We start from the raw sequence: 922,746 nt of genomic DNA, 5'->3' as shown, positions 1-922,746 counted from the left end.
ATATAAATGTATCTGTTGATTATAACGCTACAAGTGCTTTCTTTAAATTTGAAAACATCAATTTAGTGTGTCGTTTAATAGACGAGCGTTATCCTGATTACGAGGCAGTTATCCCTCAAAATAATCCTAATAAATTGGTTATTGATAGAAGTTTATTTTTAAATACACTTCGTCGTGTGGTTATCTTTGCCAATAAAACTACGCACCAGGTTCGATTGAAAATTAATGGTAGCGAATTAAATATTTCATCAGAAGATCTAGATTTTGCTAATGAGGCGCATGAGCGTTTAAGCTGTCAATACGATGGTGAAGACTTAGAAATAGGTTTTAATGCTCGTTTCTTAATCGAAATGCTTAATAATTTAAGTGGCGATGAAGTTACATTAGAGCTTTCTACACCAAATAGAGCAGGATTATTAATTCCTCAAACTAATGATGAAAACGAAGATGTGCTAATGCTTGTAATGCCTGTAATGTTAAATAACAGTTACTAAGTAGCGAAGTTTTTAGCTTCATATAATAAAAATGGCTTGGTTTTTGAACCAAGCCATTTTTATTTAAGCCAAATACATCTATTTATGAAAAGCTCTACTCACCAATCTTTTAAGCCGTTTATTTTTTTATTTCTAGCATTTTCTGTGTTTTTATTGTGTTGTAAAAAGCACGATCCAAATGTTGTTGTGCAAGGTCAGGCAAAAATAAAAGTTATAAATGCTGTGCAAAGCGAAATTAAGCAAGAGGTTTATATTGATAATTCAAAAATGACTACAACAGCATTATCATTTGGTGAAACGAGTGAATATGCAAAAATACAATCAGGCAGTAGGAGCATCAGTTTTGTAGGTTCTAATAATTTAAATACAGATACCAATTTAAATTTTACACCATCATTAACTTATAGCACTTTTTTAGTTGCAGATAGAGATGGCAAGAAAGAAATCGTAAATTATGAAGATAATTTAAGTATATCTGATATGACTGCTGCAAAAATTAGAGTGGTTAACTTAACACCATATTTTAACACAGGCGTTAACGTAAGCATTCAAACTGGCTCACCATTTATTAATGCTTTATTGTTTAAAGAAGCTTCTAATTATTTTACTGTTGAAAGTGGTGCGGCTTTAAGGTATAATGTTGTTGGTTCTGGTAGTATAAAAACAATTCCGGCTGCCGATTTATTACCTGGCAAAATTTATACAATCTGGCTTAGTGGCTTAACAGCTGCAACCTTGGAAGCACATCTGATAGTTGATAATTAGTTAATCAGTTTCATCTACAATTCAAGTTACAAAGGCTATCTTTGAAAAGAACATTTATAATTACGCATGAAAATTAAATTATCAGCGTTTCTCAAACTTTCATTTGCTCTTTTTGCACTTACTTTGTGTTTGGTAAGTTGCGTTAAAAACGAGAACACTAACACCTACGATACAAAGGTTAGGTTTATCAACATAATCGATGAAAAAGCTCAGGATTTTTATTTAAACGGTATTCGGGCTGCTACAGGAGTTGGCTATGGCAGTAATAGTAGTTATATTACTATGTTTGGTGATAAAGAGTATAGCATTCTTGCTAAAAATACAGCAACACAAATTGTTAGTGATTCAATAAAATTTTCATTGGGCGTTGGTAAAAACTATTCTGTTTATTATAGCAAAACCACTGCAACTGATTCTGTACTTACTGTATTAGAGGATAATTTATCACGCGATACTGCATCAGTAAGATTGTTTTTTATTAACCACGGTTACACTTTAAATTCAAAAGTTAGTATCCGAAGTCAGTCATCAACATTCTCTAAAATTTTAGGTCTTGGTGAAAATTCAGGTTATGTAAAACTTCCTGCAAATAAAACCTCCGATATATATTTAAACCTTTTAGATTCGGTAAATGTAATTGATACCATTCCATTCACAAATTTTGTAAAGGGAAGTAATAACACAATTCTTATCGATGGTATAAATAAAGGCAGTAGAAAAGGCAAGTTGAGAGAACGCATTATTGTCAGTAGTAATTAAATTTCTGCTAATAAATTCAGAATAATCTTTAAATCAATTTGATATTCCTACTTTTGCCCAAAATCATATACAATTGGAATTACTACAACAACTCTTAGATTTCATACTTCACATTGATGTTCATTTGGCTCAAATCGTGAACGATTACCAAACCTGGACTTATTTAATCTTATTCCTTATCATTTTTGCTGAAACTGGTTTAGTTGTAATGCCTTTTTTGCCAGGCGATTCTTTACTATTCGCAATGGGTGCGCTAATTGCAGGTGAGCACGAAACTGGTTTAAATATTTGGGTAATGCTAATTATTTTAATTGTTGCAGCAATTTTAGGTAATACAGTAAACTTTAAATTGGGTAGCGTTTTAGGTGCTGGTGTTTTTAAAGAAGAAAACAAGATTTTAAAACTTAAATATTACGAACAATCGCATGAGTTTTTTGAAAAGCATGGTGGTAAAGCAATAATCTTTAGTCGCTTTTTACCTATTTTCAGAACCATTGCACCTTTTGTTGCGGGTATTGCTAAAATGCCTTTTGGTAGGTTTACTTACTTCAACATTATTGGTGGAGTTTCATGGATTGTAGCTTTATTATTAGGAGGTTTTGTATTGGGCCAAATTCCAATTATTAAAAATAATTTTGAATTGGTTATCGTTTTCATTGCAGTTGTAACTTTTGTTCCGGCAATTTGGGCAGCAATAAAAAGTAAATTGCAACCTAAAAAAATTGAAGAAATTATTGAGGGAGACGATTCTAAAAATTAATCTTAAAAGATAAAAAAACAAAAGGCAAGAAGTAATTCTTGCCTTTTGTTTTTAGATACTAAATCTCTCTACCAATTGGAAATCCTTTTAGGAATTTTTTCTCCGTTTCAGCCTCAGCTTTTTTTTCATCTGCTTTCGGTTCAACTTTAGTTAGGTTTTTTAGTTCTGGCTGACCAGCATCTACCCATGCAGAAAACCAATAAGAACCAATTTTTAAAATTGCAGAACGCATTTGCTTCTCTACCATATGCTCCATTTTATCGTGATAAGCCTTTGAATAAGCAACAGAATATTGCTTTAAAACCGTGTTATTCCTTTCAGAAAAACTATATTTTTTATCAGATGGAAAGTTTGAAGCTAATTGTGATTCGAATCTCAAGACGGTATCAACCAGAGTATTGGTATGTTTAACAATTTTCCAGGCTTCTTTTAACGGGTTTTCTATATAAGTCGCTTTACCAACAACAAAATTATAGTTAGTATGAAAGAGTTCAGGCAATCTGCTTTCCCAAAAAGCATGAATGCCAACTTGATTAGTTAGTTGACCATTATGGTTTGATGTTGTATGCAAAGGTACATGTGCATCACCAATGTAATGACCTAAATCTGCAGAATATTTTAAAATTTTAATAGAATCTCGATTCTCGAATGCTTTAACCAAACTATAATAAGTACGCTGAATTTGCCATGGAACAATACCATCTGTGTTGAGCTTTTTTTCTCCATATTTTGCAACAGCATCATTCCATTTTTCAGGAATACTGTCGATATGCTTTTCATAATTTTCAACATCAAGATAGTGTCTCGGTGCTTCCAATGTATCAGCATATCGTCTTTTATCTGGGTCTACAGCATGTTCTGTTATATATTTGATATTCTTTTTATAGAAAGAAATCATTCCCGCAGGTAACGTAAACACAGCAAGATTATTAATTCTTTGATGCGCAAAGAAACCCCAGGAAGTACAAAGAATAAGTGGGATGGTTAACGCGGAAATTATCGTTAATCTTTTCATTTAATGTAATTAGGTTATTTAAGCATTTTCAATTTTGGCTATATCCAATTTTTTCATTTGCATAACAACATCCATAACTCTTGCAGCTTTTTCAGGGTTCGATAGCAATTCTGCAATATTAGCAGGTACAATTTGCCAGGAAACTCCAAACTTGTCTTTAACCCAACCACACATACTTTCAGCGCCACCGTCTTTGGTAAAAGTTTCCCAATAATAATCTATTTCATCTTGTGTATCACAACTTATCATAAATGAAATTGCCTCATCAAATTTTAACTCGGGTCCGCCGTTTAGCCCCATAAATTTACTGCCATTTAATTCAAAAGTAACAACCATGGGTGTTACCTGAGTAATTTTTGAATTTTTGAAAACTGTACAATAAAATTTTGCTGCTGTCTCTGCTTGTCCATCAAACAAAAGACAGGTAACTAGTGGTTTTGACATACTTGTTTTGGTTAGAATTTTATCTATACAAGTTAAGCATCAATTTCGTTTATTATGGTTAAAAAGAAGACTTATTAAAGGGCAATCGAGACATTTTTAAATACCAAACTGACCCAAATGATGGTCTAAATGTTTGTAAAACATATTATTCCACTCGGTTTTTGTAAGTTTTCCAAATGAATGGGATTCTTTTCCATCGAAATAACTTTCGCCTAATTGTTGAGTCTTATTCAAATAATCAATTAATCGAGTTTTTTCTTTCTCGAATTCCTTCTCATCAGCAATTAAAAATGATGGGGCAGTCTGGCTATTTCTTTTATATGGTTTTTCGTTTACAACAATGTTTTTCACAAGTGCTTTCATAATCAATTTCATTAAAGCGTTAGGTTTTGGATGTTTATTATCATACACCAATTCATAGCTAACATTACAATGTGCCAGCATTTTTGATGCATTCATTTTGCCCCAAAGTTGTGGTGTATTAGGCTGTAATTGGTTAATTCTTTCGATTACTTCGTTAGTTACCGAGGGTTGAAAAATGTTCTTCATGTTTTGTTTTTTTGATTAAAAATAAGAGATCGGTAATGTGCGTGTAAACAACAAGAGGGACAATTGTTGATGGTAACAGTATAAATGGAAAGTATAATATCGCAACGTTTGGTTGTTCAAATCCAAATTGCTGAAATGGTGTTTGCGATGATAATACACCATTAATCAGTATAAATAAGACTAAACCTAAACATATAAAGTTCCACAAAATTAAGGCTTTATTACCAATTTTCTTTTTAGTAATCAGAAAAGCAATTATTGGTGCCGTTAATCCTGCGAAAATATCAAAGTTTCTTCCAGTAAAAGTCATCAATTCTGGAATCAATTTATTTATGAATAACTGGTAAAGAATAATTTCGATAAAAAATCTAATGGTATGCAAAAAGGTGCTAACTTTTAAATTCCTATGCTTAAAAACATATTCTAATTGCTTGGGTAATAATCCAAAAATCAGCAAAACGATATTAGGTGCGAATATGAATATTAGTCTTGGTGGAAAGGTATCTGTAATTTTGTAAAAACCATTAAATGCAAGTACCAATTGCACAATTGACAATACAGATAAAAAAATAATTAGTTTGAATGGTTTCCCATTTGAAATGTAAAAGAATAACAATGTTAAACCAACAATAATTAAAAATACATAGTTTATCCAATTGGGTAAGTTTTCTGCCATTTCTTTTTATTCAAAAATAACATAACGAAACCGTACTTAACTTGCCATATGGCAAGAAAACGTTATTTAAAAATTTCCTTTCTAATTCTACTTAAGGATGTATCCGTTATGCCTAAATAGGTAGCAATGTGTTTTAAAGCAGCATGTTTTAAAATTTCTGGTTTTTGTTTTAACAAATCTAAATATCTGTCTGTAGCAGAATCTGTAATCATAGATATCGACCTTTGCTTGAAATGAAATAAACTCCCAGAAAGATAACTTCGTCCCCATTCTCTAAAACCTTCAATGGAATGGAAAAACTTTTGAAAAGCATCAAAATCAATTTTCCAACATACACAATCTGTTAAAGCCTGAATATTTTCTTTCGTTGGAATTCTTTGAAATAATGATGCTACTTCAATAACAATTTCGTTTGTACCAAAAAAGTTTGTCGTAATCTCATCGCCTTTGTAATTGTTTACAAACGACCTTATTAAACCACGCTCTAAACAATAGTATTGATTTGCTATTTGTCCTTCTTCTAATAAGAAATTGCCCTTTTTCAGTTCAATTCTTTCATAAGCATCAACTATGTTGCTAAGTTCTATCTTGCTTAATTTAGCATTAGCATAAAGTTTTTCTACTGTTGGATTAGGGAGCATTAATTTCTCGATTAAATAAATCTTCTAATTCTTAAGCATTTTAAAAGAAAACCAGCCCAAAAGCGCAATAATAATCGCCATTAAAGCCCATAACCATACTTTGTTTTCGAATAATGGCTTTTCTATTTTTATTGAATAAGCTGGGTTTTTCTGTTCTTCCTTAATGTTTATTGAGGTTAAATTCTCTGGGATTTTACTTTCAAATTTTGCAAGGTCGTAATTTGGAGTGACAGCATTTTTATTGCCGTAATACAAAAAGTAATTCATGTTTGGTTCATCAAAACGGGTTACTAATTCGTAGATGTTTCCTTGAAGTGTTATACCAACAACATTTAGAGGCTGGTTGTCGCCGTTTTCTATTGTGATTTTTAGTTGAGACAGCATTGTGTTATTAAAGCTATAGCTAGCTTTTTCTAAAGAGCTGAAAGTGCCTTCGAAAAGGGTTGCATATTGGTATTGCATGCCTTTATCAGTTTTAAAACTATCGGTAGCATATTCAATTTTTATTGGACGAAAAAAATCGTGCTGACTAGCTTCTTGTAGCACTAGATTTGATATCAAAGATGGCTGTTTTACCGAAACTGTAATCTCTGATTCTTTAGTTTTTTCATTATTTACCGTTGAGATTTGTGTTGGTAAATACATTTGGTAAACGCCTTTTGTTGTATCACTCTGTGTTATTTTTGCGCTTAATAATTCGGGTTGCACATTGCTTTTAATACTCACTCGATAATAAGCGTATTTTGCATCGGGAAAGGAAATTTTTGTGAAATTGTAGTCTGTACTGGTATTTTTTATACTTAAAATACGACTTTCCTTTACAATGCTAAACCATTGATTGTTATCGTTACTTCCTTCAAGCGCAGCTTTCCAATCAAAGTTTTGCTGTTTAAAACTCAGATCTATTTTATTAATAACTGATAATTTATTAGGCTGAAAAGTGAAAAAATAATCGCCGTTATTTGATGTTTGGTTAAGGCGTTTAAAATCCACATCGTGTGTTTTCACTTCGTCGCTGCGTAGCTTTAATAGATATGGCATTTCTAGCGTATCTTTTCCTTTGATACCATAAATTCTTAAATCGCTCAGGTCGTTATTAGTGTTTTGATATAAATTTTCAGGCAATTTTAGAATATGCCAGTTGTTATTAATACCATCAAGTTTACGTTGATATTTATACTGGTTGGTTTGAGCAATAGCAAAGTTTCCACAAAGCAGTATTAATGCAAATAGTTTAATTTTCAGCTTTAGCATCATCAATAATTAAATGTTTGTATTTGTTATAAAGGAAAGATATTATAAGTAAAAGCACTCCTAACGACACGAAAACAATGGTTTTTGCAATTGTACCCAAGCTATAGATATCGTAAAAGAAAAGTTTAACTAACGTGATTCCGAATAAAACCATTGCACCAATACGAAGATGTTTTTTGTTTTTCGCGAGGCCGATACTTATCAACGCTAATGAATAAACTCCCCAAAGAATACTTAAGCCTAATTTATAGCTTTCTTCGGTTCCAGATAGTTCTAAAATATTAATCAATTCGCTACTTAAAACCCACAAAACGGTGATGTAAAGAAAAAAATCGAACATGGTTGTAAAACCTTTCTTCAACAACGTAGATTTTTGTAATTGGTAACATTGAATAATCAAGAGTGCAAAAAATGCAAAAGAGAGATACCTAATGCCAATATTAAAACTATTTATGTTGAAGAAATTTTGAACTGGATGCAAGTAATTGTCTCTTAATTCACTTAAGGTATAAAGTCCGTGAGTTAAAAACACCACTACAACTAAAAGATTAAGAACCAAGTTAGCAACTGCAAGTTCCTTATTCTTAATTTTTTTAATGTTGAAATACGTTAATACAGATGCAAAAATTAAAGTATAAATGTAAATCCAAGCTACATTAAGTGTTTCGTAGTTGTAATTGTATTCTATGCTACCATACCCAGGTTTTGCATTTGGAGTGGTATTAATTTTACTCTGCTCAATTAGGTTATTAAAAAACTTAGTAATCTCGAATTTAAAAGTAAAATAAGCTACAAAAAGTAAAATAGATGGAAGAGCATAGGTGAGAATAGTTCTCATCCAAGGCCACTCTGCAGGTTTTTCATCTTCTTTTCTGCTCACAACAAGCATCCAGATAAAGCTTATTATAAAAATACCAGCAGTTAAGAAACCAACATTTAAAATAGGAGTGATAGAAGTATAATATGCATTCAAATCGTAGGTTGTTGTCCAATCTTCTATAAGACTTAAAAACGCTAGAAATATCAACGGAAAAGAAAGTTTTTCGTATATCGCGATATTCTTAACCCTGCCCAAATAAAGCAATACAGCAGCTTCAACCGACCAAAAAATAGTTACCCAACCACCATTTAATTGAACTGGTACAGCCATCGTGATAAAGGTAATTACCATTGCCAAAATCAAATAAAACAGGTTTTTGTCGGCTAGTTTTTTCTTGTAAATAATTAAGCTTACCACAAAGTGAATAACTGCATTGGCTAATGTAAACAAGCCTAATAACTCTACACTATTCTTGTTTTCTGATAGGATAAAATAGCCAATGCCATAATAAACAAAGCTGTTTAGTAGTAAAATAACAACATCACTAAAGCCAAATATTTCTTTTTTAGTTACTTTATAAGCCAGATTGGTAATATAAAAAGTAATAAAGAATACTGCTGAGAAAATTAATGAAAGAGCGAAAAAGCTGTTATTTGAAGCTAAATCTATCCGCCAGGCTAAAAATATAAGCCAGGTTAAGCCGAATGATGCATAAAAAAGTGGTTTCCAATATTTTTTAAAACTCAGAATAAGGATTCCAATGTTAATAATGGCCATGTAAGTAAACAACACACCAACTTTACCCGAACCATCGCTTAATAAAAATGGTACTGCGTAAGCGCCAACTAAGCCAATGTGTGCAATAACCTGCTTATTGTATTTTAGCGCTGCTACAACCGTAAAAGATGTGAAAACCACCATTAATGCAAAAGCTAAAGCCTGAGGAATTAGCGAGTAAAAATCGTAGGCTGCATAAGTGATGAAATACATGATGGCAATTGCACCGCTTACTAAAACGGCAGAAAAATTTTCATATTTTTCTTTCAGCTTGATAGCAAAAGCCATTAAACCTCCACCAACTGCGTAACCTAAAATTATCCGCGTTAACGGACTAATCATATCATGGTCTATTGCGTATTTTGCACCAATTGCAACACCAATGATGAGGATTAAAATTCCGATTTTGCTTATGAGGTTTTCGCCAATAAACTTCTCAAAATCAGATTTAACCATGTTCTCACGTTTAAATCTTTCAGAGAATTTACTTTGAGGTTGGTTTACTGGAGTTGAAGTTTCTTTTGAAAATACTGGCGGTACATTACTACCCTGAACAACCTGACTTGGAGGCGTATTTCTCGGTGGCGGAACTATTGCTGGAGCAGGAGCTGGTGTTGCTGGCGAAGAAAAGGCAGAGTCTGGAGATTGTAAAATCTTTACTTCTCGCTTTAAGGCTTCAATTTCAGCTTCGAAACCTTGCTGCCTAAGCAATAAATTTTCTAGCTTAATTAAAAGTATATTTAATTGTTCTGAATTATTCATTCTATTATTTTGTGATGCGTAATTTGCTTTACTAAATATAGGAATGAATTTTACAAGGTTAGTGAAAAATTATCGCTTACTAAAAGACTAGAAATTATTTTTCATCTTGTGGAGCATAAGTCACGATATCAATTCCAACACCGTTTGGGTCTTCAATAGCAAAATGTCTATCGCCCCAAGGCTCGTTTCTAATCTCAATTTTGATAGAAATATTTTGCTTTTTTATTCGCTCATATATTTCATCAACGTTATCAACCTCGATGGTTAAATACATTCCCTGGCCTAAAAACGGCTTATGGAAAAATGATTGCTGACTTGGGTGATTAGGCAAAAGAAAACTGATTTCCGAACTTTTATCGGGTGTATGTAAAAGCAGATAAAACTCGTTTTCGAAAGTGATTCCAAAATTTAAAATCTTGGTATAAAAAGCCTTGCTTTCGGCTATTTTGTCTGTTACAATTCCTGCATTTAGTTTCATGGTGTGTTGTTTTTTATGATTTAACTTATTTTGTGAAAATACATTGCCGCATAAGAACAATAGTATTAAAAGAATTAGAGTTCTATTTTTCATAATCCTGATTATTTAAATCAAAATTGAGAAAAAGGAAAACACTAAGATTGTAAAAAACGGACAAACTTATTTTCGAAATGCGTGATTTGGCGTTACACCGTAGAAATTTTTAAAATTCTTGATGAAATGAGCCTGGTCGTAATAGCCTTGCTCCAAAAATAACTTGTTCGATTTTAAACTTTGGATGGATGGTTTCGCCTTTAAGATATTTTGAAAACGGACCACTTGACTAAACGTTTTCTGGCTATCGCCGATGTAAAATTCGAATAATCTGCGGAGTTGTCTAGAGCTTAACCCAACATCTAAATCTTTTTCGATATTTAGTACGCCGAAATTCTTTAAAATAATATTTATGGCGTTCTGTACCCTGTTATCGTAAGTAAAAGTATGTTGATTAATATAATTTTTAAAAAAAGTATTCAGCAAATGAGCTCTTCGAGATTTGTCTAATTCATTGGAAAAATTACCCGAAATAAACTTAGAAATTGATGGTACAACAGCATCTAGATTTTGAGCATGATTACTTAAATCTTTAGCGTTGATGTTATAAAGCATCGGGAACATGGTCGGCAAAAACCTAATGCCAATGTAATGAAATACATTCTCCAACTCAAACTCCGTATATTTTTTACAAAAGCCCATTATAAAACTTTCATGTGGGTTATTTAAGTTGAAAAAGATATCAATACATCCATCGGCCACAACTCTGTAATTAAATTGCTCCGCTAAAGGTTGATTTGTTTCTAATTCCCAAAAGCAATAAATATAAGGTTGAAGTTGGATATCGGGAAGAATCTCGTTATAACTTACAGCATTGGCCATTTGCTTAACTGTTGGCTGTATAGGCGTGTAAAGGTTCCTAATGTTGAATTGAGTTTCCAATTGAGATAAAATCGATGTGTGCTAACTTAGAAAACCTAAATTTCGTAAATTCGAATCAAAAAAAACACTTTATGGATTTATCTTGTCCAATTTCTGCTGAAAGAATTAATGAAAATGTAGTGAGGATTATTGCTTTTATGGTTGCAATAATTGCAATTTGTTGCATTTCATTTTCAAATTATTGGGCAATATTTTTTCTTGCTTTCGATTTTGGAATTAGGGCATTTACGAATGGAAAACTTAGTTTTTTGAAGTGTTTTGCAATGAAAATCTCAAAGGCAATGAGTTTGAATCCAAAAATGACAGATTTGGCACCTAAAAAATTCGCGGCAACCATGGGCTTTATTTTTTGCCTTTTGATTACCACGACTTTTGTATTCAACTTTCTTACAGCAGCAATTATTCTTACAACAATTATGACAGTTTTTGCTTTGCTCGAAAGTTTATTTGCTGTGTGTATTGGCTGTTATGTTTACACTTTTTTACAAATATTGAAAAAACATAAAGTTTAGACTTTATGTTTTTAGCTTAATCGTCATTTCGAGCGCAGCCGAGAAATCTTTGAACTGAGAGTTTGCTATTTAAAAGATTTCTCCACTCTGGTCGAAATAACGATTTATTGAAGAGTAAATAAGTATCAGTCTAAATTTATCGAAGGTATTTTGTTAAAATTATTTGTTTTATTGAGCAAATTATATTTTGAACGGTCGTCATTCCCAATTTAATTTGGAATCTCAAATCGATTTGTATGGCGCTTTAAGATTCCCACCTTTGCGGGAATAACGAGATCACGAAGCCAACATGGCAAGTAATTTACTTCTTTAAAGCTTCTTTAACTTTTGGAGCAATTTTAGTCCCGAAGATTTCAATAGATTTCATCATAGCTGCGTGTGATGGCCCACCAACATCCATGTGAGCAGAGAAACGTGTTAAACCAAAAGTTTCTTCCATTGCTAGAATTTTTTCTATTGATTGATTTGCATCACCAATAATTAAAGCTCCGCTGTCGCTTGTTCCATCATCAAATTGATTGCGTTGATATGGTGCCCAACCGCGTGTTCTACCAATTCTATTCATTTGTGCAGAGTAAAGTGGATAGTAGTAATCTGCAATTCCCTGGCTATCATCACCAAATAAAGAATGCATATGAACGCCAACTTCAAATTTATTCATGTCATGCCCGTAAGCTTGATAAACTTTTTTGTAATAATCGAATAGTGGTTTAAATTGTATTGGTTGTCCGCCAATTATTGCAAACATTACAGGCAAGCCTAATCTACCCGCACGTTCTACGGATTCTGGCGTACCACCAACAGCTACCCATATTTTTAAATTATCGTTTACAGCACGTGGTAAAACTTCCTGGTTTACCAGTTCTGGACGAAATTTTCCTTTCCAGGTTATTTTTGGTTCTTTATTGATTTTTAGAAGAAGGTCTAATTTCTCTTCGTAAAGTTCATCATAATCCTGAAGATTATAGCCAAACAAAGGAAAGGATTCGATGAAACTTCCGCGACCAGCCATAAGTTCGGCACGGCCATTTGAAATTAAATCTACAGTAGCAAAATTTTGGTAAAGTTTAATCGGATCAGATGAACTCAAAACCGATACCGCACTGCTTAACTTAATGTTTTTAGTAACCGTTGCTGCTGCGGCTAAAATAATTTCAGGACTAGAAACTGCATAATCCGGGCGATGGTGTTCGCCAATGCCATAAAAATCTAAACCCACTTCATCCATGAGTTTAATTTCTTCGATAATTTCCTGTAATCTTTGCTGTGCTGGTTGAACTTCTCCTTTTGCGTTAACTTGCAAATCGCCAAACATACCGATACCTAATTCCATATTGCTAAAATTTGTTTAACAAAGTTAATGGGTTAGGGGCAGAGAATTTTTGATGTATGGTAAGAAAAGATTGTAATTACTATAGAAGGAATTGAAGTTCCATTTAAGAATATAAGTATCAGGGAGAATTCGATTATTCGGTCGTCATTGCGAGGCACGAAGCAATCTTAAAGCGTTAGTTAACAAAATCCATAGTTGTAAGATTGCTTCGTGCCTCGCAATGACGGTAAAAGTAAGTCCCAGGCTTTACTCTATTTTCTTTCCCTTCATTGCTGTAGAAATTGCCGCATCCATAACGCGTTCTGCAAACGGACGGGTAAACTCATTCAATTCATCAGCCTTTTTCAAAATTGTATCTTTTTCTTGTGATGCTAAAGCAGTTTTCAAAGCCTCGATGTGAACTTTAGTTTCAGCGATTTCTTCAGCGGTTAAATGTTCTGAGTGTTTTTCGATAAACCGTTCTGCAGTATAAAGCAATTGTTCGCCTTCGCTTCTTGCTTCGATAAGCATACGTTCTTGTACATCACTTTGTGCGTGTTCGATGCTATCTAAAAGCATTTTTTCTACTGTATCATCGCTTAAACCGTAGCTTGGAGTAATTTCAATTTCTTGTTTCACACCAGAACGTAATTCGATAGCCTGAACGGTTAAAATTCCATCTGCATTTAGTAAGAAATTAATATCAACTTTTGGCAAGCCTGCAGGCATAGCCGGAATTCCTTTTAAATCGAACTCGGCAAGCTTACGATTCTCTTTAACCAAATCGCGTTCGCCCTGGTAAACAGAAATTTTCATGTTCACTTGTCCGTCTACTGAGGTTGTATATTGGCGCCCGGCTTTAGTTGGAACTTTACTATTACGGGCAATAATTACATCCATTAAGCCGCCCATAGTTTCGATACCCAACGAAAGTGGTGTAACATCTAACAATAAAATATCAGAACGATTTCCTGCTAACACATCAGCTTGGATGGCTGCTCCAAGTGCTACAACCTCATCAGGATTAATGTTATCTTGAGGTTTTTTACCGAAGAATTTTTCAACCTCTTGTTTTACAAATGGTGTACGCGTTGAGCCGCCAACTAAAATTACTTCGTCAATATCTGCTGAAGTTAAATCAGCATCTTTTAAAGCATTTTTACAGGCTGTAATGGTTTCTTTAACTTTTGTAGAAATTAATTGTTCGAAAGTTTGCTTATCTAAAGTACACCAGATTTCGCCAACTTTTTCATTATATAAATTTTGGGTAGATAATGCTTTCTTAGCGGCTTCAGCCTGTAAACGCAGCGTTTGCATCAAGATATTATCTTCAGCTAAAACTTTAATGTCTAGGTTATTTTTTTCAATCCAGTGATTTAAAATCGCTCTGTCAAAATCATCGCCACCTAAATAAGTATTTCCATTTGTAGCTAAAACTTCGAAAATTCCATTTTGAATTTGAAGGATAGAAACATCGAAAGTTCCACCACCTAAATCGTAAACAGCGATTGTTTTTTGTTGCAATGGGTCTAAACCAATTCCGTAAGCTAAACTTGCAGCAGTTGGCTCGTTAACAATTCGCATTACATCTAAACCCGCAAGTTTTCCAGCATCACGTGTTGCCTGGCGTTGGCTATCGTTAAAATATGCAGGAACGGTAATTACAGCTCTATTTACAGGTGTTTTTAAAGCATGTTCAGCTCTGGCTTTAAGTTCTTTTAAAATCTCTGCAGATAATTCAATCGGTGTGTAAAAACGGTTTCCCGCTTGAATTTTAACCAACGAATCAGAATCATCATCAATAATCTTATAAGAAAAAATGTCTTTATGTTCTGCAACATCCTTGTAAGAGCGACCTAATAATCGCTTTACAGAAAATATAGTATTCGATGGGTCGGTAGTTAAAAACTCTTTAGCCTCGTTACCTACAACGGTTTCATTTTGATTGTTGAAATAAACAACTGATGGCACTAATAATCCTTTACCAGAATCGTTAATTACCTGCGGATTTTTATCGGGATTGATGAAAGCAACCAAACTATTGGTAGTGCCTAAATCTATTCCAACTATAATTTCTTCCTTTTGAAACGAACCTGTAGCAAGGTTAATTGATATTTTTGCCATGGGGCGAATTTAAGCAATAGTTGCTTCAAAATTGTTGGAATGTTGTAAAGTTGAGAGGATTTAAAATTGTTTGAATGTTGTAGTGTTTGAACGTTGGAAATTTCAATGTTGAAAAAGCGCTTTTTCTTCAAAATACCTTTAATTAAATGGATACTTGTTAAAAGCAACCTGACTCATTGCGCTTTTTTCGTACAGGGCAATGCAATTTTTATTAAATTCTGCATCGAAGTTTACATCGCCCGGCTGCAATGTTAATGGAACGTTTGTTCCTTCTTTAAAAAAGTAAACTTTTGTGTTTCCATATTTTGTGTGCGGCATAATATTGCCATAATCTTCCATTTCTTTCCAGATGGAATCTTTAACTGTAACAGCGTAAATTCTTTGAACAGGGCCGGTATTATTTGCGTTTCTGTATTTAGAAATTTCTTTAAAACCAGCCTGCATATCTTCTATGCCAGGCTGGTTAAAAGTACCTTTAATAATAAAACCTAAGAGTATTAAAATGCCAATGGTTAATATGTAGGATGAAGTTTTTTTATTCATGCCTACAATAAAGGCAATATTTTTTCCATAACCGTCAAGCCTTCGTCAATATGTTTTTGCTCTATACAAAGCGCCGGACGGAAACGTATTGTTTTATCTCCGCAACCTAAAAACATCACATTATTTTCAATACCTTTTGATATAAAAGCATTACGCATATCTTTATCAGGAAAATCGAAAGAACAAAGCAATCCTCTACCGCGAACATTACTCATTTTGTCGAATTTTTGAGCAAGTTTTGCCAACTCATTTTTTAAATATAGGCCTTGATTTGTAGCGTTTTCGCAAAGCTTATCTTCATCAACAATTTGCAAAATTTGTGTTGAACGCACCATATCAACCAAGTTGCCACCCCATGTAGAATTTATACGGCTTGGTACTTTAAAAACATTTGTTTCTATTTGATTTACTTTATCGCCAACCAAAATACCGCATACCTGCATCTTTTTTCCAAAAGCTACAATATCTGGTCGGGCTGCTTCGCTGTAATGCTGATGACACCAGAATTTACCTGTTAAACCAACACCAGTTTGTACTTCATCGTAAATTAAAAATGCCTCGTTTTCGTCAGCAAGACTTTTTAGTTGAATTAAAAACTCTTCCCTTAAGTGGTTATCACCACCTTCGCTTTGGATAGGTTCTATAATAATTGCGCAAATTTCATCTTTATGCTCAGCGAAAGCTTTTTTAATTTGCTCAATAGAGGTTTCTTCAGTTTGTATAGCGTTATTTAAATTATCGCCTTCTAAAGGAAATTTCACCTGCGGCGTACTTACTCTTGGCCAATCAAATTTGGCAAACCATTTTGTTTTATCGGGTAAAGTATTGGTTAAACTTAGCGTATAGCCGCTTCTACCGTGAAAAGCTTTTTCAAAGTGAAGCACTTTAAAACCTTTTTCAGCAGTATAGCCTTTTGCAAAATTTTTCTGCACCTTCCAGTCCATTGCAACTTTAATAGCATTTTCTACAGCCAGTGAACCACCGGCAATAAAAAACGCATGGGGCAAATAATCAGGAATACCAACTTTTGAAAAAGTATCTACAAACTGAGCATATTGTTGTGTGTAAACATCAGAGTTTGATGGATTTGCAATGGCTGCCTGTAATAAACTTTTCTTAAAATTTTCATCGTTAACCATTTTAGGGTGGTTATATCCTAATGGAACTGATGCAAAACAAGTGAAAAAATCAAGTAATGTTCTGTTGTATTTCGAATCATAAATATAAGCCCCGTGGCTTTTCTCCATATCATAAGTTAAATCAAAACCATCGGCTAAAATATGCTTGCTTAAGGTTTCGTTTACACGGTCGGCTGGTATTGTTAATTGGTACATATATTTGGATTTGGTATATTCCAAATTTACAATTATGTGCCTAAAATCAAAATTTAAGCACTTTTTGTACTCATTACTCAAAAAATAGGTTTAAACAGTTTAAAGTATGATTTTAGACAAAAACTGGATTTAGACTTCAGAAATGTGGAAAACTTTTTCAGGTATTTTGGCGCAAAATACAATTATTCAAGCCAAATCATTTGTGTAAAAGCACCATTTGCCGCAATATCCCAAGCCTCTAATCTTACCCATTTTCTACCTTTTAAGTTAATCTTCCAGCTAAAATCTTTCTCACCGAAAGCTCTTGTGTCGTTAAGGTTTAAGTGTTCTCGAAATACCTCCTTACCATCTCCAGAAACAATCTCTGCAAAATTCATTGGGAAAGTCCAATCCAATTTCATTTTAACCGTTGCGTTTCCTGTATTATCAAGTTTTAGGGTTTCTCCAGATTTTTTACCATTAATGCTAAATTGAGGAATCACAACTTCTCCAGTTGAAACGAAGAATCTTCCTTTTCGCAAAGCATCTAGTACGGGTTGCCAACCTTGTTCATAATTTGGCAGCTTATCCATTTCTAAATAATTCACGTTTAAATGGGCGTACATTTCATTTTGGTGCGTAATTGTAAATATGTCGGCTTCTGATAGTACATGTTTCTTTAAGCCCCAATTTGCCATATCATCATATAATTTCAATACACGCTGGCTTAACGTAGAAATTGATAAATCGGCGGGAATTGCTTTCCATGCTGCTCCAAAATATGTGTTTGACTTAAAAAATGGTTCTTCTTTATAATTATCCGGGTAACCGGTAGAAGCTTTTGTTCTTGCATGGGCGGTCCACGCTAAGCCGTTTTCCAATTCAAGCAGTTTTAGCATTTCTTCTTTATTCGCAATGCGATAAACTTTTCCTAAGGATGGAACTTCGGTTACAAAAGGCTCTTCAGGTTTGCGAGACATAATCCAATAGATAGGTTTTGGAAAAAATGCAAGCCAATGGCCACCGTAAAAATTATTGGCTTCTTCGCCAGGAAGTAGCAGAAAAGTTGAATCAGATAAACGTTTAGTTTGCTCAAAAAGAGATTTTAATTCTCTCAATCTTTCGTTTTCTGGCCCTTTCGGATGACCTGGTCCATGAAACTCTGCAAGTTTAACAATATCTAAACCATGCTTTTTTAATACATCTACAAATTCAGGTTTTTCAGGAATTTCCTTGCCAGATAGGGCAACATCACTAATAAACTCGTTGTGAAAATGCGTAGCTAAAGTTTTGTAGCCCTTTACTGGTTTATAACTATCGCCATGCGTAAATAATTTTACCTCCTTAAGTGTTTCAGTTGCATTATCGGTATCTATTAAACAGAAAAAATTTAAGCGTTGCTGCGTTTTTGGTGGTGCATTAAACCACGGCACATATCTCTTATCACCTAAAGGATCTTGCCTTATGCCCATTCCAAAGTCAGGAATCAGATTATGAAAATTTTTGCCGTACCACGTAAATTTTAAATTAAATGCCTCATCTAAAGGATAAAAATATTGGTGTGGTGCAGGAAATAAAGCTAAACTTCCGCCCGAACTTTCTCCAATTATGGTTCTGTATTTTACTTCCAGATTTCGGCTTGTATCTGTAAGTGCTGGTTTGCTCGATTGCATTTTGTCTGATACATCTGCCCAAGCCATTGATTTCCATAAAGCTTTCTTATTCACCAAACCGGCATCATAAAGAATAGCTGTAGAGTCTATTTCTGTTGATAAAACTGCCGCTACATTAAATAAAGGACTGCCATTATATAAGGTAATTTCAATATTGCCTTTAAATCTATCAGCACTTGCACCAGTAATGGTAACGATTGTGTGCTGTCCGTTTGTTGAGATTTTTGCACTTTTTTTGGTGATGTTAACTGCATAAGATTTATAAGGTTTGCGTGGCACTCTATCAAAAAATACATCCCAACCACCGCTTGATGGACTAAGTGTACGTTTGCCGATTGTCAGTACAAAAGCGGGGTCTAATCCCGAAATAATCTCTTTGAATTTATTGCTTTTTCCTAACTGAATACTTTTGAATAATGGATTTTTTTCATTTAAATCCAATTGTATTCTTCCTGTACCTTTCTCTCCGGCGGGCCAGCTTAAGGTAATTACTTTTTGATTTACGGTAGCAATTGCGCCATTTTTCTTTAAAGCTGATAAATCTACTAATGATTTTTGGGCCTGTGCAGTAAATGCAATGAAAACGATTAGGATTAGGATAATTTTTCTCATAGGATGATTTTAATGTCTATTGGTTAGATAGTTTTTGCAAAGTCGAAAGGAGGTAGATTCCAATCACTAAGCTGTTAAAGTTAATTAGATATGGCAACTTTTATTAATAATCAACAAAAATGAGACAAATGAGCAAAAGGTTGAACAATTTTAGCAGGTTTAGCTGCAGTCAATTACTTTTCTTTGTTAAATAGCTTTTAACCAAATTAAATAATTATGAGTAGGGTATTAACACTTTTGATTTGTGTTCTCTTCTTGCAATCCGTAAAATCTCAGCAATTACCACAGATGTATTTTACTGATTCATCTTCTGGAAATCCAGTAGCCAAAGACCCTACACTTGTTAGTTTTAAAGGGAAATATTGGATGTATTATTCTATTCCGGGTAAAAATGGCGAAGGTTGGAAAATAGGTATTGCAACAAGCTCAAACGTTAAAGATTGGAAAAAGGCGGGCGAAATTTTACCGGCAGCATCTTATGAAAAAAATGGATTATGTGCTCCAGGTGTATTACTAAGAAATGATACACTTCATCTTTTCTATCAAACTTATGGCAATGCAGCAAAAGACGCGATATGCCATGCATGGTCTACAGATGGCGTAAATTTTATTAGAAACAATACAAATCCAATATTTAAACCAACAGGCGACTGGACTTGCGGAAGAGCAATTGATGCCGAAGTTGTTGAGTTTAATGGAAGATACCTGATGTATTTCGCAACACGAGATAAAAGCTACAAAATTCAAAAGCAGGGCGTAGCAGAAACATCTTTATCATCTTCATTTGATAAAGAAAACTGGAAGCAGTTAGCCGATTCTTCGATTTTAGCACCGCTGTTAGATTGGGAAAAGGCTTGTGTTGAAGGTGCTTCATGTATAAGAAAAGGAAAATACTTGTATATGTTTTATGCCGGAGGATATAATAATGAACCTCAACAAATTGGCTTAGCACGAAGTGTTGATGGAATAAATTGGGTGCGGAAAGGCGACCAACCATTTTTAAAGAATGGAATAAAAGGAAGCTGGAATTCCGCGGAATCTGGTCACCCGGATATTTTTAAAGATAACAAAGGCAAATATTGGTTATTCTATCAAGGTAATAATACAGGCGATGGAAAATCATGGTATCTATCCAACATTCAACTGGATTGGAAGGATAATAACTGGCCAAAAATTAAAAATTAGCTCAATATTACTATTCTAAATTAAACCTGATGAATACTAAAAAAATAAGTTTAAACCTGATAATTCTTTTATCAATTGCATTTTTAACAACGTTAAAGGCTCAAAATACTGAAACATTAAAACTGGCCGACCCAACTATTTTTTATCATAAAAACACTTATTATTTATATGGAACGGTAGAAAACGCCTGGGATGGTGGTTTTAAAGTTTATACTTCTACCAATAAGAAAAAATGGATTGATAAGGGTGTGGTATTAAAAAAGGGCGATGCTTTCGGAACTAAAGGTTTCTGGGCGCCCCAGGTTTTTGAACGTAACGGTAAGTTTTATATGGCATATGTAGCAAACGAAAATATTGCAATTGCAGAAAGCAATAGCCCTTTAGGACCGTTTAATCAAAAAGTAAAAAAATCAATTGATGCACCAGTAAGGATGATTGATCCATTTGTTTTTTTCGATAATGGCAAAATTTACCTCTACCACGTAAGGCTTGATGATGGTAATCGTATTTATGTTGCAGAAATGAATGCTGATTTAGCATCTATAAAAGAAGAAACAGCCAAGCAATGTATTTTTGCAACAGAATTTTGGGAAAACACAGAAAAAGTTGCCTGGAGTGTTACCGAAGGCCCAACTGTATTAAAAAGAAAGGGATTATATTATTTATTTTATTCTGCAAATGATTTCCGAAACCCAGATTATGCAGTTGGGTACGCAACCAGTAAAAATCCGGAAGGACCGTGGTTAAAATATAAGGGCAATCCGGTTTTAAGTAAGAAAAATACCAAGGTTAATGGCTCTGGCCATGGCGATTTTTTTACAGATAAGTCTGGAAAACTGAATTATGTTTTTCATACACACGAATCAAATTCAAAAACCGGTAAGCGTAGAACGGCTATCATTTCAGCAGATTTTTCTAAAGGAACTAACGAATTTGAAGTCTTAAAAGTTAATAATAGCACCTTTAAATTCTTGTATAAATAAGATACTTATTAAACAAAAATCGCCTTTCAAATCAATGAAAGGCGATTTTGATTATTTAGAAACCGACCACTTCTTATTTATAACCTTCGTTTTGCTCCATATTTGGATTAACATTCATTTCTGTCAATGGAATAGGTAAAACAGTTTTTAAAGAATTACTAGCAATAGGGATTGTGATTCCGCCAGTACGATATTTTGTAAATGCCAATTTGTTTCTGGTTAAATCGAAAAGACGGTGTCCTTCAAAAGCAAACTCCTTACGATTTTCCAATAAAATTAAATTCTGTAAAGCTGTGCCTGTAGCTGTTGTAGTTGCTGCAGAAGCATCTGCACGTTTTGCAACTATATCTAAATCAGCTGCAGCTAATGCATCTTTTCCCGTTTGCTTAGCTCTTGCTTCTGCTCTTATTAAATAAACTTCAGATAAACGAATTACCTTAACACCTTCTTCAAAATTAGTGATATTGTTATATTTGGTAATCACATTGGCTGGATTTTCTCCGCCACTTCTACTACTTCTGGTCATAAAACCTTTACGTACATCTGTAGCGGTATAACTATTATACAAATCGTCAGTTGCCAATCCATCGCCATAACTAGAACCTTGAAATAAGAAAGCAGCTAAACGATCGGAGCCAAGATTGCTGGTTGTGCTATATAATACCTCAAAAATAGATCCTGTATTATTCTGAGTTCTAAAGTTTGTTGAGCCGCTTACCAAATTAGCATTAGTTAACAAAGTATATTTATTTCCAGTAATCACATCGGTAGCCATAAGTTCGGCATTGGCCCAATCTTCCATGTATAAATATACCCTTGCTAATAAAGCTTTCGCGGCATAATGGCTAATGTGTCCTCTATTGGAAGCAGTGAAACCAACTGGCGTAGTAGGCATTAATGCAATTGCTTTTTTAAGATCATCAACAATTTGAGTATACCCTTCTTTAACAGTATTTCTTTTTGGGTTAATGATATCTTCTTTACTGGTACCGCTGTTTGATAAAACTGGCACACCAATGTGGCTTGCACCAGCTGTAGAATTATAAGGCGCTACATACAATCTTAACAAATCGAAATGAGCTAATGCTCTTAAAGTATAAGCCTCGCCAATTAAATGGCTAACCTCTGCTTGTTCTGTTTGTGCAACTTGTAATTTTTGCCCTTTCTCTATAATAACGTTGGCATTAACAATGGTACGATACATAATGTTCCAACTGCTCGAAGCAGTACCATCATTGGTAGTAGTTATATATTGGTCGTAACTTGTATATCTGTTAGAGTTTTTGCGACTAATATACATGTTGTCTGCCAATAAATCTGGCAGAACCACTACGCTACGTCCGTAATATGCTGCACTTTGCAACATAGTATAAGTTCCCATTACCGCAGCTCTGGTTGTTGGTAGATCAACTATTACCTGGTTTACGGCAAGTTGCTGTTCTGGGTTAATTTCTAGAAAATCTTTTTTACACGCTGTTAAAGACACGGCCATTAACGAAGCGTAAAATATTTTATTTAACTTTTTCATTATAAACAGTTTAATGATTAAAATTTAACATCTAAGCCTAATAAGACTGTTCTGTAAACAGGAATATTTTTATCAGCAAAACCATCAATACCAACTTCTGGATCAAAAGTAACGCGACTATCCTTTATGTAAGTTAATAGGTTGTTTGCTCTGATGTATAAATTAGCACTCGATAAGCCAACAGGTTTAATCCATTTTGTTGGTAATTGGTAACCAAAAGTTATATCACGAAGTCTTACATAATCTCCATCATACAAAAACCTAGTAGATTGTTGGCTTGATGAGCCTGATTGTGTACCTAAGTAAACAATTTTAGGCTGTAAAGTAATATCTCCTGGTTGTTTCCATCTGTTGTCGTAAGTATAACGTGTCATTTTTCCAGTTGGAGCAAAACCCTGTCCACCATCAGATGTTCCGCTAGCACCATAATTATCGTAAATTTTACCGCCGATATTAAAGTAAAGTTGGAAGCTTAAAGAGAAATTTTTATAAGTGAAACTATTCGTTAAACCACCAAAGAAATCAGGCAAACTTGTACCTTGATTAAACGCTGTAGCAGAACCATAAGCATTAGTGGTTTGCGTTTTAGTTTCATCAGTATACCATAATGCCTCACCATTGGCCGGGTTAACACCTGCATAGCCTGGGTAATAAATTTGGTAATAATCTCCACCTACAAAACGGTTGTAACCGCCAGAAATAATTGGACTAGATAACGCCGTTATCTCATTTTTAATGGTAGATACATTCAAACTTGTTGTCCAACCGAAGTTGTTATTTTTTGGAGCAAAATTTATACTGTTTAACTCAAGCTCAAAACCGCTGTTCTTCATTGCGCCAACATTATCTGTAAAACTGGTTAAGCCGTTAGTTGCAGATATTGGTCTACTTAATAATAAATCAGAAGTTGTTCTTGTATAATATTCTACAGTACCTGTTAATCTGCCTTTCAGAATGCCAAAATCTAAACCAACATTAAATGGTTTATTTTTCTCCCATGTTAAAAGATTGTTGCCGTAATTTGAGAATATTAAACCTGGTAAAGCATCGTAAGGTGCAGCACCATATAGCGCTCTTGATGCAAAGTTACCAATGTCTTGATTTCCGTTTACACCGTAGCTTGAGCGCAAGCGAAGTTCAGAGAAGAACTTTTGATCACTCATAAAATCTTCCTTATTGATACTCCATGCAACTCCAACCGACCAAAAATTACCATAACGTTTTTCAGATCCGAATCTAGGAGATCCGTCTCTACGAAATGAGGTACTTAGGTAATATTTTGCCTTATAATCTACCGAGGCATCAAATAATATCGAATTTAAAGAACTTGCTGTCGCACTTTGTCCACCGTCTGCTAAAACAGAAGCGTTATCTAAAGTATATGTGTTTGGTAAAAAATTACTTTTTTGAACCGTATTACCTGTTTCCGTTAATTTTTGAGCTTCATAACCTGCATAAGTTTTTAAGCCAAAATCTCCAAATGAGTTATTGTAGGGTAAAAAGAAGTGTTTACCCAAGTTGAGGCACGATCAGTACTTGATCTGGCAATACCACCATTGGTTCTTGCAGTACCAACACCCGCCTTATTATATTCAAAATCTTCACCATATAGAAAATTTATATTAGATTGGTTTTCGATAGACAGGTTTTTGACGATGTTATATTTAGCCTGAAAACTACCAATTAAACCATATGATTTTCTGGTTTTATAGCTTTCCAAAACCTGTGCAACAGGGTTGTACCTATTAAAATAACTAAAATCGTAACTCCCGTCATCATTATATGCTCTTAAAAAAGGCTGTGTTAAAGAATACATCCTAATCGGGTTACCAAAACTACCTCCATCAGACTGCGTATGGTTGTTACGGTTGTTTACTTGCAAACCGCCAGAAACAAAAAGTTTATCAGTTAGCTGATTACTTAATCTAACATTAGCAGTACTTCGAATAAAGTCGCTACCCAGTATGGGAGCTTTTGCTATGTAATGACTTGCAGAAATATAAAATTTCGACTTTTCTGTACCACCACTAATGGAAATATCGGCCTGAGTTTGGTTACCAGTACGTGTTAACAAATCAAACCAATCAGTATTTACATTTTTATCTACATTTTGTAAAGTAATTTCAGCATCAAATAAGCTAGGGTTATTGCCCCTATTTGCCCAGCCTTCTCTTAATAGTTCAATTACTTCATTGGTGTTTAAAAGCTCACTACCTTTAATTGGCACAATGTTATTTACTCCTGCCTGAACCGAGGCTGCAATAACCGTTTTACCAGCTTTACCACTTTTAGTCGTAATCAGGATAACCCCGTTTGCCGCTCTAGAACCATAGATTGATGCAGCTGAAGTATCTTTTAATACCGTTAAATTCTCTATGTCATAACTGTTCAATCCAGAAATCTGTCCTGACTCTAAAGGAACTCCATCTACAACATATAGTGGCCCACTACCAGCATTAATAGAGCCAATACCGCGAATACGAATGTTTGGTACTGCACCTGGCTGGCCAGAACCATTACTAGAAATTAAACCAGCAACATTTCCCTGTAAACTCTCCTGAACACTTGCACGAGGACTTCCACTAATCACAGCGCCTTTTAATTCTTTAGCCGAACCTGTAAAAGAAGCCTTAGTTTGTTTGCCATAGGCAACAACCATTACTTCTGATAAAGCCTGACTTGAAGGAACGAGCGAGATGTTTTTTGTAGCTTCTGTGTTTCCAATGGTTACAGTTTGGCTTAATTTTTCGTAGCCAACAAAACTTGCTGTTAAAGTATATGTACCTGCTTTCGGAACATTAAAATGATATTCGCCCTTATCATTAGTAGATGCAGTTTGTTTAAAATCGTTACCTGTTAAGCTTAAACTTACACCAGGCAACGTTGCGCCAGTTTCATCCTTCACAACACCTTTTAATGTTGTAGCAAATTTTAATTTTGCACCCAGAACATTCAATGTTGGTTTTGAGAAAGCACCTTTCTCGTGTCCTGGGATTGCATTGCTCGCTTTCACACTTAGCTGAGTTAGAGATAAGCATGATAACAGTACCGTCAGTTTTAATGCGGGTAATAATTTAGGTGGGTGCCATGCTTTTGGCATAGCAAAGGCTTTTGGATTAAAGTCCATACTTCATAATTTGTTTAATAAATAAATAGTTAGTTAAGATTTAACCTCTAGAAATATTCCTAAAAGTTGTAAAGCAATGATAATTATATTTTAGATGTTTTAAAATTCTTTTTAAAGAAAAATGAACAGAATGACTGTGAAAATTTGACTAATTGCTTTTATCTTAGCAGATATATAAGTTGAATGTATTTTTGATTTACATTCAATAAAACCAAGCAAACTTTATTTTAATATTTATGAAGCGAACAAGAGCAATAGTTGTTGATGATGATAAACTAGTTTTATTTATTCATAAAATAATGATTGAAGACTGTCGCCCGGTTTGGGATACCGATTACTTTCCTGATGGTCAATCTGCTTTAGATTACATAAATGCTCAAGCCTCAAAAGAAATTAATTTTATTATTTTTCTTGATATTAGCATGCCTGGATTAAATGGCTGGGAAATGCTTGATGAATTAGAGAAAAATCCATTCTATAACCAAATGTTTGTAGTACTTGTTACTGCATTTAATAGTGCTGAGGATAAAATTAAATCAGCAAGATACAAGCAAGTTAAGGCACACATAGCAAAGCCATTTAAAACGAACGATTTTAATTTGTTGAAATCTAATGAATCATTAGCTCCGTTTTTCGAAAACAGCGTTTCAACAGAAAATATTAGCTAAGCATTAACGCATTAAAAGTGTTACTTAAATCTTTTGTAAATCATTGCTTAATCCAATATATTTGAAATAGAATTTTGCAAACAGCAGGCTTATGTCTGCTGCTCCATTAAATGCTAGCCGCAGTGTCTTGAATAAAACTTCATTTTTTATAAAAGTCGATTTTATTTAACTAAAGCCTATGGTTGTGTTTATTGAATATAATGGTGAAGATGATTGCTCCTTCTAATTTAGAAACCGACTACATCCTCACGAACTTTAAGCCCATTGTGTCAATGGGCTTTTTTCTTTTAAGCTGATTTTTTAAATTCCGTAAGGAAATATTGTAACTCATTATTGTTATTTATGATTTAAAATCTTACTTTAATCAACCTTTAAATTACTAATCATCTTAAAATAATTTATGTTGCTATTAGGGATAGATGTTGGAACTTCATCAATAAAAGTTGCTGCTGTAGATGTACAATCGCAGAAACGAATAGCATCAGTTCAATATCCTGATACAGAAACGGAGATAAAATCTTTAAAAACCGGTTGGGCAGAACAATCTCCTGAAGATTGGTGGCAAAACGTTCAGCAAGCCATTTTAAAGCTTAATGCAACAAATTTATTCAATCCCGCAGAAATAAAAGCCATTGGTATTTCTTATCAAATGCATGGTTTGGTTGTGGTAGATAAAAATCAAAAAGTTTTAAGGGATAGTATTATCTGGTGTGATAGCAGAGCTGTTGAAATTGGGAATAAAGCTTTTAATGCTATCGGACATGAAAAGTCTTTACAACACTTACTAAATTCTCCAGGTAATTTTACCGCCTCAAAACTCGCATGGGTAAAACAAAATGAGCCTGAAATTTACGAGCAAATAGATAAAGTTATGCTGCCTGGAGATTTTATCGCCATGAAACTTACAGGAGAAATTACTACAAGTATTTCAGCTTTATCTGAAGGCATTTTCTGGGATTTTAAAAATGATGAATTGTCTGCCGATGTGCTGAATTATTACGGAATCGACAATTGTTTGATTCCTGAAATAAAGCCTTTGTTTTCTATTCATGGACTTTTGAAAACCGAGGTAGCTAAACTTCTGGGTCTAAATGCTGAACTACCAATCTCGTATAAATCAGGCGACCAGCCCAATAATGCCTTATCATTAAATGTTTTAAAACCTGGGGAAGTTGCTGCAACAGCAGGTACTTCCGGCGTAATATATGGTGTTAGTGAATCTGCTGTTTACGATCCTCAATCCAGAATAAACAGCTTTGCACACGTAACTTATGCTCCAGAAAGCAAACATACAGGTGTTTTATTATGTATAAACGGAACTGGTAGTATGTACAGGTGGGTAAAACATAATTTTGCGCCTTCACTATCATATAATGATGTAAATAAACTTTCTCAATCATCACCAATTGGAAGCAATGGATTAAAGGTTTTGCCTTTTGGTAATGGTGCTGAGCGAATGCTTAATAACAAATATACAGGTGCACAGCTCACAGAAATCGACCTGAATTTGCATAATCATGCTGATATTTTTAGAGCTGTGCAAGAAGGAATTGCATGTTCTTTTCGTTACGGTTTAGATATTATGCGTGAGATTGGTATGAAGCCATCAATTATTAGAGCCGGTAAAGCAAATCTTTTTCTCAGTGAGGTTTTTGCCCAAATTTTTGTTGATGTTACAGGAGTACCTGTTGAGCTTTTTGAAAATGATGGAAGCGTAGGTGCAGCTTTGGGTGCTGGAATTGGTTCAGGAATTTATAAAACTTATCAGGAGGCATTTATCAATCAGGAAAAAATAGCGTTACTAGAGCCAAAAAACAGTAACGAATATGAAATAGTTTACAATGAATGGAATAACTTATTATTTAAGGAATTAACTAAATACGATGACAAATGTAGTAACAGGTAGTACCGAATTTTTCAAAGGTATTAATCAGATTAAGTTTGAAGGATTGCAAAGCGATAATCCATTAGCTTTTAGGTGGTACGATGCTAATCAAATTGTGGCAGGTAAAACTATGAACGAGCATTTCAAGTTTGCCTGTGCTTACTGGCATTCTTTTAATGGTAATGGTAGCGATCCTTTTGGCGGGCCAACTCATATTTTCCCTTGGGATGAAAAGAAAGATGCTGTAGAAAGAGCAAAGGATAAAATGGATGCTGCTTTCGAATTTATTACCAAAATGCAGATTCCTTATTATTGTTTTCACGATGTTGATGTTGTAGATTATGGAAATGATATTGTAGAGAACGAGCGCCGCTTGACTGCTTTGGTAGATTATGCTAAACAAAAGCAGGCAGAAAGCGGTGTTAAGTTATTGTGGGGCACGGCGAATCTATTCAGCCATAAACGCTACATGAATGGAGCAGCTACTAATCCGGATTTTCATGTTTTGGCTCATGGTGCTGCTCAGGTAAAAGCCGCTTTAGATGCAACAATTGCATTAGGTGGAGAAAATTATGTTTTCTGGGGCGGAAGGGAAGGCTACATGAGTTTGCTAAACACAAACATGAAAAGAGAGCAAGAGCATTTGGCTAAGTTTCTTCATACGGCAAAAGATTACGCTCGTAAACAGGGTTTTAAAGGAACATTTTTCATCGAGCCAAAACCTTGCGAACCTTCAAAGCATCAGTATGATTATGATGCTGCCACAGTAAAAGGGTTTTTACAGCAGTATGATTTATTGGAAGATTTTAAATTGAATCTTGAAGTTAACCATGCTACACTTGCAGGTCACACCTTTCAGCATGAACTTCAAGTTGCTGTTGATAGTGGTTTGTTAGGTTCTATTGACGCGAACAGAGGCGATTACCAAAATGGATGGGATACAGATCAGTTTCCAAATGATATAAATGAATTAACTGAAACCATGCTTATTATTTTAGAAGATGGTGGTTTTAAGGGTGGTGGTGTAAATTTTGATGCGAAAATCCGTAGAAATTCTACTGATCCTAAAGATTTGTTTTATGCGCATATTGGCGGTATGGACATTTTCGCAAGGGCTTTAATCACTGCAGATGCTATTTTGCAAAAATCAGATTACAAACAAATCAGAGCAAATAGATACAGTTCATTCGATAGCGGAGAAGGAGCAGCGTTTGAAAAAGGTGAATTAACACTTGAGGATTTACGAGGTTTCGCTATACAAAATGGCGAACCGAATGTAATTAGTGGAAAACAAGAGTATCTTGAAAATTTAATTAATAGGTATATATAATATAATAACATTCTGTAGAGAGATTTTAATTTCTCTCCAGAATTACTAAATCTCTTTCAGAAATAATTCTTTTAACTAGCATAGCTATATCTTCAGTTGGCGATCCTTTTATCTCAAGTGATGGTAATAAGCTTTACTTTGTATCAGACATGCCGGGTGGATTAGGTGGAACGGATATTTATGTTGTAGAAAAACTTCAATCTGGAGAATGGGGAGAAGCTGTTAATTTACGCGATTTAAACTCAGAAGGAAATGAGCGTACTCCTTATTTAGATAATGGAAATGTGTTTTATTTTTCTAGTGATGGAAGAGTTGGTTTAGGTGGATTAGATATTTTCCAGGTTTCGAAAAATGAATCTGGGCAATCGAAGATTACTAATTTGGGTTATCCGGTAAATTCTCCACAAGATGATTTCGCTTTTAATATTAATGAAGAATTGAAGATCGCTTATCTTTCTTCAAACCGTTTTGGTGGGTTAGGAAGCGATGATATTTACAGTTTGAATAGCAACCTGATTTATGCGCTAAAATTGAATGGAAAGGTCTTCGATAAAAAAACAAATAAGCCAATTGCAAACGCCATTGTAACACTTAAAAAAACGAATTCAGCTCCAATAAAAGTAGAATCGGATATTGAAGGGAACTTTAATTTCAACCTTGAAAATAATTCAGATTACGAACTAACAGGAACAAAAACTAACTTCAGGTCAGATTTTTCTGCGGTAACAACTAAAGGTTTATCAACTTCTACAATTATTAATAAAAATCTTTACCTCGAAACTGTAGAGTTAGATAAGGCCATTAAAATTGAAAATATTTATTACGATTTTGATAAATGGAACATTAGAGCAGATGCTGCTGAAGAGTTAGATAAATTGGTTTCAATTTTGAAAAACAATCCAACAATCTGGATTGAACTTGGCTCGCACACAGATAGCAGAGGAAATGATGCTTATAACTTAACCTTATCTCAAAAAAGGGCTGAATCTGCAGTTCAGTACATTATCTCCAAGGGGATAAATAAAAATAGAATTGCGGCAAAAGGTTATGGAGAAAAACAGTTGTTAAATAAGTGTGCTAACGGTGTGAGCTGTAGCGATGAAGAGCACCAGTTAAACAGACGTACAGAATTTAAAATTGTAAAGCAGTAAACCAAAAAATTAAAAAGGAGGCTAAATTAAGTAGCCTCCTTTTTTTTAGAATTTATCTTTCATTCCAAAAATGCCCATCAATCCACCAGTGTGTAAGGCTAAAATTTTATCTTCAGGCTTAAAATAATTGTTTTTTTGCAAGTTGGTTATAGCATAAAACATCTTAGCGGTGTAAACAGGGTCTAAAAGTAAACCCGTTTTTGCAGTAAAATCCTTTATAAAGTTTATAAGTTCTGGAGTTGTTTTGGCATATCCACCAAAATGGTAATTGTTATGCAATACTAAGTTTTCTGTGTTTAATGAGTATTTCGAAATCTGATCCTTAATAAAATCTCCACCTTTTAAAACAGGTATTACGTTAAGCTTGGTTTTAAGTTTATGGTTATTAATTCCGTTTAATAAACCTGCCGCTGTTGTTCCGGTTCCAGCAGCACAAAAAATGTGTGTGTAAATATCTGTTAGCTCATCAATAACTTCTGCACAACCTAAGGTTGCTTCTAAACAGGCTCCGCCTTCATCAATAAAATAGCTGTTTTTATCTTCTCCAAAGTGATTATCGAATAGGCTCTTTTTGTTTTTGTAAGATTCCCTATCGGTGAAAATTAAATTCATCCCGAATAAACCACAAAGCAAAAGCATTTCGTTTTGAACTTGTTCTCCTCTAACAAAAGCTGTGGCTTTTAGTCCGGCTTTTGCAGCAGCAGTAGCGGTAGCCAAAAGATGGTTAGAATAAGCTCCTCCAAATGTTACTAAATGATTTTTATTTTCCTCAGCAGCTTTTTGGAGTATATATTTAAGCTTACGCCATTTATTTCCTGAAATAAAAGGATCAATTAAATCATCTCGTTTAACAAATAGATTATTAATCGGAGCAATTTCTAATTTTTGTATCGGACTGTATATTTTTTCAAACACGTGTAAAAATAAAAAACACCTGCTAATTGCAAGTGTTTCTTTTGTTTTTCAGGTTGATGATTATTTAAAATATATCTTCCTTACTAAGTAAGGGAAGAAATTAAGAACAATCTTCACGTTTTGGGTAAAATTTTTCATAGGATTCTGTTTTTACTGATGTCTTAAGAGCAAATAATAAGCCAAACATTAAAGCTTAGCAAATTGTTTTTAAAAAGTTAATATAAATTTAATGTGTGAAATCGCTTTTGGTTTGTGTCTTTCCGAAATGGACACAGATAATGCGAAGATTACTAACTATAAGATTATCTATAACTTATAGTAAGTGTTGCCATTATAGCGAATTGGAGCGTTTTTTTCATAATTACGTTAATTAGTGAGAGTTAAATTATTACAAATATACTAGTGTTTATCGAAAACTAAAATTTTAGTATTTTATATATGCTGTAAAAAAACTAATACAAATAAGTAATCATTTGTATAGTGTAAAATGTAAGTGCCCCAAATTGTGGTTTACTATCCCATTTATTATCCAATAACCAACTTAATAATACCATGATTTATCTGCTTCGGTCATTTGCATGCCGATTTGCTTTAACTGAAATCATTCCGAAAATTTTTGCTGTTAAAAGCATATTTTTGCGCTATGGAAAATATTGCCGAATTACAGGAATCAGAAGAGCAGGAATTATACGAACATTTAAAAATTATTGTTGATAAGGGGCAATCTCTACTACGAATTGATAAATTTTTAATGGTACGTGTGGAGAATGCTTCCCGTAATCGCATTCAAAATGCTATTGATGCAGGGAATGTTTTGGTAAATAAAAAGCAAATTAAATCGAGTTACAAGGTTAAACCACTTGATGAAATTTCTGTTGTTTTACCACATCCGCCTCGCGATACTGAAGTTTATCCTGAAGATATTCCACTTGATATTATTTACGAAGATAGCGACCTGCTTGTTGTAAATAAAGTTGCAGGGATGGTTGTTCATCCAGGGTTTAATAATTACACAGGCACACTAGTTAATGCTTTGGCTTTCCACTTTGAGCAATTACCACAATTACCTGGTAATGATGGCCGGCCAGGTTTGGTACACCGGATTGATAAAGATACAAGTGGTTTATTACTAATAAGCAAAAACGAAAAATCAATCACACATTTAGCCCGCCAGTTTTTTGATCACAGCATCACCAGAAAATATATTGCTTTGGTTTGGGGTGATATTGAGAATAATGGCACGGTTACTGGTTACATTGGCCGAAGCGCAAAGGACAGGAGGGTTATGGATATTTATGATGATGAAGAGAAGGGCAAGTGGTCTGTAACGCATTACACAGTTTTAAAGCGGTTGGGTTATGTAACTTTAATCAGTTGCGAATTAGAAACAGGACGAACACACCAGATACGGGCACACATGCAACACATTGGGCACCCGTTATTTAACGATGCAATGTACGGAGGCGATAAGATTTTGAAAGGTACAACGTTTAATAAATACAAACAATTTGTAGATAATTGTTTTGAATTATTACCGCGACAAGCATTACATGCCCAAAGTTTAGGTTTCATTCATCCAACAACAAAAGAATATATGTTTTTTGAATCGCCATTGCCTGCCGATTTTAAAGCAGCATTAAATAAATGGGAAAATTATATCGTGGCATCTTAAAATATGGCTCAACAATACATACTCTTTAACGATGAATTTCACGCTGCAGATGCGCCTGTTTTAACAGCCTCTAACCGAAGTTTTAAATTCGGCGATGGCTTATTTGAAAGCATGCGCATGATAAACAACAAACTTCAGTTTGCAGAATTACATGCTGATAGGTTAGTTGCAGGCATGAAAGCACTCAAAATTGATGGGCATGCATTGATGGACGAATATTTTATCAAACAGAAAACCGCCGAACTTTGCAAGCGTAACAAGTGGAACGGAAATGTTCGGTTCAGGCTTTCAGTTTACAGAGATGGTGCAGGAGTTTATACGCCAGAAATAAATAAGGCAGGTTATATTTTAGAAGGAGTTCCTTTAAAAAGCAACCATTATGAGCTAAATACAAAGGGCTTAATTATCGATGTGTTTGATGAAATGACGAAGCCAATTAACCGCTTATCGAACTATAAAACAGCAAACGCTTTGTTATACGTTATGGCTGGGATTTTTAAAAGCCAAAACCGACTGGATGAGGCAATGATTTTGAACCAAAATGGTTTTCTGTGCGAGAGTATAAGCGCTAATGTTTTTGTTGTGTACGATAACCAGATTTACACACCAGCTTTAACCGAAGGTTGCGTAAGCGGCGTAATGCGAACAGCCATTATGCAAATTGCAATGATGCACGATATGACCTTTGTAGAAGCACAAATTAACCCGGAAATATTAAATGAAGCTGAAGAAGTTTTCATTACTAATGCAACTCAAGGCATTCAATGGGTAATGGGTTATGGCCGCAAACGTTACTTTAATGAGGTTTCTAAGTTTTTGATCGAGAAACTCAATAGTAATAATTAACCACCTTAGACACATAAGAAAATATAAGTTGGATTGCTTAAAATAACAACATTTATACAGTAAAGTAAAAACCACCTTAGACACCTAAGATAATCTAAGCGAATTTTACTTGATTGAACTAAGGTTTCTTAGGTGGTAAGAACAATTTACAACCTCATTCCCCTTAAAAAGTCTTCAATCAACATTCGTTTTTTGCCTTCGTATTGAATATCTAATAGCTTGATAAAGCCATCTTTTGTAGCAAATTTTAAGTAGGTTTTACCATCTGTTAAAAATCCACCTGCAACAATCGCCGATTCCTTTTCTTCAATTTCAGCTTTAAAAACTTTTAAGGTTTTATCATTTAATAAAGTAAACGCCGTAGGGTACGGGCTTAATCCGCGAATTAAGTTAAAAACTTCTTCTGAGGTTTTATTCCAGTCGATTTTACAATCTTCTTTAAAAATCTTTGGAGCATGTTTTAAAACATCACTTTGTGGTTGTGGTTGTTCTTTATAATTTCCTTCGGCAATTGCGGTAACGGTTTTTACCAATAAATTTGCACCAACATTCATTAATTTATCATGTAAATCACCTGCGGTTTCATCATTCGTAATTTCAACGCTTGCACTTTGAATAATATCACCAGTATCAATTTCATGGGTTAAGAAAAATGTAGTAACACCGCTTTCTTTTTCCCCGTTAATTATGGCATGGTTTATTGGTGCAGCTCCACGATATTGTGGCAACAAAGAACCATGTAGATTTATAGTTCCTTTCTCAGGCATTGCCCAAACAACTTCTGGCAACATTCTAAATGCAACCACAACTTGTAAATCGGCATTGTACGATTTTAGCTCAGCTAAAAATTCAGGGTTTTTTAGTTTTTCGGGCTGTAAAACCGGAATACCTTTTTCTACAGCATACTTTTTAACGGCACTTTCATTCAGTTTTTGTCCGCGTCCGGCAGGTTTATCGGCTGCGGTTACAACGGCAACAACATCAAAATTTGCTTCTACTAAAGCATTTAAAGAAGCAACGGCAAAATCGGGCGTACCCATAAAAACTATTTTCATCTGAGATATGTTGTGTTTGTAAATTAACGTGAAATGCTCCCGTTAGGTTTTACAAAATAACTAAAAAATAAATCATAGTTTATAGTTAAAATGATACAAGGTAAAGATGTAGTAAAGGCCAGCGGACTTGTTTATGTTACCGACTCGATGCCTGGTATTTACAGAAAAGGTAAGCCGGGGAAATTTCATTACGAAGATAAAAACGGCGATAAAATTAAGGATGAAAAGCATCTTGACAGAATCAAAGCTCTGGTAATTCCGCCTGCATGGCAAAGTGTATGGATATGCAATAAACCTAACGGATACTTACAAGTGACCGGAACTGACGCTGCCGGAAGAAAACAATATAAATATCATGCAAAATGGACTTCCCGCCGCTCTGATGATAAATATTTTAGATTGTACGAATTTGGAAAGGCTTTGCCTGAAGCCAGAAAAAGATTAGCGAAGGATTTAAAACGTAAAGATTTAGATGAGCGTAAAGTGCTAGCCATTTCTGTTGATGTGCTGCAAAAAACCTTAATCCGTATCGGTAACGAAAATTACAAACACTTGTATGGTTCGTTTGGTTTAACCACTTTAAGAGATAAACACGTTAAAATTAATGGCAGTAAAATTAGCATGGATTTTATCGGTAAAAAAGGAGTGAAGCAAAATGTAGAATTGAACGACCGTTCTTTGGCCAAGCTAGTAAAAAAGTGCAGAGACATTCCTGGGCAAGACCTCTTTCAGTTTTACTCAAACGGAAAAGAACATAAAAGCATTGATTCTGGTAAGATAAATAACTACATAAGAGAAATTACCGGAAGCGATTTTACCGCAAAAGATTTTAGAACCTGGGGTGGTACTTTAGAAGCATTAAGGCAGTTTTCTCAATGCAGAAGTGATAAAAGTGTTGTGCTAAATACAAAAAAAACTATTGTTAACGTTTTAGATTGCGTTGCGAAAAAATTAGGAAATACCCGTGCAGTTTGCAAAAGTTCTTACGTTTATCCTTTGCTGCTCACCGCTTTTGAAGAGGATAAACTTGAAAAGTTTTTGAAGAAGATGAACAATAATAATTCAATTGGTAAATTAGGTTTAGAGCATGATGAAAAGGTATTGCTGTCTTTTCTAAAAGCTACTAATAGCAATTAAATATTAAGCAAATAGAAAATAGTTTCACAAAATCAGCTGTCATCCTGAGCTTGTCGAAGGACTATCTTAAAATCAAAAAGCTTTCACCATACATAGTGAAAGCTTTTTTTTATTCTTTAGGTTCTTCTTTTATCGGATGAACTGGTTGTTCTTCATTTTCCCGTTTCTTTGCTGGATTATTCGTTTTGGGCGGCTTCGGTGAACTAGTGTCATTCGGTTTTCTAACCGTTTTATTATCTACCGGTTCTCTGCCTTTTGGTACTTCTTCCTCGTAATTACTTCCGGGTTTATCACTTTTTTCTTTCGGACCGTTCATAGTTGTAATGATTGAATGAATGAATTTTGATGGATTGAATAATACAATCGTAATAAAATAACAAAGTTTAATACGCTATTGTTTCATTAACCCATTAATTCAATATTTAATAAATCAATCACTCAAAATCCAATCATTCACTAATTGTAAAGTAAGTATTTCTTACGCATAGCTTTGTAAGCACCCAATCCTGGTTCCCACGAAGCTCTGATTTCTGCCTCACTTTTACCATCAATAATTTGCTGTCTGAAATCACCAACGCCTATTAATTTCTCTACGGGCATGGTTTGGTTGCTCAATTTAGAATTAAAGAAATCTTCTTTTTTGGGAGATGCTTTATACAATTGAATTACCCATCCAATATTTATCTGCTTTGATTTTCTTAAGATAGATGTGTCGTAGTTTCTCAAATCAATACCAAAACATTCTTCATCCTTAAAAATTGGCGTTTCTGCCATTCCTTTTATCCCGGTAGGTGTGTAAGAAAATTTGAAGATTCCTTTTAAGTAAGGTGCACCAATAATGGTAAAAGGAAATTGCGTACCACGACCATGATTCAGGTAAATTCCTTCAAATAAACAGGTTGATGGATAAAGTAAAATAGATTGTTGTGTATTTAAATTTGGTGATGGTTTAACGGGTAAAGTATATTCCATATCGTGATTGTAATTTGCATTTTTAATCACCGTGATTTTACATTTTAGCTTGTTTTTTAACCAGCCCTCGCCATTTAACATTTGTGCATATTCTCCAACAGTTAAGCCATGTGCAATTGGAATCGGCTGAATACCAATGCCAGATTTAAACTTCGGGTCTAAAATTGGGCCATCAATTAAATAACCATTAGGATTTGGCCTATCAAAAATTAAAAGTGGTTTATTATTTTCAGCACAAGCTTCCATTACATGTTGCAAAGTGTTAATGTAAGTGTAAAAACGAACGCCAACATCCTGAATATCGAAAACCATAACATCAATATCAGCTAAATCTTCTTTAGTCGGCGTACTGTGTTTTCCGTAAAGCGAAACTGCTTTAATCCCGGTTTTTGCATCAATAGCATCATCAATTTTTACACCAGCACTTGCATCGCCCCTAAAACCATGTTCTGGACCAAATATTTTCTGAATTTTAACTCCTCTTTTTAATAAACTATCTACAGAAGTTTGTTTGCCAATAATTGATGTTGGGTTAACAACCATGCCAACACGTTTACCTTTTAGTAGTGGCAAATATTTTTCGGTCTGTTCGGCGCCAGTTTTAATTGTACTTGCTGCTAAATTGCTTTCATTAACGTTTACTGGTTCTTTTTCCCGAATTTCTTGCTCGGTTGGTTTTGGTGCTTGTCCGCAGGCAGATAATGCAATTATGCTTAATAAGGCAAAGCTGAGATACTTTTTCATCTGTTTATAAATTTTGTTTTCATTTGTGATGAAGCTGCCAGGAGTTAATCATTCCACTGTGTGATTTTGAAACTAATGGCGGTTTCATTTTTTTTAGGTTTTTGCTGTTCTTATTTCAAAACAAAACAATTTAGCAATTTTTTAATTATAGTTAATTGAATATGGTTTTTTGCTTTAGTTATTTATCTTCAAAAATGCCATTTTTAAATAGGAATTGAGCATTTTTGCAGGATACAAATTTATTAAAATTGAATTTCGAATATTTCATAGCCAGTCGCATCGCCATAAAATCAGAACGTACTTTTTCAAAGCTCATTGTACGTATTGCTATTGCAGGTGTAATGCTCAGTTTGGCGGTTATGATACTTTCTATCGCAATTATCAAAGGCTTTAAAACAGAAATTCAAGATAAGGTTAGAGGTTTTTTAGGCGATGTACAAATAACCCGCTACGATTTAAATAATTCTTTTGAGCACTCGCCATTTATTCTCGATGCTGAAACGGAGAAGAACCTTAAAAACAATAAAAACATTGAATATTTTTATCCTTTCGCAACTAAGCCAGCAATTTTATCAGCCAACGAAGAAATAGAAGGTATAAATTTTAAAGGTGTTGATAAAAATTACAATTGGACATACATAAAGCAGCACATTATTAGTGGAAGAGTAATCGATTTTACAGATTCTACCGCTGCCATGCAAGAATTACTGGTTTCGAATTATACAGCCAAACGCTTGAAATTAAAAACGGGCGACGATTTCATTATGTATTTTGTTCAAAATCAACTTCGCCCGAGGAAATTTAAAATTGTTGGGGTTTACGATATCGGAGTAGAAGATATTGATAAAGGTTTTGTACTCGGAAATCTAAATATTGTTAAGCGTTTAAACAACTGGAAACCTAATGAAATTGGTGGTGTAGAAATCCGTACGAAAGATTTTAGTAAGTTAAAACCTGTTGCCGATGATATTTTCGAGCAACTCCCACAAAATTTGCGTTCTTTTTCCATCAAAGAAAACTTCCCTAATATTTTTACCTGGCTTGGTTTGCTCGATGTAAATACCAACGTTTTACTAATATTAATGTTAATTGTTGGTGTTATAAATATGATTACAGCCTTACTCATCATGATTTTGGAAAGAACCAACATGATTGGAATGCTAAAATCGTTCGGTGCAAGCAACTGGAGCATTATGAAAATTTTCTTGTACAATGCCGCTTACCTCATCGGAATTGGATTGCTACTTGGCAATATTTTAGGCCTAGGTTTAGGCTTTTTTCAGCAAACAACACATATATTTAAGCTCGACCAGGCGAACTATTTCCTAGCCTACGCACCAATAGAATTTCATTTTATCGATGTACTTGCCCTAAACGTTATAACCGTTGTGGTATGTTTAACAGTGCTTATTATCCCTTCTTTGTTAATCAGCAAAGTTTCACCTTTAAAAGCGATTAGGTTTAAATAATTTTTTTCGAAAGGCAATGTTCTGTTCATTTAGGTTCCGATAGCCCTGCTTTCCGCTATATCTTTTTGGTTTAATAAACTTACGAAGTCTAACGGCATTTGCTTATGAGACTTCGTAAGTTTATCCAAAAAGTATATCGCTACAATCAGGCTTAGAATGAAAAAACAGTGCATTGAAACGCGGTTTTAAAACCCAGTCTTATACAGAAATCCACTTTGTGCTTTCTAAAGCTGATAAAAATTCGGTTCGAGGTGGCAAGTTTAAATATGGGTAAGTAACTTTTGAAAGGTACAGACCCGTTGGATGTGCTGGTTCTAAAAGTTTTGGCATTTCGAGCGTTGCTAAATGATGTTCAAACTCAGCAACAGTTAATTCTCCTTTACCAATTTTTAAAATTTTGCCCATCAAAATTCGTATCATTTTACCTAAAAATCTATTACTGGCAATATGGAAACGAATTCTGTCACCGCTCTCATTCACGAATATATCTGCATCCATTACATTGCAAATGGTGTGTTCGTATTTATCAGGATGTGTGCAAAACGGGCGGTAATCTTTGTATTTGGGTAATATTTTGGCAGCCGCTTTCATTTGCACAACATCAAGCTTCGGTAATAAATAAAAAGAACTTTGCTGACTTAAAAACGGGTCTTTGTAAGTATGTAAAAAGTAATCGTATTTTCTTTGTACGGCATCAAATCGGGCATGAGGAAGCCCTTCCATTTTAATAATATCAAAGATTGCAATATTATACGGCAGTATTTTATTCATTCTGAACATCAAATCGAAATCAAAATCGATAGCAATATCAGCATGGAAAAAAAATTGACTGGCGTGAACATGTGCATCGGTTCTTCCACAGCCAATAATTGGTATGGTTATTTTAAAAATTTTAAAAAGTGTTTGCTCTATAACTTCCTGTACGCTTTTAACGCCAGGTTGTTTTTGCCAGCCACTAAAATATTGACCGTTGTATGCAATGTGAAAGAAGTGCCTCATTATTCAGTGCAATTTTACGGAAATTTTAGCTCCAAAATTATTAAATCATACTTTTGTACTTCAAAACTAATTTACATCGAATGAATTGTTATTGCGGAAGCGCGGTTGAATATTCAAATTGTTGTCAGCCTTATCATTTAAAAATAAGCAATGCCCCAACTGCTGAAGCTTTAATGCGTTCCAGATATTCGGCTTTTGTTTTGGCAGATGGGGAATATCTTTACGAAACCACACACTTTAGCAAACGTAAAGGAACTTCAAAAGAATCTTACACTAAAAGCGCTAAAAATATAAAATGGGTAAAGTTGGAAATTGTTGCCTCAGAATTCGATAAAGTTGAGTTTAAAGCTTTCTACTTAAACCATAAGTTTCAAACTGAGGTTTTGCACGAAAAATCGAACTTCAAATTAGAGCATGGCAAGTGGTATTACGTTGATGGCGAATTTTATTAGGCTTTCGTCATTGGGAGGCACGAAGCAATCTTAAAGCTTTGGTCTTGCAGTAATTTGTCAGAGATTGCTTCGTGCCTCGCAATGACGGGTTCTTATACTTTTGCTATTTTCCTACAAATCAATATCTAAAATAATTTCTATCATACCTAAATCTGTTTTGTAAACATCTAAAGCCACTAAATCTAAAGCATCAATTTCTATACTTTGCTTTTTAGAAAGTTCTAAAAATATTGCTCTAATTTCGATTAGAAGTTGCGCTCGCGTAAAACCCGAGTTTGATGTTATTGAAAATGATTGTGGTTCTGCAAACGGATAATCAACGATTAAAATCACTAATTCTTCATCAATTACAATTTCATCCGCATCAATTAAATTTAAAATTTCTTCGTTTGCACGGGCAATATTTATCCAGGGAATAATGCCATCATCTCCAACGGTTCTTGTTGCCCGTACATTAAAGGTGATGATATTAATTAGGTTTTTTGGTGATTGATTATCTTCAGCACTCATGTTTATAATTTCTTCGCTTCATTCCAGTAAATATCCATTTCGGCAAGCGTCATATCAGCCAATGCTTTGCCATTTTCTTTTGCTTTATTTTCTAAATACTGAAAACGTTTGATAAACTTTCTATTGGTTTTTTCTAAAGCATTTTCCGGGTTAATGTTGATGAAACGAGCGTAATTTATCAGAGAAAAAAGCACATCGCCAAATTCAGATTCAGCTTTTTCAACATCAATTGCGGTATTATCAGTAACATTAAACTCACTTTTAAATTCCTGTAATTCCTCTTCAACTTTTTCCCAAACCTGGCTTTTATCTTCCCAATCGAAACCAACGCCGCGGGCTTTTTCCTGAATACGTGATGCCTTTACCAAAGCCGGTAGCGAAGTTGGAACACCAGCTAAAACAGATTTGTTTCCTTCTTTCAGTTTAATCTGTTCCCAATTCCGCTTTACATCTTCTTCGTTCTGCACTTCAACATCGCCATAAATATGAGGGTGACGGTTTACCAACTTATCGCAAACGCCATTTAATACATCAACAATGTTAAAATCATTTGTTTCTGAAGCAATTCTCGAATAAAAAACTAAATGCATCATTACATCACCCAGTTCCTTTTTAATTTCATCTAAATCGCCTTCAAGTATTGCGTCGCTCAGTTCGTAAGTTTCCTCAATAGTTAAATGGCGTAAAGTTTCCATTGTCTGTTTTTTGTCCCACGGACATTGCGTACGCAGCGTATCTAAAACAGTAAGTAAACGGTTAAAGGCATCAGCAGGATTATGTGCAGTAACAGGAATTGGATTGTTGGGCATGGCTTAAAATTTATTGAGTGCTAAATTACCAATACCAAACCATTAAGAAAAATCTAATCCTTTTCTTCTAATTTAATCTTTTTGGTGAGTCGATAAACCCGTTTTTTCTTTTCGGGTTTGTGTTCTTCGCCCATCAGCAAACCCCAAGGTTTTAGGGTATCAACTCTATCGAAAATTATTTTCAACATAGCCAAATAAGGGATGCATAAAAACATACCCGAAATTCCCCAAATCATTTCGCCAACTATAATTCCAATAAATGCAATAAGCGCATTTATTTTAACTTTTGAGCCAACCACTAAAGGCATTAAAATATTTCCATCAATAGCATGAACACCAACAAAAGCAATTAGTACAAGTAGAACTTTACCGGCTCCGGCAGTGGCAAAAGTAATTAAACAGCTAATCAGCAGGGCGAAGAAAATACCCAAGTACGGTACAACGTTAAAAATACCCGCAACTAAACCTAAAAGAACAGCGTACTTAACGCCTAATAAACTTAAAACAGCAATCATCAAAACGGTAACAATCAGCATTTGCAAAAACAAGCCAATAATGTATTTTTTAATGATGTACTGAATTTGAGAAACAATTTCACTTACTTTTTCTTTATGTTCTTCTTTAAAAACTGAAGTTAAAAAGGTGAAAAGTACGCGTCGGTAATTAAGTATGAAAAAGGTAAATAACAAGGTAAAACCTAAAAACAGTAGGGTAGAAGATAAAGTTGCCAAAGTTGTCGCTACGATTGCAGCACTTGTAGCCAAAGCTTTTTCTGTACTATCTTTTAGATATGATGTAGTATTTTCAAGATCATAATTAAAGCTATGCTTGCTCCATTTATTTAATTCAGTAAAAGACTCTTCAGCATTTTTTTTGAGCAAAGGCCAATCTTGCCATAAATCACTCAATTGATTGCCAAAAAAATAGATAATTCCACCTATAAGGCTAATCATTATTATTACCGAAACAATGGATGATAGACCTCGCTTAAATTTAAATCTGGATTCTAAAAAGTTTGCTACAGGTAATAACAAAATCCCCATTAAAAAAGAAAATAGTAACGGAGCCAATAACGATTGCCCTAAAATTGCAACGTAAGTTAAACTGATTAAACAGAATAGTACGAGTGCTAATTTGGGTAGAAAAGATAGTTTGTCTTTCATTTTGTAGATAATCCTGTTTAATACAAAAATGCCCGAAAAATGTTTCATTATCGGGCATTTAAATATAATATTATTCTATTAATATATACTTGCCTTATCTAAAAGTGAAATATCCTCTGGTGATAATTTTAAGTTTGCAGCTTCTGTAAATGATTTTAGCTGACTCAAATCAGTCACACTTGCAATCGGAGCTGTAACCGATGGACGATAAATTAACCAGGCTAAAGCAACTGAAGCTTGTTCTACATTGTGTTTGCCGGCAACTTCATCAAGCGCATCTAATATTTTGTAACCACGTTCGGTTAAGAATTTTTTAATACCACCGCCACGTTGACTTTTATTTAAATCATTTTCACTACGGTACTTTCCGGTTAAAAAGCCACTGGCTAAAGAGTAATAAGTTACCACACCTAGACCAGCATCTAAACAAATTTTTTCGTGTTCTTGCTCAAATTCTTCTCTATCGAATAAATTATAGCCAGGTTGATAAACTTCATAACGTGGTAAATTATTCTCGGTTGAGTAAACTAAAGATTCTTTCAGTCGTTCTGCAGAAAAGTTTGATGCACCAATCCAACGGATTTTTCCAGCTTTTATTAATGTTTCATAAGCACTTAAAGTTTCTTCAACTGGTGTTACTTCATCATCAAAATGAGAAAAATATAAATCAATATAATCGGTTTTTAAACGAGAAAGTGAATGCTCTATCTGGTTAATGATATAATCTTTTTTTAACGATTTTCCACTTCCCATATCAGAGCCAACTTTGGTAGCGATAATTACATCATGGCGTTTATTTTGTTTTTTTAGCCAATTTCCAATAATCGTTTCAGATTCGCCACCCTTATTTCCGGGCACCCAACGCGAATAAACATCAGCAGTATCAATAAAATTAAAACCGTTTTCTATAAACTGGTCTAAAATTTCAAATGATTTTTTTTCGTCTATTGTCCATCCGAAAACGTTTCCTCCAAATACAATGGGCGCAATATTTAAATCTGTTTTTCCTAAAATTCTTTTCTCCATGATCTGAAATGTTATAGTGGATTAACAACAGAAAGTTACGTAGGTTTTAGGCAGTGGTCTAAATAATGTCAGAATAAAATCTAAGCTGGCTATGTTTTCATAACCATCTTTAATCAAACATCTTACATTTTAAAGGCTCTAAGCATTTCCCTTTTACCTGGTGCACCAGACAATTTTTCAATAGTAAAGTTATTCGCTTTCACTGCTCGTTTAAGTTTTCCGGTAATGGCATAGGTAACAAATGTTCCACCCGGTTTTAAGAAACTGCAGGCATGTGTTATAATTTCATCGCTCCACATTTCCGGCTGATGCTGAACCGAAAATGCATCGTAATAAATCACATCAAACTTTTGGTCAGTTTTAAAATCCGCTAATGTGATGTGTGGAATTTCCAAACTGCAAAGCGAAGATAAAGTCTGAATACCATTCAAGCTTGCTTCATAATTAGAAATAAAACTATCCCAGATTTCATCTGATACAAAGGCTTTGTAGCCTGTTTGATTTAAAACATCAACCGTTAATGGGAAAGCTTCCAAGCTAGTATAATTTAGTTTTATGTTGTTTTTTATGCAATATTCTAAACTTAAAATAAAGTTTAAGCCAGTGCCAAAACCAACTTCAAAAATCGAAATTTCTGATTTGCCTGCTGAAGCAAACTTTAATCCGGCATCTATAAAAACGTGTTTGCTTTCTTGTAACGCTCCATGTTTGCTATGGTAATGTTCACCAATTGTTTCATTATATAAAGTATTCGAACCATCAGCAGTTGGAGTAATAATATTCATAGCAAGTATTTTGGAGCAGGATTAATGGATTTTGACCAGGATTAAAATGATTATTGGATTTAAGGATTCTTGTGTAGAATTGTTATTTTCGTATCCAACGCAAACATAGTGAAATTTGTATTTGTTTACCTTAAACCTTAAACCTTAAACCCTAAACCCAAAAATGGACATCGAATCTTTCAGAGAATATTGTTTAAGTCTACCTGGTACAACCGAGGGCATGAAATGGGACCATTTATGTTTTATGATTGAACAGAAAATCTTTGTTATTGCAGATATCGATACTGGAAGCCGCTTTTCTATAAAATGTAATCCGGATGATTTTGATGCGTTAACAGCGAGAGACGGAATTGCACAGGCCTACCATTTAGCAAAACGACAGTGGATTCAAATTGAAAATCTGGATGTTTTAAACGATAAAGAATTAAAAGAAAGAGTTGCTGAATCTCGAGCTTTGGTACTTGCTAAATTACCAAAGAAAACTCAAGCAAAATACACTTAAATAGATTAGATTACTGCTTTGAATCGTCCTTTTTAATGCCTTTGTCAGCATTTAGTTCTTTCGATTTCATGATATTAAAACGATACATTTCTTCAATTCCAACCAATTTTCGGGTACATTTTTCTATATCAGTTCCGGCTTCCCATAAATATGGTCTGAAACTGTAGGTTTTTGTATCTTCCAGATTCCCAATAAATTGATTCCAGGTATTCCATCGTAATCCTTTGTAAAACTTAGAAAGGTCGCTATCAAAGCAGAAGATAAGAAACTCCCCATAACCTGCACCTAATGGTTGCCATGTTAAACTATTTGGTTCTAAGTAATACATGTTTTTAACATCTTTGCCTAACCCCCCGTAATTAATGGCAAAAAAACCTCCAATTGCATCATCGGCAACTAAAAGATAGGGAACATTATCGCCATATTCTTTAATTGTTTTCCCCTTATTCCATTCGGCAACATCTCTGGTTAAACGCTCACTGCCAGAACCTAAAATTCTAATCCAACCATTATCTACCATAATACCACCGGTGTTATAAATTACAGAACCAAGTGTAGCATAAGTTGTCATTTGTGCATTATACAAAACCCGGTTTGCTTTTGCTGTATCAACGGGTAAAACTTCAACCTTGTTTTTTGCCGAATCAATCCATTTTTGAACTAAAGGCCAGGCTGGGTCTGTTTTATTAATTAATTTATCAAGGCTTATCAGCGTATTCTGCGCCGAAACATTTAAACCAATTAATAAACTAAATGCAAAAAATATTTTAGATACAACTTTCATATGGTGATTTTATTCTTTTCAAAGATAAAATGATAATTAAGAAATAGATTGTGTTTGTATCGAATTGGCAAAAAAAAACGTCCCGATTTTCGGGACGTTTTAATTATAGGTTTGATATTCCTCTTAGGGATGAAAAAAATCTTACCGAATATTTGATTATTAAATATACGATTTTTAAAACTCAAACTACCACATTCTAATTCTATCTTCTGGTTTTTTATAAAGTTTATCGCCAGGTTTTACATCGAAAGCAGTATACCATGCATCCATATTTACAGGTGCACCAATTGTACGATACGGACCAGGAGAGTGTGGGTCGGTTTTAATTAACTGAGCAGCACTTTCTGGTAAAATATTACCTCTCCAAACTTGTGCCCAAGCTAAAAAGAAACGTTGGTCTGGTGTAAAACCATCAATTTTTTCGTTACTCTGACCTTGTTTAGTCATTTTGAAGGCAGTATAAGCTGCGTTTAAGCCACCTAAATCTCCAATGTTTTCGCCCATTGTTAATTTACCGATGACATGAATTGTATCTAAAACAGTGTATGCATCAAACTGCTCACCTAATGCTTTTGTTTTTGCATCAAATTTTGCTTTATCTTCTGCTGTCCACCAGTTTTTTAAGTTACCTTTTGCATCGTACTGGCTTCCACTATCATCAAAACCGTGGCTCATTTCATGACCAATTACAGCACCAATACCGCCATAGTTTAAAGCATCATCAGCATTTGGGTCGAAGAATGGAAACTGTAAAATTCCGGCAGGGAAAGTAATTGAGTTCATTGTTGGACTGTAAGAAGCATTAACAGTTGGCGGCGTCATACCGAAACGAGTACGATCTACCGGTTTACCTAATCTGTTTACGTTCTCATTGTATCCCCAAACGCTTGCATTACGTAAATTTTGGAAGTAAGTTGCTTTGTTAATGTTTAAGCCTGTGTAAGTTTCCCATTTAGTAGTGTAACCAACTTTTGGTTCGAAAGCTGCAAGTTTTTCAAGCGCCTTAGTTTTAGTTTCAGCACTCATCCACTCTAAACCTTTAATTCTGATTTCGAAAGCTTTACGCAAGTTTACAATCATTGCATCCATACGTGCTTTTGCTTCAGGTTTGAAATATTTAGCAACATAAAGCTGACCTAATAATTCGCCAATTGTGCCATCCGTTAAAGACGACATGCGTTGCCAACGTGGTGTTTGTACTTTTTGTCCGGTTTGTGCTTGTGTAAAAGCAAAACTTGCTTTAACAAATGGTGAACTCAGACTTCCTGCAGAACTTTTTAAAACATTCCACTCTAAATAAGTTTTCCAATCCGCTACAGAAACTGATTTTAGCATACCATCTACACTTGCCAAAAATTTAGGCGAAGAAACCAAAACAGTATCTTGCCCTTTAATACCAAATTTTGGTAAATAAGTTGACCAGTTAATATCAGGTGTTTTTTTGCTTAATTCAGCTACAGTCAATTTATTATAAGTAGCATAAGGATCACGCATTTCTAAACGGCTCATTTGCGCTTCAGCAAATTGTTTTTCAATTTTGAAAACCGTTTCTGCTTTTTGTTTCGCAACTTCAGCAGTGTTACCTGTTAAGCTAAAAAGGGTAGTCATGTAAGTATTATACGCTTCGCGGATTTTAACACTACGGCTATCGTCTTTCAAATAATAATCACGATCTGGCAAAGTAGTTCCACCCTGACCAATGTTAACCATGTATTTGTTAACGTTTTTACGGTCCTGCCCAACACCAACACTAAACATCGAGCCGCCTATGCCATTTACACGCATGTACGCCGCTTCATCCAAAATGCCCTGAATGTCTTTAACTTTCTTAATTCTATCTAAGTCGCCTTTAATTGGTGTGTAACCTAATTTTTCGATGGTTACAGTGTCCATTGCTGCGGCAAAGAAATCTCCAACTCTACGTTTTACTGAGCCGGCAGGTGCAGTTTTATCTGCCGCTGCTTCTTCAACAAGAGATTTTACGGCATTAATATTGAAATCACGAAGTTCGTTAAACGAACCCCAGCGTGTTTCTTTTGCCGGAACAGGGTTGTTTTTTATCCACGTACCACTTGCGTACTGATAGAAATCGTCGCCTGGCTTAACAGATAAATCCATGTTAGCAGGGTCGATATATTTTTTTGGTGCTTGCGCATTTGCAGAAAAGCCCGCCGCAACTATGCCTAGTGCTGCAAAATATCTTTTCAAATCTTGGTATTTCATTCGCTTAAATAAGTTAGTATTTGTGCGAAATTTATGAAATACTAATTAATACTGAAACAATATATTATAAATATTACTTGTTAAACCAGTAGTAGATTTTTGTCAAACCAAGTCGTCTTAAGAATTCGCTTGGAGAGAAATGGAACTTTATGGATTTCATCATTTTTAAATCTTAGTACACTATTAACATTTTTTAACATAATTTATTGTGTGCTATCAAAAAAAATCGTTATTAATAATGATTAAAGATAATTACTAATTTCGATAAAATAGTCTTTTTAGTAATACAAAATTTGAAAATGATTGTTTAGTATTTCATTTGATTTTTCAGTCCCGCCATTTGCTGCAATCTTTTGGCTCATCGAGTTTACAAAGTTTAATAAACATCAGTAAGTGTGAACTTCGTAAGTTTTGCCAAAAGTATTTTCGCTTCTGTCGGGTTTATTTTACTTTTGATAGTGCTGCTATTTGTGCCACCCAAATCCGACAAAGTGCTTCCGATTTAAAATCGGGAGAAATAATGGCGGGAACAATTAAGCCGAAAAGCTTTTGGCATTGCTTTTCAAATAAATATATATTCTAATGAGTCATTCCCACGATAAAGAAGATAGCTGTTGCTCAAGTAAAGCGCATAAACATAATCATGAGCATAGTCACGCTGATGGCGATGAACATGATCACGATCATGGTGGCGATCCATCAGCATTTAAAACCTACTTGCCAGCAATTGTAACGTTTACAATGTTGCTTATTGGAATCGCTTTTGATAGTGTTTTTAAAGTTGAAGCTTTTAAAATAATAAGACCTTACTGGTACATTTTGGCTTATTTGCCGGTTGGCATTCCGGTTTTGCAAGAAGTTTGGGAAACGTTTAAGGCTAAAGAATTTTTTACTGAATTTTCTTTAATGTCAATCGCTACAATTGGCGCTTTTGCCATTGGCGAATATCCTGAAGGTGTTACGGTAATGCTTTTTTATACCATTGGCGAACTTTTCCAAATGGCTGCTGTAAATAGAGCCAAGAGGAATATATCAGCATTGCTCGATGTTAGGGCAAATGTGGCTCATGTTTTCAGAAATGGAAAATATGAAAATGTAAATCCTGAAAAGGTAGAAATTGGAGAAACCATACAAATTAAAGCAGGCGAGAAAATTCCTTTAGATGGTGAATTATTATCAGAAAAAAACAGTTTTGATACGGCAGCTTTAACAGGCGAAAGCAAACCTAAAACCATTAACAAAGGCGAAAATGTTTTAGCAGGCATGTTAAATCTAGATTCGGTTATAGAACTAAAAGTTACCAAAGCCTTTGCCGATAGTACGCTTTCCCGGATTTTGGAAATGGTTCAAAATGCCACAACCCGCAAAGCTAAAACTGAATTATTCATCCGCAAGTTTGCGAAGATTTATACGCCAATAGTTTTCTTTTTAGCATTGGCATTAGTAACCATCCCAATTTTGGTTTTAGGCAGCGAATATCATTTTCAAACCTGGTTATACCGTTCGCTGGTATTTCTTGTTATTTCTTGTCCATGCGCTTTAGTCATTTCTATCCCGCTAGGCTATTTTGGCGGCATTGGCGCAGCTTCTGCAAATGGCATATTGTTTAAAGGTTCTAACTTTTTAGATTTAATTACCAAGTTGAACACCGTTGTAATGGATAAAACCGGAACGCTGACTAAAGGTGTTTTTAAAGTTCAGAAAATAGAAAGTAATATTAGTGAGGCCGATTTTTTGAGTTATTTGGTTTCCGTTGAAGCTAAGTCAACTCATCCAATTGCAAAAGCCATTGTAGAATATAATGGCGATAATGCAATTCATTCGGCAGAAAATATAAAGGAAATTGCTGGAATGGGATTGCAAGGAACCGTTAATGGCAAAGAAGTACTAGCTGGAAATGTTAAACTTCTGGAAAAATTTAATATTGATTACGATTTAAAAATTAAAGAATTAGTAGAGAGCATTGTTGTTGTTGCTGTTGATGAAAAGTATGCAGGTTATGTTTTAATCGCTGATGAAATCAAAGAGGATTCTGCCGATGCAGTGAAAAAACTCCATGCTATTGGCATTAAACAAGTTGTAATGCTTAGTGGCGACAAAACTTCTATCGTTAAAAAAGTGGCAGGCGTTTTAGGTATTGATACTTATTTTGGCGATTTACTACCTCAGGATAAGGTAAGTAAGCTTGAAGAGCTGAAAAAAGATAAATTAAATATTGTGGCTTTTGTTGGCGATGGCATAAATGATACACCAGTTTTGGCAATTAGCGATATTGGTATAGCAATGGGAGCGATGGGGAGTGATGCAGCGATTGAAACCGCCGATGTTGTGATTCAAACCGACCAACCTTCGAAAATTGTAACGGCAATTAAAATAGGTAAGGCAACCAAAAAGGTTGTAATTCAAAACATTGTTTTAGCATTTTCGGTAAAAGCTTTGGTTTTAATTTTAGGCGCAGGTGGTATAGCAACCATGTGGGAAGCTGTTTTTGCTGATGTTGGCGTAGCATTGTTAGCGATTTTAAATGCGGTAAGAATACAGAAAATGAAGTTTTAATTGTCCTTTGTTTAAGTATAAAGCTCTAACCTTAAACTTTGAACACTAAACTTTCAACACTGTACTAATTCAAACCCTCAACCATTATGCCTATCTTTGTGCGCTATGGCGAAATCGTTCGAAGAATTTAAGTTAAACAGGCAAATTTTAAATGCAGTTGCCGATGCAGGTTATACTGTTGCCACTCCGATTCAGGAAAAAGCAATCGCTCCGGTTTTATCCGGACAGGATATTTTCGGAATAGCAGAAACCGGAACTGGTAAAACAGCAGCATTCGTTTTGCCAATTTTGATGCAGTTAAAATATGCACAAGGTGAAAATCCCAGAGCTTTAATTTTATCGCCAACAAGAGAACTGGCTATGCAAATTGCCGAGCAAGTTAAATTATTCTCTACTTATACCGATTTACGTTCATTAGTAATATTTGGTGGTATTGGTCCGAAAACACAGAAAGAGCAAATTGCAAAAGGCATTGATATTTTAATTGCAACGCCGGGAAGATTTCTTGATTTATATTTAGCAGGTGACATTAACACTCAAAGTTTAAAATTTTTAGTGTTAGATGAAGCTGATAAAATGATGGATATGGGCTTTATTGGTTCTATCCATAGAATTTTGGAAATCGTTCCACGCAAACGCCAAAATTTGCTTTTCTCGGCTACAATGAGCGAACTGGTTCAGAAGATAGCAGGAGATTTCTTGAATAATCCATTGGTAATCGAGGCTTCTGCGCAGGCTACACCGGCGGCTAATGTAACGCAGGCTTTATACTACGTTCCAAATTTCAAAACAAAAATTAATTTACTGCAGCATCTTTTAAAGAATGATGAAGCATTTACCCGCTTAATTATTTTTTGCAAAACGAAAAGCGTTGCCGATAATATTTTCAGTTTTATTGAGCGTAGATATGGAGCAGAAAATGTTCGTGTAATCCATGCAAATAAAGGTCAAAATACCAGAATTAATTCCATCAATAGTTTTAAAGAAGGAAATATTCGTGTTTTGGTAGCCACCGATGTAGCTAGTCGTGGAATTGATGTGAGTGATGTGAGCCACGTTATTAATTTCGATGTGCCAATTATTATAGAGGATTATGTGCACAGAATTGGTAGAACAGGAAGAGCTTTTGCCAAAGGCGATGCCATCACTTTTGCTACTGAAGCTGAAAAATATTACATCCGTAAAATTGAGAAATTAATCCGTCAGTATATTCCGGTAACAGAAATCCCGGAAGGAGTTTACATTGATGAAACGCCTTATGAGGAACGCCAGCATATTGCCCGCGAAATCGATTTGCAGAAACGTAAGGAAGATCCTGATTTTAAAGGTGCCTTCCACGAAAAGAAGAATGCAAAAGTTATAGAACAAAGAGAAAGAGATAAAGCGAAAGCAAAGGCCGGAAAAGCAGTTAAAAGTTTTAAAAAAGGTAAACGTTTCGATAAGAAAAAGTAAGTAATGAAACTCAGAATTACGCCTTTAAATATCATCAGTGCAATTAGTTTGGGCTTGGTTGTTGTAAATATCTTTAGCTCAAAGAGTAATGCACCAAAGCAAATTGATATGAGTGGTTTTTACTTATTGATATTAGGCTGCCTGATTCTGGTTACTTTTATTACCGATTTAGTTTTCCGTTTTACGTTAAAAGATTTGAAAAGAATCTGGATTGTAGAATCAATTTTTATTGTTATCACTGTAATCTTGATGGTAATTTTACAAAAAGTAATCTAAGTCTGAGATTAAGTGTTTATTTAAATCTGCATCTTTGCAACCGTAAAAATAAAATAATACAGATTAATCTTTTAAATCGAATTAATCTGTGAAATGATTATATGAAAACAGCAGAAATAAAATTAACAGTTGAGTTAGATGAGGGGAACAACCCGGATAATATTCTTTGGGAAAGTACTGATTCTGAAAATGCTGATAAAGTACCGGCAAAGGCAATGTTTTTATCGGTTTGGGATCACAACTATAAAAATACTTTGAAAGTTGATCTTTGGACAAAAGATATGCCTGTTGATGAAATGAAACGTTTCTTCTACGAAACTTTACAAACTATGGGCGATAGCTTTTTAAAGGCAACAAATGAAACTTTAATTGTTGAAGATTTACGCGATTATTGTGCTCACTTCGCTGAGAAAATGGGTATTGTTGAAGGGCAGTAGGTTAGTCATTAGTCGTTAGTCATTAGTCATTAGTCATTAGTCATTAGTCATTAGTCATTAGTCATTAGTCATTAGAAAATGCCAAACAAGTTAGCTAGTTTTTGTTTATTCTAAACAACTAAACAACTAAACAACTAAACAACTAAACAACTAAAAATCCAAAAAACTAATATGTTAATTTTAAATAAATTCAGGGCTTATTTGGGGATTTTACTTGGTATTATCGCAAGTTTTTCGCCTATGTTAAAGGTGCCAATTAAGGGAAACTGGAATCTTTATCAATCTGATCCTCGTTTGTTCATCATAACCTATGCAATACTTGCAATTGCTGTTCTTTTTCTTTTTATCAGAAAAGCTGGAGCATTCAGGTTTATAAGTTTTGTAATGACGATATGGTATGTTTTGGCTGTTGTTGCAGTATATTTTACCGCAAATAATTACACTAAATATGGTTTTGCAAATAAATTAATTGGCAAAGTTGTTCACTTCCAATGGGGATGGATAGTGTTTTTAGTTGGTGTGTTATTTCTGCTTTTCAGTACAAAAAGAGGCGAAAAAATAGCTGCAAATTCTAATCTTTAAACTGAGAAGTCAATTTACTTACCTCATAACCTTTAGCTTTACAACGGGCAACAATTTCATCGTGAGTTTTCTTTGGCATTGTCTGGTTACGACTCATGATGAATAAAAATTTATGGTCTGGATGACCAACTACTACGTAAGAATAATCATCAGCGAGTTCTATAATCCAATAATCAACCTTAATAGGCCAGATAAACTGTGCTTGCAATTCTCCGTTATTTCCATCTTCAGAAGGAAACATTTTTGAGTTTCTTGAATAAACTTTCTCATCATTAGGTTTTTTATAAGTTGTTAAAACATTATAATAGCCATCTTTATTCAGTGTATATTTAGTTGTTGTTTCTCTACTTCCTTTATCAAATATGGTTGGGATAGAATACAAGGAATACCATGTGCCTGAGTATTTTTTAAGATCTAACTTATTTACAGGCGTATTTTTTTCGGCCGGAAAAAAGCTAGCAAAAACTAATAATATGGTGCAAATCGTTTTCATAACATCCAAAAGGTTTGGTGTTATTTACGAATAGTTTGAAAAGCTGGTTTTTTTAGAAATCAATCTGCGATAAAATAATCATCACAATCATCATTTATTGGGATATAAATTCTTTCCCATTCATTGCCATCAATAATTTCCCAGGTGTGACCATTGCCTAAAGTATCTGCAGCTATTAAAATGATTCCTGGTTCGATGATAAAACTGTGCCCATTGGTAACGGAGAATTTGAGTTTACCCTTTGTAGTAATTACATATTGCTTCCGAGGTGCGGGATGTGGGCTATGCTGTAACGCAATATCGTTTTTTGCAAAGAAATAGGTAGCATTGATGTTTTGTAGCACAGGAATTTTGCCAACTTCGAAACTGCACGCATCATTTTCTATATTAATTAAACGTATTGCTTTCAAAAAGTTTGTTGTATCGGCTTTTTCTGATGTCATCTTCAAGATATAATTTAAAATTTAAGTTCTGTTTGTCCTTTTTGAGCAACTTCTCTTTCGTGTTGTAGCAGCCATTGTTTCCGCCATAAACCGCCAGCGTAGCCAACTAATTTTCCGTTGCTTCCAATCACTCTGTGGCAAGGAATTACGATTGCAATATTGTTTTTACCATTGGCTGCGGCAATTGCTCTAATCGCTAAGGGATTGTGTGCCGAAAATTTCGCGTATGAAGTTGTTTCACCGTATGGAATAGTCAATAAATTCTGCCAAACATCTTGCTGAAATTCAGTGCCTTTCTGTTTGATTGGGAAATTAAATTCTTTTAAGTTGCCAACAAAATAATCTTCTAATTGCTTTGCAACGGTCTTTGTTAATTCGTTTTCAGCTAATCCATTAATGTCTTCTTCTGAAAAAGTTACGGCATACACAAAATCATCATCAGCTAAGATGGTTATTTTGCCAATTGGCGATTCTATAGTTGATGTGTAGCGATTTTCCATTAGCGAGCCACAGATTCTCAGATTTTGTTTTTATTATCTGATTCAATACTATCAAATAATCTGTTAATCTGCGGCTAAAAATTATTTTGTGAGAATTTAAATCTAAAATCGTAAATCTGATTACAATATTACAACAATCCAACAATTTACTCTCGCAATATTTACCAATAAAAGTATCTTTGCGGTTATGCAACTGGCCAAAGAGGTTAAATATTTAATCCACAAGGAAGTACTGTTAGAGTGGCGTTCCAAATATACCGTCAATGGCGTATTACTATATGTAGTTTCTACCATTTTTACATGCTATTTATCGTTTGTAAGTCTTGGCGATAAACTTGCCTGGAACGCGTTATTCTGGATAATTATACTCTTTGCATCAATTAATGGTGTATCGAAAAGCTTTCTGCAAGAAACTAAAGGTCAGCAACTATACAGTTATGTTTTGGCGAGTCCGGCTGCGGTTTTAATCTCAAAAACAGTTTATAATATCCTGTTGATGCTGGTTTTAACAACCATTGCATTGGGATTCTATACATTGGTTTTTGATTCTTTTACACCTCCAGATTTGCTTCTGTATTACGTTGCAGTAGTGATGGGAAGCGTCAGCTTTTCAACGGTTTTTACAATGGTTTCTGCCATTGCTAGTAAAGCTGGTAACGGTGGAATGTTGATGGCGATTTTAAGTTTTCCAATTATCATTCCGGTACTTATACTTTTAATAAAACTGGCTAAAAATGCGGTTGATGGCTTGCCTTGGGAGAATAGTTACGACGAAATCGGAATGTTGTTCTTGGTAAATGTATTAACCGTTGCAACCTCATTATTGTTATTTCCTTACCTTTGGAGAGATTAAGTAAATGGAAGATGTAAAATGGATAACGGAACTAAACAACCAAATAACCAATAACTAAACAACAAAAAATAATGAATAAAACTTGGTGGAAAATTTTAGGTTCAGTTTTGGTAATTTATACTGCAATTGCAGGTTTATTACTTGGCGTACCGAGATTGCCTATTTTAAACGAAACAATTAGAAATCTGTATTTCCACGTACCCATGTGGTTTGCAATGATTGTATTGTTCTCTATTTCTGTTTTTTACAGCATAAAATCTTTAAGTTCAAAAAGTGAAATTGATGATATGAAAGCGGTAGAAAGCGTAAACGCAGGTATCATTTTCGGATTACTTGGTTTGGTTACTGGTGCCATTTGGGCTAAATATACATGGGGCCAGTTCTGGAGTTTCGACCCAAAACAAAATTTTGCAGCAATTTCCGTCCTGCTTTATTTTGCTTATTTAATTCTTCGCAATGCGATAGATGAAGAACAAAAAAGAGCCAAAATTTCGGCTATTTACAATATTTTCGCTTTCCCGATGATGGTGGTTTTACTTTTCGTTTTACCACGTTTAAAAGATTCTTTACACCCAGGCAATGGTGGTAATCCTGGTTTCAATAGTTACGATTTAGACAGTAGAATGCGAATGGTATTTTATCCCGCATGTTTAGGCTGGATATTAATTGGCTACTGGGTTTACACTATCCGTTTCAGATTGCGTTCATTGGAAAACAAGCAACAGCATAATTAAAAACTAAAGCTGAAAGGCCAAAGCTTAAATTTACCCAATATTCAATTGCACTGAACATTACAACATTTCAACCTCTCAACATTAAAACATTTCAACACCAACACACAACAGAATCAAAATGAAAAAGATATTATTCTCACTCATATTAATGTCAACAACTATACAATTATTCGCTCAAAATAACGGTGTAGAAATGGCCGATACGCTACGTAGTGATGGCAAAATTTACGTTGTAGTAGCTTGCATTGTTATAATTTTGATTGGTTTACTGGCATATCTATTTTCTATCGATAAAAGATTAAAAAAAATAGAAAAAGAAAACTTACCTAAAAACTAAGTTTAAACTGTTTAAAGCTATTTTTTGAACTGTTTTAGATTGGTGTTGGCTATACACTAAGTGTTTTTTCATTTGGATATATGCGGTTTTTTTAGGCAATTTTGCGGCATACTTAATTCATAAAAAATAAAAAATGGCTAATCTAGCAGACGAGAACAAGTTCTTTGCAGATGTTTGTAAGAACTTTGACAGTGCGGCTCAATTCACCAATCACCCTGAAGGTTTATTGAACCAGATTAAAGCGTGTAATAGTGTGTATCGTTTCCAATTCCCAATTCGCAGAGGAAACGGTTTTGAAGTTATCGATGCATGGCGTGTAGAGCACTCGCACCACATGAGTCCAACAAAAGGTGGTATTCGTTACAGCGAAATGGTTAACGAAGACGAGGTGATGGCACTTGCAGCCTTAATGACATACAAATGTGCTATCGTAAACGTACCATTCGGAGGTGCAAAAGGCGGTATCAAAATCAATACTAAACAATATAGCGTAGCTGAGTTAGAAACCATTACTCGTCGTTACACTACAGAGTTAATCAAAAAGAATTTTATAGGTCCTGGTATCGATGTTCCTGCTCCAGATTACGGATCGGGCGAACGCGAAATGAGCTGGATTGCAGATACTTATATGACCATGAATCCTGGTCAGTTAGATGCATTAGGTTGTGTAACTGGTAAGCCAATCGCTTTACATGGTATCCGCGGACGTAAAGAAGCTACTGGTCGTGGTGTTGCTTACGCAGTACGCGAATGTGTAGAAGTTGCAGAAGATATGGCTAAAATTGGCTTAAAGGCTGGTTTAGGCGATAAACGCGTAATTGTTCAAGGTTTAGGTAACGTAGGTTATCACTCGGCTAAATTCTTAGCAGAATTTGGTGCAACAATTGTTGGTTTGTGCGAATTTGAGGGCGCAATCTACAATGCAAACGGCTTAAATGTTGATGAAGTTTTTGCTCACCGTAAAAACACTGGTTCAATTTTAGGTTTCCCGGGCGCTACCGATTTCAAAAACTCAATGGAAGGTTTAGAGCAAGATTGCGATATCATCGTTCCGGCGGCTTTAGAAAACCAGTTTACTGAACTTAACATCCGTAACATTAAAGCAAAAATTATTGCTGAAGGTGCAAACGGACCAACTACTCCAGAAGCTGAGGCTATTTTTACTGAAATGGGTGGTATCATTATTCCAGATATGTATTGCAATGCTGGTGGTGTTACAGTATCGTATTTCGAGTGGTTAAAAAACCTTTCTCACGTAGCATTCGGACGTATGGAAAACCGTTATGCAGCTAACTCAAACGCAAACTTAATTGCTACTTTAGAAAACTTAACAGGTAAAACCATTCTTCCAGAACACCGCTTAATGATTGTTAAAGGTGCATCTGAAATGGAATTGGTAAACTCTGGTTTAGAAGATACCATGATTCATTCGTACCACGAAATTCGTGAAACTTTGAAAGCAAAACCTGGTACACAGACTTTAAGAACAGCAGCTTTTGTTAATTCAATCGATAAAATTGCAGTTTCGTACATGAACTTAGGCGTTTGGCCTTAACTTAATAACCGTCATTGCGAATCTCGATTTTTCTTCGAGATGTGGCAATCTCATTAGAAAGCGTTGTGGAGATATCTACAACGCTTTTTTATTTAGAAAATGTAGGGTTCTGTGTTTTGTAGGATAGGGCTGGCCCCGCTTTCGTTCCAATCTTTTGTCAATGTCAGTCTGAGCTTGTCGAAGACCTGCATCAAAAGTATTTCCACATCAATCGGGTTTAAAAACAACAGCCAGTTTAGCAAATCCAGTATAGGCGGTCGTCATTGCGAGGCACGAAGCAATCTCTTTTGCCAAAACAATATCTCGAATGAGATTGCTTCGTCGGCTGAAAAAGCCTCCTCGCAATGACGACCGCCTCAAAATGCAGATTAACCTGTCAATTGTGAAATTATAAACTCCCACACTCGACACATGAGTGTCGCCAGCAGTTGATTCAAACTAACCACTTTAATCAGCTGAGGTTATACTTAATTCTTCTAAATCAAGCCTCCATTCTTCTTTTCTAATCACTTCATCATCATAGTTTTTGTCACTTTTAAGACGGTGAAGTTCATCTCTCTGAACTGCAATCAGGTCAATCATAATTTCATGATATGCCTTTAAATCTCGATTATCAATTTCACCTTTCTTAAACGCATTTAAAGTATCTCTTTTTTCAATAAAAGAATGCTGTAGCTCAGCCTTCAAGTTAACCATTAGCTCATTATGCGTACATTGATGCTGATACGCTGCATTTAGCTTGTCTAAAGAAAGGTCGATTAGTTTTAGCTTTATTTGACTGGTTTGTTCTTGTTCAGAAAGTTTGCTTTCGGCTTCGGGTATGTTCAAAAGTTTGATAACTAATGGCAATGTTAACCCTTGGATAACCAGCGTAACGAAGATAACCACAAAAGTGATGAACAAAATTAAATTTCTTAATGGAAAAGGAATCTGTTCTGAAATCATTACTGGAATAGAAAGTGCGGCGGCCAGCGAAACCACGCCCCGCATACCAGCATAAATAATAACTACGAACGAATGCCAGGTCATGTCCTTATAACGTTCTCTGGTTTTTTTATTAAATAACTGGGTAATTCGTGCAGTAGATACCAACCAAATCATACGAACAACTAAAGCAAGAATACTTATACCAACACCGTAACCAATGGCTCTTAAAATTGGATAATCGGGACCTAAACCATTTACAATATCTGGCAAAGCCAAACCAATTAATATAAAAACTACCCCGTTAAGCATAAATACTAATGCAGACCAAACCGAAACTGTTTTTATTCTTGAGTTAGATGTGAGTATAACATGAGATTGGCTTGAAAGTAATAAACCGCCTGATACAACCGCCATTACACCCGAAGCTTCAAAATGCTCTGCAACAATGTACATGAAATAGGGGGTAAGCAGGGTTAAAACCGTATCAATATTCTCATTGGTTGGTAACCATCTATGTATGGCATAAAATATACCTCCAATGGCTAAACCAATTATGATGCCCAAACCAGCAACAGTAACAAAGCTTACAGCAGCATCGTGTAATACAAAAGTTCCGGTTACAACTGTAGCAAGCGCAAATTTGAATACAATTAAACTGGAAGCATCATTCACCAGACTTTCGCCCTCTAAAAGCGCAGTTATGGTTTTAGGTATTTTCAAACCTTTCAAAACGGCAGCGGCTGCAACGGCATCGGGAGGAGAAATAATTCCACCTAATAAAAATCCTAAAGCCAGCGTAAAACCAGGTATAAAAGCAACTGAAGCATAAGCTACCGCAACAGAAGTAATAAAAACCAAGCCAACTGCCATTAAAAAAATGGCACCTTTATACTCCCAAAAAGCTTTCCAGGATGTAAACCAGGCTGCTTCATAAAGTAGAGGCGGTAAGAACAATAGGAAAACAATGTTCGGGTCTATTTTAAGGTGAGGCATTCCGGGAATAAAACCTATGAGCAAACCAGCAATTACCAGAAATATTGGATAAGAAATTTTTATTTTCTGTCCAACCATTACCAATATGGTTACGCCAAGAAGTAATATGAGAATTAAGATTAGATTATCATGAAGCATATAAAATGGTTGTTCGGGTTTATGGTTTTAAATATATCAAGATTATTAATTGGTATAAACATCATTTTAAAACAATTATTTGTACCAGATACCCAACTTATATTTTTTACCAAATTCTATTAAGTAATATTGATTTAAAACCTGCAGGCTTCTACTAAAATTTTTGTTTTTCGGGATGTAATTAATGGGAATGTTTTTTGAAACTTCAAACTTAATAATTTACGCCTGAATTTTTATGCGGTTTGATTATAATTCAACCATTTCTTTAGAACTATTATAAATAATTCTGATTATTGATTTTTAATCCTACAAATCATCAGTTAATTGTCAATATAAAGACAAGAAAAATGTAAAAGAATGTTCGCTAAGGCTATTTTTCTATCTTTGTTGCCAGCTTTTACAACAACATATAAAATGAAAAAAAGTGCAATAATTGGATTGATTACCATTGCCATTTCAGTGGGAATCTTATTTAGCTTAAATGCAAATACTGATACTTATTCGAACTTTAAAGAAGCATCTACTTCTGGTAAAGAAGAACACGTAATGGGTTATTGGGAAAAAGCTAAAGGCACTTATTATGATGCTGTAAAAGATCCTAACCATTTCGGTTTCCACATGAAGGATGAAAAAGGTGAAATTCGTGAAGTAATTTATAACGGAACGAAGCCACAAGATTTTGAAAAATCTGAAAAATTAGTACTTATCGGTAAAATGAAAAGTGATAAGTTCTACGCGTCGAAAATTTTAATGAAGTGCCCATCTAAATACAACGATAATTTAGTTGAAATTAATCAGGATGGTAAGGTTGATACAGTAGGGAAATACGGCGAGAAAAAATATAATTAATTTAATGGATATTCAATTTGTAGGCGAAAACCTGTTACCGGGTAAAATCGGACAGTTTTTTATTGTGTTGGCATTTAGTGCATCGTTACTTTCAACAATCGCATATTTTTATGCCAGTCGCGAGAAAAATTTGGAAGATAATTCCTGGAGAAACCTAGGTAGAATTGGTTTCTTTATTAATTGGGCCAGTATCATCGGTATTGGTGTAACACTTTTTTACTTAATTCTTGGTCATTATTACGAATATAATTACGTTTACGATCACTCATCAAAACAACTCCCAATTTATTATATCGTTTCTGCATTTTGGGAAGGGCAGGAAGGTAGCTTTTGGCTCTGGGCATTCTGGCAGTCGCTTTTAGGTGGTTTACTAATTTGGAAAGCCAAAACCTGGGAACGTCCGGTTATGACAGTTGTTGCGTTTTCACAGGTGTTTTTAACTTCAATGTTATTAGGTGTTGAAATATTCGGAGAAAGAATTGGAAGTTCGCCATTTATTTTATTAAGAGATGCTGTTGACTTAAAACCATTTGCTCCTGTTCTTTTTGCTAATCCCGAAAATTATAAGAATTACCTTAAATTTATAACTGATGGTAAAGGTTTAAATCCACTTTTGCAAAATTACTGGATGGTTATTCATCCGCCAACCTTATTTCTGGGTTTTGCAAGTATGGTTGTTCCTTTCGCTTATGGAATTGCTGCCTTATGGCAAAAAAGATATAAAGAATGGATTAAGCCTGCAATGCCGTGGACACTCTTCGCAGTTATGATTCTCGGAACGGGAATTATTATGGGCTCATTCTGGGCATATGAAGCGTTAAACTTTGGTGGCTTTTGGGCTTGGGACCCGGTAGAAAACGCGTCCCTAATTCCTTGGTTAACTTTAATTGGCGCCGTACACGTAATGATTGCTTTTAAAAATACTGGTCATGCTTATTTTACTGCAATTGTATTAGTATTCTTAAGTTTCCTATTAGTGCTTTACGCATCGTTCTTAACCAGAAGCGGAATTTTAGGCGATACATCAGTTCACTCATTTACTGATATGGGAATGTTTGGCCACTTGATTTTATACAACGTTGTTTTTGCTATTTTAGCAGTTGTTTTAATTGTAATTCGTTGGAAAGAACTGCCAATTACAACTAAAGATGAAGAAACTTATTCTCGTGAGTTTTGGATGTTTATTGGTGCTTTGGTTGTTACCATTGCTTGTATTCAGGTTATATTTTCAACATCAGTTCCTGTATTTAATAAGGCTTTTGGCACTAACTTTTCTCCTCCAGTTGATGCCGTTAAATATTACAACCAGTGGCAAGCTCCATTTGCTGTACTAATTACTTTGATTTCTGGCTTTTCTCAGTATTTAAAATATAAGAGAACAGATCCTCGTAAGTTTTACAGTAGTTTAATATCTGCAATTTTGTTTTCGGTGGTTATAACGGCTGCATTGGTTTATGTAACAAGTATTTATACTAATACCATGTATATTCTGATAACATTCAGTTGTACATTCGCTATTCTTTCTAATGCAAGTATTCTGTATCAAGCTTTTGGTGGTAAGGCTAAATTAGCTGGTTCTGCCGTAGCACATATCGGCTTTGCTTTATTAATTTTAGGTGCTTTAATTTCTGCTGCAACCAACAAACCATTATCTATTAATTCGAATAATTTTATTCCGGTTAAAGATTTTGAGAAAACAGAAAAACCAGGAGAAAACATAATGTTATACAAAAATGAGCCTAAACAAATGGGCAAATATACTGTAACTTATGTTAGCGATACGGTTCAGGCTCCAAACACCACTTACACTTTAAACTTTAAAGTTCTGGATGAAGAAGGTAAGGTTAAAGAAGATTTTAATTTGCATCCTCACGTTCAGGACAATGAAAAAATGGGTTTAATCGCATCACCAGATACGAAACATTATTTAACTTACGATGTGTACACGCACATTACAAGTGCTGCAATTAAAAAAGAATCTCACGATGATCACGAAGGTCATTCGGATGATGAAAATTATAAAGCGCCTCGTATTATTAAAGTTTCAGAAGGCGATACCATTCATACATCAAGTGGAATTGTTACTGTTAAAGGATTAAACAATAAACCAGCGGCTAAAGATTTAGCTTTAGCAAAAGGAGATTTTGCAGTTGGTTTACCTTTAGAAATTAACTCAAGCGGAAAGATTTATAACACGGAGCCAATTTTCTTAATAAAAGGAAATAATACTTTTGATTTTGCTCGTAAAGTTGATGAACTGGATTTAAAATTCCGTTTTACAAGAGTTTTACCTGATGAGAAAAAGGTTGAGCTACAGGTTTTTGAGAAGCCTCAGCAAGCAAAAGATTGGATTGTATTTAAAGCCATTGAATTTCCGTTTATAAATCTTTATTGGGCCGGAACAATTGTTATGGTTATTGGCTTCTTACTTTCAATTTTCAGAAGAAGAAAAGAAGCTAAAATTGCATAATATGGATGTTGTATTATTAGGTTCTGGTAATGTAGCCACTCATTTAGCTAAAGCATTAAAAGCAAAAGGCGAAAATGTTATACAAGTCTACAGTCAGAATTTAGATAATGCAAAACTCCTTGCTAATGAATTGAGCGCCGAGGCGATTTCTAATTACACAGATTTAAATAACAAAGCTGATTTATATATTATTTCGGTAAAAGATGATGCAATTGATGAAGTTGCCGCTCAGCTGAAAAACGTTAGGGGTTTGGTGGTGCATACATCTGGTACAACAGATATTAATGTGTTATCAAAGCATGGTTTAAGATCCGGCGTCTTCTATCCTTTGCAAACTTTTTCAAAGGGCAAGTCTGTTTCGTTTGATAATATTCCGCTCTGTATTGAAGCTGAAAACGAAACTGATTTAAATAAATTAGAAAAATTAGCGAATACGCTATCAAATAAGGTTTACAATTTGGATGGCGAAAAGCGCAAGGTATTACATTTAACAGCTGTATTTGCCTGTAATTTTCCAAATCATTTATACGCTTTGGCGGCGAAAATATTAGATTCAAATCAACTTGAATTCGATATTTTAAGACCACTAATTTTTGAAACGGCAGATAAAGTAATGACTAATTTGCCAATCAATGTTCAAACCGGACCAGCGGTTCGGGATGATCAAAATACTATAAATAAGCATTTAAACATGCTTAACAACCTGCCAGAGCTGCAGGACATTTATCAAACTTTAAGCAACAGCATTAAAATAACACATAAATAGCATAATTGCGGCTTTTGCTTATTACTTTTGCAACTTAATTATGAGCATTTTTAAACTAAAAATAAATTTTGAAGAAGCAGATCACGAATCAATAGAATTACCTATTGCTGCTGGTGAATCTGTTTTAGATGTTTGCCTTGATAACGGTATAGAACTTCAGCACAACTGTGGTGGCGTTTGCGGTTGTAGTACCTGCCATGTTTACGTAACAAAAGGCATGGATAATATTGAAGAAATTTCTGATAAGGAAGAAGATTTTATTGATAGAGCTGTTCGCCCTAAAATTACTTCTCGTTTGGGTTGCCAATGTATTATTATTAATGGCGATATCGAGGTTACAATTCCAGATCAATCTGGATTTATGGGGCACTAGTTAGTCTGGAGTCTTTAGTCCGGAGTCCGAAGTTTTTGGAGATGAAGATTATAAAGTAAGTTACTTATCTTCAAACATTCCGGCTAACATTACAACATTTAAACTTTAAAACTTTTCAATCTAACAAACATGAATAACGATAAATTTGCATTGCCTTTTTACTGGAACGATTATGAAGATATTGCAATGTCTTTGTACGAAAAGTTTGGCGATGAATTTGGCGAAACTAAAATTTACCGCATTCGCTTTACTGAATTATTAGAATGGGTATTATCACTGCCTAATTTCAAAGGAACCCGCGAAGAAAGCAACGAAGGGCATTTAGAGCAAATTCAATCTGCTTGGGTTTACGAATGGAGAGATAACCAAGACTGAGTTACCTGTTAAAAGTTGTCTGTTACAAGTCTAAGCGTATAAACAGGCAACTCATAACCTTTAACCCGTAACCAAATATGTTTCTTCAAAAGCTAAAAGAAATTACCACATTCATTTTTGATGTTGATGGCGTTTTAACCGATGGTTCAGTTCAGGTAACTGATAATGGGCAATCGCTGAGAACCTTCAATATTAAAGATGGTTATGCAATGCAATTAGCCGTAAAGAAAGGTTATAAGCTTTGTATTATTTCTGGAGGTGATGGAATTGCGATGGCTAAGCGTTTTTTCAATCTTGGGATAAAAGACGTTTTTCTGGCTGCTGGAAATAAAGTTGAAATATTTAATCAATACCTAATTGATAATAATATTTCTGCCAGTGAAGTGCTTTATATGGGTGATGATATTCCCGATTTAAATGTAATGCAATTAGTCGGTTTGCCAACCTGCCCGGCTGATGCCGTAGAAGAAATCAAAGCAATTTCTACATTTATTTCTCCATACAATGGAGGTAAAACTGCTGTACGGGATATTATCGAAAAAGTAATGAAGGTACAGGGTAAATGGCATGATGCAAATCCGCTTGCAGCAGATTCCGGAAAATAATTATTCTCGATCCTTCTAATATTTTATTTTAACGCCTATCGGTTTGTGTCTCCACAAATCGAAATATGTGATTTCTATCATTCGCAACAATTAAGTTACATCTTATGGTTAAACTTTTGGTTATCGGAATACTCCAATAAGTCTAAATTCAACTAAAAACAAATAAGATGAAAAAATTAATGATGATTTGCGCTTTGTTATTTTCTGTAATAACTTATGCAAATGCGCAGCAAGGTGGCGGTCGTATGGGTGGTACTCCAGAAGAGCGTGCTAAAAGAAGCACCGATATGCTTGCAGAAAAATTAAAACTTAGCGACGAGCAAAAAACTAAAGTTTTAGCAATTTACACCGCTCAAGGTGCAGAAATGACAAAAGCAAGAGAGGCAGCAGGTGGCGATATGTCTGGTATGAGAGAGAAAATGACGAAAATGAACGAAGAAACCAATACCAAAATTGATGCTGTTTTAACTGCTGAACAAAAACCTGCATTTAAAGCATGGTTAGATGAGCGCAAAAAAGCTATGGAAGCCCGTATGCAAGGTGGCGGTCAATAGTAATGTTGTAAAATATTAAATAAGAAAAGCGGCTTTAGGTCGCTTTTCTTATTTTAGCGGTTTATTAATAAAACTTACAAATGCTTCAAAACTTAGAGATTATACTCGCATCAAAATCGCCCCGCCGCCAAGAATTGTTAAAGCTTATGGGCTTAAACTTTAAGGTAGAACTTAAAGATGTTGATGAAAGTTATCCTGAAGAATTAAAGCCTGAAGAAATTGCAGTTTACATCTCCGAGCAAAAAGCAAAAGCATTTAAGTTTGAGCAAGAGGTTGTAATAACTGCTGATACAATTGTGGCGCTAAACGGAGAGATTTTAGGTAAACCAAGAGATAGAGCACACGCACAAGAAATGCTAGCAAAGTTATCAGGAAATAAGCACGAGGTTTACACAGGTGTTACCATTGCTAAAGGAGATAAGATTTTGTCATTTTACGATAGAACGGAAGTGCAGTGCAAAAAGGTTAATCAAGAAGAAATAGATTTTTACATTGATAACTACCAACCTTACGATAAAGCCGGTAGTTACGGTGTACAAGATTGGTGGGGCTTAGTTGTTGTAGAAAAAATTAATGGTTCTTATACCAATGTAATGGGATTACCTACAGAAAAATTGTACAACGAATTGCTGAAGTTTATATAAGAATTACGCCATCGAAGCTAATACGCCCATCTTTAAATCGTAAGTAGATAATTTTAATTCAGTAATTTTTAATCTGCCCATAACATAATTTGTTATCAAAGCGGCGATAACAATCATATTTACACGGACTGGAATAATTCCTTCCATTTCTGCTCTTTGCTGATGGGTACTGTTAATTATTTCGAGCGTGGTAGAAATATAATCATCGTAATTAAAATCGTAAGTTTTAAGCGTGTCCACTGATTTTCCTTGTTTGTTTTTTGTGATAATCAATTCGGCAAAGGTTTCAAATGCACCGGCAGAACCGATTAATGTTTGAGGTTGATGTTGCTCGCAAACTTCAAATAATTCTGCTAATTGACTTTGAACATGGTAAAGAATAGCATTTTTATCCTCATCAGAAATTGGATCTGATTTAAAAAATTGCTGTAGCAATCTAGCGGCGCCAATGTTGTAACTTTTTTTCCAAATCAAGTTTTCTGTATCACAAAGAATAAACTCAATGCTACCACCGCCAATATCCATTATTAACGATGAATTTTTAATTGCACCGCTAAGTTTTACGCCTTCGTAAATAAGTGCTGCTTCTTCATCACCTGTAATAATTTCTATATCAATTAAGGCTTCTTTTTTTACAGCGTTTACAAATTCTTGTCCGTTATTTGCACTTCTAACTGCAGAAGTTGCTGTAGCCCGTATTTTATCAACCTTAAACTCCTCTATCGTTTTACGGAAATCTTTTAAGGCATTTACACCTCTTTGAAATGCAGCTGGAATAATGATATTTTCGTTTATTCTACCTTCGCCTAGTTTTACAGGTACATTGGTTTTGTAAAGCAACTCGAACTTTTCGCTTACAGTTTCGGCAATTATTAAATGAAATGTATTTGTACCTAAATCGATTACAGCAAAACGCATATTATACTTTTTTGAATAAATATCGTGGTATTGCTTTAAATAACCATGCAAATAACCGCCATCTTTTGCTAACATAAATTACACTGGCTTTATTTTCTATGCCTTCGATAATTTGTTTGGCAGCTTTAGCAACAGGCGTAACCCAGAACAATTTATCTCCCTTTGCCATTGCGGTATCAACGTAGCCAGGCCTAACATCTAAAATATGGATTGGAAGTTTCATTTGGTAAACCTTTCTATAAAGAGCTTCCATGTAATTTATTTGATAGGATTTAGATGCATTATAAGCAGGGGCAACATCATTTCCCCTTAAACCCGCAACAGAAGTTATGGCAACAATTTGCCCGTGTTTTTGTGCAGATATGTAATCGAACGCCCAATTAATAACATTTGTAAACGACATTACATTTGTACGGATGGTATTTTGCTCAATAACGTTATTTAGTTGCTCGTTAACATCACCAATACCGGCACTGTAAATAAATATATCTACACCTCCTAAGCGGCCAACTAGTTCATTTAAATTATCTATTAGATTTTCTTCGTCATTGATATCAAAACATGACGTACAAATCTGCTCGGGATTACTTTTTTCAATATCATTTAATAGCAGCTGTCTTTTACCGGTAATAGCTACCTGATAATTCAGCGTTGCCATTTGCTTAGCCAATTGCTCGCCAATACCAGATGTAGCCCCTATAATGATAACCTTCTTCACACAATAAATAGTTTTTAGCGTTGTAAAGTTAAAATGAAATTGGAATTATTCCTTGTATGTTTAAATCGATGCATGCATGAAATACATTTACATTAGTTTTTATACCAGAACCATTTAAAAATCTCTTTAAAGCTTGCTTTTTTTCCGTACATCAAAATACCAACACGATAAATTCTGGCAGCGAACCAAACTGTGCCGATAAATCCAACTATTAATATTCCCATAGATAAAGCTAGCTCCCAGGCTGGAACGCCATAAGGCAAACGTACAGCCATTGCGATAGGAGAGGTAAACGGAATCATTGAGAGCCAAAATGCAATGCTACCATAAGGGTCGTTAGTTACCACGCTTAACGATAAAGCATAACCAACCAGTAAAGGCATCATTACCGGCATCATAAACTGCTGTGTTTCGGTTTCACTATCAACAGCAGAGCCTATTGCGGCATAAAGTGCGCTATAGAAAAGATATCCACCCAAAAAATAAAATATAAAAATGCTTATAATTTTACCAAGCTCTAAATTTTGAATACTCTCTTGAATATTGCCCATCGGGCCTTCGCTTAAGGCCGCTTTTTGTAATTGTTGTGCTGATGGATTTACTGGACCAACCTGACTGCTTGATACGATTTTTTTAGCGTCATCTTTATTTATAAAAATACCTACTGCCAATGCTGATATTGAAAATGTAAGTACAATCCAAAGTAAAAATTGAGTTAAACCAACTAATGCAATTCCGATAATTTTGCCTAACATTAATTGGAAAGGCTTAACGGAAGAAATCATTACTTCAATTATTCGACTGGTTTTTTCTTCTATAACGCCACGCATTACTTGTACGCCGTAAAGCATAATGAACATAAACATAAGCACACCTGCAACGAAAGCAATTACTGTACTTGCACCAGCGCTACTGCTTTCTTCTTCACCTTTATCTCCTATTTTTTTGGTTTTAATATTGATTTTGCTTTTTAGGTTATCTAAATCTTTTTGAGAAATACCTGAGCGCTTAAGTTTATAGTCGCGAATTAAATCTTCAATCGAATCTGATATTCGTCCATCAAGTGTTAAGCCTGCTTGTTTTTTGCCGATAAGTTCTATGCCTTTTGGCTCATCAATATTAAAATCGGGTAGCAGGAGAATGTAATCGTAACCACTTTTATTAAGGTTTTGCTTTAATTTTTCAAAAGGCTGATTAACATACTCGTAGGTTACATTTTTATTTGATGCGAGCTGTTCTGTTAAGGTTTTATTTTGATTTACTACCGCAATTTTATCTGTTTTATCATTAATTCCTTTGATAGAAAAATAAATAATCAATCCGTAAAAACCAGCAATAATGAGTGGGGTTAGGAAAGTCATTATAATAAATGATTTCTTTTTAACTCTTGATAGATATTCTCTTTTTATAATGAGTAATGTTTTATTCATCGTTTAGTTTTTACGCGTTCAATAAATATATCGTTCATACTTGGTACTACTTCTTCTAAATGAGTGATGCTAACTTTTGGAAGCATTAAGCCCAATACATCGTTTGCGGTAAAATTATCTTTCAATTTAAATTTCAGACGTGTTCCGTTTTTGGTTTCATGCTTTTCCTGAATCTCAAACAGGTTATTATTCTCGAAATTTTCGCTACCACTAAATTCAATTGTGTAAGTATTGTTTCTGTACGATGCTTTAATTTCATCTACACTACCATCTAATATCTTCTTAGATTTATCAATCAATGCAATGTTATCGCACAGTTCTTCTACACTTTCCATTCTATGTGTGGAGAATATGAAAGTTGTTCCTTTCGAGTTTAATTCTAATATTTCGTTTTTGATTAAATCTGCATTTACAGGGTCGAAGCCAGAGAATGGTTCATCTAAAATTATAAGTTCTGGATTATGCAAAATGGTTGCCACAAACTGAACTTTTTGCTGCATTCCTTTACTTAAATCCTCTACCTTTTTATTCCACCAGCTTCCCATATCCAATTTTTCGAACCAAAATTTAATACGTTTTGTAGCTTCGGCTGTTGATAAACCTTTTAGCTTGGATAAGTAAAGAACTTGCTCTCCAATTTCCATCTTCTTATACAAGCCACGTTCTTCTGGCAAATAGCCAATTTGATTAATGTGGTTTGAGCTTAGTTTTTTACCATTGAAAATTACCTCGCCACTATCTGGAGCAGTAATTTGAGTAATAATTCTTATTAGCGATGTTTTTCCGGCTCCGTTTGGTCCGAGTAAACCGAAAATCTTTCCCTGTTCAACATTAAGGCTTACATCATCTAGCGCTACGTGGTTGGAATATTTTTTAACGATATTTTTTACGCTCAGCATTATAGTTAAATGTTTTAGTTAACTATTAGTCGGTAAAATTGAGTAAAGGTTACAGTTTGAAAGAGATTTATTCCGATTGTAACAATGGTTTTGTACAATTCAATATGGGTTTAAAACCTGTGGGTTTAGAGTTTTCTGAATTTACCGAGTAAATACTTGTGTAATAAAATAAATTAGAATTTTATTTAATCAACTGATAGTTAGTGTTTTGTGGTTTTTTGTTGGGTTTTAACTTTCAGTTTTGTCACGTATTTTAATTTCCGACTTTTAAATCCCTTTAATATGATTTATTTTAAATATTCCCTGTTGTCAAATTAAGTGATTAATTACCAGGTTATTAAATCATCCCAGATAAAATATGTTACATCAGCTCAAAAATATTGACGAGGCTGCTGCACTACAAAATACTTATGGAAGTGCGATTGCACTTCGTACAAGTTATAGTGCTTTAATTAGTCATCTAATTCCTGATAGGATTAGTTTATTAAAGAAATTTTTCTCCCGAACAGAGGAGAAAAAACACCTGGCGAAAGTTTTAGCAATAAATTACGCTCAATATAGCAAACTAGAGCAAGAGTTAATCGAAAAATTTGGCGCTGTAGCATTTGATAAACAAATGGATATTGCTGATGCGATTGGAGAAAATAGCTGGAGCTTAGACATGCAGAATGGTAAAATAAGTTTTGGAGAGCAGGTCGAATTTTCTTTCAAAATATTGGGTTCTTTTTCTCGTACATCAAACGTGTGGAATTGGGCATGGGCGAATGAAGAAGCAGAGAAAGATGATGTTTCTTTAAATCATGCTTACGAAATGAAATCTTTTGGAGAAAAACAGAATGCTGATTTTTTAAAAATTGGAAGTTTCGAAGCAAAGAATATTGATTTACATTTAATTGGTTTAACGGCATCGGGATTGCTTAAAACCACAGGCTACTACATTGCAGATTACGGCGCTGGTGCAATGGTTTTCACCGTTCAAAATAATGAGGTTCCTAAAAACACGGAGAAAGAAAGCGAAAGAATTATTACGGTCTTTAATCAGTTAATATCAGACTTTGATGTGAACCAAAAACTTGCACTAAAGCACTATCTAGCGGAAAAAGATTATGAAATAGTTGAAGGTAGAAATAAAATAACAGGAACAAAAGGCTCAAATATTATTTTTGCCGAATTTGATAACGAACATACCCTAACTAAATTAAATGGCTAATCGCCAATATGAGAAATCAAAAAGAGACTGTATCATAAACTTCACTTGTCATCCTGAGCTTGTCGAAGGACTTAAAGAAAATGCCAACGGCGTTTCGACAAGCTCAACGTGACAAAACTCCAAATATTTTGAATTTATGTTACAGTCTCTTAGTTTTTTTATGAGTAAATCTTACTCAAAGTATTCTTTCATTCTATCGAAGAAGCTTTTCTCATTTTTACCTGGTTGAGGTTTAAAGTTTGCAGAATCTCTTAGTTTTTCTAACATACTTCTTTCTTCACTGCTTAATGCTTTAGGTGTCCAAACATTAATGTGAATAATTTCATCACCTCTGTGGTAAGAATTTACCTCTGGTAAACCTTTACCTTTTAAGCGTAATAGTTTTCCGCTTTGCGTTCCAGGTTCGATTTTAATTTTTGCTTTGCCATCAATAGTTGGAACTTCAATGCTCATCCCTAAAGCTGCATCAACAAAACTTAAATGCAAATCGTAAACAATATTATTCCCTTCACGTTTTAAAGTTTCGTGTTGGGTTTCTTCAATCAGGATAATTAAATCGCCTGGTATGCCACCATTTGGAGCAGCGTTACCTTTTCCGCTCATGCTTAACTGCATGCCTTCACTAACACCGGCAGGGATATTTATGGTAATGGTTTCTTCTCCACGTACAACTCCATCTCCATGGCAAACATTACATTTTGCAGTAATTTGCTGACCGCTACCGTTACAAGTAGGGCAGGTAGAAGCCGTTTGCATTTGCCCTAAAATGGTATTGGTTACTCTGCGAACTTGTCCGCTACCGCCGCAAGTACCACAAGTGCTAACGGAAGATTTATCCTTCGCACCTGTACCATCACAGGTTTTACAAGAAATTAACTTGTTAACTTTAATCTTTTTCTCAGCTCCGTGTGCAATTTCTTCTAATGTAAGTTTTACCTTAATACGAAGATTTGAACCTTTAGCAACTCTACGGCCACCACGTTGTTGGCCTCCGCCACCACCGCCACCGAAGAAACTTTCAAATGGATTGTGGCCGCCAAAGATATCGCCAAACTGGCTGAATATGTCATCCATATTCATATTTCCGCCACCGTAGCCACCTGATGCGCTGCTGCCTACACCAGCATGACCAAATTGATCATAACGCTGTTTTTTTTCAGCATTACTTAATACTTCATAAGCTTCTGCAGCTTCCTTAAACATATCTTCAGCACTTTTATCGCCAGGATTTTTATCCGGGTGATACTTAATTGCCATTTTACGATAAGCTTTCTTTATCTCGTCTGCCGAGGCGCTTTTGGATACGCCAAGTACATCATAATAGTCTCTTTTACTCATTTTTATTTTTAAAATGATTGAATTTTGAATGATTGAATTAGAGAATGTGATAACATTCAATCACTCACTCATTTTATCATTTACTAATTTTTACGCTCCAACTACAACTTTAGCAAAACGAATAACCGAATCGTTTAAGGTATATCCTTTTTCAACTTCATCAATTACTTTTCCTTTTAAATCTTCTGTTGGTGCAGGAATATTGGTAATCGCTTCGTGGAAATCTGTATTGAACTCTGTATTAATGCTTTCTACGTCTTTAAGGCCTTTTTGCGCTAAAGTGTTTTTTAATTTGCTGCTAACCAATAAAATACCTTCTTTAACAGGAGCAACTTCAGTTGCGGTATCCATAGCTTTTAAGGCACGGTCAAAATCATCTAAAACAGGTAAAAGCGAAACAATTACATCTTTACCTGCAGTTTGTAATAACTCTACGCGTTCTTTTTGAGTACGACGTTTATAATTGTCGAATTCTGCATATAAGCGTAAGTATTTATCGTTAAGTTGTTGAACTTCTCCTTGAAGTTTTTCTTCAGCAGTTTGCTCTTCTACCTGTTCTGTGCTCTCTTGCGCATCAGCATTTTCTACATTTTCTGATGTAGTGTTTTCTGATGTATTTTCAGTATTCATTATATTTTCTTCTGTATCGTTATTTTTCTTCTTATTAAACATAATTTGAGGCTGAATTTTTTTGACTAATACACAACTATTTTGCCATTAACGCAAATCAGCCAAGCTGACAGATTTATTGGTAATTATCTGATCAGATTGGCTGATTGACTGACAAGAAATTGAAGAATTTTGATATACGATTTTAGATTGGCACCGTACTAAATTTAAAACTTTCGTTGTAAATCGTAATTCGTAAATCTGAATTCTAAAATTAATTTATGCTATTTGAGCATCTTCTAAAACCACACCATTTTCGCATTTAATAATTCTAGATGGAAAAGTTCTGATGATGTGATAATCGTGAGTAGCCATTAAAACAGCAGTACCATTTTGACTAATTTGCTTTAATAGCGTTACAATTTCTTCAGATGTTTCTGGGTCTAAATTTCCTGTTGGTTCATCTGCTAAAATAATTTCCGGATCGTTAAGTAAAGCTCTTGCAATTACAATTCTTTGTTGTTCTCCACCCGATATTTCGTGAGGCATTTTCTTTATTTTAGAACGTAAACCTACTTTATCTAAAACATCTTTTATACGCTCGTTTATTAAATTCTGGTCTTTCCAGCCAGTTGCTTTAAGCACAAACTCTAGGTTTTTTTCAATTGTTCTATCTGTTAATAATTGAAAGTCTTGAAAAACAACACCTAATTTTCTGCGTAGAAAAGGAACCTGATTTTCAGTTAAATTTTTAAGATCGAAGCCTGCGATATTACCGTTTCCGTTTCCGATGTGTAAATCGCCATATAAAATTTTAAGTAAACTACTCTTACCAGAACCTGTTTGCCCAATTAAGAAAACAAATTCATCCTTTTCTATATGTAAATTTACGTTTGATAATACTAAGTGTTTCTGTTGAAAAACATCAACATTATTTAAATGAATTACTGCGTTGCCTGCCATTTTATATTTCTAATTTAGCCATCTGCCCAAAAGGTAAATCTTTTACCATTTCCATTATGTATTCTAATTTATCGCCTAAACCTAATTTATCGAGAGATTTATCAGGTCTATCAACTCTAAAGTAGGCCAGCAAAGTAAATTTTTCATCTCTTAGCTGTACATAATCGGGAATTTTGGCGATGCCTTTTACTTTAAGGATATACATTGTGTTCAAAAATAGCATTTCAAAATGATAAGCGAAAGGAAGCCGCTTGTTTTTATCTAACAATGAAAACCCAACCAGAAAATATTGAAAAATCTTGGTTAAGGTAAATGGTGTAATAATATGTTGCTGATGGTAAATCTTTTCCCTGCGTTTTGCCATTCCAAGGCGAATAAATGCCATTGTTTTCGTAAACGAGTTTTCCATATCTGTTCGTTACTTTAATTTTCGCATCAGGAAAGGCATCAATTGCAGGAATTGTCCAGGTATCATTAATACCATCACCGTTTGGTGTAAAAGAATTTGCTATAATTATTTTAGGATAAACCTTTACAAAAACATCATCAGAGCTACTTAAGCAACCAGAATTTGATTCTGCATGTAGCGTGTAAGTAATGTCTACGGGGGGAGTTGCGATTGGATTCAACTTTGTAGGGTCGTCAAGGTAATCTGAAGGTGTCCAAAAATATCTGACATTATCTCCAGTAACGTTTCCATTTAATACAACCGATTTTCCTTCTAAAGTTTTCATGTCATTTCCGGCATCAGCAACAGCATTCTTGATAATGTTAACTGTTAACGTTGCCGTTGCAGAACAATTTCCGTTTGAAACGGTTACAGTGTAAATTGTACTTTCTTTTGGAGTAGCAATGGGATTTGCAATATTAGCATTTGATAATCCTTCTACAGGAAACCATTTATAAGTTAGGCCACCAGAAGCTACTAACTGTACAGGTTTGTTTTCGCAAGTGATAACCGAATTGAAGTTTGTTGAAACTTCTATAGGTTCTATTACATTCACTTCTGTTGTAGAAACACTTGAACAGCCATTACTTGTAGCAGTAACTGTATAGATTCCAGAAGCCGCTAATTGCACATTTGTTAAAACAGGGTTCTTATCGGTAGAAGTGTAACCATTTGGGCCAGTCCATGAAAAAGTTGTACCATCTGTAGCTGAGAGTTGGATTGTGCTGCCAATACAAGTCGGGCCATTATTGCTGGCAACAGTATTTAACTTCGGATTTATGGTGATAACTAATGGCTCAGAAGCAACCCTACAATTTAAAGAACCGATATTTTGTCTTTCAGCTGCAGTTAACCGATATCTAAAAATTCCACTGGGTGCATTTGTTAAGTTTACATTCGTTTGTTGGGTGTTTTCTCCTGAAATATCTATCCAATTTGTTCCATCAAATTTTTGCCATTGAAAAGCTGGATCTAAATACCCAGCTGAAATACCTGCACTCAGTACATAGCTGCCTGAACTTCCTTCGCAAACAGAAATATTAGCCGATGCATTATTAATAGAGGGTGTTAATGTTGGCCCGCAAGCTCTAAAAGTAATATCGTCGAGTGCAATATCATTGCCTGCGCCTCTATTCCCGTTATTTGTGATTTTTAAAATAACCTCTGTTTCATTTTGCGTTCTAAATAAGGTAGCATATTGTTTCCATTCGGGAGCGCCTGTTTCTGGAATATCCCCTGTATTATAGCTTTTTAAGATATCTCCAGCACGATTTTCGATTGTGAAGGTTACGTTAGGTTTAGTTTGTGTAGAAGTGTAGTTTAAAATGTTAACTATCCAGGCTGCAAATTCATAAGTTGTTCCCGGACACAAATTAGTTATAGTTGTTTGATAGAAAACACCTAAGCGATTATCTGCGTTTATAACCATCATGTAACCATTTACATCTCCCGGAGTATGATCATCAATTGCAAACCATCCGCCATTTAAGCCGCGTGTTGTATTTGCAACAGTGTACTGTCCATCATTTGGGGTGCCTGCAACGTATGTGTAACCAGATGAAGGTACAACAGGACCAAAATTATTTCCAGAACCAAATGTTATATTGATAACTGGGTCGCCAAGCGCACCCGTACAAACTTGTTGTGCAAATGCATTTGCAGCACTAATTATTAAAAAAAATAATAGGAACGACTTGATATATTTCAGCATTAATCTGGAGCATTTTAATGCAATATGTTAATAAAAATTTGAAATGAATGTTGTTAGCTAAATAAAAGATTATAAAGCATTTAAAAACTCTATTGTGTTTACATTATCTGCATAATCCCAAAGTTTTGGATGCTGACTTTCTCCAAAATCATAATGTTTTAATTGTAAATCTGCACCAGTAATTACGCATTGAATATTTTCTTCTTGCTCCACTAATTTAGATTCAACATCTGTAAGGTTTTCATATTCTTCATAAAATAAAACAGCCAAAGGCGATGCTAAATGCTCATCTTCTTTAAGTAATAAAAAGCCATTATCGAAGTGTTTTGCAGCATTTACTAAATAAATTGATTTGTTGTAATCGTAATTATTCTGGTATTTAAAATGATTAATAACGGGTAGAAAATGCTCAATTTCCTGGTAGAAATTAGCAATATCATAACCTTTAGGGAAATAAATTTTAGAAACATTTCTGCAACCTAAACCAAAATAATCAAAAACATCGTTACCTAAATTTGCAATTTGCTCTTTCGTTTCCGAACCCGTTAACACGGCTACGCTATTTCGGTTTTTTCTGATGATGTTTGGAACTTTACTGAAGTAATAATCAAAATAACGTGATGAATTATTGCTTCCTGTTGCAATTACAGCATCAAAATCCTTTAATCGTTCTACGTATTCAATTTTATCCTGAAAGCCTGGTTCTATATCAATAAGAATATTAATAATGGCTTTAATCAATTTATCATCAGAAGAAGAAAGTTTAATTAAGGCGATGTTCCCAGTTGACAAAACAGCTAAAACATCGTGAAAACCAACCATTGGGATATTTCCGGCAAGTATTAAGCCTACTTTTTTTGGATTGGAACTGAATCGAATATTTTTAAACCATTCCTCAACATCAGCTGCGCTTAACATGTCAGAGAAAGATAAAATTGATTTTTTTATATTTTCTTCAGTAAACCATGCGTTGCTACTTTGAGCACCATAAATTGTATTTCCTAGTATGTCAGTAGGGTTTGTAAGCTTTTCGCCTAATTTTTTGAAGGCAATTATTACTTTTTCTTGAGTTAATGCTGACATATTTAGAATTATTATTAATTGATTATATCTTATATACACCTTTAATTGCTATATTTAACCGCTTTTAGTTAATAATTGGAAAAGAAATGGAAAAATTAGCTTCTCAAAAGAGACCCTCAAAGGTAGAAAATTTATATCTCAATATGACTGATGACAAACGTTGGTTTGTTAATTATAAAGTCGTGTTTAACGACGGCACAAAGTCTAAAGCCAGAAAAGAAACAGGTTTAGCTCATTATAACATTGCACTTCAAAAGGAATTGAATTTTGAGAAAAGAAAAGCATTAGGTGAAAAACTAATGAAACTAATTCTTGCTGATGTTGCTATGGGTGTTGACCCTCAAAATAGGGAAAGTGATCTAAAAGAGATTTTTCAAAAAGAACATCTTGAAGCTCAAAAGATAGAAGATGAAAAAATTAGCTTTGATATTGCTTTAGAATATTTGAAAAGGGATAAAGGTTGGATAAATCCTTCCCAACAAAAACAAGCAACTGCTGAATCAGTACCTACGATGCTGGAAAATAATTTCAAAACTTTTTTGATTACAATCGGCAAAGCTGATGATTTAAGGACTGTAACCAGATTAGATATTAAAAACTTCATTGAGAAGCATTTTAATATGCCTCTAGGGAGTGTTGGAAGGTGGAGTAGTACAACGTGTCAGACTGCAAAAGGACGTGTTGGAATGCTTTTCAATAGCCTTCTTGAACGTGACTTAATTGAGGTTAATCCAACCAAAGATGTAAAAATAAAACACGATTCTGAGAAAATAGAACAAGATGAAAACGATGAAAATGAAGATTTATATGAACCTTGGACTAATGACGAAGTATCAACTTGGTTTGAAGGTTTTAAAAACGGTGTAGAGTTTCCGGTAAGGATTACAAAGAATATTCAGAAAGTGGTTGAAGTAACTTCATATTTAATACATTACTGTTTTATCAGAAAGCGTGAAATTTTGAGACTAAAAATGTCGATGATTGACTTTGATAATGAGAGGTTTATTTTACCAACAAAAATCACTAAGTCAGCAAGGAAGCTAAAGGCAAATGAATCTATTTTTATAGATATTCCTACACCAGCATTAAATGCCTTAAAAGAATATGTTGAATTTATTTTTCCAAACGGATTTGAAAAAGATGATTTTTTAATCTGGAAATTTCAATCTAAAAATCCATATAAGTATGTTACATTGAATACTCAATTTGACAATGTTAGAGAGGTGTTTAAAGCCAAATATCCAAAGATGTACAATATCACCAATCATTATGCTTTGAAGCATACAGGAGCAATTAAACTATTTAATGTGCTAAGCAAAATGAGAAAAACTCCGATGGAAATTCAGAATAAAATTAAAGACCAGTGCAGACACGCCACCTTTAGCCAGACGGAAACATATTTGAGAAGGTTGAAATTAACTTTTGATGAACACAGGGAAAAAATTGAATTTTAAGGGGTATCAACCCTTTTAACCCATTCTTTATAAATTCCATCATTTAATTCTTTTAAATGTTGTTCAATTTCTAGTTGTTCCTTTTTCTTTTTGCTAATCCGTTTTTTAACGGGCTTTGATTCCTTTGTAATTGAGTTGTGAAATTTAATTACAGGTTGTAAATCAGATTTTAGTCCTTGAAGCAAGTTCTTTATATCTTCAATATTACAAGTTGGTGCTTGGTCACCATGCAAACCATCTTTTATAATTCTCTTGGTCAAATCCATAGCCAGACATCTCCTGATGGCGCTTGGATATCTGTCATCCCAAATAACAAGATATTGTTGAAGATGGTTTGTGTTACCGCTAATTTTGCAGTAATCGACAAACTTTGAAAAACTTGACCGCATAATTTACTAAGCATTAGAAATATAGCCACCTGCTGTACTGGTTGGTGTAACACGACCATATTGTTGTTTGACATCAAATATTAAATTTTCTCTAAGATATTCTAAATCAGCTAGTGAATCTTTAATTTCTTGCTGACTATGGTTTTCAGCAGTTTCGAGCTTACTAATTAAATTTTCAGTAAATACTTTAAATTCCTTAAGCTTCTTTATCAATAATGTTTTTTCTAAATCGTTCGTCATAATATGTTTAAATTTAAACGTTCTCTATTACAGGTAATTGTTTTCTTAATAAATGTAGTGTTTCAATAGAGTTGAATTGAAGTTTTTTAAAATGTTCAAATTCGATTTCATTATCAATTAAAAAGTGTGTGGCTTTTCTAATAAGTTGCCTTTTAGCTCTTTCATTAATTTTTCTTTTTTCTGTATCATAATCTGAAAACCAGTTTGCACGATAGGAATTGCCTCCATAATCCCAGCATTTATTCCAACTAGTTATATGTTCGTGGCGATGGTGGGTTATTATGTTAGCTATCCATTCCGTTTTTTTATCTTCGATATTTTCTTTCAGGTATTCAGAACGTGGAAACTTTTTATTGCAAATCGGGCAATAACAAGTAGAATGTGATGGGAATAATTTTAGTGACTCCATTTTTTTGATTATGTAATTGCAACATTTCCGCATCCTAATCAAATTGATTTGAAGCACCGTGGGTTGGATAACCTCGGTTGCTATTGCTTAACGCAATTCTATGGATACACCTTTAAATTTGTTGCATTTTAATTTAAAAGCAATACAAATGTAGTAAAAAATTTGGATATATCAAAATTATTGTTATCGATACTTGAGAAACGCTTAACATGAAAGTATTTTTGCAGTATAAATATTTAAAAATTAAATTTTGACATTTTTAATTTTTAAATATTTATATAAGTAATGAAAGTTACACCAACAGTTTAAGCATTGAAAGATGTTCATTTAAAGGTTGGGAGTTGCTCCCCAACCTCTCTTTAAATCTTAAGCTGTCAATAAAAGAGATAATGAACAAACTTAATGTACAATTTAAACACCTATCACTGCATAGGAACACCAACAGTGAAATCTAACGTAACCATTAACCAATGGTTTAGTCAAATTAAACAATCACCATTTTTTGAAAAAATAGATAAAGCTTGGGTATTCCACTGATATTGGCCACCAGATTCCAGTTCAAAGTGTGCACCCAACTTTAATCCCTAAGTTTGGAAAGATTGGTATAAATGGAAGCCATTTCGATAGAATCTCTATAAATTCTCGATTGTTGAAATCTATTCAGATTTAATTTCCAGAATCTACACTGCACCTTTAAATCCCTATTAATATCAGTAAATGATGTTAAAATAATTTTTTAGATGTAAGTTTTCGATCCAAGAGAAAAGTATTTTCTATGCGCAATGCAAGAGATTAGAACCTATTGTTTTCAATCAATTTTAGAGGCTTGTACGAGTTTTTGTAGAGTGAAACAATACAAGACTCCGGAAGCGGGGAATCACACCTTAAAAAGACTTAAAATCAGTCGACTGCACACTTTAAAGCGTAATTAGTGCACATTTTGGTTCGGAATAAGTGACCACTTTGCGCATAATGCAGTGGCCACTTTTGGGAGAATCCCCAACTCAGGTTGGAAATGCAATTACAGGATTTTTCAAACTTATTGGTGCAGATACTTTAGCAGCAGGATTTGAAAATGCCAACAAAAGAATTATTGCAGGTTTCAATTACTTGCAAATACCAGTAAAAAAAGCAACTGAATCAGTAAAAAACTTTAATAAAGAAGTTGCGAAGTCAGCAAATGCTACAATCAAGCCAAAAACTGAGACTAAAGCAACAGGTAAGGGTGATGATAAGATAGATGATGTCTACAAAGACTTAGCTGTAAAACTAAAGCAGATTGATGCTGAATTCGGAGCAACATTTGATGATAAGGCAACTAACAGAATAAAAGCCTATCAGAATGCAATTAATTCATTAATTGAGAATGGCGTAAATCCGTTATCTGATTCAATTAAAAACTTGCAGGACTTACAGCAAAACAACAATCTACTAAAATTACCAAAAGATTTTAGTAATCAAGTAAGTAAAGATAAGAGTCCTACTGCCAAAATACAATTACCAAAACTTGCAAAAATTGGTGTAGATAAAGAGTTGCAGAAGGAAACCAAAGCAATGTTACAAACTGCTGCAAATTTCAACAATCAATTTTCTAATGCAATTACCGATGGCTTAGCGAATGGTATTGGCGATGCATTTAGTGCGATCGGTGAAGCCTTTGCAAATGGTGGTAATGTTTTTGAAGCAATGGGAAAATCATTGCTTGGTGCATTTGGTAATTTCTTAGGACAGTTTGGAGATTTATTGATTCAATATGGTACTGCTGCATTAATTAAAAGCAAATTGGATTTAGCGATTGCGATTCCTGGAGCAGGACTTTTAGTCGCTGGTTTAGCTATTGCAGCAGGTGCAGCTTTAAAAATAGCAGCAGGAGCATTTTCGGGTCTTACCAAAGGAGATAAAAAGGGAAGTAGTTCACCAAGAGCATTTGCCAAAGGTGGTATTGTTTCATCTCCAACTAATGCAATTTTCGGTGAATATCCATCAGCAGGACGTGGTAATCCAGAGGTTGTTGCGCCATTGAATTCACTAAAAGGCATGCTTGGTGAAATGGGTGGCGGTGGTTATGGTGAAGTTACATTTAGGATACAAGGGGATACATTGGTTGGTGTGCTAAGTAACCACCAAAAGAGACAATTCAGGACATCATAATGGCATACGGATTAAAATATTATAGTGAGTTTACTTCCGAAATGGGAGTGAATTATAAGGTGCAAATTTTTCAAAAAGACTATGCATCGGCAACTACTGAATTGGTAATGGGAGGAGAGCCAGTAGTTATTAATTACAATGGTGATGAGGCTAAATTTTCAACCATCAGAGGTTCAGAGTGTGCTGTTACTTTCTTTGCTAAGTTTGACTATCAGTTTACAGAAATTGTTAAAGCAGACAAAAACGATTTTCAAATCAGAATATTGAAAAACAATAATCTGTATTGGCAGGGATATGTCATTCAAGATAATTATAACGAGCCATTTATGCCATTACCCTATCTAGTTACAATACGTGCAACGGATGGTTTAGGAGATTTGAAATTTTACGATTATAAAGATTTAAGCTCAAATTTATTCTTGAATAAGCAGTCGCAAATTGAGGTAATTTTAGCTTGTTTAAGCAACTTAAAAAACGGAATACAAGTTAGTGTTGCAAATGATTTATATGAGCTAAGAATCGATAAAAACGATGCTAGCAATGAAGCTTTAAATCGAATATTCATTAACCCATTTGTCTACTTGAAAGATGGTGAGAAAGTTGCCAACTGTGCGGAGGTCTTAACTTCAATTTTGGAGATTTATAATTGCTACATCTATTATAAGGAAGGTGTTTATTACATTGATAGAGTTAATTATAAGCTAAATAATGTAATCACAAGAAGGGTTTACAATATTGATTTTAATGCACCATCTTCATTAGTCAATTATGTTACTAGTTCTAATATTTTAGGCTCAATTAATTCTTCGGGTTCTTTACGATTGGTAAATGCAGATGCAAACTTTACCTATCAAACACCCTACAAATATTTAAATATTGAGAATGATAACTCAGTACCAGACAGCTTAATACTTAACAATCAATTTTTAAACTGGAATAGTAGCAATACTGTACCTGATTATTGGAGTAATAATGGGTTAAACTATTTAAAAACTGGAAACACAAAATCCAATTCAATATTAAAGGTTACTTCAATAGTTGATAATGATGCAAGTATTACAGCAACTTCATCGAACCTTAGTTTACCGAATAACAATTTCACAAACATAATGTATCAAGGCGATTCATTTAAGGTAAAACTTGCTTACTATGGAAACATTAGGCTAGCTATTAAATTAAGCAATGGAACTACCAACAACTGGTTATATAAAAACGCTGACACTTATACTTGGTCTTCAACTTTTAGATTTATAAACATCCAACTACCAGATGGAAATTATTCTGAAAATAGACCTAACAGATGGGATTGGGTTAACGATTTCTGGCATACTTTGGAATTTGATACTGTAGGGGTAACCAATCTTTCATTTAATAAAATGGATGTTTATATTCTTCCCAGCTACAATAATCCTAATGGTTGGATGGGTACTGGTAGTTATATTAGAGAGTTAATTGTAGACATGTCGACTAACAACACTAATAATTATCAGGGAGAAATTTACAAACTTTCAACAGCTAAGAATTACACTGAAACTTATGAAGATTTAAATCCGATTTTTGGTGAATTTGCTAATATTGGAAACACAAATCAATTGTTGATAAATTCATCATCAGGCTATACCTATACACAAAATTGGTATCGTGATGGAAAAACAGAATCTAAAGCTTTGTTACAACTTGCAGGTACATCGATTCTAAATCAATATCGTGAGCCATTTAAAAATTTTAGTGGTGCTATAAGAGGTGAATTTGATTTCGGCAAAGTTTACAGTATTAGCCATTTAGAAGGAAGATTTATGCCTTACAAAGCAACCTTGAATCTTAAAAATGATGTCGTAAATGTAGAAATGTTTGAATTATTACCGGAATCAGATTTAAATGAATCCACACACACTTTCGTTAAGAAGGCTAATCTTGGTTCATCAACATATAATAGTTTGAAAATAACAGATGTTGAGACCAACCGACCTAAACCGAATAGGTCTTATTATTAAAATACAATGCTTCAATACTCAATTAACCTCTTTCTAAAATTAATTCCTTACATCTATAAATTTGGACTTTTTGTATACCTATATTTTGCTGCCACCCATTCTGCTTTATTAGTTATAACATTATTCGTTATTGTAGATTTTATTACTGGAGTGTGGAAGGCTAAGAAAAATAAACTTCCAGTAACCAGCAAAAGTATGAGAGTCACTATAGGTAAAGCTGTCGCCTACATGTTAGCAATTATGGTAGCTCATTTATTCGAATTAACATTTGTCTCGGTATTGCCTTTCATGCAAATGGTGTCATTCTTTATTGCTTCGGCAGAAATTAAAAGTATTTATGAGAATTTAGGTGAGATTACTGGGTTAGACTTCTGGAATTACATCAAAGAGAAACTTGCAGGTGTTTATGATAATAAAAAGACGAGCTAGCTTATTACTATAACCCTAAATTCGTTAGTTTCTTTTTAAGACCTTGCATTTCTCCCTTAAATATGATGTTGCCTTCCTTATCAATCAAAATAAGTGTTGGATATTTTACCACTAGCATTTTCTTAGCAATGTTACCATCTTTTGCTTGAAGAACGGGGAAAGTATAGTTAAGACTTTTTATTAAGTGAAATGAATCGCCAATTTTATCATTGGGCATTGGAGTGTTTATAGCATAAAATGCTATAGATTTATTTGGTTTGTACTTTAAGTAAACTTCTTGAAATTCTGGGAAACCATCAAAACACGGCTTGCAAGATGAAAACCAGAAATCTAAAACTGTATATGGTTTTTCTCCTATTAATATTTTTTTGCCATCTGCGTCATAAGCCATTATTTTTTGGTCATTCTTAATAAAAACTTCTCCGGAAAAAGTACCATAATTTAGTTTGTTGAGCCAAAGTGGGTAACCATAAACAATAATAAAAACATTGAGAATGACAGAAAAAAATGCTAAACCAAGTTTGAAGTATATAGTTTTGAAATTCAAAAAGATGTAGCCAGATACCAACCCTAATACATGAAAAATGAATTCTGGTAGAGAGATTAATGACTCAGAAAAAGTAAATAATCTTATTGGTAACTGAATTATAAGTATTCCAGAAAGTAAAGAAAATAAAAGGAATTTTATTTTATACTTTTTATTAGTTAAATAATTAACAGATACAATCAAAAGAAAAAATATTCCAAAGGAAATGACTGCGGTTATTGGAAAGCCAAATAGTTTCCGAACTACCGCAGTCATTATCTCAATTAAAAATGATAATCCGCAAAGAATTAGATATACTTTGACATTTTTATTCATTATTTGCAACATAAACAACATTTAAGGCATTAAATGTTTCTTTGGTATTAGCTGAAAACATAATTGTCTTTGTAATTATTCCGCTATCTGTAGTTTTTGGTTTCAGAACAACAAATATTTTGGCAGTATCATTTGGGTTGATGTAATTTTTATCCCACTTTGAAATAATACAATCACAGGTGGATATAACTGAATCTATCTTTAAATCTATTGAGCCAACATTTACAATTTTATATTGCAATTCTACACTATCAGTTGTCCCAATTTTTCCAAGATTAATCTTAGGGTTTTCTACTTTGATTTTAGTGAAAGTAGTTTTCTTATTGCAGCCATAGCCTAGAAAAAGCAAGGTGAAATATAGAAGAATGGTTAAACTTTTCATATTTACCAGTAAGAGCATCTGTTATCGCACGGATATTGACCTAGAAATCCACAGCCTTCGGCATCACTTTTACAAGTTGCGGAGGTATTTGGACAAACACTCCTATCATCGCAAGTAAACCACGAATTCATATTGCAGTTACAGTCTTTAGCAGCAAGGGTCGTAACTGGAGCAGAACTGTTGCCAATATTAAAGGCAATTGCTCGTATTTGTTCATTTGTAAAAGCCTTCATTGCATTTGTTAGCCATTTGTCTCTCTTAGTAGTAAGTGATTTAATGTCCAATAAGTTAAATCCAGTTTCTTTAACAATACTATCTAATTCTGCGATAATATCAATTTGTGAAGAAGTGAGTTTGTTGGTTGTCTTAAAGTTATTAATTTGATTTAACCAAAAAGAAGATTTTTCATCGCTACTAAGTAATTTGTAAGCAAGTCTCCTTTCTTCAGAAGAACTTAAACTAATAACGTTGTCGATTTTAGACTTACTTTTAAATAGCGCATCACTATCATTAATTGTTTGGTCTGAGTTCTTTTTGCAAGAAGCGAAAAGAATAAACACTGAGAGTTGGAGGATAATCCAGATTTTTTTGTTCATAATTTAATTTTTAAATGAAAATTTTTTTGAGTATCTACAAAGCCTAGGCTCTGTGGATATAATGGCTAATGTAGATATATAACTCGTACAACTGATAAGAATAATTAGTTTATGAAAAAAAAGGGTGATTTTACGGTAGATACAACTCCAATGAAGAGTCAGCTTGTTTGAAAAATTACTGGTTACAGTATGTAACAATATCCAATGACGAGTGTCGAAATTTAATTTTGTGAAACATTGAAAAAACGGACTTAAACACTAAAGTTTATGTTTTTCTTTATTTCCTGATTATCAAAGGTTCATTTTTGCGCTTCATAAATTTTAACAGTATTACTTAGAGGTGATACACTAGTTTGTTAATTGAATAGTTAAAAGAAAAAGGGTGATGGATGTTAGTCGTGGTCGGAAGATGAGTTTTATGATGAATTTCACAAGAAAGATTTAAACTCTGTAGCTATGGTTAACTTTCTTGAAGAAATTTCAATCAGAGACCCCAGAAGTGGTATAACAGCAGCCTACAGACAACTTACTGAATTAGAAGAAAAACATAAAGTAGAAAACAAAAACTTAATTGATAGGATAGAGATTTTTAATAAAAAAGTGATAGAGTATTATCAGGAAAAAAGTAAACCTAGATTGAGAAAACAAGAATAGAATTTAGTAGTTTCAAAAAATCTATTAAACTAATTTATGTTAACCAGTTATAACTTCAAGGCAAAAAGTTTACCACTTCTTTTAGGGTTTGGTTTATTATTGTTAGGCTTTTATACTTTCAAAGAAGCATATGAGGATAATAAAAAACTTGATAGAAGATTTTCTTTTGGTTTAGTATTTATGCTAGCAGGTTTGATAATAATCGTTTCAGTATTCTTAGGAAAAATTTAAAATATTTTTGGAAAAGAATTGGAAAAACTCTTTTACCTAAAAATAAATTAATTTTAAAGAAGTGCCTTCAAACCATTTTAAACCTATATCTAAGGTTATTTTAAATCTCTCTAAATTGCGTTAAAATGGCTTTTTTGTAACTTTATTAATTGATTATATCTTATATTTGCAGCGCAAAGGTAAACTAAGCAAAAGAATTAGACGAAGACATGGCGATTAAAATAACAGATGAGTGTATAAATTGTGGGGCTTGCGAACCAGAATGCCCAAATAATGCAATTTACGATGCCGGTACTGCATGGCGTTTTTCTGACGGAACAAATTTAGATGGTATTATCGATTTCGGTAACCAACAGATAGAAGCAGATGCTACTCAAGAGGCGGTTTCAGACGAGGTTTATTACATCGTTTCTGATAAATGTACAGAATGCAAAGGTTTTCATGATGAGCCTCAATGTGCTGCGGTTTGCCCGGTAGATTGCTGTGTAGATGATGAAGATATCCGTGAAACAGAAGAAGAATTATTAGCGAAGAAAGCTTGGTTACACCAGGAAGGCTAGATTTTAAGTGTTACCAGTTACGAGTTGACGGTTATCTGATTCCAGACTGAATAATAAAAAATTATATATAAAAAGGTTCTAATGAAAATTAGAACCTTTTTTGCTTATTTATTTTACTGCTTTATAAACTATGGATTTAAATTTGTCATTTATTTCGCCATGTGAAAGCGGCCATTGTTGCACATATATTTGAGCAACAATTTTCTTTTTTGGATCAACCCAATAGCTTGAGCCAAAAAAACCTCCCCAACTATACGATCCAATACTCTGCCCGAACTTTTTACTTCCTTTTTCGGTAACAACTTCAAAACCTAAACCAAAAGTATTATCTGTAAATGGGATGTTTCCAATTTGATTGGAAGTCATCATTACTACGCTTTTATCAGATAAAATCTTCTTACCATTATAAGTTCCTCCGTTTAAAAGCATTTGTAAAAAAATACCATAATCCTTTGAGGTAGAAACTAATCCTGCGCCACCGGCAAAATATCCATTGTTATTGATGGGATAATTTATCGTTGCGCCAGGAAATGCACCATCCTTCCATGGTTTAATGCGTTGTGTTTTTGGGTCTTCGGTGTAAACTGTTGCCAATCTGCCTTGTTTAGCTTTAGGCAAGGCAAAATAAGTATCATACATACCCAAAGGCTGGAAAATTCTCTGTTTAAAAAAATCGTTTAAAGTTAAACCAGATGCTACTTCTACAAGTCTGCCCAAAACATCTATACTTAAGCTATATTGCCATTTTTCACCTGGTTGTGTAGCCAAAGGTAACTTGCCCAGCTTGTTAATTTCTGTTTCTAATAATTTTTTATGAGTGACAAAACCAGCCTCAATACCAGCCTTTTCATAAATCGCATTCATATCTGGCGAACCGATTTGAGCATAGCCCAAACCAGAAGTATGCGTTAATAGTTCACGAATGGTAATTTCATGATTTGCAGGTTTTGCAGTATAGCTGGAATCAGTGGGATTAAATTTATCTAGTACCTGAGGGTTTTTGAAGGCCGGAATGTATTTTGAAATTGGATCGTCAAGCTGAAATTTTCCTTCATCAAACAAAATCATTACTGCAACGCAGGTTACTGCTTTTGTTTGTGATGCTATTCTTAAAATATCATCTGTTTTGAAAGGCCTGTTTAAATTATTTCCAAAGGCTTTGCTATAAATTGTTCTTCCATCTACAGCCACATTTGCCGTAATTCCTTTTATCCAACCTTTGGCAATGTATTGCTTAAATAAATTATCAATTTTTACTAATTCAACTGTTGAAATCTGGTTCGCCTTTGGTTGAGCAAATGCTAAGTTATATTGAATTGATAGAAAAAATAGGAGCGAGGCATAGATTATTCTTTTCATCTAGAAACAAATTTATTAATCTATTTCACTTTTATTCGGAATAATTAAAACCGGACAAGCTGATTTTCTTGCCACATGTTCGGCAACGCTACCCATTAAAAAATGATACAAACCAGTTCTGCCATAGGTTCCAATTACGATTAAGTCAGAACCCCATTCATCAGATTGTTGAATAATTCCATGTGCGGCGGTATCGACTACGCTTAGGTAATCGGTTTTAATGCCATTGCTGTATTTAGTTTCTATTTCCTTTAATAAAATATGGCTGTTTTCTTCGCTATTGTCGTAAGTTTCTAAAAATACCGGTGCCAAGGTTAAATCGGGGTTTACATTTGCAGGTATTGGTTCAATAATATTTACCAACGCCACTTCTGCTCCAAATTTTTCAGCGATTTCGTATCCTGCTTTTGCAGCCTTTTCAGAGCAAGTGCTATTATCTACGGCTATTAATATTTTCTTAAAGTTCATGTTGAGCAGATTTAAATGTTATCATCATAAAAATAACAAATTTGCTTGCAAAATGTTAGTGGCTCAATGTAATTTATTAGTTTTATGCAATAATTCAACTGAGCAAAAAATGGAAAACCAATATGGCATTTGCAGGGTAGCTGTAGCACCGCTAAGAGCAGATGCATCTGATAAAGCTGAAATTGTTTCTCAATTATTATTTGGAGAACATGTAGAAGTGATTCAAAAAGAGGAGCGTTGGTGGCTTGTTCAAAATGGTTACGATGGCTATCAAGGTTGGATGGATTTCAGACAATTAGCGCCAATTTCTCAGAATCAATTTGTAGAAATGCACGATTGCAAATTTCTAGTGCCGAAAGGCTATAATCATGTATTAAAAGCGGTTGATGGAAGTCTGTATCACTTAAGCACAGGCAGTAATTTGCCTTTTTACAAAGATGGTTATTGCTACGCTGGAGAAGAAAAATTTGAAGTTACATTCGAGCCTCACAATAGTTCAAAGGCAGATTTCAAGGCTGAAGTAACTGAAACCAGCAAGTTTTTCCAAAATGTACCTTACTTATGGGGTGGTAGGAATATTTTTGGTTTAGATTGTTCGGGCTTTGTACAAACCGTTTTTAAATTATTAAACATTAAGCTCAATCGCGATGCCTCGCAACAAGCAGAGCAAGGAGAATTGGTTGGCTTTTTAGCAGAGGTTAAACCGGGTGATGTTGCTTTTTTTGATAATGCGGAAGGTAAAATTACCCATGTTGGTATTATGTTGAATCCGAATGAAATTATCCATTCATCAGCAAAAGTTAAAATAGACCCGATTGATGATCAAGGAATCTTTAATAGAGAGTTAGGCGTTTATAGCCACAAGCTTAGAATTATAAAACGTTTTGTGGAATAAGGTTTAAAGTTGCATCTTCATTGTAAACCAATTTATTATGAAGATACTTTTAACGCTCATCGTCTTTTTTGCTTCTTTAAATCAAACTTTCGCCCAAAATAAACTTTCAAAAAGTAAAGAATCTGGCTACTACACCTACATCTACAAAATAACAGATAAGGAAACTGCTCAAATCGCCGAAAAAGGAAAGCTTGGCTTTAATGAAAGTTTTCTTCATACACAGATAGATAGTTTTTATACAGCAAAAGGTTATAAAAAAATACTTCCATTTGGTAACTACATTTATTTAAGTGCTTATAAGAATGCACTTAACTATCATTACCATTCAGAAAAAAATATCGATTTACAGTTTATCAATAATTTAAAAGAATTTCAATTTTATTTAACGGATAAAAAAGGTAATCAAATCCAGGCAGATAAGGTTGAAATTGCTCATAGTAAAACTGTAAATTTTGATAGTAAAGTTCAGCTTTACAAAACTTCCTTCCCAAAAAGGGAAACATACATAAAGATAACTTATCAAGGCGTTTCTAATTTTTTTACTTTCAATTTAGATGAAAATAAGCCATACAACTATAAACAAAATTGGTCTTTCTTTAGAAAGTTGGCTTATTCATCGCCAATAAAATATACTTGGCAACCATTTAAAAAGCTTTTTTCAAAAAAATATAAACCTGGAAAGCAAAAATATAAAGGTTTTATGGTTTTCAGTAAACCGAAATACAAACCTCTAGATACGGTTAAGTTTAAGGCTTATCTACTAACATCAAAAGGAAAAGTAATCAGCAATAAATCGCTCTTGGTTAAGCTTAATGGAAGTAAAGATATTGTGCTTACCAACCTAAAACCATATAAAGATGGCGGCTACGAATACCAGTTTGTTTTAGCCGATAGTTTGAATTTGCGTTTGGATAGGAGCTATCAGATTTCGCTTGCCGAAAAAATTATAGGAGAGGATGAAACCTTAATTTCTAATAGCTTTTATTACGAGGATTATGAATTAAAATCGTTGAATTTTGTTGTTCGTAGCGATAAAAACAAGCACCAGATAGGTTCGCCGATTACTGTTTTTATGAAAGCAAGTGATGAAAATGAATTGGCTGTTCCAGATGGTAGAGTGAAAATTACAGCCCTAACTACAAATGTGAGCCTATTTGGCGATAAAAAAGTTTTCGTTCCTGATACATTATGGAAAAAGGAAATGAATCTTGATGCGGTTGGAGAGACAGAATTAATATTGCCTGATAGTATTTTTCCAAAAGCTGACTTTAATTTTTACTTAAATTTTGAATTTAGAAACAGTAATAACGAAAATCGTTCAGCTTCGAAATATTTATCCTTTGCTTATCAAAAGGAGGTAAAGCCTTTGGCAGAAATTATTTCATCCTTAAAAAAGGATAGTATTTATTTTGATTATCGTGTTAATGATAAATCTGAAAGAAGAAATGCAACGATAATTTCTTACTCAAAAGAAGATGTACAATTGGATTCGATACAGGTTGAATTGCCATTTGCCCTTAAACTCGATTATCGAGCCGACAATTATAAAGTTGTTACTGATAATGGTTTGAAAGATTACATCTCTCAAGAAGATTTTAGTCCGAAATTAACCGTCAATGCCATGCAAGGTAGAGATTCTTTGCGTGTACTGATCGATAATGAAAACAAGGTTCCGTTTTGGTATACTATTTTCTCAGGAAATAAAGTTTTTTATAAAGGTTTTACCAATGCTTTAGATACAATTTTTCGACATACAAATTCGAAGGCTGCTCACATCAGGATAAATTATTATTGGGCAGATAAAGAATTTAACCAAGAGGTTAGTGCTTTTTATAACCCTAATTTACTAAATGTAAAATTGCTTGCGCCAGATATGGTTTATCCAGGTCAGAACGTAAACATGCTTGTTAAAGTAACCGATTTAGAAAATAAACCAGTTGCCAATACTGATTTAACGGCATTTGCCATTACTTCAAAATTTAGAAATGATCACCTGCCATCTATTCCAACCTTTGGTAAAAGCTATTTTGCCAGAAAGAAGAAAAATATTGAGCTGGAATCAGAAAATATTTATTTAAGCGATTCAAAAAACTTGGATTGGCAAAAATGGGGTAAAAAATTAGGTCTTGATACCATCGAATATTACAAGTTTACACACCCAAAACCAGTATATATATCACAAGAAACTGTAAATGATACAATTGCCCAAATTGCTCCATTTTTAATTTCCAATGGAGCAATATTGCCTGTAGATATTGTTTATATAGATGAAGTTCCGGTATTTTTTAGTCAGGCAGAGCAGCTTTCTAGGTATTCGTTTAAGGTGAAGCCGGGCAAACATCATTTAAGATTACGCAGTGCGAATAAAATGGTTACAATTTCTGGTTTTGAAGTGCCAAAGGGTAAAAAAACTATTGTAAGTATCGTTGCTGATGGAAAAGTAGAGTCGAGCCTTTTTTATACTTATAATCCTGTCGTGGTAGATGTTCCAAATGTATTAACTACCCAAGAGAGTGAATTGCTGAATAATTATATGCTCAGGATTAAAAATAATTTTGATGGCGAAAAAACTCTGGTAAAAGCTGATACGAATATGTATTTGCTAAATCCTCCACCAAATGTTTTTAACAGTAAAGATTTAATTGTAGGTCCGTTAAAGGAGAATTATTTGGAGTTTAAAACAAAAGATTTCTCTCAGGATTTTATTAAAGAACCAGGTTACACTTACACTTTTACAAAAGGATTAATTAAACAAAAATCGTACGAGAGTAAGTATGCATTTAGACCAAGTTTAACATCCGGAACAGGGATTAATGTTGATTATAAGCAGTACGCTTTAAAAAAGAACGAGATTGACAGTATCTGGAATGAATATTTGAACTTGAGAAGCCATACTACACCATTATTTCAAAATCAAAATCCGAACTCAGCAAATACAGGTAAATTACGTTTTGAACTTGATACTGCATTTACAAATCGCCTTCCATACATTAAAAATATCATTATTTATAAACCTGATGAACCTGATTTTATAAAAATCTACCCCGGAAATACTTCTTATTGGCCACCATTTGCAGTTGGTAATTATAAGATTATGTTTTTGTTAAAGGATAATAGATATTTTACAGCCGAAGATATTATAGTTAAACCTCGTGGAGTAAATTATTATAAGTGGAATAATTTAAAAGTTTCTACAGCAGATGATTTTAGCATCAAGCTAGATAAATATATCAAAGAAGTAAAAAATAGCAATAATTATTATTCATCGACACGTATTTCATCTGAGGTTATGGATACATTTAATGATAAGAATTTCGATTTCAGTACATTAACTGGTGTGATGAAAGGTAGGGTAATTTCGGGAGAAGATAAATCAGCAATACCTGGTGTATTGATTAAAATTGTAGGTTTAAATGTTTCGACCACCACAGATATCAATGGTAATTTCTCAATCAAAATTCCATCAAAGGGCAAGATTTCTATCGCATATATAGGTTATGAAACCGTTACTATGTCTGCTCGAGAAGGAAATATTGGCGATGTGCGAATGGCTGAAAGGCACAATGCATTAGAAGAGGTTGTTGTGGTTGGCTACGGGACGACTAAAAAAGTAAGCATGACTGCAAGTTCAACAGTTTTAATGGAACAAACCTTATCTGGTAAAGCTGCAGGTTTGAGTTTTAACAACGATGCTATGGTTCGCATTAGAGGAACAGCTTCTTTGCCGAGTACTGAAAAACCAATTATTATCGTTGATGGAGTACCTTTCTCTGGAGATATGTCTACACTTGCTCCTGATGATATTGCAAATATTGATGTTTTGAAAGCAGCTGATGCAACAGCGATATATGGTTCGAGAGGTGCAAATGGAGTAATCATCATCAAAACCAAAAAAGGAAATTCGGCAGTTAACACGGCTGGAGAATTGGTGGCTCAACAGCAAACCATGCGTACAAATTTCTCTGATGAAGGATTTTGGCAGCCCAAATTAATAACCGACGAAACTGGAACAGCAAAATTCTCGGTTAAGTTTCCTGATGATATTACCAATTGGAAAACTAAAGTTATTGCCATAAACGGTAGAAAGCAATCGGGCGTAACTGAAACTTTTATCAAATCTTTTAAATCGTTAAGCGCCAACTTTGTTTCGCCGCTTTTTGCTACGCAAGGCGATAGCATTAATGTGATAGGAAAATTGATGAATTACACACCTTCCGAAGAAAATGTAAATCGAAAATTTAGTTTTAATGGAGTAGAGTTAAGGAACTCGAGGATCAAATTTAAGAATGCACACATCGATACCATTACCATAGCAGCAAATGGAAAAGATAGTTTAAACTTTGAATACACTTTAAAACAAGATAATGGCTATTTCGATGGAGAGATTCGAAAAATTCCAGTTTTTGAGCAGGGCGTAAAAGAAACTAAAGGTTATTTTTCTGCTTTGCTTCGCGATACTACAATTACTTACGGCTTTGATAAAAATTTAGGCAAAATCACTTTACGGGCTGAATCATCAATTTTTCCAACGCTGTTGGATGAGATGACTAAACTGCGTGATTATGAATATTTATGTAATGAGCAACTGGCTTCTAAATTAAAATCGCTCTTGCTGGAAAAACAAGTTCGCAAGTATTTAAATCAGCCTTTTACGCATGAAAAAGACATTTTATTTGTCATTAAGAAATTGCAACAAACCCGCAAACCAGAAGGAACCTGGGCCTGGTGGCAAAATGGCGAAGAACAAATTTGGATTAGTTTACATGTAGTTGATGCGTTGCTAAAAGCAGAAAAACAAGGCTACAAAATTGATTTGAATAAGCAGACATTATATAATTATTTGGTGAAAAAACTTGCTGATGGTTATCATAACGAGCAAATAGAAACGATTAAATTATTGCATTTGCTGGATGACAAATACCATATTAAAGATTGGGTTTTGGCTTACGAAAAGAAAAAATTGGAAGAAAAACGTTCTCAAAGTGGCGTTAATTCATCACTAAAACAAATTGCAAGCAGTTTAAGTCTTTTCGAAAGCTTGCAATTAATGGAGTTAAAGCAAATGGCTGGAATTAAAGTCAATACAGATTCGCTGCTAAAGATTAAAAAATTAACCATGTTCGGTAATTTATATTGGGGCGAAGAAAACACAAGATTCTGGAACAATAGCATCCAAAATACTTTAATGGCTTACAAAGTGTTGAGAAGTCAAGGGAAGCATCAAGATGAATTGGAGAAAATTGCATTGTATTTTCTGGAACAGCGTAAAGACGGGCAATGGAGAAACACCTACGAATCATCGTTAATTTTAGAAACCATTTTGCCTGAGTTACTAGTTGAAAATAAAAATGCTGAGCCTGCATCTTTAAAGTTAAACGAAGAAACGGTTACTACTTTCCCTTATGATAAAGTATTGGAAAATACCGCAAACATTAAATTGATTAAAAACGGTAAGATGCCTGTTTATTTTACGGCCTTTCAGCAATTTCAAAATCCAAAACCAGAAAAAGTGAGCAAAGATTTTACTATAAATACAGCATTTATTCAAAATGGTGTTTCTGTAGCAAAATTAAAAGCAGGTACAATAGCAACGCTTAAAGTAGAAGTAAATGTTCGTGCTGATGCCGAATACGTAATGATTGAAATTCCCATCCCGGCAGGCTGTAGTTATGAAAATAAAAAGCAAAGTTTCTGGGGTGTAGAAACACACCGTGAGTATTTCAAAAACAAAACTTCGATATTTTGCAGCAAACTAAAACAAGGCAAATATACTTTTGATATTGATTTAATGCCGCGTTACTCTGGTTCTTATATTTTAAATCCTGCGAAAGCAGAAATGATGTATTTTCCTGTGTTTTATGGTAGAGAGGGGATGAAAAAGGTGGGGATAAATTAAAAAAATATCACACTTTAAGGATTTCGTCATTGCGAGGCACGAAGCAATCTTTTTTGAGTTGTTTCATGCCTCGCAACGATTACGAGAGACTAACCTTCCATCTCCCAAACCATCACTTGCCTATCGTCGCCTGTAGAGATTAAATATTTCCCATCATTACTCCACATCATTTTATTAATCGAGTGTGTGTGACCAATGCCAGCTTTTTCCAAGCTTAAAATTTTGTAGAGTTTAAAGTTTTCAGCATCCCAAATTTTAATGCTTTTATCCTGACTGCTCGTTGCAAAATAGGGTAGGGTTGGATGAAAAGCAATATCATAAACGGTAAACATGTGCGCAGGTATGGTTTGCAGCAGTTCGTAATTCGGCAAATTCCAGATTTTTAATTGTGCATCTCTGCTGCCAGAGATTAAATATTTTCCTTCGGGATGATAAGCTAAAGAAGTAACTGGTAAAGTATGACTGTCTAGATTTTGCTTTACGCTATAATCAGAAAGGTTGTAGATTTTAACCAAATGGTCTTTACAACCAAAAGCAATTTCTGTTTCATCAGGAGAAATGGCAATCGCCCGAACGGTATCATAAGCTGCCTGAAAACGATAAATTTCGCTAAAATCATCGAGCGACCAAACCGCAACCGTTCCATCTTCACCCGTGGTTAAAAGTTCGTTTTTAGTTTTAACAGTTTGAATATTGAAAATTGGTTTGGTGTGTGCATTAATTCTTGCAATTACTTTTTCCGCTTTAAAATCGTAAACGCTAAATGCCCCACTTCGTTCTCCAACAATAAGTTGGTTATTGTAGTAATGTAAATAATAAACAGAGCTTTGCACGGGTAATTTAACCTTTACAAAAGCCATTGTTTCTAGCGACCATTCTACAACACCCTTATCATTTCCAGCGCTAAAAAATGTATTATTCTCATCTGAATTTGCCAAAGCATAAACAGGGTTTTGATGGCCAGAAAAGGTTTTAAGGTGTTTAAGCATGTCGTTGTGAGTTTTCTGTTATCGGTTTCCTGTTAAAGCGTTGAGGAAACAATTGTATTCCTATTTTAATTGGAGATGTCGGTTCGCTCTAAATGCCATGACAAATTGAAGAACAATAAGGACATCGAAAAATATCCTAAATCCAACAAAATAGATTGGAGGCCCAAAAGTTATCTCTTTTGATGATAATGAAGCAAGCAATACTTGACAAGTAATCAAGATAGAAACCGCCGAAAAAAATATACTTAAGAAGCCTAAATATAAATGCCATTTTTCAAACTTCAGGCTATTTTTTATAAAATGGAATAATGTAACCCAATTGAAAAATATAGATGGTAGGATAAGGGCTAAATCGAGGTAATTATTATTGCTTTTCAAGATTGCAATTAAAATTATCCCTAAAAAAAGATTTAGATAACTGATGAATTTAAGCATGTGGGTTTGAAGTTCTTTTGTGTTCTTTAAATTTTAGCTATACAGTGCCATCGTCAACCTGAATTTATTTCAGGTTATTATATGTGTTACTAAGATGTTGATTCCGTATGTACGGAACAGCATGACGTAGGAATCAATCTATAACTTACTTATGTCTTTTCTCTAAATTCTTTGCAATATCCTGAATAGATAAGCCTTTCTCTTTCAACAAAAACAACAAGTGAAAAACCAAGTCAGATGCTTCGCCGATTAACTCTTCTTCTGTTTCAGCCAATGCAGCAATTACGGTTTCAATGCCTTCTTCACCAACCTTTTGTGCGATTTTGTTTAAGCCCTTGCTACGCATTTTATTGATATAAGAACCCTCAACAGGATTTTCATATCTATCCGTAATAATGTTCTCCAGTTCAAAAATGAAATTTTGATTATACTCCGTTTTGAAACAGCTGCGGCTTCCTGTATGGCAAGTCGGACCAACAGCATCCGCTTTAATTAGTATAGTGTCGTTGTCACAATCAACAAAAAGCTCCTTTACATAAAGGAAGTTGTTGCTAGTTTCGCCTTTAGTCCAAAGGCGGTTTTTTGAGCGTGAAAAGAACGTAACTTTGCCTTCTGCTTGGGTTTTTTCCAAAGCTTCGGCATTCATGTAACCAAGCATTAAAACCTCTAAAGTTTTTTCGTCTTGAATGATTACGGGAAGTAACCCTTCAGTTTTTCCCCAATCCAGAGATTGTATATCAATATTCATTTTTATAATGTTGCCGTCATTGCGAGGCACGAAGCAATCCTAAAGCGATGGGTTTTTATTTGCCTGCTAAAGTGGTAAGATTGCTTCGTGCCTCGCAATGACGAGTGTATGTTATGAACTCACGACTTAAAACTCGCGACCCCGAACTTAATTTATATTCTCACTGGAATATTATTTCTTCTCAATTCTTGCTTTAAATCAGGAATCAGAATTTCGCCATAATGAAATACAGATGCCGCAAGTGCTGCATCAACATTTGCTTTTTGGAAAACCTCTGTAAAGTGTTCCATACTTCCTGCACCGCCCGAAGCAATAATCGGAATGTTAATCATCTGATTCACTTTGCTAAGCAATCCGCAGTCGAAACCGGCTTTAGTACCATCATGGTCCATTGAAGTGAGCAAAATTTCTCCTGCACCTAAATCTTCAGCCTGTTTAATCCAGGTTTCGGTTTCCAATTCCGTAATTAATCGACCACCATTTAAGTGAACCATGTTTTTGCCATCCACAAATTTTGTGTCGACAGCCAAAACCACAAACTGCACTCCGAATGCTTTTGCCAATTCTTCAATTAATTTTGGATTACGAACAGCTGCCGAATTGATGCTGATTTTATCTGCACCAGCATTTAATAAAGCTTCTGCATCAGCAAGTTCTGTAATGCCACCACCAATGGTAAACGGAATATTCAGCTGTCGAGCAACTGATTTAACCATTTCAATCATCGTTTTTCTACGTTCGTGAGTGGCCGTGATATCCAGAAAAACCAACTCATCGGCACCTTGTTGTGCATATTGGGCGGCTAATTCTACAGGGTCGCCTGCATCACGTAAATCAACAAAGTTTACACCTTTAACCGTGCGACCGTCTTTAACATCGAGACAGGGGATTATTCTTTTGCTCAGCATTTGTTTGGGTTTTCGTCATTGCGAGGCACGAAGCAATAAAGCATCAGACTATCGTTGTAAGATTGCTTCGTGCCTCGCAATGACGAGTGTATTAAAAATTCTCTCTTATATACTACTCAACATCTTCAAATTCCAGTCTTTCACTTGTTCAATCGTAATCCTGTCCTCATAAATCGCCTTTCCAACCACTACACTTCTAATTGGATATTTTGCTAATTCATAAATATCATCCATCGAACTTACACCGCCCGATGCAATTAATTTTATCATTGGCGAATGTTCTAACAGCTTTTTGTATAACTCAACCGCTGCACCACCCAATTTTCCATCCTTACTAATATCAGTGCACAAGAAACGGAAGAAACCTAAAGCCAAGCATTTATCCACGTAATCCATTAATTTAATCGGCGAACTTTCCATCCAACCCGAATATTTAATCACTTCGTCTAAAACATCAATGGCAATAACAATGCGATTAGCATAATTGTCTTTTTTAGCAAAAGCCTCACTAAGTTGCTGCAAAAATTCTGGATTGGTAATGGCTTGCGTACCCACAATAACACGATGAATTCCTGCATCAAGCAAATTGGTCACTTGCTCAATCGTACGGATTCCGCCACCATATTGCACTTTCATTTCGGTTTTCTTAATGATTTCGAAAAGAGATTTCTGGTTGCTGAAATCGCCTTTAGCGCCATTTAAATCAATAATATGAATGAAATCTGTTCCATTTGAACGGTATTTTTCTATCATTTCAGCAATAGAAACATCGTACTCAGTTTTTTGGTTGTAATCGCCTTCACGCAGACGAACAACTTTTCCATCCAGAATATCAATAGCAGGAATTATGTACATTTTATAAGCTTAAGTTTGAAAAATTTTTTAATATCTGTTCGCCAGCTTTGCCCGATTTTTCGGGATGAAACTGGACGCCATAAAAGTTGTCCTTTTGCACCGCTGCCGAAAATTTCAGTCCATAATTGGCAGAGGCGATGTCAAAAATAGGGTTATATTCAATAAAGTACGAATGAACGAAGTAAAATTGTGCATTATCTTCAACACCCTCAAATAACGAATTGTTTTTATGCTGAACGGCATTCCATCCCATGTGTGGGATTTTGATATTCAGCGACTTATCGAATTTTTTGGTTTTGACAGGAACAATATCCAACAATGCCGCATCGCCCTCTTCTGAGTGTTCGGTAATCAGTTGCATGCCCACACATATGCCCAAAACAGGTTTTTTTAAAGCTTTAATCGCTTCAATTAAACCCGTGTGTTTTAGTTTTTCCATCGCCGAACCTGCATGGCCAACCCCTGGGATGATGATATGGCTATATTTTTCCAAGTCAGCTTCGGTGTTTATCATGCCGTATTGCACGTCTAAGCGCTCCAAAGCTGCGGTTAAAGAAAAAATATTGCCAGCGCCGTAATTTACTATTCCAATCATATTTTTTTGATTAAAGAGGAAGGAACAAGGAATAAGGACTACAGGTCTTTGTTCTTTGCTCATTAATCCTTGTTCTTTATTTATAAAAGCCCCTTCGTACTCGGTAAGACCATTTTCTCTGCATCACGCTTAATCGCCATTTTTATCGCTTTTGCGAAAGCTTTAAATATAGCTTCAATTTTATGATGTTCGTTATCGCCTTCAGCTTTAATGTTCAAATTGCATTTAGCAGCATCGCTAAACGATTTAAAGAAGTGGTAAAACATCTCTGTAGGCATATCGCCAACTTTTTCACGTTTAAATTCAGCATCCCAAACAATCCAGTTTCTGCCTCCAAAATCGATGGCAACCTGCGCTAAACAATCATCCATTGGCAAACAAAAGCCATAACGCTCAATGCCAAGCTTATTACCCAATCCTTTTGCAAAAGCTTCACCAAGTGCAATTCCAGTATCTTCAATCGTGTGATGCTCATCAATATGTAAATCGCCTTTGGCAATTACTTCCAAATCTACACTTCCATGTCTGGCAATTTGGTCGAGCATGTGGTCGAAAAAGTTTAAACCCGTTTCAATTTTGGCTTTTCCGGTTCCATCCAAATCCAAATTAATGGTAATATCGGTTTCATTCGTTTTACGCACATGGTTAATTTTTCTACTTCCGGCTTTAAGCAAGTTGTAAATGTCTTCCCATTTTTGTGTTTCCAAAATAATGATGTCCAATAAAGTTTCATGTTTATCCAAAGCTTCGGTAGAACCCAGTGCATCATTCTGGCGAAGAAAAATTGCTTTTGCACCTAAATTTTTAGCCAACACTACATCATTCAATCTATCTCCAATAACGTACGAATTTTTCAAATCGTAATCTTCGCTAAAATATTTTGTCAATAATGCTGTTCCAGGTTTGCGGGTAGGAGCGTTGTCTTTTGCAAAAGTTCTGTCGATAACAATTTCGCTAAAATTTACACCTTCTCCTGCAAAAGTGTCCAACATGAAATTATGAATCGGCCAGAAATTTTCTTCAGAATTTGAAGGTGTTCCCAAGCCATCCTGGTTGGTAACCATCACCAATTCGTAATCCATTTCGCTAGCAATCTTCGAAAGGTAATACAGTGAGCGAGGATAAAATTTCAGCTTCGCGAAACTGTCTACCTGTTCATCATCAGGTTCGATATTTAAAGTTCCGTCTCTATCTATAAATAATACTTTCTTCATCTTTTAGAAATTTTTCAGAATGGTTAACAGTTTATCATTTTCTTCTTTCGTGCCAACAGTAATTCTTAAACAGCCTTCACACAAAATCACTTTCGAACGGTCGCGGACGATGATTCCCTCCTCAACCAAAGTGTCGTAAATTTTAGTCGCATCCGTAACCTCAGCTAAGATAAAATTTGCATCCGATGGATAAACTTTTGTAACGATTTTCAGGTTGTTTAATTCGATAGAAAGGCGCTGTCTTTCGGCAACAGATTCTCTAATCCAATCGTTTACTTGAGCGATATTTTTTATTGCTTCGAAAGCTAAATCTTGTGTAGCTTGATTGATGTTATAAGGTGGCTTAATTTTGTTCAAAACATCAATCACTTTTCGTGATGAAAACGCCATTCCTAGACGCAAAGCGGCGAGGCCCCAAGCCTTAGAAAATGTTTGCAAAACAACCAGGTTTCCGTACTCCGTTAACTCCTGAATAAAGGTCTTCTGACGAGCATAATTTATGTATGCTTCATCCACTACAACGATACCTTTGAAGTTCGTTAAAATCGTTTCAATATCTTCTCGATTTATCGAATTTCCTGTCGGATTATTTGGCGAGCAAATGAAAATTATTTTAGTGTTTTTATCAATCGTTTCTGCAATTTTTTCTAAGTCCAATTGGAAGTTTGGAAGTAGGTTTACTTTGCGGATTTCTACATCATTGATGTTCGCTGAAACTTCATACATTCCGTATGTCGGCGGCAGAATAATCACGTTATCTTTTCCAGGATTACAGAAAGCACGATACAATAAATCAATTGCTTCGTCGCTTCCGTTTCCTAAGAAAGTGTTTTCAATCGGCACTCCTTTAATTTTGCTAATGGCATCCTTTAAATCCAGTTGCAATGGGTCGGGGTAGCGGTTATAATTGGCAGGTAGGGGAGAACCATAGCTGTTTTCGTTCGCATCTAAAAATACCGATGCCTGACCTTTAAACTCATCTCTGGCGGTAGAGTATGGTTTTAGGTTTTTTATATTTTCTCTAACTAAATCGTTAATGTCCATTTTTAGTGGTTGTTTAGGTTTTGGTTTTTTAGTTGTTTGGTTTGTCATTCGCTTGTATCGAAACAACTACTAACTAAAAAACCAACAAACTATTTTAATCTTATGGTTATTGCGTTCTTATGAGCCTCTAGTCCTTCAGACGCTGCAAGCGTTTCAACAGTAGCACCAATATTTTTTAATCCATTGGATGATAAATGCTGAAAGGTTATTTTCTTAAGGAAAGCATCAGTTGAAACCCCTGAATAGGCTTTAGCAAAGCCACTTGTAGGTAAAGTATGGTTGGTTCCTGAAGCATAATCTCCTGCGCTTTCTGGAGTAAGGTTTCCTAAAAACACCGAACCAGCGTTGATTATCAAAGGAATAAGGCTTTCGAAATTTTCAGTGGCTAAAATCAAATGTTCCGGAGCGTATTCATTAGAATAATCCATTGCTTCAGTTAAATTATCAACTAAAATAGCGTAAGAATTTTCAATTGCTTTAGCTGCTATTTCTTTCCTTTGAAGTATAGAAAGCTGATTTTCAATTTCTAAAAGTGTTTTTTCTATAATTTCGTTTGATGTAGAAACCAAAATAGACTGACTATCAGTTCCATGTTCTGCCTGCGCAAGTAAATCAGCAGCTACAAATGATGGGTTTGCGGTTTCATCAGCAATAACTAAAACCTCTGATGGACCAGCTGGCATATCAATCGCCACTTTATTTTGAACCATCGTTTTAGCGGTGGTAACATAACGATTACCAGGTCCGAATATTTTATAAACTTGCGGTACAGTTTCCGTTCCGAAAGCCATTGCTGCAACTGCCTGCGCACCTCCAATTAGGTAGATTCTTTCTATACCTAAAAATACAGCACAATATGCTAAATAACAGTTCGTTTTTCCATCACTTTGTGGTGGCGAGCAAACTACTATTTCTTTACACCCAGCAATAATTGCAGGCGTAGCCAACATTAAAAATGTGCTTGGTAAAACAGCAGTTCCACCAGGGATATACAAACCAACCTTTTCAATAGCTCTAGCTTCCCGCCAGCAAACCACACCAGGCATAGTTTCTATTTTATCTTCCGTTTTTAATTGAGATTGGTGAAAGGTTTTAATGTTCTGGTAAGCGGTTTCAATTGCTTTTTTTGCATCTGCTGGAATAGTTGAGGCAATGCTTTTTAATTCTTCGGCATCTAAATAAAGTTTTTCTAACTCCACTTTATCAAATACTTTTGCAAAATTAAACAGTGCTTTGTCACCATCATTTTTTACAGTTTTAATGATATCTGCAACACGTTCTTCAACCAATTTATCATCTTCAATTTGTCGCGAACACAGTTCTTCAATTTTTGATTTAGATAAATCTGTATAATTATAGACTTTCAATGTGTTATAATTTAAAATTAACTATTAGTTAATATGAATTTATACGTTTTTACGCTTTTTCAAGTAATTATTTTCTCAATTGGCATCACTAAAATACCTTCTGCACCCGCAGCTTTTAGGCTGTTAATTTTATCCCAAAAATCTTCTTCGGCAATTACAGAATGTACGGCAACCCAGTTCGGTTCGAACAACGGAACTACCGTCGGACTTTTAACACCTGGCAACAAATCGACAACTTTTTGCAGGTTATCTTTTGAAACATTTAGTACAACGTACTTGTTCGATTTTGCACTTAAAACTGAGCGAATTCTTTGTAGCAATTCTGCAACTTCAGGATTGTCAAGTATCGATTTATTTCCGATTAAAACAGCTTCCGATTGCATCACATCTGCGAACGGTTTTAGTCCGTTACTTTTTAAAGTTCCGCCTGTAGAAACGATATCAAAAATGGCATCACTTAAGCCCAAACCTGGTCCAATTTCTACCGAACCAGAGATGGTTCTAATATCTGATTTTATTCCTTTTTCTGTTAAGAATTTTTCGAGAATTACAGGGTAAGAAGTGGCGATTGCTTTGCCATTTAAATCCTCCAATTTTCGAATTTCGCTACCCGTTTGAACGGCGATTTTTAGGGTGCATTTTCCGAAGCCTAGGCGTTGTAAATATTCAACATTTGCTTTCGTTTCTGTAATCACATTTTCGCCAACAATTCCTAAATCGGCAATACCATCCTGAACATATTCTGGAATATCATCATCGCGAAGAAAGAGAATTTCTAATGGAAAATTTTGAACGGTTGATATTAAAGAGCTCTTATAGTTTTCGAAAGAAAGACCACAATTTTTTAATATTTCTACAGATTTTTCGTTTAACCTACCCGATTTCTGGATAGCAATTTTTAGTGTTTTCAAAGTATTGAATATAGAGTGTGCAAGAAATTATTCTACGGAAAAAAAGTTTTGAAGTACAAAACAAACATATCATATCGCCTAACGGCGATGATGCAAATGTAAGTGATGGTTCAAAGTTAATTTCATATGTTTATTTCTGCCAATATCAATGCTTTAGCTGATTAGCGAGGGCAAATATAGTGTTTGAAATGGTAAATCAAAAAATAATGGCACTTAATTTGCCACTATGGTGTTTTTAGTTGTTAGTACCTTATTTTTGCATTAAATTTTATCGCGTTGAAAAATTTTCGCTTTCTAGTTATTCCTGTTGTTTTATGTATTTCTGCCTGTGGATGGTTTAAACAACCACCAGAGATTGGAAAAGTATTATCAGAACACTTCAAAAACAAAATATACAAGGATTTTGATACCATTGCTTACGATAGTGTATTCGTTAAAACAATGGATGATTTATCAGAATCATTTATAAATCCTAAAACCATTAAGGCTTTCTATGCATCAGATGCGAACGAACCAAAAATGGTAACTAAATTCTACATAAACGGGGAATTGGATACGCTGGTAAATTATCTTCAGAATAGTAAAATTCATGGTTTCAATCCCGAAGTTTTTAAAACAAATGAAATTAAAGCTTTATTGGGTGAACTAACCTCCAATAAATTTAAAACTGTTGATGAAAGCTATCCTGTTATTGCTAAGCTAGAGTTATTAACCGCAAATGCATATTTAAATTATAATAACTTTTTAAGATATGGGGTTGTAAATCCACGTAATATTTTTTCGAGATATTACATTAAAGTTAAACGCCCCGATAGTTTAAATATGAGCAAGCTGTTGAGCACAGAAAGTTTGATTGATAGCTTAAGAAATGCTCAACCAAAATCGGCTCAATATAAAGGTTTGCAAAATGCTTATTTGAATGCAAAAGGTGAAGATGAAAAGCGAATATTGCTTCTAAATATGGAACGTTTTCGTTGGCAAATGCCAGAAACCGGTACTAATTATGTTCAGGTAAATATTCCTGATTTTAAGCTTACCTGGTTTGATAATCAGGATACAGTAATTACAATGAAAGTTTGTGTTGGCGGAAAGCGTGAAAACGGCTACGAAGAAAAGTTAAAAGCTTTTGCAAAATCTGGTAATTTAGATGATAAACCTAAAAATCATGAAACACCTTTACTATTTAGTAAAATTAATTCCATTCAGGCAAATCCGGTTTGGAATATTCCGGTGAGTATTGCGCAAAGCGAAATTTATTGGATGGCCAGAAAAGACCGTTACTACTTATCAAATAGTAATATAAATGTGTATTACAAGGATAAATTGATAGGCGAGCCTGATACCATTAACTGGAACAGATACTCGAGAGAAAAATTACCATTTAAGTTTAAACAAGGCTCGGGCGGTGGAAATGCATTGGGTAAATTCAAATTTATTTTTGATAATAGTTCTAGCATTTATCTGCATGATACTAACAATAAAAATGGGTTTAATTTAAGCAACAGGGCTATTAGTCATGGTTGTGTGCGCATAGAAAAGCCTTTAGAGTTTGCTGAGAAATTAGTTGGTGATGATTACACTTACGATAAGCTGAGGGCAGAAGTAGATTTGCCTCCCGTTGATAGTACTCGTAATAAATGGTATAAAAGGCGTTTGGCAGCAAAAGCAGATACGACTAAAGCCTTTAAATTAAAACCAGCCTGGTTTGGGCCGAAGAAAGCAGTTCCTCTTTTAATTACATATTTCACAGCATGGCCCCAAAATGGTAAAATAGAGTATCGTCCGGATGTTTACCAAATGGATGAAAAGCTTTGGATAGCCATGAAAAAAACAAGATAAATACCTTTAACGGTTTTAGAAATTCTTCCCTGGTATTTCTAAATCACCAATAGTAAAATTATACATCCCAAATAAAATGATTAATTCTTTTTTAGCGGATTTATATTTTGAAAACTTTTATTGCCATTTTTTTTCCTGCAGCTTTAATTTACTTTTTTGTTGCTTACAAGTTTAAACCCTCAACAGGCGAGTTGCTTGCTGAAAGTTTGGGCAAAGAGATTTATATGGACTTCGATTCGGTTAAATACGATTCTGTTTTCGTTAATGAATTTAATAGTTTGTGTAAGCGAAATGAAAATGTTTCATCGTTAAAGAAATATTTTAATAATAATGTTAATCCAGATTTCATCATCCGGTTTTTCGGAGCTAAAGGTTTAGATTCTTTAACGAATCATCTTGATAATAGTTTTGTTCATGGCTTTAATCCCGAAACTTTTCACACTAAAGAGATTAAAGATTTAATAATCGCATTAAAAGCAAATAATTTTAATAACGTTGATGAGAGTTATTCTAAGCTTGCTCAATTGGAAATCCTTTCGTCTTATGCTTTTGTAAAGTATTCCAGCTATTTAAAGTTTGGCGTTGTTAATCCGAAAAAAATCTATTTGAGGTATAGTATTGATGTAAAGCAGGCTGATAGTTTATTTATTCCTCAGATGTTGTCATCTGTAAATATTGTTGATACTCTAAACACAATTCAAAATAAATCAAAGCAATATGTGGCATTGCAAAAAGCATATTTAAGTTCGAAAAATGATTCTTTAAGGAAAATTTTGGCAGTAAATATGGAGCGTTTAAGATGGGTTCTTCCTTTAAAATCTGATAAATATATCCAGGTTAATATACCAGATTTTCGATTGGTTTATTTTAATGGCGAGGATACCATAACCACAATGAAGGTTTGTGTTGGCGAAAAAAGAGATACGGATTACGATAAGAAAATAAAAATTTACGAAAAAACAGGCGATTTAGAGGATAAGCCCAATAATAGAGAAACGCCTCAACTATTTAGCAATATAAAAACCATCTATTCAAACCCCGAATGGAATATTCCGGAGAGTATAGCGCAAACGGAAATATACACCATGGCAAGGCGAAATTCCAGTTATTTACGTCGACACAATATTTTAGTTTACCATAAAAATAAGTTAATCGAAAATCCATCAAGCATACGATGGTATAAATACGATAGAAAAAAACTTCCATTTCTGTTTGTTCAACAATCTGGGCCAGGCAATTCATTAGGTAAACTGAAATTTATGTTTCCAAATACAAGCAGTGTTTATTTACATGATACTAACGTTAAAAGTGCTTTCAAATTAAATAACAGAGCAATTAGTCATGGTTGCATTCGCTTAGAAAAACCATTACAACTTGCTTGGCATATTATGGATAATGAAACAAATTTTGAAAAAATTAGAACAGAACTTGGTTTAAAACCACTGGTAGAAACTGCAGAAAAGAAAAATGTTGTTGTGAAACAAGATAAAACCGAAAAACCACCATTAAAGCCAATGCGATTTTTTCTTGATAATGAAACACCATTACTTATAACTTACCATACCGCATGGGCAAAAAATGGTAAAATAGAATATCGTAAGGATGTTTACCAAATGGATGATAAACTTTGGGTTGCTATGAAAATAATTAGATAGAAGCCGTAGATTTGCCAAATGCAAGAAACTCCAACTTTTAACCATCAAGCTGATATAGTAAATAGCGCAATTAGATTTATCAATTCTTGGTTTAAGCAATCAAAGTCTATTACAGAAGAACTAAACAATTTTTTTATGCTCCCGGGAAATAAAGTAATTAATAAAGCTGTAATTATTGGCAGATTGAAAGGGATTTTTGGTCAATTTGACGAGTTCGTTGGTGGACGATATGATATAATCGATGTTAATTTAGAGCTAATGGGCGAAGGTAAGGGAATGGGGTTTGTTGAAGGTGTTGCTGGTTATCGAGCTGTTTTAGGTAAGCAGTCTCAAATTATCAGCGGCCCATTTAAGTTATATTTTGCTTTACAAAGTGATGTATGGAAAATCGTAAATATCGAATTCCCGGGGTTTGCATATTAATTAAACTATTTTATTAGTTTAATTAAAAATCTTTGTAGATTGCAGTGAAATTATCGCCTGTAATCATGAAAAAAATCTTTAATATTGTTGTAGTACTATCAACATTGTTAATAATTGCTTGCTCAAGCAATTTGCAAAAACCCATTACACCTGCATCTGAAATTTTAGTAAATTCTGACACTTTTTGGAACTATTACTATAACCATGTAAACCTATCTGATGATTTTGTTGGTTATGATGAGAATAATAAGCTCTTAAATAGAAAGGAGTTTTTTTCTAAAATAGCACTTGGTTATTATCTACCCATTTCTTTAGAAACTCAAGACTCTATTAAGCATTACAAATTATATGAGATAACTACTGCTGTAGATTCAGAATTGCGAGATAATATAAAAAATGCACTCAAGCAAGATGTTAAGTTCTTTAACATGGAAGGTAAAACTATTCCAAAATTTGATTTCATTGACTTAAATGCTAAAATTTATAACTTAAAAACTACAAAAAATCAGTTAGTTGTTTTAAAGTTTTGGTTTATTGGTTGTGGTGCTTGTATAAAAGAAATGCCTGCGTTAAATAAATTGGTGGCAAAATATTCTAATAAGCCAAATGTTAAGTTTCTTAGTTTAGCTACTGATACAGAAAAACAACTCTATGATTTTTTTGAAAAAACAATTTTTTCTTACGCAACAGCATCTGTTAGTGATGATTATGTTGTAAATGAATTAGAAATTGAAGCATTTCCAACACACATGCTTGTAAAAAACGGAAAAATTCTGAGAGTTGTTAGTACTGAGAAACAACTTGAAGATGTTTTGTTAAGACAAGTTAAGCCCTAAAATTTATCTCAATTTTCAAAAGATAGGAATTCATAAAATATAGATTTTTTAAGTCATATATTTATTAGTAGAAAGTATATTTTATATTAATGGATATTACAAAATAATCTATTTATTACAATTGTAATTCGCCACTCTCCATAATTTTTCTATCTTTGATTTTTAATGAATTTCCTTTCTCCGGGCTTTCTTTTCGCACTATTATCGGTTGCAATTCCGGTTATCATCCATTTATTCAATTTCCGAAAATTTAAAAAGGTTTATTTCTCAAATGTTCAGCTTTTAAAAGAAGTAGAGCAACAAAATTCATCAAGAGAGAAACTCAAAAATCTACTTATCCTGCTATCGCGAATACTTGCTATTATATTTCTAGTATTGGCCTTTGCTCAACCATACATTCCTTTAAATAAAGAAAAAACTACGATTAGGGATAATGCGGTTAGCATCTACATCGATAATTCTTATAGCATGGATGCCATTAATAAAGATGGGAGCCTACTGGATGAAGCCAAAAGAAGTGCCAAGGAATTGATTAAAGGTTTTGGTTTAAATGATAGATTTCAGTTATTAACGAATGATTTTGAAGGTAAACATCAGCGCTTACTAAATAAGGAAGAGTTTGTAAAGGCGCTTGATGATGTCAAAATTTCATCAGCAAATAGAACTTTACAACAAATATTAAATAGACAAAACAATATATTAACTGGTTCGGCTAATAAGTACAGTTTTATAATATCCGATTTCCAAAAAAATATCTCTGACCAGAAGAAGTTAGATACCAAACAAGATATTCAATATTCATTTTTAAAGTTAAATGCTACTACTTTACCAAATATTGCTGTAGATAGTGTTTGGACATTGTCGCCAAATCATCAACCATTAGCAAATGAGCGTTTGGTTGTTCAACTGAAAAACTATTCTGACGATGATGCGAAAAACATCCCGTTGAAATTAAACATCAACAATCAGCAAAAAGCAATTGGTTCAGTAAATATTCTCGCAGGTAAAACAGTAAAAGACACTTTAAACTTTTCTGGTTTGGCAGCTGGCTGGCAAAAGGGAATTATTACCATTAAAGATTTTCCAATCACTTTTGATGATAGTCTTTTGTTCAGTTTTAAGGTTGATGAAAACTTTCCTGTATTAAACATTAGTGGAAATTCAACTCAAGATTACATTAAAGCACTTTTTAATGCTGATAAATATTACAAATTAACCAGCAGCCTCGAAAATAATATCAACTATAATAATTTCTCGAATTTCGGTTTAATCGTTTTAAATGGAATAAAAAATCCATCAACAGGATTGGCGCAACAGATAAAAACTTACGTTAATGGTGGCGGTACTGTTGTAATTTTTCCTGATTTAGATGCCGATTTGCAAGTTTACAATGCATTTTTAAACACATTGACACTTCCATCAATTCAGTCTATAAATACTACGTCAACAAAAGTTGATAAAATTGATTTACAAAATCCGGTGTTCAAAAGTGTTTTTGAGGAAGTGCCTAAAAACTTAGATTTACCTGTTGTTAATCGGTACTTCTCCTTTATTGAGAAAAACAGCGCCAACAAAGAAGATATTTTACAACTTCCCGGTGGAAAATTGTTTTTTGCTAAGTATGGAGTTGGCCAAGGAAATGTTTATTTATCAGCTTCCGGGCTAAATAAAACTGATGGTAACTTTGCAAGGCATCCAATTTTTGTGCCTTTGATGTATCGTTTAAGCTTAAATAGTGGAAACGAAGGCGATTTGTATTCTACCATTGGTAATGAGAATGTTCTTACGGGTAAAAACATTAGTATCGGTAAAAATCAAACTTTAAAATTATCGGCTAATAATTTTGAATCTATCCCCGATGTACGTTTTGCGCAAGGTAAAACTTTAATTTACACGGCCGACCAAATTAAAAATCCAGGCTTTTATAATTTAACATTGAACGACTCATTACTGGCTGTTTATAGTTTTAACAGCAATCGTTCAGAATCTGATATGCATTACTTAGGTAAAAATGCACTATCAAATTTTGCAGGAAAAAGTAATTTAAAAATTTATGATACGGATAAAGATGCAGTAAAATTAATTTCTGGTCGAAACCAAATTGGGCAAACTTTATGGAAACTTTGTCTAATTTTGTCGCTGATTTTTATTGCAGCAGAAATTCTGCTCATCCGATTTTTTAACAACCCTAAAAAAACAATATGAATCTCCTTGTAAAGCAGGTAACCATTGCCGACCCACAAAGTAAATTTAATAACCAGCAATGCGATGTTAGAATTACAGATGGTAAAATTGAAAGCATTGGTAAATTATCTGCTGAGAAAGATGAAACCGTTCTTGAAGCTAACGGAGCTTACCTAACACCTGGTTTTTTCGATTTAAATTGCGTAGCCGGCGACCCGGGTTTCGAAACCAAAGAAGATATTCAAACCTTATCGGCTGCTGCAAAGGCTGGTGGTTTTACAGGTTTGGCATTATTACCGCAAGCCAGTCCAGTTGTACAATCGAAATCTCAGGTAGAATACATTTTAAATAAATCAAAAGGTAATTTGATAGATATTTTACCAATCGGAGCAATCAGCCAAAACCGTGAGGCAAAAGAAATCGCAGAATTGTTTGATATGCAACAAGCCGGGGCAATTGCATTTTCTGACGGCGATAGAGCGATTCAGGATGATGGTTTTATGAGTCGTGCTTTACAATATGCCAAAGGTTTCGATGCACTTTTAATGGTTTATCCTGAAAATAAATCAATAGCGGGCAAATCGCAGATTAACGAAAGCAAAAACAGCGTTTTGCTTGGCATGAAAGGTTTACCGCCACTTGCCGAGGAAATGCATATTGCAAGAGATATATTTTTAGCCACTTATAACGATACTAAAATTCACATCAGCAATATTTCTACCGCCGGATCTGTGGCTTTAATCCGAAAAGCTAAAAAGGACGGCGTTAAAATTACCTGCGATGTTACAGCGCATCACCTTGTGTTTACCGAAGAATTGTTAGCAGATTTTGATAGTAATTACAAGGTTAAACCTCCGTTACGCAGCAAAGCTGATGTTAAAGCGCTTATCGCCGGACTAAAAGATGGCACAATCGACGCGATAATTTCGCAACATCGCCCTGAAGAAATCGAATTTAAAAATGTTGAATTTGAAATCGCCCATTACGGTATTATCGCTTTGCAAACAGTACTTCCATTATTAATTAAAGCAGGTTTGGATGTAACCTTAATTGCAGAAAAACTAGCCATAAACCCACGTAAATTGCTAAATTTAAATATTCCGGTAATTGAAGAAGGTGCTGATGCTAATTTGACGGTTTATGCTGCTGATGAAAAATGGATTTATAATTCAGCTACAAACTATTCAAAATCTGCCAATAATCCTTTGCTTGGAACAGAACTTACAGGCAAGGTTAAATTAGTTTATAATAATAATCAATACTTTAAAGATTAAAGAACAAAGACAAAAGATTAAAGATTAGGAATTATAAATAAGGCAATTGTCTTTCATCCTTGTTCTTTCATCTTTTTTCTATTAAATCGTGAAATATGGATAACAGAGTAAAACAGGCACTTATTGCCTCACTAAATAAATATGCTGAGGTTTCGGCAACACAAGTTGGTAATTTTGAAACCGAATTATTAGCTGCATTTGAGTTAGATGTTAACTTTTTAGATAAAGCGACTGCTTTTGATGCCGTTTTTGATTCAAACCCAAATTTTGAAGAACTGAGAGAAGTTTTCTTTGATTTATTGATGGTTAATTTCTTCAGTAATGATGTTCAAAAACTTGAAGAAGATTATTTAGAAAGCGAAGAATGGGCAAATATTGAAGAAGAAACGATTGATAGGGGAACAGAGCTTTTAAACTTATTGCTTTATATTAAAGAGTGTAAGGATGAAGATTTAGACCCTGAACTTGGAGATTTCTTAAAAGAATTTTTATTGGTTGAAGATGATGAGTTTCAAGATGAGTTTGAAATTTATGAAGAACTTATTAGCAACCAGCAATTGGCCGAAAGTAGTGTCGAGGCAATTTGTAAAGCATCAAGCAAGCTAAATGTTAGTGAAGAAATGAAAGATTTATTTGTTTCTTTTATGGTGTTTTTCCTTGATACTGAGGGTAGTGCGACGACTGTGCAAGAAATAAGTAAATTTAGTAGTAACAAATCGTTCGATTCTGCTACTTATATATTAATTACAACCATTAATAACTAAACTAAATTAAACATGGAAGACCAAACATTAACTACTGCCAACTTAAAAACCGAAGCATTAAAGAATGGCGCAATTTGGGGAGCAATCAACATTGTAATTTTCTTAATTACCTGGTATATTATGCCAGATTTAATGAGTTCATACGCATATGCAGGCTTAAATTTTGTTATTGGTATTGCTTTAGCAGTATTCTTTTGTATCGATTTACGTAAAAAAGCAGGAGGCTATTGGACATTTGGTGAAGCGCTGTTCAAAATATTTGTTATGTTTTTATTGTCGATGGCAATTATGTACGTTTTCAATATTATTTTTGGAAAATATATCGATACGAGTTATCCAGCTACAATGAAAGAAATGATTCTAACTAAAACAGAAGGAACATTTAAATCTTTAGGGATGGAAGGTGAAGCGATGGATAAAGCTATAGCAAGTACCAATGAGAGTTTGGATAAACAATTTACACCATCATTCAGTCAAGCTATTGTTGGTTTCGGCATTTCTGCAGTTTTCTATTTTATCGGAGCGATAATTTTTGCATTAATCTTTAAAAAAACAAAGCCAGTTTTTTTGTCATCAACTGAAAACTAATTTTATTTTTTATAATTTTCTAACGTGCAAGCTTTATCATTTAATTTGATGAAATTTGCACGTTTTAATTTAAAAGTATTCAGTCTAGAGACTTTAGTCTTTCTGCTTTATATTTACTACTTTTTACTTAAATGGATATATCAGTTGTAGTACCTTTATATAACGAAGATGAATCTTTACCCGAATTAACGGCATGGATTGCTAAAGTAATGAACGAGCATGGTTTTAGTTATGAAATCATATTGGTTGATGATGGCAGTACCGATAAATCGTGGGAGGTTATCGAATCTTTAAAGCTACAAAACGATGCAATTAAAGGCATCAAATTCAGAAGAAATTACGGAAAATCTGCTGCATTAAATGTAGGCTTTGAAGCTACGCAAGGCGATGTAATTATTACTATGGATGCTGATTTGCAGGATAGTCCGGATGAAATTCCAGAACTTTATCGCAGAATAAAAGAAGAAAAACTCGATTTAATTTCGGGCTGGAAAAAGAAACGTTACGACCCAATTACAAAAACCATCCCAACAAAATTGTTTAATGCGGCAACCCGCAAAATGAGTGGCATCGAATTAAACGATTTTAATTGTGGTTTAAAGGCTTACAGGAGTGATGTTGTAAAAACAATCGAAGTTTATGGCGAAATGCACCGTTACATTCCTGTAATTGCCAAATGGGCAGGTTTTGCTAAAATAGAAGAGCAAGTGGTAGAACATCGTGCCCGCAAATACGGTACAACAAAGTTTGGCTTTAGCAGGTTTATTAATGGCTTTTTAGATTTATTATCAATCTTCTTTGTTGGTAAATTTGGTAAGCGCCCAATGCACTTTTTTGGCTCTTTAGGGGTTTTAAGTTTCCTAATCGGAACTTTTATGGCATTATGGATGATTGGTGTAAAGCTTTACCACATTGCAGCGCATATTCCTTATAAAAGAGAAATTACCGACCAGCCTTTATTTTATATTGCTTTAGTGGCAATTGTTGTAGGTTCTCAAATGTTTTTAACAGGTTTTGTTGCAGAGTTGGTAACCCGTAACGCACCAGAAAGAAATCAGTATTTAATAGAAAAAGAACTTAATTAGCTAATTGAATAATATGATAATTAGCTAATGTTTTTCTCCATTATAATTCCACTTTATAATCGTCCGCAAGAAATTAACGAACTTTTATATACGCTAACCAAACAAACTTATTTACAGTTTGAGGTTCTTGTTATAGAAGATGGTTCGAAAGATGATGCAAAAGAAATTGTAGAAAGCTATTCAAATAAGCTTGATGTAAAATATTACTTTAAGGAAAATGCAGGACAAGGCTTTGCACGTAATTTTGGTTTTGAAAAGGCGAGGGGTGATTATTTCATCATCTTTGATTCAGATTGTTTAATCCCTTCTGATTACCTTGAAATTGTTAAAAATTACCTTTACGAGCATAATTTAGATACGTTCGGTGGTCCAGATGCTGCACATGAAAGCTTCACGCCAGTTCAAAAGGCAATAAGTTACGCTATGACTTCACCATTTACAACAGGAGGCATCAGAGGAAATAAAAAACATGTTGGTCAATTTCATCCGAGAAGCTTTAATATGGGTGTTTCAAGGCAGGTTTGGGAGCAAGTTGGTGGCTTTATATTAACCCGTTTAGGTGAAGATATTGAATACAGCATTCGCATTCATGAAAACGGATTCAAAATTGGGTTAATTCCTGATGCGAAGGTTTACCACAAGCGCAGAACGAGTTTTAGTCAGTTTTACAGGCAGTTACACTTTTTTGGAAGGGCCAGAATAAACATTTATAAACATTTCCCTAAAGAACTTAAATTAGTTCATTTCTTTCCTGCTGTATTCACTTTAGGCTTCATTTTCAGTGTTTTATGTAGTTTTATTTATCTGCCTTTGGCCTATGTTTGTAATTTCTTCATAATCATTTACTTTATGTTGATATTTTTTCATTCATGGTCGGTAAATAAATCGTTAAAAGTTGCATTTTTGAGCATTATTTCTTCTTTTATCCAGTTAACTGCTTATGGTTTAGGATTTATTCAGGATCTACTTAAAAGAGTAGTATTTAGTGGAAAGTAGAAAGTGAGAAGTATAAAGTGAAAAGTGTATGGTTTGATAATAAACACCTAAACAATAAACCAACGAAAAGACTAAAAAGCTAAAATGATAAACTATTTAAAAGAAAGCACATTTGCCGTTAACGATGTAATTCAGAAAGCCTGGAACATCACCAGAAAGCACTATTTTTCTATTGCTACATTATGCTTTTTAATGTTTATTACCGCGAGTGCATCTAGCTTAATGGCTTTTTTTATAAAGGATGTAAGTAAAGTGCTCAGCTTTCTGATGGTTTGTATTTTCATCATGCTTTATTTTACTATTAATCTTTCATTGTTTAAGTATATTTTTCATTTAATGGATGATGAGTTAAACGATGTAAAAATTGTCGATACCATTCCAACCAGGCAGCAAATAATTCGATTTTTAATTGCAACACTATATTTTGTAGGCTGTATTTTAGGCGTTTATTTAGTTGTTATCTTAGTAGCCTTTCCATTTATTTATACTCCAATCAGTGTAGAAATTGTTAAAAACGTAGCCATATCAGTTGGTATAGTTGCAATATTTATTACCTGGCTAAGAATTTCTTTCTTTCCATTTTTTATCATTGATAAAAATTCTAAGCCTTTTGAATCTATAAAGCTGAGCTTGGCAACCACTAAAGGAAACTTCACTAAAATATTGTTGCTATTGGTTGTGTTAGGCGGTGGTTACTTAATCTATCTTTTGTTAAACTATTTGCAGTGGCCAATTGTTGCTTTCATTGTTAACATATTGAGTTCATTTATTATTGTGCCCCTTTCTAGTGTTGCATTAACAGTTGCTTATCGTAAAATTTCTAGCGAATATAAAGGCGACGAGCATCCGGATATTTTGCATAATATAGTGTAAAGAGTTATGGAAATGCTGATCGATAAAATACTGAGTAATTTAAATAATTTCGCTGATTTGGGAAGGCAAAAAGCCTTTGAGTTAGGAAATCCTTATTATTATCAAGATGTTGATGATAAAGGTTATTGGAGAAAGGAAATGCCTAGTGGAGAAGTCTTTCTAGTTCTTTTCGAAGTGCAGTATAATGAAAATGGTCAGCCCACTAAAATTGTGGATACTTATCAAAAGCTAATTTCTTAGTATGTTTCAGCCTGAGCTTTTCGTAATTACTGGCCCTAATGCAGCTGGAAAGTCTAGTTTTATACGGTCTAGATTAAATGATTTCGATGGGTTTGAAGTGATTATGACCGATGTTTATAAAGACAGAACGACAGAGGTGTTCAATAAGGCACTTTCTGAAAGAAAAAATATTGTATTTGAAACTGTTTTTAATAACTCTTCATTTACATCTTTTATTGAAGATGCCAGAAAAGCTGGTTATAGGTCTAATTTAATTGTCTTGTTCCTAGACAATCCTAAACAGTCTTTAAATAGGGTTGTTACAAGATATCTTGAACAAAGTGGATTGGAAATAACTGCAGGAAATGTTGAAATTAATTTTAATGAGAATTTTAAAAATGTAGCTTTTTATCATTTTTACTTTGATAGGGCAGATTTTATCTACACGGGAATAAAAGGTAAAAATCAAGTTGTAATGACTTTGAAAGGACTAGATATTGAAAATTACAAATCCAATTCTCATAAATTTATCGAGGCATTTGGGAATTTTTCTTTTAAAAACGATAGATTAAGTGAAGAAGCGTTTAATATTATTGTTAAAAATCAAGATTTTATAAAAAATTAAAACATGGGATTAAAAGCAGCATTAAGTAAACCCTTTGCGGCATTTGCAGTATGGCAAATAAACAAGTGGAAGCATAATGCAGTTGAGGCTCAAAATAAGACACTTTTAAAACTGATTGCAAGTGCTGAGGCAACAGATTTTGGGAAAGACCATCAGTTTTCTTCAATAAAAAATTACTCAGATTTTAAACAGAGGGTTCCTGTAAGAGATTATGAAGCACTTAAACCTTATGTAGATAGGGTAGTTGCCGGAGCAGAAAACGTACTCTGGAAAGGTAAACCTTTGTATTTCGCTAAAACATCAGGAACAACTTCTGGCGTTAAATACATTCCACTTTCAAAGGAGTCAATGCCAGAGCATATTAAGGCAGCTCGAAATGCAATCCTCACTTACATTAATGAAACAGGCAAAACTGATTTTGTTAATGGTAAAATGATTTTTTTACAGGGAAGTCCGGTTTTAACTATGAAACATGGTGTAAATGTTGGACGCCTTTCTGGGATTGTAGCGCATCATGTACCTAATTATCTGCAGAAAAACAGACTTCCTTCTTATGAAACGAATTGCATTGAAGATTGGGAACAAAAAGTTGAAGCCATTGTTGAGGAAACGATTTCTGAAGATATGACTTTGATTTCTGGTATTCCGCCCTGGGTTCAAATGTATTTTGATAAACTCAGCGAAAAAGCAAGCGGAAAGAAAATTAAGGACATCTTCAAGAACTTTAGCTTGTTTATTTATGGTGGTGTGAACTTCGAGCCTTATCGTGCTAAAATCGAACAGAGTATTGGCAAGAAACTAGATTCAATTGAGACTTACCCAGCTTCGGAAGGATTTATCGCCTATCAGGATTCGCAAAAAGATAAAGGTTTGTTGTTATTGGCTAATGCTGGTATTTTTTATGAGTTTATTCCTGCTGATGAATACCACAATGAAAACCCAACCCGTTTGTCATTAGAATCGGTTGAATTGAATACCAATTATGCCTTAATTTTAAATACAAATGCAGGTTTGTGGGGTTACAGTATTGGCGATACTGTGAAATTTGTTTCTAAAAATCCTTACAAAATAATTGTAACCGGAAGAATTAAACACTTTATATCAGCCTTTGGCGAGCATGTTATTGGAGAGGAAGTGGAACATGCTTTAATGTCGGTTTCGGCAGAAGAGCAGGTTGAAATAACAGAATTTACAGTTGCGCCACAAGTAAATCCGAAAGTGGGCGAACTGCCTTACCATGAATGGTTTGTGGAGTTTTCTGCTCCACCTAAAGATATAAAGGCTTATAGTAAAAAGGTTGATGAAGCCTTGCAGAAAAAAAATATTTACTATTTTGACCTGATTGAAGGGAAGATTTTGCAACCCTTAATCATTCGTTCTTTGCAAAAGGATGCTTTTGTTAATTATATGAAAAGTGAAGGCAAATTGGGTGGACAAAATAAAGTGCCGAGGTTAAGTAATGATAGGAAGTTGGCGGATGAGTTGGGGAGATATATTGTTTAATTGTTTTATTGCTATATTGTTGCATGATTCCCTAATGCACATAAAACAATAAAATATGGAACTGAAATATTTGCAATTGAATCAAATCATCGCCTACAAAAAATCCTTTCATCTGAGTAATTTGATATGGGAAATTACATCGAATTGGGATAGCTTTGCCAAAAATACTATTGGTCGACAGTTTGTTAATGCAGTTGACTCTATATCTGCTAATATTGCAGAGGGTTTTGGGAGATATCACAAAAAGGATAAGATTAAGTTTTATTATTACAGTTTTGGTTCTGTGAAAGAATGTTTTGATTGGAATGAGAAAGCGAAAGTTAGGAAATTAATAAGTGAAGAAGATTATGCTAATATTTTTTCCATATTAGAAGTTCTGCCAAAAGAAATTCATCATCTAATAAAATTTACAAACGAAAAATTAAAAATTTGAGTTTCTTGCATTTTTTTTGAAATAGTGGGAACGATAGAAAGAAATAACAATTGAACAATATAACAATACAACAATCGCCAAAAAACATAATAATATTAGGTTCTACAGGAAGTATAGGTACACAGGCGCTCGAAGTTATTCGGGATAATCCTGCAATCTTTAAAGTTTCTGTTTTATCTGCACTAAAAAATTCTGAGCTGTTAATTCAGCAAGCAAAAGAATTTAAACCTGAAGTTGTTGTTATTTGCGATGAAAGCAAATATCCGGAGGTTAAAAATGCCTTATCTTCTTTTAATATTAAGGTTTTAGCTGGAGAAGAAGCCTTGACAGAAGCTGCGGTTTATCCAAAAGGTGAAATTGTATTAACTGCCTTGATGGGTTCGGTGGGTTTAAGACCAACAATTGCAGCCATTGAAGCGGGCAAAAATATCGCTTTAGCCAATAAAGAGACATTGGTTGTGGCTGGAGAACTGGTAACGCAATTAGCCGCTAAGCATAACGTTAAAATCCTTCCTGTTGATTCTGAGCATTCTGCAATATTTCAATGTTTAGTAGGCGAGGAGCAAAATGAAATTGAAAAGATATACCTTACTGCTTCTGGTGGTCCGTTTTTAGGAAAGGATAAAAATTTCCTTGCATCCGCAAAAAAGGAGCAGGCTTTGAAGCACCCTAACTGGGTTATGGGTGCAAAGATTACCGTCGATTCTGCTTCTTTAATGAACAAAGGCTTAGAGGTAATTGAAGCCAAATGGCTTTTTAATTTAAATGCAGACCAAGTTGATGTAATCGTTCATCCACAATCTATTATTCATTCTATTGTACAGTTTACAGATGGTTCTATGAAGGCGCAAATGGGCGTTCCGGATATGAAATTGCCCATTCAGTACGCTTTAAATTATCCCGATAGGCTAAAAAACAATTTTAAACGTTTTAACTTTCTGGATTATCCGAATTTTAGCTTTCAGCAAGCCGATATGGAAACTTTCAGGAATTTAGGGTTGGCCTTTACTTCATTGAGAAAAGGAGGGAATATGCCTTGCATTTTGAATGCAGCAAACGAAATTGTTGTAGAGGCATTTTTGAATGACAACATCGGTTTCTTAGCCATGAGTGATGTAATTGAGCGTTGTATGGAAGAAATCAATTTTATTGAAAACCCACAATTGAACGATTATTTAGAAACTGACAAACATAGCCGTATCTTAGCGGCCGAATTAGTAACAAAAAGTAAAATCTAACATCTAACATAAAATTTTATAATAGCATATGAATGGATTGATAATGGCGGGACAGCTGCTGCTTGGATTGTCTATATTGGTTATATTACACGAATTAGGGCATTTTCTGGCTGCAAGGGCGTTTGGAATTAAGGTTGAAAAATTTTATCTGTTTTTTGATGCATGGGGTTTTAAACTCTTCAGCTTTAAAAAAGGTGATGTAGAATATGGTGTGGGTTGGTTGCCATTGGGTGGTTATGTTAAAATTGCCGGAATGATTGATGAGAGTATGGATACGGAGCAAATGGCTCAGCCTGCTCAACCGTGGGAATTTCGTTCTAAACCTGCATGGCAACGCCTAATTGTAATGTTGGGTGGTATTACCGTAAATGTAATTGTTGGTATCATCATTTTCTGGATGCTTACTTTTAAGTACGGAGAAACTTTTACGCCAAACAGTGCCGTTGTTAACGGTATTCAGGTTGGTAAAGTTGCATCGGATATTGGATTAAGAAATGGTGATAAAATTTTAGCCATTAACGGGAATAAAGTTATTCGTTTTGAGGAGCTGAAAAGTTCGAAAGTTTTAATGGGCAATACGCTTTTAACCGTTATCCGTGGCGATAAAACAATCGAAATTAAAGTACCTGATGATTTTTTAAATAAAGTTGCAGATGGCAAAAGTTTATTTGCCGAACCACGCTTAAAAAGTATAGTAGATAGCCTAATGCCAGGTTACGGTGCTGTGAAGGCTGGAATGAAAGTAGGTGATAAAATTACTGCGGTAGACGGTATCCCGGTTACTTATCAGGATGAAATTAAACCTATCGCATTAAAAAAGAAAGGTAAAACTGTTGCTGTAAATATTGATAGGGCAGGTACACCGCTTCAACTAACAGTTCCTGTAGATACAGCAGGTGCAATTGGTTTTTATGGAAATTTCAATGAAATAAAACGTAAAACCATAAATTATAGCTTTATGGCGGCGCTTCCAATTGGTGCTAACATGGCATGGAGTACGTTTATGGATAACGCGAAAGGTATTGGTAAAATGATTACCGGCAAGGTAAGTGCCCGGAATATTAGTAGTCCGATTGGTATTGCGAAGGTTTATGGCAGCACTTTCGATTGGGTGAAATTCTGGACTTTAACCGGGTTAATTTCTATGGCATTGGCTTTTATGAATTTATTGCCGATTCCTGGGTTAGATGGTGGACACGTAGTATTTCTTCTAATTGAAATGGTTCAACGCAAACCTGTGAGCGAAAAAGTTTTAGAAAAGGCACAGATTGCTGGTTTTGTAATTCTAATCAGCTTAATGGTGTTTGCTTTTGGTAATGATATTTTAAAAATATTCGGTAAGTAAAATCAATTTTATAATATTGCCGCAGTCGTTAGAATTTAGTTTTAACTGCTGCGGCTTTTTATTTTATAACACATGAGTGAACAGAAACAACAACCCGATTATTTCGAGTTTTATGAGTTACCTATTTCCTTTGAACCGGATTTAAATCTGGTTAAAGCAAAGTTTTATGCACTTAGTAAAAAGTTTCATCCAGATTTTTATGCAAACGAAAGTGAATCAAAACAGCAAGAAGTTTTGGATTTATCTACACTAAATAATAAAGCTTATCAAATTTTAAATAACCGCAAAAGAACATTACAGTATGTTTTAGAACTGAAAGGTGTGGTTGAAGCTGAGGAAGCTTATCAGTTGCCTCAATCTTTTTTGATGGAGATGATGGATGTAAACGAAGCGTTGATGGATTTAGAGTTTGAACCTGACGCAGAAAAACTGCAACAAGTAAATTCTGAGGTTAATACAATCGAAAATGAACTTGATGCAACATTGGCGAATTACACTGCTCAATTTGATGAAAATCCTGCAGAATCTGAAAGCTTACTGAAGGACATAAAAGATATTTACTACCGGCAAAAATATATCAGCCGTTTAAGAGAAAAATTACCAAGAGCTTAATGCTATGCAAGCATAGTTTATGCCTTTAAATGCGATCATCCTGCAATAGGACAGCACGCAAGTATGGCTTTGCCTACCATGTATATCCTTTCAAGGTTGTAACACTTTAATGTAAAATCATTTTATTGTTTTTGAGGATGAACTTGTTTGACTTATTTTCGGCATTAAACAATCAGATACATGAGTTCTCTATCCATTTTTAGAAAGGTTGCTGTTTTAGAGGGTATTTCTTACCTGCTTTTATTATTTGTAGCCATGCCACTGAAATATTTTGCTAATCTGCCTTTATATGTAAAATATACAGGTTGGGCACATGGTTTACTATTTGTGCTGTATGCTGCAACATTAGTTTTAGCCTGGCAGGAGCAGAAGTGGAAATTCGGAAAAGCCTTGTTAATTTTCATGGCTTCATTACTTCCTTTTGCTCCATTTATCGTGGATAAGAAGCTGAAAGACGAGCGCCCGGAAAATGCAAGTGGCATCTAATAAAAGTTTTATAAACTATTTTAAAATAATTTTGTGATTTAGGCAAGGGTTACATACATTTGCAACCCCGTCCAACACATGCCCAGCTGGCGGAATTGGTAGACGCGCTGGTCTCAAACACCTGTGGGAAACCGTGCCGGTTCGACTCCGGCGCTGGGTACTAACCGGGCTCAAGCCCAAAACCTTGAAGGGTTGCTCATTAAAAAGCAACCCTTTTTGCTTGACTTTCAATAGGTTATCATTAAACGTTGGGTCAATAAAAGCGGTTCTAAACATATCGTCACCCCATTGGAGATTTCGCTAGTAGTGATCAACTCATTTCGGAATCCAGGGTCAGTGTGTTTCGGTCTAAAATGATCATCTCAACAGATTGATTAGTAACATGATGATGATAAGTCGCTTCCAATTTGATACTGGTCAATCCGCTACGGAATCGCATGGTCAGGGCAGCCGAAATCTACAGTTTAGGTTGTCAATCAATATTTTTGCGCCACCCTCAATGGTCAATTTCTTGGTTACAGGCAACGTGTAATCATCGAAATTTCTGCTTCGTTCTCTTTTCCGGGATTGGTGCTATTCAATCCTGTATTTGGAAAACCTTCGCCTTGATAAGTTGAAATCTGCGAAGCTTTTACCAGATTATTGCCAAAACTTGCATTATACAGAAAGTCCATTTCATGGCCCTCTTTTTTGAAAGTCTTTTTGTAAGCCAGGCTCACATCGGTGGAGTTGGCACTAAAATTACTGGTTGAATTTCTTAAACTCCTCAAATCAGAAATGTTGTTTCCCGACCTCGCGAGCAGGTATTGCTGAATCTGGTTAGTTGTTCCATTCGTATTGTTGTTGAAATGATTGTATCCTAAAGTGGCTGTAAGCTCATCTTTTGGCGTAATATTCCAGTTTAAATTTAAGCCCGTTTGGTAACTACCCCTTTTCTGCGAACTACTGCCATCCTGAAAGAAATTATTAATGGTGTCTCTGGTTGAATTGTAGGATGTTCTGTTGGAAGAACTTTTAGCAACAGTGTTAAACTGCTGGTTGCCACTAAAGAAAATACCAACTCCAAAATTTCCTTTTTTAACATTTAGGTTTGCCGAACCATTCTGAAGTCTGGAACCAATAGAATAATTCACAGTACCGTTTATTCCCTGAAATTTATTGTCTTTTAATACAATATTGATTATCCCACCTGTACCGGTAGCATCATATTTTGCGCCCGGACTGGTAATGACCTCAACGCTTTTAATCTGGCTTGCCGGAATAGATTGCAATGCATCGGCCAGGCTTGCACCAAATATACTTGATGGCTTGCCGTTTATCAGAAACCGAACACTTCCGCTACCTTGCAATTCTACATTTCCATCGATATCCACACTTACCATCGGAACTTTTTTCAAAACATCTAAGGCTACGCCATTTTGCGCTGTAAGGTCGTTCGCTGTGTTATATATTGTTTTATCTATTTTGTTTTCAATAATTGGTGTTTTAGCAGTTACGTTAACCGATTGCAGTTGATCTATGGTTGAGGCTAGTAAAATAGTTCCCAAAGAAATGGCGGAGGATGTTTGTTTCAAAATTACAGGAAAGGTTTGCGCTTTATAGCCAATGAAATCAACCGAAACATTGTAAACGCCACCTGGAAGGCCTGAGAGCGTAAAGTTTCCTTTAGCATCAGAACTTATTCCATTGACTACACTTTTTGTACCCGACTTAAAAACGGTAATGGTGGCAAAATCAATAGGTTCTTTTGTGGTTGCATCCAGGACCGTTCCGGTTATTTTAGCTTTACCCGTTTGAGCATTGGCATTAATGGAAATAAAGAAGAGGAAAAATATAAATAAGTAATGGCGCATGGTAATGGGTTAATGAACTGATGCTGCAAATATCAGTGGCGATTCTGTTGGAAAACTGAAGTTTAAGATTAAGCTTGATTTTTGTAGATTGTGTAAATGTCCTTACAAATAGGATTCACACAATTATTGTTATCATCTTTCCTGCTGATAAAGTTTTTTCTGATAGAGAAATGAAGCCAGCTGATAGTAAGAGATTGTTTCATTTGTTAACTTTTCATCATTGGGGATTTTTGTAGAACCACCAGTTTTAAAATCCGGACGGAAAGTATTTACTTTTTTATTGGGATCGAGTACCACAAGTTTGCCATCTCGTATGTAACCAAGGCTTTGATAAGTACTGATAAATGCCCTTTGTTCGGTATCTTCCATTTTAAAAACATCATGGCCAAAAAACTTACTTTCATAGCGGAAGTTCAGATAGCCCAGAATAGTGGGGCCAATATCCAGCTGCGCTGTAAGTTTCTCAAATCTAGACGGTGCAATATGGCCAGGTGCGTAAAAAATCATAGGAATATGATATTTGTCTACCGGCAGTTCTACCTTTCCTGCGCTGGAGGCACAGTGATCTGCTACAATAATAAACAGCGTATTGGAAAACCATGGCTTTTGGCTTGCCTCCCTTATAAATTTGCCGATTGCATAATCTGTGTACTTCACCGCACCCTCTCTACTTGTTTTGGAGGGAATATCTATTCTTCCTTCGGGATAAGTATAGGGACGATGATTGGAAACAGTCATAATCTGTGCGAAAAATGGTTTGGCATTTTGATAGTCTTTATCCAGTTCACGTATCGAAAGTGTAAACAAATCCTCATCTGCTACACCCCAGATATTCGAGTAATGTATCTCTGAATCACTTAAAGCACTTCTGTCAGTTACCTCATAACCGTTATTAGAAAAGAACTCTGTCATGTTATCGAAATATCCATATCCGCCATAGATAAATCTGGAATGGTATCCTTTGGAGCGAAAAACACTGCCCAGGGTAAAAAGGTTTCGGTTATCCGGACGTTTTACAATTGACTGCCCCGGTGTTGGAGGAATGCAAAGCGAAAGCGCTTCTAGCCCTCTGACCGTGCGGGTGCCTGAAGCATAAAGGTTGGTAAAAAGCATCCCTGTTTCTGCCAGCTTATCCAGTTCCGGGGTGATGTGCTGGTTATTGCCAAAGCAACCCAAGAATTCAGTACTCAGACTCTCCACGCTGATCAGCACAACATTCATCTTGTTTTCCGGCTGCTTATTATCTACTATTCTAGAGGTGTAACTGATTTTTCTGGTGTCTGTTGCTTCAGTTAGGATATGCTGGATGATAGACGTTACCTTTGATATCGGTAATGTTTTATAAAAAGTGTTGTAATCAAGTTGGTTATTCCAAAAAGCGAAACCAAAATCATACATACCATTTCCAGACAGCTCGTTGACATACTGATTGCTGCTCAGGTATTTCCATTTATGGCTTAGTCCGAAATAGACCAGAAGAGGTAAGCTCAGTAGTAAAAGAGCATACACACTTCTTTTTTTGAAGCGCTGCTCAACATAGTTCACCGGCCAGATCAATTTGCGAAGCAGAAATACCACTGCCACAGCAAACAAAATCATTATAGCCAGTATCGTATTAATCGGATAGGATTGACGGATGTTTCCAATGACCTCGGTTGTGTAAACAAGATAATCTACAGCTATAAAATTATACCTGACCGAAAATTCTTCCCAAAAAAACCATTCTGATACGGCGTTAAACATAAGGGTAAGTACCACAATAAAGAAATACACAAACAGCAATATTCTGCTTACTTTTTTCCGATACCATCTTGCAGGGAAAATCCACAGGTATATAACTATTGGTATGCAGGCGAATGAAGCAGCTGCCATATCGTATAGAATTCCAATCATAAATATCCTCACAACATTAGCAATTGACCAGTCTATGTTGTGAACAGAAAATAGCATAAGTGCAATTCTGGTCATTAGAGAAACAGTGCAGAGCAGTATAACCGCGAGAAGAACAGGTGAGAACCTGTGGCTGAAAAATTTGGTAATTTTATTCATTAATGATTTAGATGGTTCATAAAATTAGTTGAATCAAGTTGCGCGAATGTAAAGGCCAAATCTGTAGCAATTCTGTAGGCATATCTCACACAGGATTGGTCATCAATGTTGATTTGAGGAAAAAAATAACGGAACAATAAAGGATGGAAAGCGGTTAAAGTGGTTTTTATCCAGTAGAAAAAACAAATGCGCAAAACCCGGCTGCTTTTAAAACCCGTCTGAATATTCCCACTTTACCCAATTCAATCAGATGATCATTACAGCAAAATCACCAGGCTGCCGCCGACAATCATTAGTCCTCCGATTAAAGTTTTGGTTTCGATTGGTTCTTTTAAGATAAGAAAAGCAAGGCCCATTGCTATGGCAACGCTAAGCTTATCAATCGGTGCTACTTTAGAAACATTCCCTGTTTCTAATGCCTTAAAATAAAAAATCCAGGAAAGAACGGTTGCCACACCGGACAAACCAAGAAAAATAAGATTATTTTTGTTCAAGGTTTTTAGCTCAGAAATTTCCCCGCTTGCCAGCACAATTCCCCATGCAATAAATAGAATGACCACCGTGCGTATTGCTGTAGCCAAATTTCCATTCACCCCCTTGATTCCGATTTTAGCAAGTATAGCGGTAGCTGCTGCAAAAAAGGCAGAAAGAATTGCATAATATTTCCACATGATTTCTGTTTCGTAATAAGAATAAAAATAACGCTCAAATCTGTAGACAAACTGTAGAACATCGAAAAAAAGGCGACAAAATCATACTTGTGATGTTTTACTTTATGGCTGCTCGCGTGCTACAGAATTTCTCCAGATTTGAAGCTTATTCTTGTCAGGATTTAACATAAAATATGAAGAATGAAATTCTTTTGAAGAAAGTGGCGGTCTTTGTGAAGGACTGTCTTCATAATAGACTTTCCCTCCAGATGTATTTTCACAACCTCGGCCATACTTTAATGGTCGTGAATGGAGTAAAGAGAATCGGGAAGGCAGAAGGGCTTAGCGAGGATGAGCTTTTTATACTAGAGCTTGCAGCTTTTCTTCATGATGTCGGTTACACTGAGAAATACTGGGGGCACGAAGAAGAGAGCGCCAGAATTGCAGCAGAATTTTTAGGGGCTAATGGGTTAGCAATAGAAAAGATAGAACTTGTTAAAAAATGTATTGTCGCGACAAAATTTCCGCAACATCCTGCAGGGAAATTAGAAGAGGTAATTTGTGATGCGGATTTTTACCATTTTTCACTTCCTGACTATCAGGATTACGCAAGCCGGCTAAAAACGGAATGGGAGACAAATCTCAATCTTTTTTATACCGATGTTGAATGGGATGAATTAAATTTGAACATGTTATCAGCTCATATATATTTTACTGATTATGGGAAAAATATACTTCAGCAAAAGAAAGCGCTTAATATCGTAAAGCTTAAAAGTCGCTTTGAATAAATGACCTGTACAGTTTATCCGTTTTAAACACAAAATGTAAATTATCAAAAAATGAAAATACTGATTGTTGAAGATGAGCAGGCCTTGTACGAAAGCATTGTTGCTTATTTTACCGGGGAGGGGAATATTTGTGAACATGCTCCGGATTTCGATACGGCCAGTGAAAAGATTGAACTATATAGTTATGACTGCATCCTTTTAGATCTCGGTTTACCCGGTGGCGAAGGATTGGAACTCTTATCCAGGTTAAAAAAATCTAATAAAAAGGATGGCGTACTGATTATCTCTGCAAGGCATTCTCTTGACGACAGGCTTTCCGGACTGGATCTGGGAGCCGATGATTATTTAGTTAAGCCTTTTCATCTTTCAGAATTGAAGGCAAGGGTGAGTGCGATTGTACGCAGGAAAAATTTTGATGGAGACAATGTGATTACCTTCCATGAGATTAAAGTGGACGTATCCGCAATGAAGGTTACCTTGAATGATAATCAACTTACGCTAACCAGAAAAGAATTTGATCTGCTTGTTTATTTCTTATCCAATAAAAATAAAGTCGTGACAAAAAATGCGATGGCAGAACATCTTTGGGGCGATGAAATGGATCTGTCGGATGATTTCGATTTTATTTATACCCATGTAAAAAATCTGAAAAAGAAACTAGCCGAAACAGGTGCAAAGGATTATATTAAATCTGTTTATGGCATTGGTTATAAATTTACAGATGCATGAAGCTTTCTACCCGCTATAACAGGGTCAATATCCTGACCTCTTCCATTATCCTGGTGATTACCGGTATAATCTATTACTTCTTTATCCACCTGATACTGACCAATAAACTCGATAAGGATTTAGCAGTAGAGGAAAATGAGATCAGGCAATACACCAGGACTTATCAAAAGCTACCCCTACCTGCGAGTTATCTCGATCAGCAGGTTTCCTATCGCGAATTGCCCGCAGAAGCGAAAGATATCCGGGAATTTAGCAATACGACCTACTTAAACCAAAATGAAAACGAGCAGGAGCCGGGCAGAAGTCTGGTTACCACGCTTCGGCTAAAGGGCCTGAACATTCAGGTAACCATTACAAAATCAAGGGTAGAGTCAGAAGACTTAGTAAGGGTAATCCTGCTGATCACATTAGGGGTGACGCTGATTTTACTCGTCTCACTATTTATAATTAACCGTTTTGTAATGAGCAGACTCTGGATGCCCTTTTATAACACACTTAAAAGAATGAAATCTTTTGAAGTGACCAAAATGGAATCACTAAATAGCGATACTACAAAAATAGACGAATTCATTGAGCTTAACCAATCGGTAAATGCCATGGCAGACCGCGTGAAACAGGATTACAGGGAGCTCAAGAGTTTTACTGATAATGCTTCACACGAAATGATGACTCCTTTAGCGGTAATCAATTCAAAACTTGATTCGCTTTTGCAGACCGAACCCTTTACCGCCCAGCAAGGCACAATGCTCGAAGATATCTATCAGGCAACTGGAAGGCTTTCCCGGCTTCATCAGTCACTTTTGCTGTTAGCAAAAATTGAGAATAACCTGATTGGCGATATTCAAGCCATAGACCTGAAAGAGCTGATTGCGCAAAAGGCGAGACAGTTCGAAGAACTCCTGGAAAGGGATGGGTTGACACTGGAGGTTATCCTATGTGAAAAAACCATCAACATGAGCAGGTATTTGGCTGATATTTTATTAAATAATTTATTTAGCAATGCAGTTCGGCACAATATCAAAGGCGGAAAGATTATTGTTGAACTTTCCAATGTAAAACTTGTGATTGGAAATACAGGAAAAGACTTTGAAACTAAAACAAAGCTCTTTGACCGTTTTTCAAAATCTAATGAATCTGACGGGATGGGACTTGGCCTTGCTATCTCCAAGCAGGTGTGTAATCTTTATGGTTATCGGATTGATTATGAGCAGGTAAAGAAAATGCATTATTTTTCTATTTTTTTTGATCGCTAGGCTTAACTACAGAATTCCTACATAATTGCTTTCTAGTTTTGATAAAAAATAAAAACTATGAAAAAGATTTTTGGAATTTTTTTATTAATGGGCGGTTTGCTTACCGCTATATTCGCACAGAACGTTGCGGCGTCAAAAATACCATCTGCGGTTAAAACTGCTTTTACAAAAAATCATCCCCGTGTTAAAGTAAACTGGGAGATTGAAAAACAAAGCTACGAGGCTGGCTTTACTTTAAATGGTAAGGAAACTTCCGAAGTCTATTCAGCAGCAGGGTCTTTATTGGAAACGGAAGTTTCTATCAAAGCCAGTGAGTTTCCAGCCGCTGTAATGGCTAAGTTAAAAGGCATGAAAGTAGCCGAAGCGGCTAAAATTACCAAGGCTGATGGCAGTGTAAGTTATGAGGCTGAAGTAAAAGGAAAAGACTTATTATTTGATGTAAATGGTAATCCTGTAAAACCTTAGTATGGCTAAGTACTTTTATATAATGTTGCTGTTTACAGCAGCAACATGCTCTTCTTTTGCGCAAAGTATAGATTCTTTAAAAACCACTTCAAATGTAGATTCTTTGGGAAGATGGTATTCGGGTAATTCAGTTCCAAAAAACAAATTTAAGGCGATCTCATTCATCGCCCCAGCTGTTCTGGCGGGTTATGGTTTTGCAGCTGTTTATGATAAGGGTGCCTTAAAACAGCTTGACTTGAGTACAAAAGCAGAACTACAGGAAGACCATCCTTTGTTTGCAGCCCATGTTGATGATTATTTACAGTTTGCACCAGCGGCGGCTGTTTATGCACTAAATCTTTCAGGCGTAAAAGGCAAACATAATCTGTTTGATGCCTCTATGCTTTATGTAACTTCTGCTGCGATTATGGGGGTTTCTACTCATTTTGTTAAACAGGGCGTTGGCAGGATGAGGCCGAATAATAATGGAGAAAATTCATTTCCATCTGGCCATACCGCATCTGCTTTTATGGCTGCAGAATTTTTGCATCAGGAATATAAGGATGTTAACCCCTGGATTGGCTATGCAGGGTATTTTGTAGCTACTGCTACAGGAACCTTAAGAATGTACAATAATAAACACTGGTTCAGCGATGTTGTTGCTGGTGCGGGATTTGGAATTGCCTCTACTAAGATTGCATACCTGATTTATCCTTACATGAAACAAATTTTCAATAAAAAGAAAGATAGCAAATTTACTTTGATGCCCTTTTACCAACCTGGAGCATCGGGTTTGATGCTATCTGGAAGATTTTAAATTTATAAAGAAATCCACTTAACTAGGCCAAAGGTAATGCCCCGCTAAACTTTTAGCAGAATTGCACAAGTTTTAACTAAAGGAATAAATTTTAGTAAATGAGTGGAGATTTCGTTAAGACTGATCAACTTATTTCGGAATTTAGGGTCAGTGTGTTTCGGTCTCGACTGACCAATCCAACAGACTAATAAATAATATGTTAGAGATAAGTTGTGCCTTTTCTTAGAGTGGTCAACCTGACACGGAATTACTTGGTCAAGGTCGCCGAAATCTCCATTCGATTTCTAATTAAAAATTGAAACAAAATGCATAGGAGAAATTGTTTATCTACGAATACATTCGTATATTTAATTTTTTATTTGCGATGAAATTACTATTTCGGACTTTTTTTCTTGCTGCCTTTCTTGCGCAATCTATCTCCGCAAGATCATGCACAGTTTTTACTGCCGCCCGTGGGGGTGAAGTGTTTGCTGCCGCAAACGAGGATGATTATAACCCTTTTATAAGGACTTGGTTTAGTCCGCCCGGGAAGGATGATTTCGGTTTGGTTTCTTTCGGCTATGCTGATCTTTTAGCACAGGCCGGAATGAATGAACATGGTCTTTTCTACGATTTTACAGCTCAATATGGATTCGATCCGGCTAAATATAAATATACACACCCATACAACGGGGATGTTTTCTCTGAAATATTAAGGAAATACCGGACGGTAAAAGAAGCATTAACATTTCTTAAAACGCACAACTACACAGGCACCTCGCAGGCTTTGCTTGCTGACGCTACGGGAGCGTCTGTGATAATTAACCCAGATTCTGCTTTAAAAAAAACCAGCAATGCTCAGGTTAGCACCAATTTCAATATCCTGGAAGCCGCTAAAAAAAACTATAGCTGCCAGCGCTTTGATTTGGCAACCCAAATGCTTTCTGGAAAAGAACCGCTAAGTGTTGGATTATTTCGTGATATACTTCAAAAAACGCATCAAGAGGGGAATTTATCTACGCAGTACTCCGCTATTTATGACCTTAAACGTCAGAAAGTATATGTTTATCTTTTTCATAACTTTGAGCAACCGTGGATTTTTGATTTGAAAAAGGAGTTAGATAAAGGCTACCGGATGCTAAATCTTGCAGAATTATTCTCTACTGGCTTTGCATATGAAAGCTATGCCCAGCAACACCCGTTATATCTGAAAGAAAAGATTTTAGCTGAATTTAGAACCGGCAACCTTGAGCAGGCAACAGAAAAATATTTAAAGCTCCTCGATAGAACTGCACAAAGAGATAGCCTGACCAAATTTGCGTTGCTTGAAGTTGCCCTGCAATTGGTGAAGGATAGTTACAACAAAAGTACAAACGGTAAACCATGGCCATATTGGTTCAATTTTTACAACGCTTACGATGTTTTTCTAATGCATGATCGTCGGTTAACATCAGCATCCCTGCTGCTTCAGAAATTGATTAAACATCAGGATTTTGACTTGAAATACAAGTATTTTATCACCGAAATTGACGGTTATATAAATGCTGTGATGTCAAATAAGCACAAGTCTGTAGAACTCTATAAAGCAATCGCTGATGATGCTGAACATGCTTATCCTATTTCTGCTGCCAGAGCTAGGAGAATGCTTGAAGTTTTGCGGTAAGTTAGTCAGTTAGATGTTTCGCAATCACGCTTAAAGCAAATATAAAGTGACAATTTTCTTTATTAAATCTTTTGGCAAGGGCATATTGTAAGGAAAATGTAAGGTGTCCTTTGCATTTTTTGCACGGTAAGGTACTAATTCATCTTCCAGTTCCGTATTTCGACCAATCGGATAGAAGCCTATATGGTTTTGATAACCTCCGAAGTACAGCACATATTTATTATTTTTATAAGTTGGCATCTTATAACTAACGCTTTCCTTAATCTCAGGTACCATTTCTATAATGAGGCTTCGCAGTTGGTTGAGTCGTACTTGCTTTTGCTCTTCGAAGTTCGAGATGTATGATTCTACAGGTCTCATTTTTTTTGCTTTAGATAAAATTAATCATAACGGAATACTATTCCAAAACAAAACATTTTGAACAGTCTGCTAGACCCTTTAATTGCTTTTCGGTTACGTGTAACGCAATTAATCACCATCGAGGCTTCAATTTAAAGTCCAAATCAAGGTCGATTTTGAGGAGCATCTGAATTTGATGATTAAAAAAGAAAAGGACAATTATTTTTTACTTGCAGATAAGAAGATTTTACTCCTGATCCAGACGAAATCAGTCAACGCTACCCAATAGAAAATGATTCGGATAGCCTAGAACCGTAGGATAATAGCAATGAACACCGTCAGGTCAATTCAGATGATCCGGCTGAAATAAGTATTGGTCAGAACAGTTTCAAGTCAGTGAGCAGCAACTTTATGATACCATCGCATTGAATGGCTCCTCTGTCCGGGCAATCAAAAAATATTTAAGCATGTAATTTTGCATATCGTTCGACAGCATTTAAACCATTTACCAAGCTGGGGGGAATCAGCTGATCCAATTACTGTTAAAAATGTGCTAAACGATGATACCTATCTCAGTCGCTTCAAGGTCTGTTGATCTGGCTCACCATTAAAATATTTATCCAGAACAAGCTGGAACACCCTGTCTACATGCTCTATCTGTGCAAAAAGGGTCATGCATGAATGCAGTTTTAAATTGTCCGGATACCCAAAAATTTCGTTAGCGGACTTGTCCTCGATGCGTAATAAAACATTCGAAATTTCCAGCAGGTTTGCACCCAGCACAGGATGGACATAGTAAGCTTCTGCCTCTTTCAAATCCTGAATCGCATACAAGATTGCAGTATCACTTTTGCCCAGTCCTTCAAGTTGGGGAAATATGTACCACATCCAGTGGCTTTGCTTTTTAGAATGCCTAATTTCTTCCACAGCACGCTGATAAGTTAAGTTATGCGGTGCCAGAAAACGATAAATATCTTCACTGCTCATATTTGTACTTGTCTTCAATGGCAAAATTATAAAATATTTGTTTGCTGAAGGAGAGAATTTCCGTTAGGAGTTTCGGGATGCAGCTCTGGTAAAATTAAAAGTAGCCCGGATAATTTGCCTTAAATAATGGAATACAATTGATACGAATCAGTTATCACTCACATTATGAGCATCTACCAAAATCCAACATCAACCCACCTCGTGAAACCCTGTCAAATGAAGATTATTGTCTTTTAAACTACATTTCCTTAACCTATTTTCAGGTGCGAATCAGAATTTGAAATCATGCATTATTGAGAGCGCAAATTCAGTATTAAAGTTTATATCCAATCAGGTTTTTATTGCCATCCTTTAAAAATACCAGATTATCGGTATCATCAGCGATGTAATCCGGTTTTTTATCATTCAGCACTACTTTTCCCTCTATCTTCCCGGTATCCTTGTGTACCCTCACCAAGCCATAACCACTATCTTCGCCATTTTCCACGCTGGTCAGTATGGTTTTATAATTCTTAGCGTCCTGAGAGGCAGTAAATCGTCTTTTCATATCTGAAAAGGCAGCACTTCCAAGGTTAGACCAGCGATCAGAAGCCGCCATATTGCTATTGTATGAGGTGGTGTTTGGTCCTGAAAGGCCCGCCTGAAAGCCATGCGAGGCAGAATTCCCCGCAGACACTGCGATCGCAGCCACGTTGATGATTTTATTTGCCAGGCTCGTTCCCGGTGCTTTTTGGTATATTTTGTAAATTAAATTTCCTTCCCAGTCAAACAGAGCCATATTCTGTGATGAGCTGACCAGGATTCCTTTTTCCCGAAGTTCAATTGCGTTAGGTATTTCATCACCACCGAATTTCAGGCTCTTGCTAATCGCCTTGTACTCACCTGAATCGTTATCCATCAGATAAAGCTGGTTATCCGCAAAGAAGTAGCTTTTATTGCCTTTATCTACACCGATACCGCCTCGTTTATAACTTAGAGACTTTTGCCACGCATCTTTTCCTGTAGCGGGGTCCTGGATGTTAAGCTCGCGGTCTGTTCTATAAATAAGTCCGCTGTTATTTTGTTTGATATCCATGATGTATCCCGAAACTTTCATGTCCGATTTGGCTGCGGTGCTGCCTGAATTTATATCAACGATGTTAATGTAGTTGTTGCCTGACTCTTTAGCTGAGGCAATGGCTAGGCTATTGCCTTTTAATTTCAAGGCGGTTATGCGTCCTCTTAAAGTTACCGGCTTCCATTTTTGAATACCGGTTTTATAGTCCAGTAACATTAGTTCTGCACGTTTATCATCGGTCGCTATTAAGAATCCCCGCTCGTCATATAGTACCTGTGATACCGGGTCAGAAAATTTTACCGTCTGCCAAAGCGCTGCCCCAGTGCTGCGGTCAAATGCAGACATTTGCTGGTTGGAATAGTAATAAACCACATTTGGCTGATTATCTAATATCAGAAATTTACCGTAAGCTGCATCTGCTGAAACAGCGGCGCCGTCTTTCATGCTTCCGCCCATGGCGCCCATTTTACCCGCCGAGTTTGCTGCTCCCGCGGCACTGCCCACGCTGCCCAGTCCGGGAACTTTGGCCAGTCCGCCGAGTGATTTCATCAAGCCTCCCTTTTTCTCGTCCGCTTTCGTGCTTTCTTTTTCCTCAACCTCCTCAGCAGCTTCAGTAGCCAATATACCCTCATCGATATTGGTCTTGAAGTCGGCTTTCCAGATAACGTTACCAGAGGATACATCAATTTTATACAGCCTTTTATTGGTTGCCAGCAGCATGGTATTTGCTCCATCCGCCAGTGGTTTTGCGGTCATAACCTCGGAATTGCTGTCAAATATTTTGCTTAATACCCATTTCTTCTCTCCGCTAGCAGCATCTATGAAAACCAGTGAGGGCTGGTTGTTTAGATATCCTGAAAACAGAATGCCACCCAATGATGGAACAGTGTAGCGTTTATTGACCATCTTCATGCCTAAATCTGAGGTATTGGCAATGATTTTTCCAGATGAAACGTCCAAAATGACCTGCTGCATGTTGAAGATACTTCCGGTTACAATGGCAATAAACGGGCTGCCGGAAATTGGATTGTAATTGGTTCTGGATATATTTTTAAGGAACTCATGTTTCCAGGCTACCTTTCCGCTTCCCGGTTCGATGCCGACTAATCCCTGATTGGTTCCTGCAATAAGTTTTCCGGTCGGGCTGAGCCTAAACCAGTCGATACTGCCTTCAGCTTGCATGGTCCATGATTTTCCTGCAGCTGCTACATTGCTGGTGCTTGTCTCATTAACTTCCTCTGCTAATGCGGGTGATTCTTTAGGCGCAGCGGCTTGTGTATTTTCCTGCTGTGGCTTGTCTTTTTTCCCTACCAGGCTTTTTAATTTGCCGAATTGAGCAGAAGCCGGTATGGCTAAACTCATCAGGCATGCGCTAAGGATGTAAATTTTTTTCATCTTAAATTGTATTTTTATCTTTTAATAAAATGCGTGATTATCACCTGGAATAGCTATTAGCATTTATTATCCATGGCTTTTTCTGGCGGTTGATGGCCAAAGATTTTTATGTGAGGAGTCAGGGGTGCGTGGACAAAGTAGCCACGGAGCAAAACTGAGACTGGAATGGTCCTGGGGATGAGTAGGTTTGTTTCCATACTCAAAATTAATGTACTCGAATTTTTGGGCAATACCGTGCTAACGGTATATTTTACAGAAGTTTATGTTCGTAAGCCCATTTGACCAAAGTCAACACGTTATTGGTGCCGGTCTTTCTGAAAATATTCTTTCTATGGGTTTCCACAGTTCGTACTGAGATAAAAAGCCGGTCAGCAATTTCTTTATTACTGCAATCTTTTTCCATAAGGGAGATGATTTCTTTTTCCCTTTGGGTTAAACGGATAGCTGAAGTTTGCTTTTTAAGTCTGATGTGTTTAGCTAATTCATCCAGCACGGTAGCCTGGAAATACTCACCACCACCGTGAACCATTTCGATCGCCCGAATAAGCTCCTCAATTCCGCAGTGCTTTAGCAGGTATCCTTCAATTGCAGCCTTGCTCATCATCTCCTCAACAAGTGTTCCGCTTCCACTCATGCTTAGTGCAATGATTTTGACTGCAGGATATTTCTTTTTTACTTCAAGCGCCAGTTCCACACCACTAATGTGAGGCATCATCACGTCAGTCAACAAAAGGTCTATTGGTTCATTGCTGATTGTCTCTAATAATGCAGTTCCATCGGTGCTTGTTGCCGAAACGATGATATGCGGAAAATTCTTGAGCGCTGCGCAAAGGCCGTCAATTACGATTTGATGATCATCTGCGATCGCCAGGCGGATTACACTTTGATTGTGACTCATATAGGGATGTGAATAGCAACTAAAGTACCTCCATTATCAGCACTGCTACTCCACTCTACGGTTCCCTTTAGAAAATGAACCCGGCTACAAATGCTGTTGATACCCATTCCTTCAAAATGTTGCAGATTATCTACTTCAAAACCTTTTCCATTGTCTTCAACTAATAAACTAAGCGTACCTGAATCAATGTTTATTGAAATATCAATTTCCGTGGCTATAGCGTGTTTTAAGCTGTTTTGTAAACATTCTTGGACAACCCGGTACAGCATTAATTCCTGCATGCTGTTTAACCTGAGTTGCTTTTCATCGGCAGATAGTATTATGGATATGCTCTGCTGTGGCAGATTTGAGATCAAGGCTTTTACTGCCGGAATAAATCCTTTTGATAAAAGTACATCCGGCATCATATGATGACTGATGGTCCTGATTTCATTGCAGCTGTCCTGAACAAGCGTGGTTGTTGTATCGAGTAACTCAAGGTACTCTTTTTCCACATTGGGATTTGTGGCAATGGCCTGTAAATTCAGCCATGCAGCTGTCATCGTTTGTCCAACCCCATCGTGAAGCTCAGCTGCGATGCGCCTGCGTTCGTTTTCTTCCGCATTAATTAAAGCTGCGGCCGCCTGTTGTTCTTTCTGATAGATTCGCTCGTTATAATTTTTTTCCTTTTTTATCTGGTATCGCTTAACTGCGTAATAAACAGCCAGGGCTGTTAAAATCATAATTGCACTTAAGCCGTAGATTACTATGTTTTTTCGTTCTATTAAAATGTTGGCCAGCTTGATTTGCTGGTCTTTCTGCTCAGTTTCGAATACCGCTTTCCATTCGGCAACGGCGGCTTCTTTTTTCTCTCCGGAAATACTGTCTTTCAGCGTATAGAATGATTTCTGAATCTTCAGGGCCTGCTCAAATTGTCTACCTTGTTCGTAAATTCCGCCGAGCATTTTCAGGGCAGCAAGCTCTCCGGTTTTATAGCCAGCCTCCCTGGACAGCGCAATGGATTTTTCAAGAAATAGTTTTGCAGAATCTGGTTTCTTTTCCATATCAGCCAGGACGCCCAAATTAAGCCAGGTATCCGATTGTTGCTTGATGTTTCCAGAAGCTACATCAATTGCATAGGATTTTGCGAAGTATTTTTTTGCGCTGTCAGGCCTGTTGCTATACATAAAGCAATTTGCTTTATTGTCTAAAAACATTGTTTCATATTCAGGCAATTTTAGTTGGCGTGCAAGTGCAATACCTTCTCTGTCCAGCATAAGGGCACTGTCAATATAATTGCTTTGGCCATAAACATTTGCCAACGCATGTAGCATGAGCAAATAAGATGAAGATTTCTTTTGATTTTCTAATAGAGATAGCCCAATCTTAAAGTGAGTTCTTGACTGTTCGTTGTCACCTGTTAGCTGGAAGAGCTGAGAAAGGTTAGAGTGTATGCCGGCCTGAGACTTTTTATCTCCTATCTTCTCAAAATAAGCCAATCCCTTTTTATAAAGTTCCAGTGCTCTTGCATATTGTCCGACATTAAATGCAGCATTTCCAAGGCAGTTGTGAATTTTTCCTACCGTATATTCATCTTTTTTATCTGCTAACGCTAAAGCCTCTGTGAACATCACTCTCGAGAGCTCATATTTCGCTAATTTTGCATTATATAATCCCATAGCGATCAGATAGGATACATTGGTTTTGAGCTCATCCTCAGCATACTTGTTTTTGAGGGAATCAGCAAACACAGCAAGCGAGTCTTTTCGCATACCCATCAGCCGTGGGGTGTCATTAGGACGCTGATGAACGGTACGTTGTTTACACCCGCTTATCAGGCATGCTAAAAAGAGGGAGTATAAGGTTATTTTCGAAAGCATAGAAACAAATAAAAACAAATAAGGCGACTTTTAAAACATCAGACTAAAAATAAATCATTGAAAATCAGGTTCATTAAGTATAATCCTCGTTCCACCTCAATAGATTGCATAGTGACAAATCTAACAATCGAATCTGCGCATACAATACCTTCTACAGGGTATTTTTTTATAGAGTTTAGAAAACTTTAAACTCTCTTTTTAGTTGGGGTAGTTATTCCGGGATTTAATAATTAGCAATTGAAACGCTCCATTTCCTGGGACTCAAATTGAATCTTATCTAAATTACACACTACAGGAAAACTTTTCAGGTACACCTTTTTTTACCATCCTTCGGTAAAACATTTCTCCTTCAATATAAATAGAAAAATACCATCCTCTGGGTATTTCATCAACTGCATGATCGGGCTATTTTTGGTTACAAATCGGTACAACAAACGTAAGCCCCAGATCCAGTAAAAGTATTATTAAAAAAAGATATTCAATGATCAGATTTATTCTAATAACAGCAGTTTGGCTAATTGCAGGTATTTCGTCAGGTTTTGCCCAGCCTGGTTCAGCCAGGGAAAGGCAGGCCTCTGAATACAGGCGGCTGAGTGAGGGCACCCAGCGAGCCTATTCACCACCCAGAGCTAACAGTCCCAGCAGTTCCTATAAGTCTCCTTCTGCTTACAGCATGCCGAGTTCTTCGGGGGGCGGGGGTAGCTCAACATCTTATAGCAGTAGCGTGGGAAGCTATTCCTCGAATTACAGCCCGTATGCAGCTGAATTTCAGCGTAAACAGGCCGCATATAACGCCAAACTCGAGGCGCAGGAGAGTGCCTGGAATCAAAAGGTTTCAAAGGTGCGCAGCTTTGTCGCCTCCTCTGGAATCGTTCCTAATACCAAGGAGAATCATGAGAAGATTTTTTTTGCCGCCTATGGAGCTGGCCTTGATGTGGCTGCTATCACTACCGTTATAAAGGGCAGTGCGGAAGCTTACAATAAATCTGTAGCACGGGAAAATGGGATGAACAAAAATTTTACAGGTGGTACAAAAAAAGACTGTTCGGGTAGTTGCGTGGAAACAGTTACTTATGTTAACGGATCTGGGGTCTATACCGGAAATACCAAAGATGGGGCGCCTCATGGTTTGGGTACCCTCGTTTTTCCAAATGGCACTACCCTTACCGGAAAATTCGATAATGGAAGTGTAGTTGGCGGAAAAGTCAGGATAGTCTATGCTGCTTCTGCTACAAATAAGGCCTACACTTATGAAGGAGGCTACAGCAATAATGAGCAGAACGGATTTGGTGTTACTACCTGGGGCCCTGATGATGTAGAAGAGGCTGAGTATGTAAATGGTGCGAAACAGGGTACGGCTATCCTTTACCGTAATGGCGCTGTGATCAAAGGGCAGTGGAAAGATGACAAGATGATTGGCAAACACACCTGGACATTTAAAAGTGGTTACACCGTTGAGAAGGACATGGATGTTCCAAATGGCAAGGAAACTGTTATCGCCCAGGGACGCTCTCAACTTCCGCCGGCAGGGTCGAAAAAATTTACCAACGACTACGGTACAGTATACGAGGGTGATGCTGTTGTTTCCGGGCAGCCTTACAATGGAAAATTTACTTTTCTGGATGGTAGGATTACAGTGGGTTTGCATAACAAAGCAGGCTATCTTATTAAAGGGAAAACAACGCTGCCAGATGGCTCGACCACGGAAGGCGTACATGAAAATGGCTATATCACTAGCGGCAAAACAGTTTATCCTGGAGGAACCAGCTTCAACGGAACCTATGATAAAAACGGCTATTTCATCAAAGGAGAAGTAGTTTATCCAAATGGGGAAACCTTCTCTGGAGCGTTTAAGGATAATAAACGTTACCGCGGTAAGCAGACAGGGGATTTCGGGGTTTTTAAGGGTGAATTGGATTCTTTGGGCAGCTTTATTGTTGGAGAAGTAACGCTTAAGGATGGTGAGGTTTGGCGGGGTTTTTTTGGCCCGAAAAATACTAAACTAGGCTATCGCCAGACTGTTACTACGGATGGGGCGACCTATGAACATATTTATGTTGACGATGCTAACTGGACAATGCTCAAATATCGCGGCAAGACCGGCGGTTCCTTTACAGGGATTAATAAGACCAGGGAAGGTTATGAGTGGTTCGGTATGAATACGGATGCCAAGGGAACAATTACTTCAGCAGTGTTGACCGTGGAAGGACAATTTGGTTCACTACCTACTGATTATGATACTGCTGCCAAGCAGGCAAGTGCAGCTGCTCAAAAGGCAATTCAGGATGGTAGGTTGGCGTATCTGGCAGCAATGAAATGGGATCCAACAGCGGTTTTAAAATAACAGTTTGTTAATGGAAATGCTCCTCGCTATTTCAGTCAGGAAGCTCAAACAATCAAGGGTTCTTTTTACCGCATGCAAGCTAAGGGCTAGCTCAATCAATGGAAATGGCAGGGTGATCCGACTGGAGAAATGCTGCTGGCTCAGGGAATGGTCTCACTTATAGGCAAATGTAGGGGGCTGAGAATGGCTGCATTTTTGGTCTAATTTTCAAAAAAATGATCAATTCGCTGTACCGTCCGGAATTTACTTGCCATTTTTCTGTGATGTTAACAATTTACTTTACACTGAAGAGGAATGCCAAAGATAAAGGAAGCAACTGACGCCTAATTGATTAGGGATAAATTAATTCTATAAAAGCTACCAATAGGAATCCACTCTTCTCCAATGCGAATTTTAGACTTTCCAACAGCCTCGATTTGATCCTTATTGATCAGGTAAGACCTATGGATTCTGATAAATGTTTCACCTTCTAAAATCTCCATAAGATTTTTCATTGTCATATGAGTTAAAAACCTGCCGGCCTTGCTCTGAAGTAAAATATAATCCTTTACAGATTGGGCATAAAGAATATCGCGGTGAAAAATCTTTAAAAGTTTTCCCGAGACCTTAAAATACGAGTAGTCTTTTTTTTCCTGAGGTGTACTGAAGGTCGATTTGAAGAGTTTGTCAAGACTCTTCTGAAAGCGCTCAGCAGTTATGGGTTTTAACAGATAATCTACAGCATCAAGCTCATAACTCGTCACGGCAAATTCAGAATATGCAGTAGTGAAAATAACACTGGGAGGCTCTTTCAAAGATTTTAAAAAATCAATGCCATTTAGAGCAGGCATCTTAATGTCCAGGAACATCAGGTCGATTTTCTGCTTGTGCAACACTTCAAACGCCTCAAAAGCTGTGCTGCATACGCCCGCTAAGAATAAACCTTCATGAGCTTTTACATAGTCCTCTAGAATCTGTTGAGCTAAAGGCTCATCATCAACAATTAAACAATTAATCATTTCATTTTCAAGGTTAGAGAAACTTCATGTATCGTACCATTACTATATATATTAAGGGTGTGCCTACCAGGGTAAAGAATTTCCAGTCTCTTCCTGACGTTCATTAGCCCGATACCTCCAGCTTTGGATTCTGTTTTGGATATGCTGTTCTTAACCTCCATGGTCAGCTCCTGATCTAAGGTGTGAATGACAATATTTACAAAGCCTGACCCTTCTTCCTCCTGAATCCCATGCTTAAAAGCATTTTCAACAAATGGCAGCAAAAGTAGGGGGCTGATCTCACCAGAATGATCAACTCCCTGCATCTCAAATCCAATTGATATCTGTTTGCGGTACCTAATGGTTTCTACTTCTACATAGTTCCGGATAAAATCAATTTCATCTTTTAGCGGCACCATTTGCTTATCGGCGTGATACAAAATGTAACGCATCATTTCTGCCAGCTTTGAAACAAGTGGTGCTGTCTGGTCTGCCTTTCGCAAGGCAAAGCTATAGATATTGTTCAGGGTATTAAAAAAGAAATGCGGCTGAAGCTGGGCTTTGAGATAAGTTAATTCTGAGGCCAGTTGCTCTTCTCTCAGCGTTTTAATCTGCTCGTTCTGCCTGGCCGAATGTATAAAGTACGCTAAATATGCAACACCAAAAAACTGTGTCATCATATAAGATACCGTGAAGCCTAGTCTTTTGAGATGATACCATTTAAGTGCATTCGTCCTGATTTGCACGGACAGGAAATCAAGTTTTGAGATTAATAAATAGCTTGCTTTTTTGAAAAAGAAAAACATCAGCATGAAAGACAGAATAAGCACAACAAATGCCCAAATCTTATCAATAACAAGGCATTTCTGCAGGCACCTGTAAAATATAAAAAATGCAATCAAATTAAATGTACCATATACGAGTCCAAATTCAAGATCTTCTTTTGAGATACCGAATTGCCCTTTTTCCCATAAATTGTATTCAAAACTGGATAGCAGACCAACGACATAAAAATACAGCAGGAAAAAACTGATTTCTATTTTAGCATATCTGGAAATTTTAAAATTAAGCGAGTCTGGCACGAGGGGCAAGATAAAAATTTATAAAACAACTAAAACCTGCATTTATCGGGTTTTCGACAAAAACTGCTTTTTTTTCGACTAAATCGACTTTTTTAAAATCGGTCGATTTTTCAATCTTATCCGTCTAAATAACAAAAAATGACAGCCTTCAAATGATATTTTTGGACATAAACATTAAGTTATGACCAACACCAAAACAATAACGCTTCAGCTGATTTTTCTGATTTTTTGTAGCTCATCGATGGCTCACACCCTAGATATCTCGGGCAAAGTACAGGGGATTCAGGAAGGAAGCTGGATATACGTCAGCCGCTCTGCTCAGGAGAAAGCGCTGGACTCTGCAAAAAATAACTAATGGTAAGTTTAATTTGTCTGCGAAAACAGGGAAAAACATTTCGCAACTAATTATTTATACCCCAACGTTTAAAGACTACGTATTTTTCTGGGCTGAACAAAATACCCACCTGGAACTAAAAAACGGTGCGTTTAAAAAGGCGGTAATTACAGGTTCGAAAACACAGACCGAAAAGGAGGAGTATGTGAAACAACTGGGGCCAAACCGAATGTTGCAGGACAGCCTGTTACGTTTGCTGAATGCATCTAAAGATGATGCAAAAAAAAAGTGCTACGGCAGAACATTCGGGAAGCAAAAGAACAGGAAAAGCAGATTGAAATTGCTTCTGTTCGAAACAATCCAGGCTCGTTAATAAGTGCGTATACTTTAAGTGTCTATGCTGCTAGCTGGGATAGAGAGATGGTAGCCTCGCTATTCCACAACTTTACTCCGGAAATAAAAAATACGGATTATGGTAAAAACATAGAAACTTTTATCCGCCTGAATAAAGAAATAAAGATAGGGGGACAGTTCGCAGACTTTGAGCAAACCAATACCAATGGCAAAAAAATCAGGCTTTCAGACTTCAAAGGCAAATATGTATTGCTAGATTTCTGGGGATCCTGGTGTTTACCATGCAGGGAGGAAAGTCCGAATCTGGTCAAAGTTTATAAAGCTTACAAAGCTAGGGAATTTGAAATTCTAGGTGTAGCTGCAGATGAAAATAAGCAAAGCTGGCTTAAAGCTGTTAAAGAAGACAAAATGACCTGGGAAAATGTATGTGATCTCAAGGGCGATAAAAATGAAGCTGCCCTCATATATGGCATCAGCGCTTATCCAACAAATTACTTAATCAATGAGAAGGGGATTATTGTAGCTAAAAACCTGCGTGGAGAAATGCTTGAAAAAAAACTTGCTAAGCTCCTGCCTTAGTTTTAAGATATTATTCAGTTTTTTAAAAAAGAAAAGGCTAAAAAGGTTTTTAAGGACAATTGATTATAAATAGAAAAACCAATTTATTTAATCCCATATCGCCAATTCCATAGCAGGTAAATGATTAATGATATGAATAAATACTAAATTTCTAGCGAGATGCGGTTAAAGGATACTTTCTGCTTTAAACTGGAAATTTAGCTATGAGCGATCAAGTCGTTACGAAATTTAAAGTCAGTCTGTTTCGCTCTAGATTCTATTTAAAATTTCTGGCTGCTGGAAATACTATTCCATCAGCCTGTTCTCTTATCTGTGTTCTTTTATTTTCCACAGGATATGGACTCCGCTCATCCGATCTTGAAAGGGTTAATAATGGCAGTTCTTCCTGTCCAGTGTCAGTTAAACCTTTAAGCAGACTTGTCAAATCAAAACAGCGCTTAACAATCACATGTACCACCTTGCCCTCACGCTGCACTTTTCCCTCTACCATGAGCACCCTTGCGCCCAAAATCTCCTTTCTGTACTTTTCAAAAAGTTGTTGAAAAACCACCAGATTAGCTACGCCAGTTTCATCTTCAATGGTAATGAAACAGACTCCTCCCGCGGTTCCAGGCCTTTGTCTTACTAGAACCAATCCAGCAACTTTTATCAGTCTCCCATCCCAGGTGTTTGAGGTTTCCTTGGTAGATAAGATTTTTAGTAAGCTTAGTTTTTCCCGTACAAAACTCACAGGATGCGCCTTTAAAGACAATGCTGTTGTTGCATAATCCTGCACAACGTGTTCCGATTTGCTCATTAAGGGCAAAGCGAGCTGGGGTTCCTTTTCACTTTCCGAAGCCTGTTTTTCAAATATGCCAACCGGACGATCGGCCAGTGCAGAAACCTCCCAAAGTGCCGTCCGCCTGTCCATCCCCAGTGAACGAAAAGCATCTGCATCCGCTAATCTTTCCAGCGTAACCTGTGATACTCCGGCATCCATAATCTCATGTATTGTTCGATAGGGAGCCGTTCTCCCTGTAACTAGCAAATCCATTTCCTCTGCCGCAATACCTTTGATCTGACGAAAACCCAAACGCATGGCATGATACTTTCCGCTTTTTTCCTGCAATAGATTATCCCAAAGAGAATAGTTTACATCAATTTCCCGAACCTCCACGCCGTGATTCCTAGCATCAATCACAATCTGTGCAGGTTGATAAAATCCCATAGGCATACTGTTGAGCAATGCTGTTGCAAAGACATCGGGGTAATAACATTTTAACCAGCAGGAAACATATACCAATAAAGCAAAGCTAGCCGCGTGACTTTCAGGAAAACCATAACTACCAAAACCTTCAAGTTGCCTAAAGATTCTTTTAGCGAAATCCTCGCTATAACCGCGTTCCAGCATGCCATCAATCAGTTTCTTCTCAAATTGGTTTACCAGTCCCTTAAATTTAAATGTGGCCATGCTGCGGCGCAGGGCATCAGCTTCAGCAGGAGAAAATCCGGCAGCGACAATAGCGATTTTCATGGCCTGCTCCTGGAAAAGCGGTACACCTAGTGTACGCCCCAATATTTCTTCAAGTTCCGGAGAGGGGTATTCTACTGGTTCTTCACCATTCCGCCTGCGCAGATAAGGGTGTACCATATCGCCTTGAATAGGACCTGGCCGGACAATGGCAACCTCAATCACCAGGTCATAGAAACAGTTTGGACGCAAGCGGGGCAGCATGGATTGCTGCGCCCGGCTCTCAATCTGAAAAACTCCAATGGTATCGGCATGACTGATCATTTCATACACCTTTGGATCGTCTCTTTCGTTGATGTTGGCAAGAGTTAAATCTAAATTGTAGTGTGCTTTCGCAAGGTCAAATCCCTTTCTAATACAGGTAAGCATACCCAGCGCCAGCACATCAATTTTCAGAAAACCCAGGGCATCGATATCATCTTTATTCCACTCAATATTGGTGCGGTCTGCCATCCTTGCATTCAGAATGGGGCAGAGGTCTGTCAGTTTACCACGGGTAATTACAAACCCACCTGTGTGCTGCCCCAATTGCCGCGGGAAGCCCATCATCTGCCCGGTAAGTTGCAGTACCTTTTTGATGAGCGGATCTTTGGGGTTCAGCCCGGCCTCGAGTATACGGGCTTCCTCAAACCATTCGTCGGTAAATTCCCAGATTGCACCTGATAGCTTACTTACCGTATCTACAGAAAGGCCCATAGCTTTACCAACATCACGAATTGCACCCTTTTGATGTTGCTGTGTTACCGTAGCCACAATAGCCGCCCGATCACGGCCATATTTCTGGTAAATGTATTGGATAACTTCCTCTCTCCGCTCATGCTCAAAATCCACATCGATATCAGGCGGTTCATTCCTTGCAGAGGAAATAAAACGCTCAAAAAGCAGGTCGAACTTGGTAGGGTTAACCGAGGTAATCCCCAGGCAATAACAAACCGTAGAGTTTGCTGCTGAGCCACGGCCCTGGCATAAGATTCCTTTTGAACGGGCAAATTTCACGATATCATACACGGTAAGAAAATAGGAGGCATAATTCATTTGCTCCATAAATGCCAGCTCATAATTAATGTTGGCAGAAATCTTTTCAGGAATGTTCTCTCCATACATTTCCCGTGCACCCTTCCAAGAAAGGTATGTAAGTTCCTCTTGTGGCGTACGTCCATCGGTAGTAATCTCCTCCGGATAAACATATTCGAGGCTGTCCAGCGAAAACTGGCAGAATTCTGCCAGTCGCACACTGTTGGCAATTGCATCCGGATACTGACGGAAAAGCCTGGTCATCTCTTCTTTATCTTTCAGGTGTCGTTCTGCATTATGATAAAGCAGAAAACCTGCATTCTGTATGGTGCATTTTTCTCGGGTACAAGTTAAAATGTCTTGTAGTTCCCGACGATCAGGGTGGTGATAATGAACATCATTGGTGGCGATAAGCGGAATATCTAGCAGCTGTGCCAGCTGATTGAGCCTGAACAATCTTTTATGGTCGTCTCCGCTATAATTCCGGGTTGCCGCCAGAAATAAATCCTTACCCAGTTTTTCCCTAAAAATTCCCAGCTGCGACTTAAAGCCTGCTTCATAATCAAAGAGTGAATTCAAGGCATCAGGTGGGATTACGATAAACTTCATGCCCGCACTATGGGCAAATATATCCTCCTGATAGAGATGGCAACTCCCTTTTTCAGCACGCATATTGCCAAGGCTAAGCAGGGCAGATAAACGTCCATAAGCTTCCTGATTAGTCGGGTAAGCCAATAAGGATGGGGCATCTAAAAGATCAAGACGGCAAGCCGGAATTAATGTGATGTTGTGGTTTCTGGCCGCTACATGCGCACGCACAATCCCAGCCAGGGTATTGCGATCGGTAATGGCCAGTTTGTGGTAGCCCATAGCCGCTGCCTGATCAATCAGTTCTTCGGGATGTGAAGCACCACGGAGAAAGCTGAAGTTACTGGTTACCTGAAGTTCTATGTATTCCATTCTTTTAAGCAAAAAATCCGTGTATAAACCAGCCAGAGTTTTTTTCTGAACTATAATGTCCGGATCTAAAAAGCCAATAGCGCTTCCCTTCGTCGTCCTCCAATTGGTAGTAATCCCGGTGTTCACCTTCTTCTAACCACCATTCACGTTCAATGCGCTCGGGGCCATCTGCCTTTTTTACCTGATGGGTAATACCCTTATAGCGAAAAAGCATGGGTGGATAATCGGGAATGGGTGCTGAAACCTTTACCGGCTCCGGTACTTTAAGCAACTGCACCGGGCGCAGACGGTCGGTGCGCCAGGGTAAAGAAAGCGTTTCGAGCAGCGAATCTACTTTTTTAATCGACCGTTCCGGCCAGTGATGAGCCTGGGGCAGGTAGCGTTGAATGGCCTGAGCACCAACTTTGCCTGCCAACCTATCCAAAAGCTCCGTTACTTTTTGATCCGCTGCACCTTTTTCAGTTTTCCATAAAGCCGCCTGATGGGGATCTACGGGTTCAACTTTCGGGGCGTCCATCGTAAAAAGTTCAATACCCATTTTAGGCTCGATCTGTTCGATTTTCAGCGAAAACAGCTTCATAAGGTGGCTGATATGAGCAGTTGCACTATTGGTGCCAATCTCGGTTTTAATCACTTCTCCATCAATCCGGTAACTTCGCAACAGGGCAGAACGAAGCCCCATACCATCCTTTTCGAGTTTTTTACAAAGACCAGTTAAAAGTTTTTCGATGGCGATTTCAATGCCCGGCCTTGTTCTAATCGGCTCCATACTCGCCAGCCGCTCATTATATAATTCCGGAATTACAATTGGCGAAAACCGCTCATCCTTTTGCCCCAAAACCTGCTCAATTCTTTCCATGTTTTCCTCACCAATACGCCTGCGCAATACCGAACGGGGCATATTTATAAAGCTGCCCACAGTTTTTAACCCGAGTTTGATGAGCTTTTGGCTGGCTACAGGCGAAAGCCGTAAAGCCATTGGTGGCAATTGGAGCAGCGCATTTAATGCTTCACCACTTTTAATGATTGGACTGATCTTCCCATAACGTGACACCGCCCAGGCCGTACCCATCGTATCAGCAATAGCAGCCCGCACCTGATAACCCAGTCCACGTAAACGGTTTACAATTTCCCGCAGGTATTCCCTTTCTCCACCCCATAAATGGGCGCAACCACTGATGTCGAGAATCAGGCCCTGATCTGCCTCTACCGCCACCAATGGCGTGTAACGTATGCACCACTCCCCAAGGGCGCTAAGTAGTTTCTCCATCCTGTGGCCCTGGTTTTCAATGACTTCAAGTTCTGGAACAATTGCCCTGGCATCGGCCAGCGGCATGCCCAAATGAATACCGAGTAAGGCGGCCTCCTTACTGGTAGCCGTAATCAACATGCGGTTGCCCGACTTATCTGAAAAGACAAGGGGCAAAGCCTTTAACGCTGGACGCTTAATGCGAATCCAGTCGGTAAGCAGGGTAGAAAACCATATAGACATGTATCTCTTCTGCATTAAATTGCCTTTCTGATTTCGACGGTTTCAATAAAAGTTTCATGAAGGATTTTAAAAGTCCCTCCTGAATATTCAATATGCCATTTGCCCGGTAATCCGTTTTTGACTTTAAGCAGCTCGACGTTCCACCTTGGGAAACCCAACCCGGGCATGCCGTCAATGGCCTCGCTTGGGAAAGCCGATATTTTCCATCTTGCTGCTGCCAAAGTAGAACTGAGCTTATCTTCATTTTTCCGGATGATAAATGAGGTTACACGGCTTTTTTCGATAACTAATTGCAACCTTCTGCTTTGCGCAAAACTAATCTCATCCAGTTCAGTAACCACAGCCGCCAGACTTTCGCATTTCAGCGCTTCCTCCGTTGCCCATAATACCTCTCGCTCAGCAGAAAGGTCTATAAAAATGATGCGCTCGGGCGACAAGCCAAAAGTGACAAGAGAAGGTGGAAAGATTTTTCTTTGGGCACTAATCCAAAGGCAAAGGCCGCCCTTTTGCATTAAGGTAGCAAGTAATGCCGAAATAAAGCCACCACTTGCCGCAGCATCTTCCAGGCTTGTACTTATAAATTCGTGGATGGCCGCAAGCGGAAGCACTTTACCTGGAAAAGTAGCTGCTATTTCACTAAATCCAAAGTCTACAGCAGTACCATCATTTCCAGGCTTAAAGCCCTGCAAGCTTAGGATTTGTTCCTGAAGTTTATGAATGATATCTCTGTTAACTGCTGCCATGTCCTTTTACATTCCGAGCATAAACAAAATAGTCATGCCACCCTTACAAAATTAATACTAAAAATATTAGTATTAATAATTGTTAACAAAAATAATTGAAAAGGGTTTTAAAGTAAATCAAAGTAGTTTTTATACTTAAAAAATGTTAATAAATACTAATTTATTTAGTAATTATAATTATATTTGAACTTTGAAAACGATATAAAATCTTTTTTATGATTGAGCTCGAGTATTTTTTTGACGGCAAAAGTGGCTTAGTGGAAGTTTACCAGCTGATACGCTTTGCAGCAGAGGAACCCTGGAAGATTGTACTTGATGGAGAATTGCTGGGTAGCCTGGAAAATCTGCATGGCACCTGGAGGCAACTGAGTGGCGAGCAACTAAGCTCAGAGCTTTTCGATGGTATAACCAGCCATATAAACGATCAGTATTTCAACAGCCTGCCTCAGGCAATTTGCTCAAGATGGCCAAATCTGGTTGAGAAAGTAGTATTAAAATCAGATACAACTTATATGGTCATTTGCAAAACAGGGATTAGCTTTAAAGATTTCGAACGTATATTTACAAGGTTCGTACCATATCTGCTTAAAGAGGAGTGGAGTATAGAATTCCAGGTCTTTAACCATGATTTTTCAGATGACTTCTCTTTAAAAGCCAAACCGCTTATCTATAAGAACGAAACATTTGGTTGGGAAAAGGTTAACAGGTGAAGCTAACATCTCAAACAGCCGCGAATTTCATTCAACTGAAATCATACGAACTTATTTGCGTTTTGAACGTTTTAAAATAGTTTAACATTAAACAGTCTCTATTGATTAATGTGAAAGCAGTTGTTGCAATAATATGTATTGCTAATTATCCTAAAATGCTTTAAATGAAAAAACGTGGACTTGTTTGGTTTAAAAATGATTTGAGACTGCTGGATAATGAGGCTTTATCAAAGGCATATAAAGAATGTGATGATTTGATTTTTTGTTACTGTTATGAAAAAGAATGGTACAGGAGGGGAGAACTCGGATTCCAGAATATTGATGCCGTCCGTTTTAAATTTTTACAGCAGTCCATTCTTAATCTGAAGAACAATTTAGAAGAAATCGGAGGGCATCTGATTATTGGAGCAATTTCGGCCGTCGATACTTTGCCAGCATTAATTGCAGAATATGGTGTTACGGATGTATACGCAGAAGAAGAGTATGCAAGTTATGAAGTAAGTCTGGTAAATAAAGTGATTGATGCCTCAGCTGATGCAAAATTTCACTTCTTTTGGGGCAAAACACTTTACCACAAAGACGATATACCATTTAAGATTTCTAAAATTCCGCTCACCAGTAAGGCTTACAGAATTCCAGCCGGCCGTGAGGCCGAACCTCGGGAAATCCTTGATAAACCTATTAAATTAAAATCCGCTTTAGGTGCAAAGTCATCCAAAAACCCCTCTTATCGGAATTTTGGTTTTACCAAACAGGAGTATGAAAGTTGCCATCCCTTAGTTAAAGGAGGGGAGGCGGAGGCTTTGGAAAGACTGGAATACTATACTTTTAAATCTGAACTTTTAACAGGTTACAGATGGAGCAGAAATCAATCTGATGGATTAGATTATAGTTCTAAATTCTCACCATACCTGGCATTGGGCTGTATTTCAGCCCGGGCAATATATGATCAGGTTAAGGCTTATGAAGCCAAAATCAAGAAAAATCAAAGTACATTGTGGCTGGTATTCGAATTGGTTTGGAGAGACTATTTCACTTTTAAAGCCATGCGCTTCGGGAACCTGATTTTTCGCAGTGTAGGATATAAAAATAAAAAGATCGACTGGGAAAACAACCCTGAAAAATTTAAAAGATGGTGTCAGGGTACAACCGGAATCCCATTTGTTGATGCGCACATGCGTCAGCTGAACCAAACTGGATACATGAGCAATCGCGGCAGGGTTAATTGTGCTAGCTATCTGGTTCACGACTTAAAAATTGACTGGACCTGGGGTGCTTCTTATTTCGAATCGAAATTGATTGATTATGATGTAAGTTCTAACTGGATGAACTGGCATATGCAGGCATTTGAGATTTGGTATACAAACCCGGTTCATCAATCCAATAAATATAAAGCGCAAGACTTTATACGAAAATGGATTCCTGAACTCTCTGATCTTAGTAACAGAGAAGTTCTTATTCCCTGGGAATTTAAGGTGGCTAAATATCCAGACCCCATAGAGGTATACAAAAAATGGAGCAGGGCAATTAGTCTTATAAAGACAAATACTGTTTGACAGGAATTATTTTTTTTAAGCGACTATATTGTCCTTCAGCAGTAGTAGCTGATGTAAAGCTAACAATGTTAATTCAATAAAGCCATATACATTCATGGCCATTATTTTCAACATACTGGTAAAATTCTTATGATTAACGGAATAGTATTAGTCTAAGTTTCTGTTAACAATTTATATTTGCTTTAAAATCTAATTTTATGAATGCCAGAGAAATACTTAAATCTCACATGAGCAAGAATGTTGACATTTCAGACGATAAATTTGAGTACTTTTTTTCCTTGTTCAAGCTTCAGCATTTTAAAAAGAAAGATAGCGTCGTGGCATTCGGCGAAATGGTTGATAAGGAATATTTTGTGCTAGATGGTTGTCTTAAAACTTTTTATGTAAACGACAACCTGAAAATGCATATTTTACAATTTGCCACTGCAACCTGGTGGGCATCGGATTATAGTGCTCTGTATAATAATGTTAGGGCAAGCGTGAGTGTGGACTGTGTAGCTGATGCCACTACTCTTTACATCAGCAGCGAGGATAGAGAAAGAGCATGCCGAGAAATTCACGAAGTTGAAACTTTTCTCCGCCTGCGCGCTAATAAGGGATATATCGGTTTGCAAAAAAGAATACTATCGTTATTAAATAACGATGCCAGAAGCAGGTATGAGGAGTTAATCAAACAGCATCCTGATTTATATAATATGGTGCCTAAGCGTCTTATCGCTTCCTACTTAGGCGTATCTAGAGAAACCTTAAGCAGACTGTACCAAACTTAAATTGTGATATAGGTCAAAAAAACTGCTGGCCAAAAAATGTGATCTACCTCACCCATTTGCCGATAATTTTTATCACAATTTTGAATCATCAATTGAGATAAAAATAATTATTGTCACATGAAAACACAAAATCTTAAAGTACTATTTGTACTTACTTCACATGATCAGCTTGGTGATACAGGATTGAAAACTGGTTTCTGGTCTGAAGAACTCGCCGCACCATATTATGCGCTCATAGATAATGGTATCGAGGTCACACTTTCTTCACCACTTGGAGGTCGACCACCGCTCGATCCAAAAAGCCAGCTTCCGGATTTTCAGACCGCGCAAACAAAACGTTTTGATGCAGATGAAACGCTACAGGAAAAGTTATCCAACACTAAAAAATTAAGTGAAATCGATGAAAAGGATTATGATGCCATCTTTTATCCCGGAGGTCACGGACCTTTATGGGATTTGGCAAATGATAAAAACTCTATTTCACTGATAGAGAAATTTTACAGAAATGGCAAACCCGTAGCAGCAGTTTGTCACGCACCTGGAGTGTTCAAAGAGGTGAAAAATGAAGATGGATCACCTTTGGTTAATGGGAAAAGGGTTACTGGATTTGCCAACACGGAAGAGGATGCGGTAGGTTTGACAGATATCGTACCTTTTCTAGTGGAAGATGAGCTAAAAAAAATGGGAGGAATATATAGCAAAGCAGGAGATTGGCAAAGTTACGTTTTACAGGAAGGCAATTTAATAACCGGGCAAAACCCAGGCTCCTCATCCGAGACTGCCCACAAACTAATTGAACTGCTTAAAACAAAAAATTAAATTGTAACGTTACATTGTTGAAATTAGATTCAGCCTTACCAGCGATTAACGTAAGCAAGACATTGGCTCTGTGAAGTAATCGTGAGCAAACATATTGTTTATTCTGCTAAGCCTGTAGTGAGAATTTACTTCAAAAGAGGTTGTGCTGTCATGATGATGGAAAGTCATATCAGACCAACCTCTTAGAATTAGATATGTCTTTGCCTGCATATTCCGATCAAAGTTTACCATCCATTTCGGTCCAAACTGGTCAAAGATTTCCTGACAGGGTTTTCCCACTAGTGTCTCTGCCCCACTCAACAGCTAAGAGGTCGGCAGCTCATCTTTTATCCTTAAACGCTGCATCCATCCGTTCTGATATGGGGCTGGTTTCTGATTGAATTTCAACTTTGTTCTGTGACTAAATTAGAATAGTTCTGGTTTTTGCAAATAAGCTGCTTTATTTGTCCTGAAAAAAGGCTTATTGATCTGATGGTTTTCCAGGAATGCGATTTCATCTTGGATGTGCTTATTTGAGTTTTTCAGGTCGTGTTTTGTTGGAGCGGCGGAGTAAGAATTTTCAGCCGGTGGCTGAAAAAGACCAGTTTATTCAGGGAAAGCTTGTCACTTTTGCTGGAATGTCTAATCCAGAAGAAAAGTACTAAAATAAAATTGTTCATTTGTTAGAAATACCTGTATTCAATCTTCGATTACTCTTTTCTCGGATTGAGCTCTTGATATTGTTTCTCAAAATGTCAAGTTTTTCGGTTCAAAGTTTCCAGGTAAAGGTAGTTTTTTAATGAAATTATTTTGACTGAGTTTTGTGTTATTTTATAAATCCTTTAACTTTCAAATCATCAACTATCGGCTCAATAAGCATTAAAAAGGCCTTTAGGTATTGAAAATACTCCCGCTGGTCGGTACGGATTAAAGCCTTAGAGAAATCTAAGGCTTTTTTGTTTTAAACTATAAACAATTCTTCTGTAGTTATTTGAGGAATACTGTTTCTCAATTGTTTAAAACCACAGTTCGAAATGGTATTGTAATTTTAATTGCAAATCTTGTTTTTTAATTGTATTTATTCAATAAGGCGTATTAATATCCATACAACTGTGCCCAAAGTATTTTGTCGCATCATCGAAAGGAAAAGCTTGTTACCCATTTAGATTTATACAAAATTATCCGTTATAGTCTCTTGGAAAAAAAACTAGGCTATTTGCAGTTTTATTTCGGTCTGGAGACCTGGGTTTTTAAAGAGATTTAAGTGCGCCGTTGGAACACTTAAACCAAAGGACGTGAATTTTTCCAAATAAATGCGTTTTTAGAATAAACATTTGTCTTAAAAAAAGGTTTGATAATGGCATTTTTTTAGAAATTATGAATTGATGCTAACATTTGAACTTCAGATAATTCGAAAATAATGTCCATTGCTTCTCATGTTCATATCTCTGGCAAAGGAGATGATGCGGCACTAGTTGATGCTGTTTGTTGGGTTGGGTAAATATTGGTAGGTTCATAGAAAAAATAATTGAAGTCAAACGAACTTATTAGCGTTTAAAATGTTTTTAAATAGTTTGGTAAAACAGCCTCCAGTTTTTATATGTGTAATCAATTCCAGAAACATTTTATCATTACCTTAAAAAGCTTTAGATGAAAAAACGGGGATTGGTGTGGTTTAAGAATGATTTGAGACTGTTGGATAATGAGGCATTATCTAAGGCACATGAAGAATGTGATGATTTAATTTTTTGTTACTGTTATGAAAAGGAATGGTATAAACAACTTGAACTTGGATTCCCAAATATTGATGCCGTCCGTTTTAGATTTTTACAGCAGTCTCTTCTTGATTTGAAGAAAAGCCTTGAAAAAATTGGTGGGCATTTGATTATTGGAGTAATTTCTGCCATGGAAACCATACCAACCTTAATTAAGAAATACAGAATTACGGATGTTTACGTGGAAGAAGAATACGCCAGCTATGAAATAAGTCTGGTAAATAAAGTGATTGATGCATCTGCTGATGCAAAATTTCATTTCTTTTGGGGCAAAACACTTTACCACAAAGATGATATACCATTTAAGATTTCTAAAATTCCACTCACCAGTAAGGCTTACAGAATTCCAGCCGGACGTGAGGCCGAACCTCGGGAAATCTTTAATAAACCTATTAAATTAAAATCAGCTTTAGGTGCCAAATCATCCAAAAACCCCTCTTATGGTAATTTTGGTTTTACCAAAAAGGAGTATGAAAGCTGTGATCCTTTAGTTAAAGGCGGTGAAACTGATGCTTTGGACAGGCTGGAATATTATACCTTTAAATCAGAACTTTTAACAGGGTATAGATGGAGCAGAAATCAATCTGATGGATTAGATTATAGTTCTAAATTCTCTCCTTACCTTGCATTGGGCTGTATTTCTGCCCGTGTAATATATGAAAGGGTTAAAGATTATGAAGCCAAAATCAAGAAAAATCAAAGTACCTGGTGGCTGGTCTTCGAATTGGTTTGGAGAGACTATTTCACTTTTAAAGCCATGCGCTTTGGCAACTCGATTTTTCGTAGTGAAGGATATAAAAATAAAAAACCTGACTGGGAAAACAACCCTGAAAAATTTAAAAGATGGTGTCAGGGTACAACCGGAATCCCATTTGTTGATGCGCACATGCGTCAACTGAACCAAACTGGATACATGAGCAATCGCGGCAGGGTTAATTGTGCTAGCTATCTGGTTCACGACTTAAAAATTGATTGGACTTGGGGTGCTTCTTATTTCGAATCTAAGTTGATCGATTACGATGTGAGTTCTAACTGGATGAATTGGCATATGCAGGCATTTGAAATCTGGTATACTAATCCGATTCATCAATCTAACAAATATAAAGCGCAAAATTTTATCCGAAAATGGATTCCCGAACTTTCGGATCTTGGAAATACGGAAGTACTTATTCCGTGGGAATTTAACCTTAAAAAATATCCTAAAGCAATTGAGGTTTACCAGAAATGGAACAGGGCGATTGGTCTGATAAAAAGAAAGGATGTTTAACAATTAAATCCGAAATATAACTTTAGGATAAAATAAGCAGTTTTCGGAATTCAAAGGCAATTTGTAAAAGCTCTTTATAGTATATTATTAATAAGATCCTGTCAACAAATCTTTGACAAGTTTAATTCGAAATGCGTGGTGCACTATCAGCAGAACATGCAGGCCTGGTTATCATTTTTTCCTGATACTAGCCATAAACATCCAATCCATACTAAAATAGTTGTTGAGATGCCAAGCTCAGGCTCGGCTAATGAAAAAGAAGATAAAAGCGCTATGGTAGAAATTGCTGCGGCAAATAAGTATGGGATGATTTTTTTCATTTCAGGTAGATTATAAACTCAGCAGTTCAAAAATCCAACCAAAATACGACTGTATTTGATTAAATAATTTAATGTTAGAAATGTCTGACATTTCTACTAAAAAAGTCAGATTTAATTAAGATTTTAGGTTCTATTGTTACCAGTTTTGTCGCTTTGATTTAGGTTTTAAAATGTCGGCAGTTAAAAGCTGAAGTTTAAAAAGCGTCAGTTTTGCAGGTACCGTGTTTTAAATAAAATACAACCTTAAGACTATTCTCTTTTGCTAAACTACCTACAGGTCTTTTGATAGACAAGGTTATATTCAATTAATTTGAATAAATTAGCATAAATAGATAAATTGCCCGTTATCCATGGAAACATAATGCCAATGTCGAAATTCATTTCAGTTTTCACCCTATCTTGTATTTTGTTTCTTTTCTCTTGTTCTAAATCAGGTGTTACTGAACCTTCTGCTGAACAAAACCCAACTGTCAAGCCTGAATCAGGAAATGTTGGAAAGAAAGGTGTAGCATTCAATACTCAAAATACTAACGGAATCTGGTACAATAATGCATTCAATTTAAAAAGCCATTGGTTATATACATGGGGAGCAACTTTACCCTTCGAGCAAAAACCGCAGAACACAGAATTTGTACCTATGTTTTGGGGAAAGGGAACTGTAACTGATGCAAACATTAACTATCTGAAAGATTTAAAAGCGCAAGGTAAGGCTAAGTTTATATTGGGCTTTAACGAGCCGGATTTGAGCGACCAGGCCAATATGACCGTTCAGGAAGCTTTAGCACTTTGGCCTAAACTAGAAGCAATTGGCTTGCCGCTTGGAAGCCCGGCAACTTCGTGGCCAACAAGCCGGTGGCTGTACGAATTTATGGATCAGGCTATTGCCCAAAACCGACGTGTGGATTTTATAGCCGTTCATATGTATGTTGGTACCGATGATAATCACTTTGTGCAGGTACTGCAGGATTTATATAATAAGTACCACAAACCAATATGGATAACAGAATTTGCTACAGTTGCCAATGATGCAAAAACGATGGCAGAGAACCCATACACCCCGGTAATAGTACAGGGTTTTATGCAACGTTTGCTACCTAAACTAGAGAATTTAAGTTTTGTGCAGCGTTACAGCTGGTTCTCGGGGTCACCAACCAGTAGTAGATTATGGTCTTCTTCTTTAGTTAATGCAAATGGAAGTTTGACCGAACTAGGTAAATGGTACGCAGATTATCAGCCTAATCAGACTATTGGCAAACCTTAGGATTTGTGATACCACAATCCAACATAATTAATTAAAGCTTGCCCGGAATTCCATCGGAGAAATACTGGTTTTGCTTTTAAATAATTTGCTGAAGCTTTGCGAATGCTCAAAGCCCAATTCATAAGCAATTTCGGCTACTGTTAGCTTGGTCATGGTGAGGCGCTCTTTTGCTTTACTAATCAGTTTTTCATGAATGTACTGCTGTGCATTTTGACCAATTAGTGAACGAAGCATATCGCTTAGATATCCTGGTGAAAGATTTAACTGTTCGGAAAGGAACTGCACCGATGGAATTCCCTTATGCAGCGTATGTTGGTTGTTAAAATATTCATCTAAAATAGCCTCTGTCTTTTGCAGAATATCATTATTTACAACTTTTCGGGTAATGAACTGCCGCTTATAAAAACGGTTAACATAACTCAAAAGCAAATCTATCTGAGCGATCATCACCTGCTGAGTAAATTCATCAACCCGGCTACTTAGTTCCTGTTCCATGAATTTGTAGATTGAAAGTACACTATCTTTTTCAAGGTCTGACAGGTGCAATGCTTCATTAGCTGAGTAGGCAAAATGACCATATTGCTTAATCTTATTTGCCAGTGGATGACCCAATAAAAAATCCGGATGAATAAGCAGAATGTAGCAATAGGTTTTGCTATTATAATCTGTACTTCCTACCAGTTGATTGGGCGCCAGAAAAAGCATACTTCCTGCACTATAATCATAATAGTCTCTTCCATACTTCAGTCTTCCGTTATTGTGGGTAATGAAAGTAATCTTGTAAAAACTAAGCACATCATATATTGGTGCCATACTGGTATTGAAAGGGTTTTCCTCATTAAAATGAACCAGGCTTATTAAAGGATGTTGGGGTTTTGGAAGCCCAAAAGCTTTATGGCTTTCTGATATTGATATAAAACGTACCAGTTTATCGTCCTTTTTTTTCATCTTATAAAGATAATAAAACCTGCATCTGTTTTCAGACGCAGGTTTTTGTTTAGCAATGTTACCAAGGAACGATTTGATCTGCTCCGGAATAATCTGCCGGTCCGGTAAATATTCCATTAGGCAGGTTTTCTGATAGGGCTACTCTAATCGGTTCAGCGGAGCCTTCCTCAACAGTATCAGTTCCCTGAAAGTTGTTAAGTGCCGTTGCTGTAAATCCGGGGCTTACCATATTCACTTTAATGCTGCTACCCTCCAATTCGTTAGCCAGCGAAAGAAAAACACCATTAAGCGCTGTTTTAGATGCACCATAAACTGCATCAAATGCCGAACGGTAAGGGTTGTCCGGATTGGAATTCATTGTAAGCGAACCTAATGCACTTGATACCGTTACAATTCTGGCCGCAGGAGCTTTTCTTAAAAGACCCAAAAATGCTTGTGTTACAGCAAGGGTTCCAAATACATTAGTTTCCCAAACAGTTTTCATTTCATCAATTGGGGCAACACTCGCACGCTGCGCTCCTAGAACTTCTTCCATAGTACGACCGGGCTGTCCTGCATTTGAAATGGCAGCATTATTTACAAGCAAGCTTAAGTATCCTGCTTCCGATTCTATATGCTGAACTGCTGAACTTATTGAAGAACTATCGGTAATGTCTAGCTGAATGGTTTTGCTATTACCACCAATTTTATCAGCAGCAGCCTTTCCTTTTTCCAGATTCCTTGCACCGATGTAAACCGTGTATCCACCCTCGGCAAGTGCTTTCGCAATCTGGAAACCTACACCTGTATTTGCGCCTGTTACCAATGCAACTTTATTTGAATTTGTTTCCATAATTTTTTTATTGAAATTTTATGAAACAAAATTCTGCAAGAACAACCAGATGTTTGTAGTCAAATCCCGAAATTTTGTAGCCGAATCGAGGATATTAGTTTTTAAGCACTATAATTCTTTTATCCGGATGTTTTTAAAAGACACACCTTTATTCCAGTCTTGCAGGGCGATTTGACCACTGGTAAATTTTCCAAACTCTGGGAAGTTTTTAAAGCTTGTTGAGGCAATAGCTTCTTTCCATGCAGCAGTATTGAAATCCTGTTCCGCCGTTTGAACGCCATTTAAGAAAAACTGAATTTTGCCATTCTGCTGGCGGATAATAGAATGATTCCAGCTCCCTGCAGGAAAAGTTTCGGCATTATTTAGTTGTTTAGAAAATCCATAAAGACATCCTGAACGCTTCATTTCCTTTTCATAATCGTAGTGTGTTTTGTCCAAAAGTTGATATTCAGGTCCTGATGCCCATGCAGTTGGAATGTCTTTACGTTCTAATACGTTAATAAATACACCACTATTACCTTCTTTAGATATTTTCCATTCAAAACGCAACTCATAATTTTTAAATTTTGCATCTGTAACCAAATCACCATGTGCCGCATTGGTGCCTGGGATGCATCTAAGTTCGCCATTTTGAGCTTTCCATACAGATGGGATGTTTCCCTGATTATAGAGGTGCCATCCCTTAAGTGTTTTGCCATCAAAGAGTGGCTTGAAGCCCTCTTGAATTTCTTTTTCAGTTAATTTATTATTAATAGTAGTTTGAGAATAAGCAGTGCTAAAAGCTGCCAAATAGAAAAGTACAGTGGTAAGAAATGATTTAGGTTTCATAATTACTTATTTATTGTAGAAATATTCAGGGGTTTCTGATGGTATAATTGTAAATTATTTGGTTAAAATGACCGTAATGTATAGTCTTAATGTTGTTTGCTATCGCAAAAAATAACAAGCCTAAATATAAATATATGCAACAATCAATTGTGTATTATTAATGTCTAATTACTTTATCAGAAATGAAATCTCTTTGAGATAGAAAGTATTAAATCATCCTCCAAAATGCATTTTGGGATGGGTTAACGCCGCAGCGAAATCCCAAACTTTTTCTTAAATGCGTGAGAAAAGTGTGATAAGCGCTCAAAACCCAGCTCAAGGTAAATGGCTCAATTTATTTGTATTAATGGCTCAAATCTCTTTTGAGAATGGTATGGTGTATTTCTTAAACAAAGTTTGTATCTGGCGTTGAATATATTTTCTCAGTTTTTGGTGCAACAATTATGATAACTCTGCGTCTATAATTTAGGGCGTGAGAAACCCTATCCTGGTTATTGATTAATTATCCGGGGAAAATTGTATGTGCAGGCATGTTTATGCCTGCACTTTTTTAATTGATAACCATTTTTCCTTTGGAGGATAAAGTTAATCCTATCTTTCTAAAACTTAAGTTTGCAGTGTTTATCTATAAAATAGAACCAAATGTTCTACTAATTGCTTCGTCCTTGTTCTTCAACTGAACCTGCCGATCTTTTTCTAATCTTAACCTGGCCTTTACCAAAATTATAAGTAAAATTTACCCTGATGTTTCGGCTATCATATTTACTGTATACATTATAATCCACATTACCATATCGGGTTTCGCTTCGGGTAATACTTCCGTAGAAGATGTCATTAAGCGATAAACTCAAATTACCTTTTCCTTTCAATATGTTTTTTCCTGCTCCGAGATTCAGGAAAGAATATGGCAGATTTATCTGGTTGCCATAAGTTACTCTGGTTTGTCCGTATAGAAAGGCGCTAATCCACCAGTTTTTTTTGAGCGTAACCCTGTTATCTATTGAATAAGTAAAGGATTGCTGTTCAATAACAATTGCTTGGTTTTGGTATAGGAAATTGAACCTGCTATTTGATAAGCCAAATGAAACACCAAAATCCCAGCTTTTGAAAAATTTATCGTAGTACCCTGTATTTATTGAATAATTTTGATTTTCTGATAGGTTGGCCTTTGTATCAATTGTTACTTTGCTTTGGTCGTCAACACGGCTAAGGTCTGTTATTACGTCTTTTGCTTTCCGGTAGCTAAGCGACAGAGAATACTTTCCTTTGTAAGTATATCCAAGTCTTAAATTATCTATGTAAGAAGGCAATAGATATGGATTTCCTTGTAAAATGGAATAGGCACTTCTTACAATGCTAAATGGATTGAGGTAGCTATAGTTTGGTCTGCCAATTCTTTTGGAATAAGAAAACGATAATGAATGGCTTTTGGTTTTATAGCCCATCGCAAAATTTGGGAATAAACTTAAATAATTACGTTTAATTGTACTATCTGCTGTTGGCGAATAACTATCGGTAAAAGTTTGTTCAGCCCTTAGCCCTGGCTGAAACGTTAATTTACCAATTTCAAATTTCATATTGATATAAGCTGCGGCTATGGTTTCATTATAATTAAAATCATTACTTCCATTATCAAGAAGATTAGCGTCTTCATTTTTTCTTTGAGATATAAAAGTGTTGCTAATGTTTACATTGCTAACCTTAATTCCGGTTTCAAAAGTATTTTTGTTGATTTTTTGAGTAAAATCAGCTTTATAGCTTAATATTCTGGTGAGCGTATTACCATTTTGGAGCAAACTATATGGGGTCGAAATAGTTGTTCCTTGAAGGTTTAGCAAGTTAATCATCAATGTATTGTTATCTCTATAATGAAATAGTCCGCCATCGGCATCCATTGTGATTTCCTGTTGCTTTGCCGAATCGATAACGAATTTATAGTTTAGGTTGATGTTAAATCCGTTGCTTATTCGCTGACTGTTATTCACTGATTTTCTTGTGGAATCTCTAAGAGCCGATAAACCCGAAAATATATCGGTACTGGTTTGGCGAGATGGATCTGTTAAATTGTAATAGCCTGTAAGCAGAACTCCAAAAATATTGCTTTTGCTGAAGTAATGATCATAACCCAAGCGTATGTTCTGATTTGTATATGGACTGGTGTAAATAGCTGAATCGAGTAAGGATTGCCCAATTTCGGCTATGCGTGTACTCGTTTGAATTTCCTGGTATTGTTTTCCTTTACTTAAACCATAATTAAGGTATAGATAGTTATTTCGGCTTCGATAATTTAGCGATAATGCGCCGTTGTTTCCTGTAAGATACTTCCATCCATGACCAGCAGTAAGACTAAGATTACCATCTAAACCAGGGTTTGTACGTTTGAGGGTTTTGAAATTCAAAATTCCTCCTTCACCCTGGGCATCGTGCTTTGAAGACGGATTATAAAGTAGTTCTACCTTTGAAATATTTCGTGTAGTTGTTGCATTTAGCAAATTGATCAAATCTGTTCCAGTTAATCTAGTTGGCTTATCATCAATATTTACGGTGATGCCTTTTCCTTCAAATCTGATTTCGTTTCCGTTTAATATGGTTACACCCGGAATTTTACGCAATACATCTACAGCGTTAATCCCTGCCTTAATATCACCTTCAACATTAACAACAGTTCTATCAAACTGGAGTTCTACTAAAGGCTTCTCATGCTTAATCATTACTTCTGCCAGATTAAGTTCATCGGGTTTGAGTATAATCAAAGGCAACGGTTCTCCTTTCCAAATCAGTCGAAAGCTAATGTAGCCGAGGTGGCTAACCTGTAAGATTTCATTGGCTTTGATGGTAATGTTAAAAGTCCCGTTTTCTTTGGTTAAGCTTTTAATGTAAGGTTGGTCTTGCCCGGCCTTGAAAATGCTTACAGTTGCATTTGAAATAGGGTTTGATGCAAGGTTTACTACGGTTCCACTTATTTTATTATCCTGAGCACGGAGAGTTATGTTAATGAAAAGAAGGAGAAAAGAAAGTACGAGTGTTTTCATTGAAATCTTTTGAGAGGTTAGTTGATGGTATTTGAAATGTTGTAATTTTCAGAATGGTATAAGTGATTGTTTGCTGTTGTTCTAAGTACCTGAAGCTTTTTTAATTGACAAGAAAAGGATATAGATGTTGCACGATGCTATCAGAATCTTAAGGCTAAATAAAGATTTGTTTTAAGTATGTGTAGAAGTTTTTGTTTATTAGGATTTCCTTTATTGATGATTATTTCAGCTGAAAAGGATCTTTTAACCCTTTACTATCTTTGAAAAATAAATGAAACCTATATTGACACCGTCAGAGATTTTCGGAAACATCGACATCTATTTGTTTGACCAAATCCTAAAAGGAACTTACGCCAACTGTAATACAGTTCTAGATGCTGGCTGTGGAACTGGCCGAAACCTGCATTACTTTTTGGAAAATGGTTGCCAGGTTTTTGGGGTGGATAAAAGCCCTGAAGCAATTACTCATGTACAGGAGCTTGCCGCAAGGAGTTCAGAATCTAGTCAGCCGGAAAACTTTGTGGTTGCGACAGTTGAAAATATGCCATTTCCGGATGAAAAATTTGATTTGATTATCAGTAGTGCAGTATTACATTTTGCTCAAAATCTATCGCACTTTGAGTCGATGTTTTTTGAAATTTGGCGGGTATTAAAACCAGGTGGTTATGTTTTTTGTCGGCTGGCATCCGATATCGGAATTGAAACTTCCATAAGCTTTATCGGTAATGGGCGATACATTTTGCCAGATGGGTCAGAACGGTTTCTAGTCAATCAGGAAATGCTGCTAAGGCTGACCAAAAAGCTTGGTGGAGAACTTCACGAACCAATTAAGACAACTAACGTTCAGAATCTGCGCTGCATGACTACCTGGTGTTTGAAGAAAAATGATGATTAGTGCGTAGCAGATGTTAAAAGATTTTTATCATTAGCCTTTCTGTCTAATTTGGAATAAACCATTTTATTCATTTTGCTTAGTGACTGCCACAAAAGCAATGGGATTGTTTATTTTGCTCCTGCCTAAACCCCAGAACCATGGAAAAAATCAACCATTCTAGCTATAGCTACGTTATCTTGGATGATGATCTTGCAAGTGTTGAATTGCTGACACAACAATTAATGCAGTTGCCTCAAATGAGGCTGATCAGTCAATTTACCAATCCTATTGATGCAACACATGCTTTTAACAGTTACGAAACTGTCGATTTTTTATTTCTAGATATTGGCATGGAGGTCTCTGGAATTGATGTAGCCAGAATGCTTAAGAATAAGGCCAAATTTATTGTATTTGTAACCGGTTATAGTGAATTTGCACTCGAAGCATTTGAGTATGGCGATGCCTATTTGGTTAAGCCCGTGGATTTGAAAACCCTCAAAAGAGCTATTCTCTACCTATTAGATAAGAGTGCTAAGCAGGTGTTTGAAAATCAGCAGAATTTGGTAGATGAACGATAACATCGGTAGAGTAAGCAAATCTTATAAAAAGCCGATTAAAAAAACCAACTTCTAAACAATTCCTCATTCCAAACAAATGGCTCTTTATTTATGTTTTTGGCGATTGTGAAGGTTGTCTTACGTGTATTGATTATCTTTAAAAACTAAATAATAAATAAATATGAAAGCATTTTTGGGAACAGGTCTTTTGGGGGCAAATTTTGTGAAGGCTATGTGTGGCCGGGGTGAAAGTGTACAAGTTTGGAACAGGACCTCATCAAAAGCAAAAGCTTTGGAAGCTTATGGAGCAACAGCATTTGATGAAGCTGTGCAGGCAGTAACTGGTGCCGATATTGTTCACCTTACCTTAAAAGATGATTCAACTGTAGACGAAGTGCTGGAATCAGCTAGTGCAGGTTTTTCTTCAGGGCTAATCATTATTGATCATACCACTACATCGGCAGTTGGTGCTATCGAAAGAATAAAGCGCTGGAAAGATTGCGGTGTTGATTATTTGCATGCTCCTGTGTTTATGGGACCTCCAAATGCACTGGAGGCGACAGGGAATATGCTGGTTTCAGGCGACCAGGATTTGATTGCCAGGATTTCGCCGGAGTTAGAGAAGATGACAGGAAAGCTCATCAATCTTGGTACTGAAAATGGTAAAGCAGCGGGGATTAAACTTGTGGGAAATCTGTTTCTTATTTCGCTAACTGCCGGACTATCTGATGTGCTTGCACTTGCAAAAGGACTTAAAATTAATTCTGATGATGTGGCCGCTCTGTTTAGTTCCTGGAATCCAGGCGCTGGAGTGCCTGCCAGATTTGATAAAATCAGAACCGGAAATTTCGATAACCCATCCTGGGAACTTGACATGGCCCGAAAAGATGCCGGGTTAATGATGGATGCTGCCAAAGAAGAGAATGTTGCACTTACAGTTTTACCAGCTGTAATAGCGCAAATGGATAATTGGATAGCAAAGGGGCATGGGAACGATGACTGGACGGTAATCGCAAAAGATAATCTTTAAGCAATAGTTAAAACAATATTTTGTGGTAGAGGTTGCTTAAGCTTCGTATATTAATTACAGTTCAAACCAATCATTTGTTGATAGCCCAAAATTCAGACATCGATTTTTTCTGAATTTATCTTTATTATAGCTAGAGAAGATTCCTTTGGATTATTTCGTTAATCTCAGGTAATTTTTACCATATGGTAAACCGAATGACTGCGATAAACTCGAAATTTGACTTATGGATCCATTAATCAATTACATACTGCAATTCGGGAATTTAAACTTACAACAAACGGAATTTATTAAGAGTAAGGCAAGAATTCTCGAGCTTAAAAAGGAAGAGTATTTTTCTGAAGCGGGAAAAATTCCAAGGTATGTTGGTTTTAATATTGAGGGTGTAGTTCGTTTCTGTTATTATAACAATAAAGGAGAAGAAATTACTCATTCTTTTGTGGAGGAAAATAACTTTGTTTCAGACCAGCAAAAGTTTGATGCACAAATTGTTACTTCAGAATATATCCAGGCGGTTAGCCAATGTAAACTCATAGTTTTCTCCAAAAGAGACTGGGATGAAATTGGCAATACAATTGTCGGCTGGAAAGATATTGAGCATTTGATAATAAAAAATTGTCTGTTAAAAACTCTCGAAAGACGCAGCCCACTAGTATCAGAAGATGCTACTACCCGTTATCTTTCATTTAGTGAACATTTCCCTGGTCTTATCAATCGTGTTCCGCTTTCACAAGTAGCATCATATCTTGGGATAACTCAACAATCTCTAAGCAGAATAAGAAAAAATATCCGCTAAAATCACTTTTTACCAAATGGTAAATGCATTGGCCGCTTTAATTTCAACATTTGTTCCATTCATTTAAAACATAAAAAGATGAGCAAAAAAGTAATTTTAATTACAGGAACAAATAGTGGTTTTGGGTGGCTTACAGTTCAAAGTGTTGCTGCGCTGGGGCATAAAGTATATGCTACCATGAGAGATACCAAAGGTAGGAATGCTGAAAAAGCCAATGCCTTATCAGCGTTGGAAAATGTAACTGTTTTAGACGTTAACCTAACAGATGATGATAGCGTTAAGCAGGCTGTGGATAGCGTTATCGCTAAAGAGGGCACTGTGGATGTTTTAGTTAATAATGCTGGTTTTTCGCTAAACGGTGTAGCAGAAAGTTTCACAACTGCAGATGTGCAGAGCATATTTGACATAAATGTTTTTGCACCCTGGAGGTTTATTAAGCAAGTTTTACCTGCAATGCGTAAACAATCTGAAGGCCTTATCATTAATATAACCAGTGGCTTTGGTAGAGTATCTTTTCCTTTTGCAACTGTATACTCCGGCTCAAAGTTTGGATTGGAGGGCATAAGCGAGGGACTTCATTACGAACTTAAAAGACTGGGTATTGATGTTGCTATTCTTGAACCAGGTGCATTTCCTACAGAGATGAATCAAAAAACTAATTATGCATCAGACCAATCTGTATTTGAGGGCTATGATGCAATTGCTGATTTACCTAATAAAATGATTAATGCACTTGGTGCACTAATTCAAGCTCACAATCCAAATCCTCAGGATGTAGCAGATGCGATTGTTAGATTGATTGAAGCAGAAAATGGAACCAGACCATTAAGAACTGTTGTTGATCCGATAACAGGTGAATTTATCGAAGCTGCAAATAAGGCAGTTGCTGAGCATTTTGGAAAAGGGCTAACTACCTTTGGTATGGGAGAATTGTTAAATTAATATTAATAGTATATTCTGGTTATTAAAGAGAGAGCCTGTATCATAAATAACATGATCAGGCTCTTTTCTTTTGTTTTCTTTTTCCATTGATTATCAAATTTTTAGTTTTTTTTGGTCTTTTATTTGATTTAAATGTCTGATTTTCATATATTTAAGCAACAAAAGAAAGCTAAATATGTCAGGCAAAAAACCTGTTTTAAACCCTATGACCAAAACCAGCTCATGGCTTTTCCGCCAACCTTTGATGAGCTGATACCCGAAGGCCATACGGTTCGGATAGTAAACAAGGTCATCGATGCAATCAATGTTGAGCCGCTCCTGGAGTCTTATCATATCCGGGGCGCCTCCAACTATCATCCCATATTATTACTTAAAGTACTGGTTTACGGTTATGTTACCAATACCTATTCCAGCCGCAAACTCGCTGAAGCCTGCAGGGAACGTGTACCTTTCATGTGGCTGAGTTCGATGAGCAAACCTGATCACAATACCATAAACCGTTTTCGTGGTGTCAGGCTTAAACACGCCTTGAGAGCGGTATTCGAGGAAGTCGTAAAATACCTTGCCGATGAAGGCCTTCTTAGCATAGAAGAGGTTTATACCGATGGCACCAAGATTGAAGCGAGTGCCAATAAATACACTTTTGTCTGGAAGAAAGCCATTCAGACCAATAAATCAAAGATGCAAAAACAGCTTGCTGAAATCTGGGACTATGCGCAGAGTGTTGCAACCGTTGAAGACATCCTCCCTGAGCCGCCTACAGCAAAAACAGTTAGCAGCGAAAGCGTAAAAAAAGCTGTAGAGAAAATCAATGAAGTGCTTGGTGGTAAAGATAACATAGATAAAAAGATTAGGGGAAAAGTAAACTACGTTACCAAAAACTACCCTGTTGCTATTCATAAATACGAGGAACAGGAAGCCATCCTGGGTGAGCGCAACAGCTACAGCAAAACCGATACGGATGCCACCTTTATGCGCTTAAAGGAAGACCACATGCTTAACGGCCAGTTAAAGCCTGCCTATAATGTCCAGATATCCACCTCAAACCAGTTTATTGTAAACTATACCATTCACCCAAATCCAACTGACACCCTTACCTTAAAAACACATATTGAACAACATGAGAAAAGCTTTGGGAAAGCACCCGAAGTCCTTACCGCTGATGCAGGCTATGGTTCTCAGGAAAACTATGAACTACTTGAGAGAAAAGAAATAAAAGCTTATGTAAAATATAACATGTTCGATAAGGAACAGGATAAAAATTACGATAGCAAACGACCATTTTCGGTAAGCAACCTTTATTACAATGAACAGCAGGATGCTTATATCTGCCCGATGGGACAGCCGATGGAGTATAAAGGGGATGCCAAAAGGATTACAGCAAGTGGTTTTGAACAGACCCTGAGAAAATACGAGGCAAAAAACTGCATGCGCTGCCCAATTAATGGAGCCTGCCACAAGTCAGCAGGAAACAGAATTATCGAGGTAAACACAGGACTAAAAACGCTTAAACAAAAAGCATTTGAGATGCTTAACAGCGAGGAAGGGATAAGGCACCGTAAGAAACGGTGTTACGATGTCGAACCGGTCTTCGCGAATATCAAACAGAACCATCGGTTCCGCCGCTTCATGCTTCGTGGAAAGGAAAAAGTAGAAATAGAATGGGGTTTATTGGCAATTGCACAGAACTTAAGGAAAAAAGCAGCCTAAAAAGGCTGTTTTCATTTTTTAAACTCAGGTAGTTAACTTAAATCCCACTTCTAACGGTCAGCGTATGACCACCACCAAGAACATAAAAAAAAGAGGGTAATCATCTTTTTTAAAAATGATACACCCTCTTTTTATTTTGCTTTCCTCGAAACGTTTAAAAACATCTACACAGCTTTTACAGACATAATTGATTTGTCGAATTCTTCACTGGAAACTATCGATTTAGCCTTTATACGCATTTTATAAACGTATATTGTGTTTTCTGAATATTCCAATATTGTTGCAATAGCCTTAACATCATTAATTCCCAAACGAATCAATGCAAATATTCTCAAATCTATATTTAATACTTCTGGTGCTTTTGGCCAAATCTGGTCTTCCTGCTTAAGCAGTTCATTAAAAGCCTGTACAAAATTTGGGAAAATACTAATAAAAACCCTATCAAATGTGTTGAATAGGAGCGCTCTTTCTGTTTTAATGTCAATTGCGTTCAATGTTGGGAGCACCTCGCTATATCTTTTTGCGAGGACTTTCCGCTCAACGCTTCTTTTCAGACGGTCAAGCTTTAAAATGTAGCCTGACACCATCTCAAAGAAGTAACCGATATATTTTTCATTTACTGTAGCATATTCACGTAACTTATCATTAATGTGAACAAGTTGGGTATTAAAGGATTCAAGTTCAATGTTTTTTTGCTCAATAATACGCTCTTTGGCTCTTACTTTTTTTAGCTGAATAAAAATTATGAATGAAACCAGTAAAATCAAAATGGTAAGAGAAGAGATGGAGAGAAAATAAATCATCAGGCGATTTTTTTCCTTTTGAGCTACGATGTTAATCTGAGATGCAATTTCAGGATAAACGGACTCAATTTTCAACTTTCTGAGCTTATTTCCGTAAAATTCAGCATCTTCCCTCGAATGCTGAATAAAAGTGTACGCATCCTCTAAATGTCCGTGACTGAATAGGTCTTCTGCCAGGAGCAGTGTAGCCAGGGTTTCCCGAACCGAAGATCTGAGGTCAAAAATTGCAGACTCAACTAAAAGACTGACTCTAATATCATTTTGACTTTCGTCCTGATAGAATGCAGCAAGTCCTGTAAGTACTCTGGCACGCTGGTGTTCTGTTAAAGTATAATTTTTTAATAATTTCAAGAAATATACCGGCCTTTGATTGTGTTCTCCGGCTACTACCTGCCTGTTTCCTTTAGTAAATAACTCTTCAAAGGAATTTGGACTACATAAGGTAAGCGCCGAATCCAGGTATTTGATAGCCTGACGATTGTAAGTTTCTGTAAAATTTGAATTGCCATTGTAAATGGCCAGGTTGGAATAGGCACCAGATTTCAGGCAATAATAATCGTAACGGTAGTTTTTATTTAATAATGAAGGATTAATCTCTTTAAGTAAATCAAATGTTTCTTTAAACATGCCCGCGTGAAGCAGCAAGGATGAAATTTTAACCTTGCTTATACTAATCTTTTCTTTGTCCTGAATTGCAGAGCTTACTTCAAGTAATTTTACACCGTATCTGTATGCAGAATCAAACTGGTAGTATTCATATTCTTCAAAGAGTTTCAGGAGACTTTCGAAATTGCTCCCGTTTTTTGACGCAAGATTTGCCTTCATCTGTTGTATTTTCAGGAGTTTTGGTTTCTCATATTTTTCTTTATTTGAAATTTCGACTTTTAGAACATTCAGAAGGCTGTCACGCTGCGCTGATAAAGTGCCTGTGAATAATAAAATATACAAAAGAATAAGCAAAAAGAATTTCATGCCGGGCGATTTACGAATCAAAAATATATTTTTTATTACTATATCAGTGATTAATCTTCGCTCTCGAAGCTGCCATCTCAAATATTTAGGTTTATTTAAAAGCCAAGAGGTGTTTCCGAGCCCAAAGAATAGCAAATTTTAAGAAAATAAAAATCAATAAGGGCTCAAAACATCAAAATAGGTTTATATTTTTTAGACTACACCTTTTTGTAATTGGCTGAATGTAAGTTTTTTAAGTTTATAAAATCACATTTTTTATTATATTTTATATTGATTGCTTACCAATCATATATTTTACGGCTGCAGTGGTTATAATTTAGATAAAAATTGTGCAAGAATCATTTTGCATAGTTACAGCAAATTTTAACCAAGTATAAATCGTCCGACAAGCTGAACCTGTGAGGAAGATTAGTAAATCCTTTTACCTGTTTACTAAGTGCGGACTAAACCTTTATCTATGAGCCAGAACAAATCTCCCTGAACAGATTCTTCCAGTTTAATACGTGTTTAAATACGTGTAAAAGGATAGCTGACGTAGACCATAACATCAACCTCTACGGCAAGCCCCCAAACTAACCAATCAACTAACCAAACTATTTAGATTTTAACATATGTATAGGAATTTTATACAATTACTAGGCATTATCACGCTATTAATCTTTGTCCAAGCCATCCCGGCAAATGCCCAAACCAGGGTAATTAGTGGCACTATAACTGATTTGGCAGATGCAAGCCCACTCTCAGGGGTAACTGTTTTCAACAATACTAAATCTTCTACAACATCCTCTAATGCTGAGGGTAAATATACCTTGACCATACCAGCAGATTCAAAAAGCATCAGCTTTTCTTTTATTGGTTATACCACGAAAACAGTAACAATTGGAAGTTCCAATGTAATAAATGTTACTTTGAGTTCTTCTTCCAACAATCTTGATGATGTAGTGGTCGTAAGTGTTGGATATGGCACGCTGGATAAACGAGAAGTTTCCAGTGCGATTACTCACATTTCTTCAGAAGATTTACTTACCGTAGCTGCAAATAACCCTTTGATGTCTTTACAAGGGAAGGTTCCGGGATTAAACATCACGAATACCTCTGCTGCCGATCCCAATTCGAGCCCAAGTATACAGCTTCGTGGAGTTTCCTCCCGCAGTGCAGGCCTTGGTCCACTGTATGTTGTTAATGGTGTTCCAGGAGGTAATATAGATAACATCAACCAGAATGATATTGAAAGTATCGACGTATTAAAGGGTGGAGCAGCATCTGCAATTTACGGAACACGAGGTAGCAATGGGGTTATCATCATTACAACCAAAAAAGGAACATCACAAAGCCGTATGTTTTATGACGGTTATGCAAGCTTCGATTACCTGACCAATCGTTTGGAAAATTTAAGCGCAGATGAATTTATTGCCAACCGCGTAGCCAATAAACAAGGCCAGGATTATAAATCAAAAACCGACTGGTTAAAAGAAGTGACAAATTCTCCGGCCTTTGCCCAAAAACATACCGTTCAATTTTCAGGTGGCTCAGCCAAAACAAACTATTTCGCATCAGGCGACTACCGCGATGCGGATGGTATAGACTTACGTGCACATAAAAGGGAATATGGTGCAAGACTTAACATCAATCATGCTACCGACAATAATATGTTTGTTGCAACACTGACTGCCGCTCCAAGGTATATGACAACAAGCAATTCAGACCAAGGCAACTTTAATAACGCATTAACGTTAAATCCAACTTATGCAATCTTCAATCCAGCTGGAAAATACAATTATATCAATACCGGATTTTTTTCCAACAATCCGGTTGAGAATGCGAATGTGATTAAATCGGGTGCAGAGATAAAGCAACTGGATATTAATGGTTCCCTTAAAATGAATATCCTGTCGAATCTGAGCACAATGGTAACCATTTCAGAAATCAGCCGCTCGGCAAAGAATATGTACTTCAGCCCATCAACACTTTCATCTGTTGTACAGGCAAATAAAATAACCCAAACCAATTTCGCCTCTCAGGAACAACAGGAGAATGATCAGAAAAACATTGAATGGACAGGAAACTACTCGGAAGATTTTGGAAGAAATCACCTGAAAGTTTTAGGCGGATACTCTTACTCATTGTACAATTATAAGAGAGTTTATGCTCAGAATTATGATTTTCCATTTGATACTTATTTATGGAATAATCTTGGTTCTGGTTTGTACAACGGTGGCGCAGCGGGGCAGGGTCAGTCTGCAGTAGCTTCTACGCAGAATGGTTCTACGCTGATTTCGTTTTTTGGAAGAATGAACTATGATTTTGACAACAAGTATATCCTAACAGCGAGTTTGAGAAGAGAAGGTTCATCAAAATTCGGCGCAAATAATAAATGGGGAAATTTTCCGGCTGTATCTGCTGCCTGGAGATTATCTGAAGAGGCCTTTGTTAAAGGCGCACTTCCATGGGTAAATGAATTAAAAATCCGTGCAGATTATGGAATTACTGGTAATCAGGATTTCGGCAATTATCTTTCGCTGCTTTTGTATGGTGGCGCTGGTTATTTTCCATTCAATGGACAGTATTACCAGGTTTATGGTCCCTCATCAAATGTTAACCCTGATTTGAGCTGGGAGAAATCTTTGAATTTCAATGTTGGTTTAGATTTTTCAGTATTGAATAACCGCATCAGTGGCTCTCTTGACTATTACATTAGAACCAACAAGGATTTACTTGGTTCTTACACAGTTCCGGTACCACCAAATACACAATCTACAACCTTTACCAATGTGGGTACAATGAAAAATTACGGTATCGAATTATCATTGAGCGCCGAAGCAGTAAAGGGAGGTGATTTTAGTTACGATATAAATCTTGCTTTTGCCTACAACCGAAATAAATTTATTTCATTTTCAAATGAAATCTATAAAGGCGGAACTTTTCAGGACGTAGCAGGATTGCCGGCACCTGGTTCACCTGGAAATATTCAGCGTATCCAGGAAGGTCAAAGCATAGGACAGTTTTATACGCTTCGTTCAGCAGGCGTTAATGATGCCGGGGCACTATTAGTTTACAAGAAGGACGGTTCCATTGTTCAGGCCAATCAGGCTAATAATGACGACAAACAATTTGTTGGAAACGGTTTGCCTAAATTTATTGCTTCAATGGGTAATACCTTCAGGTATAAACGATTTGATTTAGGGATTTTCCTTCGTGGAACATTTGGATACAAAATATTTAATACCACGGCCTTTTACATCGGAACGCCTTCAAGCCAAAGCGATGCGAATGTTTTAAAATCTGCCTACGATACAGGTAGTAAGTATTCACTGCTAAAAAGTACGGCAACCACTTCAATCGCCTCAGATTACTTCCTTGAAAATGGTTCTTTCGTAAAAATCGACAATGTGTCTCTGGGCTACAAACAGCCACTTAACATCAAATATGTTAAGTCAGTTAGATTGTATGCTGCGGGAAGAAACCTGCACACCTTTACAAAGTACACAGGCGGTGATCCTGAATTGGTTCAGGTAAACGGGTTAACACCGGGTGTAAATACGTCGCTGAATTACTACCCATCTACACTTCAGCTAATTTTCGGATTACAGGCAACCTTTTAAAATTTGAAAAAATGAAAAAATATATTAGAAATATCGGTCTATCATTTTGTTTACTTATTGCCATTGCCGGATGCACAAAGCTCGACGAAGAGGTTTATGACCAGGTTGATGCGGCAAATTTTCTTACCCGAAGGGATGACGTTATACGTGATTTTTTACGACCTTTTGAACATGCATACTGGAGCATTCAAGGAAATGATGTTTATGCCGTTGGCGAAGATAGTAGCGATGAAATGGGTACTTATAACCGCCAGGGAGACTGGCAAGACGGTGGGTATTACCAACGGATGCATTACCATACCTGGACTCCTCAGGATGGTTTCACGAATGGCGCATGGAGAAATTTTTACCAGGGTATTGTACTGTCTACTAACTCACTTCAGGATATGGAGGGAATTACTGACCCGGCGAAACTTAGCGTTACAACAGATGAACTAAATGATTTTAAGGCCGAGCTCAGAACATTAAGGGCATGGTTTTATCTACGTGCTTTCGACTTTTACCGTAATATTGAAATTGTGACCGATGTTAAAAACACAACCCAGGGGAGCGCCCAGGCAACTCCGCAGGAAACATTTAACTATATCGAATCTGAATTGAAAGCCGCTATCCCTGCACTTCCTTTGCGTGAACAACTTGGGGCAAATGGTATAGGAAGATGGACAAAGGCTGCTGCGGCAACATTGCTTGCCCGTTTATACCTAAATGCCAAGGTATATATCGGAACGGATAAATTTACAGAATGTGAAGCGGTATGCCGTGATATCATTGATGGAAAGTACGGTGCTTACACACTTGACTCACGCTGGGATGCGCCATTCGATTACACTAACAAAACCCTAAATTCAGAAGTTATATATGGCTTTCCGGGTACGTTAGCCAGAACGCACTGGCAGTACGATAGCGGAATGTTTTTCTGGGGAATGACTTATGATGCGGCAACTCTTTATTGTGGTTTTACCGATTTCGGAAAATCAAACCCTCGATTCGCGCTTCAGCCAGGCCGGGATGTTGATAGTGTAGAATATACCCATACCCTTGGGAAGCCATTTGTGAAATTTCAAAAATATCCGGATGACCTTCGTCTGAAAAAATATAAGAACTTAGGCGATAGTAAACGTGAAGGTATGTTTCTATACGGTTATCTTCCATATACAACTAATGTAAACGGTGTAATAAAAACCGATACTGTAAGAGGTAATAAAGGACCATATGCACTATTTATCCGTGACCAGGTTGGTTATTTCTTAGGCACTAAACCTGGAATCAAGATTGCTGATAAAGAGTCTAATATGAATCATGCCGACCATAACTCTGGTGTTTTTATGGTGAAGTATCCGATGTATCCAACTCCAGATCCGAACCGGATTACTTCAGCCTATGCAGAAATCAGACTTACTGAGGTTTACTACACGCTTGCAGAATGCCGATATCGTGCAGGCGATAAAGCCACTGCAGCCACTCTGCTAAACAGAGTACGTCAACGTAATTATCCTTCAGGCTCTTCTAGCCTTTATGCCGCAGGTGGAGCGCAACTCACTGATCAGGAAATGTTGGATGAATGGGGTAGGGAGTTTATTGGAGAAAATCGCCGCAGAACAGATTTGATTCGCTGGGATGTGTTTACCAAAGGTACATGGTGGGATAAAAAACCTGATGCAGATAAACACACTGAAATTTTCCCGATAGGTAGAGATATTCTGAGTGCAAATCCGAAGTTAAAACAAAATCCAGGATATTAATTAATAATAACCTCTTTCTCAATAGCATAGAGAAAGAGGTTAAATTTGGATTAGTTAGGTGTCCCCTGTAAAAAGGGGGCATTTTTTTATTATGACATTTTCTTAAATATGCGTCTTTTGCGTTAAACTTTCCTTCTTACATTTTTCTGAGCAGTATTTAACGTCATCCCAGTTTTTCTCCCATTTCTTACGCCAGCTAAAACTGCGCCCACAAACTATACAGTTTTTCTCTGGGAGATGCTGCTTTTTAACCCCGTTCATTTTTCCATTGTTTTTTTAATCTGGAATACTTTTCATCAGCCTCTGCAAGCTTCCATTTATCATAAAAAATAGATGCAGATATGGCTTTTTGGGCATCTCCCGTTCCGCGTTCGAGTTGTTGGTGATTCTTATCCGCATCATATTTCTTACCACCTTTATAATTTGTGTATCTCCTTGCCCGGGTATAACCCATCTGGAGGTATTTTCTGCTCATATCAGCACCCACAAAATCTCCGGTTTTTAGATAGGCGAGAAATAGTTCATAGATTTTATCACTGCTAAGTTTAGCAATTTCGGGTGTTTTAAACCGCCAGTATTGTCCAATCTCGCTTTTGTAAGGCTCGCAAATTAAAACGCCCTACTCACCTTTGCCAACTTGGTAAGCTTCGGGTTGCATTCTGTAATCTATCTCCGGTTTCCACGCATATTTGGAATGGTCAAAATTTAAATAAGAGGGTTTGTCCATAAACCACCTTTTTTACCCTTGATTGATGTGGCTGTTCAGGTACGCTTCAGCACCTAACAAGTCATTGTCAACTTGCTCCTTTGCTGTTGCTGAATCATAAAGCAGGGAATCTTCAGGGAATTCGCTCAATAACGTTACCTTCAATGGAACTTCTTTTTCTGCAGCTATACCGGATTTTCCGATAACTGTAAAAATCCCTTCAATACCATCATGTACAAAGCTGTACTTCACCTCAAAATCTTCCTGTTCCTCTGTAGGTATTTCGGCAATCTCTGTGTAAGCTCGCTCTTGAACAGTTTCTAGTCCTTGTTTCAATAACTGAATTGCCTGTTGCTTTTTATCTGCTGTCATATTCGCTGTAGTTAGTTTTCTCTTTCTAACAGTTCGATGGCACTAAAGTTTTATTAACATTTCTAATTCCAGCAGTCAGAGTATAGTTTTTTAGCATAGATATCAGAAACTCGAAGGCCTAACCAGTCTATACCAAAAATAGAAAACGCTCTTTCTCTATCGATTAGCAAACCTGTACGGTCTGTATCTTTAAAATTAATCCTAACTTCTTTATTTTAGATGCTAACCTGCCATTTCCTACTGCACAGTGATGTGCTGGCCCATGACTATTCCAACTCTCTACGAAGTTTCTTGCTCCAATAGAGAAGCGATACCTTGAATTTGTATTTCCAATTTCAAGGATTTTTCCTTCTACTGATTCGCCTTCTGCTATCAACAAAAGCATTCCTCCGACACCGTCTTCTACCACTGAAAGTAAAGTGACAGGACCATGTGCAATTGACATTTCAACCGATAAACCTTGACCTACTTTACCATGGTAAACCTTTAGTGGTTTAACCTTTATTTTTCCCTCGGCAATCGTTGGATGACAAGGACCATCATGCCCCATTAATACCACATCATCTTTGAAATCCATGGCGTAATATTCTGTAAACGACCCACCGGCATGAAAGCTATCCATAATTTTCATTGCATGGGCATTTTTTACCTCAAACTCTCCAGCAACCGGTATGTTTTTTCCAGTAAGGAGAGAGTTGCCTAAAATAACAGAACTTGCAGTGCTTTCATTTTCCAAATTGCCCGTTCCTTTGTAGTAGTAGGCTAAAGAACCTAGTTTATATTTCGCCACAAGTTTATCAAGAGCAACTGCCGTAATTGCAGCTCTGGTTAATTCCTCAGGTACGCAGTCTTCTTCTACTTCAAATACATTACTAATCTCATCAAGTTTTTTTTGCTTTTCTTCAGTAGTAACGCTCTTCTTTAAAGCGGAGAGTTCATCCATTTCCAGAACTTCAATGTAACCTCCAAAGGTTGAAGTTAAGAGTGTAAGATCTGTATAAATGTCCATCATCCCGCCATAATAATTACCCATAACACCCATCCGGTTATAATACATAACCTTTGCAACTCTACTCGCCTCAACCCATTCTTTTATTTCACTTTCCACATGCTCATCATTTTCCAACATTCCGGTAACTTGGAAAAAAGGGATTTTACATCTTTTAAACACATTTGCAATTTCTGGTACCGCACATGGTGAGCAATAGGCAAGCCACTCTCCGGTCATTTTAGTCCTATCATCCATTTGATTAAAAACTGTATAATCAATATTGGCCTCAGGCGATAGATTGAGCACAATTATAGGCACGTTGGCCTTTTTTACAACAGGTAATACAGTTGCAGAAAGTGCGTATGTAGAAACGTAAAGAAATAGAATGTCGATATTTTCGGCTCTGAAACGATCTCCGGCAGTGAAAGCTTTATCAGCGTTATCAATTAGCCCAAGATTTATGATTTCAGCATCAAGCATTTGAAGTTTATTTTCTATTAAACCTAAGTAGCCGTTTAGCCTGTCTTTTAATCCTGAAAACTGGTTCCAATAGGTATCAAGTCCAACACCAAATAATCCAATTCTAACTTTTGAGTTTAACTCCATGCTTACTAAATTATGCAATAACTTATTAAAGTTTTTTTGAATTCAAAGGTATCTACTGCACTGATGTATTAAATGTTGAATTTGATAAAAAGACTGTAGGATTTGACTTGCTATGGTTTTTCAAATCTTTTTGCTTTCATTTGCGAGTAGGTTATTTTGAAAACGTTAGTTATAAAATTAGCCTGATTAGTCGCTTATTTTATACATCGCTTCTTTAAATCAATGTGTTTTAGATGATTAATTTTTTCAAATATCTTCCCGTAAGTCAAGAAGATGAAAGCTGGGGCTTAACCATTTTGAATGCGGGCCGCACTTGCATTCAGGCTTCGGCTGATTATCCCTTTAAAAATCATCCTGGTCATCATCAGTTTAAGTGGGATAAATGGCGCATACTGCAAGAATATCAGGTAATATACATAACTAATGGTCAAGGAGTTTTCGAATCCGAAAGTTGTGAACAAATGACTGTTGCCGCCGGGTCGATCATATTTCTGTTTCCAAATGAAAGGCATCGTTACAGACCAGATGAAAATACAGGATGGGATGAACATTGGGTGGGATTGAATGGCAAAATATTAGATCAGCTTGTAGTTTCTGGCTACCTTAACCCTAAAGTACCTTGTTTGTATATTGGATTTAACGATTCTGTATTAGACTTATATAATTCAATTATTGAAAACATTAGGGATGAAAGACCAGGCTATCAACCATTGGTATCAGGCGCCGCACTACATCTTATAGGTATCTGTTATTCTGTTTCAAAACAAAGTTTCGGGCTTACAAAAGAAGATGAACTGGTTATTAATAAAGCAAGATTGTTGTTTAGATCGAATATTTGTAATGCCTATTCGCCAGAGCAAGCAGCAGAAGATTTAAATGTTGGGTACTCTTGGTTTAGAAAGTTATTTAAAAAACATACTGGGCTATCTCCCGGTCAATACTACATTCAGCTGAAAATAGAAAAAGCCAAAGAACTTTTAAGAAATGAAAGCATACCCGTTAAAAGTGTTTCTTTTGAATTAAACTTTCAATCAAGCTTTTATTTTTCAAAGATTTTTAAGGAAAAGGTTGGGCTTAATCCAACAGAGTTTCGAAAGATAAATCTCATATCTAACTAGTAGTTGAAATTGCTGAGCTGCTGCATGGCTTCAAAAATTATTCTTCGAGAAAAAATGACATTAGCTTTTTTACAGTAGAGAAGGGAAATAGTTTAAATAAAACTATAATTTCTAAGATCAAACACGCCTATATCTCTATTTAGAACTCAATAAATCATAAACTACAAAACTATTATCAAATAATATAAAAAGACTTTTCATTAAGAACTTATTTTTGGTTAAACGTTTTACTAACTCGTAATTGTTAATTAATAGAACGACTAACCAATTATATGATGAAATTATACATTGTCTTGCTGTTATTCTTATGCCATAGTGCAATCTCAAATTCACAGGTAAAAAATTTTTCTTCGGATGGTAAACAAATCACCCGATTTGATGCTCTTGGGAATGCGGTTGATGCCCATGATGGGGAAATTGCTCTTTTCAACGGAACCTATTATCTGTATGGAACAAGCTACGACTGTGGCTTTGAATGGAATAATAAAACAGCTCCTTTCTGCGGTTTTAAAACATACTCTTCAAAAGATATGGTGATCTGGAAAGATGAAGGTTTTTTATTTGATGCTCAAACGCCACTTTGGCAATCAAGATGTGATGGAAAAACTTATGGTTGTTTCCGTCCGCACGTAATCTTTAACAAAAAGAACAAAAATTATGTGCTTTGGATAAACGTTTATGATAATGTTAGCGGTTACAGAGTTTTTACAAGTAAATCTCCTATCGGGCCGTTTATAGAAGTTGCTGAACCCAAAATTGCAGTTAATAGTACGATGCCTGCTGCGGGATTAAATAATGGAGACCATGATCTTTTTATTGACGATGATGGAACAGGATACCTTGCATTTACAGATTGGCGAACAAAGGGGAGCATTATTGTAGAACAATTAACTGAAGATTATCTTTCTGGCAACAGAAAAGTTTCAAGCCCAGTTACCGAAGGTAAAACGGAAGCTCCTGCTTTATTCAAACGAAATGGTATTTATTATATAACTTATTCAGACCCTAATTGTGGGTATTGTTCAGGAACAGGAACTTCTTATAAAACTGCCAAATCTCCTTTGGGTCCATGGTCGGCTGGAAAAAGAATTAGCGACAATTCATGCGGAGGACAACCGTCTTTTGTATCAACAATGAAGGTGAATTCGGAAACGATATACCTTTATGGTAGTGATTTATGGAACAACGCTGCAAAAAACGAGGCGCAGGCTAATTATTATTGGGCTCCACTAAGCTTTGCCGAAGATGGTTCGATTAATCCAATGAACTGTTTAACAACTTTTTCAGTAAAAAAGGGAGGAAGTTCATCGCCAGAAGTATTTACTGCCAGCTGCGATTTAGATAAAACCAAGCAACGTAGCCAGATATTTACTGCAAGTAAATCTGGAAAGCTAAATTCATTTGTAATAAATACTCTTAAGAGTGGCTATCCGGATGCCGATCTCGTACTGGATTTCTACGAATTTACAGATAGTGTTGCATCAAAAAATAAGTTGCTGGAAAAAATATCTATTCCACGAGATTCAATAGGGTGGTCGGCAAAAAATATAAAAACTACTCCAAAGATTGATTTAGCGAAAGGCAAAAAATATCTGGTGGTGATTTCTACGGAAACCAGCAAAGGATGCTATGGTTTTGCGCTTGGGAATTTATCAGAAAACACAACTGATTTCACATCATCAAGCAAGGATACGGGACAGAGTTTTCAACCAGAAAAAAACAGGAAAATTAAATATAGCTATACAATTAAATAGCAGAGGGTAATTTTTTAGCACAAATAATTACAGTTAATCGCTTTGAAAGGATGTGATGAACGAAGTTATGTTCATTCCCTATCAGGTGAGGATTGCCCAAAATATACTATCAATAGCGGTATTGGATAGTTGATTAGTAATGTTTTTCCGGCTGGAGTCTTCCAGTCGGAATAATTATCCCTATAACTAACAAATAATCATTTAACAAACCAAATAAACCATGGAAAAATTTACTTCAAAGAATGCTTACGCTCTTTCAAGAAGCAGGGCTGGGCGGGCTTCCAAGACTGCAGTCTTTGTGCTCAGCTGTTCGCTTGCAGCCCTCAGTACAATGAGTTTCGCTAATCCTGTATTCGGAAAGGATGAACATAAAGTTTTGCTAAAACTTAACCGCATCGATGTTTCAGGACGAATTGTGGATAAAGATGGTCAGCCAATACCAGGAGCTACAATCCGTGTAAAATCAGGCAAGATAGCTACGATTAGCGATAGTGATGGCCGTTTTACCATAAAAGGCGTTGCAGCAGATGATGTATTGGTTATATCTTATCAAGGATATACTCAGAAAGAAATTTCTGCATCTGCCAGCCTGTCTTCAATTCAGTTAATAGATGCTGAAAATAATTTGAATGAAGTGGTAGTTGTAGGCTATGGAACTACACAAAAGAAAGATTTAACAGGGTCAGTTTCTACCATTTCATCCGCTCAGGTTAAAGATTTGCCGGTTAGCTCTATCGACCAAAAACTTGTTGGGCAGATTGCTGGTGTGCAGATAAGTGCACCAACCGGAGCTCCCGGAGGTGGTGTAAACGTAAAGATAAGAGGAACAGGATCTATCACTGCAGGGAATAATCCATTATATGTTGTTGATGGATTTGCGATATCAAATTCAGGTGGTCAGGTTTATAATCCTTTGAATGTTATTAGTCCTGATGATATTGAAACGGTAACCGTTTTAAAAGATGCTTCTTCTACTGCAATTTATGGTTCTCGTGGTTCAAATGGTGTAATCGTAATCACTACTAAACGTGGTAAAACTGGACCTCCGGTGGTAAGTATCAATGCCTACATTGGTTCTCAGCAAGTGCCGCAAAAAGGTCGTCCTGATGTTTTGAATGGTACAGAATATGCGCAGTTTAGAAAAGAAATGATAACCGACATGCGTACTGCTAACGGACAAACCACTACAGATGCAGATATTCCATTAGAATTTAGAAATCCTGCCCAGTATGGCGAAGGAACCGACTGGTATGACGCAGTGCTAAGAACAGCAACCCAAAGTAATATTGATGCAAGTATTCGTGGCGGTTCTGAAAGTACAAGATATTCTGCTTCAATTGGTAGGCTTGAACAGCAAGGCACAATTCGGTACACAGATTACAGACGATATTCAGTAAACTTTAACATCGAATCAGACATCAGCAAAAAAATAAAAGTTGGTTTAAGTATTGCACCAAGTGGTGGTATTCAAAACAGAAATGGATTTGAATCTGGTCAAAGAGATATTTTGACACGTACTTTATGGCTTAGTCCACTTGTACCTATTACAGATGCAGCTGGTAACCGAACCACTTTCATCACTTCGCCAGGTGCAATCGGAGCTGGTAATCCTTTAAACACACTCGAATTTGCAGGTACAAAAGCAAAATATTTCAGAGGGCTGGCTACTGCATTTGCGGAGTACAAAATTATCGACGGACTTAAAGCAAAATATAGTTTCAATTATGACTATATCAATAACAGTTCGTTTGCATTTAGCCCATCGTTCGTAATCGGTGAAACAAGCAATATCAATCCAAATCCTTCTATTCCTTCATCAAGTACCGCTCAGAATACTACTTCTAACTGGTTATCTGAAATTACATTATCTTATGAAAAAGATTTTGGTCCAGACCATAAAATTAGTGCAGTTGCAGGTTATACTGCACAACAAGAACGTTATGAAGGTTTTAATTTCGGAGCAACAAACTATCCCGATAACTTAATTCAGACTATAAATGCTTCTACTTTGCTTAATGGAGCAGGAGCAGGCATTGAAAAGTGGGCATTAATTTCTTATCTGGCGAGGGTAAATTATACTTTTAAGGATAAATATTTACTAACTGCAACAGTAAGATCTGATGGTTCTTCACGCTTTGGCTCAAATTATCGTTATGGTACATTTCCATCTGCTGCATTTGCATGGAGAGCATCTGAAGAGCAATTTTTGAAAAATGCAACCTGGTTAAGTGACTTAAAATTAAGAGCGAGTTATGGACGTACAGGTAATTTCAACATTCCAAATTATCAGTATGCGGCGAGCATAGGTTCTTCAAATTATTCTTTTGGTGGCGGATTAGCCAATGGCAGAGTTTCAGGCTCAATAGCCAACCAAAATTTAACATGGGAAAAAGCAGATGAACTGGATTTAGGTTTAGACTTATCAGTATTTAAAAGCAGATTAGGTTTAACTTTCGATTTCTACAACCGTATAACCAGTGATTTACTTTTAAATGCAGAGCTTCCTTCTGCTTCGGGTTTCTCTTCTTCAACTATCAATTTGGGGAAAGTTAGAAACAGGGGTTTTGAAATTGGATTGACTTCGAAAAACTTAACGGGTGAGTTTACATGGAGTACAAATGCAAATATCAGCATTAACAGAAACGTTGTTTTAGAACTTAATCCAGGCAATAATAATGCGCCAATATACAGCGGAAGAAGCGGTGGTGGTTATTCGACACATAAAACAGAGGTTGGTAAGCCAATCGGACAGTTTTTTGGTTTCCAGTTTGATGGTATTTACCAAAATGCTACAGAACTTGCAAGTCAGCCTAAACACGGTTCATCAATAGTTGGATCTGTTCGTTACAAAGATATTGATGGTAACGGCATCATCGAAGAGGTAAAAGATTTTACAGTAATTGGAAATGCTCAGCCTGATTTTACATATGGTATTACCAATAATTTTGGATATAAAAATTTCGACCTGAATATTTTAATTGTTGGTACACAAGGTGGACAAATTATGAAAACAGGTAATGAATTCTTTTTGAATACTGATGGGGTTTTCAACGTTGATCGTCGTGTGCTTGATAGATTTAGATCACCTTCAAACCCAGGGAATGGTTTTGCACCTACTACGAATGGCGGCAGACCGCTCTACCGTGAAGTTAATTCTCAATGGATAGAAGATGCAAGTTTTTTGCGTATTCAAAATATTTCTCTGGGCTATAATTTCAAACAGAAATTTATCACCTCATCGAAATTTATAAAAACCCTTAGACTGTATACAAGCGTTCAGAATCTTGTAACATTCACTAAGTACAGTGGTGCGAATCCTGAAGCAGGTACCAACGATGGTTTTTCTGCATTAACACCAGGACGTGATTTCACAGCATATCCGCTTCCTAGAATTATTACAGCAGGCATTAACATGACCTTTTAATTAGAAAGAATATGAAAACTCATTCAAGATATTTATCAATTACTTTTTTCCTTTTTGTTACAACATTCTCTGCTTGTAAAAAGGATTTTTTAAATCAAACACCCGAATCCAGTTTAACAGATGTGAACTTCTGGAAAACAGAATCCGATCTTAAACAAGGTGTTAATGGTGCTTACAGTTCGTTACGCGGACTTGGAACATTCAGCTTCTGGCTATTTGGCGAAATGCGTTCTGATAATACTACTTTTCAATATAATGCGCCCCAAAGGGGACAAGAAAACAGGGAGCAGGTAGATCAATTTCTTGCTAATTCTGCCAATACACTGATACAGGATTTCTGGAGAGATACTTACACTTCAATCTTCAGATGTAATGATGTTTTAGACCATGTAGATGGCATCACAATGTCGGCTGCGGCCAAAACACAAGCCATCGGAGAAGTAAAATTCTTAAGGGCTTTCCATTACTTTAATCTGGTAAGACAGTTTGGTGGAGTGCCATTGAGACTTGAAGTTACTAAATCACCAACTGATGCACCATCTAGAGGAAGAGCAACCGCAGATGCTGTTTATGCACAAATTATTTCAGATTTGAATGATGCTGCAACTAACCTGCCGGAAGCAAGCAGTTATCTAGCTTCTGAGAAAGGCAGAGTTTCTAAAGGTTCTGCAAATGCCTTGCTAGGCGAGGTTTACATGACACAGAAAAAGTTTGCCGAAGCCTTAATTGCTTTAAGAAAAGTAACTGGTTATAGCTTATTACCAAGCTATGCAAGTATCTATTTAACCACAAACAAGAACAATGCAGAATCTATTTTTGAGATTCAATATTACTCAACTGCCGGTACAAATCTTTCGAGTAATTTTATGTATCAGTTTGCACCATTCAATTCTGGAACGGCGGTTACGCAAGACCCAGGAACGAATTTAAGCTTTGGTAGTGGATGGAATACACCAACATCAGATTTAATTTCTTCATATGAACCAGGTGATTTGCGTAAAGATGTTTCTTTAGCTGAAGGATTTACCGGTACGGCAGGTTTTGTCGCTGTACCTTACATTAAAAAATATAATCAGGGTTTCGTACAACCAGGGCAAACAAATGTAAACTTTCCGGTAATCCGCTATGCGGATGTTATGCTAATGATAGCCGAATGCCTTAATGAACAGGGTTTTACAGCAGGTGGTGAAGCATTTAATTTGCTAAATTCGATAAGAACCAGAGCTGGATTGCCGGCTAAAACATCGGGTAATCCGGTAGCAGCGCTGAATGTAAATACACAAGCGGCTTTTAGAGAAGCGATTTATCAAGAACGTAAAGTAGAACTTGCATTTGAAAACCATCGTTGGTTTGATTTGGTACGTACAGGTAAAGCAGTCGAAATTATGAATGCCCACGGACAAAGAGAAATTGCAAAAGCACCTGCACAGTTTCCAATTGGAGCATATGTATTAACACCAAATAAGACACTTTTGCCTATTCCTCAAAGAGAAATTATTCTAGATAATTTAACACAAAATCCACAATAGGTTAGTAGTTGGTTTATAATTAGAGAACGGGCCATGCCCGTTCTTTTTTGTTTATAAGATTTTATACATTAGGCTTAAAATTTTGTATGCAGGGGAATTACTTTAAATATTTAAACGTTAGTGAGGTAGATAAGGATTGGGGTTTCTATGTTACTTCAGTTGGTTTTTCTAAAGTAGAACCTGATGAAAATTATCCCAACGCAGAGCATCCTGAAAGCCATAGCCTAACCTGGAATAAGGGAAGGATTTTAAATGATTATTACCTCATATTCATTTCTAAAGGGAAGGGACTATTTGCTTCCGACAGGATGTCTGAAACTCAGGTTTCAGAAGGCACCTGTTTTTTTCTATATCCGGGAGTGAAGCATCGATACAAACCATATGCCCATTCCGGATGGGAAGAATATTGGGTAGGTTTTAATGGTTTTTTTGCTGATCGATTTATGGAAAAAGGGCTTTTAACCGCAGGAGATTCACTGATTGATGTTGGCCTTCATAAGGAATTACTCTATTTATTTAGACATATGACTGAAATGGCTAAAACATCACTTTCAGGATATCACCAACAGTTAGCGGGTACCGCTTTTCAAATATTAGGGCATGTAAATACGGTTTCCAGCGGATTAGATTATGAAAATGACCCTTTAGGTAAGCTGATTGCTAAAGCCAAGTTTATTATTCACGAATCTTTTGAGCAGCCATTAGATATGCAAGAACTAGCTGCTCAACTTCCAATGGGTTATTCGGCATTTAGAAAGGCATTCAAACAATCAACTGGAGAATCTCCAAATCAATACCACCTCAATTTACGTTTAAAAAGAGCTAAAGAATTATTGCGTTCCACAGTGTTGAATATCAATGAGATTGCCTATCAAACCGGATTTGAATCTGTATTTCATTTCTCGAAACTGTTTAAAAAGAAAAACGGTATTTCTCCCAAAGTTTACCGATTATCAGATGAAATGCTGTAATCACGGTAACGCGTTTTCAGTAAATCCTTCATGTAACAATTAATTTGAAATTGATTGTATAATGGTTTATTTGTGAAGGGAATATTTGCCATGTAGGGCGGTGGGCCGAATTCAGTAGTCACAGGTAAAATTTTAGTTTTCAATTCAACATTTATCTTAATAATTTTATCCCACCATTTAAGAAAAACCTGCACTTCTTTCTCCCAAATCGGATCTGCCGGATCACCAATTTGTGGACTTTGTTTAAATCCTACTCTGGCATGAATACCGCGACTTCTTTTTATCGCTTCATTTAATGGTTTGCTAAAATTTTCCAACATACTTTCGGTTACACAAACCCAGTGCGAAAAGTCGGCCGTTAGCTCAAAATCTTCATTCATGGAAAAATATTCGTCCATCACCATTGGTGCATATCCAAATCTACCTCGATGAGTTTCATGACAAACTTTTACACTGTATTTAGCAGAAAATTCAAGGCTATCCTCAATTAAGTTAAGATTCTGTTCTTTGGTAAAATAATCTCTTCCCGTATGAGAATTAATTAGGACTGGGTTAAAATCCAAACAAGCAATCAGATTTTTTAAAAATGAGCTTCTGAATTTCTGAAATGTTGAACCTTCAGCCTGATGTTGATGTGCGACAAAATACAGATTATGTTGCTGCAAATATTTAGAGAGAATTCGTTTATCTGATGCCGATTTTGGTATCCAGGTATCTATGCCATCATATCCAACCGCATGAATTTTCTCCAAAAATATCCCAATTGATATATGCTCATGGCCCCAGTATGGACAAAGAATTGGAATTTTCATCGCTTATTTCTTAACTGGCTTTACCTATTCTTAAAACATATTTTGATGTTGCATCACCAGAGATTTTGAATGATAAAGTTCCTGATTTATCCGATTTTAAAACCTGAGTTTTTGAGCTATCTTTTAATGTATAAACGGCGTTTGCTTTTAAACCTTTAACCAATATTGAATAGCTGTTTTTTGAATTATTCTCAGCAGATACAACTTTTTTTACAATCATTTTGGTAAATGAATTAGAAGTAGTATTAACTTCCAGTAATTTATTTTCTTGATTATCAAAAAAATACTGAAGAAGATTCTCCTTTTCATTTACACCAAAAGCAGCTCCGCTTATAACAGAAAAGTTTTTTCCGGTTAATGCATAATTATCTACTTTCAAATTTATCTGATAGGTTTTACCACGTAAGGTATATGGAAAACTTGTTCCGTTTAATAAAGGAGTTAAATTAGGTTCTAAACCCATTCTGTTCCATTTTGGCCGTATACCATAAATGTCTCTGTAAAGTGCCGTTATGCTGGTACTTATTCCGGCAAGAATATCATCTCCCAAGCCTAACTGAGTAGTTCTGCTATATCTTTGTGATGATAATCCGTCTTTTTTATATTGAGCTAATAAGTTTTGTATGTATTTCAATGCGATGCTTTTATTATACTTTGCATATGCCCGAATGCCCATATAGCCCCATGTCGGGAAAATATCGCCATTTTCGTACTTTGGAAATGGCCAGTTTCGCTCACTTAATTCAGCTTTTTCGAACGAATCGAAACATAGCGGCCAATGAAATAAATTTTCGGCTTTGCTTCGCTGTTCTATCTGATCTAATACTTGTGCTATTCTTGTTTTATCATCGCAAAGGCCGAATGCAATGGCTGCAAAATTAACAGGCGTAACTAAATTATTTCCGTGGATACTTCCATCATTGTCTCTCCAATAAATGTATTGTTTGCGTTCTTCAGACCAAAAACCACCATCTTTTGTGCTTTTGTTGAAAGCAACTTTCAAGCGATCAGCAATTTTCGAATAAGCAATCGCTTTTTGCTCATCGCCCAAAATACGTTCGCAGTTAGACCACAAATTCAAAGCTTCGTACATCTGCGCATTCACAAAAGCATTTTCATAACTCGCCCAAACAATATCCAACCAATCACTCGCCTTCTTCTCCGAAATATTGTTATTCATCATTTCGAACAAACCATTATTATTAGCATCTCTTTTGATTAGCCAATCCAATGCTTTTTCGACACTTAGCTTGTGAGATTTAAGCCAATTTACATCTCCTGTTAAATCGAATTGTTCACTTGTATTGATTACATAACCCGTTTGCGAATCAACAGTAATGCCCCACATGGCCTCATAATAACCCGTTTCTAAATTATATGTTCCCTTGATCTCATCGCCTGGAGCGTTATGCCAACGAGACAAAACCCTTCCATCTTCAAGCATTGCTAAATCTCTTTCCTGATCTAAGGTAGAAGACATGTTTTTTTCGTAGTTGACATCATTCAAGGCCATTCCGGTTTGAGCAAAAAATGGTTCGTGGAGACATTTCCAGTTGGTTAGCCAGCCATTGCCGCCAATAATATTATTATCTACTACGCCATATCTACCTGTTGTATTCAAAAGTTCTCTAACCGAAACCGCATCAATACCAGGCAAATTTCCTCTGGAATATGCTTTGAAATAATCCACGTAATCAAGTTTTAAACTGAGTTTTACACGCCCTTTCTTTACTTTAAAAGGTGCAAAAACATCAAACTTGCCATTAACAAAACGACTAAGATTATGGCGTTGCTTCAAGTCATCTTTAGAAACTATCTGACTGAATGTAAAATTGCCATTTTCGTTTTGCGAAAACTTTGAAGCAATTTTATTGCCTTCATAAATTGTTGGAGAGATTCTAAGTCCATTGCCTGTATCTGCATTCCAAAAGGTAACCCCACCAGTATGCACACCGTAGGTATCGTTTGTGTTTTTAAGGTACTTACACCAAACCATGCCACCGTTGTCTAAAATTCCGCCTTTCCATTCGCTTAAATTGGAGAAATTCCAGCGAGGAAAAGCATTGTCTTCTAAAATGGCATCCTGGTTGTATTCCCTCGTAATGTCCCAAATTACAGCATTACCTTTAAGCGTAAATGTCCACGACTCGGTAATTTCCAGTTCTTTATCGCCATAGCTTATGCCATGGATAGTTACCTGATTATTTTGGCTAACGATTGCTTTTCTTGCTCCCTTTGCTGAGGTAAAAGTTTTTAATCCTTTGCTCATGCCAGAGAAAACACCAGCAGAAGATAGTGTTTGCTTACCATTAACTATAAGTTTACTTACAACGCATCCTTTTGCATAATCAATAATTAGAGATAATTTTTTATCAGGAGTTGTTATTGTAATTTTTTTACTTTCAGCATCATTAATAACAAAATCATTAGCTTTTACCTGATAATAGGAGCAAAGCAAAATCGAACTGATGGCAGCAAAAATGATAAACTTGTTTTTCATAGGGAATGTGTTGTAGCTTATAGAGAAGTGCTTAGCTGTGTTTGCTGTAAATTAAAGGGTTAATGTTATTGTTATTCAGCAAATCTCCAATTTTTAATTTAGCCATTTCTTCATCACTTAAAATATTTTGGGTGCCATTAAAGGTATTGCCTTCAGGCATGTAAGCACAAGTCATAGCCCTTCTAAAACCGGGAGTCATATTTGCATGGGCGCCATGAATGGTTAGGCCATTATGGAAAGAACAACTTCCGGCCTTCATTGGTACACCTACTGATTGGCTATTTGCAAATGCGGGGTAGGTATCAAAAATAGCCCCCATGTTTTTGCCAATTCCAGGATTATCAAAACTGGTTTGATGGTGTGAACCAGGTATGAAGAACAGGCAGCCGTTTTGATAAGTAGCATCATCAAGCGCTACCCAAATAGATAAAGCCCGTCGGTCGCTAAAAGACCAGTAAGGTGTATCTAAATGCCAAGATGTAGGATTTGCCCAAGGCTTTTTCACCAAAGCCTGATCATGCCAGATTCTAACACCATCAGCTCCACACAACTCCGTTGCCATTTTACCGATACGTTCATCGAGCATAATAGATTTAATTTTTTCATTATCCTGCCAAAGGTTAATCAGTTGGTCAAAAACATTATCATAATAAGCTTTATCTGCATCATCACCTTTTCCATAAACCTCTTTTCTATCTGGTAATTTATTGCCATTTCTGTTTCGGATAGCTTCATCTAATGCTTCCCGCCAAAAAGCAAGTTCATCGGCATTCAAAAAATTTTCTATTACTAAAAAGCCATTTTCTCTATAATTAGCAATGTCTTTTTCAGAAAGTTCGTTTTTCATATTGGTAATTCTATTTGGTTAATGTTCAAATTTAGAAGATTTTATTTTTACAAAACCTGCACAACTTGACATCATTTTTGTATTTTCTGATATAAATTTTAGATAACACTTTAGATGTGTTCAAATAGAATTTAAGTAATTGTTATAAGATTTACCCCCCTAACCAGCTTTTCAAATGTCATCATTATAACCAAGTATAAATAACAATTTAAAAGGAATTGCGCTTAAGCCTTACGCTTGACTAATGAAAAATTATTTAAAATTTATAAAGCTTAACGAAGAGTCAATTACACCTAAATATCTGCAAATCTATAATGCTGTACTGGCAGGCATTGAAGGTAATTTGCTAACCGTTAAAGATGTATTGCCATCTATAAATGATTTGAGCATAGCGCTTGATGTTGCGAGAAATACCGTAGAGCGAGCATATACTCAACTGAAAAAATTTGGGGTGGTTGATTCAATCCCAGGTAAAGGCTACTACATCTGCAATGTCGATTTTGCACATCCAATTAAGGTACTGCTGTTATTTAATAAATTGAGCAGCCATAAAAAAATTATTTATGATGCTTTGGTTGCCCGATTGGGAAATAATGGAGCTATCGATTTTTATATCTATAATAATGATATTAAAACCTTTAGAAAGATTGTTGAATCAAAAATGAATCACTATCACAAAGTGGTTATTATTCCTCATTTTTTTGATGAAGATGAAAATACTTATAAAATAATAGAAGAAATTCCAAAAGATAAGTTGGTGCTTGTTGATAAGATGATAAAGGAAATTTCCGGAGATTTTTGTGCAGTTTATGAGGACTTTCAGAAAGATATTTACAGTGCGCTCGAAGAACTTGCTGATAAACTTCAGGCTTACAAAACAATTAAAATAATTTTTCCGGCTGATAGTTATTATTCGAAAAGCATTCTGGAAGGATTTATCAATTTTTGTGGGTATTACGCTTTGGATTACGAGATTTTATCAAATCTTAAAAATGAAAGTTTGCGGGCAGGTTCTGTTTACATTAACCTTCGGGAGGATGATTTGGTAGAACTTATAGATAAATTGCTGTTAACAAATCTTGTTCTGGGGCAAGACATCGGTATTATCTCTTACAACGAAACCCCAATAAAGAAATTGATATTAAATGGCATCACGACAATCTCAACTGATTTTGTAATGATGGGAGAAACTGCTGCAGATATGATTATGAAAGGTTGCAAATCTCATGTAGCTATTCCTTTCAAAGTTACCCAACGAAATTCTATTTGAGCCGTAAGATAGTAGGTAACAGTTATATTCTACTTAATTCAGAATTTTAGAAGAATAGAGAGTTAGTTTGTTTTAATAAAAAGGATAAGGCCGGTCTTTTCGGTAAAAAGCGGTTTTGGCTGAAAATAGCTGGCCTTTCCTTTTTCAAATATAGCTTAATTTTGGAAACCTCTATTGCTTATATGATGAAATACCCGGAGAATAATAAAAATTATCATAGGTATACTAATACTGCAAAACTGTTCGGACAGATCAGGTTGCAATATCGTTTTGCTATTATTACATTTGGTTGCGGTGAAAGCTTAAATAAGTTTGCGATTGCATAAAAACTTTACCGATGACCAAATATAACTCACTTACTGATCATGATCTTTGGGATTTACTCAGGTCCGGCGATCGATTGGCTTATGCAGAACTTTATGAACGATATTTTAGCGTGCTTTATGTTCATGCCCGCAATCGTTTAAAAAATACGCAAGAAGCAGAAGATGTTATTCAGGAAATTTTTATCGATCTCTGGGCAAATGCCGAAAAGATTAACATTAAAAGTAACCTAACGCATTACCTTATCGCATGTACGAGAAATAAAGTTTTGAATTTAATTTCTCGAAATAACTTTCAGGAAAAGTACAAAATTTCGCTTGCCGTTAACGAAAAATTTGAAGCTGAAACCGATCATCTGGTAAGGGAAAAGCTAATGGCAGATTTGATATCGAAAGAGATAAACGCACTACCACCTAAAATGAAACGCGTTTTCTTAATGAGCAGGACTGAACATTTAACCTATATAGAAATAGCCAAAAACCTCGAAATAACTGAGCAATCTGTAAGAAGCCATGTTAAGAACGCATTAAAAGTGTTAAGGGTTCGATTGGGCATACTGTTCTATATATTCTTATTCTTTTAAAATAATATTTTTTTTACCCCCATACCCCTTTACTTATTTGTCTTTACAATATAAGCGATGACTACTTATGCTCAAATATGATATAAATGATTTGCTGAAGAAATTCAGGGAAGGCACAATCCTACCTGAAGAACAGGATTATCTGGAGGCCTGGTATTTAAACTGGCAACCAGAAAATCAGCATATTTCTCAAACTGAAATTCAGGATGCTAAAGAGCGGGTTTGGTCTTCATTAGCAAAACCAATAACACATAAATTAAAACCATGGTACTGGTTATCTGCAATTGCAGGAGTTTTTCTGGTGCTTTGCCTGTTCTGGTTTTTTAAAACTGACTCCAATACTGTTAATTCTAATTTAGTGGCTAAACGACCTAAAATAGATTTTAATCCGGGAAGTAATAAGGCGGTTCTTACGTTAGCAGGTGGTGAAGAGATTTCACTAAGTGATGATAAAAAGGGAAACATTGCAAAACAAGGGGCAACTGAAATTTCCCGCACAGAAAGTGGTAAGCTTATTTATTCAGGTAAACTGACGGATAAACAAGCTGCCTTGATGATGAATAAAGTTAGCACGCCACGTGGTGGAGAATACCAGCTTATATTATCTGATGGAACAAAGGTGTGGTTAAATGCTGCATCTTCGATTACTTTTCCTGCCGCCTTTACAGGTAATCAGCGGCTAGTTACAGTAACCGGTGAGGCATATTTTGAAGTTGCCCACGATAAGAAAAAACCTTTTATCGTTTCAGCTGGAGATCAGCAAATTTCGGTACTGGGAACGCACTTTAACGTTAGTGCTTACGATGATGATGATTTCACCAAAACTTCTCTCATCAGCGGTTTGGTAAATGTTAAAAATCTAAAATCAGGTCAAATTAAACAAATTCGTCCCGGGCAGGCGGCAAGTTCTTCAGCAAAGATTTATGATTTGCAAATTCATCCGATAGATATAGATGAAATACTATCATGGAAAAATGGATATTTCCAGTTTGATAACCAAAGTATTCATAGCATCATGAAAATTATGAGCAGGTGGTATAATGTAGATGTTGAATACTCAAGCGATAAGAATATAGAACGTTTTGGAGGTACATTTTCGAGAGGAAAACAACTTTCGGAAACACTAGCCAACCTTGAAAAACTTGGCAATGTTCACTTTCGAATCACCCCTAAAAAAGTTATAGTATCAAACTAAACACAAACAAATTTTAAAATAGAAAGGAGGAATGCCTGAAAATAAACCGAACTAAAACAAGATAACCAGGAACGTTGCAACCGCCCCTGGTTAACGGACTAAAATAGCCATATAGGTAAATAAACCAACAACAGTTTAACTAAACCCATTAACCAAATGTATAAAAAATTTACTGAATTACTATTCAGGAGGAACTCCTATGTATATTCCAATTACTTGCTAAAAATGAAACTAACCGTTATACTAATAATCGTTACGTTTCTACAGGTTAAAGCTGAGATTTTTGCACAAAAAATCACCATCAATGCCGACAAAGCAAAACTTAAAGAGGTTATTGCTCAAATTAGAAAACAAACAGATTACGATTTTCTTTACAATAATGCAGATGTAAGAAACGCCAAGCCCATTTCCATCAAGGCAAAAGATATGGATTTGATGGCGGTGCTAGAGCAATGCTTTAAAGACCAACCCGTTCAATTTTCGGTGAAAAACAAAACCATCTTAATTACCAGCAGACCACCGGTAACAGCAGGCCTTCCTAATGAGCAAAGAAGGCAAAAAATAACCGGTTTGGTAACAGATGCTGCTGATGGAGTACCAATTATCGGTGCAAGTGTAGTTATTGAAGGCACAAAGATTGGAGCCACTACAGATGCTAATGGTAATTTTTCATTTGATGTACCACAATCTTCAGCTGTGCTTGTTTTTTCTTTTATCGGATACGAAACACAGAAATTCAACTACAACGGACAGGCAAGTGTTAACATAAAACTTACTAAAACAGATACTAAATTACAGGATGTTGTGGTGGTAGGTTATGGAACCAGAACTAAAGGTGCTGTAACCGGGGCCATATCAACAGTGAAATCAGATGTTTTTGAAAACAGATCTTTAAATAACAGTTTAGATGCATTGCAGGGAACGGTTCCCGGTTTTGTAATAACTAAAGGTTCTGGTCAACCAGGCGCTTCAGAATATGGTTTTAATATTCGTGGTTCTTCTTCAATCAATGGAAACTCGCCATTAGTTTTAGTTGATGGTATACCAACAAGCTTTGCAACCTTTAATGCACTTAACCCTAACGACATTGCTGAAGTAACTGTGCTAAAAGATGCCTCTGCTGCAATATATGGCGCCCGTGCAGGCGATGGTGTTGTAATTGTAACCACCAAAAAGGGAAAAAGCGGCCCGCCGGAAGTGAGTTACAGTGCTACCTTCGGATTAAAAGAACCTACATTCCTAAGAAAAATGCAGAATACCTTACAATTTGCCGAATTCATGGATGAAGGTTTACGTAATGTAGGTATTGCAGGTTTTCCGCAATCCGTTTTTGATAAAATCAGGGCAAATGCGCCCGTGGAAACTGTTGGATGGAATTACAACATCACCAATTTCCCTGGCTTTTTCGGTTACACCGATTGGAATAAAGAGATTTATAAAAACGCAATTCAGCAGCTTCATAACATTTCAATATCCGGAGGAGGAGAAAATAACAACTATCTGTTCTCTGCAGGATATAATAAAGATGAAGGTGTGGTACGTTACGGAATCAATAATTCGCAACGCTATAACTTACGTTTAAACTACGATTTTCGCCTAACGCCAAAATTGAATTTAGAAACGCGTACCAGTTATACTAACATTGGAAACACAAATCCAACAGAAATGGGTAATGCACTCACCAATGTTACCCGTCAGTTTCCTTACCAACCCGTATTTAATCCCGGAGGACAATTCTACGGTTATCAGGGTTATGAAAATCCTGCACAAACCTTATCTGAAGGAGGTATTTCAAGAGATAATACTTCGAACTTAGCCACAAACTTTAAAGCAGATTATAACGTAATTCCAGGCTTAAAATTAACCGCACAAGCTGCTTTAAGGTTAAATTACAACAATAATAACTTCACCAGGCCTACATTTACCCGTTATAATTATGCAGGCGGTGTTCAAGATATACGCCAGACACCAAATTCGGCACAATTTATTAATAGCCGCAGCATAAATGAACTTTATCAATTATATGCTGATTATAACACTCAGTTTAGCGAAAAGCATAAGATTAACATTACGGCCGGAACATCAATCGAAAGAACTAAAAATGAAGGACAAAATACCTGGGGCTATAATTTTGTAAGCAATGATCTTTTTACCCTGAACCTTGCAGATAGAACGAATGTAGCTTTCGCAAATTTTGGCGGTTTTCTGAACAGACAAGCACTTGGCTCTTATTTCGGAAGAGTAAGTTATTCATTTAAAGATAAGTTTATTTTTGATGTAACCGCAAGGGCAGATGGTAGCTCTAAATTTGCTGAAGATAAAAGATGGAGTGCCGTGTTTCCATCAGCATCATTGGCTTACAATCTTTCAGAAGAGAGTTTTATTAAGTCGATTAAATCAATTAACCAGTTAAAATTACGTGCTTCATGGGGTAAAATGGGTAACCAGGAAATAGGCTCTTTAGGTTTATATGATTATATTCCATTGGTAAACAGAGCCACGATAGATAACGGTCCAGGAGTTTATCCGATTGGTTCACCTAACTCGGGTCAGCCTGGATTTAGATCAAATCCGGCATCTTCAGATAGAACCTGGGAAACCATAGAAAACAGAAATATCGGTATTGATGCGGCAATGCTAAATTCAAGACTAAGCTTCTCTTTTGATTATTTCAATAAAATCAATAACGATATGCTTGTTGCCATTGCAGTGCCTGCAACTTTTGGCGGCTCTGCACCATCATCTAATCAGGGAAAACTGGTAACCAAAGGTTTTGAAGCCATTGCAACCTGGAGAGATAATGTAGGTGCTTTCAGGTATAGCGTTTCCCTTCAATTGAGTGATGCACAAAATAAACTGGTGGAGTTGAAAAATACGGATAACCCGCAAGTTGGATTAAATCAATTTAGACAAGGATATGCGATGAATTCTTATTTCGGATATGTATTTGATGGTATTATCCAAAACCAGGCTCAATTAGATGCATACAAAAGACTTCAGGGAATTCCTGCAAGAATTGGTATTGGTGATGCAATGTTTAAAGATTTAGATGGCGACGGCGTTTTAACACCATTTGGGGATAAAAGCAAGGGTTTAGCCGGAGATATGCAGTATCTGGGAGATTTAACCCCGAGATATACTTTCTCATCAAACATTAGCTTGGGTTGGAAACAATTCGATTTACAGGTGTTTATGCAAGGTGTGGGAAAACGTGATGTTCAGTATGGTGGAAATATTGCAACACCTAATACTTTTTTCTGGCCTTCGCTTGCTTATTTCAATGGTAGAACATGGAGCCCATCCAGAACGGATGCAGAGTACCCAAGGTTTATTCCTGGTAATGTTGGCTTTGATGATCTTCGTTCAAATAACTATCGTTCATCAACTTTAGTAATGAGAAATGTTTCTTACCTAAGGTTCAAAGTGATAACATTAGGCTATAATTTACCAGATAATTTTGCCAAGGCAGTTAAATTAAAATCAGCCAGACTTTTTGTAAGCGGCCAGGATTTATTCACCATTTCGAAAGGAACATTGGGTGGAAATTTTGATCCTGAAGATGCTTTCAGAGCTGAAGGAACTTATCCTTTTAGTAAAGTTTACTCACTTGGTTTGAATGTTAAATTTTAAAATGATTCTTATGAAAATCCAAAATATTCATCAGCATGATGTCCATATAGATTTGTCTCAAGATGCTTCAAATTGGCATTTCAAGAGCAAAGTATTCTTTGGCATCTGCGCATTACTCTTCCTTACTGTTTTAGGTGGATGTAAAAAAGACTTGAATTTAGTACCGGAAGACAACATTTCTGATGCTACGTTCTACAAAACAGCTGCAGATTACAAATTAGCAGCGAATTTACTTTATCAAGGATTAGACCAGTGGGGAACAGAAGATACTCAATCTGATATCGCTTTTAACAATCCGAATTCGGTAAGTAATGGTCAGCTGTTGCCAACTGAAACTACAGCATGGTCTGGCTTATATGCCAATATCCGCAATGCGAACAATATTATTGATAAAGGAGGGGCAAGTACTGATGCAGGAATTAAAAGATTTGTTGCAGAAGCACGTTTTTTCAGGGCTTATTTTTATTACAAATTATTTAGACTTTATGGAGGTGTGCCTTTAATCTCTAAAGTTTTGCAAACCGGCGATGAAGGACTTTTTGCACCACGCTCTACAATGGTACAAACTGCTGATTTTATTCTGGCAGATTTGAATGCTGCAAAAGCAGATTTACCTTTACAATCTGCGCTTGCGAGTGGTGATGTTGGCAGAATAACCAAAGGTATTGCAATGGGACTAGCTGCAAGAGTGGCTTTATTCGAAGGAACCTGGTTGAAATTTCGTGGCGAAGCTGCAGCAAATACCTATCTTGATGCTGCAATTGCCGCCTCACAAGAAGTGATGAGCAGTGGATTATATGCACTATACACTGGTAATGGCGCACAAAGCTATCGTTACTTGTTTTTAGAAGCTGGTGATGATTCAAAAGAAACAATGCTCGACAGAAGATATGCCCGCAATATTTTCGGCCATGATGTACCATATGCTTATGACCAGGATGGTTACAATCCAACCCGGAAAATGGCAGATTTGTATTTGGACAAAAACGGAGTTCCAATTACATCAGCCGGTACAGTATTTCAAGGTTATCAAACTTTTGTGTCTGAATATCAGGATCGTGATCCAAGAATGACAATGACGATGATTATTCCGGGAACGCTTACCAATCGTGTTTTCAATTCAGTAACAAAAATTGCCAACTGGCCAGATAATCCTCAGCGTAACTTCAATACAGGTTACATACTTTATAAATATATGTCTGAAGACCCTGCGGCTAATAATTCAGGTCGTCTAGGTACATCCAGTCTTTTCGATTTTGATAAACACATTTTACGTTATGCAGAAGTATTGCTAACCTATGCAGAAGCTGTGTACGAGAAAAACGGTTCGATAAGTGATGCTGATTTAGATTTGAGTATAAACCTAATTAGAGCTCGTGCCGGAATGCCCAAGCTTACTAACGGTTTTGTTGGTGCCAATGCCCTAAATATGCGTACGGAAATCAGAAGAGAAAGAACTGTTGAGCTTTCGCTTGAAGGCTTCCGTTATGATGATTTAAGAAGATGGAAAACTGCAGAGGTAGAATTACCGCAGGATATTAAAGGTATTAAAATTACCGGTACTCAATGGGCTACCCGTGCTCCATATAGTAATGCAACATATCTGAGCAGGGTAGATGCAAACGGATTTTTGATTTCTGAAACAGGACGTAAGTTTAATCCTGCCAGAGATTATCTTCAACCACTTCCTTTAAGAGAAATTGCTTTTTACGCAAATAGTGGCAAAAAACTGGAACAAAATCCAGGATGGTAAAGGTTAGTTAAGATTGAATCGGTCGGCTTTGCCGACCGGTTTTTTTAGCTTTCGTTCAAAAAATCTAAATGCCTTAAGAATGTATTTTACATATACCTTAAACAGAATTTTAGGAGTTCATAACATCAATAATATGATAAAAAAAACAGCTTGCTTAAACCTGTTATTCATCAGTCTGATGTCTTTTGCCGTAGCGCAGAAAAAATCGGTTGTAGAGCCAGAAACTTTAATGGGTAATCGCTTTCTTACTTTTAATACAGTGATAAGAGTGAATCAGATTGAAGTGGCAAGAGATAAAAATGTAGGGGAAGATGAAAGAGCGCTTCATACGCCTCAGCGAGTGATTGCTTTTAGAGATGCATTAGAAAAGGGTTTCCCTGGAGCAAAAATGACTTGGGCATTGAGTTGGTTAGCCTTAAATGACAGCACTGAAAACTATAGAGAAATTCGGAAATTAATTAAAGATTATCATTATAAATATGGCGATGAGGTAACTTTTATTCCTGGCGCTTATTTTGCAAATGCCTATAATTCTATTGATCAGGTGAATAAAGATTTGCATGATGGTCTTGCATTGGTAAGTAATTTGGTTGGCGATAACTATCGTCCGCTAAGCGTAGTCGCGGGTTTTCTCGCTTCCGAAAATCAGCAATATCTAGCTGAAAAGGAACATATTTACGTTTGTCAGGGCAATATCTGGAGCCAGTTTGCAATCGATAATCAAGATGGTGATGGTTCGGTGAGTTATCCGTTTTATCCATCTAAAGAACATTTCTGTAAACCAGCGCAAGGAAAAGCTGATTTTATTGATTGTGTAAATCTGGATGGTTGGACAGTTGATTTTTTGGCCGGAAGAAGACAAGGCAGAGCAGGTGGATTTAATAGTAGAATGGGTGTTGGGCCAATTGAAACATTAGGTAAACATGGAAATAAAATTGGCTTGGAAGAAATGATGCATAGCACTGCGATACATTTCGACAAAGGTTTTGAATTAAATGGTTTTGCATGGGTAACCAACTGCTGGGAGCTGAGTTTGGAATACGATCCGGCAAGGTTAACAGATTGGGTAAGTAGTGTAAAAAAACGCTGGCCAGATACTAAATTAATAACACAAGGTGAATTTGGGATGCTGTGGAGAAAACATTATAAAAGCAATACCTTCAATTACCGTTTTGTTGAAAGAGGTTCGGGTATTGGAGGTTCGGATGCGAATAATGAAATCAGGTGGTTTATGAATAAGGATTTCAGACTAGCGCTGTTAAAGGATTGGAAGCTTAATAGCCCACAAATGGTGATAGATTTTACAAGATATGATCTCAAAGCTAAACAGCCAACAATCCAAACCAGACAATGGAGTTTGCTTGGTGATATTAACCAGAAACAAACCCGACCACAAGATAAGCCTGTTCAATTGAACAACATGCCTGAAAAGTCATTATCTATAATTCAGAAAAAATATCCTCAATTAACTAAAGAATTACAATAACTGAATCTTGATTTCCATTCAAGCCCACCTTAATTTATCTATGAACAACACAATGAAAACAGCTAAAATAAAAATTATACTTCTTGTTGGATTGGTCGCGATATTCGGCTTTTCTGCCTTCAGCAGTATTATTACTCATGAAAATCCTGGCTCAGCAGAAAGCCCGAAGATTATAAATATTGTAAACTTTATTCGCCTGCTTGAGCCTAGAGATGCAAAAATAACGCAAGAAGTGCTTTATCAAACTGTTGTAAGCCAGGTAGAGATTATGAAGAAATACAACCTGCCAGGAACGTTTTTGCTTCAATATGATGCTTTGATGGACCCACGTTATCAAAAACTCTTATCCGCTTTGCCGAAAGATTCTTTCGAAATTGGTGCATGGTGGGAATTGCCACAACCACTTATAGAAAAGGCAGGACTGAAATGGCGTGGACGCTTTCCATGGGATTGGCACGCAGATGTTGGCTTTGCAACCGGATATACGCCTGCTGAACGTGAAAAAATTATTGATGTTTATATGGCAGATTTTAAAAAGATTTTCGGCTATTATCCAAAATCAGTTGCCTCATGGTTTATTGATGCACATAGTTTGAACTATATGTATGAAAAATATCAAATCGTAGCTTCTGCAAACTGTAAAGACCAATACGGTACGGATGGTTATACATTATGGGGTGGTTACTGGAATCAGGCATATTACCCAAGTAAAATTAACTCTTATATGCCTGCGCAAAACGCGGAGAAACAAATTCCTGTCCCTGTATTTAGGATGTTGGGTAGCGACCCAATCCGTCAGTATGATACCGGTTTAGGCTCTAGAAGGCAAGGTGTGATTACACTTGAACCGGTTTACAAATTCGGAGGCGGTGATAAAACGTGGGTAAACTGGTTTTTTGAAACGTTTACGCAAGACCGTTCTTTAGGTTTTAATTATGCTCAGGCAGGACAGGAAAATTCTTTTATATGGGATGATGTTAAAAAAGGTTTTGAAATCCAAATGCCGCTTATAGCTAAGTTAAGAGATGAAGGAAAGCTCAAAGTAGAAAAAATGGTAGAGTCGGGGGAATGGTTTAAGAAAAACTATAAAGTTACACCTGCTACTTCTTTTGCTGTAAGTAAAGATATAGAAGGTGGCGACCAAAAAACGTTGTGGTACAACAGCCGTTTTTACAGAATGAATTTACTTTGGGAAAATGACGGTTTAAGAATCCGAGATATTCATTTATTTAATGAGAATTTTCCTGACAAATACACTACTCAAAAAGCGACATCTAACGAATGTTCGTTTTATACGTTTCCTGTAGTAGAAGGATACCTTTGGAGTAAAAAAGATCAACTTGCGGGACTACGCCTGAAGGCGCTGGTAAACGGAAAAGAAATTTTATTGAAAGGCGGGAAACCTGTATTTACTGATAATGGTAAAAATACTGTTAACGTAACCTGGCCTTTAACTTCTATTGATGGGAACCTGCAAATGACATTCACGGAGCAGACTTTCAGCATTAAAATCATAACAAAAGAAAAACTGAATTGGTATTTAGACCTCAATACAGCCAATGGGGCAAAACTTCCCTTCGGTAGCATCAGTAAAGGTAGTATTGCTTGTAATTTTGAAGGCGCAGACTACAATTTTTTAATCAATAAAGGCAGTTTTTCTGTGCCAAGCAACGGAGCAGTATTTAGAGTTACTCCATTAAATAATTTGATTTCGCTGAATTTGGTAACTGCAATTAAATAATGACAACTTAAAAATACGGACTTGGTTAATTCTAAATCCGTATTTTTAATATTGATATTCCATACCGTGTAATGCAAACTTATTTGAAGTCCTCCATCAAATGAAAAAAACTACTTTGTTTTTAGTTCTTTTCTCACTGCTTGCTCACATCGCAATTTCACAGGAGAAAGTTCAGCTCGATGAGCGTTATAAGCCTTTCATAAACCTTGAAGAATACATGCAGCCATTCTGGAATGCATCCACAATAACGGATGAAACCGTAATGGTAATCCGCGATGGTGAAATAAATTCTGTAACACTGCTTTATCAGGCAGCAGAAATTCTATCTGTGAGATCAACTGACCACAGCATAACTTACACAAAGGGTAAAGACTGGATTTTACGCAATGGCAAATTGATTATTTTACCCAATTCCCGAGTTCCTTGTTTAAATAAAGCAGATCTTGTTTTTAAGCATAAAAAAGAAGGATTTTCAATGACGGGTAAACTTGATTCTACCTTCGTACTTTTTAAAGAAGGCCTTTATTTTCAATCACAGCAAATATCTGTAAGTTATAAACGTAAACCAGGCGATAGGTGGCAAGGTGCTGTTCCTGTAATTAATGATGATGCGCTGCCAATAACCCGTGTAAAACTTAAAAGTAAGCAGCCTGTAAAAATTTGTTTTCTTGGCAATAGCATTGAAGTGGGATATAATTCGAGTGGATTGATGAACGGTGCCCCATATATGCCATCATGGCCGGAATTAGTAACCTGGAAACTTAAGGATTTCTTTCAAAATGAGATTATTTATTCCAATCCATCAGTTGCCGGAAAGATGGCAAGCTGGGGTGCGGAAAAAGCTGCCGAAATTGCTGCGAAAGAAAAGCCTGATTTACTTGTGATAGGTTTTGGAATGAACGATGGTGCTTCCAAAGTAGCTCCTGATGAATACCTTAAAAACATTAGAAAAATTATTAATTCGACACTTGAAATTAACCCCGCAACTGAATTTATACTTATCTCACCAATGCTTGCCAATCCGAATGCGATTCAAGATGGTATACAAGGAAGTTATGCTCAGGAGTTGAAAAAATTATCTTCAAAAAATATTGCAATTGTTGATATGACAGGCGTACACAAAACATTATTAACAAAGAAGAATTATCAGGACATGACAGGTAATAATGTAAATCACCCAAACGATTACCTATCCAGATGGTATGCTCAAATGATATGTGGGCTTTTCATCAATTAAAACAAAACAAATCAGAACAACAAATTGCCTTTGGTAAACTTGAAAGTACTACACGGAAATGTTATCAATGTATTACTTTTTCTCTACGAAAACTTTAATCAGCCGTTTAGCAATTACTTCGTTGCCTTTATCAGAAGGATGAAGGCCATCATAAGTCATTTTTATAGCATCTACCGGATAAGGATATTCATCTCGCTTAGCATCATAAGGTATATTTATTGATGCCGGATAGGTATATTTCTTATAATTTTCTGTACTTGGGATTTTTAGCTTTTTAAATTTAACCAGGTTTTTCAGTTGTAGTGCTTTGTCGTGGTAAAGGTCTACTACAGAAATATGCTCAAGTCTAGCTATTGCCGAAATCGCTTTTGCAAACTCTTCTAAATGCTGCCCAGCTTTGCTTTTATAAGAACCGTATGCGTTGTTGGTCGGCTCTGCGATATAAACAAAATCAACTCGCTGTATAGGGGTAATCAAGATAATTTTGGCATGGGGATTTATATTTTTTATTCCATCTAAAATGATTCTGTAAGAGCCATAAAGCGTAGAGTTTCCATCGTTGTTAATGTAGTTTTCAATTTTTCCAACAGGTCTTCCAGCCCACCAATCATTTGTGCCCAGAAAAACGGTATATACATCTGCTTTTGGAATTTCGAGCGTATTAAATCGGCCTGCAATTGCGGCTGCCGTCCAGCCGTTGTAGCCTTTATTAATGTAAGTAAATGAACTCAATGCTTCGGTTACCCTGCTAAGATAACCCTTTGAAACACGGTTTCCGGTTTCTTCCAGATGGTCATTCAGGTAAGTTATTGAATCTCCTATCGCTACCCATTTTGTAGATTCTGGTTTGAAAGAAAATAGAAATAAGCAAATTATGAGTATTGATAGCTTTTGTTTCATAGATGTTTTGCGGAGCGTTTCCGCTCTAATAATAGGATTGCATTACAAAATTACAACATTCTTTTAGTTGTCCATCCTAAGCAGTCTACACTTAAAACTTAACTAACAAAGCTCAAGACTAGAGCTCTTTTAATTGTACGTACAAAAACGAACTTAATTTATGAAATGCTAAAGAAGAATGTTGAGCCTTTACCTTGCTCACTATCTACCCAAATTTTACCATTATGCCTTTTAATAATTTCCGCACATAAATAAAGCCCGATTCCGAAACCTGAAATTGTTGTAGGCTGGTTGGCCACTCTATAGTATCTCTCAAAAAGTTTTTCCTTGTCTTCTTCTCGAATGCCATAGCCTTGATCCTGCACCGATACCTGAACAGAATTTTCCATAGGTTTGCAACGAATATTTATTGTGCTACCGGCTGGAGAATATTTTATCGCATTGCTGATGAAATTATTGATAACCTGACCTATCTTGTCGCGATCGGCGTTTACAAATGATTCACCTTCGCTCGTAAAAATTAATTTGTGACTCGTTACTGTAAGCTGAAATTCACTTTCTATTTCACTAACAAGGTGAGCAAGATCGAAATATTGATTGTCGATATGTATTTTGCCAGATTCTAGCCTCGACATATTCAAAAAGCTATTGATCATGTTGGTCATTTTTTTCAGCTGATTGTTTGCCTTGTCTAAAGCCGGAACAGAAAAACTATCTTCATTTTTCTTTGCTCTGATTTGAAGAAGCTGAAGGTAACCGCTTATTGATGTTAGCGGTGTTTTGAGTTCATGGCTAACCATGCCAATAAAATCATTTTTTCGTTGCTCATCTGCTTTAGCTTCTGTTATATCAGAAACAATACCAACCATTTTAATGGCTTTCCCATCATTATCATATCGTGCCCTTCCATGCGCATTAATCCAATGTATTGTTTCATCTGGCCATTGTACTTCATATTCTGCCTGATAAACACTATGCGTTTCAATTGCAATTTTTACACGTTCTTTAATTCCTTCCCGATAAATCGGTAACATAGATTCAAACAGTTGGGGGTACGTAAAACGCTGATCTAATGGTCTTCCATAACAAGTTTTAAAACGATCGTTACACTCCATGTTTCCTGTTGCCAAATCTACTTCTGTAGAGCCTAAAGCCCCTGCATCCATGGCGATTTTTAATCGAGTATTTGCCTCAGAGATTTCTTTACTGTAATTTACCTGCTCAGTTACATCCTGTAATACACCACTCAACCGAATGGCTTGTCCTTCATTATTAAACAGGGTTTTGCCTTTTGCTCTAACAATTCTTGGCTTGCCAGATAAAATTATTGAATACTCTTTTTCATAATCACCACCAGAACTAATATTTAGTGCATGTTCGATGGCTGAAATAACCTCTGAACGATCGCTATCGGCAATCACATTGGTTGCATGTTCAAGCTCTATTTCTTCCTCCGGCGCTAAACCAAACCAGGATTTAAGTAAATCATTTCCTGTAAATCTTCCGGTTACGGGATTAAGATCGAATGTTCCGAGGCCGGCAGCGTTAATAGCGAGTTCAAGTTCACCCTGATTAATGCCTAATTGTTCATAAAGTAAACTTAATTGTTGATTGTACTCCGTCATTTCTTCATTCGAAGTCATCAATTCTTCATTTAATGCAGCCAGCTGTTCATTAAGCCTATTTGTTTCCTTAGCTGCAAACTCAATTTGCTGCTTGGCAATTTCCAGATCGCTAACATCAGCAGCAGTATTCATTACACCGTAAATCTTGCCAGATTCATCTCTTAATGCTGTAAAATTATAATTGAAAAAATAGGTTTTTAGTTCGCCATTTACTTCCAGGTTAATTGCCTGATTTCGGGCCATGAAAGGTATTCCTGTTAAGAAAACATCATCAAGTTGTTTAAATACAGATTGGTTTTCAAGTTCAGGAAGAATTTCTTTGTAACACTTACCAATCACATCATTACCCTTTCCCCAAACATCCAAAATTGATTGATTTGCAAAAGTAATCCTGAGTTCTCTGCCTAAATAAACTCCGATTGGAAATGGAGCACTTTCTATTATTGCCCGTGTACGGAACTCACTTTCAGCAAGGTTTTGGTTGCTTAATTCTAAATCTTCTTTGCTTATTGCAAGTTCTTCATTCGATGCTAATAGTTCTTCATTTGAAGCTCTGATTTCTTCATTTGATGCTTCTAACTGCTGATTTAGCATTGAAATTGTCTCAAGCCTTTGCTCAACACGTTTTTCGAGTGAGGCATTTAGAGACTTGAGACTATCTTTTGTAACCTGAAGTTCTTCATTAGTTGTTCTTATTTCTTCAAAAGCTGCGGCAAGCTCCTCGTTACTGGCCATCAATTCTTCGTTTGTAGCCGCCAGTTCTTCGTTTAATGCTTGTTCTCTACCTAATGTTAATTCTGTTTCAATTACCTTTTCGTAAATTTTATTTTTCAAATACCGCTCAGTAACATCAGTTGCCGTGTGTAAAATACAGATTGTTTTCCCATCACTCCCTAACATTGCCTTGTATTCAAAATCAAAAAAAATGGTTTCTTTTTTTCCATTGATTATTAACTCTGCAGGGGTGTCTGAACCACCTATGGTTAAACCCTCTCTCCACACTTTGGCAAACATTTCAATAAAAGGCTGTCCTTTAAGCTCGGGTAATGCGGCTTCTAAAGATTTTCCAATAACCGAATTATCCTTGCCCCAGATGTTAATCATAGCATCGTTGGCAAATTGTATGTAAGCTTCTTCTCCAACATGTACCGCTGTAGCTGTTTTGGTATGCTGGAATATTTCCAGAAGTGTATCGACTTGAAGGTAGGGTGGGCCTTGTGCCATATGTTATATTCAGGTATTTTACGAAGATATTAATTGTTATTTACCAATGTTACTGCTTAATAGATTGCAACTACTTAAAAGGGTTGCTACTACTTAATTATCAAAATCATAATAATAAAATGGTAACCAAATTATCATCAGTTTTTATTTAATTATATAGTAAAGCAAATTGGTGATACAAAAGTTTTTGTAAAAATAAGATTTAGTGCTTACTAATTGATTTGAACGCTAACCTATATCAGTTTTGCGTAAGGCTTCCCAATCGTTATATCCAACATATTGTGCAAGACTATTCAAAACAAACGGTAAAAATCTCAAATTTTCTTCACTCTGCTCGAAATACCGTTTAATGGTTGTTTGAGATAAATAATTTCCTGTTTTATTAAAAATGTCTTCTGATATAGTCCTGTAATTTGCTTTAGAACCTGTTGAAGAAACTTCAGCCATAATCCTGATTTTTAGTTTTGCATGCAGTAGAGTATCTGTATTCATAGCAAGCAGGAAAGAGTTAATAGTAGACTTCTAATAAAGTGATTTACATTTAGAATTGTTTTAGCTGATAGGTTCAAAAGACGATTTATTTGATATTTGTCAACTATTATTTCTGCAATAGACTAAGAATACTCCAATACCCATTCAGGTGTCTTTTCAATACTGAACAAAATGGATCTTAACATTACAAATTTTAGGTTTATTTTTATAACACTTATTAAAACAAGAAACTCTTAATTAGGTTAATCAGGTTCTTGAGAATATATTTGTCGTTATTAATATTCATAAAATGAAAAGCAGTAATACACATGAGTCTTCCGATATGGAAATGAGAAGAATCGCTGCGCTTGAATACTACCGAGTTGCCGGTACAACACCTGAATCAGCCTTTGATGAATTAACCAAACTCGCTAGTCGCATATTCAATGTTCCCATAGCTTTAATCTGTTTTATCGGGAAAGAGCAGGTATATTACAAATCAAATGTAGGTTACGGTTCGGAAATGACTCAATTACGTTCTGAAAGTTTATGTAACCAAGCCATGCAATCTAAGCATGTAACGTTTATAAAAGATGTTAACGTTGCTATTCCTGATATTTCAAATCCGCTGGGAATTTCTTTCTATGCTGCGGCTCCACTTATTACCAGGCAAGGAGAAAGAATTGGAACCATTTGCGTTATGGATTATCAAAGTAAAAATTTCGATGAAAATCAGCAAGAAATTTTAGCCGGACTTGCTAAAGTCGTTATGGACAGAACTGAATTGCGTCTTATTGCATTAAATGAAGTATTGCTAAGGGAGCAGAATGAGCATATCACTTCTTTTAATACAGAAATTGTTAATCGAAATACAGATTTAATGGAATATCAGGATCAGGTTTCGAAGGCGAATAGTCTTTTGGAGAGTGTACTAGATAGTTACGAACGCTTGTTTAAGTACACGCCAGTTGCTATTGGAATTTGCTCGGGTTCTACTAAAAATATCTGGCAATCAAACGATGCTCTTAATAATATTTTCGGTAATGATGATTCTTTAATCGGGCAGCAACTCGATTCAGTTGTCAGCGAAGTTGGTAACGAAAAGTTTATTTCATTGCTTGATGAAGTGTATACAACCCGTAAACCTTATCATGCTGCAGCTATGAAATTGAAGATTAATCATCATGGAAAATCTAAAATTTTATATGCAAACCTTTCATTACAACCAGTTGCAAGAATGGGGGATGAGCCGGATAATATTATGTTTATTCTTGCTGATGTTACGGACCTGGTCGTATCCAAACAGTTAACCCATGAAGCTAATCTTGTGTTAACGAATGCTATTGAAGTTGCGGGTATGGGCTATACTGTTGTAGAGTTCGCTACAGGCAATATGACTTCAAACAATCAGTTGAAAAAGAATTATGGTTATCTCCCTGAAGAGGCATTTGGTTATTCTGACCTCTTTAATACGATGTTGCCAGAATATAAACAGAATATCAGAGATGCTGTTCAGCACGCCATTGATACCAATGGAATTTACCGGGCAGAATATGAAGTGAAATGGAGAGATGGTTCACTTCATTGGATTAGAGGTTTTGGCAAGCCAGTATATAATGCCGATGGAAAGGCTACTCACATTATAGGTTTAAATCAGATTATAGAAAAACCATAATTTTCTACACATACTTAACTTTAAAACAATTTATAAGAGATAACAGAATTGGCATTAAAAGTAGGTACATATACCGTTTTGCTTTTATCATCATATCCAATATCGGCAGTATTCATTTTGCCTTGCACATCTAAAATTTTGGTTTTCGTGCCATCTGCTTTAATATGATAAATAATACCTGCCCAACATGATACAATAAAATCTCCATTGGGAAGTAATTCAAGACCATCACCCGGTTTTTCTAGTCCGGTGGCAATTACTATTCTCTCCTTCTTTGAATTAAACTTTATCAGTTCAGTTCCCGCCAAAACGTAGAGCTCGCTTCCTGAGTATTTTAATCCATTTGCGGCTGTTACATTTTCTAAATAAAGTTCACTTTTTCCATTCGATATAAGGTGTATTTTATTTGTTCTGGTATCTGAAACATATATATTACCCTTATTATCTACTGTTATATCATTTAAAAAAACGGCATCGGGAACTTGTGTTGAAAATATTATTTTAGCCTTTGGGATATCTATTGCCAAAACTTTATCTATATCTGCCACATATAACACATTTTTATATATGCCCATGCCTTTTGGTGCATTTAAGCCACTAATCCACTCTGCATTTTTTAAACTTCCATCAAGGTTAAGTACGGCAATGCCACCCTTGCCATCCTTTTTACCAGGTTCTCCATCAATTAGTGATACAAACAATGTTTTTGACTTTGCATCATATAAAACCGATTCTGGAACGGGTAACTTTTCTTCAGATTTCCATATTTGTTGAAGGCTTTGCGCTTTTGAGAGAGTAAATGATGTAAGTGTTATAAATAGTATGGAAGAGAAGAATTTCATTTTTGCTTTTGATATTGGTGAAAAGTATTATTTAATAACATTTAAGCTGAGCAATTGATTGGCTAAATGTTCTAATCTACACAAAATACTAAAATTAACTTATTTGTTTAGTTAAAGGTTTGTCTGAATATTAAAGGAGAAAGTTTTGTCTTCGCTTTAAATAATTTAGTAAATGATTGGGGATGCTCGAATCCTAACTCATAAGCAATTTCGCTAACCGATAAATCTGTTGTAGATAGTTTTTCTTTAGCTTTTTCTATTAATTTATCGTGGATGAATTGCTGAGTGCTTTGGCCTGTAAGGTTTTTTAATAACCGGCTTAAATAATTGGGTGAAATATTGAGTTCGCTGGCGATGAAATTTACTGTAGGCAAACCCTGTGTGGTATAGCTATTCTTCTGGAAATAATCTTTCAATACTTCTTCAAAACGATCAAGTATTTTATGATTGGTAATTTTTCGGGTTATAAACTGCCTTTCATAAAATCGCTCTGAATAATTAAGTAAGGTTTCTATGTTAGAAATAATAATGCTTTGGCTAAATTTATCAATATTAGCATGATATTCCTGCTGAATATTAGACATGATTGTATTTAGAGTTGCTTCTTCCTTTTCTGAAAGGAAAAGAGCTTCATTTACAGAATAATCAAAAAACTCGTACTGCGTAATGGTTTTTGCAAGCGTTGTATTCCATAAAAAATCTGGATGAATAAGCAACATATAGCCCGATTGCTTTGTAGTTGCTTTTGGGTCATGTTCAATTCGGAAAACCTGATTTGGAGCTAAAAAAAACATTACACCCTCATCAAAATCGTAATCTTGTTGGCCGTATTTCATCTTAAAATCCATACCTCTTTTTATAGAGATTTGGTAAAAATCCAGCATCCAATTGGTTTCTCCAATATTTGCCGGGCGTTTCATTTTGCTAAAATCAATTAAGCTGATAAGCGGATGTTCGGGTTTGGGTAAACCACGTACACGATGAAATTCAGTAATACTTTTTATGCGTTGAGTAACTTTCTTTTCCATAGCAGAAAATTCTTTTAATTGATAGGGATAAAATTAACTTAAAAACCGCTTTAAAATATTGTTCAGCGGTTTTTAAGTTAATCAAAAACTAAAAATAATTTTCTTCCATATCCTGTAACAGACCAATATGGATAGGTTTCCAGTTTAAAACCTCTTTTGTTTTTTCGCCAGATGCATTAGCATCCAACATTGCAAAACGTCCCATCCAGTTAAAATGTTTCTCAATCTCATCTCCTGATAATGATGTAACTGGCAGGTTTAGTTTTTCTCCAATAAGCGTGGCTATCTGTTTAAACTCGATGCCATTATCGGCAACCACATTATAAACTGCACCTTTTTTAGCTTTTTCTAAAGCTAAACGAAAAGCCTTTGCGGCATCCAATCTATGTACGGCCGACCAACGATTTAATCCTTCATTAGGATAGGCTGAAATACCACTTTTACGTGCTAAATCGATTAGAAACGGAACAAATCCTTTATCACCGATATCATGTACAGATGGCGGGAAACGTACAGAAGATGCATTTATACCTTTTGCTGCAAGTTCTAGCGCTGAAGCTTCTGAAGTACGTGGCGAATTCTCTGCGCTACTTTCCTCAGTTATCGTACCGTTGATTTTTGGTAAACCTAACATTCCTGACGTCACTACAATAGGTTTTTCAGTTCCAAGCAATGCTTCACCCATAGTAGCTATCGCTGCTTTATCAATTTCGCCAGCTTTTAAATACTTCGTAAAATCGTGTACAAAAGCGGTATGTATAACACCGTCGGCCTGTGAAGCACCTTGTTTTAAAATATCCAGATCTTCTAATCCGCCGAGCAAAACTTCAGCACCTGCATCGCTTATTTTTTTTGCCGACTCTGCGTTACGGGCAAGACCAATTACCTCGTGGCCTGCGCTTATTAATTCTTTTACTACTGCTGAGCCTACAAAACCAGAAGCTCCTGTTACAAATACTTTCATCTTATAATTTTTTTGTTGATGTAAAATTGCAATAATATGAAGTGACGTATTTAGCCAAATCTATCTTTAAATAAGCCAAAAAGGATTTTATTTAATTCGTTGGAGTTGTTATTTTTATGTGAACACACAACAAATCATTTTATATAATGTTATATTAGTAGCAAAATCGGTAAAATAACGGTTTACAATTTCTTCTGATTCCGACACCTGATTTTAATACATCTGTTTGTTTGCGTTATGTAGAGCAAACGGAACATATGTCAAAAAAGGTAAAATTTTCCAGCACTTCTAATTCTGCGTTTTATGCTACAACTCGATTTAGAGTTAGTCAGTTCTTTAGCGAGCAGGAAGTAAATCAACATGCTAACTCGCATATGTGGTTTAAAACTGCATTTTTTTTAACAGGCTTTGTAGGTTTGTATTTGTTAATGTTAATAAACATATTACCTCCGCTAGTTTTGTTGCCAATGGCTGCGGGTCTTGGAATGTTTAGTGCATTTGTTGGTTTTAATGTTTGCCATGATGCCATCCACGGTGCGCTATCTGGCAATTGCAAAGTTAACAAGGCATTTGGATTAATTTTTAATCTGATTGGTGCCAATCCATATGTTTGGAGCATTATTCATAATGTAGTTCACCATACTTATACCAACATTCCTGGTCACGATGAAGATATTGAAGTTGCGCCCGGACTCATTCGTATCTCTCACGATGATGAAATTAATGCAATTCAACGTTTTCAGCATTGGTATGCTTTTCCGTTGTACAGCCTGGCCTCACTTTCCTGGATATTCAGAAAAGACTACGTGAAATTTTTTCAGAAGGAAATCGGTTCACATCAAAACAAGCATCCAAAAGTAGAATATTTTAACCTGTTTTTTTATAAGGCATTGTATTACTTTTTGTTTATTGTATTACCCTTAATGGTTCTAAGTGTTAACTGGTGGCAGTTTATAATAGGTTTCTTAGTTTTACATATTGCCCAGGGCCTAACCATGGGCTTAGTTTTTCAACTTGCGCATGTAGTGGAAGGAACCACATTTCCGTTGCCAAATGAACACAGTCAGATGTGTGAAGCATGGGCAGAGCACCAAATGAGAACAACAGCTAATTTTGCAACTCAAAACAAGTTCGCAGCTTTTTTTCTTGGAGGATTAAATCGGCAGATAGAGCACCATTTGTTTCCTAAAGTTTGCCATATTCATTACGGACAAATTTCGCTTATTGTAAAACAAACAGCTAGTGAATTTAACCTTCCATATATCGAAAATCAAACTTTTTTTGATGCGTTAAAGTCACATTTTTTAACACTAAAGAAATTTAGTAGAGAGGTAACGCCTGCTTGAGAATAAAATTTGATTAGAGTTGCTTTAGAAAATAAGCGCTGATTTTAGAATGTTATTCATAAGAGTAGAAATTTTAAAAACAATCCATGCCAGGTAGTGTTTTCAATAACAATCTATCAAAAAAACATGGAAAATCAAGAAAAAACAACAGAAGTACTAAACGATTTAATTCAGATTAATAACGACCGTGCTGACGGTTTTGATAAAGCATCTGCGGATATCGAAGATGAAAACATCGACTTAAAAGCAACCTTTGAGAAATTATCCGGACAGAGCAGAAAAAATGTTACGGAACTAGCCGGACTTGTTGGTAAGCAAGGTGAAAATCCTGATACAGGTAATACCATTTTAGGGAGCATTCACCGTGCGTGGATAGACATTAAAGCAAGTTTTGGTGGCAACGACAGAACCAGTATTTTAGAAGAGTGCGAACGTGGTGAAGACGCCATTAAAAAAGCTTACAAAGAAGCGCTTCAGGAGAATGAACTTGGTGAAGAAGTTAGAACGGTATTGCTTGATCAGCAGCAAGGCATTAATCTAAGTCATGATGCGATTAAAGCTTTACGCGATGCGCACAAAGCAATATAGTTTAAAGGTTATTTATTGTTAATGAAAAATGGGATTATGAAATCCCATTTTTTTTGTGAAAAAATTAGCCTATAGTTTTTAGAATATATAAAAAGCATAAAACGAGAAAAGCCCGGAATTTTCCGGGCTTTTCTTTTTATCAAATAATAAGATTATTTCATTGATTTTTTAATCATTTCGATCTTATCCAAATGTGCTTTCACAACAGGAGCTGTTTTCGAAGCAAATGCTTTTAAATCAGCATCCTCACCATCTTTAGCTTCTTTTTCCATTAAATCATGAGTCGATTTATGTCCATCAACCATTGCATCAACATAAGCTTTGTCGAAATCTGCACCGGTTTTTTTACTTAAATCATCCATTTTCTTTTGGTGATCAGCATCAACGGTTGTTGGAAGCGTAATGTTTTTCATAGCTGCAATAGACATTAACTCAGTGTTTGCCTTTCCATGATCACTTACCATCATAGTTGCAAATTCTTTAACTGAAGCATTAGTGCTTTTCTCAAGTGCTAATTTACCCATTTCTACTTCAGCCATGCCGCCAGCAGCTGCAGTTGTTGCAAATTTAGAATCACCTTCTGCAACGGCAATACCGCCGGTTTCAGCAACATTAGTTGTGGTGTCTTTAGCCATGTTTAAACTATCGGCTGTGTCTTTAGCGTCTTTGTTTCCGCTACAAGCTTGCATTCCAAGCGCAATGACTGGTATAGCCATTACATAAAATAACTTTTTCATAGTATAAAATTTTGTTGTTGGTAATACAACCTTAAATCGGGTTAAAGGTTTTGAAAAAATTAGTTTAACGAGTTATTCCGAAGAGATAATTTTTAAATAAAGTTTGTGTAAAAATTTCAATCGATTGAAATTCGCTGGTTATGCATATTGGATATCGTTCAGAAAGAATTTGCAGGTTTAATACTTAAGTTTTTGTATAATGTATTAACTAACCATTATCTCCCTTGTTACTGCTTTTATTCTGTCATCGAAACCGATTTGTGTTTTTGCTTAATTCAAAAAACATTATCTGTCTATTCTATTTTTTTGTTTTTACCTTATCATTTAGTGCCAAAATAAAGGCTCAAACTCCGCTTTCCGTTGATGATAATACACCACATCAGATTTTTACCTATAATCATGTTGATGTACTCGAAGATAAATCTGGTAAGCTTACTATTGCACAAATACTTAGCAATGAATATCAAACGCAGTTCCGTCCAAATGCAAATAGAATTCCTAAAAACGACAACCTTGCATCTGCATATTGGTATAAGTTTAAAATCAATCATAACACCTCATCTTCAAATCGATGGATGCTCGAATTTTTCGATCAATCAATTGCAGATTTAACCCTTTTTACGCCAAATGAGGTGAAAAGTTATCAGGCGCATGTATCTGGTACAGGTTATACTTTTGGTAAACGGGTGTATCAACATAAAAATTTCACCTTCGATTTACCTAATAAAACAAATACTCAGCTAACATACTATGTAAGGATTAAATCGCCACATTCGGTAAGTGCTATCATTGTGCTTAGAGATTTGCACTGGTTTGTGGGTTATGCCCTTGGGGAATATTTCATTTTCGGTCTTTTTTATGGGATGATTATCGTATTCTGTTTGTATAATTTATTGATGTATTTTGCCATCAAAGGCAAACAGTATCTTTTTTATGTGCTTTATAATCTTAGCATTGGCCTTTATGAAATGTGTAATGATGGAGTTGCCTTTCAGTACCTTTGGCCAAATTATCCGCTGCTAAACATTTATGGCTTTGGTGTAGCGTTGTTTTTAAGCAGCATTTTTGGGATGCTTTTCACGGTAAATTTTCTATTTCTAAAAGCTAAATCTCCAGGTTACTACAAAGTAATTATTGCTTTAATTATTCTTCGAAGTTTGTTTTTTATCGCTTGCCTATATTATACTCCACTATTTAATTTCAAAATAATCGAATTTATACCCTTATTAGTTGTGTTTTTGGCAGGTTTGGATGTATATAGAAAAGGCTATAAACCAGCGCTTTTTTTAATTATAGGTTATGGCTTTCTCGTTGCAGGCTTCATCATAAAGATTTTACTGCTCTTAAAATGGCTGCCTTATGGTCCATTGGTTTACTACAGCCTTAGTATTTGCTTCATCATAGAAATGGTTATTGTTTCTTTTGCAATTGGAAGTAGTATCAGAACGCTACGTAAAAAGAAAAGCAGGGCACAAAAAAGGGTTATTGAGCAGTTAAGGCTGAATGAAAAACTTAATCAAACACTCAATGCAGAATTATCCATCTTGGTAGAGCAGCGTACAGAAGAAATTCAGACTAAAGCGCAAATTATTGAACAACAGAACCTGGAGATTTCTTTAATGAATTCTATGCTGAAAAAGGATAATAACGAACTCAGCCTAAATATTACTCGTGCTACAAAAGCCAGGCTCAGTTCAAAAATGGTCGAGTTTGAAGAGTTTAGTAGAATTTATCCTGATAAGGAACATTGTTATAAATACATTGCTGAATTGAAGTGGTCTAATGGTTATTCTTGTAATAGATGTAATAATGTACATTTTTTAACCGGCCAAACAATTTACAGCAGAAGATGCACTAAATGTGGCTATGATGAATCTGTTACTGCAAATACCTTATTCCAAAACAGTAGAATTCCAATTAATAAAGCATTGTACATGCTGTTTTTGGTTTGCAGCTCTAAAGGCACTATTTCCTCTTACAAACTTTCTCAATTGCTTTCGATAAGGCAAAGCACCTGTTGGACTTACAACTCCAAAATGCAAAAGTTATTCAACTTAAAAAAAGATGAAATTAAAAAAGCAGGTGAGGAAGGATGGAGCAAATTGGTACTTACCGAGCCTATTTGATAAAAATTCCAGATTTTCTTTAAAGAAATTAAATGTTTTTAAAGCGTATTAGTGATTATATCGCAATATGCTTTAATTGTATTTTAAGCACATATTCTTTTGTTTTTAATTGTTGTTGAAGCGTATTGATTTTTTTTATAACTATTTGTTTTACAGGTAGTTATGAAATATTTTTCTTGATATTTGTTTTTAAATAGAATAGGTTTGTGATTATAAATTTCTAAACCAAATAATATGAGAAAACAAATTACGCTACTTTTTAGCCTGGTTTGTTTTATGTTTTCGCTGGCGTATGCGCAGCAGGTAAACATAAAAGGAACAATCAGGGACAAATCAGGAGCCGCCATACCAGGTGTTTCCGTAAAAGTTAAAAATGCAACTTCAGGAGTATCTTCAGGAGGCGAAGGGGAATTTACCATTTCGGCTTCCCAGCAAGCCACGCTGATATTTTCTGCAGTTGGCTATGCAAGTCAGGAAATTCAGGTTAACAGACGTACGACTTTAAATGTAACCTTAGCCGAAGAATCTCAGGACTTAACGGATGTTGTTGTAATCGGTTACGGAACAACAACCAAAAGAGATGCAACGGGTGCCATATCAAGCGTAAAAGCAACTCAACTAGAAAATGAAAATCCACAGAGTTTATCTGATGTATTAAGAGGAAATGTACCTGGTTTATCTGTCGGGCTAAGTTCTAGCGCCAAAGGTGGCGGAGATTTTCTGGTTCGGGGGAAATCAACACTTTCTGCAGGTAGTTCGCCACTTATTGTATTGGATGGTGTTATCTATAACGGACAGTTGGCAGATATCAACCCAAATGATATCGAATCTGTAGATGTATTGAAGGATGCCAGTTCATTGGCTGTATATGGTGCTAAAGCTGCTACAGGAGTTATTGCTGTTACCACCAAAAAAGGTCGTGGCGATATGCCAACGATTACCATCAATACCAATGCGGGTTTCGCTGAACTTGCTAAAAATATGCGTCCTTATCAGGGTGAAGATTTTTTAGCCTGGAGAGGAGATGTAATGAGGAGTGGTGCAGTAACGCCAGAATATTTATATAACGACCCAAGAAATCTTCCGACAGGCGTTACCATAACGCAATGGTTAAACGGACAAACCGGAGACCCAGTAGATTTATGGTTAAACAGACTTGGATTGGTTGCCAATGAAAAAGCAAATTACCTGGCTGGAAAAACCGAAAACTGGTATGATGATATTTTTAGAAGAGGTTTTCGCCAGGATCATACTTTAAGCCTGAGCGGTCGTAAACAAGAGGTAAATTATTACATGTCTCTTAACTATCAGAAGAATCAAAACCTAATAGAAGGCGGAGAATATACTTCTATCCGTGGAAGGGTGAACTTGGAAGCTGAAGCGGCAAAATTCTTAACGCTAGGATTAAATCTTCAGTTTGCAGATCGCGATGAAGCACGCACCGGAGACGGAAGTTTAGAGGCAGATTGGAACCAGTTAACAAATCTATCTCCTTATGGCGACAGGTATCTTCCAAACGGAGAATTACGTAGAATTCCTACTGATGATAGTGGATTAAACGCCAGGAATCCTTTCTTAAGTATGACTTACAATGAGCGGATGAACAAGCAGAATACAATTTTTGCAAGTCTTTATGGTAAAGTGAAATTGCCTTTTGGAATTACTTATCAGCTCAATTTTAGTCCGGGGCTGGATTTCTATAGAACTTTCGATTACAGATCATCAAGAAATCCTGATGTGGTAACACCAGGTGGTTCGGCTAGTCGTCCTAACGAAACCCGTTATAATTGGCAAATAGATAACCTTATCAAATGGAATAAAACATTTGCTGGTATTCATAATGTTGATGTTACGTTACTTGCAAATGCAGAAAAATACCAAACCTGGTGGACGCAAGCCGCCAACGAAGGTTTTGTTCCTGGTGATGTGTTGAGTTATCATAATCTTGCAAGCGGTATTAAGCCAACTACTAATAGTGAAGATAAAGTTTATACAGGCGATGCGCTAATGGCCAGAGTAAATTATAGCCTTTTACAGCGCTATATCTTAACACTTTCTGTTAGGAGAGATGGTTATTCTGTATTCGGTTTTAATTTCAAAAGAGCAACATTTCCTGCGGCGGCTTTTGCCTGGGTATTTACCGATGAATCTTTTATGAAAAACCAGAAATGGCTAAACTATGGTAAACTTCGCCTTTCTTACGGTATAAATGGTAACCGCGATTTACGTAATCCTGATAACGGTACAGTTGATCCGTATGCAGCACTTGCGCAACTTGCAAGCGGCAAATACCAAACGGTAACGCCAGGCGGTGTGGCATCAGATGTTAATACGGTGCAAATCAGTAGTAAAATGGCAAATGCAAATTTAAAATGGGAAGAAACTACTGCAATAAACTTCGGTTTAGATTTTTCACTCTTTAACGATAGAATAACCGGATCGATTGATGGTTTTAGTAAAAAAACAAGCGATTTATTGGTAAGACAGACATTACCAAATGTTAGTGGTTATTCTACTGTTTATTCTAACCTTGCACGTATCAACAATAAAGGGGGCGAGTTTAATTTAACTACTAAAAACCTAACGGAAGGAAACATTAAATGGACCACGAATTTTAACATCTCTTTTAATAGAAATAAAATTATTGCATTGGCGCTTCCAACTGATGATCCGGGTAACGGATGGTTTATCGGGAAAGACATCGATATCATCTGGGATTATAACCTTCAGGGTGTATGGCAGGCAAATGAAATGGCAGAGGCTGCAAAATTTACCAGAGCAGCTATTAAACCCGGCGATTTTAAGTTAGAGGATGTAAACGGAGATTATAACTATTCAGATGCTGACAAGAAATTTCTGGGTTACCGCACACCGCGATATTTTCTGGCAATGAGGAATGAGTTTAACATTTTTAAAAACTTCGATTTTTCTTTTCAATTGCTTTCAAACTGGGGGCAGTTAAAACAATACAATCAGGCTAAAAACCAACCGGGCAGTGTAGGTTTTGCAAGGGCATCATCTTATGTTTTGCCTTATTGGACACCAAACAATCCAATTAATGATTATGCAAGGCTTAATTCTGGTTCGAGTGGTACTAGCTACAACGTGTATTGGGATAACTCTTTTATCCGTCTGAATACTGTTGCACTTTCTTATTCAGTTCCTCAAAATTTGTTGGGCAAACTCAGGGTTAAAACAGCCAAAATTTATGCAAATGTAACCAACGCTGGCTACTATGCTCCGCAATGGACTTTCTGGGACCCTCAGAACAATGGGCCAACACCAAGATTATACACTTTAGGCCTTAATGTTACATTATAAGCGTTACGAAAATGAAAAAATTAAACCAAAATATATTTGTATTTCTAGGATTTATTGGATTAATCACAGCGGCAAGCTGTAAAAAGACTTATTTAGATTCTCAACAACTTTCGGCTTATGCACCTGAAAATCTAAACAGTTTGGTTGCAATGAAAGCTGCTTTAAACGGATTAGGATTGGCTACCAGAAGAGAGTTCTTCGGAGATTCAGCACCAATGCTAACCGAATCAATCTTTTCTGATGTTGCCGTAGAAGGCACTACAGATAAAAACACACCTGCACAGGATTTAATTTCCAGAATTACACCTGATGCCAATCTGAACAGTGATGATTTTAATAAAATCGGCTGGTATTGGGATAATGAGTTTGTAGCCGTTAGGCAAGCCAATACCATCATTTCTAATATTGATAAGCCAACTTATTCATCCGAAGCAGAAAAAAATCTGATTCTCGGGTCAGCGCTTTTTTATCGTGCTTACAACTATTACAGGTTGGTTCACCAGTTTGGAGATGTGCCGCTTTTGTTGAAGGATTTGGATTCGCCAAGGGCTGATTTTTATTCAACCAAAAGAGAGGTAATATTAGCAAAACTTAAAACCGATTTAGAGTTTGCCCAAAATTGGGTAACCGATGGTGGTAATAAAGGAGATGTAACCAAAGGCGCTGTGAGCCACTTATTAACCAAAGTTAATCTGGCATTGGGCAATTTTGATGATGCAATAACCTCAGCAAATAATGTAATTAACGGAGGGCGATATGGAATAATGACCAGCCGTTTTGGAAGTACCGCATCAGATGCTACAAAAAACGTTGTGTGGGATTTGCATCGCATGGATAACAAATCTTTAGCAGCTAACAGAGAAGCATTATTTCTGGTTATCGATAGAGAAAATTTTGTTGGATTTACTGCGCTTGGTTCTCAGTTAATGAGAAATACCGTACCTGCATGGCACTTCGCTAACGTTAAAACACCATCCGGAGCAACTGCTATTGTTGATGCTGTTACTGCTGAAATTCCATTAACAAGAATGTATGGAAGAGGTATTGGCCGTTACAGAGGTACACCTTATTCAACAAGGTACATCTGGACAGATAATACCGATTACCGCCATGCAAAAGGTATGTGGATGGATATGACTGATTTGGTTTATAATAATCCGGCGCTTAAAACCTCTACAAATGCTGCAGACAGAGCACTTTATGGGCAACCATTACAACAGTATTCATCTTCAAATCTTTCTCAGAGATTTACTAACGGTGCGCTCGATACCATCAGACACTGGTTTGGCTGGCCGCATTACAAGGTGTTTATCAATTCTACCAATGCTTTGGCAAACGATCCTTATTGGACTCCGCCACGCGGTACAAATACAGATTGGTATGTATTTCGCCTGGCCGAAACGTATTTGCTACGTGCCGAAGCATATTATTGGAAAGGAGATTTAGGACTTGCTATGGCAGATTTGAACGTGGTAAGGGCAAGAGCAAATGCAACCTTACTAACAAATGCCAGTCAGGTTAATATTGGTACAATACTAGATGAAAGAGCAAGGGAACTTTACTGGGAAGAACCACGTAAAACGGAGTTAACCAGAATTGCCTACATTTTTGCTCAAACCGGAAAAGTGGCATACAATGGTAAAAACTATAATGTGGCAAGTTTCTCTGATAATAATTTTATGTACGATAGAATTATTGAGAAAAATGACTTTTACAAAAATCAGGTGCCAACATTGCAAGGTGTAAATTACAAAATTGCTCCATTCCACGTATTATGGCCTATTCCTGCAAGTGCGCAAAGATTCAATACCGAAGGAAGGATAAATCAAAATAAAGGTTACGCAGGTTTTGAACAAAATGTTCCGGCGCTTGATAAATTACCTTAAATAAAATTGAAGATAAATGGTAAGGCCCGTTCCTCAGGCAGCCATTGTTTAGTTGTAGAAGCAATCCCGTAAAAAAGGATTGCTCCTTTTAGCTTTTTGTAAATTGTAACTGAATTTATTTAAAGATAAAGTCGACTTAATACTTGGCCAGTTAAAGAGTAAAAGGTTTTCAGAAACTGATGTTAAAACCTGTTGGAAATTGGCTGATTACTTTTAAAATCGATAAGGAAAAGCTATCTTTCTATAAATCGAAACTAAAATGGATAGCCGAGCTTTTACAATTTAATTAATGATTGGAACAGCTTCAGATAATATTAAATAATTATATGATTCTGTTATTTGAAAATTAAAACCAGATATACCTCCGATGTATTGAATTCAAATATTAGGAACTATTTTATGAAGAAAAATATTTTTACCGGCATTCTTGTTTTGCTTAGCTTATTTTCGACTGGCTTCTCGCTAACTAATAATCAACGAGAAACCATTGAAGTAAAGCAAGTTGTTCAAGATGTTTTAAGAAATCAGATCCTGGCAGATGCAGCCTGGGCAATGAAACAAAAACCCATTACGGTTACTGCTCATCATTCTCCAAGAAGTGCAGGTGGCGTCCACGATTTCTTTTCAGAAGCGGATTATTTTTGGCCTGATCCACAAAATCCGGACGGTCCATACATCAACAGAGATGGCATGACTAACCCTAATAATTTTGTCGAACACCGCAAAGCGATGATTCGTTTTAGTAAAATCATTGGTGCACTTTCATCAGCCTATATTTTAACAGGCAAGGATAGCTATGTAAAGCATGCAATTTCACACTTAAAAGCATGGTTTGTAAACTCAAAAACCTTGATGAACCCAAATTTACTTTTTGCCCAGGCTGTTAAAGGTCGTTTTACAGGTCGCAATTATGGGATTATAGATACGATACATTTAATGGAAGTTGCGCAAGGAGCATTGGTTATGGAAACTTCGAGTGCTTTTGATAAGGAAACACTAACTGGTGTAAAAAAGTGGTTTGCAGATTATACTTTATGGTTAAATATTTCAAAACCAGGTATACAGGAGAAAAAGGTTAAGAATAATCATGCAACCTGTTGGGCTATGCAAGTGGCATCTTTTGCAAAATTATGTAGAGATGAAAATATGCTCGATTCTATAAGGACTAACTTTAAGAACAATTTGCTGCCAAATCAAATGGCTGTTGATGGTAGCTTTCCACTAGAAATGGCACGCACTAAACCTTACGGATACGCTATTTTTAATTTGGATGCTATGACTACGCTTTGCCACATTTTATCAACTGAAAAAGATAATCTTTGGAAGTTTGAAACAGCCGATGGAAAATCAATAAAGAAAGGCATAGAATTTTTATATCCTTTCATCGCCGATAAAAGCAAATGGACTTTAAAACCTGATGTAATGTACTGGAATGACTGGCCGGTTGCACAACCCTTTCTTGTTTTTGGAGCGAACGCATTTGGTGTAGAAAACTGGATAGAAACCTGGAAAAAATTAGAACACAAACCTCAGGTAGAGGAGGTTATTAGAAATCTGCCTATACGAAATCCCTTAATATGGTTATAATTATGAAACAAAAAATTCAACTTTTATTAATGATAATGCTGTGTGTTAGTATTGCTCAGGCACAGAAAACTAATGTAAAAAAGGCATTTGCTTCCGCTGAGATACAAACGGAAGTGCTTATTAAAAATGTAGATTCTGCAAGAAAAATTAAACCCAACCTGGTGTCGCCGAGAACTGTAGAAAACGGACAGTTTAAAATGGTGAACTCGAGAGATTGGACAAGTGGTTTTTTTGCTGCCGAACTGTGGTATTTATATCAATATACGAAAGATGAAAAATGGCTAAACCTCGCTAAAAAATATACTGAAGATATTAAAAAAGAACAGTTTAATAAGGGTACACATGATTTGGGTTTTATGATTTACTGTCCATTTGGAAATGGCTATAAGTTAACTAATGATACTGCATATCGTGGAGTAATTATTCAAGCCGCAAAATCACTTTCAACTCGGTTTAATCAAACATCTGGCGTAATAAAATCCTGGGATCACAATGGCGATAAGTGGAAATTTCCTGTAATAATTGATAACATGATGAACCTTGAATTACTTTTTGAGGCCACAAAATTTACTGGTGATTCTTCCTTTTATAAAATCGCCATCAGCCATGCAGATAATACAATAAAAAACCATTTCCGTAATGATTTTAGTTCTTATCACGTAATAGATTACGATACCACACAATATGGAAAGGTTCGTCAAAAGGTTACTGCACAGGGTTATGCAAATGAATCTGCATGGGCTCGCGGGCAAGCCTGGGCTTTATACGGCTACACAATGTGTTTCCGTGAAACTAAAAAGCAAAGTTATCTAAATCAGGCTGATGGTATTGCGACTTTTATTTTAGATTCGAAAATAACTCCAAAGGATGGTGTTCCTTATTGGGATTACAACGACCCATTAATTCCTAATACTTCTAGAGATGCTTCTGCAGCTGCTATTACAGCTTCGGCACTTTATGAATTGGCTGGATATAGTGCTAATGGTAAGAAATATCGTGCTGCGGCAGATAAAATTTTATCCTCTCTGAGTTCTGCTTATGTTAATAAAATTGGAGAAAACTATGGTTTTTTATTAAAACACAGTACAGGTCATCGCCCTGCAAAATCAGAAATTGATGTACCAATAAATTATGCCGATTATTATTATTTAGAAGCGCTTCTTAGGAGTAAAAATAATATGTAAGACTCGGAAAGCGGTAAGACAGGCGACAAGCAATACATCGATTGGATTTATGATTACAAATTATATCTATAAGCACTTCAAAAACTAGAAGTGCTTATTTTTTAATCAATGATTCAATAAACAATCTGCATTTTAATCCGTTAGTAAAAAAACATTAAAGTGCTATGAACACCTGTATCCTTACGGCTAGATTAGACGAAGTAAGCCAAAACTTCTTTAATGAGATGAGGGATCAACATTTTCCGAAAGAAATAAACTTGCTTAAGGCTCATTTAACGCTTTTTCATCAACTTCCAGATACCTTTGCTAATCAACAAATTCTTCAATCGGTAAAGGAAAATACCATATCAGGAACTGTAACTTCATTAAAAAATATTGGTAATGGTGTAGCCTATTTCTTCGATATCCCAGCACTTAATAAATTACACATTTACCTTCAAAAAGCATTTAATAGCCAGCTCATTTTGCAGGATAAACAAAGTATTCGTCCGCATGTTACGATACAAAATAAGGTTACACCAGAAGAAGCAAGAAAATTATTAGAGCATCTAACTAAATCTTTTAAATCCTTTCAAGTAAGCATTGAAGGTCTTGACTTATGGCATTATCTAAATGGACCATGGCAGCATTATCAATATTTTCCTTTTAGACAATAAGTCGTACCACACTTTTCAGCGAAGATAAGTGATTCAAAGAAATATTTTTTCTGATGATTTGTCGAAATGAAAATTATTAATTTTAGTTTTAATCAATTTAATATTTGATAATTATTGATTTTTTTAAAATATTATTCTGAATTATACAGATTGATCGCAGGCCTTAAATATTGGAAATTGGAATAACGGGATTAATTGTTTTTATTTGTACTACTAAATCTATAGATTTAATATATAATTAATCATGAATCCCTATTTTCTATCAAAAAGTAACAGCTTAAAAGCAATTGATTTTCTTAAATCATACAGTTCTATCACAGCAAAAACCTCTAGCTGCATGATGCGAATGTGTGATAGCATCGGCTAAACTATCCTTAAAAAACGATCTCAATCGTAACACTTTATGTTTTAAATTTTCTTTAAAAGCCTGTTAGGCTTAATGGAATCTCTTTGCCAAAAATCCTTAAACTTTAAACAATGAAAAATTTCTACAAAACAGGATTATACCTGCTTTTATGCCTCTATTGGACTGTATCGACCAATGCACAGGTAACGCCAAGTATACAGTCTAGATTGAATGGTACTGTACTGGATGCCACAACCAGCCAGCCATTGCCCGGAGCAGTGGTTAAAATTAAAGGGACTACGCATACTGTTTCTACAGATAGTGATGGCAAGTTCAGTTTTGTTACCGGACAAAAATTTCCTTACACATTAATTGTAAGCTTTATCGGGTATGAACAAAAAACCGTTACGGTAGATGGTAGTCCGACCACCATCAGGCTTCAGGAATCTCAAAATCAGCTTAACGATGTTGTGGTAACTGGTTACAGTACCCAGGAACGAAAATATATTGCAGGTTCTATTTCAAGCATCAGCGGTTCTGTAGTTCAAAACCAGCCTTCTGGTGGCTTTAATCAACTACTTCAAGGAAAAACTACTGGTGTGCAGGTTACTTCCAATTCAGGAGTTCCTGGCGGTGGTATTACTTTTAGGGTTAGAGGAAATAACTCTATCAATGCATCGGTAGATCCGTTATATATTATTGATGGAGTATTTGTGAGCAATGCTGATCCAATTTCAGCAGGACTTGGCAATCAACAGGCTTCCAATCCTATAGCTGATTTAAACCCATCTGATATTGAAGATATTCAGATTTTAAAAGATGCTAACGCTACGGCAATTTACGGTTCATTAGGTGCAAATGGTGTAATTATCGTAACCACTAAAAGAGGTAAGCGAAATACAAAAGCAAACATTAATCTAAGTACTTTCCAAGGATGGTCAACAGCGGTGAATAAGTTCGAAGTTGCTTCTGGTCCTGAAGTAGCGCTTTTAACGAATGAAACTAGAATAAATACCGCTATTGATAACGGACTTAATCCTGCTACAGTGGTTTTACCGTTTCCTAATCCACAAAGCCAACCAACATTCGATCGTATTGGCGGCCTTTTTCGTACGGCAAAAACCTCAAATTACGAAGTTTCAACCCAAGGTGGTACCGATAAAAGTACATATTACATCGGCCTTGGATATTTAGGGCAGGAATCAATTGTTAAGCCATCAGATTACAAACGTTATTCGGCAAGATTGAACTATGATAACTACCTGACTGATAAACTTAAAGTTGGTACAAGTATTAATTTTACCCGCTCTCAACGTAACTTAAGCGGAAGCGACAATAACCCAACGGGTGTAATTAACTCAGCGCTTTTTCCGAGATCGTATTTGCCGATTTATAATGCAGATGGAACCTATGCACGCTATGGCAGTTTTGACAATCACATCGCTTTGATTGAAAATTTAGATAGTAAAGCAGTAGGCTGGAGAACTATTGGTAATATTTTTGGAGAGTATACTTTCCTTCCGGGATTAAAATTGAGGAGTAGCTGGAGTATTGATAACAGCAGTGAATATGATAACAGTTATTCAAGTACGCTAATCAGCGCAGGTATTGCGGCCAATGGTTCAGCTTCATCAATAGAAAATAAAAACCTGGTTTTAACCAATGAGCAGGTGTTGAGTTTTGTGAAATCTTTCGGCGCTGAGAAAAAACATAACATTAATGCACTTGTAGGTAATACCATAAATACGGTGCTAAATGAGAGTACAACCGCTAGCGGAACAGGCTTTGCAGCAAACAGTCTTCGCTCTGTATCAGTTGCTGCCACACGTTCGGGTTCTGCATCTAGAAACGAATCAAAGCTTCTTTCTTTTTTCAGTAAGGCGAGTTATACTTATGATGGAAAATATACGATTGATGCTAGTATAAGGGCAGATGCTTCATCTAAATTTGGTACAAATAATCGTTGGGGATATTTTCCTTCGGGAGGTGTAGCCTGGAGATTAAGTCAGGAAGAATTTATTAAAAATCTAAATTTCTTTGATGAATTAAAAATTAGGGCAAGTTTAGGTCTTTCAGGAAATCAAAATGGAATTGGCGCTTATGCCGCTCAAGGTCTGTGGTCTTCGGGAGCAAATTATTTAGAACAACCCGGTACAGCACCAACGCAACTTGCAAATCCTGATTTAACTTGGGAAACAACCCGTCAGTTTAATATCGGAACAGAGTTTGGAATTTTTAAAAACCGTTTAAGCATTGTAGCAGACTATTACAATAAATATACTTATGATTTGCTGCTGAACGTTCCTGTTCCATACCGTTCTGGATTTGCCTCGTATTTGCAGAATTTTGGAGCCGTAAGAAACAAAGGATTTGAACTTGGAATAAATTCTGTAAACATCGAAAGTGATGCTTTCCAATGGACCACAAATTTTAACATCTCATTCAACAACAATAAAATTGAAAAACTGGCATCCGATATTAGTCTTGGTGCTTCTGGAAGAAATATTTCAATTCTTCGTCAGGGTTATTCTACTAACTCTTTCCAACTTTATAAGCAGCTTCAGGTAGATCCACAAACGGGTAATGCCGTTTACGAAGATGTAAATGGTGATGGCATAATCACTTCTGCCGACCGCCAGATTGTTGGTAATGCTTTACCAAAATATACCGGCGGATTAACCAATAATTTCACTTTTAAGGGTTTTGATTTTAGCTTTTTCTTTTATTTCCAGCAGGGGAATAAAATCATGAACATGAACGATTTCTTTATGGTTCATGGCGGAACCCAGGCTAATATCGGGTTTTTGCCTCGTCAACTCGATAGATGGCAAAAGCCGGGCGACATTACCGACATTCCGAGATTAACCACTTACAGCGCCAATCCAACTCAAAATGGCGGTGCAGCAAATAACTATGGTGGAAATGTTGCCAGTCTTTCTTCAAGATATCTAGAGGATGGCTCATTTATCAGATTAAAAACCCTTACGCTAGGTTACACGTTTCCAAAAGACATTTTGACAAAAATTGGAGTTAGCAAGTTCAGAATTTATGCGCAGGGAACCAATCTGCTAACCTTTACTAATTATGGAGGTTTAGATCCGGAGGTTAGTTCTCAATCTAATAATCAGAATACAGTTGGTTACGATTGGGCAACTGTACCACAACCAAGGACTTTCCAGATTGGCGCAAGTGTAACTTTTTAATCCTTAAGCTTAAGAAAAATGAAAACAACATATTTTAGAAATGCAATTTTACTGGTGGTCGTTTTACTATCATCCTCTTGTGAGAAATATTTGGAAGAAGTACCAAATAACGCCTTGCCAACTGAAAGTTCAATAACTGATGCAAGTACAGCAAGAGCTGCAATTATCGGAACATACGACCGCTTGCAAGGTTATTATGCATCGAGTTATCCAACATTAGGAACCATAACAACAGACAACGTTATTTTCAACGGAACTTTGAGTGAATATCTGCAACTCGACCAAAATGCAATACCTACAGATAATGTGATAACCGTATCTGCTTATCAGGGAATTTATCGTGCCGTAAACTCTGCAAATAGTGTTATTGCTTATGTACCAACCGTTAGCGACCCAACATTAACAGCTGTTGAAAAAAATAAAATACTTGGAGAAGCCTACTTCATTAGGGCATTAGCTTATTTCGATTTAGCTAGAGGATGGGGTGGTGTTCAGCTTCAGCTTAAACCTACAACTGATTTGAGTGTGCTAAAAGGAATTAAAAGAAGTACACTAGACCAAACTTACGACCAGGTACTTGCCGATTTAATACAAGCAGAGCAATTACTTCCGGAAGATGCAACAACAAGAAACAGGGCACAAAAAAGCGCTGCTCGTGCACTTCGAGCCAGGTTACATCTTTACAGAAAACAATGGGCAGATGCAGAAATTTATGCAAGTCAGGTTATTGCCAATACTAAATATAGTCTGGTTAAACCTTACAAATCTTTTTTTACCGCTCCATTTCAAACTGCAGAATCTGTGCTAGAGCTGGCTTATTCTGTAAATGATAGAAACAGTTACTGGAATTTATGGTACCCGAGTTCTTCAGGTGGGCAGTTTACACTGAAACCTTCTGATGGTCTTGTATCAAAATTGAATAATCCGGCAGTAGGAGGTACCAGAAATACTTTGATAGCCGGAAGTGGAACTACAGTTTATGGTGTACTTTATAACACAACTGCAACCAGTACAGATCCATCTTACCTTATCAGGATTGCCGAACTTTATTTGATAAGAGCAGAAGCCAGAGCACAGCTGAATAAGTTAACCGAGGCTGCAGCTGATTTAAATGCAGTGAGAACAAGGGCTGATGTTGGCGTAACCACAGCAACTACCCAAGCTGGTTTAATACAAGCTATTGAAGATGAAAATGGTATCGAATTCGCTTTCGAAGCACATCGATGGTTCGATTTAGTGAGAACGGAAAGAGCAGGAACTGTTTTAGGGATTACCAACAGAAATTTCTGGTTATTCCCGATTCCATTTTCAGATGTTCAATCAGATCCGGATGTTACTCAAAACCCAGGTTATTAATCTTTAAACTATATAAAAATGAAAAAAATTATCAATGGCATCGCCTTACTCGCTTTGCTAATAAGTTTTAAAGTATCTGCTCAGAACAGTTATTATTTCCCAAAAGCTGGTCAGCTTGATGCCAAAATTCCCTCACCTGAAAGCTTTTTGGGTTATCCGATTGGCACATTTTTCACCAGACATGATCAGGTTGTTTCCTATTTTCGTCATTTAGAAAAGCTTTCAGATCGTGTTCATGTTCAAAGTTTAGGCAAGACTTACGAGCAACGTGAGCAGATTATCGTAACCATCACATCTCCATCTAACTATGCCAAGTTAGAGCAAATCAGGCAAGAACACCTTAGCCAAACAAATCCATCTACACCTGTGCTTGGCAACAACGCACCAGTTATTATCCATTTAGGCTATGGCGTGCATGGAAACGAAAGTTCGAGTACAGAAACCAGTTTGTTAACGGCTTATTATCTTGTTGCAAGCAATGATGCACAAACAACAAAGTGGCTTTCTGAGTCTGTAATATTTATCGATCCATCATTAAATCCAGATGGAAGAGACAGGGCTGCAAACTGGCACAATGCTTACCATTCTTTTCCAGCAGTGGGAGATCCGGCAGATAAGGAACATCAGGAAGCCTGGCCAAATGGAAGAACTAATCATTATTTTACAGATTTAAACCGCGACTGGCTGAATTTGGTACAAGTGGAAAGCCGCAATCGCTTAGCTTTTTTCCACAAATGGTATCCTAACGTTCAGATAGATTTTCATGAACAGGGAACAAACGCAACTTATTATTTTGAACCAACTCCAAAAAATCATGAAAGTCCGGTTATTCCGCAGTTTTTGTATGAATTTCAGGTTACTTTGGCTAAATATCATGCAAAGGCGCTTGATGAAATTGGTTCATTTTATTTCACCAAAGAAAACTATGATAACCTCTCGCCAATTTATGGTTCAACTTATCCTAAATTTTATGGGTCTGTAGCGGCAACTTTTGAGCAAGCTAGTTCCAGAGGTATTCTTCAAGAATCGAGTAATGGTCCGCTTACTTTTGCTTTTACCATTCGTAACCATTTGGCAACCAGTTTTTCTACAATAGAAGGTGCGGTTGAAGAAAAGACAGGGCTTTTTAAGGTTCAGAAAGATTTTTTTAAATACAGCCTGGAACAAGGAAAGAAAAATCCGGCAAAAGGATTTGTATTTGGAGATAAAAAAGATGTAAATCTGACTAAGAAATTTTTAGGTCTGTTGCTTCAGCATCATTTGGAAGTTTACCAGCTATCAGACAACATTAGTCAGGATGGTAAAACTTTTGAAAAAGGAACGGCATATATTGTACCTTCTGCACAGCCGAACTTCCTTATCGTACATTCCATTTTTGAGGAAAATACATTAAAGGATAGTATTTTTTATGATAATACGGGTTGGAGTATTATTCATGCTTATGGCCTTAAATATGCAAAGCTGAATGCTAACTTTAATAAAGGTGTACAAGTTACTAATCTCAATTCTGATGAAGGAAATTTAGCAGTCGAAAAAGCTAATTATGCGTATCTGATTAATTCAAGCGATTATAATTTTACCAAAGCACTATATCAGCTTCAGCTTAAAAATGTACTGGTTAAAACTGCGTTTAAATCTTTTGTAGCGAATACAAAAGGCGGAAAAAAATCATATTTGCCGGGTAGTTTGGTAATCCCTGTAGTTGGTCAAAGTATTTCTACAGATTCTCTTTTGGCTGCGTTAAATACAGCTTCCAAACAAGCAAATATCGAAATTACAGCTGTTTCGAGTGGATTTAGCGCAGAAGGTATTGACTTGGGAAGCAGCAATATAAAAACAGTAAGAAAGCCAGAGGTGGCGCTAGCATTCGGACAAGGTGTAACTTCTTCTGAAGCTGGACAAGTTTGGTTTCTTTTAAACCAGCAGCTTGATTTGCCTGTAACGAAACTAGATTTGCAGAGCTTTGCAAGAACCTCGCTTAATCGCTACAACGTAATAGTATTACCTGGCGGAAGTTATAGTGCTTGGGATAAAGCCACGGTTGATAAACTTAAAGCCTGGGTAAATGATGGCGGAACGCTTATTACTTTTCAAACTGCTACGGCTTGGGCCATTCAGCAAGAAATTGTTAAAGAAAAGCTTTCGCAAACTGAAACTTTTGCCAGAAGGGGAGAAGTTCCAGTCTTACCAGCTGCTACAGCTGGTAAAACAGAAGATATTAAAAAAGAACCAGCTAAACCTTCAGCTGATGGTGCAACTGGAAAACAGGCTAGTTTACAGCTAGAGCGCTTAGATTATTCGAGACAGGAAGATGTTGAAGGTTCAAAAAGGATCAATGGTGCAATATTTTTATCTGATTTGGATATTTCTCATCCAATTGCTTTTGGTGTGAGTTCGCGTAAGCTCTTTATTAATAAAAATGGATCAACATTGTTGTTGCCAAGTGCAAATAAATATGCGACAGTTGCTCAGTACACTGCAAAACCGTTAATCAATGGTTACTCATCTAAAGCAAATACAGCGAAGGTGGCAAATTCTGCAGCAATAATTGCCTCTGGAAGCGGAAGTGGTGAAGTTATCCTCTTTGCAGACGACCCAACTTATAGAGGATATTGGTTAGGTACAGCAAGGTTATTTTTAAATTCAATATTTTTCGGGAATCTCGTCGGAGGAGGTAATCGATAAAATACCATAAGGCGGCATTTGCCGCCTTTATTTTTTGGCAGGGTGGCTGAAGGGTTAGGCAGGAGTCTGCAAAACTTTTTATGGCGGTTCGAATCCGCCCCCATGCCTCAAATAACTTTAATTTAACAAGTACTACTTTATCTGATTAATGTTTTTTACCCTTACACCGGGCATTTTTTCAAAAATTTCCTGCATGTATTTTCGGTGGTTGGCTCCGGCAATTACAACAACTCTTTTAACACCAGATGCCTTTGAAAGATTAACAACATTATTGCACATTCCCTCGTTTCTCATTATCCACCAATGAATTTTCGACAACATTTCTTCTTTTGGAAAGTTCTTCAGGTCGTACATTTCTGGTAAGAAAAAATCTCCGGATGCAGAGATTACTGATGCTTCATCGGTGTTCAGCCATTCGGTTACTTTAGCAGAAGATTTCTCGATGCTGTCGTATTTTTGAAAGCCATTATTTATTTGTGCAAGCTTCGCCTTAAGTTCTTTTTTAAAAGCTGCTGAAGTATCTTTTCTGAATTTATTAAATTTCTCGTCGGTTGCTGCCCATGAAGCATTCCAGTTCAAATCATAATCCTGGCAATCCATTGGAAGTAATTGCTTGATACCCATTTTCTGCATCATAGGGAATGCAATTAAAGCATATTCAGAGGTTTTTAATCTTTTCATACTGCGTCCGGTTGTATCCAAACCTGGGCTAAGCAGGTTATCTACATAGGTTTGCAATTTTGCATCTGGAGTTTGCTTTAAATGATTAAAAACCTGCCAGTATTGATAATGCCCATTCGAAACATCCTGATTTAAATAATATGCATGTGCTAAATCGGTTTTCAATTTAAAGTCGTTTGGATATTTTAAGCAGAGTTTCTTTAAGCTATCGATACTTTTCGGGAGTTGCGTTGCCGCAATATCTTTGTTTTTCCGAAGTATATTTAATCGATTGAGGTTATCTTTTTTACACCAATAATCCATAACATTTTGTTCATCTTCTTTACTCAGAAATTCCCCAAAAAACGCTGTAGGTTTAAACTGTTCAATTTTTCGATAAATTTCTGAGAAATCCTGCTTGGGGTAATTGCTATAGTTATGCGAAACTCCAATTAATAAAACATCTATTTCCTGGGCAGCTAATCGAGCTGAAATAAAAATAAAAACAATAAACAGTCGCTTCATTATAGGGTTTTTCTGCTAAATAACTTGATAGGTAGATGATTTTGAGCGTGTAATATTTAAAACTAAACTAATATTTTTAATTTGGATAAAAAACATAACTCAAGTAGCACTTCTTAACCACTAATCTCTAGCTTATAACCTTTTCCCCTTATTACAACAATTTTAATTTTAGGATCAATTTCTAACTTTTTCCTCAGTTTTGAGATAAACATATCTAAACTGCGTCCAACAATAACACCTTCATCTTCCCATATCTCTTTTTGCAGTCGGCTTCTTTCTATGGTTTCGTTCGGTGCGGATGCAAAAATAGACAATACACGGGTTTCCGTTCCGGTTAAGTCGGTTGCTAAACCGTCAATAATGAGTTTCTGATTTTTTGAATCAAACATCACGGAGCCTAAAGTGAAAGTATCAGCTTGCTGCTCAACGGGTAAATTTCTTTTTGGCTTAACAGATTTTAAGAAAATAAAACCAACCAACGCCAAAAATGGTATACTCCCTAAAAGATATCCATTCTTCGCAGAATTTACTCCTTCTGATTTAAATTTAACATTAACTATGTAGCGTGCTGATGGTTGTTTTCTGCCTAGGCAGGTTACAATATCATCTTTCTTATTTTTTGATATCGCATATCCATAAGTTACACTTGAGTTGTCACCATTCAGAACATTAACAACATAATCTGTCGCGAAAGGGTCTTTAGCTAATAATCTACGAATTGTGTTTACCAAAGAATCTGGTTGAAATGTAAACTCATTTTCGAACTTGATTTGATATTCGTTTTCAGTAATCTTTTTTACTGGAAGCACTCTCGATTTACTATCGCCAGATTGTAAAAGTAATTCGTGCCCAATTCTGCGTAGCAAAATCTCCCTTCTTGCAATTGCAAAATCATCAACATCAGTTACACTAAATGCTACACAAATTGCAGAAATAAATAAAAGGACAATAAATCCAATAAAGTATTTGCCTTTACCGGATAGGAGATTCTGGACGTTTAACATCTTGTCGAGATTTTATTTACAAAGTTTACAATTTTATTTTCAATCCTGGCTCTTTAGACTGTAAAATATCATAGTAAAACTAAGTTATAAGCAGAATCAATATTGAATTTGTGATTTTTTTAATCGCTTCACCGCTTTTAAAGATCTAAATAGTTTTAAATCATAAACCTGATAATAGCTTATCAATGCACAAAATACGCCCAGAATTATTCCAAAAAACACATCTATTGGGAAATGTTGCGCTAGATATATTCGGGAATAGCCAACCAGTATTGCTAATAATATGCAAGGCAGTGAAAATTTACGCTTTTTATAAATCAAAACCAATACCGTTGCTAAAGCAAAAGCCGATGTGGTATGACCCGAAGGAAAAGAATGGTAATTGTGTACATCTACGTCTGGTACAAAATTCAAATATTGAACGTTCATTTGCTCTAACAGCAATCTTGGTCGAGGTAAATCAAACACTCTTTTAGCTACCTGAGCCAAAATACTCGAGGAAGAATAGGCTAATAATAAGGTAGTAGCTTTTTTCTTTCTTTTAAACAGAAATAAAACTATTCCAAATGCAATGCATAAAATCCCATCGCCCAAATTGGTTATTATCCTAAAGAAAATATCCAGGAATTTTGTATGATAAATGTTGAGTAGCAAAAAGCCGTCAACTTTTTTTAGTGCGCAAATAAAAATGAGCGTGCATGTTATCACAATTAATAGCGTAATAAAATAAAAGGGCAGTCGCCTTATCCTCTTAAACATCTTAAATTTTTCTTAAAGGTATTTCATACAATTAATCACAATGTTAAGATTGTGTCATGTTATTGTCAGGCGCAAGTATTTGGGAAATCAGGCGTTTAGATAATAACAGTTATAAATTAACAGATGATGGGTTTTCAACTAAACTGTTTAAATTTGTGTATAACCTTGAAGCTTTACATAGAGATGTTATGGACAAGAATAGCTTTATCAGTTTTATATTACGAAATACTACTTGAACAATATAGATGACGTTTCTCTTCTTTTTTAGCGCTTTAGGAGCTTTTAATGGCTTTCTGCTCTCTTTGTACTTCGCCATAAATGCTAAAAAGAAAGTTTTTACCAACTTTTATTTATCCTTGCTCTTGTTGGTTTTAAGTATCAGGATTGCTAAATCAGTATTTTTCTATTTTAATCCAGACCTATCCAATTTCTTCATTCAGATTGGGCTTTCTGCTTGCATTTTAATTGGTCCTTTTCTTTTTCTATACCTTAAATCATATTCCTCAACAGTAAAACAAAATTGGGCAGCGCATATATTTCCTTATTTAGTTGTGATGAGTATTTTAGGATATTTTTATCCTTATGATGAACACATTGCCGTTTGGACGAGCTGGATTTTGAAAGGAATATATTTACAATGGTTTGTTTATACGGTTATATCTTTGAAGTACATCAAACCAATTTTTAAGAAAATTAAGGAAAAAGAAAATTTAAAAAGACTCGATGTTTGGTTATTAAGTATTTATTTCGGCGTTGCTTTTACATGGTTAGCATACACAACCGCTGCTTATACATCTTACATTGTTGGAGCGTTGTCTTTTACTTTTGTATCGTATCTAATTGTTCTACTTTTTATCTTTAGAAATAGCAAAGAGCAGACTTTTTTTCGGGAAAAGGAAAAGTATAAAAACAAAGAATTAGACGAAGATACACGCGATTTAATTGCAGAGAAACTTAAGGTAATTATCGAAAACGAATTATTCTTGAAGCCGAATTTCAGTCTTGATGAGGCAGCAAAAGAACTGAAAGTTACAAAGCATATATTATCTCAATATGTAAATGAAATTTTAGGAAAGTCTTTTTCTAATCTGATAAATGAATATAAAATAGATAAAGCCAAAAGGCTATTAGAAACCCAAAAAAATTACACAATAGAAAGTTTGGGTTATGATAGTGGCTTCAATTCAAAATCGACTTTCTTTACTGCGTTTAAGAAAATAACCGGACTTACACCTTCAGAATATCAAAAAATGCACTTTAAGTAAGTTCGGTTTTATAAAATCGAACTTCTATATTATGATTTGAGAACCTTACTCAGACATACTCAAGAGATATTTGCCCTCATTATTAAAACAATAAATTTTAAAAATGAGAAAAATATTTTTGTTGATTGCGTTTACCATATCAATGTTAAGTAATACACTTTATGCTCAATTCAAAATTTCGGGAAAGGTTGTAACGCCCGAAAATACTCCTTTAGAATTTTTAGAAGTTGGGCTTTTTTCAGATAAATCTGTGCCGCTGATTAATGCTTTAACAAATGATAAAGGAGCATTTCGTATAGAATATCAAAAAGGCAACTACAAATTAGAAATCAGGCAGTTTAAACAAGTTTTGTTTACGAAGAATATTGAATTGAACTCGGATTTTGATGCCGGAACGATTACTATTGATGCTTCTAACAACTTAGAAACAGTAATGATTTCTGGCAGAAAACCATTGGTAGAACGAAAGGTTGATAGATTGGTTTTTAATCTTGAAAATACAATCAGCGCTGCGGGTGGTGATGCTTTAGATGCATTAAGGATAACTCCAGGTGTATTGGTTAGAAATGAAAACGTAACTATTGTTGGTAAACAAGCAATAAGGGTTTTGGTAAATGATAAAATGCTAGAACTTGGAGAGGCCGATTTGGCGAGTTTCCTGAGGTCAATTCCTGCGGATAATATTAAAAATATCGAAGTGATTACAACTCCACCCGCAAATTATGATGCTGCCGGAGGAAGTGGATTGATTAACATAAAACTGAAAAAAGCACCAGCAGATTCATGGAGCCTTTCTTTAGGAAGCAGTTATTTGCGAAGGCAAGAAAAAGGTGAAGGCGCTGCAACAAGTAATTTCATGTACAGTAAAAATAAATTAAGCTTATCTGCTTCGTTAAATTTGAGAAATGGTGGCGAAACTTTAAACTACCAGGACTATATTTCGTTTCCTGAGGAATTGTGGGATACAAAACAGGTTTTTAGAAGAACCTTTAAACGACTTAATGGCATCGTAAACCTTCAGTATTTATACACTCCAAACTGGACTATCGGCTTTCAATATATTAATAATCAAAATAATGCGAAAGCCAATCGGGTTACAAAATCATCCGTTTATAATAGAAATACTGATTTATTATTTAATGATATAGAATCTCTTAATACTGCAGCACAACAGCCCGCTTTTAATTCCTTTAATTTTTATAATGAAGTAAGGCTTGATACAACAGGAAAGAAAATAATGCTCAATTTAGACTATTTTGGTTATTCAAATCAAGATAGCAGGCCTTATGAAGGTACTTCAATTTTGTACAATCAAAATCAGATTCGATATTTTAAGGGCATAAATGAAAATATCCAATCGACGAAGAATTATGCTGCTAAAGTTGATGTAGAACTGCCTTCAAAATTTGCAAATTGGAGTGCAGGTGCAAAAATTTCTGCTTCAAATGCAGAAAATGATATAGGTGCTTTTAATAGCGGGTTAGTTGATAATCCAATTTACAATATGCCCCAAATTGCTCATAAGTTTGATTACAGTGAGCATGTTCAAGCTGTATATTTTTCTGGGAATAAAAAGTTTAAGAACAATCTGGAAGCGCAGGTTGGCGTAAGGATGGAAGCTACCCAAACGAAATCTTTCGACGGAAATTCGAATCAATCTTTAAATTACAATTATAACAAGTTATTTCCCTCAGTAAACCTGTCTTATGCGGCTAATCCAAACTCAACTTACAGATTAAGTTACGGTAGGAGGATAGCGAGACCGAGTTTTGCAGAGTTAAACCCAAATGTCACTTATATCACGCCTTTTCTAACGGTTGAAGGTAATCAGCTTTTAAGACCTTATTTTGTCGATAATTTTGAATTGTCTTACTCGTTTAAAAAACTAGAAAGTAAATTATATTTTAGTTCTGAAAGTGATACTTTTAACCAAATTGGAATTCCAGATCTTAACACAAGCAATATCCGTTTAATTTATAAAAATATCTATAACCTTAAAAGGTATGGAATTTCAGAATCATTCACGTTTAATAAATTTAGCTGGTGGACGAGTTACAATATATTTAACGTAAACTATGTTACTGCAGAAACTATTGATATACCAGCCGATGGTGTAGATGGCGTAACCTCGTTTATCACCAGTAATAATGATTTCAATTTTAATAAATCTAAAACGCTATTGTTCAACTTTGGCTTTGAATATTATATTTTAGGCACTTACGGAATAGATAAAATAAAACCATCATTTTCTACTTCGTTTACGCTTCAATATCTCTTACTTAAGAAAGATTTAAGAATAAGCTTAAGAGCTAGTGATGTTTTTAAAACCGATAGATACAGGTTTAGCTCAACCTTGGGTGGTGTTCACAGAAATTCAAATTATTATTTTGATACCCGATTGTTTCAAGTGTCTTTAAGTTACAAATTTGGGAGTAAGAATGTTAACGTTAAAAACAGACAAACCGGAAATCAAGAGGAGCGGGCAAGAACAGGGAATTAATGATTTGATGCGGTGTATGTTAAAAAAAGAGGCTGTCTCAAAAAGATTTGTTTTGTCGTCATTCCCAATTTAATTGGGAATCATAAAGCGATTTGTATTTGCTTTAGGATTCCCGCCTTCGCGGGAATGACGAAAGCAGAATAAAATTATATTTCGAACGCTCGTCATTCCCAATTTAATTGGGAATCTTAAAGCGATTTGTATAATGCTTTAGGATTCCCGCCTTTGCGGGAATGACGAGAAAATAAATTATCAAATTCTATTTTGAGACAGCCTCAGTTATACTTTTTAAAATAATGTAAATAAATTAATGAGAGCGTTAACATTATTTTGTTTTTCTCAAATCGGTAAATGCGGCAGCGCTGTTTTTCGATTTCTTTTTAAGTTTAAATTGGTCAAAAACTTCGCCAGATGCTTTATAAGCAGTGTAGTTTAGTTCATCGCCATTAACAGAAATAATTTGAAATAATTGCGTGTCTTCTGCAAAAACATCCATCCATTTTGGATTTACATCAACTTTGTACATTTTGGGTCCGGCTACAGAAACCACATACATTGGGCCACCAACTTTGCCCGAAGTACCAAAAGGAAGATTTTGCCCGCGGCTGTAGGTATGGTCGTGCCCCTGCATTAAAACATCAACATGGTATTTTTCAAAAAGAGGCTTAAATACTTCTCTAAATTCCTTGTTATCTCTGCCTTTTGCAGTCGAATAAATCGGGTGATGATAAGTAATCATTGTCCACCTTTTTGGATTATTCTTAAGTACATCTTCTAACCATTTCGCTTGAATTTTCAGAGAATTAGAATCCAAAACAATCATTTGAGAGTTGAGAGAAATAATTCTTACGTTAGCATAATCTACATAATAAACAGATTCTTTTAAACCTTCAGGCCCGTTTTCCGGCAGCGTGTATTGTGCTTTCCAATGCGGATCTAAGGTTAAAGCCTTTTGCTCATCGCGAAAATATTCGTGGTTGCCTGATGATGGGATACTTGGAATCATTCCGTTAATAAAACCACCTCCGAAGTGCCATTCGCCCCACTCATTGTCGTTATTTGAGCGATTAATTAAATCGCCTGCATGAACAATAAAACGGGCATCGCCATGCGTTGCAAAAGCTCTTCTAATTACCCGCGACCATTTTGATCTGATGTCGTTTTGTGCATCACCAAGATAAATAAAAGAAAAAGGTGCATCATTTGCAGGAGCAGTTTTAAACTGAAACCACTCGCTCCAATTATTCCCATCTCCAACTCTATAAGTATAAACCTTATCTGGTTTTAAATCAGTAAAAGTAATACTGTGGTAATTTGCAGCCTCATACTCTTTGCCTTTTAAAGATGAAGTTGTTGCTTTAAACTCATTCGATTCTGGTTTTTCCAATTTTGGCGAACTGCTTTCTACTAATATCTGTCCGTAACTTTGCGTTATGGTAGAATCCGTTCTCCAAGTAACCGATTGTGTGGTAGTTGGATCTGCAGACCAGGTTAAAATAATACGATCTGGTATCGATGTAGCCTTAAAGGATTGTGCTGAACCACTTTTGTAAGTAAAGAAGAGCAGCATTACAATGCTTAAGTAAAAGATGTTTTTATTCATGATTTTTTAATGAAATGGTGTGTATTTGAAACCAATATTTGCCCATGATGAATAATATTTGTGGTCATTTGGTCTTCCATCGCCATAATCCAAAATAATTTGAGCATTGGTTATATTATTGATGCCCATAAAAATTGAGAAGCTTTTGCTGATTTTTTGTGAAGCTGAAAAATCTAACTGTGTACGTCCTTTCTCCATTAAATCGTTGGCTTCAACATCTGCCAGTTCAGAAATAAATGTGTCGTAAAAGTTTAAAGAAATTCTTCCTGAAAAACCATATTTCTCGTAAGAAAGTGATGCATTACCCACTTTAGGGCGCATTGAAGGTAATCGAACGGTACGTTCGCTAACCAAGCCGGGTACTTTAAATTTCGATTGGATTTGAGTAAAGTTACCGTAGATACCAAAACCGTTTAAGAAACCTGGTAAAAAGGTAAGTTGTTGTTGCCATGCAACTTCGTAGCCATACACATGAGCATTTGCACCATTTACAGTTTGCGTAACCTGATAGCCGTTGAAATTACCGCCAACCTGAGTGTAAATACTTTCGTAGATGTAGTTTTCGATGTTTTTATAGAATACACCACCAGAAATTAATCCTAATGATTTTAAGTAATGCTCAAATAAAACATCAACGTTTGTTGAGGTAGCTTGATCTAGATACGGGTTTCCAATCTTCATGCGTCTACGTCTTGGCTCTACTTCCTGCCAAGGCACTAAACTGTAATAACCTGGACGAGAAAGTGATCTGGTTACAGCAGCCCTAAAGTTTGTACGCGGATTTAGCGCATATTTTAAGTTTAAACTTGGGAAAAAGCCTTCGAACGATGATTTTGTATTCACCTTATTTGTACTTACATAATTGCCAGTATTATCGAAGTTTACAATGTTTCCGTTGTAATTAAAACCTGTGCGTTCATATCTTAAACCTGTAATAATGTCGAGTTTATTTAAAGTGAGTTTTCCCATTCCGTAAGCAGCAGATAAAGATTCGCTACCGTTATAAGAATCCGGATCGGTATTCTGACGGATATAAGTGGTGTTATCAACAAAAAGAGATTTGTTGTTTTGATAGTATTCTTCCATTAAATAACCATCAGAAATAGCACCCGATAAATTATAGTTGCCATCGAAGTATTCTTTACGTTCGTAGTTTCCTAAAAAGTTTGATAAAGATAATCGTCCGGTTTTTAAAGTATATTGATAATAGCTTCTTGTGTGATCATCTTCTTTGTATTTATAACGACCACCAAATTTGATTAACAACTTATTTTTATCACTTAAATCAAAAGTACGCTCAATATTTGCTGATGCCTGTCCATCTTTATCGTGAGCAATTTGATGACGATTGGTGTAATAATTTGTGGTGTAATTTGCGGCATTATCCGGGTCTACACTTCCAAAATTAAACTGAGGTGCACGTGGGTTTGAAACATCTAAACCTGCTGATAAACCAGTATTTGTAAAGTAGCCATCGAAATACAAAGGCTGGTCGTACAATCCGGTTGAATAGGTAAAATCAACATTGGCTTTCCAGTTATTAAATTCTGTTTTATAACCCAAAGAGAAAGTAGTTAAATCGCGGTTATAGTTTCTTGGCGTTCCGCTAGAACCAATACTTACACCCGTTACATTGTTGATGTCTGTATAACTACCAATGCTGTAACTTTTAGTTCCTCTGGTTTGAAGTTCATAAAATTTATTGAACGCACCTCTTAAATAAATCTGACTTTTTTCTGTCGGGAAGAAGCTTAATTCTGCTTGCAAGCCTAAATTTTCTCTTCTTAAATCCGTTCCTTCAAGCTCTAAATTAGAAAGCAATACTCTATCAACTCCGTTAATTTTATAAGTTCCGTAATCTTTCTGTACGCGGTCTTCACCTCTAAAGCTTTTGCTGTAATTTATACCGAAAAGATAAGCCCATTTATCCTGGCGTTTCCCATAGGTAATCGATCCATCAATATTTTGTTTATCAACCAAAAAGTTATGACCAAATGCACCTTTAAGCTGAAGTTGTTGCTGACCAGGTTTTGGTGTTTTAGAAATGATGTTAACAGAACCTGAAGTTCCATCGGCATCCATATCTGGTGTTAAGGTTTTGTTTACTTCTATGGCCTCAACAGTAGAAGATAAAATTCCGTTTAAATCAATTTCTCTAGAACTGGTAGAGGTAGATGGAAGCCTGTTTCCGTTTAAGGTAACTGAACCCATAGATTGATCTAAACCTCTAATAATGATGTTTCTTGGAAGTCCGTAACTGTAATCCATAGCAATACCGGGTACACGCTGCATTGCTTCTCCAACTGTTGCATCAGGAAAACGTTCAATCTGTTCTTCAGAAAGTACGTATTTGATGTTATCCGCATTGCGCATACTGCTTAATGCAACTGCCTCGCCACGTCTTATTCCGTTAACGGTAATGCCTTTCATATCAGTGCTTAAGCTCGAAATCTTAAAATCTACATTTGTGGTTTTGCCGTCTTCAACATTTACAGTGTATTCGCTGCTGTTGTAACCAATGTAGTTAACAATTATTGTGGCTTTACCAACCGGAATATTGTCAATTATAAAATATCCATTTACATCAGTAATAAATTTACGATTGGTTTCTTTTAAAATTACAGTTGCGTATGGCAATGTTTTGTTGTTTTCCTTGTCTTTAACGAAACCAATAATAGAACCCGGTTTAGCTTTTTTAATTATAACAGGCTTGTTTTTAATGATAACCATTCCGTTTTCTTCAATCATCATCAATTGGTTTTGCAATAAAATCGGAGCTAGTATGTTTCTAACTGGTTTGTTTGCATCGCTAATTGAAACTCGTTGACTGGTATTTTCTGCATTAGTGTAAACAAAACTAAGCTTGGCTTTTTGTTCAATTTGTTTCAATACATCCTTTAAAGGAAGGTTTTTAACTTTTAAGCTTATTTTAGTATCGAGACCAGTTTGCCCATTGGCTTCTGTGGCCTGTAAAAGATTAATAAACAGTATAGATGTGATGGCGTAAATCAGGCTTATTCGCATAATTATTTTCACAGAGCGGCTAGCCCCATTAAAATTTTTCATAAATTTGGGTTGTGTTTAAATGTTCGTATTTATTCATATTTCTGATCTATCGAAGGTTCGCGGCCATCGGTAGATCCTATTAAGAGCCGTTTCATTAGGAACGGCTTTTTTTGTGCGTAATTTATTTACATGGGTTGCCTCCTTCTAAATAAATCGTTTGTCCATTTTGGTTTATTTTAATGTTCATCACGGTTTGTATTGTTTTTAGTATGGATGGTAAATCCTTATGCTCAAATCTTGCAGTTAACTTACAAGAAGTATAGTTGTAGCCTTTTGTATTAAAATTTACATCGAACTTTCTTGATAATGTAGCGAGCACTTCTAAAACAGGCGTTTCATCAAAAATTAAACTTCTTTTTGTCCAGTTATCAGCTTCGTTTTTTAAAGGCAGTGTTTTTGAGAAAATTCCGGCAAGCGTATCAAAAGTTAAACTCTTATTAGGCGTTAAAAAAATTGGTTTTGATGATTCAGTTTTTTCGTTTTTTAGTACGCCAACTTTACCGGTTTTAACACCAATTTGTATGTGGGCTTCGCTTTTGTAAGCCCTAATGTTAAAGCTTGTACCATAAACAACGGTTTTAATTTTGCCACTTTCTACAATAAATGGTTGCTTGCTGCGGTGTTTAACATCAAAAAATGCTTCGCCATTTAGCTGGATAAGACGTGTATCACCTTTGGTGAATGCTTTAGGATACCGAATGCTACTTTGCGAGTTTAAAAGTACGGTAGAGCTATCTGGTAAAGTTATAGAGAGTATTTTACCTGCATTGGCGGTTTGCGTAGCCCATTCTACATTAGTAGATGGTAAATTATAGAAAAGATTTAGCCCGAAAATGCAAACTACGGCTGCGATTGCTGCCGCTATTCCATAAGCCCAATAATTAGTTGAGCGTATTTTTTTTGATTTTGATTGAGCTGTTAAAACAGGCATTTCCTCAGTCTGTTTGGGTTTCAGCTGACCAGTTAACAGCCACAGCAGTTTTATCTGCTCATATTTTTCAATATTTTCTGGGCTTTCGGCAAGCCAAGAATCCAATGCTTTTTCAGAAACTAGTGTTTCTTGATTGGTAAGACGTTTAATAATTAAGTTCCAAATTTCTTCTTTCATTGTAGATATGGTAGTCACAGTAAAAGACAGATCTGAAAGCAGAAAATACGGGCTGGAAAAGTTAAGCTTCTGTTAAGTGTTGGTTAAAAAAATGTTGGCTGTTTTCGAAAATAAATTTCATGCTTTTGGCAAGATGATCTTCTACCGTACGTGGAGAAATTTGAAGCAAGTCGGCAATTTCACTATAACTGAATCCTTCTATTCGGTGCATTCTGAAAACCAATTGTCGCTTTTCGGGTAGTTTAGCAATAAGCTTTTGCAAGTGTAAAAGTTGTGCTGATTCTTCAACCGAAAATTCGTTAGGTTGAGATTGATCTGAAAGGATGGTTAGTTCTTGTGTATCTAAATAATCGATAGTTTTTTTATGTTCGCTGCTTAAATAATTAAGCGCCGCATTTTTTACAGCACGAAAAAGGTAGGCCTTTGTATTCTCAATTTCCTGCTTACCGTTCCATAGTTTTATAAAAATATCATTAACCACACTTGATGAGGTTTCTGTATCATTTAGATAATAATTGGCGTAATTAATCAATATAGATGCCCATCGTTTATAAAGCATTTCCACTTGGTGGGACCGATTTTCTGAGCTTTGTGTGTGATTAATTTTAATGAGAGTCTCCACCTAAAAATATTCTTCCCAAAGTATGGAAGAACATATTAATCAGATGTTAATCTATTGTGATATTTAGGTTGGAAAAGTAGGAGTGAATATCAACCAATGAACCCAATTAATTAGAAAGTTTTTGCCGTTTTTGTAGATAGAAACTTAATGTTAAAAAAATAATAAGAAGGTAAGCATATTCTATGAAAGCCACATTAAAAATTGTAGGATTTTTGAAAAGCTTAGAAATGATTTCACTTAAAAAATAAGACATCGTAATTTGTTGGAATAATTGTGGTAAATATAACCTTAAGATTTTCAGCTAACATTTTCTAAGTATTAAGTTATTATACTTGTAGTAAATGATATTAAATATAAAGCGGTGCCATTTTACGCCAGTAATGCGGTTGGTGGGCGTTATTATCCCAGGTATAAAGTTGGTTTGTTATGCCTTTGGCCCAAAGTTGGTTGCTGAATGTTTTATTGCTATCTAAAAAAGGATCGGTTTCTCCAACAGCAAGTATAATTTCCATGCCCTTTATATTCGCTATAATTTCTCCATCCTCTAAATTGGGTAAATATTGCGCAGGCATATTGAAGTAAACAAGTTCATTTCTGTAACCGCTTAACAAATCTGTAAATGGATCAGGGGCATGGGTAAGGTCGTACCTGCCGCTTATGCCTACTGTTTTTTTAAAAAGATGTGGATATCTCATTGATAGATTAATTGCATGATAAGCACCCATACTAAAGCCAGCTGTTTCAATCCAACCAGAATCATTTTTCTGATAGATTAATGGAATAACTTCATCAATTAAATATCTTTCGTATTGCAAATGCCTGTCGATACGCACTGATGGAAAAACAGATTGGTTATAAAAGCTTTCTGCATCGAGACTATCTACACAAAAAAGCTGCAATGTTCCGTTTTCGATTTGATGTGCGAGTGCGTTTACAATGCCCCAGTTTTCATAATCGTAAAAGCGAGCCATTCTTGTTGGAAACATGATAACAGCTCTGCCACCATGCCCAAATATTAATAATTCCATTTCACGCCCCAACTCATTGCTGTACCATTTGTGGTATTCCCTGTGCATGTTAAAAATATTTACGGAAATTACTGAGCTTCTGTTATTTAAATATTAACAAATGGTAATGCTTATTCTAATTTTTCTGCAATAATGGCATGCCATAGTTTGTAGCCTTCGCTATTAAGGTGTAATCCATCGCTTTCGTAGTAAACCGGATTTGGCTTTCCAGATTTATCAAGCATTCTTTTGAATACATCAATAAACTGCCAGTTTCCGTTGCGTTTTATAATTTCACTCTCAATCAGGTTGTTGGTATATTTAAATTTATCAGCCATGTGCCATCTCGATAAACTTGGCTTAAGTGATATAAAATAACAAGGTATGTTACCAAAAGTCTGCTGCGCTTTTTCCATTAGTTGCAGGAAGAAAATAAATATTTCTTCGGGGTTTCGACCATCACCAAGGTCGTTATCGCCAGCATAAAATATAAAATATTCTGGCGTGTATCCAATCATAATTCTTTCAAAAAACCAAACACAGGCAGCAAGGGTAGAACCGCCAAAAGCGAGGTTAATTATTTTTCGTTTTGCGAAATCACTTTCTAATGTATGCCACAGTCTGATGGATGAACTCCCGTAAAAAATGGTGGTATTTTCTTTTCGCTTCCACGCCGGAATTTGTTCTAACTGCTTTACTTCATCTTCATACCAGTACATACTTATAAATATATCGATTGCAAATGTGGTTTAATAGGAAATACGCTTTTCAAAGTAAACAATTTCATTATCAAAGGTGCCTTGATAAGGATTTCCGCAAGCAACAAAGCCTTGTGATGTTAAGTATCGTTGGCTTGTGGCTACTGCAGTTGTAGAAAATATAAAGCCTTTTTGCTGTGTAATTTTGCTCTGAAGCATCGCTTTTAGCATTCTGCTGATGCCCATTTTTCTAAACTCAGGTTCGGTATAAGAGTATCCAAGTTCTACTGCGTAATCGTTTATGTTACGTGTTATGCCTGCTTTTTCATGTACTTGCGTAATGTAAGATTGAGCCGGCCTTTTAATTGCTGAGATGCCAACTAAACGATTGCCCAGATAACAAAAGGCTAATAACTGGCAGCTATAAATCTTCTGCGTAAGCTCGATGGTAGAAACTTTATTGCCCTTTTTTACCAAAAGGTAAAAGTAAAATAATTCAGAGAGCATACAATCAGCAGGTGTTTTTATGCTGAATTTACAACTCATTGTTGAATATGGCGTTGCCAGATGGTTTGGCGTAGCTAAATTTGGAAGAAATTGTTGAGGATTGATCACAGGCTTACATCTTTTGGTTGCGGCTCATTTCCATCAGTTTATTTTGCAAAGCAGATGATGTTGTAAGCTGTTCGCATATCTTATCATTCCAATCTATAAGTGCATCTTCTGGTGAGTTTCCAGACCCTTCAATCTTTTCTAAATCTGGAAGCAGTAATAATGCATAATAACAATTGTTACTTTGAAAAAGCAAGGGCTTAAGTTTAGTAACCAAGCTTGGGAGTTTAAAGCGACTGAAATCAAATTCAACAAGATTGCCCAATTTATCTGCTATTATCTGCTTCATATTATATCTTGAATACCTCATGGCATTATCTACTTAAGTCATTACATAATTTAATTAGTTCTCCATAACTTCTGATTTTTTATAGAGAAAAAAATAGGCTAAACAAGCCTTCATACAAATTAGTAAAAGCTTATTTTCCAGAAGTTAAGGTTTTGTTGTTTAATTGTTAATTGAGTTTTGGCTCAAAAGCGTATTCTTTAATAATGATTTAGGTGCTATTGCTAATCTGCATTTAACAGTTTTTTAACAAGTGGATTTTAGCTTTGCCTCTAACTATGAACATTAATCAGACCGAAGATTTTGAACTTCTAAAGCAGTTGGCTAACGATGATGAAAAGGCGTTTGATGAATTGTTTATCAGGTATTATCCGGGTTTAATTCGGTTTTGTAAATCGTTGTTAAACGCCGCCGATGGTGATGCCGAAGATGTGGTTCAGGATGTTTTTTTTAAGCTCTGGGAAAGTAGAAAGTTAATTTCAGTACATACCGCACTTAATTCATTTTTATATACATCAGTTAAAAACAAAGTTAACGATCACTTCCGTAAAAGAAAAATCAAAGCTTTTGTACCGATTGATTCTATCGAAGATAGATCAACAGATGCTTTCAGCGCTCCAGACCAACAGTTGATGTACAAAGAACTTCATTTTGATATTCATCAGATGATTACCTTATTACCCGAAAGAACCGAATTGGTATTTCGGATGAACAGGCACGACCACCTTCCTTACGAGGAAATTTCAAAAATATTAGGCATATCCATCCATTCGGTAAAAACACACATGTACCGTGCAATCAAGTTTTTAAAAGAAAACTTTCGCCAGTATAACTCTCCTTCCTAATGTTAAGTTGCTGTTAAAGATGTTATGTTTCTGTTAAATCGAATTAACGGTGTAAGGAGGTGATGTTGCTTTTGCGTCTTCCCTTTAAATACATCAGAATTGGAAGAGCAAGAAATTTATTTATTAATTACACGATACCTGCAAAAGGAAACCACGACCGAGGAAAACGAAATACTCGCCGATTGGATAACCGATTCTGTAGATAATGAGCAAACTTTTGAGGAAATTAAACTCACCTGGCAACATACTGAGCAAATAAAGTTAGAAGAAAGTACAATTGCACTTGCTCGCTTAAAAAACAGAATTAATCATCAGCAGGATAATAAGGCCAAAACTAAAAAACTTGTTCCTTTTAAATGGAACGCGGTTGCGGCAAGTGTTGCAATAATCGGTTTGTTTCTGGTCGGTCTTTTTTATTTATTGAAACCGAATGATTCAGTTCCGACAACTTATAGTGTGCTTAAAACTAGAGCTGGGGAAATAAAAACTATTACATTAATTGACGGTACTAAAGTTTCTGTTGGTCCAAAAAGCGTACTGCGTTATCCTTCTGTTTTTAATAATTCTGAACGAAATGTTTCGCTAGATGGGGAAGCTTATTTCGAGGTGAGTAAAAATCCACATAAACCTTTTAAGGTAAACACTGGCGATTTAACCGTGAACGTTTTAGGTACACATTTCAATGTCAATGCTTCCAGAAATCAAATTTTAACAACGGTTTCTCTTTTAGAAGGTAAGGTAGAAGTAAATCTGAATTCGGATAAAGATGATGCTTATGTATTAAAGCCAGGGCAGGAGTTAACCTTTAACAGAGCCAATCAACGTGTATTTCAGCGTAACCTGGATAGCTTAAACACTTTAGGCTGGATGACAAGAACGCTGAATTTAAGTAACGATAAATTGAGTGATGCCGCTGTAAAAATCGAAAATATGTATGGAGTGAAATTAATCTTTGCTGATCAGCCAACGGCAGATACCCGCATTTATGCCCAGTTTAATGGCGATAGCATTGAAGATGTGCTGACAATTATCTGCGCATCAGGTAATCTGGAATATAAAAAACAAGGAAATAAAATTTACTTAAACGCTAAATAATTAAGAAAAATATATTCAGGCATAGCCTGGAAAAAAAGAAACCGGCATGTTCGAGATGCCGGCTATTAATCGCCAAATAAACAATTAAAATTTAACTAACGAATTTGCTAATTTATGAAAAAAAAGATCTACTACACGTCTTTAATTTCGTTGAAAAAGACCTTGTCAATCGCATGTGTGATGATTGTCTTTTTCAACATTGCTTTTGCCATGCCCAAGCGTAATGGCGAGCAGAACCTCGCCGAGGTAAAATGTTCCATTAGGTTAACAAACCAATCTTTGGAACAGGTTTTTGATTTAATCCACAAGCAAACTAATTTTAGTTTTGTTTGTGTAGACCGTAATGGATTTCTGCAAAAGCAGATTAGCCTTAACGAAACGAATAGTAATCTGGAACAGGTGTTAAAGAAAATTGCATCAGCTGTGCCTTTTACTTACACCAAATTAAGCAACAAAATTATTCTTAAACCTTTAGAAAAATTATCGCTAATACAAGCTCCAAGAATTATTAAAGGACATGTAACCGATAAGGATAATCAAGGCATTCCGGGTGTTTCTGTATTAATAAAAGGAACAAATACTGGTACAGTTACCAACCAGGAGGGCGATTTCTCTATAAAGGCTGATGATGGGGCCGTATTGGTTTTAAGAAGTATTGGCTATCAAACAAAAGAAGTTTCTGTTGGTGATGCAAATGCTTACCAGATACAATTAATGGATGATAATCAAGTATTATCAGAAGTGGTGGTTACAGCACTTGGTATCAAAAAAGAGCGTGCTAAATTGGGTTATGTGGTGCAGGAAGTTCAAGGCGAAAATTTAGTAAAAGCCAGAGAACCAAACATTATTAACTCACTTACTGGTCGTGTTGCAGGTTTAAATATTACCAACTCAACAGATCTTTTTCAAGATCCAGGCATCTCTTTGAGAGGAAGAAAACCGCTAATTGTTATTGATGGTATTCCAGATCAATCAGCAGATTTGTATCGTGTAAATGGAGATGATGTAGAATCGATAACGGTTTTAAAAGGTGCAAATGCTTCAGCATTGTACGGCTCAATCGGCCAAAACGGAGCGATTATGATTACTACAAAACGTGGTAAAGGAAAAGATTTAAGTATCGATGTTAATAGTTCAACGCAAATTCAGCCAAGTTTTATCCGAATTCCAGAAGTGCAAACCGAGTATGGTGCAGGTTTTAAAGGTAAATATACTTATGTTGATGGTTCAGGTGGTGGACCAGAAGGTTCGGGATGGATTTGGGGTCCAAAATTAGATCAACCCGACCCAAGTACGCCAAGCGGCTTTTTTGAAACACCTCAGTTTAACAGTCCGAGAAATCCGGTTACAGGTCAGCTTGTACCGCTTCCTTTTATCTCAAGAGGAAAAAATAATGTTAAAGATTTCTTCCAAACAGGATTAATCGCTAGTAATAACATCAGTATTACTCAAAGTGGCGAAAAGGGTGCTTTTAGAGCTTCGGCTTCTCACATTTATCAGAGAGGAATTGTACCAAATACCGATTTGCAAAACAGCTCATTCAACATTTCAGGAAATTATAAGCTATCAGATAACTTTACTGTTGATGCCCGTTTAAACTATAACCGTCAGTTTACCAAAAACTTCCCAGAAACTGGTTACGGACCAACCAACTACTTGTACAACTTAGTTTTATGGACAGGTGCAGATGTAAGTGTAGAAGATTTGAGAGATTATTGGGTTCCGGGTAAGGAAGGTATTCAGCAAAGAAATTATAACACTTCATATTACAATAACCCATATTTTCAGGCTTACGAGTATTTAAGAGGTTACGATAAAGACAACACTTTCGGCTCATTAAACCTTAATTATAAGATAAGTCCTGCTTTAAGTGTTCAATTTAGAAATGGTATCAATTCTTATGGTTTAAACCGTACTTACAAGGAACCAATGAGTTACATCGGTTATGGAAATAAATCGAGAGGACAGTTTACCGTTGCAACTGGAAATTATATCGATTTAGTATCAGATTTAATTGGAGATTACAACCATACTTTTACCGAGAAATTTAAGTTACATGCCCAGGTTGGTGCTGCAAATTATTACAGAAACAACAAATATGGTTCTACCAGTACAGATGGTTTAACCATTCCAGGCTTTTACAACTTGAGTAATTCCGCCAATCCGATTCAAGGAAATAACTTTGTTGAAGAAAGACGTACCAGCAGTGTTTATGCAGTGTTAGATTTAGAATTTTTAAATGCAATTTACCTGACGGCTACTGGAAGAAATGACGTGATTTCTACTTTGCCAACTGCAAATAACAGCTTTTTCTACCCCTCGGTAAGTACATCAGTTGTAGTATCTCAACTTACAAAGTTGCCAAAATGGTTTTCGTATTTAAAGGCGAGAGGTTCATGGTCGAGAGTATCGAGTGCAACACTAAACGATAATGCTTATACGTATAGCTATTTGCCATCATTTAATAAAGGCACCATCTGGAATAGTGTTCCATCTTTAACCTTCGGTGATGCTTTGCTAAATGGTAACCTTACCCCACAAACATCTGATAGCTGGGAGGTTGGTGTAGATACCAAATTCTTCAACAACAGATTAAGTTTAGAGGCAACTTATTATCAAACAAAAGATTTCAACAATATTGTTTCTATTCCAACATCAATTACAAGCGCTTACAACAGTCAGTTGGCTAATGGTAATGTGTTTCAACGTAAAGGATTAGAGTTTGTTTTATCTGGAACATTGTTAAAAAGCAGCGAATTTAGTTGGAATATGGCGGTTAACTTAAGTAAATACCGCAGGTATCTGAAAGAAATTTATGGTGGTGCAGAAACCTTAAACTTTTTAAGAGTTGGCGATCGTACAGATAAAATCTTCACATCAGTTTACCAAACTAATAATCAAGGACAAGTTATCTATGGCAGTAACGGATTCCCGTTGAATGATACCTTCTCTAGGTTTATCGGTCACCAATCTCCAGACTGGACATATGGTATCGAAAACACTTCTAACTATAAAGCCTTCACTTTAAAGTTTTTGGTTGATGGACGTTTAGGCGGTATGATGTATTCTACTACCAACCAGAAAATGTGGTGGGGCGGTACAAATCCGGGAACGCTTAACCAGTTTCGTGTAGATGCTAATGCAGGCAGATCAACTTTTGTTGGTGATGGTGTTGTGGTAACAAGTGGCGCAGCAACTTACGATGCATTTGGTAACATTACCAGCGATACCCGTGTTTTTGCTCCAAATACAAGAGCGGTAAACTACATCGATTATATGACGAATACCAGTAACGGTGCTTATAATAACTATAACTACTTCTCGCAAACGTTTTTGAAATTAAGAGAAGTAACCATTGGCTGGCAAGTACCTACCAAAATACTAGGTAAATCTTTCATCAAAGGATTGGATTTATCATTGGTAGGACGTAACCTATTATTATTCTCAAAAATGCCAAATGTAGATCCTGATCCGGCAGTTGATAACCTTCAAACGCCATCAACGCGTTCATTTGGCTTTAACATAAACCTTAAGTTTTAATCTGCAAAGAATATGAAAAAGACATTATATCTGTTATTATTTACTGCACTTACACAGGTAGGTTGCAAGAAGTTTAGCGAATTTCAAACAGACCCCAACAAATCGACAATTGCTACACCCGATTTACTTTTAAACGCTGTTGAGCAAAGTGCTTTTCAAACCACTGATATTACCGTGGCATTTACTACACGTCAAATGGTTTATACTGATGCGGTTTCTTTAAACCAATATTACGGTTGGAATAGAGGTAGCTTTGGTAATTTTAACAATCTCCGTCAGGTGATGAAAATGGAGCAAGCTGCAACAGCTCAGAACAAGCCAGAATACCAGCCAATTGCAAAGTTTTTTAGGGCATGGTATTTTCTTCAGCTTACTCAAATGTTTGGCGATATTCCTTACAGTCAGGCGTTAAAAGGCGATGAAAATGTATCATCGCCAATTTATGATAAGCAAGAAGATATTTATTTAAATATCCTTAACGACTTAAAAGCGGCAAATGGATTAATAACTGCATCTACTCCAAACATCCAGGGCGATATTGTTTTTAGTGGCAACATGCAACAATGGAAACGTGTAATCAATACTTTATCGTTAAGGGTTTTGATGAGTTTATCTATCAAAGAAAACGATACAAAATTTGAGGTTAAAAAGCGTTTTGCTGAAATTGTTAATAACCCTACAGAATTTCCGATTTTAACTAGTAATGCTGATAATGCACAGCTTAAGTTTTATGATTTAGCAGGTAACCGTTATCCTTATTTCAATAATAACGATATACAAACTACCAATTACATGGAAGAAACTTTTGTTAATTTATTGAAATCGTTAAGAGACGTTCGTTTATTTAACTTCGCAGATAAGGCGACAAAATTTTCGGCATTGCCTATAAACGATTTTAACGCCTACGGCGGAGCAAGAGGAAGCGCACCTGTAAACGAAAACAATGCAAAAACGGTTGCAGGAGAAGTTTCTAAAATCAAACCACGCTATTACAACAACCCAACTAACGAGCCAAGTATTGCTTTAGGTTATGCAGAATTACAGTTTATCCTATCAGAAGGTGTACAAAGAGGATGGATTACTGGAAGTGCGAGCGATTTTTATCAGAAAGGTATTCGTGCATCGATGCAGTTTTATGGTATAGATGAGGCAACTATTACGACTTATTTAGCACAACCGACAGTTCAGTTGGCTGGAGCAGCTAGCCCAATTTCAAACATCATTACACAAAAATACATTGCCTCTTTTATGAATGGTGGTTATCAACCATTTTACGAGCAACGTAGAACAGGTTTCCCAGTATTTGATACTACAGGCGCAGGTATGTTGAACGAAAAACGCATACCAAAACGCTGGATGTATCCGGAATCGGAATTGAGGTTGAACCAACAAAATGTTTCAGCAGCTATTTCCAGACAATATCCGCAAGGCGATAATATAAATGAGGTGATGTGGTTGCTTAAACCATAAAACCGACAAAGCACCATCGAAAACCGGTGGTGCTTTTTTATTTTAGCTTTTCGGCTATCCATCTTTAAATTTTAAGAAAATAAAATGATTAAAAAATTATTAATTCTCTTGCTGCTTGGTGTATCACTTAATGGCTGGGCGCAAAAGGCAAAAAAGACTGTTTTCATCATCGCTGATGGTATTCCGGCTGATGTTATAGAACGTTTGGAACTTCCAAATGTGAAAAGGATTATCAATAATGGAAGTTATACCCGGATGCAAGTTGGAGGCGAAAAAGATGGTTACAGCCAAACGCCAACTATATCTGCTGTTGGTTATAATAGCCTTTTAACAGGCGTTTGGTTTAACAAGCACAATATTCCCGATAATGATATCAAAGACCCGAATTACAATTATCAAAACATTTTCAGGCTCTTTAAAGCTCAATATCCTCAGAAAAAGACAGCCATATTTTCGAGCTGGCTAGATAACAGAACGAAATTACTTGGTCATAATTTGCCTTTAGCAGGAAACCTGCAAGTAGATCAGTATTTTGATGGCTATGAACTAGATACCATAAACTTCAAGCATGATAAAAAGCGTGATTTTATGAGTAGGATAGATGAAAAGGTAGTGAGTGAAGCTGCTGCAACGATAAAAAAAGATGCGCCTGATCTTTCCTGGGTTTACCTGGAATATACTGACGATATGGGGCATATGTATGGTGATAGTCCTGAATTTACGGCTGCCATTAAAAAATTAGACGTTCAATTAGGAAAAATTTATGATGCGATTGAGTATCGTAAGAAAAATAACAATGAGGACTGGCTTTTGGTGGTTACCACCGACCATGGAAGAGATGAAAAAAGCGGGAAAAACCACGGTGGTCAGTCCGTAAGGCAGCGCAGTACCTGGATGGTAAGCAATTACCCGCAGTTGAACGCTTATAGCAAATATTACAACCCCTATATTGTTGATATTATGCCAACCATTGCGAGATTTATGAGTATTGATATCCCAAAGGATAATCTCTTTGAGGTTGATGGCGTTCCATTAATTGGCGATATTTCAGTAGCTAATCTTAATGCAAACTACATTCAAGGTAGTCTCGATGTAAGCTGGAAAGCGCTTGAAAATACTGGTAAGGTTAAAATATGGGTAACGCCAACAAATAATTTTAAAGCTGGGCAGCCAGATGAATATCAATTATTGGCAGAAGTGCCTATCTCTGATAAGCATGCTTTAATTAATGTAGAAAAGTATCCATCAAAGTTTTATAAAGTTGTTTTAGAAGCAAAAAGTAATGTGTTAAACCGATGGGTTGTGATTAAATAATAAAGTTTGATGTCAGAAAATAGGAATTAATTTAAGGTTTAATTATTGCATAATACTAATTCTTTAGTCCTATAAATAATTTGGTTAGTATTTATTTAATGGAAGGATAGTTTGCTATAAAGATTAACGGCATGGCATGTGTCGTTAATCTTTTATTTCTGGCAGCATTTTACTTAAGGTTAGTGTACTTTGTTTACATTGGCAAATGAATTTTCGGATAAAAGCCTACAGTTCCTCAAAAAAAATGTGTTGAGTTTAATGTTCAAAACACTTTTTTTTCAGGCTTTTAACTTATTTCAAATTGGTGTATACTTGGTCTACAAGCATTGCGATTGCTTTCTTTATCTGGTTTCTTCCGGTTTCACCTTTAATGTCTATCCCGCAAAAGGTATTTCCATTAATTTCTGCACAGAGATTGATGTAATAAGTACCAGCAACAATAATTGCCATTGTTGCCCGCGAATCTTGTGAGTTTTCTGCAAAATAGGGGTCCATAATGTTTTGTAGAATAAATTCGCCATTTGCTTCCTGGTCGTCGTTAAGTTTTTTTAAAGAATTTCTTGACTCGGATAATCGCCATAACAGAACTTTTTGAAATTCTTTATTTTCAAAAACATAATCAAATTGTTCCAATACAGCATTGGTGATGAATTCTTTTCCTCCATCGGTTATCTCACTAGGTTCGATTTCACTTTTTACATTGCTCCAGAAATCTTGTGTTTTAATGTATTCATCCAAAAGTCCTTCTAACCCACCAAAGTAATTGTAAATCAGTTTTTTATCTAATCCAGTAATTGATGCTATATTGTTTATTTTTAAGGCAGAATAGCCTTCCGTTCTTAATATTTTTCCTACTGCATCTAGGAATTGCTGTTTACTATTTTCTTTATTTCGGATTTTTGCAGGGATGGTTTTCATAAAAATTTCATTAAAAAAAATAACAATCCATATTGTCACCGAGTGGTGACTTTATATATATTTGTAGTCGTTTTTTAAAAACAAAAGTAATTGAATCTATATAATATTGTTATAATTAAATTATGAAACAGACATCATACGTTTTTTCGGTTTTGCTGGTTTTGATTTTTACAGCTAGCCAATTAAACGGAAAAACATTTCTTCCAAAAACTGAGAAAAATTATATTTTTTTCATCCACAACAAGTTTTTAGAGGAAAATCCTGATCAGACTTTTACTGAAAAATACAATGTTACAGTCGATTATAAAGGTATTGTCAATTCATTTAGAAAGGATGGATTTGTAGTTTTTAGCGAAAAAAGAAATCCGAAAACCAACGAGCACCAGTACGCAAGAAAAATCGTTGCTCAAATCGACAGTTTGATTTCTAAGGGTGTACAACCCAATCACATTACTGTTGTTGGCACTTCAAAAGGTGGTTATATTGCACAATTTGTTTCCACTTTTGCGAAAAATCCGGATTTGAATTTTGTGTTTATCGGTAGTTTTCAAGATGAAGATATTGCAAGAATTCCAGACATTAATTTCTGCGGGAACGTTCTTGCGATTTACGAAAAATCGGATATTTTCGGTGTTTCGGCTATTAAACGAAAGCAAACCTCAAAACTAAAAATTAATCGATTTAAAGAAATAGAGTTAAACACTGGACTAAAGCATGGGTTTTTATATATCGCATCTGATAAATGGATTAAACCATGCAAATTGTGGGCGAAGAGAAATTATAACTTAAACTAGAGATTATTTTGGTGTGATGTACAGAGATTATTTGCCAGAATATTTATATTATCAGTTTGATTTAAAATAGAAAAATTTACAAGCTAAAGCTAAAAAGGAACTCACAACAAAACATGAAAAATATGCAATACATGAGACAGTTTCTCTCAATTTTCGCATTTCTATTACTTTTTACAAATAATGTAAATGCCCAAACCAAGCAAATAAAACAAATTGATTCTTTGATAAAATTTTATAATAAGACTGGTGCTTTTAATGGAAATGTTTTGGTCTCAAAAAATAATAATATCATATACAATTCTTCCTTTGGTTTTACCGATGCCACAAAAACAAATAAATTAACGACTGATTATCGGTTTCATATTGGTTCAATTACAAAAGAATTCAGTGCGGTAGCTATAATGCAGTTGAAAGAGCAAGGTAAATTGAATTTGGATGATAAAGTTTCCAAATTCATTCCCGAATTACCAAAATGGGCAAATGAAGTTTCGATTAAAAATTTGTTGCAATACACTAGCGGCATTCCTAATGTAAACTGGAAAAATATTAAAAATGATAAAGACCTTTTTGATGGTTTAATGAATGTTGATACACTCGATTTTAAACCGGGAACATCTTATAATTATAACAGTAATAATAATCTTTTTTTAAGACAGTTTATTGTAGAACGATTAGCCAAAATGCCATTTAAAGCATATGTAGAAAAATTTATATTTAAACCATGTAAAATGAATTCTTCTGTGATGACACCTTTTGAAAATGGAGAAAAAATAGCAAAGGGATTTAGTATTAATTTGATTCCCGATAAAGCTGATTTACCCATTACAGGTGGAACTTACATTACTACAGCGGATTTATTGAAGTGGGCAAATTGTCTTCACAAAAATAAAGTCATCAGTAAAAAATCACTTTACGAGTTAAGTTTGCATTTTGATTTGCCAGAAACGCAATCTGCTTTGGGAGAGGCAGAATTTATAAACGGAAATTTAATTAAACACCTGCACGACGGAAGAGCCGGCAATTATGAAGCCATTTTAGTTTCGGATATAAATGAAAAGTTTACGATAATTCTGTTAAGCAACAATTATAGCGGAAAAGTTTTTGAGATATCGGATGTAATCGCAGCGATATTAAAAGGTGAACACGATAGTTTTCCGAAAAAGTAAATAAAAAACATTACCAAACCTTCGAAAAACTCACCGGGATTATTAAAGCTAACTATAACGAAGAAGTTTGTAAACTAATAAATAAAGAGTAATATGATTTAGTTAACCTAACGGACTTTTATTTTGAGTGAGCGAATTGTTAAAACAAAAAAGGATTGAACTGGAAGCAGTTCAATCCTTTTTTGTGATTATTGTTGCTGCATTTTTGCAGGATCATCATAATTTACCATCCAGTTAATGCCGAATTTATCGGTAAACATACCGAAGTACGCACCCCAGAATGTATCGCTCATTGGCATAGTTGCTTGTCCGCCTGCCGAAAGGCCATCGAATAATTTATCTGCCTCTTCTTTACTATCTGCATTTATCGAAACTGAAAAAATATTTCCTTTTACAAAATAAGATTCATATTGTTCGGCGTTATCGCTTCCCATTAAAACTGAAGAACCTGTAGGTAGCGAAACATGCATTACTTTGTTCTTATCCGCTTCTGATACCGGAAATTCATCACTTGGCGGCATTTCGCCGAAACGGCCGATGTAAGTAAAATCTCCTCCGAAAACAGATTTATAGAAATTGAATGCTTCTTCGCAATTTCCATTAAAATTTAAATAGGTGTTTGTTGTTGCCATGTTTTTATATCATTTATTTGTTTTGTTTTTAACAATTAACGGTGTTGATCTATCAACACAGGGTTCCCATCAGGGTCTGTAAGGGTTATGTAAGCAGGTCCGCTATCACCTTTTGGTGTTTCATTCAGTTGCAGTCCGTTAGCTGAAAGTGTTTTGGCAATGTCGCGAACATCAGTAAAAGTATCTACAGGCTGAGCTTGTTGATTCCAACCTGGATTGAATGTGAGCATATTTTTTTCGAACATACCTTGAAACAGACCGATAACTTTGTCTTCATTTCTTAGTACTAGCCAATTCTGCTCTATGTTTCCACTAGTTTCGGTAAAGCCCAGTTTTTCGTAAAATGCTTTAGATGCGTGGATATCTTTCACAGCAAGGCTGATGCAAAATGCACCCAAGTTTACAGTATTCATAAGTTAGTTTTGTTTGGTACTCTAAATTAGAATAAATTATTCCCAGCTGCAATTTTTATTTTTAACAAAAGGATAAGATTTTACCAAGATTATTTTGATTAATTGCAATATTATAATTTTCTAGAGTCGGCGAATTTTAAACCATTTCCAGCGAATTATAATTTAACCTTTGCGAATAGTAAGTGCATATTGTATCTAGAATTAGTGATGATTAGATTGGTTAAATAAAAATAAATTAAGCCATGATTTTTACAGAAGATACCTTACAAAAACTTGAAAACAATTCGGAAATTAAAAAGAAGTATGCTGGTGCCGGTAGTTGGGGACAAAATAAAATAGTTTATTTACCTACACTTTTGGGGGTATTTAGTGCTGCTGGAAGCTATTTTATGTACGAATTATCTAAAATGGATAGCAGTTATAGTATTTACATTTACGCATGCTTATTTGTAGCTGTAATTTGTATAATTGCTGTAGTTCAGATTCAAAAAAATGCGAAGAAAAAAGTATTGGCAACCATAGAAAATGTGCCTGTTTGTATTGCCAAAAAGGTTTATGGTAACGATAATGCCGAAATATATTATGGTATTTACACTACAGGAAACAGACGACATGATATAGATTTTATAGAAAGCATTGCTGATAAAATATTTAACATTGAGTTTGAAACAGATGAGAAAATAAAGCGCAAAATAAGAAATATGTTTGGAGAGAAATTTGCTGCACCAAATGCACTGTCCATTCTTTTGCCAACTGCTTTTACAGAGGGTGAAAATGTTTATCAGGGACAATTCAGGTTTCAGCATATTGGACAGGAAATGAAGAATATTATCAGCAATAATAATGATCAATTTATTGTTGTTGCTTTTAATTACACAAATGCTCAGCAGTTAAGGCATGCAGATTTAGTGATTTAAAAATGAAGTTTCTTAGCGATGTGTGCTTCTATAAATTTTAGCAAAAGATTGCACAAGAGAATACTTGAAACAAAAAACGAGACAAACAGCGAAAAAAACTGGCTTGTCTCGTGTGGTGCTCCCGACGAGATTCGAACTCATATCGATGGTACCGGAAACCATAATTCTATCCATTGAACTACGGGAGCATTTGGCTGCAAATATAGGGATTAGGACTTTATTTTTTCTTGTTTAGAGAAAAAGTTCCATTTAGAGGGAATTTTAAAAGATTTACTTCAACAATGAACCAAATTTCTTTTAAAAAGTAGGAAAAAATTAAAATAGTATGAATGTACTTGATTTACTGCATTTACTTTCCAAACCAATCAAAATCCATTTGGCTTACATTGTTTTTTCTTGATGAACTCACTGCAATGCCTTTTTCTGTATTTTCACCAAAAACAAAACCTTCCAATTCATCGGCCTTGTCGGTATCAATAATTTCAATTACCGATTCTTTGCCACTGGCGATGGATTTTTCCAAATCAAGAAAAGTTAAGCGCCATTTACGCCCTTCGATTTGGTTTTGAACAAGCACTAAAATACCTTTTTTATCTAACCAGTAAAGATTTTGAACCCAGGCAGAGCAAGTAAATTTCTTCACCAATACACCTTTCTCATTTGTGCTTTTAGCTTTTGCTAAAAGTGTTGGGTCGTATAATCTTACTTCGTTGTTTTTATCGCCGTAATCGGCAGTGGCAACAAACCATTTACCTTTATATTTAACGTATTCTGGTCGCGTACCTTGTATACAGGCATCATCATCAATGGTCGAAATCAAATTTTCATCAAGTGTTTTCTTCTTTAAAAAGCCTTCCCAGTTTATCTGGTTAATTACAGCCTTCCACTTTGTGCCTTCAGGATTTAACCTAACAGAATTTCCAACAAAAGTTGGTAAACCTTTATGGTAAGCAATTCCAGTTGGATGTTTAATTGCATTAGCTCCGTTAACTGTAAATTTATATTCCTGTCCATCGTAGGCAAGCGAATCACCTGTTAAATTATAGCTTCTCATTACACCAACTTCTCTATCGCCATATAAAAAGTATTTTCCGTTTTGATGAGAAACTCCTTGGCAGGCACCAAGTGAATCTAAAGTTGTTGTTCGGTTTATTTTACCAACTATTGAGCTCTTAAAACTAAACATCAATAAAAAACCTGTAACGTATAATGGTGCTGATAACTTCATTTAATAAAAATTCTATACAACTAAAAAAATGCTGAATGCAAAACCTTACCTGCATCGTTTTACAAACTAAGGGCTAAGTGGTTAAGTAAATATTAAATCCGTGTTATTTCTTTCGTGCTGTAAACAATCTGTTTTTGTGGCTTGGTTTGGTCTTAACATTATTTTAACGATAGCTGCTGGTTGTTGTTTTAGAGTTAATGTAATGGATACATAGTGTTAAAAGTACACAGTTAGTTTTGCCCCATCAAAAACGCTTCTGCCAAACAAATTTTTGAACATTAAATAAATGCCTATGTGAATTTGAAAATCACCAGTCCTTTCAAAAACATAAACAAATTTCTATTTCTAAATAATTACTAATTATAATAAAGATGATATCATTTTTTTCAGCATCGGGTATTAAAAGTATCTGCCGGAAATTGCTCTTGCCTATTGGTTTATTGGCCGTATGCAATTCTTCAGCTATTGCGATGAGCAATGGTAAGTTGGTTTCGACATTAAAATTAAGCAACCGCTTTTTAGCCATTAGCGGAACAGTAACAGATGAAAAAGGCGAGGCACTTCCGGGTGTGAGCGTTTACGATAAGCAAACCAGAAAAACAACTTCAACAGATGCCAATGGTAAATTTACTATTGATGTGCCTTCTGGAGCTACTTTGGTATTTTCGTTCATCGGTTACGAAACGCAAGAAGTTGTGGCTTCAAGCAGTAAATCGATTAACATTAAACTTAAAGAAAGTAGCAATACTTTAAATGAAGTTGTTGCCATTGGTTATCAGAAGATTAGAAAATCTGACGTTACCGGTGCAATCAGCAGCGTTAAAGCAAGCGAAATGAACTTAACTTCGCCCACAATTGGTCAGGCTTTAGTTGGTAAAGTAGCTGGTGTTCAGGTTTCTCAAACGAGTGGTGCGCCTTACGCCGGAACAAAAATTCGTGTTAGAGGTGTAGGTTCAATCAACGCAAGTTCTAATCCTTTATATGTTATTGATGGTTATCCTGCTGGAAACAATGTATTTGTTAACCCAGAGGATATTGAAACTATAGATATCTTAAAAGATGCGGCTTCGGCAGCAATTTACGGTTCAAGAGCATCGGGCGGTGTGGTAATGATTACTACAAAAAGAGGTAAGGATGGTAAAGGTCGTTTTCAATATGATGTTCAGGCAGGTATAACCCAATTGCATAAAAAAGTAAAGTTGCTTGATGCTACACAGTTTATTCAGTTGATGATTGACGGACGTAACAATGCCTATAAAGATTTAGTTGTAAATGGTGGAAGAATTACCTGGAACGATTCGATGTTTTCGGATAATAATACAACACGTACAACAAATGTTGGTAATAGTTCATCAGTTAGTATTCCTACTGATATTTACAATTTCGCTACGCAAACCGCAATTGCACCTGCATACGATACCGATTGGCAAGATGAATTATATCGCAATGCTTTCTTTCAACGTCATAATCTTGCATTCTCTGGCGGAAACAAAGACATTAAATATTTTGTAAGTGGTGGTTACCAGGATCAGGATGGTATTGTAACCAATACGGCAATGAGGGCATTAAACTTCCGTTCGAATATTGAAGGAAAAATTAGCGAAAAGTTAAAAGTTGGTGCAAATATCTCCTTAACACAAACTAATAATAAAGAAGTTGGCGAAGGACGCTTTAGTCCGATGATGTCGGCTTTGCTTTATTTACCATACTTACCTGCAAACGATGCTAACGGCAATCCAATTAAATACGGAATGTCTGCTTTAGCCAATCAGTTTGGTTACCAGGGATTAGAAAATCCGGTAGCAACTGTTAATGAGATGAAAGTTAATCGTTTAGGGAATCGTAACACCTACAACGCTTATGCAAACTACGAGATAATAAAGGGTTTAAACTTCAAAGCTAACTTAGGAACAACAAACTACAGTGAGAAATATGATTTTTATCGCCCGACAAGTTTAAGTAATGGCGGTGGTAATGCTCCAGGTTCGCCATCATCAATCGCGGCTGCAAATTCAGTTGCTCAAAATTTAACACAGGTTGATAAACTTGCCGAGTTTACTTTAGATTACAACAAAACTATCGGAAAGCACAACTTTGATATCTTGGGTGGTTATTCTGCTCAACATACTACAAGCGATTTAGTTAGAGTAACTGCAACAGGTTTTACAAGCGATAAAATTGGCGAAATATCTGACAAAGGTGCTGCGCCTACAGATTTCGTTTTGAACAATGCAAATAAATCAGTTACAACTTTACTTTCTTATTTTGGCCGTGTAAGTTACAACTTCGATAGCAAATATTATTTAAGTGGTACTTTCCGTATGGATGGTTCATCTAGATTCGGACCGAATAACAAATGGGGTGCATTCTCTTCTGTAGCAGCAGGTTGGAATTTATCTCAGGAAAGTTGGTATCAGGATTTCTTAGGCAAAGGTTCGTCTGTTAAATTAAGAGGAAGCTGGGGTTTAAGTGGTAACAACAACATCGGAGATTATAACCATACTCAAACTATGAGTTCGCCGGGTGGCGTAGTATTCGGATCAGGTAATGCAATTGCAACTGCTGTTTGGGCAGGAGGTATTAAGGACCAAAATTTAGGTTGGGAATCTACTTCGCAATATAACTTCGGTACAGATTTAAGTTTCTTTAACGGTCGTTTATCGTTTATTGCAAATTACTATTACAGTTTATCGTACAACTTATTATTTAATCAGCCAATTTCAGCTATTTCTGGTTCATCAACCATTTTAACCAACTTAAGAGATAGTAAAGTAAGAAATAAAGGTTTCGATTTCCAGTTAGATGGACGCGTGGTTAGCACGAACGATTTTAACTTAGGTTTAAGCGGAAACATCTCATTCAATAAAAATAAAGTACTAAATCTTGGTGGTAACAGCACAATTTTTAGTGTTGGTGCAGAAAGACAATACATTACTCACGTAACACAAGAAGGTCAGTCGATTGGTATGTTTTACGGTTACCAGGTTGCGGGTAGAGTTACGCCAGAATTGTTGGGTAAAGTAGCCCCATCTTCAGCTCAATCTAATCCGTACAAAGTTGGCGATTTATATTTCGAAGATACCAATGGTGATGGTATTGTGAACGATGCCGATAAAAAAGTAATCGGTAATCCTTATCCTGATTTTACTTATGGTTTTTCGTTAACTGCAAATTATAAAGCGCTTGATATTCGTGCTTCATTCAATGGTTCTCAAGGTAACGATGTTTTAGATGGTCAAGATTATTATTTGTACAACTTTGAAGGTTCTGGCAACCAGTATGCTGAAGTTGCAAATCGTTACAGAAACGAGGCAAATCCTGGAAGTGGTTTAAACTACAGAGCATCTCGTGCAGGTACGCAAAGTAACAGTACCCGTTTATCTTCATTTTATGTTCAGGATGGTTCTTATTTAAGATGTACGAACATCACTTTGGGCTATAATTTCCCAAAAAATATTGCTAAAACTTTGCATGTAGAAAACATCAGGATTTTTGGAAGTGTAGATAACGCCTTTACGATTACTGATTATAAAGGTTACAATCCTGAGGTTGATTATAACGCAGGTGCTAACTTAACTCCGGGTGTAGATTATGGAAATTATCCTTTAGCAAGGGCTTACAATTTGGGTGTTAAATTAACTTTCTAACTGCCTTAAATCATTAAAATATATCAAAATGAAAAGAAATATATTCATAGTTTTTATCGGACTAATTTCGTTATCAGCCTGTAAAAAAGATTTCCTTGAGCAAACCGACCCAAATGCGGTAACGGTTGAGCAATTTTTTACTTCTCCGAATGATGTTTTATTAGCGGTTAATGGTGTTTATCAATCGTTAAGAAGTGGTAACAACATCGGCGAAGGCAGTAATTTATACACGGAGCAACGCTCTGATAATACTGGCATAAATGATAACCAATCTAACGCTGGTGAGCCTTTCCAATTTGGCGACTTTAGCATTTTACCAAGTAACACATATTTAAAAAGTCACTGGGTAAGTTTATATTCTACCATTACCAGATGTAACGTAATTACCTCAAATATTGATAAAGTTACATTTCCTAATGCTGATTTAAAAGCGCAATATCTGGCAGAAACGAAATTTATTAGGGCATTAATGTATTTTCACTTAGTGAGAAAATGGGGTGATATTCCTTTGGTAACTAAACAATTAACTAGTAATGATGAAGTTGTTGCAAACACTTACAGACAACCGCAAGCTACGGTTTATACACAAATTGTAACCGATTTAAGAGAAGCTTTGAATAGCAATTTATCTAATCTGGCAACAGGGGCTAATGCAGGTCGCGTTTCTAAAGCTGCAATAAATGCATTGTTAGGTCAGGTTTATTTAACTATGGCTACGACTTTAGAAAGTGGTAAAACTGAAAATTTGGCAAATGCAAATACTTATTTATTAGCGGCTTACAACATGAAGAGTTTTGCATCACTTGCAACTGTTCCTTATGCTGATGTATTTGATGTAACTAAGAAAACAAACAATCCGGAAGTTATTTTTGAGATTGTAAACCTTCAGGGCAACATTACTTATGCTTCTAGTATTGCGGCAAATAATCAGGCTTTCGGCGAAACCATTAACTCGAGAAGAGCACCAACTGGTGTTGGAGGTAATGTTACTCCAGATTTAGTTTTAGATTACGAAACGGGCGACCCAAGAAAAGATTTCTCCATAAAATATGCTGCTGATACACGTGTGTTAGACTGGTTTATTACCAAATATCGCGATGCAAGTGAAGCGGCTACCGTTAACGGATACGGTGGAAATAACTTCCCTTTAATTCGTTTTGCTGATGTTATTTTAATGCTTGCAGAAGTGAATATGTTACAAGGTAATGATGCAGCTGCCATTCAGTATTTGGATATGGTTAGAGCAAGAGCAGGCGTTCCACTTTATGCTGTAGCGAGAAATAATGCAGCTTACACTTCAAAATATCCAACACTTAAACTAGCGATTTTACATGAGCGTAGGGTAGAGTTGGCCTTCGAAAACCACAGATGGTTTGATTTGTTGCGTAATTTTACCGCTGCAGAATTGGTAACTTATTTCAGAGCTAAATCTCAGGCAAACTTTGGTAATGCAAGGTTAAGTAATTTCACTACAAAAGATAGGTTTTATCCAATTCCTTTCGATGAATACAAATTAGATCCTTCTAAAATGTATCAAAACCCTGGTTATTAATTATTAAACTTTGGCAAACAAACTAGAGGTTGTATCATAAACCAATTTAACCTTGGGTTTTGTCACGTTGAACTTGTCGAAACGCCTTTTAAAGTAGTTTTTACAAGTCCTTCGACAAGCTCAGGATGACATATTGTATTTATGATACAGCCTCTTTTTATATTAATTTAGATGATGAAGAACAAATTCTCAATATTGGTTTTAGCAACGTTACTTATTAATTTTGCAACCGCTTTTGCTCAAAATCCTTCAACAAAGCTTAATAATTTATTTAAGGAGAAGAATAAAGAAATTTTGGTTGCTGCACATCGTGGCGATTGGCGTAATGCCCCTGAAAACTCAATGAATGCTTTGCTTTACTGTATCGAAAAACGTTTCGATATGATGGAGCTGGATGTTAAAATGACGAAAGACAGCCAAATGGTTGTGATGCATGATAACACAATCGACCGAACAACAAACGGTAAAGGAAAAGTGAGCGATTACACATTAGCTGATTTACAAAAGTTAAGATTAAAAAACGGTTTGGGAAGAGTTACTCAAAATCAAATCCCAACTTTTAAGGAGATGATGTTGGCGGCCAAAGGCAAAATTTTAATTAATGTTGATAAAGGAAACGACCACTTAAATGAGGTTTTTGCGGTACTTAAAGAAACTGAAACTCTAAATCAGGCAATTGTGAATATTGGAGATAACATTGATTTATCTAAGTTAAATTCAGAAGCGAAAATCCCGGAAAATGCCTCGATAATGGTTGTGGTAAATATGGTTAATCAAAATGCTTTGGAAATTATTAAAAGTTACGAAACTTTTCCAAGAAGTGTAATCCAACCAATTTTTAATACTGATACTTTAGCGAATTTAAACGAGATTCCAGCAATCGCTAAAACTCAGGTAATTTGGTTAAATAGTTTGTGGCCAAGTTTAAACGGCGGCCATGATGATGATAGGGCAGTAGAACTAAAACAAGAAGAAGAAAGCTGGGGATGGTTAATCAAAAAGAAACCATCTATTTTGCAAAGCGACAGACCAACCGAATTAATGAATTATTTAAAGAAGAAAAAACTTCACAATTAAATGAAAGTCAGGTTATGCCTGACTTTTTTATGTAGATATTTTTTGATAGGAAATTAGTTGTGTGCCTAGCGTCCTTTACTAGTTTAAGTGTTTAAACGAATCACTTAAATTTCTTTTAAAAACTAAGGTCTCCAGACCGAAACCTAGTACTGCCATGTTTTAGTTAGTGCTTCATTTCCAGACACAGTCTTCGCCTTGAATTTTAAATTTAAGTGATCGCTGAAAAGCGAACACTTAAACTAGACAAGGTTATTTTGATAAAATCTTTCATTCACATCTGCAGATAACTTAAAACTAAATTAACATTGGCTTTTTTAGCTTTGCTGCAAATGGACAGTCAACCCAATTTGCTGATTTCCCGTATTAAAAATGATGATGAGCTTGCTTTCAATCAGCTTTTCGAATTGTATTGGGAAAAACTCTACAGCTTGGCCTGGGCAAGGGTTAACGATGCAGATATTGCCCAGGATATTGTTCAGGAACTTTTTATTAAGCTGTGGCAACGCCGCAAATCGCTTGATATAAAAGGTTCATTATCTGCATACTTGCATACTGCCGTAAAACTCAGTGTAATCAGCCATTTCCGTTCTGTTTCAAAAGAAGAACTTCAGCTTCAAGATGCCGCAACGCGGATGAGCATTATTCAGGATGCTACCGGAGATTTGGAAGATTATCTATTACTCGAAAATGTGATTGCACAAACTGTTGCAAAAATGCCTGAGTTATTGCAGCAGGTTTACACTATGCGAAACGAAAGTAAAAGCATTAAAGAAATTGCTGCAGATTTAGGAATCGCTGAACAAACCGTAAAAAATTACACTGCCGAAGTGCTAAGACGATTAAGATTGGTTATTCAGGAGAAATATCCTGAAAAATATGCAGCCTATCTGTCAATTTTAATTGTGCTCGTTAACAAATAATTCATCAAACCTTAACATAAATTAAAAGTATTTCCGGTGCTTTCTGACGACATATAGGCAGAAACACATGGAAAGTATAAATCAATTCAAAAAATCTTTAAAGCGATTTTTTACAAAACCAAAAAATACCAAAAACCAGCAAATTGTAAATGGTTGGTACAAATCTTACGAAGCATTAGAAAAATATGCTTTTAATGATGTAAACAAAAATCAAGTTCGTGAAAACTTGCTGCAAGGCATTCGCGGACAAATGATTCAATCAAATCCTAATCGGTTGTGGTGGTTATCAACAGCCGCGGCAATCATTATCGTTGGTAGTTTCGGTTTATGGTTTATTCAACATCAATCGCAAAATAAACCTTTAACTTATTTAAGCTCTGAAACCAAAACCGGAATGATGAAATATCTGGTTTTATCAGATAGTACCGAGGTTTGGTTAAATGCGTCTTCGAAATTCAAATATCCTACTGCTTTCTCAAAAGCTTCAAGAACAGTTTATCTTCCACAAGGTGAAGCTTTTTTTCAAGTAAAACGAGATGTTAAACGTCCGTTCAAAGTCCATGTTGGTGAGCTTGAAGTTCGTGTACTCGGAACTTCTTTCAATATTAATAATTACGCCGATTTAAAATCTCAAACCATCGTTGTAAATACCGGTAAAGTTCAGGTTTCCTTAAAGAACAAAGTGCTTGCAGTAATGGAAAAAGGCAAGCAATTAAGTTATAATAAATCAACCGGAGCTTTTGACGTAAAAGAGGTAAATCAGGCTTTGAGTTTTAGCTGGCGAGATGGTAATACCGTTTTGCAAGAAGCTAGTTTTGAAACTGTTGCTGCCGTTTTTAAAAATTTATACGGTGTTGAGCTAAAATCTAAAATAGAAAACATACAACAATTCAGTTATACGCTAACCATCCAAAAACAGGTTTCACTAGCGGATAACCTATCTCTTATTTGCAAAATGCATCACATAAACTACAGAAAGGAGGGCGATGTGATCTTGCTTTACTAAACCACTTTTTAAAATCTTATAAACAAACAAAATTATAATAAAAACAAATCAATGAACAATAAACAAACCATATGGAGGCTATTTATGCGAACATCATTACTACTATCCATATTATTTCTGGCACTTTTTTCAGTTAAGGCTGAAGTGCTAAACGCTCAATCACTTAATTCGAAAATCGACATACAATTTCAGCGTGGAAGTTTAAAAAATGCCATCAAACATTTAGAAAAAACAGCTTCAATGAATTTTGCTTATGATGAAAATTATCTCTCTTTAGATAAAACATCGATCAATCCGAAAAAATATGAACAGCAAGCAATCGGTTTAATATTAGCCGATTTATTACAAGGTAGTGGTTTAGCATTTAAGCAGCAAGCCGCTAATATTGTGCTTTTTAAAAGAGTTAACGGCGTTGCTAGAGGTGTTGTTAAAGATGAAGAAGGCCAACCATTACCCGGTGCAACTGTTCGCTTAATTGGAAAAAGCACACTTGCTGTTGTAACAAATGCAGATGGCTATTACGAATTTAGGGCAGAAGAAGGTTCTTATAATTTGGAAGTAAGCTTTGTTGGTTACGAAACCGTTAAACAAGGCAATATTTCTGTAAGTGCGAACAAACCATTTGTTACAAATTTTACACTTCGCTCGGGCACATTATTAAGAGAAGTTAACATTAGTTATGGTAAACAAAAGGCAAAAGAAGTTAGTAGTTCTATTAGTGAAATAGATGCTAAGGAGTTTAAAGACATGCCGGTTATACAATTTGCACAAGGTTTACAGGGTAAAGCGGCAGGTGTACAAATTGCCTTAAGCAGCGGTCAACCTGGTCGTGGTATTGAGTTTAGAATTCGTGGTGCGGCTTCATTATATTCAAGCAATCAACCGCTTGTTGTTGTAGATGGATTACCAATTACCGGAAGCATCAACAATATCAATCCAGATGAAATTGAATCTTTTTCCATCCTTAAAGATGCATCGGCGAGTGCACTATATGGTTCAAGAGCAGCAAATGGTGTAATTTTAATCACAACCAAACATGCAAAAGCCGGTGATGCTCAGGTTGAGTTTCATAGCAACTTCGGTTTGCAGAAAATACCAATGCGCAATGTTCCTGATGTGATGACCGCCCGCGAATGGGTTGAATTTCAAAACGAATACTATCAGGATAGAGTGAAGTATGAAAACTTTACCGGAGCAATTGATCCACTTTATGCTAATCCTCAAAATTATGGAGAAGGTACAAACTGGTTTAATGTTTTAACCAGAACAGCACCCATTCAAAGTTATGATTTAACAGTGAAGTCTGCTAAAGACAAATCTTCAACAACTGCAATTGCAGGCTATCAGGAACAACAAGGTGTGCTGATTAATACTTCTACAAAGTTGTTTTCCTTCCGTATAAATCACGATTTACGCTTAGCCAATGATAAAATCAAGATAGGTTTTAACCTTGCACCAAGCTACCGCATGGACCACAATAACCGTTTAGGAACGGATGGAGTTGGTGGAATGTTCGAGCGTATTTTTGAAGCAAGTCCGTTATACGATCCGATAAATCCGGATGGTTCTTATACAAAATATGTTGCATCGCCACCAATGGTGCTGTATTTTAATCCTTATGCACAGTTTATGCTTGCACAAGATGATTATAAAACAACAAGGATTTTAGGTAACAGTTACTTTAACTATGAGTTTTTAAAGGGATTAACGTTAAAAACAAATTTTGGTATCGATAAAGGCGGTGAAACACGTAGCACCTTTAACCATTCACTCATGAATGCAAATGATATTGCATCGGGTGTAGCAGGTTCTGTAGATAACTTTTCGTGGACAGCCGAAGCAAATCTTCAATACAATAAAGATTTTAAAGGTGGCCACCACATTGATGCAATAGCAGGTTATTCAGTTCAAAAGTTTGAGCAATTCAGTAGTTCGGTAACGGGTACAGGGTTTCCGAGTAATGATGTGCCGTACATTAACGCAGCTACTGTAATTAGTAATGGTGGAAGTACAACAACTGATTATTCATTGTTATCAGTTCTTGCTCGTATCAACTATGCTTATCAAGGTAAATACCTTTTATCTGCGGCGATGAGAAGAGACGGTTCATCGAGATTTGGCTCTAACCAGAAGTACGGTAATTTCCCTTCAGTTTCGGCAGGATGGGTAATGAGCGATGAATCTTTTATGAAAGGTTTTAAATGGCTAGATTTATTTAAAATCCGTTCAAGTTATGGTGTTACGGGAAATAACTTCTTCCCAAATTATGCTGCGGTTTCTACCATTGGCGAATACAATTATGTGCTTGATGGTGCGCTTGTACCAGGAACAACCATAAACAGTTTGGGGAATGCCGATTTAGCCTGGGAGCGTGTAAAGCAATTTGATATCGGTTTTGATTTATCGATTTTAAAAAACAGAGTTTCATTTACTTATGATTATTACCGCAAAATTACCGACGGTTTAATTCAGGATAGAAGAATCCCTAGAGCTTCAGGTTTTTCAACTATAAAATACAACGTTGGTGCATTTACAATGTGGGGTCACGAGCTTACTTTAAATACTGTAAATACAACTGGTCAGTTAAAATGGAACACGAATATTAATGTTTCTTTCGATAGAAATATTATTAATTCATTGGTTAGTCCGGGCTTTATCAGAAGAAATAATACAGTAACTTCTGATTATTTCCGCCAGCAGGAAGGAAGAAGTTTAGGCGAGTTCTATGGATTCGTGTTCGATGGTTTATATAAGGATGCAGCAGATTTAGCTAATTCTCCGAAATATAAAAATCAATCGGATGTAGGTACAATTAAGGTTAAAGATTTGAATGGTGACGGTGTTATTGATGATGTAAACGACCGTACATTTATTGGCGACCCGACACCAGATTTTACTTTTGGTATGACCAATAGTATAGCCTACAAAAACTGGGATTTCTCTATAACAATGGCAGGTTCGGTTGGTGGCAAGATTTTAAATGCAGCAAGATGGGCTTACCGTACTAATATGGATGGAGCGAGAATGTTAACCTCTGATGTGAAAGACAGATGGCGTTCGCCAGAAAACCCAGGTTCTGGAATGTATCCGCGTACAAAAACCGGAACAACAGCAATGGGTAGACAAGTAAATTCGCAATGGGTTGAAAACGGTAGCTTTTTAACTGCAAAGAATATCACCCTTGGGTATACCGTAAACCTGAAAAATAATTTCATTATGAGAAATTTCAGGGTTTATGGTTCTGTTCAGCAGGCATTTGTAATCAGCCCATACTCAGGTATGAATCCGGAAATCAACTTCGCTGGTTTAGATCCAACATTAGGGATTGGTATTGATGAAAATGCGTATCCAATTCCACGTACTTTTTCTATCGGTTTAACTGCAACTTTCAAATAACTGAAACAATGAAAAAACTTTTTATATTAATATTAATCGGTCTTTCTGCAAGTTCATGTAAGAAAACCTTTCTTGAGTTAACTCCTCAAGACCAATACTCTCCGGGTAATTTTTATAACACTGAAGCGCAATTCAGGCAGGCTGTTAATGCTGCTTATACACCACTAAGGGCTTTGCTCGATAATGATTATTTTACAGCAGAAGGTCGCTCGGGTAATACACATTACGAATACAATCAGGGTAACCGCGGAACAGCATTTTTGCAACGCGAAAATATTGTAGATTTTACGGATGACCCAACAAATGCATACAGCAATGCGGTTTATTTTCATTGCTATAGCAGTATTGCCAAAGCTAATATTGTTATAGAACGTATCGGAGCAGCTACTTTTGCAACTACAGCAAAAAATACTTTAGAAGCCGAAGCAAAATTTCTACGTGCCTGGAATTATTTCCGCCTGGTGCGTTATTTTGGTGGCGTACCACTTTATTTAAACGAGGTAAAAACTGCTGATGAAGCATTTTTGCCACGAGCAACAGCAGAACAGGTTTATGCGCAAATTATAGCCGATGCTCAGGATGCAGTAAATAAACTTGCACCTCCGGCCAAATTTCCGCAAAGCGGAACAGCAACCAAAGGTGCTGCAACTATGTTACTTGCCGAAGTTTACATTACGCAAAAAAAATGGGCCGAAGCTGAAGCATTGTTAAATACTTTACCTGCAATGGGTTATCAGTTGTTAAATAATTATGCTGATGTATTTTCAACAGCAAACAAAAACAGCCGCGAATCTATTTTTGAAGTACAGTTTTTAGAAGGCTTACAAGGTGGGCAGCAAAGTAATTTTATTTACCTGTTTTTGCCAAGAACAACAAATACTACGTTAATAACTGGCATTGCAACAAATAATACCGGAACCGGTGGCTGGAACACACCAAGTTTGGATTTAATTAATAGTTACGAAGCGAACGATAAACGTAAAGATGCTTCAATAGGAATGGCTGAAGGTACTTACAACAGCAGCAAGGTGTTTACAATATCTGCAAACAAAAGCGTTGTTAATTATACACCTGCAGCCGGAAAAGTTGGTGTGCCTTACATTAAAAAGTATCTTAATCCACACAGTAATCCAAATAATACAAACGATAACTGGCCAATTTATCGTTATGCTGATGCATTGTTGTTATTAGCTGAAGCTCAAAACGAACAAAACAATACCGATTTAGCACTTTTAAATTTAAACAGAGTGAGAACAAGAGCCGGATTACCTTTATTATCAGGAATTTCGCAGACTGTTTTAAGAGGAAGAATAGCACAAGACAGACGTTCGGAATTGGCATTCGAAAATCACCAATGGTTTGATTTGGTTCGCACCGGTACAGCTATTACAACCATGAATGCATATGGTGCAAAGTTAAAAACTACAAATACTTACCTAACTACAGATAGTTATCAGGTTACCAATAATCGGCTTTTATTTCCGATACCACAATCAGAAAGAGAGATTAATCCGCAGTTAACGCAAAACCCGGGATACTTTTAAATAAGAAAAAATGAAGTTTAAAATCAATTTTACACATAAGGTAACCAGTTTATTATTGGTTTCTGTAATGATGGTAAATAGCAGTTTCGTACTTAATAAACCCGCTGAAGAATCTGACGAATTTAGTATTGCTATCCTTCCGGATACTCAATATTACACTTCAGAAAAAAATGGCGGCAAGAATGAAATGTTTATTGCCCAAACAAAGTGGATAGCTGAAAATGCAGCTAAAGAAAATATCAAGTTTGTTATCCATTTGGGAGATATTTCTGATGATGGCGAAAAGTTTCCGGTACAGTGGGAGCGGGCTTGGGCTGCAATGTCTATTCTGGAAAAACCACAAGATAGTTATCCGCAAGGCATACCTTATGGCATGGCTGTCGGTAATCATGATCAAACTAAAAGTCAGTTTCCTTTAAGCGGAAAAACGGATCAATACAATAAGTATTTTGGTATATCTCATTTTAAAGGCAAAAAATGGTACGGCGATCACTATCAGGATAACAACGATAGCCATTACGATCTTTTTGAAGCAAATGGAAATAAAATGCTGGTACTTTTTCTCGAATACGATTCTTATGATGAGGACATTGAAGGGTTAAATCAATGGGCAGAAACTGTATTGAAAAAATACAAAGATAGGCAAGCGATTTTGGTTAGCCACTCTTTTATACATTTCAACCAAACCACTGGTACAAATGAAAAAGGATTTCCAAAATTTTCAAAACAAGGTCAGCGTAGATTTGACGTCTTGAAGCGTTATCCAAATGTTATTATGACGCTTTCTGGTCATGTTGGAGATAATGGAGAAGGTTACCGTCAGGATGGAATTGCAGGGAATATTATAAAGTCGTTTTTATCAGATTATCAAAGCAGACCGCAAGGCGGACATGGTTTGATGCGGGTGATGACTTTCTCAAAATCTAAAGATTTAATTAGTGTTAAAACTTTTTCTCCGTACACCGGAGAAGATGAAAAGGACGCGGACAGCGAATTTAGTTTGCCTTGGTTGCATCATACCAATGTTGCCAGACAATTAGATTTTAACAATGATCAGCAAAGCGATGTTGCAACTTTTGAAAATGGTAAATGGACTGTTTCAGCCTCAACAAAACAATTCGGTAAAGCGGGAGATATTCCTGCACCAGCAGATTATAACGGCGATGGAAAAACAGACTTTGCAGTTTTCAGACCATCAGAAGGTAAGTTTTATCTCGATAATGGTAAAGTTATCGCTTTAGGCAAAGCTGGAGATATTCCGGTTTGTGGCGATTGGGATGGTGATGGTTTTGCTGATGTTGCGGTTTATCGCCCTGAAAATTTAACATGGTATTTTAACGGATTGGACAGCATTAAGTTTGGCAATAAACAAGGCATTCCAGTTCCGGCAGATTACGATGGAGATGGCATTTTAGATGTGTGTTTTTTCAGAAAGGATAATTCAATGTGGCAAAGTAGCCTTGGTAATATTCCGTTGGAGGTTAAACATACACCGGTTGATATTCCTGTTCCGGGAGATTATAATGGAGATGGGAGAGCTGAAATGGCAATCTATAGACCATCAACCGGAGAGTGGCTGATTGATTTTAAACCTGCAATTAAATTCGGGATAGCAGGAGATATTCCTGCACCAGGAAATTATCTAAAAGACGGTAAAACAAACATTGCGGTATATCGTAAAGGAAAAATTATTTTGCAATCTGGAGATACAATTGATGCAAAGGCTTCAGAAAAAGCTCAATTGCTAAACATACCACAACAGGTTAGAATGAACTTTATTGATAAGTAATAAATAGAATATCTTAAAAAGAGCCGCCTTAAAAACGGCTCTTTTGCATTAACCTTTTCTTAATACACTCCAAACATTAAAGGCATTTCAATTAGATAAATTGCTTCAAATTAAAATCATGAAAAAGATAAATACATTAATATTTTTCCTGCTGTTTGCAGGTTATTCTTTTGCTCAGGAATCTCATGTGGTACTGATTAGCGTTGATGGCTTAAGACCAGAGTTTTACATGAATCCGGAGTGGGGAATGGTAAATGTTCGCCAGGGGATGAAAACGGGAGCATACGCAGAAGGTGTTCGGGGAAGTTTTCCAACGGTAACTTATCCATCGCATACTACAATGGTAAGTGGTGTATTACCTGCAAAACATGGAATTTATTACAATACGCCAGTTGAACCATTGGGTATCACTGGTAAATGGTTTTGGTACTATAAGGATATTAAGGTGCCAACTTTATGGACGGCTGCAAAGGATGCGGGTTTAAAAACCGCAGGGGTGAGTTGGCCGGTAACAGTCTGTGCACCAATCGATTACAATTTGCCTGAATACGTTATTCTTCCGAAAGATAAGAGCGAAAAACGTGATGAGATAAAGGCAATGTATCAGGAATCTAACCCGAAAGCGCTTTATCAGGAAGTTCAGGATTTTGCAGTCGGTAAATTTGGCGAATTTGGTGCAACATTAGATTATTACACCAGCGACCAGAATAAATCGAGAATGGCTGCTTATATATTGAAAAGATATAAGCCATCGTTTATGGCTGTACACATTGCATTAACCGACCATTTTGAACACGAGCAAGGAAGGGATGGCGATAAAGTACGTTCGGCAGTGGCAGGTGCAGATGTTGCAATAAAAACTATAATGGATGCTGCGGAAGTTGCCGGAATAAGTGAAAATACTACTTTCATAATTACCGGCGACCATGGCTTTGTGGATATACATACTCAGTTCAAACCAAATGTTTTGCTTGCTCAGTTAGGTTTTTACGATGATAAGAATAAAGAAAACTGGAAAGCTTATTTTCAGCAAAGTGGTGGTTCTGCATTTTTGCACCTTAAAAATCCTTCCGATAAAGCAACGTTAGAGAAAATTAACAAGGCTTTAGCAAAACTTCCAGAGGGTTACCAAAGAATGTTCCATGTGTTGGATAAAATTGGTGTTGCGAAAGCACAAGGTGATCCCAATGCTGCGTTAGCCTTAGCCGCAAATCAAGGTTTTAGCTTTGGCGCATCAGCTACTGGAGAAATGCTTGCTCCGGCAAAGGGTGGCACTCATGGTTTTCTGCCAACCGATTTTAAAGAAATACAAACTGGTTTCGTGGCTTTTGGCAAAGGCATTAAAGCCGGAACTGTTTTACCATTAATGGGGCAAGAAGACATTGCACCACTAATTGCGGATTTATTAAAATTAAATTTGAAAAGCGATGGTGTTTTATATCCCGGTATTCTACAGCCAAACAAAAAATAACAAATTTTATTATTTGGGGAAACTGTTAAGTTTCCCTTTTTTATTTCATAACGCTCTTAAATTTTTACCATCTATTTTGATTGATATTTCTGAAATGTTATAAGCTACTTTTCAATTGACTGTCTTTATTTAGAATAATTAAAAATAATTTTCTAATCTCATTTTAATTTCATTCTTTTGCGCCAACTAAGAATTAATCTAAATAAGATGTATAGAAAATTTACGCAAATTTTTAATTTGGCAATGCTTTTCGTTATCCTTTCGGCAACAGCATTTGCACAATCAAAAAACGGATCAGTATCAGGATCTATAAAAACAAGCGATGGAAACCCAGCTGCTTTTGTAAGTGTTGGTCTTAAAAACACCAATAAAACCACACAAAGTGATGAAAAAGGAAATTTCCAGATTAAGAATGTTTCGGCCGGAAATTATACTTTAAAAGTTTCTGCAGTTGGCGTATCAACTCAAGAAAAAGAAGTATCGGTAAAAGATGGAGAAACGGCAAACGTTTCATTTTCTATTGCAGAATCTTCTTCTCAATTAGATGAAGTTGCCATTACAGGTTACAGAACGCCAAATACTAAACCTGTTAACTTAGGTAAAGTTGCAATTGCGCCAAGAGATTTACCTCAAGCGGTTCAAATTATCGGTACGCAAGTAATTACAGATCAGCAAGCAAATAGCCTTGGTGATGTAATGAAAAATGTAAACGGTGTTGCATTAGGTGCAAATCGTGGTGGTGTTGGCGAAAATTTTTATTCAAGAGGTTACAGCCTTGGTTCTAATAATATTTTCAAAAATGGTGCTCGTACTACAATCGGCGGAAGTCCGGAGGCAAGTACGTTAGAATCTGTAGAAGTATTAAAAGGAAGCGCGGCTTTACTTTATGGTGGTGTAACAGGTGGTGCTGTGGTGAACATGGTAACTAAAAAACCTAAATTTGAATACGGTGGCGAAGTTTTGATGAGAACAGGAAGTTACAGTCAGTATAAACCAACTGTAGATCTTTACGGTCCAATATCTAAGAAATTAGCTTTCAGAGCCATCGGAACTTATGAAAACGCAGGAAGTTTTAGAGATTATGTAAAATCAAACCGTTTTTATATCAATCCATCTTTACTTTATAAAATAAGTGATAAAACAGAAGTTTTGGTTCAGGGTGATTATTTAAAAAGCGATTACACACCTGATTTTGGCGTAGGTTCTGTTAACAGCGTTATTGTAGATTACGGTCGCGAAAAATTTATTAACACGCCATGGGCATACAATAAAACGAACACTGCAACCGCTCAGGCAAATATTACACATCAATTTAGTGAGAACTGGAAATTAAATGCACTAGGCTCTTTCCAATCTTACAATCGTAACTATTATGGTTCTGAACGCATTCAGGCAAATACCAATGGTGTAGCTTCTAGAAACCTTGCCAGACAAATTAGTCAGGAATATACATACAATCAGCAAATTAATTTAAGCGGTAATTTTAAAACTGGTGGCATAAAACATACTTTATTAGTAGGTGTTGATGCTGATCAATCTCGAGTAACTAGCAACGCTTTTGCCTATGGAAAAACAGCTGCCGGTGCAAATATTACAACTTTTAATTACGGTAACGTAAACCTGTTTGACCCAACTACATATTTTGGCTCTGGAGTAATGCCTGAAGCTTTTGCTATAACTCAAACACTTGCTCCAATTTACAGATATGGTGCATTTGTTCAGGATTTAATAGAAATTACCAGCCAGTTTAAAGTTTTAGCAGGCATTCGTTATACTGATCAAAAGAATTCAAGCTCAAGAGCTTTAAATTTAGAGACAGGAGCAATTACACAAGGTGCTACAAAATTTGATGATGCGTTTTCACCAAAATTAGGTTTGATTTATCAACCTTTGAAAACAACTTCAGTGTATGTTAGTTATGCGAACAACTTTATCCCAAATTCTGGTATTGATATAAATAGCCAGGCTTTACCGCCATCAATGGTAGATCAGTATGAAGCGGGTGTGAAAAATGACTTCTTTGGAGGCAAATTAACAGCTAACTTAACTTACTATAAAATCATCAACAGTAACATTTCGCAAGCTGCAATTATGCCTGATGGAAGTACAAGTACACTTTTCAGACAATTAAACGGTGAAACAACAAGTGATGGTTTTGAAGCTGACATCAGCGGAAATTTAGCTAAAGGTTTAAACTTTTTGATGGGCTATTCTTATAACTACATGCGTTATACAAATACAGCACCTGTTACCGGAATGATAGAAGATGTTCGTTTAGTTGGAACTACAAAAAATACAGCTAATGCAACCTTGTTTTATACTTTTCAAGATGGAGCAGTTAAAGGTTTGAAATTAGGCGCTTCTGCATTTTACACTGGCAAACGTAACGGTGGCTGGAACGATGCAAAAAACGCATCAACAATCAGATTGATTCCTTTGGCTGCTTTTACAACTTTAGATTTTTCAGCAGGTTACAACTGGAAAAAATTCTCTTTACTGGCAAAAATGTCTAACATCACAAATGAGTTAAACTATTTTGTACATGAAAACTATAGTGTTAATCCAATTGCACCTCGTCAATTCTTAACAACACTTTCTTATAAGTTTTAATTGTAGAAAGCATTTCCTATAATCTTTTTAAAGCCTTCAGAATAATTATTCTGGAGGCTTTATTTTTTGTTTATAGGTAAGTTATATTTTATAAACGGTCGTCATTCCCAATTTAATTGAGAATCCCAAAGCGTTATACGAACCGCTTTAAGATTCCCGCCTTCGCGGGAATGACGAGGGAGGGGAAAGAATTATATTGCCAATCGTTTCTTTTAATTATTATGCACTAATTAACACTAATTTCAAATTTGAATTTCTAATTTGCAGCAGATAAAAAAGGTAACAATTATGGCTTCGGGTTTTTTTGCAATTTTAGATGATATAGCAGTTTTGATGGATGATGTGGCAGTAGCCGCAAAGATTGCAACAAAGAAAACAGCCGGAATTTTGGGTGATGATTTGGCCGTAAATGCCGAAAAAGCAACCGGATTTTTATCTTCAAGAGAAATACCCGTTTTATGGGCAATTACAAAAGGTTCGCTAATCAATAAAATTATAATTGTACCAATAGCTTTATTGCTGAATGTATTTTTTCCGGTAGCAATTAAAGTTATTTTGATTTTGGGCGGATTATATCTTGCTTATGAGGGTGTAGAGAAAATTGTAGAGTATTTCTTCCATAAATCTAAGCCTGTTCAACAAGCGGCAGCAGAAGTTGTTCAAAGCGATGAAGAAGTAGAAAAAGCAAAAGTAAAATCAGCGATTACTACAGATTTTATTCTGTCAGTAGAAATTGTAATTATTGCTTTAGGAACTGTTTTAGATAAAAGTTTAACCCTACAAATTTTAACCGTTTCGGTAGTTGCTTTAGTTGCAACTGTTGGCGTTTATGGAATTGTTGCACTAATTGTAAGAATGGATGATGCAGGTTATAAATTAATCAAAAATTCGAACGATAAAGGTTTTCTATCGAAAGTCGGTCATGTTTTAGTGAAATCGCTTCCATTAATAATTAAAGGCTTAAGTGTTGTCGGAACCATCGCTTTAATTCTAGTTGCAGGCGGTATTTTTAATCACAATATAGATTTTATCCATCATATTTTTCCAGAGTTACTAACCATTATTAAAGAATTTACTTTAGGGTTAATAGCTGGTTTACTAATGGTTTTACTTATTGGCGTTGGCAAGAAAATATTTAAAGCCTTTAAAAAATAACATCTTATTTTCTATTGTTTTTTGATTGAATATATTCTGAAGGAGACATCCCAAACTGTTTTGAGAAATTACGTCCGAAATGCGTTTGTGAACTGTAACCAACCTGTTCCGAAATCTCATAAATTTTCAAATCTCCATCGTTCAACAGTTCAGCAGCTTTTTTCAATCGGGCAATGTTTATCAATTCATTCGGACTTAAATTCGAAATCGATTTGATTTTACGGTACAAAGTTGGTCGACTCATATTCATGTGGTCTGCCAAATGTTCTACATCCAATTCCGGATTGTCTAATTGCTCGTTTATCAGGTTTTGAAGCTTTTCTAAAAAATGTTCATCACTTTTAGAATACGCCATAGTTTTAATGTGAATTAACGGCGAACTGGCAAAATAAGCCTTAATTTTATTTCTGTTTTTTATTAAAGATGCCACCTGAACCTGCAAAAATTCTGTTGAAAATGGTTTTTCAACATAAGCATCTGCACCAAGTTCTAAGCCTTCAATTTTGGCTTGCAAACTGTTTTTTGCGGTAAGTAAAATAACCGGAATGTGGCTAAATTCAAGACTAGATTTCATTTTTTCGCAAAGCTGATAGCCGTCCATTTCGGGCATCATCACATCGCTAATAACCAATTGCACAATTTCCTGACTTAAAATTTCTAAAGCTTCAACACCATTTTTCGCGGTTAAAACCTGATATTTTTCACTCAAATCATCAGCAATAAACTCAAGAATTTCTTCCTCATCATCAACCAGTAAAATCACGAATTTCTCTGGTTTATCTTCATGTATTGTAAAGTCGTTCGCTATTGTTTTTTCCATTTTCCGTTCAAGTTAAATTCGATAAGCTGATGTATAGGTAGTTCGAGCACAAATATGTTTTGCCCTTTATCATTTGCGGTGGCAAATAAATTTCCGTCATGTAGTTCTGCAAGCGATTTTGATATAGATAAACCAATACCTGTACCTTGTTTGATTTGTTGCTCTGTTGCTCTAAAGAATGGTTCAAAAATTTTATCACGCAATTCTGGCGCAATTAAAGGCCCATCATTCATCACTTCAATTTTAAAGAAATCAGGTTTAGCTTCATCATTTAGCAATCTTATCTCGGTTAATTTTTCGCCGTATTTTATGGCATTATCGGTTAGGTTACTAATAATTTTATAAAAAGCTTCAGTATCTACATAAGCATAGAAAGGTTCAACGGGCATTCTTAATGAAAACCTTAGGCTTTTTTCTTCAGCCAAAGGCTGAAAAATAATATTTATATCATTTAATATTTCAGAAATATTAGCATTTACAAAGCTTAAAGAAAAACCATTAACTTCTGTTTTCCTAAAATCGAGTAACTGATTGGTTAATTTAAGCAATCTATCTGTATTCCTGTTCATTATACGCAAGTTTTTCTCAATAAACGGAACAGTTGCGGCTTGCTTAATTACCTTTTCCATTGGGCCTTTTATCAACGTAAGTGGCGTTCTTATCTCGTGAGCAATGTTGGTGAAAAACTCAATTTTGGCCTGGTAAATTTCCCTTTCTTTTTTGTTTTCGAAAAGTTCCATTCTACGTTTGGTTCTGCTCTCCATTTTTTGATGGTAACTCCGAATCAGGTAGTAAGCAGAGGCTGTTAACACAATAGCATAAATTAAATACGCCAGATTACTTTCGTAAAAGGGTGGAAGTATCGTTATAGAAACTCGGGGATTATTTTCGCTCCAGCTTGCAGCTCCGTTTATCAAAGCTTTTACTTCAAAAACATAGTTGCCAGCCGCCAATTTTGTGAAATAAACTTTTCGGTTGGTTTTAAGGTGAATCCATTTATTACTCAGGCCTTTCATCCGATAGGCGTACTGTGTCATATCTGGTGAAGTATAACTCAGTGCAGCAAAATCAATACTGAAAGATGATTGCGAATCATCTAAATTGATGTTATCGGTGTAAAGAATGGATTTTTTTAACACAGAATCCTGATCTGAGATTTTACTTTCTTCATTATCGATTTGAAATCCTGTTAATTTAACCGATGGATTTATTGCATAGTTTTTTAAATCTTCGGGTTTAAAACTGATTAATCCTCTTACGCTGCCAAAATAAATACGTCCATCATCGTCTCTAAAACCCGAATTATAATTAAACTGATCAGTAAGCAATCCATTGGAACGCGAATAGATTTTCACCGATTTCTGAATCGGATTGTAATGTATTAAGCCTCGTGTACTGCCAATCCAGAGCTTATTTTCTTTATCCTCAATAATCCTGAAAAGGAAATTACTCGGCAAACCATCTTTTGAAGTGATGTGTTCAAAATTATTTGCTTTAGGATTAAAGAGATTTAAGCCACCACCATCTGTACTTATCCAAATGTTGCGCTTACTATCTTGCAAAATGCCGTTAACAGTATTATGGCTTAAACTTTTGCTATCCTTTGGATTGTTTTTGTACTGCTTTATATCATTTCTATCTAGCCTAAAACGGATTACGCCATCATTAAAAGTACCTGCCCAAATGTTTCCATTAGCATCTTCTGTCATTAATTCATAAAATACTACTGGAATATTTGCTACAAGCTCAAAATCATCATTTTTTCTATCATAAAGATATAAACCCGAAATCGTGGCAACCAAAATTTCGCCTTTGCGGGTTTTATAAAAGCTTACAATAAAATTTGTTCGTAATTTATTTCCTTTCCCTGCCGAATAATGTTTTATAACCTTCTTTGTTTTAATATCAAGGATATCAAGTCCGTGTTCAAAAGTTCCAATCCAGAGTTTATTTCCATCAACCAGCAAACCATGAATATTATAATAAGAAATGCTCGATGATTTCCCGTTAGGAAGATAATTTGTAAACAGCCCTGTTTTTGTATTGAGCATATTTAAACCTGCATCTTCAGTACCAATCCATAAATTTCCGTCGCCATCTTTGCAAATTTCTCTTACATCGCTACCGCTTATGGCGTTATTATCTCTTTGAGGGAAATATTTTGTGAAAATTGAATACTGGCTTGAATAATAATTTACACCACCAAAATATGTTCCTGCCCAAATTCCATTTTCGCGGTCTTTAAAAACGGTATAAATGGCATTATCTGTTAATGAATAAGGGTTGCTATATTGCTTTTTGAGGCGTAAAACTTGTTTACTCGAATAAATGTAAACACCAGATTCTGTAGCAATCCAAAATTCATCATTCGAAGCTTGTATTATATCGCGAACATAGATTGAGGTTTTGTCATCGTTAAATGTTAAAACTTCTTTAGTTATTCCAGTTGCTCTGTCAAACACTTTTATACCTTGATTTGCCGTTCCAACGAGTATTTTATTGTTGCCAACATCGAGCGTTTTGGTTGCCCAACTACTTTCCTGCGGGTTAGTTTTACTCATCACAAAGTGAGATTTAAAAACCTTTTTCTGAGGGTTGTATTCTTCTATGGTACCCTGCATAGTGCTTATCCAAGCACTTCCATCATTCATAACCGAAACAGAATTGGCATCGAATGCAGCATTTTTGCCAAAAGCATATAATCTTTTCTGCTTACTGTTGTATAAATAAATTTTGAAGAGGGAAATAATCCAAAGGTTCCCTTCCTTATCAGAATTTAAATCATTTATGCGAAGATTTTCAGTGCCTTTAATTCGAGTAAATTGTTCTGTTTGAGGGATGTACTGGTAAACTCCGTTGTTTGTTCCAATCCACAGTCTATTCTCGGCATCTTTGTGTAAATCGTAAACTAAATCATTTCCTAAACTACCAGGTTGTTCAGCATCGTTGCGGTAAGTTTTAAACTGATAACCATCAAATCGGTTTAATCCATCTTTTGTACCGAACCACATAAAACCATTTTCATCTTGTGCCGCACAAAAAACGGTGTTATTTGATAATCCGTTTTCAACCTGATAATGTCGAAAATAATAAGGTTGGGCAGAACAAAATTCTGCCAGAAAGAGGATAGAGGCTAAAATGATTAATTTTTTCAAGGCATTTATATTCGGCTATCAAATATATCAAACTACTAGTCGGTTTCTTAATTAAATCAATTTTGAAATGATATGTAGAATTGATGATACAATTTTTATAAAAATTGATTTAAAACGTTATAAAACGATTTAGTTATTAGTTGAATGTAGGTATTTTTTTGATGAGAAATAGAAACAAATTGAAGAAATATTGATACAAATTGATTGAATAGTCCTTCCCAAAATCGTTCATATTTGATACATAATAATTCAGGTAGAAGAAAAATACCTAATTAGTAACTAACCAAATAACCTAATTTTATGAAAAAAACTTTATCCTCTTCCGGAGGGGAAGCTATGAATTCTTCGTGGCGTTCGCCTCAAAAAAACGGTTTTAATAAGTATAATTTTTCCCTTATTGGAAGTTGCCTCTTATTTTTGTTATTCTCCATTAATTTTCAAGCCTTAGCTCAAACCGTAATTACCGGAACTGTAGCTGATGAAAAAGGAGAAAAAATTGCAGGAGCAAGTGTTAAGGTAAAAAACGCCACAACAGTTACCAGTACTAATGAATCTGGTGATTTTAAAATTACCGTTCAAGATAAAAATGCAGTATTGGTAATTGCATTTGTGGGTTACAATTCTCTTGAGTATCCTTTAAATGGTTCGAGTAATGTGCGCATCAGATTAGTTCCATCTACAAGCGATTTAAATGATGTTATTGTTGTAGGTTACGGTACACAAAAAAGAGAATCGATAACCGGAGCTGTTGCAACAATTACCAGTAAAGATTTTGAGCGTGTTCATGGTGGCGCAACAGTGAGTACTGGTTTAGCTGGTAAACTTCCTGGTGTTTCTTTCAGAATGCCAGATGGCAGACCAGGAGCAAGTGCAAATATTCAAATTAGAAACATGGGCGATCCGCTTTATGTTATTGATGGAATACAGCAAGATGCAGGTCAGTTTAATAACATTTCGCCTAACGATATTGAAAGTATAACGGTTTTAAAAGATGCATCGGCTGCGATTTATGGTAGCCGTTCTGCTAATGGTGTAATCATTGTAACCACCAAGCGTGGTGTAAATAGTACCAGAAATACTTTTAGTGTTGATGCTTACACAGGTTGGCAAAATTGGGTACGCTTTCCGGAAACCACAGATGCTTATACCTACATGTTAGGTAAAGCTACTGCTGAATTAAATGGCACCGGAACAACAGCAATTACCCAAGCCGAGCTTGATAAATGGAAAGCCGGAACAGAGTATGGTTATCAAAGCCAAAATTGGAAGGACATTATTATAGCGCCAAATGCACCTCAGTATTCTGTAAACCTTAATGCATCTGGCGGAACAGATAAATTAACCTATTACATTTCTGCTACGCGTTTAGACCAAAAAGGTGTTTACGGTACCGCCAGAGAATTTGAATTTAACAGAACCAACATTCAAAGTAATGTTTCGGCAAAAATTACCGACCGTTTTAAAGTAAGTATGCTAATGAACGGTAGGATAGAAACCCGAGACCAGCCGGGTGTTCCAGGAGGTGATGACTACTTTGCAGCAAGATTTGCTTTACTACGCAATCGCCCAACAGAGCAGGCTTATGCGAATGGAAATCCACTTTATCCGAACGACATTGGCCATAATACCGAGCAATTTGCCGTACAAAGCAAAGCGCTAACAGGTTACTGGCGCTCTGATTGGCGTGTTTTGCAAACTAATTTAACTGCAGATTACGATACACCTATAAAAGGTTTAAGTGTAAAAGGTTTATACTCATATTATATTGCTGATAACGTAATTAATGGTCACGAATATACTTACGATGTTTACACCTATCGCCCCGAAACCGGTATTTATGAGAAAAAAGTAGGTAGCTCAAATCCATATCGCGAGAGAAGAAATGAGAAGGTAATAACGAATACTTATCAGCTTCATGCAAATTACAACCGAACTTTTGGTAAGCATACAGTTGGTGCATTATTGTTAGCAGAGCGATTAGACCGTTTCCGTACTTACACTTTCCAACACGCTGTTCCAAAAACCAATGTTTTACCAGTTTTGCAATTCGCAGATTTAGATGGACAGGATTATACAGACCAGCAACAGGAAGAAGCTCGTATTGGTTATGTAACCCGTATTAACTATAATTTCGACAATAAATATTATTTCGAATTTTCTGGCAGACGTGATGCATCATGGAAATTTTCACCAGATCGCCGTGTAGGTTATTTCCCTTCGGCATCTATTGGATGGAGAATCACTCAGGAAAATTTCATGAAAAAATTATTGGGCGAAAACAGCATATTAACTGATTTCAAATTTAGAGGTTCTTATGGCGTACTTGGCGATGATAACATCAATATTGATCCTTTTGCTTACTTACCAGGCTATACTTACAACGTTGGTACAGCTATTTTAGATGGACAAACTATTGTTACGTCAAGGGATAAAGGACCGATAATTAACAATTTAAGTTGGTTTAAAAGTAAAATCGCAGATATTGGTGCCGATTTCTCATTATTTGGTGGCAAGTTAAGCGGTTCGGCAGATTATTTCTATCGTAAACGTACTGGCTTGAGGGGTACTAAAAATGATATATTGGTTCCTGTTGAGTTAGGCTACAATTTAAGTGATGAAAACATTAACAGCGATGCACAATATGGCGGTGAGTTTATGCTTAGCTACCGAAATAAAATTGGCGAACTGAATTATAATGTTAGCGGTAATGCTGCGCTTTCCAGAAGTAAATTTTTAGATTCTTACAAACCTCGCTTTAATAACTCAATCGACCAGTATCGTAATTCAAGAGAAAACAGATATAATAATATTTTCTGGGGTTACGAAGTTACAGGTCAGTTTCAAAGTGTAGAAGAAATTAACAATTCGAAGGTTAATATGGATGGCCGCGGTAACCGTACTTTACTACCGGGCGATTTAATTTATAAAGATCAGAATGGTGATGGTGTTATTGATGGTTTGGATGAGCGTCCGATTGGTTATACAACAACTGGTCAGCCAAATTTGATGTTTGGTTTCTCTATCGGTCTATCTTACAAAGGATTTGATTTTGTAGCCGATTTCTCTGGCGGTTCAATGTACTCATGGAATCAAAACTGGGAGCAAAGATGGCCGTTTCAAAATGGTGGTGCATTATTGCAAAACTTTGCCGATGATAGCTGGCACAGAGCTAATCCATACGATTTGAACAGTCAGTGGCTTCCAGGAAAATATCCTGCAATGAGGTATAACGATAATTCATTAAGTAACTATAATAAGAACTCAACCTTTTGGTTGCATAATGTTACTTATTTAAGAGCTCGTACCATAGAATTAGGATATACCATTCCGAAAAAATGGTCGGAGAAAATTAAAATTCAAAATGCCAGAGTTTATGTAAATGGATACAACTTATTCTCTTTAGATAATCTAAAAAGCTACGGAGTAGATCCTGAAATTGCTGATGATAATGGTTTACAATACCCTCAGAACAAGTTTGTTAATGTAGGCTTTAAATTATCTCTATAAACTTCAAATCGAATACAATGAAAAAATTTATATATACATTATCTACCATTGCGTTATTATCCTTTTCGCAATCGTGTAAAAAAGATTCAGAGTTTTTAAATAAGCAGCCTACCAATACATTAAGTGTAGATGCAACATGGAAAGATGCTAGTCTTGTACTTTCGGTAATGGGCGATTTATATGATCGTTTTCCCGATTTTCAAAGGGTAGAATCGTGGTGGCTTTATGCTGATTTTGATGAAGGTTTTGGATCTGCCGGAGGCGATTATTTCCGCCATCAAAACATAGAATATAACTACGATTCGTGGAATTACTGGGATTATGGTTACATCCGGGATATTAATTTGTTTATCAAACGTGGGATGGAGCCAAATGCTTTATCAACAGCCGATAGAGATAGATTTATTGCCGAGGCAAGATTTATCCGTGCAGGAGTTTATTTTGAAATGGTTAAAAGAATGGGCGGCGTGCCAATTATAACCGAAGTTTTAGAATACGATTACAGCGGCGACCCAACTTATTTACAGCGTGCTCGTGCAAAAGAATCAGAAGTTTACGATTTTGTAATCTCTGAGTTGGAAGCTATAAAAGGCATTTTACCAAATGCTGCAAATGTACAAAGTCGTGCAAGTAAAGCAGCAGCATTGGCAATGGAATCAAGGGCAGCACTTTACGCAGCCTCAATTGCAAAATATGGTGCATCAACACCTTCTGTTTCACTGGCAGGTGGCGAAGTTGGCATTCCAGCTACAATGGCACAGGCTTATTACAAAAAATCTTTAGATGCAGCTAAAGAAATTATTGCTGATGGTAAATATTCTTTATACAACAAGAATCCAAATTTATCCGAAAACTTTGCTTCATTATTTACAGACAAAGGAAATAATACGGAAATGATTTTTGTAAAGGATTTTAAGCTTAAAACAAATAAAGTTCATGGTTATACAATTGATAATCAACCTCGTTCATCTGCTGAAGAACAACAAGGTGGTCGATTGAATCCATCTTTAAATCTCGTTCAATCATTCGAAAAATTAGATAACACTTTTGCCTCTTTACCTAATGTTGATGCAGCTGGAAATACGCTTTACTATACTAATATCGGCGATATATTCTTAGGTAGAGATGCCCGATTAGCAGGGACTGTTATTTTGCCGGGTTCTCAATTCAAGGGTAAAACTGTAGATATTTGGGCCGGCTACCAACTTGCTAGCGGAAGCACTGTAACTGGAGATAACTTCGGACAAATTAAAACCAATGTTTTACCAGGTAATGCAGGTGCAGTACAAGTTGTAGGTGGCGATGGACCAATTGATGGACTTGAGTTTAGCGCACAATCGGGTTTTTACGTTCGTAAATTCTTAGATCCTGCTGCGGGTTCTGGACAAATTGGAACCAGGAGCGAGGTTTGGTGGGTACGTTACCGCTATGGCGAAGTATTGCTAAATGCCGCAGAAGCAAGCTTTGAAATGGGCGATGCAGCGGGAGCAGCTTCATACTTAAAGCCGGTTAGAGATCGTGCTGGTTTAACTACCGCACTTTCAGGAACTCAGATCACTTTCGACCGCATTGTACACGAGCGTAAAGTTGAGTTAGCTTTTGAAGGTCACGAGCTTTGGGATTTGAAAAGATGGAGATTAGCCGATAAGGTTTGGAATGGTAATGCAATGAGCACAGCCGATTTTACAAACGCTAGTAACATCGGTTCGTCTACCAAACAAAGTACTCAGGTTTTCGGCTTGTGGCCATATAAGTATTACAATCCGGGCGATGCTAACCATAATAAATATGTTTTCAAAGTAGTAAAGCCAAGCCGCGTAACAGCAGCACACCGTTTCCGCTTTGGAAATTATTATTCATTAATCAATCAGGATATCATAAACAGAAATCCGAAGATTGTTAGAAATCCAAATCAATAGTATGTTACCAAGATATATAGATATGAAAACCAGATATTTTTTAGCCATAGCACTAATGGTTGCAGTGTTTGTTAGTTCTTGTAAAAAAGATAACTACGATGCCCCTGAAGTTGATTTTAACGGTAGGCTTGTGTACAAAGGCGAAGCCATAAATGTGCAATACGGAAACGTAAACTTCGAATTGTGGCAGCCCGGTTTCGGTAATAACGGAGCAATTAACGTAAACGTTAATCAAGAAGGTGGCTTTTCTTCAAAGTTGTTTAACGGTAATTACAAGCTAGTTTTTTCTGCTAATCAAGGTCCGTTTTTGTGGCCTAAAAATGCAGCAGGCAGACAAGATACTATTCAGCTAAACCTTAACGGCAATAAAACAATGGATATCGAAGTTGTGCCTTATTACATGATTAGAAATGGTGTTTTAACAGCAGCGGCTGGTAAAGTAAACGCAAGTTGCAGACTAGAAAAGATTATAACCGATGCCAATGCAAGAAATGTTGAAAGTGTTAGCCTTTATGTAAATAAAACACAATTTGTAGATGGTTCTAACAGCCTAGCAACGCAAACATTAACAGGAGCAGCAATAGCTGATTTAAATAATTTAAATATGACTGTTAACATTCCAACAATTGTACCTACCCAAAACTATGTTTTTGCCCGTATCGGTGTGAAAATAGCTGGAGTAGAAGATTTAATATTTACACCCGTTTCCAAATTAACATTTTAATTTTCTCTTTAGGCCATCCGGTATTACGGATTTATTTTGCAGATTTAGCGGTTGCAGAATTCCATAAATCCGGATGGCCTTTTTAATTTAATACTATCTTATAAAAAGATTCCCGTCATTCCTATGCCTTTTTTTCCCGTTCACTTACATCATTTATATTGATACGTTATGTTGAAATTTTGAAACAATGCAAGTCGCTATTCCGTACAAAAAACCTTTGTTTTGAAAATGATGATTTTTTAATTGTCATGCTAGATGTGATACACTCAGAGTATCCTTCAGAACCAAATAATTATGAGCAGATTTCTTTCACCGGGCATTCTTCGAAAGTCACAACATCTTGAATCTCGAAATTTCAGTCTTAATCTGGATATCTAAAAATATATCATTCAATCTATTCTTAACAATACACAAAAATGAAAATGAAAACTTATGTATTAGCCGCCCTGTTTTTTATGTCGGGTATTGGCGTTGTTTCAGCACAAAAAAATAAAAAAGAGCCAGGTAAAATTTGGTCAGTAGAAAAAGCTAATGAATGGTATAAAAACCACAAATGGTTGACTGGCGCAAATTATATTCCTGCAAATGCTATTAATCAGTTAGAAATGTGGCAGGCAGATACATTTAGTCCTGAAGTTATTGATAAAGAATTAGGATGGGCAGAAGGTTTAGGTTTCAATACTTTGAGAGTGTTTTTATACAGCAAAGCTTATAAACAAGATCCAGAAGGCTTTTTGAAACGTGTTGATCAGTTTTTAACCATCACCGAAAAACATAAAATTACACCGATGTTTGTGTTTTTTGATGATTGCTGGAATAAAACATCGGAAATGGGAAAACAGCCGGCGCCAAAAACCGGTATCCATAACTCTGGTTGGTTACAAGATCCGGGCGACCCCGCATCAAAAGAAGAAGCAAACTTTGCCGAACTTGAAGTTTATGTAAAAGCGGTATTAAATAAATTTGCTAACGATAAACGCATATTACTTTGGGATTTATACAATGAGCCTGGAAATAGCGGAAAGCTAGAAACCACAATTCCGTTGCTTAACAAAACGATAGAGTGGGCAAGGGCAGTAAATCCAAGTCAGCCGATTAGTATTGGTTTATGGAACTGGGGTTACGAAAAACTGAATAAAATTCAAATCGGAAATTCTGATATTGTAACCTACCATAATTACGAAGCACCTGAATGGCATCAGCGTACAATAGATTTGTTAAAGTCAATAGGTCGACCACTTATCTGTACCGAATATATGGCCAGAAATCGCAATAGCCGTTTCTCAAACATTCTTCCTTTGCTTAAAAAAGAAAATGTTGGCGCAATTAACTGGGGTTTTGTTGATGGAAAAACAAATACAAAATTTGCCTGGGATACTCCATTGGCTGATGGAAGTGAACCAATAGAATGGTTTCACGAAATTTACAATCCGGATGGTACTCCATATCGTAAAGATGAAGTAGATTTAATCAAAAAATTAAACGGAAAATAATCAGTTATGAAATCAAATATTTTAGTCGGACTATCATTAGTGATGCTTGCATGGGGTTGTAGTTCAGGAACAAGCGAAAAATCATCATTAGATTCTACCGATAAATCAACGCAGTTTACACTACTAGCAGATTCATTTAAAAGTACTTTAGATGGAAAGCAGACCGCACTTTACCTTCTTAAAAATAAGAATGGGATGGAAGCTACATTTACAAACTATGGTGGGCGTTTGGTTAGTTTAAACGTTCCTGATTCTGCAGGTAAGTTTGTAGATGTTGTTGTTGGCTTTAAAAGCCTTAATGATTACAAAAACTCAACTGAACCATATTTCGGAGCAACAATTGGCCGATTTGGTAATCGCATTGCGAAAGGAAAGTTTGTGTTAGATGGCAAAACCTACACACTTTTTACCAACAATGGAATTAACACCCTTCATGGTGGCAAAAAAGGATTTCAATATGTTGTTTGGGATGCAAGTCAGCCAAATCCTCAAACTTTGGTTTTAACTTATAAAGCTAAAGACATGGAAGAAGGTTTTCCGGGCAATATGGACATAAAAGTAACTTATGCTTTAACGGATGACAACGAATTAAAGATGGATTACGAAGCCACAACTGATAAGAAAACGATTGTGAATTTAACCAATCATGCTTTTTTCAACCTAAATGGAGAAGGTAGCGGAACAATTTTAAAACACAATGTAGAAATATTTGCAAATGAATATACTCCTGTGGATTCTACATTAATTCCTTTAGGAAAAATTGCAACAGTTAGCGGAACACCTTTCGATTTTAGAAAGCCAACAGCAATTGGCGAACGCATAGAAGCTAAAAATGAGCAACTTACTTTTGGAAAAGGATATGATCATAATTATGTTTTGAATAAAACCAAGGGTTTGGGGATGTATCATGCAGCAACGGTTAAAGGAGATTTATCAGGAATTGTAATGGATATTTATACGCAAGAGCCAGGCTTACAGTTTTATAGTGGAAATTTTATGCAGAGTAAAAATACTTTTAAAACTGGAAGCAAAGATGATTTTAGAACCGCTTTTGCAATGGAAACACAACATTTTCCTGATGCTCCGAATCAACCAACATTTCCATCAACAGTTTTAGAGCCAGGCAAAACTTATAAAACCAGCTCGATTTATAAATTTTCCAAATAATTTTAATGGAAGTGAAAATCACAACTTGTAAATTAATATCAGGTGCTTTTAAAAATTCAAGAAAGATTTAAAGAAAAATTTGGTGGCGAGGCAATAACTGTACGTTCGCCTGGCCGTATAAATTTAATTGGTGAGCATACCGATTATAATGGTGGTTTTGTTTTACCAGCTGCGATTGATAAATATGCTTATGTAGCCGTATCTCACAGAAGAGATAATTTAATTCATCTATATTCTGAAAGTTATCAGGAATTTCATAATTCTGATGTTAATCAACTTGAAACATCAGAAAAGGGATGGCCAAATTACGTTTTAGGCGTTGTAGATCAATTCGTTAAAAAAGGTTATCAAATTAATGGGTTTAATCTTTATTTGGATGGAGATATCCCTACAGGTGCAGGATTATCATCTTCGGCCGCTGTAGAATGCGCAACTGCTTATGCTTTAGCTAAGTTGTTTAACATCAATATCGATAGGATGGAACTTGCTTTGCTCGCTCAAAAAGCAGAGCACGTTTTTGCAGGCGTTCGATGCGGAATTATGGATCAGTTTGCATCCGTTTTTGGTAAAGAAGATCATGTGGTTAAGCTAGATTGTAACACACTTGATTATAAGTATGTTCCGTTAAATTTAGAAGGTTATCAATTGGTTCTGCTCAACTCGAATGTAAAACACAAATTAGCAGAATCGGCATATAATGATAGAAGAAGCCAGTGTGAGCAAGGTTTAAAATGGGTGCAAGAACATCATCCTGAAATTAATACTATAAGCGAGGCTACTGTAGCGCAACTGAAAAAATATGTTTTACCAAAGGATGAAAATGTTTATCGTAAATGTAACTACATATTGGCTGAAAATGCTCGTTTGGAGGGTGTAATTGAAGATTTAAAAAGTGGCGACTCGAAAGCTTTGGGAGAGAAATTGTATCAAACGCATCAAGGCTTAAGCGAAGAATATGAAGTAAGCTGTAAAGAGTTAGATTTTTTAGTTAACAAAACGAAGCAATTACCCCAAGTTTTAGGGGCAAGAATGATGGGTGGGGGCTTTGGTGGTTGTACCATAAATCTTGTTGCAAATGATTTTATTAGCGATTTCGAACAGATTATGAAAACTGCTTACGATAGCAAATTCGAACACCAGCTTTCTGTTTATGCTGTAAATATTTCTTCAGGAACATCAGAATTAAAAGCAGAAGAGAAATTGAAAATTCACGAAGTTTAAAAGTAATTTCAATTATATTTAAACAATAATCAAATATTAAATCATGCCAAATAAATGAACAATTCACTCTTATCAACAAACGATTACATTATTTTCCTCGTCTATTTTATAATCGTATCCGCTTACGGTATTTACATTTATAAAAAGAAAAAATCTGCCGAAGGTGGTTCAAAAGATTATTTCCTTGCTGAAGGTTCGTTAACCTGGTGGGCAATTGGTGCTTCTTTAATTGCCTCAAACATTTCCGCCGAGCAGATGATTGGCATGAGCGGTTCTGGCTTTAAATTAGGCTTAGCAATTTCAGCTTACGAATGGATGGCTGCTGCAACTTTAATTATTGTTGCGGTGTTTTTTATGCCTGTATATCTTAAAAACAAGATATTTACCATGCCTCAGTTTTTAAGTCAACGATATAATGATAAAGTAGCCATGATTATGGCTATTTTTTGGCTGATGCTATACATCGTTGTTAACTTAATGTCGATATTGTATTTGGGTGCACTTGCAATCAGCGGTATCTCAGGTTTCAGTATCACATTTTGTATTCTTGCTCTTGCGGTTTTTGCTGTTGTTATCACTTTAGGCGGCATGAAGGTAATAGGTTATACCGATGTTATTCAGGTTTTTTTCTTAGTGCTTGGTGGATTGGTAGCAACTTATATTGCGTTAAATTTAATCTCCGGCGGACAAGGAATTACAAAAGGATTCAGTATGCTTCAAGCAGGCGCATCAGAGCATTTTCACCTGATATTTAAAAAAGACAATCCAAATTATATTGATTTACCAGGCTTAAGTGTGCTTATTGGTGGTATGTGGATAGCTAATTTAAGCTACTGGGGCTGTAATCAATACATTACTCAAAGAGCCTTGGGTGCATCACTACCTACTGCAAGAGCAGGATTGTTATTTGCTGCATTGTTAAAAATGTTAATGCCGGTTATTGTTGTGGTTCCTGGAGTTGCAGTTTACTACATCATTAAAAATAACGTTGGTGGCATCAGTCCAGATCATTTGTTAACATCATCGGGTGTGCAAGATCCTAATAAAGCTTATCCTGCATTGCTTACGCTTCTACCATCAGGCTTAAAAGGCCTTTCTTTTGCTGCTTTAACGGCTGCGATTGTTGCATCACTAGCGGGTAAAGCAAACAGTATTGCTACAATTTTTACGTTAGATATTTACAAAAAAGCATTTAACCAAAACGCAAGCGAAACAAGATTGGTAAATGTTGGTAAAATCAGCGTTGTTGTTTCAGTGTTTTTAGCTGTTGCTTTATCTTTCGTTGTTGGAGAGGCTTTAATGGGAGAAGGTAAGCAAGGTTTTCAATACATTCAGGAATACACTGGTTTTGTTTCTCCTGGTATTTTTGCCATGTTCATTTTTGGTTTCTTTTGGAAAAAAACAACTTCAAATGCTGCTCTATTTGCCACAATTGGTGGTTTTATTACTTCAGTAATTCTAAAGTTTTTACCTCGTTGGGTAGATTTATCAGGCTTGTATAATTTTGGTTGGGCGGTAAAAAATGGCGATGGCATTTACGAAATTCCATTTATGGATAGAATGCTTATCGTATTTGCAGTTTGTGCCCTTGGTATGTATATCATCAGTATTTACGAAAACAAAAAAGGTATTGTACCTAAAGGACTAGAAATTGAAACTAAAATGTTTAAAACAAACTGGAGTTTTGCAATTGGGGCAATTTTAACCATTGCACTCATCACAGTGCTTTACACCATTTATTGGTAAAATCAATTTAAGATAAGAAAGCCTTGGTTTTGCCAAGGCTTTTTATTTTAGTCTATGATGCTTTTTAAGTAATAGATTTACCGTATTCAAAAGTTTTTCAAAAGAGATGGGTTTAAGTACAAATGCATCGCAATCTGCATGAAAAGCTTCTATGGCATATTTTTCATATGCAGTAATGAAGATTAAGAACTGAACTTTATCTCTTAGTAAACTGGCTGTTTCAATCCCATTTAAAACCTGCATACTAATGTCCAGAAAAAGGAAATCAATTCTGGTATTCGTGCTGTTTATAAAGTTTATACCATCAACAGGTTTTAAAAAAGATGCTACCAGCTTTAATTTTCTAACAGCTGAGACATAATCGCTAATTTGAAAAAGCACATGTGGCTCATCATCAATTACTACACAGTTGTAAGCTTTTTTATTTTTACTGTTCTTATCTAAGAGCTGTTTCATTTACCATTTGAGGATAATAATATATTAAAACCCTAAAAAATGACAAAAAGTTCTAAGAATTTTTATTGAAATCTGGTAGTCAGCTGCGGTACAGATATTCGTCCGATTCTTTAAAAGATGAAACGAAACACTATCCTAATTATTGATTTGCCGAATTTTCAGGCTGCCTTTTAAAATATAACCAAAATGCTATGCCCCAAATTACAACAATTGTTGCAATACCTAGTTCCGGGTCGGCTATATTTAACGAAAGAAACATAAAGCCCAAAGATATCAGGGCTGCTACAAAGAAAATGCTAATATTTTTCATAACTTTCTGATTAATTGGTGGTTGATGCTTAAAAATATGGATTTTTATTGATAAATCCTAATGTAGAGGATTGATAATTTGTAGAAAATGATTTTTTAGGGTCTTATTTCGGTTTTTATTTAATGTTTTTAATTAAAATGATAGCCTTGTTGCTGCTTAAATTGCTTTAAAGTAAATTTTATTCAATTAATTACTAAATCATCAAAAATAAAAATGAATACACTGAACACGAATTAGCAACGATAAATTCATATTGTTCAGAAAATTGAATGATGCCTTTATCTTTTGTAAAAAATTGATATTGAATTACTTGTGTTGATTGTTGTTGCTCTTACTTTTTTAAAATAAAAATACTTCAATCCATTATCATTCTAAATTCTGAAAAGCATCAATTTTAAGATTTGTATGGTATGGAAATATTAGATACATTTCGAGTATTATAACAATCTCTTATTGCGAAAAAGATAGATATTTGTTATATTAACTAATCATTCCTATAATCCTTTGATAACATAATGCCGGATACTTTTTATTCAGCTATTTTTAACTCAATTACTGAGCCCTCACTGATTTTGAAATTTTCAGAAGACAGTGTTGAAGTTATTGATGTATCTGTTAGTTTCACAAATTTCTTCAATTTAGAAAAGCACGATGTTGTTGGTAAGCCTCTAGATATATTATGCTCACTTTACAAGTTAAAGCCCAGTCAATTAAATATTTTCAAAGATAAACTTGTTGAAGCGGTTACTTCTGATTCGGCTGTAAGTTTCAATTTCTACTGCGAAGAAGAAAAAAAGCAACTAAATATTGAATTTTGTAAACCATTCTATCTAAATAATGAGTGCTTAATTCTCAATAAATTTTGGCTAAGCGCTGCCGAAAGCGCAACGTTACCTAAGAGTATTGATGAGCAAACATTTAAGCTTTTGGTTCAGGAAGGAATGGACATGATTGCCGTACTTGATAAATCAGGTAATTATCAATATGTAAGCCCAACTTCTTTTAATATTTTAGGTTTAGCACCCGATTTTTTCATAGGCAAAAATGCTTTCGATTTTATAAACCCAGAAGATGCTAAAAGTGTTGAATCTATTTTATTAAGCATTAATCCTGGAGATACTCGAACATTACCACCATTTCGGTTTGTTGATAGCGATGGAAATTACAGGTGGATTGAAACTGTACTTACTGATTTAACAAATGAGCCGAGTGTTTTAGGTATTGTGGCCAATTCCAGAGATATTACAGAGCGTATAAATGTTCAAAACGAAATATTACTTGCAAATGAACGATATAAATATGTAACTAAAGCTACTGCTGAAGCAATTTGGGACTGGGACATTGCAACCAATTCACTTTATTGGGGAGAAGGATTTTCAACACTTTTCGGGTATAGTGAGGCCGAGTTAAAAAGCGATATGGATATCTGGGCCGTAAAAATTCATCCAGAAGACCATAAAAGAGTTGTTAAAGGCTTGGATGATGTTATAGAAAAAGGAAGTCATCATTGGAAAGATGAGTATAGAATGGAGCGAAGTGATGGTTCTTATGCTACTGTTATCGATAATGGATTTGTGATTTTCAATTCGGAGGGTAAAGCAATTCGAGTTGTAGGTGCAATTCAAGATATTTCTAAACGCAAAGACGAAGAACAACAACTAGAACTATTAGAATCTGTTGTATTAAACACAACCGATTCTGTAGTAATTACCAGATACAATCCTGATGAAAATCCAATTAGCAAAATTGTTTATGTTAATGATGCTTTTACTGAAATGACGGGTTATAGCCTGGATGAGATAAGAACAAGCTCTCCCCGTATTTTAGAAGGTCCTCGTACTGATCAAGACGAAGTATCGAGGGTGATTTCTGAATTGGTAGAAGGTAAACCTGTAGAGGCGACATTAATAAATTACAAAAAAAATGGCGATGAATTTTGGACAAACTTTTCAGTAACACCAATTGCTGATGAAAAAGGTAAGTTTAATCGTTGGATTTCCATACAAAGAGATGTTACAAGTACTAAAATAGAAGCAATTAGAGATAAGTTGTTATCAGAGATTGGTTTGCTTTTTAATCAGCATTCTGATTTAAAAACGATAATGTACAAAGTATTATCAGCCGTAAGTAAGTGCGGTAATTTTTGTATTGCCGAAGCTTGGTTGCCTGATAATGAGCATAAAGAGCTTGTTTTGTTTTCTTACATTGTAGCTGATGAGCAAATTGCAGAATTTTACGATAGCACGAAAAGCCACAGAAAAGCTGCAAGAGGAGAAGGGCTTGCTGGTAAGGTTTGGGATAAAGATAAAATGGTTTCCTGGAGACTCGAAGAGGAATCAAATAACATTATTCGTTTAGCTGCGGCGAAAAAAGCCGGGTTAAAAACTGCTTTTGGTTTACCGATGATAGATAATGGCGTGCTAGTTGGCGTACTAATTTTAGCAGGAAGAGAGCAGCACCGTTTAGAAGGTATGGCTGTGCTATCAAGTGATTTTGCTGAACAATTAGGAATTGAGGTTAGCCGAAAACAACTAGAGCAGGAATTGACCGAAATTTTTACTTTCGCACCTGATATTTTAGCAATCATTAACAAAAATGGTTTCTTTACAAAGATAAATCCCGCTGCCGGAGAATTGCTTGGTTACACTGAGGCAGAGCTTTTAAAATACCCATCAAGGTCTTTCGTTCATCATGAAGATAGAAAGCAAACGGTAAAAATTATAAAAAACTTAAGTGCCGGTGGCGAGGCCAATAATTTTGAGAACAGATTTATAACAAAAAGTGGCCAGGTTAAATGGTTATCGTGGACTGCCAATGCAGTTTCTAACGAGGGTTCTATTTTTGCAGTAGCCAAAGATATAACCGAGAAGAAAATTTTAGAAGAACTGCTTATAAAAACTAATAGCCTTGCTCGTGTAGGTAGTTGGGAAATAGATTTAGCTAACAAGTGGATTTTTTGGTCGGATATAACGAGAGAAATTCATGAAGCACCATCTTATTTTCAGCCTGATTTAATAAATAGTACAGACCACTTTAAACAAGGAAAGAACAGGACATTAATCGAAAGAAAATTTCAGGAGTGTATTAATTTTGGGCAGCCATGGGACGAGGAAGTAGAAATAGAAACTTTTAAAGGCAACTATAAGTGGGTAAGAACAATTGGGCAAGCCGAAATAGTTAACGATAAATGTACCCGCATTTTTGGTAGTGTGCAAGATATTGATGACAGGAAAAAAGCCGAATTGCTGAATAAGAAAATTCAAATTGAAGTTGCCGAATCTGAAAAAAGATATAGTGAATTGTTTCATTTTTCTCCATTACCAATGTGGGTTTACGATTATGAAACGTTAATGTTTTTAGATGTTAATCTGGCTGCAGAAAATAATTATGGATACAGCAGGGATGAATTTTTATCGATGAACCTAAGAGATATTAGGCCCGATTCTGAATTACTTTATTTAGAGAATACCCTTCATTTAACTAAATACAATAAAAGTCTGTTTCACCAAGGTATTTTTAAACATAAAACCAAAAGTGGAGATATTCTTGATGTTGACGTAAAAAGCAACTTAATGGAATACAAGGGTAGAAAGGCAAAGTTAGTTGTTGCTACAAATATTACGAGTCAGTTAAAACATATAAGTTCAATCGAACAAAAAAATGCGCAGTTAAAAGAAATCGCATGGATTCAATCGCATACTGTTCGGGCCCCGTTGGCTAGAATTATGGCGTTAATTCAACTTATAGATATGGGTAAAGAACAGCCAAAACTCTCATTCGAAGAAATTATTCAACACATTAAACAATCAGCTAACGAATTAGATAACATTATCAGAGAAATTAGTGCAAAATCTGATAAAGCGGAAAGTGAAAGCTATGAATAGAAAAATATTAGTGATTGATGATGACCCGCTTATTTTGATGATTCATGAAGCGGTTTTAGAAACACAGGAATTAGCCTGTAGTTCAGAATTTTTTGATGATGCCGGCGAAGCCATAAATTTTATGGAAAGAGGGGATAATGTCAATACTCAATTTTTGCTTCTACTAGATATTAATATGCCAATTATTAGTGGTTGGGATTTGCTCGAAGAAATTCAGGATTCTTCTTTGCAGGGAAATGTTGCAGTGGTTATGGTAACATCATCAGTAAACGAAGGAGATAGATTAAAGGCGGGAAAATACAGCAATGTTGTAGGTTTTATTAGCAAGCCATTAAAAGATTCTGATTTTGACCAATTAAAATCGATAGAAAAGTTAATTCCATTCTTCAAAAACTAATGTTCGAACTCAAATATTCAAAGAGGTAATTAAATTTACTTAGTTTTTGTCACGACATTATTACTATTGTGGTTAAATTCCGCAAATGTGGATAAAAATATTATTTATCATACAACTTTTAAGAGTTTTTGTTTGCGATTTTCGTTCTTACTCAGTTATTTAGTATATGGAAAATAAAAATTGGATGGTTTTTAAACTTGCGCCTCAAAAATTCAATGAAGTTTCTAAACTTGTAGATTTAAATGTTGAAACATTGACTGTTTTAACAGAAATTGAAGAAACCCCAAATGATGTTGGCGCAATTTTCTTGAAAAAAACTAATTTAGAAGTACTATTGGAAGAGTACGAAAAATCATTAGATGAAAACATTTAATGTGCTTAGCCACTTTAACATAGCTTAAAAACTACTGTTAAAATTAAAATTTTTGTTATTTAATTAATGAACAACATAATAGATTTGTTTTTTTGATTATAAAACATATTTTTATCAAATAATTAATAAAAAAATAAAATCTAAAATGAAAAACGGTACAGTAAAATTTTTTAATGAGGAAAAAGGCTTTGGCTTTATCAAAGAAGAAAGTGGTTCAGAAATTTTCGTTCACGTAAGTGGACTTATAGATAAAATTGGTGAGAATGATAAAGTAGAATACGAAGTGCAGGAAGGTAAAAAAGGCCTAAATGCAGTAAAAGTAAAACTGGTTTAAAAAATTACCAAAGAAATTAAGCAGACTTTTTTAAGTCTGCTTTTTTTTTGCCCTGATTTTTTGTAAAACATCAATTTGGATAAGTTTTTGTTTAATGATTTCTATACTTAGAAAATGAAAAATTTAAAACTAATAATTCCTGCCTTAGCAGTTTTATTTACTGCATGTAGCCAAAGCCAAAAAGTCGTAGGTTCAAAAGAGGTAATTGATAGCACAAGCACGTCGTTTTCAAATACAAGCAAAAACGATTCTTTAACAGCTGTGATGCACATTGATAACATTGTAAAACAAGGCTCGCCAGTTAAATTGAAATTTACAGTTCTCAATAATTCCGATTCAGCAAAATCATTTTGCAAATGGCATACTCCATTTGAACCTTTTATTAGTAAATATTTAGACATAACTGATGCAAATGGAGTAGATGTTGCATATAAAGGCGCCATGGCTAAAAGGATAATGCCACCACCGGCAGATAGTTATATTTCTGTAAAATCTAAAGATAGTGTTTCAGCAGAAGTTGATTTACTTCAAGCGTATGATTTAAAACCTAGTAATAAATATACGTTAAGCTACAATGGTAGCGGAATGAGTGGTATATCAGCAGCAAACAAAATATCATTCAGTTTTGAGAAATAGGATGATTATTTTATAATTTGATATTCAATCTCAAAAAGCACAGGTTATTTTTCCAAAAAAATGAAATTTATAATGATGTGTGTTTTTCTAGGAATGATTTGTGTTAATTTTTCGTGTAATATATTTAAAGTTAATATTAAGATTCTGTTTTGTTAATAAAAAGATTAAAATGCTGTATAATTAATAAGGCGTTTTTATTATTTTTGGTTATTAAATGGAAAAGCGAAAATCTGAACTAACATCTTTCCTTCAAAAAGTAAAACAACTAAGAGGCTTTGGCGATATGAATTCGTACAAAGTTGTTAACGAGTTTAAAGAAATTGCTGGAGATGTACATGAAGAGAAGCTAAAAAACATTATCGAGGATTTTTCAAAACCTGATACCTACCAAAATGGTAAGGCCAGCTTGATAAAAAATGTAGAATCAGAATTGAAGAAATAACGAGCGCATTATAATCTTCTCCTTAAATAATTACTTTTCTTAATATAATAATGGTTGCCTAAAAACCGATAGGTTACTATTCACGTATCTACTGTTATATCTTAAACTTTAATAAATTACGAAATGAATAGTTTTACAATTGCTGCCATACTTGGCGGACCAGAAATGATAATTTTAGGGATAGCAATACTTCTTTTATTCGGTGGGAAAAAAATACCCGAACTTATGAAAGGTTTAGGTAAAGGCATAAAAGAATTTAAGGACGGACAAGATGGTAAAGATGTTCCGGCTACTGAACCAGTAAAAAAAGTATAAATTATTTTAATAATAACCCTGCAAAGGTTTTGATTCTTTCTAAGCCTTTGCAGGGTTTTTTATATATACCTATTGTATGCTGATTTTCTGTACTTTCCTTTTGTACGACCAATAAAACACAATTGGATATACAAAAAGATTGAAGATTGTGTTTGTAATCAATCCTCCGATAACAACAATGGCTAAAGGTTTTGATGCTTCAGAACCTATTCCTGTTGATAGCGCTGCGGGCATTAAGCCAATTGCAGCCATTAGTGCAGTCATTAACACAGGCCTAAATCTACTCGCAATTCCATCGCGTATAGCATCTGTAAAACTCCAATCTAGATTGTGTTTCAGTTCTACAATATTCGTTTTGAATTTGGTAATTAAAATTACGCCATTCTGTACGCAGATGCCAAAAAGTGCAATAAAACCAATTCCTGCAGAAATGTTAAAGTTTACACCTGTTGCTAAAAGTGCTAATATGCCACCAATCATTGCGAATGGAACATTATTTAAAACTAAAAGCGAATCTTTAATATTTCCGAACAATACAAAAAGTATAAAGAAAATTAATAGCAAACTTACAGGAACAGCCTGCGAAAGTCTGGCAATTGCCCTTTGCTGATTTTCAAAATCTCCCGCCCATTCCAGTTTGTAATCTTTAGGAAGTTTGATAGACTCGTTAACTTTTTTCTGTGCTTCGGCAATTACACTACCCATATCTCTACCTCTAATCGAAAATTTAATTGCACCGTAACGTTTGTGTTTATCTCTGTAAATCATGCTCGGTCCGGTTATTTTCTTTATGGTAGAAATTTCTCCCAATTGAACATTTGAGCCACTTAGAGTTGGTATTCTTAGTCTGCTGATAGAGGTTTCATCATTCCTGAAATCTTCTGGATAACGAATAATTAAATCAAATTTTCGCTCACCTTCAAAAATTTCTGTAGCTGCTTTACCTCCAATTGCCATTTCTATAACGGCATTTGCATCAGCCGTGCTTACTCCGTAAAGCGCCATTTTTTTCTGATCGAGGTTTATTTGCAATTCCGGTTGACCAAGATTTCTTAAAATGCCCAAATCTTCAATACCTTCAACGGTTTTCAAAATCTTTTCAATTTTTTCTTCCTGCTGTTCGATGTATTCAAAATTTTCTCCGAACATTTTCACCACAATAGAACCTTTAACGCCAGAAACGGCTTCTTCAACATTATCAGATATCGGCTGAGAAAAATTTAAGCTGGTGCCTGGAAAACTCTTCAGTTTTTCCTGCATTCTTTCTATAAGCTGCTCTTTAGTCTGCTTGCGCTTCCATTCTTTCCGTGGATAAATATCTACATGAAACTCCATGTTGTAAAAGCCCGTAGCATCGGTACCATCATTCGGACGGCCAGTTTGCGACATAACCTGCTTCACTTCATCGAAGGTTAAGAAAATCTTTCTCATATCGTTAGAAAGTTTCTTTGTTTCGTTTAAGGAAATACTTAGCGGACCAGTAGCACGAACATAAATTGAACCTTCATCTAAACTTGGCAAAAATTCTGTTCCTAAAAATTTGAAACTAAATGCACCAAGTAGCAATACAATCATCGAAATCGAAAAAACTAATCGCTTTTTTCTGAAACAGATATCGAAAAACCTCAGCGTTGCTTTTGTCATCCATTCAAGAAAAATATTGTGTTTTTCTTTTACGTTCTTTTTAAGCAAAACACTTGCTAATGCGGGCACTAAAGTAAAGGTCAAAATCAATGCACCTAAAAGGGCAAAACTTAAAGTCCACGCAAGTGGTGAGAACATTTTGCCTTCAACTTTTTCGAAAGTGAAGATTGGCATTAAGCCAGTTATGATGATTAGTTTAGCAAATAAAATTCCTTTTCCGTTCTCCAAACAAGCTTTTTTGATGGCACCAAGCTTGCTCATTTTGTTAAAGCGTTCCATGCCATATTTATGTGCCCGAGCATCTAAGGCGACAAAAATTCCTTCAACCATTACCACTGCGCCATCAATAATAATCCCAAAATCTATCGCTCCCATTGATAGTAGATTTGCAGGCAGTCCTTTTAGTTTAAGGCAGATAAATGCAAAAAGCAACGCAAGAGGGATGATTATTGAAACGATAAGTGTTGTACGCCAATCGGCCATGAAAAGAAATACGATGAGCGTTACGAAAAGAATACCTTCGAGCATATTGCCCATAACCGTATGTACCGAATAATTAACCAAATCCTCACGATCGTAAAAGGCTTTAATTTTTACATCATCTGGTAAAATATTAGTATTTATTTCGTTAATTTTTTCCTTCAGTCTGGCAATAACATCACTCGGATTTCCGCCTTTTCGCATTACAACAATACCTTCAATAACATCAGGGTCGTTATCACGACCAACCTGTCCAAGTCTTGGCAAGGCAGATTCGGTAACATCGGCAATGGTTTTAACATAAACAGGTGTTCCGTTTACGTTATCAACCACAACATTTCTTATTTCATCAATATTATTTAAAACACCGATGCCACGAACAACATAAGCCTGGCCGCTTTGAACAATTACATCGCCACCAACGTTAATATTGCTTTTAGAAACTGCTTCGAAAAGTTCGGTTGCACTAACGCCATATTGAATTGCTTTTTGAGGATCGACGGTTATTTGGTACGTTTTTACTTCGCCACCAAAACTTACTACATCAGCAATGCCAGAAACTGATAAAAGTTCGCGTTGAATAACCCAATCTTGTAAGGTTTTTAATTCTTTAACTGATTTGATATCGCTGGTTAAAGTATACCTGAAAATCTCTCCCGTTGGTCCGTATGGAGGTTGTACTTCTGGTTTTATCCCATCAGGTAAATCAGCTTCATCCAAATGGTTATTTACCTGAACACGAGCTTCCGCATAATCTACATCATCTTCAAAACTCACTTTTACAATTGATAAACCAAATAGGGAAGAGGAGCGAATGCTGGTTCGTTTTTCGGTTGGATTCATGGCAATTTCCAACGGGCGACTTACAAATTTCTCAACTTCCTCAGCACTTCTTCCGGGCCATTGAGTAATAATGGTTATGTTGGTGTTTGTAACATCAGGAAATGCATCAATTGTTGTGTTTTTGAACGAAAGATAACCTGCTAAAATTAGTACGAACGTTGCAAAAAATATAAAGTATTTGTTTTTCAGCGCAAAGCTGATTATGTTTTTAATGAATTTATTCATTATTCAGAAATCTAAAAGGATAAGATATTATTGAGCTTTAAGCGTTTCGAATAGAAATACTTGTTTAGATGCGATTACGCGTTCTCCGGCATTTAAACCTTTGCTAACGTAAATCTTATCAGCCGTTTTACGTCCAATTTCAATCTCCCGAATGGTTACTTTACCAGTTTTGTCTAAAACTAAAACGTAGTTTTTATTATCATCAAAAATTACCGATCTAGAATTAATAACAGGCAAATCTATTCCGGAACTTGCTGTTACACTTACGGTTCCCAACATTCCGGGTTTCAATAAAAAATCGGGATTTGCAATTACAACTCGAGCATTCAATACCTTGCTATCTTCGTTAACCAGATTATAAATTTTATCAATTTTGCCGATAAATGTTTTTTCAGGATAAGAAAGGGTAGATAATTGTACCTCATCTCCGGTTTTAAGCCTTGAAATGTCTGATTCGTAAACATTAATCATAGCCCAAACATTTGATAAATCGGCAACTGTAAACAAACTTTTATCATTATCTCCACGCAATTGCATGTTATTTGTAACCTGTTTTTCTATTACAAAACCACTAATTGGCGATTTGATTGCATAAAGTCCTGCGCTGTTGCCGCCATTCAACCTTAAAACCGAACCAGCTCTTTTTACTTCTGCCTTCTTAATCTGAAAATCGTTTTTAGCTTCTTCCAATTCTTTTGCTGATGATAATCCACTTTGAAAAAGTTGTTCTGCTTGCTGTAATGAACGTTCTGCATTTTTTAATTCGGCATTAGCCGAGATGTATTCTTTATCAAAGCCAGCCATTTCTGCACTTTTTACGGTTGCCAAAGTTTGTCCGCTTTTAACCTGATCGCCTAAACGTATATTAACCTGACTTACCGTTCCGCTTACCATCGGGAAAAGTTCTGATTTACGCTCTTCGTTAGCCGTAATTTTTGCCGAAAACATGATGTTAGTTTTGTTATTCGCTTGCTGAACGGTATCAATTAATAAACGATTTAGCAAAGAATCGGTAATTGTGAATTTTTCTTTTATAGGCTCGGTTTTGCTCTCGTTGCAAGAGAAACTTACGCCAATTGCCGAAATTAAAAAACAGTAAGAAATGGTTTTATTAATGATTTGCATGTTAATTATTTAAAAATGTTTGAACCGGTAACGTAATTTAATTCTGCTCTCGAACTCATTCTTTCGAACTGTAGCTTATGTAGTTGTAGGGTATTTTGCTTGTAAGAGTCGTATAAATCCAAAAATTCAATTAAACTGACATTTCGTTCTTTAAAGTTTTTTATCAAAGCAGTAATTAACTTGTTAAAATCATTGCTAAAATCCGCATCTATTTCATCTGATAGTTTTTCATTTCTGAGGGCAGTTTTATAACTATTTAAAACTTCATTTTCGAGTAAAATTTGTTGTCGGTTAATTTTTAGGTTCGATTCATCAATCGATAATTTGGCCTTTTTGATTTCGCCCTGATTTCTATTAAAAAGTGGAATTGGGATTTTTAAACCAATACCTGTGTATTTTTCAGGATAGTTTCCTTTATAATCGTAGCTTAAATTGAGCTCAACATCAGGAATTGCCATTGCTTTCTGCAAGCTTAAATTTGCTTCGCTGAGTTGTAAATCAGTTTTTGCAAGCTTTAAATCCGGACGATTGTTTCTAGCAGAATCTAATAATTCGGAAATTGAAATTTTTTCTACTTTGGAAAGTTGATTTTTATTTTCATCAACAACTGGTAGAATTGGCGTTGCGGCAGTTATGCCACAAATTAATTTCAAATCGCGGTAATTATCTTCTAACTCATTAAAAGCATCAACACGTTCGGCTTTTAAACCAATTAACAACGATTTAATTCTGATTAAATCCTTCTGTGCAACATTACCCGATTTATATTGAAGCTCGTAAGCTTTTAATAACTGCGCTGTTGATGTAATTTGCTCATCGAATACCTTAATGGATTGATTGGCGTAATAAGCTTTATAGAAATTATTAGCCAGCTCGAATTTTAAAGTTCGCATAAGCTCGAAATATTCTGCTCCGGCTAACTTTACCCCAAACTGAGCAACTTTTATGTTTTTATTTCGCTTTCCCGCCAATTTGAATAACTGCGAAATTGAACCTGCAAACTGACCAAATTCTGCAGAGGTTTGTAAAAATTTTTTCGTTTCGTGGTTATAAAATAGATTTTCATATTCTAACTGCGGATTGTCAAATAATTTGGCGGTAATAATTTCTGCCTTTGCTTGTTTTATTTGATAATTGCTGACCAACAAATCGTAGTTATTTTCTAAAAACAACGATTGTGCTTTCGAAAGGTCTAATTTTAACGTATCGTTTTGGCTTTTGGCGCTTAGGGAAAATAATCCTAAAAATACAATGAGTAATGCCGAAGTTTTTCTCATGCGGCAAAGCTATTGTTGCGAAATTAAACGCGAATTAAATCGAAATTAAAAGCGGATTAAAGTGTGGGGAGTTTAATTGTAAAGACACAACCATTAGGTAACGCTTGGGATAATTCTATCGTTCCTTTAAAAATTTCTATAATTTTTTGGGTGATGTAAAGTCCCATACCTTCGCCATTTAAACCAAGATTTTTTGCATTACTGTAAAACGGCTTAAAAATATCATTAACCTTATTTATTGATATTCCGGGTCCATTATCTTCAATGTGTATTAGTATTTCTCCGTTTTGATGCTGCAATTTGCAGCTAACTTTCTGGTTTTTAGAAAATTTAAATGCGTTTGAAATTACATTATCAAGCGCAATTCTAATGAGCGTTTCATTCGCAAAAATGGCTAATCCTTTAACATTATTATTTATATCAACTGATAAATTTAACCCTTTTTGAAGCTGCCAATCTGCTTTGATGGAATTTACTAAATCAGCTACCAAAATTTCAGAACGTTGAGCGTGAATCAGCTCCATATCCATTTTTGCCAGAGCCAGTAAACCTGTTATAATGTGTTCCATTTTTTCAGATTCTTCTAACATAGATTGAATGGAATTTTGGTATTCATTTAGGGTTCTATCTTTAGAAAGCGTAAGTTCGGCACTCATAATTACGCTCGTCAGTGGTGTTCTTAACTCATGCGAAGCATTGGCAACAAAGGTTTTTTGCAAAATAAAAGCCTGCTCAAGTTCTTCCATAAGCTGGTTAAAGGTTTTGGCAATTTGATTTATTTCATCATTGTTTGCTTTTTCTTCAACCCTAAATTCCATGTTTTTAGCATCAATTTGCTTCACATCAGCAAGGAATTTATTTAGTGGTTTCAGCATTTTTTCTGCAATCCATCTACTCAGTAATAAAACAAAGGCCGATATTAAGATGAAAACGAAAATCATGATTTTCCATAATTTTGTTAACCTGTTGTGTGAACCTTGATCTTCGGCCGAAGCAAGAATAACGAAATCGCCCTGATTATCTTTGTAATAAATGCCAACAACTTGCCTGGCTCCATCAGTATACTTTAAATGTTTGCGTTTGCGAACAAGTTCTATTGTAGATGTTGTCCAGTATTGAGCAGAATCACCGATAAAAGTAGCTCTGTTTTTGTTGTCGTAAATTCTGGTAACCTCGCCGTTTAATTTCTGCAAATACTTATGGCGAACAGTATTTAATGCATCGCGACTAATTTCATCGGCTTCGAGGTAAAGTTTAGCCGTAACCATTGTTCGGTCTGTAAGTCTTTCGAAAAAATCGGCTTGCAGAAATTTCATGAAAGTAAAATAAACCGTAAACAGTACCGACAACAGAATGGAGGTGCAAATAAGCGTAAAATATAAAGCTATACGGTCTTTAATTTTCATTACTTTAAAATATAGCCCATGTTTATTTTAGTATGAATAAGTTTTCTTTCAAAACCCTTCTCTATTTTTTTTCTCAGGAAGTTGATGTAAACATCTATTACATTTGTTCCGGTTTCAAAATTAATATCCCAGGCTTGTTCTGCTATAAATTGCCTCGAAAGCAAACGATTTGGATTGCGTAAAAAAAGCTCTAGCAGAATAAATTCCTTTGCGCTAAGCTCTATATTTTTTCCTGCTCGTGTTACTTCTTTGCTTGCGGTGTTTAAGCATAAATCATCAAAACAAAGTAGGTTGTCTTTATTAATTTCTGTGGTATTTGAACGCCTTAAAAGTGCAGCAATTCTAGCCAAAAGTTCCTTTAAATGAAAAGGTTTCACCAAATAGTCATCTGCTCCAGATTCCAATCCTGTTACCTTATCATCAACTGTTCCGAGCGCCGTAAGTAATAGGATAGGTGTTTTTATGCCATGCTCGCGAAGTAATTTACAAACCTGCAAACCGTTAATTCCGGGCATCATTACATCAATAATCAGCAAATCGAATTTCTCATCAGCAAAAAGAGCAAATGCGTCGCTACCATTGAAAACACAGCTTGTTGAGTAACCGTTCTCTTCAATTGCTGATTTCAGTAAATCAGCAATTTTAACATCATCTTCTGCTATTCCAATTTTTGGCATAAAACAAAAATAACCATATCATCTTAAAATGAGATTAAATTTGGTTTATTCAACAGAAACCTACTCGATTCTCATTTTTAAATGCAGTTCATACATAACATCGCTAAAAAATAGTTAAGCGGTAATGGCGGGTTTCTTAATCTATAATAAAATTACAAACAGTTCAGGACGGTTCTTTAAATCGATTTAGTTATCTTAACAGCGCCAATTTTTAGCCATAATAAAACAAGTTGATGATTGTTTTTAACTGAAGATTTGCATTTATTTAGATTTGCAATTTTAACCAAATAACTAAGCAGTTTAACCAAAATTAAAACCTATTCCTATACACAAGTATGAGCACAATCAAACTAAAATTATTTAAGCCACTTTTATTTTTGTTATCAGTTTTTTCGAGCATACTTACAACAAATGCAGGCGAAATTGTAAATCTTAAGTGCGAACATTTAATAAATCCTATTGGTATTGACAACCCAAACCCACGTTTATCATGGATGATGGAAGACAGTAGAAAAGGAGCTGTTCAACTTGCTTATCGAATTATAGTTGGTACAGATTCTTTGCAGCTTAAAAGTAAAATGAATGTTCAGTGGGATACTGAAAAAGTAAATTCAGGAAATAGTTTGATTATTTATAAAGGAAGGGCTTTAGCACCATTTACCAAATATTTCTGGAGGGTTGAAGTTTTAGATAAAGATAACAAGTTGGTGCTTTCAAAAATTTCGAGTTTTGAAACCGGAATGATGGGTGCAGAGAATTGGAAAGGAACCTGGATTAGCGATAGAAGCGATATAAATACTCGTCCGGCGCCGTATTTTAGAAGAGTTTTCGAGCCTGCAAAACAAATAAAATCTGCAAGGGCATACATTGTTGCTTCTGGTTTGTACGAACTTTATTTAAATGGAGAAAAGGTTGGTAATCATCGTTTAGACCCAATGTACACCCGTTTTGATAGAAGAAATTTATATGTTACTTATGATGTAACTAAAAACCTTCAACAAGGGAAAAATGCAGTTGGCGTTATCTTGGGGAATGGTTGGTATAATCATCAGGCTATGGCTGTATGGAATTTTGATAAAGCACCTTGGAGAGCCAGACCAGCTTTTTGTTTGGATTTAAGAATAACTTATACCGATGGTACGACGGAAACAGTAACTTCTGGTAGCGATTGGAAAACAAGTTTTGGCCCAATCATTTCTAATAATATTTACACAGCCGAACATTACGACGCCAGATTGGTACAAAAGGGATGGAATAAAGCTGATTTTGATGATTCAAAATGGCGAGGAATAAACCTGAGAGCAACGCCTTCAAAAAATATTGTTTCTCAAACCATGCATCCAATTCGTAATGTTGAGGAAATAAAAGTTAAAAGCATTCGTAAGTTTGATGATACGACTTACTTATATGATTTAGGCAGAAATATTGCCGGTGTAAGTAAAATAAAAGTTTCTGGCCCGAAAGGAACCATAATTAAGCTTAAACATGCCGAACGTTTGCATACCAACGGACGAGCAGATTTATCAAATATCGATGTTTATTATCGCCCAAAAGATAATACCGACCCTTTCCAAACGGATATTTTTATTTTAAACGGAGATGGTGAAGAAGAATTTATGCCTTTGTTTAATTACAAAGGATTTCAATATGTTGAGGTTACCGCCAGCAATCCGATAAAACTAGAAGAAAAAAATCTGATGGCTTATTTTATGCATAGCGATGTGCCTGCAACCGGGAAAATTTCATCTTCAAATCCATTAATTGATAAAATTTGGTGGGCAACCAATAATTCTTATTTATCTAATTTGTTTGGTTTCCCTACAGATTGTCCCCAACGAGAAAAAAACGGCTGGACAGGAGATGGTCATTTCGCCATAGAAACCGGATTGTACAATTTCGATGCAGTAACGGTTTACGAAAAGTGGTTGGGTGACCATAGGGATGAGCAACAACCAAACGGTGTTTTACCAGATATTATTCCAACTGGTGGTTGGGGTTATGGCACTGCAAATGGTACAGACTGGACAAGTACCATCGCAATAATTCCGTGGAATATTTATATGTTTTATGGCGATACAAAAGCACTTGCTGATAATTACAAAAACATAAAGCAGTATGTTAACTACGTAAATAATATTAGTAAAGATGGTTTAACAACTTTTGGTAGGGGCGATTGGGTTCCTGTTAAATCTACTTCAAATTTAGAATATACTTCATCAATTTATTTTTATGTTGATGCTGACATTTTAGCCAAAACAGCCAAATTATTTAACAATCAAAACGATTATCTCGTTTACAGTGCTTTGGCTAAAAAGATTAAAAAAGCTATAAACGCTAAATATTTCAATGCTGAAACAGTTAGTTATGGTTCTGGCGTTCAAACAGAGTTAAGTATGGCTTTGCAGTGGAATATTGTTGATGAGCAGTATCGTTCAAAATTAGCCGAAAATCTTGCAAAAAGAGTTGCTGCTGACGGTATGCACATTGATGTTGGGGTTTTAGGTGCAAAGGCAGTTTTAAATGCTTTAAGTGATAACGGACAAGCAGAAACCGCTTATAAACTGGCTGCACAAGATACTTACCCAGGTTGGGGATGGTGGATTGTTAACGGTGCAACCACACTTCACGAAAATTGGGATATGCAGGCAACACGAGATATTTCTGATAACCACATGATGTTTGGAGAAATTGGTGGCTGGTTTTTTAAAGGAATTGGTGGTATTAAGATAGATGAAAAGCAACCTGGCTTTAAAAATATTTTACTTCAACCAAATTTTGTAGAAAGTTTAGAGCATTTCACGGCAAGCCATGAAAGTCCATACGGTACAATTTTGTCTTCCTGGAATAGGAATAAAAATAGTGTAAGGTACGATGTTAAAATTCCTGCAAACTCAACTGCAAGTTTAGATATTCCTGCATTATCTGGTAAAAAGATTTATTTAAACGGAAAAGTAGTTAGCAATAAACAAGAATTACCTGCCGGAAGTTATTCCTTCGATATAAAATAGGCAGCATCACTAATACATGATGTCATCCTGAGCTTGTCGAAGGTCTTGTTAATATTCATTAAAGGGCGTTTCGACAAGCTCAACGTGACATACGAAAGGATGAATTGATTTTATAATACTGACTTTTTTTATTCGCTGTCTTCGTTTTTAATACCTTTTAATAATGCATAAACAGCCATCGAATGGCCATGGCCTAAATCGTATTCTTCTTTTAACCAGCTTACAATTTCTCCGGCTTTAACTGTAGGTTTTAATAGTCCATTTGCAGTAAAGCCTTTTTCATTTGCTTTAGTTCTCAGCTCTGCTGGTGTTAATCCGGTTTTTTCTTTTATCGTTCTTAAATATCCTTGGAATGACATATCTGATGATTTTTTATTTACTCTAAACTAAAGCATCAATGTTAAACAATGGTTATTTATTTGCGACAAATTAAAGGTGCAAATGCGACAATTATTGCAAAAAAAAAGGATTGGCGAATAGCCAATCCTTCAATTATTTTAAGTAAAGATTAAAGTTGTTTAATTTTAATGTTTCTCCATTGGCTCGAACCTGGATGCTCTTGCAATGCAATTTTGCCTTTTGCAACCTTTGCAAAATTTGCGAAAGCTTTGTCTTTAAATTTGCTGTTTTCTACCAACTTATTCCATTCGTCGCTTCCAATCTGACCATCAAAAGTTTTTGTTCCGTTTAAATAGAATGTTAAATGGCCTTTATTTTGAATTAAGCGAACTTTATTCCACTCTCCAACAGGTTTTGGTTTAGAAACTGAAGCATCGCCAGACATATCATACAAACAGCCTGCTAAATGATTTTCTTTTTTATTATCATCTGCATCAATGTTATCTAAAACCTGCATTTCAGGACCGGTTAAATATGTAGCTCTAAATTTTGGGTCTTCTTGTATGTCGAAAATAATTCCACTGTTACCACCTTTTGAAATTTTCCATTCAAGGTTTAACTCGTAATTTTCGTAAACTTCATTTGTTACAATATCACCACCACCGTTTCTAGGTTTTGACGGGTCGAACACAATTGCACCATTTTGTACGGTCCATTTTGAGCCAACTGTGTCTCTTAAATAAGTGTGCCATCCATTTAATGATTTTCCATCAAATAGTAATTTCCAACCCTTTTTTATTTCTTTTTTAGTAAGTGTGTTTGCTTCTTGTGCGAAAGCTGTTGCGCAAAACATTGCGAAAGCTGCAAGAAGAACTAGCGATTTTTTCATTGGTTTTCTTTTTTATTTCGAAAATAATAAATACTTGGCTAGTTTATATTATTCTTAAGAATATGCGTTGAAACTGTTACAAATCGATTTAGTAAAAATCATTCGATTATATATTGTTCGATTTATATGATTTCAGAATCTTAAAGGTATGGTTGAATTTTTCGTCGTTCAGGTTAACGAAATCGGGCATGGTGAGTTTATTTATTGCCAGATAATTTAATAAATCCTTGATTGCCTGAGATACACTCTCCGAATCATTAATATGCTTTAATGCATCAATTTTAATCAATTGAAAAGAAATTTCAAAAATTTGAAGGTTGTGCTGAGTAGCAAGTTGCATTCCATTATCAACCTCTGTAATTACATTTTTGTAATTGCCTGTATAGTTTGAAAAATTTGCTTTTGCCAAAATATACGAGGCCAAAATGTAAGGTGTGTGATAGCTATTAGGGCTAGCAATTAACTTTCCAAGTAAGTTAAGAACTCTTTGTGTGGTTTTTAATTTATTTAATTTTAAACTTGTTTGCGTTATTGCAACTAGTAAAAATGATGAAAATACTGATGAGCGTAAATAAAAAATCTTTGGATACTTTTTGATGATTGCTTCACATAAGCTGGAGCATTCCTTGAAACTTTTATCGCTAAATAAAACAATTATTGCCAATCTGTAAGCTATCATTTCGTAACTGCTCAGCATGCTATTTGGTAATGGCTTACTCTTGCTAATGTTGTGGCATAGCGCATCAATTTTTTCGAGTAAAGTTTTGCTGTTATTTGGCTTGCCAACCAATATATTATTGAAAAACGAAATTAAATCGTACGGATTTATAGGGAAAAGCTCAAGCAGTTCTTTATTATACCTTTTTAAGGTCTGCATATTTTCTGCAAGTCCGTGTTTATCCATGTCGACTATGGAAATGCTGCAGCTAATTACATTTAATATAATCTGTATATTTTCATCAAAAACCCTCTCAGATAGTTGTTTTACTGCAGCTTTATAATGTTTACTCATTATTCTGCCACTAACCATTATATCTATAAACTCGATATCGATGGTTTGCGCATTAAATTTCGAATCCGTTTTACCAAGTTCAAATAAAGCAACATCGCAAATAAAATTAAAAGCTTTATTCTTTTCTTCATTAGTAAACGGAAGTGTGAAAATATTTTTAAGAGCCTGTATTTCGTTTCTGTTTATACAAAATCTTATACTCCAATTCAGCAAGTGCGCTCTTAAAACCTGGTCTTCAGAATAATTTATAAGTATCTCTTCAAAGAAATACTTATCAGGTTTAAAATGAAATTTTTCTGTTAACTGAAGAAATAAGAAATAAGTGTAAATGTCATCATTCAAAAATTTAACTATTTCTGTTGGAATTGATGTTGTTAATCTCTTCTCTTCAATTAATATACCGCCATATAAAAGTTCCTGATAAGCCTCGGGGTATGAATTAACATAATTAAGAATGTTTTCTTTTGCAACCCGTTGGCAAACTGCACCTTTAGAAATTTCACGACTAATTTCTTTTAAAATAAATATTTTCTCAGTACTGTTCTTGGATAAGAAAATTTTGTTTTCCAGAAAATAATTAATCAATTCCAGACAAAGTAGTTGATTACTTAGCTCGAGTGTCTTTACTTCTTGCTTAAGTTTATAATAAATCTGTAACCAGAAAGGTGTTTTAAACTGCGATAATAAACCTGGATGCAAATCGCTTTCCAGAATTGGCTTTCCCTCAATTTTACTTAAAGTAAATAAAATTTCTTCTTTATTAAGTGAAGGTACATTAGTGTTCTTATCCTCATCAAAAAATAAGCCTTTATACCATGCACTTGTTAAAAATGCTGAACCCGTAACAGCTGGCTGTAAATTAACCCAATTGTTAACTCTTAAGCCCATTACAATTTTAATAAAACTATTATGTTGAATACCGTGTAAAAGTTCGATGAATGTTTTGAAGTATTCGTTAATAGACAAATACTGGTCTATGCCATCTACAATAATTACAATATGGCCTTTACAGTTTTTAGGATGTTTTACAAAATAGGAGATCAACTCGCTAAGTCCAGGAAATTTAAACTCCTTTAAAAACCATTCTTTAAATGTTAGTCCATTCTGGATTATATCGCTAATTGTACCTGAGTTTATAAGTAAAACGATATCCGATTTGTATGGTGCATTATCATTATAAAAAAAAATGCTCAACCAAATGTGCTAGTAAAATAGATTTTCCTTGACCCGGTTGTGCACTTATCGTTGTAAATTGATAATCGTTTTTTAAGAAATAATCAAAATCGCTATAAAGAAAATTACGTTTTGAGGTTGCATCAAAGGGAACACCAGAACTATTCTTTTTTGCAATTAGTGATGTGTCAGTTATAGCTTGAGCTCTTATTTTTAAGTTCTGCCAAACGTCATCAACATCAGTGGTTTCGTTTTCTTTTTCTTTACAAAAAGATTCCCAATCTGAAAATCCGATGTATTGAGATAAACTATTAAGTGTGAATAAAGAAAATTTATGCAAAGTTTGGGCAAAGCCAAAAAAACGCTTAACTGTAGTTTCGCTGACGTAATTTTTGGTTTCCTTAAAAATTAGCTCAGAAATAGTCTTACAATGAGCCGGATCGATATTTCTGAGTCCAGATTTTATAAGAACGAACCTCCTAAGCTGAGAGAGCAATTCGTTTGTATTCATTAAATAGAGGATGATAATGCTAATGTCATCAAAATTATGCAATAGCCGAAATGATTTCTGGTAACAAATATCCTATGAACAAAATGAACGGAGGAAAATACCTGATTAATGAATAATAATGGATAAAACTTAATGATAGCAACTACCGTAGATTTGAAAAGTAGAATAAGAAACACTCCATAGAGGGATGTAAATTCTCATTCTCCTACCAAAAATCAAACCCTAATAACGCTGATATGATGAAAAACTCTACCTCCTTTTCCCGCTTTGGGAAATTCATTGTCATTCAATTTTTTCTAATCGCCGTATCTATAACGATTATAAGTTTTAAATCTTATGGTCAAACCAAAATTTATGCTAATTCTGTCAGTGCTGTATCGGCCAATGGACAGTCTAGCTTACTGGGGTGTGGACCTGCAGGGCTTTCCGGATGTTTCTTAACGCCAACTGTCGATAATCCGAATAATGCAATAACGGCAGATGAAACAACATTTGCAACAGTTAAATCTTCTGGCGGTTTAGCGGTAGGCATTGGAGCATATACAGGAGAAATAGAACTAAAATTTCCAAGTACCCTTGCAGCCGGTACTACTTCTTACATTAGAATTGATGCAGATCCAACGCTTTTAAATCAGTTGCTGGCTGGGAATTTGGGTAATTTACTAAGTAGCGTTGTAGGAGGAGTTGCTTTGGGTAATCATTCAATTGATGTTGGAGCAAGAAATGCAAGCGGTGCAACTGTTTTATCAGGGGCGAGCGTCAATGGTTTTACAAGTTCTAACCTTCGTTTGGTAAGGGATGCTAACGGATATTTTTATGTTGCACTTAGGCCAACTCAAGATTATGATAGAGTTTACGTTAGGGATGTTACCAGTGCTCTTTTGTTAGGAACTTTAAATAACACTAAAGTTTACTATGCATTTTATACTTCCGGTGTTGATGCTTGCGCACAAACATTTGCTACTGGTTTTGAAGGAAATGGTTTAACGCTTGATGTTTTGGGTTTGGGTAAAGCTGGAGTAACTAATCCAAGTTTTGCAATTGATGCAAACCAAACAAATTATTCTGAACTGAGTTTAGGTGCTTTGGGTGTTGCAGGTTCTATCAGTCAGAATTTTTATTTCAATACGCTTTCTAATACAGGCGATGAAATTAATTTAAGAATTGGGGCTTCTGGGAATCTGGTAAATGCAGGAGTTTTGAACAGACTTACTGTAACAGCCTATAATGGTAATTCACAGGTTTTTAATCAGTCTGCATCAAATTTATTAAGTGTCGATTTGCTGAACGCTTTAGGTAGCGGTCAACCTGTAACCATTCCATTTTCGCCAGGAGTAGCTTTTGATAGGGTACAGGTTACATTATCTTCTTTGTTAAATGTTAACTTAACTCAAACCATTTTAATTTATGGATTAACCAGATCTGCCGCCCGACCAACATTTGTACCGCCAAGTTCTAATGTTGTTAATGCTTGTTTTAATTCAACCGCCACCTTATCCGCAACAACACTTAATACAAACGACTTACGTTGGTATGAGGTTGCTGAAGGTGGAACTGTTTTAGCTACAACTGCTTTTAATGGCACATACACAACTCCGGATTTAACTGCAAATAAAATATATTATGTTGCCGCCCGGCGACTTGGTTGTACTGAAGAATCTGTTCGTGTACCAATATCTATAACTGTAAATCCAGCTATTGTTTTTAATACAACAGCTTTGGCAAATTCTACAGCAGGTTTTCAGTATAGTAAACAAATTGATGTAGCCACTGGCGGAACACCAACTTTTTCTTACGCTTTAGCCAGTGGAAGTTCTTTACCTGCAGGTTTATCATTATCTGCAAATGGTACAATTTCCGGCGTTCCAACTACTGCAAATAATTATAGTTTTTCAATTGTAGCAACTGATAGTCAGGGCTGTTCGGCAGCTGTTTCATATAATTTGATTGTTACAGCTGCGTTGATTTTAACACCTGGAACGCTTCCTGATGGAATAACAGGAACATTATATCCACCACAAACTATTCCGGCAGCCACAGGTGGAACGCAACCATATGTTTATTCGGCAATAAATCTTCCTCCGGGATTAACTTTTGATCCGAACACTAGAGAAATTACAGGTACACCAACAGCAGTTGGTACTTATACAATTCCTGTTACTGTTACAGATGCAAACGGAAATTCGGTTACATCAGGATATGTAATCAAAGTTATTAATCCGTTGGTTTTGCCAGCTGCAACTTTAGCCAACGGTGTAACCGGAAGAACATATACTCCACAAGTAATTCCTTCAGCTACAGGAGGTGTTGGTCCTTACTCTTATTCTGCAACGGATCTTCCTCCGGGTTTAACATTTAATCCGGCTACCAGAGAAATTATTGGTACACCTACTACAAGCGGAACATTTACGATTCCGGTTACAGTAACCGATTCTGAAGGCAGAACGAGTACAACGAATTACAGCATAACGGTAACAAACCCGCTCGTTTTACCATCGGCAGCATTAGCAAATGGAACTGTAGGTGCAACTTACCCAACGCAGGTATTACCTTCGGCAACTGGAGGAGTTGGAGCTTACACTTATGTTGCTACAGGCTTGCCTCCAGGTTTAACATTTAATCCGGCTACGAGAGAAATAACTGGTACTCCAACTCAGGCTGGAAATTATTCAGTTTCGGTTACTGTAACAGATACGCAAGGAAATACAGCTAATAATTTATATCCATTGAGTGTGATTGGAGTGTTAACATTGCCTACAGCTTCATTACCTAATGGAACTGTTGGTGTTGGTTATCCAACTCAAACTTTGCCAGCCGTAACTGGAGGAACTGCACCATATACTTATGTTGCTTCTAATTTGCCTCCGGGATTAATTTTTAACACAGCAACAAGAGAAATTACTGGTACACCTACGCTTGGAGGAACATTTGCTATATCCTTAACTGCAACCGATGCTACAGGTAATGTTGTGAATACAGATTACAGTCTTGTTGTTAATGTAAGTCAACCGATTGTAGTCAGTGTTTCGGTTTGTGCCGGAAGTGCAGCAACTTTAAATGTTAGCAATCTTCAGGCTGGTGTAACTTATAATTGGTACGCTTCTACAGGAAACACACCTCTAGTAACTAATAATAATGGTGTATTTACAACACCGGCATTAACCTCAAATACTACTTTTTATGTTGAGGCGGTTTCAGGAACTGCAATAAGCTCCAGAACTGCTGTTAATGTAACAATTAATCCAGCTGCAAATCCTGCTATAGTAACAACTAATAATCAGGTTGTTAATTCAGGACAAACAACAACATTAAGTGCTACAGCTGATGCTGGAAATACAATACGTTGGTTTGCTACACCAACAGGTGGAACAGAATTGGCAACAGGTTCTAATTTTACAACACCTGCCTTAACAACAACCACAACTTTTTATGTTGAAACTGTTAATGCAAGTGGCTGCTCAAGTAATGGTCGTGTACCTGTAACAGTTACAGTAATTACAGGTGCAGGAAATGCGGTTTGTAATGCTGCCGGAACTCAAAATTCGGGTATAACTGGTATTTGTGTTTTGTGCGGAATTAGCGGCGCAGGAAATTCAACTGATGCAAATCCTAATAACTTCACAAGAATTACGTTGGCGGTTGGAGCATTATCTACTGGGTTTCAACAATTAATATTTAATTCAGCAGGTACAGCTACAGACAGTGTACGCTTAGATTTAGGCTTACCTACAGGTTTGCTGGATTTATCTTTACTTGGAAATATTACGGTTAACGTAATGAACGGGAGCACAGTTGTAAGTAGTTATCCGTTAAATTCTTCATTATTAAGATTGTCACTTCTAGGAGGAAGTCGCTTTCAAGCTGTTTTACCAGCAGCCGGTCCATTCGATCGTGTTGAAGTTCGTGTTGGTGGTTTAATTTCGGCTGTTACGAGTTTAGACATTTATGAAGCTACGATTGTTTATCCATCGCCAACCATAACAAGTGGAAGCCAAACTATATGTGCAGGAACTCCTGTTGCATTATCGGCAACGGCAATTGGTGGAACAACTTTGCGTTGGTACGATGCCCCAACAGGTGGAAATCTTGTAGCATCTGGTGAAACTTTTACAACTCCATCGCTTACAGCAACTACTACATACTATATCGAAGTTAGCCGTGGTACATGTCCGAATACAACGAGGATTCCGGTTGTTGTGACCGTAATTCCTGCAATATCAACTCCGGTTTTGGCCCCGATAGCCAATGCTTGTGCCGGCTCATCTGCAACGCTTTCTGTAAGCAATCCAGATCCTACATTAACATATAACTGGTACACAGCCCTAACAGGCGGAGCACCAGTATTTACAGGTAGTGTTTTTACAACACCAATTTTAAATGCAAATACAACTTATTATTTAGAAGCAGCGAATGGAAGCTGTGCGAGTAGCAGTAGAGTTGCCGCGGCAATTACGGTAAATCCAGCTGCCGCAATTCCTGTTGTTACTGCTTCTTCTTTATCAGTACCAGCAGGTCAAACCGCAACATTGTCTGCATCATCAACGGAAGCAAATGTTACTTTTAACTGGTACGATAGTGCGAATAGTACAAGTCCGGTATTTACAGGTGCAACTTTTGTAACGCCTCCAATTACTGCCAATACAAGTTTTTATGTAGAAAGTATATCTGCATCTGGTTGTCCATCGGCAAGCAGAGTTCAGGTAACCATAACTGTTAGCGGACCAGGTACTCCGATTATTGTGCCTTGCGAGGTTGCTACAACACAAAGCAATGGAATTTCTGGTATCACGATCGGTGCGGGTGTAATTAATCCAAATCTTGCAATAGATAACGATGCTCAAACCGCTTCAACATTAATTATGCCTGTAGGAGTTGCGGGCGCATCAGTATATCAAAATTTATCATTTCCGGGAGTTTCTCGAGTTGGAGACACATTAAAAGTCTTAATCTCTTCTCCTGGAAGGATATTATCATTAGGAGTATTAAGCAGCATACAAATTACGACATACTTAAATGGTGTTTCTAATAACGATGCCTTAAGTTTAAATAATCCTATACTAAATGTTCAGCTTTTAAGTGGCAATACACAAGCGTTGGTTACTTTAATTCCAATAGTAACTTTTGATGGGGCAGAGCTAAGATTAAATTCTGGAGTGGCAAATGCATTGTCATCAGTTAATTTAAACTACATGCAACGAGCACTGCTTGCTCCAGAGGTGGTATCGTCAAGCGTTGCAGTTTGTTCTGGTGCTACAGCTACCTTGCAGGTTGCAAATCCGGTTACGGGGTTAGTTTATAGATGGTTTGATTCAAATCAAAATGTTTTAGCCGATGGAAGTTCGTATACTACTCCGGCTTTAACAGCGGGCGCACAATATTTTGTTGCAATTGTTTCCACAACGGGTTGTGTGAGTGCAAAAACTGCTGTAAATGTAACATTATCTGCTCCACCTGCTGCACCAGAATTACTAGCACCAACTGTAAATGCTTGCGTTGGTAGTTCTGTTATTCTTCAAATTAAAAATCCAATACCGGGATTAACCTACAGATGGTATAATTCAGCTAATGTATCTGCAGGTCCTGATGGAACAACATTGACGGTTACAGCTGCCGTTAATACAACTTATACAGTTGAGGCGATAAATAGCTGCGGTGCTTCAGTAACGAGAGCTACAGCAACGTTAAATGTTGGTGTTACGCCCGATGCTCCAATTGTTTCCTCGACATCGGTTACCATAATTTCTGGTAATACCGCAACTTTAACCGCTACATCATCAATTGGCGGAAGTACGATTAGATGGTATAGTGATGTTGCTTTAACAACCTTAGTATCATCGAATGCAGTATTTACAACACCAGTTTTAACTTCAAGCACTAATTATTACGTTAGAAATGAAACCACATTATGTGGAAATTCAGCGGCGATAACAGTAGCAGTTAATGTAATTCCTGCAACTCCAGGTACTACAGAATGTGGAACTGCTACGGTAGCATTAGCAAATGGTTTTAATGGAATTGGTGCTGTAGCAGGCGTATTTAACTCTGGAGCTGCTGTTGATACCGATGTAAATTCAGCCTCAACTTTATTCATTGCCGCGGGTACTGCAAATGCGTATGTATATCAAAGAGTTGGATTTACTGGTGGTTTATCAAATATTGGAGATACGCTACGTGTGAAGATATCTTCTCCTGCAAACTTATTGAGTGCAGCAGTATTACCAAGTATTACATTAACAACTTATAATAATCTAACCAGCAATGCTGATGAAATTACACTAAGTAATCAATTTGTACAGTTAGATTTAGCTTCAAACGGTAGCGAAGCAATTTTAAGTTTTGTTCCAACAAAACAATTTAGTGGGGCAGAAATCAGGTTGTACTCTGGTCTTATTGGTGCATTAACTTCGGTAAATCTAAATTATGCTCAACGCTTAATTACATCTCCAGAAATTAGTTCTGCCACTGCTACGGCTTGTTTAGGTTCATCAGCTTTGCTTAGTGTAAATAATCCAAAACCAAATACTACGTATAGATGGTATCAGGATAATGTATTCAAAAATACGGGTACTACTTATTTAACTGATGCAACACTACCAATTGGTAACCACAATTTCTTTGTAACTGCTACAGGTAATAATGGTTGCGAAAGTCCGAGAGTTCGTGTTGTAGTTACCATTACAGCTCCGCCTGCAAATCCGGTTATTGCATCAGCTAATCCGGCAAATGTTTGCGTAAATAATTCAACAACTATTAATGTGCAAGCTGTTGCGGGAGTTATATATAATTGGTACGATGCAGCCATTGGAGGTAATCTTTTGGCAAGCAACAGCATTAGTTTTACAACTTCCGCCAGTTTAACACCAGGAAGCTATACTTATTATGTAGAAGCAGCTTCAATTTCAGGTTGTGCAAATGCAACAAGAACTTCTGTAGTAGTTACTGTAAATCAAAATGCATCAGCAAGCGATATTATAATTTCTGGTAATACTTCACTTTGTAATGCTGGAATAACTACATTAAGCGCAAGTAGTACAACTGTAACAAATCCTGTATTTACCTGGTATAGCGATGCCGCTCTTACAAATCAGGTTTCAGTTGGCAGTACATTCGCAACACCTCAAATTACGGGTGCAACAACATATTATGTTACTGTAAGTGGTACAAACCGTTGCGCAAATACAGTAGGAAATGCCGTGGTTGTAAACATTAACATCAATCCATCTTCAGCGGCGGCTGATATAAATGTGGCAGGTAATACCGCGATTTGTTCAGGTTCTGGAGCAGCACTTACTGCTTCGGCTCCATCTGTTACCAATGCTATATTTACCTGGTATAATGATGCTGCATTAACAAGCGTTGCATTTACAGGCTCAACATTCAATACACCTTCACTATCTACAGAAACCACTTATTATGTTACGGTAAAAGGTTCAAATAAGTGCGAGAATGAGCCTGGTGATGCAAGGGCGATTACCGTAAGAGTAAATAGAATTTCAACGGCTGCAGATATAAATATTACCGGCTCAAATAGCATATGCAAAAATGTTGCAGCATCGTTATCAGCTTCATCAACTACTATAACAAATCCAGTATTTACCTGGTATAGTGATGCAGCTTTAACAAGTGTAGCATTTGTTGGAGCATCTTTTAGCACAGCACCATTAACTACTACAACAACTTATTATGTTACTGTAAAAGGAGATAACAGTTGCGAGAATGTTTCTGGCAGTGCTGCCGTGGTCACTATAACTGTTAAAGATTATGCTACATCAGCAGATATTACACTGAATAATGCAAATATCTGCTCTGGAAATTCAACGACATTGATGGCATCAAGTTTAACGGTTTTACAACCAGTGTTTACTTGGTATAGTGATGCATCTTTAACCGTTCCGGTATTTACCGGGCCAACCTATAGTGCTACAAATGTTACTTCTACAACAACGTTATACGTAACAGTAAAAGGTAGTAACAAATGCGAAAATGCAGCTGCGGATGCTAAAGCGGTAACAATTACTGTAAATCCATTGGCTACAACAACTGATATTGTAGTCGCAGGAAGTACAGCCGCTTGTTCTGGTTCTGCTGTAACGCTTACGGCCAATAGTACAACGGTAACAAATCCGGTGTTCACCTGGTACAGCGATGCGGCTTTAACAAATATTTCATTTGTTGGAGCATCGTTTACAACACCTGTTTTAAATGCAAACACAACGTATTATGTAACTGTAAAAGGCGATAATAAATGCGAAAATGCGGTTGGTAATGCAAGAGTTGTTACAGTAACGGTAAGCCCGGTTCCATCAAGTCCTGTAATATCTAGCACAGGAACAACGATTTGTTCTGGTGATGCAACAACTTTAACTGTTCAAAGTCCTCAAGCTGGAATAACTTACGAATGGTACAATAGTACAACAGGTGGTAATCTATTATTTAGCGGCACATCATTTACAACTCCAATTCTTACAGCAAATGCTACTTATTATGTTCAGGCTGTTGGAGCTGCAGGTTGCGCAAATTCTACCGGACGCACAATGGTTACCGTAACCGTTAATGCTCGCCCTGGCACAACTTCGGTAGCATCATCAGCAGTAAGTGTATGTTCAGGTAGCTCTGCTGTTTTAAGCGTAACAAATATTCAGGCAGGTTATACTTATAATTGGTATAGCGTTCCGACAGGAGGAAATGTTGTTGGCTCAGGTAGCAGTTTCAATACTGGTGCAGTTAATGCTAATACAATTTTCTATGTAGAATCTGTTTCTGGAAATTGTGTATCTACAACAAGAACACAAGTAAATGTCACAGTACTTCCTGTTCCTTTAGCACCGGCACAGGTAAATGCAGCAAGTAATATAATATGCGCAGGAAGCAGTGCAACATTGAGTGTGGTAAATCCAGATCCAACCTTAACTTATAGTTGGTTTACAGTGAGTTCTGGAGGTAATTCAATTGGTCAAGGAACTACTTTTACAACACCAGCCATTACAAGCACAACCATATTTTATGTAGAAAGCATTAATGCTTCAGGCTGTACGAGTACTGTTCGCACACCGATAACCATAACGGTTCTTCCAGTATTGGCAGCACCAACAATTAGAGTTGAAACAACAACTTCCAATAGTATAACCTTTGCATGGAATGCCGTTACCGGAGCAAGTGGTTACGAAATCTCGCTAAATAATGGTTTAACATGGCAACAGCCATCAGAAGGGGCAAATACAACAAGGCACTTAGTCATCGGTTTAAAACCAGACCAAAGTGTTACTATAGTTGTAAGAGCAACAGGTCAAATTGCTTGTCAAACCAGTGCCAATTCAAATGCGTTAACGGCCAAGGCTGCAAATCCATTAGGAAACGAAATCTATATTCCAAATGCATTTACACCTAATAATGATGGTAAGAACGATATATTCTTAGTCTACGGAATAACAATAGCATCTGTAAAAATGAATATCTACACTCAATGGGGTCAGTTAATTTATCAGGTTGATTCTACAACAACTGGGTGGGACGGAACTTACAGAGGTGTAGCTCAACCAAGCGGAGTTTATGTTTACATGATTGAGGTGATTTCTTCGGATGGAACCAAGATGATGAAAAAAGGAACAGTAACATTAATTAGATAGCTAAATAATTATCACAGATAAAATAAGATACCATGAAAATATTATCGTCAGTTAAATTATATATTATTGTTATTGCTTTAAGTTTTTTATCATCAGCAATAAAAGCTCAAACAGATCCACATTTTTCGCAATATTACGCTTATCCATTGTGGCTAAACCCTGCACTTACGGGTGTAATCGATGGCGACTATCGTGCTTCAGTTAATTTTAAGCAACAATGGGGTGCGCTTTCAAACTCATTTTTAACTGGTGGGGCATCATTTGATGTTGCACCAACTAAAAACTTCGCCTTTGGCGCAACCATTTTAAATCAAAGAGCAGGAGAGTTGGATTTTAACTATCTAACTGCTCTGGTATCGGGTTCATACCGATTACGCTTTGGTATAGAGGGTTTGCAAATGATAAGTTTCGGTTTGCAAGCAGGTTTTGTAAACCGAAGTTTCGACTTATCACAGGCTCGTTTTGGTAATCAGTTTAATCCGGTAGGAGGTTACGATGGCGGTATGATGAGTGGCGAAACGTTTTCATCTACTTCTTCATTTGTTCCTGACGTAAATGCAGGCGTAATGTATTTCGATGGAAACCCTAATCAAAATGTAAATGTATTTGCGGGTTTTAGTGCGGCTCACCTTAACCGACCTGTAGAACGTTTTTCTGGCAATAGCTTACGTACGCCAATTCGTTTTACAGCACATGGTGGAGCCAGAATAAGAGCTTCCGAGATTTTTGATGTAGTACCAAATGCTTTGGTTATGTACCAAGGCAATACTCGAGAAATATCATTGGGTGGTTATGGTCAGTTAATGCTAAATAATCAATCGAACATACTTTTTGGTGGAAATTACCGCATAAAAGATGCTGCAATCGCTTTTGTTGGGTTGCAATTTAAAAATATGGTTTTTGGATTAAGCTACGATATCAATACATCGTCTTTCCAGCGGGCATCCAACAGCAATGGTGGTTTAGAGTTATCTATTTCTTTAATCGGAAGAAATGGAATTATTGGTCCAAACTTTTTTTGTCCTCGTTTATAAAAGAAACATATGAAAAAATTAATCATCCTGATAGCTGTTCTCTCTAGTCACATCACAACAAATGCACAGTATGTTGTTAATTATAAGAAAGTTGCAGATGCTTATTTTCAAAATAAGGATTATTACGCAGCATCAACATTTTATAAAAAAGCATTAAAAATAAATTCCGATAGTTCGCAAGTTGTACTTCCTTACACTAACGAGAATAAACAGAATGTAAAAGATAATGTAATTGAGGATTATGAAGGTTCTATATTTAATTTGGCAGAATCGAGCAGATTATATCGTAATTTTTTAGAGGCAGAAAAGTATTATGCTGTCGCAAGTACATTCGGAAAACCAAAATATAAAAATGCGCTGTTCTATTATGCTGAAAGTTTGAGAGCCAATAAAAAATTTCCACAGGCAATTACAGCATTCGAACAGTTTGTCGTAAAAAATAAAAGCGATGATTTAGTGAAAGCTGCAAATCTGGAAATACTGTCGTGCAAATTTGCGATAAAAGAAATGCGTTATCCTCGCTTGTTACAGATTAATAAAGTGCCTGAAAAAATAAATGGTTTGGGTTCAAATTATGCTGCGGTGAAAAACAATGATAATTTCTACTACACATCATCAAGGCCTGTTGCCGTTGCTGGCAAAGCAGAGGTTCTTAAAGCCGTAAAGGGCGAAACCGTTGTAACTACAAAAGCTAACCCTTTTATCAATAGCATTTATTTTGCAAAGGATGCTTTAAATTCGACTGAGGTTTCGGTTAAAATACTTGATTTAAATTTGCCTAAGGATATGGAAACAGCAGCGATAAGCTTTAATCCAGAAGGTAATGTAGCCTATTTTACGGCATGGAAAGACAAGGAAAAATATGCCATTTATCAATCTAAAAAAGATGGAGATAAATGGTCAAATCCAGTTCCATTAGGCTTGCAAATTAACGATAAGGAATTTAATTCGGCACAGCCTTTTGTTACAGGTGATGGAAAATTTTTGATTTTTTCATCAGACAGAAGTGGAGGTTTTGGTAAGTATGATTTATGGTATGCATCAATCAGAACAGATGGTTCGTTAGGGCAACCTGTTAATTTAGGTTCGGAAATTAATACTGAAGCTGATGAAAAAGCACCATATTATAATTCGCTAACACATAAATTACTTTTTAGTACCGATGGGAGAGTGGGCTTCGGTGGTTTAGATTTTTTTGAATCGGAAGGTGATTTTATTAACTGGACCACTCCGGTTAATATGGGTTATCCGTTTAATTCATCAAAAGATGATGTATACTTTACTGCAACAAATGCTGATGCGAGTAAAGGGTACATAAGTTCAGATAGAGAATCGGCCTGCTGTTTAGAAATTTTTGAAGTTAAACGAGAATACATTTCTATTAGCGGTATTATAAGTGATTGCAAAACTAAAAAACCATTAAATGGTGTTTCCGTTAAGATGATTGATCAGGACATTCAAAAAAGCATTGTAACTGATGTTAATGGTAAATACGAATTTAAAATTGATAGCAGAAGACCTGTTAAATTAAATATATCGAAGGATAATTACTTCGCTCTTAATAAAAATTATAGCTACGAAGAAGTAGCAAAAGCAGATACATTAATGCATGTAGATTATTGTATTAATTCATTCAAAATCAATGTTCCAATAGTTTTGGAAAACATTTACTACGAATTTAATAGTGCAGAACTTACTCCATCATCGCAAAAAACACTTGATGCTTTAGTGGCAATTATGGAAGATAATCCAGAAATGGAAATCGAATTAGGTGCACATACAGATGATATCGGAACTGATGTTTACAACCAGGATTTATCTGAAAGAAGGGCGAAATCTTGTTTAAATTATCTTGCAAGCAAAAATATTGCACAGAGTCGAATGTCATCAAAAGGATATGGAGAGAGCATGCCAATTGCTCCTAATAAGTTTAAAAATGGTAAAGACAATCCCGAAGGAAGAGCAAAAAATAGAAGAACCGAATTTAAGGTTATTAAAAAATAGTAATTAAAATATTGTTGGTTGGTTTAAGGCAGGGTTTTTAACCCTGCTTTTTTATTTTAAAATTATTCAATAAAGTTGTTAAATGTATTTTAAATTATACGAATTAATTATACAAAAATTCATATTATTGCGAGATAAATAATTTTTATTATACACACATTTATCCTTAATGCTTAGAAAAGGTAAAATAACATCAATTAACAATGATGGTTCAGGAATAATTACTGACGAAAACGAACAAGAAATCCCATTTACACTAGGCGATTCTTTCTTTTACAATATAAAAGATGCCGATGTGAAATTCGATATAAAATTAACTGATTTAGGTTTAGTAGCGGTTGATGTTCAGTTGGCTACAGAAGAAGAATAGAATAAAATTATACGTTTTCTTTTTGGAAAAGAGCAGGTATTGTTTTCAAAATAAGTTTAATATCGTTTGTAAAACTCTGCTGTTGAGCGTAAGTGTTATCAAGCATTAAACGCTCATCTTCACTCATTTCGCCCTTGCCACGTTTTTCTACCTGCCATAAACCGGTAATTCCTGCGGGAGCAGCAAAACGAAGTACGTATTTATCTGTAGTTAACTTTTCTGCTTCGTAAAGTGGCAATGGTCTGTTTCCAACAATACTCATATCGCCAATTATTACATTCCAAAGCTGCGGAAGTTCATCAATACTTGTGTTTCTAATAAAATTACCAACTTTGGTAATTCTAGGGTCGTTTTTAATTTTGAAAAATGCTGAGCCCGAATTTGCTAGTTTTGAATATTTAAAGTCTTTCTCGCACCATTGTATGTTATCTGCATAAAGCGGATACTGACATTTGCCTTCTGCAGCACATTGATTACATAAACTTTCGCGAATGGTTGTGTCTTCTTCAACTTTACTTGCCGAATCGATATTGTATTGATTTAGGTGTTTTAAATCTTTAATGCGTTGGTCTGCATTAACAAACATCGAGCGGAATTTGTAAAATTTAAACACTTTAAAACCCGTACCTGCCCTAAGAGAATAATAAAAAACTGGGCCTTTAGATTCTAATTTAATTAAGATGTAAATAATTAAAAATAATGGAGAAAGGAAGAAAAGAGCCATGCTCGCAAAAAACACATCAAATACGCGTTTTGCAAAACCTATATTTTTTATTGGTGGAACTTCCGATTTTATGCTGTCTTTTAGTTCGCTCCAATTATCAATTAAAAAATTAATCCGTTTCTCAATTCTATTAACTTTTAGCGGAATTCTGAATACATCAGAAATGCCAGCAGACAATGCTAGCTTTCTTAAGTTAGGATTGAAATAATTTACGATAAGAAAAAATGGTACAACGGGTAAATCCCTTTTCTTTAATGTTTCAACAAGTGCTAATCCGGCGGGAGCCATAATTTCACTATAAGAAATAATTGCAGTAATATTTAAGTTTTGGTCGTTCCAAGCCGATACCATTTTCATTCCATTATCGAAATGAATAAGTTCCTTATCTCCGAAATTGCAATTTGCAAACATTTCTGCAAAAGCATCTTCAAAGCCAACTAAGGCAATTATTGGTTTACCAGGCGGAGCGTAAATTCCTTCACTCATATTATTAAGCACTCAACTTACCCATTCTTCTTAAAACAACTCTAATTCTTGCTTCTAACTCAGCCGGATTAAATGGTTTTACAACAAAATCATCTGCTCCTGCATCAAGACATTTTATTCGCTTGTCAGAGCTTTCTTCGCCAGATAATATCAATATAGGAACAGAATTAAAGAAATCACTAACTTTAACTTGTTCAATTAATTCTAAGCCATTAAGTTTTGGAGTGTTTAAGTCGGCAATTATTAAATCAGGAATGTTTCCATTTTGCATAAATGCTAACGCATCCATTCCATTCGATCTTGTTTCAATTTCGTAAGCAGAACTTAAAATTTCCTCCAGTATTGCCTGCATAAAAACGTCATCTTCAACGATTAATATTTTTATTGTTCGGGAACCTGATAAACTCATTTTTTGGATTGCATAATTTAAAACCTCGGTGTTTAATACGTAAAAACCGAGAATAGGGTTTTAGTTATATTGATTTATTTGTTAAGCTAACAACTAGCAAAAACATAATAATTTAAGTTATGCTTTTTTAATAAAAAGAATTGTAGCCTTTAATCTAGATTGAGCGATTGATTTTCTTCTATATTTATTACTTCTGATTTTAAAATTAATTAATAACATCATTAATAAAATTTTACAAGTACTATAAAACACTGAAATAATGATAGATTGACTACGTTTTCAGGTAACTATAGTTTTAGGTATAATAGGGCGATGTTATTATGCAATAATAAAGAAAACATAAGGAATTACCAATTGAAATTTTAGCTAAATATTTTAAAGTAATATTTTTTGATGAAAAGTATAACAAACACACTTTTGAGCTGCTTTTGTTGGTTATTTAGTATGTTTTTTAGACGAAAAGCTTAAAAAAGTTTTCTTGCGGATTAATTACAATGTAAAAAGTGCAGGCGAAATAATTTTTTAATTTTTAAAGCCATATATTTAATCTTTTAAATTTTTGAAAAGCTAATTATTTGTAAAACGATTTTTTCTTCTCAAACAGTTTAAAACCGCTCTATTTCTAACGCTCAAATAAACTATTGTTGAAAAGCATGACTTCATCCCTTTTTTCATTTAATAAAGATCAACTCAACAGGTTATTTCCTTACCATATAGTTATTAATAAAGATTTAGTTATTAATGATTGTGGTGGTGGCTTATTAGAATTATATCAAAATCTTATAGGTCAATCTTTTATTCAAAATTTTATTATTGATGATAAAAATCTTCAGAATTTTAGTTTTGAAGATCTGATGTCTTTAAATAATCAACTATTAAGAGTTAAATCTATTTTCAATTTAAATAAAACCATCACAGGATATTTAGAAATCGGAAAAGATAATGGATGGTTATTATTTACTGGAAATTTAATTAGTGAATCAAAAACCAGTGATGCCGAAGTTAAATTTACCACCAGAGAGCAAAGAGAACAGTTATTAATTTTATCGCAAATTGCAGAAGTAAATACCAATACAGTAATTATTACAGATGCCGATGATTTGATTACCTGGGTAAATCAAAGTTTTACCAACATGACGGGTTATTCTTTTGATGAAGCTATTGGCAGAAAACCCGAATATCTTTTACACGGACCAGCAACAAGCCAAAATACACTCGATTATTTAAATAAGCAGGTTTCGAGAGGCGAATCTTTTAATGCAGATATTTATAATTATGCAAAATCTGGTAAACCATATTGGGCACGCATCAAAGGGCAACCAATTAACAACCAAAATGGAGAATTAACTGGATTCTTTGCGTTAATAGAAGATATTACTGTTGAGAAAGCAGCTCAGGAGCTTTTAAAAGAGTCAGAAAATCGCTTCAGGCTTGCGCTTGAAAAAATTGGAAATGTTTGGGAACATGATTTCATAACCGGGAAAACTTTTTTCTCAAAAACTAATAATGATTTTTGGGGATATACAGATAATGAATTAGCGGAAAGCGAATCTAATTGGTGGGATAGGGTACATAAAGATGATTTTCATCTTTTGGTACATAATTTCAAAAAATACCGTCGTGGTAGAATTGATTCGCATAGCGAAGAATATAGAATCTTACATAAAAACGGTGATATTAAGTGGGTTTTAGATCGTGGTGTAGTAATAGAGAAGGATGAAAGTGGCAGACCACTTAGAGTAGTAGGAACACATACCGATATTACTCCAATTAAAAGAACAGAACAGGAGCTCGAACAAAGGGTTAAACAGTTTAAATCGCTTTCTGAAAATATTCCTGGTGTAATTTACGAATACGAGTATCGCGAAGATGGTACTGATGGCTTAAGATACATTAGTCCGGCAATTGAGCGTGTATTTGGTATTACTGCCGATGATTTCTGGAATCAGAAGTATATAACTCCGAAAGATCAGCAAAGAATTAATGAAAAACAGCAACATAGTAGAAATACTTTGGAACCGTTTTATGATGAAACTGAAATAACAATACCAGGTTTAAGCACTCGATGGTATGCGGTTCACTCGTCTTATTCATATACCGATCAAGATAATAATGCAAAGGTTTTCACAGGCTTCATGTCTGATATTACAGAGCGAAAAAGTGTAGAGGAATCGTTAAGAATAAACGAGGAGAAATATCGAAGCATTTTAGCCAATATGAAACTTGGCTTGCTCGAAATTGATAATGGTGGACATATTACTTATGCAAACAATAGTTTTTGCTACATGAGCGGATATGCCATGCCCGAGTTAATTGGCAAAAGCGCTTCAGAATTGTTCTTGCCGGAAGGAAGACTAGAGAGCGAAAAAGAGAAATGGAAGAGCATTGAAAAAGGTTTAGCCGATGCTTATGAGGTAGAAACTCGTGATAAACAAGGTAACAAGAAATGGTGGTTAAGTAGTGGAGCGCCAAGATATAATGATAAGGCAGAACTTGCAGGTTCAATTGGTATTCACTTAGATATTACAGATAAAAAGAACCAGGAATTAGAGTTGGTTGATGCAAGGGTTGAGGCAGAACAATCTGCTCAATCCAAGGAAACATTTTTGGCCAATATGAGCCATGAAATTAGAACACCAATGAATGCCATTATGAGTATGGCAAATCAATTGGCAAAAACTAATCTTGAGCCACAGCAAGAATTTTACCTTGAAACCATACATACTGCATCAAAAAATTTATTGGTTATTATTAATGATGTTCTGGATCTTTCAAAAATTGATGCTGGTAAACTCAGTCTCGAGAATATTGGTTTTAACCTGATAGATGTATTGCAGAATGCAATGCAGGTAATTACGCACAAAGGCGAAGAAAAGGGACTAGACTTAAATAATTTCCATTTTGATGGTAACATCGCAAAGGTTTTAATAGGAGATCCTTATCGCTTAAATCAGGTTTTGCTTAACTTAATGACTAATGCTGTTAAGTTTACCGAAAAGGGCTCTGTTGATTTAATATGTAGAGTTATTGCCGATAAACCTAATTCTCAGGTTATTCATGTTTCTGTTGTTGATACCGGAATTGGTATGGAAGCATCATTTGTTAAACATTTGTTTGAGAAGTTTAGCCAAGAGTATGAATCTGTTAGCCGTAAATATGGTGGCACAGGTTTAGGTATGAGCATTTGTAAGGAGTTGATTGAGCAAATGGGCGGAGAGATATTTGTAGATAGCGTTAAAGGCTCAGGCACAACAATAGCATTTGTAATAGAATTCCAGAAAGGACAATCGGATGATGTACCAGAAAAAGCTGAAACTACATTTAGTGAAGACTTTTTACTTGGTAAAAAGATTTTGGTAACCGATGATAATGATTTAAATAGATTAGTAGCTTCAATTTTGCTTTTAGATTACGGGGCTACAGTAATGGTTGCAGAGAACGGAGAAATTGCACTCGATATGATTGAAAAGGAAACTTTCGATGTGATTTTGATGGACATTCAAATGCCCGTAATGAATGGTTACGATACAACCAGAAAAATCCGTAAAATGGGTAATAACATTCCAATTATAGCTCTAACTGCATCTGCAATTAAAGGCGAAAAGGAAAAGTGTTTATCTATGGGGATGAACGATTACATTACTAAACCAATTAATGAAGAAGATTTCTTGAAAACCATAGATAGATGGGTTAAACAAGAAGATATCAATACACCAAACAATGAAATAATGGAAGATGACGAGAATCAGGTTTTATATGATTTATCTACTTTAAGACAAATTAGTAAAGGGCGTGAAGCTTTTGTGAAAAAAATGGTAGATATGTTTTGCGAGCAAACACCATTATCTGTTAAAGAAATGATTGATGCATACCATGAAAATGACTTTGAGCAAATGGGTGCAATTGCACATAAACTAAAGCCCAGTATTGATAATTTAAATATCAGTTCATTGCAAAAAGTTATACGCGATATAGAAACGATTGGAAAGGAAGGATTAGATGGATCATCCTTGCCCGAAGCATTAAGGAATACTGAAGTAACCATTAATAAGGTAACCGCATTGCTTAAAGAAGAATTTCCAGATGAGATTGTTGACTAAATAAAAAAGGGTAAGCTTAAAAAACTTACCCTTTTTTATTTTAAATTATTTAATTAGCCAGCTTGCCAACTGTTCTCAAATATTCTTTTACGTTATCAAATACCGTACTTCTGCAGGCTCTAACAGCCGATTTCAGAGTTTCAATACGAACACCTAATCTATCTGCCCAGTAATTCTGGTCGTTTTCTTCCGCGATAGCAATGTACTCTTGATTAGTACTTACGGCAAATTGTTGATTTATCATATAGTTAACGTTTTCTCTTTTCGAGAAACAGTTAATGATGTAATTTGGTTTTAAAAATTTAAACTTTTTTGAGATTTAATTATCAGCTAAAATTAAGTTAATGCTTTCAAGTTCTTCGTTACTAAAGTTTGTGTTCTCTAACGCTTTTAAAGAATCTGTAATTTGTTCTGGCTTACTAGCGCCAATTAATACAGATGTTACACGTTTATCTTTAAGTAACCAAGCTATAGCCATTTGTGCAAGCTTTTGGTCTCGGCCTTTTGCAACATCATTTAATTTGGAAATTTTTGATAAAACTTCAGGTGTAAGGTTGTTTTCATTCAAAAATACACCGCTTGTTGCAACTCTTGAATCTGCCGGAATTCCGTGTAAATATTTATCTGTTAATAAACCTTGCGCTAATGGCGAAAAAGGAATACACCCAACACCATTTTCTTCCAAAACATCAAGCAAACCATCTTCAACCCAGCGCTCAAACATCGAATATTTAGGTTGATGAATTACACATTGCGTTCCGGCCTCTTTTAAAATTTTAAATGCTTTAGCAGCTTCTTCTGCCTGATAATTTGAAATGCCAACATACAAAGCCTTTCCTTGTTGTACAATTAAGCTTAAAGCGGCCATGGTTTCTTCTAATGGCGTTTCAGGATCTGGTCTGTGGTGATAAAAAATATCAACATAATCAAGTTTCATTCTTTTTAAACTTTGATCTAAACTGGAAACCAAGTATTTTTTCGAACCCCAATCGCCATAAGGACCATCCCACATTGTATAACCAGCTTTTGAAGATATTATCATTTCATCGCGATAGCTTTTAAAATTATCATTTAAAATTTTACCAAAATTTTCTTCAGCCGAACCTGGAGGCGGACCGTAATTATTGGCTAAATCGAAATGTGTAATACCTTGACTAAAAGCTGTAGCTATTAATTTATTGCTATTTTCAAGCATATTAACATGCCCGAAGTTATGCCATAAACCTAAAGATAGTTCAGGTAATTTTAATCCACTATTGCCGCTTCTACGGTAGGTCATTTTTTCGTAACGATTAGATAAATCTAGATTGCTCATTTTAAGATTATTTTTTGGGATTGATTTATTTAGTTTCTTAAGAAAGATAAGATTAATTAAAGCCTTCAAAGATTTACTTTACATTTTGCTTTATAAAAACCTGAGGATTATAAAAACGTTCGTTAAGCTGTTCATTATTCATTGTTAACCAACTGGCGCAGCCATAATCATCAAATTTTTTTCTAATTTCTAAATGGAGATGATGATAATCGCCACCATATTTTTTGCTTTCATCTTTTGTAAAAAGCCTGGCAAGTTTGGTATTAATATTTACTTGTTGCCCGGTATTTACGTAAACTTCTTTAAGATGTTTGTAGCTTGTGAAGGAAATTTGTCCGTTTTTTAATTTATGTTTAACAACAACTGTTTTTTGGTTTTCGCCTAAATGAATTGAACACACAACTCCGTTTGCCATTGAGTAAACGCTTATTAATTTAGTTTTTGGCTTGGTTGGATTAATATCTATTGCTGTATGGATATGCCCTTTTAAAAAGCTATCGCGATGATCGCCGAAAATACTAATGATTTTTATAGAGTTAATACTCTTTCTATTATCAGCTTCAAAGGGTAAAACCCAATTTTCGGCAATACTTGCTGGCGTTGCATCATTATAATAGGGCATCCATCTGTTTTTATCACTTTCTATTGTAGGTTTTTGTACGAAAAATAGGGTATAGAATAATAAATATAATATCCTCATAAAATCAATTTTTATTGAAGATAGAATTTCTACCCGATAAATCTAAGTGGTTTTCCTTTTAAGTTCTATAACAGTAATTTCAGGCCAAATGCCAATTCTGCCAGAGAAACCAATAAAACCAAAACCTCTATTTATATTCAAATATCTTCCATATTCAGTTTTTAAGCCAGCCCAATGTTTATATCTGTACTTAACCGGACTCCACTTAATGCCTAATGCTTCAATTCCAAATTGCATTCCATGCGTGTGACCTGCAAGTGTTAATTGAATTTTTGATGGATTTTGTTTTACCTGAGCTTCCCAGTGCGTCGGATCATGCGATAGCAAAATTTTAAAATCATCATTTTTAGTGTTGATAAGTGCTTTTTGCAAATCACCACGTTCGCCAAATCCAACGCCCCAGTTTTCTACACCAGCAAGAATAATTTTCTCACCATTTTTATGAATTTCGATGTGTTCATCAAGCAAAAGTTTAAAACCAATTTCGGCGTGATAATCTTTTAATTGTTGCAGGTTTTTAGTTTTATCATTTTCAGATGGCCACTTAATGTAATCGCCATAATCATGGTTGCCTAAAACTGAAAATTGCCCACAAGGAGCCTTTATTTGAGAAAAATGATTAATGTATGGTTTTATTTCTTCTGCAGAATTGTTAACCAAATCTCCTGTAAATACAAATAAATCACTTTTTTGTGCATTAATTAAATCTATACCTTTTTGTACCAAATTTGGTTTTGTGAAACTGCCTGCATGCACATCAGATATTTGTGTTAGCGTAAAACCATCAAATGCTTTAGGCAAATCATCGAAGTATAAAGTATGTTTAATTACTCTGTAAGCATATTTTCCACGTGTAATTCCATAAATAAACATCAGCACTGTTAAGGCAAACATTATCAATGAAAAGGTAATCCAGTTAGAATTTCGACCAACCCAATGAAAGCCTTCGGGTGCAAAGTTTGTAGCCATACCAAGAAAAAATCTATAGATATCGCCAAGTAGTAAAAAAACAGCAAAAATTAGTTCTGCAACAAATAAAATTAGAAAAGCATGCGAAGCAATAGTAAAAAAACGGTCGACACCATTTTTGCGCATTCGCCGAATGGCTATGATAATCGAAACAGTTAAGGCAAAAACTATAGACCAAAAAACAGGAACTAATATATTCGAACTTATTACCACAGCTAAACCTGTTAAAATGTAGCCATTTAAGAAGATAAATAGTATTGCTATTATTAAAAAGGGAAGAAGATTTATTTTTCTTTTCATCAATTAGATTTATGTTACAAGACAAAGTAAATCTAAAGATTAGAAAAAGAATAATATGTTATGGTGATTTGGTTTTTTTGGCTAAAGTTTGATTAATTATATTGCTCGTTTTCGGTTTTAGTCCATTTAAACATTATGTTTTTCAAATCGTCAAAGGTAAACGGTTTCGCTATAAAATCTCTCATTCCGGCATTTAAACATTCTTGTTTATCCTCTTCCATTGCATTAGCGCTGCAGCCAATTATTATCGGAGCAGTTTCATTCCTATCCTCGTAATTTTTTAAAATTTTGATCGTGGCAGAAACTCCATCCATCTCTGGCATTTGCATATCCATCAATATGATGTTGAAAAATTCATCTTCAATTTTTTTAACCGCCTCCAAACCATTATTTGCAACAGAAAATTTATAACCAGACTTCTGTAGCATTTTGGATGTAATAATTTGATTGAATACATTATCCTCAGCAATTAGTACATTCATGCCAGCTACCGGAAGATAGTTTTTAATAGAATTTACTGTGCTACTACCAATTTCTGTGCTTAATAAATACTTTTCGAAAGGCATTTTGAAAGTAAAAACAGAGCCTTTTCCTTTTGTACTTGATGCTGCAATATTTCCACTCATCATTTCTGCTAATTTACGGCAAATCACCAAGCCTAAACCTGCACCACCAAATTCACGGGCTATGTAGGGGTTAGCTTGCGAAAACGGCAAAAACAACTTCTTCATATCTTGCTCATCAATTCCTATTCCGGTATCCTTAATTATAGAAGTTATTGTATTAACATCGTTTTTAGTTTCAAGCTTTAGCTGTAAAGTAATATTTCCTTCTTTAGTAAACTTAATCGAGTTGCTTAAAAGGTTAATTATTACTTGTTTAAATTTTATTTCATCAGAAATTATCTTTTTAGGCAAATCATCATCAATAGTAAAACTGAAGTGTAAATTTTTGTTTTTTATTAACGGACGAACAATATTTTCAATATCAACAATTGATTTTCTTATGTCGAATGGACTCTTAAGAATGTCCATCTTATTTGCCTCAATCCGCGAAATATCAAGTAAATCGTTAACAATATCAACCATTATACTATTACTTGCCTGCAAGGTGTTTAATAATTGTAATTGTTCTTCATCAAGCTTGGTTAACTTCAATAATTCTGCGGCTCCAATTATTCCATTTAAAGGCGTTCTAATCTCGTGGCTCATGCTAGTTAAGAACCTTGATTTAGCTTTAGTCGCAGCTTCAGCTTCTTCCTTTGTTATAATAAGCTCTTATTGTGATGTTTCTAAACGCTGTTTACTTTTTAATAACAGAAAACGTTCATATTCTGTTACCTTTCTGTAAACCACTAGCATAAAAATCATCATGAACGACATATTAAGAAAAGCAAATAGAATATCTAATTTTCTTTCACGTTCGCTAGGGTAGGGAACTACAAAATTTGGATAATAATTTTCTATTAAAACACAGCTAACAGCTATGCTAAAGAAAATAAAGATAAACTTTATCCTATATTTTTTTGATAAGGACAGCATTGCAATGCTGTCCTTATCAAAAAAATATAGGTGTTGAACCCATTGAGCCGCCATTTAAAAACCATGCCGGGAGCATTGTAGCGCAATTGAAAATAAAATACCAGAAACGGCCGCACTCTTTTACTTTATCGGTAATTGCGAAATAATAAAAGGTTAAATGTACGGCTATATTAAAGAAGATAGTGAGATTGATAACCCAAGCTAATTGTAATATAATATTCATTACAATTGCCAATAAAGATACAATTGTTACGCACAGGCATAAAACAGCAAAGAGTTTAGATTCTATACTGATTTTTCGATTGCGTATATTTAATATCTTTATGCTTTTAAGCACTCTGTAAAATTTAATCTACAAAGATATTATAATTTAGGCATATTATATATATTGCCGTTATCAAAGTAATTGCCATTATTTTGTGCATTTTAAAATTATACTTAATTTATTAGCTTTGTACAAAATATGCTATCAAAAAAGACAAAATACGCCATAAAAGCACTTGTAGCTCTTGGTAAAAATGTAGAAAAACCACCTATGCAAATTTCAAAAATTGCTGAGGAGGAGCATATCCCTAAAAAATTCTTAGAGCAAATCCTCCTTGATTTGCGTAATGCAGGCTTTTTGTATAGTAAAAAAGGTGCAGGGGGCGGTTACAGCTTAAATAAAAAGCCTGAAGAAATTTTATTAGTGCAGGTTATGCGTGTTACAGATGGTCCGATTGCAATGGTGCCATGTGCAAGTATTAATTTTTATCACAAGTGTGATGAATGTGTTGACGAAAAAACTTGTGGAATTAGAAGTGCATTTATTGATGTTAGAGATGCCACACTTAAGGTTTTAAGCGAAACCAGCATTGCGGATGTTATCGGAAGAGAAGATAATTTAAAGCTCGGTATTAACAATATTTAAAGATTTATTTGCTTATTTATCAACGAATAAGCAAATTTTTTGAGAAAAATTACGACTATTCCTATATACTTTATATATTTGACAGATGAACATTAATTTTATATCTAATACATTATCATTCAAAATGATGCGCTGTTGTTTTAAAACATTGTAACAGAGGCTACACGAATAATTTATTAGGTATAAAATATTAAGATGCTTCTCAGTAATAGAGAGGCATTTTTTGAATAAAGCTAACAACACACTATGCAAAGTTTCAGAACAGAACTCGAAAACAATATTGTCGAGCAGGACATCATTGATTTAGAGAATAAGATTAAAGCTTTTCGAGATGGAACCATTCACGATGAGAAATTTAGAAGCTTACGTTTAGCCCGTGGGGTTTACGGGCAAAGGCAACCGGGCGTACAAATGATTCGTATTAAGTTGCCTTTCGGTAAGGTAACTTTTAAGCAATTATTGCGCATCGCCGATATTGCTGATGAATACGGAAGTGGCAATTTGCACTTAACAACCCGTCAAGATATTCAGTTGCATTATGTAAGTTTAGATAGAACACCTGAACTTTGGGCAAAGCTGGAGCAAGATGATATTACACTTCGTGAAGCTTGCGGAAATACGGTTCGTAACGTAACGGCATCGCCAAATTCTGGAATTGATAAAGATGAACCATTTGATGTTTCGCCTTATGCTCATGCAGTTTTCAAATACTTTTTGCGCAACCCGATTTGCCAGGAAATGGGTAGGAAGATTAAAATTTCTTTCTCATCTAGCGATAAGGACACCGCTTTCAGTTACATTCACGATTTAGGTTTTATTCCAAAAATTAACGAAGCAGGCGAACGTGGTTTTAAAGTTTTATTTGCAGGCGGGTTAGGTGCGCAACCATTTTTAGCAAGTGCCATTCACGATTTTCTACCTGAAGACCAATTGATTCCTTTCACTGAATCAGTTCTTCGTGTTTTCGACCGTTATGGCGAACGCAGCAATAGAAATAAGGCTCGCTTAAAATATCTGGTTCAGAAATTGGGCTTAGAAGAAGTTTTGCATTTGGTTGCCGAAGAGCGAATTGCCAACAAGGTAAAAACTTATACAATAGATAGAGATACAGTTCCTCAACCTGCTTTGCCTGCTGAGCAGGAGTATGCAGCAGTTGAAATCTTGAACGAAACGCATTATAAACATTGGTCAGCAACGAATGTTGTGGAGCAAAAGCAAGAAGGATTTTATTCTGTTTATGTAAAAGTTCAGGTTGGCGATATCAAAACAGATAAAGCAAGAGCTTTTGTTGATGCGATTAAACCTTACGTGGCCGATGAAATCAGGGTAACTCAAAATCAGGGATTGCTTTTAAAATTTGTGCGTAAAGAAGCCTTGCCATCATTATATGCAGCTTTAAATAAAATCGGTTACACAACGGCTGGTTTCGATAGTCTGGCAGATATTACCACTTGCCCAGGGACGGATACTTGTAATTTGGGTATTTCTAATTCGATGACTTTAGCCGAAGTTTTGGAAGATGTGATTTACACCGATTTTCCCGAATTTATCTACGAGAAAAATATTAAAATCAAAATCAGTGGCTGTATGAATTCTTGCGGTCAGCATGGTTTGGCGGAGATTGGTTTTCACGGCAGTTCGGTAAAAGCAGAGGGAAAAGTTGTTCCAGCTGTGCAAGTAATGCTTGGCGGCGGAACAGTTGGCAATGGCGTTGGTCGCGTTGCGGAGCGTGTAATTAAAGTGCCATCGAAAAGAGCAACCAGCGTTTTGCATTTCATTTTAAATGATTTTAAGGCAAATAACGACGAGAACGAAAACTTCCATCAATATTATGACCGAAAAGGGAAAGACCATTTTTATCAACTTTTAAAACCCTTGGCCGATTTAACCAATCTTCAGCAAGAAGAATTTGTAGACTGGGGCCATGTAGAGCAATTTGTTACGGCAATTGGTGTTGGCGAATGTGCGGGTGTCGTGATTGATTTAGTAGCGACTTTGTTGCTAGAAGCAGATGAAAAATTCGGTTGGGCAAAGCAAAATTTAGATAAAGGCGCTTATGCTGATGCCATTTATCACACTTACGCAACCTTTGTGAGTGCTGCAAAATCATTGCTTTTAGATAAAGGTGTGAACAGCAGTACGCAGGTTGGGGTAATCAGAGAGTTCGATAATCACTATGTGGAAAGTGGCGAATTTAATTTGCCGACAAATTTTTCCGATTTGGTTTTACAAATCAATAAAAACGAGCCAACAGCCGAATTTGCAGCAAAATATTTTAGCGAAGCGGAGGCTTTTTTAAGTCAGATTAAGGAAAAAAGAGCAGTAGGGGTGAAGTAAGGAATTAGTGAATGTGAGAATGAGTGAATATGTATGTCGTTAGAAAAACATTCTCTCAATCAATCATTCAAAATTCAATAATTAGAAAAAAAATGGTTAATCAAAATAAAGAATCAAAAATTACGCTTTTAGGTGCTGGTCCTGGCGACCCGGATTTGTTAACTTTAAAAGGTGTTAAAGCTTTGCAGGCTGCAGATGTGGTTTTATATGACGCTTTAACAAATGAGGCATTGTTAGAACACGCACCGGCCGAAGCAAGAAAGGTTTACGTTGGCAAACGTTCTGGCGAACACTCTTATCCGCAGGAAACCATCAATAAATTAATGATTGATTATGCCTTAAACTATGGTCATGTGGTGCGTTTAAAAGGCGGCGACCCATTTGTTTTTGGCAGGGGATATGAAGAGTTGGACTATGCGGCATCCTATAGCATTCCGGTTGATGTTATTCCTGGTATTTCGAGTTCAATTGGTGTTCCGGGGTTACAACAAATTCCCGTAACGCATCGCGGATTAAGCGAAAGTTTTTGGGTAATTACGGGTACTACAACATCAAGAGAAGTTTCAAATGATATTTACCAGGCAGCTCAATCAAATGCTACGGTTTTAGTTTTAATGGGATTGAAAAAGCTTTCCAAAATTGTCGAAATTTTTAAAGCTGAAAATAAACATCATTTGCCGGTAGCAGTGGTTCAAAATGGTTCATCAGCTGATGAAAAATTGGTGATTGGCGTTGTAGAAACCATCGAAAATCTGGTTCAGCAAGAAAATGTTAAAGCGCCCGCATTATTAATTTTTGGTGAAGTTGTCTCTTTACATCCATCGTTTAAAAACTTAGTAAAACAGTATGCAAGTATTGCCTAATCAATCTAATAGTGAAACAACTTTCTCCGAAGAAGAGAAAGGAAATCAGCTTTTTCCAGTTTTTATCAAGCTGAATAAGCTGCGTACATTATTAATTGGTGCAGGAAATATTGGGCTTGAAAAGTTAACAGCCATTGTTAACAACAGCCATCAGGCCAAAATTACCATCGTTGCCGAAACTATTTCAGAAGAAGTTTATACGCTTATTGCAAATTATCCTCAGATAAAAGTGAAGCAGAAAAGTTTCGATATTTCTGATTTAGAAAATATCGACATCGTTTTTGCAGCAACAAACAATAATATTTTAAACGAAGAGATTAGAAAAGTTACCCATGAAAAAGGTCTGCTCATCAATGTGGCGGATAAACCTGATTTATGTGACTTTTATTTGGGTTCAATTGTTCAAAAAGGCGATTTAAAAATTGCCATTTCCACTAACGGTAAATCCCCAACCATTGCAAAGCGATTAAAACAGATTTTAAGCGAGGGCATTCCTGCCGAACTGGATGAAACATTGCAAAATATGAGTGCGCTGCGTCAAACTTTAAACGGCGATTTCTCAGCAAAGGTTAAGAAGCTAAATAAGGTTACGCAGAGTTTAATCAATCCTCGGAAAAGTTTTGCTGAACGCAATATTAAGTGGCTGATTTGGGCTGCGGCGATTTTATTAATTGGTTCAATCGGTTTTACCCTTTGGAATACAGAACCAGAATTTCAAACCTTTTTAATCAACATCGACCCATTATTTTATTGGTTTTTAGGCGCCGGATTTATATTTGCGCTGGTCGATGGAGCAATCGGAATGTCGTATGGTGTAACAACCGCTTCATTTTCATTGGCAATGGGTTTGCCACCTGCATCAGCAAGTATGGCCATCCATATTTCTGAGGTTTTAAGTAATGGAATTGCCGGCTGGATGCACTACAGAATGGGTAATGTTAACTGGAAATTATTTAAAATCTTAATCATTCCAGCCATTGTTGGAGCGGTTTTGGGCGCATATATTTTATCATCATTAGAACATTATAGCGCTTATGTTAAGCCAGTAGTTGGCGTTTACACCTTAATTTTAGGTGGGATAATTTTGATGAAAGCCTTTAACATCAAAAGAAAAAAGGGCGATAAAAAAATTAAGAAAATCGGGTTTTTGGGTTTTGTTGGTGGTTTTATCGATGCGGCATTTGGTGGTGGCTGGGGTTCAATTGTACTTTCAAGCTTAATTGCAGGCGGTCGCCATCCATTATTTTCGTTGGGAACCGTAAAAATCAGCAGATTTTTCATTGCTACTTTGAGTTCCTTAACTTTTTTCACGATGTTAGGCGGCAAATACTGGGAAGCGGTTGTCGGTTTAATTATCGGTAGCGCAATAGCTTCGCCAATTGCAGCAAGGGTTTCAAACAAAATTTCGGCAAAAACCATTATGGTTGCTGTAGGGATTATTGTAATGATTGTAAGCTTGCGCAGTGTAATTCTATTTATTTTAAAATTGATTTAGTGATGAGATTAGAGGAGTTAAAAACTGAACTTCAGGGATTAAATACGATAGATAAATTAAAATATCTGGCAAATCAATATGCAGATAAAATCATTTTTTCAACCAGTTTTGGTTGGGAAGACCAGGCCATTACGCATTTAATTTTCGAAAATAATATTCCTATAAAAGTGTTTACACTGGAAACAGGACGACTTTTTCCGGAAACCTATTACGTTTGGAACCGTACGTTAGAAGTTTATAATAAACCGATTCATGCTTATTATCCTAAAAACGAACTGTTGCAGGATATGGTCAATACAAAAGGGCCAAATAGCTTTTACGAATCGGTAGAAAATAGAAAAGAATGTTGTTACATCCGTAAAATTGAACCTTTAAAAAGAGCTTTAACGGGTAACGAGATTTGGGTAACGGGAATCAGGGCTGAGCAGAGCCCAAACCGTGAGGACATGCATGATTTGGAGTGGGATGAAGGGAATCAGTTAGTGAAATTCCACCCGATATTCGATTGGACTTTAGATGATGTGAAAACCTATATCAAAGAAAATAACATCGTTTACAATACCTTACACGATAAAGGTTTTCCGAGTATAGGCTGTGCACCCTGTACAAGAGCAGTACAACCAGGCGAAGATTTTAGAGCAGGAAGATGGTGGTGGGAAGACCAAAGCAAAAAAGAATGTGGGTTGCACGCGATGGAGAAAGCTTAAAGGATAAGGCTGAAAGCGGAAAGTTCAAAGCTGAAAGCGAAAAGTTGAAGGCCTAAAGTTTGCAACTTAGACGGCAAACTATGAGGGGTTTCCCCCTTTGGAGGGGGCAGGGGGAGGAAACTAAAAACCTCTCCCTGTGAAAGGAAATCTTAGCACGCAGTTAACTGCATCCCTCTCCTTGAAGAGAGGGAAATGATAGGGTAGTGTTTTGAACCTAGGTAGCGGAAAAAACTTTAATTCCCCTCTTCAAGGAGGGGGAAAGTACAAAACAAGCCAAAGCCCAAACATTAATAGGGGGAGGTTTATAAGCCTAATTGAAAGGGCAATAATATTAACAATAACAACAAATAAGTTGAACGAGGAACATTCCAACATTCAACAATCAAACATTACAACATTTTTTTAAATGAGTACATATAATTTTGATTACCTAGATGAACTGGAGGCCGAGGCCATTCACATTTTACGTGAAGTGGCGGGGCAATTTGAGAAACCTGCCTTGCTATTTTCTGGCGGAAAAGACTCCATAACTTTGGTTCGTTTGGCAGAGAAAGCTTTTCGTCCGGGTAAATTCCCTTTTCCATTGGTTCATATTGATACTGGCCACAATTTTGAAGAAACTATCACTTACCGTGATAAAATGATTGAAAGAATCGGAGAACGGTTAATCGTTGGTTCTGTTCAAGAATCTATCGACCAAGGCAAAGTGATAGAACAAACGGGTAAAAACGCCAGTAGAAACGCTTTACAAACCGTTACTTTATTAGATACTATTGCTAAACACCAGTTTGATGCTTGTATCGGTGGTGCCCGTAGAGACGAAGAAAAAGCAAGAGCAAAAGAACGCATTTTTTCCGTTCGCGATGAGTTCGGACAATGGGACCCGAAACGCCAACGCCCGGAGCTTTGGAACATTTACAACGGTAAAATCCATAAAGGCGAAAACGTTCGTGTTTTCCCAATTAGCAACTGGACCGAACTCGACGTTTGGAATTACATCCGCAGAGAAAAAATAGAATTACCAAGTATTTATTTCTCACACGAGCGTGAAGTAATTACCAGAAACGGTCAGTTAATGGCTGCATCGCCATTTTTAAATATGGATGAAGAGGATTTTATTTTCCGCAAACAAGTACGTTTCCGTACAGTTGGCGATATGTCTTGCACTGCTGCGGTAGAATCGGAAGCTACTTTAATTGATGATATTATTGCAGAAATCAGCGAATCAAAAATCTCAGAGCGTGGCGCACGTTTAGACGATAAAGTTTCTGAAGCCGCAATGGAGGATAGGAAAAAGGGCGGATATTTTTAATGTAGTTGGTTAGTTGTTTCGTTTTTTAGTTGGTTAGATTGAGTAAGTCTTCCAAAAAACCAAACAACCACCATCTAAACAACCAAAAACATGAACATATTAAAATTTTTCACAGCAGGCAGTGTAGATGATGGTAAAAGTACCTTAATCGGCCGTTTGTTATACGATACAGATTCCATTTTAGCCGACCAGTTAGAGGCCCTACAAAGCTCTAACCGTAAAAACGACGATGGAACAATAGATTTGGCCATTTTAACCGATGGTTTAAGGGCAGAGCGTGAGCAGGGAATTACCATTGATGTAGCTTACAAGTATTTCCAAACCGATAAGCGTAAATTCATTATTGCAGATACACCAGGACACATTCAGTACACCAGAAACATGGTTACAGGTGCTTCAACAGCGAATTTAGCCATCATTTTAATCGATGCCAGAAATGGTGTTGTAGAGCAAACCATTCGACATTCGTATCTGGTTTCTTTGTTGGGTATTAAGCATGTTGTTGTTTGTATCAACAAAATGGATATGGTTGATTATAGCGAAGAAGTTTACAATTCAATCATTGAAAAATACAAAGTTCTGGCGCAACAACTAAAACTTGCAGATGTAAATTACATTCCGGTTAGCGCATTAAAAGGCGATAACATCGTTCAAAATTCAGAGCATATGGACTGGTACGGTGGCGAAAGTTTATTACATTTCTTAGAAAAAGTTGATACCGATAATCTGGATAAATCTCAATTGGCCCGTATGCCTGTTCAGTGGGTTATTCGTCCTCAAACTGAAGAATTGCATGATTATCGTGGTTATGCCGGTCGTGTTTTAAGCGGTACTTTCAACCTCAACGATAAAGTTGCCATTTTACCATCAGGAGCCAGCTCAACTATCGAGAAAATTGAATTTTTCGACCAAGCGCCTATTGCTGCACACGCAGGGCAGTCGGTTACCATACATTTGAAAGATGATGTAGACATTAGCCGCGGCGATACCATAGTAAATGCATCGGCTTTGCCACAAGAATCGAAGCTGATTGAGGCCGATTTATGTTGGATGGACGGACGTGCTTTAGATACCTCGATTATGTATTCTATTCAGCATAATAGCAAAGTAACCAAATGTAAAATCAGCGAAATTTTGCACAAAGTTGATATCAATACATTGGAAAAACATGCGGCAGATGAATTCAAATTGAATGATATCGGCAGGGTAATCGTTAAAACAGCAGATGCTTTGGCTTTCGATTTATATGATGACAATAGAGCAAATGGCTCAGCAATTTTGGTTGATACCCGTACAAATTTAACGGTTGGTGCTTTAATGTTCAGGGCGGCTGTAGAATAAAACGGGAGATGAGTGATGGAGAATTTTTAATCCAACAGAACCATAACCAAATATTATATGAGCAACTCTGATTTTTAATTAGAGGAAAGCAATTTCAGCGGGGCATCGGTTACGATAGTCCCGTTTTTCGTTACAATCTTTTTGTTTTGTCATCCTGAGCCTGTCGAAGGAACAACAAAAAGGATTTCCACTTCAACCGGGTTTAATTAACCAAGTTACTTCGTAAAATGTTAATGTTTCTGAAACTCCTTTTTCAATAATAATTCAATTAACGAAACATCTTTACGGGTAAGCATATCTAAAGAATCTCTCAAACTTTGGTTAACTAAGCTTAAATTGGTAAACATTCTTCTAAGCTTTTCATTCTCATCTTTTAAACTTAATAGCTCATTTGCTATTTCACCACATTCTCGGATATAGCCATTAAAAAGTTCGTGTTCTATTCCCGTTTCATTACAAATATCTTCTATTTCACGGCCGTTATAAAACTGTTGTAAACACTTTATAATTTTTGAGAAAGACAGGTTATTATTTTTCATAGTTAAAAAAATGCCCGAATAGGCGCCAGAAATGATCCCTCTGTTAATGGCGCCACCATCAGGCGAAGTTTAATTTATTTTATGGTTTAACAAAGAAATAGGTTTTATTTTAATTGAAATTAAATCAAGCCTACTCATCATTACTCGGTAATTTTAATGTGTTGATTTTCAGTTGGAAAAATAACTTAAGCATTAAATTAAACTTCTAAATATATTTTTAGTTAAGTCCAATCGTTTAATAAGAAGCCATGCCGCCGGGCGTATACAAATCATCCCCTATAGACCGTTTCCGACGACATGGCTAATAAAAAAGCAATACCAAAGAAATTTATAAGTGAAACTTTGTTTGGTTAGAATGTTAACTCATTCTGCTTCGGTTATACCTATGCAAACACGGTGCGGCATATATCTTTTGGATATACTCGATTCTACTCATGTGATGCAAGTTGCTGTAAGTTAGATTATTATATTTTAGCGTTGTGAAAACGTTTTAAACCCTAAGTTTAGATAGTGGTAGTTATGTGTTGTATAATTTTTAGGACGATTCGGCAAGTTGCAACATCCAAATCTGTAAATTTACTTCACCGCTTAGGTTAAGTTTCTTCCTAAGTCGATATTTTTTACTCTCAACGGCCCTAACTGTTTGCTTACAAACTCTTGCAATTTCTTTTGTATCCATATTTAACCGCATAAAAGCACAAAGTTCAAGTTCGGTTGCCAGTAGAGTAGGCGCAAGGGCTTGTAAACTTTCTATAAAACCATTTTCTTTTTCGATAAATACACTTAAAAAAGCAGAATCAGCATTTTTTGCCATAGTACCCAATTCTGTTAAATGTTGCTTGGGTGCATCGTCTTTCTTTTTTAATTCACTTTTATAGTTTTCCATTTGCATCCTCAATACCATATCTTGTTTTCTGAAGTGTGCATTATGCCTTGCCAATAACTTTAACCTCTGCCCAAAAAGCCCTAAGCTTATAAGAATTCCTTCTAGCATCCCCGCCAGGGTAAGAAAATTATAAGAATAACTTTTAAAAGGAATTACATCTTGAAGGCAAAGCATCAGATAAACTGATACAAGTGCAACGGGAATCCAACCTATTACATAGAAATTTATATAAGTTCTTGGCTTTCCAATTCTTTTAACAAAAACAACATTAATGCTGCTGTAAAGCATAAGTGTTGATGTTATAAACGAAAGCGATTGGGTAATTTCATTAGTTAACTGCAACCTCCCGAAAAGTGAAAGTATTAACTGTGCAGACCATAAAATAATAAGCAGTTGAAAAATTTTTAATACGATAGGCATATTTCGCCTAAGTTTTAAGAAACGATTATTAAAAATAATGCTACAGATATAACCGGCAGAGATAAAAAAATGGGCATAAGTTAAAATGAATTGTGCAATGCTTTGCCCCAAGAGTAAGCCATATCCCTGTAAGTAAAACACCATGCCGAAATAATAAAGAAGAACAATTCTGCCCATGTAGAGTGCAAAAAGCCTGCTTTTTGTCATGATGTACATAAATACATGAAAAATAAGAAGCATTAAACCTATGCCTGCGTAAATTAATTGCATGCTGTAAGCTTTTAATAAGGCAGTATTTAATGTGTGCTCCGAAATAACTTTAACAGGAACTAGTAGAGTATTTGTTGCATGCATACGCACATAAACTTCTTTAACTTTTCCTTTTACACCTGATAAAAGAAATGAAAAACCAGTACCAGTTTGTGGAAGTGTTTTTTTTAATCCGAACATGCCAGATTGTATATATTGAATATGATTTATACTATCGCGATAGTATAAATCTATATTATCGATATTAGAGTATTCTATAAAAAGATAAGGCTGGGTTTTCTCGTTGTTAACGAAGCGAACTTTCATCCACCAAATTGCACCATTCGAGCGGCCATTAAAAATTCCTGATTTACCTTGTTTAAATTCGTTAGTTTTTTTTTCAACTTGTTGAAAGTCAGTATTTCCTGTTTTGTCTTCCCAGAAAGATACTTGCTTGCCAAGATTACAAAACGGACTCTGCTCAACACGGATTATCGATTGTGCTTTGGTAAGTAAGCCTGGTAGAAGGCAGGCGATGATAATAAAAATGGCCCTCATAAAAAAGTAACCGTTGTAAACTAAGCGGGGGATGACTCAATTACGTAATGGGAATGTAGAATTTATCTTTTTGAAATCCAAATAATAAAAACAACAATCTGCATATTTTTAAAGCCACCGATTTAGGCTTTATAAAATATAACGGTAGAGGTAACTGTTTTGGAGTGTGAGAGTACTTTACTTTAAAACATCTTCAAACTTTATTTTATGAAGATTTTCTAGCCTAACGATTTTGCTGTTTGTATCATTAAATGCTGTTTTTAATTGAGCGAAATCTTTTTGAAGATAACGTGATGCGAAAAAAATGGAAATAAATTGACGGATTTTTTCGCCCAAAAAAACTTCTGTTAAAATTATGGAAATAATGAAAACGTAATGGCTTGATAACAAAGAGTGAGATACTTTAGCGCTCGAAGATAAGCCTGGTGTTAAAAAATCCAATAATATAGGTATAAGTAAAATGCTCAATATCGAAACGATTTTTGTAGTATATACAATTTTCTTTTCAGCTGTTTTAATTTTTACCTGTGCACTTAAATCTTCGCCATTTGCTAAAGGTTTGGAAATTGTACTACGCTGGTTAATTTTCTCTTGTTGCTTTCCGTACTCAATATCAATTTCCCTAACATGATTTATAAGCTCAGATTCGGCCTGGTTTAGCTTTTCCTGGTCGGAAACTATCGCTTCTTGCTCTGCAATCAGCTTTTCCATAATTAACAAATCATCAGGAATACCTCTGGCCATTTTCTGCTCAGCTGCAATAATTCTATTATCCAGTTGTCTGTATTGTTTTTTCAGTTCTAAAAGTTCTCCATCCCAGTGCGCTTTTTTTAATTCGTAATCTTTTTTAATACGAATTATTTCTGCTTGACTTTCAAATTGTTTCAAGGCAATGTTATTTAGCTCTTGCTTGTTGTAAAGTTCAATCAGTTCGGCAAATAAGAAGCTTATGGAGTTTTTTCTATCAGTAATTAATCGCTCGAAAAGCGTAATATCTTTTTCAGAAAGTGGAGTCAATTGCATATTAGGCATATCGTTGATAAAATTATAAAAATTATGCCAGTACCAGGTATTTAATGTATGTGGAACTTAAAATTACGATTGAATTATTTTAAAAATGTGATGAAAATGTAGAAGCAAAATTTCTATTAAAAAGTGATTAAATAACGTGTGTTTTATTAACTATTTGTTTTTCAGGTATAAAGACTTATTTGTTCTATTTCGAATTATAACTTATAATACTTAGATTTAAGTACCGAATCTTCTTTTATGTCAAGAATACTGATAGTTGATGATGACGTAACTAACGCCGATTTACTAACCTCAATTTTCGAAAACGAGAAATTTGAAGTAGAGAGTATTCACAATTGTGATATGCTTCAGGCAACCATCCAAAGTTTCCAGCCAAATTTGATTTTAATGGATATTCAACTTAATTGCGCTGACGGAAGAATTCTTTGTAATGCGATTAAAAACAACCCTAAAAATGCCAAAATCCCAGTAGTTCTTTTATCGGCATTAAAACCTTCAAAATTTTTAGAGATTCCCTGTGCTGCTGATGATTTTGTAATAAAGCCATTTGATGTTGAAAGCCTTATGCAGATTGTAAAATCACATTTAACTGATGACGTAGATTAAATCTGCTTTAAATATTCCTCTATTGAATTTCTTACCTCGTTAATTACTGCATCCTTACCACAATTTTTTAGCTTGTGCTGCGAAGAATTATATTTTTCTATGTAAGTAGCTTCAGTAGCGTTAAATTTTAAATAACCTTGTTCAAAAAAACGCTCTTCTATTTCGTTTGATGAATCCATAGAACGAAACCATAATTTGATTAATGATTTTGATTCTTTTTCGAAAAATAACCAATGAAAAACCTCATTAAGACTAGCGGTTTCGGGTAAATCAAGTCGTTTTATTTCTGTAATTACCAGTTCCTGGTTTTCAAATAAAAATAGTGTTTTGTATTTAGAAGACATTGCTGCAAAAATAAAAACAAGTCATTAACGACTGGAATTTATTTGTCAACATTTTGAATAGATGATTAACATTTTATTTGGCGTTCCACCAATTCAACGGAAATTGGATTTCATCTACCGAACTTGCTACCATATCTGGCTTAAACGCGTAATGGCCAAGTGTATCTTTGCTAGAAATACCAGAAAGAACTAGTATAGTTTTATAACCCATTTGTACACCACCTTGTATGTCGGTTTCCATTGTATCGCCAATTACAGTGGTTTCACTGGTTTCTAATCCAAGAAATTTTCTTGCAGAACGCATCATTACAGGGCTTGGTTTTCCAGTTACAAATGCTTTTCTACCTGTTGCTTCTTCTATCATAGCAGTTGTTGCTGCAATACCTAAATTATTCCAACCTGGTTTTTTGGGAGATGGATCGCGGTTAGTAGTAATAAACTTCGCACCGGCTAAAATCATATCAACAGCTCTTTGAACCATTTCTAAAGTGAAATTTCTGCCTTCTCCAAGCACAACAAATTCAGGGTCGGTATTTACTAATGTGATACCATGATCGTGTAAGCTGCTTAACAAACCACCCTCACCTAAAACATAAGCCGTTCCATTTGGACTTTGGTCTGCCAGAAATTTAGCAGTTGCCATTGCACTTGTGTATACATGGCTTTCTTCAACTTTAATTCCAAGTCCTTTAAGCTTGCGCACTACTTCTAAGCTGGTTCTTTGGCTGTTATTCGTCATAAAAGCGAAGGGAATATCCTCGTCAATAAGATGTTTAATAAATTTATCAGCACCAAAGATTAGTTCTTCGCCGCTATAAATTACGCCATCCATATCAATCAATAACCCTTGTTTCATGTTTTTAAATTTTAATGTGGTAAAAATAATTGTTAAATGTTAACTGTTGATGAATATTATGTTCTATATCTGTAACAGATTAAGCATTCGATTCAATTAACAATTTCATAGCCTTTAATCGCCAAAGTAAAGGTTGGTTAACTCTCGAATCAGGATCTTTTCGTAAAGGAGCAAAATGACTTTCTAAAAAATGCTCGTAGTTATTAATAATGGTTGCAGGATTAAGCAGGAGTGGAGTTTTTGGTTTTTCTGCAGTTTTAAAGTAGTCTTCGAGTTCTGATATCGTCATATACCCAAAGATAATAAATGAAATTGCTTGTTAAGCTTTTTGGACTGTTTTTGATAGAAAAATTATGGATTGTACTGTCTAAAAACTATTGCAGAAACAAGAACTGCGCTTAAAATCAGAATAAATAAAATCAGCCCCTTTTCTTGAGATTCTTCCTTGTCAGTATCTTTATTTTTTGAAGATTTAATAAAATATACAATTCGTTTTATTAGTCCCATTTGATAGAAAAGTTGAAAGAGATAATTTATATCTCAATTTGACTTGTATCATCAGAAAAAGATTAATTGGGTACGAAAATTTAACATTTAAAATGTTTTATAAACAAAAAAGGCTTCAACAAATGTTAAAGCCTTTGATAAATTTATTTTAGATTTTTTTAAATAACTCTGCCTGGGTATTGTCTTAAAGCCAACTCTAAACAATCCATCGATGCATTTAAATCTTCAGTGTTTAAAACATAAGCCATTCTAACTTCGTTCTTTCCAGAACCTGGTGTAGAATAAAAACCAGTTGCCGGAGCCATCATAACCGTTTGGTTATTGTGACTAAATTCCTCAAGCATCCATTGGCAGAATTTATCTGCATCATCAATAGGGAATTTTGCTACAACATAAAATGCACCACCCGGATTTGGGCAGAAAACACCTTCAATATTATTTAAGCGCTTAACAAGCGTATCTCTACGAAGCGTATATTCCGTATTAACTTTTTCAAAGTAACTATCCGGAGTATCAACAGCAGCAGCACCAGCAATTTGCTCAACCATTCCAGGGCTTAATCTTGCTTGTGCAAACTTCAATCCCGAAGAGATAACTTCTTTATTTTTTGTAATTAAACAACCTAAACGAGCGCCACAAGCACTATAACGTTTAGAAACCGTATCCATAATTACTACATTTTCATCTAATCCATCTAAATGCATTGGCGAAATAAATTCACGACCATCGTAGCAGAATTCGCGGTAGGCTTCATCAGAGAATAAAAACAAATCATATTTTACACAAAGTGATTTTAAAGCTTCTAATTCTTCTCTTGAATAAAGATATCCTGTTGGATTATTTGGGTTGCAGATAATTATTGCTTTTGTTTTCTCGGTAATCAGCTTTTCAAATTCGGCTATTGGAGGTAAAGCAAAACCGTTTTCGATAAATGATAAAATTGGTTTAACAACCACGTTACTCATACAAGCAAAACCATTGTAGTTTGCATAGAATGGTTCTGGAATAATAATTTCATCACCCTCGTTAACGCAGGTTTGCATTGCAATTGTAATGGCTTCAGAGCCACCAACGGTAACCAATATGTTTTCTGGTTTAATATTATAACCAAGTTTATTATAGTATTCGGTAAGTTTTTGGCGATAAGCTAATGAACCTTCAGATGGTGTATATGCCCAAACATCAAAATCGATGTTTTTAATTGCATTTAGCATTCCTTCGGGCGTTTCAATATCTGGCTGACCAATATTTAAGTGAAAAACCTTTTTACCATCTTGCTTTGCTTTATCTGCAAATGGCGTTAACTTTCTGATTGGCGATGCAGGCATCTGCAAGCCTTTTTGTGAAATTTTTGGCATGGCACAAAAATAAAAAAGTCCCGATTAAAATCGGGACTTTTTAAATATTATAGATTAAAAAATTATTTTGTTGCTGATGCAACAGTTTCTCCTTTAATATAAAGCACTTTAATAGGCGTTTTCGCGTTCGAAGTAACCGTTACTGTTTTAGTAAATGGTTGTGGAGCTCCGGCTGCGCTAAATGTAACTGAAATTGTTCCACTTTCACCTTTTTTCAAAGGAACAGTGGTATATTTTGGTACAGTACAACCGCAACTAGCCTCAGCTTTAGTAATAATTAATGGCTCTTCACCAATGTTTGTGTATTTGAAATCGTAAGTTACTGGCTTGTTCACCGTAATTTTACCAAAATCATGGGTTTCAGCTTCGAATTTAAATTCTGCTTTGGCTGCGGTTTGAGCATTTGCTACTAAACCAAATCCCATTACAAAAGCGAATAATACAAAAATCTTTTTCATGTTTATGTGTTGAAAATGTTTGTTAAAATTTATAAAACAAATTTAATATTTAAACAACTAAAACAAAAACTATTCCAAGTATATTTTACTAATCCATATATAATTTTACAATCGAGGATAAAGGCAAACTTTTAATTTTGTATATATTTGCGGCAACCAATATTTGATTACGATGCAGAATGACAAATTGATTACCAACTCTATTGATGCTTCTGAATTAAGTTTTAACGATTTTAAATCTATCGTTATAAACGACTACAAAATTGCCTACGAGAGCCGTCAGGCGAGTGTTTTGGGTAGGAGAGAAGTGTTAACAGGGAAGGCGAAATTTGGCATTTTTGGCGATGGAAAAGAAGTTCCGCAAATTGCAATGGCTAAAGCTTTTAAAAATGGCGATTGGCGTTCTGGTTACTATCGCGATCAAACTTTTGCATTTGCAACAGGCATATCAACAATCAAGGAATTTTTTGCCCAATTGTACGCAAACCCGGCAGAAGGGGCAGATCCTTTTTCTGGTGGCAGGCAAATGAACTGTCATTTTGCAACCAAATCTATAAATGAAGACGGAAGCTGGAATGATTTAACTCAAATTAAAAATTGTTCTTCAGATATTTCTCCAACGGGAGGGCAAATGGCTCGTTTAGTTGGTTTAGCGTACGCTTCTAAGTTATTTAGGAATAATAGAGAATTAGATTATTTAAAGCACTTTTCCGTGAACGGAAATGAGGTTGCTTTTGGTACTATTGGCAATGCTTCAACATCAGAAGGTGTGTTTTTTGAAGCAATAAATGCTGCCGGAGTATTACAAATTCCCATGGCAATTTCGGTTTGGGATGATGCTTATGGAATTTCTGTACCTGCAAAATATCAAACAACAAAAGAAGATATTTCTGAAGTTTTAAAGGGTTTTCAAAGAGACGCAAATGTTGCCGGATATGAAATTTATAAGGTAAAAGGCTGGGATTATCCTGCCCTTTGCGAAGTTTACGAAAAAGCAATTAATGTTTGTAGAGATGAGCATGTTCCGGTATTAATTCACGTTACGGAACTTACACAACCTCAAGGTCATAGTACATCTGGTTCGCATGAACGTTATAAATCGAAAGATAGATTAACCTGGGAAAACGAGCATGATTGCATCTTAAAAATGAGAGAATGGATGCTCGAATCAGCAATAATCTCTGATGAAGATCTTGCTGAACTAGAGAAAACAGCTAAAGCATTTGTTAGAAATGCTCAAAAAGAAGCATGGAATGAGTTCTTAGATAGTATCAAGCCCGAACAAAAGCAAGTAATTGATTTAATTGGCGGTTTGGTAAAACATCAACCAGAATTGGCAAAACTTGCTACTCAACTTGCTTCAATTGCTGATGCTCAGAGACGTGAAGTTTTTACAATTGTCCGTAAAGCAATTCGTGTTTCAGCTAAGGTTAAATCACCAGAACGTGATGAACTTTTAGCCTGGTATAAAATTCAAATGGAATTAAATCGCGAGCGATACAATTCTAAGCTTCATACAGATGGTAATGAATCGCCAGATAAAATTGAAGTTATTGATGCGGTTTACAACGAATTTTCTAAAATGGTTGATGGTAGGGAGGTTTTAAATGCATGTTTTGATGCAAATTTTGCCCGCGACCAAAGACTTGTAGCATTTGGAGAAGATTTAGGGAATATTGGCGATGTTAATCAAGGTTTTGCAGGTTTACAAGCAAAGTTTGGTGAGTTACGCATAACTGATACTGGCATTCGCGAAATGACGATAATGGGGCAAGGTATTGGTTTGGCTTTAAGAGGCCTTAAACCTATTGCCGAAATTCAATATTTAGATTATTTAATTTTTGCACTGAATGTGCTTAGCGATGATTTGGCTTCGCTAGCATATCGTACAAAAGGTATTCAAAAAGCACCTGTAATTGTACGCACAAGAGGGCATAGACTTGAAGGAATCTGGCATTCGGGTTCTCCAATTGCCATGCTTTTAGGATCGTTAAGAGGAATGCATCTTTGCGTTCCAAGAAATATGACTCAAGCCGCAGGAATGTATAATACGCTATTTAGAGCAGACGAACCCGCTGTAGTTATCGAGTGCTTAAATGGGTATCGCTTAAAAGAAAAATTACCTGAAAATGTTGGTGAATTTACGGTTCCATTAGGCAAAGCAGAGGTTTTAGAAGAAGGAACCGATATTACAATTGTTTCTTATGGTTCTACTTTAAGAATTGTACAAGAAGCGGCTGAAGAATTGGCAACTTTAGGAATTTCCGTTGAAATTGTCGATCCTCAAACACTATTGCCTTTTGATAAAACGATGGTTTGTGCAACATCTTTAAAGAAAACTAATAAACTTCTAGTTGTTGATGAGGATGTACCTGGAGGTGCTTCTGCTTATATTCTTCAGCAAATTTTAGAGCAACAAAAAGGTTATTTTCATCTTGATGGACAACCGAGAACGTTATCCGCAAAAGCACATCGTCCTCCATTTGGTTCAGATGGCGATTATTTTAGTAAACCTTCTGTTGATGATATTATAGAAGTGGTTTATGAAATGATGCACGATTCTAACCCCAATAAATTTATAAGCTTATTTTAAATCGAACAACCACAGGTTGTGAAACAGTATTTATACTCTAAAATATTGCGTTTTGAAGGTTTTAGCAAACTTTTGAGTTTATCTATTGATTAAAAAAAATTATCTTTCACCATAATTAAGAAACCAAATCATTCCCCCAATTCATTTTCCTATTTAGGAAACGATTTTCAGTTTTCAGCTACGTTTGTATAGTTTCTTATTAATCAAATATTTTGAGTTAATTAGGAATGGAACAATAATGGATAGGTGCTCTGAGATTAGTGATTTACTTGCTGTAAAATTGTTCGGAAAATTTTATCTGATTCTGATTTTTTTAGTTTTTTCTGGAACACTTCATGCTCAAACAACTAATCCACGTAAGTTGGATAGTTTATTTAAAGTAAATCAAAAATATTCCAAGCCAGATTCGAATAAAATGAAGACCCATTATTTGATAATGAGGGAATACATGCTGCTTAAAAATTCTCCAAAAATTGAAGAATACTATCAAAAAAGTCTACAACTATCTCAAAACTTAAATTTAAGGAGTTTTTCTGCAGTGATTTACAACCGTAGAGCACTGTTTAATCATGGTTTGGCAAATTACTTAGAGGCCGAAAAATATTATTATAAAGCTTTAAATGAGTATCAGCATTTGAAAGATGAATACATGGAAGCCGGTATTTATTTAAATTTAAGTGCTTTGTATAGCTCAATTCCGGATTATGCAAAATCTTTAGAGGTAAACCAAAAAGCAATTGTTTTATATCAAAAAACCAATAATCAGGATGATTTGGCAAGTTGTTATATTAACATTGCTTCTGTTTATCAAGCTTTAGGTCAGCTAAAATCTGCTGCTGATTATGGTAAAAGAGCACTAAAAATATTTACAGCTAATGATGATCGAACTGGAATTGCGTTTTCTTACGAGTGTTTAGGTGAAAGTTATCTTGCTGCCAAAACATCAGATTTGATTGCAATGAATATTGAGCCTGAAAGTAAACTTACAATTGCTTTAGATTATTTTAATAAAGGCTTAAAAATTTCAGAAAACTCAAATGATCAATTAGGTATTTCATCATTTAAAAGAAATATTGGAAGAGTTTACGAACAACAAGGAAAAACTGATTTAGCGCTAACACATTACTTGGAAGCTATAAAAATTGATGAACAAACTGGACAAAAGGGTTTTTATGCCGAAAATTTAAAAATATTAGGTGTTTTCTATAAAAACCAGAAAAAATATCAAAATGCGCTCGAAATTTTAAACTTGGCATTAAATATTTCGGTTGAGAAAAATTTCGTCAATACCCAAAGAGATGTGCTTTTAACCCTAAGCGAATTATATCAGGATTTGAATAAGCCGAAAGAATCTTTAGATTATTACAAGAGATATATTATTGCAAAGGATAAATTATTTAACGAAGAAAAAGAACGTGAAATAACCAGAAGACAATTAATTCTTGACTTTGGTGTAAAAGAAAACGATTATAAGCTTAAACAGCAGGTTTCTGACGCAGTGCTAAAAGAACAGTTTCTTTTGGCAAGGCAACAAGAACAGCAACTTTTATTAAGAAAAAGAGAACTGGAATTTGTTGGACAACAGAAAAACCTGCAAAGCAGTAATTTTGAACGTTCTAAGTTGCAATCTGCTTATGATTCCTATCAAAAAAACAAACAGATTTCTGAGCAAAAACAGCAAATAGAGTATGATGAAAAAATTAAAATATTCCTAACAGTCGCCATCACATTAGTAATATTTACCGCAGGCTTAATTTATTTCAATCAGCGGAAAACTACTCGGTTAAATAAAATAATAAATAAGCAAAAGCGAGAATTGGAGCAGCTGAGTAGGGTAAAAGATCGAATTTTTAGTGTAGTTAGCCATGATATGAGAACGCCTGTAAATTCTTTAATCTCATTTATTCAATTACTAGAAGCCGGGAAAATTGATCAGGATAAGCTAACGAAATATGCATCATCGCTAAAAAATAGCCTTACTTACACATCTTCGATGATGGAAAATCTGCTGAATTGGGCTGCAAGCCAAATGCAAGGATTTAATCCATATTTAGAACCTCTAAACATCTCCATTTTGACTAATAATGTTGTAATCGAATCAAAAAATACAGCTGATTTGAAAGGAATAACTATTGAAAATAATATTCCGTCTAATACAATTTGTAAAGCTGATGAAAATATGCTTTCGCTTGTGCTTAGAAACTTAATTAGTAATGCTGTAAAATTTACTCAGAACGATGGGAAAATAATAATCTCATCACATGTCGTAAATAACGAATTAGTGCTTTCGCTTGCTGATAATGGTATTGGAATGTTACCTGAACAGGTAGCGCATTTCAATAAATCAGCTTTTCAAGGTGCAGGATTTAGTACTCCTGGAACAAATAGAGAAAAGGGCACCGGACTCGGATTGCTGTTATGTAGAACCTTCATGACTTTGATGGAAGGAAAAATTGAGCTATTTTCTACCAAAAATGAAGGAACAAAATTTAACTTAATTTTTAAGAGAGATTGATCACTTTTTAAATCTTGATAGCGTTTTCTTATCGATAACATTCTCAAGTAATTCTTGCTTGGCAGTTGCACTAATAGGTACAATAAAATTATTTTCTAAATGTAATTCGTGTGCAGTAAGCGTAGAAATTCTATTAACATTAATAATATATTGCTTATGAACCCTCATAAACTGATTAGGTAATTGTTTTTCAAGATTTTTAAGTCCAACTAGGATGATGTGCTTTTCTCCAGACGTATAAATTTTCGAAAAATCGCCCATGCTTTCTATATAAATTACATCATTGTATTTAAGTTTTGTAATTCCCTTGGTTTCTCTAAAGAAAAAGTAATCATCTTCTTCTCTAATATCACTTTGAATTTTTTGAGCAGATTTTCTGAGTTCAATATACTCGATGGCTTTATTTGCTGATTTTAGTAAGCGTTCGAATGTTGCAGGTTTTACAACAAAATCTATAGCATCTAAATCAAAACTTTCTGCAGCGTATTGATTGTATGAAGTAATGAATATAAAAACAGGCTTGTTTTTGAGTGTTTTTAGCAACGCTGTGCCAGAAAGTTCCGGCATATCTATATCCGAAAAAATAATATCAATCTGTTTATTGTTAATTACATCAATAGCTTCAATCCCATCTTTACATATCGAAACGATATTTAATGATGGAATTTTATTGATGTGCATAGTAATTGCATCACGCTCGATTTCGTTATCATCTACAATTAAACAGTTGTACATTTATAGGGAATTTAAACATTAAAGGTAATTATTAAATCTATAATTACAGACTTAATGTTAAGGCTACTTTCTATGCTTCTTTTCACCAGTATAAAGCTTTTCTCCCGCTTTAATTTCTAATGATAAATCGTTTTCTTCTGGTGGAACCGGGCAACGATAGCCATCGCTGTAAGCACAGTAGGGGTTGTATGCTTTGTTAAAATCGACCTCGATTTTGCCATCGATGATTTCTTTTGAACTCAAATCAATATATCTTCCACCGCCATAAGTTTCCTTATTATTTGTTTCATCGGTAAAAGGCAGAAAGAGTAAATCTTTATATGCCGGATTACTCGCCAAAGCAACATTTTTATACAACGTCATTACGGTTTCCTGTCCGTTTAAATTAAATTTTATCTTCGCAAAGCGATAAAATTCCTTACTCGTTCCGTCGTAGGTAGGCATTTTAAATACCTTCTCATTTTTCAGTGGTTCAACAATGGCTAAAACTTTATAACTGCTATCTGCATCATAAAAGTGAAGATTTTTTAAATCAGCTTCCTTTAATGGGGAATTGGATTCTTTGACAAAATCTTGTTTGTAGTTATTGCGATGCTTGCTTATTTGCTCATTGTATGTTTGAGCAAAAGTATTAATGCTGATGAAAAGAAATAGAATAGGGAGAAATTTCATAATATTCGTACTTATATTAAACTGTCAGTCTGAGCTTGTCGAAGACCGTTCTGTAAAGTCCTTCGACAAGCTCAGGATGACAATTTGCTTTAAACAATACTCGCTTTATTCCTTAAAAACTGGTCGGCTAAAACCAAAGCAGCCATTGCTTCAACAATGACAACCGCTCTTGGTACCACACAAGGGTCATGACGGCCTTTGCCTTTAATTTCAGAAGCTTCGCCAGCAGCATTAATGGTTTGTTGGTTATGCATAATCGTTGCAACGGGTTTAAATGCCACTTTAAAAGTAATATCCATTCCGTTTGAAATACCACCCAAAATACCACCAGCAAAATTTGTTGTCGTTTTGAAAACTTTTGAATCAGCCGCTTTTGGTTGAGGAATATCGTTATGTTGAGAACCTCTTAACTCGCTTCCGGCAAAGCCAGAACCGTATTCAAAACCATGAACGGCATTAATACTTAACATTGCTTTGCCTAAATCAGCATGTAATTTATCAAAAACAGGTTCGCCCAAACCAGCTGGACAACCTTTAATTACACAACCAATTTTACCACCAACGGTATCGCCATCTTTTCTAACTGAATCAATAAATTCAATCATTTCATGTGCAGTTGCTGGGTCGGCACAACGTACAATATTTTCTTCCCTAATATCAAGCAAAGCTGATAAATCGTTACTTTCTAAATTCGGCGCTTCGATGGTTCCAACGGAAGTGACATGCGCAAAAATCTCGATACCCTGCTGTTTTAAAAACAATTTGGCAATTGCACCTGCTGCTACACGAGCAGCCGTTTCACGGGCAGATGAACGTCCGCCACCACGATGGTCGCGGATGCCATACTTTGCATCGTAAACATAATCAGCATGGCTTGGGCGATAAACATCAACATTATGACCGTAATCTTTCGAACGTTGGTCTTCGTTAGGAATTAACAAAGCAATTGGCGTTCCTGTACTTTTACCCTCGAAAACACCCGATAAAATTTGAACCGTATCGCTTTCTTTTCTTTGTGTAGTAATTTTAGATTGACCTGGTTTACGTTTATCCAATTCTGATTGAATAAAATCCATGTCGATATCCAATTGCGCCGGACAGCCATCAATAATTACCCCAATGGCTACGCCATGAGATTCACCAAAGGTGGTGATGCGAAATAATTGTCCGAATGAGTTGCCTGCCATTTAAGTTAAAAGTTTTAGGTTATAAGTTATATGTTTCGTAGTCTTTAATCTTTGTTCTTTTATCCTTGTTCTTCTACTGAAAACCCCGCTTTTTTCAAATCCTCCCAAAAATAAGGATAAGATTTTTCAACAACTTGCATTTCTTCAATTTCAACTTCGTTGATTAATAAGGCAAGTGGTGCAAAAGCCATGGCCATACGGTGGTCCTCATATGTGGCAATGGTAATTTTATCAGGGAAATGAAGTTCGTCGGTATTTAAAGTGTAAACCAGATTATCTTCGGTTAAAGTCACACCAATTTTTGCCAACTCATTTTGTAAGGCAGCAATTCTGTCGGTTTCTTTAATTTTTAAGGTTTCCAATCCGGTAAAAGACATGTTTTTACCCAAAGCAGCGGCAATAACTATAATCGTTTGCGCCAAATCAGGACAGGTTTTTAAATCCAGAACCTGGCTAGTTTCTAATGATAAACCTAAGTTGCTGACTGAAATTCCTTTTTCAGTTTTTTCAGTTGCAATGCCAAAAATCTTCATGATTTTTTGAATCTGGCTATCGCCTTGCAAGCTTTTTTCTTTTAATGCAGGTAAGCTGATTTCTGCTTCATCAGCCAAGGCTGCAATACTATACCAATAAGATGCAGCGCTCCAATCAGGCTCTACAACCAATGTACCAGGCTTGAAAGTTTGAGGTTTAATCGAAATTGAATTTCCATTCCATGAATGTTCAATGCCAACTTCAGCTAACATATCCAAAGTCATATCAACATATGGTTTAGATGTTAATTCGCCTTCAATTTCCAAAGTTAACCCTTGAGGTAAAATTGGTGCAATCATCAGCAAAGCCGAAATATATTGACTGCTGATATCGCCTTTTATTTTAACTTCAGCAGTTTTTTGATTTAATGGACCAGCAATATTTAGCGGAGGAAAACCTTCAGTTTCTGCATAAGAAATATCGGCACCAAGTGTTTTTAAAGCTTCTGCTAAAATTCCAATTGGGCGTTGTTTCATCCGCTCCGTTCCGGTTAGTAAGAAGTTACCGTTTTTAGCCGATAGATATGCAGAAAGAAAACGCATTGCCGTTCCTGCCGGACCAACATCTACAGTTTTTGATTCCTGAATTTCTACTTCCAGTTCATCTTCCAAAGTATTAAGAATGCCATTTAATGTTACCGTGTCGGCTGCATTAGATAGGTTCTCAACTTTAACCAATTTTTTGCTCAGTGCGCTGATAATTAACGCTCTGTTGCATTCGCTTTTTGAACCTGTTAATTGGATTTCCGTGTTAATATTCTTGGTTCCTTTAAAAGAAACTAAGGCGTTTTTTGACATTGTATTTGTAGTTTAGCCCCACCCAACCCTCCCCAGTAGGGAGGGCTTTGAAGTGAGCTTATGTTTTTAATTTTTCAGCCAAAGAACTTAGTGCCGTAGGTTTTCGACTTTGGTCTTTAAGCTTTAGTCTTTCTGCTTTAAACTTTCAGCCTTATTTCGAAACTTCAGTATGTTGTTCAGCAGCGATTCCTTGTGCAGCTTTACCAGCATTCATAATTTCAGTTTGTTTGCGGATAGATTCGCCGTGTACCAATTCTAAGAATTTCTCGGTAAAGTTTAAATCTAATTTTAAAGCTTTTGCAAAAGCATGACCTTTTTTAATAATCGAATCCCAACGGTTAACTTGTAAAATGGTAACCTGATTATCGCGTTTGAACTCACCGATTTTCTCAACAATTGCCATACGTTCAGCCAATTTCTGTAATAAAATATCATCAATTTTATCGATGTTTTTACGTAAATCAGCTAATTTATCAGCGAAAGCTTCGTTTGGTGCTTCGGGCTCACGTACTGTTAAACGGTCAACCAATTCAGCTAATGCAGCAGGGGTAACTTGTTGTTTAGCATCTGTCCATGCAACTGATGGGTCTACGTGAGATTCAATCATTAAACCTTGCATATCTAAATCCAAAGCTTTTTGAGAGATGTAAGGAATTAACTCACGGTTACCACAAATGTGACTTGGGTCGTTAATGATTGGCAATTCAGGGCATAAAGTTTTCAATTGAATCGCCATTTCCCACATTGGTTCGTTACGGAAAGAGCTTTTCTCGAATGATGAGAAACCACGGTGAATCGCACCGATTTTAGTAATACCAGCACCATTGATACGCTCAATTGCACCAATCCATAGTTGTAAATCAGGGTTAACTGGATTTTTAATTAATACCGGAACGTCGTGACCTTTTAAAGCGTCAGCAATTTCCTGAACCGTGAATGGGTTTACTGTAGAACGAGCACCAATCCAAAGGATATCAACACCTGCAGCTAAAGCTTCTTCAACATGTTTTGCATTTGCAACTTCAACAGCTGTTGGTAAACCAGTTTCAGCTTTAGCACGTTTTAACCATTCTAAACCGATACTTCCGATACCTTCGAATTCTCCCGGACGAGTACGTGGTTTCCAGATACCAGCTCTTAAAACTGATACTTTACCAGTTGCAGCTAATAAATGTGCAGTAGTTAATAATTGCTCTTCAGTTTCTGCACTGCAAGGGCCTGAAATAATTAGTGGTTCGTTGTTAACGTTTAACCAAGTGTTTAGGGGTTGAATGTTTAAATTAAGTTTCATGATTTATGGCTTGTTTTTTAGTCCGAAGTCCGTAGTCGGGTGTCCGGAGTTATATTTTGATTTTAATTATTATATTTCTTAATATTTATCTTCGGACTCCTAACTCAGGACTTCCGACTTATTTATACTTTATCGTTCTTTAAATATTCTCCGAGGATGTTAAAATTCGAAGTGTATTTTAATGCTTTTCTAACGGCATTATCATATTTTTCTGTACTTGGCCATTCTAAGTCGACATAAAAGTAATATTCGTTTCTTTTACCAAGCACAGGCATAGATTGTATTTTTGTTAAGCTTACCTCTTGTTCCGCGAAGATGTTGAGTACAGTAGCTAAAGAGCCAGCTTTATGACCAACCTGAAAACAGATTGACGCTTTGTTTATTTTCTTTCCCTCGTCTGTTTTGTCTTTTTTAAGGATAAGGAAACGGGTGTAATTTTTTTTGTTTGATTCAACCCGACGCTCTAAAATGTTTAAGCCGTAAAGTTCTGCGGCTAAGTTGTTTGCAATGGCCATTGTATCTGTCAGTTTTTCTTCCTGGATGCGTTTTGCACAAGCAGCAGTATCATTACTTTCTACAATTTTAATGTGCGGATAATCGTAAAAGAAATCGATGCACTGACGAATAGCGATGGGGTGGGAGGTTACAATTTTAATATCCTCAAACTTTACACCAGGCAATGCCATTAAGTGTAATTGAATAGGCAAATAAACCTCGCCAACTACCGAAAAGCCGTAATCGCGGATTAAGGTATAGTTCGGTAACAAGCTACCTGCAATAGAGTTTTCGATGGCCATTACTACGAAATCTGCATCATTTTTCTCCAGTTTGTCGCAGGTTTCTTTAAAGGAGTTGCATTCTACCGTTTCGATGTTTTTACCAAAGAACTTGTAGGCTGCTTCTTCATGAAAAGATGCTTTAATACCTTGAATTGCTACTCTTTTTGTCGTTTCCATTTTTGCGTAAAACAAAAAAGTCCCGGCTGTTTGCCGGGACTTTTTATACATTTTAATATTGTTATATATCTTTTTGCATATTAGCCCCGGCTCTTACTAAAAAAGTAAAAGTAACCAAAGTAATATGTGTTGAATAATTTCATTTTCGTTTTTGAATGAGCCAAATGTAATAACAAAATTTAATTTGTCAATAGGAAAATGAAATTATTTTTAATAAAATTTAATTTTGTTTGATTTAGGCCGTTTTTGAGATGGGTATGAAATGGGTGAATATGATGATTGAGAGGGTTAGGGTAATAGAAGAAAACAATTAATCAATTCGGATTCTGTAAAATTTGATTGTTAATATATGAATATTTTGGTAAAGGTCGGTTTCTGCGATTTGTATTCCCCTCTTTTAGAGGGGTGCCCGCAGGGCGGGGTGTTTATTTGTCTTAGCCAGACGGGCTTTTTTCTTTTGACAACAAAAGAAACAAAATTGCCGGCTGAAAATTTTTGTTTTGAAGTTTCTACTTTGGCACATATAGTGCATCCCCAAAAATTTGTTAGGCCGGTTAAAAGTAGAACGGGGAGATTGAGCTTAGGCTTAGTTGGGTGGAAATTTAAAATGCAGACTATGTTCTTGTTGTTTGATAATAAATCGAATTAAATTGAATTGTAGCGTTGTATTAGTTTTTCCGAAGAAGCAGTTTCCTTACTTCCTAAACCTGATAGCAATGGAAATACTTTTTGTTCCAGGTGCTCAACAAGTTATTACTGACATTCACAAAAAGATTGTAATGGATAGCAGGACTGCATAAGCCAAATGAACCGAACCTTACATTTCCAAAATCTTAAAGAAAATCTTCTTTGGAAATACCAATTGACGATGATTTGCAATTTGGAACATAACCCACGATTAAAATCGTGGGCAATATGACTATTCCGCTAACTAGGGGATGTGGGCAATACGCGAATCCCTTAAACGAAAACGGCCTGTAAAATACAGACCGTTTATAATATTATCCTGTCGAACTTAGTGTTCTTTGTTTCTCGTTGAAATCTTTCAATTTATTATCTTCTTTTTCTTGTTTAAGCGATTCTTCAGCCTCATGCAATTCTCTTTGCATTACCTTTGCAATTTTTGTGCTGCCATCGTGGCTCCAACCAGGCGGGTTAAACAGGTATTTTACTTTATCCATAAAAGTCGGTGCTTTTTTAACATCAGCAGTTAAAGCAATAAACTCATGGAAAATAATGTTTACCGGTCCGGTATCTTTTGGTTGCGTAGTCAAGCCGTATTTAATTTCGTCTTCAGGTAATTCTGCCTGGAAAGTTCCAAACATTCTATCCCAAAGGATTAAAACCATACCCATGTTTTTATCCAAATAGCGAACATTGCTGGCGTGATGAACACGGTGGTGCGATGGCGTTACGAATATATACTCATACCATTTCGGGAAATTGATTTTGTATTGTGTATGAACCAAATTGCCATAAATCTGTGTTACGAGGTAAGCAAAAAGGATATCCATCGCCGTGAAGCCCATAAATGCCAAAGGCAAATAGAAGAAAACGCGGTACAACGGTTCGAAAACGGTTGAACGGAAACCCGTGGTTAAATTAAAATGTTCTGACGAGTGGTGTGTAACATGCATCGCCCAGAAAAAGCGAACATAATGCCCAACGGTATGTAAAAACCAATACAAAAAGTCTTGTGCGAGGATTAAAACCGTCCAATAAATCCAGATGTTGGAAATTTGGAACAATCTGAATTGGTAGCAATATTCTAAAAGGAAGAATGTTGCTGTTTTCATGCCAAGGTTAATTACAATTGCCGAAACCATTAAGTAAATGTTGGTCCAGGTGTCGCGTTTGGTGTATAATTTTCTGTCGTGAGCATAGCTAAAATACATTTCAACCAGGGTTAAAACGATTACGAAGCCAAATAATGCGCCTACAGAAATATCACTTCCGGTGTACTTCATTTATAAACTGTTATAGTAATCCAAACTTCTTAAAATATCGGCAGTGCTAACACGGCAGTTAAACGTGCATTTGCCTGTAGTTTCTAATAAAGAGAATAAAATGTTGCCATCCTCATTCTTTTTGTCGCTTTTCATTAATTCTAAAAGCGTTTCGAAACTTTCTTTTTTAATCTCGTATTTTGGATATAGTGATAAAATATAATCGCTAATATCTTTCAATTCTTCTTTTGTTAAACCACTGTTTTTAATAGATAAAGCAGCTTCGCACACAAAACCAATGGCAATTGCTTCACCGTGTGTAAGTGGATTTTCATCGTTTGCTAACGAATAACTTTCTACCGCGTGACCAATCGTATGCCCGAAATTTAAAATCTTACGCAAGTTTTTCTCATGCGGGTCGATGGTTACGACTTCATTTTTTATTTCAACCGAACGGTAAATATCTTCAGCCGATGGCATTAAGTAATTAGTGGTTTTTAACTTTTCGTAATATGCTTTATCGTAAATTAAACCATGTTTAATCATTTCGGCAAAGCCCGATAAAAGCTCACGCTGAGGCAAGGTTTTTAAAAATTCTGTTTCAATAAAAACCATTTGCGGCAGGGTGAAAGTACCCACCATGTTCTTCACATTATCAATATCAATACCTGTTTTGCCACCAACAGAGGCATCAACCTGCGAAAGTAGGGTAGTAGGCACATTTACGAAATCGATTCCGCGTTTATAAGTTGAAGCGATAAAACCACCCATATCGGTAATTACGCCGCCACCTAAATTTATCATCAAACTTTTACGGTCGGCTTCAAAATCCAGAAGGGTTTTCCAGATACCGATGCAAAAATCAATGTTCTTATTTTCTTCACCTGCCGAAGTTTCAATTAAATCAAAATCAGCAAAATCATCCATCATCGCTTGAAAAACAGGCAAACAGATTTCACTTGTATGTTCATCGGCAAGGATAAAAACTTTGCTGTATTTGTTGCTTTCCAAAAGCGTTTTTAAGGCATCTAAATTGCTTTCGAAATAAAGCGAATGGCCTGCACTTGTTAAGGTTTCCATTATATTACTTCGATTTTATCTTGTTCAAAAGTGATGATGTCGCCAACTCTAACCTTGTATCGCTTGCGAAATTCGACTTCGCCGTTGCACTTTACCAAGCCGTCCATTACAGCAGCTTGAGCATCACCGCCTGTACCCACTAATCCGGTTGCCTTTAACAGCTGGATTAACGGAATAAATTCGCCCTCTAATTTGAATTGTATCATTATTGGTGCAAAAATACGATTATTTAGCTGTTTTTAATTTCTACAATCAATGCTTTTTATAATTTTGCATCCGTCTGACTTATTAAATAACAAATGATTGATTCATCTCCCAGTAAACAACCCAACTTTGATAATACTGAAGTGGCTTTTCGCCAGAAGAGCAATGCTGATTTAAAAAAGGCTTATTGGTTGTTTAAAATGATTGGTAGTAACTTTTTAACAAAGGTTGGTCCGCCGATTACCAATTTCTTTCTAAATATTGGTTTGCCTATTCAAGGGGCTATTAAAGCAACTATTTTCCAACAGTTTTGTGGTGGCGAAACCATTGCTGAATGTGATAAAGCGATTGCTCAATTGGCAAAAGGTGGCGTTGGAACTATTTTAGACTATTCGGTGGAGGGCGAAGAAGAAGAAGTCGTTTTCGATGAAACTTGCCAGGAAATTATCCGCACCATTTTACGTGCCGATGGCGATAAAAACATCCCAATTACGGTATTTAAAATCACGGGAATCGGTCGTTTTGCTTTGCTTGAAAAACTTGATGCAAAGCAAACTTTAACACCAGCAGAACAAGCAGAATTTGATAAAGTTAAGTTACGTTGTGAAATGATTTGTCGCACTGCTTTTGATAAAGGTGTGCCAATTATGATTGATGCTGAGGAAACCTGGATTCAGGATACCATAGATGAATTGGCTTTAGATATGATGCGTAAATTTAATCAGGAACGCATAATCGTTTACAATACTTACCAAATGTACCGCCACGATAAATTGGCCGATATGAAAGCCGACCACTTAATTGCCAAAGCTGCCGGTTTTATTTTGGGTGTGAAAATGGTTCGTGGTGCTTACATGGAAAAGGAACGTAAACGTGCCGCCGAATTGGGTTATCCATCACCAATTCAGCCTGACAAAGAATCATCGGATAAAGATTATAACGAATCGTTACGTTATTGTGTAGACCATATTGAAGAAATTGCCATTGTTTGCGGAACGCATAATGAAGATAGCAGCCGCCTGTTAACTTATCTTTTAGAGGAGAAAAAAGTGGTGCATAATCATCCTCATGTGTATTTCGCACAGTTGTTAGGCATGAGCGATAACTTGAGTTTCAACCTTGCTGATGCAAATTACAATGTGGCCAAATACGTTCCTTACGGACCGATTAAAGCTGTAATGCCTTATTTGTTTAGAAGAGCACAGGAAAATACTTCAGTTGCCGGCCAAACCGGTAGAGAATTGGGCTTAATTGAAAGGGAATTGAAAAGAAGAAAACTTTAGAAGTTTTAAATTGATGATTTGGAAATGAAAGCAAGTAGTTCTTCGGAAAATGCAGTCCCGCTTTCTGCTCCAATCTTTTTCAAACCTATAAGGTTTTTAAAACCTTATAGGTTTAATCAAAAGTATTTTCGCTACAATCGGGTTTAAGAACTTAATATAGTAACTTATTTCGCAGAGATTCATTTCCTCCGTGTATTCTGTGTTTCTGTGGCAAAAAAACATTTAGCGGATGCAAACGCTAACTTATTACTGTGTTAAGACCCTGAAATAAATTCAGGGTGACGATAGCTGTAAGTCGCGGCAAAATAAAATGATGAAATCATATATTATTTCTTTACCACAAATCCTTGTTTTCCAGTGAGCAAATCGTAAAATAGAATAAAATCGCTGGCTAAGCTATAACCCGGATATTCAAAAGTTGCAGGCTTATTTTTTTCAAAGAAAAAATGCCCAACCCAGGCAAAGCCATAACCCAAAACCGGCATAGACAAAAAGAAAAGCCAATTATGAAACATAAAGCCAGTAAAGAATGCCAAAACAACTAATCCAGTTCCTATAAAATGAAGGATGCGAGAAGTGGTGTTGGTATGTTCACTTAAATAGTAAGGATAAAACTCTTTCAGAGATTTGTATTTCTTTTCTGCCATAACTTTAATTTACAAAATTCCGTTGGCTTTCAAAAACGATTCTAATTGAGCAGGTTTTTCAGTCATTAAAAGTGTATTTAAACCCACTTTTTTTGCGCCTTCAATATGTTGCGGACTATCATCAATAAACAAAGTTTCGGACGGGTTTAAATTATTGTCCTTTAAAACTTGCTCAAAAATATTGGTGTTAGGTTTACGCAATTTCATGTGTTGAGAGAAATAAGCTTTCTCAAAGTAATCATCGTAATTGTTTAGCTCGAAAGTTGTTTTAAGGTAATTGATAATCCAATCATAGTGGATTTCGTTGTTATTGCTCAAAAGAAAAGTTCTGTATTTCTCTTTTACAGCTAACAATAAGTTATGATTTTGTTGGTGGGTTCCAATTAATAAACTGTTCCAGGCATCATCAATCTGTGCATCAGTTAATTCAGGTTTATTCGCAGCTTTTCTAATGCCTTCACGAAATTCTGCCGGAGATATAGCTCCGGTTTCAAAATCATCAAAAAGTTGATTATGGGCTTTATGCGCAAAGAAATTTTCAATATCTACAATACCCAGTTTTTGGAAAGATGCTTGCGCAATTCTGAAATCGATGTCGAAAATTACGTTTCCGTAATCAAAAATGATGTTTTTTATATTTTGCATGGGTATTTAAACTTTGTGCAAATATCTTTAAATATTTAAGATTTTAGCCCGTGAATTCAAAATTGGCTAGCAAACATTTTTTATCTTCTTTATTTCGATTTCTTTACCATCATCTAATACAAATTCAAATAGCCAATATGCATCAGTTACGCTAATATTAATGTTTTGAATTATACCAGAAATTCCCTTGTCGTTTTCAATTAATGCGCCTTCTTTTAAACCTAGCAAATCAGATGTTGGTGTATGCTCATCAATTTTTATCATGCATAAAGATAAAACCTTCGTTGAAAACATTATTCAAAATGGTTAAAATATTAAATTGGATTACAATTTAACCATCTGCTTTTTGCTTTTGCATAAGTATCATCGCCAAGGTGCATTCCATTTCCATCGCCTCTAATAAGTTGATTTGCCAATGTAAAGCCATTGTTTCCGGTAATAAAATTTACGCACAATTGTTTAATCAAATCTACATCTTCATTCGCAACTGCATCCATATCCAAATCCATTATTCTTGCAAAATTCTCTGTCCCGTCAGTTTGTGTTTTATAAACGTCTGGAGCTTCAAAAATCTGAGTAGTAGCATTTAATACTGGCTTTATACAAGGATTAATTCTCACCAAACAAGCTGTATTACTTAAAGACGCATCTAAAATGGAATAGGCTATAAAAGTTGCCGAATCAGGTGGGTCTCCCAATATACTTGTCGACATTTTCTTAATATCAGATACGAAAGTTAAGTTATAATCTGTAAAAGCTAATTTATTATGTTTATTCTTTTGATAGATGTTTTGAATCTCAGCATTATTTGAGGTCTGATAATCTGCAATCATTGCTTGTCCGCCAGTTCCTGTACCTAACGATAAAATTTTATAATCGCTTAAGGGAATTGTATTATTGGTTACCGCTTCAATTAAACCAGCCAAAACCGGATTGTTAAAACCAGAAACGGCTCCATCCCACATTTTTGTTTTACGAATATCGTTACCGTTTAGCTGATTAATTTCAATTTCTGCAGGTGCATCGAAATAATTAACGGGAGCGTTACTTGATGAATGTATCGCATGACCTAAACTAATTTGGTAATATTTTCCGCCACTAAATGCATCGGTTTTACTTTTTGTATTAGAGCGGAAAAAGGTTGCTCTTTGTCTAAAATAATCAAAGCCAACAATTAATATTTGCAATTCTGGCTTACCAATAATCTGTGGAAGTAAGTTAAGGTTAATATCTAAAGTAGGCTGAGTTGTTTTGCCAGCAAGCATTAGTTTATTATAAGCCTGCAAAACATTTTTTAAGCCAGATAATTTACGTTCCATGCTATATTTGGGGCCTAAAACGTTGGTTAAACTTGCAATGTTTCTCCATTTAAGTTTTTCCCAGAAGGATAATTTTGAGAAAACCTGCTTACGTTTACCTTCATCTTCAAAAACAGAGATAATTTCGCTTAATTTCATGTCATTACAAAGCGTTGCAAGCACCAGACTACCGCCCGAATTTGCAATTACCATATCAAACTTTTTAAGTAATTCATGCCCGTTTAGGTCGCCATAAATATCTTGTAGTACGCGTGCCTGTATCAAAGCCCATGAACCACCACCATCTAACGATAAAATTTTGTAAGACATAATTTTAGAATTTGAGTTACGAATAGTTTAGAATCTTATTCATCTTAAGCTGGTTAAGAGATTTTTTTATCAAAAATACTTTACAATATCATCAATATTAATTTTAAGATTATCCCTCAAAAGGGGGATTTTAAATCTATTACATTTCAGAAAAAGATTGTAATTTTATATATAATTAATTCTCTCATTATGAATGTGTTGAATAATCTATCAGTTGCCGAGCTTTATAAAATAGCTGGGTATTCAAATAAACTGCAGAAAGCCAATTTATCTGATGAATTTATTCCAGAAATCATCAATCACAAATCAGAAAGTTGCATCGGTTACCAGGGAATTTTTAATTGGTCGTGCATGCAATACTTAAGTGTAAGCAACTCCATTAAAACAATTTTAGGCTACGAACCGGAAGTTTTTCTGAAGAAAGGTTTAAACTTTGGATTAAGCATTATTCATCCATCCGATTTAGAAAGACTTAGAGCTGTACATCAGTCAATATTTGAATATTATTACAATACACCTCAAAATCAGCGTTTAAAATTGCGTTTCAGTTATAATTTAAGAGTTAAGGCTAAAGATCATAATTACATACATATTTTAAGGCAAAGTAATTTTATGAGTTTTACCGAGGATGGTAAGCCTACAATAGAATATGTTAATTGTACTGATATTACGGGGTTTAGCTTCAATAACATAATTAGTTTAACTGTTCATTTACTCTCTAGTTCGGGCACTTTTGTACTTTGCCATGAAACAGAATTTCCGGAAGTAAATAATAATTTATCTAAGAGAGAAAAGGAAGTTTTGGAACTTGCCAGACAAGGCTACACTAGCAAGCAAATTGCCGATAAGTTATATTTATGTACAGAAACCATTAAAAGCCATAGGAAACACATAATTGCTAAAACCGGCACTGGTAACATGGCTGCGGCAATAAATAAAATTATCAGGCATTAAATTTAAAACCTCCATCTCTATGGAATGGTTTTTGATTTTAATTGAAATGTAATCACTTATTGTCTGCAATTATAGATATTCTAAAAACCAGACAATTGCTAAACTATGTAATTACATTCTTTATTTATCGGATAATCTTTTATTACCACTAATAAATTGATTAACTGATAAATTGAAAAGAGGGATTAATTTCCCTCTTTTTTATTTTCTAATGCTAATTATCCTACCTGTAACTAGATGAAATTCGTAGGTTCGGTATAAAGCGTCTTCAATAATTTCAATCTTTTCAACTAATCCCGTTTTGCTGAATGTATCGGTAACTAAATCACCTTTTTTTATGTCTTGTAATTCTTCAATCGAAGTTTCACTATTTATCCTTTTCATAAAGTAAAAGTAATTATAGATTTTGAGCAATTGGCTTAACAAAATATTAACTTATTCTTAAACAGAGTGCTTAATATTTAGAAAGTCTGCGTAATGTCATTTATTAGCTCTACCTTTCAAATATGGGCGATACACTAAATTTTATACTAGGCGTTATTTTTATTATTGGTGGTTTCAGCGTTTTCTGCGTAATTTTTGGTGGCGGGAAAAAAAGTTAGCTTAATGTTAACTAGTCTAAAAACTTTTTGATATAATTTAATAATTATAGGAGGAAATTAACGATTTCCATATTTTGGATGTTTTTCAGTAGAATTATTCGAAAATTCTGCTTTTTCTCTTTTCATGATATCGAAATACATATCGCCATTTAATTGATTTATCTTAACAACAATATCTCTAACAACACCTTTTCCATTTAATGCAGCAGGAAATGTTAAAGAGTATTGAAAAATATAGTCAGTAAAATCAGTTATATCACTTGTGGTGTAACAGAAAAAATAGCCTCCCTTTTCTGCACTTCTCACATACCAGTTAAGAATAGCTGGCTCATTATAATTTGCATATTTTATTTTAGTTTGATAAACCTGAAGCTTAATTACATCCGGCTCTGGTATATCTTTTTTACAACCTACCAATAAAATAAACATTGTTAGAAATATTAGAGTAGTTTTCACTTTGATACAACAGTTTTATTGGTATAAGTGTTTTAAAATTGTTCATAAATTTAATTTTTTGTAGTTTTTGTAATACAATGTTTCATACCTTGATTGTAACTTTTATATGTTTCTTACAAGTGACCGATTTTTGTAAACAAATGACTAATTCAAGTGTTAATACTACTTAATTAGCTATTATGTGTAAGATTTAATAGGAAAAGGTTTGCAATTGCGTATATCTGCGCATTGCTTTATTTTGTAATTTAGTTGTATAAGGGTATTATTGTATTTGTACAAACAAAACATTTTGAAAGAAAATGATACAACTTGAAGATATCAAGGGGAGGTTTAAAAGAGATAAGGCAATAAGTTCTGGGTATCCAATTAGGGTTTTAATTATTAAGGAAGCTGCTGGTTTGCTATGTATGAATTCAGGAGATTATTCATTATCACCAGGTAGGGTTTTCTTTATTCCAGAAGAGGGTATTATTCGTTTGGAGGGTGAAATAACTTCTGCATATTGGTTAAGTTTTAGTAGTTTACTTTATTCTGAATTTTTACTTCAACATACCGATTCTCAATCTAGAAATCTTTTTATGATGTTATCATTCAGAGATTTGACTGTACAACAAGCTCAAAAAGCATTTACGTTATTAGAGCAATTAAAAAGAGAAATAGCGGCTAAACGCGATACATCATACTTAGCTCAATACTTATCACTATTATTAGGTTTTTCTGCTGTTTTAAATGCAGAATTGATGGATTTAACAGTTGATGAATTACAACAAGTATTAAGATTCAGAGCCATTTTAGAGCAGTATTTCAAAACAGAAAGAGCAACAGAATTTTATGCAGCAGGTATGGGTATGTCATCCAGAAAATTAAATGCATTTTTAAAAAAGGCTTTCTCTAAAAACTTACCAGAGTTGCTATATTCCAGATTAATACGCGAAGCTGAAGAATTACTCATTCATACCGATTATTCAGTTTCTATGATTGCAGAGATATTAGGCTTTGAACAAGCAAACTCATTCGTTAGTAATTTCAAAAAAACTAAAGGTGTTTCGGCACTTGAATTTAGAAGAATGAATTAGTTATAGTTTCGGCTTTGAAATAAAATTTAAAAACGATTGAAACTGGGCTTTATGTTTTTGTCTGTCTAACTTAAAGTAAAACGCACCTCTTCTCGAACTCGACTTATCTTTTTCAGTTTGCTTAATTAGCAAACCACTTGCCGTAATTTTTCTTATAAAATTCCGATTATCAATTGGCGAATCATAAACCTGTTCGTATAAATTCTGAAGTTGCGGAATGGTAAATTTCTTTGGTAAAAGTTCAAATAGAATAGGGTGTAAGGCAGCCTGATACCTTATTTTATCCATAGCAGCTTTAACCATTTCATTATGGTCAAATATCAACTCCGGAACATCTGTTACTTTGAACCACTCTGCGTGATATTGGTCGTTAATTTGAGCACTGTATTTATTAATATCAATCAATGCGAAATAAACAACTGAAATTGTGCGCTCAATCGGATCTCGATCAGGACTACCATAAGCATTTAATTGTTCAAGATATACATCGTGTAAACCAGTAAGCTCAAGTAAAATTCTTTTGGCTGCACCATCTAAATCTTCATCATTTCCAATAAAGCCGCCCATTAAACTCCATTTATCTTTAACAGGCTCAATGGCTCTTTTAATTACCAATAACTTAAGTTCGTTACCATCGTAACCGAAAATAATACAATCTACAGCAACTAAAACTGGTGTTTGGTTTATATATTTTGCCATACTAAAAAAGTGTATTTAAAATTGGGTTACTATAATCATCTATAAATGCAATGATATTATTATAATCTGAAAACTCATAAATTTCGTGTGTAGTTGTTAATACAATGCATTGCATTCCGGCGTTCGCAGCAGATTCGACACCTTTTGGCGCATCTTCAAAAACCACACAGTTTTTTGGCTCGATGTTTAAAGCTTTAGCTGCTTTCAAAAAAGTTTCGGCGTTTGGCTTGCTAATTTCTACATCGTGTGCCGAAACTATTGCTTTAAAATAGTGCCTGATGTTTAATCCATCTAAAACAAAATCAATATTAAAAGGTATAGCTGCTGAACCTATTGCCATTTGAATTTCTTGTTCTTTTGCCTTTTCAAAGAATAAATCCAATCCGTTGAGTAATGCCAAATGCGGCATGTAAAGTTGCTGGTATCTTTTTTCTTTATCGTTTGACAAAAATTCAACCTGTTCTGCAGAAAATTTTTCTGAACCAAAAACGCGTTCTAAAACTTCAGCATTTTTGCCATACATTTCTTTTTTTACATCTTTATACGATATTGATGCACCTAAATCATCATTCATTATTGAGTGCCACGCCAATGTATGGTATTCCATATCATTAATTATGGTGCCGTTTAAATCGAAAAGAAATGCCTTTGGCTTAAATTCTAATGCATTCATATTAATAGTAAAAGATGCTGTTTTTTTTGATGATTTAAAAATCGGCTCAATAATAAGTGAATTAAAATTATAATCGTTACTATAACGTTATTTATTTTCATATTTTAGTCGAAACCAAATTATTTGTTATGAAAAAGAACAATTATAAATTTTTCCTTACAGCTATTTTAGCGTTATCGCTTACAGCCTGCAACCAGCCTCAAAAAAATAATGTAGAATCTGCTGATAGTACAGCCAATCATTCTGCATTAACTGCTGAAATTGATGGAAAAAAAGTAGAATTATTTACACTTAAAAATAAATCAGGTGCATCTGTTACCATTACGAATTATGGAGGTAGGATTGTTTCACTTTTGGTGCCCGATAAAAATAATAAGCTTACAGATGTAGTTTTGGGTTACGATAGTCTTGCTTCTTACCGAAAAAAAGGTGAGCCATTTTTTGGTGCGCTAATTGGTCGCTACGGAAATAGAATCGGCAAGGGGAAATTTAAACTCGATGGTAAAGAATATAGTTTGCAATTAAACGATGGCGTGAATACACTTCATGGTGGTACTGATGGTTTCTTTGGCAAAGTTTGGGATGCAAAACCACTTGGAGATGATAAAATCGAGTTAACTTATGTATCTGCAGATGGTGAAGCAGGTTATCCTGGTAAGCTTGATGTTAAAGTTACTTACACCTTTACTGATGATAATGCTTTAAAGATAGATTACGAAGCGACTACTGATAAAACTACAGTTGTAAATTTAACCAACCATGCTTATTTCAATTTAAATGGTGAAGGAAATAAAACCATATTAGATCACGAATTATTCATCGATGCGAATGCTTACACTCCGGTAGATTCAACATTAATTCCAACCGGTAAAATAACGCCAGTAAATGGAACTGCTTTCGATTTTACAACAGCCAAAACGATTGGTAAAAACATTGATGATAAAGAAGAACAATTAAAATTTGGCAAAGGTTACGACCATAATTTTGCTTTAAATCCGCATGATGGAAATAAAGCTATTGCAAAAGTTAAAAGTACATTAACCGGAATTATTTTAGAGGTTTATACAACTGAACCAGGCTTGCAATTTTATAGCGGTAACTTTTTAACTGGTGAAACTAAAGATGGAAAAGGAGGGAAATCTTACCCATACCGTTCGGCAATTTGTTTAGAAACCCAACATTTTCCTGATGCACCAAACCACGCAAATTTTGCATCTACAACATTAAAACCTGGTTCTGTTTATAAAACCAGTACAACATATAAATTCTTAAAATAGATTTTTACAGCTTGTAAAAGCTACTAGCGTTTTTCAGGAAAAGGTTTTCCTTTTCCTGAAATGTTAGTTTTGAAGAATACTTTTCTACCAGATGAAACCAATCTGAATAAGGTCTGCTTACTAAAACAACAGGCCAATCGCTTCCATACATTACGCGGTTTGTTCCAAAGTGTTCGAAAATGGTATCAAAACATTCAAAAATTTCATGTTCTTTCCAGTTTTGCCAATCGGCTTCAATTAATAAACCCGAAATTTTGCAGTAAACATTTGGGTTTTGAGCCAAAATTTTGATGTTCTCTTTCCACTTTTTAATGTTTCCGCTTTTAATGTCTGGCTTACCACAATGGTCTAAAACTAACGGCTGATTTTCTAATTTATCAACCAGCTTAATAATATCTTGTAATTGATTATGGTAGCAAAGTAAATCGTATGTGTAATTGTATTTATTTAGTTTTTTAACTCCGTTGATGAAATCATCAGAAAGGAAAAAATCAGCAGTTTCTGCTTGCAAAACATGTCTCCAGCCTTTTATTTTTTTGAATGAACTCCAATATTTTAGTCTTTCATCCAGGTTTGGATTTTTTAAATCTATCCAGCCAACAATTCCTTTAATAATTTCGTTTTGTTCGGATAGGGTTAATAAAAAATTGTTTTCACTTTCTGATTGACTTGCCTGAAGGGCAATGCACCCATTGATTTTTAGGTCGCTATATGGCCGCATTAAATTCTTCGGAGAAAAATTATTGCGAATAATGCTCATTTCTTCTGTTATCCAACTATCTCTGGTTGCATCGAAATTCCAAAAATGTACGTGAGAGTCAATCATTTTATCTTAAAGTTTAAAAATTTCTTCCATTAAAATCCATTTTTCGCCAGGTTTTGCGGCTGGTAAAGCTTGCTGATATTGCCACATTAAATCTTCCCATTCCTGCACCTTTACATTTTCTTTATCAGCCTTGCTTTTAGCTTCGAAAGAGAAACTATCGTTAACTTCCATAATCATAACCAAGCGATTACCTAAAAGATAGATTTCCAGGTTTTCGATGCCAGAATCTGTAATGCTTGATTTAATTTCGGGCCAAACCGCTTTATGATGAGCCTTGTATTCCTCAATAAGCTGCTCATCAATTATTAAATCGAGCGTTAGGCAATATCTTTTCATGTTATTGATAAGCTTTTACGTGTTGCTTGCTGCTGCCAAGTCCATCTATTCCAAGCTCAACAACATCACCATCTTTTAAATACCAAGGTTCAGGTTTTTGTCCTAAGCCAACACCTGCAGGCGTTCCGGTTGTAATTACATCACCAGGTAAAAGTGTCATAAACTGGCTGATATACGAAACCATAAACGGCACATTAAAAATCAGGTTTGAGGTATTTCCATCTTGTAAAGTTTTGCCGTTTACAGTTAACCAAAGGCGTAAATTATGAACGTCGGCAATTTCATCTTGCGTAGCAATAAATGGTCCGATGGGAGCGAAGGTATCGCAGCTTTTTCCCTTAACCCATTGTCCGTTTCTTTCTAGTTGAAATTCTCTCTCGCTATAATCGTTATGCAAAACATAACCAGCTATATGCTCGAGCGCATTTTCTTCAGAAACGTAACTTGCTTTTTTACCAATTACTATTGCTAATTCAACTTCCCAATCTGTTTTTTTACTGTTTTTTGGAATTGTTAAATCATCATTCGGACCGACGATTGCCGAAGTAGCTTTAAAAAATAATATCGGTTCAGCCGGAATTGGGGCATTTGTTTCAGCAGCGTGGTCTTTGTAATTTAAACCAACACAAATAATTTTTGAAGGACGAGCTAAAGCGGCACCCAACCTAACTTTTTTATCAATTTCGGGTAAGTTTGCAGTTTTTAAAGCTTCGCTAAGTTTTTCTAAACCATCGCCACCAAAAAATGCTTCGTTGTAATCGCTAACAAGCGAAGAAACATCGTAATATTTATCTTCTATAATTAACCCCGGTTTTTCAGCACCCGGTTCTCCAAATCGAATTAATTTCATTTTATATTTATCTCGTTGTAATTATTAGTTATTTAATGTTGTAAAACCGCCATCAATTGGATAATCGCATCCGGTTATGAACGAAGCTTCATCGCTACATAAATACAATGCAAGTGCGCCAACTTCTTCTGGTTTTGCCATTCTGCCAATAGGCTGTGTTTTAGAAAGTTTCTCGAACATTTCATCAATGTTATCCGGATAGTTTTTCTGTAAAAATCCATCAACAAAAGGTGTATGCACACGAGCTGGCGAAATAGAGTTACAACGAATATTTTCTCCGATGTAATCTTTAGCTACGCTCATCGTCATCGCTTTAACAGCACCCTTTGCTGTACTGTAAGCAAAGCGATCTGGCAAGCCTATTAATGCTGCAATTGATGCCATGTTTATGATAACGCCACCTCCAGATAATCTTAACATTGGAATTGCTGCATACAAACAATTGTAAACACCTTTAACATTTACACGCATTATGCGGTCAAAATCCGATTCTTCGGTTGTATCAGCTTTGCCAATATGTGCAATACCTGCGTTATTAACCAAAATATTAATCTTACCAATTTTGTTAAACGTTTCCTTAACAGAATTATGGTCTGAAACATCACAAGCATAACTAAATGCTTTATTTCCTGCTGAGGTAATTTCCTCAACTGCTTGTTTAGCCTGTTCTAAGCCAAGTTCTACAATGTGAACTTCTGCACCCTGAGCAGCTAATATGCTTGCAATTGCTTTACCAATGCCACTTCCGCCTCCGGTAACAATTGCTTTTTTATTTTTTAATGAAAACATGCTTTTATTTTGATGTTATTTGAAATTAGCATTCCCGAAATATAGCGAATTTAACGGCCTTTAAATTGAGATACTCATAAATTTTACATGGTTAGAGATAAACTCAATTACAAATAAAAAAGAATTTGCTAATTGAAAATTGTATCTTCTTGTCTAAATATTATGTAATCTTCGCATTGCCTGTTTCCCTTATTGCCAGATACGCTTAGCTTGCGAAAATATTACAAATATGGTTTAGTAAATTCCTTATATTTGAATAATACTTTTATATTTAAATAATAATTTAACCAAATATACTTCAAAGTCTTTGATTAAGGCTTAAAAGTTAACGAGCCAATTTGAATGAGAAATTTTCTGATTTGTATTTTCTGTATATTTCTATCTCCTGAATTTTCTAGTGCTAAAATTGTAAAAGCTGATGGAAATAAAACAATTTTTGTTTCATCTAAAAAGAATATTAGGGTAAGTTTTGGGGTAGAAAAAGTTACGAGCGCACTGAGAAGTTTAAATTACACTACCATTCTTAAAACTCTAAATCCTAAGCTAAATTCTAGTATTGTCAAGAGTTCAATTGTAATCGGTACGCTAGGAGATAAAGTTGTTGAATCAGCACTTTCAGAGTCAATAAAAAATAAAGCTTTAAAATCTGGGAAAGAAGGATTTGTAATTACTTCTGATGCTAATGGTGTAATTTATGTTATCGGAAAAGATGCTTCTGGAACACTTTACGGTTGTATGGAATTTGTTGAACGCATAAAAGCTCAGGGCAAAATTCCGGAAAGCATTTCTATTGCAGAGCAACCTGAAATGGTATTGCGTGGTACTTGTATCGGTATGCAAAAACCAGATTATTTACCCGGGCACGATGTTTACGAATATCCTTACACGCCTGAAACCTTCCCGTGGTTTTACGATAAAGAACTTTGGGTAAAGTATTTAGATATGATGGTTGAAAACCGTTATAACTCGCTTTACTTGTGGAATGGGCATCCGTTTTCATCTTTGGTTAAGTTAAAAGATTACCCTTATGCAATTGAGGTTGATGATGAAACCTTTAAAAAGAACGAAGAAATTTTCAAATTCTTAACTCACGAAGCTGATAAACGTGGTATTTGGGTAATTCAAATGTTTTACAACATTATTATTCCGAAACCCTTTGCAGATAAACACGGTTTAAAAACGCAAGACAGAAACAGACCGATTATACCTTTGATTTCTGATTACACCAGAAAATCTATCGCAGCTTTTGTAGAGAAATATCCAAATGTTGGGTTAATGGTTGCACTTGGGGAAGCTATGGAAGGTGTTGGTCAGGATGATATTGACTGGTTTACAAAAACTATTATTCCGGGTTTAAAAGATGGCTTAAAAGCTTCTGGCAGAACTGATGAACCGCCAATTGTGCTTCGGGCGCATGATACGGACGCTCCTGCTGTTATGAAAGCAGCCCTGCCATTATATAAAAATTTATACACCGAAAATAAGTTTAACGGAGAAGCTTTAACAACTTACGAACCTCGTGGAGCTTGGGCAGAATTAAACAGAAAACTGGCTTCAATCGGAACAATTAATATTTCTAATGTTCACATTTTAGCCAATTTGGAACCTTTTCGTTATGGCTCTGCTGATTTTATTCAAAAATCGGTACAGGCGATGGATAAAATTTACGGTGCAAAAGGCTTGCATTTATATCCACAGGCAAGTTATTGGGATTGGCCATATACTGCCGATAATGTTAAAGGACGTTTGTTGCAAACCGATAGAGATTGGATTTGGTACAAAGAATGGGGCCGTTATGCCTGGAATAGTAAGAGAGATAGAAAAGATGAAATAGAATATTGGGGTAACGAATTGGCGAAAAAATACGGTACTGATGTTAACGGAGGTAAATCTATTCTAAACGCTTACGAAGAATCTGGGGAAATTTCGCCAAAACTTCTTCGTCGATACGGCATAACAGATGGGAACAGGCAAACGCTTACATTGGGAATGCTTATGACTCAGCTAATCAATCCTTTTAGGTATGGATTATTTACTTTGATGTACGAATCGGAAGCGCCTGAAGGCGAAATGATTATTGAATACGCAGAAAAGGAATGGAAAAAACAGGGACATATTGGCGAAACTCCGGTTCAAATTGCTAAAGAAGTTATAGAGCATGGGAAAAAAGCTGTGGTTGCAATTAATCAGGCGAAGCCTACAAGAGATACAGCCGAATTTAGAAGACTGAAAAATGATATTTACTGCTATGATGCAATGGCAAATTCCTATGCAGAGAAAGTAAAAGCTGCCCTTTGGATTTTACGTTATAAATATTCAAACGATGTTGCAGACCTAGAAAAGGCGCTTCCATTTTTACAGAAAAGCTTAAATTTTTATACTGAATTGGTTAAATTGACCGAAAAGGATTATTTGTATGCCAACAGTATGCAAACTAAGCAGCGAAAAATACCAATGCGTGGTGTAGATAAAACATTTATCACCTGGAAAGAAATGTTACCGGTTTTTACCAAAGAATTAAACCATTTTAAACACAGTATCGATTCTTTGAAATCTGTTAAGCCGGGTTCAGAAATTAAAACTATTGCTTATAAAAATGCTGATATTAAAATACTTTCGTCAAATGCAGAAACTATTGCTTTTGATAAAAACGTAAATGTGTTCTCTGATACCAACATTGTAGTTAAAGAAATTGCATCAGAATTAATTGGTTTAAAAGGCTTAAAATTTTCAAAATCGAATCAAGCTAAAGCAGGAACGGAAATAAAATTCAGCACTAAATCTGCGGTCAAACTTTTAGTAGGCTATTTTAATCCAAAGGATGCAGGTACATTACATCCACCGCAGTTAGAAACAGATGCGAGCGCCAATAATTACGGGCAATCTGAAATTAAAATCTCGAATGCAATGGTGGTGAATGGTTATTTGCCGCTTAATGTTCATGCATATTCATTTCAGCCTGGTACGCATACATTAACGTTGGGTAAAGGAGCAAGTTTAATTTTAGGTTTTATTGATGATAAACAAGAACTACGCATTTTTAACGCAGGACTTGATGGTCGTGGAAAAGATATTGACTGGTTATTCGAATAAAATGAAGAAGATTTTTTTAACAACAATATTTGCAACATCTTTTGCATTTGCAAGTCTGGCGCAACAAAAGGCAATTCCTTTAAAAGCCAAGCTTAAAGAATATGTAACCTATTTCAACTCGATTGATACTGAGGCTGTAAAAAACTTTGTTCCCAATGCAAATGCGTACAATTGGTTATCAGAAAATGTTCCGCTTTTCGAATGCCCTGATAAAGTGCTTGAACAAAATTATTATTATCGTTGGTGGTCTTTTCGTAAACACATAAAACAAACGCCAGAGGGTTTTATCATTACTGAATTTATCGAGCCGGTAAAACATGCAGGTAAGTATAATTCCATCAGCTGTGCTGCCGGACACCATATTTACGAGGGGCGATGGTTAAAAGACAATAGCTACTTAAAAGATTACATAAAATTTTGGTTTTATAATGCTGATGTTGGGCAAACCAAGCCTCGTTTCCATCAATTTAGCAGTTGGATTGATGATGCCATTTACCAAAACCAGCTCGTAAAACCCGATGTGGCATTCTTAAAAAGTATTTTTCCTGCAATGGATGCAGATTATCAAAAGTGGGAAAAAGAACGTGGCTTGAAAAGTGGAATGTTTTGGCAGCACGATGTAAAAGATGGCATGGAAGAATCGGTAAGTGGTTCCAGAAGGGATGAAAATAGACGGCCAACCATTAACAGTTACATGTTTGCTAATGCTAAGGCTATGGCGCAAATTGCTCTATTACTTGGAGATAAAGACCTTAAAAGTAAATACGACGAAAAAGCGATTACTTTAAAAAAACTGGTTCAAGATAGTTTGTGGAATGCTTCTTCTTCATTTTTTGAAACAAAGTTGGCTAAAGGCAAACTTGCAAATGCAAGGGAAGCAATCGGTTTTATTCCATGGGATTTTAACTTACCGGATGATAAACCTGAATATGCCTTCGCGTGGAATCAGCTTCTAGATACCGCAGGTTTCGATGCGCCTTGGGGTTTAACAACAGCCGAACGTAGGAATCCAACATTCAGAACGCGTGGTACCGGACACAGTTGCGAGTGGGATGGTGCGCTTTGGCCTTTCGCTACTTCGCAAACTTTAAAAGGACTTTCAAACTTATTAACCAATTATAAAAACACAGGTAAAATGAATGCCGAAGTTTTTTATGACGAGTTACATACTTATGCAAAATCGCACACAAAAAATGGTAAACCTTATTTAGGCGAATATCAGGATGAAAAAAACGGCGAATGGCTTAAAGGCGATAATCCTCGAAGCAGTTTCTATAACCATTCTACCTTTTGCGATTTAATCATCAATGATTTAATCGGTGTTAAACCTCGTGCTGATGAAATTCTGGAGCTTTATCCACTTATCCCCAAAGGAAAATGGGATTGGTTTAAATTGGATAATTTGTCTTATCATGGAAAAATTATTACCATAATATGGGATAAAACAGGCAAAAAATACAATCAGGGAAAAGGGCTTTATGTTTACGTAAATGGTAAAGAAAAGTATAAAGGAACAGAGTTGAAACCGATTAAAGTTTCAATGAAATAATTTCTAGTTGTCGTGGATTTGATTTTAAAATCAGTGGCAAAAGAGATTGCTTCAATCGGTGAAAAATCGATTTCACTATGACGGTTATTGAGGTTGGTCATCATTGCGAGGAGGCACGACAAAGCAATCTAACTATACATTTTAATTAGTGCAAAAGAATACAAAATGAAATACATGTTAAAATCACTACTTTTCCTTTTGATAACGGGATTTTGTTTATCTACAAAAGCCCAATCGTATTATAACGTTTTAAAATATGGAGCCAAAAACGATAGCAGCAAAATCGCTACTGTAGCGATTAAAAAAGCGATTGATGCGGCTTCAGCAGCGGGCGGCGGAACGGTTTATTTCCCGGCAGGCAAATATTTAACAGGCGCAATTCATTTAAAAAGTAACATTACCATTTTTATTGATGCTGGAGCTGAACTACATTTCAGCGATAATTTTGATGATTATTTGCCGATGGTTAAAAGCAGATACGAAGGCGTTGATGTAACTAGTTTTTCACCACTATTTTATGCTTACAAAGCCGAAAATATTTCGATAATTGGTAGAGGATTAATTGATGGACACGGGAAAAAATGGTGGGATTTTGTTGAAGGTTACAAAGAAGGTCAGGCTCGTTCTAAATGGCAGCTTAAATTTGATGAATTAAACAAAGATATTGTACTTCCAGACGACCCAAAACAAATGAAACGTGGATTTCTTCGTCCGCCGTTTATACAAACCATGTTTTGCAAAAATGTATTGATAGATGGAATTTCTATTCGAAACTCTCCTTTCTGGACGGTAAACCCTGAGTTTTGTGAAAATGTAAAAATTCATGCAATAACAATTAATAACCCACATTCGCCTAATACAGATGGTATAAATCCGGAATCCTGTAAAAACGTTCACATTTCCGATTGCCATATTAGCGTTGGCGATGATTGTATCACAATTAAATCTGGTAAAGATGCTCCCGGAAGAAAAATGGCTACACCTGCAGAAAATTATGTAATTACGAATTGTACAATGTTATCTGGTCATGGTGGTGTGGTTATTGGCAGCGAAATGTCTGGCGATGTTCGTAAAATCGCAATATCAAATTGTGTGTTTGATGGAACAGATAGAGGCATTAGAATTAAAACGGCAAGAGGAAGAGGTGGTATAGTTGAAGAAATTCGGGTAAGCAACATCATTATGAAAAACATCCGCGACCAAGCCATCGTCCTGGATATGCAATATGCTAAAACCAATCCTGAGGCGGTTTCTGAACGCACTCCTAAATTCCGAAATATTCATTTCAGTAACATCACGGGTCAAGTTAATCAGGCGGGTTACTTAAATGGACTGGAAGAAATGCCAATTGAAAACATCACTTTTAGTGATATAAACATGGATGCAAAAACTGGCTTTAAAATCGGCTTTGCTAATAAAATTGAATTTCACAATGTTCAGGTAAATACCGAATTGGGTTCTGTGGTTTCTACATCAAATGTTAATCAGTTAACGATTGATAACGTTAAAACCTATACGCCAAAAACAAATGCTGCGGTTATCGATTTAAAAAATACAAGCGATGCTTTTATATACAATTCCTTTCCAACCGTTGGAACATCAACTTATTTGAACCTTAGTGGCGATAAAACCAAAAACATATCGTTAGGGAATAATAATTTTAAAAACGCTGCAAAAGGTGTAGTTAAAACGGATGATGTAACAGAAAAAATTAACGTTATTTCTGGCGATAAAGGTCAGTAAGCTTTAATAAATAAATCCAAAATGATTGATTTAAAATTGAATATGAATTTTAGAAAATGCCTGCTGATTTTTAGTTTCTTGCTTTGTGCTGTTTCTGTTTCTGCTCAAGATTTAAATCAAACACTGTGGTACACAAAACCTGCTTCAAAGTGGACTGATGCATTGCCAATTGGAAACGGTAGAATTGGTGCAATGATTTATGGCGGCGTAAATTCAGATCAAATTCAGTTTAACGAAGAAACGCTTTGGAGTGGTAAACCTCGAAACTACAATAAAATAGGAGCATCAGCATATTTACCGCAAATAAGAAAATTACTTTTTGAAGGCAAGCAAAAGGAAGCCGAAGAGTTGGCGCAGGCACAGTTTATGGGTTTGCAAAGCGAGCCTGGCAATCGTAAAGCCTGGGTTGATGCTATGAAATCGGGTAATGGAATTGAAGGTAAACCTGAATTACCAGATTACGATGATAAACTTTGGAAAACTATTCATGTGCCGTCTTACGAAGGTTGGGAAGCAGTAGGTTTGGCAAATTTAGATGGTGCGGTTTGGTTTAGAACAACCTTTGATGTGCCTGCAAACTGGAAGAGACAAGATTTAATTCTCGATTTAAACCGGATTCGTGATCAGGATTTTACTTACATAAACGGTAAACTTATTGGAAATACAGATAGTTTCGAGCCTAGAAAATATACTATCCCTGCCTCTTTGGTAAAAATTGGTAAAAACGTAATTGCTATTCAGGTTTTAAATTATTACGATAAGGGCGGCATCGCCGGATATAAAGATACAAGCAAGAAAATTGGCATTTATCCTAATGGTTCATCAGTAGAAAAAGGAATTTCTTTAGTTAAAGACTGGAAGTACAAAATTCAAAATCAGGAACCGCCAGAGGTTGCGCAATATCAGGCAAGTTATCAGCCTTTTGGCGATTTGAAACTTAATTTTAAGCATGGTAATTCACCAGTTACCAATTATAAACGTTCCTTAGATTTAAAAACAGCCATCACAAAAACCAATTACACGGTTGGTGGGGTTAGTTATCAACGTGAATATTTTGCAAGTGAACCAGACAAGGCTGTTGTTATACATTTAACTTCAAGCAAAGCAGGTTCTATAAATTTATCAGCTGCACTTTCCAGCCCACATTTAAAAACTGAAATTATAAAGGTTACTTCGCAAGCTATTGCGATGAAATTACAGGTTAAAGATGGTGCTTTAAAAGGAGAGAGCCAGCTAAACGTTACGGCAAAAAAGGGTTCTGTAAAAATTATAAATAACAAAATTATTATTGATAAGGCTAATGAAGTAACTTTTTACCTCACTGCAGCTACAAATTTTGTCAGTGCAAATAGTGTTTCCGGAAACCCTCACTTAAAAAATTCTGTATATCAGCTTGGTTTAGCTGGTAAAGGTTACCGTTCGGTTAAAGAAGCGCACATTAAGGAATATCAAACTTATTACAACACATTTAGTGTGAATTTTGGTAAATCTGAGAATGAAAATTTGCCAACTGATGAACGCTTAGAGAAATTCGCTAAATCAAACGACCCTGCATTTGCAGCGCTTTATATGCAGTATGGGCGATATCTGTTAATCTCAAGTTCAAGGCCAGGCACTCAGCCTGCAAACTTACAAGGCATTTGGAATGATTTATTAAGTCCGCCGTGGGGAAGTAAGTACACAACCAACATCAATTTAGAAATGAATTATTGGCCTGCAGAAATGCTTAATTTATCTGCATTAAATGAGCCATTATTTAAAAAGATTGAAGGTTTATCTATTACCGGAGCAGAAACCGCGAAGGATTATTACAATGCGAAAGGTTGGGTTTTGCATCATAACACAGATATTTGGAATGGCACAGCGCCTATAAATGCTTCTAATCACGGCATTTGGGTAACCGGGGCAGTGTGGTTAAGTACGCACCTGTGGGAGCATTATCAATTTACAAAAAATAAAGAGTTTCTGAAAACGAAAGGCTATCCTTTGATGAAAAAATCGGCTGAATTTTTTGAAGATTTTTTAATTAAAGATCCAAAAACGGGTTGGTTAATTAGTACGCCATCAAATTCGCCTGAAAATGGTGGTTTGGTTGCTGGTCCAACTATGGATCATCAAATCATCAGAACATTATTTAAGGATTGCATCGAGGCCTCAAAAATTTTAGGTGTTGATGAATTGTTCAGCAAATCTTTAGAAGAGAAAGTGGTCTTGATTGCGCCAAATCAAATTGGGAAATATGGTCAGTTGCAAGAATGGTTAGAAGATAAAGACGATACAACGAACAAACATCGACATGTTTCGCATTTATGGGGCGTTTATCCGGGTAATGATATTGCGTGGGATAAAGATGCTAAAATGATGAATGCCGCAAAGCAATCGTTGTTGTATCGTGGTGATGAAGCAACAGGTTGGAGCTTGGCTTGGAAAATTAACTTTTGGGCTCGGTTTAAAGATGGAAACCATGCGATGAAGTTGATAAAGATGCTTATTAAGCCAGCAAATAACGGTGCTGGTTCTTATGTTAATCTATTCGATGCACATCCGCCGTTTCAAATTGACGGGAACTTTGGCGGAGCTGCGGGAATTGCAGAAATGATTGTGCAAAGTCACCAAGGATATCTGGATATTTTACCTGCTTTGCCAAGTGATATACAGGAAGGCGAAATACTTGGAATGTGCACAAGAGGTGGATTTGAGGTAGACTTGAGGTGGACTAAAGGTAGACTATCATCTTTGATTGTGAAATCAAAAACTGGCGAGAACTGTAGCATTAAATATAATGATAAATCGATTGAATTTAAAACGAAAGCCGGAGAGAGTTATAGATTAAATGGAGATTTAAAACTTCAATAACGAGATGATGAATAAAAAAGCCTTACTGATTGTTTTCTTTCTTCTTTTACTATCAAAAGCATATAGCCAAGGCGTTCGAAAAAATATAAATTTAAACGAGAACTGGCTAAGCATAGCTGATGAAAAGAATATAAATGCTTACAACGGATTTCAGCTTTCGGCGTATAAACCTAAAGATTGGCAAAAAGTAAACGTACCTCATAACTGGGATCAATATGAAGGTTATCAAAGAAAACTTCATGGAAACAAACATGGTTTTGCATGGTATCGTAAATCATTTAAAACAAATGAAAAACCAACTGGAAAACGCTTTTTTCTATATTTTGAAGGAATAGGTTCGTATGCTACAATTTGGCTAAATGGTAAAAAAGTGGGCTATCATGCAGGCGGCAGAACAACTTTTACTTTAGATGTAACTTCAACAATTAAATTAAATAATCAGGATAATGTTTTAGCGGTTCGGGCAGATCACCCGGCAAATATTCAAGATTTACCTTGGGTTGATGGTGGTTGTTCAACGGAACGTGGTTTTTCAGAAGGATCTCAGCCAATGGGTGTTTTTCGCCCTGTGCATTTGGTTATTACTAATGAGGTAAGAATTGAACCATTTGGTGTTCACATTTGGAATGACGATAAGGTTTCTGAAAAATCTGCCACACTAAATACCGAAAGCACGATTAAAAACTACAGTGCCACAGCAAAGGAAATTACAGTTTTAAATCAGCTTACAGATGCAGACAAAAACATTGTTGATGTGCAAAAAAGTAAGCTTGTTTTGGCTGCTGGTAAAGAAATCAATATAAAACAGAAAACAAAAGAGCTTATTAACCCAAAACTTTGGTCGCTAGAAAACCCTTATTTGTACACTTTAAAAACCACAATTTTATCCAACGGAAAAATTGTTGATGAGCAAAATACACCTTATGGAATTAGGTGGATAAGCTGGCCAATTGGCGAAAATGCAAATCAAAAGCAATTTTTTTTAAACGGAAAAGCAGTTTTTATCAACGGTATTGCAGAATATGAGCATTTAATCGGGCAAAGTCATGCATTTAGTTCCGAGCAAATTAAATCAAGAGTAATGCAGATTAAAGCTGCTGGTTTTAATGCTTTCAGAGATGCGCACCAACCTCATAATCTTGAATATCAAACCCACTGGGATAAAATGGGTATTCTATCCTGGACACAAATGGCGGCACATATTTGGTATGATACACCAGAATTTAGAAAGAACTTTAAAAACTTATTAACGGATTGGGTTAAAGAACGCAGAAACAGTCCCTCGGTTGTGCTTTGGGGTTTAGAAAATGAAAGTACATTGCCCGAAGATTTCGCAAAAGAATGTACTGAATTGATTAGAAAACTCGATCCGACTGCTTCATCGCAAAGGAAAGTTACAACTTGTAATGGTGGAAAAGGAACAGATTGGGATGTTCCGCAAAACTGGACTGGTACTTATGGAGGTAACCCTCAAACTTATGGCGATGATTTACAAAAACAGGTTTTAGTGGGCGAATACGGTGCCTGGAGAACGATTGATTTGCATCAGCTTGCTGCTGGAGAAAAAGGTTATACAGAAAATGCGATGACCGATTTGATGGAAACGAAAGTTAGGTTGGCAGAATCTGTTAAGGATAAAACGGCAGGGCATTTCTTTTGGCTGTACAGCTCGCATGATAATCCGGGTAGGGTACAAGGTGGCGAAGGCTTAAGAGATATTGACAGGATTGGTCCGGTAAATTATAAAGGAATGTTTACCCCTTGGGAAGAACCAACTGATGTTTTTTACATGTTTAGGGCGAATTATGCACCAAAAGAAACTGAACCGATGGTTTATATTGTTTCGCATACTTGGCCAAACAGATGGGTTGCACCGGGCGTAAAAGATAGCGTTGTGGTCTATTCCAATTGCGATGAAGTTGAACTTTTTAACGATTTCAACGGAGAATCACTTGGCAAACAAAAACGAAATGGAATTGGAACACATTTCCAATGGAATAAACCGAATGTAAAATATAACGTGTTTTATGCGGTTGGTTATGTAAACGGTAAGGCCGTTGCTAAAGATTATATTGTGTTAAATAATCTGCCTGAAGCTCCCAATTTCAAAGATATTTACGATGTTAAAACGGATGTAAATTTGAGCCAGTCTGGTTATAATTATGTTTATCGTTTAAACTGCGGAGGGCCTGATTTTACAGATTCGAAAGGTTTTAAGTGGTTTGCAGATAGAAATTTAACTGACAATAAAAATTTCGGTTCTACATCGTGGACTAAAGATTTCAAAGGCATTCCTTCTTTTTTTGCTAGTCAGCGTAGAACATTTGATCCAATTAAGGGGACAAAAGATTGGCCGCTTTTTCAAACATTTAGGTACGGAAGGCAAAAGCTTAATTATCATTTTCCACTGCCTAACGGAGAATATTCAGTAGAACTTTATTTTATCGAACCTTGGCTCGGAACTGGAGGCGGGACGAATGCTGAAGGAATGAGGTTGTTTGATGTGGCATTTAACAATCAAATGGTTTTGAAAGATTTAGATATCTGGAAAGAAGCGGGACATGATGCTGCGTTGAAAAAAACTATAAAATTTACCGTAAAAGGTGGTGCCTTGGATATTTCTTTTCCTCAGGTTAAATCCGGGCAAGCTGTAATTTCGGCTATCGCGATAGCGTCTTTAAATAAAAATGTAAAGCCTGCACCACAAACAAAATCTATAATTTATGCCGATGAAAGTACTTTAACAGCAGATTGGCTGGATATAGGCGATAAACAATATGCAGATGAAATAATTGAATTTGTGAAACTGCCATCGAATTTATATGGTGCAGAATGGATTAAATCTTCAAATAAAAAGCAAGAAAAGCTGAATTTTAAATTAACTGAAGTAGCTGATGTTTTTGTACTTATTGATGGGAAAATAACCGATAAATTAGATTGGTTAGCTGATTTTGAAGATACCAAAACGGTGGCTGAGAATAGTTCTGGAGCAACGTTCAAGGTATATCGTAAAAGGCTTAAAAAAGGAGAAGCCGTTAATTTAGGAACGAACCCAAAAGGTGCATCTATGTATTCAGTTGCTGTTATTCCGCCAAGTGAATTAGAGCCTGCTTATGATTTGAAAACGGTTACCACGTACAAAGCTACGGATGCCAAGTTGATTGGAGCTAATATTGTTAAGGAAGATTTGATGGGTAAACAAAGAGTTACCTTTAAATCGGCAAGCAATGATGTTTTGGAGTGGAGTTTATGGGTTGGCGTTGCCGATACTTACTCACTTACTATAAAATATCACAATCCTTTCGAAAAAAATCTGAAAGCAAAGCTTGAATTTCTATCAGCAGATGGAACAGTTATGAAAACTGAAATGGCAGAGTTTGCACCAACAAAAGCAGGTAAATGGAATTATTTAAATACCAATACCGGAACAATGATAAATGCCGGGAATTATAAACTTAGAATTTTAGCCATTGATAGTAAGGGATTAACCGTTGATGCGTTGGATGTACAATAAGTGTTCTGTTGCCTGTTATCTGGTTTCAGTTATCTGGCTGGAATTTAATCAACCACAATAAGTAACAGACAACCGATAACACATAACTCTAAAAAGATAACATAGTACAATATGTGGCGAAAATCTTATATTAATCTTGATTTTTAGTCGTGCATATTTGTTTTAACCAAATTAATAAACGAGCCAACCGATAATGAAGGGTTTACCTGTATTCGATCTTGCAATCATCTTCATATATCTTGTTGGAATGATATTAGTTGGGATTTATTTTTCGAGAAAAAACAAAAATTCCGAACAATTTACAAAAGCTTCGGGCCTCATTCCCGGATGGGCAATAGGTTTATCAATTTACGCAACATTTTTAAGCAGCAATACATTTTTAGGCGTACCGGGCAAAGCATTCGGTGGAAATTGGAATGCATTTGTTTTCAGTATTTCTATGCCATTGGCCGCTTGGATTGCCTCAAAATATTTTGTTCCGTTTTACCGTGGTACAGGCGAAATATCCGCTTATACACATTTAGAACATCGTTTTGGGGCTTGGGCAAGAGTTTATGCAGTGGTTTGCTTTCTGCTTACACAGTTGGCTAGAATGGGTTCTATTTTCTTCGGAATAGCATTAAGTCTGCAAGCGTTAACTGGCTATTCTATGCAGGTTATAATGATTGTAATGGGCATTTCAATTATTATTTACACTGTTTTAGGAGGAATTGAAGCGGTTATCTGGACAGAGGTTGTACAAGCTGTAGTTAAAACATTTGGTGCTTTGCTTATCCTTTATCTGATAATTACAAATATGTCGGGAGGCGTTTCTAAAGTTATTGAGATAGGTAAAACAGCTGATAAATTTAGCTTAGGAAGCTTCTCGCCAGATTTTGTTAGTTCATCTTTTTGGGTCGTTTTGCTATATGGCTTTTTTATAAACCTTAATAATTTTGGAATGGACCAAAATTATGTTCAACGTTACCACACGGCATCATCAAGTAAGGCGGCATCAAAATCAATTTGGCTTTGTGTTTGGTTGTACATTCCTGCTTCGTTGTTGTTTTTTATTATAGGATCTTGCTTGTATGCCTATTACGATGTTAACCCTGAATTGGTTCAATCCATCAAACATCAGGTTGCGGTAGAAAGACTACCGCTTAATGCTTCAGCATCTGAAATTTTGGCTGTAGAAAATGCTTTGAAACCGGCAGATTATGGTGATAAAATTATGCCTCATTTTATGGTTACAAAAATACCTGTCGGCTTGGTTGGTTTAATTGTTTCAGCAATTTTATCTGCTGCTATGAGTACCATAAGTTCAGGTATGAATGCGTCGGCAACTGTGTTTTCGGTTGATATTTATAAACGATATATTAAACCAGATATCACCGAAAAACAAAATTTATCCTTGTTGCATATTGCAACTGTGGGTTTTGGTTTAGCTGGGATGATTGCAGGCATTGCTATGATAGGTGTAAAAAGTATTCTGGATGTTTGGTGGCAACTTTCGGGCATTTTTGCCGCAGGTATGTTGGGTCTGTTTCTCTTAGGCATAGTAAGTAAAAAAACTAAAAACCATCAGGCTATTATTGCAACTATTATTGGCATACTCGTAATCATTTGGATGACTTTATCTTCTTTTCTACCTGCCAGTTTAGAAGCATTCAGGTATCCATTACATCAAAATATGATTATTGTGGTTGGTACGCTAACGATTTTTCTGGTAGGCGTAACACTTACCAAATTTACAGACAACAAAAAAGCTAGTATTAAAGATTCTTAAATCTTCTCGCAGCATTATTTAATTAAAAATTTACATATCAAATTATAATGGAAAACTCACAAAAAGGGTTCATCCCGGTTATGCTTACGCCTTTTTTAAGCAATGGAAATATAGATTATCCTGCTCTTACACAGCTAACTGAGATTTATTTACAAGCTGGTTCTTCGGGTTTATTTGCCAATTGCTTATCGAGTGAAATGTTCGAATTATCAGACAAAGAGCGAATTGATGCCATTAAACATGTTATCGAAGTTGTAAACGGAGCCGTGCCTGTTGTTGCAACCGGTACTTTTGGTGGTGAAATTTCAAAGCAGGCAGATTTTGTGAAAAAGGTAAATGACACTGGTGTTGAAGCAGTTATCGCCATTACGAGTTTACTTGCTGATGAAAATCAAGACGATGAAGTTTTCGGTGATAATGTACATGCTTTACTAAAGCAAACAGATAATATTCCCATCGGATTTTACGAATGCCCTGTTCCATACAAAAGAGTAATAAAACCTAAGCAATTGGCTGATTTTGTTTCGACAGGACGGGTGATTTATCACAAAGACACCAGTTTGGATTTGGCTCAGATAAAAGATAAAATAAACCTCACTAAAGATTATAATTTTGGTTTGTACGATGCTTATATCGTTCACGCTGTTGAATCATTAAAAGTAGGCTCAGCAGGTTTATCTTGTATTCAGGGCAACTATTTTCCTGAATTAATTGTTTGGCTTTGTGATCATTATAATGATGAAACGCAATTGGAAGAAGTAGTTGTAGTACAACAATTTTTAATTGATAATATGGATGTAATGCATAATGTTTATCCTATAGTTTCTAAGTATTTTTTGCAAAAAAGAGGATTAGATATTTCGACTTTTACAAGAAGAGATGTAGGCAGCTTTACTCCGAATGTTATTAAAGAAGTAGAGAAATTGTTTGATGATTATACTGCCTTAAGAAGCGATTTGAATATCCAGGTTTATATTTAATGGGATCAGTCATTGCGAGGTACGAAGCAATCTTACTAGATAGATTGTTTCGTGCCTCGCAATGACGAGCGCTAAAAAAAGATTTGCTGTATTAATCTGTAAATCTGTGGCTTTACATTGCCTCCTATTGCTGTACAGAGAAAACTGTCTTTGAGATTGCTTCGTACCTCGCAATGACGAAAGCGCTAAAAACTGATTTACCGTTATAATTATAATAATCTGTAAATCTGTGGCTAACTTCAAATAAACTAATTCAAATACTTTCTCTTGTAATCTAGAGGTGTCATTCCGGTAACTTTTTTAAAGTGCCTGTAAAAGTTAGATACGTTGTTAAATCCACAGTCGAAACAAATCATCTCAGTTGGTAACTTGTTTTCAATCAAGAATCTACAGGCATGACTTACACGTATCTCGATCAGGAAATCATAATAGGTTTTCTTTGTCATTAACTTGAAATAACGACAAAATGAAGTTACACTCAGGTTGCTTAAAGATGCAACTTCCTCAAGGGTAATGTCTTTCTTATAATTGCTGAGTGTGTAGTTACAAATTTTATTTATTCGAAGCGTTTCCGATTCGTTAGATTGATAAAATGTGTTTTTGCTTGTTACGATGTTTTCAAATTCATCTGTTTCAGCAAGAGTCTTCAAAATTGAAAGTAGAATAATAATCCTGTCGATATTGGTTGCATCAACAGCATTTTTCATTAGTTGTACTAATTTTTCCTTTGCTTCTCCATTTATAACCATTCCGCTTTTTGCCTTTTCAAATAGCTTCGGAATCAAATAAGCTTCGGGTAAATTGATAAGATATTTACCAAGACAATCAGGCAAAAAATGAACAACCATAGCTTCTGTATTTAAAGCGGTGTTGTTTTGAAAATACTCATCTTTACAACGCCAGGTATGCGGTAAATTTTCGCCAATTAAAACCATTTCTCCCGGCTCAAAATTGCTGATGTTGTCGCCTATAAATCGAACACCTTCTCCCTTTATAACATAGTGTAATTCTAGCTCCGGATGGTAGTGCCAAATGTTACCAAAATTTGGCTTATTATCATGGCGAATACTAAACGAACTTTGTAGGGTTACCGGAACTTTATGAAAATGAGGTTTCATGAATTCTATAAAAATATTTGGTTAAAATATCGTTTCGATTATTGCGAAACATAAACGTATCTTGGCTAAAGATAGGTTCTTTTAGGATAATATCCTATATTAATTTGATAAAAACTACCATAAATTAACTATTTTGATTGTTGAGTTTTGTATATAGCCACTCAGGCATAAACCAAAATATAAACCGGCAAATTATTTTCATATAAATATTTTGTTCATTAATGAATTATGAAGCACGCAAAATTAAGCGAGATTTTACTTGTTTGCAGTGGTGATTTACGGCTTTCAGCGAACCAAAATTGCTGGCCGGCACAACTCGAAATGGAGCAAAAATTAACGGCCGCAATTGAGAAATTCGGGTGGTCGGTTAAGCGTGCCCACGATTACAATTCAAGCAAAAAACATGGCTTCATAGATTCGCAAAGAATGGGCATTGATATCTTCAGAAATATCGACCCGAAACAACCCCTAATTGTAGCAGAAAGTGTTTGGCAATATTCGCATCATGTACTTGCAGGATTAACCACACATCAAGGACCTATTTTAACCGTTGCAAACTGGAGCGGACAATGGCCTGGTTTAGTCGGTATGCTTAATTTAAACGGTTGTTTAACCAAAGCAGAAATTCCTTATAGTACACTTTGGAGCGAAAATTTCGATGATGATTTTTTTACTGAAGGTTTACAGGAGTGGTTATCTACAGGTAAAATCAGTTATGATCAAAGTCATGTACAAAGTTTTAGTTTAAGCAAAATACCAACAGCCGATGATAAAAAGGGTCGTACATTTGCCCGCAATTTAAAAGAACGCAAAGTTATAATGGGCGTTTTTGATGAAGGTTGCATGGGTATGTACAATGCCATCATTCCTGATGAACTTTTGCACAAAACAGGTTTTTTTAAAGAACGTTTAAGTCAGTCGGCACTTTATGCAGCCATGTTAGAAGTTACAGATGCAGAAGCTGAAGCCGTTTTAGATTGGTTATTAAAAAAAGGAATGACCTTTAATTGGGGCACTCAAGAAGAAATTCATCTAACAAAAAACCAAACTTTAGCGCAATGCAAAATGTACATCGCAGCTTTACGCATTGCTGATGATTTTAGTTGTGATACAATCGGTATTCAATATCAACAAGGCTTAAAAGATTTAACTGTAGCCAGCGATTTGGTTGAAGGTTTATTAAATAATGAAGACAGACCACCGGTTTTTTCAAAAATGGGTAAAGAGCTTTACGCTAAACAAGCATTGCCTCATTTTAACGAGGTTGATGAATGTGCCGGTTTAGATGCTTTGTTAACCTACAACCTTTGGAAAGAACTTGGTATGACGGGCGAAAATACATTACATGATATTCGTTGGGGCGAACACTATAAAGGCGAAGCAATTGACGATTTTGTTTGGTTGTTCTTAATTTCTGGCGCAGCACCTCCTGCACATTTTATTGATGGTTATGCAGGTGCTAGTAGCGATAGACAGCCGCCAATGTATTTTAGGTTAGGTGGAGGTTCATTAAAAGGCATTAGTAAACCGGGGTTTATTGTTTGGAGCAGGGTTTATGTAATGAATAACGAATTGCATTGCGACTTAGGTGTGGGTGAAGTAGTTGCACTACCAAAAGCTGAGACAGAAAGAAGATGGAATAATACCACTCCGGAATGGCCAATTATGCATGCGGTTTTAAAGGGCGTAACCCGCGACCAAATGATGGCCAGACATAAGGCAAATCACATACAGGTTGTATATACACATTACGAAGCTAATGCACATGAAGCTTGCAGAATAAAAGCTGCTGCTTTAGATGAGTTGGGTTTAAAAGTTCACTTTTGTGGTGATGTAAAACTTATAAAAAAAAGAAACTAAAAATATGAGATTAGGGATTATAGCGGTGCTTTTGGTTGCATTTACTTCTTTCAATGCAATTGCACAAAATAATTTATCGGCAGAAGAAAAAGCCAAGTACGTAAAAGCAATTACAGAAAGAGCAGATAAAATTGTAGCTACGCTTGATGTTAAGGATAGTAAAAAATCTGAAGCGGTTAGAAATACCATCAGAGATCAATACAGCAACTTGAATGATATTTACATTATTCGCGATGCTAAACTGAAAGAAATAAAGGAGAAGAATGCTGATAATAAAGTAGAACGCGATTCTGCGATTGCAAAACAAAACCGAAATACCGAGGCATCATTATCAAAACTTCACAAAAAATATATTGGTAAACTGGCTTCTAATTTATCTGAAAGTCAAATTGAACAGGTTAAAAACGGAATGACTTATAATGTTTTGCCAATTACTTATAAAGCTTACCAGGAACAAATTTTAACCTTAACAGATGAACAAAAGAAACAAATATTAATCTGGTTAACCGAAGCCAGAGAACATGCTATAGATGCAGAATCATCAGATAAAAAACATGCCTGGTTCGGTAAATACAAAGGCAGAATTAATAATTATTTATCAGCCGCAGGTTACGATTTGAAAAAGGAAGGTGCAGAGTGGGAGAAAAGAAGAAAAGCAGCTGCTGAAAAAGCAAACTAAACGAATAGATTAAAAACTAACCAAATAATAAATATGAAATTGAAACTTTTACACAAATTTTCATGGTCCTTACTGGTTTTAATGCTTGTAAGCACAGTCCTTTTTGCACAACAGCGCCAAATTACTGGTAAAGTTGTCGATAAAAAGGACGGACAACCTGTACCAGGGGTGACCGTTGGTATACGTGGCAAAACCAATAATGTGAGCACCAATGATAAGGGTGAATTTGCATTAATTGCAGATCCGGCTACAGATGCCTTGGTGTTTTCTTACATTGGCTACAGTCGTCAGATTGTTCCTTTGGCAGGAAAAACTAACATCACTGTTAACTTCGTAGAAGACAATACAGCTTTAGATGATGTTATTGTTGTTGGTTACGGAACTAAAAAGAAATCAGAAATTCTTGGCGCAGTGGCGACTATAACCGGTGCAGAAATTCAGGATATTCCTGCACCAAATTTAGCTGGTGCCTTAAGAAATAGAATTGCCGGTGTTGGTGTATCGCAAGAATCAGGAAGACCTGGTTCTGCAATTACGCTGAATATAAGGAATTCTACTACTACCACAGCGGCAGCAGGTACGACGGCAGAGCCACTTTATGTTGTTGATAATATTACTGTAACTAGAGAAGCTTTTGATAACATTGATCCATCGATGATCGAGAATTTAACGTTCTTAAAAGATGCTTCTGCTGCAATTTATGGTGCTGCTGGAGCTAAAGGTGTTATTTTAGTTACTACAAAAAGAGGTAAAATTGGAAAGCCGAGCATTACTTATAATGGCTATTTAGGCATTTCTGACGCCATCAAAGTACCAAAAATGTTATCTGGTTATGATCATGCATTATTACTAAATGATACGTTCCGTTCTCAAGGTGCACCTGCATCAGATTACTTTTCTCCTGAGGATTTGGAATATATTAAAACATTAAATTACAAAAGCTGGTACGACGAAGTTTGGCAAGCTGCTACAACGCAAAGACACAATATTGGTATTTCTGGTGGAAGTGAAAAAATTACTTTTTTTGCAGGAGGAAGTTATCAAGGTGAAAATGGTAATTATGCCGGAATGAAATTTAATAAATATTCATTCAGAAGTGGTGTTGTGGCAAATGTAGCCAACGGTTTAAAAGCTGATGTTAACTTTAATGTTGATTATGGAACTAAAGAGCTTCATCATAATACTCAGGAAAATGATGCACCTTTTTTTGAGAGACTTATAACAGTACCAAGATGGGTTCCAATTAGTATAGATGGAAAATACGTAAATTATAACGTTAATTCTGTTAACTCAGCTAATATCAATCCTTTAGCTATTTCTGAATCTGGTTATTACAACAATGGTTCAAATAAATCATACCGTATTAATGCTTCATTATCTTATGAGCCTGCATTTTTAAAGGGGCTTGTAATTAAAGGCCAGGTCTCACAATCAAGCGGATCTTCAAAGAATACACAATATGTACCACCGTTTACGCTGTATAATTTTGTAAAAACAGGTAATAATCAAGAATTGTTTACTAATCAGTTACCAACTGCTACTCCGGCAACTTTTCAGCCTACTAGTGCAGCAAATTCAACTTTCACGCCAGGTTTAAGTGATAATAATAGCTATCAATTCTTTTTAACATTACAGTACAATAAAACAATAGCAAAACATACTTTCAGTGTTTTAGCAGGTGCCGAACAAAGTGAAGGTAATTCACAAAATTCAACCGTACGTTATACAAATCAACTTATCCCAGGGATAGACCAATTTTTTGCTTACGACATTAATACTCTTGTAGCATCTAATTTAGATAGAACAGCAGTTTCAAAACGTTCTGGTTTTGCTCGTTTTAGTTATGATTTTGATAAGAAATATCTGGTTGAAGGTATTGCCCGTATCGATGCGTCATCAAACTTTGCCACAGGAAACCGTTGGGGAGTATCACCAAACATTGGTGTTGGATGGGTTATCAGTCAGGAAAAATTCTTTAAAGACAGCAAAGCATTAGGCTTTATTAATTACTTAAAATTAAAAGCAAATGTTGGTATTACTGGTGATGACCGAGTAGGTGTTCGTTTATGGCAAGATAGATTTTTAATCGATGTAACCAATGGATATATCTATGGTAATGCCAATGGTAATAGTTTAAATCGTTCGCGTATTGGTAACCCTGATATTACCTGGGAAAAGAAAAGAACAATTAACGTTGGCTTAGAAACTTCAATGTTTAATAACAAGTTAGATATTAGTGTTGAAGCCTTCCAAAACTATACTTATGATGGTTTCGAACTCGGTGCTAATAATCAGTATCCACAATATTTCGGTACACAAGCTCCTGTATTAAACTACAGACAACTTTATAACTGGGGTTCGGAATTCAGCATAGGTTATAAAGCAAAACTTGCAACAGACTTAAATCTTAACGCAAGTATGAACTTCTCATATGGTAACTCTGTTACAGACAGAGTTCTTTATACTGCCGGAAACTTAATTAACAATACCTTTCCTAACTTACAATTATTCGGAACCGATCCACGTAAGTATAGTTCAAGCAATTATGGTTTAAGAAACATTGGTATGTTTAGAACTCAGGGAGAAGTTGATGCATGGATGGCAAAATATCCTAACTATAGAGTTTATGACAGAATTCCTCAAGCCGGATGGTTGTATTATGAAGATACCAACAGCGATGGCGTGATATCTGATAGTGATTTAGCACCACTTTACAACAATACCAATTCTTTCTTCTCATCGGGTATCTCACTTAATTTAACCTACAAGAATTTTAGTTTAAACACTAATATTAATGCAAGGTTTGGAGGTAAGATTTTCTACGATAGCAGAGCAAGAACAGCTCCATCAAAAACCAGAAATACATTGGATATCTGGACGGATCGTTGGACAATTGAAAACCCAACACAAGGTAAATATCCAAGATTTGATGATCCTTCGTTAGGAATAAATTCTGATTTCTGGGCTGTTGATGGAACAATGATTCGTATTAATACAATGACATTGAGTTATAAAGCACCAACTGCATTTACAAAGAAGTTAGGTATTGGAGGTGCTCGTATTCTACTTACAGGAAATAACCTATGGACTATTGTGAATCCTTTACCTTACAAAGATCCTTATACCTCAAGTGCATGGGATTATCCAATGTTGAGAACGATATCTTTAGGGTTAAGTGTTAACTTATAATTTTTTTGAGCAATGATTAATCAAATAAAAAACAATATAAAAAAGGCGGTGATTGTTTTATCATTAACTGCACTTTTACCTGCTTGTGTAAATAAAGATGAGTTTTTCTTATTACCAGATACAGGTGGTATCGATCAGGCAATCTGGGATAATGATGGTTCTGTACAATTACACCTTAACAGGGTCTATGATGTAGCCATGTACCAATTTCCATTACAGCTAACTCCAGATCGTTATGGCGTTCATTATGCGAGTGATGAAAATTATTTCCCTGATGGTGATGCAAATGCAAAAGCAGCATTGGGATTACAAGGTGTATTAGGAAATAACGACGTTAGATATACCGGTAATAACTATGGTGGTAATCCAGGGCAAAATAAATACTGGGATATTGCCCGTTGTAATGATGCAATAGCCAATCTTCCTGGAAGTAAAATGGCTACACCGAAGAAAAATGAATTACTAGGCCAATATTATGCATTGAGGGCAATTACATACTTCGAATTAGTTAAAGTTTATGGTGGTGTTCCACTACCATTAACTCCTCAAGGTGGCGATAGCATTTATGATGAAGGTAGAAGATCTGCAAAAGAATGTTTTGCAGCTATTTTAAGCGATTTAAATAATGCCATTACGCTATTAGATGGCTTTGCGCCAAACGATGCTGATGGACGAGGAAAAATTACAAAGTTAATTGCTACCTGTTTAAAGGCGAAAGTGCTATTTTATTGGGCAAGTCCTCAATTTAACCCTACTAACGATCCTAAACACCCTTTTGTAGCCAGCAGATGGACTGATGCTTTAGCTGCTAATAAAGAAGCTTATGACATGTGTACATCAGCCGGAAAAAGATTAATGCCTAGTTATTTAGATATTTTTCGCGTTGAAGGTGCTGCGAATACTGAAGCAATTTTGGTTAGGACTTATTCTAATACTGTAGCTAATAGAGGAAATAATACGGAAGTTCGTGTTAGACCAACTTCTGAGGGAGGGAGTACTGGTTTCCCAAATACTTATTTTATTCCTACGACCAAAATGCTTGATGCTTACCCGATGAGAGATGGAAAACCATTAAATACATCTACTGCATACCCTTATGATCCAGTAATGTTTTGGCAAAACAGAGACCCGAGATTTGAAGCTACTTTTGCTACCAACGGTTCGGTATATCCTTTAAGTGGCAATACAAACAGGAAACAATGGACTTACAATTTAGCTGTTGGCGAAAGTAGTGGTGTTGCGGTATATGTTAAGCGCTTTTCAACTCCGAGTTTAACCGCGAGTGCCTCTGCTTATAATAGTTCTGTTGGTGGTGGAAGTGGTATGGATTGGATTGAGCTTAGATTTGCAGAGGTAATGTTGAATTATGCCGATTGCATGAATGAAACAGGAAACACTGCAGGTGCGAAGGATTTGGTTAAGCAGATTAGAATGAGGGCTGGTGTTGTAGCCGGTGATTCAGACTACGGACTTTCATTAGCTGGAGGTACAACTGCTATGCGTAACTTAATCCTTAATGAAAGACAAGTTGAATTCGCTTTTGAAAACAAACGTAATTCAGATTTAAGAAGATCCCGCACCATGCATTTATTAACGGGAAATCTGTCTAAGCTTGAAGTTCAGTTGGTTAATCCTCCATCAGGGTCAGATCAAAAAGATAAAAAAGTATTAGAAGACCCAACAGTTCCTGGCGGTACAACATTATTCAGAGAAACTTTAAATGTTAATGATAAGGCAACTTATACCAAGTATTTCAAAAATGTTATCATAACAAATACAACATATCTGCCATACAATGTACCAGAATTTCATTACTTCTATACTTTTCATAACGACTTTGTGAGTTTTGGTAATAAAATCCTTCCAACAATTGGATGGGCCGGTGGTACATTTGATCCACTTGATTAGTATTTAAAGCATAAATGTTTCAGTTGATCTGATTAAAAAAAATAAAATAATGAAAACGAAATATATTAATAAGTTACTCATAATGTTATGTGTGATTGTTTTCACATCCTGTAAAAAAGAGGCGGCTAACATATTTAACATGTTCGAGGATGTAACCGTAACTTTCAATAATAGTGATCCGCGTTGTGTTACCGATTATAAAGTAATTAACGACAAAGAAGAAGTGTGGATCGATTTTACAATAAACTCTGCGAAAGAAGATATGTATTCTTACATATTCGAGGTTTCTTCGGGCACTCGGGAAGCTACACGTTATACTGTTACAATTACCGATCCAGCCCAACGCAGAAGTTTTTCTTCAATCATTAAACTTCCAAATTCTGCCTTTCCGGCTGCAGCACTTCGAGATGGTAAACAAAGCTTTCGTATTTGTGCATTAAATGAAAAAGGAGTATTCATTGGTGATGGTTATAAAAAAGTAACTGTTGATGTGAATCCAAGTTTTATGATTTATGCTAACAGAGATATCTATTTACCAGATACTGTTGCAAAATCATTACCGAGCTTTTTCTCGCTTAATGATGCGACAAGTTTCAGCTATACCAATGCTCCGGCGAATGCGGCGAAGATAGACTTTGGTATCTATAGAAAACCTGGTTCTAATTCAACAATCCAAACACCAACCTGGGTAGTTAATTTATATTCTCCAAGTGTGGCAACAAATCCATTAACGGTTTATGATATTAGCGGCTTTAATCCTAAAAGAACTACAAAATTTAGTCAGCCGGTTACCGGACAAGCGAATGCTTTTTTGACTACAGCAATTTCTGGATCTTCCATAGAAACTTTAGCCAAAGCGAGAGCGATTACCTTTAATGAAACTACGCAGACTACCCCAGCTAATGGATTAGCAGCAGGTAATGCCGTGTACTTCCTTACGCCTGAAGGCAAATATGGAATAATATATATTAACACAGTTTCATCTGATTTGCAAAAAAGACCATTCATTAACGTCAGCGTTAAAGTGCAACGATAAATTGCTTGCTTAATGGCGGGTTTAGCACTGCCACTTTTATATATATTTGGTTTGAAAAAGGGGAGCAGCGATTGCTCTCCTTTTTTATTTAAGAATGTTACATTTATATATGAATTTTTTATTTACCTTGTAACACGGCTTTGATAATGAGTTTAATTTGTTACAGGTAATTTGTTCGATTGGTAATATTGTACAATAGCTGGAGAAAATTATACATTAAAAGGCTCACTTTTGATTGCAAATTTGAAAGATAATATACTTTCTAACCAAAACTTATAACCAAGAAATACTAAAGAATGAGCCGTAATTTGTAAATTAACTTTTTGAAATTCTTCACAGTTAATTTTTCCTGGTAAATCTTAGTTTTCTTTACGAGCAAAACACAAATGAAAAAGAACTTATTAAATCTGCTATTTTCATCAGCATTAATTCTCTCAGCTGGTTCAGCTTTTGCACAATACCCGAAAATTCCTGATGATGTTAAAAAACAGTCTGATTCGATTATGAAGGCAGCTACTCTTCAATCAGATATTGCATGGGAAAAGGCAAAGCCAATTATGGAAGCTGAAGCTAAACAAGGCAAGCCATATATTCCATGGGCGGGTAGACCTACAGATTTACCTCAATCAGAATTGCTAGCATTTCCAGGTGCAGAAGGTGGTGGTGCTTATAGTTTTGGCGGCCGCGGTGGTAGAGTAATTGTTGTAAAAAATTTAAATGATAGTGGTCCGGGTTCGCTACGTGATGCTTGTGAGCAAGGCGGGGCTAGGATTGTTGTTTTCAATGTTGCGGGAATTATTCGTTTAAAATCTCCATTAATAATTAGAGCACCATACATAACAATTGCAGGTCAAACTGCACCAGGCGATGGAGTTTGCGTAGCAGGCGAATCAGTTTGGTTAAACACGCATGATGTTATCGTTCGTTATATGCGTTTCCGCAGAGGCGAAACTTTTGTAGGTCGTCGCGATGATGCTATTGGTGGTAATCCGGTAGGAAATATCATGATTGACCACGTTTCTGCAAGTTGGGGATTGGATGAAAACATGTCGATGTATCGTCACATGTACAATGATAGCACGGGTAAAATCGAAGATAAATTGGGAACAGTAAACATTACCATTCAAAATTCTATCTTTTCTGAAGCTTTGGATTATTGGAACCATGCTTTTGGTTCTACATTAGGTGGAGAAAACTGTGCTTTTGTTCGCAATCTTTGGGCAGATAATGGTGCTCGTAATCCATCAATTGGCTGGAATGGTATTTTCAATTTTGCAAATAATGTGGTTTTTAACTGGAATAACCGTTCTACTGATGGCGGTGATTATACCGCACAGTATAATATTATCAATAATTATTATAAACCAGGGCCTGTTACTGAGCTTAAAGACCCAATCTCTTACCGAATCTTAAAACCAGAATCTGGCCGTAGTAAATTACCTTATGTTGTTTTCGGAAGAGCTTATGTAGATGGAAATATTATCGAAGGCAATGATAAAGTAACTAAAGACAATTGGAACGGTGGTGTTCAAATTGAGGATAAAAAAGGTAGTTTAATGAGTTTTGAACAAGCATCGCCATATTTTGCGGCTATGAGAGCAAAAAAGCCTTTTCCAATGCCTAAAATATCCATTATTCCTACACTTCAAGCTAAAGAGTTTGTTCTAACAAATGTAGGAGCAACCTTGCCAAAAAGAGATCCTGTAGATACACGGGTAGTTAAACAGGTAAGAACGGGAGTTATTGAAGTTCATCCAGATGCTAAACCTTCGGCGTTTCAATTTGAACACCGCAGATTACCAGGTGATTCGTACAAACAAGGCATAATTACAGAAATTTCTCAAGTAGGTGGATATCCTGAATATAAAGGAACGCCATACAAAGATTCAGATAATGATGGAATGCCAGATGCTTATGAGTTAAAGAATGGTTTGAATCCGAAGGATGCAGCTGACGCAGCAAAAATTACTAAAAATGGTTATTCGAACATCGAAAACTACCTAAATAGTGTGGTTAATGTTTCAACGGTAAAGCCTAATTAATATGCGCAACTGGAATTCTTTTTTAGGCATAATTGCATTGTGTGGAATTGGAAATGTTGCGTTTGCGCAATATCCGGTAATTCCTGAAGCCATGGAAAAAAAGGCAGATTCATTAATGGCGAAACTTGGAAGCAGAGCCGACCAACAGTTTTTAAAAGTGAAGCCAATTATTGATGCGGAAGCCAAAGCAGGTAAGCCTTATATTCCCTGGGCTGCAAAACCGAGCGACTTACCACAATCGAAAATGGTTGCCTTTCCTGGAGCTGAAGGGGGTGGAGCTTATTCTTTTGGCGGTCGTGGTGGAAAAGTTTACGTAGTTACAAGTCTGGAAGATTCTGGAAAAGGAACTTTACGCGAAGCTTGTGAGCAAGGCGGTGCAAGAATTGTAGTTTTTAATGTTGCCGGAATTATCCGTTTAAAATCTCCACTAAGTATTCGTGCACCATATATTACCATTGCTGGTCAGAGCGCTCCGGGCGATGGCGTTTGTATTGCTGGTGAATCGATTTGGATTGATACCCACGATGTGGTGATTCGCTATATGCGTTTCCGTCGTGGTGAAACTGATGTTACGCGTAGAGATGATGCCATTGGTGGTAATCCAGTGGGAAATATTATTATCGACCACGTTTCTGCAAGCTGGGGTTTAGACGAAAATATGTCGATTTATCGTCATGTTTATGATAAAAAGGACGGTTCAAAACCAGAGAAATTACCAACGGTTAATGTCACGATTCAAAATTCAATTTTTTCTGAAGCACTAGATACTTACAACCATGCTTTTGGGAGTACAATCGGTGGATTAAATTCTACTTTCATGCGTAATCTTTGGGCTTCAAACATTAGTCGTAACCCATCTGTCGGGATGTACGGCGATTTTGGTTTTGCAAACAATGTTATATTTAATTGGTGGAACAGAAGTGCCGATGGTGGCGACAATGCTTCTTTTTACAGTTTCATCAATAACTACTACAAACCAGGACCAATAACACCTGCCGGAGAGCCGATTTCTTATCGTATTTTAAAGCCGGAATCTGGAAGAGACAAACGTTTTGTAAATGATTTCGGTAAAGCATATGTAACCGGAAACATTATCGAAGGCAATGAGAAGGTAACTAAAAATAACTGGGATGGCGGTATTCAACCAGAAAGCAAACGTGATAAACAAAAGTTACTGGATTCAATTCGTACAGATAAACCTTTGCCAATGGCGAAGATTTCCATCATCGATACAAAAAAAGCTTACGATTATGTCTTAGCTAACGCAGGTGCAAGTTTACCTGTTCGTGATGCAGTGGACCAACGCATCGTAAAGCAAGTTGCAACGGGTAAAATTGAACATATTGAGGATGGAAAGTTGCCAGCAAAGCAAAGTTATGTGAAACGTCGTTTACCAGCTGATTCATACAAACAAGGAATCATTTCTGATATCGCCCAGGTTGGTGGTTATCCAGAATATAAAGGTAAGCCTTATTTAGATTCTGATAACGATGGTATTCCTGATGCTTATGAACTGAAAAACGGCTTGAACCCAAAAGATGCGAAGGATGCTGCCAAAATTTCGAAATCTGGTTATGCCAATATCGAAGTTTATTTGAATAGTTTAGTAGATGTGAATAAAGTGAGACCGTAGGGGAGGGAAAAGCTGAAAGACTAAAGGTGAAAGCTGAAAGTTACGGATTTAAAGTTAAAGTGAAAAGTACAAAGAGAAAGACTAAAGCGAAATACTAAGCATACTGCTTAGCCAGTTCGTCATTGCGAGGCACGAAGCAATCCTAATGCGAAAGCATCCGTTGTAAGATTGCTTCGTGCCTCGCAATGACGGAAAGTATAATAAAAAAAAATGCCAAATACTAACCATATATTAAAAGTAAAACAACTAAAAACCTTATCAATTTTGATAATGGCACTTTTCGTTGTGAACTTTTCTTTTGCTCAAAAAACAAAACCAGTTGAACCACCAAAACCAATTTTTAAAGGTAAGGATGGGAAATTGGCTTACACAGCTGATGAGCAAGGAAATCGCATTCCTGATTTTTCTTATGCGGGTTACATGGCAGGCGAAAAAGCCATTCCAAATGCTACAATTAAAGTAGTTGTTCCAGTTTCAAAAGGCGATGCTACATTAAGAATTCAATCTGCAATCAACTATGTTTCAAAATTGCCTATCGGGAAAGATGGTTTACGTGGTGCCATTTTATTAGAAAAGGGAATATACGAAGTAGCAGGAACATTAAAAATCTCCGCATCTGGCGTTGTACTACGTGGTAGCGGAACGAATGAAAATGGCACAAAAATCTTTGCAACCGGATTGGATAGAATCGGAGTGGTCAGAATTTTAGGAAAAAGCAACAAAGTTGAGGAATCTCCAATCGTGATTACTGATACTTATGTTCCCGTTAATTCTACAAAAATCACCTTATCAAATGCTTCTGGTTTTAAAGTTGGCGATAAAATTATCATCCATCGCCCATCAACTAAAGAATGGATTGAAACCTTAAAAACTGCCGAGTTTGGTGGTGGCGAAAGTGCTTTAGGCTGGAAACCAGGAATAAGAGATATCCATTGGGATAGAAAAATTACTGCAATCAATGGTTCAACAATTACTTTCGATGCACCAATTACAACAGCTTTAGATGTCAAATTTGGTGGTGCAACCGTTTCAAAATACCATTGGGATGGAAGAATCTCACAATCAGGTGTCGAGAATTTAAAACTTGAATCAGATTATCACAAGGAAAATATTAAAGATGAATATCACCGTTGGAATGCAATCAGTTTAGAAAATGTAGAAGATGCATGGGTTCGTCAGGTTGTTTTTGGGCACTTTGCAGGTTCTGCTGTAAATGTTTTAGAAACAGCAAAAAGAATTACGGTTGAAGATTGTAAATCGCTTGCGCCAGTTTCTGAAATTGGTGGCGAACGTCGCAATACTTTTTATACTACAGGGCAACAAACGCTTTTTCAAAGATTGTATTCAGAATATGGCTACCACGATTTTGCAGTTGGTTTCTGTGCGCCTGGGCCAAATGTTTTCGTTCAGTGCCAATCCTATTTGCCATTTAATTTTAGCGGTACAATTGATAGTTGGGCATCTGGTGTTTTGTTCGATATCGTTAACATCGATGGACAGGCTTTAAGTTATTTAAATCGTGGTCAGGATGGACAAGGAGCAGGTTGGAGTGCTGCAAACAGTGTTTTTTGGCAATGTAGTGCCGCAAGAGTCGATAATCCACAACCACCAACAGCGCAAAATTGGGCTTTCGGTACCTGGGCACAATTCTCAGGAAACGGCTTTTGGGATATGTCTAACGAACAAATCCAACCGCGTAGTTTGTATTATGCGCAGCTGAAAGATAGAGTAGGAAATGATGTTGATGCAAGGGCTTTTGTTTTACCTGTTGAAACTGAAGCATCAAGCAGTCCGCCTGTTGATGTAGCTCAAAAACTAACCAAACTGGCAATTAAACCTGCTTTAACGGTATCAGAATATATTGATGCAGCTGCTGAAAGAAACAAAATATCAACAGAAATAAAAGACGCAAAAAGTATCGATAAAATAGGTTTGGATAAAATTATTCAGCCAAAACTTGCCGATGCAATGACCATAAAAAACGGCTGGCTGGTTCGTGGTAATGAAATTGTTGTGGGCAATCGCCAGGATGTACCTTGGTGGAACGGCAGTGCTCGTCCGTACGGTTTGAAAAAAACTAAATTCCACCTTACAAGATTTGTTCCTGGTCGTGAAGGAAATGGATTAACGGACGATTTAGATGAAATAACCGATTCCATGAAAAATGGTTCAGTAAAAATAATCGACCATAATTATGGGCTTTGGTATGATAGAAGAAGAGACGACCACGAGCGTATCCGCAGAATGGATGGAGAAGTTTGGGCACCTTTTTACGAGCTGCCTTTTGCCCGTAGTGGGCAGGATAAAGCCTGGGATGGTTTGAGCAAATACGACATCACGAAGTACAACCTTTGGTATTGGGATAGGTTAAAAACCTTCGCAAACCTGGCCGACCAAAAAGGCCTGGTTTTAATTCACGAAAACTATTTTCAACACAATATTATCGAAGCTGGTGCGCATTATGCCGATTTTCCTTGGCGCACGGCAAATAACATCAACCAAACTGGTTTCCCTGAACCTGTGCCTTATGCTGGCGATAAACGCATTTTCATGGCAGAGCAGTTTTACGATATCAGCAATGAAAATCGCAAAGCGATACATAAAGCTTACATCAGAAAATGCTTAGAGAATTTTGACGGAAATTCTGGAGTAATTCAATTAATTGGTGCCGAATTTACTGGTCCGTTACATTTTGTTCAATTCTGGATTGATACCATTAAAGAATGGGAAAAGGAAACAGGCAAACATCCGATTATTGGTTTAAGTGTTACAAAAGATGTTCAGGATGCCATTTTAGCCGACCCAAATCGTGCAAATGTGGTTGATTTAATCGACATCAAATACTGGCATTATCAAGCCGATGGAACAGCTTATGCACCACAAGGCGGACAAAATTTAGCACCACGCCAACATGCCCGTTTGCTTAAACCAAAGAAAACATCTTTCGAAGAAGTTTATCACGCAGTTTCTGAATACAAAACTAAATTTCCTGAGAAAGCGGTGATTTATTCAGGCGATAATTTTGATGCTTTCGGTTGGGCAGTTTTAATGGCTGGAGGTTCCCTATCAAATGTTCAAAATCTTGATAAAACTTTATCAAATGCAATTTCAACACTGAAATCAATCATCCCGATAGGTAAAAACAAACAACAATATGGTTTGGAAAATGCAGGTAAAACCTATCTTTTTTACAATGCATCGGCAGAAGCCATTAGTGTAGATTTAACCAAAACGGCTGGGAAATTTAGTGTGAAAATATTGAATAGTAAAACTGGAGCCATCATTAAAGAAGAAAAAATTACTGGCAATGCCATTTCAAAAATTAATAAAGTTGGTACTGAAGACGAGTTAATCTTCATTAATAAAATATAAAATATGACCTTAAAATCTACATTTTACCTTTTATCATTTATATGTTTAACCATTTTCGGTTGTAAGCAGAAGCCACATTTCGGCGATAAAAGCTTACTCGTTTCTGAAAATGGAAGGTATTTAACCACAGGCGATGGAAAACCTTTTTTCTGGTTGGGCGATACGGGTTGGTTATTGTTTGGGCGGTTAAACAGGGAAGAAGCAAATACTTACCTGGAGGATAGAAAGCAAAAAGGTTTTAATGTGATTCAGGTTATGGTTTTACACGATGTGCCTTCTCGAAATATTTATGGCGATTCATCGGTATTGCGAGCTAATGTTGCTAAACCTGCAGTAACTGAAGGGAACGATTTTAAAGATTCTTTAGCTTACGATTATTGGGACCATATTGATTATGTGGTTGATAAAGCCGCAGAAAAAGGACTTTACATGGCTTTAGTACCAGTTTGGGGAACCAATGTTAAAAATGGTAAGGTTAAAGAAGCACAAGCTAAAGTTTACGCTAAGTTTTTGGCTGATAGATATAAAGAAAAGTGGAATATCATTTGGCTAAATGGTGGCGATATAAAAGGTAGCGATGGCTTAAAAGTTTGGAATACAATTGGCGAAACGCTGAGGGCAAACGACCCGAATCATTTAATTACTTTCCATCCAAGAGGAAGAACAGCTGGTTCACAATGGTTTCATAATTCAAAATGGAGTGATTTTGATATGGTTCAGTCAGGACATAGGCGTTATTCGCAAGATACTTCTGCAAAGGAAAAATTGCATTATGGGGAGGATAACTGGAAATACATCGAATCTGATTATAAGCTTAAACCAACCAAACCAACTATTGATGGAGAACCATCTTACGAAGATATTCCGCAGGGATTACATGATGTTCGTGAGCCTCGTTGGACTGATGCAGATGTGCGAAGATATGGTTACTGGTCGGTTTTTGCAGGTGCTTTTGGCTATACATATGGACACAATTCAGTGATGCAGATGTTTAAAAAAACAGATTTAAAACCTGCCTATGGTCCAAAGGATGAGTGGAATGTTGCAATTAATGCCCCTGGAGCGGTTCAAATGAAACACTTAAAAGATTTGATGTTATCCCGTTCATATTTCGACCGTGTTCCAGACCAAACTTTGGTGGCTGGTACTAACGGAGAAAAATACGATAGAGTTTTAGCAACAAGAGGTGAGGAATATGCAATGTTTTATACCTATACAGGCCGAACTTTTAATGTGCAATTAGGGAAAACCGATGGCGATGAAGTGTCTGCCTCATGGTTCGACCCAAGAACAGGAAAAACTACTGTGATAGGAAAGTTTGAAAATAAAGGAATTAAAGAATTTAATCCACCAGGAGAACCAGCAAATGGTAACGACTGGGTATTGATTTTGGATAAGGTATAAAGGAAATGAACACCCCGCCTTTTAGGCACCCCTCTAGTAGAGCGGAATACTAGGCGCATAAAAACCTTGAGTGATAAAAAACTTTGAGGGGAATTCCCCTCTTTCAGAGGGGTGGCCGCAGGCCGGGGTTTTAAAATAAAAAAAATAAAAGTGTTTAAATCAAAAATCATATCATCATTTCGTTTAGCCCTAATTGGCTTAGCTTTCTGCGGATTAACATCTTGCTCAAAGCAGGCCTACTTATTTACCTCTTTTCATGAGCCAGCAAACGAAGGATTAAGGTATTTGTATAGCTATGATGCCTACCACTGGACGGATTTAAACAAAACCTTCTTAAAGCCCGAAATTGGAACACAAAAAGTAATGCGTGATCCATCAATCGTTCAAGGACCTGACGGAACATTTCATTTGGTTTGGACTTGCAGCTGGAAAGGCGATAAAGGATTTGGCTATGCCAATTCGAAAGATTTAATTACCTGGAGTGAACAAAAATTTCTTCCGGTAATGGAAAAAGAGCCAAAAACGGTAAACGTTTGGGCTCCGGAAATTTTTTATGATGATGTGAAAAAGGAATTTGTAATTATTTGGGCATCAACCATCCCGTTTCGTTTTGCAAAAGGAATAGAAGAGGAAGAAAATAATCATCGGATGTATTCGATAACCACGAAAGATTTTACAACTTTCTCTGAACCAAAATTATTTTTCGACCCTGGTTTTAGTGTAATAGATGCCGTGATTGTGAAACGTACGACCAAAGATTATGTGCTGGTTTTGAAAGATAACACTCGCCCGAATAGAAATTTAAAAGTGGCTTTTGGCGTAGATGCTTTGGGGCCATATAAAAACGTTTCAGAAACTTTTAGTCCGAAGTTAACAGAAGGACCAACTGTTGTGAAAGTGAAAAATGATTGGCTGATTTATTTTGATGCGTATGGACAGAAAACGTATTCAGCTTACAAAACTTCAGATTTTAAAACTTTCAAGGATGTAACTAAAGAGGTTTCAATTCCTGAAGGGCATAAACACGGAACGATAATAAAAGTGAAAAGGAAAGTGATTGAGGGGTTGAAGGAGTAATAGATAACTCGTCATTGCGAGGCACGAAGCAATCTTAAAGCGCTGGGTTTTATGCCCAACTTAAGTAGTAGGATTGCTTCGTGCCTCGCAATGACGGGAAGTGTAAAGAAAACTAGAGAATGAAAATATTTAAAATACTTTGTTTAACACTACCATTTGCACTTGCGGTATCAACCTCGCAGGCGCAAGATACTGTACGTTATACAGGGAAAACTTTAGTGAATGCCGATTACCATCACGGGCAATTAACGCCTGTGGTAGGTGTTCATAATATCCAAACTTTCCGGGCAAACAGAGAACATCCGGAATTGGCCGAAAACTTCGGATGGACGTATAACCACGCTCCAATGTTAGCCTACTGGAATAACAAATTCTACGTAGAATATCTTAGCGATAAAGTTGGCGAAAGCATCCCGCCGGGACAAACATTATTGCAATCTTCAGCAGATGGTTATACCTGGACAAAACCAGATGTGATTTTTCCGATTTACAGAATTGCTGATGGAACAACAAAAGAGGGTAGAACTGATGTTGCAAAAGACCTTGATGCCGTGATGCACCAGCGTATGGGTTTTTACGTTTCCACGAAAAATCTATTTCTGGTTTTAGGTTTTTACGCCATTAGTTTCGATGCCAAAGACGACCCGAATGATGGGCATGGAATTGGCAGAGCCGTTCGCGAAATTCAGGCTGATGGAAAATACGGTCCGATTTACTTCATTCATTACAATCCTGGTTACTCAGAGAAAAATACGAAATATCCATACTTCACAAAAAGTAAAAACAAAGCTTTCGTTGCCGCTTGTAATGAATTGTTAGCGAATAAGTTGATGACACAGCAGTGGAATGAAGAAGCGGATAGAAAAGACCCTTTAATCACACTGCAAAAACAATATAAAGCTTTCAGTTATTACCATTTACCTGATGGAAGAGTTGTTGGCTTATGGAAAAATGCATTAACCGCAATCAGCAACGATAACGGTAAAAGCTGGCCTGAAAGTGCTTTTCGTGCCCCAGGTTTTGTAAATAGCAATGCCAAAATCTGGGGACAAAAAACTGCTGATGGTAATTTTGCAACAGTTTACAATCCTTCTGAATACCGCTGGCCTTTGGCCATTTCTACCAGTAAAAATGGTTTGGATTATACCAATTTGTTGTTGATAAATGGCGAAATCACACCCATGCGTTATGGCGGCAATTACAAATCTTACGGTCCGCAATATGTTCGCGGTATTGAAGAAGGAAATGGAAAGCCTGCTGATGGTAAATTATGGGTAACCTACAGTATGAATAAAGAAGATATTTGGGTTTCATCTGTTGTGCTCCCTGTTAATGATAAAGTCTCAGCGCATGTGAATGATGATTTCGGGAAGTTACCAAAAGGTAAAGAACTGGAGCAGTGGAATATTTACAGTCCGCTTTGGGCACCTGTAAAAGTGGAGAATGGCACTTTGGTACTGAAAGACAAAGACCCGTTTGACTATGCAAAAGTAGAAAGGTTGTTTCCTGCATCGAAGAAAATCATCACTTCTTTTTCGGTTACACCAAAGCAGAACGATTTCGGCTTATTGGAAATTGAATTGCAAGACGCAAAAGGAATGGCTTCGGTTCGCTTGACTTTTGATACTGCTGGAAATTTAAGCGGAAAAGCGGGTGCCCGTTATAAAAACTTTATGAAGTATGAAGCTGGAAAAAGCTATGATATTAAGTTGAAATTAGATGCGCACACCAGGTTTTATTCGCTGACAATTAACGGAAAAGAAATGTCTTTAAGTTTAGCTTTTCAGCCTGTGGCTGATGTTTCCCGAATTGTCTTCAGAACTGGCGATACCCGTCGTTTTCCTAATGTAGACACACCTGCCGACCAAACATATGATTTAAAAAACGCAGGAGAATCAGAGAAAAAGGAAGCGGTTTATTCAATTAAGTATTTAAAAACGGAGGGGTTTTAAGATGGGGAAGTTTAGCGTTTGGAGTTTAGGGTTTGGAGTTTTTCCATTGCGGCTTTTCAGTCCGTTCGCAAATGCGAATAATAAAATCGTCATTGCGAGGCACGAAGCAACCTTTTTCGAGAAATTAGATTGCTTCAGCTCACACAAGCCCAGCTTCGCAATGACGACCGCCTTACCTGTATTGCGTTTCAGTAAACCGCTATTGCGAGGTACTGCTTGTTCCGCTTTTTCTGGAGATAAGCCATTCCCAACCGTCATTGCGAGGCACGAAGCAACCTTTTTCGAGAAATTAGATTGCTTCAGCTCACACAAGCCCAGCTTCGCAATGACGACCGCCACACCTGAATTGCGTTTCAGTAAAACGTCATTGCGAGTTACGAAGCAATCTCTTTTATTATTAGTGCTTATTCTACTTTCCTTCTCCGCAAACGCTAAAATCCTTTTGCCTCAAATCTTATCAAGCAACATGGTTTTGCAACGCGATAAACCAGCCAATATTTGGGGTTTTGCATCGCCAGATGAAAAAGTAGAAATCACTTTTGCAGGACAAAAAAAGCAAACCATAGCAGATAAAAATGGAAACTGGTCAGTGGTTTTAACCCCACTAAAAACATCAGCAACGCCTCAAACGATGACTATTTCAGGTACCAACAAAATCGAATTAACCAATATTTTAGTGGGCGAGGTTTGGGTATGTTCTGGTCAATCGAACATGGAATATCAAATGCGTAAGCTGGCGAAAATTCCAAAACCAAAAAATGAAAAATTAGGTTTCCCTGCAGATGAATTAGAAAAAGCAAAAAATACTCATATCAGGATTTTTCTGGTAAATCGTAAACAATTGGCTAAACCCGATTCTGTCCATAAAAGTTGGGCTGTTGCTCAAGATTCAGCTTTGAAAGCTTTTTCGGCAGTTGGTTACTTTTTCGCTAAAGAAGTTCAGGAGAAATTAGGCATTCCTGTCGGGATAATTTCTTCTTCCGTTTCTGGTAGTGCTATCGAACCCTGGATTGCTCCGGAAGCATTTGCGCAAGAGTCTTATTTCAAAAATACTAAAGTTGGCAACGACCCAGGCAAGTTCTATACGCCAATGATTGAGCCACTTTCGAAATTCAAAATCCGTGGTTTTTTATGGTATCAAGGCGAAACCAATTGCTTTTTAAACGAAGACATCAACTATGCTTATAAAATGAAAACCTTAATAAACCTTTGGCGAAAAGCCTGGGGCGAACAAGATTTACCGTTTTATTATGTACAAATTGCACCTTTCGATTACAGTAAACAAAAGAGTGATAAAGTTACACTTACCGCCGAAACGCAACCAAAATTTTGGGAGGCTCAACAGCAAATTTTACGCCTGCCAAATACAGGAATGATTTCGACCAATGATTTGAATGATAACGGTGGCGATTTGCACCCAACCTATAAATGGGAAGTCGGTAGAAGATTAGCGCTGATGGCTTTAGGTAAAACGTATCAACAAAAAACAGCATTTTCTGGACCGATTTATCAAAAAAAGAGAATCTATTTGCAAAACGTCATTTTATCTTTTAATCATCTGAATTACAATGTATCTCGCAATTTTGATGAATTTACAGGTTTTGAAATCGCAGGTAAGGACGGCAAATTTATTAAAGCACAAGCTTTTCAAAAAGGAACGGATATAGTTGTTTCTTCAAAAGAAATTAAACACCCGAAATCAGTTCGCTACAACTGGACAGAAAATCCTACAGGAAATCTTTACAGCAATGGTTTGCCCGCTTTGCCTTTCCGAACCGATAATCCATTAACCAATCAATTTAAAACCAATTAATGAAACGCAGATTTATACTTTTCTTTTGTTTAATCATGATGTTTGGCTTGGTAAAAGCTCAACAAACAGAGAAATTATATCTTTCAGGAACTGGAAATGACAATACCGTAAACTGGGATTTCTTTTGTACGGAAGGGATAAATTCTGGTAAATGGACAACCATTCCTGTGCCTTCAAATTGGGAATTGCAAGGTTTTGGGAAATACAATTATGGTTTCAACAAAGAAGCAAATAAAGGCAAGGAACAAGGACTTTACAAATACAAATTCTCCGTTCCAACCGATTGGAAAAACCAAAAAATTAATATTGTTTTCGAAGGTTCGATGACGGATACGGAAGTTAAAATTAATGGAAAACTGGCCGGAGAAGTTCATCAAGGTTCATTTTATGTTTTCAAATACGATATTTCCAAACTGCTAAAACCATCCGATAATTTACTTGAGGTAAAAGTTTCTAAACACTCAGCCAATCAATCGGTTAACGAAGCTGAACGCAAAGCCGATTTTTGGATTTTTGGTGGCATTTTCAGACCAGTTTATTTGGAATCCTTACCGCAAACGCATATTGATAGAATACAAATTGATGCCAAAGCTGATGGAAATTTGAATGCTCAGTTGACTTACATCGGCGATGCCGATAAATTAGAAATTGAACTTTTTGGTAAAGATGGTAAACGATTTGGCAATAAATTTACCACTCAGATTGAAAAAGGAACTCAGAAATTACTTGTAAATCATCAATTTGATAAACCCGAATTATGGTCTTCAGAGTTTCCAAATCTCTACACAGCTACGTTTACCTTAATCAAAAAAGGAAAGGAAATTCATCAGGTTACAAAAAAAATAGGTTTCAGAACCATCGAAGTTAAAGTACGTGATGGAGTTTACGTAAATGGCGTTAAAATAAAATTCAAAGGCGTAAATCGCCATTCTTTTTATCCTTCATCAGGCAGAACAACCAGTAAAAAAATCAGCATAGCTGATGTTGAACTGATGAAAGAAATGAATATGAATGCCGTTCGTATGTCGCACTATCCGCCTGATGGACACTTTTTGGACGTTTGTGATTCGCTGGGGTTATTTGTGATGGATGAATTGGCCGGATGGCATGGCAATTACGATAAGCAAACTGGAACGAAATTATTAAAAGAAATGATGTTGAATGATGAAAATCATCCATCTATAATATTTTGGGCAAATGGAAATGAAGGTGGACATAACCGAGAACTCGACCATATTTTTCCTGAAGAAGACATTCAGAAACGTGCTGTAATTCATCCTTGGGAAGTTTTTGGAGGTTTTGAAACTACACATTATCGCGAATTTAATTACGGTATTGGCAACTACGACCACGGTCATAATATTTTAATGCCGACAGAATTTTTGCATGGCATGTGGGATGGCGGTCACGGAGCCGGCATCGAAGATTATTGGAATGCGATGTGGAACAACCCACTTTCGGCAGGAGGCTTCCTTTGGGATTTTGCCGACCAGGCCATTGTGCGTACTGATAAAAACGGGGAATTAGATACCGATGGAAATCACGGTCCAGACGGAATTGTTGGTCCTTACCACGAAAAAGAGGGAAGTTTCTTTACGATTAAAGAAGTATGGAGTCCTGTTTTTGTAGAGAAAAGAGAAATGACGGCTGGTTTTGATGGTTCGTTTTTACTGGAAAATCGTTATGCTTTTACAAATCTTAATCAATGCACTTTCGAGTGGAAATTAAAAAAACTTAAAGCAGGCAATGATGCCGATTTCAAAGCGGGAAAAGCTGATGCACCAAACATCAAACCTTTTGAAAAAGGAAAATTGCAAATAAATCTTCCAACAGATTGGAGAAGTTTCGATGCTTTGTATTTAACAATTAAGGATTTCTACGGCAAGGAATTATTTACCTGGAGTTTTCCGATTGCTTTACCAAAAGACGACGCAGCGAAAATTGAGGTAAAAACAGCTTCATCAAAAGTGATTTTAAAAGAAGATGCCAAGGTTTACCAGGTTTCGGCAACTGGTATCGATTTAACTTTCGATAAATCTACTGGATTATTGCAGCAAGCTAAAAATGCTAAAGGTGTAATTCCGTTTTCTAACGGTCCGATTTTGCAGGAAGGCGTAAATAATTTCAAAAACTTTGCAGCTAAAATGGATGGCGAGAACTTGATTATCTCATCCAAATTTGATAAAAAAGAAAGTTGGAATACTTTACAGTGGACAATTTATCCTTCTGGATGGTTAAAAATGGAAGTCAGATATTTCCCTTCTGAATACTTTACCACATTTGTGGGATTGAATTTTTCTTATCCCGAAACTGAAATAAAAGCTGTAGAATATAAAGGTTATGGCCCATATCGCGTTTGGAAAAACAGGATGAAAGGGCAGCAGTTTGGTATCTGGAAAAAGGATTATAATAATTCGGCAACGGGAGAACCTGCTTGGCAATATCCAGAGTTTAAGGGTTATTATTCAAATATGTATTGGTGTGAGTTTGTAGGTAAATCTCAAAATTTTAAAGTGGTTACGGACAGGGAAGATGTCTTCTTGAGATTGTTTACCCCTAAGAAATCAAAGGATACAGAATATGATAACATGAGTCCGACTTTCCCGACAGGAGATATTTCCTTTATGAATGGAATTTCGGCCATTGGAACGAAGACGCAAAAGCCAGAAACCACTGGACCGATGGGGATGAAACATGTGTTTTATGATTTTGATAAGGAACCGAGCAGGGCTTTGGAAATGGTTTTGTATTTTGATTTTTCGGTGCAGTAATCCGTCATTGCGAGGAGGCACGACGAAGCAATCTAATTAGTGAAATGATAGGGAAAAAAAGATTTATCCCGCAGATTAAAATGATTTACGCAGATTAAAAAATACGAGTCTGCGAAAATTCGTGAAATTAGTGGCAGAAAATAAATAACAATAAAATCAGTGTAATCACTTAATCGGTGTAATCAACCGCGAAGCGTAAATGAACATTAAAATATACATAGCGATACTCAGCATCTGGCTACTACCATTTTCAAAAGTGGTGGCGCAGGTTTCGTTGCAAAATATCACCTGCGAAATGCTTACAAATCCTTTGGGGATTGATGCTCAAAAACCGCGTTTTGCGTGGCATATTATTTCTAAAGAAAGAAACGTGATGCAAAGTGCTTATCAAGTTTTGGTAGCTTCATCGTTAGAAAAACTAAATGCCAATGAAGGCGATTTGTGGGATTCTGAAAAGGTAAATTCTTCAGAATCTATTCATGTGAATTATAATGGAAAAGAACTCAAAAGCAGATTAAAAGCCTATTGGAAGGTAAAAGTTTGGACAACTGCTGGTCAAAGCGAATGGTCGGCTAACAACTATTTCTCGATGGGATTGCTGTATTATAAAGACTGGCCAAAAGGTTGGATTGGTTTCGACAGAGCTTTCCCTTTGGATAATATTAAAACCGATTCACGCTTATCTGCAAGGTATTTCAGAAAGGAATTTCAAGCTACAAAAACCATCAAATCGGCTACGGCATCCATTATCGGTTTAGGCTTATACGAGCTTTACATCAATGGAAAAAAAGTTGGAGAAGATGTTCTTGCTCCATCGTCAACAGATTACACCCAAAATGTGAAATACAATACTTTTGATGTTACTTCATACATCAAAAACGGTAAAAATGCAGTTGGAACGGTTTTAGGGAATGGTCGTTTTTTCGCCATGCGCCAAAATGAAAAACCTTATAAAATTAAAACGTTTGGTTTCCCAAAGATGCTGATGAACATCAACATTGTTTATACTGATGAACGACTGCAAACATTGACACGGACGACAGTTGGAAAGGCACTGCCGATGGACCAATCAGAACCAATAACGAATACGATGGCGAAGAATATGATGCGACCAAAGAAGTTTCGGGTTGGAATAATGTCGGTTTCGACGATAGCAAATGGCTAAAAGCCGAATTTGTGCAGGAACCATCAGGTGTAATTGAAGCGCAAATGAATGAAAATATGCGTGTGATGAATACCTTAAAGCCTGTTTCAATTAAAAAACTTTCTGGCGATAGATACATCCTCGATATGGGACAAAACATGGTTGGTTGGCTTAAAATCAAGATAAAAGGTTTAAAAGGAAAACAATTGAAGTTGCGTTTTGCAGAATCTTTGCAGGAGAATGGCGAACTTTTTACAGCTAATCTTCGCAACGCAAAATGTACCGATTTATACACTTTAAAAGGTGGAGAACAAGAAACCTGGGAACCCACTTTTTCTTATCGCGGTTTCAGGTATGTTGAGCTTTCGGGTTATACTTACCAACCTTCGGTAAACGATTTTGTAGGCAAGATGATTTACGATAACATTAAAACCGTTGGAACTTTTGAAACTTCGGATGCTTTAACCAATCAGATTTTCAAAAATGCCTGGTGGGGAATCGCCGGAAATTATAAAGGAATCCCGGTTGATTGTCCGCAGAGAAATGAACGCATGCCTTGGTTAGGCGATAGGGGTGCAGTGGCGTACGGCGAAAATTTCGTTTTTGATAATGGCAGATTTTACACCAAATGGTTACAGGATATTAGAAATTCACAAAAAGAAGATGGAGCGATTCCAGATGTTGCGCCAGCTTTTTGGCGTTATTACAGCGATAACATGACCTGGCCAGGGGCGATGCTTTTGGTTACTGAAATGCTCTACAAGCAAACGGGCAATGTTTCTGTAGTTCGTGATAATTATCCAGCGATGAAAAAATGGCTTGCTTACATGCAAAGCCGCTACATGCAAGATTACATTTTAACCAAAGATAGTTATGGCGATTGGTGTATGCCGCCAATCACGATTGAGTTTGGTCGGGGTAAAAGTGCCGATAAAAAATATCCATCAGCTTTAATTTCAACCGCTTATTATTATCATTTCACACAGTTGATGATTCAATTTGCCAAGGCAATTGGGAACGAAGAAGACGTAAAAACTTACGAGCTTTTAGGTAATAAAATTCAGGGTGCCTTTAACCAGAAATATTATAATGAAAAGGGATTTTATGCCTCAAATGCTTTAACAGATAACATTATTCCGCTTTATTTTGGAATGGTTCCACAAAATAAAGTGGATGAAGTTTTTAAAAATATTACCTACACCATTGAGGTAACTAATAAAGGGCATTTGAGCAATGGTTTAGTCGGCATTCAATGGTTAATGCGTTGTTTAAACGATTATGGCAGGCCAGATTTGGCTTACGCCATCGCCACTAAAAAAACTTACCCAAGTTGGGGATACATGGTGTATAATGGCGCTACAACGATTTGGGAATTATGGAATGGCAACACTTCCGACCCAAAAATGAACTCTCAAAACCATGTGATGATGCTTGGCGATTTATTAATCTGGTATTATGAAAATCTTGCTGGAATTAAATCTGAAAGTCAGGCGTTTAAAAAAATCATCATGAAACCTGAAATGATTAATGGGTTAAATACGGTTAATGCAAGTTATAACTCAACTTACGGATTAATAAAAAGCAATTATACTAAAACGGCAAAACAGTTTAATTGGAATGTAACGATTCCATCAAACACAACAGCTTTGCTTTGCATTCCTGCAAATAATAAGAATGAAATTACAGAGAAACTAAAATCAATTAAGGAATTAAAATTTATAAAAATGGAGGATAACAGAGTGATTTATGAGGTTGGTTCTGGTGAGTATTCTTTTGTGGTGGAGAATAGGTAGTCTTGCGGGTTCCTACCCCTACGAAGGGGGATAGCGAGGAGCAGAATTGCATGATGCAAATAATCTTCGCCTCATCGTCATTTCGAGTGGAGTGCAATGAAATCGAGAAATCTTTTAAGCTAGTTTGAAAGATTCCTCCGCTTCGATTGGAACGAAGGAGCAGAACAAATAAGCATTTTGCTTTACCTCATCGTCATTGAGAGGCACGAAGCAATCTTAAAACGATAGCATTAGGATTGCTTTCCCGAACAATCGGGATAAACTGTACCTCGCAATGACGACCGTTTATGTTAACGGTAAAAACATTTAATAACCAACATAAAATACAATTATGAGAAAGTTTTTAAAACCATTTATGTTACTGATTTTACTGTTAACCACGGTAAATGTTTTCAGTCAAACAAAAGATGTTGCAGTTCCAGAAGAGATTCTAACCAAAGCCAAAGAATGGGTTTCAGCATTAAATTTAACTGAATCTGCAAAGAAATCGACCGTTGAAAATGTAATCGCAGTTCATTTAACAACCGTTAAAGATTGGCATAATGAACATCCATCTTCAACTGTGCCTGATGGAATAAATCCAGTTACAGGAAGCAAGTTAAGCGATTTGGATAAGCAAATCATTGCCGATTCTGCAATGCCTTCAAGCGTTCATCAGTCCTTAATGGATGGTTTGAAAAAGAATCTATCTCCAGAACAAGTCGAAATTATCCTTGATAAATACACTATTGGGAAAGTAGAATTTACGATGAAAGGTTACAAAGCCATCGTTCCAGATTTAACTGCTGATGAAGAAGCAAAGATTTTAGCCTTTTTGAAGCAAGCCAGAGAACAGGCGGTTGATTATAAAAATATGAAACAGATTTCGGCGATTTTTGAAATTTATAAAACAAAATCAGAGCAAATGCTTAACAATAACGGACGTAGCTGGAGAGCGCTGTATAGTGCATATACCAAAAAGATAAAAGAAGAGAAAGCGGCGAAGCAGAAATAGTGAGCCATTTTCGTCATTTCGAGAGGAGTGCAACGAAACCGAGAAATCTTTGAAGCTTGTTTTAAAGATTCCTTCGCTTCAGTCGAAATGATGGAGCAGAATAAATAAGCATTTTGCTTCACCTCATCGTCATTGCGAGGCACGAAGCAATCTTAAAACGATAGCATTAGGATTGCTTCGTACCTCGCAATGACGACTGTTTGTAAATAGTTCAATAAAATAAACTATGTTAAAGAAAAAAATATACATCACGATAGGCCTTGCATTAGCACTAACATTAAGTGCCAATGCACAAGTAGAAAAATGGCAGAAAGGAATAGTAAAGCAAGAATTTCTTTATGATAAAGCTCAATTTCCATCTTGCCATTCTGCAACCATTGTAGAAACACCAACTGGTTTAGTTGCATCGTATTTTGGTGGTACAAAGGAACGAAACCCCGATGTAGAAATTTACATCAGTCGCTTTGTTGATGGAAAATGGTTAGCACCAGTTTCTGTGGCCAATGGTATTCAGCCAGATGGCAAAAGATTACCAACCTGGAATCCGGTATTGTATCAGGTTCCTGGCGGAGATTTATTACTTTTCTATAAAATCGGACCAAAACCATCAGAATGGTGGGGTTTGATGAAGACATCAAAAGATGGCGGAATTACATGGTCAGAGGCAACAAAATTACCAGATGGAAATATCGGCCCTGTTAAAAACAAACCAGTTTTATTAAGCAATGGAAATCTTTTTGCACCATCAAGCAAGGAAGGTAATGGTTGGAAAATCCATTTTGAAGTAACAAAAGATAATGGCAAAACCTGGAGAATAGTTGGCCCGATAGCAGAAAATGGAATTAAAGCCATTCAGCCGAGTATTTTGCAACATGGAAATGGTAAACTTCAAATTCTAGCCAGAACAGCGAATAGAGCAATTGCTGAATCATGGTCGGAAGATAACGGCGAAACCTGGACGCCAATGACCAAAACATCGTTACCAAATAACAATTCGGGTACCGATGCGGTAACGATGAAAGATGGTCGACAGGTGTTGGTTTATAACCATGTTTTGCCTCCAGGCGATTTAGCAAAAGGCGCAAGAACACCACTTAATGTTTCAATTTCTAAAGATGGGAAGGAATGGTCGGCCGCTTTAATTTTAGAAGATTCGCCGATTAGTCAGTACTCTTATCCAGCAGTTATTCAAACTTCTGATGGTATGTTACACTTTATTTATACCTGGAGAAGAGAAAAAATTAAGCATGTAGTTGTCGACCCATCAAAGTTGAAACTGAAGAAAATTAAAAACGGCGTTTGGCCAAAGCTGAATGGTTATACTGCTCCAGTACTTACAGAAACTAAAAACGAAGAACCGTGAGAATTATGAAATCTTTTTTCTGCTCCTCGTCATTGCGAGGTACGAAGCAATCTACTCTTTCAAAAGAGATTGCTTCGGTTGATGAAAAATCAAACCTCGAAATGATGACCGCTTTATCTGCTTCACGTATTACCACCTCGTCACTGCGAGATACGAAGCAATCTCTTTTCATTATAAACTAAGAATAAATGGAAAGAGGTGGATTTGTTTATATCATTACTAATAAAAATCACATGGTTTTGTATACAGGTGTAACATCTGATTTACGGAATCGGGTTTATGAGCATGTCAATAATCATTATCCTAATGGTTTTACCTCAAAATATAAATGTTATAAACTAGTTTACTATAATTTTTTCTGGAGTATTGAAGAAGCAATAGCTGAAGAAAAAAGAATAAAGGCGGGAAGTAGAATAGCAAAACTTAAATTAATAACTGATTTTAATGCGAATTGGAATGACTTATATAAAACATTGGACTAATACATTTTCGTCATTGCTTGTAGGTAGGTTAAAGCAATCTACTCTTCATGCAGAGTTTGCTTCGGTTGATGAAAAATCAAACCTCGCAATGACGACCGTTTTATCTTCTTCTTGCTTAAACTCATCGTCATTGCGAGGTACGAAGCAATCTCATTTGAAAACTAGCAATTCGATTAAGTCTTTTTTACTTTTTACGATTTCATTATTCCTTTTCACAAACCTCTCTGCCCAAACTCAAAACACCGATAACTTCTACAAAAAACCTTTAGTTGATGTTTTAAAAGAAATTCAGACCCGTTTTAAAGTACAAATAAAATACTCCGAGCCTCAAGTAAAAGACAAATGGGTAAACTATGCCGATTGGCGTTTCCGTGCTGATGTAGATGAAACCCTTGCGAACGTACTTACACCTTTGGATATGAAAGTAAACAAAGAAAAGCCAGGCGTTTACAAGTTGAAAGAGTACGAATATTACCGTTGGGAAGTTCAGGATGGATGGGCATATCTGGATTCGTTAGCAACAAAATACCACGATAAAACCAGTTGGGAAAAGCGCAAAGCGGAAATCAAACCAGAATTGTACAAAGCTTTGATGTTATCTCCATTGCCAGCAAAAATTAATTCAAAACCAATTATCACAGCTAAAAGAATTTTCGATGGATATTCTGTTGAAAATATTGCTTTGGAAATTCTGCCTGGTGTATGGATTAACGGTTCATTGTACAAACCGCTAAATGCAAAAGGGAAAATTCCTGTGGTTTTAAGTCCTGATGGACATTGGGAAAAGCAACGTTACCGAGCTGATTGTCAGCTTCGCTGTGCAACAATTGCCAAAATGGGCGCCATGGCTTTCAGTTACGATTTATTTGCCTGGGGCGAATCGATGTTGCAATTTAAATACGAAGACCACCGCCGTAGCTTGGCACAAACGGTTCAAACTTTGGGTGGAATCAGAATATTGGATTACTTCACATCCTTAAAAGAAACCGATACGGCGAGAATTGGAATTAGCGGCGGTTCAGGTGCGGGAAGTCATTCTATTTTAATGACTGCGATGGACGATAGAATAAAGTTAAGTGCGCCCGTTGTAGCGATGTCATCATACTTTTATGGCGGTTGCCCATGCGAAAGCGGAATGCCTATTCATCAATGTGGCGGCGGAACAGATAATGTAGAGTTAGCCGCAATGGCTGCACCACGACCGCAATTATTGGTGTCGGATGGTAGCGATTGGACGGCTCATACGCCAGAACATGATTTTCCATATCTGCAAAAAATGTACGGTTATTACGGTGTGCAAGATAAAGTGGAAAATGTTCATCTTCCAGCAGAAAAACATGATTTTGGGATTAACAAACGCACCGCACTTTACAATTTTTTAATCAAAAACTTTAAGCTTAATGGTAATGCAGTCAGGGATAAAGCTGGAAAATATGATGAAAGTAAAGTAACCATTGAGAAAGAAAATGCTTTATATGTATTTGGAGATAATGGTGAAAAACTGCCTAAAAATGCAATTATAGGATTTGAAAATCTGGAAAAATTGTTTCCATTAAACGGTATGAAATAACATGGAGCAAAATAGACGGACTTTTCTTGCCAATGCAGCATTACTTACAGGCGGTTTGCTTTTGCCAAATATTTTGTTGGCATCCACTCCAAAAAATAAATACAAAGTTGCTGTTATTGATTTGATGATTTTAAAACGTCAGAAAATTAGCGCATTGCCGTTGGCAAAAGAAATTGGTGCCGATGGTTTGGAAATTGATATGGGCGGTTTGGGCAACAGGGAAACTTTCGATAATAAGTTAGCCGACCCGAAAATCAGGCAGGAATATTTAGATAAAGCAAGAGAATTAAACCTAGAAATCTGCTCATTGGCGATGACAGGTTTTTATGCGCAGTCTTTCGCTACGCGACCAACCTATCAAAAAATGATTAAGGATTGTTTAGATACTGCGAAAGCAATGAATGTTAAGGTTGTATTTCTCCCTTTGGGTATTCAAGGCGATTTGGTTAAAAATCCAGAATTACGAGAACCGATTGTTGAGCGATTAAAAGTAGCTGGTAAAATGGCTTCAAAGGCAGGCGTTATTATCGGAATAGAAACTTCTTTGGATGCTTCAGGCGAACTTCAGCTATTAAAAGAAATCGATTCTAAATGTGTGAAAAGTTATTTTAATTTCTCTAATGCAATAAAAAACGGTAGAGATTTACACGAAGAATTGAGGATTTTAGGTAGAAAAAATATCGTTCAAATTCATGCAACTAATGAAGATGGTGTTTGGCTGCAAAACGACTCTAAAATCGATTTGAAAAAAGTTAAAGAAACGCTTGATGATATGGGATGGAAAGGTTGGTTAGTGGTAGAAAGAAGTAGAGATGCGACACAACCGACCAACGTGAAATATAATTTTAGTGCCAATACGAGTTACCTGAAATCAGTTTTTCAAGCAAAATAATATGAATGGACTAAAAAACTGTGTGAGCACAATACATCGGTTTCTAGTGGTTCGTGGAGACACGAACCAAGGCAGTGGCAAAGGCACCAAGCTTTGGATTCGAGACACGAACCATGGCAGTGGTATCAAGCCTTGGTGCGTTGGAAACACGAATCGCGGCATCATGAAATCGCATTCATCTCCATGGTTCGTGTCTCCACGAATCAATCCAGTCAAACCATTTTTGATTCTGGCAATTCTTTTCTTATTATTATCCTTCAAAGCAAACTCAGTAGATATTTACGTATCAAAAAATGGAGCCGATTCTAATTTTGGAACTAAAGAAAAACCTTTTGCCACGCTGCATTCTGCTCTTAGGAAAGCTCGTGAGTTACGTCGCTTAAACGATTCGTCTATAAAAAATGGAATCAGAATTATCATTGAGAAAGGAATTTATCAACTCCATGAACCTATTGTGCTTCGCCCTGAAGATTCGGGTACAAAAGATAGTCCGACGGAGATTATTGCCACTGAAAAAGTGGTTTTGAGTGGTGGTGTAAAGATCAATAATTGGAAAAAACTTACTGCAACCGTTCCAGGATTGCCAAAAGCTGCTGCTGGAAAAGTTTGGGTTACCGATATACCCAGTTTCGATGGAAATGATTTGCTTTTTCGCCAGCTTTGGGTAAATGAGAATAAAGCCACTCGAGCAAAAAACTACAATGGCGATACAATGGGACGGATTTTATCTTGGGATATCGAAAATAAAACCTGTAAAATTCCACTCACAAAAAACATCAATTTAGCAAATATAAAAGGCATGGAAATGCTTATCCATCAATGGTGGGCAATTGCAAATCTTCGTGTCAAATCGATTAAGGTTGTTGGAAATACTGCCGAATTATCTTTTATGCAACCCGAAAGTCGGATTCAATTCGAGCATCCCTGGCCTGCACCTTGGATATCTGAAAAGACAGGAAATTCTGCTTTTTACCTCTCAAATGCCATTCAGTTTTTAGATGAACCTGGAGAATGGTTCGAAGATTTGAAAAATCATAAGCTCTATTACTGGCCGAAAGCAACGGAGAATATGCCGCAAGCAAATGTTATGATTCCTGCTTTAGAAAATCTCGTTAAAATTGAAGGAACAATTGATAATCAGGTTTCTTATGTGAATTTTAAGGGGATTTCTTTTGAGCATTCCACTTGGTTGAGGCCGTCAAAACATGGTCATGTTCCACATCAGGCAGGTATGTACATGCTGGATGCCTACAAGCTTAAAATACCTGGAACGCCTGATAAAGCTGCTTTGGAAAATCAGGCTTGGGTTGGCCGACCGGCATCAGCTGTAGAAGTTACCTACGCTAATAATACTTCCTTTGAAAATTGTCGTTTTGAACATTTGGCTTCAACAGGTTTGGATTACAAAAAAGGAACTTCAAACAATGAAATTAAAGGCAATTTATTTAAAGATATTGGTGGTTCAGCAATCTTAATTGGCACTTTTTCTGATGAAGCTACTGAAGTGCATCTGCCTTATAATCCTTCAGATAAACGAGAAATTTCAACGAATGATAGAATCGAAAACAATCTAATTACTGATGTAACCAACGAAGATTGGGGTGCGGTAGGCATCGGTGCAGGCTATGTTAGTGGCATTAAAATATTGCATAACGAAATCAGCGATGTTTCTTATTCGGGCATCAGCATGGGTTGGGGTTGGACAAAATCACAAAATGCGATGAAGAATAACAACATCAGTGCTAACAAAATTCATCACTATGGAAAACACATGTACGATGTGGCTGGGATTTACACTTTGTCGGCTCAACCAGAATCTTTCATCACAGAAAACGTAATTGATAGCATTTACAATGCGCCTTTCGCACATTTACCAGAGCATTGGTTTTACCTGTATACGGATGAGGGTTCATCGTATTTTACCATAAAAAACAATTGGACGCCAACCGAAAAGTATCTTCAAAATGCCAACGGACCAGATAATTTATGGGAAAGTAATGGTCCGAAAGTTTCTAAAGAAATTAAGCAAAATGCAGGTTTAGAAAAGGCTTATCAGCATTTGTTGAAAGAAAAAACTGTTTATTCTGACAGAGGAATAAACCAAGCCGAAGATAAATCTGTGGTTTTTGAGTTGCTTTTTAAATCAGATGTTTTGCCATCAAATAAAGTTTTGGAAGCTTTTGCAAAGGAAAATAATCTGTTATTAAGTTCTATTTCCAAATGGAATAATCGATTGGTAATTTATACTTCAAGCTTAAAAGTAGAGAGTTTACAGCAAACATTGAAACGCTTAAATCCTTCTGAAATTAAATTTTACGACAACCTGTTTTACGATTTTAATCGGGAAAAGAACTGTGGAGATAAACCAGTAGCCGAATGGGATAACATCATCTTATCAGCCAATTTGGTTAAGGATGAAAAGATGCAAAACGAGTATTTAGCTTATCATAAAACACAGTTTGAAAAGTGGCCGGAAATATCAAAAGGATTTTGCAACGCAGAATTTCAGCGATTGGCAATTTTCAAAAAGGATAGGCAATTGATGTTGATTATTAGCATCCCGAAAGGGAAGAAATTAGATGATTTGAATCCAAAAACAACTTTAAACAATCCAAAAGTAGATGAATGGAATGCAATAATGAAAAAATATCAGGAAGGAATTGAAGGCACAAAACCTGATGAAACTTGGGTGTTTTTTAAACCGATAGAATAACACACTAGTCATTGAAAAGACGGAAGCAGAAGCTATAAGGAATAAAATTTAGTTTTTAAACAAATAGAATAACACACTCGTCATTGCGAGGCACGAAGCAATCTCTTGTAAAAATCGTCTATAATTGGCGCATTAAGATTGCTTCGTACCTCGCAATGACGACTTTAGAAATAAAAAATAATAGCATGTTAAGATTAGGGATTTTAGGTTTAGGAGAGGGCAGAAGTACGATTTCTGCATCATTGGCGAGCAAAAAGTTTAAGCTCATTCAAATTTGCGATGCCAATAAAAAACTTTGCGAAGAACGTGCTTTGGAATTCGATTTCCAAAACTGGACAACTAACTACGAGGATATGTTAACCAGTGATAAAATCGATATGATTGCGATTTACACGCCAGACCATTTGCATTTTGAGCATATTAAACAAGCACTTTTGCATGGCAAACATGTGGTATGTACGAAACCATTTATTGACGATTTAGCTCAAGCAAACGAATTACTAGAGCTGGCAAAGAAATCAAGGAAGAAGATTTTCGTTGGGCAAAGCTCACGCTTTTTTGAGCCGGCTATGCGCCAAAAGAAAGATTTTGATAAGGGTTTAATTGGTGAATTAATTACCATCGAAAGTTATTACCACGCTGACCACCGCTGGTTTTTAGAGAAAGGTTGGTCGCTAAAACAATCGTTTAAATGGCTCTATGGCGGATTAAGTCACCCGGTTGATTTTATCCGTTGGTACATGCCCGATATTGAAGAAGTAATGGGTTATGGAATGCTTAGCTCAAATGGATTAAAAGCTGGGATTAAAAACCAGGATACCATGCACTTCATTTTCAAGGCTAAAGATGGTAGAATTGCTCGTGTGAGTGGCGCTTATACAGGTCCGACGCAGCCTGCGAGTCGCGATAGTGGGATGAGTTGCATTTTACGCGGAACGGAAGGTGCAAGTCAGGCAGATTACCACGAATTACGTTATTCGGTAACCACAAAAACTGGTGAGGAAAAAATTATTACCTGGGGTGATGCTACCCTGAAACATTATTTCCGTTTCGAAGGGCAAAGCCATCATGCGGGAGAGTATCAAAACTATCTTGATTATTTCGCTGATAGCATTAATAACAAGTTTACAGCTTATCCTGATTTAAAAGAAGGAATTGGAACGGTTGCGCTATTGCAGGCGATGGATAAATCGATGGAAATCGGCTTGCCTGTAAAAATTGATGATATTTTGAAGGCTAATAACATAACGAGGGAATCGATAGGCTTGTAATTTATTGCCACGGAAACACGGAGGAACACGGAATTAGTGTGAAATAAGCTAGTAATAAAACGGTCGTCATTGCGAGGCACGAAGCAATCTAATTTAGGAAAGAGATTGCTTCTTGCCTCGCAATGACGGGCGCTTAGAAAGGCCAAAGCACAGTTTCTACGTTAAGCGCTCAACCGGCCTAACAAATTTTTGGGGATGCATTATCAAGGCCTATCCAGAAACTTAAATACAAAAATTTTCAGCCGGCAATTTTGTTTCTTTTGTTGTCAAAAGAAAAAAGCCCGTCCGGCTAGGACAGTACTAACCAAATTAACAAATGAATAACATTGTAGAACGATTAACCAGCTTAGACTACCTCATTGTAGTTGCCTACCTGATTATTTTAATCGTCATCGGGTATCGGGCAAGTTTTTCGAAGAAGAAAAACGATGATGAAACGCTGTTTCTCGCCAATAAATCTTTGGGCTGGTCGAGTATTGGCTTTAATATGTGGGGCACAAATGTTGGTCCATCAATGTTGTTGGCATTTGCCAGTATTGGTTACAGTACAGGTATTGTTGCTGTAAATTTCGATTGGTATGCCTTTATATTTTTGTTCTTACTGGCGATAGTTTTCGCTCCAAAATATCTGACTGCAAAAGTAAGCACCATGCCCGAATTTATGGGCAATCGCTATGGCGATTCTACACAAAATATATTGGCTTGGTACGCTTTGGTTAAGATTTTAATTTCCTGGTTATCATTGGGTTTGTTTGCAGGAGGATTTTTAGTACGCCAGATTTTGGGTATCCCGATGTGGCAATCGGTTACTGTATTAGTGGCTTTTGCAGGGTTATTTACCTTTTTTGGAGGATTAAAGGCCATTGCGAAAGTAAACGTTTTTCAAATGATTTTGCTGATTGCGGTTTCTTTATCATTAACACTTTTAGGCTTACATAAAGTTGGAGGGATTTCAGCACTGTACGCCAAAACACCTAGCCATTTCTGGAATTTAATTCAACCAGCCAGCGACCCAAAATATCCATGGTACGCCATTTTATTAGGTTATCCGGTTGCAGCAGTTGCTTTTTTCTGTACCGACCAATCTATGGTTCAATCGGTTTTAGGTGCTAAAAACTTAAAGCAAGGGCAGTTAGGTGTTAGTTTTATCGGCTGGTTAAAAATACTTTCGTTACCATTATTTATTGGAACAGGAATACTTTGTTATGTTCTTTTTCCAAATCTAAAAGACCCAAATGAAGCATATATGACCATGGTTACCAATCTTTTTCCGCCGGGAATGAATGGTTTGGTTATCGTGGTGTTAATTGCAGTTTTGGTTGGCACGATTGGCTCATCACTTAATTCGTTGAGTACGGTTTTTACAATGGACATTTACGTCAAGAAAATCAATCCGCAGGCCAGCAATAAGCAGATTATTCGTATTGGAAGATGGGCTGTAGTTGCTGGTTGTGTTTTTGCAGTGATTGTTGTTTTAGCAATTGATAGCATTAAAGGTTTAAATCTTTTCGATGTTTTTCAATCGGTTCTAGGCTTTATTGCTCCGCCACTTTCAGTTGTGTTTTTATTAACTGTATTCTGGAAAAGGACTACGCGTAAAGCTGTAAATTTTACGCTTTCAGTTGGTTCAATTTTGAGTTTAGGGGTTGGCGTTACTTATTTATGGATTTTACCACCAAGCGAATACCCTTTTTGGCCACACTATTTAATGCTTTCCTTTTACATTTTTGCAGGATTATTAATTATCGCTTTGCTAATTTCTCTGTTCGATAGGTCGCCAAGTATTTACACGATAAATGAAGAACATCAATCCAATACCGAAAAACCAGATAAAACAGTTTGGATTTCGTGGGCAGCTTTAGCAATTGTAATGGTTGCACTTTATATTTTCTTTAACGGACATTAAAAAATAATTGACCACAGATGAAAAGGATGAACACAGATAAAATCCGTGTCTATCTGTGTAAATCTGTGGTTAAAAAACTTAATAAATTGATATGAAAAACTTTAACAAAATACTTTTATTATCGCTTTTTAGCTGCTTAGCATTTCCAACTTTTGCACAGAAAGCATCATGGATTTGGTATCCTGGCGATTTTGATATCTACATGAGCAATGTTATGCAAAACCGCAGAACAGAACGTGGTTCGTTTTTTCCGGTGTTCTGGAAAATGGATAGCCACTATGTTTTGGTCGATTTTCATAAAGAGTTTACACTCAGCCAACCCGAAGAAGTGAAGCTTTTTGTTGAGGGAACTTACAATGTTAAAGTTGATGGTCAGGCGATTTCAGGTTTTCCAAAAACGGTAAAAATTCCTGCCGGAAAACATAAGCTGAGTTTAAAAGTATATAGTCAGGGAGCTGTACCAGCGATTTTTGTACAGGGAAAAACCGTAGTTTCTGATGAAACCTGGCTTACCACTTTTGAAGATAAAGAATGGATTGACCAAAGCGGAAAGGTTTCAGATAAATCGGGAACAACATTTGTAACAGCTGGTTCCTGGAATTTAACCGACCCTAACACGCTTCCATCGGCTTTCAAATTGCCTGTAAAACCAATGGCTGCCATAAGTAGAAAAAAGCATGATGGTGGTGAATTATTAGATTTTGGTAAAGAAACTTTTGGTTTTATAAAATTGCATGGCTTAAGAGGTAAAGGACGTTTGAGCATTTATTATGGCGAATCACCTGAAGAAGCACTTTCTACAGATAAATGCGAGACTTTAGATTATGTTGATGTCGATTTATCGCAAAGGAAAGATTCTATAATGCCACTTTCAAAAGCTTTTCGTTATATAAACCGTGAATTTTCGGGTAATGTGACAGTTGATTCAATATCAATGCTTTATGAGTACGCACCTGTAACTGAACGTGGAAGTTTCAAATCATCAGATGCTGAACTCAATAAAATTTATGATGTGGCGAAATACACTTTTCATTTGAACACACGTGAGTTTTTTATTGATGGAATAAAACGCGACCGGTGGGTTTGGAGCGGTGACGCCTATCAAAGTTATCTGATGAATTATTATTCGTTTTTTGATGCGCCAACTGTAAAAAGGACTTTGCTTGCTCAACGTGGAAAAGACCCGGTTACAGCACACATAAATACCATTATGGATTATTCTTTCTATTGGTTTTTAGGGATTTATGATTACTACAAATTTACCGGAGACCAGAAATTTGTTCAGGATATTTACCCAAGGATGCAGTCACTCATGACTTACATTGACGGTAGAAAAAACAAAAATGGTTTGTTAGAATGGATGCCTGGCGATTGGATTTTTATCGATTGGGCTGATAAGTTAAGCAAAGACGGTGAAGTGAGTTTTGAGCAATTATTATACGCCAGAAGTTTAGAAACCATGGCCTTATGTGCTAAACTAGCAAATGATTTGGATGGTGCTACTAAATATGATCAACAAGCAAAAGAATTGAAAAGCAAAATTTTTGAATTGTACTGGAATCAGAATAAAAATGCTTTGGTGCACAGTCGAATTGATGATAAGCAAACCGACAACGTAACCCGTTATGCAAATATGTTCGGAATTTTTTTCGATTATTTTACTCCTGAACAAAAATTAGGCGTTAAAACTAATGTTTTGTTGAATGATAAGGTGGCCAAAATCACCACCCCATACATGCGCTTTTACGAGTTGGAAGCATTATGCGCAATGGGCGAACAATCTTACGTGTTAAAAGAAATGAAAAACTATTGGGGTGGTATGTTAAAACTCGGTGCAACTTCTTTCTGGGAGGAATACAATCCTGATAAAAAAGGAGCGGAGCATTTGGAAATGTACGGTCGCCCGTATGGGAAAAGCCTTTGCCACGCTTGGGGTGCGAGTCCGATTTATTTGTTGGGCAGATATTATTTAGGGGTGAGTCCGGTTACAGCTGGTTATGAAACTTACACTATTGAACCAAGTTTAGGTGGTTTAGAATGGATGGAAGGTAAAGTGCCGACAGCCAATGGCGATATTTCCGTTTACATGAACAAGAAAGAAATTAAAGTTAGTTCTGCTACTGGAACTGGTACGCTCAAAGTTAAAAGTAAATCGAAACCAGTTGTTAAAGGTGCTGAAGTTAAAGAGGTTTCAAAAGGTAATTATGAAATTACGATTGAAAAAGGGAAGGATTATTTAGTGAAGTACAGCAGATAGAAGCTTATTACCGTCATTGCGAGTTACGAAGCAATCTTAAAGCGAAAGCTAAGTTGTAAAACCAAATTAGTAAGATTGCTTCGTGCCTCGTAATGACTATAGTTTTATAAAGGAATGGAATTTGAAAAACCAAACCTAACTAAAACAAACCCGATTGTAGTGGAAATACTTTTTAATTAGTAGCAACCTTGAATATACTTTTATGCTGAGGAACGAAGCATCTGCAACCATGGAACAGATGCTTCGTTCCTCAGCATGACAGAAGTTTTTTAAAAAGATTGAAACGAAAAGCGGGACTGCTGTAACCGATTAGCACAGCTATTGCTTTTCAAATAAATATAATCTTGAGAAATGAGGGCTAAACTCCAATCCTTTGCTCAATTTTTTTAACGCATTTGTAAGCTTCTGCCAATATCACTTCGTTATCAACATTCTTGTTCATGTTTAATGCATTTAGCATTGAAATGGTTAAACAGGCAATAATATTACCGCCATTTGCTACTCCGATTGGTACAGAAATATCAGTTACACCGGCTGCCAAATCACTTGTTTTTAAGTAGGCACCTTTTTCTTGAATTTCAGTTAAGGAAACCAAAAAATCATCTTGTTGAGGTTTAAGATATTTCTTAAAAATTTGGTTGTTTTTTAAAACGGTAGTTCTTTCACTTTCGGGCATGTATGCTAACAGAACCTTACCGGATGCAGTTAAGGGCAGTGGAAATAAGTTCCCTTCTTCGATAGAAAGGGCAATTGGTCCCGGGCTTTTGGCATGGATAATTACCATAACCTGATTCATGTATAAAATACTCAAATGGCACGATTGGCGAACCGTATTTGCAAGTTCTTCGAGTGGAAACTGAGCAGCCTTTCTAAGCTCATCCATTGGAGAATGCCTGTGCGAAAGGTAAAACAGTTTTAGCGAAAGTCTGTATTTTCCCGATACTTCATCACGAAGAATATAACCACGGCTTTCAAGACTCATTAGCATCCTATAAATCTCATTAGGCGTTTTTTCGATGCCTGTAGCGATTTCAGTTTGTGATAAAGGCACGGATTGAGCAGATAAGTATTCGAGTATATCCAAGCCTTTGTCTAAAGCCGGCGCCTGGTATTTTGTATCATTATTCATTGATTAGAATTTAAACAAACTTAATGATTTGAATTAAAAAAAATAATTTATCTGCAACGAGAAATCACAATGTAAAAGTTACATTCATATATGAAATATATATTTATATTTGAGTTAGTCGGTTGCTCGATAAAATTATGAGACTTTCATCTACTATTAGCCAAATGGATGATTAGGGTAACCAACGAGAAATACAAACCAAATATTCACCTTAAAAAAAATATTTTCTATTCTGAATACATCTCTGATAGTTATTAAATAATTATCGAAAAAATAACCTAACCAAATAAAACTCAATTATGAACCCAATTAAAAGCAAAAGCTATTGCCGATTCAGGCTACGCAATGTTTTAATCGCTAAACTCACAACTGTGATGCTATTCTTGGCGATTACAGGATTTGCCCAAACATTACCGAGTACATTTATTATTAAAGGTGTGGTAACATCGCAAACGGGAGAAGCAATACCCGGTGCGAGTGTTAAAGTGAAAGGCACAAATACAAGTGCAACAACAGATAACAACGGAAATTATTCAGTTTCTGCTGCCTCCGGAAGTGTAACACTTATCTTTTCTTTTGTTGGATACAGCAATCAGGAAATTCAGGTTGCCAACAGAAATACAATTAATGTAAAGCTGGCAGAGGAGCAAAATGATTTGAATGAAGTAATTGTGGTGGGTTATGGCACACAAAAGAAAATTAACTTAACGGGAGCTGTTGCAACTGTAAGTGGTGCAACGCTAACCGAAAGACCAGCCCCGAATGCGGCAAACTTAATTCAAGGGCGTATTACTGGTGTGCAGGTTACGCAACCATCAGGCGAACCAGGTAGGGATAATCCGAATTTTTTAATTAGAGGAAGATCTACTTATGGCGGTAGTACCGACCCACTCATCTTAATTGATGGAGTAGCCGGTTCGTTTAATAATTTATCGCCAGATGATATTGAAAATGTAACGGTTTTGAAAGATGCTTCTTCGGCTTCTATTTATGGAGCAAGAGCTGCAAACGGTGTAATTTTGGTTACCACTAAAAAAGGTAAAAGAGGTGAAACTGTTTTCAGTTACAGAACGAATTTTGCCCGTCATACGCCAACTGCATTGCCAGATTTAATTACCAATTCTGCGCAGTATATGGAAATGTACAATACGGCGGCTGCCCGTTCGGGTATTGCTTTCAGATATCCACAAGCTGATATCGATTTGTACAGAAATTCGCCTAACAAAGCACAATATCCAGATTTTGATAATATTGATTATTACATAAATCCTGCGAATGTTATGCAGCATAACCTTTCAATTTCTGGAGGAACAGATAAAAGCACATTCAATATTTCTGCTGGTTATTTAGATCAGAACGCGGTTTTTGAGGGATATAAATTTAAACGTTACAACGCCTTATTAAATTACAATAACAATTTAACGAAAAGCATAAGTGTTGGTACAATCATCAACATGACTTATAAAGACCGTAAAGAACCACCTTTTACTGGCGAGAATATGGCTTTGTTGGTTTATGCTGCTGGTCCGCTTTATGGTCCGTTTTTACCTGATGGAAGTGGGAGAGTTGTTTCCAGAGCTTATGCAAACGAAGGTAGAAACCGTAATCCGCAGGAAGCTTATGCAATGGGTGAGCAAACTACAAAGGAGTACAACTTAAATGCGCAAGCCTACATCGATATTAAACCTTTTAAAGGATTTACCTGGAGCTCGAAAGTTGCAATAAACTATGTTGATGAGTATTACAAAATGTATCAGCATCCTTATTCGGCTTATTTACTTCAAGACAGAGCTGCAGGAACAAATGAATATATTGCAAACTCTTTCGGTCCGGATATTTTAGGGGTTACCGACCAATATTCGAAAGTTTTAAACCCAACTGTATATTCTACTATTACCTACGAAAAAACTTTGGGCGAAAACCATAACCTTAAAGCTTTAGCTGGTTTTGAGCAGTTATCGTACAAAAACCAAAATTTACGTGGTAGAAGGATTAACACAGTTGCGCCGATTTTAGAAGATTTAACTGGCTATTCTGCCGCAGGAGAATCATTGTATTTTACGCATCCGCGATTACCATCATTGGCAGGTCCATCTGAGTGGGGGATGCGTTCTTTGTTTGGAAGAATCAACTACGATTTTAAAGGCAAGTATTTATTAGAAGCTAATATTCGTTACGATGGAACTTCAAAAGTGTCTCCTGATTACAGATGGGGCGTTTTCCCTTCGTTCTCTGCGGGTTGGTTGGTTTCTGAAGAAAGTTTCTTGAAAGATAAATTGAGTTGGTTAAGCAGCTTCAAAATCAGAGGTTCATACGGTACACTTGGAAACCAAGATATCGGAACTTATCTGTACCAGGATAACATCATCATCAACAACGTAAATTATCCATTTGGTAATGGCGCATTGCAGCAAGGTGGTGTAATTAACGATTTTAAAGATGTGAGTTTAAGATGGGAATCGACCAGAAGTATTGATGTTGGTTTTGACTTAAACGTTAAAAATGGACTTTTTGGTGCTACTTTCGATTGGTTCAGACGCTCTACATTTGATATTTTGGCCAGACCAACCGTTCCGTTAAGTTTAGGTTTAGGCGCATCAACAGTGAATGATGGAAAAATGAGAAGTCAGGGTGTTGAGTTGGCTTTAACGCATCAAAATAAAATTGGTGAGTTTACTTATGGTTTAAACGCATTAATCTCAACAGCAAAAAATAAAGTAATTGAGCTTAGAACGCCTGCAAAAGGCAGTACTATTAACGAAGTTGGCTTGCCATATTCATCTTTTTACTTGTATGAGTGGGATGGTATTTTCCAGGTTGAAGATATTGGTAACCCAAGTGTGCCTGTGCATGAGTTAAATCGTAACCCTAAAGCGGGAGATTTAAAAATGAAAGATGTTAATGGCGATGGTATTGTAAACGCAAACGATAGGGTAGTGGTTGATGGTGCTTATCCGGATTTTAACTACTCGTTCGGTTTAAATATGGGCTACAAAAGATTTAGTTTTAGTGCATTTTTTCAAGGTGTTGAAGGTATAAAAAACAGAGTCAACAATTGGGGTATCGACCCTTTTATGCAAGGAACCGCACCAACAACAAAATTCTTAAACGCATGGACACCAGAGAATAGAAGTAATACTGTACCAGCGCTTTACGTGGCGGGTTATAGTGGTGTTGCGCCTTACACAGCATCAACTTATTATTTACAAGATGCTTCTTACTTAAGGTTGAAAAACGTAATGTTGGGTTATGATGTTCCGGTTGGTCCGATTTCTAAAATTGGTATCAAAAGCTTAAATGTTTATGTATCTGCTGATAATCTTTTTACCATAACAAAGTACGAAGGTGGCGACCCTGAAAGAGCAAGTTCTACAGGTAATCTTGCGCAATATCCGCAAACCAAAATTTTCAATATTGGTCTAAATGTTAAATTCTAAGCTGTATCTCATGAAAAATAAAAATATATTATTGTGTGCTGTATTCGGATTACTAGCATTCGGGTCATGCAAGAAAGATTTTTTAGATAAAAATCCATTAAACAGCGTTTCATCGCAAATTTTTTGGGCATCTGAAACTGATGTTCAAACGGCTTTGGCCGGAGTTTACTCTCGCTTACAACAAAATTATTTGGGTTACGAAAGAGTGTATATGGATGCTTTAAGTGATAATGCTTTCCCGTACCAAAATACCAATCAGGCAAATTTACTGGAAATGACAACCGGTAGCATTTCTCCTGCTTTAAGCGGCGTTTTGCCAAACCTTTATTCATCGCCTTACAGGGCAATAACATCTTGTAACTACTTTTTAGATAATGTAGATAGAGCGCCAATTACAGATGCAAAGAAAAACCTTTACAAAGGCGAAGTTCGTTTTATAAGGGCTTTAGCTTATTTCGATTTAGTTCAAAATTTCGGTGGAGTGCCAATCAACATTAATTACCCAAAAACGGTTGATGAAGTTAAAATTGCGAAAAGTACTAAAGAGCAGGTTTATGCATTTATTCAACAGGATTTAGACTTTGCAATTGCCAATCTTCCTAACGAAAAATATAATGGACACGCCGTTAAAGGCAGTGCACAAGGTATTAAAGCAAGAGTTTTAATTACGCAACAAAAATGGGCAGAAGCTGTTCCGGTTTTAAGAGAAATTATGACTGATAACAGATTTGCGCTCTCGAATAATTATGCTGCTTTGTTTAGAACTGGCGGTCAGGCAACGGCTGCTGTAAACTCAGAAATCATGTTTTCTACTCAATATCTTGCGCCAACAAATCCGCAAAGAACTTCGCCGGGTGCTGCAGGTATGGATATAGAGTTGGGCTGGTTTTCTTTAATTCAACCATATAAAGATTTGGCTGATGATTATGAAATGACCGATGGAAAACCGAGTGCCGAATCGCCATTATTTAGTGCTGCAAATCCTTATGCTAACCGCGACCCACGTTTAGATTTAACCATGAAATTGCCGAATGAAACTTGGAGAAATTCTGCTGGAGTTATCTGGAGTGGCTTTACGCAATCGTTTACCGGTTTTTTAATGGAAAAATATGTTGATTTATCTCGTGCACCAATTTCTGCTGCAACTGCAACATTAACCGACCAAGATTACATTCACTTACGCTATGCTGATATTTTGTTAATGTACGCAGAAGCTCAAAATGAAGTGAGTGGACCTGACGCAACGGTTTACAAAGCGATTGATGATGTTAGACAGCGTACAGGAATTGCTATGCCAATAACTGATAGAGCTAAATACGCAACACAAGCTACCTTGAGAAATTACATTCGCCACGAAAGACGAATTGAGTTTGCGCTTGAAGGTCAGCGTTATAATGATTTGAAACGTTGGAATATTGCACATACCAAATTGCCAACTTTAAGAACACCTGCAGGAGTAGCTTTAATTTTTGAAACTAAAAACTATGTTTTGCCATTTCCAGCTTCTGAGTTAGATAATAATCCGCAGTTGGTGCAAAACCCTAACTATTAAAAAAATAACTGTAGCGCTCATTACGTTACAGTTATTTTACAGTTTAATGTAAGTTAGTTTGTGTTCATATTTAAAAAAATAATTTATATTTGAATTGATTGAAGGTGTTTTACTAATTTAAAAATACTTTCACTTGATATTTTAGAATCTAGATGTTAACCAAATTATAAACCTAAACAAGCATCAATAACGGTGTGGAACTTTAATGAGCAAAATCGTATTTTTTTCTTGTTTATTTTTGATTAGCATTTCGCTGTTTGGGCAAGATATAAATGTTGCTGAAGTTCATTGTAATTATCGTAAAAATCCTATCGGGATTGATTTGCTTTCGCCAAACCTAAGTTGGAAATTAGAATCATCAAAACACAATGTGATGCAAACCGCTTATCAGGTTCTGGTTTCGAGCAGTAAAGCTAATTTAGATAACAACATTGGTGATGTTTGGGACAGTAAAAAAGTGAATTCATCTCAATCAATTCAAATAAAATATAACGGTGCAAAACTTCTATCTACTAAAACTTACTATTGGAAAGTTCGGGTTTGGGATAATTACAAAAATGAATCTGCCTGGAGCAAAAACGCTTTTTGGCAAATGGGTTTATTAAATGTTGAGGATTGGAAAGGTGCCAAATGGATTGCTTACGAAAAATTGGCCGATTCAAATGTAAATGCTCTTCCAACGGATGGTAAGAAAGATAAGTATAACGCAAATAATGTTTTACCAATGTTTCGCAAAGGATTTTCAATAACTAAAACGGTAAAAAAAGCCACGGCTTTTATTTCGGGTTTAGGGCATTTTGAAATGAGCTTGAACGGCGCAAAAGTTGGTGATGATTTTCTGGCTCCAGGCTGGACAAAATACGATACAGAAGCTTTGTATGTTACTTACGATTTAACGAAACAAGTAAAAAAGGGTGCAAATGCAATTGGCGTAATGCTTGGAAACGGGTTTTACTATGTTCCGCCAGTAAAAGATAGATATAGAAAATTGAAGGTGGCTTATGGTTACCCGAAAATGATTTGCAGAGTTTTGGTAGAGTATACCGATGGCACATCTGAAAATATCATCAGCAACCAGACTTGGAAGACAGATAAATCTCCCGTTACCTTTTCTAGCATTTATGGCGGTGAAGATTATAATGCAAATCTGGAACAAAAAGGATGGAATGAGGCAGGTTTTAATGATGGTAAATGGAAAGCTTCGTTAATTGTTGATGGACCAAAACTGAATGCGCAAAAGGAAGAGCCTGTAAAAGTTTTCGAAAATTTCTCGGCAAAAAATATTACAAGCACCGTTAATGGCGAATGGGTTTATGATTTGGGGCAAAATTCATCAGCCATAATTGAATTAAAAGTTCGTGGCAAAAAAGGCGATACGATTCGCATCACACCAGCCGAATTAATTAAAGAAGATGGCTCGGTTACGCAAAAAAATATTGGTGGTCCTTCTTATTTTACATACATTTTAAAAGGCGATGGTTTGGAAATCTGGCAACCAAAATTCTTTTATACAGGCTTTCGGTATTTACAGGTTAAAGGCGGTGTTCCTGTTGGAAAAGAAAATACTTCAGGCAAAGCCATAATTGAAAATTTAAAAGCCTTGCATATCAGAAATGCGGCAGAACAAGTTGGTCAATTTTCATCATCTAACGATTTATTTAACAAAACTTTTAAACTGATAGATTGGTCGATTAAAAGTAACATGGTGAGCGTTTTTACCGATTGTCCTCACCGTGAAAAATTGGGTTGGTTGGAGCAATTGCATTTAATGGGCAATTCTGTTGGTTATAATTACGATGCTGCACCACTGTTCAAAAAGGCTTTGCAGGATATGAAAAATTCGCAATTGTCGAATGGATTAATCCCTGAAATTGCACCAGAATATGTGAAATTTGAGTGGGGCGGAGATATGTTCCGCGATTCGCCTGAATGGGGAAGTAGTGGTATTTTGTTGCCTTGGTATTTGTATCAGTGGTATGGAGATAAACAGGCAATGGTGGATTATTACCCGATGATGCAGCGTTACATAAAGTATTTAGCCACTAAAGCAGATAACCACATTTTATCTCAAGGTTTAGGCGATTGGTATGATTTAGGTCCGAAACCTCCTGGCGTTTCTCAATTAACACCTATGGGGGTTACCGGTACGGCTATCTATTATTACGATTTAAAGATTTTAGAGAAAATGGCTACGCTTTTAGGTAAAAAAGCAGATGCAATTGCTTACTCAAATTTAGCAGTAGAAGTTAGAAAGTCGTTCAATAATAAGTTTTTCGATACTAAAACGAAGCAATATGCAACAGGTTCGCAGGCTGCAAATGCAATGGCAGTTTACATGGGCTTAGTTGAGGATAAAGATAAAAATGCGGTAATCGATAATTTAGTAAAAGATATTAGAGATAGAAAAAACAGCTTAACGGCTGGAGATATCGGCTACCGTTATGTGCTTCGTATTTTGGAAGATGCAGGCAAATCGGATGTGATTTTCGATATGAATAGTCGCTCGGATGTACCGGGTTACGGCATGCAAATTGCCAAAGGTGCAACGGCTTTAACCGAAAGTTGGGCAGCCCTTCCAACCGTTTCAAACAATCATTTTATGCTCGGGCACTTAATGGAATGGTTATACAGTGGTGTTGGCGGCATTCGTCAGACTGAAAATTCTATCGCTTTTAGCAACATAAAAATTGAACCTGAGGTAGTTGGCGATTTAACTTCTGCTGATGTAGGTTATAATTCATCTTATGGTGAGATTTCTTCTTCATGGAAAAAAACGACTAACAGTTTTGAGATTGAGGTAAAAATTCCTGTTAATACAAAGGCGGTGGTTTATCTTCCCGTTTCGGCTAATCAAAAAGTTAGTGAGGCAAACAACGCGGCTTTTCAAAACGTTGGTTCTGAAAATGGAAAAACAAAAATTTCAATCGGTTCGGGTACTTATAAATTTAATGTGAGGTAGATGAGAGCAATTTGGATATACCTATTTGTTGCGCTTTTAAGCTTTTCTGCATCTGCTCAAGAGATTAAAAATCCTGTTTCCCAAACTGAAATGGAAAAGATTTATGAGGAAGTAAAAACGCCTTATAAATATGGTTTGGTTATGGTTCCAGCCGATAAAGACCATAAAATGGATTGTCCGACTATTTTTAGAAAGGGCAAGGATTGGTACATGACTTATCTGATTTTCAGCGGTCGAGGTTATGAAACCTGGCTATCAAAAAGCAGCGATTTATTACACTGGGAAAATCTGGGCAAATTAATGTCGTTCGAAGATGCTGGTAAATGGGATGATAATCAAAAAGCGGGCTACAATGCACTTTTGGATACAAAATGGGGCGGAAGTTATGCAGCAAAATCTTTCAATGGAAAATATTGGATGTCGTATTTTGGTGGAAAAGAGAAGGGTTATGAAGTTGAACCATTGTCAATCGGGATGGCTTATACAACTCAACACCCATCAACTGTTCAGGAGTGGAGCAGGTTAGATAAACCAGTTTTAAGTTCTTTGGATAAAGATGTTCGTTGGTGGGAAAACCGAAATAAGCTTTTTAAAAGTACGGTAATTGAAGATAAAAAGAAGTTAACAGGGCATCGCTTTGTGATGTATTACAACGCCGTAGGCGATTCTTTAGCGAACAATAAAAAAACGCGTTGGTATGAAAGAATTGGTATGGCGGTTTCTGATGATATGATAAATTGGAAACGTTTTCAAACCGATCCAGTTGTTCATCATCCAGTCGGCATTACTGGCGATGCCGTGATTCAACAAATGGGTAAAAACTATGTGATGTTTTATTTCGGTGCTTTTTGGCAAGATAGAAAGAGTTCTTTTAATCGCTTTGCGGTTTCAAAAGATTTAGTAAACTGGACGGATTGGACAGGAGAAAACTTAATTGAATCATCAGAAAAATATGATGAGTTGTATGCGCATAAATCTTTTGTACTGAAATATAAGGGTGTGGTTTATCACTTTTATTGTGCGGTTAACAAGCAAGACCAACGCGGAATTGCTGTTGCAACATCAAAAGATTTAGGTAAAAGTAAAGTGAATTTTGTTGAATAATTAGAAATGAAGATGCGAAGTTGTTTTAAGATTTTAGTTTTTGTGATTGCTGGATTATCGGCTTCACGTCATTGCGAGGCAAAAGCTAAGTCGGCCGTCATTTTGACCGAAGCAAAGCGTAGAGGAGAAATCTTTGAACATGGTTTGAATACGAACGGAAAAGATTTCTCCTCTGCGGTCGAAATGACGGCAAATGTAATGCCCCGCACCCGAACAAGTTTCAACAAAGACTGGAAATTCTTCCTTGGCGACGAACCTGGTGCAAAATCTCCTGCATTTATCGATACAAAATGGAGAAAACTGACTTTGCCACACGATTGGAGCATTGAAGGAAAATTCGATGAGAAAAATCCTGCAAAACCAGAAGGTGGCGGTTTGCCAACAGGAATTGGTTGGTATAGAAAAGAATTTATCGCACCTGCAAATTTTGCCAATAGGTTAATTACTGTTGAATTTGATGGCGTTTATAAAAACTCAGAGGTTTGGATAAACGGAAAATATTTAGGTAAGCGTCCGTATGGATATTCTTCTTTTTCTTACGAGATAAGCAAGTATCTAAAAACTGGAAAAAATATTATCGCCGTTAAAGTTGATAATTCTTTACAACCAGACTCACGTTGGTATTCAGGTTCGGGGATTTATAGAAATGTGTGGTTAACTTCTACAGCTAAAATTGCAGTTGCACATTGGGGAACTTTCGTAAAATCCGATTTTTTTGAGGCAAATGCAAAAGACCCTCATTATTCGCAAGCTCATGCTGTTGTTGAAATAAATACAAAGATTATTAATAAAACTGGCAAGATGCAGTCGGCTGATGTGATTGAGAGCATTTATGACCCAAATGGTAAATTAGTAAACAATACAACTTATAAGGTTAAAAAATTAGCCAATGAACAGGATGTATTCAGCAAACTGCTTAGCTTAAATCATCCAATTCTTTGGTCTTTAGAAAATCCTAATCAATATAAATTAGTTACTCAGATTCTTCAAAATGGTAAGGTGATAGATTCTTACGAGACCAAGTTTGGTATTCGTTCTTTCAACTTTGATGCGCAAAAAGGCTTTTCGTTAAACGGAAAACCGATGAAAATTTATGGCGTTTGTTTGCACCACGATTTAGGCGCATTAGGTGCTGCGGTTAACATTCGGGCTATGGAACGCCAATTGGAAATTATGAAGGAAATGGGTGTGAATGCAATCCGTACCGCTCATAATTTACCTGCTCCAGAGTTTTTAGATTTATGCGATAAAATGGGCTTTTTAGTAATGGATGAAGCTTTTGACATGTGGGCGAAAAAGAAAAACAAAAACGATTACCATCTAAATTTCCCGGAATGGCATAAACGTGATTTGGAAGATATGGTTCTTCGCGATAGAAACCATCCATCAATTATTTTATGGAGCATTGGAAACGAAATTCGTGAGCAATTCGACAGTACAGGTATTGCACTTACAAAAGAATTGGTTGGCATCGTTAAAAAATTAGACGAGACTCGTCCAGTAATTTCTGCTTTAACGGAAACCGATTCTGCTAAAAACTTTATGTATCAGGCGAAAGCCTTAGATATTTATGGCTTAAATTATAACCACAAAAAATACGCTGATTTTCCTAAAAATTATCCTGGTGTGAAGTTCCTGGCTACAGAAACAACATCTGGTTTGCAAACAAGAGGTTTTTACGATACCGCCGATACCATTCGCCGTTGGCCGCGAGATGGCAAAACTAAATTTGTTGAAGGCAACAAAGAATGGTCTGCATCATCTTATGATAATGTTTCCGCCTATTGGGGTTCTACCCACGAAGAAACCTGGAAAGCGGCAAAAAAATACGACCATGTTTCGGGCTTATTCGTATGGACAGGTTTTGATTACCTAGGCGAACCTTTGCCTTATCCATGGCCAGCCAGAAGTTCATATTTCGGAATTGTCGATTTAGCGGGTTTTCCGAAGGATTCTTATTACATGTACCAAAGCGAGTGGACAAACAAACCTGTTTTACACATTTTACCGCACTGGAATTGGGAGCAGGGAAAATCAGTCGAGGTTTGGGCTTACTATAATAATGCCGATGAGGTTGAATTGTATCTAAACGGAAAGTCTTTAGGGAAAAAATCAAAGCAGAATGATGATTTACACGTGCTTTGGAATGTGAATTTTGAGCCTGGAACATTGAAAGCAGTATCCAGAAAAAATGGCAAAGAGGTTCTAGTTCGTGAAATAAAAACAGCTGCAGCTCCTGCAAAAATTGAACTGATTGCAGACAGAAAAAGTATTAAAGCAGATGGAAAAGATTTATCTTTTATCACCGCACGTATTTTAGATGCAGCAGGAAATGTTGTACCGAATGCCGATAATTTAGTCGATTTTAAAATTGAAGGTGATGGTTTTATTGCTGGTGTTGATAATGGTTTTCAAGCAAGTTTAGAGCCTTTCAAAGCCAATTACCGCAAAGCATTTCACGGTTTGTGTTTGGCTATTCTTCAATCAACAGAAAAAAGTGGAAATATTAAATTGACGGCAACATCTAACGGTTTGTCTTCTTCATCAATTACAATTAATACGGGTAAATGATGAAGAGACCTAATTATATAGAGATTGCTTCGTGCCTCGCAATGACATTCCCGTTGCCGTCATTGCGAGGAGGTACGACAAAGCAATCTTTTTGGAAAAATTTTCCAGCTTCGAAAAACTTAGATGTTCTTAAACATCTTAGATGGTTAGAATTAATATGTTTAACCTTGCTAGTAACTTCTGCCTCTGCCCAACTCGTTGATAAAACACCAACAGCCGTTCAAAAAGCATCTCAAATCTACAGCAAAGAACCTTGGGAAGACCAATTGGTTAGTGGAATAAATCGCGATGCATCTCGTGCAACGGCTTATTCTTTTACCAGCATAGCTGATGCAAAGAATGGCAATCGCGATAAATCAACTAGAATGATTTCCTTAAATGGCGATTGGGATTTTTCTTTTGCGATAAAACCTGCTGATGCACCAGCTGATTTTTATAAATCACGCGTTAGCGGATGGAAAAAGATAGAAGTACCATCAAATTGGGAAATGAAAGGTTACGACAAGCCGATTTACAAAAGTGCTGTTTATCCGTTTCGTCCGGTAAATCCGCCAAATCCACCGATGGATTATAACGGGGTGGGTAGTTATCAACGTACTTTTTCTATTCCTGAAAATTGGAAGGATATGAACATCACGCTGCATTTTGGTGGAGTAAGTTCGGGTTACAAAGTTTGGATAAATGGTAAATTTTTAGGTTATGCCGAAGATAGTTTTCTTTCATCTGAGTTTAACGTAACACCCTATTTGCAGGCAGGTGAAAATATTTTATCAGTTCAGGTTATGCGCTGGACGGACGGTAGCTTTCTCGAAGACCAAGACCATTGGCGTTTAAGTGGTATCCACAGAGAAGTGATACTTTTAGCAGAACCAAAACTTAGAATCGCCGATTTCTTTGTTCAAACGAAGTTGGATAAGGATTATAAAGATGCAACGCTAAGCATTCGTCCGCGAATAGAAAACCTGACTGGTAAAGAAGTTAAGGGCTACAAAATTAAGGCTTCGCTTTTTGATGAAAAAGGAAAAGAAGTTTTCGAAAATCCCTTAGAAAGAAGCGCTGAAAGCATTATTAACGAAATCTGGCCTCGATTAGATAATGTGAAGTTCGGTTTGCTTGAAACAAAAATTAAAAATCCATTAAAGTGGAGCGATGAAATTCCAAATCTTTACACACTTACTATTTCATTGGAAGATAGTTTAGGCAAAGTTTTAGAGGTGAAAAGCACAAAAGTTGGTTTCCGTAGTATCGAATTTTCTAAAACGAATGGAAAGCTTTTAATCAACGGAAAAGAAACTTATTTGTACGGCATAAATCGTCCAGACCATCATCCAACTAAAGGTAAAGCGTTAAATCGCGAAGATATTTTAGAAGATGTTTTAACCATAAAACGTTTCAATTTCAATTGCATTCGTACCAGCCATTATCCAATGGACCCATATTTATACGATTTATGTGATGAGTTTGGGATTTTAGTTATTGATGAAGCAAACCTCGAAACGCATGGTTTAGGCGGTAAATTAAGCAACGACCCAACCTGGACTTCTGCTTATTTAGAACGCGGCAGTAGAATGGTTATGCGTGATAAAAACCATCCAAGTATTATCATTTGGAGTTTAGGAAATGAATCGGGTAGTGGACCAAATCATGCTGCAATGGCCGCTTGGATTCACGATTTTGATATCACCAGACCAGTTCACTACGAGCCTGCAATGGGCAATCCACGTTTAGATGGTTACATGGACCCAAGCAATCCTGCATATTTAAAACCTAACGACCATTCGCACAGGTTGCAAAATCCTCAAGACCAACCTTACATTGATATTGTGAGCCGAATGTACCCAAGTATCTACACTCCAAAAATGCTTGCTGAGCAAAAAAATGGAGATAATAGACCGATTTTCTTTGTAGAATACGCACATGCAATGGGCAATTCGGTTGGAAATATGAAAGATTTTTGGGATGTTTTCCGTGCTACGCCACGAGTAATAGGTGGTGCAATCTGGGAATTTAAAGACCAGGGAATTTTACAAACAGATAGTGCAGGTAATAAATTTTACGCCTACGGCGGAGATTTTGGCGAGAAGTATTTCGATAACTTTACCATTAAAGGTGTTGTAAATTCTGATGGGAAACCAAAAGGCGCCATGTTCGAATGTAAACGTGTTTATCAAGGTGCAGAAAGCGAATTAAGTGACAAATCGAAAGCGATAATTAAAATTACAAATCGCCATGCGGTAAAAAACTTAAACGATTATACGGTTACGCTAATTGTTCGCAAAGATGGCGCAATTGTAAGTCAGAAAGTTTTGCCTCCAATTAATTTAGTTGCTGGCAACGATACTTTGTTAAACATTTCCAAGTATTTGCCAAAAATGGAATCGGGTTCTGAATACTTGGCTGATATTCATTTCACTTTGAGTAAGGATGAACTTTGGGCGAAGAAAGGTTTCGAAGTTGCTGCAAACCAATTTGCTTTAACAGGTTTGGCAGATGCTAAATCAGTTGATAAAATTGCTCAGCCAAAATATACAAGCAATGCAGATTCAGATATTTATTCAGGTCAGAATTTCGAAATCGGCATTAGCAAAAAGAATGGCGCACTGGTTTCTTACAAATGGAAAGGCGAGGAGCAAGTTTTAGCTCCATTACTGCCGAATTTTACTCGTCCGTTAACCGATAACGATAAACGCGGCTGGAAATCCAACAAAAAATTAAAACAGTGGTACGCTAAAGATTTGAAATTCATATCAAGCGCTACTGGAAAATTCGATGGTAAAAATGGTTCAGGACTATTAGTAACAAGCGAGTATAGATTGATTAACGATAGCGCAAAAGTTAACGTGAGTTATCAAATTTCTTCAGGCGGAACAATAAAAGTTGATTATGCTTTGGAAGTAAAGGCAGGTTTGCCAAATATTCCAAAAGTTGGGATGCAAATGGGCATTCTTCGCAAAAACGATAACATTTTCTGGTATGGTAAAGGGCCGATGGAGAATTACATCGATAAAAATTACGGTGCTGATGTTGCAATTTACAACGAGCCTATTAACGATTTTATGGAGCATTATGCGGTTCCGCAAGAAAATGGAAACCGTACCGATGTACGTTGGATGTATTTTTCTAATCCAACAAAAAAAAAGGGCTTAGTTTTCGTTGCAGATAGTTTGCTGAGTATGAGCGCTAGTAACTATACTGACGAAAATGTACAAACAGCAAAGCATACCAACAAATTAAAAGATGCAGATTTTTTAACCGTTAATGTTGATTTGATTCAAATGGGCGTCGGCGGAAATGATAGTTGGAGTGATGTTGCAGCGCCATTGCCGCAATATCAAATTCCATCGAAAAATTATAAATACAGCTTTTATCTTTTGCCTTTCGAGGGTAAAAAGGAAGAAGTTGGCAATAAAGTGAAACGAATAAAATTTTAGGTATTGTCATTCTGAGGAACGAAGAATCTGTGATTGATAAGAGATAAACTATGAAGAGGCTGTAACTTAAACAGAGCTCGTGTTGAATCGGTCAGGGATTATTCACTGCGTTCAGAATGACAGCAAAAATAAAAAAGGAAATTAAGTGGAGAAGACGATTAATTTAAAAGGAATAACATGGAACCACAGTCGTGGGCTTTTGCCAATGGTGGCAACAGCGCAGCGATTTTCTGAATTGTACCCAAATGTTAACATTACCTGGGAGAAAAGAAGTTTGCAGCAATTTGCCGATTTCTCTATTCAAGAATTAGCAGAGCGATTTGATTTGTTGGTAATCGACCATCCTTGGGCGGGTTTTGCGGCCAAAACAAAATCTATTGTTCCTTTGGATTTTTATCTTTCTGATGATTATTTAAAAGACCAGGAACGTAATTCTGTTGGTCAATCTTACGAAAGTTATTTTTACGATGAGCATTTATGGGCCTTGCCAATTGATGCAGCAACACCTGTGGCTTCATCACGACCAGATTTATTAGCAGAAAAAGCTTTACAATTACCTAAATCGTTCGAAGATTTATTAGCACTTGCCGATAAAGGTTTAGTCGCATTTGCTGGCATCCCGATAGATGTATTAATGAATTTTTATACACTTTGCTGCTCGTTAGGCGAAGACCCTTGCCAAAATGATGATGGGGTTGTTTCGCAAGAATTGGGGATTAAAGTATTGAAAATGTATCGTGAGTTAGCTTCCAAAATGGATAAAGCAAATTTCGATAGAAATCCAATTCAGGTTTATGAAGCAATGACTTTAACCGACGGAATTGCTTATTGTCCTTTTGCTTATGGCTACTCAAATTATTCAAGAAATGGTTACGCCCGTAAAGTTTTGCATTTCCACGATATGATTTCATTAGATGGGAAAACCAATTTAAGAAGCACTTTAGGTGGAACAGGTTTGGCGATTTCTTCAAAATGTGAAGAGCTTGATGTTGCGGCAAAATATGTAGAATTTGTAGGTTCACCTGCTTGTCAAGCCACGTTATTTTTCGAAAACGGCGGACAACCAGGGCATTTAACAGCTTGGAAAAATGACGAAGTAAATAGACAGAGCCAAAATTATTTTTCAAATACTTTACCTGCTTTACAGCGTGCTTTTCTTCGTCCGCGTTACCATGGTTCGATGTTTTTTCAAGACCATGCAGGCGATGTAGTTCGCGATTATTTAATGAATGGTGGAGATGAAATTCAGGTTTTAAATCGAATGAACGAATTATACCGCAAATCTAAAACTTTGGTATTATCATGAACAGACCGTTAGAAGGACTTTTAGTTTTAGAGTTTTGTCAGTTTCTGGCAGGTCCATCGGCTGGCTTAAAATTGGCCGATTTAGGCGCTCGTGTAATCAAAATCGAACGACCAAATACTGGCGATGCTTGTCGCCAATTATCCATAAAAAATCTTTTTGTTGATGAAGATAGTTTGCTTTTTCATACCATCAACCGCAACAAGGAAAGTTACGCTGCCGATTTAAAAAATCCTGAAGATTTAGAAAAGTTGAAGAAATTAATCAGCAAAGCTGATGTAATGACGCATAATTTCCGTCCAGGTGTAATGGAGAAAATTGGTTTGGATTACGAAAATGTTCAGCTAATCAACCCGAAAATTATTTATGGAATGGTTACAGGTTATGGAAACGAAGGGCCATGGCGCACTAAACCTGGTCAGGATTTATTGGTGCAGGCTGTTTCTGGTTTAACATTTTTATCAGGCCTCGATACCGATGGGCCCGTTCCTTTTGGGCTTTCAGTTTCTGATATTATGTGCGGAAACCATTTGGCGCAAGGCATTATGGCGGCTTTAATCAAAAGAGCAAAAACCAATAAAAGCGTTTTGGTTGAGGTGAGTTTGCTGGAATCTATTTTAGATGTTCAGTTCGAGGTGATTACCACTTACTTAAACGATGGCGGAAAACTTCCCGATAGAAGCGGAGCGAAAGGTAGCGCACATGCTTATCTAAGCGCACCTTACGGCATGTACGAAACAAATGATGGCTATATTGCAATGGCAATGGGAAATCTGCCAAACATTTGTGCAATCATCAATTGCGATATCAATGATTTATATGTTGAGGCAGGTTCTGCATTCGAAAATCGGGATAAATTGATTGTTCGTTTGGCGGAAACATTTAAGGAAAAAGACACAAAAGTTTGGGTTAATCTTTTAGAAAGTAATGGCATTTGGTGCGCTGAAGTATTAAATTATCAAGCGGCCACTGAGTTGAATACTTATAAAAATTTGCAAATTGAACAGAATTTAGCGCTTAGCGATGGAAGGTTGATAAAGACTACGGTTAGCCCAATTCGATTGGATAATGAGAAGTTGTTTGCGGCAAAAGCTGCACCGAAACTAGGTTTTAATACGGAAGAGATTAATGAGGAGTTTGAATTAACGTAAGTCCGTCATTGCGAAGAGGCAAGACAAAGCAATCTCATTTAAAAAATGCTTTATATAATTTAAAGTGAAAGAAGAGATTGCTTCGTTCCTCGCAATGACGAGGTGTAAATATAAAAAGTAAATGATTAGGAGCTTGAGTTAAGCTCCATGTCATGTTGAGCCTGTCGAAACGCATTAAAATGTTCTTCGACAAGCTCAGAATGACAAATAAAATCGGTCGTCATTTCGACTGGAGTGCAACGGAATGGAGAAATCTTTTAAAATAGCTTAAAAGTTCTCTCCGCTATGGTCGAGATGACGACCGCTCCAGCTTAAAAACGACATTTTTAATAAAATATAAAATTATGAGACCGCTTGAAGATTATTTAGTTATCGATTTCAGCCAGTTTCTTTCTGGGCCATCGGCGAGCTTGCGCTTAGCCGATATGGGTGCCCGTGTAATCAAAATTGAGCGTTTAGGTGTGGGCGATATTTGCCGTACGCTGTACACTTCAAACTTGATTATGAATGGCGAATCGTCGGTTTTTCATGCCATCAACAGAAATAAAGAGAGTTTTGAAGTTGATTTAAAAAATGAAGAAGATTGCGAAATGGTTCGCGAACTGCTAAAAAAAGCAGATGTCATGATTCATAATTTCCGTCCGGGTGTAATGGAGCGTTTAGGTTTCGATTATCAATCCGTAACGGCAATAAATCCATCAATTATTTATGGAGAGATTTCTGGTTATGGAACTGAGGGCGAATGGAGAAACAAACCTGGTCAGGATTTACTTCTACAATCTGTTACAGGCTTAACTTCGCTAACAGGAAATGCCGAAAGCGGTCCCGTTGCAATGGGTTTATCCATCGTAGATATGTTGGCTGGCGCACATTTAGCGCAAGGACTTTTAGCTTGTTTGTATCGCAAAGCGATAAATAATGAAGGAGGTTTTGTGCAAGTGAGTATGATGGAATCAGCATACGATTTTCAGTTTGAAACCATTACAACCTTTATGAACGATGGCGGTGCTTTGCCTGAACGTTCAAAAAACAACAACGCAAACGCTTATTTGGGTGCGCCTTATGGGATTTATCAAACAGAAAACGGATATTTAGCATTGGCGATGGGTTCGATTCCGCAACTTGGTAATTTATTAGGTTGCGAGAAATTGGAAGATTACCAGGAGCCAAGCGAAGCTTTTGATAAACGTGATGAAATCAAAGCAATTTTAGCTGACCATCTTTTAACTGAAACTACCGAAAAATGGCTTTCTATCTTAGAACCTGCAGATATTTGGTGTGCCGATGTATTAAATTGGAATGCTTTAATGGCTCACGATGGTTTTAAGGTTTTGAATATGATACAAGAAGTTGAAATGGTTGATGGTTACAAGTATGAAACCACCAGATGCCCGATTCGCATTGATGGAGAACGCTTAATATCATTCAAAGGTTCGCCAAAATTGGGTCAGGATAACGAAAAAATCATTAAAGAATTCATCACGCAGAATACCGTTGCAAATGCATAACCAAATAGAAACTTTCAGAATTGCGGTTCGCAAATTTGCGCCTTTTGAATCTGCCATGCAGAAATTCTGGGATAAATTTTGCGAGTTTTCTGGCTGTAAGTTAAAGTTGGAAATGGTCGTAATGGATTTGCATGAACTTTATGATAGTACCATCGCTCAGAAAGGTTTAGCAAACGGCAATTTCGATATTGCGCACATCAGCACCGATTGGATTCTGGAAGCTTATTCTAATCAGGATGTTGAAGTTTTAAATCCTTACATCAATAGAAATAAGCCACAAGATTTTCCGCAAGGATGGAGCAAATCTCTTTTAGGTTTGCAGCGATTCGGATGGGAAGTGGTGGGTTTTCCATTTCACGATGGCCCTGAATGCTTCATTTACAGAAAAGATTTATTTGAAAGTGAAACTGAAAAAGCAAATTATCTCGAGAAATTTGGAAAAACTTTAGAAATTCCAAAAACCTGGGAAGATTTTCATCAGGTGGCGCAGTTTTTTAATCGTCCTGCGGATAATTTATACGGAAGCATCTTTGCCTGTTACCCTGATGGACATAATGCCGTTTTCGATTTCTGCTTGCAACTGTGGACGAGAGGTGGAAGTTTGGTAGATAAAAATGGGTTGATTCAAATCAACACGCAAGAAGCTATTGATGGATTGGATTTCTACCGAACAATTGTAAATGATAAAACTGCTGTTCATCCGAAATCTTCTGAATTTGAATCTGTAGCCGCAGGAATGGCCTTCTCACAAGGCGAAGCTGCGATGATGATTAACTGGTTTGGCTTTGCGGCAATGTGCGAAGTGGATGGGAATTCAAAAGTTAAAGGTAAAATCGATGTGGATTTACTGCCATCTGTTTCAGGAAAAAGCTCAGCATCTTTAAATGTCTACTGGTTATATACCATCGCCAAAGGCAGCAAAAATAAAACCATTGCATACGATTTTCTTCGCTTTGCGTTGGCCGAAGAGCAAGACAAGCAACTTACTTTAGAGGGTGGAATTGGTTGCCGAATTTCGACATGGAAAGATGAAGAGATTAACAAAACTATACCGTACTACTATAAACTAGAACAGCTGCATGAAGTGGCTAGAACACTTCCTCAAAAACAAAATTGGGCTGACATTGCGGCAATAATTGATGAAATGGTTTTGCAGGCAATGAATACCGATACATCGAGCTCGGAATTAATTCAGCTAGCGCAAAACCAAATTAACGAAATTGATAAATGAGCATAGAAATAAAATATAAGCCCGAATTACCAGAAACGAAGCAGCTAATTATCATTATTGGAGCAGGCGGAATTGTTGCTGATGCACATCTTCCAGCCTATAAAATTGCAGGTTTTGAGGTTTTCGGAATTGTAAACAGAACCAAAGAAAGAGCGCAAAAACTGGCTAATACCTTTGGAATTCCGAACGTATTTAACACCGTTGCAGAAGCTGTAGCCAATGCGCCAAAAAATGCAGTGTATGATTTAACCACCATGCCTGCGCAATATATTGATGCATTAAATGAGTTGCCAAATGGTAGTGCGGTGTTGATTCAAAAACCAATGGGCGATGATTTTGCACAGGCAAATGAAATTTTGGAGTTATGCAGGGCGAAGAATTTAAAGGCAGCGATAAACTTTCAATTGCGTTTTGCGCCATTTGTTAGTGCAGCCAGATTTCTGATTGAAAAAGGGTTAATTGGCGAATTGTACGATATGGAAGTTCGGGTGACGATTAAAACACCTTGGGAGATTTTCCCGCATGTAATCATTCATCCACGTTTGGAAATTCAGTATCACAGTATTCATTATGTTGATTTGATTCGTTCATTTTTAGGAAATCCTCAAAGTGTTTTGGCGAAAACCTTGAAGCATCCTGCTAAAACTTTGTCATCATCCCGTTCTACGGTTTTATTCGATTATGGCGATACGATGCATGCGGTCATCAACACCAACCACGACCATGATTTCGGTCCAAACCACCAGGAAAGTTATATTAAATGGGAGGGAACGAAAGGTGCAATTGTAGCTAAAATTGGTTTGCTGATGGATTATCCGCATGGTGTGCCTGATGTTTTTGAATATTGTATTGTTGAAGAAGGGAAATCGCCTGAATGGCAAACGGTAAAATTAGAGGGTTCTTGGTTTCCAGAGGCTTTTATCGGTACAATGGCAAATTTAATGCGATACAATGAAGGAAGCGACAAAGTTCTCCATACAAGTGTTGAGGATGTGATACAAACGATGGCGGTTGTAGAAAGTGCTTATCAATCGAGTGATATTGGAGGGGTTAAGGTTGAAGGTTTTGGGTTAAAAAGTAAAAAGTAAAAAGTTTGAGCGCACATGCCATTTGCAAATTGAAAGGCCAGAGCACTAAAAATCGTTCTGCTTAAATCCAGCCTAACACCCCGTACGTACGGGATTCGGGATTCATTGTCAAAGCCACAGCATTGACTTCAATAGAAAAATTTTAAGCTGGGAGTTTTGTTTCTTTTGCGGTCAAAAGAAAAGAGCCCGTCTGGCTAAGACATAAAAAATAAATGGTTGCAAAATACCACGCTATAAAGAATTAAAATTATGTATTTCAAATCAACATTTTTTGAAGATTACCAATTACAAGATAAACGTGTAACCTTAGGTCGTACAATAACAGAAACAGATTTTGTTGTTCACGCTGGCCACACTGGTGATTTCTTTCCACATCACATGGATGCTGAATGGTGCGCAACGCAACCTTTCAAACAACGTATTGCTCACGGAACCATGATTTTTAGCATCGGAATTGGCTTAACCGCATCTGAAATTAATCCAGAAGCGATGTCGAAGGGCTATGATAAACTACGTTTCGTAAAACCAGTTTTCATTGGCGACACCATTCATTCTGAAATCACAATTTCTGAAAAAGGAGAGAGCAAAAGACCAGAATATGGAACTGTTACCGAACACGTAGAAATTATTAACCAGCACGGAGATGTTGTTTTAGTCTGCGACCATTTACTTGTAGTCAAGAAAAGTCATTAGTTCATCTGTTCAATCGTTCATTTGTCAAAATGCCTAATCGTACCAGTTAACAAAATGATTAACTAAGAAAGTCGCTAACAAATGAACTAATGACTAATGAACAATGATACCAATGAACCAATAACTAGTGAACTAATGAACCATCAAACCAAATAAAACCAAATAAAACCAAATATAATGAACCACAACACACAACCAGAAATCATTACCGAAGGCGACCCATCATCAGGGAAAAAGCTTTTATTGCCGTTTATACTTGTAATAAGTCTGTTTTTCCTTTGGGGGATGGCGCATAATTTAGATTCAATTCTAATTCCGCATTTGAAAAAAGCCTGTAACCTGAGCAATAGCCAATCTACACTGATTGATACTTCGGTTTTCCTGGCTTACTTTTTAATGGCTATCCCTGCGGGCGTACTTTTAAAGCGATTTGGGTATAAATCAACAATGATTACAGGTTTGTTGGCATTCGCTTTCGGAGCATTTTTATTCGTTCCTGCGGCAAATAATTTATCTTATATTACTTTTTTAATTGCGCTTTTCATTATTGGTTGTGGTTTAACTTTGTTAGAAACCTCTGCAAATCCTTATGCTGCAATATTAGGCAGTCCTGATAAAGCCGCATGGCGATTAAACCTTGCAGCAACATTTAATGGTTTAGCAGCACCTTTAGCAACGATTGTTGGTCGGTTTATACTTTCTGGTAAATCTCACACCAAGGAAGAATTAGCTGCAATGACGGAAACCGTTAGAAACAATTACTTCCTAACCGAAGCATCAACAGTAAAAACGCCCTACATCATTTTAGGAACTATCTTGGTTTTAGTGGCATTGTTATTCTATTTCATGAAACTTCCAGAGGTAAAAACAATGAGCAGAGATGGAATATCTCAAGGCAGTTTTTTAGGAGCATTGAAGCATAAACATTTACGTTGGGCAGTAATTGCGCAATTTTTCTATGTGGGCGCACAAGTTTGTGTAACCAGTTTTTTTATCAGAGCAGCACAACAGGCAGGAGGTTTCGACGAGTATACGGCATTGTATTATTTAGGTTTATATGGTACACTATTCTTAGTCGGCCGTTTTGTCGGTACAGCTTTATTACGATACATCGCATCAAACAAACTTTTGGCAATTTACGCTGTGATATGTGTTTTGTTAAGCATCATCGCGATAACTGGAACAGGAGTAGTGGTTGTTTACGCTTTGGGTGGATTAGGTTTCTTCATGTCAATCATGTTTCCAACCATTTTTGCTTTGGGTATTGATGGCATTGGCGATGATACTAAACCAGGTTCGTCGTGGCTAATTATGTCTATTGTCGGCGGCGCAATTTTACCTTATGCAATGGGTTCGCTAATCGATGCTTACGGAGATAACATACAAATCGGTTACAGCATCCCTTTGGTTTGTTATTTAATCATTCTTTTCTTCGGATTAAGGGGATACAAAATCGTTCACAAATAATTTAAATAACCACAAAGCCACGGAACGCATTAAGAAAAATTATATGGGTTATTTCGCAATCAACTTGGTGTTCTTTGTGACTTAGGGGTAAATAGCTAATAATGAAACCAATATTTAATAAAACCTTCTTGTTCTTTCTGCTTTGTACTTTCAGCTTTCAGCTTAGCGCACAGCAGAACGTAAATGCAAAACCATGGGTATTTTGGTATTGGGTTAAAGGCGCAGTTTCGAAAGAAGGTATTACGGCTGATTTAGAAGCCATGAAAACCAATGGAATTGCTGGTGCTTATTTGATGAGCATACAAGGACCTGATAAAATACCAGTTTATAGTCCACCTGCAGTTCAACTCACGCCAGAGTGGTGGAAGTTGGTCGAGTTTGCCTTGGATGAAGCTAAACGCCTAAACCTTAAAATTGGGATGCATGTAAGTGATGGTTTTGCCCTTGCAGGTGGTCCGTGGATTACGCCCGAACTTTCGATGCAAAAAGTGGTATGGTCTAAAATAAATATCAGTAAATCAGTTTCTGAAATAGTTTTACCTAAACCAGAGCATAAAGAAAATTATTATAAAGATATTGCTGTTTATGCTTATCCATCACCTGTTGGTGAAAGCATTTCTACAAGAACCATTATTCCAAAAATTACCACAAGTAATGGCGCTGATGCAACAGGTTTAGTTCAACCGGGAAATAAGAAAAGCTTTGGTTCTAACGAGCCTTGCTACATTCAATACGAATTTGAAAAACCTTTCACCTGCCGTACCGTAACCATCAAAATCAGTGGTAATAATTACCAGGCACAACGGTTGGCAATAGAAGTAAGCGATGATGGAAAAAACTTTCGCTCTGCTGGAAGATTGGAAGCGCCACGCCACGGATGGCAAGATACGGATGAGGATGTAACGCATTCCATCGTGCCAACAACGGCTAAATATTTTAGATTTATTTACGATAAAAAAGATTCAGAGCCAGGTGCTGAAGATTTAGACGCTGCAAAATGGAAGCCATCTCTAAAATTGGTTAACCTCGAATTGTCTGCTGAAGCGCAAATTAATCAGTTTGAGGGCAAAAACGGTTCCGTTTGGAGAATAAGTAAAAGAAGCACAGATGAGCAAATCGCCAAAAATCTGTGCATTCCTTTAAATAAAATCATTAACCTAACCGATAAATTAAATCCAGATGGAACTTTAAATTGGAAAGCCCCAAAAGGAAACTGGACAATTTTAAGGGTTGGACATACCACAACAGGACATACTAATGCAACAGCAGGTGGCGGAAAGGGTTTAGAAAGCGACAAGTTTAATCCTGAAGCGGTGAAATTGCAGTTTAACAGTTGGTACGGCGAAGCCATAAAACATGGCGGACCAGAAATTGCCAAAAAGGTTTTGAGTGCTTTCCATGTGGATAGTTGGGAATGCGGCAGTCAGAATTGGTCGCCTTTGTTTAAAGCTGAGTTTTTGAAGCGCAGAGGGTACAATTTAACTCCTTATTTGCCAATCATGACTGGCTTGCCCGTAGAAAGCGCAGAAGTTTCTGAGGGTTTCTTATATGATATTAGAAAAACAATTTCTGAGTTGGTAGTTGACCAGTTTTATGAAACGCTAGCCGCTTTGGCGAAGGAAAAAGGTGTAACTTTTACCGCTGAGAGCATTGCACCAACGATGATGAGCGATGGCTTATTGCACTACAAAACGGTTGATGTACCGATGGGAGAGTTTTGGTTAAACAGCCCAACGCATGATAAACCTAACGATATGCTTGATGCCATTTCTGGCGCACATATTTACGGCAAAAACATCATTCAGGCAGAGGCTTTTACTACCGTTCGTATGGATTGGAATGAAAGTCCAGCGAATATAAAAACTTTACAGGATAGAAATTATGCGCTTGGAATTAACAAGCTGGTTTATCACGTTTTCGTTCAAAATCCTTTTACCGATAGAAAACCTGGTGTAACCTTAGATGGTGTTGGATTGTATTTTCAACGCGACCAAACCTGGTGGAAACTCGGAAAAGCATGGGTTGATTACGCAGAGCGAACACAAAACCTATTGCAACAAGGAAAACCCGTTATAGATATTGCCGTTTTTACAGGCGAAGAATTGCCTCGTCGTTCGGTTTTGCCTGATAGATTAGTAGAAACTTTACCTGGGATTTTTGGCGATGATGTAGTACAAGCTGAAAAGAAACGCCTCGCAAATATTGGAGAACCTTTAAGGCAAATTCCTGCTGGTGTTACGCACTCTGCAAACATGGCCGACCCTGAAAATTGGGTAAATCCGTTACGTGGTTACGCTTATGATAGTTTCAATCCAGATGTTTTACAAACTGCAACTGTTAAAGACGGCGAAGTGGTTTTTAAAAGTGGTGCAAAATACAAGGTTTTGGTGTTTACAGGGAAACTAAAAATGAATCCTAACTACGAATATTTCAGCTATGAAACGGTTAAAAAACTATCAGAATTAATAAAAAAAGGTGCTAAAGTAATTGTAGCAAATAAACCATTATATCAATCTGGTTTAAAGCAAACTAAATCATCAGAGTTTGATAGTTTGATTGAAGAGATTTGGGGTGGATATTTCGATTCATTTAAAAGTGGTGGTAAACCTATCTATATTAAGAAACTTGGTTTAGGACAAATTTTTAGAGCGCCATTCGAAGGTAATGATTTCAACAGTTTGGGACTGGAAAAGGATTTGGATATAACTGAAATTCAAACGGGGAAAATGCTATTAAGCTCTTTAATTCCGCCAACAAAGAATGTAACATTTGCTCACAGAAAAACTAACGATTCTGATATTTACTTCATCTCAAATCAAGAGGCTAAAGAAAGAGTATTTAATTTTTCATTCAGAGTAAGTGGAATGGTGCCGAAAATCTACAATTCGGTAACGAATGATACGGTAGCATTAAAAAGCTGGTCGATTAAAGATAGCAGAACTTTTCTCAACTTAAAATTGCCTGCAAACGGTTCTGTATTCGTAATCTTTAAGGAGAAAGCAAATTTAACTCAACTGCAAACTGGCCTGAATTCAAGTAATTTCAAAGCCATTCAGGATATTTCTAAAGACTGGCAAGTTCAATTTGATGTTGCTTATGGCGGCCCTGTTAAAGCTGTTGTTTTTAATGAGCTAACGGATTGGACCAAGCATCCTGATAGCTTAATCAAATACTATTCTGGAACGGCAATCTATTCTAAAAGCTTCACTTACAAAGGAGATATAAAAAATGCCTGGATTGATTTAGGAGGGTTTTCGAGCATGGCAGAAGTGAAAATTAACGGTATCAATTGCGGCACTTTGTGGACAGCACCACACCGATTGGATATTAGCAAAGCCATTAAAAAAGGTAAAAATGAAGTCACGATTGAAGTGGTAAATACCTGGGCTAACCGTTTAATTGGCGATAGTAAATTACCAGAAAATAAAAGACTTACAAAAACAACGGCGCCTTTCAGGTTAGAAGGGAAGCCATTAAATCCTGCTGGTTTATTTGGGCCAGTTGTAATACAGTTGGAGGAGAAGTGAAACTAATCGTCATTGCGAGGCACGAAGCAATCTAATTAGAAGAGATTGCTTCGTGCCTCGCAATGACGGCAATAAAAAATATATAATATGATTAGAAAATTTGCATTCATAATCTTTTTAACCGTATCATTTATACAGGTTAAGGCACAAGATAAGGCGCTTGTTAATACTTCGAAAAGCAAATACGCTAAGTTGCATAGCGTAAACATGAGCGATGTAACCTGGACCAAAGGCTTTTGGGCGGATAGATTTAAGGTGGCTACCGAAACCATGGTGCCAAATATGTGGGCGATTTACAACGACCCAAAAATCAGCCATGCCTTTAAGAACTTTGAAATTGCGGCTGGATTGGATACAGGTTCACATTCTGGTCCATCTTTCCATGATGGTGATTATTACAAAACCTTGGAAGCTGTTGCGAGTTTATATGCTTCAACTAAAAATCCAAAATTGAATGAAATGATGGATAAGGCTATCGTTGTGATTGGAAAATCGCAGCGTGAGGATGGTTATATCTACACCAAAGCAATGATTGAGCAACGTAAAACAGGTTCTAAAAATCAATTCCAGGATAGATTAAGCTTCGAGTCTTATAATATTGGCCATTTAATGACGGCTGGTTGCGTTCATTATCGTGCAACAGGCAAAACTACTTTGCTCAATATCGCTAAGAAAGCAACGGATTACCTATACAATTTCTACAAATCAGCTTCGCCAACATTGGCTAGAAACGCCATTTGCCCATCGCACTACATGGGTGTTATAGAAATGTACCGCACCACAAACGACCCTCGTTATTTGGAACTGGCTCAACATTTAATCGCCATTAAAGGTAAAATTGATGATGGAACGGATGATAATCAAGATAGAATTCCATTTTTAAAACAAACGAAAGCAATGGGCCATGCGGTAAGAGCAAATTATCTTTATGCAGGTGTTGCCGATTTGTATGCCGAAACGGGTAAAGATTCGCTTCTAAATACTCTGAATTTAATGTGGGATGATGTAAATCAGCATAAAATATACATTACAGGAGGCTGTGGTTCATTATATGATGGAACCTCGCCTGATGGAACTTCTTATAATCCTGCCGATGTTCAAAAAATTCATCAGGCTTTTGGTCGCGATTTTCAATTGCCAAACTTTACTGCACATAACGAAACTTGCGCCAATATCGGTAACGTACTTTGGAACTGGCGAATGCTACAAATTACTGGCGATGCGAAGTATGCGGATGTAATGGAATTGGCGCTGCATAACAGCGTTTTATCAGGAATTAGCCTTGATGGAAAGAACTTTTTGTACACTAATCCGCTGGCTCAATCAAATGATTTACCCTTCAAACAGCGTTGGTCGAAAGATAGAGTGCCTTACATCGGCTTGTCAAATTGTTGTCCACCAAATGTTGTGAGGACCATAGCCGAAGTGAGTGACTACGCTTATAGTATTTCTGATAAAGGTTTGTATTTCAATTTATATGGTGGCAATAACTTAACTACTAAATTAGCTGATGGAAGTAAAATTTCTTTAACAGAAGAAACCAATTATCCTTGGGATGGAAAGATTAAAATCTCGGTAAAGGAAATTGGTAATAAAGCGTATTCAGTATTTCTTAGAATTCCAGCCTGGACGCAGAATGCTCAAATCAGTATCAATGGGAAACCAGAAAATATAAAAGCCATTTCAGGCACTTATGCAGAAATTAATCGTATTTGGAAGAAAGGTGATGTAATCGAATTGAATCTTCCGATGGAAGCTACGTTGATTGAAGCAAATCCGTTGGTTGAAGAAAATAGAAACCAAATTGCCGTTAAACGCGGACCAATTGTGTACTGCTTAGAATCTACTGATTTGCCCGGTAAAAGTATTTTTAATGCATTCATCCCAACCTCAACAAAGTTTGAAGCAAAACCAATAAATATTGATGGCGCAGAAATGATGAGTTTGGTTGGAAACGCGAAAATTGTTGAACCGAATAGCTGGAAAAACGTCTTGTATCGCCCGGTTAATAATAACAACAGCGAAGCTGAAATTAAACTGGTGCCGTATTTTGCCTGGGGCAATCGTGGTCATTCGGAAATGTCGGTTTGGTTGCCAGTGAGCAAGTAAATAAGTTATATCGTCTTTGCGAGGCACGAAGCAATCTCTTCTAATTAGATTGCTTCGTACCTCGCAATAACGGCAAGAATAATAAAAATGGAAAGAATTACAGCAACATATTACATTGAAACACCGCTTGATTTAGAGAAGTCGGCTCAGATTTTAGCAGGCGAACAATCTTCAGGAACTTTTATTGCCATTCCAGGAGAAACTGAAGAGCTGAAAGCAAGATTTGCGGCAAGGGTAGAATCAATCGATAAATTAGATAGTTCAACAGTGCCATCCATTCCAAGTGTAAAGTTAAATGCTGGAATTTATCAAAGAGCAATTATAAAAGTTTCCTGGTCGATAGAAAATTTCGGCTACAATTTGCCAGTGCTAATCTCAACTTTACAAGGCAATTTATATGAATTAACCCAATTCACAGGCTTAAAGTTAATGGATATTGATTTTCCAGATTCTTTTGCAAATGCTTTCAAAGGCCCACAATTTGGTATTAGCGGATGCAGAAAATTGACTAACGTAGAAGGACGACCCTTAATCGGTACAATCATTAAACCAAGTATCGGGATGAGTCCTGAACAAACTGCCGAATTGGTAAAAACTTTAGCCACGGCGGGAATCGATTTTATCAAAGATGATGAATTGTTAGGCTCGTCAGCCAATTCTCCTTTCGATAAGCGAGTAGATGCAATTATGAATATGATAAATGCTCATGCTGATAAAACAGGTAAAAAAGTGATGTATGCTTTTAACCTGAGTGATGAGATTGACCAAATGCAACGCAACTACGAAAAAATTGTAAAAAGCGGCGGAACATCAGCCATGGTTAGCTTAAATAGCGTTGGATTGGCTGGTGTGAAAAAGATATGCGATAACCGAGAATTGGCTATCCACGGACATAGAAATGGTTGGGGAATGTTAAACAGGCATCCACTTTTGGGTATTGAATTTCCTGCGTATCAAAAACTTTGGCGCTTGGCAGGGGTAGACCAAATTCATGTTAACGGTATTCAAAATAAATTCTGGGAGTCTGATGATTCTGTAGTGACTTCAATAGAATCTTGCTTAAAACCATTTTTAGGCGGCTTCTCTGTATTGCCGGTTGTTTCTTCAGGTCAATGGGGCGGACAAGCTGTAGAAACTTACAGAAGAACTAAAACAGTCGATTTGTTGTACATGGCAGGTGGCGGCATAATGGCGCATCCAAGTGGTCCCGCTGGTGGTGTTATCGCTTTGCAACAAGCGTGGCAAGGGGCTGTACATGGTTTATCGGTAGAAGATACAGCGAAAAAATATTCAGAATTTAATCAATCAGTTTCCATTTTCGGGAAAAAATAAAATGGAGAACAAAGAAAACAATCGTTTATTAATGGCCTTTTATGGCGATGATTTCACAGGCTCTACTGATGCCTTAGAATTCCTGTGTAAAGCAGGCGTTAAAACGGTTTTATTTATTGATGTTCCGACAAAAGAACAGTTATTAAACTATCCTGATTTACAAGCCATTGGTGTAGCTGGTGTAAGCAGAGCTTTATCTCCAATAAAAATGGAAGCGGAACTTTTGCCAACATTTGAAGCATTACAAAAGCTAAATCCAAAACATGTTCACTACAAGGTTTGCTCAACTTTCGATTCATCGCCAACTATTGGGAGCATTGGAAAGGCTATAGATGTTGCTCAATCTGTATTTAAAACAGCTTATGTACCATTGTTGGTTGCTGCGCCGGCTTTAGGAAGATATTGTTTGTTTGGTAATTTATTTGCCAGGATGGGCATTGGAAGCGATGGCGATATTTATCGTTTAGACAGGCATCCATCTATGAGCAAGCATCCCGTAACTCCCGCAAATGAAAGCGATTTAAGCTTACATTTGAGCAAACAAACCAATAAAAAGATAGGGCTTTTCAATATTACTTCTCTACATAAATATGCTGAAAAACATTTTGATGTAGATTTTGGTGATAATGAAATCGTACTTTTTGATGCTCTAAAAGCGGAAGATTTAACTCCGATTGGAGAAATTATTGAGCAATCTGCTAATCAGAATAATATTGCGTTTTCGGTGGGCTCATCAGGAATAGAGATGGCTTTAGGTTCGCATTGGGAAGAAAAGGGAATTGTTTCGGATAAAATGGGATGGGAAAACGTCAAATCTTCGCAACCAATTCTGATAATTTCTGGTAGTTGTTCTCCTGTAACATCATCACAAATTAAATATGCTTTAGACAATGGTTTTGCAGAAATCGCAATTGATACCGTTGCTTTTGCTAATCAATATTCATCAGATTCTGATATAGACAAAAGCCTTATTTTGGTTTATGTTGAGCAAGCTGTAAAACTAATTTCAGATGGTAAAAACGTTTTGATACACACTAGTCTTGGTAATGACGATGTAAGAGTTATCGAATCAGATAAGATATTTAATAACAATGGTTTGAATAAATCAACTGCATCAATTGTTTATGGTAGAGTGCTTGGTGAAATTGCCAAAAAAGTTGCGGAACGAACCAATTTAGAAAGACTTGTTATTGCTGGCGGAGATACATCAAGTTATGCCGCAAGAGCGATGGGCATTGAAGCTATGGAAATGATTTCGCCATTAACCGCAGGTGCTCCGCTATGCAAGGTGCATTCTGCAAATACAGCTATAAATAATTTACACGTTGTTTTTAAAGGTGGCCAGGTAGGGAAACAAGATTTTTTTGTTCAGGCTTCAAAAGATATAATTAACTAAAATAAACTTATTAAAAAACCAAATATGAAAACTAAAACCCTCGGACTTGTTCACACTTCTGCAACATTGGTTCCTGTTTTTCAACAGTTATGTGCAATGCATTTGCCAAATGTTAATGTTTTTAATATTGTTGATGATAGCTTGATAAAAGACGTAATTGCTAAAAATGAGCTAACGAAATTAACTGCAAGAAGAGTAGTTGACCATGTTGGTTCAGCTGCTTTGGCTGGAGCCGATTACATTTTGGTAACCTGTTCGTCTATTGGTTCGGCTGTGGAAGCTGCCGCAGAATTAACTGGAGTTCCTGTTTTAAGGGTTGACCAACCAATGGCTGATTTGGCTGTACAAACAGGTAAAAAAATTGGTGTTATCGCAACTTTACCAACCACTTTAGGCCCAACAAGCGATTTGGTTAAACGCAGAGCTGCTGCCGCAGGAAAAGAAATTGAGTTGACATCCAAATTATGTGAAGGTGCTTTTGAAGCTTTAATGGGCGGAAATCCTGAAAAACATGATGAAATGGTTGCTGCAGCTTTAAGACAGCTTTCTACAGAGGTTGATGTGATTGTATTGGCACAAGCATCTATGTCTCGTGTGGTAGATGGTTTACAGGAATCTGAAAAGCGTATTCCAATTTTGGCTAGTCCTGCTTTGGCAATACAGCACATAGCCGAACTTATAAAATAAACGGCTATGAAAAACATTCGTAAGCTTTTTTTATACGTTGGGGGTATTGCCTTTTTGGCTTTACTTGCAGGTTTATTCTTGGCCAACCAAACACTTTGGCAACCTGCTGCTTTAATTTTGGCGGTAAGTTTAGCCATTGGTATTGGTGCATTGGAAAGTTTAAAAAACTACCAGTACACCGCATGGATTATTACTGCGGTGGTTGCAGGCATGATTTATCCATCGGCATTTTTAAAATGGGGCAGCGTAGATTTAAGAAATAAGTGGCTTATTTTGGTGGTAGTTCAGTTTGTAATGTTCGGTATGGGCATACAAATGGGCTTAAAAGATTTTGCAGGCTTGGCAAATAGCGGTAAGGGTGTGCTCATCGGCTTACTTTGCCATTTCACAATTATGCCTTTAATGGGATTATTGTTGGTAAAAGTATTTCATTTCGAAACCGAAATTGCAGCAGGTATAATTTTGATTGGTTCTTGTTCCAGCGGCTTAGCATCAAACGTAATGGTTTACATTGCGAGGGCAAATTTGGTTCTATCAGTTGCGGTAACCGCGATAGCAACATTAATAGCTCCCATCATGACACCATTATTGATGAAATTACTGGCTGGAACTTTAATAGAAATCAAATTCATCAACATGATGATGGAAATTATTAAAATCGTTATTGTTCCGATTGGTGCCGCGTTAATTCACGATTATTTAAAAAGAGCAACTTCAAAAGGGATAAGGATTGTTAAAGTGATAGCTATTTTTTGCCTACTTTGGTTATTAGCACTTCCATTCGGACTATGGAATAGTTTAGAGCAAAAATTGCCCGAAGATGCAATGCATTCAGTAGAGATTTTCAGCTTCTTCACCGGTGCATTTTTGGTTGGCATACTTTATCATTTAATTACACTGAAAATTAAAACCCTTGATGATTTAATGCCTTATGTTTCCATGTTTGGGATTGTATATTTTACAACCGTAACAACTGCAGCAGGGAGAGATAATTTATTAAAAGTTGGCTTTCTGTTGTTTTTAGCGTCGGTTATTCATAATGGCGCTGGTTATTTATTTGGATACATGCTAAGTCGTGTATTTGGATTGGATAAAAAATCTGCCAGAACAGTAGCTTTTGAAGTTGGTTTACAAAACGGAGGAATGGCATCAGGATTAGCAGGCGGAATGGGCAAGTTGGGTACGGTTGGTTTAGCCGCTGCGGTCTTTAGTCCGTGGATGAATATCTCGGGCTCAATCCTAGCCAATTACTGGAGAAGAAAAGCATTAAAAGAAGAAGAAAATGAACGTAAAATTTCTTAAAAAAATATTAACTTTTGGGCTAATTACATTTGTTATTGCTGCAAATGCAACAGTTAAACCTGCTTCAATTTTTACCAATCACATGGTGCTTCAACAGCAAAGCAATGTGGCTATTTGGGGTTGGGCAAAAGCATCATCCAAAGTAAAAATAATCACTTCGTGGAATAAAGAAAGCTATCCGGTTACAACCGACCAAAACGGTAAATGGAAGGTTAAAGTGGCTACGCCATCAGCTGGCGGACCATACAACATCGAATTTAACGATGGAGAGAAATTGATTTTATCTGATATTCTGATTGGCGAGGTTTGGTTTTGTGGCGGGCAATCGAACATGGAATTACCTATGAAAGGCTATAAAGGTCAGCCGAATATTGGAAGTAACGAAGCGATTTTAAAATCTAAAAATCTAAATATCAGATTATACACCGTTCCGCGTTCATCTGTTACAGAAAGACAAGAAAACAGTAAACCATCAGAATGGAAACTAAGCGAGCCAGAAGCTGTGGCAAATTTCAGCGCAACCGCTTATTATTTTGGTTCACTTTTAAATGAAATTTTAGGTGTTCCTGTTGGCATAATTAACGATAGTTTTAGCGGTTCTTCAATCGAAGCATGGATGTCGCAAGAAGATTTAAAACCCTTTCCCGAAATAAAAATTCCATCAAAAGGCGATTCGATAAAAGAAGTGAGCAGAACAGCTACAACTTTATATAATGGTATGCTTTATCCGGTAATTGGTTACAGCGTAAAAGGTGCCATTTGGTATCAAGGCGAATCTAATTACGAGCGTGCAGACCAATACGAAGGTTTATTTCCTGCAATGGTTTCGAGCTGGAGGCAGCACTGGGATAACGGTGAATTTCCTTTCTATTATGCACAAATTGCACCTTACAACTATGCACAATTGCCTCCGTATCGTGTTGGCGGTAAGTTCAGTTCCGCTTTTTTAAGGGATGCGCAGCGTAAATCATTATCGAAAATATCAAATTCGGCAATGGCTGTTTTAATGGATATTGGCGAGGAAAATATGATTCATCCTTCAAAGAAAAAGCAAGGAGGCGAAAGATTGGCTTATTTGGCTTTGGCGAAAACTTATGGCGTTAAAGGTTTCAGCGCAACTAGTCCGCTTTACGAATCGCTTACTATTGAAAAAAATACGGCTGTAGTTAAATTTAAAGATGTTCCAAATGGCTTAACTTCCTTTAGTAAAGAATTATCTTTATTCGAAATTGCTGGCGCAGATAAGAAATTTTATCCTGCGAAAGCAGTTATAAAAGGAAGCAGTGTTAACGTTACTTCAGAACAAGTAAAAAATCCGGTTGCCGTTCGCTATGCATTTAAAGATTTTGTAATTGGCGATTTATTCGGGAATGAAGGCTTGCCAGTTTCATCATTCAGAACCGATGACTGGGATAATTAACGATACGTCATTGCGAGGCACGAAGCAATCTCACTAAATAGATTGCTTCGTGCCTCGCAATGACGAGAACCTTAAATAGAAACAAAAAATATAATGCCGAAAAACACGGTTTTCAAATATCTAAAGTGCACAAAGAAAACAAACCTCTTCTTTGTGTTCTTTGTGTCTTTGTGGTTCACTCAAACAACTCATGCACAAGAAAACGTAATTTGGGCCACTCAAAGCAATAATTCATCAGAATCAATGCCTGTTGGCGGAGGTGATATTGGCTTAAATCTTTGGGTAGAAAAAGGCGAAGTTTATTTCTATCTATCTAAGAGTGGCACTTTCGATGAAAACAACACATTACTCAAACTTGGTCGTGTAAAACTAAAGCTCTGCCCGAATACATTTGAAGGTAAAACATTTAAGCAAGAACTGATTTTAAAAGATGGTTATGCGCAAATCAGCGGTTCAAATGGTAAACTAAATATTCAAATTAAAGTTTGGGTTGATGTTTTCAATCCTATCATTCATTTAGAAGTTAAATCAAACGAAAAAGTAACAAGCGAAGTAAGTTACGAAAGCTGGCGTTTTGAAGACCGAATTACGAAAGGTAAAGAAAACAACCAGAATTCTTATAAATGGGCGCCTCAAGGTGTTGTAAAAACGGCGAAAGATGAAATCGCTTTTAAAGATAATGGTGTTCAGTTCTATCATCAAAATAAAGCAGAAACGGTTTTTGATGTAGCCGTAAAACAGCAAGGTTTAGAAGATAGAAAAACCGACTTATTCAATCCGTTAAAAAATTTAATTTTTGGCGGTTTTATGCAAGGCGATAATATGGTAGCGGCAGGAAATTACACCGGAATTTACCTCAATACGCCATTTAAAGGATGGACTTTGAAAAGTAAATCGCCATCTCGTACGCAAAACATCACGATAAGTTTAAATACAAACAAAGCAACAACGGTTGCAGATTGGGGAAAAGGAATTTTATCAAAAACAAATTCAAATCAAAAAACCAGTATAAAATGGTGGAATGATTACTGGAAGAAAAGTTTCATTTACATCAATGCTAATGACGAGGCTGCAAATCAATCGTCTAAAAATTACCAGTTGTTCCGCTATATGTTGGGGTGTAATGCTTTTGGCAGATACCCAACCAAGTTTAACGGTGGTTTATTTACCTACGACCCACAACTTACAGATTCGACCTTAAAATACACGCCCGATTTTAGAAACTGGGGTGGTGGAACGCACACGGCTCAAAATCAGCGTTTGGTTTATTGGCCGATGCTTAAAAGTGGCGATTTCGACATGATGAAACCTCAGTTCGATTTCTACCTCGATTTATTAAAAAATGCTGAAATCAGAACAGAAGTTTCTTGGGGGCATAAAGGCGCAAGTTTTACTGAACAGTTAGAAAATTTTGGCTTGCCAAATCCTGCTGAATATGGCTGGAAACGTCCTGCTGATTTTAACAAAGGCATGGAATACAATGCCTGGTTAGAATATGAATGGGATACGGTTCTGGAGTTCTGTATGATGATTTTGGAAACCGAAAGATACAATGGTCAGAAAATTGAAAAATATCTCCCATTGATTGAAAGTTCACTCCAATTTTTTAAAGAACATTACACCTATTTAGCCAAGCAAAGAGGCGCAAAAGCTTTAGATGCTGATGGCCATTTAGTTTTATATCCAGGTTCTGGTGCTGAAACTTACAAAATGGCTTACAATTCTACTTCCACAATTGCTGCCTTAAAAACGGTTTTAGAAAGATTGATTGAACAGCCAAATCTATCTCAAAACAAAAAAGCAGAATGGGCAGAAATGCTGAAAACTATTCCAGCTATTAGTTTTAGGGAATTTAATGGTAAACCAACCATTGCACCTGCAAAACTTTGGGAACGGATTAACAATACGGAAAGTCCGCAATTATATCCTGTTTATCCGTGGGGGATTTATGGCATTGGAAAACCAGGTCTAGATACTGCAATAAATACTTTTAAATATGATGCAGATGTGCTTAAATTTAGAAGTCATGTAGGTTGGAAACAGGATAATATTTTTGCAGCAAGATTAGGCTTAACAGACGATGCTGCAAAACTAACAACAGGGAAATTGAAAGATTCGGGCAGAAGGTTTCCTGCATTTTGGGGGCCAGGTTTCGATTGGACACCCGACCATAATTGGGGCGGCTCGGGAATGATTGGTTTACAAGAAATGTTAATGCAGGTAGACGGGAAGAAAATTTATCTTTTCCCGGCATGGCCAAAAGATTGGAATGTACATTTCAAACTGCATGCGCCTTACCAAACTACTGTGGAAGTAGAATTGAAAAACGGAAAAATAGAAAGTTTAAAAGTCTTGCCAGAATCGAGAAAGGCGGATGTAGTTAATATGATTAGATAAATTGAATAGACAAGTCGTGGTGCTGTCCCGAATTTTCGGGATCAGCATCTTAAAAAAAAAGACCCTGAAATAAATTCAGGGTGACGTGTCCGATAATTAAAAAAAGATATGGATTTAAATTTAAAAGAAAAGGTTATCATCATTACTGGTGCTGCAAAAGGCATTGGGAGAAGCATTGCAGAAGTTTTCGCAAAAGAAAATGCAGTTGCGGTTATTGTAGGAAGAAAAGCTATAGATAATCAAAAAGTGGTTGATGCAATTGAAGAACAAGGTGGTAAAGCAGCTCAGTTTGTGGCAGAATTATCAAATCCTGATGATTGCAAAAAAGTAGTTGCGGAAATTGTAGCCAAATTTGGTAGGATAGACGGTTTGGTTAACAACGCTGGCGTAAATGATGGCGTAGGTTTAGAAAGTGGAAACTATGAAGATTTCATGGCTTCATTGCATAAAAACGTGATACATTATTATTTGATGGCACATCATGCTTTACCAGAGTTAATTAAAAGCAAAGGTGCTATTGTAAACATCACTTCTAAAACAGCAGAAACCGGTCAAGGAAATACTTCAGCCTATGCTGCTGCAAATGGAGGAAGAAACGCCTTAACCCGCGAATGGGCTGTAGAATTGCTAAAATACGGAATCCGTGTAAACGCCGTTGTGGTAGCCGAATGCTGGACACCTGCCTACGAAACCTGGATTGAAACTTTACCAGATGCCGAAGCCAAATTAGATGAAATTACAGCAAAAATCCCTTTGGAAAACAGAATGACTACTGCTGAAGAAATTGCAAACATGACGGCCTTTTTAATGTCTGATAAATCGAGCCACACCACAGGACAAATTATCCATGTTGATGGTGGTTATGTTCATTTGGATAGAGCTTTGGCTAACGCGTAAACAAAACCAATTTAATCGGCGGCTGTCATTGCGAGGCACGAAGCAATCTCATTAGTCAAATTAAAGGGAGATTGCTTCGTGCCTCGCAATGACGAAAATCTTCAAATTTCAATCATTAAAATAAATGAAAACCCTTACATGTACAACACCTGGAACTTTTGAATATTCAGAAACTGATAAACCTGAATTGAAAAAAGACCACGCCATTATAAAAATTAAAAGAATTGGAATCTGTGGAACGGATTTACACGCTTTTGAAGGCACACAACCTTTCTTCAATTATCCAAGAGTTTTAGGTCACGAGCTTTCTGGTGAATTGGTCGAAGCTGATGGTTCTGAAGGTTTTTCAATGGGAGAGGCCGTAACATTCATTCCGTATTTTAACTGTGGCGAATGTATTGCCTGCCGAATGAACAAACCCAATTGTTGTGTTAAAATGCAGGTTTGCGGCGTACATGTAGATGGCGGGATGCGTGAGTATTTGCAAGTTCCATCACGAACACTTCTACATGGCGAAGGTTTAAGTTACGATGAACTGGCTTTGGTAGAACCTTTGGCAATCGGTGCTCATGGTGTCAGCAGGGCTGATGTTAAACCTGGTGAATTTGTATTGGTAATTGGCGCCGGACCGATTGGTCTAGGTACTATGGAGTTTGCCCGAATTGCTGGCGGAGATGTAATTGCTTTAGATATTAACGACGACCGTTTATCTTTCTGTAGAGAAAAATTGGGTGTAGCGCATACCATAAATGCATTATCTGCAGATGTTATTGAACAACTAAGCAAAATTACAAACGGCGATATGCCTACAGTTGTAATTGATGCAACAGGAAATCAAAAAGCAATAAACAATGCTATTAATTACATGGCACACGGAGCAAGATTTGTATTAATCGGTTTGCAAAAGGGCGATTTGATTTTTAACCACCCAGAGTTTCATAAAAGAGAATCTACGCTAATGAGCAGCAGAAATGCCAACATCGAAGATTTTGAACACGTAATTAAATCAATGAAAGCAGGTTTGGTAAAACCAACAACTTACATCACACATCAGGTAAATTTTGACGAAGTAAAAGATAATTTCGAAAGCTGGTTAGACCCGAAAAACGGTGTAATTAAGGCAATGGTTAGGATAGAGGGTTAGAAAAATATACATTTTGCGTCATTGCGAGGCACGAAGCAATCTTTAAACTATTGCTATTCATTAGCGCATTAAGATTGCTTCGTGCCTCGCAATGACGATTGAGCAAGCAAAACTAAAACAAGCAAAAAAAAGGGCAATTTCTGATGAAGAAATTGCCCTTTTTTTAGTTTAATCACAAGCTACCAAAACTTAACGTAGATGAGAGTGATTAATAGTAAAGTAATTACAATCAAAACTAATGTAGATGGTTCAACCTTAAACATCGATTTATCAAGTTCGAAAGCTTTAGGGTTTATTTTCGGACCTAATAAACTTAATCCAACCATTACAATCATGGTAAATAAGAAAGATAAACCCATACAAATTAAGAACGGAATTTCATAAACACCATCTTTATTAATGTAAGCCGTGTACAAGAAATTCTCATGTCCAAACCAGCTTGGTGCATAATTGTTAAATACTACAGAAAGTACAAATCCGGTAACTAGACCTGCAATTGCGGCTGTACCAGTTGTGCGTTTCCAAAACATCCCCAAAATAAACATGGCAAATACACCCGGACTAATAAAGCCTGTGTACTTCTGTATAAAGGTAAAACCACCTTCGCCACCAATACCAAGTAAATCATCCCACGTTAATGCTACCGATAACAATATCGCAAAGAAGATACTTAACCTACCGACAACAACCAGTTTTTTGTCGTCAGCATTTTTGTTAATGTATTTTTTATAGATATCTAACGTCCAGATGGTAGAAATACTATTTGCTTTACCCGCTAAAGAAGCTACAATTGCTGCGGTTAAAGCCGCTAACGATAATCCTTTTAATCCGTTAGGTAAGAAAGTTAATACCGCCGAATAAGCATTGTCGGCAATTACTTTACCATCCGGAGCCATTTCATGTTGTAACGCACCATTTCTGTGTAAAACATAAGCTGCAATACCAGGTAACATTACAATAATTGGCATACCTAATTTCAAGAAACCAGCAAATAAAATACCGGTTCTGGCAGTTTTTAAATCTGCGCCTAATGCTCTCTGAGTGATATATTGATTACAACCCCAATAATTTAAATTCACAATCCATTGGCCAGCAAAATACATTGCAATACCAGGCAAAGCCAAATATTTGTTAACATATTCTTGCGATGAATTAGCCGTTGGTTTATCTAAAATCATTTTAAAATGGTCTGGCGAATCTTTCATCAACATTTTAAAACCTGCAATCGCATCTTTACCTAAGCCAAAGTGGTCACTTACCATGGTTAAAGCAATGTAAGTTGTAACCAAACCTCCGGCGATTAATACAATTACCTGTATTACATCCGTAAAGCCGATTACTTTCATTCCACCAAGCGTAATAATTAATGAAAATGCAGCTAAGCCGACTACAATATATTTGAAATACATTGGATCTACCATGCTACTTATCGCAATAGAACCTAAGTATAAAATTGAAGTTAAGTTTACGAAAATGTACAAAAACAACCAGAAAATGGCCATTATTAAACTCACGGTTTCATTATACCTCGTTTGCAGAAACTGAGGCATGGTGTAAATTTTATTCTTCAGATACACCGGAATAAACCAAACGGCAACAATAATTAAAGCAATTGCCGCCACCCATTCGTATGCCGCTACCGCCATACCTACCTGAAAGCCCTGGCCACTCATGCCAATGAATTGCTCTGCAGAAATGTTCGATGCAATAAGCGATGCCCCAATTGCCCACCATGTTAAAGAACCCTCAGCAAGAAAGAAGTCGTGACTTCCTGATGTAGCTTTGTTTTTCTTACTACTGTATATCCAATAGCCGTATGCCGAAATCAGGATAAAGTAGAAGATAAAAACGGTGTAATCAACCGTCGAAAATCTGTTCATAATTTAGTTTATTTGGTTATTTTATTTATTTATAAAAAACTTCATTCCATTGAAGCTCATTTCTAAATTGGTTTATTTTAGTTTCTGCACCAATATTTACGTACTCTAAACCAGCAATGTTGGCAAAATCGGCCAAATGTTCTGTTGTTAAATTCTGACTGTAAGCCGTGTGGTGCGCTCCACCTGCGTAAATCCAAGCAGCACAACCCGTTTTCATATCAGGAAGTGGTTTCCATAAAACACGTGCAACAGGTAAATTAGGTAAATCATTTTCAGCTTCAACGGCCTTAACTTCGTTTACCAATAAACGGAAACGGTTACCCATATCAATTAACGAAGCATTTAAAGCATCGCCACCGCCAACATTAAAAACTAAACGAGCAGGGTCTGCCTTGCCACCAATACCTAATGGATGAACTTCTAAACTTGCTTTTCCTTTTGCTAAAGAAGCATCAACTTCCAACATGTGCGAACCTAAAACCATAGAGTTTGCAGGGTCGAAATGATAAGTATAATCCTCCATAAATGCATTTCCACCCGGCAAGCCTGCACCCATAACCTTACAAGCACGCACCAAAGCTGCGGTTTTCCAATCGCCCTCACCAGCAAAACCATAACCATCTGCCATTAGTCTTTGAGCCGCGATTCCTGGTAACTGAATCATGCCATGCAAGTCTTCAAATGTATCAGAAAAACCTTTAAAATTTCCATCCTCTAAAAATTTTCTTAAACCTAATTCAATTTTGGCTGCCTCATAAACTGAAGCGTGTCTTGCACCTCCAGCTTTAAGGTCATCGGCTATTTCGTAGGTTTCATTGTATTCTTTTAATAAAGTTTGAATAGAATCTTCGCTTACCGAATTAATAATGGCTACTAAATCGCCAATACCGTAAGTATTTACCGAGAAACCGAATTTCATTTCAGCTTCAACTTTATCGCCATCCGTTACGGCAACATAACGCATATTATCGCCAAAACGAGCAAATTTAGCACCTTGCCAATCGTGCCATCCGGCAGCAGCTCTTGCCCAAACATCAATTTGTTTAGCCACTTCCTCATCTTTCCAATGGCCAACAACAACTTTACGGTCTTTGCGCATTCTGGAAACAATAAACCCAAATTCTCTGTCGCCATGCGCACTTTGGTTAAGGTTCATAAAGTCCATATCAATCGTGTTCCAAGGGATATCACGGTTAAATTGAGTATGCAAATGCAATAATGGTTTTTGCAAAACATTTAAACCTCTAATCCACATTTTTGCAGGCGAAAAAGTATGCATCCAGGTAATTACGCCAATACAGTTTTCATCGATATTTGCTTGCTGCAAAGTTTCGAAAATTTCTTCTGTAGTTTTTACAATCGGCTTGTAAACCACTGTAACCGATATTTCTTTGTTAACACTTAAAGAGTCGGCAACTTCTTGCGCATGTTCTGCAACTTGTTTCAAAGTTTCCTCGCCGTATAAATGTTGCGTTCCTGTAATAAACCAAACTTGTAATTTTTTTAAATCAATCATTGCTGTTATATTATATTTTATGTTTTTTAAGTGGCTTTAATCCACAGATAATTTATTTTTTGAAAATCAGGCTCCGGTTTTCATCGGTTTCTGTAGTCCTGCTTTCCGTTTTACTCAGCCGACGAAAAATCGGCTTTCGTGCTCACTCCAATAGGTTTATTTTACTTGGGTAAACTTTGCTATTTAACCCCAACTACATAACTGTCAGTCTGAGCTTGTCGAAGACTTTTATTTAACGTGCTTCGACAAGCTCAGCATGACAAGAGTTCAATTTCACGATGTTAGCTCTCTAAAATGTTTTTGTTATCGCTTTTATTTTATCGTCATTTCGAGCGAAGCCGAGAAATCTTTTAAATTAGGTACAAAGATTTCTCCACTGCGGTCGAAATGACGATACTCTTATGACCTTTACTCTGCTCTATTTTCATCTTTTTCAACTGGGTTTTATTTTACTTAGGTAAGCCTCATTTTATAAACCCGACAGTAGCGAAAATCCTTTTTGTTAATCCTTCTTCAAGCTCAGGATGACATTGATAAAAAGATTGTAGCAAATGGCGGGGCTGCTTTTTCCTAAGTATTACTGTAATTGCTTTTCAAATTTTTAATCCTTTTTTCGGTTGGTGAGGACACCAACCGATAGCGTAATATTTTACTTTTAAATAACTGTTAGTCTGAGCTTGTCGAAGACCTTATATAACGTGCTTCGACAAGCTCAGCATGACAAAGACTTATATTATTCTTGTCCGTAATATGCATCCGTACCATGTTTTCGGTCGAAATGCTTTTTAATTAGCGAATCTTTAAGTTTAGGCGCCTGTGGATTAATTTGCTGAGTAAGCAAAGCCATTTGTGCAACCGCCTCTAAAACCGCACTATTGTAAACGGCTTTTTCAGCAGTTTTTCCCCAGGTAAATGGAGCGTGATTCCCAACCAAAATCATTTCTACCTCTTTGTGGCTTAAGCCAAGTGTTGCAAAATGATTCAAAATTTGGAAACCGGTTTCGTACTCGTAGTTACCCCTAATCATTTCATCATCCATTGGCGGCGCACATGGAATATCTACTGTTAAATGGTCGGCGTGTGTGGTGCCAAAAATTGGAATTGCCTTTTGCGCCTGTGCCCAAGCCGTTCCGTAGGTAGAATGTGTGTGCACAATGCCGCCGATATCTTCCCAATGCTTGTATAAAACAGCATGGGTTTTTGTATCAGATGATGGGCGTAAACTTCCTTCAACAGTATTACCGTCAAAATCTACAATAACCATCTTCTCGTGCGATAAATCCTCGTAAGGCACGCCACTTGGTTTTATGGCAAAAACACCTTTATTTCTATCAGCTGCGCTAACATTACCAAACGTAAATAGCACCAAACCTAATTTTGGGAGCTGCATGTTTGCAGCGTAAGCCTGCTCTTTTATATCTTGATAGTTGCTCATGATATATATGGTTTTACATCTTTTTTGTTGTATTTTTCAAGGTAGCGGCCCAGACTTAAATATTGCTGGTAATGCTGACGGTACATTTTTTGAGTTTTGATATTGGGTTTGTATTCCTTTTCAAATCCGGTTCCCATTGCTGCCATAGCACTTTCTACATTTGGATATATGCCCGAAACTACAGCAGCAAACATTGCAGCGCCTAAAGCACAAGTATGTTCGAAACGGTGTATGCGAATTGGCATTTCCAGAACATCGGCCATCATTTGCATAATGTAAGGCGATTTTTTAGCAACTCCGCCAATACCGATAATTCCCTTTACCGGAACACCTTCTTCTTTAAACCTATCTACAATGCTTTTAGCACCGAAGCAAGTTGCAGCAGCCAATGCCCTGAAAAATCTAGGTGCATCAGTTCCTAAACCTAAACCTGTTATTGCACCTTTCAATTCTTGGTTTGCATCAGGAGTTCTTCTGCCGTTTAACCAGTCAATGGCTAATTCAGCGTAATCTTCATCTGGTAATTCTGAAGCTTGCTTACTTAATGTTGCAATAATTTTGCCATCTAATTCTTCCTTTAATGCAAGTGCTGTGTTAGCATCAATTAAAGTAGATTCTGAAAGCAAGCCATCAAGTGGCCAGCTAATTAATTTTTTGAACCAGGCGTAAACATCTCCAAAAGCAGATTGTCCGGCTTCTAAACCAGCCATACCCGGAATTACTGAGCCATTAACTTGTCCGCAGATGCCGTTAATTAACTTGCCTTCCATATCTTTATTTGGCGCAACAAGAATATCGCAAGTGCTGGTTCCCATCACTTTACTTAAATAATAAGGCTCGATTTGTCCACCAACAGCACCCATGTGTGCATCGAAAGCGCCAACACCGACTACAACATCACTATTTAAGCCTAGTTTTTCTGCCCATTCTGCACTTAAATTTCCAGCAGAAACATCAGATGTGTAAGTGTCTTCAAAAAGTTTATCTCTGTAACCTTTTAATAAAGGATCTAGGCTTTGAAAGAAATTTTCTGGCGGAAGTCCGTTAAATTCTTCAGCCCATAAAGCTTTATGACCAGCTGCACAACGGCTGCGTTTCATTTCTTTTACATCGGTATTACCGCAAAGTAGAAACGGAATCCAATCGCAATGCTCAACCCAGGAAGCTGTATTGTTTTTAACTTGTTTATCAGTTCTTAAAACGTGTAATAATTTTGCCCAGAACCATTCAGATGAATAAGTTCCGCCAACGTATTTAAGGTAATTTACATCGAATTTCTTTGCGTGATTGTTAATTTCTGCAGCTTCTTTAACCGATGTATGGTCTTTCCATAACACAAACATGGCGTTCGGGTTTTCTGCAAATTCTGCTTTTAAAGCCAGGGGAGTGCCCGTTTCATCAACCGCAACCGGACTAGAACCAGTCGTATCAACCGATATTCCTTTAACAAGTGCAGCAATTGAATCGCCTCCTGCTTTTGAAATACAATCTTTAATGGTGTGGGTTAATCCTTCGATATAATCTAAAGGATGTTGTCTGAATTGGTTAAGTGAAGGTTTACAATATAAACCTTTTTGCCATCGTGGATATAAGAAAACGGAAGATGATATTTCTTTTCCGTTGGTGGTATCTACCAAAACCGAACGGACAGAATCTGTCCCGTAATCCACACCGATTACATAGTTTGCTGTGCTCATAACAATAAATAAATGTCTAATTAACGTTTATTTATTTACAATTAAAAATTTTTAATGTGTTTTTGACGTTTATAAATTTCAACATTGATTTTTGTGGGGTGCTCGAGCTGCTTTTTCGCAGATTAGCTAAAGGGATTGTTTTGAACAAAAAGTTTTTTCTCCCGCAGATTTATACAGATTTTCACGGATTAGCTATAGGGATTGTTTTAATCCAAAAATATTTTTGCCGTAGATTAAAGGGGATAGGGGACTCAGATTTTCGCAGATCAGGAAAAAAATCATTTTAAATCATTTTAAATCTGCGGGAAACATTATGCGATTTGCTACAAAATCTACAACGATTTCCTCAAATTCAAATAAAACGGAACCTGAATTTTTTCATTAATATTATTTAGAATGCAATTAGCCGTTTCTGTGCCTAACATTGCAAAATCTGTAGAAATGGTGGTAATACCATTTAATATGATTCTTTTCAGTGGCGTTTCATTGTAAGAAATCACACCAACATCATTACCAACTTCTAATTTTAGCGATATGATTTTTTCAATAAGGAAAACCAAATCATCTTCCATTAAACTGATGTAAACCTCGCCTTTATTAATTTCTTCATCAATAATCTTATCTACAACTTTATGGTTAAAGGCATATTGCTGGCAAAAACGGTAAAAGCCATCTAAAATCTCTTTCGGGAAATAACTTCCCTTTGGGAAAATAATTTTTAAAGTATTGTATTTAGAAAGGGGAGTGAGTGCCTGTTCTAATGCATTATAAATATCGAGTGCAAAGTTTTCATAAACGGCAGCATAATCTCCAGATATTCCTGGCAGTAGTTTATCTAAAATGACCAACTTTTCTCTTGGGATGGCATTTATTAAATCATGTGCTTTTTCATCGCCCTCATTAAAATGCGGAATAATTACGTAGTGCGTGTATTCATCCTTTTTGTTATTTAGCAAACTTTTAAAAAGTGTAAAATCATTGTTATAAACGTATAAATCAATAGCAGCACTTTCTCCTATCGCTTTGCTAAACGAATCGTAAATGATTTTTTTGTGAGTACTAAGCTTATTAAAAAGTAGGCAAATTTTAAGTTTTCTCGAAAAATCGGTATTAATAACAAAATAGCCTTTACCTGGAATTGACTCGATAACACCCAATTTACGCAGCCTTCTATAACCTTTTTCGGCAGTATCTCTTGATATTTCAAGCGCAAAACTCAGTTCATTAATAGATGGTAAAAGATTGCCTTTTTCTATTTTTCCGATTTCAATAGCATACAAAATTGCATTTACTAATTGCTTATATTTTGGAGTTGCAGAGTATTCATCAACAACAATGTGACTTAACAAATCTTCGGATTTCACAGTTTCGGGCTTATATTTCCCAAATATAGTAAACGCATTTCTTATTTATCTGCAACTGGCATGACAGTACATAACAGTTAAGTTTGAATCAATCGATACTTTCGGAAACCAAATATAAAACCAATACTATGCAAGCAATTTTAGGTGTAATATTCCATTTTATCGGCGGCTTTGCCTCAGGTAGTTTCTATATCCCTTATAAAAAAGTTAAAGGATGGGCCTGGGAAAGTTACTGGATAGTTGGAGGAATTTTTTCATGGTTAATTGTTCCACCTTTGGCAGCATTTTTAACCATTTCTAATTTTACAGATATTATTGCAAGCACCAGCGGAAGCATTTTATTGTTAACTTATTTCTTTGGTATTCTTTGGGGTATTGGAGGTTTAACTTACGGTTTGGGCGTTCGCTACTTAGGCGTATCATTAGGAAGCAGCATTATTCTTGGATTATGCATGGTTCTTGGTTCAATTCTACCTTCAATTTATTTCGATTTCTTCCCGCAGGCTGGTAAAGATACTTTCACCATGTTCATTGAAACAGACTGGGGCAGAATGGTTTTGCTTGGTCTGCTTGTTTGTGTGCTCGGTATTATCATCTGCGGTAAAGCCGGAACAATGAAAGAGAAGGAGATAAAAGCTGATGTAACCGACCCACATGGATTGGAAGTTAAAACAGAATTCAAATTTGGATTAGGCTTATTTGTTGGGATTGTATCTGGCGTTTTAAGCGCTTGTTTCAACTTTGGTATCGAAGCCGGAAAACCTATGGCAGATGCCGCGAATGCAATCTGGAAGGCCGCTAATCCATCAGAAACCGGAAATTTCCTTTTTCAAAACAACGTTACTTATGTGGTTGTACTTTGGGGTGGTTTAACAACCAATTTTATATGGTGCATGGTTTTAAATGCCAGAAATAAAACCTTTGGCGATTATACTAAAGCCAGCACACCATTATTAAAAAATTATATTTTTTCGGCACTTGCCGGAACAACCTGGTTTTTACAGTTTTTCTTTTACGGGATGGGCGAAAGTAAAATGGGTAATGGCGCAAGCTCGTGGATATTGCATATGGCATTTATCATCCTAATCGCTAATGTTTGGGGCTTGATATTAAAAGAATGGAAAGGCGTTTCAAGAAAAACGATGATTACCATTTTAGCAGGAATTTTAACCATTATCATATCCGTTCTAATTGTTGGTTACGGAAATTCAATTAAAGCATAAAATTTAAAAATAAATATATACTACAATGTCAGTAGATACGAAAAATTATAAATACGTTAGTTACTTATGGAACGAGGAAGAAGCCGCAAAACTGGCTGGTGATGAAGTTGCATTACTGATTTATCGTTCAAACTTATTAGGTGCCGATTTACGCTTAACCAATTACGGTGGAGGAAATACTTCTTGCAAGTTATTAGAAAAAGACCCTTTAACGGGTTCTGAAACTGAAGTGATGTGGGTTAAAGGCTCAGGTGGCGATTTAGGAACATTGAAAAAAAGTGGTTTGGCTGCACTTTATGTTGATAGATTAAGAAGTTTAAAAAATATTTACCGTGGTGTAGAGCATGAAGATGAAATGGTCGAATTATTTAACCACTGTATTTTCGATTTAAGTTCGAAAGCACCATCTATTGATACGCCTTTACATGGATTTTTACCATTCGCACACATCGACCACTTACATCCGGATGCTGCGATTGCAATAGCTGCTGCAAAAGATGGCAAGAAAATAACCGAAGAATTATTCGGTGGAACAATTGGTTGGGTGGAGTGGAAAAAACCAGGTTTCGAATTAGGCTTAACATTGAAAAAATGTTTAGATGAAAATCCGGGCATTCGTGGTATTATGTTGGGTTCTCATGGTTTATTTACCTGGGGAAATACAGCTTACGAAAGTTATGTAAATACTTTAGATGTAATTGAAATCTGTTCAGCTTATCTGGAAGAAAACTACGGTAAAAAAGCCCCTGTTTTCGGCGGACAAAAAATAGAAAGTGCTGAAGCAGATAAACGCAAAAAACAAGCAGCTACTTTAGCGCCTGTTTTACGTGGGTTATGTTCTTCAAAACAACACATGATTGGTCATTTTACTGATGATGCTCGTGTTTTAGAATTTATCAATTCTAATGATTTGGCTCGTTTAGCGCCAATGGGAACAAGTTGTCCAGACCACTTTTTAAGAACAAAAATCAGTCCTTTGGTTTTAACTTTAACTGCTGATGCAGATTTATCGGATACCAAAGCTTTAAAAGAAACATTAGAACCTGCATTTGAGGCTTACCGTAAAATGTACACAGAATATTACGAAAATTGTAAGCACTCAAACAGCCCTGCAATTCGTGATACCAATCCGGTTGTAATTTTATATCCAGGAATCGGAATGTTTACTTTTTCGAAAGATAAACAAACAGCCAGAGTTGCGGCAGAGTTTTATATCAATGCAATTAATGTAATGAAAGGTGCAGAAGCCGTTTCTGAATATACTTCATTACCACATCAGGAAGCTTTTAACATCGAATACTGGTTACTTGAAGAAGCAAAACTTCAGCGTATGCCAAAGCCAAAACCTTTAACAGGGAAAATTGCCTTAATTACAGGTAGCGCAGGTGGTATTGGTAAAGCCATCGCAAAGAAATTTGTTGCTGAAGGCGGTGTTGTTATTCTAAATGACATGAATGCTGAGCGTTTAGAAGCTGCCGGCGAAGAGTTTAAAGCTCAGTTCGGTAAAGATTCTTACGCTACGGCAATATTAAATGTAACCAGCGAAGCTGATATAAAAGCTGCTTTCGATGCAGCAGCATTGGCTTTTGGCGGTGTAGATATTATTGTAAATAACGCAGGTTTATCAATTTCAAAAACCATTGGCGACCATACCGAACAAGATTGGGATTTGTTATATGATGTTTTGGTGAAAGGTCAGTTTTTTATTACCCAAGTTGCTACAAGCACTATGCAGAAACAATCTATCGGCGGTGATATTATTAACATCGTTAGTAAAAATGCTTTGGTTAGCGGACCAAATAATGCTGGTTACGGAAGTGCTAAAGCGGCACAACTTCATTTAAGCAGATTAAATGCGGCAGAGTTAGGCGCAGATAACATTCGTGTAAATGTGGTAAATCCTGACGCAGTAATTAGCGATAGTAACATCTGGGCAGGCGGTTGGGCTGAAGGTCGTGCAAAAGCTTACGGCGTTACAGTTGCAGAATTACCGGCTTATTATGCAAAACGTACCTTGTTAAACCAGATTATCTTGCCAGATGATATTGCAAACGCATGTTTCGCTTTTGTTGGCGGTTTGCTTCAAAAATCTACAGGAAACGTTTTAAATGTAGATGGCGGTGTGGCAATGGCATTTGTGAGATAGATTTTCATCGTGTTCTGAAAATACTCAGTTCACTGCATGTTTTGGTCTGTGTCTTCACAGACCAAAACATGGAAAATATAATCGGTTTGTGTACTCACCGACTGATAAAGTTCTTTAAATTTAGTTTTAGTAAGTTGTTTCAAGCGCCCGTAGCTCATTGCGGGCCGAAATAACTTTTAAAATGATTAATTTTCACCTTGGGTGAAATAAATAATTGATTACCTAAACTTCAGTTTCTTAAAAACTGATAACAGCATATACTCATGAATATCGAGCAGAACCAAATAGAAAAACACAACGACAGTCTTTTAACTTCGCATCAGCGTAAGCTTAATTTTTTAAAAGAAGAGTGGTCGCATGTTGATTTAGAAAGCGTAATTCAAAAATTAGTTGATTTCCAGATTGCAATTCCAAGTTGGGCATTAGGTACCGGCGGAACACGTTTCGGACGTTTTGCAATTACCGGTGGCGAACCTAGGACTATAGAAGAAAAGATTGAAGATGTAGGTATGTTACATGCCTTAAACGGTGCAAGTGGCGCAATATCTTTACACATTCCATGGGATATTCCTCAAAATGCAGAAGAATTGAAAAGCCTTGCAAGTAGCTATGGCTTAACTTTCGATGCCATGAATTCAAATACTTTCCAAGACCAAGCAGGGTCGGCACACAGTTATAAATTCGGTTCGCTTCAAAATGTAAATAAAGCTGTTCGCAAACAAGCTATTGAACATAATATTGAGGTTATTAAACAAGGCGTGGCTTTAGGCTCTAACGCTTTAACGGTTTGGCTTGCAGATGGTTCTTGTTTTCCTGGTCAGCTGAATTTCCGTAAAGCTTTTGAAAATACTTTAGAAAGTTTACAGGAAATTTATTCGGCTTTGCCAGAAGATTGGAAAATGTTTGTAGAGTATAAAGCTTTCGAACCTAATTTTTATTCAACTACGGTTGGCGATTGGGGTCAATCGTTACTTTACGCGAGCAAATTGGGCAAAAAAGCCTATACGCTGGTAGATTTAGGTCACCATTTGCCAAATGCAAACATCGAACAAATTGTTTCTTTACTTTTAATGGAAGGAAAATTAGGTGGTTTCCACTTCAACGATTCTAAATACGGTGATGATGATTTGACGGCTGGAAGTATTAAGCCTTATCAGTTATTTTTAATTTTCAATGAATTGGTAGAAGGTATGGATGCAAAAGGAATGAATCATGCAAAAGATTTAGGTTGGATGATTGATGCTTCTCACAATGTGAAAGACCCTTTAGAAGATTTACTTCAATCTGTTGAAGCCATTACTATTGCCTATGCACAAGCTTTACTTGTAGATAGAAAAGGATTAAACGTAGCTCAAGATAATAATGATGTAGCTGCTGCGCAGGAAATTCTTCAACATACTTTCCGTAGCGATTTAAGAGCTTTAGTTGCTGAAGCAAGATTAAGGGCAAATGCAGCTTTATCGCCAATTGGTTTATACCGCGACCTTAAAGTGAGAGAAAATTTAGTGAAATATCGTGGTTTAGGAACTGTTGCTACAGGATTATAAGGGGAGAATATAAAATGCCAAAAACCGTTGCAGCCATATTTGATGTAGGTAAAACGAATAAAAAATTGTTTCTTATTGATGAAAATTACAACATCGTTTACGAGCGTTCGGCTCGTTTTGTAGAAACTAAGGATGAAGATGGCGAGGTTTGCGAAAATCTGGAAAGCCTGCGTTCGTCTGTTTTCGATTCGCTTAATCAGGTAATGCAATTAAAAGAGTACGATATAAAAGCCATAAACTTTTCATCATACGGTGCAAGCTTTGTTTACCTTGATGAAAATGGAGTGCCTTTAACACCACTTTACAATTATTTAAAAGAATACCCTGAAGCTTTAAAACAGGAATTTTATACAAAATATGGTGGCGAAGCAAAGATTTCCTTAGAAACAGCTTCGCCGATTTTAGGTAGCCTTAATTCGGGGATGCAATTGTATCGCCTAAAAAAAGAAAAGCCGGAAGTATTTGCTAAAATAAAGTACGCCCTACATTTACCACAATATTTAAGTTACCTGATTACAGATAGAGCTGTTGCTGATATTACCAGTATTGGCTGCCATACACAGTTGTGGGATTTTGGCAAAAACGAATACCATAAATGGGTTGCTGAAGAAGGTTTGGAAGAAAAATTTGGAACATTTACACCTGCAGATTCTGTAATCGATACTCAATTTGAAAATCGTGATTTTCAAGTCGGCGTAGGTTTGCACGATAGTTCAGCCGCGTTAATTCCATATCTTGCAAATTTCTCCGTTCCCTTCGTTTTACTTTCTACCGGAACCTGGTGTATTAGTTTAAATCCTTTTAACCAGGAAGTATTAACAGAGGATGAATTAAAGCAAGATTGCCTTTGCTACATGCACTTTAAAGGTAAGGCGGTAAAAGCATCACGTATTTTTGCAGGTTACGAACACGAAGTACAACTAAAAAGGATTGCCGAGCATTTTGATAGAGCAGCTTATTTATTCAAGCATTTACAATTTAACCCAGGCATGATTTTAAAACTGGCAAACAAAGTTCCCGAAAATCAATTTCCACAAGATGGTTTCTCTGAAAAATCCGCTTTTTCTGAAAGAGATTTGAATGTCTTTCAAACTGCAGAGGAAGCTTATCACCAATTAATTTTTGATTTGGTTAAACAGCAGCTTTATTCTTTAAAACTGGTACTTAATTCAGGCGTAAAAAGAATTTTTGTTGATGGTGGATTCGGAAAAAATGCAATTTATATGCACTTGCTGGCTACCTCAATTCCAGATATTGAAGTATATGCATCTTCTGTTTCTCAGGCAACTGCAATAGGAACGGCATTAGCTATTCACGATTCATGGAACCCAAATCCGCCACCAAGCGATATCATTAATTTAAAATATTATTCTGCAATACAACGCAGTATGCAATTCTAAAATACAATTACAAATGAGCTGGAAATATAATGCTGATTATCCATCTATTGATGATTTAAGGAACAAAGCAAAGTCAAAAATACCAAGATTTGCTTTCGAATATCTTGATGGCGGCTGTAATGAAGATGTTAATCTATTCCGCAATACTGATGATATCAGGGCTTTAGAACTTTTACCTTTTTACATTAGAGATTTTAAAGAAGCATCACTAAAAACAAACCTTTTCGGGCACACTTACGATGCTCCATTCGGTATCGCACCTGTGGGTTTGCAAGGTCTAATCTGGCCAAATGCACCCGAAATATTAGCTAAAGCGGCATTTGAACATAATGTTCCTTTCATTTTGAGTACGGTTAGTACTTCATCAATCGAAAGGATAATGGAAATTACCGAGGGGAATGCCTGGTATCAATTGTATCATCCGGCAGAAGAATTAATAAAGGATGATATTATAAACAGAGCAGAAGCTTCTGGTTGTAAAGTTTTGGTTATTCTTTGCGATGTACCAAGTTTTGGTTTCAGACCAAGAGATATTCGCAATGGTTTGGCTATGCCGCCGAAAATGTCACTAAGAAATATGTTGCAAATTGTTGGTAGACCAGAATGGGCATTGAGAACACTATTTCACGGGCAACCGGCTTTTGAAACGATGAAGCCTTATATGCCGAAAGGTTTAAATATGAAGCAGCTTGGTTTGTATATGAACCGTACCTTTTCAGGTAGATTGAATACAGATAGAATTGCATCTATCAGAGATAAATGGAAGGGTAAACTCGTATTAAAAGGCGTAGCAACAGAAGAAGATGCACAATTGGCAGTACAGTTAGGTTTGGATGGAATTATTGTTTCTAATCATGGTGGAAGGCAATTAGATGCCGGGCAATCAGCCATTAAACCTTTAATTCAAATTGCACCAAAATTTAAGGATAATTTAACGGTAATGATGGATAGTGGCGTTCGTTCAGGTCCGGATATTGCCCGTAGTATTGCTGCAGGAGCAGATTTTACATTTTTGGGTAGAAGTTTTATGTATGGAGTTGGCGCTTTAGGTAACGAAGGTGGTAACCACACAATTGGTATGCTTAAAACGCAGCTAAAACAAGTAATGGATCAGGTTGGTTGTGAGCATGTTGAAGATTTATCTCAACATTTATCATAGCGTTTTAAGGTTTATAGATATCTGATTAGATGCCTGTTCGTAAAAGAGCAGGCATCTTTTTTTGTTAAGCATAAACAAATCTAATTCTCTAACAATTTCGTTAATTTACTGTTGAAAAGGAAAAGCTTCAATATGCTTAAGAAACTGTTATTAATAATGCTCTTATTTCAAACTATACTCTCTTCAGCTCAGGTAAAAACGGCTAAAAACATTAATTACGCAGGTAATGCCGAAGAAAAAAATACACTTAACATCTTCTATAAAAATGATAGCATAAAGAATAAGCCGGTTATCGTTTTTATTCATGGTGGTTCCTGGAGCAGTGGAAAAAAAGAAACATATTGGTGGTTGGGCAGAAACTTTGCCAGAAAGGGAGTTGTAACTGTAATTATAAATTACCCGTTAGCGCCAACTGCTCAGTACGAAAAAATGGCAGGCGATTGTGCTTTGGCTGTTAAGTGGGTTCAAGAAAACATTAAAAACTATCAGGCCAGTGGCGATAAAATTTTCGTGATGGGGCATTCTGCTGGTGCACATTTGGGAGAATTAATTAATGCAGACCCAAAATATTTTAAACAAGCTGGAATCAAAAACCCAATAAAAGGGATGATTCTAAACGACCCTTTTGGTTTAGATATTTTTGAATATTTAACATCGGCAGAAAAAGACCATTACTACTATGATTTTTTAAGAACTTTTACAGATAAGCCTGCGGTTTGGAAACTGGCATCGCCATTGGATTATGTAAATAATATCAAAAATCCGCATTTACTTTTTTATGGTTCTAAAACTTATGGCGCAATTAAGATACAAACACCGAGGTTATACGAGAAATTAATGGCCAATAAGGTAGCTGTAGAAATTAAAGAAGTTAAAGGAAAAAGTCATGTGCCGATGATAAGTCAGATGATATTTGGAGGTAATGACTTGTATAAGGATATTGTGGATTTTGTGTTAAAAGTTTCTTTCTAGCTTAATTTTGTGCTTTTCGTCATTGCGAAATCGATTTTTCATCGATTGAAGCAATCTCATTAGAAATATTATTTTTCAATGGAGATTGCTTCGTACCTCGCAATGACGACCGCTCTAATATGTCTCTCACTGATATTTCTGTAAAAATTAATCCACAGGTTTTGATTATTAAATTAAAATTGAATAGTGAAAGCTTAATTAAAAACCAAAGCATTCTCTTTCCAGACACTAATTCTTACCTACATTATCTGTCTTGTCAAATAAGCTATAATCCATCACCATCTTGCCTTGTTCATTATGGTAATGCATAATTTTGAACTTTGCATTCCACTCAATATCTTCATCCTGATAGCTTGTGCGGGTATGAATAGTTTGTGCAAAAGTATCATCAAAAGCCGTTAAGATTACAAAAATTTCTACTTCCGCCAGAGTCAACTCTGCAAGGCTTTTTTCAAAAATCGGACTATCTTCATTAATCGGATGAACCAATGTCCAGTTTAAAGAAAGCATACTAATTTTACTTCGCTCCAATTCCAGGGGATAAAAACTTCGCTTTAATTTGCCATCAACGGTTTCGTTAAAGGTCATATACATTTGTGCTTCTACATCGATTAGCGAATTTTTACGCAAATTAACCAACCGACACATTAAACCTGTATGGTTTTGATATGGAGCAACAACCATCTTCTTGCTAAACGAAACTTTAGATGTTGGTCTACTGAAACGGCCATAAAGCAAACCTGTAGCCAAAGCGAAAGCCAATAAACCCAACATACTTTCAAAGGCAGCTAATACGCTCGTTATAAAACCTTGCGGTGAAATATGGCCATAACCAACAGTTGATATGGTTTGTGCAGAAAAAAAGAAGGCATCAAAAAATTGGTCGCGAAGGGTTGTGCCGTTAGCGCCATTCAGGTTTTCGATACCAATAATATTATAGGCAACAGCAAAAATGGTGTTTACGATGAGGTATGCAGTTAAAATTACCATGAAAAATCTGGTCCAACTCATGGTAACCAGGCGAGTATAGGTATCATCAAACTTAAACCAGGGTAGGCCTGTACGTTCAATATTTGGTGTGCCATCGGTATTTAATACGCGTTGATTTTTGATAACGGGAACTGAGCCGAAACCTAAATCATCATTAAACTGAACTTTTCTCTTGAAAAAAGCCATATATTTTAGAAAGATTTTGGAATTATAAAAAAGTATATCAATATTTGTTCTATACAAACATGATAATTAAAAATTTAAATAACAATTGGTGGTGGCATAACGAAATTCGTTAGGCAAATTCTGTTGTTATATATTTTAAAATATTTTATAAACGATGAAAAGGATTGCCCTAAAAGCAATCCTTTTTTTTATGGGCATTCGTCATGCTGAATTCATTTCAGCATGTGCTAAAAGAGATTCTGAAACAAGTTCAGAATGACGAAAGAGGAAAACATCAACATGAAAAAGATATTAAACCATTTATTTGAAAACAAGAGCTTTAGTAGGGAAGAGGCAAAGAATATCTTGATTTCTATATCACAAGGTGAATTCAATTCTTCTCAAATTGCGGCTTTTATTACCGCTTACGCCATGCGGAATATTACTGTGCAAGAGTTGCAGGGTTTTAGAGATGCAATGTTAGATTTAGGTGTTAAAACTGATTTTTCTGACTTTGAATTAATAGACCTATGTGGTACTGGGGGAGATGGAAAAGACACCTTTAACATTTCTACACTGTCTTCTTTCATAGTTGCAGGTGCTGGTTATAAAGTGGCTAAACATGGCAATTATGGTGTTTCTTCAGGATGCGGTTCTTCAAATGTGATGGAGTATTTAGGTTATTCCTTTACGAACAACGAAGATACTTTAAAAAGCAATTTAGATACTGCAGGAATTTGTTTTTTACATGCACCATTGTTCAATCCGGCCATGAAAATTGTTGCACCAATTCGTAAAGATTTAGGTATTAAAACTTTTTTTAATATGCTGGGCCCGATGGTTAATCCATCGCAGCCTAAATATCAAATGGTTGGTGTTTTTAGTTTGGAATTGGCTCGTTTGTACAATTATTTATATCAGGATACGACTAAAAATTATACCATTGTTCATGCTTTGGAAGGTTATGATGAAATATCGCTTACCTGCGATGTGAAAACTTTTAATAACAAGGGCGAGAGTATTTTGACATTGAATGATATGGGTTTTGAAAAGGTTTCGGTAAATGATATTAAAGGTGGTGATACTGTTGAATCATCAGCCAAAATATTTATGGATGTACTAAATGGCGAAGCCACTGATGTGCAAAATAATGTTGTGCTTTGTAATTCTGCTTTGGCAATTAAAACCATCAAGCCAACTGCAAGTTTCGCAGATTGTTTTTACGAAGCTGAGGAATCTTTAGTAAGTAAAAAAGCTTTGGAGAGCTTTAAAAAATTAGTAGCCTGATGAGCAAGTTGAAACTGAAAGTATGCGGAATGAAATTCGCAGCGAATATTGCAGCGGTTGCAGCGCTACAACCAGATTATCTGGGCTTCATTTTTTACGAACAATCGCCAAGGTTTATTAGTGATGTTTCTGCTGAATTGATAAAATACATTCCATCAGAAATTAAAACTGTTGGGGTTTTTGTAGATGAGGATTTGGATGTTGTGAAGAAAAAAGTAAATCTTTATCAGTTAAAAGCTGTTCAGTTACATGGTAGGGAATCTCCTGAATATTGCAGTGAATTGAAGTCTACTTTTCAGAGTTTGGAGGTAATTAAAGCTTTTGGTGTTGATGAAGATTTTAATTTTGCTGTTCTAGAGGAGTATAAAGCTGTGGCTGATTACTTTTTATTCGATACCAAAACGAAAGCGCATGGTGGTTCGGGTAAAACTTTTGATTGGAAGATTTTAGATAGTTATAAGTTAGATAAACCTTACTTTTTAAGTGGCGGAATTGATTTGGAACATGCAGAAGCCATTTCAATAATAAAAGATGAGCGATTATACGCTTTGGATATAAACAGCAGATTTGAAACTGAACCTGGAGTTAAGGATGTAGAACGGATTAAGGCGTTTGTAGTGAAAATGAAAACTACACTGTCATACTGAGGCACGAAGTATCTGCAAGCGATTAAAAACTGCTGCTAATATTTAACAGATTCTTCGTTCCTTAGAATGACAAAACTATACTTTGCTATTTTGAAAGGAATACAAAATAAACAGTTTGTCATTCTGAGCTTGTCGAAGAACATTAAGGCATTTCGACAAGCTCAATGTGACAAAAAAGAATAAAAGATTTTATAATTCATTACCATCGGTTTCAACTGACGGATTTGATAAAAAAGATATGAAATACAAAGTAAACGAAAAAGGATATTACGGAGATTTTGGTGGAGCTTACATCCCGGAGATGCTTTATCCAAACGTAGAAGAATTGCGTCAAAACTACTTGAAGATTATTGATGATGCCGATTTTCAGAAAGAATTTCATCAGTTATTAAAAGATTATGTTGGTCGCCCGTCGCCATTATATTTGGCTAACAGGCTGTCTGAGAGATATGGCGCTAACATTTTCTTAAAAAGAGAAGATTTAAACCATACTGGTGCGCATAAAATCAACAACACCATCGGGCAGATTTTACTGGCAGAAAAGCTCGGTAAAAAAAGAATCATTGCCGAAACAGGCGCTGGTCAGCATGGTGTTGCAACGGCTACGGTTTGTGCATTGCGTAATCTGGAATGCGTAATTTATATGGGCGAAGTCGACATCGAAAGACAAGCGCCAAATGTTGCCCGTATGAAAATGTTAGGCGCAAAGGTTGTTCCTGCAAGTTCTGGCAGTAAAACTTTAAAAGATGCCACCAATGAAGCCATGCGTGACTGGATTAACAATCCTGTTGATACGCATTACATTATCGGTTCTGTGGTTGGTCCGCATCCTTATCCGGACATGGTTGCCATTTTTCAGTCAATTATTTCTGAAGAAACTAAGAAACAATTAATAGAACAAACGGGCAACGACCAACCCGATTATGTTTTGGCTTGCGTAGGCGGTGGAAGTAACGCAATGGGTATGTTTTATCATTTTATGGATGATGAAAATGTGAAACTCATTGCAGTAGAAGCGGCTGGTAAAGGCGTATCGAGTGGGTTTTCCGCTGCGACAACTTATCTTGGTAAAGAAGGTGTTTTACATGGAAGCAGAAGCATTTTAATGCAAACGGAAGATGGTCAGGTTGTTGAACCGCATTCGGTTTCTGCAGGGCTGGATTATCCTGGCATCGGCCCGCAACATGCACATTTGTTTAAAACTGGTCGTGGCGAATATGTTTCTATTACTGATGAAGAAAGCTTAGATGCAGGTTTATTGCTTACCCAATTAGAAGGGATTATTCCGGCAATTGAAAGCGCACACGCATTGGCTTATTTAGAGAAAATGGAGTTCAAGGCTGGCGAAAACGTTGTGGTTTGTCTTTCGGGTAGGGGCGATAAGGATTTAGATACCTATATAAAATATTTTAATTTATAACCCCTAAATCCCCTAAAGGGGACTTTTTAGCGTGGTTTTTTATAAACAATTAAGGCCCCTTTAGGGGTTGGGGTTATATGAACAGAATCAAACAACTCTTCCAAGAGAAGAAAAATATATTATCAATTTATTATACTGCGGGTTATCCAAATTTAGGCGATACCATACAAATTGCTGAGGCTTTAGAAAAATCAGGCGCTGATATGCTGGAAATTGGTTTTCCATATTCCGACCCGGTTGCTGATGGTCCGGTGATACAGGCAAGCAGTAAGAAATCTTTAGACCAGGGCATGACCTTGAAATTGCTTTTTGAACAGTTGAAAGATTTACGCAAAAATGTAACGATACCTGTTTTATTGATGGGTTATGTAAACCCGGTTTTACAATTTGGGGTAGAAAACTTTTGTAAAGCTTGTGCCGAAGTTGGTGTGGATGGTTGCATCGTTCCGGATTTGCCGATGGTAGAATATGAGGAGTTTTATAAAGGCTGTTTTGAAGAGCACAATTTAAGCAATGTGTTTTTAATTACACCTCAAACCGCTGAAGAACGTATTCATAAAATTGATGGTTTAACCAACGGATTTATTTATTTGCTTTCGTCATCGGCAACAACTGGTAAAAACCTTGAAGTAGGTGATACTACAGAAAGTTATTTCGGTCGGATTAAAGCCATGAACCTGAAAAACCCGACAATGATTGGTTTTGGGATTAGTGATAAGCAAACTTTCGATAAAGCTTGTTCTTATGCCAATGGTGCCATCATTGGAACTGCTTTCGTTAAGGCGATTGAAAGTGGAGATATTGAAGAAAGTGTAAGTGGTTTTATGGAGAAGTTTAAATCTTAGTTATTTAACCGCAAAGTACGCAGAGTTTTTCGCAGAGTGCGCTAAGTTTGAAAGTTAAGATTTCGTCATTGCGAGGCACGAAGCAATCTTCTTAGATATATATAAAGAACTTTAATTAGTCGTAGCATTTGCTACGACTTTTTTATTTGTCCTAGCAGGACGGGCTTTTTTCTTTTGACCGCAAAAGAAACAAAACTCCCGGCTGAAAATTATTCATTGATATTTATTGTTCTATTGGTATTCATGAGGGCTACGCCGTTTTTCTTTTGAAGTTAGTGGTTCGGCTTGGACTAGCTAACCTGAATCCCGTACGTACGGGATGTTAGGCCGGATTGAAATAGAATGGAGATTATGTGGTTAGGCTTAGTTGGATGGCAAGGTATCATTGAATAATCAGTACTAAATTCTGCAATATTCATTTCCATCATGCTATCCCCCTTTGGAGGGGGCAGGGGGAGGATTTGAATCTACAAGCTACTTCACCCAATCTGCGTAACTCATTTCAAATTTCACTTCACCTTTATTAACCATTCCGGCGTTTTTCCAGCCTTGTAATTCGTAAAACTTTTCGGCTTTTGTATTGGGTGCTGTACCGAGCCAAACTGTTTCTTTTGTTTTGCTGAAATACCAATCCATCATTAAGCGATGAAGTTCTTTTCCAATGCCTTTACCTTCAAATTCTGGTCTTAAGAAAAGTGCCCAAATGTTGTTTTCTTTCAAATCAACAATAGAGAAACCAACAATTTCTCCATCGATTTCACAAACCCAGCCTTTGCCACGTTGAGTAATAAAATCTTCGCAATCTGCATCTGTAACTAATGCTGGGTTGGATAACGTATTCTCTTTTACGGTATGTCTAACAATTTGAATTTGAGGGATGTCGGTTGTTTTGGCTTCACGATAAATCATAAGCGAATATAAAGTTTTGGTTATAAGTTATTAATTCTTCTTAGGCTCTAAATTCTGCAATTTTTATTTCCATCATGCTATCCCCCTTTGGAGGAGTCTATCCCGATTATTCGGGAGGCAGGGGGAGGATTTAAATGTGACTGCTTGTTAGCAAGAAATTAACTTATTAATAAAATATTAAACACCCCGCCCTGCGGGCACCCCTCTGAGAGAGGGGAATTGCAAAGCGCTTTAAAAACTTTGAGAGGACAGCTGCCCTCCTAATTTTCAAGGAGGTTGGGGCCATGTAATTAACTTAAGAAAAAGCCGCTGTCCTTTAGATTTGCAATGGTCTAAAATGATTGAATTGATTTATATTTAACAAGTTACCTAAATCGGTAGCGGCTCATTAAGCGTTGTCAAGGTTAGATACCTATAGACTGATATAATCCGCTACCGATTTTCCCTTAGTGACCAGATAACAATTAGGGCATTACCCATTATTAAGGACTTGGATCGATGGGGTAAAACTTAGGTAATTGCTACAAATTTAAAGAATAAATAATATGATTAATACAAATTTCTTTATTGGGATTGATGTATCAAAGCCCTACTTTGATGCTTCTTTAATGACTGTTATCAGTCATGTAAAACAAGCTATCCAAAGCGCCCGGTTTGAGAATACAGCTTCTGGGATAAAGACATTTGAGAAATGGCTTAAATTTCATAAGGTCACCTTTAATCCAGACACTCTGGTGGTGATTGAAAATACAGGGATCTATCACCGGCTAATCTGGTCATTCTGCAGTAACAAACACGTACCAATTCATATTGGTAATGCAGCCCATATTAAATGGAGTTTTGGGATAGCTAGAGGAAAGAATGATAAGATAGATAGTGTCCGTTTATGCAAGTATGCCTTTAAGGAATCTGATACATTAAAGGCCACAGAAGCCTTAGATCCACAGTTATTGCATTTAAAAGATTTCATATCTGCCAGAACAAAATTACTCAAGCAGGCTACAGGACTTAGCGTTTCAATTAAAGAGCTAGGTAATGTAAATGAAAAATCACATCAGAAACTAATTGAGAAAGCACTTAAATCTGCTATTGATGGAATAGCAAAATCGATTAAAAATATTGAAGAACAAATCCGCAAAATTATTAAAGAAAACAGCGCCTTTCAACGAAACTATAACCTGTTGACCGGTATACCAGGGATCGGACATGTCACCGCGGTTTACCTGATTGGTTGTACAGCGAATTTTGCCAGCAACCCAAGTGGAAAGCAATTGGCATGCTATGCAGGAGTCGCTCCGTTCGAGCACTCGAGCGGGATTAGTGTAAAAGGTAAAACCAGGGTACATAGGATGGCAAACAAAGACCTTAAAAAACTACTACATCTATGCGCATTATCAGTTATCCAACATAATATGGAATTCAAGAACTACTACCAAAGGAAAAAGGATGAAGGTAAGCATAGCATGAGTATACTTAATGCAGTGAGAAATAAAATAACGCTAAGAATAGCAGCTGTAATTAAAACACAACAACCTTATAAAAGCAATTATAATATAGCAGCCTAATTTGCAAAAGTCATAACAATCAGTCTGAGCCTGTCGAAGACCTTTTAACAGTAGAAAACAAAAAAAAATATTTGTCCTTCGACAAGCTCAGGATGACAATATTTTTTTGTTTTCACTTAAGTTTATGTGGTTTGTTGTTAATAGTAATTACCCAAGTTTTCTAAACCCGACCGAAATGGAAATACTTTTTGTTGCAGAAGCCTTTAATATACTGTCATTCTGAGGAACGAAGAATCTGTTTCATACCATGCATAAACTTTCAATTGGCAATACAGAAGTTTAAAAAGATTGTAATAAAGGGCGGGGCTGCTGTTTCAAAAGAACTACAGACATTGCTTTCCAAATAAAAAAATGTCTGCTTGTCAGGAGATTTGAGAAGTGGTAAAAATATTATTCAAAAATACTCCAGACTAAATGTTAATTAAAATGTGTTTAAAGGCACTTTCTTCAACACCTAAATCTATTTGACAATTGAATGATTGTTGATTTCTAAATTGGTTATACATTTGCTTAACAGTGTTAGATTATTTATCACTAGTTATTCCACATCATGGGAAGTAAAGAAAGAATTCTACGTTTAAAAGAAGAAACCAGGACCAGTATTCTGGATGCAGCCTTGAACATCGTTCAAACTGAAGGTTGGCAGGCTTTGAGTATGCGTAAAATTGCCGACCAGATTGAATACACTGCGCCAATTATTTACGAGTATTTCCCGAATAAAGAAGGGATTTTATTGGAGTTAACCAGAAGAGGTTACCTGATTTTGGCGAAGGATATTCGGGAGGCCCGCGATAGCCAGGAAAATGCAGAAGACAAAATGGAAGCCATGTGGGTTGCCTATTGGAACTTCGCATTTTCGCATAAAGAATTTTACCAACTGATGTATGGCGTAGACATGGTTTGCTGCAACGTGAAAAACACCATGCCTGAAGCGGAGAATGTTGGCACCATGCTGGGTGATGTAATTGAAACATTGTATAAGAAAAAACCAGTTTCAGAAGATGATATCTGCATGAAGTACTATACGTATTGGTCGATTATTCATGGTTTAATTTCGATTAACCTGGTTAGACCAAACGGAAGAACTACTGACGAACTTAACCAACAAATTTTAAAAGACGCTATTAAAGGCATCACTTTATCCATTAACGGCTAAATCTTTTTTTTAATCTACTATTTAACACTGTTAGATTATTTATACAATTTAAATCCACAATAAATTATAATCATATGAATGCTATACATCGCTTGTTTATTTTACTTAACACTGTTAAACAGTTTAATAATGTTAAATCACTGTTAATTATTCTGTCACTTTCTATTATCCTGGTAAGCTGTAAATCATCTCCAGACCAGGCTGCGGCTGCACCACCGCCACCAGTTTTGCCTGTAAGTTTGATTAGCGAAAGCTCACAAACTACCTATATCGAGTATCCGGCGGCTATTCAAGGTGCTGTAGATATTGATATTCGTCCGCAGGTAAGTGGTTACTTACAAAGCGTTTTGGTTAACGAAGGTGCTTATGTAACTGCCGGACAAACACTTTTCAAAATTAATGAAAACCCGTACCGTGAGGCTTTAAATAATGCTAAAGCGAGTTTGCATGCTGCTGAAGCTGCTATTTTAAACGCACAATTAGAAGTTGATAAGTTAACACCTTTGGTACAAAATAAAGTGGTTTCTGAGTTTCAATTAAAAACTGCAAAAACAGCTTATAAAATCGCTCAAGCTAATGCAGAGCAAGCAAAAGCAAGTGTTGCATCGGCACAGATTAATTTAGGTTATACCAATGTTAAGGCTACAGTAAGTGGTTACATCGGCAGAATTCCTAAAAAACAAGGAAGTTTGGTTGCGCCAACAGACCAGGCTGCTTTAACGCAATTGTCAGACATTCATGAAGTGCATGTTTACTTCTCTTTAGCGGAGAATGATTTCAATAGTTTCAATGCAAATTATCCTGGTAAATCACCTGCGGATAGAATTAAACATTTACCTGCTGTTGAATTGCTTTTATCGGATAATACTACTTACCCAATCAAAGGCAAAATTGATATGATTGATGGTCAGTTTGATAAAAATACTGGAGCCATTACTTTGAGAGCAAGTTTCCCAAATGCAAATGGCGTTTTACGCTCTGGAAATACCGGTAAAGTTCGTCTGGGTTTGCAACATGACGATGCGATTTTGATTCCGCAGGGTGCAACTGTAGAAATGCAGGATAAGGTTTTCGTTTTTGCTTTGAACAAAGGCAATAAAGTAAGCAAAATGCCCATTACCGTAATCGGTAAAAGTGGCAGCAACTACCTGGTTAAAGATGGCGTAAAATCTGGCGACCAAATCGTACTAAGTGGCTTAGACCGCTTACAAGAAGGACAAGTGATTACACCAGAAAAAGCTACTGATAAGGCGGCGAGTTTGAGGAAATAGTCGGAAGTCCGAAGTCGGGAGTCAGAAGTCCGAAGTGAAAAGTCAAAAGTTGAAAGACGAAAGCTTAAAACAAATAGCGAAGATGTTCTCAGGTGTCTAAGGTGGTGAAAAACTAAAAGTTCAAAGACTAGAGCAATTTACTAAGATGTTCTTACATGCCTCAGATGGTGAAAACTGAGATTCTAACGCACAAAAAATAAAATAATAGAAATAATGTTTAAGATATTTATACAAAGACCTGTACTGGCTACCGTAATCTCCATCTTATTGGTGATATTGGGTGTACTGGGTTTAACGAAACTGCCTTTACAACAGTTTCCTGATATTGCACCACCGTCGGTTTTGGTTACTGCGGTTTATCCTGGTGCGAATGCCGAAACGGTATTACGTTCGGTGGCTCCATCGCTAGAAGAATCAATAAACGGGGTAGAAAACATGACTTACATGAGTTCTACAGCCAGTAATGATGGTTCATTAGCAATTACTATTTTCTTTAAGTTGGGTACAAATGCCGACCAGGCTGCGGTTAACGTTCAGAACCGTGTGGCGCAGGCTACGAGTCAGTTACCTGCCGAAGTTGTTCAGCAAGGGGTTACAACTGCGAAACAACAGAACAGTTTCATTATGGCAATTGGTATGTACACTGATGATGAATCGAAATACGACCAGACTTTTGTGGCCAATTATGCGCAAATCAACATCATTCCAGAAATTAAACGTATTCCGGGCGTTGGTTCGGCGGCTATTTTTGGTGGTGTAAAAGATTATTCGATGCGTGTTTGGTTAAATCCAACCCAAATGACTACTTATAAAGTTACACCTGCCGAAGTAATGAAAGCCATTCAGGATAAAAGTTTGGAAGCTGCGCCGGGTAAGTTTGGGGAGAAAAGTAAGGAAGTTTTTGAATACGTAATTAAATACAAAGGTAAATTAACCAAACCAGAAGAATATGAAAATATCGCTATACGTGCCAATGCAGATGGTTCAATTTTACACCTTAAAGATGTTGCCCGGGTAGAATTGGGTGCCTATTCTTACAACAGTATTACCCGTATCAACGGCAAAAAAGCAATCGTTATCGGTATCATTCAGTTGGCGGGGTCTAACTCGAACGATATTCAGGTGGCGATTAATAAACTGATGGAGAAATCTGAAAAGAGTTTTCCGGCAGGGATAAAAAAGAACATCTTCTACAGTACAAAAGTAGCGTTAGACCAATCAATTGAGCAGGTAGAACATACCTTAGTTGAAGCCTTTATTCTGGTTTTCATCGTGGTGTTCCTATTCTTGCAAGATTTCAGGTCGACATTAATTCCGGCGATTGCTGTTCCCGTAGCGATTTTAGGTACGTTTTTCTTCATGCAGTTATTCGGTTTCTCGATTAACTTATTGACTTTATTCGCTTTGATTCTGGCTATTGGTATTGTAGTGGATGATGCGATTGTGGTCGTCGAGGCGGTGCATGCTAAGATGGAACATAAAGGTTTAGGTCCGAAAGCGGCTACGCATGAAGCCATGCATGAAATTACCGGAGCCATTATTTCCATCACTTTGGTTATGGCGGCTGTATTCTTACCTGTAGGTTTTATGGAAGGTTCAACAGGTGTTTTCTATCGCCAGTTTGCCTTTACCATGGCTATTGCGATTGTAATTTCAGCTGTTAATGCTTTAACATTGAGCCCGGCATTGGCTGCTTTATTTTTGAAAGATAATCATTCCTCACATAGTGATCAACCGGAAGTTAAACCAAACTTTAAGCAAAGGTTCTTCAATGGATTTAACCACAGTTTTAATTCCCTTACCAATCGTTATGTTGGTGGTTTAAAGTTCTTGGTGCGCCATAAATGGTTAAGCATGGGCGGTTTGGCTTTAATTACTTTGGCAACTGTTTTCATGGTGAAAACTACTCCGGCAGGATTTATCCCGACTGAAGACCAGGGTTTTATCGCCATTGCGGTAAATACACCATCGGGAACATCCTTAGAAGGTACTCAAAAAGTAATGACTGAGGCCGAAAATGTATTGAGTAAACTAGATGCATCAAGAGACGTGACGGCGATATCGGGTTTCAACCTATTAACCAATTCAACAAGTCCATCATCGGCAGTGGTTTTTGTGTTGTTGAAACCAAATGAAGAACGTGGTAAGGTTAAAAACATTGAAGAAATTATGAACCAGGTTCGTGGTACATTGGGTGCCATTTCTGGGGGTAGTTTCTTTGTGTTCAGTTTCCCTACCGTACCAGGTTTCAGTAATGTTGAAGCTTTGGATATGGTTCTTCAAGATAAAACCGGTGGTAAGTTGGATAAATTCAGTGGCATCTCTCAACAATTTATTGGCGAGTTGATGAAACGCCCGGAAATTGCTGTGGCCTTTACCAGTTTCAAAGCCGATTACCCACAATTACAACTGGATATTAACGATGAAAAAGCCGACCAGCTAGGTGTGAATGTGAAAGATATTTTGCAAACCATGCAGACCTATTTCGGTAGCGCACAGGCATCAGATTTTAACCGTTTTGGTAAATACTACCGTGTAGTTGTTCAGGCTGATGTGCAAGACAGGGCAGACCCTTCATCAATCGACCGTGTTTTTGTGAAAAGCAACCGTGGTGAAATGGTTCCGATTAATACGCTGGTAAAATTGAGTCGTATTTATGGTTCAGAAACAGCTTCGAGATACAATCTGTTTAATTCGATTTCGATTAATGCGATTCCAAAACCAGGTTTTAGTTCTGGTCAGGCGATTAAAGCCATTGAAGAAGTAGCGGAAAAACATTTGCCATCAGGTTATAGCTATGAATTCTCCGGACAAACCCGTGAGGAGATTTCTTCAGGCGGACAATCGAGTGTGATATTCTTATTGTGTCTGGTATTTATTTACTTCCTGCTTTCGGCACAATATGAGAGTTATATTCTGCCATTATCAGTTATTTTATCAATCCCTGCTGGAATATTCGGTGTATTTGTAGCGATTGGCTTAACAGGTATTCAGAATAACATTTATGTACAGGTTGCACTGATTATGCTTATCGGTTTACTCGCTAAAAATGCGATTCTGATTGTCGAGTTTGCGGTTCAGAGAAGAAGAAGCGGACAGCCATTAGTTGCATCAGCATTAGAAGCTGCAAAATCGAGGTTACGTCCGATTATCATGACATCACTAGCTTTCATTGTGGGTTTAATCCCGATGATGGGGGCAACAGGTCCATCGGCACAAGGTAATCACTCTATTAGTATTGGTGCAGCAGGAGGGATGGTTTCGGGAGTAATTTTAGGTTTGTTTATCATTCCGGTACTCTTTGTCATCTTCCAGGCTTTACAAGAAAAAATTTCAAGAAAATCAAATGAGGTTGTTCATCATCATCATAATGAAGAACCTGTAAATCATGTAGTTTATGAAACGGTTTAATATTTTAAGCATCCTGCTTTTTGCTTTAATCTGGAGCGGATGTTCAGTTTCTAAAGATTTAGCTTTACCACAAAGTTTAGCACCAAAAATGTTTAGAAATTCAGTGCCAAAAGATTCTTCAAGTGTAGGCGATTTGCCTTTGAAGAGTTTTATCAACGACCTTACCGTACAGAATTTAATCGATACGGCTTTGGTTAAGAATTACGATATGCAAATTGCATTGAAAAATATCGATGCTGCTGAAGTGTTATTTAAACAATCAAAATTGGGTTACTTACCCGAATTGAAGTTACAGGTAGCGGCCAGTTCAAGTCGCCCTTCTGATAACAGTTTAAATGGATTGAGCCTGAATCAATTTACAGGTTCAACGCATATTGAAGATTACAGCGCTAACCTTGGTGTGTTCTGGGAAGCCGATATCTGGGGGAAAATCCGCAATCAAAAAGCTGGTGCTTTAGCCAGTTTTTTACAAACCGAGGAAGCCCGTAAAGCAGTTCAAACCCGTTTGGTTGCCAATGTTGCGCAAGGGTATTACAGTTTGTTGATGCTGGATGCTCAACTGGAAATCGCTAAGAAAAACTTAAAACTTAACGATAGCACATTGAGGATTATTAATTTACAATTCGATGCTGGTCAGGTGACTTCTTTAGCCATTCAGCAAGCAGAAGCGCAACAGTTAAATGCAGCACAATTAATCCCTCGTTTGGAGCAAAATGTGGTGCTTCAGGAAAATGCGTTAAGCGTTTTAATTGGTACTTTGCCAAAGGCGATAAACCGTTCGAGTCGTTTAGATAAAATGGCTATTCCTCAGGATTTAAGTGCAGGTTTTCCATCCGCTTTGCTTAGCCGCAGGCCTGATATTAAATCTGCTGAGTTAGCTTTAAACGTTGCAAATGCCAAAGTTGGCGTAGCGAAAGCAAGTTTGTATCCATCATTAGTGATTACAGCAAGTGGTGGTATTAACTCATTCAAAGCCAGTAACTGGTTTAGCGTTCCTGCATCTTTATTCGGTTTAGTTTCGGGTGGAATTACGCAACCCATCTTTCAAAGAGGTCAGCTGAAATCTAATCTAGAACTGGCCAAAATCGACAGAGAAAAAACAGTTATTCAATTCCGCCAGTCGGTAATTAATGCGGTAGGAGAGGTTTCTGATGAATTAACGAAAGTTGAGAAGTTGAAAACCCAATACAGCATCGCTGAGAAAAGAGCACAGACTTTACAGCAAGCTTCGAGAAATGCCAGCTTGTTGTTTAAAAGTGGCATGGCGAATTACTTAGAGGTGATTACTGCGCAAGGTAATTTATTGCAAAGCGAACTGGAACTTACAACCATTAAAACCGAGCAGTTAAATGCGGTTGTTGGTTTGTACAGGAGTTTAGGTGGGGGTTGGAATTAAGAACCCCTATCCGCCCGGTGGGCACCTTTGCCCTCAAAGGGAAAGGAAGCGAAGCGCAGAAAAATCCAGGGGATAGTTTAATTTTACAATATTAGTTATATAAGGACATTTAAGGTTTTTCTTAAATGTCCTTGTTTATTAGTAGCAGGGTGCATAAACCCCTATCCGCCCGATGGGCACCTTTGCCGAAGGTAAATCGGCACTAAAGCCCCCTTGAAGGGAAAGGGTAGCAGGGTTCAGAAAAAACCAGGCGTTAGTTTAATGAACCATGAGGGGAAATTCCCCTCCTTGTTTTAAGGAGGGTGTGCTTGCAAGGCGGGGTGGTTTATTGATCGTTCATAGAATGCTTAAACCCCTATCCGCTCGGTGGGCACCTTTACCGAAGGTAAATCGGCACTAAGTCCCCTTAAAGGGAAAGGAAAGCGAAGCGCAGAAGACTCAGGTGATAGTTTAATGAACCATGAGGGCAAACTCCCCTCCTTGTTTTAAGGAGGGGTGCCTGCAAGGCGGGGTGGTTTATTGATCGTTCATAGAATGCTTAAACCCCTATCTGCCCGGCGGGCACCTTTACCGAAGGTAAATCGGCACTAAGTCCTCCTGAAAGGGAAAGGATAGCGAAGCGCAGAAAAACCCAGGCGTTAGTTTAATGAACCATGAGGACAAACTCTCTTCCTTGTTTTAAGGAGTATATATCACGACCCTTCGGAAGGTTTGGGGGGGGTATAATGCAATTTGTATTCTTAAAAGTCTTTCCATCATTCTGAACTTGTTTCAGAATCTCCTTACAGCTTTCTGTTTTCATTCATTTCAGGGTTCATGTTCTTAACATCTTGCATATTTCTTCGAGAAAGGCTCTTTTTCTCGAACAAGGACCGATGAAGAGTCATATAAGCTAGAATGGAACAGGCAAGCGGGGGTAGACTTGAGGTAGACTAAAGGTGGACTTGAGGTAGAGCGGAGGTGGACTTTAAAATCGAATTTTTTGGGAATATCGTGCGGAATTTTTATATTTAATTAATCATTCCCTTGATTACACTAAAATACAAAATTTATGGCAATAACTAAGGGGATGATGGAATTTTCAGGGAAACTAGGTGATTTTATTTTTTACAAACGCAACAAAAAACAAGTTGCCAGAGCAGATTCAGTTGATTATAAACTTTCCGAAAACAGCATAAAAAGCGGTCGGGATTTTGGCGAAGCCAGCCGGAATGCAACCTATATCCGCAAGGCTTTCGAATCGCTCGTGAAATTTTACGGTACGGATGATTTTCACAACCGGCTGAATAAGCGGCTAACCGATATTTTCAAAACTATACCTTCAGCACATTTTGGCAACAAGAAACTGAGTCAAGGTAATATCGGCTTACTTGCAGGTTTTGAATTCAATAAATCGACTGCCTTCAATAATTTATTTTTTAAAAATATCATTTGTACCATCGAACAGGGTGGATTGGTGAATCTTAGCTTGCCTAAATCTGAGTTAAAGGATATTATTAACCTAATACCAGATGCGGAGCAAGCCATGCTGGAAATTATGCTCTTTAGTTTCGACCTGGATGGAAATGAATATGAAACTTTTAAGCTTAATGATTTAATAATCGACCTCAAAGACCCGCTGTTTCCAAGTCGTAAAATTCGCCGAGCGATAAACCATGTAGGAGAAAAAGCTTTAATTATTGCAATAGGGATTTCATATTTGTGGGATGAATCCCGTTCCCAGCATAAAAATTATTTTGCCGCTAAAATCAGTCACGCTTTTCATTTAAGCAATGGAACAATAGTGAAATTTATCGAACCGGAGCAGGAAAAGGTAGTGGCACTTGTTGAGGACTACAGCTCTGACTCTGATTGGGAACTTGTAGACGATGAAGAATAGTTTATCTTTTTATATTGAGAGGCTTATACGCTCTCAAACACTCAGCGTTTTTAAAACTCATTTATTACATTGAAAAAATTATCCCGGTATCCAGGCCCAATTGGAATAATCGCTCCATCCGACAGGAAAATATTATTCTTTTCTATATGAGAAATTTGTTTAACCGAAATGATGAATGAGCGGTGTACCCTGATAAAATCCTTGGATGGCAGCTGTTCTTCCATTCTTTTCATCGTTTGCAAACTTAATACCTTTTCTCTTGGGGTGATTATCGAAACATAATTTTCGAGACTTTCAATGAAAATGATATCTGCCAAATCAATTTTATGAATTCGGTGTTCTGATTTAACAAATAGAAATGCCTTTGATGGCATGGGCTCAGAAACGTGATTTCTTGTATCTGTTGCGCCCAAACTCCTGAGTGCTTTTTCTGCAGCCTGGTAAAACCGCTCAAATCCGATTGGCTTAAGCAGATAGTCTACCGCGTCATGCTCAAAACCGTCAAGCGCATAGTCTGCATAGGCCGTTGTGAAAATAACTTTAACCTTTTTATTTGCTAGCTTAACAAGTTGCAAACCATTTAATTGAGGCATTTGAATATCCAGGAATGCCAAATCAATATTTCCGCTTCGTATGAGTTCCAGTCCGAGAATTGCATCTGTTGTGGCGGCCTCAAGTTCTAGAAAAGGTATTTTTTTGACGTAATCTTTCAGAAGATCTACAGCAAGTGGTTTATCATCAATTATTATACACCTTATTTTCATCCGTTAAATCTAATCAATAATTCAACTTCAAAAATATCCTGCCTATCAATTATGTTTATTTCGTGGCTATCAGGATAAATTAAATTCAGCCTTCTGCTTACATTTTTTAAACCTATTCCTGATGTACTGTCTTTAAGGTCTTGATTCTTTGCATTCTTTACCCTGAACATCACTGAATGGTTATCTGCCAGAATAGAAACCTCCACAGGGTTTGCTTCATCATGAAGCTCACCATGCTTAAATGCGTTTTCTAAAAAAGCGATAAAAAGGAGGGAAGCTACCGGCTGCTGACCTATATAGCCTTCTTTTACAAAATTGATATTAACAGCTCCCTTACCTGCAATTTGCTGAAGTTCAATTACATTATCAAGATATTCGACCTCTTTAGCCAGCGGAACAAACTCCTGGTTTCCTTCCTTAAGCATATACCTGAGTATCACAGAGAGTTTAAGTAATGCTTCAGGAGCAAGAGGCGAAGACTGGTAACTAAGCGAATAGATATCATTTATGGTATTGAACAGAAAATGTGGATTTACCTGAGCCCTCAGAAAAGCCAGTTCTGCCCCAAGTCTTTCCTGGTGGAGCGCCTGCTGCCGTTTATTGTTTTCGAACCAGCGAACTGCGAAAAAATACATCAGGCCATACAGGAAATAACTCGGAAAATAAAAGTAAAAAACGTTGTTTAAATAATAGCTTAACCCTGGGTTTTTTCCCCTGTAATTATCAAAACCAATTATTGGCTTTAAAAACCAGAATTCTAACGCATACCTGCTGCAAACTACGATAATATAAATTATTGCTGCCAGTAACAAAGCAGTGATGAATTTACGCCTGATAATTAATATCGGCGCAACCAAAAAATAACTCAGGTAAAAGCATATGGCCGCTACTAAATCATATCCTAACTCTATAATTAGGGTTTGTATGAAAATTTCAGTTTCACCACCTGAAAAAAACTTCCGAAGTACATTACCTGATACGAGCAATGTCCACATCAAAATATGCAGCAGAATAATCCGGTTTCGACTCATTCTTCAAATATATATTTCTACAGGCGAAGAAAATAATTCCTTCGTCAATGAAAACCACCTGTTTATCAGTCCAGAACCCTTTTCCATCAATTAAGCATTAAAGGGATGCAACAAATAATAAGCTTAAGCGCCATTTTAGTAAAAATTAAACCGTAATGAGAAGAATAATTTTATCAGCCATTTTACTCCTGACCTCTGTTTTTGGATGGTCGCAGGACTATGTTGCCTTAGGAGATTCCTGTTTTGCAGCGAAAAAATTTACAGACGCCGCAAAAAACTACGACCTGTTTCTTGAAAAAGTTGAAAGCCGTTCCAACATGATTGCCTACCGTGCTGCCAAATCCTGGAGCCTTGCGGGTAACCAAGAAAAAGCATTGGCAGCAGTAAAGAAATATGTAGCCAATAATTACATTAATAATATGGTTTTTTTTAGTGATGGTTTGATTAAGGAAGAAGCATTTAACCCCATCAAAAGTTCTCCGGAATGGAAAAACATTTTAGATGCAGTTATTCAGAAAGAAACATTGGTGAAGAAAGCTGGCAAAGTGAAACTGGATTCTATTTTATCTTATCAGGCTTTGTTGGAGGAAAAAGACATTCTAAAAAATATTGATTTTAAAAATGGCACAGCCGAAGCTATTTATCAACGCATCAGAAAATTCAACGCCTTTCCGGAAGTTAAAAATGACCTCATATCTTTTCGTTTTAAGATCACAGCAGATTTGAATACTGCATTTTTGGTGGTTTTGCCAAAAAACTACAATCCACAAGACAAATACCCATTACTTTTCTTTTTGCATGGTGCCGTGCGGATGAATACCGGATTTCCGGATTATGCCGATAAGCGGGATACTACTGGCTGGAATCGCTTTTACACAAAATATGCGGCAAAGAATAAAGTCATAATGGTATATCCCATGGGTAATAGGGAATACAACTGGATGACTCCTGATAAAGGATTTTTCATGGTTCCATCAATTCTTACAAAAATTAAAAGGCTGTTTAATATTGATGATGATAAGGTATTTATTACCGGGCACTCAAATGGTGCAACAGGCTCATTTTCATACGCAATAAAACAGCCCGCTCCATTCGCCGGGTTTTATGGGTTTAACACCCGTCCGCAAGTTGCCACTGGGGGCACCTTTTTGAAAAATCTGCTTAACCGTTCTTTTTTTAATGTATCTACCGACCTGGATTATTACTATCCACCTGACGCGAACGATTCGCTTACAAAAATAATGAAAGCACTTGGTGCAGATTACCAGGACCACAGGTACACTGATTTTCCGCACTGGTTTCCGGCTTTTGCCGAATCGGAACCTGCACACCAGTTATTATTCAATGATCTCATCACCAGAAAAAGAAATCCTTATAAGCAGATTTTAAACTGGGAATGTGATGATGTTAAATATGGACATTGCGACTGGATTTCTATAACAGCGTTGGATACCACCCTAAAACCGAAAGCATGGCATAAACCTATCAACTTCGAGATTAAAAAATGGGTTGTTGCAGGTAAAAAAGATGAATATATTTCAAGAGATACATGCTTGAAAGCGTTTAAATATGATAAAATTTCTGGCGCCATCCAGGCAAATTACAAATCAAATACCTTTACCATCAACACTTCAGCTCTAAAATCTTTTAGCATTTATATTTCACCAGAAATGGTGGATATTAGCAAAAATGTTAAGGTGTTTCTTAACGGAAAATTAATTTATAATCGTAAGGTCGGATTTGAAAAGACCTTTATAGTAAAGCAGTTTCTAGACAATATCGATAGGTCGGCACTCTGGGTAAATCATCTGGATTTTACAATATAGATTTGTGCTATTCGAGATGTTCTGAAAGGCATCTCGAATTACTCATTGCCTGGATTTGTAATCCCTATATAATGTATAACCCCCCATCCGCCCTGTGGGCACCTTCCCCCTGAAAGGGGAAGGATAGCAAGATGGCCATAGCGTTTCGTCATCTCGACCGCAGTGGAAAGATCTTTTAAATTGCAAAATTTTTATTGGTTAAATTCTCATAATTGTTTAAGGAGCCTGTCCCGAATTTTCGGGAGGTTGGGGAGGATTCCAGAACTTTGAAGTACAATTTCTCTTTAATGGGGCACCTGCATGGAGGGCTTTTAAATATTTTTTTTGCCTCATTGGCGGCGGCCTAGTCCTTTTCTCTTGAAAGAAAAGTACCAAAAGTTCAAGGCTAGCACATTTTGTCGCATAAAGCTAAGCGAATACCATTGGCGGATATTTGAGGCCATCCTTTCGCTCTCTTTCCCCTTGGGCTGCAAATCTCCTTGGTCATTCGATAGGTTAAGGCTATTGCAAGTATTCTCTTGCTTTCTGCTTCCAAAATCTGCTATGCCGGATAGCAAATTGCATATAGCGTATCCGTCATCTCGACCGTAGTGGAGAGATCTTTTAAGCTGGATTTTATAGCACACGCTACCCCCCTTTGGAGGGGGGAGGTGGAGGATTCCAGAACTTTGAGGGAAAACTCCCCACCTTGTTTTAAGGAGGGGTGCCTGCAAGGCGGGGTGGTTATTGCTCGTCATATGATGCTTAAAACCCCCATCCGTCCGATGGGCACCTTCCCCCTGAAAGGGGAAGGATAGCAAGATGGCCATAGCGTATCCGTCATCTCGACCGTAGTGGAGAGATCTTTTGAGCTGGATTTTATAGCACACGCTATTCCTCTTTGGAGGAGCCTGTCCCGAATTTTCGGGAGGTTGGGGAGGATTCTAGAACTTTGAGGGGTAATTCCCCTCTAGAGGGGTGCCTGCAAGGTGGGGTGGTTGCTATATAATTTATCAACTATTCAGTTATTCGAGATGTTCTGAAAGACATCTCGAATTACTCTTTGCTTTGCGGGGATTTGTAATCCCACAGCGTTAATATTTATAGCTTTTATAAATTCTGGTTTAAGAATATTAAGCTCATGGATTGCAAATCCTCGTTTATTATTAAAGTTTGAGATGGACAGATGCAAACATCTCGAACAATTGTTTTTCTACTTCTTAGTCAATAATTTATCTATAGCATCCGTTATAATCGGAATACGGTACTCATCGGGCATCACAATTTTATTTTCAGCATCGAGTAAGAAAGCCGATGGTATCGCGTAGATGTTATAGGTTGAATTAATTGATTTGCTATCACCTGGCAGGTTTGAAAGGTTTACCCAAGGCATCATTTCCTGTTTCATTGCCAACCGCCAGGCGCTAATATCATGGTCGGTAGAAATGCTTACCAGATTTATGCCTTCTGGTGTGTATTTTTTGTAAATCTTTTTTAAATCAGGTATTTCGCTTCTGCAAGGCCCACACCAGCTTGCCCAGAATATAATTAAAGTCCCGTTTTTACCTTTCACATTATTTAATGTTAGCCTTTCCCCATCTTTATTAGCGTAGTTAAAAGTTGGGAAATCTGCTCCAATGATTAAGCTTTTGCTTTGTTTGGTAAAGTTTACCAGTTCTTTACCTTTAGGTGTAGATAGAACCTTTTTATCAAACTTGTTCGTTATTTCTGCAAGTTCTGAAGGACTTAGCAGACTTGCATTCTGAAAAACGTTTAACAAAACCATCCAACTCGATGGATGCTGTTCGGTTAGCTTATTCAGCAATGTTTTAAATGCCCTCAAACTATCATTTTTTGCACTTAGTGATGCTGATAAAGCCTTATGATCACCGTTTTTTCTCGCCTCATCAATCTTTTTATTCACGCTTGAGGTGTTTGGTGCCAAAAGTCCATAACGCATGCTCATATCAGTTTCTGCTGAGCCTGTTAATGTTAAGCCAGATGCTTCTTTGGCATCTCCTGTAATCTTCATGGCAACATTTTCAAGAATAAAATTCGTATGCTTTCCTCCGTATTTAAATTTATTGTTAAAAATGAAGTCTTTTCTCTTGCTGGTTAAAGAGTCGATATAATAAATTCCAGACGACCATGAAGGTTGCTCGAGCAGTGTGTCGCGTTTAAATGTAGCCTTTCGTCCATTGATTATAGCCGAATCAATATTTGGCCAATTAAGCTGCTTCGATGGCGTCCGCTTCATTGTATAAAGGAAAAGCTTTTTTGCTGTTACATTCGCTACATCTACATCTATCACATAAGTGCCTTTATTTTGTGCTAATGATAGTTGCGCAAGAAATATTGCTGTAAAAAGATAAGAATAGTTTTCATGGGAGCAGTTGATTTAATTACAATTTATAAATTATATCGTATAGTACCATAACTTATACTTCGGTTTTTGTTAAGTTTTCTCTTTAGTAAACATTAGGTAGAGCATTGCAATTTCAAAGAGTAAGTTACGAGAGGCCGTAAGGATTTCTGGTTTTAGTTCATGAAGTTTCCATAATTTTTAACCATTAAAATAAAACATTATGGGCAATTACAGATTAAATTTAAATCAACAGGCTAAAATTTGATGATACAACAAAGCTTAATTTTAAAGCAATTGACTTACGGAAGAATTCACGATTAGTAAAGTAAAAATTGCGAGATTATCGCTAAATCTCGCAGTTTTAACTATGTATATCTATGCCCTACAAATCTTTTTTCTTTTTCTTGATAAAAAGAAACAAAAATCAAGGCTGGGATCTGATGTCTGGTAAACTCGTCAAAGCTTTATTACGGCATCACAAGTCCCGACGAAAAGTCGGGTAGAACGCGATGCCTTGGGCAGTAGGTTATGAAAGTTTCTACAAAAGCTTTAACGTTTTCCCTTTCCATCAGCTCCTATGCCGGATAGCAGGGTGGCGATAGCGATGAGCATGAATTATGTTCCGATGAATCGGGCAGGACGCGCTTCCTTGTATAGTGGTATTTTAGCGTCAGTGCAAATGTTTCGACAGGCTATCCTTCCATCAGTTCCTATGCCAGATAGCAGGGTGGTGATAGCGATGAGCAAGTGATTTTGGGAGCTGGTAAAAAACAACCAAGCGTTTGTTTTAAACAGCTGCTTGTGGTTCGGTACGCTTTAAAGCATGGCTAATTTAAAGTTTTATTTTACAGCCTATAGCTATGAACAACAAATCAATTGACCCATACAAAAAACAAGAGTCATTAAATCCCTTAATCGAGGCACTAGTGCAGGCATTTGCGCCTCTGTTCATTTATCAGTTTGCTAAGAAAGTTCATCAGGAGAAAATAAACAGTATTTTCTGCGATGGCAAGGGGCAGCGGCAATGCACTTTTTATCTCCTCATAATTACGGAAGATGGTGCAGTAATGGAAAACCGTGTGCAGGAGTTTGCAGACCAAACCTGTTCAGCCTTTAAGGTAATTATTCAGGTACACCCAAAGGAGATGCTGCTACGAAACAGCCATCATCGCAATGCTTATTTCGCCTCTGTGCTTAATGAGGGGGAATTATGCTATGCTGCTCCAGGTTTAGCCAGACTTTTGCCCCTTGAATTGCCGAATACAAAAAAGCGATTGGGTAGGGCTGTTGTGCATTGGCGAAAGCGTAAGGGCATGGCAGAGGGCTTTTTTGCTGCGGCAGAACAGGCGATTGAATGTGGGCAGGAGTATGTCGGGCTATTTTTATTGCATCATGTTACAGAGCAGGCTTGTATGGGGCTGATTAATACTTTTATGGATTACCACCCTGATACCCGCAACCTCGAACGACTACTGTATTTGTGTGCCTGCTTTTCGAACTTGCCGTTTCAGCATTTTCTGGGTACCACTGAAAATGAGTCGTTGTTGAAGATTATGATGAAGAGCTTTAGTCAGGCCCGTTATAATGATGGTTTTTCTTTAGCCCATCATTCTATCTATCGCTTTTCTGAACTGGTAGAAGGTTTTGTAAAACTTGCAAATGATTTATGTGAGGCGCAGTTTAAAGTGTTACAGGTGGAGGTTGATCAGATTAAAGTATCGAAGGGAGCAACAGTACATGGATAAGTCACAAACAATTGCCGGAAAACCACTTGATCGGTTTTATAAATTGCCTTTCGAAAAAGGCGGGCGGGTTTTAAGTCAGCAGGTATTGGAAGCGCATACAGTTTTTAGGGCAGGTAAAAATCCTTACTACATGGTAGATATCAAGCGGCTTAGCTTTAAACATGGGCTGATGAAGATGCGTGTACAAGTGGAAAATGAAAAGCCAGTTCTAGTTTACTTTAATGTAGCCTATGATCATCTATTGGTCAGCTGTAGTGTAGATACCGACGCATCTTACCTCAGCAGATATGTTTACCGAACTTTAAGGGCAATGATGTGGAATGGCGTATGTAACTTTCAGGAATATTACTGGCCGTCTTGTTTTGATGAAAGTACGGGTAAGTCGAAATACCTGGATATAATAAACGACCGATACGGCTTTGATATTCAGTTGAAAGAAAAATTTAAGGGCTTTTTCAGGCCTGATGATTTATTTCCTGGTCTTAAGGCCAGAATCGTGATGGAGCATGAACCAATAAATCGTGTTTGTATTGTATCGGAACTTACTACGCAGGGTATTGGCTATTGCTTAGCTAATACGGACTTGGAACGTTATTATTTCAACCATTTTCCTTTTCTGATTCCCTATTTTTTTCTGCTACGGCCAATCTTCAAGGTGTGAAATCATTCGAGCGTTTTGTGTTTGAGGCGGATGATACAGGAGATTTAATTCTTTCTCCTCAACAATTGGAGCTGAATAAACTTTGTTTTGAAATGAAGCGACTGGCGTCTTTGCAGTTTCGTAAATCCGGAGATTCGCCAGAAAGGGATGCAGAAATTAAACAGGCAAATGCAGTGAACAAGACTGAGATTTTCAGGCTTTGGCACAAGGCTTTACCTATGTTGGTTGCTCAGTATTTTACACATTATCTTTTTACCTATGGGCTACGCAACGTAGAGCGTAAGCCGATGAAGAAGTTGATGCAACTGGCTGCTTTTTCTATGGAAGTGCCAAGGTTAAGTTTTTTGTTAGCGGATAAGGGTGATTATTACGAGCTCTTTTTAAGATTCAAAATTAAAAACAGGATACTCCAGTTTGGCGTGCATACACAGGCTTTATTTCTGATTAATGCCAGGCAAAAACCCAATTTATGGTATCTGCTCGAAGCGGAACAGGATACGGAGTTAGTTGATTTTTTTGGTCGGGTGGGTTTTAAGATTCAGGTACCTAAGGATTATTATGAAACACATTTTGAAAGGTATGTGATGGAGTTGGAACAGCATTATGAGATGGAGTATAAATAGTATTGATATTGTGTTAGTTTCGGTAGGTGAGGATAATAGGTTATAGGGGAAATGAATTTCAAAGATCTCTCCGCTGCGGTCGAGATGACGACCTGTACAGAGTAGTTTCGCTGGGTGTAGACATCAGCCGGAAAGGGGAAATGAGGGGTCTGCGCTTTGCAGTCCTTTCCCTTTCAGGGGAAAGGAGCCGTAGGCGGATAGGGGTTTAAGCGCTTTGCATGAAAAAACAATTAAATCCTCCCCCTGCCCCCTCCAAAGGGGGATAGAGAGTGCTAAGAAATCTAATTTCCGCAGGGCAGATAGGGGTTTAAGCTTTTGCACCTCTTCTACAAATACTCTTCAATATCACCTTTACCTTCACGGATGATTTCAAATTCTCCAGTGGTGCAATCAATAACGGTAGAGGCTTCATTATCGCCATAGCCGCCATCAATAACTAAATCGACCAGTTCCTGGTATTTTTCGTAAATTAGTTCCGGATCGGTAGAGTATTCTATGAGTTCATCGTCATCTTTAATGGAAGTTGATAAAATCGGATTGCCAAGTTCTTTTACAATGCAACGGGCAATATTATTATCGGGTACACGAATACCAACTGTTTTTTTATTTGAGCTTAAAAGCTTTGGTACGTTGTTATTTGCGTTAAATATGAATGTAAAAGGGCCGGGTAAGGCTTTCTTTAAAACCCGAAATGTAGTATTGTCAATTGGCTTAATGTAATCTGCAATGTGGCTTAAATCGTGACAAACGAAGGAAAAGTTTGCCTTTTCGGGTTTTATACCGCGTATGCGGCAAATTTTTTCGATAGCCTTTGGATTGGTAATATCGCAGCCTAAACCATAAATTGTATCAGTAGGATAGATGATTATACCACCTTTTTTAAGCACTTCTACCACCTGTTCAATGGCTCTTTCGTTAGGGTTTTCTGGATAAATCTTAATAAGCATAGCGTAAAAATAACAATTTAATAGTGTCAGTTGTTTAATAATCCTAATCTTTGCATTAACAAAACATACGCTAACCCATTTATTATGAGAAAAGCTTTCGTCGCAATTGCTGCATTTTTAGTTGCCCTTACCATTATGCTAGGTCTGTATCATCCATTTTTATGGTGGACATTCCTCTTCACCGGTCCATTTGTAATTTTAGGTATTTACGATTTATATCAACCTAAACACAGTATTGTTAGAAATTACCCTGTTTTTGGTCGTTTGCGGTATTTTATGGAAGAATTACGACCAAAAGTTTATCAGTATTTTGTAGAAAGCGATACTAACGGAACGCCATATAACCGATTAAACCGTTCGTTGATTTACCAGCGTGCTAAAACGGATAATGATACCATTCCATTCGGTACACAATTAAATGTTTATGAAAATGGTTATGAATGGTTGAGTCATAGTATTTCTGCTATTTCTCACCATGAGTTAAATCTAGATCCCCGTGTTTTAGTTGGCGGTCCGGATTGTAAAAAGCCTTATTCTTCGAGTATTTATAATATTTCTGCAATGAGTTTCGGTTCGTTAAGTCAGAATGCAATTTTGGCTTTAAACGGTGGTGCCAAGCTTGGTAATTTTGCTCATAACACTGGTGAGGGTGGTATCAGTGATTATCACCGTGAGCCGGGAGGCGATTTAATCTGGCAAATTGGTACCGGATATTTTGGTTGTCGTAATGAGGACGGTACTTTCAATTTTGATGCTTATGCTGAGCGTGCAGTTGGAGATCAGGTTAAAATGATTGAGGTTAAGTTATCGCAAGGTGCTAAACCAGGTCATGGAGGGATGTTGCCAGCCAAGAAAGTTACGCCTGAAGTTGCCCGCATTCGTTTAGTTCCACAAGGAAAAGATATTTTATCGCCACCGGCACATTCTGCATTCAGTACACCGATTGGTTTATTGGAATTTATAAAGAGATTAAGAGATTTATCGGGAGGTAAGCCTGTTGGTTTTAAACTTTGTATTGGTAGAAGAAGTGAGTTTTATGCCATTTGCAAAGCGATGATTGAAACGAAAATCTATCCAGATTTTATTACTGTTGATGGGGGTGAAGGTGGAACGGGGGCTGCTCCGCAAGAGTTTTCGAACTCAGTAGGTATGCCACTACGTGAAGGCGTTGCCTTTGTTTATGATATTTTAAATGGTTTCGACCTGAAAAAACACATTAAAATTATTGCTTCTGGTAAAGTAGCAACGGGTTTTGATTTGGTTAAAAATATTGCCCTTGGTGCAGATATGTGTAATACAGCTCGTGGTATGATGTTCGCCTTAGGTTGTATTCAGGCTTTGGAGTGTAACAGCAATACTTGTCCGACGGGTGTGGCCACACAAGACCAGAGTTTAATGAAAGGACTTGTGGTTGATGATAAAAAAGTGAGGGTTAAGAATTTTCATAATTTAACGGTTGCCAGTGCGGTAGAGCTTTTAGGTGCTGCAGGTTTGAGAGAGCCTCATCAATTAAGCAGAGCGTACATTAACAGACGGGTAAGTGCAAATTTAATTCAAAGTTATTTAGAGAGTTTTCCTTATATCCCTGCCGGAAGTTTATTGCAAACACCTTATCCTACACGTTTTGAATTGGGTATGGCTTTGAGTAGTTCTGCAAGTTTTGCCCCAACAGATTATAAGGTTTCTGCTGTTGATTATGCTCACGCAAATCCTTTTAATGATACGTTGCAAGATGATGGGAGGATGTAGGTAGGTTGGTTAATTGTTTGAATTGGTTAAATGGTTAATTGCTGAATTGATTAATTGTTTAATCATAAATGGATTGATAGGATTATAGTTAAAAGTCGTAGCCTTTGGATGCGACTTTTTTTGTTTCAAATAATTTATCCCGATTTTGATTGTGAGGTGCTTTGATTTGTCCTGGCCGGATGATTTATCCCGATTTTAATCGGGAGGCTTCTTCTTTTGACAACAAAAAGACCTGCGAAGCAAGCTTGAACACAAATGAAAAAATATATAACAGTGAAAAACCAAAAACTGCCGGCTCGCTAGATTTCTATTGAAGTGAGTGATTGGGCTATTTGGTGCATTCCGAAATCTAGACCATGCCGGTTGAAAAGCGGAACGGAGATGAGGTGGTTAGGCTTAGCTGGGCGGATTGAAAGGTTTAAGGGTTAATTGCAGAATTGTTAAATTGGTTAAATTGTTAAACAGGTAGCTCGCAACCGGGAACAGGCAACTATTTGATTGTTAAATTGGTTAATTTTCTAATTGGTTAAATTGTTTGAACTGATAAACTGGTAATTGCTGAGTTGTTAAAACTAATAACTGCTTAATTATTTTTAATCTGCGAATCTGTGGCTAACTAGCAATTAGAAGATTTGTCACATTGAGCTTCCCGAAGCATCGGGACAAGTTTTGTCGAAATGCTAGTTAATATTCTTCGACAAGCTCAGAATGACAATAATAGAAAAGGTCAGATTTTTTTAAAAAACCTGACCTTTTTAATATAGTGAGTTGTTTTCCCTAAACCCTAAACCCTAAACCCTAAACCCTAAACCCTAAACCCTAAACCCTAAACCCTAAACCCTAAACCCTAATTAAAACTCTGCGTTTTTAGGGAAACGAGGGAAGGCAATTACATCGCGAATGTTTGTCATTCCGGTTACGAATAATACTAAACGTTCAAAACCTAATCCAAAACCTGCATGTGGTGCAGAGCCGAAGCGGCGGGTATCTAAATACCACCAAAGTTCATCTTGTGGGATATCTAATTCTTCCATACGTTTTGTTAAACGGTCTAAACGCTCTTCACGTTGAGAACCGCCAATCATTTCACCAATGCCTGGGAATAAAATATCCATAGCTGCTACAGTTTTTCTGCCTTCTGCATCTGGTTCATTCTGGCGCATGTAGAATGATTTAATATCGGACGGGTAATCTGTTAAAATAACCGGTTTCTTAAAATGTTTTTCTACTAAGTAACGCTCGTGCTCACTCTGTAAATCTGCTCCCCATTCATCAATTAAATACTTGAATTGTTTCTTCTGGTTTGGTTTAGAAGATTTCAAAATTTTGATGGCTTCTGTATAAGTTAAACGCTCAAAATCGTTAGCTAAGCAGAAATCTAACTTCTCTAATAAGGTAAATTCGCTACGCTCATTTTGTGGTTTCTGTTTATCTTCTTCTGCCAAACGGTTATTTAAAAACTCCAGCTCTTCCTTGCAGTTATCTAAAGCATATTTAATTACATACTTCATCATATCTTCGGCAAGCTGCATATTGTCTTCTAAATCAGCGAAAGCAACTTCAGGTTCAATCATCCAAAACTCAGCCAGGTGGCGTGTTGTGTTTGAGTTTTCTGCTCTGAATGTTGGTCCGAAAGTATAGATTTGTCCGAAAGCCATTGCTGCCAATTCGCCTTCAAGCTGACCAGATACAGTTAAGTTTGTTGCTCTTCCGAAGAAATCCTGAGAAAAATCAACCTTTCCATCTTCTGTACGAGGAGTATTGTCGAAATCAAGTGCCGTTACCTTAAACATTTCACCTGCACCTTCAGCATCGCTCGCTGTTATTACAGGTGTATGCATGTAAACGAAACCACGCTCGTTGTAAAACTGGTGAATTGCAAATGCTAAAGCATGACGAACCTTGAAAACTGCATTGAAAGTATTGGTACGGAAACGCAAATGCGCAATTTCACGTAAAAATTCTAAACTGTGTTTTTTAGGTTGCAATGGGAATTTCTCCGGGTCGCTATCACCTAAAATTTGCACATCTGTTGCTTTAATTTCTACAGATTGGCCTTTACCTAAAGATTCTACCAATTTACCTGTTGCAGAAATTGCTGCGCCAGTGGTGATTCTTTTTAACAGCTCCTCTGGTAGATTATTAAAATCTACAACTACCTGGATATTGCTCATGCAACTTCCATCATTTAAAGCGATAAACTGATTATTACGGAAAGTTCTAACCCATCCCATAACCGTTACTTCTGTGTTAAATGCAGTCGATTTTAATAAATCTTTAATTTGCTGTCTCTTAATCATATTGTTATTTGTAAAAGGCGCAAATTTATGAAAAAAATTGAGGTTAAATTATCAGAATCGGTTAATTGTTTAAATTGTTTAATTGCAGAGCTGGTTAATTGGGTTAATTGCTTAATCGATTAATTGCTGAACTGTTTGACAGGCAACTCGCAACCGAGAACAGGCAACTATTTGATTGCTGAACTGTTTAAATGTTTATTCGTTGTTCTCATAAGTTCGATTTGTCCTGGCCGGACAGGCTCTTTTCTTTTGATAACAAAAAGACCTGCGAAGCAAGCTTGAACACAAATGAAAAAATATATAATAGTGAAAAACCAAAATTGCCGGCTCGCTAGATTTCTATTGAAGGTAGTAATTTGGCAAGTTAGTGCATGCCGAAATCTAGACCATGCCGGCTAAAAAGCGGAACGGAGATGAGGTGGTTGGGCTTAGCTGGGTGGAAATAGAGGAGTGTTAGGTAAATTGTTGAATTGAGCCTGTCGAAATGCGAACGACTAAAAGTTCTTCGACGACTCGTCCCGATACTTCGGGAAGATCAGAATGACATCTTGTATTTATTTAAACTGTTAACTGCTTAATTATTTTTAATCTGTTAATCTGTGGCTAACTAATATTTAGAAGATTTGTCACATTGAGCCTGTCGAAATGCGAACACCTAAAAGTTCTTCGACAGGCTCAGAATGACATCTTATATTTATTTGAACTGTTTGACAGGCAACTCGCAACCGAGAACAGGCAACTATTTGATTGTTGAAATGGTTAATTGTGTAATTGCTAAATCGGTAATTGTTTATTGGTAACCCAGGGTGATTTATTCAGTACAACCAGATTGCTACTTATTTTCCCATAGATTTATCTCGTGCTGCCTTAAATTCTGAACCTTTTTTCCAGCCTGGGAATGTGCTTTCATTACTCAGCTTTTGCCCAACAGTAAACATTATGTTTGCAATTTGAGTAATTCCATCGGCATTCATCGTTTTACTGTATTCATCAGAGGGTTGATGATAATGCTTTTCATTATATTCTTTTTTCTGTTTTTGTCCCCATTCAGCACCATGTTCTACACTGGTTAACCCATTCACAATATCAATTGCGGGTACACCAACTTTTGCAAAGTTAAAGTGGTCTGAACGATAATAACTTCCGGCACTTGGTCGGGTATCGCCAACAGCATCTAAATTGTTATCTGCTAAAACCTTCAAAATATAATCTTCCACTTCGTTTTGTCCTTTTCCTTTAATCGAAATGTCTTTTGTTGCCCCATAAAAACCAAGTGCATCCATATTGAGGTTTGCGACCGTTTTATTTAGCGGATATACCGGGTTTAAAGCATAATACTCGGAGCCAAGCAAGCCTTGTTCTTCACCAGTTACGGCTAAAAATACAATGGAACGCTCTGGTTTCTCTTTTGTATTTTGAAAAGCGTTAGCTATTGAAAGCATTGCGGCAACGCCACTTGCATTATCTACAGCGCCATTATAAATAGAATCGCCATTTATTTTTGGTCCGATGCCGAAGTGATCCCAATGTGCGGTATAGACAATGGTTTCATCGGGTCGTTTACTGCCTTTGATAATACCGATAACATTTTTTGAAGTTGAATATTTGATTTTATTGCTTAGGTTAACCGTTAAGGATTGATTTAATGGCACAGCTTTAAAGTCCTTTTTACGGGCATATTCTCTGATATCACCTGTAATGCCAGCATTTGTCAAAAGTTTTGTAGCGGCTTCTTCAGTCATCCAGCCTTCTAACTTACACCTCGATACATACTTATCTTTAGCTTGTAAATACAATCTTGCACCTGTATTGCTATTGGTAATCACCGACCAGCCGTAACTTGCAGGCTCAGTTTGATGCACAATAATTACTGCTGCTGCACCTTGTCGGGCAGCTTCTTCGTATTTGTAAGTCCAGCGACCATAATAAGTCATTGTATCGCCTCTGAAAACTGTTTTGTCTTTTGATTTGAAGCCAGGGTCGCTGATTAAAACCACGACCGTTTTACCTTTTACGTCTAAGTCCTTATAGTCGTTCCATTTAAATTCAGGCGCAACAATTCCGTAGCCTGCAAATACAATTGGCGAATTTTTTATCTGAATGGTGTCTTGTGCTCTTCTGCTAAAGGCTACAAAATCTTTTACGGCTTTAAAATTCAGTTTTTCTTTACCGCCGGAAATTTCCATGTTTTCTGATGGAGTAGTGGTTACTTCCATCATTGGTACTTCTTGTATATAAGAATTGCCATTGCCTGGCTCTACACCAGCGTTTTTTAATTCTTTAGAAATATAATTTACAGTTTTGGTTTCTCCAATAGTAAACGGACGTCTACCTTGAAGTGAATCGTCGGCTAATACAGCAATATGAGATTTAATTTCCTCTGGCAATATCGAGCCAAGTTTGGCTGATTCTTCTTTTTGTTTACAGGATGATATCGCTGAAATAGTGAGAAATCCTACCAGACAGATGTTTGTTATTTTCATAATGGTTTGTATTAGGAAATGAAAATTAGGAAAATAATATTGAAATTTTATTTCTGTTTGATTATTGATGTTGTTTTGTCCTGACAGAATTGTCCTGGCCGGACAGGCTTTTTCTTTTTGATGTCAAAAAGAAACAAAAAACACCGGCTGAAAATTTTTGTTTGAAAGTTTGTACTTTGGCTTGGTCAATGCGTTCCCAAAAATTTGTTAGGCCGGATTGGAGTAAAACGGAGATGAAGTGGGTGGGCTTAGTTGGGTGGAAATAGAGGGTGGTTAGGTTAATTGGTTAATTGCTGAATTGTTGAATTGGTAATTGTTTGTTCGATTAATTGGTTGAACTGTTAAACAAGAAACTCACAACTGGAAACAGGTAACTATATTATTATTGAATTGGTTAATTGTTTAAACTGTTAAACTGGCAACTCGAAACCGAAAACAGGTAACTATATGATTGTTGAATTGGTAAAATTGTTTGAATTATTAAACTGATAACTGCTTAATTATTTTTAATCTGTTAATCTGTGGCTAACTTAAAATTAGGAGATTTGTCACATTGAGCCTGTCGAAATGCGAACGCCTAAAAGTTCTTCGACGACTTGTCCCGATACTTCGGGAAGCTCAGAATGACATCTTGTGGTGGTTTAATTGATAATCGGACACCATTAAGGCAACTCGCAACTGGCAATGATAAAATTATTTTTAATCTGCGAATCTGTGGCTAACTATTAAACATTAGTTAACTATTGTTGCTGTTGCTGCTGTTGTTGAATCGCTTCCATATGTTGCTGGTAACTGTTTTGCTTTCTTGCAGTTGTAATTGTTCCAGATGGTTTACTGTAGTTTACCTCCGTTGGTTTAAAATAGGTTTCATTATCGTTTAAATCTTCATCATTATAACCTACTGAAACATTTACTTCCATAATGTGTTCAAATCCTCCTTTGTAAACACCTTTCACCGGAGAACAATCTGTAAAATTTCTTCCTACGGCTAAACGAACGTGATTTTCGTTTACAATGCAATTATTTGTAGGGTCTAAACCGAGCCAACCATATTCTGGCAAAAAGACTTCCGCCCAGGCGTGTGTTGCACCTTCACCACGCATGCCATCGCGGTTTGGACAAATGTATCCACTTACATACCTCGCCGGAATCCCTGTTAAGCGCAACATTGCTGTTAAAACATGTGCAAAATCCTGACAAACACCTGCTTTCAGTTTCAAAATTTCATCAATTGTTGTGTCAACTGCCGTAACCCCTTTAATGTATTCGAAATTGTTAAATACATTTGCACTGTATTTTATTGCGGTTTGATATGGGGTGTCTTCCTCTTGTCTTATAGCTAATGCGGTTTCCTTTAATTGTGTAATGCCTTCAAAAACTTCCTGGCGTAAGTAATCAATATAAGGTACTTCATATTTTATTGCTTCAAGACTATTCCATTGCTCACTGCTGAACATATCATCTTGTGGGAGCGGTTTTGCAAAGGTTTCTACACTTACTTTCGAAAATATTTTGAGTTGGGTATGCGGTTCGTTTTGGGTAAATGTGCCAACTTCATTTCCGTAGTAATCAATAAATATTTCAATCTCCGGGCTTCCTGATATATTCAGATCGTGTTTAACTACTTTTTGGAAATCATCTTTAATCGGGAAAAGGATTACCTGATTTGCACTATCCCGAACAGGCGTTTCATATTTATAATTGGTGATGTGTTTTATTTTGAAAACTGGCATATTGATTTTTTAATAACGATTTAAAACTTAATCTTTCGGGATGATTAACGTATTATAAATTTGCGAAATAATATTCATTCAGCAGGTTTCCGATACCGAAAAGTTCCGAACGGATTTCTGTTAAATAATTATGTAAACTTTCTTCTTCCATGCTGCTTACAGAACTATAGGTAATCATACTTTTTAGTCTGCCGATTTTAAACGACAAGCTATTGTAATGCTCTATGTTGCTTTCACTCTTTAGTCTGTTGAAATACCGTTCGATATTATTCATGGAATAAAGCGCAGAACGAGGGAAATCATTATTCAGCATTACCAGCTCAATGATATTTTTAGCATCAAAACCTTGTCGGTAGGTTTTTAGGTATAATTCGTAACCACCTAAAGAGAGTAATAAGTGTTTCCAATAAGCAATATCGGTTAACAAATCGGGGTTAGTGCTTATCGAACTGAATTTTATATCCAGAATATCAACCGATTGTATGCTGCGCTCTAGATGCTTACCGATTTTCATAAAACTTCGGCTTTCGCCACGTTCCATTGTACTGTCTGCCGTTCCATGATATAGCATAACCTGCTTAATCAGCATATCAAGTGCGGTAATCGGGTCATCTTTTTGCACATACCAAAGCAGTTTTTCATCTTTAACGGTATGGTAATATTCATTTAAGCATTGCCATAAATCTTTAGGTATATGTTCCTGAACACTTCTGGCATTTTCACGGGCAAGCGTAATAATGTTTAATATCGAATTTGGATTCTCCCGGTTCAGTAATAAATATTCTATAACTGCCCGACTATCGTGCTGTATGCTTAACAATTCATTTTCATCATCAGCAGAAAATATTCTGATAATTGGTTTCCAGGTAAATTCCTGGATAGTATCCTGAGATGAAGCATAATTTATTTTTAACATGCGTAACATACCATCGCTACGCTCCACATATCTGCTTAGCCAATATAGGCTTGATGCAACTCTACTTAACATATTCGTATTCTAAGAAGTTAAAACCCATGTATCTTTACTACCACCGCCTTGAGAACTGTTTACCACAAGCGAACCTTCTTTTAGCGCTACTCTGGTTAATCCACCAGGAACAATGGATATGCCATCTGGTCCGTTGAGGGCAAATGGCCTTAAATCTATTCTGCGGGGTGCGAGTTTTCCGTTGATAAAACAAGGGGCCGAAGAAAGACTTATTGTTGGTTGGGCAATGAAATTTCGGGGGTCTTTTAATACTTCCAGTTTGTATTCTTCCGTTTCCTGTTCGCCAGCTGCATGGCCCATTAGCATACCATAACCACCGCTTCCATTGGTTTTCTTAATCACCATTGTATTGATGTTTTCGAAAACATATTTTAGCTCATCGGGATTGCTAAGCTGATAGGTTGGTACATTCTTTAATATAGGTTCTTCGTTCAAGTAATACTTAATCATATCCGGAACGTAGGTGTAAACCGCTTTATCGTCGGCAACACCATTACCCACTGCGTTTACAATAGCGACATTTCCTTTTCTATAGGCACCCATTAAACCTGCAACGCCCAAAACACTATTCGGGTTAAAAACCAATGGGTCGATATAATCATCATCAACCCTGCGGTAAATTACATCAACCTGTTGCAGTCCTGTGGTGGTTTTCATAAAAACCTTTTGGTTTTTTACCACTAAGTCTCTTCCTTCTACTAATTCTACGCCCATTAAGCGGGCTAAAGTTGTGTGTTCGTAATATGCAGAATTGTACATTCCCGGACTAAGCAATACAATAGTTGGATTTGAAACAGCCCTTGGCGAAAGCGCCATTAAGTTTTTATATAAAATTGCAGGGTATTCGGTTACGCTTCTTACGCCGCATTGCGGAATTAAATCAGGGAAAAGCCTTTTGGTTATTTCGCGATTTTCGAGCATGTAGCTTACGCCTGAAGGCGTTCGCAAATTATCTTCGAGTACGTAAAATGTTCCATCATGATCACGAATTAAGTCGATGCCGGCAATGTGTATATAAATATCGTGCAATACATTAACGTTATACATTTCCCTTAAAAAGTGAGGGCAGGAGTAGATCACGTTTATCGGAACAATTTTATCCTTTAAAATGAATTGATTGCTGTAAACATCTTTAAGGAAAAGGTTTAGCGCCTTTAAACGTTGTTTAATGCCTTTCTCGATAAAAAGCCATTCGCTTGATGTGATGATACGTGGAATAATATCAAAAGGGAAAATCTTTTCTATTCCTTCGCCGCTATCGTACACTGTAAAGGTAATACCCTGGCTCATGAAGAGCTTTTTAGCTAGCTCTTCCTTTTTATTTAAATTCTCCAGAGATTCTTTTGAGAAGTTTTTAATGAAATTTGTGTAATGATTTCTGAAATTATCGCTATCAAGAAACATTTCATCGTATGTTTTGGGGTGATTTAAGTAATTTTGTATAAAATTTTCTATCATTTAACTTAAATTTTCTATTAAAGTATGATTTTGAAAGTAAAAAACGAATATATTTTATATAAAATTTAATATTTATATGTTTTTAACTTATTAATTTACTTTTTTATGCTGAATAATAGTGTTTTATGTATTTTTTATTGAAAAAATGTAAAATAAATTAAGTTTGTATTTGTGAATGTGTAAAAATTTAGTACATTTGTAATGCTCGTTAATTATTATTATATATTTGGTTTAAAAAAAGCGCTGGTAACGGCGCTTTTTTTATAAATTAAGCTTATTCATAATCAACATAAACCAAACAACCTAAACAAAAAAGAAGCTTCCTGTAGAAATATAGGAAGCTTTCTTTTTTAACATGATTTTTATTGCAAAAAAAAAGCTGCCCGAAGGCAGCTTTCTATATTTGTTTTGTTAATTGTATTCTGTTTCTTAAGCTTCAGAATAAGTAATTTTATTAACGTGCTTATCAATTTCCCATCTTCCTGTACCTTCTTCGCCAATTACTTCGAATAATTCCAGCGCACGACGAGCTTTGTATTCTTCTTCACGTTGTTCTTTTAAGAACCAGTTTAAAAATTCCATAGTAACAAAATCCTGTTCTTTATGGCATTTAGCAGCTAAATTCTTGAAACTTTGCGTAATTGCAATTTCAGCTTCAAGTGCATCTTCAAAAACTTCTCTAAAACCTGCAAAATCTGTTTTAATCCCCGTAACCTCAGGAGAGATTGCGTTTCCGCCCATATCTAAAACATATTTGAATAGTTTTAATTGGTGCATTCTTTCTTCTTCAGATTGCTTCGCGAAATAATCTGCTGAAAAATCAAATCCATTTTGGTCACACCAAGATGACATTGATAAATATAGTGATGAAGAGTGAGCTTCTTTTTTTATCTGCTGATTTAAAAGTGTTTCAATATCCTGTGATATTAAACATTTAATACGCATTAAATCTTTCATAATTTCTGTGCTTTAATAACAATACAAATGTACTAGGTATTTGTTTAGTTGTACAAATTATTTGCTATATGAAATTAGTCTAAATTGCTGATAGGTAGGTATTTATAATGAGTTTAAATAATGACAAGAGGAGGACGTAAGATGGTGAATGGAAGGTGGATGATGTGTGTTATAACGCGAAACGGATACTCGTTGTAAGTTAGGTAGATAGAATAGTTTTTCGGTAAAAAATGAAGGACAAATGATTCTATTTAGCCTTTCAGACTAAAAAACCAAACACCCAATAAACTAAAAAACTAATTAATAAACCAAACGGTAAAGACAGTCGCTAATCAGGTGATTTAGCTTAAACATTGTAAATGTTCCTTGTAATAAATCTTTTAATGCGATAATTTCAAGTGCGCTTAACAGGTAAATGTGTTCGCAACCATTGAAAGTAACCAATTCGAAATCGGCTTTTTTGGTATTAAGCAGAAGGGCATCTATATCGATATCTTCAACTACTTTTTTTAACTTTTGAAGAGACAGGCAATTGTAACGGGCAAACTTACCACCGAAATCAACATAAAAACAATTCAATTTATCTGACTGATAAACAGAACCATGATTGTTTGAGAATACGTTAACCAGTTCGTTAATATCGATACACGCTTTTTCCATTGATACAAAAATTGGTATTATTTAGATTAAATACAAATAAAATCTGAAATAAATTTCTGAAATGGTATTGAAATGATTTATCTCTGTATGTTATAAATCATGTGGTGGTATTCTGCGCCGATAAATGTTTTCTGTTTCACAATTTTAAAACCTTTGCTCTGGTAAAGTTTCAGGGCTTTTTCATTATTAACTTCTACCAATAGGCCTACTTTATTATGGTTGAGCTTCTTCGCCCATGTAATACCTGTATCGATGAGTTTTTTGCCAATGCCTTTTCCCTGCGCTTCGGGATTTACACTAATCGTATCTAAATAAAACTCGCCATCCTCAGTCTCTGGTTCTGGATTAAAGTTGGTTAACTGGTTGTTTGCTTTTAAATAATCCAGGAAGTTTTTGCGAAGCTCAAGAAGTTTGCCGCCATCATAAGCATTTAGCGAACCTAAAATCAAACCATCTTCCTCGTATACTAAGGTGTTCTGATAACTGTATTGATTGTCTGGTTGCTTGAAGAAATACTCGAACAAAGCGGTAGTTTTAGCTATGCCTTTTGTATTGCTAAACTTATTTGCCAGTTCGCCCATTGCCTGGATAATTAACGGAACAACAGCGGTAGCATCTTCTGGTTTAGCATTACGAATCATAAGTTAAATTTCGCTTAGCTTAAAAGTTTCTGCTACACGAATGCCTTTTTCGGTTCTTTGTAAGGTACAGCATTCATTTAATGGATCGTGTTCCAGAAACAAAATGTAGTTATTGTTTACCGCTTCTTCTAAAAAAGCTTGCTTTTCTGTCAAAGTTTTTAATGGAAACATATCGTATGCCATAACATAGGGTAGGGGTAAATGCCCAACAGAAGGAAGTAAATCTGCCATGTAAACAATGGTTTTACCTTTGTAGTTAATTTTCGGTAACATCATCGCATCGGTATGTCCGTATGCAAAAGTGATGTTAACATTATCTTGGAACTGGACGTTTTCCTGTTCTTCTACAAATTTCAGCTGACTGCTTTCTTGTATGGGTAAAATGTTTTCCTTTAGGAAAGATGCTTTTTCTCTCTGGTTTGGCTCAGTTGCCCATTGCCAGTGCTTTTCGTTACTCCAATAATTAGCATTTTTAAATGCCGGACTTAATTTCTCACCCTCACGAACTATTGCACCGCCAACATGGTCGAAATGCAGGTGTGTCAAAAATACATCTGTAACATCTGAACTTTGGAAACCTAGTGCAGCAAGTGATTTTTCCATCGAATCGTTACCATGTAGATAGTAGTGGCTGAAGAACTTTTCATCCTGCTTGTTGCCAATTCCGGTATCAATTAATGTCAATTTATTATTGTCTTCAATTAAGAGGCAGCGCATTGCCCAGGTGCAAAGATTGTTTGCATCGGCAGGATTGGTTTTTTGCCAAATTGCTTTGGGTACTACACCAAACATGGCGCCACCATCTAATTTGAATAATCCGGTATCTATTGTATGTAATGTCATCGCTTTGCTCGTTATTCGTTATTCGTTGAGTTTTCAGTTTTGCAATATAGCACTAAGCCACTCAATCAATCAAATTTAGAATGTTTTAAGCGATGGACAAAATTGTATTGTTAAGCCGATTTATCTGGTGTAACCATTTTTAAACCAACAATAGATAAAATAAGTAATCCGATAAAGAAAATTCGCCAGAAATTAGCGTCTTCTTTAAAATATAGTATACCGACTAATACCGTTCCAACTGCGCCAATACCCGACCAGATTGCATAAGCTGTTCCCAGTGGAATTTGTTCTATCGCTTTTGTTAAAAAAACAAAACTAATGATAACGCAAACCACAAAGCCTGTTGCCCATTTCCAATTTGTAAATCCTTCTGATAATTTTAATGATGTGGTAAATCCAACCTCGAAAAGTCCGGCAATAATGAGTAAAATCCAATGCATAACGTGCTCCTTATTTTTTAATGAAAATTTTGTTAGTTAATAATCGAACAGATAAAAGAGCTAAATGTTTTAATGGATGACCTTCTTTCGTCATTGCGAGGTACGAAGCAATCTATGCTTTATATTGTCAATAATTGATTTGCTTAATTTCTCGGCTAGCCGCCGAAGGACTTTTTCTTTTGTCTTGATACAAAAGAAACAAAAAATCAAGGCTTGGAACTGCTGTCGGATAAATTCGTCAAAGCTTTGATTAAGGCAACACATGTACCCGATGAAGAATCGGGCATAACGCGTTGCCTTGGCTCTGTGGTATTTGAAAGTTTCTGCAAAAGCTTTAACGTTTTATCCTTCCATCATTTCCTATGCCGGATTGCAGGGTAGAAAGAGCGATTGGCAATTCAAATTGCTACCAATTAAGTTTTGGAACAGGCAATTTGCGTCACGCTATCCCCCTTTGGAGGAGCCTGTCCCGACTATTCTGGAGGCAAGGGGAGGATTTTTAACTTTGAGGGGCAAAATCCCCTCCTTATTTTCAAGGAGGGGTTGGGGGCGGTTTGTAACTAATATCTTTTCTACTGGTGTTTCTCGGCTATCCGCCGAAGGTCATTTTCTTTTGGCTTAGCCCAAAAGAAACAAAAACCCAAGGCTTGCATCTTTTCTTGAATTTAGCTATCGAAATTTTAATGGCGATGATATGAGGCCTCCCTTGCGCAAATCCTTCGCATGCTGCATATCCTCTTGTTCTTCGGAAATTGAATGTTAGTGCACAAATTTCAATGCTTAATTCAGCGAAAATCTGCTATGCCGGATAGCAGGGTGGAAATAGCGATTGGCAATTTAAACTGTACCAATTAAGTTTTGCAACAGGCAATATGCGCCATGCTATCCCACTTTTGAGGAGCCTGTCCCGACTATTCGGGAGGCAGGGGGAGGATTTTTTTTACAATATCACTATTAATGTGATTACAGTTAGAACAAAAAAAGGGAGCTCAAAAAGAACTCCCTTTTAATATTATTAATAATATAATTCTATAAATGTATTACTTCTCCGTAAGCATCAGCAGCGGCTTCCATAATTGCTTCGCTCATAGTTGGGTGAGGGTGAACAGATTTAATCATCTCATGTCCTGTAGTTTCTAATTTACGAGCTACAACGATTTCTGCAATCATTTCGGTAACATTAGCGCCAATCATGTGTGCGCCTAATAATTCACCGTATTTAGCATCGAAAATTAACTTAATGAAACCATCTTTTGCACCAGCTGCACTTGCTTTACCTGATGCTGAGAAAGGGAATTTACCAATTTTCATTTCGTAACCTGCTGCTTTTGCTGCTTTTTCAGTATAACCTACTGAAGCAATTTCTGGTGTACAATAAGTACATCCCGGAATGTTGTTATAATCTAATGCTTCAACATGCTGACCAGCAATTTTTTCTACGCAGATAATACCTTCTGCAGATGCAACGTGAGCTAGCGCTTGTCCGCCTACTACATCACCGATTGCATAATATCCTTTTACAGACGTGTTGTAAAATTCATCCGTAACGATTTTACCTTTTTCAGTTTTGATGCCTGTTTCTTCTAAACCAATGTTTTCGATGTTGGCAACAATACCAGCTGCAGATAATACGATATCAGCTTCGATGGTTTGCATACCTGAAGCTGTTTTAACAGAAACTTTGCAACCTGAACCGCTTGTATCAACTGACTCTACAGAAGCAGAAGTCATTACATCGATACCTACTTTTTTCAAGCTACGTAACAATTGTTTCGATACATCTTCATCTTCAACCGGAACTACATTTTCCATAAATTCAACAATCGTAACTTTAGTTCCCATTGTTGCATAGAAATATGCAAATTCAACACCAATGGCTCCAGAACCTACAACTACCATGCTTTTTGGTAATTCAGGTAAAACCATCGCCTGGCGATAACCGATAATTTTCTTGCCGTCTTGTTTTAAGTTAGGTAATTCTCTTGAACGAGCACCTGTAGCGATGATGATATTTTTAGCTGTTAATTCTTTTTGAGAACCATCAGCACCTTTAACTTCTAATTTGTTACCAGGTTTTACTTTACCAGTACCCATAATAACATCAATTTTGTTCTTTTTCATTAAGAACTGAACGCCTTTGCTCATGCCATCAGCAACACCACGGCTACGTTTTACTACTGCAGCAAAATCGGCTGTAGCTCCTGCTGTTGTAATTCCGTAATCAGCTGCATGGTTAATATATTCGAAAACCTGCGCACTTTTTAAAAGCGCTTTTGTTGGGATACAGCCCCAGTTTAAACAAATACCACCTAAAGATTCACGCTCAACAATTGCAACTTTCATTCCTAATTGAGAAGCTCTGATTGCAGCTACATAACCACCTGGGCCGCTGCCTAAAACAATAACGTCGTAATTCATCTGTTTCTTTTTATTTTTCTTTTATCTGTCAGATGGAGCTTACCATAATTAAAAGTAGTTTCTAATTATGGATGGTTCATATCTATTTTAAAGAGATTTCTTTTAAATGTTTTGTAATTAAAGGTAATCTTAAGAAAAGAGCTTATTATACAATCCTTTCAAAAATATGGATTATCCGAATACCTATCACCTTTATTATTTGCCAAAACTAAAAAAATGTTTGTTAATAAACGATAATTGAAAAATTCGTTACAATAAGTTTATAATGGCCTAATTACCATTATTTAAAACTGCTTTTTTTATCAAATACATTTGTATGGCATCAAGTTATTGATAAAGTGAAAGTTAAATGTGAAAAGCATATGTTAATTGTTGAAAAGTTTTGAGATAATTAATAATAATTTAACATTGGATGTTAAAATGTGTTAAAAATTAATAATTACATTTGCGGCATAAAATCTTTCCCCGATTTATTATTCAACAAAAAACAAATTAAAAAAACAAAGTATGAAGAAATCTTTACTTCTAAGATTAGTACTCGTTGTTGTGGCTTTTGTGGGTATTACTTTAGGTGCACAAGCACAGGTAACCACATCGTCAATGACAGGAACAATTAAGGATAATCAGGGCGCTCTGCCTGGTGCTAGTGTAAAAGCTACGCATACTCCTACAGGAACGGTTTACAGTGTATCAACAAATAACGACGGTCGTTTTACGATTGGCGGTATGCGTGTTGGTGGACCTTATACCATTGAAATTAGTTTTGTTGGTTACAACCCTGCAAAACAAACAGAAGTTTACTTAAAATTAGGTGAGCCTTATGTAGTGAATACTACAATGGTAGATAACAGCTCTACTTTAGCTGAAGTAAAAATTGTTGGTACTGGTACAAGTACAATTTTAAATTCGAATAAAAACGGAACTTCAACTGTTATTAACAAAGCACAAATTCAAAGTTTGCCAACTATTACACGTAGTGTAAACGATTTAACTCGTTTAACACCTCAGGCTAATGGTACTTCAATTGGTGGTGGTAACTACCGTTCGAACAACTTTACTGTAGATGGTGCTAACTTTAACAATCAATTCGGTATTGGTGGTAACATCCCTGCTGGTGGTTCTCCAATTTCAATTGATGCGTTAGAGCAAATCTCTATCAATGTAACGCCTTATGATGCTCGTCAGACTGGTTTTACTGGTGGTTCTGTAAGTGCGGTTACTCGTTCAGGAACAAATACTTTTTCTGGTAATGCTTTCTACACGATGCGTGGTGAAGAGCAACAAGGAAAAAGAATCGGTGATTTCAGACTTGGAGCTCTTCAAAAATTGGATGAGAAAAACTATGGTTTCAGCTTAGGTGGTCCGATTATTAAAGACAAATTATTCTTCTTTGTTAACTATGAGAAGAAATTAACGATTGCTCCAGGTACACAAAGAATTGCTGCTACTCCAGGAAATCCATACTCAATAGCTAATCCAAACGTTGTTCAGGCATCTGAAACCTTTTTAAATCAAGTAAGTTCATATTTATTGAACACTTATAACTATTCTACAGGTCCTTATCAAGGCTACCAAAACAGAAGTGATAATGAGAAAATGTTTGCCCGTTTGGACTGGAACATTAACAAAAATCACCGTTTCAGTGTTCGTTATAACCAAGTAGAAAGTAAGTCACCTTCTTCTGCAAGTACATCTACTGGTGGTTCACCAATCGGATCTATAACTGGTTTTGCATACGCAAACGTAAGATCTGGTTCAGCAAGAACTGCTGGTTTACCTTTCTTCAATTCAAATTATTATCAAGCAGCTAACCTTTACTCTGGTGTTGCTGAGTTAAACTCAAACTTTGGTAGTAAAGTAACAAATGTTTTAAGAGCTACTTATTCTCACCAGAATGACCCTCGTACCACTGACGGAAATCCTTTCCCATTAGTTGATATTTTGGATGGCGTTCCAACAGGTAATAACTTTGGTAGTGTATTAACAACTTTTGGTTATGAGCCATTTTCTTATGGTAACTTAAGAGATGTTTCTACCTATACTTACAGTGATGACTTAAGTTTAGCTTTAGGTAAACACAACTTAACTTTAGGTGTTCAGGCTGAATTCAGTACTACTAAAAACGGTTTCCAACGTTTTGGTACAGGTTTCTACACTTTCAGAACATGGAATGATTTCATTACAAATCAAAGACCACTTCAGTACACTGTTACTTATCCGTTAACAGCCGATGGTTCTCAGGCTTATCCTAGCTTTAAATTCAATCAGTATTCAGCATATTTACAAGATGAGTTTACTGTAACTGATCGTTTAAAATTAACTGCTGGTTTACGTGTAGAACAAGCTACTTATCCAGATATCACAGAAGTTAGAACACATCCATTGGTGGCTGGTTTAAATTTCGGCGGACAAAGAGTTGATACTGGTGTTTTACCAGAAAACAAAGTTTCTTTCTCTCCTCGTTTCGGTTTTAACTGGGATGTAATGGGTGACCGTTCATTCCAAGTACGTGGTGGTTCTGGTATCTTTACCGGTCGTATCCCATTCGTATGGATTGTTTCTCAATCAGGTGATGCAGGTTTAATTCAATATACTCAAAGTTATACTGGTAACGCAGCTCCATTTTTCAATCCTTCAATTGCACCGCAATTATCAACTGCTGCTCCTGCAGCCGGAACTTCAATTCCTTCAGCTGGTATTAGTGTAATGGCTCCAAACCTTAAGTTCCCTCAAACCTGGAAATCAAGTTTAGCATTTGATGTTAAATTACCAGGTGGTATCGTTGGTACTTTAGAAGGTATTTATGGTCGTGATTTAAATGTTGCAGTTGCTAAAAACCTAAACTTAGTAAATCCAACTATTCAAATTACAGGTTACCCAGATGGTAGATTATTTTATCCAGTAAGTAACTCAGATAAATATATTAATCCAATTAACGCAGCTGGTTTACCAGTAGCAAACGGAACACCAAGCGGTGGTGCAAACGGTACTGTAACAGGTTTTAATACTATCCAAATGGAAAATGTTAAAGGTGGTTACAACTGGATGGCTACTGCTCAATTAACAAAACAATTCAGCAATGGTATTTCGGCAATGATTGCTTACACACGCTCTGACCAACGTAACTACGGTGATCAAAGTGGTGACCAATTAGCTGGTTTATGGAATGCTCCACAAACTCAGAATAATGCAAACATTCCAACTTTAAGTTATTCAAGTAACTTAAATCCAGATAGAATTGTTGCTAACGTTTCTTACAAGAAAGCATACTTTGGTAACTTAGCTACTTCATTCTCTTTATTCTATGAAGGTGCTCAGCAAGGTAGGTTCTCATATGCTTACAATGGTGACTTTAACCGTGATGGTGTATCAGGAAACGACTTAATTTATATTCCTAATGCTGGTGAGTTAACTGCTGCTTCATTTGTTGCAATTCCTGCAAATACTGCAAATTATTCAAGAGCATATAGTGCGCAAGAACAAGCAGACATTTTCGAAGCATATATTGCTCAGGATAAATATTTAAGTAAAAACAGAGGTAAAGTTGCTGAACGTAATGGTGGTGTATCTCCTTGGAGAAACCAATTCGATTTCAGATTAACGCAGGAAGTTTTCAAAGATTTTGGTAAGTCTAAAAACTCTTTCCAATTTACTGTAGATATTTTTAACGTTGGTAATTTATTGAACCGTAACTGGGGTAATGTAAACTTCGTTAACAATGCTCAGATTTTGGTTCCTCAGAATGTTAGTGCAATTAATGCAACTACAAGACCAACATATAGAGTTGCAACTGCATCTGGTGACATCGTAAGAGAAACGTTTGGTACTTCACAAACAATTTCATCTACTTACTACATGCAATTTGGTGTACGTTACAACTTTAACTAAGAAATTTAGTTACAAATAATATCAAAGCTTCCCGTTAATTCGGGAAGCTTTTTTTGTTTAAAAGATATTTGAAGTAAATGTGGTTTAATAATTGTAATATGATTTATTAGATTACAGTACTTTCTTTTGCTCAGTTTGATTAAAATAAACCTATTATATATAATTAGTTTATTTACCCTACCTATATTAATCTACTGAGGTAAATTCTGGTATGAAAAAGCAAAGGCATAAAATCATTCAAAATTGGATGATTATTGTGTTATTTGCTAATTCTATAGTGTAGAATTATTTTCTCATTACGTGTATTTTATTGCCTATTGGGGAAAACATTCTATATGTAAATTTCTTGTAATCAATCAATTTGGCGTTTGATAGCAGATATTTTATTTGGATTACTTTTTGATTATTCCTAAAAGTTGTATAGTCTGTTTGGCTATATGAATCAATCACCCTATTAAATATTTATTAAATCGAATTTACTTTTTCTAATTAACTGCTATCAAAATAAGCAAGGTTTAGTTATAAGCATTTCCTATTTGACATATTTTTTGGTAACGATTCAATCAGACTGCAACGGCATATGAATGGGTTTTCAGAACAAAATATATGTATAAGCTTTAACTAATTTTTAGAAGTAACTCCTTAAAAAAATCAATTAGAATCGTCTGATAAAACAACTATCGAAATCAATAAACTGTTGGTACTAGCTATTGTGTAATCATGCAATTTTAGATTAATTCTGATAAAATCTGGTAAACCAAGAATCTGGGGAATTAGAATCTGTATTCAGGTTGTAGCTATTCGTATTTCTCATGTAAAATTTGACTTTAAAAATTCAAGTACCATGATGAACAGCTTATTTCAGAAAATAAAGGTTAATTGTTTATTAGGCTGTTCTAGCATTTTAATGATGGTAATGCTTTTTAGTGCAACTGAATCGTTAGCCCAAAATACTTTAGAGTTTGCGAAAATTACCGGTGATGGCAATCCGACGGGGAATGGTCCTGTTATAAGTACTACCGTCAATTTTTTACAGAATACTAATAATCCCTCGGGTAATACATTTGCTTCATATAGTCCTGCTTTATCGGCAACCATTACATTTACCAATCAACAGTATGTTTCTAATGCTAATGCCGTTGCTTCACTGGCTGCAAGTGTTGTAATGGGACATACTGGGACTGCAGCAGATGCTATTTATACACCAAATGCATGGAATGGTAGTCCTACTAATAATGTTTTTACAAGTGTTAATTCTACTGCAGGTACAGGGATCAGTACCACAGATAATTATGCTCTTGGGGTCAGAAATTTTACCCGGGCAATTGGTGTACAGAATACCACAGCTAAAGTTTACGTTGGCCGTATGGAAGTTACTTTTAACCGTCCTGTTACTAATCCAATTATTCATGTATCGGGATTAGGGGGACGAGTTTTAGCATTATATTATTCAACCACTTTAGATTTGAATGTCTCACAATCTATTGCCACTTCAGCAATAAGTTTAATAATGGAGTCAGGAACGAGTAATTTTTCACTTGCAGGTAATTCTATGTCTAATAATTTTAGTGTAATGGATTTTAATGGAAGTGGATCGGTTAGGATTGTTGGTACAAATATTTCAAAGGTTAGTTTTGATGTTTTTCTTGACGGATGGGATGGTAATACCAATACTACTAATTATTGGTCAGAAGAGGATGCCTCTGGAGATGCTTTTGGTGTTTCATTTTCAGTATCAGAAACTAAACCAAGTGTAACAGGTACCGTTTATAGAGATAATAATGGTAATGCAACCATTGATGGTGGCGGTACAGGCGGAGGAGTTTGGAATACGGCCAATACACTTTATGTAAATGCAGTTGGAACAAATGGCAATGTGGTGGCAACTGCATTGGTTTCCAATTTTGGTGTTTTTACTTTTCCTGCCGAAGGAAACTTAATTGAAGGGCAGACTATAACATTTCAATTAAATCAAAATCAAGGGGTTGTAGGGCAACCTGCACCACCTAAACAATTGCCGAGTGGTTGGTTAAGGGTGGGTGAGAGCACTACTTCAGGGCCCAATGACGGCACACCAAATGGTGAGTTTACACTTATCATAGGAACAGCCAATAGTCCCAATACTAAACACAGATATCTTATTAAAACCTTCATTTTTATTAAAAGATGATCGAGGTGGTCCAACAAGTTTGGATTTAAATGCCTTTTTAATATTATCAGATAGGCTTTGGATTGGTGGCTCTTATAGAACGGGCGTAAAACTTTACAATAAAAACTACCTGCAGAAAGATTTAAGTAATATTAATTCAGCTGTTGCTGCATTGCAAATAATGCCAACTCAAAATTTACGATTGGGTTATGCATACGATTTTTCGATTGGCCCTCTGCAAGGGTATAGTAGTGGGACACACGAAATTTCAATAAGCTATTTTTTCAACAGAAAAAATGTAAGGATGCTTAGTCCTAGGTATTTTTAAAATCGATTATTCTAAAAAAAATAAAGGTGCTTTAAATTTAATCAAAGCACCTTTATTTTTTAAATGTTATTTTAATTGTAGATAAACGTTCCTTTATCGCTTTCAATTGTTACCTGTTTTTTATCGCTCTTCTCAACACGACCGATAATTTGTGCATCAATATTAAAGCTTTTTGATATTGCGATAATGTCTTCAGCGATTTCTTGTGGTACATAAAGTTCCATTCTGTGCCCCATATTAAAAACCTTGTACATTTCTTTCCAATCCGTGCCCGATTCTTCTTGTATCAATTTAAATAAAGGTGGCACTGGGAAAAGGTTATCTTTTATAACATGTACATCATCATTAACAAAATGTAAAACTTTAGTTTGTGCACCACCGCTGCAATGTACAATACCATTAATTTTACTTCTATGTTGTTCTAAAATTTTCTTTATAACAGGTGCGTAAGTGCGGGTAGGAGATAGTACCAGTTTTCCTGCTGTAATTTTACCATAACCTTCCACTTCAATCTCATCTGTTAATTTTTTGTTGCCAGAGAAAACTAAATCGAAAGGAACGGCAGGGTCAAAACTTTCAGGGTAGTTATTAGCTATTGATTTATCGAAAACATCATGACGGGCAGAAGTTAAGCCGTTCGAACCCATTCCGCCGTTGTATTCTGTTTCGTAAGTTGCTTGTCCGTAAGATGCTAAACCGACTACAACATCACCTGATTTAATGTTATCGTTGCTAATAATGTCTTCACGCTTTAAACGACAAGTTACAGTAGAATCAACAATAATAGTTCTAACCAAATCACCAACATCGGCAGTTTCGCCTCCGGTAGAATAAATTGAAATTCCTTGTTCGCGTAAATCTGCTAAAATCTCTTCCGTTCCGTTAATAATTTCGGCAAGTACTTCGCCTGGAATTAAATTTTTATTGCGGCCAATTGTTGAGGATAAAAGAATGTTATCTGTTGCGCCAACACAAATCAAATCATCAATGTTCATTATGATGGCGTCTTGTGCAATGCCTTTCCATACCGAAATATCGTTGGTTTCTTTCCAGTAAACATAAGCTAATGATGATTTTGTTCCGGCTCCATCAGCATGCATAATGTTACAGTATTCATCGTCAGCTCCTAAAATATCAGGAATGATTTTGCAAAATGCTTTTGGGAAAATTCCTTTGTCAATATTTTTGATGGCATTGTGCACATCTTCTTTTGAGGCAGAAACACCCCGTTGATTGTACCTATTATCACTCATGTTGGCACAAAGATAGCTTTTTAAGCTGAAAGACTAAAGCTGAAAGGCCAAAGGTTTTTAGAGATGGAAGATGTTTGATGGAAAGTGGGTAGTAGGGAATAGATAGTTGGAAATAGAGAATAGAGAAAATGACGGTAAAAAGGAAAATAGAGAATGGGGGAAAAGTGTGAAAAGTAAAAATCTAATTTCTTTGAATCTTAAAATCCTAAAAATCATGATCCTAAAAAAGGGCGTAAAGTTTTACCTTACGCCCTATACCTTATGCCTTACAGCTTAAATTTATTTCAAGAATAATAATTCTCTGAATTTTGGTAAAGGCCAAACGCTATCGTCAACAATTTGTTCTAATTTATCAGCGTGGTAACGAATGGTATCGAAGTAAGATTTTACTTTTTCATCGTAAGCAATCGCTTTCTCGCGAGTATCTTCGATTTTGTTAGTCACCTTACGTTCTTCTAACATCGCATCGATATTAGTTTTCACAATATCTAAATGCTCAGATAATTTTTTAACAATTTCTAATGATGATTTACTTTCGACACCAATTTCTTTTAATCCTTTAACGTTAGCGATTAATGAATTTTGGTAAGCAATTGCAGCAGGAATAATTGCAGTGTTTGCAACTTCACCCATTACACGAGCTTCGATTTGTAATTTTTTGTAGAAATTCTCTAACATGATTTCATGGCGGGCATGAATTTCGCGTTTGCTGTAAATGTTAGTCGAAGCAAATAAATCTGCAGATTTTTCAGTTAAATAAGCATCTAAAGCTTTAGGAGTAGTTTTGATGTTTGATAAACCACGAGCTGCAGCTTCATCCTCCCACTCCTGGCTATAACCATTACCTTCAAAACGAATCGATTTAGATTCTTTGATGTATTTTTTGATTACAGTTAATAAAGCGATGTCTTTTTTATCACCTTTCTTAATTAATTTATCAACCTCAACTTTAAATTTAACTAACTGCTCTGCCATGATAGCGTTTAAGATAGTCATTGGTGCTGAAGAGTTTGCTGATGAACCAACTGCTCTTAACTCAAATTTATTACCAGTAAAAGCGAAAGGAGATGTACGGTTACGGTCAGTATTATCTAATAAAATTTGTGGAATTTTAGGAATGCCTAACCAAAGTGCGTTATCTTCTTTAATTTTTTTGCTGATACGTGAGTGTTCAATTTCGTCTAATACATCGTTCAATTGAGAACCTAAGAAGATTGAAATAATTGCCGGTGGAGCTTCGTTAGCACCTAAACGGTGATCGTTACTTACCGATGCAATACTTGCACGTAATAAATCTGCATGTTCGCTAACCGCTTTAATTGTGTTTACAAAGAAAGCTAAGAACATCAAGTTATTTTTAGGCGTTTTACCTGGTGCCAATAAGTTTTTACCAGTATCGGTAATTAAGCTCCAGTTATTGTGTTTACCAGAACCGTTAATGCCTGCATATGGTTTTTCGTGTAATAATACACGGAAGTGGTGACGACGAGCAACTTTTTCCATCAAATCCATCAATAATTGATTGTGATCGATAGCTAAGTTGATTTCTTCATAAATAGGAGCACACTCAAATTGAGATGGTGCAACCTCATTGTGACGAGTTTTTAAAGGAATACCTAATTTTAAAGCTTCGTTTTCAAAATCTACCATGTAAGTGAAAACACGCTCAGGAATAGAACCGAAATAATGATCTTCTAATTGCTGACCTTTAGCAGACATGTGTCCGAATAAAGCACGACCAGTTAATAATAAATCCGGACGAGCATTAAATAAAGATTCATCAACAAGGAAATATTCTTGCTCAATACCTAAAGATGCATTTACTTTAGTAATGCTTTTATCGAAATATTGACAAACATCAACAGCAGCTTTATCTAATGCAGCTAATGCTTTTAATAAAGGTGCTTTATAATCTAAGGCTTCGCCTGTATAAGATACAAAAACTGTAGGGATACAAAGTGTTTTACCCGCTTTGCTTTCCATAATGAATGCAGGAGATGATGGATCCCACGCAGTATAACCACGAGCTTCGAAAGTATTACGAATACCTCCGTTAGGGAAACTTGAAGCATCAGGCTCTTGTTGAACTAATGCACTACCTGCAAATTTCTCGATAGCACCATCGCCGCTTGGCTCAAAAAATGAATCGTGTTTCTCTGCAGTTGTACCTGTTAATGGCTGGAACCAGTGTGTATAATGCGTTGCACCAGCACTCATTGCCCAAGCTTTCATAGCAGTAGCAATCTGGTTTGCGTCGTCAGAATTGATTAATTCACCTTGATTGATAGATGAAATTAATTTTTCATACACGTCTTTAGATAAGAAATCTCTCATTTTTTTCTTATCAAATACATTAGCGCCAAAAAAGTCAGAAATTTTTGATGATGGTAATTTAACTTCTGGTGAAATTCTGTTTTGAGCCTCTTTTAATGCGATGGTTCTTAAGCTTTTCATTAATTTGTTATGTTTTTTGTCAAAAATAGTATATTTTATTAATTTTTATGAAACAATTGCAAGAAATATCTGAATTTTATCGAAAATGAAATATAAAAATGTTTTTAGGATTAAAAATTTCATTTTTTGTAAATAATATCGATTTTTTAAAGTTTTATGGAATTGATGATTTTCATACATCATGTTATTAAAACTCAAAAACTATGTTCAACTCATCATTTAACATTTACAGAACCGAGTGGCTCGATCTTGTATTTTCTGGAAGAAACAAAAATTATGGTGCTTATGCATTAAGGGCACAATATTCATCAATTTTAACTAAATCTTTATTTGCAGCAGGTGGCATATTTATACTTTTAAGTGTATCGCCGTTAATTTATAGTAAGTTAAATCCTGCTGAAGTTTTGGAAACGGGTACCGTAGTAAGCATCCCCGACGATAAGATTTTTAAAATAGATGAACCTAAGCCTGAGAAAAAGGAAGAAATTAAAAAGGAAGAAATTAAAAAGGAAGAACCAGTAAAAGTGAAAAGCATTGCTATGCCTTCAAAAATTGTTGTAGTTAATGATGCTATTGCAAAACCTGCACCTACAATTGACGATGCCAAAGATGCTGTTATCAGTAACATTACTCAGGATGGGTATATTAATCCGAATATCGTTTTACCAACCAATACAACTGAAGGTAATGGAAATGGTAGTAAAGTTGGCGAGGGTGAAACTCCTACTGGAAATGAAATTAATGATGTTTCTGGTGTTGATGAATTTCCGGAATTTGAAGGTGGGATGAAAGCCTGGGCTAAATACATTCAACGTAATTTGAGGTATCCATATCAGGCACAAGAAGCAAATGCGCAAGGGAAGGTATTTATCAGTTTTGTAGTTGAAAAAGATGGCTCTATCACAAATGTTAACCTGGTTAGAGGTATTGGTTTCGGTTGCGATGAAGAGGCATTGAAAGTGATTAAAAAATCTCCGGCATGGAAACCAGGTAAAAATAAAGGGCGTGAGGTTCGTGTTCGTTTTAACCTGCCGATAACTTTCACCATAAATAACTAAATTGCTACCTATGAAAAACATAATCTTCGTAATTCTTAGTCTGTTTTTTGCCAATGAGCTCAGTGCTTCAGATGTTACAACTTCTGATACAAGTAAATCTTACAGCATTAAACTTGCTCAAGCTGATATCGGTAAAGGAAAAATAAAGTTTCTGATTATGGGAGGCTTTGCGCCAAAACATTATGAAGGGGAAGCGGTTTTCGAAAAGAAGTACAAGATTAAATATTATCAGTTTGGATGCGTTTTGCCAGAATCTATTTCGATAGCAGATTATAATAAGGTGGTAGCGAATTACCTTGACGGTAAATATGGCAAAGGATGGCGAAAAGAAGTAAGGAAAGATGTTGTTTTGGAAGATGTGAGATGGAATAGGGTTGTGGGTAAATAATTATATTTTAACGCTCTTAGATTGAGGTTGGGTAAATTGAAAACGGCTTGAGCATTACTCAAGTCGTTTTTTAGTAGAAGTACTTAGTGTTTCGACAAGCTCAACATGACATACTTTAGGACTAATTGCTTAACTCTTTGCAAAAAAAAAGCCGCTTTTTTAAAGCGGCTTAGTAATTTTATTTATTCTCTATCCATTTTCTAGCATTGACAAATGCTTCCATCCATGGAGAAACTTCGTCTTTTCTGTCTGCTGGATAATTTGCCCAATGCCACTGGAACAATGAACGTTCAATGTGCGGCATCATTACTAAATGGCGACCAGTTTCATCGCACATCATGGCTGTATTGTAATCAGAACCATTCGGGCTTGCCGGATAGCTTTCATAAGCATACTTTGACACAATTTGATATTTGTCCTCAGTATATGGTAAGCTGAATTTTCCTTCGCCATGCGAAACCCAAACACCTAATGTTGAGCCTTCTAAAGTAGAAAGCATTACCGATTTGTTTTCTGCGATGGTTAAAGAGGTAAAGATACTCTCGTGTTTGTGACTATCATTATGCAGCATTTTTGGTTTTTCGGCATGGTCTTTATTAATCAAACCAAGCTCAACAAATAATTGACAACCATTGCAGATACCTACGGATAAAGTATCTTCTCTGCCGAAGAATTTTTCTAATGCAATTCTAGCTTTATCATTATACATAAAAGCACCTGCCCAACCTTTTGCCGAACCTAAAACATCAGAATTTGAGAAACCACCAACTGCACCAATAAACTGAATATCTTCTAAAGTTTCACGTCCGGTAATTAAATCGGTCATGTGTACGTCTTTAACATCAAATCCGGCTAAATACATAGCGTTAGCTAACTCACGCTCAGAATTACTTCCCTTTTCACGAATAATTGCCGCTTTTGGTCTTGGTTTGCTATTGTCAATCTGAGGTTTTTTACCATCAAACTGCGTTGGGAAATTGTATTTTAAAGCCTGGTTTTTATAATTTTCGAAACGCTCTTTAGCTTTAACATCGCCACTTTGTTTTTTATCTAATAGGTAAGACGTTTTAAACCAAGTGTCACGCAACTCACTAATGTTAAAGTTGTATGCTGTATTCGAATGATTAATCTGTAAAATGTTTCCATCTGCTACCTCACCGATATTGTGAAACTCAATACCATTTGCGTTTAATGTTTCTTCTACCGATGCATCTGCTTGAAAAACTATACCGATATTCTCAGCAAATAAAACTTTAATTAAGTCGCTTTCCTTTAAACTAGATAAGTTAATGCTTGCAGCTAAATCATTATCAGCAAAACACATTTCTAACAAAGTCGTAATTAATCCACCGCTACCAATATCGTGTCCGGCTTTAATTTTACCTTCTTTTATTAACTGTTGGATGGTATTAAATGCATTCTTCAAAGCAGCAGCATCTTTAACATCTGGCGTTTCAGTACCAACTTTATTTAAAATCTGTGCGAAAGATGAACCACCAAGTTTGTAGCTATCGTTAGAAAGATTAATGTAATATATTGAACCGCCATCTTTTTGTAAAACAGGCTCAACTACTTTTGTAATATCATCGCAATTTCCACCTGCCGAAATAATTACAGTACCAGGAGCAATCACATCGCCATCTTTATACTTCTGCTTCATTGATAAAGAATCTTTTCCAGTCGGGATGTTGATTCCTAAATCAATTGCAAAATCAGAACAAGCCTTAACTGCTTCATAAAGTCTCGCATCTTCACCTTCATTTTTACAAGCCCACATCCAGTTTGCAGAAAGCGAAACGCTTTTTAAACCATCTTTAAGTGGAGCCCATACAATATTTGAAAGCGATTCTGCAATTGCATTTCTACTTCCGGCAGCCGGGTCGATTAATGCAGAAATTGGAGCATGGCCAACAGATGTTGCGATACCTTCTTTTCCAAGAAAATCTAAAGCCATTACACCGCAGTTATTAAGAGGCAACTGTAATGGTCCTGCGGTTTGCTGTTTTGCAACACGACCACCTACACAACGATCTACTTTATTGGTTAACCAATCTTTACAAGCAACAGCTTCTAATTGCAGAACGTTATTTAGGTACTCGTTTAATTTATCAGTTTGATAATTAATTTCTTCGTATTTTCTGTCGATGGTTTTGTCTTCCATCACCACCTTTGGCGAGCTTCCAAACATATCTTTCAGTTCGAAATCCATCGGTTTAGCACCTGTAGTTTCAGATTTGAAAGTAAAACGATGATCTCCTGTAACTTTACCGACAGTGTACATTGGAGCACGTTCTCTATCGGCAATTTTTTGTAAGGTTTCGATATGTTCATTAGCAATTACCAATCCCATTCTTTCCTGAGATTCGTTACCGATAATTTCCTTTGCAGATAGGGTAGGGTCGCCTACCGGAAGTTTATCTAAATTAATTAAGCCACCAGTTTCTTCAACTAGTTCAGATAAGCAGTTTAAATGTCCGCCTGCACCATGATCATGAATAGATACGATGGTGTTGTGCTCACTTTCTACCATTCCACGCACCGCATTGGCTGCCCTTTTCTGCATTTCAGGATTAGAACGCTGGATAGCATTTAATTCAATACCTGTACCAAATGCACCGGTATCTGCAGATGAAACAGCTGCACCGCCCATTCCAATTCTATAATTTTCGCCACCTAAAACTACAATGTTATCACCTTCTTGTGGTTTTTGTTTTTTAGCCTGGCTTGCTTTTCCATAGCCAACACCGCCCGCAAGCATAATTACCTTGTCAAAACCTAACTTACGGCTTGTCATGCTGAGCTTGTCGAAGTGCTCATGTTCGAAAGTTAAAACAGAACCTGTAATAAGCGGCTGACCGAATTTGTTTCCAAAATCTGTAGCACCGTTTGAAGCTTTAATCAAAATATCCATTGGTGTTTGGTAGAGCCAAGCTCTTTCTTCAACACCTTTTTCCCATTCGCGGTTTTCTTCCAAACGTGAAAGTGCAGTCATGTAAACCGCAGTTCCGGCTAATGGCAAAGAACCTTGTCCACCAGCTAGTCTATCTCTGATTTCTCCACCAGAACCAGTAGCAGCACCGTTAAAAGGTTCTACCGTAGTTGGGAAGTTATGTGTTTCAGCTTTAATTGAAATTACAGATTCAAAATCGCTTGTTGTGTAATAATCAGGTTCATCAGCTCGTTTTGGTGCAAATTGTTGTACAACCGGACCTTTTATAAACGCTACGTTATCTTTATATGCAGAAACAATATCGTTCGGATTTTCTTCTGATGTTTTACGGATTAATTTAAAAAGAGATGTTGGTTTTTCTTCTCCATCAATAACAAATTTGCCATTGAATATTTTATGTCGGCAATGCTCTGAATTTACCTGAGAGAAACCGAAAACCTCAGAATCAGTTAAAGGTCTTTCTAATTTAGTAGCAAGATTTGTTAGATAATCTACTTCATCATCACTTAAAGATAAACCTTCTTGCTTGTTAAATGCAGCAATATCGGTAATTTCTAAAATTGGTTCAGGTTTAATGTCGATGGTGTAAACATCCTGGTTAAGTGCATCGTACTTTTGAGAAAGCATCGGGTCGTAACCAGAAAAATCTTCTTCAACCTTCTTAAATTCTTCAATTCTTATAATCCCATGAATATCCATGTTTTGTGTAATTTCTACAGCATTTGTACTCCATGGTGTTATCATTGCAGCTCTTGGGCCAACAAAAAAACCGCTTAGCGCAGTTTCATTTTGTAGTTTGGCGTCGCCAAATAACCATTCAAGTTTTGTAATATCAGTTGTAGATATGGGATGGTCTGTCTGTAAAACAAAAACCGTATCGGATTGATTTAAGAAGAAATGAATCATGCTTTTTTTTTGAAGTTGCAAATTTAGCTTTTTTAATTTTAATGCTAGAATTTTGATTGATTGAATTTTGAGTTATTGAACTATTAATGATAGAAGGATTGAGTTTTGAATTAGTGAGTAATTGAGTGATTGGATTTTGAAGGATTGAATATTCGACTTCGCTACATTTTCTAATTCACTAATTGGTTCATTCACTAATTCTCTACTTTTTCTGCATTTTTGCATTGTAAAATCAAGTCAAAATTATATGTTCAATCGCATTCATCATGTTGCTATTATTTGTTCTGATTACGAAAAATCGAAGGATTTTTATGTTAACAAATTAGGTTTTAAAGTTTTAAATGAGTTTTACAGAGCGGAGCGAAAATCGTATAAATTAGATTTAGCGATAAATGAACATTACCAGATAGAACTTTTTTCTTTTAAAAATCCCCCTGAAAGGCCATCTAGGCCAGAAGCATTGGGTTTAAGGCACCTGGCTTTTGAAGTAGATAATGTGGAGCAAGAAATAGAAAGATTGAATAAGCAGAATATTATAACAGAACCTCTTCGGATTGATGAGTTTACTGATAAAAAGTTTACTTTTTTTACCGATCCTGATGGTTTACCGCTTGAGATATATGAAAAGTAGTTGAAGCAAAATAGCCAACAATTTCGTTGTTGGCTACTTAGATACCGATCGAGTATTCTGTTTTTTTAACAATTCAAAGCCCGGTCGAAACTCAGAACATTCAAATTGCTGATGCAAACTTATGATTTGGAATTTAAGAAGTAAAACAAACGTTTGATATAGTTATTAACACGTCGAAAAAATACTTATTAAATGATTTTCAAATACTATTAAATATTTGATTTTTAATGTTTTATGTTGTTTGCTAGGTGTTGATAACAAGCCGATTAGGTTTTAGCTTAAATAATTATTTTGAAGGAAAAAAAGGAAAATATTTTCAGGTTTAAGGAGTTTGAGGTTAATCAAACCAATTGCGCTATGAAAATTAATACCGATGGCGTGTTAATTGCTGCAATGGTTCAATATGAAAATCCAAAATACATACTAGATATTGGTACAGGTACCGGTGTAATTGCATTGATGCTGGCTCAGCGGTTTTTAAATGCAAATGTTAATGCCGTTGAAATTGATAAGATGGCTGCGCAAACTGCAAAGTTGAACTTTGAAAACTCAAAGTATAAGGAAAGGCTAAAAATTTACGATACAAGTCTGGAGTTTTTTAGTGTAGATAAAAAATACGACATGATAGTTTCAAATCCGCCATTCTTTGTTAACGATTTAAAAAATGAGGAGCAGCGGAAAGGATTAGCCAGACATGCAAGTATCGAGTTTTTTGAAATGCTTGTTGCAAAATCTGCTGCTTATTTAAGTCAGACTGGTAAAACTTACTTTATTCTTCCAGTGAAGCAGGCAGAACTTGTTGTTGAGCTTGCTAAGAATTACAATTTAAATTTTTGTGAAAAGATAAACCTCCATTCGGATAAAAATAAAGAAACGTTTCGGGTAATTATTTGTCTTTCATTTGAAGAAATTAATCTTGTAGAATCAGATTTTTATATCTACAAAGGATTAAAAGAACATACAGATGAATACAAGGAGTTATTGAAGTCATTTTTTCTGGCTTTCTAGTTATTTTGTTTTTTTGGATGCGCTTTAATTTGCAACGATTTATAATGAAAAATACATAATCACTCAAAAAATGAGTAATTAAAAATGAAAAAAATAGGTTTAATTTCTGATACGCATGGATATTTAGATGATGCGGTTTTTAAGTACTTTGATGAAGTGGATGAGATTTGGCATGCAGGCGATTTTGGGGCAGATGTAGCCGGACCTCTAGCAGCTTTTAAACCACTAAGGGGCGTGTTTGGTAATATTGATGATTCAGAGATAAGAGGAATGTTTCCGGAGCAAAATCGATTTAGCTGCGAGGGAATAAACGTCTTAATGACGCATATAGGTGGGTATCCCGGTAGGTATTCTTCTTATATAAAAAATGAAATTTACACTAACCCTCCAAAATTATTTATTGCCGGGCATTCTCATATTTTGAAAGTAATGTACGATGAAAAACTAAAATGTTTGCATATAAACCCCGGTTCGGCGGGAAAACAAGGCTGGCATAAAGTGAGAACTTTAATTCGTTTTTGCATTACTGATGAAAATATTCATACCTTAGAGGTTATAGAGTTATCAGGTAGATAATGTAAAAAATACACTAAGTATGGTTTGTGGCGTTAAAACATTGGGGCAATTTATCATTGAAAAACAATCAGATTTCCCGTATGCCAAGGGAGAATTATCGCGGCTTTTAAGAGATATAGGTATTGCCGCCAAAATCGTAAATAGGGAAGTAAACAAAGCCGGTTTGGTAGACATTCTGGGCGATATCGGAACCACTAATATACAAGGCGAGGAGCAAAAAAAATTAGACGTTTATGCTAACGAGCAATTTATTGCAGCTTTAACCAGTGGTGGAGAGTGTTGCATTGTTGCAACGGAAGAGGAAGATGAAATTATTCATATAGAATCTCCTGTTTCTCAGAATGCTAAGTACATTGTTTGCATCGACCCATTAGATGGTTCTTCAAATACAGATGTAAACGTAGCTGTAGGTACAATTTTTTCAATTTACCGTCGTAAAACAACTGAAGGACGAGCTAATTTAGAGGATGTTTTGCAAAAAGGAACTCAACAAGTTGCAGCAGGTTATATTATTTATGGCTCATCAACTATGTTGGTTTATACTACAGGTAAAGGTGTTAACGGTTTTACTCTAGATCCATCAATAGGTGAGTTTTGTTTATCACACCCAAATATGCGCATCCCAGAATGCGGTTACATGTATTCTGTTAACGAAGGAAATTATGTGCATTTTCCTGACGGTGTGAAAAAATACATAAAATACTGTCAGGTAGAAGATGAACTTACAAAAAGGCCATATACTTCGAGGTATATTGGTTCTATGGTAGGAGATATTCATAGAAACTTAATTAAGGGTGGAATTTACATTTACCCAACAACATCACGTTCTCCAAATGGTAAGCTTAGGTTGCTTTACGAATGCAATCCAATGGCTTTTATAATTGAACAGGCAGGAGGGAAAGCAACCACAGGTTTTGATAGGATACTTGATATTCAGCCCGCAGAATTACATCAACGTGTGCCAATATTTATCGGTTCTAAAAATATGGTTGAAAAAGCAGAAGAGATGATGTTGATTTATACAAATCCGTCTCAACCAGAAAAAGATACTGTTGATGTGAAACTCGAAAACTTAGGTGTAGTTGGAGGTATCGACTAATTAAAGCAACGTAGCTTTATTTCGTTCAACTTCAAAAAAAGTATCAATAGCCAAATTTTGCTTATCGTGTGATGCTGCTACAGCAAGACGGTCACAACGCTCATTTTCTGGATGGTCGTTGTGACCTTTTATCCAAATGAATTTCACTTTGTGTAATTTATAGAGTTCGAGAAAGCGAAGCCAAAGGTCTTTATTTTTTTTATCCTTGAAGTTTTTAGTTACCCAGCCAAATACCCATTTTTTTTCAACGGCATCTACTACATATTTAGAATCAGAATATACGGTTACTTGTTGATTAAGACTTTTTAGTGCTTCTAATCCTTTTATAACTGCCAGTAATTCCATACGGTTATTGGTTGTCATCCTGAAACCACCGCTTAATTCCTTATAATGTTGCCCTGCTCTTAAAATGGTTCCATAACCACCTGGTCCGGGGTTTCCGCTTGCTGCTCCGTCTGTATAAATCTCAATCATAAACAGTATAAAGGTAGGTTTTTAGCATTAATTTCTATGTTTAAAGTGTTTTAGAAATATCTTTTAAAATTAAATTAATTGAGTAATAGGTGTTTAATTAAAGCAATTAAATCTTTCGAAAAAAATATTTGCAAGAAATATTAAAATTTGTACTTTTGTGACACTAAAAAATACGGTGGCTGTAGCTCAGTTGGTTAGAGTATTGGTTTGTGGTGCCGAGGGTCGTGGGTTCGAGCCCCATCAGCCACCCCGAATTTTAAAAGGTCTTAGATTAATTTCTAAGACCTTTTTTTATTTCTAAGTTTTTTCACGTTTATTCATCATTACGACTATTTTAATTCCAGAACTGACTGCTAGAAATGTAAATTAATGTAAGAGAATTAAAAAGCGTGTTCTATGGGAAAGTTCGAAATGCATTTTGATAAGATGCTGATAGTTAAGCTATTGGGAAGTGTATGGGGTTTCTGTTCACAAGACAAATCTCATTGTCTATCTGATAGCGCTTGATTTTAATGAATAAAACCTATCAACAGCTGCAAATGAGAATACAACACCAATTAAAAGTATAAATGATCTCACCCAATTCATGCTACTCCATTCGGATGATAATCTTTTGAGAGTTTCGGTATCTGGAGTTGGCGTAGACATCATTATATCGGTTCTAGGATGGAAGTAAGTAAAGGCGAAAATATCTCCCGAGATATAGCAAATCAAAGCAATGCCTAGAAATAACCTAATATGTTTTGCTTTTTTCCAACACAAGATTAACGATAGCAAAGTTAGAAATTGACTTGCCGGAGAAAATATTTTAAAAAAATTACCAGGGTTTGCTGTTTTGAAAAATTCTCTAGCGGCTAGTACAGAATTAGGAATATCACTATCTGTTGCAACAGCTATAACCATAGAATTAAAGATGTTTGCAAATAGTACTCCACTAGCGACAGTAACTGAACTTAAAAGAATTATTTTTTTCATTGCCATGTCAATTGATCTGAAATAAATGTAGTAAAAAAACTATAACAATCAGATATATAGTTTATTGCAATTCAATTTTTTATTTTTAAGCTTATAGTCTTGTCATGAATTGGCTACTTAGTAGTAATTATTGGGATTTGTAAACTTCTAAGCGAAGGGTTTATTATGTTAACTAAGCTAGAATCATTAATAATCTGTCAGAATGATATATATTTAAGGTTTTTATACGGCTGTTGCCTAGAGATTGAAAGCCGTTTCATGTTTAGACTGCGACAGTACAAGAAAACTTTGTACAACACCAACATAAGGAAGGCTGCCAAGTGTATTGCGAATAAATTCATTATAAGTTACCATGTCTGGTACTGCTATTTTGATCATAAAGTCAAACTGCCCAGTGAGGTAATAACATTCCATTACTTCTGGATGCTTTATCATTTCATTTTGAAATTCATTTATGATATCCATAGAATGAGATAATAATTGAATGTGAGGGAAAGCAACAAAGACTGATCTTACTTTTTCAATATTTACAATAGCAACTGTTTTGTGGATAAAGCCATTTTCTCTTAGAAACTTTATTCTTTCAACAACATTGGTCATGCTTTTTCTGACTTTTCCTGCAATCTCCTTATAAGTCATTGCCCCATCCTGCTGAAGCAGGTTTAGTATCGATTTGTCGGTAGTATCTAAGAGTTTATTTTCAAGCGGCATGCTTAGTGTATAATTTTGTTTTTTTAATTAATTATTTGTTGTCAAAAATATGGTTTTTTTGTATTTTAAATAGTTTAAATTTATTTTTTTAGAAATACACTTAGTGTATAATTTACAATAATTGGCTATATTTTGGATTTTCAAAACAAATTAAATTCTGTTACTGCATGTACTAAAATGGCCAAACAAAATCTTATATAAGCTAATGGTATCATAAAAAGTAATTTTTATCTTTTTTTTAAGCGTTCTAAATGTAATCATCTTGTTTACTGATTTTTACAGTAAAATTTAATGCAATAAAAATGACTAAAATCCACAATTTTGGCGCAGGTCCTTGTATTCTTCCTGCATCGGTTATGAAAGAGGCGGCTAAAGCTATAGTTAACTGGAATGGTTCTGGCCTTTCTATTCTTGAAATTTCACATCGTAGCAGTGCTTTTGAAGCAGTTGTCGATAATACCCAACTCCTTATAAGAGAATTGCTTGGTGTTCCGGATAGTCATTCTGTGCTTTTTTTGCAGGGAGGAGCAAGCACCCAGTTTTCTATGATACCAATGAATTTTCTGAAAAACAGAGAGCGTGCAGCCTATCTTGATACTGGTCACTTTGCTCAGAAAGCAATACAAGAGGCCAGATTATTTGGGTCGGTTGAAATCGTTGGCTCTTCACGAGAAAAGAAACATATGTATATTCCACAGATATATGAGCCTTCTGAGGGATCTGCTTATTTACATCTGACGTCAAATAATACTATAGAAGGAACAGAGATGTTTTCATTTCCAAAATTTGGGATTCCACTATTTTGTGACATGTCCTCTGATATTTTCTCCAGAGAAATAAACGTTGATGATTTTGACTTTATCTATGCAGGCGCACAAAAAAACCTAGGCCCAGCCGGGATGACACTAGTTATTGCTAGAAACTCATTACTTGACTCTGTAAAATACAGTGTACCAGCTATGTCGGATTATAGGGTTTTCAGGGATAATAATAGTATGTTTAATACTCCACCTGTGTTTTCAATATACGTTGCAATGTTAAACCTACTTTGGTTAAAAAAAGTAGGAGGTGTAAGTGAAATTGAACGCCTTAACATTGAGAAAGCAAAAATGCTCTACAATGAAATAGATCGTAACTGCCTTTTTCAAGGATGTGCTGATGTGCGTGATAGATCCAGAATGAATGTAACTTTTGTGGCAAAAAACAAAGATGTTGAAACAGCTTTCCTTAAGCTTGCGTCATCAAAGGGTATGGTCGGAATTTCTGGATATAGAGCTGTTGGGGGATTTAGGGTTTCTCTTTATAATGCTCTGCCAATCGAAAGCGTGTTGGCACTAACAACATTGATGAAGGAGTTTGAAAAAACCACACTTCGGGCAACTCCTTTATCGTTACATAATCTTTAAAATAAATCTATGGCAACTATAGCAGCATTGAATGCATTGAAACCTCAAGTAGAATGGTTTGATTCTCTTATGACAAAATCTTCGCCTAAGCTTTCTGCGTTAAAGTACATCCTGGAAGGAAGAGGAGAAAACGGGATTGGTACAGGGGATATCAAATTAGTAGAATCTGAACTTGTTAAGTTGGTCATGGATAATAAATATCTCAAAGAACCTTCCGAAACCATGTATGTTTATGAACAGCAGTCGGCATTGGGGAAACAATATGGACTTTGGACTATGACGAGCGCCGAGGATTTTCTGAAAGGCAAAATCTTGGGGCATGAACAAACCCGGTTGGACAGGGAAATTAGGATTTCGGATTACAGAGCATCCGTTGGTTTGGAGGGTTCACCAGTATTGCTAACGTATCAGCAAAATACGCTTATCGATGCCTTTCTATTAAAAATTATTAATTCCAGACAACCAATCTGTTATCGGGAAGATCTTAAAAGTCATAAATTCTGGCAAATTTCTAATCAACAAGAGCTAGATGAAATTATTGATCTGTTTTCTAAAATTAATAACGTTTATATTGGAGACGGGCATCATAGACTTACTTCTGCTTCTAAGATGCAGGCTGAAAGCCCTCAATGGGTTATGTCTTTATATGTAAGTACTAGCCAGCTTAATATTTCTACATTTACACGTTTGGTATTGCCTGACAGAGAGTTTAACGTAGACATTTTGATCGGATGCTTGGGCAGAATTTTTTATATCTCACCTGTTCCATCAAATATCCCATATGTGCCAGACAGGCAGCATCGTTTTGGATTGCTTATTGATGGAACGTGGTTTCAGCTGGACTTAAAGCCAGAGTGTTATGAGCTGTCTAAGATGCCTGATGTGAGCTTTCTTCAAAAAGCTGTTTTAGACCCACTTTTAGGTATAAAAGATCCAAAAACCGATCATCGATTGCATAGCCTTCCTTTGAACAAACTTGAACAAACAATAATTGATGCAAACCAGCACAAAAATGCCGTTCTCTTTACAGTATATCCAATCAGCGTACATAAACTTATCGAGCAAGCAGAAATGGAAATTTGCCTGCCTCCTAAATCTAGCTTTATAGAACCAAAAGTACCTTACGGACTTTTACTAAGCTTAGGGCCGATACTAAAACACCTCAAGTCAGATTCATAACGATAATTTTGATGTTTTAAGAATTAAGACTATAGATGTTCTCTTTATTGTTTACAATATATGAATTAAAGCAATTCTGAAAAGAATTGCTTTTTATGTAACCAATTTTAGTTTTATTGGAGTAATAACTGAATATATTTAAATAATAAAATTTTACTCTTTCGCATTAACGATTTGGTCAAAGGCTAACTTACTACTTCCTTCGCCTCTTCCAGTTTGTCTGTGCCTACCAATCCAATTGTAAGTTTTGCCATTGTACCATCGTGTTCTTTGCCAAGCCCGACTAATAATTGTACCAGAATAGGGGATTTCTTCTTCATTAATAAAGTATGGTGCAACTTGCTCCGTTAAAATAACGCCCTTGGCTTTAACTGTATCGACAGGCGGTGAGCCAAGTTTAGGCATGGAGGCTCGTTGAAAATGAATATCCTGATTGCTTCCGGGTAACTGAACCGGGAGAAAAGGAATCCAGTTTTCGGGTACGGTGTTTCCTAATTTATAATGAATTAAAGCTTTGGATTGCGGCAAAGGTTCTGGCAAAACATTATCCTTGTTTGCAGTATCGTGTCCGCTGGTGCCAACGCCCGTTCCATCAGGAATAATTTCTTCAATTCCCCACACCATGTTTGCCATCTCATCACGTATAAAGTTAACTTGTTCTAATGGTGCGCTTTGTAATGAATTGGCTAATGTAGAAGGAAGAAAGAATTGCCTGTTGTAACTTCCTATATGGTCTTTGTTACTCAGATTAAACATACTCCAGCGTTGCCATTCTTGGTCTAAACCCGCATCAGCCGCCTGAATTAAAGTGCGGTCGCCAAATACATCTTTTACAACAAAGCCATCAATTTCGCACAGCGTATTCGTTTTCATCCTGTAAGGAATAACAAACCAATCATTGCCATATACTAAACCAAACTCAGCAAATAACAACAAGAGTTGGTCGGAAGTTTTGGCGTTTAGTGTTCCAAAATTTATGGTTCTATCTTCCATTTCCCAAAAACGCTGATTTGGCATTCCTTTAAAAGTAGTTGCTGTTGGGATAAACGAAATGGCGCTTTCTGTTGTTAAATTTGGTTCATAATCTGGTTGCTCTACCTTTAATTCTCTTTGGTCCAGATTTACATCAAAATTGTACCAATCTAAATTTCCGCTGTTGTATTCCGGACTTTCTAAAACAAGATCCGTATTATCTGCTCTAGGTGCAGCCGTGGTGAAACCGTAACTTAATTTCTGTCCATCCCATGCTTTCTCGCTGTTGTTTTCGGGTTGTGTGTAAATGCGTTGATACCAATTTTTTAGATTATTGATTAAGGTATCAATTGCTGGTTGGTCTATAACATCAATACCAACTTTGCTGCTGAAACTTCCATCAAAAATATCGGCTAATAGCAGTTCTCCGTTAATAGAACGTTTTATTGTACTTCTTAATAGTTGTTTGCTGTTCTCCTGAGTAGTAAAGTCAGGATTATTATCTTCCGTTAGGGGATAAGTGGTTAAATAAACTGCGAAATATTTTGAACGTAATGTTGAGGAATGTAAGCTTAAAAAATATTGTGAAACCTGAATTTTTAAGGCTAAGCTAAATGGAACTTGCTCTCTTTCAATTTGTGCTTCCATCGGAATCTCATCGCTGTATATTTTAGCAGGATTTTGTTGCAAAGCCATCCGGTCTATATGTAGTTGCTTGGTAATTAGCCTTGCATCAATTGCAGATCCGGCATCTTCACTTTCAAACTCACCCATTTGCCATTGCCTTGTTAGAAACCATAGCCCATCATGAACTGCAGCTTTTAAGCTTTCATTAAAATTTTCTGTTCTTGGTCTAGGCTCAAGTCGGTTATAAGCTGTAATGGATGAAATTCTGTAATCCTTAACCAATACATCGGGCGAGAATTGTTTAATTTGATCGCTTAGTTGAATCATGGTAATTTTATTTTAGTTTCCAGATGTTTAACGCTTAAAAATTTTTCAGCTAAATTCAACGAATAGTCTAAAGAGATATTTGTAAAACGGCTTGCACTAAACTCTGCCATTGTAGCCGGAAGTAAGGTTGTTAAGTTCGGCATAGTATCTACATCATCAGGCTCAATTGCACGCTCTTTAGCACGTTGAAAGGTATTTAATATGGTATTGGTTAAATCATTCCAATTCCATTTACCGGTTTCATTAGGGCTTACTGCTAATAAAATGGCTTGTGGCGGACTGCTATTTGGTTGGTTATAATTAAACGTGATTCCACTCACTTCTTCCCGATTTGGAATGGTTTCTGTCCACTCATCAAGCAATAATCCACTTTGGATATTGTTAGTGTTAAATTCTTGTGGTGCATAATGAACGTAGGAGATTGTATCATTTAGCAACTCTGTATTTTTAGGGAACTCGACTGAAAGCCAATTGTTATTATTTTTATACGGAAGTTGCAAAGGTTTTCCACTTAAATCAGCCTGATTAAAATTATCGTGAAGTAATCTAACCATTTCCAGTGTATGCATTTTTTCTCGAACTAAAGATGCACTGTGTAGAAATTCGGAAACCGGTAAGTCGATGCCTAAACTTGTGGCATAAGTTAATAATTCATCAGACGAAGCACTTGCAGCTGCTATTTCAGTTCCGTTGCTAAAACTGAATTTTGGAATAATCATAAAGTTTTCGCCCAAAATGGTTTGAATCATCTTAATTAATTTCTTGCTTTCTTGTTCAATATCTCCTGTTGGGTTTAATTTTGAGTTTTGAGATAAATAAGATTGCTGCACTTCTATTAATCTTAAAAGAACGGTTTTAGCTTGTTCGATTAGCAAATTGGCAGCATCTGCACTTTTATCGAAAGCATTATTTGGAAAGGCGAAACTAAAATGAACATCGGCCGTTGCTTTAAGTGTTGTCCTTAAATTTTCAAGAGTTGTATCGGTTAGGCTGATTTGTATCGCACTGAGTGTGTTTTGAAGCGCTTGAATGGCTGCCTCTAAATGATTTTGATATAAACTTGTTGTTCTGTTTTTAAGTTCTGATAAATCAATCTCAGTAGGATTAATGTTAGCTGGAGTTTCTGCAACTGATGTAGAAACGAAATCTAATGCATTAAGCGGCCGACCATTGCCAATTAACTGACGGATGTAGTTTGCAAATGGTAAAATCTCGGCAAAGGATTTCTTTGATAAATCGTTCGGACTGCCACTATCTGAAAATAATATGCTAACCAAGGTACCATCAGGCAAAGATTGCGACCTTAAAAAATGATAGCTTATTCTGCTTTCCAATTCTGATGCGCCAGACGTTTCCAGTTTATTACGGATAAGCAAAACAAAATCTAAAGGCTGCAAATTCAAATCTTCAAGGCTTACAACATCATTGATTACATTTCCATCCGAATCTTTCGCTGTAACTAAGCACAGTATGTCTGCAGGATTACCTAGTAATTTCCCAATCCAATGATTTAAGGCAGGCTCTGTAATCGATTTTGCACTTGGTTGTACATTTTTCCAAGGGTCGGTAGAAAGTGTAGCATCAAAAGTTAAAACAATTCTGTTGGTAAATGTCATTTGTGTGCTTCGGGCGGTATTAATTACTTCCACTTCAGGTGGGATATTTCCGTTAGAAACCGATTGCATTACCGCTGCGGCACGTTCAAAATTACCTGTTGCCATTTGGTAAGCACTTTCTGCAGTAAGCAAATCTTTAAGCGCATCGAGCGTGTTTTTTAAGTTGTTTTTTTCGAACTCCAAAGCTTTAATTTGTTCGGTGTTTAGCGCTGGCAGATTTGTTAAGCCAAATGGGAAAGGCAATATTACATTGGCTAAACTCAAACCGTTTACTACCTCGTAATTTTCTGTTATTTCCTCTGGTCCGGTTGTATTTCCCTCTTGCGGAATTTTGGTTTTCTTAATGGGAAAAGCTTTTCTAAAATCGGGTTTTAACTGGTTTAATATTACCGGATTTACTTTTCTGGTACTCCAGTCGTGTAAACCTCTTTCAAACTGATAACCAAGTAAAGCCTCAAGTGTTTGTCCGTTTCTAATGCCTTCTAATATTGCTTTCGCTCTGCGAACCCGTTCAGATGATAGATTTACAGATAACAAATCTGCATCGCCTTGATGCGCATGAGTTAAATAACCATTTCTAAGTATTGCTGCTGCGGTTGCATGATTTAAACTTGGTGCATGTACAAATCCACCGTTTTCATTTTCTACATACAGGTTATCTTCTCCTTCTTTTAGTCCTTCTGGCAAAGAATTTTCTGATATTTTTTTTCGGGTGTTTCGCATTTTAACGTTTTCCAAATACCCGTAACTTCCTAAATATAAGCCTGTTTTACGCTCTTTTATTCCAGAAGCTATATTCCTCTGATTTACTATCCTTTGGTCGAAAAGAGAGGTTTGCCAACTATCCAAACGGTAACTTAAAATATCTACATGTTCAATAAATGTCCTTTGCAGGCATGCAGTAGGCAAATCTTTTAAAATATTCAGTGCCCACTTATTTTCTGTTAAATTGTTAGTGATGCTTATATCTACAACTCCTTTATGAACATGATTAAATAATGTAGCAGCAGATTGTTCTGTATTTACAAGTTTGTTTACCGGTGCCTTATAAATTTCCCAGGGACTTACAGAAGCTGATGTACTCATATTCATAAACTTCCTGCTCTGCAGCAATTCTGAAGCATTGATGTTTTTAGTCGCTAAAAATTTAAAAATACTATGGTTGGTTTCCAGCAATAATCCATTTTTTAACATCATAAACAGGAGAGAAGTCGGTTTGTCTTTATCGCCAAAATTCTGCTTTTCTAAATTAGTTTCGTTATCCAAATTGGCAAGTAACCAATCAATGTAGTTTAAATCAACATCATCCGCGTAGGGTTTTATTTTTTGTTCTTCAGATAAAGGTTGGGTATCTACAAGATTGTGTTTATCTAATTGGGTATTGTAGTGTTTAAATATAATTTCGAGTAGCATTGGTGGTGTCTTTTTAGCACCGTTTTCTTTCTGCGTTTTATAACCCCAAGATTCCAGCAATGTTTTCAAATGGGAGGCATTCATTGCCATCATCATGGTGTCAGCAAAGTATTTTCCATTTATGCTGAATGTTTCCAGGTTTTTTAGATAATCATAACTATATCCTTTGCGTTGAAAAAGCTCTACTGATAATGGATGTAAACCAAGAATTTTTAATAAGGCTGCACCTGCATCACCATTTTTTGTAATCTGCGGTAGCTTATCGGCTTTATCTCTCCATTGAGCCACCATATAAGCTAATATTTGATGCATTTTTGGATAAAACGCATTACTATTTTTAGGTAAATTTAAATTGATGTGCTCAAATCTTGTTGGTGGATAGACCCAAGAATCGAAATCGCTGGTTAAAATTATTCCATAGGGTTGGTTTCCTACACGAATTGCAGGCAAGGGGCCTCTTCCACTAATGTAGTTTATAAAATGGTTTCTTAATAATTCTTTATCTGGTTCATCTAATACACCGTTAAGCATTGTGGTTACAAAATAACCAAGCGTACCTGGATGCAAAGCAGTGTTCATTGCAATAGCTTCGCTGTGGTCGGTGATATTGCTATTATGTACCGATTGAAAAACTTCATAATCTAAACCAAAATACTCTGCAAGCCTTTGTCCATCCGTCGCTTCTTTAGAGTTATCAGTTGGAGTAAATAATTTGTAGTCTTTTTCCACCTGAAGCATAAAATCCTCTATCGATTGCTGACTTTGATAACCTGAATCTTCACCTTCTGTATTATTGGTTGGCGTACCTTGCTTAAGCAGCGCTAAACCTTCTTCGCTATATTTATGATTATCAATTAAAGCTTCGAATAGTTCCTTTCCATCATTTTCATCTGTCGAGCTTTTTAAGCCTATAACCAATAATTGGTCGTAGCCAAGTTTTAAATCTTCATCACTTTGTGTAATTACAAAACCTAAACCCTGCTCTACAGCTATGTCAAAATCTGCCATCCAGGCAAAATCTTCTCCATATTGAATGCGGTTATCTTGTTCGTCTCTGGTAAATGATGGATCGTTTTTATCAATAATAGGAGCAGGGCCAACAATTACGATATCTTTTATCGGGTTACCAATAGAGCGATGTACTTCTTTGCCTGCTCTATAACCCATTAAAACAAAACGATCTGGCAAAACATTTGTATGCGGCGCTTTTGTCCAACTGTCTAGTTTAGTTTCAGCATCAGCAAAAATCAAATCTTCTGGCGATAGTAAATTTGCCCGCTCTTCCCAATTGCTTGGTTTGGTACTTTTGGCTACCCAAGCAGCTCTGTTGCCTCCAAATTTATCAAATATGTTTTTCCATGCGTTATTTATAAGTTCTTTGTTGTTAGTGTTTTGAAAAAGAATTTTCCAATGCGTACGTCCAAATTTAAGTTCGCTTTCAGTCAGCATTTGCTCATGAGTAATTATAGCAATATCATCAGGGTAAACCCTAACTAAAAGTTGTGTGCCCCTAAGTGTTTGTCTGTATTTGGTTTCTAACCTTACGGGAAGTAAGTTTATCGGAATATCATCCTGCCATTCTTCAATAAGTTGTTCTGGCTGTTGCTTTAAATACAATCGTTCTATAACCTGATTGGTTAGGTTAAAGTTATCTTTCTTTGCTGCGCTAAATTTCTCGATTTGAGCTTCTAATTCTCTAAGCTGCGCTTGATATTTTTCATTTGGGTTAGCTTTGTTTTGGCGCTCCAAATTAATATATGCTAATTGCAGTTTATACAATTTATCTGCAACTCTATCTCTTTGCGCTTTAACCTCTTTAATTTCTTTTAGTGATTCAAGATATCCCATAATCGTATTCAAATTTTCGGGTTATATACTTTTTAACATTTCTTTGGCATGTACGGCAATCATTACGGGTTTTTGATATAAAATATGCCCCATTCTGGCCGAATTTTGCCCCCAATCATCAATGTTTTCTGGCGCAGCAGGTTTAAAATCGATGTTAGGTTTAACATCAATATTTATAAATCCATTCTGTGGACTATACTTATTCCAGCTTAAATCATCCCAACTAACTTTATCGCCACTTTTTTCAAAGTTTATATCCATACCAAAGCGAGGTTCTCCAGGTATTTGCTGAATAATGAAATACCAACCCCAATCATCAGATTCGATTTTCGGCTCATCTTTACCTTTTGCTTGCGGTACAGTTAAATCAAAACCGAAGAATTTTATATCAGGATTTATCTCAGCTTTAAACATTGGGAATTTAATTTCCGAAGCCATTTCTGTCGTTGTAGCCACAGGTTGGATAATAGGTTGTTTAGTCGCATCAATAACACCGTTTTCATCTTTAAAAATATGCGCCTTTTGAGCATAAATAATTGTATTTGGATACTTTTTAAGTAGCTCACCTCTAACAACTAAAACCACCTGTTCTCCATCTGGAGCTTTTCTTTTAGGATGCGTGCCTAATGCGCTGCTGCTGTACCATTTATCAATTGGTTGTATATCTTTAAATTCTTCTTTTAATTGATTTTCATCGAGGTTGTTATGATTGGTAATAATCCCTTTTACATCCCAAAACTGCCTAAAATAACTTCCTCTTTTATCCGTTGGATATTCTCTCCAAAGTAGTTCTTTGCCAAATTCGTGATTTAGTCCAACCATATACGATTCGATAAATTCTGGATTTGTAACCAATAAAGAAATTGTATTTTGAGGAATAAGCTCCAGGTTCGGAATCAATAATTCCGAAGAAATATCCCTCAGTTTTTCGTACATAGGCTCTGGCATATCTGGGTAAGCCATCGCGGGTACAAGGTTCTCGAAATTGAAAAGCCAGTTTTTATTAAATGTGTAAATTACAAATGATGCCAGCATTTTAGGGAACACTTTTCTAGGGTCTGTTGCTTCCTGCAATTCTAAATGGGCATTATCCATATCAAAACGTGTAAATGTTTTTTCAGGAGTTTTTATGGCTTCTCTGTTGTTTAAATTTATAGCAGCAGCCCGGAAATTTGCAGCTTCTACACTATCTTTTCCACTAATGCCAGGCGTGTAAATGTTCACAAACTGATAAGACAAACCATCAGCATCTGTTGTAGTTTCTTTGGTTTCGGTCGTAACTTTAGTATTTCCATTATTGGTTTCTACAATTAGCGGATTACTTTCTGTAAAAATAAAATCTGGTTGTTCTGGCAATTGCTCCAAAGTTTCTGCTAATACTTCCGGATTATTCAAATCCTTTGGATTAAAAGAAGTTGATTTCATTTTTAGGAGTTTGAAATACGCACCAATATTAGCAATTGCAGCAATAATGCATATATACCAGGCTCCGGTTATAATCCCAAAGATTAATATCGCTATCAAAATCAGAATTAAGCAAATCAGCAAATTGTTTAAAATCCAGACAAGTAGCGGACTATGATTTTTTCCAGGAATTGCATTTAGCTTTTCATCTAAAGTTGGCAAACCAACGGGAATTATTTTGGGAGGTGCTGCGGTAATTTTACCCTCGTCTATATCTGTAAGTAATCCAGTATGTGTGAAAGTTGGATTTGTGAGGGCTATTTTTTTAAAGAACGGACCTCTTGGTCTAAGTATTCTACGTAAAGTTGTGCTTACAGCTGAAGTTGGTAATATGCTGTTTTCTAATTGGTAATGTAATGTTGTAGGTGAGCCTTTTACTTTTTTCAGAAGTGGAGAAAGAAATAATATTGATTGACCAGGTGTTAGCTTACTTGTGAATTTTGTTTTTATGGCATGGCTCACATTCATTGCAAAAGCAACAAGCTTAATTTTTAAGTTTGCTTTTTTTACCGCTTCAACTTGTTTCCAGGCATCGGCAACATATTTCTCCTGATCTTTTTGAACAACATTAGTTCCAAAGCCGGCAGCAACCCTGTTTCTTGGATCTTTATTTAACTCATGCAACCAACCACTTTTTTCGGTATCGATTTCATTTGTTAACGCATGGTTTTGTCCATAAATCGGCGGACTAACAACCGGATCGATAACCGTATTTGATGCCTTTTTAAGCGTTTCAGGAAAATTTAAGATTGATTCAAGTTGATTGAAAAAAGGTTTTCCTGTATCCAACAGTTTTGGTTCTGAGACCGTTGTTGGAGCTTTTAATGCGCCTTCTAATCCAATTATATTTAATGTTGATGTTTGGCCAATGTCGGTACCTTCTGTCATTCCAAAACCTGGTACGTTACCATCCATATCCCGAATTCCCAAGCGTGAATCCATAATTCTAGGTTCTAAAATTTTTACCAGCGATTCAAAATCCTGATTTTCTCCGGTTCTGAAAAACCAATGATAATAAACCGGAAACTCGATGTTGGTTGATGCGCTGTTCCAGGAAGCTTGTTGGGCATCAATACTTGCATTTTCTAAGCCCAAACCCGAAAGTCTACCGGTTTCGAATGCCGGAATCAAAAATGCCCGATACGCAGTATTGCTGTCCAACTTGCGTGGACACATTAATCTGCCAATAATTTGGTCGCTATTTGGGTTATCTAAATCGTTAAGTGTTTTTAAAAAAGCTTCAAACTCGGTTGTCGAATCGTGACCTTCGTTTACATGTACGTGGCTCCAAGCCCATATCTGGTTGGCAGGAGGCAAGCTATTCGCGTTTTTTACAGTAACTGAAGGCAATGGTAATCTTTTTTCGTTAAAAGTAAATTCACCTGTGCCCGGCTGTGTTTCATCTTTTAAAACGATAAGCGAGAGCCATGGTCTGAGTTTATCTCCATTTGCCTTTGCTGGTGTATATCGCCATAAAAAATCTTCATCGTAAAATTCGATGAAAGGCAAATAGTTGGGTTCAAAATTGGTAATCCAGTTTAATGGTTCTGTGCGCACCACCATCGCCGGGTTTACGCCAATAATATCACCCGGACCAAGTAATTGAAAGTTCTTCGGTTCAACTTGGTCGTTTACTTTAACCTCAATATTAACTTCAGAACGAAGCGTTCCGGAGGCTGCTCCGTTTCCAAGATTATCAACTGTAGTAATACGACCACCAATGCCTTTACGCAACCAAGAGCCAAAGGTATATTTTGCAACTTTTATACTCATCTTTTAGTTTAGTTCAAATTGTGAAACTACTTGTAAATGATTTTTTAATGAAGGATTTTTTCTTAACAGCTCATCATGCAATGCGTATGCTTCGGCTTCAGAATTTACGCTGTTTGTACCATTGAAGGCAGTTAAATCTTTTGTGTTAACTACGCTGTATAATCCGGTATTCAATTCTACTTTTGCAGGCTTAATTGCGGCAACCTTATTACTAACGGAGTAGGCATTTTTACTGATTGCATTTCCCTTAGAAAAGATATTGAAAACCTTATCGAATAGCTTAAAGCCTGCAACTTTTATAATGAAGGCAATTCCTTTTTTACGATGAACATAGCTCAATTCATAAACAACTTCTTTTTGTAATTCAGTGCCATGTAGCACCTCGTTAGTAGTTTGGAATTTGATACCGCTTTTCATCCGTTCAAAAGATTTTCGAGAGAGTTTTTCGCTATCTTTTAGTTTGATGAAATTTCCAATTGCAAATTCTTCCTGCATAGGTTGAGTTGCAGAATTATCTGTTACAGAAAGTGTAAAACGGGTATCATCCGAAGGTTTATTATTGCCGAACTTATTGATTTCCATATCCAAAGGCGTAACCTTTTGGCTTAGAGAAAGAATTGTAAACGGATGGATGATTATCTTTCCATCTAAAAGCTCAAGTTTGCGTAAGGTAACATTGGTATTTGTGTTGGCAGGTAAATCTGCTTTCCAATTACTGTCGTCTTTCATCGCTTCAATAATAAGTCCTTTTACATCAATCGATTCTTCTAATTGAGGCGGAGCCTGATCGCCCCAGGTTACATCAAATTTGACACTTACTTTTACAAATAATATTTTTAAGCTGGCTTTACCAAGTGCTCGCCAAGGCGTTGGTCCGCTAAGTTGTCCGGCAAGGTGTATTCCTGCAATTTCACTGCTGCCACGTCGAAGTGCTATACCAGCTTCAATTTGGGCAATAAAATAGAAAGGATTGAATTGTACTAATAAATCATATCCCAAATAACCAAAAACATTAAAGCCGCAAGCTTCAGCGTAAAGTTCTACACGAGCACCAGATTGTACGGTATTTGAGGTTACTGCAAAATAGGTAGCTACACTAATTCGAGGATTTTTACCTGAAAGCAAGGAGATGGTTATCCGCTTCATGTTCCTTAAATCGGTTGGTACTTCGTTAAATGAGGGGTGAAATCCACCAACTGATAAAACAAAAATTGGTTGGTTACCCCATCCAATTCGCAAGGCCATTTCTCCTGTTAAAGTGAAAGCCAACAGGCGAGAATCATATAATACAGCATTAAAAGAAATACCCTGACTAAAATCTATAACGCCTAAAAAGTTAACCTGTAGTTTTAATAACGGAGCTTCTTCGGTTGGAAGGATGCAACGCAAAACACCTAAAATAATTAATTTGGTGGCCGGGATATCGATAATGATACCCATTTCCAATGAGATTAGGGTAGGTGTGCCCCAGCCAATTTTGGCCATTGGCGCAATAATGAATGTTCCTTTAGATATTGGGAAAACCTGCTGCAAATCGCTAATGATTCGTGTAATGTTGTTTACAATATCTTGCGGAAATAAAATGCTGCTTACAGCACCAGTGCGGATTCCTTCTTTCAAAGCCTCTACTTCTGTCCGTCGGTTAACAGCCAATAATCCGCCAACGCCAACAAGCGTAAACCCAAAACCAAGTTGAATTGGTACAAACTCTGCCGTAATTAAGATTAGTAAAGCAAAACCTTCGCTACCATCGGGCATTTTTGTAGAGATAATCGCTATTGCTTTGAGATCGATAAAACCCTGAAAAGAAAGCTCAAGTGCACCAATGTATTCTCCTTTTTCTACATTTACACCTAAGAAACCGCCACCTTTAATTACGCCTGTATCGATTGATAAGCCAACCCGTGTTGGTGGAACGAAACGTGTGCCCAAATTGGCAAACGAAATGTTTCCATCTAAATTATCTGGAAAACTTATAGGGAAATCAGTACCAATGCCATCTACAACTGCAACTAACGGACCTAAATTGGTTTTTATGATAACACCTAATCCTACATTGAGTTCGGTGTTTTTAAAGCCTAATTTAAAATATAAACCTTCTATAAGGAATAAAGCTAAATCAATGTGGAGTGGAATTAATATGTCGAGTCCACCGCTTCCTTCTAGACGAAGTCCATTCGCGGCATCCCAATTTGCTTTTAAATCAAAATTAGCTTCTGTTTTTACATTTGATAGAAGCGTTTTAATAAAACCATCGCTGTCTGAAAAATCGATAATTAATTTTCCTCCCTCAATAGCTACCTGTACAAAAGGATTAATTTTGGTTGTTCCGTTTTCAAGAGCTGTATTCAGCGCTACACTTGCATTAATGCTTTTAGCTTCAAGTCGCGTTCCTTTTGTTAATCCTAACAACATAAAAGCTTCGTTGTTGCTTTTCTTTGCTATAAGCGATAAGGCTGTATCCATAGTAGCAGAGCCACTTACGGGTTGCAGAGTTAATTGTAAAGGGTATTGTAGTTTACCTTTCAACCCGGCATTAAAAGAGCGGGTATTTTGTATTCTTGCTTTCCATAAATTAGAAATTGGATAACTTTTATCGAAAGTATTATTGCCGCTAACCTTTGCTTCAAACTTAATTCCAGGAGGATTAATAGATGCATCTAATTCGGCTTCGAAATAATCAGATTTTAAAACTAATGGCCCTGCACCAACTTGTGCAATTTCAGCAGGAATACCTAAGCTGATAAGTAAAGCTCTTGTTCTTTCTAAAATTTCTTTGCCTGTAAAAGACGCTAAGCCAAGCTTGTAAGTTTCTTGTAAATAAGCCTGCGGATTGGAAAGTATTTGTAAAAGTCTGTTTAAATATATTCTTCGAGGGATAATCCCTGGAAGTGGCGTATTTAAAACCATCCCCGGAGGTAAAATGGTTTCTTTATCAATTGCACCAATCAAATTTAAAGACCGGGTGAGTAATGGTAAATATTCACCAAGATATCCAATAAGACAATATTCAAGTATTCTGATTGGAAGGTTATCGGCGAGATTTTTTAGATCTGCCTGTATATTTGCCGGTAAACCAAGTATTGCTGTATTTAATGCAACGCCTAGTTCTTTAATTTTAACCAGAATGCCGGTTATTTTTTTAATTAACTCGGCTCCATCTATAAGGATATTTTGAACATTTTGACTGGTAATAGATGTTTCTAAATTTGTTATCAGACCAGGTAATTCATTAACCAGAGTTTTTACTTCAGCAAGCTTGCTGATAATTCCAGCATTATTTTCAATGCTTTGAGGTAGGGGAACGCCAAGCTTTGCAAACAAATCGGGTGTAAGCAAACCGGAAAGTGGTTTAAGTGCCTTTCCTAATGCTAGAGTAATGGATTCAATTGTACCTGCTGCTGCCATAAACATTGAATTTTATAGGTTAAAACCTGTGCTAAGAAGACGCATTTATTTTGCGTTAATTAATACAAGTGTTAAAAATGCTTACTAACCTCTATAAATTCACTGTGTGTTTTTATTCTGGCATCGGGAATAAATGAATAATAAATATTCATTTTTTTTAAGAATGGGAGCTGACTAAGAAGATGTACACGAATGTAGTTTACAATACTTTAAAATCCAAACAAAATTTATTATTTTTTTTATGTAATATGTTGATGGTCATTTAGTTTGTGTCTCAACAAAAAAAAGAGCAATAAATTTATTGCTCCTTTTTCGTTATCTGAAAAGTCAAGATTATATTCTTTCCTTACCGCTGTATTTCAATGTTAGTTCAGGGTTTTTTGCGTATTCATCCCAAAGCTCATCAATAGTTTTTCCTGATAGTTTAACCCAGGTATCTTTATTGTAAGTTTTGTTTCTCAGTTCTTTATCCATTTCAATAATTAATCCTGGTTTAACCTTTTGGTCTATCCATTCAAAAAAACGAGCAGTTATACGATAGCTATTCTCGTATTTCTTTTCGTTGTGTTTAGCCGTTAAATCTGGCAAAGCCCATTTAGAACCAATATTATCAACGCCATATCTGTAACGGATAAAATCAGCAATGCCTTCGGTTAGCCAAACTGGCCCTGAGCCATAACCATAACCTTGTACCAGGTGCATGCCTTCGTGAGTTACAATATCAATATCGGTAGGATGAGCATTCATGTAGTTCGTGCTGAACAGAATTCTATTACCACTAGCTTCCGCAACGCCTTTGTAAGCTGTATCGGTAACAAATAAAACGTTATGGGTGGTTTTATCATTAAATGTATTTACCAATGTTGGGAAAACTTTAAAGTAAGTTTCAATAAGTTCTTTTTGAATGTTAGGATTAAATGCAGAGTTTTTATTTATAAAAACTAACTGATAATCGTCCTTTTTGATGGTGTCAACTGATGTCCAGTTTTTATGCAGTGCTTGTTGAAGGTTAATCTGAAAGTTGTCGAAATTAGCTTTCTTTTTAATCCATTTGCTGTTTACAACGATTTCGCCCGGAACAGCTTTAATTGTAAAATTATTGGTGGTGTCAATAACTCGCATCGTTACTTCTCTTTTGGTTCGGTAACCATCTGCTGAGGCAAAAGCCGGATAAGTTTCTTTAAATGCAGCATTGATTTTGGCTGTATCTAAATTTACTTTTGTCTTGTTATCAATGGTTATCGAGTAAGGGCGTGGTGCATTTCTGTTACGCTGGGGTGTTTGCGTACCAGAAGTATTTGTTGTGTTTTGTGCTAATGCCGTAGCAGAAAGCATAGTAAGAAAGGCAAGCTTTGATATTTTCTTTAACATAGGTTGAATATTTTTTGATAAAAATAGGTGATGTTTGAAAAACATCCTGTAAAAATGAAGCTACATATTGTTTATGAAATGATTAGTCTGTTGCCATAAATCATTCTCTTTATTTTATCTTTGCCGCGAATTTAATATGCCCAATCGTGATTAATGTAAATAATATCTCCGTTTCATTCGGCGGAACTACCCTTTTTAGTGATGTAACTTTTTCTATAAACGAAAATGATAAAATTGCCCTTATGGGTAAAAATGGAGCAGGAAAATCGACCATTTTAAAAATCATTGCTGATGTAGCTAAACCAACTTCTGGTAATGTAACTGGTCCGAAAGATGCAGTTATAGCCTATTTGCCACAACATTTGCTAACGCAAGATAATGTAACGGTTTTCGAAGAAACAATGAAAGCTTTTGCAGAGGTAAACCAAATGCAAAAAGAACTTGATGAGTTGAATGAACAGCTTACGATTCGTACCGATTACGATAGTGATGATTACATGAAGCTTATTGAACGTGTATCTGAACTTAGCGAGAAATTTTATTCGATAGAAGAAACTAATTATGATGCAGAAGTAGAAAAAGTATTAAAAGGTTTGGGTTTTGAGCGTAAAGATTTCGATCGTCAAACATCTGAGTTTTCTGGCGGATGGCGTATGCGCATTGAATTGGCAAAAATTCTACTACAGAAACCTGATCTTATTTTGCTAGATGAGCCAACAAACCACATGGATATAGAAAGTATTCAGTGGCTTGAAGATTTTCTAATCAACTCGGCAAAGGCCGTAATGGTAATCTCACACGATAGAGCATTTGTAGATAATATTGCAAATCGTACAATTGAGGTTACAATGGGTAGAATTTACGATTACAAAGCAAAATATACTCACTATTTACAATTGCGAGCCGAACGTCGCGTACATCAATTAAAAGCATACGAGGAGCAACAACGTTTTATTGCCGATAATCAGGAGTTTATTGATAGGTTCAGAGGTACTTATTCAAAAACTTTGCAGGTTCAATCGCGTGTTAAAATGCTCGAAAAACTTGAGGTTATCGAGATTGATGAAGTTGATACTTCAGCGCTGCGGTTAAAATTTCCTCCTTCTCCACGATCAGGACAATATCCGGTAATGGTAGAAGAACTTACCAAAACTTATGGTGACCATGTTGTTTTCGAAAAGGCGTCGATGGTTATCGAAAGAGGCGAAAAAGTCGCTTTTGTGGGCAAAAATGGCGAAGGTAAATCAACCATGATTAAAGCCATTATGGGAGAAATAGACTTCGATGGAGGTTTAAAAGTTGGGCATAACGCTAAAATTGGCTATTTCGCACAAAATCAAGCTGCATTGCTTGATGAGAATTTAACCGTTTTTGAAACTATCGACCAAATTCCATTAACCGATGGTACAATAAAAATTAAAGACCTTTTAGGTGCTTTTATGTTTAGCGGTGATGATACTACGAAAAAAGTAAAAGTATTATCAGGCGGTGAGAAAACCCGTTTAGCAATGATTAAGCTGTTGTTAGAACCCGTTAATGTTTTAATTCTCGATGAGCCAACGAACCATTTAGATATGAAAACCAAAGATATTATTAAAGATGCTTTAAAAGATTTTGATGGTACTTTGATTTTAGTATCTCACGATAGGGATTTTTTAGATGGTTTGGCTAAAAAAGTTTTTGAGTTCGGAAATAAACGCGTTCGTGAACATTTTGAAGATATAAAGGGTTTCCTCGCTTACAAGAAAATGAATAGCTTAAAGGATATTGAATTGTAAAACAATATCTTGATAAGTAATAAAATATATCGATAGGGAAGAAGTTACACCTGTTTTAGAAGTAAAGCCTACTGGCCTTGCACCAATTTAAAGAAGAACGTTGTACCTTTTTCCCACTCGCTATTTAACCAAATAGTGCCGCCGTGTCTTTCTATTATTTCCTTACATAGATATAACCCAATACCAAAGCCAGCAATTGATCCCATATGTTGACTTTTTACTCTGTAGTAGCGTTCGAATATATGCTCATGGTCTTCTGCAGAAATTCCCATTCCTCTATCTTTGATTGAAAAGATAACATCATTGTTTTTTAATTCATATCTGAGTTTAATGGTAGAGCCCATTGGTGAGTATTTTACCGCATTTCCAACCAGATTTTGAATAACCTGAGCTATCTTATCTCTATCGGCCTTAAGGTAAATATCATCAGCTACTTCAAACTCTAAAAGATGTGTGTGGATCGTAGCATGAAGTTCTGATTCTAATTCACGAAATAATTCTTTAACACTAAATGAAGAAATCTCGATTGACATTTTTCCCGATTCAAGTCTCGACACATTTAAGAAACCATTAATCATAGAAGTCATACTTCTGATTTGTTTCAGTGCTTTACCCAAAACATTGTCTAATGCTTTGTCTTCTTGTTTAATTGCAGTGCGTTGCAAAACCTGAATATATGCATTTAAAGAAGTTAAGGGAGTTTTTAATTCATGGCTAACCATGCTGATAAAATCATCTTTACGCTGCTCATCTTTCTTTTGCTCCGTAATGTCACGTAGTGTTCCATTTAAACTTAAAGCATTCCCATTGTTATCAAAAGTTGTTCTGCCTATTGCTTGCACTGTTCTAATTTCTGCTGATGAATTGGTTTTTAGTCGATAATCAATTGCATACCGACCGCCATGTTCTTGCAACAGCGCTTCAGAAATTGCTTTTGCAACTCGTTCTTTATCATCATCGTGAATGGCTGCGAAAGCACTGCTTAAGTCCATTTTTTCATCACTAGAAAGTCCGAACCAATTTTTTAATAAATCATTTCCCGAAAAAAGATTACTTAGAGGCTCGTAATAAAAAGTTGCTAATTCTCCTGCATCAATAGCTAAGGAAAGCATTTGTTGAGCTTTTTCGTGTTCGCGGGAATCTAATATCTGCTTTGTAATCTCTTCAAGAATAACCAATACACCAGTTACTTGTCCTGATGAAGATATAATTGGCTGATAAATTGAATTTACAAAAGCTTCACGTAATCCACTTTCCTGGTAAAGCATCACCCTGAAAACATTATTAATTTTAGGGATTCCTGTTTCATAAACACCTCTCAACCATTCGTTTACTGGTTGCCCTTTAAGTTCTGGTCTTGCTAATTCGTGCGATTTCCCTAAAACTTCAGATTCTTTACGTCCCCAAATATTTAAAATTGCCTTATTTGCAATTTCTATTATTAAATCATCACCTTCAAGCACACAAATACCTACAGGCGCTTGCTCAATTATGGTGCGAATATGTTCTCTGCTATCAGCAAGTAGAACCATCGATTTGTTTAATTCCTCATTCGTAGAAAGTAGTTCTTCAACTGTTGCGGCCATTTCTTCGGTAATTGCCTGTTCTTCTTCTTCCTTTTCGCTTATCAGCATTAATGATGCTCTTCTTTGAGATACATCTCTTGCTGTATGAATAATGCTATAGGTTTTTTGATTTTCATCGAGCATTGCTCTGTATTCAAAATCGAAATAAAAAGTTTGCAATTCTCCATCTACGATAATGTCAGCAGGTGTATCAGAAGCGTAATAGCTCACTCCGGTTCTCCATACATTTTGCAGAAGCGATTTAAAAGGCTGACCAATCATTTCTGGCATTGCCTCATCGAAAAGTTTACCAACAATGGAACGATCTTTTCCCCAAATTTGGAGCATGGCATTATTAGCAAAGCGGATGAATAAATCTTCACTAATGTAAATTGCTGTGGCTTCTTGTGTGTTTTGAAGGACTTCAAGAAGTCTATCATCGCTAAAAGTTATAGCTGGATTATTTTTAGAATGAGTCATAAACTTATACAAAGATAATAATTGCCTAAAGATTTGGTAGCAGGCTTAAAGAAATTAGCTATCTAAAATTTACGTTTTACACTATTAAATCGTATATTAACATAAACATTTATGTGTTAAAAAGATTGTATTCAGATTTAATGTTAAGTTAATCTCAAATTTTAATGATAGATGTAAATTAGTGCATCCATAAATACAGCATGAAAACAACTGGAATAGAAATAGAAGCGAAAATTGCAGAGCGTATTACTGCTAATGTTAAAGCCAGTGTGTTTTTTTTAGAAACAAATGTTGATAGTTCTTATCAATTTAATAATGAGTCTTTTAATTTGGATTACCTCTTGAAGTGCAAGAGCAATTTTAAAAATGCGATATTATTAGCTTCAGCAATGACTCTTTAAAAATTTATCAATTTAAAGAAGTTAATACTTAAGAATTTATAGATTCAGATATCGACTGACTATTCGAATTAGTTTCAGTTTTTTTATTGAGATATAACTTAATAGCAGCTATTGTTTCCTCAGGTGCACTTATATGAGGATAATGACCTGTAGCATTTAATAAATGTACTGTGTTGTACGGCGTATGTCTTTTAATAAAATCACCAACTTCCAATGGTACAATTATATCATTATCATTCATTAAAGTGATACTTGGCGTTTTTAGTTTTTGTAATTTATCTCTATAATCGCAATTAAAGGTTGCCATAGCGAATTCAAGGGCAATTTTAGGATTCATAGCTTCGAAACACTCTTGCAGAAATTCTGCATGTTCTGGATGCTCTAAGTTGCCCATTACATTTGGAGCTAAATATTTAGCCCATCCGATATAGTCATCTGCCATAAATTTAAATAGACCGTCAACCTGTTCTCGCTCGAATCCACCATAGTATTCGTTTTCATTAATGTACTTTGGAGAAGGCCCAATAAAAATAAGTTTGCTAATGGTTTCAGGGATTTGAAGGGCAGCAAGCATACCTATCATTCCACTAACCGAATGGCCAATAAATACAATATCTTTTAGTTTAAGTTCTTCAATAATATCTATTACATCACATGCATATCCTTCTAAAGATGAATATTTATGATAATCGTATTGATTTATATCTGATTTTCCAGAGCCAACATAATCAAATAATACAATTTTGTAATCTTCTAAAAAAGCGCTGGTGATAAACTTCCATGTACGTTGGTCGCAACCAAAACCATGAGCCATCATCAATACTTTTTCTCCTTTTCCGATAATGTTTACATGATTTCTTTCAAGAATATTCTTCATAGCTCACTTTATATTTATTTTTTGGGCAAATAAATATAGAAACAATATTGCTTTTGGTATCTTTTTGAAGCAATTGTTACAAATAATTTATAAAGGAAAAATTAAATTCTAGAAATATAAATGACTTGATAAGGAAATATAGTTTTTAAAAGATTTAGATTTTGGGAAGACAAGAGTATTCTTAATGCTAATCATTACAATAAGACTGCCCAACCTGCAATCCACCTCGTGATTTCATTGGAACAATTTCACCTGATTCTAAATAAACTTTGTACAAAGGCTGACCATCAGCCGGAGATACCTCGGTACTTATAGCAGAAATTACACCGCAAAATTTCTTTTTACACCCAGTGCTAATAATTACAAAAAACAGAAGAATTATAAGTAGTTTATTCATTATCTAAATAATAACTATATTTAAGCACAATAGTTTTTATAAGTTATACACTTCGCCAATTTGTGTTTCAATGTGATCAATAAATTTAGTTTTCCCTAAATACCATGTTTTAGGTGATGAAAACGCATCTATAATTTTTTCAAGATTAGTGTCAGAAACATCAGCTATCTTTTTATATTCATAAGCTAAAACGTAAGAATTCATGTCTCCGTATCCCTGTAGCTGCTGAATTTTCTTCAAAAATGATTTTAAAAGCGTTATGTTACCCGAGGTTTCCATGTACACAAAATTAAAACATTGTATAATTACTAATACCGTAATATTACCCTTTTGTTAAAATAATTGTATTTTAATGATGTAGCGAAATAATTCGTGATAAATGTTTAATAATTAATCTATTAGAAAAAAATAAATGATATATATCAATTACTATTTTTTCAATTTTTCATTTTCTTAGAAAAACTACTTGTGCCTGGTGGTTATATTTGTTGATAATCTTATTAACGCTATGACTAGATTGATAGAACGACACAATACCCATGCTTTTATTGAAAAAATAAAATTAGAGTGGCCAGGTTTTATTGAAACGGCCAGGTATATGAATGAAAGATTAGTTTTTATTCAACTATTAGAAAATGTTGATGAATATGCATTTACATCTACACTTATGCCAAAACTTGGCGCTCTGGTAGATTTTAACCACCCATTAGAAATTTTTATCTTAAATTATGATGGGGTTTCTCTGGAGCATCTTCGTTTTAATTGCGAAGCAATTGGTGTAAGTGCTTAGTTATATTTGGCTAGAGCTATAATTGCTATTTTAAGGCATAGCAATTATATTGATGTGTAAAAATCCTTCGTTTCTTATTAAACTTTTTTTCTAGCTTTTTTATTTTCTGCCGTTTCGCCCATAAGCAAGGTGGCAATAAGCTCAAACTTATCTGGCTGTTCGTTATATTCATTAGCCATTGTTTCCCATTTTTTTAATTCTAATTGAGCGTTTTCAACTTCAATTTTTAGTAACTCTATTTTATTCTGCAATAATTTGCTGATATTTTGGTTTGCCATAATTGCAAAATTAAATGCTTTTCCGTTTGTTTTTTAATCTGTTCTTGTTAAGAAATTGTAACTCCTTAATCTACAGAGCAAAAAAATCATCAGATTAAAACTTTGTATTTTAATAATGATAATTAAGCTGAATGACTATTTCTTTAAAGCGCATAAGAAAATAAAAGATTGTGCTTGATTATCATAATCTTAGATAAAAAGCTCAATTAATCTTATTTTTTATTGTGCAGATATCGATTAGATGATTACTTTTGCAGCGGAAAGCTGGCAGAGTGGTCGAATGCGGCAGTCTTGAAAACTGTTGACTGTCATAGGTCCGGGGGTTCGAATCCCTCGCTTTCCGCTAAAACAAAAAAGGAAATCTTTCGATTTCCTTTTTTGTTTTATAAACCAATCTTGAGTTCCTCTAAGCGAAACGTATTTCTTCGTAAAATTGTCCAGAGAGTGTAATTACAGCCTTTTCAATTTGTTTAAGATTTTATCGCTGTGTACCTTCATAAATAAATATAAAGTTATGGAAATTGAAAAAGCGATATTGGCAGGTGGATGTTTTTGGGGCGTAGAGGAGCTTATAAGGCACTTGCCTGGAGTACAATCTACCGTAGTAGGTTACACCGGAGGAGATGTTCCTAATGCAACTTATAGAAATCATGGAACTCATGCCGAAGGAATAGAAATTAAATTTGATCCATCTGTGTTATCTTACAGGAAATTACTTGAGTACTTTTTTCAAATTCACGATCCGACAACTAAAAACAGGCAAGGAAATGATGTTGGTACGTCTTATCGCTCTGCAATTTTTTATCTAAATCCTGAACAAGAAATTGTTGCAAACCAATTAATTGAAGAAATGGAAGCCTCTGGTGTTTGGCCAGGTAAAATCGTTACCGAAATTGTACCTGCTTCTGATTTTTGGAATGCAGAAGAAGATCATCAAGATTATCTTCAAAAAGTACCTTATGGCTATACTTGCCATTTCGAAAGGCCCGATTGGAAGTTATCTTAATATTTTATCATTAAGCTTAATGGCTTTGAACAGTTTTGCTTTGTTCTGTGGTACTATAAACAATTTTAACAAAGTGAACTATTGTTACTATAATTAAAATACCGGTAATGGTTTTTAGCAATAAAAGCGTTTTGTTTTTCATAATGCTATTTTCTTTGAAAACGTATTAAGATGAATTAACGCTACACAATGCACATTAATTTATTACATTTTATCTGAAATATTAATTAGAATGAGAATTGCTACCTATAATGTAAACGGTGTAAATGGAAGATTGCCTGTTCTGTTACGCTGGCTAGATGAAACTAAACCTGATGTTGTTTGCTTGCAGGAGCTAAAAGCACCTGATGAGAAATTTCCGATAGAAGCAATAAATAATGCAGGTTATAATGCAATTTGGAATGGGCAAAAAAGTTGGAATGGCGTTGCTATTTTGGCAAGAGATAAAGAAATAAAAGAATTAAAAAGAGGTTTGCCTGGTGATAATGAAGATTTACAAAGTCGGTATATTGAAGCAATGGTTGATGATGTAGTTATAGCCTGCCTGTATTTACCAAACGGAAATCCCGCACCCGGACCAAAGCTAGAATATAAAATGGCCTGGTTAGACCGTTTATTTAAGCATGCTCAAAAACTATTGGAATATAATTTGCCTACAGTTATTTGCGGAGATTTTAATGTTATACCAACAGATTTTGATGTTTATAAGCCAGAAAGATGGGTTGAAGATGCACTTTTCCGACCAGAGGTTAAAGCTGCATTTCATAATCTAATTAATCAAGGTTGGACAGATGCTTTGCGGAAACTCTATCCTGATGAAAAAATTTATACATTTTGGGATTATTTTAGAAATGCATATGGTAGAGATGCCGGATTAAGAATAGATCATTTTTTATTGAATGAGCAACTTTTAGAAAGGTTAAAAGCAGGCGGTGTTGACAGGCAGGTGAGGGGATGGGAGAAAACCAGCGACCATGGTCCGGTTTGGATAGAACTTGCTTAGGTTAATATTTATGTGACGAATTTTTTACTCTGTAATTTTTTTGACGAGTGCGATTTAAATCATTTTATTAAATGAAATAATCACTATTTTAAGCTTAATAAAAACCTAAAGCTTATGGATATCCTCAAAAATCAAAAGAAAATTACGGCTTTTTTAAATAGAATAAAATCTGAATGGCCTGGTGTTGTAGAACGTTTTGAGTTTAAAACAGCAACAGTAATATACGTCCATCTAAAAGAAGGTATTTCAAGTATCGATTTTTTAGGTAAACTTTCAAGAAAGATTGAGCGTTTTGTAGATTTTTCTGAACCCATAATTTTATACCATATTGAAAGTGATGGTATGAATCTTCGTTCTCACCCAATTAATTGGTACTCATCAATTAATCGTTAATCACAAAATAGAATTGTAATAGGCATGAGTGATGGTGTATTATTCATCAAATCTTTTACTTAAAAAAAATGGAGGATATAAATATCCTCCATTAACAAACAATTAATCAGTGTTTATCAAAACAATAATTAATGAACTGTAAGATTAAGTATTTTTTCGAATACAACAAAAGTATTTCTAATTCTAATTTAGAGTATTGCAAAAGACAGACTTATAAAACAGCTTTCCAAAGTCTATCTTGTAGGTTTTCTAGCTATGAACTTTTTAACAACCTTTGGTGATTTTGCTGGCTCATCTTCAGAAATTTTAATATTTAGTACATTTCCTTTATAAGATTCGCCGTTTAACGCAGATATAACCTTTTGTGCATCGTCTATTTTCAGCATTTCTACAAAGGCATAGCCCTTGCATTTGTTTGTAGCTCTATCGCGAACAACCTTAATGGTTTCAATATTTCCATAAAGACCAATAAGCATTGCCAGATCCATTTCACTAATATCAGGTCGTAACCCACCAACAAAGAGCTTCGTCATAGATAATCGTTATATTTTGTTTTAGACATGCAAGATAATTTTTTTAACGTGAACAATCAAGCAATAATGCTCAAAGATTAATAATTTACTAAAACGATTTACTTAAGTTCAAACTTAATTAAAATTATGTTTATGAGGTAGTAGAATTACTCATCTTTAATTATCTATTAAATAATACCTTAAAATAGATCTCAATTTTCTGATTTTTTTGTAAATGAAACAATTGATTATATATTGTTTTATAAAACCTTGATTAAAAGTTAATAAAGCTTAAAATTCGAGTTAAAACATTAAAAGGGAACGGTTGTTGTAATCAATTATGAAATTTATAATTTAAAAATAGAAAGTTATGAAACTTTACAAATCAATTCCTTTACTAATACTCTCCATCATTTTGATTTCAGGATGCGTGAGTAACAAAAAATATGCTGAGTTACAAACAACTTTTGATAAGCTAAGAGAACGAAATCAAGAGTTAAGTAATAAATATCAAGATAGCCAAAGAGATCTAACTGGCGCAACAAGCCGCGTTAAGAGTTTAGAAGAGCAAATTGCTTCAGAAAAAGCTAACACAGCAGCATTACAAGATGCTTTAACTAAATGTTTAAATTCAAGTAATCAAGGTAATGTTAACATTTCGAAACTGGTAGATGAGATTAACAGTTCGAATAAATATATCAAACAGTTAATAAACGCTAAAAACAAAAGCGATTCGCTTAACATGGTGCTTACAAATAACTTAACTCGCTCTTTAAGTAGAGAAGAATTGGGCGATGTCGATGTTCAGGTTTTAAAAGGCGTAGTTTATATCTCATTAGCTGATAATATGTTGTATAAATCTGGTAGCTATGAAATATCAGATAAAGCTGGAGAAACACTTAGCAAAATTGCCAAGATTATCAAAGATTACGATAGCTATGATGTATTAATTGAAGGTAATACTGATAATGTTCCAATTGCTCAAACTAATATTAGAAATAACTGGGATTTGAGTGCTTTAAGAGCATCATCGGTGGTTCAAACTTTGCAAACCAAATTTGCAGTTGATCCTAAACGTTTAACAGCAGGTGGTCGAGGTGAGTTTAATCCAATTGCCGATAATAGTACGCCTGCCGGAAAATCGAAAAACAGAAGAACTCAGATTATTATTACACCTAAGTTAGACCAATTCATGGAGCTAATTGGTAAAGCACCAGAACAGCCTGCTGCTACGGCACCGAAACAGTAATAATTTAACATCATTAATTACGAAAACTCCCGACAAAAAATCGGGAGTTTTTCTTTTTGAAATTAATATAGTCTACTATAATTGACCACAGACTAAGGTATTAGTTTAATACTTACCAAAACATCATTGCTTCAAAATCAATCAATAAAATATAAGAATAAATAATTTGAGGTTTAAAATAGTATTATTAGTTAGTAATTAAATGTTGTTATATATTACATTTTTAATATGCTTAGTGTAAAAAGCACACTTTTTAGTGCGAATTGTTTTAATTTTTTGTAAAATTAATTAATTGAAAAACAGTTAATTATGTTTTGATTTAAAAAATAGTTGTGTTTTTCTGTCGATTTAGCACATATCAATTATCTTTTTTTAAAAATATATATATATTTGTTCTTACCCTTTCGAGGGTATGTTTTTCATAGGTAGATGTAGGGTCAGAACTTTGTTCTGGCCCTTTTTTGTTACGTATGTTTAATAAAGCTTACTTTTGCATTACTGATATGAATAAAAAGAAAATTATTGTAGCCATTACGGGCGCAAGTGGTTCTATATATGCAAAGGTTCTTTTGGATAAATTAGTTGAGCTAAAAGACCAAATTGAAGCCGTTGGTGTTGTAATGAGTGATAATGCTAAAGAAGTTTGGCAGTTTGAGTTGGGAAATACTAAATACGAAGATTACGGATTTACTTTCTATCACAAAAATGATTTTAATGCACCATTTGCTTCGGGCTCTGCCAAATACGATACTATGATTATCATCCCATGTTCTATGGGTACGCTTGGCAGAATTGCGCATGGCATCTCTAACGATTTAATCTCAAGGGCTGCAGATGTTGTATTGAAAGAGCGAAGAAAGCTAATTGCCGTTGTAAGAGATACACCATTTAGTTTAATTCACATCAACAACATGAAAACAATTACCGAAGCTGGCGGAATTATTTGTCCGGCTAATCCATCTTTTTACAGTTTGCCTAAAACGCTGGAAGAAGTTGCTGGTACAGTTGTAAGTAGGGTTTTAGATTTAGCCGGTTTTGAGCAAAAAAGCTATCGTTGGAACGAAGAATAAGCTAAGTAACTTTGTTATTTTACGGTAAGGTTACGTAATCCATAAAACGTCAATCAACAATCTTGATACAAAATTGTATCTTTGCAGGCTAAATGAAAAAGGTCGCATTTTATACATTAGGTTGTAAACTAAATTTCTCCGAGACATCTACCATTGGTAGATTATTTACTGATGCAGGTTATGCTGTGGTCGAATTTCAGGATGCAGCCGATGTTTATGTAATTAACACCTGCTCTGTTACTGAGCATGCCGATAAAAAATGTCGTAAAGTTGTAAAAGAAGCTTTAAAGCATTCTCCAAACGCTTACGTTACTATTGTTGGTTGTTATGCACAACTAAAACCACAGGAAATTGCCGAAATTGAAGGCGTTGATATGGTTTTAGGAGCAGCCGAAAAGTTTAGAATCGTTGAATTTATTTCTGATTTAACAAAGCAACCTAAAGCGATTGTTCATCAGCAAAATATAGAAAAAGTTAATCATAATTTCATAGCTTCTTATTCAATTGGCGATAGAACACGAACATTTTTAAAAGTACAAGATGGTTGCGATTATCCTTGTACTTACTGTACTATTCCATTGGCTCGTGGCGCAAGTAGGAGCGACACTATAGAAAATGTTGTTAACCGAGCTCGGATTATTGCCGAAAGTGGCGTTAAAGAAATTGTACTTACCGGCGTAAACTTAGGCGATTTTGGTATTCGAAACGGCGAACGTGAAGATAAATTTTTTGATTTAGTTAAAGCTTTGGATAAAGTTGAAGGTATCGAGCGTATCCGAATTTCTTCAATTGAGCCAAATCTTTTAAGCAACGAAATTATTGAGTTTGTTGCAAACTCTAAAAGATTTGTGCCACACTTTCATATTCCGTTACAATCTGGTTCCGATAAAATTTTGGGTTTAATGCGCCGTCGTTATCGCCGAGATTTATACGTAGAGCGTGTTGCCAAAATTAAAGAGGTAATGCCGCATTGCTGCATCGGTGTTGATGTTATTGTTGGTTTTCCTGGTGAAACTAAGGAGGACTTTTTAGATACTTACCAATTTTTAAACCAGCTCGATATATCTTATTTACACGTTTTTACTTATTCAGAACGCGAATTAACCGCTGCAGCCGAAATGAAAGGTGTTGTTAATGGTAGCGAACGTAATGAACGTAGTAGAATGCTTCATATTTTATCTGATAAAAAACGTCGTGCTTTTTACGAATCTCAAATTGGTACAGAAGGAGAGGTGCTCTTCGAAGCCGATCAGAAAATGGGCTATATGCATGGCTTTACCAAAAACTACGTTAAGGTAAGGGCTAAATACGATCCGGTTATGGTTAACGAACTTAAAGCCGTTAAGCTCTTAGAAATTACCGCCGATGGCGACGTTGAAGTTGCAGAACTAGATTCTGTTTACGCACATCATTAATAATATTAGAAAAGTAGTTTAGAAGCTTTATTAAGGTTAGCCGGGCTATCCGCTAAATCTTTTTGGCTCTTGAGAAACTTACGAAGTCTAACGGTATCAGTGCTTTTGAAACTTCGTAAGTTTCAACTTAAAACCAAAAAGGATATCGCTGCTATCCCGTTTATTTAACTCGGGTTTCTGCAATTAATTTCGGCCTGCTCCCAGCAAATCCTATAGAAAACTGCAGAAGTAAAATAAACCTGAGCGAAGCAGAAATCCTTTTTTATTTTTCTTAAAAAAGATTGGAGCGTAGAGCAGGACTATCATAACCGATTATAAGAGGAAATTGCTTTTCAAATTAAAATAATTGCATTTTTAGTTAACTATTTACAGCTTTCAGCTTTGCTGTTTCTTTCCTATCTTCGCATCAAATTATTTGTATGTTTCCTACCGTTTCACATTTTTTAGAATACCTGTTAGGCATAAATTTGCCACTACCGTTTAATACATTTGGTGTTTTTGTTGCGCTTGCATTTGTAGCAGGTTATTGGGCTTTTACGCAAGAACTAAAACGTAAAGAAGCATTAGGTGTATTACATCCAATTGTAAAAACTATTGTTATTGGTAAACCGGCAACCACAACCGATTTAATATTAAACGGACTTTTTGGATTTATTATTGGCTATAAATTGTTGTACGCATTACTTAATTATAGCCTTTTTGTAAGCGATGCTCAATCAATATTGATGTCGGCTAAAGGAAATATTTTTGGTGGTTTGTTTTTGGGTATTTTATTTGCTTATTGGGATTATAAAGAAAAGGAGAAACATAAACTAGCTAATCCGAAGGAAACGAAAGTTACCATGCATCCTTATCAGTTAATGAGTCATTTGATTGTGTGGGCGGCGATTTGGGGCTTTCTTGGCGCTAAATTTTTCGATAATTTGGAGTATTGGGATGATTTTGTGAAAAACCCTATTGAAAGATTATTATCGTTTAGTGGTTTAACTTTTTACGGTGGTTTAATTTGCGGTGGTGCTGCAGTTTTATATATCGCGAGGAAAAACGGCATTAAGCCTTTACATATGCTAGATGTTGGTGGACCAGGTATGATGCTGGCTTATGCTGTAGGTAGGATTGGTTGTCACTTATCTGGCGATGGGGATTGGGGAATTGTAAACCCGAATCCAAAACCATTTTCTTGGTTGCCAGATTGGTTATGGTCTTACAAATATCCAAATAACGTAGTTGGCGAAGGGATTCCGATTCCAGGTTGTGGGGCCGGAAAGTTTTGTAATGAACTTGCTCAAGGTGTTTATCCAACTCCAATTTATGAGGTAATTATTTGTTTAATTCTTTTTGCTTTTCTGTGGAGCATTCGCCATAAAATAAAAGCACCAGGCTTAATGTTTGGAATTTACATGATTTTAAATGGTGTAGAGCGTTTCTCTATAGAATTATATCGTGTAAATTCAAAGTACCATGTGTTTGGTTTATCTTTTACACAAGCAGAAATGATTTCTGCATTTCTGGTAGTAGGCGGAATTATCTTAAGTTTTTATTCGTTAAGGAATAAAAATAAATTGGCTTAAAACTTATAAATTCATTTAAAAACGCAACAACATAAATACTTTGTTGTTTAAATAACTATGAATTACGAATTAATATGCAATAAAGTGATATCGATTGTTAGGCTTACCGGAAATTTTATCCGTAAAGAAGCTATGCAATTTGATGCGCAGAGGATTGAGTATAAAGGTTTAAATGATATGGTTTCTTATGTTGATAAAACAGCTGAGCAAAAACTGGTTCAAAACCTTGAAAAACTAATTCCTGATGCTGGATTTTTGACTGAAGAGAAAACCATAAATCGCGAAGGAAAAACTTATAAATGGATTATCGATCCACTAGATGGAACAACAAATTTTATTCATGGATTACCTACGTATGCCATTAGCGTTGCATTGTATGAAGATTATAAAGCCGTTTTAGGCGTAGTTTATGAGTTGAATCGAGGAGAAATGTTTTATTCTTATAAGGATGCCTCGGCATTTATGAACAAAAAAGAGATTAAAGTTTCATCAAATCCTGATTTAAAATCTAGCTTGCTTGCAACCGGATTTCCTTATTACGAATTTAATAAGCAGCCTCAATATTTAAAGTTACTTGAAGAAATGATGCAAAAAACTCATGGTTTAAGACGCATGGGTTCTGCTGCAACAGATTTGATTTATGTTGCTTGCGGTCGATTTGATGCTTTTTTTGAATACAATTTACAACCCTGGGATTTTGCTGCTGGTTGCTATATAGTACAACAAGCGGGCGGAGAAGTTTTTGATTTCGGTGGTGGAAGTGATTTTTTTGGTAAAAGAGAAATTCTGGCTACTAATGGAAAAATAACAAATGAGATGTTAGTGGCGATTAAAAAATATTTTGGGTAGATATTTTAATACTTAATAATAATTTATTTTTTAAAAGATTGCTTCGTGCCTCGCAATGACGAATCGTCTATATTTATTAAGCTCCAAAAAATGAGCACAAACAAAAAAAAGCTTATCGTTTGATAAGCTTTTTTTATGGGTAAGATAAAAAATCTTTATAATGCCTCTGAAACAACATCAGTAACTTCCGGAACCATTCTTTGTAATAAATTTTGGATACCAGATTTTAATGTAATTGTTGAAGAAGGACAACCACTGCAAGAACCGCGAAGTTCTACAGTAACAACACCTTCATCAAAAGATTTGTACGTTATTGCACCACCATCTTGTTCTACCGCAGGACGAACATAATCGTGCAAAATTTGCTGTATTTTAATTTCAGTTTCCGAACCTTCAAAAGCAGGTGCTTCATCAGCAGTTTCTTCTTTTATTTTTAATTCAGATTCAACGGCACCTTTTACAAATTCTTTTAAAATAGCTTCGATATCTGCCCATTCAGCATCATCAGTTTTTGTTATGGTAACAAAATTGCTTGCGAAGAACACACCCGCAACAAAATTAAATTTGAATAACTCTTTAGCAAATGGAGAATGTTCAGCACTTTCTTTAGTAGCGAAATCTTCACTTCCGTTTATTAACAGCTTATTTACCATGAATTTCATGGTTGCTGGGTTTGGAGTTTGTTCTGTATATACGTTAATGGTCATGTCTAATCAATTTGATAAAACAAAATTACTAATAAAGATTAATAAAGCTTTTTTTGGCTGTCTGTTTAGCGTCAATTTAATATTAGAAAACGCCTGTATAATTAAATGGTGTTATCGTTCTTAAAATAGCTTTTACATTTTCAGAAACTGCTAAACCATTAATAAATTGAGCAATACTATCTGCATTTATTTTTGAATTTGTTCTGGTTAGTTCTTTTAAGGCTTCGTAAGGATTTGGATAGTTTTCACGTCTTAGGACAGTTTGAATCGCTTCGGCAACAACTGCCCAATTATCTTCTAAATCTGCATTTAAAGCAGCTTCGTTTAATAAAATTTTATTTAAGCCTCTTAAAGTTGAGTTAATTGCAATTAAAGTGTGTCCGAATGGTACACCAACATTTCTTAAAACTGTAGAATCTGTTAAATCTCTTTGTAAACGAGAAATTGGAAGTTTAGCTGCGAAAAACTCGAATAAGGCATTTGCAATTCCAGCATTACCTTCAGCGTTTTCAAAATCAATTGGGTTAACTTTATGCGGCATAGCCGATGAACCAATTTCGCCTGCTTTAATTTTCTGTTTAAAATAGTTTTTCGAAATGTAAGTCCAGATGTCTCTGTCTAAATCAATAATAATGTTGTTAATTCTTTTTAAAGCATCACATTGTGCCGCGAACTGATCGTAATGTTCAATTTGTGTAGTATGCTGTGCTCTGGTTAAACCTAAAGTTTCGTTTACAAAATTGTTAGAAAAATCTACCCAATTTACTAGAGGATAGGCGATATGATGTGCGTTAAAGTTTCCGGTTGCACCGCCAAATTTGGCACTGTTTGGGATATTTTTTAACCCTTCTAATTGGATGATTAATCGCTCAGCGAAAACTAAAAACTCTTTACCCAATTTGGTTGGTGAAGCTGGTTGCCCGTGTGTATGCGCCAACATTGGAATTTCTTTCCATTCGGTTGCAAGTTCTTCAATCTTTTTAATCAACGATTGAATTGCAGGGTAGTAACTTTCGTTTAGCGCAAGTTTTATAGAATATGGAATTGCAGTATTGTTAATATCCTGAGAGGTTAAGCCAAAATGGATAAATTCTTTATAGTCTTGAAGAGATAACGCATCAAATTTTGCCTTTATAAAATATTCAACGGCTTTAACATCGTGATTGGTTACTTTTTCTGTTTCTTTTATCTCTAAAGCATCAATTTCGGAAAAGTTTTCATGAATTTTTCTAAGCTGAGGATAAAGTGATTTATCGAATTTTTCTAATCCTGGAAGGTTTATCTCGCATAATGCAATAAAATATTCAATTTCTACGAAAACACGATATTTAATTAAGGCTTGTTCTGAAAAATAAGCGGCTAAACTTTCGGTTGTTTTTCTGTAACGACCATCAACTGGTGAAATTGCTTGTAGTGAGGTTAAATTCATTATGCGGATTATATTTTGACCGCAAATTTACTACAATTGATGGATTTTATGGCTTTTGTATCTAAAGAATTGTACAAAAACAAAAAAAGGCCTTGAAATTAATCAAAGCCTTTAAATATTGTAAATATTGACTAGTGAGCTTTAGCAGCAGAGTCAACTTTAGCAGCAGCAGAATCAACAGTTGCAGCAGCAGAATCTACAGTTGCAGCAGCTGAATCAAGAGTTGCAGCAGCAGTATCAACAGCAGCAGAATCAGTACCTTCAGCTTTTTTCTCTGAATTACAAGCAACAACTGATAAAGATAAAGCTAAAGCTAAAAAGCCTAATTTGAATGCATTTTTCATTTTTGGATTTGTTTTAAGGTTTTATTAATCGTTTTAATTACCCTTAATACCACTATATTAAAAAGGTAACCCAACTATTTAATTTTTTTTTAAAATATTTTATTTCAGCTTTACAATGGCTTTTTTGTAGAATCAATTGCCACTGTATCAACCGTATTCGTATCAACAGATGTTGCGGCTGGTGGTGCAATTGTAGATGAATCAACCAATGTAGTATCGATTTCATCAGATTTCTTTTCCGAACTGCAAGCTACAACTGATAAAGATATAGCCACAGCTAAGTAACTTAATTTGAAGATTTTTTTCATGATAAATACTTTTTGATAAAATAGAAATGAATAAAACTAAAAAAGGCTTTCGAGAAAACTCAAAAGCCTTTAATTTTTGTCTTTTAAATATTGACTAGTGAGCTTTAGCAGCAGAATCAACTTTAGCAGAAACTGAATCAACTTTAGCAGCAGCTGAATCTACAGTAGCAGCAGCTGAATCAAGAGTTGCAGCAGCAGTATCAACAGCAGCAGAATCAGTACCTTCAGCAGTTTTTTCTGAGTTACAAGCAACAACTGATAAAGATAAAGCTAAAGCTAAAAAGCCTAATTTGAATGCATTTTTCATTTTTGAATTTTTTTAAGTATTAATTAATTTACCATTAATGCCGCAAAGGTAAAAAGGTAACCCGATAATTTTAATAAAAGTGAAAATATTTTTTTTTGGCTGTGGGTTACCGTTATAATGTGGATAGTATTAAGTGTACATAAGTAGCTAGAGATATTTTTTTTATCTAATATTGGGTTACTATTTAAAGAAAAAAGTATTAACTGGTGAATAACGGTTTAAAGAGTTCAGTTCCAACAGATAGAGAGGTTATTTTAGGTATTCTAAATAACTCAGAAGATGCCCTTAATAAATTGTATAAAGCGTATTACTCGATGATATTGCAGTTTATACTTAATAATAATGGCAATGAAGATGATGCTAAAGATGTTTATCAGGAAGCTATAATTGTTTTATATAATAAGATAAAACAAGGAGATTTTGAGCTAAGCAGTAAACTCAAAACATATATTTATTCGGTTTGCCGTCGTATTTGGCTTAAAAAATTAGCCCAAAATAGTAAGAAGGCAGGTAATATAACCGATTATGAAGATGTGTTTGTTGTAGATGAGGATGTGGAGCAGCATGAAGAGAAAGATGCAGCTTTTGTTAAGATGCAATCGGCTTTGGAACATTTGGGCGAACCTTGTAAAACCATTATTCAGGATTTTTATATCCACAATTTATCCATGCAGGATATTTGCGAAAAGTTTGGTTATACCAATACAGATAATGCAAAAACACAAAAGTATAAGTGCTTGCAAAGGTTAAAGAAAATATTTTTTCAACATTAGTAAAGGAAATGAGAAACGATTTAGAGTTAGATGCAATTATTGAAGATTATCTTTTAGGTAAACTTAACGCACAAGAAGCCGAGGCTTTTGAGCAGTTGCGCCGTAATGATGCAAATGTTGACCATAAAGTAGTATCGCATAAAGTTTTCTTGCACACAATGGAAGAATATGCACAGCAATTACTATTAAAAGAGCAATTAGATAAAATACATTCAGAAATTGATGTTGAAACCATCGCTGCTGCAGTTAGGCCACATCCATCTCGTGTTGTTCAGTTATGGCGCAAGCATAGATCTGCAATTGCAGTTGCTGCTTCATTTATTGTTTTATCTTTTGTTTCAATATATTCTATACAGCATAACAGTCAGCAAGCTGATAAATTTGTACAGTTAAGTAAGAATGTTACAAATGCAGTAAAAACGCAGAATAACTTAATTCGTAAAATAAGTACAAATAATTTGCCTGCAAATAAGCAATCAAATCCTGGTAACTTCGGCGGAACAGGCTTTGCAGTTTCTACAAATGGCTATATCGCTACCAACTTACACGTTATTAATGGTGCTGATTCAGTATATATTCAAAATAACCTTGGCGAATCTTTTAAAGTAAAAGTTATTCTTAAAGATCCGGAATACGATATCGCTATTTTGAAAATTGATGATAAAAACTTCAAAAACTTAACTGCTTTACCTTATACAATTAAGAGAAATAGCACGGGTGTAGGTGAGAATGTTTACACATGGGGTTATCCGAAAGATGATGCTGTTTTAGGCGAAGGTTATGTAAGTTCGAAAAGTGGTTTTATTGGTGATACAACACAGTATCAGGTTGCTATTCCATTAAATCCTGGTAATAGCGGTGGCCCGTTACTTGATAATAATGGAAACCTTGTTGGTATTATTAGTGGAAAAGAAACTTCTGCAGAGGGTGCTTCATTCGCTATAAAATCTAAATATATTTTAGAAGCAATGCGTGCTATTCCTCAAGATTCTTTAGGAAAGAAAATTTCTGCTAATAAAAAAAATGCGCTATCTGGATTAAAACGTGCGAAACAAATAGAAAAGTTGCAAGACTATGTTTTCATGATTAAAGTTTATAATTAATTTACCCAAACAAATTAATATGCTTAAAACCTTGTTGGCTAAAACCTTCAAGGTTTTTTTGTTTTAGGATATTGCTTTTAAATTATATAAAGTCTATATATTTACTATTCTATTGTTTAGATTTGTTTATCAACTTAAATAAAATTATAATTATGAGTATAAGATTAGGCGATATCGCACCAAATTTCCAGGCAGAAACATCAATAGGTAAAATTGATTTTTACGAATATTTAGGTGATGGTTGGGGTGTTTTATTTTCGCACCCGGCAGATTATACACCAGTTTGTACTACAGAACTTGGACGAACGGCAGCACTAAAAGGTGAATTTGAAAAAAGAAATGTTAAGGTATTGGCAATCAGTGTTGATACAGCAGAATCTCACAAAGGATGGATAAATGATATTAATGAAACTCAGAATACTTCAGTTGAGTTTCCAATTATTGCCGATCCAGATAAAACTGTAGCAAATTTGTATGACATGATTCATCCTAATGCTTCAGAAACTTTAACCGTTCGTTCATTATTTGTTATCGGTCCTGATAAAAAAGTTAAATTAACTATTACTTATCCAGCTTCAACCGGTAGAAATTTTAATGAAGTTTTAAGAGTTATAGACTCTTTGCAGCTAACTGCGAATTATAGCGTAGCTACACCAGCAGATTGGCAAGATGGAGAAGATGTTATTGTTGTAAATAGTATAAAAACAGAAGATATTCCTGCAAAATTTCCTAAAGGACATAAAATTATTAAGCCATATCTGAGAACAACGCCTCAGCCAAATAAATAACATCTAATTTTCTTCTAAAACACTTGTAATTAATTGATTTTTAGTGTTTGATTAATTATATTTGGTTACTTTGTTTCGAGATTAACGCTTTTTCTGATTGTTTATTGATTTTATTTTTTCAATTGGTAGTATAAAAATTAGAAACAAAGTTTTAAAGGTTTAATTTTTATATATTTTTTATTTTTTTTATGGCTACCGGTAAAGTTAAATGGTTTAACACTCAAAAGGGCTTTGGTTTTATTGTTCAAGAAGACAATAAAGATTTATTTGTACATTTTAAAGACGTTTTAGGTGGGATTGATAGTTTAAAAGAAAACGATCAGGTAGAGTTTGAAGTTGCAGAAGGTCGAAAAGGTTTGCAAGCAGTAAATGTTAAGAAAGTTTAAAAGCAAAATATTTTTAAACATCCCTAAAAAGTCTTTCGTTTTTAATGAAAGACTTTTCTTTTTTAATAGTATTGAATTATCTGCGCTGAGATTACAATTAATTCGTTATTTATATTTTTAGTGAAAATCAGAAAAAAATCTTTATCGCTTTTAATTTTGAATTTTTTTACTATTTCTTCTGCTTTTGCAGGATAATTTCTAACAATAACATTTCCAAACAAATCCTTTTGTTTCTTTAATTCATTGCCTTTAATAATTGAATTAATCTTAAATATTCTACCTGGAAATGTAGACTCAATTTTTTGAGAAGTATATAGCTGAGTTTGTTGATGCAGTTTCTTTAAGCCATACTTTTGACCAATCAAATTAAAAGCTCCCGATTTTAATAATGCAGCATCAGGTTCGTACAAATAATCGTGTGTATTTAGAACTTCTGCATAAATCACATTCGTATTCATTTCAGAAAGAAAAAAACTAAATTCCTTTTCTGAGTTGTTTAGTGTAACTGCAATAATTTTAGGCTTACCAGTAAAATCTTTATCTATAACCCAGATTAACTCTTTACATTCATTTTTTACACTCAAAATATGAATTTCACTTACGCATTTCAGTTCTGCTAAACCAGCTGAAATATCTAATAGTGGAGCAGTTTTAATAATTAATCTATCCGTTTTGGCTAAAATTTTATCGAAATTACTTACCACATCAGGAGTACAATCTTTCAGCAAAAAAACCTTTCCTTTTTCTGCTCTTCTGGCAGGGTCGATGTAAACGGTGCTAAATATTAACTTTGTTTTTTCGAGATATTCAAGTCCATTTACTGCTCCAAAATTGATGTTTTTAGTATTTAATTGTTGAGCATTGTGTTTGGCAATTGAAGATAAATCGTCGTTTATTTCACAATGGGTAACTTCTCTAACTGCTTGAGCGAAATAATAAGCATCAATCCCAAAGCCAGCAGTTAAATCAATTAAATTATTGCCAATCGCTAATTTGGATTTATATTTCGCGGTTATTTCAGATGAAGTTTGCTCAATTGAAAGGGTAGAAGGATAATAGATTTTTGATGTGCTAAACCAAGTTGGTAATTTTTTCTCGGATTTTTTTTTAGCCGCGATCTGATTTGCAAGTTCAGCAGCTGAAATATTTTCAAACGGAGATTTAGATAAAGCAATCTTATTTACATCATTATTTAAGTTTAAATTGATATAATCCTGAACGGCTTCATCTAAAATCTCATCATTCATTTTTATCTGTTTGTATTTTTGTCTTTCATTACCATTTGGCAAGTATGTCTGCTTTTTACCTCTAATAAAATATCCTTATCAACAGCCACTCTATCAATGGTTTGTTGGTTGTAATATCTAATGGTAACCAGTTCCAGATTCTTGTTATATTTTATGGTGAATTGAGCAGATAAAGCATCAATCAGTTTTGATATTTTCTCCTCGTTATCATCTACACTTACCGAAAAACTGATGGCAGAATTAAGCATGGTGTTAATCTTAACCCGATGTTTGTGGAATAAATCGAAGATATTGCTCAGGTTTTCTTCTATGATAAAGGAATAATCTTTCGGAAATATCGAAATAAGTGCCTGATTAACTTTAAAGATAAACGAAGGTACAGGTAAAGGATTATTTTCTTTCGTTATTGCAGTTCCATTGCCTTCTGGAGTTATAAAAGAACGCACAAATAGCGGAATACCTTTGTTTTGTAGTGGTTTTATTGTTTTGGGATGAATTACAGTAGCGCCATAATATGTCAACTCAATTGCATCATGGTAAGAGAGCTGGTCGATTTTTTCCGTTTCATCAAACCATTTTGGGTCTGCATTTAAAACGCCTGGAACATCTTTCCAAATGGTTAACGCATTTGCATCTAAACAAGATGCAAAGATTGCAGCAGAATAATCAGAGCCCTCTCTACCTAAAGTTGTCGTATAATTTTCACTCGTACCGCCAATAAAACCCTGCGTAACTATTATATTTTGAGCTAATAAAGGCTTAAGTTCCTTTTGTATAATTGCATTTGTTTTATCCCAATCTACCTTTCCTTCACGGTAAGTGTTGTCTGTTTTAATGTAATTACGAGCATCTGCCCAAAGTGTTTTATTGCCTGTTTCGTTTAGCCATGCAGCAACTATTTTTGTAGAAACAACTTCGCCAATGGAAACAATTTGATCGTAAATATAATCAGGGTCGTTATCAGGCTCATCCTCTAATAACCAATCAATTTCCACAAAAGTGTTTGCTACATCATCGTAAACCGGATTGTGTTTTCCCTCAAATAGAGCTTCAATTATATCAAAATGAAAATGCTTTACTTCTTCAAAAATTGAATGTGCGTTTTCGCTTTGGTTTAAATAAGCGTAATTAAGTTCTTCTAATTTATTGGTGATTTTACCCATTGCAGAAATCACAATCAGTAATTCACCATTTTTATAATCGCGAACGATATTTGCCAGATTTTTTACTCCTTCAGCATCTTTAACAGATGCACCGCCAAACTTAAAAATTTCCATAAATTATAAATTTTGAAGCTGCTGTTTCGATAATGATGCGTTTAACCAGCCTGCTTCAAAGTTTGATGCATATTTGTTATAAAAATTAATTGCAGGTTCATTCCAGTCGAGCACTTGCCAAACCATGCCAATATAATTACCGTTTTTGGCCTCATCAATTACTTTTTCGAAAAGGAGTTTGCCAACACCCTTGCCTCTAAAATCTTCTGTAACGATAAAATCTTCTAAATACAATCTGCAACCTTTCCAGGTAGAATAGCGGGTATAATACAATGCAAACCCAATAACATTATCATCAACTTCTGCTACAAAAGCTTTCCAAACGGGGTTTGCGCCAAAACCTGCATCAATAAAATGCTCTAAAGTAACGGTAACTTCTTCAGGAGCTTTTTCGTAAACAGCCAATTCATTTATTAACTCCAGCAATCTTGGGCAATCGGCCGCAGTAGCCACTCTAATATTTACACTCATATTTAATTAACCGATGGATTGGCCTTAAAATGTTTAATAATTCTTTTTCCAAAAATACTACTTCCAATTCTAACCATTGTACTTCCTTCTTCAATAGCTAGCTTATAATCGGCACTCATTCCGGTAGATATTTCTTTGAAAGATTCTTCGTCTTTAAAAAAGCTAAGTTTAATACCATCGAAAAGCACTTTCAACTCATTAAATTCTATGGTAATTTGTTTTTCGTTTTTGGTGTTTGTGGCAATTGCCATTAATCCTGTTATTCGAATATTCTTTAGTTCTGTAAACTCATCAGACCGTAAAATTTCAATAATTTCATCATAGCCTAAACCAAATTTTGTGTCTTCATCGGCAATGTAAACCTGTAATAAACAATCAATTATTCTATTATTCTTTTTAGCTTGTTTGTTTATCTCCTGAAGTAATTTTAAACTATCTACACCATGAATCAGCGAAACAAATGGCGCAATGTATTTAACTTTATTACTTTGTAAGTGCCCAATCATATGCCACTCAATATCTTTTGGTAACTCAGCTTCTTTATCTACCATTTCCTGAACGTGGTTTTCGCCAAAAACCCTTTGTCCAGCTTCATAAGCTTCTAAAATTGCTTCGTTAGTTTGTGTTTTAGAAACAGCAATTAGTTTGACATTATCAGATTCTACCTCGGTTTTATATTTTTTAAGATTATCAGCTATGCTCATTTATACCTATTTTTGTGTAAAATTAATAACCTTGCCGCAATTTGGGCAAAAAATAATAATTAATTAAGCATGAGAAATTTGATATGCTTTTTATCGGCTTCGATTATTTTGTTCGCCTGTAAAGAAAAGATGCCGACAGACATAACCCCGCCAGAAAAAATGCAAAATATATTGTACGATATTCATGTTGTTGATGGTTATATTTCGACGATAAGTAATCTTGATTCATCAAGAAAAGTAGCATCGGCTTATTATAAAGGGATTTTTAAGAAATATGGAATAGATTCTGCTAAACATGCACAAAGCATGAAATATTATTATGCTCATCCGGCAGAACTGGGCGAGGTTTATAAAGTAATCTTCAATAAATTGGAGAAGCAAAAGGTAGTAATGGAGAAGGCCGACTCGACTAAAAAAACTAAATTAGTTAAGGCCACGGAAGTGAAATAAGTATGTTATATCCCGAAAATTGTTTAGAGCGTTTAGGCTTTTTAGAAATAAAGCAATTAATTAGTAAGCATTGTTTAAGTATCATGGGGCAAACTATGGTATCTAAAATGCAAGTAATGAGTCGTTTTGACCAGATTGATAAGTTTTTGCGTCAAACGAATGAGTTTAAAAGTATTATCCAAAATCAAGAACCCCTTCAAATAAATACCTTTTTTGATATTAAATCTCTGGTAGAAAAAATTAGGGTAGAAGGCACATATCTATTGGAAGATGAATGGTTTCAGATTTATACTTCGCTTCAAACCGTTTTTTCGGTTTTGAGGTTTTTTGAAGAAAGAGCAGAAGTTTACCCAACGCTAGAAGCTTTATTTGAACACCTTCCAATCGAAAAAAATATACTTCGTAAAATTGAGCAAGTGATTGATGCAAAAGGAAAGATTAAACCTAATGCATCAAAAGAATTGCAGGAAATTACTTCATCAATTGCTAAGGCAGAGCAAGATGTTAGGAAACGAATGGATTCGATATATAAACAAGCTATCGCAAATAATTGGGTTGCTGATGGAAGTTTAACCATTCGTGATGGAAGAATGTGTATTCCGGTGTTAGCTGAAAACAAGAGGAAGCTAAAAGGTTTTGTACATGATGAATCGGCAACGGGCCAAACTGTTTACATTGAGCCTGAAGAAGTTTTTGCTTTAAATAATAAACTTCGCGATTTAGAATTTGATAAGCGCAGAGAAATTATTAGAATTTTAATTGCCTTAACAGATGAATTACGTCCTTATTCGCCGTTACTTTTATCATATCATGGCTTTTTAACCAAACTGGATTTTGTTAGAGCAAAAGCTTTATTTGCAATAGAAATTGAAGCTGAAATGCCTGGTTTGTTAAAGGAATCAAAAACGAAACTGATTAATGCGAGGCATCCTTTATTGCTTTTATCTTTTGCTATTGATAAGAAAACGATAACTCCACTAAATATTCATATTGATGCAGAAACACGGGTTGTATTGGTTTCGGGACCAAATGCCGGTGGGAAATCTGTTTGTATGAAAACGGTTGGTTTGTTGCAGATAATGTTACAAACTGGCTTGTTAATTCCGGTTGATGCAAATAGTGAAGTGGGAATTTTCGAAAATATTTTTGCAGATATTGGCGATGATCAATCAATTGAAAGTGATTTAAGTACGTATAGCGCACACTTGAAAAAGATGCGTTATTTCGTAGAACATGCATCACCAAAAACAATGGTTTTAATTGATGAATTTGGAACAGGAACAGATCCACAATTTGGTGGACCAATGGCTGAGGCGGTTTTAGAGGTTTTGAATAATAAAAAAGTACGTGGAGTGATTACAACACACTATTCTAATTTAAAACTTTTTGCAGGAAATACCAGTGGTTTAGAAAACGCATCTATGCTTTTTGATAACACCAAAATGAAACCGCTTTATATTTTGGAAATGGGTAAACCTGGTAGTTCTTATGCTTTTGAAATTGCTCAGAATATAGGTTTGCCAAAAGAAGTAATTCAACTAGCAAGAGAAAAAACGGGTTCAAATCAAAATCGTGTAGATACGATGTTGGTTGATTTGGAAAGAGAGAAGAAAACGATTTACGATGCAAAAGTAAGTTTAGCCAATCAGCAAAATAAGGCTAAAAATCTGGTTGCAGAGAACGAAAAGTTAAAAGCTTTCTTAGATGAAAATCGTAGAGTTTTGATAAAAGAAGCTAAGCAAGAAGCTCAAAATATTATAAAGAACGCCAATAAATTAGTAGAAAATACCATTGCAGAGATAAAAGAAAAGCAGGCTGATAAGTTAGTTACCAAAGAATTAAGACAAAATTTACAAAAGGAACTTATTAAGAATGAGGTAAAAGTAGATAAGCCAAAACCTCAACCTTTAGTTCTTGGTGGTGAAATTGAAGTTGGTGATTACGTAAAATTTAATGATAGTGAAACTACCGGACTCGTTTTGGAAATTAACCGCAACGATTTGGTTCTGGCCATTGGCGATTTACGTTCGAATGTTAAAAAGAGCAGGGTTCAGAAAATAAGCAACCGTGAAGCCAAAAAAGCTGTTCAAAGTTTAGGTAATTCTTTTGCGGGTAGAATGAATGATGCTGTTTCGGGTTTTAGAGCAGAGTTGGATTTAAGAGGGAAGAGAACTGAAGATGCGTTATTCGAGGTTGAAAAGTATTTAGATAAAGCAATAATGCTAGGTTTTCCATCAATTAAACTGATACATGGAAAAGGAGATGGCATTTTAAGGAAAATGATACGCGAATACCTAAGAAAATACAGTCAGGTAAATAGGATGGAAGATGAACATGCAGATAGAGGTGGTGATGGAATAACCTATGTTTACCTCAACTAAAAATCTACAGAAACTACTTTTTCTTATTTCCTGGACACTTTTTACAGCGTTTGCCTTTTTTAAATTTCTCGCAACATTTTTTATGTTCTGCCATACAGCTGAAAATAAAACCAATCCCTTTTTGGAATTCCGGGTCTGTTGGAAGAATAAAAGTTTTGTCGTCTCTCTCGTAAATCATTGCAGTACAAAGGTAAGTCTTGTTTAGATTAATTCCAATTATAAATTATTCCATATAGATTTAAAATATTCTTGCAAGGTTATTAAACGCAATTAGTATTTTAGCAGACTAACCAAAAGTTCATAAAATGATAAATAAAGTTGTATCAGGTGCCGAAGAAGCAATCCGAGATATATCTGATGGCGCTACAATAATGCTAGGAGGATTTGGTCTATGTGGCATCCCCGAGAATTGTATAACAGCATTAGTTAATAAAAAAGTTAAAGATTTAACCTGTATTTCAAACAACGCAGGGGTAGATGATTTTGGTATTGGATTGATGTTAAAACAGCGTCAGGTTAAAAAAATGATATCTTCTTACGTTGGTGAGAATGCTGAATTTGAAAGACAACTTTTGAGCGGAGAACTGGAGGTAGAATTAATTCCGCAAGGAACTTTGGCTACAAGATGTTTAGCAGCAGGTTACGGAATGCCCGCAATTTTTACCCCCGCAGGTGTTGGAACTGAAGTTGCCGAAGGTAAAGAAATCAGAAATTTTAATGGAAAAGATTTTCTGATGGAATACGCTTTTGATGCAGATTTTGCTATTGTAAAAGCCTGGAAAGGCGATACAGCAGGGAATTTAATCTTTCGTTCTACAAGTAGAAATTTTAATCCGGTTATGGCAATGGCAGGTAAAGTTACAATTGCTGAAGTTGAAGAATTGGTAGAAGCAGGAGAATTAGAACCAGATCATATTCATACACCCGGAATTTACGTTCACAGAATTTTTCAAGGAAAAGATTACGAAAAGAGAATTGAACAAAGAACAGTGAGGAAAAGTAATTAGTTGATTTAGTCACTCACTCATTCATTCAAAATTCAATCACTCATTCACTCTTTAATTCAATCATTAAAAAGACTATGGCATTTTCAAAAGAAGAAATCGCTCAGCGTATTGCTAAAGAAATAAAAGACGGGTATTACGTTAACCTTGGTATAGGGATTCCTACATTGGTTGCAAATTATATTCCAAATGATATAAACATTGTGCTTCAATCAGAAAACGGATTATTAGGCATGGGACCATTTCCATTTGAAGGCGAAGAAGATGCAGATTTAATAAATGCAGGAAAACAAACCATCACCACATTACCGGGTTCATCAATTTTTGATTCGGCAATGAGTTTTGGAATGATAAGGGCCCAAAAGGTAGATTTAACAATTTTAGGCGCAATGGAAGTTTCAGAAAATGGTGATATCGCCAACTGGAAAATTCCGGGTAAAATGGTAAAAGGAATGGGCGGCGCAATGGATTTGGTTGCATCAGCAAAAAACATAATTGTAGCCATGCAACATATAAACAAGGCCGGAGAAAGTAAGCTTTTACCAAAATGCACTTTGCCATTAACTGGTGTTAAATGTATTAAAAAGGTAGTAACAGAACTTGCTGTGTTAGATATTTTGCCAGAAGGCGGTTTTAAGCTTTTAGAAAGAGCACCAGGTGTTAGTGTCGATTTTATTAAACAATCTACCTTGGGCAGATTGATTGTTGAAGGAGAGATACCTGAAATGAGATTGGATTAGGCATAAACAAGAAGGCTTTGATTTACTTCAAAGCCCTCTTGTTTTAATTATCAATTAAAATGCTGTTTCTTAAATCAACAGAAATTTCTTCCGTAATCGCAATAATTTCATCGGGTTCGTCTGTATTATTTACTACGATTTTATTGCATATGCCTTTGTAAGGCAATAAGTATTCTTTATATGCTGGCAAAACATGATTATGCCATTTATATAATACATCATCTTCCGGATAACCACGTTCCAAGCCATCACGTTTTATACGTCTATCTAATGCCACTTGTTCATCAGCATCGATAAAAATCATATGGTCTAATAGCGCTGCGATTTCTTTAAAGTGAAGAATAAATAATCCCTCAACAATTATTATCGGAGCCGATTTTATTTCGAGTATTTTAACAACCGCTAATGGATTATTGAAATTGTATTCTTTTTTGTAAACAACCTCACCATTCATTAATTGCTTAATGTCTCTTAAAAATTGTTCACTATCAATGGTAGAAGGTAAATCAAAATTGTAAAGTTTGTTTTCTTCTTGGGTCATTTCTCCTGCCGGGATGTAATAATCATCCTGAGAAACTAATGTTACTTCATCCTGTTTGAAATGATGAAGAAAACAGTTTAAAAAAAAAGTTTTTCCGGAACCGCTTCCTCCGGCAATACCAATTATAAATGGTTTTTTATTCAAGCTCATGCACACCGTACGTTAAATTGCAGTAAAATCTTTTATCTAAAGCGCCTAAAGAGTCTGCTACAGCTTTAGTCATTACAATTATAACATCTTTTGTCGATTCGTTCTCCGTAAATTTACCAACAACCTTAGCCAATGCTGTACGATTAGTCATCGGGTTAGTTAATTTAATAATAGTTCCAATTGGAGCTGTACGGTGTAAAACAAGCATTTTACTTGCATCTAAATCCGGATCAGAAATTGAAACTGCCGCACCTTTTTCCTCAATTTGGCTTAAACCATATTTACTTGGCGCACCACGAAGTTTAGGGTCTTTAAATGATGTACTATCTGGATTACTGTCTTGATCTTGTTTAGCTAATTCAGCAACTGACTTAGGTTCAGGAGCTTTAGGAATTAATAATTTCTGCCCAACAGTTAAGGTATTATCATTAAGTTTATTTGCCGTTCTGATTTGAAAGGCAGTAAGGCTGAATTTTTTTGCAATAGAAAAAATCGTTTCGCCACTACCAACATTATAAATAAAGCTTTCTTCTTTTGGTGTTTCTTTAACTATAGCTGGGGCAGTATTTTCTTTAACCGGAGGAATTTCAGTTACGATATCCGAAGGAATTTTTAAAACCTGCCCGGTTGATAAATTATTATCCTCTAAATTATTTGTCTTTCTGACTTGATAAGCGGTAATTCCATATTGCTTTGCAATGTTAAAGATGCTTTCGCCTTTTTTAACAGTATGAGTTCCTACAGCATCTTTTGTAACTGGTTTGCTATCTGGTGTAGTTATTTCAGCAGTTGTTACAACTTTATTTTCATCAATATTTTTAGTAGCTGGTATTTTTAATTTCTGACCAATACGTAAATTATTCCCGCTTAAATTATTTGCCTTTCTAATTTCTTCAACAGTTGTTCCATATTTTTCTGCAATTTTTCCTAAAAACTCTTTAGGCTTAACTTCATGTTCAATTAATGTTTCGCTTGATGTATTTGCCTGTTCAGTAGGTGCAACCGGAGCTTCTTTTGTAACCGGAGAATTATTAATGGGCTGACTAGAAACTTCTCCATTCTTAGCCGGAATTTTTAAAACCTGCCCAATGCTTAAATTTATAGTTTTAAGATTGTTTACCGATTTCAATTCATTTACGGTAGTGCCATATTTTTCGGCCAACATATTCAAGTTATCCTTTGCTACAACAATATGCTCACTGGTATTAGTAGTAGTTGTTTGAGGCAAACTAGCAGTAGCAGTATTTCCGAATGGGAGATTTGTAGGTACTTTAACAATTACACCAATTTGAAGATACTTATTGTCATTATAAGCCATAATTTCTTTCGGTGGAACATTATAGCGACGACCAATAGAGTAGTAAGTATCTTTTGCGGCAGTTTGGTGAACTATTAACTTTTTACCATTATTATTTTCTACGCCAATAGAATCGATTAATATATTATTCGCTTTAACATTTGATGCATTTAACGCAAGCAGAAGTAAAGCGGTTAAGCCTATTTTATACATTTATTTTTATCTAAATTTTTTATAAGGGTAGCAATTATACGAATAATATTATAAAACCCACGTAACAAGAAATGTGATTTTTTTGTGGTTTCTAATATGATTTTTGTATGATTTAACCTTGATTAATATCAATTATTTTTATATGGAAAACGTGCTCTTTTGCATAACCATCACTATTAAACGAACATATAATTAAGGTATTGTTTAAATCGCATTTTATGCGAAACTTTTAGGTTGATTGATTGTTAAAAACACATTAAATATAAATTAGAAAAAATGGACGCAAAAGAAATAAGCTTAAATGAAAAGGAAGTAAAACCTGTTGTTGATCTTCTAAATGATTACTTGGCTAATTATCATATTCACTACCAAAAATTAAGAGGTTGCCATTGGAACATTAAGGGTCAAAACTTTTTTACGCTGCATATTAAATTCGAAGAACTTTACACAAATGCCCAGTTAACTATTGATGAAATTGCAGAACGTGTTTTAACATTGGGTAAACCACCGCACAGTCGTTTTGCCGATTATATCAAAGAATCGCAAATTAAAGAAGTTGACACCATTGGAATGAAAGACATGGATATGGTTGACGAGATTTTGGCTGATATGGCAACTTTAATTGATATCGAACGCCAGTTACTAGATGAAACAGATAACGCTGGTGATGACGGTTCAAATGATATGGTTAATCGCTTTATGCAATTTAAAGAGAAAAATACCTGGATGTTACGCTCATTTGCAGGTAAGAAATAAAATTTTATTCTATTTTAAAAAGCCATAGATAAACAGGTTATATATTAAATCTGTTAATCTGTGGCTTTTTTGTTTTTCAGCATATATCTTTGGGCATGGCATACAAAAGTTTAGCAGAATGTATTAATGATTTAGAAAAGCATGGTCATTTATTAAGGATAAAAGAAGAAGTAGATCCTTATTTAGAAATGGCTGCCATTCACTTACGTGTATATGAAAATGGTGGTCCAGCTATGCTTTTCGAAAAAGTTAAGGGAAGTCCTTTTCCGGCTGTATCAAACTTATTTGGAACATTAGAACGCTCCAAATTTATTTTCAGAGATACTTTGCCTAAAGTACAGCAATTGGTCGGCTTACGTTCTGACCCGATGCAAGCGCTTAAAAAGCCATTTAAGTATGCCGGAACTGCACTAACTGCGCTTTCAGCTTTGCCGTTAAAAACGCCATCTGCAAAGCGCAATTTTTTAAAAACTGATATTAGTAAATTACCTCAAATTGTTAATTGGCCAATGGATGGTGGTCCTTTCGTTACTATGCCACAGGTTTATACCGAAGATGTTGAAAAACCTGGCGTCCTTAATGCAAATTTAGGAATGTACAGAATTCAGCTGGGCGGTAACGAATATATACAGGATAAAGAAATCGGACTTCACTATCAAATTCATCGTGGTATTGGCGTTCATCAATCAAAAGCTAATGCTTTAGGTTTACCACTTAAGGTTAGTATTTTTGTTGGCGGACCACCTTCTCATCCACTTTCTGCAGTTATGCCATTACCAGAAGGTTTATCTGAAATGACTTTTGCCGGAGCATTAGGCGGAAGAAGATTTAGATATTTTTATGATGATGAAGGTTTTTGCATTTCTGCTGATGCTGATTTTATTATCACCGGAACGGTTTATCCGAATGAAAATAAACCTGAAGGGCCTTTCGGCGACCATTTAGGCTATTACAGTTTAACGCATCCATTTCCTTTGATGAAAGTACATAACGTATATCATAAAAAGGATGCAATTTGGTCTTTCACAGTAGTTGGTCGACCACCACAAGAAGATACAAGTTTTGGTGCTTTAATTCATGAAATTACAGGTTCTGCAATTCCGCAAGAAATTCATGGTTTAAAAGAAGTTCATGCTGTAGATGCAGCCGGTGTCCACCCTCTATTATTTGCAATTGGTAGCGAGAGATATACGCCATATTTAAAAGAGCGTAAGCCGCAGGAAATTCTTACAATTGCTAATCATATTTTAGGTAAAAATCAATTAAGTCTGGCAAAATATCTTTTTATCGCAGCTAGAGAAGATAATGAAAATTTAAGTACACATCACATAGAAGAATTTATTCAGCATATTTTAGAAAGGATAGATTTAAAAACAGACCTTCATTTCTATACTAACACTACAATTGATACATTAGATTATAGTGGCGATGGATTAAACAGTGGCTCTAAAGTTGTTATTGCAGCTGCAGGAGATAAAAAACGAACACTTTGGAATACCTTTCCAGAAACCACATTAGCAGATGGTTTTTCGAGCCCAAAAATTGCAATAGCTGGCGTATTGGTTTTGCAAGCAGAACCATACCAAAACCCTGAAAAAACTGCTGCCGAAATTGCCAAGCTTAACATGGCTTTAATTGATAAAGATTTATCTGGCTTGCCATTAATTGTTCTTTGCGATGATTCTGAATTTGTTGCAGCCAATATCAACAACTTGGTTTGGGTAGCCTTTACAAGAAGCAATCCGGCTGCAGATATTTATGGTATTAATGATTTTACAATCGATAAGCATTGGGGTTGCAAAGGCCCGATGATTATTGATGCACGTAAAAAACCGCACCACGCTCCAGAATTGATTAAAGATATAGAAGTTGAAGCTAAAATTAACGAAATGGCACAGGAAGGCGGTGTTTTACACGGCATAATTTAGTTTGAAATTCTAAAATAATATGTTCATTTTTAAGCAGAACCTATTTTTATGCTTAAAAAATTACTTGCTGCTTTTCTTATTGTCTCATCCTCAATAACATTAAATGCTCAGGTAAATAAAGCAGATAGTATAGCAAACGTTCTGGAGCAATATTCATTGCAACAGAAATCATCAACGCTATTTATCCATTTTGATAAGAATGTTTACACCAATAACGATCAGGTTTGGTTTACAGGTTATTTGCTCAAAACCATTACCAATCTAGACAATTATAACACACTATATCTGTCTTTAGTAAGCAATGCTGATAGTTCAGTTGTATTGCAGCAAAAATTTTTAATTGATAAAGGCTTTGTTTTCGGTGGCTTTACATTACCAGATTCCACTCAAAGTGGTAATTATAGATTTGTTGCAAATACAAATATCAAGTTAAACGGAAAGCCCGATGTTCAATTTATTCAACCGATAGTTATTAAATCATCAAAAGTAAATCCACTAACAGCCAATTTATCAATTTTTAAAACCAAGGATGAAAAAACCGGTAATGGAACGGTTTTGCTTAAAGCACTCACAAGCGATAACCGTTTTATAGCAGATGCTGAAGTTTCCTATGTAATTGGAAAAGGAAATCATATCCTTCAAAAAGGAAAATCTAAAACCAGTATTATTGGTGAAATAATGATTGATTATCCATCTGATAAAATTACTAAAGAGAATAATTTAATTTCTGTCACGGTAAAAAAGGATAAGTATTTGAGATATGAAAAAATCGAACTTCCAATAAATAATAGATACCAGTTTCTGATTAATTTTTATCCCGAGGGAGGATATTTAATTTCTGGAATTCAAAGCAAAGTAGGATGGGAGGTTAAAGATTTTGAAGGCACTGCAATTAGTGCAAAGGCAATTCTTTATGCCGATAAGAAAACTTTAGATACAATTAGCACAAATTCTTTTGGGATGGGCAGCTTTTATTTACTTCCGGAAGCTGGCGTAAAATACACTATTAAACTTATAAAAGACGATGCACTTTTTGGAGAATATGAATTACCTAAGAGTTTGAATAGTGGTGCGAACCTGAAATTTACTTCTGCTATTGGTAATAAAGAATTTAGACTTTCAGTAGAGAGTAATTCAACTCAAAAAGTCCATTTAATTGTACATGACTACGAGCGTTTATATTCATCAACAGCACTAAATCTAGATTCAAAAAAAGCTTCGAGAATTTTGCTTAAGCTTGATTCCGTTCCGATTGGAATTAATACCATTACGTTGCTCGATAGCTTTTATAGACCAATATCAGAAAGAATTTTCTTCGCTCATTATGATGAGATAGAGCAGCTAGAAATCAATGGAATTAAAGACCATTATACAACCAGAGATAGTGTGAAATTAAACTTGAAATTATTATTTAAATATAAGCCTTTAAGCAAAGGCTTGGTTTCTATTGCAGTCGTTCAGGCAAATAGAGTCAATATTTCTAATAAAAAGAACATAGTTGACTATAGTTTTTTTGAGAATAATTTAGGCCAAATGCCTCCCAATTTCTCGGGAATTAAGTTTAATGATTTAAATTATTTAGAAGATGTTCTACTAATTAAAGGCTGGAGAAAATATAAATGGCCGGAGCAGAAAACTCTAGCTGTAAACCACAAAAATAATATTTCTGAAATAGAATATTCAGGCTTCTTTTCTAAAGGAAAAAAAGCATTAAAATCTCCAATTGAAATTAATACGATTACGGGTGGAAATGTTAATGTGATTAATACAGACAGCACAGGGAAATTTGTTTTGCCTTTTCAAGCTCTAATTTCTGAACCAAAAAGGAAAACCTGGTTGAGCGTTGGAGGTAAAAATTTTCTGAGTTATGATGTTAAAATTAACGAACCGTTTGATGAAATTAAAACTTATCTGAAGGATCTTACTTATGTTAACGAACTTAGCAAAGTGGGGGTTTTATTAGCAACGGAAAGTATAACTTCTTTAGCAGGTATAAAGTTGAATGAGGTAACAATCAAAAGTTCAAGAGATAATTCAATAGGTTTTTCATCAGCTTTAGGGATAAATGCTTGTGGCGATTATGTTTGTCAATATGGAATTTTAAATTGTAATAATCACTCATCAGGAACAATGCCAGTGAAAGGCAAAACGTATCCGTCAAATGGCCCCACCATTGTTTATCCTGGTTGTTTGGATGTAGAAAAGAAACCTAATTTTTTGATATTGAATAGTATTGAATTGCCTAAAGAGTTTTACATTTCAGATATCAACAACAAAAACGAACCAATAAACTTTGCTACAATTTATTGGAATTATCAAACCATTTTAAATAGTAATACTGAAACTCCTCTAACTTTTACCACAGGAGATTTAACAGGAGAATTTAGAGTTATTGTTCAGGGGGTAACCGAAAGAGGTGTAGTTTACGGCGAAAAAATAATTATTGTTAAAAATTAAAAAGTCCTGATTTTCATCAGGACTTTTTAATTCGAATTTTATTCTTTAAAATCTAACCCCGAAAGTTAAGAATACATTATCTGCAGTATTTTTCAAATTTGCAGTCGGACCAGCACCTGTAAAACTATAATCAGGATAATCTGATGAAATAGTGTAAGGTGAATTTGTCGAATCCCATTTAGTATGTCTGTAAGTTACATCTAAATAATAGTTATCGAAACGATATCCTAAACCACCACTATAAGCCTGAGTTGTAAAATCTAAATTTTTGTAAGGAGTTCCAGAATAAGAATACCCACCTCTAATCATAAACTGATCTACAAGTTTAAATTCAATACCTGCTCTGTAATTAAAATTTGCTTTGTATAAAGCGGCAATATCACGGTTGGTATTTGTTTCCTCATTAGCAAAGTTAGATGAGAAATGAATACTGCTGTAATCTACGTATTCTACATCTGCTGTAATTAAACCACTGTTTCCAAAAATATAAGCTGCACCACCATTTACACGGTAAGGAGTTCTCAAGCTATATTCAGAATTATAGTTTGATAGCGGATTTGTGTATTCAGGAACATTCGTACCATCTGCTCTTTTGTATCTGGTATTTAAATTTTCAGAAAAATTATCAGTTAAACTATACCAGGTTGGTGTAACAAAACTTAAACCTAATCTTAATTCATTAACTGGTTTGTAAATCAAGCCCAATTTTGCATTGATACCATTACCTCTAGTTTGCTGAATAGAGTTATAATTAAAACTATAAGTTCCATTTAAGAAAACAGGATCTTGTCCTGCAAAAGTTAAGTTATTTCCAGTTTCTGAATAAGCAACATCAGAAGTGTAATTAATATTAGTCAAGCCTACTGATAAACCTAAATAAAGTTTATTGCCATAATTACCAGCCATACCAATATTCACTTCAGATTGAGAACCAGAACGAGTAATAATATTTTGCTGATTGTTATTTAGAGCCGTTGTCGGGAAATAACCGCTTGGATCGTACTCGATTAAATAATTATCATAGGCCATTTTTTCTAATGAACCAGAAGCTAAGCTTGTTGTTGGTGTATTCCCTGCAATATTTGCAAAGTAATCGGCCATAGAGCTTTTTATATTTCTGCCACCGTAAGTAACGTTCTGATTAAAATTATTGGTTTTGTTATATCCAACTCCAAAATTTACACTCACCCATCCATCATTTAAACTTGAACCTTTTGATCTGTTAGTAGGAGAGTAGAATACAAGTCCAACTTGGTTGATTCCTGCTTTACTCTTCTTATCAGATAAGTTATTATTTAAATATTCTGAGCCAACTTTAAAATTGTTGAACTCCGGCGTAAAAGTAAATTCAGATTTGGTAAAAAAACCTAATCCTGCCGGATTGCCTGAAAGCGAACTAACATCTCCACCTAAAGCTGTTTGAGCACCACCCAAACCTTTAAATCTAGAAGTAGTTCCTAATTCTGGTTGCGAAAAACGTAACACATCACTGGTGTATTGTGCATATAAAGAATTGCTGGCAAGAACTATCCCTGCCACAATAAAAATTGATCTTAGTTTCATCTTATAAATTGTGTGAATGTGTTATAACTATCTGCCGCCGCCTCTTGTTGGTCTGCCGCCGCCACCACCGCCGCTTGAACTTCCACCGCCACTACTTCCAGATGAAGAAGGTGGAGGAGAATAACTACCACGATCAGGTCTGCTTTGAGGTTGAGGTTGCGATTGTTGAATCTGAGGTCTGGTGTAGCTATCATCACGTGATGGTCTTGTACTTGTACGCCCGTTTTGACCATTATTTATAGTAGAACCGTTGTTACCATTTGACCATCTTTCCGGACGACCAGAGTTGTTTGTTGAAACTGCTGGTCTGCCATAGTTGCCTCCGCTAATAGGAGTTCTGGAACCACCATTACCATAAGAACCACGGTTATCGCCATCTCTGTTTGGTCTTGGTCTGCTGTTATTGTTGGTGTAAGATCCCCATCCGCCACCATAATAACCACCACCAACGCCAAACCAGCCGCCGCCTCCGTAAAAGCCGCCGCCACCCCAACCAAAGCGATCATAGTAAGAATTCATACCCCAGCCCCAGCCAGAATTCCATCCCCAATAAGGATTATAACCAAAATTGCCAAAGTTGTAAGGATTGTTCCAGATGCTGCCGTAGCCGTAACCACCGCCCCAGCCACCATATCCACCCCAACCACCAAGGCCGTAACCGTTATTCCAACCCATGCCGCCATAACCTAAGAAATTGGTTACACCGTAGCTTGAGCCATAACCGAAATTATTGCCGTAATAAAAGTTATCGTAGTATGGATCATAATAACCTCTAAAGCTAGAGCCATTATGGAAACGATTTATTCTTGATGAGTAATCCATATCATAGTAAGGATTACTTGTTCCGTAATATTCATCATAATCCTGATCGCCTTGAGCATACTGTTGTTGTTGCTGTTGTGGCGGTGCAGGCGCACGATATTCAACCTCCCTGGCTTTAGCCACAGTGTTGTAAACATCATCATCAGCTGCAGAATTTTGAGCCAATTTTGATGTAGAGCATGAAGCAACCAACCCAGCGGCTGCTATCATAACAATGGGTAAAAATTTAATTGGTTTCATTGTGTTTATATTTAGTTGTGTGTGTTAAACATAATATACGAAATTAATTATGAAACAGATAGCTAATTTATTAGCAATAAAAATTAATGCTAGGCTTCAATAATCGTTTTGTAGGCATAAATTTATAAATTTGTAACTTAATTTCACATTATTTAACATACAATTTACGTTCCAAATACATAACATGAGCAAAGAAATTACAAGCAGAGAAGCAGATTACTCACAGTGGTACAATGATATTGTTATAAAAGCCGACTTGGCAGAACACTCAGCTGTACGTGGCTGTATGGTTATAAAGCCAAATGGTTACGCAATTTGGGAAAAAATGCAGGCAGTTTTGGATAAAATGTTTAAAGATACTGGTCACCAGAATGCCTATTTTCCTTTGTTCATACCAAAGTCATTTTTTTCTAAGGAAGCTTCTCACGTTGAAGGCTTTGCAACTGAATGTGCAGTGGTTACACACTATCGATTAAAAAATGATGGAAACGGAAACATTGTTGTTGATGAAACTGCGAAACTGGAGGAGGAATTAATTGTTCGTCCAACTTCCGAAACCATTATTTGGAACACTTACAAAGGGTGGATTCAATCATACAGAGATTTACCAATTTTAATAAATCAATGGGCTAATGTGGTTCGTTGGGAAATGCGTACAAGGTTATTTCTACGCACAGCTGAATTTTTATGGCAAGAAGGACATACGGCTCATGCTACATCACAAGAAGCTATTGAAGAAACTGAACGTATGCTTCACATTTATGCTGATTTTGTTGAAAATTGGTTAGCCGTTCCAGTTGTTAGAGGTAGAAAATCACCAAATGAAAGATTTGCAGGCGCATTAGATACGTATTGTATTGAGGCTTTAATGCAAGATGGTAAAGCACTTCAGGCTGGTACTTCACACTTTCTCGGACAAAATTTTGCAAAAGCATTCGATGTTAAATTTACAGGTAGAGATGGTAAGTTGGATTATGTTTGGGCTTCATCATGGGGGGTATCAACACGTTTAATGGGTGCATTAATTATGGCACATAGTGATGATTCTGGTTTAATTATTCCACCGAAATTGGCTCCAATTCAGGTTGTTATCGTTCCAATTTACAAAAGTGATGAGGATTTAGCTAAAATAACCGCCTACGTAAACGAATTAAGTATGCGTTTAAAAGGTTTTGGTATTTCAGTTAAATATGATGATAGAGATACACAACGCCCTGGTTTCAAATTTGCAGATTATGAATTAAAAGGTGTTCCGGTTCGTGTTGCTATTGGTGGTAGAGATATTGAGAACAAAACAGTAGAAATTGCCCGTAGAGATACGAAAGTAAAACAAACCGTTCCGCAAGAAGGGTTGGATATTTACATCGCTAAACTACTAGAAGAAATTCAGCAAGCAATGTTTGATAAGGCTTTAGCTTATCGCGATGAGCATATAACGGAAGCAAATAGCTATGAAGAATTTAAAACGCTTCTTGATGATAAAGCAGGTTTTATTTCAGCACATTGGGATGGAACTCCAGAAACAGAGCAAAAAATAAAAGAAGAAACAAAGGCTACAATCCGTTGTATTCCGTTAGATAATAAGTTGGAAGATGGAATCTGTATTTACTCAGGAAAACCATCAACACAACGCGTACTATTTGCAAGGGCATATTAATAGATTTTAGAATCTAGATTTACGACTTCAGATTAGAATAACGCTAGTCTTAATACTTTATACTTATATCTTGATACAATAATGAAATTCGGAACAAAAGCTATACACGCAGGCCAAGAACCTGATCCAACAACTGGTGCAGTGATGACACCAATATATCAAACCTCTACTTACTGGCAAAAATCGCCTGGAGATAATAAAGGTTATGAATATTCAAGAGGAACAAACCCTACTCGTAAAGCACTAGAAGATTGTCTTGCTGCTTTAGAAAATGCAAAATATGGTTTGGCTTTTTCAAGCGGAATGGGTGCTACAGATGCAGTTTTAAAATTATTGCAACCTGGCGATGAAGTGATCACAGGTAATGATTTGTACGGAGGTTCTTACAGGATTTTCACCAAAATCTTTACTAAATATGGCATAAAATTTCATTTCTTAGATTTATCTAAGCCTGAAAATATGCTTCCTTACATCAATGATAAAACAAAATTGGTTTGGATTGAAACACCTACAAATCCTACTATGCAAATTATCGATATTGAAGGCGTAGCAAAGATTACAAAAGAGAAAAATCTTATCCTTACGATAGATAATACTTTCGCATCTCCGTATTTACAAAATCCAATCGATTTAGGAGCAGATATCGTAATGCATTCGGTTACCAAATATATCGGAGGCCACTCTGATGTGGTTATGGGCGCTTTGGTAACCAGCGATGAGCAATTGTATAAAGACCTTTGGTTTATTTATAATGCTTGCGGTGCAACTCCAGGACCTCAGGATTCTTTTTTGGTTTTGAGAGGAATAAAAACCCTACATCTACGTATGAAAGCACATTGCGAAAATGGGGAAAAGGTTGCTCAATATTTAAAAAATCATCCAAAAGTTGATAAAATTTACTGGCCTGGTTTTGAAGAACATCCTAATCATGATATTGCTAAAAAGCAAATGCGTGGTTTCGGAGGTATGATTTCTATCACGCTTAAAGGTGCCGATTTACAAGAAACATTCAGAATATCATCAAATTTTAAAGTATTTACTTTGGCTGAATCTTTAGGTGGAGTTGAGTCTTTAATCAATCATCCTGCAACCATGACACATGGTTCTATACCTAAAGAAGAGCGTGAAAAAGTTGGTGTTACCGATAATTTATTGCGTTTAAGTGTTGGTGTGGAAGATATAGACGATTTATTAGAGGATTTAGAAAATGCTTTAAAATAAGTGTATTTCACTTCTTAAAATCCGGTGGTCGTTTTTGTAATTCGATCTCCGGATTTTTTTTAATTAAAAGAATGGATTTTTTAGATCTTAAAAATTTTCTTGATTCGAAAGTAGAGCAGTATAATCGACTAGATTTTATTGAGAATGACCCGATTTGCATACCGCACTTATTCACTAAAAAACAAGATATTGAAATTGCAGGGTTTTTTGCTTCAATTTTAGCTTGGGGGCAACGAAAAACAATAATCAATAAGTGTAAAGAGCTTTTAAGCAGGATGGATTATGCTCCGCATGATTTTGTTTTGAATCATACTGATAACGATTTAAAGCGATTGTTAAATTTTAAGCACAGAACTTTTAATGATACCGACCTGCTGTATTTTATTTCATTTTTTAAATTTCATTACAATAATTACGATAGTTTGGAAATGGCATTCGTTCCAAAACAAAATGTATTTCGTAACGAGTTTTTATCATCAGATTCTTCGTTAGAAAATTTCGAGTTATCATCAGCAAATTGCTTAATACCAGATTTGAATTTTACCATTGAGCAATCTTTAAACTACTTCAGGAGCTATTTTTTCTCTCTCGAAGATTTTCCGCATAGAACCAAAAAACATATTTCGTCTCCTCTGCAAAAATCGACTTGTAAAAGGTTAAATATGTTTTTAAGGTGGATGGTTAGACAGGATAACAATGGTGTTGATTTTGGTATATGGGGAATTTTAAAGCCTAAAGATTTGATTTGTCCTTGCGATGTTCACGTAGATAGAGTTGGGCGCTATTTAAATTTAATTTATCGTAAGCAAACCGATTGGCTAACTGCTTTAGAACTTACCAATAATTTAAAATCTTTTGATGCAGCAGATCCTGTTAAGTACGATTTTGCTTTATTTGGCTTAGGAGTAGAAAAAATCTTATAAAACGATGATTAAGATTAGTAAAATCTATAAATAAACTTCGTTTTTAACTCCAAACTTATTATTATTACATAAGAATTTATTCTTAGAAGAACTGAACTTATTTAATCCCCTAAATAATCTATGTTTACTGTTGATTTATCTGAAAAAGATAGGTGGAGAAAATACAACAATGTTTCGCCTGTGGTTGGGATTTTTAAAAAAATCCATCCACTAAATCCGGATATTGAGGAGCGTATTAATCAATCTACATTTCCTGTATTTTTCAAAAAAAATAAATTTATAATTTCTCCTGTCGATAAAAATGAACATCTTTTCTTAATTGTAAAGGGAGTTGTAAGAGGTTTTATTAAGGATGAAAAAACTGAAATAACAACATGGATTTCTAAAGAAAATGAAGTGGTTGGTACTATCAGAAATCTTTGGCTTTCAGGAGAATCAGAAGAATATTTGCAAGCTTTAGAAGATGTGGAGTTAATTGCAATACCACATATGCTTTCTGAATATTTATATGAAAACTATACTGAAGCTAATATTGTAGGAAGAAAAATGATGGAATTGTGTTATCGCTCTGCAGAAGAAAGAGCATATTTATGTAGAATATCATCAGCTGAAAAAAGATATAAAAGATTTCTTGTGTCTTTTCCTGATTTAATAAATAGGGTTTCTTTAAAATACATAGCATCTTTTCTAGCGATTAGATTAGAAACTTTAAGTCGAATTAGGGCTAAAATTTAGCTTTTTGCAAAATTTAATAACATTTTAAAATGCAACGGAGTTTATTTTTAAATAAAATCTGACTTTTTTGGTGCCATTTCATGTAATGTTTGTTGTTTTTTTGATAAATGTCAATATATTTTTTTATTTCTTTAGAATATATAATCTATTAATAAAATAATTTTTTAACGTAAATAATTAAATATGTACATTTACATATACAAGCCAAATTAACTAAAAAGTCTATTTTTAAAACCAATTTCTATCTCTATTGAACAAAAAAGTAACTAAATCATCCCAATATACCAAACAATGAAAACGAAAAATACTGTAAGTACACTCTCAGTACTTATTGCTGATGACCATGAAATTATTCGCCGTGGTTTGAAGAACCTCATATCAGATTTTTGGACGGGAGTTCAAATACTGACAGCTTCTACTATGGAGCAAGCACTTGTTGAGATTGAGAGATCTCCGAGCCTTATAATTATTGATGTAAATTTGCCAGGTGGGAATAACCTGAAAGTAATTGAACAGATTAAAACAATTCAACCAAACGCTAAAATTCTGGTATTTTCATCTCTTAACGAAAATATTTATGCTGTTCCTTATTTAAAAGCTGGTGCATCTGGCTATTTAACTAAGAATGCAGAAGAGTCTGAAATTGTTACTGCAATTACTACAATTTTAGCTGGTAGCCGTTATTCTAGTAGAAATGTTAAAGAGAATATGTTTAATAGCATATTAGGTAATGATGCAGATAATCCGTTCACAAAACTATCTGGAAGAGAATTAGAAGTAGCTGAGTTGCTTACAAAAGGTGTTGGTGTTTTAGAAATTTCCAATCAGCTTAACCTGCAAATGGGCACTGTAAGCACTTATAAATTAAGATTATTTCAAAAACTTAAAATTAAAAGCATTATAGAACTTGCTGAAAAGATGAGTATCTATGAAAAATAGATTTTAAAAGTTTTAAATAAAAAAAAGTTGCTTAATCAGGCAACTTTTTCTGTTTTATTTAGTTTTTGTATCCTTATTAGTGGTTCCTTTGCCATCCTCTTTTCCTGATTCATTAGGTTTATCTCCGGCCTGACCATATTTATCTGAAGCGCCTTTTCCATTTTGGTCAAAAGTAGCTTTCTCTTTCGATGTTCCAGACGATTTATGTTTGTCGTCTGCTTTTTTATCGTTCGCCATAACAAATCTTTTAAAGTTAAAATATTTACTATAGTTAAGAACACCTCTTAGCTTTAAAAGTTTTAGTTTTTAAAACTAAAAAGGTTAGTTAAATGTTGATAAATAGAATCTAAATATTTTATAATACTAATAAATTTAGTATATTTTTGTTTCGATAAAGAAGTAGTTTATGGAAGGGAAAAATATTATCCACATGGATCAGGATGCATTTTTTGTTTCAGTAGAATTGCGTAAAAATCCAGATTTAATTGGCAAACCAGTCATCGTTGGTGGTGGTTCTGATAGAGGAGTAGTTACATCCTGTAGTTATGAAGCTCGCAAATTTGGCGTTCACGCTGCAATGCCCGGTAGGTCGGCAAGGCTGTTATGCCCGCAGGCAATTTTTGTTAGAGGTAATATGGACGATTATTCAGAAGCATCACATGAAATTACTGAAATTATAGCACAACGTGTTCCCTTGTTTGAGAAAGCCAGTATCGATGAACACTATATCGATATGACGGGAATGGATAAGTTTTTTGGTTGTATGAAGTTTGCTTCAGAATTACGTCAAACAATAATTAGAGAAACAAAATTGCCTATCTCTTTTGGTTTATCAGTAAATAAAACCGTAGCTAAAGTAGTAACTAATGAATGTAAACCAAACGGGGAAAAAGAGATTCCTTTTCCAGAAGTCCGCCCGTTTTTAAATCCTTTATCGGTGCATAAAATTCCCGGTATTGGTAATGCAACTTATAAAAAACTTAGCGAAATGGGCGTTCGGAAGATAGAAACGCTGGCTCAAATTCCGCAAGAGTTGATGTATAAAATACTTGGCGACCATGGAATTAATTTATGGCAAAAGGCCAACGGGATTGATTTATCACCTGTAGTTCCTTATCGCGAAAGGAAATCGATAGGTACACAAACAACTTTTGAAAACGATAGTATGGACATCAATAAAATGAAAGCCATCCTTACCGGAATGATAACAAATTTAACCTTCGAGTTACGTAGTCAACAGAAATTAACAGCTTGTATAACAGTTACAATACGGTATTCTAATTTTGAAACCGTAACGCAACAGGCTCGGATTCCTTATACCGCTTTAGATTCTTTTTTAATTACCAAAGCCCACGATTTATTTAAAAAACTTTACAGTAAACGCATGATGCTTCGGTTAATTGGAGTAAAATTATCTCATTTAGTAAGTGGCTTTGAGCAAATCGGTCTTTACCATACTTCAGAAGAAGAGTATGATTTATATCAAGCGATGGATAAAGTTAGAAAGAGTTATGGAGTAGAATCTGTTGTGAAAGCCTGCATTGTTAATCAACCTGAAAAAGATAAAAATGGCAAGGTTGTAAAATATAATCCACGGTTAAAAAAGATTGAAAAGGAAAAAGGGGAGGAAGAAAAGAAAAAATCGAGGATTAGAACCTTTATTAATTCTGATGTTTCGCAAGCAAACAAATTAAGCGATAGTTAAAATGTTTTTGAATGTTCACTCATCATATAGTTTAAAATATGGCGTAATGAATATTGAAGCCATTATAGCTCAGGCTCGTAGTTTAAATATTCATCAGCTTGTATTAACCGATATCAATAACTCTACTGGTGCTATCGAGTTTATTCGGGAATGCATGAACCAAAGCATTTTTAAAGCGGCAGATGAAGTACAAAAAGGAAATATTCCTTATCAGTTAAAACCACTTGCTGGTATAGAATTTAGAAAAGATAACCGCTTGCTTTATTTTGGGATAGCTAAAAATAAAGAGGGCATGCGAGAGCTTAACGAATTTTTGAGCCACCATAACATTTATAATATACCGCTACCAGATAAAGTTCCAAAATTCGAAAATGTATTTATTATTTATCCATTTGAAAAAGAATGTACTTATGTTTTAGCTGAAAACGAGTTTGTTGGTATTCGCTATTCTCAGTTAAATTTCCTCTATAAACATCAGATGCTAAATCAAAAAAATAAATTGGTGGTTTGGCATCCGGTAACCGTGGCAGATAAAGTAACTTATCGACTGCATGAATATATGCGGGCAATTGATTTGAATACACTTTTAACCAAGGTTCCGGAAGAGTTTAAGTGTTTAAAAGGTGAAACGCTAATTTCAGAAGATGAGCTGAAAAGACATTTTGAGAACTATCCGTTCATCATCGAAAATACCCAAAAGTTAATAGATAGCTGTAACTTGTCAGTGTATTTTGAGCCGAAAATACAGTCAAAGAATAAATTCTATTATACCAGAGGTGAAGAATCGGATGTGCTGTTGTTGAGAAAGCTGGCGTTAAAAGGCCTTGAGTATCGATATGGAAAAGATAATGCAACTGCTTTAGAAAGATTAGAGAAAGAATTAAGGATTATAGCCTTCAAAAAATATTCAGCATACTTTTTAATCACTTTTGATATTGTTCGGTATGCAATGGGCAAACGCAAGTTTTATCATGTTGGCCGAGGTTCTGGCGCCAACAGTATTGTTGCCTATTGTTTAAGAATTACAGATGTAGACCCGATTGATTTGGATTTATATTTTGAGCGTTTTTTGCACGAAAAAAGAACCAGCCCACCAGATTTTGATATAGATTTTGCCTGGGATGAACGGGAAGTTATTCAGCAATATATTTTTAAAAAATATCCAAAATGGCATGTTGCTTTTCTAGGTACTATGAGCACCTTTAAAGATAGAGCAATCATTCGCGAAATAGGTAAGGTTTTAGGTTTAGCGAAAGATGAGATCGATAGTTTCAGCGACCCCACCAGAGAGTGGATAAATTTAAAAAATCCTGTCTATCAAAAGATAAGACTCGTTCACAATGTGATGTCTAAAATGCCTAACCAACGCTCTATCCATGCGGGAGGCATTTTAATTTCTGAAGAGCCAATTACGTATTATACAGCTTTGGATATGCCGCCCAAAGGCTACCCAACTGTGCAATGGGATATGTATGAAGCAGAACTTATTGGCTACGAAAAATTCGATATTTTAAGTCAGCGAGGCATTGGGCATATTCGTGAAGCAGTTCGCCTTATCGAAGAAAATAAAGGACAAAAAATTGATATCCATGATTTTAAAACTTTTAAAGAAGACAGTAAACTCAATCAAATTTTAAAAGAGGGACAGCCAATTGGATGTTTTTATATAGAATCTCCGGCCATGCGCCAATTGCTTAAAAAGCTGAAATGCGAAAATTATTTAACGCTGGTAGCAGCCAGTTCCATTATCCGTCCGGGAGTTGCAAGTTCTGGAATGATGAAAGCATTTATCGAACGTTACCATGCTCCTGATAAGGTTGAATACTTATGCGAGGAGATGAAAGAGCAATTAAAAGAAACATTTGGTGTAATGGTTTACCAGGAAGATGTAATTAAGGTCTGCCATTATTTTGCCGGACTGGATTTAGCAGATTCTGATGTTCTACGCAAAGCGATGAGTGGTAAATACCGATCTAAACTCGCTTTTGATGAATTGGTGAATAAATTTTTTGTTTCAGCAAGAGCACAAGGTCATTCTGAAGAACTGATAAAAGAAGTTTGGCGACAAATTTCATCTTTTGCAGGATATAGTTTTTCTAAAGCGCACTCAGCATCTTTTGCGGTAGAAAGTTATCAGAGTTTGTTTCTTAAAACCTATTATCCGAAAGAGTTTATGGTTGCAGTTTTAAATAATTATGGTGGCTTTTACACACGTTGGGTTTACGTTCACGAGCTTCAAAAAACCGGAGCAAAAGTTCATTTACCTTGTGTAAACCATAGCGATGCTGTTGTGAATATTAATGGCGATCATGCTTATATGGGTTTTATTGGAGTGCAAGGATTGGAAAATAAGTTTATTGAATTAATTCCCGCAGAGCGAAGAAGAAATGGTTTATACTTAAGCTTAGAACAATTTGTAAAAAGAACACAGATTACATTAGAACAAGCAATTTTATTAATTCGTTTAGGAGCGCTAAGATTTACCGGGAAAGATAAGAAAACGTTACTTTGGGATATTTATACTTACCTCGGGCATAAACAAAAAAAGTTAAACCATGCAGAGTTATTTAATATTCAACAGAAAACATACAGTTTACCATCATTAGAAAATTCGAAAATTGAGGATGCTTATGCAGAACTCGAGTTGCTCGGTTATCCTTTAAACTTTAATATGTTCGATTTTCTTAAAACAAATTACCGAGGTGATATTATGGCCGCCGATTTGCCTAAATACGTTGGCAAAACCATAAAAATGGTTGGTAATTACATGTGCGAAAAAACTGTACATACCATTAAAAATACCAAAATGTGGTTTGGAACTTTTTTAGATACTAATGGCGATTTTTTTGATACCATTCATTTTCCAAATTCGACACCTATGTATCCATTTAAAGGAAAAGGATGCTATTTAATTTTAGGTAAAGTTGTAGAGGATTTTGGTTTTCAAAGCATTGAAGTATTAAAATTTGCTAAGCTGGATATACATATGAACCCGGTGGCGCTTGATTAAAAATGAATTTAAAATTATGGAGATGAATTTAGAAAGAGCTAAGTATTCAATAGTCATTCACCCTTCGTTAGAAGTTAGAACTATTCTGAAAAAATTGAAAGATACCTTAGCTGATAAAGTAGGTTGGTATTCTAGTAGAAATTCTGAAGCTCATATGACAGTTATTGAATTTGAGGCTTTTGAATCAGAGTTGAAAGCAGCTATAGATTATGTGAAATCGTTCTGCTACTCTGAAAAACATTTCAATGTGTCGTTTAATAAAATAGTGAGTTCTTACTCTTCAAAATGCGTAGTGGCATTGCCTGATAAAGCATCAGGGAAAGGTTTAAATGGATTGTTGCAAAGATTTAGAAAGGGTTTCAAAGGTATAAACGTAATATTTGGTTCTAGCGCTCATATGTCGATTGGTAGAAAGCTGAAGTATGAACAAATAGACTTGGCAGAAAACATTTTTCCTGAAATTGATTTAAATTTTAAATGTGATAAAATTGCAGTCAGGAAATTTTCTGGAAAACAATATAAAGTAATTTACGAATTTGAATTTCTAAATAAACCTTCTGCTGGTTATCAGTTTTTGCTTTTCCAGTAAAATTTTATTATTACTAAAGTATTTTTTTGTTAATTGAAAATTGCGACTTGTATATTTAATCTATGATTCACTTTAAATCTGAAATAGAACGTTTTGAAAAAATGGGTGATAAAACGGGATGGAGTTATATTTTTATTCCGAATGCAATAGCCAACGAAATAAAACCAGGTTGGAAAGTGTCTTTTAGAGTTAAGGGCAAAATAGATAATGTTGAAATCAGTGGAATGGCCACAACGCCGATGGGAGCAGGCGATTTTATTATTGCGCTCAAAAGTGAACTAAGAAAAAAGCTTAAAAAGGAGGCCGGAGCAAATGTTGAAATTTCTCTCGAAGAGGATAAAGATTTTAAAATTGAAATGCCCGAAGATTTAGAATTGTGTTTATCTGAAGAGGCACATCTTTTAAGTAACTTTTTGAAACTTGCAAAATCTCATCAAAATTATTTCATAAAATGGATTAACGAAGCTAAAACAGAAACTACCAGAACAAAAAGATTAGCACTAACCGTTAATGCTATGGATAAGCAACAAGATTATGGAACGATGATTAGAGAGAGTAGAAATGATAAATAATTATCTTTTATAGTTTCTAAACCAGCTCCAAACCTTCATTTGTATTACACCAATAAAGGCTTCTCTAAAAATTCTTGTACTCATTTTAGAAGTTCCTTCAGTTCTATCTGTAAATATGATTGGTACCTCAACAACATTAAAACCATATTTAATTGCTGTAAATTTCATTTCAATCTGGAAGGCGTAACCAACGAATTTTATTTTATCTAAAGGCATTGTTTCGAGCACAATTCTTTTGTAACATTTAAATCCAGCAGTAGCATCCTGAATATTGATTCTGGTTATTAACCTAACATACATTGAAGCAAAGTATGACATTAAAACCCTTCCCATAGGCCAGTTTACCACATTAACGCCTTTAACATATCTAGAACCTACAGCTACATCTGCTCCATTAACACAAGCTTCACGTAATCTTGTTAAATCATCAGGATTGTGAGAAAAATCTGCATCCATTTCAAAAATGTAGCTATAATCTCTTTGTAAGGCCCAGTTAAAGCCGTAAATGTAAGCAGTACCTAAACCTAACTTGCCAGAACGTTCTTCGATAAATAAATGACCTTGGTACTCATTTTGCAAAGATTTTACAATATCTGCAGTGCCATCAGGAGAGCCATCATCTATAATAAGCACATGAAAAGGTTGTGTTAATGAAAATACTTTACGGATAATTTTTTCAATATTTTCCTTTTCGTTATAGGTTGGTATGATAACTAGACTGTCTGACACGTGTATTCTTTTTAATTTGAGCTGTTAAGTTTTTACTCGTTCAGCTTTCAAGTGGCGAAAATAAATATTTTAATATTAAAAACCCGTATCAAGGTTGTTGATACGGGTTAAAATGAGTTAAAAATGTTTTTATTTAACTTCCTGCATTAATTTTTTAATTAGCTGAGAGAATACGATTAGAAATATTCCGGCTATTAATGAATATAAAGCAAGTGATTTGTAACCTTCTGTATATGATGTAAGTTTCTCCATTAAAGAAGCATTTTCAATGCTAGACATTTCTGCGCCTAATTTGCCTGCTGCAAGTTGTCCGAATGCACTGAATAAAAACCACATACCCATCATCATTCCAAACATCCTTTTAGGAGATAATTTTGTAATAATCGACATGCCTATCGGCCCAATACAAAGCTCTCCAAGTGTAAGTAACAAGTAAGCTAAAGTGAAAATGTTTAAAGAACTTATTCCTTGCTCGTTAGCGAAAAATCTGGTTGCGTAAAAAACATAAAAGCTTAACGCTAGTAATATAAAGCCTAATCCAAATTTGATAACCGTATTTGGCTCGATTTTTCGCTTGTGCATGCCTATCCATAATAAACCAACCAGCGGACTGAAAACAATCACGAAAAATGAATTTACGCTGTTGTTTATTACGTTAGGATCTACCGAGAAAAATAGCAGATTGTGATTTAAATTATCTTTAGCAAATAAAGAAAGCGAACCACCGCTTTGTTCAGAAATTGCCATAAATACGAAATAGCAGAATATGAATATAAATGCAGCTAACAGTTTATATCTCGCTTTAATTTCTTTAATGGTAAACATTTCGTAGAAAAAGTAAACCAGCGCTACAATACCGATTGTGTACATAAAATAATCAGTATAGGCAGTGTTTCTCACCATTATAAAAATTAATGGAATACAAAGTAAAGAACCAATGTAAGTGGCTATTTCGTAAGTTTTTTGTTTAGTTTTTGCTAAATGCAAGAGTGGCGAATTTCCGATAGGACCTAAATATTTTTTGGTAAAAATAAAAGTACCTAAACCAATCATCATAACAACTGCGGCAGAGAGAAAACATAAATGCCATGAAACGTATTTACCAAGATAAATACACATTGCACCGCCTAACAATCCACCAACATTTATACCCGCATAAAATAAGCCATAACCGGCATCTCTTCTGTTATCCTTTTCGTGGTAAAGTTCTCCAACCATCGATGAAATATTAGGTTTGAAAAAGCCCGTGCCAATTATGGAAAGCGTTATCCCAACATAAAATAAATCCTGAGGAGAGAAGGCAAGAATTAAATTTCCGATAATCATTAAAGAACCACCCCAGAAAAGCGATTTTCTAAAACCTAGAATCTTATCAGCAAAAATACCACCTATAAAAGTGAAAGCATACACAAAAGCCTGGATGGCACCATATTGTAAGTTTGATTTTTGGTCGGTTAAGCCTAATTGGTCGACCATAAAAAATGCTAACACACCACGCATTCCGTAAAAACAGAAGCGTTCCCACATTTCAACTAGCGATAAGTGCCAAAGCTGTTTTGGGTATTTACCCTCAAAGCTTTGTATTGCTTCTAATGTTTCTATAGAAGGTGTTTTTTCTGTAGCTATTTGCATTTTATTTAACCCCGTGCATTAGTTTTTTGATTATTGGAGTAAGTAGCATAATGAAAATACCTAAACCAACAGGAATTAAAGTGAAAATTAAAAAGAATGTCGACATTGAATACTGAGCAGTGATTTTATCGATCATACCACCCATGGTTCCTGCTATTTTATTTCCAATTGCAATGGCTAAATACCAAATTCCAAACATGATACCGATCATTCTTCCTGGAACCAATTTTGAAACATAAGATAAGCCAACCGGCGAGATGAATAATTCTCCCATTGTATGGAAAAAATAAGCTAAAATAAGCCAAATCATGCTAACTGAAGCAACTTTAGCACCCGGAGGAATTGAACTTGAACCGTAAGCTAATGCAGCAAAACCAATCCCTAATAAAATCATTCCTAAGCCATTTTTAACAGTAGCTGTAGGGTTAAATTTGCTTTCCCAAAGTTTAGATACAATAGGGGCGCATGAAATTATGAATAATGAGTTTAAAACACCAAACCAGGTAGCTGGAACCTCGGCCTTTACATCGCTATATTGATTTTTTAACATGTAAATAACAAGCCCCCAGATAATTGCGAATCCGACAGCTAATATAATGTTACCTAAAGCAAATCGGCCAAAGGTTTTTCTAAATAAACTGAATAAAACGTAAGTGATAATCACTAAAGGAACAATGGTAATCAAAGTATTAGCAACATTGAATACGATTTTAGCATTGCCTTCCAATAATCTTGCGGTGTAATCTTTTGCAAAGATTGTCATAGAGCCTCCAGCTTGCTCAAAAGATGCCCAGAAAAAGATTGTAATGAAAGCAAGTACAATTACAACAATCATTTTATCGCGAAGCTTTGGCGTATATTGAGATATTCTTTTTACCAGAATGAACAGAAAAAGAGCCAATGCAACAATAATGGCAAAGTTATCACCGGTTAAGCTACCAATATTAAATTTGAAAACTGTTGAGCCCGTAATTTTTGATACCGGATCATTGATAATCCAAACTAATCCAATTATTGAAATTAAAGCGATTAAAACGATATCGAATATAGAAAATGGATTTTTTTTAGCTTCTGCCGGATCTTCATCCTCATCAACTACAATGTTATTTTTTTCAGGTTTTAAGCCGATTGATCCAAAGATGTTCTTGGTGAAGTAAAACTGGAGCATTCCCACAAACATAAAAATACCTGCTAATCCAAAACCGTAACTCCATCCCCAATTCGGACTCTCGCCAATGTAACCGCATAAAAGCATTCCTAAAAATGCACCAGAGTTAACACCCATGTAAAATATGGTATAAGCACCGTCTTTCTTTTCTGGATGTTTTTTGTACATATGAGATAAGATTGAGGTCATGTTAGGTTTGAAAAATCCATTTCCAGTAACCAGTAAGCATAATCCTAAATACATGAAAATTGGATTAAACTCAAATGCCATAGATAAATGCCCTAAAGTCATGAGCAAGGCACCTAAAATTACTGCCCAACGATAACCGATAAATCTATCCGCTATAAAACCACCTAAAATTGGAGTTAAGTAGGCGAGTGATGTGTATGAGCCATATATTGCAAGTGCATGTTCTCTTGGCCATCCCCAACCTGGATTATCGCCAAACAAGGAAGATGTAAGAAATAAAACAAGTAAGGCACGCATACCGTAATACGAAAATCTTTCCCACATTTCCGTAAAAAAAAGTACAAATAAGCCAGATGGATGACCCAATACTTTGCTACTAAAGAAATCGTCTTTGGTTTCAATGGATGTTTGCATAAAACATTTGTTTGTTTTAGTTTATGAATTCAGAATTTGTGTGTTGTTAAGTTAGTTTAACAGGGTGCAATATAGCGAGCGGAGGGCATTCTAACAAATTTTTCACTTATGTGTAAAGTAATGAATACGTTAAGACGAAATATTGAACTAAAATTTTCTTATTGGTTTTACATTTTTAGCGGGATCTGCATAAAGCGCATCGTTAGTGTTGGCTTCATTTTTAAGAATAATATTCTCTTGCAATCTCAATCTTCCTCCAACTATTTTAAATGCATCAGTATTTCCGTCAGAACCATAAAACTGGAATCTACCAACCATTTCAGGGTCGAAAGGAGCGAGGTGATCAAATACAATTAAACCTGCATTTTTATCGGTTTTTAAAACCATTGCGTTTTGCTTATTGTATTCAAAAATCATACGATTTTTACCTTTTAACTCTTTTCCATCAAATACGGGCATCCCAAAATTCACATTGTCCTTGTCAAAAGATAAAATTTCAATTACTTTCTTGGTCGATTCAGATGTATTACCTTTCCATCCTAATAAGACATAATATGGTAACTTGCCAGAAATAGTTACAGGAATTATCTCGTAATAACGTGCCCCAAACCATTTTTGATTATTAGTAACCGCGTTAGCATCCATTATATTTTCTGTTTGATCTATCAACGGATAAAGTTTCAGCGCACCTTTATTATTCATTTGTATTGTGCCGAAATAACGATAGGTTCCGTTTTCAAAAGGTAAATACCATGAAATAATTCTAAAAACCTGATCGGCTGATTTTACTACTGAAACATTTTTTAACGAATCGAAGCCGTAATTGAAAGAATTAGGCTCTTTCAAAGCATCAACCAAAGTTTTAATGAACTTTCCGTTCAACGTTGTTTTCGCTTCATCACTTTGAGTGTTATAAATTACTTTTGAAATGCTGATGAGGCTATCTTGAAAAACATCAAGTTTATTAGAATTTTGCTGCGCTGATAATAAAAAAGCTTGCAGACAAATTAAAGTAGCTAAATAAAATTTGATGTTTTTCATGTATAGATTTATAGTTTCTCAATAACCAATGCACTCGCACCTCCACCACCATTACAAATACCAGCTACGCCGATTTTGCCGTTATTTTGCTCCAATACAGAAAGTAGTGTTACTACAATTCGTGCACCAGATGCACCAAGTGGATGGCCTAATGAAACTGCACCGCCATTAATATTAACTTTATTTCCACCAAGGTTTAAAATCTGATTGTTGGCAATCGAAACAACAGAAAAAGCTTCGTTTATTTCAAAGAAGTCAACATCCTTAACTTCAAGATTTGCCTTTTGCAATGCCAACGGAATTGCTTTAGATGGGGCAGTGGTAAACCATTCTGGCGCTTGTTGTGCATCAGCATAACTGATTATTTTAGCTAATGGTTTAATATTTAGTTCTTTTGCCTTTTCTGCACTCATTAATATTAATGCTGCAGCGCCATCATTTAATGTTGATGCATTTGCAGCTGTAACTGTTCCATCTTTTTTAAAAACTGGTTTTAATGATGGGATTTTTTCAAACTTTACAGCTGTCGGCTCATCATCAGTATTCACAATTGTGATTTCGCCTTTTTTATCTTTTATTTCAATACTAATAATCTCAGTATCAAATTTTCCATTTGATTGAGCTGATTGAGCTCTTTTGTATGATTCTATAGCAAAATTATCCTGGTCTTCTCTACTGATGTTGCAATCCGTTGCACATAGTTCTGCAGCCGAGCCCATATGGTAATCGTTATAAACATCCCATAAACCGTCTTTTACCAAGCCATCCGTAATTTGTCCATGCCCCAATCTATAACCATTTCTAGCTTTATCTAAGTAATAAGGAACGTTACTCATACTTTCCATTCCACCGGAAACAATAATATCATTATCGCCATTTGCTATACTTTGTGCGGCTAACATAATTGCTTTTGTACCCGAAGCACAAACTTTATTAATTGTTGTTGCAGGTAAATCTGGTAAGCCGGCCAATTTTGCTGCTTGCGTTGCAGGTGCCTGACCAATATTTGCAGAAAGTACGTTTCCCATGTAAACTTCCTGAATTTGTGAGGGATTTAATCCTGCTCTTTCTATTGCAGCCTTAATTGCAAAACCGCCAAGTTGCGGAGCAGAAAACTGAGCTAATGTGCCACCGAAACTTCCAATTGGTGTTCTTACTGCCGAAACAATTACAACTTCTCTCATTTAATTATTTTTTTATGAATTTTTGGTTAGGCCACTAAGTTATATATTTTTTAATATTAGATAAACGATAAATTAAAGGATTGATTATTGAAGTGTAGAATGAATGAATTTTGAATGATTGAATTAATGAATTTCGAATGAGTGAATTGCATCATATCAATTAACCAATTTAGCTATTCAACTACTCTTCTTTACTTTTTCCTTTTCGTCTCGATTTTAGCGCTTGCGTAAGCAGGAATTCAATTTGCCCATTTGTGCTCCTAAACTCTTCAGCAGCCCAAGTTTCAATTTCCTTTAATAAAGCAGGATTTATCCTTAATACAAAAGCCTTTTTATCTTTCTCTGTCATTTCTTTATCTTATTGCCTGTATATTATACCTTGTTTTTAGGTTGATAAGGAATAATTCTAACTCATCAACTTTGTTAGAACTAAATAATAATTTCTTACCATCTTTAAATACAATTTGAAACCCTCTTGACTTATCGTTCATTAAATAAGCTTTATCTTTGAAGTTAAACCAAAGCCTCATTTTAACACCATAACCTCCATATTCTGAAAACGCATCATATTTTCTAATATATGCTTCTTCAATATTCTCCCATAAATGAATCCGAAGTTTTCTTTGAAAAGGAGGATATCGGTATGAGAAACCTTTACTATTAATAGTTAATGTGAGATGGTTTTTCTGAATGATAAAAATAATAAGGAAAGGAAGAAAAAGCAGGAAAATAGGTAAGAAGTACATTTGCTTCAAATCTTGCATACTTAGTCCGTCCTTATAAAAAATAAGTATGGCAACCGTCGGAAATATAGTTAAGCCTGTAATTAAATACAACCACCAAATTTTCAGTCCTTGCTTTTCTTCAAACTCCATCTCACCTTAATTATATAGTGTTCCGGTATTTACAACTGGCTGTACATTTCTATCGCCACAAAGTACTACCAGCAAATTGCTAACCATGGCTGCTTTACGTTCTTCATCCAAATTCACAATGTCTTTTTCTGATAATTTCTCTAAAGCCATCTCTACCATACCTACAGCACCTTCTACAATTAATTTTCTTGCTGAAATAACAGCTGTTGCCTGTTGGCGTTGAAGCATTGCACTTGCAATTTCTGGGGCATAAGCTAGGTGAGAAATACGAGCTTCTAAAACTTCAATTCCAGCTCTTGATAAACGTTCGTTAAGTTCATTTTCTAAAAGTTCGCTTACTTTTTCTGCCCCATCCTTTAAAGTGATACTATCTTCTTCGCCTTCAGCATGGTCGTAAGGGAATATATTTGCTAAATGCCTAACCGCTGCTTCACTTTGAATGGTAACATATTGCATATAGTTTTCGACAGAAAAAATAGCTTTGGCAGTTTCATTAACTTTCCAAACTACAACTGCAGCAATTTCTATTGGGTTTCCAAGTTTATCATTTACTTTTAATTGCTGTCCGTTTAAGTTATTTGCTCTTAAAGAAACTTTGCGTTTGCTTGTAAGCGGATTAACCCAAAAGAAACCATCCGTTTTTACGGTGCCTACATATTTACCAAACAAGGTTAATACTTTCGATTCGTTAGGGTTGTTTATAATCAACCCCGGAAGAACGAGGAAGAAGTTAAAAGCTAAAAGGCTTCCTCCCCAAATAAAATGCTGTGTTACAAAACAGAAAACAGCGGCACCTAAAAGTGCTAAAAATAATGCGAATGTTAAATAACCCGATGGCGGATTAATGATTTTTTCTTGATACATAATTGATATTAATTTGATATCATAAATTAAAATATAAAAATTGGTAATTGCAAACAAAATCAGTAAAATGTATATTAGATAAAAATGTTATTTTTGACAACATCATAAATGCAGCGTTTTGGCTAAAATCAAGAAAAATTCACACAAAATTCTTTACCGTAAGTATTCATCAAGCTTTAAATATTTGATGATGATGGTTACGGTTTTCATCATTACCTTATTCTTACCAAAGCAGCCGCGTTTTAGGTATGAGTTTGAAAAAGGAAAGGTTTGGATGAATAAGGATTTAATTTCCCCGTTTCCTTTTGCAATTCTTAAAACCAATCCGCAAATTAACTCTGATAAAAAAGATGCACTACGTGATATTTTGCCTGTTTATCAGTTTGATACTGATATAAAAAAGGATGCTTTAGAAGCATACTTGAACGAATTTGATATTAAATGGCGTTCAACTGAATTAGAGGAGAAGGAAAAGGTAGCTTATAGAAACGCATCCTATAAATTGCTCGATTATCTTTATACCAGAGGGATAATCGGACTAAATGTAAAACATCAAACATCGGGCAAGAATTATGATTTTTCTCTTTTGGATAACAATATATCTAAGCTTCGTAATACACAAGATGTTTATACTGCTGAAAGTGCGTTGCTATATTTTAAACAGAATTTCAAGGCCTCAAATCAGGTTATTCAAGATTTAATTGATAATCTGGCAGAAGATCACATCACTCCAGATTTAATATTTAACGAAAGGCTTACTGAAATTATCAGAGATAATACTGTGAATAATGTATCAACCACTAAAGGTATGGTACAAAAGGGTGAGCTTATAGTTGCTAAAAGCGACATTATTGATGATGAAATTTATCAGAAGTTAGAATCTTACAAAGCAACTTACGATGCTCAAACTAAAACCATAGGGAGCAGAACACTTGTTTACTTGGGGCAGGTGGTTTTAGTTGGCTTTATTCTTACAATTTTAATGTCTTTCCTTTTTCTTTTTAGGAGAGATATTTTTTCTGATAACAGGCAGCTTTCTTTAATATTGATTGTAACTACAGGCATGTTGCTCTCTTTAACATGGGCGCTCAAAATGAATATTGCAAGTTTGTATTATATTCCATTTTGCGTTGTACCTATAATAATTAGGATCTTATTTGATACCAGATTGGCGTTGTACTTACACATGTTGGTAATATTAATTGCCGGTTTCTTCGTTGCAAATAGTTTTGAGTTTGTATTCTATCAGGTTACAGCCGGGATGGTTGCCATATTCAGTATTAAGAATTTTGTAAAACGAGAACGTTTTTTAGTTTCAGCACTTTTTATTCTTTCTGCTTACTTCGTTTCATTTGTAGGTATTGCTTTATTACGCGAAGGTTCGTTTAGTGAAATTCAATGGATAAACTTTGTACCATTTATATTTAGCGTTTTACTTTCTTTACTCGCTTATCCTTTAATTTATATTTTCGAACGTGTATTTGGAATTACTTCAGATGTTGCCTTAATAGAATTAACCAATACCAATAATAAATTGCTTCGAGAGCTTGCGTTTAAAGCCCCAGGTACGTTTCAGCATTCGCTTCAGGTGGCTAACCTTGCAGAAGCTGCAATATTTAAAATTGGGGGTAATTCTGTATTGGTTAGGGCAGGAGCTTTATATCACGATATTGGTAAGGTAGATAATCCTCAATATTTTATTGAAAATCAAAACACAGCAATAAGTCCACACGATAAACTTCCATATGAACAAAGTGCGCAAATCATTATTCAACATGTTCACAAAGGGATTGAAATTCTGAGAAAAAATCAAATGCCCGAGGCTATTATTGATTTTATCCGAACACATCATGGTAATACTAGGGTCGATTACTTTTATCAGTCATTTTTGAAAAATTCGCCCGAAAAATTTGTTGATGAAAATATTTTCCGCTACCCCGGACCGATACCTTTTAGTAAGGAAACTGGGGTGTTAATGTTGGCAGATTCAGTCGAAGCGGCGTCAAGATCGCTCAAAAATCCGGACGCTCAGAACATAAATGATCTTGTTGAAAGGATAATTAACTATAAATTGGAACAAAATCAGTTAGATAATTGCGATTTAACACTAAAAGATATTGAAACTATCAAATTGATTTTCAAGACGATGCTAATGAGCATCTATCATGTGCGCATAGATTACCAACAAGTTTTGTAATTTTTTTTTGTAGAATAACTTGTTTTACTATATTTGCAGACCTCAAAACAAGGTCGGTATGACAAGTTGAAAGGAAAACGGAGAGGTGCCTGAGAGGCCGAAAGGAACAGTTTGCTAAACTGTCGTACTGGTAACGGTACCGCGGGTTCGAATCCCGCCCTCTCCGCAAAATTAAATTGGCAAAATAATCGGAATTATCATTTTAAAACCGTTACTTTGCCACCCCTTGGAAAAAGGGAAATAGATACCAAGTTCGGGGTGTAGCGTAGCCCGGTATCGCGCCTGCTTTGGGAGCAGGAGGTCGTAGGTTCGAATCCTGCCACCCCGACAAAATTTGCAAATGCACTTGCAAATGTTTTTTAAAAAAAGATCGATGCCATTTTCGGGGTGTAGCGTAGCCCGGTATCGCGCCTGCTTTGGGAGCAGGAGGTCGTAGGTTCGAATCCTGCCACCCCGACTTAAAGCCTATTTCCAAAAGAGATAGGCTTTTTTGTTTTCTATATTATTTTGCGCTTTTTAGATTTTGATTAGTAAGTTAGAATTAGTAATAAACTTAAAATTAGGATATGTTGCTATATTTTGAATAGTGTGTTATTTTAATAATATAATAAGCTCCTTAAGCAGCATAATCTATACTGGTAAGCTTTAACAGTTTGTGGTTGTCTTTTTTAATAGACTTTATTTAGTTTCTTTGTAAGAACGAATTGTTTTTAAGATATTTATAGCTATTAAGCATTGTTTTATATTGATGAAGTAAATAAGAAATCATTTTTAAAAGCTTAAGTAGCTAACTGAAAATATTTTTTATCAATTACAAAATCAAAAAAAAGGACATGAGAATTACTGAAATAATTGTAGTATCTTTCTAAATATGAAAAAAAATATTAAAACTTTCCTTCCACAATTTAAAAGGAAGAAGTTTAATTGTATATTTAGACGTTTTTATTCATCCTAAATCAATTTTATATAAAAACATTATAAACAACCCTATAATTAATGAAAACTCTAAAAAAAATTACGCTTGGTTTCTTGTTGTTTTTCAGTATTAATGCTACTGCACAAGAAACAATTATTCCTGAGATTAAATATGCTGATTTAGAAAAATATATTGAATTAGCTAAACAGAATTTTCCTCGAGCAAAAAGTTATCAACTTCGTACAGAAAGTATAAAAGTTGGAGTTACAGTAGCAAGCCTTTCATACCTAGACATTTTTAATGTATCTTATTTTTATAGACCAGGAGATAGGGCTGTAATCGACCCAGTCAATCCATATAATGTTAATGGTGTTCAGTTTGGAGTTGGTGTTAGCCTTGGAGGTTTGCTAACTAAACCATTCAATGTTAAGAAAGCGAAGTTGGATTATGAGATAGCAAAATTAGAACAAAAAGATTTTGAATTATTGCTTGTTAATGATGTAAGGATTAGATATTACGATTATATTCAACAACTTAGTTTATTGAAACTAAGTTCTCAAATCGCTACGGATAATAAAGGGGTAGCAGAAAGTTTGAGAATCAGGTTTGAAAAGGGTGAAATTACTTTAGATGCCTACAATCAATCTCGTACTATGCAGTTTCAATCTTTTCAACAAAAAATTCTTGCAGAAAGCACCTATTTAAAATCTAAAGATCTGTTAGAACAGATTATTGGTGTTAAATTAAGCGAAGTTAAGTAAGAGAAATTAAACATTCTTTAAATGGATATAAAATCACTTTTAAAACTTATTAATAAATATAAATGGGTACTAATTTTAGTGCCCATTATTGCTGTAGTAATTACCTACTTTTTGGTTCAAAACTTACCTAAGCAATATAGTTCTGAAGTTCAAATATCTACAGGATTATTAGATGTATCTAAAAAGATTATCACAAATGAGAATACTGATTTCTTTAAGATAAATCAACAATTCAGTCAAATTATGGAAAAATTTAAGATGAAGAAAATCATCAATTTTCTTTCATATAATTTGATGATACATGATTTAGAAAATCCTAAAAATTCTTTTAGAAAGTATAGCGAAAAACTTGACTCTCTTGATGCCAAAAGTAGAATAGAAGTACTCCAATTATTTAAAGATAAATTAAATTCAAAATCTATTTTAACTTTAGCAGATAACAATGGTAAATATCAGCTATATGATTTGGTTGGGTCTATGGGGTATGGAGAGGATGGGCTAAAAAAGCAAATAGAAGTAACTCATGCTGAAAATAGTGATTTTATAACAATTGAATATATATCTGAGAATCCTGACTTGTCAGTATTTGTTGTTAATACCATTGCTACGACCTTTATAACCAATTATAGTAGCGAAATTAGCTTTAATCAAAATAATTCACTAGTTCTTTTAGATTCTCTTCTTAAGCAGAAAGAGATAACCATGAATGAAAAGAACAATTCTTTAGCTGCCTTTAAAAAGAGCAAGGGTTTTCTTAATCTTAATGAACAATCGGGTTCTGTTTCTGCACAAATTACACAATATGAAACCCAAAGAGCTGAAGCCTTAAGATTGATACAATCTAATCAGGGTGCTCTGTCAGTAATTCGCACAAAGTTGAATGGAGGCGACTCATACACTTCTGGAAGTACTCAAGCTGATAATCGTGAGTTGGTTAATTTAAAAAGAGAACTTAAGATAGCAAATGACAACTATCTAGATAATGGCTTTAAAGCTTCAGACCAAAAGAAAATTGACTCTTTAAATCGAATTATTATTGCAAAAAGCAATCAGAATGCAGATGAAAATGTTGTTGATCCAAGAGCATCTAAACAAACTTTGATAGCATCTAAAACAAATTTAGAAATCTCATTAGAAGAGCAAAAACGTAGCTTAGTAATTATTAATCAGCAATTAGGAATATTGAGAGCTAAGTATAGTTCTATGGTTCCTTATGATGCTGATATTCAAAATTATCAGAGGGAAGCAGATCTTGCAACTAAAGAGTATATGACTGCACTTGACCAAGTAAGTCAAACCAGAGCTGACCAGAGTTTGGGTTTAAGATTGCAAATTGAACAGCTTGGTCTTCCAGGTAATCCGGAACCATCTAAAAAGATATTTTATTTAATTGGGTCTGGTGCAGGCAGTTTCGTGCTTGTGCTCAGTTTTGTGATGTTAATGTTTTTTCTTGATAACAAAATTATCACTTCTGCACAATTGGCTAACGCCACAAAATCTAAAACTATTGGAGTGCTCAATAAAATTGAGAATAATGAAAGGAACATCAGAGAAATATGGAATGATAATAATGGTAATGTAAATTATGAATTGTATCGAGACATGTTAAGATCTTTAAGGTTCGAAGTTAACACTCAAATGGATGCTGATGGGTCTAAAATATTGGGAATTACTAGTCTTGTTTTAGGAGAGGGAAAGACTTTTTTATGTTATAGTTTAGCTTATGCATTTGCTATGACTGGAAAAAAGGTTTTACTGATAGCAGATGAATTACCTGTAGTAAAAGCCGATAGTAAAGCATTAGCCACGAGTCAAAATTTTCAAACGTTTTTAATTAAGAAAGAAATCCATACGGAAGATCTTATTACAATTATGAATAAGAGCAAGGCACGTGAATCTCTTTTAGAAATACAAAGCATTAAGAGTTTGCAAGCGGGTTTTGATGTTTTAAAGGATGAATTTGACATAATTATTGTGGATGTAAATGCACTTCAAGATATCAATATTGCCAAAGAATGGTTATTATTTACTGAAAAGAATATAGCAGTATTTGAATCAGGTAATTCATTAAAAGATTCTAGTAAGGAATTTGTGGACTACATAAAAAAACTACCTGGTTTCTTAGGCTGGGTACTTAATAAGACAGTGTTAGAAAATTAATTTGATCACTTATAAAGGAGGAACGATAGATTTCCTCCTTCCAATTTATTTACTTTAATAATGGTAGCAAAGGTTATATTATATATATTACTAGTTTACTGCTTTATTTACTGGTTAATTTCACGAGAATTAGGGATTATTTTCCCTATTGGTATTCTTATTGAAGTTATAATGTTATTAGCGTTTATTAGCGCTATATTTTCTGTTCCAAAGGAGAATTGGAAAAATTTAAATAACGATTTATTTTACCTCTTTCTATTTTGGTTTTTTATTAGTGTATTAGAAGTCGCAAATCCAGCTGGTGCTAGTACTTTAGGTTGGCTTAAGGAGATTAGGTCAGCTGCAGAATACCCATTACTTATTGTAATGCTGTATTTTTTAACTTTTACAAAAGTTAAGGATTTAGATAACTTCCTGATAATCGTAATAGCGCTATCAACTCTGGCGGCAATCGATGGAATTAAGCAGCTTCATATTGGTTTATCTAGAGGAGATATAATGTTTTTACAATATGGTGGTGCAACTACTCATTTAATTTGGGGAAGACTTAGGGTATTTTCCTTTTATTCAGAAGCTGCACAATTTGGAGCTTCACAGGCACATATCGGATTACTTACTTTGATTTTAGCATTAGGTCCTGTTAAAAAAAACGTTCGTATTCTTTTATTAACTTGTTCAGCACTAATGTTGTATGGTATGTTGATTTCAGGTACCAGAGGAGCGATGTTTGCATTAGTACCTGGTGCCTTTGTAGCAATTATATTAAGTAAAAAGTTTAAAGTTTTGATATTAGGAGGAGCGTTAGCTATTTTGTTTTTATGCTTTCTAAAATTTACTAGTATTGGTGACGGAAACTATAATATTTACAGGTTCAGAAGTTCGCTAAACCCCGATGATCCATCCTTAAACGTTAGGCTAGCATCTCAAAGAGTACTTAAAGAATATATGAGTAATATTCCTTTTGGAGGTGGGTTAGGAGTAATAGGTTCGAATGGGATGGCTTATAATAGCGATAAATTTTTATCAAAGGTACAGCCCGATAGTTATTGGGTTAAAATTTGGGCAATGTATGGTATTGTAGGTTTTACTATATGGATTTCTATAATGCTTTACTTATTAGGAAAGTGTTGCGGCATCGTGTGGCGAATCGAGGATGAAGGGTTAAAGATTAAAGGAATTGCCTTAACATCAGGTTTTGCAGGTATACTTTTTTGTAGTTATGGTAATGAAGTTATAAATACAATGCCATCAACAATTATTGTATATGCATCGTTAGTATTTGTATATATAATGCCTAAGTTAGATAATGAATTGAAAGAACGTAAACTAATTAAATTAACATAACATGCCTTGGGAAATTTTTATGCTGCCCGCTATAATTTTCTTCACAATAGGCTTTTTTAGAGGTATAAAATATTTAAAAAAGGAAGAAGAATCTAATTAGAAAATGACATCAATTATCTCTAAAATAAAAGCCAATCCAAAGCTTAAGCGTTTAGCATTATCTATGTTAATACCAAAAAATGATAATAGACCACGTTTATGGGTAAGGTGGTTTTTAAATCCATTTAAACATAAAAAAGGCGCAGGATCGATTATTAGATATAATACAAGACTTGATGTTTTTCCTTTTAATAACTTTCAATTAGGCAAAAACTCAGTTATAGAAGATTTTGCAACAATAAATAATGGGGTTGGTGATGTGATTATTGGAGATAAAACTATTATTGGAATAGGCAATGTTATAATTGGTCCGGTTACTATTGGCAGTAACATTATGTTTGCCCAAAATATTGTTGTATCTGGTTTAAATCATGGTTATGAAGATGTAACTATTTCTCCAGCATTTCAAAAAGTATCATCAAAGCAAATTATAATTGAAGATGATGTTTGGGTAGGCGCTAATAGTGTTATCACTGCAGGTGTTACACTTGGCAAACATTGCATAATTGGTGCCGGAAGCGTTGTTACAAAAGATATTCCTGAGTTCTCAATAGCAGTAGGTAATCCGGCAAAAGTTATAAAAAAATACAATAAAGAATCATCTACATGGGAGAAGATATCTCCATAACTAAAACTAAATATGACAACAAAGGTTGAATACTTTGAAGATGTTACTTTGATGATTACTCATTATAATAGAAGTAAATCTTTAGAGCGGTTATTATCCGAGCTCAAAAAGGCAAATTGCACTTTTAAAGATATTGTTGTTTCTGATGATAGTAGCACAAAAGAACATCTTGATTATATAAAAACTCTACAAGCAAATTATAATTTTACCTTAGTTTCAGGTCCCACTAATAAAGGTTTAGGAAATAACTTAAACAAAGGTCAGAATGCGATTAGTACACCGTTTACTTTATATATTCAAGAAGATTTTATCCCTCTGAATAATTTTTCTACAAACCTGCGAAACGGTTATTCTTTATTAAAAGAGAATGAAGAATTTGATATGGTTAGGTTTTATGCCTACGAAAAGTATCCATATTTAAAACCTGTTAAAAATGGCTTCTCCGAAATGCTCTTTAAATGGTATTATCCTGGGTTAAATAAGTTTGCTTTCTACAGCGATCATCCTCATTTAAAAAGGAATACTTTTGAGCAAAAATTTGGTCGATATTTAGAGGGAACTTCAGGCGATAAAACTGAATTTACGATGATGATGTCATTTATCAAGAATGGTGGAAAAGCCTTTTTCTTTGATGAACATAAATCAGTGCTGGAACAGGTAAACTCGTCTACAGAGCCAAGCACAATGCACCGAAATATGTGGCGTAATAGTGATAATTTTTTTATAACACATTTAAGAACTGCTTACCGATACATTAACTGTTATTCAAGTCTTTACCTCAAAAGAATTTAATTTCATGAATCAAACTTTTAACGGTAGAGATATTATTGTTGTAGGGCAACAACCGTGGGATACAGAGATTGGAAGCAATTGTAAAAACATTGCTCTAGAATTTAGTAAGCATAACAGAGTTCTGTATGTTAACTCTCCGCTAGATAGAATTACACTCTATCGAAGTAAAAATGATGCGAAGACAAAAAAGCGAATAGATATCATTAAAGGTAAATCAGATGGCTTAGTTCCTATTCAAGAAAATTTGTGGAATTTATATCCTGACTGTATGGTTGAATCTATCAATTGGATTGGTAACACAAAAGTATTTAATGTTATCAATAGATTAAATAATAAAAAACTATCAAAATCAATAAGTAAAGCGATTGATGCTCTGGGGTTTAAAAACTTTATACTTTTTAATGATAACGAAATTTTTAAAGGATTTTATTTAACTGATTTTTTAAAGCCAAGCTTGAGTATTTATTATTCAAGAGACTATATGATTGCAGTTGATTATTGGAAAAAGCATGGTGAAAAGTTAGAGCCATTATTGATTGCTAAAAATGACTTATGTGTAGCCAATTCTACTTTTTTAGCAGATTATTGCAGACAATATAATCCCAATGCTTACTATGTGGGGCAAGGGTGCGATTTAGATATTTTTTATCAGCAAGATGTTAAAAAAGAAATACCTGAATTGGTTAATACTAAAAGACCTCTAATTGGTTATGTAGGTGCATTACAAAGTATCAGACTAGATGTTGAAATTATATTACACATAGCAAAATCAAAACCAGAGTGGACTATTGTTTTAGTAGGACCTGAAGATGATTTATTTAAAAAGAGCGAACTACATACTTATAAAAATGTTATTTTTTCGGGAATGAAGCCTATAGATACTTTGCCTGATTATATTAATGCTTTTGATGTATGTATTAATCCTCAATTGGTAAATTTGGTTACAATTGGTAATTATCCTCGTAAAATTGATGAGTATCTTGCTGTAGGAAAGCCAGTTGTAGCAACAGAAACAAAAGCAATGGAATCATTTTCTGAATTTGTTTATCTCGCAAAAACCAAAGAAGATTATGTGAAGTATATTGAAAAAGCACTCTCAGAAGATTCTCAAGAATTACAAGAACAGCGAAGAACATTTGCGTTAGGGCACACTTGGGAAAATAGTGTGAAAGAGATATATGATGCAATAAGTAAAGTTGAAACTGATAAAAAATTCTAATGCAGGTTTTAATCACTATTCTAATAATCATACAAATAATTATTGGCTTCAATTTGTTTTTGCCTGTTATTTTATATTTATTTCACTTTTTTAACAGTAAATCACACAATACAAATAAGGTAACTACCAATTATGATTACGCAATAATTGTAACCGCATTTGAGCAAACTACTTTATTACCCGGTGTTGTAAAATCTATTCTGAATTTAAATTATAGCAACTTTATAGTATATATAGTTGCTGATAAATGTGATATTTCTGGATTAAATTTTAATAGCGATAAAGTAATTTTATTAAGACCTGAAGAAACCCTTGCAGGAAATACAAAATCGCATTTTTATGCAATAAATAGATTTGTAAGAAATCATGATTTGTTAACAATTATTGATAGTGATAACCTTGTTGATGCTGAATACTTAAATGAGCTGAACATTTTTTTTGATGCCGATTATCTCGCTGTGCAAGGCGTTAGGAAGGCTAAAAATCTAAATACATCATATGCTTGTTTAGATGAGGCAGGCGATATATATTATCGTTTTATAGATAGAAAGTTATTATTTGATTGTGGCTCTTCGGCTTCTTTAGCAGGCTCAGGAATGGCTTTCAAAACTTCATTTTATATCGATTGCTTAGATAAATTAGTTATAGAAGGAGCAGGATTTGATAAAGTTTTGCAAATGGAAATTCTAAACAAGGGCAAGAGAATTGCATTTGCAGAAAAGGCAATTGTTTATGATGAGAAAACTTCAAAATCTCAACAATTAGTTAAGCAGCGTGCCCGTTGGATTAATACATGGTTCAAACATGCAGGAAAAGGAGTTGAACTTATTTTTAAAGGAATAGCTCGATTAAACAAAAATCAATTTTTGTGTGGTTTGGTATTTTCTCGACCGCCTCTCTTTATTATTGCAGGATTATCTTTGTTAAGTATAATCTTCGATATTATTTATCTACCAAACATGCTGTTTTTTTGGCTGTTTTCTATAGTAAGTTTCTTTTTAATATTCTTCATAGCATTAAATTATTTCAAAGCACCAAAAATAATTTACACGGCTCTATTTAAAGTTCCGTTATTCATGTTTTTGCAGGTTTTATCTTTATTCAAGGCAAAAAGAGCAAATGAAATTTCTACGGCAACTGTTCATTATTACGATAGCAGTTTAGACGAGATTAATCAGAATCAGAAATAAAATTAAAATGGCTTATCAAAAAAAGAGAATTTTACATGCAATTAGGCAAGGGAAAGTTGGTGGTGGCGAAACTCATGTTCTTGATTTGGTAAATACGCTCGATAAGGAGAAATATGATTCGATAATTCTATCGTTTACTAATGGACCAATGGTTGATAAATTAAGAGCTGATGGATTTACTACATTTGTTATTGAAACCGAAAAGCCATTTAATTTTATGGTTTGGAACCAAGTTAAAGAACTAATCTTCCAGCAAAAAATAGATTTAATTCATGCCCATGGTACAAGGGCAAATTCAAACACTTTTTTTGCATCAAAACAATTAAAACTTCCACTAATATATACAGTTCATGGTTGGTCCTTCCATCCTGACCAAAGCAGTCTTGTAAAATTTATCAGAACACAGAGTGAAAAATTTCTGGTAAATGTGGCAACTAAAACTATTTGTGTTTCACAAAGTAACCTAGCCGAAGGCCAAGGGAAGTTCAAAATGAAAAATGCTACTGTAATTTCAAATGGAATTAATAGAGTAAGGTTTGATCCTAATCTAAGTTACAAAGATGTAAGAGGAGAATTTGGTATCGATAATAATATTTTATTGGTTGGTTATATCGCTCGAATAACTCACCAAAAATCGCCACTAATTTTTATAAAAGCAATTGCAGCAATTAATGATAAAGAAAATATAAAATTCTTAATTGTTGGCGATGGTGATTTAAAAAATGAAATGATTTCTTTAGCCCAGCAGCTTAATGTAGAAAAATATATTGTTTTTGTTGATTTTAGAAATGATATTCCTGATATTTTGAATGCAATTGATATTTTCTGTTTACCGTCCTTGTGGGAAGGTCTTCCAATTGCTTTATTAGAAGCCATGTCTATGCGTAAAGCAATTATTGCATCAAAAATTGATGGTATAACTGATTTAATTATAGATAATGAAAATGGCCTACTAATCACTCCGAATGATGCAGAAAGTCTTACTTCTGCAATTTTTAGGCTTCAAAATGACCTCCCTTTACTAAAGCAGCTTGGGAGTGAAGCTGAGAAAACGGTTAAAGAAAAATTTAATGTTTCATCAATGACAAAGAAAATTGAGACGATTTATAGCGAAATTCTATAGTTTATTTTTTTTAACGTGATTAAAATTAAAGTATTTCAAAAAGCGATCATAAGTTGATTTGTAAATACCTCCATCTACAATAATTCGTCTATCGCCAGTCCAAACAATACTATTTTTTTGTGTAACCCAATGCAACTTGCCAAATCCAGCTTTTCTCAATTTCATTGCCAGCCAGCCGTCCTCATTAGTCCCCTTAGGATGGTTAAAGCCATCAACACTTAAGCATTGATCTCTTCTGCAGGCAGAATTAAAACCATAAACGTTTAATGCTTCTTCTTTATATTTTTTATTTATTAACCGATTAAAGTCAGATAGGTATTCGTATATGTAATATAAAGTTCGAGATGTTTTTTCAGGGATAAACGAAAATCGGCCATAAGTTAAAGCAATTTCATTGCTTTCAGCTAATGGATTAATCATGTTATCAATCCAAGCTTCAGGATAAATTGTATCCGCATCAGCGTTCATTATAAATTTTCCTCTTGCAACTGCTAAGCCAGAATTTCTAGCAATAGTAATGCCTTGTCTTGTTTCATTAACGCAAATAACACCACAGGCCCTAATTAATTCTTCAGTTCTATCTTTCGAATTGTTATTAACAACAATTACTTCAACACTATATTTAGTTGTAGATACAGATAAAGAATAAAGTGTTTTTAAAATATTTTCTTCCTCATTGTATGCAGGAATTATTATAGAAATATCTGGACTTTCAGTGTATAGATTCTTAAAATTCTCTACAATAAGTGATATAATGGGTTTTAAGGCCTCAGAATTTTTATTAAATTTATTAATACTATCAGGTATAAAAAGCGGTCTCATTGATGAGTAATTGGGGATATTTTATAAATATATATCAAAAAAATTAAACCTTGAATAAAAATAAATAATACAGTTAAAAGATTGAGGTTTATATATTAATAATTATCTTTACTTTTTAAACTCTCCCTCATTTTGAATAGACGAACATCTGTAAAAGGTATTTTAGCTTTGGGTTTTGTAGGTGCTTCCTCGGTTTCGCTATATAAATGGATAAATCTTCATCGAGATTTTAATATTTCAGAACTTTTATCTCAAAAATCGTTAATTGCGGAGTTAGCTGAAACTATAATTCCTACCACTCATACTCCCGGTGCAAAGCAGGCGGGAGTTCAAAATTATATTATTAATGTTATAATTAATTGTACTGGCAAGGTTGAACAAAATAGATTTTTAAATGGGCTTCACAATGTAAATAATTATTCGGTAGAAGAATTTAATAAATCATTTGTTGATTGTTCATCAACTGAACGTATATCTATATTAAAATCATTTGAATCTAAGGATAGTTTCAAATATCCAATAATTAATAAAATTAATAATAAGCTATTAGGGCAAACATTTTTCTCTAAGTTAAAGCAGCTTACTGTAGATGGATATTGTTCTTCAGAAATTGGCGCAACACTAGGTTTGGCCTACGATTATATCCCTGGAACTTATCAGGCTTGTACTAATTTACAACGAAATCAAAAATCTTGGGCAACAAAATAGTTATGCAAAGTTCAGTAAAAGCTCAAAATACTTACGATGCAATTGTTATAGGTTCAGGCATCAGCGGTGGCTGGGCCGCAATGGAATTATGCAAAAAAGGTCTTAAGACTTTGCTTTTAGAGCGAGGTAGAGATGTAAAGCATATCGTTGATTATCCAACAGCAAATTTAAAACCTTGGGAATTTAAAAATGGTTTAAATAATACCATGAAGGATATTGAGAACGATCCTATTCATAGTAATGTTTATAACCCTGCAAATAAGCAATTTTTTGTTAGTGATAAACAACATCCTTATATCCAAGAAAAACCTTTTAATTGGTTCAGAGGTTACCAGGTTGGAGGCAAATCACTCACTTGGGGTAGACAATGTTACAGACTTAGTGATTTAGATTTCGAAGCAAATAAAAAGGACGGAATTGGTGTAGATTGGCCAATTAGGTATGAAGATTTATCTAAATGGTATGATTATGTGGAGTCTTTTATAGGTGTAAGTGGGAATACTGAAAATCTACCGCATTTACCAGATGGTAAATTTTTACCGCCTATGGATTTAAATTGCGTAGAAAACCACCTTGGTCAATCTATTAAAAAAAATAATAATAGGGTTTTAACAATAGCAAGAGTTGCGAATTTATCTAGAGGATGGGATAACAGAGGGCCATGCCAAAATAGAAATCTATGTGACAGAGGTTGCCCATTTGGGGGATATTTTAGTAGTAACAGCTCTACCATACCAGCTGCACAAGCAACGGGAAATTTAACCTTAAGACCCTTTTCTATAGTAGCCGAAATACTATATAATGAAGAAACTCAAAAAGCATCCGCAGTTAAAGTTATTGACACAAATACCAATGAAACAATTACTTTCTCATCTAAAATCATATTCGTAAACGCCTCAACAATTGCTACGACATCAATATTATTAAATTCCAAATCCAATAGATTTCCTAATGGTTTAGGTAATGATAGTGGGCAATTAGGGCACAATCTGATGGATCATCATTCTTCAGCAGGTGCATATGGAGTGTTTAATGGATTTAAAGATAAATATTACAAAGGCAGAAGACCATGCGGATTCTTAATCCCAAGATATAGAAATCTAAAAAATGCTGAAGGTTTAGATTTTAAACGTGGTTACAATATTCAGGGTGATGGTGAGCGACAAGAGTGGGAGGATAGAAAAGGAGAGTCTGGGTTTGGGGTTAACTTCAAGCAAACTTTGACTACCCCAGGTCCGTGGACCATTTGGATGGCAGGATGGGGCGAGTGTTTGCCTTACTACGAAAACGAAATTTCTTTGGATGAAAATAAAAAAGACCAATGGGGACTTCCATTAGTTAAAATAAATTTTTCATTCAAAGAGAATGAAGAAAAGATGATGAAAGATATACAAGAAACCTGTGCTGAAATGTTAAGAAGTGCTGGTTTTAGTGATGTCGGCCCCTTTAATTACAATAAGCCAGGAGGTTCTACAATACATGAAATGGGAACTGCCAGAATGGGAAATGACCCAAATACTTCGGTTCTTAATGCGCATAATCAAATTCATGCTGTTAAAAATGTATTTGTTACCGATGGAAGTTGTATGACTTCTTCAGCATGTCAAAACCCATCTTTAACTTATATGGCATTAACCGCCAGAGCTTGCGATTTTGCAGCTAGGGAGATAGCGAACGGAAATTTATAAATAAGAATATATTTACTTGTTATATACATGATAAAAATTTTAAAAAAAGTATTAACCATTTTTAAAAATATGCATTTCCAGTCGCTTATGGCAAATGGGATGATGGCATTATTTGGAATGATTACGCTTTCAATTTTATATCGAAATTTAACGGTAACAGATATTGGTATTTACATCTTTTTTTTAGCTATCGTTGGTTTGGTAGATAATTTACGTGCTGGATTTTTAACCATAACTATAGTTAAATTTTTCTCTGGAACTACCAAAGAAAGAGGTTTAGAGGTTGCGGGCTCTGCCTGGCTTTTAGCGTTAATTGTATCATGCGCTTTTTTCATAATCAACATACCAACCTATTTTATTGCTAACTATGTTTCAGATCAAGGTTTGGCACTTTTTCTAAAATATTTTTCAATAATATCAATTATAACCTTGCCATGTTTTATGGCCGATTGCATAGTTCAGGCAAGTAAGCGGTTCGACAGGTTATTGTGGCTGAGGGTTTTTAATCAAGGTTCTTACACACTTTTAGTATTTACATTTGCATTTTTGGGCAAATTAAATCTGATAACTGTAATGTATACCTTTATTGGCTCAAATTTATTTGCCGGAATTATAGTTTTATTATTGAGATGGACTATGATTTCTTCAGTTTTTAAAGCAAAAGCTAAAACTGTTTGGGAACTCTTTCATTTTGGAAAGTACAGTATGGGTACAAATATTAGTTCCAACCTATTTGGCGTAACAAATACCTTTATTATAAATTTCCTTATAGGTCCTGCAGCCTTGGCTATGTATAATCTAGGGGGTAAACTTCTTCAAATAGTAGAAATTCCGCTCTTAAGTTTTGTAACTAGTGGAATGCCATTATTATCTGCTAATTATAATAATGGAGAAAAAAAAGAGATGATTTATACATTGAAAAAACTTGTAGGTATGCTTACAATAGTTTTAGTACCTGTAGTTATCATTTCGGTAATATTTGCCGAGCCAATAATAAATTTATTAGGTGGAAAAGGTTATGTTGCCAACGAGGCTCCGAACCTCTTCAGGATTTTTATGATTGTAGCTTTATTATATCCAGCCGACCGATTTTTTGCTATTGGAGTGGATGTAATACATCAACCAAAAATTAATTTTTATAAAATAATAATAATGTCATTAACAAATATAGCGGCAGTTTTTGCATTTGTAGGAATTTATCATTCAGTTTACTCAGTAGCCTTTGCTTCTGTAACTCCTATATTAGTTGCAATTTATATGACTTATAAGCCAATTAATAATTATTATAGATTTAATTTTGTAGATATTTATAGAGTTGGATTTAGGGAGGTTATTATAATTATCAGACAATTTTATAGTACTCTTTTTTCAAATAGTAGTAAAACAATCCATGAAAAATAATAATATTTCTGTTGTATTAGCTTGTGATAATAACTATGTTATATTACTAGCGGCATTATTGAAATCAATAGAACTAAATCATATTGAGAATTCAATTATTGATATATATATAGTTGATGACAAAATATCAAAGAGGAATAAGACCAAATTAGAGCAATCATTGAATTTGAACAAGATGAATTTAATCTGGCTCAAAATGACTGAAATTATTCCCAAAAATATCAGTTTGCCAATTGTAAATAATGCTTATCCAATAAACACCTACGTAAGATTATTAATTCCATATATTGTTCCTGAAACGGTAGAAAAGGCAATATTTATGGATGTAGATATGATTGTTCTCGATGATATTTCAAATTTATGGAATGTAGATACCGGCGAATTTGTTATTGGAGCAGCTAGTGATACCATAGGCCCAGTAACAAAAACCATCGGAAATGGAATTGAAAACTACAAAGAATTAGGTCTTGATCCTGAACAAAGATATTTCAATGCTGGCCTGCAATTAATAAATAAAAAGAAATGGTTGGAGCAAGATATTACGATAAAAACTATTAATGCAATAAATAATAATAAAAAGTACGCGTCCTTAGGAGATCAATATGGATTAAACATTGCTTTAATAGGAAACTGGTATGAAATCGACAGATTATGGAATTGTTTTTCAGTAAATGACGATCCTTATCCTAAACTTATTCATTATTTTCACAGAAAACCTATATACAAAAGCTATTCATACAATTATAGGGATGAGTTTTATTATTATTTAAATAAAACTAAATGGGAAAATTTTAAGCCTATAGGAGCATCAAGTAGATATTTTAAGAAAATCAATAATATAATACAAAAATTAAAATTTAAGTTTTTTAAATAGAATACATAACCTCGTATATCGTGAAAGTTAATAACAATATTTCGATAATAGTTGCAAGTGATAATCATTATGCCATTCTGATAGTCGCACTTCTTAAATCAATTGATTTAAATCACAAAACAAGTGAGCATATAGATTTTCATATTATTGACGATGGAATTTCTAAAAGCTTTAGAAAAAAACTTGAGTCCATAGTCGATCCTTCAAGAATTACAGTGAAATGGTTTAAGAGCAAAGAAATTGTTCCTACTCACATTACAATTCCGGTTGATAATTCTGCTTTTCCGTTAACAGCTTATATGCGGGTTTTTTCTCCTTATGTTGTAGATAAGGATGTAGAAAGACTTATTTATTTGGATGTTGATACTATAGTACAGGATGACATTTCTAAACTTTGGAATGTTGACCTAGGAGAATATACTGTTGCAGCGGCGCAAGATGTTGGCAAAACTGTAGATTGCAAATGGGGTGGAATTGCTAATTACGCTGAACTTGGCCTAACTGCAGATACAAAATATTTTAATTCAGGTGTATTAGTAATAAATCCTATAAAATGGAGAAATGAAGGGATTTCAGAACAAGTAATAGATGCTCTGCGTATACATAAGAAATATGTTCAATTAGCAGATCAATATGGCTTAAATGTTGTTTTGGCAAATAAATGGCTTCAATTAGACCCTAAGTGGAATTGGTTTGCTTTTAATGAAAATGAGAATCCATCATTAGTACACTTCCTTGATATAAAACCAATTTTTAAAACTTATAATTCAAAGCAGGTTTACAAAGATGAGTTTTATAGATACTTATCTTTAACACCATGGAAAAATTTTAAGCCTATTAGCGGAAATCAGCGATATGTTAGAAAAATATTTAACAAGATTAAAAAAGCATTTATAAAATTATAAGAGAGATTTTCTCTCTTATAATTTTATAACTTTTGGTTAATCATTCTTTTCTGAAAGTTTATTAAAAATTTCGCGTTTACTTTGGTTTTTCTGAGAAATCATATTTAGTAATAAAATTCCGATAACAAAGAAACCAATACATATTAATGCGGTAGTAAATAAGCTTACCGTCATGGTACTTGCCCAACCCAGAATCGCTTCCTCAGTAAAAAATTTCTTGTATAATACAATGCCGATAAAGCCAAAGAATGAAACTATAATGAGCATAAAAACTCTTAAAAAAACCATTAATAGTTCTTCTGCATATTCCACAAACGATTTAAACGCATGGTGAACCAGGCTTGTCATGTTCATCTTTGATTTTCCATCAATTCTCTTTAATCGGTTGTAAACAATACTAGTTGATGATACTTTTTGTTTAGAGAGGTGAGCAGCAAAATGTATAAATCCTGTATAACAAGATGTTTTTAGAACTTTCTTCTTAATCATACAAAAATTACCAAAGTTTAATATTTTACCAGTAATAATTTTGAAGATAAATCTATAAATGTAATAGGATGTTTGGAATGACAAGCTTTCTTTTCGTCGTCCTCTCGCTACGTTCACAATATCAAAGTCTTGAAATTTAACTAAATCTTCAATAGCTTTAGGGTCGTCTTCACCATCAGAATCCATAATAATGAATTTATCTGAATCTAATTCGCTAGAATAAAGTAAGCCTTGATAAATAGCAGCTTGATGGCCAACGTTAAATTTCAATTCCAATATAGTTAGCTTAGCATTGCTGGCTGTAAATTTAAATTCTTTTAATAGTGATAATGTATGGTCTGAAGAACAATCATCAACAACTACAACCTCAAAATTTTGGCTCAAATTTTTTATAACGTTTTCTACGCTTTTTAAAAATGAAATTACAGTAGTATTTTCATTGAAACATGGTGTTATAATAACTACATTTTCTATCATTTTAATTTAATTAGGTATTAACGCGTAAATTAAATATCCATCAAACTGCTTTACTAGTTTAAATTTTTCTTTTTTGATATTTTCCAAGTTTTTCAATAAGATAAACTTCGATTTTGGATTGGATTCAATAATATATTTCACCTTACCGGTTCTTATCATTTCTTCAAAATTTTCATAACCCAAAACCTTCGATGGCCCCGTTGAATATTCAAGTATATCCATTTGTGGTACTAGACAGTTTCTAAAAAAAATATTATTTAAAAATTGTCTGGATGGTAATGATGAATCTGTTGTAAGGTTCGTAAAAATATAATCACTACCACCCAAGTTCCCATCCTTTTTTATGAAAGCTGAAACTTGGGTGGTTGCTGCTCTTTGCGATATTGCATTTAGTTTGAAATTAGACTTATAAATTACCTTAATATCATTTACTATAAATGTACAAATCACTAATAAAAAGTAGAAGTAAAATATTGGTAAACTAATGCTATAAACTTTATTCATTAATGCTGATTTAAAAGAGATACCCTTTTGAATGGCATAAAAAATAAGTAGCAATGAGAAATTAATGAATAGTACATAATATTGAACTGCAGACCCCATTTTTAATGCGGTAACAGTTGCGAAAATAAAAAAGCCAGCTGTTGAAATTGCCAAAATTTGTTCTTTAATCGCACCCTTAAACCACATATTTAGCTTTATTATCAAAAAAATTGATAGAATTAGAAGTGGCCAAAAGTTAATTTTTAATACAACGTGATTTAAAACATAATAAAAATTCGTCATATCTATTCCATTTGCAATTCCACCAACTACATTTTGTAAAAATGATGGGTAAATAATTTCAAATAAATATATTGATGAGCCGTAAATAATTACGCTATATATTATTAGCTTTCCAAAAGTTTTCCAGTCCTTAATTAAAAAACTATATCCAATAAATATTATAATTAGTTGAATTCCACTTTGTTTTGATAAAACAGATAAGGCTGTGAGAGAAATAGCAACTATTAAGTTTTTGTTTAATTTATGTTTAGTGCCATTTAAGGGAGTATAGTATAATAAGAAAAAATAAACTGAAACAATCGCTAATAAATCACATAGAGAATCGGAGCGTACAGCAAATGTATGAGGGAAAGCTAAAATAAATGATAATAAGAAAAGATAATAACTCTTTATTTTAGTTAAGCCAAATATAGAATAACCTATTTTGAAAATAAAATAAGCAGATAGTAAATTAAATATAAGATTCCATGATCTACCAATAATATAAATTGAAGTGTAATCATCCGGGCTTAGAAAAATTATTTTAGATGTAAAGTAGCAGATATAATAATAGATGGGAGTGTACTGGGTAATAGAGAAGGGAATATTTGTGGGAGATGAATAGAGGCTTTTACCATTAAGCATTGTTTGAACACTATATATTACATTCTGTTCTATACCTCCAATATCTGAACTGTTGCATAATATAATAACAATTCTTATTATGAAATAAATGATAAATAGAAAACCAAAACCAAAATTTAATAAATGTGTGTTTGTAAAATTCTTTTTCATTTGTTGTTTTGAAATTTTTTCAAATCTTTAAAATCGTTATTTTAAATTATGATCAATTGCGTAATACTTTGATTGACCAATAAGAGGGGAGTAAAAAATAGTATTATTGCCAAAGCCCGTCTCAAAGAACCTGAAATGTTTTCCATTAACATTGAAAAAATAAATAAGCTTATAATATGAAAAAGCTAATTTATTTAGCGAAAATTTGTAATAACGTACTTCTAATATGTTATTGGAACTGGAGTTTTGAGCTTCTACAAATAAACTATTTTGAAAAAAATAATAAATTGAATGAAAAATATCAAACGCAGATAAAAAATATTGTAAATATGGTATAATTTGGTAGGATTTTAAATTCAAATTATCCAGAAATTTAAAATTCATCGTAAGAGAGTGTTATCAGGGATTAATAACGCTAATATAGAAAACATTTTTTAATTCAATGAAAATATAATATTAATGAATTACTTACTAAATCATTAACAAAGCTGTAAAATAACATAAAAAAAGGTCCGTAAATTGTATTTACGGACCTTTTTAAAGTTGCTGCTAAAGGATTATAATGCTGGAGCACCAATACCAGTAAATAATGAGTTAAATTTAGAAAGATCTGCTACAGCACTAGATTGTTGTGCGTAATATTTGTTGTTTGAAATATTACTTTTAGCAGCATTTCCATTATAGTTAATCATATCAGTAATTGCACCTTGAACCTTGTATAGTTCAAATCCTAAATTATTATAATAATCTAAGGTTCCACCAAAATTATATAAGTCAAGTATTTGACCTTCCCAATCTTTAGATGTATTCATTTTGCCAACGGTATTGTTGTAAACTTTCGCATTTACGAATGTAGTTTTTCCAGAAATTATGTTTCTATCAAACTGCTGTAATTCAAAACCTCCGTATTTTCTAGTGTTATAACAAATGTTGTTGTAAATTTCAACAGTTGCAGGAGATGAGCCTCTGCTGTAAACCCACATTCTGATAGCATTGCCTTGATAATTCGTTAGTTTATTATCATGGAAAGTGCCGTTTCCTTGCATATAAAAAACTCCATTGTGGTTATTTGTATTTTGATTAATGTTATTTACAATATTGTGGTGGATATTATAATCTTGCACATTTGTGAAAACACAAACACTTCCAACTCCAGGAGAATTTTGGAATATATTATTACCAATTTCAACATCCTTAAATAAGCCAGAATCTTCTCCGGTATTATAAAGATTACCTCCAAAAGTTATGGCTCCACTATTATCAAATAAACAGTACAACACTTTAAGAGCATCAGTTCTGGTCGCTGCAGTACCTTGGTAAGCAAATTCATTACCGTTATTTCGCTCACCGGATATTGTATTATTACCAATGTTTTTAAAACTCATATTTCTAATTGTAAGACCAGACATCTTACCATTAACTGCAATAGCTCTGTAAGAAATATTTTCAAAAGTAAAACCATAAGTTAAATCAGAAATGTTATTACCACTAATTGTTAAATAAGCGATATTTTCAATAACCATAGTTTCAGTTGAAGCTACTAATCCAGAATTAGTTATTGTAATTGGTTTATCAGAGGTTCCTTGAATGTTTTTAATGGATATACCTTTGTAAGTTCCGGCTTTTATTTTAATTACCTTAATTGCAGATAAATCCAAAGATTTTCCATCTATAACTAAATTACCTGAACCTGTACCAACCTCATATGAAGGAACAACTGCTACTGGAGGAGTTGGATTTGTTGGCACAACTGGAGCAACGATCGAAGTTTCGGTATTAGTTTGTTGGGGGGTATTGTTTTTTTTACAGGCTGCAACTAGAATTATTAAAAAAGAGAGGAATAGATGCATTTTCGAAATTTTTCTCATTAAATTTTTTTAAAGATAAATTAATAAATTGTTTGTTGGTTGTAAAACGGATATTCTTTTAAATATTGTGATGAATATTATTTTAAGTTATTTCTATTTAAATATTTTTTGATAAAAAGCAGTGATTTTGTTGTTTTAAATTGCTTTTCATCCTTTTTAGGAATGTAAAATTGTTTTGTTAAATGTTGATTCGTGACAATTTTGTGACTTTTTATTTCTGTTATATAAATCACTGATTGTGTTCAGTTTACGGTTAATGTAAGCGTTGTTTGGTGTGTTTTGTATTTAAAATAATACAATTAATTTATTATTTGTTAAAATACCCATATAATATTCATTATATTGCAATATAACACAAATTAAGCTGATTGATAGACCCTAAGAATATTCTAAATACATCAGTTATTGTCAGCACTATTTTTATTGCCAATCTTGTTGATAATTTCAATATCCACCTCCATATCAAATTTACGAGCGAATATCATATTTGATGAAATGATTTTTTCGTAGTCGTCGATGCGTAAAATCTTTGGATGTGCATTTCCTTCAGACCAATCTATGTACCTAAAGTTATTATTAATTGTATAATCTTTAAATCTCGAACTCATTATTAAACTAGCAATTGCAAATTCATCAGTACCCCAAGAATATTTTAAGAAATTATTTAATTTTAAGTTATTTTTAAGGGTTTCATGAACATATAAAGCGCATTCTGCAGAAATTGTCCACCAGCTAGAATTTGGGCCGCCGTAGAATTCAACCTCTAAAGGGAATTTTCTATTTGGAGTGAATTTATTTAATAGTTCTTGAAAAAAATATTTGCCTCTTATACCAAAATCTGTTAAATGATATTTTTCATATCTCAGCCTAGCTTGCTCCCACCAGCTAGAGTTATTATTTTCTTCGTATGAAATAAAATTTTTACCAATTAAATTTTCAAAGAAATTATAAAGTCGACCTGAATTAATCAATGGATAATCTTGGCCACTTAATAGATTAATAAAATCGTAATGCTTACCGGAAAGAATTACCTCCGCTAAAGAATTATTAATAGCCTTTAAGAAACTATAACCACCCCAGTTACATCTTATCCTCTTTTTAACAAATTTTAAATTTTTCGAATCATTTAATGAAGCAATAAATTCTTGAATATCTGTCTTTTTATCTACATGAATATAATAATCAAAATTCTGGTGTTCAAGAGCTTTTATTAATTTGGCTACTTGTTTAGGATTTTTATGAGCCATTATTATGTGAGCTATCTGCATTACTTCTTTGTTTTGTTGGTAATCTATAGTTCTATTTCCTTTTTATAAATAATTGTGCACTAATATCCTTTGTTTCAATTTTTTTATCAGCATAATATTTTTCTAAAAACTGATTTTTTAGGTTTAGCGACGGATTTGATTTGTAATACCATGTTGGTTGGTCAATAAGATCGCCAATATCTGTTAAAAATTGTGTGTTATAAATAAGCCACACTCTTTTTTTTGACGAGAATTTTTTAAAATCTTGCTGAAGGTTTTTATTATACTGTTCTAGATTTACTGAGTGATTTCTTGTATCTGAACCAACAACTGCGGTGTATTTGAGTTCGTACATTTTTTTATAGATTTGATACCCTGGTTTATTATTCCAATAAATATATACGGCATCTCCAGATCTAAAATTCTTATTAACAAACATCAAAACTTCTCTTTGAAAAGATTTTTTATGCGAATAAAATTGATTTGGATTTTTTAAATAAAAAAAACTTTGCCACAATAGAGGGGCAACTAGCAGAAGAAATAAAACACTTGATAAAACTAATGATTGAAATTTAAGGCTAAAGAACTGAAATCCTTTTGCTATTAAAATTATAAATACCGGAGAAATAAAAATCCAAAACCTTTCTGTTAGCGGGTATAATTCGAGCCCCGAAGCAAAGAATATTAATGTTAGAGATGAGATTATTATGTAAAATATTTCTTGTCTTTCTTTTAGAAAAAAATAAATACCAGCAAGTAGCAGCAAGATGGGTATAAATGGTACTTTTATAATAATACCAAATAAATTATCCAGTTTAAATTCTGAAGAATTCCACGTTAAACCTAAAGGGTAATCCATTAATCTATAAATGTTTACAGCGAACCATTTTAAGTCGGTAATAGATTTTGGAGGTAATGGCATAAAATTATTATATGCCCTAAACCAATATGCAATCCATTCAGATTCGGCATGTTTATGCGTAAATAGCAAATAATTAATAACAAAACTTATAAACCATATAGCAAATGGAATAAAGCCCAGTAAAACTAGGCTCCATTGCTTATTAAGTAATCTATATAAAGAAACACCTAAAGCAATACCAGCTAAAATAAAAATAGAAGAATAAGAGAACCAAATTATTATGGCTCCGATTATTCCCCAAGTTAGTAATTGCAGTAATTTTTGCCTTTTCTTGAAATGAATGTACAGGTATAAACATAATAATGTTGCACACATTTCAGTAGAATACTGCTTTATTTCTACGCTATGATATATTATAGCTGGAGCTAAGCAAATAATTCCTATTGCCAAAATACTAGCCAAGCCTTTAAGAAAATATCTTGAAACAGGAATAGACAAAAAAATTGATAAGATACCCATAATCAGTGGTATCAATCTTAATGACATTTCCTTATTGCCAAACAGATATACCACAATCTTTACAATAAATAAAAAACCTACTGGTGCCTTTTGCTGATAATATAATGGTTGAGTTAATAGTTTATTTATATTAAAATCGATGATGCTTGATGATAAGTAAATTTCGTCCATCCAAAGCGATCTATTAAAGAAAAAATGATATAATCTGAGCAGTAATCCAGTAATTACAAACAGAATTAATAGAAAACGAAGTGATTTGTATTTGAAATATTTACTCTTATATCGGGAAGATTGCATTAACTCAATTTTGCTAATCGCAATATCGTATTTTTTTATATTTTTACTGTAGATATGTGCATAAATCATGTTCCTGAAAATATAAAGTTGGTTATTTTTGATGTTGATGGAACATTATACGATCAATCTAAATTGAGAAATAAAATGATAGTTGCTTTGGTAGGTTACTATCTCTTAAGACCCTGGAAATACTACGAACTTTTAATTATTTATCATTTTAGAAAAGAGCGTGAAAAAAAAGCGGGTTTTACTGGCGAGAATTTATATAATGAGCAATTCATGTGGTGTGCCAGTAAGGTTAATCTACCAGTAGAGAAAGTAAAGGCAGTTATTGATAAATGGATTTTTCAATTTCCGAATAAATATTTAAAGAACTGTATGTACCCTGGTGTAAAAGAAATATTTAATGTTCTTAAAGCAAATCAAATTGCACTAGCAATATATTCTGATTACGATTCAAAAGAAAAAATGGCTAGTATGGGGATAGAGGCACAGCTTTTAGTGAGTTCTACAGATTCTACTATTAATAGTATGAAGCCATTGCCCAAGGCGTTAAATTATATAGCTGAAAGATTTAATATAAACGATAAGAATAATTGTATTTTTATCGGTGATAGAGAAGAATTAGATGGAGAATGCGCAAAAAATGCAGACATACCGTTTTTACTAATTAATAAAAAAAAAGCAAGAAATAATTTTTATAGCAAACTCTCAAAAGAAATACTTAATGGAAATTAAGTGATTTAAATTATGATAGATAGAATTATATTACCTGATGATCCCTTCTCGTCAGATAATACATCCCCGACAGAATTGCGTCCAGCATCATTAAAACACTACATTGCCATCGCCAGGTTTGATAACTGGGCCAAAAACTTATTTATGGTTCCTGGGATGCTTTTTGCATTATCTATTTTTAATACCACGTTTGATAAAACACTAATATTCAAGATTTCGATCGGTATATTAAGTATATGTCTTGTAGCATCAGCTAATTATGTTATCAATGAGTATCTAGATGCTGGATTTGATAAATTTCATCCTCTGAAGAGCAAGCGCTCATCAGTAGTTTCTATAATGAATCCAGTTATTGTTTACTTTGAATATGCATTATTTGGAATATCCGGTCTCTTACTCGCATATCTAGTTTCTTTAAAATTTCTTTCTGTAGCAGCGCTTTTGTTATTTATGGGAATTATATATAATGTAAAACCCTTTCGTAGTAAAGATCGCGTATTTCTGGATGTTTTAAGTGAATCAGTAAATAATCCAATAAGGTTTGCTGCCGGTTGGTTCATTTTTAGTCCGGCTTTGGGCGTACCAGATAGTAAATGGGATTTAAATTGGATTAATACATTTCCGCCAGTAAGCATAATTATCGCTTATTGGATGGGAGGAGCTTTTTTAATGGCAACAAAACGTTTTGCTGAGTTTAGATTAATTGATAATCCTCAACTTGCCGGATTATACCGTAAGTCTTTCAAATTTTATAATGAAAAGAGTTTACTAGTATCTATGTTCTTTTATGCTATTACTTGTGCTTTTTTTATGGGAATATTTCTTGTGAAAGATAGGATAGAACTCTTGGTAAGTTTCCCATTTTTTGCATTGCTTTTCTCCTGGTATCTTAAAATAGGTTTACTAAATGATTCACCTGTGCAAGGTTCTGAGAAATTATACACTAGAAAGTGGTTCATGTTATATCTAGTGCTATTTACAATTTTACTTTGTATTTTGATGTTTGTAGATATACCATGGTTGCATTGGTTTTTAAAAAATGCAAATAATTATTAATAATCTACTGATATAATGAAAAGAGATTATTACGATTTAATTATTGTGGGTACTGGTTTTGCTTCAAGCTTTTTCTTGAAAAAATATCTTGCTAAAGCTCCAAAAGATAAAAGAATTTTGGTTTTAGAGAGAGGACATTTTTATCCACATGATGAAAGACTTAAAGTTAAAAGAGGTGAGAAAAGTGATTTTCAAAAATTTGAAGAACCTTGGGAGAAAGCAATAAACAACATTAGTGAATATAAAAAATGGCCTTTTACTACAGGTTTAGGAGGTTGTTCTAATTGTTGGTGGGGATGTACACCAAGATTTATGCCTTCAGATTTCAAAATGAAGACATTATATGGAATTGAGCAAGATTGGCCAATTGATTATGATGATTTAGATCAATATTATTATGAAGCAGAGGAATTAATGCATGTTTCAGGTCCAGACGGAACGCCATTCCCAAGAAATGGTAATTATCCTTTACCAGCTCATGAGTTTAGCCAAGTAGATAAAATACTTCACAATACATACGGTAATAATTATATAAGCCAACCAACTGCTAGAGCAAGCAGAGCTACAGTTGGAAGAAATAGATGTATGACTTCAAGTACTTGTGATACTTGTCCTGTTAATGCAAAATTCACAATAGAAAATTCTAATCTTTTTGTTTATGAAGATGATAGAGTAGAATTAGTTTACGGGGCGCAAGTTTATAATTTAGATATTGTTAATAATGTAGTAAAGAAAGTTTTCTTTTTAAAAGATGGGATTAAAAAAAGTGTTGGAGGAGAAGTTGTTGTTTTAGGTGCTAATCCTTTTTTTAATACAAATATTTTAAAAAATGCAGGCGATAAAAGTTCCTTACTCGGTAAAGGAGTAGGAGAACAATTAGGTATGCAAGTTTTAATATATTTAGATGGATTAAGTAATGTTGGTGGAAGTACGTGGGTAAATGCTAATGGATATATGTTATATGATGGTGCACATAGAAAGGACTATGCAGCTTGCTTAATGGAAGTAAGTAATGCGCCATACTATATACGTTTGGAAAGAGGTAAGTATCTAAATATTGCAAGTATTCGATTGTTATTTGAAGATATTCCCTTAGATAAAAATTATGTGAATAATACTTCTAATGAGCTTGTACCAGATGTTTACCATGTCGAAAGATCTCCATATACTTTGAAAGCAGTAGAAAATATGAAAGTTAAATTACCAGATATATTATCCTGTTTGCCAGTAGAAAAATTAGAATATTTACCTCCTTTTCCAAATGAGGGACATATTATTGGTGGTACAAGAATGAGTAACGACCCAAATTTAGGCGTGGTTGATAAACATATGATTCATCATAAATATCGTAACTTACTTGTACTTGGCGCTGGAGCATTTACAACTTACAGTGCTTCTAATCCAACTCTAACTTTATCTGCTATGTCGTTATTTGCAGCCGATAAAATTTTTTAATATGAATCGGAAAAAGTTTTTGATTATAGCTGGTGTTAGTACTGGAAGTTTAATAGTTCCAAGTGGTATATATTTTGTATCAGGGTCAGTTAAAAAATATGCAGCATTACTCATCAAAAAACAGCTTAGTTATCTTAAATTAGAAACAAATAGCGTAGAAACATATGTGGAAGATTATTTTCAAGGTAATAATGATTTAATGGCAAAATTAAGATGGAAAACAATGTACTATTTAGGTATAACTTGGGAAAATTCAAACACCCTTAAAGATTTGATTAAATATTATCTTCTATCTACTGATTTTTTTATAAATAAAATGGATGAATCTAAAAACGTTAAATACTTAGGTTTGTATAGTCCATATAAAAGCCCCGTACCAAACCCGTTTGCATATACTCTTTATCCTCCAAATTAGTATTTTACCAGTTTGTGTAACATAATTTTTATATTGGTGCGGCAATAACAAGGCATAAAATAATTTCCATTTCTAATCCTCTAGTCCCGGGTATTTATGAAAGTTGCAAACATTATAATGGCATACAAAAATCCAATGCAGTTGGAAAGGTTATTGAAGTCGATGGAACATCCAGACTTTTATCTTTTTATTCATCTGGATTTAAAAATTGAGAAAGCTGACTTTCAATATTTAGTCAATTTACCTCGAACATACTTTATTAATAACAGGGTTTTGTGTAATTGGGGAGGCTTTTCTTTTGTTAAAGCGATTCTAAGTTCTTTAAGTGAGGTTCTAGATTCTGATTTAAAATTTGACTTTATTAATTTAATGAGCGCACAAGATTACCCGATAAAACCAATTAATCAGATTCATAATTTCCTAAATCAGAACAAGAATAAGTGCTTTGTTTCTTATGATGATGACCCTGAAAAAAAATGGTGGAATCATGCCTCCAAAAGATCAGAACTATATCATCTAACCGATTTGAACTTTAAGGGCAGATATTTTCTCCAAAATTTTATCAATAAATTCTTACCAAAAAGAAATTTCCCTCTTTCAATTGAGTTATATGGAAGTAGCGATTCTTCATGGTGGACAATTACCTCAGATTGCGCTACATATATTGTTAATTTTATGGAGCAAAATAAAGAGTTATATAAATTTATGAAATATACTTGGGGCGCCGATGAATTTCTAATTGCCACCATAATTATGAATTCACCATTTCGTTCTATCGTGGTTAACAATAATTTAAGGCTGATAAAGTGGCAAGATGGTTTGGCTAACCCTATGATTTTAACAATAGAAGATTTACCAATGATTAAGAATTCAGATAAACTTTTTTCACGAAAATTTGATGATAAGGTAGATGAAAAAATATTAAACGAATTAGATAAATATTTACACGTTGACTAACTCATTTTCATGAATGATAATTTTAGCTTAGGGATATTTACTTATTTACGGCGAATTCCATTATTAGAAGGAATATTTATCATTAGATTATATAAAAAAAGCTATTTTCGTTAAAAATTATTAAGTTTGTTATAGGCTTTATACAATAGGCTTAGCGCTACATCCCCTTTAAAACAATGATATCCTTTAAAGAGCTTAAAAAGAATTTAAAAAAAGATGCCTCTAAATTTTCTGTTCGAAAAGTTGCCTTATTAGGCGATATTGCAACTCAGTTTTTATCTGTTGCAATTAAAGGCATGGCAATTGAAAAAAACTATAATTTTGATGTTTTCGAATCCGAATTTAATCAAGTAGAACGCCAGATTCTTGATCCAACGTCAGATTTTCATCAATTTAATTCTGATTATACTTTAATATTCCAATCTACACATAAGCTTTTGGAAAAATATAGCATATCTTCTCCAGAAGAGCAGCTAAATTTGGCTCAAGAGAGATTAGATTTTATTAGAGCTGCTAGTAATTCAATTAGTGGCCGAATTATTTATTATAATTATCCAGAAATCGATGAATCTGTTTTTGGAAGTTATTCAAATAAAGTTCAGTCATCATTTACTTATCAGTTACGTAAGCTAAATTATGAATTAATGAACATTGCCCAAGAAAACTCTAACTTCTTCATCTGCGATATCGCTGCTTTGCAGAACAAGTTTGGAAGAGATGTAATGTTTGATTCTAGTATTTATGTAAGTACAGAAATGGTTTTAAGTCTTGATGCTTTGCCATACGTAGCTTCAAGAACGGTAGATATAATTTCTGCACTTGAAGGTAAATTTAAGAAGTGTTTAATTTTAGATTTAGATAATACTTTATGGGGTGGAATAGTAGGTGATGATGGCTGGGAAAATATACAGATTGGTCATGGTTTAGGGATAGGGAAGGCGTTTACAGAATTTCAACATTGGATTAAGCTATTGAAAAATAGAGGTATTATTATAGCAATCTGCAGTAAAAATGATGAAGATAAAGCAAAGGCTCCATTTGAGTTAAATCCAGAAATGGTTATAAAAATGGATGATGTAGCTGTTTTTGTTGCAAACTGGGAAAATAAAGCAGATAATATCCGATTAATCCAAAGCATTCTTAATATTGGGTTTGATTCTATGGTGTTTTTGGATGATAATCCGTTCGAAAGAAATATTGTAAGAGAAAATGTACCTGATATTACTGTTCCAGAACTTCCTGAAGATCCTGGCGATTATTTGGAATATTTATATTCTCTGAATCTTTTTGAAACAGCATCATACTCTAATGCTGATGCAGAACGTACAAAACAATATCAAATCGAAAATCAAAGAGTATCACTTTTCAAAAGTTTTACTAACGAAGCCGATTTTTTACAATCATTAGATATGTTATCTGAAGTTAAAGGATTTGACTCCTTCAATAAACTTCGTGTAGCACAATTATCACAACGTAGTAATCAATTTAATTTACGAACCGTAAGATATACAGAAGCTGAGATCGAATCTCTGTCTTCAAATAATAACTATATTAATTTTGCTTATACATTATCAGATAAATTTGGCGATAACGGTTTAATTTGTGTAATTATACTACATGCCATTAATCAGGAAGAACTTTTTATAGATTCTTGGTTTATGAGTTGTAGGGTACTGAAACGTGGAATGGAGGATTTTACGCTTAGTACTTTGGTTAAGTATGCAAAAGAGAATGGATACAATAAAATTCTAGGCGAATATATACCAACACCCAAAAATGGAATGGTAGAAGAGCATTATCCTAAATTAGGATTTACTAAGATTCAAAATTCAGAGAAAAAGATTTATGAACTTAATGTTCATGAATATCAAGAAAAAACAAATTATATAACAGCAAAATAAAGAATAATGGAACAATCAGAAGTTTTAAGCAAAGTACAAGATATATTTCGTGATGTATTAGATAATGAAGATATTATTTTAACTCCGCAAACAACCGCAGACGATGTGGAAGATTGGGACTCATTATCTCACATCCAATTAATTGTCGCTATAGAAAAACAGTTCAATATCAAATTTACTTCAAAAGAGATTCTTTCGTGGAATAACGTCGAAGAAATGATTCAATCTATCACAAGTAAGTAAGGTGTTAAAAAATAGTAAATTTCATCATATTGGTTATGTAACCGATGATATAACTACAACAAAAGAAGTATATCTAATAGGAGGCTATGATGCTTCTGAAACTATTATCGACCATACACAAAGGGTAAAAATTTGTTTTTTAACAAAAGATTATTTTCCAACAATAGAACTGGTAGAACCAGTTGATGAAAGTTCTTCGGTGAATAAGATTCTAAAAAAAAGTGGAGTAAGTCCTTACCATGTATGCTACGAAGTTGATAATATCGACAAAGCATTTGATGAATTGACAGAAATAGGATTTATACCACTCTTTCGCCCAGTTGAAGCTTTAGCGCTTAACAATAGACTAATTTGTTATTTTTATAAAAAGGAAGTTGGATTTATAGAATTAGTTGAAAAAAAATTATAATGGTTGTAAATTCAATAAATTTCTTAATATTTTTTGTTGTTGTTTTTACCGTTTATTACTTTTTATTAAGTAGTAAAAACAAATTACAAAATGGATGGCTACTCGTTACAAGTTATTTCTTCTACGGATTTGCTGAGTGGAAAATGATACCATTGCTATTTATTTCAACAATAGTATTTTATTTTTTCGGCTTAGCTATAGGCAAGAATAACGAGAAGAATAAAAAGTTAGCATCTATTTTAACAACATCAGGCGTTCTATTGGGAATTTGCTTACTGTTGTATTTCAAATACTTAAATTTCTTTATAACCTCATTTAGCGATTTTTTTAATTTAATAGGATTAAAAACTAATCTACATACATTTAATATTTTATTACCAATAGGAATTAGCTTTTTTACTTTTAAACTAATTAGTTATTTAATTGAAATTAATAGAGGACATATTGAACCTACTAAGGATTTTGTAGAATTTGCTACATACATTTCCTTTTTTCCAACAATTTTATCGGGCCCGATAGATAGGCCAAAACCTTTTCTTGCCCAATTACAGAAGAAAAGAATTTTAGATTATGAATTAGCATCTGAAGGCTTGAAGCGCATATTTTGGGGTATGTTTATGAAAATGTGTGTTGCTGATAGATTGGCAATTTACGTTGATGCTATCTTTGATAATGCTGCTCATCATAATGGTACATCTCTTACTTTTGCATCATTATTATATCCTATTCAAATGTATGCCGATTTTGCTGGCTACTCTCATATGGCAATTGGTGTAGCCTGTATATTGGGAATAAAGGTTACTGAAAATTTTAAACGTCCATTTTTTTCACAAAATATTGCAGAATATTGGCGAAAATGGCATATATCTTTAACAGGTTGGTTAACGGATTACGTCTTCATGCCACTAAATATCCGTTTTAGAAATATAGAAAGATGGGGATCTATTTTTGCTATAATATTAACATTTGTGTTAATTGGTTTATGGCATGGTGCAGCTTGGACATTTGCGTTATTTGGCTTATATCATGGATTGCTCTACATCCCATTAATGCTTTCTGGAGCATTCTTTAAAAAAAGTAAAATCAAAAAAAATAATTTTGGCTTACCAGTATTTGCCAGCGTGTATAAAATGTTAGGAACATATTTACTTGTTGCTTTCGGCCTTATACTTTTTAGAACAACAAGCTTAGATAGTACTGGATTGATTATAGGTAAAATTGCTACAGATTGGGGAAATCTATTCTTTGATTTTAACACTTTATCCAACGGATTTATTTGCCTTCTTATATTATTTTTTAAAGATTTTAAGGATGAATTCTTCCCTGAAAAAACTCTTTTTCAAAAAGGTATACTGCATAAATATTATTACGAAATATCAGTATCATTTTATATTATATTAATTTTATTTTTTGGTATTCTAGATGGAAATCAATTCATTTATTTTAAATTTTAAGCACGATGAAAAAATTTGCTTTACGTGTTTTAATTATTCTTGGAATAACCTTTTTACTTGATAGGGGAATATCTTACGGAGTTAAATATTTTTACAAGACTACCACTACAACTAATGAGTATAAGATTAATCAGGTAATTGATGTAATGACAGAACCCGTTATTTTTATGGGAAGTTCGAGAGCACATCATCACTATATTCCAGCCATAATCCAAGATACTTTAAAAACAGGAGTGTATAATGCTGGTTTATGGGGTATGCGTAATATTTATTTTCAGTATGGTTTTTTAAGTGCTATTTTAGAACGATATACTCCAAAAACAATTGTCTTAGAACTGCATCCAACCGATTATTTAAAAACACCTTTCTCAACTCCAGAGGCAGCCGGACCACTAATTACTTACCTTAATTATAGTAAAGGAAGCGATGAGGTTTTAAAACTTGCTGGTTTATACTACAAAGGACAGGTTTCACATCTTTATCGTTATAATGGAGAATTTGCAAATTTATTAGCAGGTAATTTCAGCCAAAGATCATTAGCTTCAGATAAGGGATTTAAAGCAATTAATGGGAAACTTAATACTACTTTAGAAATTAAGCCAGAGAGATTTCCTTTTTCAATTGATAAGGAAAAAGTACAGTATTTGCAATCATTTATAAATTTATGTAGGGAACATAATATTAAACTCATTTTTATTTTTTCTCCAATGTATGCTACTGAAAAAACTACCTTATTTAATTTGCCAAATGCTATTGCGAAAAAGAATAATCTAATATTCATAAATCATTACAATATGCCGGGAATAACAGGGCATTCCGAATATTTTTATGATTTTGGCCATCTTAATGAAGTCGGTGCACAAAAATATTCATCAATAATAGCATCTGAACTAAAAAAATATATGAAATAATGAAAAACTTACATACACTAACATTAATAATACTAATTACTTTAGTTACCGCATGTAGTAGAAAAAGTAAAGAAGTTAAAAAGGTATTAGTAATACCTGTGTATGGACAAAGTTTAGCCCTAGGCGAGGAAGCCATTAGGATAACTGATTTTGATAGCCTTGTGCTGAGAACAAACCACAGAGTACTGACCGAAAATTTAGATGAAAATTTTGGTTATTTATCTGATACACACTTGAAGCAATGGATGAAGAAAATGCTTAATGATAGGAAAAGAGCTTTTGAATTATCTATTTATGGCATGTCTGAAGTTGTTTCTGATTATCTAATTAAGAAAGGTTTAGGTGACAGTATATTAATTTCTACGTTTCCTGGTGGGCAGGGAGCAACCGGCATTAAAGACTTAAGTAAAGGAACTAAAGCGTACAATAAGTTTTTAGACGAAATTAGAGGTGCTTACGAAAGCGCTCAAGATAAAGGTTACACGTTAGAGGTTCCGGCATTTTGCTGGATGCAAGGTGAGGATGATATTGTATGGAAAAAATCAAATAACTACAAGAAAGATTTAAAAACGTTTCAAACGGATTTGAGTACTGATGTTAAGGCCATCACTCATCAAAAAAAAGACATAGTTTGCATTTCTTATCAAACAAATTGTTTAACATTAGCAAAAGATTTTAATGAAAATAATTTTATCTCTCGCGAGACTGCTGTTCCACAGGCTCAACTAGAATTAGTGAGAGATGATTCTCTTTTTAGTGCAAGTGGACCAACCTATCTATATTCTTTTGCTGGTGAAAGGGTTCATATTGATGGAGTTTCGCAAAAACGTTTGGGATATTTGGCTGGTCTTTCTGTGATTAGATTATTAGAATCAAAATCTAGTAAAGGATTAACTCCATCAAATATAGCTGTGCAGCAAAATTCTGTTCAAATACGTTTTAATATACCATCTTCACCTATTGTTTTAGATACCGTATCGATTTTGAAATCTAGTAATTATGGCTTTAGTGTTATAGATTCAAGTAATAAGAATATTTTAGAAAAAGTAATTCTTAAGAACGATGAAGTAACTTTGATATGTTCAAAGTCTCCTAAAGGAAGTAAAATACGTTATGCAGTTAATGGTACTAAAGATAAAAGTGGATATAAATATGGTCCGAGGGGAAATCTTCGTGATTCTCAAGGAAATAAATTAACTGCAAAAATCAAAAATAAAAACTATCCATTACATAATTGGTGCTATCAATTTGATATTCTCGCCAAATAGTTTAAATAATTTTTTCTAATTTATTTATTGAGTTTGATTTTTAGCAATCCAAAGTGAACCCTCATATCTGAAAGGTTTGAAGTTTATGTAATATTTGTTGTGTTCTGATATGAAATTAAATTCCTTTTGATAATTTAAACTCAATTGATTTTCAAACTTCGTTTTGTTAAAGAAAGTACAAGGATATGACGCCTCAATTCCATAAAAAACAGGAGGTACATGCTGAATTGTTATTCTATCTTTTTCTCCATCACTAAAACCAATTAAATCGATCATTAAATAGGGGATATTGAATGATTGAATATGCTGAAGTAAATCATAAGGGTTTTTAATGTATTGCAAGGCACTTGATATTAATAGAAAATCGGGATTAGGATTTACTCGCAAGCATTCTTCTATGGTATAATAAAATTTTACATGCTCATTCTCAAAAGATTTTTTTCCCTCGGTAACATAATTATCTTGCTCAATAATACACCAATTTAACTCAGTTAAATGAGATAAATATTTTATATTTTGATAATATGATGTACCCAAAGAACCACCAAAATCTATTAATGTAAGCTTATTATTATTTCTTGAGGCAACTAAAAGCAGAGCAGATAATAAATTTTGATTTAAATTTATTTCATCGTAAATAATTCCATCTCTCTCATATTTCGCCTCATTGTTGATAACGCTTTTTGTAGTTTGAGCGATTCTGTTTAAAATATGATTTTCATCATATCCTGTACATTGTTTTTGAGCATCTTCAAATGATTTAAAATCTCCTTTCCATCCATATTTAAAACTAAACCAACGCAAGGTGTTAAATATTGGAGGAGCTAATTCTTTAATCAAATAATGCATAGGCATTTAACAATTAAATTTATTTAAAGTTTCTACAACATAGTAAATATCTTCTTCTGTATGGGCAAATGAACACGGCAAGCTTAATGTTGTTGTATGAATTTCTTCTGAAATTGGATATGATAAATTATTCAAGCTTAACAAAGCTTTTTGCTTATGAGGTGCAACAGGGTAATGAATCTCAGTATCTATATTGTTTTCAGCAAGAAAACTCTTTATTTCGTCTCTTTTCTTATGTCTTATATTATATATGTGATAAACATTATCAAATTCAGTATTAACTTTAGGTTTAATAAATTCACTAGATAAATTATCATCATAAATTTTTGCAAGTTTTCTCTTGTGGTTATTTATATCATTTAAATATGGGAGCTTTACTCTTAAGAAAGAGGCCTGGACTTCATCTAACCTAGAATTATAGCCAATTATTCCATTGTGATACTTTTTTTCGGAGCCATAGTTTCTTAATTGTCTAAGCTTAATATAATCTGTTTCAGATTTACAAATTATTGCACCAGCATCGCCCAGCGCACCCAGATTTTTTGTTGGGTAAAAGCTGAAGCAGCCAAACTCGCCAAAGGTACCAGCCAATTGATTTTTATATTTTGCACCATGAGCCTGAGCACAATCTTCAATAATTTTTAGATTATGTTTATCAGCAATTGACTTTATCGGCAACATATCGCAACATTGGCCATACAAATGAACTACCATAACAGCAACTGTTTTGCTGGTAATTGCTTCATTTATCTTATCAGGATCAATATTGTACGTATCAAGCTTAGGTTCAACAAAAACTGGAACCAAATCACATTGTAAAATAGATAAAATACTGGCAATGTATGTGTTAGAAGGGACTATTACTTCATCACCTTTTTTAAAATTACAGCATTTTAGCGCTAAAATTAGGGCATCGAGTCCATTGGCAACACCAACTACAAATTTTTCGTTGTGATATTCGGCAAATTCCTTTTCAAATTCTGCTACTTCATTGCCTAAAATGTACCAACCACTATTTAAGAAGTTTTCAAACTTATTTTTAAAGTCGTTTTCGAATGACTTATTAAGAAGTTTCAGGTTTTCATATGGTATCCTAGTACGGCTCATAAATATAATCTTTAGGATCGAAAGCTGTAGAAGCCAAAACTAATAGAATTGCATCCGAAGAAAAATCATGCATTACATGCCAGTCCTTCGGTTCTAAAATTAAACATTTCTCAGGAGAATCTAAGTCGAAAATTTCTTCTTTTTCTCCATCATTATTAGAAATTTTGCAAGAACCTTGTATGCAAATGGCTGCCTGGTAAGTATTGTGGTGTCTGTGACCGCCACGATCTGAATCATCTACTGCATATATATAAAATAGTCTTTTGATTTCAAAATCAACTACTTTGTCTAAAACAGTTAGAATTCCACGGCTGTCTTTAAATGTTTTAAGGTTAATTATGTGACCCATGTAAAAATTGTGAGAAGTGTTAATAGTTTTGTGTCAATTAAATCTAATAATTTGCTGCTAACATCTTTGTTAACCTTTCTTGTAAAAAGCATATTAGATTGCTTTATTTTTTCAAAATCGGACTCATCCAAAACTTTAGGATTTGCTCCACCCAAAGACCAATCAATATACCGATAGTTATTATTTACAACTTTTTGTTTATGAATTGAATTAAGTAGTATTGTTTGAAATACAAATTCATCGCTTGCCCAACATAGAGAGAAAAAGTTAATTAGTTTCTTATCTTGTTCAACTTTGTTAACTACATACATTGCAATTTCAGGACTCAACATCCAAAACATCGATTTACCGTAAGGATGCAAATTATATGGCATTTTTCTTTTCGGCATTATATAGTTTACAATATTTTCTATTGTGTTTTTTCCCTTAAAAGAGTAATTAGAAAGGAAATATTTCTCCATTCTTATAAGTCCTTCTTTCCAGTCGTTTTTAATATCACGATAGCTTAAAAACTGTTTGCCAATATTTTCTGAGAAGAATAATGCCATTTCACTGGCAGGTTTTAAGGGATAATCTTGTCCACTAAGAAAATTGATAAAATCATATTTGATTCCAGTATTTACAATTTCTTTTATGCACTCGAATGTTGCTTTAACAGTGTTATACCCAGCCCATTTTACATCAACTCTGTTATTTATAAAATATACATTTGGTATGCTCTTTAAAAACAAATGAGGATTTATATCAAATTTTTGATCTACATGAATATAAAAATCAAAGTCTTTATGCTCCATGTTCTTAATCATTCTTTCAGTTTGCTTCGGATCAGTATATGTTAATATTAGATGAGCTATGCGCATAGTGTAGTTTCAGGTATGATATACAATTAAATTCAACATACTTCAAAGTAATTTGATAGTAAGAATTCTATATGAAATATAACACACCAAATGTATAAATTTATATTATGTAATGGGATTAAAAAATGGTCACATTGGAATTAATATTGTATAATTTCAGATACTTTTAGCAATATTTTGTTGTAATATTAGAAACAGATTAGAAAACATAATGTTTTTAATTTATGATATCCTTTTTCTAATCTTTACATTTACAATTAATGAAATCGGTCTCTATTATCACAGTAAATTTTAATCAACATCAGGTTAACATAGGTTTTTTAAATTCTATAAAAGCTAATCCTTCTACTAATTATAAAATTGAAGTGATTTTTGTTGATAATGGCAGCTTGCAGCAACATGAACAAGAGTATAGAATTATATTTCCCGAATTAATTTACATTCGTTCTGATAAAAACCTTGGCTTTGCAGGAGGAAATAATCTAGGCATTAATTATGCTACAGGAGATTATCTTTTGTTATTAAATAATGATACTGAGATAACTCCAGATTTTATAGATAAAATGGTTGATGAATTAGAACAAAATCCTGAAATTGGATTATTGTCTCCCTTAATTTTATATTTCAGTCAACCTAACACAATTCAATATGCCGGTTTTACAGAAATGAATTACTTGACTTGCAGAAATAAAGGTATTGGAAGTATGGAAATTAATACTGGACAATTTGACAAGGATAGTAGAGAAACTGGATTTTGCCACGGAGCAGCAATGATGTGCCGTAGAAGTGATTTACAAAATGCAGGTTTAATGGCCGATGAATTTTTTCTTTATTATGAAGAGTTAGATTGGTGTGAAAAGTTCAAAAAATCGGGAAAGAAAATTTGGTTTACCGGAAAAGCTAAAATTTATCATAAAGAATCGATAAGTGTTGGTAAAGAAAGTGCTGTAAAAACTTATTTCATGACTCGAAATAGGTTACTATTCATCAGACGAAATACAAGTGCATTAAATACTTTTTTGTTCAGCATTTATTATATTTTTATAGCTTCTAGCAAGCAAATAATAACTTATTCTTTAAAGGGAAGAAATGACCTAATTAAATGGGTTATAAAAGGCTTGTTGTGGAATTTTACTAATAAAATTAATAGTAAAAATCTCGGCATTAAAATTTAAAACTCCCTATGATTATAGCTTTCTGGATTTCTCTCTTTATTGTGGTTTACACGTTTGTTGGCTATGGTTTACTTCTTTTCATATTAGTCAGAATAAAAAGGCTTTTCATTAAAGAAAAAACATTTGCTGACCAAATTGAATTTCCAACAGTTACAATATTGGTTGCCGCTTACAATGAAGAAGGTATAATTGAAGATAAGATAAAAAATACGCTTGAACTCGACTACCCAAAAGAAAAACTACAAATCATATTCATTACCGATGGTTCTTCAGATTCTACACCTGAAAAAATAATGCCATTTTCTGAGATATTTTTAATGCATGAAGATATAAGAACCGGAAAAATGGCTGCTATTAAAAGAGCAATTCCTAAAGTAGAAAATGAAATTATTGTTTTTACGGATGCAAATACATTTCTAAATCAGCAAGCTATAAAAGAATTAGTAAAGCACTATCAAAATGAAAAAGTAGGAGCCGTCGCTGGCGAAAAGAGAATTATGGTTGAGGAATTGGCTGATGCTAGTTCGGCAGGGGAGGGCTTTTATTGGAAATACGAATCTTATCTAAAAAAATGGGATTACGAATTATACTCAAATGTTGGCGCAGCAGGAGAACTGTTCAGTATCCGAACAGATTTGTATCAACCGGTAGAATCTGATTCGATTATTGATGACCACATGATCGCGATGAGAATTGCAGAAAAGGGTTACATAATTGCTTATGAGGCCAATGCCTATGCAATGGAAACTGCATCTGCAAATACGAAAGAAGAGTTGAAACGTAAAATTAGAATCGCAGCTGGCGGACTTCAATCAACTTTAAGATTAACGAAAGCAGCAAATCCATTCTATTATCCTGTATTAACATTTCAATATATTTCTCACCGTGTATTACGTTGGACAATAACTCCATTTCTATTGATAACTGCATTTATATTAAATGTATTAATTGTTGCTGAAACAGATTTAGCATTTTATAAAATTATGTTGTCTGCTCAAATTTTGTTTTATATACTCAGCTTAGCCGGTTGGTTTTTCGAAAGCAAAAACATTAAAATAAAAGTATTCTTTATACCGTATTATTTTTGTGTCATGAATTATGCTGTTATTGCAGGTATTTTTCGATATATAGGGAAAAATCAAAGCGCAGCATGGGAGAAATCTAAAAGGAAATAGTGTATATTAAATAAAAAATATAATGGATAATTATTTTATATCTAAACCACCTTACGGTAGAAATTATAAAAAAAATGGGCTGATTAATTTTGTTAATAAATGTAGCCGTTATTTTAAATTCGGTTATTCAGTAGTTGTTTCCGATTCTCAAAAAGATATGAATACTATTGAGCAGCGAATAAATTACTATCATTTACTAGATGCTATCTTAGTTCACAACGTTGAAGGAGAGATAATTGAGTTAGGTTGTTTTACAGGGCAATGTGCAATGTTATTTCAAAATGTTCTTCAACAACGGTATTCAAAAAAACAACTTTACTTATTTGATAGTTTTGAAATCAAGTTTTCTGAAACAGGGAGTATTGAAGAAAAGTTAATTGAAAATTTTAAGAAGAATAAGTTAAAGTTACCAATATTGGTTAAGGGATTTTTTCAAGATACCCTTTCAGAAAAACTTCCTTCTAAAATTGCATTCGCTCATATAGATTGTGGTTTTGGCGGAAATCCTGAAGAACATAAAACAATATTATTATTTTGCCTTAACGAAGTTTATAAAAAGATGAGCAATAATGCTATTTGTGTTTTAATGGATTATTTCGATGAAAATATAAATGGCGAAAGAAATAATCACAATCCAGGTGTTAAATTAGCCTGCGATGAATTCTTTATTGATAAATCAGAAGAAATTGTTTCATTATATGGGAATCAATATTCTCATGCTTATTTCAGGAAAATAGCGAATTAAACCCACCAAAAATCAATTGTTTTGTTGTCAATAACTGATACACTCAAGTGATAATTTTCTAAGCTGAAATTATATAGCTTGTAATTATTACCATGTCTTTCAACATAATTTGGTAAAGTATTAATAAGATTTAAATTATCTGTTAAACCTTCGCCAGTCGCTTTTAATAAGGATTCTTTTCTACACCACAGTGAATAAAATCTTCTTCTGGAAAGCTCTTTCTTACTATTTATATATTCAATTTCACTTTCAGAAAATGTATTGTAAAGTACATTTTCAAAATCAAAATCATCATTTATCTTTTCAATATCTATCCCTACCTCAGAAGTGCTTATTGCTAATACACATAGAGAACCACTATGTGAAATGTTATGATGTAATCCTTGAACTTCCGGCTTTTTGTTATTGTTGAAATTGAAAATAACAGACTTAGGTTCTATCTCAAGGTAATGGGCAAGCATTTCTCTGGTTCTATATTTACCAACTATATAAAGATTCTTATCACTTAATTTAAGAAATCTATTGGCTTTTAAAATCTCATCTGTAGATAAATAATTATTATACAAACTATTTATTACATGAAAATTTTCCTCAACTTTAAATATGAAAATATTTGTATTATTTCTATTTACTTCACTAAAACTTTTAAATTTTTTTAACTCTAATTTATTGTCTAAATTATCGTATTCCATATTCCTTAATTGTAAGAATCAATTACTTTTTGAAGCTTTTGCGCTAACTCAACATCATTAGGAGGGAATAAGAATGTTTTATGGTCGCCAGGAATATCATGTATATTTACACTTTTGAAACTATATCGTTTCCACCCTAAATATATCGGGTCATCTAGAAAATATATTCTCTTTTTAACTCTGAATAACTCAATTGGAATATTTATCGGTTCCATTTTGTAATTATTGTAGGCAATATCGTAGGCTCTAATCATTTCAGGATTATAAGTAAAAATTTCATCTGCAGAAATCTCTGATTCATTCTTATTCGAAATTTTAGCTTTAGCTATTGTTGCCTGATATTTTAAAGTTTCTGCAGGAGCAGTTAGGATTCTACCTGCCATAAAGGGTATTTTCTTGAACTGTCTAACTAATTTAGATACAACTTTCTGCACCCCTTCTTCAGGCATTGGGATATATGTATCAAAAATACCCAGCATTTTAACTTCTCTGCCCATCGAAAGCAGTTGCTTCACCATTTCAAAGGCAATTTTACCGCCTAAAGAATAACCCGCTAGCTGATACGGACCATCTGGGTTTTGTGTTAATAATTCCTCTAAATATTTTTTGGCAATTTCTTCAATTGTATAGAACAGCTGAGTATCTCCACTTAAGCCTAATGCCTGGAAAGCATAAACTGGTTGTTCTGCATCTAAAAATTGCGACATAGATTTGAATACGAGAACATTCATTCCACCTCCATGCACTAAATAAACTGGTGTTTTATTTCCTCTAGATTTTATGGTTACTAGTGCCTTCCATTCATTTTCTTTAAGTTCTCCTGAAATTAATAGTGCAATTTTTTCAATTGTTGGCCTTTCGAATAGTGTTGATAGCGGAAGCCTTTTACCTGTCCGCTTCTCTATCTCAATCATTACTTTTATGGCAATCATGGAGTGTCCTCCAATTTCAAAAAAATCATCCCTAACCGAAACTTTATTTATACCCAAACTTTCTTCCCAGATTTTGGTAATAATGGTTTCGTTTTCGTTTCTTGGAGCTATATAAACATTCTCTTCTACAATATTTAGGATATCTCTTTTAGGTAATGCTCTTTTATCAATTTTTCCGTTAGATGTGAGTGGAATTTCCTCTATTTTGATAAACACCCTCGGAATCATATATTCTGGAAGCCTATCTCTTAAGAAACCTATTATGGCATCTTTATTTAACTCTTTTTCTAAAACCAGGTAAGAAATTAATTGAGTTTCTCCACCAACCGTTTCTTCAGTTAAAACTGCCGATTGTTTAACATCAGGATATTTCTGTAACACGTTTTGAATTTCTCCTAGTTCAATTCTGTTACCTCTAATTTTTACCTGGTCATCAATTCTTCCAAGATATTCTATATTACCATCTGGTAACCATTTTACTAAATCGCCTGTTTTATAAACAACTTCATCAATATCATTTCGAAGGTTTTTTATGAATGATTTATCTGTAATTTCTTCATTATTTAAATATCCTAATGCTACACCTTTTCCTCCGATATAAAGCTCTCCGGGAATACCAATAGGGCATAACTTAGCATGTTTATTTAGCACATAAACTGAAGTATTGGAAAATGGTTTGCCTATTGGAATGGTTGTGCTGTAATCGTGATTTTTATCTACAATGTGCAATAACTTGCCAATTGTGGTTTCAGTTGGGCCGTAATGATTTACAACCACACAACTGGTTCCGCTATCGTTAATCTTTTTTATGTAAGTACCTGGCAAAGATTCACCCCCAAACATTAGCAGCTTTTTAGGATAAAGTTCTGCTAGGTTGTAGGTAAGGTGTTTCCAGTGAGAAGGAACAATTTTTAAAAAATCTATCTGTTCAGTTTTAAAATAATCGTGTATGTACGAAACACTGTTAAATCTGTCTTTACTAAAAAGATGCAATTCGGCTCCGTTAATTAAAGAACTAAATAAAGTAGTGTTTCCTAAATCGGTTGATATTGAAGAACCTAGGGCAAAACTTCTGCACTCATTAATTGTTGGAAGTTTATCAATTAATCCATACAGGTAATCAACAATATTTCCATGAGGAATCATTACACCTTTAGGTGTGCCGGTAGAACCAGAAGTATAAATAATGTAAATAAGATCGTTTTGATTTACCTTAACATTTGGATTGGTTTTCGAAGAATTCCAAATCGCATTTGAAGATTCATCAATTGCTAAAACATCGACAGAGAAGCCATCATTAAGCTTTTTTGAGGTTACTAAATCTGTTAAAATCAAGTTACTTTCAGAACTATCTGTTAATTGCTTAATTCTGAAAGAAGGTGCATCAGGATCGATAGGCACGTAAGCTGCACCAGCCTTTAAAACTCCTAAAATTGCAACAATCATTTCTAACGAAGGATTTATACAAATAGGAACAAGGTTATTGTTTTTTACGTTTCTGCTTCCAAGGTAATTAGCAATTTGATTTGATTTTTCGTCTAATTGCTTGTATGTTAAATGTTTTCCTTCAAATATTATTGCCCTTTTACTGCCATTTGTAACAACTTGTTCGGCAAATAAATCAATTATTGTTTTATCTTTTGGATACTCACTATAATTAGGCGTAATTTTAGGGAAAGCATTTTTTTCTGGAAATGAATTGCTAATTAACAATTCCGGATTTGAGGTAATGTTGATAAGCAAAGCTTCAAAATCCTCCATCATCCTATCTATAGTTTCAGTTTTAAAGAGCTGAGTATTGTATGCCCATTCTAAAATTACCGCATCTTTTGAACCATTAACATTTAATGATATTTCGAAAGTTTGACACACTCTTGGATTAGATGTGATTTTATGAGTTAAGCCTTCAAACTTAACATTATCGTCCATTCCTTTATCAACGTTAAAAACAACGGGGACTAGTGGAATTGTAGATTGATTTCTCTTTACATTAATCTTTTTTAAAAGTTCACTAAAAGTAAGTCTTTGATTATCATAAACCTCATATATTTCATTTCTCCTAACTTTTAGATATTCGATAAATGCCTGTTCAGGTATAATTTTACTTCTTAGTGGTAACAGGTTTACGCAGTGTCCTACAACTCTGAATTGTTCGCTAGCTAGCTGACCGGCAGCTGGTAAGCCTAAGACAATATCTTCTTGACCTGTTTGATGGTATAAGAAAACCTCGAAAGCAGCTATAAGGGTAGAAACTACGCTACAATTAGCTTTTGCAGCCAATCCTTTAATGCTGTTATACAAAGATTCATTTAAAAGATAATCGTTGCGCTTTCCTTCGTAAGTTCTTATTGATGGTCTGCTAAAATCAATAGGTAAATTGAGAACAGGAACATCGTTTTTATATTGGTTTAACCAAAATTCTTGAGTTTTCTTATATTCTTCTGTTTTTTCAAAGGATACTAGCTCAGTTGCGTATGTACTAATTTGTTCAGTTGCATCTATTTTAGCAGCATTTCCTAAAATCAGGTTGTTATATAATGAGCTTAAATCTTCCAAAAAGATTCCAATAGACCAGCCATCTCCTATAATGTGATGAATGATTAAGGTAATATATGTTGTATGTTCATCGATTTTATGTACATATATTTTGAACAAATTATCATTATACAAATCGAAAGGAATGCTAATTTCATGATGAATAAAACTTTTCAGTTTTTCTTCAACTTCTTCAGGTTTGAAGATTGAAAAATCATGATAAAAAATATTAGCATTAACATTTTTATAGACTATTAAACGCTCTCCATTTTTAGAAACATTTGATCTTAATGCCTCATGTGTTTCTGTTAAATGTATTATAGCTTTCTTGAAAATACTTAAATCAAATTTTCCAGATAGTTTCAGAGAAACAGATTCATTGTACGCAAGGTTTGCTGAGTCTCCTCCAATTACGCATGATAGCCATAATTCTTTTTGCGATTCGTTAAGGACGATTATCTTTTCGATATCCTTATCTTTCTCAAAAGGATTATAGTTTACTTCAGTAAAGTTCTTGTCTAATTCCAAAGTATTAATCATAAATATAAAATTCTATCCAACTTGTAAGTACTTACCCACTTCTTCACTGCTTTCTATAAACCAAGCCGGATTTCCAGCATCATCTAATCCGAGTTTCGCACCCTTAACAGGAGGATTTGTGTTGTCAAAAACAACAGCATCTTTATTGAAGTTAGGATTTACCTGATTCAAAGGAGGGAAAAATCCTCCTTCAATCATTTCATCCATGCTAACTTTGAAAGATGCAATTATTTTATCTAAATCCTCATAGGTCATTGCTTCTGTTATAAAACAAGGAAATCCATCTAAAATATGAATGCCTTTTTCTCTCATTAATGTGAACATTAGTTCGCTGTAAGGAAGTTCTTCATGATATTTTACCTTCCACAGAGAGCCATAATTAGCAACATAAATTGGAAGCTGACGTTTCTCAAATTCCTTATTTAATTCTGCAGCAATATAGTTGCCTCTTTCGTTTAGCTCTTCTTGTAATTTTGGCCCTTTACTTTTTAGGTAAAGGAGAGAGGCTTTAGCAGATGCCAAAGCTAAAGGATGTCTTACAAAAGTTCCGGCAAAATAAGTTACACCTACTTCAGGATAAGAGCTGTCTCCATATTGCCAAGTACCACCATCTAAAGCATCCATAAATTGTTTTTTACCTGCAATAACACCAATTGGAATTCCAGCTCCAACAACTTTTCCATATGATGCTAAATCTGCACGAACATTAAATAATGCCTGTGCACCACCCGGATGCATTCTGAATCCTGTAATTACTTCATCAAAAACTAGTGCAGCACCAGAGTCCTCAGTAATCTTACGTACTTCTTTAACAAAATCTAAAGGAACATACTCTGGTCTTCTGCTTTGTATTGGCTCTATAATAACTGCTGCTATTTCGTCAGCTCTTTCTTTAATAATTGCTAAAGCTTCGTCGGTTCCATAATCTAAGACTAAAATATTCTGAACTGCTTCAGGCATAATTCCGGCAGCTGCAGGAAATGATTTTAGCTTTTTTGTGCCTCTCACTAAAACTTCATCTACAATACCATGATATGAACCAGAGAAAGCAACAATTAATGATCTACCAGTTACAGTTCTAGCTATTCTAATACAACCAAGAACAGCTTCTGAACCCGTACTACATAATGCAGACCTATCAAAACCTGTAAATTCACATATAAGTTTGCTCACCTCGCTTGCAAGCTCGTGTTGTGGACCAACTTCATAGCCTCTTTCAATCTGCTCATGCATAGCCGTTTTCAAAAACTCAGGTTGATAACCTAGCATGTTTGAGCCAAAACCATTTAAAGCATCAATATATTCGTTTCCATCCAAATCCCACATTTTGCTACCGCTGGATTTGTTAATAACGATAGGGTATATTAAATCTTTAGTAGCAGGCTTAAATCCAGAAACAACTCTAGGATCAGCCATAAAAGGACGGCTATCATCAGCATAGTTTTTACTTTTAATAGTTTTAGCATTATAACGCTCTGCTAAATTTTTAATAAAAGTTTCTTGCTTAGGGTTCAAGTCAGTTGATTGTCTTTCGATTTTTGGTGTTGCCCCAAAAGGTTTTTGAATTTCTGCCTTTTCTTCGTTACTTAAATCGCTATCTGCAGTTTTGGGTTTAACCGATTCTTGAACTGGTTTTTGTACTGATGCCTGTTGTGTATTGACGGTATTAGTTTGATGAGTTGGGAAAGCCGGCGCTATTCCCTGCATTAATAATACCTGTTTTGATAAAATTTCGAGTTGTTGGGCTATTAAACTAAGTGCACTATCTCCGATAGGCGAAGCGCTTGTTATACTGGAATTATGATTAACGTAAATTGGCTGTGACGAATACGATGCTTGTACTTCTACAGCCGGAGTTGAATTTATTGGCGTTGTATTTTCAGCAAACACATCTTGCGGGATGTTATTATCAATATAATCGACTAAAGCATTTATAGAAGAGTATTCCTCGTTGAGTTTTCTAAATGTGATTGGAAGACCAAACTCTTTCTTCAAAGAAATTGCAACTTGAGTTAATAGTAAGGAATCAAGACCAATTTCAACAAAATTTTGATCTTGTTCTACATTTTCCATCTCAATACCTGAGGCATCTTCAAGTACTTGTTTAACCTTTGCAGCTAGGTTATTTTTTCTCATAATTTGAACGTTTGCTGTTGAGTGCTGATTAATTTCTAGATTACTATCCAATTTTAAATTTAATGATTCTTTATTTATATCAAGCCAATATTTTTTTCTATCAAATTGATAAGTAGGGAGCTTTGTAAAAGCTCTTGATTTTTCTTTGTATAATAATGCAAGTTTAGGCTCTAAACCAAACTTCCAAAGAGAACCTAATGTATTTAAGAAACTCTTGTATTCCTCATTATTAGTGAAACTATTAAGCGCTTTAGTTTTTATTGCACTTTGAATAGATATTTGCTTTATTAATGTCGAATTAACGTTACCTGGTCCAATCTCTAAAAAAGTTGAGGGCTCAGAGTTTAGTATGGTTTCAATTGCTTTAGAGAATTGTATCGTGTTTCTTAAATGATTGGTCCAATAATTTGGATCTAGCGCATCCTCATCACATAATTTTTGACCCGTAACACTTGAAATAATAGTGATTTTTGGTCGTGATAATTTAGTTTCTAATACAACCTTTTTAAAATCTTCAAGAACCGGATCCATCATTGCAGAATGAAAGGCATGACTAGTGAATAAAACTTTATTTGCAATTTCCTGCTCATCAAGTTTTTTACTTAGTTTTTCAATTTGTTCGGTTGGACCTGCAACTACAATTAACTTTTTACTGTTTACTGCAGCAATAGATAAATCTTCTGTTAAAAATTTTTCTACACTTTCAACAGTTTCTCTAACAGAAAGCATACTGCCTTTTGGCAGATTACTAATTAATGTGCCACGGGTAGAAATCAGTTTAAGGCCATCTTCTAGAGAGAATATACCAGAAAGGTGTGCAGCTACGTATTCGCCTATACTGTGTCCGCATAAAGCGTTAGGCTCAATGCCTAAACTTAACCATACTTTAGCCATAGCATATTCCGTAACAAATAAAGCGGGCTGAGTCCATCTTGTATCTCTTAGTTGCTCATTTGTTATATCAGAAACCGCATCAGGAAATATTATTTCTCTTATGTCTCTATCAATATAATTACGAAGTATTTCAGCACATTCATCAATTGCTGACTTATAAACCGGTAATTGTTTATAAAGTTCTAAACCCATGTTAAGGTATTGTGCGCCTTGTCCTGGGAATGTGAAAACAATATTTCCTGTTATTTCAGATAGTTGATAAACATCACTTTCAGGATATTCATTTAACAGTTTTATTGCCTCTTCGGTAGTTTTAGCAACAATATGCCTTCTATATTTAAAGTCTTCTCTTGAATTAATTAGAGTGTGTGAAATATCATCTAAATTTGATGTTTTATTAATTGAAAGATGTTCGGCCAAAGCAGAACTATATTCTTTTAAGCTTTTACTAGTTTCTGCTGATAAAGGAATAAGTGTGAATGGTTCAGCATCACTAAATTCAGCAACTGGATTTTCAAATTCTTCTAAAATAATGTGAACGTTAGTTCCACCTACACCGAATGAACTCACACCGGCAATTCTTTTTGATAGAATATCCCAGTCCTTCAATGTATCATTCACATAGAATGGACTATTAGCAAAATCTATTAATTTGTTAGGGCTATTAAAACCTATAGAAGCAGGAATTTTTTTATTATGGAGAGATAAGGTTGTTTTTATTATTCCGGCAACACCAGCTGCTTGAGTTAAGTGACCAAAGTTACTTTTTATACTGCCAATGGCACAAAACTGTTTATTCTCTTGAATGCCAAAAGCATCAACAAGGCCTTCAAATTCAATTGGGTCGCCAATTGGTGTACCTGTACCATGTGCTTCTACGTAAGAAATTTCGTCGGCACTTATTCCTGCGTCTAAAATGGCGGTTTCAATTGCATTTGCTTGTCCGTCTGCACTTGGTGCAGTAAAACTTCCTTTTCCAGCACCATCATTATTTACACCTACACCTTTTATAACAGCAAAAATTTTATCGCCATCGTTAATTGCATCGTCTAATCTTTTGAGCAGAACAGCAGCAACCCCATCGCTAAAAACGGTACCTGTCGCATCATTATCGAAAGGTTTACAATGGCCGTCAGCGCTTAAAATACTTCCTTCTTGATAAATATGGCCACTATTTACAGGAGCTGTTATACTAGCACCACCTGCAATTGCTACGCTACATTGACCTGTTCTTAAACTTGTTACAGCTTCTGCAATTGCTAGTAGGGAAGTAGAACACGCTGAATTTACACTTACAGCTGGGCCGTTTAAATTTAAATGATAGGCTGTTCTTGTGGCAATATAATCTTTCTCATTAACCGTTAAAACCTGCATTTTGCCTTGGTTTTCTATTAATTGAGGATTAGGAAGAACATTATTCTCATAATATGTATTACTTCCACAACCAGCGTATACGCCAATTTTTTCGGTGTATTTGCTAGGCAGATGACCTGTAGATTCTAGTAAAGCATAAGAAACTTCTAAAAAGATTCTTTGCTGAGGATCTGATAGTTCTGCAAGTTTAGGATTTATACCAAAAAAGGCTGCGTCAAACTTATCATAATCTTCGATTACACCTCTTGCTTTTACATAAGATGAATCATTTTTTATATTGTCTGGAATAGAAGAATCTAATTCTATATCAGTAAAAAAACTAGTTGTTTCTTTACCCTGAAGCAAAATGTCCCAAAGTTTGTCTATATTTTTTGCTCCAGGAAATTTCCCCTCCATACCTATAATTGCTATAGCTTTAGATGTATTATTAGTTTGTGAGGATTTTTTAACTAGTTTTGACTTTAAATTATTGTCTAAAAATTTCGCTATGCCAGATATTGTTGGTGTTTGATATAATTTAGTAACAGGTAAATTGTATCCAAGTTGATATCTTAACTCAGCAACGGTTTTTTGAGCTAATAGCGATGTACCGCCAATTTCAAAAAAGTTATCATCAATGCCAATTTTATTGTAGCCAAATATTTCTAATAAAACATTAGTTATTTCTTTCTCTATGGTTGTAGAGGGTTTTCTGTAAGTAGTTTTAACTTCAGGCCGATTATAGTCTGGCTGTGGTAAAGACTTTCTATCTACTTTACCACTTGTTGTTTTAGGAAATTCATCTAACCAGATAAATGATGTAGGGATCATATAATCAGGTAATTTTGAGGAGATTATATTTCTGAGCTTATGCCCATCATAAAGTAATTTATTACCTACAATATAAGCACAAAGTGTTTTTATCCCTGGTATATCTTCTCTTAAAATTACCACAGACTGGCTAATTTCATTCTGTTGAGTAATAACAACTTCAATTTCACCTAGTTCTACTCGGTTTCCCCTAATCTTAACCTGATTATCTTTTCTACTGCCAAATTCAATTTCTCCACTTTGCAGATAACGGGCAATATCTCCCGTTTTATACAAACGAATAATATTTCCATCAAGATTTTTCCATTCTATAAATTTATCTTTCGTTAAATCTGGCTGATTTAAATAACCATTTGCAAGAGATATTCCGCCAATGTGGATTTCTCCAAATTCGCCCTCATTTACAATTTGATATTCTGAATTTAAGATGAAAATTGAGGCATTAGCAACAGATTTTCCAATTGTGGGAATAGATGGCCATTCATCTGCATTGCCAGATAAAGTTAAAGTAGAAACCCAAATTGTAGTTTCAGTTGGACCATAAACATTAATTAAACATGAATTAGGAACAGAGTTAAAAAACTTTCTAATTGCTGGAGTAATCTTTAATAATTCACCACCAGTAATAACTTCCTGTAAGTTTAATGGAAAAGTATTTTCTTTAACAGCGGCCTCAACAAAATATTGTAATGTAACGTATGGAAAAAATGCTTTGTTAATCTGATTTTCTGAGATAAACTTTAAAAGTTTACTTCCATCTAGCCGATAATCATCTGTAACAAGATATAAAGTACCACCACTTGTTAAGGGTACAAAAATTTCTTGAAATGAAGCGTCAAAACTCAAGTGACAAAATTGAAGAGCTCTTGTTTTAGGCCCGCTTATAGTATGCGTATATTGCCAGTTTAAAAAGTTAACTAATCCAACATGGCCCAAACAAACACCTTTAGGTTTACCTGTTGAACCTGAGGTATAAAGTACGCAGGCATTAATACTTTGATTATTGACAAAATACTCAACACTAGGATATCGTTTATCTGATTCAATAACACTTAGTCCCAAGCTTTCAAATATTTCAACTTCTTTTGATAGGCTCAAACAAAATTTTACACCAGAATCTTCAATAATTTGTTTCAACCGATCCTCAGGATAAGTTGGATCTAAAGGCAAATAAGATTTTCCGGATTTTAATATCGCTAAAATTGATACAACCATTTCCAATGATCGAACTGTACTTACCGCGATTAGAGAATCTGTTTTTGCAATTTCAACCAGATATGCCGCAAGTTGGTCAGCCTGATTGTTTAATTCTCGATAAGTAATTGATTTAGAATCAAAGATAACAGCAGTCGAATTTTCATCTTTTTTTACTACAGATTCAAAAAGCCTATGAACTAAAAGTTCACTAGAATATTCATCATCATTGATTGTAGGTTCAGCCATGATTTGAGAGTTGTTGACTTAAATTCTTAGTATTTAAATTAAGCAATTATTCTCAATTTAAATAAAATATTTTAGGGTGATTTTATATAATTAATTTGCTTATTACAATTTAATCAATATTATTCATTCGATTTGCTTATAAATAATACATTCCAAATATAGCAAATTGATGTAAAACTATAGTAAATATATTACTAATTATTGCTGGATACGAGAAAGGGGCTTAAATCCATAAGCCCCAATAAACCAAACAAACTATTTATGAAGTGTATATATAACCAACAACAAAATAATTTGTTTTAAAAAAAGAGATTAAAATTAATTAATCTCTTTCTGCGTTAATTTAAATCGTCCCGTTGATTTATGTAACAACACAAACCTCATAAAATATAGACGATTAAACAATACTTAAAAACCAGTATTTTTAGAATAAATTCAGCTGTTCGGGCTGGTGTAGCATTGGGTTAAAACTATACTCAGCTTCTGAATTATGTTGATTTGCTGTAAAGTAAATTTCACTTTCCTGATGGCGTGAGGCAACAGTTACAAAAGTTTTGTCAGCCACTGCTTTAAAAAGTTTTTCTACCAATTCCGGGCAGTTATTATCTTTTGATAAATGACTAAGCAAAAGGTGACTCATGTAATCAGGCTTATGTTTAACAAATAACTCTAATGCTTCGGTATTTGAAAGATGACCTTTGCCACTTCTTATTCTTCTCTTTAAATAATATGGGTATTGGCCATTTTCGAGCATCTCAATATCGTAGTTAGCTTCTAAAAATGCAGCATGGCAACTTTTAAATTGTGTAATTAATCTATCGCAAACTGCACCAATATCTGTAAATACACCAACCCGGGTATCGTTATACTCTATTGTAAAACTAAATGGATCGGCGGCATCATGATGCTTTGAAAAAGCAACAATTTTTAAACTACCAATTCTAATGCTATCTAAGTGGCTGAAAGAAAAAATACTATTTGGGTCTAATGCAAGTTTGCTACTGATTAATGTATTAGTAGTAATGTAAACCGGCAAATTATGTTTCCTTGAAAATACGGAAAGACCTTTTATGTGATCGCTATGCTCATGCGAAATGAAAATTGCCTTAACTTTTTTAATGTCTAAGCCAGAACGATACATTCGCTTTTCAAGCTCTTTGCAAGAAATGCCAACATCGATTAAAACGGCCTCATTTTCATTACCAATGTAATAACAATTGCCATTGCTGCCAGAATTTAATGAAGAAAAGTATAATGCCATTATTGTGCAAGGTACGGCTATTTAAAATTCCCGACAAAGAATTTTATCAACGCGTTAAAATCAAAATGCTAGTGTACTACAAGCTTGCAAGCAACCATTATTTTTTGATAATTTTCTGCGTCGATTTCGTTGTTGATAAGCTTTAACAACAGATTAATAGCGTTTTCTCCAACAGATTCCGGGTTTTCCTCAACAGAAGCAATAGGTGGTAAATCCAGATAATTAATGAAAGAACTGTTACCAAAACCTATGCATTCAATTTCATTTACATTTGGGTGATTTATACTTCTTAAGTATTTAATTGCATCGAAAAGAATTGGTTCTTTAAAAGCAACTAAGGCAGTTGGTGTATTTTCATAATCTCCAAATAGCTTTTGAATAGCCGAAATGGTATTTTCTTTATCAAAATCTGTGTACGCTACGAAATCTGCATTAAAAGCTACATTATTATCTTTCAAAGCATTAATGTATCCATTAAAACGATCGTGGGTAAAGTTGTTCATCTTCGGTCCGCCGAGGTAGGCAATTTTTTTATGACCACGATCAATAAGGTATTTTGTTGCCTGATAACAACCTTGAAATGTATCGCCTAAAACTTTATGGCAATTTAAATTAAAGCTAGGGTTTCTGGTGTAGTAAACAACCGGGGTACCGATGCCTTCAAATTGGTCGAAATGCGAAAAATCTTGTGTGTTCTTTGAGATAGCCACAATTAATCCATCAACTCTGCTTTTTAAGAGCATGTTTGCTAGCTGTATTTCCTTTTCTAAATCATCGTGTGATTGACCAATAATAACATTGTAGCCATTCGCCATGGCAAATTGCTCAACACCGTAAATGCTCCTGGTAAAAAAATGATCGAGTAAATTCGGAAGGATAATGCCAATGATTCTGGATTTGCGCTCTTTTAAATTTATTGCAGATTTGTTTGGTGTAAAATGAAGTTCCTTTGCCATTTCCTGAACACGTTTTTTTGTATATTCATTAATGGTTGGATAGTTATTTAAAGCTTTCGATACCGTAGAAACTGACATTTTTAGCTTTTCGGCTAAAAACTTTAATGTAATAGGGGTGTTGTTCATCTTCATCTCAGGTCTGCAATGCATAGTTAAGAAAAAAAATGTAAATAATTTCAAACGTTTGAAATACAATTACATTAAGCATTGAAGGTTTTTAAATCATGAATTCAAAATTTATAAGTCGTGGTTATCTACATTCGCCTACATAAATGTTAGCTAACCAAACCCTGTAAATCCTACCCAATGAGAATAAATCAATATATTTGAAATAATGTTATCCTTATTATGTTAAATATTAAGCATTAATTTTATTGCTGACCGAATTTATTGTTTTATCCCTTGGATTATCATTATTTGGAGATGATGGTTCGTAAAATTTAAATGATTATGCCAAATTTTAAAGTTAGAGTTTTTATAATCTGCTTTTCGCTCCTTTATTCTATTGCTCATGCTCAGGTAAGCTCTATTCAAAACATTCAGGCTCGCAAAATTCAAAGCTTAAATGGTAAGTGGAATTATATTGTAGATCCTTATGAAAATGGATTTTACGATTACCGACATCAACCATTTGATCAATCTAAAACCGGTACCGGAGGTTTCTTTGATGATAAAGAACAAAAAGATAAATCAGAGCTTATAGAATATAATTTTGATGGTTCTCCACAAATGAATGTTCCGAGCGATTGGAATTCGCAATCAGAGAAACTCGAGCTTTATGAAGGTACAGTTTGGCTTCGTAAGAAATTTAATGCTCAACCGGAAAAAGGTAAGCGTTATTTAGTTTATTTCGCTGCTGTTAATTATGAAGCACATGTGTACCTCAATGGTAAAAAACTAGGTGTACATAAAGGTGGTTTTACACCCTTTCAGTTTGATGTTACGGGTAAATTAAAAGCTGGTAGTAATTCTTTAGTAGTTAAGGCCGATAATACACGAAAACCAGATGAGATCCCGACTGTAAATACAGATTGGTGGAACTATGGAGGCATTACTCGCGATGTTTATGTAGCAGAATTACCTGAACATTTTATCAGCGATTATAAAATTCAGCTCGAAAAAGGCAGTAAAAATCTTATCAATATTAATTTAAAGCTTAATGATTCATTTTCTGGTCAGGATGTTTCAGTATCTATACCAGAACTTAACCTCGAACGGAAATATAAAACCGATAATGAAGGCAAAATAAGCGAACAGTTTATCTGGAATAACTTGAGTCTTTGGTCGCCTGAAAACCCTAAATTATATACGGTTAATATAAAATCTGCCAATGAATCTATCGAAGATAAAATCGGTTTCAGAAACATTGAGGTTATGGGCGATAGCATTATGCTCAATGGAAAATCTGTTTTTCTAAGGGGAATCTCTATTCACGATGAGAATCCGCTCGTGGCAGGTCGCTTACGTAGTGAGGGAGATATGCGAATGATGCTTCAGTGGGCGAAAGATATGAATTGTAACTACGTTCGTTTAGCGCATTACCCTCACAACGAAGAAATGGTTCGTTTAGCAGATGAAATGGGACTTTTAGTATGGGCAGAAGTTCCGGTTTATTGGACTATTAGCTGGGAAAACCCGGTTACTTATGCAAATGCGAAGCAACATCTAACCGATTTAATTCTGCGTGATAAAAATAGAGCAAGTGTTATTGTTTGGTCGATTGGCAATGAAACGCCACTAAGTGATGCCCGTTTAAGTTTTATGAGCAACCTTGCTGAAACTGCCAGAAGTTTAGATGATACAAGACTTATTGCTGCGGCCTTAGAAGTACATAGAGAAGGCAATACGATGATTTTAAATGATCCGTTAGGAGAAAAAATTGACTTGGTAAGTTTTAATGAATATGCTGGTTGGTATTTTGGTGGTACGCCGAGCGAAATCACGAAATATGATTTCAATATAAAATATAAAAAACCGGTGGTGGTTACGGAATTTGGTGGTGATGCTTTAGCTGGTTTCCATGCTGATGAGAATACTAGATGGAGCGAAGAATATCAGGAAGCCTTGTACAAAAACCAAATTACGATGTTAAGCAAAATTGCTGCTTTACGTGGAATGACACCATGGATTTTAGCAGACTTCCGTTCGCCTCGTAGACAACATCCGGTTTACCAAAACTTCTGGAACAGAAAAGGATTAATTAGCGAAACGGGCAAACGCAAAAAAGCTTTTTATGTGCTGAAAAATTTCTATAATCAAATTCAAGCCAAATATAAATAATTTGTATTTAATGAAAGTTAAACTTAAGTTATTCGTTTCTATTGTTTGAATTTCAGTGAATTATATTTTTAATTTATCAACCATATAAAACTAAAACCAAATATAATAACTGCAAATAATGAAAAATCATCTGAGTTTAATTTTACTTTTGGCAACATCGTTTTCTGCTTCATCTCAAATAAAAAAAGCAACAAAACCAGTTGTCAAAACACCGCAAACTTATAATTTAGGAAACCAGAAAGTTTCTGTTTACACAACGGCACAGAATTCTGATTACCGAATCCGTAAAACAGAAACCTTAAGTTTTGTAGTGAATAAGCAACCTTTTGAAACTGAACCTTGCATATTTATCGACCCGACAATTAAATACCAGACATTGGTTGGCATTGGCGGTGCTTTAACAGATGCATCAGCAGAAACCTTTGCTAAGCTTTCAAAGCAGAATCAGGATGAATTACTCGAAAAATACTATAACCCTGTAATTGGAATAGGTTATACATTAGCCCGTACAAATATTGCCAGTTGCGATTTCTCAAGCGGAAGTTATACTTACGTTCAGGATAATGATAAGGACTTAAAAACTTTTAGCGTAGCACACGATCAGCAATTTAAAATTCCATTAATTAGAAAAGCAATAAATGCTGCAGGAGGTAAATTACCATTATATGTTAGCCCTTGGTCGCCTCCGGCTTGGATGAAAGATAATAATAGCTTAATTCAAGGTGGACATTTGCTTCCCGCTTACCGTCAAAGTTGGGCAAATCACTATGTGAAATTTATTAAAACTTATGAATCTATAGGCATTCCGGTTTGGGGTTTAAGCGTTCAGAATGAACCCATGGCAAAACAAAGGTGGGAATCTTGCGTGTATACGGCCGAAGAAGAAAGGGATTTTATCAAAAACTTTTTAGGTCCAACGCTTCAAAAATCAGGATTAGCTTCGAAAAAGTTAATTGCCTGGGATCATAACCGCGACCAGATTTTTCAACGGGCAAGTACAATTTTAAACGATAAAGATGCGGCTAAATATGTTTGGGGCATTGGTTTTCATTGGTACGAAACCTGGACAGGCAGCGCTATGCAGTTTGGAAATGTAAAACAAACTCACGAAGCTTATCCGGATAAAGCACTGATTTTTACCGAAGGTTGTAAAGAAAAATACGATGTAAATAAATTAGACGACTGGACATTAGGCGAGCGGTATGGTTACTCGATGATTAACGATTTTAATAGCGGAACTGCGGCATGGACAGATTGGAACATTCTTTTAGATGAAAACGGTGGTCCAAATCACGTAGGTAATTTTTGCTTTGCACCCGTACATGCTGATACAAAATCTGATAAACTTATTTACACAAATGCATTTTATTATATGGGGCACTTTTCAAAGTTCATCCGTCCGGGAGCCAAGAGAATTGGTTCGGCTTCAAGTCGTGATAAGTTGCAAACCACTGCATTTATAAATACCGACGGAAAAATTGCGGTGGTTGTAATGAACCAGTCAGATGAAAAATTAAAATATAGCCTTTGGATAAAAGGTCAGGCTGCAACAACAACAAGTTTACCACACTCCATTTCAACGCTAATAATTGATTAATAAAATATAATGACCGAGAAATTGAATATTTTTTCACTGAAAGATAAAGTTGTAGTCGTAACCGGAGCAACTGGCGTTTTAGGTGAGGCTTTTGTAAACGGACTTGCAGCTGCGGATGCAACAATTGTTGTAATTGGAAGAAATGAAGAAATTGCCAGTTCAAGAGTTGATGAGGTAATCAAAAATGGTGGAAAAGCCATTTATATTATTGCTGATGTTTTGAGTGAACAAGATTTGTTAAACGCCAAATCAAAAATCATTGCAGAATTTGGTAGAATAGATGCACTTGTTAATGCTGCAGGCGGCAATGTTGCCGAAGCTGTTGTTCAGTCTAATAAAGACATTTTCGATATCAATATAAATGCTTTAAAACAAGCCTTTGATTTAAATTTATTTGGAACGATTTTACCAACTCAAGTATTTGGAAAAGAACTTGCTAAACAGGGTGGAAGCATTGTTAACATTTCGTCTGTTTCGGCATCGCAAGCCATTACCAGAGTTTTGGGTTATTCTTTGGCAAAATCTGCTATAGATAGTTACACAAAGTGGATGGCTGTTGAATTAGCCAACCGTTATGGAGAAAAACTGCGCATCAATGCAATAGTTCCCGGTTTTTTTATTACCAATCAAAACCGAGATTTGTTAACCAATGAGGATGGAAGTTTAACCGCCAGAGGTAATGCTATAATTGCGAAAACACCTTTTAAAAGATTCGGTAATCCGGATGAGCTGATAGGTGCTTTGGTTTATTTATTAAGTGATGCGTCAAAATTTGTAAATGGAGAAAATTTAACAGTTGATGGTGGATTTTGTGCATATTCTGGAGTATAATTTATGGAAAAAAAATATAAAAAATTAGAACAAACCTGGCGTTGGTACGGACCAAACGACCCGGTTTCATTACAAGATGTTAAACAAGCAGGTGCCACTGGTATAGTTACTGCATTGCATCACGTTCCGCATGGCGAAGTTTGGCCATTGGAAGATATTTTAGAACGCAAAGCGATAATTGAAGCATCTGGCTTAACTTGGTCGGTTGTGGAGAGTGTACCGGTACACGAGGCGATTAAAACCCGCAGAGCTGATGCTGATAAATACGTTGAGAATTACAAAACTTCGCTAAAAAATTTGTCAAAATGCGGAATAAAAATCGTTTGCTACAATTTTATGCCCGTTTTAGATTGGACGAGAACGCAGCTGGATTTAGAGATGAAAGATGGCTCTAAAGCATTATATTTCAACTGGATTGATTTAGCTGTTTTTGATATATATGTTTTGAAAAGATCGAAAGCCGAAGCAGATTACCCTAAATCTGTTCTAGAAAGAGCAGAAGCAAAATTTTCTAATCTGAATCAACAACAGCTCGATGATTTGCGAATTAACGTTTTAATGGGTATTCCGAATGAAAAGGAAATCGAATTGGAAACTTTGAGAAACAGCATAAGCGAATACGAAAAAATTGGCTTCAAAGGATTGAGAGAAAATTTAGTTTACTTTCTGTCTTCAATAGCAGATGTTTGCGAAAGCGAAGGAATTAAAATGACCATTCATCCTGATGATCCGCCTTACCCGATTTTAGGTTTACCTAGAATTGCAAGCACAATTGATGATTTTAATTACATCCTTCAAAATGTAAATAAACCGTTTAATGGCGTATGCTTTTGTACAGGTTCTTTAGGCGCTGGGGTAGACAATAATGCTTTGGAAATTTTTAATGTTGTAAAAGAACGTGTTTACTTTGCGCATTTGCGTAACGTTACAAAGGATGAGGACGGAAGTTTTTACGAAGCTGACCATTTAGGTGGCGATGTAAATATGTACGAAATTATGAAAGCTTTAAGCGATGAAAACGCACTTCGCGATAAATCAATACCATTCAGACCAGACCATGGCCATCAGATGTTAGATGATTTAGCTAAAGAAACAAATCCAGGCTATTCTGCAATCGGGCGCTTACGCGGACTTGCAGAGTTGCGGGGACTTGAAGTAGGTGTTACCGGAAACTATTAAGTACTTAATGAAGCTGTTTTAAAAAGATTTGTTTTGCTTTATTAGGTAAATTATATTTTTAACGGTCGTCATTCCCAATTCAATTGGGAATCTTAAAGCGATTTGTATAATGCTTTAGGATTACCGCCTTCGCGGGAATGACAAGAGAACGAAATAAGGTTTTCTCGTAAATTATTCAATTCTATTTTTTTAACAGCTTCTTTTTTATGTAAATAAATCCCTTTTTAAAACACCAAAGCTTTAACTTTGTTAATCTAAAGGATAAAGCAGATCATTCCAACCTAATAAAACCTTGCTTGTTCAGTTAATTAAATGATTATGAAAGAGCATAACAATCCTACCAAGAAAATATTAAAGCCTTCTGTAATTCATGATGATTTACCAGAGGTGAAAAAACCAGAGTATTTAAGGCAACGCCCATTGACTGATAACGATGCAGCCTTACCTGAAAACCCCGAACGAAATTACCACCACGACGAACTTCCTTCTTCAACAAGCAACCACGGTGAAATTAAACATGCAGATGATGATGTTTGGAATGGGGAAGATGCATAGATGATATAAACATTTTAATAATAAACTGATTCAAATAATCTTGATAATTCTATTAATCGTTACGCTATGAGGATATATTTATAAAATGAAGCCATTATTATTTATTGTATTATTTTTTGTTTCTAGTATTGTAACGGGTCAAATAAAATATCCAACAAAATCAGCTGCCTCAAAGGAAAACTTTAGTGATGAAAAGCCAGTTTTCAGCCCACCTAATGCATCATACGAAGAGATTTCACTAACTGATAGTTCGGATATCAAGTTATCTAATCTTACAAATTCAAAATTTATTAAAGTTAAGCCTGCTACTTATAGAAATGTTTGTCTGTATAGCTTTGAAGAGCTTAATAATGTAGTTTTAGATTTAACTGGAGCAGTTTTTGAAAATTGTACTTTTATTTTTGGAAAAGGAAAGGGATTAAAAATATTTGGCGGTGAGATTAAAGACACACATTCCAGAGTATTAAAGTTCTCTTTCGAATTAAATGATTTTCAGATATACAATACAAATTTTATTGATTGTGGTGATTATATTATCTCGGCATCAAATGTACTTAAATATGATGGAAGTGATGAAACATTAAATAAAGGGTTTAAAATAATGAATTGTAGTTTTATCAATTGTGGCCCCATTACAACGGAAGGAGAGTTAAATGATAAGAACGATAGCGGATTATTTAAGGATATCGAAATAGCTTACAATACCTTTAAAAATTCTCCACATACAGGAAAAGTATTCGAGGGTCGCAATCTTTGGAATTATTCAGTACATAATAATGTGGTTGATAGTATTAATCAGCAAAATAATAACCATAATGGAGTATTCGAATTACAAGGTAACGGAAAGTTTCATAGCAATCGATTCACTAATTATCAAGGGAATAGCATAAGAGCTTGGTTATTTTCTAGGGGCACAGAACCGTTAAATGTTGAAATTTACAATAATATCTGTTATAATACCAGGAAATACTCTGGTTTTGAGGTTCAAGAAATGAAGTGGTTAATTCAAGACGGAAAAACAACCTTTGCTAATGCATTTGTTTACAATAATACTGTTGGCGTTATGAATACTTCCAAAAGTTGGGAAGGCCAATTGCTTGATTTGTATCAAATCTCGGGTAGTTTAGAATTTTACAATAATCTTGGCTTTAATTTGAACCGTGCTATTAATCCGGTTACAGACATGATAAATTACAACGGCAACGCAGCAGGTGGCATGAAGAGATATAATAATATCTATAAACCTAATTATGAACAAGCAATATTAGATTTACATACATTTAAATCTAAACATAAAGGAATTGGAGCATTACTGTAAGAAAAATCAAATTTAGATAATCAAAAAAGCCCTCTTCAAAATTAATTGAAGAGGGCTTTTTAGTACCCCGGAAGGGATTCGAACCCCTGACCCACGGTTTAGAAAACCGTTGCTCTATCCAACTGAGCTACCGAGGCCCATTTTTTTAACGTGTGCAAATATAGAAGTTCTTCGCTATAAGCAGAAATAAATTTGAATAATTTCTTTACTTAAATTTAACTGATTAATAATTAGCGCATTAATTTTTTGATTCAAAACATACAATTAATCAAAAATTAAAGAAAATTAGTAATAGGAGTTATTAATCCACTAAAAGCAATTATGTTATATTAACAAAAAATAATAATTTGATTTATTTAAAATTAAATTTAGATTTGTCTAAAAATATATTTAGATAAATTACCATGCCTGTAAAATCCCTGTTTATTAGTCTTTCACTTTCTTTGATAACTTATGTCAGTTTTGCTCAAAAAGTAAAACTGAAAGGCTTGATAAAAAGCAAAAATATCCCTGTCAGTAACATCACGATACAATTATCTCCAACAGGAAAAATCACCAAAACAAATGAAGCAGGTATTTTTGAGTTTAATGATGTGAATACTGGTTTGTATCAAATCACATCTTCCGGATTGGGATATAAATCGTCACGATCTAGAATCGATTTAAAATCAGATTCAACCGTAGTGATTGAAATTGCTGAAAGTGCTTCAACGTTAAATGATGTTGTTGTTACAGGTGTAAATAGAGCAACAGAATTAAGGAAAAGTCCAGTGCCGATTGCTGTGCTTACTAAAAGAAGCATGGACCAAAATGTAAATACAAATCTTATTGAAGCAATTGTGAAAGGAATTCCGGGAGTTTCAGCCGTTACGACCGGTCCGAATGTTTCAAAACCCTTTATCAGAGGTTTAGGTTATAATCGTGTATTAACCTTATATGATGGTTTAAGGCAAGAAGGACAGCAATGGGGCGATGAACATGGTATTGAGGTTGATGAATACGGAATCGGCAGAGCAGAGGTTGTAAAAGGCCCTGCAAGTTTAACTTATGGTTCTGATGCTTTAGCTGGCGTTATTAATATGATTCCGGCAAATGCAGACTTGAGAGATAATGTTTTAAGTGGCGATTTAACCACGAATTATCAAAGCAATAACGGAATGGTTGGCTCATCGTTAGGTTTAAATTATGCTCAAAATGATTGGAAGTATACCTTTCGTGCAACCGGAAAAGCAGCTCATAATTATTACAACAAGGTTGATGGCTACGTTTATGGTACCGCTTTTCGTGAGTTTAATTTATCAGCATCTGCGAGGGTTGATAAAAAATGGGGTTACTCAAAAACTGCAATTACTTATTATGATAATTTAATGGAAATCCCGGATGGAAGTCGTGATTCGTTAACCAGGAAATTTACAAGGCAAATACTTGATGATGGCGATGATATAAAAAACAGACCAATCATTCCTGATAATCAATTAAAAAGTTATTCTATAAATCCACTTCATCAACATATTCAGCATTTTAGATTTTATAATTCAAGTCAGTTAAAATTTGCAAACAGCGATTTAAATTTTTTAATCGGCGGACAGCAAAGTGTTCGTAGAGAATATAATCATCCAACAGTTCCAAGTCAGGCAGGCTTAAACGTAGTTTTAAATACCTTAAATTATGATGTGAAATACAATCTGCCAGATTTTGGAGCAATTGAAAGTACAATTGGTATTAATGGAATGCTTCAAGGTAATAGGAGTAAGGATGCTACCGATTTTCCAATTCCAGATTACGATTTATTCGATATTGGTGCTTTTTATTTCGCGAAGAAAAGTTTCGGAAAGGTTGATGTATCCGGAGGAGTAAGACTCGACAGAAGAAGCATCAGCTGGAATAATTTTTATGTTGGCACAAATTCACAGACTGGTTTCGGTGAAAAAGTTGAAGCAAATCGTCCAGTTTCAGAACTTCAGTTTCCATCTTTTAAAAGAAATTATTATGGTTTATCTGGTAGTTTAGGTTTAACGTATAACATATCTGAAAAGCTGTTAGTTAAAGCAAATATTGCAAGGGGTTATCGTGCTCCGAATATTACAGAAATTGGTTCTAATGGTTTAGATCCCGGTGCGCACATTGTTTATTTAGGCAATCGTACTTTTAAGCCCGAATTTAATCTGCAACAAGATTTAGGCATTATTGCTTATTTAAAAGATGCAGATTTGAGTTTGGAAGTATTTAACAATGATATACAGAATTATATCTATCAATCGAGGTTGACTGATGAAAATGGAAATCCAGTTGTAATTGTTCCGGGTAATTTAACTTATCAATATCAGCAATCGAGAGCAAGACTTTATGGGGCGGAATTTAGTGTAAATGTCCATCCAGCAAACTTAAAATGGTTAAGTTTTAATAATAGTTTTGCTTATGTGGTTGGCTTAAATAAAAATAAGGAATTGTTAAATCAATATGGAAATGAAGCTAAGTATTTACCTTTTATTCCGCCAATGCAAATTCGTTCAGAAATTAAATTGACGGCAACCAATGAGCAGGGGTTTTTAAACAAGCCTTACTTTAAAATTGATGCAGCTATTTTTGCGAATCAAAATAAATTTTATGCTTTAGATGATACAGAAAGTTTTACTAAAGGGTATACCTTAATTAATGCCGGAATTGGTTCAGGAATAAAATCAAAATCGAATAAAACCATCTTGGATATCTTTGTACAGTGTGATAATATTTTTAATACTGCTTATCAATCTCATTTAAACAGGTTAAAATATTTCGAGTATTACAATAATTCTCCAAACGGGAGGAGCGGGATTTATAACATGGGTAGAAACTTTAGTTTTAAAGCGATAATACCTTTTTGATAGGATGGTTGCAGATGTAAAATGGAAGATGGGTGAGGGATAATGGAGTTGAGATGGACGATATTTTATTAGTTAATGTTTAGGGGTAAATAATTAATTCCGTCTCATCCATTTGCCATCTTACTATTTATCTCATCCTTTCACCATCTACCATATTACATCTTCCATCATCATGTCCCCTCATCCATTTTCATTATCTTTATCCTTATGGAAGAATCTTTAAGCGAGCAAAGGCTGGAATTTTTAAGAAAATCGATAGGAAACGTAATTTCAAATTCACCATCAAATTACATGAATTGGCTTGCTCCGGTTCTGGTAAAAGCCGAATATGGAATTTTGGTTTGTAAGTACACGGTTAGAAAGGAAATGACAAATCCTTACCAGATTTTGCATGGAGGTGTAACTGCCGGAATAATTGATGATTTAATTGGCGCCACAGTATTTACAATGGGTTTGAATGAGAGATACACAACGGTTAATAATTATATAGATTATTTTTCTCCAGCTGGAGAAGGAGACGAAATTATTGCTGAAACATCTATAGTTAAGAAAGGAAGAACAATTTTAAATCTTCAATGTGAGATATTTTTACCCTCTAAAAAGCGTTTAATAGCTAAAGGTTATTCCAATATGTTAAACATAGGTTAAGCTATTCTTAATGGGTTTAGAAAAAGTTGTTAATTCCTTTAAATTAACAAAACATTCTCATTATCTCGATGTTTTAACTTAACCTAAAATATAATGAGCCATGTTAGAAAATTATTCAACTCTGCAATTTATTGTTCGAGGCAAAATTTTTAAAGGTTTTTGCATGCGAATACAAGACGACTTTCATGAAACTTATGCCGTTGTTTTAGATGGTTACCATTCTTTCTGTATCTGGTTAGATAATAAAACCGAGAAATGGTGTGCATCTAAAAACGTTGTAATCGAAGCAGATGCACTTGATGAAATCATAAGCAGGATTTCAGTAACTCCACAAGTTTCTTAGTAACAAAACAAATAAAAAAAGCTTGAATGATTATCTCATTCAAGCTTTTTTCATATACAAGTAAATTATTATCCGAAGAAAAGATAAGCTAAACCAATAGCTGTACAAACTCCAACTAAATCAGCCAGAAGCATTGCACCGATGGCATATCTCGTATTTTTAATACTTACAGAGCCAAAATAAACCGCAATGATATAAAAGGTTGTATCAGATGCACCTTGAAATATTCCAGATAAACGGCTCGCAAAAGAATCTGCTCCATAAGTTTCCATTGTACTCACCATCATTCCTCTTGCAGCACCACCACTTAGCGGTCTGATTAAAGCAGTAGGTAAACCTTCAACAAATCTTGTATCTGCACCTAAAAAGGCAAAGAATGTTTTTATGCCACTAATTACCACATCAAATGTGCCACTGGTACGCAACATACTTATAGCAACCAACATTCCAACTAAATAAGGAATGATTTTAATCGCAGTATCAAAACCATTTTTTGCACCATCAATAAAAGCATCAAATACATCAATTTTTTTATATAAAGCACCTAAGATAATTAACAGAAACACGAGTAAGATTAATCCGTTACTTAGTATCCCTGAAAATGATTTTATACCATTTGCATCTAATGATGTAATGTAAACTACTAAGGCTGCAATTATTGTAGATAAACCTAAAATCCATCCAATAACAACTGGCTGAAGCAAGTTTATTTTTTGCTTAAAGGATACAATTAACATAGCTGCAATGGTACCAACAAATGTTACAATTAAGCAGGGAATGAAAATATCTGTAGGGTTTGAAGCGTTTTGCGAAGCACGAATGGCAATAACACTTACAGGTATTAAACTTAAACCTGCAGCATGTAAACACAGAAACATTATCTGCGAATTTGAAGCCGTATCCTTGCTCGGATTTAACTCCTGTAAACTTTCCATCGCTTTTAAACCAAAAGGTGTTGCAGCGTTATCTAACCCTAATAAGTTAGCCGAAAAGTTCATTATCATATGCCCCATTGATGGGTGACCTTTTGGTATTTCCGGAAATAATTTTGAAAAGAACGGCCCTACAATTCTTGAGAGTAAACGAATACCTCCGGCTCTTTCAGCAATGCTCATAAAGCCCATAAACAAGGCTAAAATTCCAACCAGTTTAAAGCAAAGTTCTACAGAAACCCAGCAGGTTTCAATTATTCCATCTAGCTTTAGTGGATTTGCAGGGTCGCTGGATTTTCCAACTACCATCCAATTAAAAATATCGCTTTGCCCGAAAAAGAAGCATTTAACGCCTGCCACAACAATTGCAACAATTATAAATGCCGACCAAATTCTACTTAATGCCATTTGTGTTGTTTAGTTTTTTTTTGATAGGTGTAAAATAGATTTTTTTTCTTTAGAAACATAATCAGGGAAAAAGCAGTCTTGCAAGAAACTTAAATCGAGATATTTAAATAATGAACAAAAAAAATCCGTAGTAATAGCAAGGCTACCAACTACGGATTTTTATTTTTATGTGTTGAGTTTAAGTTTTTCGTTAAGTGTTATTCGTTTGTTTACCCTAAACCCTAAACCCTAAACCCTAAACTTTTAACTTTTAACTTTTTACTTTTTACTTTACATTTTTGACTTATTAAGGTTTATCATCTGTCAACTCAAAACCCCATGTTTTTCCTTTTTCTGTTGCAGGTACTCCGCTTGTCATCCATGCTGGAGCTTTTGCACCTTTTAAGTAGTAATCAAAAAACTGCTGTTCGCGAATTTGAATATCCTTACGGTTTTGGCGTTGAACTAAGTTATGCGCTTCACCGTTATAATTTAACATCCAAACTGGTTTTCCTAAACGGCGTAAGCCGGTAAACATTTCAATACCTTGATACCAAGGCACAGCTCCATCCGCATCATTTGCCATTACAACTACTGGCGTATTTACTTTCGGGAACATAAATAATGGTGAGTTTTCTGTATACAGTTCTGGTTTCTCCCATAGTGTTGCACCAATACGGCTTTGAGTTTTTTCGTATTGAAACTGACGGTTCATACCGCTTTCCCAACGAATACCACCATAAGCAGAAGTCATATTTACAACCGGAGCTCCCGCCCATGCAGCTGCGTACATATTATTTTGCGTAATTAAATACGCAACCTGATAACCACCCCAACTTTGTCCTTGAATACCAATTTTGCTACCATCAACCCAAGCATTTTTCTTTAAACTTTCTACACCAGAATTAATAAATTCTACTGCAGATTGACCAGGGTGACCAGTTGTATAAGAAATATCTGGTGCAAAAACTAAATATCCGTTACTTACAAAGAATGAAATATTCAATCTTGAAGGAGTAGGAGCAGGAGCTTGATATCCATATAAACCATCAGATAATTTCTCATAGAAATAAACAATCATTGGATATTTTTTTGCCGGATCGAAATTTTCAGGCTTGTATAAAATACCTTCAGATTGATAACCTTTTGGAGTAGTCCATTTTACTAATTCAGCAGTTCCCCAGTTGTAATTCTGTTGCTGAGGATTTGTATTTGTTAATTTATTCTCCGTTTTAAAATCAGTTGTAACGTACACATTTGGCGATTCAACATAATTTCCTTTGTCGAAAATGTAAACATCAGCATCTTTAGCTTTTAAAAGATTTGAATATTTGCTTTTGCCCATTACAACTAAATCTGGATTTTTTATCGCACCAACGTTCTTGCGGTAAAAGCCATTTTCTTTAGTCAAATTATTGAAACCATCTAACCAAACCAATTCATTTGATTTAACAAATTTTGTATCAGCACCACGCTCAAAACGATTATCTTGTTGTGTTTTGTGATAACGAAGTGTGATTTTATTTAAACGTCCGAAGTTATTGGTAATGTTTTTTGGCTGAGATTTTCCATCTGGTGATAGCGACCATATATCGTATTTATCATAAATTAAAACAGCTTTATCGTCTTCAGTCCATGTTCCAATACCATAAGCTCTTGGATTATCTGGAACATCATTATCTTCATCAGCAAATTTAACCGTTAAGCCTGTATTAAGTTGTACAACTTTACCAGTTGCAACATTATAAGTAAACCAGTTCGATGTATTTTCATCAAAATAAATCACATAATTTCCACCCGGAGAAGCAGTAGCATTGCCATTTAACTTGTCGATTATCTTTTTGCGTTCTCCTGTTTTTGTGTTTACCAAATAATAATCTCTGGTTGTTGAGCCACTCCATTGCGATTCGATTCTTCTACCAAAATCTGTTGATGCTAAAACATAATCTACATCACCTTCTTTAACCAAATTTGCATCAGGTAATTTCAAATCTGTAAGTGGTATCACTTTCGGGTCGCTGCTAAAAACATCAATTACTGAAAGGAAACTTCTTTTACCATCTCTATCTGCATTTTTCAACTGCATGGGTTGTAAATAATCATCTTTATAATTCCAAACGTCAACCTTAGCAACCTCAAAATCTACAATTGTAGTGTCTTTTGCTTTTTTAACAGGTGCAATTCCGAAAAATAATTTTTTGCCATCTTTACTAAAAGAAACGCGTCCATCGCCACTAACCGACCATTTTGCAGGTAATCCCGGCATATCAAAATCTACAATGGTTTGTGCTGTATCTAATGATAATGAATTGTAATAAACGTTATAATCTTTTATTTCCTGTTTCTCCGGACTTTGTTCGCCGACAAAAGCTAAGTGCTCACTATCCTCATCAAAAGCAAAGCCTTTGAAACTTCCTTTTCCTTTAATAAGTGTTTTTAACGTGCCTTTTTCTGTATTCAATAGAAATACACCTTGTGCAGCTGCTTTATCTTTTTTAGAACCACTGCTGGCAAAAACTAATTGCTTTCCATCTTTACTAAAGGTGTATTCGGTTACATACTTATACGTCTGCTCTGTTCCGGTTAATAAATTTCGAACAATTAAATCTGTTCCTTCTTCCTTTTTCGGACCACCAGTTGGCTCATCATCAGCAAAATCGAATTCCGAATCTTTTTTTGGAGCTGTTGGAGTAGTTTTTTTGGCTGTATCAGGTTTATCTAACTGGTAAGCTAAAAATCCGCTGCCATTTTCAGGAAGTTTGAATGATTTAACTCTTGCGACTTTAGTTATTGCGTTAGTGGTTAAATTGGCAATTCCTAAAGTATCTTTTGGCATTGCATCAGGCTTTGTTTTTTTAATTTTAGCCTGACGTAAATCTTTATAAGCAGGTTTTATTAAGAAAGCAGCAAATTTAGAATCGTTGCTAAACTGACCTAATGATGCTCTCGGAATGGTTAATTTCGAATTGCTTTTTAAATTACTGATGTACAATGTTGCATCACCTTCTTGTTGTAAAATACTGTATAATGCCAATTGGCCATTATTTGATAATTGCTTTGTACCAATCGCTTCCCAGGTATCATAAACTTTATGATCCAGTGGTTTTTTCTGAGCATAGGCAAAGCTGGCAACGAAAAACAGAATTATTGTTAGTCTTTTTTGCATTTTATGAATAAATTAATTTGTTGGTTGAGATTTCAATCTCTAAAAATTGCAAATTTTTAGCTTATTAAGAAAGATGTACGCCAAATATTACAAAATTTAACCATTTATAAAACAAAACAGCCCGACTGCAATAAAGCAATCGGGCTGTTTTTATCTTTCTAGGATTATTATTTTTTTCCTTTTGATTGTACTTGTTGTTGCTGACGCATATAATCATCTAAACGTTGTTGAAACTTAGATTTTTTCTTTTTCTCATCAGCTGGTCTTGCTTTATTTTGTTGAATTAAAGCATGGATTTTATCATCATCAACCATTTTACGGATTAAGAACTGCTGACCAAACGTCATTAAGTTGGCTAAGAAATAGTAATAATTTAAACCTGCCGGATAACTATTTAAAACGCCTAAGAAGATAATTGGCATAATGTAACCAATGTATTTCATCTGACCAGTAGCACCAGAAACCTGATTGTTAAAATAAGTCATGATTAATGTAGAGATGGTCATCAATACACACATTAAACTTAAGTGGTCGCCAATAAATGGAAGTTTAAATCCAAAACGAATAAACTCATCATAAGTTGATAAATCTGTCATCCAAAGGAAACTTTCTTGTCTTAACTCAAATAAGTTAGGGAAGAAGAAGAAGAAAGCCATTACCAGAGGCAATTGTAAAACCATTGGTAAACATCCCCCAAGCGGATTTACTCCGGCCTTTTTATACAATTTTAGATATTCCTGTTGAACTAAAGTTGGATTATCTTCACCTACTTTTTCTTTAATTTCGTCCATTTCAGGTTTTAAAACCCTCATTTTAGCCATTGATAAATATGACTTATAAGTTAATGGAGCTAAAGCAAGTTTTAATAAAATGGTTAATACAAGAATAATTAAACCATAAGTCCAGCCAAAGCTGTTTAAGAAATTAAATACCGGCAATACGATGAAACGGTTAATGTATTTCAATGGCCAGTAACCCATATCAACTTGTTGCTCTAAGTCGTAACCTTGAGCTTTAAGTTCAGAGAATTTGTTGGTTCCGAAGTAGAATTCCATTTCGTAAACCTGATTTGCCTGATGCGTGTAAGGCAATTGCATACTTGCGCTGTAGTTTTTAACCAAGCCGGGCGTTGTAGGAACTTTAACTTCTAAAGTAGCTTTATCAAAAGCTTGTTTCGAAATTAAAGATGCCGAGAAAAAGTGTTGTTTAAATGAAACCCATTGAATTTTACCTTTAGTAAGTTCTTCTTTTTCATCTTTTGAAACACTTAAGTGATCTACATCACCATCTAAATATTTATAGTAAGGTGCAGAATAACGGTGCTCACTTTCAAGAGATTTTTCTTGTTGTAATAATGTTGCGTCCCAGTTAAGATTAATTGTATTACCAGCAATTACTTGTTGCATGCCAACCAAATTAACATGGAAACCAACTTTATTGCTTCCAGCTTTTAAATCGTAAACAAACTCAATATAAGCATTTGCACCGTAATCAGCCTTCATGGTAACCGTGTTGCCTGCTTTTGTTGATGTAAAATATAAATCGTTTGTATTAACAACTTTACCAGCAGCATTAAGCACTAAACCAAATTTGTTGGCTTCACCTTGAAATAAAATTGAAGGTTTGCCATCAAAAGTTTTCTGACCTTTAATTTCTACTGAAGATATTTTACCGCCTTTATTGCTTAAAGTAACTAATAGCTTTTCGTTATCAAGTAAAGTATTTGCTTGTGTACCACTTAATGCAGTTCCAAACGGGCCTTTTAAAGCTAACGAATCAACCGCAGGAGCAGTGGTTATAGCAGCATTTTTAACAGTATCTTTTGGTGCAACAACAGCACCGGCTTTTTTTATAGAATCTAATTGTTCTGTTTCTTTGGCTTTTTTAAGTTCTGCTTCACTAGGTTTGAAGAAGTAGAATGATCCTGCCAAAATGATCATAATCAGGAATAATCCTGTAAAGGTATTTCTATCCATTATTTGTATTTATGCTGCTGTTAATTTGTTTTCTTCTTAGCGTACTCCATTGCAGCGGCCACAAATTTAACAAAAAGTGGGTGAGGATTTGCTACTGTTGATTTTAATTCTGGGTGAAACTGTCCACCAACAAAGAAAGGATGGTTTTTAAGCTCAACAATCTCTACTAAGTTTGTTTGAGGATTTATTCCCGAAGCAATCATTCCAGCTTCTTCGTATTGTTTTAAATAATCATTATTAAACTCATAACGATGGCGGTGGCGCTCGTTAATGTGTTGTTTGCCATAAATAGCGAAAGCTTTAGTGCCTTTTTTAATATCGCAAGGATAAGAACCTAAACGCATTGTACCGCCCATATTTACAATGCTTTTCTGCTCTTCCATCATGTTAATTACCGGATTTGCAGCTTCTGCATCAATCTCTGTTGTATGTGCACCTTTTAAGCCTAAAACATTTCTTCCATACTCAATAACCGCACACTGCATTCCTAAACAAATTCCGAAGAAAGGAATATTATTTTCGCGAACATATTTGATGGTATCGATTTTTCCTTCAATTCCACGACTTCCGAAACCTGGAGCAACCAAAACACCTTGTAAATGCCCTAATTTTTCTTTTACATTATCAGGGAAAATACTTTCTGAATGGATGTACTCAACTTTAACCTTACACTCATTTTTCGAACCAGCATGTACAAAAGATTCAATAATAGATTTATAAGCATCTGGTAATTCTACATACTTACCAACCAAACCAATCTTAACCTCTGCGGTTGGGTTTTTCAAACGACCAAGAAAATCTTTCCAGCTTTCCATATCCGGGTCGTTTTTAGTTGGCAATTTAAGTTTTGATAAAACCGTTTTGTCTAATTGTTCTTTTAACATTAACAACGGAACATCATATATAGTAGATGCATCCATCGATTCGACTACCGCATTAATGTTAACGTTACAAAACAGCGCAATTTTTTTTCTTAAATCAGCACCTAAGTGATGTTCTGTTCTGCAAACCAAAATATCTGGTTGGATACCGTATTCTAATAAAGCTTTAACCGAGTGTTGTGTAGGTTTTGTTTTTAGCTCACCTGCTGCAGCCAAATAAGGTACTAAAGTTAAGTGAATTACTATAGCATTTGAACTACCTTCTTCCCATTTGAACTGACGAACAGCTTCAATAAATGGTAAAGATTCTATATCACCAACCGTTCCACCTAATTCTGTAATCACGATATCGTAGTCACCGCTTTCGCCAAGAATACGCATGTTGCGTTTAATCTCATCGGTAATGTGTGGTACTACCTGTACAGTTTTACCTAAATATTCGCCTTTACGTTCTTTGCTAATTACGTTTTGGTAAATACGTCCCGTGGTAATGTTATTTGCCTGCGAAGTTGGAACGTTTAAGAAACGCTCATAGTGACCAAGATCTAAATCGGTTTCTGCGCCATCTTCAGTAACAAAACATTCGCCGTGTTCGTAAGGGTTCAAAGTTCCCGGATCGATATTAATGTACGGATCGAATTTTTGAATAGTTACACGATAACCTCGTGCTTGTAAAAGTTTAGCTAAAGAAGCGGAGATGATGCCCTTACCTAAAGAGGAAGTAACACCGCCCGTAACAAAAATATACTTAGTCATGATTGTGATTTTTAACAACAAATGCAATAAATGTTGCTTTTTGTACGGGATACAAAGGTAAGAAAATTAGTTGTTTCCGTTGGCTAAAAAATGAGAATATTTAAAAATGATAAAGTGATGTGATTTAGTGAATTAGCGATATTATTTATTTTATGTTGAGTTTTTGTAAAGCAATGCCAGTCTCGTTTTTTAAAGTCAGCCCCGTTTTCCGCTAAATCTTTTTTGTGAAAGTGATGGGGAAATGAAATATTAAGCAACCAAAAAAGGATATCGCTTCAACCGGGTTTAATAATGGAAAACCTGTTCACATTATAGTAATATTATCGACTTGAGTAATGCAAGAATATTAACTTCAGTTTATCTAATCGTCTTTTATTTTCTTGTTGAAGTAATGATGGATACAAATTCATTACTGTATTAACACTCATCATAATGAGTGTCAGTAAGTATTGCTCTTTAAAAATTCTAGTAACTGCAAAAATGGATACGACTAAGAAGGCTATTAAATGACTTATTTCTGCAGTCGTCATTTCATGTCTTAAAATATCTGCCTCACTAATGTTTTTAATTTTAAGTTTTGGATTAAAGTATTTGAAAAAGGTATTCTTAACAATCCACTTAATAACACCAATTCCAATCGCTTTATTTAAAAATTTACTTTTAATGAAGTTTAAATTAGATAACGATGTTTTGTAAAACTCAGTTTTCACTAAAAAAGCATTTACAATCATCCCAACAATCCATGAAAGAAAAGTTATCGATATGCTGAAAGTAAAATATTTAATCATTTAGAATTATCAACAACACTTATAATAAACCTTTACTTTTTTATCCTTTTCGCTCCAGGCAATGTATAGATTGCTGTCTTTTCCTAAGCGATATTTAAAGCCATTTAATGCTGATTTTTTCAAATCTTCATAAAGTGCTTTGTCAGGTGTATTGTTATCGGCTTTATCATCAGGCATTACCGCAGGCTCCAGAAAATTATCTTCAGCAAAAAAGTCGTTGGCTATCGTTTTCAAATAAATTACCTGATCTTTCTCTTTCGATAAATCTATATTAGGATCTGTATTTTGAACTAAATCAGTGCCCTTCAAATCCTCGCTAAAAATTTCTAATCCTTCACCATTTTTTATGGTGAAGTGTAATACAATATCATTCGCCTTTCTTCCTGTAAGCTCAATTTTAAAAGTATCAAGCGTATTCAAATTGGAAAATGATTTAGTTAAAACCTGATTAACGTTCTTAAATTCTATAGAAGAACCCTTATCCGTTTTATCATTTTGGCAAGAAGCCATTATACAAATGCCTAATAATATGATGTAGAATGATTTTTTCATAAGCGGTAAAGAATAGGGGTAAAGTAATAAAATTTGGAATAATCTTAAAATGTTTTAATTTTGCGTAACTGATTACGTAATTAGTTATGGATTTTTTTGATAAAATAGGTAAAGTTGCAATTGGCAGCAGATTAAGGATGTTAACTGATAAGGTAACTGAAGATGCAGCCAATATTTATAAACTATACGAAATAGATTTACAGCCTAAATGGTTTCCGGTTTTGTATGCTTTAATTAATGGCGAAGCTAAAACTGTTACTACAGTAGCTAAAGAAATTGGTCATTCACATCCTTCGGTTAGTAAAATCATTAGTGAAATGATTAGTAAAGGCTATCTCGCTGATAAAAAAGATAAAACCGATGGGCGAAAAAATGCTGTAGCACTTACAAAAAAAGGTTTAAAAATTGCCGAGAAAATTCAGGATCAGTTAATTGATGTTGAGGCAGCAATTGAAGAGTTATCTGCCCAAACGCAAAATAATTTATGGGAAGCAATTGGAGAGTGGGAGTTTTTATTAGAACAAAAGAATTTACTAAGAAGAGTAATGGAAAAAAAGAAAGAAAGAGATGGTTCGAAAATTGAAATTATAGAATTTGATACCAAGTATAATGAAGTGTTTAAGAGTTTAAATGTAGAATGGATTTCGAAATACTTTGAAATGGAAGAATCTGATTACAAAGCTTTAGATAATCCGCAAGGATATATTTTAGATAAAGGTGGACACATTTTAATTGCTTTGTACGAGAACGAACCTTTGGGTGTTTGCGCTCTAATAAAAATGAATGATGGAGAATACGATTTTGAACTGGCTAAAATGGCAGTTTCTCCGAAAGCTCAGGGAAAAAACATCGGTTTTACTTTGGCAACAGCAGTAATCGAAAAAGCTAAATCTTTAGGCGCTTCAAAAATTTATCTTGAAAGTAATACGATTTTAAAGCCTGCAATAAACTTATATTATAAATTAGGTTTTCAAAAGGTTTTGGGTAAACCTACGCCATATACTCGTTGCAATATTCAAATGGAATTGGTTGTAAGCTAAAATCGTCATTGCGAGGCACGAAGCAATCTATTAGTTGAGATTGCTTCGTGCCTCGCAATGACGAAATCATTTATTTAATTCTATTACTCCAACTTCAACGCCTTTAAAAGCTTATTAAGCTTCTTCAAATCTTCCGGTGTGTCAATCGCTACTGTTTCCAAGTCAGTTACTTTAGTCTGGATGTAATAACCATTTTCTATCCAGCGAAGCTGCTCTAAACTTTCGGCAATTTCTAAAGAGGATGGAGGAAGTTTCGTAATTTCCACTAGAGATGCAGTGCGGTAACCGTAAATGCCAATGTGTTTGTAAAACTGATGTTTTTCTGCCCAAACACCTGGTTCACCATTTCTAATAAAAGGAATAGGACTTCTGCTAAAATACATCGCTCTTCCGTTTACATCAATTACAACCTTCGGACTGTTTGGATTGTAAATACTTTCCTGGCTTTCAATTGATTTAATTAACGTAGCCAGTTGTACCTTTTCCTCCGTAAAGCAACTTGCCAACAAATCAATTTGAGCAGGCTCTATAAATGGCTCATCACCCTGAATATTAATTACAATATCAAATCCCGGCAGTTGCTCAATAACTTCGGCACATCTATCTGTTCCGCTTTGATGCGTTGATGCTGTAATTACAAACTCACCACCAAATTTTTTAACTTCTTCAACAATTCTTTCATCATCAGTTGCAATAACAACTTTCGATAAACTTGTCGCTTTCGAAGCCTGTTCATAAACGCGTTGAATCATTGATTTCCCGGCAATGTCTACTAAAGGTTTCCCCGGAAAGCGAGTCGATGCAAATCTGGCTGGAATAATACCGATTGTTTTTGATGAATTTTCTGCTGAATCACTCATTTATTATATTATGGTTCGATAAATTACAAAAGCTATAATTAAAAAGATTACTAAATAAGAAATAGGATGAGCGAAATTAAGAGTCCAGCCTAAAATTTCAGCTCTTTTCCGAATAATTAATCTCGAATCATTTCTGTTAAAATAAAAAATCCCCCAAATCCAATTTTCTGGTTTATCGTGTTCAAAATCTTTATTCATAAACTATTAAAATTTAAACGATTTATATACACATTGATATTCCAATTTGAATTCAACTTAGTTTTTAGAGAATTGGAGTTGGTGGTTAAAACAGTCCGTTAATTTCAGCTTCTATTGATTGAATTACAGTTCCTAAGTCCTCTGGATTATTAGTGAAATCTAATTTGTCTTTATCTAGAATTAACAATTTTCCAAGATTATAACCTTTAATCCAGGCTTCGTATTTTTCGTTTAGTTTCGATAAATAATCAATGCGAATTCCAGCCTCATATTCTCTTCCTCTGCGTTGAATATTATTTACCAATGTTGGTACAGAAGCTCTTAAATACACCAATAAATCTGGCGGTTTAATAAAAGAAGTAATGTTATCAAATATTGCTCTGTAATTATCATGATCACGAGTGGTCATTAATGCCATATCATGCAAATTCTCTGCAAAAATGTGCGCATCTTCGTAAATCGTTCTATCCTGAATGACATTGCGTTTATTTACCTCAATATCAGTAATTTGTTGAAATCGGCTGTTTAAAAAATAAATCTGAAGGTTAAAGCTCCATCTTTTCATGTCACTGTAAAAATCTTCCAGATAAGGGTTGTTATCAACAGCTTCATAAAGCGCTTCCCAACCATAATTTTTCGCCAATAATCCGGTTAAAGTTGTCTTTCCGGCGCCAATATTTCCTACAATTGCTATGTGCATATATATTAAGATGTGAGATATGAGATTTGAGTATCAGATTGAACAAACTGCTTCAAATCTCATACCTAGATTCGCAAATCTATTTAAAATAATTAAAAACTTTTAAACCCGATTAAATTACGAACTTCTTTAATTGTTTTTTGGGCACTTTCTCTTGCTTTTAATGCACCATGTTTTGCAACTTGTCTTAAGTATAAATCATCTTTCGATAATTCTTCAATACGCTCTCTAATTGGCGAATTGAAAATAATCATGTCCTCGGCAAGTTGTTTTTTCATATCGCCATAACGAATTTGCATCTTGTTGTACAAACCATCAAAATGTTCAACCGTATCTGCTGTAGAAACAATTTTCATTAAATCGAAAAGATTTTGAATCGCTTCTGGTTTCTCCTGGTTTTCTTCAGTCGGACCGCTATCGCTAACTGCTCTGGCTACCTTTTTACGAATAATTTCAGGACTATCAGATAAGTAAATGCAGTTTCCATCGCCGTCAGATTTACTCATTTTACCTTTACCTTCTAAGCCTGGTACTTTCACCAAATTATCAGCATAGTTAAAAGCAAAAGATTCCGGAAAGAAATCTGAATTATACATTCTGTTAAAACGATTGCCGAAGTTTCTAGTCATTTCTAAATGCTGCTCCTGGTCTTTTCCAACAGGCACTTTTGTTGCTCGGTGAATCAAAATATCTGCAGCCATTAATGTTGGATAGGTTAATAAACCAGCATTAACATTATCAGGATTTGCCCTGATTTTTTCTTTAAATGATGCACTGCGTTCAAGTTCGCCTAAATAAGCATTCATATTTAAATACAAATACAGCTCTGAAACTTCAGGTACATCAGATTGTACATATATTGTAGTTTCCTCCGGATTAATTCCGCAGGCTAAATATTCAACCAAAACATGTCTTACATAGCCATGCAAATCACCTGGCGTAGGGTGTGTTGTTAAAGAATGGAGGTCGGCAATAAAAAAATAGCAGTTATAATCGTACTGCATCTTCACAAAATTGGTTACTGCGCCAAAATAATTTCCTAAATGTAGCTTTCCTGTTGGCCTAATGCCACTCACCACTGTTTCTTTCATAATGGCACGAAATTAAAAATAAAATGGCATCAATCTATATTATAGGTTCAATTAATATCATAAGTTTTTTTTTAGAAAAGCAATTGTAGTATTACAATTTATGTTAGTCCCGCTCATCGCTTTACTCATCCCGAAGAAACCTGTGAAACAAGTAAGCACACAATTAAAAATAAAGACAGTGCTTAAATCGGGATTCGTGCTCGCTTTTATCGGGTTTATAAACTCCGGTTTGTGCTGAATATTCAAGTATAAATCCCCTAAATCATCAATTAAAAACAAAAAATATTTATGGCATGAAAATATATGATAGTAATTTATATTTTTGACGGTTATGACCAAGTTTTTAAGGCAGTTACACAGAGTTTGGTATCTCTTTTGGATACTTTTTTTCTTCGCTTTATTTTATCCTATATATTATTTATCGGCAAGCAACCCGAAATACTACGGTATTTTAAATTTTTTTAGAAAGGCAAATAGCTTTTTATGCAGTTTATTTTCTGGTGTTTTTTTCTCCTATAAATTCGAAGAACCATTAAATAACAAACAAACATACATCTACTGCGCCAATCATACCTCTAATTTAGATATTATGATATTTTGCATTTTAGCAAAAGGTAGGTATCATTTTATGGGAAAAGATGAACTATTAAATAATCCAGTGTTAGGTATATTCTTTAAAACCATTGATATTTCTGTAAACCGTGATAGCAAAATTTCAGCTTTCAGAGCTTTTAAAAAAGCGGGAGAGAATTTAGAAAAGGGGATGAGTTTAATTATTTTTCCAGAAGGTAAAATTGATGACCATTATCCTCCAAAACTCGGTGAATTTAAAAACGGTCCGTTTCGTCTGGCTATAGAAAAAAACATTCCTTTAGTTGCGGTAAGCATAACTAATGTATGGAAAATAAATTGGGATGATGGTGCCAAGTATGGAAGTAAGCCCGGAATTTGCGATATTTACGTCCACAAACCGATAGAAACAAAAACGTTAACCGATTTAGATAGCGATATTTTGAAAGAAAAGGTTTTTAAACTGATAGAAAGTAAACTAGTATAAAATGAATTTAGACGAAAAAACCATACATAAAATTGCAGACCTCGCCCGGATTCATGTAAATGATAAAGAAGTTGAGACTTTGATTCCGGAAATGAATAAAATTTTATCATTTATGGAAAAATTGAATGAGCTGGATACTTCGAACGTAAAACCTTTGGTTTACATGAATGAAGCTACAAATGTTTGGCGTGAGGATGTTGTTAAACAGGAAATAGCTACTGCCGATGGCTTAAAAAATGCAGCGAAGCATAATGAATCGTTTTTCATGGTTCCTAAAATTATTGAGAAATAAATTTCTGTTAATTTGGGTTGTTGCAAACGAAAATTTTAAATCACTTGTAACATCTTAACCTGTACCCTTGTCTAAAAAATAAAAACTATGTCGCAACCACTCATCACCATTAAAGAAATTGGTCGTAAATACGTTATCGGTTCAGAGGTTATTCATGCATTAAAATCGGTTAGTTTAGATATAAACAAAGGCGAATTTGTAGCATTGATGGGTCCATCTGGCTCAGGTAAATCTACATTGATGAATATTTTAGGTTGTTTAGATACGCCATCAAGCGGAAGTTATATTTTAAATGGAACTGATGTAAGCCACATGACAGATGATGCATTGGCAGAAGTTCGTAATCAGGAAATAGGTTTCGTGTTCCAAACATTTAATCTTTTACCACGCTCAACATCGTTAGATAATGTTGCTTTACCATTAATTTACGCGGGTAATAGTAAAAAAGATCGCGAAGCAAGAGCTGCTAAAGCTTTAGAAAACGTAGGTTTAGGTAATCGTATGGATCACAAACCAAACGAATTATCTGGTGGTCAGCGCCAACGTGTAGCCGTTGCCAGAGCGTTAATTAACGATCCATCAATTATCCTTGCCGATGAGCCAACAGGTAACCTTGATACCAAAACCTCAATAGAAATTATGGGCTTGTTAGAAGAAATTCATAGTAAAGGTAATACCATTATTTTAGTAACGCATGAGGAAGATATTGCTCAACATGCGCACAGAATTGTACGTATGCGTGATGGATTGATTGAGAATGATTATGTCAATACCGACGTTAAAAATGTTTCTCCACGTTTGCAAGCTTTAAAGGATAGCGGCAGCGATTGGGAGAAAATAAACTAAAGAAGTTTAAAGTTGTAAGTTATAAGTTATACGTTTTGGATATACTTAAAACGTATAACTTACAACTTAATACTTTTCAAAATGAAAATCTACACTAAAACAGGAGATAAAGGTCAAACTTCCTTAATTGGAGGAACCCGAGTACCTAAATATCATCTTCGCATTGAAACTTATGGAACTGTTGATGAATTAAACTCGTATGTTGGTTTAATTATGTGTCAGGAAATCGATGAGCGCCACAAACTATTGCTCAAAGAAATTCAGGATAGATTATTTACCATTGGTGCTTCTTTAGCGTCCGATCCCGAAAAATCAAAAATGAAAATTCCAGATTTGCATGCCAGCGATATAGAATTACTGGAAAAAGAAATGGATGATATGAACGAGGTTTTGCCTGCATTAAAACACTTTGTTCTGCCAGGAGGCAATACCATTGTTTCTTACTGCCACATTGCCCGATGCGTTTGCAGAAGGGCAGAACGCCTGACAGTAGAATTATCAGAGAATAGCTTTGTAAATGAGCATGTAACCATTTATCTAAATCGCTTGAGTGATTATTTGTTTGTTTTGGCACGAAAACTGAATATGGATTTCAAGGCAGAAGAAAACATTTGGATACCACGTGTTTAATAGTTGAAAAATAAGTTTGTTTTGCTCGAAAATTTTAATATACTTTGCGCATAATTACGAAACAAGAATTAACTGAATAAAAGATATGTATTGGACACTAGAATTAGCTTCCCACTTGGAAGATGCACCATGGCCAGCAACTAAAGATGAATTAATCGATTATGGTATTCGCTCAGGTGCTCCTGTTGAGGTTATTGAAAACTTACAGGCATTAGAAGATGATGGCGAGCCTTATGAGACAATTGAAGAAATTTGGCCGGATTATCCAACTAAAGAAGATTTCTTCTTTAACGAAGATGAATATTAAACGCAACTCCCAACTAATAATTGGGAGTTTTTTTAATGCTCGATAAATCTATTTACTTTAATTATAGCCTTTGCGAATAAATTATTACAATTTTTAAACAAAAGCATTTCCATTGTTGTTACTATACCAACATTTACACATTTAAAAATTAACACGATGGGAAATTTATTGTATTTAGTCGCAGTAGTATTAGTTATACTCTGGGTTATAGGGTTTTTATTTCATGGCTTTGGCGATGTGGGTAACATTATCCACGTTTTATTGGTAATTGCAGTTATTGCAATTTTGCTTAAAGTTATTGGTAGAGCAGCCTAATAATAAAAATGCCCTTTTAAATTAAAGGGCATTTTTATTTAAAAACCATTCTGCAATTTCTAAATCGGCAGGGTAGGTTATCTTTATGTTGTTTCTTTCTCCCTCAATCAAATTTATCTTAATTCCACTTTGTTCTACAACGCTGGCATCATCAGTAAAATTATTATCGAATGGTAAATTGTAGGCATTTTTAATAATGTCTGATTTGAAAACCTGAGGAGTTTGTACCATAAAGAAGTCTTCTCGATTTACAGCTTCGGTATTATCATCTTTCTTTTTTCTGATGCTATCAGTTGGCTTTACAGCAGCGATTGCATTTCCATTTTCAAGAGCATATTGAAAACTTTTATCAATTAAATCTTTTGAAATAATTGGCCGGACCGCGTCATGTATTGATATTACTGATTCTTCGGTAATCGTATCAACTGCATTTTTTACAGAATGAAATCGTTCTTTACCTCCGGAAATAATAGTGTGGGGAATATTGAAATTAAACTCAACGCAAAGCTTATTCCAATAAGAATGTTGCTCTTGATTTAAAACTAGTAATATTTTTGGTTGAAATTCACTTAATGCGAAAGCTTTTATGGTGTGCATTAAAACCGGAAGGTTATTAAGCAGGAGAAATTGTTTTGGTGTTTCGGTTTGCATCCGGTTTCCGGCGCCACCTGCTACAATTACAGCGTAGTATTTCATATTTGAGTATCAAGATATAAGTATCAAGTATCGAGAAAATTCTTGATACTTGATAGTCAATACTTGAATCTATATGATTAGCATGGCATCACCATAGCTATAGAATTTATATTTTTCTTTTACTGCAACTTCGTATGCATTCATTACATTTTCGTAGCCACCAAAAGCACTTATCATCATTAATAAGGTTGACTCTGGAGTGTGGAAGTTAGTAATCATTGAATTTGCAATGCTGAAATCATAAGGAGGAAAGATAAACTTACTTGTCCAATCGTTTGCAGCTTTTAGAGTTCTGTTTGCAGAAACAGCAGATTCGATAGCACGCATTGAAGTTGTTCCAACCGCACAGATTTTTCTTTTCTCTTCAAGTGCTCTATTAACTAAGTTAGCATCTTTCGGTTCAATAATAAACTGTTCAGAATCCATTTTATGCTTAGTTAAGTCTTCAACCTCAACTGTTCTAAAAGTACCTAAACCAACATGTAACGTCACTTCTGCAAATTCAACTCCTTTAAGTTCAAGGCGTTTCATTAATTCGCGACTAAAGTGTAAACCAGCAGTTGGAGCTGCTACGGCACCTTCGTGTTTTGCAAAAATGGTTTGGTAACGTTCTTTATCTTCAGCAGTTGCTTTACGTTTAATGTATTTAGGAAGAGGAGTTTCGCCTAAAATTTCAACGTTTCTTCTAAACTCCTCATCTGTACCTTCAAACAAAAAGCGAATAGTACGGCCACGAGATGTAGTATTATCAACAACTTCAGCAACTAACAAATCGTCATCACCAAAGTATAATTTATTACCAACACGGATTTTACGAGCAGGATCTACCAAAACATCCCATAAACGCAATTCCTTGTTTAATTCTCTTAACAAGAAAACCTCGATAGTTGCACCAGTTTTTTCCTTATTTCCGTATAAACGAGCAGGGAATACCTTAGTGTTATTTAAAATCATAACGTCCTTGTCATCGAAATAACCTAAAACGTCTTTAAATATTTTATGTTCAATTTTACCACTGTCTTTATGCAAAACCATCAAACGAGCTTCATCTCGTTCTTCTGAAGGATTATGGGCAATTAATGACTCTGGTAAGTTAAATTTGAATTGTGATAATTTCATTCTTGATGAATTTTTTGAGGTGCAAAAATACGAATTTAATTTTTCTTTTCAGTATTTTAAGCAACGCAATTAACTTATTTATGTTTTAGTTAATATTTTTTTACTATGAGCAATGATTTTTGAATGTTTAGAGTCAATTTTAAATAATGTAATTTTAAGTTTAAAATAGCTGTAACCTTTTATACATCTTTGTGTCTAAACTCTAATTATGATAATCTTCAGGCTAATTGGTGAAAGTTTTCGTTTTGCACTTGATGCGTTGCGACAAAATAAATTACGTACAATGTTATCGCTTTTAGCGATTACCATTGGAATTTTTGTAATCATTTTTGTTTTCTCAGGAGTTGATACTTTTAGAGGGAAATTACAAGCGAGCGTAGATAAATTAGGTTCAAATACTATTTATGTGCAAAAATGGCCATGGAGTTTTGGAGATAATTATCCCTGGTGGAAATATGTAAATCGTCCGGAACCATCAATCAGAGATTTTCAATCCTTAAAAGAAAGAATGGGAAATGCTGATGGCATTACATTCGAAATTTCTACAGGTAACAGAACCATTAAATATAGAAGTGGCTCGGTAGAAGGTATAAATATTTCTGCGGCATCACAAGATTTTAATAAAACCTGGAACTTTGAATTACAAGCTGGAAGGTATTTTACCGAAAACGAAAATAACAACGGTACACCAGTTTGTTTGATTGGTGCTGAAATTGCTGAAGGTTTGTTCGGTAGTGATGATCCGGTTGGAAAGCAAGTACAAATTTTAGGTAGAAGGGTAACTGTTATTGGCGTTTTTATTAAAGAAGGTGAGGATATGCTCGGAACTTCACTTGATAAAAGCGTAAATGTTCCGATAAACTTTGCAAAAGGAATATTGGATATCCAGAATGAGCGTTACAACCCTCAAATTACGGTTAGAGGTTCAGAAAATGTTTCTTTAGAAGAAGTTGAAAGTGAATTGCGAGGTGTAATGCGTTCTATCCACAGACTTAGACCAAATCAGGAAGATGATTTTGCATTGAATAAAACAACTATTTTATCTAACCAATTAGATAAAATGTTCGATGTTGTAAAGTTAGCCGGTTGGGTAATTGGTGGTTTCTCTATTTTAGTTGGTGGCTTTAGTATAGCCAATATCATGTTTGTATCTGTTAAAGAAAGAACTAATATTATCGGGATTCAAAAATCTTTAGGCGCAAAGCGATATTTTATTCTACTCCAATTCATCTTTGAGGCTATTCTACTTTGTATTTTAGGTGGATTATTAGGCTTACTATTGGTTTATTTACTTGCCTTGGCAATTGGTGCGATAACAGATTTTCACATTATTCTAGGACTCAACAACATTACCTTAGGTATAGGTATTTCGGTAATAATCGGAACAATATCAGGTTTTTGGCCAGCTTATTCCGCATCAAGATTAGATCCTGTAGAAGCAATTAGAAGTTAGAGATACATAAAATTGAAGAGATTATCCCGTCATTCTCTCAAAGGCGGTAATTCTAAAGCGTTATGCAAATCGCTTTAAGATTCCCAATCAAATTGGGAATGACGTACGTTCAAAATATATTATTTCGTTTTATCGTCATTCTCGCGAAGGCGGGAATCCTAAAGCGTTATGCAAATCGCTTTAAGATTCCCAATTAAATTGGGAATGACGTACGTTCAAAATATATTATTCTGTTTTCTCGTCATTCTCTCAAAGGCGTGAATCCTAAAGCGTTACACAAATCGCCTTAAGATTCCCAATTATATTTGGAATGACGAAAGTTCAAAATATATTATTTCGTTTTATCGTCATTCTCGCGAAGGCGGGAATTCTAAAGCATTATACAAATCGCTTTAAGATTCCCAATTAAATTGGGAATGACGATAGATCATAAAAAGATAAGGCCCACCATCGCGGCGGGCCAATTATCCAACTAACAAAACATAATTTTATAAGGTTACTTAAGCACCTTTTTTAACTAGCTTATACTCAATAACTGGTTTCCCGCGTGTTCCACCATCGTTTGATATAAAGCTGTTGAATTTTAATTTGTAAACATTTCCTGAGCCATCTTTAACTACATAGAAAACATCAGTTTTAACACCAATTGCAGCACCTGTAGTGTTTCTCCAGTTAGAACCGATTACATCTCTTGATGAAGAAAAAGTAATGCCTGTAACATCAGCTTCCGCAAATGCAGCATAAGTTTTAGTAGCTGTAGAAACCTGAGCAACTGTAACACCTCCGATATTATTAATAAAAACTAAGTCAGAAAAAGCGTATGGAAGTTGAGTAGCTCCGGCTGCTGTCCAATACATGCTGTACCCCCAAACAATATCCCAACTTGCTTTTGCTGGCTCAACAGTTACAGCAGTTCCTTTAACCAAAGAAGCATATTGGAAATTGCTTTCAGCGTTTTTAGCAACGTCTAAACTAGAAAAAGTTGTAGCACTCAATTTTGCATATTGCAAAGTATAGCCAGTTCCTTTTCTTAAAACGCGAATTTTGTACAGTTCATCATTAGTTAAAACAGTGTTAGAACCACCTTTTCTGTTAACTATATAAACTTTATTATCAGCATCAGTTGCAGAAACGACTGCAATAGCCGTTTTATTTAAAATATTGGTTTCTCTACCATCATCAATAATCGTAAAGTTTCCACCTCCTTGTCCAACTTTAAGCGCATTTAGGTCGAAATCTGCAGCTGTTACAGCGTTCAAATCTGTTTTGTTTACGATAAGTGCTGATGCACCATTCGTAGAATTTAGAATAACTTTGAAATCAGAACCGGCGGCAAAACCCAAATCCCAACTATCTCTATCAACTGAAGTTTGTTTATCTGTACTAAAATCTACGTAAACACTATTGCCTGCCGCACTTCCGGTTTCTGCCGCAATTAATCCATTTAATGTTAAGGTGCTACCATCTGATGGCGGCGCAACAATAACAGGTTCTTCACCATCTTTTTTACAAGCTGTAAAAGTTACTGCCAATAAGGCAATTGCAATAATCGAGTTAAGTTTATTCATCTTTCTTTTTAATTTTAATTAGTTTTTATTCCAGTTAAATGTTAAGCCCAAAACGTAAGAACGACCATAGCTTAATGGAATCGATTCTCCACCTGTGCTGTGTGCACCACCAGAAGCAGTTGACGTATTATTTAATTGTGTAACATTGAAAATGTTTTTTACACCTGCATTAAGCGTAAAGCGTTTATAGAAATTCTTGCTAAGCATTAAATCAGCAAAGCTGAAAGCAGATATTTTTGTTGGTACGTAAGCCGCTGGATTGGTAGGATCGGTTTGAAAACCTAATTTTTCGCCAGTATACTTATAGAAGAAACTTACATTTCCGTTAATCTTGGTAATGGTATAAGTTAAATTCGCTGTAACCTCTGGCGACCATACTATTTTCTTATCAGTAAATGTTGAAGATTCTGAATAAGTATGGAAAGAGCCGATGTATGAAACACCAACATTTGCCTGTAAATCTTTATAAATGAAAGTATTATCTAAGGTTGCGCCAGTTGTTTTAAAATTGCTGATATTTAATAATGTTGTAATTGAATTATTTGAAGGATCGGTACCAAAATCTATTTTGTTCTTGAATTTGTTGAAGAATCCTGCTAGGGTAGAGCGAAACTGAACGTCGCTTGTTGCAATGCCTGACCAAGCCACCGAACCATTAAAACTATTTGATTCTTCAGCCTTTAAATTCGGATTGCCGTAAATGTTATGGCTTGCATCAACAAAATTGTAGTAAAGTTCTCTAAGTGCTGGAGATCTAAAACCTCTGGCGTAGCCTAAACGTAAATCTAAAGTTTTTGTTAAGCTAAATTTTGTGTTTAAAGATGGAATTAAAGGCGCATCATAAATTGAATTCTTTATAAAACGTAAACCCGGGCGCAATGCAATTCCTTCTACAGGCTTAATTTCTGATGAAATGAATAGGGCGTAATCGTTTATAACTGGGCTACCGCTGATTCTTTGTCCAGATGCTGCATCTCTGTTATATTCAAAACCTGGTTGAAAAGAAACTTTATCATTCAGTTTATAAATTGCTGTTGTTCTGTAGATTGTTGCATTAAACTTCGCAGTATCTTGCTCTCCAGCATCGGTTGTTAAAGTTTCTGTATTATTAGTGAAATTATGATTAACTGTTCTTGTAGATCTTTGCAAGTCAGTATAACCCGCAACAGCCGTTAGCTGTAAATTTGTGCTAATTTTCCATTCAGATTGTAATTGCTGTGTGTACCTCTTGGTAGTATAAGTTGCAAGTTTACCAATGTAAGTATTTGGATTAATCCCAAAGCGGGCATCAATATCTTCTTTTAACCCATCTAAACGATACCAGATATTAAAATTTTCATTTCTGTAACCAATTTTGGTATTTCCAAGCCATTGCTCTTTTGGTTTCCATTGATTTCTCCAGGCATTAAATTCTTGTAAAAAAGCAGTTTTAGGTGCCATGTTCCAGCCGCCGAAGTCGTTGTGAGATGCACCTACGATTGCACTCCAACCTTTTTTCTGCCAGCTAACATTTAAATTTTGGTTGTGTAAACCTTTTCCACTAAAGGCTTCGTATTCTTGGCCTGCAGTTTCTTCCTGAACACGGGCATTTATGCTCAATAAAGATTTGCCGGCATTTTTGGTGATGATATTAATAACGCCTGCCAAAGCGTCTGTACCATAAATAACCGACATCGGACCTTCAACAATTTCGATCCGCTCTACCGTATTAATGTCTATTTGACCTAAACTTTCCCTGGCATCAGATCTATCTACCATCGGAATACCATCCAATAATATTTTAATATTTCTGCCTGTCATTCCCATTAAAGAAACATCCGTAGTTCCCAAAGTTAAATCGTTAGTAAACCTAAAACCCAATTCTTTATTCAGCACCTGCTGGATGTTTGTTGCGGCTCTTAGTCTAATGCGTTCGGCACTAATCGTTCTGATGTTGTAAACTGAGTTTTTTAATGTTTGCGGGCCATATTGCCCGGTAATTACAACTTCTTTTAAGTTTTTGGAACCAGTTGTATCCACCTTAACGTCTTGACTGTAAGTAGAAAATGCAAGTAAACTTAAAACGGCTGATAAATATATTTTCATTAATTTAGACTAATTATAAATAATTGTGCAAATTTGTGCATAATCAAACAAAGCGGATAACGCCATACGGATAATTTATAACGTGAAACGGATTATTAAGAATTATTCTAAATAATCTTTTTAGTAGTAAGGGTTTAGATAAAATTAAATGAACACCAGAATATTAGATTTTGAAACAAACGGGCTTATTTATCAAAGTAATATGTTGAGTAATACTGTTGATGAAGCTAATATTTGGGAGCAAAAGCATGATTTAACTTCTGATTTATACAATTATAGTAGAGAAGAAATTTATTTAGAAGGTGTTCAAATTTCTTATAACAAAATACATGCTTTCAAAAAATCTGAATTTATTTTAGAAACCAATAATGATAATATTCTTTTTGTTTTCTGCATGGCCGGAAATTTGAAATATAGAAGTTTAGGCACTAATACTTCTTCTTCTTTGAGCAAAAATGAACATTCAGTTTTTCAATGTAATTTCAATCATTTCGTAATCAGTTTCGATGGTACAGCAGAATACATTATCATACAGTTTCTAAAAGAACATTATAGCAAATTAACCGGGAATGATTTTTCCAAAAATCTGATTGATTTTTCATCATTGAATTTATACCCGGAAGTGAATTTAATTTTAGGTGATTTATTCAGCAAGAACATTAATCAGAAAATAAAAAAGATATATCTTGAAGCTAAAATTTACGACTTGCTAATTCTTTTTATCACGAAAGCTGAGCAGAATCAAACATTTTCTATGAAACAGGATGATGTTGATAAAATACTAAAGGCAAAACAGATTGTAGAATCCAATATTCAATCTCCGAACTCGTTGATTGAGCTTTCCCGAAAGGTTGGAATTAACGATTACAAATTAAAAAAGGGATTTAAAGAAATTACTGGAAATACTGTTTTTGGTTATTTATATGAGATAAGAATGGAACATGCATTTCATTTATTATCTAATGAGCAAAAAAGTGTAGGCGAAGTAGCTTTTTTGGTCGGCTATAAAAATGCCCAGCATTTTACAGCAGCCTTTAAAAAGAAATACAATGTTCTCCCAGGAATTCTTAATAAAGGAAAATTAGCAAAATCTTAAAGGAACTACTTTTCATTAACTACTAAATCAGATTCTACAAGTGTGTTGTAAAATGCCTGATTTTCAGCATTTGGGTTGCTAATCAAATCGAGTAGTATATTAGCTGCTTTTTGCCCTTGTAAGTAAGGATATTGCTCAACAGATGCAATAGGCGAATAATCCAGATAATCCATTAGGGGCAAATTGGCATAGCTCACAATGTCGATTTTATCCGCTAAATTTTGTTTTTTTAAGTATTTAATCAGAAATAATGCAACATAATCATTAAATGCTACAATTGCAGATGGCTTTCTTTTGTGGTTAATAAGCTGTTCAGTAGCTTCAATTGTTCCTTGTTCAGTAAGATCACAATTGGTAATAAGTGATGGATCAAATTTAAGTCGATTAAAATTAATTGCTTCCATGTAGCCATCTTTACGCTCGCCACTTGCAAACAATGTCGATGGACCGTTAATCATTCCAATGGTTCTGTGTCCTTTTTTAAGTAAATAATTTACCGCTTTTGTGGTTGCATTTTCTAAAGTACATGCTACATAATGTACATTTTTCACTGGCGGAATTCTATCAAAAAATACTACCGGAATATTGAAGGCTTTAAGTTTTTCAAAGTGATCAAACGTTGAAGTATCTTTGGTTATGGAAACAAGTAAACCATCTACCCGCTGATTTTTCATTTTATCAACCAACCTCATTTCTTTATCAAAATCATCATGAGATTGTGCAAAGATTACCGTATAGTTTCTTTTTAAGGCTTCATCTTCAATAGCTGAAATTGCTGTAGAAAAGAAATGTTCTGCGAGTTCTGGTAAAATAACACCAATTGTATAAGTTTTACCTTTTTGGAAAAGAATGGCTGCGTTGTTGGGCTCGTAATTTAAAGATTTGGCAAGTTCTTTAATTTTTTCTCGGGTAACTGCGCCAATACTCGGATGATCATGCAATCCTCTAGACACACTCGATGGTGAAAGATTTAAAATTTTGGCAATTTCCTTAATGGTTGTTGGTTTCGATTGCATTTAGGTTAAAAGCTATATGAAATATCTTTACGATGTAATATTACAAAATTTATTAATCGAATTTGCAGTTTTAAAAGGCATTTCTTTCGATAAATTTCATTTTATTTTAATGTCTAAATAACAGTTATTTAATCTCCAAAGCCTTTTTCGATTATTTAAGGTCGCGTAAATCAATTTACTATTAAATTTCTTCTGGCGAAATTGATTTTTTTAACTAGCATTTATTAATCTGAAATTAATCTACTTTTGCGCATTATTATTTTTTATGCTAACGGTTTATATTTTAATATTCCTTGTAATATTCTTTTTTGTTGTAACTAATCTTCCTGTTTTTGGTCGTTTGCCTAAAGGGATCAGACTTAATGCTATTCATCATTTATCAAACTATAAGGATGGTGCTTTGCAAAACTTATCTGTTACTTTAATGCAACCAGAAGGTGTTAGTTTTTTTAAAGTGCTTCGCGAATTCCTTTTCCAAAAACAACCCGATAAAATACCATCAAAAGCCTTAACTTTTATTAAACCTGCGGTTGATGATATGCAGCAAGGTTCAGCTCCGGAAATTATCTGGTTCGGACATTCATCATACCTTATAAAAATTGATGGTTTTCGTGTGCTGGTCGATCCGGTTTTTAGTAAAACGCCATCACCATTTTCTTTTATCGGAAGTAAGGCCTTTAAAGGAACTGATTTTATTAAAGCTGAAGATTTTAAAAATATCGATGTTTTGTTAATCACCCACGACCATTACGACCATCTGGATTATCAAAGCATTTTAAAAATTGCTCCAAACGCAAAAACTATTGTTACCTCTATCGGTGTTGGTGCCCATTTAGAAAGATGGGGAATATCAACCGAAAAAATTAATGAGCTATGTTGGAATCAATCTATTAATTTGTTTGATAAATTAACTTTTACCGCTGTACCTGCAAGACATTTTACAGGTAGAAAGTTCAAACGTAATCAAACACTTTGGTCGGCATTTGTGTTGCAATCAACCTCCTCAAAACTTTTTCTTGGTGGAGATTCCGGATATGATACTCACTTCAAAGCCATTGGAAATGAATTTGGGCCATTTGATATTGCACTTTTAGAATGTGGGCAATACAATGAACTTTGGCCTTATATTCACATGTTTCCTGAGCAGACAGTTGAAGCAGCTATTGATTTAAAGGCTAAAGTGTTAATGCCTGTACATTGGGGTAAATTTAGTTTAGCCATGCACCCGTGGAACGAACCAATAGAAAGAGTGTCAAAAGCCGCTGACGAAAAGCAATTCCCGATTATAACGCCAAAACTGGGTGAAACAATTGTTATTGGAAACACTTCTGCAAACGAAAAGTGGTGGTTATAGTTAAAATTTAAACAATAGTTGATTCGTGTTGTTTATTTCAAAAATAACAGAATTATGAAAACTGACCTTGTAGAAATTTTTCAAACCATACGTGCCGGCTTACAACCTTATGCAACCTTAGGATACACTGTACACGAAAATTCGGAAACAGGTTACGATTTGTATAGCGAGAAAAATATAGAAACGAACGGCGAAAAAGTTACTGAGCGTTTTTTTGCAGGAGTTTACATTAATGGGGCAGAGGTTGAAGCAAAAGTTAACGTTCAGGAATTTCAATCATCGAACCAAAACTTATCTCAATTTGATGATGAAAAATCTGGTTTGATTGTAAGTAAACTGGATAATGAAAAGCTTAAAGAAATTGAAACCATGATTGAAATCATTAATATCCATTTTAAAGAAAAGGAATGGGTTTAACCTCTATATTTCGATAGGAAAAACCTAAATTTGTAGCCGAAACAATAACCTCGGCTACAAATAATTTAAGTTAATTGAATATCTATCCAAAAACTTTTGAAAGAAATAATGCTGAATGGATTGAAGATTTAACTCTAAAATTAAGTTCTAATGGTTTTGAATATGATTTTAATTATGAGGATGATTTCAGAATAATCTTTATAAAAAATTGCAATCTTGTTCTTAATCTCATAAGTATCAATACAAGTTTTACTTCTCAAAAACTTGTTAATCTTCAGCAAAAATTCTACAATAATAATTTAAGTCTGGTTCATCTTTGGGAAGATGTTTTTTGTAACAAGCCAAACCAGGTGATAGAACGAATAAAATCGCTTGCAGGTAAAAATGCCAGAATACATGGTAGAAAAACTAAGGTTTCTAAAATTACCAAACCAGAAGCCGAATCCTTTTTAAACGAAAATCATCTACAAGGTGCTGTTAGCAGTCGCTACAAATTCGGACTTTTTTTTAACGATGAACTTGTTGCCGTTGCTACATTTTCAGCTCTAAGAAAAATGAATCATTCAGAAAACTATAAATCAATTGAATTAATACGATTTGCCGTAAAAGCTGGCTTTTCTGTTAGCGGAGGATTATCTAAACTAATTGTTCACGTTCGTGAAAATATTAAGCCAAATGATGTGATGAGCTATGCAGACAGAGATTGGTCGGCTGGTGCATCGTATTTAAAATTAGGTTTTGAGCAGGTTTCTTTTACTGAACCACAAATTTTTGAAATTGATGAGAACTTTAAACGGACTTTAGTTAAAACTTCAGATTCAACTTTGAGTAAAAAAGTTTTTAATACAGGGAGCATTAAGTTTATTTTGAAATTTTAAGCATGGAAGAAAAACCATTATTGATTATTCTGGGTGCTACCGCTTCAGGCAAAACCAAATTGGCCGTTCAGGTTGCTGATGCACTTGGTGGAGAAATTATTAGTGCCGATAGTCGCCAGATATTTAAGCGAATGGATATCGGTACCGGAAAAGATTTAGCAGAGTATTCTATCAACAATAAAAACATTCCTTATCATTTAATAGATATTTTAGAACCTGGTGAAAGGTATCATGTTGATGCTTTCAAAAAGGATTTTTATAAAGCTTTTGAAAAAATAACTTCAGCAGGGAATTTGCCAATTCTTTGTGGTGGAACAGGAATGTACATCCACTCGATTTTGCAAAACCAACCTTATACAGCCATTCCTGTAAATCTAGCATTCAGAAATGAACTCGAAAGTTTACCTAAAGAAGAATTGGTGACTAGATTAGAAACCTACGAAGCAGAACTGACTAACCACGTTGATAAATCATCTAAAAAACGTTTGATAAGGGCCATTGAAATTGCAGAATATTTAAATCATAATGCGTTAGAAGAGGAAGATTATCCAAAATTTAAACCTTTAGTTGTTGGCCTTAAAAACGAAGTTGAAATAACACGCTCAAATATTCTTAAAAGATTGGATTATCGCTTAAAAAATGGAATGATTGAAGAGGTTGAACAATTAATTAAGGATGGAGTAAGTAAGGATACTTTAATTTTTTACGGTTTGGAGTATAAGTTTATCGTGATGTACCTGAATGGTGAAATGACTTTTGACGAGTTACAATTAAAACTCGGAACTGCGATTTGCCAGTTTGCAAAAAGACAAAATACTTTTTTTAGGAAAATGGAAAAAGATGGGATTTCTATCAATTGGCTTAATGCAAACCAAGAAACTAACCATTTAAAACAACAGATTTTAGAAATGGTTTCAATTAATTAGAACTAAAGATTTGTGAATTAAATATGACGTTTTTGTCTATTATTTGTAGGTTAAATATGTCTTTGGCACAGGGTTTGTAAATGTGAAGATATAATTGATTAACTCAAAAAAATATCTTAAAATGAAAACAATTACTAAAATCCTCGCTACATCAGCAGCTGCTGTAGCGTTATTCTTTACTACAAATGTAAATGCTCAAACAGCTCCTAGAAATTTAGGAATAGGTTTAAATGTTGGAGCTGGAACAACAACTGGCTATGGTTTGGTTATTGGTGGTGACCTTAGGTATCAATTTAATGTAGATAAACAATTATCTATTCCTGTAACTGCTGGTTATAATAATTTTTCTATAAAAGATAGTTATGGAGGTGGTAGTTTCGGTATTATTCCAGTAAAAGTTGGTGCAAAATATTTCTTTGATGAATCAGGTTCTGGTGCGTATGGTTTAGCTGAACTAGGGGCAGGTTTTGGAACGAATAAGGGAGCAGGAACAGCTTTCGTTTATTCTCCAGCAATTGGATATTCTTGGAGCAATGGATTAGACCTTGCAGCAAAATACGAAGGGTATTCTAATAATGGAAGTATAGGTTTTGCTGGTATTCGCTTAGCTTACGGTTTTTCACTGTAATAAAATCTAAAAGATTAGAAAGCCCCTGAGTAATCAGGGGCTTTTTTGTTTCTGAAATTTCAAGAAAAATAATCTTGTAAAATCTATTTCCTGTCAGTTGTCGTATATACCTCAAAACCTTAATTAAATAACTTAAAAAATCTAACATGAAAACAATTACTAAGATTTTTGCAATGGCAGCAGCAATTGCAATTTTTACGACAGGCAGTTTAAAGGCACAAACATCTACTACAACAATGACAACCAATAATGGTATGGCATTTAAAGTTGGAGTAGGTGTACAAGGAGGATTATTTCCAGATAAATCAGAAATGGATTATGGTTACGGTGCTGATTTAAAATTACAATATGATTTAACTAAAGACGTAGCAATAACTGCTTCAGCAGGTTATACTAAACTTAAATGGAAAGGTAGTCCTTTAAATTTCGAATTTATTCCATTAATGGGAGGTGTAAAAGCTTTTGTAGTTGATAGAATGTTTTTAACAGGAGGACTTGGAACAGGTTTGGCATTGAAAGATGGCGCAAACATGAACTTTATCTATACTGGCGGACTTGGTTACGAGTGGAATAACGGTTTAGAAGTTGGTGTTAAATACGAAGGTTACGTAAATAATAGTTCATCAGATCTTTATTTTATGAAAACCGGACAGTATGCTTTAAGAATTGGTTACAATTTCAAATTATAATCAAATCATCATATAATATCAAAGCCTCGCATTTTTGCGGGGCTTTTTTATTTTTTTAATATTTTAATTGCTATTTTGAGCCGAAAACCAAATACAATGAAAAAAATATTCGGAATAGCGATATTAACAGTTCTTATGGCCTGCAATCAAGCAGAGAAAAAATCTGATGAAAAAACAGATTCGACCACAATCAAAACATCAGATAAAATGAGTACGGTAGTTATTGAAGATGAAAAGAAAGCAAAAATATTTGCAGATTATGTTCAATTAAAAAACGCACTTGTAGAATCAGATTCTGCTGAAGCACAGAAACTAGCTTCTGCTTTGCAAAAAAGTTTGGCCGATTACGAAGGTTGTGAAACTACTGCAATTATCGCACAGAAAATCTCAAGTACCAATAACCTTGCTTTTCAGCGCAAAGATTTTACAGCACTAAGCATGGATTTAATTGCATTTATAAAATCATCACCAATTAAAAGCGGTGTAATTTATGTGCAACATTGCCCTATGGCAAACAAAGGCGATGGAGGAGATTGGTTATCAACAGAAAAAGAAATCAAAAATCCTTATTATGGAAGTGAAATGCTAGAATGTGGCAGAGTAACTGAAGAAATCAAGAAAATATAATGTAGTAAAACTGTTTTTCTAATCATGATTGTTACGTCATACTGACTAATATTTCATATTAATTTAACAGATTTGCTATGCATGTATATTAATTTTATATAAATTAGAAAGCTATAAACACAACACAATAATATGTCAGATATTGCAGAGATTAAAGTTGACGGTAAGACAATTGAATTGCCGGTAATAACAGGAACAGAAGACGAAAAGGCTATTGATATTTCTAAGCTAAGGGATTTAACCGGTTTTGTAACTTTAGATACAGGTTTTAAAAATACTGGTTCAACAAAAAGTAAAATAACATTCTTAGATGGTGAAAAAGGTATTTTAAAATACAGAGGATACTCAATAGAAGAACTTGCTGAAAAATCTAGTTTCTTAGAAGTTTCTTATTTAATTGTGTATGGTGAATTGCCAACTCAAGCACAGCTTGATGATTTTCAAGGTGAAATTAGTAAGCATACACTGATTCACGAAGATATGAAGAAGTTTTTTGATGGTTATCCGTCAAAATCTCACCCAATGGGTCAGTTAGGTTCTTTAATCTTTTCTTTATCAACATTTTATCCAGAGTGTTTAAAGCCAAATCAAACTGCTGAAGAGCAAAACTTAACAATTATTAAGTTATTGGCTAAGTTACCTACAGTAGTTTCATTCATTTATAAAAAATCATTAGGTCATCCGCTTATTTATCCAAAAAATAAATACGATTATGTTACCAATTTCCTTTGGATGACATTTGGACAACGTACTGAAGATTATGATGTAAATCCGATTGTAGTTAATGCAATGAACAAATTGCTGATTCTACATGCCGATCACGAGCAAAATTGTTCAGCTTCAACAGTTCGTATTGTAGGCTCATCTGATTGTAATTTATATGCTTCAATTGCTGCAGGAATTGCAGCACTTTGGGGTCCGTTACATGGCGGTGCAAACCAAGCCGTAATTGATATGCTTGAACTTATTAAAGCAGATGGTGGCGATACAGAAAAATGGATTGCTAAAGCAAAAGATAAAAACGATCCTTTCCGTATGATGGGATTTGGACACAGAGTTTACAAAAACTTCGATCCACGTGCTAAAATCATTAAAAAAGCTTGCGATGACATTTTAGAGAATTTAGGTATTGATGATCCGATTTTAGAAATTGCTAAAAAATTAGAAGAAGCGGCTTTAACAGATCAATACTTCATCGATAGAAAATTATATCCAAACGTAGATTTTTATTCAGGTATTATTTACAGAGCATTAGGTTTCCCATCAGAAATGTTTACTGTATTGTTTGCATTAGGTCGCTTACCAGGATGGATTGCTCAATGGAAAGAAATGCACGAAAATAAAGAGCCAATCGGCCGTCCTCGTCAAATTTACGTTGGCGAAACAGACCGAGCTTTCGTTAGCATTAAAGATAGAAAGTAAATTAATTCACATAAAAAAACCAGGTTTGAAAAAACCTGGTTTTTTTATGTTTTATTTTTTTAAAATTATGTTGCTACGTAGTAAATTAAGTTTAACATAACCATTTCAGTAAGTGCAAGTGCTATGGCGTAAAGTATAAAAATCATAAACATTTTGCCAATAACCTTTTTTCTCTGGTAAAATACCTTCAAAGCATTAAACATATACCAGCAAATCCAAACATATAATCCAATCTCAATAATTGTAGACATTACTGAATTTGCACCAAAGACATATTTAATTAATGGTTTTGTTAAAATAGATACAACGAAGTAAGCAGTCATTCCGTGTATTGTAAAAATCAAGTGGTCAAGGTAATAGATATGATTTTTCCTAAAATTCCACATGATAAATAATGCTAATAAAGGCATTAATAAAAAGTATTGTTTTGGTCTGTTGTGTTCTAAAGTTTCTTCTATAATTTCTGATTTTTCACCAATAGTTATCGATCTTTTTTTCATCATCCTTTTGAAAAAATTATCTCGTTGCGTAATTGGTAAAGTTTGCTGGCGTGATAGGTATGCTTGAAAAGTGCTATCATTACGTTTAACATGAATAGCATTATATTCCTTAATTATATCAGTTAAAGAATCTGATTCATTGGCTTTATTTTGTTTTCTAAGCTCAACCAGTGTAGAATTCTGTTCCTTTAAGCTAAGTTTCTTAAAAGCCTCCTTATCCAGTTCTTCTAAAATTTGCTTTTTAGCGTGGTTAAAAAGTTTTGGACTTGCTTTAGCTAGTCCCATTTCAGTCAACTCCTTATCAGCGCTATCCAGCACTTTTTTTGTTTCAACTTTAGATGGTGCATTACCTTCGTGTTCCTTGCTTTTACGTTTATGATCTGGAGAATAGGCGACCAAAAAGTAAACAATGGAAACAAAAATGTACATGCTAACCGGATTGATATATCTTGCTCTTTTTCCTGCAAGATAATCTAGCGTTACTTGTCCGGGTTTGGTTAAAAGTGGAACAAGCGTTTGAAAGAATTTATTATCAAAGTGAAAATAATGTGCAATACTATGGCTTATAAAGCCCCAAAAACTTTCCTTCAATTCTAAATTAGGTTGACCACAACTACTACAATAATGCGATTCTACATGAGAACCACAGTTTAAGCAATTGTGTTCTTTTCTGTACTTACCAGCTGACATAAGGGGATTTCGAAAATTAAATTAGTGACTTATTGCTTCTATAGCTTTTTCTTCTGCTTTAGTGTGTTTGTGTTTAAAAACTAGAACAAAAACAACAGCTATAACTAACACATAAATAGTAAAAGTCAGCCATATGTTATGCCAATCCTTAACATCTAAAGGTCTGCTCAAATTTCCATTCTCTAATACGCTAATTCCTTTGTTTTGTAAGAATTTAAGTAAATGTGTGTTATCAGCTTCACTTTTAACATATTTAGATAAAGAATCGATTGAAGTATAATAGGTTGTGAAATATTTATTTATCATTAAACCAGATACTAAACTACCAAATACAGCTCCGAATCCATTTGTCATCATCATAAATAAGCCTTGCGCAGAAGAACGGGTTTTCGGTGTTGTAGAGGTTTCTACAAATAATGAACCTGAAATATTGAAAAAATCGAAAGCCATTCCATAAACAATACACGATACGATAATCATCCATAAATTTGATGAAGGGTCGCCATAAGCAAATAGTCCAAATCTTAATACCCACGCAAACATTGCAATTACGATAACCCATTTTATTCCAAATTTTTTCAAAAAGAAAGGAATAGCTAGAATAAATAAGGTTTCAGAAATTTGTGATATGGATAAAATGATAGTCGAATACTTAATTACAAATGAATCTGCAAAAACTGGGAATAGCTTAAATTCATCCAAGAAAACATCTCCATAAGCATTAGTTAATTGCAAAGCTGCTCCCAAAAACATAGAGAAAACGAAAAACAAAGCCATTTTGTAATCGGCAAAAAGTTTAAAAGATTCTAAGCCAAGTTTTTGTATGAATGAAGTTTTCTCGCTTATTAAATTTGAGGGTTTACATGCTGGTAAAGTAAAAGAATAAAAACCTAATGCTAAGGCACTAATACCAGCTATGTAGAATTGATTTGCACTTGCTTTATTGCCTGTTAAATTGGTAATCCACATGGCAACAATAAAACCAACAGTTCCCCACACACGAATTGGAGGGAAGCTTTTTACTACATCATAATTTCCATTTTTAAGAGTAGTGTAACTGATCGAATTACTTAGTGCTATTGTTGGCATATAAAAACACATTGCTACAAGCATTACCCAAAAGAAACTATGAGGGTTTTCAACCTGCGGCAAATAAAACATAGTTGCAGCATATAGTATGTGTAAAATTGCATATAACCTTTCTGCATTTATCCATTTATCAGCTAATATACCAGTAAGGGTTGGCATAAATAAGGATGCAATGCCCATTGTAGAAAAGATGATTCCAAAATCTGCACCATCCCATTGCTTTGTTCCAAACCAATAATTTGCTATGGTAATTAACCAGGCAGCCCACACAAAAAACTGCATGAAACTCATTATAGTTAAGCGAAACTTAACATTCATCATAATTGTTTTGTTTGATTTTTGAAAGTAAAAGCTGAATATAGAACTATTTTAAAACATAATTTAAAAATGAACCCAAATTATTTTAAACAATTTGGGTTCATTTAATCCTATTCGATTATTTAAAGAAAATTTATATTAATTATATTCTTAAAATTAAGAAGTACCTCGTTTATTTAATTCATCGCGTAAACGTGCGGCTTTTTCATATGCTTCATCGGCAATGGCTTCCTGCAGTTTTTGCTGCAATTCCTCAACTGTTAAATCTGTATAACCTTGCTGGCTTGTTGATGTTGGTATTGTATCTGCATCAGGTTCTTTAGCAAGGCTATCCATGTTTTCGAGAAACAGAAAATCATTTCCCTCGATAACAATTCCGGCAGATGCAAGAATGAATTCGTAGGTGTAAATCATCGCGTTGAATCTAACAGCTAATGCAATTGCATCAGATGTTCTCGCATCAATTTCATGAGTATTTTTACCATCGCTACAAATTAACTTTGCATAAAAAACGCCATCAACTAAATTATAAATTATAATTTCCTGAACATTGATATGAAAGGTTTCGGCCATCGATTTAAATAAATCATGAGTTAATGGCCTGCTTGGAGTCATTTTTTCGATTTCAATAGCAATTGCCTGAGCCTCAAAAGCGCCTATAATAATAGGTAAACGCCTACGACCATTTACTTCGCCCAAAACTAAAGCATAAGCACCAGATTGAGTCTGGCTGTAAGATAACCCTACAATATCTAATTTTACTTTCTTCATATTTGCTGATGTCATGTTGAGCCTGTTAAAAATTATTCAACCAATTTCTACAGGCTCAGGATGACAAATTATGCTTTATGCGCCTTTAAAGCTTCAATTAATTTAGGAACAACTTCGAAAGCATCGCCAACAATACCGTAGTCTGCAACTTTAAAGAATGGTGCTTCAGGGTCTTTATTAATTACAACAATTACTTTTGATGAACTTACACCAGCTAAATGCTGAATAGCACCTGAAATACCAATTGCGATATACAAATTTGGGCTAATCGCAATACCTGTTTGCCCAACGTGCTCTGAGTGTGGTCTCCAATCTGCATCAGAAACTGGTTTTGAACAAGCTGTAGCAGCACCTAAAAGGTTTGCTAACTCTTCAATCATTCCCCAGTTTTCAGGACCTTTTAAACCTCTACCAGCAGAAACTACTAATTCAGCATCTGGTAAAGAAACTTTATCTGTTGCTCTAACAATATCTTTAATAACAGTACCTAAGTCTGATTGTTTAACATCAGCGCTAAAGTTTTCAATAGCTGCATCAGTTGCATTTTCTTTAACACCAAAAGCATTCGGATTTAAAGCAATAACTTTATTTGCTGAAGTTAATTCGGTAATTGCAAAAGCTTTACCAGAAAAAGCAGTTTTCTTAATTGAGAATTTTCCATCTGTGCTAGGTAATTCTACAGCACCATCTGCTAAGCCTGCTTTTAATTTAACAGAAATACGAGGAGCTAAACCTTTACCCGAGAAAGAGTTAGATAGTACAACAACATCGGCACCTTCTTTTTCAGCTGCGCTTGCAATAACGCTTGCATAAGCTTGATTTACAAATGTTTTTAATTGTTCTGCACTAACATTTAAAACTTTTTCTGCGCCATATTTACCAAGTTCTTTTAACTCGCTTTCGGCTACGTCGCCGATTGAAATTGCGGTTAAATTGGTTGATTGTTGGTTAGCAATCGCTTTGGCATAAGAAACAGCTTCGAATACTGATTTTTTAAATTTCCCTTCAGCTTGTTCTACATATACTAATACTGACATATATTTATTTCTGAAATCCTTTTTAAAGGATTGTTTAACTTATTATTTAATTTGATTAAAGTTGATGGTGGCTAATTAGATTACTTTAGCTTCGCTATGTAAAAGATTAATTAGTTCTGCCGTTTGCTCTGCCGGAATTAATTTAACTGCGCCACGAGGAGCAGGTGTTTCGTATTTAGCAACTTTAGTTACTTCCTCAATAGAAACAGCTTCTACAACATTTAATGGTTTAGTTCTTGCGCTCATAATGCCACGCATATTCGGGATTTTTGGTTCTGCAACACCTTCGGCACAGCTAGCAACAAATTTACCAGATACGGTTAAAACTTCTTTACCACCTTCAATTTCACGTTCAATAGTTGCGCTCGTTCCATCAGCATCTAATTTTTTAATGATAGAGATTGATGGGATATCTAAAAATTCACCAACCATTGCTGCTACCTGGTTACCATTGTAATCAATAGACTCACGTCCGGTTAAAATAATATCGAAATCTTTGTCTTTTGCGTATTCTGCAATTTGTTTAGCAACAAAATAAGCATCACGAGGTGCTGCGTTAACACGTACAGCATCATCAGCACCAATAGCCAAAGCTTTTCTAATGGTTGGGTCGGTTGCTGCTTCGCCAACATTAATTACAGTAGTTGTTCCTTTACCACCTTCAGTTAATTCAATCGCTCTTGCTAAAGCAATTTCATCATACGGATTAACAATATATTGCACACCTGCAGTATTGAATTCGGTATTATCGTTGGTAAAGGTTATTTTTGTCGTTGTGTCGGGCACGTTACTGATACAAACTAGTATTTTCATATGTATAAAATTGGTTTTAGTATTATGAAATTTTCAAGATAGGTTATAAATTTTTACCAATCTGAAAATTCATAATTATTTAGATTTATATATAAGGTCTTTCTGCAAATTTAATTAAAAAAGCAAGGAAATAAAATGTCATCTACCCGTTTAGTAAAGTTATTAGAGTTTTTAGAAAATGAACCTAATGATCCGTTTATTCTATATGCCTTAGCCACAGAGTATAACAATCAAAATGATAAAGAAAAGGCTTACGCTTTTTACCTTCAACTAACTGAAAAACATCCTGATTATGTGGGTACTTACTATCATTTAGGTAAATTATTAGAGAAAGATGCACAAACGGAAAAAGCTATAGAAATTTATCAAAAAGGTATGGTTGTGGCAAGAAACAAACGAGATATGCATGCATTTTCTGAGTTGCAGGGTGCTTATAACTCTGCTGCTGGTTTAGATTATGAAGATGATTAATTTTAAAATAAAGTTTTTTAATTTTTAAATGGAAACAAAGCCAATTTCGGCAAAGAAACAACTGCTTTTTTTACGCAACGTTATCTTTTTTACATTTACCTCTTTTGGTGGTGCATCTGCTCATTTAGCATTGCTGTTAAAATACTTTGTTCACAACACAAAGTTTATTACCGAAGAAGAATTGTTGGAATTAAATGCTCTAGCTCAGGTTTTACCTGGTCCGGCTTCTACACAAACACTTGTAGGTATAGCCTGGAAAGTTGGAAAAATTAAACTTGCAATCATAACTTTCTTAATCTGGATTTTACCAACAGCGGCAATAATGACATTTGCCGCAATAAGTTATGCAATGTTGGATCAGCAGCGAAAGTTTGCTGATGTTTTAGAATACATACAGCCAATTGCATTAGGAATTGTTGCCTACGGAGCGTTTAAATTGGGTAAAAAAGTACTTACTAGCCAAGTTTCTATTTTCTTATCTTTTGCGGCAGTTGTGGCAACCTTGGTTTTAAAAAATGCTTATGTTTTTCCGCTTGCGATTTTAATTGGTGGCATAATTTCTTCAGCAATCGAAACACCTAAAGAAGAAACAGACCTTCGTGTTAAACTTTTTTCGAATCTTAATCCGCGTAAGTTAATTTACTTTCTGGGTGCACTGCTTTTGTTCGCGTTGGTTGGTGCAATTATAAACCGAACATCGCCGTTTAGTTTGCCAATACGTTTATTAGAAAACTTTTACCGTAATGGTATTTTGGTTTTTGGTGGCGGACAGGTTTTAGTACCGTTGATGTTTACCGAGTTTGTAGAAATGAAGCATTACCTGCAAGCGCCGGGTTTTTTATCGGGTTTTGCATTGCAACAGGCATTACCCGGACCAACGTTTTCTTTCACCAGCTATTTAGGTGCTTTAAGTATGCGGAATTTCGGTTATGGCATTGGTGGGCAAATTTTGGGTGGAGTCATTGGGGTAATCGGAATAAATTTACCAGGTTTAATTTTAGTGTTATTTATCGTTCCGTTCTGGGATGATTTAAAGAAAATATCGAGAATACGGCATAGTTTATCTGGCATTAATGCCGTAAGTGTAGGCTTTATATTCGCTGCCTTTATTCTTCTATTGCTGCCAATGGGCTTTAACTGGTTATTTATCGCGATTATGATAATCACTTTTTTAGTGCTCAATTTCACTAAAATAAGTACACCATTAATTGTTTTAGCCGGAATATTGGTAGGTTATCTTTTCTAATTATTTTTTTGAAAAGCAGTGGCAGTGCAACTATTAAATGTTCGTCCTGCCATTTGCTCATACGCCTGCAGGCCTTAGGCTCAAGGCCGGTATCCGCAATGTCAGGTTTATAAAATTAGGTCGGTTGCTATAAATATCAGTAGCTTTTTAAAGCATTCACAGCCAACACGTCATTGCGAGGCACGAAGCAACCTTAAAGCGTTAGTTAACAAAACCCATAGTTGTAGGATTGCTTCGTGCCTCGCAATGACGAAGCGCAAAAAAAACTAACACAATTGAAACGCAAGAAACTCAAATAATTTCACAGCCCTAATTTGTATAAACCTGATGGAAATGACAGCCCCTGTTGCAGGAGTTTTCAAAAACCACAAACCAATAACAGGGCTATAATGTACAGCAGGGCGGGTTTTACAAAAGAACAACTGCACTTTCATTTTCAAATAATTAAACATAAAAAAAGAGATATTAAAATATCTCTCTTAATTATTTTTAGCCTTTTAAAACGGTGGATCATCATCATCGTGCATATCGTTTCCTCTTGATGGCATAATTATCGTATTTCCCTGAGGTCTTGGATTATTGAAATTATCAAATGAAGCAGATGGTAACATCCCTGCGCTTGAATCACCAGAACCTAGAGAAGGCGCTGTAAAATCTTCTTCCAAATCAGTAAACTTAACAAATTTACCAACGAATCTAAGCGGTACAATTCCGGTTTCACCGTTACGGTGTTTTGCAATAATTACCTCACCAATGCCTGCTTGCGAACGTCCTTGCTCATCTTCGGTAATACCATAATATTCAGGGCGATAAAGGAATAAAACCATATCGGCATCCTGCTCAATCGAACCAGATTCACGTAAATCGGATAACATTGGCCTTTTACCTTGCAAACCTGGTCTGCTTTCTACCGCACGACTTAGCTGTGAAAGTGCCAAAACCGGAACATCTAACTCTTTAGCCACCGATTTTAAAGCCCTTGAAATACTACCAATTTCTTGCTCACGGTTACCGCCACCTTTGCCACCTTCGCCTTTACCATGCATTAACTGCAAGTAATCGACAATTACTAGTTGAATATCGTATTGGGATTTTAGTCTTCGGCATTTTGCTCTAAATTCAAAAATGTTTAAAGCCGGGGTATCATCAATAAGTAGGGGAGCCTCAGTTAATCTGCCAATCTTACTGTGAAGTTGTTGCCATTCCCATTCTTGTAAATTACCTTTTCTGATTTTTTCCTGTTCAATCTCTGCTTCACCAGAAATTAAACGATTCACCAACTGAACAGACGACATCTCTAATGAGAATACAACCGTTGGCTTTTGGAAATCTACCGTTGCATTTCTGGCACAGGTTAATACGAAGGCTGTTTTTCCCATCGCCGGACGAGCAGCAATAATTACTAAATCTTGTTTTTGCCAACCTCCTGTAATTCTATCTAAACCTGTAAAACCAGTTGGTACACCAGTTAAACCATCGGTTTTGGTTCTTAATTCTTCGAGCGTAGCTAAAGATTGTTTAATAATATCGTCCATTTTTTGCGTATCTCTACGTAAATTGTTTTGGGCAATATCAAATAAACCTTTCTCTGCATGGTCTAACAAATCGAAAATATCGGTTGTGTCTTCGTAAGCGTTTGTAATAATATCTGTAGAAATTCTAATCAACTCACGCTGAATGTACTTCTGCGAAATAATCCTAGCATGGAACTCTATGTTGGCTGCAGAAGCTACACGATTGGTAAGGTTTGTAATATAATAAGCGCCACCAACCATTTCCAAAGTTCCCATTTGGCGTAGTTCGGATGTAACGGTTAAAATATCCACTGGTTTCGATTTTTCGAACAGCATGTGTATTGCCGCAAAAATCTTTTGGTGTGCTTCGTGATAAAAAACTTCTGGTTTTAAAATATCGATTACAGCCGAAAGCGCATCCTTTTCTAGCATTAATGCTCCTAAAACCGCTTCCTCTAAATCTAATGCTTGTGGTGGCAGTTTACCTGCAGTACTTACAGTTGTGCTTAACCGTGCTTTTCGTGCTGATATACTATTTTTTCCGCCTTGTTCGTTATCGATACTCATAATACAAAAGTAGTTAAAAGTTTAAGCTCTTGTTTTAAGAAGTTATTAGGAGTTGCTAACAAACTGACATCTAAATAATTTATTTTTTTGGACGATTTTAAACTCTAAATATTTTTTAAACAACAAAATGTGGATAAGGAAAATTATTTGGGTTACTTTTGTGCAACAATTTTAAATAATGGATAATTTTAGAAGACCGCAACGCGTAAAGGAAAATAATGAATTTGTATTTGGTATCAGAGCCGTAATTGAAGCAATTAAAGCCGGTAGAGATATTGAAACAATTTATGTGCAAAGAGGTTTAGGTGGCGATTTATTTCTTGAATTAAAAGCATTATTATCTGGAACACTAATTCCTTTAAATTCTGTTCCGATTGAGAAATTGAACAGGATGTCTCAGAAAAATCATCAAGGTGTTATTGCTGTGATCTCACCGATAACTTATCAAAACATTGAAGATATTATTCCGGCAATTTTTGAAAAAGGAGAGGTGCCGCTGATTTTAATTTTGGATAGTGTTACAGATGTAAGAAATATGGGTGCAATTGCCCGTACAGCATCTTGTGTTGGTGTACATGCAATTGTTGTTCCTTTGAAAAATGCGGCGCAAATAAACGCTGATGCGATTAAAACATCTGCCGGTGCATTGTTTAACATTCCAATTTGCAGACACGCCAATCTGCATAAAACTTGTTTGTTTTTACAAGATAGTGGATTGCAAATTGTAGCCTGTACTGAAAAAACGAATGATTTAATTTATAATCCAGATTATACAATGCCAACTGTAATTGTAATGGGCTCAGAAGATGAAGGTATTTCAAACGATTTATTACGTGTTGCAGATCATCTTGCAAAAATCCCTATGGCTGGTAAAATTGAATCTTTAAACGTTTCTGTTGCTGCCGGAGTAATTTTATACGAAGCTGTAAGACAAAGAGTTTAATTAAAGACCTACTTAAATAATAAAGCCACAGATTTACAGATTATCTTAAATAGAATCTGTAAATCTGTGGCTTATTTAAGATTAAATGTATTTATTGCCGAATCTTGATTTTACTTCGGCAACAAATTCTTTTACTTTCTGCTCTTCATCTCGTGGACAAATCATTAAAGTGTTGTTACTTTCCACAACAATATAATCGTGTAAGCCGTTCAAAATAACGAGTTTATCCTTCGGTACATTAACCATACAATTAGATGAATCGAACATTACAACTTGCTCTGATGGAATTACGGCATTACCTACATAATCCTTTTCAGCCATTTCGTATATAGATGCCCAAGTTCCTAAGTCAGACCATCCAAAATCGGCAGGTAGTACATAAACGTTATCAGCCTTTTCCATTACACCAAAATCTATTGAGATATTTGTGCATTGCAGATAAGCATTATTAATAAAAGCTTTTTCGCTCGGAGTATTTAATTCAGATTTGCCTGCATTAAATATCTCATACATATCTGGTAAATGCTTGTTGAAAGCTTTTAAGATGGTTTTTGCAGACCAAATAAAAATACCTGCATTCCATAGAAAATCTCCACTTTGGATAAAAGATTTTGCAAGTTCTAAATTAGGTTTTTCGGTAAAGGTTTTGACCTTGTGCAAATCTCTATCGGTACTTAAAACATGGTCAGTATGCTGTATATAGCCATAACCAGTATCAGGTCTATTTGGTTTTATACCCAATGTTATTAAACAATCATTTTCTGATGCTGCATTTAAAGATTGCTGAATAGTTTCCGTAAATGCTGGTAAATCTGCAATAGTATGATCTGAAGGTGTTACAACAATGGTTGCATTAGGATTTAATTCCGAAATTTTTAAACATCCGTAAGCAACACATGGAGCCGTATTTCTTAATAAAGGCTCTGCCATTATCTGGTTTTCAGATAAATCCGGAAGTTGCTCTTTAATTAAATCTGTATAAATCTCATTAGAAACGATAAAAATATTTTCAGGTGGACATATTTTTAAAAACCTTTCATATGTACTTTGTATAAGCGTTTTTCCTATTCCAAAAAAATCGATAAATTGTTTAGGGTGTTGAGTTCTGCTAACTGGCCAGAAACGACTTCCGACACCGCCAGCCATTATGAGTACGTAATAATTTTTATTCATTTGATGATTTAAAAATTACACAATTCCTTCGTTCAACAAATCGTGTAAGTGAATAATGCCAAAGTAGGCATTTTGTTCTAAAACAATTAACTGCGTAATGTTATTTTTTTTGATAATATCTAAAGCATCAACGGCAAGTGCATCACAATCAATAACTTTTGGGTTTTTGCCCATTATGTCTTTTGCATTTAATGTTGCAATATCTACATTGTTTTCCAACATACGCCTGATATCACCATCGGTAATAACGCCCAGTAAATTATTATCTACATCAACAACAGCAACTGCACCCAAACGGTTTTTGCTAATTTCGATTAAAACTTGCTTAACTGATGCTTCTGGTGAAATAGATGGTTTTTCATTAGTTAAAGCTAAATCTTTAGCTTTTAAATAAAGTTTTTTACCCAAAGAACCTCCTGGATGATATTTTGCAAAATCTTGCTCATTAAATTCCCGATGCTCTAAAAGGCAAATAGCCAAAGCATCACCCATAACTAATTGTGCTGTGGTGCTTGTTGTTGGAGCTAAATTATGCGGACAAGCTTCTTTCTCTACAGAAGTATTTAAAATCAAATCGGCCTGTTGAGCTAAAAATGAATTAAGCTCTCCAACCATTCCAATTAAAATATTTCCTGCGCTTTTTAATAATGGAGCTAGAACTTTTATTTCGGGTGTATTACCACTTTTCGATATACAAATTATAATATCATCAACCTGAATCATTCCTAAATCTCCATGAATGGCATCTGCAGCATGCATAAATATTGCTGGCGTTCCGGTTGAGTTAAAGGTTGCAACAATTTTTTGTGCAATGATTGCGCTTTTGCCTATTCCTGTGATGATTACACGTCCTTTGCAATCTAAAATATTAGTTACAACGTTTTCAAAACTGCTGTCTAAGTTTTTTGCAACATTTAAAATTGCCTCAGCTTCTAACTTAAGGGTGCTTCTTGCCGATTCTATCGTAGACTTTTTACTTTTCAAAGAGAAAAAAATTGTTTGTTAATAATTGAAATTCTTGTAAAATTATGTTATTTTGGATAGAAAAATAGCATCGCATATTTTATTACACAAAATGGACGTGAAAAAGTCGTTATTTGATAACCTACAGAATTTTTTTGGGTTTGATAATTTCAAAGGTGATCAGGAATCGATCATTACAAATATTTTAGAAGGCAATAACACTTTTGTTATTATGCCAACGGGTGGAGGGAAGTCTATTTGCTATCAATTACCTGCTTTAATGAGTGAAGGAACCGCTATTGTGATTTCTCCACTAATTGCATTAATGAAAAACCAGGTTGACCAATTAAGAGCATTTGGTGGAAATGATAGTATTGCTCATTTTCTAAATTCATCCCTAAACAAATCCGAAATTACTCAAGTAAAATCTGACCTTTTAAGCGGGCAGACTAAATTACTTTATGTTGCACCCGAATCTTTGGCGAAGCAAGATAATATTGAGTTTTTAAATCTGATTAAAATTTCTTTCGTTGCTGTTGATGAGGCACACTGTATCTCAGAATGGGGGCACGATTTTAGGCCGGAATACCGAAAAATTAAGCAGGTTATTGCTGGTTTAGGAAATAACATCCCAATTATTGCTTTAACGGCAACCGCTACGCCAAAAGTTCAGCAAGATATTATGAAAAATCTTGGAATGACAGAGGCTACGCTTTTCAAATCATCATTTAACAGACCGAATTTATTTTATGAAATCCGCCCTAAAAGGGATATTACGAAGGAAATTATAAAATACATTAAATCTAATCCGGGTAAATCAGGTATAATTTATTGTTTAAGTCGTAAAAAGGTAGAGGAAGTTGCCGAAGCCTTAAACTTGAATGGCATCAGTGCTTTACCATATCACGCTGGTTTAGAACCTAAAGTTAGAGCCGAAACTCAGGATAAATTTTTGATGGAAGATGCCGAAGTTATTGTGGCAACAATTGCTTTTGGAATGGGTATCGACAAACCTGATGTTCGGTTTGTAATTCACCACGATGTACCTAAAAGTATGGAAGGCTATTATCAGGAAACTGGTAGAGCTGGTCGTGATGGTGGCGAGGGTGTTTGTATTGCTTTTTATGCTCAAAAAGATGTAGATAAGCTTGCTAAGTTTATGAAGGATAAACCAGTTTCAGAACGCGAAATTGGTACGCAGATATTAAAAGAAGTAATCGATTATGCTGAATCAGGCGTTTGCCGCAGGAAGCAGATTCTTCATTATTTCGGTGAAAACTTTAACGAAACAGGTTGCAATTGCATGTGCGATAATTGCAAGAAACCTAAGAAGCAATTTGATTCCGAAGAGCAATTATCAACTTTGTTAAAATTTATTGATAAAGAAGGAGAGAAGTTTGATGATGCGCATTTGCTAAATGTATTCCTTGGTTTGGAAACTGCTCAAACCATCGCGTACGAACACAGTAAATTACCTCAATTTGGCATTGGCAAGCAAGATGGAGAATTGCTTTGGAAATCGGTTATCCGCCAGGCGGTTTTAAATAATTTCCTTTTTAAGGATATCGATAATTATGGCTTATTAAAATTAACCAAGCAAGGAAAAGACTTCATTGTTAACCCTTACAGCTTGAAATTTATTTTAAATGAGCCTATAATTGAAACAGGTAGCGATGATGACGATGATGATGTAAAGCAAGGCTCTGGTGCTTTAGATACGCATTTACTTCAATTGCTTAAAGATTTACGCAAGAAAATTGCTAAGCAAAAAAGTGTTCCGCCGTTTGTAGTTTTTCAAGACCCATCTTTGGAAGAAATGTGTACGCATTACCCAATTACTACTGATGAATTGAAGCAAATTTCTGGAGTTGGTTCTGGTAAAGCCATGAAATTTGGTACGCCTTTCATCGAGCTGATTAAAAAATACGTTGAGGATAACGATATCGAACGACCAATTGATTTGATTATAAAAACTCAAGCCAATAAATCACAAATGAAAGTGTCCATCATTCAAAATATTGATAGACAAATTGGTTTAGAAGATATTGCGGATTCAAAAGGCATCAGCTACGAAGAAATTTTAAAAGAGGTCGAATCTATTGTTAATTCAGGTACAAAACTTAATCTAAATTATTTTATTGATGAAGTGATTGATGATGATAGACAGGACGAGGTTTTTGACTATTTCAGAGCTGCAGAAAGTGATTCGATTGATGAAGCACTTAACGAGCTTGGTGAAACGGATTATACCCGTGAAGAAATCCAATTAATGCGAATTAAATTTATGTCGGAACTAGGAAACTAGCTGTGATGGATGATGGTAGATGTGAAATGGATGATGTTGTTCATTCGCGTTTCCCATTTTCCATCTCACATCATACATTTTCCATCCTCCATTTTTCATAACCTATAACATGCTTAACTATTTAAATAATATAAAAAATACCAAATCGGGAAATTTCTTTTTGATGGCTGGTCCATGTGCCATTGAAGGCGAAGATATTGCCATGCGTATTGCAGAGAAAATTATCACTATTACAGATAAACTTCAAATTCCATATATTTTCAAAGGCTCTTACCGCAAAGCAAATAGGAGTAAAGGAAGTTCTTTTACCGGAATTGGCGATGAAAAAGCATTAAAGATTTTAGAAAAGGTGGCTCGCGAATTTGGCGTTCCTACTGTAACTGATATCCATGAAAGTGACGAAGCTGCAATGGCTGCCGCTTATGTAGATGTTTTACAAATTCCAGCTTTTCTTTGTCGCCAAACAGATTTATTAATTGCGGCTGCAGAAACAGGTAAAGTGGTTAATGTGAAAAAGGGTCAATTTTTGTCAGCTGGTTCAATGAAATTCGCTGTCGAAAAAATCAAAGAAGCCGGAAACGATAAAGTAATTTTAACGGATAGAGGCAATACTTTCGGTTATCAGGATTTAATAGTAGATTACCGCGGCTTACCTGAAATGCAAAGTTTTGGTGTTCCGGTTGTGATGGATTGTACACACTCCTTACAACAACCAAATCAAAGTAGTGGTATAACTGGTGGAAAGCCGGAATTAATTTCTACAATTGCGAAAGCTGCAATTGCAGTTGGTGCCGATGGATTGTTCATTGAAACGCATCCTGACCCAGCAAATGCAAAATCTGACGGTGCTAATATGTTGCATTTAGATTTGTTAGAAGAAACCCTTACTAAACTAATCCGCATCAGACAAGCGATTCTGTAATATGTCAACTTCAAAAGTATTCCTTACTGCAGAATGGCGAAAGCTTGCATTGGCTCAATATGCTGTGGATAAGGAAATTCTTTCGAAATATTTGCCTCCACACACTGAATTAGATGATTGGCAAGGTAAATACTATGTGAGTTTGGTAGGGTTTATGTTTGTTGATGTGAAACTGCGTGGATTCAATATTCCTTATCACACAACTTTTGAAGAAGTAAACCTCAGATTCTATGTAAAGTATAAAGATGGTAATGAGTGGAAACGAGGAGTTGTTTTTGTTAAAGAAATTGTACCATTACCAGCAATAACATTTGTAGCAAATACCATTTACAAAGAGAATTACCAAACACTGCCAATGAAGCATGTTTGGATAGAGCAGGAGCATCAGCTTGAGGTAGATTATCTTTGGAAAAACAGAACCTGGCATAAGTTTTCTGTTACTGCATCATCAAAAGCTGAAGAGATTGCAATTGGCAGCGAAGAAGAATTTATTACTGAACATTATTGGGGTTATACCAAAATCGGGCCTAATAGAACTTCAGAGTATGGTGTAGAACATCCCCGTTGGGAAGCTTATCCGGTTAAAGATTATAAAATTGAAGTAGATTTCGGGGTAAATTATGGAAGTGATTTTGCTTTCTTAAATAATGCTAAACCAGATTCGGTTATGCTTGCAGAAGGTTCTGAAATTAGGGTTATGAAAGGGAAAAAATTTTAGGTGTTATCTCTCCCTATTTAATATCATGTGATTTTTTATGCGGTCTGTATAGCTGCTTCGTCATTGCGAGGTACGAAGCAATCTCCTTTTATTAAATACTATTTCTAATGAGTTTCTTTCAATCAATGGAAATTCGATTTAGAAAAGAAGTAACGAAAATACTTTAGATTGTAATTTTCAAAAATCTTCAAGCACAACAATGTTTAAATAAAAGAGGATAGAATCTTATTTAAAGATAGTTTTTCATCGCTTAGAGATTCTTCACTGTGTTCAGAATGACAAATTTGTTAATGGGAGTTTAAATCTTCGTAATCACAAACGAAGTTCTGCGGTTGTTTTTTCTTCCGATTTCAGTTTTATTATCAGCGATAGGTTTACTTGCACCAAAACCTTTAAAGGTTAATCTTTGTGCACCAATATCATTCTTCAATAAATACTCATATACTGCATTCGCTCGGTTAAAAGATAATTTTTCATTCAATTTAGCATCACCAACATTATCAGTATGCCCTTGAATTTCGATATTAACACTTGCGTTCTGATTCAGGAAATCTATTAACAAATCAAGCTCACGAATGGATGCGGGTAGTAAATTGTACTTATTCGTGTCGAAAAATATATTTCTTAAAGTGACATTTCCGCCTTGCTTAATCTTCTCTATGTAAACTTCAATTTGATATGGCTTAGTAATATTACCCGCTTTCAGCTCAAAGTTTTCCGAATAAAATAGATAACCCTCAGCATTTACATTGAATAAATAATCACTTCCAATTGGCATAACCGCTAAAAACTGACCAGTTTCGGGGTCGGTGTAATCATCAAAAACCGTTTTATTAGTTTTTAAATCGATAACCTGAACATTACTTTCGATAGTTTTCTTACTGTCTTTATCTCTAACAATTCCTTTTACATAAGAAACCTTTAACGGTTTAGCATTTTCAGGAATTCCAAAACTGTAAATATCCTGTGCGCCAAAGCCATCCTTAAGATTAGAAGAAAACATGCCGAAGTTTCCATCAGCGCTAACAATTAAACCGCTTTCATCTTCAAAAGAATTTATAGGATAACCTAGATTAATTGGCTTTTGAAACTTGCCATTATCATCCATTCTAATATAATAAATATCCTTATTTCCAAAACCAGGCCATCCATCTGAGGAAAAATATAAAGTTTTTCCATCTGCATGAAGAAATGGAGTGTTTTCATCATAAGCAGTATTGATTTCGGGTCCTAGATTTATGGCAGGTCCCCATTTTGCATCTTCAGTGATGGTGCTTTTCCAAATGTCGTAGCCGCCAGAACCGCCCGGACGATTGCTAATAAAATACAATGTTCTACCATCAGGACTAATTGCCGGCTGAGATTCCCAATATTCTGAGTTTACCGGTTTACCAACATTATATGGTTCGCCCCAATCTTTACCTTCACGGTGTGAAACATAAATATCACATCTTCCCAATCCATCAGGACGATTACATCCAGTGAAAAAGAGGTATTTTCCATCCGGCGAAATGGTTTGTGCACCTTCATTATATTTAGTTGTATTTATCCTTGTTGATAATGGTGTTGCTAAATTCCATGAGTTATTTTTAAACTGAGATGTCCAGAAATCTTCATTTCCATTTACCTGACGAGTAAAAATCAAGGTTTCTCCATCTGCTGTTAATGCAGGGAAATATTCCGCATCTGTTGTATTTACGCCATTTCCAAGATTTATGGGGCTGTATTTTACAGGTTTTGCAATGGCAACCTTAGCAAAATCACAATCCAATAAATATTTTTTTGCTTTCCTTGCTCTATCAGATGAACCATCTAAAGCTAAAAAATCGTTGAAATGGTGTTTAGCTTTATCATATTCCTGGGTTGCAAATTCTACTTCTGCTAAGCCATAAATTACTTCTGGAGAAACATTTTTATTAATTAATAAAGCTTTCTGGTATGCTGATTTAGAATCTTTGTATTTTTTTTGAACTTTAGATACGCCTGCAAGGAGAATGTATGCATTTTGAAACTGAGGATCGGCTTCTACAGCATTTTTCAAAACTGCTTCTGCTGATGAGTAATCCTGTTTTTGTATAAATGGGTCAGCCTTTTCGAAAAATGTTTGCGCTTTTCTATTTGATGAACCTTGAGCATAGCAAAAAGTGCTCGATATGCTAAAGAATAAGAGAAACCAGTATTTCATTACATTAACATTTGGTTATCAAAGCTAATGTAAACTATTTACGGAATATTTAAAAATTTGTGGGTTTGTAACGAAATTTCCCATTTCGGATTCGCCATTACATAATCAATAATTAAAGGGGTAATCTCTTTTGATTTTGACCACTCTGGTTGTAAATATAATTTGCAGGTTGGCGAAACCATTGCTGCATATTCTTCTGCCCATTTAAAATCGCTTTTATTAAAAACGATAACTTTTAATTCATGTGCAAAAGGCGTTATATCAGGTCGTGGAGCCTTAAATTTTTTAGGTGATAAACAAATCCAATCCCAATTTCCAGATAATGGATATGCACCAGAGGTTTCGATAAAGGTAAGAATCCCTCTTTCTTTAAGCTTATTGGTTAAATAATCGAGGTTATAAATTAAAGGTTCGCCACCAGTAATTACAACGGCTTTACCAGGGAATTTATCAGCATTTTCTACAATTATATCGGCATGAGTTAATGGGTGCATTTCCGCATCCCAGCTTTCTTTAACATCGCACCAATGGCAGCCTACATCACAACCGCCTAAACGGATAAAATATGCCGCCTTGCCAGTGTTAAATCCTTCGCCTTGTATCGTATAAAATTCTTCCATTAAAGGAAGTAATGTGCCGTCTTCTGGTATGTCTTGTTTCATTTTTGAGGATGCAAATATCCTAAAAAAATATGGTGTAGCAGTTCCTCTTTTAAAAATTAATGTAAAGATGAAATAACGCTGATATTTAAATACTTATTTTAGCTGTATGAAGTGGTTCAAGGCACTAAACGTAGCACAAATTCCCAATCTAGGCTCAATTAAAACTATCGAAGTTGATGGGAAACAGCTTTGTATTATTAATAATGATGATAAAATTATTGCAACGCAATCTTATTGCCCTCACGCAGGTGGTCATTTTTCTGGTGGATGGTGCAAAAATGGTCATTTAATTTGTCCAATTCATCGCTATGCGTACAATTTAGAAACTGGTAGAGGTGAAGAAGGGCAAGGAGATTATATTAATATTTATCCAACAGAACTAAGAGAAGATGGATTGTATATTGGTTTTGAAGAGAGTTGGTGGAGCAAGCTTTGGGGTTGATAGATAAAAGAGTAAGGAGTAAAGATTAAAGACAAGACGAGAATGGTGATTATCCTTCATCTTTGTTCTTTTATCATTATTCCTACTGTAAATGTCTTTTGAAAAACTCCTGGCAATTTAATACCTCAATATCTGCGAAATAAAAATCTTCAATGTCTTCTGTAATGATACATTTGCAATCTGCAGATTCTGCTGCGTAATATTCTAAACCATCTTCAAAATCGTGAATGGATTTGTTAGATAGCGTATCAAAAACACCCTTTGCCGAATTTGGCGCAATTTTAACATGCTGACAAAGCAAATCTATTTTTTGCTTTGCTAACTGAGATTTGTGTTTCTTTTCTGCAAAGTAAAAAGCAATAGCCAAACAAAGGGGAGATGTGTAAACCTCAAATTTTGGATGAGATGCTAAACTTAAAATCCTCGAGGAATAAGTAAATAATGGATATTCCTTATTTAAAACAGAAACCAAAACATTAGCATCTAAAAATATTTTCATTTCTTATTTTTTAGAAGAAAAATATTCATCCTTTGAAGCCTTGCGACTTGGCTTAACGGTTTTTTTATATTCTATTTCTCCCTCCGCTACCATGCTCACCCAATCAGAAACTGGGTAATCTTCTAGCGATTTGTAGTCACTAGCAGTAACTTGCATTAATAAGTGCTCAATCAACCTTGATAAGCTAATGTTGTTATCAGAAGCATATTTTTTTGCTTTTGTAACTACATCCTGATTAAAACTTAATGTTAGTTTGGTATCCATAACGTATTAATTTATAATCAAATGTAAATAAAATACGTATAATTTAAAAATTTAATACGTAAAAAAAAAGCAACTCAATTATTTGAATTGCTTTTTAGGTATCTAGAAGATTAATTTTCGCTTTAGTCTTTTAAGCTTTTACCTTTCAACTTAAGAATAAATTTCTTTTCTTGCCGATGCTAATGTATTTTTCAATAAACCTACAATCGTCATCAAACCAACGCCACCTGGAACAGGAGTGATGTATGATGAAATAGGAGCTACATTATCAAAATCTACATCACCATAAAGTTTAAAGCCAGATTTAGTTTCTGTAGATGTTTCGCGATTAATACCCACATCAATAATAATTGCACCAGGTTTAACCATATCAGCAGTTACAAAATTCTTTTTACCGATTGCTGCAATAACAATATCAGCCTGAAGAACCTGTTCTTTCAAATCTTTTGTGCGAGAGTGCGTAAGTGTAACCGTACAGTTGCCTGGGTTAGCGTTACGAGCCATTAAAATACTCATCGGACTGCCCACAATATTACTTCTACCAACTACAACACAATGTTTTCCAGTGGTATCAATATTGTATTCTTGTAACATCAATAAAATGCCGTATGGTGTTGCAGGGATAAAACATGGCAAGTTGCGCATCATTCTACCCAAATTTACTGGATGAAAACCATCAACATCTTTGCGGTAGTCAATCGTTTCAGTAACTTTTTCAGGGTCGATGTGCTTTGGTAAAGGCAACTGAACAATTAATCCATCAACATCAGCATCTTGATTAATTTCTTCAATTTTTGCTAATAATTCTGCTTCCGTAACTGTATTATCATACCTATGAAGAGAAGATTTAAAACCTACCTTTTCACAGTTCTTCATTTTGCTGGCTACATAAGTTTCGCTACCACCATCGTTACCAACCAAAATAGCTACTAAATGTGGCTTGCGACCGCTTTTAGTTAAAAATTCAGCAGCCTCTTCTGCAATTTGAACTTTAACTTTTTCTGATACGTATTTACCGTCTAATAATTTCATTTCTAAAGTATCGAGTAGTAAGTATCAAGTATCGAGTTGAACAATTTGTCTTGCTACCTGATACTTGTATCTTGATTCTATATCTAATCTAATTTCAAAACCGCCATAAACGCCGACTGCGGAATTTCTACGTTTCCAACCTGGCGCATACGTTTTTTACCTTTTTTCTGCTTCTCCAACAACTTACGTTTACGAGAAATATCACCACCGTAACATTTAGCAGTTACATCTTTACGTAAAGCACTAAGCGTTTCACGAGCAATAACTTTAGCACCAATTGATGCTTGTATTTTAATCTCGAATTGCTGACGAGGGATTAACTCTCTCAATTTCTCGCAAATTTTCTTTCCGAAATCGTAAGCATTACTGCGGTGGATTAATGAAGATAAAGCATCAACAGGTTCATCGTTAATTAACATATCTAAACGAACCAAATCCGATTTGCGGTAACCAACCTGATGGTAATCGAATGATGCATAACCCTTAGAAATCGTTTTCAATTTATCATAGAAATCAAATACAATTTCGCCCATTGGCATTTCAAAAACCAATTCAACTCTATCAGATGTTAGGTAAGATTGATTTACAATTGTTCCTCTTTTCTGAATACAAAGCGACATTACAGGGCCAACAAAATCAGCTTTGGTAATAATGTTAGCTTTAATATAAGGTTCTTCAACCGAATCCAATTTACTTGGGTCTGGCAAATCAGATGGATTATTTACAAAAATTTCATCTCCTTTAGTAGTATGCGCAATGTACGATACGTTGGGAACGGTTGTAATTACCGTCATATCGAATTCACGCTCCAAACGCTCTTGGATAATCTCCATGTGCAACATACCCAAGAAACCGCAACGGAAGCCAAAGCCTAAAGCAGCAGAACTTTCAGGTTCGAAAACGATTGATGCATCGTTAAGTTGCAACTTGTGCATTGCCTCACGAAGTTCCTCGAACTCATCTGTATCAACAGGATAAATACCAGCGAAAACCATCGGTTTCACCTCTTCAAATCCTTGAATTGCATCTAAAGATGGTCTAGCAGTGGTTGTAATCGTATCGCCAACTTTTACTTCACGGGCTTCTTTAATACCCGAGATAATGTAACCCACATCTCCGGTTTTAACCACATTACGCGGTGCCATGTCCAGTTTCAGAATCCCTACTTCATCAGCCAGATATTCTTTACCAGTATTGATAAATTTAACTTTATCGCCTTTTTTAATTTCGCCGTTAACTACTTTATAATAGGCAATAATTCCTCTAAAAGAGTTAAAAACTGAGTCGAAAATTAGCGCTTGTAGAGGCGCCTCAGGGTCGCCAACAGGAGCAGGAACGCGGTCTACAATTGCCTGAATAATATCAGGAATACCCATTCCGGTTTTACCCGATGCAGGAATAATATCTTCACGTTTACAGCCAATTAAATCAATAATCTGGTCTTTCACTTCCTCAGGCATCGCCCCAGGTAAATCCATTTTATTTAAAATGGGTATAATTTCCAAATCGTGCTCTAAAGCCAAATATAAGTTAGAAATGGTCTGTGCCTGAATTCCTTGCGATGCATCTACAATAAGCAAAGCACCTTCGCAAGCCGCGATAGAACGCGAAACTTCATAAGAAAAATCAACGTGTCCGGGTGTGTCAATTAAGTTAAAATTGTATTCAATATCCCCAACTTTGTAGTTCATTTGTATGGCATGACTTTTAATCGTAATGCCTCTCTCACGCTCCAAATCCATATTATCGAGCAATTGCGCCTGCGCCTCACGCTGCGAAATTGTCGCGGTATATTCTAATAACCTATCAGCCAAAGTACTCTTACCATGGTCAATATGTGCAATAATGCAAAAATTACGTATATGCTTCATCTTTGCGCAAAGATATGCTTTTTAATGGAAAATTTTATTTGGAAAATAGAATGCAAAACGACCATGTTTTTTTGTGTTTTGAAAAGCAAAAGCAGTAATTTTTTGGTTGCTGCAGTCCTGCTTTTCGTTTCAATCTTTTTGTCATTGTGTTATCCTCAAATTTCCGTCATTGCTAGGAGGAAAGACGCGGCAATCTATTTCTTTTGATTAGCAAAAAGTATTTCCACTGCAATCAGGTTTATTTAAAACAAGACAGAAGTTCTTATGAATGTTTTCTTTCTAATTGCCTAATGTTTTGCCACGGAAACACAGAAGCCACGGAAAGCTTTATTCCTTTACTATTTAGAATGCCTCTGTGTTTATCCTGTTTATCTGTGGTTAATCACTAGAACCCCAATTCCGTGTAAATCCGTGTTTCCGTGGCAAATCAAACTAAACCATCGTTTTCTTCCACTTACCTTTTTTAAATAAGATAAATGCAGCAATCGCAATTCCAGCTTCTGCGCTTGGTATTGCAATAAAAACACCAGTTGGCCCCATTTCTAAATATTTTGCCAGAAAATAAGCCAGTGGAATTTGAAATAACCAAAAAGCAAAAATATTGATTTTTGTTGGTGTCCAGGTATCTCCAGCACCATTGAAAGCACTGCTAAAAACCATTGCCGAGCCATAAATAACAAACCCTATGCTTAAAATTTTTAAAGCACGACTTGCAATTTCAATCACTTTTATATCTGAGGTGAAGAAAGATGCAAACAAATGACCGCAGGTTAAAAATACAACGCTAACCACAGCCATAAAAATGATGATGTATTTTAGCGTTTGAAAAACAGATTGTTCTGCTCTGTCAATGTGGCCTGCACCTAAATTTTGTCCAACTAAAGTTGCCGCTGCATTGCTTAACCCCCAAGCTGGCAGTAGGAAGAACATCATTAACCTCAAAGCGGTTTGGTAACCTGCAGAACCCTCATCACCGCCAGTTGTGGCTACTAATTCAGCTAAAAATACCCAACTGCAACTTGCAATTACAAATTGAAAAATAGCTGGCGCTGCAATTTTTACAATGGCTTTTATTTGTTCAAAATCGGGTAAAAAATGACTGATGCGAATTTTTAAAGCGTTTTTGCCATTAAATAAATTGTAAACCTGGTAAGTAACGCCCAAACCACGACCAATTGTTGTTGCTATTGCTGCACCTGTTAAACCAAATGCAGGAATTGGTCCGAAACCATTTATGAAAATAGGGCAGAGGATAATATTAGCGATGTTTGCAATCCATAAACTTCGCATTGCAATTGCGGCATTACCTGCACCTCTGAAAATTCCATTAATCAAAAACAGTAAAACGATAATGATACTTCCACCCATCATAATTTGAATGAAAGTTGTACCGTGGTCTGCTGTTTCTGTTGAGGCACCCATTAATAAAAGGATATCTCTGGCGTAAATTAAACCTGCAATGCTGATAATTAGATTTACTGCCACAGCAATTATAATGGTTTGCATACCAGCTTTTGATGCCGCTTCTGGGTTTTTCTCACCAATTCTTCGGGCTACAACTGCTGTTGCAGCCATGCTTAATCCAATGGCTAATGAATAAATAATGGTTAATACCGACTCTGTTAAACCTACGGTTTGTATGGCGTGACTGCTGTTTTCTAAGTGGCCTACGAAATATAAATCGACCAAAGCGAAGACTGATTCCATTGCCATTTCCAACATCATCGGGATGGCTAATAAAATAATCGCTCGTTTTATGCTGATTGAAGTTAAATCAACTTCGTGTCCTTTTATAGATTGTACTAATAAATCGAAAAAAGAAGATAGTTTGCCCTGTGTCTTTGTTGACTGTGACATATAATAAGATATAAATAGTATGAATAAACCAAAATACGCTAAAAAAGCGTACAAAATCTGTAACGGGAGGGAATCCTTGGTTTCTTAAAACCTCAAGCGGATTGCAGATACTATCATGGTTCTGTTCTTTTTGATGTGATAAAGGTAAATAAAATTTTAATGGCTGTTAATTTTTTTGCCAAGGAAACGCGGAATTAAATGTTCTATTTTATAAGTTTTGTGTTTCGGTTCGTGGAGACACGAACCGAGGCAGGGCAATATTTCTAAAGCCATATCTTACAACCTCAGCCTTCTAACCCCTAACTAAATACTATATGCTATAATCATTTCTTCAGTTACTTTTGTTCCTCGGCTGGTGTTTAAATCGATTAATACGTAATCAAAAATACCATCTGATGCTACTTTACCAGTTTTTTTATTAATGATTTCGAATTGAACAGAACAACCTTTGTCATGCATGGTTAAAATGCCAGTTCTAATTAACATTAAATCATTCATTAAAAGTGGGCGTTTGAAATTGATATCTACATGGCTCACTACCCAACCTAAACCTTGTTTTGTAAAATGTTCCCAAGGCATATTGTAGAATTTTTCCATTTGCTCGTAACGGGCTGCAAGTACATAATCTAAGTATTTGCTATTGTGAACATGGTTAAACATGTCTATATCATCAGGACGCACACGTAATTCGCTTTCGAAAATGCTAAATTGATTCTTTTCCAAGGGTATAAGTTTTGTGCAAAAGTAAGGTATTTAATATTATATGTATTTTAAGTTTTTGTGTAATTTTAAATTATGAGTCGGTTGAAAATATATCATTCGGATATTGATAGGGAAGAAATCGAAAGAAATCGGGAAGTCAAATTCTTATCTCTTTCTGGGCAGGAAAGATTTTTTGAATTAGTTAAACTTAATAGGTTAGCTGTTTTAATGAATGGAGGAAGACCTTTTAAAACTCCTCAAGGAAAAGGGATTGTGATTAGAAGAAACGCTGGTTAAAAACTAAGTTTCTTACACATTCTTAAGTGTTCTAAACCCGACTTAGCGGAAATACTTTTTGCAACACTTTCCGAATGAGATTGCTTCGTCGTTCCTCCTAGCAAAGACGACAAATGAAGTACGATAGGCAAAAAGATTGTAGTGAGGGCGGGGCAGGTGTAGCCGATGAAAAACAGAACCTTCATTTCCAAATAATCAAGCGATTAGCTTAAAAATTCTATCTGCAAATTACACTTGCTTATGATTGAAAATAGCTTTATCTTTGCGGCTTAATTAATTAATTTTTACACTTTAATATTATTCAAGAATGTATTTAAGTCCAGAAAAGAAAGCCGAAATCTTTAAACAACACGGCGAAGTAGAAACCAACACTGGTTCTGCAGAAGGTCAAGTAGCGTTATTTACATACCGTATTGCGCACTTAACAGAACACTTAAAGAAAAATCGTAAAGATTTCTCTACACAGTTATCACTTCAAAAATTGGTAGGTAAACGCCGCGGTATTTTGGCTTACTTATACAAAAAAGATATTGAGCGCTACCGTGCTATCATCAAAGCTTTATCGCTTCGTGATATCATTAAACAAAAATAAGCGTAATTTTATCAACAAGAGCCATTCTTTAATAGAATGGCTTTTTACTTTTCCTGTTAATTTTTAACGGGATTTGTTATGGATAGGCTTTTTTAATCTTATCTTCGTTTGCAAAAACAAAAACATATATAAACAACGGTGTGTAGAAAGAGGAAAACACACCATAATTCTAATTAAATGAATGTAATAAAAAAATCGTTCGATTTGGGCGATGGCAGAATTGTAGAAATTGAAACTGGTAAATTAGCGAAACAAGCTGATGGTTCGGTTGTAGTTAAAATGGGCGATACGATGTTGTTAGCAACGGTTGTATCTACTGTTGGTGCTAAACCAGGAACTGATTTCTTACCATTATCGGTTGATTATCAAGAGAAATATGCGGCTACTGGCCGTATTCCAGGTGGATTTTTACGTCGCGAGGCAAGATTATCTGATTACGAGGTTTTAATTTCTCGCTTGGTTGACAGAGCTTTGCGCCCGATGTTCCCATCTGATTATCACTCAGATACTCAAGTGATGATTTCACTAATTTCTGCTGATAAAAATATCATGCCTGATTGTTTAGCTGGTTTAGCTGCATCGGCTGCATTATCAGTTTCTGATATTCCTTTCAACGGTCCAATTTCTGAAGTACGTGTTGCTAAAATTGATGGCAAATTGGTAATCAATCCATACGCTAGCGATTTAGAGCGTGCAACTTTAGAATTTATGGTTGCTGGTTCGGCTAACGATATCGGTATGGTTGAGGGTGAGTGTGATGAAATTCAGGAAGATGAAATGGTTGAGGCTTTAAAATTTGCACACGATGCAATTAAAGTTCAATGTGCGATTCAGGTAGAATTAACGGAAGCTACTGGCAAAACTGTAAAACGCGAATATAGCCACGAAGACCATGATGCTGATTTAAAAGCGAAAGTTTATGCTGATACTTACGATAAAGTTTACGCTGTTGCGAAATCTGGTTCGAATAAAGATGAGCGTAAAGTTGGTTTTACTGCAATTATTAATGAGTTTTTCGAGGCAATGCCAGAAGATACTGCAGATTTAACTAAAGCAATGGCTAAACATTATTACCATGATGTTCAGTACGATGCGATTAGAAATTTGTTGTTAGATGAAGGTATTCGTTTAGATGGTCGTAAAACTACAGAAATTCGCCCAATCTGGAGTGAAGTTGGTTATTTACCTGCTGCTCACGGTTCGGCTGTATTTACACGTGGCGAAACGCAATCTTTAACATCGGTTACTTTAGGTAGCAAAGATGATGAGCAAATGATTGATGGTGCGTTCTTTAATGGTTACCAAAAATTCTTATTGCACTATAATTTCCCTGGTTTCTCAACTGGAGAGGTTAGACCAAACAGAGGTGCTGGTCGCCGCGAAATTGGTCACGGTGCTTTAGCGCAACGTTCGTTGAAAAAAGTTTTACCTCAAGGTGAAGCTAATCCATATACAATCCGTATCGTATCTGATATTTTAGAATCAAACGGTTCATCATCAATGGCTACAGTTTGTGCTGGTACATTGGCTTTGATGGATGCTGGTATCAAAATTAAATCTCCAGTTTCTGGTATTGCAATGGGTTTAATTACTGATGAGAAAACTGGTAAATACGCAATTCTTTCTGATATTTTAGGAGATGAAGACCACTTAGGTGATATGGACTTTAAAGTAACAGGTACTGAAAATGGTATCGTTGCTTGTCAGATGGACTTAAAAATCAATGGTTTATCATACGAAGTATTAACTAAAGCTTTATTACAAGCTAAGGATGGTCGTTTACACATCTTAAATGAGATGAAGAAAACGATTGCTCAGCCTAATGAAGACATGAAGCCACATGCTCCCCGTATTGTTTCTATCACTATTGAGAAAGAATTCATTGGTGCAATTATCGGCCCTGGAGGTAAAATTATTCAAGAAATGCAACGCGAAACTGGCGCTTCAATCTCTATCGAAGAAGTTGATGGTAAAGGTATAGTAGAAATTTTCGCTGATAATAAAGCTGCTATTGATGCAGCAGTTACGCGTATTCGTAACATCGTTGCTAAGCCAGAAATTGGCGAAGTTTACCAGGGTAAAGTAAAATCGATTATGCCATTTGGTGCATTCGTTGAAGTTATGCCGGGTAAAGATGGTTTACTACACATCTCTGAAATTTCATGGGAACGTTTAGAAACTATGGACGGTGTATTGAAAGAAGGCGATAAAATCGAGGTTAAATTATTAGACATCGATAAGCAAGGTAAAATGAAACTTTCTCGTAAGGTTTTATTACCAAGACCTGAAAAACCAGCTGCGCCACAAGCATAGGTAGTTCGATTGTCATCCTGAACTTGTCGAAGGAAATAAAAACCCTTTCAGTTTTACGAGGGCACTGAAAAAGTAGACTTAAAAATGGTCTATAAAAAGATTAGCGGATGGGTAGGTTATAAGATCTCCATCCGCTTTTTGTTTTTTGAGTATTTTTATATTTTTACGCGCCCCAATCTATTGAGATTTCTCGCCGAATTCTGGTATTTTATGGTTGTTTTTAGGATATTTTGTGGCAATGATGATCCCGCTTTAGAATATGAGGATTCTTTTAAGATTAACTACGAATATCGCAAGTGCACCTTGCATTTTCATGCTTTCAAGGCCATAGGAATTTGCTCTGTCATATCCATGAATATTTTTCAATTCACTATTTTTCGCCTCAATTTTATATCTGTGTTTTGACTTTTCCCTGAAGTACTCGCTTTGTTGGAATATTTCCTGCTCTTTGTGCTCATCTGGTTTTATGGCGACCGAGTAAGTCCTGCTTTTGGCTTCCGATTTATAGCAGCCATCTCTTAGCGGGCATACTTTGCATTTTTCGATATCGAAATAATAGGTCATCATCTGGTTTTTCCTGTCTACCTTTTTGCCCTGCACCCGTTTATACATAGCCAGGTGCCCTGCGGGGCATACGAACATATCTGCATCTTTATTGTAATCAAACTTTTCTTCCTCTTTTCTGGTACCATGAGTAATAGCAGGGTTCATCCTGGCAACTATCTTAACCTTATTTCCGTTCAAACCCTTAAGCTTAAGGTTGTTCTTGCCAGCATAGGCTGCATCACCTATAATAGTATATCCACCTCCATTCCGTTTGACTGTGTCTGACCCAATAATTTTGGTAGCTCAGGACCATCTCCTTTCTCTCCGGAGGTAACAACAGCTGCTGTTATGATACGCTCCTCTGTCATTGCCAAATGAGTTTTGTAACCAAAAAAGCTACTATCAGCGGTTTTGTGTCCGACTCTGGCATCCATATCTTTGGATAAGGTGTAGTTATCCTGGGTATCTTCTACTGTTTCTTTTAAGAGGTTTAGCTTCTCTTTCACTGCAGGAATTTCACTTAATGCTTCATCAGACTCGATAACTTTTTGTAATTCCTTGCAGTATTCTATTTCTTTAAGAATATCATTTGAATCATTTTTCTCAGGCATCTGACCCTTGAAGTCATCATCCATTAGGTACACTGCTTTTCGAAGCAGTTTTGAGCGTTGCCTGAGTACTTCAATAGGTGAATATGGATTGGATCTGGAAAGTGAATGTGTCGCATCGACAATGATGGACCTGGATTTAATAATGCCTTTTTCCAATGCAAGGGAAACAGTTTTACCAATTAGAAGGTTTAAAAGATCCATGTCCTTGAGGCGGAGCTTTCGGAACTTGGTCAATGAGCTTGAATTGATCACATCCTCCTCCGGGGACATCTCCAGGAAATATTTGAAGGACATATCATAGCGGGAACGTTCTACCACATCAACATCTGAAACCGTATAAATTGTTTTCAGCAATAAGTATTTAAACATGCGTACCGGACTCTCAGCATTACGCCCGTTGTCCGGGCAGTATTTATCCAGAAGCTCATCATATATAAAACCAAAATCTATAAGCTCATTAATCTTGCGCAGTAAGTTCTCTTTGGGAACAATCAGGTCATAAAGCCTGGAAAACTCGCTAAACTGGATTTTTTGTTGTTGAAGAAGCATCTTAAAAGCAGTAATAATATACCTTTAAAATACAAAAAAAGGAGCAGAAAAACTAGTTTTCTACTCCTTTTGTCCTTTTCAATTAGGGGACTTTTTCAGTGCCCTCTTTAATAGGGAGAGGTTTTTTGTTTGAATTTATAATGAACTTCATTCTTTCTGATTAAAAACTTTCAGACTTGTTTTGTAACTTGCCTTATCTGTAAATTATTTAACCAATTCGTCATTGCGAGGCACGAAGCAATCTCATTATAGCATAATGCATTAAGATTGATTCGTGCCTCAGAATGACGACAAAAATAAATTAAATGAAAACCATTATTGCCCCATCTATACTTGCTGCAGATTTTGCTAATTTACAACGCGATATCGAAATGATTAATAATAGCGAAGCCGATTGGTTTCATGTTGATGTAATGGATGGCGCTTTTGTTCCAAATATCTCTTTTGGTTTCCCAGTAATTGAAGCCGTAAAGAAACATGCTCAGAAACCCTTGGATGTACATTTAATGATTGTTAAGCCTCAACGATTTGTAGAGTGGTTTGCGAAAGTAGGAGCAGACAGAATTACGGTTCACTATGAAGCTTGTACACACTTACATCTTACGATTCAGGCAATTAAAGCCGCGGGTTGTAAAGCTGGTGTTGCTTTAAATCCGCATACACCAGTGAGCGTATTAGAAGATATTATTGGCGATTTGGATTTGGTGTTAATCATGTCGGTAAATCCTGGTTTTGGCGGACAAGAATTTATTCACAATACATATAAGAAAATTGCCGATTTAAAACGCTTGATTCAAGGCGTTAATGAAGATTTGATTATTGAAGTTGATGGTGGCGTTGGTTTGCAGAATATTGCTAAATTAGTTTCAGCAGGTGCCAATGCTTTTGTAGCTGGAAGTGCAGTATTTGCAACTGAAAACCCAACTGAAACAATTGCAAAGATGAAACAACTGACAAATAATAGTGTAAGCATTTAATTGTTTTTATTGTTAAATTGTTTTATTGGTGGTGAGTTGATTTAATCATTTTCGCCTCAATCTTAATACCTGATACTTTTATCTTGACACTAGCCAATGCTCAAATTTCGGTTAATCGTTTTCTTTTTGATTGCTGTTTGCAGTTTTGCTGTAGCGCAACCATTAGTTAGGGTTTCTGGAATTGTTTATAGTGAAGAGAAGCTACCGTTAGCTCAGGTAACTGTAATTGTATTAGGGCAGGCGCAATCTACCGTTACTGATGAATTTGGGGTGTACACGATTTATTCCAAATCAAAAACTTTCAGCATTAAATATTCTCTGCTGGGCTATCAACCTCAAATTCTAAAATTTAATGAGCGTTCTGGAGCCAGAATTATGCAGCAGGTAAATTTAATTGCCAACATTAACGAGCTTGAACAGGTTAATATTACAGATAAGCAAAATCAACTCAGTAATACCACCACCATAAATATTGCCGATGTGGCATCAATGCCTTTGGTTTCTGGCAATTTTGAAACCATGCTCAAAACCTTGCCTGGCGTTTCTACAAATAATGAATTAAGTGCGCAATACAGCGTCCGTGGGGGTAATTTTGATGAAAATTTAATTTACATTAATGATATTGAAATAAACCGACCAGTTTTAATTAGAAATGGCCAACAGGAGGGATTAAGTTTTATAAATTCCGAATTAGTTAGTAAAGCAAAATTTTCTGCAGGTGGTTTTGAGGCAAAATATGGCGACAAACTCTCTTCAGTTTTAGATATACACTACGATAAACCCGACAGTAATCAAACCATTTTTAGCACGAGTTTATTAAATACATCTTTAACAGCAAAGCGGATTTACAAACGCAGTTTTTTTCTGGCAGGTTTGAGGTATAAAAACAATTCGAGTGTACTGATTAAACAAGATGAAAAGGGGAGTTATAATCCAAATTTTGCCGATGCTCAAATCATGTATCAATATGATTTTTCTCCGAAATTCAACATCAGTGTTTTAGGAAATTTGAATTTAGGTCAGTTTAAGTTAGAGCCAACCAATAGAGAAACTCAATTTGGAACTTTAAATACAACATTGCGCTTAAATGTTGATTATACTGGTCGGGAGATTGATGATTACCAAACTTTAGGAACGGCTATAACCGCAACTTATGCTCCAAAGCCTAATCAAGTTATAAAATTTATAAATAGCTATTTCAATACCATAGAACGAGAGCGATTTGATATTGATGGAAGTTACATTTTTGATGAGGTTGACAGTAGCTTTCCAATTGGAGTTTTCGGACCTGTTAGTAAAAATAAAGGCATTGGTAGTTACTACAATTATGGGCGTAATAGTTTAAATACACAGATTTTCGCTTCAGAAATTAAAGTCGACCAAAATTTTAATAATCATATTTTTTCATGGGGATTGAAGTTCGATAAATCTAAATATAACGACCGATTAAACGAATACAACTACACAGATTCAGCGGGCTATATCTTGCCGAATAATGCAAAAAGTATTGTGCTGCAAAATGTAATTAATGTAGAAAACAACATCGATATTAAAAATTATAGCGCTTATATTCAGGATAGTTATTCACTTTCAAGTTATGCAGAACTTCAGTTGGGCGCTCGTGCAACTTATAGTTCGTTAAGCAAGCAATTATTAATTAGTCCAAGGATGTTAATTGCATATAGACCTAATTCTAATAACAAGATTTTAAGGTTTACTGCTGGAGTTTATAAACAACCTCCTTCATATAGAACCATTCGTGATTTTACAGGAAAACTGAACATCAACCAGAAAGCACAAAGTTCTTACAATACTTCAATTGGTTATGATTACGCTTTTGATGCTTTTGGTACTCGTTTAAAATTTACCTCCGAAGCTTATTTTAAATATTCAGATAGGCTAATTCCGTATAAAATTGATAACCTGAGAATTAGATATTTAGCAAATGAGGTTTCAAAAGGTTATGCTTATGGAGCTGATTTTAGTATTGGAGGAGAATTTGTAAAGGATTTGGTTTCCTATTTTCGCATGTCGGTAATGCATGCAAATGAAGATATAGTTGGAGATAGTTATGTGCAAAATGGCGAAACAATATTTCCTGGTTATTTGAAAAGACCAACAGACCAAAGACTTAATTTTTCAATTTTTTTTCAAGATAGGTTGTTAAACAGCCCAACCTATAAAGTACACTTAAACGCACTATACGGTTCCCGTTTACCAATTGGTCCATCGCAAACGCCGAGATATTTGGATAAGTTCTACATTCCATCATACAAACGTGTTGATATTGGTTTTTCGAAAGATTTTCTTGATGATGCAGCTTTGCACAAACCTAAATTTTTAGATAAAAATTTCAATTCAGTTATTCTTTTCTTCGAGGTATTTAATATGTTGAACATTAACAATACCGTTTCTTATTTATGGCTTAAGGATGTAGATAATGTGCAGTATGCAATTCCTAATTACTTAACTGGAAGGCAATTTAATTTGAAGTTGATAGTGAAGTTGAAAAATTGAACAGGATTTTAAGATTATATGATTTTAGGATTTTTATTTCTTTACTGATAAAGATTTGACTTTGGTTAAATTATGCAGTTTGCATGGAAACTATCCGAAGAATTACCAGACCTGATTTATCTAAACCCGACAGAAGCGAAAATACTTTTTGTTTACAGCTAACCTAAATAGCCTGCCATGCTGAGGAACGAAGCATCTGCAACCGATGAAAAAGATTCTTCGTGCCTCAGAATGACAGTTTTTACAAAAAGATTGTAGCGTATGGCGGGACTGCAGTCTGCCAAAAGATTGTACTAATGTTTTCTAAATTATCTAGATACTAACCATATCAATATTGAATTTTCTGAAAAGCCACATCAACATAGAAGTAATTCTTTTCTTTGGTAAAGACTAATGCCCAATAACTGCGTTGTCTGCCGAAGCTTCGATTTCAGTTTTAATAAATCTTTTGCCAATAAAAAGGCAAAACAAGGCTACAAAAGCAGCAGCGGTCATAACTAACGGCATTGGAACTACAGAGTGTTCGCTGAATAAACTTACCATTACAGATGCTAAAGCGCCTAAACCCATTTGCAAAGCGCCCATTAATGCTGAAGCACTTCCGGCGTTTTTTGTGAATGGTGCTAAAGATAAAGCTGCTGCATTTGGGTTGATAAACCCTAAGCAGGATAGGAATAAAGCAATAAAACCAATAGTCGAGTACAGATTTAACCAATCGTTTATTGCAAAAGCCAGAAAAATTAAACTAAATGCGCATTGAGCTATTAATGCATAATTCACAATTTTTTTACTGCTGAACCATTTTAAAATTAGACTGTTTAATTGGCTTGAACCGATAAAAGCAACAGATAACAATGCAAAAATCCATCCGTAACCAGTTTTACTTACTTCGTAAATTTTCATAAAAACAGTTGGAGATGCCGATACGTAAGCGAATAAGCCTGAAAATGTAATTGAACTAATTAATGCGTAGGTGGTAAATTGTGGCTCTTTTAAAACGGTTAAAAAGCTGTTGATTATTGGTTTTGGTTTTAACGAATAGTTTGGATCGGGCTTATAACTTTCTGGTAGTTTAAAAATTGTAGCTAAAAGAATTATTATAGCCATTAAGCCTAAAAACACAAAAACATATTTCCAACCTAAAGCGGCGATTAAATAACCTCCGGCTGTTGGAGCAAGCATTGGCGAAACTGCAATAACCAACATTAGTGAAGCAAAAACCTTCGGACTTTCTTCTACCGTAAACAAATCGCGAACCATTGCAACTGATGCTACAGCCGTTGCGCAACTTCCAATGGCTTGTACAAAGCGTAGAATTATAAGTTGGTTAACATCTGTAACGGCTAAACATAAAAATGAGGCTACAATGTATAATACTAAACCAAAATAAAGTGGTTTTTTACGTCCGAATTTATCGAGTAATGGTCCATACAAAAGCTGACCAGCAGAAATACCAATGAAGAAACTTGATAATGATAAAGCTACTGTTGATTCTGTGCTTTTTAAGTCTTGGGCTATATCGACAAAACCAGGCAAATACATATCGATAGAAAATGGGCCAAGTGCTGCTAAAGAACCTAAAATCAGTATCAGATAGAAATGCTTTTTCTTCGCCATGTTTGTTAGTATTTAAGGGCGCAAAGATTGTGAGATTATATTTCTTAACCTATTTTAATAGTCGAATGATTGTAAAAAGTATTTGTTTTTAAATTTTAACATATAAGAATACAATTCTGATTCGATTTATAATTAGATTTATACGCTATGACTTTTAAAACTAAAGAAAGCCGTTTACTTCTCATCCTTGGAAGTTTTTTTGTGGCAAATGCAATCTTATCAGAATTTATTGGTGTAAAATTATTTAGTGTTGAAGAAACATTGGGTTTTAAAAAGTTTGACATCAACTTGCTTGGTGTTAAAAATCTTTCTTTTGTGATGTCTGCTGGTGTACTAACCTGGCCGATAATTTTCATCATGACTGATATTATAAATGAATATTTTGGTGTAAAACAAGTTCGTTTTTTATCGATTCTAACTTCAATTTTAATTGCCTTTGCATTTCTAGTGGTTTGGGGTTCTATGCATTTAAGTGCTGCCGATTTTTGGGTTCACCAAAACATTAACGGAGAAGATTTGAATATGAATAATGCTTTTGCAGGCATATTCGGGCAGGGGATGTGGATTATTGTGGGTTCGATAGTTGCGTTTATTGTTGGACAGCTTGCTGATGTTTTAATTTTTCATCGGATAAAAAAGATTACCGGAGATAAAGCACTTTGGTTACGCGCTACAGGTTCAACTCTTGTTTCGCAATTGATTGATAGCTTTGTAGTTATATTCATCGCATTCTATTTAAATCCACAATATCATTATAGTTGGGAAATGGTTGCGGCGATAGGTTTGGTTAATTATACATATAAGTTTATTGTAGCAATTTTAATGACCCCAATATTGTACGTAGTGCATGCAATAATTGACGGCTATTTAGGAAAAGATTTAGCAAAAAAGCTAATTGATATGGCTGGGAGAGGATAATTGATAATCAATTTATGAGAAAGAACTTTTTATTTATAACTGCAATTACTTTTTTATTTGCTTGTAAAGGCAAATCTGATTCAGATAATCAGAAATTAAATATTCAGGGAACGTGGAAATTGGTTTCTGGAACTATTACTGATAAAAAATCAGGCAAAACAACTCCTTATGAGATGAATTTTGAAATGATTAAAATTATCAACGATACCCATTTTGCATTTCTAAAACATAGCTTGAATAAGCAAGATACACTTGGTTTTGATGCTGGCGGCGGAAGTTATGAGCTAACTATTGACAAGTATGAAGAACACCTTGAATATTACAGCAACAAAAATTGGGAAGGCAAAAAGTTTGATTTTAAAGTGAGCTTGATAAATGATACGCTTGTTCAATCTGGTGTAGAGAAAGTAGAAAAAGAAGGAATTGATAGGGTAATTATCGAAAAGTACATTAAAAAAAAGTAATAATGCAAAAGGTCGGACTCGCTCCGACCTTTGCGCTTAACAACAAAACAAATAAAAAAATTAACCTTAAAAAATATCTTATAAAGCAGCTAGTTCTTCTGAAAATACATTTTCTGCTACCTGCTCTTGCTTATAAATTTGCCTACCGGTGTAAGCGATAAATACATTTTTATCAAGCAATAAATCACGGTTTTTAATTAAACTATCCAATTTTACAGTTCCAATAACATATTTATATTCATTGGCTGCATAACGTTCGCTAATATTATCAAACTCCAATAGACTAATTAAATCTTCATCAGCATAACGTAAATAAATTTCGAGCAAAATATCTTCTGTGTGTTTTACACCATTTTCTGAATGATATTTTTTATACTCATAACGATAGTCATAGCGTAGAGCTGCAATATCAGAAAGCACAGCCGCACCTGTTGGATGGCCGCCGGCACCCTTACCAAAGAAAAATTGTTTATCAGCGAAAGCAGCTTGAACAGTTACTGCGTTGTACTCGTTTTCTACATTGTAGAGAAAATCATCTTTAGCAACGAGTTTAGGCAGAACATATGTAACAATGTCTTTTTTGTTTACTTTCCTTGCTGTAGGTACTAATTTGATTTTGAAATTCTTCTCACGAGCATATTTGATATCGTGCTGAGAAAGATTTTGAATACCAATGTTTAAAATAGCATCCGGATTAACAAATAAACCATAAGCATGAGCTGTTGCGATTGCTAATTTATATTTTGGATCGTAACCACCAACATCTAAAATCGGATCAGTTTCTGCAAAACCTAAATCCTGTGCTTCTTTCAAAGCTGAATCGTAACTCTGGTTTTCGTTAAATATTTTCGATAAAATGTAATTAGAAGAACCATTGAAAATTCCACTTAAAGCATGGAAAAGTTCGTTGTCGTAGTATTCTTCAAGGTTTCTGATGATTGGAATACTTCCACAAACTGCACCTTCATAAAGTAACGATGTGCCATGCTTTTGCTGTAAATCTACCAGCTCTTTCAAATGCGTAGCAATCATTTTTTTATTGGCTGAAACTACGTTTTTGCCATTTTTAAGTGCAGTTGTTACAATTTCGTAAGCAGCATCAGCATCGTTAATTAACTCTACAATCGTATTAATTTCCGAATTATTCAGGATTTCATTTTTATCCGTTGTAAATAAATCTTTGTTAAGCGTACGTTTCTTTCTTGGGTCTTTTATTGCAATCTTTATAATCTCGAGATTAAGGTTTTGGCTCTGGATAATATCCAATAAACCTTGTCCAACAACTCCGAAACCAAATAAACCTATTTTTAAATTTTTACTCATGGTGTTTTAAAAGTATCAAGTAGCGAGTTTTGAGTATCTAGTATTGAGTATCAAGACAAGATTTTTACAGCGTTTTCGCTACTATTTTGTTTGTATTTATTTGCCACGGAAACAATGCTTTACACGGAATCATATTTCTTATTTTTCTGTGATTCAGTGTTTCCGTGGCTGATTAATTATTTTAGCTTTCAGCTTAAGCGGCATGCTTAACTTTAAATTTTTTACTTTTTACTTTTAACCTTGCTAGGCAGTATGCTGCAGCTTGAAAATTTTCTTGTCCCTGCTTTCCTTAATAAAATTTCCGATGATGTTAGTCAAAGCATTAGTTTCTATTAAAAAACCGTCGTGTCCGTATTCAGAATGAATGGTTTCAAACTCAGCACCAGTAATATTGTCTGCCAAATATTTTTGCTCAGAAATAGGGAAGAGGAAGTCGTTTTCAATTCCAATAACTAAAGTATTTGCCTTAATTAATTTCAAAGCTTCAGCAATTGATTTACGATTTCTGCCAACATTATGGCTATCCATAGCTTTAGTTAGGTAATAATAACTGTAAGCATTAAAGCGGTTTATCAATTTTTCACCTTGATAGTTTTGGTACGATGATGCCCGGAAATTATCGGTCTTATCGTTAACGCTTTCAACTTGCGTACTACCATAAGCGTTGTAAGTTCTGTAACTTAATAGCGCAATACTACGAGCAGTTTTTAAACCTTTACTGCCACCATCTGGTTGATTTGCATAGAATGTTCTGTCAGTCGCAATAGCTAAACGCTGACTTTCGTTAAATGCAATTCCCCAAGGAGAATGAACAGCATTTGTGGCAACTAGAATAAGGTTTTCAATTCTATTAGGTTCTGTAATTCCCCATTCTACAGCTTGCTGACCACCTAAAGAACCACCAATTAAAAGTTTAATTTGGTTGATGCCTAAATGATTTGCCAATAACTGATGCGCTGAAACAAAATCTCTGATGGTAAACTGCGGAAAAGCCAGATAATAAGGTTGGCCAGTTACTGGGTTTACGCTTAACGGATTCGTTGTTCCGTAGTTAGAGCCTAATACATTAGCACAAACAATATAATGGTCGTTAGGGTTGAATAAAGCGTTTTGCCCGAACAAACCTTCCCACCACTCAAAAACATCAGCATTCGCCGTAAGTGCATGGCAAACCCAAATTACATTATCTTTATTTGCATTTAACTTTCCATAAGTTTGATAAGCAATTTGCAGATTACGGATTTTTTTACCGTTTTCTAATTTAAACTGTTTAGGGTAATTATATGTTGATTCAGTACTCATTATAAATTCTAGTATCGTATTGAAAAATGTTTTTTAGGCTTGCAAAGTTTCTTCAGTAATTTTTGCGTTGATGTTCGCGAAAGCGCTTGCTCAAAATCAGCTTTTATATCATCAATATGCTCAATACCAACAGAAACTCTTAATGCGTTTGGTTTTACACCTGCGGCTAATTGCTCGGCTTCGCTTAACTGCTGATGCGTTGTTGCTGATGGTTGAATAATTAATGTTTTTGCATCACCAACATTAGCCAAGTGAGAAACTAATTTCAAGCTATCAATAACCTGTGTTGCATTTCCTTTTGTACCGTTAAGTTCAAAGGTTAAAACACCACCAAAACCATTGCTCAGATATTTTTTAGCTAAACCATTGTATTTACTGCTTGCCAAACCTGGGTATTGTACTTCTTTAACCAAAGGATGGTTTTCTAGCCAGGTTGCTAATTCTAAAGCATTATCAACATGACGTTGAACTCGGAGAGATAAAGTTTCCAAACCTTGTAATAGAAGGAAAGAATTAAATGGAGACAAAGACGGGCCTAAATCTCTTAAGCCTTCTACACGAGCACGAATAATGAACTGGATGTTTCCAAAAGGACCACCAATACCAAAAACGTCATTAAAAACTAATCCGTGATAACCTTCTGATGGTTCTGTAAACTGAGCAAATTTTCCATTTCCCCAATTGTAGTTTCCGCCATCTACAATTACACCACCAATGCTGGTTCCATGTCCACCAATCCACTTTGTTGCAGATTCTACAACAATGTTTGCGCCATGCTCTAAAGGTTTAAACAAATATCCGCCAGCGCCAAAAGTATTATCAACAACTAAAGGAATATCATATTTCTTTGCAATAGCGGCAATCTTTTCAAAATCAGGAACACTAAAAGCAGGGTTTCCGATGGTTTCTAAATAGATGGCTTTTGTTTTTTCTGTGATTTTTGCTTCAAATTCTTCAGGTACATCAGGGTTTGCAAAATCAACATGAATGCCTAAACGTTTAAAAGAAACTTTAAATTGGTTGTAAGTTCCGCCATAAATATGTGATGATGAAACTATGCTATCTCCAGCTTCTAAAATATTATGCAAAGCGATAAACTGTGCAGCCTGACCAGATGCAACAGCCAAAGCAGCAACTCCACCTTCTAAAGCAGCAATTCTTTTTTCAAAAACATCAGTTGTTGGATTCATCAAACGAGTATAAATGTTCCCGAACTCTTTCAGTGCAAACAAATTCGCACCGTGTTCAGCACTGTTGAAACCATAAGATGTTGTTTGATATATTGGAACAGCTCTTGCACCTGTAGTTGGGTCTATTTCCTGGCCAGCATGTAGCTGTAAAGTTTCAAATTTATATGAAGTTGACATTTTTCTAATAATTGATTATGTGAATGTTTGAATACATTAATTACCAGACTTTGATTATAAAATATTATAATGCTAAATCAAGATAATCTTATAGGGGCGTATCCCGATTTTTCGGGACCTTCCAATTTGAAAAGAAAACAAAAGAGGAAGATTTTTAGATTACTGTATGCAACAGCACATACAAGTAATCGCCTGCATATCCAAACAAATCATCGAAATAGAAGAAATTTCTACTTTGTTGTTATTTTGACTGGGTTCGCTTTGCGATTGAAGATTTAATGTTTTCATCAGTTATAATTTATATCTCCAAATAACACCTTGTTATCCGGTCAGGAATTGGCACCTTCTCTTTCTGAGGGTTGCCAGTGGGTCATGGAGCCAGTCTCTCGCCACTTCTTTATAAATCAATCTGATTAAAGATTGACTTTTATTTAGCTGCTTTGCCAAATAATATTTCAAATGTCTGAATTTAATTTTAATTCACAAAATAAAATTCTGATTTTTATTTAAATTGATGTAAATGATGTGTATAAATTGAACCAGGTTTGATAATTCTGTTAAAATTTACATAGAATTAATTGTAAAGTTCTAAGTTTGTGATACCTATAAAATTCTAATCATTAATGAAAAACTCTAAAATCATCCTTTTTACGCTTGCAATATCCTTAGCTTGCGTATCTGCAAAAGCACAATTTGGTGGCTTAAAAGATAAATTACTAAAAGTTGGAACAGCTCAGGGTGCAAAAGCACTCGGTGTAGATAAATTTTTGAAACAACCTGCGGCTATCTCAACAAGTTTTGAAGATGTAAACCGCGAAGGCGAGAAGATGCCTGATTTCAACGCTTCAGCAAAATTTCAACCATTATATTTATTGCCGAAAAATACGGATGGTGGTTACATTTTATGTGAGGGTTTTTACGAAATGACTAATAAAAGTTATTGCCTAAAAGCAGGAACTTTTGCGCCATCAAAGGGAGATGGTTACATGTTTGCTCCAGTTTTAGGTCCGAAAGATGAAATCGTAAACGCAGTTTTAAGAAGCGCCGAAAAACATCAGGATGTAGAACAACATGATATTCAGGTTTTATTGTGGACGATAATTGCCAGAACAAAATTTGCTGATTACGCCGGACAAGTAAAATTTACAGCAATTAAATTACTTACACCAAAACAACTTACTCAATTAGAAGGTGGTGCCTTAGGTATTTTACCATTTGATGTCATGGAAAAAGCTAAAGACCAATTGCCATCTGGAGTTAAAGCTGTTTTTGAAGCCGAAAATAATATCCGTCAGCTGGTTTCATCAGGCAATTACACTTATGCTGATATGGAAAAGTATGCAATTATAGCTGGAATGGCACCTCCAAGAGCCGATGTTCCAAGTGGAATTTGGACTAAACATCCTGATGGTTATTATGTGCGTTATTTTCCTTCTGGTTATTCTATAACTAAAGTTCAGGTTTACGTTCCGAAAGAATTATTGGCTAATGGAAATAAACTGGTTTATGATGCTGTTGGCGATATTGCTTGCCCGGCAAATACAGGTTCGCAACGATTAGCACAAACAAATGAGCCATTAAATGCCAACTATAATGCCAAACTGGTTACCATTTGTAATCCTAAGTAGATTTAAAAACAAATATCTATTACAGAAACCTATTTGTACCTATATTCGTATATAAAATAAAACATAAAATGATAAGCACAATTTTAATCCTCCTGAACTTTTTGCTGCCTACGCCACCAAAAAATGTTTACGATTTCAGTTTCAAAACCATCGATGGTAAAGAAGTTAAACTTTCTAAGTATAAGGGAAAGAAAATCCTGATCGTAAATACGGCATCAAAATGTGGTTACACACCACAATATGAAGATTTAGAAAAACTTCAAAAGCAGTATGGCAAAAAAGTAGTATTAATTGGATTTCCGGCAGGTAACTTCGGTGGCCAGGAATTTTCTACTAATGCAGAAATCAAAGAATTTTGTACAGGAAAATATAATGTTTCTTTTTTACTTGCTGAAAAAAGTAGTGTAAAAGGCGATGATATTAGCCCGCTGTTTAAATATCTAATTACTCAAACTAATACAGAAGAGCAAGGCGATATTAAATGGAATTTTGAGAAATTCTTAATTAACGAAAAAGGGGAGTTGGTTCATCGTTTCCGTTCAAAAACAAAACCTATGGACGAAGCGATTGTAAAGAACCTATAATTAATGGAAGATGTAAAATGGGAGATGGAATGAATTTCTCTCGCATCTTAAATAAAAAAGGGTAAAATGGAAATTCCATTTTACCCTTTTTTATAGATTAATGTTTAAGAAAATTGTTAGGTGATATATCATTCCATCTAACATCTTCCATTTTCCCTATTTCCATCATCAAGCTAGTTTTTCTCCAACAAGTTTTTCCAAACTATTGCACTTAAAACAGCACCAACAACTGGAGCTGCAATAAACATCCAAACTTGCTTTAGTGCTTCGCCACCAGCTAGTATTGCAGGGCCAATACTACGAGCAGGATTTACAGAAACGCCTGTTACTTTAATTCCAACAATGTGAATTAAAACCAACGAAAGTCCGATTGCCAAACCAGCGAAACCACCATTAATATTTTTGGTAGATGTAGAGCCAAAAATTACCAATAAGAAAATAAATGTGAATACTGCTTCTGCAATAAATGCTGCTGTAGAATTGTATTCGCCTAAATAACCTTTTCCCCAACCGTTAGAACCTAATGCCCATTCTTTCATTTCGAAAGTTGCCTGGTTACTAACTATAAGGTAAAGCAAACCAGCACCAGCAATGGCGCCTAAAATTTGAGCTACAATGTAATAAGCTGCTTCACTTGCTTTCATTCTGCCGGCTACAACCATTCCAATTGAAATTGCAGGGTTAATGTGGCAACCAGAAATGTGCCCAATTGCATAAGCCATTGCAACAACCGATAAGCCAAAGGCGAAAGATATGCCTAAGAAGCCAACACCTGTTGTTCCATCAGCACCAGCAATAACCGCACTGCCGCAACCCATTAAAACTAATACTAAAGTGCCAAGAAATTCGGCGCTAAATTTTGAGAATTTACTCGTTTCCATTTAATTGTGTTTTAGTTAAAAAATTAAATAGGAATGAGATGCCACAAAAGTAACTTAAAAATTACAATTTCAAAATTTTAATAATTTAAACACGAACAAAGGTGGCTTAAAAACAAAAATAGCCGACAATTTTGTCGGCTATTTATATATTGAAAGTGATGTATTTAAACTAAAAATCCACCACCAAGTAAATCATTTCCTTCGTAAAACACAGCCGATTGGCCAGGCGCGATTGCAGAAACATTATGGTCAAAAACAACACGCATTCTATCTTTCTCCTGCACAATTGTACTTAACATACCTGCATCCTTATAACGGATTTTCGTAATTACATCATTCAAAGGTTCTTCAATACTTGCATATTTTACCAGATTAATGTTCCTAACCATCGCTTCTTTGCGTTCTAATTCATCAGCTCTGCCCAACATAACCGTATTGCTTTCTGGTAAAATTTGGGTTACAAACATTGGTTCTCCAAAAGCTACACCCAAACCTTTACGTTGGCCAATGGTATAAAAAGGATAACCTTTATGCTGTCCAACAACCATTCCATTGCTTAAAATGAAATTCCCACCAGCTACACGCTCTTCCAAATCTTCAACCTTGTGGCGTAAAAATGCTCTATAATCGTTATCAGGTACAAAGCAAATTTCATAGCTTTCAGATTTTTTAGCCAATTCTTCCTGACCCATATCCAAAGCCATTTGTCTTATATCCGCTTTAGCGAAACTTCCTAATGGGAATTTTGTGCGTGAAAGATTTTCTTGAGAAACACCCCAAAGTACATAAGATTGGTCTTTGTTTTCATCTTTACCTTTCGAAATTACATAACGTCCGCTATCTTGCTGACGAATATTTGCATAATGCCCGGTTGCAATAAATTCACAATCTAATTTGTTGGCACGTTTAAGTAAAGCTTCCCATTTAATGTGGGTATTACATAATACACAAGGATTTGGCGTTCTTCCGGCAAGGTATTCGTCAACAAAATTGTCAATTACATAATCGCCAAATTCATCACGTATATCTAAAATATAATGCGGAAAACCATAGTTTACGGCAAGTGTACGAGCATCGTTTATACTATCTAAAGAGCAACAGCCAGTTTCCTTGCTGCTACCGCCAGATGAAGCGTAATCCCAGGTCTTCATGGTTAGGCCAATTACTTCATAACCCTGCTCATGTAGCATAACCGCTGCTACCGAACTATCAACCCCGCCACTCATGGCTACCAGAATTCTACCGTGTTTACTCATCTTAAAATAATTGGATGCAAAAATAAGGTTTATTTGGCTCAATTTAAGTAAAGCAAGTCAGTTACTTGTAAAAAGCTAAGGCTTAGTTTTTGGTAGTAAATTTTTATTAAAGCAAAACCTGCTCAATAATTAATATTCATCCAGCTTTTTGCTCATACGCCTGCAGTCCTTAATCACGAGGCCGGTATCCGCTTCAATCTGGTTTAGAAACTTAAAATTGTGCAATAAACCTGCAAAATTCAAAACAAATCTTTCTTACCATTACATTTTTAACGACTAATAATTACAACCCAACTAAGCCTCCGCACTACTTCTTCGCTCTACTTTAAACCGGCCTAACATCCCGTACGTACGGGATTGGGCATGTAATGTCAAAGCCAAACCTCTAACTTTAAAACAAAAATTTTGAGCCGGCAATTTTGTTTCTTTTGTTGTCAAAAGAAAAAGGCCCGTCTGGCCAAGACAAATAAACACCCCGCCCTGCGGGCACCCCTCTGGAAGAGGGGAATGCAAAACGCAAATCAGCTATGAAATTTTCTGATATTGATTTTTAAAAATAAATTAACCTTCAGAAATGATAAAACTTGAAAGATTGAAGCATTTAGTGGGACAATATTAACCGAGAACCACTAAAATTGCTTTTCAAAACATTTATATAAAACTTTGTATTTTTTTAGTTAGTTAATCGATTTAGATTTACTTTAGCTAATCATTTCCAGATAAATTAATACCTTAGAATTTTTAAATTTTAAAACCGATATGATTAAAAAGATTATCCTGACTTGTTTGCTGTTTTCTGCTTTTGCAGTGTCTGCTCAGCAAAATTTAGTGCAGTATGTTAAGCCGATAATTGGTACTTCAAAAATGGGGCATACTTATCCGGGCGCTACGGTTCCATTTGGTGCTGTACAACTTAGCCCAGAAACCGATACTTTATCTTACGAAGTAAATGGAAAGTACAACGGCGATGTATATAAATATTGTGCAGGCTATAAATATGAAGATAAAACGATCACTGGTTTCAGTCATACACATTTTAGTGGTACAGGCCACTCTGATTTAGGCGATTTTTTAATCATGCCAACTCAAGGCAAACTGCAGCTAAATCCTGGTACAGCAAGCGACCCAAAATCTGGCTATCGCTCTGCGTATTCACATGCCAATGAAGTTGCCGAGGCTGGTTATTACAAAGTTAAGCTCGATGATGATAATATAACTGCTGAGCTTACGGCAACAACTCGTGTTGGAATGCACCAATATACTTTTCCGAAATCAGACCAATCGCATATTATTTTAGATTTGATGGCTGGAATTTACAACTATGACGAAAAAACGGTCTGGACTTATGTTCGTGTTGTAAACGATACCTTGGTTACTGGATATCGCCAAACTAACGGCTGGGCAAGAACAAGAACGGTTTATTTCGCAATGAGTTTTTCTAAGCCTTTTAAAAGCTACGGAAGAAAAAGTTACGATGCAAAACAAGCTTACAGAGGTTTTTGGGGTAAATTTAACCAAGACAAAAACTTCCCGGAAATTGCAGGTAAAAAGTTAAAAATGTTCTTCGATTTTGATACTGAAGAAGGAGAGAAAGTTAAAATTAAGTTTGCATTATCTCCGGTAAGTCAGGAAAATGCACTTCAAAATATGCGTGGAGAAATCTCGGGATGGGATTTTAACAAAGTAAAAGCGCAGGCACAAACTACCTGGAATAAAGAATTGAATAAAATTCAGGTTAATGCCTCAAATGATAATAAAATCAACTTCTATACTGCGTTATATCATTCTTTTATAAATCCTACGGTATATACAGATTTGAATGGAGAATATAAAGGCTTAGACCAAGGTGTTCATAAAGCAGATGGTTTTACCAATTACACTACCTTTTCACTTTGGGATACTTACCGAGCATTGCATCCATTTTTTAACATCATGCAACCGAGTAGAAGCAATGATATGGTAAAATCAATGATGGCTCATTTCGACCAAAGTAGTTTACATATGCTGCCAATTTGGTCGCATTATGCTAACGATAATTGGTGTATGAGTGGTTATCATAGCGTTTCTGTTATTGCTGATGCTATCATAAAAGGCACGTATAATGGTGATGCAAATAAAGCATTGGACGCTTGTATCGCAACGGCAAACCACCGCGATTATGAAGGTATTGGTTATTATATCGACAAAGGGTTTATCCCGGCAGATAAAAGCGGAACTTCGGTTTCGAATAATCTTGAGTATTCTTATGATGATTGGGCGATTGCTCAATTAGCAAAAAAGTTAAACCGAACAGATGTTTATAACGAATTCATTAAACGTTCGAACAACTGGAGAAATAACTGGGATGCAGCATCTGGCTTTATGCGCCCTAAATTAGCTGATGGCACTTTTAAAAAAGCATTCGACCCTAAAGATACTGAAGGACAGGGGTTTATTGAGGGTAATAGCTGGAATTACAGTTTCTTTGTTCCACATGATCCGGCTGCGTTAATAGAGGTAATGGGTGGTAAAGCAAAATTTGCATCTCGTCTAGATACTTTATTTACCATGCATTTACCAGATGAATTTTTTGCACATACTGAAGATATTACCCGCGAAGGTATTATTGGTGGTTATGTACATGGAAATGAGCCTGCTCACCACATTGCTTATTTTTATAATTGGGCAGGACAGCCTTGGAAAACACAGGCTCAGGTTCGTCATATTTTAAATATGCAATATAAACCTACTGCCGACGGATTGGGAGGAAATGATGATTGCGGACAAATGAGCGCTTGGTACATGTTTTCATCATTAGGATTTTATCCAGTTTCTCCCGGTTCTGATGTTTATTCGTTGGGTAGCCCTGCTGTAAACAATGCAATTATTAACTTGGAAAATGGTAAAACCTTTACTGTAGAGGCGATTAAGCAAAGCCCGAAAAATGTTTATGTACAAAAGGTTTTATTAAACGGTAAAGAAATTACCGATTACCAAATTAAACATAGTGATATTACAAACGGCGGCAAGCTGACTTTTTACATGTCTGCAAAGCCAAAGAAATAAAACATCCCATAGATTAGCTAACCGCTGGTATTTGCCAGCGGTTTTTTTATTTTACAAGTATCTCAACCACCATTTTTGGTGCGTTTCCTTATATTTTTTAAACCATTTACATGGATAATAAAGAGATGCAACTACTGTTATCCATATTGCATAAACAATCCATAAATTGTAACCGAATGCAACCGGACGAAACCAAAATGGCATTTGAACAATTTGTGCAGATGTATTGCCTTCGAGAAAGAATAGCGCTATCAGAATTATATGTAATAAGTAGAAATGTATTATGTAATAAAAGAATGGTACCGAGCCATATACAGAAAGCACTTTGCTGGCCTTATTTCTTACATCTTCAAATAATGATAATAGAAGCAGCGCTACACCAATTGTAATGCTTGTATATTGTAACGAAGGCGGATACTTACTTACATTAAAAAACGATAACAGGTTTTTAGCTAAATCGTGATATTCTTTTCTTGGTGATGGATCGCCGTAAAAACTTAATAGCCTTAAGGCAACAAAAAGTACCAATGCTAGTGCGCCGAAATTTAGTAGGTTTCTGTTTCTTTTTATTGGGTTATAATCTTTGCTAAACCATTTGCCGGCCGCATAACCCAAAAACATAATGCCTGTCCAAGGTAAAATTGCATAGAAAACGCCAACAAAATGGTTATTTCCTAATGGCAAAACAGTTCCGAAAGCAGTAAAAAATACTTTTAAAACAATTGAAAGATTTTCGTCTTTTGGAACTGGAAATAGATTGAATAGGTTATGTCCGAATACTAAGATTATACCTAAAACAAGTACTAATTTATAAGAAATTCGGCTGAAGATTGCCAGAAATATCATGCTACAACCAATTGCCCAAATTACCTGAAGTATTATAAAATTGTACATTGGGTTAAAGGTTAATCCGAGTGTAACGATTGCTATTTCCACAAAAATTAGCCATAAACCTCTTTTAAGAAGAAATGAACTTGCTTGCGCAGCAGTTTTATTTTGTGCTGAGAGATAAGCTGAAAGTCCGGATAGAAACACAAAAGTTGGTGCACAAAAATGAGTAATCCACCTTGTAAAAAATAAAATTCCAGATGTTGTATCAGGATTTAGTGGATCACTAGTCATTGCATCAATATGAAAGAAATCTCGGGTATGGTCTAAAGCCATAATTATCATAACGAGGCCTCTTAGAATATCAATCGAAACGATCCGTTTTGATAAAAGCGTTTGGTCAGCATTCATTTGTTTGGTACTACAATAAGTTTAGGGATGGTTAGATTTGCCTATTGTAGTTTTAAAGATACATTGTTTTAGATAATTGTAAGAAAATATATCAGGAAAAAAATCGCTTTTGTGTTGAAATTCAAATAATTACGATTTTATTCCTAAAAGGAGTGTTGCGAGAATTGTTAATAACTCTATCTTTCGAAAGTTGAAGCGATTTAAAAAAATAGCATTAAAGTAGATTTAAGGTCATTTTGTTGATTATTAGAGTGTTAATAAAATTTATAAATTATGTTAGTAACGCTATAATTTAATTTTTTAGGTTTATATAAGACTTTAATCATTCCTAATCTTATGGTTTTCAGATTGTTGTAGTAATATCTGCGGTCAAAGCCATACAATAATTTTCAAAATGCCTAAACTGTACAATACACCGGGAGTTTATGTTGAAGAAATAAGCGCCTCATTGCCTGTAATTCATCCTGCAGAAACGGCAATTCCTGCGTTTATTGGGCGTACAGAATTTAATAACCACCAGGATAATGCCAATAATATAGCTACAAAGCCTATAAAAATTTCGTCATTTACTGATTACGAACGTTATTTTGGTAATGCAAGCTCAGAACATTTAATTTTCTCTGTATCTATTATTGATACTCAAACTGAAACATTTAACCGACAGTTAGAGCTTGATGTGGATGAGAAATCTGTGAGCGGAGCATACATGTATTATGCCCTTCAAATGTTTTTCGGAAACGGAGGTAATTCATGCTATATTGCTTCATCTGGAGATTATTCCAGTTCTTTTGATGACAGTTGTGGACAAGCATGTCTTGATGCTGTTGCACAAATTGATGAAGTAACCATGATTGTTTTTACCGATAAGCATATCAATAAAAGCGAAACTTCATCAGGCTATAAATACCTGAACGATTTAGCTTTATCTCAATGCTACAGATTAAAAGATAGAATTGCAATATTTAATTCCTGGGTTGATTCCACAAAGCCAATAAATGATTTAAAGATAATGCGCAACGATGTTTCCTCAGAAAATCTTAAATATGGATGCATGTATTACCCTTGGCTTCAATCTACATTAAAATATGAGTATGATGAACATAAAATTTATATAAAGCATTTGTTAAACGATAATTCTGGAGCTTTTGAAGGTAAATCGCTAGCAGAACTAAAGGAATCTGAATTATACAGTCTAATAAAAGATGAGCTTAGCAAATGCACAATTGATTTACCACCTGCGGCTGCTATAGCTGGAGTTATGGCAAAAATGGATAGAGATAGAGGTGTTTGGAAAGCACCAGCCAATGTTGCAGTTAATCAGATTAAACTACCATGTGTAACTTTAACAAACAATGAACAAGATCTTTTTAATATTGATGTAGATGCTGGTAAATCAGTTAATATAATAAAATTTTTTGCAGGTAAAGGCACTCTAGTTTGGGGTGCAAGAACGCTTGCGGGAAATGATAATGAATGGCGATACATTCCGGTTCGTCGCTTTTTCAACTTTGTTGAAGATAGTATTAAAAAGGGTATAGAGTCTTTTGTTTTTGAACCTAACGATGCAAACTCATGGGTAAGAATTAAAACTATTTGTGAAAATTTTTTAATTCAATTGTGGAGAAATGGAGCTTTGCAAGGAATTAAACCAGAGCATGCTTTTTATATAAAAATCGGACTCGGTGAAACGATGACTGCGAGAGATATTTTGGAAGGGAAAATGATTGTAGAAATTGGATTGGCTCCTGTTCGAACGGCTGAATTCATAATAATGAGAATGGAATTGAAAGTGAATTAAAATTTTTGGGTTTTTATTGAACCCGATTAACAAACATATTAATCTAATTAAAATCTTATGATCTCAACATCACCTATCAGAACTAAGGCAAGTAGATTAAAAAAAATGTTGCCTGTAAATCAATTTGAGGAAATAATTTTTCAATATAATATGATGGAGAAAAAACCAACGAATTATATGTGTTCTGAAGATTGTTTTGAAAACATTATTAATGATTATGAGGCCTTGGTTTTCTACATCACCCATGGGTTTAAGCCAAATTGGTTGTCGAAGGAAACGTTATTCGAACCAAAAAGTATTTTACTGTCTCTTTATTCTAACTATGCAAATCTGTTTGTTGAGTTTATCCGATCTCTAAAAGATGATAGCAATCTTTTAACAAGAGTTATTAAGCTTATCGACAGGAATACATTTTACTCTAACTGTAGTTTTCATTTGGAAGTAAATAGTCACTCTGATTTTGCGAAAATGAATATGGATTGGTTATTCAAATCATCTATCGTAAATGGTGAACAATAAATTTCTTTAATCTTTAGCAAATTTTTATTGCTAAAATATCCTTCCATAAGCATTGCTTGTAATTTCTTTGGTACGTATTGAAAAAACGATTTAGGAATGCCTTAATTGCCTTTTTTGATTTTGATCTTCAGAAAATTTTAATATATATTTGTTTTAGTTCTAACCGGAATATTTTTTACTCGAGCGTATATATCAAAGATAATAATATCAATCGCTTGCCCTTTTCTGTAAGAACAACCTAAAACAAATACACAAAGAATAATTATGAAAAGAAGAACTTTTATTCAAAACACAGGCTTATTAGGTGCTGGTGTTGTGGCCTCAAAATTTTCTTTTGCCGCAGAATTAGCACCAGAATTTCCGGTAGTAAGAGTTGCTGAAGGTAAAAGACATTTTAAAAGTAAAGCAGTAGATAATGCAATAAAAACATTTCAAAGCAAGGTTAAAAATCCTGAATTGAATTGGTTGTTCGAAAACTGCTTTCCGAATACTTTAGATACTACAGTTTATTATTCAGAGAAAAACGGCAAACCAGATACTTATGTAATTACTGGTGATATTGATGCAATGTGGCTGCGTGATAGTTCTGCACAGGTTTGGCCTTATTTACAATTTGTAAATGAAGATGAGCCATTAAAAAAATTAATTGCTGGCGTTATTAGTCACCAAACACAATGTGTTTTAAAAGATCCCTATGCCAATGCATTTTATGGCGATCCGAATAAGGTAGGTGAGTGGAAAACCGACCGTACTGATATGCAGTCTGGCGTACACGAAAGAAAGTGGGAAATCGACTCACTATGCTACCCAATTCGCTTAGCCTATTTTTACTGGAAAAAAACCGGAGATAAAGCTCCGTTTGATGCCAATTGGAAAAAAGGTATTGAAGCAACTTTAAAAACTTTTAAAGAGCAGCAACGTAAATCAAATAATGGTCCGTACCATTTTCAACGTAATACCACTCATCCAACAGATTCATTACCAATGGCAGGTTATGGCTTTCCGGTAAATCCGGTTGGATTAATATGCTCAGCTTTTCGCCCTAGTGATGATGCGACTATTTTTCCATTCCTTATTCCTTCAAACTTCTTTGCCGTAACAAGCTTAAGACAAGCTGCAGAAATGATTAAGTCTTTACAAAGTGATGCTGCTTTAGAAAGTAACTTGTTAAATCTTGCTGATGAAGTAAGTGCTGCTATTCAAAAACACGCAATTGTGAACCATCCTAAATACGGTAAAATTTATGCTTTTGAGGTTGATGGTTTTGGAAGTACTTATTTAATGGATGATTCTAATGTGCCGAGTTTATTGAGTTTACCTTATTTAGGTGCAGTAAAACTTGATGATCCGATTTATCAAAACACAAGAAAGTTTGCACTTTCTTTAGATAATCCATATTTCTTTAAAGGAACCGCAGCCGAAGGTATTGGCGGTCCGCATGTTGGACAAGATATGATTTGGCCAATGAGCATCACTATGAGGGCTTTAACATCTACCGATGATAAAGAAATTAAGTGGTGCATAGAAACTTTACAAAAAACACATGCTGGTACAGGCTTCATGCATGAAGGCTTCCACAAAAATGACCCAGCCAAGTTTACACGCTCTTGGTTCGCATGGTCTAATACTTTATTTGGTGAGTTACTCTGGAGAACTTACAATGAAAAGCCTGCTCTATTAAAAGTTTAATTGTTAGCCCGTCTTCAATAAAATGAAGCGGGCTTTTTTATTTAATTTTTAATAAATCGATTTAGAATAATCTCATCGCTAATTTTATCACCAATACCAATTTTTTACCATTTGATTTCCAACCAAAATATAATCATCTAATGAAAAATCAAACCAAGCAATTTCTTTATGTAATGCTGTTGTTGCTATTATCAGGATCTGCAAAAAGTCAAACCTTTACCAAATATGTAAACACATTTATTGGAACAGCACCTTTAACTGATCCAAAAATTTTGGGTTATGAATTACCTAAAGGATGGCGTTCTTGGGCGGGTTTAACTTTCCCTGGAACATCTTTGCCAAATGCGATGGTGCAGTTAAGTCCGATGACGGAATATGGATCGGGTGCAGGATATGAATATGAAGATGATATAATTTTAGGTTTTACACACACAAACAAAGGGCATTGGAATTTGTGTAATATTCCAATTTTACCAATGTCAAACCCGGGTGAAAAATTTGGTTCAAAATTTTCTCATAAAAACGAAAGTTCTGCGCCTGGTTTTTATCAGGTTTATTTAGATGATTATAATGTAAACGTAAGTCTTACATCAACTTTAAGAGCTGGTTTTCACAAATATGAATTTAAGAATAACGCTAACAGACAAATCCTTTTCGATATGGGAAAGGCAAATAGTCGTGTATCAACCTGGAATATCGAACAAGAGGGTACAAATGTAATTAAGGGTTTTCAAGGCGGAGAGAATGTTTATTTCTATGCAATTATCAATACAAAAATAGATAAACTGCAAAAAACTGAAGAAGGTAAAAGAACCGGTTATGCAATTGCTTATTTGGCCGATGGTAATGCTACTCCTGTAGAACTCAAAATAGGTTTATCTTTTGTAAGTACAGAAAATGCAAAAGAAAATTTGCTTGCAGAAATTGGGAAAAAATCTTTTGCAGAAGTTCGTAAAGAGGCAACTTCAAAATGGGAGAAAATATTGTCATCTATTCAAGTTAAAGGTGGAACTGAAAAGCAAAAAGTTATGCTTTATTCATGTTTATATCGTTCATTTTTATGGCCTGCTTTGAGAAGTGATGTAAACGGTGAATTTACTGATGCAAATAGAAAGGTTGTTAAAGCAGATTTTAACTATTACACAGAGCCATCTTTGTGGGATACCTATAGGAATAAAGATGTTTTGTTAGGCTTAATTTCTCCTGATGTTACGCTTGACGTAATAAAATCGATGAAAGATGTAGGAGATAAGAAAGGGTTTATTCCAACCTTCTTTCATGGTGATCATGGTTCTTCATCTATCGCAGGTGCTTATCTTCGCGGTATCGATAATTTTGACATCAAAGGCACTTATCAAATTCTATTAAAAAATGCCAATACACCGGGTGGTGCTCGTCCGCATGTTGAAGAATATATTAAAAAGGGTTTTATTTCCGATCCGGATATTCCGAATCCGCAAGTAGAAACTAAGGCTGCTGCAGGTGTCTCTAAAACATTAGAATATTCTTACGATGATTACTCGGTTGCACAAATTGCCAAGAAATTAGGCGATACTGCAAATTATAGAATTTTAATGGCTCGTTCTAAAAACTATAAAAATATGTTCGATCCATCAACAAGATTTATGCGTGGTAAACTGGCTGATGGATCATGGATAAAGCCATTTAATCCACAGTTTCCGTATTATGAATATATGTACAGAGAGGCGAACGCTTGGCAGGTTTCTTTCTTTGCGCCGCATGATATGCCAGGATTAATAGAACTTTATGGCGGACCAAAAGGCTTTGAATCAAAGCTCGATTCTTTGTTTACCGTACCATGGAATCCAAATTATATTGCCCGTAACGTTGAAACAATGATTGGACAATATTGTCATGGTAATCAACCCGATCACGAGGCTCCTTTTTCTTATCATTTTATTAATAAGCCAGAAAAATCTCAGAAGATTTTAGATACGATTATGAATACTTTGTATGGTATTGGTGATGAAGGTTTAGCTTTATGTGGTATGGACGATGCAGGCGAAATGTCATCATGGTATGTTTTCAGCTCACTTGGTTTATATCCGTTTTCGGCAACTGATGCAGAATATATTGTTACAGCGCCACTTTTTGATGAAATTAAATGGAGAACAAGCAATGGCAAAACCATTACCATTAGCAAACCAAATAAGGGACGAGGATTAACCTCGATAAAAGTGAATGGAAAGGTAAATAATGGTTATTTTGTTTCTCATGATTTATTTAAAAATGGTGGTAAAGTAGAAATATTGACCAATTAACAGCACTTTTTAACTGAATAATTAAGCCTTTGAAATATTTGCAAAGGCTTTTTTTATTTTATGTATTTAAACATCAAAGAAATTTTACATATTGAGGGTTGTTAATTTATTTAACAGCTTAATTTTATTAAGTTAGTAGAACTAATTGCCCCTATGCCTCTAAAAAATATTCTGCATAATGAAACCAGTTATATGGAATGGAACTCCTTCAAATCGGGGGATTGGAATGCATATATGCAGCTTTACAACACGCACTTTAAGGCACTTAACAACTATGGTTATAAATTTACCAAGGATGTTAGTTTAATTGAAGATGCCGTACACGATTTATTCGTAAATCTCTGGGCCAAAAGAACGCAGTTAGGAGATCCTGTTTCGGTTAGAAACTACCTTTATAAATCTTTAAGAAATCTTTTATTCAGAAAGATGGAAAAACAGCAACGTTTTGTAAATATCGATGCTGATGAAGATTATCCATTCAATTTTGAAGTTTCTTTCGATACGGTATTAATTGAGGATGAATCTGAAAAGGCATTGCAAAAGAAAATACGTGATGCTGTACAAAGCTTACCTGCCAGACAACAAGAAATTGTTTATTTGCGATTCTATGAAGGTTTGAGTTATGAGGAAATTGCCGACATCATGAATTTAAATATCAGTTCAACATACAAACTTCTATACAAGGCTATCGCAAAACTTCAGGAAAAAATAAAACTCGCTGATTTGCTTATTGTATTATGCCTTTTGGCATCGAAAAAGGCACTTTTAGAAATAAATTAATTTTTCTTTAAAAACGAAGGGATAATTTTGGGTAGTCCATGTATATAGGGAGTATAATATCTTTCATAATATGGATTTTTCTAAATATACAAGCTACAGTTTCGAAGATTTTCTTAATGATGATGAATTTTTAGCATTCGCTATTGAGCAAAATTCTGCTGATGTTGAAGCATGGAACAAATTTAGAAATGATAATTCACAAAGAAGGAAAGTTGCCGAAGCTGCGTTTAATACAATCATTTCTTATCGCAGCCAAAAAACATTTTATAACGAAGCTGCTCAGACAAAGGTTTTTGATAGAATTACAGAATCAATTTCCCTAAAAAATCATAAACCGAAAGTTTTCAAGCTTGCTCCATATCTAAAAATAGCAGCAGTGTTTGTACTGGTATTTTTATCATTTATTCTTTACAGAACACTTACAGCAAATCAAATTCAAAAAACCGATTTCGGTAAAATCAGAACGATTGTTTTGCCTGATGGCTCAGAAGTAACGCTTAACGGAAATTCTGAAATTAAATACGCTAAAAATTTTAAAGACGGTGTAAGAGAAGTTTGGATAACTGGAGAAGCTTTATTTAAGGTTAAACATTTAAATATCGATACCAATAACATTACTCCTGAAGAAAAATTCATTGTTCATTGTAGTGACATTAATATTGAAGTTTTAGGAACCATTTTTAATGTAAGAAACAGACATGAAAAAACGACTGTCGGTTTGTTGAGTGGCAAAATCAGAATTGATTATACTGATGTAGCTAAAGTTAAGAAACAGTTCGTTATGGCACCGGGCGACTTTGTTAAACACGTTGAAGGTACAAGTTTAAAGCATGAAAAATTATCAGATACCGAACATTTAACGGCTTGGGTAAATCATCAACTGGTGTTTAAAAATGCTACAATAGAAGATATGTGCTTGGTTTTGGAAGATGATTTTGGCTACCAGGTTAAGGTAGAAGAAGGCCTGAAAAAATTAAAAATTGAAGGAGAGATAAATGTGAATAGTGTAACTGACTTACTTCACATTCTTGACACAACTTTGCACTTAAATATAGAAACCACAAATAAAAATATTACAATAAAACAATAACCATTCGGAGTTTAAGCGCTTGAACGCTGAATGCAACAAATCAACTAAACAACCAACTAAACTAAACAGATTATGAGAATACTCTACCTTAGCAAGGCAGTGAAATACTGCTGTCTTACTATGATGTTCTGCGCATGTGCCTTGTTTTGCTCTGCTCAACTAATGGCCCGAAACGTTGTGCATAACAAAAAGGTTAATAAAGCGCAAATTCCAGGAGAAAATAAAATTTCGCTCAAAACTGCCATCGAACTTATCAAAACTAAGTTTGATATTAAGATTGCCTACAAAGAAGGTATTCTAGAAAACAAAATCAGCAACGCTTTCCAAAGTCAGTTAAATATTGCTGTCGATGCAAAAACAGCCTTAGCATTAAGCCTAAGCGGTTCATCACTTGATTTTAGCAAAATTAACGAAGCTCAGTATATTATTATGGATGCAAGCGATAAGTTTGCTGATGTAATTAAAGGAACGATTACTGCTGCAAGTGACAATACACCACTGGTTGGCGCTACAGTATACATTAAGGGAACTAAAACTGGCGCATCAACAGATGCTAACGGGCAATTTAGTATTACCATTCCGGCTAATTTAAAAGGACAGCCAATTGTTTTAACCATCGCATCAGTTGGTTACGAATCTATTGATTTACCAGTTGCTAATCCAGATGTTCCGGTATCAATCAAACTTCAGGAAAGCAGCAGCAGCTTAAATGATGTTGTAGTAACTGCCTTAGGTATTAAACGAGATAGCAAGGCTTTGGGTTATGCTGTTACAGAAGTAAAAGGTTCTGAATTTACTCAAGCCAGAGAAAATAACATTGCAAATGCATTAACAGGTAAGGTTGCTGGTGTAAATGCCACCGGACTATCTACTGGTCCTGGTGGTTCTAGCCGTGTAATTATTCGTGGTAATGGTTCATTTAACGGAAATAACCAACCTTTATACGTTGTAAATGGTATGCCTATTGACAATACGGTTCCAGGTGGAGCTGCTACTACCAATACTTTAGCAACAAACGTTGATAGAGGTGATGGTATCGGAAGTATCAACCCTGATGATATTGAAACCATTACAGTATTAAAAGGTGGAACAGCTGCTGCACTTTACGGTTCTCGTGCAAGTAATGGTGTTATTTTAATTACTACCAAAAAAGGTGTTAAGCAAAGAGGTATCGGTGTTGAATACAACACAACTTATACTATCGAAAACGCAATTAACGATAACGATTACCAATACGAATATGGACAAGGTTTAAATGGTGTAAAACCAGCGAATCAAAATGATGCAATTGCAACGGGCCGTTTATCGTTCGGAGCTAAAATTGATAACTCGATGTATATCGCTGCCGATGGTTTAAGTCACCCATATAGTGCAGTTAAGGATAACATTAAGAATTTCTATTCTACAGGTACAAACTTTACCAATACCGTAGCTTTTTCGGGTGGAACGGATGGTATTGTTTACCGTTTATCAGTTGCTGATTTAGACAGTAAAGGTATAATCTCTACAACAAGATTCAAACGCCAAACGGCTAATCTAAATATCAACGCAAGAATTAACGATAAAATTAAGGTAGAAGGTTTAGCTCAATATAATCTGGAGCGTGGTTTTAACAGAACACTTGCTGGTGATGCCTTAGGTAATCCAAACTGGACACCTTACGAGGTTGCCAATACGGTTGATGTAAGATGGTTAGCGCCAGGTTATGACACAGCTGGAAACCAAACGCCATGGAACGATGCTGGTATTGCTACAAATGGTTACTTCGTGATGAATAAATATCAGGAGAACGATACTAAAAACCGTTTCATCGGTCAAGGTTCGATTACATACGATATTGTAAAAAACTTCAGCTTAAAGGGCGTAATCAGTCGAGATTTTTATAATTACAATTATGTAAATATTTTGCCAACAGGCGATGTTTACATTCCAAACGGACAATATTCGGGTATTAAATCTGATGTTTCTGAAACTAACGCATTAATAACCGGAAACTACAAAACACGTATCGCGGATAAAATCGGAATTTCAATTTTAGGTGGTGCAAACAGCCGCAGATTTGAAAACAAGCAGTTAAATATGGATGGTGCAACATTTACCATTCCGTTTTTCTATAGCTACAAAAATCTTGCAACGGCTAGTACAATTCCAACGCATCAAAGAATTAGAACAAATTCGATTTTTGGTTCAGCAGATTTTGATTATAAAAGTATTTTATACTTAACCTACACGGCGAGAAACGATTGGTTTTCTACTTTGAGTCCTGAAAATAACAGCATTTTATACCAAAGTGTTGGCGGTAGTCTAGTTTTATCTGATGCTTTAAAAATGCCTTCATCTATCGATATTTTTAGATTAAGAGCATCTTGGGCTGAAGTAGGTGGCGGTGCCGCTGACCCATATAAAATCAACTTAACATATAGCAATGTTCCAAGCTCGGGTTTACCATTGCAAAATGTTACTACAAACGATATCACCAACCAAAATTTAAAACCTTATACATCTACAACTTACGAAGGTGGTTTCGAATTGAAAATGTTTAAAGGCAGATTAGGCTTAGATTTTACCGCTTACAGTCGTAAAACAACAAACGATATCTTAAACGCGGCAATATCATCAACCTCTGGTTATAATAATGCCGTATTAAACGTTGGTGAATTAAGCAATAAAGGTATCGAGTTCTTAATAACTGGTAGCCCAATTTCTAAAGAAAAATTTAGCTGGAATATCAGTTATAACGTTTCTTACAACAAAAGTGAGGTTATTAAACTTGTAGAAGGAACGAATAGTTTCCAGGTTGCCAATTCAGTGGGTAACTGGGGTTACATTAACCAAACCGTTGGAAGTTCTTATGGTACAATTGTAGGTACGAGAATTTTAAGAAATAACGCCGGACAAATCGTTTACAACGCAACAACGAATCGCCCGGTGGCAACAGGTTTACAAGAACTTGGAGATGGTGTTCCGCCATTAACAATGGGTTTAAATCAAGATTTCAGATTGGGTAACTTCACATTAAGTTTCCTTGTTGATGGAAAGTTCGGTAATAAGGTTTTCTCTGTAAAAGAAGTTTACGCAACTCGTTTAGGCTTAATGAAAAGCACTTTGCCTGGTCGCGAGAATGGTTTAGCTATAAGCGGTGTAGACCAGGCTGGAAATCCATATAATTCTGTAATTCCAGTAAGTGGTTTAAGAGCTTATTATAACGATATGAGGAACTATTCAGAGCTTTTTGTTCACGATGGAAGTTTCATCAAATTACGTCAGGCAATCTTATCATACAACATTCCTGTAAAAGATTTCAAAATGCTTAAAATACAATCGGCTAGCTTATCTTTTGTAGCGAGAAATATTTTAACACTGTACAAAAAAACCGATACGTTCGACCCTGAATCGAGTTACACCAATGGTAACGCACAAGGTTTCGAATCTATTGGTTTGCCAAGAACACGCACCTTCGGTATGAACTTAATGGTTAAATTCTAAAGCTGTAATAATGAAAAAGTATACAAACAAATATAAAGCAGCCATTTGTATGTTATGGCTAAGTGCAACCTTATCATCTTGCACAAAAGATTTTCAGGAAATAAATACAGATCCTGAAGCATCATCAAACATACAACCAGCTTTTGTTTTTACTAAATCGTTATACGATGGAGCAAAAAACAATTTGAATTTATTGCTTGGAACCATGCAATACACAACAAGCTTCAACGATGTTGCAGGCTTTGGTTCTAAATATGTATCCAGTCAAAGTCAGCAATCTGCTGCAGTTTTCAGTGCTGCTTACAATCAGGAAATAAACGAATTGGCTTTGGTTATCAGTGCAGTAAGAACTAATCCAGAACAAGTAAATCTTTTAGCGTCGGCACGTATTTGGAAAGCGTATTGCTACAGCAGAATAAGCGATTTATATGGCGATATTCCATATTCAGAGGCTGTACAGGGCTTTACAAATTCAAATTATAAACCTTCTTACGATGCCCAGAGAGCAATTTATCTCGATTTGCTTAAAGAACTTGATGAAGCTGCTTTGAGTTTGAATCCTGCGAAAGCTACTTTTGGCACTGCGGATTTAATTTATGCAGGAAATACCGTTAAGTGGAAGAAATTTGCGTATTCGTTAATGCTACGTTTAGGTATGAGATTAACTAAAGTTGATGCTACACTTGCTGAAACCTGGGTTAAGAGAGCTATTGCAGGCGGCGTAATTACTGATGATGCTGATATTGCAAAAATGAGTTATTTAGCATCGGGACAAGACATCAACAAAAACCCAATTGCTTTAAACTTATACAATAGCGATTATATCAGGGCTGATGGAACGAGTAACCAGGAAGGTGGAAAATATCAGGATACTTTTATCACTTACATGAAAAACAATAAAGACCCACGTTTGGGGATTTTATCAGTTGTTTATGTAAACGGTGTGGCAGATACTTCTGCAGCAATTCAAAAAGGTATGCCTGCAACCTTTAATTCTAAGCCAGGTAATTTTGTAACCTATTCAGAACCTAATCAAAAAACGGTTTTGGCTTTAGGTGGTGCAAAACTAATTTTTACTACTGCTGAAACCAACTTCCTTTTATCAGAAGCAGTTTTACGTGGTTGGTACATTGGAAATGCATCTACACTTTACGAAGCAGGCATTAAAGCAGCGATGAAACAATGGGCAATCATTTCACCAACCGATGGTAACATCAGCGATTTGCAAATCAATACCTACATTAAATATCATCCTCTAAATGCTGCTGGAACTTTGGATAATAAGTTACAACAGATTTATACTGAGTTTTGGTTAGCGGCATTTCCTGATGCACAGGAAGCATTCGCAAGTTATCGCCGAACTGGCTATCCTGCATTGGTGCCTGTGGTATATGTTGGTAACGCAACTGGTGGTAAAATTTTCAGAAGAATGCTTTATCCACTTTCAGAGCAAAACTTAAATCGTGCTTCGCTTGATGCTGCAATTGCCCGTCAAGGTGCCGATGATTTCCTTACCCGTATCTGGTGGGATAAATTATAATTGTTTACAATCAAAATCCTGCGGTGCATAGCGGTTGCACTGCGGGATTATTTTTTTAAAGCTGAATGATATATCGATTAATAATTATTTGCCTGTTTCTTGGCATCACAGCTTCAGCACAAAAAAATGATGTTGTTGAAGATGAAACCTCAAGCAGTTACAATTTAAACAAACCAGAAAGAGAAGAGTGGTTACGCAATACCGGAGCAGGTTTATTCATTCATTTTAATGTAGATGTTCAGCTTGGTGTAGTAATAAGCCATTCTTTGGTAGGTGCATCTGAAGATTACACCGAACGTTATTTTCGCGATTTACCGAAAACCTTTAACCCATCTTCTTTTAATCCAAAGGAAATTGCCGAACTGGCAAAACTGGCAGGCATGAAATACATCGTTTTTACAACGAAACATCATGCAGGTTTTTGCTTTTGGGATACTAAAACAACCGATTTTAAAATCACCAACACGCCCTACAAAAAAGATTTACTTAAAGAATTTGTAAATGCAACCCGCGAAGCTGGCCTTGATGTCGGGTTTTATTTTTCTCCTGAAGATTTCAACTTTCTTTACAAACGTAAAATTCCAATTAGCAGAAACATAACCAATTTAGATGCTAAAACAACAAAGGAATATGCAGAATATAACCGTAAACAAACGGAAGAATTAATGCAGAATTATGGCAAAATCGATGTATTATTTATCGATGGCGACCCAAAAGAAACGGTTAAAGAAACTGCCTGGAAAATGCAGCCAGATATTTTAATTACCCGAGGTGCAATCTTAACTCCTGAGCAAACTTTGCCAGGCGCAAAAATTACGCAACCCTGGTTATCGCCCGTTACAATTGGTACTGCCTGGCAATATCAGCCCACAAACGAACGCTATAAATCGGGTTCACAGTTGATTGAATTATTGATTGAAGCCCGCTCTAAAGGTGGTTCGCTTTTATTAAATGTTGGTCCGAAGGCTAACGGTGCTTTAGCCGATGAACAAGAAAATCGCCTCCGCGAAATGGCAGGTTGGTATTACATAAACCATGAGGCGATGGACGATGTGCGTAGTTGGGTAGTTAGTAAAGAAGAAAATATCTACTTAACAAAAAAGGGTTCTAATACTTTATTTGCCATTGTTATGGACGCAAAGGATTGGAAAGAAGGAGAAAGAAGGAACTTTTTATTACATTCTGTAAAGGCATCTTATAACACCAAAATAAGTGTTTTAGGACAAAATAGCCAGATTATTGAATACAAACCAAATCTTGATGTTTCTTGCAAATTCAAGCAGACGGATAAAGGTTTAGAAGTTTCTGTCGTTAAGGCACAACGCATTTACGATGACCATCGTTGGCCAAATCCTGTAGTTATCAAACTCGAAAATATTAGCCCTGTATTTGAAGAAGCTGCAATCGTTCAGACTGAAAACTTTAAAATTGCCAAAGAAAATGCTGTTTTAAGTGGCAAGGTTCTAAACTACAAAGACATTAAACCAAAAAGAGCAAGGTTTTATTACCGTCCATATCGTGGTCAAGTAGAAACACTTTACGCCGATGCATGGAAAACAAGTGTTTGGCTAAATATCAATCCTGATGGAACTTTTACTGGCACAGTTAAATTACCTAAAGGTTCATACGAGTACAAAGCTGTTGTTGAGCAAGAAAATGTAGTTATTGAGGGAGAAAATAAAGTTTTAAGCTTACCTTAGGCTTATTATAATTGGCGTTATGATAAAAATCCCTTTGTTCAAAAAACACTTTTGTATTAGCTGTTTCACCTTAAAGTTGATAATCGTTGTTGGCTTTCAGCTTTTTGTTACAAGTGTTTTTAGTCAGGATTTTAATAATTCTGGTATCATCCCAAAGCCATTACAAGAAACTAAAAAGCAGGGTTCTTTCATCATTAAACCAACTACAAAATTATACATTCCCGAAACGCAAAATGTTAGCACCGTTTTTTTTAATCAATATTTAAAAGATTTAGGTGGCTTTGCGCTTTTAAAAAGCAAAAATGCTGGCAACAATGGCATTAATTTTTTGATAGATTCTACCTTAAAAATTAAGAATGAAGGCTATTTGCTCTCAATTTCACCCGAGAAAATTGATATCAAGGCAAAAGATAAACAAGGTTTGTTTTATGGTTTACAGTCCTTAATTCAGTTGATTAAGAAAAATGGAAAAACCCTATCTGTACCCGCTTACGAAATTGAAGATGAACCGCGTTTTACTTACAGAGGCATGCATCTTGATGTTGCAAGGCATATGTTTAGTGTTGCTGCAATAAAAAAATGGCTTAACGTATTGGCTTTTTATAAGATTAATAACTTCCATTGGCATTTAACGGATGACCAGGGTTGGAGAATAGAAATTAAGAAATATCCGTTATTACAAACAAAATCTGCTTACCGAAAGGAGACTTTAATTGGCCATAAACGGTCTAATCCACATATTTTTGATGGCAAACGTTATGGTGGTTATTACACACAGGCAGAAATAAAAGAGGTCGTTCAATACGCATCAGAACTTAACATCAATACCATCCCTGAAATAGAAATGCCTGGTCACGCAAGAGCTGTATTGGCAGCTTATCCTAATTTGGGTTGCACAGGCGGACCATACGAAACTGCAACGTTTTGGGGCGTGTTTGATGATGTTTTCTGCACAGGTAATGAAGAAACCTTCAGTTTTCTTGAAGGTGTTTTGGATGAAGTTGTTGCTCTTTTTCCTTCAAAATACATCCATATTGGAGGTGATGAATGCCCAAAAACAAGATGGCATGATTGCCCGAAATGTCAGAAAAGAATCAAGGATGAAAAACTTAAAGATGAGCATGAATTGCAGTCTTATTTCATCGCCCGTATGGAAAAATACTTGCATACAAAAGGCAAAAAGATTATTGGTTGGGATGAGATTTTAGAAGGTGGTTTGGCGCCTGATGCAACCGTAATGAGCTGGAGAGGTTTAGAAGGTGGAATTGCTGCGGCAAAACTTAAGCATGATGTGATTATGACGCCCGAAAAATTTGTTTACCTGGATTATTATCAATCTCTAAATAAAAACGAACAAACCGCGGCGGGTGGTTATTTGCCACTTAAAAAGGTTTATGAATATGAACCAATGCCAAAAGAGCTTAGCCCAGAAGAGCAAACTTACATAAAAGGCGTGCAGGCAAATGTATGGACAGAATATATGTCTGATGTTAAAAAAGCAGAATACATGATTTTTCCAAGAATTTTAGCTTTATCGGAAATGGCTTGGTCGGCACCTGAGCGAAAAAATTATAATGATTTTTTACAAAGGGTAAATTCAAACCTCAGGTTTTTAAAAGGAATAAACTACAGTACATCATTTTATGAAATTACAGGGAAACCTATTGAAGGCGGGATAATTTTAGAAACGGATATGCCCAATGCGGAAATCAGATATACGACTGATGGTTCAGTACCTTCAAAATCATCTAATAAATATACATCGACAATAAAAATTACAAAGCCTATTGTTTTAAAAGCCAGCTTATTTAAAGGTGCAAATAAAGTTGGCAAATTGTATGAGCAAGCAATTGTACACAATTTAGCGACTGGTAAAAATATATCACTTAAAAACTCGGGAACTGGCAATTATAATATTGATAAACAGGTTTTAGTGAACGGCATTAAAGGTGTTCCGCTTTATAATAATGGAGAATGGTTAGGACTAAGCGGGACTGATTTTGAAGCTGTAGTAGATTTGGGAAATATAACTTCCATCAAAGAAATTGGAATTAATATCCTAAATTATCAATGGCAGAAAATGCACCCACCAAAAGAATTAATTGTTGAGGTTTCTACTGATGGCGTGAATTACAAGCAAGTTTCTCAACAAACGAAATTTAGCCAGGAAGGAATAAATTCGGTATTGTTAAAAATCAATCCAATCGATGCCAGATTTGTCCGCCTTAAGGCTACAAATATTAGAACAATACCTAACGGATTTTATGGTGCAGGCACAAAAGCACTACTAATGGTAGATGAAATTATAATAAATTAAATGACTATACTAATCGTTTTCCTCTGCATTGCCTTGTTAATTGTGCTGATTTCAGTATTCAAAATCAATGCTTTTTTATCATTCTTAGCCGTTTCTTTTGTTGCAGGTTTGGCTTTAGGTTTACCGCCTGCAAGAATTCCATCGAGCATAGAAAAAGGGATGGGCGATGTATTGGGGTCGTTAGCTATTATAATTACCGCTGGTGCAATGTTAGGTAAATTGGTAGCCGAAAGCGGTGCCGCTCAAAAAATTGCTCAGGTAAGCATGAATATTTTCGGCGAGAAATACATTCAATGGGCGATGGTTTTAACTGGTTTTCTAATCGGAATTCCACTTTATTATGGGATTGGCTTTGTGCTCATGGTTCCGCTGATATTTTCTGTGGTTTACCGCTACAAATTACCTGCGCTTTATATTGGTTTGCCCATGTTGGCTGCACTTTCGGTTACTCATGGTTTTTTACCACCGCATCCATCTCCGGCTGCTCTGGTTATTCAATTTAAGGCCGATATGGGCTTAACTTTGTTGTATGGTTTGGCTGTTTCAATTCCTGCTATCGTAATCGGCGGACCAATTTTCTCTCGTTATTTAAAAGCAATTCCTGCAAGTCCGTTGGCTTCATTTACGCCTAAGGAAATGTCTGAAAATGAATTGCCGAGCGGATTTAAGAGTTTCTTTACCGCATTATTACCCGTAATTTTATTGGCAGCTGCATCATTTTTGCCAATGATTTTATCAGCCGATTCATCTATATTACCATACATTCAATTCGCTGGAAATCCTTCTGTAGTGATGTTAATTGTGCTGATTGCAGCAACCTGGTTACTTGGCTTATCGCAAGGAAAAAAGATGACTGAAATTATGGGCGTTTATGCTGAAGCATTGAAAGATATTGCCCTGATTTTGTTAATTATAGCTGGTTCTGGTGCATTAAAGCAAGTTTTAACAGAAAGTGGCGTGAGTAATCAAATTGCAGATTACTTACAGAATATTAAAGCAGAACCCTTATTTTTAGCGTGGATGATTGCCGCAATTATTCGCTTTTGCGTAGGTTCGGCAACCGTTGCGGGCTTAACTACGGCAGGAATTATTGTCCCGCTCATGGAACATACGCATACCAATCCAAATCTGATGGTTTTAGCTGTTGGTGCGGGTAGTTTAATGTTTTCTCATGTTAATGATGCGGGTTTCTGGATGTTTAAAGAATATTTCGGTTTAACTTTGAAAGACACATTTAAATCATGGGCGATGATGGAATCCATCGTCGGTTTAGTGGGTTTAGGTGGTGTCTTATTTCTCAATATTTTTATCTAATTATAATATCAAATACACAAAATGGAAAATTTAACTCCCGATGAACGCTTTGAACAATTAAAACTTAATTTACCACCTGCTCCAGCACCACTTGGCGTTTACAAGCCTTGTCTTGTTGATGGCAAATACCTTTATTTAAGTGGTCATGGCCCAGTTCAGGACGATAAATCACTAATTATTGGTAGAATCGGTTCTGATTTAACTCAGGAAGAAGGTAAACTTGCTGCCTTACAAGTTGGTTTAACCATGTTATCAACCATTAAAACCAATATTGGAAGCTTAAACAAAGTAAAACGTGTTATTAAGGTTTTAGGAATGGTTAATTGTACGCCTGAATTTGAAAAACATCCATTTATAATAAATGGTTGCAGCGAACTTTTCGCAAAGGTTTGGGGCGAAGAAAACGGAATTGGTGTTAGAAGTGCGGTTGGTTTTGGCTCTTTGCCAGATAACATTCCAGTAGAAATTGAAGCACTTTTTGAACTTGCTTAAAAAATTATGCAACAGCAAAACTGGTTTTTAATCCCTAATGAAGAAAGTATAGAAACGCCTTCGCTGGTTTTTTATATAGAACGTATTGAAGAAAACATCAAAACTTTAAAAGCAATGGTTGATGATGTTGAGCGATTACGTCCTCATGTAAAAACGCATAAGTGTTTAGAAATTACTAATATTTTAATAGCTGAAGGAATTAATAAATTTAAGTGCGCAACCATTGCCGAAGCAGAAATGCTTGGGATTGCAAAGGCAAAGGATGTTTTACTTGCTTATCAGCCTGTTGGCGAAAATATAAACAGGTTTTTAAAACTTCAGAAAGCGTATAGCGAAACGATTTTTAGTTGTTTAATTGATGATTTAGGGATTGTAAAACAACTTTCAGAAAAGGCAAATGCAGCAAATATAATTGTTGACGTTTACATCGATTTAAATGTTGGTATGAATAGGACAGGCATGTTGCCTGATTTGGCTACGGAATTATTTAAGGGTTTAATCGCTTTGCCTAACCTGAATGTAAAAGGTTTACATGCTTACGATGGTCATATCCATGATTCATCAATGGATGTGCGGGTTCAAAAATCTGAGCCGATTATTGAACAGCTTTTAGCGCTAAAACAAAGTTTCGAAAACATCAGCAATACCAAACTTAGGATTATTGCTGGTGGAACACCAACTTTCCCTATTTACGCCCAGCAAACAGATTTCGATTGTAGTCCAGGTACTTTTGTGCTTTGGGATAAAGGTTATCAGGATGCCTATCCAGAGCAAAAATTTCATACTGCTGCGTTGGTATTGAGCCGTATTGTTTCAAAACCTGCAAACGGTTTAATCTGTACCGATTTAGGACATAAAGCTGTTGCGGCCGAAAAGGAATTAAAAAACCGTGTGTTTTTTATCAATGCGCCAAACCTTGAAGTGAATAGTCAGAGTGAAGAACATTTGGTTTTAAAAACAGAAAATGCTGATGATTTTAACATTGGCGATGTGCTTTATGGTTTACCATACCATGTTTGCCCAACAGTTGCTTTGCATGAAAAAGCCGTTTGTATTGATGCAAATAAACCCATCCAATACTGGGATATTATCTCCAGAAAAAGAAAAATTACCATTTAATATTTTATCATGTTTACTATAGATGCCCATCTTGATTTAAGTATGAATGCCCTCGAGTGGAATCGAGACTTAACAAAAAATGTTGCCGATATCAATAAAAGGGAAGAAGGATTAACTGATAAACCTGACCGTTCTTTGGCAACGGTTTCTTTGCCAGAATTAAGAAAGGGCAACATCGGATTAGTGGTGGCTACTCAAATCGCCCGTTATGTTGCGCCAGATAATCACTTACCTGGTTGGCATTCGCCAGAACAAGCCTGGGCACAAACTCAAGGTCAGTTGGCTTGGTACAAAGCTATGGAAGATGCAGGCGAAATGTTTCAGGTAAATAATTTAGAAACGCTTGAAAAGCATGTAGCTAATTGGAATAATGGAGAAAAAGTATCAGAAAAACCAATTGGTTATATTTTAAGTTTAGAGGGCGCCGATTCTTTTGTTACGGTTAACCATCTGGAAAAAGCTTATATAAATGGGTTAAGAGCTGTTGGTCCTGCGCATTATGGTCCTGGGCGTTATGCACAAGGCACCGATGCAACTGGAAAAATGACAGCCATAGGTCATGAGCTATTGAAAGAAATGGAACGCTTGAATGTTATTTTAGATGCTACCCATTTATGCGATGATAGCTTTTGGGATGCGCTTAGTTGTTTCAATGGTCATGTGTGGGCATCGCATAACAATTGTAGAGCGTTAGTAAATCACAATCGCCAGTATAGCGATGAGCAAATTAAAGAATTGATAGACAGAGGTGCAGTTATTGGTGGCGCATTGGATGCCTGGATGATGGTTCCAAATTGGAAAAGGGGCGTTTCCGAACCGAAGGAAATGAACTGCAATTTAGAAGTGATGATAAACCACATCGACCACATTTGCCAGTTGGCAGGAAATGCAAATCATGTTGGAATCGGTTCTGATTTAGACGGCGCTTTTGGAAAAGAGCAATGTCCTTATGATTTAGAAACCATTGCCGATTTACAAAAGATTCCGAATTTATTTAAGCAAAAAGGTTACACCGAAACAGATGTAGAAAACCTGATGCATGGCAATTGGTTAAGGTTTTTAAGAAAAGCGTGGGCTTAATATTATCATAGAATGAAGACAATACAAAAAGCAATATTTTCAATTGCAGTAATAATTTCTGCATTTAATGCAAATATTTTAGCTCAAACTAAAAGCGGTGCACCGATATATAAAAATCCTAAAGCTTCGGTTGAAAATCGAATTAAAGATTTGCTATCGCGAATGACTGTTGAAGAAAAAGTTGGACAAATTTCTATGCCTTTAGGCTGGCCAATGTACACCAAAACAGGTAACGAGGTTGAAGTTAGCGATGCTTTCAAAAAATCTTTAAAAGAAGAATTTACCGGGATGCTTTGGGCAACTTTAAGGGCAGACCCCTGGACAAAGAAAACATTGGCTAATGGTTTAAACCCAGAGTTGGCGGCTAAAGCAACAAATGCCATTCAAAAATATGCTGTGGAAAATACAAGATTAGCTATTCCTATTTTGCTTTCGGAGGAATGTCCACATGGGCATATGGCCATCGGAACAACTGTTTTTCCAACTTCTATTGGTCAGGGCAGTACCTTTAATCCAGATTTAATTAATAAAGTTGCAACGGTAATCGCTAAAGAAACCCGTTTACAAGGTGGCCACGTTGGTTACGGACCAGTATTGGACTTGGCTAGAGAACCGCGTTGGTCGAGAGTAGAAGAAACTTATGGTGAAGACCATGTTTTAAACAGCAGAATGGGCGAGGCAATGGTTAAAGGTTTCCAGGGAAATAACATTAAGAGCGGGGTAAATATTGTGGCTACACTAAAACATTTTGCAGCTTATGGAGCGCCAGAAGGTGGACATAATGGTGGAAGTATTAATGTTGGTTTACGCAGTTTACATCAGTTTTATTTGCCGCCTTTTAAGGCTGCTGTAAAGGCAGGTGCATTATCGGTAATGACTGCTTACAATTCTATTGATGGTATTCCATGTTCTTCTAATGAGTTTTTGTTAGATGATTTATTGAGAAAACAATGGAGCTTTAATGGCTTTGTGGTTTCCGATTTAAACAGCATTTCTGGCTTAATGGCAAACCACCATATTGCAGCGAACGCCGCTGATGCGGCAGCATTATCAATCAATGCAGGCTTAGATGCTGATTTAAGTGGTGTAGGTTACGGAAAGGCACTGCGTGATGCCATTAAAGCTGGTTTGGTATCAACCAAAACTTTAGATACGGCAGTGAGCAGGGTTCTGCGAATCAAGTTTAACATAGGGCTTTTCGAAAATCCTTACGTTAATGTAGAGCAAGCAAAAAATAATGTTCGAAGCAAAGAAAATATAGAACTTGCACGACAGGTTGCCAGAGAATCAATTGTTCTCTTGAAGAATAACGATAACCTTTTACCATTGAGCAAAAATTTAAAGAATATTGCTGTTCTTGGGCCAAATGCCGATAACATTTACAACCAACTTGGCGATTACACTGCGCCACAAACCGAAGAGAATGTTGTAACTGTTTTAGAGGGGATTAAAAATAAATTATCATCAGCAACAAAAATAAATTATGTAAAAGGTTGCAACATCAGAGATACTACGAATAGTAATATTGATGAAGCGGTTTCTGCTGCTAAAAAGGCAGATGCTGTTGTGATTGTTTTAGGCGGCTCGAGTGCTAGAGATTTTAAAACCGAATACATCGAAACTGGAGCAGCGAAAGTTAGCGCAGCATCAGCTGGTATTAGTGATATGGAAAGTGGCGAAGGTTATGATAGGGCAACTTTAGATTTGCTGGGCGACCAACTAAAACTTTTAAAAGCGGTAGTTAAAACCGGGAAACCAGTTGTTTTAGTTTTGATAAAAGGCAGACCATTAAATTTAAACTGGGCAGCAGCAAATGTTCCGGCTATACTCGATGCCTGGTATCCAGGTCAGGAGGGAGGAAATGCAATTGCCGATGTATTATTTGGAGATTACAATCCGGCTGGAAGATTACCAATTTCGGTTCCTAAATCTGTTGGTCAATTGCCGGTTTACTACAATGCTCGTTTCCCTGAAAAACACGATTACATTGAAGTTGATGCAAAACCTTTATACAGCTTCGGTTACGGTTTGAGTTACACAACCTTCGATTATCAAAATTTGAAAATTGAAAATAACAATTCCAATCAAGCGTTTAAGGTTAGTTTTGATTTAAAAAATTCAGGTTCTAAAGATGGGGAAGAAGTAGTACAACTTTATCTAAAAAGCAAAACTTCATCAGTAGTCCTGCCAATGAAACAACTAAAACAATTTAAAAGAGTTTTCTTGAAAGCTGGCGAACAAAAAACTCTAAATTTTATATTATCGAAGGATGATTTAGAAATCTATAATCAAAAAAATAAATGGGCGGTTGAACATGGAACTTATCATTTAATGGTTTCATCCTCATCAGATAACATTAAATTAGAACAGAATTTTTTTATAATGGGTTCTAAAAAATAAGTTTTAAGCGATTGAAAATAAGTGAATAAACTGTTTTTGAAAATAATTTATTCACTATAAATAAATAACTATATCTTTAGGTAATCAATTTTAGGTAATTGATTAATTGTTCCTAGAGAAAACAATTGTAGAAAGGGTAGCTGTAAAAAGCTACCTTTTCGTTTTGTAATCAGTATTTTTTACTGGAAATTAGAATGTAGTTTTTGCAATTTCGTATTGAAAATTCTGATAATCGGCTGCATTGTTAATTGTTTTTTCTGCAAAATGAGTCCAGTTTTTTCCTGTATTTGTATACACAATAATTTTTGAAGGAAATTTTTGAACCAAGTTTTTGGTTCTTTTTAAAGCTGTTGAGTTTTCTTCAATTTCTTGAACCAATGCAAATATTTTAAAAACATTAGTACCAAGTGTGTGGCTATGGATTCCTTGAACAAGCGTTTTGGCTATTAAAATTTTCTGTTGATTTGTTTTACCTATAAATTTTGCATCCCATTCTAAAGGTCTTATCGGAATACAGATTATCTTTGCATAAGTTCTATTTGCCTTATTTATTATAAACATTGGAACGTTGCGTATGGCACTTTTACTTTTATCTGATTGAATATAACCAAGCCAGGTTGCCTTTATCTCACTGGTTTCAGTAAATAAATCTTTACCATTTAATAAATCTGTATTAGTGTTATTAATGCTGATGAAAGCAAGCAAAGTTAGAGGGATAAAGAACTTCATTTGGTTAGTTTTATCCCGCAAGATAAACCATATTACAGCTAATTTTTAGCTTGTATATAATTATGACACTCTGTAAAGTATTGAGTATCAATTATTAGAGAAATTGCATTTTTTAGTTTACGAATTGAATTGTATATCAACTGCTATCCAAGTAAATTCAAACGGTTTTAAATGTAGGTCTGATTATTACACTGATGTATTTTTCAGACAAGCTTTAAAAATGAAAATATACTTAATCTATTTACTGTTAAATAGTTATATATTTTCCGTTGTTCAATCTATTTGGTTTTAGGTAAATGTATTTCCTATCCTTGTCCAAAATCAAGTTAAATCTTTTTATTAAATCGCCACCAATTACACTCATCTTTTGCCTGCCTACCGAACCCTCAAAAAAAGAGGCAGGGATTTCTGATAATTTCATATCTCCAACTGAAAAAATAGGAAGAATTGCCTTTTTAGTCTTTATAATATTACCATAAGAATCTTTGAGATCTTTCTCGCTAATCACTTTAAGTTTATCTTTTAAACTATACTTTTTACTAAAACCATCATCAAGCAAAATTGTACCTCCATAACCCGAGTGAATTAAGTATTGATTTTGAAGCGTATCGTTTCCAATAACACAAGTTGCATTTATAAACATTGAATCATCTTTTACCACAAGCGGAAATTTTTTATAGGTTTTTAAATCTGATGGCAAGGTTTCAGAAATTTTTATGATTTTTTTTTCAAAATCTATCGCTACAAACTTATTTTCGAAAAGGTTTAAGCCAAACTTTCCATCTGCTTCTGGTCCAGTATTTTTATTCTCCCATAGCTGGATATTTTCTAATTTCAAACCAGCAATACCAAGTTTGTTATTTGCGCTAAAGCGAGATGTATTGCTTTGGCTTCCCCAACTTGTAACGGTATCAGTTCGGTTAAATTTCAAAGTTTTTGCTTTCGATGATGCGTTCTCAGTTATACTAACATCGCTCGAAGCGGTATGCAGCATGAGTTTTAAGGTATCAGCGCTATTCAATATAACTTTAACACTAATATTGTTAGATGATGTAAGTTCAAACGGAATACTAAAATTATTATTAGGTTTCTTTTGCTGACTAAAACCTTCTTTAATTGATAATAAGGCAAATATTAATACGGCTATTTTTGTCATTTTATTCTTTTCCAATTAAAACACCTGAAACATTCCATGCGCTTGAACTACCACCTTCAGGTTTGCCCATAGGGATGGTAACTTTTAAAGTATGCGTTCCAGCTTTTAAATCACCTAAACTTATAAAATTTGGATTTGTAACCGTTCCCGGGCACCAGTTTGAGCGACTTAAATCAGAGGATGATAATCCAGTTTCAAAATTACCCGATGCAGGATTTGACAGTCGGTAAGAGCCGCAATCCTGACGCCAAGGTGTAAATGAAAATGCTTCTTTGCCATCAAGCCAAATCGTATTTTTCTTTGGTACAAATTCATCTCCATTGCCCCAACCACCATGTCCGGTTGTTATGTAACGCAGTTTAGCGTCTTTAACGTCTTTGTCTAATTTAAAAGAAAGCTCTAAACCTTTATCGGTACTAAACATTGTAGCATATTCCTGTCCGGCCATTTCCATCACATTTGTGGTGTTAAAAAGAGGTTTTATAATTTCTTGTTCAGGTTTTTGCCTGCCGCCGTTATGTAGTGTAATATTTAGCGAAACTTTGTGTCCACCTTTATCGTAATTTCCAATAAATACTACAACCCAAACTTCCTTGCCATTAACCATCGGGAATAATTCGGAAATATCCTGGCGATAGTAAACCTGTTCTGCCCAGTTTTTGTCTTTCAATTTCAAATTATTGTATTTTCCAACGCCGAAAGGAGTGAAGAAACGCATAAGTTCTATAACAGGATCGTAATTTTCAGTAGGAACTACACCTTGATATTGCTTACCATTTCCATTATCGTAAATTGGCAATACTTTAACCGAATTTTGCAAAGCATCCATTAAGCTAATTTTTTTATCCGTTGGGATGATAAATACAGAACCCGTTCTATCGTAAGCATCACCATTAGATTGTTCAATCAAATCAACAAATACATTTTGAGAATTTTGAACTGATGGAAATTTAACTTTTCTGGCAATCACTGTTCCGCCTGCAAACCTGAAAATACTATCGTTTGATTGTGGTTTATCAATAAAATTAATGGTTTCGTTTTCAAATACTTTGAGCGTTGTAAAACGACTTTTCCATAATAAATCTTTATAATCTAGTTGATTGATTACTTTAGATTTAATTTCTTTAAATTCCTTTATATCAGTTGATTTAACTTCTTTTATTGAAGTAGCAGTTAAATAACTGTTACCATTTCTAACTTGCTCTAAAACCAAACCTAAATTCTGACCTAAAACTGTTGGTGCAGCTTTTATTCCGGCATCAGTTGTAAACCACAAATCTATCCGATTTGAGTTGACTACAGTCGTTGCTTTCTTGCAAGTATATCCAAGTATTACTTTGGTTTCATTAGTTACTTCAATTACTTGTTTCGAAATGGTGGTACTATCTGCAGTTGCAATTTGTGTGGTTTTATTCAAATCAGCAATTTGAAATAGAATATTTGATGGTTTTTCGATGATGCTTTGCTCAAATGGGTAACGACCATTTCCATCAAATATTGAAGCGGTAGTTATTAAATTTTGATTTGAGCTGGTAATTAAAATAACCGGATTTCTGTCTTCTTTTGGTTTGCCATCTGCAGAGCGCCAGTAAGTAATTTTGTAACTATTTGTCGGCTTTAATTTTTGCTGTGCATTAATCAAAATTGGATAAGCAAAAAGCAACAGAAGGATATATTTCATTATTGTTATGGTTTAAACGCTTAAATATATTACAGAAATTTTGCTTTCCTTGCTTAGAAACGAGAATTTGACAGATAAAGAAAGTAACAAATGATTTACGGTTCGTTTTAGGTTGAATTTTAGTGAATTACCTTAATTTAGACGAACATCTAACCATTCATCAACCCTGTTAAAATGAAAAACCGAAAGAAATTAAACGCTAAAATTTATTGCAATTTTTTAAGTATTATTTTGTTGTGCACAGGTTTAAATAGCTTTGCTCAACAAATACCATCACTCGGCATCGTTTCTCCATTATCCAGAGATAGCATTATCTATGCGTCTGGTTTCAAATACATCGGTGAGTCTGTTTCAAATATGTTATCGCCATCTTTAAGTGAAGAAGCTTTTGAAGCAAATTTGAAAAGGATAAAATCAGCAAAAACGAAAGTTTTGAGTTGTAATGTATTTTTTCCAGGTAATATTAAAATTGCTGGTCCAGATGTAAATGCAGAACAAGTGCTAACTTATGCAGATAAGGTATTATCCAGAGCAAATAAAGCGGGCGTTAAGTATGTCATTCTCGGAAGTTCATCAGCAAGATCTATTCCTGAGGGTTACGATAAAGAAAAGGCTAAATCAGATTTTGTTAAAATTTGCTCAGAGCTAGCAAAATTGGCCGAAAAACACAAGGTTACTATTGCTTTAGAAAATCTTCAAGCTTCTGAAACAAACTTTATCAATACGGTCAAAGATGCCGCCGATGTGGTTAGAAAGGTAAATAACCCTGTTTTTGGCCTAAATGCCGATATTTTTCACATGATGAGAGAAAACGAATCTCCTGATGAAATTGTAAAAGCTGCAAAACAATTAGTTTTCTGTGAGGTTGCCGAAAAGGAAAAACGTTCACTTCCGGGGGTAATGAAAGAAGATTTTAAACCTTATTTTAAGGCACTAAAACAGATTAATTATAAAGGATATCTTTTTATCGAGGGAAAAATTGAAAATGCGGAAACGGAAATACCTTTTGCGTTTACTTATTTAACTCAGCAATTGAAGGAAATATATAAATAGGGTGGAAGATGGAATTAATTTAGGAATCTGTTGTTTCTGCGTTAATTTTTTCTTCAGCTATTTCCAAATCAGCCTCACTGGCAACCGGAGCATCATTTAATTTTTCAGCTTTAGGATTAAATTGAAGGTCAACGCACATCGGGAAATGGTCTGAATTGCAACTTGGCAATCGTTTTATAGAACTGAGTGAAAAATCCGTTGAACAAAATATATGGTCTAAAGGAAAACGTAAAAAGAAATATTTTGCGTTAAAACTGTTGAAAAAACCACGACCTCTTCTCGGATCTAATAAACCACTTATTTTTCCAAAAAGTTCAGTAGTATAACTCCACGCCACATCATTCAAATCGCCCATTACAATTACCGGATATTTGGATGCTTTGGCTTTCTCAGCAACTAACAATATCTCCTTGTCTCTTTCTGTTGATTTTGGGTTTTCTTGCGGAACCGGAGGTTCGGGGTGCAGGCAAAAAAGCTTAACCAACTGACCTGATGGAAGCTTGACAAGCGTTTCAATTGAAGGTATATCTTCCTTAACTAAATATTTAACTTCACCATCAAAAAGCTCTAATCTTGAATATAATAACATTCCATAGGTGTTCGATATTGGAATCTTTAGTTGATGTGGATATTCCTTTCCGATAACATCCATTTGTTCCTGCCACCATTCATGCGTTTCTACCATCAAAACAACATCAGGATTACAAGAAGAAATTAGTTTTAGGTATGCACTTGAGTTTCTATTCTCTTGATAAACATTAGCAATAAAAACCTTTAAATTATTCTCGTTTGGCGCATTCATCGCTTTTACAATTTGCTTTGAACCAAATCGTGTAAAGGGAAATATTAAATAGATTAAGTAGGCTGCATTTAAACTGAGTAATCCAATAACAATATAATCCATTAAAATTTCAGGGAAACTGAAAAACAAAATCAGCGCAATTAGCACAGCATTAAAAACCAATTTCTGTAATCGTGGAAATTCAAATACTCTGAATATCCAAAAATCGTGACGGATAAATGGAATTATGGTTGTAATTATCAGGAATATACTTAGGTAAAAAAGGATGTCGTGAATCAAGGGATTGTTGTTTATTATCAGCAAATGTGAAAATCAATGTAAAGTAACAAAGTTTTACAGCAGTTACAAAAGTAATATGCTAGTTGGTATTTAAATAAAATGAATATTAAGTATTGCAATTTTTATGCTAACAATCTTTCAATTTTTCAACAAAACAGCCGTAGAATGTTTAATCGTGCTATCTTTATAGCTTTTGCAAATTAATTTCAGTTTTGGCTAAAGATACGAATAAAGAAACCCCGTTAATGCAGCAATACAACGCAATTAAAGCGAAGTATCCGGGTGCACTTTTACTTTTTAGGGTTGGAGATTTTTACGAAACCTTTGGCGAAGATGCCATTAAAACGGCTCAGATTTTAGGTATTGTTTTAACCAGAAGAGGCACTGGTCCGAATGGAGGTGCTTTAGAGTTGGCTGGTTTCCCTCATCATTCCTTAGATAATTACCTTTCAAAGTTGGTTAGAGCCGGACAACGTGTTGCCATTTGCGATCAGCTTGAAGACCCGAAAACCACCAAAACCATTGTTAAACGTGGCGTTACCGAACTGGTTACGCCTGGCGTGGCTTATGGAGATAACATTGTAAATCAGAAATCAAATAATTACCTGGCTTCGATTTTCTTTGATAAAACGCAGATTGGAGTTTCTTTTTTAGATATTTCTACTGGTGAATTTTTGATTGCGCAAGGTAATAGCGATTACATTGATAAGCTTTTGCAAGGTTTTAAACCAACGGAGGTGATTTTTCAAAAATCTAAGCGCCAAACCTTTACAGAGCAATTTGGTGATAGGTTTTACACCTTCGGATTAGATGAATGGCCTTATACATCAGATTACGCCGAAGAAACTTTAACCAAACATTTCGATGTGACCTCATTGAAAGGTTTTGGAATTGAGCGATTGCAAAGCGGAATAATTGCAGCCGGTGTAGTTTTACATTATTTGGGTGAAACTGAGCATCGCAATTTGCAGCACATTACATCGATTAGTAGAATTGAGGAAGACCGTTTTATGTGGTTGGATCGATTTACCATTCGCAATTTAGAATTGGTAAATTCTGCTAATGATAACGCAGTAACGTTGTTCGATATTCTCGATCATACTTGTACGCCAATGGGTGCTCGCTTGCTCCAGAAGTGGATTATAATGCCATTGAAAGAGTTAAAGCCAATTGAAGAACGTTTAGGAATGGTTGATTTTTTTGTGAAAAACGAAGAAATTCAACAAGAATTTTTAACGCACATTAAGCAAATTGGCGATATAGAAAGATTAATTTCAAAAGTTGGTTTGCAGCGTGTTGGTCCGAGAGAATTAGTTGCTTTAAAAAGAGCTTTAGTACATATTGAAGCTGTAAAAACGCTTGCTGCAAATTCAAAAAATCAATTCTTAATCAAAATTGCCGATCAACTAAATCCTTGTTTAGCCATTCGCGAAAGAATTGAAAGAGAACTTCAGCCAGAACCACCGGCATTGCTAATTAAAGGAAATGTGATTAATGATGGCATTGATGAAGATTTAGATCGTTTGCGCAAAATTGCCTTCGGTGGTAAAGATTATTTGGTGCAAATTCAGAAACGTGAGGCAGAGGCAACTGGCATTCCTTCTTTAAAAATCTCTTTCAACAACGTTTTTGGGTATTATTTGGAGGTTACACATACACATAAAGATAAAGTTCCAGAAGGTTGGATTCGCAAGCAAACTTTAGTTAACGCAGAGCGATACATAACACCAGAACTAAAAGAATATGAAGAACAGATTTTAGGTGCTGAAGAGAAAATTCAGGCTATAGAAATTCGTTTGTATAATGAGTTGATGTATGAAACGGCGAGTTACATCAAGCCAATTCAACTTAACTCGTTTCTGATTGCACAGTTAGATTGTTTGCTGTGTTTTGCGCAACTAGCTGAGAAAAATCATTATGTTAAGCCAGGCGTTAACAAAGAAAAAGTTCTGGATATTAAAGGCGGTCGCCATCCGGTTATCGAAAAGCAGTTACCTGTCGGACAAGAATATATCACTAACGATGTTTATTTAGATACCGATTCGCAGCAAATTATAATGATTACCGGTCCGAACATGGCGGGTAAATCTGCTATTTTACGTCAAACCGCACTTATTGTTTTAATGGCTCAAATGGGAAGTTTTGTTCCTGCTAAAGCTGCTGATGTTGGTTTGGTTGATAAAATTTTCACTCGGGTTGGTGCTTCTGATAATATTTCATCAGGAGAAAGTACATTCATGGTAGAGATGAATGAAACGGCAAGCATTTTAAATAATATTTCTGATAATAGTTTGATTTTATTGGATGAAATTGGTCGTGGTACGAGTACTTATGATGGTATTTCAATTGCCTGGGCAATTGCAGAGTTTCTACATCAACATCCAACATCTCGTCCGAAAACCTTATTTGCAACGCACTACCATGAATTAAATGAGTTGGCGAATACAATGCCCCGAATTAAAAACTTCAATGTCTCTGTAAAAGAAATGACGAATAAAGTTATTTTCTTAAGGAAATTGGTTCCTGGCGGAAGTGAGCATAGTTTTGGTATTCATGTTGCAAAAATGGCCGGAATGCCGCCAAAATTAATTGGCAGAGCTAATGAAATTTTAAAGAAACTTGAAATAGATAGAACTGAAGGACAAAGCATAAAAGACAGCATCAAGAAAGTTCAAAATCAGGCTTACCAGTTACAAATGTTTGCTATTGATGATCCTGTTTTGGTAAAAATTCGCGATACGCTGAATAATTTGGATGTAAATGCGTTAACTCCTGTAGAGGCTTTGCTTAAACTGGACGAAATACAACGACTGATAAAAAATTAGGAAAAATTAACCACAGATAAAAAGGATGAACACAGATTTAGATTGAAAATATCTGTGTCTATCTGTGTAAATCTGTGGTTAAAGAATTATAAAACAACGATGAAATTGAAAAACTCCTTTTGGTTAATCTTAATACTCTCACTTGTTTTAACTGCTTGTGGTTCTAGAAAATATTCCGTTAAAAACGATACCAAAGCTTCGAAAGCTGCTAATGCGATGTCGAATTTGAAAAGCAAACAGCTTTATAAGTTTATTACCGATTGGACGGGCGTAAAGTATCGTTTTGGTGGATTGGATAAAAGTGGAATTGACTGTTCCGGATTTGCATATCTGCTGGAAAAGGAAATTTACGGTGTTACATTGCCCAGAATTTCTCGTGACCAAGCCAATTTTGTGAAGCGAAAAAATATCGATGATTTAAAAGAAGGTGATTTGGTTTTCTTTTCCTTTGGCGGTAATAACGTCGATCACGTAGGTATTTACCTCAACAATGGTTTTTTTGTTCATGCAAGTACAAATAGGGGTGTTATTGTAGATGATTTAAGTTTACCAGCTTATCAAAGAGTTTTGGTAAAATCTGGCTCAGTTAATTGAGTAATTTTTAAGCGCCGTTATGCTGAATTCAGTTCAGCATCTACTTTTAAAAAAAAAACTGAAATAATTTACTTTGTAGCTTTCCGCTACGCTACAGTTCTGGTGATGACCATCAAAACTAAAACTTACTAACTTTCGTTATAAAACTATGCGTATATTTTTTATAATCTGCTTATCTTTAATTGTTTATTCTGCTGAGGCTCAGGTTAAACTGCTTACTTTAGATGATTTGGATAAACGCATTGCGAATGGAAAAGATACAACATATGTAGTTAATTTTTGGGCTACTTGGTGTGCGCCTTGTGTTGCTGAATTGCCAAACTTTGAGAAATTAAGAATTTCAAATTTGAAAAAACCTGTTAAGGTAATTCTGGTGAGTTTAGATTTTAAATCAAAATTGCAAAAAGAGGTTATTCCATTTGTAAAGAAAAACAACCTTAAAGCTGAAGTTTTCTTGTTAAATGAACCCGATCAGCAACAATATATAGAACGAATTGATAAAAAATGGTCAGGAGCAATTCCGGCAACTTTGTTTGTAAATAAAAAGTTTAAACGCTTTTACGAAAAAGAATTCACAGAATCAGAACTGAAAAGTACTTTGTTAAACTTAAAATAAAATTGTTATGAAAAATTTATTTCTAATTGGTTTTATGTTGATCTCGAGTTATGTTTTTGCACAAAGCGAAGGTTATAAAGTTGGTGATGTTGTTAAAGATTTTTCTCTCAAAAATGTAGATGCTAAATCTGTATCACTTGCAGATTACAATAATGCCAAAGGCTTCATCGTCGTATTTACATGTAATACCTGCCCGGTGGCTAAAGCTTATCAGGATAGAGTTTCTGCACTAAATTCATTTTATGCATCAAAAGGTTATCCAGTAATTGCAATTAATCCAAATGATGCAGGCGCTGTTCCTGAAGAAAGTTTTGAGAAAATGCAGGCTTTATCAAAAGCAAAGAACTTCAGCTTTCCATACTTATTTGATCCTAATCATATAGTAACGAAACAATTTGGCGCATTAAAAACTCCTCATGTGTTTCTACTAAGTAAAACAGATAAAGGCAATGTTGTTGAATATATTGGCGCAATTGACAATGATTCTGAAGGTGTGAATCCTGAGAAAATTAATTATGTTCAAAATGCTATCAATGATTTATCAACTGGTAAAAAGCCAACAGTTTCATCTACTAAAGCAGTTGGTTGTAGCATAAAATGGAAAAAGGGATAATTTCTTATCCCTTTCACTAAAATCTCAATGCGAGGTACAGTTTATCCCGATATTTCGGGAAAGCAATCCTGGTAAGTAAACAAATCAATTAACTTAAGATTGCTTCGTGCCTCGCAATGACGAAAGCCTTAGAAATGCCCTAGAAACTACTTCAATTCCATGTATTCTGCATTTTCATGGCTAATCTTATTCATTTTGCAATTACTGAGTATCTAAGCCTCATCAAAATTAGTCGCTGTTGCTAAAGCTTTCCAATCTTCCATATCTTTCTGTACATCAGCAATTTTTACATTGGCAACATGATAAGCATCCGGACCCAAAAACAAATGTAACGGAGCACTATCGCTATCAGCTGCTGCTATAATTACATCAGCAGCTTTGGCCGGGTCACCAGGTTGTTGATTGTTGATATCATTTTGGTGGGCTGCCTGAGAATCGCGAACTTCCTTATATGCATCAATCGGATTTGCTGGAACTGCTAATGAGCCAGATGTTAAAAATTCTGTTCTGAAATACCCAGGTTCAATTACTGTGGCTTTAATTCCTAATGATTTTACTTCCGCTGCAAGCGATTCTGTAAAACCAGCAACAGCAAACTTGGTTGCGCAGTAAATTCCAAACCCAGGGAAGTTTCCAGAGAAACCACCGATAGAGGAGATGTTGAAAATATGTCCTGATTCTTGTTTTCTCATTTGTGGCAATGATTTTCTAATCACGTTTAACGAACCGAAAACATTTACATCAAAATTCTCACGAGCTTCTTTATCGCTCAATTCTTCCAATGCACCAAGCATTCCATAACCTGCATTATTCACAACAACATCTAATTTTCCAAATTTGCTAATGGTTTGGCTTACGGCAGATTCAACGCTTTCTTCATTCATTAAATCAACTGAAAGTGGTAAGAAGTTTTCAAATTCTCCAACTGCTTTTGATAAATCATTCAAATTTCTTGAAGTTGCAGCAACGTTATAACCCTTGCTTAATAATTTTTTTACTAATGTTAGTCCAAGGCCTTTTGAAGCTCCTGTAACAAACCATACTTTTTTATTTTCCATGATTTTTGATTTTAAATTGTTTAAATTTTCGTCATTGCGAGGTACGAAGCAATCCTACAACAATCGCTTTAAGATTGCTTGGTATTTCGTAATAACAACGTTTTAATAGTCTGTGGAAATCGTTATCGCTTTCCAATCCTGATATTCTTTTGTCAACGCATCGGTTTTTGATGTAGCCCTTTGCAAAGCATCCTTTCCTAAGAGCAAATGGATAGGAGGGTTCGGCATACTCGCTAAAGAAATCATGGCTGCTGCAGCTTTTTCTGGGTCGCCTGCCTGTGCGCCATCCATTTTTAGATATTTAGCGTGTACAGCCCGAACATCTTCATAAGCATCAATCGGATTTTTTGCCAACACTAAAGATTCTGGAGTAAGAAAACTTGTTCTGAATGCTCCAGGTGCAACAACAGTAACTTTAACCCCGAAAGCTTTTACATCTTCAGCTAAAACTTCTGATAATGCAATTACAGCTGCTTTTGCTGCTGAATATACTGCCCAACCTGTAGCGCCTACAATGCCTGCGATGGATGCAATATTAATGATATGACCAGAACATTGTGCCCTTAAATGCGGACTAGCTTTTCTAATTACATTTAAAGTCCCGAAAATATTTACATCGAAAGCATTTCTGGTTTCTTCATCAGTTAATTCTTCAATGCTGCCGCCAATGCCATAACCTGCATTATTTATCACTACATCAATTTTTCCAAACTGTGCAATTGTTGCATTTATAGCTTGCTCAACACTTATTTCATCGCCTAAATTAACAGCCAATGGAAGAAATTTTTCGGAATTTGAATTTACAGCAGCAATTAAATCATTTACATTCCTTGATGTTGCTGCTACAGATTGTCCTGCTTTTAATAACTGGTTTACTAAACTTAGTCCTAATCCTTTGGATGCACCAGTTACAAACCAAACTTTTTTAAGTCCCATATTTTTATCCTTTTTGTTAAGACAAAATTACGTTGGGAATTAAAATCCAGTATTACGCTAATCAAACTGATGATTACGAAATTCAAACAATTCGATAAGAAGTTGGTGTGTGGTTGGTTAATTTCTTGAAAAAGTTATTGAAATGTGTAGGTTCTTCAAATCCTAAACAGTAGCCGATTTCAGAGATATTCCAGTCCGTATGTTTAAGTAAGGCTTTTGCTTCACTAAGTAAACGTTCGGTAATATAATGTGTAGTTGTTCTACCAGTAGTTTCTTTTATTGCCCTGTTAAGATGATTTACGTGAACAGAAAGCTGGCTTGCGTAATCCTTAGCCGAACGCATAGTAAAGCGTTGAGAAGGGTTTTCAATCGGGAACTGTCGCTCTAATAATTCTGTGAATACGGAAGTAATCCTTGAATTAGCATCCGGATGTTTATATAAAACTTCGGATGGATTGGTTTTAAGTGCAAAATGGGTTATTTCTGTTGTGAAATTTCTAAGCAAATCGTATTTGTAAATATACTCGCTACTAATCTCATCCAGCATTTTTTTAAAAATTGAAGAAATCAATTCATCTTGTTTTTTATCTAAAACATAAGCTGGTTTTCCACCAATGGCAAACATGGGCAAGTCGCCAATATTTCCACGGATTTTCTCGTTAAAGAACGCTTCTGTAAAAATGCAGAAATAACCTCTTATGTCACTCATTTTCCCACTTGCAAGCTCCCATGTGTAGGGCACTTGCGGATTAAAAAACATAAGCGCAGTTCCATTGATTTCAACACTTTTATCCGCATAATGGTATATATTATGACCGCGGTTTAGCGCAATTTTATAAAAGTCTCTTCTGCTGTAATTCATCGGCGGTTTATCATCGCCAACACAATCTTCCATTCTAAAAACATTAAAATGGCCAATGTCTTTTTGAAGGCTATCCGGTAAAAAATCGAATTTCTTTTGGTAAAACTCTTCGAGACTTTCTGTATTACTCATAAAACAAAGTTACGAAATTCAAACTAATATGAAAATCGTCATTTCGACCGCAGTGGAGAAATCTTTATTAAAAGTGTATTGTTAAAAGATTTCTCTGTTCCGCTACGCTTCAATCGAAATGACGAATTATTAAAAATACAATCCAATGATAAATAAATTTGTTTTTAATATACCAATCGGTATATATTTGTGCCGTCAATATCATTCAACATGACTAGAGCAGAAAAAACCAGAAATTTCATTGTAGAGAAAACTGCACCTATTTTTAATATGAAAGGTTATGCGGGTACTTCCTTAAATGATATTACTGCTGCAACTGGCTTAACAAAGGGCAGCATTTATGGGAACTTCGCTAATAAAGATGAGGTTGCTTTGGCTGCATTCGATTATAATTTCAATAACAATGTTTCTCAAATTGAGGCTGAAATGAGTAATCATTCTTCAATCAAGGGAAAACTTTTGGCGTATGTAAGTGTGTATCAAAGTTTTTTTGTAGGAACCATTTCAAAAGGTGGTTGCCCGATTTTAAATACTGCAACTGATGCAGATGATACACATCCAGCTTTGCGTGAAAAAGCTTTAAAAGCAGTTTTATCATGGAAAAAGAGAATAATCACATTGGTAGAAGAAGGAATTCTGAATAAAGAAATTAAAAAGGATTATAACCCGGAGCAAATTGCATTGACAGTTATTGCCATGATTGAAGGCGGTATTATGATTTCCCGCTTAACCAATAAATTAGAGAACTGGAATTTAATCATGGACTCCTTAAAAAAATATATCAATAGCTTAAGTTAAAAAATTTTAAACTAAAATATACCGATTGGTATAAAAATAAATACAAATATGAAAACTTCACAAAACACAGTATTAGTTATCGGCGGTACAGCTGGTATCGGTTTAGAAATTGTTAAACAATTAACCGCTTTAAATAATCATGTCATCGTTACCGGTAGAAATGTAGCCCGTTTGGAGAGTGCTTTAATCGGGTTGAAAAATGTTACTGCAATTCCTTTTGATGTAAGTAAAGCAGATGAGGTTGATGAACTGGTTGAAAGAATAAGTAAGAATTTCCCGAACCTGAATATGGTTATTAATAATGCAGGTAGAGCTATCGTTTATAATTTGGCTGATGAAAACCATGATGCTTTCGCAAACGCTGAAGATGAAATGTTGACCAATTATTTATCGATTGTTAAATTAAATCAAAAATTATTGCCAATTCTGAAAGAGCAGGCTGAAGCTGCAATTGTAAATGTTTCTTCTGTGGTTGCTTACGTTCCTGGTATAACTTTACCAACTTATGCAGCAAGTAAAGCGGCTTTGCATTCATATACAACATCTTTAAGATTAAGTCTTGAGCATACTTCTGTTAAGGTTTTTGAATTGATGCCACCATTGGTTGATACTGAATTCTCGAAAGAAATTGGCGGGCATAACGGAATTAAACCATCAGTTGTTGCCGATGAATTTATTGAAGCTTTGGCAAAAGATGATTATGAAATTAGAGTTGGCGACACTGCCAAAATTTATGAATTGTTTCGTCAATCGCCTACAGATGCATTAAACATCATGAATGCAAATAGAAAAGCCTGGTTAGAAACAAGTAACTAATCTAATCATCAAAATGAAAAAGAAAGTAACTTTTGCCTTTATTATGGCAATTTTCACAACAGGAATTGTCACCTTTGCGGCGATAAGCGTAAACTTAGGTTTTAGTGCAACTTTTTTACAGATTTGGCTAAAGTCATGGAGCATTTCTTACATCGTAGCAGTTCCTGCTATTTTGATTATTGCACCAAAAGTGGAAGCTTTCGTTGATTACCTGTACGCAGGACAAAATAAAAACTAATAAAATGAAACGAGTAGTTGTAACAGGTTTAGGCGCAATAACGCCACTTGGAAATACAGTAGAAACCTTTTGGGAGAATATTTTGAATGGTAAAAGTGGTGTTGGTGCTATTACTAAATTCGATACTTCTAAATTTAAAACACATTTTGCTGCCGAAGTAAAGGATTTTAATCCCGAATTTTTTTTGGATAGGAAAGAAGCCAGGAAATTTGACACGTTTACGCAATACGCCATCGCATCAAGCGACCAGGCGATTACAGATGCAGGATTGGATTTTAAAATCATGACTGACGACCAATTGGCTGAAGTTGGTGTAATTTGGGCAACAGGAAATGGTGGTATTACTACTTTTGAAGAGCAACTGGCAGAATTTCATCAAGGTGATGGAACGCCAAGGTTTAGTCCGTTTTTTATTCCAAAGATGATTGTAGATATCGCAGCCGGTGCAATTTCAATTCGCCATAAACTGCGTGGACCAAACTATTGTACGGTTTCTGCATGTGCATCATCTAACACAGCAATTATAAATGCTTTTGATACCATTCGTTTGGGTAAGGCAAATGTGATGATAGCAGGTGGTTCGGAAGCGGCAATTACAGAGGCATCGGTTGGCGGTTTTAGTGCTGCGCAAGCTTTATCTAAAAGAAATGATAGTCCGGAAACTGCATCCAGGCCATTTGATGAAAGCCGTGATGGTTTTGTAATGGGAGAGGGAGCAGGCGCTTTAATTTTGGAAGAATTAAAACATGCATTAAATCGTGGTGCGCACATTTACGCAGAAATTGTTGGTGGCGGAATGGCTGCCGATGCTTACCATTTAACCGGAACTCCTCCTGATGGTATTGGTGCCACTTTAGGTATGAAAAAAGCTTTAAATGATGCGAATATTTCTGCTGATAAAATCGATTACATTAATGCTCACGCAACTTCAACTGGTTTAGGAGATATCAGCGAACTTGTTGCCGTTAAAAATGTTTTTGGCGATTTACCAGTGGTAATCGGCGCATCAAAATCCATGACTGGCCATTTACTTGGAGCAGCTGGTGCGGTAGAAAGTTTAATCAGTATTCTGGCTATAAGAGATGGAATTATTCCGCCAACTATTAATACCCAAAAGCTGGATGAAAAAATTCCTCAAGGATTAAATTTTGTTTTGGCCGAGCCAATTAAAAAAGAAATCAACTATGTTTTAAATAATACATTTGGTTTCGGTGGACATGTAGCAAGTACTATTTTCAAGAAATACGAAGCTTAATTACTTATCCATTAATAGATTAACAAGTTCTTTTAATTCTTCAAGTTCTTGTTCTAATTTTGAAATACGATTTTCCAGCTCCTCATTGGGTTGGAAAATTGTTGTTTGTTGAGTTTCATGCTCTGCTTCCTGAATTTCGGCTTGCTCACCAAGCAAATGAATAAATCTTGCCTCTTTTTGTCCAGGCTTTTTTGGCTGTAGCTTAACAAAAGCGGGTTGTTCTTCTGATAATTTTTGCAGTTGCTCTAAAATTTCTTCAATAGTATCAAATTCGTAAAGCCTGCCCGAATTACTGTTGATTTCGCCAGGCGTTAACGGTCCACGTAAAAGCAGCAAGCATAATATAGAAAGTTCAGAAGGAACTAAAGGGTAAACAATACCCAGATTATGTTTGTATTTAATAACCCTGCTCGAACCGCCTGTAGCAGTTGAGATTAAGCCTTTTATTTTTAAGGAATTTAAAGTTAAGGTAACCGTTTCCTCATCATAATTCATGACCGGATTTCTCGAACTTTTTTGATTGCAAGCCGCCGTTAAACTGTTTAAAGTCATTGGGTAATAATCGGGCGTTGTCCGGCTTTTTTCTATTAACGAACCTAAAACGCGTTGTTCTTCTGCTGATAAATCGGGTAGTGGCTTATTTTCTTCCATTTGATAAAAATAGAAATTGAGATCACATTTTAGAAATTATTTTGTTTAAATCGGATGTCGTCACCCTGAATTCATTTCAGGGTCTTAATGCAAGAAAGATGCTGATCCCGAAATTTCGGGACAGCATGACGATGTTCAGAAACTTAATCTTAAGAATTCCTCTCTTATTAGAATTATTCTAAATTCCTAAATGTGTGCTTTTTGCGATTTAGATTGTCGAACTTTAGAAAACAACAACATCTCAAAACATATTTTATGCAATCTTCTGATAAAAATGTTGGTCAGGGCGATACTAGAAGGGATTTCCTCAAGAAAAGTTCGCTTATAACCGCAATTGCGCTCACTCCGGCTGCTGCTGTTAAAGCCGCCGAAAACCAAGCTGATGAACGTTTCGCTGAGCTTTTTGAAAAAATCCCATTAAATCTTACCGTTAATAATAAAGCTTATAAAAGTTCTGTTGAGCCAAGAGTTACGCTTTTAGATTATTTAAGAGAAGAACTTCACTTAACTGGAACAAAAAAAGGTTGCGACCACGGTCAGTGTGGTGCTTGCACCGTTCATGTAAATGGAGAAAGAGTAAACTCATGTTTGAGTTTGGCGGTAATGAATGAGGGGAAAAAAATAACAACCATCGAAGGTTTAGCAAATGGAGAAGAATTACATCCAATGCAAGCTGCTTTTATTAAACATGATGGTTTTCAGTGCGGTTATTGTACACCTGGACAGATTATGTCTGCAGTGGCTTGTGTTAACGAAGGTCATACAAATTCAAGAGCTGAAATTAGTGAATATATGAGTGGAAATATTTGCAGATGTGGGGCTTACCCTAACATAGTTGATGCAATAGTTGAGGTTTCGAAAGGAGGAAGTAAAGCATGATAAATTTTCAATACCTGAGAACAACTACTGCCAAATCGGCTTTGGCTTTACTTATTAAAGATAAAAATTCTAAGTTCATTGCCGGTGGTACAAACCTTATTGATTTAATGAAAAGAGGTGTTACAGCACCTGAGAAATTAATCGATATCAATCATGTTCCGTTAAAAAACATTGAGCTAATTGGTGATAAAATTATTATTGGCGCACTAACATCAAATACAGCAGTTGCAGAAAATGCCTTAATAAAAGAAAAACTTCCTTTGCTTGCAATGGCTTTAAATGCTGGTGCATCTGCTCAGTTACGAAATGTAGCTACTGTTGGCGGTAATATGATGCAAAGAACCCGTTGCGGTTATTTTTACGATACCGAAATGCCTTGCAACAAACGTCAACCCGGTTCTGGTTGTGGCGCCATTGGTGGTTTTAATCGTATGCATGCTATTTTTGGTACTTCCGATAAATGCATCGCTGTACATCCGAGCGATATGTGTGTAGCTTTAACAGCTTTAGATGCGGTTGTTGTACTTGCAAATTCTAAGGGAGAACGTAAAATATTATTTAAAGATTTTCATCGCCTTGCAGGCGATACACCTCAGTTAGACAATAACTTAAAAGCAGATGAAATGATTATTCGTTTGGAAATTCCGGTAAATACTCTTGCCAAAAATTCATATTATTTAAAAGTTAGAGATAGAGCTTCTTATGCTTTTGCCTTAGTTTCTGTGGCCGCCGGAATGGAAATTTCAAATAATAAAATTACAGATATTCGATTGGCAATGGGAGGTGTAGCACACAAACCTTGGCGTTTAAATGCATCAGAAAATTTCTTGAAAGGAAAAGAACCATCAATAGAAAATTTTGAACAGGCTGCAAAATTAGCCATGACGGATGCTAAAGGGTTTGGAGAGAACGATTTCAAGCTTCAAATGGCTCCTAACTCTATTATCGAAGCGTTAACTGTTGCAAAATCTAAAGCGTAATGATGGAAAAGATTTTTTATAGCGATGAAAACGATAGAGTTGATGGCGTTTTCAAAGTAACCGGTAAAGCAAAGTATTTTGCAGAATATGAATTGCCAGGATTAACTTATGGTGTTTTAGTAACCAGCACTATTACCAAAGGCAAAATTATTTCCCTAGATACTAAAGCGGCAGAAAAAGCTCCAGGCGTAATTTCAGTCATTTCACACTTAAATAAACCATATGCTCCTGCATACGAGCAAGAAGGTGGACCTGCAATGAAGATTTTTTACACGGATAAAATTTTCTTCAACGGACAGCCGATAGCAATTGTTGTAGCAAATACATTCGAAAGAGCCACTTTCGCTGCTTCACTGGTTAAGGCGAGTTATGCTAAAGAAGATTTTAATACTGATTTTGAAAAAGCCGTTGGCGATGCAAAAGCAAAGAAACTTCAGGGGCAACCAGATTACAAACGAGGTGTAGAAAATGCTTACAAAACTGCAGAGGTTCAAGTCGAAGCTAAATATCATATTCCAATTGAAACCCATAATCCAATGGAATTACACGGGATAATTGCGGATTGGCGACCAAATAATCAGGTTACAGTTTATGCAAAAACTCAAGGTGTAAAAGCAACACAAGGTACTATTGCTAATGTATTTAAAATCCCAATAGAAAATATTCAGGTAAATTCTGAGTTTGTGGGTGGTGGTTTTGGTATGGCTTTAAGAACATGGCCATTGGAAATTGCTACGATTATGGCTTCAAAACACATTTCGAAACCTGTTAAATTAATGGTTACCAGAATGCAGATGTTTACAATGGTTGGTAATCGACCGGCTGCTGTACAAACCATCGGCTTAGGTGCAAATAAGGATGGAAAGTTGACGGGAATTACACATCGGGCTTTTGGCGAAACTTCTGTATATGAAAACTTCACGGAAGGTGTGGTTAACATGGCTAAGTTTATGTATCAATGTGATAATGTAAATACCCAATATACAGTTGTTCCGGTAGATTTAAGCGTACCCATCTGGATGCGTGGACCTGGAGAAGCAACCGGAGCTTTTGCTTTAGAAAGTGCAATTGATGAAATGGCGCATGCTTTAGACATGGATCCGCTGGAATTTAGAATTAAAAATGACCCTGAAAAGGACCAGCAACGGAATAAACCTTTTTCAGATAAAAATATAAAGGAAGCTTACCGCGTAGGTTCTCAGAAAATTGGTTGGATCGAACGAAAAAATAAACCGGGAAGCTTAGTTGATGGTCAATGGAAATATGGTTTTGGCGTAAGTATTGGTGTTTTTAATGCAAATAGAGGAAGAGCAAGTGTAAAAGGTATTTTAAAAGCTGATGGAACATTGGTATTGCAAAGTGCAACGAGTGATATTGGCCCAGGAACGGGAACCGGAATGACTTTAATTGCCAGCAAATTATTAGGTATTTCTGTTGATAAAATTAAATTCGAATTAGGCGATTCATCATTGCCACCAGCACCGAGCCAAGGTGGTTCAGCAACGCTTTCTACAGTCGGTTCTGCTGTAAATGATGTTTGCGTTTCTTTAAAATCAACAATTGCAGAGCTTGCGGCTAATTCAAATATGGATGCAACATCAAATTTTGTTGATGTGCTGAAAAAAAACAATCTTCCTTCAATAGAAGTTACCAAACAATCTCAAGCAGGTAAGGAAAGAGAAGATTATTCAATGTATTCTTTTTCCATCCATTTTGTGAAAGTAAAAGTGCATAGCTTAACTGGCGTGGTTAAGGTTGATAAAATAGTTTCTGTAGGCGATTCGGGCACAATTATCAGTCCGAAAACAGCACGTAGTCAAATGGTTGGTGGTGCAGTTGGGGGGGTAGGAATGGCATTGCATGAGGAAGCCATTGTTGATCATCGTTATGGCAGATACATTAACAACAATTTTGCTGATTATCATGTTCCGGTAAATGCAGATATTCCGGAAATCGAAGTTCATTTCATTAACAAGCCCGATCCGTATATTAATCCGATGGGAGCAAAGGGAATGGGTGAAATTGCCTTGATTGGTTTTTCTGCTGCTGTTGCAAATGCTGTATTTAATGCCACAGGAAAGCGAATTAGAACATTGCCTATTACGCCTGATAAGATTTTAGCGAGTTAATTTTACAAATTACAAACGCATTAAGATTGCTTCGTGCCTCGCAATGACGAGCAGTTTATATAGCTTTGTTTGACATAAAATATAATATATGATAGCTGCAAAAGGATATGCTGTTCACAGCCAAACTGATAAATTGGCTCCATGGAATTTCGAAAGAAGAAACGTTGGACCAAAGGATGTATTAATTGAGATTTTATTTAGTGGAATTTGCCACTCAGATATTCACCAGGTGCGTAGCGAATGGGGACCTGCTCGTTATCCAATGGTTCCAGGTCATGAAATTGTTGGTCGTATTACAGAAGTTGGTTCTGATGTTACCAAGTTTAAAGTTGGTCAGCTTGCGGGTATTGGCTGCATGGTTGACAGTTGTAAAGAATGCCCAACTTGTAAAGGTGGACAAGAACAATTTTGTGAAAAAGGGGAAACGGTTTGGACTTATAATAGTTTAGAACGCGATAAAACGACGCCAACCTATGGTGGTTACTCGAATAAAATTGTTTGTACTGAAGAATTTGTTGTAAGTGTTTCTGAAAAACTTCCACTAGCCGGAGTAGCGCCATTGCTTTGTGCAGGCATTACAACTTATTCGCCAATTAAAAGATGGGGAATTACAAAAGGACATAAAGTTGCAGTATTAGGTTTAGGCGGTTTAGGGCATATGGCTGTTAAATTTGCTGTTGCTTTTGGTGCTGATGTAACTGTCTTAAGTACCTCGCCTTCAAAAGAAGCTGATGCTAAAAAATTAGGTGCTCATCACTTTGTGATTACCAAAGACCCAGAAGAATTAAAAAAATATGCAAAGCACTTCGATTTTATCATCGATTCAGTTTCTGCTCCGCATGATTATGAAATGTATTTCAAATTATTAAATGTAAATGGTGTTCATATTTGTGTTGGATTACCTCCAGAACCTTTAAAATTTCCTGGTTCAGCTTTAATGCATGGTAACAGAGTTTTAACCGCATCAAGTATCGGTGGCATCGAAGAAACTCAGGAAATGCTGGATTTTTGTGCAGAACACGATATTGTTTCTGAAGTTGAAGTAATTAACATCAACTATGTTAACGAAGCTTACGAACGAGTTTTAGGCAGTGATGTAAAATACCGTTTCGTAATTGATATGGATACTGTTTAGAAAACTTAAATTGCATAAACAAGAAAAGCGAACCAAGTCGGTTCGCTTTTCTTGTTTTACAACTGCTGAAATTTACTTTGCAGTAGATTTACTACCATAAGTAGCAGCTAATTTTAAAGCATTGTAAGTGTTTACAATTCCGCCACTAACACATAATTCCGAAAATGGAACTGAAACAGTTTCTCCATCTTCATTTTCTCCTTTTTTGTAAGATACGTTGTGGTTTACCTTACTAACAGATTTAACAATAATCTCTTTTACTTGTGCAGCTGTTAGTTTAGGATAATATGAACGGATTAAGCCAGCTAAGCCCGCAACAACCGGAGATGCCATACTTGTACCATTTTGGTTTTTGTATTTAGAACCTGGAACTGAAGAATATATTTTAACTCCCGGAGCAAATACATCAACTTGAGTTTTGCCAAAATTAGAGAAACTAGCTTTTAAAGTTTCATCATCTTTCGGGCCAGATGCGCCAACTGTAATCCACGATGCGATTGTTTTTTCATCTAAATCTTTATGGTTAGGGAAGTTGTTTTCTGTATCGATATCTTTATTTTCATTACCAGCCGCTTGAACAATCAAAACATCCTTTGAAGCTGCATATTTCATGGCATCGTTCACCACAGCCTTGTTCCAACTGTAAGCTTTACCAAAACTCATGTTAATTACTTTTGCGCCATTATCTACCGCGTAACGAATACCATTTGCAACGTCTTTATCACGTTCATCGCCATTTGGTGTAACGCGAACACCCATAATTGCTACATTATCGGCAACGCCTAAAATCCCTAACTTATTGGTTCTATCGGCTGCAATAATTCCGGCTACGTGAGTTCCGTGACCAGCATCAGGACCTGTTACATCATTATTTCCGTAGTTTTTTTCAGTTTCGTTATTTTGATTATCACCAACAATACTTCTCGGGTCGTAACCTACATTAAAGTTGTATTCAATCTGTTCGGTGTAGTATTTAACACCTTCAGTAATTTGAGAATCGTAAAATTCGGCAAATGTACTTTTCTTCAATTCATCAGATAATACTTCCTGAATACGTGATTCTGGATTTGTGGAAGGTTTAAAATTCGCGAAATCTTCAGCTGTTGGATTAGTTTTACCAATCTTTTTAACAACATTATCTAAAGCAATTTTAAAACCATTTAGCCCGGCAAGATTTTGATTGGCTTCACCAAGTTTTTGTTCTAAATCAGATCGCAATAATTTAAATGCTTCATAATCTTTCTTGTCTTTTTCAGTAACTTTTGCATCTGTAACATTTGCAAAGCGAGCCTGATCACGACGAACAAGTCTTGTTAATTCTAAAGTTTCATGGTCTACTGAACCCTTTGCACCACCAATAAAATTCCAACCGTGGATATCATCGATGTAACCATTGTTATCATCATCTTTACCATTTCCGGCAGTTTCTTTTGGGTTAACCCACATAATTCTTTTTAAATCCTCATGTACGGCTTCAACACCACCATCATTTACTGCAACAATAACTTTTGTTGATTTTTTTCCTTTAAGAAGCTCTTTGTAAGCTTTCTCAGTACTTATGCCAAAAGTTGTATCTGTTTTTAAATCAAGGTTTTGCCAGTTTGGCTTTTGTGCCAAAGCAGCAAATGGTAACGCACTAATCAAGGCGATATTAAATATCGATTTGCAAATTTTATTCGTGTTCATTAATGTAATTTTTGTATTAAACGGCAAAATATAGGTTTAATTTTCTTAATTCGGTAAAGTAGATTAAAATTCTAGTTTATTGTGACGGATTGATAAAATAGAAAATCCTGCACTTTGAACAAGTTGCAGGATTTCTATGCATTATTTTTAATTTATTTAATATTTAAAGCAATTGCTTTGGCTTTAGTTGTATGCGCTTCAATTGTACTTAACGTACTTGTTGCCCAGGATTTTAATTCTGAATCTCTATTTTGCTTTCCGTCTTCAAAAAGTTTTACGGTTTTTTCATGGTCGGTAACCATCATGGCAATGTAGTGTTTATCAAAATCAACACCTTTCATTTTCTTCATTGCATCTAAATGAATTTGTTCATCAGCAGGTAAACCATCAGGAGTAATTACCTTTTTCTTTAATGCCAATTCCTTTAATTCTTTATTTGCTTTGGTGTGGTCGGTAATCATTTGCTGAGCGAAACCTTTAATTTCTGCATTAGTCGAATTGGTGAGCGCAATTTTTGCTGCTTCAATTTCCATAATTCCTCCTACAGAAGCTTTCCTTAAAAATGTTCCACCTTCTTCATCTAAACCAGTTGCTGTACTTTCAGCACCCGTTGTGTGTACACCGTTAACCATCGTAGTATCGCCTGCAACACTATCTTTTGTTGTTGATGATTTTTTATCTGCAGTTTGACAAGCCTGGAAAGTTGCAGCCGCAGAAATTGCTGCTGCAATAAAGAATATCTTTTTCATCTGTTATGTTTTTGTTTAATTTGAAAACAAGAAACATATAAAAAGGTTTTTTTAAGCTATTTTTCGGCTTCAGATTGATACGCATTTGAGATCACAATTCCCATTTGCCTTTCAGGATTTTGCAATGCCTTGAAACCGAATTGTTCGTATAAACCGTGGGCATCTAAAGTTGCCAGTTGGTAACGGCGTAACCCTTGCAAATCGGGATGGAAAATCATAAAAGACATTAATTTTTTTGATAGCCCAAGACCTCTGTATTCGGTTGAGATATAAACATCACAAAGCCATGCAAAAGTGGCTTTATCCGTAATCCATCTTGCAAAACCAACTTGTAAATCATCTTTGTAAATTCCAAAACAAAGAGAGTTTTCAATAGAGATTTTAACGGTTTCTAACGGAATCCCTTTTGCCCAGTATGATTCTTCACTTAGATATTGATGAATGGAATCGATATTTAGCAGTTCCTTATTATCAGAAAAAACAAAACCATTTTCCTTAATCTCCATAAGTGTAAATACTTAATTTTTCGTTAAAATTAGTTACGCATGTTGATGTATTGTAGCGGCTGACCGAAATCTTCATTTCTGCAAAGGTTAATAACTGCTTGCAAATCATCAATCTTTTTAGCTGTAACCCTAACCTGATCATCCATAATTGAAGGTTGAACTTTTAAGCCGCTTGCTTTTATTTTCGCAACAACTTTTTTTGCAGCTTCCTTATCTAAACCTTCTTTAATGCTGATTTCTTTTCTAATCATATTTCCGGAAGCTTGTTGTTCATCACCAAAATCTAAACTTTTTGGGTCTAAATTTTGCTTCATCATTCTCGAGATAATCGAACCTTCAATTGCTTTTAAGCGCATGTCATCTTCAGTAACAATAGTTATCGTGTTGGTTTTTTTATCAAGCTCGACTGTACTTTTAGAATTATTGAAATCAAAACGATTCAAAATTTCTTTTTTTGCATTGTTTATTGCGTTATCAAGTGTTTGCGCATCAACTTTACTTACAATATCAAAAGAAGGCATGGTTTTAGCTTTAAAGTAAAAAAATAAGTAGATTTAATAGAAATTACTATATCCCACAAAAAAACGAAAAATAATATGAAAACCACTAAATCTAAGTCTCAAAAAAAAGTAACAAAAAAAGAGGTTAAAAAGCAGTTGGAGCAATCTATTACCGATAAATTTCTGGAAGTAATTAAAGGGCTTGGTCACGATGCTTCGGAAATAAGCACTGAAATTGGCAAAGCAAGTAAGCGTGTTGCTAAAAAACTAACTAAAAAGTTTACCGTTATAAAAGCTGATGTTGGGCATAAAATTGATGAACTTGTTCATTCAGCAAAAACTAAAGAAAAAGAAGTTAAAAAACCAGTTGCAAAGGGTGTAGCTAAAGTTGAAAAAACAGCTGCTAAAGTTGTTAAAAAAGCCGTTTCTAAAGCTAAGCCTGTTGTTCAGAGCGTTAAGGTTGGTGCTATTGCGACAGAAGAAAAGGCTGAAAAAGCACTGTCAAATGCAAAAACTAAAACTGCTGCAACAGTTAAAAAAGCTGTTACTACAGCAAAAAAAACAGTGCCAGCAGTTAAAGAAATTGCAAGTGCGGTTAAGAAAACAGTAACACCTAAACCTGCAGTAGCAAAAGCTCCAGTTAAAGCAACTACAACAGCTACAAAAACCACAGCGGCTAAACCAGTTTCCACTGTAAAAAAAACAGCAGCTCCAGCAGCAACGGCTGTTAAAAAAGTAACAAAACCCACTACTAAGAAGTAGATTTGTTAACATTAATGAGGTTATGAATTAACATCGATTTAACAAATTAATTTGCAGTTTTGAGCATCCCTGTTTAACAGGGATTTTTATTTTTATAGATGAGCAAGAAGAAATTACCTTTTTTTAATAGAGAAATTAGCTGGTTATATTTTAACGAACGGGTTTTACAAGAAGCCGCTGATGAAAGCGTTCCGTTAATAGAAAGAATAAAGTTTCTCTCTATTTTTTCTTCTAATCTGGAGGAGTTTTACAGGGTTAGGGTAGCTACCATGACCCGATTAACAAACCTTAATGATAAAGCAAAAGCACTATTAGGTTTCAACCCAAAAAAGATTCTTAACGAGATTAAAAATATTGTTGTAAAGCAAGAGCGTAAGTTCGATCAGCTTTTTCAGGCAACTTTGATTAACGAATTGGCTCAAAACCGTATTTTTATCTTAAACGATACGCAACTAAATGTTAGCAGAGGCGAATTCGTAAAAAATCATTTCAGAGATAAAATTTTATCCAATTTGGTGCCTATAATGCTCGATTTGGATAAACCTTTTCCTGAGTTGAAGGATAGGTTTTTGTACTTTTTTGTTAAGCTTTCTAAAAAGGATACCAAGCTTAGAGAGAAATATGCTTTAATTGAAATTCCACCAAATTTACCAAGGTTTTTGGTGCTTCCAGAAACTAATGATTTAAAATTTATCATATTAGCTGAAGACATTATTCGCTATTGCCTTGATGATATTTTTTATGTTTTTACTTACGATAGTCTTGAGGCTTTTTCAATCCAGTTAACACGAGATGCTGAACTGGATATTGATAAAAACATTAATGATAAGTTTATTGATGATTTAAAAAGTAGCTTAGAGAAGCGTAAAAAGGGAAAACCAATGCGCTTGCTTTACGATTCTGCTATGCCATTAAATATGCTTACTGTTTTAGTGAATAAACTAAAATTAGAAGCAGAAAGCTTAATACCAGGAAATCGCTACCATAAATTTGGAGATTTTATCTCCTTTCCTAACGTCGGTCCCAAGGAATTAGAATACACGCCGAATGTGCCTTTAAAGGTTCATGGTTTGCATCGTACTGAAAGTATATTTAATAAAATAGCACATAAAGATTACCTGATAAATCTGCCTTATCAATCTTACGATTATATTATTTTATTCCTGCGTGAGGCAGCGATAGACCCGAAAGTAACCGAAATACAAATAACACTGTATCGCCTTGCAGAAAATTCTAAGGTAATAAATGCATTAATTAATGCGGCAAAAAATGGTAAAGCAGTTTCTGTTTTATTGGAATTGAAAGCAAGATTTGATGAGCAGGCCAATATCTTTTGGACTGGTCGTTTAATGGAAGAAGGTGTAAAAGTAAATTACGGTTTAACAGATTATAAAGTTCATTCTAAAATCTGTTTGGTTAAGCGTATCGAGAAAGAAAAACCTGTTTATTACGCAAACCTTGCAACTGGAAACTTCAACGAAAAAACGGCTAACATATATTGCGATCACAGTATTTTCACTGCAAAAAAGGAAATTACTAACGATTTGGTGAAGCTTTTTGATGCATTGAACAAAAGAACCGTAACTAAAGGATTTAAGCATTTAATTGTTTCTCCATTGGAGAGCCGTTCTCGGTTAACCAACTTTATCAATCGGGAAATTAGAAATGCCAAAGCCGGAAAAATAGCTTACATCTTACTAAAAGTTAATAGTTTGGCTGATGAAGGCATTATTAACAAACTTTACGAAGCCAGCAATGCAGGTGTTAAAATTCAGTTAATTGTACGAGGAATTTGCTGCCTTGTTCCTGGTGTTAAGGGATTTAGCGAAAATATTTCGGCAATTAGCATCATCGACAAGTTTTTAGAACATGCCCGAGTTTACATTTTCAGCAATAACGGCAAAAATGATATGTATTTATCATCAGCCGATTTAATGAGCAGAAATATTGATCATAGAGTGGAAGTTGGGTTTCCGGTTTTAGATCCTGATGTTAAACAGGAAATTCAGGATATTATTGATTTGCAATTGCAGGATAATACTAAAGCCAGACAAATGAATGCATTAAACAATAACAAATACCACAAAAACAGATTAAGTAAGAAAACAAGGGCTCAGGTAGATATCTATAACTACTTGAAAACCAAACATCAATAATATGCTAAGATACGCTGCTATAGATATAGGCTCAAATGCTGTCAGACTTTTAATCGCTGACATCAGTAAACACGACGGCCAATTTAAATACAAAAAAAACACATTAATAAGAGTTCCATTGCGCCTTGGTGACGATGCCTTTTTAGACCAAAAAATATCAGCTAAGAAGACCGAAGATTTGGTTAAAACTATGCTTGCATTTAAAAACCTGATGGATGTTTATCATGTTACAGAATATTTGGCTTGTGCAACATCAGCAATGCGTGAAGCAGATAACGGACTAGATATTGTAAAGCTAATTAAAGAAAGAACTGATTTAGATTTAGAAATTATTGAGGGGCAAAGAGAGGCGAATATTATCTACGCGAACCATATTGAGCAAGATTTAGAGCAAAGCAAAACGTATTTATATATTGATGTTGGTGGAGGAAGTACAGAACTTTCTGTTTTTGTAAATGGCGCACCAGAGGCTTCAAAATCTTTTAACATCGGTACAATTCGAATGCTTGATAATCAAGATAAAGAAGAAACCTGGGATGAAATGAAAACATGGGTTAAGCATCACACCAAAAATTATAAAAATCTTGCAGCAATTGGTACAGGAGGTAACATTAATAAACTTTTCCGCATGGCGGATGAAAAAGATGGCGCACCAATGTCTCTGCAAAAACTAAATTCGCTGTATAATAAATTAATAAGCTATTCTTTAAAAGAACGGATAAATACTTTAGGTTTAAATCCGGATAGGGCAGATGTAATTATTCCAGCTAGTGAAATTTATTTGACCTTAATGAAATGGACCGGAATTAAGCAGATTTATGTTCCAAAGGTTGGTATGGCAGATGGTATTATTAAGTTATTGATAGAAGAAAAATTAGACTAAAACTGATTTTGATATACACAAAAAAGGGATAGCTACATCAGTTATCCCTTTTTTTATGCATAATCATTTTAATGTTTTATCCTTCCAAAAGCTTTACTGCTGCTTCATCAACAAACCAAGTCAGCTTTCCGTCAATAGGATTTATTAATTGAGCCGGATATTTTTCAAAATTCTTTTCTTCATCACCAATTACGTGAAATAAGGCTTCTGCTTTGTTCTCTCCAAAAGCAAGGAAAGCAATATTTTCAGCTTTATTAATTAATGGTGCAGTTAAGCTAATTCTATAAGTATTTAGTTTTTCTACAAATACAGCATCAACAGTCACTTCTTCATTTTTAACCAAATCGGTGTAAGGGAAAATAGAAGCAGTATGTGCATCATCACCCATTCCTAACAAAACTAAATCGAAGACAATATCGCTTCCATTAAAATGCTTATCGATACTTTTTTTGTATTCAATAGCTGCTTTTTCTGGAGCAAGTGTAGTATCAACATAAAAAATATGATCTTCTGCAACATTTAAATTGTCAAAGAAATTTTTCTTCGCCATTAAACCGTTATAGTTTTCATCATTGCTTGGAACATTACGTTCATCTCCAAAAAAGAAATAAACCTTTTCCCAATCAATTCTGTCCTTACAATCAACAGATAAAATTCTATAAAGCTCTTTTGGTGAGTTTCCGCCAGTTAAAACAAAATTAAAGCGATCATTTTCTTCGATTGCTACTTCAGCAATTTTAATTATATAATCGGCTAGATCCTGGTTTAATTCTTCCAGCGTTTTGTAAATAAGTAGGTTCATATTTTATGAATTGGATGTCATGTTGAGCTTGTCGAAACATAATAAATGTTCTTCGACAGGCTCAGAATGACAATCTGATTAGTATTAATCTTTATTCTTTAACGGCAAATTAAACCAGTGGAAACCATCTCTTGCAATAAGTGCTTCGGCTTCTTCCGGTCCCCAACTATCGGCAGGGTAATTAGGGAAATTGATAGATTTTTTGCTTTCCCAAGTATTTAAAATTGGCATAACCAATTCCCATGCAGCTTCAACCTGGTCGCCACGCATAAATAAGGTTTGGTCGCCCATCATTGCATCAAGCAATAATGTTTCGTATGCTTCAGGCGTATCACCTTCGTAAGTTCCTTTATAATCAAAAACCATATCAACCGGATTTAAAATCATATCTAAACCTGGTCTTTTAGCCTGTACCTGCATACGAATACTCATTTCAGGTTGTAAACTGATAATCAATCTGTTTTGTTGCCAGTTTTCGGTTACACCAGATGAAAAGATTTGATGTGGCACATCTCTGAACTGGATAGTGATAAGTGATGATGTTTGATTTAAACGTTTTCCGGTTCTTAAGTAGAACGGGATACCTTGCCATCTCCAGTTATCAATATGGAATTTGACAGCAGCGAACGTTTCTGTATTCGAATGATCATCAACACCTTTTTCCTGGCGATAGCCTGGTACTTCTTTGCCTTCAACCCATCCTTTACTGTATTGCCCGCGAACGGTATTATATCTAATTTCCTCAGCATTAAAAGGTCGCATGGCTCTTAAAACCTCAACCTTACGATTTCTAATCTCGTCAGCATCAAAATTAATTGGAGCTTCCATACCAATTAAACAAACCAATTGCAATAAGTGGTTTTGAATCATATCTCTCAATGCACCAGAACCTTCATAATAACCGCCTCTATCTCCAACGCCCAATTGTTCTGTTACTGATATTTGTACATGATCTATATAGGTTCTGTTCCACAATGGTTCAAAAAGAGCATTAGCAAAACGGAAAGCCATCATATTCTGCACCGTTTCCTTACCTAAATAATGGTCGATACGATAAATCTGCTTTTCAGTAAAAATTGTACTTAAAAGCTTATTTAATTCTTTTGCTGTTTCTAAATCATGACCAAAAGGCTTTTCGATAACGATGCGACTATTGTCTTCGTTTTGCGTTAACTTATATTTATGTAAACATTCAGCAATAATAGGGAAGAAGTTAGGTGCAACCGCCAGATAGAAAATAACCTGTGTTTCCGGTCCATATTCTTTTTGATATTTCTCTACCGCTGCCTTTAAGTTTTCGAAGGTTTTAGGTTGAGCAAAATCTGTTGGGCAATAGTGAATTGTATTTCCGAAAGCTTCCCATTTCTCCTTCTTAACCTTTCCAGTACGAGAAAACTGATTTACTGCATCCTCTAATGCTTCATTATAACTTTTATCCGTAAACTCTGTTCTTCCAGTTCCAATAATTGCAAATTTATCGGGCATGTAGCCTTCAACAAATAAATTATAAAGAGCAGGTGCAAGTTTACGTTTATTTAAATCGCCAGTGCCACCAAATATTACAAATATTGTTGGACTAAGTGCGGTGTTTGATTTCATTTTTTTGTTTATTAAAACTGAGGGATGTGATTAAGAAAGTTTATTCCAATCTGCGTGGAATACACCATCCTTATCAATTCTTTCAAAAGTATGTGCACCAAAGAAATCTCTTTGAGCTTGAATTAAATTAGAAGGCATTCTACCTGTTGTTATTGTATCGAAATAAGTTAGGGTAGAAGCAAATGCCGGAATACCTACTCCAACATTTAAGCATTCGGTAATGGTTTTACGCGTTCCTTTTAAAGTGCTCTTTATAATTTCTTGAATACCAGCATCGCCAAATAAATGTTCTAAAGCATTGTTTTTATCGTATGCCTGATAAATATCTTCTAAGAATTTAGCTCTGATGATACAACCTCCACGCCAGATTTTTGCAATTTCCTGTAATTGTAGGTCGTATTGATATTCTTTAGAAGCTTGAACTAATAAATGCATTCCTTGCGCATAAGCACTAATCATTGAGAAGTAAAATGCATCTTCCAATTCATCAACTGATACTTCTATTTTGCCATCATTTTTACCAAATGCTTCTTCTAACGAAACTCTAAGTTTTTTGAATTTTGATAAATCGCGGTTTGAAACAGCTTCGTTAATTGTTGGTACCGGAAGTTGTAATTCCATTGAAACTTCAGAAGTCCATTTTCCAGTTCCTTTAGAACGAGCTTCATCTTTAATCTGATCTAATAAATCGTTTTGAGTTTCAGTATCCTTAAAAAGAAAAATTTCGGCTGTAATCTCTAATAAGAAAGATTGCAAGCGACCTTCGTTCCATTTTTTAAAAACCTTATAAATTTCTTCATTCGAATAGCCTAAGCCGTTTTTTAAGATTCCGTAAACCTCGGTAATAAGTTCCATAATGGCGTACTCAATACCGTTGTGTACCATTTTTACAAAGTGGCCAGATGCACCAGGACCAATATAGGTTACACATGGATCGTTGTTAACCTTTGCAGCAATTGCATCGAAAACATCTTTAACAACATTGTAAGCTTGCTTATCACCACCCGGCATCATACTAGGTCCAAAACGAGCACCTTCTTCTCCTCCAGAAATACCCATTCCGAAAAAATGTAAGCCTTCTTTTTCTAATTCATCTACGCGACGATTCGTATCAGTAAAGTGAGAATTTCCACTATCGATAATAATATCGCCTTTGCTTAAAAGCGGCTTTAACTCGGCAATTACGCTATCAACAATTGGCCCTGCTGGAACAAGTAAAACTAAGGTTCTTGGTGTAGCCAGGTGACTGATAAAATTTTCGATATTATCAAAGCCTTCAAGGTTGTGTTTTTTACCTTCCTCTTCAAGCTTTGCAATCATTTTATGGTCTTTGTCGTATCCTGTTACAGAAAAACCTTTATCGGCCATATTTAGTAAAAGGTTACGGCCCATTGTGCCTAAACCAATCATCCCTAATTTATATTGCTTTGAATCGCTGTTTGCCATTTTTTATTTCTTTTATTATGCCCAAAATTAGGGTTTACAAATTAATATTTGCGTTTATGTTGTTAAATGATTGTAATAAAAATCGTGTGTTTTGTTGGCTATTTTGCCGGATTTACAGTGGTAATATTATTTCCATCGTTCAACTTCCATAATTTTGCTCCGCCTTTAATACCATCGCGATTAGAAACTACTTTAATATTTGAATCTAATCTAAAATCGATTTGCTTTGAATTTCCGCCACCTATATATAAGGTATCGTAATTAAAAACTGTTTTATAAATTTCGATAACCTTTTTTAAGCGTTTATTCCATCTTTCAGTACCAATTTTTTCAAAAGCTTTATTGCCGATGTAGTCATCATAATCTTCTTCTTTGTTGATAGGGAAGTGGGCTAATTCTAAATGTGGCAATAAACCTCCATCGAAAAGTAATGCTGTTCCAAAGCCTGTGCCTACCGTAAAAACAATTTCAAAACCTTTGCCTTCCACAACGCCAAGTCCCTGTTGGTCGGCATCGTTAACAAGTCTAACTGGTTTTTTTAATGCATCAGCAACTCTTTGAGCTAAATCGATATCTTCCCATTTGTTTTTAGCCAAGTTTGGTGCAGTTTTAACAATTCCATTTTTTACATAGCCAGGAAAGCCGATAGAAACCCTGTCGAAAGTATCAGGAATTGGTTTTATTAACTCGATGATTCCTGTAACAATGTCTTTGGGCGTAGCGCCATCAGGCGTTTTGCTTTTTAAATATTCTGATAGCATGTTTCCATTCTCATCTAAAAGCACTGTTTTAATGCTCGTTCCGCCGATATCAATAGATAAAATATTATTATTTCCTGCTTGTTTTTTTGTAGCCATAACTTTGCTTTTTGTTGGAATCGAAGTTCTATAAATAATTTAAAACTGCAAAAATAATAGTGTAATAAAAGAATAGTTTTTTAACTATATAATCTATGTAATTAGTAGAATATTTTTATGTTTGTAGCGTTATCTAGAAAATAATATTTATTTATGGCGCAAGTAAACTATCTGGCATTTGCAATCCCTGCTTTTTTTCTGTTCGTTTTTATTGAATATAAAATTGCTCAACACAGAAAACTTCAAACCGTTTTTAAATACGAAAGTTCGGTAGCAAACTTTAGTGTAGGTATAGCGGAGCGTCTTTTAAATTTATTTATTGCAGCTAGTTTTTATCAGGTTTATTATTGGATTTATAACAATTACGCACTATTTGATATTCCTAACAAATGGTACATTTGGTTGATTTTGCTTTTAGCTACAGATTTAGTTTGGTATTGGTACCATAGGCTAGGTCATGAGATTAATTTCTTATGGGCAGCTCATATTGTTCATCACCAGAGCGAAGAGTTTAATTTAACTGCGGCTGCCAGGATAACAACAATTCAGGCGGTTTTTAGAAACGTTTTTTGGTGTACGTTACCGCTTGTAGGTTTTCATCCAAATATGATTATAACCATTTTGCTGGCTCATGGTGCTTACTCATTTTTTACGCATACACAGCTTATTGGTAAATTAGGATGGCTGGAACATATTTTTATAACACCTTCGCTTCATGGTGTACATCATGCATCAGACGAAAAGTATCTGGATAAAAACTATGGCGATGTTTTTGTTTTTTGGGATAAGCTTTTCGGAACATTCCAAACCGAGGAAGAACCGCCAAAATATGGTTTAACACACCCTATTAAAAACTACAGTTTCTTGTGGCAGCATTTTCACTACTATTTAGAAATTATTGAAGCTTATAAAAGAGCACATGGATTTAAAGCAAAATGGGTAGCTGTTTTTGGTAGCCCGGCGTTAATGGATCAAGATATAAGACCATATTTAGAGGAGAAATATTTGCAAAGTAAGAAGGAATCATCAAGTCCTATTAAGTTTAAAGCTTACTTGAACATTCAGCTAATTTTGGTTATTGGTTTATTAACTCTAACAACATTGTTTTATAAACAGATTTCTGGTTTAGATAGTGTAGCCATTTTAATTTTTATTCTATTAACATTGATTAATATTGGTGCACTTTTAGAGCAGAGAAGATGGATTTATTATCTTGAATGTTTTAGGTTAATATTGATTTCTGCCTATGTTTTCTACAACTTCAATATTTTCGAACTTGTGATTTTTCCTGTTATACTCTTAATTGTTTTAGAGCGTACTTTCTCCCTAAGAGATATCTACAATAAATACGTTCTAGATTACAAAAAATCGGGAAAATAGTATTTCATTACCTTTCGATTTATTGAATCATATCATTGTTACAGTAGCTTTGCTTTCGTAATATTATTTCATTTGATTTCTGTTTAAGCTTAACTTTTAATTAGTAACGAAATTATTACTGATTATCTGCTTGATGCCTTTGTTATAAATAAAAGCCCTCATTTGAATAAAAATCTAATATTATCAATATTAAGATAATGTTAATGCTGTATTGATTCTCCAAAAAGTACAAACACAATCTTCATATCAAATTAAATTGTTTTTGCTTTCGATTTGTTTTTGTTAATTTTATTATCGAAACATTAAGAAATAAAAAACTAATAAATCGCAACATATCAAGTGATTATTATGGATTGTTAATCGTTAGTTAATATTAACTTAATGTGAAGGGGCTTAATTTGCCGGAAATCCGGCTCGAAATAAATCGAAATTAACTATTCCTATAATCAATTACTAACCGGATGTAAACAGTATATGAACAAAATTTCTACTCAACAGAAATCAGGATTGCTATGCAAATTCTTTGCAAGAAAAAGTAGCCCAGACGATTTCAAGAAAAATCAAATTTTTAATTCTTCTCGTCTCTGGATAAGAATATTGATTTTAATGCTTTTAGCTTTACCATTTTATAATCAAAATGCGAGTGCTCAGCAAACAAATCAAAATATTACCATTAAAGGTAAGGTATTAGATGAAGATGATAATCAACCACTTATCGGCATCACGATTAGTGATAATAACAGAAGGGTTTTAGGCACAACCAACAATGACGGTAATTTCTCTATAGTTGTTCAAAAAGGAACAGTTGTATTATTTAACATGTTAGGTTATACTTCAGTTAGCCGAACTTTTAGTAACAACGAAAATAATGCCGAAATAAGATTGAAATCCTCATCAAGCCAATTAAATGAAGTTGTGGTAACCGCTTTAGGTATAAAGCGTGAGGAAAAAGCATTAGGTTATTCTGTAACAAAGGTTGATAGTAGTGCTTTTACAAACGCGGTAGCCAGTAACTGGACGGATGCTTTATCTGGTAAAGTGGCAGGTTTAAACCTGGTAAGAAACAGTGGTCCTGCTGCTTCTAACAAGATTATTTTACGTGGAGAGAATAACTTAACAGGAGATAATGAAGCATTAATCGTGATTGATGGAGTGGTTGCAAGTAGTTCTGCTCGTAGAACAGCTGCTTCTTCTGGCGGTGTTTATGGTACATCTGGAGATATAATGCCTCCGGATTTCGGTTCGGCTTTAAACGATTTAAATCCTGATGATATTGAAAGTGTTACCGTTTTAAAAGGACCAGGTGCATCGGCATTGTATGGTCAGCGAGGTGCAAATGGCGCAATTATTATTACAACAAAATCAGGCAATAAAAACAGTAAGAAGCTTAATATTACTTTCACGTCAAATAGTACTTGGGAGCAAGTTAGCAGAGGTCCGGATGTTCAAAATCAGTTCGGACAAGGGCAATTTGGCGTTTCATATTTCTCTTATGGAGCTACAGAAGATGGCGCAAGTACAAACGCAACAAGTGCAAGTTGGGGCGCTCCATTTGCAAATGGTGGAATGTTTTATCAATACGACCCGGCAACTAAAACCAGAGGTTTAACTAGAACGCCTTGGGTTGCTTACGAAAATCCGGTTGATGCATTTTTTAAAACTGGTTTTGAATCTTCAAACTCTATCAGTTTAGATGGAGCTTATAAAAAAGTTGCCATGCGTTTCTCGGCAAGTCATGGAGATAACTCTTGGATAGTTCCGAATACTGGTTTGGAACGTACATCAGCTGCATTTTCAGCAAATGCTGATGTGACTAAAAAACTAAGCATCAATTTTAAAGTAGCTTATAATAACAGACATAGCGATAATTTACCGGCAACAGGATATGGAAACCAGTCTTTAATGTATTGGTTTATGTTTGCGCAACCTAACGTAAATACAGATTGGTATCGCGATTATTGGGCAGTTGATAAGGTTGGTACCCAATTTGTAAATATTACAACTACTAACCCTGAAAGTCCTTACGCAATTTCTGAGCAATATTTAAACAAGCAACGTAGAAACGGTGCTTTGAGCAGTCTTCAGGCTAATTATAAATTTACAGATGAGTTGAGTTTATTGGTTCGCGGTTCAATAGATTATAACCACGATATACGCGAAACGCAACGTCCTTATGATGCTGCCGGTAATAAATTTGCTCAAGGTTCGTATCGTGTTCAGGATATTAACTCTTATGAAATTAACGCCGATTTCTTATTAAAGTATGATAAGAAAATAACAGAATCGTTAAGAATGAACGCAAATGTTGGTGGTAGCCAAATGCGTAATAAATATAGCAAATCTGAATTAAGAGCTGATGGTTTAGTTGTTCCTGGCGATTACAGCTTAACTAATAATGCTAGTCCGTTGGTTTCTGTACCAGATACAGCTCGTTATAGAATTAACAGTTTTTATGCAGCGATATCTTTTAGCTATAAAAATTATTTGTATTTAGATTTAACTGGTCGTCAGGATTGGAGTAGTACACTTGCTACGCCTTTCAGAACGGATAATGTTGGTTTTTTCTATCCATCTGCAAGTGCATCATTTGTATTGTCTGATTTCTGGAAATTACCTCAGCAAATTAGTTTCTTTAAAATAAGAGCTTCAGTTTCTCAAGTTGGTAGTGGTGGTACAACGCCATATCGTACAGCATATAATTATAACCTTGCATCAAATGGAATTTATCCGGATAGCGCAATGGCTAACCCAACAACATTACCTAACCCAAATTTAAAACCACTTAAAACTACAACTATTGAGGTTGGTACAGAACTGCGTTTATTTAAAAACCGTTTAAACTTTGATTTTGCAGCTTACCTTGGTAATACTAAAAATCAAATACTTAGCCGTATTGTTGATAGAGCAACAGGTTACAATGTTGCCGTATTTAACGTAGGTAAAGTAGAAAATAAGGGTATTGAGCTTGCTGTAAACGGAACGCCTATACAAGCAGGGAAATTTAAATGGGAGCTTACTGGAACATTTACTGCTAACAGAAATAAAATTGTAGAACTGGCTGATAGTTCGGTTGTGTTACGTACAGGTGCTTTAGGCGGCGGACAAATCGTTGCTAATGTTGGCGGAAGTATGGGAGATTTATTTGGTAATGGCTACTTACGTTCTCCAGATGGGCAGATTGTTTATGATTCTACAACTGGAAATGCTAAAACAGGAACTGGATTAATTTATCTTGGTAATACTATGCCGAAATTTAGATTCAGTTTTGGCTCTACACTTACTTATGGAAGTTTCAGTGTTAATGGTTTATTCGATGCTCAACTTGGAGCCGTAGCACATTCATTAACTTTTTCAAGAATGGCAGCTTTGGGAAAATTAAATCTAACATTACCTGGTAGATATAACGGTGTAGTTGGAGAAGGTGTTATCCAAAACAGCAATGGTACTTACCGTCCGAATGATGTTGTTGCCACTAACTTAGAGAGTTTCTACACTTCGCTTTATGGTTCAGACCAAGCAGAAGGTAGCGTATTTAGAACCGATTATCTGAAATTCAGAGAAGCAAATATTACTTACGCATTTAATCCGAATTTCTTAAAAAGAATAGGTTTTACAAAAATGACTATCGGAGCTTACGGACGTAATCTTTTCATTTGGTCACCATGGCCGGCTTTTGACCCGGAATTTGGAACGCTATCAGGAACAGATATTGTTCAAGGTTTTGAAACTGGTCAGTTGCCATCTACAAGAACTTATGGTGTACGTTTAGTTGTTGGCTTATAATTGAAATAACATGAAAACTATAAATAAAATAACCAATTATATATTACTGGGTGTAATTAGTTTATCTACTTTCTCCTGTAAAAAAGATTTTAACGAGGTAAATACCGATCCAATTGGTAAATCATCAGTTAATGCAAGTCAGCTATTAGCACCTTCATTGGTCAACATATTATCTGCAAACATGGTGCGTAATCGTAACTTTAACAATGAACTGATGCAGGTAACTGTTGATATTAATGATGCTGAAGGAAGAGTCTTTAGGTACGATGTTAGACGTACCTGGGCAGATTATACCTGGAATAACTGGTATCCGGAATTAACCAACTTAAGAGACATTTATACTATTGCCAATAAGCCTGAATCGTTAAATAATTCTTATAAAGGTATTTCTCTAATTGCGCAGGCATGGGTTTTTCAATTGTTAACCGATGTTTATGGTGATGTGCCATATTCTCAGGCAAACCAAGGAAAAGATGGTAATTATGAACCTATTTTTGATAAACAAAAGGATATCTACCTCGATTTATTTAATAAACTTGAAGAAGCAAATAAATTGTTAACTGAAGGAAAATCTATTGTTGCAAGCAGCGATCCGGTTTATCAGGGTGATGTAAGCAAGTGGAGAAGATTTGGTAATTCTTTGTATTTACGTTTATTGCTTCGCATTTCTAGCAAAGCCGATGTTAGTGCTCAGGTAATTGCCAAAATCAAAGAAATTGCTGATACAAATAAGGCTGCTTATCCGATAATGGAAAACAATACGCACACAGCTAAAATCCTTTGGAATGGAACAAATAGCAGTACAGCAGTTTATTCTTCTCCGTTTATGATTAACGTAAGAGCAGTTGATTTTAGAGGACCTGCAATTACAGATTTCTTTATAAGCAATTTAGCAATTTGGAATGATCCGCGTGTAAATGGCACTTACGGTGTAAATGGAGTAAGCCGTTTTGGAATTGCACCCGGACCTGCCGGATTAATTGGTGTACCAAGTGGGTATGATGCAGGTACTTCGGTACTTAAACAATCTTATTTTTATTCAGATGCTCAAAGTGCAGGTGTTACTTTACAAACTGCTGCTAATACAGGTATTATAATGAACTGTGCAGAAGTTGATTTTATCTTAGCCGAAGCTGCCGCAAGAGGATGGATTACAGGAACTGGAGAAAGTTATTACATGAAGGGCATTGCAGATGCTATCAACTATTGGGTTCCAACTTTGTTTACTTCCGCTACTGATCCGGCATTAGCAACTTATGTAGTTGCTGCAGATATTCAATGGAATAACAGTTTACCGCTTAATAATACTGTAAATAATTCGCCAAGCAAGTTGCAATCCATTCATCTTCAAAAATATTATGCTTTATTCTTGGTCGATTTTCAACAATGGATTGAGTATCGCCGAAGCGGACATCCTTTTATCCCGAAAGGAACTGGCTTAGCGAACGGTGGCAGAATGCCTGCAAGATTAAATTATCCATTAGTTACACAATCAACCAACCCAACAAGTTATAAAAATGCTGTTGCATCGCAAGGTGCTGATGATATTAATACACTTGTTTGGTGGCAAAAACCTTAATCATATCTAAAAACAATATGAAGAAGATAATATTATTATTTAGTGCTTTAGTAGTAATCTGCGGCACTTGGATAGGATGCAAACGCGATACCGATTACATTAAAGTATCAGTTAGTCCATATATTTCAAATTTCGATTTGCGTAAACTTTTTAAAGGTTCGGATTTACAGCTTAATGATGACAACCTTGGAGGAGCAAATTTTATAAAAGGTATAGTTGTTTCTAATCAGGCGAGCGGAAATCTTCCTGCCGGATTATTGCTTGTACAAAACAGTAGAATAGCCGGTAACGGAATAGATTCTTTAAGAGGAATTGCATTTAATGTTGGTACTGAAGCGGCTAAATATGTTCCAGGAGATTCTGTACACGTAAGAGTTACAGGCTCTACATTAAAAAGAGTAAATGGTAATTTACAGATTGATGGCGTTGTAGCTGCTGGTATCGAGAAAAAAGCCAGCGGACGAGGAATAATTGTTAGGGCTGTTAATACTGGAATGTTAACCTCAAGACCAGGTTTTTACGAAAGTACTTTAATCACAATAAGTAAAGGAAAGATGAATCCTGAGCCTGCACAAGGTGATATTTACACTGGGAATAAGACAATTGGTGATGGTTTTGGAACGGCAATAGTTCATACTGAAACAACGGCAACATATTCAAAACAAGAATCTATTCCTTTTGCAGATTATACAGGAATTGCATTTTCAACTGCAACAGGAATACAGTTGTGGCCTAGAACTACAGATGATATTTTTGCTTTACCAGAGATTAAACCATCTGCTTTAATTATTACGGGTTATTTAACCGATCCGACAAGTACAGATGCGAATTATGAGTACATACAATTTAAGGCAACAAGAGATATCGATTTTGCAGCAACACCATTTTCTATCGTTGTTTGCAACAATGCAGGTATTTTAGCTGCCCCTGCAACAGGATGGGCTTTAGGTGGTATCAGAACTTATAAATTCAATATCAATTCAGGTTCTGTTAAAAAAGGTCAGTTCTGCTATGTTGGAGGAAATAAAGTGATTTGGGGTGCTGGCTCAACAGATATTAGATCAGCTGTTTGGATTGCCAGTAAACAATATGCAACATTAGATGGAGATGGTTTTGGTACGGCAACTACAAACTTACTTGCAAATAGCGGTAACGTGGCTGGTGTAGCTGTTTTTGATGGACTTAACGTTACGGGTACTTCTGTTCCTTTAGATGTAATTATGTATGGAGGTAACGGTGCGGTTTATTCAGCTGGACCACCAGAAGTTGGATATAGAATTACAAACACTGATAAATATAGCACCATACAAAATAAAAAGGTAGTGGCTTTTTACGGTGGAGGTACAAATACCAATAAATTCGGATTCCCGAACACAAGTAATTTCACTATGCTTGGCGGAGTTTACAACGCAACTACAGGTATTTGGAGCACAGGTAGAACAGCAATAAATATCGTTTTAACATCAACATCGCCTTTATCTACCATAGAACAGGCTGTTGGATTTACCACAATAACAAACTAATAAAACATAGGCAAGCCATCCCAAAAAGATGGCTTGCTTTTTAAAAGAAATCTAATGAATAGAAGATCATTTATTCAAAAGTCGGCCTTATTGGGTACAACTTTATTTGTAAGTCTTAAAGCATTTCCATTCTCCTCAACTTTTTTAGATAATAAAATATCGGGTAAAATTATCAGCAAGGGTAAAGGTATTGCTGGCGTAGTAGTTTCTGATGGTTTTAATGTTGTACAAAGTGATAAATCAGGTAAATACAATATTGATATAAATCCTTTAGCAAAGTTCGTATGGATTAGTACACCTTCCGGTTACGAGTTTAAAACAGAAAGCCACATCGCTAAATATTACGAAAGTGCAACTGGCAAAACAGATTTAAACTTCGAGCTAAATCCGTTAAAATTAAATGATAACAAACATAATTTTATCATTTGGGCAGATCCTCAGGTTAAAAATAAAAAAGATGTAGCGCAGATGATGGAAACATCTGTTCCTGATACAATAAAGACTATTAAGTCTATGAATCCTAAAATTCCGGTACATGGGATAACAGTTGGAGACATTGTTTGGGATAACCACGAACTTTTTGCTGATTATAATACTGCGGTTGCGAAAATGGGTATTCCATTCTTTCAAGCTTTAGGAAACCATGATATGGATTATAGAATGGGTGGTGATGAAACATCTGATAAAACATTTCAAAAGCATTATGGGCCAACTTATTACTCGTTTAATAGGGGTAAAGCACATTATGTAGTTCTAGATGATGTTCGCTATTTAGGAACTGAACGAAACTATGATGGTTATATCAATCAACAACAATTAGATTGGCTTGCAAAAGATTTAAAATATGTTGCAAAAGATGCTTTGTTGATTATTAATCTTCACATTCCTGTGCATAATGCAGTAAAAAATAACACAGATTTTTATGCTGTTTTAAATGGTTTTACGAATATTCACATTATGTCCGGTCATACGCATTACAATAAAAACGTAATTACTAACGGTATTTTCGAACATAATCATGGTGCAGTTTGTGGCGCCTGGTGGACGGGGCCAATCTGCGAAGATGGTACTCCACGTGGTTATGGTGTTTACGAAGTAGATGGAACGAATTTGAAATGGTATTATCAACCAACTGGATTAAGCAAAAAAGAGCAGGTTCATGTTTATGTTGATGATTTAACCAATCAGAAACGTTTAATTGCTAATGTTTGGAATTGGGACGAGAATTGGAAAGTTGAATATTTTCTTGATGGAAAAGCAATGGGTGTTTTAGAACAGCAAAAAGGTTACGATCCCTTATCGGTAAGTTTATATAAGGGTGATAAATTGCCTGCCGGAAGAACATTCCCGGAACCAAGTAAAACCGAACATTTGTTTGTAGCGCATTTCGAACCATCAGTAAAAAATGTTAAGGTGGTTGCAACAGATCGTTTCGGAGAAAAATTTGAAGCCGAGTTTAAAGCTTAACTTAATTCAAAAGATGAAAATTTCAAAAAATGTATGCCTTGCTTTGTTAGCAATGGTTTCAATTAATGCATCAGCACAAGTTGCTGAATTTCCAAAATTTAGTGCCGAAGCGCACCGCGGCGGACGCGGTTTATGGCCGGAGAACACAATTTTAGCGATGCAAAATGCCATGAAGATTGATGGTATTACAACTTTGGAAATGGATACACATATTACCAAAGATGGAAAAGTTGTGGTAACGCATGATGATTACCTAAGTCCAGGCTTTATGCGTACGCCAGATGGCAAAGACATTCCTGCATCCGATTCAAAAAAATATCCTGTTTTTCAAATGGATTATAAAGAAGTTAAGTCTTTCGATTTAGGTTCTAAAGAATTGGCAGGTTTTCCAAACCAGCAAAAAATAAAAACAAATATTCCTTTACTTTCTGATTTGATTGATGCTGTTCAAAAAGATATCAAAACCAATAAAAGGCAACAGTTTTTTTATAATATCGAAACAAAATGCAGCCCTGCAGGCGATGGAATTACAAATCCAAAACCAGAAATATTTGTTAAACTTCTGATGGCAATTATAGAGAAAAAAGGCATCACACCATATGTTGTTATTCAATCTTTCGATAAAAGAACAATTCAATTAATTCATGAAAAATACCCAAATGTGAGAACATCTTTCTTAGTTGCTAATAAAAAAACTTATGAAGAAAATATCGCAGATTTGGGTTACAAGCCTTTTATTTTAAGCCCGGTTTGGCAAATGGTTAACGAAGATTTAGTTAAAAAGGCGCACGCAGATAATGTAAAAGTTATACCTTGGACAGCAAATACGGTTGCAGATATGAAAGGCTTAAGAACTTTAGGTGTTGATGGCATCATCTCTGATTATCCTAATTTATTAATTCAATCAAAATAAAATATGAAAACGGTTTCCTATAAAATCTTAATCTCTTTTGTACTTTTTAATATTATCCTTTTAGGTAATTTATGTGCGCAAACCGTAACTTGGGATAGCACGTACAGGCCAGGAAAATATGTAGAATTGGTTAATAAGTTTAAAGCAGAACCAAAATCAAAGAAAGATTATATTTTTTTAGGAAACAGCATAACCGCAGGAACAGATTGGGCTAAGCTTTTAAATTTACCTCAGGCAAAAAATAGAGGCATTTCTGGTGATATATCTTTTGGCGTTTTAGATAGACTTCAAGATATAATAGATGGTAAACCTGCCAAAATTTTTATTCTTATTGGTATCAATGATATTTCGAGAAACATACCAGATAGTGTGATTTTAAGAAACTACAAAACCATTGTTAATAGAATCAGAAATGGATCTAAAAAAACTAAGATATACTTTAATACACTTTTGCCTGTAAATAGTTCTTTTGACCGCTTTAAAAATCATTATGGTAAAGACGAACACATTCTTTGGTTAAACAGCGAGATAAAGAAACTTGCCGCAAAAAATGTAACGGTGATAGATTTGTATTCGCAATTTACTGATAAGGATAATCACCTGCGAGCTGAACTTACTAAAGATGGACTTCATCTTATACCCGAAGGTTATAAAGTCTGGGCAGATTTTCTAAACTCAACAGGTTATTTAAAATAGCTTTGGCTACAAATAAATAAAGCGTTCCGAATACTCGAAACGCTTTATTATAATTCAAAATTTTATTTTTATCCTTGAGCAGGAGGGTTTGAAACTACTGGTGCTTTATCTCTTCTAGGTTTGCCTAATCCTTTTCTCATCTTTTCACCCTTTTCTTTTGCCTCAGCTCTAAAAGCATCAAGCTTTGTTTTCTGGTCAGCAGTTAAAACGTTATCAAGTTTAGCTTTTGAAGCATCCATATCCGCTTTTCTCGATTTCATTTTATCTTTCATTGCAGATCTATCTTCATTTCTAAAATCATCCATCTTTTTAGCTCTATCTAATTCAATAGCGTAAACTTTAGTTTTTTGTTCTGCTGTTAAATTAAGTTTTTTCTCCATTGCAGTTGTTGCACGCTCAGCTCTTTGCTCAACGGTTAAATTCTGCATTGGTCTTCTTGCTTTTTTTGTCGAATCTTGTGCGAAAACTGCAGTAAAACCCATTACTGCAATTGCCATAGTTAAAATTAATTTTTTCATGTTTATGTGTTTTCTCTAATAGATACTAAAACATGAAAACGGTTTAATCGTAAATTGTTAAAATTTGTTAATTCTTATTTAGTTGAGAAATAGATTTTTGCATTTGAGCCATCATTTGTGTCAAAGTTTCCATTGTTGGGTCTGGAGCTGGTTCTGGTAAGGATGTAGATATATAAGCTTTAGCACTCCAAATTTCTAATATATCATCTGCAGCAATGGTATATGCATCATAAACTTTATTATCAGAAACTAATTTTAAATCCTTATTCTCTCTGAAACGATTACCGGCACGCTTATATACTACACCTTCATTTTTACTAATGATAATGTAGGTTTCTCCGGTTTTAACCTCATTCCAATTATCTAAATATTCTCCAATTATTACACTACCTGGTTGAACGGGTAACATACTATCGCCCATAATTTCAAAAGCACGGAAGGTACCTTGTCTAAGTGCAGGAATCGGCAACTGAAATTTTGGTAAATCACTAATATATTGTGGATCTGAAAAACCATTTAAGTAACCGGCGCTAGCCTTTACCGGAACAAGTTCGATATTCTCTCTATCATTCGCATCAACAGAAATACTTAATACACGAAGATTTGAACCTTGGCTTTTTGGTTTTGGTTTCCAGCTATCAGATATTTTTTCATTGATAAATTCATCAATAGTCAAATCAAAATACTCTGCTATTTTTTTTAGCAAATCATATTTTGGTTCAGCACGGTCTTCTTCATAAGCACCAATAAGCGAACGCTTAATTTCCATTATATCAGCAAATTGCTGTTGCGTGTGGCCCTTTTTCTTCCTTAGGTACTTTAAATTATTTGAAATATTCGACATAAAAATAAATTTTAAAATAAATTTGGAATTACTAAAATAGTTAGTAATTTTATGCTCATAAAGTTAGTAATATTATTTTGATTTGCAAGAGGGTATACTAAATAGTTTAGTTTTAATTTTTAAATACGTTATTATGAAAAAGTTTGTTTACATCGTTACCGACAGAAACCGTACAAGTATGCATGTTGGCATGAGTTCTGATTTGATTAAAACATTAGATTTTTACAAGCAGATGCCGAACTTATTTTTTGATAACGGAAAGCAACTAACACGTTTGGTTTATTTTGAAGAATTTAAAACTGAAGAACAGGCATTAAGTCGTTTCAAATCGGTAAGCAGATTTACACGTGTACAAAAAGAAAGATTGGTTCGTTCTTGTAATCCAGATTGGATTGATTTAACAATCGGTTTAGATTTTGAAAACATTTTATTACATAGAAATATAACCAATCAGGTTAAGTTATCTTTTACGAGTTTATCATAAATATTGGAGCATAAAAAAATCGCATCTGTTTCGGATGCGATTTTTTTAATGTATTTTTTATAAATTCTACCAACCAGGTGCAAAGGTTAAGCCGAATACACCTGCTTTAACATCTTTACGTTGGAAAGGTATTGCATAATAAGGTTCTAATACAAAATAGCCGAATACATTTACCCTTAACGATAAACCTACACTCATTACAGGAACACGCTCAGTAGTTGCTTGGTATGTACCAGTTTGAGTGCCATCAGCTCCAATAATAGGTGTGGTAACATAGGTTGGCTCATTTTTAAAAGCTACTTTAGTATCATTTGTCCAGGCAACGCCTGCATCAAAGAATAAGTTTAAGTCAGAGAATAAAAACTTAGATGGTATTGCTGATAATTTTTTAGGTCCTGTAAAAGGCAACCTCACTTCGAAATTAAATACAGCCATTTTACTTCCACTTAACTGATTAATATCGAAAGATTGGTCAGCCCTTTGAGTTGTAGCTTTATAAATTGAGTTTGATTCGTAACCTCTTATTAAATATGGATAACCTAAAAATAGTGGATACAATCTATCTGCATCTTTACCAATTCTTAGCATGTTGTAACTTCTAACTGCAAATGTAACTGGTTTAAGTCTCCAATACTTTCTTAAATCTACAGTTGCGCCAGCAAAGCTGTATGTACCTAAATATTTTTCAGCACTAACTCTATATCTAAAACCATCTAATGGTGCAGCTAAACCAAAAATTGAATTATCACCAACGAAACCAGCGTTTAATTGATATAGTGTAAACGAATTAAACGGCACACCATAATCTTGTGTTGCTTGTTCGTTAGATACTCTGCTTCTGTCAGAACCTACGTAAAAACCAGTATTGTTATAGTAATTACTGTATCTATCAATTCTATAACTATAATGAGAAAATGCTCCACCAAGTTCGAATCTGTGAATTTTACTAAATGGATAAGCACCGAAAATCTGAACCTGATCTTCAAAAGTTCTAATAATATCTGTACGTTGATTAATTACATCAATAGTTCCACTTCCAGATGGAAGTCTTTCATTGGCGTAAGAATTAAAACCTGAAACGTAAGGAATGTGAGATAAAGCAACACCCCAGTTTATTCTGCTTTTCTGGTTGATGTAACCAACTAAACCTCCGAAATCATAAATTTCACCATTTACAGAAAGGTTTCCTATAATTTGATTTGTACCTAATATATCGCTGAACATACCAACAATACCACCTTGTACACCTGTTCCAAATCTACTGGTTGAAACTCCAACACCACTATTTGCCAAATAATCTAATCTAAATTTAGGGCGGTACGGAACAACACGCATCGAATCGGCAACAACTTTTTCAAACCTATCGAAGTTTATCAAATTTGAGTTGATGATGTTTACACCAACATTTTCCATTGGTGGTAATATAGCCGCATCAAAATTCTCATCTTGATTATTTATTCTTTTTGGTTTAAAGCTATTTAGGTTTGCGTTATATAATGTGTACCGTTGGTAGCGGTAATAACTATAAACAATGTCGTTAGTTTGAGAAACTGAAATCGCAGGAGAGAACTCCGTTATACCACTTATTCCGGTAAAATAATCCGTTAATTGATCTACCGAATTATCGGCAAAGGTATATTTATAAAGGTTCCTAAAACCATCTCTATTTGATAGAAAGTAAACACTTTTGCTATCTGGCGAAAATTGTGCATTTAAGTTATTTGCACCATTGAAAACATCTAAATTGCTAACCGATTTTTTAGCAATATCATAAACAGCCAAATTTATTGGATGAACAGCAGTAATGTTATTGCCTTGAATTGCTGCTCTATCTGATGAAAAAACTAATTTATTTCCATCTGGTGAATAATTTGGAGCATAATCTGAATAGGCATCATTTGTAATCTGAGTTACTTTCTTGGTATCTAAGTTATAAGAGAAAATATCACTCTGACCTTCAACCATTCCAGAAAAGGCAATATCTTTTCCATTTGGTGCCCATGTTAAATTTCCAAACTGGCTTACATCGCCCATTTCCGTTTCTAAAACCGTATTGCCATTACTTACATTAATCACCAGCATTCTGTTTTTACCGCGACTAAAAATACTGAAGGCAAATTGTTTGCTATCTGGCGACCAGGCTCCGGCAGATTCTATAAAGTTAAAATCATCAATATGGCCGTTGGAAATCTGACTGGTTAATTTTCTAATAATCCTCCCGGTTTTCGCATCGGCCAGAAATAAATCTATCCCGAATAAATCCTTTTCAGACATAAACGCAACATACTTACCATCCGGACTAAGGGCGGGAGCAACGTTCATATTTCCTGCATTCTTGTTATCTAAAATCTTAGTTCCGGTAATTTTAATTTGCGAACTATCTGCCTTTAGCATTGGCTTATAATGTTCATCAATTGAGTTTTTCCATAAACCGGAAAGTGTTTTATCATCGTAACCGAAAGTATATCTGATTGCATTTTCATAACCATACTTAGCCGTATTTTTAAATAACGGAACTATTGTGGTATCACCATATTGCGAACCAATGTATGTCCAAAATGCCTGGCCGTAACGATATGGAAAATACTTATTTGAATTGGTAAGGTCTTTTAAAGAAGGGATGTCTCGATTAAGCATTGCATCCCGCATCCACATGGAAGTAAAGGCATCTTTTTTCCCGATTGATAAATATTCAGCCATACCTTCAACCATCCATAAAGGCGTTTGCCCTACATTTTCTAAGCTGATAGAATCCTTTTCCAATAAAACGTGGTACTGAAATGCATGAACTAGCTCATGTCCTAAAACATGCCTTGTTTGATTATTAAGCTCCATGACTGGCATAATAACCCTGTTTTTAAATGCTTCAGTCACACCACCGGTACCTATACCAATTTCTCCGTTAAGTGCTGTAGTTTGTTGGAAATCAGGATGGTTATTGTAAAGGATTATTGGGTTCTTTTTTAAAAATGTATCTCTAAAAACTTCCTGGTGCATTTTATACCAGGTCTCTGCATCTTGAGTGAATTTCTTTAAGAGATTTTCATTCTTTATGTAGTAATAAATCTCGAAGTGAGGTGTTTGTAAAACCTTAAAATCTAACTTTTTATACCTCACTTTGTTTTGCCCAAAATATTGCGCCTGAGCCGAAAAACTAATAAAGAATAGGAGTAAAGCCGGTATAAATTGCCTTAATAAAGTAGAGGTTATTTTCATACGTTTGGTTTTATAGTTGCAGTTTAAAATAAACTGATGATATATTAAGATTTAAATAAAAATAGTGATTGTTTAAATCACTATTAAAATTTTAACATTTTTTAAGAATACATTAATTGTCGCCGTTTTTCCGTTTTTCACGTTCCTCTTGTCGTTGTTTTCTTTTTAACTCACGTTCTTCTTTTTTAGTTAAAGGAACAACTACTGCAGGCTGATTTTGAACAGGCTCTGGTTTTTTATCTTCTTTCTTAACTTCTGTTTCTGTTGGTACAGGTGTTGGAGCCGTTTCGGTAGTAGCAGGTTCTGCAACATCAGTAGAGTCTACCAAAACGCTATCATTTGAGCTTGTATCTCTAACAATTCGAGGACTCGGACAATTGTAAGTTCTCGTAATTTCTACCGTAGCTTTTGGAAAAGGACCGTAAGTGTAACCAGATTTTGGATCTAAGTACACTTTCTCCATAAACTTAGCAAAAATTGGTAATGCAGTTCTCGAACCTTCTCCTTGCTCTCCGTTTTTAAAGTGCGCAGTTCTTTCATCGCATCCAACCCAAACACCAGTTACTAAATCTTTGGTTAAACCCATATACCAGGCATCAACATAATCTGATGAAGTTCCTGTTTTACCACCAATTTGATTGTTTTTTCTGAATAAATCAGGCCAATCCCACAATGCTTGAGAAGTTCCTCTAGGTTCTTCCATACCACCACGGAACATATAAGTCATTAACCAGGCAATTTCTTCGGTTAAAACTCTTTTCGTTTTTGGCTTAAATTCATCAATTAGATTATCATCCTGATCAGTAATTTTTTCTACAAGAATAGGGTCTGTTTTAACGCCATTGTTCATAAACGTAGCATAAGCCTTAACCATTTCGTAAACCGTAACATCGTTTGAGCCTAAGGCAACCGAAGGAACAGATTCTAAATGACTATCGATACCACATTCGTGCGCCCATTTAACAACATTATCCCAACCAACTTTTTCAGTTACCTGTGCTGTAATAGTATTTACTGAACGAGCCATTGCCCAACGCAAACTCATTTCCTGATAACTAACACTGTAATCTGCATTTTTAGGTTCCCAATATTTTGTTTCGCCCTTATCCTGGAAAGCAATTTTTACAGGTTTATCCGTAAACTTATCGCAAGGACTCATGCCTTGTTCTAAAGCAGTTAAATATGCAAATGGTTTAAATGTAGAGCCAGCCTGACGTTTTGCTTGATTAACGTGATCGTATTTAAAGAATTTGTGGTCGATACCACCAACCCACACTTTAATCTTTCCTGTAGATGGTTCCATTGTCATCATTCCGGTATTTAATATTTTGCCGTAGTAACGAATAGAATCTAAAGTTGAAAATAATGTATCTCTATCGCCCTTATAAGTAAAGATTTGCATCTTTTTCTTTTTGTTGAAATAGGCGGTAACCGAGTCAGGATTATTAGGGAATTTCTTTTGTAGCAAACTGTAAATCGGAAGGTTTTTCATCGCTCTATCCGGATAATCAACTTTGTTTTTTTCAGAATCGTACCATGGATCTTCATTTCCCCAAACACTGTAAAACCTACGTTGTAAAGTTTTCATTTGGTCTTGTACTGCTTCCTCTGCGTACTTTTGAAGTTTTGAATCAATGGTTGTATAAATTTTCAATCCATCCTCATACAAATCGTAGCCATTATCTTTACACCACTTTTCTAGATTTTTAGCTACAGCTGCTCTTAAATAAGAATCGCCATCACTGCCATCTTCCATTTTACCTTCTTTAAGTTTTATTGGCTCTTTTGAAAGTTGAGTTAAACTATCTCTACTTAAGAATTTATACTTGTTCATTTGGCTTAAAACCGTGTTTCTTCTTTCTAAAGCTCTTGCAGGATTTTTGATTGGATTATAATAAGTTGTTCCCTTCAGCATTCCTACAAGCATTGCAGCATCAGTTGTAGATAATTCTTTGGTTTCTTTATCAAAGTAAATTCTGCTTGCCGTTTTAATTCCATAAGCATTATTACCAAATGAAACCGTGTTAAGATACATTGTGATAATATCTTGCTTTGAATAGTTAGATTCCAGCTTTACAGCAGTCATCCATTCTTTTAGTTTAAAAATTAAGGTTCTTACTAATGGAATTTTATTTAATATACCTTGAGATTTATTATAACGTGTGCGATAGAGGTTTTTTGCCAATTGTTGGGTAATTGTACTTGCACCGCCTTCTTTACCAAAACCAACAACAGCTCTACCAACTGCTTGAGCATCAATTCCCCAATGTTTATAAAATCTTACATCTTCTGTAGCTACAAGTGCATTAATTACGCTTGGCGAAATTTCGTTGAAATTTACCGGCGTTCTATTTTCTTTAAAATATCTGCCAATAAGTTTTCCATCAGCAGTATATAACTCAGAACCCACACGTAAGGTTGGAATTTTAATATCATGGTAGCTTGGAGAATAACCAAATAGCCACAAAAAGTTAAGCTGAAGCGCTGAAAAGAAAATAATTACAAAAAAAACGAAAATTGAGGAATAGCGTAAGTACTTGTTTTTTATCTCTTTAAACATAGAATGTATAATGTAGTATAGGTAAAAGCATTAGGGATTAATATAAAAAAACTCCAAATACAAATTAACGTATTTAATTTACTTATTTTTTAGTCTATATTTAAATAAATCACATTAGAAATTAAAGCTTCACATAGAAATGAAAAACGAATTTAAAAGCCTAATTGTACAAGGAGATAAAAAATTTACGCTAAAAAATGTAAAAACAGATTATATAGGTGGATATACCAAGGAAAAGGCTAAAGATGCTCTTGTTAAATCGAAAATTGAGGTTAGTCAGCTACAAGAAAAACTATATGCTTCCGGAACGCATTCCTTATTAATCATTTTTCAGGCGATGGATGCTGCTGGAAAAGATAGCGCAATTGAACATGTTATGAGTGGTTTAAATCCACAAGGCTGTCAGGTGTTTAGTTTTAAGGTGCCAACATCAGAAGAATATGAACACGATTTTTTATGGAGGCATTACAAAGCATTGCCAGAAAGAGGTAGGATAGGCATTCATAATCGTTCTCATTATGAAAATGTATTGGTTTGCAAAGTGCATCCTAATTATATTTTAAGTGAAAATATACCTGGTTATGCTGATGTTAAAAAAATCAATAAAGACTTTTGGGCACAGCGATATAAAAGCATCAGAAATTTCGAGGAGCATTTAACAGCAAACGGAACTGTTATTTTAAAGTTCTTTTTAAATGTTGGTAAAGATGAACAAAAGCAGCGCTTTTTGGATAGGATAGAAGACCCTACTAAAAACTGGAAGTTTTCTTCGGGAGATATTAAAGAACGGGCTTTATGGAATGATTACATGAAAGCTTACGAAGATGCAATTAATGAAACAGCCAACAAAGATGTTCCATGGCATGTTATACCTGCGGATAAAAAATGGTTTGCCCGTTTAGCAATAAGCGAAATCATCGAAGATAAACTCAAAAGCTTAAATATTAAGTTTCCAGTTTTGGATGAAATTGAGCAGGGAAAACTGTTAGAAACCAAAAATGCTTTACTTGCTGAAGAAGTGAAATAAGCAAAAAAACTTTGTCAGCCTGAGCTTGTCGAAGGATTTACTGAAATATTATTTTCAGCGTTTCGACAAGCTCAACGTGACAAATGATTAGTATTGTTTTAATGATTTTTGTACCCAACTACTAATTTACGACTGGAAAAGCCGAAATCCTTAATCTTGCGCCACCCATTGGTACAAGTGTTAATTCTTTTTCAACTTCGTTACTTTTTAAAGGACTTTTTGGTAAAATATCAACTAAACCATATTGATCTATTTTCCATTCTGGAATTTGTTTGCCTTTGGCTTTAATTTCAATAGGTGTATTACTATTTGTGAATGGGTTATTGTCTTTTGGCCATTGTTTTTTAACTACTGAAAATGATTTTTCGAGGTTTGATTTATCGATTACCAACCCATAATTCCAATCTGTTTTTGGATGAATTTCAAATGATGGCCATTTTTGAGGATCAGCACCTTTCTGCCATCTAGAATCTCCGATAGCAGTTTCTTTACTGTCTTTTTGGATATATTCTTCATCAATTTTCAAAGAATAAGTAAGCGGACCATAATTTACACTCACACTGTTTTTATTTTTCTCCCACTCACGTAATTTCAAATCCATAGGCAATTGCAAGGTTATTTTATCTCCGTTTTTCCATAAATTTTCTAGTTTAATGTATGAGCCACTTTTAGCATCTATATTAACAGTTTTTCCATTTACTTTAACTAGCGGGTTTTTACACCAAGCCGGAATACGTAAATACAATGGAAATGAAACTGATTTTGTTGTCACAATATCCAGATTAATCATATCTTCAAAAGGATATTTCGTTGTTTGATTAAGGGTAACATTACTACCGTTTCCAACTTTAACATTTACTGAAGATTCTGCATATAACTGGGCAGCAATTCCATTATCTGGGGTAGCCATCCAAATGTTTTCTGCATAATAAACCCAACCTGCCGCATGGTTATGCTGGCAACAACGACTACTGAATGGATTCATCATTAAAAACGGCCCTGTGTTATCAATGCCCGGGTGATGGTTTTTTGCATCGCTAATAGCCATATTTGGAGCAGTTAAATACCTTAAGGCTTTATAATCTGGCGTAAAAGCTGCTGAGAAAGTATTAAAAGCAACATCTTCACAATTTTCAGCCCAGTATGTATCACCTGTCATCGAAAGCATCATTTGGTCTGATGTCATTTGTTCAACCAAGCCGCAAGTTTCAACAGCCTGTCGTGGGTCGTCATAACCTTTTCTTGAGTTTTCATCGCCACCAAACATTCCACCCGGAACGTGACCATAAATTTCTCTTATCAGTTTTTGATTGCTATAACTTGCATCTAAATCTGATTTGTTGTGGCTTAGTAGATAGTAAGTTGCAGGTTCGCGGAAGCATTGTGCAATATTAACATTATGCCAATTCGGTAAATTGTTAGTTTGTTTCCAATCTGATGTGTTTTTATCAATTTTAGTAGCTAAATCGAGTAAGAATTTATCTCCAGTATGATTGTAAAGCCAATAAATGCTTATAATATTATCACCTCCACGGCTTTTTTCCCAATAATCTTCTAATAGTTTATCATCTGGAATTGATAATTGCCATTTGAAATATTTTGTCATCATGGCAATTACTCGTTTATCTCCGCTATACTCGTAATAAGATTGTAAACACCAAAGCATTGGCATATTTGTCCATAAATCTCTTTTGCCTTCTCCTTTCTCCACCAGCGGACCAAAATCTCCATTTTCTCTTTGGTTTTCGATAGCAGCATTAAGCCAGAATTTTGCCTCCGAAATCATTTTAGAATCGTTAAGCATATAACCAATATTTGCATAGCCCTTTAACCAATATGGAAGTTCTTCCCATCCATATTTTCCTTTACCATCTTTATGCAACCAGGCATTGTCTTCTTTTGATAACCAGATGCTAATTTCTCCTAAGTTTCCGGTTAATCCATTTTTTTGGAGATTTAAGGCGTTTTTAAGCCAGCCGCCTGGTTTAATACTACCAATTGGTAGTTTAATAAAATGATTTTTTAATAATGGAGCTCTATTATTCTGATAAAAACTGTTATCAAGGTTATTGTTTGTATTGGAAACAACAGTTGCCTTTAAGCTCTGTGCTTGTACATTAAAGCTATTTAAAATACCAAAAATTAGTGCAGTGGCTAGGAAAGATTTGTGGCTCATAAAATCGATTTAGTTAACGGTTAATTGAAATAAAATTAATTTTTTATTTAAGTAAATGGATAAATTATTTATAAATGTTACATGATGAACTTTCAAGAAATAATTTAAATTAAATCTGTAATTTTCATCACTTTGTTCACTAACCAAAAATCCCTATGAACATTTCTAAAAGAATAATATTAATATTGACTTTCTTCCTTATAATTCAAAAATCAATGGCACAAATCGAAAAGAAGCAAACTCCGGCTGTACTAAATCATATCGCAATTTATGTAGCTGAACTAAAACCAGCTAGCGATTTTTATGAAAGTCTATTTAATTTGCCTGTAATTCCTGAGCCTTTTAAAGATGGTAAACATACCTGGTTTAGTTTAGGAGCAGCTGGTCACTTACACATTATTCAAGGCGATGATAGTAAAGCAACCTTCAATAAGAATAACCACTTATGCTTTAGTGTGCCATCAATTGATGATTTTATTAAAAAACTCAATGCAAAAGGTATAAAATTTGAAGATTGGGCAGGTAAAGTTGGTGCAATAAACTTACGTGTAGACGGTGTTAAGCAAATTTATTTTAAAGATTTGGATAACCATTGGTTAGAGGTAAATGATGCAAAAGATTAGTAATGGTAGAAATACCTATTATTTAAAACAAATACCTGTTTTAAGGAAAGCATTAATTGTAATGATTAATTTGAGCACAACTAAATTATTTATAAAATTTAAAAATGCAAAACGATATATTTTGCCAGATTGGTAATACTTCAAGAGATATTTACTTTATTTTAAACTTCGAAACAAAACAATTTGAATATATAGGCCCAGCCTTTGAACCTATTTTTGGAACTAATGCCATCGCCGTAAAAGATGCACCAATTAGATTGATGGATTTTATCCATCCGGAAGACAAAGAACTTGTTTTAGAGTTTTACAGAGAATGTTCTGAAGATTCTGTAAATCGAAAATATGAGTTCAGGATTATTGATGCTGAACAAACGACTAAATACTTACGAGTTAGTGCTTATCCTTTTAAAAATGGCGAAAAGCTTACTTTAATAACTGGTATCGTGGAAGATGTAAGTGTAGCTAAACACAATAACTTTCACATCGAAAAAATTAATGCCCGAAAAAACACAACACTTGAGATTGTTTCGCACGATTTAAAAGAACCAATGGCTATGATAAGTCTTGCTGTATCTGATTTATTAAAAGACAGACTTTTTGAAGGTCAAGACAGAATTCTGAATTCGTTAACTTTTATAAAAGATATGTGCGAGCGAAACATTCTACTTATCAGAAATTTAATAAACCACGAATTTTTAAGTTCTTCTGAAATAGAAATTAGAAAGGAACGGGCAGATATTGTTCACGAAATTAAAGATGTGCTTGGCTTTTATAAAATAGCTGAATCAAATTTGTTCAGAAGGTTTCAATTTACTTGTGATTCAGAGAAAATATACGCTTCTATAGATAGTATGAAGTTGATGCAGGTTATCAATAATTTAATATCAAATTCGATAAAGTTTACAGAAGTTAACGGGGCAATAGCAATTGATATCGAAGAAAAAGAAGAGAGTGTACTTATAAGTGTAAGTGATGATGGTATTGGGATTCCAAAACATTTACAACCTTATATTTTTGATAGATTTAGTATCGCTATGCGAGATGGTTTAAAAGGAGAAGATTCTTGGGGCTTGGGCATGGCTATTGCAAAAGTTATCGTAAACCTTCATGGCGGTAAAATATGGATGGAAAGTATAGAAAATGTTGGAACGAAATTCTTTATTGAAATCCCTAAATAGTCAATCATTTATTCATTTTTAAATGTGTTTTATTCATTTAAAAATGGAAATGTTTATTCACTTTATTCATACAGGATAAAGTAATAACATTTTATCTAATTTGTGGTTAATCATATAAAGCTTATCAGGATTGGAAGCAATGATTAATTTAGAGGATTGCAGGTTATGTTAATGTAGCCTGCAATTTTTTTCCTTAAAAACACTTCTGATTAATCATATGCTGCGATTTTGATATTTAAAATCTAAAATATCATGATAGAAGTCAATCAAAACACACCTTCACAACAACTGGATAATATTCAGGAAGGAGATCAGATTTGCTATAAGCATGGCAAATTTGGATTAGTAGAAAAAATACAAATTATACTTTCGAAAGGCAGAAAGAAATATTTTTATAAGTTGAAAAACGATAGGACAATTTTTGTGATGAGATAGCATAGTTTTAGCAAAGAAAAAGCCTCGAAAATTTCGAGGCTTTTTCTTTTTGTGGTTCAATTTGTTTTGTTGTTATGAGGTGCCTGCCCTACACGGATATCCCGCTCACAGGACTTATTTTCTGCTTATTTGTTGATAACAAGTTAGCGAATGAATGGTTTCATTTTATAAAATAATTATGAACAAACGCTAAAAAATGTTAATAACTCATAAGCCATAAAAAATCTGTTACTTTCTTAAATTAAATTCTCGAAATAAGGGTCATTGTAGTCTTTAACCACTTTTAAAACATTTGGGTATTTATCAAAATCTTCAGCTTGGTGTGCAGTGCTTAAAACGATACATTTCATGCCTGCATTTAGCGCAGCTTCTACACCTTTTGGAGCATCTTCAAAAACAAGACAATCTTCGGGTTTAACATTTAATAATTCAGCACATTTTAAAAATGTTTCCGGATGAGGTTTACTCTCTGCAACATCGTTTGCACTAACAATCGCTCCAATATAATCACGGATGTTTAAACCATCTAATACAAAATCAATGTTAAAAGGTATTGCTGCAGAACCGATAGCCATTGGTAAACTTATAGATTTTGCTCTATTTAAAAGTTCAGTTAATCCATCAATAAGTCTCAAATCCTGTAAGTAATCTTGTTGATAAATTTTCTCTTTTTTTATGGAGATATCATCCATTTGCTGTTGGGTAAAATAACCTTTGCCAAATACGCGTTGCAGAAGTTCATCGTTTTTGCCATACATCTGTAGCTTCACATCAGCGTATGAAATATTCGCATTCAAATCATCATTTAAAATTGTATGCCATGCTTTGTTATGGTATTCCATATCATCTATCATGGTGCCATTTAAATCGAAAAGAAAAGCTTTTGGAGTAAAAATCATTTTTAAAGAATTAAGTGCTAAAGATAAAAAAATACATAAATCCTCTTAATTTAAATTTTAACTATTAAATTAGTTGTAATATTCAATACATCATATAATTATATTAATATGAGATACTTAAGTTTAATTTTTCCTTTGTTAATCGTTATTGGAATTGTTATGTGGTATTATAACAAAAAAAAAAGCAAAACAAATAGAATTGATAATCAGGGCAACTATATAAATTATGGTATTCAGTGGGAGGATAGTTTAATTTATCATTTGCCACCTAATTTAGATACAACAATAATTGTAAAAGATGCAAACAACACACCTTTACAATTTCACCAATATATTAAACCTGTTTTTAATGGTGAAGCTACTATTTATTTAGAAGAAGGCATTTGGAGACTTCAAAGGTTTACGAAAGCAGCTTTAGATTCATTACAAAGAGACGATTTTGCAATTGCTCGTGCTGATAGATATTTTACATACAGAAATCCGGATTCTTCATCAACCTATAAACAAAAATTTTTAAATATTGCCAATCGCTTAAATATGGCAGACTACATATTAGTAATAAAGCATCAACGCAAAATGTATGTAAAAAGAAAAGGTGTTAATTTATTAGAATTCGACATCAATTTAGGCGGCAAACCTGTTGGAAATAAAGAATATGAAGGCGACCGTAAAACACCTGAAGGGATTTACCACCTTGATGTTAAATATAATAGACCCGATAAATTTTATAAGAGTTTCATGATTTCGTATCCAGATTTAGCCGATAAAGAAAGAGCTGAAAAGAAGGGAATGAAGCCTGGTTCGGGAATTTTGATACATGGAACCAGTTTAAACCGTAAAAATGCTAAAGATTGGACAAATGGTTGTATTGCATTAACAAATCCAGAAATGGATTCGCTTTTTAACCACGTGTTAGATGGAACTAAAATAGAGATAAGAAAATAGCGGGTTATTCTCCCGCTATTTCTTTTGAATATGTTTTAAGGTATTTCTTCAACATTTCTCTTGCAACAAATATTCTGGTTTTTACAGTTCCCAATGGAATTTGAAGCATATCTGCAATTTCGTGATATTTATAACCTTCAAAATATTTTATAAATGGAGTATGGTAAGCTTCTGGAAGAGAAGCTAATGCTTTGTGTATATCGCCAACAACAAATTTTCCAACTGCGTCATTTTTTGTCGAGCTATGCATTAAACTCGATGATGAAATCTCATCAGTTTGTGTTATAAGTGTTCTTGTTTTCGAAATTCTTCTGTAATTATTGATGAATGTATTGCGCATAATCACAAATAACCAGCCTTTAATATTAGTTCCTTCCTGAAAATTTTTATAAAACCTTATTGCTTTTAGTAAAGTTTCTTGCACTAAATCGTTAGCATCTTCAACATCATTGGTAAATTTTAATGCATGTAACCTTAAAGAAACTGCGTGAGCATTAATAACGTGGTTAAACTCAAGTGTTGTCATAATATTCAGTTTTAGGATTTGATAACATGGTTGCAAAATATATACCATATAAAATTATTTATTTTGGTCTGAATTCACATTAAGCCTAAAAAGCTAGTAATATTAGTCTAACAGCCATTTCAAAAAGCCGACCAGTTATTTATTGCGTATTTATACTCAGGTTTTTTAGTAGTTAAACCATACGCTTAAGAATTAAAACAATAACAAAAATCATTTATTAAACCACAATATTGTATTATTTGGATAATTTTGCAGTCAGTTTCTTTTTCGATTAGGGAGTTTTGTGATTTTCTTAGTTACAATGTTTATGAATACCACAGCTTTGATGGAAATAAGAGATAGAGTATTGCATTATGAATCCCGAAAAAATTAACATAGACAATAAATGGTTGCAATTCAATGGTTTTTCTCCGTTGATAACAATTTTTAAAGAATTTCATCCTTTAAATAAAGAAATTGAGGAAATCATTAATAATGAAACTTTTCCTGTCGTGTTTAAAAAGAACAAATTTATATCCTCTCCATTACATAGAAATAAGTATATTTTTTTAATTCTACAAGGTACAGTTCGTGGCTATATGAAGCATGGAAATAAAGAAATAACGACTTGGATTTCTAAAGAAAACGAACTTGCTGGAACAATAAGAAACTTATGGGAGGATGAATCTACTGAAGAATATATTCAGGCAATAGAACCTATAATAGCAATTGCAATACCGCACTTAATGTCTAAAAAACTCTATGAGCAATTTCCTATTGCAAACTATGTAGGAAGAAAAATGACCGAGTTATATTATGCTGCTGCATTTGAACGTGGTTATTTATGCAGGTTGCAATCTTCAGAACGAAGGTATAAACGCTTCCTAAAATCATACCCTGATTTGGTAGATCGTGTTCCGTTAAAGTTTATTGCATCATTTTTAGGTATGAGATTAGAAACCTTATCAAGAATTAGGGCTAAAATTAATACCTAATTTACCTGCGTCGGACTTTTCTTAAAATAGAAATAACATAGCGGAAATAAGCAGATTAAGCCAAGCATAAAACCACCAAGGGTATCTGTAAACCAATGTGCACCAAGGTAAATTCTTGATGGTGCAATCATAACAATTAGGAAAACAGATAAATAAGTAACAAATCTTCTTAAACTTTTAGGAATAGTTTTAAGGTTTTGCATTAAAACAATCAAAAATCCAAAGAAAAGTACATAAGATAAAACATGACCACTTGGGTAGCTTTGAAAACGGTTAACTTCTACCAATCGAACATAAAAGCTTGTTGGTCGCGGTCTGTTAATTACATTTTTAACACCTAAAATAATTAAACCCGAAAATAGTGTTAGTGCAATAAAATAACTTTCTCGTTTGTACTTTTTAATATAAAATATAGCTGCAACAACTAAAACAGATAGAAGCGACCAAGGTAATTCTCCAAAAAAACTTATTGCAAGCATTGTTTTATCTAACCACACCGCCTGGTATTGCTGTACTACCAATGAAACATTCAAATCAAATGGTAAAATTGGATGTTTGGCTATAAAGAAACTTAAAATTATGAAGCTAATTGTTAGTATAGAAAGTAATATTAAAACAAGTTTTTGGTTTTTAGGCATAGTAGATAAATAAGAAGTTTCAAAACTATAAATTTATTTACAAAGCAATTCCATGTATCAAGAATCTTATTTATCAATGTTTATAATGTAAAAAATCCTTTCTATCAAGGATTTTAAACTGTTGGTATAAGCTACTTTGTTTTGTGGCATTGTTTATTAATCTTCGAATAGATTATAGGAAATCTAAGCTTAAACAGTCGGCACAGCTACCTCTTTGTCGACTGTAAAAGCAACTTTCAAAACCCGCATCTACCTAAAATTCTCAACAATTTCTCGAAAACATGAGCATAAATAATTTATTTATGCCTCTATAAATTAAATTTTATAATTCAAAAAACCATATTTAAAACAATTAATATAAGCTGTTGTATATAAATAAGATAAACTATTCCGTTCTAGTTTAGAAGGCGCTCATTTACGCATACCTAAAACATTGATAATTATGATTGATCAACGCAAAGTAAAGCTCGAAATGAATGACTCTCTTACAAAAAAGGTTATTGAATTACATGATAAAGGATACGATTGCGATTTCCTTTTAATAGGAGAAACCGTTTTATTGTGTATGCAAACCAATAGAAGATATCCGGTTAAAGACGTGACAGTAAATGCCGTTAAAAGAGCTTACGATGATTTTTCGAACTCGTACAAACACATCCATACAATAGAAACAAGCAGCGGCGAGAAAGGTGTTTTATTGGCAGATTCTGTTTTCAATTAAAGAATTACTGTTTCACTACAATCTGTTTTGGTTCTGTTACTACAATTTGAAATTTGCCTTTAAACTCGCTGATAATTCCGGTAACACAGATATTATTACCAAGGTACATACTTGCAGGTTCTGAAGAGAATTTAGAAATATCATCTTTGTTTATAGCAAGGGTAAGCAGCTCATTTGGGTAAGCTCCACCTAAATTTATTAAACTAATTTTATCTAAGGCTTTGGTACTGTAAACAGAATCGCAGATTGTAACCGTTTTCCCTACATATTGTGCAGCATCTTTAGCTAAAATTAATGTTTGGCTTTTCGCCAAATAACTTAAAGATGTTAATAGTAATAAAGTTAGTAGCTTTTTCATAAGAGTTTACTTAAGGATGATCTGTTTAACAAAGATACAACGCTGTTTTCATTGTTTCATTTTTGTTGAACAATAATTTTACCTTATTATCTAAATCATTTTCATACTTTATAAAACATTAATTTATATTTAAGAAATATAATTAACAAGCATATTTAATGAAATCCTTAACTACTATTGCTATCTCCGGTATCGCAATAACATTTCTCGCTTTACCAACACTTTTTACAAATTCATTTATCAAAAAATCGAATGGAACAAAACTAAAAAATGAAAGTATCTTAAGGATTGATACTCCAGACCAAGATAGATTTGTAAAAGTTAATTTGGTTCAAGGTCAATTTACCGAGCCTACAGAAATGGCCGTTTTGCCAAATTTGGATATTCTTGTGGCGCAAAGAAGGGGTGAGTTAATGCTGTATAAAAGCCAAACAAAAAAAGTTACTCAAATTGCAAAGCTCGATGTTTATTTTAAAACAGGATTATCTGATGTGAACGCTGAAGAAGGTTTATTGGGTTTAACCATCGACCCGAAATATGCCATAAATAAATATGTATATCTATTTTATAGTCCGATGGGGAGTTCTGTAAACCGTTTATCAAGATTTAAAATGGTAAATGATGTTTTAAGCATGTCATCAGAAAAAGTGATTTTAGAATTTTATTCTCAACGTGAAATTTGCTGTCATACAGGTGGATCATTGGCATTCGGACCAGATGGATTATTGTACATCTCTACGGGAGATAATTCGACACCATTTGATGTACCAAATCAAAAATTTGTTAACAAAGGATATGCGCCTTTAGATAATAGAGAAGGATTGCATCAATACGATGCAAGAAGATCTGCCGGGAATACCAATGATTTGCGAGGCAAAATTTTAAGAATTAAAGTAAATGAAAATGGAAGTTATAGCATCCCAGAAGGAAATTTATTTTCAAAAACTGATAAAGGCAGACCTGAGATTTTTGTAATGGGAAATAGAAATCCTTACAGAATATCAGTTGACCAAAAAAATGGTTATTTGTATTGGGGAGAAGTTGGTCCGGATGCTAATAATGATGATGAGTTAAGAGGACCTAGAGGTTATGATGAAGTAAACCAAGCGAGAAAGGCAGGTAATTTTGGTTGGCCACTATTCATAGGGAATAATTATCCTTACAAAGCATTCGATTTTACTAATGGTAAAAACGGAGAAGCTTTTGATGCCGCAAAGCCGGTAAACAACTCGCCAAATAATACTGGTTTAACAAATTTACCACCAGCTCAGCCTGCATTTATTTGGTATCCTTATGGAGAATCAAAAGAGTTTCCACAAGTTGGTTCTGGTGGAAGGACTGCAATGACAGGTCCTGTGTTATATACCCAAGCCAATTCAGCTTACCCAACTTATTATAATGGAAAATTAATAATTTACGAATGGGTTAGAGGTTGGGTTAAGGCAGTAACTATGAATTCTGCCGGAGATTATTTAAGCATGGAGCCGATTATGTCTAATTTATCTTTCGCGGCACCGATAGATATGGAACAAGGCCCTGATGGGAAAATTTATGTGTTAGAATATGGTAAAGGTTGGTTTTCAAAAAATCCGGATGCTGGAATTGCCAGAGTTGATTATTTAAAAGGCAACAGACCACCTGTTATTAATGCATTAGAAATTGAAAAACCTAGCGGCTTATTACCGTACAAAATGATTGCAAAAGTTGATGCACGTGATGCAGACGGAGGTAAATTAACTTACATATGGAATCTTGGAAATGGCTTAAAAAAAACTACAACAGTTCCTCAAATTGCACATACATATACTAAAGCAGGCGAATACGCAATTAGTGTTTCTGTTGTAGATAATGCTAATGCAAGTACAAAAAGTAAAACAATTCCCGTTTTTGCAGGCAATGAGCATCCAAAGGTTGATATTGTAATCGCAGGAAATAAATCTTTCTATTTTCCTGAAAAGGCAGTTAATTATCAAGTTTTGGTATCTGATAAAAACACAACGGTAAATAAAGACAGAATCTTTATTTCGAGTAGTTATACCGAAGGAACCGATTTAGCTGGTGCACAGCTTGGCCACCAACAAGTTGCTCAAACTATGATTGGAAAATCGCTGATGATGAAATCTGATTGCAGCACTTGCCATAAAGTTTCAGAAACATCAATCGGACCAGCATTTAATAAGATTTCCACCAAATATCAAAAAGACCCAAAAGCTATAGAATATCTTGCATCCAAAGTTATAAAAGGAAGTTCTGGAGTTTGGGGCGAGGTTCCAATGCCTGCTCATGCATCGATGAAAGAAAGTGAGGTTAAGCAAATTGTAGAATGGGTTATGAGTCTTTCGGCAAAGAATAATACGCCTGCATCTTTACCAAACAAGGGAACAATAACACCACCGAAAACTATTAATAAAAATAAGTCAGTTTTAACTTTAAAAGCAAGTTATGCCGATTTAGGTGCAAAAGGTATAAGACCCTTAAGTACTATCAATACTTTTAACTTGAAAAGCAATATTATCAGCAGTAATGATTTAAATGAACTTAGTGGTTTTAACCGCAATGATGATGGCAGTTTGACTTTGGCTAAGCCAGAGGGATGGATTAAGTTAAGAACTATTGATTTAACTGATGTTCTTTCGTTTCAAATATCGAAAAATGCTGTTGATACCAATGAAGATTATGAAATAGAGATAAGACTTGATAATGAAAACGGAAAACTTCTTTCAAAATCTACATTTGGAAAAGGTATTTTTCCAATAACTGCAGTAATTGATGGAAATTTCCACAACGTTTTTATACTATTTAAATCACAGAGTGAAAAGAAAGGCAAACTTGATGTTAAGTCGATAATGTTAAATGCGAAGTAATAAAAAAAGGCTTTGAATAATTTTCAAAGCCTTTTTTATTTATTTATTGAAACACTAATTAATTTTGCTGCATAAGGTTTTGCTTCACAAATAGAACAAATGATTCTTTATATTTTGAGGCTAACGAAGTTGATAAACCACCGGTTAAAACAATCTGATCGCCCAAAAAGCTTTTAACATGTAATTTAGATATTATAGCCGATGAATTAACTTGTATAAAGGCCGGATGTTTACGTAGTAACTCTACAATTTTATTAAAATTTAATTTAAAGCTCATGTAATTTCCGCTAGTTGTTCTAAAATAAACCATTTCATTTATTTGCTCGAAAAGAACAAGTTCGTTAAAAACAATTTCAACAGCTTCAGAAGTATTTTCTCTTAACTGTACAGAAAAAGATTCTTCAAGTAATTCATCATTAAGTGGGTTTTCGTTAGGATAAAGGTTATTAATTGCCTCTGAGAAATGAATTAATGAATATGGTTTAAGCAAATACCCATCAGCTGCTACGTTAAAAGCATCTAATGCATATTTTGAATGTGCTGTAGTAAAAATTAAATGTTTAGTTTTTTTTCTAAGTAATTTGGCAAGCTCAATTCCTGATAGTGCAGGCATTTCAATATCCATAAAAATAATGTCAACCGTATCTGCCGAAGAAATATCTGTTAATGCTTGTAAAGGGTCTGTAAAGCTTTTTACAAGTTGTAAATCTGGAATTTTAGCCAAATAAGAATTAAGGTTTTCTAATGAATTCGGATCGTCATCTATCGCAATACAATTAATCGGCATATATAAGAGGTTTAAGAGATTTTAATTTAAATTAAGTTTTTTATTACAATTATTTAATCTTTTGTAAAAAATAAGATTGTATAAAATTTATGCCCCTTCATGTAAAAATTAAATAACGTTGGGGCTAATTTATGAATTATCTTTTTAAGTTTTCTATTTTTTTATGGCAACATCAACATTAAAGTGTTCATTATCATCAATGTAGCTTTTAATGTTTGCGTTTAAACCATAAGTGTAACTCAAACGTTTGGTAATATTATCCATTCCCGTTCCGGAGCGTTTACCTTGTTGAAATTCTGGTTTTATTAAATTTTTGGTTTTGAGTTCTAAGCTGTTTTCAGTTTTAATTATTGATATTTCGGCGGGTTGTTCTAATTTAGATAAATCACCATGTTTGAATATATTTTCGACTAAAGTGGTTAAAACCATTGGTATAATTTGTTCCGTTTTAACTTCATCATCATACCAAAATCTTATTTGCAAAGTATGCCCATTTCTTAGTTGGTGCAGATTAATTAAATTTTCTGCCTGCTCAATTTCATCTCCAAGAAGTACAAATTCATCTTTATAATTACTATCTGCGGCATACCTCATCATTTCGGATAATGCCACAATTGTTTCTGCTGCAACCGGCGAATTATCTTTTGCGTTTTGATAAATGAAATCTAAAGTATTAAATAATAAGTGAGGATGTATTTGTGCCCTCAAAAACGCATTTTCTGATTTAGCTAACTGAATGATGTTGTGCAGCTTTTGTTGTTCCAGATTTTCTGTTTTTTTTCGCTCTTTAAAAAATGTAACCAGGAAATAGTAGGCTGTACCAAATACAATAAAATAAAGTGCTCTAATTAAACCTCCCAAGAAAAAGGTTCTGTTTATTTCTACTTCCTTAATTGTAATAATATGGGTGTATCTGTTTACGTAATTGTAGGCAATATACATAACTAATAAAAATGCAATTGTTTCTAAAATTAAATAAAGTGGTACTTTCCATATGGCCGATTTCAAATTTTCTAAGCCATACTTTAAAACCAAATTGGCATGGCAATAAAATATTCCAATATTAATCATGTAATGAAATATATACCTTCCAGGTTCTCCAAATTGCCCTGCGTACAACCCAACAATAACGATTTCGTAAAATATAAATACAGTCCAAAAAATAAAATGATATTTATTTGAAACAAACCACTTCCACAAGAATGGATTTTTAGAGAGCGAATTATCTGGCATTAATTTTAAGATCTACCTGTTTTAATTGTCTTTTCTTTAATATAAGCCAATATTTCGTCGCGGTAATTATTACCTAAATTCACCTGCAGATTATTCGTCATTTTTAAAGTGTAGCCTTCTAATTTTTCGATATGATTTCTTGAGATTATAAAAGACCTATGCGCCTGCAAAAAGTTAGGCTTCTCTTTTAAAATCAATTTTATTTCAGAAAGGCCAATGTAAGCTACAATGTTTTCATCCGGGGTATATATTCGAACATAGTTTTGTAAACTCTCAACTGCGATAATAGAATTATATCTAACCTTTATCAGGTTATTGTTGTCATTCTTATTTCTGATAAAAAAGTAATCCTGATCAGCTTGCTGGTTAATTGTAGTTGGAACAGCAGTTGTAGTTGGATAAATTCGGGAAATCGTTTCGGCAAAACGAGCAAATGTATAAGGCTTTAATAGATATGCACTAGCTAGCATTTCAAAAGCTTCGTAAGCATATTTGCTATGAGAAGTTGTAAAAATAAGCTTATCTGTTTTGTGTCTAATAGATTTAGATAATTCTATGCCAGAAATAAGGGGCATATCAACATCCATAAATATAATATCTACATCTGGACCAGCAGTAATTTCGTTAAGTGCTTTCAACGGGTCTGTGTAAACTTCTACTAATTGTAGATTATTCAACGATTTTATGTATGTTTTTATTCCTTCAACTGAGAGAATATCATCTTCAACAACAATACATTTTAATTTAATATTTGGCATCGGCATAAACAGTTGCAAATTAGCTTATCCTAAACTAAAAATAAAAAATAATCCATTCGTAGCGTAAAAATATATTTCAGTAAAGGATAAACTTCTGTTGGTGTAGAATTAAATGACCTACATTTATTGAAATGATGCAAACTTTTACTTCAATTTTTGATAAAAATCAATTTCTACAAAGATTTTTTAAAAGTTTAATTCAAATTGGAAAACCAATTTTAAAGTTATTGGTTAAGATTAATTGGAATGTTGGTTGATGTAAATCGAAACAATATTTTAGAATTATTTAAAACCTACAATAGAAAATAAAGTGATATTTTTATCGGAAATTGACTTAAAGAATTTTTGTGAAAAAATAATGTATTTCAAATAGCTTATCTACACATAAATTCTCCTCTATATGAAATTAATATTCGACCAGGTTTCGGCAAAGTGTAGCAAGCTTACTACCCGTAGTTATAGCACAAGTTTTTCTTTTGGCATTTATTTTTTAAACAGCAAACTGCGGATGCCAATTTATGGTATTTATGGCTTTGTTCGTTTAGCTGATGAAATTGTAGACAGCTTTCATAATTACGATAAAAGTTTTTTGCTTGATAAATTTTCTGCAGATACTTTCGAAGCCATTGAACTTGGTATAAGCTTAAATCCGGTTTTAAATTCTTTTCAAAAGGTTGTAAATCAATATGGCATTGATAAGGAATTAATTGTACTGTTTCTGAACAGCATGAAAATGGATTTGCAAGAAAAGGTCTACACACCAGAACTTTATAAAGAATACATTTTAGGCTCAGCTGAGGTAGTTGGTTTAATGTGTTTAAAGGTTTTTACGAATGGAGATAATGATGAGTATGAACAATTGAAGCCTTATGCAATGAAACTTGGTTCTGTTTTTCAAAAGGTGAATTTTTTACGTGATTTAAAAGACGACCATAAAGGCTTAAACAGAACTTACTTCCCGAATGTTAATTTAGCTGCTTTTGGCGATAACCAAAAACAGGAAATTGAAAGAGAAATTGAAGTTGAATTTGATGAAGCCTTAGCTGGAATTAAAATGTTGCCAAAATCTTCACGAATAGGCGTTTATTTATCTTATATATATTACAGAAAACTTTTCTCAAAAATTAAAGGTTTAACAGCCGAAAGAATTTTAACGGAAAGGATAAGAATATCAAATCCCCGTAAAATTGGATTGATGTTCGATTGTGTAATCCGTCATCAACTAAATGCAATTTAATATTAACCTTATCTTTGCAGTAATTAAAAAACACCTAATTTAATGGAAGAACAAGTTATACTTGTTGATACATATGATTTACCGAAAGGTAAAATGGAAAAAATAGAAGCTCATGAAAAAGGGCTTCTTCATAGGGCTTTTTCTGTTTTTATATTTAATTCGAAAAACGAATTATTGCTTCAGCAACGTGCTAAAGATAAATACCACTCTTCAGGACTTTGGACAAATACCTGCTGTAGCCATCCGCGTTGGGGCGAAAGTAATTTGGATGCTGCCAAAAGAAGACTAAAAGAGGAGATGGGAATGGAATGCGATTTACGCTACGGTTTCAATTTTATTTATAAAAGCGAATTTGAAGATGGCTTAATTGAACATGAACTTGACCACGTTTTTTTCGGAGCATCTGATGAACTTCCAAACATTAACAAAACTGAAGTTGAGAATTTTCGCTATGTGAATTTGAAAGACCTTCAAAACGAAATAAAAAATAATCCAACAGCATATACAACCTGGTTAAAAATCTGCCTTGATAAGGTTATAGAGGCTATCTAAAGTCTTAAAAATAAAAAACGGGCATACAACTTTCGTCGTATACCCGCATCTAAATTAACGCTCTCGAGGACAAAGATAGAGTTAGTTATGATATTTTCTAATTTTTTAACAATTATCTTTACATTTTTTTTATTTTTATTACTCAAGCCTGATGTTGTTGCTGAAATGCTAAAATTACTTTTTGCTTAAAAAAGAAGCAATGAGCTATTTTTCATTCAATTCCGACTCTTCTTTTGCGGCTCTAATTTTCTCCTTTTTCAAGTCGATTCTAATCAGATTATACAAACTCATATAAACGTTAGCTATCCAGATTATAGAAAAACCAGAAATTAAGTAGCCACGCCAGTCATCATACAATAAAGTATATTTTGTTATAGCTAGAAGAATTATTGTAACATAGTGACTAAAACAATACTCGCAGGTAAAAACGTAAAAAAACTTTCTCTTGTAAAGTTTGTCACAGCTTTGAGATTGGTTAACACAAAACTCTCTTGCTTCTCTGAAAATTTCTTCTTTTGTAACTGTCCAGGCTATGCAAGCAACTGGTATAGCTAAAACAAATAAATGATAAATATGAGTTTCCATAAATAGAAAATACTATAAGCAATAGTAACCTAAAGGTTATGGTAAATGTTTGCTTAAACATTATTGATTATCAAATGTTTATTATCAAAATGTTTTAATAATGGAAAGAGCAGAAATAAAATCTCTACTTGAGGTTATCGAACAACAAGTTAGTTCATCAATTCTTGGAGGCATGGATGAGCAATATGAAGAATTGGAATCTTTAGGTTACATTCATATAAATAGGGAAGCTGTGCAATGGTCGGCTAATATTACAAATGCTGGCTCAGATTTTCTTCATAATTACAGAAATTCTTAAACTCCTGTCATCATCCTTAACATTAACCCGTTTTTAGTTTAATTCTTTTAAATTTGAAGGTTGCTAAATCTATCAATATAGATTAGTATTTCAATTATGAATGATATTAACTTAAGAACCGTTAATGTAACCCGATACGTTACGCCTTTGCGAGAAGGTGGCTCCATGCCGGCTATTGCAGAAGCGGATGATGAATTTTTGTACGTCCTTAAATTTAAAGGCGCCGGACAAGGCCCAAGAGCTTTAATTGCTGAATTAATCGGCGGTGAAATTGCCAGGATTTTGGGCTTTAAAATACCTGAATTAGTTTTCGCTAATTTAGATGAAGCCTTTGGACGTACTGAACCTGATGAAGAAATACAGGATTTATTAAAAGCTAGTGTAGGCTTAAATTTGGCTTTACATTATCTTTCTGGAGCAATAACCTTCGACCCAACAGTTACTAAGGTTAATGCCAAATTATCATCGCAAATTGTTTGGTTAGATTCTCTTTTAACTAATATGGATAGAACTTGCCGTAATACCAATATGTTGTTATGGCATAAAGAGTTATGGTTAATAGATCACGGTGCATCTTTATATTTTCATCATTCATGGCAAAATTGGGAAGAACAAGCCAAAAAGCCTTTCGTGCTTATTAAAGATCATGTTTTACTTCCCTGGGCAGAAAAACTAGAGGAAGTAGATACAGAATTTAAATCGATATTAAAACCAGAGCATTTTCAAAAAATTGTTTCGCTTATTCCTGATGAATGGTTAGAAGGAGATAATGTTTTTGAAACCAAAGACGAACACAGGCAAGCTTATGCTAAGTTTTTAGAGATTAGGTTAGCACATTCGGATGTATTTTTAAAAGAAGCACAGCATGCAAGAGAAATTCTTATTTGAGTATGCCGTTATTCGGGTTATGCCAAGGGTAGAACGCGAAGAGTTTCTGAATGTCGGTATCATTTTATATTGTGCTAAGCAAAAATTCTTAAAAAGCATCTTCACGATTGATGAAGAAAAATTGAAAACATTTACACCAGAAACTGATATTCAAGAAATTCAAGAAAATCTTTTAGCCTTGCAGCGTATAAGTTCAGGAAGTGAAGGCTCTGGAACAATTGGTGCTTATGATATAGCTTCGAGATTTCGTTGGTTAACGGCTACAAGAAGTACAATTGTGCAATGCTCAAAAGTACATCCAGGTTTTTGTGCAGATGCTGAGGAAACACTAATTAAACTTCATGAGCAATTGGTACTTTAAGTAATCCATTTCTCTTAATCTTCAATAAAAATAAAATTGCTTAAAAAATATTTTACAGAACAGCTTGAATTGCTTCAAATAGAGCAAAAAGCAGATCATGAAGTTTATCTAAAACTTACAGAAAATACTTCTGCTGCTGATAGAAGAAATTTGGGTTTAACCTGGTATCCAATTGCAATTCGCAATACTGAAATTGGGAGAGGAGAATACCTAAATATTGAAATTGAACGAACTACGCACAAGGATTTATCTCAGCAGTTTCGTTTTGGTTCATCAGTGGTAATGTTTTCAAATCATAATACTAAAGAAGATAGAATCGAAGGCATTATTAGCCATTTAAGCAGAGATAAGATGAAAATCAGCTTAAAGCTGGATGAATTACCTGATTGGACAAAAGATGGGAAACTCGGTGTAGATTTATTGTTTGATAATAATAGTTACGATGAGATGCGTAATGCTTTGAAAACAGCTGGTTCAATAGTAGAAGACGATAGTAAAAACAATCTCATTAAAATTTTAATTGGAGATAAAAATCCAACATTCAAGACTTTAGATTCTGATTTTAATTCTGAAAAACTAAATCAATCTCAAATAGATGCAGTTAATAAAATTTTATCTGCTAATGAGCTTGCCATAGTTCATGGTCCGCCGGGAACAGGAAAAACAACTACTCTCGTTGAAGCAATTAAAGCCGTAAGTAAATTAGAAAAGCAAAAGATTTTGGTTGTTGCACCAAGTAATACTGCAGTAGATTTATTAACCGAAAAATTAGCTGAAAACGGTTTAAATGTTGTTCGAGTTGGAAATCCGGCAAGGGTTTCAGAGCACTTATTGCATGCCACACTCGATTATAAAATGGCAGCTCATGCTGAAACAAAAAGCATTAAAGCTTTAAAAAAACAGGCTGCAGAATATAAAAACATGGCGCACAAGTATAAGCGCAGTTTTGGTAGGGCAGAGCGAGAGCAACGAAAAGCTTTATTTGATGAAGCACATAAAATTGGCAGAGAAATAGAAAACTCTGAAAAGTATATCATCGAAAATATTTTTGCTAATGCTGATATTATTACAGCAACATTAGTTGGCTCAAACCATTACACCGTTAAAAATTTAAAGTATGGTACTGTTTTTATTGATGAAGCCGGACAAGCTTTAGAACCTGCTTGCTGGATTCCAATATTAAAAGCCGATAAACTTATTCTAGCGGGAGATCATTTTCAACTATCGCCAACAATAAAATCAAACGAGGCGGCTGAAAAGGGATTAAGCAAAACATTGCTCGAAAAATCAGTTGGCTTAAATGAAGAATCTGTTGTACTCTTGCAGGAACAATATAGAATGAATACACAGATTATGGGGTATTCTTCAAAGATTTTTTATGAGGATAAACTTAAAGCTCACTTTTCTGTTGCAAATCAGCAAATTACAGAAGATGAACCGCCATTAATGTTTATTGATACATCGGGCTGTAGTTTTGATGAAAAAGCCGATGGAACGAGTACAACGAATCCAGATGAAGCTGTTTTTGTTTTAAATCATTTAACATCATTAATAGAAAGGCTAAAATCAACAAATGTAAATTTGCCAACATTCGGTATTATTTCTCCTTACAAGCAGCAAGTTTATCTGCTAAAGGAGTTGATGCAAGAAAATGAGGTTTTGGTTGAAAATGCTAAGAAAATATCGGTTAATACAATTGATAGTTTTCAAGGTCAGGAAAGAGATGTTATTTACATAAGCCTTACCAGAAGTAATACAGAAGGTGTTGTTGGCTTTTTATCCGATATTAGGAGGATGAATGTTGCTATGACCAGAGCAAGAAAAAAGCTTGTTGTTATTGGCGATGGAAGTACATTATCGAGATTTTCTTTCTATAATAATTTTATAAAATACGCTGAAAATTTAAATGCTTACCACAGTGCCTGGGAATTTATCTCGGTTTAATAAAAATTTATTTTGTAAGTAAATAAAATTGTTATTTTTGAATATCATCCCATGCTGGTACTAAGTTTTATTATTCGGCAAAAGCATTTTTGCTAACCCTTATGTGATGTTTTTTTTATGAGTGAACCATCATACCTAGTTTAAAATGAGGGAAAATGTTAAAATCTTAATAGCTGACGATACTGAGTTAATGCGATTGGTTATGCGTGGTTTTTTTAAAAAACTACTTGTCAATTGCTATATTTCTGAAACTGAAAATCTTCAGGACACTTACGAAAAATTGAAGGAAGAAAAATTCGATCTTTTATTATTAGACATCAACATGCCAAACGGCGATAGCAGTCCAAATACGGTAATCGAATTAAAAAAAGTATACCCTGATTTGCATGTTGTAATGTTTACAGGTAACGATAAAAAAACTTTAGAGGCTGAATACAAGGCTGCAGGAGCTTTTGGATTTATCCAAAAGGATGAACATATGAATGTTTCAACCAAAGAAATAATAAGTGAGCTATTTGGCTAAACTTTCAACTTCTTGTTCTTCTATTTTTCCAGAAATTGAAGCTCCGGCTATTAAAAGTTCTGTTGTAATGGTTTTGGTATATTCTTGTATTTCCTCTTTAAAGTCTTTTACAGATGCGCCTGAACGAATTTCTTCCAATCTTTTTTCCCACTGACCTGTAAGCTCTGCTTGTGCAATGCGTTTATCTTTAACTACTTCGTAAACTGCTAAACCTTTATTAGTTGGTACTAAATTTCGCTTTTCTCTGCTGATATATTCTCTGGTTATTAAGGTTTCAATTATTGATGCTCTTGTGGCCGGAGTTCCCAATCCGCTATCTTTCATTGCATACCTAAGTTCTTCATCTTCAATTTCTTTACCCGATGTTTCTAAAGCTTTTAATAAAGAAGCTTCGTTGTACATCGCCTTAGGCTTTGTCTGCTTTTCTAACAATGCTTTTTCAATAATTGGCAATGCTTCGCCAATAGAAACCTTTGGTAGTGCTGCATTATCTTCGTCCTTTTTATCGTCTTCGGTTTCGTTAAAAACAGAGCGCCACCCAGCAGAACGTATTACTGTTCCATTGGCTAAAAAAGTGGTTCCGGATTGTATGGTGATTTTCGTGATTTCCTTTAAACATTCCTGATGGAAAGCCTCAATCATTCTTCCAACAACCATATCATAAATGGCTTGCTTGTCGGCACTTAAACCATATGCTTCTTCGCCAGTTGGCAATATTGCATGGTGGTCGGTTACTTTTTTTGCATTAACACTCCGTTTATTTAAACTTACAGTTTGTAAAAAGGTAGCTTGCTTACCAAAATCATTATGATTTGTAAATTTTGAAATTAAATCCGGTACGCCAGCAAAAACATCATCACCGATATATCTACTTCCAGTACGTGGATAGGAGACCAGCTTACTTTCGTATAAATTTTGAAGGAGATTAAGTGTTTGGTCGGCGGTGAAACCTTTTTTCTTATTTGCTTCTTGTTGCAACGAACTTAAATCGTGTAAAAGTGGCGGTGGTTCTTTTCTGGGCTTAGCTTCTACAGCCGTAATGTTTCCACCATTTGCAAAACCAGAAGGTGCATCCTCAACTAAATTAAATATAGCTTCTGCTTCTGCCTTATCTTTGTAATTGCTAGTAGAAATGGCTTTAAAAGTCTGCTCGTCTTTAGTTAACTGAATGCTGATTTGAAAATACGTTTGCGGAACAAAGTTTTTAATTTCTAAAAAACGGGCACAAATCATAGCCAGGGTAGGCGTTTGTACCCGACCAAGTGAAAGCACTGTTCTGTTTCCGGCAGAAATACTTAAAGCCTGCGTTGCATTCATACCTACTAACCAATCAGATTCTGACCGGCAATGAGCAGAATTAAATAAGGTATCGTAATCCGTTCCGGGCTTTAAATTTCTAAAGCCATCTTTTATGGCTTCATCAGTTTGCGATGAAATCCATAAGCGCTTAAATGGCTTTTTGCATTTTAGGTAATAATAAATGTACCTAAAAATCAATTCCCCTTCGCGTCCGGCATCCGTAGCAACAATTATTTCGGATGCTTCATCAAAAAGTTTTTTTATGGTATCTAATTGCTTTCTTACAGCAGGATCTTCTACAAAACCATCTTTTGTTTTAATTTTTCTTACTGCAAGTTTAAATTTAGCTGGCAACATTGGTAAATGTTGCTTTCTCCAACCAATAAAGCCATAATCTTGCGGTGGCGCTAATTGTAATAAATGCCCAAAAGCCCAGGTAAATGAGTAACCTTTCCCTTCAATATATCCATCTTTTCTGGTTGTTGCGCCGAAAACTTTAGCCAATTCTCTACCAACCGATGGTTTTTCTGCAATTACAATTTTCATTAAAAGCTTTAGTATTTTGAACCTCAAAGATGATTAAAAATATCCTCCCCGTAATCAAAAAATTATGCACAATTGCGTTTCGCTATGGAAAATACGTGCTTCCTAAAAATAAATTAATTGATAATCAGTGTAAAACTGTATTTATCTTAACAATTTTAATTTTCATCTGTCTAAGTAATAGCAATTATATAAAATGGATAAGTTTTACGAGATAGACAATAATAAAATTAAAGTTTCACTTGATGATGGTTTAATCCGTTTAAAGAGTGATAAAGCCCTTTGGATTTATTTAGATGGAGCAGCGATACCGCAAACGCTAAAACTTGTAAAAATTATAAAATCCGACTATGATAGCACTTTTGGAAAATCTTTAAAAATATCAGATAATTCTTTAACTGTTGAAATATGGGCGCACGTTTACAGTCATTATTTTGGATTGCTGATTAATCGAAATAATAAAATTAAATGGCTTAGAAAGTTATTATTAAAAGGAATTGAAAGAGCCGAAATAATAGATTGTGGTGAAAAAAGTATAGATACTAATCGTTGGTTTTGGGATTTAATTTCAGGCTTTAAAAAGCCAATATCCTGGTTTATACCCAAAGATATTGGCAAGAAAAAGTTAATTCCTTAATCAAAATTCGAAGCTAAAACATCTGTTTGCTGATTAAGCGCCACATTTGCTGCAAGCGTTTCATCTAAATACCTCGAATTATAGGTTTGGTTTGTACTATTGATAAACAAAACGGTTTTATCAGATATTACATTAATAACTTTATCAGAAAGCTTTGATGAAACCGCAGGACAACCTTGACTTCTTCCTAATCTACCCAATTGGTTAATACTTTCCTGGCAAACATAATCTGCGCCATGAACAACGATTGACCGTTCTCTGGCATTGTTGTTAAAGCCATAATCAACACCATCTAACTTTAACGAACGACCATGTTTACCATGATAAATTTCTCCGGTAACATAAAACCCTAAACTACTAGCGTTTGAGTTTTTAGCATTCGAAAAATGATTAGGTTTATCATCGCCACTGTTTAAACCATGTGCAACCCAAGTGTTTAACACCAATTCTTTCTTATCTAAATCGATAATATAAAGTCGCTTTTTACGGCTTTCCTGGTCAAAATCTGCAATAGTTAAAATAGATTTAGAATGTACCAACCCAGAATGCTTAATGTTATAAAAACCGGTTAATGCTTTCTCGAATACATTTATATCTAAACCAGCCGAATCTAGATGAACCTGATGATAGAGGTTTTCGATATGCTCATTGTAAAGGCTATCAGTTGAAATAACTTTAGCAATTGTTTGATTTTTTTGTGGATCCTCCACCGCTTTCCAACTTGTTCCAATAATGCCCATACCTACTAAGAGGAATAAGGCCATGCCCACCAATCTTTTTCTCATTAAGGGATATTTGTATGATTCTGAACTACTTATACGAACGTTTTCAATAAATATTGTAACAGCGCTGATACAAATTCAATATAAACCTCTTAATGACAATTAATTGATATTATTAACTTAATAATAGAATAACGGTTAGTTGCTCGACTAACATTTGCTTACCTTTGCAGACAACTTAAAAAAGATGCCAAACCAAGATAAAGACTACTCATTTTGGACAAAATATAAACGTTTTGCCACAACCGAGATTTTAATGTACTTAATTATGATTATTGGAATTACGCTTGGAATTATTTTTTTAAGTTAAGTATAAGCTTATATCTGTCAGCTGTATTTACTTCAGTTATAAATTTATAAAATTCCGCGTAAGCTTCTGGAGGAAATGTCCCTTCGTTTATAACAAGTTTTCGGTAGTAATTTAACTTCTTTCCTTCTAAAGTTACCTTAGTTACATATTCGCCGAATTGGTTTTTGATATTTTTATCATCATTTGATAAGTGAGTAGTCAAAATGCTTTCAGGTAGATTGTAAGTAATGTTATCCTCATCGGTAAAACCTCTGTTTAAATATACTGGTTTAGTTCGCGTTCTGGTTTCAGATATACTTTCTTTTACATTAAAAGCGTTCAATACTAAAAATAATTTATCGTTATTAATTAAAGCATATTTTTTAATATCGATGTCTAATTCTTCGGTTATTTGAGGTGCAATGCTTTTATTTTGGATATAATTTATTCTATTAAAATTAATGTTATCAATATCGTAAGTATCGGCTAAAAGTTTCTGTTGTTCTGTAAAAACTTTACCAATAATATTCTCGTTATTATCGTATTGCGCTCCGGAAAATATGGTTTTTAAACTTCCCTTAACATCACCATTTGGAAGAATAGATAAGTTTGCGGTTCTATATTGTTTATTTTCTTGTGTGCTTAATTTGGGGGTTCTTAATAACTTTCCACCATCAGCGGTACATGCCAATACAAGTCTGTCATCCGTAAAATCGCTTAAAAAGCCAAATGGGATTTTTTGGCTTGTGCATTCCAGCCATGTTGTATCGCCCTTTAATGGTATACATAAAATAACATGATTTCCTTGCACCATACTTGCATAATTTGAATCGAAACTCTTTTTTCGGCTTCCTGCTTCAACCACGCAATAATAAGATTCTATACCTGCAACGCTGAGCAAACTTTGAGTGTAATTAACCAATGCCTTACAATCGCCGTAACCAAGCCTATCAACTTCTGATGCAGGTACAGGCTGATTACCGCCAATGCCAATTTGAACACTTATGTATCGTGTTTTATTTTGCATGTATTGGTAAATTTTTCTTGCCTTTTCTTTATCATCAGTATCATTTTTTACCAATTCTTTAATAGCTGCAACAGTGCTTGGCTGAAGTGCAGAACGTTCTTTTAACAAATTCCCATAAATCCACTTGCCAAGCTCATTCCAATTATTGTAAGATCCTTTGTAATTATAGAAAGCAAAGTCTCTCGGAGCAATTTTTATGCTCGTTTCATAAGTATCTCTATCAGGACTATATGGCTCTGGTTTTTCAGCCAAGATATTACTAACTGTCCAAACATAAGTTTTTTGCTTATCTGTTGTATTTTCTAAAGGATTACCAGCGTAATTTTGAGCTTTTATCCTCAATTCATCTGTTGGTTTGCAGATAAATGTGTAACTGCTTTTTTCAACGGAAACATCGGCTGCTAGTTTTGGCTCCCAATCTGGGATAATAAGATTTTGTTTATGTTTAATTTCATAATTATAAACAACCGTGTAAGGGTAAACGCTTTCGTTAGGTAAAAAATGCTTAACTCTGTTATCTACAAATAATGAAAATCCATCGGCAGCACTTTCATCGGCAAAATTACTCTGATTAAATTTGCCTGTTAACTTACCTGCTGCGTTGTAAACTTCGCCTTTAAGAGTTTTTATAGTTATACTTTTATCATAAAATAAAACCAATCTTGCAGCGCTTTCTCCGTTTTTGTTTAAAACGGTTATCGCTTGCTTTACTGTCTGTAATACGTTATCTGTAGCAAGCATATTAATGGTGGTTTCGTCATTTCTTACGATTGCATTAGCCCGATTTTTTAAGCTAGTTGGGATTAGGTCTGCATCGTAATTGTCTTGTGCAAATACGTTTACAATTGTTAAGCAAAGCGATAAAAAGATAAAAGCCGATTTCATTAGTTGGTTTTCTCTAATAAAAGTTCAGCTTTTTGGTTTTGAATGATTTTGCTGTAAAACTCTTTCAAGTATGGATATTCTTCTGGCGAATATGTAGCCTTATTAAATTGCATAATTTGACTAAAGGAAATTATATTATCTTCAATTCCGGTTTTAAGCAAATATTTTCCTCCAGTATTAGGTAAGCCTATCGCTAAGTCTTTTGGCTTATCTTTTAATTCGTATTTACCCGGAAGTTCGATGTTAATTAAAATCCTTTGGTCGGAGGTAGAACCTAAATCAACAGGATATGTTCTTGATGTTAAATTGAATGGATTTTTGCTAATCGGGTTTATAAAAAATGGATTAAAGTAAAGTTCATCTTTATCAGCATTTGGTAAGGGTGCAAACTCGATATCGTAAATTTCTGTTAGCGTTTTTTCTACGCTATCGATGTTTTTAATTTCGTGTTTAAGAATTTTAATTTTCGACATGGATTCGTCTAATTTTTCTATATATTCATCTACACCGTTACTTTTTATAATTGCATTTCGCTTATTAAAAGCATCGTAACCCGTACTATGCGTTGTAATCGTACCTGTAATTCTACCATCGGTATTTAATTTTCCTTGTAAAATGTAATTGGTTGATGATTTTTGTGATGCAGTTAAATCAATCCAATAAGATGGTTTTTTAAGGTTAATAACACGTCCTTGGTCGTTAATGCAACGTAAAGGCAGTAAACCAAATGGTAATAAAGGTTCGGTGGCATCAAGTAAATAACTTTTATCGCCAATATTAACTTTAGCAACCAGATAATTAAAATCGCTAATAATAGGGAATAGTTTATTTACTGTTCCATTATCTCTGGTTGAGATAATAACGGCTTCTGCATCAAGATTTGCAGCAGAAAGTGCAGCAATTAGGTTCAAGTTTATATCGGCAACATTACCAGAACGCATATCTAGTGCTTTTTTAATATTATCTTCACTGTATTTACCGTAATATCTATTCCATTTAATTTGATTTTTTACATAATTGTAAATCGACTTGGCTTTTGATAAATCATCAGTTGCGGATTTTAAAATTGTTGGAAGCAAATCTTTGTAAATATCTTTTCGCTTCATTTGCGAACCAAAACTTTTATCACTTGTTAATTCGTAATCTACATCTCGCCAGCTTTTAGTGTAATTAATTTTAGCTCCTGTTGTAGTAATCTGGTCAGAAAGCTCAAAATATATGGCCGATTTAAAATTGCTTGCAGCCGTCATAAAATCTTCCTCAACAAAAGCGGGTACATCTTTCATTACGTACCAGATTTTTGAGCAATCTATTGGCGTTCCATTAATCCTCATACATTCTTTAGAAATCTCACTTTTGGTATCACTTAGCTTATAAAAGCCTCTCAGAGATACATTATAGTTATAAATGGCTGGAATATAGATTAGATATTCACTGTAAACCTTTGGGATGTCTGACTGAAATTCCCAAGTTTTAAAGTTGAACAGATTTGGCGATTCTAACTTGTAGCTGTATTCAATTATAGAACCATCTTTGATATTTGGCAAAGTAAATTTAGTAAGCATTGTATATTTCGATCTGCTTTCATTGAAAATCGCTTTTTTATCCATTATGGTTTCTACAAACCTTCCATTTTCATAATTAAAAGTTGATGCTTTTATTGAGCTGATGATTTCTTCCCTTGAACCATCTTTATAGGTTGGAATTACAATATTAGCCTGGTCAAAACCTTCTTTATTATAGATTTTAATTTTAACGTGATATTCAAAAAAAAGTTCGGTGCTATTTGTTCTATCGCTTATTTGGATAGAAGTTGTTCCAAACTCCTTTAATACCACTGCATTGGCAGAACTATCAATTTTATTTTTGTCAAAATTATTATCATCATGGGTAATTCTTCCGAATTCGAAATTTTGGGCAGAACAGTAAATAGAGAAAATAGAGGACACGAATAGGAGTAGAAGTTTTCGCATTGAGTTTGGTTAATTTTCTTGCAATTTAATTTTAAGGGGCAACAATTAGAAATAAATGTTAATTAATTTTTAAAAATTATAAATGCTTTTTAAAAAACAAACCAAACCTTTTTAGCACTTTTGATTTAGAAACATTACTGGTGCTTTTCCTGCATCAAAATTATATTAGAATGAAATTAAATTTAAAACGTCCGTTAGCATTTTTCGATTTAGAAGCAACCGGAATAAATGTTGGTGCAGATAGAATAGTTGAGATGGCAATTTTAAAGGCTATGCCAGATGGCGAGGAAATTGTGAAAACTTGGCGAGTTAATCCAGAGATGCCAATTCCGCTTCAAACATCTTTAATACATGGTATTTACGATGAGGATATTGCAGACAAACCAACTTTTAACGAGCTAGCAAAAGAAATTGCTGAATTTATTGATGAAAGCGACTTAGCAGGATACAATTCTAATAAATTCGACATTCCGATGCTTTTGGAGGAGTTTTTACGTGCTGATGTTGACTTTGACATGAGTGATAGAAAGTTTGTTGATGTTCAAAACATCTTCCATCAGATGGAGCAAAGAACTTTAAAAGCTGCCTATAAATTTTATTGTAATGATGATTTGGTAAATGCACACGCTGCTGAAGCCGATGTTATTGCAACTTACAAGGTTTTGCTTGGTCAGCTGGACATGTATAAGGATAAAGAGTTTGAGGATAAGCAAGGTGTAAAATCGAAACCTGTTGTAAATGATGTTGATGCATTGCATACGTTTACCAATATTAATAAACCTGTAGATTTTGCAGGAAGATTGGTTTACAACGATAAAAACGAAGTATGTTTTAATTTTGGTAAACATAAAGGTAAAACTACCGAGCAAGTTTTTAGCATCGAACCAAGTTATTATGCCTGGATGAAGAACGGTGATTTTCCACTTTACACTAAGAAAAAACTAGATGAAGAATGGGCGAAGTTTAACGCAAAGAAAAACGAGAATAGAGCGCCAAGACCTCAGAATCCACCTCAATCAGGAAAACCAAATTACAATAAACCAAAACCTCAGGAAAAGCCTGCTCAACCATTAAATACTGATATGTTAGAGCAATTGAAAATGAAGTTTGGTAAATAATTTTAAAACCACAGATAAATAAGATAGACACAGATATTGATTAATTTGATAGAACTTAATCTCATAACAGAAAAAATTATTGGGGCTGCTTATACAGTTTCAAACACTTTAGGTGCAGGATTTTTAGAGAAAGTTTATGAGAACGCAATGTTTCTTGAAATTTCTAAAATGAATTTGAACGTTGTTAAACAACAACCTCTAAATGTTTTATATGATGAACAGATTGTTGGCGAATATTTTGCTGATCTTATCGTAGAAAATCAAGTAATTGTAGAAATCAAAGCCATTAAAGAACTTACCGAAATCCATCAAGCTCAATTAATGAACTATTTAGTTGCTTGCAATAAGCGATGTGGCCTACTTATTAACTTCGGAAAGCCAAGAATAGAAATTAAAAGAATGCTTAACGGATATTAATTAAAAATCAGTGTTTATCTGTGTAAATCTGTGGTTAACCTAATTTTTAAATATGAAATTTTTAAAACTAACTGCCATATTTTTACTTGCCGGGAGTTTAGCAAATGCGCAGCTAAAACTTCAAATAGAACCTGTTTTTGAGAAAACCTATCAAAATAAAACCAGAAGTTTAGATGGAAAACCGGGCGAAAAATACTGGCAAAACTCTTCTAACTACAACTTAAAAGTTAATTTCAATCCGGCAAGCAGGTTGTTAAACGGAAAGGTAGAAATCAGTTACACCAACAATAGTCCGGATACTTTAAAAACGATATGGTTTAAGTTATACCCGAATTTGTATAAAAAAGGAGTACCACGTAAAGCAAAAATTGCTGAATCAGATTTAGGTGAAGGTGTAAAAATTGAAAGTTTGGCTGCCAACGGAAAAACTATTAGTGATTTTAACATTGATGGTACTAACATGACTGTTAATGTTCCTGCGGTTATGCCTGGCAAAACCATAAATTTTACCATTTCTTACGATTACATTTTAAACAAAGGTTCGCATATGCGTACTGGACAGGTTGATGAAGGCTCTCATTTTATTGCATATTTCTTTCCAAGAATTTCAGTTTATGATGATGTAGATGGCTGGAACAAATATCCTTACACAGGTGCAGAAGAGTTTTATAACGATTTTGATAATTTCAATGCAGAAATTACTGTTCCGGGTGGTTATGGAGTTTGGGCAACAGGTGATTTAAAAAATGCTTCTGATGTTTTTCAAAAGGAAATCGTTTCCAGAATTTCATCCGCAGAAAAAAATGATGCCGTTGTGGATGTTATTACTGAAAAAGACCTTGCAGATAAAAAAGTAACGCAAAACAAGGCTTTTAACACTTTCAAGTTTAATGCAAAAAATGTAACTGATTTTGCATTTGCCTTGAGCGATCATTATTTATGGAAATCATCGAGCTTAATTGTTGATTCTGCTACAAAAAGAAGAACCAGAATAGATGCTGTTTTCAATCCAAAACACAAGGATTATTACGAAGTGATTGATTTTGCCCGCAAAACAGTTGAGGCAATGAGTTTTAAATTCCCAAAATGGCCGTTCCCTTATAGCCATGAAACTGTTTTTGATGGCTTAGACCAAATGGAATATCCAATGATGGTTAATGATAATCCGGTTGATAAACGTGAGGATGCCATAACCTTAACCGACCATGAGATTTTTCACACCATGTTTCCTTTTTACATGGGCATTAACGAAACAAAATATGGATGGATGGATGAAGGCTGGGCAACAATCGGCGAATGGTTAATTTCTCCGATGATTGATTCTACAATTGTTGATGAATACGGTATTCAACCTACAGCTTCAAGTTCTGGAGGTAAAGATGATTCTCCAATTATGACCTTAACAACTGATTTAAAAGGTTCTGGCTCATTTACAAATTCGTATCCAAAACCTGCATTAGGCTATTTATTTGTTAAGGATTATTTAGGTGATGAATTGTTTATTAAAGCTTTACACCATTACATTAAAAACTGGAATGGAAAACACCCAATGCCTTACGATTTCTTTAATAGCATGAACGAAGGAAGCGGAAAAAATTTAAATTGGTTTTGGAAGCGCTGGTTTTTTGAAGGTGGTGTTACCGATATGGCAATAAAATTTGCATCAAAAACTACTGAAGGCTACGCAATAACTATCGAAAACAAGGGAAAGCCTTTACCAATCGATTTAACTTTAACATTTGATGATGGTTCAGTAGAAAAAAATCATAGTACGATTGGTGTTTGGGAGCAAGGAAATAGCCAGACTACTATCAATTTGAAAACCACGAAGAACTTAACTAAAGTTGTTATGGGCAATCCACATACACCAGATAAAGTTAAATCAGATAATAGTTTTTCAGTGAATTAATTAAATTCTTTTTTGGGAGACATGAAGTAATCTTTCCAAATTAATTGCTTCATGTTTTAAATTAACTAATCAAGATGATTTCAAAAAATCGATATTTCTTTTTAGTCCTGTATATTTTGTCCGTTTTACGGCAGAGCCTTTAAAAACCTTTTTAAAAACTTCGTCGGTAATTTCAGTAAGTTCTTTTGCGCTTAAATCAAGCAAACCGCTTTCTGGCATAAAAGCTTGCTCATTATGAGCCTTTGAAAAGCGGTTCCACGGACAAACATCCTGGCAAATATCACAACCAAACATCCAGTTATCCATTCTATCTTTAAACTCGTTCGGAATTTCATCTTTAAGTTCGATAGTTAAATAGGATATACATTTTGTGCCATCTACAATCTGCGGAGCAATTATGGCATCAGTTGGGCAAGCATCTAAACAGCGTGTACAAGTACCACAATGGTCGGTTTGAAACGGATGGTCGTAATCCAATTCTAAATCAATAATCAGCTCTGCTAAAAAGAAAAACGAACCATTTTGCTTGCTAATTAAATTTGAATTTTTTCCTATCCAGCCAATCCCTGATTTTTTTGCCCAGGCTCTATCTAAAACCGGAGCAGAATCTACAAAAGCTCTACCTGAAACCTCACCAATGTTCTCTTCAATAAAATGAGTGAGTTCTTTTAATTTATCTTTTATTACAGTGTGATAGTCTTGTCCATAAGCATATTTTGAAATTTTAGGTGCATTCGGATCTTGCTGTTTATCATCAGTATAATAATTTAAGGATAAAGAAATTACCGATTTCGCACCATCAACCAATAACCGTGGATCTAGTCTTTTATCGAAGTAATTTTCCATATACTTCATCTCCCCGTGATGATTATTGTTTAACCAATTCTCTAAACGTGGCGCTTCCTGTTCTAAAAATTCTGCTTTAGAAATACCACAATCTAAAAAGCCCAAGCGTATTGCTTCGTCTTTTATCAGCTTGCTATATTTTGCAGAATTATTGTACATCGATTTGCAAAGATAGGGCTTAGAATTAAAACCTTTTGCTTAATCGCTTGTTGTTATTTCAAAAGCTGCATAAAATGATAAAATGTTTTATCTGGCCGAATAATCCAACTAACGCAAATTTTTTAACAATGGAAAATATAGATCCGAAACATACGGAAAGCGGAGAAGCTCCAAAACCGATAGAACAAGATTACGAAAGTCATAAAGAAGATCCGGGACCAGCAAAACCAGCAGTTACAGAAAAAGATGAAAATGGAGCAGGCTCTGTTTTAAAATGGATTTTGCCAATAGCTGTAATTATTGGTTTAATCGTATGGTTCGCGATGCGAAAATAATTAGCTTTAGTACAATTGAAAAAGCCGGTTATCGTAATGATAATCGGCTTTTTTTATGTTTTAAACTATTTTAGAAGTTTAACTTGATATAAATCTTTTCTTCTATCTTTTAAAACTTTAACCGTACCATAATGATGTAATTCATCCAGAAGATGTAAGTCCACATCAACAACCAATACCATTTCTGTATTTGGTGTAGCTTCTGCTTTTACAGCATTGGTTGGAAAGGCAAAATCAGATGGTGTAAAAACCGCTGATTGAGCGAATTGAATATCCATATTATTTACCTTTGGCAAATTACCAACGCAACCTGCAATTGCAACGTAACATTCATTTTCAATCGCCCTGGCCTGTGCACAATGCCTAACACGCGTGTAGCCATTTTGCGTATCGGTTAAAAACGGAACAAATAATATCTGCATTCCCTGGTCGGCATAAATTCTGCTCAACTCCGGAAACTCTACATCATAGCAAATTAAAATACCAATTTTACCACAATCTGTATCAAAAACCTGCACCTTATCTCCTCCAATCATACCATAATATTTTTGCTCATTAGGTGTAATGTGGATTTTCCTATATTCGTCTATCTTACCAGTTCTATGGCACAAATAAGTTGCATTATAGAGTTTTCCATCATCTAGCAATGGCATACTTCCCGTAATTATGTTTACGTTATAACTCAATGCATACTCATGCATTCTATCAACAATTTCTTGCGTTTTTTCAGCAAGCTTTCGCATCGCTTCAATTTCAGGTAAATGATTATAAGGTTGAAGTAGTGGTGTATTAAAGAGCTCAGGAAACATTACAAAATCAGATTTGTATCCGCTTAAAGCATCAACAAAAAACTCAACTTGCTCATAAAATGTATTTAAATCTGGAAATAATCGCATCTCCCATTGAACAAGACCCAATCTTATTGTCATAGCGGAACGGGCAGATGCATCAATTCCTTGATAATAAATATTATTCCACTCGATTAATGTTGCATATTCTTTAGATTCCTTATCTCCTGGAAGGTAATTTTTAAGAACTTTTCTAACGTGAAAATCATTAGAAATTTGAAAGGTAAGGGTAGGGTCGTAAATTTCCTTTGCTTTTACCTTATCAATATATTGTCTTGGTGTAAGCGTTTCTGCATAAGTATGGTAACCTGGTATTCTTCCTCCGGCGATGATACTTTTTAAATTAAGGCTTTCGCAAAGTTCCTTTCTCGCTTCGTAAAGCCTGCGACCTAATCTTAAACCTCTAAAATCAGGATGAACAAAGATTTCAATTCCATACAAAGTATCGCCATTCGGATCGTGAGTGGTGAATGAATAATCTCCTGTGATTAGCTTGTATGTATGTCTATCGCCATATTCATCGTACTCAACAATTATGGCTAAAGAACAGGCCACAACCTTATCATCTACCGCAATACATAATTGTCCTTCGGGAAAAATATTTAAGAGTTTTGCAATACTTGATTTTGGCCAGATAGAACCGCCCATACTATCATAGGCTTGCAACATGGATTCTTTTAAATCGGCGTAGTCTTCGAGCGTTAATTTTCGTAATTCAATATTCATAATTTGTTGGTTTTACAATTAATGAACAGAGAACTGATGGTAATGTTTTTTGTTTTTTGAGATGATTTTAGGTCTCACAGTAGATGTGAGTATATTCTGCCCGCAGATTTTCGCAGAAAAGGAACGCAGATTTAAAATTTTTTCTTTCAAATCTTATAATTAGATTTTAAAAATCCGCGTACATCTGCGGCTTTTATAATTTTAAATCTGCGGGAAAATCATTGTAAAAAGCTTTATAAAAAAAATCCGTAGGAAGAAACTAAAACAACTTCCCAGTTTGCCCTGGAAAAATCTTTTTCAAATGCTTATAAGCCGCTTCAGTAACTTCACGACCGCGTGATGTACGCATAATGTAACCTTCCTGAATTAAAAAAGGTTCGTAAACTTCTTCTATTGTACCTTCATCTTCTCCAACTGCAGTTGCAATGGTTTTTAAACCGACCGGGCCACCTTTAAATTTATCGATAATGGTAACCAAAATTCTATTATCCATTTCATCCAAACCATGTTCATCAACGTTTAATGCGTTTAAAGCATAGCTTGCAATTTCGGTATCTATGTTACCATTGCCTTTTATTTGAGCAAAATCTCTCGTTCTACGTAAAAGTGCATTTGCAATACGAGGCGTACCACGACTACGACGGGCAATTTCATAAGCACCTTCATCGCTGATTGGTGTTTTTAAAATCTCTGCAGAACGTAAAACAATTGTTGTTAATAGTTTTGCATCATAATATGCCAATCTTGCATTTATACCGAAACGAGCCCTTAATGGTGCGGTTAATAAGCCAGAACGGGTTGTTGCACCAACAAGTGTAAATGGATTTAATGAAATTTGAACCGACCTTGCATTTGGACCAGTTTCAAGCATGATATCAATCTTGAAATCTTCCATTGCGGAGTATAAATATTCTTCAACCAATGGTGATAAACGATGAATTTCATCAATAAATAAAATATCGCCTTCATCCAAACCTGTTAATAAACCGGCTAAATCGCCAGGTTTATCTAAAACTGGTCCGGAGGTTACTTTTATACCAGTAGCCATTTCATTGGCGATAATATGAGATAAAGTAGTTTTTCCCAATCCGGGAGGACCGTGAAGCAAAACATGGTCTAAAGATTCGCCACGTAACTTTGCCGCCTGAACAAAAATTTTCAGGTTTTCCATCACTTTTTCCTGCCCGGTAAAATCCTCAAAAGCCTGTGGACGCAAAACCCGCTCAATATCTCTATCGACTGGGGTTAGGTTTTCAGCTTCTGGATCAAGATTTTCATTCATATCAGCAAATATAAAATTAAATGCTAAAAAAATTAGGATTTTTTAAATTTGTTCGCTACAACTAATTCTTTCGAACCAGCGGTGTATTGATAAAAACCTTCGCCTGTTTTTACACCTTTTTTACCTGCAGCAATCATGTTAACCAAAAGCGGACAAGGTGCATATTTAGGATTTCCAAATCCATCATGCAAAACCTTCAATATCGCTAGGCAAACATCAAGTCCAATAAAATCAGCCAACTGAAGTGGCCCCATTGGATGCGCCATGCCTAGTTTCATTACGGTATCAATTTCATAAACACCAGCAACACCTTCATACAAAGTATAAATGGCTTCATTAATCATCGGCATCAAAATTCTATTGGCTACAAAACCTGGGTAATCATTTACTTCTACCGGAGTTTTTTGTAAACTTTCTGATAACGACATAATTGTTTTTGTAGTTTCATCACTTGTTTGGTAGCCACGAATAACCTCAACCAATTTCATTACCGGAACAGGATTCATAAAATGCATTCCAATAACCTTATCGCCACGATTTGTAACCGCTGCAATTTGAGTAATTGAAATAGAAGATGTATTTGATGCTAAAATTGCATCTGCAGGAGCATGAGTATCTAAATCTTTAAATATTTTCAGTTTTAGTTCGACATTTTCTGTAGCTGCTTCAACAATTAAATCTGCTGCAATTACGCCCTTACTAATTGAAGTGTAAGTTTCTATGTTGTTTAATGCATCGCTTTTTTGTGCTTCTGTTAAAGTTCCCTTGCCAATTTGTCTGTCTAAATTTTTGCTGATTGTTGTAATGGCTTTATCTAATGCATCCTGATTGATATCAACTAAATTCACTTTATACCCGAATTGCGCAAATGTGTGTGCAATTCCGTTTCCCATTGTACCCGAACCAATTACTGAAATATTCTTCATAATTATCTAAATTTCTCTTTTCTATTATCAGCTTTTAAAGCTTCTTAAACACTGTTCTTAATAATATTATTCAATCTTTTTGTTAAAAAATGTCATTTAACATTTTTATAATATTTTGTCGATACAAGTATTGTATTCATCGTTACTTAACATTTTTTATTTTCCAGAACCTTTTTATTAGTCCTCGAATTATTAATCATCGCATTTGTTCGTAAAGAACCGGAATTCCTCTCAAGTTTTCCAAATAGATGATAAATACAACTAATCATTTTGCAGGCTCGTTTAAGCAGGACTTATGGTTCTACATCGGCTGTGCTATGATTAATTCTTCAAATATATTATTAACAATTTAAACTAAAATTAATGTAAATGAAAAGAAAACTACTAAAGTGTTTGTTGTTCTTTATGGTGTTGCTGGTTACAAAAGTTTCGGCACAAGAAAGAACTGTTATGGGAGTGGTAACGGCAAAAGATGATGGACTGCCTTTACCTGGGGTTAGTATTAAGGTTTTAAATAGTAGAAATGGTGTTTCTACCGGAGCAGATGGTAGCTACTCTATCAAAGTTAGTTCAACTGCAATATTGCAATTTTCTTCAGTTGGTTACCTAACGCAGAATATTTCTGCCAGTAAATCGACAAAAATTAATGTTGCATTAGTTTCTGATGCGCAGGCACTATCTGATGTTGTTGTTATTGGTTACGGTACTGCAAAAAGAAAAGATGTTACTGGTTCAGTTGCGAGTATTAAAGGCGATGATTTAGCCGGAAAACCAGTTGCCAGTTTTGACCAGGCTTTAGCAGGTAAAGTTACTGGTGTACAGGTTACCAATTCGAGTGGTATTTTAGGTGCAGGTCCGCGTATTCGTATTCGTGGTACAAATAGTATTTCATCAGGCGCAGACCCATTGTATGTAGTTGATGGAATGGTGATTATATCAAGTGGATCAAGTAGTGTTGCATCTGTAAATCCGTTAGGAGATATTAATCCGAATGATATTCAAAGTGTTGATGTTTTGAAAGATGGTGCTGCAACAGCTATTTATGGTTCAAGAGGAGCAAATGGCGTAATCATCATCACTACTAAAAAAGGAACTAAGGGAAAAACTCAGGTAAATTATAATTCATGGTTTGCATGGGCTAATGTTTCTAAGCGTTTCGATTTATTAAATGCACAGGAGTTTGTAACCGTTGCCAACGAAAAACTTTCAAATGCAGGTACAACAACTGCTCAGGCGGTTTTATCAAACGATGCTTCTGGAAATGTAATTGATACCGATTGGCAGGATTTGGTTTTTAAAAAGGATGCTTTTCAGCAAAACCATAACATATCTTTCAGTGGTGCAACAGATTTATCGAACTATTATTTCTCTTTAGGATATGCAGATTTGCAAGGAACAACGGTTGCAAATAACCAAAGTAAATATCAGTTTTCGGGCAAATTTGAGCAAAAAGCACTTGCAAATTATTTAACCTTTGGTGCAAGTATTACAGGTTCTTATGTTAAAAACACAGGTTTAAACTCTGGAACGAGTTCATTATCAGGAAATATTGGTAACGCCATTAGAGCTTTACCTAATGTTGGTGCTTTTAATGCAGATGGAAGTTATAACCTAAGTTCTGATAACGCCCGTTTAGGTCGTGGAGCAAACTTAAGGGAGATTGATGATAACTACACCAACATTAAATATGTTTTGGATCACAACATCTTCAAAAATCAAACTTTAAGTTTATTAGGAAATGCTTTTGTTGATGTAAAAATTATTGATGGCTTAAATCTTCGTTCTCAGGTTTCTACAATGAATATTTTAGGGGAAGATTATCAATATTTAGATCCTTTACATGGTGATGGTGGTAGCGCAACCAAAGGTTATGAGTTTCAACAGTACATTCCGAGATTTAGATACAGCTGGACAAATACTGCTACTTACAACAAAACTATAGGCGACCATTCATTTGGTGCAACAGTAGGATTAGAGTATCAAAAATCTAAAAGCAGATCGTTTTACGCCAGTGGTTCTCAATTATCTAGTACATTTTTCAGCGGAGAAAATATCATAAGCAGTTCATTAACACAATCTACCTTTGGTATTGGTGGCGGTGTATCAGAAAATGCTTACAAATCATATTTCGCAAGAGCAAACTACAGCTACAAAGACCGTTATTTATTATCTGGAACGTACCGTATTGATGCCATTTCTTCATTGCCTTTAGGAAACCAAAGCGCAAAATTACCAGGTGTTTCTGCTGGTTGGAGATTATCTCAGGAAGATTTCATCAAAGGAAATGATGCATTCAAATTCATCAACGATTTCAAAATCAGAGGAAGTTATGCAAAAACTGGTAACACAGATATTGGAAATTATCCATTTGCAGGTACATTCAGCGCAGCGATTTATGGTGTGCAAAGCGGCTTGGCTTATACTCAGGTTGGTAACAGTTCGCTAAAATTTGAAACCAGTGGTAAATATGATGTGGGTGTTGATGCAACGTTATTTAATAACCGAATTACTTTAACCGCTGATTATTTTAAAAATAACATAGATAATTTAATTCTGGCTGCACCAACTGCACCTTCTTTGGGTGTTCCGGGTAATTCAATTAACCAAAACGTTGGTAAAATGTACAATAAAGGTTATGAATTTTCAGTAAGTGCCGATATTTTGAGAGATAGTCCTTTTAAATGGAATTCTACATTCAATATCACATTTGTTAAAAATAAGATTACCCAACTATCGAATAATAATTCAGATATCACTTACACTTATAACATCAATAGAGTTGGTGAATCAATTGGTTCAATTTATGGATTTGAATATGCTGGTGTAAATGCGGCAAATGGTAATCCGTTATATGTTAAAGCCGATGGTTCAATTATTCAAGGAAACATTGCAAATCAAACTTATTATGTTTACGATGCTGCAAACCCAACTGCTTTAACTACAGCAACTACATTAGCCGCAACAGATAAAAAGATTTTAGGTCAATCGAACCCAACTTATTATGGTGGTTTTGTAAATAATTTCAGCTACAAAGGCTTTGATTTAAACATCAACATGGTGTTTTCTGGTGGTAACAAAGTGATGAATATTACGCGTCAGGAAAGTCTTTTAAATCAAAAATTCTTAAATAACGGAACTGAAATTTTAGAAAGATGGACAACTGCTGGTCAAGTTACCAATGTGCCGAAACTTTATTATGGTAGAGATGCTTTTACAAATTTAACGTCAAGCGCAGTATCTCGCTTTGTTGAAGATGGCAAATTTATTCGTGCTCAGGATATTGTTTTGGGCTATTCTTTCCCGAAACTATTTACAGATAAAATTAAATTAAACCGATTACGCATTTATGCACAGGTTCAAAATGCATTTGTTATAACTCCATATTCTGGTTTAGATCCTGAATTAAATTATAGTACATCTACTAACAGTCAGGCTGGTTTGGATTACAATACCAATCCAAGAGCAAGAACATTTTTAGTGGGTTTAAATGTTGGATTTTAAGAATATACTGATATGAACAATTTTAAAATTAAAAATAAATTAGCTTACGCAGGATTGCTTTTAACCATGTTAACGGTAAGTTCTTGCGAAAAATATACAGAGTTGAATCCTATCAACTCACTATCAGAAGCAACGGCTTTTGATACCCCTGCAAATATCGAATTAGTGGCAGCGGGCGTTTACAATACTGCGGCAGTTGGTACATACAACGGTGGTTCAGGACGTGGTTATCCATTTGGTGCTGCTTCAATAGAACAAGTGGAGATGAGAGGGGAAGACATGGTTAACCTAGCAACCTTCTTCCAAATTACTTATGAGTCTACTTATACTTCAACAACGGCAAATAACATTAACCTTTGGAGCAATTTGTATGCACTGATTAATCAATGTAATATTCTGATTGCTGGTGTTGAAGCTGCTGCTGCGAAAGGAACAATTACAACTGCAGTTTCAACACAATATGCTGCGGAGGCCAGGTTTTTGAGAGCTTTAGCACACCACGAATTGGTTATTAATTTTGCCCGACCTTATGTTGATGGAAGTGGAAATAATATTGGAGTTCCTTATCGTACCGTTGCGGTTAACTCTACTGATGCCGTTACCACACAACTTTTAGTTCCGAGAGGAACCGTTGCCGAAGATTACACTAAAATTTTAGCTGATTTAGATTATGCTGAAACGAATTTACCTGCAACACGTTCTACCTATGCAATAACCAGAGCTACAAAAGCTGCTGCAATTGCTTTAAAAACTCGTGTTAAATTACACATGAACGATTTCGCTGGCGTAATTACAGAAGGCGCAAAATTAGGTACATCTGCAACAGCTGCTCCGTACACAAGTTCAATTGGTAATTATGCTTTAACGGCTTCGCCGGATGGTCCTTTCACAAACTTTAGCAGTAATACTGAATCTATTTTTTCTATTGAAAACAGTGCAGCTGCAAATGGTAGTGTAAACGGTGCTTTACCAAATATGTTTGGTCCGGCAAGTTTAGGCGGACGTGGTTTGGTTGCAACAAGCCCGAATTTATACAATGCAAGTTTTTGGGTAACTGGAGATACAAGAAGAACATTATTGCAGATACAGCAAACTACAACAGGAGCAAGGTATTTCTTTAATTATAAGTTTAGAGATTACACTAACAAAACCGATTATGCGCCAATTATCAGGTATGCTGAGGTATTGTTAAATGTTGCTGAAGCCTATTCAAGAACAACAGCGTTAGATTCCAGAGCACTAAGTTTACTAAATGCGGTTAGAAATAGAGCTGTACCAACTGCCAATCAATATACTATTGCCAGTTTTACAACTCAAAATGCATTAACCCAAGCGATTTTAAACGAACGAAGAGTCGAATTTGCTGGCGAGGGCAGAAGGTGGCCGGATATTACAAGGCTTTCTCAAGATGCTAATTTCCAGGTTGCAGGTGGTGGA

At 35.3% G+C, this 922,746-nt stretch carries 725 protein-coding genes, 9 tRNA genes, 3 pseudogenes and 1 riboswitch (2 of these 738 cut by a window edge); of the genes and pseudogenes, 425 read left to right on the top strand and 312 right to left on the bottom strand.

The window, feature by feature from the left end; all coding sequences use genetic code 11:
• The 4 genes from dnaN to ACO05K_RS10655 all read left to right on the top strand — a co-directional run.
• Nucleotides 1-494, top strand: partial view of a DNA polymerase III subunit beta gene (dnaN, locus tag ACO05K_RS10670; RefSeq protein WP_316736433.1) — the 3' portion only. 631 nt of this gene lie to the left of the window's left edge; the window shows 494 of its 1,125 coding nt (coding positions 632-1,125); the start codon falls outside the window, past its left edge; its stop codon occupies nt 492-494.
• Between the two features lie 84 nt (nt 495-578).
• The gene (locus tag ACO05K_RS10665; protein ID WP_421944429.1) at nt 579-1,259 is read left to right on the top strand and encodes a DUF4397 domain-containing protein; all 681 of its coding nucleotides are present in this window, start codon (nt 579-581) and stop codon (nt 1,257-1,259) included.
• A 66-nt stretch (nt 1,260-1,325) separates the two neighbouring features.
• Nucleotides 1,326-2,018 (top strand): DUF4397 domain-containing protein, encoded by a 693-nt coding sequence (locus ACO05K_RS10660; RefSeq protein ID WP_421944428.1) that lies wholly within the window; start codon nt 1,326-1,328, stop codon nt 2,016-2,018.
• 73 nt (nt 2,019-2,091) lie between these two features.
• Nucleotides 2,092-2,778 carry a DedA family protein gene (locus tag ACO05K_RS10655; protein WP_421944427.1) on the top strand — a complete coding sequence of 229 codons (687 nt, stop codon included), beginning with the start codon at nt 2,092-2,094 and terminating at the stop codon, nt 2,776-2,778.
• Between the two features lie 58 nt (nt 2,779-2,836).
• Here the strand turns inward: ACO05K_RS10655 and ACO05K_RS10650 are convergent, their stop codons facing one another.
• From ACO05K_RS10650 to ACO05K_RS10610, 9 genes are all read right to left on the bottom strand, one after another.
• The gene (locus tag ACO05K_RS10650; protein WP_421944426.1) at nt 2,837-3,793 is read right to left on the bottom strand and encodes a zinc dependent phospholipase C family protein; all 957 of its coding nucleotides are present in this window, start codon (nt 3,791-3,793) and stop codon (nt 2,837-2,839) included.
• 18 nt (nt 3,794-3,811) lie between these two features.
• Nucleotides 3,812-4,237 carry a VOC family protein gene (locus ACO05K_RS10645; RefSeq protein ID WP_421944425.1) on the bottom strand — a complete coding sequence of 142 codons (426 nt, stop codon included), beginning with the start codon at nt 4,235-4,237 and terminating at the stop codon, nt 3,812-3,814.
• A gap of 96 nt (nt 4,238-4,333) precedes the next feature.
• A complete protein-coding gene (locus ACO05K_RS10640; protein ID WP_421944424.1) occupies nt 4,334-4,786 on the bottom strand; it encodes a DUF1569 domain-containing protein in 453 nt (150 codons plus the stop codon).
• Nucleotides 4,755-5,462 (bottom strand): hypothetical protein, encoded by a 708-nt coding sequence (locus ACO05K_RS10635; RefSeq protein WP_421944423.1) that lies wholly within the window; start codon nt 5,460-5,462, stop codon nt 4,755-4,757. Before ACO05K_RS10635 ends, ACO05K_RS10640 begins: the two co-directional genes overlap by 32 nt.
• 62 nt (nt 5,463-5,524) lie before the next feature.
• Nucleotides 5,525-6,103 (bottom strand): Crp/Fnr family transcriptional regulator, encoded by a 579-nt coding sequence (locus tag ACO05K_RS10630; protein ID WP_421944422.1) that lies wholly within the window; start codon nt 6,101-6,103, stop codon nt 5,525-5,527.
• Between the two features lie 24 nt (nt 6,104-6,127).
• Complete coding sequence (locus ACO05K_RS10625) at nt 6,128-7,360, bottom strand: DUF3999 family protein (RefSeq protein ID WP_421944421.1); 1,233 nt, start codon at nt 7,358-7,360, stop codon at nt 6,128-6,130.
• Entirely contained in the window at nt 7,338-9,716 is a 2,379-nt protein-coding gene (locus ACO05K_RS10620) for a DUF2339 domain-containing protein (protein WP_421944420.1), read from the bottom strand. The genes ACO05K_RS10625 and ACO05K_RS10620 overlap by 23 nt, the downstream gene beginning before the upstream one ends.
• A 94-nt stretch (nt 9,717-9,810) precedes the next feature.
• Entirely contained in the window at nt 9,811-10,287 is a 477-nt protein-coding gene (locus ACO05K_RS10615; RefSeq protein ID WP_421944419.1) for a VOC family protein, read from the bottom strand.
• Nucleotides 10,288-10,353: 66 nt separating this feature from the next.
• Nucleotides 10,354-11,169 carry an AraC family transcriptional regulator gene (locus ACO05K_RS10610; RefSeq protein ID WP_421944418.1) on the bottom strand — a complete coding sequence of 272 codons (816 nt, stop codon included), beginning with the start codon at nt 11,167-11,169 and terminating at the stop codon, nt 10,354-10,356.
• Nucleotides 11,170-11,240: 71 nt separating this feature from the next.
• Between ACO05K_RS10610 and ACO05K_RS10605 the strand changes: the two genes are divergently transcribed.
• Nucleotides 11,241-11,681: a DUF4395 domain-containing protein gene (locus tag ACO05K_RS10605; RefSeq protein ID WP_421944417.1), complete on the top strand. Its 441-nt coding sequence runs from the start codon at nt 11,241-11,243 to the stop codon at nt 11,679-11,681.
• Between the two features lie 301 nt (nt 11,682-11,982).
• Here ACO05K_RS10605 and ACO05K_RS10600 read toward each other — a convergent pair whose 3' ends face one another.
• The 5 genes from ACO05K_RS10600 to ACO05K_RS10580 form a co-directional block, all read right to left on the bottom strand.
• Nucleotides 11,983-13,014, bottom strand: a complete 1,032-nt coding sequence (locus ACO05K_RS10600) for an LLM class flavin-dependent oxidoreductase (protein ID WP_421944416.1) — start codon at nt 13,012-13,014, stop codon at nt 11,983-11,985.
• A gap of 246 nt (nt 13,015-13,260) precedes the next feature.
• Nucleotides 13,261-15,117, bottom strand: coding sequence for a Fe-S protein assembly chaperone HscA (gene hscA / locus ACO05K_RS10595; RefSeq protein WP_421944415.1), 1,857 nt, complete (start codon nt 15,115-15,117; stop codon nt 13,261-13,263).
• 138 nt (nt 15,118-15,255) lie between these two features.
• Nucleotides 15,256-15,660 (bottom strand): hypothetical protein, encoded by a 405-nt coding sequence (locus ACO05K_RS10590; protein ID WP_421944414.1) that lies wholly within the window; start codon nt 15,658-15,660, stop codon nt 15,256-15,258.
• Nucleotides 15,661-15,662: 2 nt separating this feature from the next.
• Complete coding sequence (lat, locus tag ACO05K_RS10585; RefSeq protein WP_421944413.1) at nt 15,663-16,994, bottom strand: L-lysine 6-transaminase; 1,332 nt, start codon at nt 16,992-16,994, stop codon at nt 15,663-15,665.
• 182 nt (nt 16,995-17,176) lie between these two features.
• A complete protein-coding gene (locus tag ACO05K_RS10580; protein ID WP_421944412.1) occupies nt 17,177-19,258 on the bottom strand; it encodes a hypothetical protein in 2,082 nt (693 codons plus the stop codon).
• Nucleotides 19,259-19,474: 216 nt separating this feature from the next.
• Between ACO05K_RS10580 and ACO05K_RS10575 the strand changes: the two genes are divergently transcribed.
• Both ACO05K_RS10575 and ACO05K_RS10570 read left to right on the top strand, forming a co-directional pair.
• On the top strand, nt 19,475-20,443 hold the full coding sequence (locus ACO05K_RS10575; RefSeq protein ID WP_421944411.1) for a family 43 glycosylhydrolase: 969 nt from the start codon (nt 19,475-19,477) through the stop codon (nt 20,441-20,443).
• Between the two features lie 29 nt (nt 20,444-20,472).
• Nucleotides 20,473-21,426, top strand: coding sequence for a glycoside hydrolase family 43 protein (locus ACO05K_RS10570; protein ID WP_421944410.1), 954 nt, complete (start codon nt 20,473-20,475; stop codon nt 21,424-21,426).
• A gap of 73 nt (nt 21,427-21,499) precedes the next feature.
• On the opposite strand, the gene ACO05K_RS10565 is transcribed toward ACO05K_RS10570, so the two are convergent.
• From ACO05K_RS10565 to ACO05K_RS10555, 3 genes are read right to left on the bottom strand one after another with little or no spacing between them, the layout of a single operon-like run.
• Nucleotides 21,500-22,954: a RagB/SusD family nutrient uptake outer membrane protein gene (locus tag ACO05K_RS10565; RefSeq protein WP_421944409.1), complete on the bottom strand. Its 1,455-nt coding sequence runs from the start codon at nt 22,952-22,954 to the stop codon at nt 21,500-21,502.
• 17 nt (nt 22,955-22,971) lie between these two features.
• Nucleotides 22,972-24,471, bottom strand: a complete 1,500-nt coding sequence (locus ACO05K_RS10560; protein ID WP_421944408.1) for a hypothetical protein — start codon at nt 24,469-24,471, stop codon at nt 22,972-22,974.
• Complete coding sequence (locus ACO05K_RS10555; RefSeq protein WP_421944407.1) at nt 24,417-26,081, bottom strand: carboxypeptidase-like regulatory domain-containing protein; 1,665 nt, start codon at nt 26,079-26,081, stop codon at nt 24,417-24,419. Before ACO05K_RS10555 ends, ACO05K_RS10560 begins: the two co-directional genes overlap by 55 nt.
• Before the next feature lie 236 nt (nt 26,082-26,317).
• Here ACO05K_RS10555 and ACO05K_RS10550 point away from each other — a divergent pair, with 236 nt between their 5' ends.
• The 4 genes from ACO05K_RS10550 to ACO05K_RS10535 all read left to right on the top strand — a co-directional run bounded on the left by ACO05K_RS10550 (nt 26,318) and on the right by ACO05K_RS10535 (nt 31,115).
• Nucleotides 26,318-26,749, top strand: a complete 432-nt coding sequence (locus tag ACO05K_RS10550; RefSeq protein WP_421944406.1) for a response regulator — start codon at nt 26,318-26,320, stop codon at nt 26,747-26,749.
• A gap of 400 nt (nt 26,750-27,149) precedes the next feature.
• On the top strand, nt 27,150-28,655 hold the full coding sequence (locus tag ACO05K_RS10545; RefSeq protein ID WP_421944405.1) for a xylulokinase: 1,506 nt from the start codon (nt 27,150-27,152) through the stop codon (nt 28,653-28,655).
• Nucleotides 28,633-29,964, top strand: coding sequence for a xylose isomerase (gene xylA, locus ACO05K_RS10540; RefSeq protein WP_421944404.1), 1,332 nt, complete (start codon nt 28,633-28,635; stop codon nt 29,962-29,964). The genes ACO05K_RS10545 and xylA overlap by 23 nt, the downstream gene beginning before the upstream one ends.
• Before the next feature lie 149 nt (nt 29,965-30,113).
• On the top strand, nt 30,114-31,115 hold the full coding sequence (locus tag ACO05K_RS10535; protein ID WP_421944403.1) for an OmpA family protein: 1,002 nt from the start codon (nt 30,114-30,116) through the stop codon (nt 31,113-31,115).
• A gap of 45 nt (nt 31,116-31,160) precedes the next feature.
• On the opposite strand, the gene ACO05K_RS10530 is transcribed toward ACO05K_RS10535, so the two are convergent.
• A complete protein-coding gene (locus ACO05K_RS10530) occupies nt 31,161-32,030 on the bottom strand; it encodes a 1-aminocyclopropane-1-carboxylate deaminase/D-cysteine desulfhydrase (RefSeq protein ID WP_421944402.1) in 870 nt (289 codons plus the stop codon).
• Between the two features lie 643 nt (nt 32,031-32,673).
• On the opposite strand from ACO05K_RS10530, the gene ACO05K_RS10525 reads away from it, so the two are divergent.
• The gene (locus tag ACO05K_RS10525; RefSeq protein ID WP_421944401.1) at nt 32,674-33,702 is read left to right on the top strand and encodes an RluA family pseudouridine synthase; all 1,029 of its coding nucleotides are present in this window, start codon (nt 32,674-32,676) and stop codon (nt 33,700-33,702) included.
• A 3-nt stretch (nt 33,703-33,705) separates the two neighbouring features.
• Nucleotides 33,706-34,548, top strand: coding sequence for an aminotransferase class IV (locus tag ACO05K_RS10520; RefSeq protein WP_421944400.1), 843 nt, complete (start codon nt 33,706-33,708; stop codon nt 34,546-34,548).
• Nucleotides 34,549-34,694: 146 nt separating this feature from the next.
• Here the strand turns inward: ACO05K_RS10520 and fmt are convergent, their stop codons facing one another.
• Nucleotides 34,695-35,603 (bottom strand): methionyl-tRNA formyltransferase, encoded by a 909-nt coding sequence (fmt, locus tag ACO05K_RS10515; protein WP_421944399.1) that lies wholly within the window; start codon nt 35,601-35,603, stop codon nt 34,695-34,697.
• Between the two features lie 90 nt (nt 35,604-35,693).
• On the opposite strand from fmt, the gene ACO05K_RS10510 reads away from it, so the two are divergent.
• On the top strand, nt 35,694-36,740 hold the full coding sequence (locus tag ACO05K_RS10510; protein WP_421944398.1) for a DNA topoisomerase IB: 1,047 nt from the start codon (nt 35,694-35,696) through the stop codon (nt 36,738-36,740).
• Nucleotides 36,741-36,849: 109 nt separating this feature from the next.
• Here ACO05K_RS10510 and ACO05K_RS10505 read toward each other — a convergent pair whose 3' ends face one another.
• Both ACO05K_RS10505 and ACO05K_RS10500 read right to left on the bottom strand, forming a co-directional pair.
• Nucleotides 36,850-37,056 carry a hypothetical protein gene (locus ACO05K_RS10505; protein WP_421944397.1) on the bottom strand — a complete coding sequence of 69 codons (207 nt, stop codon included), beginning with the start codon at nt 37,054-37,056 and terminating at the stop codon, nt 36,850-36,852.
• Between the two features lie 140 nt (nt 37,057-37,196).
• Nucleotides 37,197-38,456 (bottom strand): exo-beta-N-acetylmuramidase NamZ domain-containing protein, encoded by a 1,260-nt coding sequence (locus ACO05K_RS10500; RefSeq protein ID WP_421944396.1) that lies wholly within the window; start codon nt 38,454-38,456, stop codon nt 37,197-37,199.
• A gap of 248 nt (nt 38,457-38,704) precedes the next feature.
• Between ACO05K_RS10500 and ACO05K_RS10495 the strand changes: the two genes are divergently transcribed.
• A complete protein-coding gene (locus tag ACO05K_RS10495) occupies nt 38,705-39,925 on the top strand; it encodes an ABC transporter permease (protein WP_421944395.1) in 1,221 nt (406 codons plus the stop codon).
• Nucleotides 39,926-40,123: 198 nt separating this feature from the next.
• Here the strand turns inward: ACO05K_RS10495 and ACO05K_RS10490 are convergent, their stop codons facing one another.
• Nucleotides 40,124-40,924: a tRNA pseudouridine synthase A gene (locus ACO05K_RS10490; RefSeq protein ID WP_421944394.1), complete on the bottom strand. Its 801-nt coding sequence runs from the start codon at nt 40,922-40,924 to the stop codon at nt 40,124-40,126.
• Between the two features lie 80 nt (nt 40,925-41,004).
• Between ACO05K_RS10490 and ACO05K_RS10485 the strand changes: the two genes are divergently transcribed.
• Nucleotides 41,005-41,376, top strand: a complete 372-nt coding sequence (locus ACO05K_RS10485) for a YchJ family protein (RefSeq protein WP_421944393.1) — start codon at nt 41,005-41,007, stop codon at nt 41,374-41,376.
• Nucleotides 41,377-41,487: 111 nt separating this feature from the next.
• Here the strand turns inward: ACO05K_RS10485 and ACO05K_RS10480 are convergent, their stop codons facing one another.
• The 5 genes from ACO05K_RS10480 to mnmD form a co-directional block, all read right to left on the bottom strand.
• Nucleotides 41,488-41,886: a hypothetical protein gene (locus ACO05K_RS10480; protein WP_421944392.1), complete on the bottom strand. Its 399-nt coding sequence runs from the start codon at nt 41,884-41,886 to the stop codon at nt 41,488-41,490.
• Between the two features lie 2 nt (nt 41,887-41,888).
• Nucleotides 41,889-42,695, bottom strand: a complete 807-nt coding sequence (gene mazG, locus ACO05K_RS10475) for a nucleoside triphosphate pyrophosphohydrolase (protein WP_421944391.1) — start codon at nt 42,693-42,695, stop codon at nt 41,889-41,891.
• Between the two features lie 53 nt (nt 42,696-42,748).
• Nucleotides 42,749-43,906 (bottom strand): AI-2E family transporter, encoded by a 1,158-nt coding sequence (locus ACO05K_RS10470; protein ID WP_421944390.1) that lies wholly within the window; start codon nt 43,904-43,906, stop codon nt 42,749-42,751.
• A gap of 30 nt (nt 43,907-43,936) precedes the next feature.
• Nucleotides 43,937-44,884 (bottom strand): aldo/keto reductase, encoded by a 948-nt coding sequence (locus ACO05K_RS10465; RefSeq protein WP_421944389.1) that lies wholly within the window; start codon nt 44,882-44,884, stop codon nt 43,937-43,939.
• A 122-nt stretch (nt 44,885-45,006) separates the two neighbouring features.
• Nucleotides 45,007-45,669 carry a tRNA (5-methylaminomethyl-2-thiouridine)(34)-methyltransferase MnmD gene (mnmD, locus tag ACO05K_RS10460; protein WP_421944388.1) on the bottom strand — a complete coding sequence of 221 codons (663 nt, stop codon included), beginning with the start codon at nt 45,667-45,669 and terminating at the stop codon, nt 45,007-45,009.
• Between the two features lie 163 nt (nt 45,670-45,832).
• On the opposite strand from mnmD, the gene ACO05K_RS10455 reads away from it, so the two are divergent.
• Nucleotides 45,833-46,171 carry an MmcQ/YjbR family DNA-binding protein gene (locus ACO05K_RS10455; protein WP_421944387.1) on the top strand — a complete coding sequence of 113 codons (339 nt, stop codon included), beginning with the start codon at nt 45,833-45,835 and terminating at the stop codon, nt 46,169-46,171.
• Between the two features lie 10 nt (nt 46,172-46,181).
• Here the strand turns inward: ACO05K_RS10455 and ACO05K_RS10450 are convergent, their stop codons facing one another.
• Nucleotides 46,182-46,955: a DUF2625 family protein gene (locus ACO05K_RS10450; protein WP_421944386.1), complete on the bottom strand. Its 774-nt coding sequence runs from the start codon at nt 46,953-46,955 to the stop codon at nt 46,182-46,184.
• Nucleotides 46,956-47,141: 186 nt separating this feature from the next.
• Nucleotides 47,142-49,178, bottom strand: coding sequence for a M13 family metallopeptidase (locus ACO05K_RS10445; protein ID WP_421944385.1), 2,037 nt, complete (start codon nt 49,176-49,178; stop codon nt 47,142-47,144).
• A gap of 582 nt (nt 49,179-49,760) precedes the next feature.
• Between ACO05K_RS10445 and ACO05K_RS10440 the strand changes: the two genes are divergently transcribed.
• From ACO05K_RS10440 to ACO05K_RS10420, 5 genes are all read left to right on the top strand, one after another.
• On the top strand, nt 49,761-51,734 hold the full coding sequence (locus tag ACO05K_RS10440; RefSeq protein ID WP_421944384.1) for a heavy metal translocating P-type ATPase: 1,974 nt from the start codon (nt 49,761-49,763) through the stop codon (nt 51,732-51,734).
• Nucleotides 51,735-51,839: 105 nt separating this feature from the next.
• Entirely contained in the window at nt 51,840-53,186 is a 1,347-nt protein-coding gene (locus ACO05K_RS10435; RefSeq protein WP_421944383.1) for a DEAD/DEAH box helicase, read from the top strand.
• Nucleotides 53,187-53,189: 3 nt separating this feature from the next.
• Nucleotides 53,190-53,462: a hypothetical protein gene (locus tag ACO05K_RS10430; RefSeq protein ID WP_421944382.1), complete on the top strand. Its 273-nt coding sequence runs from the start codon at nt 53,190-53,192 to the stop codon at nt 53,460-53,462.
• A 101-nt stretch (nt 53,463-53,563) separates the two neighbouring features.
• A complete protein-coding gene (gene gldC / locus ACO05K_RS10425; RefSeq protein ID WP_421944381.1) occupies nt 53,564-53,899 on the top strand; it encodes a gliding motility protein GldC in 336 nt (111 codons plus the stop codon).
• Between the two features lie 171 nt (nt 53,900-54,070).
• Nucleotides 54,071-54,481, top strand: a complete 411-nt coding sequence (locus tag ACO05K_RS10420; RefSeq protein ID WP_421944380.1) for a hypothetical protein — start codon at nt 54,071-54,073, stop codon at nt 54,479-54,481.
• Here the strand turns inward: ACO05K_RS10420 and ACO05K_RS10415 are convergent.
• From ACO05K_RS10415 to ACO05K_RS10405, 3 genes are read right to left on the bottom strand one after another with little or no spacing between them, the layout of a single operon-like run.
• Nucleotides 54,471-54,974 carry a lipocalin family protein gene (locus ACO05K_RS10415; RefSeq protein WP_421944379.1) on the bottom strand — a complete coding sequence of 168 codons (504 nt, stop codon included), beginning with the start codon at nt 54,972-54,974 and terminating at the stop codon, nt 54,471-54,473. The genes ACO05K_RS10420 and ACO05K_RS10415 overlap by 11 nt on opposite strands.
• Nucleotides 54,975-55,033: 59 nt before the next feature.
• The gene (locus tag ACO05K_RS10410; protein WP_421944378.1) at nt 55,034-55,417 is read right to left on the bottom strand and encodes a hypothetical protein; all 384 of its coding nucleotides are present in this window, start codon (nt 55,415-55,417) and stop codon (nt 55,034-55,036) included.
• Nucleotides 55,418-55,431: 14 nt separating this feature from the next.
• Nucleotides 55,432-55,917, bottom strand: coding sequence for a methylated-DNA--[protein]-cysteine S-methyltransferase (locus ACO05K_RS10405; RefSeq protein WP_421944377.1), 486 nt, complete (start codon nt 55,915-55,917; stop codon nt 55,432-55,434).
• Between the two features lie 187 nt (nt 55,918-56,104).
• On the opposite strand from ACO05K_RS10405, the gene ACO05K_RS10400 reads away from it, so the two are divergent.
• The 4 genes from ACO05K_RS10400 (at nt 56,105) to ACO05K_RS10385 (ending at nt 59,396) form a co-directional block, all read left to right on the top strand.
• Nucleotides 56,105-56,770 (top strand): heme exporter protein CcmB, encoded by a 666-nt coding sequence (locus ACO05K_RS10400; RefSeq protein WP_421944376.1) that lies wholly within the window; start codon nt 56,105-56,107, stop codon nt 56,768-56,770.
• Between the two features lie 71 nt (nt 56,771-56,841).
• Nucleotides 56,842-57,504 (top strand): cytochrome c biogenesis protein CcsA, encoded by a 663-nt coding sequence (gene ccsA, locus ACO05K_RS10395; protein ID WP_421944375.1) that lies wholly within the window; start codon nt 56,842-56,844, stop codon nt 57,502-57,504.
• Nucleotides 57,505-57,652: 148 nt separating this feature from the next.
• On the top strand, nt 57,653-57,841 hold the full coding sequence (locus tag ACO05K_RS10390) for a CcmD family protein (protein WP_421944374.1): 189 nt from the start codon (nt 57,653-57,655) through the stop codon (nt 57,839-57,841).
• Between the two features lie 133 nt (nt 57,842-57,974).
• A complete protein-coding gene (locus ACO05K_RS10385) occupies nt 57,975-59,396 on the top strand; it encodes a Glu/Leu/Phe/Val family dehydrogenase (protein WP_421944373.1) in 1,422 nt (473 codons plus the stop codon).
• A gap of 447 nt (nt 59,397-59,843) precedes the next feature.
• On the opposite strand, the gene ACO05K_RS10380 is transcribed toward ACO05K_RS10385, so the two are convergent.
• Nucleotides 59,844-61,454 carry a Na+/H+ antiporter gene (locus ACO05K_RS10380; protein ID WP_421944372.1) on the bottom strand — a complete coding sequence of 537 codons (1,611 nt, stop codon included), beginning with the start codon at nt 61,452-61,454 and terminating at the stop codon, nt 59,844-59,846.
• Between the two features lie 414 nt (nt 61,455-61,868).
• On the opposite strand from ACO05K_RS10380, the gene ACO05K_RS10375 reads away from it, so the two are divergent.
• The 8 genes from ACO05K_RS10375 (at nt 61,869) to ACO05K_RS10340 (ending at nt 68,090) form a co-directional block, all read left to right on the top strand.
• Nucleotides 61,869-62,303, top strand: coding sequence for a cytochrome c maturation protein CcmE (locus ACO05K_RS10375; RefSeq protein ID WP_421944371.1), 435 nt, complete (start codon nt 61,869-61,871; stop codon nt 62,301-62,303).
• Between the two features lie 4 nt (nt 62,304-62,307).
• Entirely contained in the window at nt 62,308-64,773 is a 2,466-nt protein-coding gene (locus tag ACO05K_RS10370; RefSeq protein ID WP_421944370.1) for a heme lyase CcmF/NrfE family subunit, read from the top strand.
• A gap of 1 nt (nt 64,774) precedes the next feature.
• Nucleotides 64,775-65,539 carry a Rossmann-like and DUF2520 domain-containing protein gene (locus ACO05K_RS10365; protein WP_421944369.1) on the top strand — a complete coding sequence of 255 codons (765 nt, stop codon included), beginning with the start codon at nt 64,775-64,777 and terminating at the stop codon, nt 65,537-65,539.
• 40 nt (nt 65,540-65,579) lie between these two features.
• Nucleotides 65,580-65,912 carry a 2Fe-2S iron-sulfur cluster-binding protein gene (locus tag ACO05K_RS10360; RefSeq protein WP_421944368.1) on the top strand — a complete coding sequence of 111 codons (333 nt, stop codon included), beginning with the start codon at nt 65,580-65,582 and terminating at the stop codon, nt 65,910-65,912.
• A 129-nt stretch (nt 65,913-66,041) separates the two neighbouring features.
• Complete coding sequence (gene iscX, locus ACO05K_RS10355) at nt 66,042-66,287, top strand: Fe-S cluster assembly protein IscX (RefSeq protein WP_231465537.1); 246 nt, start codon at nt 66,042-66,044, stop codon at nt 66,285-66,287.
• Nucleotides 66,288-66,364: 77 nt separating this feature from the next.
• Nucleotides 66,365-66,892, top strand: coding sequence for a KdsC family phosphatase (locus ACO05K_RS10350; RefSeq protein ID WP_421944367.1), 528 nt, complete (start codon nt 66,365-66,367; stop codon nt 66,890-66,892).
• A gap of 167 nt (nt 66,893-67,059) precedes the next feature.
• Complete coding sequence (locus ACO05K_RS10345) at nt 67,060-67,446, top strand: hypothetical protein (protein ID WP_421944366.1); 387 nt, start codon at nt 67,060-67,062, stop codon at nt 67,444-67,446.
• 80 nt (nt 67,447-67,526) lie between these two features.
• A complete protein-coding gene (locus ACO05K_RS10340) occupies nt 67,527-68,090 on the top strand; it encodes a Maf family protein (RefSeq protein WP_421944365.1) in 564 nt (187 codons plus the stop codon).
• Between the two features lie 3 nt (nt 68,091-68,093).
• On the opposite strand, the gene ACO05K_RS10335 is transcribed toward ACO05K_RS10340, so the two are convergent.
• From ACO05K_RS10335 to ACO05K_RS10320, 4 genes are all read right to left on the bottom strand, one after another.
• Nucleotides 68,094-69,083 carry an exopolyphosphatase gene (locus tag ACO05K_RS10335; RefSeq protein ID WP_421944364.1) on the bottom strand — a complete coding sequence of 330 codons (990 nt, stop codon included), beginning with the start codon at nt 69,081-69,083 and terminating at the stop codon, nt 68,094-68,096.
• Nucleotides 69,010-69,726: an SDR family NAD(P)-dependent oxidoreductase gene (locus ACO05K_RS10330; protein WP_421944363.1), complete on the bottom strand. Its 717-nt coding sequence runs from the start codon at nt 69,724-69,726 to the stop codon at nt 69,010-69,012. Before ACO05K_RS10330 ends, ACO05K_RS10335 begins: the two co-directional genes overlap by 74 nt.
• 92 nt (nt 69,727-69,818) lie before the next feature.
• Complete coding sequence (locus ACO05K_RS10325) at nt 69,819-71,156, bottom strand: ABC transporter permease (protein WP_421944362.1); 1,338 nt, start codon at nt 71,154-71,156, stop codon at nt 69,819-69,821.
• Complete coding sequence (locus tag ACO05K_RS10320; RefSeq protein ID WP_421944361.1) at nt 71,153-72,055, bottom strand: ABC transporter ATP-binding protein; 903 nt, start codon at nt 72,053-72,055, stop codon at nt 71,153-71,155. Before ACO05K_RS10320 ends, ACO05K_RS10325 begins: the two co-directional genes overlap by 4 nt.
• A 358-nt stretch (nt 72,056-72,413) precedes the next feature.
• Here ACO05K_RS10320 and ACO05K_RS10315 point away from each other — a divergent pair, with 358 nt between their 5' ends.
• Complete coding sequence (locus tag ACO05K_RS10315) at nt 72,414-73,265, top strand: DUF6882 domain-containing protein (protein WP_421944360.1); 852 nt, start codon at nt 72,414-72,416, stop codon at nt 73,263-73,265.
• Between the two features lie 171 nt (nt 73,266-73,436).
• On the opposite strand, the gene dnaJ is transcribed toward ACO05K_RS10315, so the two are convergent.
• The 6 genes from dnaJ to ACO05K_RS10285 all read right to left on the bottom strand — a co-directional run bounded on the left by dnaJ (nt 73,437) and on the right by ACO05K_RS10285 (nt 79,417).
• A complete protein-coding gene (gene dnaJ, locus ACO05K_RS10310) occupies nt 73,437-74,603 on the bottom strand; it encodes a molecular chaperone DnaJ (protein WP_421944359.1) in 1,167 nt (388 codons plus the stop codon).
• 90 nt (nt 74,604-74,693) lie between these two features.
• Nucleotides 74,694-75,275, bottom strand: a complete 582-nt coding sequence (locus ACO05K_RS10305) for a nucleotide exchange factor GrpE (protein WP_421944358.1) — start codon at nt 75,273-75,275, stop codon at nt 74,694-74,696.
• Nucleotides 75,276-75,491: 216 nt separating this feature from the next.
• Nucleotides 75,492-76,175, bottom strand: coding sequence for a cell division ATP-binding protein FtsE (locus ACO05K_RS10300; RefSeq protein WP_290243847.1), 684 nt, complete (start codon nt 76,173-76,175; stop codon nt 75,492-75,494).
• 1 nt (nt 76,176) lies between these two features.
• Entirely contained in the window at nt 76,177-76,380 is a 204-nt protein-coding gene (locus ACO05K_RS10295) for a fructose-6-phosphate aldolase (protein WP_421944357.1), read from the bottom strand.
• 52 nt (nt 76,381-76,432) lie between these two features.
• Nucleotides 76,433-78,334: a T9SS type B sorting domain-containing protein gene (locus ACO05K_RS10290; RefSeq protein ID WP_421944356.1), complete on the bottom strand. Its 1,902-nt coding sequence runs from the start codon at nt 78,332-78,334 to the stop codon at nt 76,433-76,435.
• Nucleotides 78,335-78,403: 69 nt separating this feature from the next.
• Nucleotides 78,404-79,417 carry an acyl-CoA reductase gene (locus ACO05K_RS10285; RefSeq protein WP_421944355.1) on the bottom strand — a complete coding sequence of 338 codons (1,014 nt, stop codon included), beginning with the start codon at nt 79,415-79,417 and terminating at the stop codon, nt 78,404-78,406.
• Nucleotides 79,418-79,503: 86 nt separating this feature from the next.
• Between ACO05K_RS10285 and ACO05K_RS10280 the strand changes: the two genes are divergently transcribed.
• Entirely contained in the window at nt 79,504-80,871 is a 1,368-nt protein-coding gene (locus ACO05K_RS10280) for a hypothetical protein (protein ID WP_421944354.1), read from the top strand.
• Here ACO05K_RS10280 and ACO05K_RS10275 read toward each other — a convergent pair.
• From ACO05K_RS10275 to ACO05K_RS10265, 3 genes are all read right to left on the bottom strand, one after another.
• Complete coding sequence (locus ACO05K_RS10275) at nt 80,868-81,137, bottom strand: hypothetical protein (protein ID WP_421944353.1); 270 nt, start codon at nt 81,135-81,137, stop codon at nt 80,868-80,870. The genes ACO05K_RS10280 and ACO05K_RS10275 overlap by 4 nt on opposite strands.
• A gap of 129 nt (nt 81,138-81,266) precedes the next feature.
• Complete coding sequence (locus ACO05K_RS10270; protein ID WP_421944352.1) at nt 81,267-81,500, bottom strand: hypothetical protein; 234 nt, start codon at nt 81,498-81,500, stop codon at nt 81,267-81,269.
• A 13-nt stretch (nt 81,501-81,513) separates the two neighbouring features.
• Nucleotides 81,514-81,909, bottom strand: a complete 396-nt coding sequence (locus ACO05K_RS10265; RefSeq protein WP_421944351.1) for a hypothetical protein — start codon at nt 81,907-81,909, stop codon at nt 81,514-81,516.
• 972 nt (nt 81,910-82,881) lie between these two features.
• On the opposite strand from ACO05K_RS10265, the gene ACO05K_RS10260 reads away from it, so the two are divergent.
• The 3 genes from ACO05K_RS10260 to ACO05K_RS10250 are packed head-to-tail and all read left to right on the top strand — an operon-like array spanning nt 82,882 to nt 86,483.
• Nucleotides 82,882-84,060: a hypothetical protein gene (locus ACO05K_RS10260; protein ID WP_421944350.1), complete on the top strand. Its 1,179-nt coding sequence runs from the start codon at nt 82,882-82,884 to the stop codon at nt 84,058-84,060.
• Nucleotides 84,060-86,054, top strand: coding sequence for a hypothetical protein (locus tag ACO05K_RS10255; protein WP_421944349.1), 1,995 nt, complete (start codon nt 84,060-84,062; stop codon nt 86,052-86,054). The genes ACO05K_RS10260 and ACO05K_RS10255 overlap by 1 nt, the downstream gene beginning before the upstream one ends.
• 6 nt (nt 86,055-86,060) lie before the next feature.
• Nucleotides 86,061-86,483 (top strand): phage holin family protein, encoded by a 423-nt coding sequence (locus ACO05K_RS10250; RefSeq protein ID WP_421944348.1) that lies wholly within the window; start codon nt 86,061-86,063, stop codon nt 86,481-86,483.
• Nucleotides 86,484-86,490: 7 nt separating this feature from the next.
• Here ACO05K_RS10250 and ACO05K_RS10245 read toward each other — a convergent pair whose 3' ends face one another.
• From ACO05K_RS10245 to ACO05K_RS10235, 3 genes are read right to left on the bottom strand one after another with little or no spacing between them, the layout of a single operon-like run.
• Nucleotides 86,491-87,345 carry a TlpA disulfide reductase family protein gene (locus ACO05K_RS10245; protein WP_421944347.1) on the bottom strand — a complete coding sequence of 285 codons (855 nt, stop codon included), beginning with the start codon at nt 87,343-87,345 and terminating at the stop codon, nt 86,491-86,493.
• The gene (locus ACO05K_RS10240) at nt 87,338-87,727 is read right to left on the bottom strand and encodes a DUF1573 domain-containing protein (protein WP_421944346.1); all 390 of its coding nucleotides are present in this window, start codon (nt 87,725-87,727) and stop codon (nt 87,338-87,340) included. The genes ACO05K_RS10245 and ACO05K_RS10240 overlap by 8 nt, the downstream gene beginning before the upstream one ends.
• A 2-nt stretch (nt 87,728-87,729) precedes the next feature.
• Entirely contained in the window at nt 87,730-88,323 is a 594-nt protein-coding gene (locus ACO05K_RS10235; RefSeq protein ID WP_421944345.1) for a bacteriocin fulvocin C-related protein, read from the bottom strand.
• A 456-nt stretch (nt 88,324-88,779) separates the two neighbouring features.
• On the opposite strand from ACO05K_RS10235, the gene ACO05K_RS10230 reads away from it, so the two are divergent.
• The 3 genes from ACO05K_RS10230 (at nt 88,780) to ACO05K_RS10220 (ending at nt 89,768) form a co-directional block, all read left to right on the top strand.
• Nucleotides 88,780-88,977 carry a hypothetical protein gene (locus tag ACO05K_RS10230; protein WP_421944344.1) on the top strand — a complete coding sequence of 66 codons (198 nt, stop codon included), beginning with the start codon at nt 88,780-88,782 and terminating at the stop codon, nt 88,975-88,977.
• A gap of 36 nt (nt 88,978-89,013) precedes the next feature.
• Nucleotides 89,014-89,208 carry a hypothetical protein gene (locus tag ACO05K_RS10225; RefSeq protein ID WP_421944343.1) on the top strand — a complete coding sequence of 65 codons (195 nt, stop codon included), beginning with the start codon at nt 89,014-89,016 and terminating at the stop codon, nt 89,206-89,208.
• A gap of 209 nt (nt 89,209-89,417) precedes the next feature.
• Nucleotides 89,418-89,768, top strand: a complete 351-nt coding sequence (locus ACO05K_RS10220) for a 4Fe-4S dicluster domain-containing protein (RefSeq protein ID WP_421944342.1) — start codon at nt 89,418-89,420, stop codon at nt 89,766-89,768.
• A gap of 108 nt (nt 89,769-89,876) precedes the next feature.
• Here ACO05K_RS10220 and ACO05K_RS10215 read toward each other — a convergent pair whose 3' ends face one another.
• The gene (locus tag ACO05K_RS10215) at nt 89,877-91,127 is read right to left on the bottom strand and encodes a serine hydrolase domain-containing protein (protein ID WP_421944341.1); all 1,251 of its coding nucleotides are present in this window, start codon (nt 91,125-91,127) and stop codon (nt 89,877-89,879) included.
• A gap of 15 nt (nt 91,128-91,142) precedes the next feature.
• The gene (locus ACO05K_RS10210) at nt 91,143-91,595 is read right to left on the bottom strand and encodes a universal stress protein (protein WP_421944340.1); all 453 of its coding nucleotides are present in this window, start codon (nt 91,593-91,595) and stop codon (nt 91,143-91,145) included.
• A gap of 109 nt (nt 91,596-91,704) precedes the next feature.
• Between ACO05K_RS10210 and ACO05K_RS10205 the strand changes: the two genes are divergently transcribed.
• Nucleotides 91,705-92,490, top strand: a complete 786-nt coding sequence (locus ACO05K_RS10205) for an NlpC/P60 family protein (RefSeq protein WP_421944339.1) — start codon at nt 91,705-91,707, stop codon at nt 92,488-92,490.
• Between the two features lie 37 nt (nt 92,491-92,527).
• Complete coding sequence (locus ACO05K_RS10200; RefSeq protein ID WP_421944338.1) at nt 92,528-98,386, top strand: alpha-2-macroglobulin family protein; 5,859 nt, start codon at nt 92,528-92,530, stop codon at nt 98,384-98,386.
• Between the two features lie 89 nt (nt 98,387-98,475).
• Here the strand turns inward: ACO05K_RS10200 and ACO05K_RS10195 are convergent, their stop codons facing one another.
• The 9 genes from ACO05K_RS10195 to hisG form a co-directional block, all read right to left on the bottom strand.
• Nucleotides 98,476-99,375 carry a WD40 repeat domain-containing protein gene (locus ACO05K_RS10195; protein WP_421944337.1) on the bottom strand — a complete coding sequence of 300 codons (900 nt, stop codon included), beginning with the start codon at nt 99,373-99,375 and terminating at the stop codon, nt 98,476-98,478.
• 580 nt (nt 99,376-99,955) lie between these two features.
• Nucleotides 99,956-100,558 carry a bifunctional phosphoribosyl-AMP cyclohydrolase/phosphoribosyl-ATP diphosphatase HisIE gene (gene hisIE, locus ACO05K_RS10190; protein ID WP_421944336.1) on the bottom strand — a complete coding sequence of 201 codons (603 nt, stop codon included), beginning with the start codon at nt 100,556-100,558 and terminating at the stop codon, nt 99,956-99,958.
• A 152-nt stretch (nt 100,559-100,710) separates the two neighbouring features.
• Nucleotides 100,711-101,466, bottom strand: coding sequence for an imidazole glycerol phosphate synthase subunit HisF (hisF, locus tag ACO05K_RS10185; RefSeq protein WP_421944335.1), 756 nt, complete (start codon nt 101,464-101,466; stop codon nt 100,711-100,713).
• A 105-nt stretch (nt 101,467-101,571) separates the two neighbouring features.
• Nucleotides 101,572-102,321, bottom strand: coding sequence for a 1-(5-phosphoribosyl)-5-[(5-phosphoribosylamino)methylideneamino]imidazole-4-carboxamide isomerase (gene hisA, locus ACO05K_RS10180; RefSeq protein WP_421944334.1), 750 nt, complete (start codon nt 102,319-102,321; stop codon nt 101,572-101,574).
• 1 nt (nt 102,322) lies between these two features.
• On the bottom strand, nt 102,323-102,916 hold the full coding sequence (gene hisH / locus ACO05K_RS10175) for an imidazole glycerol phosphate synthase subunit HisH (protein ID WP_421946292.1): 594 nt from the start codon (nt 102,914-102,916) through the stop codon (nt 102,323-102,325).
• An 80-nt stretch (nt 102,917-102,996) separates the two neighbouring features.
• Nucleotides 102,997-104,130 (bottom strand): bifunctional histidinol-phosphatase/imidazoleglycerol-phosphate dehydratase HisB, encoded by a 1,134-nt coding sequence (gene hisB, locus ACO05K_RS10170; RefSeq protein WP_421944333.1) that lies wholly within the window; start codon nt 104,128-104,130, stop codon nt 102,997-102,999.
• A 3-nt stretch (nt 104,131-104,133) separates the two neighbouring features.
• On the bottom strand, nt 104,134-105,222 hold the full coding sequence (gene hisC, locus ACO05K_RS10165; protein ID WP_421944332.1) for a histidinol-phosphate transaminase: 1,089 nt from the start codon (nt 105,220-105,222) through the stop codon (nt 104,134-104,136).
• A 41-nt stretch (nt 105,223-105,263) separates the two neighbouring features.
• The gene (hisD, locus tag ACO05K_RS10160) at nt 105,264-106,541 is read right to left on the bottom strand and encodes a histidinol dehydrogenase (protein WP_421944331.1); all 1,278 of its coding nucleotides are present in this window, start codon (nt 106,539-106,541) and stop codon (nt 105,264-105,266) included.
• Between the two features lie 59 nt (nt 106,542-106,600).
• Nucleotides 106,601-107,452 carry an ATP phosphoribosyltransferase gene (hisG, locus tag ACO05K_RS10155; RefSeq protein ID WP_421944330.1) on the bottom strand — a complete coding sequence of 284 codons (852 nt, stop codon included), beginning with the start codon at nt 107,450-107,452 and terminating at the stop codon, nt 106,601-106,603.
• Nucleotides 107,453-107,728: 276 nt separating this feature from the next.
• Here hisG and ACO05K_RS10150 point away from each other — a divergent pair, with 276 nt between their 5' ends.
• The 20 genes from ACO05K_RS10150 to ACO05K_RS10055 all read left to right on the top strand — a co-directional run bounded on the left by ACO05K_RS10150 (nt 107,729) and on the right by ACO05K_RS10055 (nt 126,590).
• Nucleotides 107,729-109,291 carry a L,D-transpeptidase family protein gene (locus tag ACO05K_RS10150; protein ID WP_421944329.1) on the top strand — a complete coding sequence of 521 codons (1,563 nt, stop codon included), beginning with the start codon at nt 107,729-107,731 and terminating at the stop codon, nt 109,289-109,291.
• Nucleotides 109,292-109,398: 107 nt separating this feature from the next.
• Nucleotides 109,399-110,946, top strand: coding sequence for a L,D-transpeptidase family protein (locus tag ACO05K_RS10145; RefSeq protein ID WP_421944328.1), 1,548 nt, complete (start codon nt 109,399-109,401; stop codon nt 110,944-110,946).
• Between the two features lie 18 nt (nt 110,947-110,964).
• Nucleotides 110,965-111,369 (top strand): hypothetical protein, encoded by a 405-nt coding sequence (locus ACO05K_RS10140; RefSeq protein ID WP_421944327.1) that lies wholly within the window; start codon nt 110,965-110,967, stop codon nt 111,367-111,369.
• Between the two features lie 65 nt (nt 111,370-111,434).
• Entirely contained in the window at nt 111,435-112,205 is a 771-nt protein-coding gene (locus tag ACO05K_RS10135; protein ID WP_421944326.1) for a TlpA family protein disulfide reductase, read from the top strand.
• Between the two features lie 165 nt (nt 112,206-112,370).
• Nucleotides 112,371-114,410, top strand: coding sequence for a BatA domain-containing protein (locus ACO05K_RS10130; RefSeq protein WP_421944325.1), 2,040 nt, complete (start codon nt 112,371-112,373; stop codon nt 114,408-114,410).
• Complete coding sequence (locus ACO05K_RS10125) at nt 114,407-115,663, top strand: dihydroorotase (protein WP_421944324.1); 1,257 nt, start codon at nt 114,407-114,409, stop codon at nt 115,661-115,663. The genes ACO05K_RS10130 and ACO05K_RS10125 overlap by 4 nt, the downstream gene beginning before the upstream one ends.
• Nucleotides 115,664-115,758: 95 nt before the next feature.
• A complete protein-coding gene (locus tag ACO05K_RS10120; RefSeq protein WP_421944323.1) occupies nt 115,759-116,427 on the top strand; it encodes a hypothetical protein in 669 nt (222 codons plus the stop codon).
• A 12-nt stretch (nt 116,428-116,439) separates the two neighbouring features.
• A complete protein-coding gene (locus tag ACO05K_RS10115) occupies nt 116,440-117,015 on the top strand; it encodes a DUF4199 domain-containing protein (protein ID WP_421944322.1) in 576 nt (191 codons plus the stop codon).
• Nucleotides 117,016-117,146: 131 nt separating this feature from the next.
• Complete coding sequence (locus ACO05K_RS10110) at nt 117,147-118,100, top strand: glycosyltransferase family 2 protein (RefSeq protein WP_421944321.1); 954 nt, start codon at nt 117,147-117,149, stop codon at nt 118,098-118,100.
• Nucleotides 118,101-118,127: 27 nt separating this feature from the next.
• Nucleotides 118,128-119,096, top strand: coding sequence for a glycosyltransferase (locus ACO05K_RS10105; RefSeq protein ID WP_421944320.1), 969 nt, complete (start codon nt 118,128-118,130; stop codon nt 119,094-119,096).
• Nucleotides 119,097-119,180: 84 nt separating this feature from the next.
• Complete coding sequence (locus ACO05K_RS10100; protein ID WP_421944319.1) at nt 119,181-119,969, top strand: hypothetical protein; 789 nt, start codon at nt 119,181-119,183, stop codon at nt 119,967-119,969.
• A 12-nt stretch (nt 119,970-119,981) separates the two neighbouring features.
• Complete coding sequence (locus ACO05K_RS10095) at nt 119,982-120,209, top strand: hypothetical protein (protein WP_421944318.1); 228 nt, start codon at nt 119,982-119,984, stop codon at nt 120,207-120,209.
• 1 nt (nt 120,210) lies between these two features.
• The gene (locus ACO05K_RS10090) at nt 120,211-120,813 is read left to right on the top strand and encodes a zeta toxin family protein (protein WP_421944317.1); all 603 of its coding nucleotides are present in this window, start codon (nt 120,211-120,213) and stop codon (nt 120,811-120,813) included.
• A gap of 3 nt (nt 120,814-120,816) precedes the next feature.
• Complete coding sequence (locus tag ACO05K_RS10085; RefSeq protein WP_421944316.1) at nt 120,817-122,316, top strand: GH3 auxin-responsive promoter family protein; 1,500 nt, start codon at nt 120,817-120,819, stop codon at nt 122,314-122,316.
• Between the two features lie 55 nt (nt 122,317-122,371).
• Nucleotides 122,372-122,749: a four helix bundle protein gene (locus ACO05K_RS10080; protein ID WP_421944315.1), complete on the top strand. Its 378-nt coding sequence runs from the start codon at nt 122,372-122,374 to the stop codon at nt 122,747-122,749.
• Nucleotides 122,750-122,799: 50 nt separating this feature from the next.
• Nucleotides 122,800-123,987 (top strand): 1-deoxy-D-xylulose-5-phosphate reductoisomerase, encoded by a 1,188-nt coding sequence (locus ACO05K_RS10075; protein ID WP_421944314.1) that lies wholly within the window; start codon nt 122,800-122,802, stop codon nt 123,985-123,987.
• Between the two features lie 28 nt (nt 123,988-124,015).
• Nucleotides 124,016-125,332 carry an RIP metalloprotease RseP gene (gene rseP, locus ACO05K_RS10070; RefSeq protein WP_421944313.1) on the top strand — a complete coding sequence of 439 codons (1,317 nt, stop codon included), beginning with the start codon at nt 124,016-124,018 and terminating at the stop codon, nt 125,330-125,332.
• Between the two features lie 72 nt (nt 125,333-125,404).
• A complete protein-coding gene (locus ACO05K_RS10065) occupies nt 125,405-125,944 on the top strand; it encodes an iron-sulfur cluster co-chaperone HscB C-terminal domain-containing protein (RefSeq protein WP_421944312.1) in 540 nt (179 codons plus the stop codon).
• 180 nt (nt 125,945-126,124) lie between these two features.
• The gene (locus ACO05K_RS10060) at nt 126,125-126,430 is read left to right on the top strand and encodes a DUF3817 domain-containing protein (RefSeq protein ID WP_421944311.1); all 306 of its coding nucleotides are present in this window, start codon (nt 126,125-126,127) and stop codon (nt 126,428-126,430) included.
• Nucleotides 126,431-126,510: 80 nt separating this feature from the next.
• Nucleotides 126,511-126,590 (top strand) — tRNA-Leu (locus ACO05K_RS10055).
• A 355-nt stretch (nt 126,591-126,945) separates the two neighbouring features.
• On the opposite strand, the gene ACO05K_RS10050 is transcribed toward ACO05K_RS10055, so the two are convergent.
• The 3 genes from ACO05K_RS10050 to ACO05K_RS10040 all read right to left on the bottom strand — a co-directional run bounded on the left by ACO05K_RS10050 (nt 126,946) and on the right by ACO05K_RS10040 (nt 131,003).
• Nucleotides 126,946-128,283, bottom strand: a complete 1,338-nt coding sequence (locus ACO05K_RS10050; RefSeq protein WP_421944310.1) for a TonB-dependent receptor — start codon at nt 128,281-128,283, stop codon at nt 126,946-126,948.
• Nucleotides 128,284-128,415: 132 nt separating this feature from the next.
• Nucleotides 128,416-130,332, bottom strand: a complete 1,917-nt coding sequence (locus ACO05K_RS10045) for an LTA synthase family protein (RefSeq protein WP_421944309.1) — start codon at nt 130,330-130,332, stop codon at nt 128,416-128,418.
• A 257-nt stretch (nt 130,333-130,589) separates the two neighbouring features.
• On the bottom strand, nt 130,590-131,003 hold the full coding sequence (locus ACO05K_RS10040; protein WP_421944308.1) for an EamA family transporter: 414 nt from the start codon (nt 131,001-131,003) through the stop codon (nt 130,590-130,592).
• 173 nt (nt 131,004-131,176) lie between these two features.
• Here ACO05K_RS10040 and ACO05K_RS10035 point away from each other — a divergent pair, with 173 nt between their 5' ends.
• From ACO05K_RS10035 to ACO05K_RS10010, 6 genes are all read left to right on the top strand, one after another.
• Nucleotides 131,177-131,770, top strand: coding sequence for an HD domain-containing protein (locus tag ACO05K_RS10035; protein WP_421944307.1), 594 nt, complete (start codon nt 131,177-131,179; stop codon nt 131,768-131,770).
• 51 nt (nt 131,771-131,821) lie between these two features.
• Nucleotides 131,822-132,499, top strand: a complete 678-nt coding sequence (locus tag ACO05K_RS10030; protein WP_421944306.1) for a response regulator transcription factor — start codon at nt 131,822-131,824, stop codon at nt 132,497-132,499.
• Complete coding sequence (locus ACO05K_RS10025; RefSeq protein ID WP_421944305.1) at nt 132,496-133,752, top strand: sensor histidine kinase; 1,257 nt, start codon at nt 132,496-132,498, stop codon at nt 133,750-133,752. Before ACO05K_RS10030 ends, ACO05K_RS10025 begins: the two co-directional genes overlap by 4 nt.
• Nucleotides 133,753-133,809: 57 nt before the next feature.
• Complete coding sequence (locus tag ACO05K_RS10020; protein ID WP_421944304.1) at nt 133,810-134,217, top strand: hypothetical protein; 408 nt, start codon at nt 133,810-133,812, stop codon at nt 134,215-134,217.
• 1 nt (nt 134,218) lies between these two features.
• On the top strand, nt 134,219-135,013 hold the full coding sequence (locus tag ACO05K_RS10015) for a phosphatase PAP2 family protein (RefSeq protein ID WP_421944303.1): 795 nt from the start codon (nt 134,219-134,221) through the stop codon (nt 135,011-135,013).
• 364 nt (nt 135,014-135,377) lie between these two features.
• A complete protein-coding gene (locus ACO05K_RS10010) occupies nt 135,378-136,655 on the top strand; it encodes a hypothetical protein (RefSeq protein ID WP_421944302.1) in 1,278 nt (425 codons plus the stop codon).
• Between the two features lie 30 nt (nt 136,656-136,685).
• On the opposite strand, the gene ACO05K_RS10005 is transcribed toward ACO05K_RS10010, so the two are convergent.
• Nucleotides 136,686-137,015, bottom strand: a complete 330-nt coding sequence (locus tag ACO05K_RS10005; protein WP_421944301.1) for an iron chaperone — start codon at nt 137,013-137,015, stop codon at nt 136,686-136,688.
• 359 nt (nt 137,016-137,374) lie between these two features.
• Here ACO05K_RS10005 and ACO05K_RS10000 point away from each other — a divergent pair.
• A pseudogene (locus ACO05K_RS10000) lies at nt 137,375-137,467 on the top strand (hypothetical protein); the annotation flags it as partial.
• Nucleotides 137,468-137,561: 94 nt separating this feature from the next.
• Here ACO05K_RS10000 and ACO05K_RS09995 read toward each other — a convergent pair.
• The 4 genes from ACO05K_RS09995 to ACO05K_RS09980 all read right to left on the bottom strand — a co-directional run bounded on the left by ACO05K_RS09995 (nt 137,562) and on the right by ACO05K_RS09980 (nt 143,190).
• Nucleotides 137,562-137,981, bottom strand: a complete 420-nt coding sequence (locus ACO05K_RS09995; RefSeq protein ID WP_421944300.1) for a DUF1810 domain-containing protein — start codon at nt 137,979-137,981, stop codon at nt 137,562-137,564.
• A gap of 313 nt (nt 137,982-138,294) precedes the next feature.
• Nucleotides 138,295-140,433: a hypothetical protein gene (locus tag ACO05K_RS09990; protein ID WP_421944299.1), complete on the bottom strand. Its 2,139-nt coding sequence runs from the start codon at nt 140,431-140,433 to the stop codon at nt 138,295-138,297.
• Nucleotides 140,434-140,683: 250 nt separating this feature from the next.
• Nucleotides 140,684-141,331, bottom strand: a complete 648-nt coding sequence (locus tag ACO05K_RS09985) for a response regulator (protein WP_421944298.1) — start codon at nt 141,329-141,331, stop codon at nt 140,684-140,686.
• Nucleotides 141,328-143,190, bottom strand: a complete 1,863-nt coding sequence (locus tag ACO05K_RS09980; protein ID WP_421944297.1) for a tetratricopeptide repeat-containing sensor histidine kinase — start codon at nt 143,188-143,190, stop codon at nt 141,328-141,330. The genes ACO05K_RS09985 and ACO05K_RS09980 overlap by 4 nt, the downstream gene beginning before the upstream one ends.
• Nucleotides 143,191-143,671: 481 nt before the next feature.
• Here ACO05K_RS09980 and ACO05K_RS09975 point away from each other — a divergent pair, with 481 nt between their 5' ends.
• A complete protein-coding gene (locus ACO05K_RS09975; RefSeq protein ID WP_421944296.1) occupies nt 143,672-145,534 on the top strand; it encodes a hypothetical protein in 1,863 nt (620 codons plus the stop codon).
• Between the two features lie 323 nt (nt 145,535-145,857).
• On the opposite strand, the gene ACO05K_RS09970 is transcribed toward ACO05K_RS09975, so the two are convergent.
• Nucleotides 145,858-146,532, bottom strand: coding sequence for a LytR/AlgR family response regulator transcription factor (locus tag ACO05K_RS09970; protein WP_421944295.1), 675 nt, complete (start codon nt 146,530-146,532; stop codon nt 145,858-145,860).
• Complete coding sequence (locus ACO05K_RS09965) at nt 146,529-147,593, bottom strand: sensor histidine kinase (RefSeq protein ID WP_421944294.1); 1,065 nt, start codon at nt 147,591-147,593, stop codon at nt 146,529-146,531. The genes ACO05K_RS09970 and ACO05K_RS09965 overlap by 4 nt, the downstream gene beginning before the upstream one ends.
• Before the next feature lie 181 nt (nt 147,594-147,774).
• Between ACO05K_RS09965 and ACO05K_RS09960 the strand changes: the two genes are divergently transcribed.
• The 3 genes from ACO05K_RS09960 to ACO05K_RS09950 are packed head-to-tail and all read left to right on the top strand — an operon-like array spanning nt 147,775 to nt 148,860.
• A complete protein-coding gene (locus ACO05K_RS09960; RefSeq protein ID WP_421944293.1) occupies nt 147,775-147,948 on the top strand; it encodes a hypothetical protein in 174 nt (57 codons plus the stop codon).
• A 13-nt stretch (nt 147,949-147,961) separates the two neighbouring features.
• Complete coding sequence (locus tag ACO05K_RS09955) at nt 147,962-148,300, top strand: hypothetical protein (protein ID WP_421944292.1); 339 nt, start codon at nt 147,962-147,964, stop codon at nt 148,298-148,300.
• Nucleotides 148,301-148,347: 47 nt separating this feature from the next.
• Nucleotides 148,348-148,860 (top strand): TlpA family protein disulfide reductase, encoded by a 513-nt coding sequence (locus tag ACO05K_RS09950; RefSeq protein WP_421944291.1) that lies wholly within the window; start codon nt 148,348-148,350, stop codon nt 148,858-148,860.
• Between the two features lie 256 nt (nt 148,861-149,116).
• On the opposite strand, the gene ACO05K_RS09945 is transcribed toward ACO05K_RS09950, so the two are convergent.
• From ACO05K_RS09945 to ACO05K_RS09935, 3 genes are read right to left on the bottom strand one after another with little or no spacing between them, the layout of a single operon-like run.
• Nucleotides 149,117-152,344 carry an error-prone DNA polymerase gene (locus tag ACO05K_RS09945; protein ID WP_421944290.1) on the bottom strand — a complete coding sequence of 1,076 codons (3,228 nt, stop codon included), beginning with the start codon at nt 152,342-152,344 and terminating at the stop codon, nt 149,117-149,119.
• Between the two features lie 4 nt (nt 152,345-152,348).
• Nucleotides 152,349-153,851 carry a Y-family DNA polymerase gene (locus ACO05K_RS09940; protein ID WP_421944289.1) on the bottom strand — a complete coding sequence of 501 codons (1,503 nt, stop codon included), beginning with the start codon at nt 153,849-153,851 and terminating at the stop codon, nt 152,349-152,351.
• Nucleotides 153,851-154,579, bottom strand: a complete 729-nt coding sequence (locus ACO05K_RS09935) for an ImuA family protein (protein WP_421944288.1) — start codon at nt 154,577-154,579, stop codon at nt 153,851-153,853. Before ACO05K_RS09935 ends, ACO05K_RS09940 begins: the two co-directional genes overlap by 1 nt.
• Before the next feature lie 215 nt (nt 154,580-154,794).
• Between ACO05K_RS09935 and ACO05K_RS09930 the strand changes: the two genes are divergently transcribed.
• The 7 genes from ACO05K_RS09930 (at nt 154,795) to ACO05K_RS09900 (ending at nt 163,036) form a co-directional block, all read left to right on the top strand.
• A complete protein-coding gene (locus tag ACO05K_RS09930; RefSeq protein WP_421944287.1) occupies nt 154,795-155,289 on the top strand; it encodes a hypothetical protein in 495 nt (164 codons plus the stop codon).
• 164 nt (nt 155,290-155,453) lie between these two features.
• Entirely contained in the window at nt 155,454-156,845 is a 1,392-nt protein-coding gene (locus ACO05K_RS09925) for a DASH family cryptochrome (RefSeq protein WP_421944286.1), read from the top strand.
• Between the two features lie 197 nt (nt 156,846-157,042).
• Nucleotides 157,043-157,615: a Crp/Fnr family transcriptional regulator gene (locus tag ACO05K_RS09920; protein WP_421944285.1), complete on the top strand. Its 573-nt coding sequence runs from the start codon at nt 157,043-157,045 to the stop codon at nt 157,613-157,615.
• A gap of 117 nt (nt 157,616-157,732) precedes the next feature.
• Nucleotides 157,733-158,434, top strand: a complete 702-nt coding sequence (locus tag ACO05K_RS09915; protein ID WP_421944284.1) for a type 1 glutamine amidotransferase domain-containing protein — start codon at nt 157,733-157,735, stop codon at nt 158,432-158,434.
• 1,629 nt (nt 158,435-160,063) lie between these two features.
• The gene (locus ACO05K_RS09910; RefSeq protein WP_421944283.1) at nt 160,064-161,455 is read left to right on the top strand and encodes a DASH family cryptochrome; all 1,392 of its coding nucleotides are present in this window, start codon (nt 160,064-160,066) and stop codon (nt 161,453-161,455) included.
• A 156-nt stretch (nt 161,456-161,611) separates the two neighbouring features.
• Nucleotides 161,612-161,791 carry a hypothetical protein gene (locus ACO05K_RS09905; RefSeq protein ID WP_421944282.1) on the top strand — a complete coding sequence of 60 codons (180 nt, stop codon included), beginning with the start codon at nt 161,612-161,614 and terminating at the stop codon, nt 161,789-161,791.
• Nucleotides 161,792-162,142: 351 nt separating this feature from the next.
• Nucleotides 162,143-163,036, top strand: a complete 894-nt coding sequence (locus ACO05K_RS09900; RefSeq protein WP_421944281.1) for a glycoside hydrolase family protein — start codon at nt 162,143-162,145, stop codon at nt 163,034-163,036.
• 27 nt (nt 163,037-163,063) lie between these two features.
• On the opposite strand, the gene ACO05K_RS09895 is transcribed toward ACO05K_RS09900, so the two are convergent.
• The 4 genes from ACO05K_RS09895 to ACO05K_RS09880 all read right to left on the bottom strand — a co-directional run bounded on the left by ACO05K_RS09895 (nt 163,064) and on the right by ACO05K_RS09880 (nt 168,676).
• Nucleotides 163,064-163,984, bottom strand: a complete 921-nt coding sequence (locus tag ACO05K_RS09895) for a helix-turn-helix domain-containing protein (protein WP_421944280.1) — start codon at nt 163,982-163,984, stop codon at nt 163,064-163,066.
• A 58-nt stretch (nt 163,985-164,042) separates the two neighbouring features.
• Nucleotides 164,043-164,816, bottom strand: coding sequence for an SDR family NAD(P)-dependent oxidoreductase (locus ACO05K_RS09890; RefSeq protein ID WP_421944279.1), 774 nt, complete (start codon nt 164,814-164,816; stop codon nt 164,043-164,045).
• Nucleotides 164,817-164,924: 108 nt separating this feature from the next.
• Nucleotides 164,925-165,644: a 3-keto-disaccharide hydrolase gene (locus tag ACO05K_RS09885; RefSeq protein ID WP_421944278.1), complete on the bottom strand. Its 720-nt coding sequence runs from the start codon at nt 165,642-165,644 to the stop codon at nt 164,925-164,927.
• A 650-nt stretch (nt 165,645-166,294) separates the two neighbouring features.
• Nucleotides 166,295-168,676, bottom strand: a complete 2,382-nt coding sequence (locus tag ACO05K_RS09880) for an outer membrane beta-barrel protein (RefSeq protein WP_421944277.1) — start codon at nt 168,674-168,676, stop codon at nt 166,295-166,297.
• A 271-nt stretch (nt 168,677-168,947) separates the two neighbouring features.
• Between ACO05K_RS09880 and ACO05K_RS09875 the strand changes: the two genes are divergently transcribed.
• The 6 genes from ACO05K_RS09875 (at nt 168,948) to ACO05K_RS09850 (ending at nt 174,582) form a co-directional block, all read left to right on the top strand.
• Nucleotides 168,948-169,571: a class I SAM-dependent methyltransferase gene (locus tag ACO05K_RS09875; RefSeq protein ID WP_421944276.1), complete on the top strand. Its 624-nt coding sequence runs from the start codon at nt 168,948-168,950 to the stop codon at nt 169,569-169,571.
• Nucleotides 169,572-169,708: 137 nt separating this feature from the next.
• Entirely contained in the window at nt 169,709-170,128 is a 420-nt protein-coding gene (locus tag ACO05K_RS09870) for a LytR/AlgR family response regulator transcription factor (RefSeq protein ID WP_421944275.1), read from the top strand.
• A 160-nt stretch (nt 170,129-170,288) separates the two neighbouring features.
• Complete coding sequence (locus ACO05K_RS09865) at nt 170,289-171,137, top strand: NAD(P)-dependent oxidoreductase (protein ID WP_421944274.1); 849 nt, start codon at nt 170,289-170,291, stop codon at nt 171,135-171,137.
• A 223-nt stretch (nt 171,138-171,360) separates the two neighbouring features.
• A complete protein-coding gene (locus ACO05K_RS09860) occupies nt 171,361-171,930 on the top strand; it encodes a Crp/Fnr family transcriptional regulator (RefSeq protein ID WP_421944273.1) in 570 nt (189 codons plus the stop codon).
• 78 nt (nt 171,931-172,008) lie between these two features.
• Complete coding sequence (locus ACO05K_RS09855) at nt 172,009-172,872, top strand: SDR family oxidoreductase (RefSeq protein ID WP_421944272.1); 864 nt, start codon at nt 172,009-172,011, stop codon at nt 172,870-172,872.
• Nucleotides 172,873-173,004: 132 nt separating this feature from the next.
• Entirely contained in the window at nt 173,005-174,582 is a 1,578-nt protein-coding gene (locus ACO05K_RS09850) for an IS1182 family transposase (protein ID WP_421944271.1), read from the top strand.
• A 164-nt stretch (nt 174,583-174,746) separates the two neighbouring features.
• On the opposite strand, the gene ACO05K_RS09845 is transcribed toward ACO05K_RS09850, so the two are convergent.
• A complete protein-coding gene (locus ACO05K_RS09845) occupies nt 174,747-176,357 on the bottom strand; it encodes a DUF6377 domain-containing protein (protein WP_421944270.1) in 1,611 nt (536 codons plus the stop codon).
• A 611-nt stretch (nt 176,358-176,968) separates the two neighbouring features.
• Here ACO05K_RS09845 and ACO05K_RS09840 point away from each other — a divergent pair.
• Complete coding sequence (locus ACO05K_RS09840) at nt 176,969-179,959, top strand: SusC/RagA family TonB-linked outer membrane protein (protein WP_421944269.1); 2,991 nt, start codon at nt 176,969-176,971, stop codon at nt 179,957-179,959.
• Between the two features lie 11 nt (nt 179,960-179,970).
• A complete protein-coding gene (locus tag ACO05K_RS09835; RefSeq protein ID WP_421944268.1) occupies nt 179,971-181,701 on the top strand; it encodes a RagB/SusD family nutrient uptake outer membrane protein in 1,731 nt (576 codons plus the stop codon).
• A 102-nt stretch (nt 181,702-181,803) separates the two neighbouring features.
• Here the strand turns inward: ACO05K_RS09835 and ACO05K_RS09830 are convergent, their stop codons facing one another.
• The 4 genes from ACO05K_RS09830 to ACO05K_RS09815 all read right to left on the bottom strand — a co-directional run bounded on the left by ACO05K_RS09830 (nt 181,804) and on the right by ACO05K_RS09815 (nt 184,376).
• Nucleotides 181,804-181,962: a DUF2256 domain-containing protein gene (locus ACO05K_RS09830; protein ID WP_421944267.1), complete on the bottom strand. Its 159-nt coding sequence runs from the start codon at nt 181,960-181,962 to the stop codon at nt 181,804-181,806.
• Nucleotides 181,949-182,287: a DUF4385 family protein gene (locus tag ACO05K_RS09825; RefSeq protein ID WP_421946291.1), complete on the bottom strand. Its 339-nt coding sequence runs from the start codon at nt 182,285-182,287 to the stop codon at nt 181,949-181,951. Before ACO05K_RS09825 ends, ACO05K_RS09830 begins: the two co-directional genes overlap by 14 nt.
• A gap of 153 nt (nt 182,288-182,440) precedes the next feature.
• Nucleotides 182,441-182,779, bottom strand: coding sequence for a hypothetical protein (locus ACO05K_RS09820; RefSeq protein ID WP_421944266.1), 339 nt, complete (start codon nt 182,777-182,779; stop codon nt 182,441-182,443).
• A gap of 163 nt (nt 182,780-182,942) precedes the next feature.
• Nucleotides 182,943-184,376 (bottom strand): arabinose isomerase, encoded by a 1,434-nt coding sequence (locus ACO05K_RS09815; protein WP_421944265.1) that lies wholly within the window; start codon nt 184,374-184,376, stop codon nt 182,943-182,945.
• A 233-nt stretch (nt 184,377-184,609) separates the two neighbouring features.
• Here ACO05K_RS09815 and ACO05K_RS09810 point away from each other — a divergent pair, with 233 nt between their 5' ends.
• The 5 genes from ACO05K_RS09810 (at nt 184,610) to ACO05K_RS09790 (ending at nt 193,172) form a co-directional block, all read left to right on the top strand.
• Nucleotides 184,610-185,494 carry a helix-turn-helix domain-containing protein gene (locus ACO05K_RS09810; RefSeq protein ID WP_421944264.1) on the top strand — a complete coding sequence of 295 codons (885 nt, stop codon included), beginning with the start codon at nt 184,610-184,612 and terminating at the stop codon, nt 185,492-185,494.
• A gap of 272 nt (nt 185,495-185,766) precedes the next feature.
• Nucleotides 185,767-187,248 carry a family 43 glycosylhydrolase gene (locus ACO05K_RS09805; protein WP_421944263.1) on the top strand — a complete coding sequence of 494 codons (1,482 nt, stop codon included), beginning with the start codon at nt 185,767-185,769 and terminating at the stop codon, nt 187,246-187,248.
• 220 nt (nt 187,249-187,468) lie between these two features.
• Entirely contained in the window at nt 187,469-190,672 is a 3,204-nt protein-coding gene (locus tag ACO05K_RS09800; protein ID WP_421944262.1) for a SusC/RagA family TonB-linked outer membrane protein, read from the top strand.
• 11 nt (nt 190,673-190,683) lie between these two features.
• Nucleotides 190,684-192,201, top strand: a complete 1,518-nt coding sequence (locus ACO05K_RS09795) for a RagB/SusD family nutrient uptake outer membrane protein (RefSeq protein WP_421944261.1) — start codon at nt 190,684-190,686, stop codon at nt 192,199-192,201.
• An 86-nt stretch (nt 192,202-192,287) separates the two neighbouring features.
• Nucleotides 192,288-193,172, top strand: a complete 885-nt coding sequence (locus ACO05K_RS09790; RefSeq protein WP_421944260.1) for an AraC family transcriptional regulator — start codon at nt 192,288-192,290, stop codon at nt 193,170-193,172.
• Here ACO05K_RS09790 and ACO05K_RS09785 read toward each other — a convergent pair.
• Genes ACO05K_RS09785 through ACO05K_RS09775 form a run of 3 tightly spaced genes read right to left on the bottom strand, consistent with a single transcriptional unit; the run spans nt 193,145 to nt 197,331 of the window.
• Entirely contained in the window at nt 193,145-193,984 is an 840-nt protein-coding gene (locus ACO05K_RS09785; RefSeq protein WP_421944259.1) for a hypothetical protein, read from the bottom strand. The genes ACO05K_RS09790 and ACO05K_RS09785 overlap by 28 nt on opposite strands.
• A gap of 10 nt (nt 193,985-193,994) precedes the next feature.
• Nucleotides 193,995-196,484 carry a hypothetical protein gene (locus ACO05K_RS09780; protein ID WP_421944258.1) on the bottom strand — a complete coding sequence of 830 codons (2,490 nt, stop codon included), beginning with the start codon at nt 196,482-196,484 and terminating at the stop codon, nt 193,995-193,997.
• 31 nt (nt 196,485-196,515) lie between these two features.
• On the bottom strand, nt 196,516-197,331 hold the full coding sequence (locus ACO05K_RS09775) for a phytanoyl-CoA dioxygenase family protein (protein ID WP_421944257.1): 816 nt from the start codon (nt 197,329-197,331) through the stop codon (nt 196,516-196,518).
• A gap of 244 nt (nt 197,332-197,575) precedes the next feature.
• Here ACO05K_RS09775 and ACO05K_RS09770 point away from each other — a divergent pair, with 244 nt between their 5' ends.
• From ACO05K_RS09770 to ACO05K_RS09735, 8 genes are all read left to right on the top strand, one after another.
• The gene (locus tag ACO05K_RS09770; protein WP_421944256.1) at nt 197,576-198,601 is read left to right on the top strand and encodes a GntR family transcriptional regulator; all 1,026 of its coding nucleotides are present in this window, start codon (nt 197,576-197,578) and stop codon (nt 198,599-198,601) included.
• 337 nt (nt 198,602-198,938) lie between these two features.
• The gene (locus ACO05K_RS09765) at nt 198,939-199,508 is read left to right on the top strand and encodes an RNA polymerase sigma factor (RefSeq protein ID WP_421944255.1); all 570 of its coding nucleotides are present in this window, start codon (nt 198,939-198,941) and stop codon (nt 199,506-199,508) included.
• A gap of 67 nt (nt 199,509-199,575) precedes the next feature.
• Complete coding sequence (locus ACO05K_RS09760) at nt 199,576-200,703, top strand: FecR family protein (protein WP_421944254.1); 1,128 nt, start codon at nt 199,576-199,578, stop codon at nt 200,701-200,703.
• Nucleotides 200,704-200,928: 225 nt separating this feature from the next.
• Complete coding sequence (locus ACO05K_RS09755) at nt 200,929-204,333, top strand: TonB-dependent receptor (protein WP_421944253.1); 3,405 nt, start codon at nt 200,929-200,931, stop codon at nt 204,331-204,333.
• A gap of 10 nt (nt 204,334-204,343) precedes the next feature.
• On the top strand, nt 204,344-206,086 hold the full coding sequence (locus ACO05K_RS09750) for a RagB/SusD family nutrient uptake outer membrane protein (protein ID WP_421944252.1): 1,743 nt from the start codon (nt 204,344-204,346) through the stop codon (nt 206,084-206,086).
• Between the two features lie 133 nt (nt 206,087-206,219).
• The gene (locus ACO05K_RS09745) at nt 206,220-207,572 is read left to right on the top strand and encodes a DUF3863 domain-containing protein (RefSeq protein WP_421944251.1); all 1,353 of its coding nucleotides are present in this window, start codon (nt 206,220-206,222) and stop codon (nt 207,570-207,572) included.
• Nucleotides 207,573-207,624: 52 nt separating this feature from the next.
• Nucleotides 207,625-209,313 (top strand): hypothetical protein, encoded by a 1,689-nt coding sequence (locus ACO05K_RS09740; RefSeq protein ID WP_421944250.1) that lies wholly within the window; start codon nt 207,625-207,627, stop codon nt 209,311-209,313.
• Between the two features lie 100 nt (nt 209,314-209,413).
• Nucleotides 209,414-210,550: an SGNH/GDSL hydrolase family protein gene (locus ACO05K_RS09735; protein WP_421944249.1), complete on the top strand. Its 1,137-nt coding sequence runs from the start codon at nt 209,414-209,416 to the stop codon at nt 210,548-210,550.
• A gap of 72 nt (nt 210,551-210,622) precedes the next feature.
• Here the strand turns inward: ACO05K_RS09735 and ACO05K_RS09730 are convergent, their stop codons facing one another.
• From ACO05K_RS09730 to ACO05K_RS09720, 3 genes are all read right to left on the bottom strand, one after another.
• Nucleotides 210,623-211,450, bottom strand: a complete 828-nt coding sequence (locus ACO05K_RS09730; protein ID WP_421944248.1) for an SGNH/GDSL hydrolase family protein — start codon at nt 211,448-211,450, stop codon at nt 210,623-210,625.
• Nucleotides 211,451-211,608: 158 nt separating this feature from the next.
• On the bottom strand, nt 211,609-214,299 hold the full coding sequence (locus ACO05K_RS09725) for an ATP-binding protein (RefSeq protein WP_421944247.1): 2,691 nt from the start codon (nt 214,297-214,299) through the stop codon (nt 211,609-211,611).
• Between the two features lie 228 nt (nt 214,300-214,527).
• A complete protein-coding gene (locus ACO05K_RS09720) occupies nt 214,528-214,791 on the bottom strand; it encodes a hypothetical protein (RefSeq protein ID WP_421944246.1) in 264 nt (87 codons plus the stop codon).
• A gap of 289 nt (nt 214,792-215,080) precedes the next feature.
• On the opposite strand from ACO05K_RS09720, the gene ACO05K_RS09715 reads away from it, so the two are divergent.
• Nucleotides 215,081-216,445 (top strand): PAS domain-containing protein, encoded by a 1,365-nt coding sequence (locus tag ACO05K_RS09715; protein ID WP_421944245.1) that lies wholly within the window; start codon nt 215,081-215,083, stop codon nt 216,443-216,445.
• Between the two features lie 20 nt (nt 216,446-216,465).
• Here the strand turns inward: ACO05K_RS09715 and ACO05K_RS09710 are convergent, their stop codons facing one another.
• The 3 genes from ACO05K_RS09710 to ACO05K_RS09700 form a co-directional block, all read right to left on the bottom strand.
• Nucleotides 216,466-217,287: an SMP-30/gluconolactonase/LRE family protein gene (locus ACO05K_RS09710; protein ID WP_421944244.1), complete on the bottom strand. Its 822-nt coding sequence runs from the start codon at nt 217,285-217,287 to the stop codon at nt 216,466-216,468.
• Nucleotides 217,288-217,394: 107 nt separating this feature from the next.
• Nucleotides 217,395-218,315, bottom strand: coding sequence for a helix-turn-helix domain-containing protein (locus ACO05K_RS09705; RefSeq protein ID WP_421944243.1), 921 nt, complete (start codon nt 218,313-218,315; stop codon nt 217,395-217,397).
• A gap of 88 nt (nt 218,316-218,403) precedes the next feature.
• On the bottom strand, nt 218,404-219,279 hold the full coding sequence (locus ACO05K_RS09700) for an SDR family oxidoreductase (protein ID WP_421944242.1): 876 nt from the start codon (nt 219,277-219,279) through the stop codon (nt 218,404-218,406).
• 257 nt (nt 219,280-219,536) lie between these two features.
• Here ACO05K_RS09700 and ACO05K_RS09695 point away from each other — a divergent pair, with 257 nt between their 5' ends.
• Nucleotides 219,537-220,625 (top strand): fatty acid desaturase family protein, encoded by a 1,089-nt coding sequence (locus ACO05K_RS09695; RefSeq protein ID WP_421944241.1) that lies wholly within the window; start codon nt 219,537-219,539, stop codon nt 220,623-220,625.
• A 126-nt stretch (nt 220,626-220,751) separates the two neighbouring features.
• Nucleotides 220,752-221,213: a PA2169 family four-helix-bundle protein gene (locus ACO05K_RS09690; RefSeq protein WP_421944240.1), complete on the top strand. Its 462-nt coding sequence runs from the start codon at nt 220,752-220,754 to the stop codon at nt 221,211-221,213.
• A 152-nt stretch (nt 221,214-221,365) separates the two neighbouring features.
• Here ACO05K_RS09690 and ACO05K_RS09685 read toward each other — a convergent pair whose 3' ends face one another.
• Nucleotides 221,366-221,950: a DUF4142 domain-containing protein gene (locus ACO05K_RS09685; protein WP_421944239.1), complete on the bottom strand. Its 585-nt coding sequence runs from the start codon at nt 221,948-221,950 to the stop codon at nt 221,366-221,368.
• 260 nt (nt 221,951-222,210) lie between these two features.
• Here ACO05K_RS09685 and ACO05K_RS09680 point away from each other — a divergent pair, with 260 nt between their 5' ends.
• The 10 genes from ACO05K_RS09680 to ACO05K_RS09635 all read left to right on the top strand — a co-directional run bounded on the left by ACO05K_RS09680 (nt 222,211) and on the right by ACO05K_RS09635 (nt 240,408).
• Complete coding sequence (locus ACO05K_RS09680) at nt 222,211-224,076, top strand: 7TM diverse intracellular signaling domain-containing protein (RefSeq protein WP_421944238.1); 1,866 nt, start codon at nt 222,211-222,213, stop codon at nt 224,074-224,076.
• Nucleotides 224,077-224,310: 234 nt separating this feature from the next.
• Nucleotides 224,311-227,397: a SusC/RagA family TonB-linked outer membrane protein gene (locus tag ACO05K_RS09675; protein WP_421944237.1), complete on the top strand. Its 3,087-nt coding sequence runs from the start codon at nt 224,311-224,313 to the stop codon at nt 227,395-227,397.
• Between the two features lie 11 nt (nt 227,398-227,408).
• On the top strand, nt 227,409-229,283 hold the full coding sequence (locus tag ACO05K_RS09670; protein ID WP_421944236.1) for a RagB/SusD family nutrient uptake outer membrane protein: 1,875 nt from the start codon (nt 227,409-227,411) through the stop codon (nt 229,281-229,283).
• Nucleotides 229,284-229,682: 399 nt separating this feature from the next.
• Nucleotides 229,683-230,870 carry an alginate lyase family protein gene (locus ACO05K_RS09665; RefSeq protein WP_421944235.1) on the top strand — a complete coding sequence of 396 codons (1,188 nt, stop codon included), beginning with the start codon at nt 229,683-229,685 and terminating at the stop codon, nt 230,868-230,870.
• 2 nt (nt 230,871-230,872) lie between these two features.
• On the top strand, nt 230,873-232,054 hold the full coding sequence (locus ACO05K_RS09660; RefSeq protein ID WP_421944234.1) for a glycoside hydrolase family 88 protein: 1,182 nt from the start codon (nt 230,873-230,875) through the stop codon (nt 232,052-232,054).
• A gap of 164 nt (nt 232,055-232,218) precedes the next feature.
• Nucleotides 232,219-232,710, top strand: a complete 492-nt coding sequence (locus ACO05K_RS09655) for a 2'-5' RNA ligase family protein (RefSeq protein WP_421944233.1) — start codon at nt 232,219-232,221, stop codon at nt 232,708-232,710.
• Between the two features lie 477 nt (nt 232,711-233,187).
• Nucleotides 233,188-236,259 carry a SusC/RagA family TonB-linked outer membrane protein gene (locus ACO05K_RS09650; protein WP_421944232.1) on the top strand — a complete coding sequence of 1,024 codons (3,072 nt, stop codon included), beginning with the start codon at nt 233,188-233,190 and terminating at the stop codon, nt 236,257-236,259.
• An 18-nt stretch (nt 236,260-236,277) separates the two neighbouring features.
• Entirely contained in the window at nt 236,278-237,615 is a 1,338-nt protein-coding gene (locus ACO05K_RS09645; protein WP_421944231.1) for a RagB/SusD family nutrient uptake outer membrane protein, read from the top strand.
• Nucleotides 237,616-237,633: 18 nt separating this feature from the next.
• Nucleotides 237,634-240,300: a M14 family zinc carboxypeptidase gene (locus ACO05K_RS09640; RefSeq protein WP_421944230.1), complete on the top strand. Its 2,667-nt coding sequence runs from the start codon at nt 237,634-237,636 to the stop codon at nt 240,298-240,300.
• A 36-nt stretch (nt 240,301-240,336) separates the two neighbouring features.
• Nucleotides 240,337-240,408: transfer RNA gene (locus ACO05K_RS09635), tRNA-Cys, on the top strand.
• A 24-nt stretch (nt 240,409-240,432) separates the two neighbouring features.
• Here the strand turns inward: ACO05K_RS09635 and ACO05K_RS09630 are convergent.
• From ACO05K_RS09630 to ACO05K_RS09620, 3 genes are all read right to left on the bottom strand, one after another.
• Nucleotides 240,433-241,485, bottom strand: coding sequence for a DUF6584 family protein (locus tag ACO05K_RS09630; protein WP_421944229.1), 1,053 nt, complete (start codon nt 241,483-241,485; stop codon nt 240,433-240,435).
• 113 nt (nt 241,486-241,598) lie between these two features.
• A complete protein-coding gene (locus tag ACO05K_RS09625) occupies nt 241,599-242,489 on the bottom strand; it encodes a winged helix-turn-helix domain-containing protein (RefSeq protein WP_421944228.1) in 891 nt (296 codons plus the stop codon).
• Nucleotides 242,490-242,585: 96 nt separating this feature from the next.
• On the bottom strand, nt 242,586-243,143 hold the full coding sequence (locus ACO05K_RS09620; protein WP_421944227.1) for a phosphatase PAP2 family protein: 558 nt from the start codon (nt 243,141-243,143) through the stop codon (nt 242,586-242,588).
• 350 nt (nt 243,144-243,493) lie between these two features.
• Between ACO05K_RS09620 and ACO05K_RS09615 the strand changes: the two genes are divergently transcribed.
• Together ACO05K_RS09615 and ACO05K_RS09610 are read left to right on the top strand one after the other, a co-directional pair.
• Nucleotides 243,494-244,513, top strand: a complete 1,020-nt coding sequence (locus ACO05K_RS09615; protein WP_421944226.1) for a helix-turn-helix domain-containing protein — start codon at nt 243,494-243,496, stop codon at nt 244,511-244,513.
• A gap of 103 nt (nt 244,514-244,616) precedes the next feature.
• Entirely contained in the window at nt 244,617-247,013 is a 2,397-nt protein-coding gene (locus ACO05K_RS09610; protein ID WP_421944225.1) for a TonB-dependent receptor domain-containing protein, read from the top strand.
• Nucleotides 247,014-247,338: 325 nt separating this feature from the next.
• Here the strand turns inward: ACO05K_RS09610 and ACO05K_RS09605 are convergent, their stop codons facing one another.
• The 8 genes from ACO05K_RS09605 to ACO05K_RS09570 all read right to left on the bottom strand — a co-directional run bounded on the left by ACO05K_RS09605 (nt 247,339) and on the right by ACO05K_RS09570 (nt 256,018).
• Nucleotides 247,339-248,616 carry a fibronectin type III domain-containing protein gene (locus ACO05K_RS09605; RefSeq protein WP_421944224.1) on the bottom strand — a complete coding sequence of 426 codons (1,278 nt, stop codon included), beginning with the start codon at nt 248,614-248,616 and terminating at the stop codon, nt 247,339-247,341.
• A gap of 6 nt (nt 248,617-248,622) precedes the next feature.
• On the bottom strand, nt 248,623-251,682 hold the full coding sequence (locus tag ACO05K_RS09600) for a TonB-dependent receptor (protein ID WP_421944223.1): 3,060 nt from the start codon (nt 251,680-251,682) through the stop codon (nt 248,623-248,625).
• Nucleotides 251,683-251,803: 121 nt separating this feature from the next.
• Complete coding sequence (locus tag ACO05K_RS09595; RefSeq protein ID WP_421944222.1) at nt 251,804-252,790, bottom strand: FecR family protein; 987 nt, start codon at nt 252,788-252,790, stop codon at nt 251,804-251,806.
• Nucleotides 252,791-252,851: 61 nt separating this feature from the next.
• Nucleotides 252,852-253,349, bottom strand: a complete 498-nt coding sequence (locus ACO05K_RS09590) for a sigma-70 family RNA polymerase sigma factor (protein WP_421944221.1) — start codon at nt 253,347-253,349, stop codon at nt 252,852-252,854.
• A gap of 410 nt (nt 253,350-253,759) precedes the next feature.
• The gene (locus ACO05K_RS09585) at nt 253,760-254,488 is read right to left on the bottom strand and encodes an esterase family protein (protein WP_421944220.1); all 729 of its coding nucleotides are present in this window, start codon (nt 254,486-254,488) and stop codon (nt 253,760-253,762) included.
• 62 nt (nt 254,489-254,550) lie between these two features.
• Nucleotides 254,551-255,138 (bottom strand): GDSL-type esterase/lipase family protein, encoded by a 588-nt coding sequence (locus ACO05K_RS09580; protein ID WP_421944219.1) that lies wholly within the window; start codon nt 255,136-255,138, stop codon nt 254,551-254,553.
• A 30-nt stretch (nt 255,139-255,168) separates the two neighbouring features.
• Nucleotides 255,169-255,732: a hypothetical protein gene (locus tag ACO05K_RS09575; RefSeq protein WP_421944218.1), complete on the bottom strand. Its 564-nt coding sequence runs from the start codon at nt 255,730-255,732 to the stop codon at nt 255,169-255,171.
• Nucleotides 255,733-255,736: 4 nt separating this feature from the next.
• Entirely contained in the window at nt 255,737-256,018 is a 282-nt protein-coding gene (locus ACO05K_RS09570; RefSeq protein WP_421944217.1) for a hypothetical protein, read from the bottom strand.
• 275 nt (nt 256,019-256,293) lie between these two features.
• Here ACO05K_RS09570 and ACO05K_RS09565 point away from each other — a divergent pair, with 275 nt between their 5' ends.
• The 5 genes from ACO05K_RS09565 (at nt 256,294) to ACO05K_RS09545 (ending at nt 264,279) form a co-directional block, all read left to right on the top strand.
• Nucleotides 256,294-256,860, top strand: coding sequence for an RNA polymerase sigma factor (locus ACO05K_RS09565; RefSeq protein WP_421944216.1), 567 nt, complete (start codon nt 256,294-256,296; stop codon nt 256,858-256,860).
• Nucleotides 256,861-256,959: 99 nt separating this feature from the next.
• Entirely contained in the window at nt 256,960-257,955 is a 996-nt protein-coding gene (locus ACO05K_RS09560; protein WP_421944215.1) for a FecR family protein, read from the top strand.
• A 114-nt stretch (nt 257,956-258,069) separates the two neighbouring features.
• Entirely contained in the window at nt 258,070-261,495 is a 3,426-nt protein-coding gene (locus ACO05K_RS09555; RefSeq protein WP_421944214.1) for a SusC/RagA family TonB-linked outer membrane protein, read from the top strand.
• 12 nt (nt 261,496-261,507) lie between these two features.
• On the top strand, nt 261,508-262,965 hold the full coding sequence (locus ACO05K_RS09550; protein WP_421944213.1) for a SusD/RagB family nutrient-binding outer membrane lipoprotein: 1,458 nt from the start codon (nt 261,508-261,510) through the stop codon (nt 262,963-262,965).
• 84 nt (nt 262,966-263,049) lie between these two features.
• Entirely contained in the window at nt 263,050-264,279 is a 1,230-nt protein-coding gene (locus ACO05K_RS09545; protein ID WP_421944212.1) for an alkaline phosphatase family protein, read from the top strand.
• Nucleotides 264,280-264,570: 291 nt separating this feature from the next.
• Here the strand turns inward: ACO05K_RS09545 and ACO05K_RS09540 are convergent, their stop codons facing one another.
• Nucleotides 264,571-265,197 carry a TetR/AcrR family transcriptional regulator gene (locus ACO05K_RS09540; RefSeq protein WP_421944211.1) on the bottom strand — a complete coding sequence of 209 codons (627 nt, stop codon included), beginning with the start codon at nt 265,195-265,197 and terminating at the stop codon, nt 264,571-264,573.
• Between the two features lie 122 nt (nt 265,198-265,319).
• Here ACO05K_RS09540 and ACO05K_RS09535 point away from each other — a divergent pair, with 122 nt between their 5' ends.
• Together ACO05K_RS09535 and ACO05K_RS09530 are read left to right on the top strand one after the other, a co-directional pair.
• Nucleotides 265,320-265,991: a hypothetical protein gene (locus ACO05K_RS09535; RefSeq protein WP_421944210.1), complete on the top strand. Its 672-nt coding sequence runs from the start codon at nt 265,320-265,322 to the stop codon at nt 265,989-265,991.
• A 131-nt stretch (nt 265,992-266,122) separates the two neighbouring features.
• Nucleotides 266,123-267,157, top strand: coding sequence for a serine hydrolase domain-containing protein (locus tag ACO05K_RS09530; protein ID WP_421944209.1), 1,035 nt, complete (start codon nt 266,123-266,125; stop codon nt 267,155-267,157).
• A gap of 188 nt (nt 267,158-267,345) precedes the next feature.
• Here ACO05K_RS09530 and ACO05K_RS09525 read toward each other — a convergent pair whose 3' ends face one another.
• Both ACO05K_RS09525 and ACO05K_RS09520 read right to left on the bottom strand, forming a co-directional pair.
• A complete protein-coding gene (locus tag ACO05K_RS09525; RefSeq protein WP_421944208.1) occupies nt 267,346-267,789 on the bottom strand; it encodes a VOC family protein in 444 nt (147 codons plus the stop codon).
• Nucleotides 267,790-267,824: 35 nt separating this feature from the next.
• Nucleotides 267,825-268,202: a VOC family protein gene (locus ACO05K_RS09520; protein ID WP_421944207.1), complete on the bottom strand. Its 378-nt coding sequence runs from the start codon at nt 268,200-268,202 to the stop codon at nt 267,825-267,827.
• 242 nt (nt 268,203-268,444) lie between these two features.
• Here ACO05K_RS09520 and ACO05K_RS09515 point away from each other — a divergent pair, with 242 nt between their 5' ends.
• Nucleotides 268,445-269,119 carry a hypothetical protein gene (locus tag ACO05K_RS09515; RefSeq protein WP_421944206.1) on the top strand — a complete coding sequence of 225 codons (675 nt, stop codon included), beginning with the start codon at nt 268,445-268,447 and terminating at the stop codon, nt 269,117-269,119.
• Between the two features lie 113 nt (nt 269,120-269,232).
• Here the strand turns inward: ACO05K_RS09515 and ACO05K_RS09510 are convergent.
• Together ACO05K_RS09510 and ACO05K_RS09505 are read right to left on the bottom strand one after the other, a co-directional pair.
• Nucleotides 269,233-269,307: transfer RNA gene (locus ACO05K_RS09510), tRNA-Arg, on the bottom strand.
• Nucleotides 269,308-269,468: 161 nt separating this feature from the next.
• Nucleotides 269,469-270,347, bottom strand: a complete 879-nt coding sequence (locus ACO05K_RS09505) for a hypothetical protein (protein WP_421944205.1) — start codon at nt 270,345-270,347, stop codon at nt 269,469-269,471.
• Between the two features lie 371 nt (nt 270,348-270,718).
• Here ACO05K_RS09505 and ACO05K_RS09500 point away from each other — a divergent pair, with 371 nt between their 5' ends.
• From ACO05K_RS09500 to ACO05K_RS09450, 11 genes are all read left to right on the top strand, one after another.
• A complete protein-coding gene (locus tag ACO05K_RS09500; RefSeq protein ID WP_421944204.1) occupies nt 270,719-273,994 on the top strand; it encodes a SusC/RagA family TonB-linked outer membrane protein in 3,276 nt (1,091 codons plus the stop codon).
• Between the two features lie 28 nt (nt 273,995-274,022).
• The gene (locus ACO05K_RS09495) at nt 274,023-275,546 is read left to right on the top strand and encodes a RagB/SusD family nutrient uptake outer membrane protein (protein ID WP_421944203.1); all 1,524 of its coding nucleotides are present in this window, start codon (nt 274,023-274,025) and stop codon (nt 275,544-275,546) included.
• Between the two features lie 171 nt (nt 275,547-275,717).
• Nucleotides 275,718-276,623, top strand: coding sequence for a glycerophosphodiester phosphodiesterase family protein (locus ACO05K_RS09490; RefSeq protein ID WP_421944202.1), 906 nt, complete (start codon nt 275,718-275,720; stop codon nt 276,621-276,623).
• Between the two features lie 329 nt (nt 276,624-276,952).
• Entirely contained in the window at nt 276,953-277,543 is a 591-nt protein-coding gene (locus tag ACO05K_RS09485) for an RNA polymerase sigma factor (protein WP_421944201.1), read from the top strand.
• Nucleotides 277,544-277,610: 67 nt separating this feature from the next.
• Nucleotides 277,611-278,549 (top strand): FecR family protein, encoded by a 939-nt coding sequence (locus tag ACO05K_RS09480; protein WP_421944200.1) that lies wholly within the window; start codon nt 277,611-277,613, stop codon nt 278,547-278,549.
• 51 nt (nt 278,550-278,600) lie between these two features.
• Nucleotides 278,601-281,945 carry a SusC/RagA family TonB-linked outer membrane protein gene (locus ACO05K_RS09475; protein WP_421944199.1) on the top strand — a complete coding sequence of 1,115 codons (3,345 nt, stop codon included), beginning with the start codon at nt 278,601-278,603 and terminating at the stop codon, nt 281,943-281,945.
• Nucleotides 281,946-281,953: 8 nt separating this feature from the next.
• Nucleotides 281,954-283,489, top strand: coding sequence for a RagB/SusD family nutrient uptake outer membrane protein (locus ACO05K_RS09470; RefSeq protein ID WP_421944198.1), 1,536 nt, complete (start codon nt 281,954-281,956; stop codon nt 283,487-283,489).
• Nucleotides 283,490-283,499: 10 nt separating this feature from the next.
• On the top strand, nt 283,500-285,278 hold the full coding sequence (locus tag ACO05K_RS09465; RefSeq protein WP_421944197.1) for a metallophosphoesterase: 1,779 nt from the start codon (nt 283,500-283,502) through the stop codon (nt 285,276-285,278).
• Nucleotides 285,279-285,396: 118 nt separating this feature from the next.
• Nucleotides 285,397-286,749 carry an alkaline phosphatase family protein gene (locus ACO05K_RS09460; protein ID WP_421944196.1) on the top strand — a complete coding sequence of 451 codons (1,353 nt, stop codon included), beginning with the start codon at nt 285,397-285,399 and terminating at the stop codon, nt 286,747-286,749.
• A gap of 207 nt (nt 286,750-286,956) precedes the next feature.
• On the top strand, nt 286,957-289,359 hold the full coding sequence (locus tag ACO05K_RS09455) for a TonB-dependent siderophore receptor (protein ID WP_421944195.1): 2,403 nt from the start codon (nt 286,957-286,959) through the stop codon (nt 289,357-289,359).
• A gap of 288 nt (nt 289,360-289,647) precedes the next feature.
• The gene (locus ACO05K_RS09450; RefSeq protein WP_421946290.1) at nt 289,648-290,514 is read left to right on the top strand and encodes a DUF808 domain-containing protein; all 867 of its coding nucleotides are present in this window, start codon (nt 289,648-289,650) and stop codon (nt 290,512-290,514) included.
• A 4-nt stretch (nt 290,515-290,518) separates the two neighbouring features.
• Here the strand turns inward: ACO05K_RS09450 and ACO05K_RS09445 are convergent, their stop codons facing one another.
• Nucleotides 290,519-291,334, bottom strand: coding sequence for a response regulator transcription factor (locus ACO05K_RS09445; RefSeq protein ID WP_421944194.1), 816 nt, complete (start codon nt 291,332-291,334; stop codon nt 290,519-290,521).
• A complete protein-coding gene (locus ACO05K_RS09440; protein WP_421944193.1) occupies nt 291,319-294,489 on the bottom strand; it encodes a ligand-binding sensor domain-containing protein in 3,171 nt (1,056 codons plus the stop codon). Before ACO05K_RS09440 ends, ACO05K_RS09445 begins: the two co-directional genes overlap by 16 nt.
• Before the next feature lie 300 nt (nt 294,490-294,789).
• Between ACO05K_RS09440 and ACO05K_RS09435 the strand changes: the two genes are divergently transcribed.
• The 7 genes from ACO05K_RS09435 to ACO05K_RS09405 all read left to right on the top strand — a co-directional run bounded on the left by ACO05K_RS09435 (nt 294,790) and on the right by ACO05K_RS09405 (nt 306,266).
• Nucleotides 294,790-297,996, top strand: a complete 3,207-nt coding sequence (locus tag ACO05K_RS09435) for a SusC/RagA family TonB-linked outer membrane protein (RefSeq protein ID WP_421944192.1) — start codon at nt 294,790-294,792, stop codon at nt 297,994-297,996.
• 17 nt (nt 297,997-298,013) lie between these two features.
• Nucleotides 298,014-299,915 carry a RagB/SusD family nutrient uptake outer membrane protein gene (locus ACO05K_RS09430; RefSeq protein WP_421944191.1) on the top strand — a complete coding sequence of 634 codons (1,902 nt, stop codon included), beginning with the start codon at nt 298,014-298,016 and terminating at the stop codon, nt 299,913-299,915.
• A gap of 1 nt (nt 299,916) precedes the next feature.
• Nucleotides 299,917-300,639, top strand: a complete 723-nt coding sequence (locus tag ACO05K_RS09425) for a DUF3823 domain-containing protein (protein ID WP_421944190.1) — start codon at nt 299,917-299,919, stop codon at nt 300,637-300,639.
• 422 nt (nt 300,640-301,061) lie between these two features.
• On the top strand, nt 301,062-302,132 hold the full coding sequence (locus ACO05K_RS09420) for a glycoside hydrolase family 2 TIM barrel-domain containing protein (protein WP_421944189.1): 1,071 nt from the start codon (nt 301,062-301,064) through the stop codon (nt 302,130-302,132).
• Between the two features lie 6 nt (nt 302,133-302,138).
• Complete coding sequence (locus ACO05K_RS09415) at nt 302,139-303,299, top strand: aldose epimerase family protein (protein ID WP_421944188.1); 1,161 nt, start codon at nt 302,139-302,141, stop codon at nt 303,297-303,299.
• Between the two features lie 42 nt (nt 303,300-303,341).
• Nucleotides 303,342-304,520, top strand: a complete 1,179-nt coding sequence (locus ACO05K_RS09410) for a galactokinase (protein ID WP_421944187.1) — start codon at nt 303,342-303,344, stop codon at nt 304,518-304,520.
• 54 nt (nt 304,521-304,574) lie between these two features.
• Nucleotides 304,575-306,266 (top strand): sodium:solute symporter family transporter, encoded by a 1,692-nt coding sequence (locus ACO05K_RS09405; RefSeq protein WP_421944186.1) that lies wholly within the window; start codon nt 304,575-304,577, stop codon nt 306,264-306,266.
• 42 nt (nt 306,267-306,308) lie between these two features.
• On the opposite strand, the gene ACO05K_RS09400 is transcribed toward ACO05K_RS09405, so the two are convergent.
• A complete protein-coding gene (locus tag ACO05K_RS09400; RefSeq protein WP_421944185.1) occupies nt 306,309-306,722 on the bottom strand; it encodes a LytR/AlgR family response regulator transcription factor in 414 nt (137 codons plus the stop codon).
• Nucleotides 306,723-306,861: 139 nt separating this feature from the next.
• Nucleotides 306,862-307,032 (bottom strand): hypothetical protein, encoded by a 171-nt coding sequence (locus ACO05K_RS09395; protein WP_421944184.1) that lies wholly within the window; start codon nt 307,030-307,032, stop codon nt 306,862-306,864.
• A 572-nt stretch (nt 307,033-307,604) separates the two neighbouring features.
• Between ACO05K_RS09395 and ACO05K_RS09390 the strand changes: the two genes are divergently transcribed.
• From ACO05K_RS09390 to tatA, 7 genes are all read left to right on the top strand, one after another.
• Nucleotides 307,605-310,916 carry a PAS domain S-box protein gene (locus ACO05K_RS09390; RefSeq protein ID WP_421944183.1) on the top strand — a complete coding sequence of 1,104 codons (3,312 nt, stop codon included), beginning with the start codon at nt 307,605-307,607 and terminating at the stop codon, nt 310,914-310,916.
• On the top strand, nt 310,909-311,313 hold the full coding sequence (locus tag ACO05K_RS09385; protein WP_421944182.1) for a response regulator: 405 nt from the start codon (nt 310,909-310,911) through the stop codon (nt 311,311-311,313). Before ACO05K_RS09390 ends, ACO05K_RS09385 begins: the two co-directional genes overlap by 8 nt.
• Before the next feature lie 166 nt (nt 311,314-311,479).
• Nucleotides 311,480-311,686, top strand: a complete 207-nt coding sequence (locus tag ACO05K_RS09380) for a hypothetical protein (RefSeq protein ID WP_421944181.1) — start codon at nt 311,480-311,482, stop codon at nt 311,684-311,686.
• A gap of 145 nt (nt 311,687-311,831) precedes the next feature.
• Nucleotides 311,832-312,020 (top strand): cold-shock protein, encoded by a 189-nt coding sequence (locus ACO05K_RS09375; RefSeq protein ID WP_290244052.1) that lies wholly within the window; start codon nt 311,832-311,834, stop codon nt 312,018-312,020.
• Nucleotides 312,021-312,134: 114 nt separating this feature from the next.
• Nucleotides 312,135-312,656, top strand: coding sequence for a protease (locus ACO05K_RS09370; RefSeq protein WP_421944180.1), 522 nt, complete (start codon nt 312,135-312,137; stop codon nt 312,654-312,656).
• A 214-nt stretch (nt 312,657-312,870) separates the two neighbouring features.
• Entirely contained in the window at nt 312,871-313,098 is a 228-nt protein-coding gene (locus ACO05K_RS09365; protein WP_421944179.1) for a hypothetical protein, read from the top strand.
• Between the two features lie 123 nt (nt 313,099-313,221).
• Nucleotides 313,222-313,413 (top strand): twin-arginine translocase TatA/TatE family subunit, encoded by a 192-nt coding sequence (tatA, locus tag ACO05K_RS09360; protein ID WP_421944178.1) that lies wholly within the window; start codon nt 313,222-313,224, stop codon nt 313,411-313,413.
• Between the two features lie 69 nt (nt 313,414-313,482).
• Here tatA and ACO05K_RS09355 read toward each other — a convergent pair whose 3' ends face one another.
• The 5 genes from ACO05K_RS09355 to ACO05K_RS09335 all read right to left on the bottom strand — a co-directional run bounded on the left by ACO05K_RS09355 (nt 313,483) and on the right by ACO05K_RS09335 (nt 321,090).
• Nucleotides 313,483-316,605, bottom strand: coding sequence for an efflux RND transporter permease subunit (locus ACO05K_RS09355; RefSeq protein WP_421944177.1), 3,123 nt, complete (start codon nt 316,603-316,605; stop codon nt 313,483-313,485).
• Nucleotides 316,606-316,632: 27 nt separating this feature from the next.
• The gene (locus ACO05K_RS09350; RefSeq protein ID WP_421944176.1) at nt 316,633-317,730 is read right to left on the bottom strand and encodes an efflux RND transporter periplasmic adaptor subunit; all 1,098 of its coding nucleotides are present in this window, start codon (nt 317,728-317,730) and stop codon (nt 316,633-316,635) included.
• 5 nt (nt 317,731-317,735) lie between these two features.
• Nucleotides 317,736-319,007 (bottom strand): TolC family protein, encoded by a 1,272-nt coding sequence (locus ACO05K_RS09345; RefSeq protein WP_421944175.1) that lies wholly within the window; start codon nt 319,005-319,007, stop codon nt 317,736-317,738.
• Nucleotides 319,008-319,063: 56 nt separating this feature from the next.
• Nucleotides 319,064-320,323, bottom strand: a complete 1,260-nt coding sequence (locus ACO05K_RS09340) for an ATP-binding protein (RefSeq protein ID WP_421944174.1) — start codon at nt 320,321-320,323, stop codon at nt 319,064-319,066.
• Between the two features lie 89 nt (nt 320,324-320,412).
• Nucleotides 320,413-321,090 carry a response regulator transcription factor gene (locus tag ACO05K_RS09335; protein ID WP_421944173.1) on the bottom strand — a complete coding sequence of 226 codons (678 nt, stop codon included), beginning with the start codon at nt 321,088-321,090 and terminating at the stop codon, nt 320,413-320,415.
• Between the two features lie 335 nt (nt 321,091-321,425).
• Here ACO05K_RS09335 and ACO05K_RS09330 point away from each other — a divergent pair, with 335 nt between their 5' ends.
• Nucleotides 321,426-324,098: a family 78 glycoside hydrolase catalytic domain gene (locus ACO05K_RS09330; RefSeq protein WP_421944172.1), complete on the top strand. Its 2,673-nt coding sequence runs from the start codon at nt 321,426-321,428 to the stop codon at nt 324,096-324,098.
• Nucleotides 324,099-324,226: 128 nt separating this feature from the next.
• Here ACO05K_RS09330 and ACO05K_RS09325 read toward each other — a convergent pair whose 3' ends face one another.
• The 4 genes from ACO05K_RS09325 to ACO05K_RS09310 all read right to left on the bottom strand — a co-directional run bounded on the left by ACO05K_RS09325 (nt 324,227) and on the right by ACO05K_RS09310 (nt 328,022).
• On the bottom strand, nt 324,227-324,457 hold the full coding sequence (locus ACO05K_RS09325; protein ID WP_421944171.1) for a DUF4287 domain-containing protein: 231 nt from the start codon (nt 324,455-324,457) through the stop codon (nt 324,227-324,229).
• A 149-nt stretch (nt 324,458-324,606) separates the two neighbouring features.
• A complete protein-coding gene (locus ACO05K_RS09320; protein WP_421944170.1) occupies nt 324,607-325,326 on the bottom strand; it encodes a 3-keto-disaccharide hydrolase in 720 nt (239 codons plus the stop codon).
• 106 nt (nt 325,327-325,432) lie between these two features.
• A complete protein-coding gene (locus ACO05K_RS09315; protein WP_421944169.1) occupies nt 325,433-327,532 on the bottom strand; it encodes a hypothetical protein in 2,100 nt (699 codons plus the stop codon).
• Entirely contained in the window at nt 327,513-328,022 is a 510-nt protein-coding gene (locus ACO05K_RS09310; protein WP_421944168.1) for a hypothetical protein, read from the bottom strand. Before ACO05K_RS09310 ends, ACO05K_RS09315 begins: the two co-directional genes overlap by 20 nt.
• A 236-nt stretch (nt 328,023-328,258) precedes the next feature.
• On the opposite strand from ACO05K_RS09310, the gene ACO05K_RS09305 reads away from it, so the two are divergent.
• The 4 genes from ACO05K_RS09305 (at nt 328,259) to ACO05K_RS09290 (ending at nt 341,056) form a co-directional block, all read left to right on the top strand.
• Complete coding sequence (locus ACO05K_RS09305) at nt 328,259-337,648, top strand: putative Ig domain-containing protein (protein WP_421944167.1); 9,390 nt, start codon at nt 328,259-328,261, stop codon at nt 337,646-337,648.
• Between the two features lie 32 nt (nt 337,649-337,680).
• Nucleotides 337,681-338,682 (top strand): PorP/SprF family type IX secretion system membrane protein, encoded by a 1,002-nt coding sequence (locus tag ACO05K_RS09300; RefSeq protein ID WP_421944166.1) that lies wholly within the window; start codon nt 337,681-337,683, stop codon nt 338,680-338,682.
• Nucleotides 338,683-338,691: 9 nt separating this feature from the next.
• Complete coding sequence (locus ACO05K_RS09295) at nt 338,692-340,686, top strand: OmpA family protein (protein WP_421944165.1); 1,995 nt, start codon at nt 338,692-338,694, stop codon at nt 340,684-340,686.
• Between the two features lie 169 nt (nt 340,687-340,855).
• Nucleotides 340,856-341,056, top strand: a complete 201-nt coding sequence (locus ACO05K_RS09290) for a hypothetical protein (RefSeq protein ID WP_421944164.1) — start codon at nt 340,856-340,858, stop codon at nt 341,054-341,056.
• Between the two features lie 7 nt (nt 341,057-341,063).
• Here the strand turns inward: ACO05K_RS09290 and ACO05K_RS09285 are convergent, their stop codons facing one another.
• Nucleotides 341,064-342,266, bottom strand: coding sequence for a sugar transferase (locus ACO05K_RS09285; protein WP_421944163.1), 1,203 nt, complete (start codon nt 342,264-342,266; stop codon nt 341,064-341,066).
• 4 nt (nt 342,267-342,270) lie between these two features.
• A complete protein-coding gene (locus ACO05K_RS09280) occupies nt 342,271-342,675 on the bottom strand; it encodes a response regulator transcription factor (protein ID WP_316739382.1) in 405 nt (134 codons plus the stop codon).
• Nucleotides 342,676-343,328: 653 nt separating this feature from the next.
• Here ACO05K_RS09280 and ACO05K_RS09275 point away from each other — a divergent pair.
• Nucleotides 343,329-346,775 carry a PAS domain S-box protein gene (locus ACO05K_RS09275; protein ID WP_421944162.1) on the top strand — a complete coding sequence of 1,149 codons (3,447 nt, stop codon included), beginning with the start codon at nt 343,329-343,331 and terminating at the stop codon, nt 346,773-346,775.
• A 49-nt stretch (nt 346,776-346,824) separates the two neighbouring features.
• Here the strand turns inward: ACO05K_RS09275 and ACO05K_RS09270 are convergent, their stop codons facing one another.
• The 5 genes from ACO05K_RS09270 to ACO05K_RS09250 form a co-directional block, all read right to left on the bottom strand.
• Entirely contained in the window at nt 346,825-347,019 is a 195-nt protein-coding gene (locus tag ACO05K_RS09270; RefSeq protein ID WP_421944161.1) for a DUF3606 domain-containing protein, read from the bottom strand.
• Nucleotides 347,020-347,094: 75 nt separating this feature from the next.
• Nucleotides 347,095-348,090 (bottom strand): L-glyceraldehyde 3-phosphate reductase, encoded by a 996-nt coding sequence (gene mgrA / locus ACO05K_RS09265; RefSeq protein ID WP_421944160.1) that lies wholly within the window; start codon nt 348,088-348,090, stop codon nt 347,095-347,097.
• A 73-nt stretch (nt 348,091-348,163) separates the two neighbouring features.
• The gene (locus ACO05K_RS09260; protein WP_421944159.1) at nt 348,164-348,790 is read right to left on the bottom strand and encodes a M23 family metallopeptidase; all 627 of its coding nucleotides are present in this window, start codon (nt 348,788-348,790) and stop codon (nt 348,164-348,166) included.
• Between the two features lie 42 nt (nt 348,791-348,832).
• Nucleotides 348,833-350,059 carry a metallophosphoesterase gene (locus tag ACO05K_RS09255; protein WP_421944158.1) on the bottom strand — a complete coding sequence of 409 codons (1,227 nt, stop codon included), beginning with the start codon at nt 350,057-350,059 and terminating at the stop codon, nt 348,833-348,835.
• Nucleotides 350,060-350,151: 92 nt separating this feature from the next.
• Nucleotides 350,152-351,327: an ATP-binding protein gene (locus ACO05K_RS09250; RefSeq protein WP_421946289.1), complete on the bottom strand. Its 1,176-nt coding sequence runs from the start codon at nt 351,325-351,327 to the stop codon at nt 350,152-350,154.
• Nucleotides 351,328-352,063: 736 nt separating this feature from the next.
• Between ACO05K_RS09250 and ACO05K_RS09245 the strand changes: the two genes are divergently transcribed.
• From ACO05K_RS09245 to ACO05K_RS09215, 7 genes are all read left to right on the top strand, one after another.
• Nucleotides 352,064-352,510, top strand: coding sequence for an RrF2 family transcriptional regulator (locus ACO05K_RS09245; RefSeq protein WP_421944157.1), 447 nt, complete (start codon nt 352,064-352,066; stop codon nt 352,508-352,510).
• Between the two features lie 246 nt (nt 352,511-352,756).
• Complete coding sequence (locus tag ACO05K_RS09240; RefSeq protein WP_421944156.1) at nt 352,757-354,847, top strand: nitrite reductase; 2,091 nt, start codon at nt 352,757-352,759, stop codon at nt 354,845-354,847.
• A gap of 92 nt (nt 354,848-354,939) precedes the next feature.
• Nucleotides 354,940-355,710, top strand: coding sequence for a uroporphyrinogen-III C-methyltransferase (gene cobA / locus ACO05K_RS09235; protein ID WP_421944155.1), 771 nt, complete (start codon nt 354,940-354,942; stop codon nt 355,708-355,710).
• A complete protein-coding gene (locus ACO05K_RS09230; protein ID WP_421944154.1) occupies nt 355,694-357,205 on the top strand; it encodes a TSUP family transporter in 1,512 nt (503 codons plus the stop codon). The genes cobA and ACO05K_RS09230 overlap by 17 nt, the downstream gene beginning before the upstream one ends.
• A 2-nt stretch (nt 357,206-357,207) precedes the next feature.
• Nucleotides 357,208-357,912, top strand: a complete 705-nt coding sequence (locus ACO05K_RS09225; protein WP_421944153.1) for a phosphoadenylyl-sulfate reductase — start codon at nt 357,208-357,210, stop codon at nt 357,910-357,912.
• Nucleotides 357,913-358,318: 406 nt separating this feature from the next.
• Complete coding sequence (gene cysD, locus ACO05K_RS09220) at nt 358,319-359,224, top strand: sulfate adenylyltransferase subunit CysD (RefSeq protein ID WP_421944152.1); 906 nt, start codon at nt 358,319-358,321, stop codon at nt 359,222-359,224.
• 90 nt (nt 359,225-359,314) lie between these two features.
• A complete protein-coding gene (locus ACO05K_RS09215; RefSeq protein ID WP_421944151.1) occupies nt 359,315-360,565 on the top strand; it encodes a sulfate adenylyltransferase subunit 1 in 1,251 nt (416 codons plus the stop codon).
• A 230-nt stretch (nt 360,566-360,795) separates the two neighbouring features.
• Here the strand turns inward: ACO05K_RS09215 and ACO05K_RS09210 are convergent, their stop codons facing one another.
• The 3 genes from ACO05K_RS09210 to ACO05K_RS09200 form a co-directional block, all read right to left on the bottom strand.
• Nucleotides 360,796-361,104, bottom strand: a complete 309-nt coding sequence (locus ACO05K_RS09210; RefSeq protein WP_421944150.1) for a hypothetical protein — start codon at nt 361,102-361,104, stop codon at nt 360,796-360,798.
• 535 nt (nt 361,105-361,639) lie between these two features.
• Entirely contained in the window at nt 361,640-363,217 is a 1,578-nt protein-coding gene (locus ACO05K_RS09205; RefSeq protein ID WP_421944149.1) for a 7TM-DISM domain-containing protein, read from the bottom strand.
• 177 nt (nt 363,218-363,394) lie between these two features.
• Nucleotides 363,395-364,240, bottom strand: coding sequence for a hypothetical protein (locus tag ACO05K_RS09200; protein ID WP_421944148.1), 846 nt, complete (start codon nt 364,238-364,240; stop codon nt 363,395-363,397).
• Between the two features lie 246 nt (nt 364,241-364,486).
• Between ACO05K_RS09200 and ACO05K_RS09195 the strand changes: the two genes are divergently transcribed.
• Nucleotides 364,487-364,855 (top strand): response regulator, encoded by a 369-nt coding sequence (locus tag ACO05K_RS09195; protein ID WP_421944147.1) that lies wholly within the window; start codon nt 364,487-364,489, stop codon nt 364,853-364,855.
• On the opposite strand, the gene ACO05K_RS09190 is transcribed toward ACO05K_RS09195, so the two are convergent.
• The 5 genes from ACO05K_RS09190 to ACO05K_RS09170 all read right to left on the bottom strand — a co-directional run bounded on the left by ACO05K_RS09190 (nt 364,852) and on the right by ACO05K_RS09170 (nt 368,378).
• The gene (locus tag ACO05K_RS09190; RefSeq protein ID WP_421944146.1) at nt 364,852-365,199 is read right to left on the bottom strand and encodes a hypothetical protein; all 348 of its coding nucleotides are present in this window, start codon (nt 365,197-365,199) and stop codon (nt 364,852-364,854) included. The genes ACO05K_RS09195 and ACO05K_RS09190 overlap by 4 nt on opposite strands.
• Nucleotides 365,200-365,272: 73 nt before the next feature.
• Nucleotides 365,273-366,055, bottom strand: a complete 783-nt coding sequence (locus ACO05K_RS09185) for an HAD-IIA family hydrolase (RefSeq protein ID WP_421944145.1) — start codon at nt 366,053-366,055, stop codon at nt 365,273-365,275.
• 79 nt (nt 366,056-366,134) lie between these two features.
• Nucleotides 366,135-366,344, bottom strand: coding sequence for a DUF6965 family protein (locus tag ACO05K_RS09180; protein ID WP_421944144.1), 210 nt, complete (start codon nt 366,342-366,344; stop codon nt 366,135-366,137).
• A gap of 376 nt (nt 366,345-366,720) precedes the next feature.
• Nucleotides 366,721-367,920 (bottom strand): pyridoxal phosphate-dependent aminotransferase, encoded by a 1,200-nt coding sequence (locus ACO05K_RS09175; RefSeq protein ID WP_421944143.1) that lies wholly within the window; start codon nt 367,918-367,920, stop codon nt 366,721-366,723.
• 62 nt (nt 367,921-367,982) lie between these two features.
• Nucleotides 367,983-368,378 (bottom strand): DUF1573 domain-containing protein, encoded by a 396-nt coding sequence (locus tag ACO05K_RS09170; protein ID WP_421944142.1) that lies wholly within the window; start codon nt 368,376-368,378, stop codon nt 367,983-367,985.
• A gap of 172 nt (nt 368,379-368,550) precedes the next feature.
• On the opposite strand from ACO05K_RS09170, the gene ACO05K_RS09165 reads away from it, so the two are divergent.
• Both ACO05K_RS09165 and ACO05K_RS09160 read left to right on the top strand, forming a co-directional pair.
• Entirely contained in the window at nt 368,551-370,971 is a 2,421-nt protein-coding gene (locus ACO05K_RS09165) for an alpha-ketoacid dehydrogenase subunit alpha/beta (RefSeq protein WP_421944141.1), read from the top strand.
• A gap of 238 nt (nt 370,972-371,209) precedes the next feature.
• Entirely contained in the window at nt 371,210-373,486 is a 2,277-nt protein-coding gene (locus ACO05K_RS09160; protein ID WP_421944140.1) for a tetratricopeptide repeat-containing sensor histidine kinase, read from the top strand.
• On the opposite strand, the gene ACO05K_RS09155 is transcribed toward ACO05K_RS09160, so the two are convergent.
• From ACO05K_RS09155 to ACO05K_RS09115, 9 genes are all read right to left on the bottom strand, one after another.
• Nucleotides 373,487-374,221, bottom strand: a complete 735-nt coding sequence (locus tag ACO05K_RS09155) for a LytR/AlgR family response regulator transcription factor (protein WP_421944139.1) — start codon at nt 374,219-374,221, stop codon at nt 373,487-373,489.
• Nucleotides 374,222-374,284: 63 nt separating this feature from the next.
• Nucleotides 374,285-374,893: a DUF1684 domain-containing protein gene (locus ACO05K_RS09150; protein WP_421944138.1), complete on the bottom strand. Its 609-nt coding sequence runs from the start codon at nt 374,891-374,893 to the stop codon at nt 374,285-374,287.
• 89 nt (nt 374,894-374,982) lie between these two features.
• On the bottom strand, nt 374,983-376,080 hold the full coding sequence (gene aroC / locus ACO05K_RS09145) for a chorismate synthase (protein ID WP_421944137.1): 1,098 nt from the start codon (nt 376,078-376,080) through the stop codon (nt 374,983-374,985).
• A gap of 59 nt (nt 376,081-376,139) precedes the next feature.
• Complete coding sequence (gene aroA, locus ACO05K_RS09140) at nt 376,140-377,411, bottom strand: 3-phosphoshikimate 1-carboxyvinyltransferase (RefSeq protein WP_421944136.1); 1,272 nt, start codon at nt 377,409-377,411, stop codon at nt 376,140-376,142.
• Between the two features lie 151 nt (nt 377,412-377,562).
• The gene (locus ACO05K_RS09135) at nt 377,563-378,702 is read right to left on the bottom strand and encodes a chorismate mutase (protein ID WP_421944135.1); all 1,140 of its coding nucleotides are present in this window, start codon (nt 378,700-378,702) and stop codon (nt 377,563-377,565) included.
• Nucleotides 378,703-378,824: 122 nt separating this feature from the next.
• On the bottom strand, nt 378,825-379,658 hold the full coding sequence (locus tag ACO05K_RS09130; RefSeq protein ID WP_421944134.1) for a prephenate dehydratase: 834 nt from the start codon (nt 379,656-379,658) through the stop codon (nt 378,825-378,827).
• 1,001 nt (nt 379,659-380,659) lie between these two features.
• The gene (locus ACO05K_RS09125) at nt 380,660-381,625 is read right to left on the bottom strand and encodes a sterol desaturase family protein (RefSeq protein ID WP_421944133.1); all 966 of its coding nucleotides are present in this window, start codon (nt 381,623-381,625) and stop codon (nt 380,660-380,662) included.
• Nucleotides 381,626-382,684: a 3-dehydroquinate synthase gene (gene aroB, locus ACO05K_RS09120; RefSeq protein ID WP_421944132.1), complete on the bottom strand. Its 1,059-nt coding sequence runs from the start codon at nt 382,682-382,684 to the stop codon at nt 381,626-381,628.
• The gene (locus ACO05K_RS09115) at nt 382,684-382,890 is read right to left on the bottom strand and encodes an RNA-binding S4 domain-containing protein (protein ID WP_025142770.1); all 207 of its coding nucleotides are present in this window, start codon (nt 382,888-382,890) and stop codon (nt 382,684-382,686) included. The genes aroB and ACO05K_RS09115 overlap by 1 nt, the downstream gene beginning before the upstream one ends.
• 93 nt (nt 382,891-382,983) lie before the next feature.
• Between ACO05K_RS09115 and ACO05K_RS09110 the strand changes: the two genes are divergently transcribed.
• Complete coding sequence (locus ACO05K_RS09110) at nt 382,984-384,171, top strand: proline dehydrogenase family protein (RefSeq protein WP_421944131.1); 1,188 nt, start codon at nt 382,984-382,986, stop codon at nt 384,169-384,171.
• A 326-nt stretch (nt 384,172-384,497) separates the two neighbouring features.
• Here the strand turns inward: ACO05K_RS09110 and ACO05K_RS09105 are convergent, their stop codons facing one another.
• The 4 genes from ACO05K_RS09105 to ACO05K_RS09090 form a co-directional block, all read right to left on the bottom strand.
• Complete coding sequence (locus ACO05K_RS09105) at nt 384,498-384,818, bottom strand: Mpo1-like protein (RefSeq protein WP_421944130.1); 321 nt, start codon at nt 384,816-384,818, stop codon at nt 384,498-384,500.
• 9 nt (nt 384,819-384,827) lie between these two features.
• Nucleotides 384,828-385,463 carry an HAD family hydrolase gene (locus tag ACO05K_RS09100; RefSeq protein WP_421944129.1) on the bottom strand — a complete coding sequence of 212 codons (636 nt, stop codon included), beginning with the start codon at nt 385,461-385,463 and terminating at the stop codon, nt 384,828-384,830.
• A 66-nt stretch (nt 385,464-385,529) separates the two neighbouring features.
• A complete protein-coding gene (locus ACO05K_RS09095; RefSeq protein ID WP_421944128.1) occupies nt 385,530-385,727 on the bottom strand; it encodes a hypothetical protein in 198 nt (65 codons plus the stop codon).
• 50 nt (nt 385,728-385,777) lie between these two features.
• Entirely contained in the window at nt 385,778-387,091 is a 1,314-nt protein-coding gene (locus ACO05K_RS09090; protein ID WP_421944127.1) for a patatin-like phospholipase family protein, read from the bottom strand.
• A gap of 189 nt (nt 387,092-387,280) precedes the next feature.
• Here ACO05K_RS09090 and ACO05K_RS09085 point away from each other — a divergent pair, with 189 nt between their 5' ends.
• Nucleotides 387,281-388,045, top strand: coding sequence for a LuxR C-terminal-related transcriptional regulator (locus tag ACO05K_RS09085; RefSeq protein ID WP_421944126.1), 765 nt, complete (start codon nt 387,281-387,283; stop codon nt 388,043-388,045).
• Between the two features lie 201 nt (nt 388,046-388,246).
• Here the strand turns inward: ACO05K_RS09085 and ACO05K_RS09080 are convergent, their stop codons facing one another.
• Both ACO05K_RS09080 and ACO05K_RS09075 read right to left on the bottom strand, forming a co-directional pair.
• Nucleotides 388,247-388,429, bottom strand: coding sequence for a hypothetical protein (locus ACO05K_RS09080; RefSeq protein WP_421944125.1), 183 nt, complete (start codon nt 388,427-388,429; stop codon nt 388,247-388,249).
• 275 nt (nt 388,430-388,704) lie between these two features.
• Nucleotides 388,705-389,076, bottom strand: coding sequence for a hypothetical protein (locus ACO05K_RS09075; RefSeq protein WP_421944124.1), 372 nt, complete (start codon nt 389,074-389,076; stop codon nt 388,705-388,707).
• Between the two features lie 326 nt (nt 389,077-389,402).
• On the opposite strand from ACO05K_RS09075, the gene ACO05K_RS09070 reads away from it, so the two are divergent.
• Nucleotides 389,403-390,179, top strand: a complete 777-nt coding sequence (locus ACO05K_RS09070) for a helix-turn-helix domain-containing protein (RefSeq protein WP_421944123.1) — start codon at nt 389,403-389,405, stop codon at nt 390,177-390,179.
• Here the strand turns inward: ACO05K_RS09070 and ACO05K_RS09065 are convergent, their stop codons facing one another.
• Together ACO05K_RS09065 and ACO05K_RS09060 are read right to left on the bottom strand one after the other, a co-directional pair.
• Nucleotides 390,180-390,878 carry an NUDIX hydrolase gene (locus ACO05K_RS09065; protein ID WP_421944122.1) on the bottom strand — a complete coding sequence of 233 codons (699 nt, stop codon included), beginning with the start codon at nt 390,876-390,878 and terminating at the stop codon, nt 390,180-390,182.
• Between the two features lies 1 nt (nt 390,879).
• The gene (locus tag ACO05K_RS09060; protein ID WP_421944121.1) at nt 390,880-391,551 is read right to left on the bottom strand and encodes an HAD family hydrolase; all 672 of its coding nucleotides are present in this window, start codon (nt 391,549-391,551) and stop codon (nt 390,880-390,882) included.
• 128 nt (nt 391,552-391,679) lie between these two features.
• Between ACO05K_RS09060 and ACO05K_RS09055 the strand changes: the two genes are divergently transcribed.
• On the top strand, nt 391,680-392,828 hold the full coding sequence (locus ACO05K_RS09055; RefSeq protein ID WP_421944120.1) for an aldose epimerase family protein: 1,149 nt from the start codon (nt 391,680-391,682) through the stop codon (nt 392,826-392,828).
• Nucleotides 392,829-392,832: 4 nt separating this feature from the next.
• On the opposite strand, the gene ACO05K_RS09050 is transcribed toward ACO05K_RS09055, so the two are convergent.
• The 4 genes from ACO05K_RS09050 to ACO05K_RS09035 are packed head-to-tail and all read right to left on the bottom strand — an operon-like array spanning nt 392,833 to nt 395,629.
• On the bottom strand, nt 392,833-393,654 hold the full coding sequence (locus tag ACO05K_RS09050) for an amidohydrolase family protein (RefSeq protein ID WP_421944119.1): 822 nt from the start codon (nt 393,652-393,654) through the stop codon (nt 392,833-392,835).
• 6 nt (nt 393,655-393,660) lie between these two features.
• Nucleotides 393,661-393,990 (bottom strand): L-rhamnose mutarotase, encoded by a 330-nt coding sequence (locus tag ACO05K_RS09045; protein ID WP_421944118.1) that lies wholly within the window; start codon nt 393,988-393,990, stop codon nt 393,661-393,663.
• Between the two features lies 1 nt (nt 393,991).
• The gene (locus tag ACO05K_RS09040) at nt 393,992-394,840 is read right to left on the bottom strand and encodes a fumarylacetoacetate hydrolase family protein (protein WP_421944117.1); all 849 of its coding nucleotides are present in this window, start codon (nt 394,838-394,840) and stop codon (nt 393,992-393,994) included.
• A 24-nt stretch (nt 394,841-394,864) separates the two neighbouring features.
• Complete coding sequence (locus ACO05K_RS09035) at nt 394,865-395,629, bottom strand: SDR family NAD(P)-dependent oxidoreductase (RefSeq protein ID WP_421944116.1); 765 nt, start codon at nt 395,627-395,629, stop codon at nt 394,865-394,867.
• Nucleotides 395,630-395,971: 342 nt separating this feature from the next.
• Between ACO05K_RS09035 and ACO05K_RS09030 the strand changes: the two genes are divergently transcribed.
• The 7 genes from ACO05K_RS09030 to ACO05K_RS09000 all read left to right on the top strand — a co-directional run bounded on the left by ACO05K_RS09030 (nt 395,972) and on the right by ACO05K_RS09000 (nt 411,132).
• Nucleotides 395,972-398,722, top strand: a complete 2,751-nt coding sequence (locus ACO05K_RS09030; protein ID WP_421944115.1) for an alpha-d-galacturonidase — start codon at nt 395,972-395,974, stop codon at nt 398,720-398,722.
• Nucleotide 398,723: 1 nt separating this feature from the next.
• Nucleotides 398,724-400,271 carry an MGH1-like glycoside hydrolase domain-containing protein gene (locus ACO05K_RS09025; RefSeq protein WP_421944114.1) on the top strand — a complete coding sequence of 516 codons (1,548 nt, stop codon included), beginning with the start codon at nt 398,724-398,726 and terminating at the stop codon, nt 400,269-400,271.
• 174 nt (nt 400,272-400,445) lie between these two features.
• Nucleotides 400,446-402,014 (top strand): glycoside hydrolase family 28 protein, encoded by a 1,569-nt coding sequence (locus ACO05K_RS09020; protein WP_421944113.1) that lies wholly within the window; start codon nt 400,446-400,448, stop codon nt 402,012-402,014.
• 21 nt (nt 402,015-402,035) lie between these two features.
• Nucleotides 402,036-404,870 carry a glycosyl hydrolase family 95 catalytic domain-containing protein gene (locus ACO05K_RS09015; protein WP_421944112.1) on the top strand — a complete coding sequence of 945 codons (2,835 nt, stop codon included), beginning with the start codon at nt 402,036-402,038 and terminating at the stop codon, nt 404,868-404,870.
• Between the two features lie 4 nt (nt 404,871-404,874).
• Complete coding sequence (locus tag ACO05K_RS09010) at nt 404,875-408,384, top strand: malectin domain-containing carbohydrate-binding protein (RefSeq protein WP_421944111.1); 3,510 nt, start codon at nt 404,875-404,877, stop codon at nt 408,382-408,384.
• Between the two features lie 193 nt (nt 408,385-408,577).
• Entirely contained in the window at nt 408,578-410,152 is a 1,575-nt protein-coding gene (locus tag ACO05K_RS09005; protein ID WP_421944110.1) for a sodium:solute symporter, read from the top strand.
• A 47-nt stretch (nt 410,153-410,199) separates the two neighbouring features.
• Entirely contained in the window at nt 410,200-411,132 is a 933-nt protein-coding gene (locus ACO05K_RS09000) for a dihydrodipicolinate synthase family protein (RefSeq protein WP_421944109.1), read from the top strand.
• A 248-nt stretch (nt 411,133-411,380) separates the two neighbouring features.
• On the opposite strand, the gene ACO05K_RS08995 is transcribed toward ACO05K_RS09000, so the two are convergent.
• Entirely contained in the window at nt 411,381-412,250 is an 870-nt protein-coding gene (locus tag ACO05K_RS08995; protein ID WP_421944108.1) for an AraC family transcriptional regulator, read from the bottom strand.
• A gap of 228 nt (nt 412,251-412,478) precedes the next feature.
• Here ACO05K_RS08995 and ACO05K_RS08990 point away from each other — a divergent pair, with 228 nt between their 5' ends.
• From ACO05K_RS08990 to ACO05K_RS08940, 11 genes are all read left to right on the top strand, one after another.
• Nucleotides 412,479-414,110, top strand: coding sequence for a fucose isomerase (locus tag ACO05K_RS08990; protein WP_421944107.1), 1,632 nt, complete (start codon nt 412,479-412,481; stop codon nt 414,108-414,110).
• Between the two features lie 4 nt (nt 414,111-414,114).
• Nucleotides 414,115-414,789 carry a DUF3826 domain-containing protein gene (locus ACO05K_RS08985; RefSeq protein ID WP_421944106.1) on the top strand — a complete coding sequence of 225 codons (675 nt, stop codon included), beginning with the start codon at nt 414,115-414,117 and terminating at the stop codon, nt 414,787-414,789.
• A 33-nt stretch (nt 414,790-414,822) separates the two neighbouring features.
• Nucleotides 414,823-417,978, top strand: coding sequence for a SusC/RagA family TonB-linked outer membrane protein (locus tag ACO05K_RS08980; RefSeq protein ID WP_421944105.1), 3,156 nt, complete (start codon nt 414,823-414,825; stop codon nt 417,976-417,978).
• Nucleotides 417,979-417,990: 12 nt separating this feature from the next.
• Nucleotides 417,991-419,886 (top strand): RagB/SusD family nutrient uptake outer membrane protein, encoded by a 1,896-nt coding sequence (locus ACO05K_RS08975; protein ID WP_421944104.1) that lies wholly within the window; start codon nt 417,991-417,993, stop codon nt 419,884-419,886.
• A gap of 49 nt (nt 419,887-419,935) precedes the next feature.
• Nucleotides 419,936-420,922, top strand: a complete 987-nt coding sequence (locus ACO05K_RS08970; RefSeq protein WP_421944103.1) for a hypothetical protein — start codon at nt 419,936-419,938, stop codon at nt 420,920-420,922.
• Between the two features lie 386 nt (nt 420,923-421,308).
• Nucleotides 421,309-422,964, top strand: a complete 1,656-nt coding sequence (locus ACO05K_RS08965) for a pectate lyase family protein (protein WP_421944102.1) — start codon at nt 421,309-421,311, stop codon at nt 422,962-422,964.
• 1 nt (nt 422,965) lies between these two features.
• Nucleotides 422,966-424,597: a pectate lyase family protein gene (locus ACO05K_RS08960; protein WP_421944101.1), complete on the top strand. Its 1,632-nt coding sequence runs from the start codon at nt 422,966-422,968 to the stop codon at nt 424,595-424,597.
• 210 nt (nt 424,598-424,807) lie between these two features.
• Nucleotides 424,808-427,969 carry a DUF6298 domain-containing protein gene (locus ACO05K_RS08955; RefSeq protein ID WP_421944100.1) on the top strand — a complete coding sequence of 1,054 codons (3,162 nt, stop codon included), beginning with the start codon at nt 424,808-424,810 and terminating at the stop codon, nt 427,967-427,969.
• Between the two features lie 3 nt (nt 427,970-427,972).
• Nucleotides 427,973-429,373: a glycoside hydrolase family 140 protein gene (locus ACO05K_RS08950; protein WP_421944099.1), complete on the top strand. Its 1,401-nt coding sequence runs from the start codon at nt 427,973-427,975 to the stop codon at nt 429,371-429,373.
• A 150-nt stretch (nt 429,374-429,523) separates the two neighbouring features.
• Nucleotides 429,524-430,450 carry a glycoside hydrolase family 43 protein gene (locus ACO05K_RS08945; RefSeq protein WP_421944098.1) on the top strand — a complete coding sequence of 309 codons (927 nt, stop codon included), beginning with the start codon at nt 429,524-429,526 and terminating at the stop codon, nt 430,448-430,450.
• A gap of 119 nt (nt 430,451-430,569) precedes the next feature.
• Complete coding sequence (locus tag ACO05K_RS08940) at nt 430,570-432,402, top strand: six-hairpin glycosidase (protein WP_421944097.1); 1,833 nt, start codon at nt 430,570-430,572, stop codon at nt 432,400-432,402.
• Here the strand turns inward: ACO05K_RS08940 and ACO05K_RS08935 are convergent.
• Complete coding sequence (locus ACO05K_RS08935; protein ID WP_421944096.1) at nt 432,382-432,741, bottom strand: hypothetical protein; 360 nt, start codon at nt 432,739-432,741, stop codon at nt 432,382-432,384. The two genes, ACO05K_RS08940 and ACO05K_RS08935, sit on opposite strands and share 21 nt — an antisense overlap.
• Nucleotides 432,742-432,844: 103 nt before the next feature.
• Between ACO05K_RS08935 and ACO05K_RS08930 the strand changes: the two genes are divergently transcribed.
• From ACO05K_RS08930 to ACO05K_RS08870, 13 genes and pseudogenes are all read left to right on the top strand, one after another.
• The gene (locus ACO05K_RS08930; protein ID WP_421944095.1) at nt 432,845-434,215 is read left to right on the top strand and encodes a sialate O-acetylesterase; all 1,371 of its coding nucleotides are present in this window, start codon (nt 432,845-432,847) and stop codon (nt 434,213-434,215) included.
• Nucleotides 434,215-436,986 (top strand): glycoside hydrolase family 2 TIM barrel-domain containing protein, encoded by a 2,772-nt coding sequence (locus ACO05K_RS08925; protein WP_421944094.1) that lies wholly within the window; start codon nt 434,215-434,217, stop codon nt 436,984-436,986. Before ACO05K_RS08930 ends, ACO05K_RS08925 begins: the two co-directional genes overlap by 1 nt.
• 199 nt (nt 436,987-437,185) lie before the next feature.
• Nucleotides 437,186-438,159 (top strand): annotated as a pseudogene (locus ACO05K_RS08920) (alpha-L-rhamnosidase N-terminal domain-containing protein); the annotation flags it as partial.
• A 3-nt stretch (nt 438,160-438,162) separates the two neighbouring features.
• Nucleotides 438,163-439,923 (top strand): family 78 glycoside hydrolase catalytic domain, encoded by a 1,761-nt coding sequence (locus ACO05K_RS08915; RefSeq protein WP_421946288.1) that lies wholly within the window; start codon nt 438,163-438,165, stop codon nt 439,921-439,923.
• 331 nt (nt 439,924-440,254) lie between these two features.
• Nucleotides 440,255-440,917, top strand: a complete 663-nt coding sequence (locus ACO05K_RS08910; RefSeq protein ID WP_421944093.1) for a DUF3826 domain-containing protein — start codon at nt 440,255-440,257, stop codon at nt 440,915-440,917.
• Nucleotides 440,918-441,143: 226 nt separating this feature from the next.
• Complete coding sequence (locus ACO05K_RS08905; RefSeq protein WP_421944092.1) at nt 441,144-442,280, top strand: sialidase family protein; 1,137 nt, start codon at nt 441,144-441,146, stop codon at nt 442,278-442,280.
• A gap of 188 nt (nt 442,281-442,468) precedes the next feature.
• Nucleotides 442,469-442,762, top strand: coding sequence for a GIY-YIG nuclease family protein (locus ACO05K_RS08900; protein WP_421944091.1), 294 nt, complete (start codon nt 442,469-442,471; stop codon nt 442,760-442,762).
• Nucleotides 442,737-444,332, top strand: a complete 1,596-nt coding sequence (locus ACO05K_RS08895; RefSeq protein WP_421944090.1) for an acetylxylan esterase — start codon at nt 442,737-442,739, stop codon at nt 444,330-444,332. The genes ACO05K_RS08900 and ACO05K_RS08895 overlap by 26 nt, the downstream gene beginning before the upstream one ends.
• A 1-nt stretch (nt 444,333) precedes the next feature.
• The gene (locus ACO05K_RS08890; RefSeq protein WP_421944089.1) at nt 444,334-445,224 is read left to right on the top strand and encodes a sugar phosphate isomerase/epimerase family protein; all 891 of its coding nucleotides are present in this window, start codon (nt 444,334-444,336) and stop codon (nt 445,222-445,224) included.
• A 1-nt stretch (nt 445,225) separates the two neighbouring features.
• A complete protein-coding gene (locus tag ACO05K_RS08885; protein WP_421944088.1) occupies nt 445,226-447,937 on the top strand; it encodes an L-rhamnose mutarotase in 2,712 nt (903 codons plus the stop codon).
• A gap of 185 nt (nt 447,938-448,122) precedes the next feature.
• Complete coding sequence (locus ACO05K_RS08880; protein ID WP_421944087.1) at nt 448,123-449,208, top strand: Gfo/Idh/MocA family protein; 1,086 nt, start codon at nt 448,123-448,125, stop codon at nt 449,206-449,208.
• Between the two features lie 316 nt (nt 449,209-449,524).
• The gene (locus ACO05K_RS08875) at nt 449,525-451,114 is read left to right on the top strand and encodes an SLC5 family protein (RefSeq protein WP_421944086.1); all 1,590 of its coding nucleotides are present in this window, start codon (nt 449,525-449,527) and stop codon (nt 451,112-451,114) included.
• Between the two features lie 91 nt (nt 451,115-451,205).
• Complete coding sequence (locus ACO05K_RS08870) at nt 451,206-453,371, top strand: amylo-alpha-1,6-glucosidase (RefSeq protein ID WP_421944085.1); 2,166 nt, start codon at nt 451,206-451,208, stop codon at nt 453,369-453,371.
• A 358-nt stretch (nt 453,372-453,729) separates the two neighbouring features.
• On the opposite strand, the gene ACO05K_RS08865 is transcribed toward ACO05K_RS08870, so the two are convergent.
• Complete coding sequence (locus tag ACO05K_RS08865) at nt 453,730-454,500, bottom strand: IclR family transcriptional regulator (RefSeq protein ID WP_421944084.1); 771 nt, start codon at nt 454,498-454,500, stop codon at nt 453,730-453,732.
• Nucleotides 454,501-454,799: 299 nt separating this feature from the next.
• Here ACO05K_RS08865 and ACO05K_RS08860 point away from each other — a divergent pair, with 299 nt between their 5' ends.
• The 23 genes from ACO05K_RS08860 to ACO05K_RS08750 all read left to right on the top strand — a co-directional run bounded on the left by ACO05K_RS08860 (nt 454,800) and on the right by ACO05K_RS08750 (nt 494,206).
• Nucleotides 454,800-457,937, top strand: coding sequence for a SusC/RagA family TonB-linked outer membrane protein (locus ACO05K_RS08860; RefSeq protein WP_421944083.1), 3,138 nt, complete (start codon nt 454,800-454,802; stop codon nt 457,935-457,937).
• 10 nt (nt 457,938-457,947) lie between these two features.
• Nucleotides 457,948-459,489, top strand: a complete 1,542-nt coding sequence (locus tag ACO05K_RS08855) for a RagB/SusD family nutrient uptake outer membrane protein (protein WP_421944082.1) — start codon at nt 457,948-457,950, stop codon at nt 459,487-459,489.
• 205 nt (nt 459,490-459,694) lie between these two features.
• Nucleotides 459,695-462,448 carry a family 78 glycoside hydrolase catalytic domain gene (locus tag ACO05K_RS08850; protein WP_421944081.1) on the top strand — a complete coding sequence of 918 codons (2,754 nt, stop codon included), beginning with the start codon at nt 459,695-459,697 and terminating at the stop codon, nt 462,446-462,448.
• Nucleotides 462,449-463,552 (top strand): glycosylase, encoded by a 1,104-nt coding sequence (locus ACO05K_RS08845; RefSeq protein ID WP_421944080.1) that lies wholly within the window; start codon nt 462,449-462,451, stop codon nt 463,550-463,552.
• A 102-nt stretch (nt 463,553-463,654) separates the two neighbouring features.
• Entirely contained in the window at nt 463,655-466,123 is a 2,469-nt protein-coding gene (locus ACO05K_RS08840) for a glycoside hydrolase family 2 TIM barrel-domain containing protein (RefSeq protein ID WP_421944079.1), read from the top strand.
• A 167-nt stretch (nt 466,124-466,290) separates the two neighbouring features.
• Nucleotides 466,291-469,554 (top strand): glycoside hydrolase family 2 TIM barrel-domain containing protein, encoded by a 3,264-nt coding sequence (locus tag ACO05K_RS08835; protein WP_421944078.1) that lies wholly within the window; start codon nt 466,291-466,293, stop codon nt 469,552-469,554.
• 145 nt (nt 469,555-469,699) lie between these two features.
• Nucleotides 469,700-470,860 carry an ABC transporter substrate-binding protein gene (locus ACO05K_RS08830; protein ID WP_421944077.1) on the top strand — a complete coding sequence of 387 codons (1,161 nt, stop codon included), beginning with the start codon at nt 469,700-469,702 and terminating at the stop codon, nt 470,858-470,860.
• On the top strand, nt 470,857-472,008 hold the full coding sequence (locus tag ACO05K_RS08825; protein ID WP_421944076.1) for a CaiB/BaiF CoA transferase family protein: 1,152 nt from the start codon (nt 470,857-470,859) through the stop codon (nt 472,006-472,008). Before ACO05K_RS08830 ends, ACO05K_RS08825 begins: the two co-directional genes overlap by 4 nt.
• Nucleotides 472,009-472,352: 344 nt before the next feature.
• Nucleotides 472,353-473,516: a CaiB/BaiF CoA transferase family protein gene (locus tag ACO05K_RS08820; protein WP_421944075.1), complete on the top strand. Its 1,164-nt coding sequence runs from the start codon at nt 472,353-472,355 to the stop codon at nt 473,514-473,516.
• Nucleotides 473,509-474,747, top strand: a complete 1,239-nt coding sequence (locus ACO05K_RS08815; protein WP_421944074.1) for an extracellular solute-binding protein — start codon at nt 473,509-473,511, stop codon at nt 474,745-474,747. The genes ACO05K_RS08820 and ACO05K_RS08815 overlap by 8 nt, the downstream gene beginning before the upstream one ends.
• On the top strand, nt 474,744-475,835 hold the full coding sequence (locus tag ACO05K_RS08810; RefSeq protein ID WP_421944073.1) for a Gfo/Idh/MocA family protein: 1,092 nt from the start codon (nt 474,744-474,746) through the stop codon (nt 475,833-475,835). Before ACO05K_RS08815 ends, ACO05K_RS08810 begins: the two co-directional genes overlap by 4 nt.
• Before the next feature lie 249 nt (nt 475,836-476,084).
• Entirely contained in the window at nt 476,085-476,528 is a 444-nt protein-coding gene (locus ACO05K_RS08805) for a MaoC/PaaZ C-terminal domain-containing protein (RefSeq protein ID WP_421944072.1), read from the top strand.
• Between the two features lie 177 nt (nt 476,529-476,705).
• On the top strand, nt 476,706-477,995 hold the full coding sequence (gene fucP, locus ACO05K_RS08800) for an L-fucose:H+ symporter permease (protein WP_421944071.1): 1,290 nt from the start codon (nt 476,706-476,708) through the stop codon (nt 477,993-477,995).
• Nucleotides 477,996-478,096: 101 nt separating this feature from the next.
• Complete coding sequence (locus tag ACO05K_RS08795; RefSeq protein ID WP_421944070.1) at nt 478,097-481,522, top strand: glycosyl hydrolase; 3,426 nt, start codon at nt 478,097-478,099, stop codon at nt 481,520-481,522.
• 87 nt (nt 481,523-481,609) lie between these two features.
• Entirely contained in the window at nt 481,610-483,631 is a 2,022-nt protein-coding gene (locus ACO05K_RS08790) for an aceric acid hydrolase (RefSeq protein ID WP_421944069.1), read from the top strand.
• A gap of 87 nt (nt 483,632-483,718) precedes the next feature.
• Entirely contained in the window at nt 483,719-484,963 is a 1,245-nt protein-coding gene (locus ACO05K_RS08785) for a ribulose-bisphosphate carboxylase large subunit family protein (RefSeq protein WP_421944068.1), read from the top strand.
• A gap of 1 nt (nt 484,964) precedes the next feature.
• Nucleotides 484,965-486,359, top strand: coding sequence for a four-carbon acid sugar kinase family protein (locus ACO05K_RS08780; RefSeq protein ID WP_421944067.1), 1,395 nt, complete (start codon nt 484,965-484,967; stop codon nt 486,357-486,359).
• A gap of 24 nt (nt 486,360-486,383) precedes the next feature.
• Nucleotides 486,384-487,046 (top strand): aspartate/glutamate racemase family protein, encoded by a 663-nt coding sequence (locus ACO05K_RS08775; RefSeq protein ID WP_421944066.1) that lies wholly within the window; start codon nt 486,384-486,386, stop codon nt 487,044-487,046.
• 6 nt (nt 487,047-487,052) lie between these two features.
• Nucleotides 487,053-488,348 carry a bile acid:sodium symporter family protein gene (locus tag ACO05K_RS08770; RefSeq protein WP_421944065.1) on the top strand — a complete coding sequence of 432 codons (1,296 nt, stop codon included), beginning with the start codon at nt 487,053-487,055 and terminating at the stop codon, nt 488,346-488,348.
• Nucleotides 488,329-489,768: a sialate O-acetylesterase gene (locus tag ACO05K_RS08765; RefSeq protein ID WP_421944064.1), complete on the top strand. Its 1,440-nt coding sequence runs from the start codon at nt 488,329-488,331 to the stop codon at nt 489,766-489,768. The genes ACO05K_RS08770 and ACO05K_RS08765 overlap by 20 nt, the downstream gene beginning before the upstream one ends.
• A gap of 93 nt (nt 489,769-489,861) precedes the next feature.
• The gene (locus ACO05K_RS08760; RefSeq protein ID WP_421944063.1) at nt 489,862-492,165 is read left to right on the top strand and encodes a DUF5703 domain-containing protein; all 2,304 of its coding nucleotides are present in this window, start codon (nt 489,862-489,864) and stop codon (nt 492,163-492,165) included.
• Between the two features lie 108 nt (nt 492,166-492,273).
• Entirely contained in the window at nt 492,274-493,062 is a 789-nt protein-coding gene (locus ACO05K_RS08755) for an SDR family oxidoreductase (RefSeq protein ID WP_421944062.1), read from the top strand.
• A 124-nt stretch (nt 493,063-493,186) separates the two neighbouring features.
• Entirely contained in the window at nt 493,187-494,206 is a 1,020-nt protein-coding gene (locus tag ACO05K_RS08750; RefSeq protein WP_421944061.1) for a zinc-binding alcohol dehydrogenase family protein, read from the top strand.
• 179 nt (nt 494,207-494,385) lie between these two features.
• Here ACO05K_RS08750 and ACO05K_RS08745 read toward each other — a convergent pair whose 3' ends face one another.
• The 5 genes from ACO05K_RS08745 to ACO05K_RS08725 form a co-directional block, all read right to left on the bottom strand.
• Nucleotides 494,386-496,086: a sodium:solute symporter family transporter gene (locus ACO05K_RS08745; protein ID WP_421944060.1), complete on the bottom strand. Its 1,701-nt coding sequence runs from the start codon at nt 496,084-496,086 to the stop codon at nt 494,386-494,388.
• A gap of 25 nt (nt 496,087-496,111) precedes the next feature.
• Complete coding sequence (gene araA / locus ACO05K_RS08740; RefSeq protein ID WP_421944059.1) at nt 496,112-497,602, bottom strand: L-arabinose isomerase; 1,491 nt, start codon at nt 497,600-497,602, stop codon at nt 496,112-496,114.
• Nucleotides 497,603-498,335: 733 nt separating this feature from the next.
• Nucleotides 498,336-499,037, bottom strand: coding sequence for an L-ribulose-5-phosphate 4-epimerase (locus ACO05K_RS08735; protein ID WP_421944058.1), 702 nt, complete (start codon nt 499,035-499,037; stop codon nt 498,336-498,338).
• Nucleotides 499,034-500,734, bottom strand: coding sequence for a ribulokinase (locus tag ACO05K_RS08730; protein ID WP_421944057.1), 1,701 nt, complete (start codon nt 500,732-500,734; stop codon nt 499,034-499,036). The genes ACO05K_RS08735 and ACO05K_RS08730 overlap by 4 nt, the downstream gene beginning before the upstream one ends.
• A 332-nt stretch (nt 500,735-501,066) precedes the next feature.
• The gene (locus ACO05K_RS08725; protein ID WP_421944056.1) at nt 501,067-502,098 is read right to left on the bottom strand and encodes a GntR family transcriptional regulator; all 1,032 of its coding nucleotides are present in this window, start codon (nt 502,096-502,098) and stop codon (nt 501,067-501,069) included.
• A 128-nt stretch (nt 502,099-502,226) separates the two neighbouring features.
• Here ACO05K_RS08725 and rhaT point away from each other — a divergent pair, with 128 nt between their 5' ends.
• From rhaT to ACO05K_RS08695, 6 genes are all read left to right on the top strand, one after another.
• Nucleotides 502,227-503,321: an L-rhamnose/proton symporter RhaT gene (gene rhaT / locus ACO05K_RS08720; protein WP_421944055.1), complete on the top strand. Its 1,095-nt coding sequence runs from the start codon at nt 502,227-502,229 to the stop codon at nt 503,319-503,321.
• A 25-nt stretch (nt 503,322-503,346) separates the two neighbouring features.
• Entirely contained in the window at nt 503,347-505,467 is a 2,121-nt protein-coding gene (locus tag ACO05K_RS08715; protein WP_421944054.1) for a bifunctional aldolase/short-chain dehydrogenase, read from the top strand.
• A 263-nt stretch (nt 505,468-505,730) separates the two neighbouring features.
• A complete protein-coding gene (locus ACO05K_RS08710) occupies nt 505,731-507,014 on the top strand; it encodes a sugar isomerase (protein WP_421944053.1) in 1,284 nt (427 codons plus the stop codon).
• A 14-nt stretch (nt 507,015-507,028) separates the two neighbouring features.
• Nucleotides 507,029-508,414, top strand: coding sequence for an FGGY-family carbohydrate kinase (locus tag ACO05K_RS08705; protein WP_421944052.1), 1,386 nt, complete (start codon nt 507,029-507,031; stop codon nt 508,412-508,414).
• A gap of 13 nt (nt 508,415-508,427) precedes the next feature.
• Nucleotides 508,428-509,573, top strand: a complete 1,146-nt coding sequence (locus ACO05K_RS08700; RefSeq protein WP_421944051.1) for an alpha-hydroxy acid oxidase — start codon at nt 508,428-508,430, stop codon at nt 509,571-509,573.
• Nucleotides 509,574-509,705: 132 nt separating this feature from the next.
• Complete coding sequence (locus ACO05K_RS08695) at nt 509,706-510,545, top strand: alpha/beta hydrolase (protein WP_421944050.1); 840 nt, start codon at nt 509,706-509,708, stop codon at nt 510,543-510,545.
• 228 nt (nt 510,546-510,773) lie between these two features.
• Here ACO05K_RS08695 and ACO05K_RS08690 read toward each other — a convergent pair whose 3' ends face one another.
• Nucleotides 510,774-511,721, bottom strand: a complete 948-nt coding sequence (locus ACO05K_RS08690) for an ion channel (RefSeq protein ID WP_421944049.1) — start codon at nt 511,719-511,721, stop codon at nt 510,774-510,776.
• Nucleotides 511,722-512,000: 279 nt separating this feature from the next.
• Here ACO05K_RS08690 and trpD point away from each other — a divergent pair, with 279 nt between their 5' ends.
• From trpD to trpA, 4 genes are all read left to right on the top strand, one after another.
• Nucleotides 512,001-512,987, top strand: coding sequence for an anthranilate phosphoribosyltransferase (gene trpD / locus ACO05K_RS08685; RefSeq protein WP_421944048.1), 987 nt, complete (start codon nt 512,001-512,003; stop codon nt 512,985-512,987).
• A complete protein-coding gene (locus ACO05K_RS08680) occupies nt 512,987-513,634 on the top strand; it encodes a phosphoribosylanthranilate isomerase (protein ID WP_421944047.1) in 648 nt (215 codons plus the stop codon). The genes trpD and ACO05K_RS08680 overlap by 1 nt, the downstream gene beginning before the upstream one ends.
• A 238-nt stretch (nt 513,635-513,872) precedes the next feature.
• Nucleotides 513,873-515,054 (top strand): tryptophan synthase subunit beta, encoded by a 1,182-nt coding sequence (gene trpB, locus ACO05K_RS08675; protein WP_421944046.1) that lies wholly within the window; start codon nt 513,873-513,875, stop codon nt 515,052-515,054.
• A gap of 77 nt (nt 515,055-515,131) precedes the next feature.
• Nucleotides 515,132-515,899 carry a tryptophan synthase subunit alpha gene (trpA, locus tag ACO05K_RS08670; protein ID WP_421944045.1) on the top strand — a complete coding sequence of 256 codons (768 nt, stop codon included), beginning with the start codon at nt 515,132-515,134 and terminating at the stop codon, nt 515,897-515,899.
• Between the two features lie 474 nt (nt 515,900-516,373).
• Here the strand turns inward: trpA and ACO05K_RS08665 are convergent, their stop codons facing one another.
• Nucleotides 516,374-516,808: a GNAT family N-acetyltransferase gene (locus ACO05K_RS08665; RefSeq protein WP_421944044.1), complete on the bottom strand. Its 435-nt coding sequence runs from the start codon at nt 516,806-516,808 to the stop codon at nt 516,374-516,376.
• A 545-nt stretch (nt 516,809-517,353) separates the two neighbouring features.
• On the opposite strand from ACO05K_RS08665, the gene ACO05K_RS08660 reads away from it, so the two are divergent.
• The 6 genes from ACO05K_RS08660 (at nt 517,354) to ACO05K_RS08635 (ending at nt 527,486) form a co-directional block, all read left to right on the top strand.
• Nucleotides 517,354-518,373, top strand: a complete 1,020-nt coding sequence (locus ACO05K_RS08660) for an IS110 family transposase (RefSeq protein ID WP_421942443.1) — start codon at nt 517,354-517,356, stop codon at nt 518,371-518,373.
• Nucleotides 518,374-518,923: 550 nt separating this feature from the next.
• The gene (locus tag ACO05K_RS08655; protein WP_421944043.1) at nt 518,924-519,529 is read left to right on the top strand and encodes a TetR/AcrR family transcriptional regulator; all 606 of its coding nucleotides are present in this window, start codon (nt 518,924-518,926) and stop codon (nt 519,527-519,529) included.
• A 74-nt stretch (nt 519,530-519,603) separates the two neighbouring features.
• A complete protein-coding gene (locus tag ACO05K_RS08650; RefSeq protein ID WP_421944042.1) occupies nt 519,604-520,800 on the top strand; it encodes an efflux RND transporter periplasmic adaptor subunit in 1,197 nt (398 codons plus the stop codon).
• A gap of 213 nt (nt 520,801-521,013) precedes the next feature.
• Nucleotides 521,014-524,211, top strand: coding sequence for an efflux RND transporter permease subunit (locus ACO05K_RS08645; protein WP_421944041.1), 3,198 nt, complete (start codon nt 521,014-521,016; stop codon nt 524,209-524,211).
• Complete coding sequence (locus ACO05K_RS08640) at nt 524,198-525,607, top strand: TolC family protein (protein ID WP_421944040.1); 1,410 nt, start codon at nt 524,198-524,200, stop codon at nt 525,605-525,607. Before ACO05K_RS08645 ends, ACO05K_RS08640 begins: the two co-directional genes overlap by 14 nt.
• 1,051 nt (nt 525,608-526,658) lie before the next feature.
• A complete protein-coding gene (locus ACO05K_RS08635) occupies nt 526,659-527,486 on the top strand; it encodes a hypothetical protein (RefSeq protein WP_421944039.1) in 828 nt (275 codons plus the stop codon).
• 50 nt (nt 527,487-527,536) lie between these two features.
• Here the strand turns inward: ACO05K_RS08635 and ACO05K_RS08630 are convergent, their stop codons facing one another.
• The gene (locus ACO05K_RS08630; RefSeq protein ID WP_421944038.1) at nt 527,537-528,250 is read right to left on the bottom strand and encodes a LytR/AlgR family response regulator transcription factor; all 714 of its coding nucleotides are present in this window, start codon (nt 528,248-528,250) and stop codon (nt 527,537-527,539) included.
• The gene (locus tag ACO05K_RS08625) at nt 528,247-529,281 is read right to left on the bottom strand and encodes a sensor histidine kinase (protein ID WP_421944037.1); all 1,035 of its coding nucleotides are present in this window, start codon (nt 529,279-529,281) and stop codon (nt 528,247-528,249) included. Before ACO05K_RS08625 ends, ACO05K_RS08630 begins: the two co-directional genes overlap by 4 nt.
• Before the next feature lie 155 nt (nt 529,282-529,436).
• On the opposite strand from ACO05K_RS08625, the gene ACO05K_RS08620 reads away from it, so the two are divergent.
• Nucleotides 529,437-531,107, top strand: coding sequence for an alpha/beta hydrolase-fold protein (locus tag ACO05K_RS08620; RefSeq protein ID WP_421944036.1), 1,671 nt, complete (start codon nt 529,437-529,439; stop codon nt 531,105-531,107).
• A 1,192-nt stretch (nt 531,108-532,299) separates the two neighbouring features.
• Here ACO05K_RS08620 and ACO05K_RS08615 read toward each other — a convergent pair.
• Complete coding sequence (locus tag ACO05K_RS08615) at nt 532,300-533,397, bottom strand: TlpA family protein disulfide reductase (protein WP_421944035.1); 1,098 nt, start codon at nt 533,395-533,397, stop codon at nt 532,300-532,302.
• Nucleotides 533,398-534,311: 914 nt separating this feature from the next.
• On the opposite strand from ACO05K_RS08615, the gene ACO05K_RS08610 reads away from it, so the two are divergent.
• Genes ACO05K_RS08610 through ACO05K_RS08600 form a run of 3 tightly spaced genes read left to right on the top strand, consistent with a single transcriptional unit; the run spans nt 534,312 to nt 536,480 of the window.
• Nucleotides 534,312-535,196, top strand: a complete 885-nt coding sequence (locus ACO05K_RS08610) for a hypothetical protein (protein ID WP_421944034.1) — start codon at nt 534,312-534,314, stop codon at nt 535,194-535,196.
• The gene (locus ACO05K_RS08605; protein WP_421944033.1) at nt 535,189-535,857 is read left to right on the top strand and encodes a hypothetical protein; all 669 of its coding nucleotides are present in this window, start codon (nt 535,189-535,191) and stop codon (nt 535,855-535,857) included. Before ACO05K_RS08610 ends, ACO05K_RS08605 begins: the two co-directional genes overlap by 8 nt.
• Complete coding sequence (locus tag ACO05K_RS08600; RefSeq protein ID WP_421944032.1) at nt 535,854-536,480, top strand: hypothetical protein; 627 nt, start codon at nt 535,854-535,856, stop codon at nt 536,478-536,480. The genes ACO05K_RS08605 and ACO05K_RS08600 overlap by 4 nt, the downstream gene beginning before the upstream one ends.
• Before the next feature lie 326 nt (nt 536,481-536,806).
• Here ACO05K_RS08600 and ACO05K_RS08595 read toward each other — a convergent pair whose 3' ends face one another.
• Nucleotides 536,807-537,427 carry an L-threonylcarbamoyladenylate synthase gene (locus ACO05K_RS08595; RefSeq protein ID WP_421944031.1) on the bottom strand — a complete coding sequence of 207 codons (621 nt, stop codon included), beginning with the start codon at nt 537,425-537,427 and terminating at the stop codon, nt 536,807-536,809.
• A gap of 84 nt (nt 537,428-537,511) precedes the next feature.
• On the opposite strand from ACO05K_RS08595, the gene ACO05K_RS08590 reads away from it, so the two are divergent.
• Nucleotides 537,512-539,176 carry an FMN-binding glutamate synthase family protein gene (locus ACO05K_RS08590; RefSeq protein WP_421944030.1) on the top strand — a complete coding sequence of 555 codons (1,665 nt, stop codon included), beginning with the start codon at nt 537,512-537,514 and terminating at the stop codon, nt 539,174-539,176.
• Nucleotides 539,177-540,027: 851 nt separating this feature from the next.
• Here the strand turns inward: ACO05K_RS08590 and asnS are convergent.
• The 11 genes from asnS to lpdA form a co-directional block, all read right to left on the bottom strand.
• Complete coding sequence (gene asnS, locus ACO05K_RS08585) at nt 540,028-541,476, bottom strand: asparagine--tRNA ligase (protein ID WP_421944029.1); 1,449 nt, start codon at nt 541,474-541,476, stop codon at nt 540,028-540,030.
• Between the two features lie 836 nt (nt 541,477-542,312).
• On the bottom strand, nt 542,313-543,959 hold the full coding sequence (locus ACO05K_RS08580) for a M28 family metallopeptidase (RefSeq protein ID WP_421944028.1): 1,647 nt from the start codon (nt 543,957-543,959) through the stop codon (nt 542,313-542,315).
• Nucleotides 543,960-544,699: 740 nt separating this feature from the next.
• Nucleotides 544,700-545,692: a transglutaminase family protein gene (locus ACO05K_RS08575; protein WP_421944027.1), complete on the bottom strand. Its 993-nt coding sequence runs from the start codon at nt 545,690-545,692 to the stop codon at nt 544,700-544,702.
• Between the two features lie 52 nt (nt 545,693-545,744).
• A complete protein-coding gene (locus ACO05K_RS08570; protein ID WP_421944026.1) occupies nt 545,745-546,680 on the bottom strand; it encodes an alpha-E domain-containing protein in 936 nt (311 codons plus the stop codon).
• A 9-nt stretch (nt 546,681-546,689) separates the two neighbouring features.
• The gene (locus ACO05K_RS08565; RefSeq protein ID WP_421944025.1) at nt 546,690-548,138 is read right to left on the bottom strand and encodes a circularly permuted type 2 ATP-grasp protein; all 1,449 of its coding nucleotides are present in this window, start codon (nt 548,136-548,138) and stop codon (nt 546,690-546,692) included.
• A gap of 429 nt (nt 548,139-548,567) precedes the next feature.
• Nucleotides 548,568-549,095: a ferritin gene (locus ACO05K_RS08560; protein ID WP_421944024.1), complete on the bottom strand. Its 528-nt coding sequence runs from the start codon at nt 549,093-549,095 to the stop codon at nt 548,568-548,570.
• Nucleotides 549,096-549,395: 300 nt separating this feature from the next.
• The gene (locus ACO05K_RS08555) at nt 549,396-549,755 is read right to left on the bottom strand and encodes a hypothetical protein (protein ID WP_421944023.1); all 360 of its coding nucleotides are present in this window, start codon (nt 549,753-549,755) and stop codon (nt 549,396-549,398) included.
• A gap of 77 nt (nt 549,756-549,832) precedes the next feature.
• Nucleotides 549,833-550,396, bottom strand: coding sequence for a GNAT family N-acetyltransferase (locus ACO05K_RS08550; protein WP_421944022.1), 564 nt, complete (start codon nt 550,394-550,396; stop codon nt 549,833-549,835).
• A 3-nt stretch (nt 550,397-550,399) separates the two neighbouring features.
• Nucleotides 550,400-551,239 (bottom strand): MBL fold metallo-hydrolase, encoded by an 840-nt coding sequence (locus ACO05K_RS08545; RefSeq protein WP_421944021.1) that lies wholly within the window; start codon nt 551,237-551,239, stop codon nt 550,400-550,402.
• Between the two features lie 110 nt (nt 551,240-551,349).
• The gene (locus ACO05K_RS08540; RefSeq protein ID WP_290242773.1) at nt 551,350-551,679 is read right to left on the bottom strand and encodes a DMT family transporter; all 330 of its coding nucleotides are present in this window, start codon (nt 551,677-551,679) and stop codon (nt 551,350-551,352) included.
• A 1,029-nt stretch (nt 551,680-552,708) separates the two neighbouring features.
• Nucleotides 552,709-554,097, bottom strand: a complete 1,389-nt coding sequence (gene lpdA, locus ACO05K_RS08535; RefSeq protein WP_421944020.1) for a dihydrolipoyl dehydrogenase — start codon at nt 554,095-554,097, stop codon at nt 552,709-552,711.
• 507 nt (nt 554,098-554,604) lie between these two features.
• On the opposite strand from lpdA, the gene ACO05K_RS08530 reads away from it, so the two are divergent.
• The 3 genes from ACO05K_RS08530 (at nt 554,605) to ACO05K_RS08520 (ending at nt 560,462) form a co-directional block, all read left to right on the top strand.
• A complete protein-coding gene (locus tag ACO05K_RS08530) occupies nt 554,605-557,985 on the top strand; it encodes a TonB-dependent receptor (protein ID WP_421944019.1) in 3,381 nt (1,126 codons plus the stop codon).
• 844 nt (nt 557,986-558,829) lie between these two features.
• Complete coding sequence (locus ACO05K_RS08525) at nt 558,830-560,155, top strand: hypothetical protein (RefSeq protein WP_421944018.1); 1,326 nt, start codon at nt 558,830-558,832, stop codon at nt 560,153-560,155.
• On the top strand, nt 560,097-560,462 hold the full coding sequence (locus ACO05K_RS08520) for a type IX secretion system membrane protein PorP/SprF (RefSeq protein ID WP_421946287.1): 366 nt from the start codon (nt 560,097-560,099) through the stop codon (nt 560,460-560,462). Before ACO05K_RS08525 ends, ACO05K_RS08520 begins: the two co-directional genes overlap by 59 nt.
• Nucleotides 560,463-560,533: 71 nt before the next feature.
• On the opposite strand, the gene ACO05K_RS08515 is transcribed toward ACO05K_RS08520, so the two are convergent.
• On the bottom strand, nt 560,534-561,715 hold the full coding sequence (locus ACO05K_RS08515) for an AIR synthase related protein (protein ID WP_421944017.1): 1,182 nt from the start codon (nt 561,713-561,715) through the stop codon (nt 560,534-560,536).
• Between the two features lie 279 nt (nt 561,716-561,994).
• A complete protein-coding gene (locus tag ACO05K_RS08510) occupies nt 561,995-564,169 on the bottom strand; it encodes a glutamine synthetase III (protein WP_421944016.1) in 2,175 nt (724 codons plus the stop codon).
• A gap of 203 nt (nt 564,170-564,372) precedes the next feature.
• Between ACO05K_RS08510 and ACO05K_RS08505 the strand changes: the two genes are divergently transcribed.
• Together ACO05K_RS08505 and ACO05K_RS08500 are read left to right on the top strand one after the other, a co-directional pair.
• Nucleotides 564,373-565,227, top strand: coding sequence for an energy transducer TonB (locus ACO05K_RS08505; RefSeq protein ID WP_421944015.1), 855 nt, complete (start codon nt 564,373-564,375; stop codon nt 565,225-565,227).
• Nucleotides 565,228-565,237: 10 nt separating this feature from the next.
• The gene (locus tag ACO05K_RS08500; RefSeq protein WP_421944014.1) at nt 565,238-565,615 is read left to right on the top strand and encodes a hypothetical protein; all 378 of its coding nucleotides are present in this window, start codon (nt 565,238-565,240) and stop codon (nt 565,613-565,615) included.
• Nucleotides 565,616-565,793: 178 nt separating this feature from the next.
• On the opposite strand, the gene purL is transcribed toward ACO05K_RS08500, so the two are convergent.
• Entirely contained in the window at nt 565,794-569,522 is a 3,729-nt protein-coding gene (gene purL / locus ACO05K_RS08495) for a phosphoribosylformylglycinamidine synthase (RefSeq protein ID WP_421946286.1), read from the bottom strand.
• Nucleotides 569,523-569,718: 196 nt separating this feature from the next.
• Here purL and ACO05K_RS08490 point away from each other — a divergent pair, with 196 nt between their 5' ends.
• From ACO05K_RS08490 to fbp, 4 genes are all read left to right on the top strand, one after another.
• Nucleotides 569,719-570,102, top strand: coding sequence for a VOC family protein (locus ACO05K_RS08490; protein ID WP_421944013.1), 384 nt, complete (start codon nt 569,719-569,721; stop codon nt 570,100-570,102).
• A 357-nt stretch (nt 570,103-570,459) separates the two neighbouring features.
• Nucleotides 570,460-571,110 (top strand): tRNA1(Val) (adenine(37)-N6)-methyltransferase, encoded by a 651-nt coding sequence (locus tag ACO05K_RS08485; protein ID WP_421944012.1) that lies wholly within the window; start codon nt 570,460-570,462, stop codon nt 571,108-571,110.
• Nucleotides 571,111-571,194: 84 nt separating this feature from the next.
• Complete coding sequence (locus tag ACO05K_RS08480; protein WP_421944011.1) at nt 571,195-571,686, top strand: metallophosphoesterase family protein; 492 nt, start codon at nt 571,195-571,197, stop codon at nt 571,684-571,686.
• Nucleotides 571,687-571,705: 19 nt separating this feature from the next.
• Nucleotides 571,706-572,785, top strand: coding sequence for a class 1 fructose-bisphosphatase (gene fbp, locus ACO05K_RS08475; protein WP_421944010.1), 1,080 nt, complete (start codon nt 571,706-571,708; stop codon nt 572,783-572,785).
• Here fbp and rnhA read toward each other — a convergent pair whose 3' ends face one another.
• Nucleotides 572,786-573,259, bottom strand: coding sequence for a ribonuclease HI (rnhA, locus tag ACO05K_RS08470; RefSeq protein ID WP_421944009.1), 474 nt, complete (start codon nt 573,257-573,259; stop codon nt 572,786-572,788).
• A 175-nt stretch (nt 573,260-573,434) separates the two neighbouring features.
• Between rnhA and ACO05K_RS08465 the strand changes: the two genes are divergently transcribed.
• Nucleotides 573,435-573,508 (top strand) — tRNA-His (locus ACO05K_RS08465).
• A 240-nt stretch (nt 573,509-573,748) separates the two neighbouring features.
• Here ACO05K_RS08465 and ACO05K_RS08460 read toward each other — a convergent pair.
• Both ACO05K_RS08460 and ACO05K_RS08455 read right to left on the bottom strand, forming a co-directional pair.
• A complete protein-coding gene (locus ACO05K_RS08460; protein WP_421944008.1) occupies nt 573,749-574,234 on the bottom strand; it encodes an anthrone oxygenase family protein in 486 nt (161 codons plus the stop codon).
• Between the two features lie 237 nt (nt 574,235-574,471).
• Nucleotides 574,472-574,945, bottom strand: a complete 474-nt coding sequence (locus tag ACO05K_RS08455) for an Lrp/AsnC family transcriptional regulator (RefSeq protein ID WP_421944007.1) — start codon at nt 574,943-574,945, stop codon at nt 574,472-574,474.
• Nucleotides 574,946-575,247: 302 nt separating this feature from the next.
• Here ACO05K_RS08455 and serC point away from each other — a divergent pair, with 302 nt between their 5' ends.
• Together serC and ACO05K_RS08445 are read left to right on the top strand one after the other, a co-directional pair.
• A complete protein-coding gene (gene serC / locus ACO05K_RS08450) occupies nt 575,248-576,351 on the top strand; it encodes a 3-phosphoserine/phosphohydroxythreonine transaminase (protein ID WP_421944006.1) in 1,104 nt (367 codons plus the stop codon).
• Between the two features lie 9 nt (nt 576,352-576,360).
• Nucleotides 576,361-577,530: a DUF1015 family protein gene (locus tag ACO05K_RS08445; RefSeq protein WP_421944005.1), complete on the top strand. Its 1,170-nt coding sequence runs from the start codon at nt 576,361-576,363 to the stop codon at nt 577,528-577,530.
• A gap of 153 nt (nt 577,531-577,683) precedes the next feature.
• On the opposite strand, the gene ACO05K_RS08440 is transcribed toward ACO05K_RS08445, so the two are convergent.
• From ACO05K_RS08440 to ACO05K_RS08420, 5 genes are all read right to left on the bottom strand, one after another.
• Nucleotides 577,684-579,456: a hypothetical protein gene (locus tag ACO05K_RS08440; protein WP_421944004.1), complete on the bottom strand. Its 1,773-nt coding sequence runs from the start codon at nt 579,454-579,456 to the stop codon at nt 577,684-577,686.
• The gene (locus ACO05K_RS08435) at nt 579,453-584,333 is read right to left on the bottom strand and encodes a hypothetical protein (RefSeq protein WP_421944003.1); all 4,881 of its coding nucleotides are present in this window, start codon (nt 584,331-584,333) and stop codon (nt 579,453-579,455) included. Before ACO05K_RS08435 ends, ACO05K_RS08440 begins: the two co-directional genes overlap by 4 nt.
• A 21-nt stretch (nt 584,334-584,354) precedes the next feature.
• Nucleotides 584,355-587,570 carry a hypothetical protein gene (locus ACO05K_RS08430; protein WP_421944002.1) on the bottom strand — a complete coding sequence of 1,072 codons (3,216 nt, stop codon included), beginning with the start codon at nt 587,568-587,570 and terminating at the stop codon, nt 584,355-584,357.
• A 3-nt stretch (nt 587,571-587,573) separates the two neighbouring features.
• Nucleotides 587,574-590,978, bottom strand: coding sequence for a DUF6603 domain-containing protein (locus ACO05K_RS08425; RefSeq protein WP_421944001.1), 3,405 nt, complete (start codon nt 590,976-590,978; stop codon nt 587,574-587,576).
• Nucleotides 590,979-591,311: 333 nt separating this feature from the next.
• Nucleotides 591,312-592,349, bottom strand: coding sequence for a basic secretory protein-like protein (locus ACO05K_RS08420; protein ID WP_421944000.1), 1,038 nt, complete (start codon nt 592,347-592,349; stop codon nt 591,312-591,314).
• A 146-nt stretch (nt 592,350-592,495) separates the two neighbouring features.
• On the opposite strand from ACO05K_RS08420, the gene ACO05K_RS08415 reads away from it, so the two are divergent.
• A complete protein-coding gene (locus tag ACO05K_RS08415; protein WP_421943999.1) occupies nt 592,496-594,127 on the top strand; it encodes an ABC-F family ATP-binding cassette domain-containing protein in 1,632 nt (543 codons plus the stop codon).
• A gap of 68 nt (nt 594,128-594,195) precedes the next feature.
• Here the strand turns inward: ACO05K_RS08415 and ACO05K_RS08410 are convergent, their stop codons facing one another.
• Nucleotides 594,196-596,172 carry an ATP-binding protein gene (locus ACO05K_RS08410; RefSeq protein WP_421943998.1) on the bottom strand — a complete coding sequence of 659 codons (1,977 nt, stop codon included), beginning with the start codon at nt 596,170-596,172 and terminating at the stop codon, nt 594,196-594,198.
• Between the two features lie 200 nt (nt 596,173-596,372).
• Here ACO05K_RS08410 and ACO05K_RS08405 point away from each other — a divergent pair, with 200 nt between their 5' ends.
• On the top strand, nt 596,373-596,573 hold the full coding sequence (locus ACO05K_RS08405; protein ID WP_421943997.1) for a hypothetical protein: 201 nt from the start codon (nt 596,373-596,375) through the stop codon (nt 596,571-596,573).
• A gap of 28 nt (nt 596,574-596,601) precedes the next feature.
• Here ACO05K_RS08405 and ACO05K_RS08400 read toward each other — a convergent pair whose 3' ends face one another.
• The 3 genes from ACO05K_RS08400 to ACO05K_RS08390 all read right to left on the bottom strand — a co-directional run bounded on the left by ACO05K_RS08400 (nt 596,602) and on the right by ACO05K_RS08390 (nt 598,126).
• Entirely contained in the window at nt 596,602-597,450 is an 849-nt protein-coding gene (locus ACO05K_RS08400; protein ID WP_421943996.1) for an alpha/beta fold hydrolase, read from the bottom strand.
• 187 nt (nt 597,451-597,637) lie between these two features.
• Nucleotides 597,638-597,847 carry a hypothetical protein gene (locus ACO05K_RS08395; RefSeq protein WP_421943995.1) on the bottom strand — a complete coding sequence of 70 codons (210 nt, stop codon included), beginning with the start codon at nt 597,845-597,847 and terminating at the stop codon, nt 597,638-597,640.
• A 36-nt stretch (nt 597,848-597,883) separates the two neighbouring features.
• Nucleotides 597,884-598,126 (bottom strand): hypothetical protein, encoded by a 243-nt coding sequence (locus ACO05K_RS08390; RefSeq protein WP_421943994.1) that lies wholly within the window; start codon nt 598,124-598,126, stop codon nt 597,884-597,886.
• Nucleotides 598,127-598,355: 229 nt separating this feature from the next.
• On the opposite strand from ACO05K_RS08390, the gene ACO05K_RS08385 reads away from it, so the two are divergent.
• On the top strand, nt 598,356-598,637 hold the full coding sequence (locus ACO05K_RS08385) for a hypothetical protein (RefSeq protein WP_421943993.1): 282 nt from the start codon (nt 598,356-598,358) through the stop codon (nt 598,635-598,637).
• Nucleotides 598,638-598,714: 77 nt separating this feature from the next.
• Here the strand turns inward: ACO05K_RS08385 and ACO05K_RS08380 are convergent, their stop codons facing one another.
• Nucleotides 598,715-598,915, bottom strand: coding sequence for a hypothetical protein (locus ACO05K_RS08380; RefSeq protein WP_421943992.1), 201 nt, complete (start codon nt 598,913-598,915; stop codon nt 598,715-598,717).
• Between the two features lie 258 nt (nt 598,916-599,173).
• Between ACO05K_RS08380 and ACO05K_RS08375 the strand changes: the two genes are divergently transcribed.
• The 4 genes from ACO05K_RS08375 (at nt 599,174) to ACO05K_RS08360 (ending at nt 601,317) form a co-directional block, all read left to right on the top strand.
• Nucleotides 599,174-599,258 (top strand) — tRNA-Ser (locus tag ACO05K_RS08375).
• 171 nt (nt 599,259-599,429) lie between these two features.
• Complete coding sequence (gene msrA, locus ACO05K_RS08370; protein ID WP_421943991.1) at nt 599,430-599,921, top strand: peptide-methionine (S)-S-oxide reductase MsrA; 492 nt, start codon at nt 599,430-599,432, stop codon at nt 599,919-599,921.
• A gap of 232 nt (nt 599,922-600,153) precedes the next feature.
• A complete protein-coding gene (xth, locus tag ACO05K_RS08365) occupies nt 600,154-600,924 on the top strand; it encodes an exodeoxyribonuclease III (RefSeq protein ID WP_421943990.1) in 771 nt (256 codons plus the stop codon).
• 114 nt (nt 600,925-601,038) lie between these two features.
• Nucleotides 601,039-601,317: a hypothetical protein gene (locus ACO05K_RS08360; RefSeq protein ID WP_421943989.1), complete on the top strand. Its 279-nt coding sequence runs from the start codon at nt 601,039-601,041 to the stop codon at nt 601,315-601,317.
• A gap of 233 nt (nt 601,318-601,550) precedes the next feature.
• Here the strand turns inward: ACO05K_RS08360 and ACO05K_RS08355 are convergent, their stop codons facing one another.
• A complete protein-coding gene (locus ACO05K_RS08355; RefSeq protein WP_421943988.1) occupies nt 601,551-601,850 on the bottom strand; it encodes an RNA recognition motif domain-containing protein in 300 nt (99 codons plus the stop codon).
• A 349-nt stretch (nt 601,851-602,199) separates the two neighbouring features.
• Between ACO05K_RS08355 and ACO05K_RS08350 the strand changes: the two genes are divergently transcribed.
• From ACO05K_RS08350 to ACO05K_RS08330, 5 genes are all read left to right on the top strand, one after another.
• Complete coding sequence (locus tag ACO05K_RS08350) at nt 602,200-603,078, top strand: OmpA/MotB family protein (RefSeq protein ID WP_421943987.1); 879 nt, start codon at nt 602,200-602,202, stop codon at nt 603,076-603,078.
• Nucleotides 603,079-603,581: 503 nt separating this feature from the next.
• Complete coding sequence (locus ACO05K_RS08345; RefSeq protein ID WP_421943986.1) at nt 603,582-604,148, top strand: UbiX family flavin prenyltransferase; 567 nt, start codon at nt 603,582-603,584, stop codon at nt 604,146-604,148.
• Between the two features lie 92 nt (nt 604,149-604,240).
• Nucleotides 604,241-605,563, top strand: a complete 1,323-nt coding sequence (gene mtaB, locus ACO05K_RS08340) for a tRNA (N(6)-L-threonylcarbamoyladenosine(37)-C(2))-methylthiotransferase MtaB (RefSeq protein WP_421943985.1) — start codon at nt 604,241-604,243, stop codon at nt 605,561-605,563.
• 419 nt (nt 605,564-605,982) lie between these two features.
• On the top strand, nt 605,983-607,134 hold the full coding sequence (locus ACO05K_RS08335; protein WP_421943984.1) for a prolipoprotein diacylglyceryl transferase: 1,152 nt from the start codon (nt 605,983-605,985) through the stop codon (nt 607,132-607,134).
• Between the two features lie 57 nt (nt 607,135-607,191).
• The gene (locus tag ACO05K_RS08330) at nt 607,192-607,983 is read left to right on the top strand and encodes an inositol monophosphatase family protein (RefSeq protein WP_421943983.1); all 792 of its coding nucleotides are present in this window, start codon (nt 607,192-607,194) and stop codon (nt 607,981-607,983) included.
• Between the two features lie 155 nt (nt 607,984-608,138).
• Here ACO05K_RS08330 and ACO05K_RS08325 read toward each other — a convergent pair whose 3' ends face one another.
• From ACO05K_RS08325 to ACO05K_RS08305, 5 genes are all read right to left on the bottom strand, one after another.
• A complete protein-coding gene (locus tag ACO05K_RS08325) occupies nt 608,139-608,690 on the bottom strand; it encodes a NifU family protein (RefSeq protein ID WP_421943982.1) in 552 nt (183 codons plus the stop codon).
• Between the two features lie 82 nt (nt 608,691-608,772).
• Nucleotides 608,773-610,119, bottom strand: coding sequence for an adenylosuccinate lyase (gene purB, locus ACO05K_RS08320; protein ID WP_421943981.1), 1,347 nt, complete (start codon nt 610,117-610,119; stop codon nt 608,773-608,775).
• 131 nt (nt 610,120-610,250) lie between these two features.
• The gene (locus ACO05K_RS08315) at nt 610,251-610,463 is read right to left on the bottom strand and encodes a hypothetical protein (RefSeq protein WP_421943980.1); all 213 of its coding nucleotides are present in this window, start codon (nt 610,461-610,463) and stop codon (nt 610,251-610,253) included.
• A gap of 110 nt (nt 610,464-610,573) precedes the next feature.
• Nucleotides 610,574-610,771, bottom strand: coding sequence for a hypothetical protein (locus ACO05K_RS08310; protein WP_421943979.1), 198 nt, complete (start codon nt 610,769-610,771; stop codon nt 610,574-610,576).
• A 94-nt stretch (nt 610,772-610,865) separates the two neighbouring features.
• Nucleotides 610,866-611,078 (bottom strand): hypothetical protein, encoded by a 213-nt coding sequence (locus tag ACO05K_RS08305; RefSeq protein WP_421943978.1) that lies wholly within the window; start codon nt 611,076-611,078, stop codon nt 610,866-610,868.
• Between the two features lie 206 nt (nt 611,079-611,284).
• Here ACO05K_RS08305 and ACO05K_RS08300 point away from each other — a divergent pair, with 206 nt between their 5' ends.
• The 4 genes from ACO05K_RS08300 (at nt 611,285) to ACO05K_RS08285 (ending at nt 614,128) form a co-directional block, all read left to right on the top strand.
• Nucleotides 611,285-611,851, top strand: a complete 567-nt coding sequence (locus ACO05K_RS08300; protein WP_421943977.1) for an RNA polymerase sigma factor — start codon at nt 611,285-611,287, stop codon at nt 611,849-611,851.
• A gap of 8 nt (nt 611,852-611,859) precedes the next feature.
• Entirely contained in the window at nt 611,860-612,954 is a 1,095-nt protein-coding gene (locus ACO05K_RS08295; protein WP_421943976.1) for a trypsin-like peptidase domain-containing protein, read from the top strand.
• A 152-nt stretch (nt 612,955-613,106) separates the two neighbouring features.
• The gene (locus ACO05K_RS08290) at nt 613,107-613,742 is read left to right on the top strand and encodes a peroxiredoxin (RefSeq protein ID WP_421943975.1); all 636 of its coding nucleotides are present in this window, start codon (nt 613,107-613,109) and stop codon (nt 613,740-613,742) included.
• A 188-nt stretch (nt 613,743-613,930) separates the two neighbouring features.
• A complete protein-coding gene (locus ACO05K_RS08285; RefSeq protein ID WP_421943974.1) occupies nt 613,931-614,128 on the top strand; it encodes a cold-shock protein in 198 nt (65 codons plus the stop codon).
• 62 nt (nt 614,129-614,190) lie between these two features.
• Here the strand turns inward: ACO05K_RS08285 and ACO05K_RS08280 are convergent, their stop codons facing one another.
• Genes ACO05K_RS08280 through ACO05K_RS08265 form a run of 4 tightly spaced genes read right to left on the bottom strand, consistent with a single transcriptional unit; the run spans nt 614,191 to nt 617,827 of the window.
• Entirely contained in the window at nt 614,191-615,375 is a 1,185-nt protein-coding gene (locus ACO05K_RS08280; RefSeq protein WP_421943973.1) for a THUMP-like domain-containing protein, read from the bottom strand.
• 2 nt (nt 615,376-615,377) lie between these two features.
• Nucleotides 615,378-616,652 (bottom strand): aspartate kinase, encoded by a 1,275-nt coding sequence (locus ACO05K_RS08275; RefSeq protein ID WP_421943972.1) that lies wholly within the window; start codon nt 616,650-616,652, stop codon nt 615,378-615,380.
• A gap of 3 nt (nt 616,653-616,655) precedes the next feature.
• Entirely contained in the window at nt 616,656-617,123 is a 468-nt protein-coding gene (locus tag ACO05K_RS08270; protein ID WP_421943971.1) for a GNAT family N-acetyltransferase, read from the bottom strand.
• Nucleotides 617,124-617,125: 2 nt separating this feature from the next.
• Nucleotides 617,126-617,827: a YggS family pyridoxal phosphate-dependent enzyme gene (locus tag ACO05K_RS08265; RefSeq protein ID WP_421943970.1), complete on the bottom strand. Its 702-nt coding sequence runs from the start codon at nt 617,825-617,827 to the stop codon at nt 617,126-617,128.
• A 69-nt stretch (nt 617,828-617,896) separates the two neighbouring features.
• Between ACO05K_RS08265 and ACO05K_RS08260 the strand changes: the two genes are divergently transcribed.
• The 4 genes from ACO05K_RS08260 to ACO05K_RS08245 all read left to right on the top strand — a co-directional run bounded on the left by ACO05K_RS08260 (nt 617,897) and on the right by ACO05K_RS08245 (nt 622,402).
• A complete protein-coding gene (locus ACO05K_RS08260) occupies nt 617,897-618,277 on the top strand; it encodes a DUF4296 domain-containing protein (RefSeq protein ID WP_421943969.1) in 381 nt (126 codons plus the stop codon).
• A 2-nt stretch (nt 618,278-618,279) separates the two neighbouring features.
• Entirely contained in the window at nt 618,280-620,658 is a 2,379-nt protein-coding gene (locus ACO05K_RS08255) for an endonuclease MutS2 (protein ID WP_421943968.1), read from the top strand.
• Between the two features lie 305 nt (nt 620,659-620,963).
• Nucleotides 620,964-621,665 carry a CoA transferase subunit A gene (locus ACO05K_RS08250; RefSeq protein WP_421943967.1) on the top strand — a complete coding sequence of 234 codons (702 nt, stop codon included), beginning with the start codon at nt 620,964-620,966 and terminating at the stop codon, nt 621,663-621,665.
• A gap of 74 nt (nt 621,666-621,739) precedes the next feature.
• The gene (locus ACO05K_RS08245; RefSeq protein WP_421943966.1) at nt 621,740-622,402 is read left to right on the top strand and encodes a CoA transferase subunit B; all 663 of its coding nucleotides are present in this window, start codon (nt 621,740-621,742) and stop codon (nt 622,400-622,402) included.
• A gap of 43 nt (nt 622,403-622,445) precedes the next feature.
• Here the strand turns inward: ACO05K_RS08245 and ACO05K_RS08240 are convergent, their stop codons facing one another.
• Together ACO05K_RS08240 and ACO05K_RS08235 are read right to left on the bottom strand one after the other, a co-directional pair.
• Nucleotides 622,446-623,087 carry a uridine kinase family protein gene (locus ACO05K_RS08240; protein ID WP_421946285.1) on the bottom strand — a complete coding sequence of 214 codons (642 nt, stop codon included), beginning with the start codon at nt 623,085-623,087 and terminating at the stop codon, nt 622,446-622,448.
• Complete coding sequence (locus tag ACO05K_RS08235; protein WP_421943965.1) at nt 623,080-624,603, bottom strand: LysM peptidoglycan-binding domain-containing protein; 1,524 nt, start codon at nt 624,601-624,603, stop codon at nt 623,080-623,082. The genes ACO05K_RS08240 and ACO05K_RS08235 overlap by 8 nt, the downstream gene beginning before the upstream one ends.
• A gap of 276 nt (nt 624,604-624,879) precedes the next feature.
• Here ACO05K_RS08235 and ACO05K_RS08230 point away from each other — a divergent pair, with 276 nt between their 5' ends.
• From ACO05K_RS08230 to ACO05K_RS08220, 3 genes are all read left to right on the top strand, one after another.
• Nucleotides 624,880-625,359: a Dps family protein gene (locus ACO05K_RS08230; RefSeq protein WP_421943964.1), complete on the top strand. Its 480-nt coding sequence runs from the start codon at nt 624,880-624,882 to the stop codon at nt 625,357-625,359.
• Nucleotides 625,360-625,454: 95 nt separating this feature from the next.
• Nucleotides 625,455-627,287, top strand: coding sequence for a UbiD family decarboxylase (locus ACO05K_RS08225; protein ID WP_421943963.1), 1,833 nt, complete (start codon nt 625,455-625,457; stop codon nt 627,285-627,287).
• Nucleotides 627,288-627,335: 48 nt separating this feature from the next.
• A complete protein-coding gene (locus ACO05K_RS08220) occupies nt 627,336-629,744 on the top strand; it encodes a hypothetical protein (protein ID WP_421943962.1) in 2,409 nt (802 codons plus the stop codon).
• 45 nt (nt 629,745-629,789) lie between these two features.
• Here ACO05K_RS08220 and ACO05K_RS08215 read toward each other — a convergent pair whose 3' ends face one another.
• Nucleotides 629,790-631,307, bottom strand: coding sequence for an OmpP1/FadL family transporter (locus ACO05K_RS08215; protein WP_421943961.1), 1,518 nt, complete (start codon nt 631,305-631,307; stop codon nt 629,790-629,792).
• Nucleotides 631,308-631,334: 27 nt separating this feature from the next.
• A complete protein-coding gene (locus ACO05K_RS08210; protein WP_421943960.1) occupies nt 631,335-632,369 on the bottom strand; it encodes a hypothetical protein in 1,035 nt (344 codons plus the stop codon).
• A gap of 184 nt (nt 632,370-632,553) precedes the next feature.
• Here ACO05K_RS08210 and proS point away from each other — a divergent pair, with 184 nt between their 5' ends.
• The 5 genes from proS (at nt 632,554) to ACO05K_RS08185 (ending at nt 637,844) form a co-directional block, all read left to right on the top strand.
• Nucleotides 632,554-634,026 (top strand): proline--tRNA ligase, encoded by a 1,473-nt coding sequence (gene proS / locus ACO05K_RS08205; protein WP_421943959.1) that lies wholly within the window; start codon nt 632,554-632,556, stop codon nt 634,024-634,026.
• A gap of 81 nt (nt 634,027-634,107) precedes the next feature.
• Nucleotides 634,108-635,247, top strand: a complete 1,140-nt coding sequence (locus ACO05K_RS08200) for a cystathionine gamma-synthase (RefSeq protein WP_421943958.1) — start codon at nt 634,108-634,110, stop codon at nt 635,245-635,247.
• Nucleotides 635,248-635,318: 71 nt separating this feature from the next.
• Nucleotides 635,319-636,170: a TIGR02757 family protein gene (locus tag ACO05K_RS08195; RefSeq protein WP_421943957.1), complete on the top strand. Its 852-nt coding sequence runs from the start codon at nt 635,319-635,321 to the stop codon at nt 636,168-636,170.
• A 120-nt stretch (nt 636,171-636,290) separates the two neighbouring features.
• Nucleotides 636,291-636,905: a Crp/Fnr family transcriptional regulator gene (locus ACO05K_RS08190; RefSeq protein WP_421943956.1), complete on the top strand. Its 615-nt coding sequence runs from the start codon at nt 636,291-636,293 to the stop codon at nt 636,903-636,905.
• 291 nt (nt 636,906-637,196) lie between these two features.
• Complete coding sequence (locus ACO05K_RS08185) at nt 637,197-637,844, top strand: response regulator (RefSeq protein ID WP_421943955.1); 648 nt, start codon at nt 637,197-637,199, stop codon at nt 637,842-637,844.
• A gap of 54 nt (nt 637,845-637,898) precedes the next feature.
• Here ACO05K_RS08185 and ACO05K_RS08180 read toward each other — a convergent pair whose 3' ends face one another.
• Nucleotides 637,899-638,081, bottom strand: coding sequence for a hypothetical protein (locus ACO05K_RS08180; protein ID WP_421943954.1), 183 nt, complete (start codon nt 638,079-638,081; stop codon nt 637,899-637,901).
• A 169-nt stretch (nt 638,082-638,250) separates the two neighbouring features.
• Here ACO05K_RS08180 and dinB point away from each other — a divergent pair, with 169 nt between their 5' ends.
• The 4 genes from dinB (at nt 638,251) to ACO05K_RS08160 (ending at nt 643,720) form a co-directional block, all read left to right on the top strand.
• Nucleotides 638,251-639,549 (top strand): DNA polymerase IV, encoded by a 1,299-nt coding sequence (gene dinB / locus ACO05K_RS08175; RefSeq protein WP_421943953.1) that lies wholly within the window; start codon nt 638,251-638,253, stop codon nt 639,547-639,549.
• 1 nt (nt 639,550) lies between these two features.
• On the top strand, nt 639,551-642,559 hold the full coding sequence (gene dnaE, locus ACO05K_RS08170; protein WP_421943952.1) for a DNA polymerase III subunit alpha: 3,009 nt from the start codon (nt 639,551-639,553) through the stop codon (nt 642,557-642,559).
• 22 nt (nt 642,560-642,581) lie between these two features.
• Complete coding sequence (locus tag ACO05K_RS08165) at nt 642,582-643,148, top strand: hypothetical protein (RefSeq protein WP_421943951.1); 567 nt, start codon at nt 642,582-642,584, stop codon at nt 643,146-643,148.
• Between the two features lie 62 nt (nt 643,149-643,210).
• Nucleotides 643,211-643,720: a YdeI/OmpD-associated family protein gene (locus ACO05K_RS08160; RefSeq protein WP_421943950.1), complete on the top strand. Its 510-nt coding sequence runs from the start codon at nt 643,211-643,213 to the stop codon at nt 643,718-643,720.
• Here ACO05K_RS08160 and ACO05K_RS08155 read toward each other — a convergent pair whose 3' ends face one another.
• The 8 genes from ACO05K_RS08155 to ACO05K_RS08120 all read right to left on the bottom strand — a co-directional run bounded on the left by ACO05K_RS08155 (nt 643,721) and on the right by ACO05K_RS08120 (nt 651,816).
• On the bottom strand, nt 643,721-644,449 hold the full coding sequence (locus ACO05K_RS08155) for a polyprenol monophosphomannose synthase (protein WP_421943949.1): 729 nt from the start codon (nt 644,447-644,449) through the stop codon (nt 643,721-643,723). It lies immediately after the preceding gene.
• 129 nt (nt 644,450-644,578) lie between these two features.
• Complete coding sequence (locus tag ACO05K_RS08150) at nt 644,579-646,081, bottom strand: peptide MFS transporter (RefSeq protein ID WP_421943948.1); 1,503 nt, start codon at nt 646,079-646,081, stop codon at nt 644,579-644,581.
• Nucleotide 646,082: 1 nt separating this feature from the next.
• Complete coding sequence (locus tag ACO05K_RS08145; protein ID WP_421943947.1) at nt 646,083-647,852, bottom strand: peptide MFS transporter; 1,770 nt, start codon at nt 647,850-647,852, stop codon at nt 646,083-646,085.
• A gap of 147 nt (nt 647,853-647,999) precedes the next feature.
• Nucleotides 648,000-648,893: a hypothetical protein gene (locus tag ACO05K_RS08140; protein WP_421943946.1), complete on the bottom strand. Its 894-nt coding sequence runs from the start codon at nt 648,891-648,893 to the stop codon at nt 648,000-648,002.
• Between the two features lie 8 nt (nt 648,894-648,901).
• On the bottom strand, nt 648,902-650,077 hold the full coding sequence (locus tag ACO05K_RS08135; protein WP_421943945.1) for an acetyl-CoA C-acyltransferase: 1,176 nt from the start codon (nt 650,075-650,077) through the stop codon (nt 648,902-648,904).
• A gap of 181 nt (nt 650,078-650,258) precedes the next feature.
• Nucleotides 650,259-650,426, bottom strand: a complete 168-nt coding sequence (locus tag ACO05K_RS08130; protein ID WP_421943944.1) for an Arc family DNA binding domain-containing protein — start codon at nt 650,424-650,426, stop codon at nt 650,259-650,261.
• A 4-nt stretch (nt 650,427-650,430) separates the two neighbouring features.
• A complete protein-coding gene (locus ACO05K_RS08125) occupies nt 650,431-650,952 on the bottom strand; it encodes a hypothetical protein (protein ID WP_421943943.1) in 522 nt (173 codons plus the stop codon).
• A 6-nt stretch (nt 650,953-650,958) separates the two neighbouring features.
• Entirely contained in the window at nt 650,959-651,816 is an 858-nt protein-coding gene (locus tag ACO05K_RS08120) for an SPFH domain-containing protein (RefSeq protein ID WP_421943942.1), read from the bottom strand.
• Between the two features lie 118 nt (nt 651,817-651,934).
• Here ACO05K_RS08120 and ACO05K_RS08115 point away from each other — a divergent pair, with 118 nt between their 5' ends.
• The 12 genes from ACO05K_RS08115 (at nt 651,935) to ACO05K_RS08060 (ending at nt 664,245) form a co-directional block, all read left to right on the top strand.
• Entirely contained in the window at nt 651,935-654,013 is a 2,079-nt protein-coding gene (locus ACO05K_RS08115; protein ID WP_421943941.1) for an HD family phosphohydrolase, read from the top strand.
• 79 nt (nt 654,014-654,092) lie between these two features.
• Nucleotides 654,093-654,179, top strand: a tRNA-Ser gene (locus ACO05K_RS08110).
• Nucleotides 654,180-654,267: 88 nt separating this feature from the next.
• Nucleotides 654,268-654,341 (top strand) — tRNA-Pro (locus tag ACO05K_RS08105).
• A gap of 55 nt (nt 654,342-654,396) precedes the next feature.
• A tRNA-Pro gene (locus ACO05K_RS08100) sits at nt 654,397-654,470 on the top strand.
• A gap of 539 nt (nt 654,471-655,009) precedes the next feature.
• The gene (locus ACO05K_RS08095; RefSeq protein ID WP_421943940.1) at nt 655,010-655,690 is read left to right on the top strand and encodes a TolC family protein; all 681 of its coding nucleotides are present in this window, start codon (nt 655,010-655,012) and stop codon (nt 655,688-655,690) included.
• A 21-nt stretch (nt 655,691-655,711) separates the two neighbouring features.
• Nucleotides 655,712-657,850 (top strand): exopolysaccharide transport family protein, encoded by a 2,139-nt coding sequence (locus tag ACO05K_RS08090; protein WP_421943939.1) that lies wholly within the window; start codon nt 655,712-655,714, stop codon nt 657,848-657,850.
• A gap of 60 nt (nt 657,851-657,910) precedes the next feature.
• Nucleotides 657,911-659,194 carry an O-antigen ligase family protein gene (locus ACO05K_RS08085; RefSeq protein WP_421943938.1) on the top strand — a complete coding sequence of 428 codons (1,284 nt, stop codon included), beginning with the start codon at nt 657,911-657,913 and terminating at the stop codon, nt 659,192-659,194.
• A gap of 103 nt (nt 659,195-659,297) precedes the next feature.
• Nucleotides 659,298-659,921 (top strand): acyltransferase, encoded by a 624-nt coding sequence (locus ACO05K_RS08080; RefSeq protein WP_421943937.1) that lies wholly within the window; start codon nt 659,298-659,300, stop codon nt 659,919-659,921.
• 12 nt (nt 659,922-659,933) lie between these two features.
• Nucleotides 659,934-660,713 carry a glycosyltransferase family A protein gene (locus tag ACO05K_RS08075; protein ID WP_421943936.1) on the top strand — a complete coding sequence of 260 codons (780 nt, stop codon included), beginning with the start codon at nt 659,934-659,936 and terminating at the stop codon, nt 660,711-660,713.
• A 4-nt stretch (nt 660,714-660,717) separates the two neighbouring features.
• Nucleotides 660,718-661,932, top strand: a complete 1,215-nt coding sequence (locus ACO05K_RS08070; RefSeq protein ID WP_421943935.1) for a glycosyltransferase — start codon at nt 660,718-660,720, stop codon at nt 661,930-661,932.
• The gene (locus ACO05K_RS08065; protein WP_421943934.1) at nt 661,932-663,122 is read left to right on the top strand and encodes a glycosyltransferase; all 1,191 of its coding nucleotides are present in this window, start codon (nt 661,932-661,934) and stop codon (nt 663,120-663,122) included. The genes ACO05K_RS08070 and ACO05K_RS08065 overlap by 1 nt, the downstream gene beginning before the upstream one ends.
• Nucleotides 663,123-663,129: 7 nt before the next feature.
• Nucleotides 663,130-664,245, top strand: coding sequence for a glycosyltransferase family 4 protein (locus ACO05K_RS08060; RefSeq protein ID WP_421943933.1), 1,116 nt, complete (start codon nt 663,130-663,132; stop codon nt 664,243-664,245).
• On the opposite strand, the gene ACO05K_RS08055 is transcribed toward ACO05K_RS08060, so the two are convergent.
• On the bottom strand, nt 664,240-665,067 hold the full coding sequence (locus ACO05K_RS08055; RefSeq protein ID WP_421943932.1) for a glycosyltransferase family 2 protein: 828 nt from the start codon (nt 665,065-665,067) through the stop codon (nt 664,240-664,242). The two genes, ACO05K_RS08060 and ACO05K_RS08055, sit on opposite strands and share 6 nt — an antisense overlap.
• A gap of 132 nt (nt 665,068-665,199) precedes the next feature.
• Between ACO05K_RS08055 and ACO05K_RS08050 the strand changes: the two genes are divergently transcribed.
• From ACO05K_RS08050 to ACO05K_RS08030, 5 genes are read left to right on the top strand one after another with little or no spacing between them, the layout of a single operon-like run.
• The gene (locus ACO05K_RS08050) at nt 665,200-665,775 is read left to right on the top strand and encodes a gluconate 2-dehydrogenase subunit 3 family protein (RefSeq protein ID WP_421943931.1); all 576 of its coding nucleotides are present in this window, start codon (nt 665,200-665,202) and stop codon (nt 665,773-665,775) included.
• A 2-nt stretch (nt 665,776-665,777) separates the two neighbouring features.
• Nucleotides 665,778-667,463 carry a GMC oxidoreductase gene (locus ACO05K_RS08045; RefSeq protein WP_421943930.1) on the top strand — a complete coding sequence of 562 codons (1,686 nt, stop codon included), beginning with the start codon at nt 665,778-665,780 and terminating at the stop codon, nt 667,461-667,463.
• A gap of 27 nt (nt 667,464-667,490) precedes the next feature.
• On the top strand, nt 667,491-668,864 hold the full coding sequence (locus ACO05K_RS08040) for a lipopolysaccharide biosynthesis protein (protein WP_421943929.1): 1,374 nt from the start codon (nt 667,491-667,493) through the stop codon (nt 668,862-668,864).
• Nucleotides 668,854-669,738 carry a glycosyltransferase family 8 protein gene (locus ACO05K_RS08035; RefSeq protein WP_421943928.1) on the top strand — a complete coding sequence of 295 codons (885 nt, stop codon included), beginning with the start codon at nt 668,854-668,856 and terminating at the stop codon, nt 669,736-669,738. The genes ACO05K_RS08040 and ACO05K_RS08035 overlap by 11 nt, the downstream gene beginning before the upstream one ends.
• A gap of 20 nt (nt 669,739-669,758) precedes the next feature.
• Entirely contained in the window at nt 669,759-670,643 is an 885-nt protein-coding gene (locus tag ACO05K_RS08030; RefSeq protein WP_421943927.1) for a glycosyltransferase family 8 protein, read from the top strand.
• Between the two features lie 36 nt (nt 670,644-670,679).
• On the opposite strand, the gene ACO05K_RS08025 is transcribed toward ACO05K_RS08030, so the two are convergent.
• From ACO05K_RS08025 to ACO05K_RS08005, 5 genes are all read right to left on the bottom strand, one after another.
• A complete protein-coding gene (locus tag ACO05K_RS08025) occupies nt 670,680-671,609 on the bottom strand; it encodes a glycosyltransferase (protein ID WP_421943926.1) in 930 nt (309 codons plus the stop codon).
• A gap of 6 nt (nt 671,610-671,615) precedes the next feature.
• Nucleotides 671,616-673,169 (bottom strand): hypothetical protein, encoded by a 1,554-nt coding sequence (locus tag ACO05K_RS08020; protein WP_421943925.1) that lies wholly within the window; start codon nt 673,167-673,169, stop codon nt 671,616-671,618.
• A gap of 557 nt (nt 673,170-673,726) precedes the next feature.
• Nucleotides 673,727-675,037, bottom strand: a complete 1,311-nt coding sequence (locus ACO05K_RS08015; protein ID WP_421943924.1) for a hypothetical protein — start codon at nt 675,035-675,037, stop codon at nt 673,727-673,729.
• A 398-nt stretch (nt 675,038-675,435) separates the two neighbouring features.
• Nucleotides 675,436-676,305 carry a beta-1,6-N-acetylglucosaminyltransferase gene (locus tag ACO05K_RS08010; RefSeq protein ID WP_421943923.1) on the bottom strand — a complete coding sequence of 290 codons (870 nt, stop codon included), beginning with the start codon at nt 676,303-676,305 and terminating at the stop codon, nt 675,436-675,438.
• Between the two features lie 31 nt (nt 676,306-676,336).
• Nucleotides 676,337-677,836, bottom strand: coding sequence for a hypothetical protein (locus ACO05K_RS08005; protein ID WP_421943922.1), 1,500 nt, complete (start codon nt 677,834-677,836; stop codon nt 676,337-676,339).
• Between the two features lie 180 nt (nt 677,837-678,016).
• Between ACO05K_RS08005 and ACO05K_RS08000 the strand changes: the two genes are divergently transcribed.
• The 11 genes from ACO05K_RS08000 (at nt 678,017) to ACO05K_RS07950 (ending at nt 688,769) form a co-directional block, all read left to right on the top strand.
• Nucleotides 678,017-678,700: an HAD family hydrolase gene (locus ACO05K_RS08000; protein WP_421943921.1), complete on the top strand. Its 684-nt coding sequence runs from the start codon at nt 678,017-678,019 to the stop codon at nt 678,698-678,700.
• Between the two features lie 12 nt (nt 678,701-678,712).
• Complete coding sequence (locus ACO05K_RS07995) at nt 678,713-679,756, top strand: UbiA family prenyltransferase (RefSeq protein WP_421943920.1); 1,044 nt, start codon at nt 678,713-678,715, stop codon at nt 679,754-679,756.
• A gap of 15 nt (nt 679,757-679,771) precedes the next feature.
• Complete coding sequence (locus ACO05K_RS07990; protein WP_421943919.1) at nt 679,772-681,211, top strand: GMC oxidoreductase; 1,440 nt, start codon at nt 679,772-679,774, stop codon at nt 681,209-681,211.
• A 1-nt stretch (nt 681,212) separates the two neighbouring features.
• Nucleotides 681,213-681,626, top strand: a complete 414-nt coding sequence (locus ACO05K_RS07985; protein ID WP_421943918.1) for a hypothetical protein — start codon at nt 681,213-681,215, stop codon at nt 681,624-681,626.
• 117 nt (nt 681,627-681,743) lie between these two features.
• Nucleotides 681,744-682,583: a beta-1,6-N-acetylglucosaminyltransferase gene (locus ACO05K_RS07980; protein ID WP_421943917.1), complete on the top strand. Its 840-nt coding sequence runs from the start codon at nt 681,744-681,746 to the stop codon at nt 682,581-682,583.
• Nucleotides 682,584-682,759: 176 nt separating this feature from the next.
• Complete coding sequence (locus ACO05K_RS07975; protein WP_421943916.1) at nt 682,760-684,484, top strand: HAD-IIIC family phosphatase; 1,725 nt, start codon at nt 682,760-682,762, stop codon at nt 684,482-684,484.
• Between the two features lie 6 nt (nt 684,485-684,490).
• Nucleotides 684,491-684,727 carry an acyl carrier protein gene (locus tag ACO05K_RS07970; protein WP_421943915.1) on the top strand — a complete coding sequence of 79 codons (237 nt, stop codon included), beginning with the start codon at nt 684,491-684,493 and terminating at the stop codon, nt 684,725-684,727.
• Between the two features lies 1 nt (nt 684,728).
• Nucleotides 684,729-685,136: a VOC family protein gene (locus ACO05K_RS07965; protein WP_421943914.1), complete on the top strand. Its 408-nt coding sequence runs from the start codon at nt 684,729-684,731 to the stop codon at nt 685,134-685,136.
• Entirely contained in the window at nt 685,136-686,590 is a 1,455-nt protein-coding gene (locus ACO05K_RS07960; RefSeq protein WP_421943913.1) for an MBOAT family O-acyltransferase, read from the top strand. Before ACO05K_RS07965 ends, ACO05K_RS07960 begins: the two co-directional genes overlap by 1 nt.
• A 5-nt stretch (nt 686,591-686,595) precedes the next feature.
• Nucleotides 686,596-687,501, top strand: a complete 906-nt coding sequence (locus ACO05K_RS07955) for a hypothetical protein (RefSeq protein ID WP_421943912.1) — start codon at nt 686,596-686,598, stop codon at nt 687,499-687,501.
• Nucleotides 687,501-688,769 carry a sialate O-acetylesterase gene (locus ACO05K_RS07950; RefSeq protein WP_421943911.1) on the top strand — a complete coding sequence of 423 codons (1,269 nt, stop codon included), beginning with the start codon at nt 687,501-687,503 and terminating at the stop codon, nt 688,767-688,769. Before ACO05K_RS07955 ends, ACO05K_RS07950 begins: the two co-directional genes overlap by 1 nt.
• Before the next feature lie 24 nt (nt 688,770-688,793).
• Here the strand turns inward: ACO05K_RS07950 and ACO05K_RS07945 are convergent, their stop codons facing one another.
• From ACO05K_RS07945 to ACO05K_RS07930, 4 genes are read right to left on the bottom strand one after another with little or no spacing between them, the layout of a single operon-like run.
• Nucleotides 688,794-689,609, bottom strand: a complete 816-nt coding sequence (locus ACO05K_RS07945; RefSeq protein ID WP_421943910.1) for a methyltransferase, TIGR04325 family — start codon at nt 689,607-689,609, stop codon at nt 688,794-688,796.
• Nucleotides 689,610-689,624: 15 nt separating this feature from the next.
• Complete coding sequence (locus ACO05K_RS07940) at nt 689,625-690,725, bottom strand: DegT/DnrJ/EryC1/StrS family aminotransferase (protein WP_421943909.1); 1,101 nt, start codon at nt 690,723-690,725, stop codon at nt 689,625-689,627.
• The gene (locus ACO05K_RS07935; protein ID WP_421943908.1) at nt 690,712-691,074 is read right to left on the bottom strand and encodes a sugar 3,4-ketoisomerase; all 363 of its coding nucleotides are present in this window, start codon (nt 691,072-691,074) and stop codon (nt 690,712-690,714) included. Before ACO05K_RS07935 ends, ACO05K_RS07940 begins: the two co-directional genes overlap by 14 nt.
• Entirely contained in the window at nt 691,062-691,934 is an 873-nt protein-coding gene (locus ACO05K_RS07930; protein ID WP_421943907.1) for a beta-1,6-N-acetylglucosaminyltransferase, read from the bottom strand. Before ACO05K_RS07930 ends, ACO05K_RS07935 begins: the two co-directional genes overlap by 13 nt.
• A gap of 260 nt (nt 691,935-692,194) precedes the next feature.
• Here ACO05K_RS07930 and ACO05K_RS07925 point away from each other — a divergent pair, with 260 nt between their 5' ends.
• From ACO05K_RS07925 to ACO05K_RS07915, 3 genes are read left to right on the top strand one after another with little or no spacing between them, the layout of a single operon-like run.
• Nucleotides 692,195-693,109, top strand: a complete 915-nt coding sequence (locus tag ACO05K_RS07925; RefSeq protein WP_421943906.1) for a glycosyltransferase family 2 protein — start codon at nt 692,195-692,197, stop codon at nt 693,107-693,109.
• Between the two features lie 8 nt (nt 693,110-693,117).
• Nucleotides 693,118-694,284, top strand: coding sequence for a glycosyltransferase family 2 protein (locus tag ACO05K_RS07920; RefSeq protein WP_421943905.1), 1,167 nt, complete (start codon nt 693,118-693,120; stop codon nt 694,282-694,284).
• A gap of 22 nt (nt 694,285-694,306) precedes the next feature.
• Nucleotides 694,307-695,029, top strand: a complete 723-nt coding sequence (locus ACO05K_RS07915) for a TylF/MycF/NovP-related O-methyltransferase (RefSeq protein ID WP_421943904.1) — start codon at nt 694,307-694,309, stop codon at nt 695,027-695,029.
• Here the strand turns inward: ACO05K_RS07915 and ACO05K_RS07910 are convergent.
• From ACO05K_RS07910 to ACO05K_RS07890, 5 genes are all read right to left on the bottom strand, one after another.
• On the bottom strand, nt 695,026-695,721 hold the full coding sequence (locus tag ACO05K_RS07910; RefSeq protein ID WP_421943903.1) for a 4'-phosphopantetheinyl transferase family protein: 696 nt from the start codon (nt 695,719-695,721) through the stop codon (nt 695,026-695,028). The two genes, ACO05K_RS07915 and ACO05K_RS07910, sit on opposite strands and share 4 nt — an antisense overlap.
• Nucleotides 695,722-695,726: 5 nt before the next feature.
• Nucleotides 695,727-699,728: an amino acid adenylation domain-containing protein gene (locus ACO05K_RS07905; RefSeq protein ID WP_421943902.1), complete on the bottom strand. Its 4,002-nt coding sequence runs from the start codon at nt 699,726-699,728 to the stop codon at nt 695,727-695,729.
• A 12-nt stretch (nt 699,729-699,740) separates the two neighbouring features.
• Complete coding sequence (locus ACO05K_RS07900) at nt 699,741-706,385, bottom strand: amino acid adenylation domain-containing protein (RefSeq protein WP_421943901.1); 6,645 nt, start codon at nt 706,383-706,385, stop codon at nt 699,741-699,743.
• A 424-nt stretch (nt 706,386-706,809) separates the two neighbouring features.
• Nucleotides 706,810-707,646 carry an MBL fold metallo-hydrolase gene (locus ACO05K_RS07895; protein ID WP_421943900.1) on the bottom strand — a complete coding sequence of 279 codons (837 nt, stop codon included), beginning with the start codon at nt 707,644-707,646 and terminating at the stop codon, nt 706,810-706,812.
• Between the two features lie 68 nt (nt 707,647-707,714).
• Nucleotides 707,715-708,728: a LacI family DNA-binding transcriptional regulator gene (locus ACO05K_RS07890; protein WP_421943899.1), complete on the bottom strand. Its 1,014-nt coding sequence runs from the start codon at nt 708,726-708,728 to the stop codon at nt 707,715-707,717.
• Nucleotides 708,729-709,052: 324 nt separating this feature from the next.
• Between ACO05K_RS07890 and ACO05K_RS07885 the strand changes: the two genes are divergently transcribed.
• The 6 genes from ACO05K_RS07885 to ACO05K_RS07860 all read left to right on the top strand — a co-directional run bounded on the left by ACO05K_RS07885 (nt 709,053) and on the right by ACO05K_RS07860 (nt 716,362).
• The gene (locus tag ACO05K_RS07885; RefSeq protein ID WP_421943898.1) at nt 709,053-710,882 is read left to right on the top strand and encodes a glycoside hydrolase family 2 protein; all 1,830 of its coding nucleotides are present in this window, start codon (nt 709,053-709,055) and stop codon (nt 710,880-710,882) included.
• A 118-nt stretch (nt 710,883-711,000) separates the two neighbouring features.
• Nucleotides 711,001-712,479: a glycoside hydrolase family 30 protein gene (locus tag ACO05K_RS07880; RefSeq protein ID WP_421943897.1), complete on the top strand. Its 1,479-nt coding sequence runs from the start codon at nt 711,001-711,003 to the stop codon at nt 712,477-712,479.
• Between the two features lie 9 nt (nt 712,480-712,488).
• A complete protein-coding gene (locus tag ACO05K_RS07875) occupies nt 712,489-713,310 on the top strand; it encodes an SDR family oxidoreductase (protein WP_421943896.1) in 822 nt (273 codons plus the stop codon).
• A gap of 3 nt (nt 713,311-713,313) precedes the next feature.
• Nucleotides 713,314-714,489, top strand: coding sequence for a mannonate dehydratase (gene uxuA / locus ACO05K_RS07870; protein ID WP_421943895.1), 1,176 nt, complete (start codon nt 713,314-713,316; stop codon nt 714,487-714,489).
• Between the two features lie 318 nt (nt 714,490-714,807).
• Nucleotides 714,808-715,044 (top strand): hypothetical protein, encoded by a 237-nt coding sequence (locus tag ACO05K_RS07865; RefSeq protein ID WP_421943894.1) that lies wholly within the window; start codon nt 714,808-714,810, stop codon nt 715,042-715,044.
• An 85-nt stretch (nt 715,045-715,129) separates the two neighbouring features.
• On the top strand, nt 715,130-716,362 hold the full coding sequence (locus ACO05K_RS07860) for a hypothetical protein (RefSeq protein ID WP_421943893.1): 1,233 nt from the start codon (nt 715,130-715,132) through the stop codon (nt 716,360-716,362).
• A gap of 63 nt (nt 716,363-716,425) precedes the next feature.
• On the opposite strand, the gene ACO05K_RS07855 is transcribed toward ACO05K_RS07860, so the two are convergent.
• Nucleotides 716,426-716,499 (bottom strand) — tRNA-Arg (locus ACO05K_RS07855).
• 351 nt (nt 716,500-716,850) lie between these two features.
• Between ACO05K_RS07855 and ACO05K_RS07850 the strand changes: the two genes are divergently transcribed.
• The 3 genes from ACO05K_RS07850 (at nt 716,851) to ACO05K_RS07840 (ending at nt 720,217) form a co-directional block, all read left to right on the top strand.
• Nucleotides 716,851-719,226, top strand: a complete 2,376-nt coding sequence (locus tag ACO05K_RS07850; protein WP_421943892.1) for a TonB-dependent receptor — start codon at nt 716,851-716,853, stop codon at nt 719,224-719,226.
• Between the two features lie 207 nt (nt 719,227-719,433).
• Nucleotides 719,434-719,874 (top strand): PaaI family thioesterase, encoded by a 441-nt coding sequence (locus tag ACO05K_RS07845; RefSeq protein ID WP_421943891.1) that lies wholly within the window; start codon nt 719,434-719,436, stop codon nt 719,872-719,874.
• Between the two features lie 163 nt (nt 719,875-720,037).
• Complete coding sequence (locus tag ACO05K_RS07840; protein ID WP_421943890.1) at nt 720,038-720,217, top strand: hypothetical protein; 180 nt, start codon at nt 720,038-720,040, stop codon at nt 720,215-720,217.
• Between the two features lie 68 nt (nt 720,218-720,285).
• Here ACO05K_RS07840 and ACO05K_RS07835 read toward each other — a convergent pair whose 3' ends face one another.
• From ACO05K_RS07835 to ACO05K_RS07810, 6 genes are all read right to left on the bottom strand, one after another.
• A complete protein-coding gene (locus ACO05K_RS07835; protein WP_421943889.1) occupies nt 720,286-721,557 on the bottom strand; it encodes a nucleoside recognition domain-containing protein in 1,272 nt (423 codons plus the stop codon).
• A gap of 286 nt (nt 721,558-721,843) precedes the next feature.
• Nucleotides 721,844-724,702 (bottom strand): prolyl oligopeptidase family serine peptidase, encoded by a 2,859-nt coding sequence (locus tag ACO05K_RS07830; RefSeq protein WP_421943888.1) that lies wholly within the window; start codon nt 724,700-724,702, stop codon nt 721,844-721,846.
• A gap of 167 nt (nt 724,703-724,869) precedes the next feature.
• Nucleotides 724,870-726,678 (bottom strand): membrane protein insertase YidC, encoded by a 1,809-nt coding sequence (gene yidC, locus ACO05K_RS07825; RefSeq protein ID WP_421943887.1) that lies wholly within the window; start codon nt 726,676-726,678, stop codon nt 724,870-724,872.
• Between the two features lie 20 nt (nt 726,679-726,698).
• Entirely contained in the window at nt 726,699-728,315 is a 1,617-nt protein-coding gene (locus ACO05K_RS07820; RefSeq protein WP_421943886.1) for a CTP synthase, read from the bottom strand.
• Nucleotides 728,316-728,635: 320 nt separating this feature from the next.
• On the bottom strand, nt 728,636-729,103 hold the full coding sequence (locus ACO05K_RS07815) for a hypothetical protein (RefSeq protein WP_421943885.1): 468 nt from the start codon (nt 729,101-729,103) through the stop codon (nt 728,636-728,638).
• 9 nt (nt 729,104-729,112) lie between these two features.
• A complete protein-coding gene (locus tag ACO05K_RS07810) occupies nt 729,113-729,655 on the bottom strand; it encodes a hypothetical protein (protein ID WP_421943884.1) in 543 nt (180 codons plus the stop codon).
• Nucleotides 729,656-729,741: 86 nt separating this feature from the next.
• Here ACO05K_RS07810 and ACO05K_RS07805 point away from each other — a divergent pair, with 86 nt between their 5' ends.
• Nucleotides 729,742-730,695 carry a bifunctional helix-turn-helix transcriptional regulator/GNAT family N-acetyltransferase gene (locus ACO05K_RS07805; protein WP_421943883.1) on the top strand — a complete coding sequence of 318 codons (954 nt, stop codon included), beginning with the start codon at nt 729,742-729,744 and terminating at the stop codon, nt 730,693-730,695.
• Between the two features lie 83 nt (nt 730,696-730,778).
• Here ACO05K_RS07805 and kdsB read toward each other — a convergent pair whose 3' ends face one another.
• The 3 genes from kdsB to trpS form a co-directional block, all read right to left on the bottom strand.
• Nucleotides 730,779-731,555, bottom strand: coding sequence for a 3-deoxy-manno-octulosonate cytidylyltransferase (kdsB, locus tag ACO05K_RS07800; RefSeq protein WP_421943882.1), 777 nt, complete (start codon nt 731,553-731,555; stop codon nt 730,779-730,781).
• Between the two features lie 283 nt (nt 731,556-731,838).
• Entirely contained in the window at nt 731,839-732,453 is a 615-nt protein-coding gene (locus ACO05K_RS07795; protein WP_025144984.1) for a deoxynucleoside kinase, read from the bottom strand.
• Nucleotides 732,454-732,545: 92 nt separating this feature from the next.
• Entirely contained in the window at nt 732,546-733,544 is a 999-nt protein-coding gene (trpS, locus tag ACO05K_RS07790; RefSeq protein ID WP_421943881.1) for a tryptophan--tRNA ligase, read from the bottom strand.
• Nucleotides 733,545-733,875: 331 nt separating this feature from the next.
• Here trpS and ACO05K_RS07785 point away from each other — a divergent pair, with 331 nt between their 5' ends.
• From ACO05K_RS07785 to ACO05K_RS07760, 6 genes are all read left to right on the top strand, one after another.
• Nucleotides 733,876-734,601: a lysophospholipid acyltransferase family protein gene (locus ACO05K_RS07785; RefSeq protein ID WP_421943880.1), complete on the top strand. Its 726-nt coding sequence runs from the start codon at nt 733,876-733,878 to the stop codon at nt 734,599-734,601.
• Between the two features lies 1 nt (nt 734,602).
• On the top strand, nt 734,603-734,893 hold the full coding sequence (gene gatC / locus ACO05K_RS07780) for an Asp-tRNA(Asn)/Glu-tRNA(Gln) amidotransferase subunit GatC (RefSeq protein WP_421943879.1): 291 nt from the start codon (nt 734,603-734,605) through the stop codon (nt 734,891-734,893).
• Nucleotides 734,894-734,980: 87 nt separating this feature from the next.
• Entirely contained in the window at nt 734,981-735,739 is a 759-nt protein-coding gene (locus tag ACO05K_RS07775) for an ABC transporter ATP-binding protein (RefSeq protein WP_421943878.1), read from the top strand.
• Between the two features lie 81 nt (nt 735,740-735,820).
• Nucleotides 735,821-736,369: a cob(I)yrinic acid a,c-diamide adenosyltransferase gene (locus ACO05K_RS07770; RefSeq protein ID WP_421943877.1), complete on the top strand. Its 549-nt coding sequence runs from the start codon at nt 735,821-735,823 to the stop codon at nt 736,367-736,369.
• Between the two features lie 85 nt (nt 736,370-736,454).
• Nucleotides 736,455-736,676 carry a DUF2795 domain-containing protein gene (locus tag ACO05K_RS07765; protein WP_010603503.1) on the top strand — a complete coding sequence of 74 codons (222 nt, stop codon included), beginning with the start codon at nt 736,455-736,457 and terminating at the stop codon, nt 736,674-736,676.
• Nucleotides 736,677-736,832: 156 nt separating this feature from the next.
• Nucleotides 736,833-736,991: a lmo0937 family membrane protein gene (locus ACO05K_RS07760; RefSeq protein WP_156166633.1), complete on the top strand. Its 159-nt coding sequence runs from the start codon at nt 736,833-736,835 to the stop codon at nt 736,989-736,991.
• A 21-nt stretch (nt 736,992-737,012) separates the two neighbouring features.
• Here ACO05K_RS07760 and ACO05K_RS07755 read toward each other — a convergent pair whose 3' ends face one another.
• Entirely contained in the window at nt 737,013-737,687 is a 675-nt protein-coding gene (locus ACO05K_RS07755; protein WP_421943876.1) for a 2-C-methyl-D-erythritol 4-phosphate cytidylyltransferase, read from the bottom strand.
• Between the two features lie 69 nt (nt 737,688-737,756).
• Nucleotides 737,757-738,806: a tRNA preQ1(34) S-adenosylmethionine ribosyltransferase-isomerase QueA gene (queA, locus tag ACO05K_RS07750; RefSeq protein ID WP_421943875.1), complete on the bottom strand. Its 1,050-nt coding sequence runs from the start codon at nt 738,804-738,806 to the stop codon at nt 737,757-737,759.
• Nucleotides 738,807-739,014: 208 nt separating this feature from the next.
• Between queA and ACO05K_RS07745 the strand changes: the two genes are divergently transcribed.
• Nucleotides 739,015-740,259: an ABC transporter permease gene (locus ACO05K_RS07745; protein WP_421943874.1), complete on the top strand. Its 1,245-nt coding sequence runs from the start codon at nt 739,015-739,017 to the stop codon at nt 740,257-740,259.
• Nucleotides 740,260-740,759: 500 nt separating this feature from the next.
• On the opposite strand, the gene ACO05K_RS07740 is transcribed toward ACO05K_RS07745, so the two are convergent.
• The gene (locus ACO05K_RS07740) at nt 740,760-741,827 is read right to left on the bottom strand and encodes an HmuY family protein (RefSeq protein WP_421943873.1); all 1,068 of its coding nucleotides are present in this window, start codon (nt 741,825-741,827) and stop codon (nt 740,760-740,762) included.
• Between the two features lie 18 nt (nt 741,828-741,845).
• Nucleotides 741,846-743,912: a TonB-dependent receptor plug domain-containing protein gene (locus ACO05K_RS07735; RefSeq protein WP_421943872.1), complete on the bottom strand. Its 2,067-nt coding sequence runs from the start codon at nt 743,910-743,912 to the stop codon at nt 741,846-741,848.
• Nucleotides 743,913-744,060: 148 nt separating this feature from the next.
• Between ACO05K_RS07735 and ACO05K_RS07730 the strand changes: the two genes are divergently transcribed.
• Nucleotides 744,061-745,008, top strand: a complete 948-nt coding sequence (locus ACO05K_RS07730) for a helix-turn-helix domain-containing protein (RefSeq protein ID WP_421943871.1) — start codon at nt 744,061-744,063, stop codon at nt 745,006-745,008.
• Nucleotides 745,009-745,013: 5 nt separating this feature from the next.
• Here ACO05K_RS07730 and ACO05K_RS07725 read toward each other — a convergent pair whose 3' ends face one another.
• Nucleotides 745,014-746,024: a LacI family DNA-binding transcriptional regulator gene (locus ACO05K_RS07725; RefSeq protein ID WP_421943870.1), complete on the bottom strand. Its 1,011-nt coding sequence runs from the start codon at nt 746,022-746,024 to the stop codon at nt 745,014-745,016.
• 265 nt (nt 746,025-746,289) lie between these two features.
• On the opposite strand from ACO05K_RS07725, the gene ACO05K_RS07720 reads away from it, so the two are divergent.
• The 8 genes from ACO05K_RS07720 to ACO05K_RS07685 all read left to right on the top strand — a co-directional run bounded on the left by ACO05K_RS07720 (nt 746,290) and on the right by ACO05K_RS07685 (nt 752,965).
• Nucleotides 746,290-747,378: an MBL fold metallo-hydrolase gene (locus ACO05K_RS07720; protein ID WP_421943869.1), complete on the top strand. Its 1,089-nt coding sequence runs from the start codon at nt 746,290-746,292 to the stop codon at nt 747,376-747,378.
• 54 nt (nt 747,379-747,432) lie between these two features.
• On the top strand, nt 747,433-747,795 hold the full coding sequence (locus ACO05K_RS07715) for a hypothetical protein (RefSeq protein WP_421943868.1): 363 nt from the start codon (nt 747,433-747,435) through the stop codon (nt 747,793-747,795).
• A 74-nt stretch (nt 747,796-747,869) separates the two neighbouring features.
• Nucleotides 747,870-748,673, top strand: a complete 804-nt coding sequence (locus ACO05K_RS07710; protein ID WP_421943867.1) for a hypothetical protein — start codon at nt 747,870-747,872, stop codon at nt 748,671-748,673.
• 2 nt (nt 748,674-748,675) lie between these two features.
• On the top strand, nt 748,676-749,599 hold the full coding sequence (gene miaA, locus ACO05K_RS07705) for a tRNA (adenosine(37)-N6)-dimethylallyltransferase MiaA (protein WP_421943866.1): 924 nt from the start codon (nt 748,676-748,678) through the stop codon (nt 749,597-749,599).
• Between the two features lie 121 nt (nt 749,600-749,720).
• Nucleotides 749,721-750,227, top strand: coding sequence for a hypothetical protein (locus ACO05K_RS07700; RefSeq protein ID WP_421943865.1), 507 nt, complete (start codon nt 749,721-749,723; stop codon nt 750,225-750,227).
• A 146-nt stretch (nt 750,228-750,373) separates the two neighbouring features.
• Nucleotides 750,374-750,916, top strand: coding sequence for a hypothetical protein (locus tag ACO05K_RS07695; RefSeq protein ID WP_421943864.1), 543 nt, complete (start codon nt 750,374-750,376; stop codon nt 750,914-750,916).
• 96 nt (nt 750,917-751,012) lie between these two features.
• On the top strand, nt 751,013-751,543 hold the full coding sequence (locus tag ACO05K_RS07690; protein WP_421943863.1) for a DUF3347 domain-containing protein: 531 nt from the start codon (nt 751,013-751,015) through the stop codon (nt 751,541-751,543).
• Between the two features lie 132 nt (nt 751,544-751,675).
• On the top strand, nt 751,676-752,965 hold the full coding sequence (locus tag ACO05K_RS07685; protein WP_421943862.1) for a citrate synthase: 1,290 nt from the start codon (nt 751,676-751,678) through the stop codon (nt 752,963-752,965).
• Nucleotides 752,966-753,030: 65 nt separating this feature from the next.
• Here the strand turns inward: ACO05K_RS07685 and ACO05K_RS07680 are convergent, their stop codons facing one another.
• The 5 genes from ACO05K_RS07680 to ACO05K_RS07660 all read right to left on the bottom strand — a co-directional run bounded on the left by ACO05K_RS07680 (nt 753,031) and on the right by ACO05K_RS07660 (nt 758,183).
• Nucleotides 753,031-754,155, bottom strand: coding sequence for a DUF3667 domain-containing protein (locus ACO05K_RS07680; protein WP_421943861.1), 1,125 nt, complete (start codon nt 754,153-754,155; stop codon nt 753,031-753,033).
• A gap of 21 nt (nt 754,156-754,176) precedes the next feature.
• A complete protein-coding gene (locus tag ACO05K_RS07675; RefSeq protein WP_421943860.1) occupies nt 754,177-755,565 on the bottom strand; it encodes a nucleoside permease in 1,389 nt (462 codons plus the stop codon).
• A gap of 153 nt (nt 755,566-755,718) precedes the next feature.
• The gene (locus ACO05K_RS07670) at nt 755,719-756,333 is read right to left on the bottom strand and encodes a bifunctional nuclease domain-containing protein (RefSeq protein WP_421943859.1); all 615 of its coding nucleotides are present in this window, start codon (nt 756,331-756,333) and stop codon (nt 755,719-755,721) included.
• A 68-nt stretch (nt 756,334-756,401) separates the two neighbouring features.
• A complete protein-coding gene (locus ACO05K_RS07665; protein ID WP_421943858.1) occupies nt 756,402-757,370 on the bottom strand; it encodes an electron transfer flavoprotein subunit alpha/FixB family protein in 969 nt (322 codons plus the stop codon).
• A gap of 75 nt (nt 757,371-757,445) precedes the next feature.
• Nucleotides 757,446-758,183, bottom strand: coding sequence for an electron transfer flavoprotein subunit beta/FixA family protein (locus ACO05K_RS07660; RefSeq protein ID WP_290237929.1), 738 nt, complete (start codon nt 758,181-758,183; stop codon nt 757,446-757,448).
• 135 nt (nt 758,184-758,318) lie between these two features.
• Here ACO05K_RS07660 and ACO05K_RS07655 point away from each other — a divergent pair, with 135 nt between their 5' ends.
• Both ACO05K_RS07655 and chrA read left to right on the top strand, forming a co-directional pair.
• A complete protein-coding gene (locus ACO05K_RS07655) occupies nt 758,319-758,654 on the top strand; it encodes a tetratricopeptide repeat protein (protein ID WP_421943857.1) in 336 nt (111 codons plus the stop codon).
• Nucleotides 758,655-758,682: 28 nt separating this feature from the next.
• Complete coding sequence (chrA, locus tag ACO05K_RS07650) at nt 758,683-759,900, top strand: chromate efflux transporter (protein WP_421943856.1); 1,218 nt, start codon at nt 758,683-758,685, stop codon at nt 759,898-759,900.
• 497 nt (nt 759,901-760,397) lie between these two features.
• Here chrA and dnaB read toward each other — a convergent pair whose 3' ends face one another.
• A complete protein-coding gene (dnaB, locus tag ACO05K_RS07645; protein WP_421943855.1) occupies nt 760,398-761,981 on the bottom strand; it encodes a replicative DNA helicase in 1,584 nt (527 codons plus the stop codon).
• A 178-nt stretch (nt 761,982-762,159) separates the two neighbouring features.
• Here dnaB and rlmB point away from each other — a divergent pair, with 178 nt between their 5' ends.
• The gene (gene rlmB, locus ACO05K_RS07640; protein WP_421943854.1) at nt 762,160-762,924 is read left to right on the top strand and encodes a 23S rRNA (guanosine(2251)-2'-O)-methyltransferase RlmB; all 765 of its coding nucleotides are present in this window, start codon (nt 762,160-762,162) and stop codon (nt 762,922-762,924) included.
• Between the two features lie 81 nt (nt 762,925-763,005).
• Here the strand turns inward: rlmB and ACO05K_RS07635 are convergent, their stop codons facing one another.
• Nucleotides 763,006-764,097: a mannose-1-phosphate guanylyltransferase gene (locus ACO05K_RS07635; RefSeq protein WP_421943853.1), complete on the bottom strand. Its 1,092-nt coding sequence runs from the start codon at nt 764,095-764,097 to the stop codon at nt 763,006-763,008.
• Between the two features lie 15 nt (nt 764,098-764,112).
• On the bottom strand, nt 764,113-765,081 hold the full coding sequence (locus ACO05K_RS07630) for a KpsF/GutQ family sugar-phosphate isomerase (RefSeq protein WP_421943852.1): 969 nt from the start codon (nt 765,079-765,081) through the stop codon (nt 764,113-764,115).
• A 91-nt stretch (nt 765,082-765,172) separates the two neighbouring features.
• Between ACO05K_RS07630 and recQ the strand changes: the two genes are divergently transcribed.
• The 3 genes from recQ to ACO05K_RS07615 all read left to right on the top strand — a co-directional run bounded on the left by recQ (nt 765,173) and on the right by ACO05K_RS07615 (nt 769,005).
• Nucleotides 765,173-767,365: a DNA helicase RecQ gene (gene recQ, locus ACO05K_RS07625; RefSeq protein WP_421946284.1), complete on the top strand. Its 2,193-nt coding sequence runs from the start codon at nt 765,173-765,175 to the stop codon at nt 767,363-767,365.
• Between the two features lie 109 nt (nt 767,366-767,474).
• The gene (gene kdsA, locus ACO05K_RS07620) at nt 767,475-768,287 is read left to right on the top strand and encodes a 3-deoxy-8-phosphooctulonate synthase (RefSeq protein ID WP_421943851.1); all 813 of its coding nucleotides are present in this window, start codon (nt 767,475-767,477) and stop codon (nt 768,285-768,287) included.
• A gap of 1 nt (nt 768,288) precedes the next feature.
• Nucleotides 768,289-769,005, top strand: a complete 717-nt coding sequence (locus ACO05K_RS07615; protein WP_421943850.1) for a YqjF family protein — start codon at nt 768,289-768,291, stop codon at nt 769,003-769,005.
• Between the two features lie 298 nt (nt 769,006-769,303).
• Here ACO05K_RS07615 and ACO05K_RS07610 read toward each other — a convergent pair whose 3' ends face one another.
• Complete coding sequence (locus tag ACO05K_RS07610; protein ID WP_421943849.1) at nt 769,304-771,190, bottom strand: OmpA family protein; 1,887 nt, start codon at nt 771,188-771,190, stop codon at nt 769,304-769,306.
• 38 nt (nt 771,191-771,228) lie between these two features.
• Nucleotides 771,229-771,852, bottom strand: coding sequence for a 7-carboxy-7-deazaguanine synthase QueE (locus ACO05K_RS07605; RefSeq protein WP_421943848.1), 624 nt, complete (start codon nt 771,850-771,852; stop codon nt 771,229-771,231).
• A gap of 106 nt (nt 771,853-771,958) precedes the next feature.
• Here ACO05K_RS07605 and ACO05K_RS07600 point away from each other — a divergent pair, with 106 nt between their 5' ends.
• On the top strand, nt 771,959-772,294 hold the full coding sequence (locus ACO05K_RS07600; RefSeq protein WP_421943847.1) for a Rieske (2Fe-2S) protein: 336 nt from the start codon (nt 771,959-771,961) through the stop codon (nt 772,292-772,294).
• Nucleotides 772,295-772,376: 82 nt separating this feature from the next.
• Here ACO05K_RS07600 and ACO05K_RS07595 read toward each other — a convergent pair whose 3' ends face one another.
• The 6 genes from ACO05K_RS07595 to ACO05K_RS07570 form a co-directional block, all read right to left on the bottom strand.
• A complete protein-coding gene (locus ACO05K_RS07595) occupies nt 772,377-772,793 on the bottom strand; it encodes a PIN domain-containing protein (RefSeq protein WP_421943846.1) in 417 nt (138 codons plus the stop codon).
• Between the two features lie 3 nt (nt 772,794-772,796).
• On the bottom strand, nt 772,797-773,057 hold the full coding sequence (locus ACO05K_RS07590; protein ID WP_421943845.1) for a DUF6364 family protein: 261 nt from the start codon (nt 773,055-773,057) through the stop codon (nt 772,797-772,799).
• A gap of 150 nt (nt 773,058-773,207) precedes the next feature.
• On the bottom strand, nt 773,208-774,089 hold the full coding sequence (locus ACO05K_RS07585) for a bifunctional 5,10-methylenetetrahydrofolate dehydrogenase/5,10-methenyltetrahydrofolate cyclohydrolase (protein ID WP_421943844.1): 882 nt from the start codon (nt 774,087-774,089) through the stop codon (nt 773,208-773,210).
• 83 nt (nt 774,090-774,172) lie between these two features.
• Complete coding sequence (gene lepA, locus ACO05K_RS07580) at nt 774,173-775,960, bottom strand: translation elongation factor 4 (RefSeq protein ID WP_421943843.1); 1,788 nt, start codon at nt 775,958-775,960, stop codon at nt 774,173-774,175.
• 432 nt (nt 775,961-776,392) lie between these two features.
• Complete coding sequence (locus tag ACO05K_RS07575) at nt 776,393-777,817, bottom strand: MATE family efflux transporter (RefSeq protein WP_421943842.1); 1,425 nt, start codon at nt 777,815-777,817, stop codon at nt 776,393-776,395.
• A 303-nt stretch (nt 777,818-778,120) separates the two neighbouring features.
• Complete coding sequence (locus tag ACO05K_RS07570) at nt 778,121-778,540, bottom strand: acyl-CoA thioesterase (RefSeq protein WP_421943841.1); 420 nt, start codon at nt 778,538-778,540, stop codon at nt 778,121-778,123.
• Between the two features lie 81 nt (nt 778,541-778,621).
• Between ACO05K_RS07570 and ACO05K_RS07565 the strand changes: the two genes are divergently transcribed.
• From ACO05K_RS07565 to pnp, 3 genes are all read left to right on the top strand, one after another.
• Entirely contained in the window at nt 778,622-778,816 is a 195-nt protein-coding gene (locus ACO05K_RS07565; protein ID WP_421943840.1) for a hypothetical protein, read from the top strand.
• 307 nt (nt 778,817-779,123) lie between these two features.
• Complete coding sequence (gene rpsO, locus ACO05K_RS07560) at nt 779,124-779,408, top strand: 30S ribosomal protein S15 (RefSeq protein ID WP_025146265.1); 285 nt, start codon at nt 779,124-779,126, stop codon at nt 779,406-779,408.
• Nucleotides 779,409-779,585: 177 nt separating this feature from the next.
• Complete coding sequence (gene pnp, locus ACO05K_RS07555; protein WP_421943839.1) at nt 779,586-781,721, top strand: polyribonucleotide nucleotidyltransferase; 2,136 nt, start codon at nt 779,586-779,588, stop codon at nt 781,719-781,721.
• A gap of 252 nt (nt 781,722-781,973) precedes the next feature.
• Here pnp and ACO05K_RS07550 read toward each other — a convergent pair.
• A pseudogene (locus ACO05K_RS07550) lies at nt 781,974-783,427 on the bottom strand (IS1182 family transposase).
• Between the two features lie 305 nt (nt 783,428-783,732).
• Between ACO05K_RS07550 and rpe the strand changes: the two are divergent.
• Both rpe and ACO05K_RS07540 read left to right on the top strand, forming a co-directional pair.
• The gene (gene rpe / locus ACO05K_RS07545; protein ID WP_421943838.1) at nt 783,733-784,404 is read left to right on the top strand and encodes a ribulose-phosphate 3-epimerase; all 672 of its coding nucleotides are present in this window, start codon (nt 783,733-783,735) and stop codon (nt 784,402-784,404) included.
• Between the two features lie 126 nt (nt 784,405-784,530).
• Nucleotides 784,531-786,921, top strand: coding sequence for a TonB-dependent receptor (locus ACO05K_RS07540; protein WP_421943837.1), 2,391 nt, complete (start codon nt 784,531-784,533; stop codon nt 786,919-786,921).
• Between the two features lie 390 nt (nt 786,922-787,311).
• Here ACO05K_RS07540 and ACO05K_RS07535 read toward each other — a convergent pair whose 3' ends face one another.
• Nucleotides 787,312-788,538 (bottom strand): multidrug effflux MFS transporter, encoded by a 1,227-nt coding sequence (locus ACO05K_RS07535; RefSeq protein ID WP_421943836.1) that lies wholly within the window; start codon nt 788,536-788,538, stop codon nt 787,312-787,314.
• A gap of 147 nt (nt 788,539-788,685) precedes the next feature.
• On the opposite strand from ACO05K_RS07535, the gene ACO05K_RS07530 reads away from it, so the two are divergent.
• Nucleotides 788,686-789,456: a queuosine precursor transporter gene (locus ACO05K_RS07530; protein WP_421943835.1), complete on the top strand. Its 771-nt coding sequence runs from the start codon at nt 788,686-788,688 to the stop codon at nt 789,454-789,456.
• A gap of 14 nt (nt 789,457-789,470) precedes the next feature.
• Nucleotides 789,471-789,920 carry a hypothetical protein gene (locus tag ACO05K_RS07525; protein WP_421943834.1) on the top strand — a complete coding sequence of 150 codons (450 nt, stop codon included), beginning with the start codon at nt 789,471-789,473 and terminating at the stop codon, nt 789,918-789,920.
• A 78-nt stretch (nt 789,921-789,998) separates the two neighbouring features.
• Here the strand turns inward: ACO05K_RS07525 and ACO05K_RS07520 are convergent, their stop codons facing one another.
• From ACO05K_RS07520 to ACO05K_RS07510, 3 genes are all read right to left on the bottom strand, one after another.
• Entirely contained in the window at nt 789,999-791,243 is a 1,245-nt protein-coding gene (locus ACO05K_RS07520) for a homoserine dehydrogenase (protein ID WP_421943833.1), read from the bottom strand.
• A gap of 243 nt (nt 791,244-791,486) precedes the next feature.
• The gene (locus tag ACO05K_RS07515) at nt 791,487-792,545 is read right to left on the bottom strand and encodes a homoserine O-acetyltransferase family protein (RefSeq protein ID WP_421943832.1); all 1,059 of its coding nucleotides are present in this window, start codon (nt 792,543-792,545) and stop codon (nt 791,487-791,489) included.
• A gap of 8 nt (nt 792,546-792,553) precedes the next feature.
• Nucleotides 792,554-793,912, bottom strand: coding sequence for an O-acetylhomoserine aminocarboxypropyltransferase/cysteine synthase family protein (locus tag ACO05K_RS07510; RefSeq protein ID WP_421943831.1), 1,359 nt, complete (start codon nt 793,910-793,912; stop codon nt 792,554-792,556).
• A 295-nt stretch (nt 793,913-794,207) separates the two neighbouring features.
• A riboswitch (SAM riboswitch) is annotated at nt 794,208-794,318 on the bottom strand.
• A gap of 217 nt (nt 794,319-794,535) precedes the next feature.
• Between ACO05K_RS07510 and ACO05K_RS07505 the strand changes: the two genes are divergently transcribed.
• Nucleotides 794,536-795,540: a hypothetical protein gene (locus ACO05K_RS07505; RefSeq protein WP_421943830.1), complete on the top strand. Its 1,005-nt coding sequence runs from the start codon at nt 794,536-794,538 to the stop codon at nt 795,538-795,540.
• A gap of 68 nt (nt 795,541-795,608) precedes the next feature.
• Complete coding sequence (locus ACO05K_RS07500) at nt 795,609-796,124, top strand: glutathione peroxidase (RefSeq protein WP_421943829.1); 516 nt, start codon at nt 795,609-795,611, stop codon at nt 796,122-796,124.
• Between the two features lie 173 nt (nt 796,125-796,297).
• On the opposite strand, the gene aqpZ is transcribed toward ACO05K_RS07500, so the two are convergent.
• Complete coding sequence (gene aqpZ, locus ACO05K_RS07495; RefSeq protein ID WP_421943828.1) at nt 796,298-797,005, bottom strand: aquaporin Z; 708 nt, start codon at nt 797,003-797,005, stop codon at nt 796,298-796,300.
• 164 nt (nt 797,006-797,169) lie between these two features.
• On the bottom strand, nt 797,170-798,261 hold the full coding sequence (gene mnmA / locus ACO05K_RS07490; RefSeq protein ID WP_421943827.1) for a tRNA 2-thiouridine(34) synthase MnmA: 1,092 nt from the start codon (nt 798,259-798,261) through the stop codon (nt 797,170-797,172).
• Between the two features lie 759 nt (nt 798,262-799,020).
• Between mnmA and ACO05K_RS07485 the strand changes: the two genes are divergently transcribed.
• On the top strand, nt 799,021-801,306 hold the full coding sequence (locus tag ACO05K_RS07485) for a GH92 family glycosyl hydrolase (protein ID WP_421943826.1): 2,286 nt from the start codon (nt 799,021-799,023) through the stop codon (nt 801,304-801,306).
• 51 nt (nt 801,307-801,357) lie between these two features.
• Here the strand turns inward: ACO05K_RS07485 and ACO05K_RS07480 are convergent, their stop codons facing one another.
• Complete coding sequence (locus tag ACO05K_RS07480) at nt 801,358-802,545, bottom strand: DUF1624 domain-containing protein (RefSeq protein WP_421943825.1); 1,188 nt, start codon at nt 802,543-802,545, stop codon at nt 801,358-801,360.
• A gap of 394 nt (nt 802,546-802,939) precedes the next feature.
• On the opposite strand from ACO05K_RS07480, the gene ACO05K_RS07475 reads away from it, so the two are divergent.
• From ACO05K_RS07475 to ACO05K_RS07405, 15 genes are all read left to right on the top strand, one after another.
• A complete protein-coding gene (locus tag ACO05K_RS07475; RefSeq protein ID WP_421943824.1) occupies nt 802,940-804,343 on the top strand; it encodes a phage tail sheath family protein in 1,404 nt (467 codons plus the stop codon).
• 57 nt (nt 804,344-804,400) lie between these two features.
• Nucleotides 804,401-804,862 carry a hypothetical protein gene (locus ACO05K_RS07470; protein ID WP_421943823.1) on the top strand — a complete coding sequence of 154 codons (462 nt, stop codon included), beginning with the start codon at nt 804,401-804,403 and terminating at the stop codon, nt 804,860-804,862.
• Nucleotides 804,863-805,126: 264 nt separating this feature from the next.
• Complete coding sequence (locus ACO05K_RS07465) at nt 805,127-806,551, top strand: glycoside hydrolase family 125 protein (RefSeq protein ID WP_421943822.1); 1,425 nt, start codon at nt 805,127-805,129, stop codon at nt 806,549-806,551.
• 140 nt (nt 806,552-806,691) lie between these two features.
• The gene (locus ACO05K_RS07460; protein WP_421943821.1) at nt 806,692-808,833 is read left to right on the top strand and encodes a GH92 family glycosyl hydrolase; all 2,142 of its coding nucleotides are present in this window, start codon (nt 806,692-806,694) and stop codon (nt 808,831-808,833) included.
• Nucleotides 808,834-809,025: 192 nt separating this feature from the next.
• Nucleotides 809,026-809,613, top strand: a complete 588-nt coding sequence (locus ACO05K_RS07455; protein WP_421943820.1) for an RNA polymerase sigma factor — start codon at nt 809,026-809,028, stop codon at nt 809,611-809,613.
• Nucleotides 809,614-809,683: 70 nt separating this feature from the next.
• On the top strand, nt 809,684-810,703 hold the full coding sequence (locus tag ACO05K_RS07450) for a FecR family protein (RefSeq protein WP_421943819.1): 1,020 nt from the start codon (nt 809,684-809,686) through the stop codon (nt 810,701-810,703).
• A 72-nt stretch (nt 810,704-810,775) separates the two neighbouring features.
• Entirely contained in the window at nt 810,776-814,189 is a 3,414-nt protein-coding gene (locus ACO05K_RS07445) for a SusC/RagA family TonB-linked outer membrane protein (RefSeq protein WP_421943818.1), read from the top strand.
• A 10-nt stretch (nt 814,190-814,199) separates the two neighbouring features.
• Nucleotides 814,200-815,729 carry a SusD/RagB family nutrient-binding outer membrane lipoprotein gene (locus ACO05K_RS07440; protein ID WP_421943817.1) on the top strand — a complete coding sequence of 510 codons (1,530 nt, stop codon included), beginning with the start codon at nt 814,200-814,202 and terminating at the stop codon, nt 815,727-815,729.
• Between the two features lie 65 nt (nt 815,730-815,794).
• On the top strand, nt 815,795-817,429 hold the full coding sequence (locus tag ACO05K_RS07435; protein WP_421943816.1) for an alpha-L-fucosidase: 1,635 nt from the start codon (nt 815,795-815,797) through the stop codon (nt 817,427-817,429).
• A 19-nt stretch (nt 817,430-817,448) separates the two neighbouring features.
• Nucleotides 817,449-819,746 carry a family 20 glycosylhydrolase gene (locus ACO05K_RS07430; protein WP_421943815.1) on the top strand — a complete coding sequence of 766 codons (2,298 nt, stop codon included), beginning with the start codon at nt 817,449-817,451 and terminating at the stop codon, nt 819,744-819,746.
• Complete coding sequence (locus ACO05K_RS07425) at nt 819,747-821,060, top strand: gluconate:H+ symporter (RefSeq protein WP_421943814.1); 1,314 nt, start codon at nt 819,747-819,749, stop codon at nt 821,058-821,060.
• Between the two features lie 21 nt (nt 821,061-821,081).
• Nucleotides 821,082-821,552 carry a RidA family protein gene (locus ACO05K_RS07420; RefSeq protein WP_421943813.1) on the top strand — a complete coding sequence of 157 codons (471 nt, stop codon included), beginning with the start codon at nt 821,082-821,084 and terminating at the stop codon, nt 821,550-821,552.
• A 6-nt stretch (nt 821,553-821,558) separates the two neighbouring features.
• Nucleotides 821,559-822,671 (top strand): D-TA family PLP-dependent enzyme, encoded by a 1,113-nt coding sequence (locus tag ACO05K_RS07415; RefSeq protein WP_421943812.1) that lies wholly within the window; start codon nt 821,559-821,561, stop codon nt 822,669-822,671.
• A 9-nt stretch (nt 822,672-822,680) separates the two neighbouring features.
• Complete coding sequence (locus ACO05K_RS07410; protein ID WP_421943811.1) at nt 822,681-823,751, top strand: dipeptidase; 1,071 nt, start codon at nt 822,681-822,683, stop codon at nt 823,749-823,751.
• Between the two features lie 12 nt (nt 823,752-823,763).
• Nucleotides 823,764-826,151, top strand: coding sequence for a glycoside hydrolase family 3 N-terminal domain-containing protein (locus ACO05K_RS07405; RefSeq protein WP_421943810.1), 2,388 nt, complete (start codon nt 823,764-823,766; stop codon nt 826,149-826,151).
• A 189-nt stretch (nt 826,152-826,340) separates the two neighbouring features.
• Here the strand turns inward: ACO05K_RS07405 and ACO05K_RS07400 are convergent, their stop codons facing one another.
• From ACO05K_RS07400 to ACO05K_RS07390, 3 genes are all read right to left on the bottom strand, one after another.
• Nucleotides 826,341-826,880 carry a hypothetical protein gene (locus ACO05K_RS07400; RefSeq protein ID WP_421943809.1) on the bottom strand — a complete coding sequence of 180 codons (540 nt, stop codon included), beginning with the start codon at nt 826,878-826,880 and terminating at the stop codon, nt 826,341-826,343.
• A 247-nt stretch (nt 826,881-827,127) separates the two neighbouring features.
• Nucleotides 827,128-828,036, bottom strand: a complete 909-nt coding sequence (locus ACO05K_RS07395) for a hypothetical protein (protein WP_421943808.1) — start codon at nt 828,034-828,036, stop codon at nt 827,128-827,130.
• Between the two features lies 1 nt (nt 828,037).
• Nucleotides 828,038-829,717 carry a PNGase F N-terminal domain-containing protein gene (locus ACO05K_RS07390; RefSeq protein ID WP_421943807.1) on the bottom strand — a complete coding sequence of 560 codons (1,680 nt, stop codon included), beginning with the start codon at nt 829,715-829,717 and terminating at the stop codon, nt 828,038-828,040.
• 174 nt (nt 829,718-829,891) lie between these two features.
• Between ACO05K_RS07390 and ACO05K_RS07385 the strand changes: the two genes are divergently transcribed.
• On the top strand, nt 829,892-830,770 hold the full coding sequence (locus ACO05K_RS07385) for a sugar phosphate isomerase/epimerase family protein (protein WP_421943806.1): 879 nt from the start codon (nt 829,892-829,894) through the stop codon (nt 830,768-830,770).
• 19 nt (nt 830,771-830,789) lie between these two features.
• On the opposite strand, the gene ACO05K_RS07380 is transcribed toward ACO05K_RS07385, so the two are convergent.
• Nucleotides 830,790-831,851 carry an endonuclease/exonuclease/phosphatase family protein gene (locus ACO05K_RS07380; RefSeq protein WP_421943805.1) on the bottom strand — a complete coding sequence of 354 codons (1,062 nt, stop codon included), beginning with the start codon at nt 831,849-831,851 and terminating at the stop codon, nt 830,790-830,792.
• A 212-nt stretch (nt 831,852-832,063) separates the two neighbouring features.
• Between ACO05K_RS07380 and mutS the strand changes: the two genes are divergently transcribed.
• The 4 genes from mutS (at nt 832,064) to ACO05K_RS07360 (ending at nt 836,499) form a co-directional block, all read left to right on the top strand.
• Nucleotides 832,064-834,676 carry a DNA mismatch repair protein MutS gene (mutS, locus tag ACO05K_RS07375; RefSeq protein ID WP_421943804.1) on the top strand — a complete coding sequence of 871 codons (2,613 nt, stop codon included), beginning with the start codon at nt 832,064-832,066 and terminating at the stop codon, nt 834,674-834,676.
• A gap of 99 nt (nt 834,677-834,775) precedes the next feature.
• Nucleotides 834,776-835,270 (top strand): C40 family peptidase, encoded by a 495-nt coding sequence (locus tag ACO05K_RS07370; protein WP_421943803.1) that lies wholly within the window; start codon nt 834,776-834,778, stop codon nt 835,268-835,270.
• 148 nt (nt 835,271-835,418) lie between these two features.
• Complete coding sequence (locus ACO05K_RS07365; protein WP_421943802.1) at nt 835,419-835,886, top strand: TlpA disulfide reductase family protein; 468 nt, start codon at nt 835,419-835,421, stop codon at nt 835,884-835,886.
• A 7-nt stretch (nt 835,887-835,893) separates the two neighbouring features.
• Nucleotides 835,894-836,499, top strand: a complete 606-nt coding sequence (locus ACO05K_RS07360; RefSeq protein ID WP_421943801.1) for a thioredoxin family protein — start codon at nt 835,894-835,896, stop codon at nt 836,497-836,499.
• Nucleotides 836,500-836,711: 212 nt separating this feature from the next.
• On the opposite strand, the gene ACO05K_RS07355 is transcribed toward ACO05K_RS07360, so the two are convergent.
• The 3 genes from ACO05K_RS07355 to ACO05K_RS07345 all read right to left on the bottom strand — a co-directional run bounded on the left by ACO05K_RS07355 (nt 836,712) and on the right by ACO05K_RS07345 (nt 839,487).
• Nucleotides 836,712-837,557: an SDR family oxidoreductase gene (locus ACO05K_RS07355; RefSeq protein WP_421943800.1), complete on the bottom strand. Its 846-nt coding sequence runs from the start codon at nt 837,555-837,557 to the stop codon at nt 836,712-836,714.
• Nucleotides 837,558-837,659: 102 nt separating this feature from the next.
• Nucleotides 837,660-838,493, bottom strand: coding sequence for an SDR family NAD(P)-dependent oxidoreductase (locus ACO05K_RS07350; protein ID WP_421943799.1), 834 nt, complete (start codon nt 838,491-838,493; stop codon nt 837,660-837,662).
• 82 nt (nt 838,494-838,575) lie between these two features.
• Entirely contained in the window at nt 838,576-839,487 is a 912-nt protein-coding gene (locus ACO05K_RS07345; RefSeq protein ID WP_421943798.1) for a helix-turn-helix domain-containing protein, read from the bottom strand.
• A gap of 210 nt (nt 839,488-839,697) precedes the next feature.
• Between ACO05K_RS07345 and ACO05K_RS07340 the strand changes: the two genes are divergently transcribed.
• From ACO05K_RS07340 to fabF, 4 genes are read left to right on the top strand one after another with little or no spacing between them, the layout of a single operon-like run.
• Entirely contained in the window at nt 839,698-840,285 is a 588-nt protein-coding gene (locus tag ACO05K_RS07340; protein WP_421943797.1) for a TetR/AcrR family transcriptional regulator, read from the top strand.
• A 48-nt stretch (nt 840,286-840,333) separates the two neighbouring features.
• The gene (locus tag ACO05K_RS07335; RefSeq protein WP_421943796.1) at nt 840,334-841,101 is read left to right on the top strand and encodes an SDR family oxidoreductase; all 768 of its coding nucleotides are present in this window, start codon (nt 840,334-840,336) and stop codon (nt 841,099-841,101) included.
• A gap of 13 nt (nt 841,102-841,114) precedes the next feature.
• A complete protein-coding gene (locus ACO05K_RS07330) occupies nt 841,115-841,339 on the top strand; it encodes a DUF2798 domain-containing protein (RefSeq protein ID WP_421943795.1) in 225 nt (74 codons plus the stop codon).
• Nucleotides 841,340-841,343: 4 nt separating this feature from the next.
• The gene (gene fabF / locus ACO05K_RS07325) at nt 841,344-842,594 is read left to right on the top strand and encodes a beta-ketoacyl-ACP synthase II (RefSeq protein ID WP_421943794.1); all 1,251 of its coding nucleotides are present in this window, start codon (nt 841,344-841,346) and stop codon (nt 842,592-842,594) included.
• Here the strand turns inward: fabF and ACO05K_RS07320 are convergent, their stop codons facing one another.
• Nucleotides 842,595-843,245 (bottom strand): YceH family protein, encoded by a 651-nt coding sequence (locus ACO05K_RS07320; RefSeq protein WP_421943793.1) that lies wholly within the window; start codon nt 843,243-843,245, stop codon nt 842,595-842,597. It lies immediately after the preceding gene.
• 255 nt (nt 843,246-843,500) lie between these two features.
• On the opposite strand from ACO05K_RS07320, the gene ACO05K_RS07315 reads away from it, so the two are divergent.
• From ACO05K_RS07315 to ACO05K_RS07300, 4 genes are all read left to right on the top strand, one after another.
• Nucleotides 843,501-844,124: a (2Fe-2S)-binding protein gene (locus tag ACO05K_RS07315; protein WP_421943792.1), complete on the top strand. Its 624-nt coding sequence runs from the start codon at nt 843,501-843,503 to the stop codon at nt 844,122-844,124.
• On the top strand, nt 844,121-845,104 hold the full coding sequence (locus tag ACO05K_RS07310; protein WP_421943791.1) for an FAD binding domain-containing protein: 984 nt from the start codon (nt 844,121-844,123) through the stop codon (nt 845,102-845,104). The genes ACO05K_RS07315 and ACO05K_RS07310 overlap by 4 nt, the downstream gene beginning before the upstream one ends.
• Nucleotides 845,104-847,233 (top strand): xanthine dehydrogenase family protein molybdopterin-binding subunit, encoded by a 2,130-nt coding sequence (locus ACO05K_RS07305; RefSeq protein ID WP_421943790.1) that lies wholly within the window; start codon nt 845,104-845,106, stop codon nt 847,231-847,233. Before ACO05K_RS07310 ends, ACO05K_RS07305 begins: the two co-directional genes overlap by 1 nt.
• Nucleotides 847,234-847,321: 88 nt before the next feature.
• Nucleotides 847,322-848,368, top strand: a complete 1,047-nt coding sequence (locus ACO05K_RS07300) for an NAD(P)-dependent alcohol dehydrogenase (RefSeq protein WP_421943789.1) — start codon at nt 847,322-847,324, stop codon at nt 848,366-848,368.
• A 72-nt stretch (nt 848,369-848,440) separates the two neighbouring features.
• Here the strand turns inward: ACO05K_RS07300 and ACO05K_RS07295 are convergent, their stop codons facing one another.
• The 4 genes from ACO05K_RS07295 to ACO05K_RS07280 form a co-directional block, all read right to left on the bottom strand.
• Nucleotides 848,441-850,054 (bottom strand): S8 family peptidase, encoded by a 1,614-nt coding sequence (locus ACO05K_RS07295; RefSeq protein ID WP_421943788.1) that lies wholly within the window; start codon nt 850,052-850,054, stop codon nt 848,441-848,443.
• Nucleotides 850,055-850,206: 152 nt separating this feature from the next.
• Nucleotides 850,207-850,803 carry a DUF4142 domain-containing protein gene (locus ACO05K_RS07290; RefSeq protein WP_421943787.1) on the bottom strand — a complete coding sequence of 199 codons (597 nt, stop codon included), beginning with the start codon at nt 850,801-850,803 and terminating at the stop codon, nt 850,207-850,209.
• A gap of 56 nt (nt 850,804-850,859) precedes the next feature.
• Entirely contained in the window at nt 850,860-851,309 is a 450-nt protein-coding gene (locus ACO05K_RS07285; RefSeq protein ID WP_421943786.1) for a GNAT family N-acetyltransferase, read from the bottom strand.
• A gap of 29 nt (nt 851,310-851,338) precedes the next feature.
• The gene (locus tag ACO05K_RS07280; RefSeq protein ID WP_421943785.1) at nt 851,339-851,830 is read right to left on the bottom strand and encodes a YajQ family cyclic di-GMP-binding protein; all 492 of its coding nucleotides are present in this window, start codon (nt 851,828-851,830) and stop codon (nt 851,339-851,341) included.
• Nucleotides 851,831-851,905: 75 nt separating this feature from the next.
• Between ACO05K_RS07280 and ACO05K_RS07275 the strand changes: the two genes are divergently transcribed.
• From ACO05K_RS07275 to ACO05K_RS07265, 3 genes are all read left to right on the top strand, one after another.
• Nucleotides 851,906-852,571: a hypothetical protein gene (locus ACO05K_RS07275; RefSeq protein WP_421943784.1), complete on the top strand. Its 666-nt coding sequence runs from the start codon at nt 851,906-851,908 to the stop codon at nt 852,569-852,571.
• A 98-nt stretch (nt 852,572-852,669) separates the two neighbouring features.
• Nucleotides 852,670-854,727, top strand: a complete 2,058-nt coding sequence (gene ppk1, locus ACO05K_RS07270) for a polyphosphate kinase 1 (RefSeq protein ID WP_421943783.1) — start codon at nt 852,670-852,672, stop codon at nt 854,725-854,727.
• A 1-nt stretch (nt 854,728) separates the two neighbouring features.
• Complete coding sequence (locus ACO05K_RS07265) at nt 854,729-855,610, top strand: exopolyphosphatase (protein WP_421943782.1); 882 nt, start codon at nt 854,729-854,731, stop codon at nt 855,608-855,610.
• 76 nt (nt 855,611-855,686) lie between these two features.
• On the opposite strand, the gene pgl is transcribed toward ACO05K_RS07265, so the two are convergent.
• From pgl to ACO05K_RS07245, 4 genes are all read right to left on the bottom strand, one after another.
• A complete protein-coding gene (gene pgl / locus ACO05K_RS07260) occupies nt 855,687-856,412 on the bottom strand; it encodes a 6-phosphogluconolactonase (RefSeq protein WP_421943781.1) in 726 nt (241 codons plus the stop codon).
• A gap of 84 nt (nt 856,413-856,496) precedes the next feature.
• Complete coding sequence (gene zwf, locus ACO05K_RS07255) at nt 856,497-858,011, bottom strand: glucose-6-phosphate dehydrogenase (RefSeq protein ID WP_421943780.1); 1,515 nt, start codon at nt 858,009-858,011, stop codon at nt 856,497-856,499.
• A gap of 30 nt (nt 858,012-858,041) precedes the next feature.
• Entirely contained in the window at nt 858,042-859,457 is a 1,416-nt protein-coding gene (gene gndA, locus ACO05K_RS07250) for an NADP-dependent phosphogluconate dehydrogenase (RefSeq protein ID WP_421943779.1), read from the bottom strand.
• A 98-nt stretch (nt 859,458-859,555) separates the two neighbouring features.
• Entirely contained in the window at nt 859,556-860,314 is a 759-nt protein-coding gene (locus ACO05K_RS07245; RefSeq protein ID WP_421943778.1) for an ROK family protein, read from the bottom strand.
• Between the two features lie 153 nt (nt 860,315-860,467).
• Between ACO05K_RS07245 and ACO05K_RS07240 the strand changes: the two genes are divergently transcribed.
• From ACO05K_RS07240 to ACO05K_RS07210, 7 genes are all read left to right on the top strand, one after another.
• Nucleotides 860,468-861,694, top strand: a complete 1,227-nt coding sequence (locus ACO05K_RS07240; RefSeq protein WP_421943777.1) for a sterol desaturase family protein — start codon at nt 860,468-860,470, stop codon at nt 861,692-861,694.
• A 474-nt stretch (nt 861,695-862,168) separates the two neighbouring features.
• The gene (locus ACO05K_RS07235) at nt 862,169-865,477 is read left to right on the top strand and encodes a SusC/RagA family TonB-linked outer membrane protein (protein ID WP_421943776.1); all 3,309 of its coding nucleotides are present in this window, start codon (nt 862,169-862,171) and stop codon (nt 865,475-865,477) included.
• Between the two features lie 10 nt (nt 865,478-865,487).
• Entirely contained in the window at nt 865,488-867,056 is a 1,569-nt protein-coding gene (locus tag ACO05K_RS07230; protein WP_421943775.1) for a SusD/RagB family nutrient-binding outer membrane lipoprotein, read from the top strand.
• A gap of 17 nt (nt 867,057-867,073) precedes the next feature.
• Nucleotides 867,074-868,579 (top strand): DUF5689 domain-containing protein, encoded by a 1,506-nt coding sequence (locus tag ACO05K_RS07225; RefSeq protein WP_421943774.1) that lies wholly within the window; start codon nt 867,074-867,076, stop codon nt 868,577-868,579.
• 54 nt (nt 868,580-868,633) lie between these two features.
• Nucleotides 868,634-870,046, top strand: a complete 1,413-nt coding sequence (locus tag ACO05K_RS07220) for a calcineurin-like phosphoesterase C-terminal domain-containing protein (RefSeq protein WP_421943773.1) — start codon at nt 868,634-868,636, stop codon at nt 870,044-870,046.
• Between the two features lie 13 nt (nt 870,047-870,059).
• Nucleotides 870,060-870,959 carry a glycerophosphodiester phosphodiesterase family protein gene (locus ACO05K_RS07215; RefSeq protein WP_421943772.1) on the top strand — a complete coding sequence of 300 codons (900 nt, stop codon included), beginning with the start codon at nt 870,060-870,062 and terminating at the stop codon, nt 870,957-870,959.
• A 3-nt stretch (nt 870,960-870,962) separates the two neighbouring features.
• Nucleotides 870,963-871,655: a GDSL-type esterase/lipase family protein gene (locus ACO05K_RS07210; protein ID WP_421943771.1), complete on the top strand. Its 693-nt coding sequence runs from the start codon at nt 870,963-870,965 to the stop codon at nt 871,653-871,655.
• Between the two features lie 68 nt (nt 871,656-871,723).
• Here the strand turns inward: ACO05K_RS07210 and ACO05K_RS07205 are convergent, their stop codons facing one another.
• The gene (locus tag ACO05K_RS07205; protein WP_421943770.1) at nt 871,724-872,173 is read right to left on the bottom strand and encodes a hypothetical protein; all 450 of its coding nucleotides are present in this window, start codon (nt 872,171-872,173) and stop codon (nt 871,724-871,726) included.
• Nucleotides 872,174-872,240: 67 nt separating this feature from the next.
• Entirely contained in the window at nt 872,241-873,017 is a 777-nt protein-coding gene (locus ACO05K_RS07200; protein WP_421943769.1) for an XRE family transcriptional regulator, read from the bottom strand.
• A gap of 133 nt (nt 873,018-873,150) precedes the next feature.
• On the opposite strand from ACO05K_RS07200, the gene ACO05K_RS07195 reads away from it, so the two are divergent.
• Entirely contained in the window at nt 873,151-873,501 is a 351-nt protein-coding gene (locus ACO05K_RS07195) for a GIY-YIG nuclease family protein (RefSeq protein WP_421943768.1), read from the top strand.
• A gap of 66 nt (nt 873,502-873,567) precedes the next feature.
• Here the strand turns inward: ACO05K_RS07195 and ACO05K_RS07190 are convergent, their stop codons facing one another.
• Both ACO05K_RS07190 and ACO05K_RS07185 read right to left on the bottom strand, forming a co-directional pair.
• Nucleotides 873,568-876,717 (bottom strand): peptidase MA family metallohydrolase, encoded by a 3,150-nt coding sequence (locus ACO05K_RS07190; RefSeq protein ID WP_421943767.1) that lies wholly within the window; start codon nt 876,715-876,717, stop codon nt 873,568-873,570.
• Between the two features lie 112 nt (nt 876,718-876,829).
• Nucleotides 876,830-879,277 (bottom strand): transglycosylase domain-containing protein, encoded by a 2,448-nt coding sequence (locus tag ACO05K_RS07185; protein ID WP_421943766.1) that lies wholly within the window; start codon nt 879,275-879,277, stop codon nt 876,830-876,832.
• 139 nt (nt 879,278-879,416) lie between these two features.
• On the opposite strand from ACO05K_RS07185, the gene ACO05K_RS07180 reads away from it, so the two are divergent.
• Nucleotides 879,417-880,304, top strand: coding sequence for a polyphosphate kinase 2 family protein (locus ACO05K_RS07180; RefSeq protein WP_421943765.1), 888 nt, complete (start codon nt 879,417-879,419; stop codon nt 880,302-880,304).
• 121 nt (nt 880,305-880,425) lie between these two features.
• On the opposite strand, the gene ACO05K_RS07175 is transcribed toward ACO05K_RS07180, so the two are convergent.
• The gene (locus ACO05K_RS07175) at nt 880,426-882,480 is read right to left on the bottom strand and encodes a beta-L-arabinofuranosidase domain-containing protein (RefSeq protein WP_421943764.1); all 2,055 of its coding nucleotides are present in this window, start codon (nt 882,478-882,480) and stop codon (nt 880,426-880,428) included.
• 215 nt (nt 882,481-882,695) lie between these two features.
• On the opposite strand from ACO05K_RS07175, the gene ACO05K_RS07170 reads away from it, so the two are divergent.
• The 3 genes from ACO05K_RS07170 (at nt 882,696) to ACO05K_RS07160 (ending at nt 884,716) form a co-directional block, all read left to right on the top strand.
• On the top strand, nt 882,696-883,103 hold the full coding sequence (locus tag ACO05K_RS07170; protein ID WP_421943763.1) for a VOC family protein: 408 nt from the start codon (nt 882,696-882,698) through the stop codon (nt 883,101-883,103).
• A 104-nt stretch (nt 883,104-883,207) separates the two neighbouring features.
• A complete protein-coding gene (locus ACO05K_RS07165; protein ID WP_421943762.1) occupies nt 883,208-884,281 on the top strand; it encodes a PAS domain-containing sensor histidine kinase in 1,074 nt (357 codons plus the stop codon).
• Between the two features lie 252 nt (nt 884,282-884,533).
• A complete protein-coding gene (locus tag ACO05K_RS07160) occupies nt 884,534-884,716 on the top strand; it encodes a hypothetical protein (protein WP_421943761.1) in 183 nt (60 codons plus the stop codon).
• A gap of 236 nt (nt 884,717-884,952) precedes the next feature.
• Here ACO05K_RS07160 and ACO05K_RS07155 read toward each other — a convergent pair whose 3' ends face one another.
• Nucleotides 884,953-885,615, bottom strand: a complete 663-nt coding sequence (locus tag ACO05K_RS07155) for an HAD family hydrolase (RefSeq protein ID WP_421943760.1) — start codon at nt 885,613-885,615, stop codon at nt 884,953-884,955.
• 108 nt (nt 885,616-885,723) lie between these two features.
• On the opposite strand from ACO05K_RS07155, the gene ACO05K_RS07150 reads away from it, so the two are divergent.
• A complete protein-coding gene (locus ACO05K_RS07150; RefSeq protein WP_421943759.1) occupies nt 885,724-886,560 on the top strand; it encodes a L,D-transpeptidase family protein in 837 nt (278 codons plus the stop codon).
• A 4-nt stretch (nt 886,561-886,564) separates the two neighbouring features.
• Here the strand turns inward: ACO05K_RS07150 and ACO05K_RS07145 are convergent, their stop codons facing one another.
• Nucleotides 886,565-887,086 (bottom strand): RNA polymerase sigma factor, encoded by a 522-nt coding sequence (locus ACO05K_RS07145; RefSeq protein WP_421943758.1) that lies wholly within the window; start codon nt 887,084-887,086, stop codon nt 886,565-886,567.
• Between the two features lie 353 nt (nt 887,087-887,439).
• Here ACO05K_RS07145 and ACO05K_RS07140 point away from each other — a divergent pair, with 353 nt between their 5' ends.
• Nucleotides 887,440-888,060 carry a Crp/Fnr family transcriptional regulator gene (locus ACO05K_RS07140; protein ID WP_421943757.1) on the top strand — a complete coding sequence of 207 codons (621 nt, stop codon included), beginning with the start codon at nt 887,440-887,442 and terminating at the stop codon, nt 888,058-888,060.
• On the opposite strand, the gene ACO05K_RS07135 is transcribed toward ACO05K_RS07140, so the two are convergent.
• Nucleotides 888,057-888,698 (bottom strand): phosphatase PAP2 family protein, encoded by a 642-nt coding sequence (locus ACO05K_RS07135; protein ID WP_421943756.1) that lies wholly within the window; start codon nt 888,696-888,698, stop codon nt 888,057-888,059. The two genes, ACO05K_RS07140 and ACO05K_RS07135, sit on opposite strands and share 4 nt — an antisense overlap.
• A 442-nt stretch (nt 888,699-889,140) precedes the next feature.
• On the opposite strand from ACO05K_RS07135, the gene ACO05K_RS07130 reads away from it, so the two are divergent.
• Nucleotides 889,141-889,419, top strand: coding sequence for a hypothetical protein (locus ACO05K_RS07130; protein WP_421943755.1), 279 nt, complete (start codon nt 889,141-889,143; stop codon nt 889,417-889,419).
• 4 nt (nt 889,420-889,423) lie between these two features.
• Here the strand turns inward: ACO05K_RS07130 and ACO05K_RS07125 are convergent, their stop codons facing one another.
• Nucleotides 889,424-889,777 (bottom strand): hypothetical protein, encoded by a 354-nt coding sequence (locus tag ACO05K_RS07125; protein WP_421943754.1) that lies wholly within the window; start codon nt 889,775-889,777, stop codon nt 889,424-889,426.
• Between the two features lie 158 nt (nt 889,778-889,935).
• Between ACO05K_RS07125 and ACO05K_RS07120 the strand changes: the two genes are divergently transcribed.
• Entirely contained in the window at nt 889,936-892,641 is a 2,706-nt protein-coding gene (locus tag ACO05K_RS07120; protein WP_421943753.1) for a PQQ-dependent sugar dehydrogenase, read from the top strand.
• 58 nt (nt 892,642-892,699) lie between these two features.
• Here ACO05K_RS07120 and ACO05K_RS07115 read toward each other — a convergent pair whose 3' ends face one another.
• The 3 genes from ACO05K_RS07115 to ACO05K_RS07105 all read right to left on the bottom strand — a co-directional run bounded on the left by ACO05K_RS07115 (nt 892,700) and on the right by ACO05K_RS07105 (nt 895,419).
• Complete coding sequence (locus tag ACO05K_RS07115) at nt 892,700-893,428, bottom strand: LytR/AlgR family response regulator transcription factor (RefSeq protein ID WP_421943752.1); 729 nt, start codon at nt 893,426-893,428, stop codon at nt 892,700-892,702.
• A gap of 153 nt (nt 893,429-893,581) precedes the next feature.
• Nucleotides 893,582-894,661 (bottom strand): sensor histidine kinase, encoded by a 1,080-nt coding sequence (locus ACO05K_RS07110; RefSeq protein ID WP_421943751.1) that lies wholly within the window; start codon nt 894,659-894,661, stop codon nt 893,582-893,584.
• Nucleotides 894,662-894,666: 5 nt separating this feature from the next.
• The gene (locus ACO05K_RS07105; RefSeq protein ID WP_421943750.1) at nt 894,667-895,419 is read right to left on the bottom strand and encodes a LytR/AlgR family response regulator transcription factor; all 753 of its coding nucleotides are present in this window, start codon (nt 895,417-895,419) and stop codon (nt 894,667-894,669) included.
• A gap of 400 nt (nt 895,420-895,819) precedes the next feature.
• On the opposite strand from ACO05K_RS07105, the gene ACO05K_RS07100 reads away from it, so the two are divergent.
• Both ACO05K_RS07100 and idi read left to right on the top strand, forming a co-directional pair.
• Complete coding sequence (locus ACO05K_RS07100) at nt 895,820-896,656, top strand: phytoene/squalene synthase family protein (protein WP_421943749.1); 837 nt, start codon at nt 895,820-895,822, stop codon at nt 896,654-896,656.
• A 42-nt stretch (nt 896,657-896,698) separates the two neighbouring features.
• Nucleotides 896,699-897,208, top strand: a complete 510-nt coding sequence (gene idi / locus ACO05K_RS07095) for an isopentenyl-diphosphate Delta-isomerase (RefSeq protein WP_421943748.1) — start codon at nt 896,699-896,701, stop codon at nt 897,206-897,208.
• Between the two features lie 204 nt (nt 897,209-897,412).
• Here the strand turns inward: idi and ACO05K_RS07090 are convergent, their stop codons facing one another.
• Complete coding sequence (locus tag ACO05K_RS07090; RefSeq protein ID WP_421943747.1) at nt 897,413-897,793, bottom strand: hypothetical protein; 381 nt, start codon at nt 897,791-897,793, stop codon at nt 897,413-897,415.
• A 100-nt stretch (nt 897,794-897,893) separates the two neighbouring features.
• On the opposite strand from ACO05K_RS07090, the gene ACO05K_RS07085 reads away from it, so the two are divergent.
• The 5 genes from ACO05K_RS07085 to ACO05K_RS07065 all read left to right on the top strand — a co-directional run bounded on the left by ACO05K_RS07085 (nt 897,894) and on the right by ACO05K_RS07065 (nt 901,807).
• Complete coding sequence (locus tag ACO05K_RS07085; RefSeq protein ID WP_421943746.1) at nt 897,894-898,091, top strand: hypothetical protein; 198 nt, start codon at nt 897,894-897,896, stop codon at nt 898,089-898,091.
• 96 nt (nt 898,092-898,187) lie between these two features.
• On the top strand, nt 898,188-898,979 hold the full coding sequence (locus ACO05K_RS07080) for a HipA family kinase (protein WP_421943745.1): 792 nt from the start codon (nt 898,188-898,190) through the stop codon (nt 898,977-898,979).
• Nucleotides 898,957-899,340: a DUF3037 domain-containing protein gene (locus ACO05K_RS07075; protein ID WP_421943744.1), complete on the top strand. Its 384-nt coding sequence runs from the start codon at nt 898,957-898,959 to the stop codon at nt 899,338-899,340. Before ACO05K_RS07080 ends, ACO05K_RS07075 begins: the two co-directional genes overlap by 23 nt.
• A gap of 36 nt (nt 899,341-899,376) precedes the next feature.
• Nucleotides 899,377-901,284, top strand: coding sequence for an AAA domain-containing protein (locus ACO05K_RS07070; RefSeq protein ID WP_421943743.1), 1,908 nt, complete (start codon nt 899,377-899,379; stop codon nt 901,282-901,284).
• A gap of 145 nt (nt 901,285-901,429) precedes the next feature.
• Entirely contained in the window at nt 901,430-901,807 is a 378-nt protein-coding gene (locus ACO05K_RS07065; protein ID WP_421943742.1) for a response regulator, read from the top strand.
• On the opposite strand, the gene ACO05K_RS07060 is transcribed toward ACO05K_RS07065, so the two are convergent.
• On the bottom strand, nt 901,796-903,652 hold the full coding sequence (locus ACO05K_RS07060) for a DNA topoisomerase 3 (protein WP_421943741.1): 1,857 nt from the start codon (nt 903,650-903,652) through the stop codon (nt 901,796-901,798). The two genes, ACO05K_RS07065 and ACO05K_RS07060, sit on opposite strands and share 12 nt — an antisense overlap.
• Nucleotides 903,653-903,845: 193 nt before the next feature.
• Here ACO05K_RS07060 and ACO05K_RS07055 point away from each other — a divergent pair, with 193 nt between their 5' ends.
• Nucleotides 903,846-904,286, top strand: coding sequence for a hypothetical protein (locus tag ACO05K_RS07055; protein ID WP_421943740.1), 441 nt, complete (start codon nt 903,846-903,848; stop codon nt 904,284-904,286).
• Here the strand turns inward: ACO05K_RS07055 and ACO05K_RS07050 are convergent.
• The 3 genes from ACO05K_RS07050 to ACO05K_RS07040 form a co-directional block, all read right to left on the bottom strand.
• Nucleotides 904,283-905,071 (bottom strand): murein L,D-transpeptidase catalytic domain family protein, encoded by a 789-nt coding sequence (locus ACO05K_RS07050; RefSeq protein WP_421943739.1) that lies wholly within the window; start codon nt 905,069-905,071, stop codon nt 904,283-904,285. The two genes, ACO05K_RS07055 and ACO05K_RS07050, sit on opposite strands and share 4 nt — an antisense overlap.
• A 290-nt stretch (nt 905,072-905,361) precedes the next feature.
• Nucleotides 905,362-907,269, bottom strand: coding sequence for a DUF3857 domain-containing protein (locus ACO05K_RS07045; protein ID WP_421943738.1), 1,908 nt, complete (start codon nt 907,267-907,269; stop codon nt 905,362-905,364).
• The gene (locus tag ACO05K_RS07040) at nt 907,269-909,242 is read right to left on the bottom strand and encodes a DUF3857 domain-containing protein (RefSeq protein WP_421943737.1); all 1,974 of its coding nucleotides are present in this window, start codon (nt 909,240-909,242) and stop codon (nt 907,269-907,271) included. The genes ACO05K_RS07045 and ACO05K_RS07040 overlap by 1 nt, the downstream gene beginning before the upstream one ends.
• Before the next feature lie 170 nt (nt 909,243-909,412).
• Here ACO05K_RS07040 and ACO05K_RS07035 point away from each other — a divergent pair, with 170 nt between their 5' ends.
• From ACO05K_RS07035 to ACO05K_RS07025, 3 genes are read left to right on the top strand one after another with little or no spacing between them, the layout of a single operon-like run.
• Nucleotides 909,413-910,360, top strand: a complete 948-nt coding sequence (locus ACO05K_RS07035; protein WP_421943736.1) for an exonuclease domain-containing protein — start codon at nt 909,413-909,415, stop codon at nt 910,358-910,360.
• Nucleotides 910,361-910,405: 45 nt separating this feature from the next.
• Nucleotides 910,406-910,777, top strand: a complete 372-nt coding sequence (locus ACO05K_RS07030; protein ID WP_421943735.1) for a GxxExxY protein — start codon at nt 910,406-910,408, stop codon at nt 910,775-910,777.
• Nucleotides 910,778-910,829: 52 nt separating this feature from the next.
• Entirely contained in the window at nt 910,830-912,686 is a 1,857-nt protein-coding gene (locus ACO05K_RS07025; protein ID WP_421943734.1) for a M1 family metallopeptidase, read from the top strand.
• A 69-nt stretch (nt 912,687-912,755) separates the two neighbouring features.
• Here ACO05K_RS07025 and queG read toward each other — a convergent pair whose 3' ends face one another.
• A complete protein-coding gene (queG, locus tag ACO05K_RS07020; protein ID WP_421943733.1) occupies nt 912,756-913,691 on the bottom strand; it encodes a tRNA epoxyqueuosine(34) reductase QueG in 936 nt (311 codons plus the stop codon).
• A gap of 128 nt (nt 913,692-913,819) precedes the next feature.
• On the opposite strand from queG, the gene ACO05K_RS07015 reads away from it, so the two are divergent.
• Nucleotides 913,820-914,026 (top strand): hypothetical protein, encoded by a 207-nt coding sequence (locus tag ACO05K_RS07015; RefSeq protein ID WP_421943732.1) that lies wholly within the window; start codon nt 913,820-913,822, stop codon nt 914,024-914,026.
• Between the two features lie 65 nt (nt 914,027-914,091).
• Here ACO05K_RS07015 and ACO05K_RS07010 read toward each other — a convergent pair whose 3' ends face one another.
• The 3 genes from ACO05K_RS07010 to ACO05K_RS07000 all read right to left on the bottom strand — a co-directional run bounded on the left by ACO05K_RS07010 (nt 914,092) and on the right by ACO05K_RS07000 (nt 917,808).
• Entirely contained in the window at nt 914,092-915,600 is a 1,509-nt protein-coding gene (locus ACO05K_RS07010; RefSeq protein WP_421943731.1) for a GNAT family N-acetyltransferase, read from the bottom strand.
• A 259-nt stretch (nt 915,601-915,859) separates the two neighbouring features.
• Nucleotides 915,860-916,882 (bottom strand): Holliday junction branch migration DNA helicase RuvB, encoded by a 1,023-nt coding sequence (gene ruvB, locus ACO05K_RS07005; protein WP_421943730.1) that lies wholly within the window; start codon nt 916,880-916,882, stop codon nt 915,860-915,862.
• 32 nt (nt 916,883-916,914) lie between these two features.
• Nucleotides 916,915-917,808, bottom strand: a complete 894-nt coding sequence (locus tag ACO05K_RS07000; protein ID WP_421943729.1) for a 3-hydroxybutyryl-CoA dehydrogenase — start codon at nt 917,806-917,808, stop codon at nt 916,915-916,917.
• Nucleotides 917,809-918,177: 369 nt separating this feature from the next.
• Here ACO05K_RS07000 and ACO05K_RS06995 point away from each other — a divergent pair, with 369 nt between their 5' ends.
• Entirely contained in the window at nt 918,178-921,309 is a 3,132-nt protein-coding gene (locus tag ACO05K_RS06995) for a SusC/RagA family TonB-linked outer membrane protein (protein WP_421943728.1), read from the top strand.
• A 12-nt stretch (nt 921,310-921,321) separates the two neighbouring features.
• Nucleotides 921,322-922,746, top strand: the 5' portion of a protein-coding gene (locus ACO05K_RS06990) for a RagB/SusD family nutrient uptake outer membrane protein (protein WP_421943727.1). The gene runs 183 nt beyond the window's last position; 1,425 of the gene's 1,608 nt are visible here — the first part of the coding sequence; its start codon is at nt 921,322-921,324; the stop codon falls past the right edge of the window.

The organism is Pedobacter sp. (assembly GCF_965227205.1).
Taxonomy (GTDB): domain Bacteria; phylum Bacteroidota; class Bacteroidia; order Sphingobacteriales; family Sphingobacteriaceae; genus Pedobacter.
This window is presented reverse-complemented; position numbering and strand designations above follow the sequence as displayed.

What these genes read in the sequence shown, in the direction of transcription:
- ACO05K_RS07475 (WP_421943824.1), top strand. Translation starts at nt 802,940, where the DNA reads ATGCCTAAACTGTACAATACACCGGGAGTTTATGTTGAAGAAATAAGC.
- ACO05K_RS07665 (WP_421943858.1), bottom strand. Translation starts at nt 757,370, where the DNA reads ATGTCAGTATTAGTATATGTAGAACAAGCTGAAGGGAAATTTAAAAAA.
- ACO05K_RS08095 (WP_421943940.1), top strand. Translation starts at nt 655,010, where the DNA reads ATGAAAACTCTAAAAAAAATTACGCTTGGTTTCTTGTTGTTTTTCAGT.
- ACO05K_RS10215 (WP_421944341.1), bottom strand. Translation starts at nt 91,127, where the DNA reads ATGAAAAGAATAATCTATGCCTCGCTCCTATTTTTTCTATCAATTCAA.
- ACO05K_RS09125 (WP_421944133.1), bottom strand. Translation starts at nt 381,625, where the DNA reads ATGAAGTACACCGGAAGTGATATTTCTGTAGGCGCATTATTTGGCTTC.
- hisIE (WP_421944336.1), bottom strand. Translation starts at nt 100,558, where the DNA reads ATGAATATTGATATACAATCTCTGGATTGGGGAAAAACTGAAGGGTTA.
- ACO05K_RS09735 (WP_421944249.1), top strand. Translation starts at nt 209,414, where the DNA reads ATGAAAAAAACTACTTTGTTTTTAGTTCTTTTCTCACTGCTTGCTCAC.
- ACO05K_RS09010 (WP_421944111.1), top strand. Translation starts at nt 404,875, where the DNA reads ATGATGAATAAAAAAGCCTTACTGATTGTTTTCTTTCTTCTTTTACTA.
- ACO05K_RS10410 (WP_421944378.1), bottom strand. Translation starts at nt 55,417, where the DNA reads ATGACATCAGAAAAAGCCGATACAACAAACTTTTTGAAAGCAATACGT.
- ACO05K_RS08980 (WP_421944105.1), top strand. Translation starts at nt 414,823, where the DNA reads ATGAAATTGAAACTTTTACACAAATTTTCATGGTCCTTACTGGTTTTA.
- rlmB (WP_421943854.1), top strand. Translation starts at nt 762,160, where the DNA reads ATGGATAATTTTAGAAGACCGCAACGCGTAAAGGAAAATAATGAATTT.
- ACO05K_RS10290 (WP_421944356.1), bottom strand. Translation starts at nt 78,334, where the DNA reads ATGCTGAAATATATCAAGTCGTTCCTATTATTTTTTTTAATAATTAGT.
- ACO05K_RS07860 (WP_421943893.1), top strand. Translation starts at nt 715,130, where the DNA reads ATGAAGCCATTATTATTTATTGTATTATTTTTTGTTTCTAGTATTGTA.
- ACO05K_RS10415 (WP_421944379.1), bottom strand. Translation starts at nt 54,974, where the DNA reads ATGAAAACGATTTGCACCATATTATTAGTTTTTGCTAGCTTTTTTCCG.
- ACO05K_RS09350 (WP_421944176.1), bottom strand. Translation starts at nt 317,730, where the DNA reads ATGCAAATCATTAATAAAACCATTTCTTACTGTTTTTTAATTTCGGCA.
- ACO05K_RS09985 (WP_421944298.1), bottom strand. Translation starts at nt 141,331, where the DNA reads ATGAGTCACAATCAAAGTGTAATCCGCCTGGCGATCGCAGATGATCAT.
- ACO05K_RS07810 (WP_421943884.1), bottom strand. Translation starts at nt 729,655, where the DNA reads ATGAAAAAATCATTCTACATCATATTATTAGGCATTTGTATAATGGCT.
- ACO05K_RS07975 (WP_421943916.1), top strand. Translation starts at nt 682,760, where the DNA reads ATGATATCCTTTAAAGAGCTTAAAAAGAATTTAAAAAAAGATGCCTCT.
- ACO05K_RS08705 (WP_421944052.1), top strand. Translation starts at nt 507,029, where the DNA reads ATGCCAAAAACCGTTGCAGCCATATTTGATGTAGGTAAAACGAATAAA.
- ACO05K_RS07700 (WP_421943865.1), top strand. Translation starts at nt 749,721, where the DNA reads ATGAAAACAATTACTAAAATCCTCGCTACATCAGCAGCTGCTGTAGCG.
- ACO05K_RS07520 (WP_421943833.1), bottom strand. Translation starts at nt 791,243, where the DNA reads ATGAGTAAAAATTTAAAAATAGGTTTATTTGGTTTCGGAGTTGTTGGA.
- ACO05K_RS08780 (WP_421944067.1), top strand. Translation starts at nt 484,965, where the DNA reads ATGGAGAACAAAGAAAACAATCGTTTATTAATGGCCTTTTATGGCGAT.
- ACO05K_RS08315 (WP_421943980.1), bottom strand. Translation starts at nt 610,463, where the DNA reads ATGAAAAATGCATTCAAATTAGGCTTTTTAGCTTTAGCTTTATCTTTA.
- ACO05K_RS09555 (WP_421944214.1), top strand. Translation starts at nt 258,070, where the DNA reads ATGAAAAAAAAGATCTACTACACGTCTTTAATTTCGTTGAAAAAGACC.
- ACO05K_RS08480 (WP_421944011.1), top strand. Translation starts at nt 571,195, where the DNA reads ATGAAAAAAATAGGTTTAATTTCTGATACGCATGGATATTTAGATGAT.
- ACO05K_RS08515 (WP_421944017.1), bottom strand. Translation starts at nt 561,715, where the DNA reads ATGAGTGATAATAGGTACAATCAACGGGGTGTTTCTGCCTCAAAAGAA.
- ACO05K_RS10470 (WP_421944390.1), bottom strand. Translation starts at nt 43,906, where the DNA reads ATGAAACATTTTTCGGGCATTTTTGTATTAAACAGGATTATCTACAAA.
- ACO05K_RS07060 (WP_421943741.1), bottom strand. Translation starts at nt 903,652, where the DNA reads ATGAAAATTGTAATTGCAGAAAAACCATCGGTTGGTAGAGAATTGGCT.
- ACO05K_RS09930 (WP_421944287.1), top strand. Translation starts at nt 154,795, where the DNA reads ATGATTGAGCTCGAGTATTTTTTTGACGGCAAAAGTGGCTTAGTGGAA.
- ACO05K_RS08455 (WP_421944007.1), bottom strand. Translation starts at nt 574,945, where the DNA reads ATGCCGCTTGAAAATAAACTCTTAGATACTACCGACAAATCGATACTA.
- ACO05K_RS09565 (WP_421944216.1), top strand. Translation starts at nt 256,294, where the DNA reads ATGAACATTAATCAGACCGAAGATTTTGAACTTCTAAAGCAGTTGGCT.
- ACO05K_RS09285 (WP_421944163.1), bottom strand. Translation starts at nt 342,266, where the DNA reads ATGAGTGAAGGAATTTACGCTCCGCCTGGTAAACCAATAATTGCCTTA.
- ACO05K_RS08090 (WP_421943939.1), top strand. Translation starts at nt 655,712, where the DNA reads ATGGATATAAAATCACTTTTAAAACTTATTAATAAATATAAATGGGTA.
- ACO05K_RS09030 (WP_421944115.1), top strand. Translation starts at nt 395,972, where the DNA reads ATGAGAAATTTTCTGATTTGTATTTTCTGTATATTTCTATCTCCTGAA.
- ACO05K_RS09515 (WP_421944206.1), top strand. Translation starts at nt 268,445, where the DNA reads ATGATTTTTACAGAAGATACCTTACAAAAACTTGAAAACAATTCGGAA.
- ACO05K_RS09750 (WP_421944252.1), top strand. Translation starts at nt 204,344, where the DNA reads ATGAAAATCCAAAATATTCATCAGCATGATGTCCATATAGATTTGTCT.
- ACO05K_RS08845 (WP_421944080.1), top strand. Translation starts at nt 462,449, where the DNA reads ATGAGAGCAATTTGGATATACCTATTTGTTGCGCTTTTAAGCTTTTCT.
- ACO05K_RS08485 (WP_421944012.1), top strand. Translation starts at nt 570,460, where the DNA reads ATGAAAATTAATACCGATGGCGTGTTAATTGCTGCAATGGTTCAATAT.
- ACO05K_RS09060 (WP_421944121.1), bottom strand. Translation starts at nt 391,551, where the DNA reads ATGAATGCATTAGAATTTAAGCCAAAGGCATTTCTTTTCGATTTAAAC.
- ACO05K_RS09810 (WP_421944264.1), top strand. Translation starts at nt 184,610, where the DNA reads ATGATTAATTTTTTCAAATATCTTCCCGTAAGTCAAGAAGATGAAAGC.
- ACO05K_RS07655 (WP_421943857.1), top strand. Translation starts at nt 758,319, where the DNA reads ATGTCATCTACCCGTTTAGTAAAGTTATTAGAGTTTTTAGAAAATGAA.
- ACO05K_RS08345 (WP_421943986.1), top strand. Translation starts at nt 603,582, where the DNA reads ATGAATAAAAAGAAAATTATTGTAGCCATTACGGGCGCAAGTGGTTCT.
- ACO05K_RS10390 (WP_421944374.1), top strand. Translation starts at nt 57,653, where the DNA reads ATGTCAACAACTATACAATTATTCGCTCAAAATAACGGTGTAGAAATG.
- msrA (WP_421943991.1), top strand. Translation starts at nt 599,430, where the DNA reads ATGGAAATTGAAAAAGCGATATTGGCAGGTGGATGTTTTTGGGGCGTA.
- ACO05K_RS07340 (WP_421943797.1), top strand. Translation starts at nt 839,698, where the DNA reads ATGACTAGAGCAGAAAAAACCAGAAATTTCATTGTAGAGAAAACTGCA.
- ACO05K_RS10280 (WP_421944354.1), top strand. Translation starts at nt 79,504, where the DNA reads ATGGAAAAATTAGCTTCTCAAAAGAGACCCTCAAAGGTAGAAAATTTA.
- ACO05K_RS10025 (WP_421944305.1), top strand. Translation starts at nt 132,496, where the DNA reads ATGAAGCTTTCTACCCGCTATAACAGGGTCAATATCCTGACCTCTTCC.
- ACO05K_RS08900 (WP_421944091.1), top strand. Translation starts at nt 442,469, where the DNA reads ATGGAAAGAGGTGGATTTGTTTATATCATTACTAATAAAAATCACATG.
- ACO05K_RS09180 (WP_421944144.1), bottom strand. Translation starts at nt 366,344, where the DNA reads ATGACGATATCAGAACTCGAAGACTACTTTAAAACTGCAGAAAAACCA.
- ACO05K_RS08420 (WP_421944000.1), bottom strand. Translation starts at nt 592,349, where the DNA reads ATGTTAAAGAAAATATCAAAGCTTGCCTTTCTTACTATGCTTTCTGCT.
- asnS (WP_421944029.1), bottom strand. Translation starts at nt 541,476, where the DNA reads ATGATTAAGAGACAGCAAATTAAAGATTTATTAAAATCGACTGCATTT.
- ACO05K_RS07600 (WP_421943847.1), top strand. Translation starts at nt 771,959, where the DNA reads ATGAAGTGGTTCAAGGCACTAAACGTAGCACAAATTCCCAATCTAGGC.
- dnaE (WP_421943952.1), top strand. Translation starts at nt 639,551, where the DNA reads ATGTTTTTGAATGTTCACTCATCATATAGTTTAAAATATGGCGTAATG.
- ACO05K_RS07835 (WP_421943889.1), bottom strand. Translation starts at nt 721,557, where the DNA reads ATGGCATTAAGTAGAATTTGGTCGGCATTTATAATTGTTGCAATTGTT.
- ACO05K_RS07925 (WP_421943906.1), top strand. Translation starts at nt 692,195, where the DNA reads ATGAAATCGGTCTCTATTATCACAGTAAATTTTAATCAACATCAGGTT.
- rpe (WP_421943838.1), top strand. Translation starts at nt 783,733, where the DNA reads ATGAAAACCATTATTGCCCCATCTATACTTGCTGCAGATTTTGCTAAT.
- ACO05K_RS10245 (WP_421944347.1), bottom strand. Translation starts at nt 87,345, where the DNA reads ATGAATAAAAATGTCAAAGTATATCTAATTCTTTGCGGATTATCATTT.
- ACO05K_RS07695 (WP_421943864.1), top strand. Translation starts at nt 750,374, where the DNA reads ATGAAAACAATTACTAAGATTTTTGCAATGGCAGCAGCAATTGCAATT.
- ACO05K_RS10090 (WP_421944317.1), top strand. Translation starts at nt 120,211, where the DNA reads ATGTTTCAGCCTGAGCTTTTCGTAATTACTGGCCCTAATGCAGCTGGA.
- ACO05K_RS09375 (WP_290244052.1), top strand. Translation starts at nt 311,832, where the DNA reads ATGAAAAACGGTACAGTAAAATTTTTTAATGAGGAAAAAGGCTTTGGC.
- ACO05K_RS07660 (WP_290237929.1), bottom strand. Translation starts at nt 758,183, where the DNA reads ATGAAAATACTAGTTTGTATCAGTAACGTGCCCGACACAACGACAAAA.
- ACO05K_RS07200 (WP_421943769.1), bottom strand. Translation starts at nt 873,017, where the DNA reads ATGTCGAATATTTCAAATAATTTAAAGTACCTAAGGAAGAAAAAGGGC.
- ACO05K_RS10130 (WP_421944325.1), top strand. Translation starts at nt 112,371, where the DNA reads ATGAATTTCCTTTCTCCGGGCTTTCTTTTCGCACTATTATCGGTTGCA.
- ACO05K_RS09950 (WP_421944291.1), top strand. Translation starts at nt 148,348, where the DNA reads ATGGTAGCCTCGCTATTCCACAACTTTACTCCGGAAATAAAAAATACG.
- ACO05K_RS09640 (WP_421944230.1), top strand. Translation starts at nt 237,634, where the DNA reads ATGAAAAAAATTATCAATGGCATCGCCTTACTCGCTTTGCTAATAAGT.
- ACO05K_RS09095 (WP_421944128.1), bottom strand. Translation starts at nt 385,727, where the DNA reads ATGATAAAAATTGATGAGCATACACCAACATCTGATTTGCTAGGTTTA.
- ACO05K_RS08960 (WP_421944101.1), top strand. Translation starts at nt 422,966, where the DNA reads ATGCGCAACTGGAATTCTTTTTTAGGCATAATTGCATTGTGTGGAATT.
- ACO05K_RS10230 (WP_421944344.1), top strand. Translation starts at nt 88,780, where the DNA reads ATGGTTAACTTTCTTGAAGAAATTTCAATCAGAGACCCCAGAAGTGGT.
- ACO05K_RS09485 (WP_421944201.1), top strand. Translation starts at nt 276,953, where the DNA reads ATGGACAGTCAACCCAATTTGCTGATTTCCCGTATTAAAAATGATGAT.
- ACO05K_RS08260 (WP_421943969.1), top strand. Translation starts at nt 617,897, where the DNA reads ATGAGAAATTTGATATGCTTTTTATCGGCTTCGATTATTTTGTTCGCC.
- ACO05K_RS07765 (WP_010603503.1), top strand. Translation starts at nt 736,455, where the DNA reads ATGTATTGGACACTAGAATTAGCTTCCCACTTGGAAGATGCACCATGG.
- ACO05K_RS07515 (WP_421943832.1), bottom strand. Translation starts at nt 792,545, where the DNA reads ATGAGTACTGAATCAACATATAATTACCCTAAACAGTTTAAATTAGAA.
- ACO05K_RS09000 (WP_421944109.1), top strand. Translation starts at nt 410,200, where the DNA reads ATGGAAAACTCACAAAAAGGGTTCATCCCGGTTATGCTTACGCCTTTT.
- ACO05K_RS09720 (WP_421944246.1), bottom strand. Translation starts at nt 214,791, where the DNA reads ATGAATACAGATACTCTACTGCATGCAAAACTAAAAATCAGGATTATG.
- ACO05K_RS08330 (WP_421943983.1), top strand. Translation starts at nt 607,192, where the DNA reads ATGAATTACGAATTAATATGCAATAAAGTGATATCGATTGTTAGGCTT.
- ACO05K_RS08970 (WP_421944103.1), top strand. Translation starts at nt 419,936, where the DNA reads ATGAAAACGAAATATATTAATAAGTTACTCATAATGTTATGTGTGATT.
- ACO05K_RS08200 (WP_421943958.1), top strand. Translation starts at nt 634,108, where the DNA reads ATGAAATTCGGAACAAAAGCTATACACGCAGGCCAAGAACCTGATCCA.
- ACO05K_RS07785 (WP_421943880.1), top strand. Translation starts at nt 733,876, where the DNA reads ATGACCAAGTTTTTAAGGCAGTTACACAGAGTTTGGTATCTCTTTTGG.
- zwf (WP_421943780.1), bottom strand. Translation starts at nt 858,011, where the DNA reads ATGAAATCAAACACCGCACTTAGTCCAACAATATTTGTAATATTTGGT.
- ACO05K_RS08545 (WP_421944021.1), bottom strand. Translation starts at nt 551,239, where the DNA reads ATGACATTACATACAATAGATACCGGATTATTCAAATTAGATGGTGGC.
- ACO05K_RS07330 (WP_421943795.1), top strand. Translation starts at nt 841,115, where the DNA reads ATGAAAAAGAAAGTAACTTTTGCCTTTATTATGGCAATTTTCACAACA.
- ACO05K_RS10255 (WP_421944349.1), top strand. Translation starts at nt 84,060, where the DNA reads ATGGCATACGGATTAAAATATTATAGTGAGTTTACTTCCGAAATGGGA.
- ACO05K_RS09550 (WP_421944213.1), top strand. Translation starts at nt 261,508, where the DNA reads ATGAAAAAGACATTATATCTGTTATTATTTACTGCACTTACACAGGTA.
- ACO05K_RS08735 (WP_421944058.1), bottom strand. Translation starts at nt 499,037, where the DNA reads ATGAGCAACTATCAAGATATAAAAGAGCAGGCTTACGCTGCAAACATG.
- ACO05K_RS09280 (WP_316739382.1), bottom strand. Translation starts at nt 342,675, where the DNA reads ATGAGTTTATCAGGTTCCCGAACAATAAAAATATTAATCGTTGAAGAT.
- xylA (WP_421944404.1), top strand. Translation starts at nt 28,633, where the DNA reads ATGACAAATGTAGTAACAGGTAGTACCGAATTTTTCAAAGGTATTAAT.
- ACO05K_RS09380 (WP_421944181.1), top strand. Translation starts at nt 311,480, where the DNA reads ATGGAAAATAAAAATTGGATGGTTTTTAAACTTGCGCCTCAAAAATTC.
- ACO05K_RS08820 (WP_421944075.1), top strand. Translation starts at nt 472,353, where the DNA reads ATGAGACCGCTTGAAGATTATTTAGTTATCGATTTCAGCCAGTTTCTT.
- ACO05K_RS07050 (WP_421943739.1), bottom strand. Translation starts at nt 905,071, where the DNA reads ATGAGAAAAAGATTGGTGGGCATGGCCTTATTCCTCTTAGTAGGTATG.
- ACO05K_RS07745 (WP_421943874.1), top strand. Translation starts at nt 739,015, where the DNA reads ATGATAATCTTCAGGCTAATTGGTGAAAGTTTTCGTTTTGCACTTGAT.
- ACO05K_RS09290 (WP_421944164.1), top strand. Translation starts at nt 340,856, where the DNA reads ATGCTTAGAAAAGGTAAAATAACATCAATTAACAATGATGGTTCAGGA.
- ACO05K_RS08145 (WP_421943947.1), bottom strand. Translation starts at nt 647,852, where the DNA reads ATGCAAACATCCATTGAAACCAAAGACGATTTCTTTAGTAGCAAAGTA.
- ACO05K_RS08395 (WP_421943995.1), bottom strand. Translation starts at nt 597,847, where the DNA reads ATGAATAAACTACTTATAATTCTTCTGTTTTTTGTAATTATTAGCACT.
- ACO05K_RS09495 (WP_421944203.1), top strand. Translation starts at nt 274,023, where the DNA reads ATGAAAAGAAATATATTCATAGTTTTTATCGGACTAATTTCGTTATCA.
- ACO05K_RS09045 (WP_421944118.1), bottom strand. Translation starts at nt 393,990, where the DNA reads ATGAAAAGATATTGCCTAACGCTCGATTTAATAATTGATGAGCAGCTT.
- ACO05K_RS08575 (WP_421944027.1), bottom strand. Translation starts at nt 545,692, where the DNA reads ATGCCAGTTTTCAAAATAAAACACATCACCAATTATAAATATGAAACG.
- ACO05K_RS08500 (WP_421944014.1), top strand. Translation starts at nt 565,238, where the DNA reads ATGAAAAACATAATCTTCGTAATTCTTAGTCTGTTTTTTGCCAATGAG.
- ACO05K_RS07920 (WP_421943905.1), top strand. Translation starts at nt 693,118, where the DNA reads ATGATTATAGCTTTCTGGATTTCTCTCTTTATTGTGGTTTACACGTTT.
- ACO05K_RS09050 (WP_421944119.1), bottom strand. Translation starts at nt 393,654, where the DNA reads ATGATTGACTCTCACGTACATTTTTGGAATTTCGATGCAACCAGAGAT.
- ACO05K_RS10325 (WP_421944362.1), bottom strand. Translation starts at nt 71,156, where the DNA reads ATGAATAAAACATTACTCATTATAAAAAGAGAATATCTATCAAGAGTT.
- ACO05K_RS07415 (WP_421943812.1), top strand. Translation starts at nt 821,559, where the DNA reads ATGCAACAGCAAAACTGGTTTTTAATCCCTAATGAAGAAAGTATAGAA.
- ACO05K_RS07075 (WP_421943744.1), top strand. Translation starts at nt 898,957, where the DNA reads ATGCAAGAGAAATTCTTATTTGAGTATGCCGTTATTCGGGTTATGCCA.
- ACO05K_RS08210 (WP_421943960.1), bottom strand. Translation starts at nt 632,369, where the DNA reads ATGAAACCAATTAAATTTTTACCCATTGTTATGATAGCAGCCGCTGGG.
- ACO05K_RS09835 (WP_421944268.1), top strand. Translation starts at nt 179,971, where the DNA reads ATGAAAAAATATATTAGAAATATCGGTCTATCATTTTGTTTACTTATT.
- ACO05K_RS08815 (WP_421944074.1), top strand. Translation starts at nt 473,509, where the DNA reads ATGCATAACCAAATAGAAACTTTCAGAATTGCGGTTCGCAAATTTGCG.
- ACO05K_RS10455 (WP_421944387.1), top strand. Translation starts at nt 45,833, where the DNA reads ATGGACATCGAATCTTTCAGAGAATATTGTTTAAGTCTACCTGGTACA.
- ACO05K_RS09100 (WP_421944129.1), bottom strand. Translation starts at nt 385,463, where the DNA reads ATGCAAAATATAAAAAACATCATTTTTGATTACGGAAACGTAATTTTC.
- ACO05K_RS09875 (WP_421944276.1), top strand. Translation starts at nt 168,948, where the DNA reads ATGAAACCTATATTGACACCGTCAGAGATTTTCGGAAACATCGACATC.
- ACO05K_RS08665 (WP_421944044.1), bottom strand. Translation starts at nt 516,808, where the DNA reads ATGATTTATCGTGAAGCCAAAACAACCGACATCCCTCAAATTCAAATT.
- kdsB (WP_421943882.1), bottom strand. Translation starts at nt 731,555, where the DNA reads ATGAGTGATTCAGCAGAAAATTCATCAAAAACAATCGGTATTATTCCA.
- ACO05K_RS10600 (WP_421944416.1), bottom strand. Translation starts at nt 13,014, where the DNA reads ATGGAATTAGGTATCGGTATGTTTGGCGATTTGCAAGTTAACGCAAAA.
- ACO05K_RS09980 (WP_421944297.1), bottom strand. Translation starts at nt 143,190, where the DNA reads ATGCTTTCGAAAATAACCTTATACTCCCTCTTTTTAGCATGCCTGATA.
- ACO05K_RS07930 (WP_421943907.1), bottom strand. Translation starts at nt 691,934, where the DNA reads ATGCGCATAGCTCATCTAATATTAACATATACTGATCCGAAGCAAACT.
- ACO05K_RS07905 (WP_421943902.1), bottom strand. Translation starts at nt 699,728, where the DNA reads ATGATTAATACTTTGGAATTAGACAAGAACTTTACTGAAGTAAACTAT.
- ACO05K_RS07685 (WP_421943862.1), top strand. Translation starts at nt 751,676, where the DNA reads ATGTCAGATATTGCAGAGATTAAAGTTGACGGTAAGACAATTGAATTG.
- ACO05K_RS08075 (WP_421943936.1), top strand. Translation starts at nt 659,934, where the DNA reads ATGACAACAAAGGTTGAATACTTTGAAGATGTTACTTTGATGATTACT.
- ACO05K_RS10050 (WP_421944310.1), bottom strand. Translation starts at nt 128,283, where the DNA reads ATGCGCCATTACTTATTTATATTTTTCCTCTTCTTTATTTCCATTAAT.
- fmt (WP_421944399.1), bottom strand. Translation starts at nt 35,603, where the DNA reads ATGAAAATAGTTTTTATGGGTACGCCCGATTTTGCCGTTGCTTCTTTA.
- iscX (WP_231465537.1), top strand. Translation starts at nt 66,042, where the DNA reads ATGAATAACGATAAATTTGCATTGCCTTTTTACTGGAACGATTATGAA.
- ACO05K_RS07085 (WP_421943746.1), top strand. Translation starts at nt 897,894, where the DNA reads ATGGAAAGAGCAGAAATAAAATCTCTACTTGAGGTTATCGAACAACAA.
- ACO05K_RS10380 (WP_421944372.1), bottom strand. Translation starts at nt 61,454, where the DNA reads ATGCTTCATGATAATCTAATCTTAATTCTCATATTACTTCTTGGCGTA.
- ACO05K_RS07235 (WP_421943776.1), top strand. Translation starts at nt 862,169, where the DNA reads ATGAACAAAATTTCTACTCAACAGAAATCAGGATTGCTATGCAAATTC.
- ACO05K_RS08790 (WP_421944069.1), top strand. Translation starts at nt 481,610, where the DNA reads ATGATTAGAAAATTTGCATTCATAATCTTTTTAACCGTATCATTTATA.
- ACO05K_RS09540 (WP_421944211.1), bottom strand. Translation starts at nt 265,197, where the DNA reads ATGAAAACCATCCCTGCAAAAATCCGAAATAAAGAAAATAGTAAACAG.
- ACO05K_RS09745 (WP_421944251.1), top strand. Translation starts at nt 206,220, where the DNA reads ATGATAAAAAAAACAGCTTGCTTAAACCTGTTATTCATCAGTCTGATG.
- ACO05K_RS09940 (WP_421944289.1), bottom strand. Translation starts at nt 153,851, where the DNA reads ATGCAGAAGAGATACATGTCTATATGGTTTTCTACCCTGCTTACCGAC.
- ACO05K_RS07395 (WP_421943808.1), bottom strand. Translation starts at nt 828,036, where the DNA reads ATGACAAAAATAGCCGTATTAATATTTGCCTTATTATCAATTAAAGAA.
- ACO05K_RS09885 (WP_421944278.1), bottom strand. Translation starts at nt 165,644, where the DNA reads ATGAAACCTAAATCATTTCTTACCACTGTACTTTTCTATTTGGCAGCT.
- ACO05K_RS10340 (WP_421944365.1), top strand. Translation starts at nt 67,527, where the DNA reads ATGCTTCAAAACTTAGAGATTATACTCGCATCAAAATCGCCCCGCCGC.
- ACO05K_RS09590 (WP_421944221.1), bottom strand. Translation starts at nt 253,349, where the DNA reads ATGCTTTATAAACGATGGGCATCTATATTGATTAATTACGCCAATTAT.
- ACO05K_RS10045 (WP_421944309.1), bottom strand. Translation starts at nt 130,332, where the DNA reads ATGAATAAAATTACCAAATTTTTCAGCCACAGGTTCTCACCTGTTCTT.
- ACO05K_RS07165 (WP_421943762.1), top strand. Translation starts at nt 883,208, where the DNA reads ATGCAAAACGATATATTTTGCCAGATTGGTAATACTTCAAGAGATATT.
- ACO05K_RS07730 (WP_421943871.1), top strand. Translation starts at nt 744,061, where the DNA reads ATGAACACCAGAATATTAGATTTTGAAACAAACGGGCTTATTTATCAA.
- ACO05K_RS08060 (WP_421943933.1), top strand. Translation starts at nt 663,130, where the DNA reads ATGGCTTATCAAAAAAAGAGAATTTTACATGCAATTAGGCAAGGGAAA.
- mgrA (WP_421944160.1), bottom strand. Translation starts at nt 348,090, where the DNA reads ATGAGCAATCTAGATTTATCTAATCGTTACGAAAAAATGACCTACCGT.
- ACO05K_RS07980 (WP_421943917.1), top strand. Translation starts at nt 681,744, where the DNA reads ATGGCATACAAAAATCCAATGCAGTTGGAAAGGTTATTGAAGTCGATG.
- ACO05K_RS07910 (WP_421943903.1), bottom strand. Translation starts at nt 695,721, where the DNA reads ATGGAATACGATAATTTAGACAATAAATTAGAGTTAAAAAAATTTAAA.
- ACO05K_RS09895 (WP_421944280.1), bottom strand. Translation starts at nt 163,984, where the DNA reads ATGAAAAAAAAGGACGATAAACTGGTACGTTTTATATCAATATCAGAA.
- recQ (WP_421946284.1), top strand. Translation starts at nt 765,173, where the DNA reads ATGGACGTGAAAAAGTCGTTATTTGATAACCTACAGAATTTTTTTGGG.
- ACO05K_RS09775 (WP_421944257.1), bottom strand. Translation starts at nt 197,331, where the DNA reads ATGAAAAACGAACTTTCTGAAAAAGACATTGCTAATTATAGAGAAAAT.
- ACO05K_RS07205 (WP_421943770.1), bottom strand. Translation starts at nt 872,173, where the DNA reads ATGAAAAAATTAATTTTAACTATGGCAATTGCAGTAATGGGTTTTACT.
- ACO05K_RS07635 (WP_421943853.1), bottom strand. Translation starts at nt 764,097, where the DNA reads ATGAATAAAAATTATTACGTACTCATAATGGCTGGCGGTGTCGGAAGT.
- ACO05K_RS08295 (WP_421943976.1), top strand. Translation starts at nt 611,860, where the DNA reads ATGAGAAACGATTTAGAGTTAGATGCAATTATTGAAGATTATCTTTTA.
- ACO05K_RS07335 (WP_421943796.1), top strand. Translation starts at nt 840,334, where the DNA reads ATGAAAACTTCACAAAACACAGTATTAGTTATCGGCGGTACAGCTGGT.
- ACO05K_RS09415 (WP_421944188.1), top strand. Translation starts at nt 302,139, where the DNA reads ATGAAATCAAATATTTTAGTCGGACTATCATTAGTGATGCTTGCATGG.
- ACO05K_RS08775 (WP_421944066.1), top strand. Translation starts at nt 486,384, where the DNA reads ATGAAAACTAAAACCCTCGGACTTGTTCACACTTCTGCAACATTGGTT.
- ACO05K_RS09655 (WP_421944233.1), top strand. Translation starts at nt 232,219, where the DNA reads ATGAACACCTGTATCCTTACGGCTAGATTAGACGAAGTAAGCCAAAAC.
- lepA (WP_421943843.1), bottom strand. Translation starts at nt 775,960, where the DNA reads ATGAAGCATATACGTAATTTTTGCATTATTGCACATATTGACCATGGT.
- ACO05K_RS10465 (WP_421944389.1), bottom strand. Translation starts at nt 44,884, where the DNA reads ATGGAGAAAAGAATTTTAGGAAAAACAGATTTAAATATTGCGCCCATT.
- ACO05K_RS07880 (WP_421943897.1), top strand. Translation starts at nt 711,001, where the DNA reads ATGAAAAATCATCTGAGTTTAATTTTACTTTTGGCAACATCGTTTTCT.
- ACO05K_RS08895 (WP_421944090.1), top strand. Translation starts at nt 442,737, where the DNA reads ATGACTTATATAAAACATTGGACTAATACATTTTCGTCATTGCTTGTA.
- ACO05K_RS10015 (WP_421944303.1), top strand. Translation starts at nt 134,219, where the DNA reads ATGGCTAAGTACTTTTATATAATGTTGCTGTTTACAGCAGCAACATGC.
- ACO05K_RS08855 (WP_421944082.1), top strand. Translation starts at nt 457,948, where the DNA reads ATGAAAAATAAAAATATATTATTGTGTGCTGTATTCGGATTACTAGCA.
- ACO05K_RS07675 (WP_421943860.1), bottom strand. Translation starts at nt 755,565, where the DNA reads ATGATGAATGTTAAGTTTCGCTTAACTATAATGAGTTTCATGCAGTTT.
- pnp (WP_421943839.1), top strand. Translation starts at nt 779,586, where the DNA reads ATGAATGTAATAAAAAAATCGTTCGATTTGGGCGATGGCAGAATTGTA.
- ACO05K_RS09005 (WP_421944110.1), top strand. Translation starts at nt 408,578, where the DNA reads ATGAAGGGTTTACCTGTATTCGATCTTGCAATCATCTTCATATATCTT.
- ACO05K_RS07900 (WP_421943901.1), bottom strand. Translation starts at nt 706,385, where the DNA reads ATGGCTGAACCTACAATCAATGATGATGAATATTCTAGTGAACTTTTA.
- ACO05K_RS08055 (WP_421943932.1), bottom strand. Translation starts at nt 665,067, where the DNA reads ATGAGACCGCTTTTTATACCTGATAGTATTAATAAATTTAATAAAAAT.
- ACO05K_RS09335 (WP_421944173.1), bottom strand. Translation starts at nt 321,090, where the DNA reads ATGCCAAAAATTGGAATAGCAGAAGATGATGTTAAAATTGCTGATTTA.
- ACO05K_RS08035 (WP_421943928.1), top strand. Translation starts at nt 668,854, where the DNA reads ATGAAAAATAATAATATTTCTGTTGTATTAGCTTGTGATAATAACTAT.
- aroA (WP_421944136.1), bottom strand. Translation starts at nt 377,411, where the DNA reads ATGTCAAAAAACGCCTTAGTTTCTTTTAAAGGAACCAAGAATATTAAC.
- ACO05K_RS07125 (WP_421943754.1), bottom strand. Translation starts at nt 889,777, where the DNA reads ATGAAAAAGCTACTAACTTTATTACTATTAACATCTTTAAGTTATTTG.
- ACO05K_RS10035 (WP_421944307.1), top strand. Translation starts at nt 131,177, where the DNA reads ATGAAGAATGAAATTCTTTTGAAGAAAGTGGCGGTCTTTGTGAAGGAC.
- ACO05K_RS10105 (WP_421944320.1), top strand. Translation starts at nt 118,128, where the DNA reads ATGTTTTTCTCCATTATAATTCCACTTTATAATCGTCCGCAAGAAATT.
- ACO05K_RS10605 (WP_421944417.1), top strand. Translation starts at nt 11,241, where the DNA reads ATGGATTTATCTTGTCCAATTTCTGCTGAAAGAATTAATGAAAATGTA.
- ACO05K_RS10365 (WP_421944369.1), top strand. Translation starts at nt 64,775, where the DNA reads ATGGATGTTGTATTATTAGGTTCTGGTAATGTAGCCACTCATTTAGCT.
- ACO05K_RS07035 (WP_421943736.1), top strand. Translation starts at nt 909,413, where the DNA reads ATGAAATTAAATTTAAAACGTCCGTTAGCATTTTTCGATTTAGAAGCA.
- ACO05K_RS10095 (WP_421944318.1), top strand. Translation starts at nt 119,982, where the DNA reads ATGCTGATCGATAAAATACTGAGTAATTTAAATAATTTCGCTGATTTG.
- ACO05K_RS07845 (WP_421943891.1), top strand. Translation starts at nt 719,434, where the DNA reads ATGGAAGAATCTTTAAGCGAGCAAAGGCTGGAATTTTTAAGAAAATCG.
- ACO05K_RS07110 (WP_421943751.1), bottom strand. Translation starts at nt 894,661, where the DNA reads ATGCCAGATAATTCGCTCTCTAAAAATCCATTCTTGTGGAAGTGGTTT.
- ACO05K_RS09275 (WP_421944162.1), top strand. Translation starts at nt 343,329, where the DNA reads ATGACTTCATCCCTTTTTTCATTTAATAAAGATCAACTCAACAGGTTA.
- ACO05K_RS08000 (WP_421943921.1), top strand. Translation starts at nt 678,017, where the DNA reads ATGTGCATAAATCATGTTCCTGAAAATATAAAGTTGGTTATTTTTGAT.
- ACO05K_RS10200 (WP_421944338.1), top strand. Translation starts at nt 92,528, where the DNA reads ATGAAGATACTTTTAACGCTCATCGTCTTTTTTGCTTCTTTAAATCAA.
- ACO05K_RS10370 (WP_421944370.1), top strand. Translation starts at nt 62,308, where the DNA reads ATGGATATTCAATTTGTAGGCGAAAACCTGTTACCGGGTAAAATCGGA.
- dinB (WP_421943953.1), top strand. Translation starts at nt 638,251, where the DNA reads ATGGAAGGGAAAAATATTATCCACATGGATCAGGATGCATTTTTTGTT.
- aroC (WP_421944137.1), bottom strand. Translation starts at nt 376,080, where the DNA reads ATGGCAGGCAACTCATTCGGACAATTATTTCGCATCACCACCTTTGGT.
- ACO05K_RS07890 (WP_421943899.1), bottom strand. Translation starts at nt 708,728, where the DNA reads ATGAACAACACCCCTATTACATTAAAGTTTTTAGCCGAAAAGCTAAAA.
- ACO05K_RS07615 (WP_421943850.1), top strand. Translation starts at nt 768,289, where the DNA reads ATGTCAACTTCAAAAGTATTCCTTACTGCAGAATGGCGAAAGCTTGCA.
- ACO05K_RS08985 (WP_421944106.1), top strand. Translation starts at nt 414,115, where the DNA reads ATGAGATTAGGGATTATAGCGGTGCTTTTGGTTGCATTTACTTCTTTC.
- idi (WP_421943748.1), top strand. Translation starts at nt 896,699, where the DNA reads ATGGAAGAACAAGTTATACTTGTTGATACATATGATTTACCGAAAGGT.
- ACO05K_RS09020 (WP_421944113.1), top strand. Translation starts at nt 400,446, where the DNA reads ATGTTAAAATCACTACTTTTCCTTTTGATAACGGGATTTTGTTTATCT.
- ACO05K_RS07510 (WP_421943831.1), bottom strand. Translation starts at nt 793,912, where the DNA reads ATGTCAACTTCATATAAATTTGAAACTTTACAGCTACATGCTGGCCAG.
- ACO05K_RS07430 (WP_421943815.1), top strand. Translation starts at nt 817,449, where the DNA reads ATGATAAAAATCCCTTTGTTCAAAAAACACTTTTGTATTAGCTGTTTC.
- ACO05K_RS07585 (WP_421943844.1), bottom strand. Translation starts at nt 774,089, where the DNA reads ATGAAATTATTAGACGGTAAATACGTATCAGAAAAAGTTAAAGTTCAA.
- ACO05K_RS08640 (WP_421944040.1), top strand. Translation starts at nt 524,198, where the DNA reads ATGAAACGGTTTAATATTTTAAGCATCCTGCTTTTTGCTTTAATCTGG.
- ACO05K_RS07795 (WP_025144984.1), bottom strand. Translation starts at nt 732,453, where the DNA reads ATGCACATAGCAATTGTAGGAAATATTGGCGCCGGAAAGACAACTTTA.
- ACO05K_RS09915 (WP_421944284.1), top strand. Translation starts at nt 157,733, where the DNA reads ATGAAAACACAAAATCTTAAAGTACTATTTGTACTTACTTCACATGAT.
- ACO05K_RS07220 (WP_421943773.1), top strand. Translation starts at nt 868,634, where the DNA reads ATGAATAGAAGATCATTTATTCAAAAGTCGGCCTTATTGGGTACAACT.
- ACO05K_RS10195 (WP_421944337.1), bottom strand. Translation starts at nt 99,375, where the DNA reads ATGCTTAAACACCTTAAAACCTTTTCTGGCCATCAAAACCCTGTTTAT.
- ACO05K_RS09545 (WP_421944212.1), top strand. Translation starts at nt 263,050, where the DNA reads ATGATTAAAAAATTATTAATTCTCTTGCTGCTTGGTGTATCACTTAAT.
- ACO05K_RS10450 (WP_421944386.1), bottom strand. Translation starts at nt 46,955, where the DNA reads ATGAAAGTTGTATCTAAAATATTTTTTGCATTTAGTTTATTAATTGGT.
- ACO05K_RS09670 (WP_421944236.1), top strand. Translation starts at nt 227,409, where the DNA reads ATGAAAAAATTAAACCAAAATATATTTGTATTTCTAGGATTTATTGGA.
- ACO05K_RS10360 (WP_421944368.1), top strand. Translation starts at nt 65,580, where the DNA reads ATGAGCATTTTTAAACTAAAAATAAATTTTGAAGAAGCAGATCACGAA.
- trpD (WP_421944048.1), top strand. Translation starts at nt 512,001, where the DNA reads ATGAAAAAGATATTAAACCATTTATTTGAAAACAAGAGCTTTAGTAGG.
- ACO05K_RS10320 (WP_421944361.1), bottom strand. Translation starts at nt 72,055, where the DNA reads ATGCTGAGCGTAAAAAATATCGTTAAAAAATATTCCAACCACGTAGCG.
- ACO05K_RS09080 (WP_421944125.1), bottom strand. Translation starts at nt 388,429, where the DNA reads ATGAAAAGGATAAATAGTGAAACTTCGATTGAAGAATTACAAGACATA.
- ACO05K_RS07310 (WP_421943791.1), top strand. Translation starts at nt 844,121, where the DNA reads ATGATAAATTTTCAATACCTGAGAACAACTACTGCCAAATCGGCTTTG.
- ACO05K_RS08440 (WP_421944004.1), bottom strand. Translation starts at nt 579,456, where the DNA reads ATGATTCAACTAAGCGATCAAATTAAACAATTCTCGCCCGATGTATTG.
- ACO05K_RS08010 (WP_421943923.1), bottom strand. Translation starts at nt 676,305, where the DNA reads ATGCAGATAGCTCACATAATAATGGCTCATAAAAATCCTAAACAAGTA.
- ACO05K_RS09945 (WP_421944290.1), bottom strand. Translation starts at nt 152,344, where the DNA reads ATGGAATACATAGAACTTCAGGTAACCAGTAACTTCAGCTTTCTCCGT.
- ACO05K_RS10315 (WP_421944360.1), top strand. Translation starts at nt 72,414, where the DNA reads ATGTTACATCAGCTCAAAAATATTGACGAGGCTGCTGCACTACAAAAT.
- ACO05K_RS09295 (WP_421944165.1), top strand. Translation starts at nt 338,692, where the DNA reads ATGAAAAAATTAATCATCCTGATAGCTGTTCTCTCTAGTCACATCACA.
- ACO05K_RS07460 (WP_421943821.1), top strand. Translation starts at nt 806,692, where the DNA reads ATGAAAAATCAAACCAAGCAATTTCTTTATGTAATGCTGTTGTTGCTA.
- ACO05K_RS10420 (WP_421944380.1), top strand. Translation starts at nt 54,071, where the DNA reads ATGTTAATTTTAAATAAATTCAGGGCTTATTTGGGGATTTTACTTGGT.
- mnmA (WP_421943827.1), bottom strand. Translation starts at nt 798,261, where the DNA reads ATGAGTAAACACGGTAGAATTCTGGTAGCCATGAGTGGCGGGGTTGAT.
- ACO05K_RS07435 (WP_421943816.1), top strand. Translation starts at nt 815,795, where the DNA reads ATGATATATCGATTAATAATTATTTGCCTGTTTCTTGGCATCACAGCT.
- ACO05K_RS07425 (WP_421943814.1), top strand. Translation starts at nt 819,747, where the DNA reads ATGACTATACTAATCGTTTTCCTCTGCATTGCCTTGTTAATTGTGCTG.
- ACO05K_RS10565 (WP_421944409.1), bottom strand. Translation starts at nt 22,954, where the DNA reads ATGAAAAAGTTAAATAAAATATTTTACGCTTCGTTAATGGCCGTGTCT.
- ACO05K_RS10615 (WP_421944419.1), bottom strand. Translation starts at nt 10,287, where the DNA reads ATGAAAAATAGAACTCTAATTCTTTTAATACTATTGTTCTTATGCGGC.
- ACO05K_RS08085 (WP_421943938.1), top strand. Translation starts at nt 657,911, where the DNA reads ATGGTAGCAAAGGTTATATTATATATATTACTAGTTTACTGCTTTATT.
- ACO05K_RS09255 (WP_421944158.1), bottom strand. Translation starts at nt 350,059, where the DNA reads ATGAAAAGAAAAATAAATCTTCTTCCCTTTTTAATAATAGCAATACTA.
- ACO05K_RS07985 (WP_421943918.1), top strand. Translation starts at nt 681,213, where the DNA reads ATGAATCGGAAAAAGTTTTTGATTATAGCTGGTGTTAGTACTGGAAGT.
- ACO05K_RS10505 (WP_421944397.1), bottom strand. Translation starts at nt 37,056, where the DNA reads ATGAACGGTCCGAAAGAAAAAAGTGATAAACCCGGAAGTAATTACGAG.
- ACO05K_RS09320 (WP_421944170.1), bottom strand. Translation starts at nt 325,326, where the DNA reads ATGAAAAAATCGCTAGTTCTTCTTGCAGCTTTCGCAATGTTTTGCGCA.
- ACO05K_RS08015 (WP_421943924.1), bottom strand. Translation starts at nt 675,037, where the DNA reads ATGAGAAAAATTTCGAAAATGCATCTATTCCTCTCTTTTTTAATAATT.
- ACO05K_RS07990 (WP_421943919.1), top strand. Translation starts at nt 679,772, where the DNA reads ATGAAAAGAGATTATTACGATTTAATTATTGTGGGTACTGGTTTTGCT.
- ACO05K_RS10040 (WP_421944308.1), bottom strand. Translation starts at nt 131,003, where the DNA reads ATGTGGAAATATTATGCAATTCTTTCTGCCTTTTTTGCAGCAGCTACC.
- ACO05K_RS08140 (WP_421943946.1), bottom strand. Translation starts at nt 648,893, where the DNA reads ATGAAAAACATCAAATTTTATTTAGCTACTTTAATTTGTCTGCAAGCT.
- ACO05K_RS09615 (WP_421944226.1), top strand. Translation starts at nt 243,494, where the DNA reads ATGACGTTTCTCTTCTTTTTTAGCGCTTTAGGAGCTTTTAATGGCTTT.
- ACO05K_RS10405 (WP_421944377.1), bottom strand. Translation starts at nt 55,917, where the DNA reads ATGGAAAATCGCTACACATCAACTATAGAATCGCCAATTGGCAAAATA.
- ACO05K_RS09345 (WP_421944175.1), bottom strand. Translation starts at nt 319,007, where the DNA reads ATGAGAAAAACTTCGGCATTACTCATTGTATTTTTAGGATTATTTTCC.
- ACO05K_RS09600 (WP_421944223.1), bottom strand. Translation starts at nt 251,682, where the DNA reads ATGAAAAATTTTAATGGGGCTAGCCGCTCTGTGAAAATAATTATGCGA.
- ACO05K_RS07885 (WP_421943898.1), top strand. Translation starts at nt 709,053, where the DNA reads ATGCCAAATTTTAAAGTTAGAGTTTTTATAATCTGCTTTTCGCTCCTT.
- ACO05K_RS09725 (WP_421944247.1), bottom strand. Translation starts at nt 214,299, where the DNA reads ATGGCACAAGGCCCACCCTACCTTCAAGTCGATACACTTCTGGAAATA.
- chrA (WP_421943856.1), top strand. Translation starts at nt 758,683, where the DNA reads ATGGAAACAAAGCCAATTTCGGCAAAGAAACAACTGCTTTTTTTACGC.
- ACO05K_RS08160 (WP_421943950.1), top strand. Translation starts at nt 643,211, where the DNA reads ATGATTCACTTTAAATCTGAAATAGAACGTTTTGAAAAAATGGGTGAT.
- ACO05K_RS10660 (WP_421944428.1), top strand. Translation starts at nt 1,326, where the DNA reads ATGAAAATTAAATTATCAGCGTTTCTCAAACTTTCATTTGCTCTTTTT.
- ACO05K_RS07590 (WP_421943845.1), bottom strand. Translation starts at nt 773,057, where the DNA reads ATGGATACCAAACTAACATTAAGTTTTAATCAGGATGTAGTTACAAAA.
- ACO05K_RS07895 (WP_421943900.1), bottom strand. Translation starts at nt 707,646, where the DNA reads ATGGCATTATACTTTTCTTCATTAAATTCTGGCAGCAATGGCAATTGT.
- ACO05K_RS10100 (WP_421944319.1), top strand. Translation starts at nt 119,181, where the DNA reads ATGATAAACTATTTAAAAGAAAGCACATTTGCCGTTAACGATGTAATT.
- ACO05K_RS08650 (WP_421944042.1), top strand. Translation starts at nt 519,604, where the DNA reads ATGAATGCTATACATCGCTTGTTTATTTTACTTAACACTGTTAAACAG.
- ACO05K_RS09395 (WP_421944184.1), bottom strand. Translation starts at nt 307,032, where the DNA reads ATGAAAAATATTAGCATTTTCTTTGTAGCAGCCCTGATATCTTTGGGC.
- ACO05K_RS10535 (WP_421944403.1), top strand. Translation starts at nt 30,114, where the DNA reads ATGCCGGGTGGATTAGGTGGAACGGATATTTATGTTGTAGAAAAACTT.
- ACO05K_RS10525 (WP_421944401.1), top strand. Translation starts at nt 32,674, where the DNA reads ATGGAAAATATTGCCGAATTACAGGAATCAGAAGAGCAGGAATTATAC.
- hisA (WP_421944334.1), bottom strand. Translation starts at nt 102,321, where the DNA reads ATGTACATAATTCCTGCTATTGATATTCTGGATGGAAAAGTTGTTCGT.
- ACO05K_RS09075 (WP_421944124.1), bottom strand. Translation starts at nt 389,076, where the DNA reads ATGTTTATTTTATTGGTAGGTTGTAAAAAAGATATACCAGAGCCGGAT.
- ACO05K_RS08810 (WP_421944073.1), top strand. Translation starts at nt 474,744, where the DNA reads ATGAGCATAGAAATAAAATATAAGCCCGAATTACCAGAAACGAAGCAG.
- ACO05K_RS09880 (WP_421944277.1), bottom strand. Translation starts at nt 168,676, where the DNA reads ATGAAAACACTCGTACTTTCTTTTCTCCTTCTTTTCATTAACATAACT.
- ACO05K_RS08505 (WP_421944015.1), top strand. Translation starts at nt 564,373, where the DNA reads ATGTTCAACTCATCATTTAACATTTACAGAACCGAGTGGCTCGATCTT.
- ACO05K_RS08125 (WP_421943943.1), bottom strand. Translation starts at nt 650,952, where the DNA reads ATGGAGTTTGAAGAAAAGCAAGGACTGAAAATTTGGTGGTTGTATTTA.
- ACO05K_RS08715 (WP_421944054.1), top strand. Translation starts at nt 503,347, where the DNA reads ATGTCAGTAGATACGAAAAATTATAAATACGTTAGTTACTTATGGAAC.
- ACO05K_RS09160 (WP_421944140.1), top strand. Translation starts at nt 371,210, where the DNA reads ATGGATAGGTGCTCTGAGATTAGTGATTTACTTGCTGTAAAATTGTTC.
- ACO05K_RS09025 (WP_421944114.1), top strand. Translation starts at nt 398,724, where the DNA reads ATGAAGAAGATTTTTTTAACAACAATATTTGCAACATCTTTTGCATTT.
- dnaJ (WP_421944359.1), bottom strand. Translation starts at nt 74,603, where the DNA reads ATGAGTAAAAGAGACTATTATGATGTACTTGGCGTATCCAAAAGCGCC.
- ACO05K_RS08360 (WP_421943989.1), top strand. Translation starts at nt 601,039, where the DNA reads ATGGATATCCTCAAAAATCAAAAGAAAATTACGGCTTTTTTAAATAGA.
- ACO05K_RS09795 (WP_421944261.1), top strand. Translation starts at nt 190,684, where the DNA reads ATGAAAACTCATTCAAGATATTTATCAATTACTTTTTTCCTTTTTGTT.
- ACO05K_RS10385 (WP_421944373.1), top strand. Translation starts at nt 57,975, where the DNA reads ATGGCTAATCTAGCAGACGAGAACAAGTTCTTTGCAGATGTTTGTAAG.
- ACO05K_RS07170 (WP_421943763.1), top strand. Translation starts at nt 882,696, where the DNA reads ATGGCACAAATCGAAAAGAAGCAAACTCCGGCTGTACTAAATCATATC.
- ACO05K_RS07815 (WP_421943885.1), bottom strand. Translation starts at nt 729,103, where the DNA reads ATGATTAAATATTTTACTTTCAGCATATCGATAACTTTTCTTTCATGG.
- ACO05K_RS09430 (WP_421944191.1), top strand. Translation starts at nt 298,014, where the DNA reads ATGAAAAAATTTATATATACATTATCTACCATTGCGTTATTATCCTTT.
- ACO05K_RS07455 (WP_421943820.1), top strand. Translation starts at nt 809,026, where the DNA reads ATGGAATGGAACTCCTTCAAATCGGGGGATTGGAATGCATATATGCAG.
- trpB (WP_421944046.1), top strand. Translation starts at nt 513,873, where the DNA reads ATGAAATACAAAGTAAACGAAAAAGGATATTACGGAGATTTTGGTGGA.
- ACO05K_RS07485 (WP_421943826.1), top strand. Translation starts at nt 799,021, where the DNA reads ATGATTAAAAAGATTATCCTGACTTGTTTGCTGTTTTCTGCTTTTGCA.
- gndA (WP_421943779.1), bottom strand. Translation starts at nt 859,457, where the DNA reads ATGGCAAACAGCGATTCAAAGCAATATAAATTAGGGATGATTGGTTTA.
- ACO05K_RS08825 (WP_421944076.1), top strand. Translation starts at nt 470,857, where the DNA reads ATGAACAGACCGTTAGAAGGACTTTTAGTTTTAGAGTTTTGTCAGTTT.
- ACO05K_RS08390 (WP_421943994.1), bottom strand. Translation starts at nt 598,126, where the DNA reads ATGGAAACCTCGGGTAACATAACGCTTTTAAAATCATTTTTGAAGAAA.
- ACO05K_RS09115 (WP_025142770.1), bottom strand. Translation starts at nt 382,890, where the DNA reads ATGATACAATTCAAATTAGAGGGCGAATTTATTCCGTTAATCCAGCTG.
- ACO05K_RS08410 (WP_421943998.1), bottom strand. Translation starts at nt 596,172, where the DNA reads ATGACTCATTCTAAAAATAATCCAGCTATAACTTTTAGCGATGATAGA.
- ACO05K_RS08305 (WP_421943978.1), bottom strand. Translation starts at nt 611,078, where the DNA reads ATGAAAAATGCATTCAAATTAGGCTTTTTAGCTTTAGCTTTATCTTTA.
- ACO05K_RS09035 (WP_421944116.1), bottom strand. Translation starts at nt 395,629, where the DNA reads ATGTTTTCATTAAAAAATAAAAAAGCAATTGTTACCGGAGGCGGAAGT.
- ACO05K_RS08025 (WP_421943926.1), bottom strand. Translation starts at nt 671,609, where the DNA reads ATGATAGAAAATGTAGTTATTATAACACCATGTTTCAATGAAAATACT.
- ACO05K_RS08555 (WP_421944023.1), bottom strand. Translation starts at nt 549,755, where the DNA reads ATGGAAAAAGCGTGTATCGATATTAACGAACTGGTTAACGTATTCTCA.
- ACO05K_RS08805 (WP_421944072.1), top strand. Translation starts at nt 476,085, where the DNA reads ATGTATTTCAAATCAACATTTTTTGAAGATTACCAATTACAAGATAAA.
- ACO05K_RS09690 (WP_421944240.1), top strand. Translation starts at nt 220,752, where the DNA reads ATGGAAAATCAAGAAAAAACAACAGAAGTACTAAACGATTTAATTCAG.
- ACO05K_RS09605 (WP_421944224.1), bottom strand. Translation starts at nt 248,616, where the DNA reads ATGAATAAAAACATCTTTTACTTAAGCATTGTAATGCTGCTCTTCTTT.
- ACO05K_RS09340 (WP_421944174.1), bottom strand. Translation starts at nt 320,323, where the DNA reads ATGAAATTTCTGCAAGCCGATTTTTTCGAAAGACTTACAGACCGAACA.
- ACO05K_RS07290 (WP_421943787.1), bottom strand. Translation starts at nt 850,803, where the DNA reads ATGAAAAAGATATTCTTTATTGCAGCAGCAATTTCTGCGGCTGCAACT.
- ACO05K_RS10570 (WP_421944410.1), top strand. Translation starts at nt 20,473, where the DNA reads ATGAATACTAAAAAAATAAGTTTAAACCTGATAATTCTTTTATCAATT.
- ACO05K_RS10250 (WP_421944348.1), top strand. Translation starts at nt 86,061, where the DNA reads ATGCTTCAATACTCAATTAACCTCTTTCTAAAATTAATTCCTTACATC.
- ACO05K_RS08590 (WP_421944030.1), top strand. Translation starts at nt 537,512, where the DNA reads ATGAGAAAAGCTTTCGTCGCAATTGCTGCATTTTTAGTTGCCCTTACC.
- ACO05K_RS09425 (WP_421944190.1), top strand. Translation starts at nt 299,917, where the DNA reads ATGTTACCAAGATATATAGATATGAAAACCAGATATTTTTTAGCCATA.
- ACO05K_RS09625 (WP_421944228.1), bottom strand. Translation starts at nt 242,489, where the DNA reads ATGTTAAACGTCCAGAATCTCCTATCCGGTAAAGGCAAATACTTTATT.
- ccsA (WP_421944375.1), top strand. Translation starts at nt 56,842, where the DNA reads ATGAATAAAACTTGGTGGAAAATTTTAGGTTCAGTTTTGGTAATTTAT.
- ACO05K_RS07525 (WP_421943834.1), top strand. Translation starts at nt 789,471, where the DNA reads ATGAGAAAGAACTTTTTATTTATAACTGCAATTACTTTTTTATTTGCT.
- ACO05K_RS07715 (WP_421943868.1), top strand. Translation starts at nt 747,433, where the DNA reads ATGAAAACTGACCTTGTAGAAATTTTTCAAACCATACGTGCCGGCTTA.
- ACO05K_RS07450 (WP_421943819.1), top strand. Translation starts at nt 809,684, where the DNA reads ATGGATTTTTCTAAATATACAAGCTACAGTTTCGAAGATTTTCTTAAT.
- lpdA (WP_421944020.1), bottom strand. Translation starts at nt 554,097, where the DNA reads ATGAATTACGACGTTATTGTTTTAGGCAGCGGCCCAGGTGGTTATGTA.
- ACO05K_RS08630 (WP_421944038.1), bottom strand. Translation starts at nt 528,250, where the DNA reads ATGAAAATAAGGTGTATAATAATTGATGATAAACCACTTGCTGTAGAT.
- ACO05K_RS09935 (WP_421944288.1), bottom strand. Translation starts at nt 154,579, where the DNA reads ATGGCAGCAGTTAACAGAGATATCATTCATAAACTTCAGGAACAAATC.
- ACO05K_RS09675 (WP_421944237.1), top strand. Translation starts at nt 224,311, where the DNA reads ATGAGAAAACAAATTACGCTACTTTTTAGCCTGGTTTGTTTTATGTTT.
- ACO05K_RS07315 (WP_421943792.1), top strand. Translation starts at nt 843,501, where the DNA reads ATGCAATCTTCTGATAAAAATGTTGGTCAGGGCGATACTAGAAGGGAT.
- ACO05K_RS09580 (WP_421944219.1), bottom strand. Translation starts at nt 255,138, where the DNA reads ATGTACTGGTATGAAGATGAAGTAAAGCAGTTAGAACAAATTCCGGCG.
- fucP (WP_421944071.1), top strand. Translation starts at nt 476,706, where the DNA reads ATGAACCACAACACACAACCAGAAATCATTACCGAAGGCGACCCATCA.
- ACO05K_RS07470 (WP_421943823.1), top strand. Translation starts at nt 804,401, where the DNA reads ATGATCTCAACATCACCTATCAGAACTAAGGCAAGTAGATTAAAAAAA.
- ACO05K_RS09520 (WP_421944207.1), bottom strand. Translation starts at nt 268,202, where the DNA reads ATGAATACTGTAAACTTGGGTGCATTTTGCATCAGCCTTGCTGTGAAA.
- ACO05K_RS08995 (WP_421944108.1), bottom strand. Translation starts at nt 412,250, where the DNA reads ATGAAACCTCATTTTCATAAAGTTCCGGTAACCCTACAAAGTTCGTTT.
- ACO05K_RS09925 (WP_421944286.1), top strand. Translation starts at nt 155,454, where the DNA reads ATGAAAAAACGTGGACTTGTTTGGTTTAAAAATGATTTGAGACTGCTG.
- ACO05K_RS08910 (WP_421944093.1), top strand. Translation starts at nt 440,255, where the DNA reads ATGAGAAAGTTTTTAAAACCATTTATGTTACTGATTTTACTGTTAACC.
- ACO05K_RS09650 (WP_421944232.1), top strand. Translation starts at nt 233,188, where the DNA reads ATGAAAAATTTCTACAAAACAGGATTATACCTGCTTTTATGCCTCTAT.
- ACO05K_RS09155 (WP_421944139.1), bottom strand. Translation starts at nt 374,221, where the DNA reads ATGTACAACTGTTTAATTGTAGATGATAACGAAATCGAGCGTGATGCA.
- ACO05K_RS10220 (WP_421944342.1), top strand. Translation starts at nt 89,418, where the DNA reads ATGGCGATTAAAATAACAGATGAGTGTATAAATTGTGGGGCTTGCGAA.
- ACO05K_RS10665 (WP_421944429.1), top strand. Translation starts at nt 579, where the DNA reads ATGAAAAGCTCTACTCACCAATCTTTTAAGCCGTTTATTTTTTTATTT.
- ACO05K_RS08610 (WP_421944034.1), top strand. Translation starts at nt 534,312, where the DNA reads ATGAACAACAAATCAATTGACCCATACAAAAAACAAGAGTCATTAAAT.
- ACO05K_RS08655 (WP_421944043.1), top strand. Translation starts at nt 518,924, where the DNA reads ATGGGAAGTAAAGAAAGAATTCTACGTTTAAAAGAAGAAACCAGGACC.
- ACO05K_RS08710 (WP_421944053.1), top strand. Translation starts at nt 505,731, where the DNA reads ATGAATATCGAGCAGAACCAAATAGAAAAACACAACGACAGTCTTTTA.
- ACO05K_RS07015 (WP_421943732.1), top strand. Translation starts at nt 913,820, where the DNA reads ATGGAAAATATAGATCCGAAACATACGGAAAGCGGAGAAGCTCCAAAA.
- ACO05K_RS08765 (WP_421944064.1), top strand. Translation starts at nt 488,329, where the DNA reads ATGAACGTAAAATTTCTTAAAAAAATATTAACTTTTGGGCTAATTACA.
- ACO05K_RS09205 (WP_421944149.1), bottom strand. Translation starts at nt 363,217, where the DNA reads ATGAGGGCCATTTTTATTATCATCGCCTGCCTTCTACCAGGCTTACTT.
- ACO05K_RS09700 (WP_421944242.1), bottom strand. Translation starts at nt 219,279, where the DNA reads ATGAAAGTATTTGTAACAGGAGCTTCTGGTTTTGTAGGCTCAGCAGTA.
- gldC (WP_421944381.1), top strand. Translation starts at nt 53,564, where the DNA reads ATGAAAACAGCAGAAATAAAATTAACAGTTGAGTTAGATGAGGGGAAC.
- ACO05K_RS08215 (WP_421943961.1), bottom strand. Translation starts at nt 631,307, where the DNA reads ATGAAACTAAGATCAATTTTTATTGTGGCAGGGATAGTTCTTGCCAGC.
- ACO05K_RS07215 (WP_421943772.1), top strand. Translation starts at nt 870,060, where the DNA reads ATGAAAATTTCAAAAAATGTATGCCTTGCTTTGTTAGCAATGGTTTCA.
- ACO05K_RS10080 (WP_421944315.1), top strand. Translation starts at nt 122,372, where the DNA reads ATGGAACTGAAATATTTGCAATTGAATCAAATCATCGCCTACAAAAAA.
- ACO05K_RS08385 (WP_421943993.1), top strand. Translation starts at nt 598,356, where the DNA reads ATGACTAGATTGATAGAACGACACAATACCCATGCTTTTATTGAAAAA.
- ACO05K_RS08310 (WP_421943979.1), bottom strand. Translation starts at nt 610,771, where the DNA reads ATGAAAAAAATCTTCAAATTAAGTTACTTAGCTGTGGCTATATCTTTA.
- ACO05K_RS08680 (WP_421944047.1), top strand. Translation starts at nt 512,987, where the DNA reads ATGAGCAAGTTGAAACTGAAAGTATGCGGAATGAAATTCGCAGCGAAT.
- ACO05K_RS07065 (WP_421943742.1), top strand. Translation starts at nt 901,430, where the DNA reads ATGAGGGAAAATGTTAAAATCTTAATAGCTGACGATACTGAGTTAATG.
- ACO05K_RS10490 (WP_421944394.1), bottom strand. Translation starts at nt 40,924, where the DNA reads ATGAGGCACTTCTTTCACATTGCATACAACGGTCAATATTTTAGTGGC.
- ACO05K_RS10345 (WP_421944366.1), top strand. Translation starts at nt 67,060, where the DNA reads ATGAAAAAATTAATGATGATTTGCGCTTTGTTATTTTCTGTAATAACT.
- ACO05K_RS09630 (WP_421944229.1), bottom strand. Translation starts at nt 241,485, where the DNA reads ATGAAGCGACTGTTTATTGTTTTTATTTTTATTTCAGCTCGATTAGCT.
- ACO05K_RS08230 (WP_421943964.1), top strand. Translation starts at nt 624,880, where the DNA reads ATGGACGCAAAAGAAATAAGCTTAAATGAAAAGGAAGTAAAACCTGTT.
- fabF (WP_421943794.1), top strand. Translation starts at nt 841,344, where the DNA reads ATGAAACGAGTAGTTGTAACAGGTTTAGGCGCAATAACGCCACTTGGA.
- ACO05K_RS08020 (WP_421943925.1), bottom strand. Translation starts at nt 673,169, where the DNA reads ATGAAAAAGAATTTTACAAACACACATTTATTAAATTTTGGTTTTGGT.
- ACO05K_RS09230 (WP_421944154.1), top strand. Translation starts at nt 355,694, where the DNA reads ATGCAAGTATTGCCTAATCAATCTAATAGTGAAACAACTTTCTCCGAA.
- ACO05K_RS09240 (WP_421944156.1), top strand. Translation starts at nt 352,757, where the DNA reads ATGCAAAGTTTCAGAACAGAACTCGAAAACAATATTGTCGAGCAGGAC.
- ACO05K_RS10065 (WP_421944312.1), top strand. Translation starts at nt 125,405, where the DNA reads ATGAGTGAACAGAAACAACAACCCGATTATTTCGAGTTTTATGAGTTA.
- ACO05K_RS09665 (WP_421944235.1), top strand. Translation starts at nt 229,683, where the DNA reads ATGAAGAAAAATATTTTTACCGGCATTCTTGTTTTGCTTAGCTTATTT.
- ACO05K_RS07180 (WP_421943765.1), top strand. Translation starts at nt 879,417, where the DNA reads ATGAAAAACGAATTTAAAAGCCTAATTGTACAAGGAGATAAAAAATTT.
- ACO05K_RS09710 (WP_421944244.1), bottom strand. Translation starts at nt 217,287, where the DNA reads ATGAAATTCTTCTCTTCCATACTATTTATAACACTTACATCATTTACT.
- ACO05K_RS07370 (WP_421943803.1), top strand. Translation starts at nt 834,776, where the DNA reads ATGAAATTGAAAAACTCCTTTTGGTTAATCTTAATACTCTCACTTGTT.
- ACO05K_RS10110 (WP_421944321.1), top strand. Translation starts at nt 117,147, where the DNA reads ATGGATATATCAGTTGTAGTACCTTTATATAACGAAGATGAATCTTTA.
- dnaB (WP_421943855.1), bottom strand. Translation starts at nt 761,981, where the DNA reads ATGAGTATCGATAACGAACAAGGCGGAAAAAATAGTATATCAGCACGA.
- ACO05K_RS09330 (WP_421944172.1), top strand. Translation starts at nt 321,426, where the DNA reads ATGAGCACAATCAAACTAAAATTATTTAAGCCACTTTTATTTTTGTTA.
- ACO05K_RS06995 (WP_421943728.1), top strand. Translation starts at nt 918,178, where the DNA reads ATGAAAAGAAAACTACTAAAGTGTTTGTTGTTCTTTATGGTGTTGCTG.
- ACO05K_RS08525 (WP_421944018.1), top strand. Translation starts at nt 558,830, where the DNA reads ATGATGAACAGCTTATTTCAGAAAATAAAGGTTAATTGTTTATTAGGC.
- ACO05K_RS07155 (WP_421943760.1), bottom strand. Translation starts at nt 885,615, where the DNA reads ATGATTTTTACTCCAAAAGCTTTTCTTTTCGATTTAAATGGCACCATG.
- ACO05K_RS10235 (WP_421944345.1), bottom strand. Translation starts at nt 88,323, where the DNA reads ATGAACAAAAAAATCTGGATTATCCTCCAACTCTCAGTGTTTATTCTT.
- ACO05K_RS09055 (WP_421944120.1), top strand. Translation starts at nt 391,680, where the DNA reads ATGAAAAAGAACAATTATAAATTTTTCCTTACAGCTATTTTAGCGTTA.
- ACO05K_RS08120 (WP_421943942.1), bottom strand. Translation starts at nt 651,816, where the DNA reads ATGTATCAAGAAAAAATCATTAATCCGCCATCGGGTTATTTAACATTC.
- ACO05K_RS08660 (WP_421942443.1), top strand. Translation starts at nt 517,354, where the DNA reads ATGATTAATACAAATTTCTTTATTGGGATTGATGTATCAAAGCCCTAC.
- ACO05K_RS07775 (WP_421943878.1), top strand. Translation starts at nt 734,981, where the DNA reads ATGTCGCAACCACTCATCACCATTAAAGAAATTGGTCGTAAATACGTT.
- ACO05K_RS08905 (WP_421944092.1), top strand. Translation starts at nt 441,144, where the DNA reads ATGTTAAAGAAAAAAATATACATCACGATAGGCCTTGCATTAGCACTA.
- ACO05K_RS10500 (WP_421944396.1), bottom strand. Translation starts at nt 38,456, where the DNA reads ATGAAAAAGTATCTCAGCTTTGCCTTATTAAGCATAATTGCATTATCT.
- ACO05K_RS09790 (WP_421944260.1), top strand. Translation starts at nt 192,288, where the DNA reads ATGCAGGGGAATTACTTTAAATATTTAAACGTTAGTGAGGTAGATAAG.
- ACO05K_RS10115 (WP_421944322.1), top strand. Translation starts at nt 116,440, where the DNA reads ATGGAAGACCAAACATTAACTACTGCCAACTTAAAAACCGAAGCATTA.
- ACO05K_RS07940 (WP_421943909.1), bottom strand. Translation starts at nt 690,725, where the DNA reads ATGAGCCGTACTAGGATACCATATGAAAACCTGAAACTTCTTAATAAG.
- ACO05K_RS09420 (WP_421944189.1), top strand. Translation starts at nt 301,062, where the DNA reads ATGAAAACTTATGTATTAGCCGCCCTGTTTTTTATGTCGGGTATTGGC.
- ACO05K_RS10550 (WP_421944406.1), top strand. Translation starts at nt 26,318, where the DNA reads ATGAAGCGAACAAGAGCAATAGTTGTTGATGATGATAAACTAGTTTTA.
- ACO05K_RS07000 (WP_421943729.1), bottom strand. Translation starts at nt 917,808, where the DNA reads ATGAAGAATATTTCAGTAATTGGTTCGGGTACAATGGGAAACGGAATT.
- proS (WP_421943959.1), top strand. Translation starts at nt 632,554, where the DNA reads ATGAGCAAAGAAATTACAAGCAGAGAAGCAGATTACTCACAGTGGTAC.
- ACO05K_RS07720 (WP_421943869.1), top strand. Translation starts at nt 746,290, where the DNA reads ATGCTAACGGTTTATATTTTAATATTCCTTGTAATATTCTTTTTTGTT.
- ACO05K_RS07770 (WP_421943877.1), top strand. Translation starts at nt 735,821, where the DNA reads ATGAAAATCTACACTAAAACAGGAGATAAAGGTCAAACTTCCTTAATT.
- ACO05K_RS07360 (WP_421943801.1), top strand. Translation starts at nt 835,894, where the DNA reads ATGAAAAATTTATTTCTAATTGGTTTTATGTTGATCTCGAGTTATGTT.
- ACO05K_RS10300 (WP_290243847.1), bottom strand. Translation starts at nt 76,175, where the DNA reads ATGGCAGGCAACGCAGTAATTCATTTAAATAATGTTGATGTTTTTCAA.
- ACO05K_RS10480 (WP_421944392.1), bottom strand. Translation starts at nt 41,886, where the DNA reads ATGAGTGCTGAAGATAATCAATCACCAAAAAACCTAATTAATATCATC.
- ACO05K_RS08255 (WP_421943968.1), top strand. Translation starts at nt 618,280, where the DNA reads ATGTTATATCCCGAAAATTGTTTAGAGCGTTTAGGCTTTTTAGAAATA.
- mnmD (WP_421944388.1), bottom strand. Translation starts at nt 45,669, where the DNA reads ATGAATATTATTACTCCAACTGCTGATGGTTCGAATACTTTATATAAT.
- ACO05K_RS10580 (WP_421944412.1), bottom strand. Translation starts at nt 19,258, where the DNA reads ATGAGAAAAATTATCCTAATCCTAATCGTTTTCATTGCATTTACTGCA.
- ACO05K_RS08880 (WP_421944087.1), top strand. Translation starts at nt 448,123, where the DNA reads ATGTTAAGATTAGGGATTTTAGGTTTAGGAGAGGGCAGAAGTACGATT.
- ACO05K_RS10625 (WP_421944421.1), bottom strand. Translation starts at nt 7,360, where the DNA reads ATGATGCTAAAGCTGAAAATTAAACTATTTGCATTAATACTGCTTTGT.
- ACO05K_RS07190 (WP_421943767.1), bottom strand. Translation starts at nt 876,717, where the DNA reads ATGAAAATAACCTCTACTTTATTAAGGCAATTTATACCGGCTTTACTC.
- ACO05K_RS07195 (WP_421943768.1), top strand. Translation starts at nt 873,151, where the DNA reads ATGAAAAAGTTTGTTTACATCGTTACCGACAGAAACCGTACAAGTATG.
- ACO05K_RS08850 (WP_421944081.1), top strand. Translation starts at nt 459,695, where the DNA reads ATGAGCAAAATCGTATTTTTTTCTTGTTTATTTTTGATTAGCATTTCG.
- ACO05K_RS07740 (WP_421943873.1), bottom strand. Translation starts at nt 741,827, where the DNA reads ATGAATAAACTTAACTCGATTATTGCAATTGCCTTATTGGCAGTAACT.
- ACO05K_RS09040 (WP_421944117.1), bottom strand. Translation starts at nt 394,840, where the DNA reads ATGAAATTAATTCGATTTGGAGAACCGGGTGCTGAAAAACCGGGGTTA.
- ACO05K_RS09765 (WP_421944255.1), top strand. Translation starts at nt 198,939, where the DNA reads ATGACCAAATATAACTCACTTACTGATCATGATCTTTGGGATTTACTC.
- rpsO (WP_025146265.1), top strand. Translation starts at nt 779,124, where the DNA reads ATGTATTTAAGTCCAGAAAAGAAAGCCGAAATCTTTAAACAACACGGC.
- hisH (WP_421946292.1), bottom strand. Translation starts at nt 102,916, where the DNA reads ATGATTGGAATAGTAAATTACGGCGCTGGCAATATTTTTTCTTTAACC.
- ACO05K_RS10285 (WP_421944355.1), bottom strand. Translation starts at nt 79,417, where the DNA reads ATGTCAGCATTAACTCAAGAAAAAGTAATAATTGCCTTCAAAAAATTA.
- ACO05K_RS08730 (WP_421944057.1), bottom strand. Translation starts at nt 500,734, where the DNA reads ATGAGCACAGCAAACTATGTAATCGGTGTGGATTACGGGACAGATTCT.
- ACO05K_RS09645 (WP_421944231.1), top strand. Translation starts at nt 236,278, where the DNA reads ATGAAAACAACATATTTTAGAAATGCAATTTTACTGGTGGTCGTTTTA.
- ACO05K_RS10295 (WP_421944357.1), bottom strand. Translation starts at nt 76,380, where the DNA reads ATGTATATCCTTAAAGTAAAAGGCATCGCCAAAATTCCCGATTATGTA.
- ACO05K_RS09305 (WP_421944167.1), top strand. Translation starts at nt 328,259, where the DNA reads ATGATGAAAAACTCTACCTCCTTTTCCCGCTTTGGGAAATTCATTGTC.
- mazG (WP_421944391.1), bottom strand. Translation starts at nt 42,695, where the DNA reads ATGCCCAACAATCCAATTCCTGTTACTGCACATAATCCTGCTGATGCC.
- ACO05K_RS08220 (WP_421943962.1), top strand. Translation starts at nt 627,336, where the DNA reads ATGCTTAAAAAATTACTTGCTGCTTTTCTTATTGTCTCATCCTCAATA.
- ACO05K_RS07240 (WP_421943777.1), top strand. Translation starts at nt 860,468, where the DNA reads ATGGCGCAAGTAAACTATCTGGCATTTGCAATCCCTGCTTTTTTTCTG.
- ACO05K_RS09715 (WP_421944245.1), top strand. Translation starts at nt 215,081, where the DNA reads ATGAAAAGCAGTAATACACATGAGTCTTCCGATATGGAAATGAGAAGA.
- ACO05K_RS10435 (WP_421944383.1), top strand. Translation starts at nt 51,840, where the DNA reads ATGGCGAAATCGTTCGAAGAATTTAAGTTAAACAGGCAAATTTTAAAT.
- ACO05K_RS07225 (WP_421943774.1), top strand. Translation starts at nt 867,074, where the DNA reads ATGAAGAAGATAATATTATTATTTAGTGCTTTAGTAGTAATCTGCGGC.
- kdsA (WP_421943851.1), top strand. Translation starts at nt 767,475, where the DNA reads ATGCTTAACTATTTAAATAATATAAAAAATACCAAATCGGGAAATTTC.
- ACO05K_RS10630 (WP_421944422.1), bottom strand. Translation starts at nt 6,103, where the DNA reads ATGCTCCCTAATCCAACAGTAGAAAAACTTTATGCTAATGCTAAATTA.
- ACO05K_RS08645 (WP_421944041.1), top strand. Translation starts at nt 521,014, where the DNA reads ATGTTTAAGATATTTATACAAAGACCTGTACTGGCTACCGTAATCTCC.
- ACO05K_RS09585 (WP_421944220.1), bottom strand. Translation starts at nt 254,488, where the DNA reads ATGCACAGGGAATACCACAAATGGTACAGCAATGAGTTGGGGCGTGAA.
- ACO05K_RS08245 (WP_421943966.1), top strand. Translation starts at nt 621,740, where the DNA reads ATGGCATTTTCAAAAGAAGAAATCGCTCAGCGTATTGCTAAAGAAATA.
- ACO05K_RS07285 (WP_421943786.1), bottom strand. Translation starts at nt 851,309, where the DNA reads ATGGAGATTAAGGAAAATGGTTTTGTTTTTTCTGATAATAAGGAACTG.
- ACO05K_RS07010 (WP_421943731.1), bottom strand. Translation starts at nt 915,600, where the DNA reads ATGAATATTGAATTACGAAAATTAACGCTCGAAGACTACGCCGATTTA.
- ACO05K_RS09465 (WP_421944197.1), top strand. Translation starts at nt 283,500, where the DNA reads ATGAAGTTTAAAATCAATTTTACACATAAGGTAACCAGTTTATTATTG.
- ACO05K_RS08430 (WP_421944002.1), bottom strand. Translation starts at nt 587,570, where the DNA reads ATGAGTATAAAAGTTGCAAAATATACCTTTGGCTCTTGGTTGCGTAAA.
- ACO05K_RS09310 (WP_421944168.1), bottom strand. Translation starts at nt 328,022, where the DNA reads ATGAATACAAACGAATTGCTCTCTCAGCTTAGGAGGTTCGTTCTTATA.
- ACO05K_RS08750 (WP_421944061.1), top strand. Translation starts at nt 493,187, where the DNA reads ATGAAAACCCTTACATGTACAACACCTGGAACTTTTGAATATTCAGAA.
- ACO05K_RS07420 (WP_421943813.1), top strand. Translation starts at nt 821,082, where the DNA reads ATGGAAAATTTAACTCCCGATGAACGCTTTGAACAATTAAAACTTAAT.
- ACO05K_RS08400 (WP_421943996.1), bottom strand. Translation starts at nt 597,450, where the DNA reads ATGAAGAATATTCTTGAAAGAAATCATGTAAACATTATCGGAAAAGGA.
- ACO05K_RS07145 (WP_421943758.1), bottom strand. Translation starts at nt 887,086, where the DNA reads ATGACAACACTTGAGTTTAACCACGTTATTAATGCTCACGCAGTTTCT.
- ACO05K_RS09300 (WP_421944166.1), top strand. Translation starts at nt 337,681, where the DNA reads ATGAAAATATTATCGTCAGTTAAATTATATATTATTGTTATTGCTTTA.
- ACO05K_RS09165 (WP_421944141.1), top strand. Translation starts at nt 368,551, where the DNA reads ATGCAGAATGACAAATTGATTACCAACTCTATTGATGCTTCTGAATTA.
- rhaT (WP_421944055.1), top strand. Translation starts at nt 502,227, where the DNA reads ATGCAAGCAATTTTAGGTGTAATATTCCATTTTATCGGCGGCTTTGCC.
- ACO05K_RS10575 (WP_421944411.1), top strand. Translation starts at nt 19,475, where the DNA reads ATGAGTAGGGTATTAACACTTTTGATTTGTGTTCTCTTCTTGCAATCC.
- ACO05K_RS10545 (WP_421944405.1), top strand. Translation starts at nt 27,150, where the DNA reads ATGTTGCTATTAGGGATAGATGTTGGAACTTCATCAATAAAAGTTGCT.
- ACO05K_RS09435 (WP_421944192.1), top strand. Translation starts at nt 294,790, where the DNA reads ATGAAAAAAACTTTATCCTCTTCCGGAGGGGAAGCTATGAATTCTTCG.
- queA (WP_421943875.1), bottom strand. Translation starts at nt 738,806, where the DNA reads ATGAAATTATCACAATTCAAATTTAACTTACCAGAGTCATTAATTGCC.
- ACO05K_RS08620 (WP_421944036.1), top strand. Translation starts at nt 529,437, where the DNA reads ATGAGAAGAATAATTTTATCAGCCATTTTACTCCTGACCTCTGTTTTT.
- ACO05K_RS09830 (WP_421944267.1), bottom strand. Translation starts at nt 181,962, where the DNA reads ATGAACGGGGTTAAAAAGCAGCATCTCCCAGAGAAAAACTGTATAGTT.
- uxuA (WP_421943895.1), top strand. Translation starts at nt 713,314, where the DNA reads ATGGAAAAAAAATATAAAAAATTAGAACAAACCTGGCGTTGGTACGGA.
- ACO05K_RS08405 (WP_421943997.1), top strand. Translation starts at nt 596,373, where the DNA reads ATGAAAACAACTGGAATAGAAATAGAAGCGAAAATTGCAGAGCGTATT.
- ACO05K_RS10125 (WP_421944324.1), top strand. Translation starts at nt 114,407, where the DNA reads ATGAATCTCCTTGTAAAGCAGGTAACCATTGCCGACCCACAAAGTAAA.
- ACO05K_RS08265 (WP_421943970.1), bottom strand. Translation starts at nt 617,827, where the DNA reads ATGAGCATAGCTGATAATCTTAAAAAATATAAAACCGAGGTAGAATCT.
- ACO05K_RS09130 (WP_421944134.1), bottom strand. Translation starts at nt 379,658, where the DNA reads ATGGAAACGACAAAAAGAGTAGCAATTCAAGGTATTAAAGCATCTTTT.
- ppk1 (WP_421943783.1), top strand. Translation starts at nt 852,670, where the DNA reads ATGAGCAAGAAGAAATTACCTTTTTTTAATAGAGAAATTAGCTGGTTA.
- ACO05K_RS10635 (WP_421944423.1), bottom strand. Translation starts at nt 5,462, where the DNA reads ATGGCAGAAAACTTACCCAATTGGATAAACTATGTATTTTTAATTATT.
- cobA (WP_421944155.1), top strand. Translation starts at nt 354,940, where the DNA reads ATGGTTAATCAAAATAAAGAATCAAAAATTACGCTTTTAGGTGCTGGT.
- rseP (WP_421944313.1), top strand. Translation starts at nt 124,016, where the DNA reads ATGAATGGATTGATAATGGCGGGACAGCTGCTGCTTGGATTGTCTATA.
- ACO05K_RS07405 (WP_421943810.1), top strand. Translation starts at nt 823,764, where the DNA reads ATGAAGACAATACAAAAAGCAATATTTTCAATTGCAGTAATAATTTCT.
- ACO05K_RS09660 (WP_421944234.1), top strand. Translation starts at nt 230,873, where the DNA reads ATGAAACAAAAAATTCAACTTTTATTAATGATAATGCTGTGTGTTAGT.
- ACO05K_RS07935 (WP_421943908.1), bottom strand. Translation starts at nt 691,074, where the DNA reads ATGGGTCACATAATTAACCTTAAAACATTTAAAGACAGCCGTGGAATT.
- ACO05K_RS08940 (WP_421944097.1), top strand. Translation starts at nt 430,570, where the DNA reads ATGAAAATATTTAAAATACTTTGTTTAACACTACCATTTGCACTTGCG.
- ACO05K_RS10445 (WP_421944385.1), bottom strand. Translation starts at nt 49,178, where the DNA reads ATGAAATACCAAGATTTGAAAAGATATTTTGCAGCACTAGGCATAGTT.
- ACO05K_RS09685 (WP_421944239.1), bottom strand. Translation starts at nt 221,950, where the DNA reads ATGAAAAAGTTATTTTATGTAATGGCTATACCAGTCATTGCGCTTGGA.
- ACO05K_RS08130 (WP_421943944.1), bottom strand. Translation starts at nt 650,426, where the DNA reads ATGACAGAGAAAGATAAAAAGGCTTTTGTATTAAGGATAAATCCTGCT.
- ACO05K_RS10350 (WP_421944367.1), top strand. Translation starts at nt 66,365, where the DNA reads ATGTTTCTTCAAAAGCTAAAAGAAATTACCACATTCATTTTTGATGTT.
- ACO05K_RS10240 (WP_421944346.1), bottom strand. Translation starts at nt 87,727, where the DNA reads ATGAAAAGTTTAACCATTCTTCTATATTTCACCTTGCTTTTTCTAGGC.
- ACO05K_RS09920 (WP_421944285.1), top strand. Translation starts at nt 157,043, where the DNA reads ATGAATGCCAGAGAAATACTTAAATCTCACATGAGCAAGAATGTTGAC.
- ACO05K_RS09905 (WP_421944282.1), top strand. Translation starts at nt 161,612, where the DNA reads ATGCAGGCCTGGTTATCATTTTTTCCTGATACTAGCCATAAACATCCA.
- ACO05K_RS07605 (WP_421943848.1), bottom strand. Translation starts at nt 771,852, where the DNA reads ATGAAACAAGACATACCAGAAGACGGCACATTACTTCCTTTAATGGAA.
- ACO05K_RS08280 (WP_421943973.1), bottom strand. Translation starts at nt 615,375, where the DNA reads ATGAATGATGAGATTTTAGATGAAGCCGTTCAGGATTATATCAATTTA.
- ACO05K_RS08595 (WP_421944031.1), bottom strand. Translation starts at nt 537,427, where the DNA reads ATGCTTATTAAGATTTATCCAGAAAACCCTAACGAAAGAGCCATTGAA.
- ACO05K_RS09175 (WP_421944143.1), bottom strand. Translation starts at nt 367,920, where the DNA reads ATGCCAAAAATTTCACAAAAAGGCTTGCAGATGCCTGCATCGCCAATC.
- ACO05K_RS09855 (WP_421944272.1), top strand. Translation starts at nt 172,009, where the DNA reads ATGAGCAAAAAAGTAATTTTAATTACAGGAACAAATAGTGGTTTTGGG.
- ACO05K_RS08925 (WP_421944094.1), top strand. Translation starts at nt 434,215, where the DNA reads ATGAAACGCAGATTTATACTTTTCTTTTGTTTAATCATGATGTTTGGC.
- ACO05K_RS08290 (WP_421943975.1), top strand. Translation starts at nt 613,107, where the DNA reads ATGAGTATAAGATTAGGCGATATCGCACCAAATTTCCAGGCAGAAACA.
- ACO05K_RS09070 (WP_421944123.1), top strand. Translation starts at nt 389,403, where the DNA reads ATGATACAACTTGAAGATATCAAGGGGAGGTTTAAAAGAGATAAGGCA.
- ACO05K_RS08745 (WP_421944060.1), bottom strand. Translation starts at nt 496,086, where the DNA reads ATGAACAGATTTTCGACGGTTGATTACACCGTTTTTATCTTCTACTTT.
- ACO05K_RS07160 (WP_421943761.1), top strand. Translation starts at nt 884,534, where the DNA reads ATGATAGAAGTCAATCAAAACACACCTTCACAACAACTGGATAATATT.
- ACO05K_RS08580 (WP_421944028.1), bottom strand. Translation starts at nt 543,959, where the DNA reads ATGAAAATAACAAACATCTGTCTGGTAGGATTTCTCACTATTTCAGCG.
- ACO05K_RS09785 (WP_421944259.1), bottom strand. Translation starts at nt 193,984, where the DNA reads ATGAAAATTCCAATTCTTTGTCCATACTGGGGCCATGAGCATATATCA.
- ACO05K_RS09570 (WP_421944217.1), bottom strand. Translation starts at nt 256,018, where the DNA reads ATGAAGCAGATAATAGCAGATAAATTGGGCAATCTTGTTGAATTTGAT.
- ACO05K_RS09535 (WP_421944210.1), top strand. Translation starts at nt 265,320, where the DNA reads ATGAAACAGACATCATACGTTTTTTCGGTTTTGCTGGTTTTGATTTTT.
- ACO05K_RS09695 (WP_421944241.1), top strand. Translation starts at nt 219,537, where the DNA reads ATGTCAAAAAAGGTAAAATTTTCCAGCACTTCTAATTCTGCGTTTTAT.
- ACO05K_RS10485 (WP_421944393.1), top strand. Translation starts at nt 41,005, where the DNA reads ATGAATTGTTATTGCGGAAGCGCGGTTGAATATTCAAATTGTTGTCAG.
- fbp (WP_421944010.1), top strand. Translation starts at nt 571,706, where the DNA reads ATGGTTTGTGGCGTTAAAACATTGGGGCAATTTATCATTGAAAAACAA.
- ACO05K_RS10590 (WP_421944414.1), bottom strand. Translation starts at nt 15,660, where the DNA reads ATGAATAAAAAAACTTCATCCTACATATTAACCATTGGCATTTTAATA.
- ACO05K_RS07970 (WP_421943915.1), top strand. Translation starts at nt 684,491, where the DNA reads ATGGAACAATCAGAAGTTTTAAGCAAAGTACAAGATATATTTCGTGAT.
- ACO05K_RS07115 (WP_421943752.1), bottom strand. Translation starts at nt 893,428, where the DNA reads ATGCCGATTAATTGTATTGCGATAGATGACGATCCGAATTCATTAGAA.
- trpA (WP_421944045.1), top strand. Translation starts at nt 515,132, where the DNA reads ATGAACAGAATCAAACAACTCTTCCAAGAGAAGAAAAATATATTATCA.
- ACO05K_RS09760 (WP_421944254.1), top strand. Translation starts at nt 199,576, where the DNA reads ATGCTCAAATATGATATAAATGATTTGCTGAAGAAATTCAGGGAAGGC.
- ACO05K_RS08350 (WP_421943987.1), top strand. Translation starts at nt 602,200, where the DNA reads ATGAAACTTTACAAATCAATTCCTTTACTAATACTCTCCATCATTTTG.
- ACO05K_RS09105 (WP_421944130.1), bottom strand. Translation starts at nt 384,818, where the DNA reads ATGGCAGAAAAGAAATACAAATCTCTGAAAGAGTTTTATCCTTACTAT.
- ACO05K_RS08270 (WP_421943971.1), bottom strand. Translation starts at nt 617,123, where the DNA reads ATGAGTGTAAATATTAGAGTGGCTACTGCGGCCGATTGCCCAAGATTG.
- ACO05K_RS10135 (WP_421944326.1), top strand. Translation starts at nt 111,435, where the DNA reads ATGAAAAAAATCTTTAATATTGTTGTAGTACTATCAACATTGTTAATA.
- ACO05K_RS07950 (WP_421943911.1), top strand. Translation starts at nt 687,501, where the DNA reads ATGAAAAACTTACATACACTAACATTAATAATACTAATTACTTTAGTT.
- ACO05K_RS07135 (WP_421943756.1), bottom strand. Translation starts at nt 888,698, where the DNA reads ATGCCTAAAAACCAAAAACTTGTTTTAATATTACTTTCTATACTAACA.
- ACO05K_RS10335 (WP_421944364.1), bottom strand. Translation starts at nt 69,083, where the DNA reads ATGTTAGCAAAAGATGGCGGTTATTTGCATGGTTATTTAAAGCAATAC.
- ACO05K_RS09195 (WP_421944147.1), top strand. Translation starts at nt 364,487, where the DNA reads ATGTCAAGAATACTGATAGTTGATGATGACGTAACTAACGCCGATTTA.
- ACO05K_RS09065 (WP_421944122.1), bottom strand. Translation starts at nt 390,878, where the DNA reads ATGGCAAAATATATAAACCAAACACCAGTTTTAGTTGCTGTAGATTGT.
- gatC (WP_421943879.1), top strand. Translation starts at nt 734,603, where the DNA reads ATGAATTTAGACGAAAAAACCATACATAAAATTGCAGACCTCGCCCGG.
- ACO05K_RS07100 (WP_421943749.1), top strand. Translation starts at nt 895,820, where the DNA reads ATGAAATTAATATTCGACCAGGTTTCGGCAAAGTGTAGCAAGCTTACT.
- ruvB (WP_421943730.1), bottom strand. Translation starts at nt 916,882, where the DNA reads ATGAATGAAAATCTTGATCCAGAAGCTGAAAACCTAACCCCAGTCGAT.
- ACO05K_RS09530 (WP_421944209.1), top strand. Translation starts at nt 266,123, where the DNA reads ATGAGACAGTTTCTCTCAATTTTCGCATTTCTATTACTTTTTACAAAT.
- ACO05K_RS08045 (WP_421943930.1), top strand. Translation starts at nt 665,778, where the DNA reads ATGCAAAGTTCAGTAAAAGCTCAAAATACTTACGATGCAATTGTTATA.
- ACO05K_RS08875 (WP_421944086.1), top strand. Translation starts at nt 449,525, where the DNA reads ATGAATAACATTGTAGAACGATTAACCAGCTTAGACTACCTCATTGTA.
- ACO05K_RS07265 (WP_421943782.1), top strand. Translation starts at nt 854,729, where the DNA reads ATGCTAAGATACGCTGCTATAGATATAGGCTCAAATGCTGTCAGACTT.
- ACO05K_RS10375 (WP_421944371.1), top strand. Translation starts at nt 61,869, where the DNA reads ATGAAAAAAAGTGCAATAATTGGATTGATTACCATTGCCATTTCAGTG.
- ACO05K_RS08445 (WP_421944005.1), top strand. Translation starts at nt 576,361, where the DNA reads ATGGCAACTATAGCAGCATTGAATGCATTGAAACCTCAAGTAGAATGG.
- ACO05K_RS07150 (WP_421943759.1), top strand. Translation starts at nt 885,724, where the DNA reads ATGAGATACTTAAGTTTAATTTTTCCTTTGTTAATCGTTATTGGAATT.
- ACO05K_RS09995 (WP_421944300.1), bottom strand. Translation starts at nt 137,981, where the DNA reads ATGAGCAGTGAAGATATTTATCGTTTTCTGGCACCGCATAACTTAACT.
- ACO05K_RS10205 (WP_421944339.1), top strand. Translation starts at nt 91,705, where the DNA reads ATGGAAAACCAATATGGCATTTGCAGGGTAGCTGTAGCACCGCTAAGA.
- ACO05K_RS08625 (WP_421944037.1), bottom strand. Translation starts at nt 529,281, where the DNA reads ATGAGTCGAAACCGGATTATTCTGCTGCATATTTTGATGTGGACATTG.
- ACO05K_RS08560 (WP_421944024.1), bottom strand. Translation starts at nt 549,095, where the DNA reads ATGAAAGATTTAATGCGTATTAAATGTTTAATATCACAGGATATTGAA.
- cysD (WP_421944152.1), top strand. Translation starts at nt 358,319, where the DNA reads ATGAGTACATATAATTTTGATTACCTAGATGAACTGGAGGCCGAGGCC.
- ACO05K_RS07275 (WP_421943784.1), top strand. Translation starts at nt 851,906, where the DNA reads ATGAAAACCACTAAATCTAAGTCTCAAAAAAAAGTAACAAAAAAAGAG.
- ACO05K_RS09355 (WP_421944177.1), bottom strand. Translation starts at nt 316,605, where the DNA reads ATGAATAAATTCATTAAAAACATAATCAGCTTTGCGCTGAAAAACAAA.
- ACO05K_RS07680 (WP_421943861.1), bottom strand. Translation starts at nt 754,155, where the DNA reads ATGTCAGCTGGTAAGTACAGAAAAGAACACAATTGCTTAAACTGTGGT.
- ACO05K_RS08275 (WP_421943972.1), bottom strand. Translation starts at nt 616,652, where the DNA reads ATGGAAATTTTTAAGTTTGGCGGTGCATCTGTTAAAGATGCTGAAGGA.
- ACO05K_RS07755 (WP_421943876.1), bottom strand. Translation starts at nt 737,687, where the DNA reads ATGAAATACTACGCTGTAATTGTAGCAGGTGGCGCCGGAAACCGGATG.
- ACO05K_RS09610 (WP_421944225.1), top strand. Translation starts at nt 244,617, where the DNA reads ATGAGAAAAATATTTTTGTTGATTGCGTTTACCATATCAATGTTAAGT.
- ACO05K_RS08425 (WP_421944001.1), bottom strand. Translation starts at nt 590,978, where the DNA reads ATGGCAGCAGCAGGTACAATTGAATCCATTACTCTAGCATTAGGAAAG.
- ACO05K_RS07610 (WP_421943849.1), bottom strand. Translation starts at nt 771,190, where the DNA reads ATGAAATACTGGTTTCTCTTATTCTTTAGCATATCGAGCACTTTTTGC.
- ACO05K_RS07400 (WP_421943809.1), bottom strand. Translation starts at nt 826,880, where the DNA reads ATGAAGTTCTTTATCCCTCTAACTTTGCTTGCTTTCATCAGCATTAAT.
- xth (WP_421943990.1), top strand. Translation starts at nt 600,154, where the DNA reads ATGAGAATTGCTACCTATAATGTAAACGGTGTAAATGGAAGATTGCCT.
- ACO05K_RS09385 (WP_421944182.1), top strand. Translation starts at nt 310,909, where the DNA reads ATGAATAGAAAAATATTAGTGATTGATGATGACCCGCTTATTTTGATG.
- araA (WP_421944059.1), bottom strand. Translation starts at nt 497,602, where the DNA reads ATGATTGATTTAAAAAAATTACAAGTTTGGTTTATTACAGGAACGCAA.
- ACO05K_RS07385 (WP_421943806.1), top strand. Translation starts at nt 829,892, where the DNA reads ATGAAAAACCGAAAGAAATTAAACGCTAAAATTTATTGCAATTTTTTA.
- ACO05K_RS07280 (WP_421943785.1), bottom strand. Translation starts at nt 851,830, where the DNA reads ATGCCTTCTTTTGATATTGTAAGTAAAGTTGATGCGCAAACACTTGAT.
- ACO05K_RS08975 (WP_421944104.1), top strand. Translation starts at nt 417,991, where the DNA reads ATGATTAATCAAATAAAAAACAATATAAAAAAGGCGGTGATTGTTTTA.
- ACO05K_RS09370 (WP_421944180.1), top strand. Translation starts at nt 312,135, where the DNA reads ATGAAAAATTTAAAACTAATAATTCCTGCCTTAGCAGTTTTATTTACT.
- ACO05K_RS08065 (WP_421943934.1), top strand. Translation starts at nt 661,932, where the DNA reads ATGCAGGTTTTAATCACTATTCTAATAATCATACAAATAATTATTGGC.
- ACO05K_RS07045 (WP_421943738.1), bottom strand. Translation starts at nt 907,269, where the DNA reads ATGAAATCGGCTTTTATCTTTTTATCGCTTTGCTTAACAATTGTAAAC.
- ACO05K_RS09800 (WP_421944262.1), top strand. Translation starts at nt 187,469, where the DNA reads ATGGAAAAATTTACTTCAAAGAATGCTTACGCTCTTTCAAGAAGCAGG.
- ACO05K_RS09090 (WP_421944127.1), bottom strand. Translation starts at nt 387,091, where the DNA reads ATGTCTTACAAAATTTTATCGTTAGATGGTGGTGGTTCATGGGCTTTG.
- ACO05K_RS08235 (WP_421943965.1), bottom strand. Translation starts at nt 624,603, where the DNA reads ATGTATAAAATAGGCTTAACCGCTTTACTTCTGCTTGCGTTAAATGCA.
- ACO05K_RS07025 (WP_421943734.1), top strand. Translation starts at nt 910,830, where the DNA reads ATGAAATTTTTAAAACTAACTGCCATATTTTTACTTGCCGGGAGTTTA.
- ACO05K_RS08165 (WP_421943951.1), top strand. Translation starts at nt 642,582, where the DNA reads ATGAATTTAGAAAGAGCTAAGTATTCAATAGTCATTCACCCTTCGTTA.
- ACO05K_RS07995 (WP_421943920.1), top strand. Translation starts at nt 678,713, where the DNA reads ATGATAGATAGAATTATATTACCTGATGATCCCTTCTCGTCAGATAAT.
- ACO05K_RS08550 (WP_421944022.1), bottom strand. Translation starts at nt 550,396, where the DNA reads ATGATTCGTAATGCTAAACCAGAAGATGCTACCGCTGTTGTTCCGTTA.
- ACO05K_RS10555 (WP_421944407.1), bottom strand. Translation starts at nt 26,081, where the DNA reads ATGGACTTTAATCCAAAAGCCTTTGCTATGCCAAAAGCATGGCACCCA.
- ACO05K_RS09860 (WP_421944273.1), top strand. Translation starts at nt 171,361, where the DNA reads ATGGATCCATTAATCAATTACATACTGCAATTCGGGAATTTAAACTTA.
- mtaB (WP_421943985.1), top strand. Translation starts at nt 604,241, where the DNA reads ATGAAAAAGGTCGCATTTTATACATTAGGTTGTAAACTAAATTTCTCC.
- ACO05K_RS07090 (WP_421943747.1), bottom strand. Translation starts at nt 897,793, where the DNA reads ATGGAAACTCATATTTATCATTTATTTGTTTTAGCTATACCAGTTGCT.
- ACO05K_RS08325 (WP_421943982.1), bottom strand. Translation starts at nt 608,690, where the DNA reads ATGACCATTAACGTATATACAGAACAAACTCCAAACCCAGCAACCATG.
- ACO05K_RS09185 (WP_421944145.1), bottom strand. Translation starts at nt 366,055, where the DNA reads ATGAAACAAGGGTTATTGATTGATATGGATGGCGTAATTTATAGCGGC.
- ACO05K_RS08690 (WP_421944049.1), bottom strand. Translation starts at nt 511,721, where the DNA reads ATGGCTTTTTTCAAGAGAAAAGTTCAGTTTAATGATGATTTAGGTTTC.
- ACO05K_RS07390 (WP_421943807.1), bottom strand. Translation starts at nt 829,717, where the DNA reads ATGAAATATATCCTTCTGTTGCTTTTTGCTTATCCAATTTTGATTAAT.
- ACO05K_RS10030 (WP_421944306.1), top strand. Translation starts at nt 131,822, where the DNA reads ATGAAAATACTGATTGTTGAAGATGAGCAGGCCTTGTACGAAAGCATT.
- ACO05K_RS07530 (WP_421943835.1), top strand. Translation starts at nt 788,686, where the DNA reads ATGACTTTTAAAACTAAAGAAAGCCGTTTACTTCTCATCCTTGGAAGT.
- ACO05K_RS09210 (WP_421944150.1), bottom strand. Translation starts at nt 361,104, where the DNA reads ATGAAAAATAATAACCTGTCTTTCTCAAAAATTATAAAGTGTTTACAA.
- ACO05K_RS08510 (WP_421944016.1), bottom strand. Translation starts at nt 564,169, where the DNA reads ATGAAAAGCTTAAGAACCATCGCATTAAAAGAGGCTCAAAACAGAATT.
- ACO05K_RS07465 (WP_421943822.1), top strand. Translation starts at nt 805,127, where the DNA reads ATGAAAAGAAGAACTTTTATTCAAAACACAGGCTTATTAGGTGCTGGT.
- ACO05K_RS07365 (WP_421943802.1), top strand. Translation starts at nt 835,419, where the DNA reads ATGCGTATATTTTTTATAATCTGCTTATCTTTAATTGTTTATTCTGCT.
- hisC (WP_421944332.1), bottom strand. Translation starts at nt 105,222, where the DNA reads ATGACAAACCAAACAACTAAAAAACCAAAACCTAAACAACCACTAAAA.
- ACO05K_RS09820 (WP_421944266.1), bottom strand. Translation starts at nt 182,779, where the DNA reads ATGACAGCAGATAAAAAGCAACAGGCAATTCAGTTATTGAAACAAGGA.
- ACO05K_RS10270 (WP_421944352.1), bottom strand. Translation starts at nt 81,500, where the DNA reads ATGACGAACGATTTAGAAAAAACATTATTGATAAAGAAGCTTAAGGAA.
- ACO05K_RS09840 (WP_421944269.1), top strand. Translation starts at nt 176,969, where the DNA reads ATGTATAGGAATTTTATACAATTACTAGGCATTATCACGCTATTAATC.
- hisF (WP_421944335.1), bottom strand. Translation starts at nt 101,466, where the DNA reads ATGCTGAGCAAAAGAATAATCCCCTGTCTCGATGTTAAAGACGGTCGC.
- ACO05K_RS08965 (WP_421944102.1), top strand. Translation starts at nt 421,309, where the DNA reads ATGAAAAAGAACTTATTAAATCTGCTATTTTCATCAGCATTAATTCTC.
- ACO05K_RS08185 (WP_421943955.1), top strand. Translation starts at nt 637,197, where the DNA reads ATGAAAACGAAAAATACTGTAAGTACACTCTCAGTACTTATTGCTGAT.
- ACO05K_RS09990 (WP_421944299.1), bottom strand. Translation starts at nt 140,433, where the DNA reads ATGAAAAAAATTTACATCCTTAGCGCATGCCTGATGAGTTTAGCCATA.
- ACO05K_RS08990 (WP_421944107.1), top strand. Translation starts at nt 412,479, where the DNA reads ATGAAGCACGCAAAATTAAGCGAGATTTTACTTGTTTGCAGTGGTGAT.
- ACO05K_RS07320 (WP_421943793.1), bottom strand. Translation starts at nt 843,245, where the DNA reads ATGGAAGAAAATAAGCCACTACCCGATTTATCAGCAGAAGAACAACGC.
- ACO05K_RS07670 (WP_421943859.1), bottom strand. Translation starts at nt 756,333, where the DNA reads ATGAAGAAAGTAAAATTAGATATTGTAGGGTTATCTTACAGCCAGACT.
- ACO05K_RS10225 (WP_421944343.1), top strand. Translation starts at nt 89,014, where the DNA reads ATGTTAACCAGTTATAACTTCAAGGCAAAAAGTTTACCACTTCTTTTA.
- ACO05K_RS08080 (WP_421943937.1), top strand. Translation starts at nt 659,298, where the DNA reads ATGACATCAATTATCTCTAAAATAAAAGCCAATCCAAAGCTTAAGCGT.
- ACO05K_RS08540 (WP_290242773.1), bottom strand. Translation starts at nt 551,679, where the DNA reads ATGCATTGGATTTTACTCATTATTGCCGGACTTTTCGAGGTTGGATTT.
- ACO05K_RS07915 (WP_421943904.1), top strand. Translation starts at nt 694,307, where the DNA reads ATGGATAATTATTTTATATCTAAACCACCTTACGGTAGAAATTATAAA.
- ACO05K_RS07480 (WP_421943825.1), bottom strand. Translation starts at nt 802,545, where the DNA reads ATGAATGCTGACCAAACGCTTTTATCAAAACGGATCGTTTCGATTGAT.
- ACO05K_RS10005 (WP_421944301.1), bottom strand. Translation starts at nt 137,015, where the DNA reads ATGAGACCTGTAGAATCATACATCTCGAACTTCGAAGAGCAAAAGCAA.
- ACO05K_RS08565 (WP_421944025.1), bottom strand. Translation starts at nt 548,138, where the DNA reads ATGATAGAAAATTTTATACAAAATTACTTAAATCACCCCAAAACATAC.
- ACO05K_RS07055 (WP_421943740.1), top strand. Translation starts at nt 903,846, where the DNA reads ATGGATAAGTTTTACGAGATAGACAATAATAAAATTAAAGTTTCACTT.
- ACO05K_RS10650 (WP_421944426.1), bottom strand. Translation starts at nt 3,793, where the DNA reads ATGAAAAGATTAACGATAATTTCCGCGTTAACCATCCCACTTATTCTT.
- ACO05K_RS08435 (WP_421944003.1), bottom strand. Translation starts at nt 584,333, where the DNA reads ATGGGATATCTTGAATCACTAAAAGAAATTAAAGAGGTTAAAGCGCAA.
- ACO05K_RS10260 (WP_421944350.1), top strand. Translation starts at nt 82,882, where the DNA reads ATGCAGTGGCCACTTTTGGGAGAATCCCCAACTCAGGTTGGAAATGCA.
- ACO05K_RS07445 (WP_421943818.1), top strand. Translation starts at nt 810,776, where the DNA reads ATGAGAATACTCTACCTTAGCAAGGCAGTGAAATACTGCTGTCTTACT.
- ACO05K_RS08570 (WP_421944026.1), bottom strand. Translation starts at nt 546,680, where the DNA reads ATGTTAAGTAGAGTTGCATCAAGCCTATATTGGCTAAGCAGATATGTG.
- ACO05K_RS07130 (WP_421943755.1), top strand. Translation starts at nt 889,141, where the DNA reads ATGATTGATCAACGCAAAGTAAAGCTCGAAATGAATGACTCTCTTACA.
- trpS (WP_421943881.1), bottom strand. Translation starts at nt 733,544, where the DNA reads ATGAAAGAAACAGTGGTGAGTGGCATTAGGCCAACAGGAAAGCTACAT.
- ACO05K_RS10440 (WP_421944384.1), top strand. Translation starts at nt 49,761, where the DNA reads ATGAGTCATTCCCACGATAAAGAAGATAGCTGTTGCTCAAGTAAAGCG.
- ACO05K_RS10640 (WP_421944424.1), bottom strand. Translation starts at nt 4,786, where the DNA reads ATGAAGAACATTTTTCAACCCTCGGTAACTAACGAAGTAATCGAAAGA.
- rnhA (WP_421944009.1), bottom strand. Translation starts at nt 573,259, where the DNA reads ATGATTGAGATTTATACAGACGGAGCAGCAAGCGGAAACCCCGGACCA.
- ACO05K_RS08135 (WP_421943945.1), bottom strand. Translation starts at nt 650,077, where the DNA reads ATGAGAGAAGTTGTAATTGTTTCGGCAGTAAGAACACCAATTGGAAGT.
- ACO05K_RS09900 (WP_421944281.1), top strand. Translation starts at nt 162,143, where the DNA reads ATGTCGAAATTCATTTCAGTTTTCACCCTATCTTGTATTTTGTTTCTT.
- ACO05K_RS09400 (WP_421944185.1), bottom strand. Translation starts at nt 306,722, where the DNA reads ATGAAACAGCTCTTAGATAAGAACAGTAAAAATAAAAAAGCTTACAAC.
- ACO05K_RS07140 (WP_421943757.1), top strand. Translation starts at nt 887,440, where the DNA reads ATGAATCCCGAAAAAATTAACATAGACAATAAATGGTTGCAATTCAAT.
- tatA (WP_421944178.1), top strand. Translation starts at nt 313,222, where the DNA reads ATGAATAGTTTTACAATTGCTGCCATACTTGGCGGACCAGAAATGATA.
- ACO05K_RS09445 (WP_421944194.1), bottom strand. Translation starts at nt 291,334, where the DNA reads ATGGAAAAAACAATAGCGAACGACTTTACAATACATGAAGATAAACCA.
- ACO05K_RS08865 (WP_421944084.1), bottom strand. Translation starts at nt 454,500, where the DNA reads ATGAATAATGATACAAAATACCAGGCGCCGGCTTTAGACAAAGGCTTG.
- aroB (WP_421944132.1), bottom strand. Translation starts at nt 382,684, where the DNA reads ATGGAAACCTTAACAAGTGCAGGCCATTCGCTTTATTTCGAAAGCAAT.
- purB (WP_421943981.1), bottom strand. Translation starts at nt 610,119, where the DNA reads ATGAATTTAACCTCACTACAAGCAATTTCACCAGTTGATGGTCGTTAC.
- ACO05K_RS07875 (WP_421943896.1), top strand. Translation starts at nt 712,489, where the DNA reads ATGACCGAGAAATTGAATATTTTTTCACTGAAAGATAAAGTTGTAGTC.
- ACO05K_RS08195 (WP_421943957.1), top strand. Translation starts at nt 635,319, where the DNA reads ATGGATTTTTTAGATCTTAAAAATTTTCTTGATTCGAAAGTAGAGCAG.
- ACO05K_RS08860 (WP_421944083.1), top strand. Translation starts at nt 454,800, where the DNA reads ATGAACCCAATTAAAAGCAAAAGCTATTGCCGATTCAGGCTACGCAAT.
- ACO05K_RS09245 (WP_421944157.1), top strand. Translation starts at nt 352,064, where the DNA reads ATGCTATCAAAAAAGACAAAATACGCCATAAAAGCACTTGTAGCTCTT.
- ACO05K_RS08605 (WP_421944033.1), top strand. Translation starts at nt 535,189, where the DNA reads ATGGATAAGTCACAAACAATTGCCGGAAAACCACTTGATCGGTTTTAT.
- ACO05K_RS08150 (WP_421943948.1), bottom strand. Translation starts at nt 646,081, where the DNA reads ATGCAAATAGCTACAGAAAAAACACCTTCTATAGAAACATTAGAAGCA.
- ACO05K_RS07300 (WP_421943789.1), top strand. Translation starts at nt 847,322, where the DNA reads ATGATAGCTGCAAAAGGATATGCTGTTCACAGCCAAACTGATAAATTG.
- ACO05K_RS09525 (WP_421944208.1), bottom strand. Translation starts at nt 267,789, where the DNA reads ATGGCAACAACAAACACCTATTTAAATTTTAATGGAAATTGCGAAGAA.
- serC (WP_421944006.1), top strand. Translation starts at nt 575,248, where the DNA reads ATGACTAAAATCCACAATTTTGGCGCAGGTCCTTGTATTCTTCCTGCA.
- ACO05K_RS09450 (WP_421946290.1), top strand. Translation starts at nt 289,648, where the DNA reads ATGGCTTCGGGTTTTTTTGCAATTTTAGATGATATAGCAGTTTTGATG.
- ACO05K_RS08335 (WP_421943984.1), top strand. Translation starts at nt 605,983, where the DNA reads ATGTTTCCTACCGTTTCACATTTTTTAGAATACCTGTTAGGCATAAAT.
- ACO05K_RS08695 (WP_421944050.1), top strand. Translation starts at nt 509,706, where the DNA reads ATGCTTAAGAAACTGTTATTAATAATGCTCTTATTTCAAACTATACTC.
- ACO05K_RS09455 (WP_421944195.1), top strand. Translation starts at nt 286,957, where the DNA reads ATGTATAGAAAATTTACGCAAATTTTTAATTTGGCAATGCTTTTCGTT.
- ACO05K_RS08870 (WP_421944085.1), top strand. Translation starts at nt 451,206, where the DNA reads ATGAAAAACTTTAACAAAATACTTTTATTATCGCTTTTTAGCTGCTTA.
- ACO05K_RS07185 (WP_421943766.1), bottom strand. Translation starts at nt 879,277, where the DNA reads ATGTTTAAAGAGATAAAAAACAAGTACTTACGCTATTCCTCAATTTTC.
- ACO05K_RS07960 (WP_421943913.1), top strand. Translation starts at nt 685,136, where the DNA reads ATGGTTGTAAATTCAATAAATTTCTTAATATTTTTTGTTGTTGTTTTT.
- ACO05K_RS07830 (WP_421943888.1), bottom strand. Translation starts at nt 724,702, where the DNA reads ATGCAAAAAAGACTAACAATAATTCTGTTTTTCGTTGCCAGCTTTGCC.
- ACO05K_RS10520 (WP_421944400.1), top strand. Translation starts at nt 33,706, where the DNA reads ATGGCTCAACAATACATACTCTTTAACGATGAATTTCACGCTGCAGAT.
- ACO05K_RS10620 (WP_421944420.1), bottom strand. Translation starts at nt 9,716, where the DNA reads ATGAATAATTCAGAACAATTAAATATACTTTTAATTAAGCTAGAAAAT.
- ACO05K_RS10305 (WP_421944358.1), bottom strand. Translation starts at nt 75,275, where the DNA reads ATGTTTAATAAGAAGAAAAATAACGATACAGAAGAAAATATAATGAAT.
- ACO05K_RS09470 (WP_421944198.1), top strand. Translation starts at nt 281,954, where the DNA reads ATGAAAAAACTTTTTATATTAATATTAATCGGTCTTTCTGCAAGTTCA.
- ACO05K_RS09780 (WP_421944258.1), bottom strand. Translation starts at nt 196,484, where the DNA reads ATGAAAAACAAGTTTATCATTTTTGCTGCCATCAGTTCGATTTTGCTT.
- ACO05K_RS09135 (WP_421944135.1), bottom strand. Translation starts at nt 378,702, where the DNA reads ATGAAACTTAATTTAAACATTCAACCCCTAAACACTTGGTTAAACGTT.
- ACO05K_RS10020 (WP_421944304.1), top strand. Translation starts at nt 133,810, where the DNA reads ATGAAAAAGATTTTTGGAATTTTTTTATTAATGGGCGGTTTGCTTACC.
- ACO05K_RS07345 (WP_421943798.1), bottom strand. Translation starts at nt 839,487, where the DNA reads ATGAGTAATACAGAAAGTCTCGAAGAGTTTTACCAAAAGAAATTCGAT.
- aqpZ (WP_421943828.1), bottom strand. Translation starts at nt 797,005, where the DNA reads ATGGAAACGAGTAAATTCTCAAAATTTAGCGCCGAATTTCTTGGCACT.
- ACO05K_RS07735 (WP_421943872.1), bottom strand. Translation starts at nt 743,912, where the DNA reads ATGAAAATATATTTATCAGCCGTTTTAAGTTTACTTGCATTTTCTACT.
- ACO05K_RS10210 (WP_421944340.1), bottom strand. Translation starts at nt 91,595, where the DNA reads ATGAACTTTAAGAAAATATTAATAGCCGTAGATAATAGCACTTGCTCT.
- ACO05K_RS07305 (WP_421943790.1), top strand. Translation starts at nt 845,104, where the DNA reads ATGATGGAAAAGATTTTTTATAGCGATGAAAACGATAGAGTTGATGGC.
- ACO05K_RS07105 (WP_421943750.1), bottom strand. Translation starts at nt 895,419, where the DNA reads ATGCCAAATATTAAATTAAAATGTATTGTTGTTGAAGATGATATTCTC.
- ACO05K_RS10645 (WP_421944425.1), bottom strand. Translation starts at nt 4,237, where the DNA reads ATGTCAAAACCACTAGTTACCTGTCTTTTGTTTGATGGACAAGCAGAG.
- ACO05K_RS09910 (WP_421944283.1), top strand. Translation starts at nt 160,064, where the DNA reads ATGAAAAAACGGGGATTGGTGTGGTTTAAGAATGATTTGAGACTGTTG.
- ACO05K_RS09805 (WP_421944263.1), top strand. Translation starts at nt 185,767, where the DNA reads ATGATGAAATTATACATTGTCTTGCTGTTATTCTTATGCCATAGTGCA.
- ACO05K_RS09865 (WP_421944274.1), top strand. Translation starts at nt 170,289, where the DNA reads ATGAAAGCATTTTTGGGAACAGGTCTTTTGGGGGCAAATTTTGTGAAG.
- ACO05K_RS09170 (WP_421944142.1), bottom strand. Translation starts at nt 368,378, where the DNA reads ATGAAAAAGATTTTTGTATTATTCGCTTTTGTAATGGGATTTGGTTTA.
- ACO05K_RS09755 (WP_421944253.1), top strand. Translation starts at nt 200,929, where the DNA reads ATGAAACTAACCGTTATACTAATAATCGTTACGTTTCTACAGGTTAAA.
- ACO05K_RS08355 (WP_421943988.1), bottom strand. Translation starts at nt 601,850, where the DNA reads ATGACGAAGCTCTTTGTTGGTGGGTTACGACCTGATATTAGTGAAATG.
- ACO05K_RS10430 (WP_421944382.1), top strand. Translation starts at nt 53,190, where the DNA reads ATGAAACTCAGAATTACGCCTTTAAATATCATCAGTGCAATTAGTTTG.
- ACO05K_RS07690 (WP_421943863.1), top strand. Translation starts at nt 751,013, where the DNA reads ATGAAAAAAATATTCGGAATAGCGATATTAACAGTTCTTATGGCCTGC.
- pgl (WP_421943781.1), bottom strand. Translation starts at nt 856,412, where the DNA reads ATGAACCTACTTATTTACAAAACGCTGGAAGAATTAAACCAGGATCTA.
- ACO05K_RS09215 (WP_421944151.1), top strand. Translation starts at nt 359,315, where the DNA reads ATGAACATATTAAAATTTTTCACAGCAGGCAGTGTAGATGATGGTAAA.
- ACO05K_RS07355 (WP_421943800.1), bottom strand. Translation starts at nt 837,557, where the DNA reads ATGGAAAATAAAAAAGTATGGTTTGTTACAGGAGCTTCAAAAGGCCTT.
- queG (WP_421943733.1), bottom strand. Translation starts at nt 913,691, where the DNA reads ATGTACAATAATTCTGCAAAATATAGCAAGCTGATAAAAGACGAAGCA.
- ACO05K_RS07245 (WP_421943778.1), bottom strand. Translation starts at nt 860,314, where the DNA reads ATGGCTACAAAAAAACAAGCAGGAAATAATAATATTTTATCTATTGAT.
- ACO05K_RS07410 (WP_421943811.1), top strand. Translation starts at nt 822,681, where the DNA reads ATGTTTACTATAGATGCCCATCTTGATTTAAGTATGAATGCCCTCGAG.
- ACO05K_RS08005 (WP_421943922.1), bottom strand. Translation starts at nt 677,836, where the DNA reads ATGGACGAAATTTACTTATCATCAAGCATCATCGATTTTAATATAAAT.
- ACO05K_RS07175 (WP_421943764.1), bottom strand. Translation starts at nt 882,480, where the DNA reads ATGAGCCACAAATCTTTCCTAGCCACTGCACTAATTTTTGGTATTTTA.
- ACO05K_RS08700 (WP_421944051.1), top strand. Translation starts at nt 508,428, where the DNA reads ATGAGCTGGAAATATAATGCTGATTATCCATCTATTGATGATTTAAGG.
- ACO05K_RS09110 (WP_421944131.1), top strand. Translation starts at nt 382,984, where the DNA reads ATGATTGATTCATCTCCCAGTAAACAACCCAACTTTGATAATACTGAA.
- ACO05K_RS07295 (WP_421943788.1), bottom strand. Translation starts at nt 850,054, where the DNA reads ATGAACACGAATAAAATTTGCAAATCGATATTTAATATCGCCTTGATT.
- ACO05K_RS08180 (WP_421943954.1), bottom strand. Translation starts at nt 638,081, where the DNA reads ATGGCGAACGATAAAAAAGCAGACGACAAACATAAATCGTCTGGAACA.
- ACO05K_RS07535 (WP_421943836.1), bottom strand. Translation starts at nt 788,538, where the DNA reads ATGGCGAAGAAAAAGCATTTCTATCTGATACTGATTTTAGGTTCTTTA.
- ACO05K_RS09870 (WP_421944275.1), top strand. Translation starts at nt 169,709, where the DNA reads ATGGAAAAAATCAACCATTCTAGCTATAGCTACGTTATCTTGGATGAT.
- ACO05K_RS07865 (WP_421943894.1), top strand. Translation starts at nt 714,808, where the DNA reads ATGAAAGAGCATAACAATCCTACCAAGAAAATATTAAAGCCTTCTGTA.
- ACO05K_RS08460 (WP_421944008.1), bottom strand. Translation starts at nt 574,234, where the DNA reads ATGAAAAAAATAATTCTTTTAAGTTCAGTTACTGTCGCTAGTGGAGTA.
- ACO05K_RS07500 (WP_421943829.1), top strand. Translation starts at nt 795,609, where the DNA reads ATGATAAGCACAATTTTAATCCTCCTGAACTTTTTGCTGCCTACGCCA.
- ACO05K_RS09270 (WP_421944161.1), bottom strand. Translation starts at nt 347,019, where the DNA reads ATGATAAATCAACAATTTGCCGTAAGTACTAATCAAGAGTACATTGCT.
- ACO05K_RS08950 (WP_421944099.1), top strand. Translation starts at nt 427,973, where the DNA reads ATGACCTTAAAATCTACATTTTACCTTTTATCATTTATATGTTTAACC.
- ACO05K_RS07760 (WP_156166633.1), top strand. Translation starts at nt 736,833, where the DNA reads ATGGGAAATTTATTGTATTTAGTCGCAGTAGTATTAGTTATACTCTGG.
- ACO05K_RS09705 (WP_421944243.1), bottom strand. Translation starts at nt 218,315, where the DNA reads ATGGAAAAGAAAGTTACTCAACGCATAAAAAGTATTACTGAATTTCAT.
- ACO05K_RS08890 (WP_421944089.1), top strand. Translation starts at nt 444,334, where the DNA reads ATGGAGCAAAATAGACGGACTTTTCTTGCCAATGCAGCATTACTTACA.
- ACO05K_RS09595 (WP_421944222.1), bottom strand. Translation starts at nt 252,790, where the DNA reads ATGAAAGAAGAAATTTGGAACTTAATTATTAAACGTCTTACCAATCAA.
- ACO05K_RS09505 (WP_421944205.1), bottom strand. Translation starts at nt 270,347, where the DNA reads ATGAAGTTATCAGCACCATTATACGTTACAGGTTTTTTATTGATGTTT.
- ACO05K_RS08770 (WP_421944065.1), top strand. Translation starts at nt 487,053, where the DNA reads ATGAAAAACATTCGTAAGCTTTTTTTATACGTTGGGGGTATTGCCTTT.
- ACO05K_RS09975 (WP_421944296.1), top strand. Translation starts at nt 143,672, where the DNA reads ATGATCAGATTTATTCTAATAACAGCAGTTTGGCTAATTGCAGGTATT.
- ACO05K_RS09490 (WP_421944202.1), top strand. Translation starts at nt 275,718, where the DNA reads ATGATGAAGAACAAATTCTCAATATTGGTTTTAGCAACGTTACTTATT.
- ACO05K_RS08785 (WP_421944068.1), top strand. Translation starts at nt 483,719, where the DNA reads ATGGAAAGAATTACAGCAACATATTACATTGAAACACCGCTTGATTTA.
- ACO05K_RS10120 (WP_421944323.1), top strand. Translation starts at nt 115,759, where the DNA reads ATGGATAACAGAGTAAAACAGGCACTTATTGCCTCACTAAATAAATAT.
- ACO05K_RS08755 (WP_421944062.1), top strand. Translation starts at nt 492,274, where the DNA reads ATGGATTTAAATTTAAAAGAAAAGGTTATCATCATTACTGGTGCTGCA.
- ACO05K_RS09405 (WP_421944186.1), top strand. Translation starts at nt 304,575, where the DNA reads ATGAACAATTCACTCTTATCAACAAACGATTACATTATTTTCCTCGTC.
- ACO05K_RS09845 (WP_421944270.1), bottom strand. Translation starts at nt 176,357, where the DNA reads ATGAAATTCTTTTTGCTTATTCTTTTGTATATTTTATTATTCACAGGC.
- ACO05K_RS08285 (WP_421943974.1), top strand. Translation starts at nt 613,931, where the DNA reads ATGGCTACCGGTAAAGTTAAATGGTTTAACACTCAAAAGGGCTTTGGT.
- ACO05K_RS09200 (WP_421944148.1), bottom strand. Translation starts at nt 364,240, where the DNA reads ATGCAATTGACTCCACTTTCTGAAAAAGATATTACGCTTTTCGAGCGA.
- ACO05K_RS10265 (WP_421944351.1), bottom strand. Translation starts at nt 81,909, where the DNA reads ATGGAGTCACTAAAATTATTCCCATCACATTCTACTTGTTATTGCCCG.
- ACO05K_RS08040 (WP_421943929.1), top strand. Translation starts at nt 667,491, where the DNA reads ATGATAAAAATTTTAAAAAAAGTATTAACCATTTTTAAAAATATGCAT.
- ACO05K_RS09500 (WP_421944204.1), top strand. Translation starts at nt 270,719, where the DNA reads ATGATATCATTTTTTTCAGCATCGGGTATTAAAAGTATCTGCCGGAAA.
- ACO05K_RS10510 (WP_421944398.1), top strand. Translation starts at nt 35,694, where the DNA reads ATGATACAAGGTAAAGATGTAGTAAAGGCCAGCGGACTTGTTTATGTT.
- lat (WP_421944413.1), bottom strand. Translation starts at nt 16,994, where the DNA reads ATGTACCAATTAACAATACCAGCCGACCGTGTAAACGAAACCTTAAGC.
- ACO05K_RS07350 (WP_421943799.1), bottom strand. Translation starts at nt 838,493, where the DNA reads ATGGGACTTAAAAAAGTTTGGTTTGTAACTGGTGCATCCAAAGGATTA.
- ACO05K_RS09850 (WP_421944271.1), top strand. Translation starts at nt 173,005, where the DNA reads ATGTCTGATTTTCATATATTTAAGCAACAAAAGAAAGCTAAATATGTC.
- ACO05K_RS07505 (WP_421943830.1), top strand. Translation starts at nt 794,536, where the DNA reads ATGAAAAACTCTAAAATCATCCTTTTTACGCTTGCAATATCCTTAGCT.
- ACO05K_RS07820 (WP_421943886.1), bottom strand. Translation starts at nt 728,315, where the DNA reads ATGACTAAGTATATTTTTGTTACGGGCGGTGTTACTTCCTCTTTAGGT.
- ACO05K_RS09225 (WP_421944153.1), top strand. Translation starts at nt 357,208, where the DNA reads ATGAGATTAGAGGAGTTAAAAACTGAACTTCAGGGATTAAATACGATA.
- ACO05K_RS07595 (WP_421943846.1), bottom strand. Translation starts at nt 772,793, where the DNA reads ATGAAAATATTTTTAGATGCTAATGTTTTGGTTTCTGTTTTAAATAAG.
- ACO05K_RS07120 (WP_421943753.1), top strand. Translation starts at nt 889,936, where the DNA reads ATGAAATCCTTAACTACTATTGCTATCTCCGGTATCGCAATAACATTT.
- ACO05K_RS09365 (WP_421944179.1), top strand. Translation starts at nt 312,871, where the DNA reads ATGGAAAAGCGAAAATCTGAACTAACATCTTTCCTTCAAAAAGTAAAA.
- ACO05K_RS09325 (WP_421944171.1), bottom strand. Translation starts at nt 324,457, where the DNA reads ATGTCATTCCAAGGATATTTAAGAACGATAAAAGAAAAAACCGGATTA.
- ACO05K_RS09015 (WP_421944112.1), top strand. Translation starts at nt 402,036, where the DNA reads ATGATTGATTTAAAATTGAATATGAATTTTAGAAAATGCCTGCTGATT.
- ACO05K_RS09740 (WP_421944250.1), top strand. Translation starts at nt 207,625, where the DNA reads ATGAAAACAGCTAAAATAAAAATTATACTTCTTGTTGGATTGGTCGCG.
- ACO05K_RS08885 (WP_421944088.1), top strand. Translation starts at nt 445,226, where the DNA reads ATGAATGGACTAAAAAACTGTGTGAGCACAATACATCGGTTTCTAGTG.
- ACO05K_RS07210 (WP_421943771.1), top strand. Translation starts at nt 870,963, where the DNA reads ATGAAAACGGTTTCCTATAAAATCTTAATCTCTTTTGTACTTTTTAAT.
- ACO05K_RS10085 (WP_421944316.1), top strand. Translation starts at nt 120,817, where the DNA reads ATGGGATTAAAAGCAGCATTAAGTAAACCCTTTGCGGCATTTGCAGTA.
- ACO05K_RS08070 (WP_421943935.1), top strand. Translation starts at nt 660,718, where the DNA reads ATGAATCAAACTTTTAACGGTAGAGATATTATTGTTGTAGGGCAACAA.
- ACO05K_RS09970 (WP_421944295.1), bottom strand. Translation starts at nt 146,532, where the DNA reads ATGATTAATTGTTTAATTGTTGATGATGAGCCTTTAGCTCAACAGATT.
- ACO05K_RS10060 (WP_421944311.1), top strand. Translation starts at nt 126,125, where the DNA reads ATGAGTTCTCTATCCATTTTTAGAAAGGTTGCTGTTTTAGAGGGTATT.
- ACO05K_RS09260 (WP_421944159.1), bottom strand. Translation starts at nt 348,790, where the DNA reads ATGAGGATATTATATTTATTATTCTATACCCTATTTTTCGTACAAAAA.
- ACO05K_RS09460 (WP_421944196.1), top strand. Translation starts at nt 285,397, where the DNA reads ATGAAAAAGATAAATACATTAATATTTTTCCTGCTGTTTGCAGGTTAT.
- ACO05K_RS09150 (WP_421944138.1), bottom strand. Translation starts at nt 374,893, where the DNA reads ATGAAATTTCTCCCTATTCTATTTCTTTTCATCAGCATTAATACTTTT.
- ACO05K_RS08250 (WP_421943967.1), top strand. Translation starts at nt 620,964, where the DNA reads ATGATAAATAAAGTTGTATCAGGTGCCGAAGAAGCAATCCGAGATATA.
- ACO05K_RS09815 (WP_421944265.1), bottom strand. Translation starts at nt 184,376, where the DNA reads ATGGAGTTAAACTCAAAAGTTAGAATTGGATTATTTGGTGTTGGACTT.
- ACO05K_RS10400 (WP_421944376.1), top strand. Translation starts at nt 56,105, where the DNA reads ATGCAACTGGCCAAAGAGGTTAAATATTTAATCCACAAGGAAGTACTG.
- ACO05K_RS07955 (WP_421943912.1), top strand. Translation starts at nt 686,596, where the DNA reads ATGAAAAAATTTGCTTTACGTGTTTTAATTATTCTTGGAATAACCTTT.
- ACO05K_RS09960 (WP_421944293.1), top strand. Translation starts at nt 147,775, where the DNA reads ATGACCAACACCAAAACAATAACGCTTCAGCTGATTTTTCTGATTTTT.
- ACO05K_RS07080 (WP_421943745.1), top strand. Translation starts at nt 898,188, where the DNA reads ATGAATGATATTAACTTAAGAACCGTTAATGTAACCCGATACGTTACG.
- ACO05K_RS08795 (WP_421944070.1), top strand. Translation starts at nt 478,097, where the DNA reads ATGAAACCAATATTTAATAAAACCTTCTTGTTCTTTCTGCTTTGTACT.
- miaA (WP_421943866.1), top strand. Translation starts at nt 748,676, where the DNA reads ATGGAAGAAAAACCATTATTGATTATTCTGGGTGCTACCGCTTCAGGC.
- ACO05K_RS08955 (WP_421944100.1), top strand. Translation starts at nt 424,808, where the DNA reads ATGCCAAATACTAACCATATATTAAAAGTAAAACAACTAAAAACCTTA.
- ACO05K_RS09770 (WP_421944256.1), top strand. Translation starts at nt 197,576, where the DNA reads ATGAAAAATTATTTAAAATTTATAAAGCTTAACGAAGAGTCAATTACA.
- ACO05K_RS07040 (WP_421943737.1), bottom strand. Translation starts at nt 909,242, where the DNA reads ATGCGAAAACTTCTACTCCTATTCGTGTCCTCTATTTTCTCTATTTAC.
- ACO05K_RS08490 (WP_421944013.1), top strand. Translation starts at nt 569,719, where the DNA reads ATGTTCAATCGCATTCATCATGTTGCTATTATTTGTTCTGATTACGAA.
- ACO05K_RS07230 (WP_421943775.1), top strand. Translation starts at nt 865,488, where the DNA reads ATGAAAACTATAAATAAAATAACCAATTATATATTACTGGGTGTAATT.
- yidC (WP_421943887.1), bottom strand. Translation starts at nt 726,678, where the DNA reads ATGGATAGAAATACCTTTACAGGATTATTCCTGATTATGATCATTTTG.
- ACO05K_RS07805 (WP_421943883.1), top strand. Translation starts at nt 729,742, where the DNA reads ATGGATTTTTTTGATAAAATAGGTAAAGTTGCAATTGGCAGCAGATTA.
- ACO05K_RS07575 (WP_421943842.1), bottom strand. Translation starts at nt 777,817, where the DNA reads ATGTCACAGTCAACAAAGACACAGGGCAAACTATCTTCTTTTTTCGAT.
- ACO05K_RS08635 (WP_421944039.1), top strand. Translation starts at nt 526,659, where the DNA reads ATGGCAATAACTAAGGGGATGATGGAATTTTCAGGGAAACTAGGTGAT.
- ACO05K_RS07440 (WP_421943817.1), top strand. Translation starts at nt 814,200, where the DNA reads ATGAAAAAGTATACAAACAAATATAAAGCAGCCATTTGTATGTTATGG.
- ACO05K_RS09730 (WP_421944248.1), bottom strand. Translation starts at nt 211,450, where the DNA reads ATGAAACAAAAGCTATCAATACTCATAATTTGCTTATTTCTATTTTCT.
- hscA (WP_421944415.1), bottom strand. Translation starts at nt 15,117, where the DNA reads ATGGCAAAAATATCAATTAACCTTGCTACAGGTTCGTTTCAAAAGGAA.
- ACO05K_RS10275 (WP_421944353.1), bottom strand. Translation starts at nt 81,137, where the DNA reads ATGGATTTGACCAAGAGAATTATAAAAGATGGTTTGCATGGTGACCAA.
- ACO05K_RS09085 (WP_421944126.1), top strand. Translation starts at nt 387,281, where the DNA reads ATGAATGTGTTGAATAATCTATCAGTTGCCGAGCTTTATAAAATAGCT.
- ACO05K_RS08380 (WP_421943992.1), bottom strand. Translation starts at nt 598,915, where the DNA reads ATGGCAAACCAAAATATCAGCAAATTATTGCAGAATAAAATAGAGTTA.
- ACO05K_RS08530 (WP_421944019.1), top strand. Translation starts at nt 554,605, where the DNA reads ATGAAGAAATCTTTACTTCTAAGATTAGTACTCGTTGTTGTGGCTTTT.
- ACO05K_RS10140 (WP_421944327.1), top strand. Translation starts at nt 110,965, where the DNA reads ATGCAAGAAACTCCAACTTTTAACCATCAAGCTGATATAGTAAATAGC.
- ACO05K_RS09475 (WP_421944199.1), top strand. Translation starts at nt 278,601, where the DNA reads ATGAACAATAAACAAACCATATGGAGGCTATTTATGCGAACATCATTA.
- ACO05K_RS10010 (WP_421944302.1), top strand. Translation starts at nt 135,378, where the DNA reads ATGAAATTACTATTTCGGACTTTTTTTCTTGCTGCCTTTCTTGCGCAA.
- ACO05K_RS07725 (WP_421943870.1), bottom strand. Translation starts at nt 746,024, where the DNA reads ATGCAATCGAAACCAACAACCATTAAGGAAATTGCCAAAATTTTAAAT.
- ACO05K_RS07840 (WP_421943890.1), top strand. Translation starts at nt 720,038, where the DNA reads ATGCGAATACAAGACGACTTTCATGAAACTTATGCCGTTGTTTTAGAT.
- ACO05K_RS09480 (WP_421944200.1), top strand. Translation starts at nt 277,611, where the DNA reads ATGGAAAGTATAAATCAATTCAAAAAATCTTTAAAGCGATTTTTTACA.
- ACO05K_RS09190 (WP_421944146.1), bottom strand. Translation starts at nt 365,199, where the DNA reads ATGTCTTCTAAATACAAAACACTATTTTTATTTGAAAACCAGGAACTG.
- ACO05K_RS08225 (WP_421943963.1), top strand. Translation starts at nt 625,455, where the DNA reads ATGGCATACAAAAGTTTAGCAGAATGTATTAATGATTTAGAAAAGCAT.
- hisB (WP_421944333.1), bottom strand. Translation starts at nt 104,130, where the DNA reads ATGAAGAAAGTATTATTTATAGATAGAGACGGAACTTTAAATATCGAA.
- ACO05K_RS08760 (WP_421944063.1), top strand. Translation starts at nt 489,862, where the DNA reads ATGCCGAAAAACACGGTTTTCAAATATCTAAAGTGCACAAAGAAAACA.
- ACO05K_RS09890 (WP_421944279.1), bottom strand. Translation starts at nt 164,816, where the DNA reads ATGGAAACAAATTCAAATAAAGTTGCATTGGTAACAGGCGCAAATACA.
- ACO05K_RS08190 (WP_421943956.1), top strand. Translation starts at nt 636,291, where the DNA reads ATGTTTACTGTTGATTTATCTGAAAAAGATAGGTGGAGAAAATACAAC.